This window comes from Pseudomonas entomophila (assembly GCF_023277925.1).
GTDB lineage: Bacteria > Pseudomonadota > Gammaproteobacteria > Pseudomonadales > Pseudomonadaceae > Aquipseudomonas > Aquipseudomonas entomophila_D.
On record NZ_CP063832.1, the window covers coordinates 3,532,501 to 4,444,767 of the forward strand.

Here is a 912,267-nt window from a genome sequence, read left to right on the forward strand (position 1 = left end):
ATCCTCAACACCAACAACACCCCACCAATCCCCGCATAGATCGCCCACTCCTTCAGATCCGAACGCACGATCCACAAGAAATGCAGCAGCCCCAACCCGAGAATCACATAAACAAGCCGATGCAGCTTCTTCCACCGCCCCCCTAACCGCCGCTGGCTATAGCGATTGGACGTGACCGCCAGCGCCAACAACCCAAGAAAACCGAGCGTCCCCACAATGATGTAGGGCCGCTTGCGCAACTCCACGCCGAACTGCCCCCAGTCCAGCCCCAGGATGAACACCATATAAGCAGTCAGGTGCAGCACTATATAAGCAAAGCACCACAGCCCCAGCTGCCGACGTACCACGATCCACCCCGACCACCCGGTAAGCCGTTGCAACGGCGTCATGCTCAGGGTGATCAGCAGAAACACCAACGCCCCCAAACCAAGCCGGTCCATCATGATCTTCCCAGGATCAGGCCCAAGCAGCCCCGTGGCAGCCTCATAGAACCACCACAACGGAAACACACACCCGACCACGAAGATCGCCAGGCGAAACCAGGGATAGCGCATCAGTAGTTCTTCCGCAAATCGAGCCCGGTATACAGCGAAGCCACTTCATCGGCGTAGCCATTGAACATCAGTGTGTCGCGCACATTGGGACTGAACAGACCACTGGGCAGCCGACGCTCCCGCGCCTGGGTCCAGCGCGGATGGTCGACGGTCGGGTTGACGTTGGCATAGAAGCCATATTCGCCCGGCGCCAGACTCTGCCAGGTGGTACGCGGCTGCTCCGCCACCAGGCTGATGCGCACGATCGACTTGATACTCTTGAAACCGTACTTCCACGGCACGACCAGGCGCAACGGTGCACCGTTCTGGTTGGCCAGCTCCCGTCCATACATGCCCACCGCCAGGATCGCCAGTGGATTCATCGCTTCGTCCAGGCGCAAGCCTTCCACATAAGGCCAATCGATCAAGGCGAAGCTCGATCGCTGCCCAGACATGCTCGTTGGGTCCTGCAGGGTTTCGAACCGGATATAGCGTGCTTTCGAAGTGGGCTCGACTTGCTTGAGCACCTCGGATAATGGAAAGCCCAGCCAAGGGATGACCATCGACCAGGCCTCGACACAACGCAGGCGATAGATGCGCTCCTCGAGCTGGTAAGGCTTGACGAAGTCTTCCAGCGCATAACGGCCGGGCTTTGCCACCTCACCATCGACCACCAGGCTCCAGGGCTCGGTTTTCAACGACCCGGCATTGGCCGCCGGATCGCCCTTGTCGGGGCCGAACTCGTAGAAGTTGTTGTAGTGGGTAGCATCCCTGAACGGCGTGATCGCCTCGCCCTGCACGGTCATCGCCTGCCAGCGCGTGGCGGCGAGCTTGTCGTTGAACCACGCGGGAGGGGTTCCCGGGACCGCGTCGGCATAGCGCGACGGCTCGGCTGCAGCACCCAGGCGTGGGATTGCACCCAAGGCCAGGCCGGCTGCAGCACCACCGAGCAGGGCACGACGAGAGAAGTAGATGTCTTGGGGGGTGATCTCTGACGGCTTGCAGTCAGAAGAGCGGGATAGTTTGATGAGCATGGCGGCTCCACAGTACTGGCAACTAATGTACCCATAAGACTATGGAGCCGGCAGGTTATCCCATGATTAAATCATTCAGACTTTGCGACGACGGCCGCGCAGCAGGTACTGCACTGGGCCGGAAATCGCGTAACCGAGGAATATCAGCAGCAGGATGCGGGGCGGGTCGCTGAACACTACGGCGAACACCAGCACCACGGCCAGGATCGCAACGAACGGCACGCGCCCCTTGAGATCCAGTTCCTTGAAGCTGTTGTACTTGATGTTGCTGACCATCAGCATGCCCGCGGCCGCCACCAGCAGCGCCACCAGGAACGACAGCTTGGAGCCCTGTATACCGTAGTCGCTGAACGCCCACACGGTGCCGGCCACCACACCGGCAGCGGCCGGGCTGGCCAAACCGATGAAATAGCGCTTGTCGGCGGTGCCGACCTGGGTATTGAAGCGCGCCAGGCGCAGTGCCGCGCCCGCCACATAGATGAAGGCGACCATCCAGCCAACCTTGCCCATGTCGCCCAGCGCCCAGCCAAAGGCGAGCAACGCCGGTGCCACACCGAAGGCGACCATATCCGACAGCGAGTCGTACTCTGCACCGAAGGCACTCTGGGTGTTGGTCATGCGCGCCACGCGGCCATCAAGGCTGTCGAGCACCATGGCGACGAAGATTGCGATTGCGGCGAAGGCGAAATACTTGCTCGCCTCACGCGGGTCGCCGGCGCTCTGCGCGCTCATCGAGCTGATAATGGAATAAAAGCCGGCGAACAGGTTCGCGGTGGTGAACAGGTTGGGCAGCAGGTAGATGCCGCGGTGGCGGACCTTGCGCCCTTCGGCATCGTGGCCTTCTTCGACATGCTCATCGACAGGTAGCAGGCTTTCGGCGTCGGAGGGCTTGTTCGGCTCTTCGGGACGTTCGCTCATGAAAAGTACCTTGCAACAGGGTGGAATATGTTCGACACGGGCTCGCGAAACGGGTTCTGATGGCGAGCCACTGGTCGCTTTATACCAGAAGCTGGCCGCGCAAACGAAAAAACGCGGCCGAAGCCGCGTTTTTCATTTATCGAAGCAGGACTTTAGTTCTTGGTCTTGTCGACGATCTTGTTGGCCGAGATCCACGGCATCATCGAGCGCAGCTGCTCGCCGATGATTTCGATGCCGTGGGCGGCGTTGTTACGGCGCTTGGCAGTCATCGACGGGTAGTTGGTGGCGCCTTCAGAGATGAACATCTTCGCGTACTCGCCGTCCTGGATACGCTTGAGGGCATTGCGCATGGCCTTGCGGGATTCTTCGTTGATGACTTCAGGGCCGGTGACGTACTCACCGTATTCGGCGTTGTTGGAGATCGAGTAGTTCATGTTGGCGATACCGCCTTCGTACATGAGGTCGACGATCAGCTTCAGCTCGTGCAGGCACTCGAAGTAGGCCATTTCCGGGGCGTAGCCCGCTTCGACCAGGGTTTCGAAACCGGCCTTGACCAGCTCCACGGTACCGCCGCAGAGAACGGCCTGCTCACCGAACAGGTCGGTTTCGGTCTCGTCCTTGAAGGTGGTTTCGATGATGCCGGTACGGCCGCCACCCACGCCCGAAGCGTAGGACAGGGCGACGTTCTTGGCGTTGCCCGAGGCGTCCTGGTAGATGGCGATCAGGTCAGGGATGCCGCCGCCTTTGACGAACTCGGAACGCACGGTGTGCCCCGGGGCCTTCGGCGCGATCATGATCACGTCGAGGTCGGCACGCGGAACGACCTGGTTGTAGTGGATCGAGAAGCCGTGGGAGAAGGCCAGGGTGGCACCTTTCTTGATGTTCGGCTCGATCTCTTGCTTGTACAGCTGGCCCTGGAATTCGTCCGGGGTGAGGATCATGACCAGGTCGGCGGCAGCGACAGCAGTGGCAACGTCGGTCACTTTAAGGCCATGGGCTTCGGCTTTGGCGACAGTGGCCGAACCTTTACGCAGACCGATGGTGACATCCACACCGGAATCTTTCAGGTTGCAGGCCTGGGCGTGGCCTTGCGAACCGTAGCCGATGATGGCGACTTTCTTGCCCTGGATGATGGAGAGGTCGCAGTCTTTGTCGTAGAAAACTTTCATGAAAATACCCCTGGTTATATCTCGGCCCCTGCGGAGCCATCGCTAATTTTTGAAGTTAGATGCTGAGCACTTTGTCGCCACGGGCAATGCCGGTGACGCCACTGCGCACGGTTTCGAGAATCGATGCGGTACCGATGGCCTGGATGAAGCTGTCCAGCTTGTCGCTGGTGCCACTCAGCTGCACGGTGTACACGCTGGCGGTCACGTCGACGATCTGGCCACGGAAGATATCCGTGGTGCGCTTGATTTCGGCACGCTGGGCACCGGTGGCCTTGACCTTGACCAGCATCAGTTCACGCTCGATGTGAGCGCTTTCCGACAGGTCGACAAGCTTGACCACTTCGACCAGCTTGTTCAGGTTCTTGGTGATCTGCTCGATCACTTCGTCATGGCCAACGGTGGTCAGCGTCAGACGCGACAAGGTCGGGTCTTCGGTCGGTGCCACGGTCAGGCTTTCAATGTTGTAGTTGCGCTGGGAGAACAGGCCGACCACGCGAGACAAAGCACCGGGTTCGTTTTCCAGCAGCAAGGAGATGATGTGCCGCATATCAGGTACGCTCCGTCTTGCTCAGCCACATGTCACGCATCGAGCCGTCCTTGATCTGCATCGGATAGACGTGCTCGGTCCGGTCGACCGCGATGTCGATGAACACCAGGCGGTCCTTCATCGCGAAAGCCTCTTCCAGTTTGGGCTTGAGGTCTTTCAGGCTGGTGATGCGGATCCCCACGTGGCCATAGGCCTCGGCCAGCTTGACGAAGTCCGGCAGCGACTCGACGTACGAGTGCGAGTGGCGACCGTTGTAGGCCATGTCCTGCCATTGGCGGACCATACCCAACACACCGTTGTTCAGGTTGACGATCTTCACCGGCAAACCGTACTGCATGCAGGTGGACAGCTCCTGGATGTTCATCTGGATGCTGCCTTCACCGGTAACACAGGCCACGTCCTGGTCGGGGAAGTTGAGCTTGACGCCCATGGCCGCGGGAAAACCGAAGCCCATGGTGCCCAGGCCACCGGAGTTGATCCAGCGGTTGGGTTTGTTGAAGCGGTAGTACTGCGCCGCGAACATCTGGTGCTGGCCCACGTCGGAGGTGACGAAGGCATCGCCTTTTGTCACTTCGCACAAGGTCTCGATCACCTGCTGGGGCTTGATGAGGTTGCCGTCCCCCTTGTCGTAGGGGAACAGCTCACCGTCGCCGCGCCATTCGTCGATCTGCTTCCACCAGGCGTCCAGCGCGGCCTTGTCGGGCTGCTCGCCGATCTCTTTGAGAATGGTGAGCATCTCGCTCAGCACGCTTTCGACCGGGCCGACGATCGGCACATCGGCCTTGATCATCTTGGAGATCGACGCCGGGTCGATGTCGATGTGGATGATCTTGGCGTTCGGGCAGAACTTGGCCGGGCCGTTGACCACGCGGTCGTCGAAGCGAGCACCGACGGCGAAGATCACGTCGGCGTGGTGCATGGTCATGTTGGCGGTGTAGCTGCCGTGCATGCCGAGCATGCCGAGGAACTGGCGATCAGTACCGGGGAAGCCACCGAGGCCCATCAGGGTGTTGGTGACCGGCAGGTTCAGCGACTTGGCGATTTCGGTGAGGGCTTCGGAGCCGCCACCCAGAATTACACCACCGCCGGAGTAGACGATCGGGCGCTTGGCCGCGAGGAGCATCTCGGCCGCCTTGCGGATCTGGCCGGAGTGGCCGCGCACGGCGGGGCTATACGAACGCAGCTTGACCTTTTTCGGGTAGATGTACTCGAACTTCTCGGCCGGGTTGGTCATATCTTTTGGAATGTCGACCACTACCGGGCCGGGGCGGCCGGACTGCGCAAGATAGAACGCTTTTTTCAGGACTTCAGGGATTTCCGAAGCGTGTTTGATCATGAAGCTGTGCTTCACGATCGGCCGGGAAATACCGATCATGTCGGTTTCCTGGAACGCATCGGTACCCACCATGGTGCTGGGCACCTGGCCAGACAGGATGACCATCGGAATGGAGTCCATGTAGGCGGTGGCAATGCCGGTGATGGCATTGGTCGCGCCCGGGCCGGAAGTCACCAACACTACGCCGGCCTTGCCGGTGGCACGGGCGTAACCGTCCGCCATATGGGTGGCAGCCTGCTCGTGACGAACCAGGATGTGCTGGACTTCCGGTTCCTTGAACAGGGCATCGTAAACATGAAGGAGAGCACCACCAGGGTACCCGTAGATGTGCTTAACGCCTTCGTCACGCAAGAAGCGGACGACCATCTCAGCGCCAGATAAAAGCTCCACGTTGTTCACCTCTAAAACGCCAGAATACCGCCCTCACTGAGCGGGTCTTAATAGGTTTACTGCCAAGCAGAGCATGAGCGAACGTCAGCACTGACTGAGCAAGTATTGGGACTGCCCTGGTGTGTTGCGGGCCTTCCCACCCAGCGCGAGGTAACGCGTTGCGGGGTGTTACAAGTCGGCGCGGGTGTGCGCCTCATGATCTGCTTAGCGGGTCTGCTTCTGGCAGTCCCTCTACAGCGGAATCTGGATTCTTGTGATTCGGCGCGCACAAGTCAAGAGAAATTATTGCCAAATTTTCGGCAAGATGAATTCCTGCAACCACTAAAAAGGCGAGCAGCAGCAGAATAATTAAGATTTCCATAAAAAAGGGCCACAATCTGCGGCCCTTAAAGGAAAAAGAGAAGAAATCAGGCTGATGGGCTGATCAATTGGTCGAATTCTGCCAGCAGCCGCCGTAGTTCGCGGCTTTGTTCCGGGCGGTCGACAAATACCGTTTCCGCCATCACCAGGATGCCGGAGGCGTTGGGCAGTAGGTGACCATGCTCGAGGATCAGCTTCATGCGCGGCAGGAAGATCCACTGCAGCCACTGTTCGAAGGCCATGCTGTCGACCGCGAACGGCACCACGCTGGCCAGCGCTTGTGCACTGGGTACCTCATCACTCCACCAGCCCTGGACCTTGAGCTCGCGCTCAATCAGCAGCAGATGGTCGGCGATGTCGAGGATGCGCTGCTCCATCACAGGTTGACCCGCGCCTTCTGCCGCGCCAGTGCCGCGCCAGCGCTGTCACCCTGCTTCTCGCGGGCCTGGGCGATGGTGCTCCACAGCTGCGCCTGCAGGTCGGGGCGGCCGTTGGCGTAAGTCAGGGCACGGCGGGCCAGTTGCTCCGATTGCGCCGCGTCGCCTTGCGACAGGCGCACCTGGGCCAGGCGGAACAGCACCTGCGGCTCACGCGGGGCGATGCGCTGGGCGCGTTCCAGGCTCGAAGCCGCGCCATTGAAGTCGCCGCTGCCCTGCTGCTGCTGGGCGGTGGTCAGCAACGCCAGCACCGGGCCGTCGAGCTGTTCGTCGGCGGACAGGCCGCCGCCGGAAACACTACCCCGCGGAATGCCGGTTGGCGCGCTGCTGACCGGCGCCGGGTTGCTCATCGACGCGATGTCGAAGGGCTCATCGGCGACCGGGTTGGGGTTGGTCGCGATCGGAGCGCTGCTGACCGGGCCCGGCGTGATCGGGCCGGTGCTGATCGGGGCTGCGCCGCTGCCCGCCGGGAACGACTGAATCGGCGCGCCGCCGGTGCCTTGCGGGATCATCACGGTCACGCCGGAATCCTCGGGCAACGCCTGCGCCTGGCTGCTGCCGCCGCTGGTCGGGTAGGCCGAGGTGCGGTTGGCGGCAATGCGCTCGCTGTTCGAAACCCGAGTGCTCGAATCGACCACCGGAATGTTGCCACGCGGGACGCTGGTACAGCCGTGCAGCACACTGACTGCCGCCAGGGCAGGTATCCACCACTTGTTCACTTCACACCCTCTTCAGAAGCTCGTGCTCAATTCATCCAGCCCTTGACCCAGTCCATCACCGACTCGGCCGGGTTCTGCTCGCCACCACAGGTGGCGCCAGCGGCTGGTTCACTGCCGCGAATATACGGCATCTGCACCGCTCCCGGACAGCTGCCGTCGGAACCTTGGCCGCTGTAAGGGTCGATCCACGACTTCACGACGTTGTCCGGCTGAGGCATGTCCAGCGGCAGCGGGTCGGCTTTTTTCATGAAGCTGGTCCATACCTGCAACGCACCGGTGGCGCCGGTGAAGGGTGTCTTGCCGTTGTCGTCGCGGCCAAGCCAGACCACTGCCAGCAGGTCCTGGCTGAAACCGGAGAACCAGCTGTCACGCGAGTCGTTACTGGTGCCCGTCTTGCCCGCCAGGGTCAGCGAGCTGGGCAGCACGTTGTACACCGAGCGCCCGGTACCTTCGCGCATCACCCGCTGCATGGCGTTCTGCACCAGGTAGATAGCGCCTGGGTCGAAGGTCTGCTGGATCTGGAACGGGTATCGCTTGAGCGGCTCGCCTTCGGCGGTAAGCACGCTGCGGATACCGCGCATCGGGGTGTTGAAGCCACCGTTGGCGATGGTCTGGTACATGGTCGCGACCTGCATCGGCGACATGCCGCCGGCGCCCAGCAGCATCGACGGGAATGCCGGCCAGTCGACCTGCACGCCCAGCCGGCCGATGGTCTTGATCACATTGGGCACGCCCACTTCCAGGCCGAGCTTGGCGGTCGACAGGTTGTAGGAGTTGGCCAGGCCCTGATAGAGGTAAATGGTGCCATGCGGGCGGCGGTCGTAGTTCTGCGGACGCCATACCTGGCCGTCAGCGCCCTTGACCGAGAACGGTTCGTCCTGCACCCAGGTGGTCAGGGTGTACTTGCTCGGTTGCTCCAGGGCGGTGAGATAGACTGCCGGCTTGACCAGCGAGCCGATTGGCCGCACTGCGTCGATGGCGCGGTTGAAGCCGGCGAAGCCCGACTGGCGGCTGCCGATCAGCGCCTGGACTTCACCGGTTTCGGGGTTGGTGACGACCATCGCCGACTCCACCTCGTCGGCGCCCTTGCGTCCGGCCAGGCGCTTGAAGGTCTCGCTCATGGCGGTCTCGGCCTTCATCTGCAGGATCGGGTCGAAACTGGTGAAGATGCGCAGGCCTTCTTCGGTCAAGTCTTCGTCGCGGTAGTCCTGGCGCAGCTGACGCTTGACCAGGTCGAGGAAGGCCGGGAACGAGCTGTCGGCCAGGCTGCCGCGCTTGGTCACGCCCAGCGGCATCTTCTTCGCCGCGTCGACCACGTCCTGGCCGACCACGCCTTGCTCGGCGAGCAGGTCGAGCACCAGGTTGCGCCGCTGCAACGCGCGCTCGGGGTAACGGCGCGGGTTGTAGTAGGACGGCCCCTTGACCATGCCCACCAGCAAGGCGATCTGGTGCAGCTTGAGTTCCTGCAGCGGCTGGCTGAAGAAGAACTGGCTGGCCAGGCCGAAGCCGTGCACCGCGCGCTGGCCGTCCTGGCCGACGAACACTTCGTTCAGGTACGCCTCGAGGATCTCACGCTTGTCGTAGTGTATTTCCAGCAGCACGGCCATCATGGCTTCGGTCAGCTTGCGGCTGAGGCTGCGCTCGTTGGTGAGGAAGAAGTTCTTCACCAGCTGTTGCGTGAGGGTACTGCCGCCCTGGCGCATGGCGCCAGACGAGGTGTTGACCCATACAGCCCGGGCGATGGACTTGGGCGAGACACCGAAGTGGCTGTAGAAATCGCGGTCTTCCGTGGCGATCAGGGTTTCCAGCAGGTACGGCGGCACCTGGTCGATCTTGATCAGGATGCGGTCTTCGAGGTTCTTCGGGTAGATGCCGCCGATCATCAGCGGCTCAAGCCGCACCACATCGAGTTTGCCGCCGTTGGCGCCGCTGAGGCCCGCGACGTAGTCGCCGGAAAAGCGCACGCGCACGTACTGCGCCGGCTCCATGCCCTCGTAGAACTGGAAGCCACGGGTATTGAGCTCGACATCGTTACCGTTGACCGACGCCGCGCCTGGGCCGTTGGCCGCGCTTTCGCGGCGGTAACCCAGGGCGTCGAGCTCGGTGAGGAAGTCGTTGCGGCTGAGCTTCTGGCCGACGAACAGCTCCAGCGGCCGCGCATACACCTTGGCCGGGATGGTCCAGCGCTTGCCGGAGAACTTCTCCTGCACGGTGGCATCGAGATAAACCGCGAAGCCGGCGATCACGACGAGGCCGACCAGGCTGAGCTTGAGCGCCCAGCCCAGCCAGGCGCGGGCGCGGCCGGTCGGGCGTTGTTTGGGGGTGCGGGGATTTCGGGTACGTGTCATGGCGGCGGATTATACGCACTTTGGAAAAGGGAGGCAGACGCCCCGCGGCGGTTTGCAGGGACGGCACCATTGACCATAATGGCGGATTCGAATTCCCTGCCCCCCAGAAAAGGAACCTCCGTGAGCCAAGCCCTGATCAGCGCGCTGCAGAACCCTGCCCTCTATCCACACCCCGTCGAGGGCTTCCAGCTCATCGAGACGCACATTTCCTGGGTCCTGCTCACGGGCGAGTTCGCCTACAAGATCAAGAAGCCGATGAACTTCGGCTTCCTCGACTTCACCGGCCTGGACCAGCGCAGGCATTTCTGCAATGAAGAGCTGCGCCTTAACCAGCGCCTGACCGACGGCCTGTACCTGGAAGTGTTGCCAATCACCGGCAGCGCCGAGGCACCACAGCTGGGCGGTGAGGGCACGCCGATCGAGTATGCGCTGAAGATGCGCCAGTTCCCCCAGGGGCAGATGCTCAACACGTTGCAGGCCAATGGCGAACTGAATGCCGGCCACATCGACCAGATGGCCGCGCAGATCGCTGCGTTCCACCTGCGGGCGCCGAAGGTGTCGCTCGATCACCCGCTGGGCACCCCGGACGCGGTCATGGCGCCGGTGGAGCAGAACTTCGAGCAGATCCGCCCATTCCTCACCGACAAGGCCGACCTGCAACAGCTCGACAACCTGCAGGCCTGGGCCCAGGACAGCTTCAAGCGCCTGCATGGCCTGCTCGAGACACGCAAGGCCAACGGTTTCATCCGTGAATGCCACGGCGACATCCACCTGGGCAACGCCACCCTGATCGACGGCAAGGTGGTGATCTTCGACTGCATCGAGTTCAACGAACCGTTCCGCCTGACCGACGTCTACGCCGATATCGGTTTCCTCGCCATGGACCTCGAAGACCGTGGCCTGAAGTGCCTGTCGCGCCGCTTCATCAGCCAGTACCTGGAGCTGACCGGCGACTACGAAGGCCTGGAGCTGCTGAACTTCTACAAAGCCTACCGCGCCCTGGTGCGGGCCAAGGTCGCCCTGTTCAGCATGCCGGCCGAGGCCGACGGCGTGCAGCGCGCCACCACCCTGCGCACCTACCGCAACTACGCCAACCTGGCTGAAAGCTACAGCGCCATCCCGTCGCGCCTGCTGGCCGTGACCCATGGCGTTTCGGCCGTGGGCAAGAGCCACGTGGCCATGCGCCTGGTAGAGGCGCTGGGCGCCGTGCGAGTGCGCTCCGACGTCGAACGCAAGCGCCTATTCGGCGAACAGCAGCAAAGTAATGCCGGCCAGTTGCAGGCGGGCATCTACGACAAGGACGCCAGCGCGGCCACCTACCAGCGCCTGCATGCGCTGGCGGCGACCATCCTGCGCGCCGGCTTCCCGGTGGTGCTTGATGCCACCTACCTCAAGCACGATCAGCGCAAGGCCGCGGCCGAGGTGGCCAGCGAGACCGGCGTGCCGTTCCTGATCCTCGATTGCCAGGCGCCCGAAACCGTCATCGCCAGCTGGCTGGCCCAGCGCCAGGCCGAGAACGTCGACCCCTCGGATGCCACTCTGGAGGTGGTCCAGGCCCAACAGGCCAGCCGCGAGCCACTGGACGCGGAAGAGCTCAAGCACAGCAAGCGCGTCGACACCCAGGAAAGCACCAGCATGGACCAACTGATCGAGCAGATTCGCCAGTACCTGCCCGGCCTTTGATGCATCAGGCGTGAAGCAGTCGACAGTTCACGCCTGAAGTTCGGCGCCTGCTCAGTGATGTCATTACAATATCATCACACCCACGAGGAGGCGCCGCCATGAATCAACCCCGCCAGCTGGACAACGTCCTGTACATCATGGTGCGCGATGAGAAGATCGCCGCCTTCAACCGCGAGAAGCCCGTGGACACGCCCATTGACTTTCGCGGTGGCGATTTCCGTGGCCTCGACCTGCGTGACCTGGATGTGCGCGGCATCGACTTCACCGACGCGTACTTCCGTGCTGCCGACCTGCGTGGGCTCGACTTGCGGGAGAACGGGATGGAGGGGGCGAGCCTTGCCCATGCGCAGATCTCCGGCACTTACTTCCCCAGCGAGCTGAGTGCCGACGAGATCCTCATGTCGGTGAAATTCGGCACGCGCATGCGCTACCGCACCACCCGCTGACCCCGACGCCCCTGTAGGAGCCAGCCTTGCTGGCGAATCGTCTCGAAGCCTGTCTTCAGCGGGGCGGCGGTTCGCCAGCAACGCTGGCTCCTACGGTGCATGCGTACCGCTGGCAGCCTGTCGGCGGCAGATGGCAAAAGGCCGCGCAATTGCCAACCCCCGCTACACTCCACGTTGACCTGCTCGCGATTTATCCCCACGACCCGTTCAGCCATCGCAAGGAGGCTCGATGAACGATGAATTGCAGCATCTGAAAAACCTTGGCAAGACCTCCGCGCAATGGCTGCACGCCGTCGGTATCCACAGTGCATCGGACCTACGCCGCCTGGGCGCGGTGGGGGCTTATCACGCCGTTAGAACGCGAGGGTTCCGGGCTTCTAAGGTGTTGTTGTATGCCATCGAGGGTGCCCTGCTGGACATGCACTGGAACGACCTGCCCGCCGAGCGCAAGCAAGCGCTCAATCAACAACTGGATGCGAAAAGCCACCCGCAGAAGATCGAGAAATAATCAGGCAAAAGGCATTGACTACGAAATGAGAATCGTTATGATTATCACAACTAGTCGCGAGACTGGTTGGGTAACCTGAAAGCTCCCTGGTTCGGACTCTCAGATTATCTCCTCATCAGGCTAATCACGGTTATTGACCCGGCACATTGCCGGGTCTTTTTTTGCCTGCAATTCAGCGGGTTTTGCGCAGTGGCGCGCAGTAGTCCTGCTCGGGGAGCGCCGCGGTGTACCAGACGAAGTCGGCCATGCCTGGTTCGACCGTCTCGCCGACCTCCGTCAGCAGTAGCACCATACCTTGCCCTTGCGCCCCCAGGTCGGCGAGGTGCAACGGCGCGCCCAGGTCCTTACGCGCATGATAGCTGCCGGTGAACAGCAAGGCCGGCTGTGGCGCCGCCAGCAGGCGTTCGGCGATGCGCCGGTCGCGCTGTTGCTGGACGCTGAGCATCGCCGGTAGCTGGCTCTCGGGCAGCAGGTCGCAATGGCCGGCGCGCACCTGCTCGCGCAGTGCCTGCACCACGGCCGGGGCATTCGACCGCTCACCCGCAGGCGTCACTGGCTGGCGATAGGCCTGGCGGACCTCCTCCGGCGACAAGTTGGCAGACAGCAACGGATAAGGGTGGGCCAGCGCTTCGCGGACAATCGGCCCATACAGCGCCCAGTCCCATCCCTCCTGCCAGCCGAGTGCCTTGGGCAAGTCCTGCGCCGGCCGTGCCTGGGCCTTTTGCGCATCGACCAAAGGCTGCTGCCCGGGCTCTAGCATCTCGAGCAGCAGGCTGCCCTGCGGGCGACGGCTTTCCAGGGCACGCAGCAACCAGAGCTGCAACGCGTGGTGATCAGGGTTGTCGTGCTTTTCGCCGACCAATACCCGAGGTGCGCACTGTAGCCGCTGCACCAGTTGCTCAGGCGTCAGCGTCTTACCGCTGGCCAGATCGACGATCTGCCCGAGCTGCGCGCTGTCACGCCCTTCACTGCTCTGCCAGGCCGGCAGGGGCATCAGTTGCGCCTGGCAGCCTGCCAACGCCAGCGCCAGGCAGATCAACAAGCCGGACAACAAAGGATGGCGCATGGGTCAGGCTCCTAGCGAGTGATGATCAACGGGTGCCCGCGCTCCGGGTGCGGCTGCACCAGCACATCGATACCGAACACGGCATGGAGTGCCGTCGGGGTCAACACCCGTTGCGGCGTGTCCAGGGCATGGCAGCGGCCATGCTCCAGCAGCAGGATATGGTCACAGTAGCGCGCTGCCAGGTTGAGGTCATGCAGGATCACCAGCACCGCCGCGCCGCGATCGGCGAAACTGCGCACCGCTTGCAGCGTGGTGTGCTGGTGCAAGGGGTCGAGGGCGGACGTCGGCTCGTCCAGCAACAGCGTGGTACCCGCCTCGCCCGGCCACAACTGGGCGAGTACCCGGGCCAGGTGCACACGCTGGCGCTCGCCGCCGGACAATGCCAGGTAGCTGCGGCTGGCCAGATGGCCGGCGTCCGCCGCCGCCAGCGCAGCCTCGACGATCTCGCGGTCGCGCTGGCGACCACTGGCATGGGGCAGTCGACCCAGGCCGACCACTTCGTCGACACTAAAGGCGAACCCCAGGCTGGACGCCTGGGGTAGCACGGCCAGGCGCCGGGCGCGTTCCTGCCCGGGCCAGGCGTCCAGGGTGCGCCCGTCCAGGCGTACCTGCCCGGCACTCGGTGAAAACTCGCCACACAACGCGCCCAGCAAGCTGCTCTTGCCGGCGCCATTGGGGCCGAGCACACCCAGTATCTGGCCGGGGTGTAGCTGCAAGTTGATATCGCGCAGCACTTCGCTGCTGCCGCGCTTGAGGTGGAGCCCCTCGACATCGAGCATCAGTTACGCACCTTCACCAGCAGGAACAGAAAGAACGGCGCGCCGATGAACGCGGTGACGATACCGATCGGCAGCTCCGCAGGCGCCAAGGCCAGGCGCGCGATCAGATCAGCGAACAGCAACAATGTGCCGCCTGCCAGCAGCGAAGCGGGTAGCAGCACCCGGTGATCCGGCCCCGCCACCAGCCGCACCAGATGCGGCACCACCAGGCCGATGAAGCCGATCAGCCCGGCAGCGGCCACCGCCGCACCGACGCCCAAGGCGGTACAGAACACCAGTTCGCGCTTCAGGCGCTCGACCTCGACGCCCAGGTGGCGCGCCTCGGACTCGCCCAGCAACAACGCATTGAGCGCCTGGGCCCGCCGTGGCAACCATAGCGCAACGAGTGCAGCCACCAGCAGCAGCGGCCACAGGCGCTCATAGCTGGCGCCGTTGAGGCTGCCGAGGTTCCAGAAGGTCAGGGTACGCAATGTGGCGTCGTCGGCCAGGTAGGTGAACAGGCCAACGGCTGAGCCGCCCAACGCGGTCATGGCGATACCGGCCAGGAGCATGGTGGCCACGTTGGTCTGCCCGTCACGTCGGCCTAGGCGGTAGACCATGGCCGTCACCCCCAGGCCACCGATAAACGCGCATAGCGACAACAGGTACGGTGCGAACCATTCAGGCATGCCGCCCAACCAACTACCACCAACGATCGCCACCGCCGCGCCCAGGGCGGCGCCACTGGCGACGCCCACCAGCCCAGGATCGGCCAGCGGGTTGCGAAACAGCCCCTGCATGGCCACGCCAGACAGCGCCAGCACCGCTCCGACCGCTAGGCCCAGCAAGGTGCGTGGCAGGCGGATCTGACCAAGGATCATTTCTGCCTGCTCGAGTCCATCACTGGCAAGCGGCAGGCCCATCAAACGCAGGCCGCCGCGCACGGTATCGAGCAACGGCAGGCTGACTGGGCCCAGGGCCAGCGACAGCCATACCGCCAACAGGCACAACAATGCGAGGCAAATGAACAGTGTACGAGGCGCGACCCGCTGTCTCATTGGCCAAGGCTATCCTTGGCCGCTGGGTAGAAGCGTGCCGCCAGGTCATGCAAGGTGGCGGGCAGGCGTGGCCCCAGGCCACCGACCAGCAGCGTCGGGTCGAGCGAGACAAGACGCTTGTCCCGCACCGCCCGCGAAGCGGCCAGGGCTGGGTTCTCTTTCAGCAGGGCTTGCAAGGCCTGCTCGCCGCTGAGGGTGCGGTCGGAGAACACCACTACGTCCGGGTCCAGGGCGGCCAGCGCCTCAACCGAAAAGTTCTTGTACCCCTGGTGGTCAGCGAGGTTGCGCGCACCGGCCTGGCGCAGCACCCAGTCGCCGGAGGTGCCCTGCCCCGCGATCAAAGGCTTGGCACCGGCATGCCCAACCAACAGCAACACCCCCGGCGCCCTCTGGCTGGCCTGGGCCTGCTTGACCTGGCTTTGCAGGGTGTCCAACTGGTGATGGTAATCGGCCGTCAGCGCCGCCGCTTTCTGTTCGTTACCCAGCAACACCCCCAATTGCTTGAGGTTCTCGTCAACCGCGCCCAGTTCGGCCTTGCTGGAGAACAGCTCGACGCGCACGCCCGCCTTGCGGATCTGCGCCAGCACCGGCGGCGGCCCCATCTCTTCGGTACCGACCAGCACATCCGGGCGCAGGCTGAGAATGCCCTCGGCCGACAACTGGCGCTGGTAACCGATGCTGGGCAGTGCCTTGAGCGATTCGGGGTGCTGGCTGGTGGTATCGACGCCGACCAGGCGCTGTTCGCCGCCCAGGGCGCTGATCCACTCGCTCAGCGCGCCCCCGGCGCTGACCACGCGTTGCGGCAGTTCGCCAGCCAGCACTTGAGTGGTCAGGGCAAGACCGGCGCACAGGGCGATCAGGGCAGCAGGACGGCGCATCTTCAGGTTCCTTTGCAGGTGGCGAGTCGCGCGCCTTGTGGCGGGCGACGCAAGTGCGCACCATAAGTAGCCTGGCGCGGCGAACACGGGCAATTTGATAATTATTCTCATTGAAGCGTCAAGCCATCCCTTTGTCACACGGCTTAACCGGAAGAACCTACCTCGATGCATTTTCTCTGTGCCTCCACCGCCCTCCCCGAAGGCCAAAGCCGCGCTTTCAGCGTAGCCGGCGTGTCGCTGTTCGGCGTGCGCCGCCAGGGCAAGGTCCACCTCTACCGCAACCGCTGCCCGCACCGCGGCATCCCGCTGAACTGGGAGGCGGACCAGTTTCTCGATGACAGCGCCAGCCTGATCCATTGCGCCCACCATGGCGCACTGTTCGTGATCGACAGCGGCGAGTGCGTGGCCGGCCCCTGCGAAGGCGAGTGGCTGGAGGCCCTGGACTGCCGGGAAGACAGCCAGGGCATCTGGCTCACGGATTGAGCAATACCGGCAGTGGCCGATCGATGACGATCCCGCGGGCATCCAGGCGCGTGCCGTAGGCCAGCACTTCGACGCCTTCCGCCACTGCGGCGCGTAGGGCCTGGGCGTAGGCGGCGTCAATTTCCTCGGCCGGGCGCACCGCTTCAATGCCGGTCAGGTTCACGCAATACAGCTGCACCGCGCGAATCCCTTGCCGAGCCAGGGCTGCCAGCTCGCGCAGGTGTTTGGCGCCACGCTGGGTGACGGCATCGGGGAAGGCCGCCACGGGCGTGTCAGGAAAGCCAAGGGTGACGCTCTTGACCTCGACGTAGGCCGGGCGGCCCTCGGCGAACTCGAGATAGAAGTCGATGCGGCTGCGCTCCTCGCCATACGCCACCTCACGCTTGAGCAAGTTGAAACCGGCCAGTTCGCTGATGGTGCCCGCGCGCAGCGCCTCCTCGACCAGGGCATTGGCGCGCCCGGTGTTGACGCAGGCCAGCCGGCCCTGGGGCGTTTCGCTGACCTCCCAGGTGCCGGGCAGCTTGCGCTTGGGGTCGTTGGAGCGGCTGAACCAGACTTGCCCACCTTCGCGCATGCAGTTGAGCATGGACCCGGTGTTCGGGCAGTGGATGGTCAACTGCTCGCCACTGGCCAACTCGATGTCAGCCAGGAAACGCTTGTAGCGGCGCAGCAGGCGCGCTTCTTCGAGTTCAGGGAAAAACACCATCAGCCCTGCCAGCTCCGCAGGCCCCGGGCAATGCGCTGCACCGCCTCTTCCAGGCGCGGCAGGCTCTGGGTGTAGGCGAAACGCACATGATGAGCGGCCTGGTGGCGGCCGAAATCCAGGCCCGGAGTGAAGGCCAGGTGCTCGGTTTCCAGGAAATGCCGACAGAAGGCGAAGGCATCACCACCGAACTGGCTGATATCGGCATACAGATAGAAGGCGCCCTGCGGCTCGACGGCGATGCCGAAGCCCAGTTCGCGCAGCGCCGGCAGCAGGTAGTCGCGACGGCGGGCGAACTCGGTGCGGCGCTCCTCGAGAATCGCCAGGGTGTCCGGCTGGAAGCACGCCAGCGCGGCGTGCTGGGCCATGCTCGGGGCGCTGATGTATAGGTTCTGTGCCAGCTTCTCCAGGTCGCCCACCGCCGACGGTGGTGCGACCAGCCAGCCGAGGCGCCAGCCAGTCATGCCGAAGTATTTCGAAAAACTGTTCAGGACGAAGGCCTGGTCGTCCACTTCCAGAACGCTGGGCGCGTCCATGCCGTAGGTCAGGCCGTGGTAGATCTCATCCACCACGAAATGGCCATGCCGCTCGCGGGTGGCCTTGGACAGGCTGGCCAGCTCGTCGCGATCGAGCACCGTGCCGGTCGGGTTGGCTGGCGAGGCCACCAGCACGCCGACGGTGTCTTTATCCCAATGGCGGTCGACCAGATCGGCGGTGAGCTGGTAGTTCACCTCCGGCCCCACCGGTACCAGCTGCGCGCCACCTTCTACCAGGCGCAGAAAGTGGCGGTTGCACGGGTAGCCCGGGTCGGCGAGCAGCCAGTGCTTACCCGGGTCGACCAGCAGGCTGCTGGCCAACAGCAGCGCGCCGGAACCGCCCGGGGTGATGAGTACGCGCTCCGGGTCCAGGTCCACACCGTAGCGCTGGCCATAGAACCCGGCGATCGCTTCGCGCAGTTGTGGCAGGCCACGGGCCGCGGTGTAGCGGGTGTGCCCCGCGGCCAGGGCCGCCTGGCCGGCGGCGACGATCGGCGCGGCGGTGGTGAAGTCCGGCTCGCCGATCTCGAGGTGGATCACGTCGTGGCCTGTGGCCTGCAGCTCGTTGGCGCGGGCCAGCAGGGCCATGACGTGGAAGGGTTCGATGGCGCGACTGCGCGCACTGTGTGGCTGAGCCATGGGCCTTCTCTCAATTGGGTCTAAACTGGTGATTCTACCTGTGCGCCGCAGCGAACGTGCCGCCCGCCCTGCTGTCAATAGCAGGAATAGGGCGGGGTAGCGCACCCCGGATCTATCTGGTAAGTTCGGCGGCTCGCAGTCGCAGGGCCGGCGGGCGCCGGAGATGGAAGCAAGCCTGCGCATTGGATCAGATGAGTGAGAGGCGGTCTATTCATGTCCACCGTAGAAAAGCAAAAAGTCCAGACCATGTACGGTGTCGAGCCCTACGTAGAGACCAAGGGCGAAGAGTACATGGGCAAACCCATGAAAGCGCACTTCACCAAGCTCCTCAATGCCTGGAAAGGCGAGCTGATGGTCAGTGTGGATCGCACTGTGGACCACATGAAGGATGAAGCTGCCAACTTCCCCGACCCGGCAGACCGCGCCAGCCAGGAAGAAGAGTTCGCCCTGGAACTGCGCAACCGTGACCGTGAGCGCAAGTTGATCAAGAAGATCGACAAGACCCTGCAGAAGATCCAGGACAACGATTACGGCTGGTGTGAGTCCTGTGGCATCGAGATCGGCCTGCGCCGCCTGGAAGCCCGCCCCACCGCCGACCTGTGCTTCGACTGCAAGGAGATTTCCGAGAAAAAGGAAAAGACGGTCGGCAAAGGCTGATCCCTCTCCCTTTCAGACGGGGCGCATCATGCGCCCCGTTTTCATTTATATAGCCTGCACAGCCCATGAACGACTCCCGCTACATCGGCCGCTTCGCCCCCACCCCCAGCGGCTTCCTGCATTTCGGTTCGCTGGTGGCCGCCCTCGCTTCCTGGCTCGACGCTCGCGCCGTGAATGGCCGCTGGCTGTTGCGCATGGAAGACACCGACCCGCCCCGGGAGATGCCCGGCGCCCGTGACGCCATCCTGCAGACCCTCGAACGCTACGGCCTGGAATGGGATGGCGAGGTGGTGTTCCAGAGCCAGCGCCACGAGGCCTATGCCGCCGTCGTCGACCGCCTGTTCAACATGGGCCTGGCCTACGCCTGCACCTGTTCGCGCAAGCAGCTGGAAGGTTATGACGGCGTATACCCAGGGTTTTGCCGCAATGCCGGGCATGCCCGCGAAGGTGCGGCGATCCGCCTGCGGGTGCCGGAGCTGATCTACCGGTTCAACGACCGGGTCCAGGGCGGGTTCGAGCAACACCTGGGGCGTGAGGTGGGTGACTTCGTGATCCAGCGCCGAGATGGGCTGTACGCGTATCAGCTGGCGGTGGTGCTGGACGATGCCTGGCAGGGCATCACCGACATCGTGCGTGGCGCCGACCTGCTGGACAACACGCCGCGCCAGCTGTACCTGCAAGAGTTGCTGGGCTTTTCGCAGCCGCGTTACCTGCATATCCCGCTGATCGTCCAGCCGGATGGGCACAAACTGGGCAAGTCGTACCGTTCGCCGCCGCTGGAAGCGGACCAGGCGACACCGTTGCTGTTACGGGCCCTGCGCGCGCTGGGGCAGCAAACGGATCCAGCGCTGATAGGCGCCAGCCCGGCCGAGGTGCTAGCCGTGGCGCGCCAGCAGTGGCAGCCGGACAACATTGCGCGGCAAATGACGGTACCCGAGGCCGACCTTCGTTGAGTGTCTCGCCGGCCCTTTCGCCGGCAAGCCGGCTCCTACAGGGTTTCGCGCCACCGGTAGGAGCCAGCTTGCTGGCGAAAGGGCCCTACCGTCCAACACCAGAATCCATTTGAAAACCCCAATCAATTCAACCTCTTGGCGAACCATATGGAATCCGGCTAGCATCGCCCCAGCCATTTGCGCCAATAATAAGTCCAAGCCCGCAGCGCCCAACCCATCGAGGCCAGCATGTACATCTATCGTTTGGTCCTGCTTCTGGTCGTGGGGATCTACCTGTTCTCCCCGGCCATCATGGACTGGTGGATCGAACCGACCGGTGCCTGGTACCGCCCCTACCTGCTCTGGCTGATCCTGATCGTCGTCACCTTCATCCTGCAGAGCCAACGAGATGCCGATGAGCTTTAGCCTGACCCAGATGATCCTGATCAGCGCCGCCTACCTGCTGGTGCTGTTCGGCGTGGCCTGGATCAGCGAACGTGGGCTGATCCCACGGGCGGTCATCCGCCACCCCCTGACCTACACTTTGTCGCTGGGCGTCTATGCCAGTGCCTGGGCCTTCTATGGCTCGGTCGGCCTGGCCTACCAGTACGGCTATGGGTTCCTTGCCTGCTATCTCGGGGTGTCCGGGGCCTTCCTGCTGGCACCGGTGCTGCTCTACCCCATTCTCAAGATCACCCGCACCTACCAACTGTCTTCCCTGGCCGACCTGCTGGCGTTTCGCTTTCGCAGCACCTGGGCCGGTGCGCTGACCACGGTGATCATGTTGATCGGCGTGCTGCCGTTGCTGGCGTTGCAGATCCAGGCGGTGGCCGACTCGATCAGCATCCTCACCGGCGAGCCTGTCAAGGCGCGGGTGGCATTCGCCTTCTGCGTGCTGATCATCCTGTTCACCATCTTCTTCGGCTCGCGCCATATCGCAACCCGCGAGAAACATGAAGGCCTGGTGTTCGCCATCGCCTTCGAGTCGGTGATCAAGCTGGTCGCACTGGGCGGTATCGGTCTATACGCCCTGTATGGCGTGTTTGGCGGCCCCCATGGGCTGGAAGTCTGGCTGCTGCAGAACCAGACCGCCCTCGCCGCCCTGCACACACCGCTGCAGGAGGGCCCATGGCGTACCCTGCTGCTGGTGTTCTTCGCCTCGGCGATCGTCATGCCGCACATGTACCACATGGCCTTCACCGAGAACTTGAGCCCGCGCTCGCTGGTCAGCGCCAGCTGGGGCCTGCCGCTGTTCCTGCTGCTAATGAGCCTGGCCGTGCCGCTGGTGCTATGGGCCGGCCTGCGCCTGGGCGCCAGCACCAACCCCGAGTACTTCACCCTGGGCCTGGGCATCGCCGCCAACAACGAGGCGCTGGCCCTGCTGGCGTACGTCGGCGGGCTGTCGGCGGCCAGCGGGCTGATCATCGTCACCACCCTGGCGCTGTCGGGCATGGCGCTGAACCACCTGGTGCTGCCGCTGTACCAGCCGCCGGCCGAAGGCAACATCTACCGCTGGCTGAAATGGACCCGTCGGGCGCTGATCGTCGCCATCATCACCGCCGGCTTCGTCTTCTACCTCACCCAGAACAACCACCAGAGCCTGGCCAACCTGGGTATCGTCGCCTTCGTAGCCACCCTGCAGTTCCTGCCTGGGGTGCTCTCGGTGCTGTACTGGCCGACCGCCAACCGCCGCGGCTTTATCGCCGGCCTGGTGGCGGGCACGCTGGTGTGGATGGTGACCATGCTGCTGCCGCTGCTGGGCAACCTGCAGGGTTTCTACATTCCGCTGCTGGACATGATCTACGTGCTGGACGACACCAGCTGGCACATGGCAGCCATCGCTTCGCTGGCGGCCAACGTCCTGTTGTTCACGCTGATCTCGCTGTTCACCAACGCCAGCAGCGAGGAAGTCAGCGCCGCCGAGGCCTGTGCAGTGGACAACGTGCGTCGCCCGCAACGCCGGGAACTGCACGCCGCCTCGCCCCAGGAGTTCGCCACGCAACTGGCCAAGCCGCTGGGGGCCAAGGCTGCGCAGAAGGAAGTGGAGCAGGCCTTGCGCGACCTCTACCTGCCGTTCGATGAGCGCCGCCCCTATGCCCTGCGACGCCTGCGCGACCGTATCGAGGCCAACCTCTCAGGCTTGATGGGCCCAAGCGTTGCCCAGGACATGGTCGAGACCTTCCTGCCGTACAAGTCGGGTAATGAGAACTATGTCACCGAGGACATCCATTTCATCGAGAGCCGCCTCGAGGACTACCACTCGCGCCTGACCGGCCTTGCCGCCGAGCTTGACGCCCTGCGCCGCTACCACCGCCAGACCCTCCAGGAACTGCCCATGGGCGTGTGCTCGCTGGCCAAGGACCAGGAGATCCTGATGTGGAACAAGGCGATGGAAGAGCTCACCGGCATTGCCGCCAAGCATGTGGTCGGCTCACGCCTGGTGACCATCGACGAACCTTGGCGCGGCCTGCTGCAAGGTTTCATCAACGTGCCTGACGAACACCTGCACAAGCAGCGGCTGGCCCTCGATGGCCAGCCGCGCTGGCTCAACCTGCACAAGGCAGCCATCGACGAGCCGCTGGCCCCAGGCAACAGTGGCCTGGTGCTGCTGGTCGAGGACCTGACCGAAACACAAGCGCTGGAAGACAAGCTGGTGCACTCCGAACGCTTGGCCAGCATCGGCCGCCTGGCCGCTGGCGTGGCCCACGAGATCGGCAACCCGATCACCGGCATTGCCTGCCTGGCGCAGAACCTGCGCGAGGAACGCGAAGGTGATGGCGAGATCATCGAGCTGTCCAGCCAGATCCTCGAGCAGACCAAGCGTGTGTCACGCATCGTCCAGTCGCTGATGAGCTTTGCCCACGCCGGCGGTAGCCAGCAGAACAGTGAGGAGCCGGTGTGCCTGGCCGAAGTGGCGCAGGATGCCATTGGTCTGCTGGCGTTGAACCGGCGCAACTTCGAAGTACAGTTCTTCAACCTCTGCGACCCGGACCACTGGGTCGAGGGCGATCCGCAGCGCCTGGCCCAGGTGCTGATCAACCTGCTCTCCAACGCTCGCGACGCCTCCCCCCCCGGCAGTGCCGTGCGGGTGCGCAGCGAAGTCAGCGAGCACACTGTCGACCTGGTGGTCGAGGATGAGGGCAGCGGCATCCCCAAAAGCATCATGGACCGGCTGTTCGAACCCTTCTTCACCACCAAGGACCCGGGCGAGGGAACCGGACTGGGGCTTGCTCTGGTCTATTCCATCGTGGAAGAGCATTATGGGCAAATCACCATCGACAGCCCGGCCGACATCGAGCGCCAACGTGGTACCCGGATCCGCGTGACCCTGCCCCGGCATGTCGTAGCGACGTCCCCTGAAATTCGAGACCGTCGAGAGAATTGAATCAATGCCGCACATTCTGATCGTCGAAGACGAAACCATCATCCGTTCGGCCCTGCGTCGCCTGCTCGAGCGGAACCAGTACCAGGTCAGCGAGGCCGGCTCGGTGCAGGAAGCCCAGGAACGCTTCAGCATTGCCACCTTCGACCTGATCGTCAGTGACCTGCGCCTGCCGGGCGCCCCGGGCACCGAGCTGATCAAGCTTGGCCAGGGCACACCGGTGCTGATCATGACCAGTTACGCCAGCCTGCGCTCGGCGGTCGACTCGATGAAGATGGGCGCGGTGGACTACATCGCCAAGCCGTTCGACCACGACGAGATGCTCCAGGCCGTGGCCCGCATCCTGCGCGACCGGCAGAATGCCCCGGCCGCCGCATCAACCGCCGAGCCACGCGCCGGTAACGGCAAGGCCGCCAGTGACAAGGCCAGCACCGCGCCGGCCAACGGCGAGATCGGCATCATCGGCTCCTGCCCACCGATGCAGGACATGTACGTCAAGATTCGCAAGGTCGCCCCGACTGACTCCAATGTGCTGATCCAGGGTGAATCGGGCACGGGTAAAGAGCTGGTCGCACGCGCCTTGCACAACCTTTCGCGCCGGGCCAAGGCACCGATGATCTCGGTGAACTGCGCGGCGATCCCGGAAACACTCATCGAATCGGAACTGTTCGGCCACGAGAAAGGCGCGTTCACCGGCGCCAACGCCGGCCGCGCCGGCCTGGTCGAGGCTGCCGACGGCGGCACCCTGTTCCTCGACGAGATTGGCGAACTGCCTTTGGAAGCCCAGGCCCGTCTGCTACGCGTGCTGCAGGAAGGCGAAATTCGCCGGGTCGGCTCGGTGCAGTCGCAGAAGGTCGATGTACGCCTGATCGCCGCCACCCACCGTGACTTGAAGAACTTGGCCAAGGCCGGGCAGTTCCGCGAAGACCTGTATTACCGCCTGCACGTGATCGCCCTGAAACTGCCGGCCCTGCGCGAGCGTGGCAGCGACGTCAACGAAATCGCCAATACCTTCCTCGCCCGCCAGAGCGCCCGCATCGGCCGCGACGACCTGCACTTCTCCCACGAAGCCGAACAAGCCATCCGCCACTACAGCTGGCCAGGCAACGTGCGCGAACTGGAGAACGCCGTGGAGCGCGCGGTGATTCTCAGCGAGAGCGCAGAAATTTCCGCCGACCTGCTGGGTATCGACATCGAGCTTGGCGATCTGGAAGACGACGACACGCTGGACAACCTGCCGACGCTCGCCAGTGCCAACAATGCCAGCCATGAGCCGACCGAGGACCTGTCGCTGGAGGATTACTTCCAGCATTTCGTCCTTGAGCATCAGGACCACATGACCGAGACCGAGTTGGCCCGCAAGCTCGGGGTCAGCCGCAAGTGCCTGTGGGAACGCCGACAACGCCTGGGCATTCCACGACGCAAGAGCAACGCCACCAGCGACAATTGATTCTGCATGATCTGATCGCGGGGCAAGCCCGCTCCCACGCACCAGACAAAGCTGGCGTGGGGGCAGGCTTGCCCCGCGATGCTTTGCGAGGGCGGTAACAGACCAGTTCCCGCAAAAATCTGTTACCCATGTTCGATGGCGTAACAGCCTTCGAGGCGTACGGTAACGAAATTTCTACATTTGCCCACCCTCGCACCCTGCCAGATTCGCCAGAACCCCCGGTTTCATTGGGTTTGCAAAAGTTGGCACGGCACCTGCTATATCTTTCGTACAAGAACAATAACAAGCACTGCAACTCAGAATAAGAACAAGACGAAACGGCTCACGCACAATAAGAACAAGACGGCGGAGGCGCAGCTAACTGATTCTTTTGGAGAGGAGTTGTGTTTGGGGCTTGCCCCACGATCAGGCAGAGAACAACAAAAACTGCACTCAAAAGCAGCACCTGAACTGATTGGATCGAAAGATCAGCATCATCTCGGCGACCAAAGCAATCCGTTTGCTCTTCACCCCAGGTTTTGGGGTCGTTCACAAGCTTCGAGATTTGTGAACAGGGCACTCAACAAAAACAAGAAGCCCAGCAGAAAAATAATAAGAGCACACAACGACTTGGTGGGGAGCTTCGGCTCCCCATGTCGTTTCTCCCCCTCCCGCATCACCGTCTACACAGCGCCTACACCATTCCCCCAGTAAATGCTAGAATCCCCGGCCATCATGCGGCCATTCTCCTATCCTTGGCCGAACATTCCTTCAAACAGTGCATCCCATGCTGAAGAAGCTGTTCCAGTCGTTCCGCCCGCCCGTCCGTGGCCAGCACCACAGGCGCACCACGCCTGAAGTGATCAACAAGAGCCAGCACTCGCTGCAGCGCAGCCAGTTCAGCCGCCATGCCGTGGGCATCGTCGAGCGCCTGCAGGCGGCCGGCTACCAGGCCTACCTGGTCGGTGGCTGCGTGCGCGACCTGCTGCTGGGCATCACGCCCAAGGACTTCGACGTCGCCACCAGCGCCACCCCTGAACAGGTGCGCGCCGAGTTTCGCAACGCCCGTATCATTGGCCGGCGCTTCAAGCTGGTCCACGTGCATTTCGGCCGCGAAATCATCGAAGTCGCCACCTTCCGCGCCCCACACTCAGATGAAGACCAGGCCGACAGCCACCGCTCGTCGCACAACGCCAGTGGTCGCATCCTGCGTGACAACGTATACGGCACCCTGGAAGAAGACGCGCAGCGCCGCGACTTCACCATCAACGCCCTGTACTACGACCCGGTCAGCGAACGCATCCTCGACTACGCCAACGGTGTGCACGATATCCGCAACCGCCTGCTGCGCTTGATCGGCGACCCCACCCACCGTTACCAGGAAGACCCGGTGCGCATGCTGCGGGCCGTGCGCTTCGCCGCCAAGCTGGACTTCGGCATCGAGAAACACACCGTGGCGCCGATTCGCAAGCTGGCGCCGATGCTGCGTGATATCCCGCCTGCCCGCCTGTTCGAGGAAAGCCTCAAGCTGTTCCTCAACGGCCAGGGTGCGATGACCTTCGAGATGCTGGTCGATCTGGAGTTGTTCGAACCCTTGTTCCCAGCCAGCAGCCATGCGCTGGAAGAACGCCCGACGTACACCCACACCCTGATCAGCCAGGCGCTGATGAACACCGACCTGCGCGTCAAGCAGGGCAAACCGGTAACACCGGCGTTCCTGTTCGCCGCGCTGCTCTGGCCAGCCCTGCCGGGCCGCGCGCTGTACCTGCAGAGCCAAGGCGTACCGCCGATCCCGGCCATGAACGGTGCGGCCCACGACCTGATCGCCGAACAGTGCCAGCGCATCGCGATCCCGAAACGCTTCACCCTGCCGATCCGCGAGATCTGGGACATGCAGGAGCGCCTGCCACGGCGCAGCGGCAAGCGCGCCGACATGATGCTGGACAACCCGCGCTTCCGCGCCGGCTACGACTTCCTGCTGCTGCGTGAAAGCGCGGGCGAGGAAACCGACGGCCTGGGCCAGTGGTGGACCGACTACCAGGACGCCAACGACAGCCAGCGCCGCGACATGATCCGCGAGCTCGGCAGCCGTGACGAAGGCGCCAGCGCCGGTGCCGGCCCGCGCAAGCGCAAACGCAGCGGCTCCAAGCGCAAGCGCGACGACGAGCAGGCCTGGGACTGAGCATGGCCACCCGTGCGTTCATCGGCCTGGGCAGCAACCTCGACCAACCCACCGAGCAGCTACGCAGCGCCTTCCAGGCACTGGACCTGATCGCCGACACCCGCCTGGCAGCGGCATCGGCGCTCTACACCAGTGACTCGCTGCTGCCCGGCCAGCCGCGCTACACCAATGCCGTGGCAGCCCTCGATACGACGCTGGCACCACTTGAGCTGCTCGACGCCCTGCAAGCCATCGAGAACGACCAGGGCCGGGTGCGCAAGGAACGCTGGGGCCCACGCACCCTCGACCTCGACGTACTGCTGTTCGGTGACGAGGTCATCGATGTGCCGCGCCTGAAAGTGCCGCACTACCACATGCAGGCACGCCCCTTCGTGCTCTACCCGCTCGCCGAGCTGGTACCCGCCGACTTCCGCCTCGCCGACGGCCGCCATCTGCAACACTTGCTCCAGGATTGCCCGTTCGTCGGCCTGGAACGCCTGTAATTCGGGCGTTCCAGAGGGCGGTAACGCCAGTAACACCCACGGCGTAACATTGCGGTAACACGGGTCATTGACTTCCCCCACCTCGCTCACGACTATAGGCGTCCCGTGGCGCCACTATGCCGCAATCACCCATTTAGGCTCGGACGGACCTGCACCCGAACATCACGATCGATGATGTGCCGCTCCGGAAGATGAATGCACGCGTTGTACGCAGTTGTTGTTCACAGCGCCTGAACGAGGATGCCCCTACATGCCTGAAGTAACCCTGACCACCCTGAACGGCCTCAAGGCCAAGGGTGAGAAAATCACCATGCTGACCTGCTACGATGCGACCTTCGCCAAGGCCGCGAGCGAAGCTGGCGTCGAAGTGCTGCTGGTAGGCGACTCCCTGGGCATGGTCCTGCAGGGCCATGACAGCACCCTGCCCGTCTGCAACGACGACATGGCCTACCACACCGCCAGCGTCAAACGCGGCAACGATGGTGCGCTGATCCTCACTGACCTGCCCTTCATGGCCCATGCCACTCCTGAACTGGCGTTCACCCATGCCGCCCAGCTGATGCGCGCCGGCGCCCACATGGTCAAGATCGAGGGCGCCGCCTGGCTGGCCGAGACCATCCGCCTGCTGGCCGAACGCGGCGTGCCTGTGTGCGCGCACATGGGCCTGACCCCGCAGACGGTCAACGTGCTCGGTGGCTACAAGGTCCAGGGCCGCCAGGAAGCCCAGGCGCGGCAGATGCGCGCCGACGCGATCGCCCTGGAGCAGGCCGGCGCCGCCATGCTGCTGCTCGAGTGCGTGCCCAGCGAACTGGCCGCCGAGATCACCCAGGCCGTCGGCATTCCGGTGATCGGTATCGGTGCCGGGAGCGCCACCGATGGCCAGGTACTGGTGCTGCACGACATGCTGGGCCTGTCGCTCAGCGGCCGTGTACCGAAGTTCGTGAAGAACTTCATGGCTGGCCAGCCTGACATCCAGAGCGCCCTGGCCGCCTACGTCCAGGCCGTGAAAGCCGTCAGCTTCCCCGCCAGCGAACATGGGTTCAGTGCATGAATACCGTCAAGACCGTCCGTGAACTGCGCGCCGCCGTGGCCCGTGCCCGCGGCGAAGGCAAGCGCATCGCCTTCGTCCCGACCATGGGCAACCTGCACAGCGGTCACGCCGCGCTGGTGACCAAGGCCGCCCAGCGCGCCGACTTCGTGGTCGCCAGCATTTTCGTCAACCCGCTGCAGTTCGGTGCTGGCGAAGACCTGGACACGTACCCGCGCACTCTCGCCGCCGACCAGGAGAAGCTGCTCCAGGCCGGTTGCCACCTGCTGTTCGCCCCCTCGGTCGAAGAAATGTACCCCGACGGCATGGCAGTGCAGACCCGCGTCAGCGTACCGCAGCTGTCCGAAGGCCTGTGCGGCGCCAGTCGCCCCGGGCATTTCGAAGGCGTGGCGACGGTGGTCAGCAAGCTGTTCAACATGGTTCAGCCCGACCTGGCCGTGTTTGGAGAGAAGGACTTCCAGCAGTTGGCGGTGATCCGCGCCATGGTGCGCGACCTGAACATGCCGATCCAGATCATCGGCGAGCCGACCGTGCGCGCCGAGGATGGCCTGGCGCTGTCGTCGCGCAATGGCTACCTGAGCCCGGAACAGCGCGCCGCCGCGCCGGCGCTGTACCGCACCCTGTGCGGCATTGCCGAAGCCATTCGGCGTGGCCAACGGGACTTCCCGGCACTGGTCGCCGACGGCCAGGCGCAGCTGGATGCGGCCGGTTTCCGTAAGGACTACCTGGAGGTGCGCCACGCCGTCACGCTGCGCCCGGCGCAGGCCGACGACCGTGACCTGGTGGTGATCGCGGCGGCTTATATGGGGAGCACGCGGTTGATCGACAATCTCTACCTGCACCTGGAAGAGCAGACCGCCTGACCGGCCCTGTTCGCCGGCAAGCCGGCTCCTACGAGGAGCGGGTTGCCGGTGAACCTGCGGCAAAAACCCCGCAAAAAATTCATAGTTCCCCCACCCGCCCCCCATTCCCGCCAAACGGCCAATGCCTATAATGGGCGACTTGCAACTGGCAAAGGTTGCCGGTGTCGAACCCTGACAATGCATTAAGGAAATCATTCGCAATGGCGTATTACCGTACCCCCCACGACGTGACGGCACTGCCCGCCTGGCAGGCGCTCCAGCAACACCGCGACGCCATGCAGGGCTTCAGCATGCGCGAAGCCTTCGCCGCCGACGGCAAGCGCTTCGAACAGTTTTCCCTGAGCAGCTGTGGGTTGTTCCTCGACTACTCGAAGAACCTGATCAACGAGCAGACCCGTGACCTGCTGGTGGGCCTGGCCAACGAAGTGGGGCTGGCGGACGCCATCCAGTCGATGTTCAGCGGCGAAATCATCAACGCCTCGGAAGGCCGCCCGGTGCTGCATACCGCGCTGCGCCGCCCGGTGGGCGACAAGCTGAGCGTGAACGGCGTCAACGTGATGCCCGAAGTGCACAAGGTGCTGAACCAGATCACCGAGCTGGTCGGTCGCATCCATGATGGCCTGTGGCGCGGCTACAGCGAAAAGCCAATCACCGATGTGGTGAACATCGGCATCGGCGGCTCGTTCCTGGGCCCCGAGCTGGTTTCCGAAGCCCTGCTGCCCTATGCCCAGCGCGGCGTGCGCTGCCACTACCTGGCGAACATCGACGGCAGTGAATTCCACGAGCTGTCGGCCAACCTGCGCGCCGAGACCACCCTGTTCATCGTCTCGTCGAAGTCGTTCAACACCCTCGAAACGCTGAAGAACGCCACGGCCGCGCGCACCTGGTACCTCGCCCAGGGCGGCTCGGAAGCCGAGCTGTACCGCCACTTCATCGCCGTGTCGAGCAACAAGGCCGCCGCCGTGGCCTTCGGCATGCGCGAAGAGAACATCTTCCCCATGTGGGACTGGGTGGGTGGGCGCTACTCGCTGTGGTCGGCCATCGGCCTGCCGATCGCCCTGGCCATCGGCACCGCCAACTTCAAGGAACTGCTGTCCGGCGCCTACACCATGGATCAGCACTTCCAGACTGCGCCGTTCGACAAGAACATGCCGGTGCTGCTGGCCTTGCTGGGCGTGTGGTACGGCAACTTCTGGGGCGCCCAGGCCCACGCGATCCTGCCGTACGACCACTACCTGCGCAACATCACCAAGCACCTGCAGCAACTGGACATGGAATCCAACGGCAAGAGCGTGCTGCAGGACGGCAGCCCGGTGAAGACCGATACCGGCCCGGTGATCTGGGGCGGCGTCGGCTGCAACGGCCAGCACGCCTACCACCAGTTGCTGCACCAAGGCACCCAGCTGATCCCGGCGGACTTCATCGTACCGGTGGTGAGCTTCAACCCGGTCGCCGACCACCACCAGTGGCTGTACGCCAACTGCCTGTCGCAGAGCCAGGCGCTGATGCTCGGCAAGACCCGTGACGAGGCCGAAACCGAACTACGCGCCAAGGGCATGAACGAAGACGACATCGCCAAACTGGCGCCGCACAAGGTGATCCCGGGCAACCGCCCGAGCAACACCCTGGTGGTCGAGCGCATCAGCCCGCGCCGCCTTGGCGCGCTGGTGGCGATGTACGAGCACAAGGTGTTCGTACAGAGCGTGGTCTGGGGTATCAACGCCTTCGACCAGTGGGGCGTGGAGCTGGGCAAGGAACTGGGCAAGGGCGTTTACCAGCGCCTGGTCGGCAGCCTGGAAGACAGCGCCGAGGATGGTTCCACTCAAGGCCTGATCAACTACTTCCGCGGCCGTCACCGCGGCTGATCGCCTTACCCCTGTAGGAGCCAGCCTTGCTGGCGAAGCGGCCAACACCGAAATTTCTGTGAACCGCCGGTTCGCCAGCAAGGCTGGCTCCTACAGGAACATCGCCCGACGCTACACTGTCCTATCGAATAGCCGCCGCAGTCCCTCGCTTCCACAAGAGCAGGACCACCCGCCATGTTCGATATCCGCAACTACCCCCAGGCCCTGGCCGTCAGCCAGGCCGCGCAACTCTCCAACGACGACTACCGCCGCCTCTATCGCCAGTCGATCGACGACCCCGACACCTTCTGGGCCGAACAGGCCAAGCGCCTGGACTGGATCAAGCCCTGGTCGACCGTGCAGCAATGCGACCTCAAGACCGGCAAGGCCCGCTGGTTCGATGGCGCCCAACTGAACGTCAGCCACAACTGCATCGACCGCCACCTGGCCCAACGCGCAGATCAGACCGCCTTGCTGTGGGAGGGTGATGATCCCGGCGACAGCAAGGCCATCAGCTACCACGAACTGCACCGCCAGGTCTGCCGCCTGGCCAACGCACTCAAGGCGCGCGGCGTGAGCAAAGGCGACCGGGTGTGCATCTACATGCCGATGATCCCCGAGGCCGCCTACGCCATGCTCGCCTGCACGCGCATTGGCGCCATTCATTCCGTGGTATTCGGCGGTTTCTCGCCCGATGCCCTGCGCGACCGCATTCTCGATGCCGACTGCCGCACCGTGATCACCGCCGACGAAGGTGCGCGCGGTGGCAAGCGTATTCCGCTCAAGCAGAACGTCGACAAGGCGCTCGCCAGCTGCCCGGCAGTCAGCAGCGTGCTGGTGGTCAAACGCACGGGGGCTGAAGTGGACTGGAGCCAGGGCCGTGACCTCTGGTATCACGAGGCGACCGCAACAGCGGGCGACGATTGCCCGGCCGAACCCATGGAGGCCGAGGACCCGCTGTTCATCCTCTATACCTCCGGCAGCACCGGCAAGCCCAAGGGCGTGCTGCACACCACCGGCGGCTACCTGCTGCAAGCCACCCTGACCTTCAAGGTGGTGTTCGACTACCGCGACGGCGAGGTCTTCTGGTGCACCGCCGATGTCGGCTGGGTCACCGGCCACAGCTATATCGTCTACGGCCCTTTGGCCAACGGCGCGACCTCGCTGATGTTCGAGGGCGTACCCAACTATCCCGACTCCTCGCGCTTCTGGCAGGTGGTGGACAAGCACAAGGTGAACATCTTCTACACCGCGCCCACTGCCCTGCGGGCACTGATGCGCGAGGGCCCGGCGCCCTTGCAGAGTACTTCGCGCCAGAGCCTGCGCCTGCTCGGCAGCGTGGGTGAGCCGATCAACCCGGAGGCCTGGGAATGGTACTTCGAGGCAGTCGGGCAAAAACGCTGCCCCATCGTCGACACCTGGTGGCAGACCGAGACCGGCGGCATCATGCTCACGCCCTTGCCCGGCACCCCCAGGCTCAAGCCCGGTTGCGCGACCCAGCCCATGTTCGGCGTGCAGCCGGTGCTGCTGGATGAAAAGGGCAAACTCATCGAAGGCCCCGGCGCCGGGCTGCTGGCGATCAAGGCCAGTTGGCCGGGGCAGATCCGCAGCGTCTACGGCGACCACCAGCGCATGGTCGACACCTACTTCAAGCCCCTGCCCGGCTACTACTTCACCGGTGACGGCGCGCGCCGCGACGCCGACGGCGACTACTGGATCACCGGGCGCATCGACGATGTGATCAATGTCTCTGGCCACCGTATCGGCACCGCCGAGGTGGAAAGCGCCCTGGTACTGCACGACAGCGTCGCCGAAGCTGCCGTGGTGGGCTACCCCCACGACCTCAAGGGCCAGGGCATCTATGCCTTCGTCACGCCCATGAGTGGTGTCACCCCGGACGATACGCTCAAGCAAGCATTGCTGGCGCTGGTCAGCAAGGAAATAGGCAATTTCGCCAGGCCCGAACTGATCCAGTGGGCACCAGCCTTGCCCAAGACGCGCTCGGGCAAGATCATGCGGCGTATACTGCGCAAGATTGCCTGCAACGAACTGGACAACCTGGGAGACACCTCCACCCTCGCCGACCCGAGCGTGGTCCAGGGCTTGATCGACAAGCGTCTCAACCAATAGCCGCGGCCCGGGTGGGCTGCCTTGAAGCAAAGGTCGCCATGGAAACCCTACGCCGTCGCATCGAAACCCAGGTCATGAGCCTCACCGGGGTGGCCCTCGGCCAGCTCGACCTGGAATCGCCCAAGGGTGACCCGGGCCTGTTCGGCCCGCAGAGCATCAGCTGGCAAGTGCACGGCGACTTCCCCAGCATGCTGGTGGGCGGCATCAGCGCGCTGATGCTGCAGGTGCTGCACCCCCTGGCCCTGGCTGGTGTCTGGGACCATTCGAACTTTCGCCAGGACCTGCTCGGCCGCCTGCGCCGCACCAGCCAGTTCATCTCTGGCACCACTTTCGGCTCGACTCGCGATGCCGAATGGCTGATCGACAAGGTGCGCACCATCCACCTCAAGGTGACCGGCACCGCGCCGGATGGGCGCCCCTATGCCGCCAGCGACCCCGACCTACTGACCTGGGTGCATGTGGCCGAAGTCAGCAGCTTCCTCGCCGCCCACCTGCGCTACCGCAACCCCAGCCTGCCACGCGCCGCCCAGGACCAGTACTACGACGAGATCGCCCTGATCGCCGAGCGACTGGGCGCCCGTGACGTGCCGCGCTCCTGCACGCAGGTCGATGAGTACCTGTACCGCATGCGCCCACACCTGCACTGCAGCGCCCGCAGCCTGGAAGTGGTCGACATCCTGCTCAAGGCGCCCGCGCCCAGCCGCCTGGCGCAACCGGTGGGCAAGCTGATGCTCAACGCGGGTATCGACCTGCTGCCAGAGTGGGCCAGCGACATGCTCGGCTTGCACCAGGGCGAACTGTCCCGGCGCATGATCCGCCTGGGCCTGAACAACACCGCGCCGGTATTGCGCTGGGCCATGCGCAATGGCTCGGCGCATCGCGCCAGACGGCGCATGGGCATCGAGTGAGGCTTTTTGGCCGGTTCAGCGGAACCGATTTAACGTGCCATACTCCAACCACTCCAGCCTGATACAGACGAAGCGACACATGCCCAAAGGATTGACCCGCGCCGTCGGCGCCCTGCTGGCCCTGGTGGCCCTGTACAGCCTGCTTGGCTTCCTGATAATTCCTGGTATTGCCCTGCGCATCGCCAATCAGCAACTGGCCCAGTACGCCACCGTGCCGGCCCACCTGCAACGCATCGAACTCAACCCGTTCAGCCTTGAGCTGACCCTGTGGGGGCTGCAGATCGGCGAGCCCGGCCAGGAGCAAGTGGGCTTCGAGCGCCTTTACGCCAACCTGTCCCTCGACAGCCTGTGGACCAAGGCCCTGCACCTGGAAGCGGTGGCGCTGGACAAGCCGCGCACCGAGCTGCTGTTCGCCAAGGACGGCAGCCTCAACCTCACGCAGCTGTTCAAGCTGCCGCCCAGCGAAGCCAAGCCTGACGAGCCGCCCAGCGACCCATTCCCGCTGCGCATCGGCAGCATCAAGCTCAGCGAAGGCTACCTGCACTTCCAAGACCTGCGCCCGAGCGAACCGATCGAGTTCCTCTACGACTCGATGAACCTCGAGCTGAAGAACCTCAGCACCCTGCCCGACGACAACGCCGACATGACCCTGGTGGCCAATGGCCCGGCCGGTGGGCGTATCGACTGGAGCGGCACCCTGAGCCTGGCCCCGATTGCCTCCGAAGGCACGCTCAAGGTCACCGAGGGCAAGATGAAGGCGTTCTGGCCCTATGTGCGCGATGCCGTGCCCCTGGTGCTCGAAGAAGGCGTGGTCAGCCTCGACACCCACTACAAGCTCAACCTGGCCAAGGAAACCGAGCTGCTGCTGGACAACACCTCGGTGCGTGTCGCGCCTTTCGCCATCAAGGCGCCGGATGGCCGGCCACTGGCGCGCCTGGCCAGCCTGGAGGTGAGCGAAACGTCCATCGACCTGGCCAAGCAGCGGGTCACAGTCGGCAAGATCCGCAGCGAAAAACTCGAAACCTGGGCGGCCCTGGAAAGCGACGGCCAGCTCGACTGGCAGAAGTTGTTCGCCAGCCAACCAGCAAAAGCCACGCCCAAGGAAAAGGCCGAACCTGCCGCCGCCGAACCAAGCGAACAGGAGAAGGCCGCCAAGGAGCCGAGCAAGCCCTGGCAGGTGCTGCTCAAGGATGTACAGGCGCGCAACTACCTGGTCCACCTGGCCGACCGCAGCCAGAAGGCGCCGGTGGCGCTCGATGTCGGACCGCTCAACCTCGACCTGCAGAACTTCGACAGCCTCAACCAATCGCCCTTCACCCTCAAGCTCGACACCGGCGTGGGCAAGCAGGGCAAGCTGCAGGCGGCCGGCCAGGTCAACCTGGCGCGGGTCAGCGCCAAACTGGATGTCGCCACCCGTGACATCGACCTGCGCGTGGCCCAGGCCTACATCAGCCCGTTCATCCGCCTTGAACTGCGCAGCGGCATGCTCTCCAGCGACCTCAAGGTCGACCTCAAGAGCACCGAGCCACTGGCCTTCACCATTGGTGGCAAGGCTCAGGTCGACCAACTGCACACCCTCGACACCATCAAGAACCGCGACTTCGTCAAATGGCAGCAGGTCAACGTCGATGGCTTGAGCTACGTTCACGGCGACGCCCTGTCGATCGACAAGGTGACCCTGCTGCAACCCTATGCGCGCTTCATCATCAACGAAGACCGCACCACCAACATCGACGACCTGCTGATCCCGCAGCCGGCCGGCGCACCGGCGGCCACCCAGGCCAAGCCGGCCGGTGGTGGCAGCACCAAGCCCCTGGGCATCCATGTCGGCCAGATCAGCATCAATGACGGTTCGGCCAACTTCGCCGACCTCACCCTCACGCCCAACTTCGCCACGGCCGTGCAGCAGCTCAACGGCCAGATCGGCACCCTCGACAATCGCAAGCCGCAGCCGGCCAAGGTGGACATCAAGGGCAAGGTCGACCGTTATGCACCGGTGACCATCAAGGGCGCGCTCAACCCGTTCAACCCGCTGGCCAGCCTGGACATCGCCACCAGCTTCAAGCGTGTCGAGCTGACCACCCTGACGCCCTACTCCGGCAAGTTCGCCGGGTTCCGCATCCGCAAGGGCCGCCTGAACCTCGACCTGCACTACCTGATCACCAATGGCCAACTCAAGGCCGAGAACAAGGTGGTGGTCGAACAGCTGCAGTTGGGCGAGAAGGTCGACAGCCCCGACGCCGTGGACCTGCCCATCCGCCTGGCGATCGCGTTGCTCAAGGATACCGACGGCAAGATCTCCATCGAGCTGCCGGTCTCCGGCGACCTCAACAACCCACAGTTCAGTGTCATGCCGATCGTCTGGCAGACCCTGCGCAACCTGGTGCTGCGCGCGGCTCAGGCGCCGTTCAAGTTCATCGGCGGGCTGGTCTCGGGCGGCGGCGCCGAGGATCTCGGTACCGTGGCCTTCGCCGCGGGCTCGAGCGACCTGACCCCTGATGCCCAGTCTGCCCTGGACAAACTGGCGTCCGCGCTCAAGGAGCGCCCGGCGCTTCGCCTGGAGATCGAAGGCACCGCGGCCCAGAACAGCGATGGCCCGCTGATCGCCCAACAGCGCCTGGAGCGCGAGTACCAGGCCACCTGGTACAAAATCCTCCAGCGCCGTGGTGACAAGGTCCCGGCCAATGCGTCTCTGCTGGTGGTCGACGACAGCGACAAGCCGGCGATGCTCGAGGGCATCTACCGTACACGCCTGAAGCAGCAGCCACCGGCCGAGTGGGACAAGCTGGGGCGTGACGAACGCACCGCCAAACTGCGTGAGGCGGTGATCAAGTCCTGGGCCGAAAGCGCCCCGCTGCTGCGCACCCTCGGCCAGGAACGGGCCGCCAGCATCAAGGACTACCTGGTCGACAAGGGGCAATTGGCCGATGACCGGGTGTACTTCATCGACACCACCCTGGGTCAGGCCGAGAGCGATGGCCGGGTAATCACGCCGTTGCACCTGGACGCCGAGTAAGCGCCCGACGCTTTGCCTGTAGGAGCGGCTTCAGCCGCGATGAGGACGCCGCGGTGTATTGCACCCGCTTCGCGGGTGATCGCGGCTGAAGCCGCTCCTACAGAGTCCGTCTCAGATCACCAATCCCAGCCGCTGCCCCGACACCGCCGGGTGATACAGCGGCTGCACCTTGTTCCCCGCTGGGTCCAGCAGATGAAAGCTGCGTGCGCCATCACCATGGTTGAAAGGCCGGTCCAGCAGGGTCACGCCATGGGCCTTGAAGTACTGGTACCAGGCTTCCAGCTCTTCCACGCTGTCGACGATGAATCCATAGTGATCCAGGGTCTGCAAGCCATTGGCGGCACCCGCGCCACGCCCCAGCGAGAGGTTGTCGTTACCGCAGGTGAGGTACACCAGGTCTTCGTTGGCACGGTTGAGTACCTCCATGCCCAACACGTCGACGTAGAAGCGCTCGCACTCCTCCAGGTTGGGCACCAGCAGGGCGATGTGGCGCAGGCCGTTGAGGCGACCGGGACGGGCAGGTAGATCGGACATGGTCGTGACTCCTTTTTTGTATACAATTCGAAAGCGAATTTAAAACAAAAGGAGACACCTGTGTATAGCCTGTTCATCAAGACCCGCGTCAAGCCTGGAACGGCAGAAGCCTTCCTCAGCGCCATCCAGCTCAATGCCGCCGCCTCGGTGGCCAACGAGCCCGGTTGCCTGGTGTTCGATGTGTCGCAGGATCGCGAGGACCCGGAGGTGATCTACCTGTACGAGATCTACCGCGATGACGCGGCGTATGAGGCGCACACGCAAACCGCGCACTTTCGCGACAGCCGTCCGCTGGTGGAGCCGCTGATCGTCGAGCAGGTGTGTTTCGAGGGCGAGGTGGTAGCGCACAGGTATTTGTAGGCGCGGCTTCAGCCGTGATGCAGGCAACGCGGTGCCTGGCACCCGCTTCGCGGGTGATCGCGGCTGAAGCCGCTCCTACAGAGGTCGCGCCCAATCAGTGGATTGCGATTTGTTTCATGAGCGCCGGTTGCTGCAGCAACCACTGCGCAATAGCTTGGCTGCCTTCGCGGCCAGGATGCAGGTGATCGCCAGAGTCGTGGCAAGCCTGCAGACGGTCCGGGTGGTGCGGGTCCCTCAGCAATGCATCCAGGTCCAGCACGCCGTCAAACCCGCTGTCCTCACGCATCCATTGGTTGAGTCGATGGCGCAAGAGCTCCTTGCCTGGTTGATGGAATGCCTCGAACGGCGTGCCGGCGAACGCGCCCTTGAACGGGGTCAGCGTCATGCCTAGCACGCTGATGCCACGCCCATGGGCGGCTTCGATGAGTGCGGTGTAACCGGCCTGCAGCGTTTCCAGCGTGGGCAACGCACCGTCAGGATCGATGATCGAGTCGGCCCACCCCAGGTCGTTCAACCCCACCTGCACGATGACCATGGCCACGCCTGGCTGACTCAACACATCCCGCTCGAATCGATTGAGCACGCTGATACCCAACCGGTCACGCAACAATCGGCCACCCGACTGCCCGGCATTGATCACGGCGATGCCCTGCGGTGCCAAGTGGCTGGCCAACAGGTCGGCCCAACAGCCATGGCTGTTCTTTTCCAGGCCATGGCCATTGACCAGCGAATCACCGATCACCGCCAGCGCCACGCCCTGCCCCAGCACCTCGACCGCGTTGACCAGCACCCGCACGTTCAACGGCTGCGCGTCGGGCAGCGGTACGTCGTTACCCGTCCGGTCACCGGGCTCGATGCTGCCGGTCTGGCGGGCGTCCCAGTGAAAGGTCGTGGGGGTGAAGTCGCTCGGTAGGTAGACAGCCAGCTCCAGGTCGGCCAGATCGGGTACCGGCAGCTCCAACGGGTCACAGCGCAAGCGTTCACCGGCAGCCAAGGTGACGCGATGACTACCGCCAAAGGTGAGGTCTGCCCAGGCACTGACCTGCCCTTGTTCACGTAGGGCCACCCGGCAGCGACCGAGGGTTAGCGGGGTATCGCCATACTCGTTGGAGAACACCAGTCGCACCCTCTGCCCACCCCGGCTGATACGCAGGGGCTGGCGCACGGTACACGCACCGGCCATCGACGGCAGCTGGGTGGGAAATGGCAGTTCAGTGCCCCAGGCCGGTTGGGCCGGAGCCGTCCAGGTGGAAATCCAGGCGGCGCCCACCGAGGGCGAGAATTCGGAGGAGGAAACAGACACGCGGAAAATCCCTTTCGCAGTAGCTGGCACACAGGCCAACGGTGCCAGATGCGACCGTCGCCAGAGGCTACTGCAGGAGCCACTAAAACGCCACCAGCCGAAACAGGAATGCCCACGGGGTTTCATCAACCCCGTGGGCAAAGCCCCTGATCAGGCAATCAACGCCTTCACCACGTCATCGTCCGCGGCTGCGGCGATGGACGCCAGGTACTGCCCATAGCTGGTCTTCTTCAGCGCCGAGGCCCGGGCCAGCAACTGCGCCTGGTTGATCCAGCCGTTCTGGAAGGCGATCTCTTCCAGGCAGGCCACTTTCAGGCCCTGGCGGTTCTCAATGGCCTGGACGAAATTGCCGGCTTCGAGCAGCGAATCGTGGGTGCCGGTGTCGAGCCAGGCGAAGCCACGGCCCAGCACGTTGACGTTCAGCGTGCCACGCTCGAGGTACGCGTTGTTGATGTCGGTGATCTCCAGCTCGCCACGGGCCGACGGCTTGACCTGCGCCGCGATATCGAGCACCTGGTTGTCATAGAAGTACAGCCCGGTGACCGCGTAGTTGGACTTGGGCGCCTTGGGCTTCTCCTCGATGCTGATCGCCTTGCCCTGGGCGTCGAACTCCACCACGCCGAAGGCCTGCGGGTCGGCCACGTAGTAGCCGAACACCGTGGCGCCGTTTTCACGGCTGGCGGCCTGGCGCAGGGTGTCGCTGAACTGGGTGCCGTAGAAGATGTTGTCCCCCAGCACCAGGCAGACGTTGTCGTCACCGACGAACTCCTTGCCGATGATGAAGGCCTGGGCCAGGCCATCCGGGCTTGGCTGCTCGGCGTAGCTGAGCTTGATGCCGAACTGGCTGCCGTCACCGAGCATGCGCTGGAAGCCCGGCAGGTCGGTTGGGGTGGAGATCACCAGGATCTCGCTGATGCCGGCCAGCATCAGCACCGACAGCGGGTAGTAGATCATCGGCTTGTCGTAGATCGGCAAGGATTGCTTCGATACACCCAGGGTGATCGGGTGCAGGCGAGTGCCCGAACCGCCAGCCAGCAGGATGCCCTTGTATTTGGTCTTGTTCATGAAACAGCTCCCTTGAAACATGAATGAGGTGGGGGTTCAGGCAGCGTTGCCCAGGCGTTCCAGGCGGTAGGCGCCATTGAGCACGCGCTGCCACCAGCCACGGTTGTCGAGGTACCACTGCACGGTCTTGCGCAGCCCGGTCTCGAAGGTCTCCTGCGGGGTCCAACCCAGCTCTTCGGCGATCTTGCTGGCGTCGATCGCATAGCGCAGGTCGTGCCCGGGCCGGTCGCTGACGAACTCGATCAGGTCGCTGTAGGCCTGGACGCCCTCGGGCTTGTTCGGCTGCAACTCCTCGAGCAGCGCGCAGATGCCTTGCACCACGTCCAGGTTGCGGCGCTCGTTGTGGCCACCGATGTTGTAGGTCTGCCCCACTTCGCCACGGGTCAGCACGGTGTACAGGGCGCGGGCGTGGTCCTCGACATGCAGCCAATCGCGGACCTGCGCGCCGTTGCCATACACCGGCAGCGGCTTGCCGTGCAGGGCGTTGAGGATCACGTGCGGGATCAACTTCTCGGGGAAGTGGTGCGGCCCATAGTTGTTCGAGCAGTTGGTCACCAACACCGGCAGCCCGTAGGTGCGGCCCCAGGCGCGGACCAGGTGGTCGCTGCCGGCCTTGCTCGCCGAGTAGGGCGAGCTGGGCGCATAGGGGGTCTGCTCGGTGAAGAAGTCATCGGTGCCTTCCAGGTCGCCGAACACTTCGTCGGTGGAGATGTGATGGAAGCGGAACGCCGCGCGGGCTTCAGGCGCCAGGCCGTTCCAGTAGCCACGGGCCACTTCCAGCAGCGTCGCGGTGCCCAACACGTTGGTGCGGATGAAGGCGTCCGGGCCCTCGATCGAGCGGTCGACGTGCGATTCGGCCGCCAGGTGCATCACCGCCTGGGGCTGGAACTCGGCGAAGATCCGCTGCAGGTGCGCCTTGTCGCAGATATCGGCCTGGTAGAAGCGGTAGCGCGGGGAGTCGGCCACGCCGGCCAACGACTCGAGGTTGCCGGCATAGGTCAGGACGTCGACGTTGGCCACGTGGCAGTCGGTGTTTTGGATCAGGTGGCGGACCACGGCCGAGCCGATGAAGCCCGCGCCGCCGGTAATCAAGATGTTCACGCAAGTACTCCTGTAATTCGTGTGGTGAGTCCGTTCACGGTGTTCAGTTGACCAGGGCGACCCAATACTTGTTGAGGGCGCCTTTGAGGATCAGCAACGACTGGATGCAGGTGAAGCTTTCGTCGGTGGTGGCCGAGGTGGTGTTCAACGGGCCGAAGCCGCCGTCTTTCTTCTGGTGCCGGGCAATCCAGTCCGACACCCCTTGCTTGTCCCGCGGCTCGGCATCGAGCAGGTACAGGCCGGCCACTGCCATGTAGCTACCGACCAGGCTGACCGCCTTGCCCGGGCGATACAGGAACGGCCCGTCGGCTTGCTGCAGCCCTTGCAGCCAGGCCACGGTGGCCTGGGCATCCACCAGTTCGCGGTCCAGCGCATGCAACAGCGACAGGGCGCGATAGGTGGAGAAGGTGTCGGGCGGGTTGCCTGGGCGGTTGGCGAAACCGCCATCGGCGTGACGGCAAGCCAGGATGAAGTCCAGCAGCGCCTGGGGTTGGTTCGCTTGTGCGCCCAGTACGTGCAGCGACAACGCCGCCAGGTTGCTGTGCCAGATATCGGACTGGTAGCCCGGCACGTTGCCAAAGCCACCATCGGCCTGCTGGCACTGGCGCAGGTAGGCGACGCAGGCTTGTTCCGCACGTGGCGCGCTGCCCAGCAGACGCAGGGAAATCACCGCGCAGTAGGTGGCGAACACGTCGCTGAGCTGACCAGGTTGCTCGGAGAAGCCACCATCGGGGTTCTGCGAGGCCTGGATGCAGGCTACCAGGCTGGCACTGTCCTCGATGTCCGCCTTCAGCGCGTACAAGTCGGAAATCACGTGCAACGCGGAGAACACCTGCCAGCAACGGTCGGCGCGGAAGCCCTGGGGCGCCAACTCGGCGGTCAGCCCATAGGGTACCGCGAGGGAGGCGCGCGACTGGCTCAGCCAGTCGTAGTAGGCCGGCAGGTTGACGTCCAGGCTCGGCATCTGCCCCAGGTGGGGCTGCTCCAGTGGACGGCGGTTATCCACCACCCGCAGGGCATTGCCATCGACCGGGGCCCAGGCTTGCGGCGCCGGCAAGGCCGCCGCGTGCACTGCGAGTGCCTTGAGGCAGGCCAGCTGGCTTTCCAGGCTCTTGATGTGCAGGGGCAGGTACGACAGGTTGCCGATGTGGAACACGCCCAACTGCCGAGGCGGCGCCCAGAACTGGCGGATGAAGGGCACCGTCGGATCGACCGGGGTCGACCAGAAGTAACCCTTGCCCAGGAAGAACCCACCATGGTGACTGTCGTGGAAGCCCCCCAACGCCTTGAGCAACTGGTCGCGGCGGGCAGTGGTGTCGTGTGGCTGCGCCAACTCCAGCGCCTCCAGCAGCAAGGCGACGTCCAGGCTGGTCTTGATCGGGAACGGCGATTCGTTGCGCTTGAACGAAGCAAGCCAGTCCGCGCCGACACGCTGGTCGTAGCGCAGGCGATCCCAGAAGCCGCCATAGGCGCTGTCGTGCAGGCGCGCGAAGGTATCTTCAAGCAGCTTGCGCGCCAGTTGCAGCATCTCCTGGTGGCTGTTGGCCCGCGCCCAGCGGGCCAGGGCCGCCACGGCACGCGCCCGGCTGGCGGTGTTGCGCAAGGTGCCGGCGCCCAGGCCATCAAGCTCGGCACGCACTTCGTCCTCGAGTTTCCAGACGTGCTGCTGCAGGTGGGTGAGCAGCGCCTGGTCCCCCTTGCAGGCGCACAGGCTGCACAACAGGTTGACCGCGCCGATGTCCACCTCGATCGGCATGTGCCCATCGATCACCGCGCGCCAGTCGCTGCTGAGCACACCCCCGAACAGACGGTTGTCATAGACCTGCTGCAGGCGCTGGCTCAAGCCCACGGTCACGCTCTTCAACTGCGCATCGTCACGCCGCAGGCGGCGGAACTCGAGTACTGCGCGCAGGGCATCGAACTGGACCGCCAGGGTCCGGCAGCGCCCAGAGCCATGCGGGTTCCAGAAACGGTCGCCCAATTCGATGAAGCCATCCTGGCTGGCATCGTGCAGCGCCAGCAACCCGGCCAGCGCGAACTCGGCCTGCTCGGCCTCGCCATGGGCGGCGAAGAACAGCGTCGCCGCCGCCTGGTCCTCCAGGCGCTTGTCGCTGCTGATGCGTAGCGCACCGGTAGCGTCGGTGACTGCCAGAAAGCCACCCTCTTCCCTGTCCATCAAGGCTTCGGCCATGAAGGTATATGAGGCGCTGTGCATTGCCCTCTCCCTGAATAATGCTGTGGATGATGTTGCTTACTGAGCCAGGCTGAGAATCCGGCTGGCGGCACGCTGGGCACCCAGGCCATCGGGTGCGGCGACACGCTGGTGAGCACCGAAGTAGGTTGGCGCCGCGGTATCCTTGTCCAGCTCGGCGCCGATCAGCTCGGCAATCCGCGCGGCCTCGCAACCCAGGTAGGTCGGGAAGCCCAGGCGCCCCAGGCGGTCGAGCGCCTCGGCCTCGTGGTACTCGGACTTCGACGGCAGCACGAACAGGGTCGGAATGTTCAGCGCGGCGATCTCGGTCACGGTGATCCAGCCCGGCGCCGACACCAGCAGGCTGGCTTCGCGCAGCAGGCCCATCCAGTCCGGGTAGTACGGCACGCTGATGACGCCTTCGCGCGGGGCGATATCCTGACGGCCGAGCAACACCATCTTCAGCTCCGGGCGCTCTGCGCGCAGACGCTCGAAGGCCTCCAGGTAGCCGTTGAGCAGGTTCTGCTTGCTCTCGGCGAACATGGTGGTGCCGCTGATGGAGGCGACAACGAACGGACCGTCACCCAGGCCCAGGTCGGCGCGTACGGTAGAGGCGTTGGTCTGAGTGAAATCACGGATCATCGGCCCAACGAAATGCGCCTTGCCCGAGTGCAGCGCGCTGGCCACCGGCGTGCCGTTGTCCATCTCCGGGATGTAGGGCTTGTCGGTCAGCACCAGTTGGCTCTGCTCGATCATCCACGAAAACTGCTTGTGCAAGGCAAGGCGCGCCCGGTTCAGGTCTTCGGCGTTGAGTTCGAAACCACCTTCGCTCAGGTCCTCGTCGGTTAGCTGGCACAAGGTGAAGTCGTAGCGCTCGGTGACGAACACCAGGGGCGTGCGGCTGAAGATCGCCGCCAGGCAAGCCGCCATGTTGAAGTCGGAAATCACCACGCGAGGCTTGTGTTCCTCGATGATCGCCAGGTAGGCCAGCATGCGTTCGCTGGACAGGAACGTGTTGGAAATGTAGCCGGCGATATAGCTGCCCCAGTCAAGCTGGCGCGACAGGTTGCTCTTTTTCGAATAGTCCATCAGTTGCCCGGCGACATCGATCACCTCGATGCCCGAGCCTTCGAACATCGGGGTGAACACGTCCTGCAGCGAGGCCAGGGCCACCTTCAGGTCGATATCGGGGTTGCGATCCTTCAGGGCACGGCCGATCGACAGCACACGCATGTTGTGACCGGAACCGGTGGGTGCGGGGGCGAACAGAATCATGCGACTTCCTCCTTGAGTTGAATGATGCCTTTGACTACCGAGTGTGCAGGTACATCGCGAATGACGACGGCGTAGGGTTCGACCACCACGTCGTCGCCAAGGGAAACAGGGCCGACGATCAATGCGCCGGTACCGATACGGCAGCGCTTGCCGATGCTGATGGGGGCGGCCTTCCAAGGCAGCGAGCGGTAGCCATGATCGTGCGAGGACGACACCAGGGTGACCTGGTCGTCGAGCTGGCTGTGCTCGCCGATGACGACACCACCAGCCCCTTCGATGACCACGCCACGCCCCAGGCCGACGTGCTCGCCAAGGGCGATACCGCCTTGATCGTGCATGCCACCGCGCCGAATGCTACGGCCGATCAGCACGCAGTCCTCACCGATATGTACAGAAGCGCCACCGGACAGTTCGGCGTCGATCAGCGCACTGTCGGCGATACGCCAAGCACTAAGCTGCGGGTTTTGCTGATGCACGAGAGGCAATGCGCAGGAGGCACGATCGAGGAAAGAAGGTAGGCCCTCGCGCTGACGCTTGAGCACTTTCTGCAGGACCGGCGCGGGGTCGGGCCAGCCATCCTCACTGACCTGGCGACGGGCGATCAGCCGTGCCGGGCGGCCGACGACGATGCAGTCCTGCTCGACGTCTTCAGTGACCAGTGCGCCTGCGGCCACCACCGCTCCGGCACCGATGTGCACGCCGGGCATAAGGGTTGCCCGGGCACCGATCCAGGCGCCACGACCAACACGGATGGGGTGTTCCTTGCTGCCGCGAGCGACGACGCCGGTGGCCAGCATGCCGCGATCGGCGACATCCAGGTGCTCGAGGCGGCACTTGAAACCGATGAAGCACCCCTGACCCAGGGTCACGCCCTGGAGGTGGTTGCCAGCGCGAACCCAGCTGGCGTCGCCAATGCGGGTGTCGGACGAGACGCGCGTTCCGACTTCGACAAGCCATGTTGTCTGCATCACACAATCCCTTGCCTGTTCGGATGCAGCGCGTGGTTTCGCCATGGCGAAAGTCAGACGTGCATCCCGGTTGCGAATCCTTGCATGGGGTGTCGCCACTCTGGCGTGACCTGCTGTCCAGGCCTGCCGATTTCGAGGGGTTAGAGCCGCCCTGCGAAGCTAATAATGTACTAGTCAATTAGTACTGTTCGCATATCCTAGTACAGACAAAATGCCTAGGCAACACGTTTTCTGTGCCGGTCGTTAGAAAATTTCAGGGCAGTCAAGATGCACAAAAAGGTTTCGATAATGTGAAAAATGGCTGAATTTAGCGTGGAATCTGCACAAAAATCCACAGACACAGCAAAAACGCAACCGGCCACTCATGTGGCCGGTTGCGTTGAGATAAACACAGAGGCTGGCCAAAGGCCAGCTAGCGGATGAGCGGTCAGTGCGCGAGACGATCCGGGACGATGGTGTCCCAATTGCCCATGGCATGGCCTGCCACTTTCTCCAGCGCATCGCGTGGTGAACCGTCACGCGCCACCATGGCCATGCCGCGCTGTACCACGCCGTAGTAGTTGGCCAGGCTCTCGCAGTCGACATGCTCGCCGATCTCACGGCTGGCCTGCCCGAGGCGCAGGCGGTTCTTCAACATCTCGAAGGGCTTGCAGCGCAGCACCTTGAGCCCGACCCTGAGGTTGGGCAAGGGGGAATTGAGGTCGGTCTGGGTGACGAAACAACCGTGGGGACGGTCTTCACGGGTGAGGATCCTGGCGGTTGCCAGCAGGACGGCCTGGATCGAGTCCTGCGCCCGTTCATACTTGTACAGCTCGCTCCAGATTTCCTCGCCAACCGTGGACCAGTAAAGCTCCAGCGCTTCGAGGAACAGGTCCTCCTTGGAGCCGAAGGCGGCATAGAGGCTGGGCGACTTGATCTTCATCACCCCCATCAGCTCACTCAGCGACGTGCCATCGTAGCCCTTGTCCCAAAACAGCAGCATGGCCTTGACCAGCGCTTCGTGACGATCGAACTCCCGGGGTCTTCCACGACCACTCATATCTACTTCTCCCTTCTAACAACGGGTGGATCGCAACCTGGGCAGTCACAACCCGGATCCCACTGCGCCGCCCAGGCCACCCATGACCTGCAGGCCTTGCGCGGCAGGGCGTGCAGCGGCAATACGTGAACGGCGTTACAAAAAGAATTGTATTGTACTAATACATCCGTACAATCAGCGGTGTGCGAATGATATGCGGTCGCCTGCGGGGTACGTCAACCCCGGCTTACAAACAATAAGTCATGGCGTACATGCATGATCGCCAAAGCTTTTTTAGCGAAGATCACTCACCGAAGGAGCGTCTCAGCAATGGATGTTGCAACCTACAGAAATGCCATGGCCCGGCTTGGCGGCGCCGTCTCGATCATCAGCACCGACGGCCCCAGCGGTCGCCATGGCTTCACCGCGTCCGCCGTGTGCAGCGTCACCGACACCCCGCCCACCCTGCTGGTGTGCATGAACAACCAGTCGCGCCAGCGCAGCAGTTTCGAAGAAAACGGCGTGCTCTGCGTGAACGTGCTGCGCGGTGACCATCAACATCTGTCGGGTATCTTCGCCAACAAGCACCTGGACATGGAGCAACGTTTCCAGGCAACCCCCTGGTCTATCGGCCACAGTGGCGCACCGACCATGGACGAGGCGCTGGTCTGCTTCGACTGCCGGATCAGCGAAATCCATACGGTCGGCAGCCACAGCATCTTCTATTGCCAGGTACTTAATATCGACAGCGCCCAGCATCCGGAAGGGTTGATCTATTTCGACCGTGCCTATCATCGCGTTGCCGCGCCCGACCAGTCCGCAGCCTGAAGACTTCCGGAGAACACGCGTCATGGACAATCTCTGGACTTCGCTGCCGCTACCTGGCCTGAGCGACGATCAAAGGCACTGGCTGTTCGCCCCAGGCTCGCTGACCTTGCGCCTCAAGGCGCTGGGCCGGTTCAGCATGGATGTGACCCAGCAGCGGATCGATTTCCCCGAACCCGGTGAAGCCCATGCCCTGGGCTGCACCACCGACAGCCCTGCCTGGATCCGTGAAGTGGCCTTGAAAGTCGACGACCAGGTCATGGTCTGCGCCCGCAGCCTGACGCCGATGCGCGAGAGCCGGCCGGCCTGGCCGGAGCTTGCCGGCTACGGCGCCGAGCCATTGGGCAGCATGCTGTACAACTCGCAGGATATTCAGCGCGGTGCTTTCGAATGCCAGCGCCCGCAGGCCGATGACCCGCTGTGGCGCCTGGCCACGTCGCTCGGCCAGCCAAACGGCAAGCTGCTGGCCCGCCGCTCGCGCTTCCTGCGCGACGGCCAGCCACTGCTGATCGCCGAATGCTTTGTCGAGCGCTTCTGGGTTTTACTACAGGAGAGGAGCGCGCCGCTGAAACTGGCGATCTGAGCCAAGGGCGCGCTTGTGGGGGGAAGGCGAATCAGCCTTCTTCCAGGCGGGCTTCGTTGTCGCGGATGACCTGCGAGGTGTGCGGGTCTTTGTCGACGGCCTCGAGCAGGGAGCTGAGCAGGCCAGGGAAACGGGCTTCCAGGTCATCCCGGCGGATCGACAGCAGGTTCTCACGGCCATAAGGGCGTTGCCAGATCACACCGCTGTCGCGCAGCACGCGCCAGTGGTGGGTCATGGTCGACTTGGAGGCACCTTTGAGGATGCGCCCGCAAGGGTGTTCTTCGCCATCGGAGAGGACCTTCAGCACAGTCAGGCGCAACGGGTTGCCAAGTGCTGTCAGGACGTTTTCCAGGCGGATCTGCTCGATGCTGGGGTGGTTGGCAGTGTACATGCAATAACCTCAATAGCTTTACAAGGATCACCACGCGCCGGATCGCCTGCGCGGTACCGTCCGTGGTTTCCCCGTATTGATCAGGCGCGATTCCATGTCGCGCTCCTGGGAAGCCGAGTCCGAACCTGGCAATACCCCATAGGGACAGCATGTTCCCAACTATCTAGGGCCATCAGTCGATGGCTGCCTGCCTCTGGAATCACGACTGTTTGTTAGTACGAACAGTGTAGGACTATACACCATTGTTACAACCGTTCGCGAGTCAAACTCGTTCCATGTGCTACCTGCAAGCATCAAGGCGCAACCCATTTACCCTTGTAAAACAGGACGTTGTGCAAAGGGACGAATTTAAGAAAGGGAGTGTTTCAAGGTGTAAAGCCTGCGCCGGGTGCAACCCCGGCGCAGGCTGAAGGGGCACTCAACGTACAGCGTTTGGCTCAGGCTGGTAGCCGCCCCCCAACGCTGTGACCAGGCTCACCGCCGAGTCGATCTGCTTGCTGCTGAGCAGGGCCAGGCGCATTTCATCTTCGATCAACTGCTCTTCGATGTTCAGCGAGTCAAGGAAGTTGTTTTCCCCGACTTCGAAACGTTCGACAGCCAGGTCGAAGGACGACTGCGCCGTGTCGCGTGCGGTGCGTTGCAGGCCGATCTGTCGGTTCACCGCCTGCAACTCGGTCACCGAGGTCGCCACCTGGTGCAGTGCCGTGTTCAGCGTGGCGTTGTAGCCGGCGATCGCCAGGTCCAGGTCGGCGTTGCTCTGCTTGAGCTCGGAGCGCAAGCGCCCGGCATCGAACAAAGGCAGGGTCACGGTCGGCGCGATGTTCCAGAAGCGGCTGATGCTGTCGTTGAAACTGTCACCGGACATGGCATGAATCCCGCCCCCGGCGCGCAGATTGATGTTGGGGTAGAAACGCGTCTTCACCGACGCCACGGTCTGGGTCTGCGCCTCGACCCGCCAGCGCGCCGCGACGATGTCGGGGCGGCGCCCCAACAGTTCGGCGGGCAGGTTTTCCGGCAAGGCGGCTTCGTCACTCTTGAGCGGCTTGGGCCGGGCGATGTCATGGGCGCCATCGACGCCAGTGCCCAGCAACGCCGAGAGCTGCAGACGGGCCACCTGCACATCGCTCCTGGCACCCAGCAGGCTGGCCTCGGCGCGTGCCACAAGGCCATCGACCCGCTGTAGCTGGGACTTGTTGTCCAAGCCATTGTGGAAGCGATCGCCAGTCAGGCTCTGCAGGTTGCGTAAGCGCTTCAGATCACGCTCGCTGAGGTCGACCACATCCCAGGCGTAGGTCAACTGGTTGTAGGCCTTGACCACGTTGGCCGCCAGCAGCAGGCGCGCCGACTGCAACTCGACCTCCGCCGCCCGCGCCTGGCTGACCGAAGCCTCCCAGGCGCTGCGCTTGCCGCCCCACAGGTCCAGATCGTAGTCGAAGGTCACGCCCAGGCTGCGCACGGTGACATAGCGGTTGCCCTGCCCGGCGTAATCCTCGCTGCGCGACAGCCGCGAGCGCTTCACGTCGCCGAAGGCGTCCACCTGCGGCGCCCGGTCGGCGCCGTAGTACTCCTGGTAGGCGTTGGCTTTGTCGGCCCGCGCCCGCACTTCCTGCAACCCGGGGTTGTTCTGCCAGGCCTTGGCCACCAGCCCGTCCAGCTGGGCGTCGCCGTAGCGCTGCCACCATTGCCCTTGCGGCCAGGGGGCGGCCGGCAAACGGGCGTCGGCCAGGGTGCTCGAAGGCGCGCCTTCGGGGGTCAGCAGGGTTTGATGGTGGTCGATGCCGGCGTGGTTGACGCAACCGCTCAGGGCCACCAGGGCCGCCAGCGACAGCGGCCATGCACAACGTGTGATTTTCAACATGCGATTATCCCCGTGCCGGCGCGTCGATGGCCTGGCCTTCAGTGCTGTCGGCAGGCGTAGGCTTGGGCTGCCTGGCGGTGCTGAGCAGGCTGTAGACCGTCGGCAGGATGAACAGGGTGAACAGGGTGCCGATCAGCATCCCGACGACGATCACCAGGCCCAGGCCGAAGCGGCTGTTGGCCCCGGCACCGGTGGCGAAGATCAGAGGGGCCAGGCCCACGACCATGGCCGCGGTGGTCATCAGGATCGGCCGCAGGCGCACTTCAGCGGCGTGGCGGATCGCTTGCAATTTGCCCATGCCGTGGTGCATCTGCAGTTCGTTGGCGAACGCCACCATCAGGATGCCGTGCTTGCTGATCAAGCCAATCAGCGTGATCAGGCCGATCTGCGTGTAGATGTTCAACGAGGTGTAGCCCAGCGCCAGCGGCAGCAGTGCCCCGCAGATCGACAGCGGCACGCTGATCAGGATGATGAACGGGTCGATGAAGCTCTCGTACTGCACCGCCAGCACCAGGTAGATGATCACCAGGGCAAAGGCGAAGGTCAGCACCAGGGTGTTGCCCTCCTGCACGAACTGGCGGGTATCCGACTGCCAGTCGTAGGTGTAGCCGGCCGGGAACTGCTTGGCCTGTTCGCTGAGGAAGGCCACGGCATCGCCCAGGGTCACGCCCGGTAGGGGGATGGCCTGGAAGGTCGCGGCGTTCTGCTGGTTGAACTGTGGGCGCAGGTTCGGCTCGACCTTGACCTTGATGGTGGCCAGGGTCGACAGCGGCACCAGGTTGCCGTGCTGGTCCTTGACGTAGTAGCGGTTCAACGCCTCGGGGGTCAGGCGATCCTGTGGTACCGACTGCGGAATCACGTCGTAGGAGCGGCCGTGGTAGGCAAAGCGGTTGACGTACTTCTCGCCGATCAGGCTGTTGAGGGTCTTGCCGATGTCGCTCATGCGAATGCCCATGGCGTTGGCCTTGGCCCTGTCGACCTGCACCTCGACCACCGGGTTGTTGAAGTCCAGGTCGCTGTCGACCACGGCGAACAGGCCGCTGCTGCGGGCACTGGCCTTGAGCTTGTCCATCACATCGAACAGCGATTGGTAGTCCTGGTCGCTGCGCACCACCATCTGCACCGGCAGACCGCCCGTGGAGCCCGGCAGTGGCGGCATCTGGAAGACGAAGATGCTGGTGCCTTCGATCTGGCTGACGCGTTGCTGCAGCAAGGGCTGGATCTGGTTGGCGCTACGTTCGCGCTTGTCCCAGTCGACCAGGTTGATGCCACCGACACTGTTCGACAGGCCGTCGGTGCCGTTGGCCACCCAGTCGCTGTAGCCTTCCGGGAACTCCTTGAACACTTCGTGGAGCTTTTCCGAGAACGCCTCGACGTAATGGATGTTGGCATGTTGCGGTGCCTTGATCGCGGTCAGCAGGATGTTCTGGTCTTCCAGTGGCGCCAGCTCGCTCTGCGCCGATTTATACAGTACCGGCAGGCTGAAGAAGATCACCAGGGCGATGGCCAGGCTGATCCAGCGCTTGGACAACGACACCCCCAGCAACTTGCCATACCGCTCGGCCAACCAGTGGAAGAAGGCCTCGGCCTTGCGCGCCATGTAGCCTTCGCTGGACTTGGCATCGAGCAAGCGGGTGCTCATGATCGGCGACAGGGTCAGGGCGACGATGCCGGACACCACCACCGAGCCGGCCAGGGTCAGCGCGAACTCCTTGAACAGGGTGCCGGTCAGGCCGCCCATCAGACCAATCGGCGCGTACACTGCAGCCAGGGTGAAGGTCATCGCCACCACCGGCCCCGCCACTTCGCGGGCACCGAGCAAGGCGGCTTCGAACGGCGTCTTGCCCTCCTCGATATGCCGGTGAACGTTCTCCACCACGACGATCGCGTCATCCACCACCAGGCCGATCGCCAGCACCATCGCCAGCAGCGTCAGCAGGTTCAGGCTGAAGCCGAACATCTGCATCAGCACCGCGGCACCGAGCATCGACAGCGGGATGGTCACCAGCGGGATCAGCACGGTGCGGAAGGTACCCAGGCACAGGTAGATCACCAGGACCACGATCACCAGCGCTTCGATCAGGGTGTGGGTCACCTCGTCAATGGACGACTGGATGAAGTGCGCCACCTCGAACGGGATCTGCACTTTCACGCCTGGCGGCAGGGTCTTCTCGATTTCCGGGATCAGTGCCTTGACCGCGTTGACGATAGTCAGCGGGTTGCCGGTGGGCGCGGCGTCGAGGCCGAGGAACATCGCCGGGACCGCGCTCATTGCGCCGCTGGTGTCGAACGATGCGGCGTTGAGCTCGACGGTGCCGACATCACGCACGCGGATGATGTTGCCGTTGTCGTTGCGCAGGACCATGTCCTTGAAGTCTTCGACGCTGGTCAGGTCGGTGTTGATGCGCAGGTTGCTGACCACATACAGGCCTTTGACCTGGCCGGGCGCGGCCTGGAAGTTGTTCTCCTTGATCGCATCGGCCACGTCCTGGCCGGTGATGCCGTAGCCGGCCAGCAGGTCCGGGTCCAGCCACAGGCGCATGGACATGGTCTGGCCGCCCAGCACGTTGATCTTGGCCACGCCATCGATGCCCGAGAACATCGGCTCGACCACCCGCGAGATGTAGTCGGCCACTTCCGGCATCGACAGTTGCTCGCTGGAGAACGCCACGTAGGCGACGCTGGTGAAGCCGCCGGAAGTGCGCTCGATCACCGGGTCATAGGCTTCGGCGGGCAGCTTGTAGCGGATCTGGTTGACCTTGGCCATCACCTCGGTGAGGGCGTTGATCGAGTTGCTGTTGAGCTGCATGCGCACGGTGACCAGGCTCTTGCCCTGGGTCGAGCTGGACGACAGGTAGTCGATGCCCTCGACCGAGGCCACGGCCTGGCTGATCGGCTGGGTCACGAAGCCCTGCATCAGTTCGGAGGAGGCACCGGGGTACTGGGTGGTGATGGTGATGGTGGAGGTTTCCAGCATCGGGTACTGGCGCACCGGCAGCTTGGTGAACGCCATGACCCCGAACAGCAGGATCAGCGTGCTGACCACCAGCGCCAGCACGGGCCGGCGCAGGAAAATATCGGTGAAATGCATGATCGTTCCTCAGCGCTGGACATTGAGCCGCACGGTGTCGGCCACAGGCTCGATGGCGACGCCGTCCTGCAGCTTGATCTGCCCGGAGGTCACCACTTCGTCGCCCGCCTGCAGGCCCTTGGCGACCACCGCCAGGCCATCGCGGCGCTCGCCAATACTGATGTTCTGCCGGCGGACCTTCTTCAAGCCGTTCTCTTCGTAGGTGACGAACACACTCTCGCCATAGGCGTTGTAGGTGATCGCGGTTTCTGGCACTACCAGCTCATCCTTGCCCGGCAACTGCACCTTGACCTTGGCGTACATGCCCGGGCGCAGCTTGCCCTGGTGTTCCTTGAGCAGCGCCTGGACCTTGATCACGTGCGAGTTGTTCACCTGCGGATCGATGGCGCTGACCGTGCCTTCGAACTTCATGCCACTCCATGCATCGACAGCCAGCTCCACGGCCTGGCCCTTGACGATGTTGGCGCTGTCACGCTCGGAAACGGTGAAGTTGACCCGCAGGCCATTGAGGTCGGTGAGCGTGGCCAGTGGCCGACCGGCCTGCACGTAGTCCCCCAGGTGCACCTGGCGAATCCCCAGCTCACCGGAGAACGGCGCGCGGATGGTCTTCTGCGCGATCTGCGCCTGGATGTTCTCGAGATTGCCCTTGGCCGCATCGAACTGCGCCCGCGCGCTGTCCAGCGCGCGCTGGCTCTCGGCGCCATTGCGCGCCAGGGCCTGCAGGCGCCCGTAGTGGGTCTTGGCGGCTTCGAACTCACCGCGCAGGCGCGTCAGCTCGCCCTCTTCCGGCGAGGTGTTGAGCCTGACCACCACGTTGCCGGCCTTGACCTGGTCACCCGAGTCGAAGGCCAGGGCGACCACCTGGCCGCTGACTTCGGCCGACAGCAACACCTGCTGGCGGGCCTCGATCTGGCCGATGGCAACCTGGTAATAGGTGTACGGCACCTGCTTGACCTTGGCCAGGGCCGCGGGTACCAGAACGGGGGCGGGCGCCGGCTCTTCTCCATGAGCCATGTAACGCAGCGTCAAGCCCCCCAGTACCGCAAGCGTGACTACCGACGCCGTTACCTTCCCTAGATAGTGTTTCGCCCGCATGACTTACCCCCTGTCGCCTGAATCGGCAACCGTCTGGAAATTCAACATTTAAAAACTCCAACTGCACGCTGCTGGCCCGGTCGGGCTGACCGGGGTTGCATCGGCTGAACGTCGGTGACTGGCGATGACCGCCAGATCAATAGATTTTGCTGGTCTGCGCCTTGGCCAGGTACAGCTTGCCCAGGCCGAACAGGTTCAACGGCGACAGGACGAAGTGCTTGGAGCCGACATGAATGTCGCGCAGGCTGCGCTCAAGCGCGCAGGTCTTGTAGACCGCCTTGGAACCCGTCAACCCGTGCAGCTGGTTGACGGCATTGAGCGCGTGCTCGTTGAGCAGCGAGCCGGCCAACCCGACCCGCACGTTCATGCCGTCGCCGTCGGCCAGCTGGGCCTGGGTGATGGCGTCCTCCAGCAGCAGCTGGGCGGTGTGCAGTTGCGCCAGGACGATACCGGTCTTCTCGCTGGTCAAGGCGGCCACGCCCTCATCGGCGGGTACGGTGCGCTCGTCGCGGAAGTACTCCAGTGCGGCCTTGGCCACACCCAGCACAGTGCCCATCGCGGCGATGGTGCCGAAGTCGTAGTAGCCCACCTTGTAGGCCAACGAGGCGCGCGGCGCCGGAGCCTTCTTCAGCGATTCGGGGTCGACACAGTAATGTGCCGGCACGAAGACATTGCTGCATTCGAAGTGGTTGCTGCCGGTGCCGCGCATGCCCATCACATCCCAGGTCTTGAGGATGCGGCATTCGCTGCGTGGCACGAAGAGCATGCGCACCTGTGGCTGCGAGCCATCGGCGACTTCCTGCTTGAGGGTGGCGGTACACACCAGCCAGTCGGCATGGGCCGAGCCGCTGGCAAAGCCCCATTTGCCGCTGACGCGGTAGCCACCTTCGACGGCAATGGCTTCGCCGCCCGAGTGGATCGCGCCGACCACGAAGCCGTTGCACCCGCTATAGATCGCCTGCGCGGCCTGCTCGGGGAGGTAGTCGGCCAGGCGGCCCATGGCAACCTGCACCATCACCTGCCACGACACCGAAGCGTCGAGGGCGGCGAGGCGCTGGACGATCTGCGAGATGACCCGCATGTCCAGTTGCTGGCCACCGAAGGCCTTGCTCACGCACAGGCGGGAAAAGCCCAGCTTGAACAGCTCGGCCATGACTTCAGGGTGGGTTTCGCCGTGCTCTTCGGCGTAGTCGCGGTGCCGCAGGATCAGCGGCCTGACCGCCTCGATACGGGCCATCCATTCTTCTGCCTCGGCAGGCAGGTCACGCCACTGCATCAATGTCTTCATGTTCAGCTCCTTGCTGTGTGGGATGAATCCTGGGTCCGTGTCGACATCGAACGAGGCCAATGTACGCATACAGTCGTACTGTTGCAACCCCCTCGTACAATCTTTCTATAAAGCGTGTTTGGAAACTCTGGAGACAGGTATTCAGGCGTGAGCGCCGGCAAACATCAGGCAACAGCTTCGATCGGCGGGATATCTGTAGGGCTGCCGACAGAAAGGCACGGCGCCTCGCGCCGTGCCCTGGGGCGGGTTTCAACGTTCGTCGAAGGGGATACCGCCCTTGGCTTTGTCGCCGGGCGGAGCCTCGACGATCTGCACCACCACGTGCTCACGGGCGATCTCGAAGCTGTTGGCCACCGCCTCGGTCACCGAGCGCAGCAGTTTTTTCTTCTGCAGGTCGGAACGGCCTGCGGTTGCATAGACGATCACTTCTGGCATGTCGCTTTTCCTTTGCATGGGGTCCATGGGTGCCGCCAGCGGTGTGCCAGCGAAAGGACGATCATACGCCGGGGAAAAGGAGTTGAACAGTTCGCGTACATGCGTACAATCACGACATTCGTCACACTTCAGGAGGCAAGGATGCAATTTGGAATCTACAGCGTTGGCGACGTGACCCGCGACCCGACCACAGGCCGTATCCCCAGCGAGGCCGAGCGCCTGTCGGCGATGGTGCGCATCGCCCTCAAGGCCGAAGAGGTCGGCCTGGACGTGTTCGCCACCGGCGAGCACCACAACCCACCGTTCGTGACCTCGTCGCCCACCACCCTGCTGGCGTTCATCGCCGCGCAGACCTCACGCCTGATCCTCTCCACCTCGACCACGCTGATCACCACCAACGACCCGGTGCGCCTGGCCGAGGAATACGCAGTGCTGCAGCACCTGTCGGGCGGGCGTATGGACCTGATGCTCGGCCGCGGCAATACCGCGCCGGTCTACCCCTGGTTCGGCAAGGACATCATGCAGGGCCTGCCACTGGCGCTGGACAACTACGACCTGCTGCACCGCCTGTGGCGAGAAGAGAACATCAACTGGGAAGGCCGCTTCCGCACCCCACTGCACCGGTTCACTTCGATTCCCCGACCGCTGGACAACCTGCCGCCCTTCGTCTGGCATGGCTCGATCCGTACCCCGGAGATCGCCGAGCAGGCGGCGCGCCATGGCGATGGTTTCTTTGCCAGCCATATCCTCTGGCCCAAGGGGCACTTCCAGCGCATGGTGGCCTTCTACCGCTCGCGATTCGCCCACTACGGCCACGGCACCCCGCAACAGGCCATGGTCGGGCTGGGCGGGCACATCTACGTCAACCGCCAGTCCCAGGTCGCCCGCGAACGCTTCCGCCCGTTCTTCGACAACGCGCCGGTGTATGGCCATGGGCCTTCACTGGAAGAGTTCATGCGCGAGACGCCACTGTCGGTTGGCAGCCCCCAGGAGATCATCGACAAGACCCTGACCTTCCGCGAGCAGTTCGGCGACTACCAGCGCCAGCTGTTCCTGTTCGACCATGCCGGTATTCCCCTGCCGGAGGTGCTGGACATGCTGGAGCTGTTCGGCAGCGAGATCCTGCCGGTGCTGCGCCGGGAAACCGCCAAGGGGCGCAACCCCGGCGCGGCCGAGCCGCCGACCCACGCCGGGCGCCTCGCCCAGCGCGAACAACGCGTGGAGTAACCAGGCCCGGGCGGCTTACTCGAACAACGCATCCAGCGCCTGTTCAAGGCGGGTCACGGCGATCACCTGCAGACCCGCCGGTGCTTCCTTCGGGGCGTTGCCCTTGGGCACGATGGCGCGCTTGAAGCCATGCTTGGCCGCTTCCTTCAAGCGCTCCTGGCCACTAGGGACCGGGCGCACCTCGCCCGACAGGCCGATCTCGCCGAACACCAGCAGGCCGTGGGCCAGCGGTCGGTTGCGCAGGCTGGACATCACCGCCGCCAGCAGCGCCAGGTCTGAAGCGGTCTCCAGCACCTTGACCCCGCCGACCACGTTGAGGAACACATCCTGATCGTGGGTGGGGATACCGCCATGCCGGTGCAGCACCGCCAGCAGCATGGCCAGGCGGTTCTGGTCCAGGCCCAGAGTTACCCGGCGCGGGTTGGCCAGGTGGCTGTCGTCGACCAATGCCTGCACCTCCACCAGCATTGGCCGGGTCCCCTCCCAGGTGGCCATGACCACGCTGCCTGGCACTTCTTCCTGGGTGCGGTTGAGGAAGATCGCCGAAGGGTTGGAGACCTCTTTCAGGCCGCGGTCGGTCATGCCGAACACGCCCAGCTCGTTGACCGCGCCAAAGCGGTTCTTCACCGCCCGCAGCAGGCGCAGGCGGCCATCGGACTCGCCCTCGAAATACAGCACGGTGTCGACCATGTGTTCCAGCACCCGTGGGCCGGCGAGCGAACCTTCCTTGGTGACATGGCCGACCAGGAAGATCGCCGTGCCGCTCTGCTTGGCGTAGCGCACCAGCAGCGCCGTGCTCTCGCGCACCTGGGCCACGCCGCCGGGGGCCGACTGCAACTGCTCGGTGAAGATGGTCTGGATCGAGTCGATCACCATCACCCGCGGCTTTTCCACGCGCGCGGTGGCGATGATGGTCTCGATGCAGGTCTCGGTCATCACCTTGAGCTGGTCCTGGGGCAAGCCCAGGCGCCGCGAACGCATGGCCACCTGCTGCTGCGACTCCTCGCCGGTGACGTACAGCGCAGGCATCTGCACGGCGATGTTGCACAAGGTCTGCAGGAGGATGGTCGACTTGCCGATGCCAGGGTCGCCACCGATCAACACCACGGAGCCATCCACCAGGCCTCCACCGAGCACTCGATCCAATTCGGTGCTGCTGGTGGTGAAGCGCGGGATCTCCTCGACGCTCACCTCGGCCAGGGTCTTGATCTGTGCCTGCTGCCCGGTCCAGCCTGCACGGCCGCTCGGTGCGGCAGCGCCACCGCTTTCGATCATGGTTTCGACCAGGGTGTTCCAGGCACCGCAGTCGCCGCACTGGCCGGCCCACTTGGGGAACGTCGCGCCGCACTCGGTGCAGCCATACAAGCGCTTGGCCTTGGCCATGGGCGGGGTCTCCTGGAAAAAACCGCCATGATAGCCGAACACGGACGTGTCCCGGAGGCCTCGAAGGGCGACAAAACTATTCGCTCTAAGCACAGTCATTAGCTGCGAACGTCACGCATGAAGCGTTTTAGTGGCTTACACTGCGTTTACCTCTCCATTCGTAACAAAGGAATACAGCATGGGCATGCTCAGTGAATTCAAGGCCTTCGCGGTCAAGGGAAATGTCGTCGACATGGCGGTGGGTATCATCATCGGCGCGGCGTTCGGCAAGATCGTCTCGTCCTTCGTCGGCGACGTGATCATGCCCCCCATTGGCCTGCTGATCGGCGGTGTGGACTTCAGCGACCTGGCCATTACGCTCAAGGCCGCCGAAGGCGATGTGCCGGCCGTGGTGTTGGCTTATGGCAAGTTCATCCAGACCATCCTCGACTTCATCATCGTCGCCTTCGCCATTTTCATGGGGGTCAAGGTGATCAACCGCCTCAAGCGCGAAGAAGCCGTGGCACCGACCGCACCGCCGGTACCAAGCGCCGAAGAGACCCTGCTGACCGAGATTCGCGACCTGCTCAAGACGCAGAACCGCCAGCCCTGACCTACGACGCACCCTGTAGGAGCCAGCCTTGCTGGCGAACGAACGCGCGACGGTTTCAATGACATGCCATGGCCGGTTCGCCAGCAAAGCTGGCTCCTACAGAGAAACACCGCGCATCACCAGTAATTCTCCACCGCCACCTGGCCAGGACGCTTGCTCAGGCTCAGTTGCAGGTCGCGGGCCTTCAGCACCTTGCGCGTCTCATCGATCATGTCCGGGTTGCCGCAGAGCATGATTCGCGAGTGTTCCGGTGACAACGCCAGCCCCGCAGCTTTCTCCAGCTCGCCATTCTCGATCAGTGTGGTGATACGTGCATTCAATGCACCCGGGTGCTGCTCGCGGGTCACCACCGGAATGAACTGCAACTTGCCGGCGAACTCGGCCAGATGGTCACGTTGCTCCAGGCCGGCGATCTCCTCCCGATAAGCCAGTTCCTTGACCTCGCGCACCGAGTACACCAGTTTGATGTTGTCGAAACGTTCCCAGGCCTCGAAGTCCTGGAGAATCGACATGAAGGGCGCAATGCCAGTCCCCGTGGCCAACAACCACAGGTCACGGCCACCGACAAACCGATCCAGGGTCAGGTAGCCAAACGCCTGGCGGTCGATCAGCAATGTGTCGCCCTCGCCCAGTCGGCTGAGTTCGCTGGTGAACTCGCCGCCTGGAACCACGATGGAAAAGAAATCGAGGAATTCGTCGTGAGGGGCACTGACCATGGAGTAGGCACGCCAGACCACGCTGCCGTCAGACTTGGTCACCCCCAGGCGAGCGAACTGCCCGGCGCGAAAGCGAAACCCGGCGTCGCGGCTGACCCGCAGGCTGAACAGGTTGGGGGTCAAGGGCTGGACGTCGAGCAGGGTCTGGCGGGTGAACTTGTCGGCACTGGCGGACATGACGGGCTCCATCGATCGGGTACGCCCAGTGTCGCGCAATGCGGCCAGGATAAACACCGGTGGTTTGTAGGGTATCGTCAATGGCCTACAACAAACTACTTAAAAACCGACACAGCTATAGCAAAAAAACTGAGCACAGAACGAGGACATTTCCTACACTTCGATCCGTGCGGCGTAAATATTGGATCCATGGCATACCTACGGAGCTTCACCGATGCCTTACTGGAAGAGCGAAACCATGCAGTTATTGCTGGAGGAGCGTGACCCAAAGAAGCTGTTTGATCGGGCAGCGGACATGGTTCAAGCATTGGGCATGGATTACCTGGGCCTGACGCTGCATCTGCATATCGCTGCCCATAGCCCGCAGGTTGTGCTCTACAACAACTATCCACCCGAGTGGAACACACGTTACCAGCAGGGTAATTTCTTCACCATAGACCCAATAGTGTCAAAGTGCCACAAAACGCTCAAGCCGTTGGTCTGGAACGACGACCTGTTCCGTGAAGTACCGCACATGCGTGAAGCGGCGACCCGCCATGGCATCACCCACGGCTGGACCCAGTCGGTATTCGACCAACGGCATAACCAAAGCCAGCTGAGCGTGTGCCGCGGCAATGGAGTGGTCGGCGTGGAAGAAGTCTATGAGAAGGGGTCGCTGGTGATGTGGCTGTGCAGCACATTGCACGCAACACTCAGCGAGTACCACCTGGAGAAGTTCAGCCCGACACCTCATTTGAGCGAGCGTGAACTGGAAGTGCTGAAGTGGTCGGCAGCCGGCAAGACTGCGTCAGACGTGGCGACCATCCTGTCACTGTCGACCAGCACGGTGAACTTCCATATTCGCAGCGTGATCGGCAAGACCAACGCCGCCAACAAGGCTGGAGCCATCGCCATCGCCGCCCTGCGTGGCCTGCTCTGACAGCCCATCCCCCTTCGGTATGCAAAGCCCTGTAGAATCGCCTACCGCAAGCCTGCCGCACAGCGCGCCAGGCAGATTCGCAGCTGAGCCCATGTCATGCCCCTGTTCAACAGCCCCTTCGCCGACCTCGACCTGATCCGCCAGCCGGAGCAGGCCAACGACCCGCTGCTGGCTTTCGATGCCGCCGACCAGTATCTGCTGGAACACCTGGCGACCCAACTGCCGGTCGCCAACGGCAAGGTACTGGTGCTCAATGACAGCTTCGGCGCCCTGGCGGCCAGCCTGGCTGGCCAGTTGGAGGTGATCAGCAGCGGTGACTCGCACCTGGCGCGCATGGCGCTGGAGAAGAACCTGGCACGTAACGGCAAGGGCTTTGACAGCGTGCCGTTCGTTCCTGCCAACGAAGCCTGGCAAGGCCCGTTCGACCGGGTGCTGGTGCGGGTGCCCAAAACCCTGGCACTGCTCGAAGAGCAACTGATCCGCCTGCAGGGCCAGTTGGCTCCAGGTGCCCAGGTGATCGCCGGCGCCATGATCAAGCACCTGCCCCGTGCTGCGGGCGACCTGATGGAGAAGTACATCGGGCCGGTCCAGGCTTCGCTGGCGCAGAAAAAGGCCCGCCTGCTCACCGCCACCGTCGCCGAGCGCCCATTGGCGCGCTCTCCCTACCCTAGCCGCTACCGCCTGGACAGCCCCGCCCTGGAGCTGGTCAATCATGCCAACGTGTTCTGCCGCGAAGGGCTGGATATTGGCACCCGCGCCTTCCTGCCCCACCTGCCGCGCAACCTGGGCCAGGCACGGGTCGCGGACCTGGGCTGCGGCAACGGCGTGCTGGCCATCGCCAATGCCCTGGCCAACCCCGATGCCCACTACACATTGGTGGACGAGTCGTACATGGCAGTGCAGTCGGCCCGTGACAACTGGCAGGCGGCGCTGGGCGAACGTACAGCCGAGTTTTACGCAGCCGATGGCTTGGCCGGGCAAGAAAAGCAGTCGCTGGATGTGGTGCTGTGCAACCCGCCATTCCACCAGCAGCAGGTGGTCGGCGACTTCCTCGCCTGGCGGATGTTCCAGCAAGCCCGTGAGGCGCTGGTGGTAGGGGGGGCGTTGTATATCGTCGGCAACCGGCACCTGGGCTATCACAGCAAGCTGGCGCGGTTGTTCCGTGGCGTCGAGCAGGTGGCGGCAACACCGAAGTTCGTGGTGTTGAAAGCCCGGAAATGAAAAGGGCCGCTGTGCGGCCCATCGCGGGTAAACCCGCTCCTACAGGAACTGCGCCGAACCAGAGTCTTCGCGCAATCCTGTAGGAGACAGCCTTGCTGGCGAACAGCGACAACGCCGGCGCCAAACACTGCGATGTCGTAATCCGCGGATCAGTGGGTACTCAACCCCGCCGCGCTCATGAACATGCGCATGCCATAAGCCACCACCCCCAGCGCCGCGACACTCAGCGCCCAGATCAGCACTAGCCAGCCCAGGCGTTGCCACAGCGGCTTCTTCTCTTCGATGTTCATCACGGCGCGCTCCTAGTGATAGCCATCTTCATGGGTCACCTTGCCGCGGAACACGTAGTAGCTCCAGTAGGTGTAACCCAGGATGAACGGCAAGATGAACAGCGTGCCCACCAGCATGAAGCCCTGGCTCTGCGGCGGCGCCGCGGCGTCCCAGATGCTGATCGACGGGGGGATGATGTTCGGCCACAGGCTGATGCCCAACCCGCTGTAGCCCAGGAAGATCAGCACCAGGGTCAACAGGAACGGCGTGTAGTGCGCGTTACGCGCCACCGCCCGCAGCAAGCCGTAGAAGGTCACCAGCACCAGGATCGGCACCGGCATGAACCAGACCAGGTTGGGCATGCTGAACCAGCGCTCGGCGATCTGTGGGTAGGCGATCGGCGTCCACAGGCTGACGATGCCGATCACCGCCAGTAGCACCAGCGCCAGGGGCCGGGCGATGTCATGCATCTTCTGCTGCAGCGGTCCCTCGGTCTTCATGATCAGCCAGGTGCAACCCAGCAGGGTATAGGCCACGATCAGGCCCAGGCCGCAGAACAGCGTGAACGGAGTCAGCCAGTCCAGGGTGCCGCCGGCGAACTTGCGGTCGACCACCTTGAAGCCTTCGATGAAGGCGCCCAGGGCCACGCCCTGGAAGAAGGTCGCCACCAGCGAACCCCAGATGAACGCCTTGTCCCAGATATGCCGCCGGTTGGCGCGGGCCTTGAAGCGGAACTCGAAGGCCACGCCCCGGAAGATCAGGCCCACCAGCATCAGGATCAACGGCAGGTACAGCGCCTCGAGCACCACCGAATAGGCCAGCGGGAAGGCGCCGAACAGCGCAGCGCCACCCAGTACCAACCAGGTCTCATTGCCGTCCCAGACCGGGGCGACGGTGTTCATCATCACATCGCGATCACGCTCTTCGTTGACGAAGGGGAAAAGCATGCCGATGCCCAGGTCGAAACCATCCATCACGACGTACATCATGACGCCGAAGATGATGATCACGGCCCAGATCAGCGGAAGATCGATACCCATCTCAGTTCCCCTTGTTCAGGCTGGCGGAGTCGGCCTCGTGGCCATCGTCGGCGGCGGACAGCGGTCGCGCCGGCGTGCGTTGCTGGCCAGGGCCACCCGGGGTGTGCTCCTCGCCTTCGCCGGTCTTCGGCCCCTTGCGCACCAGGCGCATCATGTAGCCGATGCCGGTACCGAACAGGGCGAAGTAGACCACCACGAACATCACCAGGGTGAAGCCCAACTGCGCATAGCTGTGGTTGGACACCCCATCGGCGGTGCGCATCAGGCCATAGACCACCCACGGCTGGCGCCCCACCTCGGTGGTGAACCAGCCGGCGAGGATGGCGATCAGCCCCGAAGGTCCCATCCACAGGGTGAGGTAGAGGAATGGCCGCGAGCTGTACAGCGTGCCGCGCTTGCGCAGCCACAGGCTCCACAAGCCGACCAGGATCATCAGCATGCCCAGCCCGACCATGATCCGGAACGACCAGAACACGATGGTCGAGTTGGGCCGGTCCTCAGCTGGGAATTCCTTCATCGCCGGGACTTGCTTGTCCAGGCTGTGGGTGAGGATCAGGCTGCCCAGCGCCGGGATCTCGACTTTGAAGCGCGTGGTCTCGGCTTTCATGTCGGGGATGCCGAACAGGATCAGCGGGGTCGGCTCACCGGGCTTGTTCTCCCAGTGGCCTTCGATGGCAGCGATCTTCACCGGCTGGTGCTTGAGGGTGTTGAGGCCATGGAAGTCACCGATCACCGCCTGCACCGGCGCGACGATCAGCGCCATCCACATGGCCATCGACAGCATCTTGCGCACCGCCGGGTTGTCACGCCCGCGCAGCAGGTGCCAAGCCGCCGACGAACCGACGAAGAACGCGGTGGCGACGAAGGCCGCGGTGGCCATGTGCATCAGGCGATAGGGGAACGATGGGTTGAAGATCACGGCGAACCAGTCCACCGGGATCACCTGGCCATTGACGATCTCGTAGCCCTGGGGGGTCTGCATCCAGCTGTTGGAGGCGAGGATCCAGAACGTCGACACCAGCGTGCCAAGCGCCACCATGCAGGTGGCGAAGAAGTGCAGGCCGCGGCCGACACGGTTCCAGCCGAACAGCATGACACCGAGGAACCCGGCCTCGAGGAAGAAGGCGGTCAGTACCTCGTAGGTGAGCAGAGGGCCGGTGATGGAGCCGGCGAAATCGGAGAACTGGCTCCAGTTCGTACCGAACTGATAGGCCATGACCAGGCCGGAGACCACGCCCATGCCGAAGTTGACGGCGAAGATCTTCGACCAGAAGTGGTAGAGGTCACGGTAGGTATTGTTGCCAGTCTTCAGCCAAAGACCTTCGAGTACTGCCAGGTAGCTCGCCAGGCCAATGGTGATGGCTGGGAACAGGATGTGAAAGGACACGGTAAAGGCAAACTGGATTCGGGCGAGCTCTAGGGCTTCTAATCCGAACATGGTGCTTCCTCTTCAGATAATCCGGCGGCCGGGCTCAAGGCCCTGGCGCCCACTGCCCCCACGGGATGTCGAGTGTGGCCTGTTCTTTTTGTTCTGTTCGATCGCAGGGATTCCGGCCCGAAGGCCAAATCGTTGCTTGTGGAACGATTGATCCAGATCAACGACTGTTTGGAAGCATAGTCCTGAATGACCTATCCGGATGTGTGGTTGATTGCCGCGTGACCCATTGCCTCACCCTCTTTTGCGAAGTGCCGGGGACTGATCCACTCGGCTTTCAGCAACCAATTGTTACAAACAGATGTTACTCTTCAGCCCCCTCTAGCACCGAGGTCGCAGGCTCCCCGATGTCCGATTCCGCCCCGCAATTGCTGCGCCATCACCGCCCTTTCATTGCCTTCTGGCTGGCCCGCGTGTTCACCGCCAGTGGCTTCCAGATGCTCACCGTGGCCATCGGCTGGCACCTCTACCAATTGACCGGCAATGTGCTCGACCTGGGCCTGGTCGGCCTGGCCGAGTTCGCCCCCCGCGTGCTGTTCATGCTGCACACCGGCCACGTCGCCGACCGCTACGACCGGCGCAAGGTCGCTGCCCTGTGCCAGACCCTGCAGGCGCTGATCGCCCTGACGCTGGCCCTGGGCAGTGCCACCGACAGCGTCAGCCGCGAGCTGATCTTCGTGCTGGCCTTCCTGCTCGGCGCCACCCGCTCGTTCGAGATGCCGGCAACCCAGGCCTTGCTGCCCAACGTGGTGCCGCCCGGGCTGTTCCCACGCGCGGTGGCGGCTTCGGCCTCGGCTTCCCAGGCGGCCACCATTGTTGCCCCGGCAGTGGGTGGCCTGCTGTATGCCTTCGGCAGCACCTGGGTGTATGGCCCGACCGTGGGCCTGTATGTGATTGCCTGCCTGCTTACCTTGAGCCTGGACGCCCGCCAGCAGATCCCGCAACGCGGCCGCGCCAGTCTCGACTCGCTGCTGGCCGGGATCCGCTTCATCCGTAGCCGCCCGGACATCCTCGGCGCCATCTCGCTGGACCTGTTCGCCGTGCTGCTGGGCGGCGCCACCGCGCTGCTGCCGGTGTTCGCCAAGGACATCCTGCTCACCGGCGCCTGGGGCCTGGGCCTGCTGCGTTCGGCGCCCGCCGTCGGTGCACTGCTGATGTCACTGTGGCTGGCGCGCTTCCCGGTGGAACGCAAGGTAGGGCTGACCATGTTCACCGCGGTGGGTGTGTTCGGAGTGGCGACCATCGCCTTCGGCCTCTCGACCTCCTTCTGGTTCTCCCTGGCGGTGCTGGTGGTACTGGGTGCAGCGGACATGATCAGCATGGTCATCCGCAGCGCCTTCGTGCAGTTGGAGACACCAGACGAGATGCGCGGCCGGGTGAGCGCCGTGAATGGGTTGTTCATCGGTGCCTCGAATCAGCTCGGCGAGTTCGAATCGGGCATCACCGCACACTGGTTTGGCACAGTACCGGCGGTGGTGCTCGGTGGCGTAGGCACGCTGGTGGTAACGGGAGTGTGGATGAAGCTGTTCCCGACCTTGACCCATCGCGACCGCATGCACCAAGGCCCCCTGTAGGAGCCAGCCTTGCTGGCGAAGCGTTTCCCCGCCAGGCCGCTCCTCCCGAATGGCCATAGGCCCCCGCCATCCATGCTGGTATGATGCGCGGCTTTTTTCCGCCCCGCACAAAACCACGGCATCCGGTACGGTCTGTGCTTTGCTGTTGGGGTCGATACATTCACGGCGCGAGGGCGCCCTGGGGAGCAGGCATGCTGGAAAGGCTGTTTCAACTGAAAGCACACAACACCAACGTGCGCACCGAGATTCTCGCGGGCGTCACCACCTTCCTGGCCATGGCCTACATCCTGTTCGTCAACCCGAGCATCCTCGGCGAGACCGGCATGGACAAGGGCGCGATCTTCGTCGCCACCTGCCTGGCCGCGGCCATCGGCTCGGTGACCATGGGCATCATCGCCAACTACCCGATCGCCCTGGCACCGGGCATGGGCCTGAACGCCTTCTTCACCTACACCGTGGTCCTGCACATGGGCCACACCTGGCAGGTGGCGCTGGGTGCGGTGTTCCTCTCCGCCGTGCTGTTCTTCCTGCTGTCGATCTTCCGCATCCGCGAATGGATCGTGAACAGCATCCCGCTGCCGCTGCGCTCGGCCATCGCCGCCGGTATCGGCCTGTTCCTGGCGTTGATCGCCTTGCATAACGCCGGCATCGTCGTCGATAACCAGGCCACCCTGGTGGGTTTGGGCGACCTCAAGCAGCCGGCGCCGATTCTCGCCACCCTGGGTTTCTTCCTGATCGTCGCCCTTGAAGCGATGAAAGTGCGTGGCGCCGTGCTGATCGGCATCCTCGCCGTGACCGTGGCCTCGATCGCCATGGGCGTCACCCCATTCGGTGGCGTGGTGTCGATGCCGCCGTCGCTGGCCCCGACCTTCCTGCAGCTGGACATCAAGGGCGCCCTGGACGTCGGCCTGATCAGCGTGATCTTCGCCTTCCTGTTCGTCGACTTGTTCGACAACTCCGGTACCCTGATCGGCGTGGCCAAGCGCGCCGGCCTGATGGGCAAGGACGGCCACATGCCGAAGATGGGCCGCGCCCTGATCGCCGACAGCACCGCCGCCATGGCCGGCTCGCTGCTGGGCACCTCGACCACCACCAGCTACATCGAATCCGCCGCAGGCGTGAGTGCCGGTGGCCGCACCGGCCTGACCGCCATCGTGGTGGCCATCCTGTTCCTGCTGGCGCTGTTCTTCGCCCCGCTGGCTGGTAGCGTGCCGGCCTTCGCCACTGCGCCTGCGCTGCTGTTCGTCGCCGTGCTGATGGCCTCGGGCCTGGCCGAGATCAACTGGGACGACGTCACCGAGGCCGCACCGGTGGTGGTCACCGCCCTGGCCATGCCGTTGACCTACTCGATCGCCAACGGCATCGCCTTCGGCTTCATCGCCTGGACCGCCATCAAGCTGCTGTCCGGCCGTCGCCAGGACCTGAACCCGGCGCTGGTGATCCTGTCCATTCTGTTCGTCATCAAGCTGGGCTGGTTCAACGCATGAGTGCTGTCTTCGACCCGACGCAATACGACGCGCAACTGGCGGCCAAGGTCGCCCGCCTGCGCGAGCTGCTGGCACCGTTCGGCGCCCCGGAGCCGGCAGTGTTCGACTCGCCGCGCGAGCACTACCGCCTGCGCGCGGAGTTCCGCCTGTGGCGCGAAGACGGCCAGCGCCACTATGCGATGTTCGCCCCGGGCGAGAAGCACAAGGCGATCCTGATCGACGACTTCCCCATCGCCAGCCAGCGCATCAATGAATTGATGCCGCGCCTGAAAGCCGCCTGGCAGGGCAACGAAGACCTGAACAACCGCCTGTTCCAGGTCGAGTTCCTCACCACCCTGGCCGGTGATGCGATGGTCACGTTGTGCTACCACCGCCCACTGGATGACGCCTGGGAAGCGGCCGCGCAGCAGCTGGCCAGCGACCTGAACGTCAGCGTGATCGGCCGCTCGAAGGGCAAGCGCCTGGTGATCGGCCGCGACTACGCGGTAGAGAAGCTGGCCATCGCCGGCCGCACCTTCAGCTACCGCCAGCCCGAAGGCGCTTTCACCCAGCCCAACGGCGCAGTGAACCAAAAGATGCTCGGCTGGGCTTTCGAGGCCATGGGCGAGCGTGACGACGACCTGCTGGAGCTGTACTGCGGCAACGGTAACTTCACCCTGCCGCTGGCCACCCGTGCCCGCCAGGTGCTGGCCACCGAGATCAGCAAGACCTCGGTCAACGCCGCGCTGCACAACCTCGAAGAAAATGGCGTGGACAACGTGCGCCTGGTGCGCCTGTCGGCCGAGGAGCTGACCCAGGCGTTGAACGACGTGCGGCCGTTCCGCCGCCTGGAAGGCATCGACCTGAAAAGCTACGACTTCGGCACCGTGTTCGTCGACCCGCCCCGCGCCGGCATGGACCCGGACACCTGCGAACTGACCCGGCGCTTCGAACGCATCCTGTACATCTCGTGCAACCCCGAGACCCTGGCGCAGAACATCGCCCAGTTGCAGGATACCCACCGCATCGAACGCTGCGCGCTGTTCGACCAGTTCCCGTATACCCATCACATGGAAAGCGGTGTCCTGCTGGTACGGCGCTGATGCAATCTGCGGCGGGGCTGCAACGGCCTCGTCGCACTCACCGAAGTTCCTCGAGCCTGAGCACGGGCAGAAAACCATTCTTAGCGATAACTACAGCCTCTGGCACCTGACAGTTTTGCCAGGGGCATATTGCGCTCGATTCCCCTAGCCTGTGGCCTGAGCACCGCCCCCTTTGCAAAGGGAACGTTCATCTTCTGCAGCAAGCGTTGTCGCCACTGGTGGATTGCACCCGCTCAGCAATCCTCAGCGTTGTTCCTGGATGGCCACAGTGCCTGCAAGAACCACGACTATTGATTGAGGAGCAAGCCCATGCGTCTTTTGAAAGTCCTCCTTGCACTCGCCATCGCCACCCCTCTGGCGGCTGGCGCGAACGAGTGTTCGCTGCTCGATGCAGGCAATCTCAACCACACGAGCATCCCCACGAACGGCTGGAGGGACGTGCCAGGCACCAACGGGGCGGTGAGGTATGTCAACGTTCAAGGCAATATCCTGCTCGGAGGCCCTTACATGGCCTATGTCCGTTTTCGCGCGGGTACCGATAATGGCCTGCACACGCATAGCCAGGCGTTAGCGACGGTGGTGCTCAAAGGCAACTTCTACGTGACATACGGCACGAATCGCATCGTCTTCCATGACGGCGGGTTCTACCAGCTGAGGGCGAATAGAGAACATGAAAGTGGCTGTGCCGCTGGCGCCGAGTGCTTCCTGTTCCAGTTTCAGTGCGACAGGTTCGACCTGCACCCGGTGAGCCCGCCCAGTTCCTGATCGCCAACGACACCAGGCCCTGGGTCGGCTCAGTGGTCTGGTGTCACGCGTGGCGATGCTGCTGCCCTGCTTGCCTTCAAAAATCGAAGAACACCGTCTCCCCTTCTCCCTGAATACGGATATCGAACCGATACGCCGTCTTCCCATCCACCTCGCAACGCTTGGCGATCAACGTCTGACGCCGTTGCGGCTGCTCGATCAGATTGAGCACCGGGCATTTGGCGTTGGCCTCGGCCTCGTCTTCGAAATACAAGCGCGTGTGCAGGTGGAGGTTGATGCCCCGGGCAAACAGGCTGATGTTGATATGCGGCGCCATGGGCACGCCCGCGGCGCTGTTGACCACGCCCGGCTTGACCGTGTGCAGGGTCCATTCACCGGCATCGAACGTCGTGGCGGTGCGGCCGAAGCTGTTGAACAGGTTCTCCTGGTTGTAGTCGTCCTGGTACAGGCCCTTGGCATCGGCCTGCCAGATTTCCAGGAACGAGTCGCGCACCAGGTGGCCGTTACCGTCGTACACCTGGCCGATCAACAGGATGTGTTCGCCGGGAGCATCAGCCTTGGCCAGGCGATTCCAGATTTCCTGGTCGCGGGTGGGGTTGCCGGCCGCTTCCAGGGCGAGGCCGATGTGTACGTAGGGGCCAGCGGTCTGCGAGGGGGTTTCCGGCAGCAGTTCGATAGGCATGGCGGTACTCCTCAGCGGTTTTCGAAGTGGGTCTGGCGCTGGCCGCGCAGGACGATGTCGAAGCGGTAAGCCAGGCAATCCATGGGGTTGGCATGGCTCATGTCGAGCTTGGCGATCAGCCGCTCGACCGCATCCGGGTTGGCGATCGACTTGACGATCGGACACATCGGGATCAGCGGATCACCCTCGAAGTACAGCTGGGTGATCAACTTGGTCGCGATCGACGGGCCGCTGACGGAGAAGTGGATATGGGCCGGGCGCCAGTCGTTGGGGCCGTTGCGCCAAGGGTACGGGCCGGGCTTGATGGTGCGGAAGCTGTAGTAGCCGTCGCGATCGGTCAGGCAACGGCCGACCCCGCCGAAGTTGGGGTCGAGCGGCGCCAGGTAGCGGTCGTTCTTGTGCCGGTAGCGGCCACCGGCGTTGGCCTGCCACATCTCCACCAGCGTATTGGGCACCGGCTTGCCGTACTGGTCGATCACCCGGCCGGCAACAATGATGCGCTCGCCGATCGGCAGGCCACCGTTGTTGAAGTTCAGCAGCAGGTCGTGGTCATGCTCGCCGAAGCGCAGGTGGGAAAAGTCCGGGCCGGTGGTTTCACTGATCGACTGCGGGATGCTGACCAGGGCCTGGCGCGGAGAACGCGCCACCGAGGTCTTGTAGTCGGGAGTAAGGGCCTTGGGGTGCCAGTTGCGATCACGGATCACGAAGCGGCTGGTGTCCTGGGCGGGCATGCCGATGTCCTCTCTTGGAATTGTCGAACGCCTGGGCGTGGCAGGCGGACTTGCAGTTTCCGACAGGCTCGTGGTGATGAATATTGAATTTCAGGGTCACAGGCATAACCATTTGGTTATGCATAGTCATGCAAGGCACCCGCCTGTGCGGCGCTGGGCTAATCTTTGACTTCATGTTTCACAAACCGGAGAGCAGTACATGGAATGGCGAAAAGGTCGACGCAGCGACAACGTGGTCGATGCCCGCGGCGAAGGGGGTGGCGGCGGCGGGATGCGCTTCGGTGGTGGCAAAGGCCTGGGGCTGGGCGCCATCCTGCTGATCGTCGGTATTGGCTGGTTGACCGGGCAGGACCCGCTGCAGATCCTTGGCCAACTGGCCGGGCAGATGGAACAGCAACAGACCGCGCCAGCCAATGTAGGCAACAAGGCGCCACCGGCCAACGATGAACAGGCCGAGTTCGTCGCCTCGATCCTCGGCGACACCGAGGATACCTGGAAAGCCCTGTTCGCCCAGGCCGGCAAGCAATACCGTGACCCGAAGCTGGTGCTGTTCAGCGGCCAGGTCAATTCCGCTTGCGGCTTCGCCTCATCGGCGGTCGGGCCGTTCTATTGCCCGGGCGACCAACGCGTGTACCTGGACATGACCTTCTTCCGCGAAATGGAAACCCGCTTCCGTGCTGCGGGCGACTTCGCCCAGGCCTATGTGATCGCCCATGAGATCGGCCACCACGTGCAGACGTTGCTCGGGGTTTCGGCCAAGGTCGACGCCGCTCGACGCAATGGCCAGCGCATGGAAGGTGACAATGGTTTGCTGGTACGCCAGGAGCTGCAGGCCGACTGCCTGGCCGGGGTGTGGGCCTACCAGGCGCAAAAGCGCTTGAACTGGCTCGAGCCCGGGGATGTGGAAGAGGCACTCAATGCCGCCAACGCCATTGGCGACGATCGCTTGCAGCAGCAGGGCCAGGGCCGCGTGGTGCCAGACTCGTTCACCCATGGCACCTCGCAGCAGCGGGTGCACTGGTTCAAGGCCGGGTTCTCCAGTGGCGACCTGAATCAGTGCGACACGTTCAGCGCGCGTAGCCTTTGAGGTCCGCAGGGCCGCTTCGCGGCCCATTCGCGGGTGAACCCGCTCCTACAGGCCCTGTGTTGCTGCAATAGCCGCTACTTGCACATTTCTTCCTTCAACCCCGCTGGCTGCTCCGGTGCCTTGCGCCACTGCGGCAAACCGATGAGCACCACCGCACCGATGATCACCGCCATCGCCACGCACTCCTCGGCGCCAATCTGCTCACCGGCGAAGACAATCCCCAGCAGCACCGCCACGGCCGGGTTGACGTAGGCGTAGCTGGTGGCCGCCGCTGGGCGCACGTGCTTGAGCAAGTACATGTAGGCGCTGAACGCCAGAATCGAACCGAAGAACACCAGATAGGCCAACGCCCCCCAACCCGCGGCGGTGGGCATCTGCGTCATGCGCTCACCGCTCAGGGCGCTGGCGATCAGCAACACCACGCCACCGACCAGCATCTCGGCAGCACTGGCCATGGCCCCCTGGGGCAGGGGCAAGTTCTTGCTCCACACCGAGCCAAAAGCCCAGGCCGCCGCCGCGAACAGGATCAACGCCGCGCCCATGGGGCTGGCCTGCAGGTTCGACCCCATGTTCAACATGCCGATGCCGACCAACCCAAGGGCGATCCCCGCCCATTCCAGGCGCGAGTTGCGGTGGCCGAACATCAACCCGAATACCAAGGTGAACAGTGGCACGGTCGCCACCGCCAGGGCCGCCACGCCCGAGGCCACCCCCGCGTGCTCGGCCAGGGTCACGCCACCGTTGCCGCAGCTGAGCAGCAAAAAGCCGATCGCCCCCGCCGCCCGCCATTGCGGCCAAGTCGGTGCTGGCACGCCGCGCCAGCGCAGGAAGCCGTACAGCAAGCAGCCCGCGATGACGAAGCGCACGCCGGCCATCAGCATCGGCGGCCACGACTCCACACCGATGCGGATGACCAGGTAGGTCGAACCCCAGACCAGGTACAGGGCAAGGAAGGCACCGACAAGCAACAGCGGGAAACGACGGGAGGCAGACATGGTGTTGGGCTCGAAATCCGTTTACGGGTGACCTAGTTTAAGAAGGGCACCCGGCAAACATAAGTTACAAAACACGTTTAAATCACCCGAACACTTTGCTATGAACGGTTATTCACGCCTCTTACCGTCGATTGCAAAGCCACCAGGAAACACCATGGACAAATACGACCGCATGCTGCTCGCCGCCTTGCTGGAAAACGGTAGAGCCACCTACGCCCAACTGGCGCGCCAGGTGAATCTCTCAGCCCCCGCAGTGGCAGAGCGAGTGGCCAAGCTCGAAGCCAGCGGAGTGATCAGTGGCTACACGGCCAAGGTCGACCTGGAGAAGATCGGCCTGCCGATCCAGTGCGTGATCGAGTTGCGCCTGGCCAGCCATGGCAACCAGCAGGCCTACGACGCCCTGACCCGCATCCCCGAACTGATCGAATGCCACCGGGTCACCGGCGACCCCTGCGTGATCATGCAGGCGGCGGTGGCGTCGATGGGCGAGCTGGAGGCGCTGATCAACCGGGTGTCGCAGCTGGGGTTCAGCAAGACCTCGATCGTGCTATCCAGCGCAGTGGAGCGTCGGGTGCCGCTGGCACACCTCGAAGCCACCCCCAAAAAACCCTGACACCGCGCCCCCGTAGGAGCCAGCCTTGCTGGCGAACGCAAGGCAACGCCTTGTCGGGGTTTCCCCACTTGCCGCGGTTCGCCAGCAAGGCTGGCTCCTACAAGGCACGTCAGTGGCGCAGGAGCAGCTTGCCCTCGATCGGTACATAACGACTGGCCGAGCGAATCAACGACAGCGCCGTGAGCCCCGGCACGCCATACACCACGGTCTCGACCCCATGACGTTTGGCCGCCCGCTCCAGCAACAAGTCGAAATCGCCATCACCCGAGGCCAGCACCACCTGGTCGACCCGCTCCGCCGCTTCGATTACATCGAGGGTGATGCCCACATCCCAGTCGCCTTTGGCCGAGCCATCGGCGCGCTGGATGTAAGGCTTGAGGCGCACCTCGAAACCGAGGTTACGCAGGATCTGCTGGAACTGTTGCTGCTTGCTGTCGCCGCGGTCGATCGCATAAGCCACCGCCTCGACGATCTGGCCTTCGCGGCTGACTTCGGCCCACAGCGTGGCGTAGTTGAAGTGGCAACCGTGGGCCTGGCGCACGGTGTAGTAGAGGTTCTGCACATCGGCGAACAGCGCGATCTTCTTCAAGCCTGGGGACCTCGTCGAGTCTTCTAGGGGGCCAATGCCGCAGCCCTTCGTGACACGACACGCCCCCGGATGCCCGAGAGTATGCCAGAGCCCTCAGACGAAGGTGTCGTCGTCCGAGAAGAAGCCGCCATCGTCGTTGCCATAGTCAGTGTCGGCATATCCACCCTGGTCGTTGCCCCAACCGCTGTTGTCGGCCACCTGACGTTGGCTGTCCTGGTCATTCCAGCCGCCATGGTCGCTGGCCGGGGCCGGCTCCTCCTTGATCACCTCGACGATCTGCTCAGGCTGCGAATTGTGGTTGAACAGGCTGCTGATGCCTTGGGCCAGCAACACGCCGCCGGCAACACCGGCAGCGGTCTGCATGGCGCCACCGAGAAAACTGCTGGCACCGCTGCGGGCGGGTGCTGGCGCCGCGCCGAAACCGGGCTGGGACTGGGGCTGGGCCTGCGCATAGCCTTGTGGCGCAGGCTCGCGCCAGCCACCGCCGGACGATGGCGGCGGCGCGACCGAACGCTGCGGCTCTGGCGCCGGGTTGCGGGCACCTGCGCCGAAGAGGCTGGAGAGGAAACCGCCACTGCTGCTGCTCGAGCGGGCCGCCTCAAGCTGCGCGCGGGCCTGCTTCAGGTCGGCCTCCAACTGCTTGTTCTGCTCGTCCAGGCGCTTGATCGCCGCGTCCTGCACCAGGATCGCCTGGGCCATGTAGTACGGCGCCGCCGGTTGTTGGCGCAGGCGTTCCTCGATATGCGCCTGGGCCTGGGCATCACGCGGCTGGGCCGGATTCTCGGCTTGCTTGAGACGGCTGAACAGGCCGTCGATCAGGGTTTGTTCTTCAGTGTTCATCAGGGCAACCTCGTGCGCGGAACAGGACTTCGGACAGCGTCAAAGATGGGGGGCCGGGCGCCGCGATTCAATTAACGGGGCCATGAAACTTTTTTCAGCAAGCGGGCGGTCTGGGCTAAAGTGATGCCCTGCTTTTTCTGCCATGCGATGTTGACCGATGAATCCGCTGAGCGTTCTGCGCGACTCCCTGTACTTCTTCCGCCGTCACCTGACGAGCATCCTCCAGCTGTGCCTGCCATTGGTGGTACTGGAGGCCCTGGGCACCCAACTCCTCTACAACCAGCTGGGCGAACAGGCCTCCCCCGCCTTTGGCATGCTGGTCAGCCTGCTGTTCTACCCGCTGTACAGCGCCGCGCTGATCCTCTACCTCGACACCCGCAGCAACGGCCAGATGATCGCCAAGCGCGACCTGTTCGCCCGCGCCGTGCAACTGTGGCCGGCTTTGGCCCTGCTGATCCTGATCAGTTCGCTGCTGATCATGGCAGGCCTGGCGCTGTTCATCTTCCCAGGTGTGTGGATCATGGTGAACCTGGTGTTCGCCGAGTACCTGCTAGTGCTGCGCGGCCTGCCGGTGATCGAGTCGATGCGCACCAGCGCGCGCATGACCACCGGGCACTTTCTGCGCATCATGGTCTGCATGCTCTCGGTACTGGCCCCGCTGTGGCTGATCGATGGCCTGCTACTGACCGCCTTCCCCGAACCTCAACCGGCTGTACAGCTGGTGCTGGACAGCCTGAGCGGTTTCCTCCAGCTGTTCAGCACCGTGGTGCTGTATCGCCTGTTCATGCTGCTGGAAGGCGAAGCCGGCGCCTGACCAAGGTCAGGTGCCCCTCGGCTTGGCCCGCGCCGTGGCCTCGGCCACCAGCGGGTCATCCGGCCAGTAGTGCTTGGGGTAACGCCCCTTCAAATCCTTCTTCACCTCGGCGTACGTCGTGCGCCAGAAGTTGGCCAGGTCCTGGGTGACCTGCACGGGGCGGCGCGCCGGCGACAGCAGGTGCAGCTTGACCTGCTGGCGGCCATTGGCGATGCGCGGCGTATCAGCCAGGCCAAACAGCTCCTGCAGGCGTACCGCGAGGATCGGCGGCTGTTCACTGTAGTCCAGGCGGATGCTGGAGCCTGACGGCACCGCCAGGTGCGAGGGGGCGAGCTCCTCCAGGCGCTGGGGCAGCGGCCAGGGCAACAGGTTGCGCAAGAGCGACGGCAGGTCCAGCGACGCGAAATGGCTCAACCGCGAAACCTTGCCCAGGTAGGGCTGCAGCCAGTCTTCCAGACTGGCCAGCAACGCTTCGTCGCCCAGGTCCGGCCATTCGCTCGTGCCCTGCTGCTGTAGGTCGAGCTGGCGCAACAGGGCGACACGGGCCTGCCACTGGCGCAGTTCGGGGGTCCAAGTCAGCAGGTTCAGGCCCTTGCGCCGCACCAGGCCCAGCAGCGCCTTCGCGCGGGCTTCGTCATCCAGGCCAGCCAAGGGTTCGCGGCCGAGCACCAGTTCGCCAACTTTGCGCTGGCGTTCGGCGCGCAGTACCTGCTCACGGTCGTCCCAGTCGAGCAGGTCAAGGCATTCGACCTGCTCGGCCAGCACGTCTTCGAACAGACGCGGATCGAAGTCGGCGGCCAGGTAGATACGCTCCTCGCGCTGGCCCTGGCGGCTGCCCAAATCGGCGATCACCAGCCAGGGGCATTTCATCAACGCATCGACTTCGCTGAACATCGCCGCGCGACCGTTGGCCAGGCGGTATTCGGCGCCACCTTCGCGGCGTTGCTGGGCCACGCGGTCCGGGTAGGCCAGGGCCAGCAGCGCCCCCAGCCAGCGCGGGTGGTCGGGGTCGGCCACCGCCGTGCGCGGTTTGCCGCGCAGTTGCCCGCGATACTGGCGCGCCAGCTGGCGAGCGCGCTGCACGCCGCCCTGGCCGCCACGGCTGGCACGCGTCTCACCGCTGAGCAAAGCCAGGCGGGTGTGCAAGTCGGCACCACCGCCACGCAGGATATCGCGCTCACCGAGCAAGGCCGCCACGTCGCAGGCCATGTCGGCCAACCCCAGGTCCTGGCCACGCAGCAGCAGGTGGGCGATACGCGGGTGCGCAGGCAAGCCGGCCATGGCTTGGCCATGGTCGTTCAGATTGTCTCGGCTGCCGGGTTTGAAGGCGCCGAGCCGCGCCAGCAGGTCCTTGGCCTGGGCGTAGGCGGCGGCCGGTGGCTGGTCGAGCCAGCTCAACTGCTCCGGCGGCACGCCCCAGCGCGCCAGTTGCAAGGCCAGGCCGGCCAGGTCGGCCTGGAGAATCTCGGCACTGCCGTGGGCCGCCAGCTGGTCATGTTGCGCCTCTGACCACAGCCGGTAGCACACGCCCGGCTCCAGGCGCCCTGCCCGGCCGGCGCGCTGAGTGGCGCTGGCACGGGAGATGCGCTGGGTGTCCAGGCGGGTCATGCCGCTGCCCGGGTCGAAGCGTGGTACCCGGGCCAGACCTGCGTCAATCACTACGCGCACACCGTCAATGGTCAGGCTGGTCTCGGCGATGTTGGTGGCCAGCACGACTTTACGCTGGCCCTTGGGCGCAGGCTCGATGGCCGCGCGCTGGGCATTCAGGTCGAGCTCGCCGTGCAACGGGCAGAGCAGGATGCCGGGGCGATCGCCCAAAGCCTCCTGCAAGGACTGGTGAACACGGCGAATCTCGGCCTGACCGGGCAGGAACACCAACAAGCTGCCACTTTCCTCCGCCAGCGCTTGCAGCACGCAATCGACCACCCGCGGCTCGATGAATTCGCCAGGCTGGAATGGCCGGCTCCAGCGGATATCCACCGGGTACATGCGCCCCTGGCTGCTGACTACCGGCGCCTCATCGAGCAGCCGTGAAAGGCGCTCGCCTTCCAGCGTCGCTGACATCAGCAGAATCTTCAGTGGCGGCTCGTCGCGCAGCAGCGCGCGGCCATTCAGGCTCAGTGCCAGGGCCAAGTCGGCGTCCAGGCTGCGCTCGTGGAATTCGTCGAAGATCAACAGCCCTACGCCTTCCAGCGCTGGGTCGGCCTGCAAGCGTCGAGTGAGGATGCCCTCGGTCACCACTTCGATGCGGGTATTCGGCCCGACCTTGCTGTCCAGGCGAATGCGATAACCGACCGTGCCACCTACCTGCTCCCCCAGTTCGCTCGCCAGCCGCTCGGCCGCGGCGCGCGCGGCCAGGCGGCGCGGTTCGAGCATGAGGATGGTCTGGCCGGCGAGCCACGGCTCCTCCAGCAAGGCCAGGGGCACGCGGGTGGTCTTGCCGGCGCCGGGCGGCGCCTCGAGCACCGCCTCGTCACGCAGGCACAGGGCCTGGCGCAGTTCGGGCAGTACTGCATCGATCGGTAATGAATTCATGGTGGTCCTCGAACAATCGTCCGAGTATAACGGCGAACCGAGCCTGCCCTATCATGGTCTTAGCTTCAGGCGTTGGCGCGAGCCTTCGCCCCTGTAGTGCCTACTTTCCGGAGATTCACATGCGCATCCCTTCCCGCGTCATTGGTGGCCTGCTCATCGCCACGATGCTGACCCAGCTGACGGCCTGCGGCACCCTGTTCTACCCCGACCGCCGCGGCCAGATCGAAGGCAAGATCGACCCGGTGGTCGCGGCTCTGGACGCCATCGGCATTCTCTTCTACGTCATCCCCGGCCTGATCGCTTTCGGCATCGACTTCGCCAGCGGCGCTATCTACTACCCCGGTGGCCAGACCGCACACATCGACCCGGCCAAGCTCAAGCCCGCCATCAACGCCGACGGCCAGGTCGACAAGGTCAAGCTGCAGGCCATACTCGAGAGCGAACTGGGCCAGCGCCTGCCGCTGAACGACCCACGCTTGATCCAGCACCGTGGCAGTGTCGAGCAACTTGCCGCCTACGGCCTGGTTCCGACTGCCTGATGTCTTCAAGGACGCACACACGCACATGATCGCGGCCGCCGAACACAAGCGCCTGCTACGTCTGGCCACCCGCGCCTCGCTCACGGTGGCCAGCCTGCTGGTACTGGCCAAGGCCGTGGCCTGGTGGCTGAGCGGCTCGGTGAGCCTGCTGGCCGGGCTGACCGACTCGGCGCTGGACACCATCGCCTCGTTCCTCAACCTACTCGCCGTGCACTACGCGCTGCGCCCGGCCGACGACGACCACCGTTTCGGGCACGGCAAGGCCGAGGCCCTGGCCGGCATGGCCCAGGCACTGTTCATCGCGGTCAGCGCGGTGTTGATCGGGGTGCAGGCAGTGGAACGGTTGCAAGCGCCGCGGCCGCTGGGTGACACCGCCGCCGGCATCGTGGTCATGCTGCTGTCGCTGGTACTGACCCTGGCGCTGCTGGCCTTCCAGCGCAAGGTCATCCGCCTCACCGGCTCCACCGCGGTGCGCGCCGACTCCCTGCACTACCGCTCCGACCTGCTGCTCAACGGCAGCATCCTGCTGGCACTGTTGCTGGCGCGCTTCGGCTGGCCGCAGCTGGATGCGCTATTCGGCCTGGGCATCGCCCTGTACATCCTATGGAGCGCGATCCAGATCGCCCGCGAGAGTACGGCGATCCTGATGGATCAGGAACTGCCAGCCGATATCGGCGAACGCATGCTCGAAGTGGTGCTGGCGATTCCCGGAGTGAAGGGCGCGCACGACCTGCGCACGCGGGTGTCGGGCAGCCAATGGTTCGTGCAGTTGCACCTTGAGCTGCCCGGGGAACTGCCACTGCATCAGGCCCACGAACTGTGCGTGCAGGCTTCGCAGGCGATCCGTGAACGGTACCCGCGGGCGGATGTGATGGTGCACGCCGATCCGGTCTGAACACAGACTCACCCAGAACCTGTAGGCGCCAGCCTTGCTGGCGAACACCGGTAAAGCCGGTGCCAGGCACCGCGGTGTCTGCATCGCGGGTAAACCCGCTCCTACAGGCATCGTTCAAGCCCGACTCAGTTGATGCTGTAGCCCCGCCCGCTCAGGCAGGCGCCCAGCGCCCGCCGATAGTTGTCGGCCACGTTGGCCGGTGGCGCGTAGGTCGCGGTGGCAGGGTCGAAGCCTGTCTGGCTGACCGCCCAGCGATGACACTGGTAACGATCCTGCTCCTGCTGCTCCGGCCCCTGCCCATAGGCTGGATAGGCGATCACGTTATAACCGTTGTACGGTTGCGGTACGGGCGTTGGCGCCGGCATGGCGGTGGGCGGATTGACCACTACGTACTCACGGCTATCGGCCTGGTACTGGTAGTAGGTGTCGGCCACCAGGAAGAACAACGCGCCCCCCAGCCACACTTCACGCGCATAGGGCGGCAAGTAACCGACCCTCACGCCATAGGGCGGCCTGACCACCACATAGCCGCCACCATGCGGGCGATACCAGTAGCCACCGGAGTAGAAGTAGTCCTGCCCGCGATAGGGCACTTTCCAGTAACGGTCCGGGAAGCGATCGACGCTATGGCCAGGGTGATACTGCGGCCCCGGGCCCCAACCATTGCCGTGGCCGTCCGGGCGGCCGGCCCAGTCACCGCCCGGCCGCTGCCCGTAATAGCGGTCGTCACCATGACGACGCGGGATGTCCTGGTAGTAACCCTGGCGCGGCGGCTGGGTCTGGCGCACTTCGTCACGGGAATTGAGCGGCGAGCCCCGCCCGCCATTGGGGTCCTGCGGACCATCACCAGGCCCTTGGGCCAAGACACCCAGGCTGCCCCCCATGCCCAGCAAACCAACACCTGCCAACTGCCAGATGCGCCACCTCATGTTGTTCCTCTCGCTCGGAAAGACTGCGTGGCGCCCAGTTTACCGTGGCGCCTGGCCAGGCAGATGAAATCGCAGGCATAAAAAAGGGAGGCCTTGCGGCCTCCCCTCGGTAATTGTCGTCCGTGCTCGGCGCTTGTGACACCGGCTCACCTCGCGCCGTCTTCTGGACAGTGCGTAGCCCGGGGGCCTGACGGATCCTGTTGGATGGCCGGCCGCGACCGCCCGTCTGGGGCGCGTCGCCGTGGACTGATGTCCGGGCAGTGATTCTGGTGATAAAGATAGGCCGGATGGTGCGGCAGGGGATTGCGAAGATTGCTCTGATAAATAGCACTTGCGCAATTTTTCACCCTGGATTGATAATTCGCCGCAATCCGAACAGAAAAGGCCTTTTCCATGAGCAAGCTCGACCGCTACGACCTGAGCATCCTCGCCGAATTGCAGCGTGACGCACGCATCTCCAACCAGGAGCTGGCGGAGCGCATCGGCCTGTCCCCCTCCCCTTGCTCGCGTCGGGTCAAGCAACTCGAAGACGATGGCTACATCTCGCGCCAGGTGGCGCTGCTGGACCGCAAGAAGCTCGGCCTGAGCCTGACGGCCTATGTACTGATCGGCATGGACCGCCACACCCCCGAACGCTTCGAGACCTTCGAGGCAGCGATCCGCAGCCTGCCGCAGGTACTCGAATGCAGCCTGGTCACCGGAATGGACGCCGACTACCAGCTCAAGGTGGTGGTGCCGGACATGGACCACTACCAGAAACTGCTGCTGGGCAGCCTGACCCGCATCGAAGGCGTGACCAGCGTGCGCTCCAGCTTCGTGCTCAACCAGGTGCTGGCCAGCACCGAGCTGCCCTTGACCCATCTGCGTTGAATCCCCCGACGCAGGGCGTATGATCGGGTGCTCAGCCTGCCTGGAGTGAACTGATGGATCCCGCCGTATTCGAAGAGTGGATGATGATTGTCCTGGTCACCGTGTTGATCGCTTTCATGGGCTTCATCGTCTGGGACCTGGCGAAGAAGTCCAAGGCGGGGCGCTTCGGCACCCTGATCCTGTTCTTCGTACTCGGCCTGGGGGTGCTGGCGTTCATCATCAAGAGCGTGGTGGTGGGGTTCCTCGAAGGCGTCTAGAACCCGTTCGCCGGCAAGCCGGTTCCTACCCTATTAGGAGCCGGTTTGCCGGCGAAGCGCGCACGGTCACAGCTTCGCCGCCACTTCCCGCCAGCACCCCTGCTCCAGCCCCTCGATCGTCCAGTCGCCGATGCGCACCCGCACCAGGCGCAAGGTCGGCAACCCCACCGCCGCCGTCATCCGCCGCACCTGGCGATTTCGCCCTTCACGAATCACCAATTCCAGCCAGGCCGTCGGCACGCTCTTGCGAAAGCGTACCGGTGGATTGCGCGGCCAAAGTTCGGGCTCCTCGAGCAAACGCGCCTCGGCCGGAAGCGTCGGCCCGTCATTGAGCTCGACCCCCGTGCGCAGACGTTGCAGTTGTTCTTCGCTCGGATCACCTTCGACCTGCACCCAGTAGGTCTTGGCCAGCTTGTGCTTGGGATCGGCGATGCGCGCCTGCAGGCGGCCATCGTTGGTCAGCAGCAGCAACCCTTCGCTATCGCGATCCAAACGCCCGGCCGGGTAGATGCCTGGGATATCGATGTAGTCCTTGAGCGTGGCGCGCCCCTCACCGTCGCTGAACTGCGTCAGCACGTCGAACGGTTTGTTGAACAGGATCAGTCGGGGTTCGGCCGGCGGCGCCTTGGGCTCGCGACGCGGGCCGGAAGGCCGCGCCGTCGGGCGGCGCGGTTTGTTGCGGGGTGGCAGGGACATGGATCCTCAGCGGAACGGCGGCTCATCGAAGCTGCGCAGTTTACGCGAGTGCAGCGAGTTGAGCTCGGTGCGCAGCAGGTCGAGGGCGGCGATGCCGATCTTCAGGTGCTGGCTGACCGCGCGGTTGTAGAACGCGTTGGCCGAACCCGGCAGCTTGATCTCACTGTGCAGCGGCTTGTCGGACACGCACAGCAAGGTGCCGTAGGGCACACGCAGGCGGTAGCCCTGGGCGGCGATGGTGCCGCTCTCCATGTCCACGGCCACGGCGCGGGACAAGTTGATCAGCGGCCGCTCCTGGGCCCAGCGCAACTCCCAGTTGCGGTCGTCGTAGGTGAGCACGGTGCCGGTGCGCAGGCGCTTCTTCAACTGGTCGCCACGCTCGCCGGTGACCTGCGCCGCCGCCTCCTGCAGGGCCAGTTGCACTTCGGCCAGGGCCGGGATCGGGATGTTTGGCGGCACCACACGGTCGAGGATGCCGTCACGGCGCATGTAGGCGTGGGCCAGCACGTAGTCGCCGATGGTCTGCGACTGGCGCAGGCCACCGCAGTGGCCGATCATCAGCCAGCAATGCGGGCGCAGCACGGCCAGGTGGTCGGTGATGTTCTTGGCGTTGGAAGGGCCGACACCGATGTTGACCAGGGTGATGCCATCGCCATCGGCGGCGATCAGGTGGTAGGCCGGCATCTGGTAGCGGTGCCAGACCACGCTGGCGACCAGGGCCTGGGCCTCGCCGTGGTCCATGCCTTTGTCGATGATCACGTTGCCCGGCAACACCATGCGCACGAAGCGCGGGTCCTCGCGCAGCTGCTCCAGGCCGTGGCCGATGAACTGGTCGACATAACGATGGTAGTTGGTGAGCAGGATCCACGGCTGCATGTGCCGCCAGTCGCTGCCGGTGTAGTGCACCAGGCGGCGCAGGGAAAAGTCCACGCGGGCCGCGTCGAACAGCGCCAGCGGCAGCGTGTCGGCGCCTTCCCAATCGCACAGGCCGTCGGCGATGTTATCGGTGGCCGCCGACAGGTCGGTGCTGGGGAACACCCGCGCCAGTTGCGCGGCGGTGATGCCGCTGCCAGCCAGTTCGTCGCCCTGGTCGACCACGTAGGGGTATGGGATGTTCTGTTCGCTGACACCCACTTCCACGCTCACGGTGTAGTCGTGCATCAACGGGCGCAGTTGCTCCAGCAGGTAGCTGCGGAAGGCCGCGGGCTGGGTGACGGTGACGCTGTAGGTGCCGGCCACCTGGACCTTGGCATAGGCGCGGGTGGTGGCGGCGACTTCGCCCAGGCTGTGGTAGGTGAGGCGCAGGGCCGGGTAGCGGAACAACGCGCGCTCGGCCTCGGTCGGTTCGGTGCGGTCCTTGAGGTAGCGCTTGAGGGCCTGGCTCAAGGCCCCGGTGGCCTGTTCATGCAAGGCCGCCAGACGGTCGACGGCCTGTTCGGGGGGAGCAACGACTGCAAACGCTTGGCTCACGCTGGGCTTCCTGTCTTATGGACATGCATGCCAGCCATCTTGCCTGCGTTCACGGGCAAATACACCCCCGGATGTCGGCCGCACGCCGTTCCCATAGGAGCCGGCTTGCCGGCGAAGCAGGCGACGCGTTAACCCGAGGGTTCGCTGGCAAGCCGGCGCCTACGGGCACTCAAGTCGGCGTCGCACGCGCCACCAGTGCCGCAGTGTCCACCCCTCGCGGCAAGGCGCCATAGGCCCGGCCACTTCCGCTCAATCGGCTGCCGATGAACGCATCGCTGACCGTCGCATTACCCGCCTCGAGCAGCAGCTTGGCCTGCAACGCCAGGGCAATGTCCTCGGTCAGCTGGCGCGCGCGGTACTGGCTATCGCCGGTGTCGGCGAAGGCGCCTTTCAAGTTGCCGATGAACGCCGCCAACCGCGCGTCGCCATGGCCATCCCCCAGTTCAGTGAACAGCGCATCGAGCACGCCAGGCTCCTTGGACAAAGCACGCAGCACGTCCAGGCACTGCACGTTGCCCGAGCCCTCCCAAGTGGAGTTGACCGGCGCCTCGCGGTACAGCCGCGGCAGGATACTGTCCTCGACATAACCGGCACCACCCAGGCACTCGGCGGCTTCGTTGATCATTCCCGGCGCCCGCTTGCAGATCCAGTACTTGCCCACCGCCGTCATCAAGCGTGAGAAGTGCGCCTGCTGCGGATCGTCCAACTGGTCCAGCGCCTGGCCCATGCGCAGGCTCAGGGCCAGCGCGGCCTCACTCTCCAACGCCAGGTCGGCGAGCACGTTCTGCATCAGGGGCTGCTCGTTGAGCACACGGCCACCGACCTTGCGATACGCGCAATGATGCGCCGCCTGGGTCAGGGCCTGGCGCATCAGCGCACTGGAGCCGACCATGCAGTCGAAGCGGGTCATGGCCACCATCTCGATGATGGTCGGCACGCCCCGGCCCTCTTCGCCCACCATCCACGCCAAGGCACCACGGAACTCCACTTCGCTGGAGGCGTTGGAGCAATTGCCGAGTTTGTTCTTCAAGCGTTGGATATAGAACTGGTTGCGCTGGTCGTCGGGGCGGTGGCGCGGCAAAAGGAAGCAACTCAGGCCCTTGTCGGTCTGGGCCAAAGTCAGGAAGGCGTCGCACATCGGTGCGGAACAGAACCACTTGTGCCCCACCAGTTCGTAAGGCTGGCCCGGACCCGGCGCGCCCACCGGGTAGGCGCGGGTGGTGTTGGCACGCACATCGGTGCCGCCCTGTTTCTCGGTCATGGCCATACCAAGGGTGACACCGGCCTTGTGCCGGTCGCCGATGTTGCGCGGGTCGTACTCCCGGGCAAGGATCTTCGGCAGCCAGTACCCGGCCAGCTCCGGCTGCAACCGCAGCGCCGGCACGGCGGCGAAGGTCATGGTCAGCGGGCAGCCGGTGCCAGCCTCGGCCTGGCTGTGCAGGTAGGTCATCGAAGCACGCGCCACGTGGGCGCCTGCGCGCGGCTCGGCCCAGGGCAGGGACGGCAGGCCATGCTCGACAGCCGTGCGCATCAGCTCGTGATAAGCAGGATGAAACTCCACCAGGTCGACGCGGTGGCCATAACGGTCGTGGCTGCTGAACTCCGGCTTGTGGGCATTGGCGAGAAAACCTGCGGCCATCAGCGGGCCACCAGCCAGGGCACCGTAGGCGTCGATGCGCGCCTCGGCCCAGCCGGCGCCAAAGCGCCGCGACCACTCCTGGAGCGGCAGGTCGAGGCGGTAGAGATTGGCACCGTCCAGCGAGGGCGGCTGGTTGGTGACTTCGTGGGTTTCAGCGAACTGGTGCAGGTTCATCGGGGTCTCCTGGTTCCGGTCGTGCCTGAAAGCCCCAGTGAAGCACCACTGCCCGGTGAGTCAAAGTGACAAAACGGACGACTAGGGGGGCACTTCGCCGGCGTGCCGGCGAACGGTTGCCCTCAGAAGCGGCTCAGGCCAGAGGCCACCCGGGTCGGCGGCAGTTGCACCTGCGCCACTGCCAGCGTCAGGCTCAATTCGAAACGGCTGCCCAACCCCGGCGTGGACTCATGGGACAACTTGGCATCGATCAGCTCGCCCAACTGTCGGCAGATCGAAAGGCCGACCCCCAGCCCGCCGTAGCGTCGGGTCATCGACCCGTCCACCTGAGCGAACCGCTGGTACAGCACCGCCTGGTCCAGGTCGTCGAAACCGATGCCGCTGTCGCTGATGGTAATGCTCAAGGCCAGGCTGTCCGGACCAGTGCGGCGGCCCCGCACCTGCACGGTGACGCCCCCCTGGTGGGTGAATTTCAAGCCGTTGTCCACCAGGCAGGCCACGCAGCGAGCGAGCTTCTGCGCATCGCCTACCAGGCTGTCGGGCAGGTCGGCCGGAACATCCAGGCTCAGGTACAGGCCTTTGGCCAAGGCCTGGCTGGCATAACCGGCACGCAACTCCTGCATCAAGCGCCGCAGGCTGAACGGCCCATTCTGGTTGCGCAGGTGGCCGGCCTGCAGCTCGGTGAGGATGAGAATGTCGTCGACCATCGCCATCATGTCCTGGGCGGAGCCAGTGGCGGTGCGATGGTACTGGGCCTGCTCCGCGCTCATGGGCAGGGTGTGCAGCAGCTCGAGCGAGCCGATAACACCGTTCATCGGCGTGCGCAGCTCGTGGGTCACGGTGGCCAGGAACTCATCCTTGAGCCGATTGCTGCGGGCCAGTTGCAGGTTCATCTGCTCCAGGGTGCGGCCAGTCTCGCGCAGGGTCTGGGCCTGCTGCTCGCGCAGGCTGTTGATACGGTCAGCCAGGGCCAGCGACAGCAGCGCCACCTCCAGCGCCGAGCCCAACTGGCTGGCGTACATGGTGATGAACAGGTTCGGCAGGTAGCCCAGCACCATCAGGGTGTTCACCAGCCCCCCCAGCAGGAAGGCGGTCCAGGCGATGATGAACCAGCGCGCCACCCGCAGCCCACGCCACCAGGCATACAGCCCGGCGCTGAAAATGCTCACGGTGAACAGCAGCGCCAGCAGCGTGGCCATGCGCAGCGCCACGCCGTAGCGCAGGGCCAGCGCCAGCACCATGACCAGAGCGCCGCCGGCCATCAGCATCATCAGCAGGCGATCGAAACCTCGGCTCAAGCGCCCCAGTTGCAGGAAGTGACGGGCGAACTGGCAACCGAACAGACCGGCGGCACCAATGAAGAACGGGGTGGCGGCATTGGCCCACCAGGGGCTGTCCGGCCAGAAATAGGCGATACCGGCGCCATTGACCGACACCTGATAGAGCCCGAACGAGGCAATGTACAGGATGTAATAGAGGTAGCTGACATCGCGCACGCTGAGGTAGATGAACAGGTTGTAGGCCAGCATCACCAGCAGCACGCCGTAGATCATCCCCAGCACGTACAGGCGGGTGGGCTGGTCTTCGAGGTAGGCTTCGGCCGACCAGAGGGTCAGCGGCGCCTGGATCGAGCCCTGGCTGTGCAGGCGCAGATAGGCGGTGGTCGACTGGCCGGGGTGCATGGGCAGTTCGAACAAGTAGTTGTTCTGGCGGATCTGGCGGCTGGCGTAAGGCAGGGCGTCACCGGTGCGCTGGGCCAGGTGATAGCTCCCTTGCTCATCCGGCAGATAGAGTTCGAGATGGTCCAGGGGCGGATAGGCCAGCTCCAGCAGCCACTGACGCGGCGCGGCGGAGGGCGGGGCGGCGTAGTGGAGGTCGATGCGCAGCCAGAACACCGAGGTCGAATAACCGGCATTCAACACCTCGTCCTGATGCTGCACGAACTGGCGGGCAAAAGCGGGAGCGCTGACCTGGGCAATCGTGGCGTTGCCGTCGTGGTCCTCGTAGACCAGCATGGAACGGCCCAGCGGCAGACGACCGGTGCTGCCGTCGAATTCGACCGCTCCGGCGAGCAAGGGCAAGCAGCCCAGAAGCACAATCAGCAAATAGCGCATACAGCCCCAGCATGGCCTGTCCAGTCGCGTCGCGGTTGCCTCCTTTCCCTTTGAGACGACGTGATCCGGCAGAACCCGTTTATCGAGTTATCCGAGCACTCTAGCATAGCTTTCCGGCATGGCCAGAGGCCACTGCGAATTTGCATACAGAAGCTCTAGCATGCATCTTTCAGAGACTCTCACAATTGCATCCTGACCACTTGATCAGCAAATCTTGCGCAGCGACCGATCCGCGCAAAAAGGTTTGGTGATAAGCTCGCCGACCATGAATACCTACAGCTCCCGCCCCGTTGTCCTCTGTCTGTCCGGCCACGACCCCAGTGGTGGCGCCGGCCTGCAGGCAGATATCGAAGCCCTGCTCGCCCAGGGCTGTCACGCCGCGCCTGCCGTGACCGCCCTGACCGTGCAGGATACCGTCAACGTTTCCGACTTCCGCGTGCTCGACCGCGAGTGGGTGCTGGCCCAGGCCAACGCCGTGCTGGCCGACTCCACGGTGGCCGCGGTCAAGCTGGGTATGCTCGGTTCGATCGAGATGGTCGATACCGTCGCCGAACTGCTGGCCGCGCATCCGCACCTGCCGCTGGTCTGCGACCCGGTGCTGCGCGCCGGCGGCGGCGGTCGCCTGGGCAAGGACGAGGTCGGCTACGCCCTGCGCGAACGCCTGCTACCCCTGGCCACCATCGCCACGCCCAACCTGCCGGAAGCGCGCATCCTCGCGGAACTGCCGGAAGGCACGGCGGACGAATGCGCCGAAAAACTGCTGCCGTTCTGTAGACACCTGCTGATCACCGGCGGTCACGGCGACGAGGACGAAATTCACAACCGCCTGTACAGCCGCAACGGCCAGCCACACACCTGGACCTGCCAGCGCCTGCCGGGCAGCTACCACGGCTCGGGCTGCACCCTGGCCAGCGCCCTGGCCGGTCGCCTGGCCCTCGGCGAGCAGCTGGAAAGCGCCGTGCGCAGTGCCCTGGACTACACCTGGCGCACCCTGCGTGACGCCGAGCAACTGGGCAAGGGCCAGTACGTGCCGCGCCGCCTGCCCCTGGATTTCTGCTCCTGACACGAGGCTACCCGATGACGCTCCGCGGTCTGTATGCCATCACCGACAGCCAGCTGCTTGCCGGCCGTTTTCTATCCCACGTGGAAGCGGCGCTGGAAGGCGGCGTGTGCCTGCTGCAGTACCGCGACAAGGGCGACGACGCGGCCCGCCGCCTGCGCGAGGCCGAGGCGCTGCTGAAACTGTGCGAGCGCTACGGCACGCAACTGATCATCAATGATGACGCCGAACTGGCCGCGCGCCTGGGGGGCGGCGTGCACCTGGGCCAGACCGACGGCCCGCTGACCCCGGCCCGTGCGCTGCTCGGCCGCCAGGCGATCATCGGCTCCACCTGCCACGCCAGCCTCGAGCTGGCACAGCAAGCGGCCAGCGAAGGCGCCAGCTACGTCGCCTTCGGCCGCTTCTTCAATTCCGTCACCAAGCCGGGGGCCCCGGCCGCCAGCCTCGACCTGCTGGGCCAGGCCCGCGCCCGCGTGAAACTGCCGATCGCAGTGATCGGCGGCATCACCCTCGACAACGCCGCACCGCTGGTCGCCCATGGCGCCGACCTGCTGGCGGTGATCCACGGCCTGTTCGGTGCCGACAGCGCGCAGGAAGTCACCCGCCGCGCCCGCGCCTTCAACGCCCTGTTCGCCTCCTGATTTCGAGAGAAGATCCCATGTCCCGTTCCGAAGCCCTGTTCGCCCAAGCCCAGAAGCACATCCCCGGCGGCGTCAACTCGCCCGTGCGCGCCTTCAAGAGCGTTGGCGGCACCCCGCTGTTCTTCAAGCACGCCGAAGGCGCCTATGTCGTCGACGAGGATGACAAGCGCTACGTCGACTACGTCGGCTCCTGGGGCCCTATGATCCTTGGCCACGGCCACCCGGACGTGCTGGACGCCGTGCGCCGACAGCTGGAACACGGCCTGTCGTACGGTGCGCCGACCGCCATGGAAACCGAGATGGCCGACCTAGTCTGCTCGATCGTGCCGTCGATGGAGATGGTGCGCATGGTCAGCTCCGGCACCGAAGCCACCATGAGCGCCATCCGCCTGGCCCGTGGCTACACCGGTCGCGACGCGATCATCAAGTTCGAGGGGTGCTACCACGGCCACTCCGACAGCCTGCTGGTCAAGGCCGGTTCCGGCCTGCTGACACAAGGCGTACCGAGCTCGGCCGGCGTGCCCGCCGACTTCGCCAAGCACACCCTGACACTGCCGTTCAACGACATCGCCGCGGTCGAAAAGACCCTCGCCGAAGTCGGCCAGACCGTGGCCTGCATCATCGTCGAGCCAGTGGCCGGCAACATGAACTGCGTGCCACCGGCGCCAGGCTTCCTCGAAGGCCTGCGCGCGCAGTGCGACAAGCATGGCGTGGTGCTGATCTTCGATGAAGTGATGACCGGTTTCCGCGTGTCGCTGGGCGGCGCCCAGGGCCACTACGGCATCACCCCGGACCTGTCGACCTTCGGCAAGATCGTCGGTGGCGGCATGCCGGTTGGCTGCTTCGGTGGCAAGCGCGAGATCATGGGCTGCATCGCCCCGCTGGGCCCGGTCTACCAGGCCGGCACCTTGTCGGGCAACCCGCTGGCCATGGCCGCCGGCCTGACCACCCTGAAGCTGATCAGCCGCCCTGGCTTCCACGACGAACTGACGGCCTTCACCAGCAGCATGCTCGACGGCCTGCAGCAACGCGCCGATGCCGCAGGCGTACCGTTCGTCACCACGCAAGCGGGTGCCATGTTCGGCCTGTACTTCAGCGGCGCCGACGACATTGTCACCTTCGACGACGTGATGGCCAGCGACGCGGAACGCTTCAAGCGTTTCTTCCACCTGATGCTTGAAGGTGGCGTGTACCTGGCCCCCAGCGCCTTCGAGGCCGGTTTCACCTCCATCGCCCATGGCGACAAGGAGCTGCAGATCACCCTGGATGCGGCCGAGCGCGCCTTCGCCAAGCTCAAGTGATCCGAGCCAGTTCGCCGGCAAGCCGGCTCCTACAGCCCCCCGTAGGAGCCGGTTTGCCGGCGAACAACCCGCAAAGCGTGACACCGCTCACAAACCCAAGCTGAAGCTTCGCCTTCCCTGACGACGCAGAAATTCGAGTAAATCTTTGTAAGGTTGGCGCTGCTTATCCCATAATGTGCCACCAGAGATATTGGCCGCAGCTTTGCAGAGGTAAGTCGATCCCCATGAACCGCACCGGCCGCGCCCTGACCTTGGGCTGCCTGTTGCTACTTCAGCCCCTGCTGGCCCTGGCGGAGGGCGGTAACTCGTTGCTGATTCCGGCGGCGGGCCGCTGCACCCTCAATACAGCGCCCGAAGAGCTGGAGAGCGCCCTGAAGGCCTGCGAGCGGACGGCGGAATCCGGGGATGCCGAGGCGCAGTACGAACTGGGCGAGTTCTACTACAGTGGCACGCCACGTCACCTCGACTTCGCCCTCAAATGGTTCGAGAAGGCCTCGCTGCAGGGCCAGGCCCAGGCGCAGTACCGTCTAGGTTCGATGTTCTTCCATGGCGAAGGGGTCAAGGCCAACAACGTGCAGGCCTACATCCTGCTGAAGATGGCCGCGGTCAACGGGGCGGAGGACGCCCTGGACATGGCCGACGAAGTCACCGAGCAAATGCCCCGCGACGAACTCGAGCACGCCACTCAGGTGCTCGGCCAGATCTTCCGCAAATACCTGCTCGAATTGCAGAACGCCGAAGGGCGCACGCCCTTTTCACCTCTGCCGTGACCTGCGCTCTGCAACTCAGCGCAATCCCCAACATCATCGAACCGTCAACTTGCCCTGTCACAATCAGCAAGCGAATCGGAGCAATCGCCCCCACCCTTGATCGTTTCAGTGCTTTCGCCACTGCCATTCAAGGGTTATTCTTGAGTTCACATCCATCGCCGTCGAGCGGCTAGAAACGACCTTGAACGCACCCATAGAACCCCATCGTTTCATCCTCGAACCTTTCGAGGCCCACCGTTTCGCCAACCTGTGCGGCCAGTTCGACGAGCACCTGCGCCTGATCGAACAACGCCTGGCCATCGAGATCCGCAACCGCGGCAATCAATTCGAACTGATCGGCGAACCCAAGACCACTTCCGCAGCTGAACAGCTGTTGCGCCGTCTCTACCGAGAAACAAAGGCCAGCGATCTGTCGCCGGAAACCGTCCACCTCTATCTCCAGGAGTCGGCCGTCGAACACATCGACAATCCCGCCGTCAACGAGGTCAGCGTCTCGCTGCGCACACGCAAGGGCAACATTCGCCCGCGCGGGCTCAACCAGCAGCGCTACGTCAAGGAAATCCTGGCCAACGATATCAACTTCGGCATCGGCCCGGCCGGTACCGGCAAGACGTACCTGGCGGTCGCCTGCGCCGTCGACGCCCTGGAGCGCGAACAGGTGCGGCGCATCCTGCTGGTGCGCCCGGCGGTCGAGGCCGGCGAAAAGCTCGGCTTCCTGCCCGGCGACCTCGCCCAGAAGATCGACCCGTACCTGCGCCCGCTGTACGACGCGCTCTACGAGATGCTTGGCTTCGAACACGTGGCCAAGCTGATCGAGCGCCAGGTGATCGAGATCGCCCCATTGGCCTACATGCGCGGCCGCACGCTCAACAACAGCTTCATCATCCTCGACGAAAGCCAGAACACCACCCTCGAACAGATGAAGATGTTCCTCACCCGCATCGGCTTCGGCTCGACCGCGGTGATCACTGGCGACATCACCCAGGTCGACCTGCCCCGTGGCACCAAGTCGGGCCTGGCCCACGTGATCGAGGTGCTCAAGGACGTGCCAGGCATCAGCTTCACCCATTTCCAACCCAAGGACGTGGTACGCCACCCGCTGGTGCAGCGTATCGTCGAAGCCTACGACCGCTTCGAAGCCCGCCAGTCGAAGCCCGAGGCAACCGGCAAAGATGCTTGAACTCGACCTGCAACGGGCCACGGACGCCGCTGCCCCCGATGACGCCGCCTTCCGCAGCTGGTGCGAGCTGGCCTTGCGTCAGCGCACAGCCGACTCAGAGATGACCATCCGCCTGGTCGACGAGACTGAAGGCCGCGAGCTGAACCACACTTACCGGCACAAGGACTACGCGACGAACGTGTTGTCCTTCCCCGCCGACGTTCCCGACGACCTGCTCGACATCCCGCTGCTGGGCGACCTGGTGATCTGCGTGCCGGTGGTCGAGCGCGAGGCCCGGGAGCAGGGCAAGTCGCTCGAAGCGCATTGGGCGCACCTGGTCATCCATGGCTGCCTGCACCTGCTCGGCTACGACCACATCGAAGACGATGAGGCCGAGGAGATGGAGGCACTGGAACGAGAATTGCTGGCCGAACTGGGTCATCCAGACCCATACGCCGACGACGAAACCGATTCACCCACACACTGAACACTGCAAGGATCACGAGTAACCGCCATGAGCGAAGATCGATCGAGCAACGGGCAAAAGTCCTGGCTGGGTAAACTGACCCAGGCTTTTGCCCATGAGCCGAAAAACCGCCAGGAGCTCCTCGAGCTGCTGCGCGAAGCCCATCAGAACAAGCTGCTCGACAGCGAAGCGCTGACCATCGTCGAGGGTGCCATCCAGGTCGCCGACCTGCAGGTGCGCGACATCATGGTGCCGCGCTCGCAGATGATCAGCATCAAGGCCAGCCAGTCGCCACGCGAGTTCCTGCCGGCGGTGATCGACGCCGCGCACTCGCGCTACCCGGTGATCGGCGAGAGCCACGACGATGTGCTCGGCATCCTGCTCGCCAAGGACCTGCTGCCACTCATCCTCAAAGAGAACGGTGACAGTTTCAACATCAAGGACCTGCTGCGCCCGGCCACCTTCGTACCCGAATCGAAGCGCCTGAACGTGCTGCTGCGCGAGTTCCGCGCCAACCACAACCACATGGCCATCGTCATCGACGAATACGGCGGCGTGGCGGGGCTGGTGACCATCGAAGACGTGCTCGAGCAAATCGTTGGCGACATCGAGGACGAACACGATGTCGAGGAAGACAGCTACATCAAGCCATTGCCCAGCGGCGACTTCCTGATCAAGGCACTCACGCCCATCGAGAACTTCAATGCGTTCTTCGACAGCACATTCTCCGATGACGAGTTCGACACCGTCGGCGGCCTGGTCATGAGTGCCTTCGGCCACCTGCCCAAGCGTAACGAAACCACCGAGATCGGCAGCTACCGCTTCCGTGTTCTCAATGCCGACAGTCGCCGGATACACTTGCTGCGCCTGACACCGATCACCCGCTAAGGAACGACATGCGCTGGATCACCCGCCCCGGCTGGCCCGGTAACCTGCTGGCCTTGGCGGCCGGCGCCTCCACCCTCCTGGCCCTGGCGCCCTTCGACATCTGGCCGCTGGCCCTGCTGTCCCTGGCGCTGTTCTATGCCGGCCTGCGCGAGCTGAGCCCGCGCCAGGCGCTGGGCCGTGGCTGGTGTTTCGGCTTTGGCCTTTACGGCGCCGGCACCTGGTGGATCTACGTCAGCATGAACACCTACGGCGGCGCCTCGCCGCTGCTGGCAATCGCCCTGCTGGTGGCGTTCTTCGCCTGCCTGGCGTTCTTCTTCGCCCTGCCCGCCTGGCTTTGGGCGCGCTGGCTGCGCCGCGACGAGGCGCCATTGGCTGACACCTTGTGCTTCGCCGCCCTGTGGCTGTTGCAGGAGGCCTTCCGCGGCTGGTTCCTTACCGGTTTCCCCTGGCTCTATGCCGGTTACAGCCAGCTCGACGGCCCACTGGCCGGCCTTGCCCCGCTGGGTGGCGTCTGGCTGATCTCCTTCGCCCTGGCGTTGACCGCCGCCCTGCTGTGTAACCTCCATCGCCTGCGCGAACGCCGTTCGTTCCTGGCTGTGGGCGTGCTGTTACTGGTGGCGCCATGGGTCATCGGCCTGGCCCTCAAGGATCATGCCTGGACCAAGCCAGCGGGCGACCCGCTGAAAGTCGCCGCCCTGCAGGGCAATGTGGAACAGGACCTGAAGTGGGACCCAGCCCACGTCAATGCACAACTGGCGCTGTACCGCGACATGAGCTTCAGCTCGAGGCCAGTCGACCTGCTGGTGTGGCCGGAAACCGCGGTCCCCGTGCTCAAGGACCAGGCCCAGGGCTACATCGACATGATGGGGGGCTTTGCCGCCGACCGTCATTCGGCGCTGATCACCGGCGTGCCGGTGCGCCAGGAAGTACACCACCAACGTCGCTACTTCAACGGCGTCACCGTGACCGGCGAAGGCGACGGCACCTACCTCAAGCAGAAGCTGGTGCCGTTTGGCGAGTACGTGCCGTTGCAGGACATGCTGCGCGGGCTGATCGAGTTCTTCAACTTGCCGATGTCGGACTTCGCCCGGGGCCCCGAGGACCAGCCACTGCTTCAGGCCAAGGGTTACCAGATCGCGCCGTACATCTGCTACGAAGTGGTTTACCCGGAGTTCGCCGCCAGCCTGGCGGCGCGCAGCGACCTGCTGCTGACCATCAGCAACGACACCTGGTTCGGTACCTCGATCGGTCCGCTACAGCACCTGCAGATGGCCCAGATGCGTGCGCTGGAGGCCGGTCGCTGGATGATCCGCGCCACCAACAACGGCGTGACCGCGCTGATCGACCCGTTTGGCCGAATCACCGCGCAAGTGCCGCAGTTCCAGCGGGCTGTGTTGTATGGCGAGGTGGTGCCGATGCAGCAACTGACGCCTTACCTGCAATGGCGCTCATGGCCGCTGGCGATCGTCTGCGCATTGCTGCTGGGTTGGGCGTTGCTGGCGGGGCGAATCGCCAAGACCGTCTGACCGACAACGCCCCTGTAGGAGCGACTTTAGCCGCTCCTAACAGAGGCCGCTGATCCCTGCGCGATCTCCTGCAGGGATCGCACACGCCAGGCTTCAATAGAACAACCGATATCCCAGCAACCCCACCGCCTCGTTCAGCAACTGCCCGCTCTGCCACATCGCCCGCCCTTCTGGCAGCAATCCGCTGAATGGCCGCGCATGTTCCTGCCCAAGGAAGCCCACCGGTGCCGGAACCACTTCAAACCCCGCTCGCTCGAAACTCCAGCGCGAGCGCTGCATATGCCAGGCCTGGGTCACCACCACCACACGACGAATACCCAACGGCTGCAGCAGCTTCGCCGTGAAGTCGGCATTCTCCCAGGTAGTACGGCTGGCCTCTTCCTTCCAGGCGACCTTCACCCCGAAATCGGCCTCCAGGCGATCAGCCATCAACTGCGCCTCGCTGGGTGGCGTGCCGTAGTGCAAACCGCCACTGGTCAACACCGGCAACCCTGAAACCTTGGCCAATTGGGCAGCAAAGCGCATGCGCTCCAGGGCGACATAGGTCGGCTGGTCCGAGCCGCCCCAGGCCGGATCACCCCGCTCGCGCCCAGCCCCGAGGATCACGATGGCATCAGCCTGCGTCGCCAGGTTTTTCCAGCTGGCCACCTCAAGCGGCGGTTCGGTCTCCAACACCCGCGCCGCCTGCTCCACCACCAGCGGCAGGCTCATCAGCCACAGCCCACCCAAGCCAACGGTGAAGCAGAAGGCCGCCAGGCGCGGACGTCGCCGTCGCCACCACCAGGCGGCCAGCAGCAGGAGCAGGAGCAGGCCCGGGGGCATCAACCATTGTTTGATGAAAAAGCGAATCGGCATGACATACCTCCATGGAAGGCATGCAGCCTAAGAGGATCGGCGCCGGGCCTCAAGGGCGACCGGCACCGATCGGAGTGTGTGTATCGAAGAACCGGCGCGTTGCCCTGCGCCTGCAACCCTGAACGGCTATCGGGACGGCAGCGTCCTGGATCTGGCTGGAGCGGTTGAACGCTTTCTATCCTTGAGCCAGATGATCCTGGCCGTGGACTGTTCCGGCTGCGTATACGCACCGGCGCTGGCATGACGGCCTTCCGGGAGGGATTCCAAGTAGGCCTTGATAACCTCGAACTCGGCGTGGCTCAGACCACGTAGTTCCAGTTCGGCGGGCATCTCATCGCGCAATCGTACCGATGTCCTGGCAATTTCCAGTGCCAGGCCCAGGCGGTCGATCAGGCGCTCGTACAGCTCCGGTTTGTTTGCAGGTAGTTGCGACTCTCCCATCCGTTCACCTCATTGAAGGTAAGAATTTCTCCCCCCACAAAAGAGCTTAGCGTCGCTGGCAAAAGCAGCCGTCCGTCACGACCAACGGCCCGCGCGGCGCGCGATGCAAACTGGGTTTCCCACGACGCGCGGCGCTCATGTATGCTACGGCGTTCACTCTATTACGACACCGGAGTGCCGGACGCAGCGAGGTCGCGCTGCCTGGAACATGTCTCTTATCTCTCAATACAAAGTAGCCATGCACGAACAATACACACCCCGTGATGTAGAAGCCGCCGCCCAGAATGCCTGGGACGAGCAACAATCGTTCGCTGTTACCGAACAGCCAGGCAAAGAGACTTACTACTGCCTATCGATGTTCCCGTACCCGAGCGGCAAGCTACACATGGGCCACGTGCGCAACTACACCATCGGCGACGTGATTGCCCGCTACCAGCGCATGCTCGGCAAGAACGTCCTGCAACCCATGGGCTGGGACGCCTTCGGCATGCCGGCGGAAAACGCCGCGATGAAGAACAACGTCGCCCCGGCCAAGTGGACCTACGAGAACATCGACTACATGAAGACCCAGCTCAAGAGCCTGGGCCTGGCCATCGACTGGTCGCGTGAAGTCACCACCTGCAAGCCGGACTACTACCGCTGGGAACAGTGGCTGTTCACCCGCCTGTTCGAAAAAGGCGTCATCTACCGCAAGAACGGCACCGTCAACTGGGACCCGGCCGACCAGACCGTACTGGCCAACGAACAGGTCATCGACGGCCGTGGCTGGCGTTCGGGCGCGCTGATCGAGAAGCGCGAGATCCCGATGTACTACTTCCGCATCACCGACTACGCCGACGAGTTGCTGGAAAGCCTCGACGAGCTGCCGGGCTGGCCCGAGCAGGTCAAGACGATGCAACGCAACTGGATCGGCAAGTCGCGCGGCATGGAAGTGCAGTTCCCGTACAACCAGGCCAGCATCGGCCACGAAGGCACCCTGAAGGTCTTCACCACCCGCCCGGACACCCTGATGGGTGCCACCTACGTGGCCGTCGCCGCCGAGCACCCGCTGGCCACCCAGGCCGCCCAGGGCAATGCTGCGCTGCAGGCATTCATCGACGAGTGCAAGAGCGGCAGCGTCGCCGAGGCCGACATGGCCACGCAGGAGAAGAAGGGCATGGCCACTTCCCTGTTCGTCGAGCACCCGCTGACCGGTGAGAAGCTGCCGGTATGGGTCGCCAACTATGTGCTGATGCATTACGGCGACGGTGCGGTGATGGCCGTGCCGGCCCACGACGAGCGCGACTTCGAGTTCGCCCACAAGTACAACCTGCCGGTCAAGGCCGTAGTGCGCACCAGCGCCGGTGACAATGTCGGCAGCGAATGGCTGGCCGCCTACGGCGAGCACGGCCAGCTGATCAACTCCGGCGAGTTCGACGGCCTGGACTTCCAGGGCGCCTTCGACGCCATCGAGGCTGCCCTGATCCGCAAGGACCTGGGCAAGTCGCGCACCCAGTTCCGCCTGCGCGACTGGGGTATCAGCCGCCAGCGCTACTGGGGTTGCCCGATCCCGATCATCCACTGCCCATCGTGCGGCGACGTGCCGGTACCGGAAGACCAACTGCCGGTGACGCTGCCGGAGAACGTGGTGCCGGACGGCGCCGGTTCGCCGCTGGCACGCATGCCCGAGTTCTATGAGTGCACCTGCCCGAAATGCGGCACTGCGGCCAAGCGCGAAACCGACACCATGGACACCTTCGTCGAGTCGTCCTGGTACTTCGCCCGCTACGCCTCGCCCAACTACGACAAGGGCCTGGTCGACCCGAAAGCCGCCAACCACTGGCTGCCGGTGGACCAGTACATCGGCGGTATCGAGCACGCCATCCTGCACCTGCTGTACGCGCGCTTCTTCCACAAGCTGATGCGTGACGAAGGCCTGGTGACTTCGAACGAGCCGTTCAAGAACCTGCTCACCCAAGGCATGGTCGTCGCCGAAACGTACTACCGTGTCGCCAGCAACGGCGGCAAGGACTGGTTCAACCCGGCCGACGTCGAGATCGAGCGCGACGCGAAAGCCAAGATCATCGGCGCACGCCTGAAGACCGACGGCCTGCCGGTGGAAATCGGCGGCACCGAGAAGATGTCGAAGTCGAAGAACAACGGCGTCGACCCGCAATCGATGATCGAGCAGTATGGTGCCGACACCTGCCGCCTGTTCATGATGTTCGCCTCGCCGCCCGACATGAGCCTGGAGTGGTCCGACTCCGGCGTCGAGGGTGCCAGCCGCTTCCTGCGCCGCGTCTGGCGCCTGGCCCAGGCCCATGTGGCACAGGGCCTGCCGGGCCAGCTGGACATCACCACCCTGAACGACGAGCAGAAAGTCATCCGCCGCGCCATCCACGCCGCGATCAAGCAAGCCAGCACCGACGTGGGCCAGTTCCACAAGTTCAACACCGCCATCGCCCAGGTGATGACCGTGATGAACGTGCTGGAGAAGGCCCCGCAGGCCACCGCCCAGGATCGCGCCCTGCTGCAGGAAGGCCTCGAGGCCGTCACCCTGCTGCTGGCACCGATCACCCCGCACATCTCCCACGAACTGTGGAAGCAGCTGGGCCATGAGCAGGCGGTGATCGACGCGACCTGGCCGACGGTCGACGAAAGCGCCCTGGTGCAGGACACCGTGACGCTGGTGGTGCAGGTCAACGGCAAGCTGCGTGGCCAGGTGGAAATGCCCGCCGCCGCCAGCCGTGAAGAGATCGAAGCCGCCGCCCGCAATAACGAGAACGTCCTGCGTTTCACTGACGGCCTGACCATCCGCAAGGTCATCGTGGTACCGGGCAAGCTGGTCAACATCGTCGCCAATTGATGGCAACGCCCACCCGCACGGGTGGGCGTATTCGGCCCACGAGGGAGCTACAACATGATCAAACGCAATCTGCTGGTAATGGGCCTCGCTGTACTGCTGAGCGCCTGCGGTTTCCAGCTGCGCGGCACTGGCACCACCGAACTGACCATCAAGGAACTGGACCTCAGCGCCCGTAACGCTTATGGCGACACGGTCAAGCAACTGCGCACCACGCTGCAGAACAGCGGCGTGAAGGTCTACAGCGGCGCGCCTTACAAGCTCGTGCTTACCAACGAGCAGGAAACCCAGCGCGCGGCAACCTACACCGGCGGTTCCCGTTCGGCGGAGTACGAGCTGACCACCGTGCTCAACTATGCGATCGAAGGCCAGAACGACAGCGTTCTGCTGGAAGACAAACTGCAAGTGCAGAAGTACTACGTGTACGACGGCAACAACATCACCGGCTCCGGCCAGGAAGCCACCCAGGTTCGCAACGAGATTCGCCGTGACCTGGTGCAGGGCATGATGGTGCGCCTGCAGCAGCTGACGCCAACTCGCCTCGACGACCTGCAGCGCAAGGCCGACGAACGCGCCCAGGCCGAAGCACGCGCCCTTCAGGAAGCGCAACGCATCCAGGACGAGACGCCCCAGCAATCGCCGCTGGAAGTCCCGGCCAAGTAAGCCGGAACGGGGTGCCTGAGGCACCCCGCCTCTCTCTATGAAACTGTCCCCTGCCCAACTCAACAAGCACCTGCAAGGCCAGCTCGCGCCCGTCTATATCGTCAGTGGTGACGACCCGCTGCTGTGCCAGGAAGCCGCCGATGCCATCCGCGGCGCCGCACGCCAGCAGGGCTTCGACGAACGCCAGGTGTTCAGCGCCGACGCCAACTTCGACTGGGGCAACCTGCTCCAGGCCGGTGCCAGCCTGTCGTTGTTCGCCCAGCGGCGCCTGCTGGAACTGCGCCTGCCCTCCGGCAAGCCGGGCGACAAGGGCGCCGCCGCGCTGATGGAGTACTGCGCCAGGCCTGCCGAAGACACGCTCTTGCTGATCAGCCTGCCGAAGCTCGACGGCAGCGCGCAGAAAACCAAGTGGGGCAAGGCACTGATCGAGGGGGAACACTGCCAGTTCGTGCAGATCTGGCCGGTGGACGCACAACAGTTACCCCAGTGGATCAACCAGCGCCTGTCACAGGCCGGCCTGTCGGCCCAGCGTGATGCGGTCGACCTGATCGCCGCACGGGTGGAAGGCAACCTGCTGGCCGCCGCCCAGGAAATCGAGAAGCTCAAGCTGCTCGCCGAAGGCAACCAGATCACCGTCGAGACTGTCCAGGCCGCGGTCGCCGACAGTGCCCGCTTCGATGTCTTCGGCCTGGTCGATGCCATTCTCAACGGTGAAGCGGCCCACGCCCTGCGCATGCTCGAGGGCCTGCGTGGCGAGGGAGTCGAGCCACCGGTCATTCTCTGGGCACTGGCCCGTGAACTGCGCCTGCTGGCCGGGCTGGCCCTGCAGTTCAGCCAGGGCGTCCCCCTGGACAAGGCATTCAGCCAAGCCCGGCCCCCGGTATGGGACAAGCGCCGCCCCCTCGTGAGCAAAGCCCTGCAACGCCTTTCGGCGCAGCGCTGGGCCATGCTACTGCAGGATGCCCAGCGCATCGATGCGCAGATCAAGGGGCAAGCCGAAGGCTCGCCCTGGACCGGCCTGACCCGCTTGTCGCTGTTGATGGCCGGGCAACGCCTGACACTACCTGCCGAGTAGGAGCGGCTTCAGCCGCGATCACCCGCGAAGCGGGTGCCACATACCGTGTCGCATTCTTCGCGGGTAAAGCCGCTACAAGGACCGCTGCTGCCGCAACCCGCGAACCATATACACAATCAATTGGCCCTCTACCGCCAACAAGCCTAATGTCCGCCACGAAATCCACCCCCCGACCGGGAACCCACCATGAGCAAGAAACCGAAGAAGCACGGCCCCAACAAGGCCAAATCGATCATCGCCCAACCGCTGTTCCGCTGCCGACAAGAGCAACCGAACAAGGGCAAAGGCAGCTACCGCCGCGAAGCCTTCCAATCGAGAGATTGGGAGGCTTCTTGCTTTATGGCGGCCTGAAAGGGCATGAAAGGCACAGGCATGGTATGGTCGGCACCTGACCTGCAACTCTGGATCTGTGCATGCCCTCTCGTCTCACTCTACGCTGGCAACCGCGCCAGCTGATCGCTGCCACCAGCTTCATCCTGCTGGTCGCCTGCGCGGAGAAACCCACCGCCGCGGACGCCCTGCCGCTCGCACCCGCCCAGCCCGCCCCGGTCGTCGCACTGCCCAGCGCTAGCCCTGAAGTCAGCACCGAAATCCAGCCGCTGCAGACCTTCGCCCAGTGGCAAGCAGGCTTCCGCCAGCAAGCCCTGCAAGCCGGTATCAGCCCCAGCCTGTTCGATCGCGCCTTTCTCGGCGTCACACCAGACATGGACGTGATCAAGGCCGACCGCAGCCAACCCGAGTTCACCCGCCCGGTCTGGGAGTATCTCGACGGCGCCCTGTCGCCTCTGCGCGTGCGCAACGGCAAGAAGCTGCTGGAGCAGAACAGCGAACTGCTGAGCCGTATCGAACAGCGCTACGGCGTCGACCGCCAGGTGCTGGTCTCGGTCTGGGGCATGGAGAGCAACTTCGGCCAGTTCCAGGGCAGCAAGTCGGTGATCCGTTCGCTGGCCACCCTCGCCTATGAAGGCCGTCGCCCGCAATTCGCCCAGGACCAGCTGATCGCTGCGCTGCAGATCCTGCAGAACGGCGATATCCAGCCCGACGCGATGCGCGGCTCCTGGGCCGGCGCGATGGGGCAGACCCAGTTCATCCCGACCACCTACCTGACGCACGCCGTGGACTTCGACGGCGATGGTCGCCGCGACATCTGGAACAGCACCGCCGACGCCCTGGCGTCGACCGCCCACTACCTTCAAGCCTCCGGCTGGAAGCGCGACCAACCCTGGGGCTTCGAGGTGCAGGTGCCGGCGGGCTTCGACTTCTGGCTGGCAGACGGCAGCCAGCGCAAGAGTGTCAGCGAGTGGCTGCAGTTGGGGGTGAAGCTACCAGCCGGCACCCAACTGCCCGCAGGCAGCAGCCAGCTGTCCGCCGCACTGCTGTTGCCGGCCGGCGCACGCGGCCCGGCGTTCCTGGTGCTGGACAACTTCCGTGCGATCCTCAAGTACAACAATTCGTCTTCGTACGCGCTGGCGGTCAGCCTGCTGGGGGATCGCTTCTACGGCTGGGGCTTCATCGCCGGCGGCTGGCCCAAGGACGACCTGCCACTGAGCCGCAGCGAACGCATCGAGCTGCAGACGCTGCTCAATGCCAACGGGCACGAGGCGGGCAATGCTGACGGGATCATCGGTGCCAACACCCGCAAGGCCATCCGCAACGCGCAGCAGGCGCAGGGCTGGCCGGCGGATGGGTATCCGACGCACAAGCTGCTCGATAGCCTGCGTCGTTGAGACCTGTTCGCCGGCAAAGCCGGCTCCTACAGGCCTGCGCCAATCTAAGGACTTGCGCTGTACCTGTAGGAGCCGGCTTTGCCGGCGATGGGCCGCAACGCGGCCCCGACCACTTCAAGCCTTGAACAATCCCTGCTCCAGCACCACCCTCTGCTGGCCGGCATCCAGCTGCACCCTCGCCCCCAGCGGCAGGCACACGTTCGGGTTGCAATGCCCACTGCGCCACCCCGCCAACACCGGCACCCCAAGCGGCCCAAAGATATCCAGCAGCAACGGCGTCAATGATGCGAGCGTAATCCCCGCGAAATCCCCCACCAGCACACCTCGCACCCCCTCCAGCTTGCCCGCCAGGCGCAGCTGGGTCAGTAGCCGGTCCACGCGGTAAAGCGGCTCGTTGACATCCTCGATGAACAGAATGCTGTCGCGGGTATCAATCTCCGCCAGCGAGCCCATCGTGGCGCCCAGCATCGACAGGTTGCCCCCCATCAGGCGCCCGGAGGCCACTCCAGGTACCACAGTGGTAAGCAGGAAGGCGGCAGGATGGCCAATCTCATCACCCTTCCCCAACTGCCCGCCCAACTGTTCGAACAGCGAACCCACGGTAGGCTCGAGCTTCCCACCCAGCAAGTCGGCATTGAGCATCGCCCCGTGGAACGTGACGAGGCCTGAATACCGGTTGATTGCCGTGTGCAGGGCAGTGATATCGCTGTAGCCGATCAGCGGCTTGGGATGGCGGCGAATCAGCTCGAAATCGAGGTCATCGAGCAGGCGCATGCTGCCGTAACCGCCACGCATGCAAAGGATGGCGTCGATGTCGGGGTCACCAAAGGCATCGTGCAGGTCCTGGAGGCGCTGTTGGTCGCTGCCCGCCAGGTAACCTTCCGCCTGGCTCACCCCGGGATAGAGACGGCAGCGGTAGCCCCGCTGCTCGAACCACCGGCGTGCCTTGTCGGCGTCCACACGGGCCGGGCCGGCCGGCGCAACGATGGCGAAGCAGGCATTGTCGGGCAATGCCTTGGGCAACAGGGATTCAACGGTCTCCACGCAATTCATCGCGCCACTCCTTGCAGCTTGTCGCTTGGAACTTGCAGCTAAAAAAAAACCGATGCCGCCTTACGGCGTGCATCGGCATGGCTCGCACAAGCTCGTTTCAGAGCTTGATCTTGGCTTCGTGGGCCTGCTGGTCGGCGTGGTACGACGAGCGCACCAGCGGGCCGGAGGCAACGTTCTTGAAGCCCATCTTGTAACCTTCCTCGGCGAACCAGGCGAAGGTGTCCGGGTGCACGAAGCGCTGCACCGGCAGGTGGTTGCGCGACGGCTGCAGGTACTGGCCCAGCGTCAGCATGTCGATGTCGTGCTCGCGCATGCGGTGCATGACCTCGATGACTTCCTCGTCGGTCTCGCCCAGGCCCAGCATCAGGCCGGACTTGGTCGGTACGTGCGGGACCATCTGCTTGAATTTCTGCAGCAGGTCCAGCGACCAGTCGTAGTCCGAACCCGGACGCGCGGCCTTGTACAGGCGCGGCACGGTCTCGAGGTTGTGGTTGAACACGTCCGGGGGGGTCTGCGCGGTGATCTCCAGCGCCACGTCCATGCGCCCGCGATAGTCGGGCACCAGGGTTTCCAGCTGCACGCCTGGCGACAGCGCGCGGATCTCGCGGATGCAGTCGGCGAAGTGCTGGGCGCCACCGTCACGCAGGTCGTCGCGGTCCACCGAGGTGATCACCACGTACTTCAGACGCAGGTCGGCGATGGCGATGGCCAGGTTCTTCGGTTCGTCCAGGTCCAGCGGCTTCGGACGGCCGTGGCCGACGTCGCAGAACGGGCAGCGACGGGTGCAGATGTCACCCATGATCATGAAGGTCGCGGTACCGCCGGAGAAGCACTCACCCAGGTTCGGGCAGGAAGCCTCCTCGCAGACGCTGTGCAGCTTGTGCTTGCGCAGCAGTTGCTTGATACGGTCGACTTCCGGCGAAACCGGGATGCGCACGCGAATCCAGTCAGGCTTTTTCGGGAGTTCTTCGGTGGGGATGATCTTCACCGGAATACGCGCCACCTTCTCGGCGCCGCGCAATTTCACGCCGGCCTCGACTTTCTTCGGGGCAGGGCGCGGGGTGACGTCTTGCGTCGGGATCAGGTTCGGCACGGCTTCTTGCACAGTTGTCATAATCAGTCGATTCCGCCCGTCAGGGTCGTCTGCTCAGCATAGTCGAGGTGCCTGACCAGCTGTCCGCGCAGCCTTGTCCTGACCTCGTCGAGTTCGATCGGGCCTGCCAGGTCGCGCAGCTGGGTCATGGCCAGCCCCGCATACCCACAGGGGTTGATTCGGCGGAATGGCGCAAGGTCCATGTCCACGTTCAGGGCAAGGCCGTGGAAGGAACGGCCATTGCGGATTCGAAGGCCAAGGGACGCGATCTTCGCGCCATCGACATAAACGCCAGGGGCATCGGGCTTGGCCACCGCCTGCACGCCATAGCTGGCGAGCAGGTCGATCAGGGTCTGCTCGATGCGGCTGACCAGTTCGCGCACGCCAATGCTCAGGCGGCGCACGTCCAACAGCAGGTAAGCCACCAGTTGGCCGGGCCCATGATAAGTGACCTGGCCGCCGCGGTCGGTCTGCACCACCGGGATCTCGCCCGGGATCAGCAGGTGCTCGGCCTTGCCGGCCTGCCCCTGGGTGAAGACCGGTGGGTGCTCCACCAACCAGATTTCGTCCTGGCTGTCGGGGCCACGTTGCTCGGTAAAGCGACGCATGGCCTCCAGCACCGGTTCATAGGGCTGCAGGCCAAGATCGCGAAAACCGAGAACGCCGGACATCACAGCACCATTTTCACGATGCCGGTGGCACGCAGGGCACTGTTGATGTCGTGCAACTGGTTCTCGCTCTCGGCAACGATATGCAGTTGCACCGTGGTGTACTTGCCTTCCTTGCTCTGGCGCTCGGCCAGCGTCGACAGGTCGACCTTGGCGTGCTTGCTGAGGATCTCGATCACGGTGTCGCGGAAGCCGACGACGGTGTCGCCGATCACCTTGATCGGGTAATCCTCGCAGGGGAATTCGATTTTATGCGACTTGACGTCAGGTTCGCTCATGGCGGAAACGGCCTCGTAAGCCGTGGCAGCAACAGTGCCCCCGCCTGGTTCACGGGGGCATGCAGGTCACGTGTCAGTTGAACAACCCGTAGAAGAACAGACGGATGCTATCCCACATACGGCGCAAGAATCCGCCTTCCTCTACGCCGTCGAGGGCGATGAGGTCGGCACTGTGCACCACTTTCTCGTCCAGTTTGACTTCCACTTTGCCGATCACGTCACCTTTGTTGATCGGTGCGGTGAGCTGCGGGTTCATGGTCATCGAAGCCTGGAGGCGTTTCAATTGGCCTTTAGGCATGGTCATGGTCAGGTCGTTGGCCAGGCCGGCCTTCACCTGGTTGGTGGCGCCTTTCCATACCGGTGCCTGAGTCAGCTCGGTGCCCTTCTGGTAGAAGGTCTGGGTTTCGAAGAAGCGGAAACCGTAGGTCAGCAGCTTTTGCGTCTCGGCGGCGCGGGACTGCTCGCTGTTGGTGCCGAACACCACGGCGATCAGGCGCTGGCCGTCGCGAACGGCCGAGGCAACCATGCAGTAGCCGGCTTCGTCGGTGTGGCCGGTCTTCAGGCCGTCGACCGTCTTGTCGCGCCACAGCAGCAGGTTGCGGTTAGGCTGCTTGATGTTGTTCCAGAAGAACTCTTTCTGCGAGTAGATGGCGTAATGCGCAGGGTCTTCGTTGATGATCGCGCGCGCCAGCAGGGCCATGTCGTGGGCCGAGGAGTAGTGCTCCGGGTTCGGCAGGCCGGTCGGGTTCATGAAGTGGCTGTTGGCCATCCCCAGGTCGCCGGCGGTCTTGTTCATCATGTCGGCGAAGGCGTCTTCGCTGCCGGCGATGTGCTCGGACAGGGCCACCGAAGCGTCGTTGCCCGACTGGATGATGATGCCGTGCAGCAGGTCGCTGACGGTGACCTGGCTGCCGACCTTGATGAACATGCGCGAACCGCCGGTGCGCCAGGCATTCTCGCTGACGGTGACCGGGTCGTTCTCGCCGATCTGGCCGCGACGGATGTCCAGGGTGGCGATGTACGCGGTCATCAGCTTGGTCAAGCTGGCGGGTGGCAGGCGCTCGTCACCGTTGTTCTCGACCAGCACGTTGCCGCTGGACGCGTCCATGAGTACGTAGGACTTGGCGGCCAGTTGCGGAGGTGCCGGCATCATCTGCTCTGCCGCGAAGGCAGCAGGCGTGATCAGCAGCAGAACGGGCAGGCAGAGTCGTTTGGCAAGGTTGGTGATGTTCATCCGTCTCTCGTAAATCGCTAATGGTCTGATGTTTCGTGGGCAGGTTCGGTTGCCCAGCGCCCCGTCAGTCTAGTTTTATGGCCTGTGGCCTGGCCCGAATGCGCGACGTAATGCCGCTGCGGGCAAAAACGGGCATTGTACATGCCATTGCCCGGCAATTCATGAACAAACCGACAGATCGGTGTGCTCTGTTTCGCGGCTAAACCCGCTGCTACAGGGCCTGTGCAAATCCCTGTAGCAGCGGGTTTACCCGCGAAAGGCCCAATGCACGCGTCAGTCGGTCACGACCTTCGCCTGCCCAAGGTTCGCCAGGCGAATGCTGTCCTGCGCCTGCTGGATCTCGCCCTGGCTGCCGATCGGCCCCAGGCGCACCCGGTGAAGCGTTTGCTGGTTGCGCACGATGGAGCTGATGAACACCGGCGCGCTGACCATGGTGCTCAGCTTCGAACGCAACAACTCGGCGGCGTCCGGGTTGGCGAACGCGCCCACCTGCAGGAAGCTGCCACCATTGCCGCTCGGGACGTTGTTACCCCCCACCTGCACCGGCACCACAGGTGCCGCGTGCTGCTGGGGCGGCGGTGTCCATTGCTCGACCCGCCCGGTGCTGGCCGGAATCGGCTGGGCCTGGGCCACCTGCGGTTCCTTGAGCATCAGTGGTGGTTGCTGGCCACGCTGGGCCCACCATTGCTGTGGATCGATCCCCTCGACACGTACGTGAGCGGTACCGATCTCGGCATAGCCAAGCTTCTTCGCGGCCGCATAAGACAAGTCGATGATGCGATCGGAGTAGAACGGGCCACGGTCGTTGACCCGCAGGATCACGCTCCGACCGTTGGCCAGGTTGGTCACCCGTACGTAGGCCGGCAGCGGCAAGGTCTTGTGCGCCGCGCTCATGCCGTAGAGGTCATAGAGCTCGCCATTGGCGGTGTTCTGGCCGTGGAACTTGGTGCCGTACCACGAAGCGGTACCCTCGGCGCGGTAGCTGCGCGAGTCCTGCATCGGGTAGTAAGTTTTGCCCATCACCGTGTATGGGTTGGCTTTGTAGTTGCCGGTGTGCACGGTCGGGGTGGCGTCGGGGATCTTGTTGACATCCACGTCCCACCAGGGCGCACCATCCTTGTGGGCGCGGTTGATGTCCAGGCCCGGTTGCGCACGGACAGTATTGCTACTGCTTTGCGGGGTGGGGCGGCTGGACGAGCAACTGGCCAGCACCAGGCCCACGGCGAGGCAGGTCAGCAGCTTGGCGGTGTTCACTGTGAAGAATTCGCGCATTACTTGACGCCCCGTGCCAGAACCAGCTGTTGCGCAAGCTGATGCACCGCCATGGCGTACATCACGCTGCGGTTGTAGCGCGTGATCGCGTAGAAGTTCTTCAGGCCCATCCAGTACTCGGGGCCGTTTTCGCCTTCCAGGCGGAAGGCGGTGACCGGCAAATCATCGCGCAACGCATCATGGCTCGACCAGCCCAGCGCTCGCAACTCCCCGACTGTCTTCACCGGCTCGATACCCGTGGTCAGGCCCTCGTCGACGCGCTCGCCGCGCACCTGAGCAGAGCTGACCACGGGCTCGCCGGCCACCCAACCATGGCGCTTGAAGTAGCTGGCGACGCTGCCGATGGCATCGTCCGGGTTGTTCCAGATATTGATATGGCCGTCACCGTCGAAGTCCACCGCGTAGTTGCGAAAGCTGCTGGGCATGAACTGCGGCAGGCCCATGGCGCCGGCGTAGGAGCCCTTGAGCGTCAGCGGGTCGAGCTGTTCTTCACGGGCCAGCAGGAGGAACTCGCGCAGCTCCTTGCGGAAGAATTCGGCACGCGGCGGATAGTCGAAGCCAAGCGTCGACAGGGCATCGATCACGCGATAGTTGCCGGTGTTGCGACCGAAGAAGGTCTCCACCCCAATGATCGAGACGATATATTGCGCCGGCACACCATATTCCTGCTCGGCGCGGGCCAGGGCAGCCTCGTGCTGGCGCCAGAAATCCACGCCCCGGGCGATGCGCGCATCGGTGAGGAACATCGGGCGGTATTCTTTCCAGGGTTTGACCCGCTCGGCCGGCCGCGAGATCGCGTCGAGGATCGCCTGCTTGCGCTGCACCTCGCGGAACACGCCCATCAGTTGCTCGCCGGCAAAACCGTAGTCGCGGGTCATCTCGCCGACGAACTCGGCCACTTGGGGCGAGTTGTCGTAATCGCCGGCAACAGCCTGCTGGACAGCGCCGAACAGGCCCACCGCGCCGATCCACGGCACACAACGGGCAGCCCAGTTACGCACTGCTTGCATTGAATTCTTCACCTTTTTCAAACTTGCGCGATCCATTTGCGGTGCGTGTGGATCGACATCAGAACGCCAAACGCTGACAGCAGCGTCACCAACGAAGTTCCGCCATAGCTGATGAAGGGCAGCGGCACGCCCACCACGGGCAGAAGGCCGCTGACCATACCGATATTGACGAACACGTAAACAAAGAAGGTCATGGTCAGGCTGCCCGCGAGCAGCTTGCCGAACAGGGTTTGCGCCTGGGCGGTGATCATCAGCCCGCGGCCGATCAACAGCAGGTAGACGATCAGCAGCAGGCAGATGCCGACCAGGCCGAACTCCTCACCCAGCACGGCGATGATGAAGTCGGTGTGGCTCTCGGGCAGGAAGTCCAGGTGCGACTGGGTACCCAGCAGCCAGCCCTTGCCAAATACCCCGCCCGAGCCGATCGCCGCCTTTGACTGGATGATGTTCCAGCCGGTACCCAGCGGGTCGCTTTCCGGGTCGAGGAAGGTCAGTACACGTTGCTTTTGATAGTCGTGCATGACGAAGAACCACATGGCCACCGCCACCGGCACCGCCGCGGCGATCACACTGATGATCCAGCGCCAGCGCAAACCGCCCATGAACAGCACGAAGGCGCCGGAGGCGAGGATCAGCAGCGCCGTGCCCAGGTCGGGCTGGCGCACGATGAGGATGAACGGCACGCCGATCATCACCAGGCTGATCGCCACATGTTTCAAATGCGGCGGCAGGGTGCGCTTGGACAGGTACCAGGCAATGGTCGCCGGCATGATGATCTTCATGAACTCCGAGGGCTGGAAACGGATCACCCCGGGGATGTTGATCCAGCGCGTGGCGCCCATGGCGTTGTGGCCCATCACGTCCACCACCACGAGCAGGAACACCCCGGCCAGGTAGGCCAGGGGCACCCAGCGTGCCATGAAGCGCGGCTCAAGCTGGGCGATCACGAACATCGAGACCAGGCCGATGCCAAACGAGCTGGCCTGCTTCATCAGCAGGTCCCAGTTCTTGCCGCTGGCCGAATACAGCACGAACAAGCTGCCAGCCGCCAGCGTGAGCAGGATGAGCAGCAAGGGGCCGTCGACATGGATGCGCTGCAGGAAGCTGGCGCGCCTGCGCATCACGTCCTCGCTGGAGAGCATGCGATCGAAATTGTTCTTCACGGGGCCGGTTCCTGGGCGACTGTGGCGGGGCCGAACTCGGGCTTGAGGCGGCCGTTCTCGTCGAGCAGCCAGGCATCCATGACCTGACGCACCACGGGGGCGGCGACGCCTGAGCCGGACTCGCCGTTCTCGACCATCACCGAGACCACGATCTTCGGGTCCTCGGCGGGGGCGAAGGCAACGAACAGCGCGTGGTCGCGGTGCCGTTCCTGGAGTTTGTTGCGGTCGTACTTCTCGCCCTGCTTGATCGCCACGACCTGTGCCGTGCCGCTCTTGCCAGCGATGCGGTAGATCGAGCCGAGGGCGGCCTTGCGCGCGGTACCCCGGGCACCGTGCATCACCTGTTCCATGCCGTGGGTAACCTTGGCCCAGTCGGACTTGTCCCGCAGGACGATGTTCTCCATGGGATTTTCGTCCACCGGTGGCTGGCCTTCGATGGTCTTGGCCAGGTGCGGGCGGTTCCATACGCCCTTGTTGGCGATCAGCGCGGTGGCCTGTGCCAGTTGCAGGGGCGTTGCCTGCATGTAGCCCTGGCCGATACCGAGGATCAGGGTTTCACCCGGGAACCAGGCCTGGCGACGGGTAGCGCGCTTCCACTCGCGCGAGGGCATCAGGCCGGGAGATTCTTCGAACATGTCCAGCGAGACTTTCTGGCCAATGCCGAACTTGTTCATGTAGCTGGAAAGCCGGTCGATGCCCATCTTGTGCGCAAGATCGTAGAAGTACGTATCGTTTGAACGCATGATCGCCACATCCAGATCCACCCAGCCATCGCCAGTGCGGTTCCAGTTGCGGTACTTGTGATCGTAGTTGGGCAGTTGATAGTAGCCCGGGTCGAACACCCGGCTGCCCGCCGTGACCACGCCGCTGTCGAGGCCGGCGATGGCCACCGCCGGCTTGATGGTCGAGCCGGGCGGGTACAGGCCGCGTAGCACACGGTTGAACAGCGGCCGGTCGATCGAGTCGCGCAGCTCGGCGTACGCCTTGAAACTGATGCCTGTGACGAACAGGTTGGGGTCGAAGCTTGGTTGGCTGACCATCGCCAGCACCTCGCCGGTGCGCGGGTCGAGGGCAACGATGGCGCCCCGGCGCCCGCCCAGCGCCTGCTCGGCGGCTTCCTGCAGCTTGATGTCGAGGCTCAGGACAATATCCTTGCCCGGTTTGGGGTCAGTGCGCTTGAGCACCCGCAATACCCGGCCACGGGCATTGGTCTCGACTTCCTCGTAGCCCACCTGGCCGTGCAGCTCGGCTTCGTAGAAGCGCTCGATGCCGGTCTTGCCGATATGGTGGGTGCCGCTGTAGTTCACCGGGTCGAGGGTCTTGAGTTCCTTCTCGTTGATCCGCCCCACATAACCCACCGAATGGGCGAAGTGCGCACCCTGCGGGTAGTGACGCACCAGCTGTGCGGCCACCTCCACGCCAGGCAGGCGGAACTGGTTCACGGCGATGCGGGCGATCTGTTCCTCGTTGAGCTCGAACAGGATGGGTACCGGCTCGAAGGGTCGGCGCCCCTGCTTCATACGCTTCTCGAACAGGGCACGGTCGTCTGGCGTGAGTTCCAGCACCTCGACGATCACATCCAGCACATCCTGCCACTTGCCGGGGTTGCCGGCGCGCTCGCGGGTCATGACCAGGCTGAAGCTGGGGCGGTTGTCAGCGACCACCACGCCGTTGCGGTCGAAGATCAGCCCGCGGGTCGGTGGAATCGGCTGCACATGCACCCGGTTGTTCTCCGACAGCGTCGAGTGGTAGTCGTACTGGATGACCTGAAGAAAGTACAGCCGGGCGATCAGCACGCAGACGAGCGCCACCACCGCCACGGCGCCCACGACGACGCGGTTGCGCACCAGGCGGGCGTCTTTCTCGTGGTCCTTGAGGCGGATCTGCTGCGGCATCGGGCGGGCTTACAGGTTCATTTGTGGTAGGGATGCCCGGACAACACGGTCCAGGCGCGGTAGATCTGCTCGCCGATGAGTATCCTTACCAACGGGTGCGGCAGCGTCAGTGGCGACAGCGACCAGCGCTGCTCGCTGCGTGCGCAGACCTCAGGTGCCAACCCTTCCGGGCCGCCCACCATCAGGTTGACCGTGCGCGCATCCAGGCGCCAGCGGTCGAGCTCGCCTGCAAGCTGCTCGGTACTCCAGGGCTTGCCATGGACCTCGAGGGTGACGATGCGTTCCCCGGGCTGCACCTTGCTCAGCATCGCCTCGCCCTCCTGACGGATCAGGCGGGCGACATCGGCGTTCTTGCCGCGGGTGTTCAGCGGGATTTCCACCAGCTCCAGCGCAAGCTCCGAGGGCAGGCGCTTGGCATACTCATGCCAGCCTTCCTCGACCCATTTCGGCATGCGCGAGCCGACCGCGATCAGGCGCAGACGCACGGCGCGACCTTATTCCCGATCCTTGAGCTTGTCGGAATAGTCGTGGGTGTTTTCCGGGCTGTGGTGCTTGCCATCGGCGGCACGGCTCTGCTCGGCACCCAGCCACAGGCGCTCCAGGTCGTAGAACTGACGGGCGGCGGCGGTCATCATGTGCACGATGACGTCGTTCAGGTCGAGCAGCACCCAGTCGCTGTCGCCCTTGCCTTCTTCGCCCAGCGGCTGTGCGCCCTTGGCCTTGACCGCTTCGCGGACCTTTTCCAGCATCGCGTTGATCTGGCGGTTGGAGGTACCGGTGGCGATGATCATGTAGTCGGTCAGGCTGTGCTTGTCACGCACGTCGATGACCTGGATGTCCTGGGCCTTGACGTCTTCCAGCGCGGCCTTGGTCAGTTCGACCAGTTCTTCGCCACTGATGCCATTGATTTTTTGCTTGGTCATATAAAACTCGTTCAACTCATTGAATGAGGCGCTCGCTGGCGCCGTCAGTTGGACGCACGATACAGGTCGTGCGCCTCGATATAGGCCAGTACTGCGTCCGGCACCAGGAACCGCGCCGACTTGCCGCTGGCCAGCAGCTGTCGGATTTGCGTGGCGGACACCGCGAGCGGGGTCTGCCAGACGAACGAAATGTGCCCCGCCGGGCCGGACATGGCGGTGGGATCGCTCTCCGAGCGCGCCGCCAGCAGGTTGCGCAACTCGTCAGGGGGTTCGACATCGGCATCCGGGCGCTGCAGCACCAGGATGTGACAGTGTTGCAACAGTTCTTCCCATCGGTGCCAGCTGGGCAGGCCACAGAAGGCATCCCAGCCCAGCACCAGGAACAACTGGTCCTGCGTATTCAGTTCAGCACGAATCGACTCGAGGGTGTCGATGGTGTACGACGGCTTGTCGCGGGCCAGCTCGCGATCATCGACACTCAGGCAGCCGACTCCGGCCACCGCGCCGCGCACCATGGCCAGGCGGTCCTGGGCCGACACCTGCGGCGTGTCGCGGTGCGGCGGGCGAGCGTTGGGCAGCAGGCGCAGTTCGTCCAGGCACATGAACTCGGCCACTTCCAGCGCGCTGCGCAGGTGGCCGATATGCACCGGGTCGAAGGTACCGCCGAGAATGCCGACGCGCCGGACTGCCAAAGCGCTACTCAACTCAGCACGACTCCTGGCCGCGCAGCTGGCCGTCGCCGATCACCACGTACTTCTCGCAGGTCAGGCCTTCCAGGCCGACCGGGCCACGGGCATGCAGTTTGTCGGTGGAGATGCCGATCTCCGCACCCAGGCCGTACTCGAAACCGTCGGCGAAACAGGTCGGGGTGTTGAGCATGACCGACGCCGAGTCGACCTCGGCCATGAAGCGCCGGGCCTGGCCCTGGTGCTCGGTGATGATCGAGTCGGTGTGGTGCGAACCGTAGTGGTTGATGTGCTCGATGGCCTGCTCCAGGCCGTCGACGACGCGGATCGACAGGATCGCGTCGAGGTATTCGGTGTGCCAGTCGTCTTCGCTGGCCGGTTTGCTGTCGATGATCGCTTGGGTGCGCTCGCAACCGCGCAGTTCGACGCCCTTCTCCTGGAAGCGGCGCGCCATCTCCGGCAGGAAGCGTTCGGCCACGCGCTGGTCGACCAGCAGCGTTTCCATGGCGCCGCAGATGCCGTAGCGGTAGGTCTTGGCGTTGAAGGCGACGCGCCAGGCCTTGTCCAGGTCGGCATGTTCATCGACGAAAACGTGGCAAATGCCATCCAGGTGCTTGATCACCGGCACCCGGGCGTCACGGCTGATGCGCTCGATCAGGCCACGGCCGCCGCGCGGGACGATCACGTCGACGAACTCCGGCATGCTGATCAACGCGCCGACCGCCTCACGGTTGGTGGTTTCGACCACCTGCACCACCGCCGGCGGCAAGCCAGCCTCGGCCAGGCCACGCTGGATGCAGGTGGCGATGGCACGGTTGGAGTGAATGGCTTCGGAGCCGCCGCGCAGGATGGTGGCGTTGCCCGACTTGAGGCACAGACTGGCGGCGTCGATGGTCACGTTGGGGCGCGACTCGTAGATGATCCCGATCACCCCCAGCGGCACGCGCATCTTGCCAACCTGGATGCCCGACGGGCGGTAGCTCATATCGCGGATGGCACCGACCGGGTCCGGCAGGCTGGCGACCTGGCGCAGGCCGGTGATCATACCGTCGATGCGTGCGGGGGTGAGCGCCAAGCGGTCGAGCAGCGCGGGCTCCAAGCCACTTTCACGGCCATTGGCGAGGTCCTGTTCATTGGCTGCGGTGAGCTCGGCGCGGGCGGCGTCCAGGGCGTCGGCGGCGGCCTGCAGGGCGCGGTTCTTCTGCGCAGTGCTGGCACGGCCAATCACCCGCGAGGCCTCACGGGCGGCGCGACCCAGGCGGGTCATGTAGTCAAGAACGGACTCAGTCATGGGCTCGGTGTCTTGGCGAAAGGGGAAATCGGCTGATTATAACTGGCGCGCTCGGGTACGCCCAGCGGTGGGTGGCGGATGGTAGAAAATGGCCAAGGGGAACAGGTAGGAAAGATGTAACTGCTCTTATCGAAAAATCCCGAGCCTGCTTCGGCCTTTTCGCGAGTAAACCTGCGTCCACAGGGTTCGGCACCCTCCCTATGAGAGCGGGTTCACCCGCGAAAAGGCCAGGCATCGATTCAGCCTCGGTTAAGTCATTCATTGCTATCATCTGCGCCTTCACAGCCACGAACCGCCCATATGCCCGCCCCAGCCCCCTGCCCGGCCCGCGCGCTGCCCGACAGTTTCTTCGACCGCGATGCCCAGACCCTCGCCCGCGACCTGCTGGGCAAGGTCATCCGCCACCGCCACGGCGACCTCTGGCTGGCCGCACGCATCATCGAGACCGAGGCCTACTACCTCACCGACAAGGGCAGCCATGCCTCCCTCGGCTACACCGAAAAGCGCAAGGCGCTGTTCCTCGACGGCGGCCACATCTACATGTACTACGCCCGCGGCGGCGACTCGCTGAACTTCAGCGCCCAAGGCCCTGGCAACGCGGTACTGATCAAGTCCGCCTACCCCTGGACCGACGCCCTGTCCGACGAAAACAGCCTGGCGCGGATGCAGCTCAACAACCCAGACGCCAGCGGCAACCTGCGCCCGCCCGAGCGCCTGTGCGCCGGCCAGACCCTGCTCTGCCGCGCCATGGGCCTGAAAGTGCCACAGTGGGACGCACAACGCTTCGACCCCGAGCGCCTGTACGTCGAAGACTGCGGCATCGCCGTGAACCGGGTGATCCAGGCCACCCGCCTGGGCATCCCCCACGGCCGTGACGAACACCTGCCCTACCGTTTCGTCGACGCCGAGTACGCCCGTTACTGCACCCACAACCCATTGCGCCGTGGCCAGCACGAAGGCCGCGACTTCTTCATTCTCGAACAAGGAAACTGACCCATGGGCCAATGGCTCGACAGCCTGACCGCCTGGCTCAGCGCCAACCCGCAGTGGCTTGGCCTGGCGATTTTCGTGATCGCCTGCGTGGAATGCCTGGCCATCGCCGGCATCATCGTGCCCGGCACCGTGCTGCTGTTCGCCGTCGCCGTGCTGGCCGGCAGCGGTGCCTTCACGCTTGGGCAAACCTTGCTGCTGGGCTTCCTCGGCGGCCTGCTCGGTGACGCGATCTCCTATGGCGTGGGCAAGTATTTCCACCAGAACATCCGCCGCCTGCCGCTGCTGCGCAGCCACCCGGAGTGGATCGGCAGCGCCGAAGCGTACTTCCAGCGCTACGGTATCGCCAGCCTGCTGGTCGGCCGCTTCATCGGCCCGCTGCGCCCGATGCTGCCGATGGTGGCCGGCATGTTCGACATGCCGCTGCCGCGCTTCATCGCCGTCAGCCTGGTGGCCGGCGCCGGTTGGTCGGTCGCCTACCTGCTGCCCGGCTGGGCCACCGGCGCGGCGATGCGCCTGCCACTACCGGAGGGCTTCTGGCTGGATGCCGGGATCGTCTTCGGCACCCTCGCGGTGCTGGTCGGCCTGAGCCTGAACAGCAGCCTACGCGACCAGCGCTACGGTACACGGCTGATTGCCGCACTGAGCGGCCTGGCGGTAGCGGCGCTGTTCATCGGCTGGCCCTACCTCAACGAGTTCGACCAGGGCCTGATGACCCTGGTGCAGGAGCATCGCAGCCAGGCTATCGACGGCGCCGTGGTGGTGATCACCCGCCTCGGTGACTTCCGCACCCAATTCTTCCTGGGGGGGCTGCTGACCGGGCTGCTATTGCTGGCCCGGCAATGGCGTCATGCCCTGTTCGCCGGCGCGACGCTGATCGGCACGGCACTGGCCAATGGCTCGTTGAAATGGCTGTTCGCCCGCGCGCGCCCGGAAGTGCTGGCCGACCCGTTGACCAGCTACAGCATGCCCAGCGGCCACAGCTCGGCATCGTTCGCGTTCTTCCTGGTGCTGGCGGTACTGGCCGGCCGTGGGCAGCCGCCGCGCATGCGCCTCACCTGGATGCTGCTGGGCTGCTTGCCGGCGCTGGCCATCGCCCTGTCGCGGGTGTACCTGGGGGCTCACTGGCCGACGGATATCCTGGCCGGGGCATTGCTGGCGTGCTGCGTGTGCGCCGCGAGCCTGACACTGGTGCAACATCGCCAGCCGCTCATGGCGTTGTCACAACGGGTGTGGTGGCTTGTGTTACCGGCGTGTGTCGCGTTGCTGGCGTTCTTTGCCCTGCACGCATTGCCCAAGGCATTGTTGCGTTACCAATATTGAAAAGCTTCGCCGGCAAGCCGGCTCCTACGCAAAGCGGCCAGCGCTGAACCTGTAGGCGCCGGCTGCCGGCGAACAAGGCATGGCAAGACCTCAGGCGAACAACTCGCCCTGGATCCGCTCCAGCAGCGCCTGGATCGCCTCCAGCCGCTGCTGCGGCGAGTCGATCGCCAGCAGGCCCAGCTTGTCCTCCTCCATGAACGGCAGCAGGTACGCCAGCTGGTTGCCCAGCGCCTGGCGCCCATCGACATCGCGGGGCATGTCCAGCGCTTCCACCATCGGGTGCTCCCCCAGGGCCAGCAGCAACGCCAGCAGGTCATCGTCCTGCTCTACCAACGGGCTGTCCGCCTGGTCGGGCAGCCACTGCACCTCGGCGAGCATGAGCTGGTCCTTCTGCACCTCGGTCTGCCCAACAGTGAACCGCCTGACGCCTTCGACCCGGATACCCAGCAAGCCATTGTCCTGCTGCACGAAATCGCGGATCAGCGCCTCGCAGCCAATCGAAGCCACCGCTGGCGGGGCCTTGCCCACCTGCTCGCCTTCGAGGATGCACACCACACCAAAGCCCGTGCCCTGTTTCATGCAGCGGCCGATCATGTCCAGGTAACGCGCCTCGAAGATCTGCAGGTCGAGCAGGCAACCGGGAAACAGCACGGTATTGAGGGGAAAAAGCGGTAGCGTCATGTGTCTTCCTCAAGCCACCAGGCTGACTGCCAACGGCAGGAACACTGCCGTGGCCACACCCATCAGGCTCATCGCCAGCGCGGCGAAAGCGCCGCATTCATCACTTTCCTGCAAGGCCACCGAGGTGCCCACTGCATGGGCGGTCACCCCCAGCGCCATGCCCCGAGCCTCGGGGCTGAGCACACCGAAGCGGGTCAGCAGCGCCGGGCCGAAGATCGCCCCGATCACCCCTGTGATCAGCACGAACACCGCCGCCAGGGCCGCCACGCCACCAATCTGCTCGGCCACCAGCATGGCGATGGGCGAAGTCACCGACTTCGGTGCCATGGTCATCAGGATCATGTGCTCGGCGCCGAACCACCAACCCAGCGCCAGGCACGCGACGGTGGCGAACAGCCCCCCGACTACCAGCGTAGTAAATGTCGGCCAGAACAGTTGGCGGATACGCCGCAGGTTGAGGTACAGCGGCACCGCCAGGGCCACGGTGGCCGGGCCGAGGAGGATGTTCATGATCTCGGTGCTCTTGCGGTACTCGCTGTAGTCGATGCCGCACAACAGCAGTACGCCGATCACCACCAGCATCGACACCAGCACCGGCTGCAGGAAGATCCAGCGGGTCCTTTCGTAAGCTGCCAGCACCAGCTGGTAGGCGGCCAGCGTGATGCCGATGCCGAACAGCGGGTGGTGGACGACCGCATCGAGCGCGCCGTGCCAGTCGAGCGTCATGGCTGCTCCTCGCGCTGGCCCTGGCGATGGATGAGTTTCTGCATGAGCACGCCGACGAACACCAAGGTCAGCAGGCAGGAGATCAGCAGCGCGCCGACGATGGCCCAGAAGTCCGCGGCGATATCCTTGGCGTAGACCATCACCCCCACCGCCGGTGGCACCAGCAGCAACGGCAGGTAGCGCAGCAGACTGCTGGCGGCGTCGTTGAGCGGCTTGCCGACTTCGCCGCGGATCATCAGGAAGGCCAGCAACAGCAGCAGGCCGATGATCGGCCCGGGCAGGATCGCCAGGAACAGGTGATTGATCGCCGTCCCCAGCAACTGGAACAGCACCAGCCAGGTCAAACCACGCAACAGCATAAGGACCTCCCGAGAGCATGGCGGCCATTATAAGCACGCTAAGCAAGTGTCTATAAGGCGATATTCGGCGAAAAGCGGGCAACTTGACTGAATCCGTGGGCCGTGCTGATCTTGCACCTTCGTACCAAATGACAATCTGGAGAGTCGCGATGCCCTATGTACCCGTTACAGAGCTTTCGCAGTACGTTGGAAAGGAACTGGGACGTTCCGCCTGGCTGAAGATCGATCAGCAACGCATCAACCTGTTCGCCGAGGCTACCGGCGATTACCAGTTCATTCATGTGGACCCGGTGAAAGCGGCCAAGACCCCCTTCGGCACCACCATCGCCCATGGTTTCCTCACCCTGTCGCTGATCCCCAAGTTGATGGAAGACATCCTGGTACTGCCCGAAGGGCTGAAGATGGTGGTCAACTATGGGCTCGACAGCGTGCGCTTCATCCAACCGGTAAAAGTCGACAGCAATGTAAGGCTGAAGGTCGAGCTGGTCGACGCCACCGAGAAGAAGCCGGGGCAGTGGCTGCTCAAGGCGACTGCCACCCTCGAGATCGAGGGTGAAGAGAAACCGGCCTATATCGCCGAACCACTGTCGCTCTGCTTCGTCTGAAGCAGCACGATCCGGCACGAAAACCGTGGGAGCGGGTGAGCCCGCTTCCACAAATGCCCCTCATTCACGCTCCCCGGCATTCTGCGGCATACTCAGCGCATCGTTCGTCCGGACTCCACCATGCGCTCACTGCTCCCCTTCACCCTGATCGTGCTGCTCACCGCCTGTGGCGAAGGCGAACCGCTGTCGCCACCGGACGCACGCCTGCCCGATGGCGGCCGCTACCGTGGCCAGGTGGTCAATGGCCTGCTGCAAGGTGAAGGACGCATCGACTACCCCAACGGCAGCTGGTACGCCGGCACCTTCAAGGATGGCCAGTGGCACGGCCAGGGCGAATGGCACGGCAGCAATGGCGAGGTGTACCGCGGCCAGTTCAGCGAAGGGCTGTTCCAGGGCCTGGGCGACCTCACCACTCCCGGCAGCCACTACGCTGGTACGTTCAAACACGGCCGACGCGATGGCGAGGGCACGCTGAAGCAGCACGACCAGACTTACCGCGGCCAGTTCAAGGACGACCAGTACGATGGCGCCGGCCAACTGGAACTGGCTGACGGCAGCCGCTACCAGGGCCTGTTCGTCAAGGGTAAGCCCAATGGCGCGGGGGTTCGCAGCGACGCCAGCGGCAACCAGTTCAGCGGCCACTTCATCGACGGCAAGCTACAGGGCGCCGGCACCTACGACAGCACAGACGGCGAGCAATACATCGGTGAATTCAAGGACAATCGCCTGGAGGGTCGTGGCCGCTACGAGAACGCCGATGGCGATGTGTGGATCGGCGACTTCAAGGACGGCGTGCTGGCCGGTGAAGGCGAGCTGCTGGGCAGCGATGGCAGCCGCTACAAAGGCGGTTTCCGCGACTGGCGCTTCAACGGCTTGGGCACCCTGCAACTGGCCGATGGCAGCCAGTATGCCGGCAGCTTCGCCGACGACGCCTACCAAGGCCACGGCCGCTTGACCCGCGCCGACGGCAAGGCCGAGGGCGGCACCTGGGCCAATGGTGTGCGTGTGCGCGACGAGAAGGGCAAGCTGCTCCCCGACCCGCTCGACCTCGCCCTGCTCAACCAGGGCAAGCTGCTGGACGACGCACTGGCCAAGGTCCCACGCTCAGTCGCGCCGCTGCAACTGTACAGCCTGGTGGTGGCCGGGGACGGCCAGCAGAGCGTGTTCCTGCGCGAGGCCGACTATGTCAGCAACATGCTCAAGGTACGCTTCGGCGCCCAGGGCCAGGTCACCTTGGTCAACCACCGCGACCACCTGGCCGACCGTCCCATGGCCACCCGCGAGAACCTCACCCGCGCCGCCCGCACCCTGGCCGAACGCAGCGGCCCGGAAGACCTGGTGTTCATCTACCTGACCAGCCACGGCAGCCACGATCACCAGTTGGTGCTGGACCAGCCGCGCCTGCAACTGGCCGACCTGAGCGCCGACGAACTGGCAAGTGCCCTGGCGCCACTCAAGGAGCGCGACAAGGTGATTGTCATCTCGGCCTGCTATTCCGGAGGCTACATCGCTCCGCTCAAGGACGACCGGACCCTGATCATGACCGCCGCGCGCCCCGACCGGGTATCTTTCGGCTGTTCGGAAGAGGCTGACTTCACCTACTTCGGCGACGCCCTGTTCGCTCAGGCACTGAACCAGACCGACGACCTGAAACAGGCGTTTGAACTGGCGCGCAAGACCGTTGCCGAAAGAGAACGACGGGACGGTTTCGACGCCTCCGAGCCGCAGCTCTGGGCGCCGCCAGCGGTAATCGCACACTGGCAGCGCCTGCGCCGGCAACAGGCCGAGCAAGCCTTGGGCAACGACGCCCTCCCCGCAGCGGGTGACCGGGCAAAAACATCGGGCACCCACTAAGCTTTGAAGTAACAAGGGAGAGACATCATGTACTTGACGCCTCAGCATGTCCTGCTTGCCGGTGCCACGGGTCTGACGGGTGAACACCTGCTCGACCGCCTGCTCAGCGAACCCACCATCAGCCGTGTGCTGGCACCCACCCGCCGGCCGCTGGCCGAGCACCCGCACCTGGAAAACCCGGTGGGTGACCCGGCTGTGTTTCTCCCGCAACTGGCAGGTCGTGTCGATATAGCGTTCTGCTGCCTGGGCACCACCCTCAAGCAGGCCGGCTCCGAATCCGCCTTCCGCGCCGTCGACCTGGACATGGTCGTGGCCTTCAGCAAACGCGCCCGGGAGATGGGCGCGCGCCACCTGCTGGTGATCAGCGCGCTGGGCGCCGACCCGAAATCCTCGGTGTTCTACAACCGGGTCAAGGGTGAAATGGAAGAAGCGCTCAAACAGCAGGACTGGCCGCAGTTGACCATCGTGCGGCCGTCGCTGCTACTGGGCGAGCGCACCCCGCCACGCTTGGGTGAGCGCTTGGCTGCACCGTTCTCGCGGCTGGTGCCGGGCAAGTACCGGGGTATCGAGGTTTGCGCCTTGGCCCGGGCGTTGTGGCGCCTGGCGCTGGAGGAGGAGGATGGCATACGCGTCGTCGAGTCCGACGAGTTGCGCAAGCTGGGCAAGCGCTGACCATTACGCGCCCCATGGACCTGATGCGACCTCTGTAGGAGCAGCTTCAGCCGCGATGCGGGCAACGCGGTGTCCGGCATCCGCTTCGCGGATGATCGCGGCTGAAGCCGCTCCTACAGAGCATTGAGCAGCTTCACTCGCTGACCTGAAACTCCACTCGCGCTGTTTCGCCACTTTCATCCAACGCACTCAACTCGGTACGCCCGACCTGCTCGAAACGCACCAGCAGGCTGTCCTGCCCTCGGGTCTCGCCCAGTGGCTGACCATTGAGGAACCACCAGCGTTGCCCTCCCCCCCCCAACGCCGACACTCGCAGTTGCAGCGCTTCGTCGCTGGTGGCCGGCCTGCGCAAGTTGTCACCCGGGCGCACCCCGACGATCGACAAGGGCGGTGCGCTTGTCGCCACCTGTGGCGGGCAGGCAGGATCCACGGCCGGCAACCGCGCCAACCGTCGTTCGGCCCGGGGCAACCACGGCTCCAGCGGCGCCGGCCACAACGCAATGTCGCGGGCCGTGGCGCCTGGGCAACGGCTGTCCACGCGCAATCCCTGCTCATTGACCCAGACGGGCTCATGCAACCCAAGCCCCAACGGCTGGTCGGCCGCCTGCAAGGTCGGCGGCGTGGTGCCGTCGAGGGTCCAGGCGAAGCGCTGGCGGCGACAGTTGGGGTCCTGGCGGTTCATCGGCTGGCCCAAGGGCCAGCAGATCGCCGCAACCCCCACCGAATCCGGCACGGCCTCCACCGGTACGTTGATGCCACGCTGGGCATCGCGGTTGCTCAGCAGATCGTGCACCTGAAGCATCAACGGCGCCGCCGAAGCCAGGCCGAACTGCCCTGGCACCGGGGTGCCATCGGGGCGGCCAATCCACACGCCGATCAGGTAGCGCGGGCCGACGCCGACCGACCAGGCATCGCGAAACCCATAGCTGGTACCGGTCTTCCAGGCCAACTGTGGGCGCTGCACCAGCTCAGCGTGAGGGTCGCGGTCCGGACGGGCCAGGCCGCTGAGAATACGCCGGGTGATCCAGGCAGAGCCCGGCGACAACAACCGACGCTCCAACAACGGGTCCTGGGGTTGCAGGCGAATCTGTGCGCTACGCCCCTCCCGGGCGAACGCCGCATAGCCACCGACCAGGTCCTCCAGCCGACTGCCCGCGCCGCCCAAAATCAATGACAGGTTCGGTTCTGCCAGAGGCGGCAGGATCAACGGCACGCCGCCCATGCGCATCTGCGCGGCGAAACGCTTCGGGCCATAAGCCTCGAGCAACTGCACCGCCGGCAGATTGAGCGACAGCGCCAACGCGGAGCTGGCCGACACCGGGCCGCTGAAGCCCATGGAGAAATTGCCTGGACGATAGTCACCGTAGCGCCGTGGCACATCCTGCAGCAGCGACTCTGAGTGGATCAGGCCCTCATCCATGGCCATGGCATAGAGAAAAGGCTTGAGCGTCGAACCAGGCGAGCGCAGCGCGTGGATCATGTCGACATGGCCGAAGCGGCGTTCGTCACCCAGGTCGATCGACCCCAGATAGGCGCGTACCGCCATGCTCTGGGTCTCCACCACCAGCAGTGCCGCCGAAGTGCGCTCAGGCAGGCGCGCGCGCCAGCCCAGCAGCAGGTCCTCCAGACGCCGCTGCAAGGCGGCGTCGATCGTGGTGCGGATCAGCGGCAGGCTGTCCGGGCTGTTCAGGCGCCGGGCCAACAAAGGCGCCAGCGCCGGCTCCTGACGTGGCGCCAGCAGCAGCGGCTCCTCTCGCGCTTCATCGATGCGCTGGCCCGGCCACACCTGGTACTCGGCCAGGCGTTGCAGGACCTTGTCGCGGGCGCGCTGGGCACGCTCGGGGTGACGGTCCGGGCGCAAGCGGCTGGGGGCCTGGGGCAATACGGCGAGCAGCGCGGCCTCGGCGGGCGTCAGGTGCTTCGGCGACTTGCCCAGGTACGCCCAGCTGGCTGCCGCCACACCTTGCAGGGTGCCGCCGAACGGCGCGCGATTGAGGTAGATCTGCAGGATCTGCGGTTTCGACAGGTGCCACTCCAGCTGCGCCGTGCGCCACAGCTGGCGCAGTTTGCCCGCCAGCGTGCGGTCGTGCGGATCAAGCAGGCGCGCCACCTGCATCGACAGGGTGCTGCCTCCCGACACCACGCGCCCGCCGCGCAGGTTGAGCCAGGCCGCCCGGGCCAGGGCCATGGGGTTGACCCCTGGATGGTGATAGAACCAGCGGTCCTCGTAGGCCAGCAGCGCCTCGAGATACAGCGGCGACACCTCGTCCGGGCTGACTGGATAGCGCCATACGCCATCGGCGTCGGCGAAACGCCACAACGGTGTACCGTCCTCGGCCAGCACCACTCGGGCAAGGTCGTCGCCCGGCATCGGCAATGGCCAGATACGATCGGCCAACCACAGCAGGGCGACGACCAGCAAGGTCGCCACGCAGACGCGGCGCAGCACCCTGGCACGGCGTGGGCGCGCTAAGCTTGGCATCGGGAACCGACCGGGCCGGTGGATGGCCAAAGGCGGGGAGTCGCCGATTCGTTGATCAGGAAGCAACTATGCATGTAGAAGGTTTTTTCGAGTGGCTGGGCCAGGTTCTGGGTTCGGTGATCCGTTTCATCGTCGACGGCCTGGGCGGGTTGTTCAACCTGCTGGCCAACGCCGGCGGTAATTTCATCGACGGCCTGGCGCGCACGCTGGGGATGGACACCTCGCTGGTCAGCATCCTGGCACTCATCGTCGGCCTGATGCTGCTGTACTCGGCGATCCGCGCGTTCCTGCGGGCGTCGATCGTCCTCGGGATCATCTGGGCGTTGCTGGGGTTGTGGGTGTTGAGCTGGGTGGTGCATTGAAACCCTTGCGCCACCTTCTTGCAGGAGCGGCCTTGCGCCGCGAAAGGGCTGCGTAGCAGCCCCGGCGATCGTTGCCGAACCGTCTGGATCCTGGGGCCGCTCTGCGGCCCTTTCGCGACGCAAGGCCGCTCCTGCAGGGGGCGCGTTGGCTCAGCGGGCGCGCACTACCATCTCCCCTTGGCTCTCGCCAATCGCCTGCAGGTTCGGCCGGTACATCGACTCCACCTGCGGCGGCGGTATGCGGTAGCTGCCCGGCGTCACAGCACGTGCCAGGTACAGCAGGTGGGTGGTGCCGTAGCTGTCGAGTTTGAGCGCCGCCACGTAGCGATCGTCACGGTACTCCTGGTGCACCACGCTGGCGTTCTGCATCGACTCGCGCCACTGCTTCACCGCGCTGCTGGCGTTGTCCAGGCTGGCGGCGCTCTGGGCGAGGTTCTGGTTCTCAAGCTCCAGGCCTGCCGGCAGCAGGTCCACCACCAGCGCGTCCGGCACCTGGCTTTGCGCTTTGAGCGCCAGGTGCACCAACACCAGGTCACCACTGCGCAGGCTGCGCACATCCAGCGCCTGGCCATTCATGCCCAGGTACTCGCGGCGGATCTCCAGGCCATTGCCGCTGGCGGCCGGGGCCTGGCGCGGATAGCCGGACAAGGTCAGTTGCTGGTACAGCGTGTCGCCACCTTCGTTCTGCACAGACAGCGGCGAGGCCAGCAGTGGGCCTTCGAGCTTCATCCCCGAGTCGTTGTTGCTGAACTGGCGGATCTCCCCTGCGCTGTCCAGGCGTGCTTTCCAGTTACCTTCTGGCTTGCCCAGCAGGCCACGGCCGGCGAGAAACAGCGCGTTGCGCTCCTGGGTGGACAGCCAGCGGTTGGCGGCCAGTTCGTCAGACAGCGCGAACAGGCGCTGGTCGACCTGGTTACCTGCCAGGTTGTTCTCCTGCAACAACGCCAGGATCAGCGCCTGGTCACGCACGGCGCTGCCGTAGTCGGCCATCCAGCCCTTGCCGCGGCCGACCGCCAACCCGGCCTTGAGCACGTCCTGCGAGCGCTGCTTGTCGCCCATCTTGTCCAGCGCCACCGCCAGCTGCACCAATGGCAGGCCGGAGCGGGCATCGGCGCGGCGGTCATACAAGCTCCGCAGGGCACCCAGCGGCGCCTGTTGGCTGCGCGCCAGCACCAGGCCGGCGTAGGCTTGCACGGCGAAGCGGGTGTGGTCGGCGTCCTGGCTGTAATCGACTTCGATCAGGTTGCGCTCCTGCACATAGCGCAGCAGACGCTCGGTGGCCTTCTTCAGCACTTCGGCCGGCACGCCGTAGCCTTGCTCGCGAGCCCGCAGCAGGAAGTCGGTGACATAGGCGGTCAGCCAGTACTCTTCCTCGCTGTCGGAACTCCACAGGCCGAAGCTGCCGTTGTAGCGTTGCATCCCCAGCAGGTGCTCGATGCCCATCTCGATCTTGCGCTTGCGCACATCGGCCGGCTCGCCCTTGATCCCCAGGCGCTTGAGGCTGTCGGCATCGGCGTACAGCGACGGGTACAGGCCGCTGGTGGTCTGCTCCAGGCAACCGTACGGGTAGGCCTCGAGGGCACGGATCTGCTCGGCCAGGTTCAGCGGTGGACGGCTCGACAGTGCCAGGGTGGCTTCCAGGCCGGCCGGTTCGAATTCGGCCAGGTCGCTCTCCGGCAGGCTCCATGGCTGGTCTTTCAGCGCCACGCGGTAGTGCTTGAGCATCGCCGGGTAAGCAGGACGAACACCCAGGGTCCACTCGCGCTGGAAAGCATTGGCCGGTTCACCCGGCAGTTGCAGGCCATTGACCTGCACACGCACCTTGCCCAGGCCCAGCCCCCCTTGGGCCTGCACCGGGATCATCAGCGTGGTGCGCTGGCCTTCGCCCAGCGCAACGTTTTGCTGGGCACCACCGACCAGGCTCAGCTGGCCTTCGGTGGCCAGTTGCACGGTCAGTTGCTGGGTACGGCCGGACAGGTTGGCCAGGTCCAGCGCCAGGCTGGTACGGTCGCCCCCGGCGAGGAAGCGCGGTGCTGACAGCTCGGCGATCAGCGGCGCAGCGACCACGGTCTTGCCTTCGGCCACACCGAAGTGCTCCTCGGTCCAGGCCTGGGCCATCAGGCGCAGTTCACCGTTGAAATCGGGAATATCCACCGTGGCCTGGCCTTCACCCTTGTCATCGAGCGTCACCGGCACGCTCTGCTGGGCAACGATGGTCACCGTGGTGTTAGGGCGCTTGCCGCCCTTGGCCATCGCGGCGTCACCACCAAAGGCGAGGCTGGCCAGGCGGCCCTGGCCGGCTTCGATCAACTGGCCGTAGATATCCAGCTGGTCGGCGCCGTAAGCCTTGCGCCCGAACAGGCTGGCGAACGGATCGGGGGTCTTGAAGTCGGTGATGTTGAGGATGCCCACGTCTACCGCGGACAACAGCACGTGAATCTGCTTGGGTACGCTGCCATCGACGTTGGCAGCCTTGAACTTCACCGTCAGCGGTTGTTTGGGCCGCATCTTCTCCGGGGCCTGCAAGCTGACCGCGAGCTTGCGCTCGGTGCGGTCCAGCGGCAGGTGCAGCACGCCAACGGCGCGCTTGGGGGTGGCGTTGGCCTTGCGCTCGCCCGGGCGGATCACCAGGGCACTGATGTACAGGTCGTGGCGCGCCCATTTCTTGTCAAGCTCGACCTCGAAGGCCTTGCCCTCTGCCGGTACGTCGATTTCCTGCCACCACAGCGGGCCATCAGCGGACTCGATCATCAGGTAACCACTGCCGGCAGCCGGCGGGGTGACGGTGACCTTGGCGGTGGCGCCGTCCTTGTAAGCGGGCTTGTCCAGGGCGATCTTCACTTGGTCGGGGCGCACGGCGCCGCCTTCGGCATTGTCCTGGGCACGGTAGCCGGCCCAGAAGCGCTCGCTGGAGACCAGACCGGTCTGTGGGTCCTCCACTTCGACACGGTACGGGCCCCACTCCACCTGGAAGTTCAGCTTGGCGGTGGAACCGGCCTTCACACTGACGGTTTCCTCGGCCTGGGTGAGGAATTTCTCGTTGTAGTTGTAGCTCCAGCCGTCGCTCTGCGAGTAGTTCCAGTAGTAGTCGCGGCGTTCGCGGATCAGGCGCACCTTCAGGTTGTTGGCGGCAAGTTTCTTGCCGTCGCGGTCGGCGACCAGGAACTCGAACTCCACCGGGCCATCGCCGTCGGTCTCCTCGCCATCGAACAGGCCACGCAGGCCCGGCAGGCGCTCGGCGGGCCAGATCGGTTGCTCCAGGCGGCGGGTGATAGGCCGGCCACCGGACTCCTGCAGGCTGGCCTGTACGGTCAGCAACAGCGGCGAGCGGGCTTCGGCCCAGCGGCTGTCGATATCGATTCGCGACTTGCCGTTCTGGTCGAGGGTGACTTCGTCCAGCTCCAGGTCCTGGCTCAGGTCGGTCTCGGTGACCGCGCCGAACTGGTAGCCCGGCAGCGCCTTCACCGCTTCACGCAGCGGGCGCACGTAGGCCTGGCCGCTCAGGCGGTTGCCGGCGGCGGGCGCGCCATAGAGGTAGCGGCCATTGACCTGAATCGACGCGGTTTCGTCCGGCGACAGCGGCGTGCTGCTGCCCTTGAGCTCCAGCGCCAGGCGCTCGGGGAGGAAGTCCTCGACGAGGAACTCGTAGACCTGCTTGCGGCCGCCCCCCAGGTCCAGCAGCAGCTGCCAACGACCGGTCGGTGCCTCGGTGGCCAGTTGCAGTTGATACTGGAACAGGCCGTTCTGGTCGGCCTCCCAGACGAACTTGCGGCTGACCTGCTCATCGGGTCGACGCACTTCGACGCTCACCGGCTGGGCCTTGACTGGCTTGCCGTCCTGGTCACGCAGCAGGCCGTTGAGCAGTACGGTCTCGCCCGGGCGATAAAGGTCACGCGGGCCGAAGATGAAGAATTGCAGCGGGTTGGCCTGGGGGCCGGTGATATCGAACTCGGCCAGGTCCAGCGCGGCGGTATTCAGCCGCAACAAGGTGGTGTGCACGCCTTGTGTAGCGATCAGGGTGTCGGCCTTCGTGGTGATGGGTAGCTGGGCATGGCCATCGCCATCGGTCTTGGCCTGGGCCAGCAGCTTGCCCTTGTCGTCGTGCAGCTCGAGGGTGACATCCTTGAGCGCCTTGCCGCCCTCCAGGGCCTGGGTGAACACGTCCAGGCGATCACGATAGCGGTGGGCGGACACGCCGATGTCGCTCAGGGTGAACAGGGTCGCCGGCTGCGAGTAGTCGTAGGTGCCCGAGGCGCGCATCACCGCCAGATAGACGCCCGGTTCCTGCAGCGGCTTGATCCCGGCGATCGGCAGCAGCACGGTCTCGCGGGTGTTGCGTGCGGGGTTGAGGTCGAAACGGCCGCTGTAGACCAGCTCGGCCATGTCCAGGGTTTCCTTGGACTGGTAGTAGTACAGGCTGGAGTTACGGCCCCAGTTGACCAGGAAGGTCGAGAGCATGTCCGGCTTGATGCGGAAGAACTCGACGTCGACCTTGTCGACGTTCAGGGCGATCACCGGCAGGCCTTCGGCCAGGCGCGTGGGCAGCAGCGAGCCACGGCTGGCGAAGCCCACGGTGGGCTGCATGTCGCGGGTTTCGAAGCGGCTGACCGACTCCGCCTCCAGCACATTGCCGTTGACCGAAAGCAGACCCTTGTCGATGGTCAGGACCATCTTGCGCTGCGGTTCCAGGTGGCGCAGGCGCAGTTCCATCTGGTTATCGGAGAGTTCCCAGGCACCATCGACCTTGCCTTTGACGGTGTCCACCAGGTACAGCTTGGCGGCGAAGTCCTGGTTGGCGTCCAGCGGCGCGGAAACGCTGACCGACAGGGTGCTGGCGCCGTCGAGCTGCACCTCCGAGACGTCCAGCACGGTCAGCTCGCGGCCGGCGTAGCGCTTGGCGAGCGCGGCCGGGTCTTCGCGCGTGGCCGTCTTCGTCTCGGCGGGGGCGACGGCGGTGGCGGCGTCGGCGGGCACCGATGGCTTGTCCGGTGTGGAGGAATCACAGGCACTGAGCAGGGCCAGCGCGCAGGCCAGCAACAATCCTTTGTTGAACATTTGAGAGAGAACTCTTCGGCAGCGTGTACGTGAGGGCAGCAACTATAGCGTAACGGCGCAAGGCTTACCTGACGAAGCGCGGCAAGTGCGACGCTGTTCGCGCGAACGAGCTGCCGGACCGCTACAATGCGGCCACATCGAACACAGGGGCTGCTGCGCAGCTTTTCGCCGGCAAAGCCGGCCCCTACAGGTTTTGCACGGTCCTTGCCGGCGAAGCGGCCCCACCCTTTTCCAGGACCCCAGATGCCTTCACTGTCCAGCGCCTGGCGCGACCAGCCCACCCACCGCAAGGTCTGGGGCCTGGCCGTGCCGATGATCCTCTCCAACATCTCGTTGTCCCTGGTGGCCCTGGTCGACACCGCAGTGATCGGCCACTTGCCACACGCCCACCAGTTGGGCGCGGTGGCGGTCGGCGCCACCCTGTTCGCCTTCATCGTCGGGCCGATGGGCTTCCTGCGCATGGGCTCCACCGGCTTCGCCGCCCAGGCCGCCGGCCGCGGCGACGGTGCCGCGCTGCGCCAGGTACTGATGCAGGGGCTGTTGCTCGCGCTCGCCTTCGCCCTGGTGATCGGCCTGCTCGCCCTGCCCTTCAGCCAGTTGGCACTAAAGGGCATGCAACCCAGCGACGCCCTGCTTGCCTCCACCGAAACCTTCTTTCACACCCGCCTGCTCGGCCTGCCGGCAGCACTGGCCTGCTATGCCCTGGTCGGCTGGTTCCTGGGCACACAGAATGCCCGGGCGCCCCTGGCGATCATGCTGACCACCACCGTACTCAACATCGCCCTGAACCTGTGGTTCGTCCTTGGGCTGGACTGGGGCGTGGTCGGCTCGGCACGGGCCTCGGTGATCGCCGAGTGGAGCGCCGCCCTGCTTGGCCTGGCGCTCACCCGCCCGGCCTTGCGCGCTCATCCTGGGCGCATCGTCTGGGCCGCGTTGGGACGCTGGCAGGCCTGGCGCCCCTTACTGGCGGTGAACCGCGACATCTTTGTGCGCAGCCTGGCGCTGCAACTGGTGTTCCTATTGATCGCGGTGCAGGGCGCGCGCTTGGGCGAGGCCACCGTGGCTGCCAATGCGTTGTTGCTCAACGGCCTGTTGCTGACCGCCTACGCCCTCGATGGCCTGGCCCACGCGGTCGAAGCCCTGTGCGGCCACGCCATCGGCGCCCGCGACCGTAAGGCCTTGCAACGCACACTGGTGGTCGCAGGTGGCTGGTCGTTGATTGCCAGCCTGGGCTTCGCGGTGCTGTTCCTGCTGGGTGGGCACCTGTTCGTGGATCTACAGACCGATATCGCCAGCGTGCGCGAGGCGGCGTATCCGTACCTACCCTACCTGGCGGTGCTGCCGTTGATCGCGGTGTGGAGTTATCTGCTCGACGGGCTGTTCATCGGCGCGACACGGGCGCGGGAGATGCGCAATGGGATGTTGGTGTCGGTGTTGATTGCGCTGCCCGTGGCGTTTGCCCTGCGTGGGTTCGGCAACCAGGGGTTGTGGTTGGCGTTCCTGCTGTTCATGGCGTTGCGGGGGATGACGCTGGGGTGGGTGGGGTGGAGACTGCAGCAACGGGGGCTATGGGTTCGGTGAAGTTGGGGCCGCAAAGCGGCCCCCGGCGATTACGAAGACAGATAGGAAGACCGGGTCAAACCAAGACGCAACGCATCGAGGAACTGCGTCCGCTCCCGCGCGCTGATCCGTGCGCTGGCCACTTTGTCGCGGTAGTGGGTCATCAACTCCTCCGGCGACAGGTGCACATAGCGCAACATGTCCTCGATGGTGTCGTGGGTCTCGATACCGGCGTGGTACACGCTACCGTCGGCGTTCTGGTAGATGTTCACCGAGTCGGTGTCACCGAACAGGTTGTGCATGTCGCCCAGGATTTCCTGGTACGCGCCCACCAGGAACACGCCCAGCAGGTAGTCCTCGCCCACCTTGACCGCATGCACCGGCATGCTGGTCTCGATGCTCTGCTCGTCGACGTACTGGTTGATCTTGCCGTCGGAGTCGCAGGTCAGGTCCTGCAACACTGCACGGCGAAGCGGCTCTTCATCCAGGCGGTGCAACGGGATGATCGGCAGTACCTGGCCGATAGCCCAGGTGTCCGGCAGGCTCTGGAACACCGAGAAGTTGCAGATGTACTTGTCGGCCAGCTTGTCGTTCAGCTCGTCCAGCACCTGGCGGTGCGAGCGCTGGCGGGCCTTGAGCGAGTTGTGCAGGCGACGGCACACGGCGAAGTAGCATTGCTCGGCCAGGGCTTTTTCGGCGAGGCTGATCTTGCCGTCGGCATACTGCGCGGCTACATCGCCCATGTAGTGGGTAGCGCGCCAGTAGGTTTCGGTGACCATCTCGATGTCGGTTGGGCCCAGCAGGTCGGCCAGCCACTGCACGGTCTCGGGCAGGCTCTCCTTGTTCTCGATCACCGGCATTTCGTCGTTGTGGCTCTCGACGTCGGTCACCTGGATCACCAACATGGCGTGGTGCGCGGTCAGCGAGCGGCCGCTCTCGGAGAAGATGTGCGGGTGCGGCAGGCCCTGCGCGTCGCAGAACTCCTTGAGCATCCCGACCACCACGCCGGCATAGTCGTCCATGTCGTAGTTGATGGAGCTGGCGTTGCGCGAGTGGGTACCGTCGTAGTCGACGCCCAGGCCACCGCCGACGTCGATGTGATCGACCGGCAGGCCCAGGGCACGCAGCTCGCCGTAGTAGCGAATGGCTTCCTTGAAACCGTGCTGGTAGTCGGCCAGGTTGGCGATCTGCGAGCCCATGTGGAAGTGCAGCAGGCGGATGCCCTGGTCGAGCCCGGCGTCACGGAAGCGCTGCACCACTGAGATCAATTGGGCGGCGGACAGGCCGAACTTGGACTTCTCGCCCCCGGTGTCTGCCCACTTGCTCGAAGCCAGCGACGACAGGCGTACGCGCAGGCCGACCTGCGGCTTGACCTTCAGCTCCGCGGCTTCCTCGATCACCAGGGCGACCTCGGACTCCTTCTCGATCACGATGAACACGTTGTGGCCGAGCTTCTGGCCCATCAGCGCCAGGCGAATGAACTCGCGGTCCTTGTAGCCGTTACAGACGATGGTGCCGCCCTTCGGGGCCAGCGCCAGCACCGCCAGCAGCTCGGGCTTGGAGCCGGCTTCCAGGCCGATGGAGACATTCTGGGTAGCGATGATGTTCTCGACCACCGCCTCCTGCTGGTTGACCTTGATCGGGTACAGCGCGGTGTACTGGCTCTGATACTCCAGGCGCGCGATGTTGGCATCGAAGGCACCGGTCAGTTGGCGTACGCGGTCCTGCAGGATGTCCGGGAAACGGACCAGCAGCGGCAGCGACAAGCCGCTCTGACGCAGCTCCTGGACCTGCTCGAACAGGTCGATCGGGGCGCTGTCCGGGCCGTTCGGGCGCACTTCGACGCGCCCGGCTTCATTGATGGCGAAATAACCAGCGCCCCAATGGCGGATGCCATAAACACTGCGGCTGTCGGCCACGGTCCACTGGCTGCCATCGTCTTTGCGTGTGCGTCGTACGGACATTCAAGTCCCCTATAGATAAGTCCAAGACTCTACCCCGTCAGGTGGCGGGCGCAGTGTAGAAGCTGAAAATGACGAATCGTCCGTGCCCCCGGATAGACCCTGGCCACGGCATCGAGTTTAGAAAGCGCTGGGCGAAAAGTCGCGCGACGGCCTCAGCCGCCGGACTTCTTCGCCTTGAAGCCCTGTTTGATCAGTTCGCCGAGCAACAGTTCGACGTGGTCGCCCTGAATCTCGATGACCCCATCCTTGAGCGCGCCGCCGGTGCCGCAGCGACGCTTGAGCGTGCTGGCGAGCTCCTTGAGCTGGTCGAGGGGCAAGGGCACGCCGGTGATGGTGGTCACGGTCTTGCCGCCACGCCCCTTGCTTTCACGGCGCACACGGGCGATGCCATCCCCTTCGGGGATGAGCAATTGGCTGCAGATGCAGGCGTCCACCGGTTTGCCACAGTCGGGGCAGTGCCGACCGGCATCGGTGGAATATACGAGACCGCCTAGGGCGGCGAAGGAAGAAGCTTTCTTGGCCACTTTTGTTCCTCTGTGCCGAGGACAAAAAACTGGTCGACGGGAGCCGACCGCGAAGCCCCACTCTGGCAGGGGCGGCGCTACTGTCGCAAGGTCTTGCGACAGCCCGAAAAGGGCGCGCAGTGTAACGATAAATCCGGCGGTTGCTAAGTACAGGATTGCGCCATTTTACGAATGTTTTGCGACTTCGCTGGCCTGTTCGCCGGCAAGCCGTCTCCTACACCGTCCCGTAGCAGCCGGCTTGCCGGCGAACAGGCCCAATGCCGTCATCCCTGGCTCGCCTTGTACCGTTGCAAGGCCACCCGCGAATCCGGACAGTACGGCTTCTTTACACACTCGTCCTCGACCGCCTGCAAGCTGATGAACCGCGCCTCGCTCACCTCTTCGGGCTGCAGCCGCAACGGCCCGTCCCAGACTGCCGAATACACCGCACACCACAAGCGATTGCCCGGTTGCTCGAAGTAGAACGTCTCGTGAAAACGCAATTCGACGCCGCTCACGCCCAGTTCCTCGGCCAGCTCCCGGGCCGCCGACTGGTCATAGCTTTCCTGGCAGGCGACCATGCCGCCCGCCGCCACATCCCAGTACCCTGGGTACAGCGCCTTGCTCAGGGTGCGACGATGCACGCACAACTCACCGCGGCTGTTGAACAGCAGGATGAAAGTGCAGCGCCCGATCAGGCCGCGCTCGCGCAGTTCGGCCCGGGGCAGGGCGCCGAGCAGTTGGTCATGCTCGTCGACCCAGGCCACCAATTCGGCGTCGGAGGCCGCGCGGTGCGCGACCTCGGCAGGGTTGATAGGCATCTCAGCCCTGGGACAGCAGTTGGCGCAGGTCGATGACCGCGGCGTTGGCCCGGGAAATGTAGTTGGCCATCACCAACGAGTGGTTGGCCCACATGCCGAAGCCGCTGCCATTGAGCACCATCGGGCTCCACAGCGCTTCCTGCGAGGCTTCCAGCTCGCGGATGATCTGCCGCACGCTGACCGTGGCGTTCTTCTTCGCCAGCACGTCGGCGAAGTCCACCTCGATGGCGCGCAACAGGTGCGACAGCGCCCAGGCCTGGCCACGGGCCTCGTAGAACACGTTGTCGATCTGCAGCCACGGCGTCTCGACCACTTCCTCGTCGACCTGCGGTGCCTGGCCAGGTGCCACGGACTCGGTCTTCAGGGTGTTGTTGAGCTTGACCCGGCCAACGCTGGCCGAAAGGCGTTGCGACAGCGAGCCCAGGCGGGTGGCCACGTCACCCAGCCAGTTGTTCAGGTTGTCGGCACGGGTGTAGAAGATCGCGCCCTGGTCGCCCTTGGCCAGGCGAGTCTGGTAACGGCTCAGCGACTTGATACCCTCTTCGAACTCCGACTCGCTCGACGGCAGGATCCAGCTCTTGTTGTCGAAGTTGAAGCGCGGCTCGGCCTTGGCCAGGTCGGCATCTTCGGTCGACTGCGACTGGGAACGGGCGAAGTCCTTGCGCAGCGCGCGGGACAGGTCGCGGACCTGGACCAGCACGCCGTACTCCCAGCTCGGCATGTTGTCCATCCACAGCCCCGGCGGGAAGCGGTCGTTGGAGATGTAGCCGCCCGGCTTGTCGAGCAGGGTGCCGGCGACGGTCTTGAGGGTTTCGACGGTGGTATAGCCGACCACCATCTGCTGGCCGTTGCGCTCAGCGGCGGCCTGGGCATTCTGCTGCACCGGGAACAACGCCGGCTCCTGGCTCCAGTACCAGCCCAGGCCGACGCACACCAGCAGGTACAAGCCGATCAGGGTCCCCAGGGCACGGCTCCAGAGGCCGCCCAGGTAGCTACGGGTGGCGGCGCGACGGGTATCGACCCGCTCGCGGGGCTCGGCCTTGGCCTCGCGGTTTTTCCAATCCAGCATGGCATTGTCCTTAATCAGTCTCGACAGTTCAGGGCTTGGACCACAGGCCGCAGCCAGGGTGCCACGACAAGCCCGCGTCGCAGCACTATAAAGCAGACGCCGCCATTCGTATAAGCGACCAGTGGGTCAGCAACTGAATATTCGTCCCGTGAACACTTTGTTGACCTCGGGCACTCGCTTGTCGGAAAGCAGTGCTAGCATAGAGCCATCATCGAACCTGAACCCTCCCCTTATAAGTAGTCAGGACATGACCCAGTCAGCCGAGCCCAGCCACGAGCGCCTCAAGCAGCATTTCGCCCAACGGGTCATCCACCAGGCCCGGCAGATCCTCGAGATCTGGCAACGCCTGCAACGTGGCGAATGGTCCAACGGCGACCTGGGCGAGCTGTGCGAGGCCAACCTGCGCCTGCAGCGCTACGCCGAGCGTTTCGAACAACCCGAGCACGGCACCCTGTCGGCGGCCATCGGCCAGACCTTGCGCGCCATCGAGGCCAACAGCGCACGGCTGAACTCCGAGCTGATCGGCGAACTCAACCGCCTGATGCAGCGCCTGTCACGCACCGGCCTGCGCAAGGGTGACCAGCTCGACAACGTGCCGCTGCCGCCGCTGCGCAAGCCGGTGTACATCGTCCTGCAGGACCATGACCGCGCCGAGCGCCTGGCCCAGCAACTGGAGTTCTTCGGCCTGACCGTGCAGGCCCTGTACAGCGCCGAGGCGTTCCAGGCCTCGATGAGCGAACGCCTGCCGTCGGCGATCATCATGGACGTGGACTTCACCGGCCCTGGCATCGGCCTGCAATTGGCCGCCCAGGCCCAACAGGGGCTGGAGCAGCACATCCCGCTGCTGTTCTTCAGCCTGCACGAAACCGACACCCCGACCCGCCTGGCCGCCGTGCGCGCCGGCGGCCAGGAGTTCCTGACCGGCACCCTGGAGGCCTCCAGCCTGCTGGAAAAGGTCGAGTTGCTGACCAGCGCCACCCAGTACGACCCCTTCCGCGTGCTGGTGATCGACGACTCACGCGCCCAGGCCATGCACACCGAGCGCCTGCTCAACAGCGCCGGGATCATCACCCGCACGCTCACCGAGCCGATCCGTACCATGAGCGAGCTGGCCGACTTCCAGCCCGACCTGATCATCCTCGACATGTACATGCCCGAGTGCACCGGCACGGAGCTGGCCAAGGTGATCCGCCATAACGACCGCTATGTCAGCGTACCGATCATCTACCTGTCAGCCGAGGACGACCTGGACAAGCAGCTCGACGCCATGAGCGAAGGGGGTGACGACTTCCTCACCAAGCCGATCCGCTCGCGCCACCTGATCACCACCGTGCGCAACCGTGCCGCCCGCGCCCGCCACCTCAAGGCGCGAATGGTGCGTGACAGCCTGACCGGGTTGTACAACCACACCCATATCCTGCAGTTGCTCGAGGACTGCAGTTTCCGCGCCCGTCGTGAAGAACAGCCGTTGAGCTTCGCCATGCTCGACATCGATCATTTCAAGAAGATCAACGACCGCCATGGCCACCCCATGGGCGACCGGGTGATCAAGAGCCTGGCGCTGTTCCTCAAGCAGCGCCTGCGCAAGACCGACTACATCGGCCGCTACGGTGGCGAGGAGTTCGCCATCGTCATGCCCAACACCGCGCTCGAGGCCGCGCACAGGGTGCTGGACGAAATCCGCCGACGCTTCGCCGAGATCCACTACCCCGCGCAGCCTCACGACCTGCAATGCACGTTCAGTGCTGGGGTGGTGCAGCTGGACGACCGCCTCGATGCACTGACCATGGCCAGCGCGGCGGACGAAGCGCTGTACCGGGCCAAACACGCGGGCCGCAATTGCGTCGTGAGAGTCGACCCATGACCTCGGAATCCACACCGGCCTTGTAGGGGCGGGTTCACCCGCGATCACCAGCAAAGCGGGTGCCACACACTGCGGCGCCTGAATCGCGGCTGAAGCCGCTCCTGCAGGGATACCGGCACTGTGCCACTTTTTTAGAGCGACACCCCGCCACCGTCATCACCCCGTCACAAAACAGCAATAACTTCAGGCGCCTCCCCCCGCAGGAAGTTCGCGGCTATGCGCCTGAAGTGGCTGACCAATTTCAACACCCTGTTGCTGGTGACCGTGTGTATCGCCCTGGGCGCGACCCTGTGGTGGTCGCAGCGCGCCCTGGAACGCCCCTACCAGATGATGGAGCGCTACCTCGGCCTGTCGCAGCAGTTCCAGAACGATGCCGCGCGCAACACGCAAGCCTACCTGGCCAGCGGCGACGCGCTGCGCCATGCCTCGGCCATGGAGGCCAGCAAACAGTTGCAGGCGGCCCTGTCGAACTGGCCGGAAAACCTGTCGGCCAAGCTGCGCCCAAGCCTGGACAGCCTGCAAGCCTTCACCGCCAATGAACTGCTCGCCGCCGGCAAACTGGCCGGCGACCCCCAGGCCCTGTTGCTGCAAGCCGAGCGGGAGCTGGGAGCGAATCTGGAACAACTGGCCGGCTACGCCCGCGACAGCGGCAGCCCTGACGCCGGTCGCTACCTGGCGCCGCTGTTCGAGGCTTCGCTGCACCTCGGCCGCCTGTCCCTGGCCCGCGACAAGCTGGTCAGCAGCGGCCGCGCCGAGCTGGCCGACGAGGTAGAGCGCGAGCTACAACTGATCACCGCCCAGGCCCAGGCCATCGACGGCCTGCCACTGCTCGGTGTCACCCGCGCCGCCGAATCCAATGCCGACGACTTCGCCGCGATGATGGGCCTGGAGGCCCAGGCCAGCACCCAGCAGGAGGACATCGCCGTGGGCCTGAAGCGCGAGCTGCACAGCTTGCTCGGCCGCTACCCCGCCGAACTGCAGCGCACCCGCGAGCAGATCGAGCGCCGCGCCGCCCTGGCCGCCAGCACCGGCGAGCGCCTGGCGGCGGTGCAGCAGGCCATCGCCGGCCTCGAGCCCGAGGTGCGCGGCCTGCACGCCACGATCGCTGGCGAAGTACGCCTGATCCAGGGCCTGATGATCGGCCTGATCCTGCTCATCGCGCTGCTGATCGACACCCTGCAACGCCGCCTGGCCCGCACCCTCACCGGCCTGGCCCCAGCCCTGTCGCGCTGGGCCGAGGGTGATTTCGCCCAGGCCATCGCGCTGGGCAGGACCAACCGCGAACTGCATGACATCCAGGCATCGCTCAACCGCCTGCGCCAGTACCTGGTGGAACTGGTCGGCACCATTCGCCACAACGCCGAGCAGGTCGCCGGCAGCAGCCACGCCCTGGCGGGCATGAGCAGCGCCCTGCACGACGGCGCCGAGCGCCAGGCCGGCGACACCGCGCAGATCCGCGATGCCCTGGGCGAACTGGAGGCGACCATCCAGCAGGTGGCCGGCGATGCCAGTTCGGCCGCCGACGCCAGCCGCGATGCCGGGCGCGCCGTGGAACAGGGCCAGGCGGTGATTGGCCAAAGCTTGTCCGGCCTGCGTTCGCTGGTCGACGAGGTGCAGGGCAACGCCCGCATGATCGAGCAACTGGCCGAGGAGTCGGCGACCATCGGTGGCGTGCTCACGGTGATCCGCGCGATCGCCGAGCAGACCAACCTGCTGGCCCTCAACGCGGCCATCGAGGCGGCCCGCGCCGGCGAGATGGGCCGTGGTTTCGCCGTGGTCGCGGATGAAGTGCGCTCGCTGGCCCAGCGCACCACGGGCGCCACCGGGGAGATCCAGGCGTTGATCGACCGGCTGCAACAAGCCGCCCGCGAATCGGTGGTCGGCATGCGCGCGCAACTGGAGCATGCCGAGGCCACCGCCAGCCAGGCGCAATCGGCCGATGGCGCGCTGGACGAGATCGTCAGCGCCATTCGCACCATTTCCGACACTGCGGTGCGAATCGCTGATGTGACTGCACAGCAGACCGGGGCGGTGAGCGAGATTCGTGATCACAGCGAGCGGATTCACGAGTTGGGTGAGGACAACCTGCAGCGCATTGGTGAAGGGCGTGAACAGGGGGAGCAGTTGCTCAAACTGGGAGGTGAGCTGAACACGGCGGTGCGGGCGTTCCGCCTTTGAGAAAAACGCCAGCATTACCGGCCCTTTCGCCGGCGAAGCCGGCTCCTACAGCTACCCTGCCAGCTTCAAGATCGACGCCATACCTGGAGCCGGCTTTGCCGGCGAAAGGGCCTGCACAGACAACGCCAAACCAGAGACCATGAACCGCCCCCGCAGGCAACGTGGCCCCAACTGCAGCCAACTCCGCTATCATGCCCGCCACGTTCCACCTCGCGAGTCCGCCATGCGCCGCCTGTTTTTCCTGCTGTTCCTGCTGCTGGCCAGCCCCGCCTTCGCCACGGGCCTGCTCGACAACCGCCCCAGCGCCACCCTCGGCGCCGCCGCCAACAGCACCGATTTCCTGCCCGTGCACGAGGCCTTCAAGCTCAGCCTGGTCCAGGCCGACGCGCACAGCATCAAGCTGCGTTTCGTCGCCACCGACGGCTACTACCTCTACCGCCACCGCTTCCAGTTCCGCACCGAACCTGCGCACGTCAAGCTCGGCACACCGGACATCCCCAAGGGTGAAGCCAAGCACGACGAGTTCTTCGGCGACGTCGAGGTCTACCACGGCGTGCTCGACATCGAGGTGCCGCGCAACGACCCGCGCGCCTTCACCCTGCTGGTGGGCTACCAGGGCTGCGCCGACAAGGGCCTGTGTTACCCACCGGAAACCGAACGGCTGAGCATCGACGGCGAAGGCGCCCCGCTGCCAGCGGCCGCTGAGCAGGGCTGGACCTGGAAATCCCTGCTGCTGTTCTTTCTCGCCGGTGTCGGCCTGACCTTCACCCCGTGCGTGCTGCCCATGCTGCCGATCCTCTCCGGCGTGGTGTTGCGCGGCCAGGTTGGCGGCTTGCGCGGGCTGTCGCTGTCGCTGGCCTACGTGCTGCCGATGGCGGCCAGCTTCGCCGTGCTGGGCGCGTTGATGGGCCTGTTCGGTGCCGGGCTGAACCTGCAGGCGCGCCTGCAATCGGCCTGGGTGCTGGTGCCGTTCGCGGCGTTCTTCGTGCTGTTTGCCCTGGCCATGTTCGGGCTGTTCGACCTCAAGCTGCCGCTTGCCCTGAGCAGCCGCCTGGACACCCTCGCCCATCGCACCAAGGGCGGCTCGCTGGTGGGCGCAGCGGTGCTGGGTGTGCTTTCCAGCCTGCTGGTATCCCCCTGCGTCTCGGCGCCCCTGGCTGGCGCGCTGCTGTACATCAGTGCCAGCGGCGATGCCCTGGGCGGCGCACTGAAGCTGTTCGCCCTGGGGCTGGGCATGGGCGCCCCCCTGCTGCTGGTGGCCACCGGTGGCGCCGCCTGGCTGCCCAAAAGCGGCCCATGGATGAACACGGTCAAGAACGCCATTGGCGTATTGCTGCTGGGCTTGGCCATCGGCCTGCTAAGCCGCGTGTTGCCTGGCCCGGTCACACTGCTGCTGGTCGGCCTGCTCGCTGGCGGCGTGGCACTGTTCCTCGGTGCCCTGGAATTCGTGGTCAAGACCCCGCGCCAGCGCCTGGCGCAGCTGCTCGGCCTGGCCCTGCTGGTGTACGCCCTGGCCTGCGGGTACGGCGCCCTGAGCGGTCAAGGCGACCCGCTGCGCCCGCTGCCCCCGCCGGTCGTAGCCGGTACCGCGATGGCGGTGCAAACCGATACCTGGCAAACCATCACCACCCCCTCCGCGCTCGATGCGGCCCTGGCCGAAGCCAAGGCCGCAGGCCAACCGGTGCTGCTGGACTGGTACGCCGACTGGTGCATCAGTTGCAAGGTGATCGAACACGAAGTGCTCAACGCCGAGCAGGTACGGGCGCAACTGGGCGCCTTTCGCCTGCTGCGCTTCGACATCACCGAGAGCAACGCCGAGCAGCGCGCCCTGCTCGACCGCTATCGCCTGTTCGGCCCGCCCGCGCTGATGTTCTTTGCGGCGAACGGCAGCGAACTGACCACTGATCGGGTCATTGGCGAGATAAACGCCGGCGATTTCGCCCAGGTTCTGGCGCGCGTGCGCGGCCAACTCGGTCTATAACTCCCTGCGGGCGGTGAAAAATCTCGCTACAAGTGACCAGAGTTAATCATCTGGTCACATACTTTGCGCGAACCTCGGACATCGTGCCGGCTATTGCCGGGAACTGGACACCCATCGCTGGTTCCGGCATAGTCGCCGCGCTATGTCGAATTGCCCTACAAAACCAAGGAATCGCAGATGGCAACCCTACTGGTGCTGCACGGCCCCAACCTGAACCTGCTCGGGACCCGCGAACCGGGTCATTACGGCGCTGCCACGCTAGCGCAGATCAATCAGGACCTGGAGCAGCGCGCCCGCGCCGCCGGCCATCATCTGCAATACCTGCAGAGCAATGCCGAGTACGAATTGATCGACCGTATCCATGCCGCGCGCAACGAAGGCGTGGACTTCATCCTGATCAATCCGGCCGCTTTCACCCACACCAGCGTCGCATTACGTGACGCATTGCTTGCGGTGAGCATCCCATTCATCGAAGTGCACCTCTCCAACGTGCACAAGCGTGAACCGTTCCGTCACCACTCCTACTTCTCCGATGTCGCCGTGGGAGTGATCTGCGGCCTCGGCGCCACCGGTTACCGGTTGGCCCTGGAGTCGGCGCTGGAACACCTGGCTATGAACGCACAGCCCTGATGACACAAGGTCTTGGCCCACGGGCCGAGGCTCAGAAGAAACGTTTTCGACACGTTTTCAAATTACGTCCCCGACCGAACCTTGGGAGTTGATGATTAATGGATATCCGTAAAGTCAAGAAGCTGATCGAACTGCTGGAAGAGTCTGGCATCGACGAACTGGAGATCAAGGAAGGCGAAGAGTCCGTTCGCATCAGCCGTCACAGCAAGACCCCGGCCGGCGCCCAGTACTTCGCCGCCCCGGCGCCGATGGCCGCTCCGGTCGCCGCCGCAGCCCCGGTTGCCGCTGCCGCTCCGGCCGCTGAAGCCGCTGCCGCCGCGCCAGCCCTGAAAGGCACCGTGATCCGCTCGCCTATGGTCGGCACCTTCTACCGCAAGCCTTCGCCAACTTCGCCGAACTATGCTGAAGTCGGCCAGGCCGTGAAGAAAGGCGACACCCTGTGCATCGTCGAAGCCATGAAGATGATGAACCACATCGAAGCCGAGATCGGCGGTGTGATCGACGCCATCCTGGTGGAAGACGGCCAGCCGGTTGAGTTCGACCAGCCGCTGTTCACCATCGTTTGATTCGCGGAGAACCAACGATGTCTGGGAAGCTTGAAAAAGTCCTGATCGCCAACCGCGGGGAAATTGCCCTGCGGATCCTGCGTGCCTGCAAAGAGCTGGGCATCAAGACCGTCGCCGTGCACTCCACGGCCGACCGTGAACTGATGCACCTGGGCCTGGCGGACGAGTCGGTCTGCATCGGCCCGGCATCGTCCAAGGAGTCGTACCTGCACATCCCGGCGATCATCGCCGCCGCCGAAGTGACAGGCGCCACCGCCATCCACCCGGGCTACGGCTTCCTCGCGGAAAACGCCGACTTCGCCGAGCAGGTGGAAAAATCCGGCTTCGCCTTCATCGGCCCGAAAGCCGACACCATTCGCCTGATGGGCGACAAGGTTTCGGCCAAGGACGCAATGATCAAGTCGGGCGTGCCGACCGTGCCAGGCTCCGACGGCCCGCTGCCGGAAGACGAAGAGGTTGCCCTGGCAATCGCTCGTGACGTCGGCTACCCGGTGATCATCAAGGCCGCCGGTGGCGGTGGTGGTCGCGGCATGCGCGTGGTGCACAAGGAAGAAGACCTGATCGAGTCAGCCAAGCTGACCCGCACCGAAGCCGGTGCCGCGTTCGGCAACCCGATGGTGTATCTGGAAAAGTTCCTGACCAACCCACGCCACGTGGAAGTGCAGGTACTGTCCGACGGCCAGGGCAACGCCGTGCATCTGGGCGACCGTGACTGCTCGCTGCAGCGCCGTCACCAGAAGGTACTGGAAGAAGCCCCGGCCCCGGGCATCGACGAGAAGGCCCGCCAGGAAGTCTTCAAGCGTTGCGTCGACGCGTGCATCGAGATCGGCTACCGCGGTGCCGGTACCTTCGAGTTCCTGTACGAGAACGGCCGCTTCTACTTCATCGAGATGAACACCCGCGTCCAGGTCGAGCATCCGGTCTCGGAAATGGTCACCGGCATCGACATCGTCAAGGAGATGCTCAGCATCGCCGCTGGCAACAAGCTGTCGTTCCGCCAGGAAGACGTGGTCATCCGTGGCCACTCGCTGGAGTGCCGGATCAACGCCGAAGACCCGAAGAAGTTCATCCCGAGCCCAGGCAAGGTGAAGCACTTCCACGCCCCGGGCGGCAACGGCGTTCGCGTCGATTCGCACCTGTACAGCGGCTACTCGGTTCCGCCGAACTACGATTCGTTGATCGGCAAGCTGATCACCTACGGCAAGGACCGCGACGAAGCCATGGCGCGCATGCGCAATGCCCTGGACGAGATCGTCGTCGATGGCATCAAGACCAACATCCCGCTGCACCGCGACCTGGTGCGTGATGAAGGTTTCTGCAAAGGCGGCGTCAACATCCACTACCTCGAGCACAAACTGGCCAACCAGGAGTGATCGCGTTAGCGTGATGAAAAAGCCCCGGCCCCGTGCCGGGGTTTTTTATTGCTGCCTTGAGGGAGGCGGCACTCGACCTCACGGGCGCTAAATCTGTTACGGCGAACACCTTCTCCCCTACCTCTACAAACCCCCCGCACTCGCGTAAACTGGCGGCCTTTTCGCGCAGCCTCGGGCTGCCCCTGTCGATTTACCAAAGGTGCCCGCCATGCCCTGGCTGCAAGTACGCCTGGCCATCAGCCCGGAACAAGCCGAAACCTACGAAGACGCCCTGCTGGAAGTGGGTGCCGTCTCGGTGACGTTCATGGACGCCGAAGACCAGCCGATTTTCGAACCCGACCTCAACACCACCCCGCTGTGGTCGCACACGCACCTGCTGGCGCTGTTCGAAGCCGACACCAACCCCGAGCAGGTGTTCGCCCACCTGCGCCTGCTCACCGGCGGCGACCTGCCCGAGCACCAGGCCGAAGTGATCGAGGACCAGGACTGGGAGCGCAGCTGGATGGACAACTTCCAGCCCATGCGTTTCGGCCAGCGCCTGTGGATCGTCCCCAGCTGGCACGAAGCACCGGAGCAAGACGCGGTCAACCTGCTGCTCGACCCGGGCCTGGCCTTCGGCACTGGCACCCACCCGACCACCGCGCTGTGCCTGGAATGGCTCGATGGCCAGCAGCTCGACGGCACGCAAGTGCTGGACTTCGGCTGCGGCTCGGGCATCCTCGCCATTGCCGCGCTGCTACTGGGTGCCCGTGAAGCGGTTGGCACCGACATCGACGTGCAGGCCCTGGAGGCTTCCCGCGACAACGCCCAGCGCAACGGTATCGCCGACAATCTGTTCGCCCTGTACCTGCCCGAGCAGATGCCGGCCATGCAAGCCGACGTGTTGGTCGCTAACATCCTGGCCGGCCCGCTGGTGTCGCTGGCACCGCAACTGTCCGGCCTGGTACGCCCCGGTGGCCTGCTGGCGTTGTCGGGCATCCTCGCCGAACAGGGTGAGGAGGTGGCCGCCGCCTATGCCGCCGACTTCGAGCTGGACCCGATCGTCGTTCGCGATGGCTGGGTACGCATCAGTGGCCGCCGCCGCTAAGCGCGCCTAGACTCAATTCCTGCACAGCTCCCCGGATCGCCGCATGACCGACAGTTTCGTCACCCAGTGCCCGCATTGCCAGACCAGCTTTCGCGTCACCCATCACCAGTTGAGCGTGGCCCGCGGCGTGGTGCGCTGCGGCAATTGCCTGCAGGTGTTCAATGCGGCGAAGCAGCTGCTGGAGCAGAACCGCGCCGCCAGCGACCGGGGCGCCGCACCGCCAGCCGAGCCTGCCCCCGCTGCCCCACCGTTACCCGTGGCACCGCCGGTCGCCGAACCGCCCACAGCGGACGAAAACGACTGGGCGGTGACCGCCGAGGAGCTGGACGCCCTCGACCTGGACTCGGAGCTCGCGCGCCTGGAGCGTCGCAGCCCGGCCGAGCGCCAGGCGGCCATCCCAGGTAGCACGCTGCACGCCCGACGTGACGACCAAGGCACCGAGGAACCAGCAGACGAGCTGTTCGGCACCGCCACCGACGATGACCTAGCCCCGGCACCGGAGCGAGACACCGCCCCAGTGCTGGTGGAACAGGCACCGCTTGACCTGGACCCGATCACCGACGAACGCACCGAACCTACATTGGGCACGACGGATCTCGACCTGGACGACGAACCACCGGTACGCAACCAGGCGCTGGAGGACGACCTCGACACGCCGGGCATGCCCCTCTCCACCCACGACGAGCCGCTACCTGCAAAAGGCTTGTCCGCAGTGGACGATGAAGTGCGTGGCGAGCGCCTGTCGGCCCATGGCGACGACACGCTGGAAGATCACCCCATCGAGCGCCTGGAACCCAGCCTGCAGGGCAAGCCCGAGCGCCCGAACAAGGAACCCTTGGTCGACGTGGTCGACGATCCGCTGCAACTGGCCTGGGAAAAACCCGCACCGAATTGGGGCAAGCGTTTGCTGTGGGGTTTCCTGACCCTGCTGGCCGCCGGCCTGCTGGCGTTCCAGTACGTCTGGTTCCATTTCGACGAGATGGCTCGCCAGGACCAGTACCGCCCCTGGTTCCAGCAGCTATGCCCGATGGTCGGCTGCCAGGTGCCGACCCGTGTCGACATCTCACGCATCAAGAGCAGCAACCTGGTGGTGCGCAGCCACCCGGACTTCAAGGGCGCATTGATCGTCGACGCGATCATCTACAACCGCGCGCCCTTCGCCCAACCCTTCCCCCTGCTGGAGCTGCGCTTCGCCGACCTCAACGGCCAGCTGATCGCCAGCCGGCGCTTCAAGCCCAGTGAGTACCTGTCGGGCGAGCTGGCGGGCCGTGGCGAAATGCCCAGCCAGACGCCGATCCACATCGCCCTGGACATCCTCGACCCAGGGCCGAAGGCGGTGAACTACAGCCTGAGCTTCCGTTCGCCGGAGTAACCGACAGATGGCAGGGCCAGGTTCTGGCCCTTTCACCTGTAAGAGCGGCTTTAGCCGCGGTGCAAACGCCGCGGTGCCTGGCCCCCGCTTCGCGGGTGATCGCGGCTAAAGCCGCTCCTACGGGGGGCGCACCAGGTAAAAGGTTTCAACTTTGCCCCATGGAAGCGGCCCCAGCACCTCGTGTCATAACGCCGCAACTGTTCAGATTTTATCCAGATTCATCTTTATCCGGTCATCGAGAGCGGGTATCATGCCATCCCTTTTTCGAACTCCAATGATTCGGCCCCACAACAGGGAACACCTATGTCGGCGGTACGCATCGGCCCTTACACACTGCAGAACAACCTGATCCTCGCGCCCATGGCCGGGGTCACGGACCAGCCTTTCCGCACACTTTGCAAACGCCTCGGAGCGGGCATGGTGGTGTCGGAGATGGTCACCAGCGACATGAGCCTGTGGAACAGCCGCAAGTCGAGCCTGCGCCGTATCCATGAGGGCGACGCGGAGCCGCGCTCGGTGCAGATCGCCGGTGGCGACGCACAAATGATGGCGGCGGCGGCCCGGGCGAACGTCGAAGCCGGCGCGCAGATCATCGACATCAACATGGGCTGCCCGGCAAAAAAAGTCTGCAACAAAGCCGCAGGCTCTGCTTTATTGAGAGATGAAGCCTTGGTCAACGAGATTCTCCATGCCGTGGTCGGCGCAGTGGAGGTCCCGGTGACGCTGAAGATCCGCACCGGCTGGGACCGGGCGAACAAGAACGGCCTGAACGTGGCGAAGATCGCCGAACAGGCCGGTATCCAGGCGCTGGCGGTGCATGGCCGCACACGCGCCGACCTGTACACCGGTGAAGCCGAGTACGACACCATCGCCGCGATCAAGCAGGCGGTGTCGATCCCGGTTTTCGCCAACGGCGACGTCACCTCGCCACAAAAGGCCCGGGCGGTGCTGGACGCCACCGGCGCCGACGGCCTGCTGATCGGTCGCGCCGCCCAGGGGCGGCCGTGGATCTTCCGCGAGGTCGAGCATTACCTGCGCACGGGCGAGCACCTGCCTGCACCGGCGCTGGACGAAGTGGAACGCATTCTGCTGGAACACCTGGCCGCGCTGCATGCCTTCTATGGCGATGTGATGGGCGTGCGTATCGCCCGCAAGCACGTTGGCTGGTACCTGGCGACCCGACCCGGCGGCAAGGAGTTCCGCAGCCGGTTCAACGCCTTGGAAGACACACAAGCGCAGTGCGCCAACGTTCAGGCCTTTTTCGCCGAGCGTCGACAGAGCCTTGGGACAGAGGACGAACAAGGGGTGGCCGCATGACGATGATGACCGAGACATTAGTGAGTGGAACAACGCCCGTGAGCGACAACGCCAACCTCAAGCAGCACCTGAACACGCCGAGCGAGGAGGGGCAAACGCTCCGCGACAGCGTCGAGAAGGCGCTGCACAACTACTTCGCCCACCTGGAAGGCGCTAGCGTCACGGACGTGTACAACCTGGTGCTCTCGGAAGTCGAGGCGCCCTTGCTCGAATGCGTGATGAACTACGTCAAGGGCAACCAGACCAAGGCCAGCGAGATGCTCGGGCTCAACCGAGGCACGCTGCGCAAGAAGCTCAAGCAGTACGATCTGTTGTAAGGCCAGAACCCCAACCAGAAAAGGCGCTCATGCAAAGAGGCGCCTTTTTTGCTGACTCCACCGCGTTATGGAATCTGAAATGACCGACCAGACTACCCGCCTGCCGATCCGCCGCGCCCTGATCAGCGTCTCCGACAAGACCGGTATCCTCGAATTCGCCCGTGAGCTGCAGCAGCTCGGTGTCGAGATCCTGTCCACCGGCGGCACCTACAAGCTGCTCAAGGATAACGGCGTGAACGCGGTGGAAGTGGCCGACTACACCGGCTTCGCCGAAATGATGGACGGCCGGGTCAAAACCCTGCATCCGAAGATCCACGGCGGCATCCTCGGCCGTCGCGGCACCGACGACGCCATCATGAACGAGCACGGCATCAAGCCGATCGACCTGGTTGCGGTCAACCTGTATCCGTTCGAAGCCACCATCAGCAAACCGGGCTGCGACCTGCCCACCGCCATCGAGAACATCGACATCGGCGGCCCGACCATGGTCCGTTCGGCGGCGAAGAACCACAAGGACGTCGCCATCGTGGTCAACGCCAGCGACTACGCCGGCGTCGTCGACAGCTTGAAAGCCGGTGGCCTGACTTACGCCCAGCGCTTCGACCTGATGCTCAAGGCCTTCGAGCACACCGCCGCCTACGACGGCATGATCGCCAACTACATGGGCACCATCGACCAGGCTAAAGCGACCCTGTCGACCGAAGACCGCAGCGAGTTCCCGCGCACCTTTAACAGCCAGTTCGTCAAGGCCCAGGAAATGCGCTACGGCGAAAACCCGCACCAGAGCGCGGCGTTCTACGTTGAGGCGAAGAAAGGCGAAGCCAGCATTTCCACCGCCATCCAGCTGCAGGGCAAGGAGCTGTCGTTCAACAACGTGGCCGACACCGACGCCGCGCTGGAGTGCGTGAAGAGCTTCGTCAAGCCGGCCTGCGTCATCGTCAAGCACGCCAACCCCTGCGGCGTCGCGGTCGTCCCTGAAGACGAAGGTGGCATCCGCAAGGCCTACGACCTGGCCTACGCCACCGACACCGAATCGGCCTTCGGCGGCATCATCGCCTTCAACCGCGAACTGGACGGCGAAACCGCGAAAGCCATCGTCGAGCGTCAGTTCGTCGAAGTGATCATCGCCCCGAAAATCTCCCAGGCCGCCCGCGAAGTCGTGGCCGCCAAGCAGAACGTACGCCTGCTGGAATGCGGCGAGTGGCCAACCGAACGTGCCGCCGGTTGGGATTTCAAGCGCGTCAACGGTGGCCTGCTGGTGCAGAGCCGCGATATCGGCATGATCAGCGCCGACGACCTGAAGATCGTCACCAAGCGCGCCCCGACCGAGCAGGAAATCCACGACCTGGTGTTCGCCTGGAAAGTGGCCAAGTTCGTCAAGTCCAACGCCATCGTCTACGCCAAGAACCGCCAGACCATCGGCGTCGGCGCCGGCCAGATGAGCCGCGTCAACTCCGCGCGCATCGCCGCCATCAAGGCCGAGCACGCCGGCCTGCAGGTGCAGGGCGCGGTCATGGCCTCGGACGCGTTCTTCCCGTTCCGCGACGGCATCGACAATGCGGCTAAAGTGGGTATCAGCGCCGTGATCCAGCCGGGTGGTTCGATGCGTGACGCCGAGGTGATTGCCGCTGCCGACGAAGCCGGTATCGCGATGGTCTTCACCGGCATGCGCCACTTCCGCCACTAATCAGATACCAGGCCGGTCCCCGGCCCCTGTAGGAGCGATTCATCCGCGATTGCGATGCTGGACTCACCGCCGCGATCACGGATGAATCCGCGCCTGCAAGGATCGGGGATCGCCGCCACACAGAGGTTTTGACATGAAAGTTTTGATCATCGGCAGCGGCGGCCGCGAGCACGCCCTGGCCTGGAAAGTCGCCCAGGACCCACGCGTCGAGAAAGTCTTCGTCGCCCCGGGCAACGCCGGCACCGCAATTGAAGCCAAGTGCGAGAACGTCGCCATCGACGTCACCGCCCTGGAGCAACTGGCCGACTTCGCCGAAAAGAACGTCGACCTGACCATCGTCGGCCCTGAGGCACCGCTGGTCATCGGCGTGGTCGACCTGTTCCGCAGCCGTGGCCTGGACTGCTTCGGCCCGACCAAGGGCGCGGCGCAGCTGGAAGGCTCGAAAGCCTTCACCAAGGATTTCCTGGCCCGCCACAAGATCCCCACCGCCGACTACCAGAACTTCACCGAGATCGAGCCGGCCTTGGCCTACCTGCGTGAAAAAGGCGCGCCGATCGTGATCAAGGCCGACGGCCTGGCCGCCGGCAAGGGCGTGATCGTCGCCATGACCCTGCAGGAAGCCGAGGACGCGGTGCGCGACATGCTCGCCGGCAACGCTTTCGGTGAAGCCGGTTCGCGCGTGGTCATCGAGGAGTTCCTCGACGGCGAGGAAGCCAGCTTCATCGTCATGGTCGACGGCCACAACGTGCTGCCCATGGCCACCAGCCAGGACCACAAGCGCGTCGGCGACAAGGACACCGGCCCGAACACTGGCGGCATGGGCGCCTACTCCCCTGCCCCGGTGGTGACACCAGACGTGCACCAGCGCGTGATGGACCAGGTGATCTGGCCCACCGTGCGTGGCATGGCCGAGGAAGGCAATGTCTACACCGGCTTCCTCTACGCAGGCCTGATGATCGACAAGGCGGGCAACCCCAAGGTCATCGAGTTCAACTGCCGCTTCGGCGACCCGGAGACGCAACCGGTCATGCTGCGCCTTGAGTCGAGCCTGGTACTGCTGGTGGAAGCCGCGTTCGCCAAGGCCCTGGACAAGGTCGAAGCACAGTGGGACCCACGCCCGAGCCTGGGTGTGGTGCTGGCTGCCGGTGGCTACCCGGGCGACTACCAGAAAGGCGACGTGATCAGCGGCCTGGACGCTGCCGCCAAGCTCGAAGGCAAGGTGTTCCACGCCGGTACCGCACTCAAAGACGGCCAGGTGACCACCGCCGGAGGCCGTGTACTCTGCGCCACCGCCATGGGTGACACCGTCGAGGCCGCCCAGCAGCAGGCCTACCGCCTGGCCGAGCAGGTCAAGTGGAACGGCAGCTTCCACCGCACCGACATCGGCTATCGGGCTATCGCCCGCGAGCGCGGTGAACACCAGCAGTAATACTGCGCCGAATGGCCGCCGCGCCCGGTGCGTGCGGCCTTCGGCTCGTCGACAAGGCCCTTCGGGGCCTTGCCTTCGCCTTGGCGCGCCGCGCATAGTTGTTACCCGGCACATTAGCTAAGAAGGGATTTCGTCGTGCGTCGGCTTCGGATTGCCACTGCCCTGATCGTCAGCCTGCTGACCCTGCTCTGCCTGCTCCCGGCCCACGCCGACCAGGCCGGGGGCTGGTCCGCGCTGCTCGACGAGCAGGCCAACCTGCAGCTTTCCGACGTGCGCTCCGAGCGTTACCGCAACCAGTTCAGCCCACTGGCCCTCGAAGAACTGGATGCCGCCCTCCCTGACCAGGCCTTGTGGCTGCACTACCGCCTGGAACCGAACGACCAGGAGCAACTGGTCCGTATCTTCGCTCCCGACCTGTCCCGCCTGGACCTCTACGCCCTCGAAGACGGCAAGCTGTTGCGCCAGGTGCACCACGGCAGGCAAGGAGATGGCATCAGCCCCACCCAGCGTGGCCGGGACCATGTGCTGCCGTTGCCGCACAGCAGCCAAGCGCTGGATATCTACCTGCGGTTGGTCTCCGAGCACCAGCTGCGCCCGGCCATCAGTGTCGAGTCCACCGCCCACGCCGCCGCCGACCAGCGCCAGTCGCTGCTGTTCGGCCTGCTGTTCGGCGGGCTGGTGATGCTGATCCTGCACAACCTGATCCGCTTCGCCTACACCCGTTCCAGCACCACGCTGGTGCTGGCGCTGTACCACGCCTTGATGCTGCTCAGCGCACTTATCCTGCTCAACCTCAGCGGCCCCTGGTGGCACCTGTGGTACAGCGCCCAGACCCCGGCCGCCTACCTCACCCTGGTGCTGGCGGGCCTGGCCGGTCTGTACTTCACCGTGCATTTCTTCTCACCCTGCGGCTCGGCGCGGCTCACCCGCCTGTTGCATCTGGAAATGCTGGTGGCCGGTGTCAGCGGCCTGGTGTTGCTGTTCGTCGATACATTGCCGCTGAACCTGATGACCTATGCCCTGCTCGCCATCGGCAGCCTGAGCATGTTGCTGGTCAGTTGCTATCACTGGCATCAGGGCTACACGCCAGCGCGCCTGTTCGCCGTGGCCATGCTGGTCTACAACCTCGGTGGCCTGGTGCTGCTGCCGGCGCTGCTGGGCCTGACCCGCACCCCGACACCCTGGCTGCTGTGCATCCTCATGGCCTTGACCGTGGCCAGCGGCCTGCTGCTCAACCTGGCCGTCAGCGAACGCCTGCGGCGCATCAGCGAGGAACGCTTCCGCGCCAGCCGCGCCCTGGCCGCCAGCGACGCCGAGATCAACGCCAAGGCCGAGTTCCTGGCCAAGATCAGCCACGAGATCCGCACCCCCATGAACGGCGTGCTGGGCATGACCGAGCTGCTGCTGGACACCCCCTTGTCGGTCAAGCAGCGCGACTATGTGCAGACCATCCACAGCGCCGGCAACGAATTGCTCACCCTGATCAACGAGATTCTCGATATCTCCAAGCTCGAGTCGCGGCAGATCGAACTCGACGATGTGCAGTTCGACCTCAACGCCCTGATCGAGGACTGCCTGAATATCTTCCGGGCCAAAGCCGAGCAGCAGAACATCGAGCTGATCAGCTTCACCCAACCACAGGTACCACGCGTGATCAGTGGCGACCCGACGCGCCTGCGCCAGGCGCTGTCGAGCCTGCTCGACAACGCACTGAAAAACACCGACCAGGGCGAGATCCTGCTGGTGGTCGCCCTCGACCAGCGCGGTGACGCCCCGCGCCTGCGCATCGCCGTGCAGGACAGCGGCGAGCCCATGCCACCGGCCGAGCGCGACGCCCTGCTGCAGGCCGAACTGCACAGCCGCCACTTCCTCTCCAGCAACAAGCTCGGCGGCCACCTCGGGCTGGTGATCGCCAAACAACTGATCGGGCTGATGCAGGGCGAGTTCGGCATCAAGACCAGCACCAGCATGGGCAACACCCTGTGGCTGACGCTGCCACTCGACCCGCTGCGCCTGGAGCAACCGCCCACCGACCTCGACGGCCCGCTGCGCGACGCGCGGGTGCTGGTGGTCGACGACAACGACACCTGCCGCAAGGTGCTGGTGCAGCAATGCAGCGCCTGGGGCATGAACGTCAGCGCAGTGCCATCGGGCAAGGAGGCGCTGGCACTGCTGCGCACCAAGGCGCACCTGCGCGACTACTTCGATGCCGTGCTGCTGGACCAGAACATGCCCGGCATGACCGGCATGCAACTGGCGGCCAAGATCAAGGAAGACCCGAGCCTGAACCATGACATCCTGGTGGTCATGCTCACTGGCATCAGCAACGCACCCAGCAAAGTCATCGCGCGCAATGCCGGGGTCAAGCGCATTCTCGCCAAGCCGGTGGCCGGCTACACGCTCAAGACCACCCTCGCCGAAGAGCTGGCCCTGCGTGGCCGCGAGCAAGCGCCCCTGGCATTGCCGGGCAGCACCCCGCTGCCATTGGACCTGCCCAACGACTTCCGCATCCTGGTGGCCGAGGACAACAGTATCTCGACCAAAGTCATCCGCGGCATGCTCGGCAAGCTCAAGCTCGAGCCGGACACCGCCAGCAATGGCGAGGAAGCCCTGCTGGCAATGAAGGCCAGGCACTACGACCTGGTCCTGATGGACTGCGAAATGCCGGTGCTCGATGGCTTCTCCGCCACGCAACAGCTGCGCGCCTGGGAATCCGCCAATGGCCGCCCACGCACCCCGGTGGTGGCGTTGACCGCGCATATCCTCAGCGAGCACAAGGAACGCGCGCGCCTGGCGGGTATGGACGGGCACATGGCCAAGCCGGTGGAGCTGTCGCAGCTACGCGAGCTGATCCAGTTCTGGTCGGGGCAACGGCAGGTGGTCTCCGACGACACCACGCAGATCCTGTAGGAGCGGCTTCAGCCGCGATAACCCGCAAGGCGGGTGCCACGCAACGAGGTGGCTGCTTCGCGGCTGAAGCCGCTCCTACGCGTTCCGTGCTATACAGGTGCCACCCATCCCCGCCGCGGACTCACCTCCATGCTCCATGAGTTGTTCAGCGTCTACCTCAAGATGCTCGTGCTCTACAGCCCATTCTTCGTGCTGTCGTGTTTCATCGGCCTCACCCGCGGCCACTCCAGCAAGGAACGCAAGCAACTGGCCTGGCGCGTGGCGATCGCCACGCTGGTCGCCAGCGTGCTGCTCTATCTGTTCGGGCGAGTGATCTTCGGCGTGTTCGGCATCACCGCCGACGCGTTCCGCATTGGGGCCGGCTCGGTGCTGTTCATCTCGGCGCTGGGCATGGCCCAGGGCAAGTCGGCGGTGCAGACCGACAACGTGCAGCAGGACGTGACCATCGTGCCGCTGACCATCCCGCTGACGGTCGGCCCCGGCACCATCGGTGCGCTGCTGGTGATGGGGGTGGGCCAGCCACATTGGGATGACAAGCTTCTGGCCATCGTCAGTATTGCCCTGGCCAGCTTTACCGTGGGCCTGGTGCTGTACCTCTCGCACCGCATCGAGCGACTGCTGGGGGACCAGGGCCTGCAGATCGTCAGCCGCCTCATGGGGCTGTTCGTCTGCGCCCTGGCGGCGCAGATCATCTTTACCGGGATCAAGGGCTATCTGCTGCCCTGACCCCGACTCCGCTCAGGGCTTGCTGGGGTACCAGCGTGGTGTGTAGACCCACTGGGTACCATCGGCACGGGGGAAGGTGCACGTGGTCGAAGAGCCGACCAACACCATGGTGCGCATGTCGACCATCTCCGGCAGCAACTCGCCCAGGGTGACCACCCGCAGCGTCTGCCCCGGCCGCCCGATATCACGCCCCAGCACCACCGGTGTTTCAGCGGCGCGATGGCGGCGCACCACTTCCAGCGCCTGTCCCAATTGATGGGGCCTGGCCTTGGAGATCGGGTTATAGAATGCCAGCACCAGGTCCGCCTCGGCCGCCAGGTCGAGGCGTTTCTCGATGATCGACCAGGGCTTGAGGTTGTCCGACAGCGACATCACGCAGAAGTCGTGCCCCAGCGGCGCCCCCGCTTGCGCGGCGGTGGCCAGTGAGGCCGAAACCCCCGGCAGGATCTGCAGATCGACCTGCTGCCAGGCGGGGTCAGTGGACTCGTGCAAGGCTTCGAGCACCGCAGCGGCCATGGCGAACACACCTGGATCACCCGACGACACCACCACCACCGAACGCCCCGTTGCCGCCAACTCGAAGGCATGGCGGGCACGCTGCATCTCTTCGCGGTTGTCGGTGCAGTGCAGCACCTGGTCGGCGCGGAACGGGCCAGCCATGCGCACATAGGTCTCATAACCGAGCACATCCTCGGCACGCGCCAGCTCCGCCTTGACCGCTGGCACCATCAGCTCGGCAGCGCCTGGCCCCAGGCCGATCACACTCAGGCGGCCACGGCGGCGGCCGATGCGCTCAATCTCGAGCGGCGTGGCGGCAATCGCATGGGCCAGCCCGCTGGACGTCGCCACACGCGCCTGCGGCAGCGCGTCGATGAGCATCCGCTCCAGGTTTGGCGCGGCAGGGGCAAAGCGCAGCGCGACATTCAATGCCTGCGCGGCCTCGAACAGGGCTGGCTGCGCCATTTCGCTCTCGCTCGCCAGCAGGCACGCCAGTGCGGGCTCGGCGATGTTCGCCTGCAGCAGTTCCTCACGCACCTGTTGCACCAGATCGCAGGTGCCGGCCGTGACCGCCACCACCACGCAACGTGCATGGATCAGCAGTTCGTCACGGCTGGCCGGGCGACGCGCGCTCCCCACATGGATGGTACGTTGCGCGTCATCGCGAGCGGGTAACTGGGCGTGGTCAAGCCACGGCGCTTTGCCTTCGACACGCACCGCCTCGCCCGCCAGCAAATCGGATACGAAACGCTTGCCCTGCTCCAGATCGGCCAGTGCGTAGCCCTCGGGCGGATTGAGCAGACAGGTGCCAAAACGCAATTCGCCACTGGTGGTGATCGCCGCGCCAACACCCAGCGTCTCGCCGATCTCGCGGGCCATGACATTGACGCCACCCAGGCCACCGAGCAGCGGCACCACGGCGCTGCCATCCTCGGCGATGGCCAGCACCGGTGGCTCGACGCCTTTTTCCGTCAACAGCGGCGCCAAGGTGCGAATGACGATTCCCGCTGCGCACAAGGCGATGATCGGTGTGCCCTGCTGGTAAAGCGCGCGCAGCGTGTCGCCGAACGCGGCGTAGTATTGGTCCGCCCCCTCCACGCGACCTTCCAGGCCATGGATCACGGCCTGTGGATAACGCTGCCGGATACGCTGCGCGGTGGCCAGGCTGCCTGGCCCGAGAATGACGATTGCCGGTGCATTGTTCATCCCTGCCATTTTTCACCCGGCACGATAATCAGCGAGAAGTACGGCGAGGACTGCGGGTCGACCTCATCCAGCGCGACGATCTTCTGGTTGGCCATGGTCGCCCGCTCCACGTACAGCGCGCGCCCGTCCAGCCCCAGTTCCGCCAGCACCTGGCGCACCTTGGGGAAGTTGCGCCCCAGCTTCATGATCACCGCAGCGTCGGCATCGGCCAGGCGGCGCTTGAGCTCCTCATGGGGCAACACGCCGGAAAGCACGGTGAGGGTCTGGTTGCGATACACCAACGGCGCCCCAAGCACCGAGGCGCCACCGAGCATCGAACAGACGCCCGGGATCACCTGCGCTTCGTAGCGCGAGGCCAGGCGATCGTGCAGGTACATGTAAGAGCCGTAGAAGAAGGGATCGCCTTCGCAGATCACCGCCACATCGCGGCCGGCATCCAGGTGCGCGGCCACTTGCACGCTGGCTTCGTCGTAGAAGTCACTGATCACCTGTTCGTAGGAGAGCGGCGCCGGCAGCACTTCGGTGGTCACCGGGTACACCAGCGGCAGCAAGGTCTGTTCGGCTTGCAGGTGCGCCTCGATGATGCCGAAGGCGTTACCGCGCTTGCCCTTGGCCACGAAGTACGCCACCACCGGCGCCTCACGCAGCAGGCGCAGGGCCTTGAGCGTGATCAGCTCCGGGTCGCCAGGGCCCACGCCCAGGCCCAGCAGTCGTCCGCGTGCGTGCATCATTCCACCTCCGTGGCCAGGGCGTTGACCGCGGCGGCGGCCATCGCGCTGCCGCCCAGGCGGCCCTGCATGATCACGAACGGCACGCCACGGCTGTCGGCGGCGAGCATGGCCTTGGATTCGGCGGCCCCCACGAAACCGACCGGGAAGCCAAGGATCAGTGCCGGCTTCGGCGCGCCGGCGTCGAGCATTTCCAGCAGGTAGAACAGCGCAGTCGGCGCATTGCCGATCACCACCACGCTGCCTTCCAGGTGCGGGCGCCACAGTTCCAGGGCCACCGCCGAACGGGTGTTGCCCTCGGCCTTGGCCAGGTCCGGCACGCTCGGGTCGCGCAGGGTGCAGATCACCGGGTTGTTCGCCGGCAGGCGGGCACGGGTGATGCCTTCGGCGACCATGTGCGCGTCGCAGAGGATCGGCGCGCCCTTGGCCAGGGCTTCGCGGCCAGCGCTACCGGCACCTTCGGAGAACTGCAGGCCATCGATGGCCTCGACCATGCCGCAGGCATGGATCACGCGCACGGCGAGCTTTTCGAGATCGGCGGGGATCCGCTCGAGCCGGGCTTCCTCGCGGATGATCCGGAAGGAATTGCGATAGATCTCCTGACCATCGCGGATGTAGTCAATCATCAAGGTGCTCCGTCGGCAGGTCGAGCATGGCGCCTGCTTCTTCTGGGGTGAGGTCGGCTGCGCGCAGCTTGCCGAAGCCCGGCAGGCGCGCGTCGCGCAAGTAAAGGTCATAGCGGCCCGGGGCTCGGGCCAGCAGGGTAGCCGTGGCGGTGTGGGCCATGGCACAGGAACGTGGGCAGGCGGACAGGTGCACGCTGCCCGGTGCACCGTGGTGCAGCAGGCCGGCCAGGGTCACGGCATCGGCCTTGGTATCGGCCTGGGCCTTGGCGCAGCCGCTGGAGCCGGTGCAGGCAACGACCCGTGCCAAGGGGTGATCAGCGTGGCAGAGCAGGCCCAAGGCCGTCAGTCGCGCCTGGGCACTCTCCACATGAGCCGGGTTCACGCAGGTCACCACCAGGCTCTGCCAAGGCGTCAGGCGCAAGCGCCCGTCGCCCCACTGCCTGGCGATGCGGGCGGCGCCGCGCAGCATGGCGGGCGTCAGGCGCCCGAGAGGCGGCGCGACGCCCAGGGCCACGCCCTGGCGCTGGGGTAGCACGCCCAGCCAAGGGCTGCTCGCCGTCGGGCGCCGCGACGCCAGCTGGGTGGTGCCACGCTGGATATCCAGCCCGTCGAGAAAGTGCTCCACCGGGCAGGCCTGGAGCAGTTGGCGCATGCGCGCCTGCTCGGGCGTCGCCAGGTCGAGGAAGCGCTCCAGCACCGCGCGCACCAGCGCCAGCCCCTGCTCCACCGGCACCGCGCCCAGCACCTGGCCATTCGACAGGCTGCTCGCGAGCCCGAAGCGCAACCAGACCCGTCCTTCGCACTGCAGGGCGGACAGCCACAGATCGTGCGGGTGCTCGAGCATCGCCAGGCTTTCGCCGCCATCGAGCTGCACGGCGAACTTGGCCGACAGTTGATGGAACCTCGGTGTGCTTTCCAGCAGGTCGAGGATCTGCCCGGCCAACGGTCGGGTGTCGAACAGCATGGTAGGGTCGAGCCCGGCCAATGGGCTGAGCATGAGGTTGCGCACATCGTCACCGGCCGCGTCACGCGAGCCAAGCCCCGCCCCCAGCAGATGCTCGACCAGGCCGCGATGGTCGTCGCCGATGCCACGGATCTGCAGATTGGCCCGGTTGGTCGCCTCGATCACCCCGTCGGCGAAGCGCTCGGCGGCGTCGGCCACGGCATCGGCCTGCTCGGCCAGCAGCAGGCCACCAGGCAGCTTGATCCGGCAGATGCCACCGTCGCGCGCGGCGACGATGCGCCACAACCCCGGGCAGGCCGAGGGACGGGGCGAAACTTCAGGGGGCAGGGGCGGCTTCAAGGAGGCATCCGGCAATCGTGAAAGTGCGCTTCAGTGTAGAAGGCGCGGTATTATGCCTGCTTTGTCCGGCGGCATGAAAAACCGGTGGTCGAACGCTACGATAATTCGCGGGGCAAGCCCGCTCCCACGCCACCTCGTGGGAGCGGGCTTGCCCCGCGATCAATGATTGGTACGAGGCACAGATGGCCCCCTGGCTGACAGTAATAGGCATCGGCGAAGACGGTTTCAGCGGCCTGGGCAAACAGGCCCGGCGCGCCCTGCTGTCGGCCACCCGAATCATCGGCGCCCCACGCCAGCTGGCGCTGCTGCCACGCTGCGTGACCGCCGAGCAGTTGCACTGGCCCAGCCCGTTCTCGCTGGCCCCGGTCCTTGCCCTGCGCGGCGAGCCGGTATGTGTACTGGCCAGCGGCGACCCGATGTTCTTCGGCGTCGGCGCCAGCCTGGCACGCCAGCTACCCGCCGAAGAACTTCAGGTCCTGTCGATGCCCTCCTCCTGCGCCCTCGCCGCCGCCCGCCTGGGCTGGCCATTGCAGGAGGTGCAGGTGGTCTCGGTGGTGGCCCGCCCGCTGGCCGTGCTCAATGCCTATCTGCACAGCGGCGTGCGCCTGCTGGTGCTGAGCAACGACGAAAGCAGCCCGGCCACCATCGCCGCGCAACTGCGCGAACATGGCTTCGGCCCCAGCCGCCTTCAGGTGTTCGAGCATCTCGGCGGCCCGCAGGAGCGCCAACTGAGCGGCACCGCCGACGACTGGCCGCACACGGATATCGCCACGCTCAACCTGGTCGCCATCGAGTGCCAGGCCTCGCCCGACACCCCGCGCCTGCCCCGGGTCGCCGGCCTGCCCGACAGCGCCTTCCGCCATGACGGCCAACTGACCAAACGCGACGTGCGCGCCATCACCCTGGCCCGCCTCGCCCCGCAACCCGGCGAACTGCTGTGGGATGTGGGCGCCGGCTGCGGCTCCATCGGCATTGAATGGATGCGCGCCCACCCCAGCTGCCGCACCTTGGCCATCGAGGCTGACGAAGGCCGCCAGGGTTTCATCGAATACAACCGCGACAGCCTTGGCGTACCCGGCCTGCAACTGGTCCGTGGCAAAGCGCCCGACGCGCTGGCTGGGCTGGAGCGCCCGGACGCAATCTTCATCGGCGGCGGCGTCACCCGCGAAGGCGTGCTGGCGCTTTGCTGGGAACGCCTGTTGCCGGGCGGGCGCCTGGTGGCCAACGCCGTCACGCTGCAAAGCGAGCTTGCCCTCGCGCAATTGCGCGAGCGGCACGGCGGCGAACTGACCCGCATCCACATCGCCCACACGCAACCCCTGGGCAGTTTCGACACCTGGCGCCAAGCCCTGCCGATCACCCTGCTCGACGTGGTGAAACCCCTCGATGCGTGAAGAAACCCGCGAGCAGGCCGCCCCCCTTCGCAGCGGCCTGACCACCGGCAGCTGCGCCACCGCCACCAGCCTGGCGGCAGCGCGCCTGCTGCTAACCGGCCAGCAACACGACGCGGTGGAAATCACCCTGCCCAAAGGCAAGGTGGTGCAGATGCGCCTGGAGTTCTGCCACCTCAGGGGCGACATGGCCGAAGCCGGCACGTTGAAGGATGCGGGCGACGACCCCGATGTGACCCATGGCGCCCTGCTCTACAGCCAGGTGCGCCTGCTCGCCGAGCCTGGCGTTCGCTTCGTCGCGGGCGCGGGCGTCGGCACCGTGACCCGCCCAGGGCTGGTGCTGGCGGTCGGTGAGCCAGCCATCAACCCGGTACCTCGCAAGATGATCAGCGACCACTTGCAGCAACTGGCCAGCGACTGCGGCTATGGCGGCGGTTTCCAGGTCACGGTCAACGTGCAGGATGGCGAGCAGTTGGCCCTGAAGACCATGAACCCACGCCTGGGCATCCTCGGCGGGTTGTCGATCCTGGGCACCAGCGGCATTGTCCGGCCGTTCTCCTGCTCGGCCTACATCGCTTCGATCCACCAGGGCATCGATGTCGCCCACACCAATGGCTACACCCACATCGCCGCCTGCACCGGCAACGCCAGTGAAGACACCATGCGCCGGGTCTACAACCTGCCGGAGATCGCCCTGATCGAGATGGGCGACTTCGTCGGCGCCGTGCTCAAGCACCTGCGCAAGGTGCCCGTGCCACGCCTCACGCTGTGCGGCGGTTTCGGCAAGATCAGCAAGTTGGCGGCCGGACACATGGACCTGCACAGCCGTCATTCGAGCATCGACCTGCCGCAACTGGCGGGCTGGGCAGCGGCCATTGGCGCGGACCCGGCGCTGCAACAGGCGATCATCACTGCCAATACCAGCCAACAGGCCCTGGCCCTGGCCCATGCCGCCGGTATCGCCCTGGGCGACGAGGTCTGCCGTCACGCCCTGCTCTTCGCCCGCAGCGTGGTGCCGGCCCGGGTACAGGTCGAAGTGTTCGCCATCGATCGCCAGGGCGGCATCGTCGGCAAGGCGGGCGTGGCATGAACGGTCGCATCCTGCTGCTCGGCGGCGTCGCCGAAGCCCTGGCCATCGCCCGCCGGCTCGGCCCGCAGCATGTCTACAGCCTCGCCGGCATCGGCCGCATTCCCCAAGACCTGGCCTGCCAGGTGCGGGTCGGCGGTTATGGGGGCGCCGAAGGCCTGGCCGACTACCTGCGCGCCGAAGGCATCGACCTGCTGATCGACGCCACCCATCCCTACGCTGCGCAAATCAGTGCCAACGCAGCCCAGGCCGCCGCCCGCGTGGGTATCCCCTGCTGGGCGCTACGCCGCCCAGCGTGGCAGGCACAGCCGGGGGACGACTGGCGCGAAGTCGCTGACTGGGCCGAGCTGATCGAAGCCCTGGCCCCCTTCCAGCGCCCACTGTTCACCCTCGGCCGCGAGCCGCTGCGACACCTGGATGAAATTCCCCCGCATCAGTTCTGGACGTTGCGCGCCCTCGAAGCCTGCCCGGGCAATGAGCGCTGCGAAGTAATCGGCGCCCGTGGTCCGTTCCAGATCGAGGATGAACACACACTGTTCGAACGCAGGCAGATCGACGTGCTGGTGAGCAAGAACAGCGGCAGCATGGCCACCGAGCCAAAACTGGAGGTGGCGCGTGAGCGTGGGCTGCCGGTGCTGGTGCTTGCGCGGCCGACGCTGCCACATGTGGATCGGGAGTTTGAGAACACGAAGCGGGTTCTGGAGGCGCTCGACCTGATCGACGCCTGAGCGCCACGCGTATATCCCATTGACATATACATCACGAGAATTAAACTCCGGACATACATTTGCGCTTTCAAGGAGGCACATCATGGAGCAGGGTGCAGTCTTCAAGAGCAACCGCAGCCAGGCTATCCGCATGCCAAAAGCCCTCGCCCTTCCAGAAGACGTCACCCGCGTGGACATCGTCGCGGTCGGGCGTTCGCGCATCATCTCGCCCGCTGGCGAAAGCTGGGACAGCTGGTTCGAGGGTGACGATGTGAGTGCGGACTTCATGGCAAGCAGGGAGCAGCCAGCCGACCAGGAGCGCGAAGGATTCTGATGCTCAGGTACATGCTCGACACCAACATCTGCATTTTCACCATCAAGAACAAACCACAGGCGGTGCGCGAGGCGTTCAATCGTCATCATGGCCAGCTGGCCATCAGCACGGTAACCCTGATGGAGTTGATCTACGGCGCGGAAAAGTCCGCCACTCCAGAGCGTAATCTGGCCATTGTCGAGGGGTTTGCCGCACGCCTCGATGTACTTGATTACGACATCCAGGGCGCTGCTCATACCGCGCAACTGCGAGCAGAGCTGGCCAAGGCCGGCACCCCCATCGGCCCCTATGACCGAATGATCGCCGGCCACGCCCGTGCCCGCGGCCTCACCCTCGTGACCAACAACCTGCGCGAATTCCAGCGTGTTCCCGGGCTGCGTGTGGAGGACTGGGTTACACCGGCACGCTGACCACCGCGAGATGGCCCTATGCTTTGATCCTGCCTTACAATCACCTCCCCCTTCTGGAAGGCTCCACCCATATGGAAATGCAATGGTGGATCTGGCTCGTCTTCGGCGTGGCCTTGATCCTGCTTGAACTGGTGCTCCCCACCTTCTTCATTCTCTGGTTCGGCATCGGCGCCGTGCTGGTATCGCTCGTCTCGCTGCTTGCCCCCAGCCTGCAACTCGATATGCAGGGCCTGCTGTGGGTGGTGTTCTCGTCGATCACCACCGTGCTCTGGTTCAAGGTGTTCCGGCGCAAGAAGCCGGACGTGCGCTGGACCGCCGACAGCGTAATCGGCGAGGTCGGCCTGCTGACCGCCAGTGTGTCGCAGTTCCAGAAAGGCCGCGTGCGCTTCCAGAAACCGATCCTCGGCAACGAGGAATGGACCTGCGTCTCGGACAACGACATCCCCGCCGGCGAGCGCGTGCGCCTGGCCGCCATCGAAGGCAACACCGCCCGGGTCACCCGGGCCTGAATCCGCACTAAAAGGAAGTTTGCAAGCATGACCAGCCTCATCGTCGTCGCCACCCTCGCCGCCTTCGTACTGATCACCGTGTTCAAGGGGGTGCGCATCGTGCCCCAGGGCGAGGAATGGATCGTCGAGCGCCTGGGCCGCTACCACAACACCCTCAAGCCGGGCCTCAACATCGTCATCCCATACATGGATGTGGTCGCCTACCGGCTGCCCACCAAGGACATCATCCTCGACGTGCAGCAGCAGGAGATCATCACCAAGGACAACGCGGTGATCGTCGCCAACGCCCTGTGCTTCGCCAAGGTGGTCGACCCGCAGAAAGCCTCGTACGGCGTGCAGAACTTCTCGTTCGCCGTCACCAGCCTGACCATGACCTCGCTGCGCGCCATCGTCGGCGCCATGGACCTGGACGAAGCACTGTCCAGCCGCGAGCAGATCAAGGCGCGCCTGCGCGAGGCGATGTCCGAGCAGACCGAAGACTGGGGCGTGACCGTGCGCTCGGTGGAGATCCAGGACATCAAGCCGTCGCCGAGCATGCAGACCGCCATGGAGCGTCAGGCAGCCGCCGAGCGTGAGCGTAAAGCCGACGTGACCCGCGCCGAAGGCAACAAGCAGGCGGCGATCCTCGAGGCCGAAGCGCGCCTGCAGGCGGCCAAGCTGGATGCCGAAGCCCAGGTCAACCTGGCCGAGGCATCGGCGCGGGCGATCACCTTGGTCAAGGAAGCCGTGGGTAGCGAGACCGTGCCAGCCATGTACCTGCTGGGTGAGCGTTACATCGGCGCGATGGAGAACCTGGCGGCCAGCGACAATGCGAAAGTCGTGGTGCTGCCGGCCGACCTGCAAGAGACCGTGCGCGGGCTGCTGGGCCGCGGCAAGGCCTGATAGCGCCGGGGGCTGCGCAGCAGCCCCCAGGTGCGGCACTTCACCGCACCCCGGCATTTTTTCCTATACTCCGCCGTACAATAGCCACCACGATTCCTGACCGGATCTCTCCATGCCCCCACGTCGGCACATCGCCTGGATAGCCTGCCTCGCAGTGCTGTTCAACCTGCTGGCCATGCCGCTGTCTTCTGCCGCGCCGAAAGGCCCGGCCGAACAGCTGCTGTGGGGGGCTTTCTGTTCGAGCATGGCGAACAAGGCCAAAGTCGATGTGCAGGCCCTGGCCAAGATCGACCTAGGTACGCAAAGCGACGACAGCGCCAGCATGATGAACTGCTGGTGCTGCTCGGGCGCCGCGCCACTGCTGGCCCTGCCCGGCTACCCGCCACAACTGCGCAATCCGCCGTTGCAGCAGACGCGCGAACCCGCTCAACTCGCCGACTACCAGCCCACGCCGCGCCAGTTATGGCCCGCGCTCAATCCCCGTGCCTCTCCGCTGGTCTGAGTTCACTACGCTGTCCATCAGAACCTGAACAGACCGGAGACTCCCCCATGCTCAAGCAAGCCCTCGTCCTGGCCGCCCTGCTGCTGCCCGGCGCCTATGCCAACGCCCACGAGTACAGCAAAGGCGACCTGCACATCGCCCACCCCTGGTCGCTGGAGCTGCCGCCGAACGCGCCCAACGTCGCGGCCTACTTCGTCGTGCACAACAACGGCAAGGCCGATGACCGCCTGCTCTCGGCGGACACCCCGATCAGCGCCGACGCCCAACTGCACGAACATGCGATGAGCGCCGCCGGCGCCATGAAGATGCAGCAGGTGCAAAGCGTGGTGGTGCCCGCCGGCAAGGACCTGACCTTCGCCCCCAGCGCTTATCACGTGATGATCATGCAGCCCAAGGACCGCAGCCTGCTGACCGATGGCAAGCGCTTCCCACTGACCCTGCACTTCGAGAAGGCCGGTGACATCACCGTCGAAGTCGCCGTGCAGAAGCAGCCGCCCGCCGATCAGGCCGCGCACGAGCACGCGCACTGACCTGATCGACTGACAGGCGCTCGCCATGAGCCTGCCGCGCTACAGCTCCGCCCGCAGCACCCGCCCTGATCGCAGGCGCGTCGGTGGCGGCTGGCTGAGCCTGTTCGCCATGTGGATGATCTTCATCGGCCCGCTGGTTTCCCAGTCGATGCCGATGGAGCACCACGCCGGCATGGCCATGCCCATGGACATGTCGATGGGCATGCCCATGGCCCACGCTCACGACGAGCACCACGGCCACGGCAACGATGGCCAGTTGCATGTCATGTGGGAGAAGTGCGGCTACTGCAGCCTGCTGTTCAACTGCCCCGCCCTGCCCCAGGCCATCAGCCCGCTCAGCGCAGGCAGCGTCACCCCACCCACCCACCTCACCATCGCCACGCGCCAGGGCCATGCCCGGCAGGCTGTATTCCCCGGCGCCCGCAGCCGCGCGCCACCCCGTTCGATCGTCGCTTGAACACCACACGCTAAACGCCCGAAGCCAGGAGGCTTCGTGCTGACTCATGACTGATCGACTGGAATCATTATGTCCGGCTGCACCCCTGTTTTTGCCCTTTCCCTGCGCGGCACCGTCGCCGTGCTCTGCGGCTCGCTGCTCGCGCCACTGGCCTTTGCCGCCGAAACCGGCCATGAAGGCCATGTCCACGACCCGGCCGAACTGAGCCCGACGGTGATCACCGCCATCGCCCCCAGCTCGCCGCTGACCGTGGTCACCAACCCCAAGGACCCGCGCCAGCCCGTGCCGGCCAGCGACGGCGGCGACTACCTCAAGACCATCCCCGGTTTCTCGGTGATCCGCGCTGGCGGCACCAACGGCGACCCGGTGCTGCGCGGCATGTTCGGCTCGCGCCTGAACATCCTCACCAACGGCGGCATGATGCTCGGCGCCTGCCCGGGCCGCATGGACGCCCCGACATCGTACATCTCCCCGGAAACCTACGACCGTCTCACCGTGATCAAGGGCCCGCAAAGCGTGATCTGGGGCCCCGGCGGTTCGGCCGGCACCATCCTCTTCGAGCGTGAGCCGGAGCAGTTCGGTGAACTCGGCAGCCGGGTCAACGGCAGCATACTGGCCGGCTCCAACGGCCGCTTCGACAAGGTGCTCGACGCCGCGGCCGGCAACCAGCTCGGCTACGTGCGCTTCGTCGGCAACCAGTCGCACTCGGACGATTTCGAGGACGGCAACGGCGACACCGTGCCGTCGCGTTGGGACAAGTGGAACGGCGACGTCAGCCTCGGCTGGACCCCGGACGCCGACACCTTGCTGGAACTGACCGCCGGCAAGGGCGACGGCGAGGCCCGCTCCGCCGGGCGTGGCATGGACGGTTCGCAGTTCAAGCGCGAAAGCCTGGGCCTGCGCTTCGAGAAGTCCAACCTCGGCGAGGTGCTCGACAAGGTCGAGGCGCAGGTCTACTACAACTACGCCGACCACGTGATGGACAACTACACCCTGCGCTCGCCCGTCGGGATGGCGATGGCCAGCAACGTCGATCGCCGCACCCTGGGCGCCCGGATCAAGGCCACCTGGCGCTGGGCCGATGTACAACTGATCAGCGGCATCGACGCGCAGACCAACGAGCACCGCAAGCGCAATGGCATGGGCATTGATACGTACAAGGCCAAGCCCTGGGACAAGGACGCCGACTTCCATAACTACGGGGTCTTCGGTGAACTGACCTGGTACGCCACCGGCGAGGACCGATTGATCACCGGCGCCCGCCTGGACCGCGCCTCGGCCCGCGATTTCCGCAAGGACATCGCCACCAGCGGCGACACCCGGGCCGACACCTTGCCCAGCGGCTTCGTCCGCTATGAGCACGATCTGACCGACATGCCGGCCACCACCTACATCGGTCTGGGCCATACCCAGCGCTTCCCCGACTACTGGGAGCTGTTCTCACCCACCCTGGCACCAACCGGTTCGGTAAACGCCTTCGACGGCATCAAGCCGGAGAAGACCACCCAACTCGACTTCGGCATCCAGTACCGCGACGAACGCCTGGAGGCCTGGGCTTCGGGCTACGTCGGGCAGATCCGCGACTACATCCTGTTCGACTACGTGCCAGGCATGGGCGGCATGAGCAACCGGCTTGTTTCCCGGGCACAGAACGTCGACGCCCGCATCATGGGCGGCGAGCTGGGCGCGGCCTACAAGCTGACCGAGAACTGGAAGGCCGATGCCACCCTGGCCTACGCCTGGGGCAAGAACAGCAGCGACGGCAAGGCCCTGCCACAGATGCCACCGCTGGAAAGCCGCCTGGGCCTGACCTACAGCCGTGACACCTGGAGCGTCGGTGCCCTGTGGCGCCTCGTAGCCGAGCAGAACCGCATCGCCAAGAACCAGGGCAACGTGGTCGGCAAGGACTACGACACAAGCTCAGGCTTCGGTGTGTTCTCGCTCAACGGCGCCTACAAGATCAACCACAACCTCAAGCTCAGCGCGGGCGTCGACAACCTGTTCGACAAGGCCTACGCCGAGCACCTGAACCTGGCCGGGAACGCCGGGTTCGGCTACCCGGCCAACGCCACGGAACCGGTGAACGAGCCAGGCAGGACCTTCTGGACCAAGGTCGATTTCAGCTTCTGACAACAACAAACGGGCGCGGAACCTGACCGCGCCCACTTAAGGTCTAGGGGAGGCTCCCATGAGCAAACCAAACGTTTCCTTCTACAACCTTGCGTGGCGCTGGCATTTCTATGCCGGGCTGTTCGTGGCGCCGTTCATGATCTTGCTGGCGATCACCGGGATCATCTACCTGTTCAAACCGCAGCTCGACCCGCTGATGTACCGCGAGCTGATGGTGGTCGAGGCCGGCCATCACCGGCAGGCTGCCGACACGCTGCTGGCCAATGTGCGCCAGGCTTATCCACAGGGGCAGGTGGGCCAATACCTGCCAGCGATCAACGCCGAGCGCAGCGCGCAGTTCGTGGTGCACGACGGCGGGCGCGAGTTGAATGTCTTCGTCGACCCTTACAGCGGCAAGGTGCTGGGCGCACAAGACGGCAAGCAAAACCTGCAAGCCATTGCCCGCGCGCTGCACGGCGAACTGATGGTGGGCACGGTCGGTGACCGGCTGGTGGAACTGGCGGCCGGCTGGGGCGTTGTCCTGGTCGTGTCCGGCCTCTATCTGTGGTGGCCACGCGGGCGCAACAGCGCGGGCGTGCTGTGGCCACGTTTCAGCGCGCGCGGCCGGGTGCTGTGGCGCGACCTGCATGCCGTCACTGGCTTCTGGGGTTCGGCATTGCTGCTGTTGATGCTGATCAGCGGCATGACCTGGACCGGGTTGTGGGGCAAGCAGTACGCCGACCTGTGGAACAGGTTCCCGGCGGCCATGTGGAATGACGTGCCCAAGTCCGATAAACAGGCACGCGAACTGAATGAAGCCCATCGCCAGACCGTGCCGTGGGCCATGGAGAACACCCCGATGCCGGTGTCCGGCGCCCACGCCGAGCATGCCGGGCATCACATGATGGATCACGCCCCGGCGGCGCCGCAGGTCAGCCTGCAGCAGGTCGAGGATGTCGCTACCCTGCGCAAGGTCGAACCGGGCTACAGCATCACCCTGCCGACCAGTGCCGAAGGCGTGTTCACTATCGCCGTGTTCGCCGACGATCCGCGCAACGACGCCACCCTGCATGTGGACCAGTACACCGGAAAAGTGCTGGCCGATGTGCGCTGGCAGGACTACAGCCCGGTGGCCCGCGCCACGGAGCTGGGGGTGATGCTGCACGAGGGCAAGATGTTCGGGCCGCTGAATCAGCTCGCCATCCTGCTGGTGTGCCTGATGATCCTGCTGGGCTCGGTGAGCGGGCTGGTGATGTGGTGGAAGCGCAAGCCGGCCGGTGGGCTGGGCGTGCCGCCGCTGCGTCATGACCTGCCGCGCTGGAAGACGGCAGTGGGGGTGATGGTGGTGTTGGGCGTCGCCTTCCCGCTGGTAGGGTTGTCCATGGTGGTGATGTGGGTGGTGGATAACCTGGTGGTGAGACGCCGGGCCATGGTCCAGGCTTGAGAACTGTTCGCCGGCAAGCCGGCGCCTACAGGATCGTCGTAGGCGCCGGCTTGCCGGCGAAAGGGCCGGCGAAATCAACCATTGATTCCCGTCATGTCGAACACCGCGCTGCACCGCCAAGATCGTGTCGATCTGCCACGCCCGTGATCGGAACACGACGTGATAGCCTACGCGGCTTTCGCTCACAAAAAGACTGACCCTCAATGGAATGCAGCCTATGACCCGGACCTCCCAGACACCCCCTGAAGCGCAGCACCTGCAACGTAACCTGACCAACCGCCACATCCAGCTCATCGCCATTGGCGGCGCCATCGGCACCGGCCTGTTCATGGGCTCGGGCAAGACCATCAGCCTGGCCGGCCCGTCGATCATCTTCGTCTACATGATCATCGGCTTCATGCTGTTCTTCGTCATGCGCGCCATGGGCGAGCTGCTGCTGTCGAACCTCAACTACAAGTCGTTCATCGATTTCTCCGCCGACCTGCTCGGCCCCTGGGCCGGCTACTTCACCGGCTGGACCTACTGGTTCTGCTGGGTGGTCACCGGCATCGCCGACGTGGTGGCGATCGCCGCCTACACCCAATTCTGGTTCCCGGACCTGCCGCAGTGGATACCAGCGCTGAGCTGCGTGGCGCTGTTGCTGTCGCTGAACCTGGTCACGGTGAAGATGTTCGGCGAGATGGAATTCTGGTTCGCCCTGATCAAGATCATCGCCATCATGGGCCTGGTCGCCACCGGCCTGTACATGGTCATCACCGGTTTCCAGTCGCCGGCAGGCCATACCGCCAACCTGGCCAACCTGTGGAATGACGGCGGCATGTTCCCCAATGGCCTGCTGGGCTTCTTCGCCGGCTTCCAGATCGCCGTGTTCGCCTTCGTCGGCATCGAGCTGGTGGGCACCACCGCCGCCGAAGCGAAGAACCCCGAGCGCACCCTGCCGCGGGCGATCAACTCGATCCCGATCCGCATCATCGTGTTCTACGTGCTGGCGCTGATCGCCATCATGGCGGTCACGCCATGGCGCGACGTGGTGCCGGGCAAGAGCCCGTTCGTCGAGCTGTTCGTGCTGGCCGGCCTGCCGGCGGCGGCGAGCATCATCAACTTCGTGGTGCTGACTTCTGCGGCCTCGTCGGCCAACAGCGGCGTGTTCTCCACCAGCCGCATGCTGTTCGGCCTGGCCCAGGAGGGCGATGCACCCAAGGCGTTCGAGAAACTCTCGCGCCGCGCGGTGCCGGCCAACGGCCTGTACTTCTCCTGCACCTGCCTGCTGCTGGGCGCGGTGCTGATCTACCTGGTACCCAATGTGATCGAAGCCTTCACCCTGGTGACGACGGTGTCGGCGGTGCTGTTCATGTTCGTGTGGACGCTGATCCTGCTGTCGTACCTGAGCTACCGCAAACAGCGCGCGGCGCTGCATGAGCAATCCACCTACAAGATGCCCGGCGGGCGCTTCATGTGCTACGTGTGCCTGGTGTTCTTCGCCGGCATCCTGGTGCTGTTGAGCCTGGAGGCCGACACCCGCTCGGCGCTGGTGGTGACACCTATCTGGTTCGTCATCCTGGCGGTGACCTATCAGTTTGTGCGTAGCAGGCGTCAGCCGCGTGCGGCAGTGCGTGGGGCGTCGAACAGCTGATTGCGGGGGGCTGCTGCGCAGCCCATTCGCCAGCAAGGCTGGCTCCTACAGGTACAGCGCACGCTCCGAAACCTGCGCGAGACCTGTAGGAGCCAGCCTTGCTGGCGAATGGGCACACAACGCCCCTACTGTCTCAACCCCGCTCCAATCCCTCAAGCACCGCCTCGGCCAGCGCCAGGCCTTTCTCCAGCGAGTTCTCCGTCGCCGTCAGCAAACTGCGCAACGGCTCCCCCGCCTTTTCCAACGCGGCGGCATTGCTCTCATACGCCGCCTTCAACGCCGCCACGGCGCACACCAGCGCATCCTCGCTATCGACCCCGGCATGCACCGAAAGCATCGGATCGTGGGCGTGATTGCAGGTGCCGAAGTGGGAACTGGCGGTGACGGGACGTGATTTGCGGGGACTGTGGTTGACCAGCGATTCCTGGTTCATGGCTGCACCTCTCGATGAAAGGTGGCGATTTCAGCAAATGCGAACGGTGGATCTGGAACGATCTTCTTGAGCATGGTGCTACTCCTTGCAGCCTTCTGAAGTGTATCTCCGTGCCCATACGCCAATATGGGTGGACGGAGCCGTGCGGGTTGGCGTTGCCGGTCAGAAGGTCCGGTGAGCCCGAAGGCTCCCACACACGGCTCCGCCCATAACGGGTGCAACCATGCAGGACACGCTATCGCAAGTGCGATGTGCCCGGTTCTGACAGCGGGACGCCAATCCCGAACCGCAGAAACTACTGCGGTGCGGCACGGTACTCAAGTGCCGCTTGTGTGTCAAAATGTTGGGCGGCAAATGCCTTCAGAAGCCCCGTCATCGGACTGCGACCGCACACCTAAATGGGACTGCTTTGCAGTCCTTCGCGGATGAATCCGCTCCTACAGAGATAGCGTGGCCTTGAAGTTTGCGCTGTGCTTGTAGGAGCGGATTCATCCGCGATGGGCCGCACAGCGGCCCCAATCCTGTGCATGCTAATCGTCAAGGCACCATCCTGGCCCCACCCCACGCCCCGATTCGTCGCACAACCGCTCTATCACGCACCTTCCATCGCTCGGCACAGCCTTTGCAATCTCCGACCTGGCCAACCCCCACCATCACATCGGAGTGAGCACATGAAGCGACGCAGTCTGATCAAGGCCTTCACCCTCAGCGCATCGATCGCCGCGATGGGCCTGAGCTGGAGCATCCAGGCCGCCGAGACCATCAAGGTCGGCATCCTGCATTCGCTGTCCGGGACCATGGCCATTTCCGAGACCTCGCTCAAGGACATGGCGCTGATGACCATCGACGAAATCAACGCCAAGGGCGGCGTCAACGGCAAGATGCTCGAACCGGTGGTGGTGGACCCGGCGTCCAACTGGCCGCTGTTCGCCGAAAAGAGCCGCCAGCTGCTGACCCAGGACAAGGTGGCGGTGGTGTTCGGCTGCTGGACCTCGGTGTCGCGCAAGTCGGTGCTGCCAGTGTTCGAAGAGCTCAACGGCCTGCTGTTCTACCCGGTGCAGTACGAGGGTGAAGAGATGTCGCCGAACGTGTTCTACACAGGTGCCGCGCCCAACCAGCAAGCCATCCCGGCCGTCGAGTACCTGATGAGCGAAGACGGCGGCAGCGCCAAGCGCTTCTTCCTGCTGGGCACCGACTACGTCTACCCGCGCACCACCAACAAGATCCTGCGCGCCTTCCTGCACAGCAAAGGCGTGGCCGACAAGGACATCGAAGAGGTGTACACGCCGTTCGGCCACAGCGATTACCAGACCATCGTCGCCAACATCAAGAAGTTCTCCGCTGGCGGCAAGACGGCGGTCATCTCCACGGTCAACGGCGATTCCAACGTGCCGTTCTACAAGGAGCTGGCCAACCAGGGCCTGAAGGCCACCGATGTGCCGGTGGTGGCGTTCTCGGTGGGCGAAGAGGAACTGCGCGGCATCGACACCAAACCGCTGGTGGGGCACCTGGCGGCGTGGAACTACTTCGAGTCGGTGGATAACCCGGTGAACCAGCAGTTCGTCGCCGACTGGAAGGCCTACGCCAAGGCCAAGAACCTGCCAGGGGCCGACAAGGCGGTGACCAACGACCCGATGGAGGCCACCTACGTGGGCATTCACATGTGGGCGCAGGCGGCGCAGAAGGCCGGCAGCACCGATGTGGACAAGGTGCGCGAGGCGCTGGCCGGGCAGAGCTTCAAGGCCCCGTCGGGCTTCACCCTGACCATGGACAAGAGCAACCATCACCTGCACAAGCCGGTGATGATCGGCGAGATCCAGGATGACGGGCAGTTCAGTGTGGTGTGGCAGACAGAAGAGCCGTTGCGGGCGCAGCCTTGGAGCCCGTTCATTCCGGGGAATGACAAGCGGCCGGATTATGCGGTGAAAGGTAACTGAGTGCATTGGGGCCGCTGTGCGGCCCTATCGCGGATAAGTCCGCTCCTACAGGTCCGTGTAGGCGCGGATTCATCCGCGATGAATCCACCGCCGATTTCCAGGATGGCCCGCATGCTCAGACTCCTGCTCACGCTCTTGTTGTTACTGCCCCTGACCAGCCAAGCCAGCGAAGGCGAATTCTTCCTCAGCGCCAAGCCCGCCGAACAGGCCCGCCTGCTCGAAACCTGGGCCGCACAACCCGATGCCGCACGTCTGCCGCTGCTGGAAAACCTGCGCCAGGGCCGCATCGCCGCCAACGACACGCGCAAGCTGCGCCTGAACAACCGCCTGCGCGGCCTGATCGACAACGCCCTGGCCAGCCACCAGTTGCTCAGCGACAGCAGCGCAACCCGCCTGGCCGCCGCCCAGCAACTGCAGAAAACCGCGCAACCCGCGCAGATGGCCTTCCTCGACCGGCGCTTCGCCAGCGAACCCGACGCCGCCGTGCACGCCGCCCTTGGCCTGGCCCTGGCCAACCTGCAACTGGGCGCCAGCGAGCCCGCGGTACGCCTGGCCGCCGTGCGCCTGCTCGGCGAAACCGGCGACCCGCTGGCCCGCACTCGCCTCGAAGCGCTGCTGCAACCAAATGCGGAAACCGATGCCGGCGTGCGTATCGCCGCCGAAACCAGCCTGGCCCAGGTGCAGCGCAAGCTGCTGGTGGGCGAGCTGCTCGGCCAGGCCTTCAGCGGCCTGTCGCTGGGTTCGATCCTGCTGCTGGCGGCGCTGGGCCTGGCGATCACCTTCGGCTTGCTGGGGGTGATCAACATGGCCCACGGCGAGATGCTGATGCTCGGCGCCTACAGCACCTACATGGTCCAGGTGCTGCTGCAACGCTATGCCCCCGGCGCCATCGAGTTCTACCCGCTGATCGCGCTGCCGGTGGCCTTCGCGGTCAGCGCGGGCGTCGGCATGGCGCTGGAACGCACGGTGATCCGCCACCTCTACGGCCGCCCGCTGGAAACCCTGCTGGCCACCTGGGGCATCAGCCTGATCCTGATCCAGGCCGTGCGGCTGATCTTCGGCGCGCAAAACGTCGAGGTGAGCAACCCGGCCTGGCTGTCCGGCGGCATCCAGGTGCTGCCCAACCTGGTGCTGCCGTACAACCGCCTGGTGATCATCGGCTTCGCCCTGGCGGTGGTGCTGCTTACCTGGCTGCTGCTCAACCGCACGCGGCTGGGCCTGAACGTGCGCGCGGTCACCCAGAACCGCAACATGGCGGCCTGCTGCGGGGTGTCCACCGGGCGCGTGGACATGCTCGCCTTCGGCCTCGGCTCGGGTATCGCCGGGCTTGGTGGCGTGGCCCTGAGCCAGGTCGGCAACGTCGGGCCAGACCTGGGCCAGAGCTACATCATCGACTCGTTCCTGGTGGTGGTGCTCGGCGGCGTCGGCCAGCTGGCCGGCAGCCTGTGGGCGGCCTTCGGGCTGGGCATCGCCAACAAACTGCTGGAGCCGCAGATCGGGGCGGTGCTGGGCAAGATCCTCATCCTTGCGCTGATCATTCTGTTCATCCAGAAGCGCCCGCAAGGCCTGTTCGCCCTCAAGGGACGGGTAATCGACTGATGAACCAGCCATTGATTGTCACTGCCACGCGCAAGGCCGGCACACGGGTGTCGCTGGCCGTCGGCGCCGTTGTCGTCCTGGTGCTGCTGGCCCTGCCGCTGCTGTCGCTGCTGCCCGACGGGCACGCCTTGCAGGTCTCGGCCTATACCCTGACCCTGGTCGGCAAGATTCTTTGCTACGCCATCGTCGCCCTGGCCCTGGACCTGGTGTGGGGCTATGCCGGGCTACTGTCGCTGGGCCACGGCCTGTTCTTTGCCCTTGGCGGCTATGCCATGGGCATGTACCTGATGCGCCAGGCGGCCGGTGATGGTCTGCCGGGCTTCATGACCTTCCTGTCGTGGAGCGAGCTGCCCTGGTACTGGGCCGGCACCCAGCACTTCGCCTGGGCGCTGTGCCTGATCGTGCTGGCGCCGGGGCTGCTGGCGCTGGTGTTCGGCTTCTTCGCCTTCCGCTCGCGGATCAAAGGCGTGTACTTCTCGATCATGACCCAGGCCCTGACCTTCGCCGGCATGCTGCTGTTCTTTCGCAACGAGACCGGCTTTGGCGGCAACAACGGCTTCACTAGCTTCCGCACCATCCTCGGTTTCGACATCGCCGCCCAGGGCACCCGGGCGGTGCTGTTCCTGCTGACAGTCGGTCTGCTGCTGGCCAGCCTGTACCTGTGCTGGCGCCTGACCCAGAGCAAGTTCGGCCGCCTGCTCACCGCCGTGCGCGACGCCGAGAACCGCCTGATGTTCTGCGGCTACGACCCGCGCGGTTTCAAGCTGCTGGTGTGGGTGCTCAGTGCCGTGCTGTGCGGCCTGGCCGGGGCGTTGTACGTGCCGCAGGTGGGCATCATCAACCCCAGCGAGATGTCACCGACCAACTCCATCGAGGCCGCCGTGTGGGTGGCACTCGGCGGGCGCGGCACGTTGATCGGGCCGCTGCTCGGCGCCGGCCTGGTCAATGGCATGAAGAGCTGGTTCACCGTGGCGTTCCCCGAGTTCTGGCTGTTCTTCCTCGGCGCGCTGTTCATCCTCGTCACCCTGTACCTGCCCAAGGGCGTGGTCGGTCTTGTGAAGAAAAGGAGCCAGCCATGAGAAGCGTACCCCCGGTGCACCCGGAATTCATGCTGGAACCGATCTTCGACCAGATCGGCAGCGGCCGCGAGGCCATCGGCCTGGGCCGGCGTCGCGAGGCCGGGCTCGACACCCGCCATGGCACGGTGCTGAGCCTGGAGGGTATCAGCGTCAGCTTCGATGGCTTCAAGGCGCTCAACGACCTGAACCTGTATATCGGCGTCGGCGAGCTGCGCTGCATCATCGGCCCCAACGGCGCCGGCAAGACCACGATGATGGACGTGATCACCGGCAAGACCCGCCCCGACACGGGTAGCGCGTTTTTCGGCGACACCCTCGACCTGACCCGCATGAGCGAATGCCAGATCGCCCAGGCCGGCATCGGCCGCAAGTTCCAGAAGCCCACGGTGTTCGAGGCGCTGACGGTGTTCGAGAACCTGGAGCTGGCGCTCAAGGCCGACAAGTCGGTGTGGGCCACTCTGGCCGCGCGGTTGTCCGGCGAGCAGCGCCAGCGCATCGACGAGGTGTTGGCCACCCTGCGCCTGCTGCCCCTGGCCCAGCGCCAGGCGGGGTTGTTGTCCCACGGGCAGAAGCAGTTCCTGGAGATCGGCATGCTGCTGGTGCAGGAACCGAGGCTATTGCTGCTCGACGAGCCGGTGGCGGGGATGACCGATGCCGAGACCGAATTCACCGCCGAGCTGTTCCGCTCTTTGGCTGGCAGGCATTCGCTGATGGTGGTGGAGCATGACATGGGCTTCGTCGGCAGCATTGCCGACCATGTGACGGTGCTGCACCAGGGCAGCGTGCTGGCGGAAGGGTCGCTGGCGCAGGTGCAGGAGGATGAGCGGGTGGTCGAGGTGTACCTCGGCCGATAACCCCCACACGCCCTGTAGGAGCCAGCCTTGCTGGCGAACCACACACCCCGCATTCGCCAGCAAGGCTGGCCCCTACAGGGGTACAACCCAAGGACATGACATGCTGAAAATCGACACCCTGCACCAGTACTACGGCGGCAGCCACATCCTGCGCGGCCTGTCCTTCGAGGCCAAGGTCGGCGAGGTCACCTGCCTGCTGGGCCGCAACGGCGTGGGCAAGACCACCCTGCTGCGCTGCCTGATGGGCCTGCTGCCAGCCCGCGAGGGCCGCGTGGAATGGGAAGGCAAGACGATCACCACGCTCAAGCCCCAGCAACGGGTGCAGGCCGGCATCGCCTACGTGCCCCAGGGCCGGGAGATCTTCCCGCGCCTGACTGTCGAGGAAAACCTGCTGATGGGCCTGTCGCGCTTCCCCGCCCGTGAGGCACGGGAAGTGCCGGCGTTCATCTACGAACTGTTCCCGGTGCTGGAGCAGATGAAACAACGCCGTGGCGGCGACCTCTCCGGCGGCCAACAGCAACAGCTGGCCATCGGCCGCGCCCTGGCCAGCCGCCCGCGCCTGCTGATCCTCGACGAACCCACCGAGGGCATCCAGCCGTCGGTGATCAAGGAGATCGGCGCGGTGATCCGCAAGCTGGCCGACCGGGGCGACATGGCCATCCTGCTGGTGGAGCAGTTCTACGACTTCGCCGAGGAGCTGGCCGACCAGTACCTGGTCATGGCCCGTGGCGAAATCGTCCAGCGCGGCCGGGGCGAAAACATGCAGGCCGAAGGTGTGCGCGGCCTGGTTACCATTTAATCTGCAACCACTTCCCTTGCGAGATGCTGTCATGAGTTACCAGATCCGCGACGCCCTGATCGATGACGTGCCGGGCATCCTCGACATCTACAACGACGCCGTGGCCAACACCACGGCGATCTGGAACGAAACCCCGGTGGACCTGGGCAATCGCCTGGCCTGGTTCGAGGCCCGCGCGCAGCAGGGCTACCCGATCCTGGTGGCGGTGGACGACAGCGGTGTGCTGGGCTATGCCTCGTTTGGCGACTGGCGGCCGTTCGAGGGCTTTCGCCATACCGTCGAGCATTCGGTGTACGTGCGTGGCGACCAGCGTGGCAAGGGCCTGGGCCCTGTACTGATGGAAGCGCTGATCGAGCGCGCGCGCCGCTGCGACAAGCATGTGATGGTCGCGGCCATCGAGAGCGGCAACGCCGCGTCGATCCGCCTGCACGAGCGCCAGGGCTTCAGCATCACCGGGCAGATGCCGCAGGTGGGTGTGAAGTTCGGGCGCTGGCTGGACCTGACCTTCATGCAGCTGTACCTGGATGACAACACCCTTCCCCCTTCAAGGACCTGAAGCCATGAACACCGCCCAGCTGCACCGCGTGACCCACGAAGGCCTAGCGTACTACCGCGACGGGCTGGTGACCCTTTTGCTCGATGCGGTGCGCCAGGGCGCGTCGGTGGGGTTTCTGGCCGATATCGACGAACAGCAGGCCAAGGCCTACTTCGATGAGGTGAAGGCAAAGCTGGCCGGTGGCGAGCAGCTGCTATGGGTCATCGCCCAGGGGCAGGAAGTGCTGGGTAGTGTGCAGCTTGGGTTGTGCCTGAAACCCAATGGGCTGAACCGGGCCGAGGTGCAGAAACTGCTGGTGCACAGCGATGCACGGCGACGTGGGCTGGGGCAGCAGTTGATGGGGGCGCTGGAGGCCGAGGCGCGACGGATCGGGCGAGGGATGCTGTTTCTCGATACCGAGGCGGGATCTGGGGCGGAGGCGTTCTATCGGGCGCTGGGGTATGGCAAGGCGGGGGAGATTCCGGATTATGCCTGCGGCCCGGAAGGGGTGTATCGGGCGACGGCTTTGTACTTCAAAGTGCTTATTCCCGCCCATGAGCCTCATTAAGCCCATCACAGGCAAACACTCCCACAGATCTAAGGTAAGTCTCAGATCTGTGGGAGCCGCTCCAACCGCCCTTGGAATGGCAGCAGTTCAATCCGACTTAACATCGCGCAGCTTATCTTTGTACCAGTTGCTCGTAGAGTAATTACCCAACACCTCAAGTACACACTTCTTGCCCTTGAAGTAACAGATAGTCGGCGCGCTTTCGACATTATTGAAAGTGCTCTTATCCTCGCTAACCAGCGTCAAGGGAACACGTAGAAATTTGACATCTGAGTCTTCAACCGCCCATTTTTCGACGTATTCACTCACAGAAACACTGTGCTTTCGGCCCTCGCTGAACACCTCAACCACAACATAACCATTATTATTAATTACATTTAAATAATCATCACGGCTGCCTGCGACTTGAACACTCATTATATGGCCCTCTCCGTTTTGCCAAACATGCCGTATTCAAAATAAAGAGCCGGAACTCATGCGTCTACTGACAAAAATGATAGGTTGTCATCATCTACATCTGAGTAAACCGCCCCAACCGCTGGCGCAACATGCTGTTCTCACTGCGCAGCTGCTGTACCTCTTCCAGCAATTCCAACGCCAGCGCCACCCCTTCCCACTCCAGCTCCAGCTCCTGATGCAGCTTCACCGCGCGCTTGAGCGTTACCGGCGCGCGGTCGTCGAACACCCACTCCTCCGGCGTTCGCCCCGAAGGTTCAACAATGCCGTGCTCGACGATCTCGATCACGCAATCGGCCGTGAGGTCGGCCTCCTGACACAGGGTACGCATGTCCAGTTGAACAATCAGGGTGCTGCTCATGATCACTTACTCCATTGAGTCCTCGGGTTGAACGCGGCTTTCTCGGAGAGCTGGGTCCACAGTTCGCGCGCGGCGGCGTCGGACTGGGCGGGCATGACCACCTTGAGCTGGGCATACAGGTCGCCGCGCTCGCCCTGCTTGTTCGCAAGGCCCATGCCCTTGACCCGCAGGCGCTGGCCGCTCTGGCTGTCGGGACGGATGGTCAGGTTGATCTTGCCGGTCAAAGTCGGCACGGCCACCTTGGCGCCGAGCGCCGCCTCCCACGGTGCCAGCGGCACGGTAATGATCAGGTCATGACCTTCGACATCGAACAGCGGGTGCGGTGCCATGCGGATGGTCAGGAACAAATCGCCGTTGGCCCCGCCGCCCACGCCCGGCGCACCCTGGCCCTTGAGGCGGATGCGCTCGCCGTCGGTCACCCCGGCAGGGATCTTCACGTTCAGCGTTTTCGTGGTGAACCCGGTGCGCTGGCCGGCAGCGTTGGTCTGCGGCACCTGGAAGCTGATCTGCTTGGATTCCTTGTTCAGGGTCTCTTCGAGGAAGACTGCCAGTTCCAGTTCCACGTCCTGCCCTCGCCTGCCGGCACTGCGTTGTTGCCGGCCACCGCCGCCGAAGGGGTTACCGCCCCGGGCGCCGAAGATCGAGCTGAAGAAGTCGGAGAAGTCGCCGCCCTCGAAGCCACCGCCGCCGCCATTGCCACCACGGGACTGCCAACCTGGGGGGGCCTGGAACGGCCGGCCGTGCTGGCCGCCGTACTTGCGGATTTCGTCGTACTCGGCGCGCTTGTCCTTGTCGCCAAGCACTTCGTAGGCCTCGTTGGCCTCCTTGAATTTGTCCTCGGCGTCACGCTCCTTGCTGACGTCGGGGTGATACTTGCGCGCGAGCTTGCGGTACGCGGCCTTGATCGCCTTCTCGTCCGCGCTCGCCTCGACGCCAAGTATCTTGTAATAGTCTTTGAAGTCCATCTATGGATCACCAGTGTGAATGTACGTATTGCCAATGAAGATTGGGGTCAAGCATAGCCTTTCAAGGTGCACCCGGGGTTGCGCTATCGCAGACGGCCGGTCTTGATTTAGCCGCAGACTGGCATAAACTGCGCGGCCGTTTTGCCTCCGGAAGCTCTCCTTCATGTCTGACGTATCCCCGGCCCGCGCCCTCGGCATCGACTTCGGCACCTCCAACTCCACGGTCGGTTGGCACCGCCCGGGCGTCGAATCGCTGATCGCCCTGGAAGACGGCAAGATCACCCTGCCGTCGGTGGTCTTCTTCAACATCGAGGAGCGTCGCCCAGTGTACGGCCGCCTGGCCCTGCACGAGTACCTGGAGGGCTACGAAGGCCGCCTGATGCGCTCGCTCAAGAGCCTGCTGGGCTCCAAGCTGATCAAGCACGACACCAGCGTGCTGGGCAGCGCCCTGCCGTTCAAGGACCTGCTGGGCATGTTCATCGGAGAGCTGAAAAAGCGTGCCGAAGCCGATGCCGGCCGCGAATTCGAGCAGGTGGTGCTGGGCCGCCCGGTGTTCTTCGTCGACGAAGACCCGGCCGCCGACCAGGAGGCCGAGGATACCCTCGCCGACGTGGCGCGCAAGATCGGCTTCAAGGACGTGTCGTTCCAGTACGAACCGATCGCCGCGGCATTCGACTACGAGTCGGGCATCAGCCGTGAAGAGCTGGTGCTGATTGTCGATATCGGCGGTGGTACCTCGGACTTTACCCTGATCCGCCTGTCGCCCGAGCGCCACCTGGTGGCCGAGCGCCAGGACGACATCCTCGCCACCGGCGGCGTGCACATCGGCGGTACCGACTTCGACAAGCAGCTGAGCCTGCAGGGTGTGATGCCGCTGTTCGGCTATGGCAGCCGGATGAAAAGCGGCGCGCTGATGCCCACCAGCTACCACCTCAACCTGGCCACCTGGCACACCATCAACGCCCTGTATGCGCAGAAGTCGCAGCTGGCCCTGGGCAGCATGCGCTACGACATCGAGGACACCCTGGGTATCGACCGCCTGTTCAAGCTGATCGAGCAGCGCGCCGGGCACTGGCTGGCAATGGAAGTGGAAGCCAGCAAGATCGAGCTGACCGACCGCGACAGCCGCCGCATCGATTTCGGCCGCATCGAGCCGGAGCTGTCGGCGGAGCTGACCCGGGCGCTGTTCGAAGACGCCATCGGCGGGCTGCTGGAGCGAGTGCGCGGCAGCGTGACCGAGTTGCTGGCCAAGGCGGGCGTGAGCGAGGGGCAGGTGGACACGGTGTTCTTCACCGGCGGTTCCAGCGGCATCCCGGCGTTGCGCAACAGCGTGGCGGCGATGCTGCCCAATGCGCGGCATGTGGAAGGCAATATCTTTGGCAGCATCGGCAGCGGCCTGGCGATCGAGGCGCGCAAGCGTTACGGCACGATCTGACATTTGCGCCGGCCTCATCGCGGCTGAAGCCGCTCCTACAGGGAAAATGCGGTCCTTGTAGGAGCGGCTTCAGCCGCGATGAGGCCGGCACAGGCAATACATCTCAAACCAGCTCAGCCCGCTTCAACTCGCTCTTCAAGTAGGCGTAGTAGATCGGCCCCGCCACCACCCCCGGCAGCCCGAACGCCGCCTCGAACACCAGCATCGCCAGCAACAGCTCCCACGCCTTGGCACTGATCTGCCCACCGACGATCCGCGCGTTGAGGAAGTACTCGACCTTGTGGATCACGATCAAATACCCCAGCGCCGCCGCCGCCACCCAGATCGACAGCGACATCCCGACGATGGTGATCAGGGTGTTGGACATCAGGTTGCCGATCACCGGCAGCAACCCAAGCAGGAAGGTCAGCACGATCAGCGTCTTGGTCAGCGGCAGGTGCACGCCAAACAGCGGCAGCACCACCGCCAGGAAGATGCCGGTGAACACGGTGTTGAGCAGCGAGATCTTGATCTGCGCGAAGACGATGTTGCGAAATGCCTGCACCAGCAGGCTCAGGCGCTCGAACAGCGCCGCCGCCAGGGGCTTGCGCCGGGAGATGTCGGGGATGCGCTGCAGGGCGACGATGGCCCCGAGGATCATGCCGATCAGCAGCGTCACGAACATGTGCGCCATGCCCTTGCCCACCAGTTGCAGGTCGCTCAGGTGGCTCTTGATCCAGTCGCCGATGGCCACCTTGAACTCGGCGGCGCTGGCCGGCAGGTAGGCTTCGATGAACGGCGGCAACTGGCCACGGGCGCGTTCGACCAGGGCCATGAACTTGTCCAGCGAGGCACCGGGGTTCTCGGCCTCGTGCAGCAGGAAGCTGAAGGCGCCGGCGATCAGCAATGTGAGGGTGCTTACCACCAGGGTGCCGAGCAGCGCCACCGCCAGCCAGCGCGCGCGCTGCCCGGCGATCAGCGGTTGCAGCCGCGGCGTGAGCATGTTGACCAGCTCGAAGACCAGCAGGCCAGCCAGCAGGCTGGGCAAGAGCTTCAGGGGCAGCGCCAGCAACAGGCCGGCTATGACGATGACCCAGCTGGCGAGGGTGATCTGACGGGGGGTGAAGGTCATACAGCCTCGGCGGCAGACAGCGGAAGGACCCGCAGTCTGCCAGCCTTCAAGGCACAGGCATAGGCGCAGGTCATTTCTTCTTCAGGCAGTCGCTCATGAAGGTCTTGCGCTCATCGCCCTTCAGCGCCTTGGCCTTGGGGTCGGCGTTGCATGCTGTCATGCGTTCCTGTTGCGTCATCGGTTTGGCCGGCTCGGCCTTTTTCAGGCAGGTGCTCATGAATGCCTTGCGCTCATCGCCCTTGAGCGCTTGGGTCGTGGCGTCGGCGTTGCAGGTCTTCATTTTTTCCTGTTGCGCGGTGGCGGCGAATCCTTGCCCGGCGATCAACATGCCCAACACCAGCAGGGGTACGTGCAGCAGCTTCATGGAGTGGTCTCCTTGCCTGCGCGCCCGATGCGCGCTCGTCGAGCAGAGTGTAGACAAGTTTTCTTACATCTCCGTGCGGGCACGGCGCCGGTATTGCTCCGGCGTGCAGTTGGCCTGGCGCTGGAACATGGCGATGAAGGCCGAGGCGCTGCTATAGCCGAGGTCGAAGGCGATGGCCTGGATCGACAGCCCCGCTTCCAGGGCCTCGATGGCGCGCAGGAAGCGCAGGCGTAGGCGCCACTCGCCGAAACTGATCCCCAGCTCGTGCAGGAAACGTCGGGCCAGGGTGCGCTCGCTGACATGCACCTGGGCCGCCCAGTCGGCCAGCGGCCGGTTGTCACCAGGCTCTGCCTGCAACGTCTCGAGCACCTGGCGCAGGCCCTCGCTGCGGGCGAACGGCAGGTAGCAGGTTTGGGTCGGGGCCAGGTGCAACTGGTCGATCAGCACTTGTACAAGGCGTTGGTCGCGCGCGTCCTGGGCCACATGGAGGTCGCGGCGGGCAAAGTCGCCGAGGATCGCCTTAAGGATGTCGCTGATCACCAGGCTGCAGGGCTGCGTCGGCAGCTCGGCGCACAGGCTGCGCTCCAGGTAGACCGAACGGTAGATGATGGCCTGGGGGTTGTAGCAGCCGTGCTCGGTGCCTGGCGGCACCCAGACGGCATAGTGCGGCGGCGAGATGAAGCGCTGGCCTTCGACATCCAGGTGCATCAGGCCATGGGAGGCGTAGTTGAGCTGGCCCCACGGGTGGCGGTGTGGCGGGCTGTGGGTATCGGCGCCGAATTCGTCGTAGCGGAAGTAGACCGGCGCGGGGAGCTGGTCGAACCGGGGGATGTCGAGGTACTTGCGGGCCATGCTGTCTGCTTCGCGGGGTGGCTTGTCTGGATGGAAGTATAGGTTTTTATACAGACAATCGATAATACCGAGCCATCAGGGGCCGCCCTGCGGCCCCACTCTGTCACTGTGAGTACCCGTTGCATGAACTACCTCTTCCCCCTCATCGCCATCCTCATCTGGGCCGGTAACACCGTGGTCACCAAGATGTCCGCCGGGGCCATTTTCCCCGCCGAGATCGGCTTCTACCGCTGGCTGCTGGCCGGCCTGTTGTTCACCCCCTTCCTGTTGCCCCAGACTTGGCGCAACCGCGCGGCCATCCGTCCGCACCTGGGCAAGATCCTGGTGTTGGGCGTGCTGGGCATGGCCATCTACCAAAGCCTGGCGTATTTTGCCGCCGGCATCACCAGCGCCACCAACATGGGCATCATCCTGTCGTTGATGCCGTTGATGTCACTGGCCCTGTCCATCGCCTGGCTCGGCCAGCGCCTGAGCTACGGCGCGCTGCTGGGCGCGGTGGTGTCGTTCTTCGGCGTGCTGGAAGTGGTCTCGGCCGGGCAGCCCGGCGTGTTGCTGCACCAGGGGCTGAACAGCGGCGACCTGATGATGCTGGTGGCCACCTTGGCATATGCGCTGTACAGCTTCCTGCTGAAGAAATGGCAGTTGCGCCTGCCGCCGCTGCAACTGCTGTACTTGCAGGTACTGGTGGCGATCCTGGTGCTGCTGCCGCTGTTCCTGATGTCGCCCAAGACTGGTTTGAACGGCCACAACATTGGCTTGGTGCTGTATGCCGGCCTGCTGGCCTCGATGGTCGCGCCACGGGTATGGATGCAGGCTGTGCACCGCCTGGGGCCGAGCCGCACGACGCTGTTCTTCAACCTGCTGCCGGTGGTCACGGCGGTGATCGCGGCCGTAGTGCTGGATGAGCAGTTGGCCAGTTATCACCTGGTCGGTGGCCTGTTGACGTTGGTCGGCGTGCTGCTGGCCGAGCGCTGGACCACGCCGGTGCGGCGTTGACAGAGGGGGAGCGCTACGTGCCCAAGGTTGGTCACAAGCCGGCAGCCTTGAGCCGGGCGGCGTGCTCGGTAAACAACCGTACTGGCTCGGCGCCCTTGCCCACCGCGCCGAGGGACTGGTTGACGATGTCCAGGTGATCGAGCGGATAGTCGTCACCGATCACCTGGCCCAGGTGCGAACTGAAGCGCCCGACCATGCCATCGCACTGCCCCTTCTCCCTGACGAAGCTGCGGGCGAACAGGCGGCAGAAGTAATTGCTGCCGTCGAAGCGGTTCAGGCCCTGGTCGCTGCGCCCCGGCTGCAGGGTGCCGGACCAGGAGTAGTAGCGCACCCCGTTCACTGCGGGCGGCCCCTCGCCACCCCAAACCTGCGGCAGCCCCTGTGGATAAGCCTGGTTGAACAGCGCCACACCGGCGCTGGTCAGCGACTGGTGCGAGGCATGCACATCGATCGGTAACGGGTCGCGGCGCCAGCCGGTCTCCAACCAACCCAGCAGCACGGCAACGCCATGCAGCACCGCCTTGAGGATACGCCCCAGGGGTGAGCCGCCCGGCGCCGTGCGCTCCAGGTGGTCGGCCAGCTCGGAGCCCTGGTTGGGGCCGGCCACCGAGGTCACCGAGGCCACCCGGTCGGGGCGCTTCGCGGCCGCGTAGCGTGCACTCAGCGCCCCCTGGCTATGCCCGATCAGGTTGACCTTCTCGGCCCCTGTGCGTTGGCAGATCTCCTCGATGATGCCCAGCAACTGCTCGCCGCGCACTTCGCTGGAATGCAGCGGCGACACCTGCACCGGAAACACCTGCGCGCCACCTCGGCGCAACGCCGGGACGATGCCGAACCAATAGGGGTACAACAATGCCCGCACAAAACCGAGCATGCCCGGCACCAGCACCAGTGGATAACGCGTGGCCAGTTCCTGGCTCATCACCTTGCCCTCTTCCGTGAACAGACCGGCCCACCCTACAGCGTGATCGAAGACAAGCGCAATCGAACTCCCGGCGCGCCGCGCGGTTCCAAGCAGAACAGACCCTGAGCAAGGAGCGGGACCATGTACAAGCGAACCCTGGCCATCCTTCTGGCAAGCGCGACCCTCGCTGCCTGCGGCAGCCGCCCGGAAAACCCGGTGGACTACGTCACCTACCGCGACGAGCCGCTGGTCAAGCAGGTCGAGCACGGCATGACCATGCAGAAGGTCATCGCCATCGGCGGCAGCCCGTCGAAGGTCATCGACCTGCCCCACGGTGGCACCTGCAACGACTACATCCTCAACCGCGATGGCCACCAGCAGCCCTACTACGTGCGCTTCGACGCCACCGGCCATGTCGACGCCAAGGGCTTCAAGACCTGCAAGCAACGCCAGCAAGACAGCGACGCCGTACCCGGTGCCTGACCCTACCCAATGCCTACGGAGATGAACATGAGCGTTGAACTGACCGATGTGAAGACCCTGCGCGCCCGCGCCCGCAAACATGTCGAGCAAGGGGCGGTGACCGAGGGTTACCACGCCGACCGCGAAAAGATCCTGCGCCTGCTCAACGAGTCGCTGGCCACCGAGCTGGTCTGCACCCTGCGCTACAAGCGCCACTACTTCATGGCCAGCGGCATCAAGGCCAGCGTCGCCGCCGAGGAGTTTCTCGAACATGCCAATCAGGAAAGCGAACATGCCGACCGGCTGGCCGAACGCATCGTGCAACTGGGCGGCGAGCCGGACTTCAACCCGGACAACCTGAGCAAACACTCCCACGCCCAGTACGTGGCGGGCGAGTCGCTGAAGGAGATGGTGCTGGAGGACCTGGTGGCCGAGCGCATCGCCATCGACAGCTACCGCGAGATCATCCAGTACATCGGTGACAAGGACCCGACCACCCGGCGCATCTTCGAGGATATCCTGGCCCAGGAAGAGGAACACGCGGACGATATGTCCGATCTGTTGAAAGGTTTGTGAATGCCGGCACGCCCCTTGTAGGAGCGGCCTCAGCCGCGAACACCGGCGTCGCCGGTGCCAACCACCGTGTTGCCTGCTTCGCGGCTGAAGCCGCTCCTACAGTTACCGCTTCGCCGCTGCCGGTACCTTGCCGGTCTTCATCTGCTGCAACAAGGGCGTGCACTGGTTCGGCGCATCGCCACTGCTCGGCGCAATCAATGCCAGCAACCCGGCGGCCGGCCCGACCACCACGCCAAGCGCCACCATCCCCGCCCCACGCAATGCCAGTGGCACCGCCTGCACGCCGGCGCTGGGCTTGGCGAACGGCCCACGCACATACAGCGGTGAGCGTAGCGAGAACAGCCGCACGCCCTTGGACTCGGGGGTGATCTTCAGGTCCAACTGCTCGCTGGCGAAGTTGGCCGTACCGTTGATGTAGATGATCGCGTTCTCGGTGTCGAAGACGAACAACCGCGTGGTCGCCAGGCCATTCTTGAACCCAACGTCGGCCGCGGCGCAATTGATCTTCACGTCCTCATCGCCGAACAGCTTGCCGACCACGTAGTTGCCCACGTTGAGCCCGGCGATCTCCATCAGGCCACGGCTGATGGCGCCATCGTTCATCAACAGGCGCAGGTCGCCGTTGGCGGTGCCCAGCAACGCCGCCACCGAGTTGCCGCGCCCGCTGATGTCGGCGTCGCCGTTGAGTTCGCCGAAGCTGGTCTGCATCGGCGCAAATCCGGGGAACAGTTGCTTGAGCTTGAAACCGCGCGCGCTCAGCTGGGCACGGCCTTGCAGCGGTGCGTTGCGCCCGTCCAGGCGGATATTGGAGTCGAGGGTGCCACCGGCCACGCCGAAACGCAGCGGCTCCAGGCGCAGCAAACCGTCTTCGAGGATCACATGGGCAGAGAGGTCCTTGAACGGCAGCTTCTCACTGTGGACGATGCGCTTGCCGGCAAAGCTGACGTCGGCATCCATGGCCCGCCAGCGCTCGGTACGGAATTCCTCCACCGGCAACACCTTGCCCGCCGGCTGCTTGCTGGCGCCACCGCGCGCCTTCTGCGCGCTGTTGGAGTCGGCGCCGATCAACGGCGCCAGGTCCTTGAACAGCAGCTGGTTCGAGACCAGCTTGCCCGACAGTTTCGGCCGCGGCTGGCTGGCGACGAAGGCCAGGTCGCCATGGATATCGCTGTCGCCGATCTTGCCGTTGAAGCCTTCGTAGCGGAACTGCGCGCCTGCTGGATCGTGCAAGTTGGCGATCAGGTGGCCGTCGGTGGAATAGGCTGGGGTGTCCGGCAGGGTCACGCCGGTCAGCGGGTAGAGGTTGCCCAGGCTGCTGCCGGAGAGCGCCAGGCGCAAGTCCAGGGCGCCCAGGTTGCGTGGATCGGTCAGGGTACCTGCCAGGACCACGCGGGTATCGCCGATGCGTGCATCGGCCTGCAGCGGGAAGGGCTGGCTGGCATCCTGCAGCGCAAGCAACCCGCCGATCTTGCCGGTGGCGGCCACCGCCTGGCCTTTGTAGCGACCCTGGGCCTTGAAGCCAAACGCATAATCCTGGGCCTTGCCGGCTTTCTCGGCGCGCTCCTTGCCGACGATATCGCTGAACGGGATCGGCTTGCCCAGCGGGTCGACCTGCACCTTCATGCTGGTCTTCAGGGTTTGGTCATCGAAACTGACAGTGCCCTGGTCGAAACCGATGGCGCCGATGTCCAGCACCCATTTAGAGGGCGGGGCATTTTCGTCCTTTGGCCCGAGGTCGAAGACCCAATTGGCGCGGCCGTCGGCCAGGCGGGTGAGGCTGGCGCTGGGCTTGACCAGGTCGATACGCGGGATGCTGATGCGCTGGACGATCAGTGGCAGTGGCGACAGGCGGAACTCCACGCGCTCCAGCCCGACCATCCGTGGCTCCTTGAGCCAATCGGGGTTGCCGAGCGTGAGCGCTTCGGCGGTAAAGTGCGGCCAGGGCACGAAAGCCCGCCAACCGCCTTCTTCAGGTTCGGTACGCCAGTGGACAGCCAGGTTGCCATTGATCGCGAAGGGGCGATGCAGGGCTTCGGAGACCTTCTCGTTGAGCAACGGCTTGGCCCGGTTCCAGTCGAAGGTGGCGATCACCACCACCAGGATCGCCAGCACGGTGACCAGGGTGGCGAAGGTCCAAAGGAGGATTCTGGCGGGGCGCGTCATGCGGGGCTCTCCTGACTGCAGGGCTCGAAGCGGGTGTCGCGATGGCACTTAGTATGTCGGACTGATGAAAACCCGTCGGGTTTAATCCGGACGGCCATGATAACGAAGTTTTCCTGACGCTTTTCTCAACTTTGGGTCGACGGACGGCCACGGTGTTACCAGGCCAAAGGCTCGCACACAGGTTGATCGCCACCCCACAAGCACCGCGGTAGAGCCGTTGCAACTCAGTATCAATCCCGTCGATTGTCACCATTATCCCGATGAACTTCTCTCTGGCGTTACCGGGCGTAGCATTGGCTCCGTACCCACTTTCCCAGCCCCCCAGAGGAGCACCGAGATCATGAAACGCCATCTGCTGCTGAGCCTGACCCTGTCCGTCCTTGCCGCCAACGCCTTCGCCCTGCCGGCCGAAGACCAGCACCTGAGCGCCGAATCGCGCTCCAGTGCCGCGACCGTCGCCCAACCGCTGAACACCCTGGCCGAAGGCGGCGCCGAACGCCTGCAAGAACGTGCCGGACGCTTGGCGGAAGGGGGTTCTGACCGTCTGATCGAACGCACCAACCGTGTAGCCGAAGGTGGCTCGGACCGTCTGATCGAGCGCAACAACCGTGTAGCCGAAGGTGGCTCGGACCGTCTGATCGAGCGCAACAACCGTGTAGCCGAAGGTGGCTCGGAGCGTCTGATCGAACGCAACAACCGTGTAGCCGAAGGTGGCTCGGATCGTCTGACCGAACGCAACAACCGTGTAGCTGAAGGTGGCTCGGATCGTCTGGTCGAACTCAGCCGTGTGAGCTGATCACCATGGCCGAGAACAACAACCCGCCCCACTGCGCCAGCTCCCCTCCAAGCCCGGTCCATTGACCGGGCTTTGTTTTTTTATCCAGAATGCCCAGCCGTACAGTCACAGAATCCTGCCCCATGCTGCCGCGCGCCGAACAGAAGCTACAAACCCGCCAGGCCCTGCTGGATGCCGCCTGCTTGCTCATGGAGAGCGGCCGTGGCTTCGGCAGCATCAGCCTGCGCGAGGTGGCCAAGGCCGCCGGCATCGTGCCCACCGGTTTCTACCGCCACTTCCCCGACATGGACGCCCTGGGCCTGGCCCTGGTCGCCGAGGTCGACACCACTTTCCGCCAGACCATCCGCCTGGTGCGGCACAACGAGTTCGAACTCGGCGGCATCACCGACGCCTCGGTGCGCATCTTCCTCGACGTGGTCGTCGCCCACCGGGCACAGTTCCTGTTCCTCGCCCGCGAGCAGTACGGTGGCTCGCAAGCCGTGCGCCAGGCCATCGCCCGCCTGCGCCAGGACATCAGCAACGATCTGGCCACCGACCTGGCCCGCATGCCACGCTGGCAGCACCTCGACGGCGCCGCCCTGGCGGTGATGGCCGACCTGGTGGTCAAGACCGTGTTCGCCACCCTGCCCGAGCTGATCGACAGCCCCGAGCCGGGTTATCCACAGGCCTTGTCACCACAGGAAAAAATCACTCAGCAGCTGCGCTTCATCTTTGTCGGCGCGCGGCACTGGCAGGGCCTGGGTAATCCCGGCTGACACCTTCGCCCGCACCCACGAACCCCTCCCCACTTCTGCTACCATGGCGCCCTGCCCGACCGTCACGAGCGCCACCATGTCCGACCCCCGCCCCGCACTGACCCGTTTCCACCAGCACTTCGCCGAACGCATCGTGCCGCTGTGGCAGGGCCCTGGCTGGAACGCCGACATGGCCCTGCCCTACGAAGCCCTCGACGCCCAGCACCGGCCACTGCCCGTGCAGCGCTACCGGGCCATGGCTTGCGCCCGCCAGCTGTATTTGTTCAGCAGCCGCATCGAGCAGCCCGGCGCGGCCGAGCGCGCAGCGGCGCTGTTCCGCTCGCTGCAACGGCACTTCCACGACGCCGAGCACGGCGGCTGGTTCTACAGCATCGACGCCGAAGGCAAGCCGCTGGACCGGCGCAAAGACCTCTACACCCACGCCTTCATCGTCTTCGCCTGCGCCCATTACTGGGGCAAGGTGCGCGAAGGCCTGGTGGAGTCGGCCTTGGACGCAGCGCTGGAAATCGTTGCCGAGCAGTTCGCCCGTGATGATGGCCTGTACGAGGCCAGCCTCGGCGAAGACTGGTCGGACCTGGGCAGTGGCCCGTTGCAGAACCCGCAGATGCACCTGGCCGAAGCCTTCCTTCAGGTGCTGGCCGTGCGTGACGACGACAACGTTCACCATGCATTGCTGGACCTGTGCGAGGGGTTGCAGGCGCAGTTCATCGAACCGACCCACGGCTTGATGTTGGAGAAGCCACGCGGGGCTGTGGATAACTGGTTCGAGCCGGGCCACCAGTTCGAATGGTTCTACCTGCTGGACACCTCACGGCTGCTGCGCGATACGAACCTGCACGCCTCCATCACCCGCGCCTTCGACTACGCCGAGCAGTGCGGCGTGAAGGATTCGGCGGTGCTGGCGATGCTGGCTGTGGACGGCAAGGTCCTCGACGCTACCCAGCGGATCTGGGCCCAGGCCGAGTACTTGCGGGCGCTGCCCTTGCGGCCCCACAGCGAGGCGAAGCTGCTGAAGCAATTGCAGGCACTGGAAGCCCGGTTCCTGCATGAGGGCGGCTGGCATGAGTGCCGCAATGACATGGGCGAAGTCAGCCGCCACGACATGCCGTCGACCACGCCCTATCACCTGGCGACCTGCCTGGAAGGCCTGCAGCGCCTGAGCTGACGCATTCGCCGGCAAAACCGGCAGTCCACCGTGCATGACGCATCTTCCGTAGGAGCCGGCTTTGCCGGCGAATGGCCCGCAAAGCGGGCCCTGTCACAAAATTCAGCCCTTGGCCGACCGGTCGATCGAGAACCCTGCCCAGTCCTGGCTCACCGGCATCAGCTCAAGGCTGTTGATATTGATGTGCGCCGGTTGGTTGAGGATCCAGAAGATGGTCTCGGCGATGTCCTGCGGCTGGATCGGCTCGGCGCCTGCGTAAGTGGCGTCATACTTCGCCTGGTCCCCACCGAAGCGCACCAGCGAGAACTCGCTTTCGCACAACCCCGGCTCGATGTTGCTCACCCGCACACCCGTGCCGCGCAGGTCGCAGCGCAGGCTCAGCGAGAACTGGCCGACGAAGGCCTTGGTGCCGCCATATACATTGGCGCCCGGGTACGGGTAGTTGCCCGCCACCGAACCGACGTTGAGGATCGACGCCCCGCGACCGTGGGCGATCAACCGTGGCAACAGCAGGCGGGTGGTGTACATCAGGCCCTTGATGTTGGTGTCGACCATGGTTTCCCAGTCGTCCAGGCTGCAGTTCTGCGCAGCATCGACACCCAGCGCCAGGCCCGCGTTGTTGACCAGGCCCTGGAGCTTGTCGAAGCTCGACGGCAGGCTGGCGATGGCCGCCTCCATCGCCTGGCGATCCCGCACATCGACCACCAGGCCATGCACCTCGGTCTTGGCCGACAGCTCGGCGCACAGCGCATCCAGGCGCTCCTTGCGACGGCCGGTCAGCACCAGCTTCCAGCCGGCATCGGCGAAACGGCGGGCGGTAGCCTCACCAAAACCGGAAGTCGCGCCAGTGATGAATACGGTGGACGTCATGCTCTTCTCCTTGGGGTGTGATCGGCAGGTTTTGCAGCATGCCCGGCGCAAGCGTTGTCGACAACCGTTTCAGCAGCTGGTCAAAAAGCGTACAACACCGGGAAAGCCCCGTAATAGATGGCTCCCGCCAGACTATGCGCATCTTATCCACAAGGCTTTCCCCACAGATTGGGGGCAAGTCATCGGGCAAAGGGAACCAAATGGATAGAAAATGTCCTGTGGACATCTCCCAATGATGGCGCAACGCTTTCAAGCATGCCGCTTGCAGCGCTCTGTCCAACGTTTCTTCACAGAGTTATCCACAGACACTCATACCGCTCTCCTTCCGCCCCGAGTGAGCGGAAAAGTGCAGTGAGGTCATGCATAACCTTGGTTTGATTAAAAAATATACAGCCCCTCGCAAGCCATGAAAACAAAGGGCTGGAGCGAGATGCCACCATGTTTTCCACAGGCGGTTCCACACAAACCGTGGAAAGTTTTCAGCTTGTGGAAACAAGGGGTTGCGATGGGATTGTGGAGTGCTTCTAGAAAGATATGCGACAAGTTGTCCACATGCGTTCGCCGGCAAGCCGGCTCCTACGAGTATCCCTGTAGGAGCCGGCTTGCCGGCGAACAGCGTATTCAATCAGTGCCCGCCCAAGTAGGCGTTACGCACCTCCTCATTCACCAACAACTCCTGCCCCGTCCCGCTCATGCGAATCTGCCCGTTGACCATCACATACGCCCGGTCCGACAGCTTCAGCGCATGGTTGGCGTTCTGCTCCACCAGGAAGATGGTCATCCCCGTCTGCGCCAGCTCGCGCAGTGTGGCGAAGATCTGCTTGACCACGATCGGCGCCAACCCCAGCGACGGCTCGTCGAGCAACAGCAGCTTGGGCCGGCTCATCAGCGCCCGGGCAATGGCGAGCATCTGCTGCTCGCCCCCCGACATGGTCATGGCACGCTGGTTGCGCCTCTCCTTCAGCCGCGGGAACAGCTCGTACATGCGCTGCATGTCCTCGGCCGCATGTTGGTCGCCGATGGGGATGGTGCCCATCATCAGGTTCTCCTCGACGGTCATGTCGGGGAACACCCGGCGCCCTTCCGGGGACTGGGCAATGCCGTTGGAGGCGATGTAGTGCGACGACTTGCGGGTGATGTCGGTGCCGCGATAGACGATATGCCCCGACGCCGCGCGCGGCTGGCCGAAGATCGACATCAGCAGCGTGGACTTGCCCGCACCGTTGGCGCCGATCAGGCTCACCGTCTCGCCTTCATTGATGTGCATCGAGACTTTCTTCAGGGCCTGGATCGGCCCGTAGAACACGTCCAGGTCCTTCAGTTCGAGAATGGGTGCACTCATACCAGCTCCTCTTCGTCGGCACCCAGGTAGGCGGCGATCACCGTCGGGTTGTGGCGGATGTCCTGCGGTGCACCCTCGGCGATCACGTTGCCGTGGTCGAGCACGACGATGTGGTCGGAGATGCTCATGACCATGCCCATGTCGTGCTCGATCAGCACCACGGTGATGTCATGCTCGTCGCGCAGTACACGGATCATGCGGCTCAGGGCCTCGGTCTCCTGCGGGTTGAGGCCGGCAGCCGGCTCGTCCAGGCAGATGATCTTCGGCCGCGTGCACATGGCCCGGGCAATCTCCAGCCGGCGCTGCTGGCCGTACGACAGCTCGCCGGCCAAGCGGTTGGCGCAGTCGACCAGGTCGACCACCTCCAGCCAGTAGAAGGCGTGGTCCAGCGCATCGCTCTCGGCCTGGCGATAGGCCTTTGTGTTGAGCACCCCGGCCAGCAGGTTGCGGTTGACCCACATGTGCTGGGCCACCAGCAGGTTCTCCACCACGGACATTTCCCTGAACAGGCGAATGTTCTGGAAGGTCCGCGCCAGCCCGGCGCGGTTGACCAGGTGCGTGCCGCCGAACATCTTGTAGTACATGCGGTTGGCAAAGCGCGCCGGCGAGACGAAGTCCGTTGGCTGGAAGCGCTCACCCAGCAGCTGAATGACGTTGGTGCTGCTGCCGCGCACATTCAGCTCGATGCGCCCGCCGCTGGCCTTGTAGAAGCCGGTCAGGCAGTTGAACACGGTGGTCTTGCCCGCACCGTTCGGGCCGATCAGGGCAAAGATCTGGTTGCGCTTCACTTTCAGGCTGACATCGCTGAGCGCCTTGATCCCACCGAACTGCATCATCAGGTTGTCGACCGACAGAATGATATCGTCGCTCATGGCGCCACTCCTTTACGTGGGACGACACCGGTACGGCTGATGCGGATCAGCCCTCGCGGTCGCCAGATCATCATCAGCACCATCAGCACGCCGAACAGCAGCACCCTGTACTCGGAGAAGCTGCGCAGCAGCTCCGGCGCCACGGTGAGCACGAAGGCCGCGATCACCACGCCCACGGTCGAGCCCATGCCACCTAGCACGACGATGGCCAGGATCAGCGCCGACTCGAAGAAGGTGAACGACGAAGGGTTGACGAAGCCTTGGTAGGAGGCGAAGAACACCCCCGCCAGGCCGGCGGTGGAGGCACCGAGGGTGAACGCCGAAAGCTTGACCAGCACATGGTTCAGGCCCATGGAGCGGCAGGCGATTTCGTCTTCACGCAGTGCTTCCCAGGCGCGGCCCACTGGCATGCGGGTCAGCCGGTGCTTGATGTACAGCACCGCCAGCACCACCAGGAACAGCACGGCATAGATGAACACGAACTTGAGGTTGGCGTTGTATTCGAAGCCGAAGAACTCGTGGATCGGCACCCCGCCATCCTTCGCCCGGCGCCCGAATTCCAGGCCCATGAAGGTCGGCGATGGCACCGGCATGCCGTTCGGCCCTCCGGTGAACGACAGCCAGTTGTTCAGCACCAGGCGAATGATTTCGCCGAAACCGAGGGTGACGATGGCCAGGTAGTCACCGTGCATTCGCAACACCGGGAAGCCGAGGATGCACCCTGCCAGCGCCGCGGCGATCGCCGCCAGCGGCAGCACGCTCCAGAAACCCAGGCCCAGATACTGGTAGCCCAGGGCCAGGCCGTAGGCGCCAATGGCGTAGAAGGCCACGTAGCCCAGGTCGAGCAGGCCGGCCAAACCGACCACGATGTTCAAGCCAAGGCCCAGCAACACATAGATCAGCCCGAGGATGACCACGGTCAGCAGGTACTTGTTGGCAAACACCGGGAACACGATAGCGATCACGATCAGCGCCGGGATGATGTAGCGCAGGCGCGACTTATAGTTCGGCGCCAGCACATGCACGCCCGAGCCGCCGCTGTCGAAGCCCTGCAACATGCGCAGGCCGGTGCCGGTCTGCAGGAACAGGCTGAGCAGGAAACGCCCGACCATCACCCCGCCGACCAGCCAGGCGACACGGGTAGGCTCGGCGTTGAAGCTGTAGCCGTCGAGCACCACACCGACGACCGGGCCAAACACGATAAGGGCCAGCAGGCCGGCGACGAGGGTCTCCAGCAGGCTGCGTTTGAGGTCGAAACCCTGGGTTTCGGATACAGAGGCAGTTTTGGCAGAGGACATGTTCACACCTTAGCCACGAGCGGGCGACCCAGCAGGCCTTGCGGACGGAAGATAAGGATCATCACCAGCAGCGAGAAGCTGAACACATCCTTGTAGTCGGAGTTGATCAAGCCGGAGAACAGCGATTCGGAGATGCCCAGGATGATCCCGCCGAGCATCGCGCCTGGCAGCGAGCCAATCCCCCCTAGCACCGCAGCGGTGAACGCCTTGATGCCGATGATGAAGCCGGCATAGAAGTCGAAGGTGCCGTAGTTCATGGTGATCAGCACGCCGGCCAGCGCCGCCATCACCGCACCGATGACGAACACGTAGGAGATCACCCGGTCGGTATTGATCCCCAGGATCGAAGCCATCTTGCGGTCCTGTTGCGTCGCCCGGCACATACGGCCGAGCTTGGTGTACTTGATCACATAGGTGAGCAGGCCCATGCCGACGAACGCGGCGACCAGGATGAAGATCTTGGTGTAAGTGAGTTGCACGAAACCGCTACCCACCTCGACACGCCAGGCGCCTTCGAGCAGGGTCGGGACACCCTGCTGGCGGGCGCCCTGGCTGATCTGTGCGTAGTTCTGCAGGATCAGCGAGATACCAATGGCGCTGATCAGCGGTGCCAGGCGGGTGGAGTTACGCAGGGGCTTGTAGGCAATACGCTCGATGGTGAAGCCATAGACGCCGGTGACGACGACGGTGAACAACAGCGTGCCCAGCATCAGCAGGGGGAAGGACTCGACGCCGAAGTAGGCCAGCAATGCCAGGCTGATCGCCGCGAGGTACGCGGAGATCATGTACACCTCGCCATGCGCGAAGTTGATCATGCCGATGATGCCATAGACCATTGTGTAGCCGATGGCGATCAGGCCATAGACCGACCCGAGGGTCAGGCCGTTGACCAGTTGCTGCAGGAAAATACCATCCATAACGCAATCTCACCTGATTGAGATTGCACGAGCGCCGACCACGGCAGGCCACGGATGAAGCGGCCCTCGCGGCGCAGAACTGTGCAGATCTACGGATAAAGACGGGTACCGCGGGGCAGCGGCCCGGGCGTTGTGGCGCCCAGGCCGGATGCCGTTGTTATTTTTGTTTTTCCAGCTGGTGGTATTTGCCGTCCTTGTCCCACTGGTAGACCACGTAGTCCGATACGGTCAGGTCACCCTTGCTGTCCCACTTCTTCTCGCCCATGACGGTCTTGACCGGGTTGGCCTTGAGCCACTTGGCGGCGTCCTCGCCCTTGTTCGACTTGGCGCCGTTGAACGCGGCGGCCAGGGCCTGCACAGAAGCGTAGGCATACAGGGTGTAGCCTTCAGGCTCGGTGCCGGCCTTGCGGAATTCTTCCACCACCGCCTTGCTGTCGGGCAGCAGGCGCGGGTCGGCGCCGAAGGTCATGTACACGCCATCCACATACTGCGCACCGCCTGCTGTGGCCACCAACTCGTCGGTGACGATGCCGTCGTCGGACATGAACTTGACGTCCTTCAGGCCCTGCTCGCGCAGCTGGCGCACCAGGGGGCCGGCTTCCGGGTGCAGGCCGCCGAAGTAGACGACGTCGGCACCGGCGGCGCGAATCTTGGTGACCACGGCGCTGAAGTCCTTCTCGCCACGGGTCAGGCCCTCGTACAGCACCGGCGTTACGCCACGCTTGGTCAACTGCGCCTTGGTCGCATCGGCAAGGCCCTGGCCGTAGGTGTCCTTGTCGTGCAGCACCGCCACTTTCTTGCCCTTGAGCACGTCGACGATGTAGTCGCCGGCAACGATGCCCTGCTGGTCGTCGCGGCCGCACATGCGGAACATCGCGCCCAGACCGCGCTCGGTGACCTGCGGGTTGGTCGAACCTGGGGTGATGGCGATCACGCCGGCTTCGTCGTACACCTCGGAGGCGGGAATGGTGTTGGAGGAGCAGAAGTGCCCGACCACGCCGATGACCTTGTCCTGGTCGACCAGGCGGTTGGCCACGGCCACGGCCTGCTTGGGCTCGCACGCATCATCGCCCTTGACGAGAATGATCTTCTCGCCGTTCACCCCACCGGCGGCGTTGATCTTGTCGGCCGCCGCCTGGGCACCTTTCATGTACTGCTCGCCAAACGCTGCGTTGGCCCCGGTCATGGGGCCTGCGACGCCAAACTTGACGTCGGCCTGAACATACGAAGAAACACCCAGTGCCGTGGCCACGGCCAGTGCCAGGAAACCTTTCTTGTAAAACGTCTGCGACATGAGGTGGTGCTCCTAGAGTATTTTTTTTGGTTGGCACTACAACTTCTCAGCCCTGTGCTCCGAGCAAGGGCCGTGCCAGTGGTTTTGTCTTCCGGGAAAACACACGACAGGGTGTGGTGGCAGGCGACCGACGGCCTTTTCTTTATTGAGCGTGCAACCGTCTATGTCGGAGCAAGCGCCACCGACACGCCTAGACAAGGAGCAACCTGAGAGCGCCATCATTGCAACCCTTGCGAGTGTTAACGTGCAACCGACCTGTAACAGCGGACGTCACCGAAGTGCACACCACTGGTGCGAGACTGCTACAGGGGGCACCGTTTAAAGGCTAGCCGGTGCACGGAAAAACACCTGTTTTGGCAGGTTCACCGGCAAGCCGCCAAACCTGTAGGAGCCGGCTTGCCGGCGAACCAGGCACATCAACGCCGCAAAGGCTGGCACAATAGCCACCATTCGACGCCCTGGAGCCCCACCTGATGAGCGAGAGCGCATTCGCCGAGCGCATCGTGCACAACCTGCTCGACACCGACTTCTACAAGCTGACGATGATGCAGGCGGTGCTGCACAACTACCCGGACGCCGACGTCGAGTGGGAGTTTCGCTGCCGCAACGGTGAAGACCTGCGCCCTTACCTGGGCGAGATCCGCAACCAGCTTGAGCTGCTCAGCGAACTGACCCTGGAAGACGAGCAGCTGGCCTTCCTCGAACGCATCAGCTTCCTCAAGCCCGATTTCCTGCGCTTCCTGCGCCTGTTCCGCTTCAACCTGCGTTACGTGCGCGTCGGCATCGAGCATGACCAGCTGTTCTTGCGCATCCGTGGCCCCTGGCTGCACGTGATCCTGTTCGAAGTGCCGTTGCTGGCGATCATCAGCGAAGTACGCAACCGCCATCTGCACCCACGCATGCGCCTCTCTGAAGCGCGCGACCAGCTGCTGCGCAAGTTCGACTGGCTGCGCGCCCATGCCAGCGACGACGAGCTGGCCCACCTGCAAGTGGCCGACTTCGGCACCCGGCGGCGCTTCTCCAGCCGTGTCCAGGAGGAAGTGGTGCGCGTGCTGCGCGACGACTTCCCGGCCCGCTTCGTCGGCACCAGCAACGTCGACCTGGCATGGAAACTGGATATCAAGCCCTTGGGCACCATGGCCCATGAATGGATCATGGCCCACCAGCAGCTTGGCCCACGGCTGATCGACAGCCAGATCGCCGCGCTCGATTGCTGGGTACGTGAATACCGCGGCCTGCTGGGCATCGCCCTGACCGACTGCATCACCATGGATGCCTTCCTGAAGGACTTCGACCTGTATTTCGCCAAGCTCTTCGATGGTTTGCGCCACGACTCGGGCGAGCCGGTGGCCTGGGCCGAGAAGGCCATCGCCCACTACCAGAAGCTGGGCATCGACCCGATGACCAAGACCCTGGTGTTCTCCGATGGCCTCAACCTCACCCGTTCACTGGAAATCTTCCGTGCCCTGCGCGGGCGCATCAACGTCAGTTTCGGTATCGGTACCAACCTGACCTGCGACATCCCCGGTGTGGCACCCATGAACATCGTGCTTAAAATGACCGACTGCAACGGCTCACCGGTGGCGAAGATCTCCGACGAAGCCGCCAAGACCCAGTGCCGCGACGAGAACTTCGTCACTTACCTGCGTCACGTATTCAAAGTCCCCAGCAAGGAGTAACCCATGCAAGCCGTTCAGCAAGAGATTGCCCGGGCGCTCAAGGTGCAGCCGCCGTTCGAAGACGCCGCCGCGCTCGAGCGAGAAGTCGCCCGGCGCGTGGCCTTCATCAAGGACTGCCTGGCCAACGCCCGGCTCAAGACCCTGGTGCTGGGCATCAGCGGCGGTGTCGATTCGCTGACTGCCGCCCTGCTCGCCCAGCGCGCCATCAACGAGCTGCGCAGCGAAACCGGCGATAAGGCCTACACCTTCATCGCCGTGCGCCTGCCGTACCATGTACAGCACGACGAGCACGACGCCCAGGCGTGTCTTGAGGTGATCAAGGCAGATGAGGTACACACCATCGATATCGCGCCAGCCGTGAAGGCATTGGCGGCAGAAGTGCAGGAACTGAAAAACGGCTCGCCAACCCTGGTGGACTTCGTCGTCGGCAACATCAAGGCGCGTACGCGCATGGTCGCCCAGTACACCGTCGCCGGCGCCCGCGCGGGCCTGGTGATCGGCACCGACCACGCCGCAGAGGCGGTGATGGGCTTCTTCACCAAATTCGGTGACGGGGCTTGCGACCTGGCGCCGCTGAGCGGGTTGGTGAAGAATCAGGTGCGGGCGATCGCGCGCAGCTTTGGCGCGCCGGAGGCGCTGGTTGAGAAAGTGCCGACCGCGGACCTCGAAGACCTCGAGCCGGGCAAGCCGGACGAAGCGTCCCACGGCGTGACCTACCAGCAGATCGACGCCTTCCTGCATGGCCAGTCGGTGAGCCAGGAGGCGTTCGACATCATCGTCGCCACCTACCGCAAGACCCAGCACAAGCGCGAGCTGCCGTTCGCGCCTTGATTAGGCGTAGAAACAACTGTGGGAGCGGGCTTGCCCCGCGATGACCTGGTGGACTCACCATCGCCATCGCGGGGCAAGCCCGCTCCCACGAGTGTACTGCCTCAGGCGTCGCTTACTTGACGACGACCGTACCCTTCATCATCGAGATGTGGCCAGGGAACGAGCAGAAGAAGCTATATTCGGTGCCAGCAGCCAACTTGGACACATCAAAGGTCACCGAGTCTTTCTCTCCCGCGCCAATGATCTTGGTATGAGCAATGACACGCTCATCACCTTCTTTCAGATAGGACTTGTCGATACCGGCGCTCAGGCCGTCGGTAGCAATCGGCTGCATGTCAGTTGTCTTGCTGATGACAATGTTGTGGCCCATGACGTTCTTCGGCAAGTTACCCGAATGTTCCAGGTTCACGGTAAATTTCTTGCAGCTCTTGTCGATGACGATTTCCTTGGTGTTGAACGACATCTGGTCGGTCGAGTCGACAGTCACCGAACACTCGGCTGCGAAGACAGAGGCGCTGGCGAGGGTCAGCAGGGATACCGCTACAGCTTTCGCAAACATCATGAATCTCCTTGGCAGGGGTTTATCAATTGCGAGTCTGCCTGAAACCGGAACGCCCGTCCCTGATATGGGTCAAGGGGTGTCAAGTGGCCAGGCAGTAGATTTGTTCAATGGATTGTATACAACCAATCAACGTGCACATCATGCCCTCTTCCTGGACGATGGGACAACCTCTCATTCAGGAGTAATTACCATGACGTTGAACAGCCTGATGCGCAGCCTGCTGGCTGCCTATGCCAGCGGTGCCAGTGGCGCGGCCGTCTGCGAGTTCGCCCGCCCCGAGTAATCACCCCTTGGAAGCGACAGGCATGCGCCTTACCCTGTGCGCGCATGTAAAGGGAGATAAGCAATGCCTGTACGTTCCGTTTGTGTCTTCTGTGGCGCCAGCATCGGCGCCAACCCCGCCTACCGCGAAGCTGCCGTCGCCCTGGGCCAGGCCATCGCCCGCCGTGGCCTGACGCTGGTGTACGGCGGTGGCGCGGTAGGGCTGATGGGCACCGTCGCCGATGCCGCCCTGGCGGCCGGTGGCGAGGTCATCGGCATCATTCCCGAAAGCCTGATGAACGCCGAGATCGGCCACAAGGGCCTGACCCGCCTGGAAGTGGTGGACGGCATGCACGCACGCAAGGCGCGCATGGCCGAACTCAGCGATGCCTTCATCGCCCTGCCGGGCGGCCTGGGGACGCTGGAGGAACTGTTCGAGGTGTGGACCTGGGGGCAACTGGGCTATCACGCCAAGCCGCTGGGGCTGCTGGATGTGAACGGGTTCTACGAGAAGCTGGGCGGGTTCCTGGATCACATCGTCGAGGAAGGCTTCGTACGGCCGCAGCATCGGGCGATGCTGTTGCTCGGCCAGCAGCCGGAGGCGCTGCTGGAGGGGATGGATCGGTTCGAGTCGCCGGTGTTGCCGAAGTGGGTCGACAAGCAGCCGGATTAATCGCAAAGGGGCTGCTTTGCAGCTCATCGCCGGCAAGGCCGGCTCCTACAGGCTACGGGTCACGCTGCACAGGTAGGAGCCGGCCTTGCCGGCGATGGGCCGCAACGCGGCCCCTGTTCAATCAACGCGGAATAACAGGCTGGCGCGGCTTCTTGCCCTTGCCGCCCTTGGCCGCTTCCTTGCGCTCCTTGGCCGCCTGCTGGTTGCGGGCGAACGCCTCGGCCTTGGCCTTCTCACGCTTGTCCCACGGCTTGCTGCCATCGCTGGCACGCGGCGGCAGGCCGGTATGCTGGGTGAGGATCTTCTGGTCCTTGCCCACCTTGTGGCTGCCGGCCGGGGTCGAGTTCTTGCGGCGCGCGCTCTGGTAGCTGTCGGTCTGCGGCTGGTGCAGCGGGATCAGCTGGTGCTTGCCCGGCCCGATCAGGTCGGCGCGGCCCATGCGCTGCAGCGCCTCACGCAGCATCGGCCAGCCCTTCGGGTCGTGGTAGCGCAGGAACGCTTTGTGCAACCGGCGCTGCTCCTCGCTCTTGACGATCTCCACCCCTTCGCTCTTGTAGGTGACCTTGCGCAGTGGGTTCTTGCCCGAGTGGTACATCGCGGTGGCCGAGGCCATCGGCGAGGGGTAGAACGCCTGCACCTGGTCGGCACGGAAACCGTTGCCCTTGAGCCACAGGGCAAGGTTCATCATGTCTTCGTCGGTGGTGCCCGGGTGCGCGGCGATGAAGTACGGGATCAGGTACTGCTCCTTGCCCGCTTCCTTCGAGAATTTCTCGAACATGCGCTTGAAGCGGTCGTAGGTGCCGATACCCGGCTTCATCATCTTGTCCAGCGGGCCACGCTCGGTATGCTCCGGCGCGATCTTCAGGTAGCCACCGACGTGGTGGGTGACCAGCTCACGCACGTACTCCGGCGATTCCACCGCCAGGTCGTAGCGCAGGCCCGAGGCGATCAGGATCTTCTTCACCCCTGGCAATGCACGCGCCTTGCGGTACAGCTCGATCAGCGAGCTGTGGTCGGTGTTGAGGTTCTCGCAGATACCAGGGAACACGCACGACGGCTTGCGGCAGTGCTTCTCGATGTCGTGGCTCTTGCAGGCGATGCGGTACATGTTGGCGGTCGGGCCACCCAGGTCGGAGACCACGCCGGTGAAGCCCGGCACCTTGTCGCGCATCTCCTCGATCTCGCGGATGATCGAGTCGTGGGAGCGGTTCTGGATGATCCGGCCTTCGTGCTCGGTGATCGAGCAGAAGGTGCAGCCACCGAAGCAGCCACGCATGATGTTCACCGAGAAGCGGATCATCTCGTAGGCCGGGATGCGCTCCTTGCCATAGGCCGGGTGCGGGACGCGCGCGTAGGGCATGCCAAACACGTAGTCCATCTCTTCGGTGGTCATCGGGATGGGTGGCGGGTTGAACCACACATCCACTTCGCCATGCTTCTGCACCAGGGCGCGGGCGTTGCCCGGGTTGGTCTCCAGGTGCAGCACGCGGTTGGCATGGGCGTAGAGCACCGGGTCGTTGCGGACTTTCTCGAACGACGGCAGGCGGATCACCGACTTCTCGCGGGTGACGCTCGGGCTGTCGAGAATCTGCACGACCTTGGCTTCGTTCGGGTCTTCCTGATCGCCCTTGGCCTGCTCGATGGCACAGGCCTGGGTATCCTGCGTGTTCACGTACGGGTTGATGATCTTGTCGACCCGGCCCGGACGGTCAATGCGGGTGGAGTCGATCTCGAACCAGCCCTGCGGCGTGTCGCGGCGAATGAACGCGGTACCGCGCACGTCGGTGATGTGCTCGATGCTCTCGCCCTGGGACAGGCGTTGGGCAACCTCGACGATCGCCCGCTCGGCATTGCCGTACAGCAGGATGTCGGCGCTGGCGTCGACCAGGATCGAGTGGCGGACCTTGTCCTGCCAGTAGTCATAGTGGGCGATGCGCCGCAGCGAAGCCTCGATGCCGCCAAGCACGATCGGTACATGCTTGTAGGCTTCCTTGCAGCGCTGGCTGTACACCAGGCTGGCACGGTCAGGGCGCTTGCCGGCCATGCCGCCGGGCGTATAGGCGTCGTCGGAACGGATCTTCTTGTCCGCGGTGTAGCGGTTGATCATCGAGTCCATGTTGCCGGCCGCGACACCGAAGAACAGGTTCGGCTCGCCGAGCTTCATGAAGTCGTCTTTCGACTGCCAGTTCGGCTGGGCGATGATGCCCACGCGGAAGCCCTGGGCTTCCAGCAGCCGGCCAATGATCGCCATGCCGAACGAGGCATGGTCGACGTAGGCGTCGCCGGTCACGATGATGATGTCGCAGGAGTCCCAGCCGAGCTGATCCATCTCCTCCCTGCTCATGGGCAGGAACGGTGCCGGTCCGAAGCATTCGGCCCAGTACTTGGGATAGTCGTAGAGTGGTTTGGCTGCTTGCATGTCAGTGACCGGTTCTGGTGTGCAGGAAAATCGCGGGCGCGGAATATAGCACAAATTTTGACCAAATCCGACGGTGGTGGTCGGATTCATGGGCTGGTGGCTTATTCGTCGTCGTCGAAGTTGTACATGCCCGGCGCGAGATTCTCGAAGCGGGTGTACTTGCCGATGAACGCCAGGCGCACGAAGCCAATGGGGCCGTTACGCTGCTTACCAATGATGATCTCGGCCACGCCCTTGTGCTCGGTCTCGGGGTGATACACCTCGTCGCGATACACGAACATGATTACGTCGGCATCCTGCTCGATCGCACCCGATTCACGAAGGTCGGAGTTGACCGGGCGCTTGTTCGGGCGCTGCTCCAGGGAACGGTTGAGCTGCGACAGGGCGATTACCGGGCAGTTGAACTCCTTGGCCAGCGCCTTGAGCGAGCGGGAGATCTCGGAAATCTCGTTGGTCCGGTTGTCACCGGCCGAGCCCGGAATCTGCATGAGCTGCAGGTAGTCGACCATGATCATGGCGATTTCGCCGTGCTCTCGTGCCAGGCGGCGAGTCCGCGCCCGCATTTCCGAAGGGCTGATGCCAGCGGTATCGTCGATGAACAGCTTGCGGTCATTGAGCAGGTTGACCGCCGAAGTGAGCCGCGGCCAGTCGTCGTCGTCCAGCTGACCGGAACGCACCTTGGTCTGGTCGATGCGCCCCAGCGACGAAAGCATACGCATGATCAGCGATTCACCGGGCATCTCGAGAGAGAACACCAGCACCACTTTGTCGCTGCGTAACACGGCGTTTTCCACCAGGTTCATGGCGAAGGTGGTCTTGCCCATCGAGGGGCGGCCCGCAACGATGATCAGGTCGGCCGCCTGCAGGCCGCTGGTCTTTTCGTCCAGGTCGGTGAAGCCAGTGGAAACACCGGTGATGTCGCTGTCGGAGTTGAATAGCGTGTCGATGCGGTCGATGGCCATGGTCAACAGCTCATTGACCCCCACCGGGCCGCCGGTCTTCGGCCGCGCCTCGGCGATCTGGAAGATCTGCCGCTCGGCGTCGTCGAGGATTTCCTCGGCGTTGCGCCCCTGCGGGTTGAAGGCGTTGTCGGCGATATCAGTACTGATACTGATCAGTTGGCGCAATGTGGCACGCTCGCGAATGATCGCAGCGTAGGCCTTGATGTTGGCCACCGACGGGGTGTTCTTGGCCAGTTCGGCGAGGTACGCCAGGCCGCCCACTTGCGTCGACACGCCTTCTTTGTCCAGCTGTTCGTGCAGTGTCACCACGTCGAATGGCTGGTTCGCATCCACCAGTTTGTGGATGGCGCGGAAGATCAGGCGGTGGTCATGCCGGTAGAAATCGCCGTCCGACACTTGGTCCAGCACCCGCTCCCAGGCGTTGTTGTCCAGCATCAGGCCACCGAGCACGGCCTGTTCGGCCTCGATGGAATGCGGCGGCACCTTCAGCGCAGCGGTTTGCAGGTCGAGCTGTTCGGGATGGGTGATCTCGTTCATGGCCACGAAAGAATTCTGGAAGATGAAAAAGACAAAGGGCACGGCCTGTTCAGAACAGGACCGTGCCCGATGTTAACCGCCCGGCCCGCGAGGGGCCAGCCGATCAGCGCAGCTTAGGCAGCTACGACAACCACGCGTACGGTGGCTTCAACGTCGCTGTGCAGGTGCACGGCTACGTCGTATTCGCCAACCTGACGGATGGTGCCGTTCGGCAGACGAACTTCAGCCTTGGCCACTTCAACGCCGGAGGCGGTCAGGGCGTCAGCGATGTCGTGGGTGCCGATCGAACCGAACAGCTTGCCTTCGTCGCCAGCGGTGGCAGTGATGGTCACTTCCAGCTCGGCCAGTTGGGCAGCGCGGCTTTCAGCCGAAGCTTTCTTGTCTGCTGCGGCTTTTTCCAGCTCGGCACGGCGCTCTTCGAACGCAGCCAGGTTGGCGGCGTTGGCAACGGTGGCCTTGCCGAACGGCAGCAGGAAGTTACGGCCGTAACCGGCCTTAACGTTTACTTTGTCGCCCAGGTTACCCAGGTTGGCGACTTTTTCCAGCAGGATCAGTTCCATTTGGTAAAACCTCTTAACTTTTAACCTTCACCGTTCGCGGAGTCGTCACCCTGTGAAGGGGACTTGCGACCGCGAAAATCAAACAGGCTGTCGACAATGGCCAAAACCACGAGCAACGGATAAATCAGCTGCATGAGCAGCGGCAGCGTCACGTACAGCCCCACCAGCCAGAAACCGGCCAGTCGCCCTTGTGCCACCAGCCCATGAACCAGGGCGAGGGCAGCGAGCAGCAGTACCAGGCTTGATGCCGATGCCAGCACGATGAACTGTGACCCGAGGAACGGGCCCAGCACCATCAGCGACACCAGCGCCAGCATCGATACTGGCGGTAGCCTCACGTCGCGGAATTCGCGACCGAAACCACCGGGGTTGTACAACTCAGCTTGCCAGTAGCGCGCCAGCATCAAAGCCACCACGCTGAACAGCTGCAACATCACCGCACTGGAAGCGACCAGCAAAGGGCCGATCAGCTCACCAGGCAACACTGGCTTGCCTTCGAACTGCGGCAGGGCTTTTTCAAGCGCCTTGGCCAGCACTTCGAATGTTTCGCGCAGCGCCACGTCCAGGATCAGGCCGTAGACCAGGCCTAATACGATGCTGGACAGCAGCACCCGGTTCCAGGAATGCCCGGCACGCAACAAAGCGGCCAGCCCCAGCGTCCCCAGCAGCACCAGCAAGGTGCTCGGTTCGCCGAAGAACCACATGGCCACCGCTGGCAAAAGGCCCCAGGCGATGACCGATGACGCATCCTTGAACCCACGCCGCAGGAACACCAGGCTCCCGGCGGCGGCACTCAACCAGAACAGCAGCGGCAGTACCGCGCTGATGACCACCACGAGGGTGGCCTGCACACGACCGCGCATGATGAAACCCGCTAACGCTCGCATGCTTATCCCTTGCTACTTAAGTCGACGACCCGGTCTCAGCGGCCGTGGCTGTCGGTGTAGGGCAGCAGGGCCAGGAAGCGGGCGCGCTTGATAGCGGTGGCCAGCTGACGCTGATAACGAGCTTTGGTACCGGTGATGCGGCTTGGAACGATCTTGCCGGTTTCGGATACGTAAGCTTTCAGGGTGTTGAGATCTTTGAAGTCGATCTCTTTCACGTCTTCAGCAGTGAAGCGGCAGAATTTACGACGACGGAAGAAACGTGCCATGTGATTGGCTCCTCAAAAGGTCCGTGGATTACTCGTCAGCGTTATCGCTGTTGTCGCTGTCATTGCTGTCGTCGCCTTCGGCGCCATCAGCATGCTCAGGACGTTCGCGACGCTCACGGCGCTCGCTGCGGTTCTCTTCGGCCTTGAGCATCTCGGACGGGCCGGTAACGGCTTCGTCGCGACGGATGACCAGGTTACGGATCACGGCATCGTTGTAGCGGAAGTTGTCTTCCAGCTCGGCCAGGGCCTTGCCGGTGCACTCAACGTTCAGCATCACGTAGTGAGCCTTGTGAACATTGTTGATTGCGTAGGCCAGTTGACGACGGCCCCAGTCTTCCAGGCGGTGGATCTTGCCACCGTCTTCTTCGATCAGCTTGGTGTAACGCTCAACCATGCCGCCGACTTGCTCGCTCTGGTCCGGGTGAACCAGGAAGATGATTTCGTAATGACGCATGAATGCTCCTTACGGGTTAGTAGTCTGCCAGCAACCTGGTCAGACAAGGAGTGAATGACACTGTATGACTTGCCCAAGCGAGAAGGCGCATGCGCACCTGCCAGCTCGGCAAGGGGCGCAATTGTAGAGAAGGCCGGAGGGACAAGCAAGGAGATTGGCGAATATTTGAACAACCCGGCATCGGGTATTCATGTAGGAGCCAGCCTTGCTGGCGAAACAGGCGCCGCAATACATGGCACCGCCTGTACCGGCGTTCGCCCGCAAGGCTGGCTCCTACAGAAACAACGCCAGCTTTCAGATTTTCTGGCGCTGGCGCACGGCCTCGAACAGACACACCCCAGTTGCCACTGAGACGTTGAGGCTGCTGACGCTGCCCGCCATCGGCAACTTGACCAGGAAGTCGCAGTGCTCGCGGGTCAGGCGGCGCATGCCCTTGCCTTCGGCACCCATGATCATCACCAACGGGCCGGTCAGGTCCTGCTGGTAGATCTCCTGCTCGGCCTCGCCGGCAGTGCCGACCACCCAAAGGCCACGCTGCTGGAGTTTTTCCAGGGTGCGGGACAGGTTGGTCACGGCCACCAGGGGAATCACTTCCGCAGCGCCGCAGGCCACCTTGCGCACCACGGCGGTCAGGCTCGCGGACTTGTCCTTGGGGATCACCACGGCGGTGGCCCCGGCAGCATCGGCAGTGCGCAGGCAAGCACCGAGGTTGTGCGGGTCGGTCACGCCATCGAGCACCAGGATCAGCGGTGGCGTTTCAGTGCGTTCGAGCAACTCCTCGAGCATCAATTCGCCCCACACCTGGCTTGGGCTCACCTCGGCGACCACGCCTTGATGAACACCCTCGACCCAGGCATCGAGTTCACGACGCTCGGCCTGGCCGACCTGGACGCGGTTTTCCGCGGCCAGGGCCAGCAAAGCCTGAATGCGAGGCTCGCTGCGCCCTTCGGACAGCCAGATCTGCTTCACGCGCTTGGGGTGGTGCTGCAGCAGTGCCTGCACGGCATGCACACCGTAGATCTTTTCCAGCTGACTCATGGCTTGCTCTTGCCCTTACGTGGCGCGCCGGACTTCGACGGCCCCTTGCGATGCTTGGCCTTACCCGAAGCCTTGGCACCCTTTTCCGCCTTGCCGCCTGCGTGGGCACTGTGCTTGGCATCGCTCATCAGGGCCTTTTTCATCTCGCGGCTCTTGCGCACCTCGGCGTTGCGCTGAACGGCGTCTTTCGGGAAGTACGCCTCGGCGGTTTCGCCCTTGCGGCTGCGCGGCTTGGGCGAAATCTTCGCTTCACCTGCGGGCGCGGCTTGTGCTGCTGGCTCGGCCGACGCCGCGCGCGGCTTGCGGCCGACCGGGGCGTTGACGGCGGCTTCGGACATTTCGAAGTCGATCTTGCGCTGCTCGAGGTCAACGCGCATGACCTTGACTTCGACCGTGTCACCCAGGCGGAAGCTGCGCCCGCTGCGCTCGCCAGACAGGCGGTGGTGCACAGGGTCGAAGTGGTAGTAGTCGCCCGGCAGGGCACTGACGTGCACCAGGCCTTCGACGTAGATGTCGGTCAGTTCGATGAACAGGCCGAAACCGGTCACCGCGGTGATCACGCCCGGGAAGGTCTCGCCCACGCGATCACGCATGTACTCGCACTTGAGCCAGTTGACCACGTCGCGGGTGGCCTCGTCGGCGCGGCGCTCGGTCATCGAGCACTGCTCGCCCATCTGCTCGAGAGTGTTCTCGTCGTACGGATAGATGCGCGCCTTGGGGATGCTCATGGCGCCGGCACGCTTGACGTGCGGGGTGTCGACCTTCGAGCGGATCACGCTGCGGATGGCGCGGTGCACCAGCAGGTCCGGGTAGCGACGGATCGGCGAAGTGAAGTGGGTGTAGGCTTCGTAATTCAGGCCGAAGTGGCCATTGTTCTCGACGCTGTACACCGCCTGGCTCAGCGAGCGCAGCATGACGGTCTGGATCAGGTGGAAGTCCGGACGCCCGGCGATGCTCGCCAGCAGTTGCTGGTAGTCCTTGGGCGATGGATCCTTGCCCTTGTGCAGGGTCAGCCCCAACTCGCCGAGGAAAGCGCGCAGCTTTTCCAGGCGCTCAGGCGGCGGGCCGTCGTGCACGCGGTACAGCGAAGGTACGTTGTGCTTCTGCAGGAACTCGGCGGTGGCGACGTTGGCCGCCAGCATGCATTCCTCGATCAGTTTGTGGGCGTCGTTGCGCACGGTTGGGCGAATTTCGTCGATCTTGCGGTCTTCGCCGAAGATGATACGGGTTTCCTGGGTCTCGAAATCGATCGCGCCACGGGTGTGACGAGCATCGACCAGCACCTTGTACAGGTTGTACAGGTTCTTCAGGTCCGGCAGGACCTCCTTGTACTCCTCGCGCAGCGCCTTGCCTTCACGGGTGCGGGCGTGCTCGAGCATGCTGCTGACCTTGTTGTAGGTCAGGCGGGCATGGGAGTGGATCACCCCTTCGTAGAACTGGTAGTCGACCATCTGGCCGGCCTTGTTCATGGTCATTTCACAGACCATGGCCAGGCGATCGACGTGCGGGTTCAGCGAGCACAGGCCGTTGGACAGCTCCTCGGGCAGCATGGGCACCACGCGCTCGGGGAAGTACACCGAGTTGCCGCGCTGCTGGGCCTCGACGTCCAGGGCCGAGCCCAGGCGCACGTAGCTGGACACGTCGGCGATCGCCACGTACAGGCGCCAGCCGCCGGAGAACAGGCGCAGCTTGCCCAGCGGCTCGCAATAGACGGCATCGTCAAAGTCGCGGGCGTCCTCGCCGTCGATGGTGACGAACGGCAGGTGGCGCAGGTCGATGCGCTTCTCTTTATCCTTTTCCTCGACTTCGGAGCGGAACTTGCGCGCTTCCTTGATCACGTCCTGCGGCCAGACATGCGGGATGTCATAGCTACGCAGGGCGATGTCGATTTCCATGCCCGGCGCCATGTAGTTGCCGATGACCTCGACCACGTCGCCCTGGGGCTGGAAGCGTGGGGTCGGCCAGTGGGTGATCTTGATCGAGACGAACTGGCCGATCTTGGCGCCGCCATTGCGTCCGGCGGTCACCAACACTTCCTGCTGGATCTTCGGGTTGTCCGGGGTCACATAGCCGATGCCGCCCTCTTCGAAGTAGCGGCCGACCACGCTTTCGTGGGCACGGGAGATGACTTCGACCAGCACGCCTTCGCGGCGGCCACGGCGATCGACGCCGGAAACCCGGGCCAGGCCACGGTCGCCGTCGAACACCAGGCGCATCTGCGCCGGGCTGAGGAACAGGTCTTCGCTGCCGTCGTCGGGAATCAGGAAGCCGAAGCCGTCACGGTGGCCGGAAACGCGCCCGCAGATCAGGTCGAGCTTGTCTACCGGGGCATAAGTGCCGCGCCGGGTATAGATAAGCTGGCCATCGCGCTCCATGGCACGCAGACGGCGGCGCAGGGCTTCGATCTGGTCTTCTTCGTAAAGACCGAACTCTTCAGCCAGCTGTTCGCGTGCGGCCGGTTCGCCACGGTCGGCGAGGCGCTGCAGGATCAGCTCACGGCTGGGGATGGGGTTGTCGTATTTTTCCGCTTCGCGAGCGGCCTCGGGATCGAGGGATTGCCAATCGGCCATCAGAAGGGGTTCACCTTGGGGTATATAGATATGAATTCTGGCATAGGCGTATTGAAACCGGAAATGTCAGCCTTGGACAGCCCCGGCAGCACGTCCTTCGCGCGGCAATAGGCCCACGGAATCAACAAGTTGAATTTTTTGAATTTTTTTTCGTTCGGGGGCTTTACAGCCATCAGGAGCGTCCGTATAGTGCGCACCACAACGACGGACAACCCCGAAGTTGTAGTAGAGATGAACGGCGCTGTAAAGCATCTTGTAATCTCGAATGTGTGCCCAGGTGGCGGAATTGGTAGACGCGCTGGTTTCAGGTATCAGTGACTTAACGGTCGTGGAAGTTCGAGTCTTCTCCTGGGCACCAAGATTTTCAAGTAATAGATGACCAAGGATCTGTTACTACTGTGTGAACGCGAACGTTGATCGCTTTCAGCAGATGATTCAAAGCTTTGCCCAGGTGGCGGAATTGGTAGACGCGCTGGTTTCAGGTATCAGTGACTTAACGGTCGTGGAAGTTCGAGTCTTCTCCTGGGCACCATACAAAAACCCACTAGCTTGCTAGTGGGTTTTTTCTTGCCTGCGTTTTTTCGCCCGCGCCCAAAGCGACGCGATCACCGCAGGAGCCGGCCTTCCCGGCGAACACCGGCACAGCCGGTCCCATGCTCCGCGGCGCCTGGTTCGCCAGCAAGGCTGGCTCCTACGGATTGTGCTGCGCGCGCACCCGCCCATGAATTTCCCGCCATGTGCCCATTTGAGAAACGATTTCGTTTACCATTGTTTCCAAATATGTAGCCGTAAGCGAGGAAGTACCCGCATGACGATCCGCCCGCAACCGCTGATGCGCACCCTGGCCGCTGCACTCCTGAGCCTGGTGATCGGCGCGCCGGCCGCCCTGGCAGACGAACCGGTCACGTTGACCATGTACAACGGCCAGCACAAGGAAATCGGCGACGCCATCGCCAAGGCCTACGAGGCCAAGACCGGTATCCATATCAATATCCGCAAGGGCAGCAGCAACCAGCTGGCCAGCCAGATCATCGAGGAAGGCGAGCGCTCGCCGGCCGACATCATCTACACCGAGGAGTCCCCGCCCCTGAACAACCTGGGCGAGCTGGGCCTGCTGGCGAAGATCGACGATGCCACCGCGAACATGATGCCCAAGGAGTACGTAGGCGCCAACGGCACCTGGATGGGTATCACCGCCCGCACCCGCATCGTGGTGTTCAATCCGAAGAAGATCGATGAAAAAGACCTGCCGACGACAGTAATGGACTTCGCCAACCCTGAATGGGAAGGGCGCGTCGGCTATGTTCCCACCAGCGGCGCCTTCCAGGAACAGGCCGTGGCCATCCTGAAGATGCATGGCCGCGAAGCCACCGAAGAGTGGCTGACGGGTCTGAAGGCTTTCGGCAAGGCCTACACCAACAACATGGTTGCGTTGAAGGCCGTGGAAAAGGGTGAAGTCGCCGCCGTGCTGGTCAACAACTACTACTGGTATGCCCTGGAGCGCGAGCGCGGAAAACTCGACTCCAAGCTGTACTACCTGGCCGATGGCGATGCCGGTAACCTGGTGACCATCTCCGGCGCCGCCGTGGTCAAGGCCAGCAAGCACCCGAAAGAGGCCCAGGCCCTGCTTAACTGGATGGCCAGCGAAGAAGGCCAGCGGGTGATCACCCAGACCACCGCCGAGTACCCGCTGCACAAAGGCATGGTCTCTGACCGTGGCCTTAAGCCGTTCGAGGAACTGCGCCCGCCGAAGATCTCGCCGGCCGACCTGGGCAATGCCGAGGAAGCCATCGAGCTCGAGCGCGAGGTTGGCCTGCTCTGATGACCGCCGCCCTGCCCTCGCCCACCTTGTCGCGCTTCGTCCCGAAACGCCGGCGCCCATCCATCTGGGTGGTTCTGCCCGTACTGTTCCTGGTGACGATGAGCCTGTTGCCGCTTCTGTACGTCGGGCTCAAGGCCTGGGAAGCCGGCTGGCACGAAGCCCTGCGGTTGCTCTGGCGCCCCTTCGTCTGGGGGCTGCTGCGCAATACCCTGCTGCTGATGGTCGGTGTCACCGTACTGTGCCTGCTGGCCGGTGTCGCCCTGGCCTGGCTGCTGGAGCGTAGCGACTTGCCTGGGCGACGCTTGTGGGGCGTGGTGCTGTGCCTGCCGTTCGCCGTGCCATCGTTCATCAGCAGCTTCACCTGGGTGTCGCTGAGCTCGGACTTCGAAGGGCTGGGCGGGGCGATCCTGGTCATGGCGCTGTCGAAGTACCCGCTGGTGTTCCTGCCGGTGGCCGCCACCCTGCGCAACCTCGACACCTCGCTCGAAGAGTCGGCGCGCACCCTGGGCTGCAGCCGCTGGGGCGTGTTCCACAAGATCACCCTGCCGCTGCTGTGGCCATCGATGCTCGGCGGCGCGCTGCTGATCGCCCTGCACATGCTGGTAGAGTTCGGCGCCCTGTCGATCCTTGGGCTACAGACGTTCACCACGGCGATATACCAACAGTTCGAGCTGGAGTTCAGCAACGCCAACGCAGCCATGCTCTCGGCGGTGCTGCTGGCGCTGTGCCTGGTGATGCTGTGGCTGGAATTGCGAGTACGCGGCAAGGCACGCCATGTGCGTATTGGCCAGGGCGTGGCACGCCGTGCGCAGCCGGTACGCCTGCGTGCCTGGATGCCACTCGGGCAGCTCTTCTGCCTGGCACTGGCAGTGCTGGGCAGCGGTATTCCACTGGCCATGCTCGCCTACTGGCTAAGCGTGGGTTCGTCGGCGGCCTTCCCGGTGGCGGCGATCAGCAAAGCGTTGCTGACCTCGCTGTCGGTGTCGCTGGGCGGCGCCGGCTTCTGTGTGCTGCTGGCCCTGCCGATCAGCTTCCTGGTGGTGCGCTACAAAGGCCGCCTGGCGATCTGGGCCGAACGCCTGCCATACCTGCTGCATGCCCTGCCCGGCCTGGTGATCGCGCTGACACTGGTGTTCTTCGCCCTGCACTACGTGCCGGCGCTGTACCAGACCACCGCGCTACTGATCCTGGCCTATGCCCTGCTGTTCCTGCCGTTGGCGCAGTCACCGGTGCGCACCGCGCTGAACAAGGCCTCGCCGACCTTGGAAGAGGCTGCTCGCACCTTGGGCGCCAGCAGCTTCGCAGCGTTCTGCCGGGTCACCTTGCCCATCATCTTCCCGGCGATGGCTGCGGCCTTTGCCCTGGTGTTCCTGGATGCGATGAAGGAGCTGACCGCAACCCTGCTGCTCAGCCCGACCGGCATGACCACCCTGGCCACCGAGGTGTGGGCGCATACCGCCAATGTCGAGTTCGCGGCGGCAGCGCCTTATGCGGCGCTGCTGATCGTGGTGTCTGGCTTGCCGGTGTATCTGCTGACCACGCGGATGTACCTGAACAAGGCCTGAGATCCCTGTTCGCCGGCAACCGGCTCCTACGGCTTTCGTGTAGGAGCCGGCTTGCCGGCGAACCTCAGGCCCTGAACTGCCCCAAGCTCGCCCGCAACTGCGCCGCCAGCTCATCCAGCACCTTGCTGCTGGCCGTGGTCTGCATCACCACTTCAGCCGAACGCTCGGCCTGGGCATGGATGGTCTCCACCCGCCCACGCACCGCCTGCGCGCCACTGGCCTGCTGCTCGGCCGCGCGGGTAGCCAGCCCGATCGCCGCATGCACCTGCTCCACCGCCGCCTGCACCGACTGCTGACGCCGTTCGTTATCGCGCAATACCAGCAAGCCCTCGCTGGCCTGGCGACCGGCCTGGCTGATGGTTGCCACCGCCTCCTTGGCGCCCTGTTGCAACGCGACGATATGCGACTGGATATCCCCAGTCGAACTCTGAGTCTTGCTCGCCAGCGCCCGCACCTCGTCGGCCACCACGGCGAACCCGCGCCCGGTCTCACCCGCGCGCGCCGCCTCGATCGCGGCATTGAGCGCCAGCAGGTTGGTCTGCTCGGCAATACCGTGGATCACCGTCAGCACGACTTCGATCTGCTCGCTCTGCTTGGCCAGCCGCTCGATCACTTGCGAGCCGGTTTCGACCTCACCCGCCAGGTTCTCGATCAACCGCGCCAATTGAGTAGAGGCGCGGCTGTTCTCGTCGGTGGCCTGACGGATATCCACCACCTGCTGCAGCGCGGCTTGCATCGCATGGCTCTCGGCCTGCGCTTCGTCCGCCATGCTCGACAGGTCGCGCAGGCTGGCAGCCACCTCATCGCGCTGCAAGGCTGCAGCAGCATCGGCGCCTGCATTGCGCTGGGCCATGCTACCGATCTCCACACCGGTACGCTGAGCTACCTCACCTGCCTCACGCACGATGGGCTGCAACTTATCGACGAAGCGGTTGACCGCCGAGGCCATGTCACCGATCTCGTCACGGCTGTCCAGCTTCACGCGCTTGGTCAGGTCGCCCTCCCCGGCAGCCAGGTCATTCAGCGCAGCGATCAGCAGACGCAGCTTATTCACCACCCGATGGCCCAGCACCACAGCCACCACCAGCAGCACACCCAACCCGACCAGCACCAGGCCCAGGCCTATGCGCCAACGCAGCTCGCCGGCGGCGTCACGCACGGTCTGCGCGGTATTGGCCTGCATTGCTGTCGCACTGTTCTGCGCGGTTTCCAGGCGCGCCCGCAGCGCTTTGCCGCTGTCGGCGGCAGCAGCCACGAGGCTGTCGCCGACCAGCTGTTCGCCGCTGGCGATCAGTGCCGCGAAACGCTGGTCGAGTGCCTTCAACTCCTGATCGACACCGGCCGTGGAAACGCCCATCAGCACCTTGCCGATCTCGGCACCGTTGGGGCTGATCGAGGCTTCGACGAAGTACACCGAAGGGTCCTTGCGCGCCGCGTCCAGCACCTTGTCCAGCGCCCGCTCGCCCTGGCCCTTGTCCATCAGCGCCTGGTTGATCGGGTTCTGCCGGTTGAGGTAGCGGGTCAGGTGCTGGCCCTGGGCGTCGTCGTAGATCACGAACAGCACGTTGGGGTTGCGCTGGGCGCGCCGGGCGAAGTCCGAAAGCATCGGCACATCGTTGTCCCAGATAGCGCGCGGTGCGACGGAGGCAAGCAGTTCAGCCATGTCGTTGGCCGAGTCCTTCAAGTTCTTCTCCAGGGTCGCGCGCAGTTGTTGCTGTTCGCTCTGCAACCGCTCGGAAAGACCGGTGCTCAGGCGCTGACGGGTGCTGGCCGACAGACTGTCGAGCCCGGCGCGCACATCCTGCCCGGCCTGCTCAAGCTCCGTGGCCAGTTTGCGACTGTCATTGCCCAGCCGCTCCCCCAGATCGGCCTCCAGGGCCGTGACCGTGCTCCGTGTCAGTGCAACCGCAACCAGCACCTGCACCAGAAGAGCGATACCAAGCGCAACAAACACAGGCCGCAAGAGGCGGCTTCGTAACAGTGAAAGGATGGCAGACACGTTGTAACCCTCGTGTTTCTGGCGCCATTGCTTTGATGGCATCTTCAGAAACTTCTTACAGCAAGGGTTGTGCCGAAGGCAGCAGGCAAAAATGCCAGTATGCGTAGCGTCCGTACCAGTTCGGGCTGCACTGAAAACAAAAACGCCGCGCCCCCTTGCAGGAGCGCGGCGTTAAATCAGCTACCGAAGCGGCCGATCAGGCGAACGGATGACGCAGCACGATGGTCTCGTTGCGGTCCGGGCCGGTCGAGATGATGTCGATCGGCGCGCCGATCAGTTCCTCGATGCGGGTGATGTAGGCACGAGCGTTGGCCGGCAGCTCTTCCAGGGTTTTCACACCCAGGGTGGACTCGCTCCAGCCCGGCATCTCTTCGTACACCGGCTCCAGGCCGATGTAGCTGTCGGCGTCGGAAGGCGCGTCGATGACGGCACCGTGCTCGTTCTTGTAGCCTACGCAGATATTGATGGTTTCCAGGCCGTCCAGCACGTCCAGCTTGGTCAGGCAGATGCCCGAGATGCTGTTGACGTCGATGGCGCGACGCAGGATCACGGCGTCGAACCAGCCGCAACGACGGGCACGGCCGGTGGTCGAACCGAACTCGTGGCCACGCTTGGCCAGGGTGGCGCCGGTCTCATCGAACAGTTCGGTCGGGAACGGACCGGAGCCGACGCGGGTGGTGTAGGCCTTGGTGATACCCAGGATGTAGTCCAGGTACATCGGACCAACGCCGGAACCGGTGGAAATGCCACCAGCGGTGGTGTTGGAGCTGGTGACGTACGGGTAGGTACCGTGGTCGATGTCCAGCAGCGAGCCCTGGGCGCCTTCGAACATGATGTCCTTGCCGGCGCGGCGCAGGTTGTGCAATTCGGCGGTGACGTCGAGCATCATCGGCTTGAGCTGCTCGGCGTAGGCCATGCACTCGTCCAGCGTCTGCTGGAAGTCGATGGCCGGCTCCTTGTAGTAGTTCACCAGCTGGAAGTTGTGGTAATCCAGCAGCTCACCGAGCTTGGCGGCGAAACGCTCGCGGTGGAACAGGTCGCCGACGCGCAGGCCGCGACGTGCAACCTTGTCTTCGTAGGCTGGGCCGATACCGCGGCCGGTGGTGCCGATCTTGGCTTCGCCGCGGGCTTTCTCACGGGCCTGGTCGAGGGCCACGTGGTAGGACAGGATCAGCGGCGCCGCCGGGCTGATGCGCAGGCGCTCGCGCACCGGCACGCCCTTCTCTTCCAGCTTGGTGATTTCACGCATCAAGGCGTCCGGCGCAACGACCACGCCGTTGCCGATCAGGCACTGCACACCTTCACGCAGGATGCCCGAGGGAATCAGGTGCAGAACGGTCTTCTCACCGTTGATCACCAGGGTGTGGCCCGCGTTGTGGCCACCCTGGTAGCGCACTACGGCGGCAGCATGTTCGGTCAGCAGATCGACGATCTTGCCTTTGCCCTCATCACCCCACTGGGTGCCCAGGACGACGACATTCTTACCCATAACACTTGTCCTCATTCACGCAAACTTGGTTGCCGGCCCACTGCCGGCGAAGAATCTCAATGGGTCAGCGGCAGAACCTGCCAGCGCCCGTCTTGCTGAATCAATTGCCGATCACAATCCGCCTCGAGAGCAGCACTCAGCGGTTGGCCAGGCAGAGCCTGGACCACGCGCTGGCCCTCGTTGCGCAACTGGCAGACCTGCTGCCAGAGGGCCGCATCGCTGCTGTCGGGCATCCAGATGCCGCCAGCAGGCAATACGACCTCCGCTCGCCCCAGTGTGACCAGGGTCTTCAAATCCGTGGAAAAACCGGTGGCCGGGCGCGCCCGGCCAAAATCAGCGCCGATGTCGTCGTAGCGGCCGCCCTGGGCGATCGACTGACCTTCGCCCGGAACGAACACGGCGAACACCACGCCGGTGTGATAGTGATAGCCACGCAGCTCGCCGAGGTCGAAGTACAGCGGCAGGTCCGGGTAGCGCGACGCCAGACGATCGGCGATCGCCAGCAGGTCGTCCAGCGCCGCCAGCACGCTGGCCGGGGCACGGCCCAGGCGCACGCGGGCCTCGGCCAGCACTTCACGGCCACCGCACAGCTCGCACAGCGCGCGCAGCATGTTGCCCAGGTCTTTCGGCAGGTCGGCGGTCAGTGCTTGCACTTCATCGACCGCCTTGCGCTGCAGGGCGTCGAAAAGCTGCTGCTCGACCGCGCCGGACAGGCCAGCGGCACGGGCCAGGCCGCGGTAGATACCGACATGGCCGAGGTCCATGTGCACATCCGGCACATCGGTCAGTTGCAGCGTGGCGAGCATCAGGCTAATGACTTCGACATCGCTGGTGGGGCTGGCATCGCCGTACAGTTCAGCGCCCAGCTGGATCGGGCTGCGCGAGGTGGACAGGGCACGCGGTTGCGCGTGCAACACGCTACCGGCGTAGCACAGGCGGCTCGGGCCTTCACGGCGCAGGGTATGGGCGTCGATGCGCGCCACCTGCGGGGTGAAGTCGGCACGGAAGCCCATCAGGCGCCCGGATTGTGGGTCGACAACCTTGAAGGTGCGCTGATCCAGATCCTGACCGGCGCCGGTAAGCAGCGACTCCAGGTACTCGATATGGGGCGTGACAACCAGCTCGTATCCCCAGCTCTGGAACAGGTCCAACACCTGCCGACGCGCGATTTCGATGCGCGCAGCCTCAGGTGGCAGTACTTCCTCGATGCCATCTGGCAAAAGCCAGCGGTCTACCGTTGCCATTACGCCATTTCCCCTTTGGTCCGGGCGGCCTGCCTGGCGGCGAGCCTTGAGTGAAACGGATCCTGGCGGACAGCAGCGGGCAGGACCGAGCCCAGCGCAGCCACCGTTACCAACATCCTCGATTACCTTGCGCCGGGGCCGCACTTGGGCCAATGAACCTTACAGACGCAAAAAAGCCGGGAATTTCCCGGCTGACTCATCATACACCCCTTTTCGCCTGGGATGCACCCCGCCTGGCATTTTAGCAGCCGGGCGGGGGCACTCATCGCGTCAGGGCTTGCTCTTGTCCAGGTAGCGGAAGAACTCGTTCTTCGCATCCAGGACCAGCACATCGCTCTTGCTGGAGAAGCTTTCGCGGTACGCCTGCAGACTACGGTAGAACGCGTAGAAATCGGCGTCCTGCGTGTAGGCCTTGGCGTAGATGGCAGCCGACTGGGCGTCGCCATCGCCTCGGGTTTCTTCCGCTTCTCGATACGCCTCGGCCAGCAACACGCGGCGCTGACGGTCGGCGTCGGCACGAATACCTTCGGCCAGCTCGTTACCCTTGGCGCGGTGCTCGCGGGCCTCACGCTCACGTTCGGTGCTCATGCGGTCGAAAACGCTGCGGTTGACTTCCTTGGGCAGGTCGATGGCCTTGACGCGAACATCGACCACTTCGATACCCAGCTCCTTGCTGGCCATGCGGTTCAGCGAAGCCGTGATGTCGCTCATCAGCGCGTCACGCTCACCGGAAACCACTTCGTGCAGGGTGCGTTTACCAAACTGGTCACGCAGGCCGCTTTCCAGGCGGCGCGACAGACGCTCGTCGGCAATCTGCTTCATGCCCGAGGTGGCGGTATAGAAGCGCTCGGCGTCCTTGACCCGCCACTTGGCGTAGGCGTCGACCATCACTGCCTTCTTCTCCAGCGTCAGGAAACGCTGGGTCGGGGCATCGAGGGTCATCAGGCGGGCGTCGAACTTGCGCACCTGGTTCACGTACGGGACCTTCACATGCAGGCCAGGCTGGACATCGGCCTTGACCACGCGACCGAACTGCAGCAATACCGCGCGTTCGGTTTGCGAGACGATGTAGAAGCAGTTCCAGGCGACCACCCCCAGCACCACGGCGCCGATCAGGGCGAACAGCGATTTATTGCTCATCAGCGGCTCTCCCTGGAACGCAGCGGCGGTTGTTGTTGCAGGTCTTGCGCGCTACGCGCAGCGGCGTCGTTGACCGACGGCGATACGCTACCGACAGGCGCTGCGCTGCTGCGGCTGCCTTCGACCATCTTGTCCAGTGGCAAGTAGAGCAGATTGTTCTGCCCGTCCTTGGCGGTTACCAGGACCTTGCTGGAGTTGCTGTAGACCTCCTGCATGGTTTCCAGGTAGAGGCGCTGGCGAGTGACCTCGGGTGCCTTGCGGTATTCGGCGACCAGTTTGGTGAAGCGGTCGGCCTCACCCTTGGCACGGGCGATGACTTCGTCGCGGTAGCCGTTGGCGTCCTCGATGATGCGTTGCGCCTGACCACGGGCCTCGGGCACCACGCCATTGGCGTAGGACTCAGCCTGGTTGCGGGCACGCTGCTCGTCTTCACGGGCGCGAATCACATCGTCGAAGGCTTCCTGCACTTCACGCGGGGCTGCCGCGCTCTGTACGTTGACCTGGGTGACGGTGATACCGGTACGGTACGTATCGAGGAAGCGCTGCAGGCGTTCGCGGATGTCCACGGCCATCTGCTCGCGGCCTTCGGTCAGCACCTGGTCCATCGAAGTGGAACCCACCACGTGGCGCAGTGCGCTGTCGGTCGCATGCTGCAGGCTGACTTCCGGCTGGTCGACGTTGAGCACGAAGTCCTGCAGGTTGCTGATGCGGTATTGCACGGTCAGCGGCACCTCGACGATGTTCTCGTCCTCGGTGAGCATCTGGCCCTGCTTCGTGTAGGCACGCTCGCGGGTCACGTTTTCCATGTACTTGCGGTCGATCGGCGGGAAATAGATATTCAGGCCGGGGCCGACGGTCTCGTAGTACTTGCCGAAGCGCAGCACCACGGCCTGCTCCTGCTCGTCCACCACGTACACGGCGCTGTACAGCCAGATCGCCGCCAGCACCGCCAGGCCTACGCCCAGCAGGCCGAAGCCGCCACCCTTGCCGATATTGCGGTCACCGCCGCTGCGTTTCTTGCCACTGCCGAACATGCCGTTCAGGCTGTCCTGCAGCTTGCGGAAGGCCTCGTCGAGATCCGGTGGACCTTTCTTGTCGCCACCACCGCCGCCGTTACGGCGACCGCCCCAGGGATCCTGATTGTTCGAGTTGCCACCCGGCTCGTTCCAAGCCATAGCGCTCTCCATCTGATAAAGCAAAGACGCGCCCACGGCGCGCCGTCCAATGCTACAGAATGCCTGTCACCGCTGCCCGACGACCTCGACGGGCATTTATTGCAAAGTGTGTTGCTCGACAAACACTTGCGGCTCCATGCCTTCGCGGCTGACCAGGCGATTCAACTCGACCCTGGGCAGCCGCACGCTCAGCAGGCTGCGCCCTTCTTCATCATGCTCTTCACTCTGCACGGCGCCCAGGGCAAAGAATTGCGCGCGCAGGCGGGCAAACCGTTGCTCCAGGCACAGGGTTCCGACATACAGGTCGTCCCCCAGCAACTCGGCAATCGCCTGGCCAACCAGCTCCAGGCCACGTCCATCACGCGCCGATACCCAGACCCGCTGCGGTTTGCCATCGGCATCGCGCTGGATCTGCGGCTCGACATCTTCAAGCAGGTCGAGTTTGTTATAGACCTCGAGGATCGGCAAGCTCTCGGCCCCGATCTCACCGAGCACCGCCAGCACCTGCTCGATCTGCTCCATACGCTCTGGCTCATGGGCATCGATCACATGCAGCAACAGGTCGGAGTTGCTCGACTCTTCGAGCGTAGCCCGAAATGCCTCGACCAGCTTGTGCGGCAGGTGACGAATGAAGCCCACGGTGTCGGCCAGCACGATTGGCCCCAGGTCGGCCAGCTCGAGCCGGCGCAGCGTGGGATCGAGGGTGGCGAACAGTTGGTCCGCAGCATAGACCTCGGACTGGGTCAGGGCATTGAACAGGGTTGACTTGCCGGCGTTGGTGTAGCCCACCAGCGAGACCGAAGGGATGTCGGCGCGCTTGCGCCCGCGACGAGCCTGTTCGCGCTGGCTGCGTACCTTCTCAAGGCGTGCCTTGATCTGGCGCAGGCGCACCCGCAGCAGGCGGCGGTCGGTTTCGAGCTGGGTTTCACCGGGGCCGCGCAGGCCGATACCACCCTTCTGGCGCTCAAGGTGGGTCCAGCCGCGCACCAGTCGCGTGCTCATGTGCTCGAGCTGTGCCAGCTCGACCTGCAGCTTGCCTTCGTGAGTACGCGCCCGCTGGGCGAAGATGTCGAGGATCAGCCCGGTACGGTCCAGCACGCGACACTCGAAGACGCGTTCGAGGTTGCGTTCCTGGCTGGGCGTGAGGGTGTGATTGAAAATCACCAGGTCGGCTTCGGCGGATTTGACCAGGTCGCGCAACTCCTCGACCTTGCCGCTGCCGATCAGAAACTTGGCGGTGGGCTGATGCCGCGCCACTGTTACCAGCGAAACGATATCGGCGCCGGCCGACAGCGCCAGCTCCTGAAACTCCTGCGGGTCTTCGCGCGCCTCAGGGTTCTGACCTTCCAAGTGAACGAGCAGCGCTCGCTCACCACCACCGTGGCGCTCAAAGAACAATGCAGGCTCCTACTTTTTTCAAGCGTTGCCTGGCTCGCTGTCGCCGTGCTCGGCATCGGACGGGCTTGGCAGACGAACCGGACGGGCAGGTACGACGGTCGAAATGGCGTGCTTGTAGACCATCTGGCTGACGGTGTTCTTCAGCAGCACAACGAACTGGTCGAAGGATTCAATCTGACCCTGCAGCTTGATCCCGTTGACCAGATAGATCGAAACCGGGACTTTTTCTTTTCTCAAGGTGTTCAAGTAAGGGTCTTGTAGCGAATGCCCTTTTGACATATGCCGCACTCCTGTAAGGATCAATAGTAGAAAAACAAGAAATTCGATGATTCATGCCGTCTTTCGTAAGAATAGACGGCTATAAGCAGGGACTCAGCTCAATATGGAGACGGCCCCAAGGTATTTCAAGGTGCGGGACAGATTGTCGCAGGCCAGGCTGTCTAGCCAGTGCACGCCTTCCCAGCCGCGCAACCAGGTGAACTGTCGCTTGGCCAGCTGGCGGGTGGCAATGATACCGCGTTCTTGCATCTCATTCTCAGTCAACTGACCGTCGAGATAGTCCCAAACCTGTCGATAGCCCACTGCTCGTATAGACGGCAGCCCCGCGTGCAAGTCACTTCTGGCGCGCAGCGATCGGACCTCGTCGACGAAGCCCTGTTCCAGCATCTGCGAAAATCGTAGCGCAATTCGCTGATGCAAAATGTGACGATCTGTAGGAGCAATCGCCAAACTCGCGACAGTATAGGGCAAATGCCCGCTCGCGCCTGCGTCTGCGCCGCGACTTTCCGCGAATTGACGCTGGCGGTGGACAGTCATGCTCTCGCCACTTACACGGTATACCTCAAGCGCGCGAATCAGGCGCTGCGGGTCATTCGGATGGATGCGTGCGGCCGATTCCGGGTCCACCTCGGCCAGTTGCCGATGCAGTTCGGCCAGGCCCAGCGCGCTTGCCTGTGCCTCAAGCTCGGCGCGCACCGTGGTGTCGGCCGGTGGCATGTCGGCCAGGCCGTCGACCAGCGCCTTGTAATAAAGCATGGTGCCACCCACCAGCAGCGGGATCTTGCCCCGCGAGGTGATCTCGGCCATGGCTTCGAGTGCATCGCTGCAGAACTGCTTGGCCGAATAGCTCTCGACCGGGTCGAGAATGTCGATCAGCCGATGCGGATGGGCGGCCAGGACCTCTTTCGAGGGTTTGGCAGTGCCGATGTCCATGCCACGATAAACCAGTGCCGAGTCGACACTGATCAGTTCGCACGGCAGCACCTGGGTCAGTTCGATAGCCAGGTCGGTCTTGCCGGCCGCGGTCGGGCCCATGAGAAATATTGCCGGGGGTTTGCCAGTCATTTCATCGCCCCCGCAGGAACAGCTTGTCCAGGTCGTCCAGGCCCATCTGGGTCCAGGTCGGCCGGCCATGGTTGCACTGGCCGCTGCGCTCGGTGTTTTCCATGTCGCGCAGCAGCGCGTTCATTTCCGGGATGGCCAGGCGCCGATTGGCGCGCACCGCGCCGTGGCAGGCCATGGTCCCGAGCAGTTCGTTCAGGTGCGCCTGGATCCGGTCGCTGGTGCCGTACTCCATGAGGTCGGCGAGCACGTCCTGCACCAGGCGGTTGGCCTCGGCCTGTTTAAGCAGTGCCGGGATCTGGCGGATCGCCACGGTTTCCGGGCCCAGGCGCTGCAGCTCGAAGCCCAGGCGCTGGAACCACTGGGCGTGCTCCTCGGCGCAGTCCGCCTCACGCTGGCTCAGCGCCAGCGACTCCGGCACCAGCAGCGGCTGCCCGCTCAGGCCCTCGCTGGCCATGGCCACCTTGAGGCGTTCGTACATGATCCGCTCGTGGGCGGCGTGCATATCCACCAACACCAGGCCGACGGCGTTCTCGGCGAGGATGTAGATGCCCTTGAGCTGGGCGAGGGCGTAGCCCAGCGGCGGAATATCGCCTTGGCTCTCTGGCAAGGAAGCAGGCGCGGTGCCGTCCAGCGGCGCGTAGAACTCACGGTACACCGACTGGGCCTCGGCGACCGGCAGCGGCTGCGATGGACGCGGCGTGTATTGATACTGGTAACCCGATCCAGCGCCACTGCCCGAAGTGAATGACTGACGCGGCTCGGCCTGTGGCTGCTCCAGCACAGGCGAAGCCAGGCGCATTTCACCTTGCGGACCGAACTCGCCAACCTGCTGCCCGCTGGGGCGGACGATCTCGCTGGCAGCGGCAGGCGCTGCCAACTGATCTTCCGGGCGCACATCGGCCAGGGCACGGTGCAGGGTGCCATAGAGGAAGTCGTGGACCATCCGCCCTTCGCGGAAACGCACTTCGTGCTTGGTCGGGTGCACGTTGACGTCGACGCCGGTCGGGTCGCATTCGAGGAACAGCACGAAAGTCGGGTGCCGACCGTTGAACAGAACATCGCGGTAGGCCTGACGCACCGCGTGGGCCACCAGTTTGTCGCGCACGGCGCGGCCATTGACGAAGAAATACTGCAGGTCGGCCTGGCTGCGCGAGAAGGTCGGCAAGCCGACCCAGCCCCACAGGCGCAGGCCATTACGTTCAACATCGATCGGCAGCGCCTGCTCGAGGAAACCTGGGCCACAGATCGTGCCGACGCGCCGCGCCCGGGCCATCTCGTCGGAGGCTTCGTGCAGGCTGAAGATGGTCTTGCCGTTGTGGCGCAGGTGGAAGCCCACATCGAAGCGCGCCAGCGCCAGGCGCCGGATCACTTCCTGCAGGTGGTCGAATTCGGTCTTCTCGGCCTTGAGGAACTTGCGCCGGGCCGGCGTGTTGAAAAACAGGTCGCGCACTTCGACGGACGTGCCGACCGGGTGCGCGGCAGGCTGCACGCGCGGGGTCATGTCACGGCCCTCGGTTTCCACTTGCCAGGCTTCACCGGCGTCGGCGGTGCGCGAAGTCAGGGTCAGCCGTGCCACCGAACTGATCGAAGCCAGGGCCTCGCCGCGAAAGCCCAGGCTGAGCACGCCTTCGAGGTCTTCCAGCTCGCGGATCTTGCTGGTGGCGTGACGCGCCAACGCCAACGGCAGGTCGTCCGGCGCGATGCCGCCACCATTGTCACGCACGCGCAGCAGCTTCACGCCGCCCTGCTCGACTTCGACTTCGATACGCCGGGCGCCGGAGTCCAGGCTGTTTTCCAGCAGTTCCTTGGCCACCGAGGCCGGGCGCTCGACCACCTCGCCAGCGGCGATCTGGTTGGCCAGCCGCGGGCTGAGCAGCTGGATACGCGAACCGCCACTCATTGCTGGGACGCCAGGGTGGTAGCCGGGATGTCGAGGTGCTGGCCGACCTTCAACTCGTCAGTTTTCAGGTTATTGCTGCTGCGCAGGGCCGTGACGCTGACTTGGTAGCGCACGGCGATCATCGCCAGCGTCTCGCCTGGGCGCACGGTGTGGTCGCGTGGCCCTTGGGCGATCTTGCCGCTGTCGCGCAGCCAGGCGATGTAGGTGCCCGGTGGCGGGTTCTGCTGGAAGAACTGGCGCACACCGGTGTGAATCGAACGCGCCAGCGCCTGCTGGTGGCTCTTGGTTGCCAGTTTCGAAGCCTCGTTGGCGTTGGAAATGAATCCGGTTTCAACGAGGATCGATGGAATGTCCGGCGACTTCAGCACCATGAACCCGGCCTGTTCAACCCGCTGTTTGTGCAACGGCGTCACCCGCCCCATGTTGCCCAGCACCTTCTGCCCGACGTTGAGGCTGGAGCTGAGCGTGGCGGTCATCGACAGGTCGAGGAGCACGCCTGCAAGCATGCGATCCTTGTCATCAAGGCTGACATTACCGGCACCACCGATCAGGTCGGAGCGGTTTTCCGTGTCGGCCAGCCAGCGTGCGGTCTCAGAGGTCGCGCCACGGTCGGACAGGGCGAACACCGACGCACCGAAGGCGGCCGTGGACGGCGCGGCGTCGGCGTGAATAGAGACGAACAGGTCGGCGCCCTTCTTGCGGGCGATCTCGGTGCGCTTGCGCAGCGGGATGAAGTAGTCGCCGGTGCGGGTAAGCTCGGCGCGATAGCCCTTCTCGGTGTTGATCTGGCGCTGCAGCTCCCTGGCGATCTCCAGTACGATATCTTTCTCGTGTTGGCCGCGCGAGCCCGAGGCACCTGGGTCTTCACCACCGTGGCCGGCATCGATGGCGACGACGATGTCACGCTTGCCGGCGGGTGCCGGCGGCAGCTTAATGGCCGGCTGTGCTGGCGTCACCGGCACTGCGGGCGTGGTGGCCGGTGGCTGCGGTGTGGGCGGCGGCGTCGGGTTGCTGGCAGCGATGGCGTCGGCTTCCTGGTCGTACAGGTCGACCACCAGGCGGTTGCCGTACTGGGCATTCGGCGCCAAGACGAAACTTTTCGGTGAGACGGCCTTTTTCAGGTCGACCACCACGCGCAGGTCGGTGGGTGTGCGCTGGGCCGAACGCACGCTGGTGATCGGCGTGTTCGAGGTGGAAACGTTCAGCGGCGCACCCAATGTCGCGCCATTGATGTCGATCACCAGGCGATCGGGCGCGGTCAGGGTGAAGACGCTGTGCTGCACAGGCCCGGACAGGTCGAAGACCAGCCGCGTGTTGTCCGGAGCGCGCCACAGGCGCATGCTCTTGACTTGAGTGACGGCCAGAGCGTCGACGGTCACCGCGGTCAGCAGCAGCCCAACGACGGCGACCAGTGCGCGTATGCGCATACCTTTCCCCACTTACTGTTTGAATGCTTCGGCCAGAACGGCACACCAGGATTCGCCGCGTGCCCCCTGCGGCGACAGGTTCAGCGAACGTCCGCCCGCTTGCGGGCTTATGGTAATGGTCAGGTCGGGCTTTGGCAAAACGCCCGCACCTTTATCGGGCCATTCGAACAGGCACAGCGGATCGCCCTCGAAATAGTCGCGAATGCCCATGAACTCGAGCTCTTCCGGGTCGACCAGGCGGTAGAGGTCGAAGTGGAAGGCTCGAATGTCGCCGATTTCATAGGGTTCAACGACAGTAAAGGTCGGACTTTTCACCGGCCCGGTATGACCAAGACCACGAATCAGGCCACGTGAAAGCGTGGTTTTGCCCGCGCCCAGGTCGCCCTCGAGAAAGATCACGCCACGGCCGCCGGTCACGTCGGCCAGCTTTGCGCCGAAGGCGACGGTGGCCGGCTCGTCTGGCAAAAACAGGGTTACACCTGACACGCTGAATGCTCCTCCAATAACGCTCTAATGACCGGGGCCAGATCGCTGGCCGCCAGTCCTCTACCTTTAATACCCAGGCGCTCGCCAGCACAGGCGTGCAGCCATACTCCCAGGCACGCGGCCTGCCATGCCTCCAGCCCCTGGGCCAGCAGCGCCGCCAGCACACCGGTCAGCACATCGCCCAAGCCAGCACCGGCCATGGCCGAGTGCCCTCGCTCGCACAACGCCAATTGCCCGGCAGGGTCGGCCACCAGCGTACCCGCGCCCTTTAGCACGCAGACGCTGGCATAGCGGCGCGCCAGCTTGCGCGCCGCGCCTGCCCGGTCGGCCTGCACGGCCTCGGTGGAGATACCCAACAGGCGCGCCGCCTCGCCCGGATGCGGCGTCAAGATGCTGCCGCTGGGCAAGGCCAGTGGCGTGCCCGCCAGCAGGTTGAGGGCATCTGCGTCCCAGACTTGCGGCAGATGGGCATGGCTCACCACCGACAACAGGCTGCGCCCCCAGGCCGCCTGCCCCAGACCGGGGCCGACCACCAGCACCGAGGCCCGCGCGAGCGGGTTCATCAGCTGATTGGCCGTGGTCACGCCCAGCCACATGATCTCCGGCAGCCGGGCCAGCCCGGCCCCGACATGCTCGGGGCGAGTCGCCACGCTGACCAGGCCGGCGCCACATCGCAGCGCCGCCTCACTGCTGAGCATGACCGCACCACCGGTACCCAGGTCGCCACCCACTACCAGTACATGACCGAAATCGCCCTTGTGGGCGTCGGCGGCGCGTGGCGGTAATCTGGCCAAGGTCAGGCTGCTGAGCAACATTGTGGGATGTTTGGTCTGAGGCATGGGGTCAAAGGCTCCGATGTCTGGCAGAATTATACGCACCTGTGCCTGTAATGCCTTATCCATCCATGCCTGCCAATACTCCAGACATCGCCACACTGGCCCAATCGATCAAGGATTGGGGCCTCGAGCTCGGTTTTGCCCATGTCGGCATCGCCGGGGTCGAGCTTGGCGAGCACGAACAACACCTGCAGCGTTGGTTGGCGGCTGGCTACAACGGTGAAATGGAGTACATGGGCGACCATGGCCACAAGCGCTCGCGCCCGGCCGAGCTGATCCCCGGCACCTTGCGGGTGATCTCGCTGCGCATGGACTACCTGCCCGGCGACACGCAGATGGCCAAGCGTCTGGCGGAGCCGGAAAAGGCCTATATCTCACGCTATGCCCTGGGTCGTGACTACCACAAGCTGGTTCGCAAGCGCGTGCAGCACTTTGCCGACCGTATCCAGGAAGCCATTGGCCCGTTCGGCTACCGCGCCTTCGTCGACAGCGCCCCGGTGCTGGAGAAGGCCCTGGCACAAGAGGCCGGCTTGGGCTGGATCGGCAAGAACACTTTGTTGCTCAATCGCAAGGCCGGTAGCTACTTCTTCCTCGCCGAGCTGTTCGTCGACCTGCCTCTGCCGATCGATGGCGTACAGGGGAGCGATCATTGCGGGCGCTGCCAGGCGTGCCTGGACATCTGCCCGACCCAGGCCTTCATCGGGCCCTACCAGCTCGACGCGCGGCGCTGCATCTCTTACCTGACCATCGAATTGCGCCATGCCATCCCGGTCGAACTGCGGCCGCTGATCGGCAACCGGGTGTTCGGTTGCGACGACTGCCAGATCGTTTGCCCGTGGAACCGCTTTGCCAAGACCACGACCGAGGACGACTTCATGCCCCGGCGCGGCCTGGACAACATCGAGCTGGCCGAGCTGTTCCTGTGGGACGAGAAGCGCTTCCTCGCTCGTACCGAAGGTTCGCCTTTGCGGCGGGCGGGGTATGAACGGTTCCTGCGTAACCTGGCGGTGGGGTTGGGTAATGCACCGTCGACCATTCCGGTACTGGAAGCGTTGAATGCACGGCGAGATGATCCGTCGGATCTGGTACGTGAGCATGTGGAGTGGGCGCTGGCGCGGCACGGAGCGCTCTGAGCTTTGTCGTTTTCTGTTTCTGTTTCTGTTTCTGTTTCTGTTTCTGTTTCTGCGATCAAAAGATTACCCATTTGGTCCGCTAGCGCCAGCTGCGCCAGGCTAGGCGCCGCGCGTAACTTCGCGACTTCAGGAGGCTGAGCGCAGGCGTCTGGAGGGCCGGGTGCGCAGCACCCTTCGGCGTTAGCCGAAGGCGCGAGATGTAGACTTGCGCAGCAAGTCGTAGGCCGCGCGGGCCCGGAAGGCGCCGGAGCGAAGGGACCCGGAGCGTAGCGGAGGGCCGTATGAACGGAGCGCAGCGTTTTTTGGTTACTTTTTGTCGCGTTTGACAAAAAGTGACCCGCCGTAAGGGCGGAAAGGTGACTTCGAGTCGCCATTGTTAATGGATATACATATAACTATGAATACCCACTTAGCTTTGACTTTGACTTTGACTTTTAGAGTGCTGGCTTTGAAGTCTGTGAGCATATCCATTTGCAATAGAGACGCCAACTCACCTTTTCGCCCTTACGGCGACCTTCTTTTGCACGCGGGCAAAAGAAGGCAAAAACCGCTGGCTCCATCATCCGGCCCCTACGCTTCGCTCCGGGGTTCCCTCACTCCGGCCTTGCTCCCGCGTGGACGCACTGAAGGGCCATCCATGGCCCATCAGTGCTCGACGGGCATCCATGCCCGTCGCCCCGCTACGCAAGTCCTACGTTCGGCCTCCTGAAGTCGCATTTGGCGGCGCCTGAACTACCGCGCACTTAGAAGCAAGATCAAGATCAAGATCAAGATCAAGATCAAGATCAAGATCAAGATCAAGATCAAGATCAAGATCAAGATCAAGATCAAGATCAAGATCAAGATCAAGATCAAGATCAAGATCAAGATCAAGATCAAACGTTAAGCAGTAATTAGCGTATCGGCAGTTTCGCCAGCAAGCCGTCCCCTACAAATAAGGCAAATAAATCGAAAGCATACGCCCCAACCTGCATCAATGCTGATCGTTGTAATGAAACTTGGGCATTTCCCAATGAAACCTGATCGCCAGCAACCGCACCAGGAAACCACCAAACAAGGTCAGCAGCATTGCCTGCTCCGCCGGCACCTTGAAGTACACGCACCCCAGGTAGAACCACGCTGCGGCGAACGACACGCTGGCATACAACTCACGCCGAAACACCAGCGGAATGTCATTGCAGAAAATGTCCCGCAAGATCCCGCCAAACACCCCGGTGATCACCCCGCTGATCGAAGCGACCAGGAACCCCTGCCCCATCTCCAGCGCGGTCATGCAGCCGATCAGCGTGAAGGCCACCAGCCCCAGCGCATCGAGCACCAGAAACAACGAACGCAAGTGGCGCATCAAGGGTGCGATGAAGATGGTCAGCAGCGCCGCGAAACTGGTCAGCACCAGGTACTCCGGGTGCTTCACCCAGGTCAGCGGATAGTGCCCGAGCAGCACGTCGCGTACCGAGCCACCCCCCAGCGCGGTGACACAGGCAATCAGCACCACGCCGAACCAGTCCATGCCTCGACGACCGGCTGACAGGGCGCCAGTCATGGCTTCGGCGGTGATGGCGATGAGGTAGAGCATCAGCAACATGGTGCAGGTCCGTGCGGGAAAGGCGCGCAGTCTAACCAGTCAAGCGGGGCACCAAAAGAGGGCGCGCCGACTATCATCGGCGCACGGCACACTCAGAACTTGATGAAGTGCTCACGGTAGTGGCGCAACTCGGCAATCGACTCGCGGATATCGTCCAGCGCCAAGTGGGTGCTGCCCTTCTTGAAACTGTCACGCACATCCGGCGCCCAGCGTGCGGCAAGCTCCTTGAGGGTGGAGACGTCGAGGTTGCGGTAGTGGAAGTAGTTTTCCAGCCCACGCATGTGACGGTAAAGGAAGCGGCGATCCTGGCAAATGCTGTTGCCGCAGATCGGCGACTTGCCCTTCGGTACCCATTGCTCGAGGAAGGCAATGGTCTGGGCCTCGGCCTCGGCCATGCTCACCGTGCTCTCGCGCACACGTTGAGTGAGCCCCGAATTGCCATGGGTGCGGGTGTTCCATTCATCCATGCGCGCCAACACTTCATCGCTGTGGTGGATGGCGATCACCGGCCCCTCGGCCAGGGTGTTCAGCTCGCTGTCGGTGACGATGGTGGCCATCTCGATGATGACGTCGCTGTCCGGATCCAGGCCGGTCATTTCCAGATCGATCCAGATCAGGTTCTGTGAGTTCTGCATGAAAGGGCTCCTCTGATAGGCCGTCATATTAGCCTAGCGAGGTTGGTCGTGGGCGGGCCGTGCTAAACTGCCTGCCGTTTTCTTTCTGCCCCGCCGACACGGAACCTTCATGGCCAAACGCCAGCTCAACCGCCGCCAGAACTGGCGCATCGAAAAGATCCAGGGCGAGCGCGCCGCCCGCGCCGCCAAACGCGAACAGCATGTGCTGCAAGAGCTGGAGGGTGGCGACCTGGGGCCGGAGCAACTGGGCCTGGTGATCGCCCACTTCGGCGTGCAAGTCGAGGTCGAGGCCCAGGACGGCGAGGCTGCCGGGCAAGTCTTCCGTTGCCACCTGCGCGCCAACCTGCCGGCGCTGGTCACCGGCGACCGCGTGGTGTGGCGCGCCGGCAATCAGGGCATCGGCGTGATCGTCGCGCAGATGCCCCGCACCACCGAACTGTGCCGGCCAAACAACCACGGCCAGCTCAAGCCGGTGGCGGCCAACGTCGACCTGATCGTCATCGTCTTCGCCCCGGCCCCCGAGCCGCACCCCAACCTGATCGACCGCTACCTGGTGGCCGCCGAGCATGCCGGCATTCGCCCGCTGCTGCTGCTCAACAAGGCCGACCTGATCAACGAAGAGAATGCGCCGACCCTCAACGCCATGCTGGAGGTGTACCGCAACCTCGGCTATCCGTTGCTGGAAGTCTCCGCCCATCAGGGCGACGGCATGCAGCGCCTGCAACAAACGCTGGACGGCCATATCAGCGTGTTCGTCGGCCAGTCGGGCGTGGGCAAGTCGTCGCTGGTCAACAGCCTGCTGCCCGACGCCGGCACCCGTGTCGGCGACCTGTCGGAATGGTCGGGCCAAGGCACGCACACCACCACAACCGCGCGGCTATACCACTTCCCAAACGGTGGCGACCTGATCGACTCGCCAGGCATCCGCGAGTTCGGCCTGGGCCATGTCAGCCGTGACGACGTGGAAGATGGCTTCATCGAGTTCCGTGACCTGATCGGCAACTGCCGATTCCGCGATTGCAAACATGACCGCGAACCGGGTTGTGCGTTGCTCAAAGCACTGGAAGGCGGACAGGTCTCGCAACAGCGCATGAACAGCTACCGCTCGATCATTGCCAGCCTGCCAGAAGATAGCTATTGAGGCTTTTCTGTAGGACGCCTTACCGAGAGCCGTAGGACGGCTCTCGTTTTCCCGTCATCCCTTGTTGATCGCCCGACCTTTCACTGATTGTTCCGCTCAGGACCCGTCGCCAACCCGCGGCGCCCCTGCACGGTTCAAGGAAGGTCACACAATGACAAGATCAGCACGCTACCCGCACTGCGCCTCCCTCCCACAAGGAGAACAGGACTGATGCCGGTCTTCATCAGCTACCCCCACGGCGCCCGCCTGGACGCCTTCATCCTCAACGAGCGCATGCTGCTCGAAGGCATTCCCACCCAACTGGTACTGTTCGATTGCAATGGGCAGACCCTCGACGACCTGCATGGCAACTTTTGCCAGCAATTGAGCGATGCCACCCACTGGATCGGGGTCGTTTCCGACAACAATGGTGAAGATTGGTGGACCGCCTGGCTGCTGGGGGCCGCGTCCATTACCAGCCGGCGAATAAGCTTCTACCACACGGGTGAGGGGAGCCCGCCGGAACGATTGGGCAAATGGCCGGTGATGCGCGAACGCAGCCATATCGATCTGTTTGTATTGGCGTATCACGATGAACAGACGTTCGGGCGGGGAATGGCGTCGTCCACGGGACGAAGGGGGTTCAGCGATCGGGACAATGCCGACTTCTTTCATGCCGATCTCAAGGCCAAGATCCGGCGGGGGTTCTGAGTTTTAGCGCCACGCGGCAGGAGCGGGTTTACCCGCTCCCACAAGGGCCGCAAAGCGGCCCTTATCGATTACTGGCCCTTGGCCTCGTCCATCTTCAACACACCATCCTCGAAGATGTTCAGCTTCTGACGCAGCTCGCGCGGCTGCATCGGCTCCTGCGCGGCTTCGCCCGCAGCACCAGGTGCCGCGGGCGCTGCGGCACCTGGTGCTGCACTGGCAGGCGGCGCGTCCGGCGTGCCTTGCTCGCCTTCGATGTTGCGCTGAGCCTTCTTGGTCAACACGATGATATCGATGCGCCGGTTGACTGGGTTGAACGGATTCTCCCGATCGAACAGCGACGACGAGGCATAACCCACCACCCGGGCCACTTGGCCGTCCGGGTAGCCACCGGCCACCAGCGCGCGACGCGCGGCGTTGGCGCGGTTGGCCGACAGTTCCCAGTTGCCGAAGTCGCCGGTGCCGGCATACGGCTTGGCGTCGGTGTGGCCGCTGATGCTGATCTTGTTCGGCACCGCCTTGATGGTGTCGGCCATGGCCAGCAGGATGTCTTCGAAGTACGGCTGCAGGCGCGCGCTGCCCAGGTCGAACATTGGCCGATTCTCGGCGTCCATGATCTGGATGCGCAGGCCGTCCTGGGTGATCTCGAACAGGATCTGGTCCTTGAACTTCTGCAGCTGCGGGTTTTCCTCGACTTTGTTCTGCAACTCCTGCAGCAGCAGTTCCAGGCGCTCGCGCTCGACCTGCTCGGCCATGGTCTCGACCTGGTCCTTGTCCAGCTGGATGCTGGTATCAGGCGTTGGTTCTGACTTGGTTTCCGGGTTGATGGTCTTTTCCGGAGCCAGCTGCGGCGAACCACCCAGGTCAATGATGTACGGCGTGCCGCTCTCGGAGAAGCCGATCGGGTCCTTGAAATAGCCGGCGATGGCGATCTTCTGCTCGGGCGTGGCAGTGGACAGCAGCCACAGCACGAGGAAGAACGCCATCATCGCCGTGGCGAAGTCGGCGAAGGCGATCTTCCAGGCGCCGCCGTGGTGGCCGTCGCCAAAGCGCTTGACGCGCTTGACGATGATGGGCTGATTGTTCTCCATGGCTTAGCGACCGCGTACTGCTTGTTCCAGCTCGGCGAAGCTCGGGCGGTGCCCCGGGTACAGCACCTTGCGGCCGAACTCGACCGCCAGCGACGGCGGCATGCCGGAAGCCGAAGCCACCAGCGAGGCCTTGATCGCCTCGTAGACGTTCAGTTCTTCTTTCGCATCGTGGCGCAGGGCGTTGGCCAACGGGCCGAAGAAGCCATAGGCGGCAAGAATACCGAAGAAGGTACCGACCAGTGCCGCGCCCACGTGCAGGCCGATGGACTTCTGGTCGCCGTCACCCAACGAGGCCATGGTCACCACAATGCCCAGTACCGCCGCGACGATACCGAAGCCAGGCATACCGTCAGCGATACCGGTCACCGCGTGGGACGGGTGCTCCAGCTCTTCCTTCATGCTCAGCAGCTCCATGTCGAACAGGCCTTCGAGTTCATGGGGCGCCATGTTGCCGGTGGACATGATGCGCAGGTAGTCGCAAATGAACGCGGTCATGCGCTCATCGCCCATTACTGCGGGGTACTTGGCGAAGATCGGGCTGGCCGCCGGGTCCTCGATGTCGCCCTCGATGGCCATCATGCCTTCACGGCGGCTCTTGTTGAGGATTTCGTACACCAGGCCCAGCACTTCGAGATAGAAGGTGTGGGTGAAGCGGGTGCCGAACATCTTCAGCGACTTCTTGATCACATGCATGGTCATGTGACCAGGGTTGGCCTGGAGGAACGCACCGAAGGCCGCGCCGCCGATGATCAGCACCTCGAACGGTTGGATCAGTGCCGCGATCTTGCCGTGGGAAAGCACGTAGCCGCCGAGCACGCTCGCGAATACGACGATGATGCCGATAATTTTAGCCATAAGTTGAAAGCACTTGCTGTCGTGGTCAGGGTAAGGGGCGGGAGCTTGAAAACTCTTCTTCTACTTATCGGCAGAACTGCGCCAGACTATAGCCACTCAATGCGAAAAGCCAGTTCGGACTGATGTCAATATGCCAATTGAAACCAAGGTGCCAAGTCGGGCCCCGTCGAGTCTAGAGGCCTGGGTAAAGCTGCTCGACGGGATTCGCGTACCGATTCCGAAAGACAGCCACGACCGTGTGCTCCAGGCCATCAACGACAACCGCCGCTCCCTGCGCGACATCGCCGAACTGATGCAGGACAGCCCCGCGCTGGTGCTCTGCGTGATGCGCGAAGCCAATCACCCGGCCAATGCCAGCCAGGCGGAACCCGCCGAAAGCCTGGAAATCGCCCTCAACCGCCTGGGCCTGGCGCGCACCAGCCAGTTGCTGGCCCGCCTGCCCGCCGTGCCGGATGACGAAATCCCACCGGTGCTGCGCCAGTTCCTGCTGATCAGCCAGCACGCCACCCAGCAGGCCAATGGCCTGTTCGCCAGCCGCCTTGCACGCCTGTGGCAGGAAATCCACTGGGGCAGCCTGCTGTTCCTCTCGCCGCTTTGGCCGTTGGCCCTGGCCTACCCCAATCTGCTCGATACCTGGGAGCTGCGAGTTATCCACAAGGGGGAGAACGCCGGCGAGGTCGAGCAGGAATTGTTCGGCGTGCGCATCATGCAACTGTGCCAGGCCATGGCCCAGCACTGGCGGTTGCCCGAGTGGGTGACCCAGGGGTACCGCCTGCTGATGGACGAACGCGAACAACTGGCGCAGGTGCTGAGCATCGCCCGCGAGCAGGATCCACTGGTCCAGCAGCAACGCCTGGACGAGGAGCCGGCCTTGCGCCGCTGGTTCAACCAGCCCCCCAATACCGTGCTGCTGGCCAACGGCCTGGCCCTGGCCGCCCAGGTTGGCTGGGACAACCCCCACCTGCTGCGCTGGCAGTTGCTCACTGCGCTCTATCTGCAAACCACGCTGGACGACGTCCAGCAGCAGGTCCACCAGCAGGCTGCGGCCAGTGCCCGTCATCACGCGCAGCATGCCCTGTTCCATCCGGCCGAGGCGCTGATATGGCCCTGGCACCAGCGCCGCCCGCACCCGGACATGCTCACCCCGCCGCCGCCCGCGCATCAGGATCTCGAACGCTGGCGCAAGCTGTGCGCCGAACTGCTGGCCCAGCCGAGCCCGTTCAGCAACGCCGTGCACCTCGCCACCCAGGCCTGCGAAGCCCTGCTGGCCTGCGGCATGCAGCGCGTGATGCTGCTGGTGCTGGACAAGCCCAATGAGTGCCTGCGCGTACAGCAGTTGGCTGGTCTGCCCAAGGAGGCTGCCGGGCAGGTCCTTCCATTGGCCGGGAGCAAATTGCTGCAGCGCCTGCTGAGCCAAGCCACGCAACTGCGCCTGACCCCCGAGAACCACGCGCAGTTCGCAGCACTGATGCCCGCGCCACTGCGCGCCTTCTTCAAGGGCGAGCACCTGCTGCTGCGCTCGCTGGCAGTCAATGGCCAACCCTTGATGCTGATGGTCGCCGACCAAGGTGGCAAGCCCTTGGCCGATGTCGGCGTACAGGCTTTCGGCAAGACCGCACAGTGCGTGGAACGTGCCCTGGCCACCTTTGGCGCCCGCCATTCATAGCTGCCTTGCGCTACAATCGCCCTCTTTCCACCCTGGAGATCGTGGATGACTGATTTTTCCGGCTTGCCCCTGGTGATCGAGCCTGCGGACCTGCTACCGCGCCTGGCTTCGCCACAGCTGATCCTGGTCGACCTGACCAGCGTCAACCGCTATGGCAGTGGGCATATCCCCGGGGCCCGCTTCGTCGACCCGAAACGTACCCAACTGGGCCAGCCGCCGGCTCCCGGCCTGCTGCCGGCCCATACCGACCTGGAAAAGCTGTTCGGTGAGCTCGGCCACCGCGACGATGCGGTCTACGTGGTCTACGACGACGAGGGTGGCGGCTGGGCCGGGCGCTTCATCTGGCTGCTCGACGTGATCGGTCACAAGGGCTACCACTATCTCAACGGTGGTATCCAGGCCTGGCCGGCAGACAAGCTCTCCACCGAGGCACCTGAAATCGCCGGCGGCCCGGTGAGCCTACGGCAGCATGCCGAACCCACCGCCACCCGTGAATATCTGCAGAGCCGCCTGGGGGCCACCGACCTGGCGATCTGGGATGCCCGTGCACCTGGGGAGTACCGTGGCGAGAAAGTCCTGGCGGCCAGAGGCGGACACATTCCTGGCGCGATCAACTTCGAGTGGACCGCCGGCATGGACCTCAACGACCATCTGCGTATCCGCAAGGACATCAAGCAAGTACTCGAGCAGTTGGGCATCACCCCGGACAAGGAAGTGATCACCCATTGCCAGACTCACCACCGCTCCGGCTTCACCTACCTTGTGGCAAAGCACCTCGGCTATCCACGGGTCAAGGGTTATGCCGGTTCCTGGGGCGAATGGGGCAACCACCCTGACACGCCCGTAGAAGTTTAAGGACGCTCAATGAAATCCCGTTTGTTCATCATCAGCCAGTACCTGCTGCCGCATCACCTGCTGTCGCGCCTGGCCGGCTGTGTCGCCGAGTGCCGCGCGCGCTGGTTCAAGAATGCTTTCACCGCCTGGTTCGCCAAGCGCTACCAGGTGAACATGTCCGAGGCGCTGGTCGAAGACCTCAGCGCCTACGAGCACTTCAACGCCTTCTTCACCCGCGCCCTCAAGCCGGGTGCCCGCCCGCTGGACGAAACCCCTGGCGCAATCCTCTGCCCGGCCGATGGCGCCGTCAGCCAGCTCGGCCCCATCGAGCACGGCCGTATTTTCCAGGCCAAGGGCCATGGTTTCAGCGCCCTGGAACTGCTGGGTGGCGATCCGGCCCTGGCCGCGCCGTTCATGGGCGGCGAGTTCGCCACCATCTACCTGTCGCCCAAGGACTACCACCGCGTGCACATGCCGCTGGCCGGTACCCTGCGCGAGATGGTCTACGTGCCTGGCCGACTTTTCTCGGTCAACCAGACCACCGCCGAAAACGTACCGGAGCTGTTCGCCCGCAACGAACGCGTGGTCTGCCTGTTTGACACCGAACGCGGCCCGATGGCCGTGGTATTGGTGGGCGCGATGATCGTCGCCTCGATTGAAACGGTCTGGGCTGGCTTGGTCACCCCACCGAAGCGTGAACTGAAGACCTTCCGCTACGACGAAGCCAGCCGTGCACCGATCCATCTGGAAAAAGGCGCCGAACTGGGTCGTTTCAAGCTGGGTTCCACCGCCATCGTGCTGTTCGGGCCCGAGCAGGTGAAGTGGGCCGAGAGCCTCGGTGCTGGTTCCCCGGTACGCATGGGTGAGCTGCTGGCAGTGCCTGCCCAGGCCTGAACCTAGCACCATGCAAAAGGCCCTGCACATGCAGGGCCTTTTCACTTGTACTGTTCGCCGGCAAGCCGGCTCCTACGGGAGTATTACGAAACCCGTAGGAGCCGGCTTGCCGGCGAACCAGGCGATGCAGTCTTCAACCGCGCGCTTCGCGATCACGCACGCCTAGAAGGTACAGCACGCCGTCCAGGCCCAGGGTGGAGATCGCCTGCTTGGCCGACTGGCGTACCAGCGGCTTGGCGCGGAAGGCCACGCCCAAGCCGGCCTGGGAGAGCATCGGCAGGTCATTGGCACCATCGCCGACAGCGATGGTCTGCTCGAGCTGCAGGCCCTCCTCACTGGCCAGTTGCTGCAGCAGGTCGGCCTTGCGCTGGGCGTCGACGATCGGCTCGACGGCCACGCCGGTCACCTTGCCATCGACCACTTCCAGTTCATTGGCGAACACATAGTCGATGCCCAGACGCGCCTGCACCTGCTTGGCGAAGTAGGTGAAACCGCCCGAGAGGATCGCGGTCTTGTAGCCCAGGCGCTTGAGCTCGGCGAACAGGTGCTCGGCACCTTCGGTCAGGCGCAGGGAAGCCCCGATCTGGTCGAGCGCGCCTACGTCCAGCCCCTTGAGCAGCGCCATGCGCTCCTTGAAGCTGGCACGGAAATCCAGCTCGCCACGCATGGCACGCTCGGTAATCGCCGCCACCTGCTCACCGACGCCCGCAGCCTTGGCCAGCTCGTCGATCACTTCGGCCTCGATCAGCGTGGAGTCCATGTCGAACACCGCCAGGCGACGGTTGCGACGGAACAGATCATCGCGCTGGAAGGCGATGTCGATGTTCAGTTCCTCGGACAGGGCAAAGAAATCGGCGCGCAGGGCCTGGGCATCGCTGGCCTCGCCACGCACGGAAATCTCCAGCGCGGACTTGCCCTTCTCGGTCGGTGCACCCAGTGCCACGCGGGCGGACAGGCGCTCGATGCGCTCGATGGTCAGGCCATACTGGCTGATGATCGCGCTGACCCGCTGCAACTGCTGCGCGGTGACACGGCGGCTGAGCAGGGTGACGATATGGCGCGCCTCGCCCTGGCTGTCGGCCCAATGCTGGTAGTCGGCCTCGGAGATCGGTGTGTAACGGGCCTGCAGGTTCAGCTCATGGGCCTTGGACTGCACGCTCTGCAGCAGCGCGGTGGCCACTTCGTTGTCGGGGATGTCGACCAGGATGCCGAACGACAGGGTGCCGTGCATCACCGCCAGACCGATGTCGAGAATGTTCACACCGCCCTGGAGCAGGACGCCGGTGATGGCCGCGGTAAGACCCGGACGGTCTTCACCAGTGATGTTGATCAGGACGATTTCGCGCAAGACCGGGCTCCGACTTCGATGAAAAATGCGCATTCTACCGATTTTCCATGACCATCGGGCGCTAACGATACTTTGCCGACAAAACACGTATCGCTATACTGCGCAGCACCTATCCCGCCACGAAGAGCCGCGCTCTGTGAACCGGCCCACGCCCGTCAAACCCGACAACTTCTTCCTGATGATCTACCGAGCCCTGAGCCAGCGCCGAATTCCCCTGGCCCTGCGCATTGCCAGCCATAACATTTTCCTGGTGGCCCTGGCCCTGGTGATCTATGCCTGCGTCATGGGCCTGCAGTTCAAGCAGGCCATGCATGAGCAGGCCGACGCCGTGGGCCAGAGCCTGACCACCCAGACCGCCACATCGGCGACCGAGCTGCTGGTGTCCAACGACATCCTCAGCCTCAACGTGCTGCTGGGCAACCTGGTGAAGAATCCGCTGGTGGCACATGCGGCCATCTACAGCGTGGACAACCGCATCCTCGCCGAGGCCGGTCAGCGCCCGAAGAACAGCTTGCTGGGCGAGGCCGAAGGCCTGTACCAGACCAAGATCACCTTCCAGGACGTGACCGCCGGCCAGCTACGCATCAGCCTGGACATGAACCAGTTCCAGCAACCCATGCTGATCAGCCTGCAGAGCATGGGTATCCTCGCCGCCATTCTGTTGGCGCTGGCACTCACCCTCAGCCTGCGCCTGGGGCGTTTCATTTCCACCCCGCTGTTGCAGTTGCGCGTCTGGCTGCGTGACCCACACCCCTACACGCCGGGCACCGACCGCCACGACGAGATCGGCGACCTGGCCCGCCAGTTGCACGCTCGCCTCGCCCCGCCACCGCCGCCGGAACCTGAGGTTGAAGACGAGGAAGACGACTTCGAAGAAGTGCCCGCCCCCAAGGCCGCCCCACGTGCGAAAGCCGTGGCGCACGTTCCCGATCACGACGACGACGCTTTTGCCGGCCTGATGGATGAAGACAGCGCCCCGGCCAAGCCCGTTGTCGTCAAGTCCGACGAGCCGCAATACAGCGCCGTGCTGGCCGTTCAATTGGGCTCCCAGGAGCAACTGCGCCGCCTGCCACGCTCGCGCCTGACCGAACTGCTCGAGCGTTACCGCGACTGCCTGGACCAGGCCGCCTCGTTGTACGAAGGGGAAGTCCACACCTTGAACGACGGCAGCACCCTGTTGCTTTTCCACAGCCGCGACAGCGGTGAGGACTACCTGACCAATGCCATCTGCTGCGGCGAGCTGCTGCGCGCCCTGGGCCACGCCCTGCAGATCGAAGTGGCCGACAGTGGCATCACCTTGCAACTGCAACTGGGCCTGGTACTGGCCGACGATTTGCAGGGGATGGATCAGGTCGACCTGCTGATGACCGAGCAGGCCCAGGACGCCCTGGCCCTGTCGCAGCACAGCCGCAACCTGCTGCTGGTCGAGCGCCGTATCAGCGACGACACATTGATCCGCCAGCGCGCGCGCATTCGGCCGATCGCCAGCCCAGAGGGCGCCTGCTGCGTGGAGCGGTTGATGGAGCCTTATCCTTCAATGCTGGAACGTCAGCTCGCTCGCATGCACGAACGCCGGGCCTGACCCCGAGGTTGATACAGATACATCAAGCCCGCAGGCGTTAGCCTGCGGGCTTGACCTCAGGTGTGCATCCAGGTGTGAGCACTACCCGATTGAATGCCTGCGATACCATTCATGCGCAATGGAAACCAGTGCGCCACTGCGTTTGTATAAAACTCATCGAAGACCTCAGAGTGCACCCAGGCATAACTAGGACTGGTGGCGATCAAGCCATAGTAGTCCGGTCGCATTCTTTTCAATCCCTCATTGAACGCGTCCGGCCCAGCCAAGCTTGAGATAGCTTGCATGTACTCGTTCATCTTCTGCTGCGCCTCCAGCTTGTTTTCGAAGTTCCTGGCTATCGGTCGAGGGGTGTTCTTGAACGCCTCCGGCAGCGCCTCGAATCGCTCATTGGCCTCTCGCAGCAAACGTTTGAGTACCGGATTGTCTCGATGGCTGGCGAAGTGCGAGGTGTTGATCAACTGCTTTTGATTCCAAGGCATCTTGTATTGCCCTCCGATCAACACATCATCAGCGGCGGCGGATAGTGACGGGGCCTCGCTTACGAGCAATCTGTCGTCAACATCCAAGTAGAAGCCGCCCAGCTCATCGATCAGGCGAAGGCGCAGATAGTCACAAGCAGCTGCATAATTGCGTGATGCGTTTTGTGGAAAACGGAAATAGTTATAAGCCTTTCCATCAGGACCGCCCGTAAAATCCTGGAAAAACGGCTGCTCGCGCAGATTACGAGCTTCAACACCTACTTCACGACACCATTTTTGATTGGCTGCCAGCGCGACCTCGTCGTTATCCAGGTGCAGGACGAATCTATAACCTTTGACCCGCAAGTTATTGACGATGTTGCGCTTTATCATGACGTTCAATTCACCCTCACCCACCCAGATCATATGTATTTCGTTCGGGATCGGCGTGGTGACCAGGGGTAATTGCGGCAAGTGCGGAAAACGATATTCGGTAATTGACTTCTCAAACGGCAGCCTGTGCCGCACGCGCTCCAGGCTTCTGGCATCACCAATTCGCCAACGAACGCGATCTTTTCCGTATGCCTCCCGCCATATGTAGTTTTGGTCCTGCCGCCACGCCGCGGCGTCGGCGTCGTACCAGACCGGCTGGCGAATTGTCTGCTTGACGTCTAGTTTCTCTTCGCCGTCGTGAGTGTACAGAATGTCTGCTTCATAGTGCCCCGCGTCATTCCAGACCAGGTCATCCACGGCAATACTCACCTCTACCTTGGGGATCATTGGCTGGGTTTCAATGCCGCGTATCACCTCCACTGGCGACGGTAAATGCTCCAGCACTTTCACTGACGGCGCACCGCCCCGCAGGCCATAGCGCAAGTCAATGTCCCAATAACCGTCGTCCAGACAGTGCAGAAACGGCCCCCATACCAGCGGCTCGCCTTCCGAGCGAATACGGAACTGCTGCTCATGCTCCAGCCATTGCACCCGGTAAACTTCGGGCCGGATCCTGACGTAAATTTTGCCTCCGTCCAGGAACGTACCTTTACCCCCGCCCGTGACGCGCAGCGGCCGGGTGACCGCCAAGGTCTTCAATCGATCGCCTAAATCGCCCTGCAAGGCATCGTGCACCGGGCGTATCGCTTTGAACTCCTCAGTCGTTTCAGGCACCCGCCCGCCCCAATGTTGCTTGTCCAGCGCCATTTGTGCGGCACGTTGCTCTTGCGCAGCCTGGGCAGCGATACGCTCCGACTCGGTAAGAAACGCTCTGGTCGCCGTGAGTTGCGATATATCCCCTGCCAGCGGCAAGGCATTGAGCAACCCGAATACGAGCCGTTGCGCGCCCTCGATCTCTTCATCGCGGCCATGCGCGGCGACCATTTCACCGGCACCCACTGCCAGCAGCCCAACGCCCAAAGCTACGGCCACCGGCGCCAATGCCGGAATTGCCACAGCAAGCCCTCCAACAATGTTGGCTGCCAGCTCCACACCGTAGGCTGTTAGCTTGCTGTAATACTTCCCCTGCGTGCCGATATCATAATCAGCATCACTGAACAGCCGTTCCCGGATGCGGTCACGGAAGTCGCTCATGGGATAGGGATACAGGGCATCGCCGAATGTGATGATTTCGTGCGGATACCAATGCCCTGTGGCGTCATTCAGTCGATTGGGATGAGCCCCAAGCCCGGCCAGCGCGGTATTGACACCGCTGAAGAAGATACCATCCTCCCTGTCTTTGCTACGGAAGTGGCTGGCAATAGCTGCCCGTTTGCGAGGATCGCGGCATTGGTGCGCAATCCAGTCGCGCAGTTCATCGGCGTTGGCGAACCCATGCAGTGGCGAAGCGTTTCCGGGGATGTATAGCACCTTGTGCTCCCGCCCCTGTTCGCCAATGACGATGATGTCACTCGACTCATACCCATAGATCCTCAGCGTCGACAGGGTACGGGTATGCGAGACGGGATTGTCGGCAAAGTAGCGAAACGATGTTCTGTCCCAACTGGTATTGGGGCTGAGCATCAAGCTTTTCAGCACCAACGCCGCATGTTCTGTAGCTAACGAGCCCTCGTCACGCTGCAGCAGGGCTGCCCGTACAAGGTTACCTTTGATCATCAAGTGATAGGCATGGCCATGGTTGCTCCAGAAGTGGCGCAGATACTCCAGGTAATGGCCCTGCAACTTTGCGTTCCAGATGAATGAGCGAAAAGCGGCGGGATCCAGATCAACCTGTGTTGCCGCCCCATAGGTTTGAGGGTAAGTGCGCCGATAGATGCCATCATAAGCTTCGCTGGAGGACAACGACGCAGAAGAAAGCGGAACCATCTGGTTCACCTCATATCCTTCTTTGCGCCAAGCCATCGGATGCCCCAGATGGTCAAACCAGCGGCCATTCCCCTGTTGCTGCCAGTTGGCAATCATTGCCTGCGTCAAGGTCATTTCATGAGCCACTTGAGCACGCCAAGGTCCCTCTTTCACCCGGGCTAGCTCAACATACAGGGTGGTCAGAACCAGGTTGTCAGGGTCTTCTTCCAGGCCTCGTTGGGCCAAGTATTCACGCAGAGCCACCTGAGCGAAGTCGTGAGGGGTTTGAACGGTGACGTGTTCACGATCGAAGCCTTGCTTGATCGACAGCAGGATATCTTCATCATCCTCCGACGCTGCTGGGATGATTGACGCAAAATGGTACTGGCCGTTTTCGAAAGTGCTGCCGGGATAGGTTGCCGGTTCGGGACTGAAGGGCTCGCCTGGAGCAGGATACTCGGGATGGGGTGGGCGATAGATCATACGTGGGTTCCTTGAACCTTAGGTGAGAGGATTCAAGGTAATGTTGAGTATGAAACCTCATGCGCTACATAGATAACACCTCTGGATTCAATAGTTTCACCGGCCCGAGTCGCACAGCGTCGTCGACATCGGATACAAAAAAACCCGCATCATTGCGGGTTTTTTCTAGCGTTCACATCAGAACCGGAATACTTCCATGTCCGTGCGAATCGGCGAGGCCATGGGGATCTTCGGCTTTTCCGGCTCTTTCTTCACCTGTACCGGCGCGGCTTGCTTGCGTGGGGCCTCTTCAGCGACGGCCGGCTGGTTAGCCAGTGGCTTGACCGCCGTGCTTAGTTGTTCGGCCAGCTTCTGCAACAGTTGCCCCTGGGCCTGTACCTGAGCTGACTCGCTGCCGGCATGCGGTTGCTCAAGGTGCACGATACGGTTGTCACGCACCTGGCCACGACGATCCAGCAAGCGCCACTGGGCATCGAGAATGGCTGGCTGGTTCTTGCCTGAGTCCAGGCGGGTAATCGAAAGCAGCACCTGCACGTCCGGCGTGAACCCGGTGCTCGCCGGGGCCAGCACCACACGCTGGCTATCCAGGCGCCAGGCCAGTTGGCGAACCAGCAGTTGATCGATATCCGACGAAAGGCTGCCCGCCCAACGGCCATCGGTTGCCGCGGTCAGGCTGCCATCGGTCTGGCGTTGCAGGAAGGTCTCGCGTTGCAGGTAGTCGGCCACCGAAACAGGGCCAAGCACCACCGCCATGCCCGCCGCCTGGGAGGGCTGGGCGGGATCACCGCTGTCGAGCTGGTACAGGGCGACCGGCTGGTGCATGCTGCACCCGCTCAGGCCCAGCAGGCCAGTCATCAGCAGCGCAAATGGAAGGCGCAGAAATTTCATTCATCCCATCCAGGCGGTCGTCACCAGACGGACCGCAGTGATACTCATGTAGATTCATACGGGCACTCGGCCACGCCGGCGCCACAAGCGCACTATCATCCGCGAAATGGCCGCCAGACTCCAGCATTTCCGCCTGAAGCGGCGCCGAAAGCGCCGCAGCAGACAGCCCATGCACTCAGGCGGGTGTCTCCACCATCAAGCTATCCACGCGCTGGAAACCACGCGGCAATTTGCTACCACGGCGGCCACGCTCACCCTTGTAGTGCTCGAGATCATCCGGCTTCAGAGAAAGGGTACGCTTGCCAGCTTGCAATACAAGGGTCGATCCCTCGCTGATCACTGCCAGGTCAGTGACGAACTCTTCGCGGCTGGCCACCCGATCACCCGGCACGCCGATGATCTTGTTGCCCTTGCCCTTGCCCAGTTGCGGCAGGTCGGCGACCTTGAATACCAGCAGGCGGCCTTCGGTGGTGACGGCTGCCAGCCAGTCCTGTTCGCGGCTGGCCACCGGGCGCGGGGTCATGACCTTGGCGCCGTTGGGCAGGCTGAGCAGGCCTTTGCCCGCCTTGTTCTTGGCCTGCAGGTCCTCGCCCTTGACCACGAAGCCGTAACCGGCGTCGGAGGCCACCACGTACAGGGCCTCGTCCTCAGGCAACAGCACGCACTCGAAGGTGGCGCCCGGCGGCGGGGTCAGGCGACCGGTCAGCGGCTCGCCCTGGCCACGGGCCGACGGCAGGCTGTGGGCTGCCAGCGAGTAGCTTCGGCCAGTGGAGTCGATGAGTACGGCGAATTGGTTCGAACGGCCAGCGGCAGCGGCCTTGAAGCCGTCGCCCGCCTTGTACGAAAGCCCGGTGGCGTCAATGTCGTGGCCCTTGGCGCAACGCACCCAGCCTTTCTCCGAGAGCACCACGGTAACCGGCTCGGTGGGCATCAGCTCGTTTTCCGACAGGGCTTTGGCCTCGGCACGCTCGACGATCGGCGAGCGACGGTCATCGCCATAGGTCTCGGCGTCTTCGAGCAGTTCGCTGCGGACCAGCTTGCGCAGCTTGGTATCGCTGCCCAGCAGGGTGGTCAGGCGCTTCTGCTCCTTGAGCAGCTCGTCCTGTTCACCACGGATCTTCATCTCTTCCAGGCGAGCCAATTGGCGCAGGCGAGTTTCGAGGATGTAGTCGGCCTGGATCTCGGTGAGGTCGAAGCGGGCGATCAGCGCCTGCTTGGGGTGCTCCTCGGTGCGGATGATGTGGATCACTTCATCCAGGTTGAGGAACGCGGTGAGCAAACCGTCCAACAGGTGCAGGCGTTTCTCAACCTTGTCCAGGCGGTGCTGCAGGCGGCGGCGGACAGTACCGATCCGGTACTCCAGCCACTCCAGCAGCAGCGCGCGCAGGTTCTTCAACTGCGGACGGCCATCAAGGCCGATGATGTTGACGTTGACCCGGTAGGTGCTCTCCAGGTCGGTGGTGGCGAACAGGTGCTGCATCAGTTCGGCGGCATCCACGCGGTTGGAGCGCGGGATGATCACGATGCGGCAAGGGTTCTCGTGATCCGACTCGTCGCGCAGGTCGGCGACCATCGGCAGCTTCTTGGCCTGCATCTGCGCAGCGATCTGCTCAAGCACCTTGGCCCCGGAAACCTGGTGCGGCAGCGCGGTGACGATGATGTCTCCGTCCTCGACGCGGTAAACGGCGCGCATGCGGATCGAGCCTTTGCCGGTCTCGTAGAGCTTGAGGATGTCGGCGCGCGGGGTGACGATCTCAGCCTCGGTCGGGTAGTCCGGCCCCTGGATGTGCTCGCACAGCTGCTCGATGGTGGCCTTGGGCTCGTCGAGCAGGCGCACGCAGGCGCTGGCCACTTCGCGCAGGTTGTGCGGCGGTACGTCGGTGGCCATGCCCACGGCAATACCGGTGGTGCCGTTGAGCAGGATGTTCGGCAGCCGCGCTGGCAGTACCGCTGGCTCCTGCAGGGTGCCGTCGAAGTTGGGTACCCAGTCGACCGTGCCCTGGCCCAACTCGCTGAGCAGCACTTCGGAATAGCGCGACAGGCGCGCCTCGGTGTAACGCATGGCGGCGAACGACTTGGGATCGTCCGGCGCACCCCAGTTGCCCTGGCCGTCGACCAGGGTGTAGCGGTAGCTGAACGGCTGGGCCATCAGCACCATGGCCTCGTAGCAGGCCGAATCGCCATGGGGGTGGAATTTGCCGAGCACGTCGCCGACGGTACGCGCCGACTTCTTGTGTTTGGAGTCGGCGTCGAGGCCCAACTCGCTCATGGCATAGACGATGCGGCGCTGGACCGGCTTGAGGCCGTCGCCGATATGCGGCAGGGCGCGGTCCATGATCACGTACATGGAGTAGTTGAGGTAAGCCTGTTCGGTGAAGTCCGCCAAGGAACGGCGTTCGACGCCTTCGAGACTGTCCAGTAAGTCGCTCATGCGAGCCTCGTCATTTCAGGTTCTGGCGCAGCAGCATGGTGCCGCCGCGCTGGGTGAATTCAAGTTGTTTCAAGGCGCTCATGCCCAACAGCACCGCTTGGCCATCCAGGCCGGGAACCACCAGCGCGCGCACGTCGCGCAGGTGGATGTCTCCCAGCTGTAGGCTGTCGAGCCGGGTGCGGTAGCCTTCGGTGCGGCCGTTGGCGGTGCTCAACTGCACCGGCACGCCACGGGCCAGGTCCAAGTCACGGGCCAGGGCCTCGGGGATCGCCACGTCGGTGGCGCCCGTATCGAGCATGAAATGCACCACCCGGCCGTTGATCGCGCCGTCGGCGACGAAATGGCCCTGGCCGTTGCTCAGCAGGCGCACCTCGATGAAACCATCGCCCTGCTCGCTTTGCACCACGGCGTTGGGGTTCTGCTGGCGCTCCTCCCATTGGCCGAAAAAACGCGTGGCAAGGAACATCGCCGCCGCCCAGGCGACGATCATCAGTACCCTGCCCGCGCGCTTGCCCGGTGGCTGGCTCATGGGTTGGCGCTCCAGCCGCCGGCCGGCGCGTCGAAGCGCCAGACGATCGGCCGCGCTTCGCCATCCACGCGGGGGCGATCATTGTTGTCGATACCGATCCAGGCGCCGCGCTTGTCGATCACCAGCGCCTCGGCCAGGCCGTAGGGCTGCGTGTAGCGCCGCGACTCGACCAGGGCATCGGCGGCGAACGACCAGCAGCGCTCTACCTCGCCGCTTTCGGTATCGCGACGGCAAATTCGGTAGGCGTTGCGTTCGAGGGTATACAGCTTGCCCTCGAACCAGGCCAGGTCGGCGAAATCCCTCGATACAGGGCGGGCTTCCGGGAACTGCGGCGGCTGCATCTCGACACCGGCTTCACTGAGCAGCACGCAACTGCGCCCGCAGGTCCACACCGACTGCTGGCGCTGCACGGCGAGCAGGCCTCGCCGCTCACGCTCGGCGGCCAACCACAGACGGTCACCCGCCGGATTGATCGTCAGCCCTTCGAACAGTGCATTGAAGTGCAGCAGCATGCCGCTGCCCCGTGCCTGGCGGACCATGGCCTGGTCGATCCTAAGCCAGTTCGGCTCGCCGTCGACCGGCAATTGCAGCACGGCGGCATGGGCCTCGCTGACCACATAGAGGTTGCCGGCCTGGTCACAGGTAATGCCCTCAAGGTCCAGAGAGCCACCACGGATATACGACGCCGCCCAGTTGCGCGACTTCAGCCCCCATGGCAGGCCGGTGTCCGGCACGTCCGGAGGGGTAAACACCAGCGGCTGGGCACTCCAGGTCGCGTTGTCCTGATCCAGCCGATAGATGCGGTCATCATCCCGGTCGGAAACCGCCCACAACGCGCCCCGGCACAAGGCCAGGCCCGAGAGGTTGCCGCCACGCATGCCATCGACGGCGTGCTCACTGGTGAGCTTGAGCTCCGGCCAGTTGCCCGCCTGGGCCTGCAAGGCGAACAACGCCAGGCAGGTTGCCAGGAGCAGACGAATCAAACCATGACCTCGGCCAGGTTGCCCTTGGTCTCCAGCCAGCTCTTGCGGTCACCGGCGCGCTTCTTGGCCAGCAGCTTGTCCATCAGCTCGCAGGTAGCCTGCACGTCGTCCAGCGTGAGCTGGACCAGGCGACGGGTGTTCGGGTCCATGGTGGTCTCGCGCAGCTGCGGCGGGTTCATCTCACCCAGGCCCTTGAATCGGGTGACCTGGGGTTTGCCGCGCTTCTTCTCGGCGACCAGGCGATCGAGGATGCCGTCGCGCTCGGCTTCGTCCAGGGCGTAGTAGATCTCCTTGCCCAAGTCGATGCGGAACAGCGGCGGCATGGCCACATAGACGTGGCCGGCCTCTACCAGCGGGCGGAAATGCTGGACGAACAGCGCGCACAGCAACGTGGCGATGTGCAGGCCGTCGGAGTCGGCGTCGGCGAGGATGCAGACCTTGCCGTAGCGCAGTTGCGAGAGGTCGCTGGCACCCGGGTCGACGCCGATGGCCACGGCGATATTGTGCACTTCCTGGCTGGCCAGGACTTCGCCACCGTCGACTTCCCAGGTGTTGAGGATCTTGCCGCGCAGCGGCAGGATTGCCTGGAATTCCTTGTCCCGCGCCTGTTTCGCGGAGCCACCCGCAGAATCACCCTCAACCAGGAACAGCTCGGCACGCATCGGGTCCTGCCCTGCGCAGTCTGCCAGCTTGCCGGGCAGCGCCGGGCCCTGGGTGATGCGCTTGCGCTCGACTTTCTTGCTCGCTTTCAGGCGACGGCCGGCGTTGCTGATGGCCAGCTCCGCCAGTTGCATGCCCAGCTCGGGGTGGGCGTTGAGCCAAAGGCTGAAGGCGTCCTTGACCACGCCGGAGACGAACGCCGCCGCCTCGCGGGACGACAAGCGCTCCTTGGTCTGCCCGGAGAACTGCGGCTCCTGCATCTTCATCGACAGCACGAAGCTGACGCGTTCCCAGACGTCCTCGGGCGCTAGCTTGACCCCGCGCGGCAACAGGTTGCGGAACTCGCAGAACTCGCGCATGGCGTCCAGCAGGCCCTGGCGCAAGCCATTGACGTGGGTGCCGCCTTGCGCGGTGGGGATCAGGTTGACGTAGCTTTCCTGGATGCTGTCGCCACCTTCGGGCAGCCACAGCAGGGCCCAGTCGACGGCCTCCTTGTTACCGGCCAGGCTGCCGCAGAATGGCTCGTCGGGCAGGCGCAGGAACTCGCTGACCGAGTCGACGAGATACGAACGCAGGCCATCCTCGTAGTGCCACTCGACCTTCTCGCCAGTCCCCTTGTCCTCGAAGCTGATGGACAGCCCCGGGCACAACACAGCCTTGGCCTTGAGCACATGCTTGAGGCGGCTGATGGAGAACTTCGGCGAGTCGAAGTACTTCGGATCGGGGGTGAAGTACACGCTGGTACCGGTGTTGCGCTTGCCAACGGTGCCGACCACCTCCAGCTCGCTGGCCTTGAAGCCGTCGGCGAAGGTCATCTGGTACTCGTTACCGTCGCGTTTGACCCGCACGCGGACCTGGCTCGACAAGGCGTTGACCACCGAGATGCCGACACCGTGCAGACCGCCAGAGAACTGGTAGTTCTTGTTGGAGAACTTGCCGCCGGCGTGCAGCTTGGTGAGGATCAGTTCCACACCGCAAACGCCCTCCTCGGGGTGGATGTCGACCGGCATGCCGCGGCCGTCATCGCTGACTTCCAGCGAGTGGTCGGCGTGGAGGATGACCTGCACCGAGCGGGCGTGACCGGCCAGGGCTTCGTCGACACTGTTGTCGATGACTTCCTGGGCCAGGTGATTGGGCCGGCTGGTGTCGGTGTACATCCCCGGCCGCTTGCGAACCGGGTCAAGGCCCGAGAGGACTTCGATGGCGTCTGCGTTATAGGCGCTAGCGCTGGGATTGGCCATGGGGTCTCGTCGTCAGTCAGGTGAATACAAAAGTCAAAATACAGAAAAATCCAGCGCCGCATACTGCCCACGGGCAATACCGGCGAAGGCCAGCAAGGCCGGAAGCTCTCTGGCGAAGCCCTGGTAACTGTGGTCGCCGCCGGCCTGGATGCGCAGGGCGCAGGCGCGGTAATAGCGCTCGGCCTGGCGATAGTCCAGTGTTTCATCGGCGGTCTGCAACCACACTTGATAGCGGCTGGCGTCTTGCGGGGGCGGCACTTCCAGTTCCGCTAGCGCTTCCACATGATCGTGGGTCAGCTCCCAGGCCTCGTCGGTATAGAGGTTGCGCTGGGGGCCCAGGTAGCCGTCGAACAGCCGATGCGGCGCGACCGCCGGGTTGACCAGCAAGGCCTTGAGCCCGTGGCGCTCGGCCAGATGGGTGGCATAGTAGCCGCCGAGGGAGCTACCGACCAGCAGCGGCGCCCCCAGCTCACCAATGGCTGCCTCCAGTTGGGCGATAGCCTGGCGCGGATGGTGGTGCAGGGCCGGTACGCGCAGTTGGTCGGCCAGGCCGAGCTGCTGCATCACCGCCTCGAGCTGACGGGCCTTCTTCGACAGCGGCGAGCTGTTGAAGCCATGGATATAGAGGATGGAACCCGACATGCTGCCCCCGGACGCAAAGATGCGCAGTGTAGCGCGTTCGAAGGGCATTGGCGCAGCGGGGGGATTTTCGCGAAAAAGACTGCAAACGGTGCATCGCGCTTCTGTAGGAGCGTGTTTACCCGCGAACACCGGCGGAGCCGGTGCCAAGCACCGCAGTGCCGTCTTCGCGGGTAAACCCGCTCCCACAGAAATTGTGTCGCCTGTGAGCTTGCAAGCAGCCTCTCAATACCCTGGGCTGTCGAAGTCCAGCTTCACCTCGAAATCGAGCGCCCGTTCCACCCCGGTTTCCAACCGTCCGTCGTCATGCAACCGCAGCCAGCGATACCCCGGCTGCTCCTCGCTCACCTTGAATGCCTCGCTGCGGGGCGCGAACTGGATGCAGGTCGACGGTGTGGCGAGGTAACGGACACCATCACGCAGCTCATCCCATTCCTGATGAATATGCCCCCAGAGCAAGGCTTTCACCTGTGGATAACGCTTGAGACGCAGCAACAGTTCATCGGCATTGCGCAAACCAATCGGCGCGATCCAGGCGCAACCGATATCCACCGGCTGGTGATGGCAGCACACCAGGCAATGGCGCTCACCGACATCGGCCAGCGCCTGGTCCAGCACGGCCAGCTGATCGTCCGCCAACAACCCAAACGTGGCACCTACAACCGCCGAATCGAGCATGACGATGCGCCATTGGCCAATGTCGGTCACGGCCTGCACCAGCTCTGGCGCCACGGTCTGCATCACCTGAGCTTCGTCATGGTTGCCTGGCAGCCAGCGCGAAGGTGCGCCGAACACTCCCGTCAATTGGCGGAAAGCGTCGTAGGAGGCCTCGCTGGCATCCTGGGACAGGTCGCCCGTGCATAGCAGTAAGTCAATGCGCGGCTGCTCGCGCAGGACCTGGCCGACCACATGCTCAAGGCTGTCGCGAGTAATGAGGCCCAGCAGGCTGCCTGCCGGGTCGGCGAACAGGTGAGCGTCGGTCAGTTGCACCACGTGAACGGGTGACGGAGGCGAAAGTGGTTGCGGCAACGGCCGTCTCCTCGAGCGGATTCAGCACGGATTATGGCGGGGGATCGGCTTCGAGCAAACTCTCGAAACCGACCTGCATCACATTTCAGCGCACCGCTTCCAGTTCATGGCCGCAAGCCAGGCAGTGGCTCAGCCACTCACCGAGGAACAGGTTGAGTTGGGCTTTTTCGTCCGGTTGATGCATCGCCGTGTTGGGGTACGGGTAGATGCTACGCAGGCGGCGGGTGTGCTCGGCGCTGACCACTTCCGCCATACGCGCGTCGTGATAGACCTGCACTTCCAGGGCCGGCACGGGCAGCCACGGCAGGCTGTGTTCCTGGCGCACCCGCAGCGTGGTGGTGTAGGGGCAGGCCAGCACCACGTCGAGCACCAGCACACCGAGCATCTGGTCACCCTGAGTCATGCCGATGCGCCGCGAACTTTGCGTGGTGCGCATGTCCGGCAGCAGGCGCATCAGGCGGGCATAGTTGGCCTCGCAGGCAGTCTGCAGCCCGACCAGGTCGACCCGATAGCGCTCGCGCAGCAGGTTCACTTCCACATACCTCGAACTTCGTCACGGTTCAGGGCCAGCCATTGCAGGGCGATGATCGTGGCGGCGTTGTGAATCTTGCCATCGCGCACGGCTTGCAACGCATCCTCGAATGCCCAGACGCGCACCCGGATATCTTCGCTCTCTTCTTCGAGACCATGCAGGCCGCCCGCACCTTCGCTCTCGCAACGCCCCAGGTAGAGATGGACAAATTCGTCGCTGCCGCCAGGTGATGGGAAGTACTTGGTGATAGGCCAGAGCGCCTTGAACGTCAGGCCTGCTTCTTCTTTACCTTCGCGACGGGCAACTTCTTCAGGGTCTTCCCCCTCCTTGTCGATCAGCCCAGCCACCATTTCGATGAGCCAAGGGTTGTCGACCTTGTCCAGGGCACCCACGCGGAACTGCTCGATCAACACCACTTCGTCGCGCTGCGGGTCGTAGGGCAACACGCAGACGGCGTCATGCCGCACGAACAACTCGCGGGTGAACTCACGGCTCATGCCACCGGCGAACAATTCGTGGCGCAGGTGCAGCTTGTCCAGCTTGTAGAAACCCTTGAACAACTGCTCACGCCGGGTGATCTCGACCGTCTGGGGCACCGAATTCAACGTGTCCGTCATGCAAACTCCTCATTACCTCGATTACCGCATCGCGCAATCCTACTCTGCGAACCGCCCGGTTTCATCCCTTTCCGTCGACCGTTCGAGCGGCCAGGACAGGCGCGCCACTCTCTGTTAGCTTAGTGGCGAACTGAAGGCCGCGCAGGCGGTCCAAGGCCGATCATCACCGTTGTGCAAGGATCAACATGAGGCTAGTCAAACTGACTTGCGTGGCCGCCCTGGCCCTGGCGCTCGGCGCCTGCCAGAGCCTGTTCACGCCCAACTACCGGGCCCCGCTCGAGGTCAAGCGCGAAGCCTGGGAGCACCTCAAGCCCGGCTGCAGCGAAAGCGACTGCCCACTGGTCAACATCGACGTGGTGCACTTCCCAGCCCTGCCCAAGCTCGACGCCATCGTCGAAAAGCGCCTGCTGCAACTGACCGAGGACAACCAGCGCGGCACCCCGCCGACCTCGCTGCAAATGTATGAACAGCAGTACCTGGCCAAGGCCGACAAGCGCAACAGCAGCTACCTGCAAGCCAAGGTACGCGAACAGCATGACGGCCTGGTGATCATCGAGCTGTCCAGCTACCTCGACAGCGGCGGCGCCCACGGCATGCCCGGGCGCGGCTTCATCAACTACTCGCGCAAGCTGGACAAGGTGCTGACGCTGCAGGACATGCTGGTGCCCGGCCAGGAAGCGACGTTCTGGAAGACCGCCGAGGAGTCCCACCGCGCCTGGCTGATCAGCACCGGCATGGACAAGGACCCGGAGTTCGTCAAGACCTGGCCGTTCAAGCAGTCGCCGCACATCGCCCTGACTTACGGCGCGGTGGTGATCAAGTACGAGGTCTACGCCATCGCCCCGTACTCCATGGGCCACGTCGAGCTGAAGATCCCCTACCCGCGCCTCAACGGCGTGATCAAGCCCGAGCTGTTTCCCGGCCGCGGCTGAGCGATAGCAGCAAATGCAGCCCCCCTGCCAGCAGCAGTGCCGGCAGGGTCGCCCCCAGCTCCGGCGCCGCGTTCGCCATCAGGTGATAGGCCACCACCCCCACCGCCCAGGCCAGCAGCACCTGCCAGTGCAACCCCTCCACCACTGCTGGCAGGCGGCGGCGACGGACCACGAAGTGGTCCACCAGCACCACACCGAACAATGGCGCGAACACAGAGCCGATCAGCAGCAGGAAGTTCTGGTACTGGGCCAGAGGCGCCAGCAGGGCGATCAGGGTGCACAGCACGCCGATGGCCAGGGCCAGGTGCTCGACCTTGAGCTTGATCAACAGCCCGGTGGAAACCGCCGCGGAATGAATGTCGGCGAAGGCGTTCTCCGATTCGTCCAGCAGGATCAGCAGCAGCGGAATGCCCAGCCCGGCGCCTGCCAGCGCCAGCAACAGCGCATTCACCTCACCGCTCGGCGCGAACGCCAGGGTGTAGGCCACGCCCAGGCTCATCAGCCAGGCATTACCAATGAAAAAGCCCAGCGCCGTGCCGCCGAACACCCGGCTGGCGCGCTGGCCGAAGCGTGAATAGTCGGCGATCAGTGGCAACCACGACAGCGGCATGGCGATGACGATGTCGAAGCCCACGGCCAGGGACAGCGAACCCTCTCCCGGGCGGCGCCACAGCTCGGCCAGGTCGGCCTTGGCGAACAGGTTCCAAGTCAGCCACAGGCAGGCGCCCAGCAGCAGCCAGATACCCCATTTGCGCAGCACCTTGCGTACGAACGCCAGTGGCCCGCTGACCGCCAGCAAGGTGGCCAGGGCGCCAAAGCACAGCGTCCACAACAATGGGCTGCTCCAGCTGCTGCTTTCTCCGAATGCGCGTGTGCCCAGCAGGCTGGCGGCGTCGCGCATGACGATGATCTCGAACGAACCCCAGCCGATCAGTTGCAGCAGGTTGAGCAAGGCCGGCAGGCGCGCGCCGTGGCGACCCAGGGTCAAACGCAGGCTGCCCATCGCCGAGAGACCGGTGTCACTACCGATCACACCGGCCGCCGCAAGCAATAGCACACCCACCGCCGTGCCAAGCGTGATCGCCATGACCGAGCCGGCCAGGCCCAGGCCCGGCGCCAGCAGGCCGCCGACCTGCAGGACCATCAGGCCGATGCCGAGGGAGAACCACAGCGAGAACAGGTCGCGGGCGCCGAACTGGCGGTGATGGGAGGGGACCGGGTGGTCAGGGGAGAAGTGGCTGAAGGTTGTCATTGTTGTTTACCGGTTACCTGAAGAAGAGCGCTGAAACGTGGGAGCGGGCTTGCCCCGCGATGGCGTCGTTGAATCCAACATCGCCATCGCGGGGCAAGCCCGCTCCCACGCCACTCACGTTAGCTCGAGAAGGTCAGACCTTCTGGTACAGCTGGCTGCCTTCCTGGCGGAACCGCTCGGCCTGCTCGCGCATGCCCTGCTCGACCGTCACGTCAACGGTTTCGATCTTGGCGGCGTATTCGCGCACTTCCTGGGTGATCTTCATCGAGCAGAACTTCGGCCCGCACATCGAGCAGAAGTGCGCGACCTTGGCCGACTCCTTGGGCAACGTCTCGTCGTGGAACGAGCGCGCGGTGTCCGGGTCCAGCCCCAGGTTGAACTGGTCTTCCCAGCGGAACTCGAAGCGCGCCTTGGACAGCGCATTGTCACGAATCTGCGCGCCCGGATGCCCCTTGGCAAGGTCCGCAGCATGCGCAGCGATCTTGTAGGTGATGATGCCCGTCTTCACGTCATCCTTGTTCGGCAGGCCCAGGTGCTCCTTGGGCGTGACGTAGCAGAGCATGGCGCAACCGAACCAGCCAATCATCGCCGCGCCGATGCCCGAGGTGATGTGGTCGTAGCCCGGGGCAATGTCGGTGGTCAGCGGGCCGAGGGTGTAGAACGGTGCCTCGTCGCAGCACTCCAGCTGCTTGTCCATGTTCTCCTTGATCAACTGCATCGGCACGTGGCCTGGGCCTTCGATCATGCACTGCACGTCGTGTTTCCAGGCAATCTTGGTCAGCTCGCCGAGGGTTTCCAGCTCACCGAACTGGGCGGCGTCGTTGGCATCGGCGATCGAGCCCGGGCGCAGGCCGTCGCCCAGCGAGAAGCTGACGTCGTAGGCCTTCATGATTTCGCAGATCTCGTCGAAATGCGTGTAGAGGAAGTTCTCTTTGTGGTGCGCCAAGCACCACTTGGCCATGATCGAGCCGCCACGGCTGACGATGCCAGTGACGCGTTTGGCGGTCAGCGGCACATAGCGCAGCAGCACGCCGGCGTGGATGGTGAAGTAGTCCACGCCCTGTTCGGCCTGTTCGATCAGCGTGTCGCGGAACAGCTCCCAGGTGAGGTCCTCGGCGACACCATTGACCTTCTCCAGGGCCTGGTAGATCGGCACGGTGCCGATCGGTACCGGCGAGTTGCGGATGATCCACTCGCGGGTTTCGTGGATGTGCTTGCCGGTGGACAGGTCCATGACCGTGTCCGAGCCCCAGCGGATACCCCAGGTCAGCTTGGCCACTTCTTCCTCGATCGAGGAACCCAGGGCGCTGTTACCGATGTTGCCGTTGATCTTCACCAGGAAGTTACGGCCGATGATCATCGGCTCCAGTTCCGTGTGGTTGATGTTGGCCGGGATGATCGCGCGGCCACGGGCGATCTCCTCGCGCACGAACTCGGGGGTGATTTCTTTCGGGATGCTCGCGCCGAAGCTATGGCCGGCGTGCTGCTGGTCCAGCAGGCCGGCCGCGCGGGCTTCCTGCAGCTTCATGTTCTCGCGGATGGCGACGTATTCCATCTCGGCAGTGATGATGCCCTGGCGTGCGTAGTGCATCTGCGTGACGTTGGCGCCGGCCTTGGCGCGGCGTGGGTTGCGCACGTGGGCGAAGCGCAGCTTGGCCAGTTCGGCATCGTTCAGGCGCTGCTGGCCGAAGTTCGAGCTCAGGCCCTCCAGGCGTTCGGTGTCGCCACGGGCGTCGATCCAGGCCGAGCGCACATCGCCCAGGCCCTTGCGCACGTCGATGACGACATTGGGGTCGGTGTACGGGCCGGAGGTGTCATACACCAGCACCGGGGCGTTTTTCTCGCCGCCGAAGTCGGTAGGGGTGTCGTGCAGGCTGATTTCGCGCATGGGCACGCGGATGTCGGGGCGTGAACCTTCGACATAGACCTTGCGCGAATTGGGCAGGGGTTGCACGGACTGTTGGTCGACTTGGGCCGACTCGCTCAGACTGATCGTTTTTTCTTGTTTGCTCATCACAGGCTCTCCAGACAGCTCCCTTGCGGGCGGAATGTCGGGGGTGAACCTGAAAGGCGCGGACGCACCCGTGTCGACGAGTGCAGTGCCGGATACGTGGAGGTGCCTTGCGCTGCAAGCAGCTGAGACATTCCCGGACCTGGCACAAGAGGCTCCCGGGATAATGAGAGCAATCTTGTTCCCTACGCAGGCGCTAACCTGATCAGGTTCAACGGGATCCGCAACTTTGCGATCTCAGCCTTTGCTTCAAGGCACCCCGACAAGAACATGCGCAGTCTAGACTGGAGTGGCCGGCAAAGCCAAGCGGGTAAATCCGGGGGTGATAAATGGCACAAGCAGTGGATTGTTGAGGACGGCGTGCGGCACTACACTGGCGCATCGCTCGATACCCGACAGTACAGTAAATAAAATTTGATCAAGGATTGCCCTATGCTGCGCAAACTCTCACTGGCAATTGCCGTGTCTTGTGCGTCCCACGGAGTGGCCTGGGCAGTGGATACGCCCACGACGGTGAAGACCGACCTGGTCAGCGTCTACCAGGAAGCGGTCGATAACAACGCCGACCTGGCCGCCGCCCGCGCCGACTATGGCGCCCGCCGTGAAGTGGTGCCCCAGGCCCGTGCCGGCCTGCTGCCCAATCTCTCGGCCGGCGCCGAGATGATGAACACGCGGACCAAGCTCGACGAACCGTCGATCACCTCCAACCGCAGCGGCAACGCCTGGAGCGCCACCCTGGCGCAACCGATCTTCCGCGCCGACCGCTGGTTCCAGTTGCAGGCCGCCGAGTCCGTCAACGAGCAGGCCGCGCTGGAACTGTCGGCCACCGAGCAGAACCTGATCCTGCAGACTGCCGAGAACTACTTCGCCGTGCTGCGCGCGCAGGACAACCTGGCCTCGACCAAAGCTGAAGAAGCGGCCTTCAAGCGCCAGCTCGATCAATCCAACGAACGCTTCGACGTCGGCCTTTCGGACAAGACCGACGTGCTGCAATCGCAAGCCAGCTACGACACCGCCCGGGCCAACCGGATCATTGCCGAGCGCCAGGTACAGGATGCCTTCGAAGCCTTGATCACCCTGACGAACCGCCAGTACAGCGCGATCCAGGGCGTGGTCCACACCCTGCCGGTTCAGGTGCCGACCCCCAACGACGCCAAAGCGTGGGTCGAGACCGCCGGGCGGCAGAACCTCAACCTGCTGGCGACCAACCACGCCGTGACCGCCGCCGAAGAAACCGTGCGCCAGCGCAAGGCGGGCCACGCACCGACCCTCGATGCCGTGGCGAAGTACCAGAAAGGTGACAACGACAACCTCGGCTTCACCAACTCGCAACTGCAACCGAACGTGCCCTACGGCCGTGACGTGGAGCAGACCAGCATCGGCCTGCAACTGAACATTCCAATCTACAGTGGCGGCCTGACCAGCTCGCAGGTTCGCGAGGCCTATTCGCGCCTCACGCAGACCGAACAGCAGCGCGAAAGCCTGCGTCGCCAGGTGGTGGAGAACACCCGTAACCTGCACCGCGCGGTGAACACCGATGTCGAGCAGGTGCAGGCGCGCAAGCAGTCGATCATCTCCAACCAGAGCGCGCTGGAAGCCACCGAGATCGGCTACCAGGTGGGGACGCGCAACATCGTCGATGTGCTCGATGCCCAGCGCCAGCTGTACACCTCGGTACGCGACTACAACAACAGCCGCTACGACTACATCCTCGACAACCTGCGCCTGAAGCAGGCCGCCGGCACCCTGAGCCCGCAAGACCTGCAAGACCTGGGGCGCTACCTGAAAGCCGACTACAACCCGGACAAGGACTTCCTGCCACCGGACCTGGCAGCGGCGGCGGCAAAGAACTTCGAACGCCGGCCCTGATTACCGCAAAAGGCGACGCCATACCTGCAGGAGCCAGCGTTGCTGACGAACGGCTCCACGCCGTTTTCACTGGCAAGGCTACGCCTTGCATCGCCAGCGAAGCTGGCTCCTACAGCAATCTTGCCAGCCCATCCAGCAGGCGCTGCAACGCGCCCTGGTTGGCTTGCATCACCGCCCTGCCCGCCTCGCCCATGCGCAGGGCATCCTGGGGCAGTTCCACCAACTGGCGCACCCTCTCCGCCAGCCCGTCGGCGTCGTCCACCTGCTGCAACGCCCCCGCCTCACGCAGCATCGCGCTGATTTCCAGGAAGTTGAACACGTGCGGCCCCATGAGCACCGGCAACGCCAGCGCGGCGGGCTCAAGCGGGTTGTGCCCACCCGTTGGCACCAGGCTGCCGCCAACGAAGGCAATATCGGCCAGGGCATAGAGGAACAGCAACTCGCCCATGGTGTCACCCAGCAACACCTGGGTCTGCGCCGCCACCGGCTCGCCGAGCGAGCGGCGCACCGTGGCGAACTGCTCGGCGCACAGGGCATGTACCGCGTTGAACCGCTCGGGATGACGTGGTACCAGGATCAGCAGCGCATCACTGTGCACCTGCAACAACTGCCGGTGGGCATCGAGAATCAACGCATCCTCGCCGTCATGGGTACTGGCGGCGATCCATACCGGGCGCTGGGTCGCGCCCCACTGCCCACGCAGCTCACGGGCACGCGGCAACAACTGCTCGTCGACCTTCAGGTCGAACTTGATCGAACCGGTCACCTGCACGCACTCGCTGCGCGCCCCCAGACGACGGAAACGCTCGGCCTCTGTCGCGGTCTGCACCGCGATCAGGCTCATCTGCTCGAGCATCGGTCGAGTCAGGCCGGCGAAACGCGCATACCCCCGCGCTGAACGCTCGGACAGCCGCGCATTGGCCAGCGCCACCGGAATGCCGCGCTTCGCGCATTGATGGATATGGTTGGGCCAAAGTTCGGTTTCCATGATGACGCCCAGCTTCGGCCGCACATGGTCGAGGAAGCGCCCCGCCGCCCACGGCAGGTCATAGGGCAGGTAGCAGTGCTGCACCCGCGGCTCGTTGGCGAACATCGCGTGGATCCGCTCCGAGCCGGTCGGGGTCATGCAGGTGAGCGTGATGGGCAGGTCCGGGTACTGCGCAAGCAAGGCACGAACCATTGGCGCGGCGGCGATGCTCTCGCCCACCGAGACCGCATGCACCCAGATGCCCCCCTGGCGCAGCGGCGGCAACTGCCAGGCGAAACGCTCGGCAATACGCGCACGATAGGCCGGCGCCTTGCGCCCGCGCAGGAACAGGCGCAGCGCGACCAGCGGCAGGCCCAGGTGAAACAGCAGGGTATAGAGGGTTCTGTTCATGGCGGCGGAGTTTACTAGGAACCGCGCGAAAAGGCCTGTCAGCCAATCGCTCGCAAGTGCACGGCGAAGCGCTCGGCCAGCCATTGGGCGGCCGGGCCCAGTGGTTCGTCGCGGCGCCAGGCCAGCTCCGCGACCAGGGCCGGCGGGCGCCACTCGCTGTCCAGTTCGACCATCTGCGCCTGGTAGGTGGGGTACTGCACCACATGCCGTGGCAGCCAGGCCCACCCGAGGCCACGCATCAGCAGCTCGGCCATGGCGTAGAAGCTATCGGCGCGCCAGACCTGCGGGCTGATCGCCTCGCCACCGGGGTAGCCACTTTGCTGGGGCGTGATCAGCAACTGGCGATGACGCGCCAATTGCTGCCGGCTGACCTTGGCCAGGCTCGCCAGTGGATGGTCGACGGCACACACCGTGACCATCTCGACACTGCCCAGCGCGCGGCGCTCGAGCGAGGCGGGAATACGCTCGTGATGGAAGAACAGCCCAAGGTCGGCGCGCCGCTCCACCAGCTTACGTGCCACATCCCCCTGGGCACCACTGGCCAGCTGGACCTCAAGATAGGGGTAGCGCGCCGCCAACTCGTCGAGGCTGTCGATCACCGGCTGGTACGGCATGGCCTCGTCCTGGGCCACCCGCAGCAAGGCTTCCTGGCCGCGCATCAACGCCAGGGCCCTACCATCGAGGCGTTCGCACTGGCGCAGCAGTTCGCGGGCATCCTCCAGCAGCGCGGCACCGCTTTCGGTCAGCCTGGGCTGGCGCCCGCTGCTGCGTTCGAACAGCGCCACGCCCAGGTCCACCTCCAACAAGGCGATGGCGTTGCTTACCGCCGACTGCGCCCGCCGTTGTTCGCGCGCCACGGCGGAAAACGAACGCAGTTCCGCCGTGCGCACGAAAAGCCGTAGTTGTTCCAGGTTCCAGTGCTCGGCCATTGCCAACCCATCTCCATATCAGATAGGTAATGACTTTACCGCATCTGGGCATCCCCTAGAATGCACAGCCAGCAACGGAGGACCCGCACCATGAACGCCTATACCTATCTCGCCATCGCCATCTGCGCCGAAGTCATCGCCACCGCCTCCATGAAGGCGGTCAAGGGGCTGAGCACACCGCTGCCGTTGCTGTTGATGATCTGTGGCTACGGGGTGGCTTTCTGGATGCTGACCCTGGTGGTGCGCAGCATTCCGGTGGGCATCGCCTATGCGATCTGGTCGGGGCTGGGCATCGTGCTGATCAGCGTCGCAGCCCTGGTGATCTATGGGCAGAAGCTGGATGTCCCGGCGATGCTGGGCATGGCCATGATCGTCGGTGGCGTGGTGGTGATCCAGGTGTTCTCCAACACCGCCGGGCACTGACCCCGCGTCCTTGTAGGCGCCAGCCTTGCTGGCGAACGCCTCCCCTCTGGCAAGGCTTGCGCCTTGCATCGCCAGCAAGGCTGGCTCCTACAGGCCGTGTGCAAGCTGGTCGAGGGCTTAGCCTGTATACTGCGCACCTGTCCCAGCTTTCGAGGTGCCCGCATGCCATCCGCCATTTCCACTGACGTGCTGATCGTCGGCGCCGGGGTCGCAGGCCTCTGGCTCAACGCCCGCCTGCGTCGCCTGGGCTATTCGACGGTACTGGTGGAGCGCGCCAGCCTGGGTGGCGAGCAGACCATCAAGTCGCAAGGCATCATCCACGGCGGCACCAAGTACGCCCTGCACGGCGCCCTGACCGGCGCCTCCGAGGCCATCGCCGACATGCCGCGGCGCTGGCGCGAAGCGCTGGCCGGCAACGGCGAGCTGGACCTGACGGGCACCCGCCTGCTGTCCGATGCCCACTACCTCTGGTCCCCCGGCACCCTGGCCGGCAACCTCACCAGCTTCTTCGCCAGCAAGGCCGTGCGTGGCCGGGTCGACCAGGTCAAGGGCGAGCAACTGCCCCCGGCGCTGCAGGACCGCGCATTCAAGGGCAAGGTCTATCGCCTGGCTGAACTGGTCATCGATGTGCCCAGCCTGCTGGCCAACCTCGCACGACTGGCTGGCGACAGCCTGCTGGCGGGCGAACATATCGAGCCGCTGCGCGAGGGCGACGAACTGGCTGGGCTGCGTGTCGACGGTCGCGAGATCCGCGCCCAGCGCATTGTCCTCAGCGCCGGTGGCGGCACGGCGGACCTTCTGCATGCACTGGGCCTCGAGCAGCCCGCCATGCAGCGCCGTCCGCTGCACATGGTCCTGGCCAAGGGGCCCAACCTCAAACCGCTGTACGCCCACTGCCTGGGCGGCGGCCCCAAGCCACGCATCACCGTGACCACCCACCCGGCCGCCGACGGCCAGTGGGTGTGGTACCTCGGTGGCGACATCGCCGAAGCCGACGGTGTGGCCCGCGAGCCCGCCGCGCAGATCGCCGCGGCGCAGAAGGAAGTCGCCGGCCTGTTGCCCTGGGTCGACCAGAGCCAAGTACGCTGGGCCACCCTGCGAGTTGATCGCGCCGAACCCGCGCAATCGGGCCTGGTGCGCCCGGACAACGCCTTCCTCGCCGAGCAGCAGCGCCTGCTGGTGGGCTGGCCGACCAAACTGGCCCTGGCGCCAGACTTCGCCGACCGTGTGCTGGCCAGCTTCGAACGCGATGGCCTCCACCCCTCGGCACAGCCAAACCTGGCCGAGCTGCCGCGCCCACCGCTGGGCGTACCGGCCTGGGAGCAACTGCTGCCATGAGCCTGCCAACCTTGCACGACCATCATCGCCCGCTGGGCAGTACCGGCCTGCGCGTATCGCCCCTGGGCCTGGGCACGGTCAAGCTGGGCCGCGACCAGGGCGTGAAGTACCCCAACGGTTTCACCATCCCCGATGACGAAACCGCCCGCCTGCTGCTCGGGCAGGCGCGCGAACTGGGGATCAACCTGCTCGACACCGCCCCGGCCTATGGCCGTAGCGAGGAGCGCCTGGGCCCGCTGCTGCGCGGCCAGCGCGACGAATGGGTGATCGTCAGCAAGGTGGGTGAAGAGTTCGACGACGGTCAGTCGCATTTCGATTTCAGCGCCGCCCACACCCGCCGCTCGGTCGAACGCAGTCTCAAGCGCCTGGAGACCGACCGCATCGAACTGGTGCTGGTGCACTCCGACGGCAACGATCTGGCGATCCTCGAGCATGAAGCCGTGTATGAAACCCTCGCCACGCTTAAGCAGGAGGGCAAGATTCTCGGCTATGGTTTCTCCGGCAAGACGGTTGCCGGCGGCTTGAAAGCCCTGGAACAGGGCGACTGCGCCATGGTCACCTACAACCTCAACGAGCAGGCGGAGCGGCCGGTGCTGGACTACGCTGCCGAGCACGGCAAGGCGATCCTGGTGAAAAAGGCCTTGGCCAGCGGGCATATCTGCCTGGCGCCCGGGGTCGATCCGGTGCAGGCCAGCTTCGAGCTGCTGTTCGCCCACCCGGGCGTGAACAGTGCCATTGTCGGCACCATCAACCCGGTGCACCTGGCCCACAACGTGGCCACCGTCGCCCGCATCCTGGGCCGCCCCTGAGCCGCCCGGACGGGGGCCCAACGCAAGGAGGAGCCTCGTGCCGCGTACGCTGATCCGCAAGAACCCGAGCAATTTCAAGACATTGCCGCTGCATGTCGAGGCCACCCCCGACGGCCTCACCTACCAGAGCATCGGCATGCCGCTGAACTTCGCCCAGACGCTGCAGCGGCGCAAGGCGATTCAGCTGGTAAACAACGACCACTTTGTGGCCGAGCTGGCCAACCTCGGGGTATCAGTGCGCCTGACCTTGCATTGGCATGGCCGCGACTATTGGGTGCTTGTGCGTCAACGCCGCCAGGATCGCGGCGATGTAGTGCTGAAACTGATCTCTGGCTATGTGCCCGCCCACGAGCTGAACCTGCCCCTGCATACGGCGATTCAGGAAGTGGCCGAGGAGTGCCTGCTGGAAACACCCGAAGGCTGGCTCGGCGGACGCTTCAACGACACCTGGCTGCCAGCGCCCTATGCCGCCGCCCTGCACTACCGCGAGGCCCTGCCCTTCGTCCTGACACCGGCCTCGGGAGCAGCCCGCCCCGTGCACTGTGGCAACCTGATGTTGCTGGAGCGGCCACAAGCCTATGTGCACTTGCCCACCGCCTCGTTGCAACTGATCTACGACCTGCGCCTCGAGGTCCCCAGGGAGGCCAAGTCGCTGAGCCTGTTCCATGTCGACGAACGCCTCGAAGGCGACCAGTTGGTGGCACGCCTCGACCGCAAGCGCCCGGACCTGTACTTGATGCCCTTGCGGGACGGCAAGCCACTGGCAGAGCTCTACACCGTGAAAAAGGACCAACTGTTGCCAGCCAGCACGCGCGGGCTATGGCTGGCGGAGAGCTTCGCTCGTCAGGAAGGCTGGGTCGTTCGGGATGAGCGGGTGCGCTGGAAGCAATGGCTGAAGGACCAAGGGCTGGTCGACAGCAGGACGGCGCCAGCGTCGCATCTGGAGCGTTTCAGTGACAAGGCGCGGGCGCTGCTGGAGCGGGCGCGCACCTCGCTACACAAGTAGTCACCCACCTGTAGGAGCCAGCCTTGCTGGCCCCTACAGGAACATCGATCAGTGCTTGCGGATCTTCTCGACGATGGCCGTGGTCGAGCTGTTTTCCACCAGCCCCAGCACCTTCACCGTGCCGCCATAGGCCTTGACGATATCGGCGCCGACCACCTGGTCGATGCCATAGTCGCCGCCCTTGACCAACACGTCCGGCTTGACCTGGCGCAGCAGGTTTTCCGGCGTGGCCTCGGGGAAGCTGATCACCCAGTCCACCGCCCCCAGGCCAGCCAGCACGGCCATGCGCCGGTCGACGCTGTTGATCGGCCGGCCAGGCCCTTTCAGGCGGCTGACCGAGGCATCGTCGTTGATCGCGACGATCAGGCGGTCGCCCTGGGCACGTGCCTGCTCCAGGTAAGTTACGTGGCCCGCGTGAAGGATATCGAAGCAGCCGTTGGTGAAGACGATCGTCTCGTTGTGCGCACGGGCATCGTCGATGGCCAGCAACAGCTGCTCCAGGCTCAGCACCCCACGCTCCGAACCCTCTTCGCGCTGGATGGCCCGGCGCAGTTCAGGGGCACTGATGGCAGCGGTACCGAGCTTGCCGACCACGATGCCGGCCGCCAGGTTGGCCAGGGCGACGGCATGGGGCAGGTCCTCACCAGCGGCTATGGCAGCGGCAAGGGTCGAGATCACGGTATCACCGGCACCGGTCACATCGAACACTTCACGGGCACGGGCCGGCAGGTGCAGGGCCGGATGGCCGACGCGCAGCAGGGTCATGCCATGCTCGCCACGGGTCACCAGCAAGGCACCAAGGTCGAGCTCTTCCAGCAGCTTCAAGCCTTTGGCGACCAGTTCGGCCTCGTCGGCGCAGCGCCCGACGATGGTCTCGAACTCGCTCAGGTTCGGAGTGATCAGGCTGGCGCCACGGTAGATCGTGAAGTCCTTGCCCTTGGGGTCGGCCAGGACCGGGATCCGTTTTTGGCGAGCGGCCTGGATCAGCGCCTGGTGATTGCGCAGCGCGCCCTTGCCGTAGTCGGACAGGACCAGGACCTTGACGCCTTCGAGCAGCGCTTCGACTTCCTCCCCCAGCGATAAGGGGTCGGTGGCGAAAGGCTCTTCGAAATCGATGCGCAGCAACTGCTGATGCCGGCTCATGACCCGCAGCTTGACGATGGTCGGCTGGTGGGCGATGCGCTGGAAGATCGAACGCACGCCGGCTGCCTGCAGGCTGTTGGCGAGGCTGTCGGCCGCCTCGTCCTGGCCGGTGACACCGACCAGCGAGGCGGGCGCGCCGAGGGCGGCGATGTTCAAGGCCACGTTGGCCGCGCCACCGGGGCGATCCTCGATCTGGTCGACCTTGACCACCGGCACTGGCGCCTCGGGCGAAATACGTGAAGTACCGCCATGCCAGTAGCGGTCGAGCATGACATCGCCGACCACCAATACCGGGGCTTGATCGAAACGCGGCATGGACAACTTCATGGGCAACCCATATGAAAAAGTGAACAGGGGCAGGATATTAGCACAGGGGCGAGGATGGCTTTACGGCCACCTGCATGTGAACACATCGTGGTGATGATCGGGGCCTTGCAGGCCCCGATTTTCGTGGGGTCAGGTGATGTCGGCGTTTTCCGGCGCATCCAGCCCCATGGCGTGCAGGCGGGCATAATAGCCATTGGCCGCGAGCAGTTCGCTGTGGGTGCCGCGCTCCACCAGGCGGCCCTGGTCCATCACCAGGATCATGTCCGCCTTCTCGATGGTCGACAGCCGGTGGGCGATCACCAGCGTGGTGCGCCCCTGCATGACATGATCGAGGGCTGCCTGGATATGGCGCTCGGACTCGGTGTCGAGGGCCGAGGTCGCCTCGTCGAGGATCAGCAATGGCGCGTTCTTCAACAGTGCCCGGGCAATCGCCAGGCGCTGGCGCTGACCACCGGACAACAGCACGCCGTTCTCGCCCACTTCAGTGTCGAAGCCTTTGGGTAGCTGGTCGACGAACTCCTTGGCGTAGGCATCAGCTGCGGCAGCCTCGATGTCCTCACGCGGCGCACCGGCGAGGTCGCCGTAGGCGATGTTGTTGGCCACCGTGTCGTTGAACAGGGTCACATGCTGGGTCACCTGTGACACATGCTGGCGCAAGTTGCGCAGACGATACTGCTCGATCTCCACGCCATCGAGCAGGATCTGCCCTTCGCTGTGGTGATAGAAGCGCGGGATCAACGCCGCGAGCGTCGACTTGCCACTGCCGGAACGCCCCACCAGGGCAACCATCTGGCCCGGCTCGGCGGTGAAGCTGATATCGCTGAGTACCTGACGCTCGGTGCCGGGGTAGGTGAAGCTGAGGTTGCGCACCTCCAGACGACCCTCGACTCGCTGCTTCTCGACAGTACCGCTGTCAACCTCAGGCTGTTCGTCCAACTGCTCGAAGATGCTCTCGGCGCCCGCCAGGCCCTTCTGGATGGTCGAGCTGACCTCGGAAAGCTGGCGGATTGGTTTGGGCAGCAGGCCAGCCGCAGTGATGTAGGCAACCAAGTCCCCGGCAGAAGCTTCGCCACGAAGGAACAACACCAGGAACATCAACACGGCCATGGCGCTATAGATCACCAACTGCAACAGCGGTGTATACAGGGCACCAGTCTTGGTCATGCGCAGCTGTTTGTCGGTGTTACTCTGGCTGGCCTTGTTGAAACGGCCTTCCTCATAGCGTTCGCCACCGAAGCTGCGCACCACCCGGTAACCCTGGATGGTCTCGGAAGCGACATGGGTCACGTCGCCCATGGCCACCTGGATCTTCTTGCTCTGCTTGCGGAATTTCTTGCTGGCCGTACTGACCATCACGGCGATGACAGGCAGGATGGCAAGCATGACCAAGGTGAGCTGCCAGTTCATCCACAGCAGGTAAAGGAACAGGAACACCACTGTCAGGCCTTCGCGGATCACGACCTTGATCGCGTCGGTCGCCGCGCCGGTGACCATCGTCACGTTGAAGGTGATACGCGAGATCAGGTGACCGGAGTTGTGGTTGTCGAAATAGCGGTTGGGCAACACCAGCAGCTTGTTGAACAACTCGACACGCAGGTCGTGCACCAGACAGAGCGATACCTTGGCCAGGAAGTAGTTGCCCAGGAACGAGCCCAGGCCCTGCCAGGCAGCGATCAGGATGATCAGCAGCGGCACCGCCTGCAGCAGTTGCAGGTCGCGAAGATAGGGCACGTCGGGGAACAGCACGGCCTCCGGGTTGCTCAGGCCGTCGACGAAGTACTTGAGGATCCCGGCCAGCATGGGCTGGGTGGAGGCGAATATCACGAAACCGACGATACTCAGCAGGAAGATGCCGATATAGGGTTTCACATAGCTCAACAGCCGGAAGTAGATCTTCAGGCTGGAGGAGTTTTCCGCAGGGCGCGGTGTTTCGGCCATCGTCAAGCTCGCTGTACAGGTTGAACCGGCGATTTTACCACAGGCTTGTCACCGGGCCGCGCCCCGGGCAGCAACATCGCCAACCCCACCGGCAACCAACTGATGAACCATTCAGCGCGCGGCGTGCCCGTCAGGCTCGCGGCGTCGAACTGCATCGCCAGGGTGGAGAACACCCAGAGGCTCAACAGCAGCTTGCCGAAGGGCGTCGAGCGCGCGCGGACAATCTCGCCAAGGGTGAACAGCCATACCGCGACCCACAGCAGCATGCCCGGCAAGCCCAGTTCGACGGCAACGTGAGTGAACATGTTGTGGGTGTGGTCAAACTGTAGCCCAGCAGCCTCGACCCGGTAGAAGGCTCCCAGACCAAGCCCGGTCCAGGGATGCTCGGCGATCATTTGCAGGGAGACCTGGAATATCTCCGGGCGGTAGGACGAGCCGCGCTGCATGATTAGGAGGTCATAGGCCATGGAAATTCCAGCCCCCCCCGCGACCAGCACGACCATGGCAAGGGCGCCGCTGTAGCGACTACGGAACCAGAGCGGCGCAAACAGGACGGTAAGCGCCACGGACATGAGCGCACCACGGCTTTGAGTGAACGCGACAAACGCCCCCAGGCATGCCAGTGCCGCCAACCACCCCAATTGCAGCCCCCGACTCCGAGGGCAGTCGTACGACAACCAGATGATCGCCGCGCCGATGACATAGGCACCGAGAATCGGGTGCGAGATCTCCCCGATACCTTCAAGCCGGGCCTGCAACGGATAGCCAATCACACTGTAGAAGCGGATGATCGAAACCAGTGCCGCGACGGCCAGCAGCATCCCGCCAACCCGCAAAAGCATGCGGCAACGCGCCTCGCCTAGCTGCGCCAGCAACGGGAACGCCATCAGAAACACCAGGATGTACAACAGCCGTTTGACTTCGCGTGAGCCTTCCTCGGTGGAGGACCAGGCCAGCGTCGCGGCACTCCAGGCCAGCAACAAGGCGACACTGGCCCATAAGGCACGCTGCCGGCGCCACGCATCGACGAAAACATGCCGGGCCGGCCAAGCCAACAATAAGGTCGGCAACCACAGGAACAACACCAGCCCCTGCTGGTACAGCTTGTTGCTCGGCGCCAGCGCAATCGCCGCCAGAAACCAGGCAAACCCCAACCCCAACCAGGCTTGCACCCAGCGCTTTTCGTAAAACATCAGTCTCCCCCCGATGATTCGAACTCACACCCGCATGGTGCTTCCGGGTAATTTTCGGCATTATTGCCGGTCATTTTGCTTGCCCAGAAGACAAGGCCACCTCAATGCAATGCTCCCGGCTAACCCAGGTCGACTTCGATCAGCTGACACAAGGCGCCAAGATTCTTGAAGCAGACAGCCATGGCGCCAAAGTCTACCTGCTCGGCGATGGAAACATCCTCAAGGTTTTTCGTCGCAAGCGCCTGATTTCATCCGCATTGCTGCGGCCGTATTCGCAACGCTTCATCGACAACGCCCTGCACCTTGCGCAACTGGGCTTTCCAACCCTGGAGGTGATCAGCCATCACAAGCTGGCGCTGCCAGGCCGCACGGCCGTGCTCTACCGCCCGCTCCCGGGGCGCACCCTGCTACAGCTGTCGCGCGAGGGCAATTTCGACTGGGAGCAGCACTTGCCACGGCTGGTGGAGCTGGTTCGCCGGATGCACCGCTCAGGCATCTACTTCCGCTCGCTGCACCTGGGCAATGTGGTGGAAACCCCCGAAGGGGTACTGGGGTTGATCGATGTCGCCGACATGCGCTTCCTGCGCGCCCCGCTTTCGTTGCGGATGGTAAGGCGTAACGTTCGCCACATGGTGCGTTACATCGAGCGTGAAGGGCTCGGCAACCAGTTCCCTCTGGAAGCGTTCGAGGCGGCACTCTCGCAACGCTGAGCCTCAGCGCTTCAGCAGGCCAGCCGCTCCCTCCTTGAAAGCCTCCCATCGCTCTTGCGGTGCCATGGCCCGCCACTGCTCGCGGGCCTGGGCAGCAGCATCACGCCGGCCACATTGGCCGATCGCATCGACCCAGGCAGCCAGATCACCAACGGGCAGGTAGCAGCCCGCCTCGCCCAACTGCTCGCGAAACACCGGCAAATCGCTGCAGAGTACTGGTACACCTGACAGCACAGCCTCCTGCACCACCAAACCAAGCCCTTCCGAGCGAGAAGGCACCAACAACCAGTCGAATGCCGGGTACAGCCGGATCAGGTCATCACGATGCCCACCGAAGTGCACGCAACCCTCGACGCCAAGGGCCTTGACCTGCTCCTCCAGCCGAGCGCGTAGCGGACCGTCGCCAAGAATGGCCAGACGCAAATCGGGTTGACGCTCCTGCACCTGGGCGAATGCCTCGATCAGCATTTCGAAGCCCTTGCCCTCGACCAGCCGCCCCACAGCGCCCAGCAAAGGCCCTTGCACCGGAAGCGCCAGCGCCTGGCGGGCCGCTTCCCGCCCCAGCAACTGCTGGGTGAATACCTGAGGGTCCAGGGCCATGCGCAAGGTGCCCACCGGGCAACCAAGCCCCTGCTCAAGCGAACGCGCCAACGTCGCGGAGACGGCGGCGACACTCAGTTGCTCGGGTGGCAGGCTGCGAAACAGCCTGACATCGCGTGTGCTCAGACGCGTCCTGCCGTGGAACAGGACGGTGACCCGCACATCTGCCATTTGCCGGACGAGTGGCAGGAACAGCCGGGCCACGCCCAACCCATCCAACACCAGCAGGTCCACCGAGGCCTCGACCAGTGCCTTGCGAAGGCGCCAACGAAGCCACGGCATCGCCAGCACATAAGGCATTCGCCCCTTGAGCAAACGCTGCGGCAAATGCCAACTGCGCACCTGCCCGAAACTGCTGCACAGACCGTCACCGAGCAACAACCAGTTGCAAACCCGCGCGTCCGACTGCGCATGAACCAGAAGATCCCGATGGACCTTGTGTATGGACATGTAGGGCGAGCCGCCCGACCACATCACATTGACGATATTCAACGGCATTGCGCCCCTTCCAGGAGTCCATGGGCATCGTATGAGCCGTATCAATGGGCCAGGAAACCGATCCCCAGCCCAACCACCAGCCCGAGCAACGACGATAGCGCAAACTTCACCCGATCCCGTTGCCGACGGCGGACCTTGCGTTGAACCTCTTCCGGCACGGTCACGTGCATGCCGAAGCCAGTATGCAGCACCGCGTCACCCTCAAGGGTCACGGCCGTCAGGTTCAACTCGGCATAACGACGCGACAGCGCCTTCTCACCAGAATAGGCCGCGTATGGCGCACAGCTTTGATAATCGCTCAAGCGCCGCAGCCCCGGGTTGAGCGAGAAGGCCTGCCACTCGGCTTTCTCCGAAATCAGCGGGTAGCAGGGCACGCCAGCGATCACTTGGCGATCACCCAGATGGATGTACGGACTGTGGATGGCCAGGTCGTGGGCGTGACTGCGCAGCCACACCTGAAGCAGGTGCGGGCTGACTTCAAGTATTGCGCGGGAATCCTCGACGAACCCCGGGCGATAGAAGCGCCAGTCATCCTCGCAATGGAAGATGTACGGTGTCCGCACACGGCTATAGGCCAGGTCGATCGACGCCAGTTGGCCCAGCTTGGGGCGGTTCACGAACACCGTGCAATGCGCTTTCCAGTGTTCCGGCACCGCGTCATGCACCGCATCGTTGCCCGAGTCTTCGGTGATGAAGACCTCGCGGACCGTCGCGGTGTTGTACCGGTCAAAGCTTTCCAGGGTTTCCTTAAGCAGGTCGAAACGCCCGCAACTCGTCACCACCAGGGTGACATCACTTACATCGGAAAAACGCACGGGGTTCCCTCCGCCTCGCGGCAGGTACACTACATGCCCATCATCGATGGGCGAATCAAAAATTCAGATTCCGAGCTGCAGGCGCAGACGCTGCCATGGGGTCAGCGGTGGATGGGGCCGCAGCGCGGGGCTCATGTGTTCGACAATGCTACGGCCGACCTGGGCAAAACTGAAGCGAGAAGTTGCAAGTTCGCGGCCATTGACGGCAATACGCGCCGCCAGGTCCGGATCATCGCGCAGGCGGCGCAATTTGGCCTGCAGTACCGGGATGCTGTCGTAGAGCACGACGTTGTGCATGTCTTGCAGCCCCAAGGCGCGGTTTTCCTGCTCACCCTGGTCGTAGGCCAGCAGCACGCAACCACAGGCCATTGCCTCGAAGTTCTTGATCATGTACTCGCCCATGCCGACATCGGCGCTTACAAAAAAGCGGATACGGTTGAGCGTGTTGCAGTAATCCTCGCCCGACTTGGTCCGGGTGACCACCAGGTTCTCCACCCGCCCCAGTTCGTCCAGCAACGCCTTGCGACCGCTGTAGGCGACACTGTTGGTGCTACCCACGAACGCCAGCTCAATGTCGCGCTCGCGGCCCTGGTCGGTGAGCAATTGCTCGTCATAGCCCTTGGGCACGAACACCGCGTCGAAACCTTCCTGGCGCAGGCGCTCGCTGACCATGTAGCCGGAACTGATGACCCGCGCCCACGGCAGCTTGCGGTAGTGCGCGCTGAACTTGCCGGTGTACTTGCAGGGGATGTAGTTCTGGTAGGCGTCGTGCTCGAGGATCACCAGGTTGGGGACGCTGCGGATGAACGCCACCTGACGGATTTCCTGCTTGAAACGCAGGAAGAACACGATGCGGTCGTAACGCGTGACATCCACCTCGCGCTTGAAATAACGGCGCAGGTTGCGCTGGTCCTCGCTGGACAGCCAGCGCAGGTCGCAGTCGCAGTTGGCCGCGACACCGTCGTACAGGCGGTCGAGAATCGCCCGCTGTTCCTTCTGCACCAGAAATAGGACTTTCATTGCTTTCCTTGGGCGCTCACAGGTCGCGACGCCAGAACAGTTCATGTCGGCGCACCGCCTTGCGGAAGAACTCGTTCTCCCCATACGGCGATGGGCGGCGCCCTGCCAGCCAGCGTTGCAATGCTCGGCGCAGGCGACGCTTGAAAGGGGGCGCGGGTTGCAGGTCGTGCATCATGCCCAGGGCCATGGCCTTGTCGCGCTGGGTGTCGATGTCCAGCACCAGGCTGCAGGGTGCCCAGGCTTCAACGGCTTCCAGTTGCGGCGGCAAGGCCACGCCATCACCGCTGTCGCCCATTGGCCAGCGGTCGTTGTCATGCAGGTGGTTGGCGTAGCACAGCAAGGTTTCAGGCTGCCACGCCAGACCTTGCAGCGCTTCGAGCACGGCGGCCTGGGCACAGATGTGATCCGGATGCGGATCCAGCACCGGATGCGGCATCACCAGCACCTGGGGCCGGGCCATCTCGAGCAGGGCACGCAGGTCGGCCAGCAGGTTGTACCAGGTCGGCACGCCGTCGGCATCGGCCGGCAGCGGGAAAGGATTGAAACGGCGGAAGACGCGAGTGTCGGCAAGGTCCGCTTCACGCGAGCCCATCGGTTGGTCCGGCGCGGCCTGCATGGCCGGCAATTGCAGGCAGAAGTAGCCCAACTGCACGCAGCGCGACTCCGGCACACCGGCCCAGCGTGGTACGGCGATGCTGTCCCAGGCACGCAAGCGACCCTTCAGCCTGGCTGCCTCGGCCTTGGCCAGGCCCATGGCCTGGTAGTGTTCGGCTTCGATCTCACCGGCGGTCAGGGTGACCACCCAGGTCTCATCGGCCTGGCTGTAAAGGCCATAGGCCGCCAGCTCGGCGTCGTCGGCATGGGGAGCGATGACCATCACCCGGCGTTTGCGCAGTTCGACCGCTGGGGTTATCCACAGGCGCGGCGCGCCCTGCAATCGGCAATGCCGACCACGCAGGCGCAACGTACCGGCCATAAGCGGTTCGGCCAACCCCGTCAGGTTGAGGAAGCGCGCCCCTTTGACGCCACGCTCGAACGTTTGCACGTCGCTGGCGGCCCCCGCCAGCAGCTCGACGCGAGGGTCGAGGAAGCGTCCGAGCCAACTGCTGCGGACACCGACTTCAAGGATCAGTGTCTCGTCACCCTGCAGCACAACATCGGTTTGCAGCAGATCGCCCTGCAGGCTTGCTGCGACTTCGCGAGTGTCCTCAGCAAAACGGTAGGCGTAGTCTTCGCCCGGCGAGTAGAACAGGTGATCGGCGAACCACGCTTCGTGCACTGCCCACAACAGCGGCAGCAGCAACAGCGGCAACCACCACGCAACGAACACACCCAGGGCGACCAGCATCAGCAGGCCCGCCAGCAACCCCAGGCGCTTGTTACGCCGGTGGCGCTTGAGCAACTGCTGCTTGCGGCTCACGACTGGAATACCGGCACGGGGTTGCACCAACGGTCCTTGTATTCGCGGTCGGCACGACCGAACGAGAATCGCAGTGCCTTGCCGCAAGCGTTGGCATCCTCCCAGGCGGCCTGGGTGTTGAGGAAGCTCAGCACGCTGCCCGGGCTGAAGGCCTTGGTCTCTGGGTCGACACCGCCATTGACATACTCCACGCTGATCCACTCGGGCGCCTCGACCCGGTATACCAGCTGGATGGCGATGGCCGCCCCGTCGAGGAACAACACCGAGCCGATCAACAGCTCGCGCAGGCGCTCGACCACCTCTGCCATACGTGCCGCGCCAGTGGCCGGAAAACCCCAGCGACGCTGGAACAGGTCGCAGTACATGGTAGCGATTTCGCTGGCAGTGAACTCACTGATCGGGCGCACCTGGCCGCCCGCCTCTTCCAGCAGGCGCAGCTCGCGTCGCTGGTTGTAGCGAAACTTCTTTGAAAGGTCTTCGTGCGCACGGGCCATGGCCAACTGCTCGGGTTGCGCCTTCAGGCCACTGAAGCGGCCTTGGTTCAGTTCCGACAGGTAGCGCCCGGCATGGCGCAACGGCGCCGCCGCGTCGGTGGCGGCCGGTAGGATGATCTCGGCATTGCCCAGGTCGAACAGGCCTTTCTTGCCATGACGCTTGAGCACGTCCTTCGATAGCGCCAGGTGGCGGCCCCAGGCCGGCAGGGCGGCCTTGAGCTGACCACCCTGCACCCAACCAAGGTAACGCACCGGGATTTGCGCGAGGTCGGCCAGTTGTTCGATCACCCGTGGATGCGTGGCCACGCTGCCACCGAAACGCTGCCAGGCGTCGTTGTAGGTGGCCGCGTCGATGACCTGCCAGCCACGCTCGCGCCAGGCTTGGATGTGCTTGAGCATCAGGCCTCCGCCACCAGCGCGCGCACATGCGGCAGCTGCCAGAAAGCATCGCGTACCGCCTGGTCGCTGAACCGCTCGTGAAGGCGTTGCAGCATATGCTGCGCGCACAGCGCGCGCTGCTGCGCATCAAGCCCGGCCATATGTTTCAGGGCCTGGGCCAGCTGCGCGGCGTCGCCCAACGGGAACAACACGCCCACGCCTTCGACGACTTCGCGGGCGCCGCCGCAAGCGGTGGCCAGCACCGGCACGCCAGCGACCATCGCCTCGAGCAGGACCATCCCGAACGGCTCGTGGTCCGAGCTAAGGGCAAATACATCGAACGCCTGGAAATAGCGGCGGGCATCCGGCACTTGGCCGAGAAAATCGACCTGGTCGGCGACCCCCAGCTCGACGGCCTGCGCCTTGAGCTTCGCCTCCAGGCGCCCTTTGCCGAGAATCGCCAGGCGCGCACCGGCAGGCAGCCCCGGCAGCGCTTCGGCAAAGCCGCGCAGCAAGGTGGCCTGATCCTTGTCCGGGTGCAGGCGCCCGACGTTACCCACGACCCAGGCCTGCTCATCCAGCCCCAGGGCCCGCCGCGCCTCGTCGCGCGGCACCAGGGTGGCCTGCAACGCCGCGACATCGACACGGTTGTACAGGGTCTGGATACGCTCGGCCGGCCACTGCGCCAGGCAACGGCGCATGTCGTCGCGCACTGCATCCGACACACCCAGCAGGCTCAGGCGCCTACGGAACAGGTTGGCGAACAGGCGCCGCCCCTTGCGCTGGTAGTCGCCGAAGGCGTGATGCACGCCGATCACCGGCAAGCCGGTGCCCAGCAGTGCCACGTAGATCGGCTTGAAGCGGTGGGCGATGCAAAAACTGAAGTTGCGTTGCACGGCGATCTTGCGCAGCGCACGGATCGCGCCCAGCTTCAGGCCGCGCACGGCCTTGGAGCTGAACTCGAGAAACAGCACCTCGTCCGACGCGCAGCCCGCCGCGACTTGCGCGTCGGCTGCCCCGGTGAGGAAGACGGTGGTGACCTTGTAGCCGCTGCCCTGGAACAGGCTGGCATATTGACGGGCGCAATCGAGGAACGGCCCGTCATAGCCATGGCAGAACTGCAGGATCCGGGGTTCAGAGCGGCTGGTCATATGGCGCCGCGCCATCCTTGACCACCAGGATGTCTTCCATGATCAGGTATTGCAGGTCCGAGCCGAAGAACATGTTTAGGGCGTCGGTCGGAGAGCAGATCATCGGTTCACCACGGCGGTTCAGCGAAGTGTTCAGCGACACGCCGTTGCCGGTCAGCTCTTCCAGTGCCTTCATCATGTCGTAGTAGCGCGGGTTGTACTCGCGCTTGAGCACCTGGGCGCGGGACGTGCCGTCCTCGTGCACCACTTCCGGGACGCGGCTCTTCCACTCTTCGGCCACTTCGAAGGTGAAGGTCATGAACGGTGCCGGGTGATCGATCTTGATCATCTGCGGCGCGACGGTGTCGAGCATCGACGGGCAGAAAGGCCTCCAGCGCTCGCGGAACTTGATCTGGTGGTTGATGCGGTCGGCCACGCCTTCCACGCTTGGGCAACCAATGATCGAACGACCACCCAGGGCACGCGGGCCAAACTCCATGCGGCCCTGGAACCAGGCCACCGGGTTGCCATCGACCATGATCTTGGCGATCTGCTCAGGCATGTTCTCCAGCTTGCGCCATTTCGGTTGGCTCGGGTGGCGGGCACAGGCAGCGATCACGTCTTCGTTGGAGTATGCGGGGCCGAGGTAGACGTGCTCCATCTTCTCGACCGGCACGCCACGGGCGTGGGACACGTAGGCAGCAGCACCCACCGCAGTACCGGCATCGCCGGAAGCCGGCTGGACGAACAGCTCTTTCACATCGTCACGGGCGATGATCTTCTGGTTGAGCTTGACGTTCAGCGCGCAGCCGCCAGCGAAAGCCAGCTTGCCGGTTTCTTTCAACGTGTCGCCCAGGTAATGGTCGATCATCTGCAGGGCGAGCTTCTCGAACAGCGCCTGCATGCTCGCCGCATAGTGGATGTATGGTTCGTCGGCGATGTCACCTTCGCGTTTCGGGCCCAGCCACTCGATCAGCTTGGGCGAGAAGTAGAAGCCCTTGCCCTTCTCTTTATAACGGCGCAGGCCGATGACGTTGGCGTATTCGGTGTTGATCACCAGCTCGCCGTTTTCAAAGCTGGCCAGGCGCGAGAAGTCGTACTTGCTGGCATCGCCATACGGCGCCATGCCCATGACCTTGAATTCGCCGTCAAGCATCTCGAAGCCGAGGAACTCGGTGATCGCGCCATACAGGCCACCCAACGAGTCCGGATCGAAGAACTCCTTGATCTTGTGGATCTTGCCGTTTTCGCCATAGCCAAAGAAGGTAGTGGCGTACTCACCCTTGCCGTCGATACCGAGGATTGCGGTCTTTTCCTTGAAGCCCGAGCAATGGTAGGCGCTGGAGGCGTGGGCCAGGTGGTGTTCGACCGGCTCGATCTTGATTTTCTTCGGGTCGAAGCCCAACTGCTCCAGGCACCAGACGATCTTCTTGCGGTAGCGCTTGTAGCGGCGGTTGCCCATCAGCAGCGCGTCGAGGGCGCGGTCCGGGGCGTACCAGTAGCGCTTGGCATAGTGCCAACGGGCCTTGCCGAACAGGCTGATCGGAGCGAAGGGAATCGCCACCACGTCAACGTCCGATGGCTTGATGCCGGCCTGCTCCAGGCAGAACTTCGCCGACTCGTAGGGCATGCGGTTCTTCGCATGCTTGTCACGCACGAAGCGCTCTTCTTCGGCGGCGGCAATCAGCTTGCCGTCGATGTACAGGGCCGCGGAAGGGTCATGGCTAAGGGCGCCGGACAGGCCAAGAATCGTCAGTGCCAAGGGTCTAGCCTCTCAAATCGGTAGAAATGCGCCAGCGGCCTCTTGGGCGGATGGCGGCTAAAGGGCGGGATTATAACGCAAACATCGCCAGGCGCGATGCATAGACGCGGGAGCGATCAGGCGGGTTCGGCCACCGTTTCACCCTGTAGGAGCCAGCCTTGCTGGCGAAGCAAGCGCCGCGCAGGATGGCACCGGCCTTGCCGTTGTTCGCCGGCAAGGCCGGCTCCTACAAGGAATGCGGCTAGCTATTCGGCGATCAGCCAGTCCATGCGGAAACTGCCAGCGGTCTGCGCCAGCTCCTTGGCCAGCCAGGGCAGCAGCGCCTTGAGTTCGTCTTCCAGGCCCCATGGCGGGTTGGCGATGGCCAGGCCCGAACCATTCAGGCCCTGCGGGCTGTCCTGGTGATGCACATACAGTTCGACCCGCAGCAGTTTGGGTGCGCCCGTGCTGGTCAGGTCCTGGTAGAAGCGGGTCAGCGAGCGCTGGTCCTTGATCGGGTACCAGATAGCCGCGACAGTCTGGCGCATGCGACCGATCGCTTCCTTCATGGCCACGGTGCAACGCTTGAGCTCGTCGGCCTGCTCGAACGGCGGGTCGATCAGCATGATCGCGCGCTTTTCCTGCACCGGCAGCAGGGCCCGCGGGATATGCCAACCCTCACCCAGGTGCACGGTGACCCGCGGGTCCTTCTTCATGTTTTCCTTGAGCAGCGCCCCATCTTCAGGGTGCTTCTCGTTGAGCAGGGCACGGTCCTGCTGGCGCATCAGGCGCCGTGCCAGCTCGGGAGAGCCAGGGTAGTAGCGCAGCTCCCCGTCCTGGTTCAGGCGCTTGATGATGCGCAGGTAGTCGGCGGTCACTTCCGGCAGGTCGTCGCGATTCCACAAGCGGGCGACACCTTCGAGGTATTCGCCGGTACGGCTCGCCTGGTCGCCTTGCAGGTCATAGAGACCGAGGCCGGCATGGGTGTCGATATAGGCGAACGGCTGCTCCTTGCGCGACATCAGGGCGATGAGGCGGGTGAGCACGATATGCTTGAGAACGTCGGCGTGGTTGCCGGCGTGGAAGGCGTGACGATAGTTCATGGCGACTCCTGCGGGGGCGGCAAGTTTACCCTGCCTTGCAGTAGACACAAAAGCATCGCGGGGCAAGCCCGCTCCCACGCGCCCTGTAGCGGCAACGTGAGAGCGGGCTTGCCCCGCGCGAGGGATTACCCCGATTCAGCAGGCGTTACTTGTCAGCGTGATACGCCGCATCAGCCGTTTCGAAACGCGAAACCATGCTCTTCGACGGGCTGCCCAGCTTGCTCACCACCAGGATGGCAATACTGGCGAACAGGAAGCCCGGGATGATCTCGTACAGGCCCAGGCCCACGTAGTTCTTCCACAGGATCACGGTCAGGGCGCCCACCACGATGCCGGCCAGCGCGCCGTTGCGGGTCATGCCCTTCCACAGCACCGAGATCAGCACCACCGGACCGAAGGCGGCACCGAAGCCAGCCCAGGCATAGGCCACCAGGCCCAGCACGCGGTTCTCCGGGTTGGCGGCCATGGCGATAGCGATCAGCGCAACGGCCAACACCATCAGGCGACCGACCCATACCAGTTCCTTCTGCGAGGCATTCTTGCGCAGGAACGATTTGTAGAAGTCTTCGGTCAGGGCGCTCGAGCACACCAGCAGCTGGCAGCTCAGGGTGCTCATCACCGCGGCCAGAATGGCCGACAGCAGCACACCGGCGACCCATGGGTTGAACAGGATCTTGGCCAGCTCGATGAACACACGCTCGTGGTTCTCGGTGACCGGACCCGCCAGGTCAGGGTGCGCCGAGAAGTAGGCGATGCCAAAGAAACCAACGGCACAGGTGCCGCCCAGGCACAGGATCATCCAGGTCATGGAGATGCGGCGGGCGTTGGCGATCGACTTCACCGAGTCGGCGGCCATGAAGCGCGCCAGGATGTGCGGCTGGCCGAAGTAGCCCAGGCCCCAACCCATCAGCGAGATGATGCCGATGAAGGTGGCGCCCTTGAACATGTCGAAGTGAGCCGGGTTCACCGCCTCGATCGCCAGGAAGGTGGTATCGAAGCCACCTGTGGAGATCAGCACGATGATAGGGGTCAGGATCAACGCGAAGATCATCAGCGAGGCCTGCACGGTGTCGGTCCAGCTCACCGCCAGGAAACCACCGACGAAGGTGTAGGCGATGGTTGCCGCGGCACCCGCCCACAGGGCGGTTTCGTATGACATGCCGAAGGTGCTTTCGAACAGACGGGCGCCGGCAACGATGCCAGAGGCGCAGTAGATGGTGAAGAACACCAGGATGACGATGGCCGAGATGATCCGCAGCAGGCCAGTCTTGTCTTCGAAACGGCTGGAGAAGTAGTCCGGCAGCGTCAGGGCGTCACCGTTGTGCTCGGTCTGCACACGCAGGCGGCCGGCGACGAACAGCCAGTTCAGGTAGGCGCCGACGGTCAGGCCAATGGCGATCCAGGCCTCGGAAAGGCCTGCGAAGTAGATGGCGCCCGGCAGGCCCATCAACAGCCAGCCGCTCATGTCCGATGCGCCGGCGGAAAGCGCGGTGACCACGCTGCCGAGACTACGGCCGCCGAGAATATAGTCGGAAAGGTTCTTGGTGGAGCGATAGGCGGCGAAGCCGATCAGCACCATTGCCGCAATGTAGATCACGAAGGTGATCGTTAGTGGATTGCCCATGAGTTGTGCCCTGGCGTTGTTTTTATCTCTTGCGACCGCCGTGCACGACGGTTGCACCCAGGCGGCGCATCCTATGCAACAACATGAACGAGGTGCAACCATTTTTCATTTGCTAGTTGCACCCAACCATGTGCTTTCAGACAAAGCCCCTTTTTTGCTCCTTTTCGGAGCAAAAACCGCGTTTTACATAAACAAATGCACCAAAAAAGAACCTTTCGACCGATCAAAGGTGCCCTTCAGACGAGTTGCACCTTTGCCATGAAGATTTCGGGTTGCACCCGGTTGCACCTGAATTGTCCTACAGGCTAATCTTGCTTCCAGCTTAGGCCACATCCGTGGCCAATAACGAGGATAAGAAATGGCGACGACCACCCTTGGGGTCAAACTCGACGACCCGACCCGTGAGCGACTCAAAGCAGCTGCGCAATCCATTGACCGCACGCCGCACTGGTTGATCAAGCAAGCGATCTTCAACTATCTCGAGAAGCTCGAGGGTGGCGCCACCCTGAACGAACTGAACGGCCACGTTGCCAGCCTCGGCGACGACGCTGGCGAAGTAGCCGCCGACCACGCCCACCAGTGCTTCCTGGAGTTCGCCGAAAGCATCCTGCCGCAATCGGTGCTGCGCTCGGCGATCACCGCCGCCTACCGCCGTCCCGAGCAGGAAGTGGTACCCATGCTGCTGGAGCAGGCGCGCCTGCCGGCCGCGCAAGCCGAAGCCACCAACAAGCTGGCGGCAAGCCTGGCCGACAAGCTGCGCAACCAGAAGAGCGCCGGTGGCCGCGCCGGCATCGTCCAGGGGCTGCTGCAGGAGTTCTCACTGTCCTCGCAGGAAGGCGTGGCCCTGATGTGCCTGGCCGAAGCCCTGCTGCGCATCCCCGACAAAGGCACCCGTGACGCGCTGATCCGCGACAAGATCAGCACCGGCAACTGGCAGCCGCACCTGGGCAACAGCCCGTCGCTGTTCGTCAACGCCGCCACCTGGGGCCTGCTGCTGACCGGCAAGCTGGTCAGCACCCACAACGAATCCGGCCTGACCTCCTCGCTCACCCGCATCATCGGCAAGAGCGGCGAGCCGATGATCCGCAAGGGTGTCGACATGGCCATGCGCCTGATGGGCGAGCAGTTCGTCACTGGCGAGACCATCGCCGAAGCCCTGGCCAACGCCAGCAAGTTCGAAGCCAAGGGCTTCCGCTACAGCTATGACATGCTCGGCGAAGCGGCCCTGACCGAGCACGACGCGCAGAAGTACCTGGCCTCCTACGAGCAGGCGATCCACTCGATCGGCAAGGCTTCCCATGGCCGTGGCATCTATGAAGGCCCAGGCATCTCGATCAAGCTGTCGGCCCTGCACCCGCGCTACAGCCGCGCCCAGTACGAGCGCGTGATGAACGAGCTGTACCCGCGCCTGCTGTCGCTGACCCTGCTGGCCAAGCAGTACGACATCGGCCTGAACATCGACGCCGAAGAGGCTGACCGCCTGGAGCTGTCGCTGGACCTGCTCGAGCGCCTGTGCTTCGAACCGTCGCTGGCCGGCTGGAACGGTATCGGCTTCGTTATCCAGGCCTACCAGAAGCGCTGCCCGTACGTGATCGACTACGTCATCGACCTGGCCAAGCGCAGCCGCCACCGCCTGATGATCCGCCTGGTGAAGGGTGCCTACTGGGACAGCGAGATCAAGCGCGCCCAGGTCGAGGGCCTGGAAGGCTACCCGGTCTACACCCGCAAGGTGTACACCGACGTCTCTTATATCGCCTGCGCCCGCAAGCTGCTGTCGGTGCCAGAAGCCATCTACCCACAGTTCGCCACCCACAACGCCCACACGCTGTCGGCCATCTACCAGATCGCCGGCCAGAACTACTACCCAGGCCAATACGAGTTCCAGTGCCTGCACGGCATGGGCGAACCGTTGTACGAGCAGGTTGTAGGCAAGGTATCCGAAGGCAAGCTGAACCGTCCGTGCCGCGTGTACGCGCCGGTCGGTACTCACGAAACCCTGCTGGCCTACCTGGTGCGCCGCCTGCTGGAAAACGGCGCCAACACCTCGTTCGTCAACCGCATCGCCGACCATTCGATCTCCATCCAGGAACTGGTCGCCGACCCGGTCGCCAGCATCGAGCGCATGGGCACCCAGGAAGGCAGCATTGGCCTGCCGCACCCACGCATCCCGATGCCGCGTGAGCTGTATGGCAGCGAGCGGGCCAACTCGGCCGGTATCGACATGGCCAACGAACACCGCCTGGCGTCGCTGTCCTGCGCCTTGCTGGCCACCGCCCACAACGACTGGAAAGCCACCCCGCTGCTGGGCTGCGCCGCCAGCGAACAAGCTGCCGTGCCGGTGCACAACCCGGCCGACCACCGCGATGTCGTGGGCCATGTACAGGAAGCCACTGTCGGCGACGTCGACAACGCCATCCAGTGCGCGCTGAACGCCGCGCCGATCTGGCAGGCCACCCCGCCGGCCGAGCGCGCCGCGATCCTCGAACGCGCCGCCGACCTGATGGAAGCCGACATCCAGCCGCTGATGGGCCTGCTGGTGCGCGAAGCCGGCAAGACCTACGCCAACGCCATCGCCGAAGTGCGCGAGGCCGTGGACTTCCTGCGCTACTACGCGGTGCAGGCACGCAACGACCTGCGCAACGACAACTGCCGCCCGCTGGGCCCGGTGGTGTGCATCAGCCCGTGGAACTTCCCGCTGGCGATCTTCTCCGGCCAGGTGGCCGCGGCCCTGGCTGCCGGCAACCCGGTGCTGGCCAAGCCGGCCGAACAGACCCCACTGGTCGCTGCCCAAGCCGTGCGCCTGCTGCTGGAAGCCGGCATCCCCGAAGGCGTGCTGCAACTGCTGCCGGGCCAAGGTGAAACCGTCGGTGCCGGCCTGGTTGGTGACGAGCGCGTCAAGGGCGTGATGTTCACCGGTTCCACCGAAGTCGCCCGCCTGCTGCAGCGCAACATCGCCGGGCGCCTGGACAACCACGGCCGCCCGATCCCGCTGATCGCCGAAACCGGTGGCCAGAACGCCATGATCGTCGACTCCTCGGCGCTGACCGAGCAGGTGGTGATCGACGTGGTGTCCTCCGCGTTCGACAGCGCCGGCCAGCGTTGCTCGGCCCTGCGCGTGCTGTGCTTGCAGGAAGACTCCGCCGACCGCGTGATCGAAATGCTCAAGGGCGCCATGGCCGAAAGCCGCCTGGGTAACCCCGAGCGCCTGTCCGTGGACATCGGCCCGGTGATCGACGCCGAAGCCAAGGCCGGCATCGAGAAGCACATCCAGGGCATGCGCGACAAAGGCCGGACGGTCTATCAAGTGGCCATCGCCGAAGGCGAAGAGATCAAGCGCGGCACCTTCGTGATGCCGACCCTGATCGAGCTGGAAAGCTTTGACGAGCTCAAGCGCGAGATCTTCGGCCCGGTGCTGCACGTGGTGCGCTACAACCGCAAAGACCTGGATCAGCTCATCGAGCAGATCAACGCCTCCGGCTACGGCCTGACCCTGGGCGTGCACACCCGCATCGACGAGACCATCGCCAAGGTGGTGGACAACGTCAACGCCGGCAACATGTACGTCAACCGCAACATCGTCGGCGCCGTGGTCGGCGTGCAACCATTCGGTGGTGAAGGCTTGTCCGGCACCGGCCCGAAAGCCGGTGGCCCGCTGTACCTGTACCGCCTGCTGTCGACCCGTCCGGCCGACGCCATCGCCCGCCACTTCCAGGCCGACGATGCGCGCAACCAGGCCGACACCACCCTGCGCGACCAGCAGATCAAGCCGCTGACCACCCTCAAGACCTGGGCGGCCAGCAGCCAGATGAGCGACCTGGCCGCCCTGTGCGAGCAGTTCGCAGAACAGTCGCAGAGCGGTATCAGCCGCGTATTGCCTGGCCCGACCGGCGAGCGCAACACCTACACCGTGCTGCCGCGCGAGCACGTGCTGTGCCTGGCCGACAACGAAGCCGACCTGCTGGCCCAGCTTGCAGCGGTACTCTCGGTAGGCAGCTCGGCGGTATTCCAGGATGGCGAGCCGGCCAAGACCGTGCGTGCGCGCCTGCCGAAAGAGCTGCAAGCGAAGATCAAGCTGGTGGCCGACTGGAACAAGGACGACGTCGCCTTCGACGCGGTCATCCACCACGGTCACTCCGACCAGCTGCGCGGCGTCTGCGAGCAGGTGGCCAAGCGTGGCGGGGCGATCGTCGGCGTGCACGGGTTGTCGAGCGGCGATCACCAGATCGCCCTGGAGCGCCTGGTGATCGAGCGGGCGGTGAGCGTGAACACCGCTGCTGCGGGCGGTAACGCCAGCCTGATGACCATCGGCTGACGCTGACGGTCGTTGAACAGAAAAAGGAGAGCGCAGGCTCTCCTTTTTTATTGGCCCCCCTCGCGGGCCTCTTCGCAGGTAAACCCGCTCCCACTAATACAGCGCTAGGCCTTCGAGGGAACAGGGATAACCATACGAGTCTAGCGGGCACTTCTAAAGACCCAGAGACTCCAGACCTTCACCAGCTCGGTTACGACCACCCATGCGATCAGTTGCACCGACCCGGCCGCGAAATGGAAACCCGCATAAGACAAGAGCACAGACACCGAAGGAACGAACAAGAAGAGCCTGAGTGGCAACTGTACCCATACCAGCCTCTGCCCCCACATGCTTCGACGCATAAGCAGGATGCTGCTTGCGATGATCGACAACTGCAGCACCCATCCGAGTACTACAAATGCGATCGCATAATCACCGTGGTCGTCGATCAGTCGCATTGCACTCAGCGCATCAGAGTAGAACGGGGCGTTGCCTCGCAAAATACTGCTTAGCACATAATCAAGAAGATAAAGCACATCCAGCACGCCCCACCCCCACCAGATATACTTGTTTGACGCAGGAGCACTCACTTAATTTCTCCGTTCGAAAATCTTGTCAGGTGTTGCTGGCACCCAGTGCCAAGACTGACCTTTCAACGCCCAATGATCATCTGCCTCGACATACTTCTGGGTCGTCCTCTTGAGCTCACCATAACGATGAATAGCCGAGCCCAGCTCAAAACTTTTTTCATCCATACTCAATCCGACCCACTCATGTATAAGTGTACGGCGTGTATTGGCCCAGTCCTTGCCATCGGAGAAGATCACCCCACCTTCATTGGAGATTGTGCCGCTCCTGTTCGCGGTAATTGCCAACATGTTCCAAAGTACATCATGATCAATGCTTTTCAGCACCCATTTTCCCGGCCCTGTGCCCGCCGCCACCTGCAAAGCATGATCAGAAACTCGTGACGAATTACGCGCTATAACCCCACTGGAGTCTCCGCGTTGAGGGTACATGTGACCAGTCCTCAAGCTGGAGCTGTCCGGCCTGTACGGACTGAATGGGTTTGAGCACGCGAGCAGCCACTCAGCGTTTTCGACTTTTTCCAAAATGATCCCTTTCGGCAGCGGCTCCAAGCACTGACTGGGATAGAAACCCATCTCAAGGATCAATTCTGTCAGCCCAAAAATCTCATCGGGATCCAACAGCGCTTGCTCGACATGTGAAACCGCGAAAAAAGGGTTCTCGAATTGACTATCTGGATAAAGGTAAATCTTATAACGAGGTATGAGTCGCATGAGGTTCTTCAACTTCAGAAGGAGCACCAAGTGAATCGCAACAGCCTCAATCAAGGATTGCCAGGTAATTCCCACGCTAACGTAGGAAGGCTCCTAGTATTTCGCGAAGCATTCCGAAGCCATCACCGCCGTGCATGGGTTATCGAGCGGACGATGTACTTAGACTCTACGCCTGTCGGTGTAACGCCAGCTTGAAAGAACTCCATCGCGGGCCACACGAAGCACGCTCGGACCATTGTGATTTCTGAACCCATATCACCCAAACCAATTAACCTGTCCCCTGCCGCGCCACCCCGCCTAGACTCGCTGCATCCCGAACCAGGAATGCCGCCATGTCCGAGCAACTTCTCAGCAGCCGCAACCTCGCCTTCGAACTCTACGAGGTCCTCGACGCCGAGGCCCTGACCCAGCGCCCGCGCTTCGCCGAGCACAGCCGCGAGACCTTCGACGCCGCGCTGACCACCGCCCGCAACATTGCCGAGAAGTACTTCGCCCCGCACAACCGCAAGGGCGACGAGCATGAGCCGCGCTACGTGAACGGCCGTGCCGAGCTGATCCCGGAGGTGAAGCCTGCGGTGGACGCCTTCCTCGAAGCCGGCTTGCTCAACGCCAACCGTGATTTCGAAGTCGGCGGCATGCAGTTGCCCAGCCTGGTATCGCAAGCCTGCTTCGCCCACTTCCAGGCCGCCAACGCCGGCACCACGGCCTACCCGTTTCTGACCATGGGCGCCGCCAACCTGATCGAGCGCTTCGCCAGCGAAGAGCACAAGCGCCTGTTCCTGCAACCGATGATCGAAGGCCGCTACTTCGGCACCATGGCCCTGACCGAACCGCACGCGGGTTCCTCCCTGGCGGATATCCGCACCCGTGCCGAGCCAGCCAGCGACGGCACCTACCGGCTCAAGGGCAACAAGATCTTCATCTCCGGCGGTGACCACGAGTTGTCGGAGAACATCGTGCACATGGTCCTGGCCAAGCTGCCGGACGCACCGCCAGGGGTGAAGGGCATCTCGCTGTTCATCGTGCCCAAGTACCTGGTCAACGCCGATGGCAGCCTGGGCCCACGCAACGATGTGCTGCTGGCCGGCCTGTTCCACAAGATGGGCTGGCGCGGCACCACCTCCACCGCGCTGAACTTCGGTGACAACGGCCAGTGCGTCGGCTACCTGGTGGGCCAGCCACACCAGGGCCTGGCCTGCATGTTCCAGATGATGAACGAAGCGCGCATCGGCGTCGGCATGGGCGCGGTGATGCTGGGTTATGCCGGCTACCTCTATTCACTGGACTACGCCCGCCAGCGCCCGCAAGGCCGCCTGCCGGAGAACAAGGACCCGCACAGCCCCGCCGTGCCGATCATCGAGCATAGCGACGTGAAGCGCATGCTGCTGGCACAGAAGTCTTATGTAGAAGGCGCCTTCGACCTGGGGCTGTACGCCGCGCGGCTGTTCGACGACACCCACACCGCGGCGGATGAACACGCACGTAGGCAAGCCCTGGAACTGCTCGACCTGCTCACTCCCATCGTCAAGTCCTGGCCATCGGCGTTCTGCCTCAAGGCCAACGAACTCGCGATCCAGATCCTCGGCGGCCATGGCTATACCCGCGAGTACCCGGTCGAGCAGTACTACCGCGACAACCGCTTGAACCCGATCCACGAAGGTACCGAAGGTATCCAGTCCCTCGACCTGCTCGGGCGCAAGCTGGCACAGAACAATGGCGCTGGCCTCAAGCAGCTGATCCGCCTGATTGCCGGCACCTGCGAACGCGCCAGCCATCACCCGAACCTCGACCCGCTGCGTCAGCCGCTGGAGCAACTGGCCAACCGCCTGCAAGCGGTAACGCTCACCCTGCTCGGCGACCTGGCCAGCGGCAAGCTCGCCGGCGCGCTGGCCAACTCGGCGCTGTACCTCAAGGTATTCGGCCACTGCGTGATCGGCTGGCGCTGGCTGGAACAGGCCATACATGCCGAGGTTGGCCTGCTCAAGGGCAGCGACCGCGACTTCTACCTGGGCAAGCTCCAGGCCGCGCGTTATTTCCTTACCTGGGAAGTGCCGGGCTGCCATAATGACCTCGCATTGCTCGAGGCCCGCGACGACACCTGCCTCGCCATGCAAGCGGGGTGGTTCTAGGGGGAGCCACCGCACACACGGAGGTTTCCAATGTTCGACTCCTGCACCCTGCTGCGCCAACGCTTCAAAGCACTGCGCAGCACGGCCGAACTGTTCTCGCTTCGCCACGTGAAACAATCGCACCAGTCACTGTCGGTTCGGCGCAATGTCGCCGAGCCGCCCTTCTTCAGCCAGGACGAGGGCGCCATGCTCACCGTGCGGGTTGCCGGCGTCGAGGCCTACGCGGCCACCGCCGACCTTTCCCAGGCAGGCCTGCAACACGCCCTGGAACAGGCCGAGGCGCTGGCCCGGCGGATCAAGGCCAGCAGCCTGCTCGACCTGAGCGGCCAACCGGCGCCAACCGGTCGTCACGATCACGTCTCACCCAACTTCGAACAGGCGCTGCCCAACCTCGCCGACTGCCTGGCACTGCTGGCCGCCGAATCGGCCAGCGTGCCGAAGGACAGCCGCCTGGTGGACTGGCAGGCGAGCCTGGGCATCAGCCTGGTCGAGCAGACCTACCTGAACTCCGCCGGTGCCGAACTGCGCCACGCCCAGCGCTTCGTCTACCCGGGCCTGGGCGTCACCGCCAGCGACGGCCAGGACAGCCAGAGCCGCAGCCTGGGCCGGGAGAACTTCGGCCAGCAAGGCGGCTTCGAGGTGATCGAGCGCTGCGGCCTGGTCGGTGCGGCGCGCCGTGTGGCCGACGAGGCCCTGCAATTGCTGCTGGCCCCCAATACGCCGAGCGGCCAGCGCGACCTGCTGCTGATGCCCGACCAGATGATGCTGCAGATCCATGAATCCATCGGTCACCCGCTGGAGATGGACCGCATCCTTGGCGACGAGCGCAACTACGCCGGCACCAGCTTCGTCAAAGCCGCTGATTTTGGTCATCTGCAATACGGCTCGACATTGCTCAACGTCACCTTCGACCCGACCATCGGCGAAGAGCTGGCCAGCTACAGCTTCGACGATGACGGCACCCCGGCCAGCAAGCAGTACCTGATTCGCGACGGCCTGTTGGTCCGCCCCCTGGGCGGCGCGCTGTCGCAGCTGCGCTCGGGCCTGGATGGTGTCGCCAACAGCCGCGCCTGCGGCTGGAACCGGGCGCCGATCGACCGCATGGCCAACCTCAACATCGAACCGGGCGACCAGTCGCTGGAGCAGTTGGTCGGGGGGATCGAGCACGGCATCCTGATGCGCACCAACCGCTCCTGGTCCATCGACGATGCGCGCAACAAGTTCCAGTTTGGGTGCGAGTGGGGGCAGTTGATCGAGAACGGCGAACTCAAGGGCGTGGTGAAGAACCCGAACTACCGCGGCATCTCCGCCGACTTCTGGCGCAATCTGTCGGCGGTCGGCGACGGTAGTACCTTCCAGGTGCTTGGCACGCCCAACTGCGGCAAGGGCGAGCCCAACCAGGTGGTGCGGGTCGGCCATGCCTCGCCGGCCTGTGTGTTCCGCCAGATCGACGTCTTCGGGGGGGATGCCTGATGAGCACCGTGTATCAACAACGCTTCGAAAACCTGCTCGACAGCTTGAACGCCGCCGTGCAGCCGGGCGAGCAGTTCACCCTCGGCTACAGTGCCGAACAATCGCACTTCGTGCGCTTCAACCACGCCAAGGTGCGCCAGGCCGGCCTGGTCAGCCAGGCCAGTGCGCAACTGCGTCTGGTGCGCGAAGGTCGCCAGGCAGAACAGCAGATCACCCTGGGCGATGACGCCGAACTCGACCGTCAGCGCCTGCACGCAGCGCTCGCGCAATTGCGCCAGACCCTGCCGCTACTACCGGTGGACCCCTACCTGAGCCTCGACGAAAGTGCCTGGCACAGCCATAGCCTGTTGGCGCCGCCGCTGCCCGAGCTGGACGAGGTGCTGGCGCTGATCGCGCATGAAGCCGCCAACCTGGACCTGGTCGGCATCTACGCTGCCGGCCCCATTTGCCGAGGCTTCGCCAGCTCCTTCGGCGCCTTCGGCTGGCACCAGGCCAACAGCTTCAACATCGACTGGAGCCTGTTCCACGCCAACGGCCAGGCGGTCAAGGCCAACTACGCGGGCCAAACCTGGCGCAGCGAAAAGTTCGCCACACGCCTGCGTCAGGCCCGCGAGCAACTGGAGCACCTGGGCCGCCCGGCCATCACCCTCAAACCCGGCAGCTACCGCGCTTACCTGGCGCCCGCGGCGATGGACGAAATTGCCGGCATGCTCTGCTGGGGCGGCTTCTCCGCGCAATCCCTGGCCACCGGCAACAGCTCGCTGCAACGCCTGTACAACGGCGACGCGCGGCTGAGCCCGCTGGTGAGTTTCAGCGAGCAGATCAGTGGCTCGCTGAGCCCGGCGTTTTCCGACGAAGGCTCGCCCCGTCGCGATCTGCTACTGATCGGTGAAGGGCGTGGGCTGGAGCGACTGGTGAGTGCTCGCAGCGCCGCCGAGTTCAAGCTTGTGGCCAATGGCGCCGACAGCCATGAATCACCGTGCGCGCTCAGCCTGGCGCCGGGCAACCTGCCCAGCGCGCAGATCCTCGAACGCCTAGGCACCGGCCTGTACATCAGCAACCTCTGGTACCTGAACTACTCGGACCTGCCAGCGGCGCGCATGACCGGGCTGACCCGCTTCGCCACGTTCTGGGTCGAGAACGGCAGGATCCAGGGACCGGTGAGTACCATGCGCTTCGACGACAGCTTGTACAACTTGCTGGGCAGCCAGCTGGAGGACCTGACCCAGGAGCGCGAGATGATCCTGTCGACCAGCACCTACGGGCAGCGCAGCACCGGGTCGAGTCATCTGCCGGGGGCATTGGTCAAAGGGCTGACCCTGACATTGTGATTGGCAGGCACGGCCTGTTCGCCGGCAAGCCGGCTCCTACAGGGGGGTTGCACGTAGGAGCCGGCTTGCCGGCGAACAAGCCTGAATGCAGAACAAAGAGAGCCCCCATGCCCGACCGTGCCCCGCTGGACCCCGTCACCGCCCGCTGGATCCCCTGGGTGGTGGCCATCGCCTTCTTCATGCAGTCGCTCGACGGCACCATCCTCAACACCGCGCTGCCAGCCATGGCCCGCTCCCTGGCCGAGGACCCGCTGCGCATGCAGGGGGTGATCATCGCCTACATGCTTACCGTGGCCCTGCTGATCCCGGCCTCGGGCTGGATCGCCGACCGTTTCGGTACCAAACGCATCTTCTTCAGCGCCATCCTGCTGTTCAGCTTCGGCTCGCTGCTGTGCGCCATGGCCAACAGCCTGGGCTTGCTGATCCTGGCCCGGGTGATCCAAGGCCTGGGTGGCGCGCTGATGCTACCGGTAGGGCGGCTGGTGGTGCTGCGCGCCTACCCACGCACCGAGCTGGTGCGGATCATGAGTTTCATCACCATTCCCGGCCTGCTCGGGCCGTTGCTAGGGCCAACGCTCGGCGGCTGGCTGGTGGAGATCCTCACCTGGCACTGGATCTTCCTGCTCAACCTGCCGGTGGGCGCCCTCGGCTGCTACGCGGTATGGAAGTTCATCCCCGACCTGCGCGGCGCTGAACGCACCACCTTCGATGGCCCGGGCTTCCTGCTGTTCGGCGCGGCGATGGTGCTGATCACCATCGCCATGGAGGGCCTGGGCGAGTTGCACCTGCCGCACTTGCGGGTGATGCTCTTGCTGTTCGCCGGCATGGCCTGCCTGGCCGCCTACTGGCTGCGCGCCGGGCGTGACCCGGAGCCGTTGTTCTCGCCGTCGCTGTTTCGCGTGCGCACCTTCGCCATCGGCATCCTCGGCAACCTGTTCGCCCGCCTGGGCAGCGGCGCCCTGCCCTTCCTCGTGCCCCTGCTGCTGCAGGTGGCGCTGGGCTATTCGCCGGCCCAGGCCGGCATGAGCATGATCCCGCTGGCTGCGGCGGCAATGGTCGCCAAGTCCATCGCCCGGCCACTGATCGAGCGCCTGGGATACCGCATCGTGCTCACCGGCAACACCCTGCTGCTGGGCCTGTTGCTGGCCAGCCTGGGGCTGATTGACGAGCAGACACCCTATGCCTTGCTGCTGGTGCAACTGGCGCTGCTGGGGGCGGTGAACTCGATGCAGTTCACGGCGATGAACACGGTGACCCTGATCGACCTTGACGACGCCAGCGCCAGCAGTGGCAATAGTTTGTTGTCGGTGGTCGCGCAGCTGTCGCTGAGCCTGGGTGTGGCCTGCGCCGGTGCCTTGCTCGGTGGCTTCACCGCGGCCGGCAGCGCCGAGGGCGTCGAGAGCACGCTGGGCGCGTTCCAGCTGACCTTCGTCACCATTGGGGTGATGGCCATGCTGGCGGCGGCGATCTTCCTGCAACTGGCGCCGACGGACGGAAGGCGCGCCCGTCGTCCGGAAGAACACGTCGAGTCGTAGGGCGAATGGCTACGAGGCTGGTAGACTGTGCGACATTTTTCGCTTCGCACCGCAGGCCCGCCTCGTGACCGTTGAAACCACCGCCTTCGCCACCCTACCGCTGTCCGCCGCCATGCTGGCCAACCTGGACGCCCTAGGCTATGCCTCGATGACCCCGATCCAGGCCCAGAGCCTGCCGGTCATCCTCAAAGGCCAGGACCTGATCGCCCAGGCCAAGACCGGCAGCGGCAAGACCGCCGCCTTCGGCATCGGCCTGCTCAACCCGATCAACCCGCGCTACTTCGGTTGCCAGGCGCTGGTGCTGTGCCCGACCCGCGAGCTGGCCGACCAGGTGGCCAAGGAGCTGCGCCGCCTGGCCCGCGCCGAGGACAACATCAAGATCCTCACCCTGTGCGGCGGCGTGTCGCTCGGCCCGCAGATCGCCTCACTGGAGCACGGCGCACACATCATCGTCGGCACCCCGGGGCGCATTCAGCAGCACCTGGACAAAGGCACCCTGGTGCTCGATGGGCTCAACACCCTGGTGCTCGACGAAGCCGACCGCATGCTCGACATGGGCTTCTTCGACGCCATCGCCAGCATCATCGGCAAGACCCCGTCGCGCCGCCAGACCTTGCTGTTCTCCGCCACCTACCCGGCCGGCATCGAGCAACTGGCCAAGGCCTTCATGCGCCAGCCACAGCAGGTCAAGGTCGAGGCGCTGCACAGCGACAGCCAGATCGAACAGCGCTTCATCGAGATCGACCCGCAACAGCGCCTGGAAGCAGTGACCCGCGTGCTCGGCCACTACCGCCCGCAGTCCTGCGTGGCGTTCTGCTTCACCAAGCAGCAGTGCGAGGACCTGGTCACCCACCTGACCGCCAAGGGCATTGTCGCCCAGGCCCTGCACGGCGACCTGGAACAGCGTGACCGTGACCAGGTGCTGACGATGTTCGCCAACCGCAGCAGCTCGGTGCTGGTGGCCACCGACGTGGCCGCCCGCGGCCTGGACATCGATGGCCTGGACCTGGTGATCAACGTCGAACTGGCCCGTGACGCCGAGATCCATGTACACCGTGTCGGCCGTACCGGCCGTGCCGGCGAGAAAGGCGTGGCGATCAGCCTGGTGGCCCCAGCCGAAGGCCACCGCGCCCAGGCCATCGAAGACCTGCAGAACAAGCCGCTGCGCTGGGAACAGCTGGACAACCTCAAGAGCAAGGGCGGCGAGCCGCTGCTGCCGGCGATGACCACCCTGTGCATCGGCGCCGGGCGCAAGGACAAGCTGCGCCCGGGCGACATCCTCGGCGCGCTGACCGGCGATGCCGGGCTGCCGGGCAAGCAGGTAGGCAAGATCGCCATCTTCGACTTCGTGGCGTTCGTCGCCGTGGAGCGGGCGGTGGCCAAGCAGGCCATGCAGCGGCTGAACAGCGGCAAGATCAAAGGCCGCGCCCTCAAAGTCCGCATCGTCTGAAGTCTATTGGGGCTGCTTTGCAGCCCATCGCCGGCTTGCCGGAGATGGGGCGCGAAGCGGCGCTGTGCTCTTGAAGAGGTAACACCGTGCAATCCACCGACGTGATCATCCTCGGCGCCGGCGCCGCCGGCCTGATGTGTGCCCTGCTCAGCGCCCAGCGCGGGCGCCGGGTGCTGGTGCTCGACCACGCCAACAAGCCGGGCAAGAAGATCCTCATGTCCGGCGGCGGGCGCTGCAACTTCACCAACCTGTACACCGAGCCTGCCAACTTCCTTTCGCACAACCCGCACTTCTGCAAGTCGGCGCTGGCCCGCTACACCCAGTGGGACTTCATCGAGCTGGTGTGCAAGCACGGCGTGCCATACCACGAGAAAAAGCTCGGCCAGCTGTTCTGCGACAACAAGTCCAGCGACATCCTCGACATGCTCCTGGCCGAGTGTGATAACGCGGGCGCCGAATTGCGCATGAACACCCGCATCGAACAGATCGAGAAAACCGAGGCCGGCTACACCTTGCAGACCAGCGCCGGGCCGTTCGCCTGCCAGTCGCTGGTGATCGCCACTGGCGGCCTGTCGATCCCGACACTGGGCGCCAGTGGATTCGGCTACCAGGTTGCCCGCCAGTTTGGCCATGAACTGCTGCCGACGCGCGCCGGCCTGGTGCCGTTCACCATCACCGAGCCCCAGCTCAAGGCGCTATGCACCGAGCTGTCCGGCACCTCGCTGGATTGCATCGCCAGCTGCAACGGCACGAGTTTTCGCGAGAACCTGCTGTTCACCCACCGCGGCCTCAGCGGCCCGGCGGTCCTGCAGATCTCGTCGTTCTGGGAGGCCGGCGACACGGTTGAAATCAATCTGCTGCCCGACCGCGACGCACTGGAGTGGCTGCAAGGCCAGCAGGTCGAACGCCCCAACAGCGAGCTGAAGACCGTGCTGGGCGAAGTGTTCACCCGCAAGCTGGCCAACCTGCTGGCCGAGCAGTGGTTCGTTTCGAAACCCTTGAAACAGTACACACCGGCAGAATTGACCCAGATCGCCGAGCAACTGTCGGCCTGGCAGGTGGTGCCAGCGGGCACCGAGGGCTATCGCACCGCCGAGGTCACCCTCGGTGGCGTGGATACCCGCGAAGTGTCGTCCAAGACCATGGAATCGCTGAAAAGCCCGGGGCTCTACTTCATCGGTGAAGTGCTGGACGTGAGCGGGCACCTGGGCGGTTTCAACTTCCAGTGGGCCTGGGCTTCGGCCAACGCCGCGGCGCAGTTCGTGTAGGGTAGAATCCATTCAGCAGCACGGAACGCTTCTTGCTGGTCTGTGCTCGGAGTGCCATTTCGGGGCTGCCTTGCAGCCCTTCGCCGGCAAGCCGGTTCCTGCAGGAGGGCGCATTTCCCCGTAGGAGCCGGCTTGCCGGCGAATGGCCTCGAAGCTACTCAACCGATCTCAGCCCAGGGCCATCATGTCATCGAGCTCGTTCCGTCATTCATTGCGTCGCCTGTGGGGCCAAGACAAGTTCAGCTACGCCATCCGCGTGACCATCGCCCTCACCGGCAGCATGGCCTGGTGCTGGTTCCTGAACGAGATGAGCCTGCTGATCCCGCTGTTCCTCGGCATCATTGCCAGCGCCCTGGCCGAGACCGACGACGGCTGGCAGGGCCGCCTCAGTGCCCTGGCAGTCACCCTGGTCTGCTTCGCCATCGCCGCTCTGTCGGTGGAGCTGCTGTTCCCCTACCCCTGGATCTTCGCCGGCGCCCTGGCCCTGGCGGCCTTCGGCCTGACCATGCTTGGGGCCCTGGGCGAGCGCTACGGCGCGATCGCCTCGGCGACACTGATCCTGTCGGTATACACCATGATCGGAGTGGACCAGCGCGGCGGCGAGGTCAGCGACTTCTGGCACGAACCCTTGCTGCTGGTGGCCGGCGCGGCCTGGTACGGGTTGCTGTCGGTGCTGTGGCAGGCGCTGTTCTCCAACCAGCCAGTGCAGCAGAGCCTGGCCAAGCTGTTCTTCGAGCTGGGCAGCTACCTCAAGCTCAAGGCCAGCCTGTTCGAGCCGGTGCGCACCCTCGATGTCGAGGCCACGCGCCTGGAACTGGCCAAGCAGAACGGCAAGGTGGTGGCCGCGCTCAACGCCGCGAAGGAGATCATCCTGCACCGGGTCGGCAACAGCCAACCCAACTCCAAGGTCAGCCGCTACCTCAAGCTGTACTTCCTGGCCCAGGACATCCATGAGCGGGTCAGCGCCTCACACTACCCCTACAACGCCCTGACCGACGCCTTCTTCCACAGCGACGTGATGTTCCGCTGCCAGCGCCTGCTGCGCAAACAGGGGGCATCCTGCCAGGAGCTGGCCCGTTCGATCCGCCTGCGCCAGCCGTTCGTGCTGGCCAGCGGCTACCCCGAAGCCCTGGAAGACCTGAACGCCTCGCTGGAACACCTGCGCACCCAGAGCAACCCGGCCTGGCGTGGCCTGCTGCGCTCGCTGCGGGCATTGGCGGCCAACCTGGCAACCCTAGATCGTCTGCTCAGCGCCGCCAGCAACCCCGACAGCCTCGCCGACGCCAGCGACAGCAGCCTGCTCGACCGCTCGCCACGCACGCTGAAGGATGTCTGGACGCGCCTGCGTACCCAGCTGACCCCGACCTCACTGCTGTTCCGCCATGCGCTGCGCCTGCCCCTGGCGCTGTCGATCGGCTACGGCATGGTGCACCTGATCCACCCGACACAGGGCTACTGGATCATCCTCACCACCCTGTTCGTCTGCCAGCCCAACTATGGCGCCACCCGGCGCAAGCTGGTGCAGCGGATATTCGGCACCGCCATCGGCCTGACCGTGGGCTGGGCGCTGTTCGACCTGTTCCCCAACCCGCTGATCCAGTCGACCTTCGCCGTGGTGGCCGGGGTAGTGTTCTTCGTCAACCGCACCACCCGCTACACCCTAGCCACGGCGGCGATCACCCTGATGGTGCTGTTCTGCTTCAACCAGATCGGCGATGGCTACGGCCTGTTCCTGCCGCGCCTGTTCGACACGTTGGTCGGCAGCCTGATCGCCATTCTCGCGGTGTTCCTGTTCCTGCCCGACTGGCAGGGCCGGCGCCTGAACAAGGTGCTGGCCAACACCCTGGCCTGCGCCAGCCAGTACCTGCGCCAGATCATGCAGCAGTACGCCCACGGCAAGCGCGACGACCTCGCGTACCGCCTGGCCCGGCGCAACGCGCACAACGCCGACGCGGCGCTATCGACCACCCTGGCCAACATGCTCATGGAGCCGGGGCACTTCCGCAAGGAAGCCGACGTGGGCTTCCGCTTCCTGGTGCTGTCGCACACCTTGCTCAGCTACCTCTCGGGGCTGGGGGCGCACCGCGACACGGCGCTGCCGGCCGAGGTCCACGAGCAACTGATAGAGGGTGCCGGGCAAGCGTTGGCCGCGAGCCTGGACGAGATCGCCAATGGCCTGGCGGCGCGGCTGCCGGTAGCGATTCACAGCGATGCCGAGGAGGCCCTGGCCAACAGCCTGGAGCAGATGCCCGAGGAGCTGGATGAACACCAGCGGCTGGTACAGACCCAGCTGGCGTTGATCTGCCGGCAGTTGGGGCCGTTACGAACCTTGGCTGGGCATCTGATCAAGGAAGGCGAGCCCGCTTGAGGTGATAGCCCGTTCGCCTCAAAAGCCATGCTGGCGCAACAGCCGGTCATAGCTGCCATCGGCCTTCATCGCCGCGATGGCCTTCTCGAAACGTTTGACGATCTGCTGGTGCTCGGGGTGCTTGAGGCTCACCAGGATGTGCAGGCTGTTCACCCCCAGCGGCGGGTCGACGAAGGTCACTGCCTCGCGTACCTGCGATGGCTCGCGCTGCAGGTTGTAGCGCGCCACGTACTCGTCCTCCACCGCCAGGTTGACCCTGCCCGCCGCCAACATGCGCACCGCCGACGAAAAGCTGCGCACCGGCACCTTGTTCAGCCGGGTGTCACTGTCGAAAGCCGGTGAATAGGCGTAGTCGCGCACTACGGCGATGCTGTAGGGGTAGAGGTCAGCGAGGGTCTGGTAGCCGAAGGCTTCACCTTCGCGCTTGAGCAGGCGAATGCGGTTGACGAGGTAGGCACCAGAGAACTCGCCGATACGTGTGCGCTCATCATTGAACCAGGCATTGATCAGCACATCGTAACGTCCCTCACCCACGCCCATCAGCGCCCGGGCCCAGGGCACTTCCTCGAACTCGGTGGCATAGCCGGCGCGGGTCAGCGCCGTAGTGACGATATTGGTCGCCAGGCCGCCGCCCGGCATCCCGGTGTCGGTGAAGGGCGGCCAGCTGTCCGCCACCAGGCGCAGTTTCTCGAGGCCGACGGCCGGGCCCGCACACATCACACTCAGCAATCCAAGAACGCAAAGCAGTGGCCGCATGCTCAAGTCCTTTCGCAGTGGGGGGCACACGCTGGAAATGGCGATCTTCGCTTCAGACCTTGCAGATTACACAAAGCCGGCGGCGGACGGCAGCGGCCAGTAATATCAAATAGCCTCTATTTTGGTCGAACTACAGGGTCCTCAGTGCCGCAACGCCTGGTAAGCGTAGCAAGCGATCTGCGCGTCCTGGACCGCTACACCGGTCAGGTCCGCCACGGTCAGTTGGTCGTCGCTGGCGCGCCCCATGCTGGGATTGCCGAGCAAGGTACCGAGCTCCAACAGGCGCGAGTGTTCGAGCAAACCGGCCTGCAACGCATGAGAGACTTCGCCGTACTGGCTGCATTGGCTGAGCGAATCGACCACGACCAGGTCGGCCTTCGCCACCAGACGTGCAGCGAGCTCCTGCTTGCCAGGCGCATCGGCACCGACCGCGGTGATATGGGTGCCGGGGCGCACCCAATCGCGTTCGAGCAGGGCTTCGCGCGAAGGCGTTGCGCTGATGATGAGGTTCGCGGCCTCTGCCACGGCCTGCGGCTCACGCTCCAGGCGCACCGTGAAGCCCAGCCGTTCGGCGAAATCACGGTAACTGGCCAGCCCAGCTTCGCTGCGGCCCCAGACACTCAACTCGCGACAGGGAATAACCGGCATCAGTTGCTCAAGCTGCATGCGTGCCTGGGTGCCGGTGCCCAGGATGCCAATGCGCTCGACCTGGCGTGGCGCCAGCAGCCGCGCCACGATGCGCCCGGCCAGGGCGGTGCGCATGCAGGTCAGCCAACCCTGGTCGGCCAGCAGGGCCAGCGGTTGGCCCGTGCGTGCGCTGAACACCAGCATCAGGCCGTCGTTGCTCGCCAGGCCCTGCGCGGGGTTGTCGTAGAAACCCGTGGATACCTTGACGGTGAAGGTATCGCCGCCTTCGAGGTAGGCGGACTTCACGCAGCAGTCGCCATTGGCCTGGGCGAACGCGAAAGCCTGCACCGGGGGCACCTGGACCCGCCCTTGTGAATAGGCCACGAAGCCCTGCTCCAGCCAGCGCACGGCCTCGTTGAGGTCCAGGCTGGCGATGATCGCCTCACGTTCATGGATTTTCATGCGATGGCCTCGAGGAAGGTCTCCAGCGTCATGTTGCGCCCACACAGGATCACCGCCACTTTCTTGCCCTGGTAGTCCCTCGCGACCTGCTTCATGCCTGCCAGGGCCACTGCGGCGGCACCCTCGATGATCCAGCGCTCGCAAGCGGCGGCGTCGCGCATGGCTTGCTTGATTTCGTCTTCACTGACCAGCACGGTTTTCTTCAGCAGCCGCTGGAGAACAGGGAAGGTGACGGCGCCCTGTTCCACGCCCCCGGCGGTCCCATCGGACAGCGTGGGCTGCTCCTCCATGTCGATGATCCGGCCCACTTCAAGCGAGCGTTGCAAGGTCGGCGCATTGGCCGGCCAGCAGCCGATGATTTCGGTCGAAGGGGACAACATTTGCAAGGCGGTGGCGATGCCGGACACCATGCCGCCGCCACCCACGGCGACGAACACTGCGTCCAGGTCCGGCGCCTGGTCGAACAGCTCCATACCAATGGTGCCCTGCCCGGCGATCACTTCCAGGTCGTTGTAGGGCGAGACGAACGGCTTGCCCTGGTGCTCGGCTTCGCGACGGGCCTGCTTCTCGGCGCCCAAAGAGTCGACGTCCAGCACCTTTACCTCGGCACCGAGCCGGCGCATGGCATCGATCTTCACGCGTGACGCTTCATGGCTGACATATACGGTGACCGGCACGCCGAGTAGTTGCCCGGCCAGCGCCAGCCCCTGACCGTGATTGCCGGAAGAGGCCGCGATTACGCCCTTGGTACGTTGCTCGGCATCCAGCAGCCGCAGCTTGTTGCTGGCGCCGCGAAACTTGAAGGAGCCGGTGAGCTGCAGATGTTCGCACTTGAGATGGACATCGCATCCCGTCATGGCGCAAAGGCCTGGGCTACGTGTCAGTGGCGTCACCGGCACCTGAGGGCGCAGGGCGGCATGGGCAAGGCGGATGGACTGGTACAGCTGATTGAGCGCAATGTCGTCGATTGCCACGGGTGGATGCTCCTGGGTCAGATGGCGGGTACAGGCCATCATAAATGGAATAAAAATCCACCGTAGAATATTTTTCCACAAAGCACAAGACGGCAACAGACCACCGCCGCGCAGGCCTCAGGCCTCCCGGGCAATCTTCACGTACTTGTAGATCGTCGCCCGGCCCATGCCCAGGACATTGGCCACGTAGTCGTAAGCACTGCCGCCGCGGAAAGCCCCTTCGCCGTGCAACGCCTCCACCAACTCGCGCTTGTGCTCACGGGTAAGGCCTTCGAGGCTCAGGCCATGCTCCCTGAGCCAGCTATGCAGGAAGGTGTTGATGCGCTCCTGCCAATCGTCACGGAACAGCACGTCGGGTTGGGGCAGCAAGCGGCTGGCCTGGAAGAACAGGTCCAGCGCCTGCTTGGCCTGCTCGAGCACAGAAATGTTGAAATTGATGCATAGCAGCGCCTCGGGCACTCCGTTGTCATCGACCATGACGCTGCTGATCGAGCGAACTTTCTGACCGTTCCAGTTGAGTTTCTCGTAGGGACCTAGCGGCGTAGCGGCGCTCAGCTCGCCCGGCAGGTCTTCGAGCGCCGAGTCGTCGCCCAACTGCCGCTTGGAGATGTTGTTGGCGATATGCACCACGGTCTGGCTGCGCAGATCGTGGACCACGACTTCGGCGTGGGGGAACAGCAGGGTGGCGACACCATCGGCCATGGCGGCGTAGTTGCTGAAACGTGCGTTGATGGCCTTGGCAGACATCGGAACATCCTGAAAATGGGGTGTGGTGTAAAGAATCGGCATGGCCCCTGTAGGAGCGGCTTCAGCCGCGAAGCAAGCGATACGAATGGCACCGGCTGCGCCGGTGTTCGCGGCTGAAGCCGCTCCTACAGCGTTCGCATCGCACGCCCCGCTCAGGGGTAGCCCAGCACTTCGCGGATCTGGCGCAGGTGCTGGATGATCCACTGTTTGTCGATGGCACCCCAGTCATGGATACGGTAATGCCCGGCGTGGTTACGCGCCCCGGCCTGCTGCTCAAACTCGCAGACGATATCCAGGTCGGCCAGGGCGGTGATGGTGTCCTGGGCGGTGCGCCGCGGCATGCCGGTAGCCTCCATCAGGGCCGGTACGCTGGTGGCGGTCTGGCTGTCGATCAGCCAGGCCACGTACAGGCGGCGGTAGAAACTGCTGCGGGTCTTGCTTACTTCCGTGGTCATGGGGTGCTTGTCCCTCAGGTGTTGCCCGGCAGCTCCCGATAGGTCAGGTAGACGCGCAGGTCGAATTCCAGTTGGTGGTAGTCCGGTTCCATGTGCTGGCAGAGCTGGTAGAACGCCTTGTTGTGTTCGCGCTCCTTCAGGTGCGCCAGCTCATGCACCACGATCATGCGCAGGAACTGCGGAGCCGCCTCCTTGAACAGCGAGGCAACACGGATTTCCTTCTTAGCCTTGAGCTTGCCGCCCTGCACCCGCGACACCGCGGTGTTCAGCCCCAACGCGCGGTGGGTGAGGTCCAGGCGGTTGTCGAACAGCACCTTGTCCAGTGGTGGCGCACTGCGCAGGTAGTGTTGCTTGAGGTCCTGGGCGTAGGTGTACAACGCCTTGTCGTTCTGCACCGCGTGACGCTCAGGATAGCGCTGCTGCAAATAGTCGCCCAGGCGTTGGCTGGCGATCATCTGGCGCACCTGTTCCTGGAGGTGAGGTGGGTAGGCTTGCAGATAGCGCAGTGCGGTCATGGCGGGTGGGTCGGGCTGGGAAGACGCGAGTGTAGCCAATCACGGGGCCCAGGGGAAAATCGGCGGAAAGCCACTGGCATCGCTGGCGGTCATCGGGCGGGCGACCAGGAAGCCCTGCACATAGGTGCAACCGCTGCCCTTGAGCCAGTCGGCCTGGGCCTTGGTTTCCACACCCTCGGCAATCACCGTGATGCCATAGTCGGCGCAAAGGCCGATGACACTGCGGGCCATGGCGATGTCCGCCGCCGAGTCCGGCAGCCGCGCCACCAGGTGACGATCGATTTTCAACGTGTCGATGGGCAGGTCGCGCAACATGCGCAACGAGCAGTCGCCAGCACCAAAATCATCCAGCGCTACACGAATGCCCAACTCGCGCAGACGATGCACCTGCTTCACGGCGGCGTCGATGTTGTACATCAGCGAAGTTTCGGCCACCTCCACTTCCAGCTGGGCCGGCTGCAGACCATGCTCGTCGAGTACCCGCGCCAGCTCGTCAGCCAGGCCAGGCATGGCGAACTGTGCCCGGCTGAGGCTGACCCCCAGGACCAGCTGCGAACCGAAGCGCTCGCCCCACTCCCGGCGCTGCGCGGCGCCCTTGCGGTAGATCCAGCTGGCCAGGCTGTTGATCAACCGCGCCTCTTCCAGCAGCGGGATGAACAACCCAGGCGGCACATCGCCGACACTCGGGTGCTGCCAGCGCAGCAGGGCCTCGAAGCCACGCAGACGGCCATCGGCAAAGGCCACCTGGGGCTGGTAGACCAGGGTGAAATCGTTCTGCTCGATGGCCTCGCGCACACTGTCTTCAAGCATCAATCGCGAACGGGCGCGGCCGTTGAGCTCTTCGTCATAGAAACGATACTGCTGGCGCCCGGCCTGCTTGGCCGCATACATGGCCGCGTCGGCCGCGCGCAGCAGACCTTCGACATTGGCACCGCAGTCCGGGTAGGTGGCGATACCGATGCTCACACCGAGACTGACCTCCAAACCATCCAGTTGCTGGAAGCTGGACATCCGCTCGAGCAGTTTCTCGGCGTAACGCCCGGCTTGCTCCGGGTAGGGCAAGCCATCGAACAGCGCGGTGAACTCGTCCCCGCCCATGCGCGCGAGCAACGCCTCGCTGCCCAGGCACTCCTTGAGCTGCTCGGCGACCCAGCGCAATACCTTGTCCCCGGCTTCATGCCCGAGCAGGTCGTTGATCCGCTTGAAACCGTCAAGGTCCATGTACATCAGGGCGCGGGTTTTGTCGGAGCGTTCGTTGCGCATCAGCGCGCCCTCGGCGGCCTGGTAGAAACCGCGACGGTTGAGCAGACCGCTCAACGGGTCGGTGACCGCCTGGTACTCCAGCTGCTGGTGCAGGCTGCGCACCACCGACATGTCCAGCACGGTCACCACCATGGCCCGCTGCTCGGCGGGCAGCGGCGCGCAGGACAGCGCCACGGGTATCAGCTGGCCGCTGACCGTGCGCAACTGGGCATCGTGGACCCGGAAGATCTGGCGCTTGAGGTACGCCTGGTAGAAGTCCGACTCATGCCACAGGTTGGCGCATGGCAATTGCAGCAGATCCAGCACATGTGCGCCCTGCAGCTTCTCCCCCGGTGTTTCGAGCAGGCGCGAAATGGCCGGGTTGGCGAAATTGATGGTGCCCGACTCGTCCACCACCAGGATGCCTTCGGCGGCGTTCTCCAGGATCGAGGCATTGAAGGCACGGGCCGACTCCAGCTCACGGGTCAGGCTTTGCAGCATGCGCCGGTTGCGCTGTTGCTCGAGCAACGCCTGGACTTTCGGCTTAAGGATCTGCGGGTCGAACGGTTTGAACAGGTAGTCCACCGCGCCATTGGCATAGCCCTTGAGCACTGCGGCCTCGGACTGTTCATTGGCGGTGAGGAAAATGATCGGTGTCAACCGGGTGCGTTGGCTGCCACGCATCAGCCGGGCGACTTCGAAACCGTCCATCTCGGGCATCTGCACATCGAGCAGCACGAGGTCGACTTCGTTTTCCAGCAAGGCACTCAGGGCTTCCATCCCTGAGCTGGCGGTCAGTACCTGCCAGTCCTGGCGGGACAGCAAGGCCCGCATGCTGATGAGATTCTCCGGATAATCGTCTACGACGAGCAGAACCGAGCGATTGTCCGGTGGTTGAGTGTGAGCGACATCCATGCTGCTTCTCTTGTTAGGCCGATTACGACGAGCCATTGGATCCGATCTTTACTCTAGACTCGGCGACCGAAGACGCAACGCGTGCAGATGGCGATAAGCCATCCGAAGTGATGTTAGCCGACTAACGGTATCAGCACGGCGCGAGCGACGCACGGACGCTCACACTGTGAAAAAGACCGCCACGATCAGCGGGTACAAAAAACCCGCATCGCTGCGGGTTCTTTGCTGAAGCGGCGCCGGATCAGTTGATCTTGGCGGCCAGCTCGCCCTTGGCGTAGCGCTGGAACATGCCTTCCAGGGAGATCGGCTTGATCTTCGAGGCGTTGCCGGCGGTGCCGAAAGCTTCGTAGCGGGCGATGCACACGTCACGCATGGCCTTGACGGTTTCACCGAAGAACTTGCGTGGGTCGAACTCGCTCGGGTTCTGCGCCATCAGGCGACGCATGGCGCCGGTGGAAGCCAGGCGCAGGTCGGTGTCGATGTTGACCTTGCGGACACCGTACTTGATACCTTCGACGATTTCTTCGACCGGTACGCCGTAGGTCTCTTTGATGTCGCCACCGTACTGGTTGATGATCGCCAGCCACTCTTGCGGCACCGAGGACGAGCCGTGCATCACCAGGTGGGTGTTGGGGATGCGCTTGTGGATTTCCTTGATGCGGTCGATCGCCAGCACGTCGCCGGTCGGTGGCTTGGTGAACTTGTAGGCGCCGTGGCTGGTGCCGATGGCGATGGCCAGGGCGTCCACCTGAGTCTTCTTGACGAAGTCGGCGGCTTCTTCCGGGTCGGTCAGCATCTGGCTGTGGTCCAGCACGCCTTCGGCGCCGATGCCGTCTTCTTCACCGGCCATGCCGGTTTCCAGCGAACCCAGGCAACCCAGCTCACCCTCTACCGAAACACCGCAGGCGTGCGCCATGGCAACGGTCTGCTGGGTGACGCGAACGTTGTACTCGTATTCGGTCGGGGTCTTGCCGTCTTCGCCCAGCGAGCCGTCCATCATCACCGAGCTGAAGCCCAGCTGGATCGAGCGCTGGCACACGTCAGGGCTGGTGCCGTGGTCCTGGTGCATGCACACCGGGATGTGCGGGAACTCTTCGATGGCCGCCAGGATCAGGTGGCGCAGGAATGGGGCACCGGCGTACTTGCGGGCACCGGCGGAGGCCTGGACGATGACCGGAGAGTCGGTCTTGTCGGCGGCTTCCATGATGGCGCGCATCTGCTCGAGGTTGTTGACGTTGAAAGCCGGAACGCCGTAACCGAACTCGGCGGCGTGGTCCAGCATCTGGCGCATGCTAATGAGTGCCATTGTGTATCTCTCTCCCGACAAGCGTCGTTGTTTCGTGCAAGCCTGCCGCAGGGGCGGTTGCTGTTCAAGTAGTGTGGGCCATCCATGCGGCCCGGCCAGTCACGGTGCCTTGCAGCCCCGCCCAATTAGATCGTTGGTCGCCACCCAGTACACCAGGCCTTCATTGCCTTTGGTGTGCAGGGCCAGCACGCCATCGCTGTACAGCGCGCCCGAGGCGCCCGGTTCGGACTTGAGCCGGTAGACCTGGTCGCCGCCGCCGAGGCGTACGTCGACCGCATCCTGTTTAGCGTCGACGAAACGCCACAGCACTTCGGCCTGGCTGTCGCAGACCCAGCGGGTCCAGTTGTCCGCCGGGGCGGGTTGGGCAGGTTGCAGCATCGAGCAGCCTGCCAGGGTCGCCAGGGCCAACGCGGCCAGAAGCGCTTTCATCCTAAAACCTCTTCAGGGGCTGCTTTGCAGCCCCAATGTCCAAGACCACAAAACCCGGCTCAGGTTGCCGGCCGCCCGATCAAGGGCAGCCCGCCGACTTGCGCTGGTGTTCGTCGTCGTACTTTTCCAGGCCGTCCGGGCCCAGGCGCTTGTTGATCACCGGCGCTGTCTCCGCCTGCCACTGGGACTGGTAGCAGCCGCCCTTGGGTGGCTGCGCCGGGTCTGCGTCGCTGCCTTTGGTGCTGGCGCAGGCGCCCAGCAACACGGCCACGATCATCACAGGCAATTGCTTGACCATCAGGTCGCTCCCTTTGCCAGGCGCCGTCAAAATCAGGCCTTGGCCCGCTCTTCCAGGATTGCCACCGCTGGCAGGACCTTGCCCTCGACGAACTCGAGGAACGCGCCACCACCGGTAGAAATGTAGGAGATGTCGGCACCAACGCCATACTTGTCGATGGCCGCCAGGGTGTCACCGCCACCGGCGATGGAGAACGCGGCGCTGTCGGCGATGGCCTTGGCCAGCACCTTCGTGCCATTGCCGAACTGGTCGAACTCGAACACGCCGACCGGACCGTTCCACAGGATAGTCTTCGAGGTCTTCAGCAACTCGGCGAACTGCTCGGCGGTCTTTGGACCGATGTCCAGGATCATATCGTCGCCAGCCACGTCGGCGATGGCCTTCACAGTAGCTTCGGCGTCTTCGGCGAATGCCTTGGCAACCACCACGTCCACCGGCAGCGGCACGCTGACCTTGGCGGCGATGGCCTTGGCGGTCTCGACCAGGTCAGGCTCGTACAGCGACTTGCCGACCGGGTGACCGGCGGCGGCGAGGAAGGTGTTGGCGATGCCGCCACCGACGATCAGTTGATCGCACACGGTGCTCAGGCTGTTCAGCACGTCCAGCTTGGTGGAAACCTTGGAGCCGGCGACGATGGCGGCCATCGGCTTGGCCGGGGCTTTCAGGGCCTTGCCCAGAGCGTCCAGCTCGGCGGCCAGCAGCGGGCCAGCAGCCGCGACCTTGGCGAACTTGGCAACACCGTGGGTGGAACCCTCGGCGCGGTGGGCAGTGCCGAAGGCGTCCATGACGAACACGTCGCACAGGGCGGCGTACTTCTGCGCCAGCTCGTCGGCGTTCTTCTTCTCGCCCTTGTTGAAGCGCACGTTCTCGAACAGCACCAGGTCACCCGTTTTTACTTCGACGCCGTCGAGGTAGTTGGCGACCAGCGGTACTTCGCGGCCCAGGGCCTTGCTCAGGTAGTCGGCGACCGGCTTCAGGCTGTTCTCTTCGGAGAACTCACCTTCGGTCGGGCGGCCCAAGTGCGAGCAGACCATCACCGCCGCGCCCTTTTCCAGGGCCAGCTTGATGGTCGGCAGCGCTGCCAGGATACGCGCGTCGCTGGTTACCACACCGTCCTTCACAGGCACGTTGAGGTCTTCGCGGATCAGTACGCGCTTACCTTGCAGGTCGAGGTCGGTCATCTTCAACACGGTCATGAATGCAGTCCTTCAGGGCTGTTTGCAGCGGGTTGGGTGAACGACGTGCAGAAAGTGTTCGGCAACGTCGAGCATACGGTTGGCGAACCCCCATTCGTTGTCGAACCAGGCCAGCAGGTTCACCAGGCGAGGGCCGGAGACGCGGGTCTGGCTGGCATCGACGATGGCCGAATGCGGGTCATGGTTGAAATCACAGCTGGCATGGGGCAGCTCGGTGTAAGCCAACAGGCCTTTCAGCGGGCCATCCAGGGCGGCCTCGCGCAGCACCCGGTTGACTTCCTCGGCGCTGGTATCGCGGGAGGTCTGCAGGGTGATGTCCAGGCACGACACGTTGACGGTGGGTACACGTACCGCTTTGGCCTGGATTCGCCCGGCAAGTTCCGGCAGCAGGCGCTCGATGCCGCGCGCCAGCCCCGTGGACACCGGGATCACCGACTGGAACGCCGAACGGGTGCGGCGCAGGTCCTCGTGGTGATAGGCGTCGATCACCGGCTGGTCGTTCATTGCCGAGTGGATGGTGGTGATCTGCACGTACTCGATGCCAAAGGCCTGGTCCAGCACACGCAGCAGCGGCACACCGCAGTTGGTGGTGCAGGAGGCGTTCGACACCAGCAGCTCGCCGCCGGTCAGGCAATCCTGGTTCACGCCGTAGACCACCGTGGCATCGACGTCCGCCTCGCTGGCCATGGGCTGGGAGAACAGCACCCGGGGGGCGCCGGCGTCGATGAAACGCTGGCCGTCGACTCGGGTGTTGTAGGCACCGGAGCACTCCAGCACCAGGTCGATGCCCAGGCCTGCCCAGTCGATACCTTCGGGGGTGGCGCTACGCAGCACTTTCACGCAATCGCCATTGATATGCAGACAGTCGCCGTCGACCTTCACCTCGCCGGGGAAACGCCCGTGGGTGGAGTCGAAGCGGGTCAGGTATTCAAGGCTGGCCTGGTCGGCCAGGTCGTTCAGCGCGACGATCTCGAAGCCGGCCCGCGCCCCCCGCTCAAACAGCGCGCGCAGGACACAGCGGCCGATGCGGCCGTAACCGTTGAGTGCAACTTTGTAGGGACGCGGGTGGGGCATTCGATACTCACGGGACAAGTGCGTTGAACGACCATCGCGGGGCAAGCCCGCTCCCACAGGGGACTGCAAAGACCCTGTGGGAGCGGGCTTGCCCCGCGATCAGACGGGAGGCACGGGGCCTCCCAGGTGCATCAGTCTTCCAGCAGCTCTTCGGCGGTACCCAGGATGTTGTCCAGGGTGAAGCCGAATTCCTCGAACAGCGCGCTGGCCGGCGCCGACTCACCGTAGGTGGTCATGCCGATCACACGACCTTCGAGGCCGACGTACTTGTACCAGAAGTCGGCGTGGGCAGCTTCAATGGCGATGCGCGCACTCACCTCCAGCGGCAGCACGGACTGCTTGTACGCGGCGTCCTGAGCGTCGAACACGCTGGTGCTCGGCATCGACACGACGCGAACCTTGCGGCCCTGCTCGGTCAGCTTGTCGAACGCCTGGACCGCCAGGCCCACTTCGGAACCGGTGGCGATCAGGATCAGCTCAGGCTCGCCGGCGCAGTCCTTGAGGACGTAACCGCCACGGGCGATATCGGCGATCTGCTGGGCATTGCGATCCTGATGCTGCAGGTTCTGGCGCGAGAAGATCAGCGCCGAAGGGCCGTCCTTGCGCTCAAGGGCGGCTTTCCACGATACGGCGGACTCGACTGCGTCGGCCGGGCGCCAGGTGTCCAGGTTAGGTGTGCTGCGCAGGCTGGTCAGCTGCTCGATCGGCTGGTGGGTCGGGCCGTCTTCGCCCAGGCCAATGGAGTCGTGGGTGTAGACATGGATCACACGTTGCTTCATCAGTGCGGACATGCGCACCGCGTTGCGGGCGTATTCCATGAACATCAGGAAGGTCGCGCCGTAAGGCACCAAGCCACCGTGCAGGGCGACGCCGTTCATGATCGCGGTCATGCCGAACTCGCGCACGCCGTAGTACATGTAGTTGCCGTTGGCATCTTCATGGCTGACGCCCTTGCAACCTTTCCACAGGGTCAGGTTGGAACCGGCCAGGTCGGCCGAGCCGCCCAGCAGCTCCGGCAGCAACGGGCCGAAGGCGTTCAGGGTGTTCTGGCTGGCCTTGCGGCTGGCGATGGTTTCGCCTTTGGCAGCGACTTCAGCGATGTAGGCCGCGGCCTTTTCAGCGAAGTCGGCCGGCAGCTCGCCGCTCAGGCGGCGCTTGAGCTCGCCTGCCAGCTCAGGGAAGGCAGCGGCGTAGGCATCGAAACGCTTGTTCCACTCTGCTTCGACCTGGGCGCCAGCTTGCTTGGCATCCCACTCGGCATAGATGTCGGCAGGCACTTCGAACGGCCCGTGGTTCCAGTTCAGCTCTTTGCGGGCCAAGGCGATTTCGTCGTTGCCCAGCGGCGCACCGTGGCAGTCTTCCTTGCCCTGCTTGTTCGGCGAGCCGAAACCGATGATGGTCTTGCAGCAGATCAGGGTCGGACGGTCGCTCTTGCGCGCGGTCTCGATGGCGGTGCGGATCTCGTCGGCGTCGTGACCGTTGACGTTACGGATCACCAGCCAGTTGTACGACTCGAAGCGCTTCGGCGTGTCGTCGGTGAACCAGCCTTCCACTTCACCGTCGATGGAAATGCCGTTGTCGTCATAGAAGGCGACCAGCTTGTTCAGGCCCAGGGTGCCGGCCAGCGAAGCGACTTCATGGGAGATGCCTTCCATCATGCAGCCGTCGCCGAGGAACACGTAGGTGTTGTGGTCGACGATTTTATGGCCTTCACGGTTGAACTGGGCGCCCAGCACCTTTTCCGCCAGGGCGAAGCCCACGGCGTTGGCCAGACCCTGGCCCAGCGGGCCGGTGGTGGTCTCCACGCCTGGGGTGTAGCCGAACTCCGGGTGGCCCGGGGTGCGGCTGTGCAGCTGACGGAACGATTTGAGGTCATCGATGGTGACGTCGTAGCCGGTCAGGTGCAGCAGCGAATAGATCAGCATCGAGCCGTGGCCGTTGGACAGCACGAAGCGGTCGCGGTCGGCGAAGCTGGGGTTGCTCGGGTTGTGCTTCAGGTAATCGCGCCAAAGCACTTCGGCGATATCCGCCATACCCATGGGGGCACCTGGGTGGCCGCTGTTGGCCTTTTGCACGGCATCCATGCTGAGGGCACGAATGGCGTTGGCACGTTCACGACGGCTGGGCATCGCTGAGTCTCCTGGGGCTTGAATAAGTAGTGAAACGAAAAAAGGCGGCCATTTTCGCCCACTGCGGGGGCCGGGGGCAATGACGGATGGTCGCAGTCGGGCTTTTTTCCTGTGTTTGTTCGGCAATTTGGGGGAAAACAGCGGGATTGCCTGCGAGGGCGCCTCGCATGCACGCGCCCATCCTCCGCCCATCGACCAATATCAAAACTTTTTGATATTGGTCTTGCTAGGGTAACGATGCGTGTCTAGACTCCCGCCCCATGAACGTCAATGCCCCCATCACGCCTCAACGTAACGACGCGCTGGCCGCCCTGTGCAAGGCCAGCGGCGATCCGTTGCGCCTGAACGTGCTGCGTGCGCTGGCCAACGACTCGTTCGGCGTGCTGGAACTGGCGCAGATCTTCGACATCGGCCAGTCAGGCATGAGCCACCACCTGAAAGTGCTGGCCCAGGCCGACCTGGTCGCGACACGCCGCGAAGGCAACGCGATCTTCTACCGCCGCGCCCTGCCCGACAGCCAGCGCCTGGGCGGCCGCCTGCACACGGCACTGCTCGAAGAGGTGGACGACCTTGCGCTGGCCCAGGATGTGCAAGCGCGCATCGCCCAGGTCCAGCAACGCCGCGCGGCCACCAGCCAGGACTTCTTCCTGCGCGTGGAAGAAAAGTTCCGCGCCCAGCAAGACCTGATCGCCGGCTTGCCGCAGTACCGCGAGAGCCTGCTGGCGCTGCTCGACAACCTGAGCTTCGAGGCCGGCGCCAGCGCCCTGGAGGTCGGCCCCGGCGACGGCGGTTTCCTGCCCGATCTGGCGCGGCGCTTCGCCCAGGTCACGGCCATGGACAACAGCCCGACCATGCTCGAGCTGGCCCGCCAGGTCTGCGAGCGCAACGAATTGAGTAACGTAAACCTGCAGTTGGCCGATGCACTGGGTGCAACGGATGTGGAAGCCGACTGCGTTGTGCTGAACATGGTGCTGCACCATTTCAGCGATCCGGCCCTGGCCTTGCGCCTGCTGGCCAAACGGGTGAAGGCGGGCGGCAGCCTGCTGGTCACCGAGCTGTGCAGCCATGACCAGGGGTGGGCGCGCGAAGCCTGCGGCGACCTGTGGCTTGGCTTCGAACAGGACGACCTGGCCCGTTGGGCCGACGCTGCCGGGCTGACCCCCGGGGACAGCCTCTATGTGGGCTTGCGTAACGGTTTCCAGATCCAGGTCCGGCACTTTCAGCGGGCCGCTGGCGACACACAACATCGGTAAATTTCAGGAACCCATCGAGATGAGCGAATACTCCCTTTTCACCTCCGAGTCCGTGTCCGAAGGGCATCCGGACAAGATCGCCGACCAGATCTCCGACGCGGTCCTGGACGCGATCATCGCCCAGGATAAATACGCCCGCGTAGCCTGCGAGACCCTGGTCAAGACCGGTGTCGCCATCATCGCCGGCGAAGTCACCACCTCGGCCTGGGTCGACCTGGAAGAGCTGGTGCGCAAAGTGATCATCGACATCGGCTATAACAGCTCCGACGTCGGCTTCGACGGCGCCACCTGCGCCGTGATGAACATCATCGGCAAGCAGTCGGTGGACATCGCCCAGGGCGTCGACCGCTCCAAGCCTGAAGACCAGGGTGCCGGCGACCAGGGCCTGATGTTCGGTTACGCCAGCAACGAGACCGACGTGCTGATGCCGGCGCCGATCTGCTTCTCGCACCGCCTGGTCGAGCGCCAGGCCGAAGCGCGCAAGTCGAAGCTGCTGCCTTGGCTGCGCCCGGACGCCAAGTCCCAGGTCACCTGCCGCTACGAGAACGGCAAGGTGGTGGGTATCGACGCGGTGGTCCTGTCCACCCAGCACAACCCTGAAGTGTCGCAGAAAGACCTGCAGGAAGCGGTGATGGAGCTGATCGTCAAGCACACCCTGCCAGCCGAGCTGCTGCACAAGGGCACCCAGTACCACATCAACCCGACCGGCAATTTCATCATCGGTGGCCCGGTGGGCGACTGCGGCCTGACCGGGCGCAAGATCATCGTCGACAGCTACGGCGGCATGGCCCGTCACGGTGGTGGCGCGTTCTCCGGCAAGGACCCGTCCAAGGTTGACCGTTCCGCCGCCTACGCCGGTCGCTACGTGGCCAAGAACATCGTCGCCGCCGGCCTGGCCGAGCGCTGCGAGATCCAGGTGTCTTACGCCATCGGCGTGGCCCAGCCGACCTCCATCTCGATCAACACCTTCGGCACTGGCAAAGTGTCCGACGACAAGATCGTCCAGCTGGTGCGCGAGTGCTTCGACCTGCGTCCGTACGCCATCACCAAGATGCTCGACCTGCTGCACCCGATGTACCAGGAAACCGCCGCCTACGGCCACTTCGGCCGTACCCCGCAGCAGAAGACCGTCGGCGACGACACCTTCACCACCTTCACCTGGGAGCGCACTGACCGTGCCCAGGCGCTGCGTGACGCTGCCGGCCTGTAAGCTTCCTACAGCGGTAAACGAAAGCCCCTGCCGAGCAATCGGCGGGGGCTTTTTCGTGACATATCGGCTGACATTTCACCAACGCTGAATCCTCCACGCCTGCCTAGGCTGAGCACTCCAAAGCGCCAAGCAAAGGAGGCTGGCCATGCCACTGCTTCTGCTCATCCCATTGCTGTTTCTCCCCATCCTCGCCCAGGCCGACCATGGGCCGTGCCCTGACTGGCCAGCATCGCGCGTCCAGACCGAAGTCGGTCAACTGCTCAAGACACTCGCCCACTGGGATGATCACTATCATCGCCAAGGTGTCGCGCTGGTAGCGGACGAACTCTACGACCAGAGCCGCCAGCACCTTCGGCACCTGCAAGGCTGTTTCGACCTTGCGAGCAACGACGCCCCCCTGGCCAGCGCGCGTGGCCAGGTCCCTCATCCGGTGCCACACACCGGCGTCGACAAGCTGCACGACGAGGCTGCGGTCCGGCGCTGGCTTGAAGGCCGGCAAGGCATGTGGATACAGCCCAAGGTCGATGGCGTAGCCGTGTCGCTGGTGTACCGAAAAGGCCAGCTGACCCAGCTGCTCAGCCGGGGTGATGGCGTGCTGGGGCATGATTGGAGCCGACACATTCCCCGGCTGGGTCGCATCGTACGGCATCTGCCGCAACCGCTGGACACCGCTTTTCAGGGCGAGCTCTACTGGCGCCTCGCCGACCACGTGCAAGCCGAGGCGGGCAGCGCCAACGCACGAGGCATCGTCGCCGGATTGCTGGCGCGCAAGCAACTGAGCGACGAGCAAGGCGCGAGCATCGGCCTGTTTGTCTGGGACTGGCCCATGGGGCCGGACACCCACGCCGAACGCATGGCACGCCTGGCCGACCTGGGGTTTGCCGACAGCCAGCGTTTCAGTGTCGCCATCGAGGGTTTCGATGCTGCGCAGCGCTGGCGTCAGCACTGGTACCGGACTGCCCTGCCCTTCGCCACTGACGGCGTGATCTTGCGCCAGGATGCCCGACCACCGGCACAGCGCTGGCGAGCCCAGGCCCCTTACTGGATCGCCGCCTGGAAGTATCCCTTCAGCCAAGCCCTGGCGCAGGTCCGCAACATTGACTTTCGCATCGGCAGGACTGGGCGAATCACACCGCTTTTGCAACTGGAACCCATCCAGCTGGATGACCGGCGGATCAGCCAGGTCAGCCTCGGCTCCCTGGCCCGCTGGACGCGACTGGATATCCGACCGGGTGACCAGGTCGCGGTCAGCCTGGCGGGCCTGACCATCCCCCGAGTGGACAGCGTGGTACATCGCAGCCCGCTGCGCGTGGCGGTGGTCGCGCCGGATCCTGCGGACCATCACTTACTGAGCTGCTGGCAGGCCAGCGCTGCCTGCCAGGAGCAGTTTCTCGCCCGCCTGGCCTGGCTGGGCGGCAACAAGGGGCTGGACATGGCCGGGGTCGGCACTGGCGTCTGGCGCCAACTGGTCGAAAGCGGAAAGGTCACTACCTTGAGCGATTGGCTGGCGCTGACCCGTGAGGACCTGCTGGAAGTGCCGGGTATCGCCCAGACACGAGCCGAGCGATTGCTACAGGCGTTCTCCCTCGGGCGCCGGCAACCTTTCGAGCGTTGGCTGCGGGGCCTTGGCCTGCCAGCCCCAAGCGGTTTCTCGCCGGGCACCGACTGGTCCGCCCTGGCCTCCAGAAACATCGAGCAATGGCTTGCTGAACCGGGTGTCGGTGCCGGTCGCGCCGCGCAATTGCAGGCATTCTTCGCCCATGAGCAGGTGCAGGCCTTGGCCCAACGCCTGCATGCCCATGAAATCGAGGGTTTCTAATTTCCTCGGATCAGGGCAGCATTTCGCTTTCCGTTGCCCAGCCTTCGAATGGAGTCCCTGATGAAACTGCTCTCGCCCATCGCACTGTCCGCCTTGCTCGGCCTGACTGCCCAGACCGCGCTGGCCGCCGAGGAGCAACCCGCGCTGACCGGCTGCGCGGCCAAGCGCCAGGCCATCAGCGAGCAGATCGAACAGGCCCGCGCCCATGGCAACAGCGACCAGCAGGCCGGTCTCGAGAAAGCCCTCGCCGAAGTCACCGAGCACTGCACCGACGCGGGCTTGCGCAAAGAACGTGAACAGAAAGTGCTCGATGCCCGCCACGAAGTGAACCAGCGCACCAAGGACCTGGACAAGGCCATGAAGAAAGGCGATGCGGAGAAGATCAACAAGCGCAAGGACAAGCTCGCCGAAGCGAAGAAAGAACTGCAGGAAGCCGTGGACGAGCTCGAACGCTAACCCTCGCACGATCGCTGTAGGAGCGGCTTCAGCCGCGATCACCCGCGAAGCGGGTGCCCAGGCACCGCGATGCCTGCATCGCGGCTAAAGCCGCTCCTACAGAGGCCCCCAGGACAGGGCAACCCTTCTAAACATCAATGATTGCGAAACTCGCTATGACAGGCCTTGCATGCCGCCTCGACCTTGTCCATCGGCGCCTTCATCTGCGCAACGTCCAGCGGCTGGGTACGGGTCACCTCGACCAACTCGCCGGTAACACCCTCCAACTGACGGGCCAGATCCTGGAACCTGGCCTGACGCTCCCAGACCTCCGGCCGCGCGCTGCTGTCGCCCTCGTCACGCACTTGCGGGAAATGCTGCCAGGGCTGATGGGCCAGGTCATCGAGCTTCGCTGCCCCGTCGGCGAACTTCGCGCCATCGAACGGCAAGCGGCCACGCAGCATGCCGCCCATGTCTTCACTGGTTTTGAGCATCGCCTTGAAAATGGCCTTGCGCTGGCCCAACGGCGAGTTAGGGTCGACGCGGTCACAGGCACTCAGGGCAAGGGCGGCGAGCAGAACTACGGTCAATCGCTTGAACATCACGGTCACTTCGGCCTGGCAAAACGGGTGGCCAGTATCACCGCCTGTCGGGCAAAGACCAATAGCCACACAGAAAACAGGGGCGAATTTTCATCTTCGCCCGCATCAGGATCACATTCATGACATCTGTAATGCGCCATCTGATCTGGGCATTTCCGGCCCTGACCCTCCTGGTCGGCTGCAATGGCGGCGAGAACGCCAAGCCCGAACCCCATGCCATCGCCACCTACGCCAACGCCACCTGGCAAGACCTACCCACCGTCAGCGACAACGATCTGCTGGCCGGTTTCCAGGCCTGGCGCAATGGCTGCGAGAAACTCACCCGCGACCCGGTCTGGGCCGAAACCTGCACGGCTGCCACCGGCGTCGCGGCAGACCCTGCCCAGGTACGTGCCTTCCTGCAGCAGAACCTGCAGGTCCACGGCTTGCGCTCGGCCGAGAACAATGCCAACGGCCTGATCACTGGCTACTACGAACCGGTCTACCCCGGCAGCCTGACGCGCACCGAAGCCGCTCAGGTACCGGTGTATGGCGTCCCCGAGGACATGATCGTGGTCGACCTGGCCAGCGTGTACCCCGAACTCAAGGGCAAGCGCCTGCGCGGGCGCCTTGAAGGCCGAGTGCTCAAGCCCTACGACACCGCCGAGGTGATCAACCGCGAGGGCGCCAAAGCCCCCGTGCTGGCCTGGCTGACCGACCCGATGGACCTGCAGTTCCTGCAGATCCAGGGCTCGGGGCGCGTCCAGCTGGAAAGTGGCCGGCAATTGCGTCTGGGCTACGCCGACCAGAACGGCCACCCCTATCGGCCGATCGGCCGCTGGCTGATCGAGCAGGGCCAGCTGAGCAAAGAGGACGTGAGCATGGGCGCCATCCACGCCTGGGCCCAGGCCAACCCGCAGCGAGTGCCTGAGCTGCTGGCCAGCAACCCCAGCTATGTGTTCTTCGGCACCCGCCCGGACAGCAACGAAGGCCCGCGCGGGTCGCTCAACGTGCCGTTGACCGCGGGTTACAGCGTGGCCATTGATCGCAAGGTGATTCCACTGGGCAGCCTGCTATGGCTCTCCACCACACGCCCCGACGGCTCGCCGGTGGTGCGCCCGGTAGGCGCGCAGGATACCGGTGGCGCCATTACCGGCGAGGTACGTGCGGACCTGTTCTGGGGCACAGGGCCTGCGGCCGGTGAGCTAGCTGGCAACATGAAACAGCAGGGGCAGATCTGGATGCTGTGGCCCAAGGGCAAGCCACTGCCGGACGTACCCAAAGCCCCCTGAATCGGCTGCTGTCACAGGATGGCGGCCCCCAGGGGCGCCGCCGTACCTGTAGGAGCCGGCTTTGCCGGCGAAGAAGGCGACGCGATACTAGATCGACACCACAAAGAACGACACGATCAACGCCAGCCCGGCAAACCACACCAGCGAGCGCAACGCCGCCCAGTCCGCCAGGTAGCAGATGATGTAGAGCAACCGGCTGGTGATGTACAACACCGCCAGCACATCCTGGGTCACCTGTTCGGCGTTACCAACGATATCGGCCACCAGTACCGCCGCGGCAAACGCCGGAAACGCCTCGTAGCCGTTCTGCTGCGCGGCATGGGCACGCCGCGGCAGGCCTGCCAGTTGGTCGAGGAATGCGCGCGGATCATGATTGTCCTTCAGCCCGAAGCGGCCGCTGCTCACCTTGGCAATCAATGCACAGAGCGGCGGCAGGACCAGCGCGATCAGGATGCACCACAGGGCTACGGTCATGCACAGGACTCCTTGTTCACAGGGATAGGTTCAGAGCTTCATCACTAGCATGCCTGCCAGCACCAGCCCGCAAGCTAGGAGTCTCGGCCCGCCAAAAGGTTCTTTGAGGTAGCGCATGCCCAGCAGCACCACGAGGATCACGCTCAACTCGCGCAGCGCCGCCGCCTCGGCCACCGAGCCCAGGTGCATGGCCCACAGCACCAGAGCGTAGCTCAGCAGCACGCACAGTCCCACGGCCAGCCCCAGCCGCCACTGGGTGCGCCAGAACAGCGCGAACTGGGGGCGGCGGGCGACGCCGGCCAGCAGCGGAAACGGCCAGGCACTGAGCAGGGTCAGCCATACCAGGTAGTCCAATGGCTTGCCCCACAAACGCACGGCCTGACCATCGAACCACGTGTAGCAGCCGATGCACAGGCCGATCAGCGCCACCACCGGCAGCATCGACCAGGGCAGGCGATCACCGCCACCGCCTTGCCACAGCAAACATGCCATGCCACACGGGATCAGCAGGATGCCGATGATCTGTTGCTGGCTCAGCGACTCACCGGCAAAGGTCAGGGTCAGCCCCAGCACCACCAATGGCGACAGGCCGCGCATCAGCGGATAGACCAGACCCAGGTCGCCCACTTTGTAGGCTTTTATCAACAGGTAGCGATACAGCTGTTCGGCGAGCGCCGAAGCCAGCAGCCAGGGCCAGATGCTGGCCGGTGGAAAGTCGACGAAGGCCACGGCCAGGACCGCGAAGACCAGCGCGACCAGATCCATGCTGGCGATCACCAGTAGGCGTTCGGCGCTGAATTTGATCAGGGTGTTCCAGGTGGCGTGCAGCAGGGCCGCGACCAGTACCAGAGAGGTTGCCAACACGCCTGCGGATCCTTGGGGCCGTTAGAGGCGACCACTATATAGCGTGCCCGCTGGTTCGCCGGCAAGCCGGCGCCTACAAGGGGAGCGGGAACGATTTCGATAAATCCGGTCATAGGGTGTGTCCCGAGCCTGTCGCCAGATCATCAAAGAACTGCCCGGGCAATTCGGGTAACGACTTGGAAGCCACTGTCACAGGATTCGGGATGCTTGAATTAGTTGCCGCGTTTATCTGCCTCACCACCCTCCTCACTTATGTGAACTACCGCTTCATCGGCCTGCCGCCGGCCATCGGCGTGATGGTCACCGCACTGCTGTTTTCCCTGCTACTCCAGGGCCTGAGCCTGATCGGTTTCCCCGGCCTGGAGGAGCGCGTCGAAGGCTTGATGAACCAGATCGACTTCAATGACCTGTTGATGCATTGGATGCTGTCGTTCCTGCTGTTTGCCGGCGCCCTGCACGTCAACCTCGCCGACTTGCGCAGCTACCGCTGGCCGATCGGCCTGCTGGCCACGCTGGGCGTGCTGATCGCCACCGTGGTGATCGGCTACCTGGCGCACTGGGTGTTCGCCCTGTTCGGCTGGAACGTGCCACTGATCTACTGCCTGCTGTTCGGCGCGCTGATCTCGCCGACCGACCCGATCGCCGTGCTGGGCGCCCTGCGTACCGCCAACGCCTCGAAACCGCTGAAGACCACCATCGTCGGCGAGTCACTGTTCAACGACGGCACCGCGGTGGTGGTGTTCACCGTGCTGCTGGGCATCATCCAGCTGGGTGAAACCCCGAGCGTCGCCGACACCGCCACCCTGTTCGCCCGCGAGGCCATCGGTGGCATCGTCTTCGGCGGCCTGGTCGGCTATGCCACCTACCGCATGATCAAGAGCGTCGAGCAGTACCAGGTGGAGGTCATGTTGACCCTGGCGCTGGTCATCGGTGGTTCGGCGATGTGCTACGAGCTGCATGTCTCGGCACCGATCGCCATGGTGGTGGCCGGCCTGATCATCGGCAACCTGGGGCGCAACCTGGCGATGAACGACATGACCCGCCGCTACATGGACGGTTTCTGGGAGTTGATCGACGACATGCTCAACGCCCTGCTGTTCGCGCTGATCGGCCTGGAACTGTTGCTGTTGCCGTTCAACTGGCTGCACCTGGCGGCCGGTGGCGTGTTGGCGGTGGCGGTGCTGGCGTCGCGCCTGCTGACCGTGGCCCCGGCCATCGTCTTGCTGCGCCGCTGGCGGAGCGTGCCGCAAGGCACCATTCGCGTGCTGACCTGGGGTGGCCTGCGTGGCGGCGTGTCGGTGGCCCTGGCGCTGTCGTTGCCGCAAGGCGATGAGCGTGACCTGCTGCTGTCGATCACCTACATCGTGGTGCTGTCGTCGATCCTGGTGCAGGGGTTGTCGATTGGCAAGGTGGTGCGCAAGGTGAGCCAACCGGCCGAATGACGCGCGGCGTAGGAGCCGGCCTTGCCGGCGAACACCGGCACAGCGGTGCTTGGGGTTCGCCAGCAAGGCTGGCTCCTACCCTACTTGTGGCGCTTACTCGACGGCGCTGTCCGGGAACTGGTCCTGGATGTACTTGATCTCAGTGCGCCCGTGCGGTGCCGGCTGGCCATCCTCGCCCAGGTTGACGAAGACCATCTTGTCCACCGTCAGGATCGCCTTGCGGGTGATCTTGTTGCGCACTTCGCACTTGAGCGTGATGGAGGTGCGACCGAACTCGGTGGCGGTAATGCCCAGCTCGATGATGTCGCCCTGGCGCGAGGCGCTGACGAAGTTGATCTCGGAAATGTACTTGGTCACCACGCGCTGGTTGCCCAGCTGGACGATGGCATAGATCGCCGCCTCTTCGTCGATCCAGCGCAGCAGGCTGCCGCCGAACAACGTGCCATTGGGGTTGAGGTCTTCGGGTTTTACCCATTTGCGGGTGTGAAAGTTCATCTGTACTCCTGGCCGGTGGCCTCATGAACGTCAAGTGGCGGGCGGCGGATCAGCCGGCCCAGCCACGCCCTACATGGTAGTCCCATTGACTAACGTCGAACATGTTCACGCCCTACGACCATTGGTCAGTATCCGCGCAAGGCGGTTTGACACCCACCCCCACAGTTCTAGCCTGAACCTGTGATCCACAGATCACTCCAGGTGGTCGGACAACCGGAACTTGGCAGACAGCGCGGCAGAACCGGCATTCGCAGGAAGCGAGGCTCCGGGCAGTGCCAGTGGAGAGCGACTGAGGCTCACCATTGACCTACTCGAAATCAGTGAAAGGGAATCCACTATGTCCAGAATCATTGATGTCAGCATCAACTTCGACACCGAAACCATCCTCAAGAAGTTCCCCAACGCGAGCAAGGACCCGAACAAGCCCACGTTCATCCAGCCGGAACACATCTACATGGTCACCTACCAGGACAACGTCATCTCCGGCCAGGCCGGTGGTGAACTGCACCTGAAGGGCCGGGTAGGCGATGTGGTCCGCTGGCGCGAGCAGAGCATCTCGTTCGGCTTCGAGCAGTCGGTGATCCTCTATGGGTTCGTATCGGACGATCCGAACCATCAACTGCTGGAGGATCCGCGCGCGCTCAAGGCCAAGGTGCAGACCGCAGTACCAAACGCCAACAACAAGACCGTGCCAACCTGCCAGGTCAACGAAAACTACTACTGGCGCGGCGACCTGCTCGCGCAAGGCAAGGTTACCTATCACTTCAAGTTCATGATCATCGACCGTGATTGCAAGTGCTGTGGCTACTTCGAATGGGATCCGTTCATCACCATCACCAACTGATCCACGCCACGCACCGCCGAGCCTTGGGCCGGCGGTGCGTGCCATTATCGGATCCCTCATTGGTGCTCACGGAAGGAGCGCATCATGACCACGGAGAATCCCGCACATCACGCGCTGATAATTGTCGACACCCACGGGCTGCTCGCAGCCTTCGAGCAACTACCCAGCGACCCTGCCTCTCCTGCCGACCTCGCCCCCCGCCATTTCTGCATTTTGCACTCGCGCCCGGCGACAGACGAAACACTGCTTCTCGGCACACCGGAGTTGCTCGTCGAGGCCGGGGACACCTTGCTCTTGCATATGGTGCCGGTGGCACTGCTCGGCGAGGAGATGCTGTTCAGCCACAGCCCAACCAGCGAACCGCCGCTGGACATAGCGCTAATCGAACAGCGCAACCTGCACCTGGCCCTCCCCGATGCCTCGGCACCGCTGCAGCCGACAAGCCGCCAGGTCGACACCTATCACTGGCATATCCGCTGCGACGCGCCGGGCGAGTTCAGGCTGGCCTGGCAGGTGATGGTGCTCGCCCAGGGCTGCGAACCCCTGGCCCATTTCACCCTGCGCCTTGCATTGCGGACCAACGGCCGCACCCAGTGAGCCCGTCTTTGCTGTTTAGCCCTTGGGATGCACCAAAAGCCCCGCTATAATCGCCCGGCACTTTCGACGGTGGCCCCTGCGGCCACCGTTCCCGCCACCCATCCGAGGGGCGCTGCAGCAGGTTCGTCCTGTCAGGCTCGGTTGGGGCGTTGTCCGTACAGCGGACGCTCAACGCACAACGGCGCCCATTCGCACACTACGAATGGAGGCTCTCAATGAGCGCTGTAAACACGCCTGCAGGTTTTTCCGACTTCAAGGTCGCCGACATCTCCCTGGCCGACTGGGGCCGCAAAGAAGTCATCATCGCCGAATCGGAAATGCCCGCGCTGATGGGCCTGCGCCGCAAGTACCAAGCCGAGCAACCACTCAAGGGCGCGAAGATCATTGGCTGCATCCACATGACCATCCAGACCGCCGTGCTGATCGAGACCCTGGTCGCCCTGGGCGCTGAAGTACGCTGGTCGTCGTGCAACATCTTCTCCACTCAAGACCAGGCCGCCGCCGCCATCGCCGCCGCCGGCATCCCTGTGTTCGCCTGGAAAGGTGAAACCGAGCAGGAATACGAGTGGTGCATCGAGCAGACCATCCTCAAGGACGGTCAGCCTTGGGACGCCAACATGGTCCTGGACGACGGTGGCGACCTCACCGAAATCTTGCACAAGAAATACCCGGCCATGCTGGACAAGATCCACGGCGTGACCGAAGAAACCACCACCGGCGTGCACCGCCTGCTGGACATGCTGGCCAAGGGCGAACTGAAAGTCCCGGCGATCAACGTCAACGACTCGGTCACCAAGAGCAAGAACGACAACAAGTACGGCTGCCGTCACAGCCTGAACGACGCTATCAAGCGCGGCACCGACCACCTGCTGTCGGGCAAGCAGGCCCTGGTGATCGGCTACGGCGACGTGGGCAAGGGCTCGGCCCAGTCCCTGCGCCAGGAAGGCATGATCGTCAAGGTCACCGAAGTCGACCCGATCTGCGCCATGCAAGCCTGCATGGACGGCTTCGAAGTCGTCTCGCCGTTCAAGGACGGCATCAACACCGGTACCGAAGCCGGCATCAACAAAGAGCTGCTGGGCCGCATCGACCTGATCGTCACCACCACCGGTAACGTCAACGTCTGCGACGCCAACATGCTCAAGGCCCTGAAGAAGCGCGCCGTGGTCTGCAACATCGGCCACTTCGACAACGAGATCGACACCGCCTTCATGCGCAAGAACTGGGCGTGGGAAGAGGTTAAGCCACAGGTGCACAAGATCCACCGCACCGGCGCCGGCACGTTCGATCCGCAGAACGACGACTACCTGATCCTGCTGGCCGAAGGCCGCCTGGTGAACCTGGGCAACGCCACCGGCCACCCAAGCCGCATCATGGACGGCTCGTTCGCCAACCAGGTCCTGGCGCAGATCTTCCTGTTCGAGCAGAAGTTCGCCGAACTGCCAGCCGCGAAGAAAGCCGAGCGCCTGACCGTGGAAGTGCTGCCGAAGAAGCTGGACGAAGAAGTGGCCCTGGAAATGGTCCGCGGCTTCGGTGGCGTGGTCACCCAACTGACCCCGCAACAGGCCGAATACATCGGCGTGACCGTCGAAGGTCCGTTCAAGCCGCACGCCTACCGCTACTAAGGGCTCGCGCCAGCGCCAGGCGATATGCCCGGCGCTGGCTGGCAACGCTTCGAACCGATGTCCGAGCCAGGCCGGCCCCAACCGTCCTGGCTTTTATTTGCAGGTAGCCGCCCCAGGTGTGCCGCCGAAGGAACGAGAGATGTCACAAGAACGCCGCTACAGTTTCGAGTTCTTCCCCACCAAGACCGACGCCGGCCATGAAAAGCTGATGGGCGTCGCCCGCCAACTGGCCAGCTACAACCCGGACTTCTTCTCCTGCACCTACGGTGCCGGCGGTTCTACCCGCGACCGCACGCTCAACACCGTGCTGCAGCTGGAGAGCGAAGTGAAGGTCCCCGCGGCCCCGCACCTGTCGTGCGTGGGTGACAGCAAGGACGACCTGCGCGCCCTGCTCGCCGAGTACAAGGCCGCCGGCATCAAGCGCATCGTCGCCCTGCGCGGCGACCTGCCGTCCGGCATGGGCATGGCCAGCGGCGAGCTGCGCTACGCCAGCGACCTGGTCGAGTTCATCCGCCAGGAAACTGGCGACCACTTCCACCTGGAAGTCGCCGCCTACCCGGAGATGCACCCCCAGGCGCGCAACTTCGAAGTGGACCTGGCCAACTTCGCGCACAAGGTCAAGGCCGGTGCAGACAGCGCCATCACCCAGTACTTCTTCAACGCCGAGAGCTACTTCTACTTCGTCGAGCGCGTGCAGAAGCTGGGCGTGGACATCCCGGTGGTGCCCGGCATCATGCCGATCACCAACTACAGCAAGCTGGCGCGTTTCTCCGACGCCTGCGGCGCCGAGATCCCACGCTGGATCCGCAAGCAGCTGGAAGCCTATGGCGACGACACCGCCAGCATCCAGGCCTTCGGCGAAGAAGTGATCACCCGCATGAGCGAGCAATTGCTGCAAGGTGGCGCACCTGGCCTGCACTTCTACACACTCAACCAGGCCGAGCCGAGCCTGGCTATCTGGAACAACTTAAAGCTGCCGCGCTGAAGGTATATCCCGGTAATAATTATTTCGAGCTATGAAGAAGGCTTTGGCTTAGGCTAAAGCCTTCTTCACATTTGCCTCGCAATAGGTTAACGGCCAGCATGCAGCACCCTCAAACCACCACTCCCCAACTCGTCTACCTGGCATTTGGTGCGGCCACCTACCACCAGGAAGCTTGCTTCAGCATTGTCAGCGCCCTGGCCCATCTACAGCCGGGCGAATCCATGGACATCCAGGTCTACACCGACGACCCCGCGCCCTATGGCAAGCTGCCCGTGGCCCTGCACCTGCTCGACGAAGCCACGCGAAGCGCCTGGAATCAGCCCCACGGCTATCATTTTCGCAGCAAGCATGTGCTGCTGCGCCAGGTCCTCGAGCACCACCCGCTGGCCGTGCTCATCGACACCGACACATTCTTCCGCACATCCCCCATGCAACTATTTCGGCGGGTCGCCCCCGGCAGCCTGCTGTGCAACGCCATCGCCGGGCGTTATGGCGAGCACCCCGAATGCCTGCTGTACAAGAGCCTGCTGTCAACGCTTGAGGCCCGCAACCTGGCCGACTGCCAGATGCCACTGCTCAACTCCGGTGTGATCGGCCTTGCAAAAGAGGACGCCTCGATACTGGATCACTCCATAGCCATGATGGACGAGTTCTACCTGCTCGCCCAGAAAGCCTACACCCTCGAAGAGTTCTGCCTGGCAGTAGCGGCCTATCGCACACTGCAGGTCAACGCCTGCACCGATGTGATCCACCACTACTGGAGCCGCAAGGCCCAGTTCCGCGCCAAGATCCAGGCCTGGTTGCGCAAGCACGGTGACGCACCGCTGAGCGCCGCGGCGCTTGCCGATGTCAGCCTGGTCAATGACCAACTGCCTCGCCCCCCCAGGCTACAGCGCCTGGGCTACAAGGCTCTGAGCCTCACCCTGCCAAACAACCAGCGGCAGTTTGCCCGGGAGTTGCTGTACGGCTGCTACCCCTACGAAAACGAGTTCGACCGCGCCTGCGCGTCGGCCTGGTGGGACAAGGCCCTCGAGAACCTCTGCCAGCGTCATGGCCAGGTGGATGCGGCGCAGTTGCGCCAATGCCTGCGCCAACCCGGGCTGCGCCTGGCGCTTGGCAAACACCAGCAGGCCATAGAAACCCATCTGTTCAAGCAGCAACAGGCCTGATCGACATGCCGGGCACGCCACCGCAGGGATACCGAACTTGTCCCTGACACGCGCCCTGCTCTCACTCCTGCGCCCTGCTGGCCTTCTACTGCTCATAGGCTTGAGCCCCCAGGCGCACAGCGAGCGGCTGCGTATCGTCAGTGATGACTGGGCTCCCTACCTCTATCAGGAGAATTCCCAGGCCAAAGGCATCGACTACGAAGTCACCAACGAGGTGCTCAAACGCCTTGGTGTCGAGGTGGAGTGGGAATTCCTGCCCTGGAAGCGCTGCATGGCGATGATCCAGCAAGGGCTGGCTGACGGCGTGATGGATACTTTTCGGGTTGAATCGCGCCAGGGCTTCCTGATCTATCCGGACGAGCCCATGTCAGAGGTCGAGTTCGTCCTGTATCAGGCCCGCGCCCGGCGCCACGCCATTGAGCACCCTGAAGACCTCGCCGGCCTGACCGTAGGGACTTCACCGGGCTACAACTATGGTGATGCCTTCGACAATTCAGCGCTGTTTCGCCGCGAATCGGCCCCGACTCAGGAGGCCAATTTCGGCAAGCTGGCGCTGGGGCGCATCGACCTGCTGGTGACCGATCGCCGGGTCGGTCGTTTCCTGAGCCGACAGCTCGGCCTGGAGCAGACGGTCGAGGCCCTGCCCATGGTAATCAGCCGCCGTCAGCAGTACCTGGGGTTGGCGCGCAAACCCGGCCGGGAGCAACTGGCCAAAGCCTTCTCGGATGAACTGCGGCGCTTCAAGCAAGAGCCGGCTTATGCCGCCATCACACTGCGCTACGACAACCTCGGTAATTTTCCTGTCACCGTTGAGCAGCAGGAACGCAGCACGCGCTGATTGCTCTGTTATACTCGGGCCTTCCCGCCCGGCTCACGCCCGGACGCTCGGCCTCACCACAGGCATCCCAAGCGACGGCAGCATATAGAAGATGCCCGCCAACCGTTTCCCGGATGCACCGTGAAAGCCCAGCTGGACCGGACGCGATCGCATCCCTCCGATGCCCGTCGCGCCAGGCAGAACACCCCATCGGGCCCAGCCCCCACGAGAACAGGATTGCCCATGTCCTTTGCTTCCCTCGGTCTCTCCGAGGCTCTTGTCCGCGCTATCGAGGCTGCGGGCTACACCCAGCCCACTCCGGTGCAACAGCGGGCCATTCCCGCCGTGTTGCAAGGCCGCGACCTGATGGTTGCCGCCCAGACAGGTACTGGTAAAACCGGCGGCTTCGCGCTCCCCATTCTCGAGCGCCTGTTCCCGGGTGGCCACCCCGACAAGTCGCAACGCCATGGCCCGCGCCAACCGCGTGTGCTGGTGCTCACGCCCACCCGCGAGCTGGCTGCCCAGGTGCATGACAGCTTCAAGGTCTATGCCCGCGACCTGAATTTCATCAGCGCCTGCATCTTCGGCGGCGTCGGCATGAACCCGCAGGTCCAGGCCATGGCCAAGGGCGTCGACGTGCTGGTCGCCTGCCCAGGCCGTCTGCTCGACCTGGCCGGCCAAGGCAGCGTCGACCTCTCCCGCGTGGAGATCCTGGTCCTGGACGAAGCCGACCGCATGCTCGACATGGGCTTCATCCACGATGTGAAAAAAGTGCTCGCGCGCCTGCCTGCCAAGCGCCAGAACCTGCTGTTCTCGGCCACCTTCTCCAAAGACATCACCGACCTGGCCGACAAGCTGCTGCACAACCCCGAGCGTATCGAGGTCACGCCGCCGAACACCACGGTCGAGCGTATCGAGCAGCGCGTCTATCGCCTGCCGGCCAGCCACAAGCGTGCACTGCTGGCGCACCTGATCACCCTGGGTGCATGGGAACAGGTACTGGTGTTCACTCGCACCAAGCACGGCGCCAACCGCCTGGCCGAATATCTGGAGAAGCACGGCCTGACCGCCGCCGCGATCCACGGCAACAAGAGCCAGAACGCTCGCACCAAAGCCCTGGCCGACTTCAAGGCCAACACCGTGCGTGTGCTGGTCGCCACCGATATCGCCGCCCGCGGCCTGGACATCGACCAGTTGCCCCACGTAGTCAACTTCGAACTGCCCAACGTCGAGGAAGACTATGTGCATCGCATTGGCCGTACCGGCCGTGCCGGTCGCTCGGGCGAGGCCATCTCGATGGTCGCGCCGGACGAAGAGAAGCTGCTCAAGAGCATCGAGCGCGTCACCAAGCAGAAGATCCCCGATGGCGATCTGATGGGCTTCGACGCCTCGACCGTCGAGGCGGAGAAGCCGGAAGTCCGCGAACGCCAGCAGAACAACGGCCGCGGTGGCCGCAACCAGCAACCTCGCGGCGAAGGCGGCAAGGAAGGCAGTGGCGGGCGCAAGGACAAGGGCAAGGACAAAGGCAAGCAGAAGCCTGCCGCCGAGAAGCAGGCCGACAAGGAAAAGTCCGGCGACAAGCAACAGCAAGGCCAGCAACGCAAGCCGCGTGACAAGAAGCCGCGTCAGCAGCAAGCCGCCCAAGGCCAGAAACCCGCCCAACCGGCACCGGCCAACCGGGATCCGGAAGAGTTCCTGGACGACGATGTCGACAATTTCGGTAACCGCGCCGACTACGTCAGCCCCTACCAGAACGCCAAGAACCAGGGCCGCAACCGCCGCCCGGGTGGCAATGCCGGTCAGGGTCAGGGCAACGGTCAGCGTAGCGGCGGTGGTCAGGGTCAGGGTCAGGGTCAAGGCCGTGGCAACGGCCAGCAGCGTCAGGGCCAGAACCAGGGCTCCGGCGAAAAACGCACCCGCAATGGCGGTGGTAGTAACGGCGGTGCTCGTCGCGACAACAACGGTGGCCGCAACCGCCGCGACGACACGGCGCGCCAGGAACCGGCGGTGCGCAACCCGCGCGAGCCGCAGAACACGCCGGTGATCATCCGCAAGGAATCCAAGCTCGACCGTTATCCGACGCCCGAGCAACTGGACGACCTGCCAAGCCGCCCACGGGGTGAGCGCCCGGCGCTGTTGACCCGCAAGGGTTGAGGCCTGTTCGCCGGCAAGCCGGCTCCTACACGGGTCATCGTAGGAGCCGGCTTGCCGGCGAACCTGTGCTGCACATAAACAAAAACGCCGCCCAATGGGCGGCGTTTTTGTGGGTGCAACCGATTACTTCTGTTTCACGCCTTCGACGCTGATGTCCAGGTCCAGGGTCTGCGAAGTAGCGCCCGGCCCCTTGATGCCGAAGTCGTTCAGGTTCAGGGTGGTGGTGGCGTTGAAGCCAGCACGCTCGCCGCCCCACGGGTCCTTGCCTTCGCCATTGAACACAGCCTTGAAGGTGACCGGCTTGGTCACGCCGTGCATGGTCAGGTCGCCAGTCACATCAGCGGTCTTGTCGCCAGTCGGCTTGACGCTGGTGGAGACGAACTTGGCTTCCGGGTACTTTTTCACATCCAGGAAGTCTTTGCTGGCAATGTGCTTGTCACGCTCGGCGTGGTTCGACCACAGGCTGGCAGTCTTCAGGTCGACGCTGATCTTGCTGGCCTCTGGCTTGGCGCTGTCCCAGGTGAAGTTACCGTCGAAATCCTTGAAGGTGCCGTGGATGAAGCTGTAACCCAGGTGGCTGATCTTCCAGTCGACGAACGCGTGCTGGCCTTCCTTGTCGATCTTGTACTCGGCAGCCATGGCCTGGCCGGCGGAAATCAGGGCGGTACCGAGCGCCAGGGCGGCAAAAGTCTTTTTCAACATCCTTACGTTCCTTCCATTGCAATTGAGGTTGAGGGTCAAGCTTTGCGCCCCAACATACGGGTCAGGGTCGCGTCACGGTCGATGAAATGGTGCTTGAATGCCGCCAGTGCATGCAGGATGGCGAAGATCACCAGCCCCCACGCCAGCCACAGGTGGATCACGCCGGCGGTATCGGCCTGGTCTGGCAGGTCGCTGACCAAGGCCGGCACCTCGAACAGGTCGAACACCGGTATGCCGACGCCGTCGGCGGTGGAGATCAGGTAGCCCGCGATCATCACCGCGAACAACCCCAGGTACAGCGCCAGGTGGCCGAGCTTGGCGGCCAGGCGTGTCACCTTGCCGTGGTTGGCCGGTGCTGGCGGCGGCGGGCTGACGAAACGCCAGAGCACGCGCAGCAGCATGACAGCCAACAGTACCAGGCCAATGCTCTTGTGCAGGTCGGGGCCGGATTTGCGCCAGGGGCTGTAGTAATCCAGGCCGACCATCCACAGCCCCAGGCCGAACAGGCCGAAGACCGCCAACGCCACGCCCCAGTGCAGGACGATGCTGACCAGGCCATAGCGAGAAGATGAGTTGCGCAATTGCATGTTGGCGTATTTCCCCGTGAAAGCTGTGCACAGACTAGCGCGTAACGTATCGAAGAAAAGCGGAAAAAATTGCTTCGGATAATCGAAAAAAACGATATTTAGTCTGCAACCTTCCCATTAAGGAAACATTAACGATAGTCGTTGCGAGGGAGGCTGCCAATGCTGGAGGGCGGAGGCGTCAAAAGTTCGCCGGCAAGCCGGCTCCTACGTAGGAGCCGGCTTGCCGGCGAAGCACCTGGTATCAGTTCGCGTTGGCCTGGCTATTCACCACTGGTTTTTTCACAGGCTCGGACTTGGCCGTGGCCTTCTTCACCGGCTCAGGTTTGGTCGCAGGCTTGTGCGCAGCCTGCTTGGCCGCTGGCTTGGCGGCCGCTTTAGCCGGGGCCGGCTTGATGGCGGCCGGTTTGACAGGCTCTTCCTTGGCCTCGATCACCGGGGCAGCCGAAGCAGGTGCCTGGACAGGGGCAGGCGCCGGTGCAGGCTCTTCAGCCTTGGCGACCGGTGCAACGTTGGCTTGCGGCTTGTCGCCACCACCGAACAGACGAGAGAAGAAGCCCGGCTTGTCCTGCGCGGCGGCTTCGGTCTTGACCGGCTCGGCCTTGGCAGATGCTGGTTGTGCCTTGTCCGAAGAGCCTCCGAACAGGTTGGAGAAGAACCCACCCTTGTCCTTGGCTGCAACAGCGCCCGCCGCAGCGGCGGCGGCCACTGGCGCCGCCTTGACGGGGTCGAACGACTTGCCTGCCGCCAGATCCTGCACCTGGCTGGCGGCACGCTGGCCACTGCGTAGGGCGCCTTCCAGGGTACCGGGATAGAGCGCGTCGGTGTGCTCACCCGCAAAGGTGATGCGCTGCACCGGGCGCTCCCACAGGCGCCAGTACTTGCTGATCTGGCCTGGGCCGTAGGCCAGGTAGGCGCCACCGGTACCGGCATCGGTGCTGTAGCGGCGGACTTCGTAGCCGGTGAACGCGCCACGGGCTTGCGGGTAGAAGGCATGCAGGCGAATCAGCACCTGGTCGACCATCTGCTTGTCGCCGAACGCCTGCAGCAGGCGCGCATTGTCACCGGACAGGTTGATCACCACATTGGCACCGCCCTTGAGCGCCGGTTCGATCCACAGCATGCCCAGGCCGGCATTGCTGAAGATCTCGCCGGACATGCGCGCGCGGCTTTCCCAGACCGGGTTCTTGAACTTGAGCATCAGTTGGTCGCGCCAACCGTAGTTGGTGCCTTTGAGCGCAGCCAGGTGCTGGTTGTCCAGGCCCGGAGTCATCTGGATCTTGGCCAGGGCGCGCAGCGGCACGGCCATCACCAGATAGTCGGCCTGGTAGCCGACGCTGCCGACCTTGACCGTCACCCCGTCCTTGTCCTGGACGATGGAGGTGACCGGCGAGCTGGTCTTGATGGTCTTCAGTTGCTTGACGAAGGCCTGGGCCAGCACCGGGCTACCGCCCGGCAGGCGCGCGGCGCGCAGGTCACGGTCGCTGATGTTGCGATAGACGCGGTTCTGCTGGGCGAAGTACAGCAGCGACAGGCGCGACGGTTCGTCGTAGCGGGTGCGGATCTGCTGGTTGACCAACTGCCGGGCGGTCGCCGGCAGTTGCAGCTTGTCGAGCCAGGAGGACACATTCATCTGGTCGAGGGCGAACAAAGTGCTGTTACCCGCCGGGTTGAGCGGGTCATCGATCGAACGCGCCAGGTCGTCGAGGGTCTTCTCGTAGCGCTTGAGCGCCTCTGCGGTGGCCGGCTGCTTGGCGGTAAGGTCGACGGCGCTGAAGTACTCGCCGTCGATCAGGTAACCGGGGGTGCGGACGAACTCCGGCGCCGGCAACGTACCGACCTTGAAGTGTTCCAGGTACTGGTTGAGCACCGGTTGGGTCTTGCTGTTGCCGATCCACTCGCTGGTGGCCAGGCCCGAACGCCCACCCATGCCCGACTTGGCTTCCAGCAGGGTGACCTGCCAGCCCTTGCCTTGCAGCTCGTAGGCGGCAGTCAGGCCAGCCAGGCCGCCGCCGACAACGATCGCAGTCTTGTCTTTGGCCAGCGTCGCGCCGCTGGACACCCCAATCAATACAAACGCGCACAGGCGCACCCAAGCAGCAGCCATGATGGCGAACTCCGGTAAGAGGGTTATTAGGGAAAAAGGAGGGGAACGCCCCCCGGGGCAGATGCGTTAAGAATACGTCACCTCTGCCCACCCTGCCACCGCAGTGCCATCAAGTGCTTTTGGCAACTGGTAATTTTGTCAGTTGCCCACAGGGCAACGCTTGGTCAATGCTCGCCCTGGCCCCCATTCGCCAGCCAGGAGGCGCGATGATCTATCAGAAGCGATTCGCCAGCGTGTCACCGCAGTTGCTCGCGCAAAGACAGCCCTGGCGCACCTCGTCAGGCCTGCAGATCAGGTCTAATGGATCGTTGTGCACAGGTTTCTGGTCATCTGCCGGGCAAATGGATACCGAACTGATCATTGGTAGCCAATGCGATGTCGAAATCAGCTTTGCCCGCGAGGTCGACAGCCTGGCCATCGAGTTCTACGCGGTCTGTGACGATGCTGAGCAGTGCCCCCAGGCCCTGCTCGAGATCGAGCGCCCCAACCAGGCTGACCGGCCCGATGGGCCTGGCCATTTTTTCTGGCTGACCCTCGCCGAAGACTTTTCCATCGACAGCGTTCCCGGGGCCTACGCCACCGAGCCCAGGTGGCAGATTCTGCCAGGGCCGCTGCGTCGCCTGACCCTGTCGACCTCGCAGCACGCGCAGTTGCATATCCGCAACCTGAAGTGGACGCCCGTCCGTCGCCATTGAGCCCCGAGGTTGTCCTGCCCTGTCGCATTGCTTAGGCTTACGCGGTCCAACCAAGCTGCAATGCCAGGAGAAGTGCCCATGGGCCTCAACGATCAGTGGATGCAACGCGACCTGAAGGTCCTGTGGCACCCCTGCACCCAGATGAAAGACCACGAGCAACTGCCACTGATCCCGATCCGTCGCGGTGAAGGCGTTTGGCTCGAGGACTTCGAGGGTAAGCGCTACCTGGACGCGGTCAGTTCCTGGTGGGTCAATGTGTTCGGCCATGCCAACCCACGCATCAACCAGCGCATCAAGGACCAGGTCGATCAGCTCGAACATGTGATTCTCGCCGGTTTCAGCCACCAACCGGTGATCGAGCTGTCCGAGCGTCTGGTGGCCATGACCCCAGCCGGCCTTGATCGGGTGTTCTACGCCGACAACGGCTCGTCGTGCATCGAAGTGGCGCTGAAGATGAGCTTCCACTACTGGCAGAACACCGGCAAACCCCAGAAGAAGCGCTTCGTCACCCTGACCAACAGCTACCATGGCGAAACCATCGCCGCCATGTCGGTGGGCGACGTGCCGCTGTTCACCGAGACTTACAAGGCCCTGCTGCTGGATACGATCAAGGTACCCAGCCCGGACTGCTACCTGCGCCCCGAAGGCATGGGCTGGGAGGAACACTCGCGGAACATGTTCGCTGCCATGGAACAGGCCCTGGCCGAACACCATGCCACCATCGCCGCAGTGATCGTCGAGCCGCTGATCCAGGGCGCCGGGGGCATGCGCATGTACCACCCGGTGTACCTCAAGCTGCTGCGCGAAGCCTGCGACCGCTACGACGTGCACCTGATCCACGACGAAATCGCCGTGGGCTTCGGCCGTACCGGGACCATGTTCGCCTGCGAGCAGGCCGGCATCCGCCCGGACTTCCTGTGCCTGTCCAAGGCCCTGACCGGGGGTTACCTGCCGCTGGCCGCCTGCCTGACCACCGACCAGGTGTACCAGGCGTTCTACGATGACTACCCGACCCTGCGCGCCTTCCTCCATTCGCACAGCTACACCGGCAACCCGCTGGCCTGCGCCGCGGCGTTGGCGACCCTGGACATCTTCGCCCAGGACAACGTGATCGAAGCCAACAAGGCTTTGTCGGCGCGCATGGCCAGCGCCACCGTGCACCTGGCCGATCACGCACATGTCGCCGAAGTGCGCCAGACCGGCATGGCCCTGGCCATCGAGATGGTCAAGGACAAGGCCGGCAAGGTCGCCTTCCCCTGGCAAGAGCGTCGTGGCCTGAAGGTGTTCGAGCACGCCCTGAGCCGTGGCGCGCTATTGCGCCCGTTGGGCAGTGTGGTGTATTTCCTGCCGCCTTACGTGATCACACCGGAGCAGATCGACTTCCTGGCCGACGTGGCCAGCGAAGGGATCGACATCGCCACCCGTGACAGTGTCAGCGTGGCGGTACCGGCCGATTTCCACCCCGATTTCCGCGATCCGGGCTAGGCCCCATTAGATTCGAGTAGAACCATGAGACTCTCCCGCTTCTTCATCGACGCCCCGCTTGGCCTCGGCGAGCACGAGCTCCCCGAAGCCCAGGCCCATTACATTGGTCGCGTGCTGCGCATGGCTTCCGGCGACGCCGTGCAGCTGTTCGACGGCAGCGGCCAGGAATACCTCGGCCAACTGCTCGAGGTGGGCAAGAAAACCGTGCGCGTCAGCCTCGACAAGGCCCTCCCCGGCCAGGCCGAATCGCCCCTGCACATCCATCTCGGCCAGGGCCTTTCTCGCGGCGAGCGCATGGACTGGGCAATCCAGAAAGCCACCGAACTAGGCGTCAACGAAATCACCCCGATCGTCAGCGAGCGCTGCGAAGTACGTCTGAAAGACGAGCGCGCCGACAAGCGCCTGGCCCACTGGCGCCAGGTGGCGATCAGCGCCTGCGAGCAGTGCGGGCGTTCGAGCGTGCCGGTCATCCACCCGCCGGTCACCCTGGCGGAATGGATCAAGGGCAGCGACGCCGACCTCAAGCTGGTCCTGCACCCGGTGGCGGCGCCGCTGACCAGCCATGAAAAGCCCGCCCGCCTGGCCTTCCTGATCGGCCCCGAAGGCGGCCTCAACGAGGCCGAGGTCGAGCAGGCCAAGGCTGCCGGCTTCCACGCCGCCCGCCTTGGCCCGCGCGTGCTGCGTACCGAGACCGCGCCGGTGGTGGCGCTGTCGGTGGCGCAGCAACTGTGGGGCGACTTCTAGCGCACGTAGAGAAATACCGCGACGAAGTGCATCAGGCTCCCGGCAATCACGAACAGATGCCAGATGCCATGCCAGTGGCGGAAGCGACTATCGAAGGCGAAGAAGACGATGCCGACGGTGTAGAACACACCGCCGGCAGCCAGCCAGGCGAAGCCCGCAGCCCCCAGGCTGGACAACAGCGGTTTGACCGCCACCAGCACGATCCAGCCCATCACCGCATAGATGACGATCGACAGGATGCGTGCTTCAGAGCGCGGCTTGATCTCCTGCAGCATGCCAATCACCGCCAACCCCCAGACCACCCCGAACAGGCTCCAACCCCAAGGCCCGCGCAGGCTGACCAGGCAAAACGGGGTGTAGCTGCCGGCGATCAGCAGGTAGATCGACAAGTGGTCGAGCTTGCGCATGACCCGCTTCGCCCGCCCGCGGGTGCTGTGGTAGAGCGTGGAGATGCTGTAGAGCAGCAGCAGCGTGAAGCCATAGATGGAAAAACTGACGATCTTCCAGGGGTCGCCCTGGAGCCCGGCCACGACGATCAGCCAGACCGCGCCAATGCAGGCCAGCACCGCACCGACCAGGTGGGTCCAGGCGTTGAAACGTTCACCATGGTACATGCAGAGACAGACCTCCTGAGGCGATGCGGGTTCCGAAGTAGACTGCTGCGCGAGCTGTTCGCCGGCTTGCCGGCGCACCGGTCCATTCTAATTGGCCGCTGGTTGCAGTTCGGCGTCACGCACCAACCGTTCCAACCCCGCCAGGTCCGGCACCCGCGCCACCTGCTCGCCCACTTGCACCGCCGCCAGCTCCAGCCCGGCCAGCGGTACATCCACGTAGTTGAGCTGGCTGTCGAGCTTGCACGAACGCGGAATCCCCTGCAGCAGCATCGCCAGAAAACGTAGCCCAGTGTCGCCCAGCGCATTGAGCACGACGATCCGCGCCCGCTCGCCAGACGGGGTATGACCGCCACAGGCCGTCTCGAAGCCGATCAGCGGCAGGCGCTGCTGGCGCCAGTCGACCCAGCCCAGGTGCCAAGCCGGCTCACCGGGCTCGCAGGCGATGGCAGGGTGGCCGATCAGTTCGGCCACCGCGACGTTGGGCAACACCAGCGTGCGGTCGCCCAGGGGCAGCAACAGCCCGGTGAGGCTGCTGCGCTGGCCGGCGATGTGGTCAAGCATGGTTCTGGCTCCAATGGGCGATGCTCTGCAACAGCACCGATTCCTGGTAAGGCTTGCCCAGGTACTCGTTGACGCCGATGGCCATCGCTCGCTCGCGGTGCTTCTGTCCGGTGCGCGAGGTGATCATGATGATCGGCAACTGCTTGAGGCGTTCGTCGCGGCGAATGCGGGTGGCCACCTCGAACCCGTCCATGCGCGGCATCTCGATGTCCAGCAGCAGCACATCCGGGCGGTGCTCCTCGAGCAGGGCCATGGCATCGACACCATCTTTGGCGGTCAGCACGCTGATGCCATGGCGTTCGAGCAGGCGGCTGGTGACCTTGCGCACGGTCACCGAGTCGTCCACCACCATCACCAGCAGCGGCCGCCGTTGCGTCGGCCCGACCAGCCCACGCTGGCTGCCCGCCGCCCCCGGCAGACGCGCCAGGCGCCGCTGCTGGCCACGCAACTGGCCGAGCAAGTCGAGAATCAGCACCACCCGGCCATCGCCAAGCAACGTTGCACCCGACAACCCCGGCACGGCGGCGAACTGTGGCCCCAGGCTCTTGACCACGATCTCGCGACTGGGCGACAGGTTGTCGACCTGGATAGCGAACGACTGCTCGTGGGAGTGGGTGAGCAGCACCGGCAATGGCACGCTCTGGCCCAGCAGGCTGGGCTGCCCACCGCCCTGTACCAGCTCGCCCAGGTAGCGCAGCGCATAATCGTGCCCGGCATAGCTGTAGCGCGGCGGGTCGAGCCGGTAGCAGGCCTCCAGTTCGGCCGGTGGCACCCGGACGATACCTTCGATGGTGTTCAGCGGGATGGCGTACTGCTCCTCCCCCAGGTGCACCATCAGCGCCCGGTTCATCGACACGGTGAACGGCAGGCGGATCAGGAAGCGCGCGCCCTTGCCAGGGCTGGACTCGATGCTCATGGAGCCACCCAGCTGCTTGACCTCTTCATGGACCACGTCCATCCCCAGGCCACGCCCGGAGATCTGGGTGATCTTCTCCGCCGTGGAGAACCCCGGGCGCAGGATGAACTGCAGGATCTCGTGGTCGCTCAGACGCGCCTGCGGGTCGAGCAGCCCACGCTTGATGGCTTTGCTGCGCACCGCTTGCAGCGGCACGCCGGCACCGTCGTCGCTCATTTCGATGACGATGTCGGCGCCCTCGTGCAGCAGGTTCAGGTGGATGGTGCCCAACTCCGGCTTGCCAGCGGCCAGGCGCACTTCGCGGGCTTCGAGACCATGGTCGACGGCGTTGCGCAGCATGTGCTCCAGCGGCGCCACCATGCGTTCAAGCACGCTACGGTCCAACTCGCCTTCGGCGTTGCCGACCACCAGTTCGACCTGCTTGCCCAGCTCGCTGGCCACCTGCCGCACCACCCGCTGCAAACGCGGCACCAGCCGCTCGAACGGCACCATGAGCGTGGCGGTCAGGCCCTCCTGCAACTGGCTGTTGACCCGCGCCTGCTGCTGCAGAAGGCTGTGCGCCTCCTGGGCGCGCTGCATCAGGGTTTCCTTCAGGTCGAGCAGGTCCGAGGCCGACTCGAACAGGGCTCGGGACAGCTGCTGCAATTGTGAATGACGGTCCATCTCCAGCGGGTCGAAGTCGTCGTAGGCATCGCCTTCGAACTGCTGCCGGCTGGAGATCCGCCCTTGTGTCTCGATGTCCAGGCGCAACAGCTGGTCGCGCATGCGCTCCAGCGTGGTCTCCATCTCGTTCAGGGCGAACTGGGCATCATTGACCTGCTGCTCGATACGCCCGCGGATCACCGAGTGCTCACCGGCCAGGTTGCCCAGGTCGTCGAGCAGTTCAGCGTCGACCTTGACCATGTCCCCCGCGGCCCGCTCGGGGGTCGCGGTCGGCGCCTCGACCGGGACGGCCTCGGCCTGGGCCTGACTGGCGGCGCTGTCGGTCAAGGCGGCACTGGAGAAGTTGCGGATGTAGTCGATCAGCGCCGTGGCGGCGTGCAACGGCTGCCCCAGGCGCACCGCGTCGAGCATGTGCGCCAGGCGGTCGTGGCAGTTCTGCAACAGGCTGAACAGCGCCGGGGTCGACGGCAGGCGCCCGGCAGCCAGCAGTTCGTAGAGAAACTCCAGTTCATGGGCAAGGTCGCCTATGGCGGCGATCTCCACCATCCGTGCGCCGCCCTTGAGCGTGTGCAAGTCGCGCAGCAGGTTCTCCACTTCGACCGTGTTGCGCGGGTCGGCCTGCCAGAGGGCCAGCGATTGCGCGGCGCTCTCGACGATGTCGGAGCTCTCTTCGAGGAAGACTTCCAGCAGCTCCTTGTCGCCTGCGGCCTCTTGTTGTTCCTCGGGTGGTTCGGTCTGGCCCGGTGGTGGCGTGGTATGGCGGAACTCGCGCAATTCGCCGAGCAGCGCCACCGCCGATGCGGGGACCTCGCCCTGCTGAACGCTGCGCAACATCCCGGCCAGCGCGCCGTGGCTGCGCTCGAGCAGGTCGAACAATGCCGCGCTGGCGCCCAGGCGGCGGTCCACCAGGCCTTCATAGAGCAGCGCCAGCTCCTGGGCAAGCAGTTCCACCGCGCCAATGGCGGCCATCTGCGCCCCGCCCTTGAGCGTCAGCACATCATGCTGCAAGGCCGACAGCGCGGAGACACTGTCCGGATCGGCCTGCCACTGCCGCAAGGCCTGGCCGGCACTGTCGAGGATGTCCCGCGCCTCTTCCAGGAACAACTCGACCACCGCAGGGTCCGGCAGTTCGCCTGAACCCTGGAGCGGCGTCACTCGGTCGGCGCCAACCACCCCCATGGCCCCTGGGTCGAGCGCATCGTCCAACAGGCCGCGCAACGCCGCCAGGCACTCCGGGCGGGCATCCAGGTCTTGCCCGGCGGCAATCTCGTCGAGCATGTCGAGCAGCGCTTCGTGGGCCTGCTGCGCCACGGCGAACAGCCGTGGCGTGACTGCCAGGCTGCCCTCCTCCACCGCACCGTAGAGATCGAGCAGCCCTTCACAAATTTCATCCACCTGCCACAGTTCGGCCTGATGGGCGCTGTGGCCAAGGGTGGTCATGTCGTCCAGCAAGGTCTCCAGCGGCAGGCGCTCGCCCGGGTGCGCCTGCCAATGCATCAGCAGCGACTCGGCATCGAGCAGGATGTCCATGCCCTGGGCCAGGAAACTGTTGATCAACTGCGGGTCGCGGCGGCTGCGCCGTGGCTGATGCGGGTCGTCCTGATGCTGCGCCAGGCGGGTGTCGACGGCCAGACCGACCTGTTCGATCAACTGCGCCGCACCGGGAATGGCGGCCAGCGGCGTGCTATCGAGCTGGGCCAGGCCCAGGTGGAACAGGGCACGGGCTGCCTCAAGCAGTTCTATCTCGGCCAGCTGCAGCGATAGCTGGTGCCCCTTGTACTCACGCACCAGGCGGTCAAGCGCGGTGGCCATCTCCGCTACTGGCATCACCCCGGCCATGGCGGCGCTGCCCTTGAGCGTGTGCAAGGCGCGCTGCAGGCTGTCGCTGACCACCGTGCCCTGCGCATCGGCGCCTTGCAGGAAGGCATCAAGCCCGCCCAGGTGGCCCAGGGCCTCGTTGCGGAAGATCTCCAGCAGGTGCGGATCGAGCCCGTCGATGCTGGCGCTGGCCGGCGTATCGTTGAGCGCCAGTGCATGCAAGTGGCCCGCCAGCTGTTCGATCTCGGCCGAAGCCGGCAGCTGGCTGGCCGCAAAATCGGCCAGCAGGTCGGGCAGGCGCACGAACACCTGCTGCAAGGCCACCAGCCCCTCCGGGCTGAGCACGATGCGCCCTTCCAGCACGCGGTTGAGCAGGTGCTCGGCGCCCCAGGCCAGCTCCGCCACAGCTTCGGCATGGACCATGCGGCCACTGCCCTTGAGCGTGTGCAAGGCCCGCCGCACTTCGACCAGCGGCTCGCGCAGGCCATTGTCCGCACGCCAGCGCAGCCAGTGGCGCTCGATCTCCGGCAGCAGTTCGCCGGCCTCCTCGAGGAACACTTCGCGCAACTCATCGTCGATGCCATCGATGGACTGCCCGGCATCGACTCGCTGGCACTGCACGCCCAGGGCGGCCAGGCTGGCATGGGCCATGTCGATGAACCGCTGTGCGTCGGCCAACGGGTCGGCCACACGCCATTGCAGGTAGGCCTCGCCGGCGCTGAGGGCGTCGGCCAGGCGCGCCAGTTCGTCGGGCAGCGGCTCCTCCTCAAGGTGCACCAGCCAGCCCTGGACATACCCGGCACAGCCGGCGAACACCTCGGCGGCCGCAGGCAGCGCCAGCATCGCCAGGGCGCCGCGCACCTGGTGCAACAGCCCGGGCAGGGCCTGCAGCCGCTGGCGCGACCAGTCTGACTCCAGGCAGTCACCGATCAGGTCCTTGGCCTGTTGCAGCACGTTGAGCGCTTCACCGAGCACCAGCTGGCGAATTTCCGCAAGGTCCGAGCCCGGCAAGTTGCCCGGTGCGGTCTCCTCCAACGGCCCCACCATGCCGTTCAGGGTCGCTTCCACGTAGAGCAACGCACCAGCCACGTCCATCAGCACCGCTTCGTCCACGCCAGCGTCCCGCTCGACCATGGCCTGCAACGCCAGCACCTGGTCGATGATCACCCGCCGCGGTTGCTGGAAACCCAGCACCGACAGGGTATCGGCCACGTGCCGTAACGGCGCCAGCAGGTGCTCCAGAGGCTCGCGAGGCTGTCGCTCGCCGCTGACGAACGGGTCGAGGCGCTCCTTGATACGCATCAGGTCGTCACACAGCGCCATCACCACCGAACGCAGTGCGTCGCGACCGGAGCCGGCCTGCATGTGCTCCCGCCAGTTGCCCAGCGACAGGTCGAGGTTGGCCAGGTCTTCGGCGCCCGCCAGGCGCTGCCCAAGTTCGCCCAGCAGGCTGCCCTGGGCCAGGGGCTCGACGCCCCGGCAGACACGCAACTGGTTGAGCAGCGGCATCACCACCAACGGCAGGTCATGCCGTGCGCCACGCAAGCGGTCGAGGTACGGGGGCAACTGCTCCAGGCCGCGGAACAACGCGCCCAGGCAGTCACCACGGGGGCTGACCTGGCCTTCGGCCATGGCCCGCCCGAGCAGCTCCAGTTCTTCGGCCAGGCGCGCGGCACCCGACAGTTCAAGCAGGCGCAGGCAGCCATGCACCTGGTGCAGGTTGTCGACGAAGAACGCGAGGATCGATAGGTCCTCGGGCATGCCGGTAAATCGCTCCAGGGCCTGGCGCGCCTGCCCCAGGCAATCGAGGATCGGCGCCTTGGTCCAGGCCAGGGCAACGGTGTCGTGTCGCGCGCCGCTAAGCGTGCCGGCCATCACACTCGCCCCTTTCATTGACGCTCGACCGGTTTGGGCAGGGTGAAGCCGGACACCGAACGGCGCATCTCGCTGGCCATGCGCGCGAGGTGGCGGATGCTGTCGGCGGTGGCGCCGGAGCCGGCCGAGGTCTGCGCGGTGATCTGCTGGATCACCGCCATGGTGTGAGAGATCTGCCCGGCGGACGAGGTCTGCAACTGGGCCGCATCGGAGATGCTGTGGATCAGGTCGGCCAGGGTCTGCGACACCCCCTCGATCTCGGCCAGGGCCACGCCCGCGTCCTGGGCCAGGCGCGCGCCGCGCACCACTTCAGCGGTGGTCTGCTCCATGGAGATCACCGCTTCGTTGGTGTCGGCCTGGATGGTGCGCACCAGCGCCTCGATCTGGCGGGTGGCCGAGGACGAACGCTCGGCCAGGCGCTGCACCTCGTCGGCGACCACGGCAAAGCCGCGCCCGGCCTCGCCGGCCAGCGAGGCCTGGATGGCGGCATTGAGCGCCAGGATGTTGGTCTGCTCGGCAATGTCGTCGATCAGGCTGACGATATCGCCGATTTCCTGGGAAGACTCACCCAGGCGCTTGATCCGCTTGGCGGTGTCCTGGATCTGCTCGCGGATGTTGTCCATGCCACGGATGGTGTTATGCACCACCTCATTGCCCTTGTTGGCGATGGCCACCGAACGCTCGGCGACCTTGGCCGATTCGTAGGCATGGGCCGACACCCGGTCGATCGACTCGACCATGTCACCCACCGCTTCCGACGCCTCGCTGATCTGCTCGGCCTGGTGCTCCGAGGCCTTGGCCAGTTGGCGCGCGGTGTTTTGCGTGTCCTGTACCGCCGCAGCCACCTGCTCGGCACTGTGGTTGATGGTGGCGACCAGGTCGCGCAGCTGGTCGACCGAATAGTTGATCGAGTCGGCGATGGCACCGGTGAAGTCCTCGGTGACCGACACGGTAACCGTCAGGTCGCCGTCGGCCAGCTCCTCGATCTCGTCGAGCAGGCGCATGATCGCCTGCTGGTTGCGCTCGTTCTTCTCGGCGGTTTCGCGCAGCTGGCGGCTGGTGGCGCGGACCATTACCAGGCCGATCAGGATGATCGAGGCCAGCGCCAGCAAGCCGAGTGCATAGCCGCCGACCGTGTCGAGGGTACGCCCGCCGGCCAGGTTCTCGAAGCCGTTGGCCAGATGCGAGGCCTCGTCGAGCAGCGTCTGCGACAGGCTGAAGATGTTGCCCGCGGCCTCGCGCACACGGAACAGCTCGGGCGAGGTCTCGAGGATCTCGTCCACTGAGCCTGCGACGAACTGGAACAGCTCGGCGATCTCGGCCAGGCGCGCGCGGGCGTCGGCGTCCTCGACCCGGGTCACCTGGATCGCCGGGTTACCGGCGAGCATGCCCTCGAGCACCTGGCCGAAACGGCTGGCGTCGCGGCCAAAGGCGTCGGCTGCCTGGACCGAGGTGTCATCGCCGGCCAGCACGGTATTGACCGAACCAAGAATCCGTTCGGCGAGCAGCAACTGGCGCTGGGCCACTGCCACCTGGTTGGCCGGGGCGCCGCTCTGCAGCAAGATCTCCACCACTTTTTCATACTCGACCTGCAACTGCGGCACGGTCTCGGCCAGGGTGGCCGCGACCTGGTGCAGCGACAGCACGGTCTGCTCGCTGGCGAGGATGGTGTCGGTGTTCTTGCGCAGGTTCTCCCAGTCCTGGCGCACCGCGTCCATCTCGTCGCGCACCGTCACCGGCGCGGGCGGCAGGCCAGTGGCCTTGTCGCCCTCGCGCAGGTAGCTCCAGCGGCGCTCGAAGTCGTTGCGCGCATCGCTGAGCAGCTTGAACGCCAGCGCCTTGCCCGCCGCCGCCTCGGTGGCGTTCTTGGCGATACGCTGCGACAGCACGCGCAGCTCACCAGCATGGCCGATGTACTGTTTGTCGTGGTTGGCCTGGGTGTTGAGGTAGGCGAAATTGGCGAACAGCAGGACGATCGACAGGATCAGCACCACGAACAGCACGGTGATCTGCGCGGTGCTGCGTGGGCGCTGGGCCACGGCGGCCGGGGAAACGGCCGGCGCGACGACGGTGGGGCCGGGCTTGTTCACGTCGAAAATCCTCTACAACGCCACATCGAGAAAACCCGGGGCCTGGGCCAGGGCGAAAGGGCTGAAGATCGCCCAGTTGCGTTCACGGGGGAAATACCCCTGCACGAAAGGCGCGGCCATGCGGATCAGCGGTTGCGGCGGCGACAGCTCCAGGCTGCTGAGGGCAAAGTGCTGCAGACCCACCACCTCGTCCACCAGCAGGCCGGCGAACAGCTCCTCATGGTCCAGCACCAGCACGCGCCGCTGCTTGCCGGCGGCGGCAGCCCCCAAACCGAAGAAGGCGCACAAGTCCATCAGCGGCAGCAGGCGCCCGCGCAGGTTGGCCACGCCGCGCACCCAGGGCTGGACGCCCGGAACCCGGCTGCTGCGGGGCTCGCGCAGCACCTCGGCGACTTCGCCCATGGGGGCGACGAACCACTGCCCGGCAATGCGAAAGCCGATGCCGCTCCACTGCTGCAGACGCGTGTCCTGCGGTGGCTGGTCGGCCACCAGCAGGCGGCAACGGCGGTCGATGTCCAGCAGCAGCTCGAAGGCGGTCAGCGACGCGCCCTGGGGCCGGGTGGTCAAGCGCCGAGCACTTCTTTGAGCTTGGCGATCAGCGCCTCTTCTTCCACAGGCTTGGTCAGGAAGTCACGGGCGCCCTGGCGCTGGGCCCAGATACGGTCGGTTTCCTGGTCCTTCGCGGTGATTACCACCACGGGGATGGCTTTTGTCGCCGGATCCTTGGCCAACTGGCGGGTCGCCTGGAAGCCGTTGAGGATAGGCATGACGATGTCCATCAGGACGACGTCCGGCTTCTCCTGGCGCGCCAGGGCTACGCCATTGGCGCCATTTTCGGCCTTGAGAACTTGATGGCCGTTTTTTTCCAGTATCGCGGTCAGCTTGTACAACTCTGTCGGCGAATCGTCGACAATCAAAACTCGGGCCATGCTGTTTCCCCATGAAGAAAGTGAACCCCCCGCCGATCTTGGCGGCGTCAGGGTGCGGGTTGGTCTCGCACGGCGAAATCGGGCACATGGGCGCGGATCGCGTCGAGCAGTTCTTCCTTGCTGAACGGTTTGGTCAGGAACTGGTCGGAACCGACCACCCGGCCACGGGCCTTGTCGAACAGGCCATCGCGGGATGAGAGCAGGATCACCGGGGTGTCCTTGAATTCGCTGTTGTGCTTGATCACCGCGCAGGTCTGGTAGCCATCCAGGCGCGGCATGAGCACGTCGACGAAGATGATCCGCGGCTTGTGATCGATGATCTTCGCCAGGGCGTCGAAACCATCGCTGGCGGTGATCACCTCGCAGCCCGCCTCGCCGAGCAACATCTGCGCGGTGCGGCGAATCGTGCGGGAGTCGTCGATCACCATCACCTTCAGGGGTTGTTCCATAAATAGCGCCACATTGATGAGCGGTAAGCCGCGCGTTCCAAGCGGCAGGCACACAACGGTTCGGTGCATGCCACCTCACTGTTGTAGCTCATGGCCTGCGGCTTGACGCTGGATCGGGCCTTTTTAACACAGTCCCGAGGGCCATTCCATCCGCCAGCCCCTTGACCGCGGGCGCGCCCGGCGCCACCCTGAGCCACTTTTCTTTTCGTGCCATCGCGGCCACCTGCCGCCAAGAGGAATTACCCCATGAGCGTTCGCCTCGGGATTGTCATGGACCCCATCGCGTCCATCTCCTATAAAAAGGACAGCTCGCTGGCCATGCTGCTGGCCGCCCAGGCCCGCGGCTGGGAACTGTTCTACATGGAGCAGCGCGACCTGTACCAGGGCGAAGGCAAGGCCCGCGCGCGGATGCGCCCACTGAAGGTGTTCGCCGACCCGGCGCGCTGGTTCGAGCTGGGCGAGGAGCAGGACAACCTGCTGGGCGACCTGGACGTGATCCTGATGCGCAAGGACCCGCCCTTCGACATGGAGTTCGTCTACAGCACCTACCTGCTGGAGCAGGCCGAGACCGACGGCACGCTGGTGGTCAACCGCCCGCAGAGCCTGCGCGACTGCAACGAAAAACTGTTCGCCACGCTGTTCCCGCAGTGCACGCCACCGACCCTGGTCAGCCGCCGCCCGGACATCATCCGCGCCTTCGCCGCCCAGCACGGTGACGTGATCCTCAAGCCGCTGGACGGCATGGGCGGCACCTCGATCTTCCGCCACCGGGTCGGCGACCCCAACCTGTCGGTGATCCTCGAAACGCTGACCGCGCTGGGTGCCCAGCAGATCATGGCCCAGGCCTACCTGCCGGCGATCAAGGATGGTGACAAGCGCATCCTGATGATCGACGGCGAGCCGGTGGACTACTGCCTGGCGCGCATCCCGGCCAGCGGCGAGACCCGCGGCAACCTGGCCGCCGGCGGTCGTGGCGAAGCCCGCCCGCTGAGCGAGCGCGACCGCTGGATCGCCGCCCAGGTAGGGCCGACCCTGCGCGAAAAGGGCCTGCTGTTCGTTGGTTTGGACGTGATCGGCGACTACCTGACCGAAATCAACGTCACCAGCCCGACCTGCATCCGCGAGATCGATGCTGCCTACAACACCGACATCGGCGGCAAGCTGATGGACGCCATTGATCGCCAGCTGAAGGCGCGCTGACCGCCGACACGTGGCAAACACGCGCGGTGGGGTATGATGCCGGTCCTTTTAACCCGACCTGCTGCCCCGCTCCGCGATTGCTGGATACCAGATGACGCTGCCCGCCGATATCCCCGCCGACCTGCTGCCACCCCGCGTCCGCCCGGTGGACCGGCTCGGCTTCACCCTGTTCCTGGCTGCCGTGGTGCACCTGGCGCTGATCCTGGGTGTGGGTTTCAGCGTGGTCAAGCCGGCCGAAATCCGCCACACCATGGACATCACCCTGGCCACCTTCAAGAGCGAAAAAGCGCCCGAGAAGGCCGATTTCCAGGCCCAGGAGAACCAGCAGGGCAGCGGCACCCTGGAAAAAAAGGCAGTGCCCAAGACCACCGAAGTGGCGCCGTTCCAGGACAGCAAGATCAACAAGGTCACCCCGCCACCCGCCGCCCGTGAGGAAACGCCGCCGGCACCGGAGAAATCCGTGGTCGCGACGAAGGCGCCCAAGCCGCAGAAAGCCGAGCCCAAGCCGAAGGAAAACAAGCCACAAACGGCGCCGACCGCAAAAGTGGTGGACTTCGACAGCTCGCAGCTGTCCAGCCAGATCGCCAGCCTCGAGGCTGAGCTGTCCAATGAACAGCAGCTGTACGCCAAGCGCCCACGCATCCACCGCCTCAACGCGGCCTCGACCATGCGCGACAAGGGCGCCTGGTACAAAGAGGAGTGGCGCAAGAAGGTCGAGCGCATCGGCAACCTCAACTACCCCGAGGAAGCCCGGCGCCAGCAGATGTACGGCAGCCTGCGGATGATGGTGTCGATCAACCGCGATGGTTCGCTGTATGAGGTGCTGGTGCTGGAGTCCTCCGGCCAGCCGGTGCTGGACCAGGCGGCCCAGCGCATCGTGCGCCTGGCGGCGCCGTTCGCGCCGTTCACCGGCGACCTGGCCGAGTTCGACCGGCTGGAGATCATTCGCACCTGGCGCTTTGCCCGTGGCGATCGGTTGTCGAGTAACTGACCAGGCAGGTGAAGGGTCTGGATATTGTGGTGGCGCGGATATCGAGCGCCGCCCGCGATGCACCGCATAAGCGGCGCTCGACCACCTTGCCAGCCTCACCACCTGGCGCCACACTAGCGCTCATGAAAACCTTCGCCCCCAGCTACCTCAAGCACCAGTTCCTGATCGCCATGCCACACATGGCCGACCCGAACTTTGCCCAGACCCTCACCTACATCGTCGAGCACAACGCCAACGGCGCCATGGGCCTGGTGGTCAACCGCCCGCAGGAGCTGAACCTGGCCGATATCCTCGAGCAGTTGCGCCCGGACGAACAGCCGCCCGCCAGCACCCTGCAAGTGCCCATCTACCAGGGTGGCCCGGTGCAGACCGACCGCGGTTTCGTGCTGCACAGCGACGAGTGCAGCTTCCAGGCCACCGTGGCGCTGGAAGGGTTGTCGCTGACCACCTCGCAGGATGTGCTGCTGGCCATCGCCGCCGGCGTGGGCCCGAAAAAGAGCCTGATCACCCTCGGCTATGCCGGCTGGGAAGCCGGCCAGCTGGAGGCTGAGCTGGCCGACAACGCCTGGCTCAACTGCCCGTTCGACCCCGAAATCATCTTCGGCCTGGCCAGTGACCAGCGCCTGGGCGCCGCCGCCGCGAGCCTGGGGATCAACCTCAGCCTGCTGACCAGCCAGGCGGGCCACGCCTGATGGCCGAACTGCGCCTGCTGCTGGGCTTCGACTACGGCAGCAAACAGATCGGCGTGGCCGTCGGCCAGGTGATCACCGGCCAGGCCCGTGAACTGTGCGTGCTCAAGGCACAGAACGGCGTACCGGACTGGAATCAAGTCGAAAAGCTGATCAAGGAATGGAAACCCGACGCCATCGTCGTGGGGCTGCCGCTGAACATGGACGGCACGCCCAGCGACATGAGCGAGCGCGCCGAGAAGTTCGCCCGCCGCCTCAATGGCCGCTTCAACCTGCCCGTGCACACCCACGACGAACGCCTGACCACCTTCGAAGCCAAGGGCGAGCAGATGGCCCGTGGCGGCCGGCACGGCAGCTACCGCGACAACCCGGTCGACGCCATCGCCGCCGCCTTGTTGCTGCAAGGCTGGCTGGAGGCCAACACTTAACTTCGCTTTGCCGCCGGCTGGATCCGGCGCCCGCCTTCCGAGGAGCACGCAATGAGCCTACCCAATCCCGCCGACCTGACCCGGCAGATGGCCGTCGACCTTCGCGCCCACCTGGCCCGTCGTGCAATCACCGAGCCACGCTTCATTGGCATCCGCACCGGCGGTGTGTGGGTGGCCCAGGCCCTGCAGAAGGCGCTGGGCGACGACAGCCCGCTGGGCACCCTTGATGTCTCGTTCTACCGCGACGACTTCAGCCAGAACGGCCTGCACCCGCAGGTGCGCCCCTCCGAACTGCCATTCGAGATCGAAGGCCAGCACCTGGTGCTGGTGGATGACGTGCTGATGAGCGGCCGCACCATCCGTGCCGCCCTCAACGAACTGTTCGACTACGGCCGCCCGGCCAGCGTGACGCTGGTGTGCCTGCTCGACCTGGATGCCGGCGAACTGCCGATCCGCCCGAACGTACTGGGCGCCACCCTGTCCCTGGCCCCCCATGAACGGGTAAAATTGACCGGACCCACGCCGCTCGCCCTCGAGCGCCAGGACCTCGCCCCCGCTTCCGCCCTTTAAGAGTCCCCCGCGATGACGCCATTCGACGCCAAGCGCCCGCTGCAGCTCAATGACCAGGGCCAGCTGCGCCACTTCCTCTCGCTCGACGGTTTGCCCCGCGAACTGCTCACCGAGATCCTCGACACCGCCGACTCGTTCCTCGAAGTCGGCGCCCGGGCGGTGAAGAAAGTCCCGCTGCTGCGCGGCAAGACCGTGTGCAACGTGTTCTTCGAGAACTCCACCCGTACCCGCACCACCTTCGAGCTGGCCGCCCAACGGCTGTCGGCCGACGTGATCAGCCTGAACGTGTCGACCTCCTCGACCAGCAAGGGCGAGACCCTGTTCGACACCCTGCGCAACCTCGAAGCCATGGCCGCCGACATGTTCGTCGTGCGCCACTCCGACTCCGGCGCCGCCCACTTCATCGCCGAGCACGTGTGCCCGGACGTGGCGGTGATCAACGGCGGTGATGGCCGCCACGCCCACCCCACGCAAGGCATGCTCGACATGCTGACCATCCGTCGGCACAAAGGCAGTTTCGAGAACCTGTCGGTGGCGATCGTCGGCGATATCCTGCACTCGCGCGTGGCCCGTTCAGACATGCTCGCGCTCAAGGCCCTGGGCTGCCCGGACATCCGCGTGATCGGCCCGAAGACGCTGATCCCGATCGGCATCGAACAGTATGGCGTGAAGGTCTACACCGACCTCACGGAGGGCCTCAAAGACGTCGACGTGGTGATCATGCTGCGCCTGCAACGTGAGCGTATGGCCGGCGGCCTGCTGCCCAGCGAAGGCGAGTTCTACCGCTTGTTCGGTTTGACCACCGCGCGCCTGGCCGGGGCCAAGCCGGACGCCATCGTCATGCATCCGGGCCCGATCAACCGCGGCGTGGAAATCGAGTCGGCGGTGGCCGACGGCAAGCACTCGGTGATCCTCAACCAGGTCACCTACGGCATCGCCGTGCGCATGGCTGTGCTGTCCATGGCCATGAGCGGGCAGAACGCGCAACGTCAATTCGACCAGGAGAACGCCCAGTGACTATCAGCATTATCGGCGCCCGGGTCATCGATCCTGCCAGCGGCCTGGACCGCGTCACCGACCTGCACCTGGAAGGCGGGCGCATTGCCGCCATCGGCGCGGCCCCGGCCGCTTTCAACGCCAGCCGCACGATTCAGGCCGACGGCCTGGTGGCCGCTCCGGGCCTGGTCGACCTGGGCGTGTCGCTGCGCGAGCCGGGCTACAGCCGCAAGGGCACCATCGCCAGCGAGACCCGCGCTGCGGTCGCCGGTGGCGTCACCAGCCTGTGCTGCCCGCCGCAAACCAAGCCCATTCTCGATACCTCCGCCGTCGCCGAGCTGATCCTCGACCGCTCCCGCGAAGCGGCCAACAGCAAGGTCTACCCGATCGGCGCCCTGACCAAGGGCCTGGAGGGTGAGCAACTGGCCGAGCTGGTCGCCCTGCGCGATACCGGCTGCGTGGCCTTCGGCAACGGCCTGAAAGAAATCCCCAACAACCGTACCCTGGCGCGCGCCCTGGAATACGCGGCGACCTTCGACCTGACCGTGGTGTTCCACTCCCAGGACCGCGACCTGGCCCAGGGCGGCCTCGCCCATGAAGGCCCGATGGCCAGTTTCCTCGGCCTGCCCGGCATCCCGGAAACCGCAGAGACCGTGGCCCTGGCCCGCAACCTGCTGCTGGTCGAGCAGACCGGCGTGCGTGCCCACTTCACCCAGATCACCAGCGCCCGTGGTGCCCGGCTGATCGCCCAGGCCCAGCAACTGGGGCTGCCGGTCACCGCCGACGTGGCGCTGTACCAGTTGATCCTCACCGACGAGGCCCTGCGCGACTTCTCCAGCCTGTACCATGTGCAGCCGCCATTGCGCACCGCCGCCGACCGCGACGGCCTGCGCGAGGCGGTGAAGTCCGGAGTGATCCAGGCGATCTCCAGCCATCACCAGCCCCACGAGCGTGATGCCAAGCTGGCACCGTTCGGCGCCACCGAGCCGGGTATCAGCAGCGTCGAGCTGTTGCTGCCGCTGGCCATGACCCTGGTGGAGGACGGCCTGCTTGACCTGCCGACGTTGCTGGCACGCCTGAGCAGCGGCCCGGCCGGGGCCATGCGCCTGCCGGCCGGCGAACTGAAGGTGGGCGGCGCGGCGGACCTGGTGCTGTTCGACCCGAAGGCGTCCACCGTTGCTGGCGAGCAGTGGTACTCCCGCGGCGCAAACTGCCCGTTCATCGGCCACTGCCTGCCGGGCGCGGTGCGTTACACCCTGGTCGACGGGCACATCTGCCACGAAGCCTGATGATCACCCTGTAGGAGCCCGCCTTGCTGGCGAACTATGCGCCGCGGTGCATGGCACCGGCTATGCCGGTGTTCGCCGGCAAGGCCGGCTCCTACGGGAATCGAGCAAGTCTTACGATTTCGGACACATCCTGTCTTGGCACCGCTCATCCTTTGCGGTTGAAATCCTTCCCCCCTCCCCCCATATGAGTCGGCATCAGGCATTTTCGCCCCGCTGCGTGGAGACTCTCCCTTGACTACCATCGTTTCTGTCCGCCGTAACGGCAAAGTCGTCATGGGCGGCGACGGCCAGGTTTCCCTCGGCAACACCGTGATGAAAGGCAACGCCAAAAAGGTCCGTCGCCTGTACAACGGCCAGGTCATCGCCGGTTTCGCCGGTGCCACCGCCGACGCCTTCACCCTGTTCGAGCGCTTCGAAGCCCAGCTGCAGAAACACTCCGGCCACCTGGTGCGCGCCGCCGTCGAGCTGGCCAAGGAATGGCGCACCGACCGCTCGCTCAGCCGCCTGGAGGCGATGCTGGCCGTGGCCAACAAGGACGCCTCGCTGATCATCACCGGCAACGGTGACGTGGTCGAGCCCGAGGACGGCCTGATCGCCATGGGCTCCGGCGGTGGCTACGCCCAGGCCGCGGCCCGCGCCCTGCTGAACAAGACCGACCTGTCGGCCCGTGAAATCACAGAGGCCGCCCTGAACATCGCTGGCGACATCTGCGTGTTCACCAACCACAACCTGACCATCGAGGAGCAGGACCTGGCCGAGTGAATCAGTTGTTTTGGCGTCCCGCTCGCAGCGGGACTTTTCCACACTGATCACTCAGCTTGAGGCCCCCACACATCATGTCCATGACCCCCCGCGAAATCGTCCACGAACTCAACCGCCACATCATTGGCCAGGATGACGCCAAGCGCGCCGTCGCCATCGCCCTGCGCAACCGCTGGCGGCGCATGCAACTGCCCGCCGAGCTGCGTGCCGAAGTCACCCCCAAGAACATCCTGATGATCGGCCCCACCGGCGTGGGCAAGACCGAAATCGCCCGTCGCCTGGCCAAGCTGGCCAACGCGCCGTTCATCAAGGTCGAGGCGACCAAGTTCACCGAGGTCGGCTACGTGGGCCGTGACGTCGAGTCGATCATCCGCGACCTGGCCGATGCCGCGCTGAAGATGCTGCGCGAGCAGGAGATCGTCCGTGTGCGCCACCGCGCCGAAGACGCCGCCGAAGACCGCATCCTCGACGCCCTGCTGCCGCAGGCGCGGGTCAGCAGCTTCAGCGAGGAAGCCCAACAGTCCAGCGGCGACTCCAACACCCGCCAGCTGTTCCGCAAGCGCCTGCGCGAAGGCCAGCTGGACGACAAGGAAATCGAGATCGAAGTCGCCGAGAACATGGGTGTCGATATCGCCGCGCCACCCGGCATGGAAGAGATGACCAACCAGTTGCAGAGCCTGTTCGCCAACATGGGCAAGGGCAAGCGCAAGAACCGCAAGCTGAAGGTCAAAGAAGCCCTGAAGATGGTCCGAGATGAAGAGGCGAGCCGCCTGGTCAACGAGGAAGAGCTCAAGGCCAAGGCCCTGGAAGCGGTCGAGCAGCACGGCATCGTGTTCATCGACGAGATCGACAAGGTGGCCAAGCGAGGCAATGTCGGCGGCGCCGACGTGTCCCGCGAAGGCGTGCAGCGCGACCTGCTGCCACTGATCGAAGGCTGCACCGTCAACACCAAGCTGGGCATGGTCAAGACCGACCACATCCTGTTCATCGCCTCCGGCGCGTTCCACCTGAGCAAACCCAGCGACCTGGTGCCCGAACTGCAAGGCCGCCTTCCCATCCGTGTCGAGCTCAAGGCGCTGACCCCGGAAGACTTCGAGCGCATCCTGAAAGAGCCGCACGCCTCGCTGACCGAACAGTACCGCGAGCTGCTCAAGACCGAAGGCCTGCACATCGAATTCGCTGACGAAGGCCTCAAGCGCCTCGCCGAGATCGCCTTCCAGGTCAATGAGAAAACCGAGAACATTGGTGCTCGCCGCCTGCACACCCTGCTCGAGCGCCTGCTCGAAGAGGTATCGTTCAGCGCCGGTGACCTGGCCAGCACCCACGACGAGACACCGATCCACATCGACGCGGCCTACGTGAACAGCCACCTCGGCGAACTGGCGCAGAACGAAGACCTGTCGCGCTACATCCTGTAAGACCGCGTGGGCCCATTCGCCGGCAAGCCGGCTCCTATGCAGGAGCCGGCTTGCCGGCGAACCGGGCCTTGAATCCTGGCGACGGAAGCTCGAAGCTACCCTCAATAGCTCCCGAGAGATTCCAGCCCATGGCCCGCCTGCCCACCGCGATCAACCTGCACAAAGCGTCGAAGACCCTCACCCTCACCTATGCCCCCGGCGAGGTCTATAACCTGCCCGCCGAATTCCTGCGCGTGCACTCCCCTTCCGCCGAGGTCCAGGGCCACGGCAACCCCATCCTGCAGTTCGGCAAGATCAATGTCGGCCTCAGCGGCCTGGAGCCGGCCGGTCAATACGCACTGAAACTGACCTTCGACGACGGCCATGACTCCGGATTGTTCACGTGGGAGTACCTCGAGCAGCTGTGCCTGCGTCAGGCGCAACTCTGGGCCGAGTATCTGGATGAACTGCACAAGGCCGGGAAATCCCGTGACCCGTCCGAATCGGTGGTGAAACTGATGCTCTAGCTCAAGGCTCCCACGCTTTAGAGCGCATTTTCTAATCTCATCTGCTTGAATGCCTGGATGGCAGCCAAAGACTGGCTGTCTTGCGCATTACACGAAAGTCGGGTAACCAATGGAGCTGGCAAGTTCCCTGCATCGCTTTTCGCGTAAGCAGGGCCAGGCCGGTAGGTAGAGGTCGCGAGCGAAAGCAGGCTGTCTTCACACGCAGAAAATCCCGCCGCTCATCACCGACACGCCCCCGGTCGCAGCACCGCTGTTCCTTATCACTGGTCACCCGAGTAGCAGTACCGGGCTGTCACAGCACACCGGTACTCGTCTCAGGACAACGGAGCGTCGTAGATGAGTAACAAGAACAACGATGAGTTGCAGCGGCAGGCCTCGGAGAACACCCTGGGGCTGAACCCGGTCATCGGCATTCGCCGCAAGGATCTGCTGACCTCGGCGCGCACGGTATTGCGCCAGGCCTTGCGTCAACCGCTGCACAGCGCCAAGCACGTGGCGCATTTCGGCCTGGAACTGAAGAACGTGCTGCTGGGCAAATCGAGTCTTCAGCCCGAAAGCGACGACCGTCGCTTCAGCGACCCGGCCTGGAGCAATAACCCGCTGTACCGTCGCTACCTGCAAACCTACCTGGCCTGGCGCAAGGAACTGCACGACTGGATCAGCGAGAGCGACCTGTCCCCCCAGGACATCAGCCGCGGCCAATTCGTCATCAACCTGATGACCGAGGCCATGGCACCCACCAACACCCTCTCCAACCCCGCCGCCGTCAAGCGTTTCTTCGAGACTGGCGGCAAGAGCCTGCTCGATGGCCTCTCCCACCTGGCCAAGGACCTGGTCAACAATGGCGGCATGCCCAGCCAGGTGAACATGGAGGCCTTCGAGGTGGGCAAGAACCTGGCCACCAGCGAAGGCGCGGTGGTGTACCGCAACGACGTGCTGGAACTGATCCAGTACAGCCCCATCACCGAACAGGTGCACGCCCGCCCCCTGCTGGTGGTGCCGCCACAGATCAACAAGTTCTACGTCTTCGACCTGAGCCCGGAAAAGAGCCTGGCGCGCTTCTGCCTGCGCTCCCAGCAACAGACCTTCATCGTCAGTTGGCGCAACCCGACCAAGGCGCAACGCGAGTGGGGCCTGTCGACCTACATCGACGCGCTGAAGGAAGCCGTCGACGCAGTACTGGCGATCACCGGCAGCAAGGACCTGAACATGCTCGGCGCCTGCTCGGGCGGCATCACCTGTACCGCGCTGGTGGGCCATTACGCGGCACTCGGCGAAAAGAAGGTCAACGCCCTCACGCTGCTGGTCAGCGTGCTCGACACCACGGTCGACACCCAGGTGGCACTGTTCGTCGACGAGCAGACGCTGGAGGCGGCCAAGCGCCACTCCTATCAAGCCGGCGTGCTCGAAGGCAGCGACATGGCCAAGGTGTTCGCCTGGATGCGCCCCAACGACTTGATCTGGAACTACTGGGTCAACAACTACCTGCTGGGCAACGAGCCGCCAGTGTTCGACATCCTGTTCTGGAACAACGACACCACGCGCCTGCCGGCCGCCTTCCACGGCGACCTCATCGAGATGTTCAAGAACAACCCGCTGATCCGCTCCAACGCCCTGGAAGTGTCCGGCACCGCCATCGACCTGAAGCAGGTCGACTGCGACATCTACAGCGTCGCCGGCACCGCCGACCACATCACCCCCTGGCAATCGTGCTACCGCTCGGCGCACCTGTTCGGCGGCAAGATCGAGTTCGTACTGTCCAACAGCGGGCACATCCAGAGCATCCTCAACCCGCCGGGCAACCCCAAGGCGCGCTTCATGACCGGCGAGGACCGCCCGGACGACCCGGTGGCCTGGCAGGAGAACGCGGTCAAGCACGCCGACTCCTGGTGGCTGCACTGGCAGAGCTGGCTGGGCGAGCGCGCGGGCGAACTGAAGAAAGCGCCCACGCGCCTGGGCAACCGCGCCTACGCAGCCGGCGAGGCATCGCCGGGCACCTACGTCCACGAACGCTGAGTGAAACCGCAGTGGTGCGCCCGGTGGCGCATCACCGCGCTACGTCCACCACAGAGTCACGCGTATGCCGCCACCCTACATCTTCAGGACCGTCGAGCTGGATGATCAATCCATCCGCACGGCGGTCCGTCCGGGCAAGCCGCACCTGACACCCTTGCTGATCTTCAACGGCATCGGTGCCAACCTCGAGCTGGTGTTCCCGTTCATCGAGGCCCTGGACCCGGACCTGGAGGTGATCGCCTTCGACGTGCCCGGCGTCGGTGGCTCGTCGACGCCCCGCCACCCCTACCGGTTCCCCGGGCTGGCCAAGCTGACGGCGCGCATGCTCGACTACCTGAACTACGGCCAGGTCAACGCGATCGGCGTGTCCTGGGGCGGCGCCCTGGCCCAGCAATTCGCCCACGACTACCCGGAACGCTGCAAGAAACTGGTGCTCGCCGCCACCGCCGCCGGCGCGGTGATGGTGCCGGGCAAGCCCAAGGTGTTGTGGATGATGGCCAGCCCACGGCGCTACATCCAGCCGTCCCACGTGATCCGTATCGCCCCGACCATCTATGGTGGTGGCTTTCGCCGCGACCCCGACCTGGCCCTGCACCACGCCTCGAAGGTGCGCTCCGGCGGCAAGCTGGGCTACTACTGGCAGCTGTTCGCCGGGCTGGGTTGGACCAGCATCCACTGGCTGCACAAGATCCACCAACCCACCCTGGTGCTGGCCGGTGACGACGACCCGTTGATCCCGCTGATCAACATGCGCCTGCTGGCCTGGCGAATTCCCAATGCGCAGCTACACATAATCGACGATGGCCATCTGTTCCTGATCACTCGGGCCGAGGCCGTCGCCCCGATCATCATGAAATTCCTCCAGCAAGAGCGCCAGCGCGCGGTCATGCACCCCCGGCCCGCCTCCGGCGGCTGACGCCGGGCCGGCGCATGGAGTACGCGCCGGCCCGCCCTTGCTGTGTTCCAGCGCTTGCTGGCCTGACGATGGAGTGTTGGCATGAAAGACAAACCGGCAACAGGGACGACACCGGTCCCCGCCACCAGTATGAACCTGCAGAACGCAATCAATGGCCTGCGTGGCCGCGACCTGCTGTCGACCCTGCGCCATGTAGGCCGCCACGGCCTGCGCCACCCGTTGTACACGGCCCGCCATCTGCTGGAGCTGGGTGGCACCCTGGGCCGGGTGATACTGGGCGACACGCCGTTCCAGCCCCATGCCCGCGACAACCGTTTCAGCGACCCTACCTGGAGCGAGAACCCGCTCTACCGCCGCGGGCTGCAGGCCTACCTCGCCTGGCAGAAGCAGACCCGCCGCTGGATCGAGGAAAGCACCCTGGGCAATGACGACCGCGCCCGCGCGCAGTTCCTGTTCACCTTGATCAGCGACGCCGTGGCACCGAGTAATTCACTGCTCAACCCACTGGCGGTCAAGGAGCTGTTCAACACCGGCGGCCAGAGCCTGCTGCGCGGCGCCAGCTACCTGCTCGACGATCTGCGCCACAACGATGGCTTGCCCCGCCAGGTGGACGAGCGCGCCTTCGAGGTCGGTGGCAACCTGGCTGCCACCCCAGGCGCGGTGGTGTTTCGCAACGAGCTGCTGGAGCTGATCCAGTACAAGCCCATGAGCGAAAAACAGTACGCTCGCCCGTTGCTGGTGGTACCGCCACAGATCAACAAGTTCTATATCTTCGACCTGAGCCCGACCAACAGCTTTGTCCAGTACATGCTCAAGAACGGCCTGCAGGTGTTCATGGTCAGCTGGCGCAACCCTGACCCGCGCCACCGGGAATGGGGCCTGTCGAGCTACGTACAGGCACTGGAGGAAGCGCTGAATGCCTGCCGCAGCATCAGCGGCAGCCGCGACCTCAACCTCATGGGGGCCTGCGCCGGGGGGCTGACCATGGCGGCCCTGCAGGGCCACTTGCAGGCCAAGAAACAACTGCGCAAGGTGCGCAGTGCCACCTACCTGGTCAGCATGCTCGACAGCCAGTTTGACAGCCCCGCCAGCCTGTTCGCCGACGAGCAGACCATCGAAGCGTCCAAGCGTCGCTCCTACCAGCGCGGTGTGCTCGACGGCGGCGAGGTGGCGCGGATCTTCGCCTGGATGCGCCCCAACGACCTGATCTGGAACTACTGGGTCAACAACTACCTCATGGGCAAGAAACCACCGGCATTCGACATTCTCTACTGGAACGCCGACAGCACCCGCCTGCCCGCCGCGTACCACGGCGAACTGTTGGACTTCTTCAAGCTCAACCCACTAACCTTCCCCGAAGGGCTTGAAGTATGCGGCACGCCCATCGACCTCAAGCAGGTCGACCTCGACAGCTTCACCGTCGCTGGCAGCAACGACCACATCACCCCCTGGGACGCGGTGTACCGCTCGGCCCTGCTGCTCGGTGGCGACCGGCGCTTCCTGCTGGCCAACAGCGGGCATATCCAGAGCATCATCAACCCGCCCGGCAACCCCAAGGCCTACTATCTCGAGAACCCCAAGCTGTCCAGCGACCCACGCGCCTGGTTCCACGATGCCCAGCGTCGCGATGGCAGCTGGTGGCCGCTGTGGCAGGAATGGATCACCCAGCGCTCGGGCACGCTCAAGCCACAGCGCACCGAGCTGGGCAACGCCACCTACCCACCGCTGGGCCCTGCGCCAGGCAACTATGTGATGGCCCGCTGAACGGATGAAGACCCGCGATCGTATCCTCGAATGTGCCCTGCAGTTGTTCAACCGCCAGGGCGAGCCGAATGTCTCGACCCTGGAGATCGCCAACGAGCTAGGCATCAGCCCGGGCAACCTGTACTACCACTTCCACGGCAAGGAGCCGCTGGTGATCGGCTTGTTCGAGCGCTTCGAGGAAGAGCTGATGACCTTGCTCGACCCGCCGCTGGACGTCCAACTGGAAGCCGAGGACTACTGGCTGTTCCTGCACCTGATCGTCGAACGCATGGCCCAGTACCGATTTCTGCTCCAGGACCTGTCCAACCTCACCGGCCGTCTTCCCAAGCTGGCGCGGGGCATGCGCAGCCTGATCAACGCCCTCAAGCGAACCCTGGCGGCGCTGCTGGCCAGCCTCAAGGCCCAAGGGCAGGTGACCAGCGAAACCCAGGCATTGGGGCAACTGGTCGAACAGATCACCCTGACCCTGATCTGCTCGCTGGACTATCAGCGGGTGATCGGCCGCGAGGGCGATGTGGGGGTGGTGGTGTACCAGGTAATGATGCTGGTGGCGCCGCACCTGCAGGCTCCGGCGCGCAGAGCGGCGGAGCAGTTGGCGATGAGGTACCTGGAGGGTTGAAATGACCGCGGGGCAAGCCCGCGCCCACGAGCCCTGTACGAGCTGCGTGGGAGCGAGCTTGCCCCGCGATTGAGGGCGACGCGGTGTCAGGCCTGGGCGGCCGCGTTCACCGGTGCCGACGGGGTGGTGCTGGCCGGCGCCGCGCTGGGTGCCGGGGCTGCGGTTGCGGCCGGGGCTGCCGCAGGCTTGGCCGGGGCGGCTTTCTTCACCGCGGGCTTCTTGGCCACGGCCGGCTTGGCCGCCGGTTTTGCTGCTGGCTTGGCCGCAGCGGTCTTGGTCGCAGGTTTGGCAGCAGGCTTGGCCGCTGCGGTTTTCGCTGCCGGCTTGGCGGCGGCCTTGGCCAGCGGTTTGGCCGCGGTCTTGCTCGCGCCCGCCTTGGAGATCGGCGTGACCGAAGCGCCGGTCAGTTTCTCGATCTGCTTGGTCAGCGTGTCGACCTGCTGGTGCAGGGCCTTGATCTCATTGCGGCTGGGCACGCCCAGGCGCGAGATGGCACTGTTCAGACGCTTGTCGAAGGCTTCCTCGAGCTCGCTCCACTTGCCCAGGGCACGTTCCTTGACGTCGGACACCCGCGAAGTGGTCGCCGACTTGGCGTTGTCAGCGGCCGAGTCGACGCTCTTCTTCGCCTGTTTCTCAGCCTTTTCGCCATCCTTCACCAGCGTGTCGAACAGCTTCGGACCATCCTGGTCGATCTTCGAGTAGATACCCAGGCCAGCCAGCCAGATCTTACGGGAGTACTTCTCGATTCCGCCGACCCAGGAGCTACCTTCCTTCTCGGTGTTCTTCTTGCCAGCCATCCTGCTCTCCTTATGGTTTGTGCGCGACGCGCTCGAGCAGCTCGTGCAGCTGTTCAAGCTTGATGGACAATGCCTCAACGTCATGTTTAGACGGAATGCCGAGGCGATTCAAGGCGCGACCGACGCGGGCGTCGAAGGCTTTCTCGATTTTGTCCAGTTGGACCTCGACTTTCCCGCGCACGCGGGTCACTTCACGGGTGGCTTCGTCGATCTGGCCATTGGCGGCGTCGAGCTCTTTGTCGATGCGCTTCTTGCCGCGCTTCTCGACGCCTTCGCCGGCCTTGACCAGCTCATGGAAGTAGTCGGAGCCTTCCTGGCCCACCCGCGCATAAGCGCCGATGCCCGCCAGCCAAATCTTGCGCGCGTACCCGCGCACTTCACCCAGCGTACCCTGGGCGTCGTCCTTTTTCTTCACAGTCACTTTGGCCACGCTCTGTACCTCATGCTCATGAGTGGAGGAGGAACTGCCCATGGAGGTTGGGCTTGAGCATAAGGTAGAAGCAGGAATTAGAATCTTCACCCTAAGATCGCCGCACTGATCTATCTACCGCAGCGGCTCACGGCTGGCGTTCCAGCATTCGGCTCCCTTTACCGGAGCCTTTGCCATGCCCCAATCACCGCCCCCGCCATCCCTATCGTTCAAGCAACTGGTAGCAACGCAGTTCGCCAAACGCCCCAGCCTGCGCGAGGTCGTGGCCACCGCGGGTTTCAACGCACTCGCAGCACGCTACCCATGGACCCGCAGGAACCACCCACAGCTGCAATCCATAAAGGGCTTCAGCATCCTGCATGGCCTGGACGAAGAACCACCGACACAGGCAGGTAGCCTGGTAGACACATTGCTTGAGCATTTCCTCAACGGCCAGCCCATGGCGCTCAAGCCCACGGACCAGCTCAGCCTGAACCCGCCAGCCATTTTTCGCCCCCAGGAAGCAGCGCCGGCCATTGATGTACGCATGGCCGACCTGAACATGGCCTACGACGATATGCTCGCGACCCTCTGCGAGGCATTTCAGCAGGCACAAGTCAGTTTCTGGAACAGCCGCGAGGGTGACTCGGATGTAACCCGCCTGCGCTGGATGCAGCAGGTGCTCAAGGCCGCACTGCTCGGCACGCTGGAACGCCAAGGCCTGGACAGCGATCAGAAGGCCCTGCTGTACGCCATGCTCGCTCAAACCGGCACATCGGCAACCGCGCAGGGATTGCAGGTTTCGTTCGACACCCAAGGCAGCACAGTTGATGAGGTATTACCGGACCTGCTCGTTACGGGCAAGAAAGATGCGCGCGATCTGGTCTTGTGGTGTAAGCCCTCTGGTACCGTGCGCGGCTTCAACAGCCTCCCGGCCTTCGCCATCGCCTTGCGCGACGAGCTTTCCGAGCGCCATGTGTTCGATACGATGTCCTGGGCCTGCACGGCACTGAGCGAAGACCCATTCGGCTACCAAGCCCGGCAACTGCTCAACGGAGTGCTGCAACAGATTGACCGGGCGCAGCTTGGCGCAATCGAACAGGTAAGTGACCTGGAGGAGCTCTACAGCAAGCTGAGCGATCCCGCATCGACATTCCCGGCGGGCTTCCAGCTTGAGCAATCGACACCCGCGATCACGCCGCCTGGCTGGCTGGAGAACGCCACGGTGACTGACCGATTCCAGTACCACATGGCACTGCTGGAGCTGTCGGCAGGGCAAATGCTGGCACAGGGTGAAACATCCCTGGACGGGATCGAAGACTTGCAGCAATACACGGTTCGGCGCCTACGCGAGCAAATGCGTGATGACCACCCGACCCAGCAGCCTTACAACCCTGATCAGGTGCAGATCACGATTTCACAGGTGGTACAGGTTTCCTCCACGGGGCCGGCGCAGCTTGAGTACCTGAAAACCATCAGTCTGACCGAACTGGCCATCTCACGCCTGCCGCTGGGTAGTGACCAGGTGGCCTCTGCCGTTCAATTGGCCGATCAACAGACGCTAAGCAGCTGGATGGACCTTGACTATGTCAGTGCGCTGATCACTGCCGTGGATGTCGGTGGCCAGTATCCGCAGTTTGTCCACGACCAGTTGCAAACGGGTACAGACACCGACAAACGTCGCCAGCGCTTTGCCGAGGAATGGCGAGGCGCCCTGCTGCTGAGCGCGCTACAGGCCAAGATAGTAGGGCAGCTGAACGAACGCACCTGGCAGGCCGTCGCGGACTTTTGCCGCCGTAAAGCCAACGCCAGCGCTTCGCTGAACCTGGCACCACTGTCATTCAACAGCGTGCCAGGTGGCCCGAAGGCCAACCTCGTGCACGGCATGTTCGTCCTCGAGGTGCCCTCCACAGGGGCGTGGGTACTTTACCGCCCCATGGTGACATCGCAGGCCGTCAGGCAGTTCGACAGCCGCAGCCAACTGATGACGAGCATCCGGGCCGAGCAAGCCCTGCAGCAGGACATCCTTGCCTGGCTGGATGACGAAGCCCGCCCCATCTATGCCAATGATGGCTTTACCCACCCGCACCTGCATGCCGGCCTCGCCGAACTGGCGCACCTGCTGGGGCCCGCTTCCACGCTAGCCGCTGATACCATTGAGCGTTTGCGGGCGCCTGTCACCTTGGCCTTCACGCCATGGTCCGGCGACCTGGACGAATTGATGTATCAGGCAAGGGCGGGCGTGCTCCTGCTACTGGCCTCACGCCAGAGCCTTTCCAACGCCCAGCAGCGCTGGGCGTTGGTCGTGCGGTTCGCATGGCTGGCGTTCAACACGGCCACGCCGCTGCTGCGAGGGCCTGCTGGCCTGCTGGCCTGGTTGGTCGCAGCCCTGCTCAGCATCAAGGATGACCTGACAGCCTTGACCCAAGGCAGCACCGAAGAAAAGTTGCTCGCCAGTGCCGACATCCTGCTGAACGTGGCCATGCTGCTGGCCCATGGGCCTGCTACTGCCAAACCCGAACCTGAGCTGCCACCGCAGCCCGAACCGCGTCGTGTTTCCAGCGCTACCGCACAGCAACCACCTGAACAGAAAAACTGGCAAGCCCCGGCCGAGCAAGCCCGACCTGTATCACTGCACATCAGCCAATGGGGCAACCACCAACGGCTCGGCAACCTGCCCCGCGAAGAGCGCGAGGCGCTCGACACCTTACGCGCCAACGTCAGCCTGAATGGGCAGAGTGCGCTGGCCAGCGGCCGAATGCGCGGGCTGTACAAAGTTGACGACCGCTATTACGTGAAACTGCAGGATGTTGCCTTCGAGGTCGAAGAAAGCTGGAACGGCGTGCACATCATCGGACCGGAGGTCAGCCAGAGCGAATGGTCGCAAACCTGGGGCGGGCAGCCTGACGGCTACTACATTGTCGGCCGGGAACGCATCCGCGGCCCGTGGTTGACGCGTTGGAATGGCGAATGGAGGATCGACCTGCACATGTCGGGCGGCATGCCGAAAACGGCCAAGGCGCTAATCGATGAGAAAAAGGAAGCGTTCACGAAAATGTTGGAAAGCCGAGCGGCCAATGACAAAAAACTCACCAGCACAGAAGCGTTCATTGATGGCTACCTGGAACGGGTAAAACCCTATGACCAGGCGCACCTGGCATTCGAGAAATCCCTGGTTGATCACCCTGGCGTCGCCTACGATGACCTGCCAGAGGAACTGCAGATACAGCGGCAAGCGCTACGGGCCCTGCGCAACGAGGCACGGGAAAACCTGAATGTATTGGCACTCACCTACGAAAAACAGACTGGATTGATAAGGGAGCAGGAGCAGTTGTACACCCGCCTGAGCGACCCGAGATACACCAGGTTCGACCCCAAGGGCGCAGCTACCTTTGCCCGTGGTCAGTGGTGGGAGCAGTTGCTTTTTTCCGACCTGCAGCAGTGCCGCCGCCTGCTCGACATGAATGACAACGAAACGCTCAAGAACCAATCGCGTCGGCTAGTGCAATTGCCGTTCGGCCAGGAGCAGGCACAACTGTACCTGGACTACAGCAAGAACATCGAGGCTGCGCTGGCTTTGCATAGACGCTTCTTCAAGGTCAGCCAACGCCTCGACCAGAACCTTAGCGAGGCGCTGACAGATGGGCAGATCCAGTTCTCAGGCAAGCGCAAGAAGCTCGATACCATCATCAACAACCGCCGATACTCGACGCTGATCACCCGTGCCCAGATCCTCAGCGACCTGAATCAGTTGATCGTGAGGAGAGATCTGCTCACCGAAGAGAACTTCGAAAGTACCCTGCTTTCTCAGAACGCCCTGGGTAGCAAGCGTCTGCATGAAGCGCTGCTGAGCCACGACAGCCTGGCGGCGGCCCGCCTGAAGCCAGAAGCACAGAAAGAGCCGCTGGAGAGCGCGCTGCGCGAATACAAACTGTCACTGGGCAATGCCGAGTATCTGCTTTCACGCAACATTTCGGCGGTGGACAGCGGCAGGCTCAACGAATACATCGCTGAGCTGAATGCACTGATAAACCTGACCGAGAGTGACCTTGCCTTCGTTTCTGCTGCCGCCGACAAACCGAATGTGGAACCCGATCAACCTCTGACCCATAAAGTACGCTCCGCGAGGCGCAAGGTGATCCGCACTACCCAGGGCAGGTCCTTGGTCGTCGAGGAAGCTGAGGAGGGCAGCGAAACCGTACAGGTCGACCCGCTGACCGAACAAACCGTTGCGCGCTATCAGCAACAAGGTGATCACTGGGAGGCTGTCCCGCAAGTTGTGCCGGTACCTGACTACGCTCGACTGCGCCGCACCGGCAATGACCTGTTGGCCCAGAAAGCCGCCAGGATCGCCCACGCCTCCCGCCACCTGGACGGGCCCAACAGCCTGGCGGACCAGATTGATTTCTACATTCAGGACATGTCAGAGATTGCCGGGCAATTGCGTGCCGGCCCGGAGCAAGGACATGCTTTGGCCACCCGGCTGGATCAAGCGATTACCGAGGTGCAGGCAGAAAAGCAGCGCCTCTTGACCGCCGCCTACCTTGGCACCCAGCACCCAGACAGCAAAGCCTTGCGTTTCCTGCTGGAGGCAGAAGAAATCGAGGTGAAGCTGACCAGGCGCCGCAAGAAGCTCAAGGCCAATGACTTTCTGGATGTGTATGACGTTTATCGCCTGCAGCCCAGGCAGAAGCTCTGGGAAGCGCACTTCCACTACACCAGCGCCAGTGCCAATGCCCGGCGCTTTGCCAAAGGTCATTTGAAGTTCGCGGACGCCATGAGCCGTGACGAGCGCTTGCAACGCGCACAGGCACAGGCAGAGCGATATGACATTTATCGGGGTGATCTGCGCCTCGAGCAGATCGAGGACCTTATCCCGTTCCCCGACAACTGACAGCAGCGGGCGTCAGGCCAGTGCCTTGTCCAGCGCCCGCTCGATCTCGCCCTTGATGGTGCCGCTCATCATCGACAGCATCATGCCCAGCTTCAGCTCGACGCGGATGCTGTCGTCGAAGATCTGCACGCTGCCGTTGGCGCCGCTGCGCGACACATCAACACGGTCGCCGTTCCAGCTGGCCTTGAGGTCATACTCACGGGCCAGCCGGTCCACCAGCGCCTGCGCCTTGGCGCGGACGGCTTCGCGGCCGAGGGAGTGTTTGCGTTCGACGCTGATCTGGGTCATGCGGGTGTTCCTGGATATGAAGACAATGGCGCCATTATGCCCCCGCCCGCCCGACGGCACACCCCGTCAAGACAAATGCGCCCGATCCCCCTAGAATGGCCGTAATTTTTTTCTGGTGAAGCGAAATGACCGACCCGCGCAAAGGCGACCACGCCGAACCCACCACACACTTCGGCTACCAGGACGTGCCCGAGAGCCAGAAGGCGAAGAAAGTCGCCGAAGTGTTCCACTCGGTGGCCGCCAAGTACGACCTGATGAACGACGTGCTTTCCGGCGGCATGCACCGCCTGTGGAAGCGCTTCACCATCGAACTGTCCGGTGTGCGCAGCGGCAACCGGGTGCTGGACATCGCCGGCGGCACCGGTGACCTGGCCGCCAAGTTCTCGCGCCTGGTCGGCCCGACCGGCCAGGTGGTACTGGCCGACATCAACGAGTCGATGCTCAAGGTCGGCCGCGACCGCCTGCTCGACCGTGGCGTGGCCGGCAACATCGAGTTCGTCCAGGCCGATGCAGAAAAGCTGCCGTTCCCGGACAACCACTTCGACTGCGTGACCATCGCCTTTGGCCTGCGCAACGTGACGCACAAGGATGAAGCCATCCGCTCCATGCTGCGCGTGCTCAAGCCGGGCGGGCGCCTGCTGGTGCTGGAATTCTCCAAGCCCACCAACAAGCTGATGTCCAAGGCCTACGACGCCTACTCGTTCGCCTTCATGCCACTGGCCGGCAAGCTGATCACCAACGACTCGGAAAGCTACCGTTATCTCGCCGAGTCGATCCGCATGCACCCCGACCAGGAAACACTCAAGGCGATGATGGTCGAGGCCGGTTTCGACCGCGTCACCTACCACAACATGACCAGCGGCATCGTCGCCGTGCACCGGGGAATCAAGCCCTGATGCTGCTGGCCGGCCTGCTCGCCAGCGTCGAGCACGGGCTCAACCGCGTCCTGCGCCTGGACAGCACCGCGCTGCCGCGGCTGGCCATGCTCGAAGGCAAGGTGGTCGAGATCGACTGCGTGCAGCCGGCCCTCAAGCTGTTCGTGCTGCCCGATGAACAAGGCCTGATGCTCGCCGCCCACTGGCAGGGCGAGGTCGACTGCACCTTGCGCGCCCCCGCCGGGCGCCTGGCGCAGCTGGCCCTGGCCAAGGACAAGACCGCCGTGCTGCATAGCCCGCAGGTCGCGCTGCATGGCGACAGCGCGGTGATGCTCGACCTGTTCGGCATCCTGCAGGACCTCGACCTGGACTGGGAATACGAGCTGCAGCGCTGGCTCGGCCCGGTACCGACGGCGTTGATCGCCGGCCACCTGCGCCTGCGTGCGCGCTGGACCCGGCAGGGCCTGGCCCGCTTCGGCCAGAACCTCTCCGAGTACCTGGCCGAAGAATCCCGCACCCTCGTCGGCAAACGCGAAGCCGAAGCGGCTTTCAGCGAACTCGATGCGCTTAAAGTCGACATCGAACGCCTCGAGGCGCGCCTGCGCCGCCTCGCCCACACTCTTGATACCAGCGATAACGCATGAAGCTGCTCGCCGTCCGCCGTCTGTTGCGCATCCAGCGCGTCGTGATCCGCTACCGCCTCGATGACCTGCTGTTCGAACAACCCCTGCTGCCCTGGTGGCTGGCCAGCCTGCGCCTGCTGATGCCCTGGCGCTGGCTGCCGCGCAAGCCGCTGGAACTGAACCGTGGCGCGCGCCTGCGCCTGGCGTTGCAGGACCTCGGGCCGATCTTCATCAAGTTCGGCCAGTTGCTCTCCACGCGCCGCGACCTGCTGCCCACCGACATCGCCGACGAGCTGATGCTGCTGCAGGACCGGGTGCCGCCATTCGACCCGCAGCACGCCGTGGCGTTGATCGAAGAGCAACTCGGGGCCAAGGTGGGCGAAGTGTTCAGCCGCTTCGATGTCGAGCCGCTGGCCTCCGCCTCGGTGGCTCAGGTGCATGCCGCCCGCCTCAAGAGTGGCGAAGAGGTGGTGGTCAAGGTGGTGCGCCCGGGCCTGAAGCCCGTCATCGCCCAGGACCTGGCCTGGCTGTTCCTGATCGCCAAGGCCGCCGAACGGGCCTCGGCCGATGCCCGCCGCCTGCACCCGGTGGAGATCGTCGGCGACTACGAAAAGACCATCTACGACGAACTCGACCTGTTGCGCGAGGCGGCCAACGCCAGCCAGTTGCGACGCAACTTCGAGGGTTCGGAGCTGATGTATGTGCCCCAGGTCTACTGGGACCTGTGCCGCCCGAAGGTGCTGGTGATGGAGCGCATCTACGGTGTACCGGTCACCGACATGGCCACCCTGGCCGACCAGCGCACCGACATGAAGATGCTCGCCGAGCGTGGCGTCGAAGTGTTCTTCACCCAGGTGTTCCGCGACAGCTTCTTCCACGCCGACATGCACCCGGGCAACATCTTCGTCAGCACCGTCAAGCCCTGGAGCCCGCAGTACATAGCCATCGACTGCGGCATCGTCGGCAGCCTCACCGCCGAGGACCAGGACTATCTCGCGCGCAACCTGATCGCCTTCTTCAAGCGCGACTACCGCCGCGTGGCGCAGTTGCACATCGATTCGGGCTGGGTGCCGGCGCAAACCAAGGTCAACGAGTTCGAAGCGGCGATCCGCACCGTGTGCGAGCCGATCTTCGAGAAACCGCTCAAGGACATCTCTTTCGGCCAGGTGCTGATGCGCCTGTTCCAGACCGCGCGGCGCTTCAACATGGAAGTCCAGCCGCAGTTGGTGCTGCTGCAGAAGACCCTGCTCAACATCGAGGGCCTGGGCCGCCAGCTATACCCGGACCTGGACCTGTGGAGCACCGCCAAGCCGTTCCTCGAGCGCTGGATGCGCGAACGCATGAGCCCCAAGGCAGTGCTTGGCAACCTGTACAGCCAGGCCGAGCAGCTGCCGCACTTGGCCGACATGACCCGCGACCTGCTCGAACGCCTGTCACAACCACACGTCAATGATGCGCAGTTGCCAGAACGCCGCCGCCAGGGCGACAACTGGGCGCTGCGCCTGCTCGGTGCCGGCCTGCTCGGCGGTGGCGCGACACTGGCGGCCGGTGCCGTCAGCCTCAGCGCCCCGGGCGCCTGGCCGGCGTGGTTGATGCTGGCCGCGGGCCTGTACCTGATCGTGCGCCGATAGCCAGCCGCGCGGCTGGCTGGCACACTAGCGCAAGAGGTCCGGTACAGGAGCGGGCCCGGTTTGGAGTCGACGATGAAAGACTGGCTGGACGAGATCAAGTGGAACAGCGATGGCCTGGTGCCGGCGATCGCCCAGGACCACAAGACCGGGCGCGTGCTGATGATGGCCTGGATGAACCGTGAATCCCTCGCCCTGACCGCCGCCGAGCATCGCGCCATCTACTGGTCGCGCTCGCGGGGCAAGTTGTGGCGCAAGGGCGAAGAGTCGGGCCATGTGCAGAAACTGCACGAGATGCGCCTGGACTGCGACGCCGACGTGATCATCCTGATGGTCGAGCAACTGGGGCATATCGCCTGCCATACCGGCCGCGAAAGCTGCTTCTACCGCGTCTATGAAGACGGCCAGTGGAAAACCGTCGATCCGGTCCTGAAAGACCCGCACGCCATCTACAGCGCAGGACACTGACATGAGCGACACACTGAACCGCCTCGCCGAGGTGCTGGAAGAACGCAAGCAGGCGGCGCCGGACAGCAGCTATGTGGCCAGCCTGTATCACAAGGGCCTGAACAAGATCCTCGAGAAGCTCGGCGAAGAGTCCATCGAGACCATCATCGCCGCCAAGGATGCCGCCGTCAGCAAGGATTACAGCGATGTCATCTATGAGACCGCAGACCTGTGGTTTCATAGCCTGGTCATGCTCAGCGCGTTGGGCCAGCACCCACAGGTGGTGCTCGACGAGCTGGAGCGCCGGTTCGGGCTTTCCGGGCATGACGAGAAGGCCGCGCGTCAGCCTTCTGCCTGAAGATTGCCGGGGGCGCTTTGCGCCCCTTTCGCGACACAAGGCCGCTCCCACAGCGGTCCGCGTCGCCTGACCGATTCGCTACACCCTGCAGGTGCGGCCTTGTGCCGCGAAAGGACTGCACAGCAGCCCCCAGGGCCCGATAGACCGACACATATTTTTCAGGAGTACGAAATGGGCATTTTTGACTGGAAACACTGGATCGTCCTGCTGGTCGTCGTGGTGCTGGTGTTCGGCACTAAAAAACTCAAGAACTTCGGCAGCGACCTGGGCGAATCGATCAAGGGCTTCCGCAAGGCCATGAACGAAGAAGAAAACAAGCCCGCCGAGCAAACCCCTCCGCCGGCCCAGCCAGTTCCTCCGGTACAGAACAGCACACAGCAGGCTCAAGGCCACACCATCGAGGGCCAGGCCCAGCCGGTCCAAGAGCCGCAGCGGAAAGACTGACCCATGTTCGGCATCAGTTTCAGCGAGCTGCTGCTCGTCGGCCTGGTCGCCCTGCTGGTGCTCGGCCCCGAGCGTCTGCCGGGCGCCGCGCGCACCGCAGGGTTGTGGATCGGCCGCCTCAAGCGCAGCTTCAACGCCATCAAGATGGAAGTCGAGCGCGAGATCGGCGCCGACGACATCCGCCGCCAGTTGCACAACGAGCACATCCTGCAGATGGAACAGGAGGCCAAGCGCATCCTCAACCCTCTGGTACCGCCCGCACAGCCGCCCGCCAGCCCTGAAACGCCCGTCACGCCTGCCACCCAGGCCGCCCCCGCGCAGCCCGCCGCAGTGCCACCCTCCGAGCCGCCACAACCGCCACGAGCCCCATGAGCGAAAATCCGGAACATGACCAGCCGATGCCGCTGGTCTCGCACCTGACCGAACTGCGCACCCGCCTGTTGCGCTGCGTCGCCGCCATCTTCCTGATCTTCGCCGGGCTGTTCTCCTTCGCCCAGCAGATCTACACCCTGGTCTCGGCGCCGCTGCGCGCCCACTTGCCGGCCAACGCGACGATGATCGCCACCGACGTGGCCTCACCGTTCCTGACACCGTTCAAGCTGACCATGATCGTCTCGATGTTCCTGGCGATCCCGTTCATCCTGCAGCAGATCTGGGGTTTCATCGCCCCGGGCCTGTACCGCCACGAAAAGCGCATCGCCATCCCGCTGCTGGTGTCGAGCATCCTGCTGTTCTACGCCGGCATGGCCTTCGCCTACTTCCTGGTGTTCCCGCTGATGTTCAGCTTCTTCGCCGCCGCCACACCGGAAGGCGTGTCGATGATGACCGACATCGCCAGCTACCTCGACTTCGTCATGACCCTGTTCTTTGCCTTCGGCGTCGCCTTCGAGATCCCGGTGGCGGTGGTGCTGCTGGTGTGGATCGGCGTGGTCGATGTGCAGTACCTGAAGAAGATCCGCCCGTACGTGATCATCGGCTGCTTCGTGGTCGGCATGATCCTCACGCCGCCGGACATCTTCTCCCAGACCCTGCTCGCCGTGCCCATGTGGATGCTGTTCGAGGTCGGCGTGCTATGCGGCAGCCTGATCCGCAAGCGCAGCCATGAACGCGACGAAGCCCCTAACGACCACAACGACCAGCCGCCTGCGACCCAACCGTGAACCTGTTGCTCCTCGAAGAGGCCGACTTCGTGTCGGCCGACCGCGTCATCCTGGCTGACCGCCGCTTCACCCACATGCAGGAGATCCACCGCGTGGCGGTGGGCGACAGCCTGCGCGTCGGCCGCATCGGCGGCCGGATGGGCAGGGCCGAGGTGATCCGCCTCGAAGGCCATGAGGCTGAACTGCGGGTGGCCTTCGACCAGGCGCCGCCGCCCAAGCTGCCTCTGACCCTGATTCTGGCCGTGCCCCGCCCGAAGATGCTGCGCCGGCTGTTCCAGACGGTCGCCACACTGGGCGTGCCACGGCTGATCCTGGTCAACAGCTACAAGGTTGAGAAGAGTTTCTGGCAAACGCCCTTCCTCCAGCCCGAAAACATCCGTGAAAACCTCATTCTCGGCCTGGAGCAGGCCCGTGACACGGTGCTGCCGGAAGTCCTCATCGAGAAGCGCTTCAAGCCCTTCGTCGAAGACCGCCTACCCGCCATCGCCGAAGGCACCCTCGGCCTGGTCGGTCACCCCGGCCCCTACCCGGCCTGCCCGCGTGCGGTGGACGGCCCTGTCACCCTGGCGATCGGCCCGGAAGGCGGCTGGATCCCCTACGAAGTCGAGTTGCTGGGCAAGGCTGGCCTGGCCCCCGTGCAACTGGGCGATCGCATCCTGCGTGTGGAAACGGCGGTCACCGCCCTGCTATCGCGGATTTTCTGACGCAAGGGTCAAGTTTTTACCATCAAGTTTCCCCGTCCCTCGCCGATGCCCTGTGCGAGAGAACAATAATCCGCACTGCCACGCGCCGGGGAGTCGTCTATGTACCGTTGGTTTGCCAAATCACTGGGGAATGTAAGCGTCAATCGCAAGTTGGGGGTAGGCTTCGGCCTGGTGCTGCTGCTCACCCTGGGCATCACCTTCACCGGGTGGATGGGCATCGACAGCGTGACCAGCCGTGGCGACAAGCTCGGCAACATCTCGGTGATCCACCAGTACACCCAGGACCTGCGCCTCGCCCGCCAGGACTACGAACGCAACCGCGATGACGCGGCCGTCGGCGCGATGGAGAAGGCCCTGGCCAACCTCGAGCGCCAGGTGCAGTCCATGCTTGGGCAGATCGAGCAGCCCGCCGACCGCCAGCGCCTGGACCAGCAACAGGACGCGATCCGCCAGTACCAGCAGGCCTTCGCCGAGCTCAAGCAGGCTGGCCAACGCCGCGAAGCCAGCCGTGGCATGCTTGGCGACAGTGCCGACAAGGCCGCCGAACTGATCGGCAAGGTCCAGCAGCGCCTGCTGCAGGGCGGCGACATCAGCCAGTACCAGCAGGTGGTGCAAGTCAGCGCCCTGTTGCAGCAGGCGCGCTTCCAGGTGCGCGGCTACACCTACAGCGGCAAGGCCGAATTCCAACAGACCGCGCTCGATGCCATTGACCAGGCCCTGGCCGTACTCAAGGCATTGCCAAGCAAACTCCCCGCCGAATTCGCCGCCAGCCTCGACGACGCCGCCACTGCCCTGGCCGCCTACCGTGACGCGGTGAACCAGTTCGGTACCGCCCAGGCTGCCAGCGAACAGGCGATGCAGCGCATGTCCGCGCAGGGCAAGGTGTTGCTGAACTCCAGCCAGGACATGACCGTCTCCCAGACCCAGGTCCGCGACCAGGGCACCCAGCAGGCCAAGTCCATGCTAGCCGGGGCCACCGCCCTTGCCCTGCTGCTGGGCGTCGTCGCCGCTTTCGCCATCACCCGGCAGATCATCGTGCCCCTGCGCCAGACCCTGGCCGCCGCCGAGCGCGTGGCCAGTGGCGACCTGCGCCAGGACACCCTGGTCGCCCGCCGCGACGAGCTGGGCCAGTTGCAGGCCAGCATGCAGCGCATGACCCAGGGCCTGCGTGAGCTGATCGGCGGTATCGGCGACGGCGTCACCCAGATCGCCAGCGCCGCCGAGGAATTGTCGGCGGTGACCGAACAGACCAGCAGCGGGGTCAACAACCAGAAGGTCGAGACCGACCAGGTGGCCACCGCCATGAACGAGATGGCCGCCACCGTGCAGGAAGTGGCACGCAACGCCGAGCAGGCCTCGGAAGCGGCGCTGATGGCCGACCAGCAGGCTCGCGAGGGCGACAAGGTGGTTGGCGAGGCCATCGCCCAGATCGAGCGCCTGGCCAGCGAGGTGCAGAACTCCAGCGAGGCGATGAACCAGCTCAAGAGCGAGAGCGACAAGATCGGCAGCGTGCTCGACGTGATCAAGTCGGTGGCCCAGCAGACCAACCTGCTGGCGCTCAACGCGGCCATCGAGGCCGCCCGCGCCGGTGAGGCCGGGCGTGGTTTTGCCGTGGTCGCCGACGAAGTGCGCAGCCTGGCCCAGCGCACCCAGCAGTCCACCGAGGAGATCGAGGAACTGATCGCCGGCCTGCAGAGCGGTACCCAGCGTGTGGCCAGTGTGATGGACAGCAGCCGCGAGCTGACCGACAGCAGTGTCGAACTGACCCGTCGTGCCGGCAGTTCGCTGGACACCATCACCCGCACCGTGTCGTCGATCCAGTCGATGAACCAGCAGATCGCCACCGCCGCCGAGCAGCAGAGCGCGGTTGCTGAAGAGATCAACCGCAGCGTGATGAACGTGCGCGACATCTCCGACCAGACCTCGGCCGCCAGCGAAGAGACCGCCAGCTCCAGCGTCGAGCTGGCGCGGCTGGGCACTCACCTGCAAGGGTTGGTGGGGCGGTTCAGGCTTTAATGGCCCCCCTGTAGGGGCGGCTTCAGCCGCGATCACCCGCGAAGCGGGTGCCGCAACACCGCGGTGCCTGCACCGCGGCTGAAGCCGCTTCTACAGAACCCAGCGCACTCTTCGCGATTTTTCCCATCCATCGCTAGGAATCTTCCTACTCGAATCTCAGGTCCAGTCCCACGCACTCCCGGCCGATGAGTCCCCTGAACTCATTCGCCGGAGACTCACCATGCTCGGACCTTTCAACCGCCTGCTCGGCCACCTTGGCGTGCGCCTCAAGCTGACCATGGGTTTTGCCGTGGTCTTGCTGCTCACCGCGCTGACCACCCTGACCGGCTGGCTCGCCCTCGACGATGCCATCGACCGCTCGGAAAAACTCACCCAGATCGCCCAGCTCAACGACTACAGCAAGGACCTGCGCGCCGAGCGCATCACCTTCCGGGTACTCGGCGACGACGAGAGCCGCGCCCAGCTCGCCCAGACGCTCAGCCAGGTCGAGTACCTGCTTGCCAGCATGCGCCCGCGCTACAGCGCCCCGGAAGATCTGCGCCTGCTGGCCGACAAGGGCGAAGTCGTCGCCCGCTACCGGGCCGACTTCGACAAGCTCCAGCACGCCGTGCAAGCCCGCCAGCAGCGGCGCGAGGCCTTGCAAAGCCGGGCCGGTGAACTGGACCGGGCCATCGGCGAGCTGCAAGGCCAACTCGTCGAGCGCCTGAGCCGCCAGGGCCAGACCAACGCCCAAGGAGAAGCCCTCAACTTCATCGAAGCACTTGAGCGGCAGGTGGAAATGGCCAGCCAGCAGGTGTCCGTGCCGGCCTACTACAGCGAACCGCTGCACGCTCTCGAACAGGTCGGCCAGAGCGCTGTGACAGGGGCCCAGACCACCCTCGGACAATTGCGCCAGTGGTTACCGCGCACCAACCTCGACAGCGCCCTGCCCACCGATGTCGCTACCAACCTAGTCCGCTTTCACGAACAGCTCAGCGAATATGCGCAAGCGGCGATCATCGTCGAACAGCTGCAGGACGACATGGAACAGCTGGGCAACCAGATCACTGCCAGCAGCCAGGCCCTGAGCAAACACCAGGTCGAACTGCGCGACGAACAGGCCCTGGCCGCCCGCGGCCTGATGACCAGCGTCGCCCTGCTGGCCCTGCTGATCGGCGCCCTGGCCGCCTGGGTGATCAGCCAGCAGATCACCGTGCCGCTGAAACAAGCCCTACGCCAGGCCGAGCGTATCGCCCAGGGCGACCTGAGCCAGGTCGACGAGATTCAGCGCCGTGACGAACTGGGGCAATTGCAAAGCAGCATGTGCGCGATGACCTTGAGCCTGCGCGATCTGCTCGGCGGGATTGACCAGGGTGTGGCCCAGCTGTCCCAGGCTGTCGACGCGCTGGCGAGCGTCAGCGAGCAGACCCAGCGCCGGGTCGGTCAACAACAGGAAGAGACCGACCAGGTGGCCACGGCGATGAACCAGATGAGCGCCACGGTCCAGGAAGTGGCGCAGAACGCCGAGCAAGCCTCGCGGGCGGCGACCACCGCCGATGAGCAGGCGCAACGCGGCGACCAGGTGGTGGCCGAGGCGCTCGAACGTATCGAGCAACTGGCCGGGCAGATGGAGCACTGTCAGGCCGCCATGGGCCACCTGGCGGGTGAAAGCCAGCGAATCGGCTCGATCCTCGACGTGATCAAGTCTGTGTCCGAGCAGACCAACCTGCTGGCACTCAATGCCGCTATCGAGGCGGCGCGAGCCGGCGAGGCCGGACGCGGCTTCGCCGTGGTCGCCGACGAGGTGCGCGGCCTGGCCCAGCGCACGCAGCAGTCCACCGAGGAGATCGAGCAATTGATCGACAACCTGCACAGCGGCACCGACCAAGTCATGGGGCTGCTGGACGACAGCAGGCAGCTCACCGAGCAGAGCGTCGAACTCAGCCGCCAGGCGGGCGATGCCCTGGGGCAGATCACCGAAACCGTGTCGACCATCCAGGGCATGAACCAGCAGATCGCCACCGCCAGCGAGCAGCAGAGCGTGGTCGCCGAGCAGATCAATCGCAGTGTCATGAATGTGCGGGATGTGTCCGACCAGACCCGTGCGGCCAGTGAGCAGACGGCAGCTTCAAGTGGGGAGCTGGAACAGCTGGGGCGGGCCTTGCGGGGGATGGTGGGGCGGTTCAGCCTTTGAGGCCGGTTCGCCGGCAAGCCGGCTCCTGCAGATGCGCCCGCAGGAGCCGGCTTGCCGGCGAACCGGATCTACAGGACCTGGCGCAGGAACGCCTGCGCCCGCGGATCCTTTGGCGCTGCGAAGAACTCGCGCGGCGCCGAGTCCTCCAGCAGCTTGCCATGGTCGAAGAACAGCACCCGATCAGCCACTTCCCGGGCAAAGCCCATTTCGTGGGTGACGCACACCATGGTCATGCCTTCCTGGGCCAGGGTCTTCATCACGTCCAGCACCTCGCCGACCATTTCTGGGTCAAGCGCCGAGGTCGGCTCGTCGAACAGCATCACCTTCGGGTCCATCGCCAGGGCCCGGGCGATGGCCACCCGTTGTTGCTGGCCACCCGAAAGCCGCGACGGGTACTCGTTGGCTTTCTGGGCGATGCCGACCTTCTCCAGCAACGCACGGGCCTTGGCCTCGCGCTCGGCCTTGCCGCGCTTGCGCACCACCTTCTGCGCCAGGCACAGGTTCTCCAGCACAGTCATGTGCGGGAACAGGTTGAAGTGCTGGAACACCATGCCGACTTCACGGCGGTAGGCATTGATATCGGTCTTCGGATCGTCCAGTTGCAGGCCGTCGATGGCCACATGGCCATCATCGAAGTGCTCCAGGCCGTTGAGGCAGCGCAGGAAGGTCGACTTACCCGAGCCCGAAGGCCCGAGCACCACCACAACCTCGCCCTTGGCAACGCGGGTGGTGACGTTGTCCACCGCGCGCACCACCTGGCCACGGGTGTCGAAGACTTTCAGCAGGTCACGAACTTCAATCACTTTGCGCAAGCCTCCGCTCGAGCCGGCTGGCGATGTGCGACAGCGGCAGGTTGATCAGCAGGTACAGGCCTGCCACGCAGAACCAGATCTCGAAGGTCGAGAACGACGTGGTGATGGCCTCGCGGCCGCTCTTGGTCAGCTCGGTGATGGCGATCACCGACACCAGCGAAGTATCCTTCACCAGGCTGATGAACTGCCCGGCCAGCGGTGGCAGCACGCGCTTGAAGGCCTGGGGCAGGATCACGTGGCGCATCGACTGGCTGCCGTTCAGGCCCAGCGAGCGCGCCGCCTCGTTCTGGCCCTTGGCGATCGACTGCACGCCAGCACGGACGATCTCGGCCACATAGGCGCCGGTGAACAGCGCCAGCGCCGCGACCCCAGCGAACTCGCGGGACAGGTTGAGTACGGTGCCAATGAAGAAGTAGAAGATGAAGATCTGCACCAGCAGCGGCGTGCCGCGTACCAGTTCGACGTAGACCGTGGACAGGTCGCGCAGGGTCGGGTTGTTCGACAGCCGACACAGGCCGGCGAACAACCCGATCACCAGCCCTAGGGCGCCGGAGATCACCGAGATCCACAGGGTGGTCCACAGTCCCCAGGCCAAGGGGCCTGCAGCCCAATGGCGAGTCACGCCGATGGCGTCGCCTTCGGTGACATCGTCACCACGAGCCAGCAGCACACTATCCTTGGCGACTTCGATGACCTGGGTGTCACCGCTTTCGTCTTTCAGGGTGACCCGGGCGTTGTCGCCGGACACCACGATGTCCTCGATCGTGCCTGGGTTGGCGGCACGCTGGGTTTCCTCGGCCTTGTAGGCGAAGTATTGCGGAACGCGGTTCCAGCGCCACTCGTAGGAAATCATCGAGGTGGCCAGGTACAGGCTGAACGCCAGGCCCACCAGGACCAGCGCGGTCAACCCATGCCAGGGCCACTGGGCTTTCTTGTGTTTGATCACTTGGGGTACTTCCGCAAAAAAGAAACGCGCCGGGTGGAGCTTTGGCGGTGGCCTGCGAAGTGTGCGCTGTACGTGCTGGCCTCATCGCGGGTAAACCCGCCCCTACAGGGTTTGGCGACACCTGTGGGAGCGGGTTTACCCGCAGTGAGGCCAGCGAAAACAGCCGCTGTCCTCGACATGCCAGCCTCCGCGCCACCTGCGCGTCAGGGGCAGAGCCTGGGCTTATGGCCTGGGCCTTATTCCATTTCCTTCAGCCAGTCCTTGTTCTTGAACCACTTGTCGTGGATACGATCGTAGGTCCCGTCATGCTTGATCTGGTGCAGGAAGTTGTTGATGAAGTTGATGCTGTCGTAGTCGCCTTTCTTCAGGCCGAAGGCCAGCGGCTCGTAGGTGAAGGGCTCTTCCAGGAACAGCAGCTTGCCGGCACCGGCCTTGTCCACCGCCACCACGTTGTACGGCGCGTCGTAGACAAAGGCATCGGCCTTGCCGTTGACCACGTCCATCACCGCTTCCTGCTCGTTGTCGTAGCCGTGGTACTTGGCCTTGCCGATCAACTTCTTGGAGACCATCTCGCCGGTGGTGCCCAGCTTGGAGGTGATGCGGTACTTCTCGTTGTTCAAGTCCTTGTACGACTTGATCTCGCCCGCCAGCTCCTTGCGGATCAGCAGGGTCTGGCCAACGACGATAAAGGGTTCGCTGAAGTTCAGGCGCAAGTTGCGCTCCTGGGTGAGGGTCATGCCGCTACCGATGAAGTCGAACTTGTCGGTCAACAGGGCCGGGATGATGCCGTCGTAGGCGGTGGAGACGGTCTCCAGCTTGACGCCCATGGACTTGGCCATCGCTTTGAGAATGTCGACCTCGAAGCCGATGATCTCGCCACGCTTGTTGGTCATCTCGAACGGCATATAGGTCGGGTCCATGCCCACACGCAGGGTGCCGCGCTTGACCGCGTCGTCGATGGCGCCGGCCTGGGCGGCGGTTACCGCGATGAGGGCGGTCGCACCGACCAGCAGTCGCGACAGGTATTTCTTCATCATCACCAAGTCCCCTAGCAAGAAGTACACGATTTGTTCTTGTAAGCACGGCCTGACAGACCGATGCGTAATGTCGGGTGGGATGCTAACGCATGCGTGGGCCGGGACCTAGAGCCGGGGGGGACTTTGTTGGCCAAAAAAACAATAAGAAGGCGGGAGGTGTTGCCCCGGTTCACCGGCTAGCCGGCCCCTACGAGGTCGAGAGTGAACCTGTAGGAGCCGGCTTGCCGGCGAATGGGATGGATCAGACTCAAGCCAGGGCTGGCTGAGCCACGTGCTCCGGATGCAGCGGCAACAACGGCGAGTGCGGATCGTTGTCGATAGAGGTACGCCACACATCGATCCAGGCCGTGTTGTGCTCGGCCCAGACCCGTTCGTGCAGGCGCGACAGCGCCACCGGGTCGCTCAGCAGGGCCAGGCGGGTATTACCGTCCAGGCCTTTCGGGCCGACTTCCAGCGCCTTGGCCACGCGTTCTGCGCGCAATGCTTCGATCGGTGCGGCCTGGCTGTGACGCGCGGTAGCCATGGCGCAGGCCAGGGCGTTCTGGCGCGGGTCGACCACGGCACGCACGAAACCGTCGTGCAGGGCATGCCAGCGGTTCTCGTGGGTGTACTGGTCGGTGGCCAACAGCTCGGGCGGCGTCGCGTACTCCTCGGGGATGAGGAACAGCTTCTCGTCCCTGGCCGCCAGGCCCAGGCGCACGCGGCTGGAGATCACCGACACCGGGATCGACAGCACCAGCGAACCGACGATAGGCGCCAGCCACCACAGGAAGCTCGGGTTCAACCAGGCCACCAGGCCCGCCCAGGCAATGCCCAGCAAGGTCTGCGGGCCATGGCGGCGCACCGCTTCGCTCCACGGGGTGGAGTCGTCGTCACGCTGCGGCGAGTTCCAGGTCGCCGCCCAGCCGAGGAACGCGGCCAGCACGAAGCGGGTGTGGAAGATCATCCGCACCGGTGCCAACAGCATGGAGAACAGCATCTCCAGCAGCATCGACAGAGTGACCTTGATGCGCCCCCCGAACTCGGTGGCGCCCTTGGCCCAGATCAGGATGACGCTGAGCAGCTTGGGCAGGAACAGCAGCACGATAGTGGTGGAGAACAGCGCGATGGCTTTTTCCGGATGCCACTGCGGCCACAGCGGGTAGAGTTGGAACGGCTCGATGAAGTATTGCGGCTCCATCAGCGTGTTGGTCGCCAGCAGTGCGGTCGACAGCACCAGGAACAGGAACCACAGCGGCGCCGACAGGTACGACATCACCCCGGTGAGGAACACCGCGCGGTGTACCGGGTGCATGCCCTTGACCAGGAACAGGCGGAAGTTCATCAGGTTGCCGTGGCACCAGCGTCGGTCACGCTTGAGCTCGTCAAGCAAGTTCGGTGGCAGCTCTTCGTAGCTGCCCGGCAGGTCGTAGGCGATCCACACGCCCCAGCCGGCACGGCGCATCAACGCGGCTTCGACGAAGTCGTGGGAGAGGATCGCACCAGCGAAGGCGCCCTTGCCCGGCAGCGGCGCCAAGGCGCAGTGCTCGATGAACGGCTTCATGCGGATGATCGCGTTGTGGCCCCAGTAGTGCGACTCGCCCAACTGCCAGAAGTGCAGGCCGGCGGTGAACAGCGGGCCATACACACGGGTGGCGAACTGCTGCAGGCGCGCATACAGGGTGTCCATGCCCGAGGCCTTGGGCCCGGTCTGGATGATGCCGGCGTCCGGGTTGGCCTCCATCAGGCGCACCAGGCTGCTCAGGCACTCGCCGCTCATGACGCTGTCGGCGTCGAGCACGACCATGTACTTGTACTCGCCACCCCAGCGACGGCAGAAGTCGTCGAGGTTGCCGCTCTTGCGCTTCACACGGCGGCGGCGACGGCGGTAGAAGATGCGGCCGAAGCCTTTCGCCTCGCGGCACACGTCCAGCCAGGCCTGTTGTTCGGCGACGGCGATGTCGGTGTCGTTGGTGTCGCTGAGCACGAAGAAGTCGAAACGGTCGAGGTTACCGCTGGCGGCCACCGACTCGAACGTCGCGCGCAGGCCGGCGAACACACGCGGCACGTCTTCGTTGCAGATCGGCATCACCAGCGCCGTGCGCGCCTCGGGGGCGATCGGTTCGCTGCCGGCGCTGCTGCCGGAGATACGGTACTTGTCGCGCCCGGTGAGCAGCTCGAGGAAGCCCATCAGCGCGGTCCAGAAGCCCGCCGACACCCAGCAGAAGAGGATGCCGAAAAGGACCAGGATGGAGGTTTGCAAGGCGTAGGGCCAGACCTGGACCACCGTGTCCCAGAGCGGCTGGTGGACGACTTCGTCGAAGTCGACGAACGACCAGCCCTGGTACGGCAGGATGCCCTTCATGTACCAGCCGGCGACGAGGGTCTGGCCGATCATCAGGGTGAGCAGGATATAACGGCGGATCGAGCCGACCGTGCGCCAGCGCGCCGGCGGCAGCTCGCGCTTGGGCGGCTGCGGGGCGTTGGTGCGGCCGGTCATGCGCCGCCACATGCGAATCAGCACGTTGGTGCGCCACGGTTCGGGGACGACCTTGGTACGCTTGATCGGCGGGGCGATCTTCAGGCACAGCCGCCCGCTGGCGTCGACGCCAAGCATTTCGGCCTCCTCCAGCTCGGCGGCGCTGCCGACGGTGAGACGGGGGCCAACCGAGGCCTGGGCGGCCTCGGTGGTGCTGGCGGCCGGTTGGGCCGCCAGGTGTTGGTGCAGCTCGCTGAACGAGGTGCAGCGGGCGAGTTCCGCGCGCTGCTCGTCGCTCAGGGGGAGGTGGGCCAGGTACTCGCTCAGCGATTCCGGCCTTGCGCTTGAGTTACTCATCGGCAGGCAACTGATAGCTCCAGGTCTCGGTCAGCACTTTCTCGGTGGTGGCCGGGGTCCCGTTGGTGGATGCCGCGTCGGCGGCGGGTTGCTCGGCAGGCTGCTCGGCCTTGGCTTTTTCGGCCTTGGCGTGGGCATGCTTGGCCGCGGCCTTGTCCTGCTTGCTGTCCTTGGCGGGCTTGGGCGCCTCGACCGGTACGTCGCGCAGCAGCGCGGCACGCATCTCGGTGGCTTTCTTCGGATCCTGCACCTTCAGGCGCAGGGTCAGGCGCCAGCCCTTGGTTTCGGGGTTGTAGCGCAGGTTGTTCTCGACCACTTCGGCGTTGTCGCCAACGCTGACCTGGCTGCGCACGGCGGTATCCGCCGGCAGGGCGGCCAGGTTCGGGCCGATGAAGTCGACCAGGAAGGCGACGGTGCCGTCGGCCTGGCGGATCAGGTTGGACTGCTTGACGTCGCCGGTGGAGCGCAGGGTCTGCTTGACCCAGCCCAGCTCAGGCGAGTGCAGCTGATCTTCCTTGATAGTCCAGCGCAGGCGGTAGTCGTACTCGAACGGCTTGCCCACTTCTGGCAGCTTTTCCGGGCTCCAGAACGCCACGATATTGTCGTTGGTCTCGTCGGCGGTCGGGATCTCGACCAGATCGACGGTACCCTTGCCCCAGTCGCCTTTCGGTTCGATCCAGGTGCTTGGGCGCTTCTCGTATTCGTCGTCGAGGTCTTCGTAGTCGCTGAAGTCGCGCTGGCGCTGCAGCAGGCCGAAACCACGCGGGTTCTCCACGCTGAAGTTGCTCACGGCCAGGTGTTTCGGGTTGTTCAGCGGGCGCCACAGCCACTCGCCGTTGCCGGCATGGATCGACAAACCTTCGGAGTCGTGCAGGGCCGGGCGGTAGTTCATGACCTTCGACGGCTGGTTGGGGCCGAACAGGTACATGCTGGTCAGCGGTGCGATACCCAGGCGGCTGACGTTGTCACGCAGGTAGACGCGCGACTTGACGTCGACCAGGGTGTCCTCGCCCGGACGCAGGGTGAGCTTATAGGCGCCGGTGGAACGCGGCGAGTCGAGCAGCGCGTAGATCACCAGGTGCTTGTCTTTTGGCTTGGGCTTCTCGATCCAGAACTCGCGGAAGCGCGGGAACTCTTCGCCGGACGGCAGCGCGGTATCGATGGCCAGGCCACGGGCCGACAGGCCATAGCGGTGGCCCTTGCCGACCACGCGGAAGTAGCTGGCCCCCAGCAGGGTCATGATCTCGTCCTGCTTGTCAGCCTTGTTGATCGGGTAGAGCACGCGGAAACCGGCGTAACCGAGGTTCTTGGTGGCCTCGGCGTCGTGCGGCACGTCACCGAACTCGAAGCGGCTCGGGTCGTACTTGATTTCTTCGACCTTGTTGGCGGTGATCTCGTTGATCGTCACCGGCGTGTCGAAGTGCATGCCCTGGTGGTAGAACGAGAGCTTGAACGGCGTCTTGTCCTTGGCCCACTCGGCCTTTTCCTGCAGGAAGCGGATCTTCTGGTAGTCGGCGTACTTCATGTCGCGGAACACCGGAGGCAGGTTGCTCTTCGGTGCCTCGTACTTCTGGCCGGCCAGATCCTTTGCCTTGGCTGCAACATCGTCCAGATTGAATGCCCACAGCTGGCCCGCGCTCAACAGGCCGACCAGCGCCACGCCGGCCAGCATGGCCTTGCGCAGCCGGGTACCGGGGATTCTAGGTGCAATACAGGGGCTTACAATCACGAGCAATCCTCGCCGAAAACAGATCATGAAACCAACGGCCAGCGACCAATGCCGGGTTGGCGAGCACTGTTCGGACCCCGTGAGGGCGTAATGATTCCCCAAACGGATCCAGACAATGCTCGAGTCAAAGTGAAACGAACCTGCGAACGCAGGTCCATGCAGCGCGCGATTATCCAGCAGGTCGCGTTACAACGCATCAGGCTGAACAAACTATTTATCGTACAAAACCCCTTGTTTTTCGACAAACAAGGGGTTTTTTGACCTCATATTTGTAACATAAATGTTACCGGGCCATCATTGACCAGATGCACCTGCATGTCTGCACCGAAGCGACCGCTGGCCACAGCGGGGTGCTGGCCCTGCGCTCGTTGCAGCAGATAATCGAAAAGCTCGGCACCGAGCGCCGGTGGCGCCGCCGTCGAGAAGCTCGGGCGCATGCCGTTGCGAGTGTCGGCGGCCAGGGTGAACTGCGACACCAGCAGCAGGCCACCGCCGATATCCTTGAGCGAGCGGTTCATCTTGCCTTGCTCGTCGCTGAACACCCGGTAGTTCAGCAGTTTGTGCAACAGCTTGTCGGCATGCTCGGGCGTATCTTCAGGCTCGACCGCCACCAGCGCCAGCAAGCCGTTGTCGATGGCGCCCACGATCTCCCCCGCCACTTCCACCCGCGCGCCGCGAACGCGCTGGATCAACCCCTTCATGCTTCTTCCAGGGGCAGGTCGAGCAGGCGGCGGGCCATCTGGTCGGCGGCGCGCACCAGAGCATCGGTGATACCCGGCTCGGAGGCGGCGTGACCGGCGTCGCGAATGACCTTCAGCTCGCTGTTCGGCCAGGCCTGGTGAAGTTCCCAGGCGTTGTCCAGCGGGCAGATGACGTCGTAGCGACCATGCACGATCACCGCCGGCAGGTGGGCGATCTTCGGCATGTCGCGAATCAGCTGGTCCTGCTCGAGGAAGGCGTTGTTGGTGAAGTAGTGGCATTCGATACGGGCGATCGACAGGGCGCGCTGCGGCTCGGAGAAGCGGTCGACCACCAGAGGGTTCGGGCGCAGTGTGGCGGTGCGACCCTCCCAGGTGGACCAGGCCTTGGCCGCATGCATCTGGGCAATCTGGTCGTTGCCGGTCAGGCGCTTGTGGAAGGCCTTGACCAGGTCGCCGCGCTCTTCCGGCGGGATCGGCGCGATGTAATCCTGCCAGTAGTCGGGGAACAGACGTCTGGCGCCCTCCTGGTAGAACCAGCTGATTTCCTGCGGGCGGCACAGGAAGATCCCGCGCAGGATCAGGCCATGCACGCGTTCGGGGTGGGTCTGGGCGTAGGCCAGGGCCAGTGTCGAACCCCACGAGCCGCCGAACAGCACCCATTTGTCGATGCCCAAGTGCTCGCGAATGCGCTCAAGGTCCTCGACCAGGTGCCAGGTGGTGTTGTTCTCCAGGCTCGCGTGGGGCGTGGAGCGGCCACAGCCGCGCTGGTCGAAGGTGATGATGCGGTACAGATTCGGGTCGAAGTAGCAACGGCTTTGCGCGTCGCAGCCAGCGCCCGGGCCGCCGTGGATGAACACCACGGGCAGACCTTCCGGCGAGCCGCTTTCGTCGACATACAGCACATGCGGCGCTTCCACGGCCAGATCGTGCCGGGCGTAGGGTTTGATCTGCGGGTACAGGGTCTGCATTGCGCACTCCGTGTGAGGTTTTTATCTGCCGTTGGGCATCATAAACCTGAATTGCGCGAAGAGCATGTGTCCGTGCGAATTGCCCCGTTCGCCGGCGCCAACGGGGTAGTCATGGGCCCAGATTCGGCACCCCCTGTAGGAGCCGGCCTGGCCGGCGAATGGCCGCTGCCGGCAGCACGAGACCGTTGCTCCCACAGGTTCCGGGAGACCCTGTCAGCCCTAGCGCCCGTAGCGCTCCCGCCCCCACTGCAAGGTGGTTTCCAGCAGGCGACGCAACACCACCTGGGTCGGTTGCGCCAGGTCTTGGCGATACGCGAACGGCTCCACTTCCTCCATGTAGGTGCTCTGCGCCAACTCCAATTGCACCGCATGCGTATGACTGGCCGGATCCCCATAGTGCCGGGTGATGTGCCCGCCCTTGAAACGGCCGTTGAGCACATGGGTGTAGCCGGCGAATTCGGCGCACACGCCTTGCAGGCGCTCGGCCAACTGCGGGTCGCAACTGGCGCCATTGAAGGTGCCCAGGTTGAAGTCCGGCAGCTTGCCGTCGAACAGGTGCGGGATCAGCGAACGGATCGAGTGGGCATCCCACAGCAATGCATAGCCGTATTCATCGCGCAGGCGTGCCAATTCACCCCGAATCGTGTCGTGATACGGGCGCCAGATCTGCTCCAGGTAGGTCGCCCGCTCATCAACGGTGGGTACCTGCCCTTCCTTGAACAACGGTTCGCCATCGAACAACGTTGCCGGATACAGGCCGGTGGTGGCGCCGACGTACAGCGGCTTGTCGTCATCCGGCCGGTTGAGGTCGATGACGAACCGCGAATACTCCGCTGCCACCACGCTGGCCCCCATTTCACGGGCAAAGTCGTACAGGCGCGGGATATGCCAGTCGGTGTCCGGCAGGCTGCGCGCTGGCTCGACCAGGCCATCGCGCACGGCGGCAGTCAAATTCAACCCGGCGTGGGGCATGCTGATCAACAAGGGCAGGCGGCCCTGGTGGAAACTCAAAACCTTGTCCATGTCGCCTCGCTCAATTGGATATTTCATGGCCCAGGCGCACCACGCGCTTGGGCAGGTCGCCGCCGAGCCAGTAGCTGAGGTCGGCCGGGCGCTCGATCTGCCAGGCGACGAAGTCCGCCACCTTGCCCACTTCCAGCGAACCATGGCTGCGGCCCAGCCCCAGTGCCGTGGCGGCGTGCAGGGTGACGCCGGCCAGGGCTTCTTCCGGGGTCATGCGGAAACAGGTGCAGCCCATGTTCAGCATCAGGCGCAGCGACAGCCCTGGCGAGGTGCCGGGGTTGAGGTCGCTGGCCAGGGCAATCTTCACCCCATGGCGGCGCAAGGCATCCATCGGCGGCAGTTGGGTTTCACGCAGGAAATAGAACGCGCCTGGCAGCAGCACGGCCACCGTGCCGGCCTGGGCCATGGCGATGGCGTCCTCTTCAGTCATGAACTCCAGGTGGTCGGCTGACAGCGCCTGGTAGCGCGCGGCCAGGCTGGAGCCGTGCAGCGACGACAACTGCTCGGCGTGCAGCTTGACTGGCAGCCCCAGCTCGCGCGCCTTGATGAACAGGCGCTCGACCTGGGCTGGCGAAAACGCCAGGTGTTCGCAGAAGGCATCCACCGCGTCCACCAGCCCCTCGGCGGCCAGTGCCGGGAGCATCTGGTCGCAGATATGGTCGATGTAGTCGTCCGCCCTGCCCACGTACTCGGGCGGCAAGGCGTGGGCGGCCAGGCAGGTGCTGCGCACAGTCACCGGCAGTTCCTCGCCTAGGCGCCGGGCGACGCGCAGCATCTTGCGTTCGTTCTCGAGGTCCAGGCCATAGCCGGACTTGATCTCGATCGTGGTTACGCCGTCGCGCATCAGCGCCTGGACCCGCTGCCGGGCACTGCCCAGCAGCGCTTCCTCGCTAGCCGCGCGGGTAGCCCGCACGGTGCTGGCGATACCACCGCCCTGAGCCGCGATCTCGGCATAGCTCACGCCCTGCAGGCGCTGCTCGAACTCGCCGCTGCGGTTACCACCGAACACCGCGTGGGTGTGGCAGTCGATCAGCCCGGGGGTGACCCAGGCGCCGTCCAGGTCGACGACGCGGTCGGCCGCGACCGGCGGTACTCCACCGCGCGGGCCGATCCACTCGATCAAGCCCGCGCTGGTGACGATCGCCGCGTCCTCGATGATCGAGTAGCGGCCCTCGGCCATGGTCGCTGCGTGGCAGTGCTGCCAGAGGGTTCTCATCAGGATCTCCTTGTTAGCTTCAACGGTGCAGCTCGGCCGGCGCCCGGGCAGGCTCGCCACCACCGGCGCGTGGCTTGCACCACAGCAGGTAGGACGCGACCAGGAACACCACCCAGATCACACCGACGATCAACGCCGCCTGGGTGTCGGGGAAGTAGCCGAGCACTCCGAAGATGAACACCATGAACGCGATGGCCAGGGCCGGCCCATAAGGCCAGAACGGTACAGGGAACTTGAGCTGGGCGACCTCTTCGCGGCTCATGCTGCGGCGCATGGCCACCTGGGTGACCAGGATCATCAGCCACACCCACACAGTGGCGAAGGTGGCGATGGAGGCGATCAGCAGGAACACGTTCTCCGGGATCAGGTAGTTGAGCAGCACGCCAATCAGCAGCGCCGCACCCATCACCACCACGGTCATCCACGGTACGCCGTGCTTCGACAGTTTGCCGAAACCACGCGGCGCCTGGCCATGCTGGGCCAGGCCGTACATCATGCGACCAGCGCCAAAGATGTCACTGTTGATGGCCGAAATCGCCGCCGAGATCACCACGATATTGAGCACGGCCGCAGCGGAGCCGATGCCCAGGTTGCTGAAGATCTGCACGAACGGGCTGCCCTGGCTGCCGATCTGCGGCCACGGGTACAGGCACATCAGCACGAACAGGGTGAGCACATAGAACAGCAGGATGCGCAGCGGCACGGCGTTGATCGCCTTTGGGATCACCCGCTGGGGGTCTTTCGCCTCACCGGCGGTGACGCCGATGATCTCGATACCGCCGAAAGCGAACATCACCACTGCGAACGAGGCGATCAGGCCACTGACGCCATTGGGCATGAAGCCGCCGTGGTCGAACAGGTTGCTCACCCCGACCGCGTGCCCGGTACCCACCTGGCTGAAGCCGAAGGCCATGATGCCCAGGCCTGCGAGGATCATCGCGACGATGGCGCCGACCTTGAGCAGCGACAGCCAGAACTCCATCTCGCCGAAGACCCGCACGTTGCACAGGTTCAGGCCACCGATCAGGAACACGATGCCCAGCACCCAGATCCAGCGGGCGACCTCCGGGAACCAGAAGCCCATGTAGATACCGAAGGCGGTCACGTCGGCGATGGCGACGATGACCATCTCGAAAGCGTAGGTCCAGCCGAGGATGAAGCCGGCCATGGGGCCGAGGTAGGTGCTGGCGTAGTGGCCAAAGGAGCCGGCCACCGGGTTGTGCACGGCCATCTCGCCGAGGGCGCGCATCACCATGAAGACCGCGGCGCCACCGATCAGGTAGGCCAGCAGCACGGCCGGGCCGGCCATCTGGATGGCCGAGGCGGAACCGTAGAAAAGCCCGGTACCGATTGCCGAACCGAGCGCCATGAAACGGATATGCCGGGCCGATAGCCCGCGCTTGAGACCTTGAGCTTGTTGCATGTCACGTCCTTATTGTTGTTCTGGTCGTGAGTATGAGGGCCGTTCGCCGGCAAGCCGGCTCCTACAGAGAACCCCGTAGGAGCCGGCTTGCCGGCGAATGCGGTATTACAGGCTAGGCAGGACCCCAGCTGGCAGCAGGCCAGTCAAGGTGCCTTTGGCCAGCAGCGTGCAGGCGGCCTCGATGTCCGGCGCGAAGAAGCGGTCGCGGTCATAGTGCGGCACTTCGCGACGCAGCGCCTGGCGCGCCTGCTCCAGCTTGACCGAGGTCTTCAGCCCCTTGCGCAGGTCCAGGCCCTGGCAGGCGCCCAGCCATTCGATGGCCAGCACGCCACGGGTGTTCTCGGCCATTTCCCACAGGCGCTTGCCGGCGGCCGGGGCCATCGACACGTGGTCTTCCTGGTTGGCCGAGGTCGGCAGGCTGTCAACGCTGTGCGGGTGCGACAGCGCCTTATTCTCGCTGGCCAGCGCGGCGGCGGTGACCTGGGCAATCATGAAGCCGGAGTTGACCCCACCGTTCTCCACCAGGAATGGCGGCAGCTGGGACATGTGCTTGTCCATCATCAGCGAGATGCGGCGCTCGCTCAGCGAACCGATTTCAGCGATCGCCAGGGCGATATTGTCGGCGGCCATGGCCACGGGCTCGGCGTGGAAGTTGCCGCCAGAGATCACGTCGCCCTCAGCAGCGAACACCAGCGGGTTGTCCGACACGGCGTTGGCTTCGATGCCCAGCACTTCGGCGGCCTGGCGGATCTGCGTGAGGCAGGCGCCCATGACCTGCGGCTGGCAGCGCAGGGAATAAGGGTCCTGGACCTTGTCGCAGTTCTTGTGCGACAGCGACACTTCGCTGGAGTCGCCCAGCAGGTCGCGGAAGCAGGCGGCGGTGTCGATCTGGCCACGCTGGCCACGCACGGCATGGATGCGCGCATCGAACGGCGAGCGCGAACCCAGCGCCGCCTCGACGCTCAGGCCGCCACAGGCGATGGCCGCGGCGTACAGGTCTTCGGCCTGGAACAGGCCGCGCAGGGCATAGGCGGTGGACGCCTGGGTGCCGTTGAGCAGGGCCAGGCCTTCTTTGGCGGCCAGCGTCAGCGGCTCCAGGCCGGCAACGGCCAGGGCCTCGGTAGCCGACAGCCACTGGCCCTTGTAGCGGGCCTTGCCCTCGCCCAGCAGCACCAGCGACATGTGCGCCAGCGGTGCCAGGTCGCCGGAGGCGCCGACCGAACCCTTAAGCGGGATGTGTGGGTAGACTTCGGCGTTGACCAGGGCGATCAGCGCGTCGATCACTTTGCGCCGGATGCCGGAGAAGCCACGGCTGAGGCTGTTGATCTTGAGCACCATGATCAGGCGCACCAGGTCGTCGTCCAGCGGCGCGCCGATACCGGCGGCGTGGGACAGCACCAGCGAACGCTGCAGGTTCTCCAGGTCGTGGCTGGCGATGCGGGTCGAGGCCAGCAGGCCGAAACCGGTGTTGATGCCGTAGGCGGTGCGGTCCTCGGCGATGATCTGCTCGACGCAGGCGACGCTGGCGTCGATGGCCGGCGCGGCGCTGGCGTCCAGTTGCAGGCGCACGGGCGCGGCATGGATGGCGCGCAGTTGGGCCAGGGTCAGGGTGCCGGGCTTGAGGGTCAATTCGGTCACTTCGCTACTCCAATCGCTTGGGGCCACACTGGGCCCCTTCTTGTTGTTCAGTATCACCCTTGCAGGGTGCGATCCAAAGCGCAGCGATCAGCCGGTGATCATCGGCAGGTCCAGGCCCTGCTCCTTGGCACAATCGATGGCGATCTGGTAGCCAGCATCGGCGTGGCGCATCACACCGGTGCCCGGGTCGTTGGTCAGTACGCGGGCGATGCGCTCGGCGGCTTCATCGGTACCGTCGCAGACGATGACCATGCCCGAGTGCTGGGAGAAGCCCATGCCCACACCACCGCCGTGGTGCAGCGAAACCCAGGTAGCGCCGCCTGCGGTGTTGAGCAGGGCATTGAGCAGCGGCCAGTCAGAGACGGCGTCGGAGCCATCGCGCATGGCTTCGGTCTCACGGTTGGGGCTGGACACCGAGCCCGAGTCCAGGTGGTCACGGCCGATCACTACCGGTGCCGACAGCTCGCCGCTGCGCACCATTTCGTTGAACGCCAGGCCCAGCTTGGCACGCAGGCCCAGGCCAACCCAGCAGATACGTGCCGGCAGGCCCTGGAAGCTGATGCGCTCGCGGGCCATGTCCAGCCAGCGGTGCAGGTGGGCGTCGTCCGGGATCAGCTCCTTGACCTTGGCGTCGGTCTTGTAGATGTCTTCTGCATCGCCCGACAGCGCGGCCCAGCGGAACGGGCCGACACCGCGGCAGAACAGCGGGCGGATGTAGGCCGGCACGAAGCCTGGGAAGTCGAAGGCGTTGGCCACGCCCTCTTCCTTGGCCATCTGGCGGATGTTGTTGCCGTAGTCGAAGGTCGGGATGCCCTGCTTCTGGAAGTCGAGCATGGCTTTTACGTGCACGGCCATCGACTGCTTGGCGGCCTTCACCACGGCTGCCGGGTCGGTCTGGGCGCGGTCGCGGTACTGCTCCCAGGTCCAGCCGGCCGGCAGGTAGCCGTTGAGCGGGTCGTGGGCACTGGTCTGGTCGGTGACCATGTCCGGGCGCACGCCACGCTTGACCAGTTCCGGCAGGATTTCGGCGGCGTTACCGTGCAGGGCGATGGAGATGGCCTTGCCTTCGGCGGTGTACTTGGCGATGCGCGCCAGGGCGTCGTCCAGGTCCTTGGCCTGCTCATCGACGTAGCGGGTTTCCAGGCGGAAATCGATGCGGCTCTGCTGGCACTCGATGTTCAGCGAGCAAGCGCCGGCAAGCGTGGCGGCCAGTGGCTGGGCGCCACCCATGCCGCCCAGGCCCGCGGTCAGGACCCACTTGCCCTTGAGGCTGCCGTTGTAGTGCTGGCGGCCGGCCTCGACGAAGGTTTCGTAGGTACCCTGGACGATGCCCTGGCTGCCGATGTAGATCCAGCTGCCGGCGGTCATCTGGCCGTACATGGCCAGGCCTTTGGCGTCCAGTTCGTTGAAGTGTTCCCAGTTGGCCCAGTGCGGCACCAGGTTGGAGTTGGCGATCAGCACGCGCGGGGCGTTGCTGTGGGTCTTGAACACGCCGACCGGCTTGCCCGACTGCACCAGCAGGGTTTCGTCGTCTTCCAGGCGGGTCAGGGTCTCGACGATCTTGTCGTAGCACTCCCAGTTACGCGCGGCGCGGCCGATGCCGCCGTACACCACCAGCTCTTTGGGGTTCTCGGCGACCTGCGGGTCGAGGTTGTTCATCAGCATGCGCAGCGGGGCTTCAGTCAGCCAGCTCTTGGCGGTCAGCTTGTTGCCACGCGGGGCGCGGATTTCTACGTCACGGTATTTGTTGTTGTCAGTCACGGGAAAGGTCCTCTGCGGTCATCCGACGGCATGTATGTGTCGTGGCAACTATACAAACACATCTTTACTTGTATGTACAAGCATAGGCAACCAAAAAAGACCGACCGTTCCTCGGATGAAAAAAAAGGCCGCGAGGCGACCTTGGAATACTTCTGTAGGAGCCAGCCTTGCTGGCGAACCGCCCGTCCGGGCATATTCGCCAGCAAGGCTGGCTCCTACACATGTCAGCGTGGCATCAGCTCGATCAGGCAGAACCGCCCCTGCACATCCAGCTCCAGCAGGCCCTCGTTGCCATCGATCCGCAGGCAGTCATACCGCCCAAGCTGCTGTGTGCTCTGCCCGGCCAGCGCCACCTCGACATGATTGCCGGCGGCAAACAGCAACACCGTCGATGCCGAACTGAACAACCGACTGCTGCCATCCAGCCACTGCAAGCGCGCCCGATACCGCTGCGGCGCGTAGATCAGGTTGAAATCGCGAATCGCCCCGCCCAGCAGCTTGCAGCTGACCTGGCTCTCGCCACTGAAGGCGAACGCATCGAACGGCAGCAGCGGCCGAGTGGCCTGGCCGTCGACCAACAGGCGCATACCATCGCCCTGCAGCACGGTGATGATCCGCTGATAGCCAGTAAAGGTGGAAAAGCCACCGGACTCCTCGATATCGGCGATCGACAGGCGCCAGCCGAAACCGTCCAGGCTGTCGCCTGCATCACGGGTGATCTCTTCGGTGAAACCACCACCGTTCTTCCAGGGCATGCGCGGGTAGTCGTGGGCGCGCAACAGCTGCAGCTGGCTCATTTGCTGAATCGTCCTTCAAGGCGATGACGGGAACCGGGATGGATCAAGCGCGCGGCAGTCACCGGCTGGCGGCCCGACCAGGTGCGGCGGCGGATCAGCAGGCAGGGCTCGCCCCGCTCGATCTGCAACAGCTTGCATTCTTCAGGCTCGGCGAGGATGGCCTCGACCACGTGCTCGCCTTCGGTGAGCGGCGCGACCTGCGACAGATAGGCGTAGGGCGTCTGTCGGGTGAAGTCCTGCTGGAGGTAGTCCGGGGCGATGGCCGCGTTGACGTAGCGGTCTTCGATCTGCACCGGCACGCCGTTCTCGTAGTGCACGATCAACGAGTGGAACACCCGCTGGCCTTCGCGCATATCCAAAGCCAGGGCGCGCTCGGAGCCAGCGGCTTCCTCGGCGAGCGTGATCACCTGGCAGCTATGCTGGTGGCCACGGCCGGCGATCTCGTCGGCGATGTTGTTGACCTCGAACAGCGCCGAGCGGGTCTTGGGCTCAGCGACGAAGGTGCCGACCCCCTGCATGCGCACCAGCAGGCCTTCGGCGGTCAGTTCGCGCAAGGCGCGGTTGATGGTCATGCGGCTGAAACCCAGCTCGCTGACCAGTTCGCTCTCGGAGGGCACCCGGTGATGGGGCGGCCAGCTGCCGCTCTCGATCTGCTGGATGATCATCTGTTTCACCCGGGCGTAGAGCGGCGCCGGCCCTTCGCCCATCTGGGCAACCAGCGCGGAGACAGGAAGTGTCGGCACGGCGTTGAGTCCTTGTACGGTTGGAGTGAACGGTAGCTTGCCGGAGTTTACCCGGCAGGCAAACAGCTGTATATGTATATACAAGTTGAACAATAACAGGATTTCACCGATGCCAGCCTATTTCGCCGAACGTGCCCTGCTACCCACGGGCTGGGCCCGCAATGTCCGCCTGGAGGTCGCCGCCGATGGCCGGCTGGCCGCGATCATGGCCGATGCCGACGCCGAGGGCGCCGAGCGCCTGGCCGGCCCGCTGCTGCCGGGCATGCCGAACCTGCACTCGCACGCGTTCCAACGGGCCATGGCGGGGCTGGCGGAAGTGGCCGGCAACCCCAACGACAGTTTCTGGACCTGGCGCGACCTCATGTATCGCCTGGTCGGGCGCATCACCCCCGAGCAGTTGCAAGTCATCGCCCGCCAGCTCTACATCGAGATGCTCAAGGCCGGCTACACCTCGGTGGCGGAATTCCACTACGTGCACCATGACCAGGCCGGCCAGCGTTACGCCGACCCGGCCGAGCTGTCCCGGCGTATCAGCGCCGCCGCCGCGACCAGCGGCATCGGCCTGACCCTGCTGCCGGTGCTCTACAGCCACTCGGGCTTTGGCGGGCAGACACCTAATGAGGGGCAGCGTCGCTTCATCAACTCGACAGAACACTATCTGCGCCTGCAACAGCAACTTGCACCACTGCTGGCGCAACAGCCAGCGCAGCAGCTGGGGCTATGCTTCCACTCGCTGCGCGCCGTCACACCCGGGCAGATCGCCGACGTGCTGGGTGCCAGTGACACCACCTGTCCGATCCATATCCATATCGCCGAACAGCAGAAGGAGGTCGACGATTGCCTGGCCTGGAGCCGCCGTCGCCCGCTGCAATGGCTGTACGAGCATGTCGATGTGGATGAGCGCTGGTGCCTGGTCCACGCCACCCACGCCGGAGCCGACGAAGTCGCCGCCATGGCTCGCAGTGGCGCGGTGGCCGGGTTGTGCCTGACCACCGAGGCCAACCTGGGCGACGGCATCTTCCCCGCAGTGGACTACCTGGCCCAGGGCGGGCGCATGGGCATCGGCTCGGACAGCCATGTGTCGCTGAGCGTGGTCGAGGAATTGCGCTGGCTGGAGTACGGCCAGCGCCTGCGCGACCAACGGCGCAACCGGCTTTATGGCGCGGACCAGCCGATGGTCGGGCGAACCCTGTACGACGCCGCGCTGGTGGGTGGCGCCCAGGCACTGGGCCAGCCGATCGGCGAACTGGCGGTGGGCAAGCGGGCTGATTGGTTGGTGCTCGACGGGCAGGACCCGTACCTGGCCGTGGCCGATGGCGACGCCATCCTGAACCGCTGGCTGTTCGCCGGCGGCGACCGCCAGGTGCGCGATGTGATGGTCAACGGCCAGTGGCTGGTGCGCCAGGGGCGGCATGATCAGGAAGAGGAAAGCGCGGTGGCATTTGTCGAGGTGTTGCGCCAGCTTCTGGCCTGAGCACATAGCCTGTAGGGGCGGCTTCAGCCGCGAAGCAAACAACGCGGTGCCAGCCCCGGCCTTGCCGGGGTTCGCGGCTAAAGCCGCTCCTACAGGTCCCTGCAATGCAAGCAGCCTTATGGCCTCAATGCCGGGCAACGATATCCTTGTCCGGCGAACGCCAGATCAACCGGCTGGTATCGAAGCCCTGCTGCCGCGCCCTGGCCAGCAGGTTCTCCCGCTCCCAGGCCGGTAGCGAAGGCGTACGCGACAGTATCCACAGGTACTTGCGGTCCGGGCTGCCGACGATCGCCGTGCGATAGCGATCATCCACGTAGAGAATCCAGTAGGCGCCCTTGGCCACGCCAGGCACCAGCCGGGTGAACCAGTTGTCGAACTCCACCCACAGTTTGTCGGTGTGCCCCGGCTGCTGCGGCGTGGCATGGCCCTCGGCACGCAGCCACTCATCACCCATCGTGCGGCAACGGTTGAGCACGCCCACGCTGCCGTCCGGCTTGAGGTTGTAGTGGGCCTCGGACTGGGCGCAGCCGTCCTGGTACTTCATCGGCAGACGCGCCAGCTCGAACCACTTGCCCTGATAACGCTTCAGATCGACCGCACCTGCGGTCTTCGGTGCCAGCGGGTCGGTGGCCGAGGTGGCGCAGCCACCGAGCAGCATCACCAGGCAGACCCCCAACAGCAGGTGCAGGCGCCTCATTTGAGCCCCTGCCCGGAATACATCAGGACCTTGTCGGCTGCGTACTGCACGCTGATGAAGCTTTTCTCGTCGCCCCAGGTGCAACTGCTCATGCCCAGCGCGCCGGAGCACTCTTTCGGCGATCCGAGCAACTGCTCGACCTCGGCCTTGTTCATGCCGGCCTTGAGCTTGGAATAGTTTTCCTGGTTGATCTTGCTGCAAGCGGTCAGGACGACGCACAAGGACAACAGGGCGAGGGAACGCAACGACATGAAGGGACACTCCTGGAGATGGGTACACAGGTATGAGGGCCTGTAGGGAGCTTAGAAGGGAAAATGGCTGCTCGGTTCCCTGTGCGTCGAGGTTTCGTTGTGCGCCGTTGGTCGCCTGGTGCGCAAACGATTAATGTTTTATCCCGGCGTGACGACACAGAGCCGTGGTGTGGCCTTTTGCCGCACCCGCCCCTCCTTCGTGCCCGTGCGCAGACTTCAAAAAAATGACCAAGAACCTCAAGTTCAGCCACAAGATCCTGCTGGCCGCCGCCCTGGTGGTGGCCGTCGCCTTCACCTGCTTCGTCCTGTTCAACGACTACCGACAGCGCCAGTCGCTGCGTAGCGACACCGAGTCGACGTTGCAGTCACTGGGCAACCTCACCGCCGGCAACATCCGCACCTGGCTCGACAGCCGCATCCAGCTGGTGAACTCGGTAGCCCAGCAGGTGGCCGTCGACGGCCCAGGCAAGAGCAGCCTCGACCGCATCCTGGCGCTGCCGGTGTATGGCAGCAACTTCATCCTCACCTACTTCGGCGGCCAGGACGGCAGCATGCAATCAGTACCGGTGGGCAACCGCGCCGCCGACTACGACCCGCGCGTGCGCGGCTGGTACAAGGCGGCCAGCGCGGCGGGCCAGACCATCGTCACCGAGCCGTACATCTCGGTCTCGGCCGGCAAGCTGGTGATCACCCTCGCCACCCCGGTGCAACAGGGTGGGCGCATGATCGGCGTGAGTGGCGTCGACACCGACCTGCAGACCATCAGCAACCTGATCAACACCCTGGACTTTGGCGGCCGTGGGCATGCCTTCATCGTCAACGGCGAAGGCAAGGTGCTCATCCATCCCAAAGCCGAGCTGGCGCTCAAGGCCCTGGCCGACGTCTACCCTGGCAGCGACCTGCGCATTGGCAGCGGCCTGAAAGAAGTCGAAGTCGACGGCCGCAAGCAGTTCATCAGCTTCACCCATGTCGACGGCGTGCCGTCGGCGGACTGGTACGTGGCGCTGGTGCTGGACCAGGATGCCGCCTTCGCCATGCTGGGCGAACTGCGCACCTCGGCGGTGGTGGCGACGCTGATCGCGGTGATGGTGATCATCGCCCTGCTGGGCCTGCTGATCCGCGTGCTGATGGAGCCGCTGCATATCATGGGCCGCGCCATGCGCGACATCGCCGAGGGCGAAGGCGACCTGACCCGGCGCCTGAACATCCACGCCCAGGACGAGTTCGGCAGCCTGGCGCAGTCGTTCAACCGTTTCGTCGAGCGCATCCACGAATCGATCCGTGAAGTGGCCTCGGCCACCGGCCAGGTGAATGCCGTGGCCAGCCAGGTGGTCAACGCCTCCAACGCCTCGATCCACAACGCCGACCAGCAGTCGAGCCGCACCAGCAGCGTGGCCGCGGCGATCAACCAGCTGGGGGCCGCCGCCCAGGAAATCGCCCAGAACGCCGCCCTCGCCTCGCAGCACTCCAGCGCCGCCCGGGGCTTGGCCGAGGAAGGCCAGCAGGTGGTCGGCGAGACCATCGACGTGATGAATCAGCTGTCGGCGCGCATCAGCGACGCCAGCGGCAATATCGAGACCTTGAACAACCACACGGCGAACATCGGCCAGATCCTCGATGTGATCAGCGGCATCTCGCAGCAAACCAACCTGCTGGCGCTGAACGCCGCGATCGAGGCCGCCCGCGCCGGTGAGGCCGGCCGTGGCTTCGCCGTGGTGGCGGACGAAGTGCGCAACCTGGCCCACCGTACCCAGGATTCGGCGCAGCAGGTGCAGCGCCTGATCGAAGAGTTGCAGGCCGGCGCCCAGGTGGCGGTCAGCACCATGAACCAGAGCCAGGCGCACAGCGACCGCAGCGTGGGCATCGCCAACCAGGCCGGCGAGCGCCTGGGCAGCGTCACCCAGCGCATCGGCGAGATCGATGGCATGAACCAGTCGGTGGCCACCGCCACCGAAGAGCAGACGGCCGTGGTCGAGTCGATCAATGTCGACATCAACGAGATCAATACGTTGAACCAGGAAGGGGTGCACAACCTGCAGAGCACCTTGCGTGCCTGCACCGACCTTGAGCATCAGGTCGAGCGGTTGAAGCATCTGGTGGGTAGCTTCAGGATCTGAAGCATTCGCCGGCAAGCCGGCTTCTACGAGTCCCCGTAGGAGCCGGCTTGCCGGCGAACAGGCTGCAAGGCAGCCGTCGTATCAGAACCTGGACCCAGGCTCGAGCAAGAAGTCCATCTCCTCGCTGGTGCTCGGCCGCCCCAGCACCAGGTTGCGGTGCGGGAAGCGACCGAACCGGGCAATCACCCGCTGGTGCTGTTCCGCGTAGTCGAGGAAGCCTTCGAACAACCGGCGGTTGGCCTCCGGTTGCTCAGCCAGCAGCACCTGATAGCGCTCGACGCACAGGTTCTGCCAATCCAGCACCTCGGCATGCTCCAGCACCAGCAGCACGAACACCCGCTGGATCGGCAGCAGCTGATAGTCCCAGCCCTTCTGCAACCCCTGCATCGCCACTACCTGGGCACGCCGGTCACCCTCGAAGGCACGCGGCGTGTCGCGATAGATCATGCGCGGCAGCTGATCCAGCAGAATCAGCAACCCCAGCCAGCCCTGCGGGCTCTGCTGCCACTCGTCGAGCCCGCCCGCCAGGGCGTGCTCGACCAGGTCGCCGAACATGGCGTGGGCATCGGCATCATGATGCTTGCCGAACCACAGCGTGTTCTTCTCGTCAGCCACGGCCTGGGGACTCGTGCCCCAACCGAACCACCACTCCAGCAACGGCTGCCAAGGTGCGAGCATGGCTTACTCCTTGTGGTAGGCGGTGACGCGCTCGACCTCTTCCTTCGAACCGAGGATGACCGACACGCGCTGGTGCAGGCTCTCCGGCTTGATGTCGAGGATGCGATCGTAACCGTTGGTGGAGGCGCCGCCGGCCTGCTCGATGATGAACGACATCGGGTTGGCCTCGTACATCAGGCGCAGCTTGCCCGGCTTGCTCGGCTCACGGGCGTCGCGCGGGTACATGAACAGGCCGCCACGGGTCAGGATGCGGTGCACGTCGGCCACCATCGAGGCGATCCAGCGCATGTTGTAGTTCTTTTTCAGCGGGCCGGTCTCACCCGCCAGCAGCTCGCCCACGTAGCGCTGTACCGGGGCTTCCCAGTGGCGCTGGTTGGACATGTTGATGGCGAACTCAGCGGTGGTTTCCGGCACGCGGATGTTTTCGTGGGTGAGCACGAAGCTGCCCAGTTCACGGTCCAGGGTGAAGCCCTTGACGCCGTTACCCAGGGTCAGGATCAGCATGGTCTGCGGGCCGTAGATGGCGTAGCCGGCGGCGACCTGCTCGGTGCCTGGCTGCAGGAAGGCTGCTTCGTTGAGGCTTTCGTTCTGGCTCAGGTACTGGTTAGGGCAGCGCAGTACCGAGAAGATGGTGCCGACCGAGACGTTGACGTCGATGTTCGACGAGCCGTCCAGCGGGTCGAAGACCAGCAGGTACGCGCCTTTGGGGTACTTGCCCGGGATCTGGTAGGCGTTGTCCATCTCTTCGGACGCCATGCCGGCCAGGTGGCCGCCCCACTCGTTGGCTTCGAGCAGAATATCGTTGGAGATCACGTCGAGCTTCTTCTGCACCTCGCCCTGCACGTTTTCGGTGCCCATGCTGCCCAGCACGCCGCCGAGGGCGCCCTTGGAAACGTGGTGGCTGATCTCCTTGCACGCACGCGCCACCACTTCGATCAGGAAGCGCAGATCGGCAGGGGTATTGTTGCTGCGGGTCTGCTCAATCAGATAGCGACTCAGGGTAACGCGGGACATGTATGGCTCCGAAATGGAAAGGGGGAGAAAAACCCCCGCAGTTTACAGGGAGAGTGCAGCGCTAGCGAGCAAAGAGACTCGTCTGGGGGGCTTGAGTTCAGCGAGAAGCAGGCCAGTGGTCGGCTTGAGCCTTGTGCAGCGGCGGTTCGCCGGCAAGGCCGGCTTCTACAGGGCGCATGTAGGAGCCGGCCTTGCCGGCGAACTGCGGACGACTCAATCCAGCGCCTTCCAGATCTCGGTCGCATACTCGCGAATGGTTCGGTCCGACGAGAACCAGCCCATCCGCGCCGTATTGAGCACCGCCATGCGCCACCACTCCTGCGGCGCATGCCACAACTCCTCGACCCGGCGCTGGGCATCCCAGTACGTATCGAAATCGGCGCACACCAGGAAGCGGTCATGGGCAATCAACCCATCGATCAACCCGGCATAGCGCGCCGGATCGTCCGGCGAGAACACCCCGCTGCGGATCGCCTGCAACACATCCCCCAGGCGGTGCGAGGCGGCGATCGCCGCGGCGGCGCCAAAATCGCCGCTGCGCTTGCGCGCCTCCACCTGCTGGGCGGTCAAGCCGAAGATGAACATGTTCTCCGCCCCCACTTGCTCGCACATCTCGACGTTGGCGCCATCGAGCGTACCGATGGTCAGCGCGCCGTTGAGGCCGAACTTCATGTTGCTGGTGCCAGACGCTTCGTAGCCCGCGGTAGAGATCTGCTCGGACAGGTCCGCCGCCGGGATGATGCTCTCGGCCAGGCTGACGTTGTAGTTGGGCAGGAACACCACCTTGAGCAGGCCGCGCACGGTGGGGTCGTTGTTGACCACCCGGGCGATATCGTTGGCCAGCTTGATGATCAGCTTGGCCTGGTGATAGCTGGCCGCGGCCTTGCCGGCGAACAGCTTCACCCGTGGCACCCAGTCGATGCCGGGGTCGTTGCGGATGGCCTGGTACAGCGCCACGGTGTGCAGCAGGTTGAGCAACTGGCGCTTGTACTCGTGAATACGCTTGACCTGCACGTCGAACAACGCCTCGGGATTGACCGTAACCCCCAGGCGGTCCTGGATGAGGCTGGCCAGGGCGCGCTTGCTGTGCAGGCGCTGGGCGGCGAACTGCGTGCGGAAGGTGGCCTTGTCAGCGAACGGCACCAGCGCCTTGAGCCGGCCTTCCGGGTCGTCCAGCACCTCCGGCCCCAGTGCCTCGATCAGCATGGCGGTGAGCGGCGGGTTGGCCTGGTACAGCCAGCGGCGGAAAGTGATGCCGTTGGTCTTGTTGTTGATCCGCTGCGGGTAAAGCTTGTGCAGTTCGGCGAACACCGTGCTTTTCATCAGCTTGCTGTGCAGCGCCGACACACCGTTGACGCTGTGCGAGCCAAGGAAGGCCAGGTTGCCCATGCGCACCCGCCGGCCATTGTCCTCCTCGATCAGCGACACCGCGCGCAACACATCGAAGTCGTGCAGGCCTTTGGCGCGCAGCGAGTCGATGTGATAGGCGTTGATCAAATAGATGATCTGCATGTGCCGCGGCAGCATGCGCTCCATCAACGCCACCGGCCAGGTTTCCAGCGCCTCGGGCAACAGGGTGTGGTTGGTGTAGGCCAGGGTGTCGACCGTCAGTTGCCAGGCCTTGTCCCAGGGAATCTCGTGCTGGTCGACCAGCAGCCGCATCAGTTCGGCGACAGCGATCGACGGGTGCGTGTCATTGAGCTGGATTGCGGCGGCATCCGGCAGGTTCATCAGGGTTTCGTGCATGTTCAGGTGGCGACGCAGCAGGTCCTGCAACGAGGCGGAGACGAAGAAGTACTCCTGGCGCAGGCGTAATTCCTGGCCGGCCTCGGTACTGTCGGCCGGGTACAGCACCCGCGAGATGCTCTCGGCCCGGGCCACTTCGGCCACCGCCCCCAGGTGATCGCCGGCGTTGAACCGTTCAAGATGCAACTCCTCCAGGGCCCGGGCACGCCACAAGCGCAGGGTGTTGACGCTGGCCCCGCGCCAGCCGACCACCGGCGTGTCGTAGGCCACCGCCCGCACCGTCTCGCCTGGCCACCAGACCTGACGCTGATGGCCACTGGCTTCGGTCACGGTCTCGACACTGCCACCGAAGCTGATCGGGTAGATCACTTCGGCTCGCTCGAACTCCCAGGGGTTGCCGAAATCCAGCCAGTTCTCGGTCTGCTCCTGCTGCCAGCCATCGACCACCGCCTGGCGGAACAGGCCGTGCTCGTAGCGGATGCCATAACCATGGGCGGCGATGCCCAAGGTCGACATGCTCTCCATGAAGCACGCCGCCAGGCGGCCGAGGCCACCGTTGCCCAACGCCGCGTCGGGCTCGAGCAAGCGAATGCGCTCAAGGTCCACGTCCAGCCCTTGCAGGGCCTCGCGGGCGATCTCCAGGTAACCGAGGTTGCTCAAGCTGTCGTACAGCAAGCGGCCGATGAGGAATTCGAGGGAGAGGTAATAGACACGCTTCTGGCTGCGTCGGTAGGCCCGCCGGGTGTGGTCCATCCAGTGATCGACCATGTGATCGCGGGCTGCCAGGGCGATGGCTTCGAACCAGTCGTGGTCGAAGGCGTGCTCCGGGTCCTTGCCGACCGCGTAGGTCAGCTTGGCCAGCACGGCGGCGCGGAAAGCCGCCACCTCTGCACTATGGGCCTTTTCGTCACGGGCTTCGGTTTCCTGGGACATGGGGCATCCTCGGGCAAGTGGGCGAAAGCGCAGGGAGAGTGTTCAGCCTAGACGCTCTGACAGGGAGCGACAGCGACGGTTCGCGGTTTTCATCGAGCACCGGTAAACCCGGCAAAAGGTTGTTCACAAATTGAACAACTCCGGTATCATCGCGCGCCCCAAAACCGTGATTTCCCTTGCAAGAATAAAACCGCAACCATGAAACCGACCCTGATCGCCGCCGCCGAAGTCGACCGCCTGGAGACCTGGCAGCGCTATGCCAGCCACATGTGTGGCGGCTGCCACTCGACCTGCTGCACCCTGCCGGTGGAGGTGAAGATCAAGGATCTGATCCGCATTGGCGTGGTGGACGAGTTCGAGAAAGACGAGCCACCCAAGAACATCGCCAAGCGCCTGCAGAAGGACGGCATCATCGAGCGCTTCAACCAGAAGTCCGGGATCTTCACCCTGACCCGGATGAGCAACGACGACTGCCTCTATCTGGACCGCAAGAGCCGCCTGTGCACCATTTATGACAAGCGCCCCGACACCTGCCGCAATCACCCCAAGGTCGGGCCGCGCCCAGGCTACTGCGCCTACAAGCCGAAGGCGGCCACCCGCTGATTGGCAGGTGGCACCGCCGGCTCAACGCTTGGCGATGATGTACACCGCATGGACGATCCCTGGGATGTACCCCAGCAGGGTCAGCAGGATATTCAGCCAGAACGCCCCACCGAACCCGACCTGGAGGAACACCCCCAGCGGCGGCAGGATGATGGCGATGATGATGCGGATGAAGTCCATGGGCTGCGCTCCTTGAAGGGTTTCAACAGAGACCAGCCACTCAGCGCAGAGGTTCCACCGCCGCGCGCCAGGCAAAAAAAACGCCCCGGGCCAAATACTGCAGGCCAGGGGCGATGCGCAGAAACGCGAGACGGTTCGTTGAAATTCGGTTTGCCGGGGCGGCCGTTCAGGCCGATACCTCGCGGCGGTCGTGTTGCCGTGCATGCAGACGGGCGAAGGCCCGGGCCAGACGCACCAGCATTTCGTCGATGTTGCCCTTGCTCACGGTCAGGGCCGGCGAGAAGCGCAGCACATTGGCCTGTGGGGCATTGAGCAGCAGCCCTTCCTGCAGCGCCGCCTCGACCAACTCACCGGCCTCGGCCTCATGCAACTGCATGGCCCACAGCAGGCCCTGGCCACGCACCTCGCCCTGGCCGTAGCGCCCTGCCAGGCGGCAGAGGCCATCACGCAGATGACGACCGCTGTCCTGCACATGCTCGAGGAAGCCGGGCTCCAGCACCGTGCGCAACACGGCCAGGCCGGCCGCGCTCATCAACGCATTACCATGATGGCTGCCTGCCAGTTCCCCCGGCTCGGCGCAGCAGGCGGTACCTCGCGCCAGCAGCGCGGCCAATGGCACCCCGCCACCCAGGCCCTTGCCCAGGGTGATGATGTCGGCCCGTACGCCGTAGGTTTCTTCCGCCAACAGCGCGCCGCAGCGCCCGACGCCGGTCTGCACCTCATCGAGGATCAGCAGGATGCCCAGCTCACGGCACAGGCGTTCGACACCCTGGAGGTAGTCACGGGTCGCCGGGATCACCCCGGCCTCGCCCTGGATCGGCTCGAGCATGATCGCCACGGTGCGTGAGTCGACACCGGCATGCAGCGCCGCCAGGTCGTTGAACGGTACCTTGCTGAAACCTGGCAGACCTGGTTCGCAGCGGTTGCACGGCAGCGGATCGGAAGCCGACAACGCCCCCAGGCTACGGCCATGGCAGCCCTGGCTGGCGGTAATGATGTGGTAAGCACCATTGCGGTGCAGCTGGCCCCACTTGCGCGCCAGCTTTATCGCCCCTTCGCAGGCCTCGGCGCCGCTGTTGAGCAGGTAGGCCTGGTCGCTGCCGGTGCTCTGGCACAGTCGGTCGACCAGGTTCAGCAGGCCACGGCTATGCAAACCCGTGCCAGGGTTGATCAACGCCTGGGCCTGGTCGCTCAATGCCTTGGCCAGCACGCCAGGACTGTGACCGAGGCTGTTGACCGCGCAACCCTGAGTGAAGTCCAGGAAAGCATGCCCCTCGCTGTCCCACAGCCAGGAGCCCTGGCCACGCACAAACACCTGCGGCGCGAGTTCGGCACTGGGCATCAAGCGCTTGCGGGCGATCTGCGCCGGCGCCGGTTCGGCGTCCGGTGCACGCTTTGGTTCAGCAGGTGCAGGGGCCGGACGGCGCAGGTTGAACAGGTTCATCGGGGTTCCAGCCTTTCACGGTCGAGGGCGGTCAAGGCTCGGCCTGGCGCCGTGGCTCAGATATTTTGCCTTGCCTATCAAAAGTGTTTTTCCTACGGGGTAACAATTAGCGTGATGATCGCTGTAACCCTCTGGAATACGGCGATAGACTAGGCGCCAAGCCACGCTGGGGCCATTCCGATTTTCCAGCTTTTTCGATAAGTGCTACTTATGGATTTCCGCCAACTGCGCTATTTCGTCGCGGTCTATGAAGAAGGCCATGTGGGCCGCGCCGCCGAGCGCCTGTCGCTGTCCCAGCCGGCGCTTTCGCAGCAGATCCGCCAGCTCGAGCACAGCCTCGACCTGAACCTGTTCGAGCGCAGCAACAAACGCCTGCTGCCCACCCTGGCCGCCCATACCCTATACAACCATGCCCTGCCCTTGCTCGACGGCCTGCAACGGGCCCACGAAGCCATGCGCAACTTCAAGGGCCAGTCGCTGCGCACCCTGGCCATCGGCGTGCTGCAGACGGTGAGGCCAAGCCTGGTGCCGCAGTTGCTGGAACGTGTGCGCCGGGCCCAGCCGCATCTTGTAGTGCAGATCTACGAATTGTCGGGGCTGGAGATCGAGCGGCGCCTGCTCAATGGCAGCCTGGACATCGGCATCAGCTACCTGCCGCCGCGCCAACCCGGCCTGCATGGGTTGATGCTGTACGAGGACGAGCTGCAGTTGGTCATACCCAATGACCACCCGCTCAAGGATTTCAAGAAAGTCTCGATCCGCCAGGCGGCGGAGCTGCCGATGCTGATGCTGGGGGAGGAATTCCAGGTCCGCCAGATCTGGAAGGCACAGCTGGCCAACCTGGGGCGCAGGCCACAGGTGCAGGCGGAAATGAACAACATGGCGGGGATTCTCGACAGCCTGGCGCACACGGCGCTGGCGACCATCCTGCCCGGGCGGGCAAAGGATGCCGCAGAGGATGACCAGGCGCTGCTGTGGAAACCATTGAGCGAGCCGCGAGTACCGTTGAAAGTCGGCCTGGTGTTTCGCGATGCCCAGCGCCAGCAAGCCTCGGTCGAGCTGCTGCGCACCTTGCTGGAGGAAGAGACCGACGCACGTCAGCTGGGCGTGTCGCCGCTGGATGTGCTTGGCTGAAACACGCGCACAAAGAAAACCCCGCCGAAGCGGGGTTTTCCAGACTGTTTCCCTGTGACTTCCATTTCACCCCGCCATCCTGGCAGGAAATCCTACGGTGTCCCTGTTCTGTCCATTGCGCTTCCTGCGCTCCGTCCATGTAAGAAAGAGTAACCGTGGATCCAATCTTAGGAAAGAGGAGAAAAGTCACCACGTCGTGTAGGAAAATGCTTACACGAAATTACCCCTCCAAACGCCAGAATCAACAAAGGGCTGCAAAGCAGCCCCTTGTTGGGTTACACCAGTCTTTATGTGAAGACCAGGCTTACCGAGGTTCGCCGGCAAGCCGGCTCCTACAGGTATAGCGGGCCTTGCCGGAGAACGGGCCTGGTTCAGAACTGCGCGGCATCCAGCAGGTAGAGCGATTCGCTCCCAGCCTTCACCGAAGCCGCCAGCGAATGAACCCGTGGCAGCAAGCGCGCGAAGTAGAACCGTGCGGTACCCAGCTTGGCGCCATAGAAATCGGCATCACCCTCGCCCGCCTGGGCGGCACGCGCCATCAATGCCCACATGTAGGCATAGGCGACATAACCGAACGCATGCAGGTACTCGACCGACGCGGCGCCGATCTCGTTGGGGTTGCCCTTGGCCTTGTCCAGCACCCAGGCCGTCAGTTCGTCGAGCTGGTCGAGGGAAGCCGCCAATGGCTTGGTGAACTCGCCCAGTTCGCCACCGGCGCTGGCGATGAAATGGCGAATCTCGTCGGCGAACAGCTTGTAGTAGGCACCACCACTGCCCACCACCTTGCGGCCCATCAGGTCCAGCGCCTGGATACCGTTGGTGCCTTCGTAGATCTGGGTGATGCGCACGTCACGCACCAACTGCTCCTGGCCCCACTCACGGATATAGCCATGGCCACCGAACACTTGCTGGCCGTGCACGGTGCACTCCAGGCCCAAGTCGGTGAGGAAGGCCTTGGCCACTGGGGTCAGCAGTGCCACCAGTTCCTCGCTGCGCTTGCGGGTCGCGGCGTCTTCGCTGTACTTGGCGCTGTCGAGTTGCATCGCCACGTAGGTGGAAAAGGCGCGGCCGCCTTCGACCTGCGCCTTCATGGTCAGCAGCATGCGGCGCACATCCGGGTGGACGATGATCGGGTCGGCCACCTTGTCTTTCGCTTGCGGGCCGGTCGGAGCGCGGCTCTGCAGGCGGTCGCGGGCGTACTCCACGGCGTTCTGGTAGGAGCGCTCGGCCGAGGCCAGGCCCTGGATGCCGACCCCCAGGCGCTCGTAGTTCATCATGGTGAACATGGCCGCCAGGCCCTTGTTCGGCTCACCGACGATGTAGCCGACTGCCTCGTCGAAGTTCATCACGCAGGTGGCCGAGCCCTGGATACCCATCTTGTGCTCGATCGAGCCGCAGTTGGCAGGGTTGCGCGCCCCCAGGCTGCCGTCTTGGTTGACCAGGAACTTGGGCACCAGGAACAGCGAGATGCCTTTCGGGCCAGCCGGGGCGTCCGGCAGCTTGGCCAACACCAGGTGGATGATGTTTTCGGTGAGGTCGTGCTCGCCACCGGTGATGAAGATCTTGGTGCCGCTGACCTTGTAGCTGCCATCGGCCTGGGGTTCGGCCTTGGTGCGGATGATCCCAAGGTCGGTGCCCGCGTGCGGCTCGGTGAGGCACATGGAGCCCGCCCAGACACCGGCGTACATGTTCGGCAGGTACTGTTCCTTGAGCGCTTCGCTGGCGTGGGCGTTGATCGACAGGCAGGCGCCAGCGGTCAGCATCGGGTACAGGCCAAAGGCCAGGCTCGAGGCGTTGACCATCTCCTCGACCTGGGCCGAAATCACCTTGGGCATGCCCATGCCACCAAACAGCGGATCGCCGCCAACACCAACCCAGCCGCCCTCGGCATACGTCTTGTAGGCGTCAATGAAGCCTGCCGGGGTGCGTACCGCGCCATTGTCCCAATGGCAGCCCTCTTCGTCGGCGGCGCGGCTCAGCGGCGCTATGGTCTTGCCAGTGACCTTGCCGGCTTCCTCCAGCACCGCCATGGCAGTTTCCGCGTCGACCACTTCGGCCAGGGCGGGCAGCTGCGACCAGAGCTCGGCCACGTTGAAGACTTCATTGAGAACGAAGCCCATGTCGCGCAGGGGCGCTTTATATTCAGCCATGACAACCTCTCGCTATCGGGGTCGGGGCGGCCCGTCGGGGCCGCGGCACTGGGATGAACGCAGTGTAACCGAACAACTTTTACGAGACATAGGGTCATCATGCGACTGAATAGTCGACAATGGTCATGCCATGCGAACGGCCCCACGCCGCGATTGCTGACCGAAGGTCATCACGCAGTTACGCCCTGCGCCCTTGGCGCTATAGAGTGCCTGGTCGGCGGATTTGAGCACTTCGTCGGGGTTGCGATGATCGACCTGGCGCTCGGCGACACCGATGCTGATGGTCACCGATACCGTGCTGTTGGCACCGGCGCCTCGGCGCTGCCGCCCGGCGGAATCATCGTTTGGCCGACTGTTCTGGTCCCGCAACTGGATAGCGTAGTTGGCGATCATCTCGCGCACCGCCTCCAGGTGGGGCAGGCACTCCTCGGCGGTCTTGCCGGCGAACACCAGGGCGAACTCCTCGCCACCATAGCGGTAGGCGCGCCCGCCCCCGGTGACCTTGGACAAACGGCTGGCGACCAAACGCAGCACCTGGTCGCCGACATCGTGGCCGTGGGTGTCGTTGAATTTCTTGAAGTGATCGACGTCGCTCATGGCGATCACATAGTTGCGCCCCAGCCGCTGCATGCGCTCGTTCAACGCGCGGCGCCCCGGCAGGCCGGTCAGCTCGTCGCGGAAGGCCATCTGGTAGGCCTCGTGCGAGACCGCTGCGGCGATCATCAGCATCACCTGGCTGCACATGATGTTGAGGGTGAAGGGCAGGATGAAGGTCTTGGGTAGCATCCAGAAGATGCCGATCAAACCAATGACCTGTGCCGCGTGCAACGGCCGGGGTTCGCGCAGGTATTGCACCACCAGCAGGATGAACACTACCAGGAACATCGGGTAGGCCAGCTGGATCAGGCTCATCCACTGCCCGTGCAGCGAAGGCCAGCGGATCTCCGCCAGCCAGCCCAGCAACGCCTCGGGGAAGCTCTGCTCCAAAGCCACCGCCACGCTGCCGACGGCGAACAGCACCGCAAAGCGGGCGAGCATGTCCTGGGCCAGATGGGTGCGCTCTTGCCAGGCTGCGTACAAGCCGAACAACGCAGGCAACAGCAGGCAGACCAGGTGGAAGATCACCGCCGCGTCCTCGCGGACCCGGCCATTGTCACGGTAATAGTCGGTCTGGGTGTCGAGCAGAAAATAGGCGATGTATACCGCGACCATCAAGAACAGCTCGCGCTGGCGGCGGTAGACGGCGCAGTAGGCACCACCCAGCAGCAGCACCAAGGTGGGGAGAACGTTGAACAGCGATGTGAAGAAGACGCTGAGGTCCCTTACATAGGCTGCCGCAAGCCCTGCCAGCAACAGAATCAGCGAAGGCAGGAAATGGCTCGCGCGTACAGCGGATAGACGAAACAAGGGTAATCTCCGACCCGGCAGATCAATAATGGCATTGTGCCCCTACTTCATCGGCAGTGCACATGAATAGATGAATACGGATGCCCGGTTTAACGGCAGATCAGGGACGAAGCTTGAGACTTTCTCGTTACTGGATGCGACACCCGGTCGGATTCTTCATGTTTGCGCGGCTCCTGTAAGAACGGATTTATCCGCGAATGCGTCGGTGAACCCACCGCCATCATCGCGGCTGATGCCGCTACAAGGAGCAAAAAAAAACCGCCTGCCGGTAAAGGCAGGCGGTTTTTCGTACAACCAATACGCTTAGATGGAGAGTCCGAAGTCTTCTTCCTTCATCGCCATCAGGTTGTCGGCGCCGGACAGGATCGCCGCCACGTGCGAGCGGGTGCGCGGCAGGATGCGCTGGAAGTAGAAGCGCGCGGTCTGCAGCTTGGCGGTGTAGAACGCTTCTTCGCTGGTGCCGGCAGCCAGTTTCTCGGCAGCCAGGCGGGCAATGTCGGCCCAGAAGTAGGCCAGGCACGCATAGCCGGAGTACATCAGGTAATCCACCGAAGCGGCACCCACTTCCTCGCGGTCCTTCATCGCGGCCATGCCGATCTTCATGGTCAGCTCGCCCCACTCCTTGTTGATCGCCGCCAGTGGCTCGACAAACTCTTTGGTAGCGGCGTTGCCTTCCTGCCCTTGGCAGAACTTGTGGACGATCTTGGTGAAGCCCTTGAGCGCCTCGCCCTGGGTCATCAGCACTTTACGGCCGAGCAGGTCGAGGGCCTGGATGCCGGTGGTGCCTTCGTACAGCATCGAGATACGGCTGTCGCGCACGTTCTGCTCCATGCCCCACTCGGCGATGAAGCCATGGCCACCGTAGATCTGCACGCCGTGGTTGGCGGCCTCGAAGCCGACTTCAGTCATGAACGCCTTGGCGATCGGGGTGAGGAAGGCCAGCAGTGCGTCGGCCTTCTTGCGCTCTTCCTCGTCCTGGCTGTACTTGACGATATCCACTTGCTTGGCGGTGAAGTACACCATCGCGCGGTTACCCTCGGCGAAGGCCTTCATGGTCAGCAGCATGCGACGCACGTCCGGGTGGACGATGATCGGGTCGGCGGCCTTTTCCGGCGCTTTCGGGCCAGTCAAGGAGCGCATCTGCAGGCGGTCACGGGCGTACTTCAGGCCACCCTGGAACGCCACCTCGGCGTGGGCCAGGCCCTGCAGGGCAGTACCCAGGCGCGCAGTGTTCATGAAGGTGAACATACAGTTCAGGCCTTTGTTGGCCGGGCCGATCAGGTAGCCGGTGGCACCGTCGAAGTTCATCACGCAGGTGGCGTTGCCGTGGATACCCATCTTGTGCTCGAGGGAACCGCAGCTCACGCCGTTGCGCTCGCCCACGCCGCCTTCGGCGTTCGGCAGGAACTTCGGCACGATGAACAGCGAAATGCCTTTGGTGCCAGCTGGTGCATCGGGCAGGCGGGCCAGGACGATGTGGACGATGTTGTCGGCCATGTCGTGCTCACCGGCCGAGATGAAGATCTTGGTGCCGGAGACTTTGTAGCTGCCATCGGCTTGCGGCTCGGCCTTGGTGCGCAGCATGCCCAGGTCGGTACCGCAATGCGGCTCGGTCAGGCACATGGTGCCAGTCCACTCGCCGGACACCAGTTTGGTCAGGTAGGTCTCTTGCTGCTCGGGGGTGCCGTGCTCGGAGATGGTGTTCATCGCGCCATGGGACAGCCCTGGGTACATGCCCCACGACCAGTTCGATTCGCCGACCATTTCACTGAGGGTGAGGCCCAGCGACTCGGGCAGGCCCTGACCGCCATGGGCGATGTCATGGGCCAGGCTCGGCCAGCCACCTTCAACGAACTGCTGGTAGGCTTCCTTGAAGCCGGTCGGGGTCTTCACGCCCGACTCGCTCCAGGTGCAGCCTTCCAGGTCGCCGACGCGGTTCAGCGGTGCCAGCACCTGCTCACAGAATTTCGCGCCTTCTTCAAGAATCGCGTTGACCATGTCCGGCGTCGCGTCCTGGCAGCCCGGCAGGCTCTGATAGTGCGCCTCATAGCCGAGCAGCTCGTCGCGGACGAAGCGGATATCACGCAAGGGGGCTTTGTAATCAGGCATTGCGATGAACCTCTGTGATGAGTTCGGTGGGGAGACCGCGGATACCGACCAGCTCTTGGCGGCTTTCGGTCAAACAGTTGTTTGAAACTTACGTTTAGGTGGCGCCAATGTCAAGAAGGCACGATAGTGCCATTTTTGCCACCGAACATGGCATTTAAGCCATGCCCACCTGAACGCATCGCGGGGCAAGCCCGCTACCACGCAATCGCCACGAGGCGGGGCATGGGAGCGGGCTTGCCCCGCGAGGGTGCAGCCAGATGTAATTGAGCGTATCAGGCGTAGGTGTCGATGAAACGACCGAGCATTTCGTCCGAAGCCTTGGCGACTTTCACGCCCAACTCGACCTCGTGCTTGCCCAGCGCCAGTTGCACGGTGCTGGTAGCGAGGTCTAGCTGCTGACTGCGATCTATGCCGCGCAGGCGTTCGGCTTGAAATTGTGTGGATTGGCCGCTTTCCTCGCCGCGCTCGACTGCACCAGTGGCGATCTGCTGGGCAGCTTGGTCGACACGATTCTGCCCGGCCTGGATGGCACCAAGGCCCGCATAGAAGGCGGAGCTCGCATTGATTTCCATGTCAGGACTCCGTGACGCTGGATAGTGAACAGGCCTTATTAAAGCAGTACATCGGGCAAAAGACCCGTTTAAATCACTAATAGCCTAGTGCCACCCAATAGAGCCCGGCGATATGGATTCGCGCAGAGAACTGTAATCGGATGGACTCGCCCCCGCCGAGGCATCACAGTGCCACGGTGGCGTTCTAGAAAGCCAACGGCAGCGAGGGCGAGACCATGAGCAAGCATAGGACGAAGCGCAATTCCCTGTCTTCCAACGATGTAACGCTTTGCCAACATCTGTCAGTCGACCTGGCCAAGCAGGTCTTTCAGGTGGCCGGAGATGACGGTTCCGGGCGCGTCATCTACGAAGATCGAATCAAATCCCGTGAAGCCTTTCATGCGTTCCTGACCAGGCTGCCACCCACTGTGACGGTCCTGATGGAAAGTGGCCCCGGCGCTCAAGCATGGGGGCGTTTGCTACAGGCGCAGGGAACGCCAGTCCGCATCCTGCCCGCGCAGCGAGTGGCGGAGCACCGCAGTGGTGCCAAGAACGATCGTAACGACGCCCATGCCATCTTGCGCGCAGGCCGGGATACCAGCATTGCTGCGGTGCCGATCAAGAGCACTGCCGCTTTGGCGATTCAAGCCTTACACCGCGCCCGCAGAGGCTATGTCAGGCGCCACACCGCGCTAGGCAACCAGATCCGCGGCCTGTTACTGGAACAGGGCGTCGCCCTGGCGCAAGGCGATTTAGCCGTCAGCCACGGTGTACCGCGCATTCTTGAAGATACGACTCAACCATTGCCAGATCTGCTGCGTGAATTGCTCGATGAACTGCTCGCCGAATGGCGCTATCTGAGTGAGCGTATCGCCATCCTGACAGGACGGCTCGAAACAGCGGCGCAGGCCGACAAGGTCGCATGCCGCCTGATGACGATACGCGGTGTCGGCCCGATCATCACCACAGCGATGCTGGCCAAGCAGCCTGAACCCTCGCGTTTCCCCAATGCTCGACAGTTTGCCGCTTACTTTGGCCTGGTGCCCGACCAGCACAGCAGTGGAAAGAAGGTCAGGCTAGGCAAGATGAGCAAGCGAGGTGACGGCTACCTGCGCAGCATGATGATCCAGGGTGCGCACGCGGTTCTTAGCCATTTGAAGCCTGATTCCGATCAGCCAGACGATCGCCGCCTCTTGCGATGGTTAACTCGACTTGGTCGCAAGGAGGCGGCGATCAGACTGGCTAATCGAAATCTGCGCATCATCTGGGTGCTGCTACAAGGTGAGCAGGTCTACCAACGCCAACCGAACGATCGTCAGGAGCCCGCCATGAGCCACTGACTTACGGTGTTACGCCACCGGGGTGCCGAGCGCCCCAGCCCCTGCTAGTGAACATCGACCCTAGGTAAGACCGTCGCGGATTAATGCCTACGCTCCTACCGGCCCAAGAGGCCTAAATGTAATGGGCATGCTGCGAGCTCACCCCGATGTTGGCCAGAAGCACCAAGCTTCCTCGAATAGGCCTGATACATAGATGCAACCGGGTAACCTTGTTCGAAAAGCAGGTAGACAATGTAGGCGAGTCCATACATAGGAGCGGCTTGAGCCGCGATGCAGACGACGCGGTGCCTGGCACCCGCTCTGCGGGTGATCGCGGCTAAAGCCGCTCCTACAGAGGTCGCGCAAAATCAATGGGTTGCGGTTTACACATTGAGAACCAGACCACACTAATCCAGCAGGTCCAACTGCAAGTGCTCGGCGACCGCATCCGCCCCGGCCTGCTTGAGCCAGGGAACACGCCCGAGGCACGGTGCCGGTAAGCGCTCGGCCAGGCTGGAGAGGTTCTCTTCCAGGCGCGATGTCCGTGGGTCGACGATGTTCGCCACCCATCCGGCCAGTTGCAACCCATCCCGCGCAATGGCCTCGGCGCTGAGCAAGGCGTGGTTGATACAACCAAGGCGCACACCGACCACCAGGATCACCGGCAGCTTCAGGGCAATGGCCAAGTCAGAGAGGTTTGCAGTGTCGGAGAGCGGCACCCGCCAACCCCCAGCCCCCTCGATCAAGGTGAAGTCGGCAGCTTGGTCTAGCACATGGCGCATGGCATCGCTCAAGGTCGACACGGTCAATGCCACCCCCGCCTCACGTGCTGCCACGTGCGGGGCGATGGCGGGCTCGAAGGCGAATGGATTGACCGCTTCGTAAGGCAGCTTGATCGTGCTCTCGTCGATCAAGGCCAAGGCATCACTGTTACGCAGCCCCTTGCCGGAAATCGTGCAGCCGGAGGCCACGGGCTTGGCTGCCAGGGTACTCATGCCCAACTGCCGCGCTGCGTGCAGCAGGCCGGCGGCGATGGTGGTCTTGCCCACGTCGGTGTCGGTGCCGGCGATGAAATAGGCCTGGCTCATGCTACTGCTCCATGGGTTTGTGCAACACACCATAGACCACCTGGTAGGTGGCCGGCAGGCCCTGCGGCTGGCGGAACTGTTCATAGGCCTGTAACAAGCCCTGCATCCGCGCCCGGCCGGTGAGCCCGGAAGGGCGCCCCGGATTGAGATTGTGGGCACCCAACGCCTTGAGCTCGTGGGTCAGGCTGCGCACGTCCGGGTAGTGGAGGACATGGGGGCGACGCTCCAGGTCGAGCAGTTGCAGGCCACTTTCGCCGCACAGCCGCTGGTAGTCCTCGAAACGGCGGAACCGGTTGACGTGAACCATGCCATCCACCGCCTGCCAACTGGCGCGCAATTCTTCCAGCGTCCCCACGCACAGGCTGCTGAACGCCAGTACACCGCCCGGGCGCAGTACCCGCCGCGCCTCGTCCAGCACGCTGGCGAACTGGCCGCACCATTGCACCGCCAGGCTGGTGAACAACAGGTCGACACTGGCGTCGCGCAACGGCAGGCGCTCGGCATCGCCAGCCACATGGTGGTGCGCGCCACCCTGCTCGCGGGCATGACGCAGCATGCCCTCGGCGATGTCCAGGGCCACACCATTCGCGTGGCTGAAACGCTCGGCCAATACCCGGCTGAAATGCCCGGTGCCGCTGCCCATGTCGAGCCAGCGCGCAGGCGCCAGGCCGCCGGGCAGCTTGTCCAGCAAGGCAACACCGACCGCGCGCTGCAGGGCCGCGACACTGTCGTAGCTGGCCGCCGCGCGGGAGAACGAAGCCGCCACCTGGCGCTTGTCCGGCAGGGCACCGGGCAGGGTTGGGTGGGAAAGATCAGTCATCACCACTCTCATGCAGGAAACTCTTGATGCCCGCCGCCAGTTCCTGTGGATATTCCAGCAGGAAGGCGTGGGAACTCTCTTCGACCAGGCCGACTTCCACGTCCGGCAGCAGTTCGCTCAGGGCCTTGGCCGCAGCGGCCGGCACCAGTGCGTCACTGCCGGCGAACAGGTGCAACTGTGGGCCGCCGTATTGCTCCAGCGCCGCACGGGTGTCCAGCTTGGCCAGTACCTCAAGGCCCGTGGCCAGGTACAGCGGGTCGGTGTCCGGCACCCCCACGCCAAGCTGACGCAACAACGTGCGCGGCTGCTGGGCGCCGTCGCTGCACAGGGTGCGAAAGCGCTTGAGGGTGACCTGGGTGTGGCTGCGGCAGCCGTCGAGGAAAGTACCGAAGGTGTCTGGCGCCATGCCGTGGGGCCAGTCGGGGCGGGCGACGAAACAGGGGTTGCTGGCCAGGGTCAGCAGCCCGCAGCAATGGTCGCCGCGCTTGTGCGCCAGTAGGCTGGCGAGCATGCCGCCCAGTGACCAGCCCCCCAGCCACACATCGGTGGGCAGCTTGCGGTCGAGATGATCGACCCAGGCCAGGACATCGCTGTCGGCCAGCTCCGGCAGCGGCACCAGTTCGACTTGCAAGCGTGAATCCTGGGCCCGCAGGCTGGCGGCCAACGGCTCCAGGGACGCGGTACCCAGCCCCCAGCCGGGGAGGAGGATCAGTCGGTTACGCATCGGCGGGCTCCAGCTGTGGATAACACTCGGCCAATGCATTCAACAATAGCTGGACCTGAGCTTCGCTGTGGGCCGCGCTCAGGGTCACGCGCAGGCGCGCGCTGCCGGCGGGCACGGTAGGCGGGCGAATCGCGGTGACCAGCAACCCACGCTCGCGCAGCTTGCGCGATAGCGTCATGGCGCGCCCGGCATCGCCGATCAGGATCGGCTGGATCGCCGTCCGGCTGTCCATCAAGGTCAGGCCGATCTGCCGCGCGCCTTCGCGGAACTGGCTGATCAACGCCGACAAGTGCTCCCGCCGCCAGCTGTCGCGGCGCAGCAGCTCCAGGGCCTTGAGCGTCGCGCAAGCCAAGGCGGGCGGCTGGCTGGTGGTGTAGATGTAGGGCCGGGCGAACTGCACCAGCGCCTCGATCAGTTCCTCGCTGCCGGCGACGAAGGCACCAGAGGTGCCACAGGCCTTGCCCAGTGTACCGACCAGCACCGGCACGTCATCGACGCCCAAGCCAAGCTGTTCGACCAGGCCACCGCCGTTGCCGCCCAGCGTGCCCAGGCCATGGGCGTCATCAACCATCAGCCAGGCGCCACGGGCACGTGCCACCCTGGCCAGTGCCGGCAAGTCGGCACAGTCACCATCCATGCTGAACACGCCATCGGTAACCACAAGTGTATTGCCGGTGGCCTTCTCCAGGCGGCTGGCGAGGCTTGCGGGATCGTTGTGCAGGTAACGGCTGAAGCGGGCGCCGCTGAGCAGGCCGCCATCGAGCAGCGAAGCGTGATTGAGGCGGTCCTGCAACACCGTGTCGCCCTGTCCCACCAGCGCGGTGATGGCACCGAGATTGGCCATGTAACCGGTGGAGAACAGCAGCGCGCGCGGACGCCCGGTCAGCTCGGCAAGTGCCTCCTCGACCTGATGGTGCGGGGTGCTGTGGCCGATCACCAGATGCGAGGCACCACCGCCGACGCCCCAGCGCTCGGCGCCATCGCGCCAGGCCTGGATCACGTCGGGGTGGTTGGCCAGCCCCAGGTAGTCGTTGCTGCAGAATGCCAGCAGTGCATGGCCGTCGACCACCACCTGCGGCCCTTGCGGGCTTTGCAGCAGCGGCCGTTGCCGATAGAGGTGGGCGGCACGCCGTTCGGCCAGCCGCGCGGCGAGGTCAAAGGCCATGGTCAGGCCGAGGCTGCGTCGTAGAACAACTCGCTGTTGCGCTGTTCGACCAGCGCCTGCTCGATGGCTGCTTGGTGAACCTCGTCGGCGTGCTCTTCACGGGCTTCAGGCTTGATGCCCAGGCGGGCGAACAGTTGCATGTCCTTGTCGGCCTGCGGGTTGGCGGTGGTCAGCAGTTTCTCGCCGTAGAAAATCGAGTTGGCGCCGGCCATGAAAGCCAGGGCCTGCATCTGTTCGTTCATCTGCTCGCGCCCGGCCGACAGGCGCACGTGGGATTTAGGCATCAGGATACGGGCCACGGCCAGCATGCGAATGAAGTCGAACGGGTCGACATCTTCTTCCTCGGCCAGCGGCGTGCCAGCGACTTTGACCAGCATGTTGATCGGCACCGACTCCGGGTGCTCGGGCAGGTTGGCCAGCTGGATCAGCAGGCCGGCGCGGTCGTCCAGCGACTCGCCCATACCAAGGATGCCGCCGGAACAGATTTTCATCCCGGCATCACGGACGTAGGCCAGCGTCTGCAGGCGCTCGCTGTAGGTGCGGGTGGTGATGATGCTGCCGTAGAACTCCGGGGAGGTGTCGAGGTTGTGGTTGTAGTAGTCGAGGCCCGCCTGGGCCAGGGCCAGGGTCTGCTCCTGGTCGAGCTTGCCAAGGGTCATGCAGGTCTCCAGGCCCATGGCCTTGACCCCTTTGACCATCTCCAGCACGTAGGGCATATCCTTGGCCGACGGGTGCTTCCACGCCGCGCCCATGCAGAAGCGGGTCGAGCCGATGGCCTTGGCCCGCGCGGCCTCCTCCAGCACCTTCTGCACTTCCATCAGCTTCTGCTTTTCCAGCCCAGTGTTGTAGTGCCCGGACTGTGGACAATATTTGCAATCTTCCGGGCAGGCGCCGGTCTTGATCGACAGCAGCGTGGAAACCTGCACGCGGTTGGGGTCGAAATGCGCGCGGTGCACGGTCTGGGCCTGGAACAACAGGTCGTTGAACGGCTGCTGGAATAGCGCCTTGACCTCGCCCAGGGACCAGTCGTGACGGGTTGTTGCAATTGCGCTGGCGCTCATCGGCGTTTCCTTATCTATGTTCTGACTGACGCCGGGACAGGAAAACCTACCAGCGCATCACGGATAGCTCGCATAGTCATGGAAGGCCTATGAACTGTCAACCAAACATAAAAGCACTGGTTTACAAATGTATAAATAATAACCAGCCATGTTTACTGTGCGACGAAACCGCCAGGCAGCCTTATCCACTGTGCCCAGCCTGTGAAAGCGAGCTGCCCTGGCTGGGTGAACAATGCATCCGCTGCGCCTTGCCACTGTCACTGGAGGGGCTCATCTGTGCCAGCTGCAGCCGCCGCCCACCGGCCTTCAGCCGAGTCGTCGCCGCCTGGCACTATGGTTTTCCGGTCGACACCCTGGTCAGCCGCTTCAAGCACAACAACCAATGGCCCCTGGGGCGGTTGATGGCACAGTTGCTCGGGCATGCCGTGGAGCATCGCCATGGCGAAGGCTTGCCAAGACCGGACCAACTGTTGCCCGTGCCCCTGGCCAGGCGTCGACTGCGCCAGCGTGGCTTCAACCAGGCGGCCATGCTATGTCGCTGGCTGTCCAGGCAGCTTGAACTGCCCTGGAACGAACACTTGCTGAAGCGCACACGCGAAACGCCCGCCCAGCAGGCGCTGGGCGCCAGCGCCCGGCACCGCAATCTGCGCCAGGCCTTCGCCCTGTCGCCCGGCACTGAGGTCGAAGGCCTTCACCTAGCCGTGGTCGACGACGTCATGACCACCGGTGCGACCGCCCAGGCGATCGCCGCGCTGCTGCGCAAGGCCGGCGCCCGGCGCGTCGATATCTACTGCCTGGCGCGCACGCCTCGCCCCGGCCAGGCTTGACTTGACCGGGTGCGGGCGGCAACGTCGCGGGATATCTACCACATTCGATACCTGCCCATGCCCCTGCCCGCCCTGCTCACCCAGCACATCGCCCGCCGCCCACAGCGCATCGCCCTGTTGCAACACGTGGCTGAACAAGGTTCGATCACCCGCGCGGCCAAGGCCGCCGGCATCAGCTACAAGGCGGCCTGGGACGCCATCGACGAACTCAACAACCTGGCGGCGCAACCTCTGGTGGAACGCTGCACCGGAGGGCGAGGCGGCGGTGGCGCGCGGCTGTCCTTGGAGGGTGAACGGGTGCTGCGTCTCTACCAGCGCTTGCAGGCCATGCAAGCGCAGATACTCGAAGCCGCCGAGGAAACCAGCGACCTCGACCTGCTCGGGCGCCTGATGCTGCGCACAAGTGCGCGCAACCAACTGCAGGGGCGGATCAGCGGGCTGCGCCGCGAAGGCCGCCACGATCGGATCAGCCTCGACCTGGGCGGTGGGCTTGAGATCGAAGCACTGATCACGCGCGGCAGCACCGAACGGCTGGAACTGGCACTAGGCGCGACCGTGGTGGCGCTGCTCAAGGCGGGCTGGGTGCAGTTGCTTGGCGCGGATGAGGTTCAGGAACCTGGCAGCAACTGCCTGCAAGCCAAGGTCGAGGAAGTGCTGGCCGATACCGACGGGCCCGGCGAAGTGCGCCTGGCACTGGGCAACGGCCAAACGCTGTGTGCCATTGCCGAGGAGCAATGGCTGATGCAGCACAAGGTGGAGGCAGGCAGCACGTTAAGCGTGCAGTTCCATCCGTCTTACGTGTTGCTTGGGGTGCCGGTGTAACCCTCTGAACCTGGGCTGCTGCGCAGCCCATCGCCGGCAAGCCGGCTCCTACTGGTAGGTCGTGTGCCTGCCGAGCACGTTCACCAAGCCAATGCGCTACCATGCGCCCACGCAGTCCCCGCGCCTGGAGCCCTTCATGTCCCACCCCTTCGACACCCTCACCCCCGACCTCGTGCTGGATGCCGTGGAAAGCCTGGGCTTTCTCAGCGACGCGCGGGTACTGGCGCTCAACAGCTACGAGAACCGCGTCTATCAGGTGGGCATCGAGGGGGAACAACCGCTGATCGCCAAGTTCTATCGCCCTGGGCGCTGGAGCGATGCGGCAATCCTTGAAGAACATGCCTTCACCGCCGAGCTGGCCGAGTGCGAAGTGCCAGTGGTGGCCCCCCAGGTGCACGAAGGTCGCTCCCTGTTCGAGCACCAGGGTTTTCGCTTCACCCTGTTCCCACGCCGTGGCGGACATGCCCCGGAGCCGGGCAACCTCGATCAGCTCTATCGCCTCGGGCAACTGCTCGGGCGCCTGCATGCGGTGGGTGCCACCAAGCCCTTCGCTCACCGTGAATCCCTGGCTGTGGATAACTTCGGCCACGCCTCGCTCAAGACCCTGCTCGACGGCGACTTCGTGCCCCGCGAGCTGCTGCCGGCCTACGAGTCGGTGGCCCGCGACCTGTTGAAGCGGGTCGAGGATGTCTACGCCCGCACCCCGCACCAGACGATTCGCCTGCACGGTGACCTGCACCCCGGCAACCTGATGCACCGCGACGACGTCTACCACGTCGTCGACCTCGACGACTGCCGCATGGGGCCGGCCGTCCAGGACCTGTGGATGATGCTCGCCGGCAGCCGCGAGGAACGCCTGGGCCAGCTGGCCGAGCTGATCGACGGCTACAACGAGTTTCACGACTTCGACCCGCGCGAACTGGCCCTGATCGAGCCACTCCGCGCCCTGCGCCAGCTGCACTACAGCGCCTGGCTGGCGCGGCGCTGGGACGACCCGGCGTTCCCGCCGAGCTTCCCTTGGTTCGGCCAACCGCGCTACTGGGGCGACCAGATCCTCGCCCTGCGCGAGCAGATCGCTGCACTCGATGAAGAACCGCTGAAATTGTTCTAGAAGCGCGTCGCGGTCTGTCTACAATAGGCGTCGCTTTATTAGCTACCTAAGCAAGGATTTTTCATGCACGCCGCCAACCCGCGCCGCGGGTACCTCCTGGGCCTCGGCGCCTACATCATCTGGGGCCTGTTCCCCCTGTACTTCAAAGTTATCCAGAGCGTCCCGGCGGTGGAGATCATCGTCCACCGGGTGCTCTGGTCGGCCCTGTTCGGCTCGCTTCTGCTGCTGGTGTGGAAACACCCCGGCTGGTGGCGCGAGCTGCGCGAGAACCCGCGACGCCTGGCGATCCTGGCCCTGAGCGGCGCGCTGATCGCCGGCAACTGGCTTACTTACGTGTGGGCAGTGAACAACGGGCGCATGCTCGAGGCCAGCCTGGGCTACTACATCAACCCACTGATCAACGTGCTGCTGGGCATGCTGCTGCTCGGTGAACGCCTGCGCCGCCTGCAATGGCTGGCGGTGGGGCTGGCGGCACTGGGGGTGGTGCAACAGGTATGGCAGGTCGGCAGCCTGCCGTGGGTGTCGCTGGCGTTGGCACTGTCGTTCGGTTTCTATGGGTTGATTCGCAAGCAGGCCCCCGTGGCCGCGCTGCCTGGGCTGGTGGTCGAGACCTGGATGCTGGTGCCCGTTGCCATCGGCTGGCTGTTGCTGCACCCGGCCGCCAGCAGCGCCAGCCCTGAGTTCTTCAGCAGCAGCGAGGCGCTATGGTTGATCGCGGCCGGCCCGGTGACGCTGGTGCCGCTGGTCTGCTTCAACGCCGCCGCCCGTCACCTGCCCTACACCACGCTGGGCTTCCTGCAGTACCTGGCACCAACCCTGGTGCTGTTGCAGGCGGTGCTGCTGTTCGACGAGCATCTGACGACGAGCAACCTGCTGGCGTTCGCCTGCATCTGGGCCGGCCTGGCGGTTTATAGCGTCGATGCCTGGCTCAGCTTGCGCAAGCGGGCCTGATCAAATAATGATCACCTTGCTGCAAGCCAAGATTGGCGTGGCCTGCAGCAAGCGCTCCAGAGGTTATCCACACCCTCGTCCCCGCCGTTTGTGCACAAGCCACTGATTGTTGGACGTTTTTTGTTCAAATCACGCTAGGCAGCGCCGTTATTGTCTTGCAGCGGGGCGTCCCCAGGTTATCCACAGAGACGTCCCTCTGAAATCGGGGATAACCCTGTTCGCCGGCAAGCCGGCTACATGGGTCACGGCGCTCTTGGGTCACTCCTCCGAGCGCAATTTCAATTCCACCATCAGGTCATCCGCCAGGCTCTCCAGCCGCCGCTGCAAATCTTCCAGCGACAAGGTCAACGGCAGTGCCAACAGGGCATCGGCGCGAAACAGCGGCTCGCTGCTCATCGGTGCCGGGCGAACCTCGGTGCTCAGGCGCTCCACGTTAACCCCTTGCTCGGCCAGCAAGCGGGTGATATCACGGACGATGCCCGGCCGGTCGTTGCCCACCAGTTCCATGGCGATCGGTTTCCAGGTGCAGGACGGCTCGATGCCGCTTTCGGCGATAAGCACACGGATGTCGTGCTGTGCAAGCTTCTGCAGCGAGGCGACAAGTTCGTCGTAGTTTTCCGCCGGCACGGCCACCCGCAGGATCCCGGCGAACTGCCCGGCCATGCGCGACATGCGGCTTTCCAGCCAGTTACCGTTGTGATTGGCGATGCATTCGGCGATGCGTTCGACCTGCCCGGCTTTGTCGGGGGCGATCACGGTGAGTACGAGATGGTCCACAGGCCATTCCTCTTCGTTCGGTCAGGGCCGCGGCAGACGGCCGGAAAACGGGGATCGCATCAGTATAGGCAAGGCGCGGCAACCTGCCGCAGGACAGCCTAGCCAACCAATCGTGTACTGTTTCAAGATTTATCTGGAACAATCCACCTGTTTTTTGCGAACATGTCGTCTCCCAGCGTGACCCTATGCGACCAATCGGTCGCGGAGCGACGCTTTTAGTCTGATGTTTACCTGCCTGCTGCTTCATGTAGTATGCGTCGACGCGGACTACAAAACGTCGTTTCGATGTCTGCCAAGGCGCCTGTGAAAATACGCCACCCGCTCGCCGACCCATCTGGCGAGCCGCACCCAGCCGCCCTCGTGAGTCATTGGGGCATGCACTGGTGCCGTGTTTAGAGAAGCGCTACAGGCTTAATACAGAAGAGCGAAAGCGAAATAGCTGAGCAGAGGTGAGGCAAGCAATGACTGGATACGTTCAAGTCGGTGGCCTTCAGGTCGCCAAGGTCCTGTTCGACTTCGTCAACAACGAAGCCATTCCGGGGACCGGCATCAACGCCGAGCAGTTCTGGGCCGGTGCCGAGAAGATCATCAACGACCTCGCTCCCAAGAACAAAGCCCTGCTCGCCAAGCGCGACGAGCTGCAAGCGAAGATCGACGCCTGGCACCAGGCGCGCAAGGGCCAGGCCCACGACGCCGTGGCATACAAGGCTTTCCTCCAGGAGATCGGCTACCTGCTGCCGCAGGCCGAGGACTTCCAGGCCACCACGCAAAACGTAGACGAAGAAATCGCCCACATGGCCGGCCCGCAGCTGGTGGTGCCGGTGATGAACGCCCGCTTCGCCCTGAACGCCGCCAACGCCCGCTGGGGCTCGCTGTACGACGCCTTGTACGGCACCGACGTCATCAGCGATGAGGGTGGCGCCGAGAAAGGCCAGGGTTACAACAAGCTGCGCGGCGACAAGGTCATCGCCTTCGCCCGCGCCTTCCTCGACCAAGCCGCGCCGCTAGCCGCCGGCTCCCACGTCGACTCCACCGCCTACCGCATCGAAGGCGGCAAGCTGGTGGTCGCCCTCAAGGGCGGCAGCAACAGCGGCCTGCGCGACGACGCCCAGCTGATCGGCTTCCATGGCGACGCCAAGGCCCCGACCGCCGTGCTGCTCAAGCACAACGGCCTGCACTTCGAGATCCAGGTCGATGCCACCACGCCTGTCGGCAGCACCGACGCCGCAGGCGTGAAAGACATCCTGATGGAATCGGCGCTGACCACCATCATGGACTGCGAAGACTCGGTCGCCGCCGTCGACGCCGACGACAAAGTGATCGTCTACCGCAACTGGCTGGGCCTGATGAAAGGCGACCTGGCCGAGAGCGTGAGCAAGGGCGGCAAGACCTTCACCCGCACCATGAACCCGGACCGCGAGTACGCCGCACCCAACGGTGGCAGTGTCACCCTGCACGGTCGTTCGCTGCTGTTCGTGCGCAACGTCGGTCACCTGATGACCAACCCGGCGATCCTCGACGCCAAGGGCAACGAGATCCCCGAAGGCATCCAGGATGGCCTGTTCACCAACCTGATCGCCCTGCACAACCTCAACGGCAACACCAGCCGCAAGAACACCCGCACTGGCAGCGTGTACATCGTCAAACCAAAAATGCACGGCCCTGAAGAGGTGGCCTTCGCCGCTGAAATCTTCAGCCGCGTCGAAGACCTGCTGGGCATGCAGCGCAACACTGTCAAGGTCGGCATCATGGACGAGGAGCGCCGCACCACGGTCAACCTCAAGGCCTGCATCAAGTCGGCCGCCGAGCGCGTGGTGTTCATCAACACCGGCTTCCTCGACCGTACCGGCGACGAGATCCACACCTCGATGGAAGCCGGCGCTGTGGTGCGCAAGGGCGCCATGAAGAACGAGAAGTGGATCGGCGCCTACGAGAACAATAACGTCGACGTGGGCCTGGCCACCGGCCTGCAAGGCCGCGCGCAGATCGGCAAGGGCATGTGGGCCATGCCGGACCTGATGGCCGCCATGCTCGAGCAGAAGATCGCCCACCCGCTGGCCGGCGCCAACACCGCCTGGGTGCCTTCGCCAACCGCCGCCACCCTGCATGCCCTGCACTATCACAAGGTTGATGTACAGGCGCGCCAGCGCGAGCTGGCTTCGCGTACCCCGGCGTCGGTCGACGACATCCTCACCATCCCACTGGCTGCCGACACCAATTGGTCCGCAGAAGAGATTCGCAACGAACTGGACAACAACGCCCAGGGCATCCTCGGTTACGTGGTGCGCTGGATCGACCAGGGCGTGGGTTGCTCGAAGGTGCCGGACATCAACGATGTCGGCCTGATGGAAGACCGCGCCACCCTGCGTATCTCGGCACAGTTACTGGCCAACTGGCTGCGCCATGGCGTGGTCACCCAGGCGCAGGTGCTGGAAAGCCTCAAGCGCATGGCCGCGGTGGTGGACAAGCAGAACGCCGGTGACGCCCTGTACCGCCCGATGGCGCCGAACTTCGATGACAACATCGCGTTCCAGGCCGCTATCGAGTTGGTGGTCGAAGGTGCCAAGCAACCAAACGGCTACACCGAGCCGGTGCTGCACCGTCGTCGTCGCGAGTTCAAGGCGCGTAACGGGCTGTAACCCCGAGGGGCCGCCATGCGGCCCGTTCGCTGCGCTGTCGTGCAGGGAACGGATTCCTCTGTAGGAGCGGCTTCAGCCGCGATGCGGGCAACGCGTTGTCCGGCACCCGCTTCGCGGGTGATCGCGGCTCAAGCCGCTCCTACGGAGGTTGCGCCCAATCAATGAGTTACGGTTTACCGGCGAACGCTCCTAGTCGATCTTCAGCTCCTTTTTCACCAGCTCCATCAACCTGTCCAGGTCCACCGGCTTGAGCAGGAAATCCACCACCCCCAGGTGCATCACGTCCACCGCCTCCTTCACATCGGTGTCGCCGGACACCACGATGATCGACAGCGCCGCACGCTCGGATTCACGCACCTGTCGGATCAACTCCAGGCCATCCTTGGGTTTCATGCGCAGGTCAGTGATCATCAGCCCGATGCGCGAATCGTTCTTCAGAACATCCAAGGCCTCTTGTGCACCATCGGCAATCTCACAATCGATGCCCTTGGCCATCAGATAATCCCTAAGCGCCTGGCGGTTCTCTGGCTCGTCATCCACCACCAGTACCAAAGACGTCTTTGCAGGTGGGGCAGTAACCATGGCCAACGCCTCACGCTCGGCGTCACTCAGGATATCGTCATGCTCAGCCATGGCCATCTCGTCAAAAAAACCCCGTTATTCAAGTTCAGACTGCAAAGGCCATGCATGCAAGCTGCCTTTCGTCGGCAATTTGACACTCGGCACAAGCAGCGAATCTGCCTCTACGCCTTATAGACTTACGTCCAATGGGCACCGCAGAGCCGTCGTCCGACCATGGAGGCCTAGAACAACACGGTCTGCGCCTCTCCATGCAGACACTTTTAACGCGGTTGGTTCCATGAGCAAAAAGGACGCCTACACCCAAGCAGGCAGGACAGCAGTGCTGCAGAACATCCAAGGCACCCTGCAGTTCCTGCAGCGCTTCCCGCCATTCAATCAGATGGAGCAGAGCCACCTGGCCTACCTGGTGGAACAATGCCAGCTGCGTTTCTACGCAAGCGGTGAAAGCATCATCAAGCCCGCCGATGGCCCCGTCGAGCATTTCTACATCGTCAAGCAAGGGCGCGTGATCGGTGAGCGCCAGCATGTCACCCGGCCAGGCACCGAAACCACCTTCGAGATCGCCAGCGGCGAATGTTTCCCGCTGGCCGCACTATTGGGCGAGCGGGCCACCCGCACCGAACACCTGGCCGGCGAGGACACGTTCTGCCTGCAATTGAACAAGGCCGCGTTCATCCGTGTGTTCTCCATGTCCGAGGCGTTTCGCGACTTCGCCCTGCGTGGGGTGAGCAGCCTGCTCGACCAGGTCAACCAGCAGGTGCGCCAGCGAGCAGTGGAAACCCTCGGCACCCAGTATTCGCTGAACACACCATTGGGCGAGCTGGCCCTGCGCCACCCCGTGGTCTGCTCGGCGGATACCCCACTGCGCGAAGCGGTGCGGCTGATGCACGAGCAACAGGTGGGCAGCATCGTCATCGTCGATGCGCAGCGCCATCCCACCGGCATCTTCACCCTGCGTGACCTGCGCCAGGTGGTGGCGGACGCCAGTGCCGAGCTGACCGCGCCGATCGAGCACTACATGACCGCCCGGCCGTTCTCCCTGAGCCCCCAGGCCAGCGCATTCGACGCCGCCATGGCCATGACCGAGCGGCACATCGCCCATGTCTGCCTGGTGGAGAACCAGCGCCTGTGCGGGGTGATTTCCGAGCGCGACCTGTTCTCGCTGCAACGTGTCGACCTGGTGCACCTGGCACGTACCATCCGCCATGCGCCGCGGCTGGACACCCTGGTATCGCTACGCGGGGAGATCGGCCAGCTGGTCGAGCGCATGCTCGCCCACGGCGCCTCCTCGCCCCAGATCACCCAGATCATCACCCTGCTCAACGACCATACCGTATGCAGGGTGATCGAGTTGGCCATCGCCGAGCGTGGCGACCCGGGCGTACCGTTCAGCTGGCTGTGCTTTGGCAGCGAAGGGCGCCGCGAACAGACCCTGCACACTGACCAGGACAACGGGATTCTCTTCGAGGCACGCGACGCCATCGAAGCCGAGGCGATTCGCGCGAAGCTGCTGCCGCTGGCCCAGCTCATCAACCACAACCTCGCCCAGTGCGGCTTCACCCTGTGCCAGGGCAATGTCATGGCCGGCAACCCCGAGCTGTGCCTGTCGCGTAGCGAATGGGCACGGCGCTTCGCCGGTTTCGTACGCGAGGCAAGCCCCGAAAACCTGCTGGGGTCGAGCATTTACTTCGACCTGCGAGTGGTCTGGGGCGACGAACTGGGCTGTGAACAACTGCGCCAGGGCCTGCTTGAGCAGGTGGCGGACAACCGTATCTTCCAGCGTATGCTGGCCGACAACGCCCTGCGCCAGCGCCCGCCGGTCGGGCGCCTGCGCGAGTTCGTGCTGACCCGCCAGGGCGACGACAAGGCCGCGACCCTCGACCTCAAGGTGCAAGGCCTGACACCGTTCGTCGATGGCGCGCGGCTGCTGGCCCTGGCCAATGGCATCGGCGCCTGCAACACCCTCGAACGCCTGCAAAAGCTGGTGGACAAGGGCGTCATCGCGCCGCTGGATGGCGCCGCCTATGAAGAGGCGTACCACTTCATCCAGCAGACCCGCATGCAGCAGCACCAGCGCCAGTCCCGCGACAACCAGCCTTACTCCAACCGCCTCGACCCGGACAGCCTCAACCACCTGGACCGGCGTATCCTGCGCGAGTCCCTGCGCCAGGCCCAGCGCCTGCAAAGCAGCCTGGCCTTGCGGTACCAGCTGTGAACCTGTTCGCCTGGTTGCGCCCGACGGCACCGGAACTCGACGACCGCCTGCGTCAGCGCCTGGCGCTGTTGCCCAGGCCCGCGCCACCGGCGGTGTGCTCGCTGCGCGAACAGCGCTGGGTGGTGCTGGACCTGGAGACCAGCGGCCTGAACCTCAACCGTGACCAGGTGCTGTCGATCGGCGCGGTGGCCATCGAGGATGGCGCCATCGATCTAGGCCGCCCATTCGAACGCACTCTGTATCGCCCCACCCAGAAGACCAACGCCAGCGTATTGATCCACCGCCTCGGCCCCAGCGCCCTGGCGGCGGGATGCGACCCGGCCGAGGCGTTGCTCGACCTGCTGGCGTTCATCGGCGACAGCCCGGTACTGGCGTTCCACGCCCCGTTCGACCAGCGCATGCTGGCCCGGGCCCTGAAGGACAGCCTGGGCCTGCGCCTGCAGCATGTGTTCCTCGACGTCGCGGAACTGGCGCCGATGCTCAACCCCGACACGGTGCTGCGCGAAGCCGGGCTGGATGACTGGGTCGCCCACTTCGGCCTGGAGGTGCAGGCTCGCCACCATGCCAGTGCCGATGCCCAAGTCACGGCGGAACTGGCCTTGATCCTGTTCAGCCAAGCCCGCCGCCAGCAGTTGGACAGCCCGTTGCAGTTGGAGCAGCGGCTCAAGCAGTGGCGCCGGCGCAAGGTACATAACCACGGTTTCTGATGGGAACCTCGCGGCCACGTGTTCGGTAGGAGCGGCTTCAGCCGCGATGCAGGCAACGCGGTGCCTGACACCCGCTTCGCGGGTGATCGCGGCTGAAGCCGCGCCTACAGAGATCGCCTCGGATCAATGGGTTGCGGCGAGCAGCCAGTGGCAATGGCCCCAATGTGATGGCAATCCGATAAGCGTCAATTGCGCCCCGCCCCCCGCCTCTGCCACAATCGCGAATAATTATCGTTAGTTAACGCATTCTTTCCCGGGGGACGCTCCTTGACGTCTGCGCAGAGTCCACATGCCGATCTGGTCCGGGCGCTGTACCGCGACCATCGCGGCTGGCTGCTGGCCTGGCTCCACCGCAGCACGGCCTGCCGCCAGCGCGCCGAGGACCTGAGCCAGGACACCTTCGTGCGCTTGCTCGGCCGTGAGCGCCTGGACAGCCCGCGCGAACCCCGGGCGTTCCTGGTTGCCGTCGCCAAAGGGCTGCTGTTCGATCATTTCCGCCGCGCGGCCCTGGAGCAGGCCTACCTTGCGGAGCTTGCCCTGCTGCCGGAGACCGAGCACCCCTCCCCGGAACTGCAACACTTGATCCTCGAAGACCTCAAGGCCATCGACCATCTGCTCGGCAAGCTGTCGAGCAAGGCCCGCATCGCCTTCCTGTACAACCGCCTGGACGGCCTGGGTCATGCTGAGATCGCCGAACGCCTGGGTGTTTCGGTGTCGCGTGTGCGCCAGTACATCGCCCAGGGCCTGCGCCAGTGCTATGTCGCCCTGTACGGGGAGCCGACATGAACGCTACCCCGGTATCCGGCAAGGTGCTGGAAGCGGCCATTGCCTGGAAGCTGTGCCTGGACGAAGACAGCGGTACCCCGGACGAACGCAGCGAATTCATGCGCTGGCATGCCGCCCATGAAGAGCATGCCCGCGCCTGGCAACAACTGGGCGCCCTCGACCAACGCGTCAGCGCCGCCGCCGGCCCGGTACGCCACACCTTGCTGCAATCGCGTGCGAGCCTGCGCCAGCGGCTCGGCGGGCTGAGCGCAGGCCTGGCCGGGATGCTGGTGCTTGGCGGGTTGCTGGCCTGGGCCGGGGTACCCACCCTCGCCCCAGGCTACTGGCTGGCCGACCAACGCACCGCCACCGGCGAAATGCGCACCTTGCGCCTTGAAGACGGCACCTTGCTCAGCCTGAACACCCACACCGCGGTGGATATCGACTTCCACGGCGAGCAGCGGCTGATCGTGCTGCACCAGGGGGAAATCTCCGTGGAAACCGGCCACGCCGACAGCCGCCCGCTGCTGGTGCGCACCGAGGACGGGCGCCTGCGCCCGCTGGGCACGCGCTTCCTGGTCAAGCGCGAAAGGGGTGGCACGCGCCTGGAGGTACTGCAAGCTTCGGTGGCGGCCAAACCGCAGAACAGTGGTGATGAACAGGTCCTGCGCGAAGGCCAGCAGGTGTTGATGAGTGCCGATGGGCTTGGGCGCATCGACCCCGTGACCGCCGGCAGCGACGCCTGGACCCGCGGCATGCTGGTGGTCGACAACGTGCGCCTGGCCGACCTGGTAGCCACCCTCGGGCAGTACCGCAGCGGCCACCTGGGCGTGGCTGACGAGGTCGCCGACCTGCGCGTGAGCGGCAGCTTCCCGCTGACCGACACCGACCTGGCCCTGGCGTCGCTGCAGCCGCCGTTGCCGGTGAAGATCGAACGGCACACGCCGTGGTGGGTGACCGTCACCGCCAAGTAAAGGCCGGCGCCAAACTTGTAGGAGCCAGCCTTGCTGGCGAACGGGGCCTCCTCGGTCCCGCATCGTCCCATTCGCCGGCAAGGCCGGCTCCTACAGAGGCCGGCGCCGGAAAAAATTTCGAAAGCCCCCTGTCACTTTCCCACTCTCGCTCGGCAAGGAAGCAGTCAGCACTATTTCGTCGAGGAGCCGCTGCATGTCCCGTGCCGTTGAAGCTTTGCTTCGCCCCAGCCTGATGGCCCTGGCCATCGGCCTGGCCGCCCCGTTGGCCAGCCCCGCCCTGTTCGCCACCGAGCAGTCCGCCCCGCGCACTTACAACCTGCCCAGCGCGCCCCTGGCCAACACCCTGAACCAGATCGCCAGCCAGGCCGGCATCGCCCTGGCCCTGGACCCGGCATTGGTCAGTGGCCGCGCTTCGGCACCGGTCAACGGCCAGTACAACGGTGTCGGCGCCCTGCAGGCGGCCCTGCGTGGCACTGGCCTGCAACTGCTGCAGAGCGGCGCCGGGACCTACAGCCTGGTCGCAGCGCCCGATGACAGCCTGGTGCTGCCGGAAACCAGCGTGAACGCCGCCAGCGACAGCGAAAGCGCCTGGGGCCCAGTGGAAGGTTATGTCGCCAAGCGCACCGCCGCTGGCACCAAGACCAACACCGCGCTGGTCGAAGTGCCCCGCTCCATCTCCGTCGCCACCCGCCAACAGATGAGCGATCGCGGCGTGCACAGCCTCGACGATGCCGTGCGCTACATGCCGGGGATCGTCTCCGCCAGCTATGGCAGCGACACCCGCTACGACTGGATGCGCGTGCGCGGCTTCGAGCCCACCCAGTCTCGATGGCCTGCCACTGCCGCGCGGCATCTACGCCAACCCGAAGGCCGAGACCTGGAACCTGGACCGCCTTGCACTGCTGCGTGGCCCGGCCTCCTCGATCTATGGCCAGACCCCGCCCGGCGGCCTGCTGGACATGGTCAGCCGTCGCCCACAGGCCGAAAGCGCCCATGAGATCGAGCTGCAGTACGGCAGCGACAACCATCGGCAGATCAACTTCGCCAGCACCGGCAAGATCGACGACCAGGGGCAGTTCCTCTACAGCGTCAGCGGCGTGGTACGCGATGGCGGCACCCAGATCGACCATATCGACGACAAGCGCTACAACATCGCCCCCAGCCTGACCTGGAACATCGACGAAGATACCTCGCTGACCGTCCTCACCCAGTTCACCCGCGACGATACCGGGGCCACCAGCCAGTTCCGGCCGATCCAGGGCACCAAGATCGACATGCCGTTCGGCAAGATCTCCCACCACAAGAACCTCGGCGACCCGAACTACGAGTTCTACGACCGCACCTACTACGCCCTGGGCTATGCGTTCGAGCATCGTTTCAACGATGTCTGGCAGTTCCGTCAGAACCTGCGCTATACCAAATCGGACCTGTCGTTCCAGACCATTACCCCCGGTGCCTACTATTCACCCGGTGGCCCGGTGGCAGATGATGGCACCGTCAATCGCATGTCCACCAACGTCGATGAAGACATCGGCCAGTTGGCGGTGGACAACAATTTCCAGGCCGACTTCGCCACGGGCGCAGTCACCCATACCGTGCTGATCGGCCTGGACCACCAGCGCACCGACCACAACTACCTGGCGATCTACGGTTTCGACGTACCGCCCACCAATGCCGTCAACCCGGTGTATGGCGTGCCGATCATCCGCCCGGACCGCTCATCGGCGTTCTATGACTACAACCAAAAGACCGTCCAGACCGGCCTCTACGTTCAGGACCAGATGGCCCTCGACAAGTGGCGCCTGACCGTAGGTGGTCGTGAAGACTGGGTACATACCGGCACCAAGTTCTACAACAAGAACGATGCCACCAACACCCAGCGTGACAAGAAGTTCAGCGGCAACGCGGCGATCAGCTACGTCTTCGATTCCGGGTTCGTGCCCTACCTCTCGTATGCCGAGTCGTTCCAGCCCGCCAGCAGTGCGGACGCAGACCCGCTGAAGACATTCAAGCCAACCGAAGGTAAGCAATGGGAGCTGGGTATCAAGTACCAGCCACCGGGCTCCAATACCCTGCTTTCCGCCGCCGTGTATGACCTGACCCAAAAGAACATACAGGTCACCAACAATGAGGGCGGCGTGAGCGTCACCAGTCAGACCGGTGAAGTGAAGGTTCGTGGCCTGGAACTGGAAGCCGTTTCCGACGTGACCGAAAACCTGAAGGTGGTAGCCGCCTACACCCTGGCCAAGTCCGAAGTACAGGACGGCCAGTACAAGGGCAACCGTCTGCAACTGATGCCGAACCAGCAAGCCTCGCTGTGGGCCGACTACACCTGGCACAACGGCGTGCTCGACGGTTTCGGGATCGGCCTGGGCGCGCGCTACACCGGTAATACCTATGGCAACCAGGAGAACACCTGGCTGGGCAAGGCCAACGCCTACACCGTATTCGACGCAGCCGTGCACTACGACCTGGGCCGCCTGGACAACAGCCTCAAGGGCGCCTCGGTGGCGATCAACGCCACCAACCTGCTGAACAAGGACTACCTCTCCACCTGCGACGGGTACTACTGCTACTACGGCGACCAGCGCAGCGTCGTCGCCAGCGCCACCTACAAGTTCTGAGTGACCGAGGCTGCTACGCGGCCCGTTCGCCGGCAAGCCGGCTCCTACACGGCAATCCCTGCAGGAGCCGGCTGCAGGCGAACGGCTGCGCAGCAGCCCCAGCCATAATCAGACGTAAATGGAACCGTGATGAAAAGCCAAACCATCCGCCGCTGGTCAGCGATCCACACCTGGAGCAGCCTGGTGTGCACGCTGTTCCTGCTGCTGCTGGCCGTCACCGGCCTGCCACTGATCTTCCACCACGAACTGGAGCACCTGCTCGGCGAAGCCCCCGAGCTGCGTGAGATGCCCGTCGACACCCCGCACCTGGACCTGCAGCAGCTGGTACTCAAGGCCGAGCAGCACCGCCCGGGCGAGGCGCTGCAGTATTTCGGCTACGAGGACGACGAGCGTAACGGCGTGGTGGCGATCATGGCCGCCACCGCCGGTACCGAACCCGACTTGTCGCACACCTTCATGCTCGATGCGCGCACCGGCGAGGCCGTGGCCATGCCAGCCGCCAACGGTGGCTTCATGATGCTCATGCTGCGCTTGCACGTGGACATGTTCGCCGGGCTGCCCGGCAAGCTGCTGCTGGCCTTCATGGGGGTATTGTTCATCGTCGCCATCGTGTCCGGCACGGTGCTCTACGCGCCCTTCATGCGCCGCCTGGACTTCGCCACGGTGCGCCACGACAAGTCCCGGCGCCTACGCTGGCTCGACCTGCACAACCTGATCGGCGTGGTCACCCTGACCTGGGCCCTGGTGGTCGGCGTCACCGGTGTGATCAGCGCACTGTCCGACCTGGTCATCGCCGCCTGGCGCAACGACAGCCTGGCCGCCATGGTCGCACCCTACCGCGACGCACCGGCGCTCACCGAACGCGCCCCAGCCAGCCGCCTGCTGGACATTGCCGCAGAGGCCGCACCGGGCATGCGCCCGAACTTCATCGCCTTCCCCGGCACACGCTTTTCCAGCGAGCACCACTATGCCGTGTTCATGAAAGGCGACACCCACTTGACCTCGCACCTGCTCACGCCCGTGCTGATCGACGCCAGTACCCTCGAGGTCACCGCTGTCGGTGAACGCCCGTGGTACATGGACGCCATGAGCCTGTCGTCGCCCTTGCACTTCGGCGACTACGGCGGGCGCCCCATGCAGATCCTCTGGGCGGTGCTGGATGTGCTGACCATCATCGTGCTGGGCAGCGGGCTGTACCTGTGGTGGGGCAAGCAGCGCAAACCACGGGAGGCCCGTCCATGAGTCATCGTTCGCAATCGACCCGACGCATCTTCGCCTGGCCGGCGTTGATCGCCCTGCTCAGTGGCGCCGGGTTGTTCGCCGCGTTGCTGGGCGATGGCGTATGGGACAGCCTGGCCTGGCTGGGCCTCGGCCTTTCGGCCGGCCTGGGGCTGAGCGGGTTCTGGCCTCGGCGATCAACGTAATACCTGTAGGAGCCAGCCTTGCTGGCGATGCAAGGCGCAGCCTTGCCTGGGCGCCCGTTCGCCAGCAAGGCTGGCGCCTACAGGGGGCAGCGTCAGTCGGCCAGGCGCGGTAGCACTTGGTCTAGCCGCTGATGCAGCGCGCTGCCCTTCGGCCAATTGCGCAGCAGCCGCGCCCGGTCGCGGGCGTAGGCAGGGGCGAAACTGAGCTGGGTGGCGTGCTGGCACATGGCGTCAAGATCGATCAGCGACCACTGGCCGTCCTGCCAGAACAGGTTGTGGCCCTTGAAGTCGCCGTGGCTGATGCGCTCGCGGATCAGTTGCTGCATCAACCGCACCAACGCGTCGACCTGCTCGTCCGGCGCCTCGCCGCTTTCGACGAAGGGTGCGAAACAGGCAGTCAGGTCCGGGCCATCGGCGTATTCAGTCACCAGGTACGCACGGCTGCGCAGCCCCATTACCCGCTGCTCCAGCACCGCCAACGGGCGTGGGGTGGCGATGTCGAGGAACGCCAGGCGATGCCCTTCAATCCACGAATGCCAGGCCCGGCTCGGGCGCCAGAAGCGCTTGATCCAGTGGGCGGTATTCTTGATGTTGTAGCGCTTGAGCACCAGTTGGCGCCCGGCCACTTCGATACGCGCCACGCTGGCCGCACCACCGGTCTTGTACAGGTGACCCTGGTCGATCAACGCGTCGGCCTGCTCCAGCACCGGCAGCATCGCCGCCACTTCGCCACGGCGGATCGCCCGCAAGCCCGACAGCGTGCGCTGGACACTGAACAGCGTGCATTCGCGCCCGGCCTTGTCCAGGTAATCCTTGAGCCGCCAGGTGCGCACCTTGTCCACCTGCTTGAGCAGGGCTTCCAGCGGCAACGCATGCTCGGCGTTGGCCAACAGGTAATGCACCAGCGCCTCTTCCATGAACGGCTCGAGGCGTTTTGGCAGTTGGGCGAACAAAACCCCGAGGTTCTCCAGCACGCGCTGGCGTGACAACTGCTGGCCAGGCGTCTCGGCCTTGATGCCGGCACCATCGATCAAGTAGAGCTGGCCCCCATGGCGTAGCAGGTTGTCCAGGTGCAGGTCTTCCTGCCACAGGCCCTTGGCGTGCATGTGCGCCACAGCCGTCAACGCTTCACCGAGCACCAGGTGTTGCTCGTCGGCGAGCATCGGCAAGTGCTCCACCTTGTTCCAGGCGTCGCCCAGGCTCTCGGCGTTTTCCAGGAACTCGAACAGCAACCAGCCGCCCTCGCCCTCTTTCAGGCCATCGGCCAGCAGGCGTGGCGTGGTCAGGCCCTGGTCGGCCAGCAAGCGGGCGCCATCGAGCTCGCGCTGGAAATGGCGGGCGGCATTGCCGCCGACCAGCAGCTTGGCCAGCACCTTGGTGCCACGCCAGATCCCGGCACCGACATAACGCTGGCCCGGCAGCACGCGCAACAGGCTGAGCAGTTGCAGGTCGGCCACGCCCGCGGCGTCGGCCAGGGTGACGGTCAGGGGCAACGTCGGGCTGCGCCCGGCGTCCTTGAGTTCGGACAATCGCATCAGCGGGCCTCTTTGTGGCGACGGCGTTGCGTTAGGCGTTGCAGCCAGGTGTCGACCTGCGCGCTGTCCGCCGGCAGGGCCAGGTAGGCGCCGAGCAGCGTGCGCACGTCCGCTTCGCTCCAGGCACCCGCGCGGCGCAGCAGCGGCTCAAGATCCTTGAGCCGGTCACGCATGCCGAGCAGCAGCGGGCGGGTCTTCTCCAGGTCGATCAGCTGCGCCTGCCAGCCTTCACGGCGCTCGCGCAGGAAAATGTGCTTGGGGTAGAAGCAGCCATGCACCTGCCCCGCCGCGTGTAGTGTGCGCGCCAGCTCACCGCAGGCCTGGAGGACCTGCTGGCGCTGGCTGCTTTCCAGTTGCGGCCATTCGGCCAGCAGGCTGTCCAGGTCGCGCCATTCGTCCAGGGCACGGGTCATGAGGATGGCGCGGTGCTGCCCATCCTGCTTGCGCTCGCCGTAGAACACCGCCTGCAGCGCCGGGATACCCAGCTTCTGGTAGCGGCTGATGTTACGGAACTCGCGGGCGAAGGTCGGTTCACCGAAAGGGCGGTGCAGGGTGCGAGTGAGGTAGTCGCTCTGGCGCTTGAGGTAGTAGCCCTTGCCCTCCAGCTCCAGGCGGAACACGCTGCTCCAACCGCCCCGGCCGGTGTTGGGTTCGTCCACGGCTTCGAGCTGCAGTGCCCATAGCGCGTCGAAATCGCCCAGGCCATGGCGCTTGAGCAGTGCCTGGTCGGCACTGGCCAGGTAATCGGTCATTCCCTTCCCTCGAAAAAGCCCACCACCTGGCGAATACGCCGCTTGTCACGGGCGTTCAGGCGATCATGCCTGCGGTACTGCAGGTAGAAGCGCAGGCGCTGGGTCGCCGACAGGTGGTATTTGGCGACCTTGTCCAGGCACGCCAGGTCCTTGATCAACCGGTGGCGCAGCATGAAGCCGCGCCAGAAATCGCCAGTGGGGCAGTCGATGAAGAACAGCGTGCCCTCGTCGTCCACCAGCAGGTTGCGCCACTTCAGGTCGTTGTGGGCGAAATGGTGATCATGCATCACCCGGGTATGCCGTGCCAGCTGGCGACTGATGTGGTCGACCCAGGCGCGGTCATGCAGGCGCGGGTCATTGCGCTCGGCCAGGGCCGAAAGGTCTTCGGTACGCGGCAGCTCACGGGTGATCATCGCCCCGCGGCCAAAGGCCAGGCCATTGCGCTCCAGGCCCCAGGCGACCACATCGGCGGTGGGGATGCCCCACTTCTTGAACTGCTTGAGGTTCTGCCATTCGGCCTTGATCCGTGGCCGGCCCAGGTAGCGGCGCATGTGCTTGCCTGCTCCGGTATAACGTTTGACGTAGTAGTTGACCCCATCACGCTCGATGCGGACGACCTCGCTGAGCGGGTCGCGGGTCAGGCGCTCGCCCTGCAGGGCGAACACCGCGTCGAGACTGCCGAAGTCCGCCGCCAGATGCTTGTAGCCCGGCGCCAGTGTCCAACCCGCCATCAGAGTGCGTCCCCATAGCGTTGCTTGCGATCGTAGAGTTTCTGCGCCTTGCGTTCGAGCCAGGCGAGCAGCGTGGCCTCCTCCTTGAGCACCTGGCGCAGCGGACGCTGGAAGTAACCACGCAGGAAGCGCAGCTTGTCACGGCGGGTGAGGCCGATGTCCAGTGCCGAGAAATACAGCGCGGCCAGGTCCTTGTCGCGCCAGCGACGGGTAATTTTCGCCCGGGTCTGGGCACGGTGCAGGTCGATCACCGACAGTTTGAAATCTTCCGGCGTCACCGGGCGGGCGGTGTGCAGCAGGAAGTGGCAGATGTAGCAATCGCGGTGGTTGACCCCGGCGCGGTGCATGCCACCGGTCATCTTCGCCACTTCGGCGATCAGCGCGTGCTTCAGGCGTGGCGCTGGCGGCTGCCTGACCCAGTCGATGCTGAAGTCTTCCAGGCTGACGGTCGGCGCCAGCTCTTCAGTGACGATGAACGAGTGCTGGGTGGCTGGGTTGCTGCCACGCTCGCCGTAGGCCACCGCGGTCATGGTCGGCACGCCAACCTCATGCAGGCGCTGGATCGCCCGCCATTCCTGGCCGGCGCCCAAAACCGGCAGCTTGGCGCTGAACAGGTTCTTGAAGATCTCGCCCCAACCGATGCCACGGTGGATCTTGACGAAGAAGCCCGCGCCATCGACTTCGGTGCGCAGGGTGCGACGGCCTTCGAGTTCGCGATACACCTCGCCCTGCAACTGCTCGACGGCCTCGAACGCATCACGGCCGGCCCACAGGCGCTTGAATGGCTCTGCCAGTATCAGCTTCATGCAGGCTCCTGGAGAATCACGTCGGCGGCGTGCTGCGGCATGCTGTACAGGTCGGCGCTGTCGGCGAAGGCCACACCATTGCGCGACCAGGCGGCGCGCTGCGGGCCATCTTCGAGCATGCGTTGCAGGTAACGGTTGAGCTGCTCCTGCTCGAACGGCTCGTCGAGCACCAGGCCACTGTCGGCCTCGGCGATGTAGTGGGCGTAGCCGCACACCTTCGACACCAGCACCGGCAGGCCGGCGACCAGCGCCTCCAGCAGCACGGTGCCGGTGTTCTCGTTGTACGCCGGGTGGATCAGCAGGTCAGCGCCCAGCAGGAAACGCGGGATGTCGCTGCGCCCCTTGAGGAACTGCACCTGATCACCCAGGCCGAGCGCGGTGCTCTGCACCTGGAACAGCTTGGGGTCGTCCTGGCCGATGACCATCAGCCGGGTGCGCTTGCGCAAGTTCGATGGCAGCGCCGCCAGGGCCTTGAGGCTGCGGTCGACGCCCTTGGTCTTGAAGCCCGAACCGATCTGCACCAGCAGCAGCTCGTCGTCGGCCAGGCCGAATACCTTGCGGAACTCGGCGCGGATGGCGTCGGCGTCGGCCGGGCGGCGGCGGTCGTGGGAGATGCCCGGTGGCAGCAGGTGGAAACGCGCCTCGGGCGTGCCGTAGTGCTTGATGAACAGCGGCTGCTGCACCTCGGAGATCATCAGGATCTCGGTACGGCCGTCCGCCTTGAACACCGCCCGCTCGTACTCGGCGAAATGGCGGTAGCGGCCCCAACGCCGGTACAGCCCACCGCGCAGGGTCTGGGCCTTGTCCTCGAAACAGCCGTCGGCGGCGTAATACACATCCAGCCCGGGCATCTTGTTGAAACCGACCAGGCGATCGACCGGGCGCTTTGCCAGGTCCGCTTCCATCCAGGCACTGAGCTTCTCGTTGCGGCGATGGTTGAACAGCGCCTTCACCGGCGCCACCAACACTTCGAAGCCCGGAGGAATATCACCTTCCCAGATCAGCGTGTACACGCGGATCTGGTGGCCGCGTTTCTGGCACTCGAGGGCGATGCGCATGAAGTCGCGCTGCAGCCCACCGAAGGGGAAATACTTGTAGAGCACAAAAGCCAGTTGCATCAACGAACATCCTCAGCCAGCAGCAGCGCGCTCAAGCGGCCCGCCACATGCTCGGGATTCAGGCGAGTGAAGCACAATGGCCACTCGCGTTTGAGATCGAACCGGCGCAGGTCCTCTGTGCTCGGTTTGTAGGTGCACTTCTTCTGCAGGCACGGCGCGCAGGGGAAGTTGCTCGCCTGGTGGATCTGGGCGCGTCCGTAGGCGCCCGTCAGGCCAGGGTTGGTGGGGCCGAACAGCGAAATGGTGGGTACATCGAGCGCCGCGGCCAGGTGACCGAGGCCGGTGTCCACCGCCACGCAGGCCTTGGCCGCTGCCAATACGCGGGCGACGCCGACCAGGTTCAACTTGGGGAGCACCTGGCAGTTGTTCAAGCCCTGGGCGATGCGCTCGGCACGGGCTTTCTCCGCCGGGTTGCCCCAGGGCAGCATCACTTGCAGCTTGCGCCGGCCCATGCGCTCGGCCAGCTCGCGCCAGTAGGTTTCCGGCCAGTGCTTGGTGGCCCAGGTGGTGCCATGCAGGAACACCACGTAGGGCGCGGCGGGCGGCAGTTGCAGGCGGTTGAGGTCAAGGCCGTAGTCACCCAGCCCTTCGGGCAGGTCATAGGCCAGGGCCAGGGCGAACAGCTGGCGCACACGCTCCACCGCGTGCTGGCCGACGGCGACCGACAAGCGCCGGTCGTAGAAGCGGCTGGCCCAGCCCTCGCGCGCCGAGTAGCGGTCCAGGCCGGCCACCGGCGCCTTGACGTAGCGGGTCAGCCAGGCCGACTTGACCAGGCCCTGGGCATCGATCACCAGGTCGTACTTGTGTTCGCGCAGGCGCTGCTTGAACGCCTTCCACTCGCCGCTCTTGAGCGTCTGCCAGAGGTTCTTGCGCCAACGGCGGATCGCCACCGGAATCACCCGGTCAACCGCCGGATGCCAGCTGGGGATCTCGGCGAAGCCTTCTTCCACCACCCAGTCGAAACGAACGCCGGGGATGGCGTGGGCCGCATCGGTCAACGCCGGTAGCGTGTGGATGACGTCGCCCAGCGACGACGTTTTGATGATCAGGACCCGCACTCAGTCGACCTCGGCCACGGTATCGATCAGGTGAGGCCCGCCCAAGCTGTGCAGGGCCGCGATGACCTTTTCAGGCTCCAGCAGGCGCAGGCAGTTGTAGTGGCCGAAACGGCAGGTACGGTCGAAGCAGGGGCTACATTCGATGCCGGTGCGCACGATCTCGACCTGGTCAGCCAACGGTGGGGTGAAGCCCGGCGAGGTGGAGCCGTACACCGCCACCAACGGGCGGTTCAGCGCGGCAGCCACGTGCATCAGGCCGGAGTCGTTGGAGACCACGGCGTTGGCGCAGGACATCAGGTCGATGGCTTCGGCCAGCGAGGTTTCACCGGCCAGGTTATAGGATTCTTCGCGCAAACCCGGGATCAGGCGGTCGCGAATCTGTTCGCCCACGGCGTGGTCGTTCTTCGAACCGAACAGCCACACCTGCCAGCCCTGGCGGATCATCGCGTCGGCCACTTGCGCGTAGTGCTCGGCCGGCCAGCGCTTGGCTTCGCCAAACTCGGCGCCGGGGCACAGGGCGAGCACCGGGCGGTCCAGCTCCAGCTTGAACTTGGCCAGGGCGGCGTCGCGGCTCTGGGCCTCGATTTGCAGGGACGGGCGCGGATACGGTTTGGGCAGTTCGACACCCGGCGCATAGGCCAGGGCCATGAAGCGCTCGATCATCAGCGGGTAGCGCGCCTTGTCCAGCTTGCGCACGTCGTTGAGCAGCAGGTAGCGCATCTCGCCACGCCAGCCAGTGCGCTTGGGGATGCCGGCGAAGTACGGCACCAGCGCCGACTTGAGCGAATTGGGCAGCAGAATCGCCTGGTCGTACTGGCCGGCCAGCGTCTTGCCGATGCGCCGGCGCGTGGCCAGTTCCAGCGCGCCATGGCCGAGCGGGAAGCTCAAGGCCTGGCGCACCTCGGGCATGCGCTCGAGGATCGGCCGGCTCCACTCGGGGGCCAACACGTCGATCACACAATCGGGGTGCTGCTGTTTGAGGCACTGGAACAGGGTCTGCGCCATCACCATGTCGCCGACCCAGCTGGGGCCAATGATCAGTATTCTCATGCGTTATCCAGAAACATTCGGGGAGGCTGCAGGCTGCGTTAAACCTGGCCTCCCCTCTTTATATTCAGGCTATGTGGCGGACAGTGTACCACCGAGGACGGATTGCGCCCTGTTCGCCGGCAAGCCGGCTCCTGCCAGGCGTGCGCGCCTCGTAGGCGCCGGCTTGCCGGCTCCTGCCAGGCGTGCGCGCCTCGTAGGCGCCGGCTTGCCGGCGAATGGCCCTCAAGTCAGCCCTAGCTGCCCCCAGATCCGCCGCACCTCGCGGCGTTCGTCGACGAACTGCGCCGCGTCGATCACCCCGGCCTGCTTCTGCAGGGCCTGGCGGTGCGAGGCCGAGCGGAACGCCTTGTACACCTCGCGCAGCAGCACGGCATCGCTGGCGGGCATCAACCCGGCCTGCTCGAGCTCTTCGAGGATGCGGATGTTGTCGGTCCAGCGCAGCAAGGCCGGGTGGTCGTGGGACCAGGCCAAAGCGGCGTATTGCACCATAAATTCGATATCGACGATACCGCCGGCATCCTGCTTGATATCGAACGCCACGCCTGCGTCGAAGGCATTGCCAGCGGTGCCGGCGGCGGTCGCCTTGGTGCCGAGGTTGTCGCGCATCTTGGCGCGCATGTCGCTGACTTCGCTGCGCAAGGTGCCCAGGTCGCGGGCCTGGCCCAGCACCTTGGCACGCACGCCCTCGAACGCCGTTGCTACCTGCTTGCAGCCCACCAGCACCCGTGCCCGCACCAGGGCCTGGTGCTCCCAGGTCCAGGCTTCGTTCTGCTGGTAGCGCTCGAACGCGCCCAGCGAGCTGACCAGCAGCCCCGAGGCGCCGGACGGGCGCAGGCGCATGTCTACGTCGTAGAGCTGGCCGGAGTTGGTCTGGGTGGTCAGCAGGTGGATGATGCGCTGGCCCAGGCGGGTGAAGAACTGCGCGCCATCGATGGGCTTGGCACCGTCGGTCTCGGCATTGGGGTCGCCATCGTGGATGAACACCAGGTCCAGGTCCGAGCCATGGCCCAGTTCGAGGCCACCGACCTTGCCATAACCCACGATGATGAAACCTGGGTCGCACAGGCTGCCATCACTGCGCCTGGGCTGGCCATGACGGGCTACCGTCTGGCGCCAGGCCAGGGCCAGCACCTGGTCGAGGATCGCCTCGGCGAGCCAGGTGAGGTAGTCACTCACCTTCATCAGCGGCAGGTTGCCGGTGATCTCCGAAGCAGCCACCCGCAGGCTATGGGCCAGCTTGAAGTGGCGCAGGGCCTCCATCTGCTGTTCCAGGTCGTCCTCGGGGATGCGCGTCAGGCGTTCACGCAACTCGGCGGCCAGCTCAGGCGCCAGCGGCGGGCTGAACAGCCGGCCTTCGTTGAGCAACTCGTCGAGCAGCAGCGGGTAGCGGGCGATCTGCTCGGCGATCCACGGGCTGGCCGCGCACAGGGTCAGCAAGCGGCGCAGCGCGCCCGGGTTTTCCGTCAGCAGCACAAGATAAGCAGAGCGTCGCGCCACGGCCTCGACCAGCGGCAGCACCCTCTCCAGCACCAGGTCAGGGTTGTCATGCTCCACCGTCTGGGCCAGCAAACGTGGAATAAAGGCATCCAGGCGTTCACGGCCGATGCGCTGCATCGAACGCAGCGACGGGCTGACACGCAACGCGGTCAGGCGCCGCAGCGCCTCGGCGGGCTGCTTGAAGCCTGCCTCTTCCAATTGACGGCAGGCGGCCTCTTCATCCTGGGCCTGCTCCCACAGGGGCGACCACTCGCCGCCCACCACCAGCTCGCCCTCGGCGTCGTCTTCGTCCGGGTCGGCGATCACCTGGCGGAAATGCCAGTCGACGCGGCCACGCCAGTGCATCAATTGCGCATGGAAGCTGGCCCAGTCGGTGTAGCCGAGCATATAGGCAATACGTTCGCGGTCGGTCTCATCGTCCGGCAGCATCTGCGTCTGGCGGTCGGCGATGGCCTGGATGGCGTGCTCGGTGTAACGCAGGAACTCATAGCCTTCGCGCAGTTCGGCGACCACCGCTGGCGGCAGGTAGCCCTGGCCCTCCAGCGTCGCCAGCACCTTGAGCAGCGGCCGCTGCTGCAGGCTCAGGTCGCGCCCGCCGTGGATCAGCTGGAAGGCCTGGGCGATGAACTCCACTTCACGAATGCCCCCGGCCCCCAGCTTGATGTTCTCGGCCATGCCCTTGCGCCGCACCTCCTGCTGGATCAGCTGCTTCATGGTGCGCAACGCCTCGATGGCGGAGAAGTCCAGGTAGCGGCGGTAGACGAACGGCCGCAGCATGTCCTGCAACTGGGAGCCGGCGGCCTGGTCGCCGGCTACCACGCGCGCCTTGATCATCGCGTAGCGTTCCCAGTCGCGGCCCTGGTCCTGGTAGTACTGCTCCAGGGCATTGAAGCTGAGCACCAGCGCCCCGGCCGAACCATAAGGGCGCAGGCGCATGTCGACACGGAACACGAAGCCATCGACGGTGACCGGGTCAAGCGCCTTGATCAGGCGCTGCCCCAGGCGAGTGAAGAACTCCTGGTTGTCCAGGGAGCGTTTTACGCCTTCGGTTTCGCCACCCTCGGGGAAGGCGAAGATCAGGTCGATATCGGACGACAGGTTGAGCTCCACCGCCCCCAGCTTGCCCATGCCCAGCACCACCATGTGCTGCGGCTCGCCGCTGCGGTTGCCAATCGGTGTGCCGAACTGCTGGCAGTGGCGTGGGTACAGCCATCGATAAGCTTCATCAATGGCGGCATCGGCCAGGTCGGACAGATCGCGGCAGGTTTCGCCCAACGCCGCCTGGCGGGTGATGTCGCGCCAGATGATGCGCAACTGCTGGCGGTTGCGTTCGCGGCGCAGGTTGCGCGCCAGCTCGTCCTCGGTCTGCGCGGCCTGGGCGGCGGTATTGACCTGCCCACGCAACTCGCCCGGTGCGAACGGGCGACTCATCAGGCCACTGCCCAGCAACTCGAACAGCATGGCCGGCTCGCGCTGGGCCTGGGTCAGGACGAAATCGCTGGCGGCGGCCACCTGGTCGAACTGCTGCCGATGCTCGGCGCTCCAGCTATCCAGGTGGAGGTCGGGATGGGCGGCCAGGGCATCGCGCAGGAACTGTTGGTTGCGGGCGACCAGCGGTTGGAGTGCGGCGGGCAGATCGAGCGGCAAAGGCAGGCGCATGGTCTATCCTTGATCGGCGTGAAAGTGAGGGGCGTGGGCGCTCAAAAGGAGGCCCGGCCACGGTTGGACTGTCATACAAAAGTTGTAAATAGCCGATAAAGCCGGAAAATTGGCAAAAAGCATCAAGAACCACCTGATCGCGACACACCACCAACCAACATGAACGTTTATCCTCACAACCCGAGATGCGACAAACCGTCGCATTTGTGTAGTTTTACTACTACCCCATAGGTGCAAAAGCATGAAATGCGAAAGCATTTGTAGTAAAACTACACCGCGCCGGATGACTGTCCGGTAATCCAAGAATTCACGACGTCTGCCCATAAGGCCAGTCGCAAACTCAGGCCATCGATTCTGGTGGCCTTTCCGCCCTGGAGCAAGCCATGCAAGACCTCGATCCAATCGAAACCCAGGAATGGCTGGATGCCCTGGAGTCGGTCCTCGACAAAGAAGGCGAAGACCGCGCTCATTACCTGATGACCCGTATGGGCGAGCTGGCCACCCGCAGTGGCTCCCAGCTGCCATATGCCATCACCACGCCGTACCGCAACACCATCCCTGTCACCCACGAAGCACGCATGCCTGGCGACCTGTTCATGGAACGCCGCATCCGCTCGATGGTGCGTTGGAACGCCCTGGCCATGGTCATGCGCACCAACCTGAAGGACTCGGACCTGGGTGGCCACATCTCGAGCTTCGCCTCCAGCGCCACGCTGTACGACATCGGCTTCAACTACTTCTTCCAGGCCCCGACCGACGAACACGGCGGCGACCTGATCTTCTTCCAGGGCCACGCTTCGCCAGGCGTCTACGCCCGCGCCTTCATGGAAGGCCGCATCAACGAAGAGCAGATGAACAACTTCCGCCAGGAAGTGGACGGCAACGGTTTGTCTTCGTACCCGCACCCGTGGCTGATGCCTGATTTCTGGCAGTTCCCGACCGTCTCGATGGGCCTGGGCCCGATCCAGGCGATCTACCAGGCGCGCTTCATGAAGTACCTGGAAGCCCGTGGCTTCATCCCGGCCGGCAAGCAGAAGGTCTGGTGCTTCATGGGCGACGGCGAGTGCGACGAGCCGGAATCCCTGGGTGCAATCGCCCTGGCCGGCCGCGAGAAGCTGGATAACCTGATCTTCGTCATCAACTGCAACCTGCAGCGCCTCGACGGCCCGGTTCGCGGCAACGGCAAGATCATCCAGGAACTCGAAGGCGTGTTCCGCGGCGGTGGCTGGAACGTCAACAAGGTCGTCTGGGGCCGCTTCTGGGACCCACTGCTGGCCAAGGATACCAACGGTGCCCTGCAGCGCCGCATGGACGAAGTCATCGACGGCGAGTACCAGAACTACAAGGCCAAGGACGGCGCGTACGTCCGCGAGAACTTCTTCAACACCCCAGAGCTCAAGGCCATGGTCGAAGACCTGTCCGACGACGAGATCTGGAAGCTCAACCGTGGCGGCCACGACCCGTACAAGGTCTACGCGGCCTACCACCAGGCGGTGAACCACAAAGAGCAGCCGACCGTCATCCTGGCCAAGACCATCAAGGGTTACGGTACCGGTGCCGGCGAAGCCAAGAACACCGCGCACAACACGAAAAAAGTCGACGTCGACAGCCTGCGTCACTTCCGTGACCGCTTCGACATCCCGGTCAAGGACGCGGACCTGGAGAACCTGCCGTTCTTCAAGCCGGAAGAAGGCTCCGCCGAAGCCAAGTACCTGGCCGAGCGCCGTGCTGCCCTGGGCGGCTTCGTGCCACAGCGCCGCGCCAAGAGCTTCAGCGTGCCGACCCCGCCACTGGAAACGCTCAAAGCGATCCTGGACGGCTCGGGCGACCGTGAAATCTCCACCACCATGGCCTTCGTGCGCATCCTGGCGCAGCTGGTCAAGGACAAGGACATCGGCCAGCGCATCGTCCCGATCATCCCGGACGAAGCCCGTACCTTCGGTATGGAAGGCATGTTCCGCCAGCTGGGCATCTACTCGTCGGTCGGCCAGCTCTACGAGCCTGTCGACAAAGACCAAGTGATGTTCTATCGCGAGGACAAGAAGGGCCAGATCCTCGAAGAGGGCATCAACGAAGCCGGCGCCATGTCGTCGTTCATCGCTGCCGGTACTTCGTACAGCTGCCACAACCAGCCGATGCTGCCGTTCTACATCTTCTACTCGATGTTCGGCTTCCAGCGCATTGGCGACCTGGCCTGGGCCGCTGGCGACAGCCGCACCCGTGGCTTCCTGATCGGCGGTACCGCCGGCCGTACCACGCTGAACGGCGAAGGCCTGCAGCACGAAGACGGTCACAGCCACATGATGGCGGGCACCATCCCGAACTGCCGCACCTACGATCCAACCTACGGCTACGAGCTGGCGGTGATCATCCAGGACGGCATGAAGAAGATGACCGAAGAGCAACAGGACATCTTCTACTACATCACCGTGATGAACGAGTCGTACCAGCAGCCTGCCATGCCGGCCGGTGTCGAGGACGGCATCATCAAGGGCATGTACCTGCTCGAGGAAGACACCCGCGAAGCCGCGCACCACGTACAGCTGATGGGCTCCGGCACCATCCTGCGCGAAGTTCGCGAGGCGGCGAAGATCCTGCGTGAAGAGTTCAACGTCGGTGCCGACGTGTGGAGCGTCACCAGCTTCAACGAACTGCGTCGCGACGGCCTGGCCGTGGAACGCGCCAACCGCCTCAAGCCTGGCCAGAAGCCTCAGAAGACCTACGTCGAAGAGTGCCTGGCCGGCCGCAAAGGCCCGGTCATTGCCTCCACCGACTACATGAAGCTGTTCGCCGAGCAGATTCGCCAGTGGGTCCCGAGCAAAGAGTTCAAGGTCCTGGGTACCGACGGTTACGGTCGCAGCGACAGCCGCAAGAAGCTGCGTCACTTCTTCGAAGTCGACCGCCACTTCGTGGTGCTGGCTGCCCTGGAAGCCCTGGCTGACCGTGGCGAGATCGAACCCAAGGTTGTGGCTGACGCCATCGTCAAGTTCGGCATCGACCCGGACAAGCGCAACCCACTGGACTGCTGAGGAGTATTTTTAAGTGAGCGAACTCATTCGCGTACCTGACATCGGCAGCGGTGAAGGTGAAATCATCGAGCTGTTCGTCAAGGTCGGTGACCGTATCGAAGCAGACCAGAGCCTGCTGACCCTGGAGTCCGACAAGGCCTCCATGGAAATCCCGGCCCCCAAGGCCGGCGTGGTCAAGGAACTGAAGGTCAAGCTGGGCGACCGCCTGAAAGAAGGCGACGAGCTGCTGGTCCTGGAAGTCGAGGGCGCCGCTGCGGCGCCCGAGGCTCCGGCCGCCCCCGCCCCGGCTGCTGCCGCTCCAGCGCCGGCCGCTGAAGCCGCCCCTGCTCCCGCAGCAGCCCCGGCTGCCGCCAGCGTGCAGGACATCCACGTGCCGGACATCGGCTCGTCGGGCAAGGCCAAGATCATCGAAGTCATGGTCAAGGTCGGCGACACCGTCGAAGCCGACCAGTCGCTGATCACCCTGGAATCTGACAAAGCTTCCATGGAGATCCCGTCGCCTAGCGCTGGCGTGATCGAAGCCGTGCTGTGCAAGCTGGAAGACGAAGTGGGCACCGGCGACCTGATCTTCAAGATCAAGGCCGCAGGCGCAGCCCCTGCTGCTGCGGCTCCGGCCGCTGCTGCCCCGGCTGCCGCTCCTGCCCAAGCCGCCGCACCGGCCGCGGCTCCTGCGCCTGCCGCCGCCCCTGCTCCGGTCGCCACCGCGCCGGCTGCCGGCAGCAACGCCAAGGTTCACGCCGGCCCTGCCGTGCGCCAGCTGGCCCGTGAATTCGGCGTCGACCTGGGTGCCGTCGCGGCCACTGGCCCGCACGGTCGCATCCTGAAAGAAGACGTGCAGGTCTACGTCAAGGCCATGATGCAGAAGGCCAAGGAAGCGCCGGCCGCCGGTGCTACCGGTGGTGCTGGCATCCCGCCGATCCCGGCCGTGGACTTCAGCAAGTTCGGTGAAGTGGAAGAAGTCGCCCTGACCCGCCTGATGCAGGTCGGCGCCGCCAACCTGCACCGCAGCTGGCTGAACGTGCCGCACGTCACCCAGTTCGACTCCGCCGACATCACCGAGCTGGAAGCCTTCCGCGTCGCGCAGAAAGCGGTCGCTGAAAAGGCCGGCGTCAAGCTGACCGTGCTGCCGCTGCTGCTCAAGGCCTGCGCCTTCCTGCTCAAGGAACTGCCGGACTTCAACAGCTCGCTGGCACCAAGCGGCAAGGCGATCATCCGCAAGAAGTACGTGCACATCGGCTTCGCCGTGGACACCCCGGATGGCCTGCTGGTCCCGGTGATCAAGAACGTCGACCAGAAGAGCCTGCTGCAACTGGCTGCCGAAGCCGCCGCGCTGGCCGAAAAGGCCCGCACCAAGAAGCTCTCGGCCGACGACATGCAGGGCGCCTGCTTCACCATCTCCAGCCTCGGCCACATTGGCGGCACCGGCTTCACGCCGATCGTCAATGCGCCTGAGGTGGCGATCCTCGGTGTGTCCAAGGCGACCATGCAGCCAGTCTGGGACGGCAAGGCCTTCCAGCCGAAGCTGATGCTGCCGCTGTCGCTGTCCTACGATCACCGCGTGATCAACGGCGCCGCCGCAGCGCGCTTCACCAAGCGCCTGGGCGACGTGTTGGCGGATATCCGCACGATGCTGCTGTAAACCGCTGTTTTCCTGCCCCTCTCTTGAGGGGCAGGTACCCTTTCGAGCTGCCACGCTCGTACCTCAACCCCGCCATCTGGCGGGGCTTTTTTTAATCCCAACCACCGACCTTGAACAGGGATGGAAGGCGCACATCTCCGCTACGAATCTCTTCGCTACGGAAATCCGGCTTGAGTTGCCTCAGGTTGACCACATAGGCGAACCCACCGCCATACCAATTGCTCCCTGTCCAGAAGTACGTGTCACTCCAGCCCAGTATTTCGGCCACACTCTTGGTGAGGTCATCACGCTGATACTGTTCCCAGAACGATTGCATCTGCAGTAACTGCAACGAGTGCCACTCAGGCCGGGATTTATCACCTGGAACACCGCTCCAGGACTGATTGGCCAGCCGCTCAACCAACCTCACACCCGTAAAGGTGATCTTGTAACTGGCCTTGGAACCTTTACTGTCTGTCACAGTAATCTCTGCGGTACCGTTGGCTGCGCCAACGACCAACCCGTCCTTATCGACTCTTGCCACTCCAGGCGACGTCGAGCTGTAAGTGTATGGAAGGTACCCTCCGCTGGCTTGGCGCTGATAGCTGCCACCGGAATCCGAAGTCGGGAACAGCGGTGGGCGGCCCTTGAGGATGATGTATCGGAGCCCTGCCCTTTGGGTATGAGCGTCCCCGAAGACCAGCGGTCGTTCGGTCAACGCACCCACAAGTTCAGCGGCAGCCAAGCTTGAGGTCCTCCCCGCCGCGATGTAGGACACCAGAAGTCGACCAGCCTGTAGCGTCACATTGAAATCACTGGGTAGGTCAAACAACAGGTCCTCACCTCCGGCCCCGACCGGTTGCTCCAACCAACCAGACGCGCTGCCACCTGCTGGCGTCGTAGTTCTCCAGTTGAGCCTGACAACCGTGCCAACGGCCAGTCCGTCGACCGGAACACTTACACGTGTATCTCGCCAACTGCGCCCATTCTCCCAAGGCAGATTGGCAAGATCGATCGTTGAGGCAATCGCATCTACCAAGGTTGGCCTGGGAAGTGGATTGGCGATATTGTCGACATCAAATTTCGTGGCTGGCGAACGCGCGCTCAGATTGCGTACATCGTCGAATACACGATACGCCACCTCGGCTTCCATCAGCCCGATAAAGCCAGTAAGAAATTCTGCACCAACGTGGAAACTCACCGGACTGCCCTCTACCGGGATAGAGTCCAGCAAATGATCAAACACTTTCTGGCCCGGCAACTCCAGACGAACTGTATCGAACTGGCGCCTGTTCAAATAAGGCTCGACCTCGAACGTAATGCCATTCTGAAGGTCCTCCCTACTGATAATGCCTGGGTTCGAAAGTTTGGCAGTGATCGGTTTCAGGCTCGCCCCATCTGGGGCCTGGAAATCGATCTTTACATTCAACCGCGGTGTTTGCTCACGATTTTGAGACACCGGGTTGATGACAACGGCGAAAAGCTCGAATGTCCCTTCGGAGATCATGGCTTTAGGTACATCGATCTGGAGATCTGCCTGATGTTCAGCAGGTATGAGTGCCGACCAGACAGGTGTGGGGCCAGGCGCCAAGCCGGTACCGGCCTGAATATGAATTTGAACGGTATAACCCCCCATATTCTCGAATGCTTGTACCCAGCAAGGCAGGGTGTTCCCAGCCAGTGATTGGATATTGATACCGACCAGCATCCCGTCTGGATTACTGGGGAGATCGAATTGAGGATTATTGGGTACGATCACCCTGAGATTGAGCGTATCCATGGTCCCTTTGGAGGGAATTTTTTTTTCGTCCAGCCGAGTCCGAGTCTCTTGATCAGGGATAGGCAGCACCTGGGCACTCGCAACAGATGAAGGTGCTGTGGAAGCTGCGGCGCCAGTAGTAGCTGAACTCGCTTGGGCATTTAACCTGTCCAGGGCTGACTGGCTGGGGAATGATGGCGTAGTCATGCGTAAAGTGCTCCAGGGAAGTGGGAAACGTTCCAACGCGACAACGCCACATTCAAGGGCCATTCCAAACCACTCCACAACTGACAAAAATGCCAGGTCTTGGCATCCCCCCCACATTTGCCTGACCACGCTTGAAGAAATCCGCATATCGGCCGACAACCTGTTCACAGCATCCCCCATGGCCGCTTGCCAGCCCATGGGACATGATGCAACCTTGCCCGATGCGCCGCTTTCCAGGCAGCGCCCCCTGTTCAAGCGAGTCTTCGATGAAAAGCCAACCCGATGCCGCCAGCCGTGTGGCGGCCGAGGTCGTCACGCAGCTCCCCGTGCCCTCGCGGCTCGGCATGCTGCGTTTCGAACGGCTCAACGAAGCCAGCTGGGCCATGCTCTACCTCGACCCCGCCTGCGACCGCCAGTTTGGCCTGCCCGCCGCCGAACTCTGCGCCCTGATCGGCTCGCCCTACGCCAGCCTCATGGAGCCGGAGGCGCGCTACAAGCTGCACGACGAGATCCAGCGGCAACTGGCTCTGCGCGGGCACTACCGAGTGCGCTACACCCTGCACGCCAGCCCGCTGGCGCTGCGCCTGCTGGAAGTGGGCGAGAGCTACAAGCAGCACAACCGCCAGCTGCTGCGCGGCTACCTGACGGTGATGGACGACCAGCAAGACGAAATGGCGGAGCTGGACACCGACGACCTCGAATCGCGCAACAATCGCCTGCAACTGGCCCTGCAACTGAACCAGCGCGCCCAGCAAGAGCAACTGGAGCATCTGGAGCGGGTACGTGCCCAGCAGGACCTGATCCTGCGCCTGGCCCGCCAGCGCTACAGCGTGGGCAATTCGCTGCTTGAAGCCGCCGAGCTGATCACCCGCAGCGCCTGCGAGATCTACAAGGTCGACTGTGCCAGCATCTGGTACCTGAACGACCAGCGCCTGGAGCCCATCAGCGCCTGGTACCGCAGCGAACAGCAGCATCGCCTGCCGGAAGCGATCGACGCCAGCCGCTTCCCCGACTACCTCGACGCCCTGCACGCCAGCCGCGCCATCGACGCCCACAACGCCAGCCACGACCCACGCACCCGCGACATGGCCGAGTCGCTGTACAGCACCGATGACAATGCCATGCTCGACGCCAGCATCCGTATCGACGGCCAGGTGGTCGGCGTGCTGTGCCTGGAGCAGACCGGCCAGCCACGGGCCTGGCAATCCGACGAAATCGCCTTCGCCGGCGAGCTGGCCGACCAGTTCGCCCAGGTCATCAATAACCACAACCGACGCACCGCCGCCAGCGCCCTGCACCTGTTCCAGCGGGCCGTTGAACAAAGTGCCAGCGCCTTCCTGCTGGTCAACCGCGACGGGGTGGTGGAGTACGTCAACCCAAGCTTCACCGCGATCACCCAGTACAGCACCGAAGAGGTCCAGGGCCATCACCTCGGCGAGCTGCCTGCGCTGGAAAACCTGAGCGAGCTGCTGTTCGACTCGCCGTCCAGCCTGGCCATGGGCAACAGCTGGCAGGGCGAATTCAAGAGCCGGCGCAAGAACCTCGAACCTTACTGGGGCCAGCTGTCGATCTCCAAGGTGTACGGTGACAACCGCGAGCTCACCCACTACATCGGCATCTACGAGGATGTCACCCAGACCAAGCTGGCCCAGCAGCGTATCGAGCGCCTGGCCTACACCGACAACCTGACCAACCTCGGCAACCGCCCGGCGTTCATCCGCAACCTCGACGAGCGCTTCGCCCGCGACAGCAACACGCCGATCTGCCTGCTGCTGGTGGACATCGACAACTTCAAGCGGATCAACGACAGCCTCGGCCACCAGACCGGCGACAAGCTGCTGATCAGCCTGGCCCGGCGCCTGCGCAACAGCCTGAGCAGCGGTGGCAGCCTGGCGCGCTTTGCCAGCAACGAGTTCGCCGTGCTGCTCGACGACACCAGCCTGGAAGACGGCCAAGGCGTCGCCCAGCAGTTGCTGCGCACCCTCGACAAACCGATGTTCGTCGACAACCAGCTGATCAACGTCACCGCCTCCGTGGGCCTGGCCTGCGCGCCGCTACATGGCAGCGACCCGGCGACGCTGATGAAGAACGCGGGCCTGGCCCTGCACAAAGCCAAGGCCAATGGCAAGCACCAGGTGCAGGTGTTCACCGAAGTGCTCAATGCTGAGGCCAGCTACAAACTGTTCGTCGAGAACAACCTGCGCCGCGCCCTGACTCAAAACGAACTGGAAGTGTTCTACCAACCGAAATTGTGCCTGCGCAGCGGCCGCTTGCTCGGGCTGGAGGCGCTGCTGCGCTGGAACCACCCCGAGCGCGGCATGATCCGCCCCGACCAGTTCATCAGCGTCGCCGAGGAAACCGGCCTGATCATCCCGATCGGCAAATGGGTGGTGCGCCAGGCCTGCCGCAAGAGCCAGGAACTGCGCGGGGCCGGCATGGGCAACCTGCACGTGGCCATCAACCTGTCGCCCAAGCAGTTCTCCGACCCCGAGCTGGTCGGCTCGATCGGCAGCATCCTCAAGGAGGAAGCCCTGCCGCCGCACCTGCTCGAGCTGGAACTGACCGAAGGCCTGCTGCTCGAAGCCACCGAAGACACCCACCGCCAGCTCGACGAACTCAAAGCCCTGGGCCTGACGCTGGCGATGGACGACTTCGGCACCGGTTACTCGTCACTGAGCTACCTGAAGAAGTTCCCGATCGACATCATCAAGATCGACCGCAGCTTCATCAACGAGATCCCCGACAACCAGGACGACATGGAGATCACCTCGGCGGTGGTGGCCATGGCCCACAACCTCAAGCTCAAGGTGGTGGCCGAAGGGATCGAGACACCGGAGCAGCTGGCGTTCCTGCGCCGCCACCGGTGCGACGTCGGCCAGGGCTACCTGTTCGACCGGCCGATCCCCGGGCGCGAGCTGGCCGAGAAACTGCGCCGCTATCCACGCGGGCCGATGGACTGACAGCGGCCTGAAGCTCGGGCACTATAGAGACCATTCGGGCCCGTTCGCCGGCTTGCCGGCGAACGGGCCAACACCCATCCCACTGCAAAACACAGAGGAACGGCCATGGTCCTGCGTTCGGAAATCCTGGTGAACAAAAACGTCCTGCCCACCGCGGAACAGGCCCTGCCTGGCCGCGAAACCCCGATGGCCCTGCCCGAGTTCCACTACGTGTTCAAAGGCACCCCGTTGCTCGGCCCGTTCTTCGAGGGCGACATCGACTTCGCCATCTTCGCCCTGGGCTGTTTCTGGGGCGCCGAGCGCCGCTTCTGGCAGCGTGACGGCGTGGTCAGCACCGTGGTCGGCTATGCCGGCGGCTTCACCCCCAACCCCACCTACGAGGAAGTCTGCTCGGGCCTGACCGGCCACACCGAAGTGGTCCTGGTGGTGTTCGACAAGAACAAGGTCAGCTACCGCGAGCTGCTGACGATGTTCTGGGAACTGCACAACCCCACCCAGGGCATGCGCCAGGGCAACGATGTCGGCACCCAGTACCGCTCGGCGATCTACTGCACATCGCCGCAACAGCTCGAAGAAGCCAAGGCCAGCCGTGACGCCTTCCAGGCCGAACTGAGCAAGGCCGGCTTCGGCGAGATCACCACCGAAATCGAGCAAGCGCCCACCGTTTACTTCGCCGAGGCCTACCACCAGCAGTACCTGGCCAAGAATCCGGACGGCTACTGCGGCATCGGTGGCACCGGTGTGTGCCTGCCGCCCAGCCTGCAAGGTAACTGAGCCATGATCCTGTACCACTCGCCGCTGTCGCCGTTCGTGCGCAAGGTGATGATCGTGCTGCACGAGACCGGGCAGCTCGAGCGCGTGACCCTGCAAGGCGTCAACATCAGCCCGGTGAACGGCGACGACCAGCTCAACCAGGGCAACCCGATCGGCAAGATCCCGGCCCTGCGCCTGGACGACGGCAGCGTGCTGCACGACAGCCGGGTGATCTGCGAGTACCTCGACAGCCAGCACGTCGGCAACCCGCTGATTCCCCGCGAGGGTTCGGTGCGCTGGCACCGGCTGACGCTGGCCTCACAGGCCGATGCGATCATGGATGCGGCGGTGGCTTCGCGCTACGAGACCTTCCTGCGCCCTGCGGACAAGCAATGGGACGGTTGGGTCGAGGCGCAGGCCGAGAAGATCCGCCGCAGCCTGATGAACCTGGAACAGGCGCACCTGGCTGAACTGGCGTCGGGGTTCGATATCGCGGCCATCGGCGTGGCCAGTGCGCTGGGCTACCTGGACCTGCGCCAGCCCGGCTTCGGCTGGCGTGAGCGCCAGCCTGGGCTGGCGGCGTGGTATGCCGAGGTGAGTGAGCGGCCGTCGATGGTGGCCACAGCCCCGACGCTCTGAACGACACCACCGTCCTGTAGGAGCCAGCCTTGCTGGCGAAGGGGACCATGACATCCCCAGGCAAGGCTGAGCCTTGCATCGCCAGCAAGGCTGGCTCCTACAGTGGCGAACAGTTGGCCGATGCGACCAGCCAACCACCGCCCGATCTCCCTATCCTCCCTCATACCCCCCTCCCCACCCGCGACCAGTCCAACCGCCGGGTCAGCACCATGAACACGCCCAGCAGCCCGAAGCACAGTAGCGACCCCATCAACAGCGCATAGTCCTCGGCACTGAGCAGCCCGTAGAGCATCGCGTACAACGCCGCCAGCCCCGCCGCGAAGCCAACCCCGCGCCCCAGGCTGCGCAACACGTGCACCAGGTAGAAGCCGATCAGCAGCACGCAGCCCACCGCCGACAGGCCATAGGCCAGGCCGAAGCCCAGGTGTTCCGACAGCGACAGCAGCAGCAGGTAGAAGAACGCCAGGGCCACGCCCACCAGGATGTACTGCACCGGGTGCACGCTGAGGTTCTTCAGCACCTCGAACAGGAAGAAGCCGGCAAAGGTCAGGGCAATGAACAGCAGCGCGTACTTGATCGCCCGCTCGCTCTTGAGGTACTGGTCCACCGGGTCGACGAAGCTGACGCCGAAGGCACGCTCGTTGAAGTCGCCGCACTTGCCGACGGTTGCGCAAAGGCGCACGACCTCTTCCAGGTTGGTGGCGAAGAACGACGTCTGCCAGTGGGCGCTGAAGCCCTTTTCATCGATGGCGCGACGACTGGGCAGGTAGCTGCCGACGAAGCTCGGGTGCGGCCAGTTGGCGCGCATGTCCACGGTGGTGCTGCGCCCAACCGGCAGCACCGCCAACTGGCCGGTGCCCAACAGAGCCAGGTCGAAGGCGTAGTCGAACTCGCGGGCCTTCTGGTCGCTCAACTGCGGCAGCGGCACATGCACCCCGCCAGGCAACCAGTCGACACCGCTGCCAGCCTCGAACGGCAGGCGCTGGTCATCCAGGGTCAGTTCCAGGCTGTTCTCGATGCCACGAATATCGCTGATGCCGACCATCAGGAACGGCTTGTCGAAACGGTAGTCGTCGTAGTCCTTCTCGATGCCCCAGCGCTCCGGCAGCTTGAAGCGGCCACTGACCTGGCTCTTGGCGTGGAACAGGCGCGCCTGGTAGATGCCGCGGGCGCGCAACTCGGTATCGACGCCCACATCCATCGCGAAGGTTTCCGGCAGGAAATAGAGATTGCCGTGCATCGTGGTGGTCTCCTGGACGCTCGTGCCATTCTTGTCGATCCAGCGCCGCTCGTACTTGCGGTAGGGCACCACCAGCACCGGCCCGCTGACCACCTGGTCGAAGCTCGAACTGGCGGCGATCTCGCCCAGTACGTTGTTGCGCAGTTGCTGCCGTTCGTCGATCAGGCCGCCGATCATCAGCAGGGGTATGAGCAGTAACAGGATCAGCGTGCCGATCAGGCCAAGCTTGAAACCTAGGGTCTTGTTCATGGGGTGGGGCTCCGTTTGCGATGGGGGCAGTGTCTGCCCGCCGCGTGGAGCCCTCAGGGAGGGAATGTGGAGATTGTGTGGAGATTACCCACGATCTGCGGCACGACATCGCCCCTGTAGGAGCGGCTTTAGCCGCGATCCCCCGCGAATCGCGTTGTCTATATCGCGGCTAAAGCCGCTCCTACAGAGATTTACGCCGGTTCAGCTGACCCGTCGCGCTGGTAGCCACAGGCGCACCCGCACCCCACCTTCGACGTTGTCCACCGCCAGCGACCCGCCGTGCAGTTGCATCACCTCGTCGACGAAGTTCAGCCCCAGCCCGGTGCTCTTGCGGCCCGTCCCGGGCCTTGGCAACGAATAGAACCGCTCGCTGACCCGCCCCAGGGCGTACTCGGGTATCGCCTGCCCCTGGTTGAACAGGCTCAGCGCCACCCGTTCGCCCGCCCGCTCCAGGTCGAACAGCAAGGCGCCACCCGGCGGCGTGAAGTCCAACGCATTGTCCAAGAGGTTGGCCAGCGCCTGGCGCATCAGGAACGGATCGCACCACAGCCGGGTAGCGACCGGGACACGCTGGCGTACCTGCAGGCCCGCCCCTTCGATACGTGCTACGTGAGCAAGCAGCAGCTCATCGACCAGCGCCGCCAGCGCCACCTGCTGCTCGTCCTCGAGCGCCTGCATCTGCTCGACCCGGGCCAGGTTGAGCAGGCGCTCGATCATCTGCTGCAAGCGCTCGCTCTCACGCTCGATATTGCCGGCGAAACGCGCCCGCTGCTCCTGCGGCATCTCGCCTTGCAGCAGCTCGGAGGCGCCACGTATCGCCGCCAGCGGGCTCTTGAGCTCATGGGTGAGGGTGTGCACGTAGCGCTCCACATAAGCCTTGCCCTCCAGTTGCGTGCGCATGCGTTCCACCGCCGTGGCCAGTTGCAGCAGCTCGCCGCCCTTGTAGTGCGGCAAGGCGGTGCGCTCGCCCTCGCTGACCGCCTGGGCGTACTGGGTGAGCCGGCGCAGCGAGCGGGCCAGCCACCACGACAGCGCCGCCCCCACCAGCAACCCCAGTACGATCAGCCCCAGCCCGAGCGTCAGCAGGTGTTGTTCGGAGCGGTCGATGTACGGTTGCAGCGAACTGTTGGGCTTGGCCACTGTCACCACGCCGATGATCCGGCCCTGATCGAGAATCGGCGCCGCCACGTGCATCACCGAGGTGCTTTCATCGTCCGGGTCGCTGCGGGTGGAACGTGCGCCGTACTGGCCGCGCAAGGTCAGGTAGACGTCGTTCCAGCGCGAGTAATCCTTGCCCAGGTCCTGGCCGCTTGAGTCGAGCAGGACGATGCCCTTGGCGTCGGTGACGTAGATCCGGTGGCTGACCTGGTTCTTCGCCAGCCCCCAGATCTGCGCGCTCGGGCGCCGCTCACCGTACAAGGCGAGTACCTGGGGCAGGCGGCTTTGCCCGAGGGTGCCGGCCTTGACGTCGTCGTGGAGGATTTCCGCCAGCAGGTTGGCGGTGTCCACCAGGGTTTCCTCGGAGGACTGGCGCACCACCGGGCGGATCTGTTCGCGCACGGTGTTGAGCAGGAAATAGCCCGCCAGCCCGACGAACAGGAAGTACACCAGGAAGATGCGAATCCCCAGGCGCATCAGGCGTGCTCCGGGCTGTAGCTGTAGCCCAGGCCACGGTGGGTCTGGATGGGTTCGGCGTCGCCGGCCACCTGTCGCAGCTTGGCCCGCAGGCTCTTGATGTGGCTGTCGATGGTGCGCTCGTAGCCCACGTCCGAGGCCACGCCCAGGCCGTCCAGCAGTTGCTCGCGGCTGAACACCCGCCGGGGTTGCTCGAGCAGGCATTGCAGCAGGCGGAATTCGTGGCGGGTCAGCGCCAGTGGCTGGCCACGGTAGAGGATGCGCATGGCCAGGGTGTCGAGCTGGAACGGCGCTGACTCGGTGACGGGCTCGGGCCGCGGCGCCATGCGCTTGAGGATCGCCCGCACCCGCGCCGCCACCTCGCGTGGGCTGAAGGGCTTGACCACATAGTCGTCGGCGCCGATCTCCAGGCCCAGCACCCGGTCGATCTCGGCGTCGCGGGCGCTGAGGAACATCACCGGCACCTCGCTGAAACGGCGCAGCTGGCGGCAGGTCTCGAAGCCGCTGATGTCGGGCAGGCCGATGTCGAGGATTACCAGGTCGGCCGGGCGCAGGCGCTGCTGCTCGACCGCGGCGCTGCCCAGCGATACCCATTCGGTGCTGTGGCCGTCGGCCTGCAGGGCGTAGACCAGGGTGTCGGCGATGGCGGATTCGTCTTCGACGATGAGGATGTGGGGCATGGCGTCCGGCCTTGCTAGGTTGAAGGCTGGACTGTGAAGCATATCCAGATGCCGGTGCAATCCCTGTAGGGGCGGCTTCAGCCGCGATAGCGTCGGTCATGCGAACCGAGCTGGGGCCATCGCGGCTGAAGCCGCTCCTACAGGTGTTGGGTAGCGCTTAACAGCCCGGATTGCCCGCCGTGAACTTCTCGCGCGGATCCACCGCCGCCTTGAACTTGCGCAGGGCCTTGGAGCCGATCAGCAATGGGTAGCGGAAATTGCTGCGGTCGACCAGGTTGACCTCCACGGTGCGCTTGACGTCGCCCAGGCACATCTCCAGCTCGATCACCGGCCGGTGCGAGAGATCTGGCGTATCACCTTCTTCTTCCTCATCGGCGCGGTTCTTGATCTTGCTGATGCGCGCCACTTCGTGCTCGTAGACCTTGTCCCCGGCACCCTCGGTGGCCAGGCGGAAGCGCACCCACTCGTTGCCGTCACGGGTGAACATCTCGATATCCTTGGCCGACAACGAGGCGGTCCAGGCACCGGTGTCCATCTTGGCTTTCAAGGTCTGGCCGATCTCCGGCAGCTTGATGTTCTCGTATCGGCCGTACAGGGTCGGTTCGGCGGCCATGACTGGCAGCGCCAGAAGGGACAACAGGGCAAGCAGGGATTTCACAGGGCAGGCTTCCTTGAGAGGGGTCAGTGCTTAGACTGCGCACGCAGGATAGGTTCGTTGTCACAGGCTAAACAACACAATGTGAAACATTTGTACCAATTAATGGACGTACGACGTTTGGCTAAGGACCGTCCCCTGCTTATCATTGCCGACCGTTTACCTCACACCACAAGAGTCCCCTTATGCGTCGCCTGCTGACCGGCACCCTCACCCTCACCCTGCTGCTGCTCAACACCCTGGTGATGATCGGCCCGCTGCTGGTGTTCGCCCTGCTCAAGCTGGTGCTGCCCGGCCGTGGTCGCGATTATGCGTCGGCGGCGGTGATGTGGGTCGCCGAAACCTGGTCGGAAGTCGACAAGGTCATCTTCGCCCTGTGCATTCCCACGCAATGGGACATCCGCGGGGTGGACACGCTGCGCAACGACACCTCGTACCTGTGCGTCAGCAACCACCAGACCTGGGTCGATATCCCCGCGCTGATAGAAAGCCTCAACCGCCGCGTGCCGTTCTTCAAGTTCTTCCTCAAGAAGGAACTGATCTGGGTGCCGCTGCTGGGCCTGGCCTGGTGGGGCCTGGACTACCCGTTCATGAAGCGCTACAGCAAGGCCTTCCTCGACAAGCACCCCGAGCTCAAGGGCAAGGACCTGGAGATCACCAAGGCCGCCTGCGAACTGTTCAAGCGCCAGCCGGTGACCGTGGTCAACTATCTGGAAGGTACCCGCTTCACCGAAGCCAAGCGCGAGCAACAGCAGTCACCGTACCGTCACCTGCTCAAACCCAAGGCCGGCGGCGTGGCCTTCGTGCTGGCGGCGCTGGGCGAGCAGCTCGACGCACTGCTCGACGTGACCATCGTCTACCCCGGTAACAAGGCGCCGGGGTTCTGGGACCTGCTCAACGGCAGCATCAGCCGGGTGATCATCGACATCCGCGTACGTGAGCTGGACCCGGCGCTGAGCGAGGGGGATTACGAGACCGATCCGGCGTTCCGCCAAGTGGTGCAAGGCTGGGTCAACCAGCTGTGGGAGGAGAAGGACCAGCGGATCGAAGAACTGCGTGCCGAGATGCGTTGACAGGCGGTTCGCCGGCAAGCCGGCGCCTACGGGCAACCTTCTGTAGGAGCCAGCCTTGCTGGCGAACCCAGGAACTTGCGTCAGACCGAAGGTGCGACGGCGGCCGGAGTGGCCCACAGGTTGCCCAGGTTCTGCAGCAGCGAGCTGGCGATGCCCTGCTGCCCAAGGTATTGGAGGATCAACGGGGCGAACTGGCCGATCATCCCGGTCTCCATGCCCAGCGCCTTGAACACAGTGTCCAGGTCGTTGCGGTCCTGCACCTCGCCGCCCAGGGCATTGCTCAGGGCGGAGGAATTCTTGTCATTACCCAGCAGCTGCCCCAGGCCGCTCAAACCGCCCAGCGCACTGTTGCCCGACAGCAGATCCAGCCCCGGCACAGCCTTGGCCAGTTGCCCATAGTCGTCACCACTGAGGTTGTTGCGCGCCAGCCCCAACATCGCCCCCGCCCCGCCAATAGCCTGCTCAGGCGTGATCTTCAATTCGCTGCCCAGGCTGTTGAGCAGGTTGGCCTGAGCCGCCGGTGCCTGCACCTGGCCCTGTGGATGCGGACTCTGCGCAGCAGACACCGCATTGGCGACATCGCCGAGGTTGAGGGCGAACACCGGGCTTGCGGCCAGGGTCATCAGGGTTGCCAGGGTGAATGCTTTCATCGGGAGGGACCTCGTCGGCCGGGATGGCCGGGAAACGAGGGGTTGGACTGGGTTACCGAAGGTTTGTTCCAGCCCGGCCATCGCTGTTCATCTCGACGGGCCGGCCTGCGGTGCGTGGGGCTGCCACCTATCCGGTGGCGCCCCACTGCCAGCCATCACGCCGCGCTGAAGGTCTTGTGTGGGTCGATCACGAATTTCTTCGGCACGCCTGCATCGAACTCGCCATAGCCTTCAGGCGCCTGATCCAGGCTGATCACTTGCACCCCCACCACTTCGGCGATGTTGATGCGGTCCCACATGATCGCCTGCATCAGCGCACGGTTGTACTTCATCACCGGGGTCTGGCCGGTGTGGAAGCTGTGCGACTTGGCCCAGCCCAGGCCGAAGCGAATGCTCAGCGCACCGATCTTGGCAGCGGCATCCACCGCGCCCGGGTCCTCGGTCACGTACAGGCCCGGAATACCGATCTTGCCGGCCACACGGGTCACCTGCATCAGCGAGTTGAGCACGGTGGCCGGGGCCTCGTGCTTGGCACCCTCATGACCATGGCCACGGGCCTCGAAGCCAACGGCGTCGACGGCGCAGTCCACTTCCGGCTCACCGAGGATGTCGATGATCTGCTCATGCAGCGGCGTGTCCTTCGACAAGTCGACCACTTCGAAGCCCTGGGCCTTGGCATGGGCCAGGCGGGCGGGGTTGAGGTCACCGACGATGACCACCGCGGCGCCCAGCAGGCGGGCGGAGGCAGCCGCGGCCAGGCCGACCGGGCCGGCGCCCGCGACGTAGACGGTGCTGCCCGGGCCAACACCCGCGGTGACGGCGCCGTGATAACCGGTCGGCAGGATGTCGGACAGGCAGGTGAGGTCGCGGATCTTCTCCATGGCCTTGTCGCGGTTAGGCAGTTTCAGCAGGTTGAAATCGGCGTAGGGCACCAGCACGTACTCGGCCTGGCCACCGGTCCAGTCGCCCATGTCGACATAACCGTAGGCGCCGCCGGCACGGGCCGGGTTGACGGTGAGGCAGACGCCGGTGTGCATCTCTTTGCAGGAGCGGCAGCGGCCGCAAGCAACGTTGAACGGCACCGACACCAGGTCGCCGATCTGCAGGTTTTCGACGTCACGGCCCTTCTCGATCACCTCGCCGGTGATCTCGTGGCCCAGTACCAGGCCGACCTGGGCAGTGGTGCGGCCTCGGACCATGTGCTGGTCGGAGCCGCAGATATTGGTGGAAACCACCTTGAGGATGACCCCGTGCTCGATCTTCTTGCCGCGCGGGTCCTGCATTTTGGGGTAGTCGATCTTCTGCACCTCGACCTTGCCCGAGCCGAGATACACCACTCCACGGTTACCAGACATGCTTCTTACCTCGCTTGATTTGTAGTTATGCAGCGGTGGTGGAAAGCGCCGCCGTCCGTGGGCGGCCTGTGTTACTGGAATGAGGGGGATTGTGGGCTGGATGGGCGGTTGGGCGGTGACTGGATGCGACAGGGGGATATCTGATTGCGCCGAGCCGCCGCCCCTGTAGGAGCCAGCTTGCTGGCGAACGGCAGCACCGGGGTGGCGTGGCTGTTCGCCAGCAAGCTGGCTCCTACAGGGGGCGGGGTGGATCAGAGAACGACTGTGCGATTGGCGTTGAGGAACACCCGTCGCTCGATGTGGTAGCCCACCGCCCGCGCCAGGGTCAGGCATTCGATATCGCGGCCCTTGGCGATCAGGTCCTCGGGATAGTGGGCATGGTCCACTACCTCCACACCCTGGGCGATGATCGGCCCTTCATCCAGGTCGTTGTTGATGTAGTGCGCCGTGGCGCCGACCATCTTCACACCCTTGTTGTACGCCTGGTGATACGGTTTGGCGCCCTTGAATCCGGGCAGCAACGAGTGGTGGATGTTGATCGCCCAGCCGTCCAGGCGCCGGCACAGCTCCGGCGACAGCACCTGCATGTAGCGGGCAAGAATGACCAGCTCGGCGCCGGTTTCCTCGATCACCTGCAGCACCTTGCGCTCCTGCCCGGGCTTGTCGTTGGGGTCGAGGGCGAAGTGGTAGTAGGGGATCTTGTGCCAATGCGCCAAGGGTTCGAGGTCGGGGTGGTTGGACACCACCGCGACCACGTCCATGGCCAGTTGGCCAATGCGCTGGCGATACAGCAGGTCGTTCAGGCAGTGGTCGGCCTTGGACACCATGATCACCACCTTGGGGCGGTGATTCGGCGCGGTCAGCTCGAAGGCCATGCCGAATGCTTCACTGCGCTGCGCCAGCCCAGCGCGAAAAGCGTTCTCGTCGAAGCCATCCGGGGCGCGGAACTCCACGCGGATGAAGAACCGCCCCGACAGCCGGTCATCGAAGGAATGGTGCTCGGTGACGTAGCAGCGCTGCTCGTAGAGATGACGCGTCACCACATCGACCGTGCCGAGCATGCTCGGGCAGTCGGCGGTGAGAATCCAGGTGTCCGGTGCCCGACTCATGTTGTTGCTCCTTAAGCTTCGATGGCCAGGCCATACTCGGCCGACGCGTCCTGCAGCCACAGCCACCAGTAGTCGGAGAAGCTGCGGCGGATCACCAGCTCCCAGGTGTCCTCGGCGGTACGACGGATCACCAGTTGCGACTTGGCGAACACGGTGCCGACGGCCTTGCCGACCGGGAAGTTGTTCGGGTGTACATCATAGCTGGTGGATTTCATCAGTACGTCACGCACGTTGGGGCCGCGCAGTTCGAGCAGGGTCTGCCCGCCGCTGACGTTGACCACCTGGATGTGCTGGCCATCGAGGGCGTCGCGCAGCTTCTGCTCCACGGCGAACTCCTGGCCGCCGGGGACGATCAGCAACCACTCGTCCGGGCCCACCCATTGCAGTGACATCTCGTTGTTGGCGACCACGGTCAGGGCCACCGGCAGCTCCAGGCCCAGGGCCTTGTGCACGCCGCCGGCGAAGGCCTGATCGTGGCCATCACCACGGATAGTCAGGTGGCCAAGCAGTTTCTTTTCGCGCAGGGTCACACCTGCGTTCTTGCGGCCTTTACCCACCAGGCTGGCCAGGTCGGCGTGGTGCAGTGGCGATTGGGCCTTGGCGTCGGCGCCTGGGTTTTGCTGGAAGACGTTGATAGCACTCATTTCTTACCTGCCTTGAATTCTTGTTCGTCGATACGACGCAGCAGTGTGGTGAGGCCCTGGGCCCTGTTCGCCGGCGAGCCGGCTCCTACAAGAAGCCGGCTTGCCGGCGAACAGGGCCTGGCCTGCCCCACAGCCCCGGATTCAAACGTTCTGCCGCTCGCCTTTCGGGTCGAAGAACACCGAAGACACAATCTCGGCCTCGATCACGCTGCCGTCGGCCTGGGGCGAATACACTCGCTCGCCCAGGCGCTTGAGGCCGCCCTTGACCACACCCATGGCAAACGAATAACCCAGGGAGTTGGCCGCATAGCTGGAGGTGACGTGGCCGACCATGTCCATCGGGATCGGCTGCTTGGGGTCGAACACCAGTTGGGCACCTTCCGGCAGCCACACGTTGGGGTCGACCGGCTTCAGGCCCACCAGCTGCTTGCGGTTCTCGCGCACGGTGTCCTCGCGGTTCATGCCGCGCAGGCCAATCCACGAGAACGGCTTGTTGCGGCCCACGCACCAGCTCATGTTGAGGTCGTCCGGGGTCATCGAGCCGTCGGTGTCCTGGCCGACGATGATGAAGCCCTTTTCGGCGCGCAGTACGTGCATGGTCTCGGTGCCGTAAGGCGTGAGGTTGTACTGTTTACCCGCCTCGACGATCTGCTCCAGCACGCCCATGGCGTAGTTGGCCTGGACGTTGATCTCGTACGACAGCTCACCGGTGAACGAGATGCGGAATACCCGCGCCGGCACGCCGCCGACCAGGCCTTCCTTCCAGCTCATGAACGGGAAGCCTTCCTTGTCCAGGTCGATGTCGCTGACCTCGGCCAGCAGCTTGCGGCTGTTGGGGCCGGACAGGGTCATGGTCGCCCAGTGGTCGGTGACCGAGGTGAAGTACACCTTCATGTCCGGCCATTCGGTCTGGTGGTACAGCTCCAGCCATTGCAGCACGCGGGCGGCACCGCCGGTGGTGGTGGTCATGATGAAGTGGTTGTCGCCCACGCAGGCGGTCACACCATCGTCGAAGACCATGCCGTCTTCTTTGCACATCAGGCCGTAGCGAGCCTTGCCCACATCGAGCTTGGTCCAGGCGTTGGTGTAGATGCGGTTGAGGAATTCGCGCGCGTCCGGGCCCTGGATGTCGATCTTGCCCAGGGTCGAGGCGTCCAGCAGGCCGACGCTGTCACGCACGGCCTTGCACTCGCGGGCCACGGCGCTGTGGATGTCTTCGCCGGGCTTGGGGAAGTACCACGGGCGCTTCCACTGGCCGACGTCCTCGAACTCGGCGCCGTTCTTGATGTGCCAGGCATGCAGGGCGGTGAAGCGCACCGGTTCGAACAGGTGGCCGCAGTGCCGGCCCGCTACCGCGCCGAAGGTCACCGGCGTGTAGTTGGGGCGGAACATGGTGGTGCCCATTTCCGGGATGCCGATCCCCAGCGAACGGGCGGCGATGGCCAGGCCGTTGATGTTGCCCAGCTTGCCCTGGTCGGTGCCGAAGCCCAGGGCGGTGTAGCGCTTGACGTGCTCGACCGACTCGAAGCCTTCGCGGGTGGCCAGCTCGATGGCCGCGGCGGTGACGTCATTCTGTTGGTCGACGAACTGCTTCGGCGCACGGGCGGTGCCCTTGTCGTGGGGTACCTGGAACAGCGCCACGGTGGCCTCTTCCTTGCGCGCCAGGGTTTTCGGCAGGGTGCCGGCACTGGCCTTGAAACCGGCCTCGGTAGCCGCGCGGACACCGCCTTCGAAACCGTCGGCGATCACATCGCCCAAGGCGTAGACACCGTTCACACCACCGACGCAAACACGCTTCTGCGGTGCGTCGCCCGGCACGAAGCCGAGGATGTCTTCACGCCAGACCGGGCGACCGCCCAGGTGCGAGGCCAAGTGCACGACCGGGCTGTAACCGCCGGAAGTGGCGATGAGATCGCAGTCGAGGGTCTCGCCAGGGCTGGTGACCTTGTGTGCTTGTACATCGATAGCGGCCACACGGGCGCCGGTGACGTGCTTGCTGCCCTTGGCCTCGATCACGGCGCTGGAGGTGAGGATGCGGATACCTTTGGCGCGGGCCTCTTCGACCAGCGAACCGCGCGGGTTGTGGCGGGCATCGGCGATGGCGACCACCTGCAGGCCCGCATCGTGCCAGTCCAGCGCGCAGCGGTAGGCGTGGTCGTTGTTGGTCGACAGTACCAGCTTGCGGCCCGGCGCCACGCCGTAGCGGCGTACATACGTCGAGACCGCGCCGGCCAGCATGTTGCCCGGCAGGTCGTTGTTGCCGTACACCAGCGGGCGCTCGTGGGCGCCAGCGGCCAGCACCACACGGTTGGCGCGCACGCGGTGCACGCGCTGACGCACCTGGCCGATCGGCGCGCGGTCGCCGAGGTGGTCGGTGAGGCGCTCGTGGATGGTGAGGAAGTTATGGTCGTGGTAGCCGTTGACCGTGCTGCGCGGCAGCAAGGTGACCTCCGGCAGCGACTCCAGCTCGGCGACGACGGCGTTGACCCAGTCGGCGGCCGGTTTGCCATCCAGCGTCTCGCGGCTGTCGAGCAGGCTGCCGCCGAACTCTTCCTGTTCATCGGCGAGGATCACCCGGGCACCGCTGCGTGCGGCGGCCAGGGCAGCAGCCAGGCCGGCAGGGCCGGCGCCGACGATCAGCACGTCGCAGTGCTGGTTCATGTAGTCGTAGCTGTCCGGGTCGTTCTGCAGCGGCGCGCGGCCAAGGCCCGCCGCCTTGCGGATGTACTTCTCGTAGGTCATCCAGAACGACTTGGGGTACATGAACGTCTTGTAGTAGAACCCGGGCGGCATCATGTTGCCACCGACCTTGCCGATGATGCCCATCATGTCGTTGTTGACGTTCGGCCAACCGTTGGTGCTGGTGGCCACCAGGCCGGCATACAGGGCCTGCTGGGTGGCGCGCACGTTGGGGATCTGGGTGGCTTCGCTGGAGCCGATCTGCAGGATCGCGTTGGGCTCTTCGGTGCCGGCGGCGATGATCCCGCGGGGGCGCGAGTACTTGAAGCTGCGCCCGACGATGTCGACGCCGTTGGCCAGCAGCGCGGCGGCCAAAGTGTCGCCGGCATAGCCTTGGTAGGTTTTGCCGTTGAAGCTGAAGTTCAGCACCTTGCTGCGGTCGATACGGCCGCCGCTGGCGAGGCGATAGGTCTGGCTCATACTTTTTCCCCTTGGCCCTTGGCGGTCGCTGGCGCGGTGCTCTGTTTCGAGGTCGCGGTGACCTGCGGCTTCTCGCCGATCTTGTAGGTTTCCAGGACCTCGTAGGTCACGGTGTCACGAGTGACGTTGAAGTACTGGCGGCAGCCGGCGACGTGGTCCCACAACTCGTGGTGGATGCCACGCGGGTTGTCGCGGAAGAACATGTAGGTGCCCCACTCCTCGTCGGAGCAGGCGTTCGGGTCCAGCGGGCGGGCGATGTGCGCCTGGCCTGATGCGTGGAATTCTTCCTCGGAGCGCAGCTCGCCGCAGTGGGGACAGAAGATTTGCAACATGACGGTTGTCTCCGGGTCAGTGGGCGACGGCAGCGGCGCCGTGTTCGTCGATCAGCGCGCCGTTGTAGAAACGGTCGATGGAGAAAGGCGCGGCCAGCGGGTGCATCTCACCCTTGGCCAGGCTCGCGGCGAACACGTTGCCCGAGCCGGGGGTGGCCTTGAAGCCGCCGGTACCCCAGCCGCAGTTGAAGAACATGTTCTTGACCGGGGTCTTGGAGATGATCGGGCAGGCATCGGGGGTGGTGTCGACAATGCCGCCCCATTGGCGGTTCATGCGCACCCGGGAGAGGATCGGGAACATCTCGACGATCGCCTGCAGGGTGTGCTCGATGATCGGGTAGGAGCCGCGCTGGCCGTAGCCGACCCAGCCGTCGATACCGGCGCCGATCACCAGGTCGCCCTTGTCGGACTGGCTGATGTAGCCATGCACGGCGTTGGACATGATCACGCTGTCGATGATCGGCTTGATCGGCTCGGATACCAGCGCCTGCAACGGGTGCGACTCCAGCGGCAGGCGGAAACCGGCCAGCTTGGCCATGTGCCCGGAGTTGCCGGCCGTGACTACGCCGACGCGCTTGGCGCCGATGAAGCCCTTGTTGGTTTCGACGCCGATCACGGCGCCGTTCTCTTTACGGAAGCCGATCACCTCGGTCTGCTGGATCAGGTCCACGCCCAGGGCATCAGCGGCCCGGGCGTAGCCCCAGGCCACAGCGTCGTGACGGGCCACGCCGCCACGGCGCTGCACGGTGGCACCGAGGATGGGGTAGCGGGTGTTCTTCGAGCAGTCGAGATAGGGGATCTCGGCCGCGACCTGCTCGGTGCGGATCAGCTCGCCGTCCACGCCGTTGAGGCGGTTGGCGTTGACCCGGCGCTCGGAGTCACGGATGTCCTGCAGGGTGTGGCACAGGTTGTACACGCCGCGCTGGGAGAACATCACGTTGTAGTTGATGTCTTGCGACAGCCCTTCCCACAGTTTCATGGCGTGTTCGTACAGGTGCGCCGACTCGTCCCACAGGTAGTTGGAACGCACGATGGTGGTGTTGCGGGCGGTGTTGCCGCCACCCAGGTAGCCCTTCTCGACCACCGCCACGTTGGTGATGCCGTGTTCTTTCGCCAGGTAGTAGGCGGTGGCCAGGCCATGGCCGCCGCCACCGACGATGACCACGTCGTAGACCTTTTTCGGGGTGGGCGTGCGCCACATGCGCTGCCAGTTCTCGTGGTGGCTGAGGGAGTGCTTGAAGAGGCCGAAGCCTGAATAACGTTGCATGGTGTTCTGCTCCACTCAGCGGTAGACCGGGAAGTCGGCGCACAGGGCGGCGACGTTCTTGGCCACATCGGCCTCGACATCGGCGTCGCCCAGGTTGTCCAGCACATCGCAGATCCAGCCGGCCAGCGCCACGCACTGGGCGACCTTGAAGCCACGGGTGGTGACGGCCGGGGTGCCGATGCGCAGGCCCGAGGTGACGAACGGCGACTGCGGGTCGTTGGGCACGGCGTTCTTGTTGACGGTGATATGAGCGCGCCCCAAGGCGGCGTCAGCGTCCTTGCCGGTCAGGCCCTGGCGGATCAGGCTGACCAGGAACAGGTGGTTGTCGGTGCCGCCGGAGACCACGTCGTAGCCGCGGTCGATGAACACCTGGGCCATGGCCTGGGCGTTTTCGATGACCTGTTTCTGGTAGGCCTTGAAGCCGGGTTCCAGGGCTTCCTTGAAGCACACCGCCTTGGCGGCGATCACGTGCATCAGCGGGCCGCCCTGGGCGCCGGGGAACACGGCGGCGTTGAGCTTCTTCTCGATCTCTTCGTTCGACTTGGCCAGGATCAGGCCGCCACGCGGGCCACGCAGGGTCTTGTGGGTGGTAGTGGTGACCACGTCGGCGAACGGGATCGGGTTGGGGTACAGGCCAGCGGCGACCAGGCCGGCGACGTGGGCCATGTCGACGAACAGCAGCGCGCCGACTTTATCGGCGATCTGGCGGAAGCGTGGGAAATCCAGAGTCTTGGAGTAAGCGGAGAAACCGGCGACGATCATCTTCGGCTTGTGCTCGACCGCCAGGCGCTCGACTTCGTCGTAGTCGATCAGGCCAGTGGTGGTGTCGATTCCGTACTGCACGGCGTTGTACAACTTGCCCGAGGACGACACCTTGGCGCCGTGGGTCAGGTGGCCGCCGTGGGCCAGGCTCATGCCCAGGATGGTGTCGCCGGCCTGCAGCAGGGCGAGGTATACGGCACTGTTGGCCGAGGAGCCGGAGTGCGGCTGAACGTTGGCATAGTCGGCGCCGAACAGCTGCTTGGCGCGCTCGATGGCCAGGGCTTCGACTTTGTCGACGTGCTCGCAGCCACCGTAGTAGCGCTTGCCTGGGTAGCCCTCGGCGTACTTGTTGGTCAGGCCGCTGCCCTGGGCCTGCATCACGCGTTTGCTGGTGTAGTTCTCCGAGGCGATCAGCTCGATGTGATCTTCCTGGCGCTGTTCTTCGGCATTCATCGCCGCCAGCAGTGCGTCGTCATAACCCTGGATCTGGTCTTGCTTGCTGAACATCGTGTATCTCCCGGCAGCGATCGTTTCTTGTCTGGTGAGGGTTTTCCCACCCTTTGCAGCGATGGTATGACCGGGCACGGGGGCACAGATGCCTGCGCGCGCCTTGCAATGGCGCGTTTACGACATTGGCGTACCGACTTGGCAAATCCTCTGTCGGAGCGGCTTCAGCCGCGAAAGGGCTGCACAGCAGCCCCGACGATTCGCGCCTTGTCATGGATCCCGGGGCCGCTTCGCGCCCCTTTCGCGGCTAAAGCCGCTCCCACATAGGCAACCGCTGAATCGATGGTTTAGAGTGCGTGCCTGCGTCGTACAAAAGGACAGGCGTCATGACCGACAACAATCAACAATTCGCCAGCGACAACTACTCCGGCATCTGCCCCGAAGCCTGGGCCGCCATGGAAAAGGCCAACCACGGCCACCAACGCGCCTACGGCGACGACCAGTGGACCGAACGCGCCTCGGAATACTTTCGCAAGCTGTTCGAGACCGACTGCGAGGTGTTCTTCGCCTTCAACGGCACCGCCGCCAACTCCCTGGCCCTGGCCTCGCTGTGCCAGAGCTACCACAGCGTGATCTGCTCCGAGACCGCCCACGTCGAGACCGACGAATGCGGCGCGCCGGAATTCTTCTCCAACGGCTCCAAACTGCTGACCGCTGCCAGCGTCAACGGCAAGCTGACGCCTGAGTCGATCCGCGAAGTGGCGCTCAAGCGCCAGGACATCCACTACCCCAAACCCCGCGTGGTGACCATCACCCAGGCTACCGAAGTGGGCACCGTCTATCGCCCGGACGAACTCAAGGCGATCAGCGCCACCTGCAAGGAGCTGGGCCTGAACCTGCACATGGACGGCGCACGCTTCACCAACGCCTGTTCGTTCCTCGGCTGCTCGCCGGCCGAGCTGACCTGGAAGGCTGGTGTCGATGTGCTGTGCTTCGGCGGCACCAAGAACGGCATGGCGGTGGGCGAGGCGATCCTGTTCTTCAATCGCCAGCTGGCCGAGGACTTCGACTACCGCTGCAAGCAGGCCGGGCAGCTGGCGTCGAAGATGCGCTTCTTGTCGGCACCCTGGGTCGGGCTGTTGGAAGATGGCGCCTGGCTGCGCCATGGCAAGCATGCCAACCACTGTGCGCAGCTGCTGGCGTCGTTGGTGAGTGACTTGCCGGGTGTGGAACTGATGTTCCCGGTGGAAGCCAACGGGGTGTTCCTGCAGATGCCGGAGCATGCGCTGGAGGCCCTGCGCAACAAGGGCTGGCGCTTCTACACCTTCATTGGTAGCGGGGGCGCGCGGTTCATGTGTTCGTGGGACACACAAGAAACCCGGGTGCGCGAACTGGCGGCGGACATCCGCGCCATCTTTACCGCCTGACAGATGGCATTCGCCGGCAAGCCGGACCTACGGGCCCCTTGTGGTGACGGCTTGCCGGCGAAGCGATCTAAAGCCTGAACCCACCCATCTGCCGCGCCAGGTCATCGGCCAAGCCGCGCAACGCCTGGCACTCCTCGCGACACCCCTGCACTTCGCTGGCGGTCTGCCGCGCCAGGTCGGAGATCCCCTGCACGTTGCGGTTGATCTCCTCGGTCACCGCAGACTGCTCCTCAGTCGCCGTGGCCACCTGATGGTTCATGTCGCTGATACGCTCGACCTGGTCGGTGATCGCCCCCAGCGACGTGCCCGTGCGCTGGCTGGACTCGACACCGCTGCCAGTCGCCTGCTGCCCCGCCTGCATCGACGCCACGGCGGTGCCCGCGCCCTGCTTGAGACGGTGGATCATCTGCTGCACCTCGTCGGTGGACACCTGGGTGCGCCGCGCCAAGGTGCGCACCTCATCGGCGACCACGGCGAAGCCACGGCCCATTTCCCCCGCCCGTGCAGCCTCGATGGCGGCGTTGAGCGCCAGCAGGTTGGTCTGTTCGGAAATGCTGCGGATCACCGCCAGCACCTCGTCGATCGAGGCCACCTCATCGGCCAGTTGCGTGACCGCCTCGGCGGCGCGGCCAATCTCGCCGGACATGCCTTCGATACCATGGATCGAGCGACGCACCACCTCCCGCGCCTGCAGCGCCTCGTCGCGCGCCGACTGCGAGGCGTGCGCGGCGGCACCCGCGTTCTGCGCAATGTCCTGCACGGTCAGGCCCATCTCATGCACCGCGGTGGCAACCATTTCGGTCATTTCCTGCTGCCGCCCGGAGCGGTCGGCGGTGTTGTCCACCACCTGGGTCACCTGCTCGACTGACCGGTGCAGGCGCTCAGTGGTGCGCAGTACTTCACCGATCAGGCCACGCTGGCTGTCGAGGAAACGGTTGAACCCTCGGGCCAGGTCGCCCAGCTCGTCCTGTCGCGAGTCGTCCAGGCGATGGCTGAGATCGCCCGCGCCGCTGCCGATCTGCACCAGCGCCGCGGTGACCTGGCGGATTGGTCGCACCAGCCCGCGCGCCAACAGCACCACCAGCAACAGCGACACCAGCGCGACCGCGCCGCCGATCAGGCTGGTCAGCCAGACGGCATGGCGCATCTGGGCATAGATCTCGGCTTCCGGTACCTCGGCGACCAGGGTCCAGTTCAGCTCGCGCAGGGGCAGGCCCAGTGCCAAGTAGCGCTCCCCGTCACGCTCGAAGCGGGTGCTGCGCAGCCCATCGGCGCCGCTCATCACGGCCTTGGCCGCCTCCGCGTCCAACTGCTCGGCCAGCTGGCGCTTGCCGCTGAACTGCTGGTCGGGATGGACCTGGATCAGGCCATCGTTGCGCACCAGGAACACCTTGCCATGCTCGCCGAAGCTGAAGTCATGGATCAGCTTCGACAGTTCGGTCATGCGCAACCCCATGCCGGCCACGCCGACCAGTTGGCCGGCCTTCTCCACCCGATAGTCGATGAACAGCGCCAACTCGCCGGTGGAGCCATCGATGTCGATGTTGATCAGGCGCTCGGCGCCACTGTCGATGTAGCCGTAGAACCACTTGTCCTTGGGGTTGGCGCGGCTGAGGGTACGGTCCAGGCCCTTCTCGTTGTAGTAATGGCCGGTGCGGGTGGAGGCGAACAGGGTGGTGAAGGCCTTGTTGCGCTGCTTGGCGGCCTCGAGGTATTCGATGAAGCGCGGCAGCTCGGCGGCATCTTCCCCGGCGGCCAGCCAGTCACGCAGCAGGGTGTTGCCGGCGATATCCGCCGCCGCCACCAGCGGCTGGCCGAGCATGCGCTCGATGTCGTTGCGAATCGCCTCGACGCTGGCCGGCAACGCCGTGTCGACCAAGTAGCGCTCGGTGAGGCGGTTGACCGCCACGGTATAGATCGCCACCACCACCAGGATGCTCGCCAGCAGGGCGCCGCCCATGCTCGCGATCAGTTGCCACTGGATACTCCGCCGCCAGATGCGCATGCCCTGCCACTCCCGCTAATTATTGTTTTGCGAGAAGTGTATACACTCAAGTATCCAGTTTATCCAGCACCCCTGTAGGAGCCAGCCTTGCTGGCGAACTGCGGTGCCAGCGTTCTACTGGTCCGGCTGTTCGCCAGCAAGGCTGGCTTCTACAGGGGGGTGCGCATTCTGTTGTTATTGGTCGCCGATGGTCCGGCTGATGGCATCGACGGTGGCGTCGATCTGCGCCTGGGTGCGCTCGAGGGTGCGATCGTGCTCGCGCTGCAGCTCGATCTGTTTGGAGCACAGGTTCAGGGCGGCCAGCACCAGCAACTTGTCGCCGATCAGGGTCGGGAACTGGCGCTTGGTTTCGGCCAGCGCGACATTGAGCATGCGCACGGCCTGGTTCAGGGTGTCTTCCTGGCCCTCGGGGGCCTTCAGCGAGTAGTCGTTGCCGAGGATCGACACGACATTGATCGGCTGTTCTGGCCGTCTCATGCGTTCACGACACCCGCGCTGGCGCGCTCGACCAGGGCCTGGATGCGTGCGGCGGTGGCGCCGTGCTTCTCCTCCTGTTCCATCAGCGACAACTGCAGGCTGTCGTTCTCTTCCTTGGCCTGGGCCAGTTCCTGGCCGAGGCTGGCGTTCTGCTCGGCCAGTTGCGCGTTCTTGTGCATCAGGTCGCTGACCAGTTGCTCGAGTTGATTCAGGGAAGTTTCCAACATGCGTCTATCTCGGGTTGTTGCAAAGGGCGCACACGATAAGGAAAAACCTGCGCCCCCGCCATTAAATATCGGATTCAAAAGGTTTTTGCCTGGGGAGGTTGACCGGATATCGCCCCCCTTGTTCCGGTCTGTGGCAACCGCTGGTCAGGAAGTTCGTTAGCGACTTCACACTTTCACCATTCACCACTCAAGACTGGTCGGTCACGACCGATAGGCAGGTAGGTCTTTTTCCGTCGCATGGATCGCGGCCCCCTCACTGCCTTGGATACCGCCTCCATGTCCCTACGCAACATGAACATCGCCCCGCGCGCGCTGCTCGGGTTTTCGGTCATCGGCCTGCTGATGCTCGGCCTGGGTGTGTTCTCCCTGATCCAGATGGGCAACATCCGCCAGGCCGGCGTGACCATCGAAGAAGTCAGCGTGCCCAGCATCAAGACCCTCGATGAACTGACCGCGCTGAACCTGCGCCTGCGCACCCTCTCCTACCGCCTGCTGCTCAACCGCGAGCCAGCCACCCAGCAGGACACCCTGCGCCTGCTGGACGAGCGCAACGCCCAGATCGACAAGGCCCGCCGCGCCTACGAGCCGCTGGTCAGTGCCGCCGACGAACAGGCCGCGTACGACCAGTACAGTCAGTTGCTGAACCAGTACCGCCAGCTCGAAGCGCGCATGCGCACCCTGAGCCAGGCCGGCGACCTCGATGCCCTGCGCGACCTGCTCAACCGTGAGTTGCTGGACAACTCCGAGCAGATCAACAAGGTCATGGACACCCTGGTACGCATCAACACCGACCAGACCAGCGCCACCAACGAGGCCGCCGCCAGCCAGTACAGCGGTGCCTTCGGCCTGGTGATCAGCCTGCTGGTGGCTGCCACCGTGCTGACCCTGCTGTTCGCCTTCCTGCTCACCCGCAGCATCGTCAAGCCCATCGACGAAGCGCTGAAGTCGGCCGAGCAGATCGCCGAGGGTGATCTCACCCACAACATCGACACCGAAGGCACCGACGAGGCCGCGCGCCTGTTGAAAGCCATGGCCAAGATGCAGGACAAGTTGCGCGACACCCTGCAACTGATCGCCGGCTCCGCCACTCAGCTGGCCTCGGCCGCCGAGGAGCTCAACAGCGTCACCGACGAGAGCGCCCGTGGCCTGCAACAGCAGAACAACGAGATCGAGCAAGCCGCCACCGCCGTCACCGAGATGACCAGCGCGGTCGAGGAAGTGGCGCGCAACGCGGTGAGCACCTCGGAAGCCTCCAGCGAAGCCAGCCGTTCGGCCGGCGATGGCCGCGACCTGGTGATGGAGACCGTGGGTGCCATCGAGCGCATGAGCGGCGACGTGCAGGCCACCGCCAAGCTGATCACCCACCTGGCCGAGCAATCGCGCGATATCGGCAAGGTGCTCGACGTGATCCGTGGCCTGGCCGACCAGACCAACCTGCTGGCGCTCAACGCTGCCATCGAGGCCGCCCGTGCCGGTGAGGCCGGCCGTGGCTTCGCCGTGGTCGCCGACGAAGTGCGCGCCCTGGCGCATCGCACCCAGCAATCCACCAGCGAAATCGAGCGGATGATCGGCAGCATCCAGGGTGGCACCGAGCAGGCGGTGGACTCGATGCGCACCAGCACCGAGCGCGCCGAGTCGACCCTGAACATTGCCCGTGGCGCCGGCCTGGCGCTGGACACCATCGCCGGCGCGGTGGCGCAAATCAACGAGCGCAACCTGGTGATCGCCAGCGCCGCCGAGGAGCAGGCCCAGGTGGCCCGCGAGGTGGACCGCAACCTGGTGAACATCAACGACCTGTCAGTGCAGAGCGCCACCGGGGCGCACCAGACCAGCGCGGCGAGCGCCGAGCTGTCGCGCCTGGCGGTAGACCTGAGTGGGCTGGTGGCACGCTTTCGCACTTGAAAAAGCCGGGGCCGCTTTGCGGCCCCCTGCACGCTCGGGTCAATACTCGATCCGCACATCCCCCTTGGGTACGCTGCAGCACGACAGGATGTAGCCTTCGGCCTCATCTTCTTCGGTGATCCCGCCGTTGTGCTCCATCTCCACCTCGCCGCCCAGCTTGAGCACTTTGCAGGTGCCGCAGATGCCCATCCCGCAGGCCTTGGGAATCATCAGCCCGACCTTGGCCGCCGCGGCGTGCACCGTCTCGCCCGGCGCCACGCGGATGCTCTTGTCGCTGCCGACGAACTCCACCAGGTTGAGGTCGGCCACATCCACTTCCGGCGCATCAGCGGCCTGCTCGGCGTGCTCCACCGCGTCGGCCTTGGCCTCCGGCGGCGTCGCGCCGAACGATTCCTCGTGGTAATTCTTCATGTCGAAGCCGACGGCCTCGAGCATGCGCTTGACCGCGCTCATGTAGGGGGTCGGGCCACAGCAGAAGATGGTGCGTTCGAGATAATCCGGGGCGATCAGCTCCATCAGCCGCTGGTTCAGGTAGCCGCGGTAACCGGCCCACGGCTCACCCAGCCCGTGCTTCTCGCAAATGATGTGCAGGCTGAAGTTGGGGATGCGCGAGGCCATCTGCTCCAGCTCGCGGTGGTAGATGATGTCCTTCGGTGAACGGGCGCTGTGCACGAACACCATGTCGACGTTGGCGTTGGTGTCGTAGAACCAGCGGGCCATGGACATCACCGGGGTGATGCCGACACCACCGGAAAGATAGAGCACCTTGCCCGCCGGGAAGTCGATGGCATTGAACAGCCCCACCGGCCCGTGCACCGGCAGTTCGGCGCCTTCGTGCATGGTGTCGTGGAGGAAGTTCGATACCAGCCCGCCCGGCACGCGCTTGACGGTGATGGAGAAGCTGTAGGGCACCGACGGCGAACTGGAGATGGTGTACGAACGCATCACCGGCTTGCCTTCGATCTCCAGCTCGAGCGTCACGAACTGCCCGGGCTTGAAGAAGAACATGATCGGCTGGTCGGCCATGAAGCAGAAGGTGCGCACGTCCCAGGTCTCCTGGATGACCTTGACGCAGCGCACGATGTGGCGGCCATTGGCCCAGGTCTGGGTGGTGACCGGATTGAGGAAGGTATCGGACATGTTCATCTCCAGCAGCCGACTGTCGGCCTTTCTTATGGTTCCGATAATGCGCAAGCCGGGGGCTGTGTACATTCCCATCCGCGACATCGGCGTGCTTATCGCGACCAGCCCCGCGCTACAAGGGTTGGCGCGTCGGAATTCGATTCGGCCATGTCGCCCGTGGACATGGCCGTTTCCCGGCTCGAACGCACACTCCGGCAAAAGAACAGGTTGTTTATCCACAGCAGCCTTGCGGCATAAAAACAACGACACGATTAGCCACCTTTCGCCGGCCGACCACGGCCCTGAGGACCACACGATGGACGTCACCGCAACCCTGAGCCTGGGCGATCCACTGGAACCTGCACGCAAAGCCACCGCCGAGATGCTGCAGACCCGCGAGCGCACCTACTCGCTGCCGCAACCGTTCTACAGCGACGAACGCCTGTTCCAGATCGACATGCAGGAGATCTTCCACAAGGAGTGGCTGATCGCCGGCCTGGTGTGCGAGATCCCGGCCAAGGGCAACTACATCACCCTGCAGATCGGCAAGAACCCGATCATCGTGGTGCGTGGCGCGGAAGGTAAGGTGCATGCCTTCCACAACGTCTGCCGCCACCGCGGCTCGCGGCTGTGCGTCAGCGAGAAGGGCAAGGTGGCCAAGCTGGTGTGCCCCTACCACCAGTGGACCTACGAGCTCGATGGCCGCCTGTTGTTCGCCGGTACCGAGATGGGCGCCGACTTCGACATGAACCAGTACGGCCTCAAGCCTGTGAACGTGAAGGTGGCCGGTGGTTACATCTTCATCAGCCTGGCCGAGAACCCGCCGGCCATCGACGAGTTCCTGGCCACGCTCGAGCATTACATGGAACCCTACGACATGGAGAACACCAAGGTGGCGGTGCAGACCACCTTGATGGAAAAGGCCAACTGGAAGCTGGTGCTGGAGAACAACCGCGAGTGCTACCACTGCAACGGCTCGCACCCCGAGTTGCTGAAGACGCTGCTGGAATGGGACGACACCAACGACCCGCGTGCCAGCCAGGAATTCAAGGACCACGTGGCCGCCTCCGCCGCCGCCTGGGAAGCCGAAAAGATCCCCTACCTGCACAAGAGCCACGGCCTGCGTAACCGCATCGTGCGCATGCCGCTGCTCAAGGGCACCGTGTCGATGACCATGGACGGCAAGCAGGCGTGCCAGAAGCTGATGGGCCGCATCAAGAACCCGGACCTGGGCTCGATGCGCATCCTGCACCTGCCGCATTCGTGGAACCACTGCATGGGTGACCACATGATCGTGTTCACCGTATGGCCGATCAGCGCGCAGGAGACCATGGTCACCACCAAGTGGCTGGTGCACAAGGACGCGGTGGAGGGGGTGGACTACAACCCCGAAGAGATGCGCAAGGTGTGGGACGCCACCAACGACCAGGACCGCCGCCTGGCCGAAGAGAACCAGCGCGGGATCAACTCCACGGCGTACCAGCCAGGGCCTTATTCGAAAACCTATGAATTCGGCGTGGTGAATTTCATCGATTGGTACAGCCAGCGCCTGCTGAACAACCTTGGCGCCGAGCCTGCGTCGTACCTCAAGGAGATCAAGGCGCAGTAAGCCCATAGCTAGCGACGCTGGCTCCTACACCTGGCCTGTAGGAGCCAGCCTTGCTGGCGAACAAACACACCGCCATTCGCCAGCAAGGCTGGCTCCTACAGGTTACATGCGGCATCAGAATGCTCGGTGCCAGTGGTCACTGTCCACCTAGACTCTCCCGCTCACAAGGGAGATCACAGATGAACCCCGCACATGCGCGACACCTACGAAAAGGTCGCTACTCCGAAACAGGTCGTCTCTACATCGTCACCAGTGTGGTGGACGAGAGGCAACCTCTGTTCGCCGACTTCCACCTCGCGCGCGCAATGGTCGCTCAGTTGCGCCATGCCCACGACCAGCAGTGGGTATGCAGCCTCTGTTGGGTGGTCATGCCCGACCACTTCCACTGGCTAATCGAACTGCGCCAGATCGAGCTCTCCAACCTCATGCGCAGGGTCAAATCCAGAAGCACGCTGCTCATCAACAAAGCTGCCTCCCGCCAAGGCCGCCTCTGGCAAAAGAATTTCCACGATCATGCCCTGCGCAAGGACGAGGATATCCGCTCAGCCGCTCGCTATATCGTCAGCAACCCCCTACGGTCGGGGCTCGTACGCAGCTTGCGCAACTATCCGCACTGGGACGCTGTCTGGCTCTGATCAGAAAACGTACAAACCACCGCAACCCACGCCCTGCAGGGTGCACAGACACCCACCAACACTTTATCCACAGCACGGCCAACAGCAATTGTGGAAACTCCTCAAAAAAATTCAGGCATAGATCTGATCAAATTTCGATCAATCTAGTGCAAGCCTCTGAATTCAATGGCTCCAGAGTTATCCAAACAACTTGTCCACACCTTCGCCAACAGACTTTGTGAGCAAATCGGTCCCTGTGCGGAAAACCACTGTGGATAACACGACAACGCCCTGAAAATACTGATTTCCAAGCAGAATAAAGGCCAGCTGATCACTTTCTGACCAAAACTGGCAACACCAATGAATTCAGGGCCTGTAGAGCACACCAAACATATTATCCACAGACCAGCCAACAGCGATTGTGGGAAAGATTAGCCCTTCACCCCGCCATGAAAACGAAAAAGCCACGAACGGGTCGTGGCTTTAACTGATCAAAAATCGACCAACACCTTGTAAGCCCTATGAACAAAGGCCTGCAGCAATACACAAACACTTTATCCACAGAAGCCCCAACAGATTTTGGGTACAACGCCTCAACGCAACACCCCCTCCTCCACCAACAGCTTGAGGATGGCCTCAGCCCCTTCCTGTGGAGAAACATCCTTGAGCACCTTGCCGCCCCCGCCACTGGCCTTGGCCGTGGCAGCCTTCATACGGTCGGCACCGCTCTTGGCCTTGATCACCTTAAGGCGCTTGGGCCGTGGCCGGGCCGGTTGCAAGGCGCCCTCGCCCAGCACCGAGTCCTCCACCACCACCACGTTGCGCGCCGCCAGCACACCCCGGCGAGCCGGACCGAAGGCACTCTGGCGTGGCTTGGGCGCAGCGTTATCCACAGTCGCCAGCAACGGCAGGCGCACTTTCAAGCGACGCCGCTGGCCCCGTGGCAAGGCCTGCAGCACCTGCGCGGTGCCGTTCTCGATGGACTCCACCTCGGCCAGCCCGACCACCAGCGGCCAACCAAGCTTCTCGGCCAACAGGAATGGCAGCATGCCCGAACCTTCACCGGTCTCTGCCTGGCTGCCTGCCAGCACCAACTGGGCGCCGGCATCACGCAGGTAATCCCCCAGCACGCCGAGCACATCGGCGCCGGCCGGCTGCTCCAGGACATCCAGATGCGCCAGCCCCATGCCCAGATACGCACGCAGGGCCTCTTCACGCGGGTCACCGGCATGAACCACCTGCAAGTTATCCCCAGCCAGCTGCAAGCCAAGTTCCACGGCGCGGGCATCCTGCTCGGCGCGGCGGGCGCGGCCGGAGCTGGGGTGGGCACCGATCGAGACCAGGCTGATGACTTTCGTACTCATGCTCGCTGCCCCTATGCCGCGTCGCGTTGGCCGGCACTGCGGTAGTTACCCACAGCGTCGATCAGTGCCTGAAGAATCGCCGAGCTGTCGCCGATCACCGACAGGTCAGCCCGCTTGATCATGTCGCAGCCCGGGTCCATGTTGATCGCCACCACCTTGTCGCAGGCACCGATGCCCTGCAGGTGCTGGATGGCACCAGAGATACCCACGGCCACGTATACCCGCGCCGTGACCCATGTGCCGGTAGCACCCACCTGACGGTTGCGCGGCATGAAGCCGTCGTCCACCGCCACCCGCGAGGCGCCTTCGGTGGCGCCCAGGGCCGCCGTGGCCTTGTGGTACAGGTCCCAGTCCTTGACGCCGTTACCACCGGAGACAATGAACTCGGCCTCGGCCATGGCGATGGCGGCCGGGTCCACGGCCACCGGGCCAAGGTCCTCGATGCGCGACAGGCTGCGCGCGATGCCTGTGGACAACTCGACGGGCAGCGCTTCGTGGCGGGTTTCGCTGACCGGCTCGGCGCATTCGGCGGCGGCCAGGATCACACGTGGCAGATCACGCTGAATATCCTGCTGGCCAGCACCGGCACGGCCGATACACTGGCCATCCTTGACCTGCCACACCCGCGTCGCCGGGCGCTCGCCCAAGGCCGCGGCGAAACGCCGACCCAATTCACCACCCCCGGTACGGCTGTCGGGCAGCAACCAGTGGCGTGGGGATAACTGGTTATCCACAGCTCGCAGGCCCTGCACCAGCTGCTCCGGTGCATAACCCTCGAACACCTCGCCCTCGATGACCAACAAGCGGTCGACGCCGGCTGTGGAAAAGTTGTGTTCCTTGTGTTCGCCAAAGACGATGGCCAGCACCGCGCCGTCGCTGCCCGCCAGGCTGTGGGCCAGGCCGAGCAAGTCGCGGTCGTGGCTGCCCAGGCGGCCGCCGACCATGTCCGGCACCACGGCGATGTAGAAAGCCGGCTCCGCCAACTGGTGCAGCGGCAGCTGCACCTCAGCGGCTGCCGTGCGCCGCCCGCCCACGCCAGTGCCCTGCTGGGCGCCGCTGCGGTCGATGCGCTTGAGGCCGTTGGGGCCGATGAAGCCTGCGGCGATCGCGTGTGGGTTCTTGCGGATGACGCCGTGGGGGCCCATCCAGCTCGTCTGTTGCACCTGCATCGCCGCATGCAGCGGATGCAGGCGGTTACGGGCGATCCACTCGGCGCGTGGGTCGCGGCGGATGATGTCGCTCATCAGTGCACCTCCGCAGGTTCACGTTTGGCTGCCTGCGACTTGGCGGTTGCAGGTACTTCATCTTCGATCAGCACGTCGGCCACCAGCTCGGCGATGTCCTTGATTTGAGGACGCGGCTCGACCACGCCTTCAAGCATCGCCGTGCACTGTGGGCAACCCACCGCCACCAGCTCTGCCTGGGTCTCGCGAATATCGTCCATACGCATGTCGGGAATGCGCTGCTTGCCGGGGATATCGGTGATCGGCGCACCGCCGCCACCACCGCAGCAACGGGAGCGGAAACCCGAACGTTGCATCTCGCGCACTTCGATACCCAACGCCCTGAGCACGTCGCGCGGGGCTTCGTACTCGCCGTTGTAGCGGCCCAGGTAGCACGGGTCGTGATACGTGACGCTGCCACCCTTGTGCTGGCCGAGGTTGAGCTTGTTCGCGGCGATCAGTTCGGCGATGTAGGTGCTGTGGTGTTGCACCTGGTACTCGCCGCCCAGTGCGCCGTACTCGTTCTTCAGCACATGGAAGCTGTGCGGGTCGCAGGTGACGATGCGCTGGAACTGGTACTTGGCCAAGGTCTGGATGTTGCGTTTGGCCAGTTGCTGGAAGGTCGCCTCGTCGCCCAGGCGACGGGCCACGTCGCCGCTGTCGCGTTCTTCCAGGCCGAGCACGGCGAAGTCCACGCCCGAGGCCTTGAGCACTTTGACGAACGCACGCAGGGTGCGTTGGTTGCGCATGTCGAAGGCACCATCGCCAACCCAGAACAGTACGTCGGTGCGCTTCACCTCGGACAGAAGCTTCAGGCTGAGGTCGGCGGCCCAGTTCATCCGGCCGCCCGGAGCAAAGCCGCCGGGGTTGTCGGTGGCGATCAGGTTGTCGAGCACTTCGGCGCCCTTGTTCGGGGTGGCGCCCTTCTCCAGGGTCAGGTGGCGGCGCATGTCGACGATGGCGTCGACGTGCTCGATCATCATCGGGCACTCCTCGACGCAGGCGCGGCAGGTGGTGCACGACCACAGCGTCTCGGCGTCGACCAGCCCGTTGACGATCGGCTGGTGCGGGTGACCGCCATGCTCACCGACCGGCTTGCCCGGATAAGGGCTACCAGCGAACTGTGCATCGGTGCCACCGGCCAGGCCGATGACCATGTCCTGGATAAGCTTCTTCGGGTTCAACGGCTGGCCGGCCGCGAACGCCGGGCACATGGCCTCGCACTTGCCGCACTGCACGCAGGCGTCGAAACCAAGCAGTTGGTTCCAGGTGAAATCAACTGGCTTTTCCACACCCAACGGCGCATTCGGGTCTTCCAGGTCCAGCGGCTTGAGGCCGGTGGAACGACCGCCGCCGAAGCGCTCGGCCCGGCGATGCCAGGCCAGGTGCAGGGCACCGGCGAAGGCGTGCTTCATCGGGCCGCCCCAGGTCATGCCGAAGAACAGCTCGGACACGCCCCACAGCACACCAATGCCCAGCAACGCGACGAGTACCCAGCCACCCGTACCTTCCGGCAGAATGCCGGCCACCGGCAACGTGGCGATGAAGAAACTCGCCGCGAACATCAGCAGGCTCTTGGGCAGGCGCATCCACGGGCCCTTGGACAGGCGCGCGGGCGGGTTGAGGCGGCGTTTGAAGACAAAGATCGCGCCGGTGAACATGATCACCGTGGCCACCAGCAGCGCGTAGCCGAGAATCTTGCTGTGCAGGCCGAAACCATGCACCAGGATCGCCAGCACAGCCGACAACACGAAGCCGCCTGCGGTGGCCACGTGGGTCTTGGACATGTACTTGTCGCGCTCGACCACATGGTGCAGGTCCACCAGGTAGCGCCGCGGCATGGCCAGCAGGCCACCGATCAGGTCGACCTTGCTCGGCCGCCCGCGCCGCCACATGCGCACCCGGCGCAGGGCGCCGAGCACCGCCAGGCCAAGGGCGGCGAACAGCAGGATGGGTAGAAGGGTGTTCAACATGGGAGGCTCCCACAACAGCTAGAATCCTGCGCCGCTCTCAAGGGCGGCACCGACCCCTGTAGGAGCGGATTCATCCGCGATGAGGGCGGCACAAGCCGATGGGCTGTCGCTGCCGACGCTATCGCGGATGAATCCGCTCCTACAGGGGGCCAATCCCGCCTCTAGAGAGGCGGTGCGATCAGAAGTCCTTGCACAAGCGCAAGGCGTCGTAGATCGCCGCATGTACGTTGCGCTGGGCCACGCAGTCGCCGATGCGGTACAGCAGGTAGCCCTCGCCCGGCTGGCTGAGGATCGGCTGCGGCTTGATGGCGAACAGCGCCTCCACGTCGATCTGGCCCTTGTTGCGCGAACCCTCCTTCAACGCGTAGTACAACTGCTCGTCCGGCCGCACGCCGTTCTCGATCACCACCTGGTCGACCACCCGCTCCTCCTTGCCGCCGGTGTATTCGTTCTCGAGCACCGCCACCAGCTTGTCGCCCTCGCGGTAGACCTTTTCCAGCATCATGTCGCCGGTCATGATCACTTCTTTCGGGTAGAGGCTGCGGTAGTAGGTCGGGAAGGTGGTGCCGCCCATGGCCACGCCCGGCTTGATGTCGTCGGTGACGATCTCCACCTGGGCGCCCTTGTCGGCGAGGAAGTCGGCGGTGGACATGCCGGTGAACTCGCAGATGGTGTCGTACACCAGCACGTTCTTGCCCGGCGCGACCTTGCCGTCGAGCACGTCCCAGCTGCTCACCACCAGCCCTTCGGCGGCGCCCCAATGCTCGTTCTGCTCGACGAACGGATGGCCGCCCACCGCCAGCACGATGATGTCCGGGCGCAGGTCCTGGATAGTCGCCACGTCAGCGGCAGTGCCCAGGCGCAGGTCGACCTTCAGGCGGGCGAACTCCAGCTGGTACCAGCGGGTGATGCCGGCGATCTGATCGCGTTGCGGCGCCTTGGCGGCGATGGTGATCTGCCCGCCGATCTGCTCTTTCTTCTCGAACACGGTGACGTCGTGGCCACGTTCGGCGGCGACACGGGCCGCTTCCATCCCGGCAGGGCCGGCGCCGACCACCACGACCTTGCGTTTCGGCCCGGTGGATTTCTCGATGATGTGTGGCACGCCCATGTATTCACGGGAGGTCGCGGCGTTCTGGATGCACAGCACGTCCAGGCCCTGGTACTGGCGGTCGATGCAGTAGTTGGCGCCCACGCACTGCTTGATCTGGTCGACCTGGCCCATCTTGATCTTGGCGATCAGGTGCGGGTCGGCGATGTGCGCGCGGGTCATGCCGACCATGTCGACGTAGCCACCCTCCAGAATACGCGTGGCCTGGTTCGGGTCCTTGATGTTCTGCGCGTGCAGCACCGGGACCTTGACCACTTCCTTGATGCCGGCCGCCAGGTGCAGGAACGGCTCCGGCGGGTAGCTCATGTTGGGGATGACGTTGGCCAGGGTGTTGTGGGTGTCGCAGCCCGAACCGACCACGCCGATGAAATCGAGCATGCCGGTGGCATCGTAGTAGGCGGCGATCTGCTTCATGTCCTCGTGGCTCAGGCCATCGGGGTGGAACTCGTCACCGCAGATGCGCATGCCCACGCAGAAGTCGTCGCCGACCTCCTTGCGCACCGCCTTGAGCACTTCCAGGCCGAACTTCATGCGGCCCTCGAAGGTACCGCCCCATTCGTCGGTACGCTTGTTGACCCGCGGGCTCCAGAACTGGTCGATCATGTGCTGGTGCACGGCCGACAGCTCGACGCCATCCAGGCCGCCTTCCTTCGCCCGGCGCGCCGCTTGCGCGTAGTTGCCGATCACCCGCCAGATCTCTTCCGGTTCGATGGTCTTGCAGGTGGCGCGGTGCACGGGTTCGCGGATGCCCGACGGCGACATCAGGGTCGGCCAGTTGAAGCCGTCCCAGCGCGAGCGCCGGCCCATGTGGGTTATCTGGATCATGATCTTGGCGCCATGCTTGTGCATGGCGTCGGCGAGGTTCTGGAAGTGCGGGATGATGCGATCGGTGGACAGGTTGACCGACGACCACCACTCCTGCGGGCTGTCGATGGCCACCACCGACGAACCGCCGCAGATCGCCAGGCCGATGCCGCCCTTGGCTTTCTCTTCGTAGTACTTCACATAGCGGTCGGTGGTCATGCCGCCGTCAGTGGCGTAGACCTCGGCGTGCGCGGTGCTGAGCACGCGGTTGCGGATGGTCAGTTTGCCGATCTGGATCGGCTGGAACATTGCTTCGAATGCCATGACGCAGTCTCCGGCTTACAACGGCTTCGTAACGAACAGGCCATCTTCGTGGCCTTCTTCCGACCCACCGTAGACCTGCTCGGCCACGGTGCGGATCGAGCTGCCGCGGGCAGCGAGAATCTGGTCCATGGCCCCGGCGAACCAGCCGGTGAACATGTAGTCGACCTTGCGGCCGCACTTGCCATAGACGTACACGAACGCGGAGTGCTTGAGCTTGACGCTGCAGGTGCCCTTGTCCAGGTCGATGTCCTGGATCTGGAACAGGCCCCAGCCGCGCTGCGACAGGCGTTTCATGTAGTGCTCGAACACCGCCACGCCTTCCAGGCCATGGCACTCGGCTTCTTTCTCGCACCAGTGCCAGGCGGACTTGTAACCGGCCTTGTAGAGGATCTCGGCGTACTGCTCGGCGCCCAGCACTTCCTCGATGCCCATGTGGTTGTTGACGAAGAAATGGCGCGGCACGTAGAGCATCGGCAGGGCATCGCTGGTCCAGACACCGGTCTCGCTGTCGACTTCGATTGGCAATTGCGGGGCGATCTTGGCCATGGAAACTCAACTCCATACAAATTTTTATTGGTGTGCCCCGGCATTGCTGGCAGGGGCTTTCAGGCTCGGAGTGCGGCTTTACTCGCCCCACACATCCTTGAGGACGTTGACCCAGTTTTCGCCCATGATCTTGCGCACCACGCGTTCAGAGTGGCCGCGCTTGAGCAGGGTTTCGGTGAGGTTGGGGAATTCGCCGACGGTGCGGATGCCCAGCGGGTTGATGATCTTGCCGAAGTTGGTCAGGCGCCGGGCGTAGCCCTTGTCGTGCGTGAGGTACTCGAAGAAGTCCTGGCCGTGGCCCTGGGTGAAGTCGGTGCCGATACCGATGGCGTCTTCACCGACAATGTTCATGGTGTACTCGATGGCTTCGGCGTAGTCGTCGATGGTCGAGTCGATGCCCTTGGCCAGGAACGGCGCGAACATGGTCACGCCGACGAAGCCACCGTGGTCGGCGATGAACTTCAGCTCGGCGTCGGACTTGTTGCGTGGGTGTTCTTTAAGCCCGGAAGGCAGGCAGTGGGAATAGCAGACCGGCTTCTTCGATTCGAGGATGACCTCTTCGCTGGTCTTGGAGCCCACATGCGAGAGGTCGCACATGATGCCTACACGGTTCATCTCGGCGACGATCTCGCGGCCGAAGCCCGACAGGCCACCGTCACGCTCGTAGCAACCGGTGCCCACCAGGTTCTGGGTGTTGTAGCACATCTGCACGATGCCCACGCCGAGCTGCTTGAACACGTCGACGTAGGCAATCTGGTCCTCGAACGCATGGGCGTTCTGGAAGCCGAAGAGGATGCCGGTCTTGCCCAGCTCCTTGGCCTTGCGGATGTCGGCGGTGGTACGCACCGGCATCACCAGGTCGCTGTTCTCGCGGATCAGCTTCTGGCTGGAAGCGATGTTGTCGACGGTGGCCTTGAAACCCTCCCACACCGACACCGTGCAATTGGCCGCGGTCAGCCCGCCCTTGCGCATGTCCTCGAACAGCTCGCGGTTCCATTTGGCAATGATCAGGCCGTCGATGACGATGCTGTCGGCGTGAAGTTCGGCTGGGCTCATCAGGCTGTCCCCTTTTATCGAGTTTGGCTGCGCCGAATCCTGTGCCGGCGCTTTGGGGCCAGCATATGCCTGCGGCTGGATGCGCCTCGATGCAAAAACGACAGGGGGTTTGCCGAAAGCGTCAACACCCTCCCCGACGCGCTCTGGCACGGTCTTCACAGATGAGAGCCAGTCTCGACAACCCGGGTGTGTAAGGCTTTGATGAACTTTTTGTCAGGGAGCTATCGCCGCCGACATCGGCTGAGCGAGAATCCTGCGATTCGTCAGCCTGATCGGGAGAAAACGGATGAAATCAATGGCATGGCTGGTTCTGCTGGTCGTCGCGTGCGGCGCGCAGGCCGCCGAGGAAGAAAGCACGCCCTGCGACAACGTCGAGAGCGACCAGCAAGGCTACGCGTGCGCCGCCTACAACAAGCAAACCGCCGAGCGGGAGCTGAAGTCGGCCTACGAAGACTTGATCCAGCGCATTCGCGACCAGTACGCGGACGAGAGCGACAAGGCTGCCGCCTTGAGTTCGAAGATGGAGGCTGCGGAGAAACTCTGGGCCCAGTTGCGCGACGCCGACTGCAAGGTCGAAACCTATGCCGAAAAGCCGGGCAGCAAGGCCTTCGAAGCCGCGTGGAACACCTGTGTGGCGCAACGTAGCGATGAACGCTCGGAGTACCTGCAGTCCATTGGGCAACAGTGAGCCGCCATCGTGGAGCAAGCCCGTGCCGGCATCGGTCACCGGGCGTGAGAATGGGCCTGCTCCGCGATGAACGATCAGGCCGCTGCCGGCTTCAGCGTGACGACATGCCGCTTGTCGAAGTGCCCGTCCATGCTCACCTCATCCACCAACAGCTGCTGCGCCGGCCAGTCGAACGTCAACCGTAGGTAGGTACCCGCGTTCAGGGCACCGGTCTTGAAATGCGACACATTGCCGAACGGATGATACTTGCCGACGTGCCAATGTTTATGGCCAGAGAACACCGCCGCCACACCATGCGCTTCCAGCAGCCTCGGCACATCATGGTGACGCAGGTACGGGTCTTGCCAGTGCTCCGAGGTATGCATGTTGACGATGACCACTTCGTCGCGGGCGCTGGCCTCCTCAAGCTGCCCCTTCAGCCAATCGAGCGAAGGGGTGATCTTGAAGTGACGCTTGGGTCTGAAGCTCCACCCGCCTCCCGTGCTCCACTGACGTTCATAGGTCGGTTCGTTGTTCAACTGGATGATGCGCACCCGCCCCACGGTGACTGAATAGGACAGAGAACCTTCGTGGGTATCGTTCTGGTAGCGGTAGTCGAAGGCGTTGACCGGCGCGATGGCCTGGACCCAGGCAATCTGGTCACAAACAGCATCACGCGCGCAGCCGTTGTTGCCGCAATCATCCACATTGTTGTCATAGTCATGGTTGCCCAGCCCGGGGAGCATCAGCGGCCCGCCCACGCCAGCGGCCATCTTGCGGAACATCTTCTGGACGGCGCCGCGCTCACTGCCATGGCCGTATTCGGTGATATCGCCATTGATCACCACCGGCACGTGGTAAGGTTCGTGCCGCTCACGGGCAATCGCCTCGTACACCGGCGCGGTCTTGTGCCAACCGGATGAATCGATTTCCTCCTGATGATCGTCGAAACGCTGGCTCATGTAGCGAAACGCTTGCGGGTCGGAGGCGATGATCATCTTCTGCCGGCCCTGTGGGTAATCCACCAATCGGTTCCAGCCAGCCTGATAGTAGTCCCCGTAGGTGTCGGTAGTCGTGCTGCCGCAGCCCTCTACAGCGGCATTGGCTTGTCCGACCGCGAGCATCGAGATAAGCGCTAATGCGAAGCGCCTGGTGTTGGGTGTCCGAGTTGCAGGAAACATCTTGGCAATCCTTGTTCGTTCAATGGATTGCCTACGCTAGAGATGAATGCCTCCGACAATAATCGGGAAACTAGTCCTACTGATGCGCTGTGCTCGCCTGACGATCCTGGCGTGGACACCGCTCGAAGCGCACCCGATAACAACGCGTGAAATACGACGCCGACTCGAACCCACACGCCACCGCCACCTCCAGCACGCTCATGTCGGTCTGGCGCAACAGTTGCCGGGCCTTGTCCAGCCGCAGGCGCAGGTAGAACCCGCTGGGGGTGTCGTCCAGGTGCAGGCGGAACAATCGCTCCAGCTGCCGCCGGGTGACCTGCACCGCGTCGGCCAGTACCTGGGTGTTCAGCGGCAGCTCGGTGTTGCGCTCCATCTCGCCGATCACCTTGACCAGCTTCTTGTTACGCAGCCCGTAGCGCGTGGCGATCTGCATGCGCTGGTGGTCCTGACGCGGGCGGATGCGCCCGAGCACGAACTGCTCCGATACCTGCACCGCCAGCTCGCTGCCATGGGCCTGGGCGATGAGGTCGAGCATCAGGTCGATGGAGGCGGTGCCACCTGCGCAAGTGATCCGCCGACGGTCGATCTCGAACAACTCCTGGGTGGCCTGCAAACGTGGGTAGCGCTCCTTGAACGCCTCCAGCGCCTCCCAGTGCAAGGTGGCGCGGTGGCCGTCGAGCAGGCCGGCTTCCGCGAGCACCATGGCACCGGTATCAATGCCGCCCAGTACCACCCCCTCATGATCGAAGCGGCGCAAATGCTGCTGTAGCACAGGCCCATGACAGGCCAGCGGGTCGAAACCGGCGACCACCAGCAACAACCGGGCATGTTCACCCTCGCCCAGCACGCCATCCGCGTTCACCGACATACCGTTGCTCGCCAGCACCGCGCCGCCGTCCAGGCTGAGCACGCGCCAGTGATACAGCGGGCCACGGAAGCGATTGGCCACACGCAGCGGCTCGATGGCGCTGATGAAACCCATGGCCGAGAAGCCCGGCAGCAGCAGGAAATCGATGGTCTCGGGCATTGCTCGCTCCGCAGTGAAAGTGGTCGCCTCCGTGCAAGTCTTGGTCGCCAGGGTGCGATTTTCCACCCCGCTGCCAGCGTAGCTTGTTCACACGGCCCGCAGAGGCCGGCCCTCATAAAAAACGCACTGCCGATGGAGAGCCACCATGCAACGCTTTATCCGCCGCAGCCTGTTGTCCCTCGCTCTCAGCACCACCCTTGCCACACCTCTGTTCGCCGCCGAGCCCACTGCCTGCAAGGACGTGCGCCTGGGCGTGGTCAACTGGACCGACGTGATCGCCACCAGCGCCATGGCCCAGGTGCTGCTCGACGGCCTGGGCTACCAGACCAAACAGACCAGCGCCTCGCAGCAGATCATCTTCGCCGGCATCCGCGACAAGCGCCTGGACATGTTCCTGGGTTACTGGAACCCGATCATGACCCAGACCATCACCCCGTTCATCCAGGCCAACCAGGTCAAGGTGCTCGACAAGCCCAGCCTGGAAGATGCCCGCGCCACCCTCGCCGTCCCCAGATACCTCGCCGACCAGGGCCTGAAGACCTTCGCCGACATCCACAAGTTCGAGAAGGCGCTCGGCGGCAAGCTCTACGGCATCGAGCCGGGCTCAGGTGCCAACACCCAGATCAAGGCGATGATCACCAAGAACCAATTCGACCTCGGCAGGTTCCAGTTGGTCGAGTCGAGCGAGGCCGGCATGCTTGCCGCGGTCGACCGCGCGGTACGGCGCAAGGAGGCGGTGGTGTTCTTCGGCTGGGCGCCGCACCCGATGAACGTGAACATCGACATGGTCTACCTCGGTGACAGCCAGGACGCCCTCGGCCCGGACGAAGGCCGTGCCACGGTGTGGACGGTAACCGCGCCGGACTATGCCGAGCGCTGCCCCAATGCCAGTCGCCTGCTGGCCAACCTGAGCTTCAGCGCCGAGGACGAGAGCCGGATGATGCAGCCGCTGCTCGACCACAAGGATGCCCTGGAGTCCGCCCGCCAGTGGCTCAAGGACCACCCCGAGGACAAGGCCCGCTGGCTCGAAGGGGTTACGACCTTCGACGGCAAGCCGGCTGCGGACAACCTCAAGCTCACCGCCAACTGACAGATCGCTTCGCGGATGAATCCGCTCCTACAACGCCCAGGAGGCCGCATGCCTCCTGTAGGGGCGGATTCATCCGCGAAAAGCCCACAAGCGATTCCAAAAGGAACCACCATGAACCACGACGTCATCATCACCTGCGCCCTCACCGGTGCCGGTGACACTGTAGCCAAGAGCCACCTGGTCCCGGTCACCCCGAAACAGATCGCCGAATCCGCCGTCGAGGCCGCCAAGGCCGGCGCCACCGTGGTCCACTGCCACGTCCGTGACCCGCAGACCGGCCGCTTCAGCCGCGACGTGAACCTCTACCGCGAAGTGATGGAGCGCATCCGCGAAGCCGACGTGGACATCATCGTCAACCTCACCGCCGGTATGGGCGGCGACCTGGAGATCGGCCCGGGCGAGTCGCCGCTGGAATTCGGCCCTGGCACTGATCTGATCGGCCCGCTGGAGCGCCTGGCCCATGTCGAGGCACTACTGCCGGAGATCTGCACCCTCGACTGCGGCACCCTCAACTTCGGCGACGGCAACGCCATCTACGTCTCCACCCCAGCCCAGTTGCGCGCCGGCGCCAAGCGCATCACCGAACTGGGGGTGAAAGCCGAGCTCGAGATCTTCGACACCGGCCACCTGTGGTTCGCCAAGCAGATGATCAAGGAAGGCCTGCTCGAAGACCCTCTGTTCCAGCTGTGCCTGGGTATCCCCTGGGGCGCGCCGGCCGACACCACCACCATGAAGGCCATGGTCGACAACCTGCCCGCCGACGTGACCTGGGCCAGTTTCGGCATCGGCCGCATGCAGATGCCCATGGCCGCCCAGGCGGTGCTGCTCGGCGGCAACGTGCGGGTGGGGCTGGAAGACAATCTCTACCTGGACCGCGGCGTGCTGGCCAGCAATGGCCAGCTGGTCGAACGGGCGGCGGAAATCATCACCCGCATGGGCGCCCGCGTGCTCACCCCGGCCGAGGGCCGGGAAAAGATGAACCTCAAGCGCCGCTAACCCTGTAGGAGCCGGCCTTGCCGGCGAACCAGAAACCTCGCTTGCAGGCACCGGCCATGCCGGTGTTCGCCGGCAAGCCGGCTCCTACAGGCAATCTCCGAGTCAGTTTTTATGGAGTGCCATATGCCTTTCATCACCGACATCAAGACCTTCGCCGCCCTGGGTAGCGGCGTGATCGGCAGCGGTTGGGTCGCTCGCGCCCTGGCCCACGGCCTGGACGTGATCGCCTGGGACCCGGCGCCCGGCGCCGAAGCGGCCCTGCGCAAGCGCATCGCCAATGCCTGGCCCGCCCTGCAGAAGCAGGGCCTGGCCCCCGGTGCCTCGCCGGAGCGCCTGACCTTCGTCGCCACCATCGAGGAGTGCGTGCGCAACGCCGACTTCATCCAGGAGAGCGCACCCGAACGCCTGGACCTCAAGCTCGACCTGCACGCGAAGATCAGCGCCGCGGCCAAGCCAGACGCAATCATCGGCTCCAGCACCTCGGGGCTGCTGCCCAGCGAATTCTACGAGTCGGCTACCCACCCCGAACGCTGCGTGGTCGGCCACCCGTTCAACCCGGTGTACCTGCTGCCACTGGTGGAGATCGTTGGTGGCCGGAACACCAGCCCTGACGCCATCGAGGCGGCGAAATCCATCTACACCGCGCTGGGCATGCGCCCGCTGCACGTGCGCAAGGAAGTCCCTGGTTTCATCGCCGACCGCTTGCTCGAAGCGCTCTGGCGCGAGGCCCTGCATCTGGTCAACGACGGTGTGGCGAGCACCGGTGAGATCGACGACGCCATCCGCTTTGGCGCCGGCCTGCGCTGGTCGTTCATGGGCACCTTCCTCACCTACACCCTGGCCGGTGGCGATGCCGGCATGCGCCACTTCATGTCGCAGTTCGGCCCGGCATTGAAGCTGCCCTGGACCTACCTGCCGGCCCCGGAGCTCACCGACAAGCTGATCGACGATGTGGTGGAGGGCACCTCGAAGCAATTGGGCGAACGCAGTATCGCCGCCCTGGAACGCTATCGTGATGACACCCTGCTGGCAGTGCTGGAAGCGGTGCGCAACAGCAAGGCCAGCCACGGCATGGCTTTCGGCGATTGAGGAGAACCCGATGCCCGCACTGATCACCTACCGAACCCCAGTCCAGGAGGACTGGGTCGATTACAACGGCCATCTGCGCGATGCCTTCTATATGCTGATTTTCAGCTACGCCACCGATGCGCTGATGGAGCGCATCGGCCTGGATGCCGACGCCCGTGGGCAGACAGGGCACTCGTTGTTCACGCTCGAGGCGCACATCAACTACCTGCATGAGGTGAAGCTCGGTAGCGAAGTATGGGTGCAGACGCAAATCATCGGTTTCGACAAGAAGCGCCTGCACCTCTGTCACAGCCTGCATCGCAGTACTTTTGATCAGCCGCTGGCAGTCAGCGAACAGCTATTGCTGCACGTGAATCTTGCAGGGCCAAAATCGACCCCGTTTGCCGAGCACTGCGTCGCACACCTGCACGACCTGCTTCGGATACAAACAGATTTGCCAACGCCTGAGCACATTGGCCGAACCATCGGACTACCCTGAGGACTGCCTTCCGCTAAAGTCATGGATAGAAGTTTTCAACGGTTTCCCTCCGTTCATTGAAACGCCGCGCCGCATCGTGGTACTCGGTTGTGCCCATGGGTACACCCATATATTGCAAGCGAGGATTGGAAAAGAAGGGTATCGCGCCGTGCGAGGTGACCATAATGGTGTGGAACGCCGGTGCCGAGTCGTGACTATAACCGTGCATGTAGGGTGGATTTCTTACGCTATCACCTTCTTTCCACCCGTGATTCACGCCTAGGTTGTGGCCTAGCTCGTGAGCCAATGATCCCGGGCAAGATACTACGGAATGCGCTTGGACCTTGCTGGCCGTGAGCCAGGCCATTCCACAGTACTTCGGATTTGTCGAATACATCGACACCATGTCCGCACGCAACTCTTCCCGCTTGGCTAAAACCTGTTGTGCGAACGGTTGGGCCAGCCGGATGTCATTCAACTGCTCGCTGTAATCTCTACCGGTCTCATCATAGCCACCCTCATAATAACCGGCCAACTCATACGTTATCTGAACACCGCTATTGCTCATATATTGATTGGCATTATTGAGTGCAAGAGCCAACTGAGCTTTATAGTTTGAGGTTTGCTCTTTCCTCTGATTAGTGGCCAGGAACATCACGCGAATCGTACTGTGCGCAGACAACGGAAGCTTTCCTACCGTACCGCCTCGCGTAGCCGAGCCCGACGGCTCAAGCGGCTCGGCTTCTGGGGGAAGTTTCGATTCGTCGATCTTGATCAGAACATGTTGCTCCGAACCCAATGGTTGGAGCGAGTAGCGTTGCCCCTCAACGATGAGGTCACCTACCAACTTGTGGTTCTCTCGGACCAGTGACAAATAGAAAAGCGGGTCGACTTCGATTTCCGAAGCCGCACCGCCATTCGTCTGCTTCCGCATCGAGGTTTTATAACCAACCCAGCCGACGATGCCCGGCGTGATGGTGGTGTAATCACGCAAGCTAAAACTTGCGACTTTTCCACCCGGCAAGCTGATTGCCAAGTCCCTGGTTTGTTGGTTGATCAACTTCGAATCAACCCTGACAAAGGTAACTTCAGCATTCGCAGGATCTGCCAATAGCTTCGCCAACTCACCTGTCGCATTACTTTGCAGAGATTTTCTGTCCAGCGTCGGCTCCAAAGTGAACAGATTTGGTTCCGCACTCACACCAGCACTCAAAACGGGTTTCGAGACTGAACACCCCAAAGCCAGGATCAATACCGAGGCTGCAAGACTCGCATTAAAGATTGTCGACATCACTTTCCGCTCCAGAGGAAAAACCTCCCTCAGCAGATCACGATCAACGCAACGTAGTCATCTGACAGAAATACTAGGTGGATAGATGAACAGTCCCAATAAACGACAGAAGAAAAAACCCCGGAAAGCCGTGAGCATCCGGGGCCAAGAGCGAGCAACATCCACTGTGCATGAAGAGAGGGTGACCAAACCCTCGGTGCCGTGAATGACTTCAGTGTGCGGTCTTCCTTTCCCGGCGATTTAGCCGTAAACGACCTGTTCTTAGCCAAAGCGGCCATCGCGGCAATCTGCCCTTGCCGCGCTGACGTGGCGGACACAGAATCGATCGCAAACAACAGCGGCAAAGGACAACAGTCATGATGCATGCGGACTTGATCGACCAGGACGACCTGCTGGGCCAGCTGCGCTCGCGGGGTTTCGACATTCCGGCCGGCGCCAGCGCCGAGCAGGCCTGCGAGGTGGTGATACGCGGGCTGACCGAGCCCAATGCCCGCGCCCTGAAGGGCATGGTGGAGCAGATGTACACCGGCAGCGCGACCATTCTCCCGGCCGTGCGCCAGGCCATCGACAAGCAGTTGCTGCCGGCGTTGGCGCAGTTCAACAGGCGCGCCTGAGCTTTCGTTCTTCTTGAACCTTTTCGCCGGCAAGGCCGGCTCCTACAGGTATCGCACCGCTCTTGAGATCGGCGAACCACCGTAGGAGCCGGCCTTGCCGGCGAATGGGCCTAAAGCCTCACGCTGGCAAAGGTTGACTCATTGCGCGCCTGGCTCAGCGCCGCCATCGGCCCGCTGTGCGGCGACAGGGCCATGGCCTGCGGGATCGGCATCATCGCCACCTGCTGCGTGGTGTTCGAACCCACCCGCTCGTCACGCGGCGGAATGCCGAAGTACTCGCGGTAGCATTTGGAGAAGTGCGGCGTGGAAACAAAGCCGCACACCGACGCCACTTCGATGATCGACATCGGGGTCTGCTTGAGCAATTGCCGCGCGCGGATCAGGCGCAGCTTGAGGTAGTAGCGCGACGGCGAGCAGTGCAGGTACTTCTGGAACAGGCGCTCGAGCTGGCGCCGCGACACCGCCACGTACACCGCCAGTTCATCCAGGTCGATGGGCTCTTCCAGGTTCGCCTCCATCAACGCGACGATTTCCTGCAGCTTCGGCTGGTTGGTGCCCAGCATGTGCTTGAGCGGCACGCGCTGGTGGTCCTGCTCGTTGCGGATGCGTTCGTAGACGAACATCTCGGAGATCGCCGCCGACAGCTCACGACCATGATCGCGGCTGATCAGGTGCAGCATCATGTCCAGCGGCGCGGTGCCGCCGGAGCTGGTGAAGCGGTTGCGGTCGAGGGTGAACAGGCGGGTGCTCATGTTCACCCGTGGGTAGGCTTCCTGCATCGCCGCCAGGCATTCCCAGTGCACGCTGCAGTCGAAACCGTCAAGCAGCCCGGCGCAGGCCAGCGCCCAGCTGCCGGTGCACACCGCGCCCAGGCGACGTGACTGGCGGGCCTGGGCCTGCAGCCAGGTGACGTGCTCACGGGTGACGGTGCGCTGGATACCCACGCCACCGCAGACGATCACGGTGTCCATGGGTGGGGCATTGTGCATGGCGGCATCGGGGGTGATCTGCAAACCATCGCTGGCCCACACCTGGCCACCGTCGACGGTCAGCGTGTGCCAGCGGTACAGCTCGCGGCCGGACAGCTGGTTCGCCATGCGCAGCGGCTCGACGGCGGACGCCAGGGAGATCAGGGTGAAGTTGTCCAGCAGGAGAAAGCCGATGGACTGGGGTGCTGTGCGGTTCTGGGTTGGGGTCCCGGAGGTGTACGACGTCATCGCGATTTCTCCTCACACAATGCAGGGTGTGCTTCAGGCGAGCACTGTTCTTGTAGTGGCCCCGTTTCGTATGCAGGGGCTTTGCCAATCCCGACGCAAATGGCATGCCGGAAATTGAACGCTCATCCAATAAAACCCAAAAGCGACGTTGCCATGCGCCCTCCAGCGGGTTCTGCAACGAGCGTAGACCTAAACGCAAATCGGCGCGCCAGCGCCTTTGCGTGTCACGCCTGAGCAGTTCGGTAGCACTTGTGGGAAGGATGCCCAGATGCGACAGATTTGAGTGTCACCGACAATGACCCTGCTGGTAACGACAGGCGACGGCCGGTAGATGACAACCGTTGCGCCAGAATGTGGCGCAACGGTCAGGCGTGGGCAAAAACGGCGCATCAGCACTCGATGACGCTGACCGCCAGACCTCCACGCGAGGTTTCCTTGTACTTGTCGTGCATGTCGGCGCCGGTGTCGCGCATGGTGCGGATCACCTGGTCGAGGGAGATGAAATGCTCGCCGTCGCCGCGCAGCGCCATCTGCACGGCATTGATCGCCTTCACCGCCGCAATGGCGTTGCGCTCGATGCACGGCACCTGGACCAGGCCGCCGACCGGGTCGCAGGTCAGCCCCAGGTTGTGCTCCAGGGCGATCTCGGCGGCGTTCTCCAGTTGCGCAGGCGTCGCGCCCAGCACTTCGGCCAAGCCTGCCGCAGCCATGGCGCAGGCCGAACCGACCTCGCCCTGGCAACCGACCTCGGCGCCGGAGATCGACGCGTTCTTCTTGCACAGGATGCCCACCGCCGCAGCACCCAGGAAGAAATCCACCACGTTGGATTCGTCCACCACATCGGAGAAACGCATGTAGTAGTGCAGCACCGCCGGAATGATCCCGGCGGCGCCGTTGGTAGGCGCAGTGACCATGCGCCCACCGGCGGCATTCTCTTCGTTCACGGCCAGGGCGTACAGGTTGACCCATTCCATGGCGCTCATGGTCGAGCCGATCACATTGGGCTTGCCCAGCTCCTGCAGGCTGCGATGCAGCCTGGCGGCGCGGCGGCGCACGTTGAGCCCGCCAGGCAGTATTCCTTCGTGCTTGAGGCCGTTGTTCACGCATTCCTGCATGGCCTGCCAGAGCTTGAGCAGGCCGGCGCGAATCTCGGCCTCGCTGCGCCAGACCTTTTCGTTCGCCATCATCAATTGCGACACGCTCAGGTCGTTTTGCTTGCACAGGCGCAGCAGCTCGGCGGCGCTGTCGAAATCGTAGGGCAACACCGTCTGGTCGGCGTCCAGCACACCGCTGGCGGCTTGCGCGGCATCGACCACGAAGCCGCCGCCCACCGAGTAGTAGGTGTCGCGGTGCAGCTCGCCGCCCTCGCCTTCGGCGATCAGGGTCATGGCATTCGGGTGGTACGGCAGGTTCTCGTCCAGCAGCAGCATGTCGCGGGCCCAGACGAACTCGATGGGCAGCCGGCTATCAAGCTGCAACACCTCGGTTTCGCGCAGGTCGGCGATACGCGGGATGATCTGGCTGGGGTCGATCGCGTCCGGCCATTCCCCCATCAACCCCATGATCGTCGCGTTGTCGGTGCCGTGGCCGACGCCGGTGGCCGACAGCGAGCCATAGAGCCGCACCTCGACGCGCCGCACCTGCTCCAGCTCGCCGCGTTCGCGCAGCCCCTGGACGAACAGCGCACCAGCACGCATGGGGCCGACGGTATGGGAGCTGGAAGGCCCGACACCGATCTTGAACAGGTCGAACACGCTGATGGCCATGGCCGGATCACCTCTTGATGGGCTTGTCTCACGGCGCCGAACACCGCCTCGCGCAACTGCTAGGCTGAAGTTCGAGCCGCCTTGGAATGCTCGCATCATCAGGCTTTTGCCCACCCCCTCGCCGTCTGCAACCGACGTACTTTTGTCCAGCAGCGCCGCCGCTGAACCGGCCCTGCGTGCGCCGTTTTCCAGCGCCCGGGCGCCGTAAAAACCGAGGTGTGGGGGTGGAAAAATCCAGTTGCGACATCGTCCGTACTGGATGCGACCCGTCCTGTACTGGATACGACGCCACCAGTAGGCGATTGCCGAACGCTGGAGGATTATCGAAAGCGACTCGTATTGCACGGCCTCGCATCCTGCCCTCTGCAGGCCTGGTCGACCGGAGCCCTGAGAACGCCCGGCGGCCCACGCGAACCCGAAGATAAAATCACAGGAGTCCATCCATGAAAGGTAAACCCTCGCTGTTGCTGGTCGCGTTGCTGTCCGCCCCGCTCCTGGCCCAGGCCGCCGAACCCGAGCAGTGTCAGACGGTACGGTTCTCCGATGTCGGCTGGACCGACATCACGGTCACCACCGCGACCACCAGCGTCGTGCTCGAAGCCCTGGGCTACAAGACCCACACCACCATGATCTCGGTACCGGTGACCTACAAGTCGCTGGCCACCGGCAAGGACCTGGACGTGTTTCTCGGCAACTGGATGCCGACCATGGAAAACGACATCAAGCAGTACCGCGATGCGGGCACCGTCGAGACCGTGCGCGCCAACCTGGAGAACGCCAAGTACACGCTGGCCGTGCCCCAGGCGCTGTATGACAAGGGCCTGAAGGACTTCTCGGACATCCCGAAATTCAAGAAGGAACTGGACGGCAAGATCTACGGCATCGAGCCGGGCAACGATGGCAACCGCACCATCCAGAGCATGATCGACAAGAACGCCTTCGGTCTGAAGGACGCCGGTTTCAAGATCGTGCAGTCCAGCGAGGCCGGCATGCTGTCGCAGGTCGACCGGGCGCAGAAACGCGGCGAGTCGGTGGTGTTCCTGGGCTGGGAGCCGCACCCAATGAACACCCGCTTCAAGATGCAGTACCTGACCGGCGGGGATGAGTTCTTCGGCCCCGATTTCGGCAAGGCCACCGTGCTCACTAACACCCGCAAGGGCTACGCGCAGGAATGCGCCAACGTTGGCCAGCTGTTGAAGAACCTGTCGTTCGAGCTCAAGGATGAAAGCACGATGATGGGCTATGTCCTGGACGACAAGATGAAACCCGAGGCGGCGGCCAAGAAGTGGCTCAAGGAAAACCCCGGCAAGCTGGACGCCTGGCTGGCCGGCGTGACCACCGTGGATGGCAAGCCCGGCCTCGAGGCGGCCAAGGCCAAACTGACGCAATAACGCAAGACGCAATGGCAACACCGCGGGGCGGGACCGTGCCCGCCCCGGACTGATTTCAATCTTTGCAGGTGGAAGCTCGCTATCATGCTTATCGATCAGAAAATACCCTTGGGGCAGTACATCGCCTCATTCGTCGAATGGTTGACCCAGAACGGCGCCAGCTACTTCGACGCTATCGCCCAGGGCCTGGAGTTCATGATCCATGGCGTCACCAGCGCCCTGACCTGGTTCAACCCGTTCGTGCTCATCGCCCTGTTCGCCGCCCTCGCGCACCTGATCCAGCGCAAGTGGGCACTCACCGTATTCGTCGCCCTGTCGTTCCTGCTCATCCTCAACCTGGGCTACTGGCAGGAAACCATGGAAACCCTGGCGCAGGTGACTTTCGCCACGGTGGTGTGCGTAGTCATCGGCGTGCCGCTGGGCATCGCCGCCGCGCACAAACCGATGTTCTACACCGCCATGCGTCCGGTGCTCGACCTGATGCAGACCGTGCCCACCTTCGTCTACCTGATCCCCACGCTCACGCTATTCGGCCTGGGTGTGGTGCCGGGGCTGATCTCCACGGTGGTGTTCGCCATCGCCGCGCCCATTCGCCTGACATACCTCGGCATCTGCGACGTGCCACAAGAGCTGCTCGACGCCGGCAAGGCTTTCGGCTGCTCACGCCGCCAACTGCTGACCCGCATCGAACTGCCCCACGCCATGCCAAGCATCGCCGCCGGCATCACGCAGTGCATCATGCTGTCGCTGTCGATGGTGGTGATCGCCGCCCTGGTGGGCGCCGACGGCCTGGGCAAACCTGTGGTCAACGCACTGAACACCGCCGATATTTCCCTGGGCTTCGAAGCGGGCCTGGCCATCGTGCTGCTGGCGATCATGCTCGACCGAATCTGCAAGCAACCGGAACTGCCGGTAAGGGGTGAGGCATGAGCATCATTCGTTTCGAAGACGTCGACGTCATCTTCTCCAGCAAGCCGCGCGAGGCGCTGTCGCTGCTCGACCAGGGCAAGACCCGCGAGCAGATCCTCAAGCAGACGGGCCTGGTGGTCGGTGTCGAAAAGGCCAACCTGGACATCAACAAAGGCGAGATCTGCGTGCTGATGGGCCTGTCCGGCTCCGGCAAGTCCAGCCTGCTGCGTTGCATCAACGGCCTCAACACCGTCAGCCGCGGCAAGCTGTTCGTCGAGCATGAAGGCAAGCACATCGATATTGCCCACTGCACCCCGGCCGAGCTGAAGATGATGCGCACCAAGCGCATCGCCATGGTGTTCCAGAAGTTCGCCCTGATGCCCTGGCTGACCGTGCGCGAGAACATCAGCTTCGGCCTGGAAATGCAGGGCCGCCCGGAGAAGGAACGGCGCAAGCTGGTCGACGAGAAACTCGAGCTGGTGGGCCTGACCCAGTGGCGCAACAAGAAGCCCGACGAGCTCTCCGGGGGCATGCAACAGCGCGTGGGCCTGGCCCGGGCGCTGGCGATGGACGCCGACATCCTGCTGATGGACGAGCCGTTCTCGGCCCTCGACCCGCTGATCCGCCAGGGCCTGCAAGACGAGCTGCTGGCCCTGCAGAGCAAACTGAGCAAGACCATCGTGTTCGTCAGCCACGACCTGGACGAGGCCCTGAAGCTGGGCAGCCGCATCGCGATCATGAAGGACGGGCGGATCATCCAGTACAGCAAGCCGGAAGACATCGTGCTCAACCCGGCCGACGAGTACGTGCGCACCTTCGTCGCCCACACCAACCCGCTCAACGTGCTGTGCGGCCGCAGCCTGATGCGCAGCCTGGACAACTGCAGGCGGGTCAATGGCTCGGTGTGCCTGGACCCAGGTATCGACTCCTGGCTGGACCTTGGCGAAGGCAACTCGATCAAGCGCGCCCGCCAGGGCCAGAACGGGCTGGACATGCAGAATTGGGCGCCAGGGCAGGACGTGGAGCTGCTGGAGCGCAGGCCGACCGTTGTGCACGCCGATATCGGCATGCGCGAGGCGCTGCGTATTCGTTACCAGACCGGCAACAAGCTGGTGTTGCAGGATAACGACAAGGTGGTGGGGATTCTCGGGGATACCGAGCTTTACCATGCCTTGTTGGGCAAGAATCACGGGTGATTCAATTGGGGCCGCCTTGCGGCCCATCGCGGCTGAAGCCGCTCCTACAGGAGACGTGTGAGCCTTGTAGGAGCGGCTTCAGCCGCGATGGGCTGCAAAGCAGCCCCAATCTTGGTTCAGCGTACGACAATCCCACGCGAAGCCATGTAGGCCTTCGCTTCCGGCACCGTGTACTCGCCGAAGTGGAAAATGCTCGCCGCCAGCACCGCGCTGGCATGCCCTTCCAGAATCCCGTCAGCCAGGTGCTGCAGGTTACCCACACCACCTGAGGCGATCACCGGAATCCCCAGCGCATCGCTGATCGCCCGGGTAACCCCCAGGTCGAAGCCGTTCTTCATGCCATCCTGGTCCATGCTGGTGAGCAGGATCTCACCGGCCCCCAACCCTTCCATCTTCTTCGCCCACTCCACCGCATCCAGCCCGGTGGGCTTGCGCCCGCCATGGGTGAAGATCTCCCAGCGCGGCGTTTCACCCGGGCCGGAGACTTTCTTGGCGTCGATGGCGACGACAATGCACTGCGAACCGAAACGGTCCGCCGCCTCGCCCACGAATTCCGGGTTGAACACCGCCGCAGTGTTGATCGACACCTTGTCGGCACCGGCATTGAGCAGGTTGCGGATGTCCTGCACGGTGCGCACGCCACCGCCCACGGTCAGCGGGATGAACACCTGGCTGGCCATGCGTTCGACGGTATGCAGGGTGGTATCACGGCCATCGACACTGGCGGTGATATCCAGGAAGGTGATCTCGTCGGCGCCCTGCTCGTTGTAGCGACGGGCGATCTCCACCGGGTCGCCGGCATCGCGGATGTTCTCGAACTTGACGCCCTTGACCACCCGGCCGTTGTCCACGTCCAGGCAAGGGATGATGCGCTTGGCCAGTGCCATGGTCGTTCCTCAGCCTTTGTAGTTGTCGCAGAAGGCCTGGGCCTCGGCGACGTCGAGGGTGCCTTCGTAGATGGCGCGGCCGGTGATGGCACCGATGATGCCAGGGGCTTTCGCCTCCAGCAGGGCCTTGATGTCACCCAGGTTGTGGATGCCGCCCGAGGCGATCACCGGGATCGAAGTGGCTTCGGCCAGCGCCTTGGTGAAGGGCACGTTGCAGCCCTGCATCATGCCGTCCTTGGCGATGTCGGTGTAGACGATCGCCGAGACACCATCGGCCTCGAACCGCTTGGCCAGGTCGATGACCTGCACCGAGCTCACCTCGGCCCAGCCGTCGGTGGCGACGAAGCCGTCTTTCGCATCCAGGCCGACGATGACCTTGCCCGGGAAGGCCTTGCACGCTTCGGCGACGAACTCAGGCTGCTTGACCGCCTTGGTGCCGATGATCACATGGCTGACGCCCGCCTTGACGTAGTGCTCGATGGTTTCCAGCGAGCGGATGCCGCCGCCGATCTGGATCGGCAGGTTCGGGTAGCGCCTGGCGATGGCGGTGACCACTTCACCGTTGACCGGCTGGCCTTCGAAGGCGCCGTTCAGGTCGACCAGGTGCAGGCGGCGGCAGCCACCCTCGACCCATTTGGCGGCCATGCTCACCGGGTCGTCGGAGAATACCGTGGAGTCTTCCATGCGGCCTTGGCGCAGACGTACGCAGGCACCGTCCTTGAGATCGATAGCGGGGATAATCAGCATCTTGATGACCTGTCTTGTTCGTTGAGTTCAGGGCTTCTCGAGCGCCCACAGGTCGCTTTCGATGCTCTCGAACCGCTCCTTGAGGTGCAGCTGAACATCGGCGATCGCCCTGTTGTAGTAATACGGAGCCACTTCCCTGGAAAACAGCTCGAGGACCTCGGCCACCTCGAACGACCCCAGCTCCAGCTCGAAACGGTCTTCGAGGAAGCGCTTGAGCGTGTCGAGCGCCTCGCGCTCCTGCTCGGGGGCCAGCGTGATGATCGGGGCCTTGGCCTTCGACCGGCTCATTTACCAGCGCCCGTCCCAGGCGACGAAGTTCTGCAGCAGCTGCAGGCCGTGGGTGTGGCTCTTCTCCGGGTGGAACTGCACGGCAAAGCGCGAACCGTCGGCCAATGCGGCGGCGAAGTCGACGCCATAATGGCCGCGACCGACCACCTGGCCAGGTTTGCCGGCATTGATGTAGTAGCTGTGCACGAAGTAGAAGCGTGCGCGATCAGGGATGTCGTGCCACAGCGGGTGGTCGATGGTCTGGCTGACCTCGTTCCAGCCCATGTGCGGCACTTTCAGGTGCTCGCCGTCTTCCTTCAGGTCTTTGCCAAAGAAGCGTACCTGGCCGGGGAACAGGCCGATGCAATCGACACCGTCGTTCTCCTCGCTGTGGTCGAGCAGCGCCTGCATGCCCACGCAGATGCCGAGGAACGGGCGGTCCTGGCTGACTTCGCGCACCAGGCTGTCGAAGCCCAGGCGGCGGATCTCGGCCATGCAGTCGCGGATCGCGCCGACGCCCGGGAACACCACGCGGTCGGCTTCACGAATCACCGCGGCATCGCTGGTCACCAGCACCTTGCCGGCGCCCACATGCTCCAGGGCCTTGGCCACCGAGTGCAGGTTGCCCATGCCATAGTCGATTACGGCTACCGTCTGCATTTACAGGCACCCTTTGGTGGAAGGCATCTGCCCAGCCATGCGCGCGTCTTGCTCGATGGCCATGCGCAGCGCGCGGCCGAAGGCCTTGAACACGGTCTCGATCTGGTGGTGAGTGTTGTGGCCACGCAGGTTGTCGATGTGCAGGGTCACCAGGGCGTGGTTGACGAAACCCTGGAAGAACTCCTGGAACAGGTCGACATCGAAGCCACCGACGCTGGCGCGGGTGTACGGCACGTGCATCTGCAAGCCCGGGCGGCCAGAGAAGTCGATGACCACTCGCGACAGGGCCTCGTCCAGCGGCACATAGGCGTGACCGTAGCGGTAGATGCCTTTCTTGTCGCCAATGGCCTGGGCGAAGGCCTGGCCGAGGGTGATGCCGACGTCCTCGACAGTGTGATGGTCATCGATATGCAGGTCGCCCTTGCATTCGATGTCCAGATCGATCAGCCCATGCCGGGCGATCTGGTCGAGCATGTGTTCAAGGAAAGGCACGCCGATATCGAATCGGGCCTTGCCGCTGCCATCGAGGTTGATCGAGCACTTGACCTGGGTTTCCAGGGTATTGCGCTCGACGGAAGCCTTACGTTCGACCATCACCAGCTCCGCAAAATCATTGGGCGAAAAGGGTTCCATTATAGGCCCAGAATGCGCCGGCTTGAAACGCGGATGACATATGGCGGAGCACGCATTTACGGGGGTTGGACAGGCCTACAGGTCTATACAACCAGCCCTTTCGCCGGCTGCCGGCTCCTGCGGACATCGCACCCGTAGGAGCCGGCTTGCCGGCGAACAGCCTCACACATCAATCAATGAAACAGCACCGCCGTCTTCTGCAAGGTGATCCACACCCCCCAGGCCAGCGGAATCACCACCACGGCCCAGGCCAGCAGCACCAGCGGCAGGCTGCCCGGCGCCGCATGCCACTCCAGCGCACGGGCAGAATCCGCGCCCTTGTCGTGGCTCAAGGCCCGCTCGGCGGCCAATTCGGCATCGGTCATGAAGTACTTGTCCGCCACCGGCCGCACCAGCATGTTGCAGATAAAGCCCAGCACCAGCAGGCCGGCCAGGATGTACAGGGTCATGTCGTAGGCCGCGGCGCGCTCCACACCCGCCGCCAGCTGAGCCTCGCGCAGGTAGGTGATCAACACCGGCCCCAGCACGCCGGCCGCCGCCCAGGCAGTCAGCAGGCGACCATGAATGGCGCCGACCATTTGCGTGCCGAACAGGTCGGCCAGGTACGCCGGCACGGTGGCAAAGCCGCCGCCGTACATCGACAGGATGATGCAGAACGCGGCCACGAACAGCGCCACGTTGCCGATATGCCCCATGTTCGGTACCAGGCTGTACAGCCCCACGCCCAGGGCGAAGAAAGCGAAATAGGTGTTCTTGCGGCCAATGTAGTCGGAGAACGACGCCCAGAAGAACCGCCCGCCGATGTTGAACAGGCTGAGCAGGCCGGTGAAGCCTGCGGCGATGGCGGCAATCTGCGCCAGTTGCCCGGCGTTCAGCTCACCGAAGGTCAGCTCGTTGCCCAGCAACTTACCGGCAAACACCTCCTGCAGCAGCGGCGATGCCATGCCCAGGATACCGATACCCGCCGAGACGTTCAGGCACAGCACCAGCCACACCAGCGCGAACTGCGGCGTCTTCCAGGCCACGCTGACATGCACGTGACGGTCGGTGACCATGGCATTGGCTTTCTTCGCCGGTGCGGTCCAGCCTTCAGGCTTCCAGCCGGTCGGCGGCACGCGATAAGCCAGGGCGCCGCCAGTCATGAACACGAAGTAGATCGCGGCCATGGCGACGAAGCTCTGCCACACGCCCACCTCGGTCGGGCTGGAGAAATGCCCCATCAGCGCGGTGGCCAGCGGCGCGCCCACCATGGCACCCCCGCCAAAGCCCATGATCGCCATGCCGGTGGCCATGCCGCGCTTGTCCGGGAACCACTTGATCAGCGTCGATACCGGCGAGATATAACCCAACCCCAGGCCGATCCCCCCGATCACCCCCGAACCCAGCCACATCAGCCACAGTTGGTGGGTCTTCACGCCGATTGCCGAGATCAGCAGGCCGCCGCACCAGCACAGCGCCGACACCAGGCCGGCTTTACGCGGGCCTGCGTGCTCCAGCCAACCGCCGAGCACCGCGGCCGAGCAACCGAGAAACACGAAGAACAGGGTGTAGATCCAGCTCAGCATGGAGATCGGCCAGTCGCACTCGGCGCTGAACAGGCGGGCGACGAAGCCCATGTCCGCGGCGCAGGCTACCGGCGCGCTGACACCCAGGGCCTGGGACAGCGGCAACCAGAACACCGAGAAGCCATAGGCCATGCCGATGCACAGGTGGATGGCCAGCGCCGCCGGCGGCACCAGCCAGCGATTGAAGCCCGGGCGGGCGATGATACGCTCCTTCGACAGGAAGCCCGGCGCGCTCGCTGCCACTCCCGCCGTGATACTGCTGTTCATGGATTGTTCCTTTTTTTAGGTGGGCGGTGCTCGCGGAGGGCTCTGTATGGCTGCACGCAAGGCAGCCCGGCCGCTTTGGGCGCCCCCGCGACAATGGGTCGCGGGGGGCTCCACGGGCGGCGCAAGAGTACCAGCAGCCGGTGCCATGAAAGCAATCTGATATCGTGTTTTTTTCTTTAGCTGAAACGGTATTTCTCGGACCGTGTCGCCTGGTTCGCCGGCAAGCCGGCCCCTACGAGGGACGTGTGGGCTTCGGTAAGAGCCGGCCTGCCGGCGAACAGCCCACCCTGCGCATGGTCGAAACGTCGAATGCGCAGAGCCAGGCGCCACGGCGCTATACTCGCCGCTGAATTTAACTTTCCGACTACAAGGACTCGCCCATGAAAGCGTTCGGCAAAATCCTGGGGCTGGGGCTGCTCGGGTTGTTGCTGATCATCGTGGCGCTGGGCTTCGCCCTGACCCACCTCTTCGATCCCAACGACTACAAAGACGAGATCCGCCAGCTGGCCCGCGACAAGGCCCACGTGGAGCTCACGCTCAATGGCGACATCGGCTGGAGCCTGTTCCCCTGGCTGGGCCTGGAACTGCACGAGGCGAGCATCGCCACGCTGAACAACCCCAAGGTGCCATTCGCCGACCTGCAGATGCTCGGCCTGTCGGTGCGCGTGCTGCCCTTGTTGCGCCGCGAAGTGCAGATGAGCGACGTGCGCGTCGAAGGCCTGAACCTGACCCTGACCCGCGACGCCAATGGTCACGGCAACTGGGAAGACATCGGCAAGCCACTGCCGGACACGGCGACCGCCAACGCACCTGCCGCCACACCAGGCGAGGCCCCCGCCAACCCGCCCGCCAAGCCCGAAGCCAGCGAGCGCATGGTCAAGCTCGACATCGACAGTCTTACCGTCAACAACGCCCGGGTGCTGTACACCGATGAGAAGGCCGGCCAGAGCTACGGTGCTGAGAGCATCCAACTGAGCACCGGCGCCGTGCACGAGGGCGTGAATATCCCGCTCAAGGCCAGTGCCTTCCTCAGCGCCAGCCAACCGAACATGAAGGCGCGCACCGAACTCACCGGTGAGCTGCGCTTCGACCGCAAGCTCAAGCGCTACAACCTCGAAGACCTGCGCCTGTCCGGCGAAACCTCGGGCGAGCCGCTGGCCGGCAAGACCCTGACCTTCGCCGCCCAGGGCCAGGTGCTGGTGGACCTGGCCGCCAACGTCGCCTCGTGGAGCGGCTTGAAAGTCTCGGCCAACCAACTGCGTGCCCTCGGCGAGCTGAACGTGCGCGACCTGGACAAGGCGCCGCAGGTCAGCGGCGGGCTGTCCATCGCCCAGTTCGACCTGCGTACCTTCCTCGACGGTATCGGCCACCCGCTGCCCGCCACTGCCGACCCGGCCGCGTTCAAGAAGCTGGAACTGGTGACCCGCCTCGACGGCACCCGCGGCAGCCTGGCCCTGGAAGACCTGGCCGTGAAGCTGGACGACAGCACCTTCACTGGCCGCGTCGCCGTGGAAGACTTCGCCAAACAGGCCCTGCGCATTCGCCTCAAGGGCGACAAGTTCGACGCTGACCGCTACTTCCCGGCCAAGAGCGACGAGGCCAAGGGCGCCACCGCCGCGCGCCAGGCCGAAGTGAAACAACAGGAGGCCAGCGCCGTCGCCGGTGCCGGCACCACCCCACTGCCCAACGCCCCGACGCAACAGGCCTGGAGCAACGACAAGCTGCTGCCGGTAGACCGCCTGCGCGCCCTCGACCTGCAGGCCGACCTGTCCTTTGGCGCCTTGGTGCTGGATAAGCTGCCCATCAGCGACGCCCAGCTCACAGCCACCGGCCAGGGCGGCCTGATAACCCTGCAGGCCCTGCGCGGCGGCCTGTACAACGGCAGCTTCGAAGCCAAGGGCACGGTCGACGTGCGCCCTGCCGTGCCGCAGATCGGCGTGAACACCAAGATCAATCGCGTACCGGTGGAGCACTTCATCAAGCGCGAGGGCCCCGACCAGTCGCCTCCGGTCAAAGGCCTGCTGACCTTGAGCAGCGACCTGACCGCCACCGGCAACAGCCAGAAGGCGCTGGTCGACACGCTCAACGGCAATGCCAGCTTCACCATCAACGACGGCGTGCTGGTCAATGCCAACCTGGAACAGCAGCTGTGCCAGGCCATCGCCACCCTCAATCGCAAGCAGCTCAGCGGCGAGGCTCGGGGCAAGGACACACCGTTCCAGGAACTGCGCGGCAGCCTGGTGATCCGCAACGGCGTGGCCAGCAACCCGGACCTCAAGGCACGCATCCCGGGCCTGACCGTCAACGGCAATGGCGACCTCGACCTGCGCGTGCTGGGCATGGACTACAACGTCGGCATCGTCGTCGAAGGCGACCAGCGCGCCATGCCCGACCCGGCCTGCCAGGTCAACGAGCGCTTTGCCGGTGTCGAAGTACCGCTGCGCTGCCGTGGCCCGCTGGAGCTGGGCGCCAAGGCCTGCCGCCTGGATCAGGAAGGCCTGGGTAAAGTCGCCGCGAAGCTGGCTGGCAACCGCCTGAAGGACAAGATCGATGAAAAGCTCGAAGAAAAACTCGGAGACAAAGTGAGCCCCGAACTCAAAGATGCACTCAAGGGGCTGTTCAAGCGATGACACCCCAGCAGTTCTCCAGCGCCGTGCTGGCCTGGTATGACCAGCACGGCCGCCACGACCTGCCCTGGCAACAGGGCATCAACCCGTACCGGGTATGGGTTTCCGAAATCATGCTGCAGCAGACGCAAGTCAGCACCGTGCTCAACTACTTCGACCGCTTCATGCAGGCCCTGCCCACCGTGCAGGCCCTGGCCGAAGCGCCGGAGGACGAAGTGCTGCACCTGTGGACAGGCCTGGGCTACTACACCCGCGCACGTAACCTGCAAAAGGCCGCGAAGATCGTCGTGGAGCAACATGGCGGCGAATTCCCGCGCAGTGTCGAGCAGCTCACCGAGCTGCCCGGCATCGGCCGCTCCACCGCCGGGGCCATCGCCAGCATCAGCATGGGCCTGCGCGCACCGATCCTCGATGGCAACGTCAAGCGCGTGCTGGCCCGCTTCACCGCCCAGGCCGGCTACCCCGGCGAGCCGAAGGTGGCCAACCAGCTGTGGGCCACCGCCGAGCGCTACACACCGATGACGCGGGTGAACCACTTCACCCAGGCGATGATGGACATGGGCGCGACGCTGTGCACCCGCAGCAAGCCCAGTTGCCTGATCTGCCCGCTGCAGCGTGGTTGCGAAGCCCATCTGCACGGTGAAGAAACCCGCTACCCGGAGCCCAAGCCGCGCAAAGCCTTGCCGCAGCGCAAGACCCTGATGCCGCTGCTGGTCAACCACGAAGGCGCGATCCTGCTTTACCGTCGGCCCTCTACCGGCCTTTGGGGCGGCCTGTGGAGCCTGCCGGAGCTGGACAACCTCGAGCAACTCGACGACCTCGCCTACCAGCACGGCCTGCGCCTGGCCGATAGTCAGGCCTTGCAAGGCCTGACCCACACGTTCAGCCATTTCCAGCTGGCCATCGAGCCGTGGCTGGTGCGTGTCGACCCCGTCGGCGCGCACGTGGCCGAGCCGGACTGGCTCTGGTATAACCTCGCCACCCCGCCGCGCCTGGGCCTCGCCGCCCCGGTCAAGAAGTTGCTGCAACGCGCGGCCGACGAACTGATTGCAGGAGAGACCGCATGACCCGCACCGTGATGTGCCGCAAGTACAAAGAAGAATTACCAGGCCTCGAGCGCGCGCCCTACCCCGGCCCCAAGGGCCAAGACATCTTCGAACACGTCTCGCAGAAAGCCTGGGCCGACTGGCAGAAGCACCAGACCCTGCTGATCAACGAGAAGCGCCTGAACATGATGAATGCCGAGGACCGCAAATTCATCCAGGCCGAGATGGACAAGTTCTTCGCCGGCGAAGACTACGCCAAGGCTGAAGGCTACGTTCCGCCGTCGGAATGACCCCAGAAAACGTAAGCGACGGAATTAATTTAAATTTTTTCAAAAAAAGTCGTTGACGATCGGTTCGGAAATCTATTTAATGCACCTCGTCGCCCAGATAGCTCAGTCGGTAGAGCAGAGGATTGAAAATCCTCGTGTCGGCGGTTCGACTCCGTCTCTGGGCACCACCTTCAGCTTCTGGTGGTTGCAAAGTTACCCGAAGCGACACAAGAAACCCGCCTAGTGCGGGTTTTTTGTTGCCTGCGATTTTTGCCTGATGACCAGCAGGTGTTCGCGCTCTTCATCATGCCCCTCATGACAGCGCATCAGGCTCCCTTCTCTGATGGGTTGGACCACGATCGTATTCCGAGTGCGGTTCGCGCCCCCCCAAAAAGCAAGGCTGGTCAGGCACCCCGAGACCAGCCAGAAATTCAGACATCAACGAGCCATAGGAATCTTCCTAGTAATCAGTTCGTGCTTGAACAACACGATTAAATGGCCGGCCCGGCCGTAATATTAATACACACACGAAAACTTCTGCAGGTCGCGGCATGTGGTCTACCTTGTCTGCATCTTCGACAAAACCCACGACTTACATGGAGTTGAACATGCAATATTCCGCTTGTTTACGAGTAGGCCAGAACGACATCAAGGCATTGATAAATCTGGAGCCAGAAAGAAGAACCCCATTCACCCCATTGCTTGATATGCGCGGCGATGATGACAGACACCTGCAGACCTTCCTGAACAACTGGACCGAACACCCTTTCTTCATTGATGTATCCAGGGGTAAGAAGGATGTACGTGAGGCCTTCATCTCTGCCCATGACCTGCATAACCCTGCTAATGCATTTGAGGAAAAAAGAAAATTCATCTATCACGTCCGCGATAAAAATCCGAACGTCATTCCTGTTATCTCCTGGTCTGACGACGACGCGCAACGAGACGTTATACAACTGTCGCTGTCACTTGAGCGTGACTTCAAAAACATTGCAATCAGAGTTACCTGTCCGGAAAAACCGACCCCAATCTCGCGCAACCGACTGCTTGCGATACTCGACTCATTGTCAGCACCGACCTGTGCACATATCATTCTGGATTTTATCGCCTCAGCCCCTGCTAGCACGGCCAGCGGATCAGACTTCGATCACCTGCTCAGGGACATCGGCGCCTACACGCCCGCCACAGTGATCCTGCTCAGCACATCATTCCCTATCGACAAGCCCGCATCGAACAGCTCTCGTTCGGCCACCTGCTTCGATACTGCCTGGCAGGCGACCGTGAACAGGAATCGACCAGGAATCAACCTCGTGTACGGCGACTATGCCGCCACCAACCCCACTGCCCCCATGGAGTATGTCGTGGGCATGCCTGTGCTTCCTTTCGGCTGCTACTACACGCCAACCGAATGGTGGCAACGCCGCAAGGGGGGAGACAAAGAGTTTGTGAACTACATCGAGATTGCAGATGAGATCCGTCGCCTGCCGGGATACCACGGTGATGGTTTCTGTTGGGCAACCAGGGAGTACACAAGAATTGTCGCCACCTCGACCAACTATGGAAACAATGGCACCTGGAATGGATATCGAATAAATCAACACATTTGCGCCATGTTGAAGTCCATCCTGGATCGCGAACGTGCAGTGCTTGAGCCCATCGACATTGACGACCTGGACGACCTCATCTAAGCGTAGCGTTGCTTCAGCACTGCCAGAACAAACGTACGAATCACCTCAAGCGGCAGTGCGTCACTGACCAGTCGGCGCACTGTCTTTATAAGGTCCTTGCTGCGCACAGTAACACCATGCTCACGGGCCAGCCTGTCCAACTCCTCTCGCCAGAGAAACCCCGTGAGGTGGAACTTTTCCTGTTTTTTATTTGACCTGGCTTTTCTCACCATGACCATTCCGGAGAAGTCGTCGAACACCAGAATCCCGACAGTGGTCGCCGACACTTCCAGTGCCTTTACCAAATGGCGGGAATGGCAGCATAGCCACACTTCGTCAAAACACGCCAGGTAGGCCTCTTGCTGGCCAACCCACCGAATCAGCGTATCCGCTTGCGATTTAATTTCGAAGGCACTGAGCTTCCCGTTCGCGTGCACGAGGTCCGCACGTCTGGCTTTGTCGATAAAGCAAAGCTCCTCGATGAACACATCACCGGACTCATGGGGCATCACCTTGGTGACCCATTGCTTTAGGAGGGGGCGAATTTCGTCTGGATTCAACATCCGGCGATTATAGCCACCAGCCCATTACCCTTCACAGCTTGCGCGACAGAACGCGCCGCTCAAATATTTACCATTTATAGCCATCTCCCCGCCTCCTGCTGGCGTCGTTCACACCCAGTTGATCGACATCAAAAAACCACCTGCCATGGCCCCCTAGGATGGAAGGTGGACTTTCGACCGACCCCGCAAGGACTTCCATGAGCGAAGAAGCCGCCAGCCTCCTCCTGCCGCCGCCTGCCGACACCACCAGCAGCAAGCCACCACCCCGCACCCGCCGGCCACGCGAGCGCAAGCCTGCCATCAACGCCGCCACGCCGGAAACCATCACCCAGGTCAGCCAGCAGCCCGCTGCCCTGGAAGTGGCCAACGCCCGCAAGGGCAGCAGCGAGGACAGCACCTCGGCGCGTCTGCCGGCCAGCTACCCGTACCGCACGCGCATGCGCCGCCAGGACTACGAGAAGGCCAAGCACGACCTGCAGATCGAGCTGCTGAAGGTGCAGAACTGGGTGAAGGAAACCGGCCAACGCATCGTGGTGCTGTTCGAGGGCCGTGACGCCGCCGGCAAGGGCGGCACCATCAAGCGTTTCATGGAGCACCTGAACCCGCGTGGTGCGCGCATCGTCGCCCTGGAGAAGCCCTCCGAGCAGGAGAAGGGGCAGTGGTACTTCCAGCGCTACATCCAGCACCTGCCCACGGCCGGCGAAATGGTGTTCTTCGACCGCTCCTGGTACAACCGCGCCGGGGTCGAGAAGGTGATGGACTTCTGCTCACCACTGCAATACCTGGAGTTCATGCGCCAGGCGCCGGACCTCGAGCGCATGCTGTGCAACAGCGGCATCCTGCTGTTCAAGTTCTGGTTCTCGGTGAACCGCGAGGAACAGCTGCGCCGTTTCATCTCCCGTCGCGACGACCCGCTCAAGCACTGGAAACTCTCGCCCATCGACATCAAGTCGCTGGACAAGTGGGAGGACTACACGGCCGCCAAGGAGGCGATGTTCTTTCACACCGATACCGCCGACGCGCCGTGGACGGTGATCAAGTCGGACGACAAGAAGCGCGCGCGGATCAACTGCATCCGTTACTTCCTGCATGCGCTGGATTACCCGGGCAAGGATCACCGCGTGGCGCATGCGCCGGATTCGCTGCTGGTTGGCCGGGCCTCACGGGGGTTCGAGGAAGACGAACCAGCACCGCCTCCCCTGTAGGAGCCAGCTTTGCTGGCGAACAGCTGTCCAGGTAGTGCATGGGCCCTGTTCGCCAGCAAGGATCATCGAACCCCTTGGGTTTCCCGGGCAACTACGCTTCAATACGCGCCTTTACCAGACACCCCAAGGACCTGCCCCATGGCCACCAACACCAAACAACAGAAACGCGCCAAGCGCGCCGCCGCCAAGGCCAAGCAGAACCGCATGGTGCGTAGCGGCCAAGCGGTCAAAGCCAGCGCCGGCGACAGCGCCAGCGTCGAGCAGGTGTTCAACAAGGCCTTGGAATCGAGCAGCTACGACAGCCTGTTCGAGAAGATGAAGGAAGCCCAGGAAAACGGCCTGGTGCCGATGATTTCGGTGTTCCTGGTCGACCCGCTGCTGGCACTGGTGCTCAAGGGCCACAAGGAAGAGCACGCCACCGACTACATCGTCATGGTCTTCACCGCCTACCGCGCCTGGCTCGACGGCATCGACGAGGACGCGACCATGGCCTGGCTGGAGAGCGACGAGTTCCAGGACGCCTATGTCGCCGCTTCGGAAGCGGTGGCCAAGCAGCAGCAACAGCAGAAGCAGTTCGGCTGACCTTCCAAGCCCTGTTCGCCCAGGCAAACAAAAAGGCCGCGCCCTTTACAGGGCGCGGCCTTTTCATTGCACCCGACGTGGATCAGTTATCCAACGCCATGCGCCCGGCAGCGCTGCGCTTGCGGTGCACCAGCAGGCCTGCAGCCACCACACCGATGCTCAGGATTGCCGTGGCGATGATCTCGACACGGTGATCTTCACGCAGCCCCATCACCACCAGAATGGCGACGATGAAGGCGATAGTCGCCCAGGTCAGGCCCGGGAACAGCCACATCTTGAACGAGATCTTCTCACCGCTGGCTTCACGCTGGGCACGCATGCGCAGTTGCGACACGGCGATCACCAGATACACCAGCAAGGCGATGGCGCCGGAGCTGGCCAGCAGGAACTCGAACACCGCGGCCGGAGCCAGGAAGTTGGCGAACACGCACAGGAAGGCTGCTGCGGTCGACAGCAGCACCGCGCAATGCGGAGTACCCGCCTTGGTGGTGCGCTGGGCGACTGCCGGGGCGTCGCCACGCTTGCTCAGGGAGAACAGCATGCGTGAGGAGGTGTACAGCGCCGAGTTCAGGCAGCTGGTCACGGCGATCAGCACGACGATGTCGACGATCAGCTTGGCGTTCGGTACACCGATCAGGCTGAGGACAGTCTGGTAGGAACCTTTTTCGGCCAGGGTAGGATCGTTCCAAGGCACCATGGCCACGACCAGGAAGATCGACACCAGGTAGAACAGGCAGATACGCCAGATCACCGAGTTGGTGGCCTTGCTGATCTGCTTGCCTGGGTCTTTCGATTCGGCGGCGGCGATGGTGACGATCTCGGTACCCATGAACGAGAACATGGTGGTCAGCATGGCGGCCAGCACGGCGCCCAGGCCGTTGGGCATGAAGCCTTGGGTGTCGAACAGGTGGCTGATGCCGCTCACCTGGCTGCTTGGCACCATGCCGAACATGGCGGCGCAACCAACGATGATGAAGCCGATGATCGCCAGCACTTTGAGCAGTGCGAACCAGAACTCGAACTCACCGTAGTTCTTCACGCTGAACAGGTTGGTGACCGTCAGGGCCAGGGTGATGATCAGGGAGAAGGCCCACAGGTCAACGGCCGGGAACCAGGCGTGGAGAATGGCCGCGGCGGCGTTGGCTTCCAGCGGGATCACCAGGACCCAGAACCACCAGTACAGCCAACCAATGGTGAAACCGGCCCAACGCCCGATGGCGCGGTCGGCATACGTGGAGAAGGAGCCGGTGTCCGGCGAAGCGACCGCCATTTCACCGAGCATGCGCATTACCAGCACGACCAACGTACCCGCGGCGGCATAGGCCAGCAGCACGGCAGGGCCGGCGGCAGCGATGGCGTGGCCGGAACCGACGAACAGGCCGGCGCCGATGACGCCAGCGATGGACAGCATGGTCACATGCCGTTGCTTGAGCCCCTGAGCGAGGTCATTGGAATTGTTACCGCTCATAAAACTACCTTTGTAAGGAGGTGGACTACACGAATGACTGCCGGCGCGCACCGGGGTGTAAGTGGGCGTTGCCGCATTCAGTGGTTTCCAGATGGCAATAAGCGGGCCAGGTGAGAACCACTTTCGTCTGAAATCATTCAGCCACCAATAACGGCGCGGCTTGCAGGGCATTCTGCCAAGCTTTGACCGAAAGGCCACCAAAACCCCATGCCAAGTTCAGATTACTGAAATACCCACTTACAAACGCACCAAAGGTGCTCCCCGGTAACACCGGCGCACACTTCATGGGCACACAAAAGCGCAACCAGCAGGCGCAACCCGCGCCCGGTACAACCATGAACAAAGCGCCACCCGGGTAAAAACGGCTTCCCAGGCACGGCCAAAGCTGGCACCATCGCGCCTTTTTTCATCAAGGCTCCGGCGCTGGGCAAAACGCCGTTGCGGACATCCTCGCGACAGTCCACTGCAACGATGCGACAAACTGTCCCACCAGCGACCTGGGCCCCCCGCGACCCGGTTGGCCGCCGTTATGCCGCTATGCTAGCGTGGCGCTCGCCAGGAAGGCCGCCAACAGCTGGGAACGCACCCGAACACATGAGGACCGCACATGGCCCAGGCCACGCCCGCGCTGGAAATCCGCAACCTGCACAAACGCTACGGCGAGCAGGAAATTCTCAAGGGCATTTCGCTGACCGCGCGCGACGGTGACGTGATCTCCATCCTGGGGTCGTCCGGCTCCGGCAAGTCCACCCTGCTACGCTGCATCAACCTGCTCGAGAACCCGCATCAAGGCGAGATCCTCGTCGCCGGTGAAGTGCTCAAGCTCAAGGCCCAGAAGAACGGCGACCTGGTCGCCGCCGACAACCGCCAGATCAACCGCCTGCGCAGCGAGATCGGCTTCGTCTTCCAGAACTTCAACCTGTGGCCGCACATGTCGATCCTCGACAACATCATCGAGGCGCCACGCCGCGTGCTCGGCCAGAGCAAGGCCGAAGCCATCGAGCACGCCGAGGCGCTGCTGAACAAGGTCGGCATCTTCGACAAGCGCCACAGCTACCCCGCCCAGCTTTCCGGTGGCCAGCAGCAGCGCGCCGCCATCGCCCGCACCCTGGCCATGAAGCCCAAGGTCATCCTGTTCGACGAACCCACCTCGGCGCTCGATCCGGAAATGGTCCAGGAAGTGCTTAACGTCATCCGCGCATTGGCCGACGAAGGCCGTACCATGCTGCTGGTGACGCACGAGATGAACTTTGCCCGCCAGGTGTCCAGTGAAGTGGTGTTCCTGCACCAGGGCCTGGTCGAAGAGCAGGGATCGCCGCAGCAGGTCTTCGAGAACCCGACCTCGGCGCGTTGCAAGCAATTCATGTCCAGCCACCGCTAACGGAGCAATACATGCAGACTTACAAGAAGTTCTTCCTGGCAGCTGCTGCCACGCTGGTGATGTCGGCCAACACAATGGCCGCGGAAAAACTGCGCATGGGTATCGAAGCTGCCTACCCACCGTTCAACAACAAGGATGCCAGCGGCCAGGTCGTCGGCTTCGACAAGGACATCGGCGACGCCCTGTGCGCCAAGATGAAGGTCGAGTGCGAAGTGGTCACCTCCGACTGGGACGGCATCATCCCGGCCCTGAATGCGAAGAAGTTCGACTTCATCGTCTCGTCGCTGTCGATCACTGACGAGCGCAAGCAAGCCGTGGACTTCACCGACCCCTACTACTCGAACAAGCAGCAGTTCATCGCACCGAAGAAGGTCGACTTCAAGACCGACCGCGCCTCGCTCAAGGGCAAGACCATCGGCACCCAGCGCGCCACCCAGGCCGCGACCTGGCTGGATGACAACGGTGGCTTCGACAAAGAGTTCAAAGTCAATCTCTATGACGGTCAGGAGAACGCCTACCTGGACCTGACCTCCGGCCGCGTCGACGCCATCCTCGCCGACAAGTACGCCAACTACGACTGGCTGAAGTCCGAGGCCGGCAAGAACTACGAGTTCAAAGGCGACCCGGTGAACGAAAGCGACAAGGTCGGCATTGCCGTGCGCAAGGGTGACAACGAGCTGCGTAACAAGCTCAACGCCGCACTGAAGGAAATCGTCGCCGACGGCACCTACAAGAAGATCAACGACAAGTACTTCCCGTTCAGCATCTATTGATTCGCCCCGACAGGCATCGCCACCATGGTGATGCCTGTCCCTTGAACAAACTTACCCATGAATATCGACCTGCACGGATTCGGTCCGGCCATGATGGCCGGCACCCTGATGACGGTAAAACTGGCGCTGTGCGCCCTGCTGCTGGGGCTGATACTCGGCCTGCTCGGCGCCCTGGCCAAAACGTCCGCGCTCAAGCCGCTGCAATGGCTCGGCGGCACCTATTCGACACTGGTGCGCGGCGTACCCGAACTGCTCTGGGTGCTGCTTATCTATTTCGGCACTGTCGGGCTGATGAACAGCCTCGGCGGGCTATTGAACATGCCGGGCCTGGAGCTCAGCGCCTTCGCCGCCGGCGTGATTGCCCTCGGCCTGTGCTTCGGCGCTTACGCCACGGAAGTGTTCCGTGGCGCGATCCTGGCCATCCCCAAAGGCCACCGTGAAGCGGGCCTGGCCCTCGGTTTGTCGAAAGGCCGCATCCTCTCGCGGATCATCCTGCCGCAGATGTGGCGCATCGCCCTGCCGGGCCTGGGCAACCTGTTCATGATCCTGATGAAAGACACCGCGCTGGTGTCGGTGATCGGCCTGGAAGAGATCATGCGCCACGCGCAGATCGGCGTGACCGTCTCCAAGGAACCGTTCACCTTCTATGCCGTGGCCGCCTGCATCTACCTGGGCCTGACCGTGATTGCCATGACCGGCATGCACTTCCTGGAAAAGCGCGCCGCTCGCGGCTTCATGAGGGCCGAATAAATGAACTGGGAAGTCATCATCAAGTGGCTGCCACGCCTGGCCCAGGGTGCGACGCTGACCCTGGAACTGGTGGCCATCGCGGTCATCGCCGGCCTGATCCTGGCCATTCCGCTGGGCATCGCCCGCTCGTCGCGGCACTGGTACGTGCGCGCCCTGCCCTATGGCTACATCTTCTTCTTCCGCGGCACCCCACTGCTGGTGCAGCTGTTCCTGGTCTACTACGGCCTGGCCCAGTTCGACCTGGTGCGCGACAGCTCGCTGTGGCCGTACCTGCGCGACCCGTTCTGGTGCACGGTGCTGACCATGACCCTGCACACCGCCGCCTACATCGCCGAGATCCTGCGCGGCGCGCTGCAGGCGATCCCCAAGGGCGAGATCGAAGCCGCCCGGGCGCTGGGCATGTCGCGTGGCAAGGCGCTGTTCTACATCATGCTGCCACGCGCCGCACGCATCGGCCTGCCGGCCTACAGCAACGAAGTGATCCTGATGCTCAAGGCCAGCGCCCTGGCCAGTACCGTGACACTGCTTGAGCTGACCGGCATGGCACGGACCATCATTGCCCGCACCTACCTGCCGGTGGAGATCTTCTTTGCCGCCGGGGTGTTCTACCTGGTGATCTCGTTCTTCCTGGTCCAGGGCTTCAAGCTACTGGAGCGCTGGTTGCGCGTGGACGCCTGCCAGGGGCGATGAACGCGTAACAACATCGGGGCCGCCTCACACCCCATCGCCAGGTATTGCGCGGCCCCTGCAGGAGCCGGCTTGCCGGCGATGGGCCGCGAAGCGGCCCCAATCAATAACGCCGCGGTGCCTGCATGCCGACCACGCCCCCACTCCACGACCAGCACTTGCTCGAGCGCTTCCAGGCCCTCGATCACTTCCTCGTCGAGCATCAGCACCTGTGGCGCCCCCGCCCCTTCATTCACCTGCAGATGGATTGGGAAGCCAAGCTCCCCGAGCTGTCCCAATGGCTGCGCCAACGCACCTTGGAACAGGCCGAAGCCGTCCAGCAACACCCTGAACGCCTTCCAGCCCCGGCACCCTTCCCACAGCTGGCCAAGCATGCCCTGCTCCTGTCCGAAGTCGGTGAACTACCAGACGCCGGCCTGCACCCCGCCGGCCACCGCCTCGACGTCAACGTCCCCGGCCGCAAGTGGCAACAGATCGAAGCCTTCGCCAGCCGCCTGGCGTTCGGACAGCCCACGCACCACTGGCTCGACTGGTGCTCCGGCAAAGGCCACCTGGGCCGGCGCCTGCTGCAGCCCGGCCAGCAGCTGACCTGCCTGGAGTACGACAGCGACCTGGTCAGCGCTGGCCAGGCGCTGAGCGACCACCACCACCTGCCCGCCGTTCACGTACAGCAGGACGTCATGGCCCCGGACAGCGCTCGGCATCTGGGCGGCGACAAGAGCGCAGTCGCCCTGCACGCCTGTGGCGACCTGCACGTGCGCCTGCTGCAAGCGGCCAGCCAGCAAGGGTGCCAGCAGATCGCCTTGGCCCCCTGCTGCTACAACCGCATCCAGGGCAAGCATTACCATGCGATGTCGGCAACCGCCCAGGCTTCGGCCCTCAACCTGACTCAGGAAGACCTGGGGCTGCCCCTGAGCGAAGCGGTGACCTCCAGCCTCAGGACACGCCGCCAGCGCGACACCTCCATGGCCCGCCGCCTGGGCTTCGACCTGCTGCAGCGCCAGCAACGGGGCACGGACGACTACCTGCCGACCCCCTCGCTACCGGTTAGCTGGCTGGCAAAACCCTTCGAGCAGTACTGCCGCGACCTGGCCGACCTCAAGCAGGTGGTGCTGAGCGGTGATCCCGACTGGGCCTGCCTGGAAGCGATGGGCTGGCAACGCCTGGCCCAGGTGCGCAATCTCGAGTTGGTGCGCAACCTGTTCCGTCGCCCGCTGGAGATGTGGCTGGTGCTCGACCGCGCACTGTTCCTCCAAGAGCAAGGCTATGCGGTACGCGTCGGTGTGTTCTGCGACTACCCCCTCACGCCACGCAACCTGTTGTTGCTGGCCGAGCGCGACGGATCGCCGCAGGAGGCTTGACAACCTGTGGATAAGTCTGTGAACAAGCTTGTGATGAAAATCACACGGTCGTAGAGAAATACGCTATTTGCGCCGCTTTGCTTATTCCGCTGAAACCCTGAAAACCAGCAAAAACAGGCCTTTGCGCAAAGACCGGTGGTAGCGCCGGCCGGCATGCCTTTTGTGCAAGGCACAAATGCTCCTTGTGCATAAGCATTCCAGCCAAACGCTCTAACCGCCCTCGAACGAGGGTATTTTCAGGCCAATTTCAGCAGGCTCATGCCCACCAGCAGCAACACCAGCCCCAGCCAGCCACGACCGGCCAGGCGCTGGCCGAACAGCGCCCAGCCCATGGCCACGGTGGCGAGGATGCCGAAACCACCCCAGATGGCGTAGGCCAACGACAATTCGATGTCCTGCACCGCCTGGGCCAGCGCGGTGAATGCCGCCAGCACGCAGAGGATCGAGGCAAGGCCCAGGCCCTTGCGGCGGAAGCCGTCGGAGTACTTGAGCAACAGGTTGGCCAGCACTTCCAGCGCAATGGCCAGGCCCAACCAAGCGAATGGAATCAGCATGGCAGCGCCTTCCCTTCACGTTCGACGGCCTTGGCCCGGGTACCCGCCTTGACCAGCAGGATACCGGCGATCATCACCGCCAGGCCCAGGGCCTTGGCCCAGCCCAGGCTCTCACCCAGCCACAGCACGCTGATCAGAGTGATCAACACGATACCGAACCCTTCCCAAAGCGCATAAGCGACACCCACCGGCACCCGCTTGACCGCCAGGGCCAGGAAGAAATACGACAGACAGATCATGACGTACATGACCACATGCCCCAGCACGGGGAAATGCGTGGCGGCGAGTTTCATCGACGCCGTGCCGATCACCTCGAAGGTGATGGCGACAATCAAATAGATCCAGGAACGCATGGTGCCCTCCCATGGGCGACAGCAGCCGGGCGCGCAGTCATCGGCGCCGGAAAAAGACGTTTAAGGCTGAAAGAGGAGGGAGGGGCTAGAGGTCGCCGGTCCAGTGACGTTCACGGGAAACCAGGCGGGAGGTGGAGAGGAGCTTGAAAGCTTTAATGTTCAACATAATGAACAGAAGATTAGCTGAGTTGATCGAATAAGTCAAAACGATAGACTCAGACTAATTATTTGTCGCGAGCAATCGTCCACAGACAGTGAAAACCCCTTAAAGCCTGCTGAAAGCTTCGTAAATTATATTATCCAGCCAAAACCCCGTCACTGTAGGAGCCAGCCTTGCTGGCGAAAAGGCCGTCACAACCCCCACAAGGCGGCCACCTCCCCTGCGGCAAAGTGTCACCACCCCCAAAACTACCCAATTAATTATTGTATTACGATAATTATTCAAGAATAATCCGCCCCGTTCATCATTGTACGGAGGCACCCCATGAACAGTAGATCCGTGGCCTATGCGCGTTCGCGCCTACGCACCATCGGCGCATTCGCCGCCTTTCTCGCCTGGACGACCGCCGCGGTAGAACTGCTCGGCACCCCCATGCTGTGGCTATTCGACTTTCCCGAAGTACAAGCCGCCTACCTGCAGGCCCATGGCGACCAGATGCCCCTGCTGCTGGCGCCCGAATACCAGCCATCGGCCTTGTCCATCGGCTTGGTCCTGGTGCTGGACATGATCCCCACCAGCATCTCGGTCCTGGCCTTGGGCCTGACCGGCCTGTTCTTCCACCGGCTCTCAAAGGGCCAGACCTGGACCAGCGCCAACATCAAGCTGCTCTGGTGGGTCGGCCTGCTGTGCATTGGCACGCCGCTGCTGTGGCCGGTGGTCGATACCTTCCAGGGCCTGGCCCTGGCCATCGACCTGCCTGCTGGGGAAAGAAGCTTCAGCGTCTCGATCGGTGTATCATCGCAGGCTGTCTACGAGATCATGAAAGGCATCTTGCTGTGTGCCTTCTCGCTGCTCATGCGTGACGCCAAGACCATCAGCGATGAACACAACTGTTATGTCTAACCGCTCCCTATGCCGATAATCATCCGCCTCGACGTCGTCATGGCCCGGAACAAGATGCGTTCCAAGGACCTGGCGGAAATCATCGGCATCACGGAAGCGAACCTGTCGCTGCTGAAGAACGGCAAGATCAAGGGTTTCAAGATCGAGACCCTGGAGAAGCTGTGTCGCGCACTGAACTGCCAACCGGGCGACCTGCTGGAGTTCAGCGACGAATGATCAAGGACTGCACCACCCATGGCATTTTCCCGCAAGGGCCTCGCGGCCCTGGTACTGGCCTGCCTGCCGCTGGCCGGCTGTGGCCCGAGCTACAGCTATAGATACTCGCCACCGCCCAGCGCGCATGGCATGAACTGCATCAACAGTTGCTCCACACAACGCAACCACTGCCAGCAAATGGCGCGGTTGCAGGAAAACAGCGAACGCGCGGTGTACCAGGCCGAGATGAGGGCCTACCAGTACTGCCGGAACGGCAAGAGCAAGAAGGAAGCGCGTCACAGTTGCTACTACCCGAGCTACCCCTTTTCGACGGGGAGCAGCTACAGTTGCGGCAACGACTACGATTCCTGCTACATGGCCTGCGGCGGCACTATCCAGCGCATTTTGAACAAAGACTGATCCCGGAACGGACGCGAACCACGTGAAACACGCCAAGCCCCTCGCCCTGCTGACCCTCGCCCTGGCCATCACCGGCTGCGCCGGCAACACCGCCACCAACCAGCCCGCCCCGCTCGACTGGAACATGCCCGGCATGCAGCTCGGCGGCGACCGCGGCCTGCCGCTGCACAACGTTGACGGCAGCTGCCGCAAGCGCGGTTGCGACAACAACAAGCTGTTTTTCAACCCAGGCAAACCTGAGCCAAGCGTCAACACCATCCACCGCGGCTGGTAGTAAAATTCTCCTTTCGCCTCGGTGACTTAGGGGTTTTGACGATGAATGCAACGAAGTGGTTTACAGCCGCGAATCCATCGCTATAATGACGCCCCTGTGCCGGTATAGCTCAGATGGTAGAGCAACTGACTTGTAATCAGTAGGTCCCGGGTTCGATTCCTGGTGCCGGCACCACCTTAGAAGCCCCGCAATGCGGGGCTTTCGTCTTTCTGGAGCTTGGAGATTGGCTTTTCAAAGTCTCTTCAACGTCCACATTGTGTCCACATCCTGCTGGTCACCCTTTTCCACCATGGATAACGCTTTCCAACGAGGTCGGCAGCTAGCTCCAGTACCTGCTCCAAAATCTCCGCAGCGTCATCGAAGTCCTCCGCTTTGTCACTCCCCTGATAGGGAATGCCTCCCTTCACCACATCCGCTCGTAAACTCTCCGCAAGCAAATGAAAGCGCACATTCGACACCGCTTCATGCTCTGTAAGTACACCTAAACGATTGAGATTCGCTTTGTAGATTTGGCAGGCCACAGCCCATGAACCTGCGCCACATCGACCTGCGCGGCGTACTTGAACACGTCAGCGAACAAACCGGCCTGCGCTTTCGCGTGCCCGACCAGCCCTACGCCTCAACCCGGGCGCCGTTCTTCTACAGCCTGGCGGCGGGCTTCCAGGCCATGGAGAGCCTAGCCCAGGTGTTCGCCATCCCGGACTTCATCTGGCAGCAGCAGGGCAACGCCGGATGCGCCGGCGGCGCCCGGCCTGTGCGACGACTTCCGCCCGCGCTTCGGCGTTGATGTCCAGGTGCTGCTGCCTGACGGCGAACCGGATCCGGCGCTGCCGGTGTTCACCAGCCTGCCACTGCCGGCGCCCATGGGCGGGCAGGAGGCCGGCATGTTTGGCTTCCCCAAGGAAGGCACGACCGTGGTCGTGTCGTTCGCCTACGGCCTGCCGCACAAGCCGTTTATCCAGCAGATCCTGCCGCACGGGCTGAGCCTGCCCCGGGTACCGAAAGACGACCAGGTCTGGCAGCACAGCGAGGCCTGCAAGCAGCGCGTCGACGCGGACGGCAACTGGCTGCGCCAGACGGACGGGAAGATCCAGGACAAGGCGATCGAGCGCGAAGTGGAGTCGCTGGCCAACCGCGAGCAGTTCCAGAGCCACACCAGGAACGTAGACGACCATTCCACCGAGACGGTGGGCGGGGTGAAGAAGGTCGAAGCCCTGGGCGCGCTCAAGTTGCTATCCGGCGGATCCGCGAGCCTGGCCGCTGTCGATGACCTGCACCAGGCCACCGGGCGCGACCTCAACCTGGTGGTGGGGCAGAAGCTCAACGCGACGATTGGCGGCGATGTCCAGGAGCAGATCGAGGGCTTGCGGAAAAGCGTGGTAGGCGTCAGTCAGCGCCTGCAGGCGTCGAAGACGTGGCTGGGGTCGGACGGGGTGAACGTGCTGCAGGTGCTGTGTGACCTGCTCGACCTAGTCCAGGAGATGAACACCCAGCTAGCTGGGCATGTGCATGGACCGACGCCACCACCGACCAATGCGGCTGAGTTCATTCAAGGTAGCGCTTCAGCACTGCAGCTATTTACTAAACTTAAACAAATAACACTCTAAAGCAAAGGCCGCAAAAATAGCGGCCTTTGCTGTTAATCTAGGTCGCGAGACGATCAGCCAGTAATAGATACAGTCACTTTAGCAGGGTCAACACCATAAGTGCCGGCCAGCCGACCTATTGCTTCCTTGATGGTTAACGAGTTTGCCAACGAGGGGGGCTCAAGATACAGGAAATAGTCATCATCCACACCTGATCTATTGTAGGAGAAGCAACTTTCAACATCCCAGTCAAAAAGCTCCCAGTGACCTACTTTTCTGACAAGCTTGGATAGCTCTCCAGAATTATTAATACCAGAAGAAATTTCACTTAATCTAAACGTATATTCCCACAGACCTTCAACAAGAGAAACAGTTATATTCTTGACCTTACAAAGATAACCAGACTTCAGATCCCGCCCAAATCCGTTGAGCAGGCCAGTAAAATAAACATACTGGAAGTTTAAATCCTTGAGCTGCTCTTTGGAAGCATGAGAAAAAGAGAAATTATTAACAAGCTCATCAATGGATGTAGAGCTAACTACTGCTAAAAGAACTTTTTGCTTATCACTCATGCTTCACGCCCTTAACAAAAATTCCATATTCATCGCCACATTTATTGACGGAAAATATCGTTAATAGCTATAAGCTTTTTCCCTGCGGCTTTTATTGTAGAAGATCCCTCCCTCACAAAGGATTCATCACCAACAAAAGAAACTTCTTTTTGCGCTGGAATTCTGATCCGAAGAACGGACAGCCCCTTGAACTCCACAAAATCTGTTTGCGATAAAACCTGAGACTTCAGCGGTTCACTCAAATCTGATTTTCTAAAATGCTCCAGCAACCGCTCAAGATACTGTTCATCATCAATCTGTAGCAGCGACATTTCGCGGCCTAAGCCAACAACGTATCGCAAACCAACTTTAACCGGCACGACAGAATCCAGTTCCTCAACACGGTCCGCGTGCGCTTTACGGTCGGCTACACCAATAAAAATGTAACCATCAGCGTCCGGCCCGACATTGGCAATACCGCAGGCTGTTTCTATCAGTTTCGAAGGTAGCGACTTATCAAACTCACGATCACCACTAAGCTTTAGCAACCCCTGCTTACATTCATAACGAGATGTTTCGATTCTAGACCGCCTCAAAGCATTTGCCATATCAAGAGCAAGCCCTGCGCCATGCCGTAGCATGGGCGGATCTTTCTTAACGAAATACCGTTGAATTAGACCAACTGTTTTATCAACATTCTTTATTCGGTCGGCTGTAGTAGCGTAATTTGCATTACTTACCAAGTTCCGCTGAAGCCCAGTGATAGCATGCATTATTCCAGAATAATCTTCTGGTGTTTTCTCCTCACAGACAACCAAATGATGAAGAGCCATGAATATCGAATAAAAAGAATTTTTAATCGGATTCATTGAAGATGGATTAACTACAGATCTTAGTGTGTTAGGTGCTTCATTATAGCCCGCGATGATTTCATTCAGCACAGACATGGTAACTTTAACTTCTTCACTAAGTCGTTCGCCAGAATAAGTATGAAATGCTCGACGAACCTTCCCATATTCCGCCTCGCCCTCATCATAAATTTTGTCAAACAACTCTTTACTACGAGCAATCGGTTCCCCAAGAAGAATCGAGGCGCAAATATCCACGATCATCTCTTCGTCTTCACTATCTCGAAGCTGTTGTGCTCTTAACACACCTTGACGACACCAAAATATTTCTTCAGTTTTTAATGCATACCCCATGCTAGATCTTAGCGAGTCAATACTTATTTCAGGCATGCCGGAAAGAGGTAAAATCTCTCTTGAAGCGTCCCCGCGGATCTCAGATGCCAATTCTCGCACTAGAAGCGAGAATTCATCGACCTGACCCGCCTGTCTTTTCTCTTGCGCACTCAACTGGCGCCCACCAGAATTAATTCGGCCAAAAACCTCTGTAACTTGGGCCTCACTTTCTATTGGGAAAATTGTTACCGCCAGTTGATAATCAAGGATATTTGCACATACACTGGGGTCTAGGAGTTCCACAGTATTACGGTCTACAGGCTTAAAAACCCCAGACTCAGATGCTTGCTTTGCCCTAGAAAACTCATTTACATCAAAGAACTTTCCATCTAAGTCAAAACCATTTTCAATGAACGAAAATATTGCGTTCATTCTTTGCATGCCATCCATTATTTCATAATAGATATCACTACCACTGGAAGCATCCGCCAACATTATCAGCGGAATAGGATAATCAGAAACCAAACTATCAATGAGCTTCTGCTTTTCAGCCAAGGTCCACACCAGTTTCCTTTGATACTTACGATTTACAATAAGTCTATTCTCTCGGTATAAGCGATAGGCTTCGGTTACGCTCATACCACGTGGTGTAATGCTCATAAATTCCCTATCTAGTGGTTCCCGTTTTCATGACACCATAATGGCATTACTGGTCAAATCTCAAGGGATTCATAAAAAGAGAGCAACCAAAAAAATGTCCGAAAAATCACTTATCCCCCTCCCGCCGACGCGCTTCGCCTCGGGAAAAAATGCAAAGGGGCTGGGCTTTGCTACGACCGGCCACGGCAGGCGCGGCGCGGGCCACGAGGGACCGAGGGGCATTGCACACTGTGCAAAGGATTGAAGGGTTGTGCAGGGTTGAGCCACCGAGAGTGTCCACAAAGTGTCCACAGCGCTCTCGGATACCTGACCCAAATATCCGTGAATAACCAACAAAATCAGCTGATAGCCGGCTTTTATCAATGGATGCTGGGTGATAGGGTGGACTTGTAATCAGTAGGTCCCGGGTTCGATTCCTGGTGCCGCACCACCTTAGAAGCCCCGCAATGCGGGGCTTTCTTGTTTCCTGCCTCAAGCTTTCCCCTCCAGCAACGCCTTCTGCAACTTCCTCACCTCAACCCCACTCAGCTCCAGCGCCACATTCCCGCCCTCCTTGCCCATCCCGCTGATCAACACAATCCCGCCCTTGTTGAAGTTGCGTTCCTGAGGCAGCGGATACATGGCGATGATGTGATCGACACTGACCACGTAATGCCGATGATTGGTGATCTCGAAACTGACGAATCGGTTCACTCCGTGTGCTCCTTGCAGGGCTGACCCGCGCACCCAGGTTGCAACCAACGCCCTCCAGAGGCGCCCCACAAGCCATAGTAGCCTTCCGCCAGGCCTGCAACTGGCTGTCGGCCCTTTCCTATTATTGTTTTCGCTCAATAAACCTTATGTTTAAAAGGGGTAATCCTGTGCCGGACGGCTTTCGTCGACTTAAGGAGAAGTCCCATGAGTGAGCAAGAAGGAGTGGCCCTGACCCGGCGCGGGATTCTGGCGGGGGGTGTGTTACTCGGTGTCGGCGGTACTCTGCTGAGCACAGGCCTGGCCCAAGCGGCCGTGCCGCAGGCAAAAGCTTCGCCTGCCGACCTGGCGAAGCTGGAGCGGGTCAGCGTGGAACTGGTCGCACCGCCCCAGGTACATGCCCATGCCCAGCGCGCGCCAGGCAAACCTCGCATCGTCGAGTTCCGCCTGGTCATCGAGGAAAAAGAGCTGGCCATCGACAACAACGGCGCCTTCATCCATGCCATGACCTTCAACGGCTCGGTGCCCGGCCCGCTGCTGGTGGTACACGAAGGCGACTACGTGGAGCTCACCCTGGTCAACCCGGCCAGCAACAGCATGATGCACAACATCGACTTCCACGCCTCCACCGGCGCCCTGGGCGGCGGCGAGCTGACTCATGTGAAGCCCGGCGAACAGGTGAAACTGCGCTTCAAGGCCGACCGGGCCGGAGTGTTCGTGTACCACTGCGCGCCTGGCGGGGCGATGATCCCGTGGCATGTGGTGTGTGGCATGAACGGCGCGATCATGGTGCTACCGCGCGATGGCCTGAAAGACCCCGAAGGCCGCCCGCTGCAGTACGACAAGGTCTGGTACATCGGCGAGCAGGACTACTACATCCCCCGCGACAAGGACGGCAAGTACAAGCGCTACCCCACCCCCATCGCCAGCTTTGCCGACATGCAACCCCTGATGAAGGGGCTGGTGCCGACCCATATCGTGTTCAACGGCAGCGTCGGCGCGCTGACCGGCAAGCAAGCCCTGACCGCCAAGGTGGGCGAGACAGTGCTGATCGTGCACTCGCAGGCCAACCGCGACACCCGCCCGCATCTGATCGGCGGCCACGGTGACTATGTCTGGGCCTCCGGTAAGTTCGCCAACCCACCGCAGCGCAACCTCGAAACCTGGTTCATCCCGGGCGGCGCGGCGGGCGCGGCGCTGTACACCTTCCGCCAGCCCGGCCTGTACACCTACCTCAACCACAACCTGATCGAGGCGGTGATGCTCGGCGCGGCCGCCCATGTGCAGGTCGAAGGGCAATGGAACGACGACCTGATGAGCCAGGTGGAGGCGCCTGGGCCGATCAAATAGCGGCGTTGATCCCGATCAAGCCCCTTGGCCATGCGCGGCATAGCCTGAACACAGGCATCTACTTCATGGAGGGAGACCATGGCCAAGAAATTTCCCGTGAACCCAAGCCACCCCGAACGGATCTGCTGGGGGTGCGATCTGTATTGCCCGGCCAAGGCGCTGGCCTGTGGCAACGGGGCGGAGCGAACCCTGCATCCGGCGGAGTTGTTCGGCGAGGACTGGCACCTGCAAGCGGACCAGCTGGAGCAACCGTTGCCCGACGCATCAGCCATCCGACACCAAGGTTGAGCCCGGCAGCCGATAACGGCACCATGGCGGTCGCCTTATCACCCAGCAAGGACCGCTCATGGATTTTTTCAAGAAGTTGCTTGGCCAATCGCGCCCTGAGGCCAACGAGGCCGATGCACAACCCCAGCCGCAGGTTGCCGAGCCCGAGCCGACGATCACGGCCGCCGAGGCCGCCAACCAGGCCGCGCGCGAGGCGGGCTGCGCCGTGCTCGATCGCCATTGGCAGACGGTCGGCAACGTCGAGCAGGATGTGCTGGATTACGCCATCAGCCCAAGCCTGATGGGCGGGCCACACTGGCCATCGACCCGCCAGGCCTACCGCGTCGTACGCCGAGAGCGCAGCATCCTGCTGGCCAGCGATGGCCTGTCTGACCCCTTCGACGATGTCGAAGGCGCGGGCAATGGCTTCGAGCTGGAGCTTTTCGTCGAGTCAGCCGACTTCCCCGAAGCGGAGTACGGAAAGGCTGGCGACGTCAGCCCATTCATGGGCAGTTGGGCGTTCGATGTGGTGCGTACCGTAGCCGATACCGTGGCCGACGCGGGCGGCATCAATCACCGTCTGGAGCGCTTCGGCGTGCTGTCGTTCGAGCTGCCTGGCGTGAGCCAGTCGCCGTGCATGAGGGGGCAATTGCCCGCGCACTTCGTGACCGAGGATGACTGCCTTGGTGTGCTGGTAGGCGGGCCAGCGCCTGATTTCAGCACACACCTGGCAGACATGCCGCTGTCGCCGGTGACACTGGTGCCGGTGGTACTGATCACCGCCGCCGAGCTCGACTATGTGCGTAACGGCGGCGGCCAGGCGCGGATGGATCTGGTGGAGCGCTTGCAGGCCGCGGGGCATGGGCATGTGAGCAATTTGCAGCGGGAAAGCGTGATCTGACGGTGTCAGGTGCCGCTGGGCTTACTTGCCTTGCAACACCTTGAGCGCTGCTTCGGCCAAGAAGCCTGAGCGGCTCTTGTGCTCGGGGTGATTCTGCACATAGCTGTCGATGCGGGTGAGCAGATAGGCCGGCAAGGTGATGTTGAGTTTTTCGGCCTTGCCCAGGTAACGGGTGATGTCGATGTCGATCAGCGCCCAGGTGCAGCCGGCGTAAGCCGGGTTGGCGGCATGCTCGCTGACCTTGCCGGCCTTGGGGATCTCCTGCTGGTCCTGGGCAAGCAGTTCGAGATGGCCTTCGATCGCCTCGCGGGCCATGGCGATGGCATCGTCGAGGTCGTCGCCGGCCGAGAAGCACCCAGGGATGTCTGGCACTTCCACGCCCCAGGCGTGCTGATGATCGCCGGGAAGGATCGCGATGGGAAAAAGCATGGCTGGGGTTCTCCTGGTCAGCTGGCGTAACCGATCCGCGCCTGGCGCAGGATGCTGGCCGCGGTGGCGGGCAGCAGGTCCTTCTTCGGGTGCGGGATGGTGACCAGTCCGGTCTTGTGGGGGTGCTTGAAGTGGTGGTGGCTGCCTTTCGAACGCACCAGGTACCAACCATCCGCCTCGATCACGGAAATCATTTCGCGGCTATTAATAACCCAATCCTTGGGCGAGCCGAGCTGTGGTTAGTATAACCACCAAACAGGCTTTATCAACACCATACCCACCAAGGCGACGAGTGGGCGATCCGAAGGGAATTAGGGTGATTGCAGGCTGGGTGGCCTGAGAGAAGTGATGCGGGATCTTGCGATAATTTTCTCCAAGCCCGCTCCCACGCCCCAGTGATACCCGCTACTTGCTCCTGGCACGACAACGCAGGTCGAACAGCCACGGTGCCCGCGATCTTCAGATCACCAGCCCCGCCACTTCCTGGGCCACGCCCAGGAACGCCGCCGGCAAGCGCGCCTGGCGCCGCTCCTTGAGGCAATACAGGTACTCGTGCATCACCGGCGCCTCTTCCAACGCCAGCACCCGCAGCTCCGGGTTATGCGGCACTTCGTGGCGGGCAATGATGCTGATGCCGATATTGCGCAGCACCGCCTCGCGGATCGACTCGCGGCTACCGATCTCCAACAACGCACCGGCCTTCACGCCGGCCTCCTGCATCATCTGCTCGGTCAGTTTGCGCGTGGTCGAGCCCTTCTCGCGCATCAGCAGGCAATGCCCGGCCACCACGTCGATGGACACCGCTTGGCGGTGAGCCAGCGGATGATTGCGGTGCACGGCCACCACCAGCGGGTCGGTGCCCAACACCCGGCGCACCAGGCGCGCGTCCTCCAGCAGTTGCGAAGAGGCCGCGATGTCCACTCGATAGTCCTCGAGCATTTCCAGCACCTGCTGGGAGTTGCCGATCTCGACCGCAACGTCCACCTGGGGCAGGCGTTCGCGGAAGATCTTCACCAGGTCGAGGATGTAGTACGGCGCGGTGGCGGCGATGCGCAGGCTGCCCTGGGCCAGGCTGCTGTTGCGCAGTTCGAACTCGATGTCGGCCTCCTGCTGCAGCAGGGCCTTGACCATCGGCAACAGGCGTACGCCCTCCTCGCTCAGCACCAGGCGCCGGCCGCCACGGTAGAACAACTCCACCGCATACTGGCTTTCGAGGTTGCGGACCTGCGTGGTCACCGTGGGCTGGCTGAGCCCGAGCTTCTTCGCCGCCAGGGTGATGCTGCCCAGGCGGGCCACCATGTAGAAGGCTTTGAGCTCGGCGCTCAGCATTGTGCATAACCTCTATTTGCGCAGCAGGCGCAAGCCGTTGAACACCACCAGCAGGCTCACGCCCATGTCGGCGAACACCGCCATCCACATGGTGGCCATGCCGGCAAAGGTGATCGCCAGGAAAATCGCCTTGATCCCCAGGGCCAGCACGATGTTCTGGGTGAGGATCGCCGCGCTTTGGCGCGACAGCCTGACGAACGCCGGGATTTTGCGCAAGTCGTCGTCCATCAGCGCCACGTCGGCAGTCTCGATGGCCGTGTCGGTACCGGCGGCGGCCATCGCGAAACCGATCTCGGCACGGGCCAGGGCCGGTGCGTCGTTGATACCGTCACCGACCATGCCGACCCGGTGGCCTTCGGCGTACAGGCGCTCGATGGTGGCGAGCTTGTCCGCCGGCAACAGGTTGCCCTCGGCCCGGTCGATCCCCACCTGGGCAGCGATCGCCTGGGCGGTATGAGGATTGTCGCCGGTAAGCATGACCGTCTTGATACCGAGCGCATGCAGTTCGGCAATGGCCTGGCGGCTGCTGTCCTTGACCGTGTCGGCCACGGCGAATAGCGCCAGCGGGCCGCTGCGGTCGAGCAACAGCACCACGGTCTTGCCCTGGCGCTCCAGCTGGTCCAGCTCGGCTTCGAGCTGCGGCGAGCACAAGCCCAGTTCTTCGACCAGGCGATGGTTGCCCAGGTGGTAGGTTTCACCGTCGATGTCGCCACGCACCCCGCGCCCGGCCAGGGCGGCGAACTCGGTGACTTCGCTCATTGCCAGGTCTTGCGCCTTGGCGAACAAGGCAATGGCACCGGACACCGGGTGGTCGGAGCGGGCGGCAAGGCTTGCGGCCAGCGCCTGGGCACGGCCTTCGAACAACGGGTCGAGCACCTTGCTGTCGGTCTGCACCGGCTTGCCATGGGTGATGGTGCCGGTCTTGTCCAAGGCCAGGAAGTCCAGCTTGCGCCCACCCTCCAGGTACACGCCGCCCTTGATCAGGATGCCTTTGCGCGCGGCGGCGGCCAGGCCGCTGACGATGGTCACCGGGGTGGAGATCACCAGCGCGCACGGGCAGGCCACCACCAGCAGCACCAGGGCGCGGTAGATCCAGTCGAACCAGGCACCGGCCATGAACAGCGGCGGGATGATCGCCACCGCCAGGGCCACGGCGAAGACCACCGGGGTGTAGATGCGCGAGAACTGGTCGACGAAGCGCTGGGTCGGCGCACGGGCGCCCTGGGCCTCCTCGACCGCCTTGATGATGCGTGCCAGGGTCGACTGGCCGGCGCCCGCAGTGACGCGGTATTCCAGCGAGCCTGCCTGGTTGATGGTGCCGGCGAACAGTTTGTCGCCCACCGTTTTCTCCACTGGCAGGCTTTCGCCGGTGATCGGTGCCTGATCGACGCTGGATTGCCCACTGACCACTTCGCCGTCCAGGCCGATGCGCTCACCTGGGCGTACCCGCACCCGCGCACCCAAAGCTACCTCGCGCACATCGACTTCAAGCCACTGTCCGTCTGCCTGCTGCACGGTCGCCATGTCCGGCGCCAGCTGCATCAGGCCGCCGATCGCGTTGCGCGCGCGGTCCAGCGAGCGGGCCTCGATCAGTTCGGCCACGGTGAACAGCACCATCACCATGGCCGCTTCCGGCCATTGGCCGATCAGCACGGCGCCGGTCACGGCGATGCTCATCAGGGCGTTGATGTTGAGGTTGCGGTTCTTCAGGGCGATCCAGCCCTTCTTGTAGGTGCCCAGCCCACAGCCGAGGATGGCCGCCAGGGCCAGCGCCGCTACCACCCACTCCGGCGCCTTGCCGGCGAAATGCACGATTTCGGCGGCGACCGCCGCCACACCGGACACTGCCAGCGGCCACCAGCGGGTCTTGCTGGCCTGGGGCATTTCGGCGCTGCCGTCGTCCTCGTCGGCCAGCGGCTCGGCCTTCATGCCCAGGCTGTCGATGGCCTGCTCGATCTGGCCGGTGCCGTCGTGGGTGTGACGCACGCCCAACACGCGGTTGATCAGGTTGAACTCCAGTTGCTCGATACCGGCCAGCTTGCCCAGCTTATCCTGGATCAGCGTCTGCTCGGTCGGGCAGTCCATGGCCTGGATGCGGAAGCGGCTGAGGCGCGCCTGAGCACTGGCCTTCTCGGTCAGCTGCACCAGGGCAGGCGCAGCATGGGAGCCGCAGCAGCTGTGGGCATGGGTGTCGTGGCTGTGACCCTTTTCACCATGGTCGTGGTCATGCTTGTGTTCAGGGCTGACTGGCTGGTTCATGGAATCATCCTTAAAAAAGGGCACTAGCTCCCTGTAGGAGCCGGCTTTGCCGGCGAAAGCGTCCGCCCAGGCAAAGGTGTCGTTCCTGCTGACGTCTTCGCCGGCAAAGCCGGCTCCTACAGAGAGGGTTGTTGCCAAGTGAACACCCTGTAGCCACTATAGGGTCAAGCCCCTTGCTGGAGATTAGCCATGAAGATCGGAGAACTGGCCAAGGCCACCGACTGCGCCGTGGAGACCATCCGCTACTACGAACGCGAACAACTGCTGCCCGAGCCTGCCCGCAGCGATGGCAACTACCGGCTGTATACCCAGGCCCACGTCGAGCGGCTGACCTTCATCCGCAACTGCCGCACGCTGGACATGACCCTTGATGAAATTCGCAGCCTGTTGAACCTGCGCGACAGCCCGGAAGCGTCGTGCGGCAGCGTCAATGCGCTGATCGACGAGCATATCGAGCATGTGCAAGCGCGGATCGACGGGCTGGTGGCGCTGCAGGCGCAGCTGGTGGAGTTGCGTCAGCAGTGCAATGCGCAAGGGGCGGAATGCGCGATTCTGCAGCAGCTGGAGACGAATGGGGCGGTGTCGGTGCCGGAGGTGGAGCATTCGCACGTGGGCAGAAGCCACGGGCATTGAAAATGCCTGGGGGCGCTGCGCCCCCTTTCGCGACACAAGGCCGCTCCCACAGGTTCTGCACTGTACCTGTGGGAACGGCCTTGTGTCGCGATGGGCTGCAAGGCAGCGCCAACATTCTGAAAAGCTACACCGCCATCGGCGCGGTCATCGGCGCATGGTGCTCATACCCTTCCAGCGAGAAGTCGCTCGGTTCGATCTTCTCCAGCCACTCCGGCTCGTACTTGCCGGTCTTGGCGAACGCCGGCACGCGGTCGCTGATCACCAGCTTCGGCGCCGCCAGCGGCTCGCGCTTCATCTGCTCGTTGAGCATGTCCAGGTGGTTCTCGTACACATGGGCATCGCCAATGAAGTAGGTGAACCAGCGCGGGGTGTAGCCGGTCAGGCGCCCGAACAGCGACAGCAGTGCCGCGCCTTCGGTGAGGTTGAACGGCGTGCCCAGGCCCAGATCGTTGGAGCGGATGTAGAGCGTCAGGGAGATCTCCTTGGTCTCGACATTCGGGTGGAACTGGTACAGCAAGTGGCACGGCGGCAGGGCCATTTCATCCAGCTGGGCGCAGTTCCAGCCGTGGAACAGGATGCGCCGGCTGCCCGGGTCGTTGGCGATGGTGTCCAGGCACTGGCGCACCTGGTCGATGGCCTTGTACAGGATGACGAAGGCCTGGCCGTCCTCCTCGTCCTGGGCGATGCGACGGAAGCCCGCCTTTTCCGCCATCTCGATGGCGGCCGGGTTGCTCAGCGGGATGCGCTTGTAGCCCGGCCACTGGCGCCACTGCACGCCGTAGATCTCACCGAGGTCGTCATGGCCCTGGCGGAACGGGTTGGCCAGCCACTGGGCGTTCTCGTTGGCGTTCTGGTCCCAGACCTTGCAGCCCAACTCGCGAAATTCGCCGGCATTCTTCACACCGCGCAGGAAACCGACCATCTCGCCGATCGCCGACTTGAACGCCAGCTTGCGTGTGGTGATGGCCGGGAAGCCTTTCTGCAGGTCGAAGCGCAGCATGGCGCCCGGCAGGCTGATGGTGCGGATGCCGGTGCGGTTTTCCTGCAGCGTGCCGTTGTCGATGACGTCACGGACCAGATCTAGATACTGTTTCATGGCTTACCTGTAACAAGAACGGCAGGGGGATCGCCCCTGCCGTGGGAATCAAACGGTGGCCTTGGCCGTCGGTTTGCGGTTGTAGGCCAGCCAGATCAGGAAGATGCCGCCGACGATCATCGGCACGCAGAGCAACTGACCCATGGTCAACCAGCCGAAGGCGATGTAGCCAAGCTGGGCGTCGGGTACCCGCACGAACTCCACGATGAAACGGAAGATGCCGTAGAACAGCGCGAACATGCCGGAAACGGCCATGGTCGGGCGCGGCTTGCGCGAGTACAGCCAAAGGATGACGAATAATGCCACACCTTCGAGGGCGAACTGGTACAGCTGCGACGGGTGACGCGGCAGCTGCGCAGGGTCGCTGAACGGTGGGAAGACCATGGCCCAGGGCACGTCGGTGGCCTTGCCCCACAGTTCGGCGTTGATGAAGTTGCCGATACGCCCGGCGCCCAGGCCGATCGGCACCAGCGGCGCGACGAAGTCCATCAGCTCGAAGAACGACTTGTTGTTGCGCTTGCCGAACCACAGCGCCGCCAGCATCACGCCGATGAAGCCGCCGTGGAACGACATGCCGCCCTTCCACACCTCGAAGATCAGCGTCGGGTTGGCCAGGTACTGGTGCAGGTCGTAGAACAGCACATAGCCCAGGCGCCCGCCGACGATCACCCCCATCGACAGCCAGAACACCAGGTCGGAGAGTTTCTCGCGGTTCCAGGTCGGGTCGAAGCGGTTCAACCGGCGCGAGGCCAGCAGCCAGGCGCCGCCGATGCCGATCAGGTACATCAGGCCGTACCAGTGGATTTTCAGTGGACCGAGGGCCACGGCCACGGGGTCTATCTGCGGGTAAGGCAGCATTGTCTTTCCTCTAGTTTCAGATAAGGAAGCTGAGTCCGACGCAGAACAGCAGCGCGGCGAACAGGCGCTTGAGCACGCGCGGCGACAGCTTGTGCGCCAGACGCGCGCCGAAGCGGGCGAAGAACATGCTGGTCACGGCTATGCCGACCAGCGCGGGAAGGTAGACGTAACCGATGCTGTGGGCTGGCAGATGCTCTTCATGCCAGCCCAGCCACATGAAGCTAAGGGTGCTGGCCAGGGCGATTGGTAGACCGCAGGCCGACGAAGTGGCCACCGCCTGCTGCATGGGCAGGCTGCGCCAGGTCAGGAAGGGCACGGTGAGCGATCCACCGCCGATCCCAAAGATGGCAGAGGCCCAGCCGATCACGCCGCCGGCGGCGGTCAGGCCGGGTTTGCCAGGGATGCCGCAGCTGGCCTTGGGCTTGAGGTCCAGGGCCATCTGCGCGGCGATCACCAGGGCGAACACACCGATGATCTTCTGCAACACCGGGCCCTGGATCAGCGAAGCTGTCTTCGCGCCGACCAATGCGCCGAGCAGGATGCCCACGGTCATCCAGGCGAAGATCGGCCACTGCACCGCGCCTTTGCGCTGGTGCTCGAGCACGGCGTTGATCGAGGTGAAGACGATGGTCGCCAGCGAAGTGCCGACCGCCAGGTGGGTCAGCACCGAAGGGTCGAAGCCCTGCAGGGTGAAGCTGAACACCAGCACCGGCACGATGATGATGCCGCCACCGACACCGAACAGCCCGGCCAGCACACCCGCGCAGGCGCCCAGCAGCAGATAGAGAGCGAATTCCATTCGTGGCCCCAGTGGAAAACAATCCGGCATGGTAACGGAAGCCACGCCCGGCGCTCTAGTGAAGTCTGTGTCAGGTGATGGCTAGCGGTCGACGGCGCGGGTAGAGTGGCCGAAAACACAGGGGACAACCTATGTGCCTGATCGTATTCGCCTGGCGGCCGGGGACAGCCCGGCCGCTGATCGTCGCGGCCAACCGCGATGAATTCCATGCCCGGCCCACCCAGGCCCTGGCCGCCTGGGAGGATGCACCAGGGGTGTATGCCGGGCGGGACTTGGAAGCCGGCGGGACCTGGCTGGGGGTCGGGCCAAGGGGGCGGTTCGCGGCGCTGACCAATATCCGCGACCCGCGCCAGCCCTTGGGGCCGCGCTCACGAGGTGAACTGGTCGCGGCTTATCTGCGGGGCGAACTGGGGGTCGAGGCGTACCTCGATCAGGTGGCCAGCCGCAGTGAGCAGTATTCCGGCTTCAACCTGCTGGTTGGCGATGGGCAGCGGTTGGGTTACCTACACGCGCGTGAGGCCGGGCCGCGCCTGCTCTCGCCCGGCGTATACGGGCTGTCGAACGCCGGGCTGGACACACCTTGGCCGAAGCTGGTGAAGGCGCGTAACGGGCTGGAGGGATTGCTAGCGTCGGACGATCCACAGCGACTGCTGGCATTGCTGGCCGACGTACAACCTGCGCCGGACAGCGAATTGCCCGAGACAGGCGTAGGGCTGGCAACCGAGAAGCTGCTGTCGAGCGTGTTCATCGCCAGCCAGAACTATGGGACGCGGGCGAGCACGGTGCTGATCGTGGATGACCAGGGGCGACGGCGGATGATCGAGCGCAGCTTCGGGCCGTTTGGTGGGCACCTCGGGGAGGTCAGCCTGGAGGTTTGAGGTGTTGTAACGGCCTGTTCACCAGCCCTATTGATTTGGCCTGGCCTCTGTAGGAGCGGCTTCAGCCGCGATCACCCGCAAAGCGGGTGCCACACACCGCGGTGCCTCCATCGCGGCTTAAGCCACTCCTACAGAGGACGCTGTGCCCGGCAGCCCAGACGCAGCGAATCAAAGGGTATTGTTCGGCCCGATCATCCGCGCCAGGCCAAGGTTCTTCAGCGCCAGTTGCAGCGAGCTGTGGATAACCTGCGGGTTGTCGTGGCTCATGGCGTCGGCCAGCAGCTCCTTGGCCTTGCTCTTGTTGATCTGACGCAGCATCCACTTCACCTTAGGCAGGTTGGTGGCGTTCATCGACAGGCTGTCGAAGCCCATGGCCATCAGCAGGATCGCGGCGGCCGGATCACCGGCCATCTCGCCGCAGATGCTCACCGGCTTGCCTTCTTCATGGGCCACGCTGACCACCGTCTGCAACGCCTGCAACACAGCTGGGTGCAGGTAGTCGTACAGGTCGGCGACCCGCGGGTTGTTGCGATCGACGGCCAGCAGGTACTGCGTAAGGTCGTTCGACCCGACCGAGAGGAAGTCCACCTGCCGCGCCAGCTCGCGGGTCTGGTACACGGCGGCGGGGATCTCCACCATCACCCCGACCGGCGGCATGGGCACGTCGGTGCCTTCGTCACGCACCTCGCCCCAGGCGCGGTGGATCAGGTGCAGCGCTTCTTCCAGCTCATGGATACCGGAAATCATGGGGAGCAGGATGCGCAGATTGTTCAGCCCCTCGCTGGCCTTGAGCATGGCGCGGGTCTGCACCAGGAAGATTTCCGGGTGGTCGAGGGTGACGCGGATGCCGCGCCAGCCGAGGAAGGGGTTTTCTTCCTTGATCGGGAAGTACGAAAGCGACTTGTCGCCACCGATGTCGAGGCTGCGCATGGTCACCGGCAGCGGGTGGAAGGCCTGCAGCTGCTCGCGGTAGATCGCCAACTGCTCCTTCTCGCTGGGGAAGCGCTGGTTGATCATGAACGGCACTTCGGTGCGGTACAGGCCGACACCCTCGGCGCCGCGCTGCTGGGCCCGGGCCACGTCGGCGAGCAGGCCGGTGTTGACCCACAGCGGCATGCGGTGGCCGTCCGGGGTGATGCAGGGAAGCTCGCGCAGGGCATCGAGGCCGCGGGCCAGCTGACGTTCCTCCTCGACCACGTCGCTGTACTGCTTGCGCAGCACCTCGCCGGGGTTGGTGAACACCTCGCCCTTGTAGCCGTCGACGATCATGTCGATGCCGTCGGCCTTCGAATACGGCAGGTCGACTACGCCCATGACCGTGGGGATACCCATCGCCCGGGCAAGGATTGCCACGTGGGAGTTGCCCGAACCGAGTACCGAGACCAGGCCCACCAGCTTGCCTTCCGGCACCTCGCCAAGCATGGCGGGGGTCAGTTCCTCGCTGACCAGGATGGTGTTGTCTTCATAGACCAGCGACTGCGAACGGGCCTCCTGGAGATAGGCCAGCAGGCGCCGGCCTAGGTCCTTGACGTCCGAGGCACGCTCGCGCAGATAGTCGTCGTCCATCAGCTCGAAGCGGTTGACGTGCTCGCCGACCACCTGGCGCAGGGCGCCCTGGGCCCACTGGCCGGTCTTGATGACCTCGACCACCTCGCCACCGAGGGCGGCGTCCTCGAGCATCATCAGGTACACGTCGAACAACGCACGCTCTTCGGGGCGCAATTGGGTGGCGAGCTTGGCCGACAGCTTGCGCATGTCCTCGCGCACGCCTTCGAGGGCGTTGTTGAACAGCTTGAGTTCGTTGTCGATGTCCTCGACGGTGCGGTCCGGCACCACTTCCAGGTCGGCGGGCGGCAGCATCACCACGGAGCGGCCGACGGCAGCGCCCGGCGAGCCCGGAACCCCGACGAAGCGGGCCTCCTGGATGCCCTTGCCCTGACGGCCCAGGCCACGGATGGAGCCGGTGGCCTCGGCGTGGGCAATAACTCCGGCGAGCTGGGCGCTCATGGTGACCAGGAAGGCTTCTTCGCCTTCGTCGAACTGGCGGCGCTCCTTCTGCTGGATGACCAGCACACCCACCACGCGACGGTGGTGGATGATGGGGGCACCGAGGAAAGAGGCGAATTTTTCTTCGCCGGTTTCGGCGAAGTAGCGGTAACGCGGGTGGTCGGCGGCGTTCTCGAGGTTCAGCGGCTCCTCGCGGGTACCGACCAGGCCAACCAGGCCCTCGTTGGGGGCCATGCTGACCTTGCCGATGGAGCGCTTGTTCAGGCCCTCCGTAGCCATCAGCACGAAACGGTTGGTTTCCGGATCAAGCAAGTAGACCGAGCAGACCTGGCTGCCCATGGCCTCCTTGACGCGCAAGACAATGATACCCAACGCCGTCTTGAGATCTTTGGCGGAGTTCACTTCCTGGACGATCTTGCGCAGCGTATTGAGCATGGCTCGGGGTCGGACTCCGTCGTCAGTCGCGCGTCAGCAGGCGCGGGGCTAGCTCTTTCAGGGCGCGTCGGTATACCTCGCGCTTGAATGTCACCACCTGGCCCAGCGGATACCAGTAGCTGACCCAGCGCCAGCCGTCGAATTCCGGTTTGCCGGTGAGGTCCATGCGTACCCGTTGCTCGTTGCTCACCAGGCGTAGCAGGAACCACTTCTGTTTCTGGCCGATGCACAGCGGCTGGCTGTGGGTGCGCACCAGACGTTGCGGTAAACGATAACGCAACCAGCCACGGGTGCAGGCAAGAATTTCCACATCGTCGCGTTCAAGGCCAACTTCTTCGTTCAGCTCGCGGTACAGGGCGTCTTCCGGCGTCTCGTCAGGGTTGATGCCACCCTGGGGGAACTGCCAGGCATCCTGGTTGATCCGCCGAGCCCATAGCACCTGCCCGGCATCATTCGTGAGAATGATCCCGACATTGGGGCGAAAACCATCCGGGTCGATCACGGCAGCAACCTCGCAAACGCATGTCGCCGCATTGTTCCACAAAGCCTGAGCACGCAGCAACGCGCCCGCCAAGCTTATGTGCAGCGAGGTGAAAACTCCGTATTCTGCGGGGCTCCCGGAAGCTGATGCGAGACAACCCATGCGCCTGGCGTTATTCGACCTGGACAATACCCTCCTCGGCGGCGACAGCGACCACGCCTGGGGTGACTACCTGTGCGAACGGGGTATCCTCGACCCGGTCGCGTACAAGGCACGCAACGATGCCTTCTACCAGGACTACCTCAACGGCACCCTGGACATGCAGGCCTACCTGGCCTTCTCCATGGAGATCCTCGCGGCCAGCGAGCCCGCGCAGTTGGAGTGTTGGCACCGCGAGTTCATGCGCGATTGCATCGAGCCGATCATCCTGCCCAGGGCCGAGGCCCTGCTGCACCAGCATCGCGAGGCCGGCGACCAGCTGGTGATCATCACTGCTACCAACCGCTTCGTCACCGCGCCCATCGCCCGCCGCCTGGGGGTACGCACCCTGCTGGCCACCGAATGCCAGACGCAGGATGGGCGCTACACCGGGCGTAGTACCGATATACCGTGTTTTCGTGAAGGCAAGGTGACGCGGTTGAAGCGCTGGATGCTGGAGAACGGTTTCGATCTCGAGGGCAGCTGCTTCTATAGCGATTCGCTGAACGATGTGCCGTTGCTGGAGGTGGTGGAGCGGCCGGTGGCGGTGGATCCGGATCCGAAATTGCGGGCAGAGGCCGAGCGCAGGGGCTGGGAAATCATCACACTGCGCAACTGAACCGACGCGCCCTGTAGGAGCCAGCAAGGCTGGCTCCTACAGGTTCGGCGCCGCCTCTAGACGGGTTTGGCCCCCATCAGGCCGGCGATGGAAAGGAAGCACACCCCGCTGAACACCGCCAACGCCAGGGTGAACTTCAGCCCTACCGCTTGCGCCTTGCGCAGCCGGTTCAGGCGCACCAGCAACCACCAGGCGGCGAACGCGCCGAAGGTGTAGATGACGCTGGAGGCCAGCACCCAGGCCTGCCCCAGCGGCCAGCCCACCAAGTGCACCAGCCACCAACCGGTGAATGGCATGCTCACCAGGCACAGCCCCATCAGCAGCCATACGAACACCAGTGGCCGGCGCAGCAGCTTGCCGTAGGCGTCGGCATCGCCCTTGCGCCGGGCGATGACAGTCCAGGTCGCCAGGCCCAGGGCGCCCAGCAACAGCAGGGCGGTGGCGAGGATGTGCAGGGTCTTGAGAAGGGTCAGGTGTTCCATGTACGGGTGTCCTTAGGCAGGCCGTTGTGCGTCGCCGGCAATGGGTTCATCAGCCCAAGAATAGCCGGTAGGCCGGGTTCTCGGTCTCGTCCCAGTACGGATAGCCGATCTTGGCCAGCGCCGCCGGCACCAGGTGACGCTCCTCTTCCGGCACCTGCAGGCCCGCCACCACGCGACCATCGGCCGCACCATGATTACGGTAGTGGAACATCGAGATGTTCCAGCGCCCGCCCAGCTTGTTGAGGAAGTTGAACAGTGCGCCCGGCCGCTCGGGGAATTCGAACCGCAGCACCATCTCGTCGCTGGCCCCCGCCGAGTGGCCGCCGACCATGTGGCGGATATGCAGTTTGGCCAGCTCGTTGTCGGTCAGGTCGGTAACCGGGAAGCCCTGCTCGGTCAATTGCTGCACCAATGCGGCGCGCGGGTCGGTTTCGGGATGGGTCTGCACGCCAACGAAGATGTGTGCTTCGTCCGCAGTGTGCTTGCGGTAGTTGAACTCGGTGATCTGGCGCTTGCCGATCGCCTCGCAGAATGCCTTGAAGCTGCCCGGGCGCTCGGGGATGGTCACGGCGATGATCGCCTCGCGCTTCTCGCCCAGTTCGGCACGCTCGGCCACATGGCGCAGGCGGTCGAAGTTGACGTTGGCGCCCGAATCGATGGCCACCAGGGTCTGGCCCGTCACGCCCTTGAGCTCGACGTACTTCTTGATTCCGGCAACGCCCAATGCGCCGGCAGGTTCGGTGATCGAGCGGGTATCGTCGTAGATATCCTTGATTGCCGCGCAGATTTCGTCGGTACTGACGGTAATCACCTCGTCCACATGATGGCGGCAGATATCGAAGGTGTGCTGGCCGATCTGCGCCACCGCCACGCCGTCGGCGAACAACCCGACCTGCGGCAGCACCACGCGCTCGCCCGCGGCCATGGCGGCCTGCAGGCAGTTCGAGTCGTCCGGCTCGACGCCGATCACCTTGATCTCAGGGCGCAAGTACTTCACGTAGGCGGCAATACCGGCGATCAGCCCGCCACCGCCTACCGGCACGAAGATCGCATCGAGCTGGCCTGGGTGCTGGCGCAGGATCTCCATGGCCACGGTGCCCTGGCCGGCGATGGTGTGCGGGTCGTCATAGGGGTGGATGTAGACGAAGCCTTTCTCGTCGACCAGCTTCAGCGAGTACGCCAGCGCCTCGGGGAAGGAGTCGCCGTGCAGCACCACCTTGCCACCGCGCGAACGCACACCCTCGACTTTGATCTCGGGGGTGGTCCTGGGCATCACGATGGTCGCCTTGATGCCCAGCTCACGGGCCGCCAAGGCCACGCCTTGGGCGTGGTTGCCCGCCGAGGCGGTGACCACGCCGCGGGCCAGCTCTTGCGCACTCAGTTGCGCCAGCTTGTTGTAGGCCCCGCGGATCTTGAACGAGAACACCGGTTGCAGGTCCTCGCGCTTGAGCAGGACCGTGTTGCCCAGGCGCTTGCTCAGTTGCCCGGCGCTGTGCAGCGGAGTTTCGACGGCAACGTCATAGACGCGCGAGGTGAGGATCTTCTTGACGTACTGTTCGAGCATCGGAAAGCATCACTGGGCCGCGGGACAAGGCCTGGGAGTCTAACGCAGCGTCACGTCGGGCAGCCACAGCAAAGCCGTCGGAGCCGTTATACTAGGCAACTTTGAAATCCGCCCTGCCCCTCCCGGAGCCCGCATGACCCAGGACCAACTCAAACAGGCCGTCGCCCAGGCCGCCGTCGACCTCATCCTGCCCAAGCTGGATGAAAAAAGCGTCGTCGGCGTTGGCACCGGCTCCACCGCCAACTTCTTCATCGACGCCCTGGCCCAGCACAAAACTGCCTTCGACGGCGCCGTCGCCAGCTCCGAAGCCACCGCCCAGCGCCTGAAAGGCCATGGCATCCCGGTCTACGAGCTGAACAGCGTCAGCGAGCTGGAGTTCTACGTGGACGGCGCCGACGAGAGCGACGCCCACCTGAACCTGATCAAGGGCGGCGGCGCGGCCCTGACCCGCGAGAAAATCGTCGCGGCGGTGGCCAAGACCTTCATCTGCATCGCCGACGCCAGCAAGCTGGTACCCGTGCTGGGCGCCTTCCCGCTGCCGGTCGAGGTCATCCCCATGGCCCGCAGCCACGTGGCGCGCCAGCTGGTCAAGCTGGGCGGCGACCCGGTCTACCGCGAGGGCGTGGTGACCGACAACGGCAACGTCATCCTCGACGTGCACAACCTGCAGATCACCAACCCGGTGGAGCTGGAAAGCCAGATCAACGCCATCGTCGGCGTGGTCACCAACGGCCTGTTCGCGGCGCGGCCGGCGGATGTGCTGCTGCTGGGTACCGCCGAAGGCGTGAAGACCCTCAAGGCCGAGTAAGCAACACTGCCTCTGTAGGGGCCAGCCTCACTGGCGAACCGCGTCCGCCCCGGCAACCGAGGGCCTGCTCGTTCGCCAGCAAGGCTGGCTCCTACAGTGTCATGGCTGCTTGAACACGTAGAACAGGTTCGGCTCACTGACCAGGTAGATGGTCCCGGCATCGTCCATCGCAATCCCTTCCGCCTGCGGCACTGTCTGCTTCAGCCCCTGCATCCCCTTGCGCAACGACAGGGTGCTCAACGGCCGCCCCTTCACATCCAGCTCCAGCACCAGCCGCGACTCATCCGACAGGGCCAGCAGATGCCCACTGCGCTCGTCGAACTGCAGGCTGGACAAGTCCCGTACGAACAACCCCTTGTCGCGCTTGCGGTCCTGCACCACATGCACAGCGTAAGGCTTGTCCGGGTTGTCATGGGGGAAACCATGCACCTCGTAGATCATCATCGGGTCGCGCTCCTTGGCCACGAACAGGCGCTTGCCCGTCGAATCGTAGGCCAACCCCTCGAAGCCCTTGTTGCCATTGAGGCCGATGCCCAGTGACAGCTGCTCGGCATCGTTGGCATCGAGGAACAGGGTGTCATCCTCCAGGCGCACGCGGATCAGCCGCTGCTGGCGCTCATCGGTAATCACGTAGCTGTTGGGGCCCACGTACTCCACGGCCTCGGGGTCGCCGAAACCGGTCAGCGGCACGCGGCGCAGGATGCGCCCGTCCAACGACAGCTCGATCAGCTCGGAACGGGCGTTGGTGACCGTGAACAGGCTCTTGCGGTCCGGGTCGTAGGTCAGGGCCGATAGATCGTCGTCCAGCCCTTCGATGGGCTGTGCCTCGACCGCTACCCGATAGCGGTCCAGCCCCATGCTCTGCTCAGCCGGCTGCCACCAGGCCCGCAGGTTGAACCAGCCGCGCTCGAACAGGCGGAACTCCTGGGCTGCCGCACCCAGGACGAGCAAGGCGGCAAGCACGGTTAAAGCGAGGGTGAGGCGGTAACGACGGCGCATGGAGGCAGACTCGGCAAAGGGGACGCGAATCTAACCATCAACAACTGAAGCAAACCTTAATGCCGTCGTCGAATTGCCCCGGTGGCAGTGTCAGTGCTTCCTGAAACGATAGAACAGGTTAGGTTCGCTGACGAAGTAAAGGTTGCCCTTGTCGTCCATGGCCACGCCTTCGGCGCGTGGGATGGTGTCCTTCAGGCCATTGAAGCCACCCAGCAGGGTCATGAAGCTGACCTGCTCACCTTTCTCGTCCAGTTCCAGCAGCATGTTCGAATCCGCCGACAGCACCAGCAGGTGCCCCGTGCGTGGGTCGACGCTCAAGGCCGACAGGTTGCGCAGGTCAAGCTCATCGCTGGGCAGTACTTGCTTGTCCCCGATGAGCGGGCCATGCCCGTTGGTGCTCCAGGCGTACAGCGTAGGCGGGCGCTCCTCGCCGATGAGCAGGCGCTGGCGCATCGGGTCCCAGGCCACGGCCTCGAAACCTTTGTTGCTCTTGACCGACTCGCCCAGGTCGTAGCTCTTGAAATCGGTGCGTGATAGCGAAGTGGTAGTAGCGTCCACCTTGACCAGGGTCAAGTCGTGGCGGCGCTCGTCGGTGATCGCGATCTGCCCGTCCTCGAGCACGGCGACACCCTCGGGATTGTCCCAACCCTGCAAGGGGATCTTGCGCAGCACATCGCCATCCAGGCTCAACTCGGCCAGGAACGGGTGTTTGCCCATGACGGCGAACAAGGTGCGGGTATGCGGGTTGAAGGCCACGTCCGAGGCTTCATCCTCCTCCATGCCCGCCAATGGCTTGGCATCGATATCCACCACGTAATCTGGCAACCAGATGCTTTCCTGGCGCTCGGCAGAGGTTTCGAAGCGCTCCTTCAGCCACAGCAGGCCACGGTCATCCCAGTGCATGGCCACGACCACGCCATAGCTGATCACCGCCAAGGCGGTAATGCCGATCAGCCAGCGCAGCGACGCGCGGCGTTTGGGTGCAGGCGGGAGGGATGCACGGGTAGAAGTGGCCATTGAAGGAAAGTCCTGAAAGCGAGCGGTGAGGTATAGCCCAATGCCGACGAAAATGCGCAGGTTTGCGCATTATCCGCATCGATTGTGAAAAAAATGGCAACGACCACCCGCGGTCAGGGAAACGGCGGCGGTATCACGCCGCCGCGGCAAAAGGTCAGAGCACGCGCCCTTCGAAACGACTTGCGCCCAGAAGTTCCAACACTAGCTCGTCACCCACGTTGAGCGGGCCGACACCGGCCGGAGTGCCGGTGAGGATGACATCGCCTGGCTGCAGCGAGAAATGCCCGGCGATGTGCTGGATGATCGGCACGATCGGGTTGAGCATCATCGCGCTGCTGCCGTCCTGACGCACTTCACCGTTGATGGTCAGGCGGATACCGATATCGGTGACATCCTCGAACGTACCAGCCGAAACGAACGGCGGCAGTACACAGGCGCCATCGAAGCTCTTGGCCAGCTCCCACGGCAGGCCCTTTTCCTTCAGTTTCGCCTGCACCTCACGCAGGGTGAGGTCGAGCGCCGGCGCGTAGCCGGAAATGGCGTCGAGCACCTCTTCCTCGGACGGCGCAGTGGACAGCGGCTTGCCCAGCAGCACGGCGATTTCCGCTTCGTAATGCACCGAGCCACGCTCGGTCGGGATCTTGAAGCCGCCTTCCAGGGGCACCACGCAGCTACCGGGCTTGATGAACAGCAGTGGCTCGCTGGGGATGGGGTTGTCCAGTTCCTTGGCGTGCTCGGCGTAGTTGCGGCCGATGCACACCACCTTGCCCAGCGGGTAATGGATACGGGTGCCGTCTACATACTGGTGCTGGTAACTCATGGCCGACTCCTGTGAACACTGCTTTTTATTCGGGAGCGAAGATCTTACCCGGATTCATGATGCCGTTAGGGTCGAACACGGCCTTGATCGCCTTCATGCAGGCGATTTCATCCGCCGAGCGGCTGTAACCCAGGTAGTCGCGCTTGGTCATGCCCACGCCGTGCTCGGCGGAGATCGAGCCGTTGTAGCGCTCGACGATCTCGAATACCCACTTGTTGACCTTTGTGCAGGAGGCGAAGAAATCGTCCTTGGTCATGTGGTCGGGCTTGAGGATGTTCAGGTGCAGGTTGCCGTCGCCGATATGGCCGTACCAGACCACTTCGTAGTCTGGGTAGTGTTTGCCGACGATGGCATCGATATCGCGCAGGAACGCCGGCACTTTCGACACGGTGACCGAAATATCGTTCTTGTAGGGTGTCCAGTGGGAGATGGTCTCGGACAGGTACTCGCGCAGCTTCCACAGGTTCTTCAGCTGGGTTTCACTCTGGCTCATCACCCCGTCCAACACCCAGCCCTGTTCGACGCAGTGCTCGAAGGTGGTCAGCGCCTCGTTGGCCACCTCCTCGGTGCTGGCCTCGAACTCCAGCAGTGCGTAGAACGGGCAGTCAGTCTCGAAGGGCGCCGGCACATCGCCACGGGCGAGGATCTTGGCCAGGCCCTTGTCGGAGAAGAACTCGAAGGCCGTGAGGTCGAGTTTGCCCTGGAAAGCGTGCAGCACCGGCATGATCGAGTCGAAGTCCGGCGTGCCCAGCACCATCGCGGTGAGGTTGCGCGGTGCACGGTCCAGGCGCATGGTCGCCTCGACCACGAAGCCCAGCGTACCCTCGGCGCCGATGAACAGCTGGCGCAGGTCGTAGCCGGTGGCGTTCTTGATCAGGTCCTTGTTCAGTTCCAGCAGCTCGCCCTTGCCGGTGACCACCTTGAGCCCGGCGACCCAGTTACGGGTCATGCCGTAGCGAATCACCTTGATCCCGCCGGCATTGGTGCCGATATTGCCGCCGATCTGGCTGGAGCCGCTGGAAGCAAAGTCAACGGGGTAGTACAGCCCCTGGTCTTCGGCAAACTGCTGCAGTTGGCGGGTGATCACCCCGGGTTGGCAGACCACGGTGCGGTCGAACTCATTGAAACCGAGGATCTGGTTCATGTAGTCGAAGGCCACCACCACCTCGCCGTGGGCAGCGACCGCGCCGCCCGACAGCCCGGTACGCCCACCGGACGGCACCAAGGCAACCTTGTGCCGGTTCGCCCAGCGAACGATGGCCTGCACTTGCTCGATGGATTTAGGGAAGACGATGGCGCTGGGCGCGGGCGGATAGTGCTTGGTCCAGTCCTTGCCATACGTCTCGAGCGAGGCGGCATCGGTGAGGACCTTGCCAGGGTCGACCAGGGTCATCAGCTCATCAATTACCACGGACTGGGTCATCGCTGGAACTCTCGACTTATTCATAGTCACCCTGAGCACGCTTCACCTGTCGGGATAAGCTCAGATCAGGTCGCGTATGCTAGCATAGCCCTCCCGCTGTTCGTGCTAAGGCCGACGCCGCGCCGCTTCACCCTCCTCGCCATTTTTCTCCGGGATACAGGTTTACGCAGATGAGCAAGACTTCTCTCGACAAGAGCAAGATCAGGTTCCTTCTTCTTGAAGGCGTCCACCAGAATGCGGTGGATATCCTCAAGGCTGCCGGGTACAGCAACATCGAGTACCTCACCGGCTCGCTGCCGGACGCCGAGCTGAAGGAAAAGATCGCCGATGCCCACTTCATCGGCATCCGCTCGCGCACCCAGCTGACCGAAGAGGTCTTCGACTGTGCGAAGAAACTGGTCGCGGTAGGCTGCTTCTGCATCGGCACCAACCAGGTCGACCTGAACGCGGCCCGCGAGCGCGGCATCGCGGTGTTCAACGCCCCGTACTCCAACACCCGCTCGGTGGCTGAACTGGTGCTGGCCGAAGCTATCCTGCTGCTGCGCGGCATCCCCGAAAAGAACGCCTCCTGCCATCGCGGTGGCTGGATCAAGAGCGCGGCCAACTCCTTCGAGATCCGTGGCAAGAAGCTGGGCATCGTCGGCTACGGCTCGATCGGCACGCAACTGTCGGTCCTGGCCGAAGGCCTGGGCATGCAGGTGTACTTCTACGACCCGCTGACCAAGCTGCCACTGGGCAACGCCACACAAGTCACCAGCCTGCACGAACTGCTGGGCCTGGCCGACATCGTCTCGCTGCACGTGCCTGAGCTGCCGTCCACCCAGTGGATGATCGGCGAGAAGGAAATCCGCGCGATGAAGAAGGGCTCGATCCTGATCAACGCCGCCCGTGGCACCGTGGTCGAGCTGGACCACCTGGCCGCCGCGATCAAGGACAAGCACCTGATCGGCGCCGCCATCGACGTGTTCCCGGTCGAGCCGCGCTCCAACGACGACGAGTTCGAAAGCCCGCTGCGTGGCCTGGACAACGTGATCCTCACGCCACACATCGGTGGCTCCACCGCCGAGGCCCAGGCCAACATCGGCCTGGAAGTGGCCGAGAAGCTGGTCAAGTACAGCGACAACGGTACCTCCGTGTCGTCGGTCAACTTCCCGGAAGTGGCCCTGCCGGCCCACCCAGGCAAGCACCGCCTGCTGCACATCCACGAAAACATCCCGGGTGTGCTCAGCGAGATCAACAAAGTGTTCGCCGAGAACGGTATCAACATCTCCGGTCAGTTCCTGCAGACCGACGAGAAAGTGGGTTACGTGGTAATCGACGTGGACGCCGAGTACTCGGACCTGGCCCAGGAGAAACTGCAGCACGTGAAGGGCACCATTCGCTCGCGCGTACTGTTCTGAGTTTCACTGCGGCATGAAAAAGGGAGGCCCTGGTGGCCTCCCTTTTTTCATTGTCGCGAGCTTGTAGGAGCGGCTTCAGCCGCGATCACCCGCGAACGCGGGTGCCAAGCACCGCAGCGCCTATTTCGCGGCTTAAGCCGCTCCTACAGGTTCAGCGTCACTTGACGTTGACGGTGATCTTCTTCGACTTGACGCTTGGCTTGAACGGCACGTGGTACTGGTCGCCCAGCACCAGCTGCAGGGTGTGCTTGCCCGGCGTCAGGGTGATGGTCGCCTCGGTCTGCGCCTTACCAAAATGCAGCACCTGCGGGCCGGCTGGTAATGGCGCGTTGTTTTCCGGCATCAGGCTGGTCGGCAGTGGCATGTCGGCGGCTGGCGCCTTGTCGACATCCACCAGCAGGTGGTGATGGCCGGTATGCGGAGTCTGGTCGCCCGCAGGCTTCAGGCCCATGCCCTCGATGCCGAACTTGACGGTGAAGGTCTTGTCGACCGTGGCACCATCGGCGGGGGAAACGATGAAGACCTTGGCGCCTTCCGGTGGCTGCTGGCTCTTCAGGGCATCCGCGGCACTGACGAACACCGATACTCCCATCAGCAGACCGGCGACGGCAGCACGCGACATTAGGCTTTTCATTCACTTCTCCTGTGATTCACTTCAATTGACCGCTATCACTAAAAGGAAGCAAGGCGGTACTTCACCATAGTCCACCCACACCGGAAGAGGTTCAAAAACAGGCGCGGAAATATTTCACGGCCGCGTCAAACATTGACCGGGTCTTGAGGTCTGAGGCTGCGCTCGACCGAGGCAGGTAATAAAGACCCGGCGAATGGAAAATCTTCTGCCAAACAAGTAAGGGGCATTCATGCGTTTGACCATTGGCGTGCTGCTGGCAGCACTGTTCACTCCACTGGCCCAGGCCGAACTGATCGATGAAATCAACGACCGGGGGGAGTTGCGCATTGCCGTGCAAAGCGATGCCGCGCCCTACGCCTTCAAGCAGGATGAGCACCTGACGGGGTTCGATATCGAACTGGGCCAGGCCTTGGCCCGGGAACTGGACCTGCGCGCCGAGTTCATCGAGACGCCCGCCGCAGAAGCACTGGCTGGGGTGGAAAGCGGCAAGTTCGACATCACCGTCGACAAGCCCGATACGCAAAACAAACTTGCCCCCGCGTTGAGCGCCAGCCAACCGTTTGGTGCCCAGCACCTGGTGATTCCATTCCAGAAAGATAATCCGGCGTTCGAGAGCGCGGTGAACAATGCCTTGCAGCGGCTCAAGGATAATGGGCGCATTGCCGAGCTGGAAAAGAAATGGCTCCAACAGCAGTAACGCCACCGATCCCGTAGGAGCCAGCCTTGCTGGCGAACAGCCCTGAAGGCGATGTGAAGCCGTTCGCCAGCAAGGCTGGCTCCTACAGGTCCGCGTGGTTCAGCGCTTGCTCGGCCTGGTCCAGCTCCAGTTCGCTGAACACCAGCACCCCTTCACGGCGCAACAAGGCGGTCGTGACCCCTTCCCCCGGCACTTTCACCCCCGTGAAGCTGCCGTCATAGGTCAACCGGTTGCCACACGACGGGCTGCCGGACTTGAGCACCGCCACACGAATGCCATGCCGCCGTACCAAGGCCAGGGCCTGCCGGGCGCCGGCGAGAAACGCCTCGCTGACATCTTCACCCGCCACCGTTACGACCGGCGCCAGCCCATCCAGCACGGCACCACCCTGCCCGCCCGGAATCTCCGCAGGCGGGCGCGGCGTCGGCAAGCCACCGGCCACCTCCGGGCACAACGGCACCACCCGCCCTTCGGCCTGCCAGCGTTGCAACAGGTCGGGGTGACCGCTGGCGCGCCCGTCGTAGCGCACCGGCTGCCCCAGCAGGCAGGCGCTGACCAGGACCTTAGAACGGATCGTTGCCACGGCGGCGGAACCAGCCCGTCAGCGACAGGCGCTCACGCCCGGCCGGGAGGACTTCGTGGGGGATGTCGCCCGACAGGAACACCACCAGGGTGCCCGCCAGCGGCGGCACGTCATGCTCGACGTCACCCTGGAGGAACATGCGCAACTGGCCACCGTCGGCGGGCTGCCAGCCTTCATTGAGATAGAACACGGCCGAAACGGCGCGCCGGTCGTCGTCGCGGAAGCGGTCCAGGTGGCGGCGATAGAAAGCGCCTGGAGGGTACAGGGCGAAATGGCACTCGAAGTCCTCGAGCCCCAGGTACAACCCTTGGTTGATGGCTTGGCGCAAGCTGTCCATGGCCCCCAGATAGTGGTCGCAAGCCTCGGAGTCACCCGGGTCGATCCACTGGATCTGGTCACCGCGAATGGCCTCGCGCACTTCCTGCGCGGCACCACGCCCGACCCCGGCCGGGTTGAGTTCGCCTTCGGCGTGGCGGTGCCGGCATTCGAGTGCCAGCGCGCGGGCCAGTTCGTCGGGCAAGAAGAGCGGCTGCTGCGACCAGCCACGGGTGGCCAGGTCATCGACGATCGCCGACAGCATCGAATGTTCAGGAGGATTGTGCATGGCGCATCATAGCCATTCGGCATGCGCTCGCACAGCGCCGCTTGGTCGAGAACTGCCGTTGGCGTCTCGACAAAGCCCCGCCGAGCCACGGACAATAGCGGACTGCCGACAGGAGTCCTGAATGCGCCGTTTGTTTTCCCTGCTTCTGCTGATGATCTGCACCATGCCTGTCTGGGCAGACAGCCTCGATCAACTGTACAAGGCCGCCGGCTGGCCCGACCAGCGCGCCCACTTCAACGATGCCGTGAGCGCCGCCCAGCAGCGCTACCGCAACAGCCTGCCGCCCGCCGTCTACCAGGCACTGGTCAGCAACAGCAACCAGCGTTTCCAGGCCCAGGCCATGGATCGCCGTGCCTTGGCGCAGCTGCGCGCAAACTTGCAGAACGCCACGCCGGCGCTGAACTTCTTCCAGTCGCCGCTGGGGCGCAAGGTGGTAGCCGCCGAACTGCTGGCCACGCGCAAAGACCAACTGGCCAAGAACGCCAAGGGCCTGCCCAAGATGCAGGCCAGCGATACCCGCCTGCTGATCGTCGGCCACCTGGCCCAGGCCCTGCCGGCCCGCGAAGCCGGCGCCGAGGTCAGCCTGGCGATCGCCGGGGTGGCGGCAGACAGCCTCAGCTCGATGATCCCCGGCCTGTTCGGTGCCGGCCAGGCCCAGGGCCTGCTCGACGGCCAGCGCCAGCGCCTGATGAACCAGGTCGGCGAAGACCTCAACAACACGCTGCTGTATGTCTACCGTGACCTGTCGGATACGGAACTGGAAGAATTCGCCACCTTCGCCGAGTCGCCGCAAGGGCAGGCCTACTACAAGGCCGCCGTGGCCGCCGTGCGCGCCGCGCTGGCGGTCGGCCAGAACGCCGCGGACCTGAACTGATCAGCCCAGGCGCTGGCCGATGAAGTCAAAATAGCGCTGGCGGATACCCGGCAGCTCGTTGGCCAGGTGGTGCCGCGCCTCGGGCAGCAGGAGGATCTGCGGCTCACTGAACTTGGCCTTGAGCACCTTGAGGTTGTAGGGCCAGTCCACGGTGCCATCCGCCTCCCCTTGCACGATCAGCAAGCGCCGCGTGCTGCGCGGCGCGTCCTCTATACGCCGGACCCATTTCAGCAGCGCGCCGACCCAGGCTGTCGGCAAACGGCGCGGCTGCAGCGGGTCGGCTTCCAGAAACGGCAGGAACGCCGGGTCGTTGGTGTTCTCGCTGAAGCGCCGCTCGATGCCGTTGACGAAGTGGCGCAGCACACAATAGCTGAGCTTCGACCAGTGCCAGGCGCGCGGGCGCACCAGCGGCGCCAGCAGGATCACCTCGCCGTCGGCCGGGCTGCGGCCGTCGCAGTGCAGCAGGTGATCGACCACGATGGCACCGCCGGTGCTCTGCCCACACAGGTGCCACGGGCGTGGCAGGTCGAGCTGGCGTGCCTGCTCGAACAAAGCGTCCAGTGTCTGCTGATAAATGTCGAAGTCTTCGATGCTGGCCCGCTCGCCGCTGGACAGCCCGTGCCCGGGCAGGTCGCAGCTGATCACGGTATAGCGCTGCTTGAGTGCCCAGTCGATCACATGCCGGTAGAGACCCATGTGGTCGTAGTAGCCATGCAGCAGGAACAGGGTCGCTACCGGCTGCTCCGGCAACCAGACCTGGCCAACCAGGTCGAACCCGGCTGCCTGGAAGCGGCCAAGCCAACTGGCCACCGGCAGGTCCAGGCCATAGAAGCGCTGGTAGTCACGGCCTTGGGCGGGCAACGACTGGCGCTCGGTGAGGGGCGACAAGCTGGCGCGCAGCGAGTCGGGTTGGAAGGCGGCGGGCATCGGGGACATCCACACTGAAGCAAGTATTGACCTGTGATATTCAGGTCTCGCTGTCATCGTGGCAAGCTTGTGCGGTTATCAGGCGCTGCGAATAAACCATGCCCCGACGTTTCAAGCCATTGGCCGGTATCACCGCCACCCTGCTCTGCGCCGTCGCGCTGTGGTGGGCCTACGACAGTTTCCAGAGCCGCTACCTGCGCCCGTTCGACAACCAGGCCACCCTCTTCGACGGTAGCCAGTTGCAGCTGCCACCCGAGCTGTCCGGCCCCGGCCCGATCCGCGTGGTGCACTTCTGGGACCCAGCCTGCCCGTGCAACGTTGGCAACCAGCAGCACCTGGGCGAGCTGGTCGCGCAGTTCGCCCCACGGGGCGTGAGCTTCCACGTCGTGCAAAAGCCCGGCAGCCACGGCCAGCTTCCCGCCAACCTCACCGCTCTAAAGCCACTGGCCAGCCTGCCCGGCAGCGAACAGCTGCCCGCCACGCCCGCCGTGGCAATCTGGGACCACGAGGGCAACCTGGCCTACTTCGGCCCCTACAGCGAAGGCGCGGTGTGCAACTCGAGCAACAGTTTCATCGAGCCGATTCTCAACGCATTGGAGCAAGGGCGCCGGGTACAAGCCTCCAACACCCTCGCGGTGGGCTGCTACTGCCCCTGGGCCGGCTGACGCACCCGCGCCGGGTTGCCCACCACTACCGCTCCCGCCGGCACATCGCGGGTCACCACGCTGCCGGCACCGACCACGGCGTTGTCACCGATGGTCACGCCGGGCAGGATGATCGCCCCGCCACCGATCCACACGTTGTCGCCGATGCTCACCGGCCGGCCACTCTCAAGACCCGTGCGCCGCAGTTCAGGGTCCATCGGGTGATCGGCGGTGTAGATCTGCACCGCCGGGCCGATCTGGCAGTCGGCGCCAATGCGCACCGGCAGCACATCGAGGATCACGCAATTGAAGTTCATGAAACTGTTGGCACCGATGCTGATGTTGTAGCCGTAGTCGCAATAGAACGGCGGGCGGATCACCGCACCGTCGCCGACCTGGCCGAAATGCTCGACCAGCAAGCCATGGCGCGCGTCGTTGAGCAGCTCGACGCTGCTGTTGTAGCGGTGCATCCAGTGTTTGTTGGCGATCTGCTCAGCCTGCAGCTCGGGGCAACCGGCGTGGTAGAGCTCACCCGCCAACATCTTCTGTTTTTCGCTGAGGGCCATGGAAACTCCTTTCAGGGGCTATGCTCAGTTCGCGAATCCGCCGATGATCGGACCACATTTTTCGCTGGCGTGCACAAGGAGTTTCGATGAAGCGCAGCCTGACCCTGCTGGCGGTGGTGATCGCCGTGGCCGCCGCTGGCACCGGTTACTGGTACGTGCAGGGCAAGCAGCCCCAGCGCGAGGGCGAGGTGGCCGTCAGCGGCTTGCAGGCGCCAGTCAGCGCACGCTACGACGCCCGCGGCGTGCCGCACCTGCAGGCGCAGAACGAACAGGACCTGTACCGCGCCCTTGGCTACGTGCACGCCCAGGACCGCTTGTTCCAGATGGAGATCATGCGCCGCCTGGCCCAGGGGGAACTGGCCGAAGTGCTGGGCGAGAAGCTGGTACCCACCGACACCCTGTTCCGCAGCCTGCGCATCCGTGACCAGGCCGCGTTGATGGTGCAGCGCCTGGACCACCAGTCACCGGCCTGGCAGGCCCTGCAGGCGTACCTCGACGGCGTCAACCAATGGCAGGCGACGCACCCCAAGCCCATGGAGTTCGACGTCCTCGGCATCCCGAAGCGCCCGTTCACCGCCGAGGACACCCTGAGCATCGCCGGCTATCTTGCCTACAGTTTCGCCGCAGCGTTTCGCACTGACCCGGCGTTGACCTACATCCGCGACCAGCTCAGCCCCGAGTACCTGAAGATCTTCGACCTCGACTGGAAGCCCGACGGCGACATCGCCACCCCGCTGGCCGCCACTGACTGGCGCAGCCTCGAACAACTGGCACGGCTGAGCCACGAGGCCCTTGGCGATGTCGGCATCCCGCAGTTCGAGGGCAGCAATGCCTGGGCCGTGGCCGGTAGCCACACCCGCAGCGGCCGCCCGCTGCTGGCAGGCGACCCGCACATCAGCTTCGCTGTGCCGGCGGTGTGGTACGAGGCCGAACTGTCGGCGCCGGGTTTCAACCTGTATGGCTATTTCCAGGCCCTCAACCCATTCGCCCTGCTCGGCCACAATCGCGATTTCGGCTGGAGCCTGACCATGTTCCAGAACGACGACGTCGACCTGATCGCCGAGAAGACCAACCCGGCCGACCCTGATCAAGTGATGGTCGATGGCCGCTGGCAGGCGCTGGAGAAGGCCGAGCAGCAGATCGCGGTCAAGGGCCAGGCGCCGGTGACCATCACCCTGCGCCGCTCGCCCCATGGCCCGATCGTCAACAGCGTGCTGGGCGACACCGCCGGCCCGGCGCCGATCGCCATGTGGTGGGCGTTCCTCGAAACTGAAAATCCGCTGCTCGACGGTTTCTACCAGATCAACCGCGCCGACACCCTCGGCAAGATGCGCGAGGCGGCGGCGAAGGTCCAGGCGCCGGGGCTGAACCTGGTGTGGGCCAACGCCCGTGGCGATATCGGCTGGTGGGCGGCGGCGCGCCTACCGATCCGCCCGGACGGGGTCAACCCGGCGTTCATCCTCGACGGCAGCAGCGGCCAGGCCGCCAAGCCCGGCTTCTACCCCTTCAGCGTCAACCCGCAGCAGGAGAACCCGGCCAGCGGCTATATCGTCTCGGCCAACTACCAGCCACCGGCCTCGATAGCGATACCCGGTTACTACAACCTGGCCGACCGTGGTCGCCAGCTCGATCGCCAGCTGAGCAATCCAGACATCAAGTGGGACATCCAGAGCAGCCAGGCCCTGCAGCTCGACACCAGCAGCGACTACGGCCCACGTACCCTGGCGCCGCTGCTGGGCACCCTGCGCACGGTCGCCAGCGGTGACGAAGAGAAGGAACTGGTGGAACAACTGGCCGCCTGGCGCGGCGACTACCCGCTAGACTCCACCAGCGCCACGCTGTTCAACCAGTTCCTCTACGAACTGGCCTTCGCTGCGTTGCACGATGAGCTGGGTGACACCTGGTTCCCGGTGCTGATCAGCACCCGCGCCATCGATGCCGCCCTGCCGCGCCTGGCCGCCGACGCCGACTCACCCTGGTGGAACACCCGTGGTGGCAACGAGCGCACCGACCGCGCCGCCATCGTGCGCCAGGCCTGGCAGCGCAGCCTGAAGCACCTGCGCGAGACGCTCGGCAAGGACCCGGCCAGCTGGCAGTGGGGCAAGGCCCACACCCTCACCCACAACCATCCGTTGGGGATGAAGAAGCCGTTGAACCTGCTGTTCAATGTCGGCCCGTTCGCCGCGCCGGGCACCCATGAAGTGCCGAACAACCTTTCGGCGAAGATCGGCCCGGCGCCCTGGCCGGTCACCTATGGGCCTTCGACCCGCCGGGTGGTCGACTTCGGCGACCCGGGAGCGGCATTGACCATCAACCCAGTCGGGCAGAGTGGCGTGCTGTTCGACAGCCACTACAAGGACCAGGCCGAGGATTACATCGAAGGGCGCTATCACAAGACGCGGATGGGGGTGATTCCGGCGCAGAGCACCTTGCGCCTGGTGCCTGGCAAATAACGCCCACCGCGTCACGCGATCCCTGTAGGAGCGGCTTCAGCCGCGATCAGCCGCACAGCGGGTGCCATACACCGCGGTGCCCGCATCGCGGCTAAAGCCGCTCCTACAGGGGGCCATGGCTCAACCCTGCCACTTGCCGCCTTCGACGATGACGCTCTCCGGCTTGGTGTCATCGCTGAGTTCTTTACGCACGTACTGGTCGTACAGCTTGAGCAGGAACTTCTCCTCGCCCAACTTGGCCAGCTCGGCGTTCACCCAGTCGCGCAGCTCGGTGTTGCCCTTCTTCACCGCCGGGGCGATCGGCGCCTCGTCACCCAGCAACTGCGGCAATACGCGATAGCCCGGGTTCTGCTTGGCCCAGCTGAACAGGATCAGGTTGTCCTGGGCATACGCCTCGCCACGGCCGCTGGCCAGGGCAGCCAGGGACTCGGTGTTCTTCTCGAACTTCAGCAGTTTCCAGTCCGGGTGGTTCTTGGTCAGCCAGATATCGGCGGTGGTGCCGGTGGTGACGATGATGGTCTTGTCGGCCAGGTCGTCGAGCTTCTGCACCGGGCTACCGTTGGCAACGATGGCCTGCACCGCCACGCGCAAGTTGGGGTTGGTGAAGTCCACCGCTTCTTTGCGCTCGGGGGTGACGGTCATGTTGGCGAGGATCAGGTCGACCTTGTCGCTCTGCAGGAACGGGATGCGGCTGGCGGGTTCGACGGCGACGAACTCGACCTTGTTCTCGTCGCCCAGCAGCTCCTTGGCGAAGCGCCGGCCGATATCGGTGTCGAAACCGACGTAGCGGCCGCTTTCGTCGACGAAACCGAACGGTGGCTTGTCGGTGAACACCCCCACGATCAGCTTGTCGCGGGCCTTGATGGTTTCCAGGTAGCTGGTGGCCGGCGAGGCGGCGGCGGGCTTGGCCGCGTCTTCGGCTTTGTTGCAGCCGGCCAGCAGGGCCAGACCAAGCAGTGGAGCGAGCAGTTTGGCGAACGGTGCGGTCTTCATGACAGTTCCTTGTGCAGTGACTTGGGCAGTGACTTGGGCAGGCTTTCGACGAACGAGAACTTCTCCAGGAACTGCTGCGCACGTGCGCTTCGCGGTTGGGTGAAGAAGCGCTCGGGGTCATTCTGTTCAAGGATCCTGCCGGCCTCCATGAACACGATGCGGTCGGCCACCGCGCGGGCGAAGGCCATTTCGTGGGTGACGATGAGCAGGGTCATGCCGTCGCGGGCCAGGCCCTGGATCACCTGCAGCACCTCCTTGACCATCTCCGGGTCGAGGGCGGCGGTGACTTCGTCGAACAGCATTACCTGGGGGTTCATGCACAGCGAGCGGACGATGGCGATGCGCTGCTGCTGGCCACCGGAAAGCTGCCGGGGGAAGGCGTCGCGCTTGTCCAGCAGCCCCACCCGCGCCAGCAGCGCCTCGGCCTGGGCCTGGGCTTCACGGCGTTCGCGCTTTTGCACCTTGAGCGGGCCCAGCAGCAGGTTGTCGAGCACGCTCATATGGCCGAACAGGTGGTAGCTCTGAAACACCATGCCGACCCGCTGGCGCACCTGGCGCCAGTCGGTGCGCGGGTCGAGCAGTTCCTGGCCGTCGAGGCGCAGGCTGCCGCCCTGGGCCTCCTCCAGCCCGTTGAGGCAGCGCAGCAGGGTGCTCTTGCCGCAGCCGCTGGGGCCGAGGATCACCACCACCTCGCCGGCCCGCACCTGCAGGTCGACATCCTTGAGCACCTGGTGCTCGCCGAAGAATTTGTTGAAACCCTGGAATTCGATCAATGCGTTCATGGCTGGGCCCAGCGGCGTTCCAGCACGCGCGAGGCGGCGGAAAGCGGATAGCAGACGAGGAAGAAGAACAGGAACAGCGCGCCGTAGATCAGCACCGACTCGTAGGTGCGTTCGATGATCTGCTGGCCAACCTTGATGACGTCGACCACACCGATCAGCACCGCCAGCGAGCTGGTCTTGATGATGCGCGTGTAGAGGTTGATGGTCGGCGGGGTCATGCGCTTGAGTGCCTGGGGTAGCAGCACGTAGCCATACAGCTGCCAGCCGCCCAGGCCGATCGACAGCCCTGCCTCGCGCTGCCCGCGGGGCAGCGATTGCAGGGCGCCGCGCACCACCTCGCCCACCTCGCTGGCGCCCCACAGGCCGAGTACCAGCACCGCACACCAGAAGCTGGGGATGCTCAGGCCGAAGAAGATCGGCAGCCCGAAGAACACCAGGTACAGCCAGACCAGCACCGGAATCGCCCGGAACAGCTCCAGGTAGACCTGCAACAGGATGTTCAGCGCCCGATTGCCGAGGGTGGCCAGCACGCCATAGAGCACGCCGCCCAAGGTGGCGAACAGGATGCCCAAGGCCGAGATCGCCAGGGTCTGTACCGCGCCTGCAGCCAGTTGCGGCAGCGACACCAGCAGCAGCTCAATGCCCGAACTGGCCATGTTGCAGCCTCCTTTCCAGATAGCGCAGCAACAGCGACAGCGGCAGGAAGATCAGCACGCAGAGCAGGGTCAGCACGGCAAGCATCTCGTAGGTCTTGTAGTACAGGGCGATGTAGTTCTTGGTGGTGTAGAGGATCTCCGGCACCGCCACCGCCGAGACCACGGTGGTTTCCTTGAGCAGGAACACGAAGTTGGCGAACAGCGCCGGCAGGCTGAGGATGCCGGCCTGGGGCAGGATCACATGACGCAGCAGCTGCCCTTCGGAGAGGCCGATGGAGCGCCCGGACTCCAATTGCGCACGCGGCACGGCTTCCACGCCGGCGCGCAGCACCTCGGTAAGGTAGGCGCCGCCCATGAAGGTCATGGTGATGATCGCCGCGGTGAAGCCGGACACCTTCAACCCCAGGCTCGGCAGGGCGAAGTAGACGAAGAACAGCTGGATCAGCAGCGGCGTGTTGCGGGCAAGCTCCACGTAGCCCTGGACCAGGCGACGCAGGTAGGGCGTGCGCAACACCAGGATGGTGGCGTTGATCAGCGCGACCAGCATCGAGGTGGCAATGGCGATCAGCCCGACTTGCAGGGTCACCCCCACGGCCTTGAAGAACGCGGGCAATGTGCTAAGCATGAAGGCGGTGTCGAAGCTCATGGAAAGGGCCTCGGCACGGGGGTTTGAAGGTATGGCATGGGAAGGTTCCAGCTCGGCGCGAGGGTCGCTCGACGTCCTTGTACAGAGTGATGGCGCTGTGCCGGTAAGCACGATTTGCAGACTTTAAAGGTATAAAAAAGCTTTTATAAATACCTTTATCGCATATCGATATCACCCTTCGAAATTCTCGGAAATTTCCTTCATTACAAAGGGATCTTTCTGGGTAAACCCCTTTCAAAAGAGTTTCAGACTGCGACCTGCATGCCCCATCAGACCTACAAGGACGATAAAGATGAACAGCCCCTGCTCTCCCGCCTCGAATGAACAACTGCTTTGGTTGCTGGCATTGCGCCGGGCACTGGCCAGCCAGCGCTGACCCCCACCTGTGGGAGCGGGTTTAGCGGCGAAAGAGATACCGCGGTGCCTGGCACCCGCTTTGCGGGTGTTCGCCGGCAAAGCCGGCTCCTACAGGTTTGCGGTTGGGCAGACCCTGCCAATAAAAAAACCGACGCAATTTGCGTCGGTTTTTTGTTCAGGTTTAAGTCGTGCCGCGTATCAGAACGCCGGCAGTACCGCGCCCTGGTACTTCTTGGCGATGAATGCCTTCACCTCGGGGCTGGTCAGCGCCTTGGCCAGTTTCTGGATGGCCGCGCTGTCCTTGTTGTCCGGGCGGGCCACCAGGAAGTTCACGTACGGCGAGTCACTGCCTTCGATCACCAGGGCGTCCTTGGCCGGGTTCAGGCCAGCTTCCAGGGCGTAGTTGGTGTTGATCATGTCCAGGTCGACCTGGTCCAGCACGCGCGGCAGCATGGCCGATTCCAGCTCGCGGAACTTGAGCTTCTTCGGGTTCTCGGCGATGTCTTTCGGGGTGGCCAGGGCGTTCTTCGGATCCTTCAGGGTGATCAGGCCAGCTTTCTGCAGCAGGAGCAGGGCACGGCCGCTGTTGCTGCCTTCGTTGGGGATGGCGACGGTGGCGCCTTCCTTCAGCTCAGCCAGGCTCTTGACCTTCTTCGAGTAGCCACCGAACGGCTCGACGTGCACGCCGATCACGGTTTCCAGGTGGGTGCCCTTGCCTTCGTTGAAGTTCTTCAGGTACGGCAGGGTCTGGAAGTAGTTGGCGTCCAGGCGCTTCTGGTCGACTTGCACGTTGGGCTGGACGTAGTCGGTGAAGACCTTGATTTCCAGGTCCACGCCTTCCTTGGCCAGGGTCGGCTTGATCAGTTCGAGGATTTCGGCGTGCGGCACGGGCGTGGCGGCGACCACCAGTTTTTCAGCGGCGTTGGCGAAGCCCGTGAACGACAGGGCGGCAGCCAGGGCGGTGGTCAGCAGGGTCTTTTTCATGGTGATCCTTGTTCTATAGCTGGGCCATCGCAGATGGCGACGTCGGGTGCCCATCCGTTCGGGTGGGCGTGAAACGGACAATACCGATTATTTTTATTCCGTAACAATATCTTTTGATTAGCTGCTTATTCCAAAAACAACTGGCCATCATGGCCTTTGGTCATGAGCGATAGCGCGCCGCTCTAAGGCGCGGTTTCATCCAGTCGCGCCAGGGCTTCGTTCAGCAGCCGGCGCAGTTCACCAAGGGTCTGCGCTTCGCCGCCACGACGAAGCTGATCCAACTGTCGCGCCAGGCTGGCCAGGGGGGCGATGTCTGGCAGATCGAGGTGCTCCGGAAGGATTTCATCACCGTCGCTGACCAGCAGAGCAAAGTGGATGACGTTCTCCAGCTCGCGGGTGTTGCCCGGCCAGGCATGGGCTTCCAGCGCCTGCTGCGCCGCCTCGCTGATCAGAGGCACCGAGCGGTCCAGGCGCACGCTGTAGATACCGACGAAGTATTCAGCCAAGGGCAGGATATCGCCGACCCGGTCGCGCAGCGCCGGCAGTTCCAGCTCGCCCTCATGCAGGTAGTGGTACAGCCGCTCGTTGAAGCGGCCGGCCCGCACCGCCTGGGCCAGGTCGATGCTCGACGCGGCGACCAGCCGCACATCCACCGCCTGGGCCTGGGTGGCACCGACACGGGTCACTTCACGGTTCTCCAGCGCCGCCAGCAGCTTGCCCTGGATCGCCAGGGGCAGGTCGGCGATCTCGTCCAGGTACAGCGTGCCGCCGTTGGCCGAACCGAACCAACCGGCCCGGCTGCTGGCGGTGCCGCCCTGGGTACCGGCGCTGTAGCCGAACAGTTCGGCGTCGGCGTAGGTCGGGCTGATGGCCGCGCAGTTGACCGAAACGAACAACCCACCACGATCACTGGCGCGGTGGATCTGCCGGGCCAGCAACTCCTTGCCGGTGCCTGTCTCGCCACGGATCAGCACCGGCAACGGTTGCGGCGCCAGGCGCTCGAGGGCCCGGCGCAGCGCCTGCGAGCGCTCGTCGACGAACACCAGCGCCTTGGCGCGGATGCTCAGTGGGCTCTTGTCCAGCTCGGGGAAGGTCAGCAGCGGCTGGCCGAAAGGGCTGTGAAACGTCATGGAATACTCCCGCCCCGACCGCAAGCGGCCGAGGCTCAAGGCAATGCTGTGGATAAGTGCCGAATCAGGCGCGGCGCAGCGCGCGCTGGTCGATCCGTGCCTGCAGGCGATAGAGGTAGGCGAAGCCCTGTTCCCAACGCTCATGGCCGGACTTGACGTTGATATGCCCGGCATTGGTCAGCAACCCCGCCTCGGCCCCCCAGGCACTCGCCAGGTGCAGCGCACGGGGCACGCTCACTGCCGGGTCGTTGTCGGAGCTGACTACCTGGCTGGGGAACGGCAGCGCCTGCAACGGAATCGGCGCGAAGTTGCGCAGGGCCGGCGCGCAGGTCGGGCGTTCGACGTCGGCCGGCGCCACCAGCAGCGCGCCACGCACCCGGCGCAGCAGCTCGGGGCTGGCATGCGCGGCCCAGTGGGCGACGGTAATGCAGCCCAGGCTGTGGGCGATGAGAATCACCGGCGAGCGTTCGGCGGCAATCGCCTGCTCCAGGGCCTGCACCCAATCACGCCGCTGCGGGGTCAGCCAGTCGTGCTGCTCGACCCGGGCGCTGTTGGGCAGGCTGCGCTGCCAGTGACTTTGCCAATGGTTGTCTGGCGATCCTTGCCAGCCCGGCACAATCAGGTAACGAATCGACTCATTGCGCATGGGGACGCCTCCAAGGTGTTTGCGTGCTTGGGGGCCAGTATAGGGAGGGGAGATCTAGCGTAAAGGAATAAGAAGCTATTTATTAATAACCAAAAAGCAATTTTTCTCTACGCGCTGGGTGGGTCTTGATGGCGACCAGGTGCTCGCCTGAGGATTTGTAGTGATGCGCAAATCGAGCGCCGCGCGGGCGGCGCTCTATCTGATAGGCGCTGAAGATTCTGTGGCTGGCCCTCTCACCCACAACGCCAATCAGAAATGAATCCCCAACCCCCCACGAACCACCAAAAAATCAGATTAAACCCCTTCCTTGTAGTCCATTTCCCAAACATACTCCCGCCGCCTTTTTTCCGTTGCGGCTGCTCTGGGAGCGCTCTAGTCTCGGCAAGTCGTTGCATATCAACGACACAGCTTTGACAGGCTGCGACGGTAAGTCATATGCGGTTCGTCTTCATGGCGGCTGTACGTGCGGGCACGCTTGCGTGCGCCGGAACTTATGATTTCCGCCGGTCTGTCAACCCACGTACAGCTGCCACCCTCTGTTTGACAGCAGGCAGGTGGCCGGCCCGCAATGGTAAATCAAGATGTTAAAGATCGTCCCCGACCCACCCCACAACCCTCACTCCCTCGAAGACACCCTCATCCAGGCCACCGAGTACGCCCTGTGCGCCTTGACCGTAGCCCATCAGGCGGTACTGGCCCAGCCCAAGTCCCCCGCCACGATCCTGATGATGGCGTCGATGCACGAAGTCGAATCGCTGCGCGTGCTGCTCGAATCGGCGTTGATCCAGGTGCAGATGCCCAAGGCCCCACAGACGCTGCACTAGCCCGCGCCCGGCCCTGTTCGCCGGCAAGCCGGCTCCTACCGGCGGCTGCGTCCACACCCGTAGGAGCCAGCCTTGCTGGCGAAAGGGCCCGCCCAGGCCCCGAAAATTCCAGGGAGACAAAACAATGACAACAGACGAAACCACCCCCAACACCACGGTAGGCAAAACCAAATTCTACCAAGGCTAAGGCCAGACCGCCCCGCTGTTCTGCATCGAACCCGGCATCTTTCGAATCAGTTTGTACAGACAACTCTTGCTTGCTGCGCCAAATGATCGGCGGCCAAGTAAATCCTATCACTACCTCTACTATCATATAACTCTGCACAACATGTCATTGCCCCCCACATATCCAAGAAAATTTCTGCCAAACCTTTGGGGATATGATCCTTCCCCTCAAGATCGAGGCCTATCCGCTCTAGCAAATCCATCAAATCCTGATATAGCTCCTCATTCACTCCCTGTCTCTCACGGATCTGCAAACTAAAATCCAGCCACTTAGAGACAAAAACATCAATCAAATCATTATTCATAACCACCTCTCTATGGCCTGACCAAAGTAACTGCGGATGCCGGCACGTGACCTACAATCAATATCTCCCCTGACTTCCTTGCAAAATTTCGAGCAGTAGCCCCTCTCAATTTACCGCACTCACTATTCAGATCCACAGAGTCACTCACCTGAGCAAGATCAATTTTGGCAATTCGCTCAGTTCCGTTACCATATTTCATTGAATTACTTACCGCCTGATCGTAGGTTTTGGAGGCCGAAATATACTGTGTTTTTACCGTTGGTTTCGAAGCATTTAATACATGACCTTCAACAGTGTAGTTACCTGCTGGATCTTTCGCGCTCAAGCCAACACTCGGATCTTCATCATCCCTCAACACACGATACGCATAACCTTCCTTACACTTGCAACAGACCTGATGATCAACTGATGGCGCGGGGTCTGACTTCTTACGCCTCTTGAGCCCAGATGGATCAATCCAGCCAGTACTATTGGGCGCATATTGATATACATTCACCCCCCCTGCAAAACCAATAGGATCTTTCGAAAGAAAACGCCCGTTGCTGGGGGCGTAATATCTATATCGATTATAGTGTAAGCCCGTTTCCAGATCGTGGTACTGACCCTGGAAGCGAATCGGGTTGCCCAGGCCATGCTGCTTGGCCCATTCCGACCGCTCCTCTTGGATTTCACCCCAGGCCTTGTACTGCCCGGCCCAGGCGACATTGCCCTGCTCGTCGGTCAATTCCATCGGCGTGCCAAGGTGGTCGCAGTGGTACCAGGCAATCGCCTCGAACGCCTGTGGTTTCACCTCGGTGTGCCACAACGGATCCTGATCGAAATCGTACTCACGCTGACTCCAGTCCGGCTGCTTGTGCAGGCGGATCGGGCTCTTGCGCAGAGCCTGGGCGACCGGCACAAAGCTGCCCGGCTCGTACAGGTAATGCACGGTGCGGCCGGTGTCACCTTCATCACGCGGCGGTGAACTCTCCCAGGCCAGGGTGTCACCGTCCCAACCAAACAGGGTGAAGCCACAGCCGAGTTCACGCTGGCGCTTGGCCCGTTGCAGCTGGTTCCAGCCGGTGCCCGCTTCCGGGCGGTCCCAGAAGTGCGCCACCGAATGCTTGTGCAGACGCCGGCCCAAAGCATCGTAGCTGTAGTCGACCTTGAGCTTATCGTCGTTGTAAGAGGCCAGCCGGTCGAACAGGTCCCAGGTGAAATGGGCGTGGGCACCGTTGTGCAGGCGGTGCACCAGGTTGCCGCGTTCGTCGTAGCGGTAATGGGTCCCGGCGTACTCGCGCAACAGGTTGTCCATCAGCTTGTTACGACGTGGATCAGCTTCCAGCGGGCGATTCAGTTCCTGAGTTTTCTGGTCCAGCAGGTTACCGGCCGGGTCGAAGGCGAAGGTTTCCACGCCCAGGCGGCTGGTAGCCTTGAGCAGGCGGCCGACGGGATCGTATTGATACTCCAACGGCCCCCGACGGCTGTCGTGGATGTTGGTCAACTGGCCCGCGGCGTCATAGCGGTACTGACGCTTGAGCAAGGTGGACTGGCCGTCATGGCTGCCCAGCAGTTGTTCCTGCAAACGCCCGGCCGGGTCCCAGGCCTGGGTCTGCATCAGCTTATTGCCCTGATGCCGCACGATTTCGCGGTGTAGGTCATCGCGCTCGTAGGCCAGCATCTCGTGCTGGTCGAGGGTCATGCCGAGCAGGTGGCCGCTGCCGTAGGTCAGCCAGCTGACCTTGTGGCCGTCCGGGCGGATCGTTGCGGTGCGCTGGTTGAGCGCGTCGTACTCGTGCTGCCACACCGCGACCATCGGCGTGCCGGTGGCCAAGTAATACTGATGCTCGCGGGTCAGGTTGCCCGCTTCGTCGTGGAACCATTGCAGCTTGCTGGCGGCGTTGACGGCCTGGATCAACTGGCCGTTGCCGTCGTAGGCGAAGGTTTCGCTCTGGCTTTGGTTGCCCAGGCGGGCCGTGCGTTCACTCAATCGGCCCATCGGGTCGAAGGTCAGCTCGATACGGCGCTGGCCGACTTGGGTCGAGGCGAGGCGACCGCTGTACGGGTCGTACTGATAGCGGGTGACCAGGCCATCGAAGCCGGTTTCTTGCAGCAGCCGGCCGACCGGGTCGTAGAGGAAGGTGGCCTTGCTGGTGTTCTCGTTTTCCAGCCCGATCAAGCGGCCGAGCTTGTCCCAGCGGTAGCGCAAGGTGTGCTCATTGGCGTCGACGCGTTCGGCAAGCATCCCCGCAGCGGTATAGGACCAAGTGGTGCAGCGGTCGAGCGCATCAACGTGGGCCAGCAGGCGACCTTCGGCGTCGTAGTTGAAGCGTTCCTCGGTCTTGTCCGGGTGGGTGACCTTGGCCAGTTGCCCGGCCTTGTATTCATAGGCGGTCTTGTTGCCCGCCGCGTCGGCGAACTCGATCAGCTGGCCGGAGGTGTCGTACGTCCACTGGCTGGTCTTGCCGGAGCAGTCGGTGTACTCGAGCAATTGCCCGGCGTCGTTGTAGGCCAGTGTCTTCTCGTTGCCGATGGCGTCCTTGATCGCCTTGACCAGCCCAGCCAGGGTGTAGGCGAACTCAGTCTTGTTGCCCAGCGGGTCGACAGTCTCGACCAGGTTGCCGCGCTCGTCGTAGTCGCGCCGCCACAACCCACCCTCGGCGTCGCTGATCTTGGTCAGCTGGTCCTGGTCGTCGTAGGCGTAGTGCACCACGCTGTGGTCGGCACGAATGTGCTTGAGGCGGTTGCTGCGCTCATCGTAGACGTAGCGGTCCTGGCTGCCGTCGGGGTGGACGTGGCGGATGACGTTCTTGCGCGCGTCACGGAACAGCCATTCGGAATTGCCGTCCGGGTGCTTGATGCGGTAGGTATAGCCCTCGGCGTCGTAGTAGTGCCAGGTTTCCTGGCCATGGGCATCGGTGACATAGGTCAGGCGGATGCGCTCGTCCCACTGCAGGCGGGTCTCGAAGCTGCCGTCGTCGGCCCATTCGTGGATGGCCTTGGCGTTTGGGCCGCTGCCGTCCCATTCGAGGTTGATGCCGCGGTTGGTGCGGTCGGTGTAGCGAGTGACCAGGTGGTGCTGGTACTGATAGCGCCAGGCGGCGCCGTGCTCATCCTGGGCGGCGATCAGGTCGCCCTGGTCATCGTAGTGGTAGGCGCACAGCTGGCGCAGCGGCTTGCCATCGACCACCTGCCACAGGCCCTGGAGGTGGCCGTGGTCATCGAGCAAGGTGCCCAGTTGCAGGTGTACCTTGGTCGGGTCGTCGTCCTGGTAAGTGTTGATGTCCGACAGCACTGGCCGGTCGTGATGGCGGTGCTCATAGTGCAACATCGCGCCGGCGCCGCTGCGCAGCTTGATGTGCGTCAGGTAGAAGCGGTCGCCATGGCGGGCATAGGTTTCCTGACGCGTGAGGCCGCGCAACAACACCAGTTGCTGTTCGCCGGTACGCACCAGGGTGAGGTACTCCACCGCGTCGTGGTGCGGCTTGCCTTGCTTGGGCAACGGGTACGCATGGCTGCGGCCGTCCATGTCGTGGAACACCACGCCCTGGTCGACCACGTCGATGCAGGTGGTGAACTCGGTGACCCAGCGGGCGCCGAGAACGCCGTCGTCCAGCTTGTCCAGCCGCGAGTTGTAGGTCCGCGTCCAGGTGACCGGGAACGGGCCGGGCAGGCTGAAGTCGGTGTGGTGCAGCGACTCGCTGCCCAGGGCGAAGTTGATGCGGTTGCAGGTGCTGGTGCAGACCTCGTTCTTCTGGTCGTTGGCCGCCTTCGTCGCAGGGCCCTGGACCGTGGTCGATTCAAGGCGCCCCTCAGCGGACTGGTGCTTGGCTTCTGTGACCTTGTCCTGTTTGATCGCTTTGGGCACGGCTTTGGGATTTCGGGCATGCCAGATCACGCTGCTGTTGTGCAGGATGCGCCGCATATTCTCGATCGAATGCGGGTTGGCAGCGCTGGACAAGCTCAACAGCTTGCCGCTCATTTGCGGCCCGAGGGTGCGGAATTGCTTGGTGTAGGCCAGCACTTCCGTCTGCACCCGAGTAGGCACGGCGTTGCTCATCAGCGTGTTGGCCGCGCCCTTGCCCATCGCCGAGTAAGCATTGCTCAGCGCGCCGAAGGCGTTCTCGAAGGCCACCGACGGGTCGGACTTCCAGGTTTCGCTGACCTTCTGCGCCAGTTGCGCGGCCTTGTCCAAGTCGCCCTTGCTGTCGAGTTTGCCGAGGACGATGGCGTCGATGGCGTCGGCGGTGTTGTTGATCAGCTTTTCGCCGGTCTTGGCGGCTTCGGTGAGGATCGGGGTGAGCTGGCCTTCGGCGTCGGCGAGGAACTTGTCCAGCTCGCCGAGCAGGTCGGCGTTGAGGTGGCCGACGATGATCTCGACCAGCGCGTCGCCGAGGACCTGTTTGCGCTCCTGGCGGGCCAGGGTCAGCATCGGCCGCAGGCCCTTGCGCGCGGCGGCCATGGTCGGCGGCGCGGGGATCACGCCGATCAGGTTGATGCCCAGGCTCACCCAGTCCCACGGGTCGGGTTCCTTGGCCCTGGCCAGGGTGACGATATCGCCCACGGCATCCACCAGGGCGATGATGTTGCCGATTACCGGCAGCACCTCGGCGGTGTCCTTGAGCCGTTCGAGGTTGACGTAGCCGCCGCTGATCTCGCGCAGCCAGGCGTCGAACACGGCGGCGCCGCGGCTGACGTCGGCCATGCCGATCTGGTCCAGGGGAACGACCGCCGCCTGGGCCGGACGTGGTTTTTCAGAGGTATCGGCGGTCATGACATCAGTTCACTTGGCAGAAGATCGGTAGCAGTGCTCAGGCTTGGGGCCTTGAAAGCGGGGAGTTTGGGCATCGCCGGCAGCTTGGGCAGGCTTGGCAGGCTGGCCATGGCCCCCTGCGCGGCGCTGCCCGCCTTGCCAGCGGCGCCCAGGGCGTTGGAGGCGGCCGGCAGCGCCGAGCTGGCGGCACTGGCCAGTTGCGGCAGGCCAGCAACACCGCCTTTGAGCGCGCCTTGCACCTGCTGCGCACTCTGCATCGCGCCTTGCCCGGTCTTGAGCAGGTTCATGCCGGTCTTGGCCGCATCCATGCCGCTGCCGGCCAGTTGCTTGGCTTTGTCGAACAGGCCGCCTTCGCCCTTGGGCAGCGGCAGCTTGTCGACCAGCGATTCGAGCTGGGTCGACAGGCTGTTCGGGTCGGGCGGCTGCACCGGCCACTCGACTTCGCCGATGTAGCTGCTCGGCGACCACGGGGGCGTCGGGTCGCGGCCGAAGGTGACCCAGGCTGGGCCCGGCGCGGCGCCAGACACGGCATTGAAGCCCTGCCCGTCCAGCGAGCCCTTGAGCACCGTGCCCAGGGCGTCGGTAACTTCGTAGTCGCCGGCCTTGATGCCCTTGGTGTTGGCGTACAGGTTGAACAGCTCCAACGCGCCCTTACCGGGCTTGGGCGGCTCGGGGAAGGTGCCGGCCATGCTCGCCGCGCCGATGTGGGCGAACTGCGCGGCGTGGGCGGTGTAGTTAGCGCTGGTGACGTGGGTGATGCCGCTGGCGTTGTAAGTCGTCGCGCTGCCACCGCCCTGCACCACCAGCTCGGTCTTGGCCTTGAGGATGATGCGGTCGGCGTTGGCAGTGATGTCGAGCTTGGCCAGCAGGTTGATGCTGTCCTTCAGCGCACGGATGTCGATGTCGCCCGAGGCCGAGACCAGTTTCCAGCCCAGGCTCTGCACGAAGAAGCGCATGCCCTGGCTGGCACTGGCCAGCAGGCGTTTGCCGATGGACAGGCTGGTGTGGCCGGTGCTGCTCAGCGCCAGGTGGCTGCCGCTGGTGATGTGGTTGGGGCCGGGGGTGGTCAGGGCGATGCCGGCCGGGCTCGAGACCACGAGGTGCGGCTGGGTGAATTCGGCGAACTCGTTTTTCGTGAGGTCACCTGGGCCGCTGCCGAGGATGCCCATGTGCTGCTTGTGCAGGTCCTTGGCCACGGCGTCCTGGTCGCCCGGTTCCTGGGCCTGCATCTGCTTGGCCAGCTCCGCCAGGCTGTCCTGCTGCTCGCTGGCGGTGGCCAGGCGTTCGGCGGTTTCCGGCAGGTCCTTGTGGTGCTTGGCTTCGTTCGGGCGCGGTTCGGTGGTGATCAGCAGGCCACCGGCGGCGCGCACGGCGCCGTGGCGGTCGGTGCGCAGCTCGAAGCCTTCACCGCGTGGGGCGCCGCCCGACGGTCTGGGGTGCGTGAGATAACCGAGGTTCAGCGCACTGGCGCCGTGGTCGCTGCGCAGGGCGATGCTGATTTCGCTGGTGGTGTCGTCGATGCGCAGTTCGTTGTTGCGGCTGCCCTTGTATTCCTTGCTCTTGATCGTGGCCAGGGTCTTGAGGTCAGGCAGCTTGTAGTGCGGCATGTTCACGCCGTGGTACAGGCAGCCGGTCACCAGCGGCTGGTCGGGGTCGCCTTCGAGGAAGCTGACCAGCACCTCCATGCCGACCCGTGGCAGTTGCAGGCCGGCGATGCCCTGCCCGGCCCAGCTGCTGGCCACGCGCATCCACACGCTGGACTTGTCGTCCGAGCGGCCTTCGCGGTCCCAGAAGAACTGCACCTTGATGCGGCCGTACTCGTCGCAGTAGATCTCCTCGCCGGCCGGGCCGCTGACCACGGCACGCTGCTCACCCAGCACCTTCGGTTTCAGGTGGTTCAGCGGCGGGCGGTACGGCTGCTCCCACGGGGTGACCACGAAGAAGTTGCGGTAGCCCTGCTGGAAACCGTCGAAGCGTGGGTCGATGTCGCTGGTGATGGCTTCTTCCAGCACCTGGGGCTGGCGGCCCTGGTGCTGCACCTCGGTGAGCAGCCAGAGGTCGTTCCACGGGGCGTTGGGGTGTGCACTCAGAGTCAGGAAATGGCCACTGGCGAGCAGCGGCTGGTCACTGTCGCCGCTCGCCTGGCGGTAATCGCTGCGGTGGCGTTCCAGGGCGCGGTTGGCCAGGTGCTTGCCGCGCGGGCGGTCGAGGAAGCGGCCGGGGTAGTCGTAGTCTTCCAGGGCCGGCTCGTCATGGCTGTCGGCCTCGCCTTCGAGCTGGATCAGCGGTTTCTTGAAGTCGTAGTCGCGGCGCGTGACGCTGCTGGTACGGGTTTCCAGGCGCAGGGCGAAGCGCTTGATCATGGGGGTGTCGGCGACCAGCCCGGAGTCGTGCTGGAACTGCACCGGGGCCAGTTTCGGGAACACCGTCTGGTCGTCGCCGAACACCAGTTGGTGGCCGTCGGCGCTGTGGCGGAAGTGGTAGTGGATGCCCTCTTCTTCGCACAGGCGCTGGATGAACTGCAGGTTGGACTCGTCGTACTGCACGCAGTACTCGCGCTGCGGGTACGTCGCGCCCAGTTGGAATTGGTAGGCGTTGGCGAGGATGCCATGCTCCTCGAGCACCTGGGCGATGATCTCCTGCACGGTCTTGTGCTGGAACATGCGCTGGTTGATGCGGTGGGCCAGGTAGGCCAGTTGCGGGCGTAGCGTGACCTGGTAGCGGGTCAGGCGCTTGCCGGCCTCGCCTTGCGCGGCGCGGTAGATCAGGCCGTGCAGGCCGCGGCCGTCGTCAACGAGCTGGAGGAACGCGGGCTTGTGCAGCAGGCTCTCCAGGTCCCGCGAGGGGTGCTCGCTGACCAGTTCCAGGTCGATGGCGTAAGGTTGGCTGATGGCCTCCTTGCCGTCGAAGGCAAGCACCTGGAAGTCGTGCTCCAGGCCGTCGATGTGCAGGCTGAAATGGGTCTGGTTCGCGGCGGCAAACATCCCTGTCCCTCTGTTGCGAAAATTCGATGGTCAAAACGACCGCAGCCCGCGGCGCGAACGCGGCGGGCTACGGTGGAGTCCAGGCTTAGCCCGCGACCGGCGCGCGCCAGTCGTCGGAACCGGAAGTACCGGACACTTCGTGGGTCCAGGTGATCTTGCGGTAGGTGAAGTGCACGTCTTCCAGGTGGGTGAAGTGGGCGTTGCCCGGGTCCTGGCAGTTGTGCATGTAGTCCTTGATGTCGACGATGATCGCGTCTTCCAGGACGGTGGTGTAGTAGTGCTCTTGGGTGCCCTGGGCCGAGGTGCGGTACCACTTGATCTCGACCTTGGTCATGCGCTCGCCCGAGGTCAGGGCGGCCAGCAGCAGTGGCGAGGCCTTGTCGAAGACCTTGGTGATCTTCACCGGCTTGTGCACGCGCTGGCCGGTCGGTTGGCCGGACTGCGGGTCACGCGGGATGATCACTTCGTGCTCGAAGCCCTGGACCATCACCTGGTCTTCGTGGCCTTCTTGGTAGGTGTTGCCCACCGAGTCGGCGGTGAACGCGCCAGCGGTGATCAGACCTTGTTTTTCGCCGGTGACGGCCATGTAGGCGGGAGTTGCCATGTGTTGCTCTCCTTGCTGGATAAGTGCCTGTTCTGGCAGGAAATTGCCAGTTGGCTAGCAAGAGAGTTATCAAAAGTCATGCCAGAAAATATTTTCCTAATATTTTCATGTACTTATACGCATTACTCATCCATTTGGATGCCTTCAAAAGAAAAAACCATCCAAAAGTTGCGCAACTTTTTGCGCAGTGGTGGCAAAAAGTTGCGCAGTTGGCTGTAGGCCTTGCTGCGCATGCTCTACATCAATGTATTCACACACTTATCCACATTCGAGTGCGCAACTTCTTGCGCAGTTGACCCATAAGTCAAAATTTCCGAGCAAGACCAAAATGAGTGATTCCAGGAAGCTGGACCAGGCATAAAAAAGGGGCCATCCCCTGCCAAGAGATATGGCCCCAACGCACCTGCGAGAATCGCTTGCCTGAAGAGGGTCTTGCCGGTCAGCGCGCGGTGATCACCGCCAGCTTGCTGATGCCGGCCCGTTCGATGGCCGCCATCGCCCGGGCGACCTCGCCGTAGTTCACGCCATCGTCGGCCTGCAGTTGCACGCGCAGCTCGGCATCCTTGCTCTTGGCGGCCTTGAGGTTGGTCTCCAGCAGGTCCGGCTGGATCTCGTCCTTGTTGATGAACAGCTTGCCGCTGCCATCGATGCTCACCACCAACGGGTCCTTCTGCTCCACCGGGGCGACGGCCTCGGTCTTGGGCAGGTTGATGGGGATGGCGTTGGTCAGCAGCGGCGCGGTGACGATGAACACCACCAGCAGCACCAGCATGACGTCCACCAGCGGCGTGACGTTGATTTCACTCAACACTTCATCGCTGTCCTGGGTCGAGAAGGCCATGTCAGGAGGCCTCCTTCACAGGTTGGGTGAAGCCGGTGTGCTGGCGCTGCACCGCAGGGTGTACCAGTACGCGGAAGGCACTCTTCTGCGCCAGGCTGTAGAAGTCGTGGGCGAAGTCGTCGAGGTCCGCCGCGGTCAGCTTCAGGCGACGGAGGAAATAGTTGTAGACCAGCACCGCCGGCACCGCGACGGCAATACCCACGCCGGTGGCGACCAGCGCCGCGCCGATCGGGCCGGCCACGGTTTCCAGGCTGGCCGAGCCCGCCGCGCTGATGCCCTTGAGGGCTTCCATGATGCCCCACACGGTGCCGAACAGGCCGATGAACGGCGAGGTGCTGCCGATGCTGGCCACCACCGCCAGGCCGGTTTCCAGCGAGCGGCGCTCGCGGACGATCTGCTGGCGCAGGGCGCGCTCCAGGCGGTCCTGGTGGTTGATGGCGTGGCTCAGGTCACTGGCCTGGCCGGGCTCGCCGACCGCAATCGCCGCAAAGCCTGCCTGGGCGACGCGGGCGGCCGGGCCAGGCAGGTCGTGGGCGGGCTCGGCGGCGGAGTCGAGGCTGGACGCGGCCCAGAACTGCTGGTGGAAGCGCTTGTCCTGGTTCTTCAGGCGCACGAACTGCACGACCTTGGCCAGGGCCAGCGCCCAGGTGGCGACGGAGAAGCCGACCAGCAGCCAGATGACCGCGCTTTCAACGGATTCGAGGGGGGATGCCAACAGGCTCATGATGTAGTCCTTCCTTTGAGCGATCGCGGGTTAACGAAGCTTGAAATCGATGGGTACGCTGACCCAGCCCACCTGGGCGACGTCGCCCTGCTTGGCCGGCACGAAGCTCCAGCGCTTGACGGCGGCCAGCGCGGCGGCGTCCAGGGCGTCACGACCGCTGCTCTTCTGCAGCTGGATCTGCCCTGGCTTGCCGCTGGGCAGCACCTCGACCCGCAGCAGCACGGTGCCTTCCCAGCCACGGCGCAGGGCCATCTGCGGGTACTCCGGCGCCGGGTTCTTCAGGTAGGCGGCGTTGGCCGAAGCCGGGGTGACCGGCGCGGGCGCGGGTGGCGTGGGGGCCGGCGCCGGGGGTGCGGGCGCGGCCACCGGAGTTGGCGGTGGCGCCTCGACCGGCTTGGGCTGCGGCTTGGGCTGCGGCTTGGCCACGGGCTTGGGTGCAGGCTTGGGTTTCGGGACCGGCTTGGGCGCGGGCTTGGCAGCCAGTTCGTCGACCACCGGTGGCGGTGGTGGCGGCTGGACCACTGGGGCCGGCGGCGGCGGTTCGACCACTGGCGGCGCCGGGGCGGCGAATTCAATAGTCATGGGCGGAATCTGCGGCGCAACGACCGGCAGCTCGGGCGTCGGCTGATGGCTGACCCAGTACGCCGCGACACCGTGCAGCACCAGCACCAGCAGGCCGAGCGCCAGTTTGTCGCGGCGTTTCAAGCCACTGACCGGCGTGCGTTGCAGGCGCTGTTGCGCGAGCGGCAGGCGCAGGGCGCGGCCAAGCTCGACGAGCGCCCCCGGCGCGGGGCGCCAGGGCTGGTCGTAGGCCCGGGCGGCGGTCTGGACATTACCCATTGCTTGAGGCTCCTGGGGTGTTGATTCAGGTGTGTGGCTGAATCATCGGGGGCCCAGGCTTAGCTCATAAAGGAATGTTTAAAGTTAAACCTATAACCGAATTGCATATTTAATGAGGCGAGTTTCTGGAGCCCTTGTCGGTAAAGGGCTCCAGCCAGGGTGTTGCCGGTCGATGCTTTTCGGGCATGAAAAATATGTGTGACAGGCATCGGATTGTTGCGAGGGCTGCGCCCTCGTTCGCCGGCAAGCCGGCTCCTACCTGTATCGCGACAATCCGGCAGCCAAAAAAAGCCCGGGACCATGCCCGGGCTTTTGCTTCGGCGAATCAGATATCCGCCACCTTCTGCCAAACCTTCGGCCGAAAGAACAACGTTTCCCCCCGCGCCAGCCCGGTGAGGCTGTCGTGATCCTTGACCACCTCGGCCTCGATCAGCTCGCTCTGCCCTTCCACCTTCAGGGTCACCCGGGTGGTCGCGCCCAACGGACGAATATCGCGCACCTCGGCGGCGTGGTGCCCTTCGGTCTCATGCCGCGACAGCGACACCTCGTGCGGGCGGAACAGCACGTGGTGCCCTTCGCTCAGCGCCAGGCGGTTGGAGTCGCCGAGGAAGTGGTAGACGAAGTCGTTGGCCGGCTTCTCGTACACCTCGCCCGGCGAGCCGATCTGCTCGATCACGCCCTTGTTCATCACCACGATGCGGTCGGCGACTTCCATCGCTTCTTCCTGGTCGTGGGTGACGAACACCGAGGTCAGGTTGATGTCTTCGTGCAGGCGCGCCAGCCAGCGGCGCAGTTCTTTGCGCACCTTGGCATCCAGCGCCCCGAACGGCTCGTCGAGCAGCAGCACCTTGGGCTCCACCGCCAGGGCACGGGCCAGGGCGATACGCTGGCGCTGGCCACCGGACAGCTGCTCGGGGTAGCGGTCGGACAGCCAGTCGAGCTGCACCATATTCAGCAGTTCATGAACCTTCTCGGCGATCTTGCTCTCGCTCGGGCGCTCGCCCTTGGGCTTCATGCGCAGGCCGAAAGCGACGTTATCGAACACGCTCATGTGGCGGAACAACGCATAGTGCTGGAACACGAAACCGACGTTGCGATCACGCACGTCGTGGCCGGATACGTCCTCGCCATGGAACACGATGCTGCCGTTATCCGGCGTCTCCAGGCCGGCGATGATGCGCAGCAGGGTGGTCTTGCCGCAGCCGGACGGCCCCAGCAGCGCCACCAGCTCGCCGCTGTGGATATCCAGGTTGATGTTGTCCAGGGCCTGGAAGCTGTTGAAGCGCTTGCTGACGTTACGAACTTCGATCGACATGAATCATTCCTCCGCGGCGCTGTGGCGCAGGCGGTTAATACGGTTCTCGCTCCACTGCTTGAGCAGCAGGATGAAGAGCGCCAGGATCAGCAGCAGGCTGGCCACGCTGAAGGCCGCGACATGGTTGTACTCGTTGTAGAGGATCTCCACGTGCAGCGGCAAGGTGTTGGTGACGCCGCGGATATGGCCGGACACCACCGACACCGCGCCGAACTCGCCCATGGCCCGGGCGGTGCACAGCACCACGCCGTAGATCAGGCCCCACTTGATGTTCGGCAGGGTGACATGCCAGAACATCTGCCAGCCGTTGGCCCCCAGCAGGCGCGCGGCCTCCTCTTCCTGGGTGCCCTGCTCCTGCATCAGCGGGATGAGTTCGCGGGCCACGAACGGCACGGTGACGAAGATGGTCGCCAGGACGATGCCCGGCAGGGCGAAGACGATCTGGATATCGTGGTCCTGCAGCCACGGCCCGAACAGGCCTTGGGCGCCGAACATCAGCACGTAGACCAGGCCGGCGATCACCGGCGACACCGAGAACGGCAGGTCGATCAGGGTCACCAGCACGCTCTTGCCACGGAAGGTGTACTTGCTCACGCACCAGGCAGCGGACACCCCGAACACCAGGTTCAGTGGTACCGAGATGGCCACCGCCAGCAGCGTGAGCTTGAGCGCCGACAGCGCGTCGGGCTCGAAGATCGCTTCGAAGAACGTGCCGAAGCCGTTCTTCAGCGCCTGCGACACCACGATCACCAGCGGCAGCGCCAGGAACAGCGCGAAGACGATCCAGGCCAGGGTGATCAGCACGCGGCGCGAGGTGGCACTGCCGCGCCGGGCGGCGTTGGCGGCGGTTGCACCGAGGGTTTGACTAGACATTGCCGGCCTCCTTCAAGGGGTTTCGATGCGCCGCTGCAGCAGGTTGATCAGCAGCAGCAGGATGAAGGAAACCACCAGCATCAGCACGCCGATGGCGGTGGCGCCGGTGTAGTCGTACTGGTCGAGCTTGACCATGATCAGCAGCGGCAGGATTTCGGTCTTCATCGGCATGTTGCCGGCGATGAAGATCACCGAGCCGTACTCGCCCACGCCCCGAGCGAAGGCCAGGGCAAAGCCGGTCAGCCAGGCTGGCAGCAGCGCCGGCGCCAGTACATGGCGGAACACCTGCAAGGGTTTCGCGCCCAGGCAGGCGGCGGCCTCTTCGACTTCACGCGGAATGTCGGCCAGCACCGGCTGCACCGTGCGCACCACGAACGGCAGGGTGACGAAGGTCAGCGCCAAGGTGATGCCCAGCGGCGTGTAGGCAATCTTGAAACCGAGGTCGGTGGCGAACTGGCCGACCCAGCCCGCCGGGGCGTACAGGGCGGTCAGGGCGATACCGGCGACGGCGGTGGGCAGGGCGAACGGCAGGTCGATCATCGCATCGATGACCTTGCGCCCGGGGAAGGTGTAGCGCACCAGCACCCAGGCCAGCAGGGTGCCGATCACGCCGTTGATGATGGCGGCGAACAGGGCGGTGCCGAAACTCAACTTCAGCGCGGCGAGCACCCGCGGTGCGCTGATGATGGTCCAGAACTGCTCCCAGGTAAGCTGCGCGGCATGGATGAACATGGCGGCCAGCGGTATCAGCACGATCAGGCTGAGGTACACCAAGGTGTAGCCCAGCGTCAGCCCGAAGCCGGGTATGACGGGGGAAATACGACGTGACATAAAGGTCCCTGGTTTAACGCACGAAGCCCGGGGGTCATCCCGGGCCGGTGCAGGCTGCTGAGGTTCGCCGGCAAAGCCGGCTCCTACAGGTACGGCTTCCTCACTGTGCCTGGTAGATTTGGTCGAACACACCGCCGTCATTGAAGAACTTGGGTTGTGCAGTCTTCCAGCCACCGAAGTCCTTGTCGATGGTCACTAGGTCCAGCGTGGGGAACTGCTTGGCGAATTCGGCGGCAACCTTTTCGTCACGCGGGCGGTAGAAGTTCTGCGCGGCGATCTGCTGGCCCGCCGGGCTGTACAGGTGCTTGAGGTATTCCTCGGCGATCTTCTCGTTGCCCTTCTTCTCGGCGTTCTTGTCGACCACCGCCACCGGTGGCTCGGCCAGGATCGACAGCGACGGCACGACGATCTCGAACTTGTCGGCGCCACCGTCTTCCTTCAGTGCCAGGAAGGCCTCGTTCTCCCAGGCCAGCAGCACATCGCCCTGGCCGTTGTTGACGAAGGTGATGGTCGAGCCACGGGCCCCGGTATCCAGCACCGGCACGTGCTTGAACAGCTCCTGCACGTAGGCCTTGGCCTTGTCTTCGCTACCGCCGCTCTTCAGGCCATAGGCCCAGGCGGCGAGGAAGTTCCAGCGGGCGCCGCCGGAGGTCTTCGGGTTGGGGGTAATGACCGAGACGTCCTTCTTGATCAGGTCGCCCCAGTCCTTGATACCTTTCGGGTTGCCCTTGCGAACCAGGAACACGATGGTCGAGGTGTACGGGGTGCTGGCCTGCGGCAGGCGCTTCTGCCAGTCCTCCGGCAGGCTCTTGCCAAGCTTGGCGACTTCGTCGATGTCGCCGGCCAGGGCCAGGGTCACCACATCGGCGCGCAGGCCGTCGATCACCGCGCGGGCCTGCTTGCCGGAACCACCGTGGGATTGCTGGATCTTCACCTGGTCGCCCGGGTGGGCGGCCTGCCAGTGCTTGACGAACTCGGCGTTGTACTGCTGGTACAGCTCGCGGGTCGGGTCATAGGACACGTTCAGCAGTTCGTAGTCCTTGGCGATCGCGGAACCGGCAAAAACGGCACTGGCCAGGGCGGCAAGCGCATAACGGCGGATGGACATGGTGAAGCTCCCGATTGGCATTTTTCTAGTTTTGTAAGTGATGCGGTATCAGCCGGACTTGCCGCCGGGCTGCTGCAGGCGGAACTTCTCCTTGCGTTCGATCTGCACCACCTGGGCGTTGTGCACGGTGATCTCCACCGCGCCGAAGCGCAGGTCGCGTAGTGCGCTCTGGATTTCACGCAGAATGGTGGCTTCGTCCTGACCGTCGATGCTGCGCAGAGATGCACTCATGCTCGTTCTCCTGTGAGTTAGGGTGCCGGGCAGAGGTTTGAAGGGGATTTGCGCCTGGCGTGAGAGCCATAGTAGTGAGGCGCTGATATTCTTAAAAATACTGTTTAAGAATGTTTATATAACTGATTTTTCCGACCACTCTGCCGATGTTCGCCGTCAAGCCGGCTCCTATGGGTAGGAGGCGAGCCACTGGTTCAATGCGGTATTTGTAATCGGATGGACTCGCCCCCGCCGAGGCATCACAGTGCCACGGTGGCGTTCTAAAAAGCCAACGGCAGCGAGGGCGAGACCATGAGCAAGCATAGGACGAAGCGCAATTCCCTGTCTTCCAACGATGTAACGCTTTGCCAACATCTGTCAGTCGACCTGGCCAAGCAAGTCTTTCAGGTGGCCGGAGATGACGGTTCCGGGCGCGTCATCTACGAAGATCGAATCAAATCCCGTGAAGCCTTTCATGCGTTCCTGACCAGGCTGCCACCCACCGTGACGGTCCTGATGGAAAGTGGCCCCGGCGCTCAAGCATGGGGGCGTTTGCTACAGGCGCAGGGAACGCCAGTCCGCATCCTGCCCGCGCAGCGAGTGGCGGAGCACCGCAGTGGTGCCAAGAACGATCGTAACGACGCCCATGCCATCTTGCGCGCAGGCCGGGATACCAGCATTGCTGCGGTGCCGATCAAGAGCACTGCCGCTTTGGCGATTCAAGCCTTACACCGCGCCCGCAGAGGCTATGTCAGGCGCCACACCGCGCTAGGCAACCAGATCCGCGGCCTGTTACTGGAACAGGGCGTCGCCCTGGCGCAAGGCGATTTAGCCGTCAGCCACGGTGTACCGCGCATTCTTGAAGATACGACTCAACCATTGCCAGATCTGCTGCGTGAATTGCTCGATGAACTGCTCGCCGAATGGCGCTATCTGAGTGAGCGTATCGCCATCCTGACAGGACGGCTCGAAACAGCGGCGCAGGCCGACAAGGTCGCATGCCGCCTGATGACGATACGCGGTGTCGGCCCGATCATCGCCACAGCGATGCTGGCCAAGCAGCCTGAACCCTCGCGTTTCCCCAATGCTCGACAGTTTGCCGCTTACTTTGGCCTGGTGCCCGACCAGCACAGCAGTGGAAAGAAGGTCAGGCTAGGCAAGATGAGCAAGCGAGGTGACGGCTACCTGCGCAGCATGATGATCCAGGGTGCGCACGCGGTTCTTAGCCATTTGAAGCCTGATTCCGATCAGCCAGACGATCGCCGCCTCTTGCGATGGTTAACTCGACTTGGTCGCAAGGAGGCGGCGATCAGACTGGCTAATCGAAATCTGCGCATCATCTGGGTGCTGCTACAAGGTGAGCAGGTCTACCAACGCCAACCGAACGATCGTCAGGAGCCCGCCATGAGCCACTGACTTACGGTGTTACGCCACCGGGGTGCCGAGCGCCCCAGCCCCTGCTAGTGAACATCGACCCTAGGTAAGACCGTCGCGGATTAATGCCTACGCTCCTACCGGCCCAAGAGGCCTAAATGTAATGGGCATGCTGCGAGCTCACCCCGATGTTGGCCAGAAGCACCAAGCTTCCTCGAATAGGCCTGATACATAGATGCAACCGGGTAACCTTGTTCGAAAAGCAGGTAGACAATGTAGGCGAGTCCATACATAGGAGCGGATTCATCCGCGATGCAGGCACCGCGACACTCGGCACGGGCGGCGCCCGTGATCGCGGATAAATCCGCTCCTACAAGGGTTTGTGTTCCGGTTCGCGGATCTTGTACCAGGCCACATACAGCGCCGGCAGGAACAGCAGCGTCAGCAGCGTTGCACTGATGATGCCGCCAATCATGGCGTAGGCCATCGGCCCCCAGAACACTTCCCGGGCAATCGGGATCATGCCCAGGCTTGCCGCCGCCGCCGTCAGCAGGATCGGCCGCCGGCGGTGGTTGGTCGCCTCCACCACCGCATCCCAGGGCGTGTAGCCCTGCTCCTCGAACTCGTCGATCTGGGTCACCAGGATCACCGAGTTGCGGATGATGATCCCGGCCAGGGCAAGGATCCCGAGAATCGCCACGAAGCCCATCGGTGTGCCCGTGGGCACCAGCGCCAGCACCACGCCGATCAGCCCCAGCGGCGCGACGCTGACCACCAGGAACAGCTTCTGCACGCTGTGCAGCTGGATCATCAGGAAGGTCGCCATCAGGAACAGCATCAGCGGGATCACGGCGGCGATCGGTCCCTGTGCCTTGGCGCTCTCTTCCACCGTACCGCCGGTGGCTACGTCGTAACCCACCGGCAGCTTGCTGGCGAAGCCGTCGATGCTGGGCTTGAGATCGGCCACCAGGTCGGTTGGCTGGATGTCACCCACCACCGACGCCTTGATGGTGATGGTTGGCTTGCGGTCGCGGCGCCACACCAGTGGCTGCTCCTGCTCGTAGCGTACGGTGGCGAAGGCCAGCAATGGGATCGAGGCGCCGCTGGGCGTGACGATCTGCAGGTTCTGCAAGGTATCCGGCGAGCCGCGCTCGCTGTCTACAGCACGGGCCACCACGTTGACCAGGTAGATATTGTCGTTGACCTGGGTGACCGGCACGCCGCTGACGATGCTGTTCATCACCTTAGCCACGTCCTCGGACGAAAGGCCCAGCTGGCGCGCCTTGTCCTGGGCGATCTCGATGCGCAGCACCTTACCGGGCTCGTTCCAGTCGTAGATCATCTCACCGATGTGTTCGTTGCTGTCGAGCAGGGTCGCCAGCTCGATGGCATGCCGACGCACCTGGTCGATATCCTTGCCGCTGACCCGGTACTGGATCGGTCGGCCCACCGGCGGGCCCATCTCCAGCGACTGGACGTTGGTACCCACGCCGACGAACTCCTCGTGCAGCAGTTTCTGCAAGCGTTCCATCATGCCCGCGCGCTCTTCGAAGCCTTTGCTGACGATCACCAACTGGGCGTAGTACGGGTTCTGCAATTGCTGGTCGAGGGGCAGGTAGAAGCGGATCGCGCCCTGGCCGATGTAGGTGCTCCAGTGCACCAGGTCTGGGTCGTCCTTGATTCTCGCCTCCAGGCGGTCGACGACCTTGCGCGTCTCCTCGATGGAGGCATTCTGCGGCAGGTTCAGGTCGACCAGGATTTCCGGGCGATCCGACGACGGGAAAAACTGGTTCTGCACGAAGCGCATGCTGAAGATCGACAAGGCGAACAGCAGCACCGTGCCAATGATGGTCAGCCAGCGATGGCGCATGCACCACAGCAGCCCGCCCTCGAACGCCCGGCCGACGCGCCCGGGCTCGGCCTCATGAGGCTTGAGCTTGCTGCTGCTGAGTATGTGCACGCCCAGCACCGGGGCGAAGAACACCGCCACCACCCACGACACCAGCAAGGCCACGGCAATGACCGCGAACAGGGTGTAGGTGTACTCGCCCGCGGAACTGGCGTTGAGGCCGATTGGCACGAAGCCGGCCACGGTCACCAGAGTGCCGGTCAGCATGGGGAACGCGGTGGAGGTGTAGGCGAAGGTGGCCGCCTGCTCCTTGCTCTCGCCCATCTCCAGGCGCGTGACCATCACTTCGACGGTGATCATCGCGTCGTCCACCAGCAACCCCAGGGCAATGATCAGCGCACCCAGCGAGATCCGCTGCATGGTGATGTCGCTGTACTCCATGAACACGAAGACCATGGCCAGCACCAGCGGGATCGAGCAGGCCACCACCAGGCCCGCGCGTATGCCGAGGCTGACGAAACTCACCGCCAGTACGATCACCACCGCCTCGAACAGCGCGCTGGTGAAACCGCCGACCGCCTGCTTGACCACCACCGCCTGGTCGGACACGTTGTGCACGCCGACGCCCACCGGCAGGTCGCGGACGATGCTGTCCATCCGCTTTTTCAAGGCCGCGCCGAACACCTCGATATTGGCGCCGGCCTTCATGCCGATCGCCAGGCCGATGGCGGTCTGGCCATTGAAGCGAAACATGGGCGAAGGCGGGTCGACGTAGCCGCGCTCGATGTCGGCGATGTCGGCCAGGCGGAAGAAGCGGTCGTTGATGCGCAGGTTCACAGTCTCCAGGTCCTTCTCCGAGGCGAACTGCCCGGTGGTGCGCACCGAGATACGCTCGGGCCCCGCCTCGATGACCCCGGCCGGAGTCACCGCGTTCTGCTGTTGCAAGGCTTGCATGGCCTGGCGCTGGTCGATGCCCAGCGCGGCCAGCTTGCGGGTGGAGAAGTTCAGGTAGAGCACTTCATCTTGTGTACCGATCAGCTCGACCTTGCCGATGTTCGGCACCTCGCGCACTTCGGCCCGCGCCACCTCGACATAGTCGCGCAGCTGGCGCAAGGTGAGGCCGTCGGCGGTGAAGGCGTAGATCGAACCGAATACATCGCCGAACTCATCGTTGAAGCCTGGCCCCTGGATACCCGCAGGGAACTGCCCGCGAATGTCCTGGATCTTCTTGCGCACCTGGTACCAGATCTCGGGGATGTCCTTGGCCTTGGTGGTGTCGCGCAGGTAGACGTAGACAGTGGACTCGCCCGGGCGGGTGTAGCTCTTCACATAGTCGAGCGAGTCGAGTTCCTCGAGTTTCTTCTCGATGCGGTCGGTGACCTGGTACAGGGTCTCGTCCTGCGTGGCACCGGGCCAGCGGGTCTGGATGACCATGGTCTTGATGGTGAAGGACGGGTCTTCCTCACGGCCGAGGTTGACGTAGGAGAAGATCCCCATCAGCAGACCGACGAACATCAGGTACCAGACGAAGGACTGGTGCTTCAGCGCCCATTCCGAGAGGTTGAAGCTTCCTTTCATTGCGCGTCCTCATCGAAGGTGACCTTCTGGCCGGGCTTGAGGCTGTTCACACCGGCCGTCACCACCCGCTCGCCGGGCTGCACGCCGGAGGCCAGGACGATGCTGTCGGCAGTGCGCCCGATCAGCGCGACGTCACGGGTGGCCACGGTTTTCTGCTGTGGATCGACCACCCACACCTGGGTCTTGCCATCGCGTTCGAGCAGTGCGGTCAACGGCAGCTGACTGCGTGGGCTCACTGCCGAAGACAGGGTGACGCTGATCGCCGTGCCCAGGTGGAAGGCATCCGGGGTACTGGCCAGGGTCAGCCGGGCGCGGCGGGTACGGGTGGTGGCATCGGCCTGGGGCTCCAGCTCGCGTAGCGTGGCGGTGGTGTTGATGCTGGGGTCAAGCTGCGAGGCGACGGTGAAGGTGAGGGCCTTGTTCAGTTGTTCCGCGAGCGGGATCGGCAGGTCGATCACCGCCTCCTTGACGTCGGGGCGGGCAAGCGTGACCACCGCCTGACCGGCGCTGACGGTCTGCCCGGCCTCGGCCTGCCAGGCGGTGACCACCGCCGCGTGGTCGGTGCGCAGGGTGCTGTAGTCGAGCTGGTCGCGCGCCTGGCTGACGGCCGAACGCGCTTGCTCCAGCGCAGCGCCGGTGGTCTTCAGGTCGGTCTGGGCGATGTCCAGCTGGGCCTGTGCGCCAACGCCACGGTCATACAGCTGCTGCTGACGGCGGGCATTGGCCTGGGCGTTGATCCATTGCGCCTGGACCTTGGCCAAGTCGCCTTCGGCGGCGCGCAACTGGTTCTGCTGGTCGGTCGGATCAAGAGTGGCCAGGGTATCGCCAGGGCTCACCCGCGCACCCACATCCAGCCAGCGCCGGGCGATGCGCCCAGACACCCGGAACCCCAGGGTGCTTTCGTAGCGGGCCTGGATGGCGCCGGCAAAGCGGCCCAACTGCGACTGCACCTGGGGCTCGACCAGCGTCGACAACACCGGGCGCACCGCCTCGGGCTGCACCTCTTCGCCGCCGCAGGCGGCCAGCACCAGGCTGGTGGACAGTATCAACAGCTGGCGCTTCATGGCGCGGCTCCTCCGTCCCTGGCACTGACCTTCTCGACCTGCATGCCCGGGTGCAGCAGTTGCCCACCGCCCACCACCACGGTTTCACCGCCCTTGATACCGTCGGCGATCACCACTTTGCCGGTGAGGTAGCGCGCCACCTGGACCTTGCGCAGTTCGACCTTGTCGCCCTCGCCCACCACCCATACCGCCGGTTCACGCAGCGCCTTGGTCAGCGCCGCCCACGGCAGCTCGATGCTCGGCCGGCCCTGGGTATTGCCGGTAGCGGTAACCGGCGACCCCAGCTGCATGCCCGCGGGTACGTTGCGTAGCGCCACCTTGACCTGCACGGTGCCGCTCTCGGCGGACACCGTCGGAGTGATCTCGCGGACCCGGCCCTCGGCCTTGATCGCCGGGTTGTCCAGCAGGCTGACAACGACGCCCTCGTCGCTGGGCGCTTTCACCAGCAGCGCTTCGTAGACATTGAACACCGCGTCGCGGTCGCCATCGACGGCCAGGCCGAAGATCGGCATGGTCGCCTGCACCACCTGGCCGACCTCGGCCTGGCGCGCGGTGATCACCCCGTCGGCCTCGGATACCAGCGCTGTGTAGCTCAACTGCTCGTTGGCGTTGGCCAGTTGCGCCTGGGCGGCCTTGAGCGCGCTCTGGCTGCTGCGCAGAGCCGCTTCGGCAGAGTCGTATTCGCTCTGGCTGGTGTAGCCCTTGGGCAGGAGCTTCTGCTGGCGCACGAACGCGGCGCTGGTCTGGGTGACCCTGGCCTGCTCGGCGAACACTTCGGCCTTGGCGGAATCGACCGAGTTCTGAAGGTCCTTCGGGTCCAGGCGCGCCAGCACCTGGTTGGCCTTGACGTGGTCGCCGACATCGACGCTGCGCGCGATGATCTTGCCGCCCACGCGGAACGACAGGTCGGTCTGCACCCGTGCCTGCACATCGCCGGTCAAGGTGACCTTGGCGGCAAAATCGGTGGGCTGCACCTGTTGCACCACCACCCTGGGCAACACCGGACCGGTTTGCTCCTTGCCACAGCCCGTAAGCATGAACAGCAGCCCCAGGCAAACGACCATCGGCGGACGTATTACCGTCATGCAGGCTCCTTGCTTCGACAAAGGGTGAGAGGGATGCGTTTGAAGCGTAGATCAGGGAAGGACAAACGGCACCGATGTCGGCCCAACAAAGCTAAGCGCGATCGGCGATACTGCCAGCCTGACGCTCAAGGACACCGCCGATGCTGACCACCCTGGCCATTGCCAACTACCGCTCGATCAACCAGCTGGTGATGCCGCTCGGGCGGCTCAACGTGATCACCGGTGCCAACGGCAGCGGCAAGTCCAACCTGTACAAGGCCTTGCGCCTGCTGGCCGAGACCGCCCGCGGCGGCGTGGTCAACGCGCTGGCTGCCGAGGGCGGGCTGGAGTCGACCTTCTGGGCCGGCCCCGAGAAGCTCAGCCGGCGCATGCTCAACGGCGAGGTGCCGGTGGAAGGCGGGCCACGCCAGCAAGCCAGGCGCCTGAAGATGGGCTTCGCCGGAGCGGATTTCGGCTACGCGATCAGCCTCGGCCTGCCCGAACCCAGTCGGTCGAAGTTCGCCCTGGACCCGCAGATCAAACAGGAGACCATCTGGGCCGGGCCCCTATGCCGCCCGGCCAGTCAGCTGGTGCAGCGCAACGCAGGCATGGTCAAGGCCCGTGACGGGCGCCAATGGCAGGTGCTGCACCAGCACATGACCGAGTTCGACAGCCTGTTCGACCAGGTCGGCAGCCTCCAGGGCTCCCCCGAGGTGCCGCATCTGCGCGAGCAGATCCGCAGCTGGCGCTTCTACGACCATTTTCGTACCGATGCCGAGGCCCCTGCCCGGCAATCACGGCTGGGAACGCGCACGCCGGTGCTGCATCACGACGGCCGTGACCTCGCGGCCGCCCTGCAGACCATCGACGAGATCGGCGACCTGCAGGCGCTGCAGGACGCAGTGGGCGATGCCTTTCCCGGCGCCCGGCTCGCGGTCGACGCCCAGCCCGGCGGCCTGTTCGGCCTGCGTTTCCACCAGGCCGGGCTGCTGCGGCCGCTGAGCGCTGCCGAGCTGTCCGACGGAACCTTGCGCTACCTGTTGCTGGTGGCTGCCCTGCTCACACCGCGCCCGCCGAGCATGATGGTGCTCAACGAGCCGGAGACCAGCCTGCATCCGGACTTGTTGCCGGCACTGGCGCGCCTGATCCGCCGCGCGGCGCGGGAGTGTCAGGTATGGGTGGTGTCGCACGCGCCCCGGCTGGTGGCGGCGCTGGAGGAGGATGACGACTGCAATTCGATCCACCTGGAGAAAACCTTGGGGCAGACCGGTATCGTCGGGCAGGGCATGCTGGATGAGCCGGCCTGGAACTGGCCGGATCAAGGCTGAACGAACGCGAACCGTAGGAGCCAGCCTTGCTGGCGAACCAGGCACCGGCTGTGCCGGCTCCTACAGTAATCGCGTCGGTGGATCAGACCTGCGCGGTGGCCTGGGCTGGACGGCGGACCTGGGTGGTCTGCACGTTCGCCGCGGCACCTTCTTCGATAGCCTGCTGGATCGCCCGGCGGCGACGTTCCTCAGCTTGGCGGCTGAAGTACCAGACCAGGAAGGTCACCAGCGACACCGACAGCAGGATCAGGCTGGCCACGGCGTTGATTTCCGGCTTCACGCCCAGGCGCACGGCCGAGAACACTTCCATCGGCAGCGTGGTCGAGCCCGGGCCGGACACGAAGCTGGCCAGCACCAGGTCATCCAGCGACAGGGCGAACGACATCATGCCGCCCGCCGCCAGCGACGGCGCGATCATCGGGATGGTGATCAGGAAGAACACCTTCCACGGCTTGGCGCCCAAGTCCATGGCTGCTTCTTCGATGGACAGGTCCAGCTCGCGCAGGCGTGCCGACACCACCACCGCTACATAGGCTGCGCAGAACGTGGTGTGGGCGATCCAGATGGTGACGATGCCACGCTCCTGGGGCCAACCGATCATCTGTGCCATGGCCACGAACAGCAGCAACAGCGACAGACCGGTGATCACCTCGGGCATCACCAGCGGTGCGGTGACCAGGCCACCAAACAGGGTACGCCCCTTGAAGCGGGTGACCCGGGTCAGCACGAAGGCCGCCAGGGTGCCCAGCGCCACTGCGGCGACCGCCGTGTAGCAGGCGATCTCCAGCGAGCGCATCACCGAGCCCATCAGCTGGGTGTTGTCGAGCAGGCCGACGTACCACTTCACCGACCAGCCGCCCCACACCGTCACCAGCTTGGAGGCGTTGAACGAGTAGATCACCAGGATCAGCATCGGCAGGTAGATGAACAGCAAGCCAAGCACCAGCATCAGCTTGGAGAAACTGAAGCGTTTCATGCGCGGCCCTCCATCTCTTTGGCCTGGCTACGGTTGAACAGCAGGATCGGCACGATCAGGATCGCCAGCATCACCACCGCCAGCGCGGACGCCACCGGCCAGTCACGGTTATTGAAGAACTCTTGCCACAGCACTTTACCGATCATCAGGGTTTCCGGGCCGCCGAGCAGTTCAGGAATCACGAACTCGCCGACCACCGGAATGAACACCAGCATGCAGCCGGCGATGATGCCGTTCTTCGACAGCGGCACGGTGATCTTCCAGAAGCTGTTGAAGGTGCTCGAACCGAGGTCCGATGCAGCCTCAAGCAGGCTTTCGTCGTGCTTCACCAGGTTGGCGTACAGCGGCAGGATCATGAACGGCAGGTACGAATAGACCACGCCGATATACACCGCCAGGTTGGTGTTGAGGATCTGCAACGGCTGGTCGATCAGCCCCAGCCACAGCAGGAAGCTGTTGAGCAGCCCGTTGTTGCTGAGGATGCCCATCCAGGCATAGACGCGGATCAGGATCGCGGTCCAGGTCGGCATCATGATCAGCAGCAGCAGGACCGTCTGCGACTCTTTGTTGGCCTTGGAGATGGCATAGGCCATCGGGTAGCCGATCAGCAGGCAGAGCAAGGTGCTGAAGAAGGCAACCTTGAGCGAGCCGAGGTAGGCCGCGATGTACAGCTCGTCTTCGGTCAGCAGGCCATAGTTGGCGAGGTTCAGCACCAGCTGGACCTTGCCTTCCAGATACGTGTAGATCTCGGTGTACGGCGGGATCGCCACGTCGGCTTCGGCAAAGCTGATCTTCAACACGATGAAGAACGGCAGCATGAAGAACAGGAACAGCCAGATGAACGGCACGCCGATCACCATGTGCCGCCCTTCGGGAATCAGGCGCTGGAGGGCTCGTTTGAGCTTTCGTGGTTTCATGAGCGCAGTACCACGCCGCTGTCGTCTTCCCACCACACGTAGACTTCGTCATCCCAGGTCGGGCGGGTGCCCTGGCGCTCGGCGTTGGCGACGAAGGACTGGACGATCTTGCCGCCAGGCAGTTCGACGTAGAACACCGAGTGGCCACCGAGGTAGGCGATGTCGTGGACCTTGCCGCGCGACCAGTTGTGCTCGCAGGTCGGCTGCTCGGTGGTGACCAGCAGTTTCTCCGGGCGCAGGGCGTAGGTGATGTGCTTGTCCTCGACCGAGGTGGTGACACCGTGGCCGACGTAGATCTTGCGCTCCAGTTCCGGGCTGGCAATGATCGCGTGGCCTTCAGCGTCGTCGACCACTTCACCGTCGAACAGGTTGACGTTGCCGATGAACTCGCAGACCAGGCGGCTGGTCGGGGTCTCGTAGACGTCGATCGGGCTGCCGATCTGGGCGATCCAGCCCAGGTGCATGATGGCGATGCGCTGGGCCATGGTCATGGCCTCTTCCTGGTCGTGGGTCACCATCACGCAGGTCACACCCACGCGCTCGATGATCTCCACCAGCTCCAGTTGCATCTGCGAACGCAGTTTCTTGTCCAGCGCACCCATGGGTTCGTCGAGCAGCAGCAGCTTCGGGCGCTTGGCCAGCGAACGGGCCAGGGCCACGCGCTGACGCTGGCCACCGGACAACTGGTGCGGCTTGCGCTTGGCGTACTGGGTCATATGCACCAGCTTGAGCATCTCGGCCACGCGGGCGTCGATCTCGGCCTTCGGCATCTTGTCCTGCTGCAGGCCGAAGGCGATGTTCTGCGCCACGGTCATGTGCGGGAACAGCGCGTAGGACTGGAACATCATGTTGATCGGCCGCTCGTAGGGCGGCATGTCGGTGATGTCGACGCCATCGAGGAAGATCCGCCCTTCGGTCGGACGCTCGAAGCCGGCCAGCATGCGCAGCAAGGTGGACTTGCCGGAACCGGAGCCGCCCAGCAGGGCGAAGATCTCGCCCTTGCGGATTTCCAGGGACACATCGTCCACGGCTACCGTTTCGTCGAACTTTTTCGTGACCCGGTCGATCTTGACCAGCACCTGCTTGGGTTGCTGGCCACCCTCGAGGGCTTTCTTATAGGCACCGGAGGCAACTGCCATGAGTGAAACTCCCAACAAGATTTATGTGCCCGCCGCTGCGCTGGCGGGCCTGGATTGTTACTTGCCCGACTTGACCTTGGTCCAGCTGCGGGTCATCAAACGTTGCACCTTGGGTGGCAACTCGGCGTTGACGAACATCTTGTCCAGCACTTCCTGCGGTGGGTAAACCGCGGCGTCAGTCCTCACGGCCTGGTCCATCAGGTCGCCAGCCTTGGGGTTCGGGTTGGCGTAACCGACGTAATCACTGACCTGGGCGATAACCTCAGGTTTCAGCAAATAGTTGATGAAGGCATGGGCCTCCTTGACGTTGCTGGCATCCTTGGGGATCGCCAGCACATCGAACCAGAGGTTGCCGCCTTCCTTCGGGATGGCGTAGGCCAGTTTCACGCCCTTCTTCGCTTCCTCAGCGCGGGCCTTGGCCTGGAACACGTCGCCGGAGAAGCCGGCGGCCACGCAGATATCGCCGTTGGCGAGATCGGTGATGTACTTCGAGGAGTGGAAGTAGGTGACATACGGGCGCACGGCCAGCAGTTTCTCTTCCGCCTTCTGGTAATCCTTCGGGTTGCTGCTGTTGGGGTCCAGCCCCATGTAGTTGAGCACGGCCGGGAGCATCTCGTCGGCCGAGTCGAGGAAGGCCACGCCGCACTTGGCGAGCTTCTTCATGTTCTGCGGTTCGAACAGCACCGCCCAGGAGTCGATCTTGTCAGTGCCCAGCGCGGCCTTGACCTTCTCGACGTTGTAGCCGATACCGTTGGTGCCCCACAGGTAGGGGACGGCGTACTGGTTGCCCGGGTCGTTCTTCTCCAGGCGCTTCATCAGCGCCGGGTCGAGGTTCGCGTAGTTGGGCAGCAGGTCACGGTCGAGCTTCTGGAAAGCGCCCGCCTTGATCTGCTTACCCAGGAAATGGTTGGACGGCACGACCACGTCGTAGCCGGTGCGCCCGGCCAGCAACTTGCCTTCCAGCGTCTCGTTGCTGTCAAAGACGTCGTACTTGGGGGTGATGCCGGTTTCCTTCTGGAACTCGGCAAGCGTATTGGGGCCGACATAGTCGGACCAGTTGTAGATGTGCACCGTGGGCGCCGCTTGGACGCTGCAAGCCAGCGTCAGACCCGCTCCAGCCATCAAGGCCTTGCGAAATACAGAAATGGACAAGTGGGTGGTCCTCACAATCAGTGCCTCAAGTGGCGGAAAAACTCGGCCGCACACGCAAAACCGGCGCGCAACTTACCTTCACGGCGAGGATGCCGCAAACTTATTTGCCTTAACCTGCCTCTGGGCCGGGAAACCCCGGCCCAGAGGGCCTTGCATCGGGCTTACTTGCCCGACTTGATCTTGGTCCAGCTGCGGGTGATATCGCGCTGGGCGTTCTTCTCCGGCGCTTTGATGGCGTACAGCTTGGCCTTCACGTCATCGGACGGGTAGATAGCCGGATCGCTGGTGATCTCTTTGTCCACCAGCGGGGTGGCGGCCTTGTTGCCGTTCGGGAAGCGCACGGCATTGGTGATGCCGGCCATCACTTCCGGCTGCAGCAGGAAGTCCATGAACTTGTAGGCGGCCTCGACGTTCTCGGCGTCCTTCGGAATGGCGACCATGTCGTAGAAGGTGCCGGCACCTTCCTTCGGAATGGTGTAGCTCAGTTTGACCTTGTCGCCCGCTTCGTGGGCACGGGCCTTGGATTGCTCCAGGTCACCCGAGTAGCCCACGGCCACGCAGATGTTGCCGTTGGCCAAGTCCGAGATGTACTTGGAGGAGTGGAAGTAGGTGATCGACGGACGAATCTTCAGGAACAGGTCTTCCGCGGCCTTCAGGTCTTCCTTCTTGGTGCTGTCGCTCGGCAGGTCCAGATAGTGCAGCGCGGCCGGGATCATCTCGGTCGGGGCATCGAGGAAGCTCACGCCGCAGCTCTTGAGCTTGGCGATGTTCTCAGGCTTGAACACGGCGTCCCACGAGTCGATCTTGTCCACGCCCAGCGCGGCCTTTACCTTCTCCGGGTTGTAACCGATGCCGATCGAGCCCCACATGTACGGGAAGGCGAACTTGTTGCCTGGGTCGCTGGCATCACCCACGGCCTTGAGCAGTGCTGGGTCGAGGTTCTTCCAGTTGGGCAGCTTGGAGCGGTCCAGTTCTTGATAGACGCCGGCCTTGATCTGTTTGGCCAGGAAGTTGTTGGACGGCACGACGATGTCGTAGCCCGACTTGCCCGCCAGCAGCTTGGCTTCGAGGGTCTCGTTGCTGTCGAAGACGTCGTAGACCACCTTGATGCCGGTCTGCTTCTCGAAGTTGGCCACGGTGTCCGGGGCGATGTAGTCCGACCAGTTGTAGACGTGCAGTACCTTGTCGTCAGCCTGAACAGCGGTCGCCATGGCACCCATCAGGGCGGCGGCCAGCAGCGTCTTGCCCAATTTCTTCATGCGTAATGCTCCAGAATTTATTATCAAGCCATCTGTTCAGCAGCCAGGTACCACGGGACGCGCGCTGGGCGACTGAAACAGCCGTTAGTCTGGCAAGTTACAAGGCGCTGTTTCAACCAAAGCAGGGCCTTGCAATGACTTAATGTCACCTCGCCAGCCTAGCAGACCGTCACTTAATCGCTTCGTACGTCAAATCCAGGCACTTGCGCGCCTTTTCCACCAGTTCGTCGATCTCGTCGCGGCTGATCACCAGGGGCGGCGCGATGATCATGGTGTCGCCCACCGCGCGCATCACCAGGCCGTTCTCGAAGCAATGGGTGCGGCAAATCATGCCCACGCCCTTGCCCTCGTAACGGCTGCGGGTCGCCTTGTCCTTGACCAGCTCGATCGCCCCCAGCAGGCCCAGGCCGCGTACCTCGCCCACCAGCGGGTGGTCCTGCAGCTCACGCAGACGTTTCTGCAAATACGGTGCCGTTTCAGTGCGGGCACGCTCGACGATCTTCTCGTCACGCAGGATGCGCAGGTTTTCCAGGCCCACCGCCGCCGCCACCGGGTGGCCGGAGTAGGTGAAGCCGTGGTTGAAATCGCCGCCCTCGCTGATCACCTTGGCCACTTTGTCACGCACGATCACACCGCCCATGGGGATGTAACCGGAGGTCAGGCCCTTGGCGATGGTCATCAGGTCGGGCTTGAGGTCGTAGTAGTCGGAGCCGAACCACTCGCCGGTGCGGCCGAAACCGCAGATCACTTCGTCGGCGACGAACAGGATGTCGTACTTCGCCAGAATTTCCTTGACCTTCGGCCAGTAGGTTTCAGGTGGGATGATGACCCCGCCGGCACCCTGAATCGGCTCGGCGATGAAGGCGGCGACGTTGTCCTCGCCGACTTCGAGAATCTTCTTCTCCAGCTGTTCGGCTGCCCACACACCGAATTCATCCGGGGTCATGTCGCCGCCTTCGCCGAACCAGTAAGGCTGCGGGATGTGCACGATGCCCGGGATCGGCAGGCCGCCCTGCTCGTGCATGCCGCTCATGCCGCCCAGGCACGCACCGGCGAAGGTGGAGCCGTGGTAGCCGTTGATGCGGCCGATGATGGTCTGCTTGTGCGGCTTGCCCTTGAGCGCCCAGTAGTGGCGGACCATGCGCAGCACGGTGTCGTTGCCTTCGGAGCCGGAGCCGGTAAAGAACACATGGGTCATGCCCTCGGGCGCCACGTCGGTGATCGCCTTGGCCAGCTCCAGCGCCGGCGGATGGGCGGTCTGGAAGAACAGGTTGTAGTACGGCAGTTCACGCATCTGCTTTTCTGCCGCCTGCACCAGCTCTTCACGGCCGTAACCGACCGCCACGCACCACAGGCCGGCCATGCCGTCGAGGATCTTGTGCCCCTCGCTGTCCCACAAATGCACACCCTGCGCCTTGGTAATGATGCGCGGCCCCTTCTCCTTCAGCTGCTTGTAGTCGCTGAAAGGTGCAAGGTGGTGCTCGCCGCTCAGGGTTTGCCATTCACGGGTTTGCGGGTTGTTGACGCTCATGTGCCTCTCCATTTTCCGGTGGCCGCCTGGCGGCGGCCTCAGGGTTGATCACACAGCAAACAGCAGGAACTCACGCTCCCAGGAGCTGATGACACGCTTGAAGTTCTCATGCTCGGCGCGCTTGGTGGCGACGTAGCCGGTGATGAATTTCTTGCCCAGGTACTGCACCAGCGCGCGGCTGTTCTCCATGCGCTCCAGGGCGTCCTCGATGGTCAGCGGCAGGCGCAGGTTGCGGCGTTCGTAGCCACGCCCCTGCACCGGCGCGCTGGCCTCGATGCCCTCGACCATGCCGATGTAGCCGCACAGCAAGCTGGCGGCGATGGCCAGGTAGGGGTTGGCGTCGGCGCCCGGCAGGCGGTTCTCGACCCGGCGGTTCTGCGGGCCGGCATCCGGCACGCGCAGGCCGACGGTGCGGTTCTCCTCGCCCCACTCGACGTTCACCGGCGCCGAGGTGTCGGGCAGGAAGCGGCGGAACGAGTTGACGTTGGGCGCGAACAGCGGCAACGCCTCGGGGATGAATTTCTGCAAGCCGCCGATGTGATGCAGGAACAGCTCGCTCATGCTGCCGTCGGCGTTGGAGAAGATGTTCTTGCCGGTGGCCACGTCGACCACGCTCTGGTGCAGGTGCATGGCGCTGCCCGGCTCGCCGGTCATGGGCTTGGCCATGAAGGTGGCGGCCACGTTGTGCTTGAGCGCTGCCTCGCGCATGGTGCGCTTGAACACCAGGATCTGGTCTGCCAGGTGCAGTGCGTCGCCGTGACGGAAGTTGATCTCCATCTGCGCCGTGCCGTCTTCATGGATCAGCGTGTCGAGGTCCAGTTGCTGCAGTTCGCACCAGTCGTAGACGTCCTCGAACAGCGGGTCGAATTCGTTGGCAGCTTCGATGGAGAACGACTGGCGCCCGGTTTCCGGGCGGCCGGAGCGGCCCACGGGCGGCTGCAACGGGAAGTCCGGGTCTTCGCTGCGCTTGGTCAGGTAGAACTCCATCTCCGGCGCGACGATCGGCTGCCAGCCCTTGTCGGAGTAAAGCTTGAGGACGCGCTTGAGCACGTTGCGCGGCGACAGCTCGACCGGGTTGCCCTTCTTGTCGTAGGTGTCGTGGATCACTTGGGCGGTCGGCTCGATGGCCCATGGCACCAGGAACACCGCCTTCTCGTCGGGGCGACAGATCATGTCGATGTCGGCCGGGTCGAGCAGGTCGTAATAGATGTCGTCGTCGACGTAGTCGCCGGTCACGGTCTGCAGCAGCACGCTCTCGGGCAGGCGCATGCCCTTCTCGGCGATGAACTTGTTGGTTGGCGAAATCTTGCCGCGGGTGATGCCGGTCAGGTCACTGATCAGGCATTCCACTTCGGTGATCTTGTGTTCTTTCAACCAATCGGTGAGCTGGTCGAGGTTGTTACTCATAAATACCTCAGGAGGTAATGTGGCCCGGACGATGGATACCGGCTGCCACTGACGCCTGGCGTCGGTCAAAGTCGGCGCGCACGGCGCCGAGGGGCCTGGACAGGCCCGCGCCTTGATTCTGGATGCTGTGCATGGCTAAAGCAAAAACCCCCGCGCAGGACGGCAATGGATACACTGCATAAATGCGTGACCACGATGGAAGCGAAGGGCAGATAGAAAGGAAGACGTGCAGTAAAACGTTACGAGGTATGGTTTTTTTGTGCGAACCGTCAATTATTGCGGCCAGTGCGGCGCCCCATTGATGCAGGCGTGCAATGACCGGACGGCAACCGGGAGATGTACCTGAACGCACCGTGCATGCGGCGCTGACAGGTCTCGACAGGCGGACCATGTGACCCTCGTATTATTGTGTTCTGGGTTGTGACCGAGCTTATCCTCGTTCATTTTTTTTCACAACCTCTCCGTAAAAAATAAAACACGCCCCGCTCGGGATAACCCTTCAGGACGAAAATAGCGGATAATGGCACGCCCCGATATGCAGCAAATCTGCCGTAGATGTGCCATTTAAGGGCATCATGGGGTTGGCTTGACTTCACCTGGTCTTTCCGATTGACTGGGGTTGCAAGCCCCCCTTGATTGATATTTTTAACAACAAAGGTGTTGCATCATGTCGGTACCCCCGCGTGCCGTTCAGCTTAACGAAGCGAACGCGTTCCTTAAGGAACATCCTGAGGTTCTCTACGTTGACCTTCTGATTGCAGATATGAATGGTGTGGTGCGCGGCAAGCGCATTGAGCGCACCAGCCTCCACAAGGTTTACGAGAAAGGCATCAACCTGCCTGCCTCCCTCTTCGCCCTGGATATCAACGGTTCGACCGTCGAAAGTACTGGCCTTGGGCTGGACATCGGCGATGCCGACCGCATCTGCTACCCCATCCCCGGCACCCTCTCCAATGAACCCTGGCAGAAGCGCCCGACCGCGCAGCTGCTGATGACCATGCACGAAATCGAAGGCGAACCGTTCTTCGCCGACCCGCGCGAAGTGCTGCGCCAGGTGGTGAGCAAGTTCACCGAGATGGGCCTGACCATCTGCGCCGCGTTCGAGCTGGAGTTCTACCTGATCGACCAGGAGAACGTGAACGGCCGTCCGCAGCCGCCACGCTCCCCTATCTCGGGCAAGCGCCCACAGTCGACACAGGTCTACCTGATCGACGACCTCGACGAATACGCCGACTGCCTGCAGGACATCCTCGAAGGCGCGAAAGAGCAAGGCATACCCGCCGACGCCATCGTCAAGGAAAGCGCCCCGGCACAGTTCGAAGTCAACCTGCACCACGTCGCCGACCCGCTCAAGGCCTGTGACTACGCGGTACTGCTCAAGCGCCTGATCAAGAACATCGCCTACGACCATGAAATGGACACCACCTTCATGGCCAAGCCCTACCCGGGCCAGGCAGGCAACGGCCTGCATGTACACATCTCCGTGCTGGACAAGGATGGCAACAACATCTTCACCAGCGAGGATCCCGAGCAGAACGCCGCGCTACGTCACGCTGTCGGCGGTGTGCTCGAGACCCTGCCCGCTTCGATGGCGTTCCTCTGCCCGAACGTCAACTCGTACCGCCGTTTTGGCGCGCAGTTCTACGTGCCGAACGCACCTAGCTGGGGCCTGGACAACCGTACCGTCGCCCTGCGCGTCCCAACCGGTTCGCCGGACGCAGTGCGCATCGAGCACCGCGTGGCCGGCGCCGACGCCAACCCATACCTGATGATGGCGGCCGTGCTGGCGGGTGTGCACCATGGCCTGACCAACAAGGTCGAGCCGGGTGAACCCATCGAAGGCAACTCGTACGAGCAGTTGGAGCAGAGCCTGCCGAACAACCTGCGCGATGCCCTGCGCGAGCTGGACGACAGCGAGATCCTCAACAAGTACATCGATCCGAAGTACATCGACATCTTCGTCGCGTGCAAGGAGAGCGAGCTGGAGGAGTTCGAGCACTCGATCTCCGACCTCGAGTACAACTGGTACCTGCATACCGTGTGAACGAAAACGCCGCCCCCAGGGGCGGCGTTTTTCATTGGACCATGGGTTGTCTGTACCGGCCCATTCGCCGGCAAAGCCGGCTCCTACAGGTCTACACCGCGCCTGTAGGAGCCAGCTTTGTCAGCCACCATTACAAAGATTTCTCGAAGATCTTCGAATTGCGCTGGTAGTTGTACAGCGAAGCCCGCGCCGCCGGCAGCCGCTCCACTTCGCTGGGCGAGAACCCACGTTCACGGAACCAGTGCGCGGTACGGGTCGTCAGCACGAACAGGGTGTTCAACCCCAGCACCCGCGCCCGAGTCTCGATACGTTCGAGCAGTTCGTCGCCACGCCCACCATGGCGGTACTCCGGGTTCACCGCCAGGCACGCCAGCTCCCCCGCCTCGGAATCGGCAATCGGGTACAACGCCGCGCAAGCGATGATCATGCCTTCGCGCTCGACCACGCTGAACTGCTCGATTTCCCGCTCCAGCACCTCGCGCGAACGGCGTACCAGGATGCCCTGCTCTTCCAACGGGCTGATCAGGTCCAGCAAGCCACCGACATCGTCGATGGTTGCCTCGCGCACCACTTCGAACTGTTCCTGGGACACCAGCGTACCGCCACCGCCACGGGTAAACAGCTCGGTCAGCAACGCGCCATCCTCGGCATAACTGACGATATGGCTGCGCGCCACGCCACCCTTGCAGGCCTCGGCGGCGGCATCGAGCAACTCGCCCTGATAATCACTGCCCAGGCGCAACAGATGCGGCGCCACCTGTTGCGGACGCAGTTCACGCACCAGTTGGCCCTGTTCGTCCAGCAGCCCGCGCTCGGCACCGAACAGCAGCAGCTTGTCGGCACCCAGCTCGATGGCGGCACGGGTGGCAACGTCCTCGCAGGCAAGGTTGAAGATTTCACCGGTCGGCGAATAGCCCAGTGGCGACAGCAACACGATGGAGCGCTCGTCGAGCAGGCGGTTGATACCCTTGCGGTCGACCCGGCGCACTTCGCCGGTATGGTGGTAATCGACCCCTTCCAGCACGCCGATCGGCCGCGCAGTCACCAGGTTGCCGGAGGCCACGCGCAAGCGCGAGCCCTGCATCGGCGAGGCCGCCATGTCCATCGACAGACGTGCCTCGATAGCCAGGCGCAGGGCACCGACTGCATCGATCACACAGTCCAGGGTGGCCGCATCGGTGATGCGCATGCCGCGATGGTAATGCGGGGTCAGGCCACGAGCAGCCAGGCGGCTTTCGATCTGGGGGCGCGAGCCATGTACCAGCACCAGGCGCACGCCAAGGCTGTGCAGCAGCACCAGGTCGTGGACGATATTGCCGAAGTTTGGATGTTCGACACCATCACCCGGGAGCATGACCACGAAGGTGCAGTCGCGATGGGCGTTGATGTAGGGGGAAGCATGGCGCAGCCAGTTGACGTAATCGGGCATGACAAGGCCTGTGGATAAGTGAACGGAGAACGAAAAGGCGCACAACGTTCGAAAGTCATCGTCGGAACAGGCTTGCGGTCACGCGCGGTCTCCTCTAATGGCAAAAACGAATCAGCTCAATGGACGTTTAGTTCAGGCAATAGTGCCGGATCAGGTCACGCAATAGACGCACGGTAGGCTCGATGCGTGACATTTCAAGGTATTCGCCAGGCTGGTGGGCGCAGGCGATGTCACCTGGGCCGAGCACGATGGTCTGGCAACCGAGCTGCTGAAGATAAGGCGCTTCGGTGCCAAAGGCCACCGCTTCGGCACGATGGCCGGTCAGGCGCTCGGCCAGCCGCACCAGTTCGCAGTCGGCGGCCTGCTCGAACGGCGGCACTTCAGGGAACAGCGGCGCATAGTCGATACGTACCCCATGGCGCTCCGCCAGCGGCTCCAGCTTGGCACGAATGGCGGCGCGCAGCGGCTCGACATCCATGCCCGGCAGCGGGCGCAGGTCGAACTCCAGGGCGCATTGGCCGCAGATGCGGTTGGGGTTGTCGCCACCGTGAATGCAACCGAAGTTCATGGTGGGTGTGGGCACGCTGAACTGCTGGTTGCGGTATTTCTCCTGCCAGCCGCGACGCAGGTCCATCAGCTCGCCCATCACGGCATGCATCGCTTCCATGGCACTGCGGCCCAGGTTCGGATCCGACGAATGACCGCTGCGCCCCAGTATGTCGATGCGATCCATCAGGATGCCCTTGTGCATGCGGATCGGCTTGAGCCCTGTCGGCTCGCCGATCACCGCTGCTCGCCCGAGCGGCTGGCCAGCTTCGGCCAGGGCCCGGGCGCCGGACATGGAGCTTTCCTCGTCGCAGGTGGCGAGGATCAGCAGCGGTTGCTTGAAGTCGTGCTCGAGCAGCGGGATCACGGCATCGATGACCAGGGCGAAGAAGCCTTTCATGTCGCAACTGCCCAGCCCCACCCAGCGGCCATCGACCTCAGTCAGTTTGAGCGGGTCGCTGCTCCACAGCTGAGGGTCGTAGGGCACGGTGTCGCTGTGCCCGGCCAGCACCAGGCCGCCCGGGCCGGTGCCACGGCTGGCCAGCAGGTTGAACTTGCCGGGGGTGACCTGCTGGATCTCGCAGGTGAAGCCAAGGTCGCCCAGCCAACCGGCCAACAGGTCGATGACCGGGCGATTGGACTGGTCCAGCGCGGGCTGGGTGCAACTGACCGAAGGGGCGGCGATCAGGGCGGCGAACTGGTCTTTCAGCGACGGCAACGGCATGCGCGGACTCCTCGACGGCATTGGAGGTCATCATAACAATGCAATCCCTGCGTGGAACAAGTGTCTCGCTGTGGAAGCTGGCCCTGCCATGCCGGGAATCGCCTGTAGGAGCGGGTTTACCCGCGATGGGCCGCAAAGCGGCCCCAAATCCGGCAGGGCACAGCCGACTCCTGTAGACTGCTCGCCAACGACGCCCCCTTCCCGAGCCCGCGATGCACAAAGAAACCGAACTCAAACTCCGCGCCAGCCGCGAGACCCTTGACGCCTTGCGCGAGCACCCGCTGCTGAAGAAGCGCAACAAGTCCGGCTGGCAGACCCGCGAGCTGCTCAACCAGTACTTCGACACCCCGGAACGCGAGCTCTCCGCCGCCCGCGTCGCCCTGCGCCTGCGCCGCGATGGCGAGGTCATCATCCAGACCCTCAAGTGCCGTGGCCAGAGCGTGGCTGGCCTGTCCGAGCGCAACGAGTACGAATGGCACCTGGACAAGGTCAAGCTCGACCTGAAGAAGCTCGACGCCACCTGCTGGCCAGAGCAACTGGCCGGCCTCGACAAGAAGACCATCAAGCCGCTGTTCACCACCGACTTCACCCGCGAATACGCTGAAATCGCCTGGGGCCGTGGCAAAGCCAAGGTGGTGATCGAGGCCGCGCTGGACAGAGGCTTCGTGATCGCCGGCAAGCGCAAGGAAGAAATCTGCGAGCTGGAGCTGGAGCTGCGTGAGGGCGCACCGGAAGCACTGCTTGAGCTGGCCGCCGAGCTGGCCGCCTCGCTGCCGCTGATGCCCTGCGACATCAGCAAGGCCGAGCGCGGCTACCGCCTGCTCGACCCGGACAGCTACGAGCTGGATCTGCCGCACACCGAACTGGACGCCGAGACTCCCCTGGACGACGCCTTCACCGCCCTGGCCTGGCAACTGCTGGGCAGCAGCCAGCGTCTGGCCGAGCAATTCCGCCACAACGGCCACTGGCGCCTGCTGCAGGACTGGGTGCGCTGCCTGGCTGAACTGCGCGCGCTCACCGGCAGCCTCGGCCAGGCCGCGCCACGCCCGACCACCCGCGCCCTGCGCAGCAGCCTCGACGCGCTGCTGGAAGACTGGCGCCCACTGGTACAGGCCGGCAACAACGACGAAGACATTCGCCGCGTCGCGCCCGAGCAATTCGCCGAAGAGCTTGAAGATGTGCGCTGGGGCCAGTTCTCCCTGGAGACTGCCAACTGGCTGAACGCCCGCGCCTGGACCGCCGAGCGCAAGGGCCGTGGCGAACGCCAAGGCAAGGCCCAACTGGCCAGTTGGCTGCAACACCAACTGGGCGAGGAAGCCCGGGCGCTGAAGCTGCCGCTGTACGTGCAACGCCCGGAAGACCTGGCCGAACAACTGCCACGCATCGAGTGCGTGCAGGCCTGGCTGCACCATGCGCGCCAGGTGTTGGACCTGCCACAGCTGGACCGCCTCTACGGTGAGCTGAACAAGCTGCACCAGCTGGCCGAACAGCCGCTGCAGGACGAGCAGAAGGACGAATTGCTGGAGGCCCGCATCGAGCAGGCCCGCGCCATTGAACAGAACCGCGCCTGGAAGTATCTGCTCAAGGCCTGAGGCCCCTTCGCCGGCAAGCCGGCTCCTACACCGTCCGTAGGAGCCGGCTTGCCGGCGAACCGCTGTTCAGCGCCCCAGCGGCAAGCTGGTGGTGCTCTTGATCTCCGACAGTGCCACGATCGAGTTCACTTCCTGGATCCCGGGCACATTCGACAACTTCTCGAAGAAGAAGCGTTCGTACGCCTCGATGTCCGACGTGACGATCCGCAGCAGAAAGTCCACCGCCCCCATCAGCACGTAGCACTCCAGCACTTCTGGAAACCCACGGATCGCTTCGGTGAACTCGGCGAAGTTCGAGCGGCCATGGGCATTGAGCTTCACCTCGGCGAAGATCTGCGTGTTCAAGCCCACCTTCTTGCGATCCAGCAAGGTCACCTGGCCTCGGATCACACCCTCTTCCTTCAAGCGCTGAATACGCCGCCAGCAAGGCGATTGCGACAACCCGACGCGCTCGGCGATCTGCGCGCTGGATAGCGAAGCATCCTCCTGCAGCAATTCGAGAATGCGTCGATCATAAGCATCCAGCTCGCTCTGCATAATTGATTCCTGATTCAGCTAGTTATGAAATTGAATTATTCGACCAAACGGCAAATTGAATAAATCATAGCGAAAAAATACCCCGTGCCCCGTGCAAGAATTTCACCACTTTCGCGGAGACCCGGCATGAACGCACTCGAACGCCCCCTCACCTCCCCTCGCGCCGACGCCTGGGCCGCCAACGCTACCCACAGCACCGTGCGCTACCGCCTGCAGGCTGAAGCCGAGCCAGACAGCCTGTGCCGCGTGCTCAACCTGTTCGCCCTGCAGTTCCTCACCCCGCACAGCGTGCAGGTCAGCCAGTGCGACGACCTGCTGGACATGCAGATCGGCATCGGCGGCCTGAGCTGGCACCGTGCCGAAGTGATCGCAAAAAAGTTGCGCAACCTGGTTTGCGTCAGTGAAGTCAGCCTGGAAAACCAACCACCACTGGCCGAAGTCGTTACGCGCTGAATGAGGCGTGCAAGATCCCGAAACCCTTTGCCGGTGCAGTCTTGATCGCCCCCGGCTAGCCTTGTCCACGCCATCGCTCGCCCGGCAGGGACGCCACCATGTTCGCCAACGCTACCCAAGACCTCGACCTCAACCGCCTGCTCGACGCCTTGCTAGCCGAGCATCGGCTCACTGCTGGCGATGCGCTGGAGGCGCTCGAACGGGCCAGGGCGTACCCCACCGACCATCCTCTGGAGCTGATCGCCGCACTCGGCCTGGCCGATCCGTTGCACCCCAGCCAGCCGCTTGACCTGAACGTGCTGTGCCACTGGCTGGCGGACCAGGTTGGTCTGCCGTTCCTGCACATCGACCCCCTGCAGGTCGACCTGGCCCGGGTGGCCGGCCTGATGTCCACCGGTTTCGCCCAACGTCACGGCATACTGCCCATCGCGGTGGACGCCGGCACCATCACGGTGGCCACTGCCCAGCCCTACCTGCGCGAATGGGAGGCCGAGCTCGCGCTCAGCTTGGGCAAGACGGTGTGCCGCGTGCTGGCCAGCCCCAGGCAGATCCGCCAACTGAGCCCGACGTTCTTCGGCCTGGCCCACTCCGTGCGTGGTGCCGGCGACCAGCCCTCGCCGGGCCTGGGTGAGCTGGAGCAACTGCTCGAAGTGGGCGCCAACCAGCCCCAGGCCAGTGCCGATGATGCCCACATCGTGCATATCGTCGACTGGATGCTGCAGTACGCCATCGAGCAACGAGCCAGCGATATCCACCTGGAGCCCCGCCGCGAGCAGGGCCACCTGCGCCTGCGCATCGACGGCCTGCTGCATCAGGTCTACAGTTTCCCGGCCAGCGTCACCCTGGCCATGGTCAGCCGTCTCAAGCATCTGGGGCGGATGAACGTTGCGGAAAAGCGCCGCCCGCAGGATGGGCGCCTGAAGAGCCGCTTGCCAGGCGGCACCGAGGCCGAGCTTCGCCTTTCCACCCTGCCCACGCCGTTCGGCGAAAAGCTGGTGCTGCGCCTGTTCGATCCACAACAGTTGCACGAAAACCTCGAAAGCCTGGGCCTTGACGGCCCAATGCTTGAGCAATGGCAAGCGCTGCTGCGCCAACGCCGGGGCATCCTCCTGGTAACCGGCCCCACCGGCTCAGGCAAGACCAGCACCCTCTACGCCAGCCTCAGGCACCTGGCCACCCCACAAGTGAACCTATGCAGCATCGAAGACCCCATCGAGCGCCTGGAGCCAACGATCAACCAGCTTCAAGTCCAACCCACGCTCGACCTGGGTTTCGCCAATGGCGTGCGCGCCCTGCTGCGCCAGGACCCAGACATCATCATGATCGGCGAGATCCGCGACCCGGAGACCGCCCAGGTGGCCGTGCAGGCCGCGCTGACCGGCCACCTGGTGCTGTCGACCCTGCACACCAACGATGCCTGCGGGGCGATCACCCGCCTGCAAGAGCTGGGCATCGCCGACTACCTGATCAAGGCCACCTTGAGCGGCGTCCTGGCCCAGCGCCTGGTGCGCACCCTTTGCCCGGCCTGTCACGGCAACCACCACACAAAGGCCTGCCATCAATGCCGTGGCACGGGTTACCACGGGCGCACCGGGCTGTTCGAGTTGCTGTCTGTCAGCCCGCGCCTGCGCGAATGGATCACCCCGTCCACTGACATTGCCGCGCTGCACCAACAAGCCGTTGCCGACGGCATGCGCGTCCTGCGGCGCTGTGCGCAGGACAAGATCGAGCGCGGCCTGACCAGCCAGGAAGAGGTACTGCGCGTCTGTGGATAACCAAGAAATCCCCTGTGTGGCCGGGAACTTGGCGCAGGGTCAGTGGATCAAACCGCCATCTCAACCGCCCTCATCCACCGAGGTGATTCAACATGCGTTTCAAAACAGCCATCGCAGCCACCATCCTGTTCTCGCTGCCCATTGGCTCCGCCATGGCCGACACGTTCTGGCGTAACGTCATTTCCTCCGGCGCCACCACCGCCTCGACCTACCTGACGTTCAAGGATCACAAGCTGATCGTCGCCGCCCAGGACGACGCCGGCAGCTTCGTCGCCAGCGAGGGTGCGATCCGCGGGCCATACCTGGAAGCTGCAATGCGCCAAGTGCGCGCGGACAACCCGGGCGTCCAGGCCAGTGACATGGAGCTGGCCAACGCGATCCTGGCCAAGAACGCCGTGGCCGAATAATCCCAACGCCCGGTAGGAGCGGCTTCAGCCGCGATCACCCGCGCAGCGGGTGCCAAGCCCGCGATGCCTGCATCGCGGCTGAAGCCGCCCCTACAACGAACAGCCCGCCTGATTAGCGATACGCCTCCACCGGCACACACGCACAGAACAGATTTCTGTCCCCATACACGTTGTCGACCCGGTTCACCGCCGGCCAGTACTTGTGCTGGCGCGCGTGAGCGCTGGGGGCGACGCCCTGCTCGATGCTGTAGGGCCGGTCCCACGGCGCCAGCACATCGGCCAGGGTATGCGGGGCATGCTTGAGCGGGTTGTCCTCAACTGGCCAGTTACCTTCCTGTACTTGACTGATTTCCGCGCGGATCGCCAACATCGCCTCGACGAACCGATCCAGCTCCGCCTTAGACTCGCTCTCGGTGGGCTCGACCATCAGCGTGCCTGGCACCGGGAACGACATGGTCGGTGCATGGAAGCCATAGTCCATCAGGCGCTTGGCCACATCCTCCTCGCTGATGCCGGTCAGCGCCTTGAGCGGGCGCAAATCGAGGATGCACTCGTGGGCCACACGCTCGTTGCGCCCGCGGTAGAGCACCGGGAAGGCATCGCGTAGCTGGCTGGCAAGGTAGTTGGCCGACAGGATCGCCACCTCGCTGGCGTCGGCCAGTTGCGGCCCCATCATGGCGATGTACATCCAGCTGATCGGCAAGATACTGGCACTGCCCCAGGGCGCGGCGCTGACCGCCGTCATGTTCGGGTCCAGGCCGGGCACCGGCACCACCGGGTGACTGGCGACGAACGGCTTGAGGTGGGCACGGATGCCGATCGGGCCCATGCCTGGGCCGCCACCGCCATGGGGGATGCAGAAGGTCTTGTGCAGGTTCATGTGCGACACGTCGGCACCGATATCGGCGGGCCGCGTCAGGCCGACCTGAGCATTGAGATTGGCACCGTCCATGTACACCTGGCCACCCTGCTGGTGCACCACCTCGCAGATCTCGCGGATGCCCTCTTCATACACACCATGGGTCGACGGGTAGGTGACCATCAGGCATGACAACCGATCACCGGCAGCCTGGGCCTTGGCCTTGAGGTCGTCGAAGTCGATGTTGCCGTGCTCGTCGCATTCGACGATCACCACGTCCATCCCCGCCATCTGCGCCGATGCCGGGTTGGTGCCATGGGCCGACGACGGGATCAGGCACAGGGTGCGCCTGGGCTGATGGCGGCTGCGGTGATAGCGGGTAATGGCCATCAGCCCTGCATACTCGCCCTGGGCGCCAGAGTTGGGCTGCATGCAGATGGCGTCGAACCCGGTGATCGCGCACAACCAGCGTTCCAGCTCGTCGATCATCAACTTGTAGCCCTTCATCTGGGTGAGCGGGGCGAACGGGTGTGGTTGAGAGAATGCCGGCCAAGTGATGGGGATCATCTCGCTGGTGGCATTGAGTTTCATGGTGCAGGAGCCCAGAGGGATCATCGACTGGTTCAGCGCCAGGTCCTTGTTCTCCAGTTGCTTGAGATAACGCAGCATCTCGGTTTCGCTGTGGTGCAGGTTGAATACCGGGTGCTGCAGGATAGGCGTGCGCCGTACCAGCGCCCCGGGGATGCCTTCGGGCAGCGCCTTCTGGTCCAGCTCGGCGATATCCAGCCCATGGTCGACACCGAGGAAGATGTCGAACAGCTTGTACACCGTCGCTTCGTCACAGGTTTCGTCCAGGCTGACACCCAGGTGCCCACGCCCGAGGATGCGCAGGTTGATACGCGCATCCTCAGCGCTGGTGATGATCGCTGCCTGGGTGCCACCGACGTCCAGCGTAAGGGTATCGAAGAAGTGCTGGTTGAGGCGTTTGATGCCCTTGGCCTCGAGCCCGGCGGCGAGGATGAAGGTCAGCCGGTGCACGCGCTGGGCGATGCGCTGCAGGCCTTCGGGGCCGTGGTAGACGGCGTAGAAGCCGGCAATGTTGGCCAGCAGCACCTGCGCCGTACAGATGTTGGAGTTGGCCTTCTCGCGGCGGATATGTTGCTCGCGGGTCTGCAGCGCCATGCGCAGCGCGGTGTTGCCACGGGCATCGCGGGACACACCGATGATGCGCCCGGGCATGGCCCGCTTGAAGTCGTCGCGGCAGGCGAAATAGGCGGCATGGGGCCCGCCGTAACCCATGGGCACGCCGAAGCGCTGGGTCGAACCGAGCACCACGTCCGCCCCCAGCTCGCCCGGTGGCGTGAGCACCACCAGGCTGAGGATGTCCGCGGCCACGCAAGCCAACGCTTGCTGGCTGTGCAACTGGTCGATGAGGGGACGCAGGTCACGCACTTCGCCGTGGGTGTCCGGGTACTGCAGCAAGGCCCCGAACACCTTGTGCTGGGCCAGGTTATCCACAGAATCGATGATCAGTTCGAAGCCGAAGCCCTCGGCGCGCGTCTTGAGCACCGATAGCGTCTGTGGATGGCAATGCTCGTCGACGAAAAAGCTGTTGCTCTTGCTGCGCGCCACGCGCTTGGCCAAGGCCATGGCTTCGGCGGCGGCGGTAGCCTCGTCGAGCAGCGAGGCGTTGGCCAGGGCCAAGCCGGTCAGGTCGATGACCATCTGCTGGAAATTCAGCAACGCCTCCAGACGCCCCTGGGCGATCTCCGGTTGATACGGCGTGTAGGCGGTGTACCAGCCCGGGTTCTCCAGTACGTTGCGCAGGATGACTGTGGGGGTGACGGTGGCGTGATAGCCCATGCCGATCAGGCTGGTCCACAGCTGGTTCTGCGCGGCGTAGCCAGCGAGCTTGTCGAGTGCGGCCTGTTCGTCGAGCGCTGGCGGCAAGTCGAGGGGACGGTTGAAGCGAATGCCGGGCGGCACCGTCTGTTCGATCAGCTCATCGCGGCTGGCGACACCCAGTGCCTCGAGCATGGCCTGCTGCTCCGGGCCGTCGGGGCCCAGGTGGCGACGCAGGAAAGGGTTGAGCTCTTGCAGTTGACTCAGGGATGGCGACTGGGACATGGCGACGATCTCTTCCTGGACCAGTTCTCTTGGAGACTTACAAGTCTAGGAAGGGATCGGGGATGTTGCGGGAAAACTTGTGAAACCTGTCCGCCAGCAAGGCTGGCTCCTACACGAACATGCGTCGCCCTTGTAAGAGCCAGCCTTGCTGGCGAACCACGATCACTCGCCGATCGCAGCCTTGTACCCGGCAGCATCCAGCAGCTTGTCCAACTCAGCCTTGTCGCTCGGCTTCAGCTTGAAGATCCATGCCTCGTAGGGTTCTTCGTTGAGCAGCTCCGGGCTGTCGGCCAGCTCGTCGTTGACCGCGATCACTTCGCCGCCCACCGGCGCGTAGATGTCCGAAGCAGCCTTGACCGACTCGACCACGCCCGCAGCGTCACCGGCCGCGAACACCTTGCCGACTTCGGCCAGTTCGACGAACACCACGTCACCCAGGGCTTGCTGGGCATGGTCGCTGATGCCCACGGTCACAGTGCCATCGGCTTCCAGGCGCGCCCATTCATGGCTTTCGGCAAAACGCAGGTCGGCGGGGATATTGCTCATGTCTTGTCTTCCTCGATTGGGTCAGCGGACGGCCCGCCGTTAATTGTTCAGATCAGGATCTTGCCGTGGCGCACGAAGGTTGGCTTGACCACCCGCACCGGATACCACTTGCCACGGATCTCCACCTCGGCACGATCACCGGTAGCCATGGGCACGCGCGCCAGGGCAATGGATTTGCTCAGCGTAGGTGAGAAACTACCACTGGTGATCTCCCCTTCGCCAATACCGGCTACGCGAACCACCTGATGGGCGCGCAACACGCCGCGCTCCTCGAGCACCAGGCCAACCAGTTTTTCGTTCACGCCCCGCTCGATTTCTGCCAGCAGGCCAGCGCGACCGATGAACTCGCGGCCAGCCGGCTCCCAGGCGACGCTCCAGCCAAGATTGGACGTAAGGGGTGTGTGGGTTTCGTCGATATCCTGGCCGTACAGGTTCATGCCGGCTTCCAGGCGCAGCGTGTCGCGGGCACCCAGGCCACTGGGGGCGATGCCCGCGCCGACCAGGTCGTTGAAGAAGGCCGGAGCCTGTTCGCCGGGGAGGATGATTTCGAGGCCGTCCTCGCCGGTGTAGCCCGTGCGGGCGATGAACCAGTCACCTTCGGCGAAGCCCTCGAACGGGCGCAATGCGCGGATCAGCGCGGCACGCGGCGCGCTGACCAGGGCGGCGACCTTTTCACGGGCTTGAGGGCCTTGAATCGCGAGGATCGCCAGCTCCGGGCGAGCGGTGAAACTGACCTTGAAGCCAGCGCTCTGCTGTTTCAACCATCTCAGCACCTTGTCGCGGGTGGCGGCGTTGGCCACCAGGCGATAACCCGCTTCGGTGCGGTAGGCGATCAGGTCGTCGATGACCCCACCTTCACCATTGAGCAACGGGCTGTACAGCGCCTTGCCGGGGCTTTCCAGGCGCGTCACGTCATTGGCGAGCAGATGTTGCAGCCAGGGTGTGGCGGCACAGCCTTCGATATCGATGACGGTCATGTGCGAGACATCGAAGACCCCACAGTCACTGCGCACCTGATGGTGCTCCTCGACCTGCGAGCCGTAGTGCAGGGGCATGTCCCAACCGCCGAAGTCGACCGTCTTGGCGCCAAGCGCCAGGTGCAGGTCATACAGAGGCGTACGCTGTCCCATGGGTTTCTCCTTCCGGGCGTGGCGAGGCGGCGGCGGGCGGCAATTGTTTATTGATCACCTGTTCTTGTAGGAACCACCGCTGCGAATGCCGCGCATTGTAGCCGCAAGGAAGCGCCCTGGCACCCTTATCGCCGAGGCCCCGGACGATGGGCCGAACGGCGAATAAGGCCGATCACCGGCAGCAAACCGACCAGCACCAAGGTCAATGCCGGCAGCGAAGCCCGCGCCCATTCACCCTCACTGGTCATCTCGAACACGCGCACGGCCAGAGTGTCCCAGCCGAACGGGCGCATCAGCAACGTGGCCGGCATTTCCTTGAGCACATCGACAAACACCAGCAATGCGGCGCTCAGGGCTCCGGGCACCAGCAACGGCAGATACACCTTGAAAAACAATCCTGGCCCGCCAACACCAAGGCTGCGCGATGCCTCCGGCAAGGAGGGGCGGATGCGCTCCAGGCTGCTTTCCAACGGCCCGTAGGCGACCGCGATGAAGCGCACCAGGTAGGCCAGCAGCAGCGCTGACAAGCTGCCCAGCAACAGCGGCTTGCCCGCCCCGCCCAGCCACTGCGACAGCGGTATCACCCACTGGTTGTCCAGGTAGCTGAACGCCAGCATGATCGACACGGCAAGCACCGAGCCGGGCACCGCGTAGCCCAGGTTGGCCAGCCCGACCCCGGCACGAATCCCCGTGGTGGGCGCCTGGCGGCGGGCGAAGGCCAGCAGCATGGCCACGCTGACGGTAATCAACGCGGCCATGCCGCCCAGATACAGGGTGTGCATGACCAGCCCGAAATAGCGCTCATCCAGGTCGTGCCGACCTCGCTGCCAGAACCACGCCAGCAGTTGCAGCAGCGGGATGACGAAGGCGCAGGCGAACACCAGCAGGCACCAGGCGCTGGCAGCGAACGCCTTGATACCGCGCAGGTGGTAAAGCGCCTGGCCACGTGGTCGTTCATGACCACTGCGGCTGGCACCCCGGGCACGGCGCTCGCCGTACAACACCAGAATGACCGCCAGCAACAGCAAGCTCGCCAGCTGCGCCGCGCTGGACAGGCTGAAGAAGCCGTACCAGGTCTTGTAGATCGCCGTGGTGAAGGTATCGAAGTTGAACACCGACACCGCGCCGAAATCGGCCAACGTTTCCATCAGCGCCAGGGCGATGCCCGCTCCGATGGCTGGGCGTGCCATGGGCAGGGCCACGCGCCAGAACGCTTGCAGGGGCGACAACCCAAGCACCCGCGCCGCCTCCATCAAGCCCTTGCCCTGGGCCAGGAACGCGGTGCGTGCCAGCAGGTAGACGTAGGGGTAGAACACCAGCACCAGCACCGTGATCACCCCGCCGGTGGCGCGCACCCGCGGCAGGCGCATGGGCCCGAACACTTCGCGCAGCGCCGTCTGCACGGGGCCGGCGAAATCCAGCAGGCCGACAAAGACGAACGCCAGCACATAGGCGGGGATGGCGAATGGGAGCATCAGTGCCCAGTCGAGCCAACGCCGGCCAGGGAACTCGCAAAGGCTGGTGAGCCAGGCCAGGCTCACACCCAGGACGGTCACGCCGATGCCCACGCCCGCTACCAGCGTGAGGGTGTTGCCCAGCAGGCGGCCCATCTGGGTGTCGAGCAGGTGCGACCAGATCTGCGTGTCGACCGACTGCCATGAGATCAGCAGGATGCTCAGCGGCAGCAGGACCAGGGCAGCGGTGAGGAAGACCGGGAGGTACCAGCGGCGTTGGAGGGTATGGGGCAATGCAGGAGTCTCGGTTGCAGGTGGCGACCGCTGCGCGGTCGTTCGCGGCTGAAGCCGCTCCTACAAGGGACTGTGCAATCCCCCTGTAGGAGCGGCTTCAGCCGCGAGAGGCCCTTGAAGGCCCCGAAAGGATAAGCCGTGAAGCTCAGTTCCAGCCAGCCCGATCCATCAAGCGAATGGCCTCGGCCTGGCGCTTACCGGCTACTTCCACTGGAATGCTGTCGGCCTTGAAGCTACCCCACGCCGCCACTTCCTCCGACGGCTTGACCTTCGGGTTGGCCGGGAACTCCTGGTTGATGTCGGCGAACAGTTTCTGCGCCTCTTCGCCAGTCATCCACTCAACCAGTTTCTTTGCCGCCTCCGGGTGCGGCGCATGCTTGGTCAGGCCGATGCCCGACAGGTTGACATGCACGCCACGGTCGCCTTGGTTGGGCCAGAACAGTTTCACCGGCAGGTTCGGCTTCTCCTTGTGCAGGCGGCCGTAGTAGTAGGTGTTGACGATGCCCACGTCGCACTGGCCGGCGGCGATGGCCTGGAGCAATGCGGTGTCGTCGGAGAACACGTCGGTGGAGAGGTTGTTGACCCAGCCCTTGACCAGCTTCTCGGTCGCGGCCTCGCCGTGGTTCTCGATCAGGGTGGCGGTCAGCGACTGGTTGTAGACCTTCTTCGCCGTGCGCAGGCACAGGCGACCTTCCCAGTTCTTGTCGGCCAGGGCCTCGTAGGTGCTCAGCTCGGACGGCTTGACCCGTTCGGTGGAGTAGACGATGGTCCGCGCGCGCAGGCTCAGGCCGGTCCAGTCATGGGACGAGGCGCGGTACTGCGAAGGGATATTCTGGTCGATGATGTCCGACTTGATCGGCTGCAGGATGCCCATCTGCTCGGCCTGCCAGAGGTTGCCGGCATCGACGGTGAGCAGCAGGTCGGCCACGCCGTTCTCGCCCTCGGCCTTGATGCGCTGCATCAGCGGGGCTTCCTTGTCGGTGATGAACTTGATCTTCACCCCGGTCTTGGCGGTATAGGCGTCGAATACCGGCTTGATCAGCTCGTCGATGCGCGAGGAGTACACCACCACTTCATCCGCCGCCTGGGCGGTGCCGCCGAACAACGTGAGGGCCAGGGCGGCCAGTAGGGGCTTGCGGGATAACATTCGGAGCACTCCTCGCTGAGTTGAGAGGTGCAAATGGTAGTGGTTCCCATTTTACGACTCATCTGCCGAGCGGTTACCGGATGTTGCAAAGTGCCCGTTCGCCGGCCAGCCGGCTCCTACGGACGGTGTAGAAACCGGCTGGCCGGCGAACCTTCAAGCCCGCGCCAGCTCCGGCAGGTCCCCGGACAGCCCCAGCGCCTGGCGCACGAACAACGCTTTGGCCTCGGGTATCTGCTCCACCAGCTTCAATCCACTATTGCGCAACCAGCGCAGCGGCAACGGATTGGCCTGGAACAACCGCTCGAAACCCTCCATCGCCGCCATCAACGCCAGGTTGTGCGGCATCCGCCGACGCTCGAAACGGCTCAGCACCTTCACATCGGCCAAGCGTTCGCCACGTTCACAGGCCCGCACCAACTCTTCGGCCAGCACGGCGGCATCGAGGAAGCCCAGGTTGACCCCCTGCCCCGCCAGCGGGTGAATGGTATGGGCCGCGTCGCCGATCAGCGCCAGCCCTTCCTCCACGTAGCGTTTGGCGTGGCGCTGGCGCAGCGGCACGCAGACCCTTGGGTCGGCCTGCAACACCCCGCCCAGGCGGCCCTCGAAGGCACGCTCCAGCGCCTTGCAGAACGCCTCGTCGCCCATCGCCATGGCCTGCTCGGCCTGCTCCGGCGTGGTCGACCAGACGATCGAGCACCAATCCTGCCGGCCATCGCGATCGAGCGGCAGGAAGGCCAGCGGGCCTTCGTCGGTGAAGCGCTGCCAGGCGGTGCCCCGGTGTGCCTCGCTGCAACGCACGCTGGTGACGATGGCGTGGTGCAGGTAATCCCATTCACGGGTCTGGCAACCCGCCAGGCGCCGCACCGCCGAGTTGGCGCCATCGGCGGCGATCACCAGCGGTGCACGCAGTTGGCGGCCATCGGCCAGGGTCAGCAGCCATTCGTCACCGGACCGGCGCAGTTGTTCCAGGCGGGCGTTGGGCAGCAGGCCGACATCGCTGTCGTGCAGGCGCTCCAGCAGGCCGTCCTGGACGACGCGGTTCTCGACGATATGGCCCAGCACCTGCGCATGCACGCTGGCCGCCGAGAAATGGATCTCGCCGGTGCCACTGCCATCCCACACACGCATGTCCGAATACGGCGAGACGCGCCGCCGGGCAATGCCCTCCCAGGCCCCCACACGTTCGAGGATACGCTGGCTGGCCGCCGACAGGGCGCTGACTCGCGGCTCGAACGCCGCGTCGCTATCGAAGGGTTTGACCGACAGCGGGCCGCCGTCGAGCAGGAGGACTTCCAAGCCGCTGTGGCGCAAGGCCAGGGCCAGGGCGCTGCCGACCATACCGGCACCGACAATCAACAGATCCGCGCGCATTTCCATGCCTTACGCCTGCCTCGCTTGCGGCTTGAGCCGCACGTATAGGGTTTTGTCGACCCGCGCCACCAGCTCGCCGGTGCCGTCACGGATCTCCACCTGCAGCCGGGGCAGGTATTTCTTGCCGCTGGCGGTCTGCTGGCGGATGTCGTCCAGCAGCGCGTCGTCGACGTGCAGTTCGGCATATACCGGGCCTTTGCCCGGCGAGATGAAATCGATACTGGCAGCCTTGTCCCAGACGATGTATTCGCGCCCCAACTGCTCGATCAGTAGCAGCATGTAGAACGGGTCGACCATCGAGTACAGGCTGCCGCCGAACTGGGTGCCGACGTAGTTGCGATTCCACCGCGTCAGCTTCATGCGCACCTTGACACGGCGCATGTCCGGGCTGATTTCCTGGATATGGATGCCGGCGCCGAGGTAGGGCGGGTAGAAGTTCAACAGCCAGCGCAGCATGCGGGCCCGCCGCGCGAGCTTGCGAGGGTCGCTCATGCCTGGCCTCGTGGGTCGGGGCGTGTACCCAGGCCCATGGCCTGGCGGGCGAACCAGCGTTTTGCGGGTGGCAGCAAGTCAAGGCCGAGCAGGCCGATATTTCGTCCGGCAGCCATCAAAGGCTGGTTGCTGCCAAACAAGCGAGTGACCTGGTCAGAGAAGCCGATGGTCATCGCCTGGTCGAGGCGCTGGCGTTTCTGGTAGACCTGCAACGTGGCCAGGTCGCCGAGTTGCTGCGGGCCGGCCAGCAACGCATCGGCCAGCGACTGCACATCGCGCAGCGACAGGTTGAAACCCTGGCCGGCAATCGGGTGCAGACTGTGGGCGGCGTTGCCCAGCACCACCAGGTGCGGGCGCACCTGCTCCTCGGCCTCGACCAGCGCCAGCGGATACAGATGGCGGGCGCCCACCTGCCGCAGCGCGCCCAGGCGATAGCCAAAAGCGTGCTGCAGCTCGCGCAGGAAACTGCGCTCGTCGAGTTCGGCCAGGCGCTTGGCGTCCATCCCCTGGCGGGTCCAGACCAATGCACAGCGGTTTTCGGATAGCGGCAGCAACGCCATCGGGCCTTGCTCGGTGAAGCGCTCAAAGGCTTGCCCGCCGTGGGCCTCGCCAGGAGAGATGTTGGCGATCAGCGCGCTCTGGTCATAGGGCGTGCGGCGCACATGGATGCCCAACTGCTCGCGCAGGCCAGAGCGACCGCCATCGGCCAGTACGGCCAGGTCGCATTCAAGAGAGGTGTCATCGTCCAGTTGCAGGCGATAACCACCGGCAATGGCCTGCATGGCTTTCACTTCAGCCGGGCAACGCCAGCTGATCACCTCACTGTCGATGGCCTGCCACAGGCACTGGCCGAGCCAGGCGTTTTCCACCACATAGCCGAGTGCCGGCACGCCCTCCTCGCTGGCGTCCAGGCGCGTGGCACCAAAGCGGCCACGGTCGGAAACCTGGATTTGCAGGATCGGTTCGGCACGACGGCTGATGGCCTGCCACAACCCCAACTGTTCGTAGATTTGCCGGGTGCCATAGGAAAGCGCCGAGGAGCGCGCGTCGTAGCTGGGCTGGAAGCTGTCGCCCGGGGCGAACGGCTCGATCAGCAGGATCTTCCAGCCGCGCGCCTTGGCCGCGGCCTGCAGGGTCAACGCCAGGCTGGCACCCACCAAGCCGCCACCGATGATCGCCAGATTGACCCGGCTCATGCGGCGTCCTCGCGGGCACCGAGCATCAACGCCTCGATGTCGGCGACGGTCTTGGGCACGCCTGAAGTAAGGATTTCACAACCTTGCCTGGTGACTACCACGTCGTCCTCGATCCTTACGCCGATGCCGCGCCATTTCTTCGCGACGTTCTGGTTGTCGGCGGCAATGTAGATGCCGGGTTCAACGGTCAGCGCCATGCCCGGCTCGAGCACCCGCCACTGGCCACCGACCTTGTATTCGCCCACGTCGTGCACGTCCATGCCCAGCCAGTGCCCGGCACGGTGCATGTAGAAGGCGCGATGGGCTTCGCTGTCGATCAGCGCCTGCACCTCGCCCTTGAGCAGGCCCAGCGCCACCAAGCCTTCGGTGATCACCCGCACGGTCGCCTCGTGGGCGTGGTTCCAGTGCTTGCCTGGGGCGATCACCTCGAACGCGGCCTCCTGGGCCTTGAGCACCAGCTCGTAGATGGCCTTCTGCTCCGGCGAGAAGCGCCCGCTGACCGGGAAGGTGCGGGTGATATCGCTGGCGTAGCAGTCGATCTCGCAGCCGGCGTCGATCAGCACCAGGTCACCGTCCTTGAGCGGCGCGTCGTTCTGCTGGTAATGCAGGATGCAGCTGTTGCGCCCGGCCGCGACGATCGAGCCGTAGGCCGGCATCTTCGCTCCGCCCTTGCGGAATTCGTAGTCGAGCTCGGCTTCCAGGCTGTACTCGTGCAACCCCGGGCGACACGCCTGCATGGCCCGGACGTGGGCGCGGGCGGAGATTGCCGCGGCCTCGCGCATCACCTTCACTTCCGCCGCCGATTTATACAGGCGCATGTCGTGCAGCAGATGATCCAGGGCAACGAACTCGTTCGGCGGCTGGGCACCGAGGCGGGCCTTCGAACGGATCACGTTGATCCAGTCCATTAGCCGCCGGTCGAACTCGGCATTGCTGCCCATCGCACTGTACACCCGCTCACGCCCTTCGATCAGGCCGGGCAGGATCTCGTCGATGTCGGTGATGGGGAACGCGTCGTCGGCGCCGAAGTCGCGCATCGCGCCTTCCTGGCCGGCGCGCAGGCCATCCCATTGCTCGCGCTCAGGGTTGCGCTCACGGCAGAACAGCACGTATTCACCGTGCTCGCGGCCGGGGATCAACGCGATCACCGCCTCGGGCTCGGGGAAGCCGCTGAGGTACTGGAAGTCGCTGTCCTGGCGATAGACGTGTTCGACGTCGCGGTTGCGGATGGCGACTGCGGCCGCTGGCAGGATGGCGATACTGTTGGGGACCATCTGCGCCATCAGCGCCTTGCGCCGACGGGCGTACTCCGCCTTGGGTATGTGGCTCATGGGCAAACGACCCCGGTTCAGATCAGTGCAGCGATGGCTTGGTGGCGGGCGCCTGCGGCTTTGCCAGTTCCGTGTACAGCAGCAGCGGCGCGACGCGCAGGTATTCCATGACTTCCATGTAGTCGTTTTCGCCGTCCTCGGACTCTTCCAGCGCTTCCTGGACCTGCGAAATGGCCACCAGGTCCTGGAGCACTTCCTTCGCGTCGGTGGACAAGTCCTTGCCACCGGCGTTCAGGCCGAAACCGGTAATGAAGCCCTGGCACCACAGGCCCAGCGCGGTGGCGCGGTCGGCCAGCGCGGCATCGTCGGACGGCAGCAGCAGGACGATGGCGACATCCTCGCCGGTCAGTTCGGCCTTGACCATCTCTTGCAGGCCGACCAGGGCGTTGCGAACGGTGTCGCCGGGCTCGGTCTCGAGCAGCTGGGCCGCGTCGGCCAGCCAAGCGTCGGCATCGAAGCCGGCGCCGGCGCAGCTGCGGCCGATCAGCAGGCCATGCAGCTCGGCGGGAGTGACAGGGTGGCCATTGCTCGAAAGCAACATGGCGAAGGCGACGTAGGGCGATTGGGTATTGGGCATGGGCAGCTAGGCGCCAGACGGCGCAATGACTAGAATGGAGACCTTGTATCCTAGCACCGGCAGGCGCGCCAAGACCATCGGCACTGGCCGTCTCGCCCCTGGGGCAGGCATGATCGCCAGGTGAGTCAAGGAATCGAGTGCAACCCATGCAAGAGAACGACCTGCAAGCGCTGATGAGCCGGTTCGAGCTGCTGATCGAGCGTGTCGAGCAACTAAAACGGCAAAATGCACTCCTACTAGCTCAGGAACGATCCTGGCGCGAGGAGCGCGCCCACCTCATCGAAAAGAACGAGATCGCCAAACGCAAGATCGAGTCGATGATCTTGCGCCTCAAGGCCCTGGAGCAAGACTCATGAGTTCAAGCAATAGCGTCACCGTGCAGATCCTCGACAAGGAATACTCGATCATCTGCCCGCCCGAGGAGCGCAACAACCTGGTCGGTGCCGCGCGTTATCTGGATGGCAAGATGCGCGAGATCCGCAGCAGCGGCAAGGTGATCGGCGCCGACCGCATTGCCGTGATGGCCGCGCTGAACATTACCCACGAGCTGCTGCACCGCCAGGAACGCCCTGAAGCCGCCAGCGGCGGCACCACCCGCGAGCAGGTGCGCGACCTGCTGGAACGGGTCGACCAGGCACTGGCCGACGATCCGGTTAGCAAAAACGATTGAGATTGGTATACTGGCGCCACTCCCTGGGGGATGCGCCAGTCGGTTATGTCCCTGAGCCGATACGCACAACCACGGGGGTTGCACGCTGGGGCCGGTGTGCATGTCCGCCCGACGGAAAGCCTTAACGCCCCCTGCAATCTCCACCTTGAACTTTCGGGTTCAAGGGCTACACCGATAGCGGTCTTGTCGGGGAGCCTGAATTCTCATTGCCCGCCTTCCTGGCGGGCATTTCGTTTTGGCCGCCAGCCTCATCGGGGACCGCCCGTGCCATGACCGACATCGCGCCCCTCACCCGCCCACAACTGCGCCGTCTGCTGCGCAACGCCCGCCGTGCACTGACAACATCCCAGCAACGCCAGGCCGCACTCGGCCTGTACCGCCAGTTGGCGCAGGACCCGCTGTTCCGACGCGCCCGGCATATCGCCCTGTACCTGCCCAACGACGGCGAAATCGACCCGCGCCTGCTGCTGCGCGAAGCCCATAAGCGCGGCAAACAGGTGTACCTGCCCGTGCTGCACGCCTGGCCTCGCACACGCATGGTGTTCCAGCGCTTCGAGCCGGGCGAGAAACTGCGCCCCAACCGCTTCCGCATCGCGGAGCCGGTGATCGAGCGCAAGCGTCAACGACCGGTCTGGGCGCTGGATCTTGTCCTGCTGCCGCTGGTCGGGTTCGATGAAGTGGGCGGTCGCCTGGGCATGGGGGGCGGGTTCTACGACCGCAGCCTGGCCTATCAGGCGCGCCGCAAGGCCTGGAAGAAGCCCGTGCTACTGGGGCTGGCGCACGAATGCCAGAAGGTGGAGCGGCTGGCCCAGGCAAGCTGGGATGTACCATTGCGCGGGACGGTCTCGGACCGGGGCAGGTACCTGGCGCCGAAATGAACAGGCGCGAAAAAGGGGATCAGCGGTGCTGCTGTTGCGCGGGGTCGACCGGGGCCTGTTGATAGGCGGCGTCCAGCTTGCGCTCCCACAACCCCTGGGCGTAACCGGTGGTGACCACACCCAGACCGAAGATGAAGGCCAGGATCCAGAGCAGGTCCGGTTTACGTTGTTTCATCGATTGCCCCCCTAGGCAATAGTCCATGCTCGGCGGCTTTCTTGATGGCTGCCGGAGCGTCTAGCTTTAAAATCGGCGCATTTTCCGACAACGTGAGTCGACACGCAAACGTTGACGCCAACCGACTGTCGGTTTCATGCAACGAGTTATTTCAAACCCTTTCAGGAGCAGCACCCATGGCCTACTGGCTGATGAAATCCGAACCCGACGAGCTGTCGATCGAAGCCTTGGCGCGCCTGGGCGACGCTCGCTGGGACGGTGTGCGCAATTACCAGGCGCGCAATTTTCTGCGGGCCATGAGCGTAGGCGACGAGTTCCTGTTCTACCACTCCAGCTGCCCACAACCGGGGGTCGCCGGCATCGCCCGGATCACCGCCGCCGCCTATCCCGACCCGACCGCGCTGGACCCTGAAAGCCACTACTTCGACGCCAAGGCCAGCATCGAGAACAACCCGTGGAGCGCGGTGGACGTGGCCCATGTGAAGACGTTCCGCCAGGTGCTCGGCCTGGGCCTGCTCAAGCAGCAGGCCGCATTGGAGGCATTGCCCCTGGTGCAGAAAGGTACCCGCCTGTCGGTCATGCCCGTGACACCCGAACAGTGGGCGGCAATCCTCGCGCTGAACTGAATAGCCGTCTATCGTCAGGGGTTTGACCAATATCAACGCGCCAGGAAGTGCGCCGCGCCAGGATTGAGGCGTGCAAGCCGCAGGATGCAGACCGATGAACCGAATTGCCCCCAGAATCTTCGCTGGCGCCCTGATCGCCCTGCTGCTGGCGGCGGGTGGGCTGGGTTACTGGAAATCCCTCCACGACCGCCTGCCCGAGGGCCTGAGCATGGGCAACGGCCGCCTTGAGTCTACCGAAGTGCAGATCGCCAGCAAGGTTCCCGGCCGCTTGGCCGAGGTGCTGGTCGACGAGGGCGACAAAGTGACCCGTGGCCAACTGCTGGCGCGCATCGACACCCGCACGATGGAAGCCCAGCGCGCCCAGGCCGAGGCTGAAGTGTTGCGCGCCAACGAGAACTACGCCGCCGCCCAGGCCAGTGTGCAACTGCGCCAGAGCGAACTGCTACTGGCCAGCCAGGAGCTCAAGCGGGTGCGCGAAATCTACCAGCGCAAGTTCGCCAGCCAGCAGTTGCTTGACCAGCAGCAAGCCCGCTATGACACCGCCAACGCCGCCGTGGTCGCCGCCCGGGCGCAACTGGCGGCGATAAAGGCCGCCATCGGCGCCGCCGAGGCCCAGGTGGCGCAGCTCACCAGCGAGATCGACGACAGCAGCCTGCGCGCGCCCATCGACGGCATCATCCAGCTGCGCCTGGCCGAGCCCGGCGAAGTGCTCGGCGCCGGCGGCCGGGTCTTGATGCTGATCGACCCCAGCGACCAGTACATGAACCTCTACCTGCCCGCCGCCACCACCGGGCGGCTGACGGTTGGCGACCAGGCACGGATCGTCCTCGACGCCCTGCCGGAGAAGGCCTTGCCAGCCAAGGTAGCGTTCGTCGCGGCGAAGGCGCAGTTCACCCCGAAACAGGTCGAGACCCGCGACGAGCGGCAGAAGCTGGTGTTCCGGGTGAAGCTTCGCCTGAGTGAACCCAGCGCCGTGCCCCAGGCCAAGCCCGGCATGCCCGGCGCCGGTTACGTGCGCACCGCCGACGTGGGCTGGCCGGCCAACCTGCAATGAACGCCGCCCCAGCGCTGCTGGCCGAGGGCATCAGCCACCGCTACGGCGATCTCCAGGCCCTGCGGGGCGTGGCCTTCAGCCTGCCCGCGGGCACCCGCTGCGGCCTGATCGGCCCGGATGGCGCTGGCAAGTCGACGCTGCTCGGGCTGATTGCCGGGGTCAAGCGCCTGCAACAGGGTGAGCTGCAGGTGCTTGGCGGCTCGATTCGCCAGCGCCGCCACCGTAGCGCGCTGTACCCCAAGGTCGCTTTCATGCCCCAGGGCCTGGGCAACAACCTGTACCCGGAGTTGTCGATCCGCGAGAACATCCAGTTCTTCGCCACCCTGTTCGGCCTGGGCCGAGCCGAATGCCGCCAGCGCATGACCAGCCTGTTGCGCGCCACCGACCTGGAACGCTTTGCCGAGCGCCCGGCAGGCAAGCTGTCCGGTGGCATGAAGCAGAAACTCGGTCTGTGCTGCGCATTGATTCACGAACCGGATTTGCTGATCCTCGACGAGCCGACCACCGGCGTCGACCCACTGTCGCGCCGACGCTTCTGGGAGCTGGTGGAGGAGGTCCGCGCCCAACGTCCACAGCTGACCCTGCTGGTGGCCACCGCCTACATGGAAGAGGCCGAGCAGTTCGAGCACTGCCTGATGCTCGATGGCGGGCGCCTGCTGGCAACCGGCCCCAGCCAGGAGCTGGCCGCCGTCACCACCAGCGGCAAGCTGGACGATGCCTTCACCCACTTTCAAGGCGCCGGCCGCGAGCAGCCCGCCCCCCTGCACATTCCGCCCCGCAAGGCCGACGACGGCCCAGTCGCCATCGAGGCCCACGACCTGACCCTGCGCTTCGGCGACTTCACTGCCGTGAACAAGGTCAGCTTCGCCATCGGGCGTGGCGAAATATTTGGTTTCCTTGGTTCCAACGGTTGCGGCAAGACCACCACCATGAAGGTGCTCACCGGCCTGATGCCAGCCAGTGAAGGCAGCGCCAACCTGCTGGGCCGCCCGGTGGACGCCGGCGACCTGGCCACGCGCAAGCGGGTCGGTTTCATGTCCCAGAGCTTTTCCCTGTATGGCGAGCTGAGCGCCCGGCAGAACCTCGAACTGCATGCGCGCCTGTTCGACCTGGCAAAGGCCGACAGCGCCCCACGCATCACCGAGCTGATCGAACGTTTCGACCTCGGCGCCATGGCCGACCACCCCTCCGGCGCCCTGCCCCTGGGCCTGCGCCAGCGCCTGTCGCTGGCCGTGGCGGTGCTGCACCGCCCGGAAGTGCTGATCCTCGACGAGCCGACCTCCGGCGTCGACCCGGCCGCCCGCGACGGCTTCTGGCGCTTGCTGGTCGAGCTGTCCCGTGAACAAGGCGTGACCATCTTCCTCTCAACCCACTTCATGAACGAAGCCCTGCGCTGCGACCGCATCTCGCTGATGCATGCCGGCCGGGTGCTGGCCTGCGACACCCCGCAGGCGCTGCAACGGCAGTTCGGCGGCGACACCCTGGAGGACGCCTTCGTGCACTGCCTCGAACAAGCTCAGGACACACCAGCCCAGGCCCAGGTTGATACAGCCCTGGAACAGGCCGGCACACCTCCACCGCCACTGCGCCAATCCTTCAGCCTGCGCCGTCTGCTGGCGGTGGCCAGCCGCGAGGGCAAGGAGCTGCTGCGCGACAAGGTGCGTCTGGCCTTTGCCCTGCTCGGGGCGCTGTTCATGATGGTGATCTTCGGCTACGGCATTTCGCTGGACGTGGAAAACCTGGCCTTCGCCGTCTACGACCAAGACCAGAGCCCACAAAGCCGTGCCTACCTCGAAGCCTTCCGCGGCTCTCGCTATTTCGCCGAACAGCAGCCCATACGCGATGCCCGCCAGCTGCACCAGCGCCTGCAACGCTCGGAGATCAAGCTGGCCTTGGAGATCCCGCCAGGCTTCGGTCGCGACCTGCACGCCGGCCGCCAGCCGGTGGTAGCGGCCTGGCTCGACGGCGGCATGCCGTTCCGCGCCGAGACCAGCCGCAACTATGTCGAGGCCGTGCACCAGGCCAACCTCGAACAACTCGCCGCCCTCAGCCCGAACCCGGTGTCGCGCCAGCAACCCGTGCGCCTGGAAACGCGCTTTCGCTACAACCAGGATGTGGTTAGCGTCAATGCCATCGGCCCCGGGGTGATGGCGCTGATCCTGGCGTTCATCCCGGCCATGCTCACCGCGCTGGGGATCGTGCGGGAAAAAGAGCTGGGCTCGATCACCAACTTCTACGCCACCCCGCTCACCCGCCTGGAATTCCTGCTCGGCAAGCAGGCCCCCTACCTGGCGGTGAGCCTGGTCAACCTGGCGCTGCTGGTGGCAATGAACCGCTGGCTGTTCGGCGTGCCGCTCAAGGGCAGCCCGCTGGCCCTGGCCTGCGGTGGCCTGGCCTACCTGTTGGCGACCACCAGCCTGGGTCTGTTGATCTCCGCCTTCACCCGCACGCAGATCGCGGCGATCCTCGGCACCATGATCATCACCAGCCTGCCGACCATCCAGTTCTCCGGGCTGATCGTGCCACGCTCGTCGCTGGACGGTTCGGCGGCGCTCATGGGCCAGCTGTTCCCGGCCGGCTACTTCCTCGACATTGCCGTCGGCACCTTCACCAAGGCCCTGGGCCTGCGCGAGCTGTGGCCGCAGTGCTTGACGCTGCTGGGCTTCTTTGCCGCCTTCACCGGCCTGAGCCTGGCCATGCTGAAAAAGCAGGAGGCCTGAGATGAGCCGGCTCACCCATACCTTGCGCCTGGGCCTGAAGGAACTGACCAGCCTGCGCCACGACAGCGTGCTGCTGCTGTTCCTGCTGTACGCCTTCAGCGTGGCGATCTACATGCCTGCCGCAGGCTCGGTGATCGGCGTGCACAACGCCAGCGTGGCGGTGGTCGACGAAGACCGCAGCGCACTGTCGCGCAAGCTCGCCGAATCGCTGCAACCGCCCGAGTTCCAGCCCGCCGTAGCGCTGCCGGCCGACCGCCTGTACCAGGCCATGGACAGCGGCCAGTACACCTTCGTCATCAACGTGCCGGTGAACTTCCAGAGCGACCTGCTGGCCGGGCGCTCGCCGGAACTGCAGGTCAACGTCGATGCCACGGCCATGAGCCAGGCGTTCATGGGCGCCGGCTACATCGGCCGGATCTTCGAGCGCGAACTGCTCGAATACGCCGACCGCAGCGCCACCAGCCCTGCGCTGATCAACCCCAAGGCACTGTTCAACCCCAACCTGGAAGGCGGCTGGTTCCTGGCGGTGATCCAGATCATCAACAACATCACCATTCTCGCCATCGTGCTCACCGGCACCGCGCTGCTGCGTGAGCGCGAACACGGCACCCTCGATCACTTGCTGGTGCTGCCCCTGACGGCACTGGAGATCATGCTGGCGAAGATCGGCAGCAACGCCCTGGTGGTGGTGCTGTGCACCTGGATTTCGCTGGAGGTGGTGGTCAAGGGCGCACTGGGCGTGCCGCTGGCGGGCTCGCTGGGGCTGTTCCTGGGGGTGACCGCGCTGTACCTGTTCGCCAGCACGGCGCTAGGGATCTTCCTCGCCACCTTGGCGCGCTCGACGCCGCAGTTCGGCCTGCTGGCAATCCCGGTGATCATCCCGATGCTGCTGCTCTCGGGGGGCAGCACGCCGCTGGACAGCATGCCGCAGTGGCTGCAGTGGGTCATGCAGGGCTCGCCCTCGACCCACTTCGTCAGCCTGGGTGCGGCAATCCTGTTCCGCGACGCCGGGCTGAACGTGGTGTGGCCAGACATGCTGGCCCTGACCATGATCGGCCTGGTGTTCTTCAGCGTGGCCTTGCTGCGCTTTCGCCGCAGCCTCGCCGCCTGATCACTGCACGATCAGGTTGTTGAACAGCAGGTCCTCGACGATCGGCTTGCCCTCTTCGGACTCCATCACCTGCTGCACCTGCTTCAGGGCTTCCTGGCGCAGTTTTTCCTTGGCTTCGACATTGCTCATGTTGTCCACGCCCTGCTGGGTGAACAGCGCCACCAGCTGGTTGCGAATCAACGGCTCGTGGTGCTTGACCGCGGCGGCGGCGGTATCGCCGGTGACGCGCAGGGCCACATCGGCCTTGTATACCCGCAGCTTCGGGCCACCATCGAGCGCGTAGTTGCCGACGAAGGGCGGGCTCAGGGTGATGTAGGATACTTTCGGCTCCCCTTCCTTGGCTTCCTCGGCCATTGCCGCCGCTGGCAGCATCAGGGCCAGCACCATCAAGATCCACGCTTTCACGAATTCGCTCCTCAATACAGTTGGCGCCAGCTTACCCAGCGCGCCAGCCAAACCCAAGCCCGGGCTTATGCCGGCTCATCAGGGCGGGCCATGCTCGTTGACCGCAGTCACGGCCCTCCTACACTTATCGGCCACCACACGCAAAGGAATAGCCCTGATGAAAGCCTTGTTGTGCAAAGCCTTGGGCCCGGCGCGGGACCTGGTCCTGGAAGAGGTCGCCAGCCCTACGCCGAAGAAGAACGAGATTCTCCTCGACGTGCATGCCGCCGGGGTCAACTTCCCCGACACCCTGATCATCGAGGGCAAGTACCAGTTCCAGCCGCCCCTGCCGTTCTCACCCGGTGGCGAGGCGGCTGGCGTGGTGGCGGCGGTCGGCGAGAAAGCCGGTGCGTTCAAGGTGGGCGACCGGGTCATGGCGCTGACCGGCTGGGGCGCTTTCGCCGAGCAGGTGGCGGTGCCGCACTACAACGTACTGCCGATCCCGGCCGGCATGGACTTCACCACTGCTGCTGCCTTCGGCATGACCTACGGCACGTCGATGCATGCGTTGACCCAGCGCGGCCAGCTCAAGGCCGGCGAGACCTTGCTGGTGCTCGGCGCCTCGGGCGGCGTGGGGCTGGCGGCGGTGGAAATCGGCAAGGCCCTCGGCGCGCGGGTGATCGCTGCGGCCAGCAGCGCCGAGAAACTCGCGGTGGCCAAGGCCGCAGGGGCCGATGAACTGATCAACTACAGCCAGGTCAGCCTGAAGGATGAGATCAAGCGCCTGACGGGTGGCCAGGGCGTGGATGTGGTCTACGACCCGGTCGGTGGCGAGCTTTTCGACCAAGCCGTGCGCGGGTTGGCGTGGAACGGGCGGTTGCTGGTGGTGGGCTTTGCCAGCGGTACGATCCCGCAGTTGCCAGTAAACCTGGCGCTGCTCAAGGGTGCGGCGGTAATCGGGGTGTTCTGGGGGGCGTTCGCCCAGCGTCAGCCGGAGGACAATGCGAGAAACTTCCACCAGCTGTTTGCCTGGCACGCCGAGGGCAAGTTGAAGCCATTGGTGTCGCAGACCTTTCCGTTGGCCGAAGGGGGCGCGGCGATCGAGCGGCTCGCGCAACGTCAGGCGCTGGGCAAGCTGGTGGTGGTGGCCAGGTAGATCTGTTCGTCGGCAAGCCGGCTCCTGCAGCAGGTCGTGCTTGCCGGCAAACCGCTCAGAGCTCACGCAGGTTGTGGCAGCGCCTGAACCGCGCTTCCAGGTTGCGGTCCGGCATCTGGTGGCTGCGCAGGGCGTTGAGGGTCTGCTCCACGTAATCCCGCGTCGTGCCGTAGCGGCCCTTGGCGCTGGCCAGGATCTGGCTCAGCAAGGTGTCTGGCAGATTTCCGGCATAGCAGGGCAAATGCCGCTCCAGCACAAAACCCAGCGCCTGCACCTTGCTGCCATCGCTCAGGCGGCAGCTGAGCCAGTGCGGCCGGTACGCCGGATAGGGCATCTCGCGTTGCCACAGGGCCATCAGCGAGTCCTCTAGGTTGCTATCGTCCAGCCGGTAGGCGAAACCGCTGCAGGAGCCCCCCCGATCCAGGCCGAACACCAGCCCAGGGCATTCAGGGGTGCCACGATGCTCGTGAGACCAGAGATAGAGCCCACGATGATAACCATGCACCCGTGCCCGCTGGCGCTCCACCGAATGACATTCAGGGCGCCAGATCAATGAGCCATAGGCGAACAGCCATACCGGGCCGCCCATGTGCTGTGACAGGGTCACATTCATCGAGTGCTGTAATTGCTCGCGGGTCAACTGTTGCCCGAAGTCGAGCGAGGGAGGGTATGCGACCTGCCAGGATAAACTTTCAAGTGCCGACATAAACTGCCGCCATAATTCCTGTGAACTGCCAGAGTGCCGATTTTACTGTGATACTTACAGTGCCTGTACGGACGTATTCGCGGCAAACCCGCGCCTACAGAGGCCTGCGCAACTCCTGTAGGAGCGGCTTCAGCCGCGAAGGCCCTGCGCCTAACGTAAGACAGAAGGCAGGTTCGGCTCAAGCCCGAACTCAAAGTTTCATTCAGTCGCCCGCCGAACGGAAACTAATGTTTCGAGTATAGCGATAGTTATTAACCGTATCGGCAATAATGCTCGCCATATAATCAAACGAAAAAAGTTGGTTATCAAAAACGGCACACCCTTGCAGTGTGCCGTTTCTCGGTCAACCACGCGGTGCGTAGGCGAACACGTCGGCACGCATGCGGTGAGCATCCATACCGGCCTCGACCAACGCGTCGAGGGTGGCATAGACCATGTTCGGCGAACCGCTGGCGTAGACATGGACCTGGTTCAGGTCGTCGATGTCCTCGCACACAGCCTCGTGCAGCAGGCCACAGCGCCCTTCCCACCCGCACAGGTCGCTGACGACCTTGTGCAGGAACAGATTGGGCAGGCGCTGCCACTCGTCCCAGTGCTCGATCTCGTAGAAATCCTCGGGTCGGCGCACGCCCCAGTACAGGTGCACCGGGTGCTTGAAGCCATTGGCACGGCAATGCTCGACCAGGCTGTGCATCTGGCCCATGCCGGTGCCCGCGGCAATCAGCACCAACGGGCCATCCGGCAGCTCGGCCAGGTGGGCGTCACCGAACGGCAGTTCGATACGCGCGATGCCATTGCGCTGCAATTGCGCGATCAGTTGCACGGCGCTGCTCTCGCGCGCCAGCACATGCAGCTCCAGGTCACGGCCACCGTGAGGTGCCGAGGCCAGGGAGAACGCGGCCTTGTCAGCGCCCTCGCGCTCGATCATCAGGTACTGCCCGGCGTGATAGCGCGGTGGCTTGCCGGCCGGGGCACGCAGGCGCACACGCCAGACGTCGCCACCCACCTCGACGCACTCGCTCACGGTGCAGGCCAGTTTGCGCACCGGTAGCTCGCCCAGGGCCAGCACACCATCCCAGAGCACCACGCAATCCTCCAGAGGCTCGGCAATGCAGGTGAACAGCTCGCCGTGATCACGGACCACGCCGTCCTGGCGCACGCGCCCTTCCACCAGCAACGCGGCACAGACATGGCAGTTGCCATTACGGCAACTGCTCGGGCAGTCGTAACCCAGCCGCCGCGCCGCGTCCAGAATCCTTTCCCCGGGTTCTACCGCCAGTACCGCCCCGGAAGGCTGCAAGGTCACCTGCATCAATCTATTCCCAACTGGTCCCACAGCTCATCGATACGGCGGGTGACGGCCTCGTCCTTGACGATGACCCGGCCCCATTCGCGTGTAGTTTCGCCCGGCCACTTGTGCGTGGCGTCCAGGCCCATCTTGGACCCCAGCCCCGACACCGGCGACGCGAAGTCGAGGTAGTCGATGGGGGTGTTGTCGATCATCACCGTATCACGCTTGGGGTCCATGCGCGTGGTGATGGCCCAGATCACATCGTTCCAGTCGCGGGCATTGATATCGTCGTCGGTGACGATAACGAACTTGGTGTACATGAACTGTCTCAGGAACGACCACACACCCAGCATCACGCGCTTGGCGTGGCCTGGGTACTGCTTCTTCATGGTCACCACCGCCATGCGGTACGAGCACCCCTCCGGGGGCAGGTAGAAGTCGACGATCTCGGGGAACTGTTTTTGCAGGATAGGCACGAACACTTCGTTCAGCGCCACACCGAGGATCGCCGGCTCATCTGGCGGACGGCCGGTGTAGGTGCTGTGGTAGATCGGTTTCTGCCGGTGGGTGATGCGCTCGACAGCGAACACCGGGAAGCTGTCCACCTCGTTGTAATAGCCCGTGTGGTCGCCGTACGGGCCTTCCGGGGCCATTTCGCCCGGGTGAATCACGCCTTCGAGGATGATCTCGGCGGTGGCCGGCACCTGCAGGTCATTGCCACGGCATTTGACCAGCTCGGTACGGTTGCCACGCAAGAGGCCGGCGAAGGCGTATTCGGAAAGGGTGTCCGGTACCGGAGTGACCGCGCCCAGGATGGTCGCAGGGTCCGCGCCCAGCGCCACGGCCACCGGGAAAGGCTGGCCGGGGTGCTTCTGGCACCATTCGCGGTAGTCCAGGGCGCCACCGCGGTGGCTCAGCCAGCGCATGATGACCTTGTTGCGGCCGATTACCTGCTGGCGGTAAATGCCCAGGTTCTGGCGGTCCTTGTTCGGGCCGCGGGTAACGGTCAGGCCCCAGGTGATCAGCGGTGCCACGTCGCCCGGCCAGCAATGCTGGATCGGTAGTTGCGACAGGTCGACATCGTCACCCTCGATCACGATTTCCTGGCACACCGCGTCCTTGACCACTTTCGGCGCCATCGACACGACTTTCTTGAAGATGGGCAGCTTCGACCAGGCGTCCTTCAGGCCTTTCGGCGGCTCGGGCTCCTTGAGGAACGCCAGCAGCTTGCCGATTTCACGCAGCTCCTCGGTCGATTCAGCGCCCATGCCCATGGCCACGCGCTCGGGGGTGCCGAACAGGTTGCCCAGCACCGGGATGTCGAAGCCGGTGGGCTTTTCGAACAGCAATGCCGGGCCCTTGGCGCGCAGGGTGCGGTCGCAGACTTCGGTCATTTCCAGGATGGGGGAGATGGGAACCTGGATGCGCTTGAGTTCACCGCGCTGTTCCAGGCCACGGATGAAGTCGCGCAAATCGCGATACTGCATGCATGAGCCTCGTGTTGGCCGTATCGGTCGGGGTGCAGAGTGTAGCGCCGATAGGGCCGCAATAGCCAAAGTACAGATAGCAAAAAGCCGGGTTTCCCCGGCTTTTAGCGTGGTACGACGATCTTACTTGCGCTTCATCGACAGGAAGAACTCGTCGTTGGTCTTGGTCTGCTTGAGCTTGTCGACCAGGAACTCGATGGCGGCGATCTCGTCCATCGGGTGCAGCAGCTTGCGCAGGATCCACATGCGCTGCAGTTCGTCGTCGGCGGTCAGCAGCTCTTCGCGGCGGGTACCGGACTTGTTGATGTTGATGGCCGGGAACACGCGCTTCTCAGCAATGCGACGGTCCAGGGGCAGCTCCATGTTGCCGGTACCCTTGAACTCTTCGTAGATGACTTCGTCCATCTTCGAACCGGTCTCGACCAGCGCGGTGGCGATGATGGTCAGCGAACCGCCTTCCTCGATGTTACGCGCGGCACCGAAGAAGCGCTTTGGCTTCTCCAGGGCGTGGGCGTCGACACCACCGGTCAGCACCTTGCCGGAGCTCGGGATCACGGTGTTGTAGGCACGGGCCAGACGGGTGATCGAGTCGAGCAGGATGACCACGTCTTTCTTGTGCTCGACCAGGCGCTTGGCCTTCTCGATGACCATTTCGGCGACCTGCACGTGGCGGGTCGGCGGCTCGTCGAAGGTGGAGGCGACCACTTCGCCGCGCACGGTGCGCTGCATCTCGGTCACTTCTTCCGGGCGCTCGTCGATCAGCAGGACGATCAGGTGGCACTCGGGGTTGTTGCGGGTAATGTTCGCCGCGATGTTCTGCAGCATGATCGTCTTGCCCGCTTTGGGTGGGGCGACGATCAGGCCACGCTGACCTTTGCCGATCGGGGCGCACAGGTCGATAACGCGACCGGTGAGGTCTTCGGTGGAACCATTGCCGGCTTCCATCTTCAGGCGCTTGTTGGGGAACAGCGGCGTCAGGTTTTCGAACAGGATCTTGTTCTTCGCGTTTTCCGGACGGTCGAAGTTGATGGTGTCGACTTTGAGCAGGGCGAAGTAACGCTCACCTTCCTTCGGTGGACGGATCTTGCCGACGATGGTGTCGCCGGTGCGCAGGTTGAAGCGGCGGATCTGGCTGGGCGACACGTAGATGTCGTCAGGGCCGGCCAGGTAGGAGGCATCCGCCGAACGCAGGAAACCGAAACCATCCTGGAGAATCTCCAGCACGCCGTCACCCGAGATCTCTTCGCCGCTTTTCGCATGCTTTTTCAGCAGGGCGAAAATCACGTCCTGTTTGCGCGAACGGGCCATGTTTTCGATGCCCATCTGTTCGGCCATTTCCAAAAGATCGGTAATCGGCTTTTGCTTGAGTTCTGTCAGGTTCATAAGGGGAGTGACGTAATCATGTAAGAAGGGAGAGAGTAAGCATTTGGCTTAATGAGGCCGCGCCGCTAGATGGCGACAAGATCGCGTACTGATTCGAATTAGGGATGCTTCGGCGACGGCGTGCAGAGGGCACTGAAAGGGTCAGTGCGAGGCCGAATGTAACACTTGATTTTTTCGACGTCTAGTGGTTTTAGCCACACATATCGACAGGTTTTTACCGGGAGGGGCGATATCGTGGGGCGAGCCTGCTTACGCCGACATTTCCCACAGCAGACAAAGAAAAGCCCCGCAATTGCGGGGCCTTTTCACATCACAGGTTGGCGTCGATGAACGCCTGCAGCTGCGATTTGGACAGGGCGCCGACCTTGGTGGCCTCGACGTTGCCGTTCTTGAACAGCATCAGGGTCGGGATGCCGCGCACGCCGTGCTTGGCCGGGGTTTCCTGGTTTTCGTCGATGTTCAGCTTGGCGACCACCAGCTTGCCTGCGTACTCTTCGGCGACGGCGTCCAGTACCGGAGCGATCATCTTGCATGGGCCGCACCATTCAGCCCAGTAGTCGACCAGCACCGCGCCTTCGGCCTTGAGTACGTCGGCTTCGAAGCTGGCGTCGGTGACGTGTTTGATTTTGTCGCTCATGGAAATCTCCAAGGTCGTAAGCAATAAAAAACGTTGCCCATCATAGCGGCACCCTGGCGCGACAGGAAGCCACGGACGATTGAGTGTAACTATAGTTGTGCAAGACCCCACGAATCGAAACGGTCATGTCGCTGCCATAACATTGCCATGACCTTGCCATGCATCAAGCCTTGCAGCACCGCGCGTTGGCGGATGGCCACGATCGTGGCACGATTGCCGGGTTAACGACCGAGAACCTCCAGACCATGCCGCAAACCACCGCGAAGAACCTGTCTTTGATCGCCGCCATCGACCTGGGCTCCAACAGCTTCCATATGGTCGTGGCCAAGGCCCATCACACGGAAATCCGCATTCTAGAGAGGCTCGGAGAAAAGGTTCAGCTCGCCGCCGGTATCGACGAGGAGCGCAAGCTCAGCGAGGAAGCCATGCAGCGGGGCCTGGAATGCCTCAAGCGCTTCGCCCAGCTGATCAACGGCATGCCCGCAGGCTCGGTGCGCATCGTCGGCACCAACGCCCTGCGCGAAGCGCGCAACCGCAACGAATTCATTCAACGCGCCGAAGCCATCCTCGGCCACCCGGTCGAGGTCATCTCCGGCCGCGAAGAGGCGCGCCTGATCTACCTCGGCGTCTCCCACACGCTGGCCGACAATCCGGGCAAGCGCCTGGTCGCCGACATCGGTGGCGGCAGCACCGAGTTCATCATCGGCCAGCGCTTCGAGCCGCTGCTGCGCGAAAGCCTGCAGATGGGCTGCGTGAGCTTCACCCAGCGCTACTTCCGCGATGGCAAGGTCACCCCCGCACGCTACGCCCAGGCCTACACCGCCGCGCGCCTGGAGCTGATGAGCATCGAGAACGCCCTGCACCGCCTGACCTGGGACGAAGCGATCGGCTCCTCGGGCACCATTCGCGCCATTGGCGCGGCGATCAAGGCCGGCGGCCTGGGCAATGGCGAGGTCAACGCCGAGGGCCTGGCCTGGGTCAAGCGCAAACTGTTCAAGCTGGGCGAGACCGACAAGATCGACTTCGACGGCGTCAAGCCGGATCGCCGGGCGATCTTCCCGGCCGGCCTGGCGATCCTGGAAGCAATCTTCGATGCCCTGGAGTTGGCGCGCATGGACCATTGCGACGGCGCCCTGCGCGAAGGCGTGCTGTTCGACCTGCTGGGCCGCCATCACCACGAAGACGTGCGCGAACGCACCCTGAACTCGTTGATGGAGCGTTACCACGTCGACCAGGGCCAGGCCGCACGCGTGGAGCGCAAGGCGCTGCATGCCTTCGACCAAGTGGCCAAGGCGTGGGACCTGGAGGATGGAAACTGGCGCGATCTGCTGGGCTGGGCGGCGAAAATCCACGAAATCGGGCTGGATATCGCTCACTACCACTACCACAAGCACGGCGCCTACCTGATTGAGCACTCCGACCTGTCCGGCTTCTCCCGCGAGGACCAGCAGATGATGGCCCTGCTGGTGCGCGGCCACCGCCGCAACATCCCCAAGGACAAGTTCGCCGAGCTGGGTGACGAAGGCATCAAGCTGCTGCGCCTGTGCGTGCTGCTGCGCTTCGCCATCCTGTTCCACCATATCCGTGGCACTCAGCAGATGCCCAAGGTGGAGCTGCAGGCCGGCGAAAATAGCCTGGATGTGGTGTTCCCGGCGGGTTGGCTGGAGCAGAACCAGCTGACCCAGGCCGACTTCGCCAACGAGGCGGAATGGCTGGCGCGAGTCAATTTCGTGCTTAGCGTCAGGTAACGTGCGCCGGTGTTCGCCGGCAAAGCCGGCTCCTACAGGGACCACGATCGTCTGTAGGAGCGGCTTTAGCCGCGAATCAGACAACGCGGTGCCTGGCACCGGCTGCGCCGGTGATCGCGGCTGAAGCCGCTTCTACAGGCACCGGGCATGGGCACTAGCGAACGTTGAGCACCGGGTTGCTCAGGCGCTCCAGCAAGGTTGCCTGGGCACTGCGCGGGTTCTGGTTGCCGGTCGGCGTGCTGCGCACGTAGCGCCCGTCCGGCTGCAGGGTCCAGGCCTGGGTGTTGTCGGTGAGGTAACCCTCCAGCTCCTTCTTGACCCGCAGCAGCAGCTTCTTGCCCTCCACCGGGAAGCAAGTCTCGACGCGCTTGTCGAGGTTGCGCTCCATCCAGTCGGCACTGGACAGGTAGATCTGCTCCTCGCCACCGTTGAGGAAGTAGAACACCCGGGTGTGCTCGAGGAAGCGGCCGATGATCGAGCGCACATGAATATTGTGCGAAACCCCGGCAATGCCTGGGCGCAGGCAGCACATGCCACGCACCACCAGATCAATGCGCACGCCCGACTGGCTGGCCTTGTACAGCGCCTTGATGATCTTGGCGTCGGTCAGCGAGTTGAACTTGGCGATGATGTGCGCCGGTTTGCCGTCCAGGGCGAACTGGGTCTCCCGGGCGATCATGTCGAGCATGCCCTTCTTCAGGGTGAAGGGGGCGTGCAGCAGCTTCTTCATGCGCAGGGTCTTACCCATGCCGATCAACTGGCTGAACAGCCGGCCGACGTCCTCGGTAAGGGAGTCGTCGGAGGTCAGCAGGCTGTAGTCGGTGTACAGGCGGGCGTTACCGGCGTGATAGTTGCCGGTACCCAGGTGCGCATATCGCACGATCTCGCCCTGCTCGCGGCGCAGGATCAGCATCATCTTGGCGTGGGTCTTGAAGCCCACCACGCCGTAGATCACCACTGCGCCGGCAGCCTGCAGGCGGCTGGCCATCTGCAGGTTGGACTCTTCGTCGAAGCGCGCGCGCAGCTCGATCACCGCAGTGACCTCCTTGCCGTTACGCGCCGCGTCCACCAGGGCGTCGACGATCTCCGAGTTGGCGCCCGAGCGGTAGAGCGTCTGGCGCACCGCAAGCACATGCGGGTCCTTGGCGGCCTGACGCAGCAGGTCGATCACCGGGGTGAACGACTCGAACGGGTGCATCAGCAGCACGTCCTGCTTGCCGATCACGCTGAAGATGTTGTCGGCGTTCTGCAACAGCTTGGGGATCGCTGGGGTGAACGGCGTGTACTGCAGCTCCGGGTGGCTGTCCAGCCCGGTGATACTGAACAGGCGGGTCAGGTTGACCGGGCCGTTGACCTGGTACAGCTCGCTTTCGCTCAGGCTGAACTGCTTGAGCAGGTAGTCGGAAAGGTGTTTCGGGCAAGTGTCGGCCACCTCGAGGCGCACGGCATCACCGTAGCGGCGCGAGAACAGCTCGCCGCGCAGCGCGCGGGCCAGGTCGTCGACTTCTTCCGAGTCCAGCGCCAGGTCGGCGTTACGGGTCAGGCGGAACTGGTAGCAGCCCTTGACCTTCATGCCCTGGAACAGGTCGTCGGCATGAGCGTGGATCATCGACGACAGGAACACGTAGTTGTCGCCTGGGCCACCGACCTCTTCCGGCACACGGATCACCCGTGGCAGCAGGCGCGGCGCCGGGATGATCGCCAGGCCCGAGTCACGACCGAAGGCATCGACCCCCTCGAGCTCGACGATGAAGTTGAGGCTCTTGTTCACCAGCAACGGGAACGGGTGGGTCGGGTCAAGGCCGATCGGGGTGATGATCGGCGCGATCTCGTCGCGGAAGTAGCGGCGCACCCAGGTCTTGAGCTTGGGCGTCCAGTAGCGGCGGCGGATGAAGCGGATCTGGTGCTTCTCCAGCTCCGGCAGCAACACATCGTTGAGGATCGCGTACTGCCGGTCCACCTCGATGTGCACCAGCTCGCTGATGCGCGCCAGCGCCTGGTGCGGCTGCAGGCCGTCGGCGCCGGCCTGTTCGCGGGCGAAGTTGATCTGTTTCTTCAGGCCCGCCACGCGGATCTCGAAGAACTCGTCCAGGTTGCTGGAGAAGATCAGCAGGAACTTCAGGCGCTCGAGCAGCGGATACGACTCGTCCAGCGCCTGTTCCAGCACGCGGATGTTGAACTGCAGCTGCGAGAGCTCGCGATGAATGTACAGGCTGCTGTCGTCCAGGCTCGGCACGGTGATCGCCGGCGTTGGCGCCGGGGCGGGTGCGACGGCCTCCACCACCGGTTCCGGGGCTACGGGCAGGTCGGGCGGGGTCTGTACCAGCTCTTCGGGCACGGCCTGGGCATCCTTGATCTCGACAGGGGTTAGCACTTCGTTATTCATCTGACGTTCCTGGAGGGCGTTACTGCCCTCTCATCAATTGAGCGGCACGCACGGCGAAATAGGTCAGGATGCCATCAGCGCCTGCCCGTTTGAAAGCAGTGAGGGATTCGAGGATAACGGCCTCGCTCAGCCAGCCGTTCTGGATCGCCGCCATGTGCATGGCGTACTCGCCGCTGACCTGGTAGACGAAGGTCGGCACCTTGAACTCGGTCTTCACCCGGTGAACGATGTCCAGGTAGGGCATGCCCGGCTTGACCATGACCATGTCGGCGCCCTCGGCGAGGTCCAGGGCCACTTCGTGCAGGGCCTCGTCGCTGTTGGCCGGGTCCATCTGGTAGGAGGCCTTGTTGGCCTTGCCCAGGTTCAGCGCCGAGCCGACCGCGTCGCGGAACGGACCGTAGTAGGCGCTGGCGTACTTGGCCGAGTAGGCCATGATGCGCACGTTGACGTGCCCGGCCACTTCCAGCGCTTCGCGGATCGCACCAAGGCGGCCGTCCATCATGTCCGAGGGGGCGACGACCTGAGCGCCGGCTTCGGCGTGGGACAAGGCCTGACGCACCAGGGCGTCGACAGTGATGTCGTTCTGGACGTAGCCCTCTTCATCGAGGATGCCGTCCTGGCCGTGGGTGGTGAACGGGTCCAGGGCCACGTCGGTGATCACCCCCAGCTCCGGGAAGCGGGCACGCAGGGCGCGGGTGGCGCGCTGGGCAATGCCGTCCGGGTTCCAGGCTTCGGCGCCGTCGAGGGATTTTTTTTCGGTGGGCGTCACCGGGAACAATGCCAGCGCTGGAATGCCCAGCTCCACCCAACCCTGTGCGGCTTCCAGCAGCAGGTCGATCGACAGGCGCTCGACGCCCGGCATGGACGGGACTTCCTCGCGGCGGTTCTCGCCGTCCAGCACGAATACTGGAAGAATCAGGTCATCGACAGTCAGGGTGTTTTCGCGAACCAGGCGACGGGAGAATTCGTCCCGGCGGTTGCGACGCAGGCGGGTGGCAGGAAACAGACGGTTGGCGGGGGTAAAGCTCACGGCAGACTCCTGAGCCCGCGCAGGCGGGCGAGCGCGACAGTTATAAGCGGCCATTATGACGCCTGTGTTACACCCAAGGGCAACCCTGCGACTCGTGGCCGCAGTCATTGTCCTTGTAGGAAATGTTCACGTCGAGACACATTTGGACACTTTCCCGAACGCCCACGAAGGGGTAGGCTGCGCGTTCATTTCGCCAGCACGCCAGAAAATGCTTCAACAATTCCTGAACGATTTCGGCTACTTTGCCCTTTTTCTCGGCACGTTCTTCGAGGGCGAGACCATCCTGGTGCTCGCAGGCTTTCTTGCGTTCCGCGAATACATGGATATCAAGCTGGTGGTCGCAGTGGCCTTCTGCGGCAGCTATGCCGGTGACCAACTGTGGTACTTCATGGGCCGCCGCCACGGGCGCAAGATCCTCGCCCGCAAGCCACGCTGGCAGGCAATGGGCGACCGGGCGCTGGAGCATATCCGCCGCCACCCCGACATCTGGGTGCTGAGCTTTCGCTTCGTCTATGGCCTGCGCACGGTGATGCCGGTGGCCATCGGCCTGTCCGGCTACCCGCCGCGCCGCTACCTGCTGCTCAACGGCATCGGCGCCGCGGTCTGGGCCCTGGCCCTGGGCCTGGCGGCCTACCACTTCGGCGCCATCCTCGAAGGCATGCTGGGCAGTATCAAGAAATACGAGCTATGGGTGCTCGGCGGCCTGCTGGTGCTGGGCCTGCTGCTGTGGCTGCGCCGGCGTTTTCGCAACATCCGCGCCGAGCGCCGCGCGGCGGCAGCAGGCGAGGCCGGCGAGGCTGAGCAGGCTGTAGCCCAGGAGCAGCCACCACGCCAGGGGCGTGACCACCAGTAACCCGAGCACGCCGGCCAGGTACAGGGCCGGCGCATTCGACAACAGGCGCGCCAGCTCCAGGCGCCCTGCCCAGGGCCGGTCCTCCAGGGCCGCGCCCAGCACGAACAGCCCGAACGCCATCAACGTCCAGCCCAGCACCAGGGCCGAGGCCGACATGCGCCCGGCGTTATCCATCAGGTAACTGCCCAACGCCACGTAGACCGCGAACTGCAGCGTGACATACAGCTGCTGTGTGCCGCTCAGCGGGATGGCGAACTTGCGAAAGCGCGCCAGGTCCTGCTTGGGTTGCGGATGGGCCGCCGCCACGTCGGCCGGGCGCCAGCCGGTGGGCATGAACCAGATACGCAGCCGGTCCCACCAGTTGGATGCGAGCCGGGCGTCGCTCCACAGCTGCGCGTAGAACTGCACGTTGGCCCACAGCGGGTTCCAGCTGGCCAAGGGCGTGGTCACGCCGAAGATCACCGGTTCCCGCTCGTCTTCTTCCTGGAAGGTGCCGAACAGGCGATCCCAGAGGATGAACACACCGCCGTAGTTGCGATCCAAGTACAGAGGATTCTGCGCATGGTGGACGCGATGGTTGGACGGCGTGATGAAGATCCACTCCAGCCAACCCAGCTTGGGTACATGGCGGGTGTGCACCCAGAACTGGTACAGCAGGTTCAGCGAGGCCACGGTGATGAACACCACCAGCGGCACGCCCAGCAGCGCCAGGGGCAGGTAGAAGATCCACGAGAACAGGAAGCCGCTGCTGGTCTGGCGCAAGGCGGTGGTGAGGTTGTACTCCTCGCTCTGGTGATGCACCGAGTGGGCGGCCCAGAGGATGTTGCGCTCATGGCCGAGGCGGTGCAGCCAGTAATAGCAGAAGTCGTAGAGCACGAAGGCGAATATCCATACCCACCAGGCGTCGGCAGGCAGGCGCAGCAGCGCCAGGTGCTCCAGGGCCAGTGCGTAGGTTACCAGCCCCACGCCCTTGGTCAGCAACCCGGTGCTGGTCGACAGCGCCCCGGTGCTCAAGCTGTTGATCGAGTCGGCCAGGCGGTAGTTGCGCTGGCCACGCGCACGGTCAGCGACCAGCTCCACGGCGATCAGCACGAAGAAGAACGGCACGGCCAGCAGAATCAGGTCCATGAACGGCCACCTCCAAGGTTATCCACGAAGATTAGGCCGCCTGCGGGGTAAATCCCATGGATACATCTGCCAAACTAGAGGACATTTAGCGCCTCGACACTGGAGTATTGAGCATGACAAAAAAAGTTGCGGTGATTCTTTCCGGCTGTGGCGTCTATGACGGCGCCGAAATCCACGAAAGCGTGATCACCCTGCTGCGCCTGGACCAGCGTGGCGCGAAAGTGCAGTGCTTTGCCCCGAACATCGCGCAGATGCACGTGATCGACCACCTCACCGGTGAACAGATGCCCGAGTCACGCAATGTGCTGGTGGAGTCGGCGCGCATTGCCCGTGGCGAGATCAAGGATATCCGCGAGGCGCGGGCCGAAGACTTCGACGCGCTGATCGTGCCCGGTGGCTTCGGCGCCGCCAAGAACCTCTCCAACTTCGCCGTCGAAGGCGCCAACTGCAGCGTACAGCCGGATGTACTGGCCCTGGCCGAAGCGTTTGCTGAAGCAGGCAAACCAGTCGGGCTGATCTGCATCTCGCCCGCGCTGGCGGCAAAGATCTACGGGCCGGGCGTAGTCTGCACCATTGGCAAGGACGCCGGCACCAGCGCGGCGGTGGTGAAGATGGGCGGCACCCATGAAGAATGCGATGTGCATGACATCGTCGAGGATGTGCAGCGCAAGCTGGTGACGACCCCGGCGTACATGATGGCGAAGTCGATCAGCGAAGCCGCCAGCGGCATCTACAAGCTGGTGGACCGAGTGCTGGAGCTGACCCACGAGGGTGACCAGTAAGGCCGCTTCGCCGGCAAGCCGGCTCCTTCCCCGTAGGAGCCGGCTTGCCGGCGAACAGCATCACCACCGAATCAGGCCTTGGAAAGCCGGGTCAAGATGCGATCCAGGGCATTGGCGAACGCCTGCTTCTCCCGCTCGCCATAGGGCGCCTGCCCGCCCCCCACCTGCCCCTGCTCGCGCAACTCGGTGAACAGGTTGCGCACCGCCAGCCGCTCACCCATGTTGCGTTCGTCGAACTCGCGCCCGCGCGGGTCCAGCGCCGCCACGCCCTTCTTGATCAGCCGGTCGGCCAGCGGCACGTCGCTGCAGATCACCAGCTCGCCGGGCACGGCATTTTCCACCAGGTAGTCGTCCGCCGCGTCCATGCCGCTGGGCACCACGATCAGCCGCACGCAGGCGAAGGCCGGCTTGATCTGCGGCTGGCCCGCGACCATCACCACCTCCAGCTTGCGCTTGAGGGCGAATTTGACGATCAGGTCCTTGGCTGCCTTGGGGCAGGCGTCGGCATCGATCCATACACGCATTTGAGTTGTTCCTGTGTTTCGCGAAGGGCCATTGTCGCAGGTTCGGCCACAAGCTCAACGCCGCGTCTGAGCCGGCTTTGCCGGCGAATGGCCTCCCCCGGCTCAGCTAGCCGCCGCCCTGCGCCTCTCGGCCAGCCAGCTGCGCCCGTACAGGAACATCACCGCCAACAACGCCACCGCCTGGGCCCCCAACGAGTAAGCATCGGCATGAATCCCCAGCCAGTCGAACTCGAAGAATGCCACCGGCCGCGTGCCCAGCACCCCGGCCTCTTGCAGCGCCTTGACGCCATGCCCGGCGAACACCACCGACAACGCGCACAGCAGCCCGGCGTTGATACTGAAGAACAACGCCAGCGGCAGCTTGGCCGAACCGCGCAGGATCACCCAGGCCAGCCCCACCAACGCTACCAACGCCGTGGCGCCGCCGGCCAGCACCGCCTGGTGCCCGGCCGGGCCCGCTTGCAGCCACAGGGTCTCGTAGAACAGGATCACCTCGAACAGCTCGCGGTACACCGAGAAGAACGCCAGCAAGGCGAAGCCGAAACGCCCGCCGCCACTGACCAGGCTGCTCTTGATGTAGTTCTGCCAGGCCGCAGCGTGGCGGCGGTCGTGCATCCACACCCCCAGCCACAGCACCATCACCGAGGCGAACAATGCCGTGCAGCCTTCGAGCAGCTCACGCTGCGCGCCACCCACGTCGATCACGTAGGCTGCCAGGGCCCAGGTGCCAAACCCCGCGAGCAGTGCCAGGCCCCAGCCAATGTTGACACTGCGCACCGCCGATTGCTGGCCGGTGTTGCGCAGGAAGGCGAGGATCGCCGCCAGCACCAGGATCGCTTCCAGGCCCTCGCGCAGCAGGATCAACAGGCCGGAGATATAGCTCAAGGACCAGCTCAGGCCATCGCCGCCCAGCAGCTTGGCAGCCTGGGCAAGCTTGACCTTGGCCTCGGCCAGGCGCTGTTCGGCCTGGGCCACCGGCAGGCCGTCCTGCAGTGCCTGACGGTAGGCCATCAGGGATTTTTCAGTGTCCTTGCGTACCTGGGTGTCGATGTTGTCGAGCGAGCTTTCCACCAGTTCGAAGCCTTCCAGGTACGCCGCCACCGACAGGTCGTAGGCCTGGTCATGGTCACCGGCGTGGTAGGCCGCCAGGCTCTTGTCCAGGGTGCTGGTGGTGTAGTCGAGCAACTGTGCCGGGCCACGCTTGACCTGCGGCGGCTGGGCGCGCTGGGCGCGGAATGCCGGCACGGCGTCGGCGCCTTGATTGGCGGCGATCTCGGCAGGGGTCTGGCGAGCCAGGTCGGCGATGTTCCAGGTCTTGTCACCCTTGGACGCCTGCGGGTCGGCGGTGAAGCTGGCGATATAAGCGGCCACATCCCAGCGCTGGCGCTCGTCGAGCTGGTCGGCGAACGATGGCATTTCGGTACCTTCGATGCCGAGGCCGAGGGTGTTGTAGAGGTCGAACAGGCTGAGCTGGTCAAGGCGCTCGGCGTTGCGCAGGTTGGCCGGCGCGGGCTCCAGGCCGACACCTGCCGGGCCATCGCCCAGCCCGGTGTCGCCGTGGCAGATCGAGCAGTTCTGTGCATACAACGCCGCGCCACGGGCCGCATCCGGGGTGATCACCGGGGCCTGGCTGACTTCATAGGCCACCGCCAAACGCGCACCCAACTGGCGAGCCTGGCGGGCAACAGCGCTGCCGTCCTGGCGTTGCTCAATGGCCTCGCGCAGCGCCTGCACACCCTGCTCCAATGCAGCGCGCTCGGCATTGACCGGCAGGCCTTTGACCAAGCCGGCCAGCAGCGCGCTGAACTCTTGCTGTTCGCGGTATTCCCCGGTGTCCACCACCTTGCCGTCGCGTACTGTCGGCGGGTAGTCGGCCCCGATGTAGTCCAGCAAATGCAGGGCCTTGGCCGCATCGGCCGGGGCCTCGGCCAGCACCAGGGTGCTGCCCAGGGCCAGCAGTGGCCACAGCAGCCAGGCGAGAAGACGGGAACGGGAAATCATGGCCAATCTCGACGGTAATACGAAAGAGAACATTGTTCACTTCCACTCCCCTTCGCTCAAGACTCAGCGGCGGATTTCATGAAAAATCTTGCAACATCCCCTTTCTCCCAGACAGCTATCCGACTGATGGTAACTACCAAAAAATAAGAACCATTTGGCCATCACCTAGCTACTACTTTGGGTATAATCCCGCGCCGCCTTAATAGCCATTTGAATAGCCATTTGCAATCAAGGTGCCTTCATCGAGAGGTTTCGGCGATGAACAGAGGGATCTGCCGCCCCCGCCTGCGCGGCTCAACTGTTTCAGGGAAAGAAGAAGTCCGATGGTATCCCGCGCCTTAACCCTGGCGACCCTGGTCGCCGCCGTGCAGCTCGCTGGCTGCTCGGTATTCCGCAGCTACGACAGCGAACTGCAGGAAACCAACCAGCAACTGGCCGCTGGCAACGTCGATGCCGCCCTCGCCTTGCTGGAAAGCCACAATAAAGGCGAGCAGAAAGACCTGCTCTACTACTTCGAGAAAGGTGAGCTGCTGCGCTCCAAGGGCGACCTGAAGGGAAGCCAGGACGCCTGGCGCGCTGCCGACAGCGTAGTGTTCCAGTGGGAAGAGTCGGTCAAGCTGGACACCGACAAGTACCTGAGCCAGTTCGGCAGCTACCTGGTCAACGACAAGGTCCGCCGCTACGAAGGCTACGACTACGAAAAAGTCATGCTGACCACGCAGATGGCCCTGAACCTGCTGGCCCAGAACGACTTCGACGGCGCCCGCACCGAAATCAAGAAAACCCACGAGCGCGAGGCGGTCATCGCCGAGCTGCGCGACAAGGAATACCTCAAGCGCGAGGAAGAGGCCGAGAAAGAGGGCATCAAGACCGAGTACAAAGACCTGCAGGGTTACCCGGTCGCCAGCCTCGACGCCCCCGACGTGGTGGGTTTGAAGAACAGCTACCAGAGCGCCTTCAGCCACTACCTGTCCGGTTTCGTCTATGAAGCCCTTGGCGAGAAAGGCCTGGCTGCGCCGGGCTACCGCAAGGCCGCCGAACTGCGACCGAAGACCCCGCTGCTGGAGCAGGCCCTGCTCGACCTCGACAAGAACAGCGCCAAGCCCGGCGAGAGCGATGTGCTGATCGTGGTGCAGACTGGCCTGGCGCCGGCCCGCGACTCGATTCGCATCCCCCTGCCGCTGCCGATCGACAACAACCTGGTGATCACCCCGCTGTCGTTCCCGATCATCAAGGACGACACCTCGACCGCGCACCTGGGCGAGATCCAGCTCAACGACAAGGCCCTGGCCCTGACCGCGCTGAACAGCACCAGCGCCATGTCGCGCCGCGCCCTGCGCGACGACATGCCCGGCATCATCTTGCGCACCAGCGTGCGCGCCATCAGCCGCGGCGTGGCGCAGAAAAACCTGAACAAGGCCAACCCCATGGCTGGCCTGGTGGTGGGTATCGCCGGCACCGTGCTCGAAGGCGCCGACACCCGCACCTGGCGCACCCTGCCGAACGAGACACAAGTGGCTCGAGTACGCCTCAAGCAAGGCGAGCATCACCTGAGCTTGCCGTCGAGCCTCGGTGGCGCCCAGGTCACCGTGAAGGTCGATCGCCCGTACCAGGTGGTCAGCCTGCGTGTGGTCGGCAATCGTGTATTCGCCGGCGGCCCGGCCGTCGAAGTTGCCCCTCAGGCCTCGGCGCAAGCCGTTGCCAGCCTCAAGTAAGTCAAGGAACGATCATGCGCAGAACATGCCTCGCCCTGGCCGCCGTCGCCCTCCTGGCCGGCTGCGCCACCCCGCCACCCGCCCCGGGCAGCGCCGCCAGCAAGGTGGTGACCATGGGCCAGCTGGACAACATCGAGGTCGGCCAGATGCGGGTCGCCCGCGAGAACGGTTTCCTCACCGTCAACGTGGCGCTGAACAACACCGGCCGCAGCAACCAGACCCTGTACTACCGCTTTGCCTGGTTGGGCAACGACGGTTTCCCGGTGGCTGAAGAAGAGTCCTGGAAGACCCTGCCGCTGTACGGCAAACAGGCCAAGTACCTGCCCGCCATCGCCCCGACGCCCAAGGCCACCGACTTCCGCCTCGAAGTCCACACCCGGTAACCCCTTTCAGGAGCAATTCCCATGTTTGCACGCCTTTCCCTCGCCGCCGTCGCCATCGCCCTGGTCAGCGGCTGCAGCAGCCCTTCCCCGGTACTGGGCAGCAAGAACATCAACTACGGCGACAGCAAGGCCGTCGAGCTGATCACCAACGAGTTCGGCTCCACCGACCTGCAGATGATCGCCGAGAGCATGACCCGCTCCCTGGCCCAGTCCGGCGTGCTGCACGGCCGCCCGGTGGTGCAGGTGTACGACGTGAAGAACAAGACCAGCGAGTACATCGATACCCGCGAGATCACCACCTCGATCAAGACCCAGCTGATGAAGTCCGGCACCGCCCGCTTCGCCAGCGACAACACCGAGATGCAGAGCCAGGTCGACCAGCTCAAGCTGCAGAACCAGAGCGGCCTGTACAAGAAGAACAGCGTGGCCAAGACCGGCAACATGATCGCCGCCAAGTACCGCCTGGAAGGTTCGATCAGCTCGATCGTCAAGCGCAGCAGCGACTACAAGGACGTGTTCTACAAGTTCAGCCTGCAGCTGATCGACGTGGAAAGCGGCCTGGCCGAGTGGATGGACGAAAAAGAAATCCGCAAGACCACGGAGCGCTGATCGATGCGTGCATGGATGACCATCATCGGCCTGGCCTGGGCGTTCGGCGCCCAGGCGGCCCCCAAGGTGGCGGTGACCGACCTGGCCTACCAGGAGCGGGTGGAGGAGTACATTCACACCGTCGAGGCGCAGAACAGCCACCAGTCGAGCCTGTACAGCGCCAGCGGCCAGTCCAGCTACAGCGAGTACGAGAGCCTCAACAGCTACATCGAACAGACCGAAGTGCGCAAGTTCGGTGGCGATATCAAGGGTGAAATCCTCAAGACCGGCATGTTCCAGCTGGTCCAGGGCACACCCTACACCGCCGCCTCGAAGGAAGACGTGTACGACGTGATCCGCCGCATCAAGAGCGGTGCGTTCAAGGGCGCCGACTACGTGCTGTTCGGCACCCTGTCGGACATCGACTTCCAGGAAGACATCAACGCCCTGGACCACACCGACAGCTACTCGGCGGTGCTGGGCCTTACGGTGGTCGCCGACTTCAGCCTGATCAATACCCGCACCTACGAGATCACCTCGGCGTTCACCGCCATGGGCGAGGGGCAGGACACCAAGCTGGTGAAGAGCCGCGACCGCAGCGTGACGCTGAACCGCCCGCGGGTGGTGCGCGACGTGTCGAAGGCGCTGGGAGAGGATGTGGCGCAGCAGCTGGCTGAACAGCTGGGTGGCTCGGTGCCGGGGCAAGCCCGGCAGCCGCGGGGGCAGGACAACCTGCCGCCGGATGAGCCAGCGCAAATCCTGCGGTAACCGTTGAAAACGCCCGGTGAACCACCGGGCGTTTTCATTCAAGCGGGCTCAAATGCTCATGGCGCCCGATTCATCCCCAACTCCATGTCATCGATCAGTGCCTTGGCCAGCTCGCTGAGGATCCGTGCCGCGCTCCCAGCCATGCGGTCGTGTTCCATTTCTGCTTCGGTGGCCAAGTGGCGGATGCAGCCGAGCAGGACCGACAGCTGGGAAAAGGCGTGATCGAAGGGCACGCCGGGGCGCATCTGAAACAGGTCGAAGGTCGCCTTGCCGGCCGTTTGTGTGATGTTCAGCACGTCGGTCATGGCCTTGCTCCCTCTGTCATCGTCTGGTCGTGCAATACCGTCATGAAGCGGCACAGCAGGCGGATGTTCATGCCCATGGCATCGCGCGTAGGGCCGGGCTGGTTGTCGAGGAAGACGTTCACGGTTTCGTGCATGATCCGGCTCAGGGTGTGGAGCATGCTGTGGCATTCGTTGATGCCGAGCGGGGATTGCAGCGCGAGGAGTGGGGGTTCGAAGGGGATCAATGGGGTGGAAGGTGGATCGGGGACGATCTTTTTCATTCTGGAAGCTCCTATTGATATGCCAGGAACTGCCGTCCTATTCGTCTCACGGAAATGGTGGCAGCAACACGCGGGGGTGAGACCCGGGCCAATAGGAAACCCGACCAGGCCGAAGCCTGCCCGCGTGCGGCTGCCATGGAGTGGCATCTATTGATCCAGGGGTCTCAATCCCGGTCGCCCAAAAGCGACCCGAGGACGTTATGCCTGGGGCATTTCCCCGACAACATCGAAGCTTCCGCAAGGCGCGTAGGATACTTCCGAAGCCAAGAATGGCTGAAGGATTTGGTTTCAGATTCAGAAAAGTCGTACCGCGTTATCGCGGAGAAAGGGTCACCGTAACAGCCCATTCTTTCGAGGTGGGTGCCAGACGGTAGCCTTGCAGAGTTCTGGAGATCGAGCGCCGCCCGCGCGGCGCTCGATCTCATAGGCGCTGCAACACTCCCGTCGACCCCTTCGAGAAAACCAACATTCTCAAGCTCAGGCGCGCACGCCCTCAGGCAACGGCAGCGCCAGCAAACGCTCGTCCAGCAGCCCCAACCCTTCCTGGAACAGCTGGTTGCTGCGCTCGGTCTCACCCAGCCCCGCCAATAGACGCGCAAGCTCAGCACACGCCTCAGGGTTGCGTTCCATGCGCAGGCTGCTTTCCAGATAATCCCGGGCCTTGCCCCACAGGCGGTTCTGCAAGCTCAGACGACCAAGCGTGAGCAGCAAACTCGGGTCCTGCGGGTGCTCCTTCAACCAGCCTTCGGCCGTTTGCAACTGACGCGCCGGATCATCACCCCGCACCAATCCATACAAGCGGGCCAGGTGGCTTTCATAAGCACGCTTGAGCGCCCCGCGCAGCACCTGCTCGGCTTCACCCTGCGCGCCCACCTGGCGCAACTGCTCGGCATAGGCCAGCACCAGTTGGGGCTCCTGGCGCTGGGCGGCGGTCAATTGCTGCCAGGCACGCTCCAGCGCCTGGCGCGCCGCCTGCGGGTCTTCGCCGCGAGTCGCCGCCAGCCCCAGGTTCTGGCCCCAGGCACGCTGCTCGAGGTCAGCCAGTTCATTGGCCGGCAGCACCTTGTGCTTACGCAGGTCCGGCAGCAGACGAATCACCGCCGACCAGTCGCCGCGCTCCAGGTGCAGGCGCTGCAACAGGCGCAGCACCTGGGCGTTGTTCGGGTAGCGCTCCTGCATGGCCAGCAGGGCTTCCAGGGCCCCATCGCTTTCGCCACGGTCCATCTGCAACTGGGCATGGGCCAGGGCGATGGCGAGCTCGGCCTGGGGCTGACGCTCCAGGGCACGCTCCAGCAGGTTGTCGCGATCTTCGACACGGCCCAGCTCGTTGGCCGCGCGGGCGGCGCCGAGGTAGTACAGCAGCGGCTGGCGCGCGGACTCGGCGGCACGCTGCAGATGGCGCTGGGCACTGGTCCAGCGGCCTTCGGCCAGGTCCAGCTGGCCTTGCTCGATGGCGATGCGGTCACGACGAACGCGGTTACGGCGCGACCAGGGGTTGACCACGCCAGTCGACGTCAGCACCAGCCCGATCAGATAACGCAGCACCAGCAACAGCAGCACGATACCGACCAGAGCGCCCAGCGCGGCCCACAGCCCCGACTGGTAACGGAAACCACCGTAGGCAATCAGCACGTAACCGCTGTGCTTGGCAATGGCGATGCCCAGCGCCGCGGCGATCACGATCGCCAGCACCGCCAGCAGGTAGGCACGTTTCATGGCTTGGCCCCCTCGGCCGGGGCCGGCAGGTGGTGGCGCTGGATGTAGGCTTGCACCGCCGCCAGGCTCTCGCTCAGGTCAGGCGTCACGACCGACACCGGTTGCTCGGCGAGCTGGTTGAGGCTGTCGAGCATGGCCTTGCTTTGCGGGTTGTCCGGGTTGAAGTTGGCCAGCAGCACGCTGCGGGCGTCATCCAGCGCCTGGCTGTAGACCTTGTCCTGGCCATTGAGCGCCGCCCACTGGGCCTGCTCGATAGTCAGGCTGAGGGCCAGGCGCAGCTGGTTCAGCGACTGCCCGGAGAGCAACGGGCGCACATTGTCGTCGGCGTTGAACTCGATCTGGAAGTACTTGGAGATTTCAGCCCACCACTGCGACCAGCGGCTGGCGCCATCGCCGTCGGCGGTCAAGGCCCCCATGGCGTCGGCGTTTGCAGCGAACTCCGGTGACTGCGCACTGAGTTGCTGCACCAGCTCACGCTGGGCGGCGAGTTTGAGGAACAGGCCGGTACGGTCCGGCTGCTGGGTGCTGTTGAGCGTAGCCAGGCTGCGCGCCAGTTGCTCGCGCGCCGCGAAGGCACCTGGGTCGCTCTGCTCGCGCAGGATCTCGTCGGCACCTTCGACCAGCGCCTTGGCGCTGGTGACATCCTGCAATGCCGAGAGGCGCAGCGTGGCCAGGCGCAGCAGGTGCTCGGCCTCGGCCAGGCGCCATTCCTTGCGGCTCTCGCCCAACACGGTTTCCAACCGCTGGCTCAGGCGCTGCTGGTCGCCCTGCAACTGCGCCACCAGGCGACGGCGGTCTTCCAACTCGCCGGCGGCCGGCAGGCTGGCCAGTTGCGCGGTCAGTTGCTGCTCACGTTGCTGCAAGGCGTCGGCCCGTTGGGTGAGCGCCTGCAAGTGCTCGCCCTGCCCTTGCTCACTGCCCTGCAGCTGGCGCACCTGCAAGACACCCCAGCCGCCCACGGCGACCCCGGCAGCGCCCAGCAAAAGGGCCAACAGTGCCAAGCCGTTGCCGGAGCGTCGGGCGGGCGTGGCGGTGGTGGTTTGCGGCGCGTCGGGCGCCGAGGGCTGTTCCGTGTTGGACAAGACAGTTTCGCTCACGTATCCATCCTTTGCATGGTGGCGCATCGTTCTCTAGCTTAGCGCCTTAAAAGGCAGGCGCAGCAGTTCGCTGCACGGCTGCCAGCAAGGCCGCGGCACTGGCGCCACGGCAATCCACAACCTCACGGGCACCCAGCGCACGGGCCTGGTCGGCGACCCGCGGGCTGGGCACGAACAGCGGCAGGCGTGAAAGCCGCGGCCAGTCCGTTCCCGCTATTTGATGCAAGTGTTCAAGACCCTGCCCACTGCTGACCACCAGGCCATTGAGGCGTTCCCCATCGATGCGCCGTGCCAGCGTTCCGGCCGGGTAATGCGGCAGGCAACGGCGATACAGTTCCAGATAATCGACACTAGCACCTTGCTCTGCAAGACGCTCGGCCAGCAGTTCGCGACCTCCGACACCACGGACAATGAGGACGCGGGATGTAGGAAGTGCGATAGCCTGACGTAGGAATGAATGGGCCAGCAAGGCCTCGCTGTCATCACCATCTGTAGGGAAAGTCACCAAAAGCCCACGCGCCTGAAGCACGCTCGCCGTGGCCTCCCCCACCGTGAACCAGCCCGCACGCGGCGGTTCGACGCCCGCCTGGTCAAGTTGCTCGAGCAGCAGGCGCGCAGCCGGCTTGCTCACCACGATGATCGCTTGCGCCTGGCCAATCTCTGCCAGGCACTTCTGTTGCTGGGGTTCAAGCTCAACCGGGTCGATGGCCAGCAGAGGCAGGCTGGCGCTGGCAATGCCTGCTTCGGCCAGCGCCCGCGCCAGTGCCGCACAGTCCTCTTCAGGGCGGGTCAGCAGCAGGCGCCAGGGGCTCACGGGTGACCGGCCTCGCCATAGACTTCCTTGAGAATCGCCTCTGCGCCCTGACCAAGCAGGGCTTCGGCGACCTGTACGCCGAGTGCTTCGGCATTGGCGCGTGGCGCCCGGGCGTCGGCTACCAGCAAGGTGCCGCCGGAGGGCTGGCCGACCAGGCCGCGCAGCCACAGCTGTTCGCCTTCGAGTACCGCGTAGCAGGCGATCGGCACTTGGCAGCCGCCGTTCAGGTGCTTGTTCAAGGCCCGCTCGGCCACCACCCTGTCGGCAGTGTCGGCATGGTGCAGCGGCGCCAGCAGCGCGTGGATCTCGCTATCGGCGCTGCGGCACTCGATGCCCACGGCCCCCTGGCCACCCGCTGGCAGGCTGTCGTCGACACTGATGGTGGAGGTGATGCGGTCCTCGAAGCCCAGGCGAATCAGGCCGGCGGCGGCGAGGATGATGGCGTCGTACTCGCCGGCATCGAGCTTGGCCAGACGTGTGTTGACGTTGCCGCGCAGGAAGCGGATCTCCAGGTCGGGACGACGCGCCAGCAACTGAGCCTGGCGACGCAGGCTGGAGGTGCCGACGATGCTGCCGGCCGGCAGTGCCTCGAGGCTCTCGAAGGTATTGGAGACAAAGGCATCACGCGGGTCTTCACGCTCGCAGATGCAATACAGGCCCAGGCCTTCGGGGAAGTCCATGGGCACGTCCTTCATCGAATGCACGGCGATGTCGGCTTCGTTGTCCAGCAGGGCGGTTTCCAGCTCTTTTACGAACAAGCCCTTGCCGCCAATCTTGGCCAGCGGCGCGTCGAGCAGCTTGTCACCACGGCTGACCATGGGCACCAGGCTGACCTGCAGCCCGGGATGGGCCTGCTCGAGACGGGCTTTGACGTATTCGGCCTGCCACAGGGCCAAGGCGCTTTTACGGGTGGCAATGCGGATTTCGCGAGTGGACATGAAACGCCCCGATCCAGAGAAATGCGGCCGATGATAACAGCTCCTCCGGCTGTTCCCGCAGATTCAGATCAGCAATCCATGCAACCCATTCGCGGCCAAACCTGCGAATGGGCGATTCAGTGCAGCGTCTGCATCATCTTGCGCACCCCCGCCACATGCCTGCGGCTGACGGTCAGGGCATCCCCATCCAGGCCCTTGAGATAGAGCTGGAAATGCCCCAGCGGCGTGCGCTGCAGCTTTTCGATGCGCTCACGAGCGACCAGGGCATTGCGGTGGATACGCACGAAGCGCTCGCCGAACTCGTCTTCCAACGCCTTGAGCGGCTCGTCGAGCAATACCTCGCCCGCTTCATGGCGCAGGGTGACGTACTTGTGATCAGCGATGAAATAGATCACTTGCGGCAACGGGATCAGTTCAATGCCCTTGCGGGTGCGGGCACTGATATGGCTGCGCGGGCCGCCACCCTCATCACTGGTGGGCCGGGTCAGCGCCGCCAGCTGGGCGCGGTTGGGTTTTTCCGCGCGGCGCAAGGCGTCGCGCAGTGTCTGGGGCTGGATGGGTTTGTCAACATGGCTCAAGGTGCTCTCCTTGAAGGCCTGGCTGCCGTATTCGTCGTCACCGGTGCAGAACACCACCGCCGGCGGCGCCTCGCGCTCGCACAGCTTGGCGGCAACCTGCAGGCCATCGAGGCCGGGCATACCGATGTCCAGCAGCACCACATCGGGCTTGAGGCTCTCGATCAGTGCCAGGGCCTCCTCGCCGTTGGTGGCGCTGGGCTCCATCACGGTGTAGCCCTCCAGCTCGCCGAGCAGCCGGCTCAGGCGTTCGCGGGCTTGGGGTTCGTCATCAACGATCAGGACATTCATAATTGCGCTGGATTCCTGAGTGAGTCTCGCACGGGTATAGCGTAGACAAGTGTGGGGAGACCGGAAACGGTCACGCTACAGACCGGTGCGAAGGCCAAAGATTCACTGGCCTGGCAGATTCACCGCCAGTCCTCTGTCCAACTGTAGACGGTCCGTGGAACACTGCCGTTCAATCGTTGAATATGCCGCACCCCCTTGCCTGCGCGCTTCTCTCGACCAGCGCCCTGCGGCGGTGGGCGCAACCCTGCTATGATCGGCGCCACTTTTTCCGTTCACGCCTTCAAAGAGTGAATCCATGAGCACCGACAAGACCAATCAGTCCTGGGGCGGCCGCTTCAGTGAGCCCGTCGACGCCTTCGTCGCCCGCTTCACCGCCTCGGTCGATTTCGACAAGCGCCTGTATCGCCACGACATCATGGGTTCGATCGCCCACGCCACCATGCTGGCGCAGGTCGGCGTGCTCAACGATACCGAGCGCGACACCATCATCGATGGCCTGAAGACCATCCAGGGCGAGATCGAGGCCGGCAACTTCGACTGGCGCGTCGACCTGGAAGACGTGCACATGAACATCGAGGCACGCCTGACCGACCGCATCGGCATCACTGGCAAGAAGCTGCACACCGGCCGCAGCCGCAACGACCAGGTGGCCACCGACATCCGCCTGTGGCTGCGCGACGAGATCGACCTGATCCTGGGCGAGATCACCCGCCTGCAGCAGGGCCTGCTGGAGCAGGCCGAGCGCGAAGCCGAAACCATCATGCCCGGCTTCACCCACCTGCAGACCGCCCAGCCAGTGACCTTCGGCCACCACCTGCTGGCCTGGTTCGAAATGCTCAGCCGCGACTACGAGCGCCTGGTCGACTGCCGCAAGCGTGCCAACCGCATGCCACTGGGTAGCGCCGCGCTGGCCGGCACCACTTACCCGATCGACCGCGAGCTGACCTGCAAGCTGCTGGGCTTCGAAGCCGTGGCCGGCAACTCGCTCGATGGCGTCTCGGACCGCGACTTCGCCATCGAATTCTGCGCCGCCGCGAGCATCGCGATGATGCACCTGTCGCGCTTCTCCGAAGAGCTGGTGCTGTGGACCAGCGCCCAGTTCCAGTTCATCGACCTGCCCGACCGGTTCTGCACCGGCAGCTCGATCATGCCGCAGAAGAAGAACCCGGACGTGCCGGAGCTGGTGCGTGGCAAGACCGGCCGCGTGTTCGGTGCCCTGACCGGCCTGCTGACCCTGATGAAAGGCCAGCCACTGGCCTACAACAAGGACAACCAGGAAGATAAAGAGCCGCTGTTCGACGCCGCCGACACCCTGCGCGACTCACTGCGTGCCTTCGCCGACATGATCCCGGCGATCAAGCCCAAGCACGCGATCATGCGCGAAGCGGCCCTGCGCGGCTTCTCCACCGCCACCGACCTGGCCGACTACCTGGTGCGCCGCGGCCTGCCGTTCCGTGACTGCCACGAGATCGTCGGCCATGCCGTGAAGTACGGTGTCGACACCGGCAAGGACCTGGCCGAGATGAGCCTGGACGAACTGCGCCAGTTCAGCGACCAGATCGAGCAGGATGTATTCGCCGTGCTGACGCTCGAAGGTTCGGTGAATGCGCGTAACCACATCGGCGGTACCGCGCCGGCGCAGGTGCGCGCCGCCGTGGCGCGCGGCAAGGCCTTGCTGGCTTCGCGTTGACTGCATTCGCCGGCAAGCCGGCTCCTACAGGTGTAGGAGCCGGCTTGCCGGCGAACCGCTGTAAGCCTATCGCTTACCGCTCTTGATCATTTCCTGGAACGCCGGCATCGCCGCGTCCTTGTCCGCCACGATCCGCGCCATGTGCGGGTTCCCGCGCAATTTCTCCAGCAATGCCGCCGCCTGCGGGAAGTCCGCCAGGAAGTCGACGTTCAGCACTTTCTTGCCCACGACGCACGCCAGGTCGACCGAGAAGCAGAACATCAGGTCGGCGATGGTCATCTGCTCACCTGCCACATAAGGCTGGAAACGCCCATTGCACTTGAGCGTGGCGAACCCCGCCAGCAGGTCGACCCTTGCACGCTCCTTGATCAACGGTTCCACCGCCGTGCCGAAGAACGCCTCGCCATAGCAGGTGCGTGCCGGCAGTTCGATGTACAGCTCGATCTCCCGGAGCAGCTCTCGTACCTTCGCCTGGCCGAAGGCATCGGCAGGCAGCAGCGGTTTGCCGGGCTGAGTCTGTTCGATGTAGTCGAGGATCACGCCGGTCTCGCTGACGAAACCGTGCTCGGTTTCCAGCGTCGGCACCTTGCCACGTGGGCTCTTGGCCAATGCCTCGGGCGCCGGACCACCGAAGAACAGTACTTCCTCGAACGGCAGGCCTTTTTCCAGCAGGGCCAGCTTGACCATGTTGTAGTAGTTGCTGACCGCGAATCCATGAAGCTTGAGCATGTGAGACAGCCTCCAAGGCCGTGAGGGGTTGGCCCGGCTTTTATAGCCCTCCCGCGTCACCTTGACCAGCGCCATGGCCGGCGCTGATGGCCGGGCATTGCCAGCGCAGGCATGGCACACTGTGCGCTTCACCACAGGAGCACCGCCATGAGCGAGCACGACGATATCGACGGCAACGACGAAGAAGCCTTCACCGAGGCCACCCTCACCCAAGCCATCGAAAACCAGATCGAAAGCGGCGAGCCCCCAGCGGCCAAGGCCACCTTCAACAAGCTGACCCTGGTTGGCTACGAGCGCGAGGACATCCTCAACCTCATGGCCCATGTGCTGGCCGTCGAAATCGACGCCATGCTCGACGAGGACCGCCCCTTCAACACCGAGTGGTACGAAACCGCCCTGCGCGCCCTGCCGGAGCTTCCACCTGAGGCCGGTCAAGGCGATATCGAATAAGCCTGACTACACTCCTGACTTCCATCCTTGTCTGGAAGTCAGGAGTCGCCCATGTCCTTCACCCCCGAACTGATCGCCGAACTGGAAGTCCTTGCCCTGTTCGACCTGAACAGCCACCAGGAAGGCATCAAGGTTCACAGCAATGCCTCCCCTGCCCTGATCGCCGCTGCAAAACGCCTGCACGACAAACAACTGACCGACCAGCCCGATGGCGGCTACCTCACCAGCCTGGGCCTGGATGCCGCGCAGAGTGTCCAACAGTTGCTGACCATCCTGAAGACCGCTCAGCCTGCCTGATCGATCATCATGCTGGCGAACGGCATTGCTACGCGGTTCGCCAGCAAGCTGGCTCCTACAATTACGAGCGGTGCTGGAAAAATGGCGTCAAAAAGCCACTTTTCGCTTATCCGAGCGCCGCGCTCAGGCTAAACTCGCCAGTGCTTCCCCAGCCTGCCTGAGTGCGCAATGAACCACCCCCATGAAATCCGCCCCGATATCGACCAAGGCATCGACCGCAAGGAGTTGTCCAGGCTGCGTGCGCGGTTTCTGAAGATCAATCAGGGTCGGTTGGCACGGGCGCTGGAAGGGTTGTCCACGCGCCAGCAGCAGGTGCTCACGCTGTTGCCGCTGTTCTTCCACGTCAACCACCCGTTGTTGCCGGGCTATGTCTCGGGCACCACCCCTGCTGGCGTTTCCGGCTTCGAGCCGGATGCAGAGCTGCTGGCCGAGGCCCAGCGCCTGACCCGATCGTTCACCTACAAGGCCCGCCACGGCAACCCGCCCCAGCCCATCCATGGCCTGTTCCTGATGGGCAGCCTCGGCACCCTGGCCCAGGCCGAGCAAAGCGACATGGATGTGTGGGTGTGCCATGCCCCAGGCCTGGACGAACAGGCACTGGTCGAACTGCGGCGCAAGTGCCAGTTGCTCGAGGACTGGGCCGCCACCCAGGGCGCCGAGGCGCACCTGTTCCTGATCGAGCCCCAGGGCTTTGTCCAGGGCGAACGCGATAGCCGGCTCAGCTCGGACGATTGCGGCACTACCCAGCACTACCTGCTGCTCGACGAGTTCTACCGCACCGCGCTCTGGCTCGCCGGGCGCACACCCCTGTGGTGGCTGGTGCCGGTGTACCAGGAGCACAACTACCAGGACTACACCCAGACCCTGCTGTCCAAGCGCTTCATCCGCATGACCGATGCCCTGGACCTCGGTCATCTGGCGCATATTCCACCCGGTGAGTACGTCGGTGCCGGGCTATGGCAGCTGTACAAGGGCATCGACTCACCCTACAAGTCGCTGCTCAAGCTGCTGCTCACCGAAACCTACGCCAGCGAACACCCCCACGTGCGCTGCCTGAGCCTGGACTTCAAGCAGGCCGTGTTTGCCAACCGCCTGGACCTGGACGAGCTCGACCCCTATGTCATGGTCTATCGGCGTATAGAGCAGTACCTGCTGCGCCGTGGCGAGACCGCGCGCCTGGAGCTGGTGCGCCGCAGCCTCTACCTGAAAGTGAACAAGAAACTCGGCGACCTGAGCCGTTCGCGCAACGCTGGCTGGCAGCGCAAGTTGCTGGCTCGCCTGGCCGAGGAATGGGGCTGGGACGAACGCCAGCTGGCACTGCTCGACAGCCGCAGCCAATGGAAAGTGCGCCAGGTCGCGGTCGAGCGCCGCGAACTGGTGGCCGAGCTGAACCACAGCTACCGCTTCCTCACCCAGTTCGCCCGTGAGCAAAATGCCAACAGCCGCGCCGACCAGCGCGACCTCAACGTGCTGGGCCGGCGCCTCTACGCCGCGTTCGAGCGCCGCGCCGGCAAGATCGAGGTGATCAACCCGGGGATCGCGCCCGACCTGGCCGAAGACACCCTGACGCTGGTGCAATCGCCCAACCGCAAGGAGCCGGGCACCCATCACTGGAGCCTGTACAACGGCAACCTGGGCGTGCACGAATGGGAGCATTTCAGCCCCATCAAGCGTTGCCGGGAGCTGCTCGAACTACTGACATGGGCCCACCGCAATGGCGTCATCGACAGCAGCACACGCCTGGCCCTGCACCCAGGCCTAAGCGACCTCAGCGAATTTGAACTGTTCAACCTGATCGGCAGCCTGCAACAGAGCATCCCCCTGCCCCTGGAAACGGTCAGCGAGGTGCGCCTGCTGCAACCCAGCGTGGCCGACGAGATCCTGCTGCTGGTCAATGTGGGTGTCGACCCGCTGCGCCATCACCGCGACCTGAACATCCTGATGACCACCGAGCGCACCGACTCGCTAAGCTATGCCGGGGTGCGCGAAAACCTGGTGCTGACCCTCGACCAGATCACTTTGAACAGCTGGAACGAAGTGCTGGTGCAGCGTTACGACGGCGAGCACGCGCTGGTGCGCTGCCTGCGCGACTTCCTCAACAGTCTCGGCCAGCGCAGCCACCGCCCCCGGGTGCGGGTGCGCTGTTACTGCCACAACCGGGCACAAGCCATCAGCCAGCGGGTCGAGGACGTTTTCGATACCGTGCAGTTGCTGCTCGACCAGAACCTCAATCACCGCTACCTGCTACAGGTCGCCCGGCACACCCACGTACTGGAGCTGCTGCCTGGGCAGGTGACGCTGGCCACCCTCGACGAGCATGGCGCGCTGCTCGACACGCTCGGCGAGGAACGCAACAGCTACAGCCCATTGCACTTGGATGCCAATGCGCTGCAGGACTACGACCTGCCGCTGGTGCTCGGCCAGGGCCAGCCCCAGTGCATCCAGGTGTTCTACCGCCTGCTCGATGGTTGGGCCGACCTCTATGTACTGGACGAGTACAACACGCTCTGGCAGCAGCGCCTGCCCTTGCAGGACGAACCGCACCTGCTGCTGCCCCTGCAGCGTTTCCTGCAATCGATGGTGATGCGCCGCGACGCGCAGCTGCCATTGGACAGCCTGCAGCAGGCCTCGCTGGACATTCTCTATTACCAGTTGCTGCCTTCAGGCATCGGCAAGGCCCGCGGGCTGGAGCCACGGCAGGCGCCAGCCGATGGGCGCGACCGGCCGTACTACGAGGTTCAGGCGATTCTCCAGGCCGGCACGGGTGACGAAGTGCACGTCACACTCTATTGCGACCAGCAGGAATACTCCGAGTTGGAGCACGGCGATCAGCTGTACAGCGTGGTCGCCCGGCAGATCCTGCGCCAACGGCGCAGCGCCGGGAGCTACCGCTGTTACATCACCGACCTTGATCTCTCCGAGCTGCTGGGTGACGACCAGGGTTCGACCAGCTTGTACCTGCGCTACAAGGGTGAATTGGAACAAGCGCTCAATGACGGGTTGGAACGCTTGCAAGCGACACTGGAACCCTGAGAAACATCTCACTTCCAGGAAGGACTTCTCGCTGCCAAGCGATGTTTTGTGGGAAGCATCCTACGCGCTCTCCAACAAACCAAACGAGAGTGCTGTCATGAACAAAGAACACTGGATGGGCGCCTACCCTGAGCTGGGGCGCTTGCGCATCGATCAACTGATCCTGCCCGGCACCCATGATTCCGGCATGGACAAGCAGGCCAATGGTCTTTCTCTGCCGAACGAGATCACACAGGATGTGCCCTGCATCGAACAGATTCGCGGGGGCATTCGAGTACTGGACCTGCGCGTGAGGGCATACCCACAACACGCGCAGACCTCCGCCCTGCACTTTCAACTGTTCCACCTGAATTCATCCGGGCGCACGATCAAGGAAGATATCGTCGACGCATTGAATGGTTTCTATGAAAACCCGGACAATGCCAAGGAAATCGTTATTCTCGATTTTCATGAATTCAGCCGCTTCGACCCCGACGAACACCGGCTGCTGCAGGCGCTGCTCGCCGAGCTGGGCCCACGCATGATCCCGTATTCATTGCATGGGCTGACACTGGACGAGCTATGGCGCGAGCACCCGGGCAGAACGGTGGTGATTGGTTATGATCAAGGCCGCACCCCACCCGAGTACTGGCCAAGCGTCAGCCATCGCTGGATTGGAAAAAATACGCCCAGTACCAGCACATTGAAGGTGTACATGGACCAAGTGGCAGGGTACGGCGAATCGGGCTTGCCATTGACTTCGATCCAATGCGCCAAATACGTCTGGCCCTTCTTCGTGCCGGACGACTTTCACGACAAGATCGACGAATGGTTCGAGTCCCGCGACCTGAACAGCTACATCCAGCACTTCCGGATCATCAATACCGACTGGTCGCTACGAGGCAGGATCGTGGACAACTGCATCCATGCCAACCGCCTGCGCGCATCGGCCATGGGCTGATGCAGCTAACCGCCCCATCTCCGTTCAAAGGTCAAAATCGCCCGCAGCCTCTGGCTGGTACTCGACGGCCAGCAGCTCGAGCTTGAGCGTCTTGCCGCCCGGTGCTGGCCAGTCGATCTGGTCGCCCACCGACAAGCCCAGCAGCGCGCAGCCGATCGGTGCGAGAATCGAGACATTGCCTTCCGGCCCTGCGTCCTTTGGGTAGACCAGGGTCAGGTGGTAATCCTTGCCACTGGCGATTTCACGGCAATGCACGCGGGAATTCATGGTGACCACGCCGGCCGGCACTTCCTCATGGCCAACCACCTGTTCGGCGCGGTCCAGCTCGTCCTGCAGGGCGAGCACACCAGGGGTGCTTTCATCGAGGCTGTCGAGCAGGCGCTCGAGACGCTGCACGTCCAAGCGGGTGAGGATGAGGGAGGGCTTGGTGCTCATGATCCAGTCAGACTCCTTTGAACAGGCGATTTTCCACAGACAGATAAAGCAAAACCCCGCCCAAGGGCGGGGTTTGCGAAATGCTTCTGGCGTCGATGACGCAGAACCTGACACTACCACAGCGGGGCAAATACACAAGCCCGCAAGAAACTTGTGGCTATCGCCCGGACCGGGCCTTGAGCACCTCGGCCTCGCGGCAGATCTGCCGGCGTCGTTCATCGTCGGCCGCGCGCCACTCGCGGATATGCTCGACATGGCGGTGGCAGCCGGTGCAAACCTTGTGCTCGTCTAGCCGACACACACTGATACAAGGTGACGGCACCGCCGGGCTGACATTGCTGTAGAGCGGCTTGGGCGGTCGAGGCAGGTCACTCATCTCAGATCTCGTCGAAATCCAGCTTCTCGCCGGCCCGCTCCCAGACGATGCGCTCGAGCATTTCACCAAGCAGTTCCTCGGTCTTCTCGCACACCCACTTGCCGGTTTCTTCGTCGTAGTCGAAGTGGAAACCGCCAGAACGGTCGGCCAGCCACAACTGCCGCAGCGGCTCCTGGCGGCTGAAGATCAGCTGGCTGCCATTGTCGAACTTGATGGTCAGCACACCAGCGGAGTTCTCCATGTCCAGGTCCAGGTCGCTCTCGTCGAACAGGTCTTCCAGGGCCTGTTGGGTCGCGTCGACCAGATCGTGGAAACGCGCTTCGCTCAAACTCATTGCAGGAACCTCGAAAAATGGCTGCATTACAAGCAAGGCGGGGAAGATACGGGCGCCGGCCGCTGAATGCAAAGACTAGCGGATGCCTGCACTTGCCCTTTCGCGGGTAAACCCGCTCCCACAGCTGCGGCGGCGCCCCACTGTGGGAGCGGGTTTACCCGCGAAGAGGCCGGCATCGACCACACGAAGGATAGCCCGCCAGGCGGGTCGGCACTTGCATAGGCAATCGGGTGGTCGCTCGGTATACTCGGCCGCAATACTGCATATTTCCAAGGATTTCACCCATGAAACGCCTGATTTCCTCCATCGCGGCGCTGGTCGCGGTTGCTTGCCTCGTTTCGGCCTGCGGTCAGAAAGGCCCCCTGTACCTGCCCGAAGATGGCAAGAACGGCAAAGGCCCTCGCAAGTCGCACCAGCAGCACCAGCATGCCCAACCGGCCCAGCAGCAGGCACCGGAGCAGCAAGAGCAGGCCGAGCCGTCTCCCGCGCCGTAAGGAAATCCCATGGATGCATTCAACTACCGCGGCGGCGAGCTGTTCGCGGAAGGGGTGGCCCTGTCGGCCGTCGCCGAACGCTTCGGCACGCCGACCTACGTGTACTCCCGCGCCCACATCGAGGCCCAGTACCGTAGCTACACCGACGCCCTGCAGGGCGTCGAGCACCTGGTCTGCTTCGCGGTCAAGGCCAACTCCAACCTGGGCGTCCTGAACCTGCTGGCGCGCCTGGGCGCGGGCTTCGACATCGTCTCCGGCGGTGAGCTGGAGCGCGTGCTGGCCGCCGGTGGACGGGCCGATCGCGTGGTGTTCTCCGGTGTCGGCAAGACCCGCGACGACATGCGCCGTGCCCTGGAAGTCGGCGTGCACTGCTTCAACGTCGAGTCCACCGACGAGCTCGAACGCCTCCAGGTCGTCGCCGCCGAGATGGGCAAGACAGCCCCGGTCTCGCTGCGCGTGAACCCGGACGTCGATGCTGGCACCCACCCGTACATCTCCACCGGCCTCAAAGAGAACAAGTTCGGTATCGCCATCGCCGACGCCGAAGCCATCTACGTGCGCGCCGCGCAGTTGCCCAACCTGGAGGTGGTCGGCGTCGACTGCCACATCGGTTCTCAGCTGACCACCGTCGAACCCTTCCTCGATGCCCTCGATCGCCTGCTGGTGCTGGTCGACCGCCTGGCCGAGTGCGGCATCCACCTGCGCCACCTCGACCTCGGTGGCGGTGTCGGTGTGCGTTATCGCGACGAACAGCCCCCGGTACTGGCCGACTACATTCAAGCCATCCGTGAACGCGTCGGCGACCGTGAGCTGGCCCTGGTGTTCGAGCCGGGCCGCTACATCGTCGCCAACGGCGGCGTGCTGCTGACCCGCGTGGAATACCTCAAGCACACCGAGCACAAGGACTTCGCCATCATCGACGCGGCGATGAACGACCTGATCCGCCCGGCCCTGTACCAGGCCTGGATGGATGTCAGCGCGGTCAAGCCCCGCGAAGGCGAAGGCCGTGCATACGACCTGGTCGGCCCGATCTGCGAGACCGGCGACTTCCTGGGCAAGGACCGTGTACTGGACCTGGCCGAAGGTGATCTGCTGGCCGTCCGCTCCGCGGGCGCCTATGGTTTCGTCATGAGTTCGAACTACAACACCCGTGGCCGTTGCGCCGAAGTGCTGGTCGACGGCGACCAGGCCTTCGAAGTGCGTCGCCGCGAGACCGTCGCCGAATTGTTCGCCGGCGAAAGCCTGCTGCCGGAGTAAGCCCATGCTGCTGCGTTTCACCAAGATGCACGGGCTGGGCAACGACTTCATGGTCCTCGACCTGGTCAGCCAGCACGCCCATATCCAACCCAAGCACGCCAAGCAATGGGGCGATCGCAACACCGGCATCGGCTTCGACCAGTTGCTGATCGTCGAGGCCCCCAGCAACCCGGACGTGGACTTCCGCTATCGGATCTTCAACGCCGACGGTTCCGAGGTCGAACAGTGCGGCAACGGTGCGCGCTGCTTCGCCCGCTTCGTGCTGGACAAGCGCCTGACCGCGAAGAAGCGTATCCGCGTCGAAACCAAGGGCGGCATCATCGAACTGGATGTGCGCAACGATGGCCAGGTCTGCGTCGACATGGGCCCGCCGCGTTTCGTGCCCGCCGAGATCCCATTCATCGCCGACGCGCAGGCGCTGAGCTACCCGCTCGAGATCGATGGCCAAGTGCACCAGATTGCCGCCGTTTCCATGGGCAACCCGCATTCGGTGCTGCGCGTCGATGACGTACGCACCGCGCCAGTCCATGAGCTTGGGCCGAAGATCGAGCACCACCCGCGCTTCCCGCAGCGGGTCAACGCCGGCTTCATCCAGGTCGTCGACCGCCACCGCGCCAACCTGCGGGTCTGGGAGCGCGGCGCCGGTGAGACGCAAGCCTGCGGCACTGGCGCCTGCGCCGCGGCCGTTGCGGCCATCGCCCAGGGCTGGATGGACTCCCCGGTGACCATCGACCTGCCAGGCGGGCGTCTGGGCATCGAATGGGCCGGCCCCGGCAAGCCTGTGCTGATGACCGGCCCGGCTGTACGCGTTTTCGAAGGACAGGTTCGTCTCTAAGCGAGTATCCGCCATGACCGATCAGCCTAACGTACCACCCCAGGCCAACGCGCTCGACGAAGACGCCGTGGTCGCCTACTTGCGCGCCCACCCCAGCTTCTTCGCCGAGCACGACGAGCTGCTGCTCGAGCAGCACATCCCCCACCAGCGCGGCGACAGCGTGTCGCTGGTGGAGCGCCAACTCAAGCTACTGCGCGACCGCAACATCGAGATGCGCCATCGCCTGTCGCAATTGATGGACGTGGCCCGCGACAACGACCGGCTGTTCGACAAGACCCGCCGGCTGATCCTCGACTTGCTCGACGCCGGCAGCCTGGAAGAAGTGGTGATGGCGGTCGAGGACAGCCTGCGCCAGGAGTTTCAGGTGCCCTTCGTCAGCCTGATCCTGTTCGGCGAAAACGCCGCGCCCGTCGGCCGCTGGGTACCTGGCACGGAGGCGCAACAAGCCATCGGCGGCCTGATCGGCGGCGGCAAGACCATCAGCGGCAGTTTGCGCGAGCACGAACTGGCCTTCCTGTTCGGCGATACGGCGCACAAGGAAGTCGGCTCCAGCGCCGTGGCCACTCTCGAACACCAGGGCCTGCATGGCGTGCTGGCGATCGGCAGCCGTGACCCGCAGCACTACAAGAGCAGTGTCGGCACCCTGTTCCTCAGCTACATCGCCGAGGTGCTCGGCCGCGTGCTGCCGCGCTTCACCCAGACGCTGCGCTCGGTGCGTTGATGGAGCGCCAGCTGGAAGCTTATTGCGCCCACCTGCGCAACGAGCGCCAGGTATCCGGGCACACCCTGCTGGCCTACCGCCGCGACCTCGAGAAAGTCATCGAATTCTGCAACAACCAAGGCATCACCGGCTGGGACGCGCTGCAAGTCCAGCAGTTGCGCCAGCTGGTGGCCCGCCAGCACCACCATGGCCAGTCCTCGCGCAGCCTGGCACGGTTGCTCTCGGCGGTACGCGGCCTGTACCGCTATCTCAATCGCGAAGGGGTGTGCCAACACGACCCGGCCAACGGCCTGGCGCCACCGAAGGGTGAGCGCCGCCTGCCCAAGACCCTGGATACCGACCGCGCCCTGCAGTTGCTCGACGGTGGCGTCGACGACGACTTCATCGCCCGGCGCGACCAGGCCATCCTCGAACTGTTCTACTCCTCGGGCCTGCGCCTGTCGGAACTGGCCGGCCTCGACCTGGAACAGCTGGACCTGACCGGTGGGCTGGTCCAGGTGCACGGCAAAGGCGGCAAGAGCCGCGTGCTGCCGGTCGGTCGCAAGGCCCGCGAAGCCCTGCAGGAATGGCTCAGGCTACGTGGCATCGCCGGCCCTCGGGACAGCGCGGTGTTCATCACCCGCCAGGGCAACCGCTTGAGCCCACGGGCCATCCAGATGCGGGTCAAGACCGTCGGTGAGCGCGAGTTAGGCCAGCACCTGCACCCGCACATGCTCCGCCACTCCTTCGCCAGCCACCTGCTGGAGTCGTCCCAGGACCTGCGCGCGGTGCAGGAGATGCTCGGCCACGCCGACATCAGCACCACGCAGATCTACACCCACTTGGACTTCCAGCACCTGGCCACCGTGTACGACAGCGCCCACCCCCGGGCCAAACGCAGCAAAGGCAGCGAACCATGAGCATCAAGCTGATCACCTTCGACCTGGACGACACCCTGTGGGACACCGCGCCGGTGATCGCCACCGCCGAGGCCGTCCTGCGCGACTGGCTGGCGGCCAATGCGCCGATCCTGGGCGGGGTGCCGATCGAGCACCTGTTCGCCATCCGCGAACGCCTGGTGCAGGCCGAGCCCGGCCTCAGGCACCGTATCAGCGCCTTGCGCCGCCGTGTGCTGTTCCACGCCCTGGAAGAGGTCGGTTACAGCGAGAAGCATGCCCAGGAACTGGCCAACGAGGGCTTCGAGGTGTTCCTGCATGCCCGCCACCAGATCGAGGTGTTCCCCGAGGTGCAGCCGGTGCTGGAGCTTCTGCGCCACCAATTCATCCTCGGCGTGGTCACCAATGGCAATGCCGACGTCCGCCGGCTGGGGCTGGCGGACTACTTCAAGTTCGCGCTGTGCGCCGAGGACCTGGGTATCGGCAAGCCCGACCCGGCGCCGTTCATGGAAGCCTTGAAGCGGGGCGATGTGGACGCAGGGGCTGCGGTGCATGTGGGTGATCACCCAGGCGATGACATCGCCGGCGCCCAGCGTGCTGGCCTGCGTGCAGTGTGGTTCAACCCACAGCACAAGGCCTGGAACGGCGAGCAGGCGCCGGACGCGGAGATCCAGAGGCTGTCGCAGTTGCCCGACGTTCTATCGCGCTGGCGTTGACCAGGCTTCGCACTCTGCTGCCAATTAGGTATTTCGTGGGAGCGGGCTTGCCCCGCGATGGCGCTGATACCGCCATCGTGGGGCAAGCCCGCTCCCACGTTGGTCTGACTAACAGTTGACGCCCACAAAAAAGCCCGCAGCGACGGCGGGCTCTTTTGCATTCAGCCACTCAGATAGGGCGGCTGCCGTACTTGTTGTCCGGCTTCTTGGGCGGATCGGCGACCACGTTGGCCTCCACTTCCTGCACCTTGCCACCGCGCGACAGGAACTCTTCCATCGCCTTGGCCAGCGCATCACGCTCTTTCTGTTTGGCTTCCATGCTCGGCATCTCGTCTACCGAGACAGCCGCCTTGGATTTGCCTTTGGCAGCGGGGGCGGGGCTGCTGTCGTCATCGCCAGCGTCTTCCGCGCCATCGTCTGCGGCCGCTTCGAGGCCTTCATCAGCCTCGTCTTCGTCGCCTACTTCGAGGTCGTCATTTTCCAGATCGTCGTCGCTCATGTTCTACCTCATGACTTGCGAAAAGCAGGTTAGTTATAGACCGGTGCAGCCGTAGACCGGCAGCCACCAGTGAAAATTCAACTGGCCGTGGGTTGGCCACTGCCCTGGGTGTCCGCCCCCTCATGGGGGGCCTGGCACCCTGCAGGCCCTGCTCCTGGCAAGGCCTGACGAAATACGTTGTACCCTTGCTGGCCACAGGCTATTGGCAAGCCTAGCAAAGGGTGGCGAAGTGTGTGGACTACTCGTCCAGCTTCCTTCGGCGCGCATTCTAGCGCGCTCGCAGAAAAAGCAAAGCACCAGAAACGCCCGATGGCTTGTAAGTTTTCCGCCCAGGTCGCGAACAGGCCGGGTAAATCGTTTGCCCCCCGCCAGGCAGCAAACTACAGGCAAAAAAATGCCCGGCGAACCGGGCAAGTTTTCCAGCGTGGCGGTTACAGGTTGTAGCCGCGCTCGTTGTGCTGAGCCAGGTCGAGGCCGACCGACTCTTCTTCTTCGCTGACCCGCAGGCCCATCACCAGATCGAGCACCTTGAGGATCACGTAGGTGGCGATGGCGGTGTAGACCACGGTGAAGATCACGCCCTTGGCCTGGATCCAGAACTGCGCGGCGATGTCGGTGACCGCACCGAAGCCGCCCAGGGCAGGTGCCGCGAACACGCCGGTAAGCAGGGCGCCGATGATGCCGCCGATACCGTGCACACCGAAGGCGTCGAGGGAGTCGTCATAGCCCAGTTTGCGCTTGAGGCTGGTGGCGCAGAAGTAGCAGACGATGCCAGACACCAGGCCGATCACCAGGGCGCCCATCGGGCCGACGGTACCAGCGGCCGGGGTGATGGCGACCAGACCGGCGACCACGCCCGAAGCGATGCCCAGCGCGCTGGGTTTGCCGTGGAAGATCCACTCGGCGAACATCCAGCCCAGCGCGGCGGCGGCGGTGGCAATCTGGGTCACCAGCATGGCCATGCCGGCAGTGCCATTGGCCGCGGCGGCGGAACCGGCGTTGAAGCCGAACCAGCCGATCCACAGCATGGCTGCGCCCATCAGGGTGTAGCCCAGGTTATGCGGGGCCATCGGCGTGGTGGGGTAGCCCTTGCGCTTGCCCAGCACCAGGCAGCAGACCAGGCCGGCGATACCGGCGTTGATGTGCACCACGGTGCCGCCGGCGAAGTCGAGCACGCCCCAATCCCACATCAGTGCGCCGTCACCGCTCCAGACCATGTGTGCGATCGGCGCATAGACCAGGGTGAACCACACGCCCATGAAGATCATCATCGCCGAGAACTTCATGCGTTCGGCGAAAGCACCGACGATCAGTGCCGGGGTGATGATGGCGAAGGTCATCTGGAAGGTGATGAACACCGCCTCAGGGAACAGCGCGGTGGCCGAGGTCAGGCCCGACGGCGTGACGCCGCTGAGGAAGGCCTTGGAGAAACCACCGATAAAGGAATTGAAGTTGAGCACGCCCTTTTCCATACCCGCGGTATCGAAAGCCAGGCTGTAGCCGTAGATGACCCACAGGATGCTGATCAGGCCAGTGATGGCGAAGCACTGCATCATCACCGACAGCACGTTCTTCGAACGCACCATGCCGCCGTAGAACAGCGCCAGGCCCGGGATGGTCATGAACAGGACCAGCGCCGTCGAAGTGAGCATCCAGGCAGTGTCGCCGGAGTTCAGCACCGGGGCGGCCGTTTCCTCGGCCAGGGCCAGCCCTGGCATTACGAGGGACAATAGGGCTCCTAGCCCTGCGATCTTGCGCAGAGTCATGTTGTTTTCTCCTGGGGCGTTGGGTTTGGTGAGGCTGTGTTCTGGCGCTTAGATCGCGTCGGTATCGGTTTCGCCGGTACGGATGCGGATCGCTTGCTCCAGGTTGACCACGAAGATCTTGCCGTCGCCGATCTTGCCGGTGTTGGCCGCCTTGGTGATGGCTTCGATCACCCGATCAAGGTCTTTGTCGTCGATGGCCACATCGATCTTCACCTTGGGCAGGAAATCGACCACGTATTCGGCGCCGCGATACAGCTCGGTGTGACCTTTCTGACGGCCGAAGCCTTTGACTTCGGTGACGGTGATGCCCTGCACGCCGATTTCCGACAGCGACTCGCGCACGTCGTCCAGCTTGAACGGCTTGATGATGGCAGTGACTAGCTTCATGAAACTCTCTCCCGATTTGGTGGACTTGCCCCAGGAAAACAAACCCGACTCAAGTCTAAGCGCAGCGCCTGGCTTTGTAACGCATCGTCGGCTCCATCCTCCCCGCCGACACACGATCCGGCTGTGACGAAGAACCCTCCGGCTTCGCCCGCGCACTGCCTGGTCACAAGGGACTGCATCAGTGCATGGCTCGATCAGGTCTTTGCAGAAACCTTGCCAGTTGGCGCAAGTGGCTAAAAAACAGCGAGTTGCGTGAACAGGCAGGGATTGGCCAATCGCCAGCAGCGAAAAAGCGCACAAAATCGGTGCGCGACCTTTGGCCGCCCTGCGCGAAAAGCGTGCAACGCAAGCGGGCCGGGGCGGCGTGCTACACTGCTGCCCTTTCAGTGATCAGCGGATAGCCAACATGCTCGCGCCCAAAGCCTTTCTCGATGCCCTGAGCGACCAGGCCTCGCGCCTGTTCAGCGGCGACACCGCTGCGCCTCGCGCCGAACTGGAAAGCCAGTTCAAGGTGCTGATGCAGGGCGCCTTCAGCAAGCTCGACCTGGTCAGCCGCGAAGAGTTCGACAGTCAAATGGTGGTGCTGGCCCGCACCCGCGCCAGGCTGGAAGCCCTGGAGAAACAGGTCGCCGAGCTGGAAGCACGGATGGCACCGCCCACTACGGAATAACAATCGATACACGGAGCGTTCCCCATGCAAGTCAGTGCCCGCAATGTCTTCGAAGGTAAGGTCAGCGCAGTCCAGCCAGGCGCGGTCAACGCCGAAGTCGAACTGACCCTCGCCGGTGGCGAGAAATTGGTCGCAGTGGTCACCATGGCCAGCCTGCACAACCTCAACATCAATGTCGGCAAGCAGGCCGTGGCGCTGGTGAAGGCCCCTTGGGTGGTACTGATGACCGACGCCGCCGGCTACAAACTGTCGGCGCGCAACAGCCTGGAAGGCGAAGTGGCGCGGGTCGGCGACGGCGCGGTGAACGCCGAGGTGGTCCTGAAGCTGCCCGGTGGCACCGAGGTCTATGCCATCGTCACCCGTGAAGCGGTGCAGGAGCTTGGCCTCAAGCCAGGCGTAAAAGCCACCGCGTTGATCAAGGCCTCGCACATCATCCTCGGCGCCAAGGCCTGATGACCACGGGCCACTGATCTTGCGTGGCCTCTGTAGGAGCGGCTTCAGCCGCGATCACCCACGAAGCGGGTGGCACACACCGCGATGCCTGCATCGCGGCTAAAGCCGCTCCTACAGCCAACTCATGCAAAACCAAATATTCCCTGAACCAACCAGATGAAACTTATTTAAGTTTCACCTCCCCGGTTGACTTGCCCGCTATGCTTTGCATAAAGTTCACCCGCCCCAAAAAAGCGGGCCTTTATTTCAACTCATGAAGAACTCAATGGACACAGTATCTAGTCGCTGCCTGGCCGTTTTTGCCTGCCAGGCACTTGAACCGGAACTCCGGGCCCGCCCCCAAGGTCGGGCAAGCCGCGCCAGAGCCTGATTGCTCCGCCGTCGCTTGCCGTCCCGGGTGCCCGCCCGGTCGGAGGCAAGCTCATGAACTTCATCATCTTTATCCACGATCGCCTGCACGCCCCGGCGCGCAAGGCCTTGCCATGCCTGCGCCCTCCCCACGCGACCGCTCAACGGCTGCGCGCCACTTGGCTGCCCCAGCTGGTTTGCCCTGCCCTGCGCCTGCACTGGCACACCGAAGACACCCAGGAACCGCCCAGTCGATGGCGCGCCCGTCTGTGCTTCTGCTAACCGGCGCGATGCATTCCCGACACTAAGCTGACGACCTATTCAGCGTCAGAACTTCACGAACTTTAACTCTTTAAAGTTTGCGGGCTTCTTATTGCCAATCACTTTATTCGAGGTTTCAAAAGACCATGGAATCCGCCAGTAGAAAGTTCGCTGCCGATCTTATTTCCGGCATTCGCCAGCGAACACGTAAACGTCGGAAAAACCACGTTTTTCATCGATCGAATGATCGCGGCCCGAGACACGTTCACTCACCCGTTCAACAGTGAGTCGACTGTGTGTCGTGCCGCCTCCTGCGGCAGGAGCACAGCCAAATGACCGTAAAAGACCGCAACACCACGAGCAAAGCCGGCGCAGACACCCGCCTCTCCATGCGCGCCGCCCGCGAGGCGCGCAACGGCCTGGCCGTCACCCTCGCCAACCTCGACGCCAGCGAACGGGGCCTGACCGAGCACGAAGCCACCAAGCGCCTGCAACGCGACGGGGGCAACGAAGTCGCCCACGACAAGCCGGAACCGGCCCTGATGCAACTGCTCAAGGCCCTGCACAACCCCTTCATCTATGTATTGCTGACCCTGGCCGGGATCAGCTTCGTCACCGACTACTGGCTGCCCCTGCGCGCAGGTGAAGTGGAGGATGCCGACCTGACCAAGGTCATCATCATCATGACCATGGTCAGCGCCAGCGGCCTGCTGCGCTTCTGGCAGGAATACCGTTCGACCAAGGCCGCCGAAGCCCTCAAGGCCATGGTCCGCACCACCGCCACCGTGCTGCGCCGCGAACGCCACGACCAGGCCCCGCGCCTGCGCGAAGTGCCGATGAACGAACTGGTGGCCGGCGACATCGTGCAGCTCAGCGCCGGCGACATGATCCCCGCAGACATCCGCCTGATCGAATCCCGCGACCTGTTCATCAGCCAGGCCGTGCTCACCGGCGAAGCCTTGCCGGTGGAAAAGTACGACACCCTGGGCCACGTTGCACAGAAGTCCGCCGGCGACAGCACCAGCGCTGAAGGCAACCTGCTCGACCTGCCCAACATCGGCTTCATGGGCACCAACGTGGTCAGTGGCCGGGCCCGCGCCGTGGTGGTGGCCACCGGCAAGCGCACCTACTTCGGTTCGCTGGCCAAGGCCATCGCCGGCTCGCGCAGCCAGACCGCCTTCGACCGCGGGGTGAACAGCGTCAGCCGCCTGCTGATCCGCTTCATGCTGGTGATGGTGCCGGTGGTGTTCATGCTCAATGGCGTGGTCAAGGGCGATTGGAGCGACGCCTTCCTGTTCGCCCTGGCCGTGGCCGTGGGCCTCACCCCGGAAATGCTGCCGATGATCGTCAGCGCCAACCTGGCCAAGGGCGCCGTGGCCATGGCCCGGCGCAAAGTGGTGGTCAAGCGCCTGAACGCCATCCAGAACTTCGGCTCGATGGATGTGCTGTGCACCGACAAGACCGGCACCCTCACGCAGGACCGGATCATCCTTGAGCACCACGTCGACCCCAGCGGCCGCGCCGACCCGCGCCTGCTCGAACTGGCCTGGCTGAACAGCCACCACCAGAGCGGCGTGAAGAACCTGATGGACCAGGCCGTGCTGCGCTTCGCCGCTGAGAACGGCGGCTTCCAGCCGCCTTACGCCTACGCCAAGGTCGACGAGCTGCCCTTCGACTTCATCCGCCGCCGGCTGTCGGTGATCGTCAAGGACGCCCTGGGCGATCACCTGCTGGTGAGCAAAGGTGCGGTCGAAGAGGTGCTGGCCATCGCCACCCACGTGGAACAGGACGGCCAGCGGTTCGTGCTCGATGACGCCCGGCGTCAGCAGTTACTCACCACGGCCGCCACCTTCAACCAAGAAGGCTTCCGCGTGCTGCTGGTCGGCACCCGCGAGATTCCGGCCACCGAAGGCAAGGCCCAGTACCACACCGACGACGAGCGCGAACTGGTGATCCGCGGCTTCCTGACCTTCCTCGACCCACCCAAGGAAACTGCCGGCCCGGCCATCGCCGCCCTGCGTGAGATGGGCGTGAAGGTAAAGGTGCTCACTGGCGACAACCCGGTGGTCACCTGCAAGGTCTGCCGCGAAGTAGGCCTGGAGCCAGGCCAGCCGCTGCTCGGCCAGGACATCGAGCGCCTCGACGAAACCCAGCTCAAGGTACTGGTCGAGGAACGCACAGTGTTCGCCAAGCTCACCCCGCTGCAGAAGTCACGGGTGCTCAAGGCGCTGCAAGCCAACGGCCACACCGTAGGCTTCCTCGGCGACGGCATCAACGACGCCCCGGCCCTGCGCGATGCCGACGTGGGGATCTCGGTTGACAGCGGCACCGACATCGCCAAGGAGTCGGCCGACATCATCCTCCTGGAAAAGAGCCTGATGGTGCTGGAAGAGGGTGTGCTCAAGGGCCGGGAAACCTTCGGCAACATCATGAAGTACCTGTGCATGACCGCCAGCTCCAACTTCGGCAACGTGTTCTCGGTGCTGGTGGCCAGCGCCTTCATTCCGTTCATGCCGATGCTGGCGATCCACCTGTTGCTGCAGAACCTGATGTACGACTTCTCCCAGCTGTCGCTGCCGTGGGACCGCATGGACAAGCAATTCCTACGTGAGCCGCGCAAGTGGGATGCCCGCAACATCGGCCGTTTCATGCTGTGGATCGGGCCCACTTCGTCGATCTTCGACATCACCACCTTCGCCCTGATGTGGTACGTGTTCGCCGCCAACAGCGTGGAGATGCAGGCGCTGTTCCAGTCTGGCTGGTTCGTCGAGGGGCTGTTGTCGCAGACGCTGGTGGTGCACATGCTGCGCACCCGCAAGGTGCCATTCTTCCAGAGCACCGCGGCGCTACCGGTGATCCTGGCGACGGGGCTGGTGATGTGCCTGGGCATCTACATCCCGTTCTCACCGCTGGGGGCGATGGTCGGGCTGGTGCCGCTGCCGTGGGAATACTTCCCTTGGCTGGCCGCCACCCTGCTGGGCTACTGCCTGGTCGCGCAAGCCATGAAGACCCTGTACATCCGCCGCTTCGGCCAGTGGTTCTGAGGGGTGGCCATGCGTGTACTGATCTGCGCAGGGCGCAACTACGCCGACAACCGCCGCTGCCGCCAGGCGCTGGATGACCTCCAGCGCCAGCAACCGATCCATGTGCTGATCCATGGCGGCAGCCAGCACCTAGGGGGCGATATCGAAGCCTGGGCACGCGAGCATGGCGCCGATATCGTTCGCTACCCACCCAACTGGCAGCTGCATGGCAAGCTGGCCGAGCGGTTGCGCAATGTCTTCATGTTGCGTGACAGCCGGCCCGACACGGTGCTGGCACTGCCCGGCGGGGACGACACCGAAGAGCTGCTGGCCCGGGCACGGGGGGCAGGCATTGCCGTGGTCTGCAGCAGGCAGCCGTGGGCCGGAAAAACCCCGACGCACTCTTTCCTGCCACGGCGCGAGTGACATCACTAAGCTTTGCCGGGCCGCAGGATGCGGCCCTTCTCAAGCAAGCACGGAGCGCCCATGTCCCTCGCCCTCGTCCACAGCCGCGCCCAGGTCGGGGTGCTGGCGCCACCTGTCAGCGTCGAAACCCACCTGGCCAACGGCCTGCCCACGCTCACCCTGGTCGGCCTGCCGGAGGCGACGGTCAAGGAGAGCAAGGACCGCGTGCGCAGCGCCATCGTCAACTCGGGGCTGGACTACCCGGCCCGGCGCATCACCCAGAACCTTGCCCCCGCCGACCTGCCCAAAGACGGCGGGCGCTATGACCTGGCCATCGCCCTGGGCATCCTCGCCGCCAACGGCCAGGTGCCAGTGGCCACCCTCGACGACATCGAGTGCCTGGGCGAACTGGCCCTGTCCGGAGCGTTGCGCCCGGTCCAGGGGGTGCTGCCCGCGGCCCTCGCCGCGCGCGACGCCGGCCGGGCGCTAGTGGTACCCCGGGAGAACGCCGAAGAAGCCAGCCTGGCCAGCGGGCTGGTGGTGTTTGCCGTGGGCACCTTGCAGGAACTGGTCGCCCACCTGAGCGGGCAACTGCCCCTGCCGCCCTATGCGGCCAATGGCTTGCTGCTGGAACAACGGCCCTACCCAGACCTGAGCGAAGTCCAGGGCCAGGTCGCCGCCAAGCGCGCCCTGCTGGTGGCAGCCGCCGGGGGGCACAACCTGCTGTTCACCGGCCCGCCCGGCACCGGCAAGACCTTGCTCGCCAGCCGCCTGCCCGGCCTGCTGCCACCGCTGGACGAGCGCGAGGCGTTGGAGGTCGCGGCCATTCGCTCGGTCAGCGGCCATACCCCGCTCGACAGCTGGCCACAACGGCCGTTTCGCCATCCGCACCATTCCGCGTCCGGCCCTGCGCTGGTCGGTGGTGGTAGCCGGCCGCAGCCCGGCGAGATCACTCTGGCGCACCACGGCGTGCTGTTTCTCGATGAGCTGCCAGAGTTCGAGCGACGGGTTCTGGAAGTGCTGCGCGAACCCCTGGAATCAGGCGAAATCGTGATCGCCCGAGCCAAGGATCGGGTGCGCTTCCCGGCGCGTTTCCAACTGGTGGCGGCAATGAACCCCTGCCCCTGCGGCTATTTCGGCGACCCCACCGGCCGCTGCCGTTGCAGCCCCGAGCAGATTCAGCGCTATCGCAACAAGCTCTCTGGCCCCCTGCTTGACCGCATCGACCTGCACCTGACCGTGGCCCGGGAAAGCACCGTGCTGAACAACCAACCCAGCGGCGAGACCAGCGCCAGCGTCGCCGGCGTGGTAGCCGAGGCCCGTGAACTGCAGCAGCGTCGCCAGCACTGTGCCAATGCCTTTCTCGACCTCAAGGGGTTACGCAAGCACTGCCTGCTGGAGCCGGCCGATCAGGCGTGGCTGGAGACGGCGTGCGAACGATTGACCCTGTCGTTGCGAGCGGCGCACCGGCTGCTGAAGGTGGCACGCACGCTGGCAGACCTGGAGAAGGTTCCTACCATCGCCAGGGCGCATCTGGCGGAGGCGTTGCAGTACCGGCCCAGCGCCTGATTCAACCTGCAACCCCAGATCTGTAGGAGCGGCTTCAGCCGCGATCACCGGCAACGCCGGTGCCATGTACCACGTTGCCCGCATCGCGGCTAAAGCCTCCTACAGACACGCTCAATCGGGGTCATAGCGGAAATATATTTTGCGCGCTAAATATTATCGCGCAATATTGATTCCACGCAGCAAGCAGTCGCCAACCCCACTCAGCAGAACCTGGAGAACGACCATGACCCTTCGCAAAGCCTTCGCCCTTACCGCCACCGCCCTGACCCTCGGCACCAGTGCAGGCGCCTTCGCCACCGAAGCCACCCCCTACCGCTACGGCATGGACCTGGACATCGCCCAGGTGGTCAAGGTCGAAGCGCCCGCCAGCACCCAGGGCCACACCGGCAACGCCACCCTCACCTACCGCGACAGCAACGGCCAATTGCACGCAGTGAGCTACAGCCAGCCCACCACCCTCAGCAACCAGAACTGAACCACCGACACCTAACCGAAGGAGCCCGAACATGAAACTGTCCCGCACCCTGACCGCCGGCCTGCTGACCTTGGCCGTGAACAGCGCCTTCGCCGCCGGCAGCCCCGGCGTCGAGCACACCACCCAAGGCTTCCTCGACGCCCTGGCCTCCGGTGGCGGCAAGCCGCTGGAAACCCTCGCGCCCAAGGATGCCCGTGCGGTACTGAGCGGTGCCCAGGCCGGGGTGAAGGTCGACCTGTCCGGCATCCGCGTCGAACGCCGGACCATCCAGGCCGACGGCCAGCCGCTGGAGATCCGCGTGGTACGCCCCGAAGGCGCCAAGGGTGAGTTGCCGGTGTTCATGTTCTTCCACGGTGGCGGCTGGGTGCTGGGCGATTACCCCACCCACGAACGCCTGATCCGCGACTTGGTGGTCGGTTCCGGCGCGGCAGCGGTGTACGTCGATTACACGCCATCGCCAGAAGCGAAATTCCCCACCGCGATCAACCAGGCCTACGCCGCCACCCGCTGGGTGGCCGAGCATGGCAAGGAGATCGGCGTGGACGGCAGCCGCCTGGCAGTAGCCGGCAACAGTGTCGGCGGCAACATGGCCGCGGTGGTGGCGATCAAGGCCAAGGAGGCCGGCACGCCGAAGCTGCGCTTCCAGGCGCTGCTGTGGCCGGTGACCGATGCCAACTTCAACAACGCGTCGTACAACCAGTTCGCCGAGGGCCACTTCCTGACCCGCAACATGATGCAGTGGTTCTGGAACAACTACACCACCGACCCACGCCAGCGCGACGACATCCACGCCTCGCCGTTGCGCGCCAGCCTCGAGCAGTTGAAGGGCCTGCCACCGGCGCTGGTGCAGACCGCCGAGATGGATGTGCTGCGTGACGAAGGCGAAGCCTATGCCCGCAAGCTCGACGCGGCCGGGGTACCGGTGACCGCCGTGCGCTACAACGGCATGATCCATGACTACGGCCTGCTCAACGTGCTGAGCACGGTGCCCAGCGTACGCAGTGCCATGGACCAGGCGGCACAGGCATTGAAGCAACACCTCCAGTAGGAGTCGGCTTGCCGGCGAACACCGGCGCCGCCCAGTGCGGCGCTGGTTTCGCCAGCAAGGCTGGCTCCTACGGTACGCGGGTGCCGGGCGTACCGTTCCTCTGAACGAACGATGCGTCCCGCCCTGGCGGATTGTCGTTGCCACGGCCAGTCCGCAAAATAGCGCTCCAGACACAACCGCTGCCCACGCAGTTCATGGAGCCCGAACCGATGCCACACGAAGGCAGCCTTCTACAAACCGCGGTGATCTTCCTGCTCGCCGCCGTCGTCGCCGTTCCCCTCGCCAAACGCCTACAGCTGGGTGCCGTGATCGGCTACCTGCTGGCCGGCGTGGCCATCGGCCCGCAGGCTTTGGGCCTGATCCGCGACACCGAAAGCGTCGCGCACATCTCCGAGCTCGGCGTGGTGTTGCTGCTGTTCATCATTGGCCTTGAGCTGTCCCCGCGGCGCCTCTGGCTGATGCGCAAATCGGTGTTCGGCGTCGGCACCGCGCAAGTGCTGCTGACGGGCGCAGTGATCGGCGCCATCGCCCTGTTCGGCTTCAGCCAGACACTACCGGCCGCCTTGGTGTTGGGCCTGGGCCTGGCGTTGTCGTCAACCGCGCTGGGCTTGCAGAGCCTGGCCGAGACCAAGCAACTCAACGCCCCCCATGGCCGCCTGGCGTTCGCCATCCTGCTGTTCCAGGACATCGCCGCGATTCCGCTGATCGCCCTGGTACCGCTACTGGCCGCCAGCGGCCCGGACACCAGCCAAGGCGACAGCCTCGAACACGGTTTGAAGGTGTTCGCCAGCATCGCCGTGGTGGTCGTCGGTGGCCGTTACCTGCTGCGCCCACTGTTTCGCACCGTGGCCCGTACCGGCCTGCCGGAAGTCTCCACCGCCACTGCGCTGCTGGTGGTGATCGGCACCGCCTGGTTGATGGAAGAAGCTGGGGTTTCCATGGCCCTGGGCGCCTTCCTCGCCGGCCTCTTGCTGGCCGACTCGGAATACCGCCATGAGCTGGAATCGCAGATCGAGCCGTTCAAGGGTTTGCTGTTGGGGCTGTTCTTCATCAGTGTCGGCATGGGCGCCAACCTGCGCCTGCTGCTGGAAATGCCGCTGGTGCTGCTGGGCCTGACCCTGCTGCTGATCACCGTGAAGCTGGTGCTGCTGGTCGGCGTCGGCCGCCTGGCGGGCGGGCTCAACAGCGCCAGTGCCCTACGCCTGGGCATGGTGCTGGCGGCCGGTGGCGAGTTCGCCTTCGTGGTGTTCAAGCTGGGCAAGGACCAGGGGCTGTTCGATACCCAGACCTACGACCTGCTGCTGATGACCATCACCCTGTCGATGGCCCTCACCCCGTTGCTGATGCTTGGTTGCGCCCGTGCCCTCAAGCGCCCGCAACCGCCGCGCGAAGTGCCCGAGCAGTACAAGAGCATCGACGCTGGCACCCCGCGCGTGGTGATCGTCGGCATGGGCCGCATGGGTCAGATCGTCGCGCGCATCCTGCGGGCGCAGAAGGTGCCGTTCATTGCCCTGGAAACCTCGGTGGACACCATCGAGATGACCCGCATGTTCGAGCAGGTGCCGGTGTTCTACGGCGACCCGTCGCGCTCTGAGGTGTTGCATGCGGCCAAGGTCGGCGAAGCCGAGTACATCATCATCACCATCGACGACCCGGAGGCCGCCACCCGCACCGCCGAACGGGTCAAGCGGCTGTACCCGCACCTGAAGGTGATCGCCCGGGCGCGCAACCGTCAGCATGTGCACAAGTTGATGGACGTGGGCGCCGAGCCGATTCGCGAGACGTTCCATTCCAGCCTGGAGATGAGCCGGCGTACGTTGATCGGGCTAGGGTTGTCGGAGGAACAGGCGGCCTATCGGATCGAGCGGTTCACCGAGCATGACGAACAGGTGCTGGAAGCCCAGGGCCTGGTGCGAGACGACCGGGCCAAGGTGATGCAGACGGCCAAGGAAGCGCGGGTGGAGCTGGAGCGGTTGTTCGAGTCGGATGCGGATTGAGACTCAGGCGAAAGCCAACCGCTCGATGGGTGGATGCTCGCGGTGCGCGGCCTGCCACAGGTCATAGGCTGCTTGCTCGGCCAGGTACTGACGGGCACTGCCAAGGCCGGCCAGTTCAAGGCGATAGGCCAGGTCGGCTGAGATCGCTGCGTGGCCGTTGAGCACTGTGGATAACTGGCCACGTGAGTAGCCGAGGTGGCGAGCCAGGGAAGAGACGTTCATGCCGATGGCGGGCAGGACGTCTTCGCGCAGGGCCTCGCCGGGGTGGGGCGGGTTGTGCATAGGCATGGTTTCAGCCTCCTCGTGATAGTCCAGGTAGTCGACCAACTCGACATCAGTACCGATAAAACGGAACACCAAACACCAGTTGCCCGAAACATTTACAGCCCAGAAGGTGTTCAGCTGCCCTCGCAAGGGATGAAGGCGGTTGCCTGGGCGATCCAGATCCGAGAGGCTTTGCGCGACATCCAGCGATGCAAGCAAACGCCGCAAGAGCGCCACGTGATCAAATCGGACACCCGAGGTGTCACCCCGCAGGTGAAGTGACTTCAGGCCTTTGTGCCTGAAACTCCGGATCATGGTTGCCGAAGTGTAAGGCCATACCTTACACCCTTCAAGGCTGCTTGAGTCATGATGCGTTCCTGGCGAAAAGAGAGAGAGAACGCAGTTTGGCGACTCCGATCAATGTGATGAGAGCCCTCGCTCTCTGGAGGCCGTGTCAGATCAGTCCTGAACTGCTGCGGGTAGCTGGCGACCCCAAGTTCAATCAAGCCCGGCCATTTCCTACCGACTCTGAAGCCCTTTCTCATTGGGCAATCTACACCCCAGGAAATACCCTACGAAATCTGTCGATTCCCGTCTGATTGTCCGGGGAAATCATGCCCTCTAGGATCTCCCGGTCGCTGTCGGTTCAGCGATCGGGTGTGGAAACCCGGCTGGTTGGTTATCGGATTGTTGTCGTGACGGCAGCTGTACACGGGAGGCCTCAAGGCCTACCGGGGTTCTCCGATGACCTGGTTTTCCACCCTGTGTACAGCCGCCACCCTTCGCGTGGAAACGGACGGTGCCGGTCAATTTCTATCGGAGTTTGACCATGAAAAAGATCGTCCCCGACCCACCCCTCCCCGACACCCGCCACCACCCCTTCGGCAAATGCGACGCCGGCCACCCACCGCTGTTCGCGGTCAACCCGAACATCAATGCCCACGACGCCCTGGTGCATGTCGCCGAATACCTGCGCAGCGCCTACAACGTTGGCTATAAAGCCCTCGACCACATGGACGACACGGGCAAGAGCCTGTTGTGGGCCAACCTGCATGCGGTCGAGATGGCCGAGGGGCTGACGGAGGCGATACTCCAAGGCATCGAGTGCGGGAGCGCCAACTGACTCGGCCCCCCCTGTTGATAACCTCTTGCGAGATAGGCTGGCCTACTCACGGGTCGGCCTTTGCATACAGCCTGAAGCACAAGACTTCTAACGCTTCCGAAGTCCCGGTCCTAGAACTGCGTAGGACGCTTCCCTAACTGTTCAACGCACGAAAAATACCGCCCTCCAACTGCTAGCGTGCGGGCTTCCATTTACAAGGAAGTCTCACGATGACCTTTCGTATCAACAGCTTCGGTAAAGGCCAGGGATTGGACGGCGACCGCACTACTGGGGTTCTAATTTCCGCTGGCATGATCACATTTGCTGACTGACAAAAAATCACCTTATGGAACAATGAGCACCATGCAAACTGCACCAACGACTACCATCGAATCCTCAACAGCACACGTATCTCCAGCTTCACAACCCTTCAGAAAGTTCCATATCGTATCCATTCCAAAACTCATCATAATGATAAGTTTCTCCCTCGGCATCTATACCAGCTACTGGTACTACCGCCACTGGATGCTCTACCGCGGCCAACAGGGTTTTAAGTGGGTACCTTTGCTGTGCGCCATAGCGGCCCCCATAATGATATATCCATTAATGAAGCGCATCGTACGCAAGAACCTGGACATGGGCCATGTGCTCGACTGCTCGGCACTGAGCGTCACATTAATGTTCTGGCTGCCTTGTTTACTGTTAGTCGCGGGGGTCGTCTCGTTTACAGACACCCCTGAAACATCGTTAGCACTCTCACTCATGATCCTCCTACCGCTGTTATCCATATGCTGTACCAGCTTGCCATTGGTGGCAATGATACAGTTGCAGCAAACCGCCAACAGGTGCGAAGGCGATGAGTTGGGACAGAGTAATGCACGGATAACTTGGGCAAATGGCCTCTGGATCATTTTCAGCTGGTTACCCTTCCTCGCGCTGCTAGGTTTTGTGCTCACATTGCTTCCATAAATGTATTCGCCCTAATTTTCATCATCCACACGCCCCATAAAAACCAAAGGCCGGCATTCTTGGAGAATGCCGGCCTTTCATACAACTAGGTTTCAATCACTTGCCCGCAGTCAGCGCGTTATAGCTGGTGATCAGGTTGCGGTAGTCGGGGATGTGGTTGGAGAACAGTGCCGCCAGCCCTTCAACGTCGTTACGCCAGTCGCGGTGCAGCTCACAGGCCACACCGAACCAGGTCATCAGCTGCGCACCGGCCTGGCTCATGCGGTTGTGCGCGGCGTCGCGGGTCATTTCGTTGAAGGTGCCGGAAGCGTCGGTGACCACGAACACCTCGAACTCCTCTTCCAGGGCCGCCAGCGCCGGGAAGGCCACGCACACTTCAGTTACCACGCCGGCGATGATCAGCTGCTTCTTGCCGGTGGCCTTCACGGCCTTGACGAAGTCTTCGTTGTCCCAGGCGTTGATCTGGCCGGGGCGGGCGATATACGGGGCATCCGGGAACAGCGCCTTGAGCTCCGGCACCAGCGGGCCGTTGGGGCCTTGCTCGAAGCTGGTGGTGAGGATGGTCGGCAGGTTGAAGTACTTGGCAAGGTCGGCCAGGGCCAGCACGTTGTTCTTGAAACGGTCCGGCTCGATGTCGCGCACCAGCGACAGCAGGCCAGCCTGGTGGTCCACCAGCAGTACGGCGGCGTCATCTTTGTTCAGACGGTTGTAGGTGAATTTGCTCATGGTCGTTGCTCCTAAGGGGGTTGGTGTTTCGCGTTGATGAGAAAAGATTAGATTCGTTACCTTTGGACCGGTAGACTGCAAAAATTGGCTTTAGCGTTCTGTTTTATGAACGATAGATAGCGAATGACCTTACCGGCCTCTTCGCCGGCAAAGCCGGCTCCTACAGGTACGGCGCAACCCTTGCAGAGGCCGGCACAGGCAGCCCAAAATCCGGAGACCGCCCCATGGAAGACCTCAACTCCCTCTACTACTTCACCCAGGTGGTCGAGCACGGTGGCTTCGCCCCGGCCGGCCGGGCCCTGAACATGCCCAAGTCCAAGCTCAGCCGGCGCATCGCCGACCTGGAGGAGCGCCTGGGCGTGCGCCTGCTGCACCGCACCAGCCGGCACTGCTCGCTGACCGAGATCGGCCAGGCCTACTACAACCGCTGCCTGGCCATGCGCGTGGAGGCCGAAGGCGCTGCCGAGATCATCGAACGCAACCGCAGCGAACCGCGCGGGCTGGTGCGCGTCAGTTGCCCGACCACGCTGCTCAACTCCTGGGTCGGGCCGATGCTGACCCGCTACATGCTCAAGTACCCACAGGTTGAGCTGTTCATCGAGAGCACCAACCGCCGGGTCGACCTGCTGCACGAGGGCTTCGACATCGCCCTGCGCGTGCGCTTCCCGCCGTTGGAGAACACCGACATGGTGATGAAGGTGCTGAGCAACAGCACCCAGTGCCTGGTAGGCCATCCATCATTCCTCGAACAGCTGCCGGCAGGTTTCGACCCACAACAACTGAGCACGCTGCCCAGCCTGCATTGGGGTGGTGCCCAGCGCGAATACCAGTGGGAGCTGTTCCAGGGCGAGGACAGGGCGCGCAGCCTGGTGATCCCGCACAAGCCGCGCATGGTCACCGATGACCTGTTCGCGCTGCGTCACTTCGTGGTCGCGGGGGTGGGCATCGCACACCTGCCACGGGTGGCGGTGCGTGAGGACCTGGCAGCCGGGCGCCTGGTAGAGATGCTGCCGGACTGGCAGCCGCGCTGCGGGATCGTGCATGCGATATTCCCGTCACGGCGGGGGTTGCTGCCGTCGGTGCGGGCGTTGATCGATCACCTGGCGGAAGAGTTCGCGGTCAGCGATATGGCGTGAGGCGTTGGCTGGCAGTTGCGGCCTATTCGCGGGTAACCCCGCGTCCACAGCGGCCAGCGCAATCCCTGTAGGAGCGGGTTTACCCGCGAAAGGGCCGCAAAGCGGCCCCCGTTTCACTCAGAACGCAAAGCAGGAACAGCCCAACGCTCCCCAGAACCCCTGGAAGTCGCTGACCGGCACACTGGAATGCCGCGCCTTCTCATGGCTGTGCGCATGCACCCCACAAGGCCCGACGCACTGGTGCACCGCTGCGGCCAGCGGTGCGCCAGCTCGCCAGTGCCCCGGTACCTTCACCACCGGCGACCACTCTGGCACCACCGGGATCTGCGCCGGCCCCAGCTTCTCGAAGTCACCGGCGCCATACACCACCTTGCCGTCGACCACGGTCAGCACCGACTCGATCCACTTGATCGCCTCTTCCTCGACGCTGAAGAAGTCCGCCGACAGCGCCGCCAGGTCGGCCAGCTGGCCCACCTTGATCTGCCCTTTCTTACCCTGCTCGCTGGAGAACCAGGCGCTGCCGTGGGTGAACAGCTGCAGCGCGACGTCACGGCTCAGACCACCGTCCGGGTACAGCTCCAGCCCACCAACGGTCTTGCCGCTGACCATCCAGTACAACGAGGTCCAGGGGTTGTAGCTGGACACCCGGGTGGCATCGGTGCCCGCGCCAACCGGCACGCCCTCGGCCAGCATGCGCTTGATCGGCGGGGTCGCCTCGGCGGCCTTGGCGCCATAACGCTCGACGAAGTATTCGCCCTGGAACGCCATGCGGTCCTGGATGGCGATACCACCGCCCAGCGCCCTCACCCGCTCGATGTTCTTCGGTGTGATGGTCTCGCAATGGTCGAAGAACCACGGCAGGCCATTGAACGGGATATCGCGGTCGACCTTCTCGAACACGTCGAGCATGCGCGAGATGGACTCGTCGTAAGTGGCGTGCAGGCGGAACGGCCAGCGCTGCTCGACCAGGTGGCGCACCACCGGTTCCAGCTCCTGCTCCATGGTCTGCGGCAGGTCCGGGCGGGGTTCGAGGAAGTCCTCGAAGTCAGCCGCCGAGAACACCAGCATCTCGCCGGCGCCGTTGTGGCGCAGGAAGTCGTTGCCATCCCCAGGCTTGACCTTCTGCGTCCAGTTCTTGAAGTCGGCCAGCTCTTCCTTGGGCTTCTGGGTGAACAGGTTGTAGGCGATGCGCACAGTCAGCTGACCGTTGTCGGCCAGTTCCTGGATCACCTGATAGTCATCCGGGTAGTTCTGATAACCGCCGCCGGCATCGATGGCGCTGGTCAGCCCCAGCCGGTTGAGCTCACGCATGAACTGGCGGGTGGAATTGACCTGGTACTCCAGCGGCAGCTTCGGCCCCTTGGCCAGGGTGGCGTAGAGGATGGCGGCATTGGGCCGGGCGATGAGCATGCCGGTGGGGTTGCCGAACTTGTCGCGCTGGATCTCGCCACCGGGCGGGTTGGGCGTGTCCTTGGTGTAGCCGACCGCCCGGAGCGCGGCGCGGTTGAGCAGCGCGCGGTCGTACAGGTGGAGGATGAACACCGGGGTGTCGGGCGCGGCCTGGTTGATTTCTTCCAGGGTGGGTAGGCGCTTTTCGGCGAACTGGAATTCGTTCCAGCCCCCGACCACCCGCACCCACTGCGGGGTCGGCGTACGGTCGGCCTGGTCCTTGAGCATGCGCAGGGCGTCGGCCAGCGATGGCACGCCCTCCCAGCGCAGCTCCAGGTTGTAGTTCAGCCCACCGCGGATCAGGTGCAGGTGCGAGTCGTTCAGGCCCGGGATCACCGTGCGCTGCTTGAGGTCGATGATCTGCGTGCTGCTGCCTTTATGGGCCATGGCCTCGGCGTCGCTGCCCACGGCGATGAACTTGCCGTCCTTGATGGCGACGGCGCTGGCCTGGGGTTTCTCGCGGTCGACGGTGTGCAGTCGGCCATTGAACAGGATGAGGTCGGCGGACATGGGATCTCCTGAAATAGCGGCATGGGCGGAAGAGGTGAACGGCAATGCGCTCCACAGCGCGCCGGCGGCACCGAGCACGGTGCTGGTGGCGAGGAACTGGCGGCGGCTCGGGTCGGTGGGGTCCTGGCTCATGGTGCTCTCCGTCCGGGTGGTTTCGGCAGGCGGTTGAAGGCTAGCAATGGATCGCGGCAGGCGCTCAGCGACGCAACCAGCCGGCGCAGCGGCGCGTCACCCAGGGCATGATGAAGAACACCACCGGGAGGATGACGCAGAGGTTGACCAGCAGGTTGCTCGGCAAGCGTGCGCCCAGCAGCGGAAAGTGCTGGAACAGCGGCGCCAGCAGCATCGGCACCAGCAGTGTCAGCGGGCAGATCACCAGGTAGGTGAGCACGGCCTGCTTCCAGCGCGGCGGTGGCGTCGCTCCGCCGCTGGACGGTGTGAACCAGAACTCCGGGTCGTCATGCACCTGGGTCTGGTCGCCCTCCTCCAGCAGCGGCAGCACTTCGGCGACCAGCGCCTGGCGTTCGGCGGAATCGACCCAGGCCTGCAACTGGCCGGCCTCGGCGAAGCGCACGATGGTGGTGAACTGGCGGCCGCCGTCATCCGGGCGGATCACGTTCACATCCAGGTGCCCGGGTTGCTGGCGGGCCACGCCAACGGTGTGCCTGAGCCAGGCTTCGTAGCGCGCCAGGGCCTCGGCGCGAACCTTGTGCTGGATGACCAGCGTGACCACGGTGCTGTTGTTCATCGCGGTGTACCTGAGCGAGGTGGGCCAGGCGCCGAGGATGGCGCCTGGCGGGGCGGCTTACTTGCCGGCGGTCAGGGCGTTGTAGCTGGTGATCAGGTTGCGGTAGTCGGGGATGTGGTTGGAGAACAGCGCCGCCAGCCCTTCAACATCATTACGCCAGTCGCGGTGCAGCTCACAGGCCACGCCGAACCAGGTCATCAGTTGCGCGCCGGCCTGGCTCATGCGGTTGTGGGCCGCGTCGCGGGTCATTTCGTTGAAGGTGCCGGAAGCGTCGGTGACCACGAACACCTCGAACTCTTCCTCCAAGGCCGCCAGCGCCGGGAACGCCACGCACACCTCGGTCACCACGCCGGCGATGATCAGTTGCTTCTTGCCGGTGGCCTTCACCGCCTTGACGAAGTCTTCGTTGTCCCAGGCGTTGATCTGGCCGGGGCGGGCGATGTACGGGGCGTCCGGGAACAGTGCTTTCAGCTCCGGCACCAGCGGGCCGTTGGGGCCTTGTTCGAAGCTGGTGGTGAGGATGGTCGGCAGGTTGAAGTACTTGGCAAGGTCGGCCAGGGCCAGCACGTTGTTCTTGAAGCGGTCCGGCTCGATGTCGCGCACCAGCGACAGCAGGCCAGCCTGGTGGTCTACCAGCAGTACGGCGGCGTCGTCTTTGTTCAGGCGGTTGTAGGTGAATGTGCTCATGGTCGTTGCTCCCAAAGGTGTGTGATTGTCGTTGCCATCGGTGTTTCGCGTTGATGGGCAAAGATTAGAATCATCACCTTTGAGGCGGTAGACGGTGAAAATTGGCCATAGCGTTCTATTTCAAGAACGATAGAACGCCCTTCACCTGAAGCTGCTTAACGGACCAGCTTCCAGACAATGTGTGAATTCCGACCACTGAGCCTGTACTCGCACCCTTGGAATAGCCCCCAGATCAAAGGGCCAAACGACAGGAAGAACAGCAAGGGGAACACATAGAGCCCGAGGATGAGCAGCACCGAAAGCAGCTTGTGCTCGAAGGTCATGGCCAGCCTGTGGAGCTCGCCCGCCCCTTCGAATGTGTTGATATCCAGGCCTCGCTGCCTGGCGAAGAACCAGGCGTAGATCGCCAGGACGAATGCAGACACCATCATGCAGTCGAGCATCAGAAGATTGATGAACCTGAGGGTTTCACACATGGTTACGGAACCGGCCAGGTGCTGACTGTCTGCAAACCTGTTCGTTATTCATGATCGGGGAGCTCCTCTGCCCGGACATGGCCGCCCACTACATAGAACTCGCCGTCACGGCGGACCTCGTCGAGTGAGCGAGGGTCTTCGGCACCGCCATACATACCGTTTACATCGACGCACCAAAGGCCATCGAATTTCAGTAGTTTGACGCTGAGGTAAATCCGCCGGCATTCATCGCTGGATACTTTCAGGGACAACTCCCGAACATCACCGACCACGACCCTGACATGTCGCCAGACATTGCCGTCGGCCCAGTTGTCACGGCCGTTGAAGGTCATCGCGAAACTGAGGGTTCCATCCACGGCTTCCTGATACTCGAAAGCCAGCAGGTAACCATCGTCGAACCGGTGGTACTTCTCGAAAATCGCTTCTGCCGATAACGTCCCTGTAGCCACTGCAACCTCCTGGAAAAAAGCGAAAAGCCCCTGGCGACCTGGCGCACTCGAAGCACGCGCGGTTTCAGCCGCGCGCCATTGTTTCCAACTCATCGGCTTACAGCAAGAATGGCGTTCCCTCGAAGCAGACCGTTCTACGCCTCCTGCATGCCCATTGCGTGCCCCTTCAACCTGCTCTATTACTAGCCACAGCCCTCCCCCGCACCGAGACCATCATGCTGGCCTTCATCCAGTCGTCCCCCTTGTTGCTCGGCACCGCCCTGATCTTCCTCGACCTGCTGCTCTGGCACCTGATCCCTCTGGAGCGCCGCGCCTGGCGCATGGCTTCGCGGCTGGCGATCTTCCTGCTGTTCAGCTGGGTTCTGCTGGCCGCGGGCATGAGCCCGCTGCAACCGCCGCCCTGGGCCGACGACGTATCACGCAACCTGATGGCCACGGTGCTGGCGATTGGTTGGTGGCTGTTCGGCGCGCGCACGGTGACGGTGGTGTTCGGCCTGTTGCTGGTGGCGCGGGGCAGCCATGGCGGGCGCCTGCTGCAGGATGTGGTCGGGGCGCTGATCTTTTTGGTGGCGGCGGTGGCAGCGGCGGCCTATGTGATGCAGTTGCCGGTCAAAGGCCTGCTGGCCACCTCCGGGGTGATGGCCATCGTCATCGGTCTGGCCTTGCAGAGCACCCTGGCCGACGTGTTCTCGGGGATCGTGCTGAACACCACGCGCCCCTACCAGATCGGCGACTCGATCTCCATCGACGGCACCGAAGGCAAGGTCGTCGATATCGACTGGCGCGCCACCCGGCTGATCACCGGCAACAGCAGCCTGGCGGTGATCCCCAACTCGGTGGCGGCCAAGGCCAAGATCCTCAACTTCAGCCGCCCGGCCGAGGTGCACGGGGTGTCGATCAGCGTGGTGGTGCCAGCCAAGGTGCGCCCGCAACGGGTATTCGACGCCCTGGAAAAAACCCTGCAGGGCATCAGCATCCTGCTGGACAAGCCGGCGCCCAAGGTCACGGTGAAGGCCTCGACGCTGGAGTCGGTGGAATACGAGGCCAGCGGCTTCATCGCCGACATGTCGCGCAAGACCGAAGTGCGCAACCAGCTGTTCGACCTGGCCCACCGCCACCTGGAGGCCAGCGGCGTAATCTGGAACGTCGAGACCGGCGTGCCGCCGCGCAGCCGCCAACGCGAACTGCTGGAGGAGGTGCGGGTGTTCCGCTCGCTGACCAGCGACGAGCGCGACAGCCTGAGCCAGCGCATGACTACAGTGGAGTACCCGGCCGACCAGGTGATCCTGGCGATCGGCGAGCGTTCAGAGCATGTGCTGTTGATCAGCCGTGGCGTGGTGTCGGTGTCGGTGCGCGATGGCGAGCGAGTGGTCGAGGGCGGCCGCATGGGGCCGGGGGAAGTGCTGGCGCTGGAAGGGCTGGTGGATGACGAGGCCTCGCCCGTCGAATTCCGTGCCCTGACGGGGTGTGTGCTGTACCGCATCGACAAGGAGCAGATCCGCGGTTGCCTGACCCAGAGCGGGGACGTGAAATCGGCATTGACCAAGTTGCAGCGCTTCCGTCGGCAGAAGCGTGAATCGCTGTTGTTGCAGAAACCGACCGTTGTGAAGAAAGGCGGGTTTCTGAGTTGGTTGCACAAGTGAGTCGCCAGCAAGGTTGGCTCCTGCAGGTGCTCACCGCACCCTGTAGGAGCCAACCTTGCTGGCGAACCGCCTACAACACCACCCGCAAACACTGCCCCGCGTGGTACAGCGAGAACCCCGACTCATAGAACGCCGTGCGCAACGACGGCGCGCTCACCGGCTTCATCGGCGAGAACGGGATCGGCAAACTGTCCGGGTCATCCTTGAGCAGAAACTCGGCAAAGGCGCGGCCGATCACCGTGCCGGTGGTGTTGCCCCGCCCGTTGTAGCCGGTCACCGCCACCAGCCCCGGCGCCGGCTCGAACAGGCGCATCAGGTGGTCGGGGGTAAAGTCGATGCAACCGGTCCAGTGCATCTCCCATTCGACCTTGCCCAACTCAGGGTAGTAATGGCTCTGGATGCGGTCGGCCCAGCTGCGCACGAACCACGCCGGCTTGTTGTCGAGCCGGCCGAGGCTGCCGAGCAGCAGGCGGCCCTGATCGTCACGGCGAATGCTGCTGAGTACGGTGCGGGTGTCCCAGGAGCCCTGGCCATGCGGCAAGACCTTGTCGGCGGCCGCGCCTTGCAACGGTTTGGAGGCAACCTGGTAGTAGTAGCCACGGAAGAAGTGCTTCTGCAGGTTGCTCCAGTCGCCTTCGGTATAGGCACCGGTGGAAATCACCACCTTGTCGGCGCGCACCACGCCGCGCGCGGTCTTCACCCGCCAGGCGCTGCCATCACGTTCCAGGCCTTCGACCGAGGACTGCTGGAACAGCTTGCCACCCAGCCGGCTCACGGCCGCAGCCAGGCCTTGCGTATACCCCATGGGGTTGATGGTGCCGGCGCGGCGGTCGAGCAGCGCGGCGGAAATCTTGTCGGTACCGCAGTATTCCTGGCATTGCGCGCCGGTCAGCAGCTCGACGTCGGCGCCACGCCGGGTCCATTGCTGCTGGCGGGCTTCGAGGTCGGCGATGCCGGTGGCGTTGTGCGCCATGTGCAGGGTGCCTTTGTGCTGCGCCTGGCAATCGATCCCAAGACGCTCGATCATCGCGAACACTTCGCCCGGCGCTTCACCCAGCACCTTGTTCAGGCGGCTGCCCTGCTTGTGGCCGAGGGTGGCCTCGACGTCGTCGGGGCGGATCCAGGTGCCAGCGTTGACCAGGCCGACGTTGCGCCCGGAGCCACCATGGCCGATCTTCCAGGCCTCCAGAAGGATCACCGACTTGCCCTGCTCCAGCAGGTGAATCGCCGCGCACAGGCCGGTGATGCCGCCGCCGATCACGCAGACATCGGCCTTGTGCTCGCCGGCCAGGGCCTGGGCGGCCACGGTCGGCTGGGTGACGAATTCCCACAGACATTCTTGACGCAGTTCGGACATGGCCCGGCTCCAGCGGTGTTGTTCTTGTTGGGGCCGCTGTGCGGCCCATCGCCGGCAAGCCGGCTCCTACAACTATCCCCTGTAGGAGCCGGCTTGCCGGCGAACCAGGGGCATTGCCCCCGGCCATTCAGCATCAATCGAAAACAATCCCCTGCGCCAGCGGCAGCTCGCGCGAATAGTTCACGGTATTGGTCTGGCGACGCATGTAGCCCTTCCAGGCATCCGACCCGGACTCACGCCCGCCCCCGGTCTCCTTCTCGCCACCGAACGCGCCACCGATCTCCGCACCGCTTGTGCCGATGTTGACGTTGGCGATACCGCAATCACTGCCCGAGGCGCTCTGGAAGCGCTCGGCCTCGCGAATGTCGGTGGTGAAGATGCACGACGACAGCCCCTGTGGCACTTCATTGTTCAGGCGCAGCGCCTCTTCGAAGTCGTCATAGGCCAGCACGTAGAGGATCGGCGCGAAGGTCTCGTGGCGCACCACGTCGCTCTGGGCTGGCATTTCGGCGATGGCGGGCGAAACGTAGTAGGCGTTGGGGTACTGGTCGGCCAGCTGGCGCTCGCCACCGAACACCTGGCCGCCTTCGTCGCGGGCCTTGGCCAGCGCGCCCTGCATGGCGTCGAACGACAGCTTGTCGATCAGCGGCCCGACCAGATTATCCTTGCGTGGGTCGCCGATGCGCACCTTGCCGTAGGCAGCTTTGACCCGCGCCACTACGTCGTCCTTGATCGAACGATGGACGATCAGCCGGCGCAGGGTGGTGCAACGTTGGCCGGCGGTGCCCACCGCCGAGAACAGGATGCCGCGCACGGCCAGGTCCAAGTCGGCGCTCGGGGCCAGGATCATGGCGTTGTTGCCGCCCAGTTCGAGGATGCTGCGGCCGAAACGCGCTGCAACCCGTGGCCCGACTTCACGGCCCATGCGGGTGCTGCCGGTGGCGCTGACCAGCGGCACGCGCGGGTCGTCGACCAGGGCTTCGCCGGCCTCGCGGCCGCCGATCACCAGCTGGCTCAGGCCGGCCGGCGCGTCACCGAAGGCTTTCAGGGCTTTTTCGAACAGCGCCTGGCAGGCCAGGGCGGTAAGCGGGGTTTTCTCGGATGGTTTCCACACCACGGCGTTGCCGGCCACCAACGCCAGCGCGGCGTTCCACGCCCATACCGCCACCGGGAAATTGAAGGCGCTGATCACACCCACCACGCCCAGCGGGTGCCAGCTTTCACGCATGTGGTGGCCCGGGCGCTCGGAGGCGATGGTCAGGCCGTACAGCTGGCGCGACAGGCCCACGGCGAAGTCGCAGATATCGATCATTTCCTGCACTTCACCCAAGCCTTCCTGGGTGATCTTGCCGGCTTCGATCGACACCAGCTCGCCGAGGTCGGCCTTGTGCGCGCGCAGCACTTCACCGAACAGGCGCACCAGCTCGCCACGGCGTGGCGCCGGCACCTTGCGCCAGGCTTCGAAGGCCTGTTGCGCCTGGCCGATGCGGGCGCTGGTGTCGGCCTTGCCAAGCAGTTTCACCGAGGCGATCTGGCTGCCGTCGATCGGGGTGTGGACAGGGTGGTCGCCCTGGGTGTGAGCCGAGGCGGCAACGCCGAGGCGTTCGAGCAATCCAGCAACCATGTGCTTCTCCTACATCGGGTGAAGGGTTGGAAAATGACGTGGGTCAGTATTAATCCGATTACACAGGTGCAACAAACGACCTTTATTCCGCATATCATTCCGCCAGGTAATGATTCGAGCCGCAGAGACCGCTATGTCCAAACGCCTGGTGCCTTCCATGACCGCCCTGCAGTGCTTCGAGGCTGCAGCCCGCCACCTGAGCTTCACCCGCGCCGCCGAGGAGCTGCACCTGACGCAGAGCGCGGTGAGCAAGCAGGTGGCGCAGCTCGAAGAGATGCTGCGCCATCACCTGTTCCTGCGCATTCGCCGGCGCCTGCAGCTCACGCCCGCCGGCGCCCTGTACCTGGCCGAGGTCAACAAGATCCTCACCCAGGTCGACATGTCCAGCCGCTACGTGCTCAGCTACGGCACGCAGACCGAAGTATTGAAGGTAGCCACTCAACCGAGTTTCGGCGTGCGCTGGCTGATCCCGCACCTCAAGGGCTTCGGCAAGCGCCACCCGAACATCCACCTGGACATCCGCAACGAGATGGAACCGTTCGCCCTGCTGCAAGGCTCGGCCGATGTGGTGTTCTTCTTTGGCCAGGGCACCTGGCCAGGGGCGACCTGCGTGGCGTTGTTCGGCGAGGAGGTGCTGCCGGTGTGCGCGCCGGAACTGCTGCAAGGCCGCACGCTGCCTGACGCGGGCGCGGTGGCCGAGCTGGTGCTGCTGCAAAGCACCTCGCGGCCGGAGGCCTGGCACGAGTGGTTCCTGGAGCAGGGGTTGCACACCGACAACAGCTACCACGGGCCGCGTTTCGACACGTTCTACATGGCCTTGAGCGCGGCGCAGGCCGGTTGTGGCGTGGCATTGGTGCCGCGTTACCTGGTGGCCAGGGAGCTGGCCGAAGGCAGCCTGGTGGTGGCCTGGGACCATTCAATGAAAAGCAATGGCGCACATTACCTGGCGTTTGCCGAGCATGCGGCGGAAGTGCCGAAGGTGCGGGCATTGGTGGATTGGGTTCGCGAGCAGTTGTAGCGGTTCAACTGTAGGAGCCGGCTTGCCGGCGAACCGCCCCTGAGGTCGATCAAAAAAGGAATGAAACCCGCACTTTTTTTCGCTTGTACGGCCACTCCATTCCCAGCTTTCATGTAAGGGTCCTCACTCACCCAGGAAGCTTGCGATGCCCGCCCACGATTTCGTCAGCCCCGACAGCATCCGCGCGCGGTTCTCCGCCGCCATGTCGCTCATGTACAAGCAGGAAGTGCCCCTGTACGGCACGCTGCTCGAGCTGGTGAGCGAGGTCAACCGCCAGGTCATGGCCGAGCAGCCCAAGGTGGCCGAGGCCCTGCGCTGGACCGGCGAGATCGAGCGCCTCGATCAGGAGCGCCACGGCGCCATCCGCGTGGGCACCGCCGCAGAACTGGCCACCATCGCCCGTCTGTTCGCGGTGATGGGCATGGAGCCCGTCGGCTACTACGACTTGAGTTCGGCCGGCGTGCCGGTGCACTCCACTGCGTTTCGCGCGGTGCATGAACAATCGCTGCATATCAGCCCGTTTCGCGTGTTCACCTCGCTGTTGCGCCTGGAGCTGATCGACAACCCGAAACTGCGCGAGCTGGCGCAGGCAATCCTGGCCAATCGGCAGATCTTCACCCCACGTGTGCTGGAACTGATCGACCAGTGCGAGCGCGACGGTGGCCTGAATGCGTCCGACGCCGACACCTTCGTCCGGGAAGCCTTGCACACCTTCCGCTGGCACCAGGACGCCACCGTCACCGCTGAGCAGTACCAGCAACTGCACGACCAGCACCGACTGATCGCCGACGTGGTGGCGTTCAAGGGCCCGCACATCAACCACCTCACGCCACGCACCCTGGACATCGACGCGATCCAGCTCGGCATGCCAGCCAAGGGCATCCCACCCAAGGCGGTGGTCGAAGGCCCGCCCACCCGCCGCCACCCGATCCTGCTGCGCCAGACCAGCTTCAAGGCGTTGCAGGAGAAGGTCGCCTTCAGCGATGCCCAGGGCAGCCACACCGCGCGCTTCGGTGAGATCGAGCAGCGCGGCGCGGCGTTGACGCCCAAGGGGCGGCAGCTATACGACCGCCTGCTCGACGCGACCCGCGCGGCCCTGGGCGGCGCGCCGACGGAGGCCAATGGCGAACGCTACATGGCGCTGCTCACGCAACACTTCACCGAGTTCCCGGATGACCTGGCGCAAATGCGCGAGCAAGGGCTGGCGTACTTCCGCTATTTCGCCACCGAGAAAGGGTTGGCGGCACGCGGCCAGGCGGAGCGCCCGACCACCCTGCAAGGGTTGATCGACGCCGGGCATGTGCATTACGAGGCCTTGGTGTACGAGGACTTCCTGCCGGTGAGCGCGGCGGGGATCTTCCAGTCCAACCTGGGCGACGAGGGGCAGGCGGAGTATGGCAGCAATGCCAACCGCGAGGCCTTCGAGCAGGCGCTGGGGCTGACGGTGCAGGATGAATTGGCGCTGTATGCGCAGAGCGAGCGCAGGTCGTTGCAAGCGTGTGCGCTAGCGTTGGGCCTGGGGGCGATGTAAGCCCGGTTCGCCGGCAAGGCCGGCTCCTACAGGAGGTTCACGCGGTACCTGTAGGAGCCGGCGTTGCCGGCGAAGAGGCCAGCACAGGCAGTAAGCCGTTACTTGACCCGGAACCGATCCACTTCCTGGCGCAACTGCCCCGCCAGCCCTTCCAGCTCCCGCGCCGTCATTGCCAGCTCATTGGCCACGTCACGCTGCTCACTGTTGGCCTGGGCGATGCTCTGCAGGTTGCGACTGAGCACCGTCGCGGTGCTGCTCTGCTCCTGGGTCGCGGTGCTGATCACCGTGAACTGCTCACCGGCCACCCGGCTCTGCTCGTCGATGCGCGCCAGCGCCTCGGCCACCTTGTCGTTACGCGCCAGCCCTTCCTGCATCAGCTGGTTGCCCTGCTCCAGGGTGCTGATGGCATGGCCGGTCTGCTGCTGGATGCTGGCGATCATGCCGGAGATCTCGTCGGTGGCCTGGCGGGTGCGCGCGGCCAACCCCCGGACTTCATCGGCCACCACCGCGAAACCACGCCCCTGCTCGCCGGCCCGGGCCGCTTCGATGGCGGCGTTCAGCGCCAGCAGGTTGGTCTGCTCGGCAATTGCGGTGATCACCCCGACGATGCCGCCGATTTCCTGCGAGCGCGCACCGAGTGTGTCCATCACTGCCGCCGTGCCACCCAAGGCCTCGGCGATCTGCTTGAGCGAGACCGAGGCTTCGTCCATGGCCGTGCGGCCGATGCGGGTCTGCTGGGCGTTGTCGCGGGCCATGCGTTCGGTGCCGGCCATGTTGTCGGCGATGTTCATCGAGGTGGCGCTGAACTCTTCCACCGCGCCAGCCATGCTGGTGATTTCGCCGGACTGCTGATCCATGCCCTCGCAGGCGCCGGACGACAGCCCCGACAGCGAACGGGCGCGGCCGCTGACCTGGTCCGAGGCGCTGCGGATGTGCTCGACCATGGTCGCCAGGGCCTCGCCCATCTGGTTGAAGCTGCGCGCCAGCTGGCCGATCTCGTCATGGCTGGTCACGCTCAGGCGGGCATTGAGGTCGCCCGCACCGAGGGCTTCGGCCTGGCGCACCAGGTCACCCAGCGGGCGCAGCTTGCGGCGCAGCAGCCACAGCGTGGCGGCAACGGCCAGGAGCATTGCCAGCAGGCTACCAATGGCCAGGCGCAAACCGACGCTCCAGGTCACTTCGCGGATCTCCCCTTCCGGCATGCTCGCCACCACGGTCCACGGGCCCTCAGCGAACGGCACGGCAACGCTGAACAACTGCTCGCCGACGCTGGCCCAGAAGCGTCCCTGGCCTGGTTCAAAGCCCTTGAACACCTGGCCATCGGCGTTGCCCGCCGCAGCTGGCGGCACCAACCATTTACCCTGCTCGTCGAGCAGCGCCAGCGAGCCGGTCTGGCCGATGCGGAAACGCTTGAGGTTGGCGAACTGGGCGTTCTGCGCGTCGGTGTAGTCGAAACCGACGAACAGCACGGCGATCACCCGGCCAGCGCCGTCGCGCACCGGCACGTAGCGGGTCATGTAGTTGCGCTCGAACAGCACGGCGCGGCCGACGTAGGTTTGCCCCGCCATCAGCTTCGAATAAGCCGGGTGCTGGCGGTCGAGCTGGGTGCCGATGGCGCGGCTACCGTCCTGCTTGGTCAGGCTGGTGCTGATGCGCACGAAGTCGTCGCCGCTGCGCACGAACAGGGTGGCGACCCCGGCAGTCATCTGCTGGAACGCGTCGACTTGCTGGAAATCGTTGTTCAACAAGTGGTCGCCGAGGTACAGGGCCGGTGTCTGCGCGCCGGCCACGTTGACCGTCTCGCCCGCGTGCACCGCCAGGCCCGAGGCGAAGCGCCGCTCGAACAGGCCGCTCAGGCGCTGGGTGTTGTCCTTGAGCGAACCGTGGAAAGTGTCGAGCTGGTCGGCCAGCAGCCGCGCCTCGCTGGCCAGGTGCGCCTGGCGGGTGGTGAGGTTGGCGTCGTCCAGCGAACGCAGGGCGAACAGGGTACTGCCGGTGATCACCAACGCCAGCACGACGGCGAGGGCGATACCAAGTTGCGAGGCAATCCGGGCACGCGGTTGGGACATGGGAAGCTCCTGGCAAGAGGCCGGGATCATCCTGATCACGCTGACCGCCCGCTTTCTGATCGACGGGTAATCGCGCCCTCTTCCGGGACGCTGGTGCCACTGGATCGGCGTCGCGGGGGAATACTTGAGTGTAGGGCCGGGGTATTCGCAAACCTTTGCGGCGTGCCTGGCCGCCCGGCGTTCACACGCCCCTGCAGGAGCCAGCCTTGCTGGCGAACAGCTCACCGCTGTGCTGGCAAAATTTGCACCGCAGGCAAATCCATCGCCACCGCCTCCTCCTGCAAGAAGGCACTCAACCGCCGCAACCGCTCACCCCCCGGCCGGGTCCTGGGCCACACCAGGTAATAATCCATGCCACTGGCCACCGCCGTCGGCCACGGCAGGCTCAAGCGCCGCTGGGCGACATCCTCGGCCACCATCAGCAGGTCGCCCATCGAAATGCCATAACCCCGCGCGGCGGCGATCATGCCCAGCTCCAGGGTGTCGAACACCTGTCCGCCCTTGAGCGACACCTTGTCGGTCAGCTCCATGCGCGCCAGCCAGGCGCGCCAGTCACGCTTGTCGGGGGTCGGGTGCAGCAATTCCATGCCGGCCAGGCGCCGCTCATCCCAGGGCGCCTCATCGAGCAGGTCCGGCGCCCCCACCGGGATCAGCAGCTCGGAGAACAGCCGGCGCACTTCCCAGTCCACCGGGAAATTGCCGTCACTGAGCAGCACCGCGCAGTCGAACGGTTCCTGGTTGAAGTCCACATGGTCGACGTCCATCCAGGCGCTGGTCAGTTGCACTTCGTTGCCCGGTTGCAGATGCCGGAAACGGCTCAAGCGCGCCAGCAGCCAGCGCATGGTGAGGGTGGACGGCGCCTTCATGCGCAGGATGTCGTCCTCCCCACGCAAGGCGTCACAAGCCCGCTCCAAGGCGGCAAAGCCGTCACGCACGCCGGGCAGCAGCATGCGCGCCGCCTCGGTCAGTTGCAGGCTGCGCCCGCTGCGCACGAACAGGCGGCAGGCGAAGTGCTCTTCAAGGGTACGGATATGCCGGCTGACGGCGCTCTGGGTGATTGACAGCTCTTCACCGGCGCGGGTGAAGGAACTCAGCCGGGCTGCGGCTTCGAATGCACGCAGCGCATAGAGCGGAGGGAGCTGGCGAGACATGGCGCACCTGTCATGCGGGGCCGAGAAGGCAATGCCGGATCATACAGGCATGAGTCAAACTCATGGCAATGATCGCTTTTATCCTTTTGTGCAAAGCTGACCGAAGCCTCAGAATCGACCCTTCGCTCAACAGGATCATCAAGAAGGATCGCCCCATGCATGTCGCGCCCACCACCGAACTCAAGGCTCTCCTGCGCCTGGCCGGGCCACTGATCGCCTCGCAGCTGGCGCACATGCTGATGGTGCTGACCGACACCTTGATGATGGCCCGCATCAGCCCGCAAGCCTTGGCCGGCGGCGGCCTGGGCGCGGCGAGCTATTCGTTCGTGTCGATCTTCTGCCTGGGGGTGATCGCCGCCGTCGGCACCTTGGTGGCGATCCGCAAGGGCGCCAACGACATCGAGGGCGCCACGCGCCTGGCACAAAGCGGCCTGTGGCTGGCCTGGGGCCTGGCCGTGGTCTCGGCGCTGGTGCTGTGGAACCTCAAGCCCGCGCTGCTGCTGTCTGGCCAGAAGCCGGAAAACGTCGACGCGGCCATGCAGTTCCTCACCCTGCTGCCGCTGGCCCTGCCCAGCTACATGACCTTCATGGCCCTGCGCGGCTTCACCAGTGCCCTGGGCCGCTCGACGCCGGTGATGGTCATCAGCCTGGCTGGCACGGTGCTCAACTACCTGCTCAACCATGCGCTCATCGAAGGCATGTTCGGCCTGCCCAAGCTGGGCCTGATGGGTATCGGCCTGGTCACCGCGCTGGTGTCGCTGGGCATGGCCATCGCCCTGGCGCTGTACATCCGCTGGCACAAGGCCTATGCCGCCTACCCGCTGCGCAAGGGGCTGTCGCGGCCTTCGCTGCCGGCGCTGCGCGAGCTGTGGCGCCTGGGCCTGCCGATCGGCGGTACCTACATGGTCGAGGTCGGGCTGTTCGCCTTCGCCGCCCTGTGCATGGGTGTGCTCGGCAGCACGCAGTTGGCGGCGCACCAGATTGCCCTGCAGATCGTCTCGACCGCGTTCATGGTGCCAACAGGGCTTTCGTACGCCGTGACCATGCGCGTTGGCCTGTACTACGGCGCCGGCAACCTGCTCGCCGCACGCAGCGCCGGGCGGGTGGGAATCGGTTTCGGTGCGTCGCTGATGCTCGGCTTCGCCGTGTTGTTCCTGGTGCTGCCGAACGAGCTGGTGGCCTTGCTGGTGAATCGCCAAGACCCTGCTTTCGCGCCGATTTTCCAGCTGGCGGTGCAACTGGTGATGGTCGCGGCGTGGTTCGAGCTGTTCGATGGCGTGCAGACCATCGCCATGGGCTCGATCCGAGGCTTGAAGGACGCCCGCACCACCTTCCTCATCGGTGCGGTGTGCTACTGGCTGGTGGGCGCGCCGTGCGCCTGGCTGTTCGCTTTCACACTCGGCGGTGGCGCGCCGGGTATCTGGTGGGGCCTGGCGTTGGGGCTGGCCTGCGCGTCAGTGGCGCTGACGTTCGGCTTTGAATGGCGGATGAAGCGGATGATCGGCAAGGCGGGGGTTAGCGCGAAAGCGGCCGTCCCCGCGCACCTGTAGGCGCGGCTTCAGCCGCGATAGGGGCCACGCGGTGTAGGCACCCGCTTTGCGGGTGATCGCGGCTGAAGCCGCTCCTACAGGACGTCCAGCAGGCGCGGCTGCGGTGCCTGCGACAGGTACTCGATCAACGCCGCCACCGGTAACGGCCGGCTGACCAGGAACCCCTGCACTTGGTCACAGCCGAACGCACGCAGCAGCGCCATCTGCTCCTCGCTTTCCACACCCTCGGCCACCACCTCCAGGTTGAGGTTGTGCGCCAGGTTGATCATCGCGTGCACCAGCTTGCGGTTCTCTTCGCGCTGCTCCATGCCACCGACGAAGCTGCGGTCCACCTTGAGCAGGGTGATCGGCAGGCTGTTCAGGTGCACGAACGAAGAGAAGCCGGTGCCAAAGTCGTCCAGCGAGAAGCGCACGCCCAGGCGACCGAGGGCGTCCATGGTCTGGCGCACCAGCTCGTTGCGGCGCATCACTGCGGTTTCGGTGAGTTCGAACTCCAGCCAGCGCGCATCGACGCCATGCTCGACGATCAGCCGGCTCAGGGTGGCCAGCAACTGGCTGTCCTGGAACTGGCGGAAGCTCAGGTTGACCGCCATGTGCAGTGGCGCCAGGCCGCGTTCGCGCAGGGCCTGCATGTCGCTCAGGGCGCGGGAAATCACCCAGTAGCCCAGCGGCACGATCAGCCCACTCTGCTCAGCCAGTGGGACGAACTCGCTGGGGGCCAGCAGGCCACGTTCCGGGTGGTTCCAGCGCACCAGCGCCTCGAGGCCGACAATACGGCCGTCAGCAAGATTCAGGCGTGGCTGGTAGTGCAGCTCCAGTTCGTCGCGGCGCAGGGCGCGGCGCAGTTCGCTTTCCAGGTCGGCGAGGCTGCGGGCGTTGCGGTTGATGCGCTCGTTGAACACGTGGAAGGTGCAGCCCTGGCTACCCTTGGCCTGACGCATGGCGATATGCGCGTGCCACATCAACGGGTCGGCACCCGCCTGGGCGCGGGCATGGGCGATGCCCAGGCTGCAGCCGAGCAGCAGGCTCTCGCCGTCGATCCAGTAGGGCTCGGTCAGCGCTTCGACAATCCGCTCGGCCATCCACTCGGCGCGGTTGGCATCGCGGCGGGTGTCGATCAGCAGGGCGAACTCGTCACTGCCCAGCCGCGCCAACTGGTCGCCGGCAGCCAGCTGTGCCTTCAGCCGCGCCACCACCTGCAGGATCAAGCGATCACCACCCTGGTGGCCCAAGGCGTCGTTGACGTGACGGAAGTTGTCCAGGTCGAGGTGGCCCAGGGCCAGGCCACGGCCGTCGTTCTCCGCCAGCCGCGCGGTAAGCAGGGCCTGGAAACCTTGCCGGTTGGCGATGCCGGTCAACGGGTCCTGCTCGGCCAAGCGTTGCAGGGTCGCCACCAGCACCCCACGCTCACGCACATGGCGCAGAGAGCGGCGCAGGGTATCGCTACTCAGTTGCGCCAGCACCAGCCAGTCGCTGACCCCCACCGGCGAAGTGGCCGGCTCTTCCTCCAGCAGCAGGATGGTCGGCAGCTCGCAGCGCCCCGGCGCCGGTTGCAGCGCTGGGGTGGCCAGCACCACGGCCTGGCGGTCGTTGGCGAACAGGCTGTCGACCGCCGCCCAGTTGGGCGCGGTCAGCAGCACCGCGGCACCGTCCAGCGGCTGCAGGCACGCGCGCAGACGCGCGGCCCATTCCGGCTCATCGGCCAACAGCAGCAAACGCAGAGGTTCGGCAGGCGTGGACAAGCGGGCTCCTTAGACGTGGCGGTGAATCGACGGGCGCGGCGTATCCTACCGCATCCAAGTGAAAATGATTTTCACTTTTAGTCATTGCCATTCCCTGGCGGCTAACCCGACGTATTTTGACGTGCATCCTGCGCGAAACCCGCGCAACCGGCAAACGGGATTTCGGGGATTTGCGAAAGGATCGGCAGCCACTGGCGGCGAAAAAGGCCATGAGAAAACATTGACTCACACGTCAGACGGTCGCGCCACAACCGCGCGAGGCCTGTTAGAATGCGCGGCTATTTTCTGGCGACCCCCGGTTTCTAGCATGTCCCGACTCAATCCCCGGCAACAGGAAGCCCGTGACTACGTCGGCGGCCCTCTTTTGGTGCTTGCCGGTGCAGGCTCGGGCAAGACCAGCGTAATCACACGCAAGATTGCCCACCTCATCCAGAACTGCGGCATCCGCGCCCAGTACATCGTGGCGATGACGTTCACGAACAAGGCCGCGCGCGAGATGAAGGAGCGGGTCGGCACCCTGCTGCGCCCAGGGGAAGGCCGGGGCCTGACGGTGTGCACCTTCCACAACCTGGGGCTGAACATCATCCGCAAGGAGCACGAGCGCCTGGGCTACAAGCCGGGCTTCTCGATCTTCGACGAATCCGACATCAAGGCGCTGCTGTCGGACATCATGCAGAAGGAATACTCCGGCGACGACGGCATCGACGAGATCAAGAACATGATCGGTGCCTGGAAGAACGACCTGATCCTGCCTCCTGAAGCCCTGGAAAAGGCGCGCAACCCGCGCGAGCAGACCGCGGCCATCGTCTACACCCACTACCAGCGCACGCTCAAAGCGTTCAACGCGGTGGACTTCGACGACCTGATCCTGCAACCGGTCAAGCTGTTCCAGGAGCACCCCGAGGTGCTCGAGCGCTGGCAGAACCGCGTGCGCTACCTGCTGGTGGACGAATACCAGGACACCAACGCCAGCCAGTACCTGCTGGTGAAGATGCTGATCGGCATGCGCAACCAGTTCACCGTGGTGGGCGACGACGACCAGTCGATCTATGCCTGGCGCGGCGCCCGCCCGGAAAACCTGATGCTGCTCAAGGAGGACTACCCCTCCCTGAAGATCGTCATGCTCGAGCAGAACTACCGCTCCACCAGCCGCATCCTGCGCTGCGCCAACGTGCTGATCGCCAACAACCCCCACGCCTTCGAGAAGGAGCTGTGGAGCGAGATGGGCGTCGGCGACGAGATCCGTGTGATCCGTTGCAAGAACGAGGAAGCCGAGGCCGAACGCGTGGCCATGGAAATCCTCACCCTGCACCTGCGCACCAACCGCCCGTACAGCGACTTCGCCATCCTCTACCGGGGCAACTACCAGGCCAAGTTGATCGAGCTGAAGCTGCAGCACCACCAGGTGCCGTACCGCCTGTCCGGCGGCAACAGCTTCTTCGGCCGCCAGGAGGTCAAGGACCTGATGGCCTACCTGCGCCTGCTGGTGAACCCGGACGACGACAACGCCTACCTGCGGGTGATCAACGTGCCGCGCCGCGAGATCGGCTCGACCACCCTGGAGAAGCTCGGCAACTACGCCACCGAGCGCGGCATCTCGATGTACGCCGCCAGCGAGGAGCTGGGCCTGGGCGAGCACCTGGACGCCCGCTACACCGAGCGCCTGCAACGCTTCAAGCACTGGCTGGACGGGGTGCGCCACAAGGTCGCCCTGGAAGACCCGATCGCCGCGCTGCACGAGATGATCCGCGACATCGACTACGAGAACTGGATCCGCCAGCAGACCGCCAGCGACAAGGCCGCGGAGTTCCGCATCAGCAACGTCTGGTTCCTGGTCGAAGCGCTGAAGAACACCCTCGAGAAGGATGAAGAGGGTGACATGACCATCGAGGATGCCATCGGCAAGCTGGTGCTACGCGACATGCTCGAGCGCCAGCAGGAAGAGGAAGAGAACGCCGAGGGCGTGCAGATGATGACCCTGCACGCCTCAAAGGGCCTGGAATTCCCCTACGTGTTCATCATGGGCATGGAGGAGGAAATCCTCCCCCACCGCTCGAGCATCGAGGCCGATACCATCGAAGAGGAACGCCGCCTGGCCTACGTGGGCATCACCCGCGCGCGCCAGACCCTGGCCTTCACCTTCGCCGCCAAGCGCAAGCAGTACGGCGAGATCATCGACTGCACCCCCAGCCGGTTCCTCGACGAACTGCCGCCGGACGACCTGGCCTGGGAAGGCCTGGACGATGCGCCCGTGGAAGTGAAAGCCGCGCGCGGCAACAACGCCCTGGCCGATATCCGGGCAATGCTCAAACGCTGACCAACCATTACTCTTTAACTTTGCCGCTGTTTGCGGCCACCTTTGTTACATCGGAGATACACAGTGGAAGCACTGCAGCAGAAGATTCGCGAAGAAGGCATCGTGCTTTCCGATCAGGTCCTGAAAGTCGATGCGTTTCTCAACCACCAGATCGACCCGGCGCTGATGCAGCTGATCGGTGACGAGTTCGCCCGCCTGTTCGCCGACTCCGGTGTGACCAAGATCGTCACCATCGAAGCCTCGGGCATCGCCCCGGCGGTGATGACCGGCCTGAAGCTCGGCGTGCCAGTGATCTTCGCCCGCAAGCACCAGTCGCTGACCCTGACCGAGAACCTGCTGACCGCCTCGGTGTACTCCTTCACCAAGCAGACCGAGAACACCGTGGCCATCTCGCCGCGTCACCTCAACAGCAGCGACCGCGTGCTGGTGATCGACGACTTCCTGGCCAACGGCAAAGCCTCGCAGGCGCTGATCTCGATCATCAAGCAGGCCGGCGCCACCGTGGCCGGCCTGGGCATCGTCATCGAGAAGTCGTTCCAGGGCGGCCGCGCCGAGCTGGACAGCCAGGGCTATCGCGTCGAGTCGCTGGCCCGGGTCAAGTCGCTGGAAGGCGGCGTGGTGACCTTCATCGAGTGATGTCGCCTGTTCCGGCCTCTTCGCCAGCAAGGCTGGCTCCTACAAGTGAACGCATACCCCTGTAGGAGCCAGCCTTGCTGGCGATGGGCTGCGCAGCAGCCCCGGCAATCACCGGGTCGCCTGCAATCCTGCCAGCAACAACCGCTGGTACAACTCCTCCTTCAGCCCCTGCGGCTCACCCAGCCCCATGCGCGCCAACTGCGCCGCATAGACTTCGGGCGCCGGTGCGTCCAGCGCCGCCTTGCCCAGCCCCAGCACCTCGCTCAACGTGAACTTGCGCTTGAGCCAGTTCAGCGCCCGCAGCAGGTCGCGCTCTTCAGCCGTGAAATCGCTGCCCAGCGGATACTCCGGGAACAACCGTGGATGCCGCGCGCGAATCGCCTCCAGGCGCTCGGGTGTGTTGTCGGCGTAGCGCGTATCCAGCCTGAAATCCTTGGCCAGCTTGCCTGCTGCCTTGGCATGCGCCATCAACTCGCCTTGGAACCGTGAATCGCTGATCGCCAGCAACCGCGCGATCACCTCGCTGTCAGTCTGCCCGCGCAGGTCGGCGATGCCGTATTCGGTCACCACGATATCGCGCAGGTGGCGTGGGATGGTGCAGTGGCCGTAGGTCCAGAACAGGTTCGAAGTGACCTCGCCGCCCGCCTCGCGCCAGCTGCGCAACAGCAGGATCGAGCGCCCGCCCTCCAGCGCGTGGCCCTGGGCGACGAAGTTGTACTGCCCGCCGACACCGCTGAGCACCCGCCCGTCCTCCAGCTGGTCGGCTACCCCGGCACCGAGCAGGGTCATGCCGAACACCGTGTTGATGAAACGAGCATCGCGGCGCTGGCGGCGCTTTAGGCCTTCCTGGCCGTAGAGCTCGTTGATGAAGCTGATGGCAGTCATGGCGAAACGCGCGCGGTGCTCCAGCGGCATCTCGCGCAAGCGCTGGTAGAAGGACTGAGGGCCGAGGAAGAAGCCGCCGTGGATCAGCACGCCCTGCTCATCCGCCGGGCGGCGCACCACGCCGGCCTCGGCCAGGGCCAGCAGGCCATTGACGAACATCTCGCTGCAGCCGTACAGCCCCTGGGCGAACGTATCCAGGCCCCCTTCCCGCTCGGTCAGCGCCTGCCATGGGCCAAGATCCAGTTCGTCGAGCAGCGCACGATAGGCTTCGTTGTCGCCCTGGCGCGCCAGCAACGCGGCGGTCACTGCATCGCCCATGGCGCCGATGCCGATCTGCAGGGTACCGCCGTCGCGCACCAGGGTGCTGGCGTACAGGCCGATGCAATGGTCCTGGGTGTTCACCGGCATGTTCGGCGTGGAGAACAACCGGCGCCGTTCTGGCTGGTCGATCAACAGGTCGAACTGCTCCAGGCCCAGCTCCGAATCGCCGGGCATGTAGGGCAGTTCGTCGTGGACCTGCCCCAGCACCAGAATGGTTTCGCCCGCAGCCCGGCGCCGCGCGATCATCGGCAGCAGGTCGAGGGTGATGTCGGGGTTGCAGGCCAGGCTCAGGTGGTCAGGACGCTCGGGCGTGGCCGCCACCAACTGGGCAATCAGGTTCAGGCCCTTGGCATTGATGTCGCGAGCGGCATGGCTGTAGTTGCTGCTGATGTAGTCCTGCTGCGCGGTTTCGCTGTGCAGCAGGCTGCCGGGCTGCATGAAGAACTGCTCGACGCGGATGTTCGACGGCAGTTGGTCATTGCGCAGGTCGGCGAGGTAGGTGAGCTCCTCGTAGTCGGCGAACACGCGCTCGACGAAGGGTTCGAGGAAGCACCGCTGCAAGCCGTCGCCAAGGGGCGGGCGGCCGAGGGACAGAGCGGTATAGATCGTCAGATGGCGCTCGGGCAGCTCACGCACCCGTGCATAGAGCGCGTTGACGAAGGCGTTGGGTTTGCCAAGGCCCAGGGGCAGGCCCATGTGGATATGAGCGGGCAGGCGACTCAGGACCTCGTCCACTGCCTGGTCGATGGGACAGCACTGCATCGGGGCCTCCAGGGCGATCTGCGGGTTCAGGGGTTGGACATGAACCTTAGACCATTGGTTGCCTGCACCGGCCCTTTCGCCGGCACGCCGGCTCCTACCTGTGGCAGCCCACAAAACAAAGCCCGCCATGAAAGGCGGGCTTTGCTGGAATCAGGCTTGGCTCACAGGCCGGACATCTTCTTGATTGCACCTTTGAGGTCATCGTCCGAGCAGTCCGCACAGGTGCCTTTCGGTGGCATGGCGTTGATCCCGGTAATGGCCTTGGCCAGGATGCCGTCGAGGCCGCCCTGGTGGTCGGCGCGCTCTTTCCAGGCCGCGGTGTCGCCGATCTTCGGCGCACCCAGCAGGCCGCTGCCATGACATGCATTGCAGTGCTTGGCGATGATGTCATCCGGTGTCTTGGCACCACCGCCGCCGGCTGTGGCGGCCACTTCCATGCCCTTGCACTCCTGGCCCTGGACGCACACCTGGCCTACCGGTGCCAGGCGCTTGGCGATTTCATCGTTGGTCGTAGCGTTTGCATTGATTGCCCAAAGGGCGAAAACGGCTGCTGGTATGGCCAGCATCTTCTTGATTTGGTTCACGCGAACACCCTCATGGTGGCTAATCACGCCCGCGGCCACGGAATTGCGAGCGTTGAAAAGTATAGCGGCACTCCTGAAAGCGTGGAACGACCACACTCGGGGAAAGGGTATTGGCGAATCAATGCACTGCGCTGGATCAAAAGTTCGACGGGGTCGCCGCGCTGATCAGCCGTGCCGGTTCTTCGAACGGGTTGCGGAAACGGTGCGGGCGGGTGCTCTCGAAGTAGTAGCTGTCGCCGGCCTCGAGAATGAATGTCTCGGTACCGACCACCAGTTCCAGGCGGCCTTCGAGCAGGATGCCGGTTTCCTCACCGTCGTGGGTGAGCATCTCCTCGCCGGTGTCGGCGCCGGGCGGATACACCTCGTTGAGGAAGGCGATGGCCCGGTTGGGGTGCGACTTGCCCACCAGCTTCATGGTCACGGCGCCGTCGGAGATGTCGATCAGCTCATGGGCCTTGTAGACGATCTGGGTCGGGCTCTCGGGTGCCAGCTCGACCGAGAAGAACTCGACCATGGACATGGGGATGCCGCTGAGCACCTTGCGCAGGGAGCTGATCGACGGGCTCACGCTGTTCTTCTCGATCATCGAGATGGTGCTGTTGGTCACGCCCGCGCGCTTGGCGAGTTCGCGCTGGGACAAGCCCTTGAGCTTGCGGATGGCTTGCAGTCGTTCACCGACGTCCAAAGCGTGCGCCTCCAGAAACGGTCGAGGTGGGGGAAGTGTGAACGATATGATGGCAATGCCGTTCAGTATTTACAACACACCGCCCCGCAGCCTGTCCGCTTCGGCGCCTTATTCGCCGATATAGTCCAGTGGCACGCGCTTGAGATTGCAGAAGATCTGGTAGGGAATGGTGCCGGCCTGCATCGCCACGTCGCTGGCCAGTACCTGCTTGCCCCACAGCTCGACCGGGCTGCCGACGGTGGCCTCGGGCACTTCGGTGAGATCGACGCAGAGCATGTCCATCGACACCCGGCCGATCAACTGGGTGCGCTTGCCAGCCACCACCACTGGCGTACCGGTGGGTGCCTGGCGCGGATAGCCATCGGCATAGCCCATGGCGACCACGCCGACCCGGGTCGGGCGCGGGCTGATGAACTTGGCGCCGTAACCCACCGGCTCGCCGGCTGGCAGTTCACGCACGCTGATGATGCGCGATTGCAGGGTCATCACCGGCTGCAGACGGGCCGCCTCGGCCTGCTCCACCTCGAAGGGCGTGGCGCCGTACAGCATGATGCCCGGGCGCACCCAGTCGCTCTTGATGTTCGGCCAACCCAGCACCGCCGGTGAGTTGCGCAAGCTGCACTCGGCGCTCAGGCCCTGGCGGGCCGCCTCGAACACCGCCACCTGTTGCTCGGTGGCGGCGGCGTCGAGTTCATCGGCGCGGGCGAAGTGGCTCATCAGCACGATGCGCGACACCTTGCCGCTGGCCAGCAGGCGCTGGTAGGCGTCCTGGTAGTCCTTCGGGTGCACGCCGACCCGGTGCATGCCAGTGTCCATCTTCAGCCAGATGGTCAGCGGCTTACGCAGCGGGGTTTTCTCGATGGCGTCCAGCTGCCACAGCGAATGCACCACGCACCACAGGTCGTGCTCGGCGATCAGCGCCAGCTCGCTGGCCTCGAAGAAGCCCTCGAGCAACAGCACTGGCGCCTTGATGCCCGCCGCGCGCAGCTCCAGCGCCTCCTCGATGCAGGCCACGGCGAAGCCATCGGCGTCGGCCTCCAGGGCCAGGGCGCAACGCACCGCGCCATGGCCATAGGCGTCGGCCTTGACCACGGCGAGGGCCTTGGCGCCGGTCAGTTCACGGGCCAGGCGGTAGTTGTGACGGAGGGCTTGGAGATCGATCAGGGCACGGGCGGGACGCATGGCGGCAGCCTTCTGGCAGTTCTGGTTATCGGTAAAGCCCCGGTGCGGCAGATGGGGGGTAGGTACCCACCGCGCCGGGGTGAGGGAACAGTGTTGGTTGCTTCGCGGCTGTAGGAGCGGCTTCAGCCGCGAAGAGGCCGTTACAGGCGCCTTATTGCTGATGAACCGGCGCGCTCTGCCCGTGCTTGGCAATCTCGCGGCTGTTGCCATAACGCGAGATGTCCAGGCCTTCGGCGCTGATCTGCGGCTTCTTGCGCGCAATCAGGTCCGCCAGCAGGCGACCGGAACCGCAGGCCATGGTCCAACCCAGGGTGCCGTGACCGGTGTTGAGGAACAGGTTACGGAACGCGGTAGCACCGACGATCGGGGTACCGTCCGGGGTGGCCGGGCGCAGGCCGGTCCAGAAGCTGGCTTGGCTCAGGTCGCCGCCGCGAGGATAAAGGTCGTTGACGATCATCTCCAGCGTTTCGCGCCGACGCGGGTTCAGCGACAGGTCAAAACCGGCGATTTCGGCCATGCCGCCAACACGGATGCGGTTGTCGAAACGGGTGATGGCGACTTTGTAGGTTTCGTCCAGGATGGTCGAGGTCGGCGCCATGTCACCGTTGGTGATCGGCACGGTCAGCGAGTAACCCTTGAGCGGGTACACCGGGGCCTTGATGCCCAGCGGCTTGAGCATTTGCGGCGAGTAGCTGCCCAGGGCCAGCACGTAGCGGTCGGCGGTTTCCAGCTTGCCGTCGATCCACACGCCGTTGATGCGGTCGCCGGCGAAGTCCAGGCGCTGGATGTCCTGGCCGAAGCGGAACTCGACGCCCAGCTTGATGGCCATGTCGGCGAGCTTGGTGGTGAACAGCTGGCAATCGCCGGTCTGATCGTTGGGCAGGCGCAAGGCACCGGCGAGGATACCTTTCACGCTGTCCAGGGCCGGTTCAACGCGGGCGATGCCGTCGCGGTCAAGCAACTCGTAAGGTACGCCGGACTGCTCCAGCACGGCGATATCCTTGGCTGCGGCATCCAGCTGCGCCTGGGTGCGGAACAGCTGGGTAGTACCCAGGCTACGGCTTTCGTAGGCGATGCCGGTTTCGGCGCGCAGTTCGTCGAGGCAGTCGCGGCTGTACTCGGACAGGCGCACCATGCGTTCCTTGTTCACCGCGTAGCGGCTGGCGGTGCAGTTGCGCAGCATCTGCGCCATCCACAGGTACTGGTCGACGTCGCCGGTCAGCTTGATGGCGAGGGGCGCATGGCGCTCGAGCAGCCACTTGATGGCCTTGAGCGGCACGCCTGGGGCGGCCCAGGGCGAGGCATAGCCAGGCGAGATCTGGCCTGCGTTGGCGAAGCTGGTTTCCATGGCCACCGCCGGTTGACGATCGACCACCGTGACCTCGAAACCTTGCCGGGCCAGATAGTAGGCACTGGCGGTACCAATCACACCGCTACCAAGTACCAGAACTCGCATTGTTTATCCCTCGCACGCGGCTTGCCGCAGACTTTTGTTGATATGGCATGGATGCGCGCAGTATAAGAATCTCCGACCAGTGCTATTCACTATATAAGCGCCTATATTTGGCGAGAATTCTCGGCAATATCGCCTTTGACGGAGGGGCATCCCCTATGAGAACCCAGCACCAGAGCAAACGTGAACTGGATAAGATCGACCGCAACATCCTGCGGATCCTGCAGAATGACGGCCGGATCTCCTTCACTGAACTGGGCGAGAAGGTCGGGCTGTCCACCACCCCCTGCACCGAGCGCGTACGCCGCCTGGAACGCGAGGGGATCATCATGGGCTACAACGCCCGCCTCAACCCGCAGCACCTCAAGGGCAGCCTGCTGGTGTTCGTCGAGATCAGCCTGGACTACAAGTCCGGCGACACGTTCGAGGAGTTCCGCCGCGCGGTGCTCAAGCTGCCCCATGTGCTGGAGTGCCACCTGGTGTCGGGCGACTTCGACTACCTGGTGAAGGCGCGGATCTCGGAGATGGCGTCGTACCGCAAGCTGCTCGGCGACATCCTGCTCAAGCTGCCGCATGTGCGCGAGTCGAAGAGCTACATCGTGATGGAAGAAGTCAAAGAGAGTCTGTGCCTGCCGATTCCGGACTGAAGCGTCAGACCAGCACCTGACGGGTCGTGGCGATGAACTGATGGACCAGTTGCTCGGCCTCGGGCTCGATCGGCTGCGCCGGGCCGCGACCGCGAGGGCAGGCCAGGCGCGGGGTGGTGCCGAACAGGCGGCAGATCATCGGGCGTTCTTCATAGACCGTGCAGCCGTTCGGGCCCAGGTGCACGCAGTCCAGGCGCTCCAGGGCGGCCTCCTGCTCGGCCTGGGTCTTGCGCGGCAGGCGGGCCATCTCCTCTGTGGACGTAGTGACCGGGCCACAGCAGTCATGGCAGCCGGGCTCGCACTCGAACGAAGGAATGAGTTCACGCAGGAAGTGGATCTTGTGGCGGTTGCAGGACATGGCGGTGCGTCTTGAAGAGGTGGGGTGGATTATAGGCCCATTCGCCGGCAAGCCGGCTCCTCCAGGGCCGTGCGCAGCTCGGTTCCTTGTATTCGCCGGCTTGCCGGCGAACAGGCCATTTGCCTATCCTCCCCCATTCGCCTCAACCCAGGAATCAACCATGGTCCACTGCGCGCAGCACGCCGCCTCCTACTACGCCGCCAGCAGCGCGCCACACCCCGACCACGCCTTCCTGCAAGGCGAGCACAGCGCCGACGTGTGCATCGTCGGCGGCGGCTACTCGGGCCTGAACACCGCTATCGAACTGGCCGAGCGCGGCCTGTCGGTCATCCTCCTCGAAGCCCGCAAGCTTGGTTGGGGCGCCAGCGGGCGCAACGGTGGGCAACTGATCCGCGGTGTCGGCCATGGCCTGGAGCAGTTCCTCCCGGTGATCGGCGAGGATGGTGTGCGCAGCCTCAAGCTGATGGGCCTGGAAGCGGTGGAAATCGTCCGCGACCGCGTCGAGCGCCACGGCATCGACTGCGACCTGACCTGGGGTTATTGCGACCTGGCCAACAAGCCCGGCGAGCTGGAAGGCTTCGCCGAGGAAGCCGAGACCCTGCGCAACCTGGGCTACCGCCACGAACTGCGCCTGGTGCAGCCCGGCGACATGCATTCGGTGGTGGGTTCAGACCGCTATGTCGGCGGCCTGGTCGACATGGGCTCGGGCCACCTGCACCCGCTCAACCTGGCGCTGGGCGAAGCCGCCGTGGCCAGCCGCCTGGGCGTGCGCCTGTTCGAGCAGTCGGAAGTCACCCGCATCGAGTACGGCCCGGAAGTGAAGGTGCACACCGCGCAAGGCCGGGTGCGCGCCAAGGCCCTGGTGCTGTGCTGCAACGCCTACCACAACGACCTCAACCGCGAGCTGGGCGGCAAGGTGCTGCCCGCCGGCAGCTATATCATTGCCACCGAGCCGCTGGGCGAGGAGCGCGCGCGCCAGCTGCTGCCGCAGAACATGGCGGTGTGCGACCAGCGCGTGGCCCTGGATTACTACCGCCTGTCCGCCGACCACCGCCTGTTGTTCGGCGGTGCCTGCCACTATTCCGGGCGCGACCCGAAGGACATCGCCGCCTACATGCGGCCGAAGATGCTCAAGGTGTTCCCGCAACTGGCCGACGTGCGCATCGACTACCAGTGGGGCGGCATGATCGGCATCGGCGCCAACCGCCTGCCGCAGATCGGCCGCCTCACCGGCCAGCCCAACGTCTATTACGCCCAGGCCTACGCCGGCCATGGCGTCAACGCCACCCACCTGGCCGGGCGGCTGCTCGGCGAGGCTATCTGCGGCCAGCAGAGCGGGCGCTTCGACCTGTTCGCCAAGGTGCCGCACACCACCTTCCCGGGCGGTAAGCTGCTGCGTTCACCGTTGTTGGCGTTGGGGATGCTCTGGTACCGGCTCAAAGAATTGGCCTGAGTCGACCCCGTTCGCCGGCAAGCCGGCGAACAGGCTCCATTCACTCCCGCCAGAACGGCTTGCACCCCTCCTCGCGGGCCTGTTCCCAGGTCAACCCGATGTCGCGCAGTTGGCGGGCATCCAGTTCCAACAGGGCCTTGCGGGTGCGCCAGCGATGCAGCATCAGGCCCCAGTGACTCAAGCCAGTGGATGGGTTGTAGACTTTGGTTCGCCCCCCCTCCTCCAGTTCCTTGGCCAACAGTTGCACGCGCACATCACTCAAGCCGCTCATCGCTGCGATCTCCCGATCAGTGGTTACCGTGGAACAAGCATGCGCGCTCACGCCGTCGACAATACAGACTCAAAGACGGCTTATTATTCCCATACAGAATTGGCGAGAAGCGGGCTGAATGGCGTATTTTTGCGCGATCTGTACTGGTCAGCACCCACACAGAACCCCAGGAGTATGCCGTGACCCTCTACCTCAACCTGGCCGAGTTGCTCGGCGCCCGCATCGAACAGGGCCTGTACCGCCCCGGCCAGCGCCTGCCCTCGGTACGCACCCTGAGCGTCGAGCACGGCGTCAGCCTGAGCACCGTGCAGCAGGCCTACCGCCTGCTGGAGGACAACGGCCTGGTGTCACCACGGCCCAAGTCCGGTTACTTCGTCGCCGAGGACCGCAACCTCCCGGCCCTGCCCGATATCAGCCGCCCCGTCCAGCGACCTGTGGATATCTCCCAGTGGGAGCAGGTGCTGGAACTGGTGCGTGCCACGCCGCGCCCCGACGTGATCCAGCTCGGCCGTGGCATGCCCGACGTCGCCAGCCCCACGCTCAAGCCGCTGCTGCGCAGCCTGGCGCAGATCAGCCGGCGCATGGACATGCCCGGCTTGTACTACGACAACATCCACGGCAACGCCCACCTGCGCGAACAGATCGCCCGCCTGATGCTCGACTCCGGCTGCCGCCTGGGGCCGAGCGACCTGGTGGTGACCACCGGCTGCCACGAGGCGCTGTCATGCAGCATCCGCGCCGTCTGCCAGCCCGGCGACATCGTCGCGGTCGATTCGCCCAGCTTCCACGGCGCCATGCAGACGCTCAAGGGCCTGGGCATGAAAGCCCTGGAGATCCCCACCGACCCGATTACCGGCATCAGCCTGGAGGCCCTGGAACTGGCCCTCGAGCAGTGGCCGATCAAGCTCATCCAGATCACCCCCAACTGCAACAATCCCCTCGGTTACATCATGCCCGAGGCGCGCAAGCAGGCCCTGCTGACCCTCGCCCAACGCTACGACGTGGCCATTCTCGAGGACGACGTGTACGGCGATCTCGCGTACACCTACCCACGCCCACGCACCATCAAGTCGTTCGACGACGATGGTCGCGTGCTGCTCTGCAGCTCGTTCTCCAAGACCCTCGCCCCTGGCCTGCGGGTCGGCTGGGTGGCGCCGGGGCGCTATCTGGAGCGGGTGCTGCACATGAAATACATCAGCACCGGCAGCACCGCCTGCCAACCGCAACTGGCCATCGCCGATTTCATCGCCGAAGGCCATTACCAGCCGCACCTGCGGCGCATGCGCAGCCAGTACCAGCGCGGCCGCGACCAGATGTGCGACTGGGTGGCCCGCTACTTCCCGCCCGGCACCCGCGCCAGCCGCCCCCAGGGTGGCTTCATGCTGTGGGTGGAGTTGCCGGAAAGTTTCGACACGCTGCGCCTGAACCGCGCTTTACTGGAGCAGGGGGTGCAGATCGCCGTCGGCAGTATCTTCTCGGCCTCGGGCAAGTATCGCCATTGCCTGCGCATGAACTTCGCCGCGCGGCCCACGCCGCAGATCGAAGCCGCCGTGCGCAAGGTCGGTGAAACCGCCCTTCGTCTACTGGATCCGCAAGGCGCCGACAGGTAACGTTGCGCCGCCCCGCACCGCTCACCCGCCGTACAGGACGATCGACCCTTGAGACTCCAGCGAGCCCTGCCTCTGCTGTTGGCGCTACTGCTCGGCCTTGCGGGCTGCGCCAGCCTCGACACACCTCGCGAAGTCAGCCAGGCCCTGCCGGCGGCCGACTCGGCGTTCGGCCGCTCGGTGCTGCGCCAGGCCGCGCCTTATGGCGGGCGTTCGGGCTTTCGCCTGCTACCCAACAGCAACGAGGCGTTTCGCGCCCGTGCCGAGCTGATCCGCAACGCCCAGGCGAGCATCGACCTGCAGTACTACATCGTCCACGACGGCCTCAGCACCCGCGCCCTGGTCCACGAGCTGCTGCGCGCCGCCGACCGCGGCGTGCGCGTGCGCATCCTGCTCGACGACACCACCAGCGACGGCCTCGACAACCTGATCGGCACCCTCGCCGCCCATCCGAATATCCACATCCGCGTGTTCAACCCACTGCACCTGGGGCGCGAAACCGGTGCCACCCGCGCCATGGGCCGGCTGTTCAACCTGTCACGCCAGCACCGGCGCATGCACAACAAGTTGTTCCTGGCGGACAACAGCATGGCCATCGTCGGCGGGCGCAACCTGGGCGACGAGTACTTCGACGCCGAGCCCAACCTCAACTTCACCGACATCGACCTGCTGGGGGTGGGCCCGGTGGCCGAGCAACTCGGTCACAGCTTCGACCAGTACTGGAACAGCGCCCTGAGCCGCCCCATCGGCGACTTCCTCTGGCGCCAGCCCGACGCCGACGACCTGCACGCCAGCCGTCAACGCCTGGAAACCTGGCTGGCCAAGGCACGGATCGAGCGCAAGGCCTTGTATGACCGGCTGATGGACTACCAGTACCAGCCGCGCCTGGGGCTGTGGCGCAACGAGCTGATCTGGGCCCACAGCCAGGCACTGTGGGATGCGCCGAGCAAGGTCCTGGCCGACGATGAGCCCGACCCGCAGTTGCTGTTGAGCCGACAGTTGGCGCCGGACCTGAACAGCGTCCATCGCGAACTGATCTTGGTCTCGGCCTACTTCGTGCCGGGTGAGACGGGCCTGGTGTACCTGACCGGCCGCGCCGACGCCGGCACCTCGGTCAAGCTGCTGACCAACTCGCTGGAAGCCACCGACGTGCCGGCCGTGCACGGTGGCTACGCGCCCTACCGGCGCGCCCTGCTCGAACATGGCGTGCAACTGTACGAGCTGCGTCGCCAGCCGGGCGAGAAGCGGCCGCGGCATGGCCTGGGTTTCCACGGCAGTTCCGATTCGAGCCTGCACAGCAAGGCGATGGTGTTCGACCGGCGCAAGACCTTCATCGGCTCGTTCAACTTCGACCCGCGCTCGGTGCTGTGGAACACCGAGGTGGGGGTGCTGGTGGACAGCCCGGAACTGGCCGAATACACCCGCGACCTGGCGGTGCAGGGCATGGCGCCAGCCTTGAGCTACCAGCCGATGCTGGTGGGTGGGAAGATGGTCTGGGCCACCGAGGACAATGGCCAGCGGCACATGCTGGTGACTGAGCCCGGGGGGATCTGGCGGCGGCTCAATGCCTGGATCAGCAAGGCGGTCGGGTTGGAGAAGATGTTGTAGCTACCGGCCCATTCGCCGGCAAAGCCGGCTCCTGCAGGGTACAGCGTTTGCCATGCAGGAGCCGGCGAACCGATCAGGCGGACACCGGCTCCAAGGCTCCCCGCCTACGGATCAACACCACTAACCCGGCTGCGCCCGCCGCCATCAACAACGGCAATGCATGCCCGCTGATCCACTGGCTGCCCGCCCCGGCCAGCAACGGTCCGATCAGGCAACCGATGCCCCACAGCTGAGCCACATGGGCATTGGCCCGCACCAGTTCGTCATCCCGGTACCGCTCGCCGATCAGCACCAGCGACAGGGTGAACAACCCGCCCGCGCTGGCCCCGAACAGCACCCACAACGGCCAGATCACCGGCGTGTGCAGCAGCAGCGGAATCGCCAGGCTGCTGGCCAGCAAGGTCAGCGCACACCCACCGAACAGCGAACGACGGGACATCCGGTCGGCCAGCGCGCCAATGGGCAGCTGCAGCACCGCGTCGCCCACCACCACGGTACTGACCATGAACAGCGCCACTTCCGTGGTAAAGCCCTGCTGCAGGCAATACACCGGCAACAATGTGAGAATCATCGCTTCGAAGGCGGCGAACAGCGCGATGGCCCAGGCAATTACCGGCAAGCGCCGGCAGAAGCCGAACAGGTCGCGGAAGGTGACGCTGCACGCCTCGGTGGTCGGCGCACCGCCTCGCCCCAGCAGAATCAAGGGCGCAACCAGCAACAGAGCGGTTGCGGCCCAGAAACCGAAATCGTCGTCCGAACCAAGGAAGCCCAGCACCATGGGCCCGGCCAACTGGCTCAAGGCATAGCTGCTGCCGTACAACGCCACCAGCCGCCCACGCCACTGCTCGACCACCAACTGGTTGATCCAGCTTTCACCAAGGATGAACACCACGGTCAGCGACATGCCGATCATCAGGCGCAGCAGCAACCACAGCGGGTAGCTCGGCAGCAGCGCCACCAGTCCAATAGACAGCGCGCCCCCCCACAAACACAGGCGCATCGCTGCTGGAACGCCGACCCAGCCCGCCAGGCGGCTGGCCACGGCGGCGCCAACCAGCACACCCAACGCCGGCATCGCCGCCATCACCCCGATGGCGAACCCACCGTAGCCCCAAGCCTCCAGGCGCAAGGACACCAGCGGCATGCTCACGCCGAGCGCGAGCCCGACACTGAGCACCGCCGCCAGCACGGCAAAGTAGGTTCCCCAACGCATCACAGCCTCCTTTAGCGCAAATCGTGTATGACAGAGACGACAAAGCCGGGACGGTGTGAACCGGCCCGGCTGTTTCCGGCCCATCGCGGGGCAAGCCCGCGATGGAGACGTCAGCGGATCACAGCTTGATCCAGGTCGCCTTCAGCTCGGTGTACTTCTCCAGCGCATGCAGCGACTTGTCACGGCCATTGCCCGACTGCTTGAAGCCACCGAACGGCGCGGTCATGTCGCCGCCGTCGTACTGGTTGACCCAGACGCTGCCGGCACGCACGGCGCGGGCGGTCTTGTGGGCCTTGGAGATGTCCGAGGTCCAGATGCCGGCCGCCAGGCCATACGGGGTGTCGTTGGCGATGGCGATGGCTTCTTCGGCGGTGTCGAAGGTGATCACCGACAGCACTGGGCCGAAGATTTCTTCCTTGGCGATGCGCATGGCGTTGGTCACACCGTCGAAGATGGTCGGCTCGACGTAGGTGCCACCGGTCTCCTCAAGGGTGCGCTTGCCACCGGCCAGCAGCTTGGCGCCGTCCTGGTGACCGGCGTCGATGTACGACAGCACGGTGTTCATCTGCTGGGTGTCGACCAGCGCACCGACGGTGGTCGCCGGGTCCAGCGGGTTGCCCGGCTTCCAGGCCTTGAGGGCCTCGACCACCATGGGCAGGAACGTGTCCTTGATCGAGCGCTCGACCAGCAGGCGCGAACCCGCGGTGCACACTTCGCCCTGGTTGAAGGCGATGGCACTGGCGGCGGCCTCGGCGGCGGCCTGCAGGTCAGGGGCGTCGGCGAAGACGATGTTCGGGCTCTTGCCACCGGCTTCCAGCCAGACACGCTTCATGTTCGACTCGCCCGCATAGACCATCAACTGCTTGGCGATCTTGGTGGAGCCGGTGAACACCAGGGTATCGACGTCCATGTGCAGGGCCAGGGCTTTGCCCACGGTGTGGCCGTAGCCTGGCAGTACGTTCAGCACGCCTTTCGGGATGCCGGCCTCGATCGCCAGCTGGGCGATGCGGATGGCGGTCAGCGGCGACTTCTCGGACGGCTTGAGCACGATGGAGTTGCCGGTGGCCAGGGCCGGGCCGAGTTTCCAGCAGGCCATCAGCAGCGGGAAGTTCCACGGTACGATGGCACCCACCACGCCCACTGGCTCGCGGGTCACCAGGCCCAGTTGGTCATGCGGGGTCGGGGCGACTTCGTCGTAGACTTTGTCGATGGCTTCGGCAGTCCAGTGGATGGCGTTGGCCGCGCCTGGAATGTCGATGGTAGAGGAGTCACCGATCGGCTTGCCCATGTCGAGGGTTTCGAGCAGGGCCAGCTCTTCGACGTGCTGGCGCAGCAGGCCGGCGAAGCGGATCAGGGTTGCCTTGCGCTTGGCCGGGGCCAGGCGCGACCAGGCGCCGGATTCGAACACGGCGCGGGCGTTCTCCACAGCGCGGTTGGCGTCGGCCAGGTCGCAGCTGGCGACCTTGGCCAGGAAGCGTCCGTCCACCGGGCTCAGGCAGTCGAAGGTGTCACCGGATGCGGCATCGGTGTATTCGCCGTTGATGAAGGCGCGGCCTTCGATCTTCAGTTGCTGGGCACGCTGTTCCCAGTCCGCACGAGTCAGGGTGGTCATAGGAAACTCCTCTCTTGTTAAGGTGCAACGCCGCACTGAGGACTCACGGGCGCTGTCAGAAATTCTGGCCGGGTGACGAACGCACACCGGCATCCGACACCCTAAACCAGGGCGGAGAAACTATCAATATATTTGACACGAATGGCCTAAAAGCCTACTGATGTGCATTTTATTAAACAACAACAGGGTAACCACCATGAGCATTGCCAGCATCGTCGACTTCGCCCAGGTTCTGACCGAGGCCGAACGCTATCGCCCCGCGGCGGAAAAAATCCTCAAGGGCGAGCCTGACCAGGCTGTCTACAATCATTACTCCAGCCCCTGCGGGCAGTTCGCCGCCGGTGTCTGGGAGGGTGAAGTGGGTCAATGGACGGTGAACTACACCGAGCACGAGTACTGCGAGATCGTCCAGGGCGTGTCGGTGCTGCGCGATCAGGAAGGCAATGCCAAGACCCTGCGTGCCGGCGATCGCTTCGTCATCCCGGCCGGCTTCAAGGGCACCTGGGAGGTGCTGGAACCATGCCGCAAGATCTATGTGATGTTCGAGCAGAAGTAACCTTGTGGGGGCGGGCTTGCCCCGCGATTGCCGATTCGCAGGCATAAAAAAACCCGCCACCTTGCGGTTGCGGGTTTTTTCACAGGTTGCCGATCAATTACTTGATCTTGGCTTCCTTGTAGACCACGTGCTTACGAACGACCGGATCGTACTTCTTGATCTCGATCTTGTCCGGCGTGGTGCGCTTGTTCTTGTCGGTGGTGTAGAAGTGGCCAGTGCCAGCACTCGATACCAGACGGATCAATTCACGCATGATGTTCTCCCTTAAACCTTGGCGCCAGCTTTGCGGATGTCGACCAGAACGGCATCGATGCCGCGCTTGTCGATGATACGCATGCCTTTGGCGGAAACGCGCAGACGCACGAAACGATTCTCGGACTCAACCCAGAAACGGTGGTGCTGCAGGTTTGGCAGGAAACGACGACGGGTTTTGTTGTTTGCGTGGGAAATGTTGTTCCCGGTTACTGGACCCTTACCAGTAACTTGACAGACTCTCGACATGCCTCAGCCCTCTAAAACCACATGCCCAACCCGGCATGGGTTGGCCGCTTAATCTCTCAGTCAATGGCGCCAAGGCGCCGTGTTCCTGGGGGTCTTATCAGCCGTGTGCGCTTTCGCGACAGACCGAGCCCCTAGAAAAGAGCGCTGCTTTATACCAGAAAGACTCCGCCACAACAACAGAAGATGAGTTTTCTGGTCGGGCCGAGCGCGCCGGGGCAGCATACCGACTGGGTCGGCAAGCTGTCGACCGCCCGTCGCCGAATTAATACGAAAGGGTGTGGTCATTTGCCCATGTCCGCACTAGGGTAGGACATTTCCTGAGTTTTCCAGACTGCACCGGCAGATGGGACATCGACCAGCCAAGGAGTCACCATGCGTGCCGCCGCTCTCTCCCTCCTGTTCACCACCCTGTGCGCCGCAGGCTTGGCCCAAGCCGCGCCGTTGTCCGTGTGCACCGAAGCCAGCCCCGAAGGCTTCGACGTGGTGCAGTACAACTCGCTGACCACCACCAACGCCTCGGCCGACGTGCTGATGAACCGCCTGGTCGAGTTCGACGCGGGGCTTGGCAAGGTGGTGCCGAGCCTAGCCGAAAGCTGGACGGTGTCGCCGGACGGCCTGATCTACGACTTCAAGCTGCGCCCGGGCGTGAAGTTCCACACCACGCCGTACTTCAAGCCGACCCGCGAACTGGACGCCGATGACGTGCTGTTCAGCTTCCAGCGCATGCTCTACCCGGCCCACGCCTGGCACAAGACTGCCCCAGGTGGTTACCCGCACGCTCAGTCGTTGCAGCTGGGCAGCCTGATCAAGCTGATCGAGGCCCCCGAACCGCACACCGTGCGTTTTACCCTCACCCACCCGGACGCCACCTTCCTGGCCACCCTGAGCATGGGCTTCGCCTCGATCTACTCCGCCGAGTACGCCGACGCCCTGCTCAAGGCCGACACTCCGGAAAAGCTCAACAGCCAGCCAGTGGGCACCGGCCCGTTTGTCTTCCAGCGTTTCCAGAAGGACGCCGTGGTGCGCTATCGCGCCAACCCCGACTACTTTGCCGGCAAGCCGTCCGTCGACCCGCTGGTCTACGCCATCACCCCGGACGCCAACGTGCGCCTGCAGAAGATCAAGCGCGGCGAGTGCCAGGTCGCCCTGTCACCCAAACCGCTGGACGTCGCCGAGGCTGGCAAGGACGGCAACCTCAAGGTGGTCACGACGCCGGCGTTCATGACCGCCTTCGTCGCCATCAACAGCCAGCACCCGCCGCTGGACAAGCCTGAGGTGCGCCAGGCGATCAACCTCGCCTTCGACAAGGCCGCATATTTGAAAGCGGTGTTCGACGACACCGCCACCGCCGCCAACGGCCCGTATCCGCCGAATACCTGGAGTTATGCCAAGGACCTGCCCGGCTACACCCAGGACCCGAAAAAAGCCAAGGCGCTGCTGGCCAAGGTCGGCCTGGCCAACGGTTTCGATACCACGATCTGGACCCGCCCGGCGGGTAGCCTGCTCAACCCCAACCCCAGCCTGGGCGCACAGATGCTGCAGGCGGACCTGGCAAAAGTCGGCATCAAGGCCGAGATCCGCACCATCGAGTGGGGCGAGCTGATTCGCCGCGCCAAGGCCGGCGAGCACGACCTGCTGTTCATGGGCTGGGCCGGCGACAATGGCGACCCGGACAACTTCCTCAGCCCGCAGTTTGCCTGCGCGGCGCTCAAGTCCGGGACCAACTTCGCGCGGTTCTGCGACAACCGCCTGGACCAGCTGATCAACGCAGGCCGCACTACCAATGACCAGAGCGTACGCAGCCGCCTGTACCAGCAGGCGCAGACGCTGATCCAGCAGCAGGCGCTGTGGCTGCCGCTGGCTCACCCGACGGCGGCCGCGCTGCTGCGCCAGGACGTACAGGGTTACCAGGTGAGCCCGTTCGGGCGGCAGGATTTCAGCAAGGTCTCAGTCAACCGCTGACGCCCAATCGCGAGGCAAGCCCACAGTCATTGTGACAGCGGGCTTGCCCCGCGCTGCCTAACCGGCCAGCCACCCATGCTCGACCATCGACAACGGCTCGCCATCACCCACGATGACATGGTCCAGCACTCTCACATCGATTAATGCCAGTGATCGTTTCAAAACAAGCGTCAGGTGCACATCATCCTGACTTGGCTCGCAATTGCCCGACGGATGGTTGTGACAGAGGATCAAGGCCGCAGCGTTGTGCAGCAAAGCCCGTCGCACCACTTCGCGCGGATAGATGCTCGCCCGGTCGATCGTGCCGCGGAACAGGATCTCGAACGCCAGCGGCCTGTGCTTGGTGTCCAGGAACAGACAACCGAACACCTCGCTGGCCTCATGCCGCAGCATCGCCTTCAGGTAACGCCGCACAGCCAGCGGGCTGTCCATGACCGACTCGCGCTCGATGGACGTCGCCAGGTTCCTGCGCCCGATTTCAAGCAAGGCCTGCAACTGGCTGTACCTCACTGGCCCCAGCCCCAGTTCGCCAAGAAACGCCTGTCGATCAGCCTCGAGCACCTGACGCAAGCCGCCGAATTTCAGCAAGAGCCCGCGCGCCAGCTCCAGCACGTTGCGCCCTTTCACGCCGGAGCCGAGAAATACTGCAAGCAGTTCTGCATCGGAAAGGCTGCCAGACCCGCGCTGCAACAACTTCTCTCTCGGCCGTTCTTCAGCCGGCCATTCCCTGATGTTCATCTCCCCTCCTCGCCTGCCACTACGGCCCTTTTGGGCGCTGTGTTAATCTAGTTCGCTTCGAAAATGCGACGATCTGCCGCAGGCAGCTGTCGTCGCCGCCCGCTTTCACTGGAATAAGGCAAGGCCTATGCAGCGGTTGTATCGCAAGCGCATCGTTCTCGGCGTCGGTGGCGGCATCGCCGCCTACAAGAGCGCCGAGCTGATTCGCCGACTCCTGGAACACGGCGCGCAGGTGCGCGTGGTCATGACCCGGGGTGGCGCCGAGTTCATCACCCCGCTCACGCTGCAGGCGCTGTCCGGCCACCCGGTGCATATGGACCTGCTCGACCCCGCCGCCGAAGCGGCCATGGGCCATATCGAGCTGGCCAAGTGGGCCGACTTGGTGCTGATCGCCCCGGCCACCGCCGACCTGCTGGCGCGCATGGCCCAGGGCATGGCCGACGACCTGCTGACCACCCTGGTGCTGGCCACCGACGCCACCGTGGCCGTCGCCCCGGCGATGAACCAGGCCATGTGGCGCGACCCGGCCACCCAAGACAACCTCGACCTGCTCAAGCGCCGTGGCATCCAGGTGTTCGGCCCGGCCTCCGGCAGCCAGGCCTGTGGCGACGTGGGCCTGGGCCGCATGCTCGAGGCCACGGACCTGGCCTGGTGCGCCGCCGAGAGCTTCAAGCGCGAGGCCCTGACCGGCAAGCACGTACTGATCACCGCAGGCCCGACGCAGGAAAACATCGACCCGGTGCGCTACATCACCAACCATAGTTCAGGGAAGATGGGCTTCGCCCTGGCCGAAGCCGCCGCCGAAGCCGGGGCCCGGGTGACCCTCGTCACCGGCCCGGTACATCTGCCGACCCCCGATCGGGTCAACCGCATCGACGTGGTCAGCGCGCGAGACATGCTCGCAGCCTGTGAAGCAGCCATGCCCTGCGACCTGTTCATCGCCTCGGCCGCGGTCGCGGACTACCGTCCGGAAGTCGTCGCCCCACAGAAGCTCAAGAAAGATCCCACCACAGGCGACGGCATGCTGCTGCAGATGGTGCGCAATCCCGATATCCTTGCGACCATTGCCGGCCGGCCTGATCGCCCGTTCAGCGTGGGCTTCGCCGCCGAGACCGAGCACCTGCTCGACTACGCCACGCGCAAGCTCAAGGACAAGAACCTCGACCTGATCGTCGCCAATGATGTGGCCAACCCCAGCATCGGCTTCAACAGCGAGGAGAACGCCCTGACCGTGATCGACCGCCAGCAGCACCAGACCCTCTTCGCGCAGACCAGCAAGGGCAAGATCGCCCGCCAGCTGGTTGCCTTCATCGCCGAACGGCTCAACCAGGTTCAATAAGTTACATGCACGCTCTTCAAGCCAAGATCCTCGACCCACGCCTGGGCACCGAATTCCCCCTGCCGCAGTACGCCACCCCGGGCTCCGCCGGCCTGGACCTGCGCGCCCTGCTCAAGGAGGACACCGTCCTCGAGCCGGGCCAGACCCTGCTGATCCCCACCGGTCTGTCGGTGTACATCGGCGACCCAGGCCTGGCGGCCATGATCCTGCCGCGCTCGGGCCTGGGCCATAAGCACGGCGTGGTGCTGGGCAACCTGGTCGGTCTGATCGACTCGGACTACCAGGGCGAGCTGATGGTCTCCTGCTGGAACCGCGGCAACACCCCGTTCACCATCACCATCGGCGAGCGCATCGCACAGCTGATCCTGGTACCGGTGGTGCAGGCGCACTTCGACATCGTCGAGCAGTTCGACGAGACCCAGCGCGGCACCGGCGGCTTCGGCCACTCCGGCACCCGCTGACCGTTCGCGCCATGGATGGCGAACTCTCTGGTGATTCCACCGTCCAAGCGTTCAGTTTGTGCCTGCCCAGAAGCCCTTGACCTACGGAGTCCCCAGAGATGAACGACATGGCCCACCTGGTACCCGCACTGCCCGACAGCATCTTCCGCGCCTATGACATCCGTGGCGTGGTCGGCAAGAACCTGCACGCCGAAACCGCCTACTGGATCGGCCGCGCCATCGGTGCCCAGACCCTCGCCCAGGGCGAACCGCAGATCTCGGTCGGCCGCGACGGTCGCCTGTCCGGCCCGATGCTGGTCGAGCAACTGATCAAGGGCCTGGCCGACGCCGGTTGCCAGGTCAGTGACGTCGGCCTGGTACCGACTCCGGCGCTGTACTATGCCGCCAACGTGCTGGCCGGCAAGTCGGGGGTGATGCTCACCGGCAGCCACAACCCGTCGGACTACAACGGTTTCAAGATCGTCATCGCTGGCGACACCCTGGCCAACGAACAGATCCAGGCCCTGCTGACGCGCCTGAAGACCAACGACCTGACCCGCGGCGAAGGCCGGGTGCAGAAGGTCGAGATCCTCGACCGCTACTTCCAGCAGATCACGGGCGACGTGAAGCTGGCCAAGCGCCTCAAGGTCGTGGTCGACTGCGGCAACGGCGCCGCCGGCGTGGTCGCCCCGCAATTGATCGAAGCCTTGGGCTGTGACGTGATCCCGCTGTTCTGCGAAGTCGACGGCAACTTCCCCAACCACCACCCGGACCCGGGCAAACCCGAGAACCTGGAAGACCTGATCGCCAAAGTGAAAGAGACCGGCGCCGATATCGGCCTGGCCTTCGACGGCGACGGTGACCGCGTGGGCGTGGTGACCAACACCGGCAGCATCGTCTACCCCGACCGCCTGCTGATGCTGTTCGCCCGGGACGTGCTGTCGCGCAACCCCGGCGCCGAGATCATCTTCGACGTGAAGTGCACCCGCCGCCTCACCCCACTGATCGAACAGCACGGTGGCCGCGCGCTAATGTGGAAGACCGGCCATTCGTTGATCAAGAAGAAGATGAAGCAGACCGGCTCGCTGCTGGCCGGCGAGATGAGCGGGCACATCTTCATCAAGGAGCGCTGGTACGGCTTCGACGACGGCATCTACAGCGCCGCGCGCCTGCTGGAAATCCTCAGCAAGGCCGGCCAGGACGCCGAAACCCTGTTCGCCGCGTTCCCCAATGACATTTCCACGCCGGAAATCAACATTGATGTGACCGACGAGGGTAAATTCAGCATCATTGATGCACTGCAACGCGACGCCGACTGGGGCGTGGCCAACCTGACCACCATTGACGGTGTGCGGGTCGACTACCCACACGGCTGGGGCCTGGTCCGCGCCTCCAACACCACACCGGTGCTGGTGCTGCGCTTCGAGGCCGACAGCGAAGCAGAACTCGACCGAATCAAGGCTGTATTCCGCACGCAGTTGCTGCGAGTCCAACCAGACCTGCAACTGCCGTTCTGACGACTATCCGTTCCTTACCTGGAGCCCTGCATGACCCTCGATCGCGATGCCGCTTCCCATGTAGCCGAGGTTTTGTCCGAAGCACTGCCTTACATCCGCCGTTTCGTCGGCAAGACCCTGGTGATCAAGTACGGCGGCAACGCGATGGAGAGCGAGGAGCTCAAGACCGGCTTCGCCCGTGACATCGTGCTGATGAAGGCCGTGGGCATCAACCCGGTGGTCGTGCACGGCGGCGGCCCGCAAATCGGCGACCTGCTCAAGCGCCTGTCGATCGAGAGCCACTTCATCGACGGCATGCGCGTCACCGACGCGGCGACCATGGACGTGGTGGAGATGGTCCTGGGCGGCCAGGTCAACAAGGATATCGTCAACCTGATCAACCGCCACGGCGGCAGCGCCATCGGCCTGACCGGCAAGGACGCGGAGCTGATCCGCGCGCGCAAGCTCACCGTCACCCGCCAGACCCCCGAGATGACCACCCCGGAAATCATCGATATCGGCCACGTGGGTGAGGTGGTGAGCGTCAACACCGACCTGCTGAACATGCTGGTCAAGGGTGACTTCATCCCGGTGATCGCGCCGATCGGCGTGGGCTCAAACGGTGAGTCGTACAACATCAACGCCGACCTGGTGGCCGGCAAGGTGGCCGAGGCACTGAAAGCCGAGAAGCTGATGCTGCTGACCAACATCGCCGGCCTGATGGACAAGCAGGGCCAGGTGCTGACCGGGCTGACCACCGAGCAGGTCAACGAGCTGATCGCCGATGGCACCATCTATGGCGGCATGCTGCCGAAGATCAAGTGCGCGCTGGACGCAGTCCAGGGTGGCGTGAACAGCTCGCACATCATCGACGGCCGCGTACCGAACGCCGTGCTGCTGGAAATCTTCACCGATAGCGGTGTGGGCACCCTGATCACCAACCGCAAGCGGCACTGATCGACCTGAAGGGCTCTTTCACCGGCTTGCCGGCGAAGAGGCCAGGGCAAACAAAAAAGGCGACCCATTGGGTCGCCTTTTTCATTGTCGGGCCGGAGTCAGATCCCGTATTGCGCCCGGTACGCCTCGACCGCCGGCAGGTGCTGCTTGAGCTGCGGGTCATCCGCCAGGAACTCCAGCACCTGTGTGAGCGAAACGATGCTGACCACCGGGATACCAAAGTCGCGCTCGACTTCCTGGATCGCCGACAGCTCGCCATTGCCACGCTCCTCGCGGTTCAGCGCGATCAGCACGCCGGCGGCCTTGGCCTGTTGATTGCTGATGATCTGCATCACTTCGCGGATGGCGGTACCGGCGGTGATCACGTCATCGATGATCAGCACATTACCGGCCAGCGGGGCGCCGACCAGGCTGCCGCCTTCGCCGTGATCCTTGGCCTCTTTGCGGTTGAAGCACCATGGCACGTCGAGCTGGTGCTGCTCGGCCAATTGCACCGCAGTGGCCGCAGCCAACGGGATGCCCTTGTAGGCGGGGCCGAACAACACGTCGAACGGGATCTTGCTGTCGACGATGGCCCCCGCGTAGCAACGCCCCAGCTGGGCGAGCGCGGAACCTGTGTTGAACAGGCCGGCATTGAAGAAGTACGGGCTGGTACGCCCCGATTTCAGGGTGAACTCACCGAAGCGCAGAACGCCGCGATCGATGGCAAAACGGATGAAGTCGCGCTGATACGGCTGCATGAAAGGTCCCGGACACCACGGATTTAGCTAAATGTGTTGAGCTCGGGTATCATACACGCACGAGATTTTTGGGGCCATTTATGCGGATCATCAGTGTGAACGTAAATGGCATTCAGGCTGCGGCCGAGCGTGGATTGCTCAGCTGGTTGCAAGCCCAGAATGCCGACGTCATCTGCCTTCAGGATACCCGCGCCTCGGCCTTTGAACTCGACGACCCAGCTTTCCAGCTCGATGGCTATTTCCTTTACGCCTGCGACGCGGAGGTGCCCACCCAAGGTGGCGTGGCACTCTACTCGCGCATGCAGCCCAAGGCAGTCATCACAGGCCTGGGCTTCGAGACAGCCGACCGCTACGGGCGTTACCTGCAAGCAGACTTCGACAAAGTCAGTATTGCCACCCTGCTGCTACCTTCAGGCATGAACGGCGACGACGACTTGAACCAGAAATTCAAGTTGATGGACGACTTCGCCAAGTACCTGGACAAGCAGCGTCGCAAGCGTCGCGAGTACATCTATTGCGGCTCGTTTTACGTGGCGCAGCAGAAGCTCGACATCAAGAACTGGCGCGACAGCCAGCAGTCGGTCGGTTTCCTGCCGCCTGAGCGTGCCTGGATGGACGCCATCACCGGCGACATGGGCTATGTCGACGCGCTGCGCGAAGTCAGCCGCGAAGGCGACCAGTACAGCTGGTGGCCGGACAACGAGCAGGCAGAAATGCTCAACCTGGGTTACCGGTTCGACTACCAGATCCTCACCCCAGGCCTGCGCCGTTTCGTGCGCAATGCCCGCCTGCCGCGCCAGCCACGCTTCTCGCGCCATGCGCCGCTGATCGTGGACTACGACTGGACCCTCACCATCTGAGGCCTCCAAATACAAGAAAGCCGACTTCACGTCGGCTTTTTTGCATCCGTAAGAACGGTCAGTCGGCCAACGCGGCCTGCTGCAGCTCGAAGATCTCGCCCATGCCCTTCTGCGCCAGCGCCAGCATGGCGTTGAAGTCTTCAGGCTGGAACGGCGCGCCTTCGGCGGTGCCCTGCACTTCGATGAAACCTCCAGCACTGGTCATGACCACGTTCAGGTCGGTCTCGGCGGCGGAGTCCTCGAGGTAGTCGAGGTCGAGCACGGCCTCGCCCTGGTACATGCCCACCGACACCGCGGCGATCATGTGCTTGAGCGGGTTGCCACCCTTGAGGCCGCCACGTTTCTTGATCACTGCCAGGGCGTCGCACAGGGCAACCATGGCGCCGGTGATCGACGCGGTGCGGGTGCCGCCGTCGGCCTGGATCACGTCGCAGTCGACGTACAGCGTGATGTCACCCAGCTTGCTCATGTCCAGCGCGGCGCGCAGGGAGCGGCCAATCAGGCGCTGGATCTCGAGGGTGCGGCCGCCTTGCTTGCCGCGGCTGGCCTCGCGCTGGTTACGCTCGCCAGTGGAGCGCGGCAGCATGCCGTACTCGGCGGTCAGCCAGCCTTGACCCTGACCTTTGAGGAAGCGGGGAACACCATTTTCGACGCTGACCGTGCAGATGACCTTGGTGTCACCGAACTCGACCAGTACCGACCCCTCGGCGTGCTTGGTGTAGTTGCGGGTGATGCGGATCGAGCGGAGCTGATCGGCGGCGCGACCACTTGGACGTTTCATCTGGGATACCTGTACCGGGACTTTGAATCTGCCGAGCATTATAGGGCGCGACGCCCGGCGAGGACATGCCTATCGTCGCACTCGGGGCAGCCTGTCGACTTTTCCCATCACCGCCACGGCGCGCCTGTAGCATGGCTGGATTGGGCGCCTGGGCCGCACTGCGCTACAATCCTGCGCCTTGCAGCCGAAAGGCTTTCCCGCTCACCCGAATTACGCGAGGTACTCCCCATGGTGCACAGCATGACCGCTTTTGCTCGTGTCGAGCGCGCTGGCAGCCAAGGCACCCTGGTCTGGGAGCTCCGCTCGGTCAACCATCGTTATCTCGAACCCCACCTGCGCCTGCCCGAGGCCCTGCGCGACCTCGAGGGCGCGGTACGCGAAGGACTGCGCCAAGGGCTGTCGCGCGGCAAGGTCGAGTGCACCCTGCGTCTGAACGAAGACAGCACTGGCAAGCCATTGCAGGTCGACCGTGAACGCGCCGCGCAACTGGTCGCCGCCGCCGAGACCGTGGCCAGCCTGATCAAGCAGCCAGCGCCGCTCAATCCGCTGGAAGTACTGGCCTGGCCAGGCGTGCTGGTGGCGGACGCCACCGACCCCCAGGCACTGAACGCCGAAGCCATCGCCCTGTTCGACGAAGCCCTGACCGAACTCAAGGCTGGTCGTCAACGTGAAGGCGTCGAGCTGGCCCGCCTGATCAACGAGCGCCTGGACAGCATGGCCACCGAGGTCGCCACTCTACGCACCCTGGTGCCACAGATGCTGGCCGTGCAACGGCAGAAGATCCTCGACCGCTTCGGCGACATGAAGGCCGAGCTCGACCCGCAGCGCCTGGAGCAGGAGATGGTCCTGCTGGCCCAGAAGAGCGACGTCGCTGAAGAGCTGGACCGCCTCAGCACCCATGTCACCGAGGTGCGCCGGGTGCTCAAGTCCGGCGGCGCCGCCGGCCGGCGCCTGGACTTCCTGATGCAGGAACTCAACCGCGAAGCCAACACCCTGGGCTCCAAGGCCTTCGACCCGCGCAGCACGCAAGCGGCGGTCAACCTGAAGGTACTGATCGAGCAGATGCGTGAACAAGTACAGAACATCGAGTAAGGCCACCCCTACCATGAACCACAGCAGCGGCACCCTCTATATCGTTTCGGCCCCATCCGGCGCCGGCAAGACCAGCCTGGTCACGGCGCTGATCAGGGACGACCAGCACGTCCGCGTTTCGGTCTCGCACACCACCCGCACCATGCGCCCAGGCGAAGAGCACGGCGTGAACTATCACTTCGTCATCCATGAAGAGTTCAAGGCGTTGATCGCCAAGGGCGACTTCCTGGAGCACGCCGAGGTATTCGGCAACTTCTACGGCACTTCGCGCAGCGCCCTGCAGGAAACCCTCGACCAGGGCTACGACCTGATCCTGGAGATCGACTGGCAAGGCGCCCAGCAGGTGCGCAAGCTCATGCCTGAGGCGCTCTCGGTGTTCATCCTGCCGCCGAGCCAGGAGGCCCTGCGCCAGCGTCTTGATGGCCGCGGCCAGGACAGCGAGGAGATCATCGCCGGGCGCATGAAGGAAGCGGTCAGCGAGATGGTGCACTACGACGAGTATGACTACGTCATCATCAACGATGACTTCGGTGTGGCGCTGGAGGAGTTGAAGGCGGTGTTCAAGGCAAATCGCCTGCTGCTGAAGAAACAGCAACAGCGCCATGGGGCGCTGCTGGAACAGCTGGTCGGCTGAGCGTGCATTCGCCGGCAGGCCGGGTCCTACAGGTGCGACACCCAACCCGTAGGAGCCGGCTCGCCGGCGAAGTGCTGCAAAGCAGCCCCATTCTTCATTCCTGTAACTGAAGGGTCGCCTGCTGACGCAGGGTAGCCCCCAGGAAATACGCCGGCGCCCGCAGGCGCGAGAGCATCATCAGCACGATCCCCAGCGCCGAGATGATCGCCGCGATCACGAACACCAACCCCAGTCCCCCCACATGCGAGCCGCTGCCGAAATCCGGCGAGGCGCTGTCGATCGCCGTGCGCACGAAGATCACCGACAGGATCACCCCGCCCACCAGCGGGCACGCGCCGCGCATGAAGAAGTGGCGCAGGCTGTCGAACAGGCTGTGGCGGAAGTACCACACGCAGGCGAACGCGGTCAGTGAGTAGTAGAAGCAGATCATCATGCCCAGGGCGGTGATGGTGTCGGCCAGCACGTTCTCGCTCAGGGTGCGCATGGTCACGTAGAACAGGCCAGCGGCGACCCCGGCGCAGATGGTCGCGTAGCGCGGGGTCTGCGAACGCGGGCAGACCTTGGCAAAGCGCTGCGGCACGGCGCCGTAGTAACCCATGGCCAGCAAGGTGCGCGCAGGCGAGACGAAGGTCGATTGCAGCGACGCCGCAGTACTGGCCAGCACCGCGATCGACATCAGGATCGCCAGCGGCCCCATGACCGGCCCGGCCAAGTGGGCGAAGACGTTCTCCTGGATGCGCGGGTTGTTCAGGCCCAGGCCATCTTCGCTGATCCCGGCGAACTGCAGGGTGGCAATGGCGGTCAGCAGGTACAGGCCTAGAATCAGCAACACCGTCCAGGTGGCGGCCTTGCCCGGTACCTCTTCACTGCCAACCGACTCTTCGCTGACGGTCAGGCATACGTCCCAACCCCAGAAGATGAAGATCGACAGCGACAGGCCAGCGGCGAACGCCGAGAACGACTCGACGCCGAACGGGTTGAACCAGGCAAGATCGAATGCCAGCGGCGGCGGCGCCGTGGTCTCGCTGAAGGCGGCAAAAGCGAAACCGATCAACACCAGCAACTGCAAGGCTACCAGCCCGTACTGCACGGTCATGGTGGTGGCCATGCCACGACAACAGATCCACACCGCCAGGGCGATGAACACGCAACACGTGACGACGTTGATCAATAAGTTGTCCGCCAGGGCTGCCAGCTCCTGGTTGCCGGTGATCTGGGCGATGAACAGATAGAAGAAATCGACCGCCACTCCTGCGAGGTTGGACAGCACGATGGTGGTGGCGACCACCAACCCCCAGCCGCCGATCCAGCCGATCATCGGGCCGAAGGCACGGGCCGACCAGGTAAAGGACGTGCCGCTGTCAGGCTCTGCCGAGTTGAGCTCACGGTAGCCGAGGGCAACCAGTAGCATCGGCAGGAAGCCGACGATGAACACCGCCGGCAGGTGCGCGCCGACCTCGCGCACGGTCGGGCCGAGCGCGCCGGTCAGGGTATAGACCGGGGCGATGGTGGAAATGCCCAGCACCACGCTGGCCAGCAGGCCGAGGCGGCCTTTGGCCAGGCCCTTGCCGCGCTGGGTGTTGCCCGAGTCGGCCGCGTCGGGTGGGCGGCCGGCTTCTGTGTATTCATTCATGAGTCTGTGCCGTAACTATTGGAATTGTTTTCACAGGCCCGCCGTAGAGGGCCCGCTTTCACTCATTGAAAGCTCGCGGTAGGGGCACGGTCATCCAAGACCTTCGGCTAACGTCACACTGTTTTCGGACGCACACCTTCCCGTGCAGCATGGGCAATGCAGGCTTCGCGGAACGCCTCGAACAGGCGCAGCGAAACCGGGTTTTCGGCGAAACGCCATTCAGGGTGCCACTGCACACCGAGTACAAAGCCCGGCGCATCAGGCATCGACACCGCTTCGATCAGGCCATCCGGGGCCCGTGCCTCGACGCGCAGGCCCGAGGCCAGGCGATCGATGCCCTGGCTGTGCAGCGAGTTGACCTCGAACCGCGCAGCCAGGCCCAGGCGCTCGAACATCCCGCCCAGCTCGATGCCGACAGGATGACGAGGGCCGTACTGCACCTCCAGGGGTGCATCCTCAGGTTCGCGGTGGTCCAGGTAACCGGGCAGTTCCTGCACGCGCTGGTGCAGGCTGCCACCCAGGGCCACATTCAGTTCCTGGAAGCCACGACAGACGCAGAACACCGGCACGCCAGCGGCAATCGCCGCCTGCAGCAGCGGCAAGGTCAGACGGTCACGGGCAAGATCGTGCCGGGTACCTTCCGCGCTGGGCGCGCCATTGTAATGATGCGGCTCGACATTTGAAGGTGAACCGGTAAAAAGAATGCCGTCGAGCCGCGCCAGCAGCGCCTGCGTGTCGCTGCCGCCGTCACGCGCTGGCAGGATCAGCGGCAGCCCGGCAAAGCCTGCGGCCTCGACATACTTGTCGCCCACCGTGTGCGACGAGTTCTTCCCCACCTGCTGGCGGCAGGCGCTGACACCGATCAAGGGGACCGCAATTGCGCTCATGGGCTTACACCGTGTGCAGGTACCAGTTGTACTCGAGGTCGGAGATCGACACTTCGAACTCGGCCAGCTCGCTCTCCTTGCAAGCCACGAAGATATCGATGTAGTCCGGGCTGATGTATTGGTTGAGCACTTCGCTGTCGTCCAGCGCACGCAGGGCGTCGCGCAAGTTGTTCGGCAGGCTTTGTTCCAGTTGCTCGTACGAGTTGCCTTCGATCGGCGCATCCGGCTCAACCTGGTTGGTCAGCCCGTGGTGGATGCCGGCGAGGATCGCCGCGAGCATCAGGTACGGGTTGGCGTCGGCGCCGGCCACGCGGTGCTCGATACGCACGTTTTCGCTGCTATCAGTCGGTACGCGGACCGCCACGGTACGGTTGTCCAGGCCCCAGCTTGGAGCATTGGGCACGTAGAACTGGGCACCGAAGCGGCGGTAGGAATTGATGTTCGGGCAGAGGAAAGCCATCGATGCCGGCATGGTCTCCAGCACGCCACCGATGGCGTGGCGCAGGGTGTCGCTCTGCAGCGGGTCTTCTTGGGCGAAGATGTTCTTGCCGGTCTTCTTGTCCAGCAGCGAGATGTGCACGTGCAGGCCGTTGCCGGCCTGGCCCGGGTAGGGCTTGGCCATGAACGTGGTGTCCATCTCATGGTCGTAGGCGACGTTCTTGATCAGGCGCTTGAGCAGGATCGCGTAATCGCAAGCCTTCAGCGGGTCGGCGACGTGGTGCAGGTTCACTTCGAACTGCGCCGGCGCGCTCTCCTTGACGATGGCGTCGGCAGGCAGGCCTTGCTCCTTGGCAGCCTCGAGCATGTCCTGCAGGCAGTCGGCGTATTCGTCGAGGTCATCGATCAGGTACACCTGAGTGGACTGCGGGCGTTTGCCCGAGATCGGCGAGCGCGGCGGCTGCGGGCGGCCGTTGAGGTTGTCCTGGTCGATCAGATAGAACTCCAGCTCGAACGCGGCGCAGATATCCAGGCCCAGGTCGTCGAACTTGCTCACCACCTGGCGCAGCACTTCCCGCGGGTCGGCGAAGAACGGTGCGCCGTCCAGTTCGTGCATGGTCATCAGCAACTGTGCGGTCGGGCGCTTCTGCCATGGTTCGTCCGACAGCGTACCGGCGATCGGGTAGCAGATACGGTCGGCGTCGCCGATGTCCAGGCCCAGGCCGGTGCTCTCGACGGTCGAGCCATTGATATCCAGGGCGAACAGCGAAGCCGGCAGGTTGATGCCTTTCTCATAGACCTTGTGCAGGCTGGCGCGCTCGATACGCTTGCCGCGCACCACGCCGTTCATGTCGGAGATCAGCAGGTCGACGTACTGGGTATCCGGATGGGCATCCAGGAATTCATTCATCTCGCGGGAAGAACTGGCGCACGGGGAGACCGACGTCATGGCTGTACATCCTTTGATTCGGAGCGGCGATGTGGGGGCTACGGCTGACGCCTCGAAGGGCGACGATGGAATTGCTGTTGTTCTTTTCACTGACCCATCGTGGGGGCTGGTTGCCGACCGGCTGCATTGATTCCCGGGGGCCGTTCCACTATAAAATGGCCTCCACGCAACAGACATTGGCATTTCGGCAAGCAGAGCGTGCATCAATGCAATATCAGATCAACCACGCCGACCTCTCCCTGGTCCTGGCACTGGAGCGCGGCCGCTCGCTGGCAAAGGCCGCCGAACTGCTCAAGGTGGACGTTTCCACGGTATTCCGCTCGATCCGGCGGCTGGAGTCGGCGCTGGGCACCGCCTTGTTCGTCAAGAGTCGCAAGGGCTACCTGCCCACCGACACCGCCCAGGCCCTCGCCGAGCAGGCCGAGCGCGCCGAACAGGCGCTGGATGCGGCGCGCATCGCGCTGACCAGCGGCGAGCAAGTGGTCAGCGGCACGGTCCGCGTGACCTGCACCGAAGCGGTCCTGCACAGCCTGCTGCTGCCGGCGCTGGCCGACTTCATGCCCAACTACCCCGCGCTGTCGCTGGAGATGGGCACATCCAACACGTTCGCCAACCTCAGCCGGCGCGATGCCGACATCGCCCTGCGCCTGACCAACACCCCACCGGAGCACCTGGTCGGCCGCTGCCTGGGCTCGACGTCCTACGTGATCTGTGGCCGCCCGGAGCTGCGCGAACGGCTCCAGGCGTCCGCCACCGGTGTGCCGTGGATCGCCCCCGACGACTCCATGCAGGACCATGCCACCGTGGTCTGGCGCAACCAACACCACCCTGGGCTGATCCCGCGCTACCAGTGCAGTGGCATGTCGACCATCGCCCAACTGGTGACGACTGGCCTGGGCGTGGCGGCGCTGCCCGACTACATGGTTCATGACCTGCCCGGTGTGGAGGCGCTGAGCGGCCCGCTGCCTGGCTGCGACACGCAGTTGTGGTTGCTGACCCGCCCGGATTGCCGTGCTTTGCGCTCTGTGCAGACGTTGTTCGAGGAGCTGACTCCGCGCCTGCGCGACGCAATGTTGCGTTAACGCGTCAGGGGCGGTTGTTTTCGGATAACAAGAACCGTTATCGTCCGACTCAGGCTTGGTGTGGACTTCTTCGTGGGCAAGCCCGCTCCCACAGAACCCGCGAAAACGACTCAACCAGCACTGGCGGACAGGCACCCGACAAAACAGCCCTTCCCTATTGGCTGGTGATTTTTTAAACTATCGAGTCCGCCTGCCCATTCTGGGCGCACGCCTACCGCATTTGCTACTGAGGAAGACCATGGCCCGCGTAACTGTTGAAGACTGCCTGGAACACGTGGATAACCGCTTCGAGCTGGTCATGCTCTCGACCAAGCGCGCCCGCCAGCTCGCGACCGGCGGCAAAGAGCCACGCGTTGCGTGGGAAAACGACAAGCCAACCGTCGTCGCCCTGCGTGAAATCGCCGAAGGCATCGTCACCCCAGAGTTCATCGCCGCCGAAGAGATCGTCACCGAGGATCCGGTATTCGCCGCGTTCGAGGACGAGAACAACGAGGCCGTCTGATTGATGCCCAGTCGACACCGTGCGGCGCAAGGCCCTCTTCTTCAGCAAGAGGTGAAACCATGCCGGGTATAGAAGCCCTCGCCGAACGGCTGTCGACGTATCTGGGCCCCGAACAGGTCAACCTGGTCCGGCGCGCCTACTTCTACGCCGAACAGGCCCACGATGGCCAACGCCGCCGCAGCGGCGAGCCCTACGTGACCCACCCACTGGCGGTCGCCAGCATCCTCGCCGACATGCACATGGACCATCAGAGCCTGATGGCGGCCATGCTGCACGACGTGATCGAAGACACCGGCATCGCCAAGGAAGCCTTGAGCCAGCAGTTCGGCGAGACTGTCGCCGAACTGGTCGACGGGGTCAGCAAGCTGACCCAGATGAACTTCGAAACGAAAGCCGAGGCGCAAGCCGAAAACTTCCAGAAGATGGCCATGGCCATGGCCCGCGACATCCGCGTGATCCTGGTCAAGTTGGCCGACCGCCTGCACAACATGCGCACCCTGGAAGTGCTGTCCGGCGAAAAACGCCGGCGCATCGCCAAGGAAACCCTTGAGATCTACGCCCCCATCGCCAATCGCCTGGGCATGCACACCGTGCGCGTGGAGTTCGAGGACCTGGGTTTCAAGGCCATGCACCCAATGCGCTCGTCGCTGATCCACCGGGCGGTCAAGAGCGCGCGCGGCAACCGCAAGGAAATCGTCGCCAAGATCGAAACCTCGCTGGCCAATTGCCTGGCCGCCGACGGTATCGAGGGCGAGGTCAGCGGCAGGCAGAAACACCTCTATGGCATCTACAAGAAGATGCGCGGCAAACGCCGCGCCTTCACCGAGATCATGGACGTGTACGCCTTCCGCATCATTGTCGACAAGGTCGACACCTGCTACCGCGTGCTGGGTGCCGTGCACAACCTGTACAAGCCCCTGCCCGGCCGGTTCAAGGACTACATCGCGATCCCCAAGGCCAACGGCTACCAGTCGCTGCACACCACGCTGTTCGGCATGCACGGCGTGCCCATCGAGATCCAGATCCGCACCCGTGAAATGGAAGAGATGGCCAACAACGGCATCGCCGCGCACTGGCTGTACAAGTCGAACGAGGAAGAACAACCCAAGGGTAGCCATGCCCGCGCCCGTCAGTGGGTCAAGGGCATCCTCGAGCTGCAGCAACGCGCCGGCAACTCGCTGGAATTCATCGAGAGCGTGAAGATCGACCTGTTCCCGGACGAGGTCTATGTCTTCACCCCCAAAGGCCGGATCATGGAGCTGCCCAAAGGCTCCACCGCCGTCGACTTCGCCTACGCGGTGCACACCGACGTCGGCAACAGCTGCATCGCCTGCCGCATCAACCGTCGTCTGGCGCCGCTGTCCGAGCCGCTGCAGAGCGGCTCGACCGTCGAGATCGTCAGCGCTCCGGGCGCACGCCCCAACCCGGCCTGGCTCAACTTCGTGGTCACCGGCAAGGCGCGCACGCACATCCGCCACGCCCTCAAGCAACAGCGCCGCTCCGAGTCGATCAGCCTCGGCGAGCGCCTGCTGAACAAGGTGCTGACCGGCTTCGACAGCAGCCTGGAGCAGATCCCCCAGGAACGCATCCAGGGCATCCTCACCGAGTATCGCCTGGAACTGGTCGAAGACCTGCTCGAGGACATCGGCCTGGGCAACCGCATGGCTTATGTCGTCGCCCGTCGCCTGCTGTCCGCCGAAGGCGAGCAGCTACCAACACCTGAAGGCCCGTTGGCGATCCGTGGCACCGAGGGCCTGGTGCTCAGCTACGCCAAATGCTGCACCCCGATCCCGGGCGACCCGATCGTCGGCCACCTGTCGGCGGGCAAGGGCATGGTCGTGCACCTGGAAGACTGCCGCAACATCAGTGAAGTCCGCCACAACCCGGAAAAGTGCCTGCAACTCTCCTGGGCCAAGGACGTCACCGGCGAATTCAACGTCGAATTGCGCGTCGAGCTGGAGCACCAGCGCGGCCTGATCGCCCTGCTGGCCAGCAGCGTCAACGCCGCCGACGGCAACATCGAGAAAATCAGCATGGACGAACGCGACGGCCGTATCAGCGTGGTCCAACTGGTGGTCAGCGTGCGCGACCGCGTGCACCTGGCTCGCGTGATCAAGAAGCTGCGCACCTTGACCGGCGTGGTCCGCATCACCCGGATGCGTGCGTAGTCCGCCAACCGCAAGGAGTCATCATGAGCAAGACTGTCATCAACAGCGACAAGGCCCCTGCCGCCATCGGCACCTACTCGCAGGCGATCAAGGCCGGCAACACTGTGTACATGTCGGGGCAGATCCCGCTGGACCCGAAAACCATGGAGCTGGTCGAAGGCTTCGAAGCCCAGACCGTGCAGGTGTTCGAGAACCTGAAGTCGGTTGCAGAGGCCGCTGGCGGTTCGTTCAAGGACATCGTCAAGCTGAACATCTTCCTCACCGACCTGAGCCACTTCGCCAAGGTCAACGAGATCATGGGCCGCTACTTCGAGCAGCCCTACCCGGCCCGCGCCGCCATCGGCGTGGCAGCCCTGCCCAAGGGCGCCCAGGTCGAGATGGACGCCATCCTGGTCCTCGAGTGACATTCCGGTGACGGGCCCCGCGCCCGTCACCCCCCCCCTGCCTCAAGGTTTCCACCATGCGCCACGCATTGCCTCTCGCGCTGGCAGCCCTGCTTCTGGGCGGCTGCGCCAGCCACAAACCCGAAGATTTCAACGGTACCTGGATCAACCAGGCCGCCATCGACGCCGCCGCAAAGGGCACCAGCCTGCGCCAAGCCCTGAATGATCACGGCTCGGTGTTCGAATGGAAGATCGACGTCAAGAACCAGCAAGCCAGCTTCAGCAATGGCTTCGAAGCGGTCGATGGTCGCCTGAGCGCTAACGAGAAGGGCTGGCAGGTCAGCTCCGAGGGCGGCTTGAACGAGCAGCTCAAACTTGATGGCAATGAACTGCAGGCCATCGACCCTTCGGGCCACGAACAGGTCTTCGTCCGCGCCAGGACAGCGGACAGTAGTACGCCCCTAGGCGGCACCTTCGAAAGATCACTGTACAAGGCCTACCTGGGCGGTGACTGGAAGATCATCGAAGGCCAGGGCAAAGGCGCCATGGTGCGTTTCAGCGACACTGGCGGCGTAACCGGCCTGCCCGGCCCGGATCGCTTCGCCCTGTGCCTGGCCGGCGATTGCGCCGATATTGGCAATGGCAACGACAGCCTGTGGCTTGAGCGCAACGAGCGCGGTGCACCATGGATTTTCAAGCGTGACGGCGACACCCTGGAAATCTACCAGGCGGTGAATCTTGCCCAGCCTGATGAAAAACCACAGCTGACGCCCGGTGCGCGGCAGTGGGTGCTGGAGAAGGATTGACAGCGCCAGCCCATTCGCCGGCAAGCCGGCTTCTACAGATTGCGCTTCACCTGTAGGAGCCGGCTTGCCGGCGAACTGCCACTCAACGCCCTGCCAGAATGGCCGCATACCCCTCCTTATAGCTCGGGTACTGCGGCACCCAGCCCAGCGCCCGCGCCCGCGCATTGCTGCAGCGCTTGCTGCCGGTACGCCGGACCCGCTGCTCATCCGACCATTCAGTTACCCCAAGGTACGCGCGCAACCAAGCCACCACGTCAGCCAGCGGTGCCGGGTCGTCATCCACGCCGATATAGCACTCATCGAGCGTCACCCCCTTGGCGTCAGCCTGTAGCAGATGCGCCAGCAGGCTCGCGGCATCTTCGGCATGGATCCGGTTGCCATACAACGGCGGCTCCTCGGCTACGCGATAACCCTGACGAACCTGGCTCAGCAGCCACTCACGGCCCGGGCCATAGATACCGGTCAGGCGCACGATGCTGGCAGGGATGCCACTTTCAAGGGCCAGGCGCTCCGCTTCCAGCATCACTTTGCCGGAATAGCCTTCGGGCGCGGTGCTGGCGGTCTCGTCGATCCACTCGCCATCCTGCTGTGCATAGACACTGCTGCTGGAAACGAACAGCAGGCGGCGCGGCGCCTGGCCGTTGCGCTCAAGCCACCCCAGCACATGGCGTAGCCCCTCGACATAGGCGGCCTGGTAGCCGGCCTCGTCATGCTGGTTGGCGGCCACGCAGTACACCAAGTAGTCAGGCGCGCGCTCGGGCCAGGCCTCAGGTTGGCGGCGATCAGAAAGATCGGCGGCAATAGGCCGCACGCCTTCGGGCAGTTGATCGACCGAACGCCGCAAGCCGCTGACCTGCCAGCCTTGAGCAAGCAGTTGGCGGGCAAGGCGGCTGCCCACGTCACCGCAACCCACGATCAAAGCTGAAACGTCTGACATACCAATTCTCCTAATACGAAAGACTCAGGCTATCGGTTTAGTGCGATCAACGGCTATACCAAGGTCAAAAAAAGCAATCACATTACTTTTGTTAACAAGAATTACTTGCAATAATGGCCGCCTTGTCTGTTCTCGGCCCGCCTCGAGGCCTCGAAGAACTCAACCCATTTCTCTTCATCAGGTCCGGCCAGCATGACACGCACTCAACCTTCCGCTTCGCCTACCCCGTCGCGCGCCTGGCGCGCCATCGCCGCGCTGATGTTCAGCCTGGTGCTGGCCCCGGTAGCCATGGCCGATGAGCCAGCCGCCCAAGCCGCCACCCCGGCCGCCGCCAGCGCACCGGTAACTGAAGGCCAAGCCCCAGCTGAAGGCACCACCGCACTGCAAGCCCCGGCACCAGCCGACGAGAATGTGCAGGCGCTGGTCGAGGACACCTCGCTGGGCATGGCCCATGACCTGTCCCCATGGGGCATGTACAAGAACGCTGACGTGGTGGTGAAGGCCGTGATGATCGGCCTGGCCCTCGCCTCGATCATCACCTGGACCATCTGGATCGCCAAGGGCTTCGAGCTGATGGGCGCCAAGCGCCGCCTGCGTGGCGAGATCGCAGCGCTGAAGCGCTCCGTGAGCCTGAAAGAAGCCAGCGACGTCTCGAACAAAGAAGGCACCCTGGCCCACACCCTGGTTCACGACGCCCTTGAAGAGATGCGCCTGTCGGCCAACGCCCGCGAGAAGGAAGGCATCAAGGAACGCGTCAGCTTCCGCCTGGAGCGCCTGGTCGCCGCCAGCGGTCGCACCATGAGCAGCGGCACCGGCGTGCTGGCCACCATTGGTTCCACCGCGCCGTTCGTCGGCCTGTTCGGTACCGTGTGGGGCATCATGAACAGCTTCATTGGTATCGCCAAGACCCAGACCACCAACCTGGCCGTGGTTGCCCCAGGCATCGCCGAGGCCCTGCTGGCCACCGCCCTGGGCCTGGTCGCGGCGATCCCGGCCGTGGTCATCTACAACGTCTTCGCCCGCTCCATTGCCGGCTACAAGGCCCAGGTCTCCGACGCCTCCGCCCAGGTGCTGCTGCTGGTCAGCCGCGACCTGGACCACCAGGGCAGCGAGCGCGCCGCCCCGCACATGGTGAAAGTGGGGTAAGCCATGGGCCTGCATCTCAACGAAGGTGGCGACGACCTCGCCGAGAACCACGAAATCAACGTCACGCCGTTCATCGACGTGATGCTGGTGCTGCTGATCATCTTCATGGTGGCGGCGCCCCTGGCCACGGTCGACATCAAGGTCGACCTGCCCGCCTCGACCGCGAAACCCGCGCCCAGGCCCGAAAAGCCGGTGTTCGTCAGCGTCAAGGCCGACAAGAAACTGTACGTCGGTGATGACCAGGTGGCCCAACCCGACCAACTTGGCGCGATGCTCGACGCCAAGACCAAGGGCGACAAGGAAACCACCATCTTCTTCCAGGCTGACAAGGGCGTCGACTACGGCGACCTGATGGAAGTGATGAACACCATGCGCGCGGCCGGCTACCTCAAGGTAGGTCTGGTCGGACTCGAGACGGCAGCCAAAAAATGACGAAGACGCGCTCGAACATGGCGCGCTATGGCATTGGCCTGGCCATCGTGCTGGGCGTGCACGTGGCCGCCGTGGTGCTGACGCTCAACTGGTCGGTGCCCCAGGCCATCGAGCTGCCCCCGGCAGCGATGATGGTCGAGCTGGCACCGCTGCCGGAGCCGGCGCCACCACCACCGCCCAAGGCTGCGCCCAAGCCGCCAACGCCGGTCGAGGAGCCGCCACTGCCCAAGCTGGTGGAGGCACCCAAGCCGAAGATCGCCATCCCCAAGCCGCCCAAGCCCAAGGCCAAGCCACAGCCGCCCAAGCCTGAAAACAAGCCTGAGCCGCCGAAGGACGAGCCACCGGCCAAGAATGACGTGGCGGATACACCACCAAGCAATGCCCAGCCGCAGAAGTCGGCCGCGCCGGCACCGAGCATCGCCTCCAACAGCAATGCCCTGCCCAGCTGGCAGAGCGACCTGCTGCGCCACCTGGCCAAGTACAAGAAGTACCCGGAGGATGCCCGCCGTCGTGGCCTGCAGGGCATCAATCGGCTGCGCTTTGTGGTCGATGCCGAGGGCAAGGTGGTCTCGTACTCGCTGGCCGGAGGCTCGGGCAGCGCGGCGCTGGACCGGGCGACGCTGGAGATGATCCGCCGCGCAGGCACGGTACCGAAGCCGCCGGCTGAGTTGCTGAACAATGGCACGATCGAAGTCGTCGCGCCGTTCGTCTATTCCCTGGACCGACGCTGACACTTTTGTTTCTGTCACAAAACGGCAAGTCTGATAACGTGCGTCTATCGATTGCAGCCGCTATGCTGGGGCCGCAACTTCATGGACGCACGTTATGACCCTCACCGAACTTCGCTACATCGTCACCCTCGCCCAAGAGCAGCACTTCGGCCACGCGGCCGAGCGTTGTCACGTCAGCCAGCCCACGCTGTCGGTCGGCGTGAAAAAGCTCGAGGACGAGCTGGGCGTGCTGATCTTCGAACGCAGCAAGAGCGCGGTGCGCCTCACGCCGGTCGGCGAGAGTATCGTCGCCCAGGCGCAGAAGGTGCTGGAGCAGGCCCAGGGCATTCGCGAACTGGCCCAGGCCGGCAAGAACCAGCTCACCGCCCCGCTCAAGGTCGGCGCCATCTATACCGTCGGCCCCTATCTGTTCCCGCACCTGATCCCGCAACTGCACCGCGTGGCGCCGCAGATGCCGCTGTACATCGAAGAGAACTTCACCCATGTGCTGCGCGAGAAGCTGCGCAACGGCGAACTGGACGCAGTGATCATCGCCTTGCCGTTCAACGAAGCCGATGTACTGACGCTGCCACTGTACGACGAGCCGTTCTGCGCACTGATGCCAGCCGACCACCCCTGGACGCAGAAAGACACCATCGACACGGCCATGCTCAACGACAAGAGCCTGCTGTTACTGGGTGAAGGCCACTGCTTCCGCGACCAGGTGCTGGAAGCCTGCCCCACGCTCAACAAGGGCGGTGAAGGCTCGAAACACACCACGGTCGAATCCAGCTCGCTGGAAACCATCCGCCACATGGTCGCCTCGGGGCTCGGCGTGTCGATCCTGCCGCTCTCCGCAGTGCACAGCCACCACTATGCGCCTGGTGTCATCGAAGTTCGCCCGCTGACCGCGCCAGCACCATTCCGCACCGTGGCCATCGCCTGGCGCGCCAGCTTCCCGCGGCCGAAGGCCATCGAGATCCTCGCCGACTCGATCCGCCTCTGCTCGGTGGCCAAGGCGCCTGTGGAACAACCGGCCTGAGCCCATGACCGAGCTGTCGAACGTCCCGGTCACGGCGCTCAAGGGCGTTGGCGATGCCATGGCGGAAAAACTCGCCAAGGTCGGCCTGGAGAACCTGCAGGACCTGCTGTTCCACCTGCCGCTGCGCTATCAGGACCGTACCCGCGTGGTCCCCATCGGCCAGTTGCGGCCCGGCCAGGACGCGGTCATCGAAGGCGTGGTCAGCGGCGCCGACGTAACCATGGGCAAGCGCCGCAGCCTGGTGGTGCGCCTGGGCGATGGCACGGGTGTGTTGAGCCTGCGCTTCTACCACTTCAGCAATGCGCAGAAAGAGGGCCTCAAGCGCGGCACCCATCTGCGTTGCTATGGCGAAGCCCGCCCCGGCGCCTCGGGGTTGGAGATTTACCACCCCGAGTACCGCGCGCTCAATGGCAGCGAACCGGCGCCGCCAGTCGAGCAGACGCTCACACCAATCTACCCGACCACCGAAGGCCTCACGCAACAACGCCTGCGCCTGCTGTGCCAGCAGAGCCTGGGCCAACTCGGCCCGCGCAGCCTGCCCGACTGGCTGCCCGACGAGCTGGCCCGCGACTACCAACTGGCGCCGCTCAGCGACGCGATCCGCTACCTGCACAACCCGCCGTCCGACGCCGACCTCGATGAACTTGCCGAAGGCCATCACTGGGCCCAGCACCGCCTGGCCTTCGAAGAGCTGCTCACCCACCAGCTGTCGCAGCAGCGCCTGCGCGAGAGCCTGCGCAGCCTACGCGCACCGGTACTGCCCAAGGCCAGCCGTTTGCCCGCACAGTACCTGGCCAACCTCGGTTTCAGCCCGACCGGCGCCCAACAGCGCGTGGGCAACGAGATTGCCTACGACCTCAGCCAACCCGAACCGATGATGCGCCTGGTACAGGGCGACGTGGGCGCCGGCAAGACCGTGGTCGCCGCGCTGGCCGCCCTGCAGGCGCTGGAAGCCGGTTACCAGGTCGCCTTGATGGCACCCACCGAGATCCTCGCCGAACAGCACTACATCACCTTCAAACGCTGGCTCGAGCCGCTGGGCATCGAAGTCGCCTGGCTGGCCGGCAAGCTCAAGGGCAAAGCCCGCGCCAGCGCCCTCGAGCAGATCGCCAGCGGCACTCCCATGGTGGTCGGCACCCACGCGCTGTTTCAGGACGAGGTGCAGTTCAAGCATCTGGCTTTGGCGATCATCGACGAGCAGCACCGCTTCGGCGTGCAGCAGCGCCTGGCCCTGCGCAAGAAAGGCGTGATGGGCCAGTTGTGCCCGCACCAGCTGATCATGACCGCCACCCCGATCCCACGCACCCTGGCCATGAGCGCCTACGCCGACCTGGACACCTCGATCCTCGACGAGCTGCCGCCCGGCCGTACACCGGTCAATACCGTGCTGGTCGCCGACAGCCGTCGTTTCGAAGTGGTCGAACGGGTCCGCGCCGCCTGCGCCGAAGGGCGCCAGGCCTATTGGGTGTGCACCCTGATCGAAGAGTCCGAGGAACTGACCTGCCAGGCCGCCGAAAGCACTTTCGAGGAGCTCGGCAGTGCACTGGGCGAACTGCGCGTGGGGTTGATCCACGGGCGCATGAAACCGGCGCAGAAGGCAGAGGTGATGGCCGAGTTCAAGGCCGGTGAACTGCAACTGCTGGTCGCCACCACGGTGATCGAGGTGGGCGTGGACGTCCCCAACGCCAGCCTGATGATCATCGAAAACCCCGAGCGCCTGGGTTTGGCCCAGTTGCACCAGCTGCGTGGCCGGGTTGGCCGGGGCAGCGCGGTCAGCCATTGCGTGCTGCTGTACCACCCACCGCTGTCGCAAATCGGCCGGGAACGCCTGGGAATAATGCGGGAAACCAACGACGGATTCGTCATAGCAGAGAAGGACCTGGAATTGCGCGGCCCCGGCGAGATGCTCGGCACCCGCCAGACCGGCCTGCTGCAGTTCAAGGTCGCCGACCTGATGCGCGACGCCGATCTGTTGCCCGCCGTGCGTGACGCTGCCCAGGCGCTGCTGGCGCGCTGGCCGGGCCACGTCAGCCCGCTGCTCGACCGCTGGCTGCGTCACGGCCAGCAATATGGCCAGGTGTGACGCTCGTCCCAATATGGATCCAGCTTGCCGGTCAGGCTGGTTATACTTCGCGTTTAAAAGAATGATTGGATACAGACCATGACTGAAGTTGCCCTGGATACCGCAACCCCAACCGCACCGTCTGTCATCCGGCTGTTGCTCGAAAAACTCGGCGTGGCCTACCGCGAGGTGCCCGATCACCCGCAACAGCCTGCCGCCTCTCGGGTGCAAGCAGCCCTGCTCGACGATGAAATCGGCGCCATGCTAGTGCTGTTCCCGCAGAGCCAGCTGCTGGACCTCAAGCGCTTTGAAGAGCTGACCGGCCGCAACCTCACGGCGGTGCCGTTGAAGCGTCTGAACCAGATGCTCGACAAACACCACCTCAAGACCCTGCCGGCCATTCCTGCCCTGACCAGCTCGCCCTGCCAGTATGAAAAAAGCCTGCTCGACAACGACAAGCTGCTGATCCAGTCAGGCGAAACCGGCGTGCTGCTGGAAATCGAACGCTCCGCCTTCCGCAAGATGCTCGCCAAGGCCAGCGCCAGTAGCTTCGGCCAGGAGGTCAAGGATATCCGCCCGAACCTCGACCGTCCGCATGACGACTCCGAGGAAATCACCAAGGCGGTGCAAGAGTTCACTGCCCGCCGCATCCAGAAGCGCCTGGAAGAAACTATCGAGATCCCGCCGCTGGCCGACACCGCGCAGAAGATCATCAAGCTGCGCGTCGACCCCGACGCGAGCATCGACGACATCACTGGCGTGGTGGAAACCGACCCGGCCCTGGCCGCCCAAGTGGTCAGCTGGGCGGCGTCGCCCTACTACGCCTCGCCCGGCAAGATCCGTTCGGTGGAAGACGCCATCGTCCGCGTGCTGGGCTTCGACCTGGTGATCAACCTGGCACTAGGCCTGGCACTGGGCAAGACCCTGAGCCTGCCCAAGGATCACCCGCAGCAGGCTACGCCGTACTGGCAGCAGTCGATCTACACCGCAGCGGTGATCGAAGGCCTGACCCGCGCGATGCCGCGCGCCGAGCGCCCGGAGGCCGGCCTGACCTATCTGGCCGGGCTACTGCACAACTTTGGTTATTTGCTGCTGGCTCATGTGTTCCCGCCACACTTCTCGCTGATCTGCCGCCATCTGGAGGTCAACCCGCACCTGTGCCACAGCTATGTGGAGCAGCACTTGCTGGGGATCAGCCGCGAGCAGATCGGCGCCTGGCTGATGAAGCTGTGGGACATGCCCGATGAGCTGACCACCGCGCTGCGCTTCCAACACGACCCATCCTACGACAGCGAGCACTCGGCGTTCCCCAACCTGGTGTGCCTGGCTATTCGCCTGCTGCGCACCCGGGGGATCGGCTCGGGGCCACAGGACGATATCCCTGAAGCGCTGCTCGATCGCCTCGGGCTGACCCGCGAAAAGGCCGATGACGTGGTGAACAAGGTACTGGAGGCCGAAGCGTTGCTGCGTGAGCTGGCTTCGCAGTTCCACGTGCCGCACTCGCATTAAGACCGCCCTGTAGGAGCGGCTTCAGCCGCGATCACCCGCAAAGCGGGTGCCAGAAGCCGCGGTGCCTGCATCGCGGCCAAAGCCGCTCCTGCAGGTAGCGCCTGGCTCAGGCTTTCTTCTTCGGTTTCAGGTATTTCATCAAGCCCTGGAACCAGATCACCAGCGCCGGATTGCCTTTGATCTGGATGCTCTTGTCCTGAATCCCCTGCATGAACGCCAGCTGCTTGTTACCGGCCTGCAGCGTGGCGAAGCCGTAGGCGGCGTCCTTGAAAGCGATGGCGAAGGCTGGCTGCGGATGCAGGCCTCCCTTGCTGCTGATGCGCTGGCCACTGACGATGAAGTGCCGGGCAACCTTGCCGTCGAGCGTCTGCATCTGGAAAACCAGATCCTTGTCCTGCAGTTGCTGCTGGAACGCCGGGTTGTTACGGCTGGCCTTGGCCATCAGCAAGCCCATGGCCCAGAGAAGAAAACGAAACTTCATCAACGCCCCTCGAATGAAAAATGACTGAGGTGCGCAGTTTATCCGTTTCCCGCCCTATTTATGCAAGTTCGCCGCATTTGCTTACCAGAAACACAACGGGCGCCTCTCGGCGCCCGTCAGGATAACCTGCGGATCACTTTTTCTTGGCAGGCTTGGCCGGGGCGTTGACGCTGTCGCGCAGGTTCTTGCCCGGCTTGAAGGCAACAGTGTTGCTGGCCTTGATCTTGACCGGCTGGCCAGTCTGCGGGTTCTTGCCGGTGCGGGCGCCACGGTGGCGTTTTTCGAAGGTGCCGAAACCGACCAGGGTGACGGTGTCCTTGTCGAGCGCGCCGGTGATGCTATCGAGAATCGCGTTCAGGACAATATTGGCCTTTTCCTTGGTCAGATCGGCCTTTTCGGCGATGACGGCGGCGAGTTCTGGTTTACGCATAGTGAAGCCTCTTTGACGGAATTCTTGTTGTTATGCCGTGCTGCCGAAGGAAGCAGCGCTCAAGGCACCGCAGGCTCTAGTCTGCGGTAGACGCCAGTGAGAATGGCACGCCGTCCGGGGCCGCGCCAGTGTCTGGGCGGCCATTGTCGCGGCAAGAACAGGATAAATCCGACAGAACGCCCGTTATTTACGCCATCAGGGCCGGCAACTGCTTGTTCAGCGCCAGTTTCTCCATCACTGCGCCGCCGGTCAGCGCGTAGCCCAGCAACTGGCCGTCGGCACCGTGGCAGAGCACCTTGAGGTCGGCGCCCTGGCCTTCCACTTGCCAGGTGCCTTCTTGGCCGTGGGGTGGTGGCGATACCACCAGCGGGCAGGCTGGCGTCTTCACTGTGACGGGCATCGGCCCGTAGCTGACCGCGGTCGGGTTGCCGGCCAGGGTCTGGGCCAGGGCACGGGCGCAGGTCATCAGAGGCATGACGTACAGTAGATTGATGCCGCCGACCTCGGCGCAATCACCCAAGGCAAAGATATTGTCATGGGAAGTGCGCAGCTGGCGGTCGACCACCACGCCGCGATTGACCTGCAGGCCCGCGGCGGCGGCCAGGTCGGTGCGCGGGCGCAGGCCAATAGCCGAGACCACCAGGTCGCAGGCGATCACGCGGCCATCGGACAGATGCGCCTCGAGGCCTTCCCCGGCGTGCAGCAGACGGGTCAGCACCGGGCCCAAGTGGAAGCGTACGCCCAACCCTTCCAGGCCGGCCTGCACGGCAGCGGCGGCGGCCGGGTGCAGCAGGGTCGGCATGACCTGCTCACACGGGGCAACTACTTCGCATTGCAAACCACCCAGGGTCAGGTCGTTGGCAAACTCGCAGCCGATCAGGCCGGCCCCCAGGATCAGCACCCGCTGCTTGCCTGCGGCGGCAGCGCGGAAGCGTGCGTAGTCTTCAAGGTCGTTGATCGGGAAGATCAACTCACCGGCATCGCCCTCGACCGGCACCTGCACGGTCTGTGCACCCCACGCCAGCACCAGGTCGCGGTACTCGACCGCTTCCTCGCCGATCCACAGGCGCTTGTGGCCCGGGTCGATGCCGCTGATACGGGTGTGAGTGCGGATCTCGGCCTTGAGCTGCTCGGCCATGGCACCGGGTTCGGCCATGCACAGGCCGTCGGCGTCCTTCTGCTTGGCGAAGCCGGTCGAGAGCATGGGCTTGGAGTAGGAACGACCGTCGTCGGCGGTGATCAGCAACAAAGGTGTCTCGCCGTCGAGCTTGCGAAACTCTCGCGCCAGGTTGTAGCCGGCCAGGCCGGTACCGATGATCACCACAGGGGACGTCATGTCGTTTCTTCCTTTTTCAAGTCAGGGGTTCGATCAGCCGATGGCGATCATTTCGAAGTCGCTCTTACCCACGCCGCAGTCGGGGCACAGCCAGTCTTCCGGCACGTCTTCCCAACGGGTGCCTGGGGCGATCCCATCATCCGGCCAACCTTCGGCTTCGTCATAGATCAGGCCACAGACAATGCATTGCCACTTCTTCATGGGGGTGTCTTCCTCGATACAGGCTCAAGCTTTGTGTTGCCGCTAATGGCCCGCGAAGGGGCCACCGCGCAATTCGTGTGGGCTTTGTACTGGCCCTGCCGGCAGTATGCAAGCCGTCAGGGCAAACATGCTAAGCTCGCCGCCTCTCTGGCCTGTATCAAGCATACCCACGTGCCGTACGAAACCCCGCAAGCAGCCGCTATCGCGTGGCTGGCGTATCCACAGCTGGCGACCACCCTCGACCAGCCGACCCTCGACTGGCTGTTCGACGAAGGCTCCCTGACCCGCCGTCTGACCCACCTGTCCCACGATCACTTCAGCGTCACTCCCCTGTTCGAGGGCTGGCAACCACTGCGCGACGACGAGTGCGCCGCCCTGGGCCTGAGGCTCGGCGAGGAAGGCTGGGTGCGCGAAGTCTACCTGCGAGGCCATGGCCGACCTTGGGTGTTCGCCCGCAGCGTGGCCGGGCGCAGCGTGTTGGAACGTGGTGGCCTGGCCCTTGAAACACTCGGCAGTCGCTCGCTGGGCGAGCTACTGTTCTGCGACCAGGCATTCATCCGCCACCCCCTCGAAGCCTGCCGTTATCCACAGGGCTGGCTGCCTACCGAAGTAGCCCATGACGGCTTGTGGGGCCGGCGTTCGCGCTTCGAGCGCAGCGGCCTGGACCTGCTGGTGGCCGAGGTGTTCCTGCCAGCGCTCTGGCAAGCGGCCAAGGAGGAAACCCGCTGATGTACCTGCAACTGCTCAAGTCGCTCAACCGCCTGCATCCACGGGCCTGGGACTTCGTTCAGCTGAGCCGTATGGACCGGCCGATCGGCATCTACCTGCTGCTGTGGCCGACGCTGGTGGCGGTCTGGATCGCCGGCAACGGTTCGCCGAGCCTGAAGAATGTGCTGATCTTCGCCCTGGGCGTGGTGCTGATGCGCGCCGCCGGCTGCTGCATCAACGACTTCGCCGATCGCAAGGTGGATGGCCACGTCAAGCGCACCGCCGACCGGCCACTGGCCAGTGGCCGGGTCAAGCCTCGGGAAGCCGTGATGCTGTTCGCCCTGCTGGTAGGGGTGAGCTTCCTGCTGGTGCTGTGCACCAATGCCACGACGGTGTGGCTATCATTCGGTGCCGTGGCGCTGGCGTTCTGCTACCCGTTCATGAAGCGCTACACCTACTACCCACAGGTGGTGCTGGGCGCGGCCTACTCCTGGGGTATCCCCATGGCCTTCACCGCCGCCGGCGGCGAACTGCCGGCCAGCGCCTGGCTGCTGTACATCGCCAACGTGTTGTGGACCGTCGGTTATGACACCTACTACGCCATGGTCGATCGCGACGATGACCTGAAGATCGGTGTGAAGTCCACGGCGATTCTGTTCGGCGAGGCCGACCGGGTGATCATCCTGACCTTGCAGTTGCTGTCGCTGGGCTGCCTGCTGCTGGCGGGCAATCGCTTCGACCTGGACGGCTGGTTCCACCTGGGGCTGCTGGCGGCGGCGGCGTGTTTTGCCTGGGAGTTCTGGTCGACGCGCAAGCTGGACCGTGAGGCGTGCTTCAAGGCATTCCTGCATAACCATTGGGCGGGGATGCTGATCTTCATCGGGGTGGTGCTGGATTACGCTTTGCGGTGACGCTACCGGCCTCGTTCGCCGGCAAGCCGGCTCGTACAAGAGCGGCTTGCCGGTGAACAGGGCACCACCGACTCAGGGCTTGGCCACGTGCCAGAGGTCCTTCATGCCATCGCCGGTCATGTCCCCGGCTTTCTTGTCCTTGACGAAGGTGTACAGCGGCTTGCCGTCGTAGGCCCACTGCATCGAACCGTCGTCACGCTTGATCTGCGTCCACTTGCCGTCGGCCTTTTCACCGTCCTGGACCTTCAGCGGCGGCCAGTTGCCAGCGCAGTCGCCATTGCACATCGACTTGCCACCCGCGTCCTTGTCAAAGGTGTACAGCGTCATGCCGTTGTGATCGACCCACATGCCGTCTTTTTCCATGGCGTGATGAGCCGACGCCACCCCCGGCACTGCCAGCGCAGCGCAAAGGGCCATCCAGCTCAGCGTATGTCGTGTCATTGGAATCACCATTGTTTCGGGGGTTCGGAGGGGTTCAGCCGCCGCTCGGGCGGCCCCCTGAAGCCTAGTCCAGTCACGCAATGTCGCCAGAACGGCCAACACCCTGTCACACAGCTGCAATAATTCCGTTATCTAATGCGGGCCAAGACACCGTTCCTGGGAGAGGTAATTGAGCATGGTTGGCAGAAACATTCTGATCGTCGACGACGAAGCGCCTATCCGCGAGATGATCGCCGTTGCATTGGAAATGGCCGGCTATGACTGCCTCGAGGCCGAGAACTCGCAGCAGGCCCACGCGATCATCGTCGACCGCAAGCCAGACCTGATCCTGCTTGACTGGATGCTCCCGGGCACCTCGGGTATCGAGCTGGCCCGCCGCCTCAAGCGCGACGAACTGACCGGCGACATCCCGATCATCATGCTTACCGCCAAGGGCGAAGAGGACAACAAGATCCAAGGCCTGGAAGTCGGCGCCGACGACTACATCACCAAGCCGTTCTCGCCCCGCGAGCTGGTGGCCCGACTCAAGGCCGTGCTGCGCCGCACCGGCCCGAGCGACAGCGAGGCGCCGATCGAAGTCGGCGGCCTGCTGCTCGACCCGATCAGCCACCGCGTGACCATCGACGGTCGGCCGGCCGAGATGGGCCCCACCGAATACCGCCTGCTGCAGTTCTTCATGACCCACCAGGAGCGCGCCTACACCCGCGGCCAGCTGCTCGACCAGGTCTGGGGCGGCAACGTCTACGTCGAGGAACGCACCGTCGACGTACACATCCGTCGCCTGCGCAAGGCGCTGGGTGAAGCTTACGAAAATCTGGTACAAACCGTCCGCGGCACCGGCTACCGCTTCTCGACCAAGAGCTGATCGAGCCCGAGCATCCGCTGTACAAGGACTGTCAATTGAACCCGAACTGGCACGCGACCCTGATTCGCCACATGCTCCTGCTGATCACCGCCTGCCTGATCGGCGGGCTGGTCAGCGGCTACTACGGCTGGAGCCTGGCCATCGGCCTGGCGTTCTACCTGGGCTGGACACTCAAGCAATTGCTGCGCCTGCACGACTGGTTGCGCAACCACCAGCCCGACGAGGCCCCGCCCGACGGCTACGGCCTGTGGGGCGAGGTGTTCGACAGCATCTACCACCTGCAACGCCGCGACCAGCGCGTGCGCGGCCGCCTGCAGGCGGTGATCGACCGGGTCCAGGAGTCCACCGCGGCCTTGCGTGACGCGGTGATCATGCTCGACAGCGACGGCAACCTGGAATGGTGGAACCGCGCCGCCGAAACGCTGCTGGGCTTCAAGACCCCGCAGGACGGTGGCCAGCCGGTGACCAACCTGGTGCGCCACCCCCGCTTCAAGGAGTACTTCGAGTCGGAGAACTACGCCGAGCCACTGGAGATCCCCTCGCCCATCAACGACCGCCTGCGTGTGCAACTGCACCTGACCCGCTACGGCAACAACGAGCACCTGATGCTGGTGCGCGACGTCACCCGCATTCACCAGCTCGAGCAGATGCGCAAGGATTTCGTCGCCAACGTTTCCCACGAACTGCGCACGCCACTGACGGTGATCACCGGCTACCTGGAGACGCTGCTGGACAACGTCGAGGACGTGAACCCGCGCTGGAGCCGCGCCCTGCAGCAGATGAGCGCGCAAGGTTCGCGCATGCAGACCCTGCTCAACGACCTGCTACTGCTGGCCAAGCTCGAAGCCACCGACTATCCGTCGGACAACCAGCCGGTGCTGGTCGACACCCTGCTCAACGCCATCAAGAATGATGCCCAGGCCCTGTCCGGCCCGCGCAACCAGCGCATCACACTTGAAGCCGCGCCCGGTATTCGTCTCAAGGGCAGCGAGTCGGAGCTACGCAGCGCGTTCTCCAACCTGGTGTTCAATGCGGTCAAGTACACCCAGGATGAAGGCAACATCCGTATCCGCTGGTGGGCCGACGAACAGGGTGCGCACCTGTCGGTGCAGGACTCTGGGGTGGGCATCGAGGCCAAGCACTTGCCGCGCCTTACGGAACGCTTCTACCGGGTCGACTCCAGCCGCGCCTCCAACACCGGCGGCACCGGGCTGGGGCTGGCGATCGTCAAGCATGTGCTGATGCGCCATCGTGGGCGCCTGGAGATCAGCAGCGTGCCGGGGCACGGCAGCACCTTCACCTGTCACTTTGCGCCGGCACAATTGGTGGTGAGCAAAGGTTGAGATGCCGGGTGCTTTGCAGCCCATCGCCGGCAAACCGGCTTCTACGGTAGGCGCCGGCTTGCCGGCGATGGGCGCAAAGCGCCCCAATAAGACCACGGCCCTTTGCTTTTACGGCCTCAGCCGCTACATTGGATCCCCTGTGCCAGCCATCGCTGGCACTTTTTTTCTCCCTTTCTCAAAGACGGACCCCGTAAAAACTCCATCATGGACCCTTCCCCTGGTATCAGCCTCACCTCGTTGTTCGCCGATTTCGGCATGATTCTCTTCGCCCTGTTCCTGGTGCTGCTCAACGGCTTCTTCGTGGCCGCCGAGTTCGCCATGGTCAAGCTGCGTTCCACCCGGGTCGAATCCATCGCCGAGCTGCATGGCTGGCGTGGCAGCATCCTGCGCAAGGTGCACAACCAACTCGACGCCTACCTCTCGGCCTGCCAGCTGGGTATCACCCTGGCCTCCCTGGGCCTGGGCTGGGTCGGTGAGCCGGCTTTCGCCCACCTGCTCGAGCCGCTGCTGGCCGCCGTGGGCGTTGACTCGCCCGAGCTGATCAAGGCGATCTCGTTCTTCGTCGCCTTCTTCGTGATCTCCTACCTGCACATCGTGGTTGGCGAACTGGCACCCAAATCCTGGGCCATTCGCAAGCCCGAGCTGCTGTCGCTGTGGACCGCCGTGCCGCTGTACCTGTTCTACTGGGCAATGTACCCGGCCATCTACCTGCTCAACGCCAGCGCCAACACCATCCTGCGCATCGCCGGGCAGGGTGAGCCCGGCCCGCACCACGAACACCACTACAGCCGCGAGGAGCTCAAGCTGATCCTGCACTCCAGCCGTGGCCAGGACCCGAGCGACCAGGGCATGCGCGTGCTGGCCTCGGCCGTGGAAATGGGCGAGCTGGAGGTGGTCGACTGGGCCAACTCCCGCGAGGACATGGTCAGCATCGACGCCCATGCCCCGCTCAAGGAGATCCTGGCGCTGGTGCGTCGACACAAGTTCAGCCGCTACCCGCTGTATGACGCCGAGCGTGAGGAGTTCACCGGCCTGCTGCACATCAAGGACCTGCTGCTGGAGCTGGCCGAACTGGAGCACCTTCCCGAGACCGTCGACCTCGACGACTTGGCCCGCCCGCTGGAGCGCGTGTCGCGGCACATGCCGCTGGCGCAGTTGCTGGAGCAGTTCCGCAAGGGTGGCGCGCACTTCGTGCTGGTCGAGGAAGCCGACGGCAAGGTCATCGGCTACCTGACCATGGAAGACGTGCTGGAAGTGCTGGTGGGCGATATCCAGGACGAGCACCGCAAGACCGAACGCGGCATCCTCGCCTACCAGCCGGGCAAGCTGCTGGTGCGCGGTGACACGCCGCTGTTCAAGGTTGAGCGCTTGCTGGGTATCGACCTGGACCACATCGAGGCGGAAACCCTCGCCGGGCTGATCTACGAGACGCTCAAGCGCGTGCCCGAAGAAGAGGAAGTGCTGGAGGTTGAAGGCCTGCGCATCATCATCAAGAAGATGAAAGGGCCGAAGATCGTGCTGGCCAAGGTGCTCAAGCTCGGTTGAGCACCGGTTCACCGGCACAGCCCGCGCTTGTAGGAGCCGGCTTGCCGGCGAACCTCACGGATTCCCCGCCGTGAAGTTCGGCAACCCGCCAATCGGTCGGTCAAACTGGAACGGGATCGATTCCAACGCCAACCCCACGTTGCGCTGCACCACGAAATGCAGGTGCGGCCCGGTGCTGTTGCCGGTGTTGCCCGACTTGGCCAGCGCCTGCCCCAGCACCACCCGCTGCCCCTCCGCCACCACCACCGAACCGCGCATCAGGTGCAGGTACACACCCATGGTGCCGTCCGGGTGGAGGATGCGCACGAAATTGCCCGAGGGGTTGGTGCCCCGCCCGCTCTGACTGTTCTCGACCTTGACCACCACGCCCCCACGCGCCGCGATGATCGGTGTGCCCTCGGGCATGGCGATGTCCATGGCATAGCGGCCCTTGGGCCCGAAATGGCTGAAACGACCGTTGGGCCCCTGGGTCAGGCGGAACGGCCCGCCCTTCCACGGGAATGGGTAGCGATACCCCTCGGAGCGCTGGATCGGGTCACCCATGGCATAGTTGAACGTGCTCGAATACTTCAACGGCCCACCTGGGGCGGCCAACACCACGCTGAGCACCTTGCTCGAGCGCGGCCCGATCACGCGCCGCACGACGCGCGGGGCATTGCCGCCAAATGCGTTGGCCAGCTTGTCCACGCGCAGTTCCACTTCCAACGGTACGTACAGTTCGTTGCGCGCGATGAAGCGCACACCACCGGGGAAAGGCTCGGCCTGCAGGCGCACCTGGCGGTCCAGGCGCTCGACCATCGGCTCACGGAAGACAAACGGCTTGGCACCCGGGCTTGGTCGGTCGGAATAGGAGACCACGCCGAAGTTGTCGGTGGTCTTGTAGATGGTCATGCCAAAGCTCGACGCCGAGGCCACGAGCAAGGCACAAAACAGCAGCAGGCGGGCTGGCATGATGGTGGCTTTTTGACAGGTATGGTCTGTCGAAGCCTAGCAGCCCAGATAAAGACAAGTTGTGACAGCTGGTCGGAAGTTTTTAGCGGGGCTCTGTAGGAGCGGCTTCAGCCGCGATGCAAGCAACGCGGTTTGGCGGTGATCGCGGCTAAAGCCGCTCCTACAGCAGGTACAGCCCGGCGATCAGGCGCCCGGCGTGAAGTGCTTCTGCGTGGTCCCACGGGCAATCAGGCGCGACAGGTAGTCGAGCTTCTGCGCATCCTGGTCGACGAACTTGAAGGTCAGTTGCAGCCAGTCGCTCTCGGGCTTGGGTTCCAGCGCGGCGATGGCGTGCAGGTAGCCGTTCAGGCGTGCCACCTCGGCGTTCTCGCCCTGCTCCAGGTCCAGCACCGCGCCTTCGAGCACCTGCGGCAGGTTGGCGCTGCGGCGCACCACCAGCAGGGCTTCCTTCAGGCTCAGGGCCTTGATCACGCACGGCTGGGTGCCACTGGACAGGCGCAGCTGGCCCTGGCCACGGCCCGACTGGGCCGCGGCGGCGGCAGTCTTCGGCGTGGGCGCGTTGATCAGCGGCTTGGCCGCTGCTGCCACCGGGGCAGCGGCAGGCGCAGCCACCTTGGCCGCCTCCGGACGACCGCCGGTCAGGGCGCTGAGCGAGTCGTTGGCGAACGCCGAGTTGACCCGTGCCGGGGCGCTGGACATCAGGGCGTCGAGCTTGCCGATCTTGGTCAGCGACTTCTTCACCTTGGTCAGCAACTGCTCGTTGGTGAACGGCTTGCCGACGAAGTCGGAAACGCCGGCCTGGATGGCCTGGATCACGTTCTCCTTGTCACCACGGCTGGTCACCATGATGAACTGCATGGTCTTCATCTCTTCCTGCTGGCGGCACCAGGTCAGCAGTTCGAGGCCCGACATCTCGGGCATCTCCCAGTCACACAGGACCAGGTCGAAACGTTCCTTGCTGAGCATGGCCATGGCCTTGCGGCCGTTGACTGCATCCTCGATCACCATGCCGGGAAAGGCATTGCGCAGGCACTTCCTTACCAGGTCGCGGATGAACGGGGCATCGTCCACGACCAGCACATTCACTTTACTCATCGATATTCCTCTTGAATCCCGGCTAGCATACCGCCGACTGATGGCCATTTGCCAAACCACTGGTCACGCCGGGACTTCTCACACGGTTCGCGGGTGCCTGCTGGTGCTCGACCGCAAACGAAAACGCCCGGCGATTGCCGGGCGTTCATGCTCGGGAGCAACTCTATTTATCGTCCGGTTCAGCCGGAACATTAGCGATTTCACCCTCATCGAAAGCCTCGCCTTGCACTTCGGCTTTCATGCGCTTCAGGCCCATGTGGCGCACGTCGGTACCACGCACCAGGTAGATCACCAGCTCCGAGATGTTGCGCGCGTGGTCGCCGATGCGCTCCAGCGAACGCAGGGCCCAGATCACACTCAACACCCGGGAGATCGAACGCGGATCTTCCATCATGTAGGTGACCAGCTCGCGTAGCGCGGTCTTGTACTCGCGGTCGATGGTTTTGTCGTACTGGGCCACCGACAGCGCCAGGTCGGCGTCGAAGCGGGCGAAGGCGTCCAGCGCGTCGCGGACCATGTTGCGCACCTGGTCGCCGATGTGGCGTACCTCGACGTAGCCCCGCGGCGACTCGCCTTCCTCGCACAGTTGGATGGCGCGGCGGGCGATCTTGGTCGATTCGTCGCCGATGCGCTCCAGGTCGATCACCGACTTGGAGATGCTGATGATCAGGCGCAGGTCGGAGGCCGCCGGCTGGCGACGGGCGAGAATGCGCACGCATTCCTCGTCGATGTTGCGCTCCATCTGGTTGATCTGTTCATCGACCTCGCGCACCTGCTGGGCCAGGCCCGAGTCGGCCTCGATCAGCGCGGTGACGGCGTCGTTCACCTGTTTCTCGACCAGGCCGCCCATGGCCAGCAGGTGGCTGCGCACCTCCTCGAGCTCGGCGTTGAACTGCTGGGAGATGTGGTGGGTAAGGCTTTCTTTGTTGATCATCGTTTCGCTCCGCGAAGCAGCTGCACGCTTCTAGTCGTTCGTATCGTTCCCTGGCAAGAAGAATCCATTGTGGGAGCCTGCCCCCACGGGTCGACCACTAGCCGTAGCGACCGGTGATGTAGTCTTCGGTCTGCTTCTTCGCCGGGTTGGTGAACAGGGTGTCGGTGTCACCGAATTCGACCAGTTTGCCCATGTACATGAACGCGGTGTAGTCCGACACGCGGGCCGCCTGCTGCATGTTGTGGGTCACGATGACGATGGTGTACTTGGATTTCAGTTCGTAGATCAGTTCCTCGACCTTCAGCGTCGAGATCGGGTCCAGCGCCGAGCATGGCTCGTCGAGCAGCAGCACTTCCGGCTCCACGGCGATGGTGCGGGCGATTACCAGACGCTGCTGCTGGCCACCGGACAGGCCCAGTGCCGAGTCGTGCAGGCGGTCCTTGACCTCGTCCCACAGGGCTGCGCCCTTCAGTGCCCACTCCACCGCTTCATCGAGCACGCGCTTCTTGTTGATGCCCTGGATGCGCAGGCCGTAGACCACGTTCTCGTAGATGGTCTTGGGGAACGGGTTGGGCTTCTGGAACACCATGCCCACACGGCGGCGCAGCTCGGCCACGTCCTCGCCCTTGCGGTAGATGTTGTTGCCATACAGGTTGATGGCGCCTTCCACGCGGCAGCCGTCGACCAGGTCGTTCATGCGGTTGAAGGTACGCAGCAGGGTGGACTTGCCGCAGCCGGACGGGCCGATGAAGGCGGTCACGCGCTGCTTGGGGATATTCATGCTGACGTCGAACAGCGCTTGCTTGTCGCCGTAGAACAGGGACAGCCCGGGTACTTCGATGGCCACGGTCTCTTCGGCCAGGCGCAGGCTCTGCTTGTCGCGGCCCAGGGCCGACATGTCGATGCCGTGGGCGTGGGATTCATGCTGCATGGTCAACTCCATACGCTATCAATTCGTTTCAAAGGGCCGCCCGGTGTTCGGGCGGCACGCTTGCAATCAGGATCAGTGGTCGAGCGCCTTGTACTTCTCGCGCAGGTGGTTACGGATCCACACCGCCGAGAGGTTGAGGGTGGCGATCACCAGTACCAGCAGCAGCGCGGTGGCGTACACCAGCGGCCGCGCGGCCTCGACGTTGGGGCTCTGGAAGCCGACGTCGTAGATGTGGAAGCCCAGGTGCATGATCTTCTGGTCCAGGTGCAGGTACGGGTAGTTGCCGTCCACCGGCAGCGACGGCGCCAGTTTCACCACACCCACCAGCATCAGCGGGGCCACTTCGCCGGCGGCGCGGGCCACGGCGAGGATCATGCCGGTCATCATGGCCGGGCTGGCCATTGGCAGGACGATTTTCCACAGGGTCTCGGCCTTGGTCGCGCCCAGGGCCAGCGAACCTTCGCGCACCGTGCGCGGAATGCGCGCCAGGCCTTCCTCGGTGGCCACGATCACTACCGGCACCGCCAGCAGCGCCAGGGTCAGCGAGGCCCACAGCAAGCCTGGGGTGCCAAGGGTCGGCGCCGGCAGCGACTCGGGGAAGAACAGCCGGTCGATCGAGCCGCCCAGCACGTAGACGAAGAAGCCCAGGCCGAACACACCGTAGACGATCGCCGGAACACCGGCCAGGTTGTTTACCGCGATGCGGATCAGGCGGGTCACCGGGCCCTGTTTGGCATATTCGCGCAGGTACACCGCTGCCAGCACACCGAACGGGGTGACGATCACGGCCATGATCAGGGTCATCATCACGGTGCCGAAGATAGCCGGGAAGATACCGCCCTCGGTGTTGGCCTCACGCGGGTCATCGCTAAGGAACTCCCACACCTTGCTGAAGTAGGCACCCATCTTGCTCATGCCGGACATGGCGTTCGGCTGGATGGCGTGGACCACCTTGCTCAGGTTGATCTCCACCTCGCGGCCGTTACCGTCGCGAGCCACCAGGCTGTCGCGGGCGAAGGCCTGGTGCAGGCCGGTCAGGCGCTCCTCGATAGCCTTGTAGCGGTTGTTCAGCTCGGCGCGCTCGGCGTCCATGTCGGCCTGGGCGGCGGCGTCCAGCTTGCCGTCCAGTTCCAGCTTGCGGCCGTGCAGGCGCAGGCGCTCCAGACCATGGTTGATGGCACCGATGTCCTTCTTCTCCAGCTTCACCAGCTGGTCGTTGAGCTCGCTGGCGCGCTTGAGGCGGGCCTGCAACTCGTTCCAGGCCTCCGGGCCCTGGGCAACCACGCGGCCTTCTTCCTTGACGCTGACCAGATAGCCATAGAAGTTGCCCCACTCGCGGCGCTCCAGGGCGATCAGGTCGACCGGCTTGCGCTGATCGACCAGCCACTCGCCGACCACCCAGGTGAAATCGCTGCCATTGAGGTCGCGGTTACCCACCTTGATAAGCTCGCGGGTCATGAACTCCGGGCCCTGGTCGGGCACCGGCAAGCCGGCACCCTTCAACCGCTCGCGGGGCACTTCTTCCTTTTGTACCACTTCACCGATGACCACGTGGTCGGCCTGGCCCGGCACCTTGTAGGTGGCCTGGACCAGGTCGGCCGGCCAGAAGTGGCCCAGGCCGCGCACAGCGATCACGGCCAGCAGGCCGACGGTCATGATGACCGCCATGGCGACCGCGCCACCACTGATCCAGACGCCGGGGGCGCCGCTCTTGAACCAGCCTTTGAGGGAATCCTTTTTCACGGATCTCTACCTTTCTATCAAAGCGACGAGTATTTCTTGCGCAGGCGCTGGCGAATCAGCTCGGCCAAGGTGTTCATCACGAAGGTGAACAGCAGCAGCACGAGGGCGGCGAGGAACAGCACACGATAGTGGCTGCCGCCGACTTCCGATTCGGGCATTTCCACGGCCACGTTGGCGGCCAGGGTGCGCATGCCCTCGAACAGGTTCAGCTCCATCACCGGGGTGTTGCCGGTGGCCATCAGCACGATCATGGTCTCGCCCACCGCACGGCCCATACCGATCATCAGCGCCGAGAAGATACCCGGGCTGGCGGTCAGGATGACCACGCGGGTCAGGGTCTGCCAGGGTGTGGCGCCCAGGGCCAGCGAACCCAGGGTAAGGCTGCGTGGCACGCTGAACACGGCGTCTTCGGCGATGGAGTAGATGTTCGGGATGACCGCGAAGCCCATGGCGATACCGACCACCAGGGCGTTGCGCTGGTCGTAGGTGATACCGAGGTCGTTGGTGATCCACAGGCGCATGTCGCCGGCGAAGAACCAGCTCTCCAGGAACGGGCTCATGTACAGGGCGAACCAACCGATCACCAGGATCACCGGGATCAGGATCGCCGCTTCCCAGCCATCGGGAATGCGCAGGCGGATCGACTCCGGCAGGCGGCTCCAGCTGAAGCCTGCGAGCAGGATCCCGACCGGCATGATCACGAACAGGCTGAACACGCCCGGCAGGTGGCCTTCCAGATACGGCGCGAGGAACAGGCCGGCGAAGAAGCCGAGGATCACCGTCGGCATCGCTTCCATCAGCTCGATCACCGGCTTGACCTTGCGGCGCATGCCCGGGGCCATGAAGTAGGCGGTGTAGATGGCAGCGGCGATGGCCAGCGGGGCGGCCAGGATCATCGCGTAGAACGCGGCCTTGAGCGTACCGAAGGTCAGCGGCGACAGGCTCAGCTTGGGTTCGAAGTCGGTGTTCGAGGCTGTCGACTGCCAGACGTACTTGGGCTCGTCGTAGTTCTCGTACCAGACTTTGCCCCACAGCGCGCTGAAGGAGACTTCCGGGTGCGGGTTCTTCAGACTCAGCGGCAACAGCTTGCCGCCTTGCTCGATGATGATGCGATTGGCGCGCGGCGACAGGGCGAGGATGCCCGCGCCTTCAGCGACCGGCTCGACCAGCAGGGTGCGGTGCGCGGTGCTGTGGAACACGCCGAGCTTGCCTTCGCTGTCCAGGGCGACAAAGCCTTTGCGGCGCTCTTCGGCGTCGATCTGCACCACCGGGGCCTTGCCCAGCTGGAAGCTGCGGATCAGCTTGAAGCGCGACTCGCCATCCGGGTCGCGGGCCATGAACCACTGGCTCAGGCCACCCTTGGAGTCACCGAAGATCAGCGAGATGCCGCCGACCAGTTGGGCGGTCGCGGTGATCTCGGCGTTACCGTCCTCCAACAACTTGTAACGGCCGTTGAGGCTCTTGTCGCGCAGGCTGAACACGTCGGCGGTGGCGCGGCCGTTGACCACGTACAGCCACTGCTGGCGCGGGTCGATGAAGATGTTCTTCACCACCTCGGTCATCTGCGGCAGCTCGATGCGGTTCTGCTCGATGGTGACCTCGTCGGTCATCATGTTCTCGGTACGCGACAGTTCGATCACCTGCAGGTGCGCGCCGGTGGAGCCGGCCAGCAGCAGGGTGTCGCCGTTGACGTTGACGCTCACGTGCTCCAGCGCGCGGCCTTCGCTGTCCAGGGTGAACAAGTCCTGGCCATAGGGGTAGTCGATACCCGGCTCGATGGTTTTCTTGTTGTCTGGGTAGGTGATCTTGTAGGTGTGGTGGAACACCAGCGCCTGGCCGTTGGACAGGCCCAGCACCACCAGCGGGCTGCCGGGCTGGTCGGTGCTGATCGAGCTGACCTGGGTGCCGGCGGGCAACGGCAGGTCGACGCGCTTCAGTTCGCCACCGGTCTTGGTGTCGAAGAACAGGGCCTGGCCCTTGTCGGAAACGCGCATACCCACGAGGTTCTGCTCCTCGAGGGCGATCATCAGGGGTTTGCCGGCGTCCTGCTGCAGCCAGGTAGGCTCCAGGGCCTTCTTGCTGGAAAGCGTGGCTCCCTGGAACAGCGGCAGCACCACATAGGCCAGGTAGAAGAAGATCAGCGTGATCGCTGCCAGCACGGCGAGGCCGCCCACCAGGACGTACCAGCGGGTCAGGCGGTCCTTGAGGGCGCGCATACGGCGCTTGCGTTGCAACTCGGGCGTATTGAAGTCAATCCGCACGGGAGGAGAATTTTGGGTCATTGTGGAGTTGGCCAGATCATTCATGCGCACACCCTAGCGGTCCCGTATGACAAAAACATGACAGTGCAGTGACGCAAAAAAGCCCGCCGCTCAGGAGCCCTGGCTTCGGACTAAGGAATTCGTGGAAGAGGCCGGCATTATTAGTCACCGGCCTCAACCTCAATTACTTACTTCTTTGCAACGTTACCCGCGTGGGACAGGCCCAGGTCGGCCAGGGTCTTGTCGACCACTTTGGCTGGCAGCGGGATGTAGCCGTCCTTCACGACAACTTGCTGGCCGGCCTGGGACAGGACCAGCTTGACGAACTCGGCTTCCAGCGGGGCCAGAGGCTTGTTCGGCGCCTTGTTGACGTAGACGTACAGGAAGCGCGACAGCGGGTACGAACCGTTCAGGGCGTTGGCTTCGTTGTCTTCGATGAACTCGCCACCGTCTTTCTTGGCCAGGGCCACGGTCTTGACGCTGGCGGTCTTGTAGCCGATGCCCGAGTAACCGATGCCGTTCAGCGAGGAGCTGATCGACTGCACGACCGAAGCCGAGCCAGGCTGTTCATTGACGTTAGGCTTGAAGTCGCCTTTGCACAGGGCTTCTTCCTTGAAGTAGCCATAGGTGCCCGATACCGAGTTGCGGCCGAACAGCTGGATTGGCTTGTTGGCCAGGTCGCCGGTCACACCGATGTCGCCCCAGGTCTTGACGTCAGCCTTGCCGCCGCACAGGCGGGTGGAGGAGAAGATAGCGTCCACCTGAGCCATGGTCAGGCCCTTGATCGGGTTGTCCTTGTGCACGAACACGGCCAGGGCGTCGACGGCGACCGGGATGGCGGTCGGCTTGTAGCCGTACTTCTGCTCGAAGGCCTGCAGCTCGACGTCCTTCATCTTGCGGCTCATCGGGCCCAGGTTGGCGGTGCCTTCGGTCAGCGCGGGTGGCGCGGTGGAGGAGCCGGCGGCCTGGATCTGGATGTTTACGTTCGGATATTCCTTCTTGTAGGCCTCGGCCCACAGGGTCATCAGGTTCGCGAGGGTATCGGAACCGACGCTGGAGAGGTTGCCCGATACACCGGTGGTCTTGGTGTAGGTCGGGATTGCTGGGTCGACGGCGGCGACCGCATTGGCGGTGGCAACGCCAGCGGCGGCAAAGGTCAGGGCCGCCATCAAACGCTTCAGTTTCATGCCTTGCTCCTAGCAGGAATATCGTGGGTTGTGAGATGGAACGGGCCCAAGTATCTGCAGGCCGCATGAACACTCTATGTCTCGAATATGACAATTGGATGAAAGGCCATCACCGGTTATCGGGGATGGCCTTTTCAGGATGTTTCGGGAGGGGATGGCCGGGTCTGGCCTATTCGCCGGCAAGCCGGCTCCTACAGGTACTGCATGCCTATTGTAAGAGCCGACTTGCCGGCGAACCGGTTTCGGTCAGCGTTTTCTGGCGAGTAGATAGATACCCACGGCCAGACCAACGGCACACAGGCAAGCCACATAATAAGCCGGCGCCATGGGGCTGAACTTCAGCAGCGCGGTAACCACCATTGGCGTCAACCCACCGAAGATCGCGTACGCCAGGTTGTAGGAGAACGACAGGCCGCTGAAACGCACCACCGGCGGAAACGCCTTGACCATCACGTAGGGCACGGCACCGACGATGCCCACGCACAGGCCAGTCAGGGCGTACAGCGGGAACAGCAGGTCCGGGCGGGTCGGCAGGCTGTGGTAGAAGGCCCAGGAGGACGCCAACAGCGCCAGGCTCCCCACGATGAACACGCGCCCGGCACCAAAACGGTCAGCCAGGCTGCCAGCTCCGATACAGCCCAGGCTGAGCAGCACGATGGCCAGGCTGTTGGCCTTGAGCGAGTCGGTGGGGCTGACGTAATAGAGGCTCTGCAGCAAGGCCGGGGTCATCAGGATGATCACCACAATGCCGGCCGACAGCAGCCAGGTGAGCAGCATCGACAGGATGATCGCGCCACGGTGGTCGCGCAGCACCGCGCGCAGCGGCAGCTCTTCGGCCAGCGCCTTGCGCGCCTGCATCTCGGCAAACACTGGAGTCTCATGCAGCCAGCGGCGCAGGTAGACCGCGAAGAAGCCGAACACCCCACCCAGCAGGAACGGGATACGCCAGGCGTAGTCCGCCACTTCATCCGGGGAATAGATCGTGTTGATCAGCGTCGCCACCAGCGAACCAAGCAGGATGCCCGAGGTCAAGCCGGCGGTCAGGGTGCCGCAGGCATAGCCGGTGTTGCGTGCCGGCACGTGCTCGGAGACGAACACCCAGGCACCCGGTACCTCGCCACCGATGGCCGCGCCTTGGATCACCCGCATCAACAGCAGCAGGATCGGTGCCCACAGGCCGATCTGCGCATAAGTCGGCAGCAGGCCCATCACCAGGGTCGGCACCGCCATCAGGAAGATGCTCAGGGTAAACATCTTCTTGCGCCCGAGCAGATCACCGAAGTGGGCCATGACGATGCCGCCAAGGGGCCGCGCCAGGTAGCCGGCGGCGAAGATGCCGAAGGTCTGCATCAAGCGCAGCCATTCGGGCATGTCGGCAGGGAAGAACAGCTTGCCGACCACGGTGGCGAAGAACACGAAGATGATGAAATCGTAGAACTCCAGCGCACCGCCCAGGGCGGACAGTGAAAGGGTCTTGTAGTCACTGCGGGACAACGGCCGGGACGGCTGCTCGATACTGCTCTGCACGGAGGTCATCGCTGTGGTTTCTCTTATTGGTCTGCGGACCGCTTGGCATGCGGCTTCTGGGTAGGTCAGGCAGCGAAGATAGCAAATTGCCGAGCCGCGCTCATAGCGGTACAAAATCCGTACAGATATTCATCAATGTGCGGTCGTCGCTGGCTGTGCAGGTCTATATACTGCCCGCTCGTAGGAAAAGGTTGCTTACCCTGTGGGAAGTTGTGCGAAAACGTCGGTCATTGTTGTCAGACTGTTTCGCAGAGTTTCCCTTTGGCCGCCTCGCGAAGCGAAATCAGCGTAGTATGCGTGTTGCTGAATCGTTTTTACGGCGTCCTTCATTGCGCCACCAACGAAGCTTCACGGGTCAGAGGCCCCACGGCATGATTGAGCTCGAACAAGAAGATCCTATCCCGCAAGGCGACCTGGCCTTGCAGATCACCGCCCTGCCGCGCGAGACCAATGGTTTCGGCGATATCTTCGGCGGCTGGCTGGTCGCCCAGATGGACCTGGCCGGCACCGCCATGGCCAGCCGCGTCGCCGGTGGCCGGGTGGCCACGGTGGCCATCGACCGCATGGCCTTCCTGGTCCCGGTGGCCGTTGGCGCACAGCTGTCCTTCTATACCCAGACCCTGGAGATCGGCCGCAGCTCGATCCAGATGATGGTCGAAGTGTGGAGTGACGACCCGCTGTCCAGCGAATGGCGCAAGGTCACCGAAGCCGTGTTCGTATTCGTCGCCATCGACGGCAGTGGCCGCACCCGCTCCGTGCCTCGTCGCTGAACCACGCGGGCGTTAAACTCATGGCAGGTCACCGGGTCCAACGGCCCGACAGGCAACCAATGAGACGAGTGCAATGGCTAACTTCCAGGTCGACACCGAGCAACACGGCGAACTCCACTGCTGGCGCATCACCAGCAAACACGCCGAACTGCTGATCGCCCAGCAGGGCGCGCAGGTCCTCAGCTACCAGCGGATCGGTGAGCCGCCGCTGCTGTGGCTGAGCGACCAGGCCATCTTCCGACAGGGCAAGTCGGTGCGCGCCGGCGCGCCGGTGTGCTGGCCCTGGTTCGGCAACTTCGAACGCAACCCCGCTTCGGTCAAAGCCATGTACGAGGGCGAACAACCACCGGCCCACGGCTTGGTGCGCGGCCGCGACTGGCAGTTGCTGGGTGTCGAGGAAGCCGGCGACACCCTGCGCATCGAGTTCACGCTTCCCGAAGCCCTGGGCGATCTGCCGGACTGGCCTCACGAAGTGGAGCTCAAGCTGGTCGTGGAACTGGGTCAGCAATTGAAGCTCACCCTCACCAGCTACAACCTTGGCAACACCGATGTCACCCTGAGCCAAGCCCTGCACAGCTACTTTGCCGTGAGCGATGTGCGCCAGGTACAGGTGGAAGGTGTGGACGGGTTGGCCTACATCGAAACCCTGGCCAACTGGGAGCAGCGCCAGCAACAGGGCCACCTGGCGTTCACGGGCGAGACCGATCGCATCTACCTGAACGCGCCCGAGCGCCTGGCCATCGTCGACCCGCATTGGAACCGGCGCATCACCCTGCAGGCCGGGGGCTCACGCAGCGCGGTGATCTGGAACCCTTGGACCGATCGCGCCCGCGACCTGCAGGACATGGCTGACGAGGGTTGGCAGCGCATGCTGTGCATCGAGACGGCCAATGTGATGGAGGATGTGGTGACGCTGAGGCCGGGGGCCAGCCATTCGATGAGCGTGGCGATCGGTAGCGAAGCGCTCTGATTCAATAGTTTCGGTTGTCGGCAAGGGCCTGTTCGCCGGCAAGCCGGCTCCTACAGGGTATGCGTAGGGGTGGCTTGCCGGCGAACAGGCTTCAGAGGTCGGCATCCTCCACCACCCTCACCTGCCCCGCATCCAGCGCATACGCCGCATCCGCCAGGTCATTGCTGACCTTCTCCACCTTCAACAGGCCGGTCACCCACAACGGCGTGTAGATATCGTCGATCTTCAGCCCTTTCGGATAACGCACCAGCACCAGCTGGTTCGGCGGCGGCGGCGGCACATGGATGCAGGCGCCCGGGTACGGCACCAGGAAGAACAGCGTGCTGTTGCCCTTGGCATCGTTCTCCAACGGCACCGGATACCCGCCCAGGCGGATCTGCTTGCCGTTCATCGCGGCCACGGTCTTGGTCGAGTACATCACCGCCGGCAAGCCCTTGCTTTGCTTCAGGCCGCCTTTGACGGTGAAGGTCCCTTGGGCTTCCGGGGAGTCGTGGTCGATCTCGGGCATCTGCTCGAGGGCTTTCTGGTCCGACTTGGGCATCAAGTCCAGCCAGTCGGTCTCGGGCAGTTCGGCATGGGCCAGGGCACTGGCCAGCAGTAGGGGAACGAGGAATAACACACGCATGGAAATGCTCGGCAACTCGGCGATTGAATTGCCGGGCATTCTAGCTTGTGTTCAGCGCTTCTTGATGAAGCCGTAGATCACCAGAAGGATGACGGCGCCCACCAGGGCCCCGAGGAAGCCTGCGGCCTGGCCGGCCTGGTAGATGCCAAGGGCTTGCCCGCCATAGGTGGCGGCCAGGGAGCCGGCGATACCGAGGAGAATGGTCATGATCCAGCCCATGCTGTCGTCACCCGGTTTCAGGAAACGCGCCAGCAGGCCGACGATCAGGCCGATGAAGATGGTTCCAATGATGCCCATGGCAAACCCTCTGAGATGGAAGATGGAACAAGCCAAAGCCTAGTACAGCGCTTTGGCTTGTCGCCATTTCAGAGCGGTGTTGCCCCGCAGAAGTTCGCTCAGCTGGCGATCAATGCTTCTACTTCGGCAATCTTGGCTTTCAGCGTGGCCATGTCGTCGCAGCGCAGGGTGGCGTGGCCGACCTTGCGTCCGGCCTTGAACGCCTTGCCATAGTGATGCAGGTGGCAGTCGTCGATGGCGATGACCTTGTCCACTGCCGGCACCTCGCCGATGAAGTTGAGCATGGCGCTCTCACCCACCTTGGCGGTCGAGCCCAGCGGCAGGCCAGCCACGGCACGCAGGTGGTTCTCGAACTGGCTGCACTGCGAACCTTCGATGGTCCAGTGCCCGGAGTTGTGCACGCGCGGGGCAATCTCGTTGGCCTTCAAGCCACCGTCGACTTCGAAGAACTCGAACGCCATCACACCGACATAATCCAGTTTCTGCAGGACACGGCCGACGTAGTCTTCGGCCAGGGCCTGCAGCGGGTGCGCCTCGCTGGCCACCGACAGGCGCAGGATGCCGCTGTCGTGGGTGTTGTGCACCAGTGGGTAGAAGCGGGTTTCGCCATCGCGGGCGCGCACGGCCACCAGCGACACTTCGCCGGTGAACGGCACGAAGCCTTCCAGCAAGCACGGCACGCTGCCCAGCTCGGCAAAGGTGTCAACCACGTCCTCGGGCTTGCGCAGGACCTTCTGGCCCTTGCCGTCATAACCCAAGGTGCGGGTCTTGAGCACGGCCGGCAGGCCGATGCTGGCGACGGCGGCATCCAGGTCTGCTTGCGAAAGAATGTCGGCAAAAGCCGGCGTCGGGATGCCCAGGTCGCGGAACATGCTCTTCTCGAACAGGCGGTCGCGGGCGATGCGCAGCGCTTCGGCGCTCGGGTAGACCGGCACGAACTGCGAGAGGAAGGCGACGGTCTCAGCCGGCACGCTTTCGAACTCGAAAGTTACCAGGTCGACTTCGTCGGCCAGCTGACGCAGGTGGTCCTGGTCGCCGTAGTCGGCGCGCAGGTGCTCGCCCAGCGGGGCGGCGCAAGCGTCCGGGGCCGGGTCGAGGAAAGCGAAGTTCATGCCCAGCGGAGTGCCCGCCAGGGCCAGCATACGGCCCAACTGGCCGCCACCGATTACACCGATCTTCATAGCGTCAACCTCAAGCCTGGCGCGGGTCTGGATTGTCCAGCACGGTGTCGGTCTGCTCCGTGCGGAACTGCTTGAGCGCCGCGTGGAACTGCGGGTATTTGGCACCCAGGATGCTTGCCGACAGCAGCGCGGCGTTGATCGCGCCAGCCTTGCCGATGGCCAGGGTAGCCACGGGGACGCCGGCCGGCATCTGCACGATCGACAGCAGCGAATCGACACCCGACAACATCGACGACTGCACCGGCACGCCGAGCACCGGCAGGTGGGTCTTGGCGGCGCACATGCCTGGCAGGTGGGCGGCGCCACCGGCACCGGCGATGATCACCTCGATGCCACGGCCGTCGGCCTCCTCGGCGTACTGGAACAGCAGGTCCGGGGTACGGTGGGCGGAAACCACCTTCACCTCGTAGGGAATGCCGAGTTTTTCCAGCATATCGGCGGTGTGGCTAAGGGTGGACCAATCGGACTTGGAGCCCATGATCACGCCAACCAGTGCACTCATCGTCGAGCCTCTTTGCTTGTGCGCCCGCAGGCGCGTCAAAAAACAACAAGCCACGCGGGACGACCGGCGTGGCTTGTTTGCTGATCATGACCGGATCTATCCGGTCGAGGGGCCGCGCAGTATAGCGTAACGCGAGGCCATCACGGCACCCCCGGCGACCAACTGTCGCCCTTATTTTTCGGGGGTTTGGCTGACTTTCGGGTCAACTGAACCGCCCTCCAGCTTGCGCCACAGCAACCGCACGTTGGCCTTGCGCACCAGGGCGCAGCGATAGAGGCGGATTTCCAGCGGCACATGCCACTGGCTACCGCCACAGATCACCAGTTCGCCGCGCTCCAGCTCGCCGCGCATCGACAGCTTCGGCACCCAGGCAATGCCCATGCCTTCCAGCGCCATGCTCTTGAGACTGTCGGCCATCGCGGTTTCATAGACAGTGGTATAGCGCAGGTTGCGCTGGCGCAGCAGCAGGTTGACCGAACGGCCGAGGAAGGCGCCGGCGCTGTAGGCCAGCAACGGCACGCTGCCCTCGCCTTCCAGGTCGAACAACGGCTTGCCGTCCGGTCCCACGGCACATACCGGCAGCATTTCAGTGTCGCCCATGTGCAGCGACGGGAAGATCTCGGCATCCATCTGCAACGCCGCATCCGGATCATAGAAGGCCAGCATCAGGTCGCAGCCACCCTCGCGCAAGGCATGCACTGCATCACCAACGTTGGTGGCCACCAGGCGGGTGGCGATGTTCAAACCGTCGTTGCGCAACTGGGCCACCCAACGGGGGAAGAAGCCCGAAGCCAGGGAGTGTGCCGCCGCCACCTGGATGACCTCGCCCTGCCCGCCTTCGAGGTGATGCAAGTGGCGCAAAACTTCGCTCAACTGGTCGACAACGGTGCGAGCGGTGACGAGAAACAGTTGCCCGGCCTCGGTCAGTTCGATGGGGGTGCGGGAACGATTCACCAAGGTCAGCCCCAACGCCGCTTCCAGGCTTCTTATGCGTCGGCTGAAGGCTGGCTGGGTGACGAAACGGCGCTCGGCCGCTTGCGAGAAACTGCGGGTGGAGGCCAGGGCACTGAAGTCCTCCAGCCATTTGCTTTCGAGGTTCATCGACTACTCCGCAACGCGTGCACCAAAATGGAACACGCTCGATTGTCAATCGGCGTCACATCAAACCGTATGCCGTTTGCGCATAGGTTAGCGTGCAACAGCATTGGCCGCAAAATCCGGGCAGCCCTAGGATTGTCGCCATTCCGGCAGGTGCCGGGTCAAAATCGAGATGATATCCATCATGTCCTCCGCTGCATCGTTCCGCGTCGAAAAAGATCTGCTTGGTACCCTTGAAGTCCCTGCCGATGCCTACTACGGCATCCAGACCCTGCGCGCTGCCAACAACTTCCACCTCTCCGGCGTTCCGCTGTCGCACTACCCGAAACTGGTAGTCGGCCTGGCGATGGTCAAGCAGGCTGCTGCTGACGCCAACCGTGAGCTGGGGCACCTGAGCGATGCCAAGCACGCTGCCATCAGCGCAGCTTGCGCCCGACTGATCAAGGGCGACTTCCACGATCAGTTCGTGGTGGACATGATTCAAGGCGGTGCTGGCACCTCCACCAACATGAACGCCAACGAAGTCATCGCCAACGTTGCGCTGGAGCACATGGGCCACCAGAAAGGTGAGTACCAGTACCTGCACCCGAACAACGACGTGAACATGGCGCAGTCGACCAACGACGCCTACCCGACCGCGATCCGTCTGGGTCTGTTGCTGGGCCACGACGCCCTGCTGGCCAGCCTCGACAGCCTGATCCAGGCCTTCGCCGCCAAAGGTAAAGAGTTCGACCACGTACTGAAGATGGGCCGCACCCAGCTGCAGGACGCCGTACCCATGACCCTGGGCCAGGAATTCCGCGCCTTCGCCACCACCATGACCGAAGACCTGCAGCGCCTGCGCTCGCTGGCCCCGGAACTGCTGACCGAAATCAACCTGGGCGGCACTGCCATCGGTACCGGCATCAACGCCGACCCGGGCTACCAGGCCCTGGCCGTGCAGCGCCTGGCAACCATCAGCGGCCAGCCGCTGGTGCCTGCCGCCGACCTGATCGAAGCCACCTCCGACATGGGCGCCTTCGTGCTGTTCTCCGGCATGCTCAAGCGCACCGCGGTCAAGCTGTCGAAGATCTGCAACGACCTGCGCCTGCTGTCCAGCGGCCCACGTACCGGCATCAACGAGATCAACCTGCCGGCGCGCCAGCCAGGCAGCTCGATCATGCCAGGCAAGGTCAACCCGGTGATCCCGGAAGCCGTCAACCAAGTCGCCTTCGCCATCATGGGCAACGACCTGGCCCTGACCGTCGCCGCCGAAGGTGGCCAGCTGCAGCTGAACGTGATGGAACCGCTGATCGCCTACAAGATCTTCGACTCGATCCGCCTGCTGCAACGCGCCATGGACATGCTGCGCGAGCACTGCATCGTGGGTATCACCGCCAACGAACAGCGCTGCCGTGAACTGGTCGAGCACTCGATCGGCCTGGTCACCGCCCTGAACCCGTACATCGGCTACGAAAACGCCACCCGTATCGCCCGCGTCGCCCTGGAAACCGGCCGCGGCGTGCTGGAACTGGTGCGCGAAGAGAAGCTGCTGGATGAAGCGATGCTCAACGACATCCTGCGTCCGGAAAACATGATCGCTCCCCGTCTGGTTCCGCTGAAGGCGTAACCCAGACCGCTGCAAAACGTCTCACCAGGTCGAGGGACTAGACACCTCTCAACCTTTCAAGGGCCCGAGCGCACGCTCCGGGCTCTTTTTTTATATCAAGTTCAGAGGGTCGGACGGATCGCTCTCGGCATCGAGCATGACGAAGATTTCGTCGGAGGTAACTTTGATTATCGGTGGCTCGTTCGAGGGAAGCTCGGCGGGGGCCATGGCAAGCTGCTCTTCGCGGTTGTTCACGTCATGGGCGTGCCAACGGGCGAGTACGGTTTCGAGTTCGGGGTGGTTGGCGAGCGAGCCGTAGACCTGGGCTGCGCTAACGGTGGTGGTGGCGAGCGCAGAAAGTCGCGTCAGGGTGGTTTCGAGTCGGTGGCGTTCCTCATGCATGATTTGCAGCCGGTTTTCATGTTGACGACGGTATGGGTCCGCCTGCTTGATCGACGCTTGCCTGCGCTGGATCTGCTCATCGAATGAAACCAGCAGTGCGCGGATCAGCGACAGTTCGCGGCGGGTGACAGGGGGCGTGTTGGCCAGCAGGACCTCCTGATGGCGGCGCAACGCGGCCCAGCAGGCAGGGATATAGGCAACCATGAAATGGTCGCCGACCCTGAACAGTTGATCCATGAACGCCATACGTTCGGGCAGGCCGTACTCGTGCCGCAGTATACGGTTGCACAGCGCTTGCTCGGTGATGGTGCTGCAGCCGGGCGTCCAAAGCACGGCGGATTGACGGCCAGGCGCGAAGGGAATGCTCATGAAATGGCGCAACTCACCGTGATGCTCGTAGGACTCGGCCAGTTCGAAACCGAAACTGGTGAGTACCGTCTTAACGCCCAGGGGCGCTTGCATGTGGGCCTGCGCGACATCCTGCCGGACCCGCTCGAAGGGCCGATGCATCCAGCTGGCGGGGACACTGGGAACCGGGTCGTTGTCGTTGACGATGCGGTGGTGGACCAGATCGGCGGCGCCTTGCATGAAGGTGGTGTCGCCGGCGCGGGGGGCGCCGAAGGTGTAGAGCTGGATGTCGATGCCTTCTACTTGGCGACGAAGCATTTCTGCCAAGAGCAAGGCAACCGCACCGCCGAGGCTGTGGCCGCAGATGACCAGTTGTTGACCCGTGTAGAACCTGTCCATGTACTCCCGTGCGAAAGCGTACGCTTTTGTAGCGGACTCATAGAATCCGCGATGAACTCGACCCTCCCCTTCACGAAATTCAACTTGTAACGCATCCGCATCTCGAAGCGCATCGGCCATGAACTCGCTGGTACCCCGGACTGCTATCAAGATCTGATCTGATGTGTGAGTGGCGAATGCTTGGGTATCCGTCGCGTTGAACTTGTTTCGATCATCAAGAAAATGAAGCTTGGCGGGGTGCTCTTGAAGGTCTTCCCGGCTCGGATGATTGTAGGGATACAGGTCGGGATCAAAAGGCGCTATCTCCCACCGCTGCGAGTACGGTACTTCTTCATAGAACGGATAGAACGACTGCATCAATTTCGTATCGACCCTCCAGATCTCCCTAAATGCACTCAGCGACTCGGCAAACCAGTTACCAACGCTGGGTTCATGGGTGAAGCTGACCGTCGATGACCGGACCGGGTGCCCGTCCGGTTCTTGTCCGAACGGTGAATAGCTCAGCGTGGCCATGAGTGCCAACTGATACATGTTCAACACGCAAAAACCTGGATCCTTCGATAGCACCAACCGCAAGGCGCGCAGGGGGCGGACTTCCAGCACCGTGTGCTGGTTGGGCCTCAGGCACACACCGTGGGCACCATGCCCACGCATGAGTTTCTTGGCGTATTCCTCAGGAGGAAAGTTTGACTTCGTCGCAGGAGGTAGATGACAGGTGTACTGAACGAGATCACGCACTTCCACTTGGAGAAAATGGTCACACTTCGCGCGAGCAGGGTTATTTTCAGTTCGAGCACCATTTGCATTATTGAACTGCGTACTTTCCGCTCGGACCTGTAACTCCGTCAATTGCAGCGGGTAAAAGTCTCGCTCAATCAAGCCCCTATACAACTTCTCAGCGCCGACGTAGAGCGCATAAAATCTTACAACCAACCCACCGCTGTAGTGCCTCGAAATAACAGCACTCCCTTCAATATCCAGCACGCCCGTGTAGGTGATGCCTTCCCGGTCAATCGCTTCATAACTCAATCCTGCATATGGCTCACCTTGCCCTAATTCATCGACCAGTTGAAATCTGGTTCTACAGTCCTCTACAGGGCACGCGAAAATCTTGGAATTAATAGGCGATGACAGCTCATCAAGAATCTCCCTCATAACGTTCTACTCCTTACAGCCTGGATGAATCGTGCAAACCACGCCGTTCGGGCCGGTGAAGTGACTGAAATCAGACGTATTTCCGTCGCAGAATGCATAAGGATCTTCAAAGCCATCCCCCATACACCTCTTCCACCCATTAGGAAACTGTACCCACCTATTCGGCTCCCCCGGTTTTTCTTCATCAAGTAAACGAATATTCATCCTTATGGTTTTGCCCGGTAATTGATCCAGTGTATATACGGCATACACCACATCCAAACCGACCTCCCCGCGGCTGGCGTCCTGCCTGCAACTCAACCCCTTTGACAGTTGGCGTTTTTTTCCCATCGTTCTAAATCTCCAATAGCACTCACCATAGAAAGTGTCTTCATCGCTTTTTGTGAGTTTTCGTTTGTTCTTACCTTCATATTGCGAGTAAACACCCAAGCCAGCGCGTGTGTAGCTATCCGTTCTGTCTACTGGCGTGGCATCAGACCATCGGGCAAATATTTTTATATCGATTTTATCCAAGACCATCTGACAACCCTTTATCAGGGTGCGTATTGGTATTTTTATTTCTGGCTTATATTCACCCAGCCAAGGTCGGTTAAATTCCGGCATGGTTCGCCTCCAATCTGTCACCGCACAGCTGGTACCAGGCTCAGGTTCATAGAGCACGCCCGCCCAATAAGAAAAGTTTGACGGCAACTCCCCCACCAATGTGAAAGTATTCGGTTGCCATTCAGAGCAACTGGTCTGCAGCAATACGGCCGCTACAACTACTCCTCGTTTCCTCCAAGACTTCATTTCACGTTCTCCCTTGCTCTAATGGCGCAATCCGTCGCATTCGCTGAAAATGTGCCGCGGGCGTTTCCTCCGGCCAACGCGCCCAGTCCTCCCCGACCTTGAACCCCGGCGAGCGCAAGCTGCTGAGCAACAGAAACGCCAACTGCGCGGACGTCTCCCAACCCCAAGCCTTGGCCTGCTCCAGCCTTCGCCCAAGCCAGGCTTCGTGGTCCTGCTCGCTCGCCAGTTGCAGATAGCGTCCGTAGTCATGCCGGACCAGGTAGCGGTCAGCATTCACAAACAGCGTCACCTCGGCGGCAGGTGCCGGCACCCGCAGCCAGGCCGGCTCGGAGGGCACGGGGTAGCTACCGGAGGCTGGGTTATCCACAACCCGCCAGACATCCGTTTGCCAGTAACAGAGGCTGAGGGTCGGACCGAGGTAAGCTGGCAGTTCAACCTGAGTCAGGACGTCCAGGGCACGGGCCAGCACGCGGTTATCGTGAAAGCGGTACAGCCCGTGCCCGACCATCAGCCGTGCCCGCCAGTGGCTGAGCCAGGCCGCCCAGTCGCCGGGCGCCAGGCTCGCCAACCACCCCCAATGCGCCTGCGGCGCCGAAAGGTCCGGCTCGGCCAGACGCAGTTCGGCATCGCCCACCAGGAACGCGACCGGCCCGGCACTGGCCAACTGGGCTGCTGGTGTCTGGTTGTACAAGGCGCTCCAACGGTCGCTGCCCAACGTCGCCATCAACACTTGCCGAGTGCGAGCTTCGCCATCCAGCAGCAGGGCAACCTCGCGGCCCTGGGCACGTTGCGCGGCCATCCACAGCCACGGATCCTGATTGCTCATCGAACACCTCCAAGCGGCAGGCACTGGCCATTGGCGCAGGCCTCGCAGAGCGGGCAGTAGTCCTGGTCGGCCTGTTTGCTTGCCGCTACCAGGGCCAGCATCACCGGCGCCACCACCTTGGGCAGCGCGGCTGGCCCTTGGCTGCCCGCCAGCTCAGGCGGAAGCGATACCACCGCCTGGCTGGCCGCCGGCGCCCCACCGATCTGGATCGGGCTGCTGCAGAAAATCCCCGCGCCATTGACCACCAAGTGCTGCCCGCCAACCTTGAGGGTGATGCTGGCGCCGCCCTCCACCACCACCTCGCCGTCCGCCGACACCTGCACCTGGCGCCCGGCGTGTTGGACAAGCACCGTGCCCACGCGGGTCTGGCTGCCCTCCTCGACCACCAGGTGGTCGCTGGCCCGCACCAGCACCTGCCGATGCCCGCCGACGGTGCGATGCTCCTCGGCCTCCAGGGTGACGCGGCTAGGCCCCTTCACCCGTACCTCGCGCTGGCCACCGATTTCCTCAAGACTGTCGTTGCCCACCTGCCGCTCGTAGTCGCGCTGGGCGCGCAGGTACAACAGCTCCTGCCCGGCGCGGTCCTCCATGGCCAGCTCGTTGTAGCCCCCGCCGCCGCCCAGGCTGCGGCTGCGCAGTACCGTGCGGCTGCGGTATTCGGGCAAGGCGTAGGGTGGCGGGTGCAGGCTGTCGGGCAGGCAGCCACTGACCACGGGCTGGTCGGGGTCGTTGTCGAGGAAGCTGACCACCACCGCCATGCCGACCCGGGGCAGCGTGACCGCGCCGTAACGGTCGCCGGACCAGCTGGACAGCACGCGCAACCAGCAGCTGGTGTGCGCGTCGCCCCGGCCTTCGCGATCCCAGTGGAACTGCACCTTGACCCTGCCCAGCGCGTCGCAATACACCTCCTCCCCGGGCGGGCCGGTAACCCTGGCTACCTGGCAGCCGGGCACTTGCGGCCGGGGCCGGGCCAGCGGCGGGCGGAACAGCACGTCCCAAGGGATGGCGTTGAAGGTATTGCTGTAGCGCGCCTGCGCATCGGCTTCGGCGTGCTCCTCCAGCACCTGGGGCTGGCGGCCTTCGTGGTGAACATGGGTGAGCAGCCACAGGTCGTTCCAGGCCTCGCGGGGATGGTCGGTCAGTTGCAGCAGATGGCCGCTGAGCAGAAACGCCGCGTCGCTGGCCCCTTCGGCCAGGCAATGGTTGAAGCGACAGCGCTGCAACGCGCGCTTGCTCAGCGAAGCGCCACGCTGCTGGTCGAGGGTCTGGCGCAGGCCGCCGGGGTAGGCGTAGTGCTCCAGGGGCAGCACCTGGGCCTCGCCGGTGCTGCTCGGGTAGGCCAGCGGCAGCGCGGCCTTGCGAAAGTCGTGGTCACGCAGCTCCACCTGGTTGACCGTGGTGCGCACGCTCACGCCGAACTGGCTGGCCACCTGGGTGTCGGCCTGCAAGCCGGAGGGGGGATGAAAGCCCAGGGCGCGCCCGAGGCGGGGGAAATGCGACTGGTGGTCGGCGAACACCACGCCATGGCCCTGGCGCGCATGCGTGAAGTGGTAGTGGATCCCGTCTTCCTGGCACAACCGTTCGATGAACCCCAAGTCGCTCTCGCCGTACTGCACGCAGTACTCGCGCGGTGGGTAGGGTTCTTCGAGGAGGAAGCGGTAGCAGTCGCCGAGCAGCCCGTGTTCTTCAAGCACCTGGCCGATGATCTGCGCCACCGTGCGCTGCTGGAAAACCCGCTGGTTCGTGCGCAGCTTCAGGCGCGCCAACCGTGGCTCCAGCCGGGCGTGGTAGTGCGTGAGGCGGTCGCCGATGACGCCCTGGCGGAACCGGCTGATGACACCGTGGATGCCGCAGTCCAGGCCATCGAAGGCGAGAAAGGCGGGCTGGTTGAGCATCCGTTCGAGTGGCAGGCGGGCATTTTCGCTGACCAGTTCGAGCTCGAAGCGGAAGAGCCTGCTGATGCCTTCGTCGCCGCTGAATTTCAGGACCTGAAGCTCAGGCTGGACCGCCGGCACGTGAAACCGTAAGCGATCGGGGGGTAATGATTCGAACATCCGTTGTCCCTGGTTGGGCCACCTTGCCCGGGGTGCAGCATTGCCCCCTGCAAAGTGGGGAAAACCGCCAAGCTAGCCGAACTCCTCAACCAGAGATGCCAGACCGATCCGAGCTCGCGTAGGAGCATTCCTTGAAAGGCGTAAGGCGTTTACCTGGCCACGAGGCACGCAAATTGCTGCTGATTCCCCTCAGCCCCACGGGACACCGAGCATGCTGCACAGCCACCTCACCACCCTCAACGCGGTTTCGCTGATCCTCCAGGTGTTCCAGGAGGGCGGCGTCGACCCGCGGCAGTTGCTCGCCGGCAGCGGCATTGGCCCGGCGGACCTGGGCCACAGCGATGCACGCATCACCACCCAGCAGGAGCTGCAGGTGTGCGCCAACGCCGTGGCCCGGCGCGAGGACATCGGCCTGGAGCTGGGCCGGCGTATGCATGTGTCGTGCTACGGCATGCTCGGTTACGCCCTGCTCTCCAGTGCCACTTTGGGTGACGCCCTGCGCCTGGCGCTGAGCTATCCGGCACTGCTGGGAACAGTCTTCCAGCTGCGCCTGGTCGACGATGGCCAGCGAGTCTGGCTGTGCGCCAGCGACCATCATGACGCACCGGGGCTGGCGGCCTTCAATGCCGAGTTCTGCCTGGTGTCGCTCAAGGTGATCTGCGACGACCTGCTCGGCCGCCCGCTGCCGCTGCTGGCGGCACGCTTCGAACATGCCCGACCCGGCTATCACGCGCTCTACAACGGGGCATTCCAGTGCCCGCTGGGGTTCGAGGCCCGGGACAACGCCTTCGCCTTCGAACGCCGCTGGCTGGACATGCCGCTGCCACTGGCCGACCCGATCACCCACAAGGCCATGGGCGAGCGTTGCCGGCGCCTGAACCTGGAGTTCACCGGGCGCCAGGCCTGGCTTGGGCGGATTCGCCAGCTGCTGCTGCAACAATTGGACGCGGCGCCCGGGTTGGATGGGCTGGCCCGGCAGATGAACTGCTCGTCGCGCACTTTGCGCCGGCACCTGCAGGCGCTGGGCAGCAGTTATCAACAGCTGCTCGACGAGTTGCGCTTCGAACGGGCCAAGCAGTTGCTGACCGAAGACCAGATGCCGATCTATCGCATCGCGGAAACACTTGGGTTCAGCGAGACCGCGAGTTTCCGGCATGCCTTCCAACGTTGGAGTGGCGTGGCGCCGAGCCATTTTCGCGGGTGACCTGCACTGGCCCTTTCGCGGGTAAACCCCCTCCTACAGGTGTGGCGCTGATCTTCAGCCCGGCGCGGTACCCGCAAATAGGCCGGAACACGCAGCCTCGCACTTGGCCACATCGATCCCCTTTTGGCCGTTTGCGTCGTTCTCCCTGGATTGGCCGCCCACCAGAATGGCCCCACGCCAGTCATAAACGGAGAACAACACGTGCTGACGATCTATTCCGATGACCACCGCCTGCACCACGGCCGCTGCGAGCTGATCGACGGCCAGCTGATGCCCTGTTTCGAGATGCCCTCCCGCGCCGACCACGTCCTCGATCAGGTGAAACAGCGCAACCTCGGCCCTGTGCAAGGTCCCACCGATTTCGGCCGTGCCCCGTTGCAGCGCATCCACAGCGCCGACTACCTGAACTTCTTCGAAGGCGCCTGGGCCCGCTGGGCGGCACTGGGCCACGAGGGCGACCTGCTGCCCTTCACCTGGCCGGCGCGCACCCTGCGCCAGGTCAAACCCACCGGCCTGCACGGCGAGCTGGGCTACTACAGCTTCGACGCCGGCGCGCCGATTACCGCCGGCACCTGGCAGGCCGCCTACAGTGCCGCGCAGGTGGCCCTGACCGCCCAAGCCGCCATCCAGCAGGGCGCCCATGCGGCCTTCGCCCTGTGCCGCCCGCCAGGGCATCACGCCGCCGCCGAGGTGATGGGCGGCTACTGCTACCTGAACAACGCCGCCATCGCCGCCCAGGCCTTCCTCGACCAGGGCCGGCGCAAGGTAGCCATCCTCGATGTCGACTACCACCACGGCAATGGCACCCAGGACATCTTCTACACCCGCGACGACGTGTTCTTCGCCTCGATCCACGGTGACCCGCAGGACGAGTTCCCGTTCTTCCTGGGTTACGCCGACGAAGTCGGCGAAGGCGCGGGCGAAGGCTGCAACGTCAACTACCCACTGCCCGCCGGCAGCGACTGGGCGGCCTGGAGCGCCGCCCTGGAAGAAGCCTGCCAGCGCATCGCCGCCTACGACGCCGAGGTGCTGGTGATCTCCCTGGGCGTGGACACCTTCAAGGATGACCCGATCTCCCAGTTCAAGCTCGACAGCCCGGATTACCTGGCGATGGGCGCGCGCATCGCCCAGCTCGGCAAACCGACCCTGTTCGTGATGGAGGGTGGCTACGCGGTGGAAGAAATCGGCATCAACGCGGTCAATGTGCTGGAAGGTTTCCAGCGCGCCCAGCCAGGAGCCTGAACATGATCCGACTCAAGCGTCTGCTCACCCCGCTCATTACCGCCGGCCTGCTCGCCGGCGCGCTCCAGGCCCACGCCGACCAGCGCACCTTGCGGGTGTACAACTGGTTCGACTACATCACCCCGCAAACCCTCACCGACTTCCAGAAGGACAGCGGTGTGAAGCTGGTGTACGACATCTTCGACACCAATGAGGCGCTGGAAGCCAAGCTGCTGACCGGCAACTCCGGCTACGACGTGGTGGTGCCATCCAACGTGTTCCTTGCCAAGCAGATCGAGGCGGGCGTGTTCCAGCCGCTCGATCGCACCAAACTGCCCAACTGGCAGCATCTGGACCCGGCGCTGATGAAGCTGATCGAGGCCAACGACCCCGGCAACAAGTTCGCCGTGCCCTACATGTACGGCACCGTGCTGATCGGCTTCAACCCGGATAAGGTCAAGGCCGTGCTCGGCGAAAATGCCCCGGTGGACAGCTGGGACCTGATCTTCAAGGAAGAGAACATCGCCAAACTCAAGCAATGCGGCGTGGCGCTGCTGGACTCGCCGTCGGAGATCCTGCCGCTGGCCCTGAAGTACCTGGGCCTGGACCCCAACAGCAACAAGCCGGCCGACTACCAGAAAGCCCAGGACCTGCTGCTGAAGATTCGCCCGCACATCACCTACTTCCACTCCTCCAAGTACATGGCCGACATCGCCAATGGCGACATCTGCGTGGCGGTGGGCTATTCGGGCAGCTTCTCCCAGGCCGCCAACCGCGCCCGCGAGGCGAAGAATGGCGTGACGGTGGACATGCGCCTGCCCAAGGAGGGGGCGCCGATCTGGTTCGACATGCTGGCGGTCCCGAAGAACGCGGCCAACCCGGAGGATGCCCACACGTTCATCAACTACCTGCTGCGGCCTGAGGTGATCGCGCCGATCAGCGATTTCGTCGGCTACCCGAACCCGAACAAGGATGCGACCGACAAGGTCAGCCCGGCGATTCGCAACAACCCGAACCTGTACCCGACGGCGGAGGCGATGGCCACGCTGTACACGCTCAAACCGTTGGCGCGGGATGCAGAACGTGCGCGTACGCGGGCCTGGACCAAGATCAAGTCCGGGACTTGAGCCTTCGCCGGCAAGCCGGCTCCTACTGCTCCGTGTAGGAGGCGGCTTGCCGGCGAACTATCGCCAGGCCTTGCGCAAGCGCATCAACGCATCCGCAATCCCGGCTTCCGGCACCGCCGCAAACCCCAGCACCAGCCCCGCCCGCTTATCCACAGGCACCTCGCTGTCTTCCAGCCAGTACCCGCTCAAAGGATTGACCTCCACCCCCACCGCTTCGGCCCCCTTTACCAGCTCCTGCTCCCGCGCAAAGTTATCCACATCCACTTTCACGTGCAGCCCCGCCGCCACCTCCGGCATCGGCCCCAACCCCGGCACGTCCATCGGCCAGCCGGCTTTGAGCACATTGCGCCGCGCCAGCGCGGCACGCCTCATGCGTCGAATATGCCGCTGGAAATACCCCTGGGCCATGAACTGCGCCATGACGCACTGGGTACCCACCTCGGAATGCCGAACCGCCAGTGCTCTTGCCTGGCTGAAAGCCTGCACCAGCCCGCGCGGCAGCACCAGGTAGCCCAGGCGCAACGCAGGAAAGGCGATCTTGCCGAAGGTGCCGACGTAGAGCACCCGCCCCGCCCGGTCCAGCGCGGCCAGCGGCGCCAACGGCGCACCGCTGTAGCGGTACTCACCGTCGTAGTCGTCCTCGATGATCCAGCCCTCCCGGTGCTCGGCCCAGGCCAGCAGCGCCAGGCGCCGGGCAAGGCTCAAGGTGACCCCGGTAGGGTACTGGTGAGCCGGTGTCACGTAGGCGAGCCGGCACTCGGGCAGCTCGGCCAGCCTCGCGCAATCCATGCCCTCTTCGTCCACCGGCACGCCCCGGAGCTTCGCCCCGGCCATCGCGAAGGCATGCCCGGCGGCACGGTACCCTGGGTTTTCCACAGCCACGCCATCGCCCGGCCGCAACAGCAACTGTGCACAAAGGTTGATCGCTTCCTGTGAACCACTGGTGATCACAATTTGTTCAGCCGTGCAGGACAGTCCCCGTGAACGGCGCAGGTACGTGGCGATCAGTTCACGCAGCAGCGGCTCCCCCGCCGGATCGCCATAGCCCAGCAACGCCGGGTCGGGGTTTCGCCAGAAACCCGCTTGCAGCTTGGCCCACACCTCGAACGGAAAGAGATCGAACGCAGGTACTCCCACACGAAACGCCTTCGGAGAACCACCTCTGGGTTGCGGCAGTTGATGATTTTTCAGACGCCCAAGAGGCTCGTCGGCATCACCAAAACTGGATAAATCCTCAGTATCAGAAACGTGAAATGTGGATAACCTTGTTGATAACCCCCGGGATAACCCTGTGGATAGTTGTGTGGATAGTTTCGGTAGCTGGCTCACATAAGTGCCATCCCCTACCCGGCTCTCGATGAAGCCTTCGGCATACAACTGGTCATAGGCCCGCACCACGCTGTTGCGCGACAGCGCCAGCACCGCCGCCAAGTCCCGTGTCGCCGGCAGTCGCGTGCCGCTGCCCAGGCGCCCGTCCAGTACGCGCACGCGCAGCGCCTGGTAAAGCTGTTGGCTGAGCCCCCGGCGACGGTCGAGCACGATGCCAGCTGGGTCGAAAGGCAAGGCGTAGGAACGTTCGCTCATCGCATTGGACCTATAAAAATAGAGGTAAATGGCTCTTACACAGAGCCAATAGCCTGCCTAGGATGGAGCCACAGCACAAGGAACCCCGGCATGTACAACAATAAGCCCCACCAGGAGCACGACCTCACCCGCCTGCACCGGCACATGCTGGAAACCCGCCTGGCATTGCTGGTCAGCCATGGCGAACAGGGCCTGCTGGCCACCCACCTGCCGGTGCTGGTCGACACCGCTGATGGCGAGTTCGGCACCGTTTATGGACACCTGGCCCGCGCCAACCCGCAATGGCGGGACCTGGAACAGGGTGGTGAGGCGCTGCTGGTGTTTCCCGGCGCCGACGCCTACATCAGCCCAGGCTACTACCCCAGCAAGGCGGACAACCCCAAGGTGGTACCAACCTGGAACTACCTGTCCGTGCACGCCTACGGCCCGATCGAAGTTATCCACAATGCGCAGCCGCTGCTAGACATCGTCAGCCGCCTGACCGATCGCCATGAACAGGGCCGCGAACAACCCTGGAACGTCGTCGACGCACCCGCTGACTACCTAGAGGGCATGCTCCGCGCCATCGTTGGTATCCGCATGCCCATTGCCCGCCTGCAAGGCGCGCGCAAGCTGAGCCAGAACCGCTCGGCGCAGGATATCGCCGGCGTGCGCGAAGGCCTCGGCGCCAGCGCCGACACTCTGGACAACCAACTCGCCGCTCACATGCGCGATCTCTGAAGGAAAAGACCGATGACCACCGTTGTTACCCTGCGCCCGGTGGGCGCCAACGATCAATCAGCTTGGCTGCCACTGTGGAACGCCTATCTGAAGTTCTACGAAACCGAACTGGCCGACGCGATCAGCGCGAACACCTGGCAGCGCCTGCTCGACCCCAACGAGCCCACCCACTCGGCGCTGGCCTGGGTCGATGGCAAGGCGGTGGGCATAGTCAACTTCATCTACCATCGCTCCAACTGGAGCATCGAGAACTCCTGCTACCTGCAAGACCTCTACGTGGACAGCGAAGTGCGGGGCCTGGGCATCGGCCGCCAGTTGATCGAACATGTGTACGCCACGGCCAAGGCTGCGGGTTGCATCAAGGTGCACTGGCTGACCCACGAAACCAACGCCACCGCCATCAGCCTGTACGAGCAGGTCGCCGAGCGGCCGGGCTTCATCCAATTCCGCAAGCCACTGTAGGCCGACCATGACCGACGCATTGAACTGGAAGCCCGCTGGCACGCCCAAGGCCGAGCCCATCGATGGGCGTTTCATCCGCCTGGAAAAGCTCGACCCGGCCCGCCATGGCGATGATCTTTGGGACGTGTTGCAGGGGCCGGGCTCGGACCCGGTGCTGTGGGACTACCTGCCTTATGGGCCGTTCCATGAACGCACCCGCTTCGACCACTGGCTGGAGGGTAACGCCGCCAGCCGCGACCCGCTGTTCTACAGCGTCATCGACCGGGCCAACGGCCAGGTCCAGGGCATCCTCAGCTATATGTCGATCGTTCCGGAGCAGGGGCGCTTCGAGATTGGCCATATCGCCTTCGGCGCCGCCATGCAGCGCACACCAAAGGGCACCGAGGCGGTGTACCTGCTGGGCAAGCTCGGCTTCGAACTGGGCAACCGTCGGCTGGAGTGGAAGTGCAACGATGCCAATGCGCGCTCCAAGCGGGCGGCGCAACGTTTCGGCTTTGTCTTCGAAGGGGTGTTCCGCAACCACATGGTGGTCAAGGACCGCAATCGGGACACCGCTTGGTATTCGATCACCGCTGCCGAGTGGCCGGCGGTGGCGGCGGGGTTCGAGCGCTGGCTGAGCGTTGAGAATCAGCAGCCCGAAGGCCAAGTGCGGTCGCTGGAAGCTTGCCGCAAAGGCTGATGGCCGATTCGCCGGCAAGCCGGCTCCAGTGGGGACGTGCCATACCTGTAGGAGCCGGCTTGCCGGCGAACAGGCCACTTTTCCAGCAAAAAAAAAGGGGAGCATCCGCCCCCCAGAGGTTAACCGCTTGCAGATGAAGGCTTCTGTCAGCCTTCGATCTCGATCAGGATTTCGCCCGGTGTCACCCGGTCGCCCTTGGCCACGTGGATGGCCACGACCTTGCCGGCGATGGCCGCCTGGACCTCGGTTTCCATCTTCATCGCCTCGGTGATCAGCACCGCCTGCCCAGCCTTGACCACATCGCCTTCCTTGACCAGCACATCGACGATGTTGCCCGGCATGCTGGTGCTGACATGGCCTGGCTCACTGGCCTGCTTGCGCTTGCTGCCGCCACCACCAACGAAGTCGTTGAGCGGCTCGAACACCACTTCTTCGGGCATGCCGTCGATGGACAGGTAGAAGTGGCGCTTACCTTCGGCCTTGACGCCCACGCCAGTGATGTCGACGCGGTAGGTCTCGCCGTGCACGTCGATGACGAACTCGGTCGGCACACCCTCACCGCCCACCGAACCCACCGCGCCGGCCTCCGGAATCGGCAGCAGGGCTTCGGGCTTGAGGGTGCCGGCTTCGCGCTCCTCGAGGAACTTGCGGCCGATGTCGGGGAACATGGCGAAGGTCAGCACGTCTTCCTCGGATTGCGCGAGGTTGCCGATATCGGCGCGCAGCTTGGCCATTTCCGGCTTGAGCAGGTCAGCCGGGCGCACGTCGATCACTTCCTCGCTACCAATGGCCTGGCGGCGCAGTTGCTCGTTGACCACGCCCGGGGCCTTGCCGTAACCACCCTGCAGGTACAGCTTTACTTCGTTGGTGATGGTCTTGTAGCGCTCGCCGGCCAGCACGTTGAAGAACGCCTGGGTGCCGACGATCTGCGAGGTCGGGGTCACCAGTGGCGGGAAGCCGAGGTCTTCGCGAACGCGCGGGATTTCCGCCAGCACTTCGTTCATGCGGCTAAGGGCGCCCTGCTCCTTGAGCTGGTTGGCCAGGTTGGAAATCATCCCGCCCGGTACCTGGTTCACCTGCACGCGGGTGTCCACGGCGGTGAACTCGCTCTCGAACTGGTGGTACTTCTTGCGCACGGCGTAGAAGTACAGGCCGATCTCCTGCAGCAGTTCCAGGTCCAGGCCGGTGTCGAACTCGCTGCCCTTGAGCGCGGCGACCATCGACTCGGTGCCTGGGTGGCTGGTGCCCCAGGCAAAGCTGGAGATCGCGGTGTCGATGTGGTCAACACCGTTTTCAACGGCCTTGAGCTGGCACATGGCGGCCAGGCCGGCGGTGTCATGGGAATGGATGAACACCGGCAGCGACTGCTCGGCCTTCAGCGCCTTGACCAGCTCGCCGGTGGCGAACGGCGTGAGCAGGCCGGCCATGTCCTTGATCGCCACCGAGTCGCAGCCCATGGCTTCCATCTGCTTGGCCTGCTGTACAAATGCATCGACGGTGTGTACCGGGCTGGTGGTGTAGGCGATGGTGCCCTGGGCGTGCTTGCCGGCAGCTTTTACAGCCTCGATGGCCACACGCAGGTTACGTACGTCGTTCATGGCGTCGAAGATGCGGAACACATCGATGCCGTTGACTGCGGCCTTGGCGACGAAGGCCTTGACCACGTCATCGCTGTAGTGCCGGTAGCCAAGCAGGTTCTGGCCACGCAGGAGCATCTGCAGGCGCGTGTTGGGCAATGCGGCGCGCAGCTTGCGCAGGCGCTCCCACGGGTCTTCCTTGAGGAAGCGCACGCAGGCGTCGAAGGTGGCACCGCCCCAGACTTCCAGCGACCAGTAGCCGACCTTGTCGAGCTTGTCACAGATGGGCAGCATGTCTTCGGTGCGCATGCGGGTGGCCAGCAGGGACTGGTGGGCGTCGCGCAGGATCGTGTCGGTGACAAAGATTTTCTTGGACATTGTTCGGTTCCTCACAGGCCTGCGTGCGCGGCGATGGCGGCGGCGATGGCCAAGGCCAGCTCTTCGGGTTTGCGCTTGATCGAGTAGTTGGTCAGTTCAGGGTGGGTTTCGACGAAGCTGGTATTGAACTGGCCGCTGCGGAATTCCGGGTTGCGCAGGATTTCCTGGTAGTACGCGGCGGTGGTCTTCACCCCTTGCACGCGCATGTCGTCCAGGGCCCGCAGACCACGGTCCATGGCTTCTTCCCAGGTCAGCGCCCAGACCACCAGTTTCAGGCACATGGAGTCGTAGAACGGCGGGATGGTGTAGCCGGTGTAGATCGCCGTGTCGGTGCGCACGCCGGGGCCGCCGGGGGCGTAGTAGCGGGTGATCTTGCCGAAGCTGGGCAGGAAGTTGTTCTTCGGGTCTTCGGCGTTGATGCGGAACTGCAGCGCGTAGCCGCGGTGCTGGATGTCTTCCTGCTTGATCGACAGCGGCAGGCCGGAGGCGATGCGAATCTGTTCGCGGACGATGTCGATGCCGGTGATTTCCTCGGTGATGGTGTGTTCCACCTGCACCCGGGTGTTCATCTCCATGAAGTACACCTCGCCATCAGCGAGCAGGAACTCCACGGTACCGGCGTTCTCGTAGTTCACCGCCTTGGCCGCGCGCACCGCCAGGTCACCGATGTAGGCGCGCTGTTCAGGCGTAAGCTGCGGGCTCGGGGCGATCTCGATGAGCTTCTGGTTGCGGCGCTGGATCGAGCAGTCGCGCTCGAACAGGTGCACCACGTTGCCAACGCTGTCACCAAGGATCTGCGCCTCGATGTGCTTGGGGTTGACGATGCACTTTTCCAGGAACACTTCCGCCGAACCGAAGGCCTTGGTGGCCTCGGAGATCACCCGGGGGAAGTTCTGCTCCAGCTCTTCACGGCTGTTGCAGCGGCGGATACCGCGGCCACCACCACCGGAAGTGGCCTTGAGCATCACCGGGTAACCGATGCGGTCGCCTTCCTGCAACGCTTCATGGATATCGGCGACGTTGCCTTCAGTGCCCGGGGTAACCGGCACGCCAGCCGCGATCATGGTGCGGCGCGCTTCAGTCTTGTCGCCCATGCGGCGAATGACGTCGGCGGCCGGGCCGATGAACTTGATCCCGCGTTCGGCGCAAATTTCGGCAAGTTCGGCGTTTTCCGACAGGAAACCGTAGCCCGGATGCAGGGCATCGCACCCGGTCTCCACGGCAAGGTTCACCAGCTTGCGCGGGTTCAGGTAGCCGGCGAGGGGCTCGGCACCGATGCTATGGGCCTCGTCGGCGCGCTTGACGTGCAGGGCGTGGCGGTCGGCGTCGGCATAGATCGCCACGGAGCGAATGCCCATCTCGGCGCAGGCACGCACGATCCGAACTGCGATTTCACCCCGGTTGGCGATCAGGATTTTTGTTATCACTGGAGTCTTCCCAAAGCCGTAGGAACAGACGATCCGGTTCTACCGGTCGGCGCGTGACCAGACGTCGCTGGCCAGTCGCATATTCACCCTAGCGCCGAAGGTTGATAAACAAAAATCAATATTTGTTAGAGGTAGTATTAGCAAAAGCTTATAGTCAGGTAACAAAGTTTTGCTTGGGCTTGGAATAAAATGCGTAAGTCCCTGATGCGTATGACTTTACGTCAGCTACAGGTGTTCAACGAGGTGTGCGATTTACGCTCCTACAGCCGAGCTGCCGAGGAGATGTCGCTGACGCAACCCGCCGTTAGTCTACAAATCCGTCAGCTTGAGGAGCTGGTCGGCCAGCCGCTGTTCGAGTATGTCGGCAAGAAGCTCTACCTGACCGAGGCAGCCGAGGCGCTGCAGCGCGCCAGCCGGGATATTTTCGGGCGTTTGGAAAACCTCGACATGCAGCTGTCGGACATGCAGGGCTCACTGCAGGGGCAACTGAAACTGGCGATCGAGTCCAGCGCCAAGTACTTCGTGCCACACCTGTTCGCCGCCTTCAAGCAGCAGCACCCGGAGGTCAACCTCACCCTGACGGTCGTCAACCGGGCCCAGGCGATCCGGCGCCTGTCGGACAACCGCGACGACCTGACCATCATGTCCATGGTGCCCCAGGACATGGGACTGGAGTTCCTGCCTTTCCTCAACAACCCGATTGTCGCCGTGGCGCCACCAGACCATCCGCTGTGCAAGCTCGAACAGCTGCGCCTGCAAGACCTCGAGCCTCATACCCTGCTGGTCCGCGAGCAGGGGTCGGGCACGCGCAAGGCCTGCGAGGAGTTCTTCAAGGACAAGCGTGTGCACTTCACCCAGACCCTCGAAGTGGCCTCCACCGATGCCCAACGCGAGTGCGTGGTGGCCGGCCTGGGCATCGCCCTGCTGACCCGCCATGCGGTGAACCTTGAGCTGGCCACCGGCGTGCTCAAGGAACTACCGGTGGAGGAGCTACCGTTGTACCGCAGCTGGTGCCTGGTGCAATCGAAGACCAAGCGGCAATCACCGGTGGCGTTGGCGTTCCAGGCGTTCATTCGCAGCGAACGTGCAAAGATCAGCGAGCTTGTGGAGCGCTTCTCGGGGAAGTTGCCGCCGATACCTGCCACACCGTGATGTCCTGCAAGTCGGGGTAGTCGGCGATGTCACGCAGCAGCTGGCGCTGGTCGCAGTAACTCTCGATGGCGCGGCGATACTCCATGCGGCGCTGGTCCTTTTCCTGCTGCTTACGAGCTTTGGCGTTGGGTTGGTACACACCGTCGTGATCACGTGCCATTGCCTGTCTCCCAGATAGGATGCGGGGAGCTTCAGACTGGCCTCAGGGGTTTACAGTTTGGCGGTGGAATGGTGACAGAATCGTGAATTTTTGCAGCTTTCACGGACCTGTTCGCCGGCAAGCCGTCTCCTACATGATTGGCTGTAGGAGCCGGCTTGCCGGCGAAAACGTCTATGCAATCAGTCGTCGGTAGCCTTGATCGACTTGGGCGACAAACGCAGGCTACGCAAGCTGCGCTTCACGCTCTTGAGGTGGTTGACCAGGCTCGGCCCGCGGGCCATGGCCACGCCCATGGCCAGCACGTCGATCACCACCAGGTGAGCGATGCGCGAGGTCAGCGGCGTATAGATTTCGGTGTCTTCGTGCACGTCGATGGCCAGGTTGACGGTCGACAGCTCCGCCAGCGGTGTCTGGCTCGGGCACAGGGTGATCAGGTTGGCGCCGCTCTCACGCACCAGGTTGGCGGTGATCAGCAGGTCCTTCGAACGCCCTGACTGCGAGATGCACACTGCCACATCGCCGGGCTTCAAGGTGACCGCCGACATCGCCTGCATGTGCGGGTCGGAATAGGCGGCGGCGCTAAGCAGCAGGCGGAAGAACTTATGCTGGGCATCGGCGGCCACCGCGCCCGACGCGCCAAACCCATAGAACTCCACGCGCTGGGCCTGGGCCATGGCCGTCACCGCCTGCTGCAACGCTTGTGGGTCGAGGTGCTCGCGCACCTCCATCAACGTGTGCAGGGTGGTGTCGAAGATCTTCAGGCTGTAGTCGGCGACCGAGTCGTCTTCATGGATGGCGAACTGGCCGAAACTGGCGCCCGCAGCCAGGCTCTGCGCCAGCTTGAGCTTGAGGTCCTGGAAGCCCGAGCAACCGATCGCCCGGCAGAAACGCACGATGGTCGGCTCGCTGATGCCCACACTGTGCGCCAGGTCGGCCATGGAGCTGTGCATGACGGCAGCCGGATCGAGCAGCACGTGGTCGGCCACTTTGAGTTCCGATTTGCGCAGCAGGTGGCGCGATTGGGCGATATGTTGCAACAGATTCACGGGCTGGACTCGGTTATGATCGGCTGGCCGGGATGTAGCTTTCTTGTAGTTATACTACATGCTTGCCAACCCGCCCAGCTAAACGAATGTGGAGTGTGGTGGTTTGACTATTCCTTGCGACATCCTGGTTTTCGGCGGTACCGGCGATCTTGCCCTGCACAAGCTGCTGCCGGCGCTCTACCACCTGTATCGCGAGGCCCGTCTGCACAACGCCGTGCGGATCATCTCCCTGGCCCGGCGCCCCTTGCCACGTAACGACTATGTCAAGCTCGCCGAGCGCCACTGCCGGGCGCAGATCGCCCGCCAGGACTTCGACGAGGATGTCTGGCAGCGGTTTTCGGCGCGCCTGGACTACTTCCCGATGGACGCCGCGCAAAGCGCCGACTTTGGCCGCCTGGCCCGCTACCTCGGCGAGCCTGGGGGGCTGACGCGCATCTACTACCTCGCCACGGCGCCCAAACTGTTCGTGCCCATCGCCACCCACCTGCGCATCGCCGGCCTGGCCGACCGCGAGGCGCGCATCGTGCTGGAGAAGCCCATCGGCCATTCGCTGGAGTCGGCCACCGCGATCAACGAAGCCATTGGCGACGTGTTCGACGAGTCCCAGGTATTTCGCATCGACCACTACCTGGGCAAGGAGACGGTGCAGAACCTCATGGCCCTGCGCTTTGCCAATGCCCTGCTGGAGCCGGTCTGGCGCAACAACCAGGTCGACCATGTGCAGATCAGCGTCTGCGAGACTCTCGGGGTCGAGAACCGCGGCGCCTATTACGACCGCGCCGGTGCCACCCGCGACATGCTGCAAAACCACTTGCTGCAGTTGCTATGCCTGGTGGCCATGGAGCCACCCGCGCAGTTCGAAGCCGAAGCCGTGCGCGACGAAAAGGTGAAAATCCTCCGCGCCCTCAAGCCCATTTGCGGGCAGGACGTACAGGACAAGACCGTGCGTGGCCAATACGGTGCCGGCAAGATCGGCGGCCAGGAAGTACCGGCCTACTACTTCGAAAAGGATGTGGACAACGACAGCGACACCGAGACCTTCGTCGCGGTCCAGGCGCACATCGACAACTGGCGCTGGGCCGGCGTGCCGTTCTACCTGCGCACCGGCAAGCGCATGGCACGTCGCTCCTCGCAGATCGTCATCCAGTTCAAGCCTGTGCCGCACGAGCTGTTCAATGGCGGCCAGGTCAACCAGTTGCTGATCCAGCTGCAACCGGACGAACACATCAGCCTGCGCTTGATGACCAAAAGCCCCGGCAAGGGCATGCGCCTGGCGCCGGTCGAGCTGGACCTCAACCTTGCCCAGGCCTTCGCCCAGACCCGACGCTGGGAGGCTTACGAGCGCCTGCTGCTGGATGTGCTGGAGGGTGACTCGACGCTGTTCATGCGCCGCGACGAGGTCGAGGCCGCCTGGGCCTGGATCGACCCAATCCTGAAAGGCTGGGAAGAACACTTCCAGGCACCACGGCCCTACCCGGCCGGCAGCAACGGCCCGGAACAGGCCAACAGCCTGCTCGCACGCGAGGGCCAGGCCTGGCACCTTTGAGCGCCAGCCAGCAGCTTTGTGCCGCGAAAGGGCTGCGACGCAGCCCCATCCATCCACCTCGAAGAGCGCCCCGTGCTAGCGCAATAGATCGGCTGTCGAACGCCCGAGCAGCGCCTGGAACGATGCCGCATCGACTGGCCGACTGATCAAGTAGCCCTGCACTTCGTCACAGCCATGCTCACGCAGGAACTGCAACTGCTCGAGCGTCTCCACCCCCTCCGCGACCACCTTGAGCTGCAAGCTCTTGGCCATCGCTATGATCGCCCGGGTGATCGCTGCGTCCTGACTGCCTTCGAGCAAGCCACGGATGAAGGCCTGGTCGATCTTCACGTAATCCACCGGGAAGCGTTTGAGATAGCTTAGCGACGAATAGCCAGTACCAAAATCGTCGATGGCCAGCTTCACGCCCAACGCATGCAACTGCTCGAAGGTAGAGATGATGTGCTCCACGCTGTCCAGCAACTGGCTTTCGGTCAGCTCCAGTTCCAGCAGGTGCGGCGCCAGCCCGGACTCCTGCAGGACCTGGCGTACCAGGCTGACCAGTTTGCCCTGGCGCAACTGGTACACCGACAGGTTGACCGAGACTCGCACCTCCAGCCCCTGGCGCAACCATTCGCAAGCCTGCCAGCATGCCTGGCGCAGGACGAACTCGCCCATTGGCGCGATCAGCCCGGTCTCCTCCGCCAACCCGATGAACTCGCTGGGCGGCACCATGCCCCACTCCGGATGCTGCCAGCGCACCAGCGCCTCGGCCGCATGCAATTGCCCCGTGCGCAGGCACAGTTTGGGCTGGTAGTACACCTGCAACTGGCCCTCATCGATGGCCTTGCGCAGCTGGTTCTCCAGTTGCAGGCGCTCCAGGGTGCTGGCGCGCAAGCTCTCGGTATAGAACTGGAAGTTGTCGCCCCCCAGGTGCTTGGCGTGCTGCTTGGCCATGTCGGCCTGGCTGACCAGCGCATTGATGTCGAAGGTGGCGTCCGCCAGCACGCTGATGCCCACCGACGCGCTGACCACCAACTCATGGCCGCCCAGCCGCTGTGGCACCCGCAGCTTGTCCAGCAGGCGAGTGGTCACCCGCACCAGGCTCGACAGGTTGGTGTAGCCATCGAACAGGATGGCGAACTCGTCACCAGACAACCGTGCCACGGTGTCGGCTTCCGGCACCGCGTTGGCGATACGCTGCGCCATCTTCTTCAACAATTCGTCGGCCAGGTCGTGGCCGAGGCTTTCGTTGAGCAGCTTGAAACGGTCGAGGTCGACATGCAGCAGTGCCAGGCTGCGCCCGTTCAGCCGCAGACGCTGGGCGGCATCGTGCAGGCGCAGGCGGAACAGGGCGCGGTTGGCCAGCCCGGTGAGGTCGTCGTAATGGGCAAGGTAGCGCAGGCGCTCTTCCGATTCCCGGCGCGCCGACAGGTCGGTGAAGAAACCGACAATATTGACGATCCTGCCCCGTGCGTCCCGCACGCTGTTGAGTTGCAACCATTGCGGATAGAGCTCGCCGTTCTTGCGCGCTTCGACCAGCTCGCCCTGCCAGCCACCATGCTGCTCCAGCGCCTGTTCGATGGCTTGGCTGTGGCGTCGCGCGTCACGACTGCAGGGCAGTTCCAGACCGTTGCGGGCGATGAGTTCGGCACGGCCGTAGCCGGTGACGTCGCAGAACGCCTGGTTGACCGCCAGCAACTGGTAGTCGGCTGCCAGGATGGCGATGCCTTCACTGGCCGCCTCGAACACCGTGGCGGCCAGGCGCTGCTGTTCCTCCTGCTCCTTGCGCGCGGTGATGTCACGGCGGGTACCCAGCATGCGCATGACCTTGCCATCGGCAGCCCGCTCCACTGCCCGGCCACGGTCCTCGATCCAGCACCAGTGCCCCTGGACGTGACGTATGCGGTACTCGACCCGGTAGTCCTCGGTGCGCCCTTTGAGGTGTTCAACCAGCGTACGCCGCAACAGCGGCACATCGTCGGGGTGCAGCCGCGGCTTGAGGTCGGCCCGGACCGAGCGCACCTGGTTGGAGTCCAGGCCAAACAGCGCCTGCAACTGCGTGTGGTGGACCTGATCGGTTTCCAGGTTCCAGTCCCACAAGCCCAGCTCGCTCGCCTCGAGCGCCAGGGCCAGGCGCTGCTCGCTCTTGCTCAACGCCTGGTTGGCCAGGTCCAGCTCATGGCTGCGCTGTGCCACCCGCCGCTCCAGGCCCGCGTGTGCCTGGCGCAGCTCTTCTTCAGCCTGGCGGCGCTGGCGGACTTCGCCGCTGAGCTGGTGGTTGAGGTCCTCGCCATGACGCTGGGCACTCTGCAGGTGCTCGATCAAAGCCTGGTTCTGGAACCGGCGCAGCAGGCCACGTTCGATCAGCCGGTTGACCTGCCAGGCCACCACCATCAGCGCCATCAGCAGGATCAGCCCCAGCCAGCCCCAGCCGCGCTGGTGACCGGCATCATAGACGAACAGGAAGGCGATCGGCGGCAGCAGGCAGGGCAAGGCGAAACTGAGAAAGGCCGGCAGGCTCACGGCGTAGGCGACACTGGCCGACAACGCCGCCGCCCCCAGCAAGCCGAACACCCAGGCCTGCTGCACAAAGTTGTCCACAGGCACCAGGGCGATCGCCGCGCTGGCCAGGGTCAAACCGCTGAACGCCGACCCAAACAGGAACATGCGCCGCCAGGTCGGCCTGGCCTGGCGCGCTGGCGTAGCCGCATCGAAAGCCGCCACCTGGATAACCCGCAGGGCCACCAGGGCCACCAACCAGGCCATCCACACGCCAACCTGCAGGTAGCGTGCAGGGCTCCACAACAGCCAGGCACTCAGCAGGCCGGTGATCAACATGAACAGCGTGGGCAACAGGGAGCCTTGGTATAGCAGGCGGGTCCGCTCGATCGACAGCTGGGTGGCGAATTGCCTGCGAACGCTCCGTGTCGTCTCCGGCGATGCTCCGATCGCCATGCAATCCTGGGTCATAGGGCTGGATTCTTGTAGTGTTCTTGTTATGGCAGACCGCAAATGTGCAGCGAGCATACACAAGCGTCGCACCGGACCAAACTGCTCTGCGTCATGATTTCGAAAATGTCTCACCCGTCGAAGTCCGACCGCTCAACCACACCAGTCAACCACCTTGGCCGATGAACGGCGCAGCGCCAGCGAGACGATTTGCACCGCGGGCGTTTGCCCCTGCCCCCCGCCCGGCCCTAGAATGGCCGGATGCGCAATGATGACCTCTCCCTCCTGCTGAACTCCCTCAACGACGCTCAACGCCAGGCCGTGGCGGCCCAGGTCGGGCGGCAACTGGTGCTGGCCGGTGCCGGCTCGGGCAAGACCCGCGTGCTGGTGCACCGCATCGCCTGGCTAATCCAGGTCGTGCAGGCCTCGCCGCACTCGATCCTGTCGGTGACGTTCACAAATAAAGCCGCGGCGGAAATGCGCCACCGCATCGAGCAACTGCTGGGCATCAACCCGGCCGGCATGTGGGTCGGTACCTTCCACGGCCTGGCCCACCGCCTGCTGCGGGCCCACTGGCAGGAAGCGGGGCTGGCGCAGAACTTCCAGATCCTCGACAGCGACGACCAGCAGCGCCTGATCAAGCGGGTGATCCGCGAAATGGGCCTCGACGAACAGAAATGGCCCGCGCGCCAGGTCCAGTGGTTCATCAACGGGCAGAAGGACGAGGGCCTGCGCCCGCGGCATATCCAGGCCAGCGGCGACCTGTTCCTGACCACCATGCGCGATATCTACAGTGCCTACGAGCAAGCCTGCGAGCGCGCCGGGGTCATCGACTTCTCCGAGCTGCTGCTGCGCGCCCTCGACCTGTGGCGCGACCAGCCAGGGCTGCTCGAGCACTACCAGCGCCGCTTCCGGCACATCCTGGTGGATGAGTTCCAGGACACCAACGCCGTGCAGTACGCCTGGTTGCGCCTGCTGGCCGGCGGTGGCGACAGCCTGATGGCGGTGGGTGACGACGACCAGTCGATCTACGGCTGGCGCGGCGCCAAGATCGAGAACATCCACCAGTACACCGCCGACTTCCCGGACGCCGAGCTGATCCGCCTGGAGCAGAACTACCGCTCCACCGGTGGCATCCTCAAGGCCGCCAACGCCCTGATTGCCAACAACAGCGGGCGCCTGGGCAAGGAACTGTGGACCGACCTGGGCGAAGGCGAGCCGCTGACGCTCTATGCCGCCTTCAACGAGCATGACGAAGCGCGCTACGTGGTCGAGACCATCGAAAGCCTGATCAAGCAGGGCAACGCACGCAGCGATATCGCCATCCTGTACCGTTCCAACGCCCAGTCGCGGGTGCTGGAAGAGGCCCTGCTGCGCGAGCGCATCCCTTACCGCATCTATGGCGGCCAGCGCTTCTTCGAGCGCGCCGAGATCAAGAACGCCATGGCCTACCTGCGCCTGCTCGAAGGCCGCGGCAACGACGCGGCGCTGGAGCGGGTGATCAACGTGCCGCCGCGCGGCATCGGCGAGAAGACTGTCGAGGCCATTCGCGAGCATGCCCGTCACAGCCAGTCGTCGATGTGGGACGCGATGTGCCAGTTGCTTGCCGCCAAGGCCCTGAAGGGCCGCGCCGCCAGTGCCCTGGGGGCGTTCATCGAACTGCTCGAGAACCTCGCCGCCAAGGTGCTGGACATGCCGCTGCACCTGATGGCCCAGACGGTCATCGAGCAGTCTGGCCTGATCATCTACCACCAGGAAGAAAAGGGCGAAAAAGGCCAGGCGCGGGTGGAAAACCTTGAGGAACTGGTCAGCGCCGCGCGCAACTTCGAGACCAGCGACGAGGATGCCGAACTGACGCCGTTGTCGGCGTTCCTCGGCCACGCTTCGCTGGAGGCCGGCGACAGCCAGGCCGACGAGCACGAGGACAGCATCCAGCTGATGACCCTGCACAGCGCCAAGGGCCTGGAATTCCCTTACGTGTTCCTGGTGGGCATGGAGGAAGGGCTGTTCCCGCACAAAATGAGCCTGGAAGAGCCCGGCCGTCTGGAAGAAGAGCGCCGCCTGGCCTATGTCGGCATCACCCGGGCGATGCGCCAACTGGTCATGACCTACGCCGAGACCCGTCGCCTGTATGGCAGCGAGACATACAACAAGGTGTCGCGCTTCGTCCGTGAGATCCCGGCGGGCCTGGTACAGGAAGTGCGCCTGTCGAACTCCGTCAGCCGCCCCTTCGGCGGCGCCAAGGCGCCTGCCAGCAGCCTGTTCGCCAATGCCAGCATCCCACAGACCGCCTTCAGCCTTGGCCAGCGAGTGCAGCACGCGGTGTTCGGCGAGGGCGTGATCCTCAACTTCGAGGGTTCCGGCGCCCAGGCGCGGGTGCAGGTGAACTTCTCCGAGGGCAGCAAGTGGCTGATGCTCGGTTACGCCAAGCTCGAAGCCATTTGACGTAGGAGCCAGCCTGCTGGCGAAGCAGGCGGCGCGGCGAATGGCACCGGCAGCGCCGGTGTTCGCCGGCAAGGCCGGCTCCTAAAGCGACGCGCCCCTCCTGACTATCAGGCAAAAGCTCGAAACATCTTGTTGCTGGCCATGTCTGCTGCTTCATGTGCACCATGGCGCGCGTGCAATCCACAAAAACGGGAACCCCCAACTTATGCAACGTTTTCTTAGCATCGCTCTGGCGCTCTGCGTCGGCCTGACGCTGAGCCTCGACGCCAACGCCAAGCGCTTCGGTGGTGGCAAGAGCTCGGGCTCCGCGCCAATCCACCAGACCCGCCAAGCCGCCCCGACCACTCCAGCCGCCACACCGGCCGCTCCAGGCCGTGCGCCGGCCGCCGCCAGCGGCGCTTCGCGCTGGCTGGGCCCGCTGGCCGGCATCGCCGCCGGTGGCCTGCTGGCCTCCATGTTCATGGGTGACGGCTTCGAGGGCATGCAGATCCTCGACCTCCTGCTCATGGGCCTGATCGCCTTCCTGGTGTTCCGCTTCATTGCCGCGCGCCGTCGCCAGCAGCAGCCACAACACGCTGCCGCAGGTCACGCCCCGTACCAGCGCGAAGCCCAGCCGCAGGCCGCTCCACAATCGATCTTCGGCGGTTCCGCCGCACCGGTCGCCTCGCCTGTGATCAACGCCCCGGCCTGGTTCAACGAAGCCAGCTTCCTGGCCGCCGCCCGTTCGCACTTCCAGTCGCTGCAGCAGCACTGGGACGCCAACGAGATGGACAAGATCGCCGAGTTCGTCACCCCGCAGATGCTCGACTTCCTCAAGCGCGAGCGCGCTGAAGAAGGTGAAGGCTTCCAGTCCACCTACATCGACAACCTCGATGTACAGCTGGAAGGCGTCGACGACCGCGCCGACAAGACCATCGCCACCCTCACCTTCCGTGGCGTGTCGAAGACCTCGCGCTTCGACCAGGGCGAGGTGTTCAACGAGAGCTGGCACATGGAACGCGCACAGGGCGAAAACCAGCCTTGGCTGCTGGCCGGTATCCGCCAAAACGGTTAACCGTCGCACGTTGCACAAAAAACCCTGGGCCTGTCCCGGGGTTTTTGCTTTTGCCAGACTCGACTACTAGGGTATAACGCGCAGCGTTGTCATCTAGGTCAGAGGAAGTGAACCGTGGAAGAAGTGATCGAACAACTCCGTGAAGCCAACGAACCGGTGCCGGTGCCGCTGGAGTTGCCGGACGAGGATCAGCTGGTCGAAGTCGAGGAACAGCTGTTCATCAACATTCCCTTCGTGTTCAAGGAATTCCTGCTGACCGTCAGTGACGTGGTGTATGGCAGCCTGGAGCCGGTGACCGCCACCGACCCGCAATCCCACACCTACCTGCCGGAAGTGGCCGCCAATGCCTGGGATGCCGGCGTCCCTCGCGATCTCATCCCCATCTGCCAGGATGGTGATGACTACTACTGCGTCGAGGAAGACGGCACGGTAGTGCTGTGGTCCGGCGAAGAAGAGATCGTCACCGAAGAAAGCTGGGAGTCGGTGTGGCACTGGGCCCGGGATGTCTGGCTGGAAAGCTGAATGAGAAATACCCGCACAAAATAATGGCTCTTAGCTATCAGGCCTCGTAGAATCGCCAGGCTCTCTGCGCCTGGCGACATCGCTACCGCTCCATCCCCTCGGACGACGGTGAAGTCTCGCGCAGAAGGCGTTAACTCCTCAGTGCGAATTTTCCTGGCTGTTCTCCAGCGTCTCCAACAAAGCGACCTGCATCCGAGTATGCACCCGGATGAACCAACGCCATAGCAACGCCACCACCATTGCCGCAACCACCGCAATGATCAGCAACAATTCATTGGTCGGCAGGATGCTCGCCGACAGCGCTGACAGCAGCAGGAAAATCACCAGCAGTGACAGCAGCGGAATCACTTCGGCGATCACGCGTCGCACGCGCTGAGTGTGCCGCCCGGCCATCTCCGGCTTGACCCCCATCTCCGCCAGCAACATCGACAACGCCTTGAGCTTGCGGTAGGCCGCGATCAGGAACGGCAACGACAGCAACAAGGCAGCGCCCCAGATCAACGCCTTCTGCTGGCTCACATCACCGACCCACTCACTGAGCCAGGTACCCATACGCCCGGCGAAATAACCACCGCTGAAAAAGATGGCGATCACCAGCGCCAGGTTCACCCCTACCTGCAACAAGATGCGCCGAATCATCGCCGCCAGCATGGCCCCCTCGCCCTGGGGCTGGATGCTGCGCAGCCATTCGCCATACAGCGACAGCACCCGTGCCAGGCGGCTTGGCACCACCTTGCCGAGCTTCAGCGACAAGGGGTCGGCCGCGCGGATCAGGTAAGGCGTCAACAAGGTGGTGATGGCCGACACCGCCACCGCGACGGGGTAGAGAAAATCGCTGGTGACTTGCAGGGTCATGCCCAGCGCCGCAATGATGAACGAGAACTCACCGATCTGCGAAAGCCCCATGCCCACCCGCAGCGAAGTACGCCCGTCATTGCCGGCAATGAAGGCGCCCATGCCGCAGGAGAGCATCTTGCCCAGCACCACCGCGAGGGTGATCACCACGATTGGCCAGGCGTACTCGACAAGGATTGACGGGTCGATCATCAAGCCGATGGCGACAAAGAAGATGGCACTGAACAAGTCGCGAACCGGCTCTATCAAGCGTTCTATCTTCAGCAGCTGGCGCGATTCGGCCATGATCGCGCCGATCAGGAAGGCCCCGAGCACCATGCTGTATTCGAGCTTGACCACCAGCAGGCAGAAGCCGAAACACAGCCCAAGCACGGTGATCAGCAGCATCTCGTTGCTTTCGAACTTCGCCACATAGGCCAATAGCCGCGGCACCAGCAGGATGCCAATGACCAACGCGACAATCATGAACAGCGACAGCTTGCCCACGGTAGAGAACACCTCGCCGGAGCTGACCGTGCCGCTGACGGCGATGCCCGACAGCAGCGCGATGATGCCGATGCCCAAGATGTCCTCGACGATCAGCACGCCGAAGATCAACTGGGCGAACCGCTCGTTCTTCATCTTCAGGTCGTTGAGTGCCTTGACGATGATGGTGGTCGAGGAGATCGCCAGGATCGCCCCGAGGAACAGCGAATCCATGGTGTTCCAGCCAAACCAGCGGCCGATCTCGAAACCTATCCAGATCATCAGCACGATTTCCAGGAAGGCGGCGATGAATGCCGTGGCCCCCACCTTGAACAGCTTGCGCAGGCTGAACTCCAGCCCCAGGCAGAACATCAGGAAGATCACTCCCAGTTCAGCCAGGGTCTTGATCGTGTCTTCATCATGAATCAGCCCGAACGGCGGAGTGTGCGGGCCGATGATGAAGCCAGCGACAATGTAGCCCAGCACCACGGGCTGCTTGAGACGGTGGAAGAGAATGGTGACCACCCCGGCGACCAGCATGATCACCGCCAGATCCTGGATGAAGCTGATGGCATGCATGGCGTGGTACTCCTTGTTCTCGATGCACGGGGCGAACCGCTCCTCTGCCAGAAAACCCTGAACACGGAGCAGGCACATACTGTTCTGATAGACGGAAAAGCCCACGTTGCATGGGCGTCGTCAGGTTAACATCGCGCCTTGCCACAAATGGTCGATGCAATATGCAGAAACAGATCGGCCGATTCGACACTGCCGATGGCAAAATTGTCGTGACGATGGAGCGTCAGCCGACGTCCCGTACCAGGATGGGAAACCTCAAAGAGGGGAACAGAAGTGTCTGCAGATACCCGCCCCGATTCAGCGCAAATTCACCGTGAGCTCTCTATGGAACCTGGAAACGCCCAGTTGACCATGACTGTCCTGATGACACCGGACATGGCCAACTTCTCTGGCAACGTACACGGCGGCACCCTGCTCAAGTACCTCGACGAAGTGGCCTATGCCTGCGCCAGCCGTTATGCCGGCACCTACGTGGTCACCCTGTCGGTGGACCAGGTGATCTTCCGCGAACCGGTACATGTCGGGGAGCTGGTGACCTTCCTGGCGTCGGTCAACTACACCGGCAACACCTCGATGGAAGTGGGTATCAAGGTGGTCACCGAGAACATCCGCGAACGCTCGGTGCGCCACTCCAACAGTTGCTTCTTCACCATGGTCGCGGTCGACGACGACCGCCGCCCGGTGAAAGTGCCACCGCGCCAGCCCCAGTCCAGCGAAGAGAAACGCCGCTTCCTGCAGGGCCAGCAGCGCCGCCAGATCCGCCAGGAGCTGGAGCAGCGCTACCAGGACCTGAAGACCGACGCCATCTAGTACAGGAGTCGCTGCGCCTCGAAGCGCACCCGTGGATGAGCGATGCGATCCTGGGCCCGCACCAGTTGCAGTTCGTAGCTGGCGCAGGCCTGGGTTTCCAACAGCACTTCATGCACTGCCGCCGCCGCGAACTCGAACGCCTGTACATCGCTGTCACCCAGTAGCAGCCGGGCCAGGAACAGCCCCGAAGTCAGGTCACCCACCCCGACCGGCAGACGTGGGAAGGCCAGCAGAGGCCGGCGCAGGTGCCAACTCTCCTGGTCCGTCACCAGCAGCATTTCGAACGAGTCGTCGGCGCGCCCTGGGTACTTCAGATGCTTGACCAGCACGAGGCGCGGCCCGCGCTCCAGCAGGCCACGGGCCATGCCCACGCAATCTTCGAGGGACTCGGCACGCCGGCCGCAGAAGCTGTCCAGCTCGAGCTGGTTGGGGCAGAGTATGTCGGCCTTGGCAACGGCCTCTTCGAGCAGGAACTCGCTCACCTCGGCAGGGACGATGCAGCCCTTTTCGGCGTGCCCCATGACCGGGTCGCACAGGTACAACGCCTTGGGGTTGACCGCCTTGATTCGCGCGACCCCGGCCAGGATCGCCCGGCCTTGCTCGGCGCTTCCCAGGTAACCGGACAGCACCGCGTCGCAATTGCCCAGTTCGCCGATATTGGAAATGCCTTCCACCAACGCGGGAATTTGCGCTGGGGCAAGCACTTCCCCGGCCCACTGTCCATACTGAGTATGGTTGGAGAACTGCACGGTATTGAGCGGCCAGACGTTGACCCCAATCCGCTGCATGGGAAACACCGCGGCGCTGTTGCCGGCGTGTCCAAAGACCACGTGGGACTGAATGGCAAGCAAGTGCGGCGTACGTTTCATGCAGGGCTATTCCGAAACTGTGTGGATAAGTGTGCGGCCCGCAGTATGAACCCGATTGCCATCTGTACGACAGGCCAGAGACGCAGTTAAGCTGGATCGACCTGTCTGGAGCTTACGCAAATGCTGACCCTGGAAAACCTTTTCGTCCTGATGCTGGTGGCGACCGCAGGCGCCTGGCTGTGGCACAACCACGGGTTGCGCGAAAAGGCCCTGGCCCGGGTCAAGCAGCATTGCGCCAAGCTCGACCTGGAACTGCTCGACGACGCCGTGGCGCTCAAGCGCATCGCCTTCGTGCGCGATGCCAATGGCAAGAAGCGCCTAGCGCGCATCTACAACTTCGAGTTCACCGTTACCGGTGAGCAGCGGCACCCGGGCACTGTCACGCAGTTCGGCGCCCACACCATGCAGATCGAGCTCGCGCCCTATCCGTTCGAAATCAAGACACCACCACGCACCGACAACGTCATCGAGATGCAGCAGTGGCGCCAAGAGCACAACCGCTGGCGTAACTGATCAGGCGCCCAGCCGGCACGCGGCAAGCGCCTCCTGCAGCTCGTCCACGGGTTGCGCCTCGGCGAAAATCAGTTCCATCCGCGAATCCTTGCGCCATTCGCTCGGCTGCCAGTCGGGCAACTGCCCATCGAGCCCATTGAATGACAGCCAGCCCAGGTCGCTGTGGATAACACCCTTGGCCCGGCGCCATGGCCAGGCCTGGAGAAAGGCACGCAATCTCGCCGTGTCGAAGCGTTGGCTGGGGTGCCAACGCCAACCGATGCTCCAGCTACCTTCGCCCTGCTGGGCCTGGCATAGCGGCCGGCTTGGGTCTGTCCACAGGGCAGCAAGCGCCGGCCCCGGATTGTCCACAACCTGCTGGCTTGCATCAGGACAGCCCTTCCCTAATGTGGAAAAACTCGGCAGCCGGATCAACGGCAGGGCGCCATGATCGACCCAAACCTTGGGTAACTCGGGCAATCTGTCAGTTATCAACAGGCGCGTCTTGTTGTCCACAGCGGACGACTTGTTCAACACCAGCAACCCTGAAGTAGGCAACGCCAATTGCTGCGCTTCAGGCAAGGCTTCGCCACGCGCCAGGGCCTGGGCATCCAGCACCATAAGCAGTGGTTGCACGGCCAATACGGTCGTCCAGGGTGCTTGCTCCAGTTGTTGAAGCAACTGCTGGGGATGACCCAGGCCTGAAGGTTCGATGAACAAACGATCGGGGCGCGCCTTGCGCAGGAGACGCCCGAGCCCGACTTGGAACGGCGCGCCGTTGACACAGCAAAGGCAGCCCCCTGCCACTTCGGCAATGGCAATGCCGTCGTCATCGCGTGCCAACAAGGCGGCATCCAGGCCAATCTGCCCGAATTCATTGACCAGCACTGCCCAGCGTTCGTTAGCTGGACGCTGGCTCATCAGATGGCGGATCAAGCTGGTCTTGCCGGCCCCCAATGGGCCGGCGATCACATGGGTGGGGATGTTCTGCAGCATGGCTCGGTGTCGGGTCGGGGTTGGTGCAAGTCTATCGCGAGCCAGCAGCAACGCGACACAAACACTGTAGGAGCGGCTTCAGCCGCGATCACCCGCGAAGCGGGTGCCAGGCACAGCGTTGCCTGCATCACGGCTAAAGCTCCTACAAAGGGGCAGTGAACAACTCAGGCGAGCCAATCCAGGCTCAGCAACAGCCGCCGATCGCCTGAAGAAGCCCGCGGCGAACGGTGGATAAGTCCGCCACCCTCGTTGCCCAGCCATTTCTCGCCCTTGAGCAACGCGACATCACCCACCGCTAGGCGGCGAATGTTATCCACAGGCGGTGGGTCGCTGAGCAGCCGTGATCGATCGATTGCGCCTTCTTCCAACCACTCGCTGCCTGCGCCTGCATAACTACTCAGCAACCGCAGGGGCACATGATCCACATGGAAACGGGGGCACATCGCACTGTCCAGCACTCGCAGGCGCAAACCGACCCGTCGAGCGCCCAACAGGCAGGTGTAGGCCGCCACCAGCCAGCACACATCGGCCACAAAGCCCTCATAACCGTGCAGGTCCTGCGCCTCCCTGAGCAAACCAGGCACCCGGGGTGGCTGACGTTCATCCACTTCGATCACCCGCTCATCCGTCAGCGTATGGCCAAGGCTGAGTACCAGCGCGGAAAAATCTTCCACCTGGGCGGGCAAGCGTCGCTGCCATACCGCCAGATTGACGCCGTCCTGAAGAATCTCCGTCATTACCTGGGGCGACTCACCGAGCGCCTGACGGATATCCACAGCCCTCACGCGGCCTCCTCTTCGTCCCAGGCACCGAACGGATCAGGCAGGCGCAACCAGGCCACGGGCCCCTGGTCCATTTCTTCGTCGTCGAGCAGGCAGGCATCCAGCTCTGTGGATAACCTTGCAAAATCGATGTTCTGCCCGATGAATACCAGCTCCTGCCGGCAGTCACCCGCTTCGGCCGACCATTGCTTGAAAATCGCTGCCCGGTTGTCCTCATCCTGAGGCCACTGCTCACGGGGGACAAAACGCCACCAGCGCCCGGCCAGACCATGGCGCATCATGCCGCCGGCCTGTGACCAGCTGCCGGCTTCCTGGTACTTGCTGGCCAGCCAGAAGAACCCCTTGGAGCGCAACAACCGCCCATTGCTCCAGGGCTTGTGGATAAAGTCGAAGAAGCGCTGCGGATGAAACGGCCGACGCGCCTGCCAGGTGGTCGCGGCGATGCCGTACTCCTCGGTTTCCGGCACATGCTCGCCCCGCAGTTCCTGTAACCAGCCCGGTGCCTGGGCGGCCTGGTCGAAATCGAAAAGCCCGGTGTCCAGGATGCGCGAAAGCGCGACCTGGCCCATCACCATGGGCAGGATCTGTGCTCGGGCATTGAGGCTGCGCAGGATGGCGATCAACTCTTCGCGTTCGTGCTGGCTGATCAGGTCGATCTTGCTCAGCAACAGTACATCGGCGAACTCGACCTGTTCGATCAGCAAATCGCTGATCGAGCGCTCGTCCTCTTCGCCTAGCGTTTCGCCACGGCTGGCAAGACTGTCGGCAGCTTGGTAGTCGCGCAGGAAATTGAGCCCGTCGACTACCGTGACCATGGTATCCAGCCGCGCCATGTCAGACAGGCTGCGGCCCTGTTCGTCACGGAAAGTGAACGTCTCGGCAACGGGCAGGGGCTCGGAGATACCGGTCGACTCGATCAGTAGGTAATCGAAGCGTCCCTCCCGCGCCAACCGGGCAACTTCCTCCAGCAGGTCTTCGCGCAGGGTGCAGCAAATGCAGCCATTGCTCATCTCTACCAGTTTCTCCTCGGCGCGGTTGAGGCTGACATTGCGCTGGACTTCACTGGCATCGATGTTGATGTCACTCATGTCGTTGACGATCACGGCCACACGCAGGTCGTCGCGATTACGCAGGACATGGTTGAGCAGTGTGCTCTTGCCGGCGCCCAGGAAGCCGGACAGCACGGTGACGGGAAGACGGTTGGGCATGACGGACCTCATCGGGCGGGCACATTCGAAACGATGCATTGCGCAATGTTATATTATAACAATACAATTTAGCCAAGCTGCTTTGGCCGAACGGTTGTCTGGAGAGCGTCATGAAATCACTTGGCATCGTTGCGTTGCTGCTTACCCTGCCGGTACCAGTACTCGCCATGCCCCACACCGACCTTGCCCTTTGCACCCGTAGTGCAACCTTGCTCGCCTGCCATGACAGCCAGGGCAACTACTACAGCGTTCGCACCGAGGGCAGCACCTTCTACCTGCGCGGTTATGAAGTGACGGGCAAACGATTGTGGGCGCAAACCAACAGCCGCTATGGCCCGCTGACCTTCTTCACCGGCCTGGCCAGCGACGGTGAAGCCTGGGTCGGCTACAGCCGACGCGTCGGCTGGACCACCCTCAACCGTGTTTCCAGTTCCAGCGGCCAACGCTTCGATCTGCATTGCAGCCTGATCGGTGGCTGCCGTTGACCCCCCTAAGACCAGGATCTCGCCATGACCAGCCTCACCCTTCCCGACATCGCCGCACAGAGTGCCCAGCAGCCATTGCCGCTGGACTGGGTAGGCATGTGCGGCATCGCCATGCCGGTGCAGTTCGAGGGGCGCCAAGTAAGCGCGCTTGCCGATGCAGGGGTGAGCCTCGACGACGGCTCATCTCGAGGCATACATATGTCGAGGTTGTACCTGGCACTGGAAGCACTGGAGCGAGGCATGCTCACCCCGCGGCTCATCCGCCAGGTACTCGAGCAGTTTCTGTTCAGCCACGAAGGCCTTTCAGCAAGCGCCCACCTCCGTCTGCAGTTCGATCACCTGCTCAAACGCCCTGCGCTGGTCAGCCCGCTGGCGGGATGGAAGCACTACCCGGTGGCTATCGATGCACGGTTGAAAGCTGAAATGTTCCACGTGGAACTATCCGTGGGGATTCCCTATTCCTCGACCTGCCCATGTTCGGCGGCGCTCGCCAGGCAGCTTATCCAGGATCAGTTCGACAAGGACTTCTCGGGACAAGCGGTGGACCGACAAGCCGTGAGGGCATGGCTTGGCAGCAGCAGCGGGATCGTTGCCACACCCCATAGCCAGCGCAGTATGGCGAAGCTACAGATTAGCCTGGTGGGGGATGAACTGCCGATTACCGTACTGATCGACAAGGCCGAAGCAGCCTTGGGCACAGCGGTGCAGACCGCCGTGAAACGTGCCGACGAGCAGGCCTTCGCCTTGGCCAACGGCCAGAACCTGATGTTCTGCGAGGATGCCGCCCGACGTCTGAACCTGGCCTTGCGCCAGGTCGATTGCGTAGCGGGGTTCACTGTGCGCGTGGAACATGCAGAAAGCCTGCATGCCCACGACGCAGTCGCGGTGAGTCGGTTCCAGAGGTAGGGCTATCAGCTGCGCGGCTTCACTGTTCCACAGTCGTTCCCCAGCCATACCGCCCGTGTGTCCATACTGCCGGCCTGCTGAACCCCGGAGGCGTTGAAGGTGCCGTTGACCTTGGTCAGGAACTCCCGGTCGCTGAGGAACGTGGCCTGGCCTTGCCCCTGAGCCTTCGGGCAGCTGAACTGGAACTTCCAGACATTGCCATTGCGCTCGGTGATCTTCTGGGTGCACCCGGACTGCGGATCCTGCAGCGGGATGTCATTGGTTTTTACCTGCTCCGGCGTCAGGCACGAGCGCACCCCCTTGCCGCCCACGCTGATGCCCTGTTTGGCCAGCACCCCCTCCATCATTGCCCGTTGTTCGGGCAGCAGGTTCTTGAGTTGGCCCAGCATGAATGCCATGTCCGGCAATGGCTTGCCATCGACCTGCATGTTGCTGGTGGTCAGCTCCCACAAACCGGGTTGCAACATCTGCGCATGTACCAACGGGCTGCCCAATCCCAGGACCAGGGCAAGCAGTGGCAGGCGAATCTTCATGGATCTAGGCTCCTCGAAATACCGGCTCGGGCCGGACTGTGCCGTTAGACGTCATTTTTCCCCGCAGGTTGCAGCCCACCCCACGAACGTGGTCTGTTAAGCAGCACTGTGATTGGCAAGCAGGATGCGTATGGATTACCACAGCCCCTACTTCTTCGGTTACTTGATCGGCCTGATTCATCTGCTCGGCATCATCGCCGCGCTGCACGCGGTGTTCACCGTGCGCACCGCCCAAGGCGCGATCGCCTGGGCCTTGTCATTGCTGTTCATCCCCTACTTCACCCTCATCCCTTATCTGATTTTCGGTGCCCGCTCGTTCTACGCCTACATCCAGGCACGTCGCCAGGCCAACCAGGAAATGCACGTGGCCATGGCCAACCTTAACTGGCGTCCCTGGGTCGAAGAGGCGTTGACCGCGCGCGAGTCCGACAGTTATGCAGCCTTGCGAGCAATGCCCAAGCTCGGGCGCATGCCGTGCCTGGCCAATAATGAGGTCAAGCTGCTGATCGACGGCGAAGCCACCTTCAAGGCGATCTTCGCTGCCATCGATGCGGCTCGGAACACAGTGCTGGTGCAGTTCTTCATCATTCACGACGATACCCTGGGCAGACAGTTGCAACAGTTGCTGATACGAAAGGCCGCCGAAGGGGTACAGGTATTCGTGCTCTATGACCGGGTCGGCAGCCACGCCTTGCCGGGCAGCTACAGCCAGGTGCTGCGGGACGGCGGTGTACAGATTCAGGCATTCGCCACCCGCCGCGGATGGTTCAACCGCTTCCAGGTCAACTTCCGCAACCACCGCAAGATCGTGGTGGTGGATGGCGTGCGTGGTTTCCTCGGTGGGCACAACGTGGGGGATGAGTACCTCGGCGCCAATCCCCATCTGTCGCCCTGGCGCGACACCCATGTGCAGATCGCCGGCCCGGTGCTGGCCTGCCTGCAGGAGTCGTTCGCCGAAGACTGGTACTGGGCCACGCGCCAACTGCCGCCGTTGATCCTGCCAGACACCTACCCCGAAAACGGTGTGCTTTGCCAGGCGCTGGCCAGTGGCCCGGCAGACCCGCAGGAAACCTGTGCGCTGTTCTTCCTCGAAGCCATCCACTCGGCCACCCGCCGGGTGTGGATCACCAGCCCCTACTTCATCCCCGACGAAGCGATTTTCGCGGCCCTGCGTCTGGCCGTGTTGCGGGGGGTGGACGTGCGCGTCCTGATCCCGTCACGCCCGGACCATCGCATCGTCTATGCCGCCTCCAGCCTGTTCGCCTTCGAAGCGGTGCGCGCTGGGGTGCGCATGTTCCGTTACCAGCCGGGGTTCCTGCACCAGAAGGTGGTGCTGGTGGACGATGAGGTGAGCGCCATCGGCAGCGCCAACCTGGACAACCGCTCCTTCCGCCTGAACTTCGAGATCACCCTGCTGACCGTGGATCGCGCCTTCGCGGACCAGGTAGAACACATGCTGGCGGCCGATTTCGACCAGGCACGGGAAATTACTGCGGAGGACAGTCGCGACACCCACCGCCTGCAACAGTTGGGGATGCGCATCGCGCGATTGATTTCACCGATCCTGTAAAACCAAGGGCCTGCTTGAAGCAGGCCCTTGTTGTCTCAGCGGTAGAGATCCTCACGCGTCCAGGGCAGGTCATGGTGGCCGTCCGCGTAGGGTTTCACAGCGAGAATCTGGTGCAGGTTGATCCAACCCTTGGAGAACGCGTAGGCACAGCCGGCCAAGTACAGGCGCCAGATACGCAGGGCCTGCTCAGGCACCAGCGCTGCCGCGCGGCGCAGCTGGTTCTCCAGGTTCTCGCTCCAATGGTTGAGGGTCTTGGCATAGTGCAGGCGCAAGCTCTCCACATCGACCACCTCCAGGCCAACCTCGCTGACACTGGCGCTGATCATCGAGAGGTGTGGCAGCTCGCCGTGAGGGAAGACATAACGGTCGATGAATTCACCCGCACCGCGGCCAACCGGGCGGCCGTCCACATGCCTGGCGGTGATGCCATGGTTCATCACCAGGCCACCTTCGCGCACCGCGCTGAACAGCTTGCGGCAATAAAGCTCGAGGTTGGCGTGGCCAACATGCTCGAACATGCCCACACTGACCACCTTGTCGAAACGGCCATCCTCGGGCAGATCGCGGTAATCGAGGATCTGCAGGTCGACCTTGTCGTCCAATCCCTCCTCCGTCACCCTTTGGCGGGCCAGCTGCAACTGCTCTTTGCTCAGGGTGATACCGAACACCCTGGCGCCATATTCACGGGCCGCGAAACGCGCCAGCCCTCCCCAGCCGCAACCGACATCGAGCAGGTAGTCTCCGGCCTGCAGGCGCAGTTTGCGACACAGGTGATCGAACTTGTCCTGTTGCGCCTGGGCTAGCGTGTTATCGGGCTCCTTGAAGTAGGCACAGGAATAGGCCATGTCCGGGTCCAGCCAAAGCTGATAGAACTCGTTGGACAGGTCATAGTGGTAGGAAATGGCTTCTGCGTCAGTGCGCTTGTCGTGCGCGGTGCGCACCGGCGAGGAATCGCCTTCATCCTTGAGCAACGCTTCACTGAGCTCGTCGCAGACACGAATGACTTCGCCAATATCGCCCTCCAGCTCCAGCTTGCCTTCAACGAAAGCGGTACCAAGCGCATCCAGGCTGGGATGAGTGAGCTGGGTGATCAGCTGGGGTTCCTTGACTAGGATGGTGACCTGGGGGCTGGGCCCCAGATCGAACTGGTTGCCGTCCCACAGCTTGACGCGCAAAGGCAAGTGCAAGCCCTGCAACGCGAGTGGAAGTTGCGCAAGCATTCATGACCCTCCCTATCTTTGATTCGGGACGCCACGCCTTACATTACGGACGTCACCGGATCAGGGTAGTTCATTCGTGCGAAGTTTCCGTTAATCGCGACCATGGTCTAGCACTATCTGGCACGGTGAGCGCAACGGATTGTATACAATCTTTCGCGCTCGGACTAACCTTGTGCCCCTCTTCGCTTCCTCACTCTGGAGTAGAACCCATGAAATCCTATGACGTGGTGATCATCGGCGGCGGCCCCGGCGGCTACAACGCCGCCATCCGCGCCGGCCAGCTGGGCCTGAGCGTGGCCTGTGTCGAAGGCCGTTCGACCCTCGGCGGCACCTGCCTGAACGTCGGCTGCATGCCCTCCAAGGCACTGCTGCACGCCTCCGAGTTGTTCGAAGCAGCCAGTGGCGAGGAATTCGCGCACCTGGGTATCGAGGTCAAGCCGACCCTGAACCTGGCCCAGATGATGAAGCAGAAGGACGAGAGTGTGACCGGCCTGACCAAGGGCATCGAGTACCTGTTTCGCAAGAACAAGGTCGACTGGGTCAAGGGCTGGGGCCGTCTGGACGGCGTTGGCAAGGTGCTCGTCAAGGCCGAGGACGGCAGCGAAACCACCCTGCAGGCCAAGGACATCGTCATCGCCACCGGCTCCGAACCCACGCCGCTGCCCGGCGTGACCATCGACAACCAGCGCATCATCGACTCCACCGGCGCGCTCGCCCTGCCCCAGGTTCCCAAACACCTGGTGGTGATCGGTGCCGGCGTGATCGGCCTGGAGCTGGGTTCGGTATGGCGTCGCCTGGGTGCCGAAGTGACTGTGATCGAGTACCTGGACCGCATCTGCCCGGGTACCGACAACGAGACTGCCAAGACGCTGCAGAAGGCCTTGGCCAAGCAGGGCATGAACTTCAAGCTCGGCAGCAAAGTCACCCAGGCCACCGCCTCGGCCGACGGGGTCAGCCTGACCCTGGAGCCCGCCGCCGGTGGCACCGCCGAAACCTTGCAGGCCGACTACGTGCTGGTGGCCATCGGCCGGCGCCCGTACACCCAAGGCCTGAACCTGGAAAGCGTGGGGCTGGAAACCGACAAGCGCGGCATGCTCGCCAACGATCACCACCGCAGTTCGGTGCCTGGCATCTGGGTGATCGGCGACGTCACCTCAGGCCCCATGCTGGCGCACAAGGCCGAGGACGAAGCGGTCGCCTGCATCGAGCGCATCGCCGGCAAGCCCCATGAGGTCAACTACAACCTGATCCCGGGCGTCATCTATACCCGCCCCGAACTGGCCACGGTCGGCAAGACCGAAGAGCAGCTCAAGGCCGAGGGCCGCGCCTACAAGGTCGGCAAGTTCCCCTTCACCGCCAACAGCCGCGCCAAGATCAACCACGAGACCGAAGGCTTCGCCAAGGTCATCGCCGACGCCAACACCGACGAAGTACTGGGTGTGCATCTGGTCGGCCCTAGCGTCAGCGAGATGATCGGTGAGTTCTGCGTGGCGATGGAGTTCGCCGCCTCCGCCGAAGACATCGCCCTGATCTGCCACCCGCACCCGACCCGCTCCGAGGCCCTGCGCCAGGCGGCAATGAACGTGGATGGCAAGGCAATGCAGATCTGATCGACCCGCCGGCAGGCTCGCTCCCCCGTAGGAGCCGGCTTGCCGGCGAACCGTCTTCAGCCGTGCGCGAGCTTCTTGTCCACCCCCTCCCGAAACCGTGAGGCCAGGAACGGCGCGATATCCAGCGGCAACGCCTCATTGTGGACAACCTTGTCCAACAGCACCCCGGTAATGGCCGACGTGAGGATCCCGGTACGGAAGTGTCCACAGGCATTGAAATAGCCCTGAACATTATCCACAGGCCCGAGGATTGGCAGTTCATCCGGCGATCCCGGACGTAGCCCGGCCCAGGTGCGCTTGAGGTTGACCTGCGCCAGCTGCGGCACACACCGTATCGCCCCCTGCACCAACCCATTGATCTCGGGGAAGGTGTTGCTGACATCGAAGCCCTTCTCTTCGGTGGTACTGCCGATCAGGATCTCGCCGTTGTCCTTCTGCGCCATGTAGCAATCACTGGTGGTCAGGCAGCCATCGAGCAGCTTGGGCAGGCGCTCGGTCAGGACGATCTGCCCCTTCACCGGCTTGACCGGGATGCTCTCCCCCGTTGCCCATTCACTGAGTTCGGCCGCCCAGGCGCCAGCGGCGTTGATCAGCGTGGCGCAGTGGAACTCGCCGGCTTCGGCGGTGCGCACACCTTTGATCCGCGAACCTTCGTGCAGTACGCCGGTGATGTTCACGTTGGGGTACAGATCGACGCCGTTCTGCCGTGCCGCCTCCATGAACGCATCGCCCAGGCGGAACGGGCTGACCTGGTGATCGCACAGGAACTCCAGCGCACCGGTAGCCTTCAATGTCACCGCCGGCTCAGTGGCACGCAGTGCATCGCGGTCAAGCCAGCGTACCTGGTCGGCCAGGTGAGGGATCTGCTTGACGATGTGCTCAGCGTACAGCTGGTCCTCTTCATCCTGGATGATGTATTTGAGCCCGGTGCGCTCGAACTTGAAGTCCATGCCGTGGCGCTCGATCAGCTCCTGGTGCAGCTGTGGATAAATCGCGTTGGACTGCAGGGCGAAATCGAAGAAGCACTGCGGCAGGATATGCGGCGTGCTGGAATCGACCGCCACGGCCGCACCATGGGCTTCGCGCTTGCTGCGCGTGGACATCATGCGGAAGAAGATCACCCCGCACCCCAGCCCCACCGATTCACCGATGGCCCACAACCCACCCGCCGAAGCGCGAGTGGCGTTGCCTGGGCGCTTGCAGTCGATGAGCGCGATCTTCAGGTTGCCGCGCTTGGACAACTGGTAGGCACAGGACGCGCCGATCACCCCGCCGCCCGCGATGATGATGTCGTAATGCTTGTTCATGCTCAGGCCTCCGTGGCCAGTTGTTCGAATGCGGAAAACGGAATCGGGTCCACCGGGAAGCGCGGCCGCAGCCAGCCCACATCCTTGTGCCCGGTGGCGCTGCGCAGGCGATCGCTGCAATAGCCGACGCACATGCGCCCCTGGCAGTCGCCCATGCTCACCCGGGTGCGCATCTTCAGGCTGGCCATGTCTTGCACGCCCTGCTCCAGGGCCAGGTCGATCTGATCGCGGGTCACGTGCTCGCAGCGGCAGATCACGGTGTCGGCCTGGGGCAGGTCGATCTGTGCGGCGCCACGCGCGGTATAGCGTTCCACACCAGAGCGGAAACGCTTGATCGCCGCCAGCTTGCCCAGGTACTGCTCGCGCCGTTCGATAGCGTTCTCGGCATCGAGCTTGCCCATCTGCTGGAGCATCGACACCGCGGCGATACGCCCGGTCAGCATGGCTGCCTCACCGCCGCGAATACCCGCCATGTCGCCTGCCAGGTGCACATTGGGTCGGCTGCTCTGCTGCCAGACGTTGCACTCGGCACGCAGGTAGCCGTCCTCGCTGAACCCATGTGCCAGCCCCAACTGCTGGCTGAGCTGGGTACGCGGAATGAAGCCGTAGCCCACGGCCAGCGTCTGCACCGACTCACGCTGGACGCGGGTCATGTCCGGCTTCCAGTCCTGGGTGTAGGGCGCGACGCTGACTTCGCGCAGTTCCCCTTCCCCGGTGGCGCCAACAACACCCCAGCCGTAGTGCATGGGGATACCGTTGAGCTTCATGTAGGCGAGCATGCTCAAGCCATCGAGGAACAATTGCGGCTTGTTCATCAGCGCCAGGCTTTCCTTGGCGATGCGGTTGAACGAGCAGGCTTCGTACACGCCAGCGACCTTGGCGCCAGCAGCGTGCAGCTGGCAAGCCACCAGCGGCAGCAGCGGCCCGGTACCGGCGATCAGGGTGCTGCCCAGGGGTTTGACCACACCGCTCTTGATCTGCAGCTGCAGCCCACCCAGCAGGATGACACCCGGTAGCGTCCAGCCTGGGAACGGCACGTTGCGTTCGTGACAGCCAGCGGCCAGCAACAGGTGGGAATAGTCGATCTCGTGCAGTTGCTCATCGCCGTCGAGCACCATCAAGCGTTGATCGTCCCCACCCACAACTCGGTGGTTCAGGCGCAAGTCAATGTGTTGGGCGCTGGCGGCGAAGTCCTCGTGCAGCTTGTTCAGTGCCTTGGTGTAGCGTGGCCCCAGGTAGCCCAGGTCGACACCCGCGCGCAGCGGGCCGCGATAGACCACCCCGCCAGGGCGTGACGCTTCGTCGAACAACAGGCAATCGACACCATGCTCGGCCAGCTCGATGGCCGCGCCCATGCCGGCCGAGCCACCACCGACGATCACAGGACGCAGGCTCATGGACGCTCCTCCTCTTGCACGCGGTTGACCTCAGTCTCCACGCGCATGCCGGGCCTCACCACGGTCTGGCAGGCGCGCCGCTTGGGCCGGCCATCGATCTGCACCAGGCAGCAGTGGCAGACACCCATGCCGCAGTAGGCACCGCTGAGCTGGCCATGATCATTGAGCGCCAACTGGCGCAGGCCGACCGCGTTGAGCACACTGAGGACGGTTTCACCCGCGCTCGCCACGGTGGGCAGACCGTTGACCAGCAAGGTCATCTCGGCCTCGCCCAGCGGCTGAATATCGTACTTTCGTTCCAGAATCTGCATTTCCTGTCGTCCTTGGTGGCTCGTGAGACGGCGACGTTAGGTGAAACGAAGTGTGAAAACATTGATCCATGCCAGATGGCGGTCGTAGGGGCTTTCCTCAGATGACGAACTGCAACCTGGGTCACGATCCGAGCAGAATGTTTGGTCATGCCGATGCGGTCGCCGCAAATGAAAACGCCCCTGGCTAGCAGGGGCGTTTTCTCGACAGCGGATGTTGCGATGGCCTTACTCGACCGTCACCGACTTGGCCAGGTTGCGTGGCTGGTCGACATCGGTGCCCTTGAGCACGGCGACGTAGTACGACAGCAACTGCAGCGGGATGGTGTAGAGGATCGGCGCCAAAGCGTCGTTGATATGCGGCACCTTGATCACATGGGTGCCCTCGCCATTGCTCATGCCGGCGTTCTCGTCGGCGAACACCACCAGCTCGCCGCCACGGGCACGTACTTCCTGCAGGTTGGACTTGAGCTTTTCCAGCAGCTCGTTGTTGGGTGCCACGGTGACAACCGGCATGTCGTTGTCCACCAGCGCCAACGGGCCATGCTTGAGCTCACCGGCCGGGTAGGCTTCGGCGTGGATGTAGGAGATTTCCTTGAGCTTGAGCGCACCTTCCATCGCTACCGGGTACTGGGCACCACGGCCGAGGAACAGGGTGTGGTGCTTGTCGGCGAACAGCTCGGCTGTCTTTTCCACCACGCTGTCCATCGCCAGCGCCTCACCCAGGCGTGCCGGCAGGCGGCGCAGCTCTTCCACCAGCTCGGCTTCGACACCGGCTTCCAGGGTGCCGCGCACTTGGCCGAGGGCCAGGGTCAGCAGCATCAGCGACACCAGCTGAGTGGTGAAGGCTTTGGTCGAAGCCACGCCGATTTCCGGGCCTGCCAGGGTCAGCAGGGTCAGGTCAGATTCACGTACCAACGAGCTGATGCCGACGTTACAGATCGCCAGGCTGCCCAGGAAGCCCAGCTCCTTGGCATTGCGCAGGGCGGCCAGGGTATCGGCGGTCTCGCCCGACTGGGAAATGGAAACAAACAGAGTATCTGGCTGTACCACGACCTTGCGGTAGCGGAACTCGCTGGCCACTTCCACCTGGCACGGGATACCGGCCAGGCTCTCGAGCCAGTAACGGGCAACCATGCCGGCGTGGTAGCTGGTACCGCAGGCAACGATCTGCACATTACGCACCTTGGCGAACAGCTCGGCGGCCTTCGGGCCGAAGGCCTGGACCATGACGTGGTCCTTGCCCAGGCGACCTTCCAGGGTGCGCTGCACCACGGTCGGCTGCTCATGGATCTCCTTGAGCATGAAGTGACGGAATTCGCCCTTGTCGGCGGCTTCGGCGCCTTCGTGATACTGCACGGTTTCACGCTGGACAGGGTGGCCAGCTTGATCCCAGATCTTCACCTGGTCGCGGTGGATCTCGGCGATGTCGCCCTCCTCCAGGTATACGAAGCGGTCGGTGACCTGGCGCAGGGCCAACTGGTCGGACGCCAGGAAGTTCTCGCCCAGGCCCAGGCCGATCACCAATGGGCTGCCGCTGCGCGCAGCCACCAGGCGATCGGGCTGCTGCTTGCTGATCAACGCCAGACCGTAGGCGCCGTGCAGGCGCTTGACCGCGGACTTGAGGGCGTCGGTGAGGTCAGGGATGCTCTTGAGGGTGTGGTGGATCAGGTGGACGATGACCTCGGTGTCAGTCTGCGAATCGAACACATAGCCCAGGGCCTTGAGCTCCTCACGCAGCTCTTCGTGGTTCTCGATGATGCCGTTGTGCACCACCGCCACGTCGTTGGCGGAAAAATGCGGGTGGGCATTGCCCTCGGTCGGCGCGCCATGGGTGGCCCAGCGGGTGTGGGCGATGCCCAGCTGGCCAATCAGCGGCTCGGCGGCATTGGCGGCCTCCAGTTCTGCGACCTTGCCGATGCGGCGGCGGCGTTGCAGTTCACCCTGCTGGGTGTAGACAGCCAGGCCGGCGCTGTCATAGCCGCGGTATTCGAGGCGTTTGAGACCTTCGATGAGGATGGCCGTAATGTTACGCTCGGCTACTGCACCAACGATTCCACACATGGTTATTGCTCCTGACTGATCGCGGCACAGATCAGGTTGATGCCGCGGGCTTGAATATGTTCGCGTGCCGCTGTGGGCAGGCGTTCGTCTGTAATGAGGGTATGCACGCTGCCCCAGGGCAGCTCGAGGTTGGGGATCTTGCGCCCGACCTTGTCGGATTCGACCATCACGATCACCTCACGGGCCACCTCGGCCATGACCCGGCTCAGGCCGAGCAGTTCATTGAAGGTCGTAGTGCCACGGTTGAGGTCGATGCCATCGGCACCAATGAACAACTGGTCGAAATCGTAGGAGCGCAGAACCTGCTCGGCGACCTGCCCCTGGAACGATTCGGAGTGCGGATCCCAGGTACCACCGGTCATCAGCAGCACTGGCTCATGCTCTAGCTCGCTGATGGCGCGGGCCACATTCAATGAGTTGGTCATCACCACCAAGCCCGGCTGGCGTCCCAGCTCCGGGATCATCGCAGCCGTGGTGCTGCCGCTGTCGATGATGATGCGCGCGTGTTCGCGAATTCGTGCCACGGCGGCCCGGGCGATGGCCTTCTTGTAGGCCGAGACGGGCTGCGCGGGTTCGCCCAGCATTTCTTGCGGAACGGGTACCGCACCACCGTAGCGGCGCAACAACAGGCCGTGGGATTCGAGCGCCGCGAGATCCTTGCGGATAGTTACTTCTGAGGTTTCGAAGCGCTTGGCCAGCGCATCCACACTTACCTCGCCCTGCTCGCTGAGCAAGGCCAGTATGTTACGGCGGCGTTGGGGGGTGTTTCGTTTCGACATTGGCTCTTAAGTTTCGATTCGAAAGATAATGGTTGCAATCAAAACCTAAGTTTGGGAATTCGTCAAGGCTGGTGATCAGAAAATGCAGGCTGTGGATAAACAGCTGGTGATCGCACTGGTTCATTCGCCGACAAGCCGGTATCGCGCCAGTTGTAGGAGCCGGTTTTGCCGGCGAAGAGGCCATCACGGACAATAAAAAAGCCGACTTACTCACATAAGTCGGCTTTCGATCGAAAGGGCTGTGGATAATCAGCTCTTCTTGATCTTCTCTGGCCGTTTCCAGCCTTCGATATTGCGTTGACGGGCCCGTGCCACTGCCAGTTGCCCGGTTTCCACCATCTGGGTGATGGTCGAACCCGCCGCTGTGGTGGCGCCGGCCTGGATTTCCACGGGTGCCACCAGCGAGTTGTTGGAGCCGATGAACACATCCTCGCCCATCACGGTGCGGAACTTGTTGGCGCCATCGTAGTTGCAGGTAATGGTACCGGCACCGATGTTGGTGCGCGCGCCGATCTCGGCGTCCCCCAGGTAAGTCAGGTGACCGGCCTTGGCACCTTCGCCCAGGTGCGCGTTCTTCAGCTCGACGAAGTTACCCACATGGGCCTTGGCTTCCAAAACACTGCCCGGACGCAGGCGAGCGAACGGGCCAGCATCACTGCCTTCGCCCATCACCGCGCCTTCGATATGGCTGTTGGCTTTGATTACCACGCCTTTGCGCAGAGTGCTGTCCTTGATCACGCAGTTAGGGCCGATCTGCACATCATCCTCGATGACCACCTTGCCTTCGAGAATCACGTTGATATCGATCAGTACATCGCGGCCGACGGTTACTTCGCCACGTACATCGAAACGCGCTGGATCACGCAGTGTCACGCCCTGGGCCATCAGACGGCGGCCTTCACGCAACTGGTAGTGACGCTCGAGTTCCGCCAGCTGGCGACGGTCGTTCGCCCCCTGCACTTCCATCGGATCGTGGGGTTGCTCGGTGGCGACCACCAGGCCATCGGCCACGGCCATGGCGATCACATCGGTGAGGTAGTACTCGCCCTGGGCGTTGTTGTTGGACAAGCGGCCCATCCAGTCGGCCAAGCGTGCTGCGGGCATGGCAAGAATGCCGGTGTTGCCTTCCTTGATCGCCTTCTGTGCTTCACTGGCGTCCTTGTGCTCAACGATAGCGGTCACGTTACCCGCTGCGTCACGCACGATGCGACCGTAACCGGTCGGATCCTGCAGCGTTACGGTGAGCAAGCCCAACTGCTGCTCGCTGACCTTGGCCAGCAAGCGCTGCAAGGTCTCCACCTCGATCAGCGGCACGTCACCATACAGCACCAGCACGGTGTCGGCAGAGATGGCCGGCAGCGCCTGGGCCACGGCATGGCCGGTACCCAGTTGTTTATCCTGCAGGACGAAGTTCAGATCGTCCGCGGCCAGTCGCTCACGTACCTGCTCGGCGCCATGGCCGATGACTACGTGGATACCTTGGGGCTGCAGCTGGCGCGCGCAGTGGATAACGTGACCAAGCATGGAGTTGCCGGCGACCGGGTGCAGCACCTTGGGCAGTGCGGAACGCATGCGGGTGCCCTGGCCTGCGGCGAGAATGACGATATCGAGGGACATGACTGGCTACCAATCCTGGGTGGTCAGGGACGTGACCGAAGAGGGAATTTCAGAAAAAGAAAAAGGGTAGCCGAGGCTACCCTTTAACTCAATCGCAATGGAAGTGACCGGCCAAAGCCAGATTACTTGCCTTTGCGCAATTGCTGGACAGTGCGCAACTGAGCTGCAGCCTCGGCCAGACGTGCGGCAGCAGCGCCGTAGTCGAAGTCCGAGCTTTTCGCGTTCAGGGCGTTCTCGGCAGCCTTGAGGGCTTCCTGAGCCTGAGCTTCGTCCAGGTCGGCAGCGCGCTGCACAGTGTCGGCAAGAACCTTGACCATGTTCGGCTGCACTTCGAGGAAGCCACCGGAGATGTAGAACACCTCACGATTGCCACCTTGCTTGGTCAGCGTGATCGGACCCGGCTTGAGATTGGTGATCAGCGGCGCGTGGCCTGGAGCGATACCCAGATCGCCCAGGTTGCCGTGCGCTACTACCATCTCGACCAGGCCGGAGAAGATCTCTCCTTCCGCGCTGACGATATCGCAATGGACTGTCATAGCCATCTGCTTGCCTCAACCTGAAAAGCGCCCCTTGCGGGGCGCCGGGATTACAGTTTCTTGGCTTTCTCGATCGCTTCGTCGATGCTGCCGACCATGTAGAACGCTTGTTCTGGCAGGTGGTCGTAGTCACCTTTGAGGATACCGCTGAAGCCAGCGATGGTGTCCTTGAGCGAAACGTACTTGCCTGGCGAGCCGGTGAAGACTTCGGCCACGAAGAACGGCTGCGACAGGAAGCGCTGGATCTTACGAGCGCGGGCAACCAGTTGCTTGTCGGTCTCGGACAGCTCGTCCATACCCAGGATCGCGATGATGTCTTTCAGCTCTTTGTAGCGCTGCAGAACATACTGGACCTGACGGGCAGTTTCGTAGTGCTCGTTGCCGATCACGTTCGGGTCCAGCTGACGCGAAGTCGAGTCCAGTGGGTCGACCGCTGGGTAGATACCCAGGGAGGCGATGTCACGGGACAGAACGACGGTGGCGTCCAGGTGGGCGAAGGTGGTGGCTGGCGACGGGTCGGTCAGGTCGTCCGCAGGTACGTATACGGCCTGGATCGAGGTGATCGAACCTTCCTTGGTCGAAGTGATGCGCTCTTGCAGAACGCCCATCTCTTCAGCCAGGGTCGGCTGGTAACCTACTGCCGAAGGCATACGGCCCAGCAGAGCGGATACTTCGGTACCGGCCAGGGTGTAACGATAGATGTTGTCGACGAACAGCAGAACGTCGTTACCCTCGTCACGGAACTTCTCAGCCATGGTCAGGCCGGTCAGCGCTACGCGCAGACGGTTTCCTGGTGGCTCGTTCATCTGACCGTAGACCAGCGCTACCTTGTCGAGAACGTTGGAGTCCTTCATCTCGTGGTAGAAGTCGTTACCCTCACGGGTACGCTCACCCACACCGGCGAACACGGAGTAACCGCTGTGCTCGATGGCGATGTTACGGATCAGTTCCATCATGTTTACGGTCTTGCCGACACCGGCGCCACCGAACAGACCAACCTTACCACCCTTGGCGAACGGGCAGACCAGGTCGATAACCTTGATGCCGGTTTCCAGCAGGTCATTGCCGCCTGCCTGTTCAGCGAAGGAAGGCGCTTTGCGGTGGATACCGCGACGCTCTTCTTCACCGATCGGGCCTGCTTCGTCGATCGGGTTGCCCAGGACGTCCATGATACGGCCGAGGGTTGCCTTGCCAACGGGTACCGAGATGGCAGCCTTGGTGTCGACAACATCCAGACCGCGCTTCAGACCTTCGGTCGAGCCCATCGCAATGGTACGAACCACACCGTCGCCCAGCTGCTGCTGAACTTCCAGGGTGGTTTCCGCGCCTTGTACTTTCAGCGCGTTGTAAACACTCGGCACGGCATCACGTGGGAATTCCACGTCGATGACGGCGCCGATGATTTGAACGATACGTCCGCTACTCATAGCTGGATCCTCTGAATATTTGAACCGTTAAACCGCGGCAGCGCCGCCGACGATTTCCGAGATCTCCTGGGTGATCGCAGCCTGACGCGCCTTGTTGTAGATCAGCTGGAGTTCGCTGATCAAATCACCGGCGTTGTCTGTGGCGTTCTTCATGGCGATCATCCGGGCCGCTTGTTCAGCAGCGTTGTTCTCGACCACCGCCTGGTACACCTGCGACTCCACGTAACGCACCATCAAGCCGTCCAGCAGCTCTTTTGCGTCGGGTTCGTACAGGTAGTCCCAGTGGTGCTTGAGTTCCTGATCCGGGGTTGCCACCAACGGTACCAACTGCTCTACCGTCGGTTTTTGGGTCATGGTGTTGATGAACTTGTTCGAAACCACCGAGAGGCGATCGATACGGCCGTCAAGGTAGGCGTCCAGCATCACTTTGACGGAGCCGATCAGATCGTTGATCGATGGCTCTTCGCCCAGGTGGCTGATCGCGGCTACGACGTTGCCGCCAAAGATGCGGAAGAAAGTCGCACCCTTGCTGCCGATCACGCACAGGTCGATTTCCACGCCCTGTTCGCGGTTTTCGTTCATGTCCTTGACCAGGGCCTTGAACAGGTTGGTATTCAAGCCACCGCACAGACCACGGTCACTGCTCACCACGATATAACCGGCGCGCTTTACAGGGCGCTCGATCATGAACGGGTGGCGGTATTCCGGGTTGGCGTTGGCCAGATGACCGATCACCTGGCGGATACGCTCCGCGTAAGGACGGCTAGCAGCCATGCGCATTTGTGCCTTGCGCATCTTGCTGACCGCCACTTTCTCCATGGCGCTGGTAATCTTTTGCGTGCTTTTGATGCTCGCAATCTTACTGCGAATCTCTTTTGCGCCTGCCATGTATCACCTATCAGGTTAGCAAGCGGGGGCCGGAGCCCCCGCTGCGGCTTACCAGGTCTGGGTGGCCTTGAACTTCTCGATACCGGCTTTCATGCCAGCGTCGATTTCGTCGTTGAAGTCACCCTTCACGTTGATCTTCGCCATCAGTTCGGCGTGATCGCGGTTGAAGTAGGCGATCAGAGCTTGCTCGAAGCTACCGACCTTGGCGACTTCTACGTCGGTCAGGAAACCACGCTCAGCGGCGTACAGCGACAGCGCCATGTCCGCGATGGACATTGGGGCGTACTGCTTCTGCTTCATCAGCTCGGTAACGCGCTGACCATGCTCCAGCTGCTTGCGGGTAGCCTCGTCCAGGTCAGAAGCGAACTGGGCGAATGCCGCCAGTTCACGGTACTGAGCCAGAGCGGTACGGATACCACCGGACAGCTTCTTGATGATCTTGGTCTGGGCGGCACCACCAACACGGGATACCGACACACCGGCGTTAACGGCAGGACGGATACCTGCGTTGAACATGGCCGATTCCAGGAAGATCTGACCGTCGGTGATCGAGATCACGTTGGTCGGAACGAACGCGGAAACGTCGCCAGCCTGGGTTTCGATGATCGGCAGAGCGGTCAGCGAGCCAGTCTTGCCGGTTACGGCACCGTTGGTGAACTTCTCGACGTACTCTTCCGAAACGCGCGATGCACGCTCCAGCAGACGGGAGTGGAGATAGAACACGTCGCCTGGGTACGCTTCGCGTCCTGGTGGACGGCGCAGCAGCAGGGAGATCTGACGGTAGGCAACGGCCTGCTTGGACAGGTCATCGTAAACGATCAGCGCGTCTTCACCGCGGTCACGGAAGAATTCGCCCATGGTGCAGCCGGCGTACGGGGCCAGGAACTGCAGTGCGGCGGATTCCGAGGCGCTGGCGGCAACAACGATAGTGTTGGCCAGGGCGCCGGCTTCTTCCAGCTTGCGAACAACGTTGGCGATGGTCGACTGCTTCTGGCCGACGGCCACGTAAACGCAGAAGATGCCGCTGTTTTTCTGGTTGATGATCGCGTCGACCGCCATGGCGGTCTTGCCGATCTGACGGTCACCGATGATCAGCTCGCGCTGGCCACGGCCAACCGGGATCATGGCGTCGACCGACTTGTAGCCAGTCTGTACAGGCTGGTCTACCGACTTACGCCAGATCACGCCTGGAGCAACTTTCTCGACCGCATCGGTCTCGGTGTTGTTCAGCGGACCTTTGCCGTCGATCGGGTTGCCCAGTGCGTCGACGACGCGACCCAGCAGTTCCTTACCAACCGGAACTTCCAGGATGCGGCCGGTGCACTTGGCCGACATGCCTTCGGCGAGCGAGGTGTAGTCGCCCAGGACAACGGCACCCACGGAGTCTTGCTCCAGGTTCAGTGCCATACCGAAGACGCTGCCCGGGAACTCGATCATTTCGCCGTACATGACGTCGGCCAGACCGTGGATCCGTACGATACCGTCGGAAACGCTTACGACGGTACCTTCGTTACGGGCTTGGGAGCTGACATCGAGTTTCTCGATGCGGCCCTTGATGATTTCACTAATTTCGGAAGGATTGAGTTGCTGCATTGCTCTGCTGCCCCTTCAAACTCAAGATTTCAATGCTTCGGCCAGTTTCGCGATCTTGCCGCGAACCGAGCCATCGATTACCAGGTCGCCGGCGCGGATGACGACGCCGCCGATCAGGCTGGCATCCTCCGACGCGTGCAGGCGCACTTCCTGGCCTAACCGTGCACTGAGAACCTTGGCGAGTTTGTCTTGCTGTTCTTGGTTCAACGCAAAAGCACTGGTGACTTCCACGTCCACGGATTTCTCTTGCTCGGCCTTGTACAGGTCGAACAGAGCCGAAATCTCCGGCAGAAGCAGGAGACGGTCGTTTTCCGCGGCAACATGAATGAAATTCTGTGCCTGAGCGTCGAACTTGTCACCGCACACTTCAATGAATGCGGCGGCCTTTTCTGCGCTAGTCAGTTGCGGGGCCTTGAGCAGGCGCTGCATGGTGCCGTCTTCCGACACCGCAGCAGCCAGGCCGAGCATGGCTGACCAATTGGCCAGTTGCTGATGGGCCTGGGCGTGCTCGAAGGCCGCCTTAGCGTAAGGTCGGGCCAACGTGGTCAGTTCTGCCATGATCGCCCTCGCTTAAATTTCAGCGGCCAGTTTGTTAACCAGCTCCGCATGCGCGTTTTGATCGATTGTGGCGCCAAGGATCTTTTCAGCACCGCCAACGGCCAGGGCACCCACTTGGGCACGCAGGGCGTCTTTGACGCTGTTCAGTTCCTGTTCGATCTCGGCTTGAGCCTGAGCCTTCACACGGTCAGCTTCGACGCGAGCCTGTTCACGGGCTTCCTCGACAAGCTGAGCAGCGCGTTTCTTGCTTTGCTCAATGATTTCGGCTGCCTGTGCCTTCGCTTCACGCAGTTGCTGACCCACTTTCTCTTGGGCCAGCTCCAGGTCGCGAGCTGCGCGGTTGGCAGCGTCCAAGCCGTCGGCAATCTTCTTTTGGCGCTCTTGCAGGGCAGTGATGACCGGAGGCCATACGTACTTCATGCAGAAGAGTACAAAAATCAGAAAAGCAACGGATTGGCCAATCAGGGTTGCATTAATGTTCACGCCAACACCTCGCTCGGTCTTTGTCCATCACACCAATCAACTCGTAGGAACGAGTGATTAGCCGGCGATCTGACCAACGAAGGGGTTCGCGAAGGTGAAGAACAGAGCGATACCAACACCGATCATGGTGACGGCGTCGAGCAGACCGGCAACGATGAACATTTTGACCTGCAGCATCGGAACCATTTCTGGTTGACGAGCAGCGCCTTCCAGGAACTTGCCGCCCAGCAGGCCGAAACCAATGGCGGTACCCAGAGCACCCAGGCCGATCAGCAGAGCAACAGCGATAGCGGTCAGACCAACTACAGTTTCCATCTTTCCTCCCGACTTTTACGTCGTATTGGTTAGGTTTTTAGTTTGAAGCGGTAAAACAAATCGTTTGGTACAGCTGCCCTTGCGGACTTTTTAAGCCCTCCCCCCGAACAGGCGGGGAAGGCTATCAGACACGCCAGGCGGTCTTAATGGTTATCTTCGTGAGCCATCGACAGGTAAACGATGGTAAGCATCATGAAGATGAAGGCTTGCAGGGTGATGATCAGGATGTGGAACACGGCCCACGCCCACTGCAGCACCACACCCAGGCCGCTGAGCCAGAGGATGCCGGCGCCGAACATCACGGCGATCAGGATGAACACCAGCTCGCCGGCGTACATGTTGCCGAACAGACGCAGGGCCAGCGAGATCGGTTTGGCGATCAGAGTGACGAATTCAAGCAGGAAGTTCACCGGGATCAGCAGGATCTGAACGAAGATGTTCTTGCTGCCGAACGGATGAAGCGTGAGCTCGCCAAGGAAGCCGCCCAGGCCTTTGACCTTGATGCTGTAGAAGATGATCAGGGCGAAGACACTGAAGGCCATGGCCAGCGTGGCGTTCGGGTCGGTGGTCGACACGGCGCGGAACGGAATGTGCGGGTCACCGGAGATGAGAATCGCCAGCTGAGGAATCCAGTCAACCGGTACCAGGTCGATGGCGTTCATCAGGAAGACCCAGACGAAGATGGTCAGCGCCAGAGGGGCGATCACCGGGCTACGGCCGTGGAACGAATCCTTCACGCTGCCGTTGACGAAGTCCACCAGCACTTCCACGAAGTTCTGCAAGCCGCTCGGTTGGCCGGAAGTTGCCTTCTTGGCCGCCATGCGGAAGATGAACAGGAAGATCAGACCCAGCGCAACGGACCAGCCGAGGGTGTCCAGGTGGAACGCCCAGAAGCCCATTGCCTTGGCTTCCGCAGCCGAATGGGCGAAGCCCCAGCTGCCGTCTGGTAGTTGACCGTAGGTCAGGTTCTGCAAGTGGTGCTGGATATAGCCCGAAGCGGTTTCTGCTGCCATGGTTGCCTCAAACGCCCTAAGGTCTCGAAAGTCTTTTATTCATCAGCAGGGGCGCGAACCAACTGACCAAAAGGGTCAGCACGAAGACGCCGAATACTGCCAACGGCGCCAATGGCTTCACTCCTGCGAAGGTCAGTGCAAAAAGCACTGCCGTCAAAATCATCTTGCCTGCCTCGCCTGCGTAAAACGACTTGACGATGGCCTGCGCCGCCCGGGCTCCGCTGAAGCGAAAAGCCTTCCAGGCGAAATACACATTGGGCAGCCAGGCAATCAGCCCTCCGCAGAGACCTGAATATCCACTGACTACCCCTTTCCACTGCCACAACACCAACGTTGCCAGCAGCAGCACGACAAATTGAGCCAGCAGTACCGGAAAAACCGCCCAGCGATGGAAAGGCAAGCGGTTTGGCGTGCGGATTTCCATCACAACTGCTCCTCGAAAGTCGACCGCCTAGTCAGCAATGACTTGGCATAATTTGTGCCGACAAAATGCGCGCAGAGTATAGGGGTGGATTAACCCCTATTCAACTCTTCGGTAGTGATTTCCGACTGCGCGCTACAACGGGAATTGTTTCAGCGGATGTGTGCAAGCACGCCTTGCAACTCGTCAAGCGAGTTGTAGCGAATAACCAACTGGCCTTTGCCCTTGTTGCCATGGCGAATTTGCACCGCCGAGCCCAGGCGCTCTGCCAGACGCTGTTCGAGGCGCGCGATGTCCGGATCAGGTTTGCTCGCTTCGACCGGCTCAGGCTTGCCATTGAGCCACTGGCGCACCAGTGCCTCGGTTTGGCGCACGGTGAGGCCGCGTGCGACAACATGACGCGCCCCTTCCTCCTGGCGATCTTCCTCGAGGCCGAGCAAGGCGCGGGCGTGGCCCATCTCCAGATCACCGTGGGCAAGCATGGTCTTGATCGCCTCGGGCAGCGAGATCAGGCGCAGCAGGTTGGCCACGGTCACCCGCGATTTACCGACGGCATCGGCCACTTGCTGTTGCGTGAGTTCAAACTCCTGCTGCAGACGCTGCAGGGCGAGCGCCTCTTCCAGCGGGTTGAGGTCCTCGCGCTGGATGTTCTCGATCAGCGCCATGGCGATGGCGGCCTCGTCGGGCACTTCGCGGACCATGGCCGGGACGGTGTCCAGGCCGGCCTGCTGCGTGGCACGCCAGCGACGCTCACCGGCGATGATCTCGTAGCGGTTGTCGCCGATCGGGCGCACCACGATCGGTTGCATGACGCCATGGGTGCGGATCGAGTGCGCCAGTTCTTCCAGCGCCTCGGGATCCATGTCACGGCGCGGCTGGTACTTGCCGCGCTGGATCAGCTCGACCGGCAGCTGTTGCAGTTCTTTCTGGTCGATCTTGACAGCCTGCGCCTCGAGCGCGCTGACGGAAGGACCACTGAGCAGTGCATCCAACCCACGTCCGAGACCGCGTTTCTTGATGGCCATGCGGATTCCTTAAGTTGTTTGTGCAATGCGTGATGGACGGCGCTGGCGGCGGACCAGTTCCCCGGCCAGCGCCAGGTAGGCGAGCGCGCCACGGGATTGCTTGTCGTAGGCCAGGGCCGGCATGCCGAAGCTCGGGGCCTCGGCCAGGCGGATGTTGCGCGGGATCACGGTGTCGTACAGCTGATCGCCGAAGTGTTCCTTGAGCTGGGCCGAAACATCGTTGTTCAGGCTCAGGCGCGGGTCGTACATGGTCCGCAGCAGGCCTTCGATCTTCAGCTCCGGGTTCAACCGGGCGGCGATGCGCTTGATGTTATCCACAAGGTCGCTGAGACCTTCCAGCGCGTAGTACTCGCACTGCATGGGGATGATCACGCCGTCGGAGGCAACCAGGGCGTTGAGCGTCAGCATCGACAGCGACGGCGGGCAGTCGATGAGGATGTAGTCGTAATTCTCGCGGATAGGCGCCAGCGCGTTGCGCAGGCGGCTCTCCTTCATCTGCATTTCCAGCAGGACCACTTCCGCGGCGGTCAGGTCACGGTTGGCCGGCAACAGCTGGTAGCCGCCGTGCTCGGAATAGTGCATGGCCTGGGCCAGGTCGCATTCCCCGATGAGCAGGTCGTACACCGAGTGCTCGAGCTCGTGTTTATCCACACCGCTGCCCATGGTGGCGTTGCCCTGTGGATCGAGGTCGATCAGCAGCACGCGACGCTTGGTCGCGGCCAGCGATGCGGCGAGATTGATGCAGGTGGTGGTTTTGCCCACACCACCTTTCTGGTTCGCGATTGCGAATACCTTAGCCATTGTTGCGTGTGTTCCCAGTCATGCCTTGCGGCGCAGTATCAGCAGATGGCGCTGGCCCTGGCAACCTGGAACGGTCAGGGCCTGCTCGCTTTCCACTGTGAAGTCTGCGGGCAATGCTACCAGTTCATCGGCAGGATGCAGCCCCTTCATTGCAAGCCATTGCGTGCGGCTGTCACCCAGGTGGCGGGTCCAGTTGGTGAAATTCTCCATGCTGCTGAAGGCGCGGGAGATGATCCCGCAGAACGGCTGCTCGGGCTGGACCTCTTCCACCCGGCTGTGGATAACCGTGAGGTTGTCCAGTTTCAGTTCCATCTTCACTTGCGTCAGGAAGCGGGTCTTCTTGCCGTTGCTGTCGAGCACCGTCACTTGCTTGTGCGGGTGCAGGATGGCCAGCGGGATACCGGGCATGCCGCCGCCGCTGCCGACATCCAGCCAACGCTGGGTGTCGTTGTGGATAAACGGCATGACACTCAGGCTGTCGAGCAGGTGACGCGAGACCATCTCGTCCGGGTCACGCACCGCCGTCAGGTTGTAGGCCTTGTTCCATTTGATCAGCAGGGCCAGGTAACCCAGCAGCAGTTCGTGCTGCTGCGCACTCAACTCGACCGCGAGCTGGCGTGCACCTGTGGACAACTCTTCAGCGTGTTGTGGGGTGACCAGGGAACTCAAGCGCTTTGCTCCAATTCGCGGCCTGCGCCGCGTTTTTTCAAGTGAATCAGCAACAGGGAAATCGCCGCCGGGGTAACGCCCGGGATGCGTGAAGCCTGGCCCAGGGTTTGCGGACGGGTCTGCCCGAGCTTGCCCTGGATCTCCTTGGACAGGCCGGAAATCGTGGTGTAATCGATATCCACAGGCAGGTGCGTGTCTTCACTGGCGCGCAGACGGGCGATCTCTTCCTGCTGACGGTCGATGTAGCCGGCGTACTTGGTCTTGATCTCGACCTGCTCGGCGACCTGTGGATCGATGACCTCGCCCCCCGTGGCCTCGATCAGCCCAGCGTAGTCGACTTCTGGACGGGCAAGCAGGTTCAGCAGGCTGTATTCGTGAGCCAACGGGGTGCCGAACTTATCCACAATGGCCTGGCCTTGCGGCGTGCCTGGACGAACCCAGGTGCTCTTCAGCCGTTGCTCTTCACGTTCGATACCCTCGCGCTTGGCGCAGAAAGCCGCCCAGCGCGCGTCATCGATCAGACCCAGTTCGCGACCTTTCTCGGTCAGGCGCAGGTCGGCATTGTCCTCGCGCAGGATCAAACGGTATTCGGCGCGCGAAGTGAACATCCGATAGGGCTCTTGGGTGCCCAGGGTGATCAGGTCGTCGACCAGTACACCGATGTAGGCCTCGTCGCGGCGCGGGCACCAGCTTTCGCGGCCCTGCGCGCGCAGCGCGGCGTTGGTTCCGGCCAGCAGGCCCTGGGCGCCGGCCTCTTCGTAACCGGTGGTGCCGTTGATCTGGCCAGCGAAGAACAGGCCACCGATGACCTTGGTCTCGAGGCTGTACTTCAGGTCGCGTGGGTCGAAGTAGTCGTACTCGATGGCATAGCCCGGGCGCACGATGTGGGCGTTCTCCATGCCGCGGATCGAGCGGACGATCTCGAGCTGCACGTCGAACGGCAACGACGTGGAAATACCGTTGGGGTAGAGCTCATGGGTGGTCAGGCCTTCCGGTTCGATGAACACCTGGTGGCTTTCCTTGTCGGCGAAGCGGTGGATCTTATCCTCGATCGATGGGCAGTAGCGTGGGCCGATGCCTTCGATCACACCCGAGTACATCGGTGAACGGTCGAGGTTCGAGGCAATGATCTCGTGGGTGCGGGCGTTGGTGTGGGTGATCCAGCAGCTCACCTGGCGCGGGTGCATCTCGGCATTGCCCATGAACGACATCACCGGGATCGGTGTGTCGCCCGGTTGCTCGGTCATTACCGAGAAGTCCACCGAACGGCCATCGATACGCGGTGGTGTGCCGGTCTTCAGGCGGCCGACGCGCAGCGGCAGTTCACGCATGCGTTGAGCTAGGGCGTTGGCAGGTGGATCACCGGCGCGGCCACCGGAGTAGTTCTGTAGGCCGATGTGGATAAGTCCACCGAGGAAGGTGCCGCTGGTCAAGACTACTGAGTCGGCGAAGAAACGCAGGCCCATTTGCGTGACCACGCCTTTGACCTGGTCCTGCTCGACGATCAGGTCATCGCACGACTGCTGGAATATCCACAGGTTCGGCTGGTTTTCCAGGATCTCTCGCACCACCGCCTTGTAGATGGCGCGGTCGGCCTGCGCACGGGTGGCACGCACGGCCGGGCCCTTGCGGTTGTTCAGAACGCGGAACTGGATGCCGCTCTTGTCAGTGGCCAGCGCCATGGCGCCGCCGAGCGCATCGATCTCCTTGACCAGATGGCTCTTGCCGATGCCACCGATGGCCGGGTTGCAGCTCATGTGACCGAGGGTTTCCACGTTATGGGTCAGCAGCAGGGTCTTCACACCCATGCGTGCGGACGCAAGCGCAGCCTCGGTACCGGCATGGCCGCCGCCGATGACGATCACTTCAAAACGGGAAGGGAAATCCACCACGCACCTCGTGCCTGTTTTTGCGAATAGAGAAGGTAAGCGGACAAGTATAGGGACTTACCCCTGTTCAAAGAAACCGTATGAGCAAAATTTGACCAGTCTGTGGATGAGTGGCAGGCAAAAGTAAACAAAGAGGAAAAATTTATAAAAGCTTTGTTTTTATGTTTATGTTTAGGCACCTATCCACATGTGGATAAGTGGCTTAAGCCCATATACTGTGTGGCTTCGATGGAATCATAACCCTGTGTCGAAGTGGGGCTGGGGGTTCTGGATAACGGCGTGTAACCTGTGGATTAAAGTGGTGCTTACCCACAGGCAGGTTTGTCCTCAGAAAAAAAGACCAGTTATCAACGGAGCTGATGGCGAGTTTTCCACAGAGCTCCTGAGCAGCGGCTCGCATCTGTTGATGAAACGGATCCCTGTAGGAGCGGGTTCACCCGCGATCACCGGCATCGCCGGTGCCATGCAACGCACAGACCTGTAAATCACAGGCAAAAAAAAAGCCGCTCCAGACAGGAGCGGCCTTGGTATCGATAGGCTGTGGATTATTTTCCGATGCAGAAACTCGAGAAAATCCTGCCAAGCAGGTCATCCGAACTGAACGCCCCGGTAATTTCTCCCAACGCCTGCTGTGCCTGGCGCAGATCTTCCGCCAACAGTTCTCCCGCACCCGCCAGGGTCAGCTGTGCCCGACCATGCTCCAGGTGTTCGCTGGCCTGACGTAGCGCGTCCAGATGCCGTCGGCGGGCGCTGAAGCTGCTTTCCGCCGTCTGTTCATAGCCCATGCAAGCCTTGAGATGATCGCGCAGCAGGTCCAGGCCCATGTCGCTGTCGCGAGCACTCAAGGTGATAGTCACGTGGCCATCGTCACTCTGTTCCATGGCAACGCGTTCACCGCTCAAATCGGCCTTGTTACGGATGAGCGTGACCTTTGCCACGTCTGGGCGTTGATCGAGGAACTCCGGCCACAGTGCGAAGGGATCACTGGCTTCCGGTGCGGTCGAATCGACCACCAGCAGCACACGATCGGCCTCGCCGATGGCCTTGAGCGCCCTTTCCACCCCGATCTTTTCCACATGATCATCGGTATCGCGCAGGCCGGCGGTGTCGACCACATGCAGTGGCATGCCATCGATGTGGATATGTTCACGCAGGATATCCCGGGTGGTACCGGCGATATCGGTGACGATCGCCGCCTCGCGCCCGGCCAACTGGTTGAGCAGGCTGGATTTGCCGGCATTCGGACGGCCGGCGATGACCACGGTCATGCCATCGCGCAGCAGGGCACCCTGCCCGGCCTCACGCTGCACTGTGGACAACTCGCTACGCACGTCATCAAGCATACGCAGTACATGGCCGTCGGCGAGAAAGTCGATCTCTTCTTCGGGGAAGTCGATCGCCGCCTCGACGTAAATGCGCAAGGCAATCAACGCCTCGGTCAGCCCATGCACACGCTTGGAGAACGCCCCCTGCAGCGAACGCAGGGCGTTGCGGGCGGCCTGGGTGGAACTGGCTTCGATCAGGTCGGCGATGGCTTCGGCCTGGGCCAGATCGAGCTTGTCGTTGAGGAATGCACGTTCGCTGAACTCGCCAGGCCGTGCCAGACGGCAGCCCAACTGCAGGCAACGCTGCAGCAGCATGTCCATCACCACCGGGCCGCCATGGCCCTGCAATTCCAGCACATCTTCACCGGTGAACGAGTTTGGGCCGGGGAAGAACAAGGCGATGCCTTCATCCAGGACCAAGCCGTCGGCGTCGCGGAACGGGCCGTAGTGGGCGTGCCGCGGCGTCAGCGTGCGGCCAGTGAAGGCCATCCCGGCCTGGCAGGCCAGCGGCCCGGACAAGCGGACGATACCGACCCCGCCACGGCCCTGGGCGGTGGCGATGGCGGCAATGGTTTCACGCACAGTGTTCATGCTCGAAAGCCTCTACAACGAATTCGTCAGATAGCAAAAACGCCCCACTAGGGGGCGTTTTTATTCACAGGCAAACCGGGTTGCCCGTCAAGCGGCAGCTTTTTTGGTTGCCGCTTCGATGCTACGGGTGATGTACCACTGCTGTGCGATCGACAGGCAGTTGTTCACAACCCAGTACAGCACCAGGCCAGCCGGGAACCACAGGAAGAAGAAGGTGAAGATGATCGGCATCATTTTCATGACCTTCGCCTGCATCGGATCCGGCGGCGTCGGGTTCAAGCGCTGCTGGATGAACATGGTGGCGCCCATGATGATCGGCAGGATGAAGAACGGATCCTTGATCGACAGGTCGGTGATCCACAGCATCCATGGGGCCTGGCGCATCTCGACGCTTTCCAGCAGTACCCAGTACAGGGCCAGGAACACCGGCATCTGCACCAGGATCGGCAGGCAGCCGCCCAGCGGGTTGATCTTCTCTTTCTTGTACAGCTCCATCATCGCCTGGGACATCTTCTGGCGATCGTCACCGAAGCGTTCCTTGAGCTGGGCAAGCTTAGGCGCCACGGCACGCATGCGTGCCATCGAGCGGTAGCTGGCGGCCGACAGCGGGAAGAACAGACCCTTGATGAGCATGGTCAGAACGATGATCGACCAGCCCCAGTTGCCCAGCAGGCTGTGGATATGTTGCAGCAGCCAGAAGATCGGCTGGGCAATGAACCACAGGAAGCCATAGTCGACGGTCAGTTCCAGGCCTGGGGACAACTCCTTGAGCTTGGACTGGATCTTCGGGCCGGCGTACAGCATGGCGCTGGTTTCGACCTTGCCACCGGCAGGGACGTTAAGCGCAGGGCCGGTGTAGCCGATGATGTAGTTGCCCTGGCTGTCCTTGCGGGTCTGGACGGCGTTGTTGTCCGACTTGCTCGGGATCCAGGCGGTCACGAAGTAGTGCTGCAGCCAGGCGACCCAGCCACCGGCGACGTTTTCCTGCAGGCCGCCCTTGTCCATGTCCTTCATCGACACTTTCTTGTACGGCTCGGAAGCTGTCCACAGGGCGGCGCCCAGGTAAGTCGCGGTGCCGGTGGCGGTGCTCGACGATGGATCGGAGCTGGCGTCACGCTTGAGCTGGGCAAACATGTTGCCGCTCCAGGCCTGGGCGCTCTGGTTGTCGATCAGGTAGCTGACGGTCAGGTCGTACTCGCCGCGCTTCAAGCTGAAGCGTTTGATGTAGTTGACGCCGTTCTCGCTGAACTTCAGGTCGACTACCAGTTGGTCCTGGCCATCGGCCAGCTGGTAGCTCTTCTGTTCGGTAGCGTACAGCGGTCGGCCGCTGGCGCGGTCTGGGCCGTCGGTACCGATCAGGCCGCTCTGTGCCAGGTAGATACGCTCGCCGCCGTTGTCGAACAGCTGGAACGGAATCTCAGGGTGGTCCTGGCGACGCGGGAACTTGGGCAGGGTCAGCTGGACGATATCACCGCCAACCGGGTCGATAGCCAGGTTCAGGACATCGGTCTTGACCTGAATCAGGTCCTTGCTGACCGCAACTGGTGCCGGAGCCAGGCCGGTGGTGCCGTTTTGCGCATTGACGCTCGGCAAATCAGCGTTCGCGCCGTTGTTGCCGGCGGGCACGCTGTCCGGCAAGGACGCGTTGGCGGTGCTGGCAGCAGTATTCTGAGTCGGCAGGGCAGCCTGGCCGTAGTCCTGGTTCCACTTGAGGACCATGACATAGGACACGATTGCCAGGGCGACGATCAGGATCGTGCGTTTAATATCCATGATTACTCGGCTATCGAAGAAGTTCGGGAGGAAGGAGCAGGTGGAACGGGATCGAAACCGCCGTCGTTCCACGGATGACAACGCCCCAGGCGACGAACGGCCAGCCACCCACCACGCATGAGGCCATGGTTTTCGATGGCTTCATAGGCGTAACAGGAACAGCTGGGATAGAAACGACAGTGACTGGCCATCAGTGGACTGATGGCATAACGGTAGAACTGGATCGGAACGAGGGCCAGTTTACGCATCGTGACTGTCTACCCCTGCGGAATCGGCGACCGCTGGAGAGGGCCGACTGCGGACCAGTCGCTTCCAGAGCTTGCCAAAGTGTTGGTGCAATTCTGGGTTTTCCACTTCGCCCAACCCCTTGCGCGCGACGATCACGATATCCAGCCCTGCCAGCATTTGCTGGTTGAGGCGGAACGAATCACGCATCAGGCGTTTCAGGCGATTGCGTTGAACGGCGAGCTTGACGCTCTTCTTGCCGATCACCAGGCCGAGGCGTGGATGATCGAGACCGTTCTCGCGGGCAAGGATAAGCAGGTTTTTCCCTGGAACCTTGCCGGTTGGGGAGTCGAAGACCGCTTTGAAGTGCCGGGGTGTAAGCAGTCGCTTGTCCCGACTGAAGTCCTGACTCACCACCTGTGCCGAAAAATCAAATTGCCAGACGCTTACGGCCTTTGGCACGGCGACGCGACAGAACAGCACGGCCGTTCTTGGTAGCCATACGGGCACGGAAACCGTGGGTGCGGGCGCGCTTGATGGTGCTTGGTTGGAAAGTACGTTTCATGGCGTGTTACCTGGGTTGGTCGACAACGGGCCGGAAGGGCCCCCTTTTTAAGAGATCGGCGATTCTAGAGAAAGCAAGCCAATAGGTCAATTTCCAACCAACCTTTCCTTATGGAAGGTCATGACGGATCTGTTGCCGGGTTTTGCTTGATGGCATGGACAAGAGACACCAACATGAAAAAAAGAAAGAGGCATATAAAAAGCTTTTCTGAAGAACTTATAGAGCTTATGTGGACAACCTTCTGTGGATAACCATCTCAAGGCCCCAGATATCAGCCTGTACAGAGATTCACAACCTTGTCGGTAACAGGTGCTCTGCTTGTGTCGGTCATGGGCAAAACCTGTGCAGCAACAGCCAGTTTATCCACAGTCGATTTATCCACAGCGTTGAACTCAGGGTTGTGCATAGCCCTCAATGGCGTTTATCCACAGGGCTTATTCACAGTGCCAGGGTGCCATTTCTGTATTTTTTTGGCGTGTAAGCCCCTGTGTCTCGTGCCGCCACGTGTGGATAACTGCTCGCCCGCCCGGTACAATGGCGGTTTGTTTTTGCCTCATCCGGCTTTCAACTCAGGGGATATCCGTGTCAGTGGAACTTTGGCAGCAGTGCGTGGAGCTTCTGCGCGATGAACTGCCTGCCCAGCAATTCAACACCTGGATCCGTCCGCTACAGGTCGAAGCCGAAGGCGACGAGTTGCGCGTCTATGCGCCGAACCGCTTCGTGCTCGACTGGGTCAATGAAAAGTACCTGGGTCGTCTGCTCGAGCTGTTGGGCGAACACGGCAATGGCATCGCGCCCGCTCTGTCTCTATTAATAGGCAGCCGCCGCAGCTCGGCACCGCGCGCCGCCCCTAACGCGCCAGTCAGCGCAGCGGTAGCCGCGACCCTGGCGCAGCAGACACAACAGGCCGCGCAGATCGTGGTTCCAAGCGAACCCATCGTCGTGCCGGTGGCTGAGCCTGTGTTGAGCGAGGTGGAAGAGCCTTCCAGCCGGGACAGTTTCGACAGCATGAGCGATACGGGTTCGGCGCCTGTGGCCAGCGGCCGTACCGAGCAGCGCACCGTGCAGGTCGAAGGGGCGCTCAAGCACACCAGTTACCTGAACCGCACCTTTACCTTCGAAACCTTCGTGGAAGGTAAGTCGAACCAATTGGCGCGTGCTGCCGCCTGGCAGGTTGCCGACAACCCCAAGCACGGCTACAACCCGCTCTTCCTTTATGGCGGTGTCGGCCTGGGTAAGACGCACTTGATGCACGCTGTGGGTAACCACCTGCTCAAGAAGAACCCGAACGCAAAGGTGGTCTACCTGCATTCCGAGCGTTTCGTCGCCGACATGGTCAAGGCGCTGCAGCTCAATGCCATCAATGAGTTCAAACGCTTCTACCGCTCGGTCGACGCGCTGCTCATCGATGACATTCAGTTCTTCGCCCGCAAGGAGCGTTCTCAGGAGGAGTTTTTCCACACCTTCAACGCCCTGCTCGAAGGTGGCCAGCAGGTCATCCTTACCAGCGACCGCTACCCGAAGGAAATCGAAGGCCTCGAAGAGCGTCTGAAGTCGCGTTTCGGCTGGGGGCTGACGGTGGCCGTCGAGCCGCCGGAGCTGGAAACCCGCGTAGCGATCCTGATGAAGAAGGCAGACCAGGCCAAGGTCGAGTTGCCACACGATGCCGCGTTCTTCATCGCCCAGCGCATCCGCTCCAACGTGCGTGAACTCGAAGGTGCCCTGAAACGGGTAATTGCCCACTCGCACTTCATGGGCCGCGACATCACCATCGAGCTGATTCGCGAATCGCTCAAGGATCTGCTGGCGTTGCAGGACAAGCTGGTCAGTGTGGATAACATCCAGCGCACCGTGGCCGAGTATTACAAGATCAAGATTTCCGATCTGCTGTCCAAGCGTCGGTCGCGCTCCGTGGCGCGCCCGCGCCAGGTGGCGATGGCGTTGTCGAAAGAGCTGACCAATCACAGCCTGCCGGAGATCGGCGACATGTTCGGCGGCCGCGACCACACCACCGTTCTGCACGCCTGCCGCAAGATCAATGAACTGAAAGAATCCGACGCGGACATCCGCGAGGACTACAAGAACCTGCTGCGCACGCTGACGACCTGATGGCCGTTTGCGCAGTTAATTGAAGGCAAGGGACTAGACCATGCATTTCACCATTCAACGCGAAGCCCTGTTGAAACCCCTGCAACTGGTCGCCGGCGTCGTCGAGCGCCGCCAGACCTTGCCGGTCCTGTCCAACGTCCTGCTGGTCGTGCAAGGCCAGCAGCTGTCGTTGACCGGTACCGACCTGGAAGTCGAACTGGTTGGCCGCGTTCAACTGGAAGAGCCTGCGGAGCCGGGCGAAATCACCGTTCCAGCGCGCAAGCTGATGGACATCTGCAAGAGCCTGCCCAGTGATGTGCTGATCGATATCAAGGTCGATGAGCAGAAGCTGCTGGTCAAGGCAGGTCGCAGTCGTTTCACCCTGTCCACCCTGCCGGCCAATGACTTCCCGACCGTGGAAGAGGGGCCTGGCTCGCTGACCTGCCAGCTTGAGCAGAGCAAACTGCGCCGCCTGATCGAGCGCACCAGCTTCGCCATGGCCCAGCAAGACGTGCGCTACTACCTCAACGGCATGCTGCTGGAAGTATCCCCCGGCACCCTGCGTGCGGTGGCCACCGATGGCCACCGCTTGGCGTTGTGTGCCATGCAGGCACCGATCGATCAAGCTGATCGTCACCAGGTCATCGTGCCACGCAAGGGTATCCTCGAGCTGGCGCGCCTGCTTACCGATCCGGAAGGCACGGTCAGCATCGTCCTGGGCCAACACCACATCCGTGCGACTACCGGTGAGTTCACCTTCACCTCCAAGCTGGTCGATGGCAAGTTCCCGGACTACGAACGCGTACTGCCCAAGGGCGGTGACAAGCTGGTAATCGGCGATCGTCAGGCGCTGCGTGAAGCATTCAGCCGTACCGCGATCCTGTCCAACGAAAAATACCGCGGTATCCGTTTGCAACTGGCTGCTGGCCAGCTGAAGATCCAGGCCAACAACCCGGAGCAGGAAGAAGCGGAAGAAGAAATCAGCGTCGACTACAACGGCAGCTCGCTGGAGATCGGTTTCAACGTCAGCTACCTGCTGGACGTGCTGGGCGTCATGACCACCGAACAGGTTCGCCTGATTCTGTCGGACTCCAACAGCAGTGCCCTGCTGCAGGAAGCGGGCAATGATGACTCCTCCTACGTTGTCATGCCGATGCGTCTGTAACCCATAGCAGGCGACATGTCCCTTCGACGTCTTACGGTCACCGCGGTGCGCAACCTGCACCCGGTGACTCTCTCACCCTCCCCCCGCATCAACATCCTTTACGGCGCCAACGGCAGTGGCAAGACCAGTGTGCTCGAAGCCGTGCACCTGCTTGGCCTTGCTCGATCGTTTCGCAGCACCCGTTTGAACCCGGTCATCCAGTACGAGCAGCAAACCTGCACGGTGTTTGGCCAGGTCGACTTGGCTGAAGGTGGTACGAGCAATCTTGGGGTATCCCGGGAGCGTCAGGGGGAGTTCACTATCCGCATCGACGGGCAGAACGCGCGCAGCGCCGCGCAGCTGGCCGAAATGCTGCCTCTGCAGTTGATCAACCCGGACAGTTTCCGCCTGCTCGAGGGCGCCCCTAAAGTACGCCGACAGTTCCTCGATTGGGGCGTGTTCCACGTGGAACCACGTTTCATGGCGACTTGGCAGCGCCTGCAGAAGGCCCTGCGGCAGCGGAACTCATGGCTGCGGCATGGTACACTTGACGCCGTTTCGCAAGCCGCCTGGGATCGGGAGTTATGTCTCGCCAGTGCGGAGATAGATGAATACCGTCGCAATTACATCAAGGCCTTGAAGCCTGTCTTCGAGCGAACCCTGAGCGAACTGGTCGAACTGGACGGGCTGACCCTGAGCTACTACCGAGGTTGGGACAAGGACCGGGAACTCAACGAAGTCCTCGCGACCTCTCTCCTCCGTGACCAGCAAATGGGGCATACCCAAGCCGGGCCTCAGCGTGCTGATCTGCGCCTTCGATTGGGTGCGAACAACGCGGCTGACATTCTCTCGCGGGGTCAGCAGAAGCTGGTGGTTTGCGCCCTGCGGATTGCCCAAGGGCACCTGGTCAGCCAGGTTCGCCGCGGTCAGTGTATTTATCTGGTGGATGACTTGCCGTCCGAGTTGGACGAACAGCATCGCCGCGCCCTGTGCCGCTTGCTTGAAGAATTGAACTGCCAGGTGTTCATCACCTGCGTAGACCACGAATTTCTGAGGGAAGGCTGGCAGACGGAAACGCCAGTCGCTTTGTTCCACGTGGAACAGGGCCGTATCACCCAGACCCACGACCATCGGGAGTGAAGGCATGAGCGAAAATCAAACGTACGACTCCTCCAGCATCAAGGTGCTGAAAGGGCTGGATGCCGTACGCAAGCGTCCCGGCATGTACATTGGCGACACCGATGACGGCAGCGGCCTGCACCACATGGTGTTCGAGGTGGTCGACAACTCGATCGACGAAGCCCTGGCCGGGCACTGCGATGACATTACCGTCATCATTCACACCGACGAATCCATCAGCGTCCGTGACAACGGCCGTGGTATTCCAGTCGACGTGCATAAAGAAGAAGGCGTTTCCGCGGCCGAGGTCATCATGACCGTGCTGCACGCCGGCGGTAAGTTCGACGACAACTCCTACAAGGTCTCCGGCGGCCTGCACGGTGTAGGTGTTTCGGTGGTGAACGCCCTGTCCGAGAAGCTGGTGCTTACTGTGCGCCGGAGCGGCAAGATCTGGGAGCAGACATACGTTCATGGTGTTCCACAGGCACCAATGGCCGTGGTCGGTGAAAGTGAAACCACCGGTACCCACATCCACTTCAAGCCTTCGGCTGAAACCTTCAAGAACATCCACTTCAGCTGGGACATCCTCGCCAAGCGCATTCGTGAGCTGTCGTTCCTGAACTCCGGTGTCGGCATCCTGCTGAAGGATGAGCGCAGCGGCAAGGAAGAGTTCTTCAAGTACGAAGGTGGTCTGCGTGCTTTCGTTGAATACCTGAACACCAACAAGACCCCGGTCAATTCCCAGGTCTTCCACTTCAACGTCCAGCGTGACGATGGTGTGGGTGTCGAAGTCGCCCTGCAATGGAACGACAGCTTCAACGAAAACCTGTTGTGCTTCACCAACAACATTCCCCAGCGCGACGGTGGTACTCACCTCGTTGGCTTCCGTTCCTCGCTCACCCGTAGCCTGAACAGCTATATCGAGCAGGAAGGTCTGGCGAAGAAGAACAAGGTTGCCACCACGGGTGACGACGCGCGTGAAGGCTTGACCGCGATCATCTCGGTCAAGGTACCGGACCCCAAGTTCAGCTCGCAGACCAAGGACAAGCTGGTCTCCTCGGAGGTGAAGACCGCCGTGGAGCAGGAGATGAACAAGTACTTCGCCGACTTCCTGTTGGAGAATCCCAACGAAGCCAAGGCCGTGGTCGGCAAGATGATCGACGCCGCCCGTGCCCGTGAAGCGGCGCGCAAAGCGCGTGAGATGACCCGCCGTAAAGGTGCCCTGGACATCGCTGGCCTGCCGGGCAAACTGGCTGACTGCCAGGAGAAGGACCCTGCCCTTTCCGAACTGTACCTGGTGGAGGGTGACTCCGCGGGTGGTTCGGCCAAGCAAGGTCGTAACCGCCGCACCCAGGCGATCCTGCCGCTGAAGGGCAAGATCCTCAACGTCGAGAAGGCACGCTTCGACAAGATGATCTCTTCGCAGGAGGTCGGTACGCTGATCACCGCGCTGGGCTGTGGCATCGGCCGCGAAGAGTACAACATCGACAAGCTGCGTTATCACAACATCATCATCATGACCGATGCTGACGTCGACGGTTCGCACATCCGTACCCTGCTGCTGACCTTCTTCTTCCGTCAGCTGCCGGAGCTGGTCGAGCGTGGCTACATCTATATCGCCCAGCCGCCGCTGTACAAGGTGAAGAAGGGTAAGCAGGAGCAGTACATCAAGGACGACGAGGCCATGGAAGAATACATGACCCAGTCGGCCCTGGAGGATGCCAGCCTGCACCTGGACGAGTCGGCGCCAGCCGTTTCGGGCGTGCAGCTCGAGGTGTTGGTGAACGAGTTCCGTGCCGTGATGAAGACACTGAAGCGTTTGTCGCGCCTGTACCCGGAAGAGCTCACCGAGCACTTCATATACCTGCCGGAAGTTACCCTGGAACAGCTGGCCAACCATACCGTCATGCAGGATTGGCTGAGCAAGTTCCAGGAGCGCCTGAATAACAGCCAGAAGTCCGGCCTCAGCTATGTGGCCAGCCTGCGCGAAGACAAGGAGCGCAACATCTGGCTGCCTGAAGTGGAGATCACCTCCCACGGCCTGGCCAGCTACGTCACCTTCAACCGCGAGTTCTTCGGCAGCAACGACTACCGCTCGGTGGTCAACCTGGGCGCCAAGCTCGGCACGTTGCTCGGCGAAGGTGCCTACGTGCAGCGGGGCGAGCGTCGCAAGGCGGTCACCGAGTTCAAGGAAGGCCTGGACTGGTTGATGAACGAGAGCACCAAGCGTCACACTATCCAGCGATACAAAGGGCTGGGTGAGATGAACCCGGACCAGCTGTGGGAAACCACCATGGACCCGACTGTGCGCCGCATGCTCAAGGTGACCATCGAGGACGCGATCGCCGCCGACCAGTTGTTCAACACTCTGATGGGCGATGCGGTTGAGCCACGCCGCGACTTCATCGAGAGCAACGCGCTGTCGGTGTCCAACCTGGACTTCTGATTAGCGGGCAGTATAAAAAAGCCAATCCCCAGGGATTGGCTTTTTTTTGCCTGCGCGAATGTTCCACGTGGAACTATGAAATTCCCAGCGCCTTCAGCCGACGGTACAACGTGCGCTCGCTCATCCCTAGATGATCGGCCAACTCGCTACGGGAGCCATTGAAGGTTTCCAAGGCATGGGCCAGATCGGCCATCTCGTTCTTACCCCGCCCTCGTGGACCTACCGGCTTTGCTGTCGGGTACATGTCCTCTGGAAGATGCTCAGGACGGATCAACCCGTCATCCGCGAACAACCGCGCGCGCTCCAGGATATTCCTGAGTTCGCGGATGTTGCCTGGGAAGGTGTGCAGGTTTAGTCGCTCGAGCGCCTCAGGCGCAACCTTTGGCGACTGCTTGCCGGCCATTCGTTGCAGCAGACTTTCACAGAGCAATGGCAAATCTTCGACCCGTTCGCGCAGGGATGGCAAGCGGATCGGGAACCCGCTGATACGGTAATAGAGGTCTTCGCGAAAGCTCCCTTCTGCGGCCATCTCTTTCAGTGGCTTGTGCGTAGCCGAGACCAGGCGAAAGTCCGAATGGACCGTGCGTGTGCTGCCCACCGGGCGAAAGCTGCCGGATTCGATCAGGCGCAGTAGCTTCACCTGCATGGCCAGTGGCACTTCACCAATCTCGTCGAGGAACAGGGTTCCGCCATGGGCTGCTTCGGCCAGGCCGATCTTGCGTTGGGTCGCACCGGTGAAAGCGCCCTTCTCATAGCCGAACAACTCACTTTCGAACAATGACTCGGTCAACCCGGTGCAGTCCACCACCACCAAGGGACCATTGGCGCGTGGGCTGCCCAGGTGCAAGGCTCGGGCGAACAGTTCCTTGCCGGTACCGGACTCGCCCTGAAGCAATACTGGGATCTGAGCAGGTGCCGCGCGCTGCAAGCTGGCCACGGCGGTCTTGAAGGCTGGTGCTCGGCCAACCAACCCCTGCTGTTGAGGTTGAGCCGACGCCAGGGTAACGCTGGCCAGACGCTCCACGAACGCTACCACCCTGCCCTCGTCGTCGAGGATTGGGCGCAGCTCCACATCGACATGTTCTGGGCCGCGGGGGGTGTGATGGATGTGCAACACGCGCTCGGGCACCTTGCTATCCAGCGATTTACGCAGCGGGCAGTGTTCACCGGCCTGATCGCAGGGCACGGCATAGTGGTGCGAGACCCGATGACATTTTTCGCCGATCGGCGCGTGCTCCTGGTTGCCGAACTGACGACGGTAGGCAGCATTGGCGGCCAGGATGTTGTAGTCGGTGTCCAGCACGATGCTGGGGAGCACATCGTGTTCGAGGTAGGACACCAGCGCGAAGATCGCGGGATGGGAGGCAGCTAGCATGACAGCACCAGATGAAGGACCTGGCGAGGGTAGCAAGGACTGCCAAACACTGCCATTGGCTGACAGTCGACTGCCAGGAACTGTCACCTTTGGCTGTCAGGCAGCGGGCTGCTGGGCAACTGATCGCGGCATAAAGGCCGCGCCTACAGGGGCAAGCGTCCATCAGAAAGGCTGGCATGCATCTTGATAAAGCCCTCACCACTGCCTATGCCTTCAAGGAGGCCCGGTGGATAACTGGAGAGTGCAATGATCATCGGCAACAACCTTCACGTCGAAGCGTTCTTCGACAAAACGACCTGGACCATCAGCTACCTGGTCATGGATGGCGAGACGCGCCAATGCGCACTGATCGACAGCGTGCTGGACTATGACCCCAAATCCGGGCGCACCCGCACCGATTCCGCAGACAAGCTGATTGCCCGCGTCGAAGCGCTGGGTGCCAAAGTGCAGTGGATCCTCGATACCCACGTTCATGCCGACCACCTGTCCGCTGCCGCATACTTGAAGCAGACGCTTGGCGGCAGCATCGCCATCGGCGCGCAGATCACCCAGGTGCAGAAAGTTTTCGGGAGCTTGTTCAATGCTGAACCTGGTTTCGCCAGGGACGGCAGCCAGTTCGACGTCTTGTTCGAAGATGAAGAGGGTTTTCGCATTGGCAACTTGCATGCGCGTGCCCTGCACACGCCGGGTCACACGCCGGCTTGCATGAGCTACATGGTCGAGGACGCGGGCGAGCTCGCCGTGTTCGTCGGCGACACCTTGTTCACCCCTGACTACGGCACCGCCCGTTGCGACTTCCCGGGCGCCAGCGCGAGAACCCTTTACCAGTCGATCCGCCGCCTGCTCGCCTTCCCCGACCAGACCCGTTTGTTCATGTGTCACGACTACCTGCCCGGTGGCCGCGAGCTGCGCTATGTCACCACTGTGGCCGAACAGCGCGCCGACAACATTCATATACATGAAGGTGTCAGCGAAGACAGCTTCGTCAAGATGCGCGAGGACCGCGACAAGACCCTCGACATGCCCGTGCTGATCCTGCCCTCGGTGCAGATCAACATGCGCAGCGGGCAATTCCCCGAACCTGAAGCGAACGGCGTGAGCTACCTGAAGATCCCGCTGAACAAGCTGTAAGCCACGCCGCACCCATAACGAAGAGTCAAAGGAACACCGCCATGCCTGCCTTGCTGTCCCCTGCCGATACCTCCCGTACCGACCACCACAAGGTGGTGATCGTCGGCGCTGGTGCCGCCGGCGTCGCCACTGCCTCCAGCTTGATTGCCCGTGACCCATCGCTGGATATCGCCCTGATCGATCCCGCCGACGTCCATTACTACCAGCCGGGCTGGACCATGGTCGGCGCGGGGGTGTTCAAGGCGCCGAGCACCGCCCACACCATGGCCGCGACCCTGCCCCGAGGTGCACGCTGGATCAAGGCGCGGGTCGAAGGTTTCGATCCCCATGGGCAGTTGGTCATCCTCGATGATGGCCGTGCGGTCAGTTACGAACAGCTGGTGGTCTGCCCTGGTTTGAAACTCGACTGGCATGCGATCGAAGGCTTGAGTGAAACCTTGGGTCGTAACGGGGTCACCTCCAACTACCGCTACGACCTGGCACCCTACACCTGGCAACTGGTGCAGAACCTGAAGCAGGGGCGCGCCCTCTTCACCCAACCACCGATGCCGATCAAGTGCGCGGGAGCACCGCAAAAAGCGCTGTACCTCTCCTGCGACCATTGGTTGCGCAATGGCCACCTTGGCAATGTCAGGGCCAGTTTCTTCAATGCCGGTGCCGTGCTGTTCGGGGTAGCTGATTACGTCCCGGCCTTGATGAGCTACATCGACAAGTACGCGGTCGACCTCAATTTCCAACATCGCCTGGTGGCGGTGGACGGTCCGAACAAATGCGCCACCTTCATGCGTACCCTCCCCGATGGCAGCACCGAGACGCGCGTCGAGGCGTTCGACATGCTGCATGTCGTACCGCCGCAAGTGGCCCCGGACTTCATCCGCCAGAGCCCGCTGGCCGACGCGGCTGGATGGGTGGACGTCGATCCACATACGTTGCGCCACCGCCAGTTCGGCAATGTCCATGCCTTGGGTGACGTGGCTAACACCACCAACGCCAAGACCGCCGCTGCCGCGCGCAAGCAGGCGCCGGTAGTGGCCAACAATGTGCTGGTGGCGCTCGGCCGCTTGTCGACCCTGGCGCAGTACGACGGCTACGGCTCGTGCCCGCTGACGGTGGAGCGCGGCAAGATCGTCCTCGCCGAGTTCACCTACGGTGGCAAGGTGGCGCCGAGCTTCCCGCGCTGGCTGCTCGATGGACGCAAGCCGACCCGCCTTGCCTGGTTGCTCAAGGCCCGGATCCTGCCACCGCTGTACTGGAAGGCGATGCTCAAGGGGCGTGAATGGTTGGCACGGCCGCAACCTCTGGTAGTCGAGGCGCAGCAGTGATCGAGCACCAATTGCTGGGGGCTGGGCTTGGCGCGATCATTGGTGCGGTGCTGGCATTGACCGGCGCTGGCGGGGGCATCCTCGCGGTGCCGTTGCTGGTCTTCGGGCTTGGGCTGAGCATGGTCGAGGCGGCGCCGATCGGTTTGCTGGCCGTGGGGTTGGCTGCGGCGGTCGGTGGTGTGTTGGGTTTGCGCCAGGGCCTGGTGCGCTACCGTGCGGCATTGTTCATTGCCGTGATCGGTATCGCCTGTGCGCCCTTTGGCCTGATGCTCGCGCACCGCTTGCCCAACGCACCACTGGCGCTGGTGTTCGCCGGGGTACTGGTTTACGCCTGCCTGCGCATCTGGCGAAAAGCCGCCCGCGAGTTGCGCGGTGAATCGCCCTGCGGTGATCGGCAGATCATGCCCTGCGTGCTTAACCCGCTGCAGGGGCGGCTGCGCTGGACCCTGCCCTGTGCCCGGGCTTTGGCGTTCACGGGTATGTTGTCGGGGCTGCTGTCCGGCCTGTTGGGCGTCGGTGGCGGCTTCGTGATCATTCCGGCGCTGAACCGCTACACCAACCTGAACATGAAGAGCATCGTCGCCACCTCGCTGGCGGTGATCGCCCTGGTGTCCACCGGCAGTGTGGTCAGCGCCAGCGTGGCGGGCGTGATGCATTGGCGGGTCGGAGCACCGTTTGCCGTGGGGGCGGTACTGGGTTTGCTGCTGGCACGGCCATTGGCGAGCAAGCTGGCCGGCCCGCGCCTGCAACAGCTGTTCGCCATGGTGGGGTGTGGCGCCGCGGTGCTGCTGGCCGGCAAGGCGCTACTCGGCTAGCAGTTCCTCTTGCTCGGCGGCGCACAGCGCCAGCAGGTAGTCCCACACCACCCGCAGGCGCACCGACTTGTGCAGTTCGCGGCGGGTGCAGATCCAGTAGCTGCGCTGGATGGTCTCGCTGGGCAGCACGCGCACCAGCTTCGGGTCGTGGCGGGCCATGTAATTCGGCAGCACGGCGATACCTAGCCCAGCCTGGGCGGCTTGCTGCTGAGCGATCACGCTGGTGCTGCGAAACACCACGTTGGGGGCCCTGCAGAAGCTGTTGAGCAACAGCAGCTCCTGGCTGAACAGCAGGTCGTCGACGTAACCGATCCAGCTGTGCCGGGCCAGGTCTTCACGGCTGTGCAGCGGTGGAGCACGGTCCAGGTAGTCCTGGCTGGCATAGAGGGCCAGGCGGTAGTCGGTGAGCTTGCGGGTGATCAGCAGGTCGGCGTTGGGGCGTTCCAGGTGGATGCTGATCTCGGCTTCGCGGTTGAGGATGCTGACGAAGCGCGGCACGGCCACCAATTCCACCTCGAGCCCCGGGTAGCGCTGGAACAACGCTTTCATGCGCGGGGTGAAGAACATGATGCCGATGCCTTCGGTCACCCCCAGGCGGATCTTGCCCAGCGGCGTGATCGCCTGGGTGATCTCTTCCTGTGCCAGCAAGGCGACGTTCTCCATCGCTTCGGCGTGCTTGAGCAGGGCCTGGCCGGAGGGGGTGAGTTCGTAGCCCTGGGCATGCTGGACGAACAGTGCGGTGCCCAGGTGCTTTTCGATGCTTTCGATGTGCCGGGCCACGGTGCTGTGGGTGGTGTTGAGACGCTTGGCGGCACTGAGCAGGCGGCCGCTGCGCTGCAACTCGAGGAAAAACCGCAGATCGTTCCAGTCGAACATGCTGATCCCTTGGCTGTTCATGGGTGCCGATTCACTGTAGGAGCGGCTTTAGCCGCGATCATCCGCGAAGCGGATGCCAGGCGCCGTGGAGGCTGCATCGCGGCTGAAGCCGCTCCTGCAGGACTTGCGCCGATCATGGGTACGGTGCTGTGCTAAAACGCACAACGGCTGCGCGAAATCTCGTGTTTCCTCGGCGAAATTAATCAATAAGATGGAGCGGGACAAGAATAATAATCAGGCGCGAGGTTGCACATGCCATCAGCCGATTCTGTCTACGACTACGTGGTCGTGGGTGCCGGGCCCGCCGGTTGCCTGCTGGCCAATCGTTTGTCCGCCGACCCATCGTGCCGCGTATTGCTGCTCGAGGCGGGTGGCCGCGACAACTATCCCTGGATACACATCCCTGTCGGTTACCTCTACTGCATCGGCAATCCGCGCACCGACTGGTGTTTCAAGACCGAGGCCCAACCCGGCCTGAACGGTCGCAGCCTGGGTTATCCACGGGGCAAGGTGCTGGGCGGCTGTTCATCGATCAACGGCATGATCTACATGCGCGGCCAGGCCGCCGACTACGACCGCTGGGCCGAGCAAGGCAACGACGGCTGGGCGTGGAAGGATGTGCTGCCGTTGTTCAAGGCCAGCGAGAACCACTTCGCCGGCGCCAGCGACAGCCACGGCGCCGAGGGGGAATGGCGGGTCGAACAGCAGCGCTACAGCTGGCCGATCCTCGATGCTTTCCGCGACGCTGCCGAACAGAGCGGCATCGCCAAGGTCGCCGACTTCAATACCGGCGATAACGCCGGTTGTGGATACTTTCAGGTCAACCAGCGCAGCGGTGTGCGCTGGAACTCGGCCAAGGCGTTTCTCAGACCTGCCCTCAAACGGCCGAACCTCACAGTCTTGACCGGTGTACAGGTCGACCAGGTACTGCTCGACAACACTCGGGCCCGGGCGGTCAAAGCGCAGTGGCAGGGCGCATGGCATGAGTTCGCCGCCCGTCGCGAGATCATCCTGTGTGCCGGAGCCGTGGGCTCCCCAGGCATTCTCCAGCGCTCCGGCATCGGCCCGCGCAAACTGCTCGAAGGCCTAGGCATCGGTGTGCGTCATGACATGCCGGGCGTCGGCGGCAACCTGCAGGACCATCTGCAATTACGCCTGATCTACCAGGTTCACAACACCCGAACCCTCAACCAGATGGCCAACAGCCTGTGGGGCAAGCTGGGGATGGGTCTTCGCTACGCCTATGACCGCAGTGGCCCATTGGCCATGGCGCCTAGCCAGTTGGGTGCCTTTGCGCGATCAAGCCCCGAGCAGGCGACGGCCAACCTGCAATATCACGTGCAGCCGTTGTCGCTGGACCGCTTCGGCGAACCGCTGCACCCGTTCCCGGCCTTCACCGCCTCGGTGTGCAACCTGCGCCCGGCCAGCCGTGGTCGAATCGATATCCGTTCGGCGGACATGAACGCCGCGCCGCTGATCGACCCCAATTACCTCAGCGCACCCGAGGACCTGCGCGTCGCCGCCGATGCCATTCGCCTCACCCGGCGTATCGTTCAGGCCCCTGCCCTCGCCGCCTTCGCTCCACGCGAATACCTGCCCGGCCCGGCCCTGCAGGACGAAGAGGATCTGCACCAGGCCGCTGGCCAGATCGGCACCACCATCTTCCACCCGGTGGGCACCTGCCGCATGGGCAATGGTGCACTCGATGTCGTGGATAACCAGCTGCGCGTGCATGGCATCCCAGGCCTGCGCGTGGCCGATGCCTCGATCATGCCGCAGATCGTCTCCGGCAACACCTGCTCACCCACGTTGATGATTGCCGAAAAAGCGGCACAACTGATTCTCAAGGGGGCCAATACCCAGACCAACCTCAGCGACGCCAGCGCGATACCGACGCCCTGACCCGGGTGTTTGCAACAGCGGCGGCTCGTGATCGGAAGCCGCCGGCAGTGGAACAACAAGAATAATCACTGTGGCCTGCGGGCCGAGGACAGCAACGATGTCGGATTACATCCAGGAACAGGGCGCGGCGGCCAGCAGCCCCAGCCGCCGTGAAGAGCGCAAGATCATTTTCGCGTCATCCCTCGGGACGGTGTTCGAGTGGTATGACTTTTTTCTCTATGGCGCGCTGGCCGCTGTCATCAGCAAGCAGTTCTTTGCCGGCGTCAATGACACCACCGCGTTCATCTTCGCCTTGATGGCCTTCGCCGCCGGTTTCCTGGTGCGCCCGTTCGGGGCGCTGGTGTTCGGCCGGCTGGGTGACATGATCGGGCGCAAGTACACCTTTCTGGTGACCATCGTGCTGATGGGGTTGTCCACCTTTGCAGTGGGCCTGTTACCGACCTATGCCAGCATCGGCATCGCCGCGCCGATCATCCTGGTGGTGTTGCGCATGCTCCAGGGCCTGGCACTGGGCGGTGAGTACGGTGGCGCGGCTACCTATGTCGCCGAGCACGCGCCTCACGGCAAACGTGGTTTCCACACCGGCTTCATCCAATCCACCGCCACGCTGGGCCTGCTGTTGTCGCTGACCGTGGTCCTGGCCAGCCGCTACATCAGCGGTGACCAGTTCGAAACCTGGGGCTGGCGCCTGCCGTTCCTGCTGTCGATCGTACTGCTGGCGATCTCCACCTGGATCCGCATGAGCATGCACGAGTCGCCGGCCTTCGTGAAAATGAAGGCCCAGGGCAAAGTGAGCAAGTCACCGATCCGTGAGTCGTTCACCTCCTGGCCCAACCTCAAGGTGGTGCTCACCGCGCTGTTCAGCATCAACGCCGGGCAAGCGGTGACCTTCTACACCGCGCAGTTCTACGTGCTGTTCTTCATGACCCAGATGCTCAAGATGGACCCGGCACAAGCCAACAGCCTACTGATCATCAGCGTGGTGATCGGCGCGCCGTTCTTCGTGTTCTTCGGCTGGCTGTCGGACCGCGTGGGGCGCAAGCCGATCCTGATGCTCGGCCTGCTGCTGGCGACGGTGCTGTACTTCCCGCTGTTCAAGGCCCTGAGCCATTACGCCAACCCGCAGATCGATGCCGCCAGCCGCCAGGCGCCGATTGTCGTCACCGCCGACCCCAAGGGCTGCACTTTCCAGTTCGACCCGGTAGGCAAGGCGCGCTTCGACAGCCCATGCGACAAGGTCAAGACGTTCCTGGTCAAACAAGGCTTACCCTATAGCTCGGTGAACGTCGGCGGCAGCGAGGTGATCGTCAGCATTGGTGACAAGACCATCAATGGCTTCGACGAGACGGCCATGCGAAGCGCCATCGATGCGGCGGGTTATCCGGCCAAGGCAGACCCGGCGAACGTGAACCAGGTGATGGTGGTGGTGCTGATCGTCGCCATGATCCTGATCGCCACCATGACCTACGGGCCACTGGCGGCGGTGATGGTCGAGCTGTTCCCCACGCGCATTCGCTATACCTCGATGTCCCTGCCCTATCACATCGGTAACGGTTGGTTCGGGGGCTTCCTGCCAACGGTGTCGTTCGCGCTGGTGGTGTATACCGGGGATATCTTCTACGGGCTGTGGTACCCGGTGCTGATTACCGGGGTGAGCCTGGTGGTGGGGATCTTCTGCCTGAAAGAGACCCGGGATGTGGATATCGACAAGGTGTGAGGCCCGCTCGCTGGCAAGCCGGCTCCTACAGGTGTTCGCACACCACTGATTTTGAGGCTCAAAAAAACCGGCGTAAAAGCCGGTTTTTTTATAGCGCGAAAAAACTTATGCACGATTTTCAGAAAAACGTCATACAGAGAAATAAATAGCTAATTCAATAACTTAGCTATGTTCCGAGACCCTTAATCCCAAAATTGCTAACAACTTATCCACAGAACGTCAGGCGTGCTGCTGCTCTGGATTTTCCGCCACTGGTGGCAGCGAACCCATGGCCCGCTGGGTCGCCTCGTTCCACGCCTGGGCACGGTCATTGAGCTCGGCAATGGCCCGTGGCCCCGTTCCTTCGGGATACATCGGCGCGCCAATCACTACCTCGATGGTGCCCGGGCGTTTGCCCCAGCCTTCACGTGGCCAGAACTTGCCAGCGTTGTGGGCGATGGGCAGCACCGGCAGGCCGGCATTCACCGCGAGCGCGGTACCACCGCGGGAGAACTTGCCCATCTGGCCGTGGGGCACTCGGGTGCCTTCGGGGAAGATCAGCACCCAGGTGCCCTGCTTGAGCAGTTCGTCACCTTGGCTGGCAACCTGGCGCAAGGCCTCCTTCGGGTTTTTCCGGTCGATGGCGATCGGCCGCAGCATGGCCATGGCCCAGCCGAAGAACGGCACGTACAGCAGCTCGCGCTTGAGCACCTGGCTCAGTGGCGAGAAGTACGCCGACAGGAAGAACGTCTCCCAGGTGCTCTGGTGGTTCGACAGGATCACGCACGGTACGTCAGGCACGTGCTCGGCGCCGGTGATCTTGTAGTCGATCCTCAGGATCGTCTTCACCAGGAACAGCGCGCAGCGGCACCAGTACACGTTGATGAACTTGTAGCGCTTGGGGAACGGCAGGAAAGGCGCGATGAAGAAGCTCAGCGAGCACCACAGCAGCGAACTGGTGCCCAACAGCAGGTAAAAAAGAAAGATTCTGATCGCCTGCAGGATCGACATAGTGGCATGTACCGTTGCGGGGCGTGCCCGCCTAATGAAAAGTGCGCCGTTCCTGGCGCACTCATTTAAATAAGTTCTCTGGCGATGGCTGCCAGATCGTCGAAAATCAGTGTAGTTTCAGGGACACCTTTTTCCAGGGTCCTTTCGCCCTTGCCGGTTTTTACCAACACGGGTTGTGCATCGACGGCCAGGGCCGCTTCCAAGTCACCTTTGCTGTCACCGACGAACCATACGCCGGCCAGGGGCACCTGGTAGTGCTCGGCAATCGCCCGCAGCATGCCGGGCTTGGGCTTGCGGCAATCGCAGCCCTCGTCCGGGCCGTGCGGGCAATGCACGATCAGGCCGACCTCGCCACCCTGCTCGGCCACCAGCGCGCGCAGGCGCGCGTGCATCGCCTCCAGCGTGGTCAGCGGGTAGTAGCCGCGGGCAATGCCGGACTGGTTGGTGGCAACAGTCACCGTCCAGCCCGCCTTGCTCAACTGCGCGATGGCCTCGATCGAGCCAGGAATGGGGACCCACTCCTCCAACGACTTGATGTAGGCGTCGGAGTCATAGTTGATCACTCCGTCTCGATCAAGAATCAGCAGTTTCAACGACTTACCCCAGCAGCGAGATATCGGCCACGCCCAGGAACAGGCCGCGCAAGCGGCTGAGCAGGGCATAACGGTTGGCGCGTACCTTGGCGTCCTCGGCGTTGACCAGTACCGCCTCGAAGAAGGCGTCTACCGGGTCGCGCAGGGCGGCCAGGCGGGCCAGGGCTTCGTTGTACTGGCGTGCGCAGGCCATCGGTTGCACGGCCTGGTCGGCCTGCTGGATGGCCGAGTACAGCGAGAACTCGTTGGCGTTGTCGAAGTACTTGGGCTCGACCTGGTCGGCGACAGCGCCTTCGGCCTTGCCCAGCAGGTTCGATACACGCTTGTTGGCCGCAGCCAGGGCATTGGCTTCCGGCAGTTTGCGGAAGGCTTGCACGGCCTGTACGCGCTGGTCGAAGTCCAGGGCCGAGCCCGGCTTCAGGGCACGCACCGACAGGTAGGTGGCGACGTCGATGCCTTCGTCTTCGTAACGCGCGCGCAGGCGGTCGAAGATGAACTCCAGCACTTGCTCGGACAGGCCGGCGGCCTTGACCTTGGTGCCGAACTGCTTGACCGCGAAGTCGACCGCGGTGGTCAGGTCGAGGTCCAACTGCTTCTCGATCAGGATGCGCAGCACGCCCAGGGCGGCACGGCGCAGGGCATACGGGTCCTTGCTGCCAGTGGGCAGCATGCCGATGCCGAAGATACCGACCAGGGTGTCGAGCTTGTCGGCGATGGCCACGGCGGCACCGGTGAGGGTCTGCGGCAGCTCGGCACCGGCGCCACGCGGCATGTACTGCTCGTTCAGCGCCAGGGCGACGTCTTGCGGCTCGCCATCGTTGAGGGCGTAGTAGTAGCCGGCGATACCCTGCATTTCAGGGAATTCACCGACCATCTCCGAGGCCAGGTCGCACTTGGACAGCAGGCCGGCACGGCCGGCGTTAATTGCACTGCCGCCGATGTACGGGGCAATGAAGGCGGCCAGTTTCGACACGCGCTCGGCCTTGTCGAACACGGTGCCCAGCTGAGCCTGGAACACCACGTTCTTCAGGCGCTCGTTGAAGCTTTCCAGCGGCTGCTTCTTGTCCTGCTTGAAGAAGAACTCGGCGTCGGTCAGGCGCGGGCGCACGACCTTCTCGTTGCCTTCGACGATCTGCTTCGGATCGCGGCTTTCGACGTTGGCCACGGTGATGAAGCGCGGCAGCAGCTTGCCTTCGCTGTCCAGCAGGCAGAAGTACTTCTGGTTGTCCTGCATGGTGGTGATCAGGGCTTCTTGCGGCACTTCGAGGAAACGCTCCTCGAACGAGCACACCAGCGGCACTGGCCACTCGACCAGGGCGGTCACTTCGTCCAGCAGCGCCGGCGGCACGATGGCCGAGCCTTCCTGCTGCATGGCCAGTTCCGCGGTGCGTTTGCTGATCAGCTCGCGACGCTCGGCGAAGTCGGCCAGCACGTAGGCTTTGCGCAGGTCTTCGACATAGTTGGCCGGGGTGGTGATGACCACGTTTTGCGGGTGGTGGAAGCGGTGGCCACGGGATTCACGGCCGGCTTTTTGCGCGAGGATGGTGCAGTCGACGACCTGGTCGCCGAGCAGCATCACCAGCCATTGCGTCGGGCGTACGAACTCTTCACGGCTGGCGCCCCAGTGCATGCGCTTGGGGATCGGCAGGTCGTTGAGCGAGTCTTCGACGATGGTGGGCAGCAGGCTGGCGGTCGCCTTACCTGGAATGTGCTGCGAGAAACGCAGTTTCGCGCCGCTCTGGTCGATGTCCGACAGTTCCACGCCGCACTTCTTGGCGAAGCCCAGGGCGGCTTGAGTCGGGTTGCCTTCGGCGTCGAAGGCGGCCTGGCGGGGCGGGCCGTCGATGTTGATGCTGCGGTCTGGCTGTTGCACATCCAGCTGGCGCAGCAGCACGGCCAGGCGGCGCGGCGCGGCGTACACCTGCTTGCCGGTGTAGTTCAGGCCGGCGGCCTGCAGGCCTTTCTCGATGCCGGCGAGGAACGCGTCGCCCAGCGAGGCCAGGGCTTTCGGTGGCAGCTCTTCGGTGCCCAGTTCAACCAGGAAATCTTGAGCACTCATTGTGCAGCCTCCAGCTTAGCCAACACTTCGTCACGCAGTTCAGGAGAAGCCATCGGGAAGCCCAGGCGTGCGCGGGCTTGCAGGTAGCTTTGCGCCACGTCACGGGCGAGCGTGCGTACGCGCAGGATGTAGCGCTGGCGCTCGGTCACCGAGATGGCGCGGCGGGCGTCCAGCAGGTTGAAGGTGTGCGAGGCTTTCAGGACCATTTCGTAGGTCGGCAGCGGCAGGTCCAGCTTGATCAGGCGGTTCGCTTCGCTTTCGTAGAAGTCGAACAGCTCGAACAGCTTCTCGACGTTGGCGTGCTCGAAGTTGTAGGTCGACTGCTCCACTTCGTTCTGGTGGAACACGTCGCCGTAGGTGACCTTGCCGAACGGGCCGTCGGCCCATACCAGGTCGTAGACCGAGTCCACGCCCTGCAGGTACATGGCCAGGCGCTCCAGGCCGTAGGTGATTTCACCGGTGACCGGGTAGCACTCGATGCCGCCGACCTGCTGGAAGTAGGTGAACTGGGTCACCTCCATGCCGTTCAGCCAGATTTCCCAGCCCAGGCCCCAGGCGCCGAGGGTCGGCGATTCCCAGTTGTCTTCGACGAAGCGGATGTCGTGAACCAGCGGGTCCAGGCCGATGGCTTTCAGCGAGCCGAGGTACAGCTCCTGGAAGTTGGCCGGGTTTGGCTTGAGCACCACCTGGAACTGGTAGTAGTGCTGCAGGCGGTTGGGGTTTTCGCCATACCGTCCGTCGGCGGGGCGACGGCTAGGCTGCACATAGGCGGCGTTCCACGTCTCTGGGCCCACGGCGCGCAGGAAGGTGGCGGTATGGAAAGTGCCGGCGCCTACTTCCATATCGTAGGGCTGAAGCACCACACAACCTTGCTCGGCCCAGTAGTTCTGCAGGGCGAGGATCAGGTCTTGGAAGGTACGCACGGCTGGCGTAGGCTGGCTCACGAAATTCACCTGTATCTGGGGATGCGGATGTAAAGAGCGGGAGTATAACCCGATTCGCCTCGCCCTCTACGTAATTGGAGCCTTATGCCACGCTGCTTTTGGTGTTCCGACGATCCGTTGTACGAGGCCTATCACGACCACGAGTGGGGAACGCCGCAGCGCGACCCGGCGTTGCTCTTCGAGATGCTTTTGCTCGAAGGGTTCCAGGCGGGGCTCTCGTGGATCACCGTATTGAAGAAACGCGAGCGCTATCGCCAGGTGCTGCACGGTTTCGACCCGGTGCAACTGGCGCGCTTGAGCGACGAACGCATCGAGGAGCTTATGCTGGATGTCGGCATCATCCGCAACCGCCTCAAGCTCAAGGCCGTGCGCCGCAACGCCGAGGCCTGGCTGGCTGTGGATAACCCCGCCGAGTGGCTGTGGTCGTTCGTCGGTGGGCAACCGAAGATCAATCACTTCGCTTCCCGCGCCGACGTACCGGCGGTGACCGACGAAGCCAAGGCCATGAGCAAGGCCCTGCAGAAGGCCGGCTTCACCTTCGTTGGCCCGACCATCTGCTACGCCTTCATGCAGGCCACCGGCATGGTCATGGACCACACCACCGACTGCGATCGCTACGCCGCGCTGGCGCGCTGACGGGGTACAATGCGCGCCTTGCTGAAATAAGGAATTCGCCTGTGGAAAAGTTCAAGGGCGCCCTGATGGTCGGGGTGCTGCGCCTGTTTGCCAAGCTGCCCTGGGGCGCTGTGCAGCGCGTCGGCGCCGGTATCGGCTGGTTGATGTGGAAAATCCCCAATGGCTCGCGCAATGTCGTGCGCATCAACCTGGCCAAGTGCTTCCCGGAGATGGACCCGGCCGAGCGTGAGCAACTGGTCGGTCGTGCGCTGAAGGACATCGGCAAGTCGTTCGTCGAGAGCGCCTGCGCCTGGATCTGGCCGCCGCAGCGCTCGCTCGACCTGGTCAAGGAAGTGCACGGCCTGGAAGTGCTGCAGCAGGCGCTGGCCTCGGGCAAGGGCGTGGTCGGCATCACCAGCCACCTGGGTAACTGGGAAGTGCTCAACCACTTCTATTGCAACCAGTGCAAACCGATCATCTTCTACCGGCCGCCCAAGCTCAAAGCGGTGGATGACCTGCTGCGTGAACAGCGCGTGCAGATGGGCAACCGCGTGGCGCCTTCGACCAAGGAAGGCATCCTCAGCGTGATCAAGGAAGTGCGCCGCGGCGGGCAGGTGGGGATCCCCGCCGACCCGGAGCCGGCCGAGTCGGCGGGTGTGTTCGTGCCGTTCCTGGGTACCCAGGCGCTGACCAGCAAGTTCGTGCCGAACATGCTGGCCGGTGGCAAGGCGGTGGGGGTGTTCCTGCATGCCCTGCGGCTGCCGGACGGTTCAGGCTTCAAGGTATTCCTGGAGGCGGCGCCGGAAGAAATGTACAGCGAGGATGTGACTGTGTCGGCGGCGGCCATGAGCAAAGTGGTCGAGCGTTATGTGCGCGAGTACCCGAGCCAGTACATGTGGAGCATGAAGCGCTTCAAGAAGCGCCCGGCCGGAGAAGCTCGCTGGTATTGAGATCGCATTCGCCAGCAAAGCTGGCTCCTACAGGGTATGCATTTCCTGTGGAAGCCAGCTTTGCTGGCGAACAGGGCCTCAAAGCTTGTTCAGCTTCTTCAGGAACACCGCCATCTCTTTCTCGGCCTGCTTGTCGCCATGGGCCTGCGCCGCGACGATCCCCTCTTCCCAGGCCTTGCGCGCACCATCCAGCTCCCCGCTGAGCTGATACGCCTTCCCCAGCAGCTTCCAAGCCGCCGAGTACTTCGGATCCTGTCGCACACAGGCCGCCAGGTGCACCGCTGCCTCAGCGCCATTGCCCTCGTCCAGCCAAGCCTTGCCCAGCCCGAACCGCAGCAGCGGGTTATCCACACCCTTGGCCAGCATCTTCTCCAGCGATTCGCGCATGCCCTTCCCTCCTAGAAGAAACTCAAACCCACGTGGAACAGCTTCTCCACGTCCCGAATATGCTTTTTATCCACAACGAACAGGATCACATGGTCGCCCGACGCGATCACCGTGTCGTCGTGGGCGATCAGCACCTCTTCGTCGCGGATGATCGCGCCGATGGTGGTACCTGGCGGCAACGAGATGTCCTCGATGGCCTTGCCCACCACCTTGCTCGACTTCGCATCGCCATGGGCCACCGCCTCGATGGCCTCGGCCGCACCCCGGCGCAGCGAGTGCACGCTGACGATATCGCCACGGCGCACGTGGGCCAGCAAGGTGCCGATGGTGGCCAGCTGCGGGCTGATGGCGATGTCGATGTCGCCGCCCTGCACCAGGTCGACATAGGCCGGGTTGTTGATGATGGTCATCACCTTGCGCGCGCCCAGGCGCTTGGCCAGCAGCGACGCCATGATGTTGGCCTCGTCGTCGTTGGTCAGGGCCAGGAAGATGTCGGCGTCGGCGATGTTCTCTTCGAGCATCAGGTCTTTGTCCGAGGCGCTACCCTGCAACACCACGGTGCTTTCCAAGGTGTCGGAAAGGTGCCGGCAACGCGCCGGGTTCATCTCGATGATCTTTACCTGGTAGCGGCTTTCGATGGCTTCTGCCAGGCGCTCGCCGATCTGCCCGCCACCGGCGATGACCACGCGCTTGTTGGTCTCGTCGATGCGGCGTAGCTCGCCCATTACCGCGCGGATGTCCCTCTTCGCGGCGATGAAGAACACTTCGTCGTCGGCCTCGATCACCGTGTCGCCCTGCGGGGTGATCGGTCGGTCGCGGCGGAAGATCGCCGCCACGCGGGTGTCGACGTTGGGCATGTGGGCGCGGATCTGGCGCAGTTGCTGGCCCACCAGCGGGCCACCGTAGTAAGCCCTGACCGCCACCAGTTGGGCCTTGCCCTCGGCGAAGTCGATCACCTGCAGCGCGCCTGGGTGTTCGATCAGGCGCTTGATGTAGTTGGTCACCACCTGCTCGGGGCTGATCAGCACATCCACCGGGATATGGTCGTTTTCGAACAGCTCTTCACGGGTGAGGTAGGCCGACTCGCGCACCCGGGCAATCTTGGTCGGGGTGTGGAACAGCGAGTAGGCAACCTGGCAGGCGACCATGTTGGTCTCGTCGCTGTTGGTCACCGCCACCAGCATGTCGGCGTCGTCGGCACCGGCCTGGCGCAGCACCGTCGGCAGCGAGGCGCGGCCCTGCACGGTGCGGATGTCCAAGCGGTCGCCCAGGTCGCGTAGGCGCTCGCTGTCGGTGTCGACCACGGTGATGTCGTTGGCTTCGCTGGCCAGGTGTTCCGCCAGCGTGCCGCCCACCTGCCCTGCGCCGAGGATGATGATCTTCATCCGCTACTCCCTACCTTTTTATTCTTACCCGCGCGAAGCGGCGATCTTGATCAGTTTGGCGTAATAGAACCCATCGTGGCCGCCTTCCTGGGCCAACAGCTGGCGGCCGTGGGGTTGGCGCAGGCCGGCTTCGGTGGCCAGGTCCAGCTCGCGGGCACCGGGGGTGCGGGCGAGGAAGGCGTCGATCACTTCGGTGTTCTCGGTCGGCAGGCTCGAGCAGGTGGCATAAAGCAGCATGCCGCCCACTTCCAGGGTCGGCCACAGGGCGTCGAGCAGCTCGCCTTGCAGTGCGGCCAGGGCCGGGATGTCTTCGGCCTGACGGGTCAGCTTGATGTCCGGGTGGCGGCGGATCACGCCGGTGGCCGAGCACGGCGCGTCAAGCAGGATGCGCTGGAACGGTTGGCCATCCCACCAACTGGCGGTGTCGCGGGCGTCGCAGGCAATCAGCTCGGCGTCGAGCTTGAGGCGGTCGAGGTTTTCGCGCACACGGGTCAGGCGCTTGGCTTCCAGGTCGATGGCGACCATGTGGGCCAGGCCGGGCTCGGCTTCCAGCAGGTGGCAGGTCTTGCCGCCCGGGGCGCAGCAGGCGTCGAGCACGCGCTGGCCGGGGGCCAGTTCCAGCAGGTCGGCGGACAGCTGCGCGGCTTCGTCCTGCACGCTCACCCAGCCTTCGGCGAAGCCCGGCAGGCCGCGCACGTCGCAAGCCTCGGCGAGGACGATACCGTCGCGGCTGAACGGGCAGGCGTTGGCTTCGATACCAGCCTCGGTCAGCAACGCCAGGTAGGCGTCGCGGTTGTGGTGGCGGCGGTTGACCCGCAGGATCATCGGCGGGTGGGCGTTGTTGGCGGCGCAGATGGCTTCCCATTGCTCCGGCCAGAAGGCTTTCAGCGACTTCTGCAGCCAGCGAGGGTGGGCGGTACGCACCACCGGGTCGCGCTCCATGCTGGCGAGCAGATCTTCGCCCTCACGCTGGGCGCGGCGCAGCACTGCATTGAGCAGCCCTTTGGCCCACGGTTTCTTGAGCTTGTCCGCGCAGCCCACGGTCTCGCCGATGGCGGCGTGTGCCGGGATGCGCGTGTAGAACAGTTGGTACAGGCCGACCAGCAGCAGCGCCTGCACATCGGCATCGGCGGCCTTGAACGGCTTCTGCAGCAGTTGCGCGGCCAGTAGGTCCAGACGCGGCTGCCAGCGTGCGGTACCAAAGGCCAGGTCTTGAGTGAGGCCCCGGTCGCGCTCTTCAACCTTGTCCAGTTGTGCCGGCAGCGAACTGTTCAGCGAAGCCTTGCCGCTGAGCACGGCGGCAAGGGCGCGGGCGGCGGCCAGGCGTGGGTTCATTGGCCGAGCACCTTGCCACTGGCGAACTTCTCGCGGCGGCTGTTGAACAGGTCACTGAAAGCCAGGGCCTTGCCGCCAGGCAGTTGCAGACGGGTCAGGCTCAGGGCGCCATCACCGCAGGCGACGACCAGGCCGTCCTTGCTGGCGGAGAGGATTTCGCCGGGGGCGCCCTTGCCTGTGGACACGTTGGCGGCCAGCACCTTCACGCTTTCGCCGTCGAGGGTGCTGTGGCACACCGGCCATGGGTTGAAGGCACGGATCAGGCGCTCCAGCTCCACGGCCGGGCGGCTCCAGTCGAGGCGCGCCTCGTCCTTGTTCAGCTTGTGGGCGTAGGTGGCCAGGGCATCGTCCTGAACTTCGCCTTGCAGGCTGCCATCGGCCAGGCCGGCAACGGCCTGCACCACGGCGCCCGGGCCCATGGCGGCGAGGCGGTCGTGCAGGGTGCCGCCGGTGTCGTCGGCGCTGATCGGCGTGACGACTTTCAGCAGCATCGGGCCAGTGTCGAGGCCCGCCTCCATACGCATCACGGTCACGCCGCTCTCGGCGTCACCGGCTTCAACGGCGCGTTGGATAGGCGCCGCGCCGCGCCAGCGTGGCAGCAGCGAGGCGTGGCTGTTGATGCAGCCCAGGCGTGGGATATCCAGCACAGCCTGCGGCAGGATCAGGCCGTAGGCGACCACCACCATCAGGTCTGGTTTCAGTGCGGCGAGTTCGGCTTGCGCCTCGGCGTTGCGCAGGGTCTGCGGCTGGTGCACCGGGATGTCGTGGGCCACGGCCAGCGCCTTGACCGCGCTCGGCATGAGCTTCTGGCCACGCCCGGCCGGGCGGTCGGGCTGGGTGTAGACGGCCACGATCTCGTACGGGCTGTCGAGCAGGGCCTTGAGGTGTTTGGCGGCAAACTCTGGAGTGCCTGCGAAGACGATGCGCATGGAGTTCTCGCTTCTTCAAAAAGAAAAAGGCTTGCCGGAGCAAGCCTTCTGGAAGGTGGGGATCAGGCTTGCTGGCGGTGCTGCTTTTCCAGCTTCTTCTTGATCCGGTCGCGTTTGAGCTGGGACAGGTAGTCGACGAACAGCTTGCCGTTGAGGTGATCGAACTCGTGCTGCACGCACACCGCCAGCAGGCCTTCGGCTTCGAGCTCGTAGGGCTTGCCGTCGCGGTCCTGGGCCTTGACTCGCACGCGCAGCGGGCGGTCGACGTTCTCGTAGAAGCCGGGTACCGACAGGCAGCCTTCCTGGTACTGGCCCATGTCGTGGGTCAGCTCCTCGACCGTGGGGTTGATGAAGACGCGCGGTTCGCTGCGGTCTTCGCTCAGGTCCATCACCACGACCTGCTTGTGCACGTTCACCTGGGTGGCCGCCAGGCCGATGCCAGGGGCTTCGTACATGGTCTCGAACATGTCGTCGATCAGCTGGCTCAGGGCGTCGTCGAACTCCGTCACCGGTTTGGCGATGGTGCGCAGGCGCGGATCGGGGAATTCGAGAATGTTCAAGATGGCCATAGGGGTCAGGCAGTCACTGTGCGGTCGGTTGAAAACTGAGCACACATAATAAAGGGAAATGGGGCGTTCGGCACCTGTGAAGCTTGGCTAGGGTGTGAATGGGCGCTGCAAAGCCCATTTCATGGACAGCTTGTCAAAGTATTATCAACAAAGTTATCCACAGGTTGTGCCACGCCATTGGCCCCCTGTCGATCAAGGATGATCCCTATGAGCGAACCCCGTTCGTCGCCTTGTTCGCCTGCCGAACTCGAGGCGCGGTTGCGTCTGCATCGCCTTCCCGATGCCGGTCTGCGTCGTTTTCACACCCTCATCGAAGCTTTCGGCAGCGCCTCCTCGGCGCTCAGTGCGCCGGCCAGTGCCTGGCGTGCGTTGGGGCTGCCGGCAGCCAGTATCGATGCCCGGCGCAGCCCAGAAGTACGTGATGGCGCATCGGCCGCAATGGCCTGGCTAGAGCGGCCGGGCCAGCATTTGCTGATGTGGGACGGGCCTGGCTATCCGGCGTTGCTGGCCGAGATAGACGATCCGCCACCCTTGCTTTTCGTCGCTGGAGACCCCGCTTTGCTCGAGCGACCGCAGCTGGCGATTGTGGGCAGCAGGCGTGCTTCACCCCCGGCGCTGGATACGGCAGGCGCGTTTTCCCGTTGTCTTGCCCAGGCCGGGTTCACCATTACCAGTGGGCTGGCGCTGGGCGTCGATGGTGCCGCTCATCGGGCGGCGCTGAAGGCCGGTGGGCACACCATCGGGGTGCTGGGCACGGGGTTGCAAAAATGTTATCCACAGCGCCACCGTGACTTGGCCAGGATGATGATCGACAGCGGTAGCACGCTGGTTTCCGAGTACCCGCTGGACGCTGGGCCGTTGGCTGGCAACTTCCCCCGGCGCAACCGGATCATCAGCGGCTTGTCGCTCGGTGTACTGGTGGTCGAGGCCAGCCTGGCCAGCGGTTCGTTGATCACGGCGCGGCTTGCCGCTGAGCAGGGGCGGGAGGTGTACGCGATTCCAGGCTCCATCCACCATCCCGGCGCCAAAGGGTGCCACCAGTTGATCCGCGATGGCGCTTTGCTGGTGGAAAGCGTGGAGCAGATCCTCGACAGCCTGGGTGGCTGGCAGAACCTGCCGCCCGCCGTTGTGGGTAAACCTGGCCACCCCCTACTCGCCCTGCTCCACGCTGCGCCCCAGACCAGCGAGGGGCTGGCCCACAACAGCGGGCTGCCGTTGGCTCAGGTGCTGGCCAGCCTGACCGAGCTGGAGCTCGAAGGCCGGGTCAGCAACGAAGCCGGGCGTTGGTTTGCCCGTGCGGGCTAAGTACACTGCGCGCACGGCGTTTATGCGGAGAGACGGAAAATGGTGAGCAGTTGGCGTGTGCAACAAGCCGCGCGCGAGGTGAAGGCGGGTGCGGTGATCGCCTATCCGACGGAAGCGGTCTGGGGCCTGGGCTGCGACCCGTGGAACGAAGACGCGGTGTATCGCCTGCTGGCGCTCAAGTCGCGGCCTGTGGATAAAGGGTTGATCCTGATCGCCGACAATATTCGCCAGTTCGACTTTTTGTTCGAGGACTTCCCCCAGGACTGGATCGACCGCATGAGCGCCACCTGGCCGGGGCCGAACACCTGGCTGGTGCCGCATCAGGACCTGCTGCCTGAGTGGGTGACCGGGCAGCACGACACCGTGGCGCTGCGGGTCAGCGATCATCCACAGGTACGTGAGCTGTGCGCGTTGGTGGGGCCGTTGATCTCCACCTCGTGCAACCCGGCCGGGCGGCCGGCGGCCAAGAGCCGTTTGCGGGTGGAGCAGTATTTCCACAATGAGCTGGACATGGTGCTGGGTGGGGCGTTGGGTGGGCGGAAGAACCCGAGCCTGATTCGCGACCTGGCGACCGGTGAGGTCGTGCGCCCGGGCTGATACCGCTGGCGAGGGCTTCGCCCCAGAATTCCTCGCTGATTTTTCTGATTTTTACCCAGATGGCTGCCCATTCTGAATTCAGAGAAATATCCTACGCAGTCTGTCGACCGCCATTACCTTCTCAGTGGGAACTACTGCCTCTAGGCTCCAGACCGTCGCCGAATAACTTGGCGATCGGGTGTGGTAACCCGGTAGTTCTGGAGCACTGCAGCCTATGGCGGCTGTGCGCGGGAGGCTTTTGCCTGCCGGGAGTGCCTCCAGTCCGGTTTACCACTCCGCGTACAGCTGCCACCCAACCGTGTGGTAACGGGCAGGTGTCAGCTCCAGCTCTGGAGCAAACCATGAAGAAAATTGTCCCCGATCCACCACTCCCAAACACCACCGCCCACCCCTTCGGCCGCTGTGACGCCGGCCATCCTCCACTCTTCACCGTAAACCCTAATATCGAAGCCCACGACGCCCTGGTGCACGTCGCGCTCTATCTGCGCTGCGCCTACGACACCGGCATCAAGGCACTCGACCACCTGCGCGATGAGGGGCGAGGCATGTATTGGTCGAGCCTGCATTCGCTGGAAATGGCGGAGGGGTTGGTGGAGGCGATGCTCGATGGCATCGAGTCGGCGCCAGCACCTGGGAAGCCCCGGTAGGGCGGTTGATCGCGTGTTGGCGGGCAAGTGCAGGGCGATAGTTTTGCAGTGCTCTTGAGATCGAGCGCCGCCCGCGCGGCGCATCGCGGATGAATCCGCTCCTACATTCGTTGCAACGTGGCCATGACCGATAGGCCATGGTTGTTCGCCTTGTTGGTACGACGCGATTTTTCGGCTGGCACCGCCGCCGCCCCGCCAGGCTCAAGCCATGCGCCAAGGCCGGCAACCATGGCCTGACAGGTGCGGCACGTTGCAACCGATGTAGGAGCGGATTCATCCGCGATGCGCCGCGCGGGCGGCGCTCGATCTCATAGGCGCTGCAACTCCCCCGGCGAACACCTCGGGGGTCTGCCCCTCAAGGCAGCAGAACAGTCGAACCCACCGTGCGCCGCGCCGACAACTCCGCCTGCGCCTTGGCCGCCTCGCTCAACGGATACCGCTGCTGGATATCCACAACCAGCTTGCCGCTGGCGATCATCGCGAACAGGTCATCGGCCATGGCCTGGGTGTTCTCGGCGTTGTTGGCGTAGCTCCCCAGCGTCGGACGGGTCACATACAGCGACCCCTTCTGCGACAGAATCCCCAGGTTCACCCCACTCACCGCCCCCGACGCATTGCCGAAACTCACCATCAACCCTCGCGGCCTCAAGCAATCCAGTGACGTCAGCCAGGTATCGGCCCCCACGCCGTCATACACCACCGCGCACTTTTTACCGTCGGTCAGCTCCAGCACGCGCTTGGCTACATCTTCGTGGCTGTAGTCGATGGTCGCCCAGGCGCCAAGCGCCTTGGCCCGCTCGGCTTTCTCTGGAGAGCTGACGGTGCCGATCAGCTTCGCGCCCAGTGCCTTGGCCCACTGACAAGCCAGCGATCCGACACCACCGGCAGCAGCATGGAACAGCACGAAGTCCCCCGGCTGCACGGCGTAGGTCTGCTTGAGCAAGTACTGCGTTGTCAGCCCCTTGAGCATCACCGCCGCCGCCTGTTCGAAGCTGATCGCCTCAGGCAGCTTCACCAGGTTGGCTTCCGGCAGCGTATGCACCTCGCTATAGGCCCCTAGCGGCCCACCGGCATAGGCCACGCGGTCGCCGACCTCGATCCGGCTGACGCCCTCGCCCACCGCCTCGACCACCCCGGCCGCTTCTGTGCCCAGCCCGGAAGGCAGGGCTGGCGGCGCATACAGCCCGCTGCGGAAATAGGTATCGATGAAGTTCAAGCCGATCACATGGTTACGTACCCGCACTTGCCGCGGGCCGGGCGGTGCCGGGTCGAACTCCACCAGTTGCAGGACTTCCGGGCCACCATGCTGGCTGAACTGGATACGCTTGGCCATCACACACTCCTGTTGTCGTGGGTCGCAAAGGCCTTCTATCGGACGCCTTTGCTTGACCGCCGTCAACTGCGACGCGGCGTCGGCCGGTGGTATGCTACGCGGCGAATTTTCCCGCTCCTTCCAGGTGACCCGATGACCAGCCGCACCGAGGCCGTAAAAGCCTACCTGCTCGACCTGCAAGACCGCATCTGCACTGCCCTCGAAACCGAAGACGGCGGTGCCCGCTTCGTCGAGGATGCCTGGGTGCGCGATGCCGGCGGCGGCGGTCGCACACGGGTGATCGGCGAGGGCAAGGTGATCGAGAAAGGCGGGGTGAACTTCTCCCACGTGTTCGGCGCCGGCCTGCCGCCGTCGGCCAGCGCCCACCGCCCGGAACTGGCCGGCCGGGGCTTCGAAGCCCTGGGCGTGTCGCTGGTGATCCACCCGCACAATCCGCATGTGCCGACTTCCCACGCCAACGTGCGCTTCTTCATCGCCGAAAAAGAAGGCGAAGAGGCGGTGTGGTGGTTCGGCGGCGGCTTCGACCTGACCCCGTACTATGGCAACGAGGACGACTGCGTGCACTGGCACCGTGTCGCCGAGCAGGCCTGCGCGCCGTTCGGTGCGGACGTGTACCCGCGCTACAAGGCCTGGTGCGACCGCTACTTCCACCTCAAGCACCGTGGCGAGCCGCGTGGCATCGGCGGCCTGTTCTTCGACGACCTGAACGAGTGGGACTTCGACACCTGCTTCGCCTTCATGCGCGCCATCGGCGACGCCTATGTCGACGCCTACCTGCCGATCATCCAGCGCCGCAAGGGTACGCCGTACACCGCCAAGCAGCGTGAATTCCAGGAATACCGCCGTGGTCGCTACGTCGAGTTCAACCTGGTCTACGACCGTGGCACGCTGTTTGGTTTGCAGTCCGGTGGCCGCACCGAGTCGATCCTGATGTCGCTGCCGCCGCAGGTGCGCTGGGGTTACGATTGGAAGGCGGAGCCGGGCAGCGAGGAAGCGCGCCTGACCGACTACTTCCTGCAGGACCGTGACTGGCTCGCCCAGTAAGCCTGTGGATAACAGAGGAACCGCAATGGACCAGTACGTCGTATTCGGCAACCCCATCGGCCACAGCAAGTCGCCGCTGATCCACCGCCTGTTCGCCGACCAGACCGGCCAGGAGCTGGAGTACGCCACCCTGCTGGCGCCACTGGATGAGTTCAGCGACTGTGCCCGGGGCTTCTTCAAGCAAGGCCGCGGCGCCAATGTCACTGTGCCGTTCAAGGAAGAAGCCTACCGGCTGTGCGACAGCCTCACGCCGCGCGCCCAGCGTGCCGGTGCGGTGAACACCCTGACCAAGCTGGCCGACGGCACGTTGCAGGGCGACAACACCGACGGCGCCGGGCTGGTGCGTGACCTGACGGTGAATGCCGGGGTGACGCTGGCCGGCAAGCGCATCCTCATCCTCGGTGCCGGTGGCGCGGTTCGCGGTGTGCTCGAGCCGATCCTGGCGCACACGCCGCAATCGCTGGTGATCGCCAACCGTACCGTCGAGAAAGCCGAGCTGCTGGCGCGGGAGTTCGATGAACTGGGCCCGGTGGTGGCCAGTGGTTTCAGCTGGTTGCAAGAGCCGGTGGACGTGATCATCAACGCCACCTCGGCGAGCCTGTCGGGCGAGCTGCCGCCAATTGCCGACAGCCTTGTCGAGGCGGGGCGCACTGTTTGCTACGACATGATGTATGGCAAGGAGCCGACGCCATTCTGCCAATGGGCCAGCAAGCTGGGCGCAGCCAAGGTGCTGGATGGGCTGGGGATGCTGGCCGAGCAGGCGGCCGAGGCGTTCTTCATCTGGCGTGGGGTGCGCCCGGATACGGCGCCCGTTCTGGCTGAGCTGCGCCGGCAGTTGAATCGCGGCTGAGATTTCTAGCCCATCGCGGATGAATCCGCTCCTACACGTATTGCGCTCAACCAGAGTAGGGGCGGATTCATCCGCGATGGGCCGCAAAGCGGCCCCAATCACCCTTCAAATCGGATTGGGCAATACTCTGCCCCCTCCAACTTCTGCAATTCCTCGATCACCTGCGGCCTCGCCCGCTGCAACGTCAGGCTTCCGCCATTGCGCATCAACCGCCGCGCCTCGCGGTGCAACATATCCACACCCGAGTAATCGATGAAGTTCACCTGCCGCGCATCGATCACCACATGCGGCCCCTGGCAGCGCTGCAAACGCACTTGCAGGTAATGCGCCGCGCCGAAGAAAATCGAACCGCCCACCCGCAGCACATCCAACTCCCCTTCCCGGCTCTGCTGCACCCGTGGCCGAGAAGTGCGTTTGAGGTAGAAGAACAGCGACGCCAGCACCCCGGCGTAGATCGCCGTCTGCAGCTCGAGCAGCAGCGTCGCGGCCGCCGTCAGCGCCATCACCAAGCACTCAGAGCGGCTGACCCGGTACAGCGCGCGAATGCCGCGATGGTCCACCAGCCCCCAGCAGATCAGCAGGATGCTCCCCGCCATCGCCGGAATCGGCAGATGGGCGATCAGCCCGGCACCAGCGACCGCGAACAGCGCCACCCACAACGCCGAGAACACCCCGGCCAATGGCGAGCGGGCGCCCGCGTCGTAGCTGAGCCCAGAGCGGGTAAAGGAGCCGGAGGACAGGTAACCGGAAAACAATGCCCCCACGATGTTCGACAGGCCTTGGGCACGAATCTCCTGGTTGGCGTCGATCAGTTGCTCGGAACGTGCCGACAGTGAGCGGGCGATGGATAGGCTGGTGACCAGCCCAAGCATGCCGATGGCCACGGCGCCGGGCAGCAGGCGCAGGATCAGTTCCATATCGAGTAACGGCAGTGGGCTGAGCGGCGGCAATTGGCCGACAAAAGCGGGGACTCGCGGTACTTGTCCAAACACGCCAGGCAGCAGCCAGGCCACCAGGCTGACCAGCAGCAGGCTTATCAACAGGCTCGGCCAGCGCGGGCGCCAAAGTTTCAGGGCGATACCGATCACCAGCGTGGCCAGGCCCAGGGCCAGCGACGGCAGGTCTACTTCGCCGGCATGCCCAGCCAGGTCCTGCACGGTCTCAAGAGCCGTGGCCTGGCTTGGCAGGTCCAGGCCCAGCAGGTTGGGCAGTTGCCCCAGAGCGATGACGATGGCGGCACCCAGGGTGAAGCCCAGCACCACCGAATGGGAAACGAAATTGACCAGCGCACCAAAACGCAGCAGCCCCAGCAGTAGCTGGAAGACGCCACCGAGAAACGTCAACAGCAGCACCAGGGTCACGTAGTCGGCGCTGCCGGTCACCGCCAGCGGGCTGATGCTGGCGTAGAGGACAATGGAAATGGCGGCGGTGGGGCCGCAGATCAGGTGCCAGGATGAACCCCACAGGCAGGCCACCAGCACCGGCACGATGGCGGCGTACAGGCCGTACTCGGCGGGCAGGCCGGCGATCAGGGCGTAGGCGATGGACTGTGGCAGGGCGAGGATGGCGCCACCCAGGCCTACCAGCAGGTCCTGGCGCAGGCTGCGGCCCGATTGGCGGGGTAGCCAGGTGAGAAAGGGCAGCAGGTGGGTCAGGCGGGGCATGGGGTGTCCTTGATAATGCACGATCGCTGTAGGAGCGGCTTCAGCCGCGATGCAGGCAACGCGGTGTCTGGCACCCACTGCGTGGGTGATCGCGGCTGAAGCCACCCCTACCGGTGTTGTGGTCGCTTGTTAAGTCATAGTTTGGCCTTTATAGCCTCTTGTGCGTCACGGTCGGATTTGGTGGTCACTCCGGCCAGCCATCCTTCCAGTAACTGCGGATGGGCCCTTACCCAAGCCTTGGCCGCCTCATCGAAGCTCACCTTCTTGTCCACAACCTCGGCCATGATGCTGTTCTCCATTTCCAGGGTGAACGTCAGGTTGGCCAACAGCTTCGCCGCATTCGGGCACACCTGTGGATAGCCCTTGCGGGTCAGCGTGTACACATCGCCTTTGCTGCCAAACCACTTTTCGCCACCCGTGAGGTAATGCATCTTCAACTTCACGTTCATCGGGTGCGGCGTCCAGCCCAGGAAGGTGATGAACTGCTGTTTCTTCACCGCCCGGTCCACCTGGGCCAGCATCGCCTGTTCGCTGGACTCGACCAGCTTCCACTGGCCAAGCGCGAAGTCGTTCTTGTCGATGATCTCCTTCAGCGACAGGTTGGCCGGTGCGCCGGAGCCGATGCCGTAAAGCTTCTTGTCGAACGTGTCGGCGTACTTGTGCAGGTCGGCGAAGTCCTTCACGCCGGCCTCCCACACATAATCGGGCACCGCGAGGGTGAATTCAGTGCCCTCCAGGTTGCGCGCCAGCTGCTGCACGTCGCCGTTGGCGATGAACTTGTCATGAAAACCCTGCTGCGCCGGCATCCAGTTGCCGAGGAAGGCGTCCACCCGGCCATCCTTCAAGCCTCCATAGATGATCGGCACGGCCAGGCTGTCGATCTTCACCTGGTAACCCAGGCTTTCCAGGAGCAGGCGGGCTACGGCGTTGGTGCTGGCGATATCGCTCCAGCCGGGGTCGGCCAGTTTCACGGTGCTGCATTGCGCGTCGCTGTCGGCGGCGTGGGCCGTGCCCAGGCTCAGGGCCAGGGCGAACACGGCGGTGGAGAACGTCTGCATGGCGGCCTCTCTTCTCAATCCAGGGGGGCGGGCTGTGGATAACGTGCCTTGCGCTCGAGGTCGTCGAGATCGATATGGTTGCGCATGTACTGTTGGCTGGCGTCCACCCGGGGTTGGTGGTCCCAGCTGTTCAGCTTGCCGATGGCCAGTGCCTCGGCCACCAGGCGGCGACGGCGCTGGCTGGCCAGCACTTGCTGGCGCAGGTTGGGGATATCCCAGCGCTGGCGTGCTTCATCGACAAATGCCTGCAGCAGCGCCTGGTGGTCCGGGCTGCCGGTGAGGTTCTCCCGCTCGTGCGGGTCGCGGCTCAGGTCGTAGAGTAAACAGGGGTCGTCCTCGCTGTACACGAACTTGTATGCGCCGCGGCGGATCATCAACAGTGGGCCGACCGTGCCTTCGGCCATGTACTCGCCGATCACCTCGTCGTGGCCGCTGCGCCCTTGCAGGTGGCCGAGCAAGGAGCGGCCGTCCAGGTGCAGGTCCTTGTCCACAGCGCCACCGGCCAGTTCGACCAGGGTCGGCAGCAGATCGCAGGTGGAGACGCTGGCGCCGACTCGCGCCGGGGCAAAGTGCTTGGGCGCGTGGATCAGCAGCGGCACCCGCGCCGACATCTCGAACCAGTGCATCTTGTACCAGAGCCCGCGCTCGCCAAGCATGTCGCCGTGGTCGCCCGAGAACACGATCAGGGTGTCGTCGGCCAGGCCGCAGTCCTCGAGGGTTTGCAGCAGCTTGCCGATGTTGTCGTCGATGTAGCTGCAGGCGCCGAAGTAGGCACGGCGGGCGTCGCGGATCTTGTCCACGGGCAGCGGCTTGTCCCACAGGTCGTAGACCTTGAGCAGGCGTTGCGCGTGTGGGTCCTGCTGGCCCTGGGGGATCTCATCACGCGGAAGTGGGATATCCACAGCCTCGTACAGGTCCCAGTAGTGCTTGGGGATGGTGTAGGGGTCGTGCGGGTGGGTCATGGAAACGGTCAGGCAGAACGGCCGGCCATCGTCCTCGCGCACATGGTCGTAAAGGTACTGGCGCGCCTTGAACACCACTTCCTCGTCGAAATCCAGCTGGTTGGTGCGTACGCACGGCCCGGCTTGCAACACCGAGGACATATTGTGGTACCAGCTGGGGCGTTCGTCGGGGGCATCCCAATTCACCGTCCAGCCGTAGTCGGCCGGGTAGATGTCGCTGGTCAGGCGTTCTTCATAGCCATGCAGTTGGTCCGGCCCGCAGAAGTGCATCTTGCCCGACAGCGCCGTGCGGTAGCCCAGGCGGCGCAGGTAGTGGGCGTAGGTGGGGACGTCGGCGGGGAAGTCGGCGGCGTTGTCGTAGGCGCCGATGCGGCTGGGCAACTGGCCGCTGACCAGGGTGAAGCGCGAGGGCGCACACAGTGGGCTGTTGCAGTAGGCGCTGTCGAACACCACGGCCTGTTCGGCGAGGCGCACCAGGTTCGGCATCCTGATCGGCGACGGGGTGTAGATCGGCAACAGCGGCGCGGCCATCTGGTCGGCCATGATGAACAGGATGTTGGGTTGCTTCATGGTGCCCTTCCATCGTCGGTAGTTATGGTGAACGCTTGCAATCCAGCATGGTGCTGTGGATAACGTGGGTAAAGCCCACGCCGGGCAATGACTGGGATTAGCCAAGCTTATGTTTGAGCACCTTGCCGATCTGTCCCTCGATGCACTGCGTGTGTTCGAGGCCGCCGCGCGGCTGCGTGGCTTTACTGCCGCTGCCCTGGAGCTTGGCACCACGCAACCTGCGGTGAGCCAGCAGGTGAAGCGCCTGGAGGCGCAGTTGGGGACGCGGTTGTTCGACCGCATCTATCGGGGCATCGAGCTGACCGAGGCGGGCCAACTGCTGTTCGAACAGGTACATCTTGGGTTGCAAGCCATGGACGACGGTGTTGCCCTGGCCAGTGGTCGTGGGCAGCGCGAGGTGTTGCAGGTGGCCACCGATTTCGCCTTTGCCGCGTTCTGGCTGATGCCGCGCTTGCAGCGCTTTCACGAGGCCAATCCACAGGTGGATGTGAGCTTGGTGACCGGCGAGCGCAGCCAGGGGATGTTGCGCCCGGACATCGATGTGGCGGTGCTGTTTGGCGACGGGCGTTTCCATCAGGGCGAGAGTCGCTGGTTGTTCGACGAGGAGGTTTTCCCGGTCTGCAGCCCACGGCTGACTCATGGCAAACCCTTGTCAGCCGTGGCTTTGCAACGATTGCCGTTGCTGCATCTGAAGGGCGAGCAGGCCAGCCGCTGGTTCGATTGGACCGGGGTGTTTCGTGGCCTGGGTGTGGACAGCCCTCCTCCGTCCGGTCAACTGCGATTCGATAACTACACGCTGCTGATTCAGGCGGCGATTGCCGGGCAAGGGGTGGCGATTGGCTGGGCGCATCTGGTCGATGGGCTGGTCGAGCAAGGGCTGTTGTGTCGGCCAATGGAAGGCAGTTTGCGTTCGGCGCGGGGGTATTACGTGGTGCTGCCGCCGCGCAAACGGCGGGGGGCGCTGATCCAGCGGTTCGTGGATTGGCTGGAGCAGGAGCGCCTGTAGGAGCGGCTTCAGCCGCGAACACCGGAGAAGCCGGTGGCCAGGCAGTGCGTTGCCTGCTTCGCGGCTGAAGCCGCTCCTACAGGGATGGCGTAGACTTCAAGATGTTCGCATTACCGCTATCAGGAGCCATCGTGCAAAGGATCAAGGGCTACCACGCCCACGTGTACTACGACGCATCGACCATGGAGCAGGCCCGCGCGCTATGCGAGGAGGCGACGCGGTTGTTCCCCGTGACCATGGGTCGCATGCACCAGAAACCGGTCGGGCCGCACCCGGACTGGAGCTGCCAGCTGGCGTTCGGGCCGGAGGTGGTGGGGGTGGTGCTACCGTGGCTGGCGCTGTATCGCAAGGGGTTGGTGGTGTTCCTGCATCCGGAAACCGGAGATGAACTGGCGGATCACCGGGATCATGCGATCTGGATGGGGGCGATCAGGCCGCTGGATCTGTCGATCTTTGATAAGTGAAAGGGCAGCAGGTCAGTGCTGCTGCCCACCGCTACATCATTTCTTCTGTGAAAGGCTCAGTCCACCGCCTTTGGCATCTGTGTAGCGGCAGATGACAGAAGTATCAGTGGTTTTCGAGTCCGAGAGTTTCAGTGTGGCAAGGTCTACTTCTTTAGTGCCATCGTCGTCGGCATTTGGCGCGAAGCCTTTCCAGTTACCACTTTCCACGGAATAGACGTAACCGTCCAAACCATCTTCCGATCCGGCGACTTCCTTGAGGCTCTTCGTTTCTGGGCAAGTGGCGGCGAAGGTGTTGCCCACCATAAAAAGGCCAAGCAGTGCAGCGATTCCGATCTTACGCATGACAGCTATTCCTTCAGCAGATTTGGAAGCCAATCATGAAATTCGTCGGCGGTTTACGCTACTGGCAAAAATACTAGGTAAGGGCAAAAAAAGGAGCGGGTTGCCCGCTCCTTCTGCCGCGAGATGGTTCAAGTCCTTGCAGAGCGCACACCTTCAGCCAGCGCCGAGCACAGGCTCAGCACATCATTCACGGCCTGCTCGGCACCCTTGGCTTGGGCGATCTTGTCGACCAGCGCCGAGCCCACCACCACGCCATCGGCCAGGCGGGCGATAGCCGCAGCCTGCTCCGGCGTACGAATGCCGAAACCAACGCTGATCGGCAGGTCGGTATGCCGACGCAGGCGCGCAATCGCTTCGGTCACATGCTCGGTGGTCGCCGAGCCCGCACCGGTCACGCCGGCCACCGACACGTAGTAGACGAACCCGGAGCTGCGCTCCAGCACGCGCGGCAGGCGCGCGTCGTCGGTGGTCGGGGTGGTCAGGCGGATGAAGTCGATGCCGGCGGCCTGGGCCGGGGTAGCCAGCTCGGCGTCGTGCTCCGGCGGCAGGTCGACGATGATCAGGCCATCGACACCAGCTTCCTTGGCTTCGGCGACGAACTTCTCCACGCCGAAGCGGTGGATCGGGTTGTAGTAACCCATCAGCACGATCGGGGTGGTTTGGTTATCCTCACGGAATTCACGCACCATTTTCAGGGTCTTGGCCAGGGTCTGGCCGGCTTCCAGGGCACGCAGGGTGGCCAGCTGGATGGCCACGCCGTCGGCCATCGGGTCGGTGAACGGCATGCCCAGCTCGATCACGTCGGCGCCAGCCTCAGGCAGGCCCTTGAGGATCTGCAGCGAGGCGTCGTAGCCCGGATCACCGGCGGTGACGAAGGTGACCAGTGCCGAGCGGCCTTCGGCCTTGAGTTCGGCGAAGCGTTGTTCGAGACGGCTCATGCCTGTTTCTCCTGGGCGGCCATGTGGTTCATCACGGTTTGCATGTCCTTGTCGCCGCGACCGGACAGGCAGATCACCATCAGGTGGTCCTTGGGCAGCTTCGGCGCGCGCTTGATCGCTTCGGCCAGGGCGTGGGCGCTTTCCAGCGCCGGGATGATGCCTTCCAGGCGGCAGGTGGCGTGGAAGGCGTCGAGGGCTTCGTCGTCGGTGATGCTGACGTACTCCACGCGCTTCACTTCGTGCAGGTAGGCGTGCTCCGGGCCGATGCCGGGGTAGTCCAGGCCCGCGGAGATCGAGTGGGCGTCGGTGATCTGGCCGTCGTCGTCCTGCAGCAGGTAGGTGCGGTTGCCGTGCAACACGCCCGGTACGCCGCCGTTGAGGCTGGCGGCGTGCTTGTCGGTGTGCACGCCGTGGCCGCCGGCCTCGACGCCGATGATCTGCACGCTGGCATCATCGAGGAAGTCGTGGAACAGGCCCATGGCGTTGGAGCCGCCGCCGACGCAGGCGATCAGGCTGTCGGGCAGGCGCCCTTCCTTCTCTTGCAACTGGGCGCGGGTTTCCTTGCCGATGATCGACTGGAAGTCGCGGACCATCGCCGGATATGGGTGGGGACCTGCCACGGTGCCGATCAGGTAGAAGGTGTCGTCGACGTTGGTGACCCAGTCGCGCAGGGCCTCGTTCATGGCGTCCTTGAGGGTGCCGGTACCGGCGGTGACCGGGACGATCTCGGCGCCCAGCAGCTTCATGCGGAACACGTTGGCCTGCTGGCGCTCGATGTCGGTGGCGCCCATGTAGATCACGCAGGGCAGGCCGAAGCGCGCGGCGACGGTGGCGGTGGCCACGCCGTGCATGCCGGCGCCGGTTTCGGCGATCAGGCGTTTCTTGCCCATGCGCTTGGCCAGCAGCACCTGGCCGATGCAGTTGTTCACCTTGTGCGCGCCGGTGTGGTTGAGCTCTTCACGCTTGAAGAAGATCTTCGCGCCGCCGCAGTGCTCGGTCAGGCGCTCGGCGAAGTACAGCGGGTTGGGGCGGCCGATGTAGTCACGCTGGAAGTAGGCGAGTTCTTCGAGGAACTTGGGGTCGGCCTTGGCGGCTTCGTATTCGCGGGCCAGGTCGAGCACCAGGGGCATCAGGGTTTCGGCCACGTAGCGGCCGCCGAATGAGCCGAACAGGCCGTTGGCATCGGGGCCGGCGCGGTAGTGGGTCTGGGTCATGGGGCGCTCCAGGGCGTATTGGATGAGTGATGGGCTTTACTCTAACCACGACGCGGGCGGCTGAAAACCGATAAGATTGCGCGAACCTGTCAGGAAAACTCACAAGTCAAATGGCCCATGACCTTCCTCCCCTCAATGCCTTGCGGGCCTTCGAGGCGACCGCCCGGCTCAATAGCGTCAGCCAGGCGGCCGAAGCGCTTCATGTTACCCACGGTGCCGTCAGCCGGCAGATCAAGGTGCTCGAAGCGCATTTGGGCGTGGTCTTGTTCGTCAAGGACGGGCGTGGCGTCAAACTCACAGATGCCGGCATGCGTCTGCGCGATGCCAGCGCCGAGGCCTTCGATCGCTTGCGCAGCGTCTGCGCCGAGCTTTCCCGCGATTCTGGCGAAGCCCCCTTCGTGCTCGGCTGTTCCGGCAGCCTGTTGGCACGTTGGTTCATCCCGCGCCTGGGACGCTTGAAAGCCGATCTGCCGGAATTGCGCCTGCATTTGTCGGCGGGCGAAGGCGATCTCGACCCACGCCGTCCAGGGTTGGACGCATTGCTGGTTTATGCCGAACCACCTTGGCCGGCGGACATGCAGGTGCACGTGCTCGTCGAAGAACGGATCGGCCCGGTGATGAGCCCGCACTTCGAAGGCTTCGATCGTTTGAAGGCCGCGCCAGCCGTGGCTTTGCAACGAGAGGCGGTGCTTCACACGACCTCTCGTCCTCAGGCTTGGCCGACCTGGGCGCAGCAGCATGGCATCGAGCCCGGCGCGCTGAGTTACGGCCAGGCATTCGAGCATTTGTACTACCTGTTGGAGGCGGCAGTGGCGGGGCTTGGCGTGGCCATCGCGCCACAACCGCTGGTGGCGGACGACCTGAAAGCCGGACGGCTGGCCGCGCCGTGGGGGTTCTCCCCCACCCGCGCGGCGCTGGCCTTGTGGGTACCTCGGCGCGCCGCGGACGGGCGCGCCGAACAGCTGGCGCAGTGGCTGCGCCGAGAGCTGCAGCAGCAGGCAGGCTAGTCGCGACGGCACATCAGGTAGGCGGCCAGCAGGCCCAAGGCGCCGATGGCTACGCCAGCCGTGGTCCAGGGGTGTTGCTGGGCGTAGTCGCGGGTGGCGACGCCGGTCTGGCGGGTGCGGGTCTTCACTTCCGAGTAGGCATCGCTGAGCAGGCTGCGCGAGTGCTTGAGGGCGTTCTCGGCATTGCCGCGCAACGCCTTCATGGTCTTGTGGGACTCTTCCGAAGCATCGTGCTTGAGGTGCTCCAGCGTCTTGAGCAGGCTCTCGATCTCCGCTTCCATGCTTTCCAGCGAGGCTTTGCGCAGCGAGTTGTGGGCCATGGTGACTCTCCTTCGCGAGTGTGGGCTGTAAGGTTTGCGACTGCGCAGGCCGGCGAAAGTGCGATCGGATTTTGCACTGCTAGGCTCAGTTGACACTTCATCGTTAGGAGAACACTGATGTCCGATCATCACACCTACAAGAAGATCGAGCTGGTCGGGTCCTCGTCCACCAGCATCGAAGAAGCGATCAACAATGCCCTGGCCGAGGCCGGCAAGAGCATCAAGCACCTGGAGTGGTTCGAGGTGGTCGATACGCGTGGGCATATCCGCGACAGCAAGGCCGCGCACTTCCAGGTGACGCTCAAGGTCGGGTTCCGCATCGCCAACAGCTGAAGGGAAGTTGGGCTAGGCTTGCCCGGCCGTATCGGGTAGTTAAGGTTCCAGGGCGCGGGCTTCGCGCCCTTTTCGTCTTTGATCTATACAAGGAAAGCGATCGATGAAGAAGTTGATGCTGGCTGTAGGGCTGATGGTGTTGGCCGGTGGCGCGATGGCGGCAGGCAAGCCGTGCGAGGAGCTCAAGGCGGAGATTGCAGCGAAGCTGGATGCCAAGGGTGTGAAGGGTTACACACTGGAGATCGTCAAGAAGGGCGAGCCGGCGGGCAAGGTGGTTGGCACCTGCGAGGCTGGGCGCAAGGAGATTGTCTACCGGCGTGGTTGATGCGGTGGATGCTTCGCGGCTAAAGCGCTCCTACAACGACACTGCCGTCTGGAGGAACGGCTTTAGCCGCGAAGCAAGCGACGCGGTGAGTAGCACCGGCTACGCTGGTGTTCGCGGCTGAAGCCGCTCCTGCACCTTCAGGGCCTGTGCCATCAGCTCATAGGACCTGACCCGGTCGGCATGCTCATACAGGTCACTGGTGAAGATCAGCTCATCCGCGCCGGTCTGCTCCAGCAGCACCTCCACCTTGGCCCGCACTTTCTGGGGGCTGCCGATCATCGCCAGCCCCAGGAAACTGCTCACCGCATCTCGTTCGTGAGGTAGCCACAGGCCGTTCATGCTTTCGACTGGCGGGCGCTGTATCAGGCTCTGGCCACGGATCAGCGCGAGGATGCGCTGGTACACCGAGGTCGCCAGGTACTCGGCCTTCTCGTCGGTCTCGGCCACCACCATTGGGATCCCAAGCATGACGTAGGGCTTGTCCAACGTCGTCGAGGGCTTGAAATGGTCGCGGTAGATGCGGATGGCTTCGTGCATGTAGCGCGGCGCGAAGTGCGAAGCGAAGGCATAGGGCATGCCGCGCATGCCAGCAAGCTGGGCACTGAACAGGCTGGAGCCGAGCAGCCACATAGGCACTTCGGTGTCGTGGCCGGGCACTGCGATGACTTTCTGGTCGTCGGTACGCGGCCCGAGGTAACGCGACAGTTCTTCCACATCGTCCGGGAAGTCATCGGCGCTGCCGGAGCGTTCGCGGCGCAGGGCACGGGCGGTCATCTGGTCGGAACCGGGCGCACGGCCCAGGCCCAGGTCGATGCGGCCAGGGTACAGGCTGGCCAGGGTGCCGAATTGCTCGGCGATCACCAGCGGCGCATGGTTGGGCAGCATCACGCCACCGGAGCCGATGCGAATGGTCGAGGTGCCACCGGCCAGGTAGCCGATCAGCACGGCGGTGGCGGAGCTGGCGATGCCGTCCATGTTGTGGTGTTCGGCCACCCAGAAGCGGTGGTAACCGAAGCGCTCGGCATGTTGCGCCAGGTCCAGCGAGTTGCGCAGCGACTGCGCCGGGCCGCCGTCGGCGCGCACGGGCACCAGGTCGAGGGTGGAAATCTTCAGGTCTCGCAGGTGCGTCATCGGAGCCTCCGCAATCAGTGGTTGGCCAGGGGCCTTTGGGACTTTGTATGGGCACATTCGAAGGATTCAATGCCTGCGTGCATATGCCCCGAGGCGCAACGGCGGCGGTTTCCTGTAGTCTAACCAGCGTTGGCAGCGTGTCTGCCCTGTCAGGAGCCGTTCCATGATCCGCGTAGCAATCGCCGTGTTGGCATCCCTGCTGGCCACGGCCGCACTGGCCGCGCCCAAGCCGTGCGAAGAACTGAAGGCCGAGATCGAGGCGAAGATCCAGGCGCGCGGGGTCACCTCCTACACACTGGAGATCGTGCCCAACAGCGAGGTCAGCGACCCGAACATGGTCGTGGGCAGTTGTGATGGCGGGACGAAGAAGATCATCTACCAGAAGAACGACCGGTAAGATCAGCGATCTTGCCGTGCCCCCAGCAGGAGCGGCTTCAGCCGCGAACACCGACATGGCCGGTGCCAGGACCGAGTAGCCTGTATCGCGGCTGAAGCCGCTCCTACGAGGGCCAGGCGAGGCCACATTGCTATGGAATACAGAACACTTCGCTGGGTTCGTTCACCACCACGTTGCGACTGGCGTCGTACAGCAACACCTGCGGCTGCATCACCGGTGCCCGCGCTTCCAACCGGTAGCGTTCGCCGGCCTTGAAGTCGTTGAAGCGCACGGTGAGGTAGCAGGTGCGTTCGCTGGGGTCTGTGGTGAACAAGCCTGAGGTGACTTCGAAGTCGAAACGCACCACCAGTTCGTGCTTGCCGGGCGTCACCTGGAAGTAGCGACCGTCATCCAGGCGCTTGCCATCTAGTCGGTCGGCCATGATGGTGCGGCCAGGGGTGATGGTGTAGAGGTCGACCCAGGCCTTGGACGGGTCGACCGGTGGCAAGGGGCTGGCGCAGGCCCCCAGTGCGCTGATGGCGAACAGCATCATGGGCTGGCGCATGGCGAAACTCCCGCTCGCGGTTCACAGCAAACAAGCATAGCGCCATTTGCGGGGTTCAGCTGCGTTGGCAACCTGCCGGTTCGCCTTGGCCGAGCAGTTTCTGCTGCTGGTCGTAGAGCTTGATCCAGGGGCGGAAGCCAATGCTGCCCGCCTGCATCTGATAGCGCTGGCCGGCGGCGAAGTCCTTGAACGTCAGGTTGAGTTGGCAATCGCGCCACAGCGGCTCGTCCACCGCGCCGATGTTGCTGGGCGCCACGGGGAACTGGTAGCGCACGGTCAGCTCATGATTGCCGGGCTGCACTTCGAAGTAGCGGGTGTCGGCCCAGTCGCGTTCGTCCACCTGCACCGCGTGCAGCGAATCGTTGTTGCCAGGGGCCAGGTCGATCCAGGCCTGTTTCGGGTCTGGGTCTGGCAATGTGGAACAGCCTGAAAGCAGCACGAGCGTGCTGGCGGCAAACAAAGTACGCATGGCGAAGCTTCCCCGTGGCGAGATAGTCTTGGTCGCATTCGGCCGACGAGCGAGATAGACAGCCTCGATGTTTGGACTTTTTCTTTTCATGCGCTGCAGCCGTCGGGCTCTGGACCGTGTTTTCATCCGGTTTGTTCCCCTGGCGGCCGCGCTCCTGCTGAACGGCTGTGCCAGCGTGGGCTACTACGGCCAGTTGGCCGGGGGCCAGTGGCAGCTGTTGCGAGCCCGTCAGCCGGTGCAGCAAGTGATCGCCAACCCTGCCACCCAGCCTGGTTTGCGCCAGCGCCTGCAGTTCGCCGAGCAGGCCCGGGTATTCGCCAGCGAGCACCTGAAGCTGCCGGACAACGGCAGTTACCGCGTCTACGCCGACCTGGGGCGGCCTTACGTGGTGTGGAATGTGTTCGCCACCCCGGAGCTTTCCTTGCTGCCGGTGACCCATTGTTTCCCCATCGCCGGTTGCGTGGCCTATCGCGGTTATTACCAGCAGGGCGACGCCCGTGGCGCGGCGGCGCTGATGCGTCAGGAAGGGTTGGATGTCTACGTGGGCGGCGTGGAGGCTTACTCGACGCTGGGCTGGTTCGATGATCCGATCCTTTCGAGCATGGTCGGCTGGGGGGATGAACGACTGGCCACGGTGATCTTCCACGAGCTGGCGCACCAGCGCTTCTACGTACAGGACGACACCGAGTTCAACGAGTCGTTTGCCACCTTCGTCGAGCAGGAGGGATCGCGACAATGGCGCATGGTGCGTGGGCTTGCAGCGGTCGAGGATGGCAGCTTGAAGCAACGTGAGCAGTTCACCCGGTTGATATTGGCCAGCCGTGAGCGGTTACAGGCGATCTATGCCGGGCCGCTGGACGAGGCGGGCAAGCGGGCGGCCAAGCAGGCGGAGTTCGAGCGGTTGCGCACGGAGTACCGCGAGGTGCGGGACCGAGATTGGGCGGGTGATCGACGTTTTGATGCCTGGATCTACGCGCCGTTGAACAATGCGAAGTTGCTGCCGTTTGGGTTGTATGACCAGTGGGTACCGGCGTTCTCGCGGCTGTTCAACGCTGTTGGCGGGGATTGGGCGCGCTTCTATGAGCGGGTTGAGGCGTTGGGGCGGCTTTCGATCGAGGAGCGCAAGGCGGCGTTGGCGCGTTTGCAGCAACCTGGGGCCGCGTTGCGGCCCATCGCCGGCAAACCGGCTCCAGGTGATGGGTAGATACACTCAGCCGTGCATGAACGCTTGGTGCAACTCGGCCAGTGTCTCGAAGTGGAACGCTGGCATCTCGGCCGTCAATTCCTCCCGGCTGCCGAACCCGTAACCCACCGCCACGGCTTGCAACCCATTGCTGCGGGCGCCGATCAGGTCGTGCTTGCGGTCACCGATCATCAAGGTCTGCGACGGGTCGAGCCCCTCCTCGTCCAGCAGGTGGCGGATCAGCTCGACCTTGTTGGTGCGGGTGCCGTCCAGTTCGCTGCCGTAGATCACCTTGAAGTGCTGGTCGAAGGCAAAGTGCCGGGCGATCTCACGGGCGTACTCCCACGGCTTGGAGGTGGCGATGTACAGGTTACGGCCTTGGGCGTTGAGGGCTTGCAGCAGCTCCGGCACACCGTCGAATACCAGGTTCTCGTACAGCCCGGTCACCTTGAAGCGCTCACGGTAGAAGTTCACCGCCTGCCACGCTTTGGCCTCGTCGAAACCGTAGAACTGCATGAAGGCCTGCAGCAACGGTGGGCCGATGAAGTGTTCGAGGCGGGCCAGGTCGGGCTCGTCGATGCCCAGCTTGGCCAGGGCGTACTGGATCGAACGGGTGATCCCTGAGCGTGGGTCGGTCAGGGTGCCGTCGAGGTCGAAGAGGATGTTCTGCTGATGCATGTCGGGGTCCACTTGAATCTATCGTCGACTGCTTCGCGGGCTCGCCCGCGAAGGGGTCATTCCGGTTGGTCGTAGCCTTCGGCCAGGTGCTGGTCCTTGAGCTTCACGTAATTGCCGGCGCTGTAGGGGAAGAACGCGTGCTCCTGTTCGCTCAACAGGCGCACCTGCTTCACCGGGCTGCCCATGTACAGGTAGCCACTGACCAGGCGCTTGCCCGGCGGCACCAGGCTGCCGGCGCCGATGATCACCTCGTCCTCGACGATGGCGCCGTCCATGATCGTGCTGCCCATACCCACCAGAATGCGGTTGCCCAGGGTGCAGCCATGCAGCATGACCTTGTGACCGATGGTCACCTCGTCGCCGATGATCAGCGGGAAACCGTCGGGGTTGAAGGGGCCTGCGTGGGTGATGTGCAGCACGCTGCCATCCTGCACGCTGGTGCGCGCGCCGATGCGGATGCGGTGCATGTCGCCGCGCACCACGGTAAGTGGCCAGATCGAGCTGTCCTCGCCGATCTCGACGTCGCCGATGACCACCGCCGAACGGTCGACGAAGGCCCGTGCTCCCACTTTCGGCGAGTGTTGCTGGAAGGTCCGGAGGGCCATGATAGTGTTCCTCTGCAATGCCGATAGGCAGGCTGCCTGCTGCGGTCGGCGTCGATTGTAATTAAGATGGTCCCGTGTTTCTCCTGCCAAGGTACCCGAACCGTGAGTGCGAACAACCCGCTGCTGCAGCCCCATGATCTGCCGCCCTTCTCGGCAATCCGCGCCGAGCATGTGCTGCCGGCGATCGAGCAGATCCTCGCCGACAACCGCAAGGCCATCGCCGAGTTACTCGAAAAGCAGGGCAAGAACCCGACCTGGGCCGGCCTGGTGCTGGCGATGGACGAGCTCAACGACCGCTTGGGCGCCGCCTGGAGCCCGGTCAGTCACCTCAACGCGGTGTGCAACAGCAAGGAGCTGCGCGAGGCTTACGAGTCGTGCCTGCCGGCCCTGAGTGCCTACTCCACCGAGCTGGGCCAGAACCGCGCCCTGTTCGAAGCGTATGAGGCCCTGGCCGCCAGCCCCGAGGCCGCCGGCTTCGACGTGGCGCAGAAGACCATCATCGACCACGCCCTGCGCGACTTCCGCCTGTCGGGCATCGACCTGCCGGCCGACAAGCAGCAGCGCTACGCCGAAGTGCAGAGCAAGCTCAGCGAGCTGGGCAGCCGCTTCTCCAACCAGCTGCTCGATGCCACCCAGGCCTGGACCAAGCACGTCACCGACGAGGCCGCCCTCGCCGGCCTGACCGACTCGGCCAAGGCGCAGATGGCCGCCGCCGCCCAGGCCAAGGGCCTCGACGGCTGGCTGATTACCCTGGAATTCCCCAGCTACTACGCGGTGATGACCTACGCCAGTGACCGCGCCCTGCGCGAAGAGCTGTACGCCGCTTACTGTACCCGCGCCTCCGACCAGGGCCCGAACGCTGGCCAGTTCGACAACGGCCCGGTGATGGAAGAGATCCTCGATCTGCGCCAGGAGCTGGCCGGGCTGCTGGGCTACAAGAACTTCGCCGAACTGAGCCTGGCCACCAAGATGGCCGAGTCCAGCGACCAGGTGCTGACGTTCCTGCGTGACCTGGCCAAGCGCAGCAAACCGTTCGCCGCCCAGGACCTGGAGCAGCTCAAGGCCTATGCCGCCGAGCAAGGCACCCCGGAGCTGGCCAGTTGGGACGCCGGCTACTTCGGCGAGAAGCTGCGCGAGCAGCGCTACAGCGTGTCGCAGGAAACCCTGCGTGCCTACTTCCCGATCGACAAGGTGCTGACCGGCCTGTTCGCCATCGTCCAGCGCCTGTACGGCATCGAAATCGCCGAGCTCAAAGGTTTCGACAGCTGGCACCCGGACGTGCGCCTGTTCGAGATCAAGGAAAACGGCCAGCATGTCGGCCGCTTCTTCTTCGACCTCTATGCCCGCGCCAACAAGCGTGGCGGTGCCTGGATGGACGGCGCCCGCGACCATCGCCGCACCGCCGCAGGCGCGCTGCAGAGCCCCGTGGCCAACCTGGTGTGCAACTTCACCCCGGCCACGCCCGGCAAGCCGGCGTTGCTGACCCACGATGAAGTCACCACGCTGTTCCACGAGTTCGGCCACGGCCTGCACCACCTGCTGACCCGCATCGAGCATGCCGGCGTGTCCGGCATCAACGGTGTGGCTTGGGACGCGGTGGAGCTTCCCAGCCAGTTCATGGAGAACTGGTGCTGGGAGCCGGAAGGTCTGGCGCTGATCTCCGGCCATTACGAGACCGGCGAGCCCCTGCCCCAGGACCTGCTGGACAAAATGCTGGCGGCGAAGAACTTCCAGTCCGGCATGATGATGGTGCGCCAGTTGGAGTTCTCGCTGTTCGACTTCGAGCTGCACGCCACTCATGGCGACGGCCGCGGCGTGCTGCAGGTGCTCGAAGGCGTGCGCGAAGAGGTCTCGGTGATGCGCCCGCCGGCCTACAACCGTTTCCCCAACAGCTTCGCGCACATCTTCGCCGGCGGTTATGCGGCGGGTTACTACAGTTACAAGTGGGCTGAAGTGCTGTCGGCCGACGCGTTCTCGCGTTTCGAGGAAGAAGGTGTGCTGAATGCCGAGACCGGCCGCGCCTTCCGCGAAGCCATCCTGGCCCGTGGCGGTTCCCGGGAGCCGATGGTGCTGTTCGTCGACTTCCGTGGCCGTGAGCCTTCCATCGATGCATTGCTGCGCCACTGCGGTCTCTCCGAGGACGCGGCGGCATGAGCGAGGTAGCCGTGAGCAAGACCAAGCGACGCTTCATCGCCGGGGCCGTTTGCCCGGCATGCAGCGAGATGGACAAGCTGATGATGTGGAACGAGGACGGCGTACCGCACCGCGAGTGCGTGGCCTGCGGGTTCACTGACACCCTCAACGAACAGGGTTTGTCGGTACCCAAGGAGCTGGGTACCCGGGTCAACCACCTGGAACCGAAGGCGGCGCCGGCCAAGGTGCAGACCGTGCAGTTCTTCCCCAATCCGAAGTTGAAGAAGCCAGAGTAAGCCCGGGCCCGCCTTGCGGGCCATCGTGGCGGCCCCTGAATCCGCCTGACGGCACTGGCACTCCATCCAAACCCGGATTACTGTATGTGCATACAGTAATCCGGGTTTTCCATCATGAAACCAGCCCCGCTCCGTGGCCGCGGCACTGCCTGCAACCCCCACAACCGCTTCGCCCCGAGTGTTTCCGTGGTCGAGGACGATGGCTGGTATCAGGAAGCCCCACTCACCCAGGGCACCGAGGTGCGGATCGAGACGGCCAAGACCATCATCGCCCGCAATACTTCCCCCGACCTGCCCTTCGACCGCTCCATCAACCCCTACCGAGGCTGCGAGCATGGCTGCATCTACTGTTATGCCCGTCCGAGCCATGCCTACTGGGATCTCTCCCCCGGCCTGGACTTCGAGACCAAGCTGATCGCCAAGACCAACGCCGCCGAAGTGCTCGAGCAGCAGCTGAGCAAGCCTGGCTATGTCTGCGCGCCGATCAACCTCGGCTCCAATACCGACCCCTACCAGCCCATCGAACGCGAACAGCAGCTCACCCGACGTCTGCTCGAAGTGCTGCTGCGCTACCGCCACCCGGTCACCGTCGTCACCAAGGGTTCGCTGATACTGCGCGACCTTGACCTGTTGAGCGAACTGGCCAGCCGGCGCCTGGCACGGGTGATGATCAGCCTTACTACTCTCGACGACGAACTCAAGCGCACGCTGGAGCCGCGCGCGGCGGCGCCCAAGGCGCGTCTGCGGGCGATCCGGGTATTGCGCGAGGCGGGTGTGCCGGTGGGTGTGCTGTGTTCGCCGATGATCCCGATGATCAACGATAGTGAACTGGAGCGCTTGCTGGAGGCGGCCAAGGAGGCCGGCGCGCAGAGCGCCGCGTACATGATGCTGCGCCTGCCGCTGGAAGTGGCGCCGCTTTTCGAGCAGTGGTTACAGGACCACTATCCACAGCGCGCCGCCCATGTGCTGAGCCTGATTCGCCAGAGCCGCGGTGGTGAGTTGTACGACAGCCGGTTCGGTGCGCGGATGCGCGGTGAAGGGGTGTTCGCCGAATTGTTGGCGCAGCGCTTTCGCAAGGCGGCCAGGCGGCTGGGGTTTGAAGGGCGGGAGGGGTTGGCGCTGGATTGCAGCGCATTCTGCCCGCCAGGCGGGCAGATGGCGTTGTTTTGATCAGGATGCCGTCACCTGGAGGCTCGCAAGCCTCCAGGCATCAGGCGTTAGCGCCAGTTGGCAGCGAGCACCGGCTGCAAGGCTTGCGCCTGCGCCGCGTCAAAGCTGGTGGCTGCCGCGCCGGGCGGTGCGAACGCCGCCATGGCCTGGACCAGTTGCTCGACATCGCGGTCCGACAGGCGCTGGCCGTTACCGGCAACAATGTTGCCGGCCCGGGCAGGCGAGCTGGCGTACCAGTCATCCAGGGTGACCTGCTGTTCACTGCCGATATGGCTGATCAGCAGGTCATCGCCCTGGTGCTGGAACCACAGCTGTTCGGGCAACACGGGCTTGCCGAAGGTCAGGGTGCTCATGTTGCCTTTGAACGCGACTTCGGTACGGCCCTCGCCGACCTTCACGTTGCTCATGCTGCCTGTGACGACCAGGTCGTTGTGGCCCTTGCCCAAGGTGATGTCGGCAAACGAGGAGGATGACTCGATGTGGTTGTCGCCATCGCCGACCACCAGTTTGCGCACCGCGCCTTTGACGCTGTTGCGGCCGTTACCCAGTGTGATCTCGGCGAACGAACCCGAACTTTCGATCTGGTTGTTGCCATCACCGACCTGCAGATTGCCGACCTCGCCTTTGACGGTGTTGTGGCCGTTGCCCAGCGTGATCTTGGCGGACGAGCCCGAGCTTTCGATGTGGTTGTCGCCATTGCCGACCACCAGCTTGTCGATCCTGCCCTTGACGGTGTTCTGGCCATTGCCCAGCGTGAAGTTGGAGAACGAGGCCGTGGTTTCGACGAGGTTGTCGCCATGGCCGGCCACCAGCTTGTCGACGCCGCCCTTGACCGTGTTGTTGCCGTCGCCCAAGGTCACCTCGGCCCCGGAGCCTGTGGCGAAGACCTGCTGGTCTTCCTTACCCAGCAAGGTGGCCGTGGTGCCGTTGCCCAGCAGCGCCAGATGGCGCCCGCCGTTGGCGGTCACCTTGGTGAACGAGTTGCTCAGGTTCACCGCGTACTGGTCGTCGGCCAGGGTCACGCTGTCGAACGTCGGCACGGTCAGCAGCGTCGGCTGGACCATCAGGTGCAACACGGCGCTGGCTTCGCTGCCGGCATTGACCTTGATGTCGTAGATCGCGTTCAGGCCGGCCAACGGTGTCCCCGTCAGCGAAGCCTGGGCGGGATCGAAGCTCATCCAGGCGGGCAGTGGCGAGCCGTCGGCCAGGCTGACCTGGTAGACGGGTGCCGGATCCTTCAATGCCTGACCGAACAGCCCACCCAGCGAACCGGCGCTCCAGGCCTGGCCCGCAGCAATCAGCTGGTAGGCCTGGGCCGGCGCGGTACTGGCCACTGGGCGTGTTGCAGGCGTGGTGTCGGCTGGCTTGGGACGCTTGAAATCGCTGCTTGTGTCGATGTCCGGCACCTTGACCTCGAAGTCGCGGTGGTCGATGACTGTCGGCTTGATGTCCGGCAGTGTCACCGAATCACGCTCGATCCGCTCGCGCTTGCGTTCCTCGAAACGGCGCTTCGATTCTTCGTAGAGCGAGCCGGAATCGGTGCTTGGGTGCAGGTCGAGCTCCGTTCGGTCAGGGATTTTGATCTCCGGGATTTCGATGGGCGTTGGCCGGATGTCAGGGATCTCGACAGGCCGGGTCGGTACGCTCGGATGGTCATCGAAGCGCTTGCGCATCTCCTCCATGCGGCGGTCGCTTTCCGCCATGATCTGCTCGCGCCGGCGCCTCGCTTCTTCGAGGATCGAGTCGATATCGGTGCTTGGGCGCAGGTCGACCGCTGGTCGGTCAGGGATTCTGACCTCCGGGATTTCGATGGGCGTTGGCCGGATGTCAGGGATCTCGACCGGCCGGGTCGGTACGCTCGGGTGGTCATCGAAGCGCTTGCGCCAGTCGTCCGTGCCGCGATTGAGCAGGTCGTTCAGATCCGGGATCCGGTGATCCGGAATGCTGAAGTCCGGAACCCGGACATCGGGGATCTTGATATCAGGCCGCTCGATGATCGGCGTGAGCCGGTCGGGGATCTCGATGGGCTTGACCCGGTCCGGCAGCGACAGGTCGATCCCCGGCAGCGCGGGTTGGCCGGTCTCCACCGGCAGGTGGGCGCTGGCGAAGATGAAGTCGCCGGCATCGAGCTGGGCCACTTCGATGGCGTCGAGGTAGGCCAGGTTGACCGGCTGAGCCGCGCCACGCAGCACGTTGGTGCTCAGTTCCACGCCATGGATCTGCGACAGGCCATTGATGGTGCCGCGGTTCTTCTGGACGATGCTCAGCTCTTCGAAACGGGTGACGCCGACCTGGCTCAGGTCGATCTTGTCGATGCCATGACGGAAGCCGCGCAAGGCATTGTGGTAGTCACTGGCGTTGAGCTGGTGGCTGATGACGAAGCGGTCCGAGGTGGCGCTGTCGTGGCTGTACACCTTGCCGGCCAGCGCGGCGACCAGTTGGCCGTCGGCGCCGCTGCTGAAGCTGACGCCCTGGCCACCGCCGTTGAGCACCACGGTGCCGGCGACGGTGCCGGTGTCCACGGTCGGTCGGCTGCTGTCGACATAGTTGGCCGGGGCCACGAAGCGGTCCTGGAACTGGAAGTTCGCCGCGCTGATGTTGCCCAGCGATTGCCCGCTCAGCAGGATGTGCTGGCCGTTGCCCAGGTCGACGCGGACATCCGCGCCCTGCTGCTGCAGGGTCAGGTCGGCGAAGGTCTTGCCGGTGAAGCCGACCAGGTCGATGACCTCCCCTTTCGCCGCTTCGAAGCTGTGCACGGTGTCCTGGCCGCCCTCGCGGCGATGGACCACGAAGTAGTCCTTGCCGCTGCCGCCGGTCAGGCTGTTGTTGCCTCGGCCGCCATCGAGCAGGGCATCGGCGTTGCCGGCCACCAGGGTGTCGTTGCCGTCACCACTGATGAGATTGTGCACGCCGTTCGGGTTGCGCAAGGTCAGCGCCGCGCCGCCGATGCTGGCCACGCCGGTGGCCAGGTTGACCTGGACATCGCCGCTGACCGCCGCGGCGTTGAGGGTGTTGCGCCCGCCCGCGGTGCCGTTGCCGGCGTCATCCAGCACGCCACGGCTGGCCTGGCCCTGCACCGCCTTGAGGTACTCGTCGGTGTAGAAGTAGGTGTCGTCTGCGCCGGCCTTGCTGCCATACAGGCGCAGGGCCCAGTTGTTGAGGGTCACCGGCTGGCCGTTGCTGGCGTCCTTGACCTCGAGGGTCCAGGTGCCGGCCGAGCGTTCGCCCCAGTCGCGGGTGCTCATGAAGCTGTACTTGAAGGCCCCGGAGCGCGTGCTGCCCATGTCGGCGTCGCTGGCGCCGGCCATCCCCTGCGGCACCTTGCCGGTGCGGTCGAGCAGGATGCTGCGGGTGCCGTCGGGCGAAACCAGGGTGACGGTCAGGTCGCCGAGGCGGCCGACGCTGGCGTCCAGGTCGATCTCCACGTGCTCGACGTTGAGCCCGGCATCCATCTGCACCGAACTGCTCAGGCTGGCGCCGCCGGCCAGGGTCTTGCCCAAGGCACCGCTGCTGGCGCTGAACACGCTTTCGTCGGCGCCGGTGCTGCGGGTCATCCAGCTTTCGGCCAGGCGCACGGCGGCGCGGGCGTCCACTTCGCCGAAACCGTAGTCGTGGCTGGTGTGCATGCCGCCGCCGTTCCAGTTGCGCGCGCCGTTGTCATCCCAGCGGGTGGCACTGTCGTTGACTCGGCGGGCCGACAGCGCAAGGATCTGCTGCACGTCGCGGTAGCCCAGGTTGGGGTTGGCTTCGAGCATCAGTGCGGCCACGCCGGAGACGATCGGCGCGGCGAAGCTGGTGCCTTGCATGCTGGTGTAGTCGTTGCCGAAGGTCGAGCCGCGCTCGGTCTCCACCAGGCGGCTGGTGGACAGCACATTGCTGCCCGGGGCCGAGACCAGCAGGCTGGCGCCGGGGTTGGAGAACGGCGTCGAGCCGATCTGCAGGGTCGACAGGTCGCCATGGGCGTTGATCGCCCCTACTTCGATCGAGAAGCGGTTGTTATTGGTCAGCGAACCCTGGGCGCTGCCGCCGTGGGCGCGCTGGTTGCCGCCTGCGGTGACGATCACAGTGCCAAGGCCGCCGCGACCGTTGTGCGCGGCATAGCGGGCGTTGGCCGCCAGGGCGCTGGCGGTGTCGATGGCGCCGTTCTGCAGGTTGCCGATGGCGAAGTCGTGCTGGAAGCCCCAGCTGTGGTTGGCGACATCGTAGTTGACCATGTTGCCCAGGCCGGTCAGGTCGTCGCCCTTGTTGGCCAGGTAGAAGCCGCTGAGCTTGGCGTCATAGGCCACGCCCACGCCGCCCTGGTCGTTGCGCCCGGCCACCATCACCCCGGCGACCATGGTCGCGTGGTTGGAGGCCAGTTCCGGTAGCATGCCCTTGTCGCGCTGGGTCTTGAGCCAGGCCTGGTCGACGTTGGCGGCCAGGTCCGGGTGCTGGATGTCGAAGATTTCCGGCGCCGTGGCGAATTCGCCACCGGGCTCGAACATGGCGATGCGCACGCCCTTGCCGGTGTAGTCATGCCACACCGGCAGCACGTTGGTGTCGCTCAGGTACCACTGCTGCGCGGCCAGCGGGTCGTTTGGCATGCCGGCATCGAGCAGGGTCACGCTGGCGCGCATGGGGGCGGTCTGGCCGCTGCCCAGGTCGACCACCGAGGCCGACTTGTTGCCCTGGGCGTCGATGATGCCGTACTTGAAGCCCATCATGCCGGTGTAGCCGGCCAGTGGGGTGAACAGCACGTCACCTTGGGCGGTGAGGCTGACCGAACCACCGGTGGCGTCGCCGACGTTGTCGATGCGCAGGCCGCCCTTGCTGTCGAGCAGCAGGTCGTTGGCCAGCAGGCTGGCGGCGGCGATCAGGTGCGTGCGCTGGCGGTCGAAACGTTGGCCGTCCTTGTCCAGGCGCAGCACATCGGCCACCGGCATGGCGTTGGGGTTGGACAGGTCGACGGCGGAAATATCGGCGAAGTTGAGCTTCTGGATATTGCGCAGTTGCACGGTGCCATCGCGACCGGTCACGTTGTCGGCTACCTGGTAGCCGTTGCTGGTGTGGGTGATGCGGTATTCACTGTACTTGCCGTGCAGGGTGACCAGGTTGGTGCCGCCGCCGCCGTCGATCTGCGCGTTGCCGTGACCAACCTCGATCACATCGTCAGCCGCACCGCCGTGGATGACATCGTTGCCGCCACCGGCGTGGATGATGCTACCGCCTGCGGAAGCGTAGATCAGGTCGCCATTGGGCCCGGCATAGATCACCGCCTTGCCGCTGCCGCCGATGAGCGTGTTGTGGCCGCTGCCACCGACCAGCACATCGTTGCCCGCGCCGCCGATCAGGGTGGCATTGCCCTCCCCGCCCTTGATGAATACGCCGGCACCGCCGCCGCTGCGGATCACATCGTCGCCGCGACCGCCCTGGGCAATGGTCAGCCCGGCCTTGGCCATGTTCAGCTCCACGCCCTGGTCACCGACGATCAGCGCCGTGTCGCGGCCACCGTTGCCGTGGATGTTCTGTGGGTTGTCGCTGGCGCTGATGACGAAGACATCGTCGCCGGCACCGCCGATGTAGGTATTGCTGCCAGCACCGCCGACCAGCCAGCTGCCGCTGGCCGCCGCGGTGAGTTGGTCGTTGCCGCTGCCGCCATACAGGTTGTTCACCCTAAGGGTCGTGGCGTCCAGCTGTTCGCCCTGGTTGCTGGTGCTGCTGTAGGCGATGGTGGTGGCGCCGTCGCTGCTGGAGACCACACGGATACCGTCGCCCTGGCGGGTGGTGGTGCTGCTTACCGGGTCACCCAGGAAGTCCACGGCCAGCGCTTCCCGGCTGGCGCCGCCGATCGTGAACGAACCCCGGGCCAGCACACGGCTGCCATCGCGGGTCTCGCCCGGCGTGCCGGCAGCACGCACGTTGATCCGGGTGATGCCCAGTTCGGCCAGGGTCTTCAGCTCACCGCCGTCGACACGGGCGTCATGGCTGGCATCCACCCACACACGCAGCTGGTTCCAGATCGGGTCACGGGCATCGATGACGCCATCGCCGTTGCCATCCTCGCTGGCCAGCGCGGCGAAGCCGTCCTTGAAACGGGCCTCGCCGGCCGCACCGTTCACGCCGGCCTTGCCCTTGTAGTACTCGGAGAACATCTGGCTGACGTCCTTGACCTGGCCGCTGCCGTCGTCGATCACCAGCATGCCGGTCTTGCGGTCGGCCCAGGCGCTGCGCTTGAGCGTGCCGCTGTGGTCGGTGTCGAACAGCACCGCATCGCTCAGGTCGGTCATGCGCACCCCTTCGCCGCCCAGGTCGAGCAGCAGTGGGTCGACGTAGGTGTTGCGGGTGGTCATGGCCGACAGGCCGTTGAGGGTTACCGCGTTGCGCAGGCTGAAATCGAAACTGCTGGTGCTTGGCTGGTCGAGGTAGAACTTCGACAGGTGGCTGTTGGGGCGGGCGTTCGGGTCCAGTTGCATTTCGCCAGGACGGATGCCGCCGGAGGTCAGGCTGGCCATCTGCGTGGAGGCGAAGTCGGTATTGCTGAGAATGCCGCCCAGGGCGAACACCTTGTGGGTCGCGGCGTTCTGCACATAGCCGTTGCTTACGTCCTGGCGTGCCTGGTCTTCGCCCTGGATGTGTTGCTGCGGCTTGGGCGAGGCGTCGATCTGGATCTGGATCGACTGGTTGGTGGCGGGTTGGGTGGGCGTGCCTTCGCCGGCGCCGAACCATTGGAAGACTTTATAACGGTTATCGGCGACGTAGCGTTCCAGCTCCCTGGCGTACTTCCAGGTGGGTAGTATGTCCAACTCCGTGAAGCTGGACAGATATCGGTTGAGCCCTGCGGCATTCTGCATGACGGCGATGGTGATGTTTTTCGCATACTCCGCGCCGTCGCCTGGAATTTGCACGAAATCGCGGCCCAGGCCGAATGCTTTAATGGGGAGTAGGTCAGCTATGGTACCGGCCCAGTTCCAGTCCTTGAGTTTCAGGCTGTGGACTGCCGATTGGACGTCAGCCTGAATAATCTGATTGACCTCGGGAAATCCGCGCTCTTTGATAATGTGTGCGGCTACATCAATAGCCAATTGATCGGATGCTTTTTGGAAGTCGGCATCTGTCAGTGGCCGGCCGTTGGTCGCGGCAGCAAAGGCCATGGAACCACGTACCATCTCATTGAACATGGAACCATCATTGGAATTTATCTGACTCGCTGTTTTCAGCCAGTTGGCGGCGATTGTAAAGTCCTGCTTAAGTTGCAGGTCACTCGTGGCTTCCTTCTCCTGATCGACAATTGACTTCAGGTAGAGGTACATGGCGGGAAACTTGCCAGTATCTCTTAGGCGTTGTACTTCAGCCAACTGGCTCTCGGAAAGATTTATTGTGCTCATGCTCAGTCCTTATGTATGAGGATGCGTTCTACGAAAACTCGGACGAACTCATCGATTTCCTTGAAGTTGGAAAATCTTTCATCGTACTGATACATGATCAATACGCCGTTCTGCATTCGATGCGCTAGCCATGTATAGCCCCGCTTTCGAACAATTACCCTTGACTGGTCACTGCCGTTGAAAATGTAGTTATCTTCGTTGGCGATGTTGTATACATCGTAATCCCTATCGCTTCTGTGATAACGAGTACTGTCAATCAGTGCATTGAAATCGTACCGCTCGGTCACGTAGTAGAGCCGCACATCAATAATTTCCCCTTTCCATCCAGAACCCACCGCCTGCCCCTGTGGATAGCTCAGCTGGATAGGAATTATCAGCCCGCTGATATACGAGATCGTGCGGCATTGGTCATCTGGCAAGTTGAGGTGGTAGGTAAAATCGCTTCTGGAGTCGTGCAGTGCGCAAGAAAGACAGCTATTCACCCACGCTATGGCTAAGGCGGGTATCAACCTATGAAAAAGCCTCATGTCGCGCCCTCTTTATAAAGCGTGCTATTCAAAATGGCATTGGCCTGGTTGGGTGGCGGGTTGCCAAGTTCTAAGCTGGTGATTTTGTGTGAAACGCGGTGTTCGTTTTCCAGTGCGCAAGTACAGCCAACATGTCGAAACAAGAAATTCGACAGCGTGGTTGATACAGGCTTCACCCACTTTATCTCTCGCGCTCGACCATCACCGCTCCCGCAAACTCTCTTGCGCATGCTGTTGCAACGGGCTCAGGAAGTAATCGATCACCGTCCGCTGATCGGTCTTGATCTCGGCGCTCACCGCCATGCCCGGCGTCAGCGCCACGGCCTGGCCGTTGACCTGCAGGTGATCGCTGGCCAGGCGGATGCGGCTGCTGTACACCAGCCCGCGGCGTTCGTCCTCGATGGCGTCGCGCGACACGCTCAGCACTTCGCCCTGCACCGTGCCGTAGCGGGTGTAGGTGAAGGTCTCGACCTTGACCGTCACGGCCTGGCCGACCTGGACGAAGCCGACGTCCTTGTTCTCCAGCAGTGCCTCGACCTCCACCGGCTGATCACCGGGCACGATGACCATCAGTGCCTGGGCGGGGGTGACCACGCCACCAACCGTGTGCACCGCCAGCTGCTGCACGCTGCCGTCCACCGGGGCCAGCAGCTGGGTGCGGGCTTCCTGGTAGCGCGCCTTGGCCAGCTCCTGGCGCAGGCTGGCGACCTTCTGCCCGGCGGTCTGCTGCAGGTCGAGCAGGCTGCGCCGGGCCTGGGCCACCACGCCCTCGCGGCGGCGGCGGGCCTCTGACTGCGCGGCGGTCGACTGCAGCACGCTGGCTTGCTGCACCTGCAGCTGGCGCTCCAGGTCGAGGCGGGCCTGCTCCTTGTCGAGGTATTCGTGGCGCGCCACGTACTGCTGCTCCAGCAGGTTCTGGTAGTCCCGGGCCAGTTGCGTGGCGATCGGCAGGGTCTTGCGCAGGCTCGCCACCTGCACCTGGGCGGCCTGGATTTCGGCGCCGCGCTGCTGGATCTCGGCATCGACCTGGTCGAGGTTGTTGCGATATTCCTGGTACTGCCCCTGGAGCCAGCGTTCGGCATCCTGCACCTGCAGCGCGTCGGCATGCTCGATGTCGCCTTGCAGCCCCAGCGGTGGCTGGCCGCTGGCGATGGCCTGGAGCATCGCGCTGCTGCGCGCCACGTCGATGTGCGCGGCCAGCAGTTCGCTTTCGCTGCGACGCACATCGGCGTCTGCGGTGGTCGGGTCGAGCTCAAGCAGCAACTCGCCAGCCTTCACGCGCTGGCCATCGCTGACGTGGATGGCCTTGACCACCGCGGTCTCGCTGGGCTGGACCAGCTTGGTGCGCCCGCTCGGCACCACTTTGCCCGAGGCCACCGCGACCACGTCGACATGCCCCAGGCAGGCCCACAGCAGGGCCAGGGCGGCAAAGCCCATGATGCTCCAGACGAACACCCGCGGCGCCGGATGCGGTGGACGTTCCTGCAAGGCCAGGGCGGCGGGCAGGAACTCGATTTCGTGGGCGGCGCGCTGGGGCGCATCGAGCGCCTTGCGCTGGCGCCAGGCGTGCTGCCAGGCCTCGCGGTAGCGCTGCCAGAGGCTGGAATAGGCGGACATGGCCTCTCCTTGGTATGAGGTGGTGAGAGGATCAGCCCTGTTGCAGGCGGTGCAGCCTGGCGTAGTGCCCGGCCTGGTGCGCGAGCAGTTCGGCGTGGCTGCCTTGTTCGACGATCTGGCCGCGGTCGACCACGACGATGCGGTTGGCATCGCGCACGGCGGACAGGCGGTGGGCGATGATGATCACCGTGCGCCCCTGGCAGATCGACCGCATGTTCTGCTGGATGATGCGTTCGGACTCGTAGTCCAGCGCGCTGGTGGCTTCGTCGAAGATCAGGATGCGCGGGTCGCCGATCAGCGCCCGGGCAATGGCGATGCGTTGGCGTTGCCCGCCCGAGAGCGAAGCGCCGTGCTCGCCCACCATCGTGTCGTAGCCTTCGGCGAGTTCGAGGATGAAGTCGTGGGCACCGGCCAGGCGCGCGGCCTGCATGACGGTTTCCAGCGGGGTGCCGGGGTCACTGAGGGCGATGTTCTCGCGGATGCTGCGGTTGAACAGCAGGTTGTCCTGCTGCACCACGCCGATCTGCCGGCGCAGCGAGGACGCATCGGCCAGGGCCAGGTCCATGCCGTCGACCAGCACCCGGCCGCGTTCGGGCACATACAGCCGCTGCAGCAGGCGGGTCAGGGTGCTCTTGCCGGAGCCGGAGCGGCCGACCACGCCGATCACTTCGCCCGGCTCGATGCGCAGGCTGACCCCGCGCAGGATCTCCGAGCCGTCGGCACGGTAGCGGAAATGCACCTGGTCGAACTCGATGCCACCTTGCAATGGCGGCAGTGCGCTGCGGGCCGAGGACGACAGTTCCGTGCGGGTGTTGAGGATGTCGCCCAGGCGCTGCACCGACACGCCGGTCTGCTGGAAACTGGTCCACAGCTGGGCCAGGCGCATGATCGGCTGGGCCACGCGCCCGGCCAGCATGTTGAAGGCAATCAGTTCGCCCACCGTGAGCTGGCCGTCGATCACCAGGCGCGCGCCGAGCCACAGGGTGGCGACGGTCACCAGCTTGCCGATCAGACCGACGCTTTCGTTGGCCAGGGTCGACAGGGTCTGGGTCTTGAAGCCCGCGGCGACATAGGCCGCCAGCTGGTTGTCCCAGCGCCGCAGGACCTGCGGCTCGACGGCCATCGACTTGAGGGTGTCGATGCCGTTGACCGTCTCGACCAGGAATGCCTGGTTCTCGGCGCCACGGTTGAAGCTGTCCTGCAGGCGCTGGCGCAGCACCGGTGTGATCAGCAGCGAAACCAGCGCGTAGAGCGGCAGCGAAGCCACCACCACCAAGGTCAGCCAGCCGCTGTAGTAGAACATCACGGCGATGAACACCACCGAGAACAGCACGTCCATCACCAGGGTGATGGCGTTGCCGGTGAGGAAGTTGCGGATGTTCTCCAGCTCGCGTACCCGCGCCACCGAGTCACCGACTCGGCGCGCCTGGAAGTAGGCCAGCGGCAGGTGGATCAGGTGGTGGAACAGGCGTGAGCCCAGTTCGACGTCGATGCGGCTGGCGGTGTGGGCGAAGACGAAGCTGCGCAGGCCACTCAGGGCGGTTTCGAACAGCATGATGCCGAGCAGGCCGATGGCGATCACGTCCAGGGTGGTCAGGCCGTGGTGCACCAGGACCTTGTCCATCACCACCTGGAAGAACAGCGGTGTCAGCAGGGCGAAAATCTGCAGCACGAAGGACACCAGGGTCACCTCGCCGAGCAGCTTGCGGTGCTTGACGATGGCCGGGATGAACCAGGTGAAGTCGAAGCGCGAGGTTTCGCCGGCTACCGACGCTTCGCTGCGAACCAGCAGCAGCTCGCCGTTCCAGCGTTGCTCCAGGGCGGCCAGGTCGATGACCTGGGGCCGTTCGGCGCGCGGATCCTGGATCAGCACCTTGCCTTGGTCCATGCGGGCGATGATGAAGAAGCCGCCGTTTCGGTCCGCGGCGATTGCCGGCAATGGTGTATGCGCCAGGCGCTGCGGGTGGGTATCGACGCGTTTGGCCTTGAGGCCGAGCTTGCGCGCAGCCAGCAGCAGTTGAGGGGTGGCGAAGGCTTGCTGGCCATCGGTGAATTCGTGGGCCAGCTGTTCGCCGGAAGCCGCCACGTTGTGGAAACGGGCCAGCATCAGCAGGCAGATCAGCCCGGTGTCCGGGGTGTCTGTTGGGTGTTCACTCATAACGCGTCCATGCAGGCCGGGCGGCCTGGTAAAGCTACCTAATTTCAGTAGGTTAGCGTACTCGGTAAGAATTTGTAATCATTTTGCCATTATCGAATGATTGATATTTCACTCGATTGTTTAACTGGCGGCAGACTGCCTGGCCCTGGCCTCGGGTGGCAGGAAGTCGCGGTCCGGGTCGTAGTCGCGGCTCAGGTAGTGGGAGAGGTCGAGCAGGTCCTGGGGGGCCAGGCTACCGGCAGCCTG

Annotated in this window: 809 protein-coding genes, 4 tRNA genes, 1 other RNA gene, 18 pseudogenes and 2 riboswitches (2 of these 834 cut by a window edge); of the genes and pseudogenes, 368 read left to right on the plus strand and 464 right to left on the minus strand. The window is 63.9% G+C overall.

What is annotated here, in order from left to right:
• The 9 genes from msrQ to mrcB form a co-directional block, all read right to left on the minus strand.
• Positions 1 to 554, minus strand: partial view of a protein-methionine-sulfoxide reductase heme-binding subunit MsrQ gene (gene msrQ, locus IM733_RS15625; RefSeq protein ID WP_248917486.1) — the 5' portion only. The gene continues 58 nt to the left of window position 1, outside the view; 554 of the gene's 612 nt are visible here — the first part of the coding sequence; it begins with the start codon at positions 552 to 554; its stop codon lies beyond the left edge, outside the window.
• Positions 554 to 1,567: a protein-methionine-sulfoxide reductase catalytic subunit MsrP gene (gene msrP, locus IM733_RS15630; RefSeq protein WP_248917487.1), complete on the minus strand. Its 1,014-nt coding sequence runs from the start codon at positions 1,565 to 1,567 to the stop codon at positions 554 to 556. Before msrP ends, msrQ begins: the two co-directional genes overlap by 1 nt.
• Before the next feature lie 75 nt (positions 1,568 to 1,642).
• Entirely contained in the window at positions 1,643 to 2,485 is an 843-nt protein-coding gene (gene pssA, locus IM733_RS15635) for a CDP-diacylglycerol--serine O-phosphatidyltransferase (RefSeq protein ID WP_011535734.1), read from the minus strand.
• A gap of 152 nt (positions 2,486 to 2,637) precedes the next feature.
• Positions 2,638 to 3,654, minus strand: coding sequence for a ketol-acid reductoisomerase (gene ilvC, locus IM733_RS15640; protein ID WP_213658359.1), 1,017 nt, complete (start codon positions 3,652 to 3,654; stop codon positions 2,638 to 2,640).
• Positions 3,655 to 3,709: 55 nt separating this feature from the next.
• Positions 3,710 to 4,201, minus strand: coding sequence for an acetolactate synthase small subunit (gene ilvN / locus IM733_RS15645; RefSeq protein WP_003250040.1), 492 nt, complete (start codon positions 4,199 to 4,201; stop codon positions 3,710 to 3,712).
• Position 4,202: 1 nt separating this feature from the next.
• On the minus strand, positions 4,203 to 5,927 hold the full coding sequence (locus IM733_RS15650; RefSeq protein ID WP_248917488.1) for an acetolactate synthase 3 large subunit: 1,725 nt from the start codon (positions 5,925 to 5,927) through the stop codon (positions 4,203 to 4,205).
• 407 nt (positions 5,928 to 6,334) lie between these two features.
• Positions 6,335 to 6,667 (minus strand): YqcC family protein, encoded by a 333-nt coding sequence (locus IM733_RS15655; protein ID WP_248917489.1) that lies wholly within the window; start codon positions 6,665 to 6,667, stop codon positions 6,335 to 6,337.
• Positions 6,664 to 7,443, minus strand: a complete 780-nt coding sequence (locus IM733_RS15660) for a tetratricopeptide repeat protein (RefSeq protein ID WP_248917490.1) — start codon at positions 7,441 to 7,443, stop codon at positions 6,664 to 6,666. Before IM733_RS15660 ends, IM733_RS15655 begins: the two co-directional genes overlap by 4 nt.
• 26 nt (positions 7,444 to 7,469) lie before the next feature.
• On the minus strand, positions 7,470 to 9,791 hold the full coding sequence (gene mrcB, locus IM733_RS15665) for a penicillin-binding protein 1B (RefSeq protein WP_248917491.1): 2,322 nt from the start codon (positions 9,789 to 9,791) through the stop codon (positions 7,470 to 7,472).
• Positions 9,792 to 9,911: 120 nt separating this feature from the next.
• Between mrcB and IM733_RS15670 the strand changes: the two genes are divergently transcribed.
• The 3 genes from IM733_RS15670 to IM733_RS15680 all read left to right on the plus strand — a co-directional run bounded on the left by IM733_RS15670 (position 9,912) and on the right by IM733_RS15680 (position 12,428).
• The gene (locus IM733_RS15670) at positions 9,912 to 11,474 is read left to right on the plus strand and encodes an AAA family ATPase (RefSeq protein ID WP_248917492.1); all 1,563 of its coding nucleotides are present in this window, start codon (positions 9,912 to 9,914) and stop codon (positions 11,472 to 11,474) included.
• Positions 11,475 to 11,572: 98 nt separating this feature from the next.
• Positions 11,573 to 11,920, plus strand: a complete 348-nt coding sequence (locus IM733_RS15675; protein ID WP_248917493.1) for a pentapeptide repeat-containing protein — start codon at positions 11,573 to 11,575, stop codon at positions 11,918 to 11,920.
• Between the two features lie 229 nt (positions 11,921 to 12,149).
• Positions 12,150 to 12,428, plus strand: coding sequence for a TfoX/Sxy family protein (locus IM733_RS15680; RefSeq protein ID WP_011535742.1), 279 nt, complete (start codon positions 12,150 to 12,152; stop codon positions 12,426 to 12,428).
• A 172-nt stretch (positions 12,429 to 12,600) separates the two neighbouring features.
• Here IM733_RS15680 and IM733_RS15685 read toward each other — a convergent pair whose 3' ends face one another.
• Genes IM733_RS15685 through IM733_RS15700 form a run of 4 tightly spaced genes read right to left on the minus strand, consistent with a single transcriptional unit; the run spans position 12,601 to position 16,188 of the window.
• Entirely contained in the window at positions 12,601 to 13,494 is an 894-nt protein-coding gene (locus IM733_RS15685; protein WP_248917494.1) for a ChaN family lipoprotein, read from the minus strand.
• Between the two features lie 11 nt (positions 13,495 to 13,505).
• Complete coding sequence (locus IM733_RS15690) at positions 13,506 to 14,273, minus strand: heme ABC transporter ATP-binding protein (protein ID WP_248917495.1); 768 nt, start codon at positions 14,271 to 14,273, stop codon at positions 13,506 to 13,508.
• Positions 14,273 to 15,256, minus strand: a complete 984-nt coding sequence (locus IM733_RS15695) for a FecCD family ABC transporter permease (RefSeq protein ID WP_248921185.1) — start codon at positions 15,254 to 15,256, stop codon at positions 14,273 to 14,275. The genes IM733_RS15690 and IM733_RS15695 overlap by 1 nt, the downstream gene beginning before the upstream one ends.
• 50 nt (positions 15,257 to 15,306) lie before the next feature.
• Complete coding sequence (locus IM733_RS15700) at positions 15,307 to 16,188, minus strand: heme/hemin ABC transporter substrate-binding protein (RefSeq protein WP_248917496.1); 882 nt, start codon at positions 16,186 to 16,188, stop codon at positions 15,307 to 15,309.
• A gap of 165 nt (positions 16,189 to 16,353) precedes the next feature.
• On the opposite strand from IM733_RS15700, the gene IM733_RS15705 reads away from it, so the two are divergent.
• Positions 16,354 to 16,671, plus strand: a complete 318-nt coding sequence (locus IM733_RS15705) for a Rieske (2Fe-2S) protein (RefSeq protein ID WP_248917497.1) — start codon at positions 16,354 to 16,356, stop codon at positions 16,669 to 16,671.
• On the opposite strand, the gene sfsA is transcribed toward IM733_RS15705, so the two are convergent.
• Complete coding sequence (gene sfsA, locus IM733_RS15710) at positions 16,661 to 17,377, minus strand: DNA/RNA nuclease SfsA (protein ID WP_248917498.1); 717 nt, start codon at positions 17,375 to 17,377, stop codon at positions 16,661 to 16,663. The genes IM733_RS15705 and sfsA overlap by 11 nt on opposite strands.
• Complete coding sequence (locus IM733_RS15715; RefSeq protein ID WP_248917499.1) at positions 17,377 to 18,549, minus strand: pyridoxal phosphate-dependent aminotransferase; 1,173 nt, start codon at positions 18,547 to 18,549, stop codon at positions 17,377 to 17,379. The genes sfsA and IM733_RS15715 overlap by 1 nt, the downstream gene beginning before the upstream one ends.
• Before the next feature lie 213 nt (positions 18,550 to 18,762).
• On the opposite strand from IM733_RS15715, the gene dksA reads away from it, so the two are divergent.
• The 13 genes from dksA to IM733_RS15780 all read left to right on the plus strand — a co-directional run bounded on the left by dksA (position 18,763) and on the right by IM733_RS15780 (position 37,422).
• Positions 18,763 to 19,206, plus strand: coding sequence for an RNA polymerase-binding protein DksA (gene dksA / locus IM733_RS15720; RefSeq protein ID WP_213658371.1), 444 nt, complete (start codon positions 18,763 to 18,765; stop codon positions 19,204 to 19,206).
• 65 nt (positions 19,207 to 19,271) lie between these two features.
• The gene (gene gluQRS, locus IM733_RS15725) at positions 19,272 to 20,159 is read left to right on the plus strand and encodes a tRNA glutamyl-Q(34) synthetase GluQRS (protein WP_248917500.1); all 888 of its coding nucleotides are present in this window, start codon (positions 19,272 to 19,274) and stop codon (positions 20,157 to 20,159) included.
• A gap of 228 nt (positions 20,160 to 20,387) precedes the next feature.
• The gene (locus IM733_RS15730; protein ID WP_003250005.1) at positions 20,388 to 20,564 is read left to right on the plus strand and encodes a hypothetical protein; all 177 of its coding nucleotides are present in this window, start codon (positions 20,388 to 20,390) and stop codon (positions 20,562 to 20,564) included.
• Complete coding sequence (locus IM733_RS15735; protein ID WP_248917501.1) at positions 20,548 to 23,523, plus strand: sensor histidine kinase; 2,976 nt, start codon at positions 20,548 to 20,550, stop codon at positions 23,521 to 23,523. The genes IM733_RS15730 and IM733_RS15735 overlap by 17 nt, the downstream gene beginning before the upstream one ends.
• A 4-nt stretch (positions 23,524 to 23,527) precedes the next feature.
• Positions 23,528 to 24,970 carry a sigma-54-dependent transcriptional regulator gene (locus tag IM733_RS15740; protein ID WP_248917502.1) on the plus strand — a complete coding sequence of 481 codons (1,443 nt, stop codon included), beginning with the start codon at positions 23,528 to 23,530 and terminating at the stop codon, positions 24,968 to 24,970.
• Between the two features lie 766 nt (positions 24,971 to 25,736).
• A complete protein-coding gene (locus IM733_RS15745; protein ID WP_248917503.1) occupies positions 25,737 to 27,131 on the plus strand; it encodes a polynucleotide adenylyltransferase PcnB in 1,395 nt (464 codons plus the stop codon).
• A 2-nt stretch (positions 27,132 to 27,133) separates the two neighbouring features.
• A complete protein-coding gene (gene folK, locus IM733_RS15750; RefSeq protein ID WP_248917504.1) occupies positions 27,134 to 27,613 on the plus strand; it encodes a 2-amino-4-hydroxy-6-hydroxymethyldihydropteridine diphosphokinase in 480 nt (159 codons plus the stop codon).
• 250 nt (positions 27,614 to 27,863) lie between these two features.
• Positions 27,864 to 28,664, plus strand: coding sequence for a 3-methyl-2-oxobutanoate hydroxymethyltransferase (gene panB / locus IM733_RS15755; protein ID WP_248917505.1), 801 nt, complete (start codon positions 27,864 to 27,866; stop codon positions 28,662 to 28,664).
• A complete protein-coding gene (gene panC, locus IM733_RS15760) occupies positions 28,661 to 29,524 on the plus strand; it encodes a pantoate--beta-alanine ligase (RefSeq protein ID WP_248917506.1) in 864 nt (287 codons plus the stop codon). The genes panB and panC overlap by 4 nt, the downstream gene beginning before the upstream one ends.
• Positions 29,525 to 29,724: 200 nt before the next feature.
• Complete coding sequence (pgi, locus tag IM733_RS15765; RefSeq protein ID WP_248917507.1) at positions 29,725 to 31,389, plus strand: glucose-6-phosphate isomerase; 1,665 nt, start codon at positions 29,725 to 29,727, stop codon at positions 31,387 to 31,389.
• 174 nt (positions 31,390 to 31,563) lie between these two features.
• Complete coding sequence (gene acs / locus IM733_RS15770; RefSeq protein WP_248917508.1) at positions 31,564 to 33,498, plus strand: acetate--CoA ligase; 1,935 nt, start codon at positions 31,564 to 31,566, stop codon at positions 33,496 to 33,498.
• A gap of 38 nt (positions 33,499 to 33,536) precedes the next feature.
• Complete coding sequence (locus IM733_RS15775; RefSeq protein ID WP_248917509.1) at positions 33,537 to 34,406, plus strand: oxygenase MpaB family protein; 870 nt, start codon at positions 33,537 to 33,539, stop codon at positions 34,404 to 34,406.
• Positions 34,407 to 34,485: 79 nt separating this feature from the next.
• On the plus strand, positions 34,486 to 37,422 hold the full coding sequence (locus IM733_RS15780; protein ID WP_248917510.1) for a DUF748 domain-containing protein: 2,937 nt from the start codon (positions 34,486 to 34,488) through the stop codon (positions 37,420 to 37,422).
• A 111-nt stretch (positions 37,423 to 37,533) separates the two neighbouring features.
• On the opposite strand, the gene IM733_RS15785 is transcribed toward IM733_RS15780, so the two are convergent.
• Entirely contained in the window at positions 37,534 to 37,956 is a 423-nt protein-coding gene (locus IM733_RS15785) for a VOC family protein (protein WP_248917511.1), read from the minus strand.
• Positions 37,957 to 38,016: 60 nt separating this feature from the next.
• Between IM733_RS15785 and IM733_RS15790 the strand changes: the two genes are divergently transcribed.
• Positions 38,017 to 38,316 carry a putative quinol monooxygenase gene (locus tag IM733_RS15790; protein WP_248917512.1) on the plus strand — a complete coding sequence of 100 codons (300 nt, stop codon included), beginning with the start codon at positions 38,017 to 38,019 and terminating at the stop codon, positions 38,314 to 38,316.
• A gap of 94 nt (positions 38,317 to 38,410) precedes the next feature.
• Here the strand turns inward: IM733_RS15790 and IM733_RS15795 are convergent, their stop codons facing one another.
• The 7 genes from IM733_RS15795 to IM733_RS25575 form a co-directional block, all read right to left on the minus strand.
• Positions 38,411 to 39,619, minus strand: coding sequence for an SGNH/GDSL hydrolase family protein (locus tag IM733_RS15795; protein WP_248917513.1), 1,209 nt, complete (start codon positions 39,617 to 39,619; stop codon positions 38,411 to 38,413).
• A gap of 150 nt (positions 39,620 to 39,769) precedes the next feature.
• Positions 39,770 to 40,684, minus strand: coding sequence for a glucose-1-phosphate thymidylyltransferase RfbA (gene rfbA, locus IM733_RS15800; RefSeq protein WP_248917514.1), 915 nt, complete (start codon positions 40,682 to 40,684; stop codon positions 39,770 to 39,772).
• A gap of 36 nt (positions 40,685 to 40,720) precedes the next feature.
• Complete coding sequence (rfbB, locus tag IM733_RS15805) at positions 40,721 to 41,785, minus strand: dTDP-glucose 4,6-dehydratase (RefSeq protein WP_248917515.1); 1,065 nt, start codon at positions 41,783 to 41,785, stop codon at positions 40,721 to 40,723.
• A gap of 43 nt (positions 41,786 to 41,828) precedes the next feature.
• The gene (locus IM733_RS15810) at positions 41,829 to 44,000 is read right to left on the minus strand and encodes a prenyltransferase/squalene oxidase repeat-containing protein (protein WP_248917516.1); all 2,172 of its coding nucleotides are present in this window, start codon (positions 43,998 to 44,000) and stop codon (positions 41,829 to 41,831) included.
• Between the two features lie 36 nt (positions 44,001 to 44,036).
• Positions 44,037 to 45,251, minus strand: coding sequence for a hypothetical protein (locus tag IM733_RS15815; RefSeq protein WP_248917517.1), 1,215 nt, complete (start codon positions 45,249 to 45,251; stop codon positions 44,037 to 44,039).
• Positions 45,248 to 46,219 (minus strand): DapH/DapD/GlmU-related protein, encoded by a 972-nt coding sequence (locus tag IM733_RS15820; protein WP_248917518.1) that lies wholly within the window; start codon positions 46,217 to 46,219, stop codon positions 45,248 to 45,250. Before IM733_RS15820 ends, IM733_RS15815 begins: the two co-directional genes overlap by 4 nt.
• Positions 46,220 to 46,646: 427 nt before the next feature.
• On the minus strand, positions 46,647 to 47,258 hold the full coding sequence (locus IM733_RS25575; RefSeq protein ID WP_283107478.1) for a TetR/AcrR family transcriptional regulator: 612 nt from the start codon (positions 47,256 to 47,258) through the stop codon (positions 46,647 to 46,649).
• A 309-nt stretch (positions 47,259 to 47,567) separates the two neighbouring features.
• On the opposite strand from IM733_RS25575, the gene IM733_RS15830 reads away from it, so the two are divergent.
• Positions 47,568 to 48,065, plus strand: coding sequence for a flavin reductase (locus IM733_RS15830; protein WP_248917519.1), 498 nt, complete (start codon positions 47,568 to 47,570; stop codon positions 48,063 to 48,065).
• Positions 48,066 to 48,087: 22 nt separating this feature from the next.
• Positions 48,088 to 48,645: a chorismate--pyruvate lyase family protein gene (locus IM733_RS15835; protein WP_248917520.1), complete on the plus strand. Its 558-nt coding sequence runs from the start codon at positions 48,088 to 48,090 to the stop codon at positions 48,643 to 48,645.
• Between the two features lie 31 nt (positions 48,646 to 48,676).
• On the opposite strand, the gene IM733_RS15840 is transcribed toward IM733_RS15835, so the two are convergent.
• The 6 genes from IM733_RS15840 to IM733_RS15865 form a co-directional block, all read right to left on the minus strand.
• Positions 48,677 to 49,036, minus strand: a complete 360-nt coding sequence (locus IM733_RS15840) for an ArsR/SmtB family transcription factor (RefSeq protein WP_248917521.1) — start codon at positions 49,034 to 49,036, stop codon at positions 48,677 to 48,679.
• 418 nt (positions 49,037 to 49,454) lie between these two features.
• Entirely contained in the window at positions 49,455 to 50,894 is a 1,440-nt protein-coding gene (locus IM733_RS15845; RefSeq protein WP_248917522.1) for an efflux transporter outer membrane subunit, read from the minus strand.
• A 4-nt stretch (positions 50,895 to 50,898) separates the two neighbouring features.
• The gene (locus tag IM733_RS15850) at positions 50,899 to 53,985 is read right to left on the minus strand and encodes a MexW/MexI family multidrug efflux RND transporter permease subunit (RefSeq protein ID WP_248917523.1); all 3,087 of its coding nucleotides are present in this window, start codon (positions 53,983 to 53,985) and stop codon (positions 50,899 to 50,901) included.
• A gap of 9 nt (positions 53,986 to 53,994) precedes the next feature.
• Positions 53,995 to 54,999 carry an efflux RND transporter periplasmic adaptor subunit gene (locus IM733_RS15855; RefSeq protein ID WP_248917524.1) on the minus strand — a complete coding sequence of 335 codons (1,005 nt, stop codon included), beginning with the start codon at positions 54,997 to 54,999 and terminating at the stop codon, positions 53,995 to 53,997.
• Positions 55,000 to 55,216: 217 nt separating this feature from the next.
• The gene (locus IM733_RS15860; RefSeq protein WP_248917525.1) at positions 55,217 to 56,368 is read right to left on the minus strand and encodes an acyl-CoA dehydrogenase family protein; all 1,152 of its coding nucleotides are present in this window, start codon (positions 56,366 to 56,368) and stop codon (positions 55,217 to 55,219) included.
• A gap of 249 nt (positions 56,369 to 56,617) precedes the next feature.
• A complete protein-coding gene (locus IM733_RS15865) occupies positions 56,618 to 56,830 on the minus strand; it encodes a tautomerase family protein (protein WP_349292545.1) in 213 nt (70 codons plus the stop codon).
• Between the two features lie 114 nt (positions 56,831 to 56,944).
• Between IM733_RS15865 and IM733_RS15870 the strand changes: the two genes are divergently transcribed.
• Entirely contained in the window at positions 56,945 to 58,030 is a 1,086-nt protein-coding gene (locus IM733_RS15870) for an LLM class flavin-dependent oxidoreductase (protein ID WP_248917526.1), read from the plus strand.
• A gap of 15 nt (positions 58,031 to 58,045) precedes the next feature.
• Here IM733_RS15870 and radA read toward each other — a convergent pair whose 3' ends face one another.
• A complete protein-coding gene (gene radA / locus IM733_RS15875; protein ID WP_011535790.1) occupies positions 58,046 to 59,413 on the minus strand; it encodes a DNA repair protein RadA in 1,368 nt (455 codons plus the stop codon).
• A gap of 178 nt (positions 59,414 to 59,591) precedes the next feature.
• On the opposite strand from radA, the gene mscL reads away from it, so the two are divergent.
• Entirely contained in the window at positions 59,592 to 60,005 is a 414-nt protein-coding gene (gene mscL, locus IM733_RS15880; protein WP_248917527.1) for a large-conductance mechanosensitive channel protein MscL, read from the plus strand.
• 116 nt (positions 60,006 to 60,121) lie between these two features.
• Here mscL and IM733_RS15885 read toward each other — a convergent pair whose 3' ends face one another.
• Entirely contained in the window at positions 60,122 to 60,898 is a 777-nt protein-coding gene (locus tag IM733_RS15885; protein WP_248917528.1) for a ferredoxin--NADP reductase, read from the minus strand.
• A gap of 214 nt (positions 60,899 to 61,112) precedes the next feature.
• On the opposite strand from IM733_RS15885, the gene IM733_RS15890 reads away from it, so the two are divergent.
• Positions 61,113 to 61,817: an autoinducer binding domain-containing protein gene (locus IM733_RS15890; protein WP_248917529.1), complete on the plus strand. Its 705-nt coding sequence runs from the start codon at positions 61,113 to 61,115 to the stop codon at positions 61,815 to 61,817.
• 96 nt (positions 61,818 to 61,913) lie between these two features.
• On the plus strand, positions 61,914 to 63,038 hold the full coding sequence (locus IM733_RS15895) for a methyltransferase (protein WP_248917530.1): 1,125 nt from the start codon (positions 61,914 to 61,916) through the stop codon (positions 63,036 to 63,038).
• Between the two features lie 149 nt (positions 63,039 to 63,187).
• Here the strand turns inward: IM733_RS15895 and IM733_RS15900 are convergent, their stop codons facing one another.
• The 3 genes from IM733_RS15900 to IM733_RS15910 are packed head-to-tail and all read right to left on the minus strand — an operon-like array spanning position 63,188 to position 65,786.
• Entirely contained in the window at positions 63,188 to 63,328 is a 141-nt protein-coding gene (locus tag IM733_RS15900) for a DUF2474 domain-containing protein (protein WP_248917531.1), read from the minus strand.
• A 12-nt stretch (positions 63,329 to 63,340) separates the two neighbouring features.
• The gene (cydB, locus tag IM733_RS15905) at positions 63,341 to 64,348 is read right to left on the minus strand and encodes a cytochrome d ubiquinol oxidase subunit II (RefSeq protein ID WP_248917532.1); all 1,008 of its coding nucleotides are present in this window, start codon (positions 64,346 to 64,348) and stop codon (positions 63,341 to 63,343) included.
• Between the two features lies 1 nt (position 64,349).
• Positions 64,350 to 65,786 carry a cytochrome ubiquinol oxidase subunit I gene (locus IM733_RS15910; RefSeq protein WP_248917533.1) on the minus strand — a complete coding sequence of 479 codons (1,437 nt, stop codon included), beginning with the start codon at positions 65,784 to 65,786 and terminating at the stop codon, positions 64,350 to 64,352.
• A gap of 344 nt (positions 65,787 to 66,130) precedes the next feature.
• Between IM733_RS15910 and IM733_RS15915 the strand changes: the two genes are divergently transcribed.
• From IM733_RS15915 to IM733_RS15930, 4 genes are all read left to right on the plus strand, one after another.
• On the plus strand, positions 66,131 to 67,357 hold the full coding sequence (locus tag IM733_RS15915) for an MFS transporter (protein WP_248917534.1): 1,227 nt from the start codon (positions 66,131 to 66,133) through the stop codon (positions 67,355 to 67,357).
• Between the two features lie 191 nt (positions 67,358 to 67,548).
• The gene (locus IM733_RS15920) at positions 67,549 to 68,844 is read left to right on the plus strand and encodes an NCS2 family permease (protein ID WP_232881869.1); all 1,296 of its coding nucleotides are present in this window, start codon (positions 67,549 to 67,551) and stop codon (positions 68,842 to 68,844) included.
• On the plus strand, positions 68,841 to 69,926 hold the full coding sequence (gene trmA / locus IM733_RS15925; protein ID WP_248917535.1) for a tRNA (uridine(54)-C5)-methyltransferase TrmA: 1,086 nt from the start codon (positions 68,841 to 68,843) through the stop codon (positions 69,924 to 69,926). The genes IM733_RS15920 and trmA overlap by 4 nt, the downstream gene beginning before the upstream one ends.
• A gap of 309 nt (positions 69,927 to 70,235) precedes the next feature.
• A complete protein-coding gene (locus IM733_RS15930) occupies positions 70,236 to 70,691 on the plus strand; it encodes a cupin domain-containing protein (RefSeq protein WP_248917536.1) in 456 nt (151 codons plus the stop codon).
• 76 nt (positions 70,692 to 70,767) lie between these two features.
• Here the strand turns inward: IM733_RS15930 and pcaG are convergent, their stop codons facing one another.
• Both pcaG and pcaH read right to left on the minus strand, forming a co-directional pair.
• Positions 70,768 to 71,373, minus strand: a complete 606-nt coding sequence (gene pcaG / locus IM733_RS15935) for a protocatechuate 3,4-dioxygenase subunit alpha (protein WP_248917537.1) — start codon at positions 71,371 to 71,373, stop codon at positions 70,768 to 70,770.
• A gap of 11 nt (positions 71,374 to 71,384) precedes the next feature.
• Complete coding sequence (pcaH, locus tag IM733_RS15940; RefSeq protein ID WP_248917538.1) at positions 71,385 to 72,104, minus strand: protocatechuate 3,4-dioxygenase subunit beta; 720 nt, start codon at positions 72,102 to 72,104, stop codon at positions 71,385 to 71,387.
• 199 nt (positions 72,105 to 72,303) lie between these two features.
• Between pcaH and ypfJ the strand changes: the two genes are divergently transcribed.
• On the plus strand, positions 72,304 to 73,191 hold the full coding sequence (gene ypfJ, locus IM733_RS15945; protein WP_248917539.1) for a KPN_02809 family neutral zinc metallopeptidase: 888 nt from the start codon (positions 72,304 to 72,306) through the stop codon (positions 73,189 to 73,191).
• Between the two features lie 74 nt (positions 73,192 to 73,265).
• Here ypfJ and yedA read toward each other — a convergent pair whose 3' ends face one another.
• Positions 73,266 to 74,186 (minus strand): drug/metabolite exporter YedA, encoded by a 921-nt coding sequence (gene yedA, locus IM733_RS15950; protein WP_248917540.1) that lies wholly within the window; start codon positions 74,184 to 74,186, stop codon positions 73,266 to 73,268.
• Positions 74,187 to 74,340: 154 nt separating this feature from the next.
• On the opposite strand from yedA, the gene IM733_RS15955 reads away from it, so the two are divergent.
• Entirely contained in the window at positions 74,341 to 74,799 is a 459-nt protein-coding gene (locus IM733_RS15955; protein ID WP_248917541.1) for an Lrp/AsnC family transcriptional regulator, read from the plus strand.
• Between the two features lie 109 nt (positions 74,800 to 74,908).
• Here the strand turns inward: IM733_RS15955 and IM733_RS15960 are convergent, their stop codons facing one another.
• Positions 74,909 to 75,388, minus strand: a complete 480-nt coding sequence (locus IM733_RS15960) for an NYN domain-containing protein (RefSeq protein ID WP_248917542.1) — start codon at positions 75,386 to 75,388, stop codon at positions 74,909 to 74,911.
• A 93-nt stretch (positions 75,389 to 75,481) separates the two neighbouring features.
• Complete coding sequence (locus IM733_RS15965; protein ID WP_248917543.1) at positions 75,482 to 76,228, minus strand: DUF2076 domain-containing protein; 747 nt, start codon at positions 76,226 to 76,228, stop codon at positions 75,482 to 75,484.
• Between the two features lie 157 nt (positions 76,229 to 76,385).
• Between IM733_RS15965 and IM733_RS15970 the strand changes: the two genes are divergently transcribed.
• Positions 76,386 to 77,042 carry a YciC family protein gene (locus tag IM733_RS15970; protein ID WP_248917544.1) on the plus strand — a complete coding sequence of 219 codons (657 nt, stop codon included), beginning with the start codon at positions 76,386 to 76,388 and terminating at the stop codon, positions 77,040 to 77,042.
• Positions 77,043 to 77,048: 6 nt separating this feature from the next.
• Here the strand turns inward: IM733_RS15970 and hrpB are convergent, their stop codons facing one another.
• Positions 77,049 to 79,577, minus strand: a complete 2,529-nt coding sequence (hrpB, locus tag IM733_RS15975) for an ATP-dependent helicase HrpB (RefSeq protein ID WP_248917545.1) — start codon at positions 79,575 to 79,577, stop codon at positions 77,049 to 77,051.
• 119 nt (positions 79,578 to 79,696) lie between these two features.
• Here hrpB and IM733_RS15980 point away from each other — a divergent pair, with 119 nt between their 5' ends.
• Positions 79,697 to 80,116, plus strand: a complete 420-nt coding sequence (locus IM733_RS15980) for a polyribonucleotide nucleotidyltransferase (RefSeq protein WP_248917546.1) — start codon at positions 79,697 to 79,699, stop codon at positions 80,114 to 80,116.
• A gap of 25 nt (positions 80,117 to 80,141) precedes the next feature.
• The gene (locus tag IM733_RS15985; RefSeq protein ID WP_248917547.1) at positions 80,142 to 81,011 is read left to right on the plus strand and encodes a cation diffusion facilitator family transporter; all 870 of its coding nucleotides are present in this window, start codon (positions 80,142 to 80,144) and stop codon (positions 81,009 to 81,011) included.
• 125 nt (positions 81,012 to 81,136) lie between these two features.
• Here IM733_RS15985 and IM733_RS15990 read toward each other — a convergent pair whose 3' ends face one another.
• Positions 81,137 to 81,940: a DUF6515 family protein gene (locus IM733_RS15990; RefSeq protein ID WP_248917548.1), complete on the minus strand. Its 804-nt coding sequence runs from the start codon at positions 81,938 to 81,940 to the stop codon at positions 81,137 to 81,139.
• Positions 81,941 to 82,333: 393 nt separating this feature from the next.
• Between IM733_RS15990 and IM733_RS15995 the strand changes: the two genes are divergently transcribed.
• Both IM733_RS15995 and IM733_RS16000 read left to right on the plus strand, forming a co-directional pair.
• Entirely contained in the window at positions 82,334 to 82,810 is a 477-nt protein-coding gene (locus IM733_RS15995; protein WP_011535815.1) for an Lrp/AsnC family transcriptional regulator, read from the plus strand.
• Positions 82,811 to 82,863: 53 nt separating this feature from the next.
• Complete coding sequence (locus tag IM733_RS16000; protein ID WP_011535816.1) at positions 82,864 to 83,067, plus strand: DUF2788 domain-containing protein; 204 nt, start codon at positions 82,864 to 82,866, stop codon at positions 83,065 to 83,067.
• 66 nt (positions 83,068 to 83,133) lie between these two features.
• Here IM733_RS16000 and IM733_RS16005 read toward each other — a convergent pair whose 3' ends face one another.
• The 4 genes from IM733_RS16005 to IM733_RS16020 all read right to left on the minus strand — a co-directional run bounded on the left by IM733_RS16005 (position 83,134) and on the right by IM733_RS16020 (position 89,160).
• On the minus strand, positions 83,134 to 83,763 hold the full coding sequence (locus tag IM733_RS16005) for a pseudouridine synthase (RefSeq protein WP_248917549.1): 630 nt from the start codon (positions 83,761 to 83,763) through the stop codon (positions 83,134 to 83,136).
• Between the two features lie 6 nt (positions 83,764 to 83,769).
• The gene (gene amn, locus IM733_RS16010; RefSeq protein WP_248917550.1) at positions 83,770 to 85,233 is read right to left on the minus strand and encodes an AMP nucleosidase; all 1,464 of its coding nucleotides are present in this window, start codon (positions 85,231 to 85,233) and stop codon (positions 83,770 to 83,772) included.
• A 169-nt stretch (positions 85,234 to 85,402) separates the two neighbouring features.
• A complete protein-coding gene (locus IM733_RS16015) occupies positions 85,403 to 87,046 on the minus strand; it encodes an acyl-CoA dehydrogenase family protein (RefSeq protein ID WP_248917551.1) in 1,644 nt (547 codons plus the stop codon).
• Positions 87,047 to 87,168: 122 nt separating this feature from the next.
• Complete coding sequence (locus IM733_RS16020) at positions 87,169 to 89,160, minus strand: sensor histidine kinase (protein WP_248917552.1); 1,992 nt, start codon at positions 89,158 to 89,160, stop codon at positions 87,169 to 87,171.
• A 265-nt stretch (positions 89,161 to 89,425) separates the two neighbouring features.
• On the opposite strand from IM733_RS16020, the gene IM733_RS16025 reads away from it, so the two are divergent.
• The 8 genes from IM733_RS16025 (at position 89,426) to lnt (ending at position 96,971) form a co-directional block, all read left to right on the plus strand.
• Positions 89,426 to 90,223, plus strand: a complete 798-nt coding sequence (locus IM733_RS16025; protein ID WP_248917553.1) for a hydroxymethylpyrimidine/phosphomethylpyrimidine kinase — start codon at positions 89,426 to 89,428, stop codon at positions 90,221 to 90,223.
• Positions 90,224 to 90,237: 14 nt separating this feature from the next.
• Positions 90,238 to 90,861, plus strand: coding sequence for a thiamine phosphate synthase (gene thiE / locus IM733_RS16030; RefSeq protein WP_248917554.1), 624 nt, complete (start codon positions 90,238 to 90,240; stop codon positions 90,859 to 90,861).
• 17 nt (positions 90,862 to 90,878) lie between these two features.
• Positions 90,879 to 92,162 (plus strand): glutamate-1-semialdehyde 2,1-aminomutase, encoded by a 1,284-nt coding sequence (gene hemL, locus IM733_RS16035; protein WP_248917555.1) that lies wholly within the window; start codon positions 90,879 to 90,881, stop codon positions 92,160 to 92,162.
• 224 nt (positions 92,163 to 92,386) lie between these two features.
• Complete coding sequence (locus IM733_RS16040; protein ID WP_248917556.1) at positions 92,387 to 92,932, plus strand: tetratricopeptide repeat protein; 546 nt, start codon at positions 92,387 to 92,389, stop codon at positions 92,930 to 92,932.
• Between the two features lie 181 nt (positions 92,933 to 93,113).
• Complete coding sequence (locus IM733_RS16045; protein ID WP_248917557.1) at positions 93,114 to 94,112, plus strand: PhoH family protein; 999 nt, start codon at positions 93,114 to 93,116, stop codon at positions 94,110 to 94,112.
• On the plus strand, positions 94,105 to 94,578 hold the full coding sequence (gene ybeY, locus IM733_RS16050; protein ID WP_248917558.1) for an rRNA maturation RNase YbeY: 474 nt from the start codon (positions 94,105 to 94,107) through the stop codon (positions 94,576 to 94,578). The genes IM733_RS16045 and ybeY overlap by 8 nt, the downstream gene beginning before the upstream one ends.
• A gap of 27 nt (positions 94,579 to 94,605) precedes the next feature.
• The gene (locus IM733_RS16055; protein ID WP_011535827.1) at positions 94,606 to 95,445 is read left to right on the plus strand and encodes an HlyC/CorC family transporter; all 840 of its coding nucleotides are present in this window, start codon (positions 94,606 to 94,608) and stop codon (positions 95,443 to 95,445) included.
• Between the two features lie 8 nt (positions 95,446 to 95,453).
• Entirely contained in the window at positions 95,454 to 96,971 is a 1,518-nt protein-coding gene (gene lnt / locus IM733_RS16060) for an apolipoprotein N-acyltransferase (protein ID WP_248917559.1), read from the plus strand.
• Between the two features lie 93 nt (positions 96,972 to 97,064).
• Here the strand turns inward: lnt and IM733_RS16065 are convergent, their stop codons facing one another.
• Both IM733_RS16065 and IM733_RS16070 read right to left on the minus strand, forming a co-directional pair.
• Positions 97,065 to 97,826 (minus strand): YdcF family protein, encoded by a 762-nt coding sequence (locus IM733_RS16065; RefSeq protein ID WP_248917560.1) that lies wholly within the window; start codon positions 97,824 to 97,826, stop codon positions 97,065 to 97,067.
• A 126-nt stretch (positions 97,827 to 97,952) separates the two neighbouring features.
• The gene (locus tag IM733_RS16070; RefSeq protein WP_213658433.1) at positions 97,953 to 98,267 is read right to left on the minus strand and encodes a hypothetical protein; all 315 of its coding nucleotides are present in this window, start codon (positions 98,265 to 98,267) and stop codon (positions 97,953 to 97,955) included.
• 238 nt (positions 98,268 to 98,505) lie between these two features.
• Between IM733_RS16070 and leuS the strand changes: the two genes are divergently transcribed.
• The 5 genes from leuS (at position 98,506) to IM733_RS16095 (ending at position 104,574) form a co-directional block, all read left to right on the plus strand.
• Positions 98,506 to 101,112, plus strand: coding sequence for a leucine--tRNA ligase (leuS, locus tag IM733_RS16075; RefSeq protein WP_248917561.1), 2,607 nt, complete (start codon positions 98,506 to 98,508; stop codon positions 101,110 to 101,112).
• Positions 101,113 to 101,166: 54 nt separating this feature from the next.
• Positions 101,167 to 101,772 carry an LPS assembly lipoprotein LptE gene (gene lptE, locus IM733_RS16080; protein ID WP_248917562.1) on the plus strand — a complete coding sequence of 202 codons (606 nt, stop codon included), beginning with the start codon at positions 101,167 to 101,169 and terminating at the stop codon, positions 101,770 to 101,772.
• A 37-nt stretch (positions 101,773 to 101,809) separates the two neighbouring features.
• A complete protein-coding gene (gene holA, locus IM733_RS16085) occupies positions 101,810 to 102,847 on the plus strand; it encodes a DNA polymerase III subunit delta (RefSeq protein ID WP_248917563.1) in 1,038 nt (345 codons plus the stop codon).
• 186 nt (positions 102,848 to 103,033) lie between these two features.
• Positions 103,034 to 103,198, plus strand: coding sequence for an alternative ribosome rescue factor ArfA (arfA, locus tag IM733_RS16090; RefSeq protein ID WP_011535834.1), 165 nt, complete (start codon positions 103,034 to 103,036; stop codon positions 103,196 to 103,198).
• Positions 103,199 to 103,260: 62 nt separating this feature from the next.
• Positions 103,261 to 104,574, plus strand: a complete 1,314-nt coding sequence (locus IM733_RS16095) for a lytic murein transglycosylase (protein ID WP_248917564.1) — start codon at positions 103,261 to 103,263, stop codon at positions 104,572 to 104,574.
• A gap of 114 nt (positions 104,575 to 104,688) precedes the next feature.
• Here IM733_RS16095 and IM733_RS16100 read toward each other — a convergent pair whose 3' ends face one another.
• The 13 genes from IM733_RS16100 to IM733_RS16160 form a co-directional block, all read right to left on the minus strand.
• Complete coding sequence (locus IM733_RS16100) at positions 104,689 to 105,627, minus strand: S66 peptidase family protein (protein ID WP_248917565.1); 939 nt, start codon at positions 105,625 to 105,627, stop codon at positions 104,689 to 104,691.
• A 97-nt stretch (positions 105,628 to 105,724) separates the two neighbouring features.
• Positions 105,725 to 106,741 (minus strand): lipoyl synthase, encoded by a 1,017-nt coding sequence (gene lipA / locus IM733_RS16105; protein ID WP_011535837.1) that lies wholly within the window; start codon positions 106,739 to 106,741, stop codon positions 105,725 to 105,727.
• A 2-nt stretch (positions 106,742 to 106,743) separates the two neighbouring features.
• Positions 106,744 to 107,391: a lipoyl(octanoyl) transferase LipB gene (gene lipB / locus IM733_RS16110; RefSeq protein ID WP_248917566.1), complete on the minus strand. Its 648-nt coding sequence runs from the start codon at positions 107,389 to 107,391 to the stop codon at positions 106,744 to 106,746.
• Positions 107,391 to 107,666 carry a DUF493 domain-containing protein gene (locus IM733_RS16115; protein ID WP_213658440.1) on the minus strand — a complete coding sequence of 92 codons (276 nt, stop codon included), beginning with the start codon at positions 107,664 to 107,666 and terminating at the stop codon, positions 107,391 to 107,393. Before IM733_RS16115 ends, lipB begins: the two co-directional genes overlap by 1 nt.
• A gap of 73 nt (positions 107,667 to 107,739) precedes the next feature.
• Entirely contained in the window at positions 107,740 to 108,900 is a 1,161-nt protein-coding gene (locus IM733_RS16120; RefSeq protein WP_248917567.1) for a D-alanyl-D-alanine carboxypeptidase family protein, read from the minus strand.
• Between the two features lie 273 nt (positions 108,901 to 109,173).
• Complete coding sequence (locus IM733_RS16125; RefSeq protein WP_248917568.1) at positions 109,174 to 110,172, minus strand: septal ring lytic transglycosylase RlpA family protein; 999 nt, start codon at positions 110,170 to 110,172, stop codon at positions 109,174 to 109,176.
• A complete protein-coding gene (gene mltB, locus IM733_RS16130) occupies positions 110,172 to 111,182 on the minus strand; it encodes a lytic murein transglycosylase B (protein WP_248917569.1) in 1,011 nt (336 codons plus the stop codon). Before mltB ends, IM733_RS16125 begins: the two co-directional genes overlap by 1 nt.
• 17 nt (positions 111,183 to 111,199) lie before the next feature.
• Complete coding sequence (rodA, locus tag IM733_RS16135; RefSeq protein ID WP_011535843.1) at positions 111,200 to 112,303, minus strand: rod shape-determining protein RodA; 1,104 nt, start codon at positions 112,301 to 112,303, stop codon at positions 111,200 to 111,202.
• Positions 112,304 to 112,341: 38 nt separating this feature from the next.
• On the minus strand, positions 112,342 to 114,240 hold the full coding sequence (gene mrdA / locus IM733_RS16140; RefSeq protein ID WP_248917570.1) for a penicillin-binding protein 2: 1,899 nt from the start codon (positions 114,238 to 114,240) through the stop codon (positions 112,342 to 112,344).
• A 17-nt stretch (positions 114,241 to 114,257) separates the two neighbouring features.
• Positions 114,258 to 114,725, minus strand: a complete 468-nt coding sequence (gene rlmH, locus IM733_RS16145) for a 23S rRNA (pseudouridine(1915)-N(3))-methyltransferase RlmH (RefSeq protein WP_011535845.1) — start codon at positions 114,723 to 114,725, stop codon at positions 114,258 to 114,260.
• Between the two features lie 9 nt (positions 114,726 to 114,734).
• A complete protein-coding gene (gene rsfS / locus IM733_RS16150; RefSeq protein ID WP_011535846.1) occupies positions 114,735 to 115,163 on the minus strand; it encodes a ribosome silencing factor in 429 nt (142 codons plus the stop codon).
• Between the two features lie 44 nt (positions 115,164 to 115,207).
• On the minus strand, positions 115,208 to 115,867 hold the full coding sequence (gene nadD, locus IM733_RS16155; protein WP_248917571.1) for a nicotinate-nucleotide adenylyltransferase: 660 nt from the start codon (positions 115,865 to 115,867) through the stop codon (positions 115,208 to 115,210).
• 1 nt (position 115,868) lies between these two features.
• Positions 115,869 to 117,140, minus strand: a complete 1,272-nt coding sequence (locus IM733_RS16160; RefSeq protein WP_248917572.1) for a glutamate-5-semialdehyde dehydrogenase — start codon at positions 117,138 to 117,140, stop codon at positions 115,869 to 115,871.
• A gap of 300 nt (positions 117,141 to 117,440) precedes the next feature.
• Here IM733_RS16160 and IM733_RS16165 point away from each other — a divergent pair, with 300 nt between their 5' ends.
• Together IM733_RS16165 and IM733_RS16170 are read left to right on the plus strand one after the other, a co-directional pair.
• The gene (locus tag IM733_RS16165) at positions 117,441 to 118,133 is read left to right on the plus strand and encodes a DNA-3-methyladenine glycosylase (protein ID WP_248917573.1); all 693 of its coding nucleotides are present in this window, start codon (positions 117,441 to 117,443) and stop codon (positions 118,131 to 118,133) included.
• Positions 118,134 to 118,136: 3 nt separating this feature from the next.
• Positions 118,137 to 119,453 carry a bifunctional DedA family/phosphatase PAP2 family protein gene (locus IM733_RS16170; protein ID WP_248917574.1) on the plus strand — a complete coding sequence of 439 codons (1,317 nt, stop codon included), beginning with the start codon at positions 118,137 to 118,139 and terminating at the stop codon, positions 119,451 to 119,453.
• Between the two features lie 90 nt (positions 119,454 to 119,543).
• Here IM733_RS16170 and IM733_RS16175 read toward each other — a convergent pair whose 3' ends face one another.
• Genes IM733_RS16175 through IM733_RS16185 form a run of 3 tightly spaced genes read right to left on the minus strand, consistent with a single transcriptional unit; the run spans position 119,544 to position 121,219 of the window.
• Positions 119,544 to 120,134: an LON peptidase substrate-binding domain-containing protein gene (locus IM733_RS16175; RefSeq protein ID WP_248917575.1), complete on the minus strand. Its 591-nt coding sequence runs from the start codon at positions 120,132 to 120,134 to the stop codon at positions 119,544 to 119,546.
• Between the two features lie 9 nt (positions 120,135 to 120,143).
• Positions 120,144 to 120,860, minus strand: coding sequence for an LrgB family protein (locus IM733_RS16180; RefSeq protein ID WP_248917576.1), 717 nt, complete (start codon positions 120,858 to 120,860; stop codon positions 120,144 to 120,146).
• Positions 120,857 to 121,219 (minus strand): CidA/LrgA family protein, encoded by a 363-nt coding sequence (locus IM733_RS16185; RefSeq protein ID WP_248917577.1) that lies wholly within the window; start codon positions 121,217 to 121,219, stop codon positions 120,857 to 120,859. Before IM733_RS16185 ends, IM733_RS16180 begins: the two co-directional genes overlap by 4 nt.
• Before the next feature lie 149 nt (positions 121,220 to 121,368).
• Here IM733_RS16185 and IM733_RS16190 point away from each other — a divergent pair, with 149 nt between their 5' ends.
• The 3 genes from IM733_RS16190 to IM733_RS16200 all read left to right on the plus strand — a co-directional run bounded on the left by IM733_RS16190 (position 121,369) and on the right by IM733_RS16200 (position 124,350).
• Entirely contained in the window at positions 121,369 to 121,824 is a 456-nt protein-coding gene (locus tag IM733_RS16190; RefSeq protein ID WP_248917578.1) for a MaoC family dehydratase, read from the plus strand.
• Between the two features lie 120 nt (positions 121,825 to 121,944).
• On the plus strand, positions 121,945 to 123,678 hold the full coding sequence (locus IM733_RS16195; RefSeq protein ID WP_248917579.1) for a C13 family peptidase: 1,734 nt from the start codon (positions 121,945 to 121,947) through the stop codon (positions 123,676 to 123,678).
• Between the two features lie 27 nt (positions 123,679 to 123,705).
• Positions 123,706 to 124,350, plus strand: a complete 645-nt coding sequence (locus IM733_RS16200; RefSeq protein WP_248917580.1) for an oxidoreductase — start codon at positions 123,706 to 123,708, stop codon at positions 124,348 to 124,350.
• Between the two features lie 133 nt (positions 124,351 to 124,483).
• On the opposite strand, the gene pbpC is transcribed toward IM733_RS16200, so the two are convergent.
• A complete protein-coding gene (gene pbpC / locus IM733_RS16205; RefSeq protein WP_248917581.1) occupies positions 124,484 to 126,832 on the minus strand; it encodes a peptidoglycan glycosyltransferase PbpC in 2,349 nt (782 codons plus the stop codon).
• Between the two features lie 68 nt (positions 126,833 to 126,900).
• Here pbpC and IM733_RS16210 point away from each other — a divergent pair, with 68 nt between their 5' ends.
• Positions 126,901 to 127,194 (plus strand): hypothetical protein, encoded by a 294-nt coding sequence (locus IM733_RS16210; RefSeq protein WP_240064882.1) that lies wholly within the window; start codon positions 126,901 to 126,903, stop codon positions 127,192 to 127,194.
• A gap of 150 nt (positions 127,195 to 127,344) precedes the next feature.
• On the opposite strand, the gene IM733_RS16215 is transcribed toward IM733_RS16210, so the two are convergent.
• Positions 127,345 to 132,249 carry an alpha-2-macroglobulin family protein gene (locus tag IM733_RS16215; protein ID WP_248917582.1) on the minus strand — a complete coding sequence of 1,635 codons (4,905 nt, stop codon included), beginning with the start codon at positions 132,247 to 132,249 and terminating at the stop codon, positions 127,345 to 127,347.
• A 243-nt stretch (positions 132,250 to 132,492) separates the two neighbouring features.
• On the opposite strand from IM733_RS16215, the gene IM733_RS16220 reads away from it, so the two are divergent.
• Positions 132,493 to 133,830 (plus strand): MATE family efflux transporter, encoded by a 1,338-nt coding sequence (locus IM733_RS16220; RefSeq protein WP_248917583.1) that lies wholly within the window; start codon positions 132,493 to 132,495, stop codon positions 133,828 to 133,830.
• A 29-nt stretch (positions 133,831 to 133,859) separates the two neighbouring features.
• Here the strand turns inward: IM733_RS16220 and speA are convergent, their stop codons facing one another.
• The 4 genes from speA to IM733_RS16240 all read right to left on the minus strand — a co-directional run bounded on the left by speA (position 133,860) and on the right by IM733_RS16240 (position 138,166).
• On the minus strand, positions 133,860 to 135,773 hold the full coding sequence (gene speA / locus IM733_RS16225; RefSeq protein WP_248917584.1) for an arginine decarboxylase: 1,914 nt from the start codon (positions 135,771 to 135,773) through the stop codon (positions 133,860 to 133,862).
• 152 nt (positions 135,774 to 135,925) lie between these two features.
• Positions 135,926 to 136,297, minus strand: a complete 372-nt coding sequence (locus tag IM733_RS16230) for a translation initiation factor Sui1 (RefSeq protein ID WP_248917585.1) — start codon at positions 136,295 to 136,297, stop codon at positions 135,926 to 135,928.
• 263 nt (positions 136,298 to 136,560) lie between these two features.
• On the minus strand, positions 136,561 to 137,097 hold the full coding sequence (locus IM733_RS16235; protein WP_248917586.1) for an NUDIX hydrolase: 537 nt from the start codon (positions 137,095 to 137,097) through the stop codon (positions 136,561 to 136,563).
• 1 nt (position 137,098) lies between these two features.
• Positions 137,099 to 138,166: a DUF2333 family protein gene (locus IM733_RS16240; RefSeq protein ID WP_213658463.1), complete on the minus strand. Its 1,068-nt coding sequence runs from the start codon at positions 138,164 to 138,166 to the stop codon at positions 137,099 to 137,101.
• A 247-nt stretch (positions 138,167 to 138,413) separates the two neighbouring features.
• Here IM733_RS16240 and IM733_RS16245 point away from each other — a divergent pair, with 247 nt between their 5' ends.
• The 14 genes from IM733_RS16245 (at position 138,414) to IM733_RS16310 (ending at position 157,603) form a co-directional block, all read left to right on the plus strand.
• Entirely contained in the window at positions 138,414 to 140,030 is a 1,617-nt protein-coding gene (locus tag IM733_RS16245) for a response regulator (protein WP_248917587.1), read from the plus strand.
• A 1,398-nt stretch (positions 140,031 to 141,428) separates the two neighbouring features.
• The gene (locus tag IM733_RS25750) at positions 141,429 to 142,208 is read left to right on the plus strand and encodes a methyl-accepting chemotaxis protein (protein WP_432760431.1); all 780 of its coding nucleotides are present in this window, start codon (positions 141,429 to 141,431) and stop codon (positions 142,206 to 142,208) included.
• 223 nt (positions 142,209 to 142,431) lie between these two features.
• Positions 142,432 to 144,189 (plus strand): protein-disulfide reductase DsbD, encoded by a 1,758-nt coding sequence (locus IM733_RS16255; protein WP_248917589.1) that lies wholly within the window; start codon positions 142,432 to 142,434, stop codon positions 144,187 to 144,189.
• 177 nt (positions 144,190 to 144,366) lie between these two features.
• Positions 144,367 to 144,819 carry a type II 3-dehydroquinate dehydratase gene (gene aroQ / locus IM733_RS16260; protein WP_248917590.1) on the plus strand — a complete coding sequence of 151 codons (453 nt, stop codon included), beginning with the start codon at positions 144,367 to 144,369 and terminating at the stop codon, positions 144,817 to 144,819.
• Positions 144,820 to 144,917: 98 nt separating this feature from the next.
• Positions 144,918 to 145,385, plus strand: a complete 468-nt coding sequence (gene accB / locus IM733_RS16265; RefSeq protein ID WP_186714982.1) for an acetyl-CoA carboxylase biotin carboxyl carrier protein — start codon at positions 144,918 to 144,920, stop codon at positions 145,383 to 145,385.
• 17 nt (positions 145,386 to 145,402) lie between these two features.
• On the plus strand, positions 145,403 to 146,758 hold the full coding sequence (gene accC / locus IM733_RS16270; protein ID WP_011535872.1) for an acetyl-CoA carboxylase biotin carboxylase subunit: 1,356 nt from the start codon (positions 145,403 to 145,405) through the stop codon (positions 146,756 to 146,758).
• Between the two features lie 208 nt (positions 146,759 to 146,966).
• A complete protein-coding gene (gene prmA, locus IM733_RS16275; RefSeq protein ID WP_248917591.1) occupies positions 146,967 to 147,845 on the plus strand; it encodes a 50S ribosomal protein L11 methyltransferase in 879 nt (292 codons plus the stop codon).
• 43 nt (positions 147,846 to 147,888) lie between these two features.
• Positions 147,889 to 149,217: a DUF3426 domain-containing protein gene (locus tag IM733_RS16280; protein ID WP_248917592.1), complete on the plus strand. Its 1,329-nt coding sequence runs from the start codon at positions 147,889 to 147,891 to the stop codon at positions 149,215 to 149,217.
• Between the two features lie 303 nt (positions 149,218 to 149,520).
• Positions 149,521 to 150,534: a tRNA dihydrouridine synthase DusB gene (dusB, locus tag IM733_RS16285; protein ID WP_248917593.1), complete on the plus strand. Its 1,014-nt coding sequence runs from the start codon at positions 149,521 to 149,523 to the stop codon at positions 150,532 to 150,534.
• The gene (gene fis / locus IM733_RS16290; RefSeq protein ID WP_248917594.1) at positions 150,531 to 150,851 is read left to right on the plus strand and encodes a DNA-binding transcriptional regulator Fis; all 321 of its coding nucleotides are present in this window, start codon (positions 150,531 to 150,533) and stop codon (positions 150,849 to 150,851) included. The genes dusB and fis overlap by 4 nt, the downstream gene beginning before the upstream one ends.
• Before the next feature lie 79 nt (positions 150,852 to 150,930).
• Entirely contained in the window at positions 150,931 to 152,538 is a 1,608-nt protein-coding gene (purH, locus tag IM733_RS16295; protein WP_248917595.1) for a bifunctional phosphoribosylaminoimidazolecarboxamide formyltransferase/IMP cyclohydrolase, read from the plus strand.
• A gap of 133 nt (positions 152,539 to 152,671) precedes the next feature.
• Positions 152,672 to 153,967, plus strand: a complete 1,296-nt coding sequence (gene purD / locus IM733_RS16300) for a phosphoribosylamine--glycine ligase (RefSeq protein ID WP_248917596.1) — start codon at positions 152,672 to 152,674, stop codon at positions 153,965 to 153,967.
• A 135-nt stretch (positions 153,968 to 154,102) separates the two neighbouring features.
• Complete coding sequence (locus IM733_RS16305) at positions 154,103 to 156,877, plus strand: hybrid sensor histidine kinase/response regulator (protein WP_248917597.1); 2,775 nt, start codon at positions 154,103 to 154,105, stop codon at positions 156,875 to 156,877.
• Positions 156,878 to 157,006: 129 nt separating this feature from the next.
• Entirely contained in the window at positions 157,007 to 157,603 is a 597-nt protein-coding gene (locus IM733_RS16310; RefSeq protein ID WP_028691281.1) for a MarC family protein, read from the plus strand.
• 12 nt (positions 157,604 to 157,615) lie between these two features.
• On the opposite strand, the gene cobJ is transcribed toward IM733_RS16310, so the two are convergent.
• The 4 genes from cobJ to cobG are packed head-to-tail and all read right to left on the minus strand — an operon-like array spanning position 157,616 to position 161,979.
• Positions 157,616 to 159,316: a precorrin-3B C(17)-methyltransferase gene (gene cobJ / locus IM733_RS16315; RefSeq protein WP_248917598.1), complete on the minus strand. Its 1,701-nt coding sequence runs from the start codon at positions 159,314 to 159,316 to the stop codon at positions 157,616 to 157,618.
• Positions 159,304 to 160,038 (minus strand): precorrin-2 C(20)-methyltransferase, encoded by a 735-nt coding sequence (locus tag IM733_RS16320; protein ID WP_248917599.1) that lies wholly within the window; start codon positions 160,036 to 160,038, stop codon positions 159,304 to 159,306. Before IM733_RS16320 ends, cobJ begins: the two co-directional genes overlap by 13 nt.
• Positions 160,035 to 160,661 (minus strand): precorrin-8X methylmutase, encoded by a 627-nt coding sequence (locus IM733_RS16325; protein WP_046854044.1) that lies wholly within the window; start codon positions 160,659 to 160,661, stop codon positions 160,035 to 160,037. Before IM733_RS16325 ends, IM733_RS16320 begins: the two co-directional genes overlap by 4 nt.
• On the minus strand, positions 160,654 to 161,979 hold the full coding sequence (gene cobG / locus IM733_RS16330; protein ID WP_432760373.1) for a precorrin-3B synthase: 1,326 nt from the start codon (positions 161,977 to 161,979) through the stop codon (positions 160,654 to 160,656). Before cobG ends, IM733_RS16325 begins: the two co-directional genes overlap by 8 nt.
• Positions 161,980 to 162,146: 167 nt before the next feature.
• Between cobG and cbiE the strand changes: the two genes are divergently transcribed.
• From cbiE to cycA, 13 genes are all read left to right on the plus strand, one after another.
• Positions 162,147 to 163,358, plus strand: a complete 1,212-nt coding sequence (gene cbiE, locus IM733_RS16335) for a precorrin-6y C5,15-methyltransferase (decarboxylating) subunit CbiE (RefSeq protein WP_248917600.1) — start codon at positions 162,147 to 162,149, stop codon at positions 163,356 to 163,358.
• Entirely contained in the window at positions 163,351 to 164,445 is a 1,095-nt protein-coding gene (locus IM733_RS16340; RefSeq protein WP_248917601.1) for a cobalt-precorrin-5B (C(1))-methyltransferase, read from the plus strand. The genes cbiE and IM733_RS16340 overlap by 8 nt, the downstream gene beginning before the upstream one ends.
• Positions 164,442 to 165,170: a cobalt-precorrin-6A reductase gene (locus IM733_RS16345; protein ID WP_248917602.1), complete on the plus strand. Its 729-nt coding sequence runs from the start codon at positions 164,442 to 164,444 to the stop codon at positions 165,168 to 165,170. Before IM733_RS16340 ends, IM733_RS16345 begins: the two co-directional genes overlap by 4 nt.
• Positions 165,171 to 165,252: 82 nt before the next feature.
• A complete protein-coding gene (gene vapB / locus IM733_RS16350; protein WP_011535889.1) occupies positions 165,253 to 165,483 on the plus strand; it encodes a type II toxin-antitoxin system VapB family antitoxin in 231 nt (76 codons plus the stop codon).
• Complete coding sequence (gene vapC, locus IM733_RS16355) at positions 165,483 to 165,893, plus strand: type II toxin-antitoxin system tRNA(fMet)-specific endonuclease VapC (RefSeq protein WP_248917603.1); 411 nt, start codon at positions 165,483 to 165,485, stop codon at positions 165,891 to 165,893. The genes vapB and vapC overlap by 1 nt, the downstream gene beginning before the upstream one ends.
• Before the next feature lie 71 nt (positions 165,894 to 165,964).
• A complete protein-coding gene (locus IM733_RS16360; protein ID WP_248917604.1) occupies positions 165,965 to 166,402 on the plus strand; it encodes an NfeD family protein in 438 nt (145 codons plus the stop codon).
• 27 nt (positions 166,403 to 166,429) lie between these two features.
• Positions 166,430 to 167,284 carry an SPFH domain-containing protein gene (locus tag IM733_RS16365; protein ID WP_248917605.1) on the plus strand — a complete coding sequence of 285 codons (855 nt, stop codon included), beginning with the start codon at positions 166,430 to 166,432 and terminating at the stop codon, positions 167,282 to 167,284.
• 112 nt (positions 167,285 to 167,396) lie between these two features.
• Entirely contained in the window at positions 167,397 to 167,786 is a 390-nt protein-coding gene (locus IM733_RS16370) for a DUF2946 domain-containing protein (protein ID WP_248917606.1), read from the plus strand.
• Between the two features lie 47 nt (positions 167,787 to 167,833).
• Positions 167,834 to 168,316, plus strand: coding sequence for a copper chaperone PCu(A)C (locus tag IM733_RS16375; protein WP_248917607.1), 483 nt, complete (start codon positions 167,834 to 167,836; stop codon positions 168,314 to 168,316).
• Between the two features lie 25 nt (positions 168,317 to 168,341).
• Positions 168,342 to 168,773, plus strand: a complete 432-nt coding sequence (locus IM733_RS16380) for a DUF2946 domain-containing protein (protein ID WP_248917608.1) — start codon at positions 168,342 to 168,344, stop codon at positions 168,771 to 168,773.
• Between the two features lie 69 nt (positions 168,774 to 168,842).
• On the plus strand, positions 168,843 to 170,903 hold the full coding sequence (locus IM733_RS16385; protein ID WP_248917609.1) for a TonB-dependent copper receptor: 2,061 nt from the start codon (positions 168,843 to 168,845) through the stop codon (positions 170,901 to 170,903).
• 58 nt (positions 170,904 to 170,961) lie between these two features.
• Positions 170,962 to 172,326: a PepSY-associated TM helix domain-containing protein gene (locus IM733_RS16390; RefSeq protein WP_248917610.1), complete on the plus strand. Its 1,365-nt coding sequence runs from the start codon at positions 170,962 to 170,964 to the stop codon at positions 172,324 to 172,326.
• A 217-nt stretch (positions 172,327 to 172,543) separates the two neighbouring features.
• Positions 172,544 to 173,959 carry a D-serine/D-alanine/glycine transporter gene (cycA, locus tag IM733_RS16395; RefSeq protein WP_248917611.1) on the plus strand — a complete coding sequence of 472 codons (1,416 nt, stop codon included), beginning with the start codon at positions 172,544 to 172,546 and terminating at the stop codon, positions 173,957 to 173,959.
• Between the two features lie 133 nt (positions 173,960 to 174,092).
• Here cycA and IM733_RS16400 read toward each other — a convergent pair whose 3' ends face one another.
• Positions 174,093 to 174,392, minus strand: a complete 300-nt coding sequence (locus IM733_RS16400; protein WP_248917612.1) for a hypothetical protein — start codon at positions 174,390 to 174,392, stop codon at positions 174,093 to 174,095.
• 671 nt (positions 174,393 to 175,063) lie between these two features.
• Here IM733_RS16400 and urtA point away from each other — a divergent pair.
• The 7 genes from urtA to IM733_RS16435 all read left to right on the plus strand — a co-directional run bounded on the left by urtA (position 175,064) and on the right by IM733_RS16435 (position 181,763).
• Positions 175,064 to 176,329 (plus strand): urea ABC transporter substrate-binding protein, encoded by a 1,266-nt coding sequence (gene urtA / locus IM733_RS16405; RefSeq protein WP_248917613.1) that lies wholly within the window; start codon positions 175,064 to 175,066, stop codon positions 176,327 to 176,329.
• 78 nt (positions 176,330 to 176,407) lie between these two features.
• Entirely contained in the window at positions 176,408 to 177,928 is a 1,521-nt protein-coding gene (gene urtB, locus IM733_RS16410; RefSeq protein WP_248917614.1) for an urea ABC transporter permease subunit UrtB, read from the plus strand.
• The gene (urtC, locus tag IM733_RS16415; protein ID WP_248917615.1) at positions 177,928 to 179,007 is read left to right on the plus strand and encodes an urea ABC transporter permease subunit UrtC; all 1,080 of its coding nucleotides are present in this window, start codon (positions 177,928 to 177,930) and stop codon (positions 179,005 to 179,007) included. Before urtB ends, urtC begins: the two co-directional genes overlap by 1 nt.
• Positions 179,004 to 179,861: an urea ABC transporter ATP-binding protein UrtD gene (gene urtD / locus IM733_RS16420; protein WP_248917616.1), complete on the plus strand. Its 858-nt coding sequence runs from the start codon at positions 179,004 to 179,006 to the stop codon at positions 179,859 to 179,861. The genes urtC and urtD overlap by 4 nt, the downstream gene beginning before the upstream one ends.
• A gap of 100 nt (positions 179,862 to 179,961) precedes the next feature.
• Positions 179,962 to 180,660: an urea ABC transporter ATP-binding subunit UrtE gene (gene urtE, locus IM733_RS16425; protein ID WP_248917617.1), complete on the plus strand. Its 699-nt coding sequence runs from the start codon at positions 179,962 to 179,964 to the stop codon at positions 180,658 to 180,660.
• A 31-nt stretch (positions 180,661 to 180,691) separates the two neighbouring features.
• The gene (locus tag IM733_RS16430; RefSeq protein ID WP_248917618.1) at positions 180,692 to 181,216 is read left to right on the plus strand and encodes a GNAT family N-acetyltransferase; all 525 of its coding nucleotides are present in this window, start codon (positions 180,692 to 180,694) and stop codon (positions 181,214 to 181,216) included.
• Between the two features lie 4 nt (positions 181,217 to 181,220).
• Positions 181,221 to 181,763: a GNAT family N-acetyltransferase gene (locus IM733_RS16435; RefSeq protein ID WP_248917619.1), complete on the plus strand. Its 543-nt coding sequence runs from the start codon at positions 181,221 to 181,223 to the stop codon at positions 181,761 to 181,763.
• Positions 181,764 to 181,850: 87 nt separating this feature from the next.
• Here the strand turns inward: IM733_RS16435 and IM733_RS16440 are convergent, their stop codons facing one another.
• From IM733_RS16440 to cbpA, 3 genes are all read right to left on the minus strand, one after another.
• A complete protein-coding gene (locus IM733_RS16440) occupies positions 181,851 to 182,180 on the minus strand; it encodes a hypothetical protein (RefSeq protein WP_248917620.1) in 330 nt (109 codons plus the stop codon).
• 94 nt (positions 182,181 to 182,274) lie between these two features.
• Entirely contained in the window at positions 182,275 to 182,580 is a 306-nt protein-coding gene (locus IM733_RS16445; RefSeq protein WP_248917621.1) for a chaperone modulator CbpM, read from the minus strand.
• 2 nt (positions 182,581 to 182,582) lie between these two features.
• Positions 182,583 to 183,545, minus strand: a complete 963-nt coding sequence (cbpA, locus tag IM733_RS16450; protein WP_248917622.1) for a curved DNA-binding protein — start codon at positions 183,543 to 183,545, stop codon at positions 182,583 to 182,585.
• 163 nt (positions 183,546 to 183,708) lie between these two features.
• Here cbpA and IM733_RS16455 point away from each other — a divergent pair, with 163 nt between their 5' ends.
• Positions 183,709 to 184,980 (plus strand): Hsp70 family protein, encoded by a 1,272-nt coding sequence (locus IM733_RS16455; RefSeq protein ID WP_248917623.1) that lies wholly within the window; start codon positions 183,709 to 183,711, stop codon positions 184,978 to 184,980.
• Positions 184,981 to 185,083: 103 nt separating this feature from the next.
• On the opposite strand, the gene IM733_RS16460 is transcribed toward IM733_RS16455, so the two are convergent.
• The 3 genes from IM733_RS16460 to IM733_RS16470 form a co-directional block, all read right to left on the minus strand.
• A complete protein-coding gene (locus IM733_RS16460; RefSeq protein ID WP_248917624.1) occupies positions 185,084 to 186,091 on the minus strand; it encodes an AI-2E family transporter in 1,008 nt (335 codons plus the stop codon).
• A 70-nt stretch (positions 186,092 to 186,161) separates the two neighbouring features.
• Positions 186,162 to 186,455, minus strand: a complete 294-nt coding sequence (locus IM733_RS16465) for a PsiF family protein (protein WP_248917625.1) — start codon at positions 186,453 to 186,455, stop codon at positions 186,162 to 186,164.
• A 63-nt stretch (positions 186,456 to 186,518) separates the two neighbouring features.
• Entirely contained in the window at positions 186,519 to 187,307 is a 789-nt protein-coding gene (locus tag IM733_RS16470) for an AraC family transcriptional regulator (RefSeq protein ID WP_248917626.1), read from the minus strand.
• Positions 187,308 to 187,430: 123 nt separating this feature from the next.
• On the opposite strand from IM733_RS16470, the gene IM733_RS16475 reads away from it, so the two are divergent.
• Positions 187,431 to 188,303: a DMT family transporter gene (locus IM733_RS16475; protein ID WP_248917627.1), complete on the plus strand. Its 873-nt coding sequence runs from the start codon at positions 187,431 to 187,433 to the stop codon at positions 188,301 to 188,303.
• A 31-nt stretch (positions 188,304 to 188,334) separates the two neighbouring features.
• On the opposite strand, the gene IM733_RS16480 is transcribed toward IM733_RS16475, so the two are convergent.
• Positions 188,335 to 189,225 carry a lipase family alpha/beta hydrolase gene (locus IM733_RS16480; protein ID WP_248917628.1) on the minus strand — a complete coding sequence of 297 codons (891 nt, stop codon included), beginning with the start codon at positions 189,223 to 189,225 and terminating at the stop codon, positions 188,335 to 188,337.
• A 123-nt stretch (positions 189,226 to 189,348) separates the two neighbouring features.
• Here IM733_RS16480 and osmE point away from each other — a divergent pair, with 123 nt between their 5' ends.
• The gene (osmE, locus tag IM733_RS16485) at positions 189,349 to 189,690 is read left to right on the plus strand and encodes an osmotically-inducible lipoprotein OsmE (RefSeq protein ID WP_248917629.1); all 342 of its coding nucleotides are present in this window, start codon (positions 189,349 to 189,351) and stop codon (positions 189,688 to 189,690) included.
• A 27-nt stretch (positions 189,691 to 189,717) separates the two neighbouring features.
• The gene (locus IM733_RS16490; protein WP_248917630.1) at positions 189,718 to 190,245 is read left to right on the plus strand and encodes a ferritin-like domain-containing protein; all 528 of its coding nucleotides are present in this window, start codon (positions 189,718 to 189,720) and stop codon (positions 190,243 to 190,245) included.
• 102 nt (positions 190,246 to 190,347) lie between these two features.
• On the opposite strand, the gene IM733_RS16495 is transcribed toward IM733_RS16490, so the two are convergent.
• Positions 190,348 to 192,408 (minus strand): AsmA family protein, encoded by a 2,061-nt coding sequence (locus tag IM733_RS16495; protein ID WP_248917631.1) that lies wholly within the window; start codon positions 192,406 to 192,408, stop codon positions 190,348 to 190,350.
• A 340-nt stretch (positions 192,409 to 192,748) separates the two neighbouring features.
• Here IM733_RS16495 and IM733_RS16500 point away from each other — a divergent pair, with 340 nt between their 5' ends.
• From IM733_RS16500 to IM733_RS16510, 3 genes are all read left to right on the plus strand, one after another.
• Positions 192,749 to 193,204, plus strand: a complete 456-nt coding sequence (locus IM733_RS16500; protein ID WP_248917632.1) for a phage infection protein — start codon at positions 192,749 to 192,751, stop codon at positions 193,202 to 193,204.
• Positions 193,205 to 193,326: 122 nt separating this feature from the next.
• A complete protein-coding gene (locus IM733_RS16505; RefSeq protein WP_248917633.1) occupies positions 193,327 to 193,959 on the plus strand; it encodes a TetR family transcriptional regulator in 633 nt (210 codons plus the stop codon).
• A gap of 76 nt (positions 193,960 to 194,035) precedes the next feature.
• Complete coding sequence (locus IM733_RS16510) at positions 194,036 to 195,124, plus strand: AGE family epimerase/isomerase (RefSeq protein WP_248917634.1); 1,089 nt, start codon at positions 194,036 to 194,038, stop codon at positions 195,122 to 195,124.
• Positions 195,125 to 195,226: 102 nt separating this feature from the next.
• On the opposite strand, the gene IM733_RS16515 is transcribed toward IM733_RS16510, so the two are convergent.
• From IM733_RS16515 to IM733_RS16540, 6 genes are all read right to left on the minus strand, one after another.
• Positions 195,227 to 195,994, minus strand: coding sequence for an SDR family oxidoreductase (locus tag IM733_RS16515; RefSeq protein ID WP_248917635.1), 768 nt, complete (start codon positions 195,992 to 195,994; stop codon positions 195,227 to 195,229).
• A 625-nt stretch (positions 195,995 to 196,619) separates the two neighbouring features.
• Positions 196,620 to 197,336: an ABC transporter ATP-binding protein gene (locus IM733_RS16520; protein ID WP_248917636.1), complete on the minus strand. Its 717-nt coding sequence runs from the start codon at positions 197,334 to 197,336 to the stop codon at positions 196,620 to 196,622.
• Positions 197,333 to 198,208, minus strand: a complete 876-nt coding sequence (locus IM733_RS16525; RefSeq protein ID WP_248917637.1) for an ABC transporter ATP-binding protein — start codon at positions 198,206 to 198,208, stop codon at positions 197,333 to 197,335. Before IM733_RS16525 ends, IM733_RS16520 begins: the two co-directional genes overlap by 4 nt.
• Positions 198,205 to 199,506, minus strand: a complete 1,302-nt coding sequence (livM, locus tag IM733_RS16530) for a high-affinity branched-chain amino acid ABC transporter permease LivM (RefSeq protein WP_248917638.1) — start codon at positions 199,504 to 199,506, stop codon at positions 198,205 to 198,207. Before livM ends, IM733_RS16525 begins: the two co-directional genes overlap by 4 nt.
• A 2-nt stretch (positions 199,507 to 199,508) precedes the next feature.
• Positions 199,509 to 200,423, minus strand: a complete 915-nt coding sequence (locus IM733_RS16535) for an ABC transporter permease subunit (protein WP_044488501.1) — start codon at positions 200,421 to 200,423, stop codon at positions 199,509 to 199,511.
• 157 nt (positions 200,424 to 200,580) lie between these two features.
• Positions 200,581 to 201,717: a branched-chain amino acid ABC transporter substrate-binding protein gene (locus IM733_RS16540; RefSeq protein ID WP_011535927.1), complete on the minus strand. Its 1,137-nt coding sequence runs from the start codon at positions 201,715 to 201,717 to the stop codon at positions 200,581 to 200,583.
• A 473-nt stretch (positions 201,718 to 202,190) separates the two neighbouring features.
• Here IM733_RS16540 and pncB point away from each other — a divergent pair, with 473 nt between their 5' ends.
• Both pncB and nadE read left to right on the plus strand, forming a co-directional pair.
• Positions 202,191 to 203,396: a nicotinate phosphoribosyltransferase gene (gene pncB / locus IM733_RS16545; protein WP_248917639.1), complete on the plus strand. Its 1,206-nt coding sequence runs from the start codon at positions 202,191 to 202,193 to the stop codon at positions 203,394 to 203,396.
• A gap of 3 nt (positions 203,397 to 203,399) precedes the next feature.
• The gene (gene nadE / locus IM733_RS16550; RefSeq protein WP_248917640.1) at positions 203,400 to 204,227 is read left to right on the plus strand and encodes an ammonia-dependent NAD(+) synthetase; all 828 of its coding nucleotides are present in this window, start codon (positions 203,400 to 203,402) and stop codon (positions 204,225 to 204,227) included.
• Positions 204,228 to 204,339: 112 nt separating this feature from the next.
• On the opposite strand, the gene azu is transcribed toward nadE, so the two are convergent.
• Positions 204,340 to 204,786 (minus strand): azurin, encoded by a 447-nt coding sequence (azu, locus tag IM733_RS16555; RefSeq protein ID WP_248917641.1) that lies wholly within the window; start codon positions 204,784 to 204,786, stop codon positions 204,340 to 204,342.
• A gap of 349 nt (positions 204,787 to 205,135) precedes the next feature.
• Between azu and IM733_RS16560 the strand changes: the two genes are divergently transcribed.
• Positions 205,136 to 205,723: a TIGR00730 family Rossman fold protein gene (locus IM733_RS16560; protein WP_213658518.1), complete on the plus strand. Its 588-nt coding sequence runs from the start codon at positions 205,136 to 205,138 to the stop codon at positions 205,721 to 205,723.
• Between the two features lie 121 nt (positions 205,724 to 205,844).
• On the opposite strand, the gene IM733_RS16565 is transcribed toward IM733_RS16560, so the two are convergent.
• From IM733_RS16565 to rnr, 8 genes are all read right to left on the minus strand, one after another.
• Complete coding sequence (locus IM733_RS16565; protein WP_248917642.1) at positions 205,845 to 208,142, minus strand: YgiQ family radical SAM protein; 2,298 nt, start codon at positions 208,140 to 208,142, stop codon at positions 205,845 to 205,847.
• Between the two features lie 101 nt (positions 208,143 to 208,243).
• Positions 208,244 to 209,641, minus strand: coding sequence for a replicative DNA helicase (gene dnaB, locus IM733_RS16570; RefSeq protein WP_213658520.1), 1,398 nt, complete (start codon positions 209,639 to 209,641; stop codon positions 208,244 to 208,246).
• A 113-nt stretch (positions 209,642 to 209,754) separates the two neighbouring features.
• A complete protein-coding gene (rplI, locus tag IM733_RS16575; protein WP_011535934.1) occupies positions 209,755 to 210,201 on the minus strand; it encodes a 50S ribosomal protein L9 in 447 nt (148 codons plus the stop codon).
• Between the two features lie 20 nt (positions 210,202 to 210,221).
• Positions 210,222 to 211,088, minus strand: a complete 867-nt coding sequence (locus tag IM733_RS16580; protein ID WP_240066370.1) for a hypothetical protein — start codon at positions 211,086 to 211,088, stop codon at positions 210,222 to 210,224.
• A gap of 35 nt (positions 211,089 to 211,123) precedes the next feature.
• A complete protein-coding gene (rpsR, locus tag IM733_RS16585) occupies positions 211,124 to 211,354 on the minus strand; it encodes a 30S ribosomal protein S18 (protein WP_003249563.1) in 231 nt (76 codons plus the stop codon).
• Between the two features lie 28 nt (positions 211,355 to 211,382).
• Entirely contained in the window at positions 211,383 to 211,808 is a 426-nt protein-coding gene (rpsF, locus tag IM733_RS16590; protein WP_011535936.1) for a 30S ribosomal protein S6, read from the minus strand.
• A 294-nt stretch (positions 211,809 to 212,102) separates the two neighbouring features.
• On the minus strand, positions 212,103 to 212,846 hold the full coding sequence (rlmB, locus tag IM733_RS16595) for a 23S rRNA (guanosine(2251)-2'-O)-methyltransferase RlmB (protein ID WP_213658523.1): 744 nt from the start codon (positions 212,844 to 212,846) through the stop codon (positions 212,103 to 212,105).
• A complete protein-coding gene (gene rnr, locus IM733_RS16600) occupies positions 212,843 to 215,416 on the minus strand; it encodes a ribonuclease R (RefSeq protein ID WP_248917643.1) in 2,574 nt (857 codons plus the stop codon). Before rnr ends, rlmB begins: the two co-directional genes overlap by 4 nt.
• A gap of 271 nt (positions 215,417 to 215,687) precedes the next feature.
• Here rnr and IM733_RS16605 point away from each other — a divergent pair.
• The 4 genes from IM733_RS16605 (at position 215,688) to IM733_RS16620 (ending at position 218,803) form a co-directional block, all read left to right on the plus strand.
• Positions 215,688 to 215,774: transfer RNA gene (locus IM733_RS16605), tRNA-Leu, on the plus strand.
• Positions 215,775 to 215,861: 87 nt separating this feature from the next.
• Positions 215,862 to 215,948, plus strand: a tRNA-Leu gene (locus IM733_RS16610).
• A 276-nt stretch (positions 215,949 to 216,224) separates the two neighbouring features.
• Entirely contained in the window at positions 216,225 to 217,238 is a 1,014-nt protein-coding gene (locus IM733_RS16615) for an extracellular solute-binding protein (RefSeq protein WP_248917644.1), read from the plus strand.
• Positions 217,238 to 218,803: an ABC transporter permease gene (locus IM733_RS16620; protein WP_248917645.1), complete on the plus strand. Its 1,566-nt coding sequence runs from the start codon at positions 217,238 to 217,240 to the stop codon at positions 218,801 to 218,803. Before IM733_RS16615 ends, IM733_RS16620 begins: the two co-directional genes overlap by 1 nt.
• A 64-nt stretch (positions 218,804 to 218,867) precedes the next feature.
• On the opposite strand, the pseudogene IM733_RS25755 reads toward IM733_RS16620, so the two are convergent.
• The 13 genes and pseudogenes from IM733_RS25755 to IM733_RS16680 form a co-directional block, all read right to left on the minus strand.
• A pseudogene (locus tag IM733_RS25755) lies at positions 218,868 to 219,383 on the minus strand (methyl-accepting chemotaxis protein); the annotation flags it as partial.
• A gap of 390 nt (positions 219,384 to 219,773) precedes the next feature.
• A pseudogene (locus IM733_RS25760) lies at positions 219,774 to 220,844 on the minus strand (methyl-accepting chemotaxis protein); the annotation flags it as partial.
• A 154-nt stretch (positions 220,845 to 220,998) separates the two neighbouring features.
• Positions 220,999 to 222,291, minus strand: a complete 1,293-nt coding sequence (locus tag IM733_RS16630; RefSeq protein WP_248917647.1) for an adenylosuccinate synthase — start codon at positions 222,289 to 222,291, stop codon at positions 220,999 to 221,001.
• 56 nt (positions 222,292 to 222,347) lie between these two features.
• Positions 222,348 to 223,535: an ATP phosphoribosyltransferase regulatory subunit gene (locus tag IM733_RS16635; protein ID WP_213658529.1), complete on the minus strand. Its 1,188-nt coding sequence runs from the start codon at positions 223,533 to 223,535 to the stop codon at positions 222,348 to 222,350.
• Between the two features lie 270 nt (positions 223,536 to 223,805).
• Positions 223,806 to 224,675, minus strand: a complete 870-nt coding sequence (hflC, locus tag IM733_RS16640) for a protease modulator HflC (protein ID WP_011535945.1) — start codon at positions 224,673 to 224,675, stop codon at positions 223,806 to 223,808.
• Positions 224,675 to 225,850, minus strand: a complete 1,176-nt coding sequence (gene hflK / locus IM733_RS16645; RefSeq protein ID WP_248917648.1) for an FtsH protease activity modulator HflK — start codon at positions 225,848 to 225,850, stop codon at positions 224,675 to 224,677. The genes hflC and hflK overlap by 1 nt, the downstream gene beginning before the upstream one ends.
• A gap of 96 nt (positions 225,851 to 225,946) precedes the next feature.
• On the minus strand, positions 225,947 to 227,248 hold the full coding sequence (hflX, locus tag IM733_RS16650) for a ribosome rescue GTPase HflX (protein ID WP_248917649.1): 1,302 nt from the start codon (positions 227,246 to 227,248) through the stop codon (positions 225,947 to 225,949).
• Between the two features lie 18 nt (positions 227,249 to 227,266).
• Positions 227,267 to 227,527 (minus strand): RNA chaperone Hfq, encoded by a 261-nt coding sequence (gene hfq / locus IM733_RS16655; protein ID WP_011535948.1) that lies wholly within the window; start codon positions 227,525 to 227,527, stop codon positions 227,267 to 227,269.
• A 93-nt stretch (positions 227,528 to 227,620) separates the two neighbouring features.
• Positions 227,621 to 228,592, minus strand: coding sequence for a tRNA (adenosine(37)-N6)-dimethylallyltransferase MiaA (miaA, locus tag IM733_RS16660; RefSeq protein WP_248917650.1), 972 nt, complete (start codon positions 228,590 to 228,592; stop codon positions 227,621 to 227,623).
• A gap of 1 nt (position 228,593) precedes the next feature.
• Positions 228,594 to 230,492 carry a DNA mismatch repair endonuclease MutL gene (gene mutL / locus IM733_RS16665; protein WP_248917651.1) on the minus strand — a complete coding sequence of 633 codons (1,899 nt, stop codon included), beginning with the start codon at positions 230,490 to 230,492 and terminating at the stop codon, positions 228,594 to 228,596.
• On the minus strand, positions 230,489 to 231,919 hold the full coding sequence (locus tag IM733_RS16670) for an N-acetylmuramoyl-L-alanine amidase (RefSeq protein ID WP_240066377.1): 1,431 nt from the start codon (positions 231,917 to 231,919) through the stop codon (positions 230,489 to 230,491). The genes mutL and IM733_RS16670 overlap by 4 nt, the downstream gene beginning before the upstream one ends.
• A gap of 12 nt (positions 231,920 to 231,931) precedes the next feature.
• The gene (tsaE, locus tag IM733_RS16675; RefSeq protein ID WP_248917652.1) at positions 231,932 to 232,405 is read right to left on the minus strand and encodes a tRNA (adenosine(37)-N6)-threonylcarbamoyltransferase complex ATPase subunit type 1 TsaE; all 474 of its coding nucleotides are present in this window, start codon (positions 232,403 to 232,405) and stop codon (positions 231,932 to 231,934) included.
• Positions 232,393 to 233,244 (minus strand): NAD(P)H-hydrate dehydratase, encoded by an 852-nt coding sequence (locus tag IM733_RS16680; protein WP_248917653.1) that lies wholly within the window; start codon positions 233,242 to 233,244, stop codon positions 232,393 to 232,395. The genes tsaE and IM733_RS16680 overlap by 13 nt, the downstream gene beginning before the upstream one ends.
• Positions 233,245 to 233,309: 65 nt before the next feature.
• Between IM733_RS16680 and queG the strand changes: the two genes are divergently transcribed.
• Positions 233,310 to 234,374, plus strand: a complete 1,065-nt coding sequence (gene queG, locus IM733_RS16685; protein WP_248917654.1) for a tRNA epoxyqueuosine(34) reductase QueG — start codon at positions 233,310 to 233,312, stop codon at positions 234,372 to 234,374.
• Positions 234,375 to 235,347: 973 nt separating this feature from the next.
• On the opposite strand, the gene IM733_RS16690 is transcribed toward queG, so the two are convergent.
• On the minus strand, positions 235,348 to 235,959 hold the full coding sequence (locus tag IM733_RS16690) for a trimeric intracellular cation channel family protein (RefSeq protein ID WP_011535955.1): 612 nt from the start codon (positions 235,957 to 235,959) through the stop codon (positions 235,348 to 235,350).
• A 92-nt stretch (positions 235,960 to 236,051) separates the two neighbouring features.
• On the minus strand, positions 236,052 to 236,594 hold the full coding sequence (orn, locus tag IM733_RS16695) for an oligoribonuclease (RefSeq protein WP_248917655.1): 543 nt from the start codon (positions 236,592 to 236,594) through the stop codon (positions 236,052 to 236,054).
• Between the two features lie 109 nt (positions 236,595 to 236,703).
• On the opposite strand from orn, the gene rsgA reads away from it, so the two are divergent.
• Both rsgA and IM733_RS16705 read left to right on the plus strand, forming a co-directional pair.
• Positions 236,704 to 237,735: a small ribosomal subunit biogenesis GTPase RsgA gene (gene rsgA / locus IM733_RS16700; protein WP_248917656.1), complete on the plus strand. Its 1,032-nt coding sequence runs from the start codon at positions 236,704 to 236,706 to the stop codon at positions 237,733 to 237,735.
• Positions 237,736 to 237,945: 210 nt separating this feature from the next.
• On the plus strand, positions 237,946 to 238,425 hold the full coding sequence (locus IM733_RS16705) for a molecular chaperone Tir (RefSeq protein WP_248917657.1): 480 nt from the start codon (positions 237,946 to 237,948) through the stop codon (positions 238,423 to 238,425).
• Positions 238,426 to 238,493: 68 nt separating this feature from the next.
• Here IM733_RS16705 and motB read toward each other — a convergent pair whose 3' ends face one another.
• Together motB and motA are read right to left on the minus strand one after the other, a co-directional pair.
• Positions 238,494 to 239,513 carry a flagellar motor protein MotB gene (motB, locus tag IM733_RS16710; RefSeq protein WP_248917658.1) on the minus strand — a complete coding sequence of 340 codons (1,020 nt, stop codon included), beginning with the start codon at positions 239,511 to 239,513 and terminating at the stop codon, positions 238,494 to 238,496.
• A 3-nt stretch (positions 239,514 to 239,516) separates the two neighbouring features.
• The gene (motA, locus tag IM733_RS16715; RefSeq protein ID WP_011535960.1) at positions 239,517 to 240,368 is read right to left on the minus strand and encodes a flagellar motor stator protein MotA; all 852 of its coding nucleotides are present in this window, start codon (positions 240,366 to 240,368) and stop codon (positions 239,517 to 239,519) included.
• A 130-nt stretch (positions 240,369 to 240,498) separates the two neighbouring features.
• Between motA and IM733_RS16720 the strand changes: the two genes are divergently transcribed.
• Genes IM733_RS16720 through asd form a run of 3 tightly spaced genes read left to right on the plus strand, consistent with a single transcriptional unit; the run spans position 240,499 to position 243,762 of the window.
• Complete coding sequence (locus IM733_RS16720) at positions 240,499 to 242,034, plus strand: HDOD domain-containing protein (protein WP_248917659.1); 1,536 nt, start codon at positions 240,499 to 240,501, stop codon at positions 242,032 to 242,034.
• 45 nt (positions 242,035 to 242,079) lie between these two features.
• Positions 242,080 to 242,889, plus strand: coding sequence for a rhodanese-like domain-containing protein (locus IM733_RS16725; protein WP_248917660.1), 810 nt, complete (start codon positions 242,080 to 242,082; stop codon positions 242,887 to 242,889).
• Between the two features lie 9 nt (positions 242,890 to 242,898).
• Positions 242,899 to 243,762: an archaetidylserine decarboxylase gene (asd, locus tag IM733_RS16730; RefSeq protein WP_248917661.1), complete on the plus strand. Its 864-nt coding sequence runs from the start codon at positions 242,899 to 242,901 to the stop codon at positions 243,760 to 243,762.
• Between the two features lie 133 nt (positions 243,763 to 243,895).
• Here the strand turns inward: asd and serB are convergent, their stop codons facing one another.
• Complete coding sequence (gene serB, locus IM733_RS16735) at positions 243,896 to 245,110, minus strand: phosphoserine phosphatase SerB (protein WP_248917662.1); 1,215 nt, start codon at positions 245,108 to 245,110, stop codon at positions 243,896 to 243,898.
• A gap of 136 nt (positions 245,111 to 245,246) precedes the next feature.
• Between serB and IM733_RS16740 the strand changes: the two genes are divergently transcribed.
• Complete coding sequence (locus tag IM733_RS16740) at positions 245,247 to 246,692, plus strand: histidine kinase (protein WP_248917663.1); 1,446 nt, start codon at positions 245,247 to 245,249, stop codon at positions 246,690 to 246,692.
• Positions 246,693 to 246,748: 56 nt separating this feature from the next.
• On the opposite strand, the gene IM733_RS16745 is transcribed toward IM733_RS16740, so the two are convergent.
• From IM733_RS16745 to IM733_RS16790, 10 genes are all read right to left on the minus strand, one after another.
• Entirely contained in the window at positions 246,749 to 249,931 is a 3,183-nt protein-coding gene (locus tag IM733_RS16745; RefSeq protein WP_248917664.1) for a dermonecrotic toxin domain-containing protein, read from the minus strand.
• A 177-nt stretch (positions 249,932 to 250,108) separates the two neighbouring features.
• Positions 250,109 to 250,819, minus strand: a complete 711-nt coding sequence (locus IM733_RS16750) for a PqiC family protein (RefSeq protein ID WP_248917665.1) — start codon at positions 250,817 to 250,819, stop codon at positions 250,109 to 250,111.
• A 175-nt stretch (positions 250,820 to 250,994) separates the two neighbouring features.
• Positions 250,995 to 253,250, minus strand: a complete 2,256-nt coding sequence (gene parC, locus IM733_RS16755; RefSeq protein ID WP_248917666.1) for a DNA topoisomerase IV subunit A — start codon at positions 253,248 to 253,250, stop codon at positions 250,995 to 250,997.
• Between the two features lie 10 nt (positions 253,251 to 253,260).
• Positions 253,261 to 253,779: a retropepsin-like aspartic protease family protein gene (locus tag IM733_RS16760; RefSeq protein ID WP_248917667.1), complete on the minus strand. Its 519-nt coding sequence runs from the start codon at positions 253,777 to 253,779 to the stop codon at positions 253,261 to 253,263.
• A complete protein-coding gene (locus IM733_RS16765; RefSeq protein WP_248917668.1) occupies positions 253,776 to 254,762 on the minus strand; it encodes an esterase-like activity of phytase family protein in 987 nt (328 codons plus the stop codon). The genes IM733_RS16760 and IM733_RS16765 overlap by 4 nt, the downstream gene beginning before the upstream one ends.
• Positions 254,759 to 256,663 (minus strand): DNA topoisomerase IV subunit B, encoded by a 1,905-nt coding sequence (gene parE, locus IM733_RS16770; RefSeq protein ID WP_248917669.1) that lies wholly within the window; start codon positions 256,661 to 256,663, stop codon positions 254,759 to 254,761. Before parE ends, IM733_RS16765 begins: the two co-directional genes overlap by 4 nt.
• Positions 256,664 to 256,696: 33 nt before the next feature.
• Positions 256,697 to 257,305: a YqiA/YcfP family alpha/beta fold hydrolase gene (locus IM733_RS16775; protein WP_248917670.1), complete on the minus strand. Its 609-nt coding sequence runs from the start codon at positions 257,303 to 257,305 to the stop codon at positions 256,697 to 256,699.
• A 222-nt stretch (positions 257,306 to 257,527) separates the two neighbouring features.
• Positions 257,528 to 258,331 (minus strand): 3',5'-cyclic-AMP phosphodiesterase, encoded by an 804-nt coding sequence (gene cpdA / locus IM733_RS16780; protein ID WP_248917671.1) that lies wholly within the window; start codon positions 258,329 to 258,331, stop codon positions 257,528 to 257,530.
• Positions 258,332 to 258,416: 85 nt separating this feature from the next.
• Complete coding sequence (locus IM733_RS16785) at positions 258,417 to 258,869, minus strand: DUF1249 domain-containing protein (protein WP_011535973.1); 453 nt, start codon at positions 258,867 to 258,869, stop codon at positions 258,417 to 258,419.
• Complete coding sequence (locus IM733_RS16790) at positions 258,860 to 259,480, minus strand: NUDIX domain-containing protein (protein ID WP_248917672.1); 621 nt, start codon at positions 259,478 to 259,480, stop codon at positions 258,860 to 258,862. The genes IM733_RS16785 and IM733_RS16790 overlap by 10 nt, the downstream gene beginning before the upstream one ends.
• A gap of 185 nt (positions 259,481 to 259,665) precedes the next feature.
• On the opposite strand from IM733_RS16790, the gene IM733_RS16795 reads away from it, so the two are divergent.
• Positions 259,666 to 260,412: an RsiV family protein gene (locus IM733_RS16795; protein ID WP_248917673.1), complete on the plus strand. Its 747-nt coding sequence runs from the start codon at positions 259,666 to 259,668 to the stop codon at positions 260,410 to 260,412.
• Here the strand turns inward: IM733_RS16795 and cytX are convergent.
• Positions 260,381 to 261,664, minus strand: a complete 1,284-nt coding sequence (gene cytX / locus IM733_RS16800) for a putative hydroxymethylpyrimidine transporter CytX (RefSeq protein WP_248917674.1) — start codon at positions 261,662 to 261,664, stop codon at positions 260,381 to 260,383. The two genes, IM733_RS16795 and cytX, sit on opposite strands and share 32 nt — an antisense overlap.
• Before the next feature lie 133 nt (positions 261,665 to 261,797).
• A complete protein-coding gene (gene thiC / locus IM733_RS16805; protein WP_248917675.1) occupies positions 261,798 to 263,678 on the minus strand; it encodes a phosphomethylpyrimidine synthase ThiC in 1,881 nt (626 codons plus the stop codon).
• Between the two features lie 162 nt (positions 263,679 to 263,840).
• A riboswitch (TPP riboswitch) is annotated at positions 263,841 to 263,947 on the minus strand.
• A 160-nt stretch (positions 263,948 to 264,107) separates the two neighbouring features.
• On the opposite strand from thiC, the gene IM733_RS16810 reads away from it, so the two are divergent.
• A complete protein-coding gene (locus IM733_RS16810; RefSeq protein ID WP_248917676.1) occupies positions 264,108 to 265,544 on the plus strand; it encodes a TolC family outer membrane protein in 1,437 nt (478 codons plus the stop codon).
• A gap of 109 nt (positions 265,545 to 265,653) precedes the next feature.
• Here the strand turns inward: IM733_RS16810 and waaA are convergent, their stop codons facing one another.
• Both waaA and IM733_RS16820 read right to left on the minus strand, forming a co-directional pair.
• Entirely contained in the window at positions 265,654 to 266,922 is a 1,269-nt protein-coding gene (gene waaA / locus IM733_RS16815; RefSeq protein ID WP_248917677.1) for a lipid IV(A) 3-deoxy-D-manno-octulosonic acid transferase, read from the minus strand.
• 38 nt (positions 266,923 to 266,960) lie between these two features.
• Entirely contained in the window at positions 266,961 to 267,851 is an 891-nt protein-coding gene (locus tag IM733_RS16820; protein ID WP_248917678.1) for a LysR family transcriptional regulator, read from the minus strand.
• A gap of 90 nt (positions 267,852 to 267,941) precedes the next feature.
• On the opposite strand from IM733_RS16820, the gene IM733_RS16825 reads away from it, so the two are divergent.
• The 4 genes from IM733_RS16825 to IM733_RS16840 all read left to right on the plus strand — a co-directional run bounded on the left by IM733_RS16825 (position 267,942) and on the right by IM733_RS16840 (position 271,427).
• Positions 267,942 to 268,274: a DMT family transporter gene (locus IM733_RS16825; RefSeq protein WP_011535981.1), complete on the plus strand. Its 333-nt coding sequence runs from the start codon at positions 267,942 to 267,944 to the stop codon at positions 268,272 to 268,274.
• A 162-nt stretch (positions 268,275 to 268,436) separates the two neighbouring features.
• The gene (locus IM733_RS16830) at positions 268,437 to 269,612 is read left to right on the plus strand and encodes an NAD(P)/FAD-dependent oxidoreductase (protein ID WP_248917679.1); all 1,176 of its coding nucleotides are present in this window, start codon (positions 268,437 to 268,439) and stop codon (positions 269,610 to 269,612) included.
• Positions 269,609 to 270,421, plus strand: a complete 813-nt coding sequence (locus IM733_RS16835; protein WP_248917680.1) for an aldo/keto reductase — start codon at positions 269,609 to 269,611, stop codon at positions 270,419 to 270,421. Before IM733_RS16830 ends, IM733_RS16835 begins: the two co-directional genes overlap by 4 nt.
• A 37-nt stretch (positions 270,422 to 270,458) precedes the next feature.
• Positions 270,459 to 271,427, plus strand: a complete 969-nt coding sequence (locus IM733_RS16840; protein WP_248917681.1) for a metal ABC transporter ATPase — start codon at positions 270,459 to 270,461, stop codon at positions 271,425 to 271,427.
• 48 nt (positions 271,428 to 271,475) lie between these two features.
• Here IM733_RS16840 and hldE read toward each other — a convergent pair whose 3' ends face one another.
• The 3 genes and pseudogenes from hldE to IM733_RS16855 all read right to left on the minus strand — a co-directional run.
• The gene (gene hldE / locus IM733_RS16845; RefSeq protein ID WP_248917682.1) at positions 271,476 to 272,897 is read right to left on the minus strand and encodes a bifunctional D-glycero-beta-D-manno-heptose-7-phosphate kinase/D-glycero-beta-D-manno-heptose 1-phosphate adenylyltransferase HldE; all 1,422 of its coding nucleotides are present in this window, start codon (positions 272,895 to 272,897) and stop codon (positions 271,476 to 271,478) included.
• Positions 272,898 to 273,026: 129 nt separating this feature from the next.
• Positions 273,027 to 274,835 carry a lipid A export permease/ATP-binding protein MsbA gene (gene msbA, locus IM733_RS16850; RefSeq protein WP_248917683.1) on the minus strand — a complete coding sequence of 603 codons (1,809 nt, stop codon included), beginning with the start codon at positions 274,833 to 274,835 and terminating at the stop codon, positions 273,027 to 273,029.
• An 18-nt stretch (positions 274,836 to 274,853) separates the two neighbouring features.
• Positions 274,854 to 276,028, minus strand: a pseudogene (locus tag IM733_RS16855) (O-antigen ligase family protein); the annotation flags it as partial.
• 104 nt (positions 276,029 to 276,132) lie between these two features.
• On the opposite strand from IM733_RS16855, the gene IM733_RS16860 reads away from it, so the two are divergent.
• A complete protein-coding gene (locus IM733_RS16860; RefSeq protein WP_248917685.1) occupies positions 276,133 to 276,738 on the plus strand; it encodes a toluene tolerance protein in 606 nt (201 codons plus the stop codon).
• Between the two features lie 3 nt (positions 276,739 to 276,741).
• On the opposite strand, the gene IM733_RS16865 is transcribed toward IM733_RS16860, so the two are convergent.
• From IM733_RS16865 to putP, 9 genes are all read right to left on the minus strand, one after another.
• Positions 276,742 to 277,830 (minus strand): glycosyltransferase, encoded by a 1,089-nt coding sequence (locus IM733_RS16865; RefSeq protein ID WP_248921187.1) that lies wholly within the window; start codon positions 277,828 to 277,830, stop codon positions 276,742 to 276,744.
• Positions 277,831 to 277,877: 47 nt separating this feature from the next.
• Positions 277,878 to 278,651 carry a glycosyltransferase family 2 protein gene (locus IM733_RS16870; protein ID WP_248917686.1) on the minus strand — a complete coding sequence of 258 codons (774 nt, stop codon included), beginning with the start codon at positions 278,649 to 278,651 and terminating at the stop codon, positions 277,878 to 277,880.
• Positions 278,652 to 278,714: 63 nt separating this feature from the next.
• The gene (locus tag IM733_RS16875) at positions 278,715 to 279,671 is read right to left on the minus strand and encodes a glycosyltransferase (RefSeq protein WP_213658568.1); all 957 of its coding nucleotides are present in this window, start codon (positions 279,669 to 279,671) and stop codon (positions 278,715 to 278,717) included.
• Positions 279,672 to 279,687: 16 nt separating this feature from the next.
• Positions 279,688 to 281,091 (minus strand): PIG-L deacetylase family protein, encoded by a 1,404-nt coding sequence (locus IM733_RS16880; RefSeq protein ID WP_248921188.1) that lies wholly within the window; start codon positions 281,089 to 281,091, stop codon positions 279,688 to 279,690.
• Complete coding sequence (locus IM733_RS16885) at positions 281,088 to 281,984, minus strand: antimicrobial resistance protein Mig-14 (RefSeq protein WP_248917687.1); 897 nt, start codon at positions 281,982 to 281,984, stop codon at positions 281,088 to 281,090. The genes IM733_RS16880 and IM733_RS16885 overlap by 4 nt, the downstream gene beginning before the upstream one ends.
• Positions 281,984 to 283,114, minus strand: coding sequence for a glycosyltransferase (locus IM733_RS16890; RefSeq protein ID WP_248917688.1), 1,131 nt, complete (start codon positions 283,112 to 283,114; stop codon positions 281,984 to 281,986). The genes IM733_RS16885 and IM733_RS16890 overlap by 1 nt, the downstream gene beginning before the upstream one ends.
• Positions 283,098 to 284,855 carry a carbamoyltransferase family protein gene (locus IM733_RS16895; protein WP_248917689.1) on the minus strand — a complete coding sequence of 586 codons (1,758 nt, stop codon included), beginning with the start codon at positions 284,853 to 284,855 and terminating at the stop codon, positions 283,098 to 283,100. Before IM733_RS16895 ends, IM733_RS16890 begins: the two co-directional genes overlap by 17 nt.
• 245 nt (positions 284,856 to 285,100) lie before the next feature.
• Positions 285,101 to 285,937, minus strand: a complete 837-nt coding sequence (locus IM733_RS16900; RefSeq protein WP_248917690.1) for a 23S rRNA (adenine(2030)-N(6))-methyltransferase RlmJ — start codon at positions 285,935 to 285,937, stop codon at positions 285,101 to 285,103.
• Between the two features lie 145 nt (positions 285,938 to 286,082).
• A complete protein-coding gene (gene putP, locus IM733_RS16905) occupies positions 286,083 to 287,561 on the minus strand; it encodes a sodium/proline symporter PutP (RefSeq protein ID WP_248917691.1) in 1,479 nt (492 codons plus the stop codon).
• Here putP and IM733_RS16910 point away from each other — a divergent pair.
• Positions 287,560 to 287,823, plus strand: coding sequence for a hypothetical protein (locus tag IM733_RS16910; protein ID WP_248917692.1), 264 nt, complete (start codon positions 287,560 to 287,562; stop codon positions 287,821 to 287,823). The genes putP and IM733_RS16910 overlap by 2 nt on opposite strands.
• A gap of 96 nt (positions 287,824 to 287,919) precedes the next feature.
• Entirely contained in the window at positions 287,920 to 291,873 is a 3,954-nt protein-coding gene (gene putA, locus IM733_RS16915; protein ID WP_248917693.1) for a trifunctional transcriptional regulator/proline dehydrogenase/L-glutamate gamma-semialdehyde dehydrogenase, read from the plus strand.
• A gap of 140 nt (positions 291,874 to 292,013) precedes the next feature.
• Here putA and IM733_RS16920 read toward each other — a convergent pair whose 3' ends face one another.
• Together IM733_RS16920 and IM733_RS16925 are read right to left on the minus strand one after the other, a co-directional pair.
• Entirely contained in the window at positions 292,014 to 292,442 is a 429-nt protein-coding gene (locus tag IM733_RS16920) for a hypothetical protein (protein ID WP_248917694.1), read from the minus strand.
• A complete protein-coding gene (locus IM733_RS16925) occupies positions 292,443 to 293,153 on the minus strand; it encodes a hypothetical protein (protein WP_248917695.1) in 711 nt (236 codons plus the stop codon).
• 332 nt (positions 293,154 to 293,485) lie between these two features.
• Here IM733_RS16925 and IM733_RS16930 point away from each other — a divergent pair, with 332 nt between their 5' ends.
• The 7 genes from IM733_RS16930 to yccS all read left to right on the plus strand — a co-directional run bounded on the left by IM733_RS16930 (position 293,486) and on the right by yccS (position 304,707).
• Positions 293,486 to 295,282: an acyl-CoA dehydrogenase gene (locus IM733_RS16930; protein ID WP_248917696.1), complete on the plus strand. Its 1,797-nt coding sequence runs from the start codon at positions 293,486 to 293,488 to the stop codon at positions 295,280 to 295,282.
• Positions 295,283 to 295,312: 30 nt separating this feature from the next.
• A complete protein-coding gene (locus IM733_RS16935) occupies positions 295,313 to 296,755 on the plus strand; it encodes a TldD/PmbA family protein (RefSeq protein ID WP_248917697.1) in 1,443 nt (480 codons plus the stop codon).
• Entirely contained in the window at positions 296,755 to 298,086 is a 1,332-nt protein-coding gene (locus IM733_RS16940; protein ID WP_248917698.1) for a TldD/PmbA family protein, read from the plus strand. Before IM733_RS16935 ends, IM733_RS16940 begins: the two co-directional genes overlap by 1 nt.
• Before the next feature lie 107 nt (positions 298,087 to 298,193).
• Positions 298,194 to 299,621: a multidrug transporter subunit MdtD gene (gene mdtD, locus IM733_RS16945; RefSeq protein ID WP_248917699.1), complete on the plus strand. Its 1,428-nt coding sequence runs from the start codon at positions 298,194 to 298,196 to the stop codon at positions 299,619 to 299,621.
• A gap of 112 nt (positions 299,622 to 299,733) precedes the next feature.
• Positions 299,734 to 301,071 (plus strand): ATP-dependent RNA helicase DbpA, encoded by a 1,338-nt coding sequence (gene dbpA, locus IM733_RS16950; RefSeq protein WP_248921189.1) that lies wholly within the window; start codon positions 299,734 to 299,736, stop codon positions 301,069 to 301,071.
• Between the two features lie 86 nt (positions 301,072 to 301,157).
• Positions 301,158 to 302,339, plus strand: a complete 1,182-nt coding sequence (locus tag IM733_RS16955) for an NAD(P)/FAD-dependent oxidoreductase (RefSeq protein WP_248917700.1) — start codon at positions 301,158 to 301,160, stop codon at positions 302,337 to 302,339.
• Between the two features lie 184 nt (positions 302,340 to 302,523).
• Positions 302,524 to 304,707: a YccS family putative transporter gene (gene yccS / locus IM733_RS16960; protein WP_248917701.1), complete on the plus strand. Its 2,184-nt coding sequence runs from the start codon at positions 302,524 to 302,526 to the stop codon at positions 304,705 to 304,707.
• An 18-nt stretch (positions 304,708 to 304,725) separates the two neighbouring features.
• Here yccS and IM733_RS16965 read toward each other — a convergent pair whose 3' ends face one another.
• The 13 genes from IM733_RS16965 to tkt form a co-directional block, all read right to left on the minus strand.
• A complete protein-coding gene (locus tag IM733_RS16965; RefSeq protein ID WP_248917702.1) occupies positions 304,726 to 305,463 on the minus strand; it encodes a substrate-binding periplasmic protein in 738 nt (245 codons plus the stop codon).
• Between the two features lie 141 nt (positions 305,464 to 305,604).
• The gene (locus IM733_RS16970) at positions 305,605 to 306,552 is read right to left on the minus strand and encodes an ornithine cyclodeaminase family protein (protein WP_248917703.1); all 948 of its coding nucleotides are present in this window, start codon (positions 306,550 to 306,552) and stop codon (positions 305,605 to 305,607) included.
• A complete protein-coding gene (locus tag IM733_RS16975) occupies positions 306,549 to 307,526 on the minus strand; it encodes a threonine/serine dehydratase (RefSeq protein ID WP_432760374.1) in 978 nt (325 codons plus the stop codon). Before IM733_RS16975 ends, IM733_RS16970 begins: the two co-directional genes overlap by 4 nt.
• A 117-nt stretch (positions 307,527 to 307,643) precedes the next feature.
• Positions 307,644 to 308,273, minus strand: a complete 630-nt coding sequence (locus IM733_RS16980; RefSeq protein WP_248917704.1) for a helix-turn-helix transcriptional regulator — start codon at positions 308,271 to 308,273, stop codon at positions 307,644 to 307,646.
• Positions 308,274 to 308,425: 152 nt separating this feature from the next.
• Positions 308,426 to 308,728, minus strand: a complete 303-nt coding sequence (locus tag IM733_RS16985; RefSeq protein ID WP_248917705.1) for a winged helix-turn-helix domain-containing protein — start codon at positions 308,726 to 308,728, stop codon at positions 308,426 to 308,428.
• A gap of 14 nt (positions 308,729 to 308,742) precedes the next feature.
• Positions 308,743 to 309,243 carry a M48 metallopeptidase family protein gene (locus IM733_RS16990; RefSeq protein ID WP_248917706.1) on the minus strand — a complete coding sequence of 167 codons (501 nt, stop codon included), beginning with the start codon at positions 309,241 to 309,243 and terminating at the stop codon, positions 308,743 to 308,745.
• A 39-nt stretch (positions 309,244 to 309,282) separates the two neighbouring features.
• Entirely contained in the window at positions 309,283 to 311,400 is a 2,118-nt protein-coding gene (locus tag IM733_RS16995; RefSeq protein ID WP_248917707.1) for a putative bifunctional diguanylate cyclase/phosphodiesterase, read from the minus strand.
• A 241-nt stretch (positions 311,401 to 311,641) separates the two neighbouring features.
• Positions 311,642 to 312,706 (minus strand): class II fructose-bisphosphate aldolase, encoded by a 1,065-nt coding sequence (gene fba / locus IM733_RS17000; RefSeq protein WP_011536013.1) that lies wholly within the window; start codon positions 312,704 to 312,706, stop codon positions 311,642 to 311,644.
• Between the two features lie 99 nt (positions 312,707 to 312,805).
• Complete coding sequence (locus IM733_RS17005) at positions 312,806 to 313,135, minus strand: MliC family protein (protein ID WP_248917708.1); 330 nt, start codon at positions 313,133 to 313,135, stop codon at positions 312,806 to 312,808.
• A gap of 79 nt (positions 313,136 to 313,214) precedes the next feature.
• Entirely contained in the window at positions 313,215 to 313,466 is a 252-nt protein-coding gene (locus IM733_RS17010) for a hypothetical protein (RefSeq protein ID WP_432760432.1), read from the minus strand.
• Positions 313,466 to 314,629 carry a phosphoglycerate kinase gene (locus tag IM733_RS17015; protein WP_248917710.1) on the minus strand — a complete coding sequence of 388 codons (1,164 nt, stop codon included), beginning with the start codon at positions 314,627 to 314,629 and terminating at the stop codon, positions 313,466 to 313,468. The genes IM733_RS17010 and IM733_RS17015 overlap by 1 nt, the downstream gene beginning before the upstream one ends.
• A 12-nt stretch (positions 314,630 to 314,641) precedes the next feature.
• Positions 314,642 to 315,703 (minus strand): erythrose-4-phosphate dehydrogenase, encoded by a 1,062-nt coding sequence (gene epd / locus IM733_RS17020; protein ID WP_248917711.1) that lies wholly within the window; start codon positions 315,701 to 315,703, stop codon positions 314,642 to 314,644.
• Between the two features lie 131 nt (positions 315,704 to 315,834).
• Complete coding sequence (gene tkt, locus IM733_RS17025) at positions 315,835 to 317,832, minus strand: transketolase (RefSeq protein ID WP_248917712.1); 1,998 nt, start codon at positions 317,830 to 317,832, stop codon at positions 315,835 to 315,837.
• Positions 317,833 to 318,092: 260 nt separating this feature from the next.
• On the opposite strand from tkt, the gene IM733_RS17030 reads away from it, so the two are divergent.
• From IM733_RS17030 to IM733_RS17045, 4 genes are all read left to right on the plus strand, one after another.
• Positions 318,093 to 319,085, plus strand: coding sequence for an ArsR/SmtB family transcription factor (locus tag IM733_RS17030; protein ID WP_240066973.1), 993 nt, complete (start codon positions 318,093 to 318,095; stop codon positions 319,083 to 319,085).
• Positions 319,086 to 319,104: 19 nt separating this feature from the next.
• Positions 319,105 to 320,295 carry a methionine adenosyltransferase gene (metK, locus tag IM733_RS17035; protein WP_248917713.1) on the plus strand — a complete coding sequence of 397 codons (1,191 nt, stop codon included), beginning with the start codon at positions 319,105 to 319,107 and terminating at the stop codon, positions 320,293 to 320,295.
• Positions 320,296 to 320,440: 145 nt separating this feature from the next.
• A complete protein-coding gene (gene ligB, locus IM733_RS17040; RefSeq protein ID WP_248917714.1) occupies positions 320,441 to 322,114 on the plus strand; it encodes an NAD-dependent DNA ligase LigB in 1,674 nt (557 codons plus the stop codon).
• A 60-nt stretch (positions 322,115 to 322,174) separates the two neighbouring features.
• A complete protein-coding gene (locus IM733_RS17045) occupies positions 322,175 to 322,570 on the plus strand; it encodes a DUF1090 domain-containing protein (RefSeq protein ID WP_248917715.1) in 396 nt (131 codons plus the stop codon).
• Positions 322,571 to 322,704: 134 nt separating this feature from the next.
• Here the strand turns inward: IM733_RS17045 and IM733_RS17050 are convergent, their stop codons facing one another.
• On the minus strand, positions 322,705 to 323,151 hold the full coding sequence (locus IM733_RS17050) for a c-type cytochrome (protein ID WP_248917716.1): 447 nt from the start codon (positions 323,149 to 323,151) through the stop codon (positions 322,705 to 322,707).
• A gap of 119 nt (positions 323,152 to 323,270) precedes the next feature.
• On the opposite strand from IM733_RS17050, the gene mltA reads away from it, so the two are divergent.
• The gene (gene mltA / locus IM733_RS17055; protein ID WP_248917717.1) at positions 323,271 to 324,422 is read left to right on the plus strand and encodes a murein transglycosylase A; all 1,152 of its coding nucleotides are present in this window, start codon (positions 323,271 to 323,273) and stop codon (positions 324,420 to 324,422) included.
• 87 nt (positions 324,423 to 324,509) lie between these two features.
• On the opposite strand, the gene IM733_RS17060 is transcribed toward mltA, so the two are convergent.
• Positions 324,510 to 324,896: an MAPEG family protein gene (locus IM733_RS17060; RefSeq protein WP_248917718.1), complete on the minus strand. Its 387-nt coding sequence runs from the start codon at positions 324,894 to 324,896 to the stop codon at positions 324,510 to 324,512.
• A 30-nt stretch (positions 324,897 to 324,926) separates the two neighbouring features.
• Positions 324,927 to 325,760 (minus strand): DMT family transporter, encoded by an 834-nt coding sequence (locus IM733_RS17065; RefSeq protein ID WP_248917719.1) that lies wholly within the window; start codon positions 325,758 to 325,760, stop codon positions 324,927 to 324,929.
• A gap of 203 nt (positions 325,761 to 325,963) precedes the next feature.
• Here IM733_RS17065 and IM733_RS17070 point away from each other — a divergent pair, with 203 nt between their 5' ends.
• A complete protein-coding gene (locus IM733_RS17070) occupies positions 325,964 to 327,202 on the plus strand; it encodes a cation:proton antiporter (RefSeq protein WP_248917720.1) in 1,239 nt (412 codons plus the stop codon).
• Between the two features lie 93 nt (positions 327,203 to 327,295).
• On the opposite strand, the gene IM733_RS17075 is transcribed toward IM733_RS17070, so the two are convergent.
• Positions 327,296 to 327,697, minus strand: coding sequence for an acyl-CoA thioesterase (locus IM733_RS17075; protein ID WP_050707228.1), 402 nt, complete (start codon positions 327,695 to 327,697; stop codon positions 327,296 to 327,298).
• 337 nt (positions 327,698 to 328,034) lie between these two features.
• On the opposite strand from IM733_RS17075, the gene IM733_RS17080 reads away from it, so the two are divergent.
• From IM733_RS17080 to IM733_RS17110, 7 genes are all read left to right on the plus strand, one after another.
• Positions 328,035 to 328,541, plus strand: coding sequence for an inclusion body family protein (locus IM733_RS17080; protein ID WP_240066979.1), 507 nt, complete (start codon positions 328,035 to 328,037; stop codon positions 328,539 to 328,541).
• Between the two features lie 84 nt (positions 328,542 to 328,625).
• Positions 328,626 to 329,138: a hypothetical protein gene (locus IM733_RS17085; protein WP_248917721.1), complete on the plus strand. Its 513-nt coding sequence runs from the start codon at positions 328,626 to 328,628 to the stop codon at positions 329,136 to 329,138.
• Positions 329,139 to 329,236: 98 nt separating this feature from the next.
• Positions 329,237 to 329,332, plus strand: a riboswitch (S-adenosyl-L-homocysteine riboswitch).
• A gap of 21 nt (positions 329,333 to 329,353) precedes the next feature.
• Positions 329,354 to 330,763 (plus strand): adenosylhomocysteinase, encoded by a 1,410-nt coding sequence (ahcY, locus tag IM733_RS17090; RefSeq protein WP_248917722.1) that lies wholly within the window; start codon positions 329,354 to 329,356, stop codon positions 330,761 to 330,763.
• 139 nt (positions 330,764 to 330,902) lie between these two features.
• Positions 330,903 to 331,748, plus strand: coding sequence for a methylenetetrahydrofolate reductase [NAD(P)H] (gene metF, locus IM733_RS17095; RefSeq protein ID WP_248917723.1), 846 nt, complete (start codon positions 330,903 to 330,905; stop codon positions 331,746 to 331,748).
• A 98-nt stretch (positions 331,749 to 331,846) separates the two neighbouring features.
• On the plus strand, positions 331,847 to 332,917 hold the full coding sequence (locus IM733_RS17100; protein WP_248917724.1) for a hypothetical protein: 1,071 nt from the start codon (positions 331,847 to 331,849) through the stop codon (positions 332,915 to 332,917).
• A 37-nt stretch (positions 332,918 to 332,954) separates the two neighbouring features.
• Positions 332,955 to 333,755, plus strand: coding sequence for a substrate-binding periplasmic protein (locus tag IM733_RS17105; RefSeq protein ID WP_248917725.1), 801 nt, complete (start codon positions 332,955 to 332,957; stop codon positions 333,753 to 333,755).
• A 222-nt stretch (positions 333,756 to 333,977) separates the two neighbouring features.
• On the plus strand, positions 333,978 to 335,888 hold the full coding sequence (locus IM733_RS17110; RefSeq protein WP_248917726.1) for a DEAD/DEAH box helicase: 1,911 nt from the start codon (positions 333,978 to 333,980) through the stop codon (positions 335,886 to 335,888).
• A gap of 123 nt (positions 335,889 to 336,011) precedes the next feature.
• On the opposite strand, the gene IM733_RS17115 is transcribed toward IM733_RS17110, so the two are convergent.
• The 4 genes and pseudogenes from IM733_RS17115 to IM733_RS17125 all read right to left on the minus strand — a co-directional run.
• The gene (locus IM733_RS17115; RefSeq protein WP_248917727.1) at positions 336,012 to 336,590 is read right to left on the minus strand and encodes a YceI family protein; all 579 of its coding nucleotides are present in this window, start codon (positions 336,588 to 336,590) and stop codon (positions 336,012 to 336,014) included.
• A gap of 35 nt (positions 336,591 to 336,625) precedes the next feature.
• Positions 336,626 to 337,177, minus strand: a complete 552-nt coding sequence (locus IM733_RS17120) for a cytochrome b (RefSeq protein WP_248917728.1) — start codon at positions 337,175 to 337,177, stop codon at positions 336,626 to 336,628.
• 469 nt (positions 337,178 to 337,646) lie between these two features.
• A pseudogene (locus IM733_RS25765) lies at positions 337,647 to 337,745 on the minus strand (hypothetical protein); the annotation flags it as partial.
• A gap of 198 nt (positions 337,746 to 337,943) precedes the next feature.
• Positions 337,944 to 339,281: pseudogene (locus IM733_RS17125) on the minus strand (flavin monoamine oxidase family protein); the annotation flags it as partial.
• Positions 339,282 to 339,622: 341 nt separating this feature from the next.
• Between IM733_RS17125 and IM733_RS17130 the strand changes: the two are divergent.
• The 3 genes from IM733_RS17130 to IM733_RS17140 all read left to right on the plus strand — a co-directional run bounded on the left by IM733_RS17130 (position 339,623) and on the right by IM733_RS17140 (position 342,205).
• Complete coding sequence (locus IM733_RS17130) at positions 339,623 to 339,976, plus strand: hypothetical protein (RefSeq protein ID WP_248917730.1); 354 nt, start codon at positions 339,623 to 339,625, stop codon at positions 339,974 to 339,976.
• Positions 339,977 to 340,054: 78 nt separating this feature from the next.
• Positions 340,055 to 341,461, plus strand: coding sequence for an adenosylmethionine--8-amino-7-oxononanoate transaminase (locus IM733_RS17135; RefSeq protein WP_248917731.1), 1,407 nt, complete (start codon positions 340,055 to 340,057; stop codon positions 341,459 to 341,461).
• A gap of 24 nt (positions 341,462 to 341,485) precedes the next feature.
• Complete coding sequence (locus tag IM733_RS17140; RefSeq protein ID WP_248917732.1) at positions 341,486 to 342,205, plus strand: 16S rRNA (uracil(1498)-N(3))-methyltransferase; 720 nt, start codon at positions 341,486 to 341,488, stop codon at positions 342,203 to 342,205.
• On the opposite strand, the gene trhA is transcribed toward IM733_RS17140, so the two are convergent.
• From trhA to pilG, 7 genes are all read right to left on the minus strand, one after another.
• Positions 342,202 to 342,819, minus strand: coding sequence for a PAQR family membrane homeostasis protein TrhA (gene trhA / locus IM733_RS17145; RefSeq protein ID WP_248917733.1), 618 nt, complete (start codon positions 342,817 to 342,819; stop codon positions 342,202 to 342,204). The genes IM733_RS17140 and trhA overlap by 4 nt on opposite strands.
• 87 nt (positions 342,820 to 342,906) lie before the next feature.
• Positions 342,907 to 343,380 (minus strand): chemotaxis protein CheW, encoded by a 474-nt coding sequence (locus IM733_RS17150; RefSeq protein WP_248917734.1) that lies wholly within the window; start codon positions 343,378 to 343,380, stop codon positions 342,907 to 342,909.
• Positions 343,373 to 348,652 (minus strand): hybrid sensor histidine kinase/response regulator, encoded by a 5,280-nt coding sequence (locus IM733_RS17155; protein WP_248917735.1) that lies wholly within the window; start codon positions 348,650 to 348,652, stop codon positions 343,373 to 343,375. Before IM733_RS17155 ends, IM733_RS17150 begins: the two co-directional genes overlap by 8 nt.
• Positions 348,653 to 348,666: 14 nt before the next feature.
• The gene (locus IM733_RS17160; RefSeq protein WP_248921191.1) at positions 348,667 to 350,691 is read right to left on the minus strand and encodes a methyl-accepting chemotaxis protein; all 2,025 of its coding nucleotides are present in this window, start codon (positions 350,689 to 350,691) and stop codon (positions 348,667 to 348,669) included.
• A 63-nt stretch (positions 350,692 to 350,754) separates the two neighbouring features.
• Complete coding sequence (locus IM733_RS17165) at positions 350,755 to 351,309, minus strand: chemotaxis protein CheW (RefSeq protein WP_248917736.1); 555 nt, start codon at positions 351,307 to 351,309, stop codon at positions 350,755 to 350,757.
• Complete coding sequence (gene pilH / locus IM733_RS17170) at positions 351,306 to 351,671, minus strand: twitching motility response regulator PilH (RefSeq protein WP_248917737.1); 366 nt, start codon at positions 351,669 to 351,671, stop codon at positions 351,306 to 351,308. The genes IM733_RS17165 and pilH overlap by 4 nt, the downstream gene beginning before the upstream one ends.
• Positions 351,672 to 351,718: 47 nt before the next feature.
• Entirely contained in the window at positions 351,719 to 352,120 is a 402-nt protein-coding gene (gene pilG / locus IM733_RS17175) for a twitching motility response regulator PilG (RefSeq protein WP_248917738.1), read from the minus strand.
• 246 nt (positions 352,121 to 352,366) lie between these two features.
• On the opposite strand from pilG, the gene gshB reads away from it, so the two are divergent.
• The 14 genes from gshB to IM733_RS17245 all read left to right on the plus strand — a co-directional run bounded on the left by gshB (position 352,367) and on the right by IM733_RS17245 (position 366,284).
• Positions 352,367 to 353,320 carry a glutathione synthase gene (gene gshB, locus IM733_RS17180; protein WP_248917739.1) on the plus strand — a complete coding sequence of 318 codons (954 nt, stop codon included), beginning with the start codon at positions 352,367 to 352,369 and terminating at the stop codon, positions 353,318 to 353,320.
• A gap of 91 nt (positions 353,321 to 353,411) precedes the next feature.
• Entirely contained in the window at positions 353,412 to 354,311 is a 900-nt protein-coding gene (locus IM733_RS17185) for an energy transducer TonB (protein WP_248917740.1), read from the plus strand.
• Between the two features lie 122 nt (positions 354,312 to 354,433).
• Positions 354,434 to 355,003 carry a YqgE/AlgH family protein gene (locus IM733_RS17190; protein WP_248917741.1) on the plus strand — a complete coding sequence of 190 codons (570 nt, stop codon included), beginning with the start codon at positions 354,434 to 354,436 and terminating at the stop codon, positions 355,001 to 355,003.
• Entirely contained in the window at positions 355,003 to 355,428 is a 426-nt protein-coding gene (gene ruvX / locus IM733_RS17195) for a Holliday junction resolvase RuvX (protein ID WP_023378332.1), read from the plus strand. The genes IM733_RS17190 and ruvX overlap by 1 nt, the downstream gene beginning before the upstream one ends.
• A 51-nt stretch (positions 355,429 to 355,479) precedes the next feature.
• Positions 355,480 to 355,998, plus strand: a complete 519-nt coding sequence (gene pyrR, locus IM733_RS17200; protein WP_248917742.1) for a bifunctional pyr operon transcriptional regulator/uracil phosphoribosyltransferase PyrR — start codon at positions 355,480 to 355,482, stop codon at positions 355,996 to 355,998.
• 12 nt (positions 355,999 to 356,010) lie between these two features.
• Positions 356,011 to 357,015, plus strand: a complete 1,005-nt coding sequence (locus tag IM733_RS17205; protein ID WP_248917743.1) for an aspartate carbamoyltransferase catalytic subunit — start codon at positions 356,011 to 356,013, stop codon at positions 357,013 to 357,015.
• Positions 357,012 to 358,283: a dihydroorotase gene (locus IM733_RS17210; protein WP_248917744.1), complete on the plus strand. Its 1,272-nt coding sequence runs from the start codon at positions 357,012 to 357,014 to the stop codon at positions 358,281 to 358,283. The genes IM733_RS17205 and IM733_RS17210 overlap by 4 nt, the downstream gene beginning before the upstream one ends.
• A gap of 231 nt (positions 358,284 to 358,514) precedes the next feature.
• Positions 358,515 to 359,045 carry an ATP-dependent protease subunit HslV gene (hslV, locus tag IM733_RS17215; protein ID WP_011536056.1) on the plus strand — a complete coding sequence of 177 codons (531 nt, stop codon included), beginning with the start codon at positions 358,515 to 358,517 and terminating at the stop codon, positions 359,043 to 359,045.
• A 74-nt stretch (positions 359,046 to 359,119) separates the two neighbouring features.
• A complete protein-coding gene (gene hslU / locus IM733_RS17220; protein WP_248917745.1) occupies positions 359,120 to 360,463 on the plus strand; it encodes an ATP-dependent protease ATPase subunit HslU in 1,344 nt (447 codons plus the stop codon).
• A gap of 128 nt (positions 360,464 to 360,591) precedes the next feature.
• Entirely contained in the window at positions 360,592 to 360,969 is a 378-nt protein-coding gene (locus IM733_RS17225) for a gamma-butyrobetaine hydroxylase-like domain-containing protein (RefSeq protein ID WP_248917746.1), read from the plus strand.
• Between the two features lie 336 nt (positions 360,970 to 361,305).
• Positions 361,306 to 362,985 carry a class II poly(R)-hydroxyalkanoic acid synthase gene (gene phaC, locus IM733_RS17230; protein WP_248917747.1) on the plus strand — a complete coding sequence of 560 codons (1,680 nt, stop codon included), beginning with the start codon at positions 361,306 to 361,308 and terminating at the stop codon, positions 362,983 to 362,985.
• 64 nt (positions 362,986 to 363,049) lie between these two features.
• A complete protein-coding gene (gene phaZ, locus IM733_RS17235) occupies positions 363,050 to 363,901 on the plus strand; it encodes a poly(3-hydroxyalkanoate) depolymerase (protein WP_248917748.1) in 852 nt (283 codons plus the stop codon).
• Positions 363,902 to 363,982: 81 nt separating this feature from the next.
• Entirely contained in the window at positions 363,983 to 365,665 is a 1,683-nt protein-coding gene (gene phaC, locus IM733_RS17240; protein WP_248917749.1) for a class II poly(R)-hydroxyalkanoic acid synthase, read from the plus strand.
• Between the two features lie 4 nt (positions 365,666 to 365,669).
• On the plus strand, positions 365,670 to 366,284 hold the full coding sequence (locus IM733_RS17245; protein ID WP_011536062.1) for a TetR/AcrR family transcriptional regulator: 615 nt from the start codon (positions 365,670 to 365,672) through the stop codon (positions 366,282 to 366,284).
• Positions 366,285 to 366,370: 86 nt separating this feature from the next.
• Here the strand turns inward: IM733_RS17245 and IM733_RS17250 are convergent, their stop codons facing one another.
• Positions 366,371 to 367,081: a phasin family protein gene (locus IM733_RS17250; RefSeq protein WP_248917750.1), complete on the minus strand. Its 711-nt coding sequence runs from the start codon at positions 367,079 to 367,081 to the stop codon at positions 366,371 to 366,373.
• Positions 367,082 to 367,091: 10 nt separating this feature from the next.
• Positions 367,092 to 367,511 carry a phasin family protein gene (locus tag IM733_RS17255; RefSeq protein WP_248917751.1) on the minus strand — a complete coding sequence of 140 codons (420 nt, stop codon included), beginning with the start codon at positions 367,509 to 367,511 and terminating at the stop codon, positions 367,092 to 367,094.
• A gap of 409 nt (positions 367,512 to 367,920) precedes the next feature.
• Here IM733_RS17255 and IM733_RS17260 point away from each other — a divergent pair, with 409 nt between their 5' ends.
• Entirely contained in the window at positions 367,921 to 372,384 is a 4,464-nt protein-coding gene (locus tag IM733_RS17260; protein WP_248917752.1) for a DUF6543 domain-containing protein, read from the plus strand.
• 12 nt (positions 372,385 to 372,396) lie between these two features.
• Here IM733_RS17260 and IM733_RS17265 read toward each other — a convergent pair whose 3' ends face one another.
• Positions 372,397 to 372,672 carry a polyhydroxyalkanoic acid system family protein gene (locus IM733_RS17265; protein WP_213658631.1) on the minus strand — a complete coding sequence of 92 codons (276 nt, stop codon included), beginning with the start codon at positions 372,670 to 372,672 and terminating at the stop codon, positions 372,397 to 372,399.
• Positions 372,673 to 372,797: 125 nt separating this feature from the next.
• Here IM733_RS17265 and ubiE point away from each other — a divergent pair, with 125 nt between their 5' ends.
• The 13 genes and pseudogenes from ubiE (at position 372,798) to IM733_RS25785 (ending at position 383,100) form a co-directional block, all read left to right on the plus strand.
• A complete protein-coding gene (gene ubiE / locus IM733_RS17270) occupies positions 372,798 to 373,568 on the plus strand; it encodes a bifunctional demethylmenaquinone methyltransferase/2-methoxy-6-polyprenyl-1,4-benzoquinol methylase UbiE (protein ID WP_011536066.1) in 771 nt (256 codons plus the stop codon).
• On the plus strand, positions 373,568 to 374,191 hold the full coding sequence (locus tag IM733_RS17275; protein WP_213658632.1) for a ubiquinone biosynthesis accessory factor UbiJ: 624 nt from the start codon (positions 373,568 to 373,570) through the stop codon (positions 374,189 to 374,191). The genes ubiE and IM733_RS17275 overlap by 1 nt, the downstream gene beginning before the upstream one ends.
• The gene (ubiB, locus tag IM733_RS17280) at positions 374,188 to 375,801 is read left to right on the plus strand and encodes a ubiquinone biosynthesis regulatory protein kinase UbiB (RefSeq protein ID WP_248917753.1); all 1,614 of its coding nucleotides are present in this window, start codon (positions 374,188 to 374,190) and stop codon (positions 375,799 to 375,801) included. Before IM733_RS17275 ends, ubiB begins: the two co-directional genes overlap by 4 nt.
• Positions 375,802 to 375,873: 72 nt before the next feature.
• Positions 375,874 to 376,266, plus strand: a complete 393-nt coding sequence (gene hisI / locus IM733_RS17285) for a phosphoribosyl-AMP cyclohydrolase (protein WP_213658634.1) — start codon at positions 375,874 to 375,876, stop codon at positions 376,264 to 376,266.
• Between the two features lies 1 nt (position 376,267).
• On the plus strand, positions 376,268 to 376,603 hold the full coding sequence (locus IM733_RS17290; RefSeq protein WP_248917754.1) for a phosphoribosyl-ATP diphosphatase: 336 nt from the start codon (positions 376,268 to 376,270) through the stop codon (positions 376,601 to 376,603).
• Between the two features lie 171 nt (positions 376,604 to 376,774).
• Positions 376,775 to 377,047, plus strand: coding sequence for a twin-arginine translocase TatA/TatE family subunit (locus IM733_RS17295; protein ID WP_248917755.1), 273 nt, complete (start codon positions 376,775 to 376,777; stop codon positions 377,045 to 377,047).
• 3 nt (positions 377,048 to 377,050) lie between these two features.
• Positions 377,051 to 377,419: a Sec-independent protein translocase protein TatB gene (gene tatB / locus IM733_RS17300; protein WP_248917756.1), complete on the plus strand. Its 369-nt coding sequence runs from the start codon at positions 377,051 to 377,053 to the stop codon at positions 377,417 to 377,419.
• Positions 377,416 to 378,207 carry a twin-arginine translocase subunit TatC gene (tatC, locus tag IM733_RS17305; protein ID WP_248917757.1) on the plus strand — a complete coding sequence of 264 codons (792 nt, stop codon included), beginning with the start codon at positions 377,416 to 377,418 and terminating at the stop codon, positions 378,205 to 378,207. Before tatB ends, tatC begins: the two co-directional genes overlap by 4 nt.
• On the plus strand, positions 378,204 to 378,911 hold the full coding sequence (locus IM733_RS17310) for a 16S rRNA (uracil(1498)-N(3))-methyltransferase (protein ID WP_248917758.1): 708 nt from the start codon (positions 378,204 to 378,206) through the stop codon (positions 378,909 to 378,911). Before tatC ends, IM733_RS17310 begins: the two co-directional genes overlap by 4 nt.
• A 210-nt stretch (positions 378,912 to 379,121) precedes the next feature.
• Positions 379,122 to 380,072: pseudogene (locus IM733_RS25770) on the plus strand (methyl-accepting chemotaxis protein); the annotation flags it as partial.
• A 141-nt stretch (positions 380,073 to 380,213) separates the two neighbouring features.
• Positions 380,214 to 380,927, plus strand: coding sequence for a methyl-accepting chemotaxis protein (locus IM733_RS25775; RefSeq protein ID WP_430624231.1), 714 nt, complete (start codon positions 380,214 to 380,216; stop codon positions 380,925 to 380,927).
• 277 nt (positions 380,928 to 381,204) lie between these two features.
• A pseudogene (locus IM733_RS25780) lies at positions 381,205 to 382,242 on the plus strand (methyl-accepting chemotaxis protein); the annotation flags it as partial.
• A gap of 144 nt (positions 382,243 to 382,386) precedes the next feature.
• Positions 382,387 to 383,100: a methyl-accepting chemotaxis protein gene (locus tag IM733_RS25785; protein WP_432760433.1), complete on the plus strand. Its 714-nt coding sequence runs from the start codon at positions 382,387 to 382,389 to the stop codon at positions 383,098 to 383,100.
• Positions 383,101 to 383,168: 68 nt separating this feature from the next.
• On the opposite strand, the gene IM733_RS17325 is transcribed toward IM733_RS25785, so the two are convergent.
• The 14 genes from IM733_RS17325 to hutC all read right to left on the minus strand — a co-directional run bounded on the left by IM733_RS17325 (position 383,169) and on the right by hutC (position 400,673).
• A complete protein-coding gene (locus IM733_RS17325; protein ID WP_248921192.1) occupies positions 383,169 to 383,903 on the minus strand; it encodes an amino acid ABC transporter ATP-binding protein in 735 nt (244 codons plus the stop codon).
• Entirely contained in the window at positions 383,896 to 384,858 is a 963-nt protein-coding gene (locus tag IM733_RS17330) for an amino acid ABC transporter permease (protein ID WP_248917761.1), read from the minus strand. Before IM733_RS17330 ends, IM733_RS17325 begins: the two co-directional genes overlap by 8 nt.
• 236 nt (positions 384,859 to 385,094) lie before the next feature.
• Entirely contained in the window at positions 385,095 to 385,892 is a 798-nt protein-coding gene (locus tag IM733_RS17335; protein ID WP_248921193.1) for a transporter substrate-binding domain-containing protein, read from the minus strand.
• A gap of 250 nt (positions 385,893 to 386,142) precedes the next feature.
• Positions 386,143 to 388,710 carry a glucans biosynthesis glucosyltransferase MdoH gene (mdoH, locus tag IM733_RS17340; protein ID WP_248917762.1) on the minus strand — a complete coding sequence of 856 codons (2,568 nt, stop codon included), beginning with the start codon at positions 388,708 to 388,710 and terminating at the stop codon, positions 386,143 to 386,145.
• Positions 388,703 to 390,439 carry a glucan biosynthesis protein G gene (locus IM733_RS17345; protein WP_283107496.1) on the minus strand — a complete coding sequence of 579 codons (1,737 nt, stop codon included), beginning with the start codon at positions 390,437 to 390,439 and terminating at the stop codon, positions 388,703 to 388,705. Before IM733_RS17345 ends, mdoH begins: the two co-directional genes overlap by 8 nt.
• A gap of 263 nt (positions 390,440 to 390,702) precedes the next feature.
• Positions 390,703 to 391,140, minus strand: a complete 438-nt coding sequence (gene dtd / locus IM733_RS17350; protein ID WP_248917764.1) for a D-aminoacyl-tRNA deacylase — start codon at positions 391,138 to 391,140, stop codon at positions 390,703 to 390,705.
• The gene (pip, locus tag IM733_RS17355; RefSeq protein WP_248917765.1) at positions 391,137 to 392,108 is read right to left on the minus strand and encodes a prolyl aminopeptidase; all 972 of its coding nucleotides are present in this window, start codon (positions 392,106 to 392,108) and stop codon (positions 391,137 to 391,139) included. Before pip ends, dtd begins: the two co-directional genes overlap by 4 nt.
• Positions 392,109 to 392,327: 219 nt before the next feature.
• Positions 392,328 to 393,131, minus strand: a complete 804-nt coding sequence (gene hutG, locus IM733_RS17360) for an N-formylglutamate deformylase (protein ID WP_248917766.1) — start codon at positions 393,129 to 393,131, stop codon at positions 392,328 to 392,330.
• Positions 393,132 to 393,141: 10 nt separating this feature from the next.
• Positions 393,142 to 394,347 carry an imidazolonepropionase gene (gene hutI / locus IM733_RS17365; RefSeq protein WP_248917767.1) on the minus strand — a complete coding sequence of 402 codons (1,206 nt, stop codon included), beginning with the start codon at positions 394,345 to 394,347 and terminating at the stop codon, positions 393,142 to 393,144.
• Positions 394,348 to 394,366: 19 nt separating this feature from the next.
• Positions 394,367 to 395,770 (minus strand): amino acid permease, encoded by a 1,404-nt coding sequence (locus IM733_RS17370; RefSeq protein WP_248917768.1) that lies wholly within the window; start codon positions 395,768 to 395,770, stop codon positions 394,367 to 394,369.
• A 105-nt stretch (positions 395,771 to 395,875) separates the two neighbouring features.
• The gene (hutH, locus tag IM733_RS17375; RefSeq protein ID WP_248917769.1) at positions 395,876 to 397,408 is read right to left on the minus strand and encodes a histidine ammonia-lyase; all 1,533 of its coding nucleotides are present in this window, start codon (positions 397,406 to 397,408) and stop codon (positions 395,876 to 395,878) included.
• 87 nt (positions 397,409 to 397,495) lie between these two features.
• Positions 397,496 to 399,169: a urocanate hydratase gene (hutU, locus tag IM733_RS17380; RefSeq protein ID WP_028688392.1), complete on the minus strand. Its 1,674-nt coding sequence runs from the start codon at positions 399,167 to 399,169 to the stop codon at positions 397,496 to 397,498.
• A 224-nt stretch (positions 399,170 to 399,393) separates the two neighbouring features.
• Positions 399,394 to 399,966, minus strand: a complete 573-nt coding sequence (locus tag IM733_RS17385; RefSeq protein ID WP_248917770.1) for a HutD/Ves family protein — start codon at positions 399,964 to 399,966, stop codon at positions 399,394 to 399,396.
• Positions 399,963 to 400,673 carry a histidine utilization repressor gene (gene hutC, locus IM733_RS17390; RefSeq protein WP_248921194.1) on the minus strand — a complete coding sequence of 237 codons (711 nt, stop codon included), beginning with the start codon at positions 400,671 to 400,673 and terminating at the stop codon, positions 399,963 to 399,965. Before hutC ends, IM733_RS17385 begins: the two co-directional genes overlap by 4 nt.
• 145 nt (positions 400,674 to 400,818) lie before the next feature.
• On the opposite strand from hutC, the gene IM733_RS17395 reads away from it, so the two are divergent.
• Positions 400,819 to 402,183, plus strand: a complete 1,365-nt coding sequence (locus IM733_RS17395; RefSeq protein ID WP_248917771.1) for a formimidoylglutamate deiminase — start codon at positions 400,819 to 400,821, stop codon at positions 402,181 to 402,183.
• 124 nt (positions 402,184 to 402,307) lie between these two features.
• On the opposite strand, the gene IM733_RS17400 is transcribed toward IM733_RS17395, so the two are convergent.
• Positions 402,308 to 402,880 carry a lipocalin family protein gene (locus tag IM733_RS17400; RefSeq protein ID WP_248917772.1) on the minus strand — a complete coding sequence of 191 codons (573 nt, stop codon included), beginning with the start codon at positions 402,878 to 402,880 and terminating at the stop codon, positions 402,308 to 402,310.
• Positions 402,877 to 403,131 carry an outer membrane protein assembly factor BamE domain-containing protein gene (bamE, locus tag IM733_RS17405; protein ID WP_028688397.1) on the minus strand — a complete coding sequence of 85 codons (255 nt, stop codon included), beginning with the start codon at positions 403,129 to 403,131 and terminating at the stop codon, positions 402,877 to 402,879. The genes IM733_RS17400 and bamE overlap by 4 nt, the downstream gene beginning before the upstream one ends.
• Before the next feature lie 224 nt (positions 403,132 to 403,355).
• Here bamE and IM733_RS25790 point away from each other — a divergent pair.
• Positions 403,356 to 404,393: pseudogene (locus IM733_RS25790) on the plus strand (HAMP domain-containing protein); the annotation flags it as partial.
• A gap of 129 nt (positions 404,394 to 404,522) precedes the next feature.
• Entirely contained in the window at positions 404,523 to 405,248 is a 726-nt protein-coding gene (locus IM733_RS25795; protein WP_420806634.1) for a methyl-accepting chemotaxis protein, read from the plus strand.
• A gap of 81 nt (positions 405,249 to 405,329) precedes the next feature.
• Here the strand turns inward: IM733_RS25795 and IM733_RS17415 are convergent, their stop codons facing one another.
• The 3 genes from IM733_RS17415 to IM733_RS17425 all read right to left on the minus strand — a co-directional run bounded on the left by IM733_RS17415 (position 405,330) and on the right by IM733_RS17425 (position 409,619).
• Positions 405,330 to 405,926, minus strand: coding sequence for a DUF924 family protein (locus IM733_RS17415; protein ID WP_248917774.1), 597 nt, complete (start codon positions 405,924 to 405,926; stop codon positions 405,330 to 405,332).
• A 3-nt stretch (positions 405,927 to 405,929) separates the two neighbouring features.
• Positions 405,930 to 406,940: a class 1 fructose-bisphosphatase gene (locus IM733_RS17420; RefSeq protein ID WP_011536096.1), complete on the minus strand. Its 1,011-nt coding sequence runs from the start codon at positions 406,938 to 406,940 to the stop codon at positions 405,930 to 405,932.
• Positions 406,941 to 407,153: 213 nt separating this feature from the next.
• Positions 407,154 to 409,619, minus strand: coding sequence for a glycogen/starch/alpha-glucan phosphorylase (locus IM733_RS17425; RefSeq protein WP_248917775.1), 2,466 nt, complete (start codon positions 409,617 to 409,619; stop codon positions 407,154 to 407,156).
• 198 nt (positions 409,620 to 409,817) lie between these two features.
• Between IM733_RS17425 and IM733_RS17430 the strand changes: the two genes are divergently transcribed.
• Positions 409,818 to 410,222, plus strand: a complete 405-nt coding sequence (locus IM733_RS17430) for a YkgJ family cysteine cluster protein (RefSeq protein ID WP_248917776.1) — start codon at positions 409,818 to 409,820, stop codon at positions 410,220 to 410,222.
• 21 nt (positions 410,223 to 410,243) lie between these two features.
• On the opposite strand, the gene IM733_RS17435 is transcribed toward IM733_RS17430, so the two are convergent.
• The gene (locus IM733_RS17435; RefSeq protein WP_009681539.1) at positions 410,244 to 410,402 is read right to left on the minus strand and encodes a YqaE/Pmp3 family membrane protein; all 159 of its coding nucleotides are present in this window, start codon (positions 410,400 to 410,402) and stop codon (positions 410,244 to 410,246) included.
• Between the two features lie 166 nt (positions 410,403 to 410,568).
• Positions 410,569 to 411,846 (minus strand): aspartate aminotransferase family protein, encoded by a 1,278-nt coding sequence (locus tag IM733_RS17440; protein WP_248917777.1) that lies wholly within the window; start codon positions 411,844 to 411,846, stop codon positions 410,569 to 410,571.
• A 210-nt stretch (positions 411,847 to 412,056) separates the two neighbouring features.
• Between IM733_RS17440 and IM733_RS17445 the strand changes: the two genes are divergently transcribed.
• The gene (locus IM733_RS17445; protein ID WP_248917778.1) at positions 412,057 to 412,980 is read left to right on the plus strand and encodes a LysR family transcriptional regulator; all 924 of its coding nucleotides are present in this window, start codon (positions 412,057 to 412,059) and stop codon (positions 412,978 to 412,980) included.
• A 371-nt stretch (positions 412,981 to 413,351) separates the two neighbouring features.
• Here the strand turns inward: IM733_RS17445 and IM733_RS17450 are convergent, their stop codons facing one another.
• The 4 genes from IM733_RS17450 to IM733_RS17465 all read right to left on the minus strand — a co-directional run bounded on the left by IM733_RS17450 (position 413,352) and on the right by IM733_RS17465 (position 419,218).
• Positions 413,352 to 415,130 carry an acyl-CoA dehydrogenase C-terminal domain-containing protein gene (locus IM733_RS17450; protein WP_248917779.1) on the minus strand — a complete coding sequence of 593 codons (1,779 nt, stop codon included), beginning with the start codon at positions 415,128 to 415,130 and terminating at the stop codon, positions 413,352 to 413,354.
• 123 nt (positions 415,131 to 415,253) lie between these two features.
• A complete protein-coding gene (locus IM733_RS17455) occupies positions 415,254 to 416,537 on the minus strand; it encodes a GGDEF domain-containing protein (protein ID WP_248917780.1) in 1,284 nt (427 codons plus the stop codon).
• Positions 416,538 to 416,840: 303 nt separating this feature from the next.
• Positions 416,841 to 418,646 carry a phenylacyl-CoA dehydrogenase gene (locus IM733_RS17460; RefSeq protein ID WP_248917781.1) on the minus strand — a complete coding sequence of 602 codons (1,806 nt, stop codon included), beginning with the start codon at positions 418,644 to 418,646 and terminating at the stop codon, positions 416,841 to 416,843.
• Positions 418,647 to 418,918: 272 nt separating this feature from the next.
• Complete coding sequence (locus IM733_RS17465; RefSeq protein WP_248917782.1) at positions 418,919 to 419,218, minus strand: pyrroloquinoline quinone biosynthesis protein PqqE; 300 nt, start codon at positions 419,216 to 419,218, stop codon at positions 418,919 to 418,921.
• A 215-nt stretch (positions 419,219 to 419,433) separates the two neighbouring features.
• Between IM733_RS17465 and IM733_RS17470 the strand changes: the two genes are divergently transcribed.
• Positions 419,434 to 420,537 carry an IS110 family transposase gene (locus IM733_RS17470; protein ID WP_248917783.1) on the plus strand — a complete coding sequence of 368 codons (1,104 nt, stop codon included), beginning with the start codon at positions 419,434 to 419,436 and terminating at the stop codon, positions 420,535 to 420,537.
• A 386-nt stretch (positions 420,538 to 420,923) separates the two neighbouring features.
• Here the strand turns inward: IM733_RS17470 and bioD are convergent, their stop codons facing one another.
• Genes bioD through bioB form a run of 5 tightly spaced genes read right to left on the minus strand, consistent with a single transcriptional unit; the run spans position 420,924 to position 425,374 of the window.
• Complete coding sequence (gene bioD / locus IM733_RS17475; RefSeq protein WP_248917784.1) at positions 420,924 to 421,604, minus strand: dethiobiotin synthase; 681 nt, start codon at positions 421,602 to 421,604, stop codon at positions 420,924 to 420,926.
• A 1-nt stretch (position 421,605) separates the two neighbouring features.
• Complete coding sequence (gene bioC / locus IM733_RS17480; RefSeq protein WP_248917785.1) at positions 421,606 to 422,424, minus strand: malonyl-ACP O-methyltransferase BioC; 819 nt, start codon at positions 422,422 to 422,424, stop codon at positions 421,606 to 421,608.
• Positions 422,417 to 423,148 carry an alpha/beta fold hydrolase gene (locus IM733_RS17485; protein WP_248917786.1) on the minus strand — a complete coding sequence of 244 codons (732 nt, stop codon included), beginning with the start codon at positions 423,146 to 423,148 and terminating at the stop codon, positions 422,417 to 422,419. The genes bioC and IM733_RS17485 overlap by 8 nt, the downstream gene beginning before the upstream one ends.
• Positions 423,141 to 424,313, minus strand: a complete 1,173-nt coding sequence (bioF, locus tag IM733_RS17490) for an 8-amino-7-oxononanoate synthase (RefSeq protein ID WP_248917787.1) — start codon at positions 424,311 to 424,313, stop codon at positions 423,141 to 423,143. Before bioF ends, IM733_RS17485 begins: the two co-directional genes overlap by 8 nt.
• Positions 424,314 to 424,315: 2 nt before the next feature.
• Entirely contained in the window at positions 424,316 to 425,374 is a 1,059-nt protein-coding gene (gene bioB, locus IM733_RS17495; RefSeq protein WP_248917788.1) for a biotin synthase BioB, read from the minus strand.
• Between the two features lie 89 nt (positions 425,375 to 425,463).
• Between bioB and IM733_RS17500 the strand changes: the two genes are divergently transcribed.
• From IM733_RS17500 to rarD, 4 genes are all read left to right on the plus strand, one after another.
• Entirely contained in the window at positions 425,464 to 426,201 is a 738-nt protein-coding gene (locus tag IM733_RS17500; RefSeq protein ID WP_248917789.1) for a ComF family protein, read from the plus strand.
• 57 nt (positions 426,202 to 426,258) lie between these two features.
• On the plus strand, positions 426,259 to 427,023 hold the full coding sequence (locus tag IM733_RS17505; protein ID WP_248917790.1) for a TOBE domain-containing protein: 765 nt from the start codon (positions 426,259 to 426,261) through the stop codon (positions 427,021 to 427,023).
• Positions 427,024 to 427,159: 136 nt separating this feature from the next.
• Complete coding sequence (locus IM733_RS17510; protein WP_248917791.1) at positions 427,160 to 428,134, plus strand: serine/threonine protein kinase; 975 nt, start codon at positions 427,160 to 427,162, stop codon at positions 428,132 to 428,134.
• Between the two features lie 63 nt (positions 428,135 to 428,197).
• On the plus strand, positions 428,198 to 429,085 hold the full coding sequence (gene rarD / locus IM733_RS17515; protein ID WP_248917792.1) for an EamA family transporter RarD: 888 nt from the start codon (positions 428,198 to 428,200) through the stop codon (positions 429,083 to 429,085).
• Between the two features lie 258 nt (positions 429,086 to 429,343).
• On the opposite strand, the gene IM733_RS17520 is transcribed toward rarD, so the two are convergent.
• Complete coding sequence (locus tag IM733_RS17520; protein WP_248917793.1) at positions 429,344 to 429,862, minus strand: glycine cleavage system protein R; 519 nt, start codon at positions 429,860 to 429,862, stop codon at positions 429,344 to 429,346.
• Positions 429,863 to 430,323: 461 nt separating this feature from the next.
• Between IM733_RS17520 and IM733_RS17525 the strand changes: the two genes are divergently transcribed.
• Positions 430,324 to 432,501: a malate synthase G gene (locus IM733_RS17525; protein ID WP_248917794.1), complete on the plus strand. Its 2,178-nt coding sequence runs from the start codon at positions 430,324 to 430,326 to the stop codon at positions 432,499 to 432,501.
• Between the two features lie 189 nt (positions 432,502 to 432,690).
• Here IM733_RS17525 and IM733_RS17530 read toward each other — a convergent pair whose 3' ends face one another.
• Entirely contained in the window at positions 432,691 to 433,140 is a 450-nt protein-coding gene (locus tag IM733_RS17530; protein WP_248917795.1) for a response regulator, read from the minus strand.
• A 220-nt stretch (positions 433,141 to 433,360) separates the two neighbouring features.
• Between IM733_RS17530 and IM733_RS17535 the strand changes: the two genes are divergently transcribed.
• The 7 genes and pseudogenes from IM733_RS17535 (at position 433,361) to IM733_RS17565 (ending at position 441,792) form a co-directional block, all read left to right on the plus strand.
• Positions 433,361 to 435,298, plus strand: a complete 1,938-nt coding sequence (locus IM733_RS17535) for a putative nucleotidyltransferase substrate binding domain-containing protein (protein WP_248917796.1) — start codon at positions 433,361 to 433,363, stop codon at positions 435,296 to 435,298.
• Positions 435,295 to 436,005, plus strand: a complete 711-nt coding sequence (locus IM733_RS17540) for a 3'-5' exonuclease (RefSeq protein ID WP_248917797.1) — start codon at positions 435,295 to 435,297, stop codon at positions 436,003 to 436,005. The genes IM733_RS17535 and IM733_RS17540 overlap by 4 nt, the downstream gene beginning before the upstream one ends.
• A 267-nt stretch (positions 436,006 to 436,272) precedes the next feature.
• Positions 436,273 to 436,791 carry an RNA polymerase sigma factor gene (locus IM733_RS17545; protein ID WP_248917798.1) on the plus strand — a complete coding sequence of 173 codons (519 nt, stop codon included), beginning with the start codon at positions 436,273 to 436,275 and terminating at the stop codon, positions 436,789 to 436,791.
• Positions 436,788 to 437,744: a FecR domain-containing protein gene (locus IM733_RS17550; RefSeq protein WP_248917799.1), complete on the plus strand. Its 957-nt coding sequence runs from the start codon at positions 436,788 to 436,790 to the stop codon at positions 437,742 to 437,744. The genes IM733_RS17545 and IM733_RS17550 overlap by 4 nt, the downstream gene beginning before the upstream one ends.
• Before the next feature lie 193 nt (positions 437,745 to 437,937).
• Positions 437,938 to 440,368: pseudogene (locus tag IM733_RS17555) on the plus strand (TonB-dependent siderophore receptor).
• 129 nt (positions 440,369 to 440,497) lie between these two features.
• On the plus strand, positions 440,498 to 441,610 hold the full coding sequence (locus IM733_RS17560) for a PepSY-associated TM helix domain-containing protein (protein WP_248917800.1): 1,113 nt from the start codon (positions 440,498 to 440,500) through the stop codon (positions 441,608 to 441,610).
• On the plus strand, positions 441,607 to 441,792 hold the full coding sequence (locus tag IM733_RS17565) for a DUF4175 domain-containing protein (RefSeq protein ID WP_248917801.1): 186 nt from the start codon (positions 441,607 to 441,609) through the stop codon (positions 441,790 to 441,792). The genes IM733_RS17560 and IM733_RS17565 overlap by 4 nt, the downstream gene beginning before the upstream one ends.
• A 92-nt stretch (positions 441,793 to 441,884) precedes the next feature.
• Here IM733_RS17565 and IM733_RS17570 read toward each other — a convergent pair whose 3' ends face one another.
• The 8 genes from IM733_RS17570 to glnE all read right to left on the minus strand — a co-directional run bounded on the left by IM733_RS17570 (position 441,885) and on the right by glnE (position 451,998).
• Positions 441,885 to 443,327, minus strand: a complete 1,443-nt coding sequence (locus IM733_RS17570; protein ID WP_248917802.1) for a lipopolysaccharide kinase InaA family protein — start codon at positions 443,325 to 443,327, stop codon at positions 441,885 to 441,887.
• Positions 443,327 to 444,079: a lipopolysaccharide kinase InaA family protein gene (locus tag IM733_RS17575; RefSeq protein ID WP_248917803.1), complete on the minus strand. Its 753-nt coding sequence runs from the start codon at positions 444,077 to 444,079 to the stop codon at positions 443,327 to 443,329. Before IM733_RS17575 ends, IM733_RS17570 begins: the two co-directional genes overlap by 1 nt.
• The gene (locus tag IM733_RS17580; protein ID WP_248917804.1) at positions 444,076 to 444,810 is read right to left on the minus strand and encodes a lipopolysaccharide kinase InaA family protein; all 735 of its coding nucleotides are present in this window, start codon (positions 444,808 to 444,810) and stop codon (positions 444,076 to 444,078) included. Before IM733_RS17580 ends, IM733_RS17575 begins: the two co-directional genes overlap by 4 nt.
• The gene (rfaP, locus tag IM733_RS17585; RefSeq protein WP_248917805.1) at positions 444,810 to 445,616 is read right to left on the minus strand and encodes a lipopolysaccharide core heptose(I) kinase RfaP; all 807 of its coding nucleotides are present in this window, start codon (positions 445,614 to 445,616) and stop codon (positions 444,810 to 444,812) included. The genes IM733_RS17580 and rfaP overlap by 1 nt, the downstream gene beginning before the upstream one ends.
• Positions 445,613 to 446,734, minus strand: a complete 1,122-nt coding sequence (locus IM733_RS17590; protein WP_248917806.1) for a glycosyltransferase family 4 protein — start codon at positions 446,732 to 446,734, stop codon at positions 445,613 to 445,615. Before IM733_RS17590 ends, rfaP begins: the two co-directional genes overlap by 4 nt.
• Positions 446,734 to 447,792 carry a lipopolysaccharide heptosyltransferase I gene (waaC, locus tag IM733_RS17595; protein ID WP_248917807.1) on the minus strand — a complete coding sequence of 353 codons (1,059 nt, stop codon included), beginning with the start codon at positions 447,790 to 447,792 and terminating at the stop codon, positions 446,734 to 446,736. Before waaC ends, IM733_RS17590 begins: the two co-directional genes overlap by 1 nt.
• The gene (gene waaF, locus IM733_RS17600; RefSeq protein ID WP_248917808.1) at positions 447,793 to 448,842 is read right to left on the minus strand and encodes a lipopolysaccharide heptosyltransferase II; all 1,050 of its coding nucleotides are present in this window, start codon (positions 448,840 to 448,842) and stop codon (positions 447,793 to 447,795) included.
• Between the two features lie 222 nt (positions 448,843 to 449,064).
• Complete coding sequence (gene glnE, locus IM733_RS17605; RefSeq protein WP_248917809.1) at positions 449,065 to 451,998, minus strand: bifunctional [glutamate--ammonia ligase]-adenylyl-L-tyrosine phosphorylase/[glutamate--ammonia-ligase] adenylyltransferase; 2,934 nt, start codon at positions 451,996 to 451,998, stop codon at positions 449,065 to 449,067.
• Between the two features lie 383 nt (positions 451,999 to 452,381).
• Here glnE and aceE point away from each other — a divergent pair, with 383 nt between their 5' ends.
• Both aceE and aceF read left to right on the plus strand, forming a co-directional pair.
• Positions 452,382 to 455,027 (plus strand): pyruvate dehydrogenase (acetyl-transferring), homodimeric type, encoded by a 2,646-nt coding sequence (gene aceE / locus IM733_RS17610; protein ID WP_198742808.1) that lies wholly within the window; start codon positions 452,382 to 452,384, stop codon positions 455,025 to 455,027.
• A gap of 13 nt (positions 455,028 to 455,040) precedes the next feature.
• The gene (aceF, locus tag IM733_RS17615; protein ID WP_248917810.1) at positions 455,041 to 456,666 is read left to right on the plus strand and encodes a dihydrolipoyllysine-residue acetyltransferase; all 1,626 of its coding nucleotides are present in this window, start codon (positions 455,041 to 455,043) and stop codon (positions 456,664 to 456,666) included.
• A gap of 91 nt (positions 456,667 to 456,757) precedes the next feature.
• Here aceF and IM733_RS17620 read toward each other — a convergent pair whose 3' ends face one another.
• Positions 456,758 to 458,611 carry an Ig-like domain-containing protein gene (locus tag IM733_RS17620; protein WP_248917811.1) on the minus strand — a complete coding sequence of 618 codons (1,854 nt, stop codon included), beginning with the start codon at positions 458,609 to 458,611 and terminating at the stop codon, positions 456,758 to 456,760.
• Between the two features lie 266 nt (positions 458,612 to 458,877).
• Here IM733_RS17620 and IM733_RS17625 point away from each other — a divergent pair, with 266 nt between their 5' ends.
• The 3 genes from IM733_RS17625 to IM733_RS17635 all read left to right on the plus strand — a co-directional run bounded on the left by IM733_RS17625 (position 458,878) and on the right by IM733_RS17635 (position 462,963).
• Entirely contained in the window at positions 458,878 to 461,571 is a 2,694-nt protein-coding gene (locus tag IM733_RS17625; protein WP_248917812.1) for a putative bifunctional diguanylate cyclase/phosphodiesterase, read from the plus strand.
• Positions 461,572 to 461,676: 105 nt separating this feature from the next.
• Positions 461,677 to 462,345 carry a peptide-methionine (S)-S-oxide reductase MsrA gene (gene msrA, locus IM733_RS17630; RefSeq protein WP_248917813.1) on the plus strand — a complete coding sequence of 223 codons (669 nt, stop codon included), beginning with the start codon at positions 461,677 to 461,679 and terminating at the stop codon, positions 462,343 to 462,345.
• Positions 462,346 to 462,348: 3 nt separating this feature from the next.
• Complete coding sequence (locus IM733_RS17635) at positions 462,349 to 462,963, plus strand: glutathione S-transferase (RefSeq protein ID WP_248917814.1); 615 nt, start codon at positions 462,349 to 462,351, stop codon at positions 462,961 to 462,963.
• Between the two features lie 160 nt (positions 462,964 to 463,123).
• Here the strand turns inward: IM733_RS17635 and creD are convergent, their stop codons facing one another.
• From creD to IM733_RS17655, 4 genes are all read right to left on the minus strand, one after another.
• Complete coding sequence (gene creD / locus IM733_RS17640) at positions 463,124 to 464,452, minus strand: cell envelope integrity protein CreD (protein ID WP_248917815.1); 1,329 nt, start codon at positions 464,450 to 464,452, stop codon at positions 463,124 to 463,126.
• A gap of 201 nt (positions 464,453 to 464,653) precedes the next feature.
• The gene (creC, locus tag IM733_RS17645; RefSeq protein ID WP_248917816.1) at positions 464,654 to 466,087 is read right to left on the minus strand and encodes a two-component system sensor histidine kinase CreC; all 1,434 of its coding nucleotides are present in this window, start codon (positions 466,085 to 466,087) and stop codon (positions 464,654 to 464,656) included.
• Positions 466,087 to 466,767 (minus strand): two-component system response regulator CreB, encoded by a 681-nt coding sequence (gene creB / locus IM733_RS17650; protein WP_248917817.1) that lies wholly within the window; start codon positions 466,765 to 466,767, stop codon positions 466,087 to 466,089. Before creB ends, creC begins: the two co-directional genes overlap by 1 nt.
• A gap of 157 nt (positions 466,768 to 466,924) precedes the next feature.
• Positions 466,925 to 467,425 carry an ATP-dependent zinc protease family protein gene (locus IM733_RS17655; RefSeq protein ID WP_248917818.1) on the minus strand — a complete coding sequence of 167 codons (501 nt, stop codon included), beginning with the start codon at positions 467,423 to 467,425 and terminating at the stop codon, positions 466,925 to 466,927.
• A gap of 182 nt (positions 467,426 to 467,607) precedes the next feature.
• On the opposite strand from IM733_RS17655, the gene IM733_RS17660 reads away from it, so the two are divergent.
• Entirely contained in the window at positions 467,608 to 468,495 is an 888-nt protein-coding gene (locus tag IM733_RS17660; RefSeq protein ID WP_248917819.1) for an acyltransferase, read from the plus strand.
• 80 nt (positions 468,496 to 468,575) lie between these two features.
• On the opposite strand, the gene IM733_RS17665 is transcribed toward IM733_RS17660, so the two are convergent.
• The 8 genes from IM733_RS17665 to IM733_RS17700 form a co-directional block, all read right to left on the minus strand.
• Complete coding sequence (locus tag IM733_RS17665; RefSeq protein ID WP_248917820.1) at positions 468,576 to 469,145, minus strand: DUF2780 domain-containing protein; 570 nt, start codon at positions 469,143 to 469,145, stop codon at positions 468,576 to 468,578.
• A gap of 155 nt (positions 469,146 to 469,300) precedes the next feature.
• The gene (fdhA, locus tag IM733_RS17670) at positions 469,301 to 470,500 is read right to left on the minus strand and encodes a formaldehyde dehydrogenase, glutathione-independent (protein ID WP_248917821.1); all 1,200 of its coding nucleotides are present in this window, start codon (positions 470,498 to 470,500) and stop codon (positions 469,301 to 469,303) included.
• Positions 470,501 to 470,751: 251 nt separating this feature from the next.
• Positions 470,752 to 471,609, minus strand: coding sequence for a formyltetrahydrofolate deformylase (gene purU, locus IM733_RS17675; protein ID WP_248917822.1), 858 nt, complete (start codon positions 471,607 to 471,609; stop codon positions 470,752 to 470,754).
• 11 nt (positions 471,610 to 471,620) lie between these two features.
• Positions 471,621 to 472,253 (minus strand): sarcosine oxidase subunit gamma, encoded by a 633-nt coding sequence (locus IM733_RS17680; protein WP_248917823.1) that lies wholly within the window; start codon positions 472,251 to 472,253, stop codon positions 471,621 to 471,623.
• Between the two features lie 141 nt (positions 472,254 to 472,394).
• Positions 472,395 to 475,412: a sarcosine oxidase subunit alpha gene (locus IM733_RS17685; protein ID WP_248917824.1), complete on the minus strand. Its 3,018-nt coding sequence runs from the start codon at positions 475,410 to 475,412 to the stop codon at positions 472,395 to 472,397.
• Positions 475,409 to 475,744, minus strand: coding sequence for a sarcosine oxidase subunit delta (locus IM733_RS17690; RefSeq protein ID WP_248917825.1), 336 nt, complete (start codon positions 475,742 to 475,744; stop codon positions 475,409 to 475,411). Before IM733_RS17690 ends, IM733_RS17685 begins: the two co-directional genes overlap by 4 nt.
• Positions 475,745 to 475,760: 16 nt before the next feature.
• On the minus strand, positions 475,761 to 477,011 hold the full coding sequence (locus IM733_RS17695) for a sarcosine oxidase subunit beta family protein (protein ID WP_248917826.1): 1,251 nt from the start codon (positions 477,009 to 477,011) through the stop codon (positions 475,761 to 475,763).
• A 15-nt stretch (positions 477,012 to 477,026) separates the two neighbouring features.
• A complete protein-coding gene (locus IM733_RS17700; RefSeq protein WP_213658706.1) occupies positions 477,027 to 478,280 on the minus strand; it encodes a serine hydroxymethyltransferase in 1,254 nt (417 codons plus the stop codon).
• Positions 478,281 to 478,606: 326 nt separating this feature from the next.
• Here IM733_RS17700 and IM733_RS17705 point away from each other — a divergent pair, with 326 nt between their 5' ends.
• Positions 478,607 to 479,647 carry a threonine aldolase family protein gene (locus IM733_RS17705; RefSeq protein WP_248917827.1) on the plus strand — a complete coding sequence of 347 codons (1,041 nt, stop codon included), beginning with the start codon at positions 478,607 to 478,609 and terminating at the stop codon, positions 479,645 to 479,647.
• A 67-nt stretch (positions 479,648 to 479,714) separates the two neighbouring features.
• Here the strand turns inward: IM733_RS17705 and IM733_RS25800 are convergent, their stop codons facing one another.
• The 4 genes and pseudogenes from IM733_RS25800 to IM733_RS17720 form a co-directional block, all read right to left on the minus strand.
• Positions 479,715 to 480,452: a methyl-accepting chemotaxis protein gene (locus tag IM733_RS25800; protein WP_432760434.1), complete on the minus strand. Its 738-nt coding sequence runs from the start codon at positions 480,450 to 480,452 to the stop codon at positions 479,715 to 479,717.
• 126 nt (positions 480,453 to 480,578) lie between these two features.
• Positions 480,579 to 481,652: pseudogene (locus IM733_RS25805) on the minus strand (cache domain-containing protein); the annotation flags it as partial.
• 174 nt (positions 481,653 to 481,826) lie between these two features.
• Positions 481,827 to 482,129: a cell division protein ZapA gene (locus IM733_RS17715; protein ID WP_011536152.1), complete on the minus strand. Its 303-nt coding sequence runs from the start codon at positions 482,127 to 482,129 to the stop codon at positions 481,827 to 481,829.
• Complete coding sequence (locus IM733_RS17720) at positions 482,126 to 482,356, minus strand: hypothetical protein (protein WP_028688440.1); 231 nt, start codon at positions 482,354 to 482,356, stop codon at positions 482,126 to 482,128. Before IM733_RS17720 ends, IM733_RS17715 begins: the two co-directional genes overlap by 4 nt.
• Before the next feature lie 291 nt (positions 482,357 to 482,647).
• Here IM733_RS17720 and IM733_RS25810 point away from each other — a divergent pair.
• Together IM733_RS25810 and IM733_RS25815 are read left to right on the plus strand one after the other, a co-directional pair.
• Positions 482,648 to 483,403, plus strand: a pseudogene (locus tag IM733_RS25810) (MCP four helix bundle domain-containing protein); the annotation flags it as partial.
• Positions 483,395 to 484,258, plus strand: a complete 864-nt coding sequence (locus IM733_RS25815) for a methyl-accepting chemotaxis protein (RefSeq protein WP_410175754.1) — start codon at positions 483,395 to 483,397, stop codon at positions 484,256 to 484,258. The pseudogene IM733_RS25810 and the gene IM733_RS25815, both read left to right, overlap by 9 nt.
• 39 nt (positions 484,259 to 484,297) lie before the next feature.
• Here IM733_RS25815 and gbcB read toward each other — a convergent pair whose 3' ends face one another.
• The gene (gbcB, locus tag IM733_RS17730; RefSeq protein WP_240065285.1) at positions 484,298 to 485,398 is read right to left on the minus strand and encodes a glycine-betaine demethylase subunit GbcB; all 1,101 of its coding nucleotides are present in this window, start codon (positions 485,396 to 485,398) and stop codon (positions 484,298 to 484,300) included.
• Between the two features lie 298 nt (positions 485,399 to 485,696).
• Between gbcB and gbcA the strand changes: the two genes are divergently transcribed.
• Together gbcA and IM733_RS17740 are read left to right on the plus strand one after the other, a co-directional pair.
• Positions 485,697 to 486,989 carry a glycine-betaine demethylase subunit GbcA gene (gene gbcA, locus IM733_RS17735; protein ID WP_248917830.1) on the plus strand — a complete coding sequence of 431 codons (1,293 nt, stop codon included), beginning with the start codon at positions 485,697 to 485,699 and terminating at the stop codon, positions 486,987 to 486,989.
• A gap of 179 nt (positions 486,990 to 487,168) precedes the next feature.
• Positions 487,169 to 487,624, plus strand: coding sequence for an REP-associated tyrosine transposase (locus IM733_RS17740; protein WP_248917831.1), 456 nt, complete (start codon positions 487,169 to 487,171; stop codon positions 487,622 to 487,624).
• Between the two features lie 572 nt (positions 487,625 to 488,196).
• On the opposite strand, the gene IM733_RS17745 is transcribed toward IM733_RS17740, so the two are convergent.
• The 6 genes from IM733_RS17745 to IM733_RS17770 form a co-directional block, all read right to left on the minus strand.
• Positions 488,197 to 488,967, minus strand: a complete 771-nt coding sequence (locus IM733_RS17745) for an electron transfer flavoprotein subunit beta (protein ID WP_248917832.1) — start codon at positions 488,965 to 488,967, stop codon at positions 488,197 to 488,199.
• Between the two features lie 11 nt (positions 488,968 to 488,978).
• On the minus strand, positions 488,979 to 490,211 hold the full coding sequence (locus IM733_RS17750; protein ID WP_248917833.1) for an electron transfer flavoprotein subunit alpha/FixB family protein: 1,233 nt from the start codon (positions 490,209 to 490,211) through the stop codon (positions 488,979 to 488,981).
• A complete protein-coding gene (dgcB, locus tag IM733_RS17755; RefSeq protein WP_248917834.1) occupies positions 490,211 to 492,163 on the minus strand; it encodes a dimethylglycine demethylation protein DgcB in 1,953 nt (650 codons plus the stop codon). Before dgcB ends, IM733_RS17750 begins: the two co-directional genes overlap by 1 nt.
• A gap of 178 nt (positions 492,164 to 492,341) precedes the next feature.
• Entirely contained in the window at positions 492,342 to 494,402 is a 2,061-nt protein-coding gene (gene dgcA, locus IM733_RS17760; protein WP_248917835.1) for a dimethylglycine demethylation protein DgcA, read from the minus strand.
• A 15-nt stretch (positions 494,403 to 494,417) separates the two neighbouring features.
• Complete coding sequence (locus tag IM733_RS17765) at positions 494,418 to 494,948, minus strand: DUF5943 domain-containing protein (RefSeq protein ID WP_011536163.1); 531 nt, start codon at positions 494,946 to 494,948, stop codon at positions 494,418 to 494,420.
• Between the two features lie 78 nt (positions 494,949 to 495,026).
• Positions 495,027 to 496,004, minus strand: a complete 978-nt coding sequence (locus tag IM733_RS17770; protein WP_011536164.1) for a dipeptidase — start codon at positions 496,002 to 496,004, stop codon at positions 495,027 to 495,029.
• A 286-nt stretch (positions 496,005 to 496,290) separates the two neighbouring features.
• On the opposite strand from IM733_RS17770, the gene IM733_RS17775 reads away from it, so the two are divergent.
• Positions 496,291 to 496,692 (plus strand): lysozyme inhibitor LprI family protein, encoded by a 402-nt coding sequence (locus tag IM733_RS17775; protein ID WP_248917836.1) that lies wholly within the window; start codon positions 496,291 to 496,293, stop codon positions 496,690 to 496,692.
• Positions 496,693 to 496,766: 74 nt separating this feature from the next.
• Here the strand turns inward: IM733_RS17775 and IM733_RS17780 are convergent, their stop codons facing one another.
• Both IM733_RS17780 and IM733_RS17785 read right to left on the minus strand, forming a co-directional pair.
• On the minus strand, positions 496,767 to 497,852 hold the full coding sequence (locus IM733_RS17780; protein ID WP_248917837.1) for a metallophosphoesterase family protein: 1,086 nt from the start codon (positions 497,850 to 497,852) through the stop codon (positions 496,767 to 496,769).
• A 76-nt stretch (positions 497,853 to 497,928) separates the two neighbouring features.
• Positions 497,929 to 498,879 carry a GlxA family transcriptional regulator gene (locus IM733_RS17785; RefSeq protein ID WP_248917838.1) on the minus strand — a complete coding sequence of 317 codons (951 nt, stop codon included), beginning with the start codon at positions 498,877 to 498,879 and terminating at the stop codon, positions 497,929 to 497,931.
• 145 nt (positions 498,880 to 499,024) lie between these two features.
• Here IM733_RS17785 and choX (IM733_RS17790) point away from each other — a divergent pair, with 145 nt between their 5' ends.
• The 4 genes from choX (IM733_RS17790) (at position 499,025) to IM733_RS17805 (ending at position 502,532) form a co-directional block, all read left to right on the plus strand.
• A complete protein-coding gene (gene choX, locus IM733_RS17790; RefSeq protein ID WP_248917839.1) occupies positions 499,025 to 499,969 on the plus strand; it encodes a choline ABC transporter substrate-binding protein in 945 nt (314 codons plus the stop codon).
• Between the two features lie 111 nt (positions 499,970 to 500,080).
• On the plus strand, positions 500,081 to 500,965 hold the full coding sequence (locus IM733_RS17795) for a 3-keto-5-aminohexanoate cleavage protein (protein ID WP_248917840.1): 885 nt from the start codon (positions 500,081 to 500,083) through the stop codon (positions 500,963 to 500,965).
• Positions 500,966 to 501,088: 123 nt separating this feature from the next.
• Positions 501,089 to 502,054, plus strand: coding sequence for an L-carnitine dehydrogenase (locus IM733_RS17800; RefSeq protein WP_248917841.1), 966 nt, complete (start codon positions 501,089 to 501,091; stop codon positions 502,052 to 502,054).
• A gap of 10 nt (positions 502,055 to 502,064) precedes the next feature.
• Positions 502,065 to 502,532, plus strand: coding sequence for a thioesterase family protein (locus IM733_RS17805; RefSeq protein ID WP_248917842.1), 468 nt, complete (start codon positions 502,065 to 502,067; stop codon positions 502,530 to 502,532).
• Between the two features lie 19 nt (positions 502,533 to 502,551).
• Here the strand turns inward: IM733_RS17805 and IM733_RS17810 are convergent, their stop codons facing one another.
• Positions 502,552 to 503,802, minus strand: a complete 1,251-nt coding sequence (locus IM733_RS17810) for a zinc-dependent metalloprotease family protein (RefSeq protein ID WP_248917843.1) — start codon at positions 503,800 to 503,802, stop codon at positions 502,552 to 502,554.
• 356 nt (positions 503,803 to 504,158) lie between these two features.
• Here IM733_RS17810 and IM733_RS17815 point away from each other — a divergent pair, with 356 nt between their 5' ends.
• On the plus strand, positions 504,159 to 504,416 hold the full coding sequence (locus IM733_RS17815) for a hypothetical protein (RefSeq protein ID WP_044488534.1): 258 nt from the start codon (positions 504,159 to 504,161) through the stop codon (positions 504,414 to 504,416).
• A gap of 110 nt (positions 504,417 to 504,526) precedes the next feature.
• Here the strand turns inward: IM733_RS17815 and IM733_RS17820 are convergent, their stop codons facing one another.
• Positions 504,527 to 505,633 carry a GlxA family transcriptional regulator gene (locus IM733_RS17820; RefSeq protein WP_011536172.1) on the minus strand — a complete coding sequence of 369 codons (1,107 nt, stop codon included), beginning with the start codon at positions 505,631 to 505,633 and terminating at the stop codon, positions 504,527 to 504,529.
• A gap of 389 nt (positions 505,634 to 506,022) precedes the next feature.
• On the minus strand, positions 506,023 to 507,399 hold the full coding sequence (locus IM733_RS17825) for an L-serine ammonia-lyase (protein WP_248917844.1): 1,377 nt from the start codon (positions 507,397 to 507,399) through the stop codon (positions 506,023 to 506,025).
• A gap of 443 nt (positions 507,400 to 507,842) precedes the next feature.
• On the opposite strand from IM733_RS17825, the gene IM733_RS17830 reads away from it, so the two are divergent.
• The 3 genes from IM733_RS17830 (at position 507,843) to choV (ending at position 510,895) form a co-directional block, all read left to right on the plus strand.
• Entirely contained in the window at positions 507,843 to 508,790 is a 948-nt protein-coding gene (locus tag IM733_RS17830; protein ID WP_248917845.1) for a choline ABC transporter substrate-binding protein, read from the plus strand.
• An 81-nt stretch (positions 508,791 to 508,871) separates the two neighbouring features.
• On the plus strand, positions 508,872 to 509,720 hold the full coding sequence (gene choW / locus IM733_RS17835) for a choline ABC transporter permease subunit (protein WP_193383931.1): 849 nt from the start codon (positions 508,872 to 508,874) through the stop codon (positions 509,718 to 509,720).
• A complete protein-coding gene (gene choV / locus IM733_RS17840) occupies positions 509,717 to 510,895 on the plus strand; it encodes a choline ABC transporter ATP-binding protein (RefSeq protein WP_213658725.1) in 1,179 nt (392 codons plus the stop codon). The genes choW and choV overlap by 4 nt, the downstream gene beginning before the upstream one ends.
• Positions 510,896 to 511,011: 116 nt before the next feature.
• Here choV and hisF read toward each other — a convergent pair whose 3' ends face one another.
• The 6 genes from hisF to IM733_RS17870 all read right to left on the minus strand — a co-directional run bounded on the left by hisF (position 511,012) and on the right by IM733_RS17870 (position 515,921).
• Positions 511,012 to 511,782: an imidazole glycerol phosphate synthase subunit HisF gene (hisF, locus tag IM733_RS17845; RefSeq protein ID WP_008091498.1), complete on the minus strand. Its 771-nt coding sequence runs from the start codon at positions 511,780 to 511,782 to the stop codon at positions 511,012 to 511,014.
• 9 nt (positions 511,783 to 511,791) lie between these two features.
• Positions 511,792 to 512,529 (minus strand): 1-(5-phosphoribosyl)-5-[(5-phosphoribosylamino)methylideneamino]imidazole-4-carboxamide isomerase, encoded by a 738-nt coding sequence (hisA, locus tag IM733_RS17850; protein ID WP_248917846.1) that lies wholly within the window; start codon positions 512,527 to 512,529, stop codon positions 511,792 to 511,794.
• Between the two features lie 27 nt (positions 512,530 to 512,556).
• Positions 512,557 to 512,817 carry a DUF2164 domain-containing protein gene (locus tag IM733_RS17855; protein ID WP_248917847.1) on the minus strand — a complete coding sequence of 87 codons (261 nt, stop codon included), beginning with the start codon at positions 512,815 to 512,817 and terminating at the stop codon, positions 512,557 to 512,559.
• The gene (gene hisH, locus IM733_RS17860; protein ID WP_028688463.1) at positions 512,818 to 513,456 is read right to left on the minus strand and encodes an imidazole glycerol phosphate synthase subunit HisH; all 639 of its coding nucleotides are present in this window, start codon (positions 513,454 to 513,456) and stop codon (positions 512,818 to 512,820) included.
• Entirely contained in the window at positions 513,457 to 514,050 is a 594-nt protein-coding gene (gene hisB / locus IM733_RS17865) for an imidazoleglycerol-phosphate dehydratase HisB (protein WP_248917848.1), read from the minus strand.
• A gap of 212 nt (positions 514,051 to 514,262) precedes the next feature.
• On the minus strand, positions 514,263 to 515,921 hold the full coding sequence (locus tag IM733_RS17870) for an OFA family MFS transporter (protein ID WP_248917849.1): 1,659 nt from the start codon (positions 515,919 to 515,921) through the stop codon (positions 514,263 to 514,265).
• 380 nt (positions 515,922 to 516,301) lie between these two features.
• On the opposite strand from IM733_RS17870, the gene IM733_RS17875 reads away from it, so the two are divergent.
• The 5 genes from IM733_RS17875 (at position 516,302) to IM733_RS17895 (ending at position 521,551) form a co-directional block, all read left to right on the plus strand.
• Positions 516,302 to 518,551 (plus strand): AsmA family protein, encoded by a 2,250-nt coding sequence (locus tag IM733_RS17875; protein WP_248917850.1) that lies wholly within the window; start codon positions 516,302 to 516,304, stop codon positions 518,549 to 518,551.
• Positions 518,548 to 519,615: an A/G-specific adenine glycosylase gene (mutY, locus tag IM733_RS17880; protein ID WP_248917851.1), complete on the plus strand. Its 1,068-nt coding sequence runs from the start codon at positions 518,548 to 518,550 to the stop codon at positions 519,613 to 519,615. Before IM733_RS17875 ends, mutY begins: the two co-directional genes overlap by 4 nt.
• Positions 519,612 to 519,884, plus strand: a complete 273-nt coding sequence (locus IM733_RS17885) for an oxidative damage protection protein (RefSeq protein ID WP_110992242.1) — start codon at positions 519,612 to 519,614, stop codon at positions 519,882 to 519,884. The genes mutY and IM733_RS17885 overlap by 4 nt, the downstream gene beginning before the upstream one ends.
• 91 nt (positions 519,885 to 519,975) lie before the next feature.
• Positions 519,976 to 520,051, plus strand: a tRNA-Phe gene (locus tag IM733_RS17890).
• 420 nt (positions 520,052 to 520,471) lie between these two features.
• Positions 520,472 to 521,551: a beta family protein gene (locus IM733_RS17895; RefSeq protein ID WP_248917852.1), complete on the plus strand. Its 1,080-nt coding sequence runs from the start codon at positions 520,472 to 520,474 to the stop codon at positions 521,549 to 521,551.
• On the opposite strand, the gene IM733_RS17900 is transcribed toward IM733_RS17895, so the two are convergent.
• On the minus strand, positions 521,548 to 522,093 hold the full coding sequence (locus IM733_RS17900; protein WP_248917853.1) for a sce7726 family protein: 546 nt from the start codon (positions 522,091 to 522,093) through the stop codon (positions 521,548 to 521,550). The genes IM733_RS17895 and IM733_RS17900 overlap by 4 nt on opposite strands.
• 197 nt (positions 522,094 to 522,290) lie before the next feature.
• Between IM733_RS17900 and ppk2 the strand changes: the two genes are divergently transcribed.
• Together ppk2 and IM733_RS17910 are read left to right on the plus strand one after the other, a co-directional pair.
• Positions 522,291 to 523,298 (plus strand): polyphosphate kinase 2, encoded by a 1,008-nt coding sequence (ppk2, locus tag IM733_RS17905; RefSeq protein WP_248917854.1) that lies wholly within the window; start codon positions 522,291 to 522,293, stop codon positions 523,296 to 523,298.
• A 138-nt stretch (positions 523,299 to 523,436) separates the two neighbouring features.
• The gene (locus IM733_RS17910) at positions 523,437 to 523,880 is read left to right on the plus strand and encodes a hypothetical protein (RefSeq protein WP_248917855.1); all 444 of its coding nucleotides are present in this window, start codon (positions 523,437 to 523,439) and stop codon (positions 523,878 to 523,880) included.
• 82 nt (positions 523,881 to 523,962) lie between these two features.
• Here IM733_RS17910 and gabP read toward each other — a convergent pair whose 3' ends face one another.
• Positions 523,963 to 525,348, minus strand: a complete 1,386-nt coding sequence (gene gabP, locus IM733_RS17915) for a GABA permease (protein WP_248917856.1) — start codon at positions 525,346 to 525,348, stop codon at positions 523,963 to 523,965.
• Positions 525,349 to 525,955: 607 nt separating this feature from the next.
• Between gabP and IM733_RS17920 the strand changes: the two genes are divergently transcribed.
• The 5 genes from IM733_RS17920 to IM733_RS17940 all read left to right on the plus strand — a co-directional run bounded on the left by IM733_RS17920 (position 525,956) and on the right by IM733_RS17940 (position 530,300).
• Entirely contained in the window at positions 525,956 to 526,729 is a 774-nt protein-coding gene (locus IM733_RS17920) for an ABC transporter ATP-binding protein (protein WP_248917857.1), read from the plus strand.
• A gap of 11 nt (positions 526,730 to 526,740) precedes the next feature.
• Positions 526,741 to 527,502, plus strand: coding sequence for an ABC transporter substrate-binding protein (locus IM733_RS17925; protein ID WP_248917858.1), 762 nt, complete (start codon positions 526,741 to 526,743; stop codon positions 527,500 to 527,502).
• 57 nt (positions 527,503 to 527,559) lie between these two features.
• Complete coding sequence (locus IM733_RS17930; protein ID WP_248917859.1) at positions 527,560 to 528,252, plus strand: ABC transporter permease; 693 nt, start codon at positions 527,560 to 527,562, stop codon at positions 528,250 to 528,252.
• Positions 528,253 to 528,942, plus strand: coding sequence for an ABC transporter permease (locus IM733_RS17935; protein WP_248917860.1), 690 nt, complete (start codon positions 528,253 to 528,255; stop codon positions 528,940 to 528,942). It abuts the gene before it with no gap.
• 122 nt (positions 528,943 to 529,064) lie between these two features.
• The gene (locus IM733_RS17940; RefSeq protein WP_248917861.1) at positions 529,065 to 530,300 is read left to right on the plus strand and encodes a methyltransferase; all 1,236 of its coding nucleotides are present in this window, start codon (positions 529,065 to 529,067) and stop codon (positions 530,298 to 530,300) included.
• Positions 530,301 to 530,536: 236 nt separating this feature from the next.
• On the opposite strand, the gene mdtI is transcribed toward IM733_RS17940, so the two are convergent.
• Entirely contained in the window at positions 530,537 to 530,854 is a 318-nt protein-coding gene (gene mdtI / locus IM733_RS17945) for a multidrug/spermidine efflux SMR transporter subunit MdtI (protein WP_248917862.1), read from the minus strand.
• Positions 530,848 to 531,207: an SMR family transporter gene (locus IM733_RS17950; protein WP_248917863.1), complete on the minus strand. Its 360-nt coding sequence runs from the start codon at positions 531,205 to 531,207 to the stop codon at positions 530,848 to 530,850. The genes mdtI and IM733_RS17950 overlap by 7 nt, the downstream gene beginning before the upstream one ends.
• A 484-nt stretch (positions 531,208 to 531,691) precedes the next feature.
• Between IM733_RS17950 and IM733_RS17955 the strand changes: the two genes are divergently transcribed.
• The 7 genes and pseudogenes from IM733_RS17955 to IM733_RS17985 form a co-directional block, all read left to right on the plus strand.
• Positions 531,692 to 532,270: a hypothetical protein gene (locus IM733_RS17955; protein ID WP_248917864.1), complete on the plus strand. Its 579-nt coding sequence runs from the start codon at positions 531,692 to 531,694 to the stop codon at positions 532,268 to 532,270.
• A 9-nt stretch (positions 532,271 to 532,279) separates the two neighbouring features.
• Entirely contained in the window at positions 532,280 to 532,486 is a 207-nt protein-coding gene (locus IM733_RS17960; RefSeq protein ID WP_023629980.1) for a helix-turn-helix domain-containing protein, read from the plus strand.
• An 18-nt stretch (positions 532,487 to 532,504) separates the two neighbouring features.
• On the plus strand, positions 532,505 to 532,885 hold the full coding sequence (locus tag IM733_RS17965) for a hypothetical protein (protein WP_248917865.1): 381 nt from the start codon (positions 532,505 to 532,507) through the stop codon (positions 532,883 to 532,885).
• A gap of 22 nt (positions 532,886 to 532,907) precedes the next feature.
• Positions 532,908 to 533,159 (plus strand): hypothetical protein, encoded by a 252-nt coding sequence (locus tag IM733_RS17970; RefSeq protein WP_248917866.1) that lies wholly within the window; start codon positions 532,908 to 532,910, stop codon positions 533,157 to 533,159.
• A gap of 98 nt (positions 533,160 to 533,257) precedes the next feature.
• Positions 533,258 to 533,333 (plus strand) — tRNA-Thr (locus IM733_RS17975).
• 343 nt (positions 533,334 to 533,676) lie between these two features.
• A pseudogene (locus IM733_RS17980) lies at positions 533,677 to 533,886 on the plus strand (hypothetical protein); the annotation flags it as partial.
• A pseudogene (locus tag IM733_RS17985) lies at positions 533,882 to 534,766 on the plus strand (hypothetical protein); the annotation flags it as partial. The pseudogenes IM733_RS17980 and IM733_RS17985, both read left to right, overlap by 5 nt.
• 53 nt (positions 534,767 to 534,819) lie before the next feature.
• On the opposite strand, the gene IM733_RS17990 reads toward IM733_RS17985, so the two are convergent.
• The 3 genes from IM733_RS17990 to IM733_RS18000 all read right to left on the minus strand — a co-directional run bounded on the left by IM733_RS17990 (position 534,820) and on the right by IM733_RS18000 (position 537,830).
• Positions 534,820 to 535,317 (minus strand): hypothetical protein, encoded by a 498-nt coding sequence (locus IM733_RS17990; RefSeq protein ID WP_248917867.1) that lies wholly within the window; start codon positions 535,315 to 535,317, stop codon positions 534,820 to 534,822.
• 41 nt (positions 535,318 to 535,358) lie between these two features.
• Positions 535,359 to 537,137, minus strand: a complete 1,779-nt coding sequence (locus tag IM733_RS17995; protein ID WP_248917868.1) for a GmrSD restriction endonuclease domain-containing protein — start codon at positions 537,135 to 537,137, stop codon at positions 535,359 to 535,361.
• Positions 537,138 to 537,608: 471 nt separating this feature from the next.
• The gene (locus IM733_RS18000; protein ID WP_248917869.1) at positions 537,609 to 537,830 is read right to left on the minus strand and encodes a hypothetical protein; all 222 of its coding nucleotides are present in this window, start codon (positions 537,828 to 537,830) and stop codon (positions 537,609 to 537,611) included.
• Positions 537,831 to 538,034: 204 nt separating this feature from the next.
• On the opposite strand from IM733_RS18000, the gene nirK reads away from it, so the two are divergent.
• From nirK to IM733_RS18015, 3 genes are all read left to right on the plus strand, one after another.
• Positions 538,035 to 539,177: a copper-containing nitrite reductase gene (gene nirK / locus IM733_RS18005; protein ID WP_248917870.1), complete on the plus strand. Its 1,143-nt coding sequence runs from the start codon at positions 538,035 to 538,037 to the stop codon at positions 539,175 to 539,177.
• 78 nt (positions 539,178 to 539,255) lie between these two features.
• The gene (locus tag IM733_RS18010; protein ID WP_248917871.1) at positions 539,256 to 539,465 is read left to right on the plus strand and encodes a DUF3079 domain-containing protein; all 210 of its coding nucleotides are present in this window, start codon (positions 539,256 to 539,258) and stop codon (positions 539,463 to 539,465) included.
• Positions 539,466 to 539,523: 58 nt separating this feature from the next.
• Positions 539,524 to 540,345, plus strand: a complete 822-nt coding sequence (locus tag IM733_RS18015; RefSeq protein WP_248917872.1) for a suppressor of fused domain protein — start codon at positions 539,524 to 539,526, stop codon at positions 540,343 to 540,345.
• Positions 540,346 to 540,366: 21 nt separating this feature from the next.
• On the opposite strand, the gene IM733_RS18020 is transcribed toward IM733_RS18015, so the two are convergent.
• The 4 genes from IM733_RS18020 to IM733_RS18035 form a co-directional block, all read right to left on the minus strand.
• Positions 540,367 to 540,774 carry a type II toxin-antitoxin system HicB family antitoxin gene (locus tag IM733_RS18020; RefSeq protein WP_248917873.1) on the minus strand — a complete coding sequence of 136 codons (408 nt, stop codon included), beginning with the start codon at positions 540,772 to 540,774 and terminating at the stop codon, positions 540,367 to 540,369.
• Positions 540,775 to 540,791: 17 nt separating this feature from the next.
• On the minus strand, positions 540,792 to 540,983 hold the full coding sequence (locus IM733_RS18025) for a type II toxin-antitoxin system HicA family toxin (RefSeq protein ID WP_110992223.1): 192 nt from the start codon (positions 540,981 to 540,983) through the stop codon (positions 540,792 to 540,794).
• Between the two features lie 250 nt (positions 540,984 to 541,233).
• Positions 541,234 to 542,103, minus strand: coding sequence for a LysR family transcriptional regulator (locus tag IM733_RS18030; RefSeq protein WP_248917874.1), 870 nt, complete (start codon positions 542,101 to 542,103; stop codon positions 541,234 to 541,236).
• A gap of 12 nt (positions 542,104 to 542,115) precedes the next feature.
• Positions 542,116 to 544,362: a heavy metal translocating P-type ATPase gene (locus tag IM733_RS18035; protein ID WP_248917875.1), complete on the minus strand. Its 2,247-nt coding sequence runs from the start codon at positions 544,360 to 544,362 to the stop codon at positions 542,116 to 542,118.
• Between the two features lie 189 nt (positions 544,363 to 544,551).
• Between IM733_RS18035 and cadR the strand changes: the two genes are divergently transcribed.
• Entirely contained in the window at positions 544,552 to 544,995 is a 444-nt protein-coding gene (gene cadR / locus IM733_RS18040) for a cadmium resistance transcriptional regulator CadR (protein WP_011536217.1), read from the plus strand.
• A gap of 124 nt (positions 544,996 to 545,119) precedes the next feature.
• Here the strand turns inward: cadR and IM733_RS18045 are convergent, their stop codons facing one another.
• From IM733_RS18045 to IM733_RS18055, 3 genes are read right to left on the minus strand one after another with little or no spacing between them, the layout of a single operon-like run.
• Complete coding sequence (locus IM733_RS18045) at positions 545,120 to 546,091, minus strand: thymidylate synthase (RefSeq protein ID WP_011536218.1); 972 nt, start codon at positions 546,089 to 546,091, stop codon at positions 545,120 to 545,122.
• A gap of 48 nt (positions 546,092 to 546,139) precedes the next feature.
• Positions 546,140 to 546,949: a prolipoprotein diacylglyceryl transferase gene (lgt, locus tag IM733_RS18050; protein ID WP_248917876.1), complete on the minus strand. Its 810-nt coding sequence runs from the start codon at positions 546,947 to 546,949 to the stop codon at positions 546,140 to 546,142.
• A 16-nt stretch (positions 546,950 to 546,965) separates the two neighbouring features.
• Positions 546,966 to 547,748, minus strand: a complete 783-nt coding sequence (locus tag IM733_RS18055; protein ID WP_248917877.1) for a sulfite exporter TauE/SafE family protein — start codon at positions 547,746 to 547,748, stop codon at positions 546,966 to 546,968.
• Between the two features lie 131 nt (positions 547,749 to 547,879).
• On the opposite strand from IM733_RS18055, the gene IM733_RS18060 reads away from it, so the two are divergent.
• Positions 547,880 to 548,626, plus strand: a complete 747-nt coding sequence (locus tag IM733_RS18060) for an NRDE family protein (RefSeq protein WP_248917878.1) — start codon at positions 547,880 to 547,882, stop codon at positions 548,624 to 548,626.
• 168 nt (positions 548,627 to 548,794) lie between these two features.
• Here the strand turns inward: IM733_RS18060 and ptsP are convergent, their stop codons facing one another.
• Together ptsP and IM733_RS18070 are read right to left on the minus strand one after the other, a co-directional pair.
• The gene (ptsP, locus tag IM733_RS18065) at positions 548,795 to 551,068 is read right to left on the minus strand and encodes a phosphoenolpyruvate--protein phosphotransferase (protein WP_248917879.1); all 2,274 of its coding nucleotides are present in this window, start codon (positions 551,066 to 551,068) and stop codon (positions 548,795 to 548,797) included.
• Between the two features lie 22 nt (positions 551,069 to 551,090).
• Entirely contained in the window at positions 551,091 to 551,570 is a 480-nt protein-coding gene (locus IM733_RS18070; protein WP_003249017.1) for an RNA pyrophosphohydrolase, read from the minus strand.
• A gap of 139 nt (positions 551,571 to 551,709) precedes the next feature.
• Between IM733_RS18070 and IM733_RS18075 the strand changes: the two genes are divergently transcribed.
• Positions 551,710 to 552,366 (plus strand): HAD family hydrolase, encoded by a 657-nt coding sequence (locus IM733_RS18075; RefSeq protein WP_248917880.1) that lies wholly within the window; start codon positions 551,710 to 551,712, stop codon positions 552,364 to 552,366.
• A 56-nt stretch (positions 552,367 to 552,422) separates the two neighbouring features.
• Here IM733_RS18075 and IM733_RS18080 read toward each other — a convergent pair whose 3' ends face one another.
• Both IM733_RS18080 and ilvA read right to left on the minus strand, forming a co-directional pair.
• On the minus strand, positions 552,423 to 552,848 hold the full coding sequence (locus tag IM733_RS18080) for a DUF2269 family protein (protein ID WP_248917881.1): 426 nt from the start codon (positions 552,846 to 552,848) through the stop codon (positions 552,423 to 552,425).
• Positions 552,849 to 552,897: 49 nt separating this feature from the next.
• A complete protein-coding gene (ilvA, locus tag IM733_RS18085) occupies positions 552,898 to 554,412 on the minus strand; it encodes a threonine ammonia-lyase, biosynthetic (RefSeq protein ID WP_248917882.1) in 1,515 nt (504 codons plus the stop codon).
• A 133-nt stretch (positions 554,413 to 554,545) separates the two neighbouring features.
• On the opposite strand from ilvA, the gene rpiA reads away from it, so the two are divergent.
• Positions 554,546 to 555,220, plus strand: a complete 675-nt coding sequence (rpiA, locus tag IM733_RS18090) for a ribose-5-phosphate isomerase RpiA (protein ID WP_011536226.1) — start codon at positions 554,546 to 554,548, stop codon at positions 555,218 to 555,220.
• A 99-nt stretch (positions 555,221 to 555,319) separates the two neighbouring features.
• Here the strand turns inward: rpiA and IM733_RS18095 are convergent, their stop codons facing one another.
• The 4 genes from IM733_RS18095 to IM733_RS18110 all read right to left on the minus strand — a co-directional run bounded on the left by IM733_RS18095 (position 555,320) and on the right by IM733_RS18110 (position 559,479).
• Complete coding sequence (locus IM733_RS18095) at positions 555,320 to 556,219, minus strand: SdiA-regulated domain-containing protein (protein WP_248917883.1); 900 nt, start codon at positions 556,217 to 556,219, stop codon at positions 555,320 to 555,322.
• 90 nt (positions 556,220 to 556,309) lie between these two features.
• Entirely contained in the window at positions 556,310 to 557,236 is a 927-nt protein-coding gene (locus tag IM733_RS18100; RefSeq protein WP_248917884.1) for an SdiA-regulated domain-containing protein, read from the minus strand.
• Positions 557,237 to 557,390: 154 nt separating this feature from the next.
• Positions 557,391 to 558,056, minus strand: coding sequence for a fumarylacetoacetate hydrolase family protein (locus IM733_RS18105; protein ID WP_248917885.1), 666 nt, complete (start codon positions 558,054 to 558,056; stop codon positions 557,391 to 557,393).
• Positions 558,057 to 558,081: 25 nt separating this feature from the next.
• On the minus strand, positions 558,082 to 559,479 hold the full coding sequence (locus IM733_RS18110) for an FAD-binding oxidoreductase (RefSeq protein ID WP_248917886.1): 1,398 nt from the start codon (positions 559,477 to 559,479) through the stop codon (positions 558,082 to 558,084).
• A 170-nt stretch (positions 559,480 to 559,649) separates the two neighbouring features.
• Between IM733_RS18110 and serA the strand changes: the two genes are divergently transcribed.
• Entirely contained in the window at positions 559,650 to 560,879 is a 1,230-nt protein-coding gene (gene serA / locus IM733_RS18115; protein WP_240065230.1) for a phosphoglycerate dehydrogenase, read from the plus strand.
• Between the two features lie 157 nt (positions 560,880 to 561,036).
• On the opposite strand, the gene IM733_RS18120 is transcribed toward serA, so the two are convergent.
• Positions 561,037 to 561,513: a DUF4399 domain-containing protein gene (locus IM733_RS18120; RefSeq protein WP_248917887.1), complete on the minus strand. Its 477-nt coding sequence runs from the start codon at positions 561,511 to 561,513 to the stop codon at positions 561,037 to 561,039.
• Positions 561,514 to 561,742: 229 nt separating this feature from the next.
• Here IM733_RS18120 and IM733_RS18125 point away from each other — a divergent pair, with 229 nt between their 5' ends.
• Positions 561,743 to 562,210, plus strand: a complete 468-nt coding sequence (locus tag IM733_RS18125) for a transporter substrate-binding domain-containing protein (RefSeq protein ID WP_248917888.1) — start codon at positions 561,743 to 561,745, stop codon at positions 562,208 to 562,210.
• 82 nt (positions 562,211 to 562,292) lie between these two features.
• Here IM733_RS18125 and IM733_RS18130 read toward each other — a convergent pair whose 3' ends face one another.
• The gene (locus IM733_RS18130; protein WP_248917889.1) at positions 562,293 to 562,793 is read right to left on the minus strand and encodes a DUF523 domain-containing protein; all 501 of its coding nucleotides are present in this window, start codon (positions 562,791 to 562,793) and stop codon (positions 562,293 to 562,295) included.
• Complete coding sequence (locus IM733_RS18135; RefSeq protein ID WP_248917890.1) at positions 562,774 to 563,397, minus strand: 2OG-Fe(II) oxygenase; 624 nt, start codon at positions 563,395 to 563,397, stop codon at positions 562,774 to 562,776. The genes IM733_RS18130 and IM733_RS18135 overlap by 20 nt, the downstream gene beginning before the upstream one ends.
• Before the next feature lie 121 nt (positions 563,398 to 563,518).
• Here IM733_RS18135 and IM733_RS18140 point away from each other — a divergent pair, with 121 nt between their 5' ends.
• Positions 563,519 to 564,271 (plus strand): DUF2059 domain-containing protein, encoded by a 753-nt coding sequence (locus IM733_RS18140; protein WP_248917891.1) that lies wholly within the window; start codon positions 563,519 to 563,521, stop codon positions 564,269 to 564,271.
• Here the strand turns inward: IM733_RS18140 and IM733_RS18145 are convergent, their stop codons facing one another.
• The gene (locus IM733_RS18145; protein ID WP_248917892.1) at positions 564,272 to 565,198 is read right to left on the minus strand and encodes an alpha/beta hydrolase; all 927 of its coding nucleotides are present in this window, start codon (positions 565,196 to 565,198) and stop codon (positions 564,272 to 564,274) included.
• Positions 565,199 to 565,296: 98 nt separating this feature from the next.
• On the opposite strand from IM733_RS18145, the gene IM733_RS18150 reads away from it, so the two are divergent.
• Positions 565,297 to 565,863, plus strand: a complete 567-nt coding sequence (locus tag IM733_RS18150; protein ID WP_248917893.1) for a DUF6436 domain-containing protein — start codon at positions 565,297 to 565,299, stop codon at positions 565,861 to 565,863.
• Here the strand turns inward: IM733_RS18150 and IM733_RS18155 are convergent.
• The gene (locus IM733_RS18155; RefSeq protein ID WP_248917894.1) at positions 565,842 to 566,408 is read right to left on the minus strand and encodes a sugar O-acetyltransferase; all 567 of its coding nucleotides are present in this window, start codon (positions 566,406 to 566,408) and stop codon (positions 565,842 to 565,844) included. The two genes, IM733_RS18150 and IM733_RS18155, sit on opposite strands and share 22 nt — an antisense overlap.
• Before the next feature lie 86 nt (positions 566,409 to 566,494).
• On the opposite strand from IM733_RS18155, the gene IM733_RS18160 reads away from it, so the two are divergent.
• Complete coding sequence (locus tag IM733_RS18160; protein WP_248917895.1) at positions 566,495 to 568,861, plus strand: penicillin acylase family protein; 2,367 nt, start codon at positions 566,495 to 566,497, stop codon at positions 568,859 to 568,861.
• A gap of 120 nt (positions 568,862 to 568,981) precedes the next feature.
• Here IM733_RS18160 and IM733_RS18165 read toward each other — a convergent pair whose 3' ends face one another.
• The 7 genes from IM733_RS18165 to IM733_RS18195 all read right to left on the minus strand — a co-directional run bounded on the left by IM733_RS18165 (position 568,982) and on the right by IM733_RS18195 (position 575,055).
• The gene (locus tag IM733_RS18165; RefSeq protein ID WP_248917896.1) at positions 568,982 to 569,854 is read right to left on the minus strand and encodes a transporter substrate-binding domain-containing protein; all 873 of its coding nucleotides are present in this window, start codon (positions 569,852 to 569,854) and stop codon (positions 568,982 to 568,984) included.
• The gene (locus IM733_RS18170) at positions 569,851 to 570,636 is read right to left on the minus strand and encodes an amino acid ABC transporter ATP-binding protein (protein ID WP_248917897.1); all 786 of its coding nucleotides are present in this window, start codon (positions 570,634 to 570,636) and stop codon (positions 569,851 to 569,853) included. Before IM733_RS18170 ends, IM733_RS18165 begins: the two co-directional genes overlap by 4 nt.
• Positions 570,633 to 571,292, minus strand: a complete 660-nt coding sequence (locus tag IM733_RS18175) for an amino acid ABC transporter permease (protein ID WP_248917898.1) — start codon at positions 571,290 to 571,292, stop codon at positions 570,633 to 570,635. The genes IM733_RS18170 and IM733_RS18175 overlap by 4 nt, the downstream gene beginning before the upstream one ends.
• Positions 571,273 to 571,938: an amino acid ABC transporter permease gene (locus tag IM733_RS18180; protein ID WP_248917899.1), complete on the minus strand. Its 666-nt coding sequence runs from the start codon at positions 571,936 to 571,938 to the stop codon at positions 571,273 to 571,275. Before IM733_RS18180 ends, IM733_RS18175 begins: the two co-directional genes overlap by 20 nt.
• A gap of 555 nt (positions 571,939 to 572,493) precedes the next feature.
• Positions 572,494 to 573,279 (minus strand): MetQ/NlpA family ABC transporter substrate-binding protein, encoded by a 786-nt coding sequence (locus IM733_RS18185; protein WP_248917900.1) that lies wholly within the window; start codon positions 573,277 to 573,279, stop codon positions 572,494 to 572,496.
• A 182-nt stretch (positions 573,280 to 573,461) separates the two neighbouring features.
• The gene (locus IM733_RS18190; RefSeq protein WP_248917901.1) at positions 573,462 to 574,409 is read right to left on the minus strand and encodes a sigma 54-interacting transcriptional regulator; all 948 of its coding nucleotides are present in this window, start codon (positions 574,407 to 574,409) and stop codon (positions 573,462 to 573,464) included.
• Positions 574,410 to 574,473: 64 nt separating this feature from the next.
• On the minus strand, positions 574,474 to 575,055 hold the full coding sequence (locus IM733_RS18195) for an alpha/beta hydrolase (protein ID WP_011536247.1): 582 nt from the start codon (positions 575,053 to 575,055) through the stop codon (positions 574,474 to 574,476).
• 581 nt (positions 575,056 to 575,636) lie between these two features.
• On the opposite strand from IM733_RS18195, the gene IM733_RS18200 reads away from it, so the two are divergent.
• A complete protein-coding gene (locus IM733_RS18200) occupies positions 575,637 to 575,879 on the plus strand; it encodes a hypothetical protein (protein WP_248917902.1) in 243 nt (80 codons plus the stop codon).
• Between the two features lie 233 nt (positions 575,880 to 576,112).
• Here the strand turns inward: IM733_RS18200 and IM733_RS18205 are convergent, their stop codons facing one another.
• From IM733_RS18205 to IM733_RS18220, 4 genes are all read right to left on the minus strand, one after another.
• Complete coding sequence (locus IM733_RS18205; RefSeq protein ID WP_248917903.1) at positions 576,113 to 576,409, minus strand: hypothetical protein; 297 nt, start codon at positions 576,407 to 576,409, stop codon at positions 576,113 to 576,115.
• Between the two features lie 10 nt (positions 576,410 to 576,419).
• A complete protein-coding gene (locus IM733_RS18210) occupies positions 576,420 to 581,162 on the minus strand; it encodes an RHS repeat-associated core domain-containing protein (RefSeq protein WP_248917904.1) in 4,743 nt (1,580 codons plus the stop codon).
• Positions 581,159 to 584,146 (minus strand): type VI secretion system tip protein VgrG, encoded by a 2,988-nt coding sequence (locus tag IM733_RS18215; protein WP_248917905.1) that lies wholly within the window; start codon positions 584,144 to 584,146, stop codon positions 581,159 to 581,161. The genes IM733_RS18210 and IM733_RS18215 overlap by 4 nt, the downstream gene beginning before the upstream one ends.
• An 85-nt stretch (positions 584,147 to 584,231) precedes the next feature.
• Positions 584,232 to 584,750 (minus strand): Hcp family type VI secretion system effector, encoded by a 519-nt coding sequence (locus IM733_RS18220; RefSeq protein WP_011536257.1) that lies wholly within the window; start codon positions 584,748 to 584,750, stop codon positions 584,232 to 584,234.
• Here IM733_RS18220 and IM733_RS18225 point away from each other — a divergent pair, their 5' ends adjacent.
• Positions 584,751 to 584,969, plus strand: coding sequence for a hypothetical protein (locus IM733_RS18225; RefSeq protein WP_248917906.1), 219 nt, complete (start codon positions 584,751 to 584,753; stop codon positions 584,967 to 584,969).
• Between the two features lie 220 nt (positions 584,970 to 585,189).
• On the opposite strand, the gene IM733_RS18230 is transcribed toward IM733_RS18225, so the two are convergent.
• The 8 genes from IM733_RS18230 to oscA all read right to left on the minus strand — a co-directional run bounded on the left by IM733_RS18230 (position 585,190) and on the right by oscA (position 591,513).
• On the minus strand, positions 585,190 to 585,591 hold the full coding sequence (locus tag IM733_RS18230; protein ID WP_011536258.1) for an ExbD/TolR family protein: 402 nt from the start codon (positions 585,589 to 585,591) through the stop codon (positions 585,190 to 585,192).
• Between the two features lies 1 nt (position 585,592).
• A complete protein-coding gene (locus IM733_RS18235) occupies positions 585,593 to 586,315 on the minus strand; it encodes a MotA/TolQ/ExbB proton channel family protein (protein ID WP_248917907.1) in 723 nt (240 codons plus the stop codon).
• A gap of 30 nt (positions 586,316 to 586,345) precedes the next feature.
• Positions 586,346 to 587,155 carry an energy transducer TonB gene (locus IM733_RS18240; protein ID WP_248917908.1) on the minus strand — a complete coding sequence of 270 codons (810 nt, stop codon included), beginning with the start codon at positions 587,153 to 587,155 and terminating at the stop codon, positions 586,346 to 586,348.
• A gap of 325 nt (positions 587,156 to 587,480) precedes the next feature.
• Complete coding sequence (locus tag IM733_RS18245; protein WP_011536261.1) at positions 587,481 to 588,470, minus strand: sulfate/molybdate ABC transporter ATP-binding protein; 990 nt, start codon at positions 588,468 to 588,470, stop codon at positions 587,481 to 587,483.
• Positions 588,471 to 588,473: 3 nt separating this feature from the next.
• Positions 588,474 to 589,343, minus strand: a complete 870-nt coding sequence (gene cysW / locus IM733_RS18250; RefSeq protein ID WP_248917909.1) for a sulfate ABC transporter permease subunit CysW — start codon at positions 589,341 to 589,343, stop codon at positions 588,474 to 588,476.
• A gap of 12 nt (positions 589,344 to 589,355) precedes the next feature.
• Positions 589,356 to 590,174 (minus strand): sulfate ABC transporter permease subunit CysT, encoded by an 819-nt coding sequence (cysT, locus tag IM733_RS18255; RefSeq protein WP_248917910.1) that lies wholly within the window; start codon positions 590,172 to 590,174, stop codon positions 589,356 to 589,358.
• 100 nt (positions 590,175 to 590,274) lie between these two features.
• Positions 590,275 to 591,282, minus strand: coding sequence for a sulfate ABC transporter substrate-binding protein (locus tag IM733_RS18260; protein WP_248917911.1), 1,008 nt, complete (start codon positions 591,280 to 591,282; stop codon positions 590,275 to 590,277).
• Between the two features lie 48 nt (positions 591,283 to 591,330).
• Complete coding sequence (gene oscA / locus IM733_RS18265; protein WP_011536265.1) at positions 591,331 to 591,513, minus strand: sulfur starvation response protein OscA; 183 nt, start codon at positions 591,511 to 591,513, stop codon at positions 591,331 to 591,333.
• Positions 591,514 to 591,804: 291 nt separating this feature from the next.
• Between oscA and IM733_RS18270 the strand changes: the two genes are divergently transcribed.
• Positions 591,805 to 592,908, plus strand: coding sequence for an IS110 family transposase (locus tag IM733_RS18270; RefSeq protein WP_248917269.1), 1,104 nt, complete (start codon positions 591,805 to 591,807; stop codon positions 592,906 to 592,908).
• 328 nt (positions 592,909 to 593,236) lie between these two features.
• Here the strand turns inward: IM733_RS18270 and IM733_RS18275 are convergent, their stop codons facing one another.
• Genes IM733_RS18275 through IM733_RS18285 form a run of 3 tightly spaced genes read right to left on the minus strand, consistent with a single transcriptional unit; the run spans position 593,237 to position 598,442 of the window.
• Positions 593,237 to 596,293: an efflux RND transporter permease subunit gene (locus IM733_RS18275; RefSeq protein ID WP_248917912.1), complete on the minus strand. Its 3,057-nt coding sequence runs from the start codon at positions 596,291 to 596,293 to the stop codon at positions 593,237 to 593,239.
• A complete protein-coding gene (locus IM733_RS18280) occupies positions 596,290 to 597,357 on the minus strand; it encodes an efflux RND transporter periplasmic adaptor subunit (RefSeq protein WP_248917913.1) in 1,068 nt (355 codons plus the stop codon). The genes IM733_RS18275 and IM733_RS18280 overlap by 4 nt, the downstream gene beginning before the upstream one ends.
• Positions 597,354 to 598,442, minus strand: coding sequence for an efflux RND transporter periplasmic adaptor subunit (locus IM733_RS18285; RefSeq protein ID WP_248917914.1), 1,089 nt, complete (start codon positions 598,440 to 598,442; stop codon positions 597,354 to 597,356). The genes IM733_RS18280 and IM733_RS18285 overlap by 4 nt, the downstream gene beginning before the upstream one ends.
• 140 nt (positions 598,443 to 598,582) lie before the next feature.
• Here IM733_RS18285 and IM733_RS18290 point away from each other — a divergent pair, with 140 nt between their 5' ends.
• Positions 598,583 to 599,749 (plus strand): AAA family ATPase, encoded by a 1,167-nt coding sequence (locus tag IM733_RS18290; RefSeq protein ID WP_248917915.1) that lies wholly within the window; start codon positions 598,583 to 598,585, stop codon positions 599,747 to 599,749.
• Positions 599,750 to 599,831: 82 nt separating this feature from the next.
• Here IM733_RS18290 and IM733_RS18295 read toward each other — a convergent pair whose 3' ends face one another.
• From IM733_RS18295 to IM733_RS18325, 7 genes are all read right to left on the minus strand, one after another.
• Positions 599,832 to 600,725, minus strand: coding sequence for an ABC transporter permease subunit (locus tag IM733_RS18295; protein WP_248917916.1), 894 nt, complete (start codon positions 600,723 to 600,725; stop codon positions 599,832 to 599,834).
• Positions 600,722 to 601,603 carry an ABC transporter permease subunit gene (locus IM733_RS18300; RefSeq protein WP_248921195.1) on the minus strand — a complete coding sequence of 294 codons (882 nt, stop codon included), beginning with the start codon at positions 601,601 to 601,603 and terminating at the stop codon, positions 600,722 to 600,724. The genes IM733_RS18295 and IM733_RS18300 overlap by 4 nt, the downstream gene beginning before the upstream one ends.
• 35 nt (positions 601,604 to 601,638) lie before the next feature.
• Entirely contained in the window at positions 601,639 to 602,781 is a 1,143-nt protein-coding gene (locus tag IM733_RS18305; RefSeq protein WP_240065479.1) for an ABC transporter ATP-binding protein, read from the minus strand.
• A 57-nt stretch (positions 602,782 to 602,838) separates the two neighbouring features.
• Complete coding sequence (locus IM733_RS18310) at positions 602,839 to 603,933, minus strand: polyamine ABC transporter substrate-binding protein (RefSeq protein ID WP_248917917.1); 1,095 nt, start codon at positions 603,931 to 603,933, stop codon at positions 602,839 to 602,841.
• Positions 603,934 to 604,094: 161 nt separating this feature from the next.
• Positions 604,095 to 605,192, minus strand: coding sequence for a polyamine ABC transporter substrate-binding protein (locus IM733_RS18315; protein ID WP_248917918.1), 1,098 nt, complete (start codon positions 605,190 to 605,192; stop codon positions 604,095 to 604,097).
• A gap of 169 nt (positions 605,193 to 605,361) precedes the next feature.
• Positions 605,362 to 606,723 carry an aspartate aminotransferase family protein gene (locus IM733_RS18320; RefSeq protein WP_248917919.1) on the minus strand — a complete coding sequence of 454 codons (1,362 nt, stop codon included), beginning with the start codon at positions 606,721 to 606,723 and terminating at the stop codon, positions 605,362 to 605,364.
• 48 nt (positions 606,724 to 606,771) lie between these two features.
• Positions 606,772 to 608,130: a glutamine synthetase family protein gene (locus IM733_RS18325; RefSeq protein ID WP_011536276.1), complete on the minus strand. Its 1,359-nt coding sequence runs from the start codon at positions 608,128 to 608,130 to the stop codon at positions 606,772 to 606,774.
• Positions 608,131 to 608,797: 667 nt separating this feature from the next.
• On the opposite strand from IM733_RS18325, the gene IM733_RS18330 reads away from it, so the two are divergent.
• Positions 608,798 to 610,174: a glutamine synthetase family protein gene (locus IM733_RS18330; protein WP_217867911.1), complete on the plus strand. Its 1,377-nt coding sequence runs from the start codon at positions 608,798 to 608,800 to the stop codon at positions 610,172 to 610,174.
• 130 nt (positions 610,175 to 610,304) lie between these two features.
• Here IM733_RS18330 and argA read toward each other — a convergent pair whose 3' ends face one another.
• A complete protein-coding gene (argA, locus tag IM733_RS18335) occupies positions 610,305 to 611,603 on the minus strand; it encodes an amino-acid N-acetyltransferase (protein ID WP_248917920.1) in 1,299 nt (432 codons plus the stop codon).
• A 127-nt stretch (positions 611,604 to 611,730) separates the two neighbouring features.
• Entirely contained in the window at positions 611,731 to 612,873 is a 1,143-nt protein-coding gene (argE, locus tag IM733_RS18340; protein WP_248917921.1) for an acetylornithine deacetylase, read from the minus strand.
• A gap of 212 nt (positions 612,874 to 613,085) precedes the next feature.
• Here argE and IM733_RS18345 point away from each other — a divergent pair, with 212 nt between their 5' ends.
• On the plus strand, positions 613,086 to 614,465 hold the full coding sequence (locus IM733_RS18345) for an inorganic triphosphatase (protein ID WP_248917922.1): 1,380 nt from the start codon (positions 613,086 to 613,088) through the stop codon (positions 614,463 to 614,465).
• 66 nt (positions 614,466 to 614,531) lie between these two features.
• Here the strand turns inward: IM733_RS18345 and IM733_RS18350 are convergent, their stop codons facing one another.
• Positions 614,532 to 615,002 carry an Lrp/AsnC family transcriptional regulator gene (locus tag IM733_RS18350; RefSeq protein ID WP_011536281.1) on the minus strand — a complete coding sequence of 157 codons (471 nt, stop codon included), beginning with the start codon at positions 615,000 to 615,002 and terminating at the stop codon, positions 614,532 to 614,534.
• 126 nt (positions 615,003 to 615,128) lie between these two features.
• Between IM733_RS18350 and IM733_RS18355 the strand changes: the two genes are divergently transcribed.
• The 3 genes from IM733_RS18355 (at position 615,129) to IM733_RS18365 (ending at position 617,637) form a co-directional block, all read left to right on the plus strand.
• A complete protein-coding gene (locus IM733_RS18355) occupies positions 615,129 to 615,455 on the plus strand; it encodes a hypothetical protein (RefSeq protein ID WP_248917923.1) in 327 nt (108 codons plus the stop codon).
• Between the two features lie 98 nt (positions 615,456 to 615,553).
• A complete protein-coding gene (locus IM733_RS18360; protein WP_248917924.1) occupies positions 615,554 to 617,230 on the plus strand; it encodes a GspE/PulE family protein in 1,677 nt (558 codons plus the stop codon).
• 92 nt (positions 617,231 to 617,322) lie between these two features.
• A complete protein-coding gene (locus IM733_RS18365) occupies positions 617,323 to 617,637 on the plus strand; it encodes a DUF2388 domain-containing protein (protein WP_248917925.1) in 315 nt (104 codons plus the stop codon).
• A gap of 112 nt (positions 617,638 to 617,749) precedes the next feature.
• Here IM733_RS18365 and gcvP read toward each other — a convergent pair whose 3' ends face one another.
• The 10 genes from gcvP to IM733_RS18415 form a co-directional block, all read right to left on the minus strand.
• Complete coding sequence (gcvP, locus tag IM733_RS18370) at positions 617,750 to 620,623, minus strand: aminomethyl-transferring glycine dehydrogenase (RefSeq protein ID WP_248917926.1); 2,874 nt, start codon at positions 620,621 to 620,623, stop codon at positions 617,750 to 617,752.
• 162 nt (positions 620,624 to 620,785) lie between these two features.
• Positions 620,786 to 621,169, minus strand: coding sequence for a glycine cleavage system protein GcvH (gcvH, locus tag IM733_RS18375; protein WP_248917927.1), 384 nt, complete (start codon positions 621,167 to 621,169; stop codon positions 620,786 to 620,788).
• A gap of 47 nt (positions 621,170 to 621,216) precedes the next feature.
• Complete coding sequence (gene gcvT / locus IM733_RS18380; protein WP_248917928.1) at positions 621,217 to 622,299, minus strand: glycine cleavage system aminomethyltransferase GcvT; 1,083 nt, start codon at positions 622,297 to 622,299, stop codon at positions 621,217 to 621,219.
• A 125-nt stretch (positions 622,300 to 622,424) separates the two neighbouring features.
• Positions 622,425 to 624,047 (minus strand): ABC transporter permease, encoded by a 1,623-nt coding sequence (locus IM733_RS18385; RefSeq protein ID WP_248917929.1) that lies wholly within the window; start codon positions 624,045 to 624,047, stop codon positions 622,425 to 622,427.
• Between the two features lie 145 nt (positions 624,048 to 624,192).
• Positions 624,193 to 625,194 (minus strand): extracellular solute-binding protein, encoded by a 1,002-nt coding sequence (locus IM733_RS18390; protein WP_248917930.1) that lies wholly within the window; start codon positions 625,192 to 625,194, stop codon positions 624,193 to 624,195.
• Positions 625,195 to 625,347: 153 nt separating this feature from the next.
• A complete protein-coding gene (locus IM733_RS18395) occupies positions 625,348 to 626,565 on the minus strand; it encodes a 2-octaprenyl-3-methyl-6-methoxy-1,4-benzoquinol hydroxylase (protein ID WP_248921196.1) in 1,218 nt (405 codons plus the stop codon).
• A 9-nt stretch (positions 626,566 to 626,574) separates the two neighbouring features.
• The gene (locus IM733_RS18400) at positions 626,575 to 627,057 is read right to left on the minus strand and encodes a DUF4442 domain-containing protein (protein ID WP_248917931.1); all 483 of its coding nucleotides are present in this window, start codon (positions 627,055 to 627,057) and stop codon (positions 626,575 to 626,577) included.
• Entirely contained in the window at positions 627,054 to 628,253 is a 1,200-nt protein-coding gene (gene ubiH / locus IM733_RS18405; protein WP_248917932.1) for a 2-octaprenyl-6-methoxyphenyl hydroxylase, read from the minus strand. The genes IM733_RS18400 and ubiH overlap by 4 nt, the downstream gene beginning before the upstream one ends.
• On the minus strand, positions 628,250 to 629,584 hold the full coding sequence (gene pepP / locus IM733_RS18410; protein ID WP_248917933.1) for a Xaa-Pro aminopeptidase: 1,335 nt from the start codon (positions 629,582 to 629,584) through the stop codon (positions 628,250 to 628,252). The genes ubiH and pepP overlap by 4 nt, the downstream gene beginning before the upstream one ends.
• A gap of 22 nt (positions 629,585 to 629,606) precedes the next feature.
• The gene (locus tag IM733_RS18415; RefSeq protein ID WP_248917934.1) at positions 629,607 to 630,161 is read right to left on the minus strand and encodes a YecA family protein; all 555 of its coding nucleotides are present in this window, start codon (positions 630,159 to 630,161) and stop codon (positions 629,607 to 629,609) included.
• A gap of 146 nt (positions 630,162 to 630,307) precedes the next feature.
• On the opposite strand from IM733_RS18415, the gene IM733_RS18420 reads away from it, so the two are divergent.
• From IM733_RS18420 to IM733_RS18435, 4 genes are all read left to right on the plus strand, one after another.
• On the plus strand, positions 630,308 to 630,517 hold the full coding sequence (locus IM733_RS18420) for a TIGR02449 family protein (RefSeq protein WP_011536295.1): 210 nt from the start codon (positions 630,308 to 630,310) through the stop codon (positions 630,515 to 630,517).
• A complete protein-coding gene (locus IM733_RS18425; protein ID WP_248917935.1) occupies positions 630,514 to 630,831 on the plus strand; it encodes a cell division protein ZapA in 318 nt (105 codons plus the stop codon). Before IM733_RS18420 ends, IM733_RS18425 begins: the two co-directional genes overlap by 4 nt.
• Positions 630,832 to 630,848: 17 nt before the next feature.
• A non-coding RNA gene (gene ssrS, locus IM733_RS18430) (6S RNA) lies at positions 630,849 to 631,028 on the plus strand.
• A 72-nt stretch (positions 631,029 to 631,100) separates the two neighbouring features.
• The gene (locus IM733_RS18435) at positions 631,101 to 631,709 is read left to right on the plus strand and encodes a 5-formyltetrahydrofolate cyclo-ligase (protein ID WP_248917936.1); all 609 of its coding nucleotides are present in this window, start codon (positions 631,101 to 631,103) and stop codon (positions 631,707 to 631,709) included.
• Positions 631,710 to 631,728: 19 nt separating this feature from the next.
• On the opposite strand, the gene IM733_RS18440 is transcribed toward IM733_RS18435, so the two are convergent.
• Positions 631,729 to 631,884, minus strand: coding sequence for a hypothetical protein (locus IM733_RS18440; protein WP_011536298.1), 156 nt, complete (start codon positions 631,882 to 631,884; stop codon positions 631,729 to 631,731).
• A gap of 176 nt (positions 631,885 to 632,060) precedes the next feature.
• Here IM733_RS18440 and IM733_RS18445 point away from each other — a divergent pair, with 176 nt between their 5' ends.
• The 4 genes from IM733_RS18445 (at position 632,061) to IM733_RS18460 (ending at position 637,395) form a co-directional block, all read left to right on the plus strand.
• The gene (locus IM733_RS18445; RefSeq protein ID WP_248917937.1) at positions 632,061 to 632,510 is read left to right on the plus strand and encodes an EVE domain-containing protein; all 450 of its coding nucleotides are present in this window, start codon (positions 632,061 to 632,063) and stop codon (positions 632,508 to 632,510) included.
• Positions 632,511 to 632,604: 94 nt separating this feature from the next.
• The gene (locus IM733_RS18450; protein ID WP_248917938.1) at positions 632,605 to 633,564 is read left to right on the plus strand and encodes an HlyD family secretion protein; all 960 of its coding nucleotides are present in this window, start codon (positions 632,605 to 632,607) and stop codon (positions 633,562 to 633,564) included.
• A complete protein-coding gene (gene rbbA, locus IM733_RS18455) occupies positions 633,561 to 636,284 on the plus strand; it encodes a ribosome-associated ATPase/putative transporter RbbA (protein WP_248917939.1) in 2,724 nt (907 codons plus the stop codon). The genes IM733_RS18450 and rbbA overlap by 4 nt, the downstream gene beginning before the upstream one ends.
• A gap of 1 nt (position 636,285) precedes the next feature.
• The gene (locus tag IM733_RS18460) at positions 636,286 to 637,395 is read left to right on the plus strand and encodes an ABC transporter permease (RefSeq protein WP_248917940.1); all 1,110 of its coding nucleotides are present in this window, start codon (positions 636,286 to 636,288) and stop codon (positions 637,393 to 637,395) included.
• Here IM733_RS18460 and IM733_RS18465 read toward each other — a convergent pair whose 3' ends face one another.
• Positions 637,396 to 637,800 (minus strand): flagellar basal body-associated protein FliL, encoded by a 405-nt coding sequence (locus tag IM733_RS18465; protein ID WP_213658824.1) that lies wholly within the window; start codon positions 637,798 to 637,800, stop codon positions 637,396 to 637,398.
• A gap of 157 nt (positions 637,801 to 637,957) precedes the next feature.
• Between IM733_RS18465 and IM733_RS18470 the strand changes: the two genes are divergently transcribed.
• Complete coding sequence (locus IM733_RS18470; RefSeq protein WP_248917941.1) at positions 637,958 to 638,935, plus strand: NADPH:quinone oxidoreductase family protein; 978 nt, start codon at positions 637,958 to 637,960, stop codon at positions 638,933 to 638,935.
• Between the two features lie 55 nt (positions 638,936 to 638,990).
• Here the strand turns inward: IM733_RS18470 and IM733_RS18475 are convergent, their stop codons facing one another.
• From IM733_RS18475 to trxA, 5 genes are all read right to left on the minus strand, one after another.
• Positions 638,991 to 639,641 (minus strand): gamma-glutamylcyclotransferase, encoded by a 651-nt coding sequence (locus IM733_RS18475; protein ID WP_248917942.1) that lies wholly within the window; start codon positions 639,639 to 639,641, stop codon positions 638,991 to 638,993.
• A 343-nt stretch (positions 639,642 to 639,984) separates the two neighbouring features.
• Positions 639,985 to 640,953 (minus strand): CDP-6-deoxy-delta-3,4-glucoseen reductase, encoded by a 969-nt coding sequence (locus IM733_RS18480; RefSeq protein ID WP_248917943.1) that lies wholly within the window; start codon positions 640,951 to 640,953, stop codon positions 639,985 to 639,987.
• Entirely contained in the window at positions 640,953 to 642,419 is a 1,467-nt protein-coding gene (ubiD, locus tag IM733_RS18485) for a 4-hydroxy-3-polyprenylbenzoate decarboxylase (protein WP_248917944.1), read from the minus strand. Before ubiD ends, IM733_RS18480 begins: the two co-directional genes overlap by 1 nt.
• A 123-nt stretch (positions 642,420 to 642,542) precedes the next feature.
• Entirely contained in the window at positions 642,543 to 643,802 is a 1,260-nt protein-coding gene (gene rho, locus IM733_RS18490) for a transcription termination factor Rho (protein WP_011536308.1), read from the minus strand.
• Positions 643,803 to 644,112: 310 nt separating this feature from the next.
• The gene (trxA, locus tag IM733_RS18495) at positions 644,113 to 644,439 is read right to left on the minus strand and encodes a thioredoxin TrxA (protein ID WP_248917945.1); all 327 of its coding nucleotides are present in this window, start codon (positions 644,437 to 644,439) and stop codon (positions 644,113 to 644,115) included.
• A 245-nt stretch (positions 644,440 to 644,684) separates the two neighbouring features.
• On the opposite strand from trxA, the gene ppx reads away from it, so the two are divergent.
• Complete coding sequence (gene ppx, locus IM733_RS18500; protein WP_248921197.1) at positions 644,685 to 646,187, plus strand: exopolyphosphatase; 1,503 nt, start codon at positions 644,685 to 644,687, stop codon at positions 646,185 to 646,187.
• Positions 646,188 to 646,341: 154 nt separating this feature from the next.
• Here ppx and ppk1 read toward each other — a convergent pair whose 3' ends face one another.
• Positions 646,342 to 648,573: a polyphosphate kinase 1 gene (gene ppk1, locus IM733_RS18505; RefSeq protein WP_248917946.1), complete on the minus strand. Its 2,232-nt coding sequence runs from the start codon at positions 648,571 to 648,573 to the stop codon at positions 646,342 to 646,344.
• Positions 648,574 to 648,592: 19 nt separating this feature from the next.
• Positions 648,593 to 649,603, minus strand: a complete 1,011-nt coding sequence (gene hemB / locus IM733_RS18510) for a porphobilinogen synthase (RefSeq protein WP_011536312.1) — start codon at positions 649,601 to 649,603, stop codon at positions 648,593 to 648,595.
• A 208-nt stretch (positions 649,604 to 649,811) separates the two neighbouring features.
• Here hemB and IM733_RS18515 point away from each other — a divergent pair, with 208 nt between their 5' ends.
• Positions 649,812 to 650,456: a DedA family protein gene (locus IM733_RS18515; RefSeq protein ID WP_248917947.1), complete on the plus strand. Its 645-nt coding sequence runs from the start codon at positions 649,812 to 649,814 to the stop codon at positions 650,454 to 650,456.
• A 501-nt stretch (positions 650,457 to 650,957) separates the two neighbouring features.
• Here the strand turns inward: IM733_RS18515 and IM733_RS18520 are convergent.
• Positions 650,958 to 651,584 (minus strand): annotated as a pseudogene (locus IM733_RS18520) (sterol desaturase family protein); the annotation flags it as partial.
• Positions 651,585 to 651,697: 113 nt separating this feature from the next.
• On the opposite strand from IM733_RS18520, the gene elbB reads away from it, so the two are divergent.
• Entirely contained in the window at positions 651,698 to 652,366 is a 669-nt protein-coding gene (gene elbB, locus IM733_RS18525) for an isoprenoid biosynthesis glyoxalase ElbB (RefSeq protein WP_248917948.1), read from the plus strand.
• A gap of 71 nt (positions 652,367 to 652,437) precedes the next feature.
• Here the strand turns inward: elbB and IM733_RS18530 are convergent, their stop codons facing one another.
• Together IM733_RS18530 and IM733_RS18535 are read right to left on the minus strand one after the other, a co-directional pair.
• Positions 652,438 to 652,890, minus strand: coding sequence for a YaiI/YqxD family protein (locus IM733_RS18530; RefSeq protein WP_240065448.1), 453 nt, complete (start codon positions 652,888 to 652,890; stop codon positions 652,438 to 652,440).
• A 102-nt stretch (positions 652,891 to 652,992) separates the two neighbouring features.
• A complete protein-coding gene (locus tag IM733_RS18535) occupies positions 652,993 to 654,924 on the minus strand; it encodes a cytochrome c/FTR1 family iron permease (RefSeq protein WP_248917949.1) in 1,932 nt (643 codons plus the stop codon).
• Between the two features lie 290 nt (positions 654,925 to 655,214).
• Between IM733_RS18535 and IM733_RS18540 the strand changes: the two genes are divergently transcribed.
• From IM733_RS18540 to IM733_RS18555, 4 genes are read left to right on the plus strand one after another with little or no spacing between them, the layout of a single operon-like run.
• Positions 655,215 to 656,606 carry a COG3014 family protein gene (locus tag IM733_RS18540; protein WP_248917950.1) on the plus strand — a complete coding sequence of 464 codons (1,392 nt, stop codon included), beginning with the start codon at positions 655,215 to 655,217 and terminating at the stop codon, positions 656,604 to 656,606.
• A 14-nt stretch (positions 656,607 to 656,620) separates the two neighbouring features.
• The gene (locus IM733_RS18545; protein WP_248917951.1) at positions 656,621 to 656,989 is read left to right on the plus strand and encodes a YcfL family protein; all 369 of its coding nucleotides are present in this window, start codon (positions 656,621 to 656,623) and stop codon (positions 656,987 to 656,989) included.
• Between the two features lie 21 nt (positions 656,990 to 657,010).
• Complete coding sequence (lpoB, locus tag IM733_RS18550; RefSeq protein ID WP_248917952.1) at positions 657,011 to 657,598, plus strand: penicillin-binding protein activator LpoB; 588 nt, start codon at positions 657,011 to 657,013, stop codon at positions 657,596 to 657,598.
• A gap of 3 nt (positions 657,599 to 657,601) precedes the next feature.
• Positions 657,602 to 658,345, plus strand: coding sequence for a penicillin-binding protein activator LpoB (locus IM733_RS18555; protein WP_248917953.1), 744 nt, complete (start codon positions 657,602 to 657,604; stop codon positions 658,343 to 658,345).
• A gap of 56 nt (positions 658,346 to 658,401) precedes the next feature.
• On the opposite strand, the gene IM733_RS18560 is transcribed toward IM733_RS18555, so the two are convergent.
• From IM733_RS18560 to IM733_RS18590, 7 genes are all read right to left on the minus strand, one after another.
• Positions 658,402 to 658,650 (minus strand): DUF3077 domain-containing protein, encoded by a 249-nt coding sequence (locus tag IM733_RS18560; protein ID WP_248917954.1) that lies wholly within the window; start codon positions 658,648 to 658,650, stop codon positions 658,402 to 658,404.
• On the minus strand, positions 658,647 to 658,910 hold the full coding sequence (locus IM733_RS18565; protein ID WP_248917955.1) for a hypothetical protein: 264 nt from the start codon (positions 658,908 to 658,910) through the stop codon (positions 658,647 to 658,649). The genes IM733_RS18560 and IM733_RS18565 overlap by 4 nt, the downstream gene beginning before the upstream one ends.
• Before the next feature lie 477 nt (positions 658,911 to 659,387).
• Complete coding sequence (locus IM733_RS18570) at positions 659,388 to 660,626, minus strand: heme biosynthesis HemY N-terminal domain-containing protein (protein ID WP_011536325.1); 1,239 nt, start codon at positions 660,624 to 660,626, stop codon at positions 659,388 to 659,390.
• Positions 660,623 to 661,723, minus strand: coding sequence for a uroporphyrinogen-III C-methyltransferase (locus IM733_RS18575; RefSeq protein WP_248917956.1), 1,101 nt, complete (start codon positions 661,721 to 661,723; stop codon positions 660,623 to 660,625). The genes IM733_RS18570 and IM733_RS18575 overlap by 4 nt, the downstream gene beginning before the upstream one ends.
• Positions 661,724 to 661,769: 46 nt before the next feature.
• Complete coding sequence (locus IM733_RS18580) at positions 661,770 to 662,537, minus strand: uroporphyrinogen-III synthase (RefSeq protein WP_248917957.1); 768 nt, start codon at positions 662,535 to 662,537, stop codon at positions 661,770 to 661,772.
• Entirely contained in the window at positions 662,534 to 663,475 is a 942-nt protein-coding gene (hemC, locus tag IM733_RS18585) for a hydroxymethylbilane synthase (protein WP_248917958.1), read from the minus strand. The genes IM733_RS18580 and hemC overlap by 4 nt, the downstream gene beginning before the upstream one ends.
• A gap of 116 nt (positions 663,476 to 663,591) precedes the next feature.
• On the minus strand, positions 663,592 to 664,341 hold the full coding sequence (locus IM733_RS18590) for a LytR/AlgR family response regulator transcription factor (RefSeq protein ID WP_248917959.1): 750 nt from the start codon (positions 664,339 to 664,341) through the stop codon (positions 663,592 to 663,594).
• Between the two features lie 295 nt (positions 664,342 to 664,636).
• Between IM733_RS18590 and argH the strand changes: the two genes are divergently transcribed.
• The gene (gene argH, locus IM733_RS18595) at positions 664,637 to 666,031 is read left to right on the plus strand and encodes an argininosuccinate lyase (protein WP_248917960.1); all 1,395 of its coding nucleotides are present in this window, start codon (positions 664,637 to 664,639) and stop codon (positions 666,029 to 666,031) included.
• A 66-nt stretch (positions 666,032 to 666,097) separates the two neighbouring features.
• Here the strand turns inward: argH and IM733_RS18600 are convergent, their stop codons facing one another.
• Entirely contained in the window at positions 666,098 to 666,760 is a 663-nt protein-coding gene (locus IM733_RS18600; protein ID WP_248917961.1) for a glutathione S-transferase, read from the minus strand.
• Positions 666,761 to 666,907: 147 nt separating this feature from the next.
• On the opposite strand from IM733_RS18600, the gene IM733_RS18605 reads away from it, so the two are divergent.
• The 4 genes from IM733_RS18605 to IM733_RS18620 all read left to right on the plus strand — a co-directional run bounded on the left by IM733_RS18605 (position 666,908) and on the right by IM733_RS18620 (position 671,480).
• Positions 666,908 to 667,210, plus strand: coding sequence for a hypothetical protein (locus IM733_RS18605; RefSeq protein WP_248917962.1), 303 nt, complete (start codon positions 666,908 to 666,910; stop codon positions 667,208 to 667,210).
• Between the two features lie 51 nt (positions 667,211 to 667,261).
• Complete coding sequence (locus IM733_RS18610) at positions 667,262 to 667,507, plus strand: TIGR02647 family protein (protein WP_248917963.1); 246 nt, start codon at positions 667,262 to 667,264, stop codon at positions 667,505 to 667,507.
• Positions 667,508 to 667,675: 168 nt separating this feature from the next.
• Positions 667,676 to 670,540 carry a class I adenylate cyclase gene (locus IM733_RS18615; RefSeq protein WP_248917964.1) on the plus strand — a complete coding sequence of 955 codons (2,865 nt, stop codon included), beginning with the start codon at positions 667,676 to 667,678 and terminating at the stop codon, positions 670,538 to 670,540.
• Positions 670,541 to 670,637: 97 nt separating this feature from the next.
• Positions 670,638 to 671,480, plus strand: a complete 843-nt coding sequence (locus IM733_RS18620; RefSeq protein ID WP_248917965.1) for a hypothetical protein — start codon at positions 670,638 to 670,640, stop codon at positions 671,478 to 671,480.
• Between the two features lie 24 nt (positions 671,481 to 671,504).
• Here IM733_RS18620 and rnk read toward each other — a convergent pair whose 3' ends face one another.
• From rnk to cyaY, 3 genes are all read right to left on the minus strand, one after another.
• Positions 671,505 to 671,915, minus strand: coding sequence for a nucleoside diphosphate kinase regulator (rnk, locus tag IM733_RS18625; protein WP_011536336.1), 411 nt, complete (start codon positions 671,913 to 671,915; stop codon positions 671,505 to 671,507).
• 157 nt (positions 671,916 to 672,072) lie between these two features.
• Positions 672,073 to 672,291, minus strand: a complete 219-nt coding sequence (locus tag IM733_RS18630; protein ID WP_248917966.1) for a DUF1289 domain-containing protein — start codon at positions 672,289 to 672,291, stop codon at positions 672,073 to 672,075.
• A gap of 1 nt (position 672,292) precedes the next feature.
• On the minus strand, positions 672,293 to 672,625 hold the full coding sequence (gene cyaY, locus IM733_RS18635) for an iron donor protein CyaY (RefSeq protein WP_248917967.1): 333 nt from the start codon (positions 672,623 to 672,625) through the stop codon (positions 672,293 to 672,295).
• Between the two features lie 284 nt (positions 672,626 to 672,909).
• Between cyaY and lptM the strand changes: the two genes are divergently transcribed.
• Genes lptM through IM733_RS18665 form a run of 6 tightly spaced genes read left to right on the plus strand, consistent with a single transcriptional unit; the run spans position 672,910 to position 677,523 of the window.
• Complete coding sequence (gene lptM, locus IM733_RS18640; RefSeq protein WP_248917968.1) at positions 672,910 to 673,119, plus strand: LPS translocon maturation chaperone LptM; 210 nt, start codon at positions 672,910 to 672,912, stop codon at positions 673,117 to 673,119.
• A 9-nt stretch (positions 673,120 to 673,128) separates the two neighbouring features.
• Positions 673,129 to 674,376 carry a diaminopimelate decarboxylase gene (gene lysA, locus IM733_RS18645; protein WP_248917969.1) on the plus strand — a complete coding sequence of 416 codons (1,248 nt, stop codon included), beginning with the start codon at positions 673,129 to 673,131 and terminating at the stop codon, positions 674,374 to 674,376.
• A 4-nt stretch (positions 674,377 to 674,380) separates the two neighbouring features.
• Positions 674,381 to 675,211, plus strand: coding sequence for a diaminopimelate epimerase (gene dapF, locus IM733_RS18650; protein WP_248917970.1), 831 nt, complete (start codon positions 674,381 to 674,383; stop codon positions 675,209 to 675,211).
• 13 nt (positions 675,212 to 675,224) lie between these two features.
• A complete protein-coding gene (locus IM733_RS18655) occupies positions 675,225 to 675,932 on the plus strand; it encodes a DUF484 family protein (RefSeq protein WP_248917971.1) in 708 nt (235 codons plus the stop codon).
• Entirely contained in the window at positions 675,932 to 676,831 is a 900-nt protein-coding gene (xerC, locus tag IM733_RS18660; RefSeq protein WP_248917972.1) for a tyrosine recombinase XerC, read from the plus strand. The genes IM733_RS18655 and xerC overlap by 1 nt, the downstream gene beginning before the upstream one ends.
• Positions 676,828 to 677,523, plus strand: a complete 696-nt coding sequence (locus IM733_RS18665; protein ID WP_248917973.1) for an HAD family hydrolase — start codon at positions 676,828 to 676,830, stop codon at positions 677,521 to 677,523. The genes xerC and IM733_RS18665 overlap by 4 nt, the downstream gene beginning before the upstream one ends.
• 169 nt (positions 677,524 to 677,692) lie before the next feature.
• On the opposite strand, the gene sutA is transcribed toward IM733_RS18665, so the two are convergent.
• The 3 genes from sutA to glnK all read right to left on the minus strand — a co-directional run bounded on the left by sutA (position 677,693) and on the right by glnK (position 680,175).
• Positions 677,693 to 678,022, minus strand: coding sequence for a transcriptional regulator SutA (gene sutA, locus IM733_RS18670; protein ID WP_011536349.1), 330 nt, complete (start codon positions 678,020 to 678,022; stop codon positions 677,693 to 677,695).
• Positions 678,023 to 678,453: 431 nt separating this feature from the next.
• Entirely contained in the window at positions 678,454 to 679,788 is a 1,335-nt protein-coding gene (locus tag IM733_RS18675) for an ammonium transporter (RefSeq protein ID WP_248917974.1), read from the minus strand.
• A gap of 48 nt (positions 679,789 to 679,836) precedes the next feature.
• Positions 679,837 to 680,175: a P-II family nitrogen regulator gene (glnK, locus tag IM733_RS18680; protein WP_002555808.1), complete on the minus strand. Its 339-nt coding sequence runs from the start codon at positions 680,173 to 680,175 to the stop codon at positions 679,837 to 679,839.
• A gap of 406 nt (positions 680,176 to 680,581) precedes the next feature.
• On the opposite strand from glnK, the gene IM733_RS18685 reads away from it, so the two are divergent.
• The 9 genes from IM733_RS18685 to IM733_RS18725 all read left to right on the plus strand — a co-directional run bounded on the left by IM733_RS18685 (position 680,582) and on the right by IM733_RS18725 (position 690,424).
• Entirely contained in the window at positions 680,582 to 680,845 is a 264-nt protein-coding gene (locus tag IM733_RS18685) for an accessory factor UbiK family protein (RefSeq protein WP_248917975.1), read from the plus strand.
• Positions 680,846 to 680,869: 24 nt separating this feature from the next.
• Positions 680,870 to 681,298 (plus strand): TOBE domain-containing protein, encoded by a 429-nt coding sequence (locus IM733_RS18690; protein ID WP_248917976.1) that lies wholly within the window; start codon positions 680,870 to 680,872, stop codon positions 681,296 to 681,298.
• Positions 681,299 to 681,721: 423 nt separating this feature from the next.
• Positions 681,722 to 681,928 carry a hypothetical protein gene (locus IM733_RS18695; RefSeq protein ID WP_248917977.1) on the plus strand — a complete coding sequence of 69 codons (207 nt, stop codon included), beginning with the start codon at positions 681,722 to 681,724 and terminating at the stop codon, positions 681,926 to 681,928.
• Positions 681,929 to 682,239: 311 nt separating this feature from the next.
• A complete protein-coding gene (gene mgtA, locus IM733_RS18700; protein WP_248917978.1) occupies positions 682,240 to 684,951 on the plus strand; it encodes a magnesium-translocating P-type ATPase in 2,712 nt (903 codons plus the stop codon).
• Between the two features lie 9 nt (positions 684,952 to 684,960).
• The gene (locus IM733_RS18705; RefSeq protein WP_248917979.1) at positions 684,961 to 685,356 is read left to right on the plus strand and encodes a DUF2493 domain-containing protein; all 396 of its coding nucleotides are present in this window, start codon (positions 684,961 to 684,963) and stop codon (positions 685,354 to 685,356) included.
• 60 nt (positions 685,357 to 685,416) lie between these two features.
• Entirely contained in the window at positions 685,417 to 686,904 is a 1,488-nt protein-coding gene (locus IM733_RS18710) for a YifB family Mg chelatase-like AAA ATPase (RefSeq protein WP_248917980.1), read from the plus strand.
• A 223-nt stretch (positions 686,905 to 687,127) separates the two neighbouring features.
• Positions 687,128 to 687,379: a DUF2790 domain-containing protein gene (locus tag IM733_RS18715; protein ID WP_248917981.1), complete on the plus strand. Its 252-nt coding sequence runs from the start codon at positions 687,128 to 687,130 to the stop codon at positions 687,377 to 687,379.
• Between the two features lie 31 nt (positions 687,380 to 687,410).
• Complete coding sequence (locus IM733_RS18720) at positions 687,411 to 688,427, plus strand: alpha/beta hydrolase (RefSeq protein WP_248917982.1); 1,017 nt, start codon at positions 687,411 to 687,413, stop codon at positions 688,425 to 688,427.
• 209 nt (positions 688,428 to 688,636) lie between these two features.
• The gene (locus IM733_RS18725; protein WP_248917983.1) at positions 688,637 to 690,424 is read left to right on the plus strand and encodes a monovalent cation:proton antiporter-2 (CPA2) family protein; all 1,788 of its coding nucleotides are present in this window, start codon (positions 688,637 to 688,639) and stop codon (positions 690,422 to 690,424) included.
• Between the two features lie 3 nt (positions 690,425 to 690,427).
• Here IM733_RS18725 and IM733_RS18730 read toward each other — a convergent pair whose 3' ends face one another.
• On the minus strand, positions 690,428 to 690,712 hold the full coding sequence (locus tag IM733_RS18730) for a HigA family addiction module antitoxin (protein ID WP_046853662.1): 285 nt from the start codon (positions 690,710 to 690,712) through the stop codon (positions 690,428 to 690,430).
• A gap of 15 nt (positions 690,713 to 690,727) precedes the next feature.
• Positions 690,728 to 691,003: pseudogene (locus IM733_RS18735) on the minus strand (type II toxin-antitoxin system RelE/ParE family toxin); the annotation flags it as partial.
• A 514-nt stretch (positions 691,004 to 691,517) separates the two neighbouring features.
• On the opposite strand from IM733_RS18735, the gene IM733_RS18740 reads away from it, so the two are divergent.
• Positions 691,518 to 691,811, plus strand: a complete 294-nt coding sequence (locus tag IM733_RS18740) for a DUF3077 domain-containing protein (protein ID WP_248917984.1) — start codon at positions 691,518 to 691,520, stop codon at positions 691,809 to 691,811.
• Positions 691,812 to 692,855: 1,044 nt separating this feature from the next.
• Here the strand turns inward: IM733_RS18740 and ycaC (IM733_RS18745) are convergent.
• Positions 692,856 to 693,485 carry an isochorismate family cysteine hydrolase YcaC gene (gene ycaC, locus IM733_RS18745; RefSeq protein WP_011536364.1) on the minus strand — a complete coding sequence of 210 codons (630 nt, stop codon included), beginning with the start codon at positions 693,483 to 693,485 and terminating at the stop codon, positions 692,856 to 692,858.
• Positions 693,486 to 693,709: 224 nt separating this feature from the next.
• On the opposite strand from ycaC (IM733_RS18745), the gene IM733_RS18750 reads away from it, so the two are divergent.
• Positions 693,710 to 694,621, plus strand: a complete 912-nt coding sequence (locus IM733_RS18750; RefSeq protein ID WP_248917985.1) for a LysR substrate-binding domain-containing protein — start codon at positions 693,710 to 693,712, stop codon at positions 694,619 to 694,621.
• 117 nt (positions 694,622 to 694,738) lie between these two features.
• On the opposite strand, the gene IM733_RS18755 is transcribed toward IM733_RS18750, so the two are convergent.
• The 5 genes from IM733_RS18755 to IM733_RS18775 form a co-directional block, all read right to left on the minus strand.
• Positions 694,739 to 696,712 (minus strand): amidohydrolase, encoded by a 1,974-nt coding sequence (locus IM733_RS18755; RefSeq protein ID WP_248917986.1) that lies wholly within the window; start codon positions 696,710 to 696,712, stop codon positions 694,739 to 694,741.
• Between the two features lie 64 nt (positions 696,713 to 696,776).
• A complete protein-coding gene (locus tag IM733_RS18760) occupies positions 696,777 to 697,328 on the minus strand; it encodes an antibiotic biosynthesis monooxygenase (protein WP_248917987.1) in 552 nt (183 codons plus the stop codon).
• A gap of 57 nt (positions 697,329 to 697,385) precedes the next feature.
• Positions 697,386 to 698,015, minus strand: a complete 630-nt coding sequence (gene ycaC, locus IM733_RS18765; protein WP_248917988.1) for an isochorismate family cysteine hydrolase YcaC — start codon at positions 698,013 to 698,015, stop codon at positions 697,386 to 697,388.
• A gap of 155 nt (positions 698,016 to 698,170) precedes the next feature.
• Positions 698,171 to 698,491, minus strand: a complete 321-nt coding sequence (locus IM733_RS18770; RefSeq protein WP_248917989.1) for a hypothetical protein — start codon at positions 698,489 to 698,491, stop codon at positions 698,171 to 698,173.
• Between the two features lie 44 nt (positions 698,492 to 698,535).
• Positions 698,536 to 699,033, minus strand: a complete 498-nt coding sequence (locus IM733_RS18775) for a hypothetical protein (protein ID WP_248917990.1) — start codon at positions 699,031 to 699,033, stop codon at positions 698,536 to 698,538.
• A gap of 122 nt (positions 699,034 to 699,155) precedes the next feature.
• Between IM733_RS18775 and IM733_RS18780 the strand changes: the two genes are divergently transcribed.
• The gene (locus IM733_RS18780; RefSeq protein ID WP_248917991.1) at positions 699,156 to 700,583 is read left to right on the plus strand and encodes a mechanosensitive ion channel family protein; all 1,428 of its coding nucleotides are present in this window, start codon (positions 699,156 to 699,158) and stop codon (positions 700,581 to 700,583) included.
• Positions 700,584 to 700,653: 70 nt separating this feature from the next.
• Here IM733_RS18780 and amaA read toward each other — a convergent pair whose 3' ends face one another.
• Together amaA and amaB are read right to left on the minus strand one after the other, a co-directional pair.
• Entirely contained in the window at positions 700,654 to 701,940 is a 1,287-nt protein-coding gene (gene amaA, locus IM733_RS18785; protein ID WP_248917992.1) for an L-pipecolate oxidase, read from the minus strand.
• 133 nt (positions 701,941 to 702,073) lie between these two features.
• The gene (gene amaB / locus IM733_RS18790) at positions 702,074 to 703,564 is read right to left on the minus strand and encodes an L-piperidine-6-carboxylate dehydrogenase (protein ID WP_283107507.1); all 1,491 of its coding nucleotides are present in this window, start codon (positions 703,562 to 703,564) and stop codon (positions 702,074 to 702,076) included.
• A gap of 133 nt (positions 703,565 to 703,697) precedes the next feature.
• On the opposite strand from amaB, the gene IM733_RS18795 reads away from it, so the two are divergent.
• The gene (locus IM733_RS18795) at positions 703,698 to 704,582 is read left to right on the plus strand and encodes a LysR substrate-binding domain-containing protein (RefSeq protein ID WP_248917993.1); all 885 of its coding nucleotides are present in this window, start codon (positions 703,698 to 703,700) and stop codon (positions 704,580 to 704,582) included.
• Between the two features lie 145 nt (positions 704,583 to 704,727).
• On the plus strand, positions 704,728 to 706,113 hold the full coding sequence (hglS, locus tag IM733_RS18800) for a 2-oxoadipate dioxygenase/decarboxylase HglS (protein ID WP_248917994.1): 1,386 nt from the start codon (positions 704,728 to 704,730) through the stop codon (positions 706,111 to 706,113).
• A gap of 98 nt (positions 706,114 to 706,211) precedes the next feature.
• On the opposite strand, the gene IM733_RS25820 is transcribed toward hglS, so the two are convergent.
• The 3 genes and pseudogenes from IM733_RS25820 to IM733_RS18810 form a co-directional block, all read right to left on the minus strand.
• Positions 706,212 to 707,078, minus strand: coding sequence for a methyl-accepting chemotaxis protein (locus tag IM733_RS25820; RefSeq protein WP_432760435.1), 867 nt, complete (start codon positions 707,076 to 707,078; stop codon positions 706,212 to 706,214).
• Positions 707,076 to 708,212: pseudogene (locus IM733_RS25825) on the minus strand (Cache 3/Cache 2 fusion domain-containing protein); the annotation flags it as partial. The pseudogene IM733_RS25825 and the gene IM733_RS25820, both read right to left, overlap by 3 nt.
• Positions 708,213 to 708,403: 191 nt before the next feature.
• Positions 708,404 to 709,333 carry a LysR substrate-binding domain-containing protein gene (locus IM733_RS18810; RefSeq protein WP_248917996.1) on the minus strand — a complete coding sequence of 310 codons (930 nt, stop codon included), beginning with the start codon at positions 709,331 to 709,333 and terminating at the stop codon, positions 708,404 to 708,406.
• Between the two features lie 155 nt (positions 709,334 to 709,488).
• On the opposite strand from IM733_RS18810, the gene IM733_RS18815 reads away from it, so the two are divergent.
• Positions 709,489 to 710,883 (plus strand): NorM family multidrug efflux MATE transporter, encoded by a 1,395-nt coding sequence (locus IM733_RS18815; RefSeq protein ID WP_248917997.1) that lies wholly within the window; start codon positions 709,489 to 709,491, stop codon positions 710,881 to 710,883.
• Positions 710,884 to 710,955: 72 nt separating this feature from the next.
• Here the strand turns inward: IM733_RS18815 and IM733_RS18820 are convergent.
• Positions 710,956 to 712,457 (minus strand): annotated as a pseudogene (locus IM733_RS18820) (putative bifunctional diguanylate cyclase/phosphodiesterase); the annotation flags it as partial.
• 475 nt (positions 712,458 to 712,932) lie between these two features.
• On the opposite strand from IM733_RS18820, the gene rep reads away from it, so the two are divergent.
• Both rep and IM733_RS18830 read left to right on the plus strand, forming a co-directional pair.
• Positions 712,933 to 714,942 carry a DNA helicase Rep gene (rep, locus tag IM733_RS18825; RefSeq protein WP_248917999.1) on the plus strand — a complete coding sequence of 670 codons (2,010 nt, stop codon included), beginning with the start codon at positions 712,933 to 712,935 and terminating at the stop codon, positions 714,940 to 714,942.
• Between the two features lie 63 nt (positions 714,943 to 715,005).
• Positions 715,006 to 715,578, plus strand: a complete 573-nt coding sequence (locus IM733_RS18830; RefSeq protein ID WP_011536381.1) for a xanthine phosphoribosyltransferase — start codon at positions 715,006 to 715,008, stop codon at positions 715,576 to 715,578.
• A gap of 108 nt (positions 715,579 to 715,686) precedes the next feature.
• Here the strand turns inward: IM733_RS18830 and IM733_RS18835 are convergent, their stop codons facing one another.
• The 5 genes from IM733_RS18835 to dadA form a co-directional block, all read right to left on the minus strand.
• Complete coding sequence (locus IM733_RS18835) at positions 715,687 to 717,546, minus strand: acetyl-CoA hydrolase/transferase C-terminal domain-containing protein (RefSeq protein ID WP_248918000.1); 1,860 nt, start codon at positions 717,544 to 717,546, stop codon at positions 715,687 to 715,689.
• Positions 717,547 to 717,707: 161 nt separating this feature from the next.
• A complete protein-coding gene (locus IM733_RS18840; RefSeq protein ID WP_213661256.1) occupies positions 717,708 to 718,112 on the minus strand; it encodes a c-type cytochrome in 405 nt (134 codons plus the stop codon).
• 154 nt (positions 718,113 to 718,266) lie between these two features.
• Positions 718,267 to 718,815: a cupin domain-containing protein gene (locus IM733_RS18845; protein ID WP_011536384.1), complete on the minus strand. Its 549-nt coding sequence runs from the start codon at positions 718,813 to 718,815 to the stop codon at positions 718,267 to 718,269.
• 108 nt (positions 718,816 to 718,923) lie between these two features.
• On the minus strand, positions 718,924 to 719,997 hold the full coding sequence (alr, locus tag IM733_RS18850; protein WP_248918001.1) for an alanine racemase: 1,074 nt from the start codon (positions 719,995 to 719,997) through the stop codon (positions 718,924 to 718,926).
• Between the two features lie 151 nt (positions 719,998 to 720,148).
• A complete protein-coding gene (gene dadA / locus IM733_RS18855) occupies positions 720,149 to 721,453 on the minus strand; it encodes a D-amino acid dehydrogenase (RefSeq protein ID WP_248918002.1) in 1,305 nt (434 codons plus the stop codon).
• Between the two features lie 155 nt (positions 721,454 to 721,608).
• Between dadA and dadR the strand changes: the two genes are divergently transcribed.
• Positions 721,609 to 722,097: a transcriptional regulator DadR gene (gene dadR, locus IM733_RS18860; protein ID WP_003258963.1), complete on the plus strand. Its 489-nt coding sequence runs from the start codon at positions 721,609 to 721,611 to the stop codon at positions 722,095 to 722,097.
• Between the two features lie 4 nt (positions 722,098 to 722,101).
• Here dadR and IM733_RS18865 read toward each other — a convergent pair whose 3' ends face one another.
• A complete protein-coding gene (locus IM733_RS18865) occupies positions 722,102 to 722,455 on the minus strand; it encodes a YkgJ family cysteine cluster protein (protein ID WP_011536387.1) in 354 nt (117 codons plus the stop codon).
• Positions 722,456 to 722,615: 160 nt separating this feature from the next.
• Between IM733_RS18865 and IM733_RS18870 the strand changes: the two genes are divergently transcribed.
• Positions 722,616 to 723,908 (plus strand): NAD(P)/FAD-dependent oxidoreductase, encoded by a 1,293-nt coding sequence (locus tag IM733_RS18870; protein ID WP_248918003.1) that lies wholly within the window; start codon positions 722,616 to 722,618, stop codon positions 723,906 to 723,908.
• Between the two features lie 40 nt (positions 723,909 to 723,948).
• On the opposite strand, the gene IM733_RS18875 is transcribed toward IM733_RS18870, so the two are convergent.
• Positions 723,949 to 724,179 (minus strand): DUF1127 domain-containing protein, encoded by a 231-nt coding sequence (locus IM733_RS18875; RefSeq protein ID WP_248918004.1) that lies wholly within the window; start codon positions 724,177 to 724,179, stop codon positions 723,949 to 723,951.
• Between the two features lie 179 nt (positions 724,180 to 724,358).
• On the opposite strand from IM733_RS18875, the gene IM733_RS18880 reads away from it, so the two are divergent.
• Both IM733_RS18880 and IM733_RS18885 read left to right on the plus strand, forming a co-directional pair.
• Positions 724,359 to 725,789 carry a PLP-dependent aminotransferase family protein gene (locus IM733_RS18880; RefSeq protein ID WP_248918005.1) on the plus strand — a complete coding sequence of 477 codons (1,431 nt, stop codon included), beginning with the start codon at positions 724,359 to 724,361 and terminating at the stop codon, positions 725,787 to 725,789.
• Between the two features lie 48 nt (positions 725,790 to 725,837).
• On the plus strand, positions 725,838 to 727,394 hold the full coding sequence (locus tag IM733_RS18885) for a phospholipase D family protein (RefSeq protein WP_248918006.1): 1,557 nt from the start codon (positions 725,838 to 725,840) through the stop codon (positions 727,392 to 727,394).
• A 73-nt stretch (positions 727,395 to 727,467) separates the two neighbouring features.
• Here IM733_RS18885 and IM733_RS18890 read toward each other — a convergent pair whose 3' ends face one another.
• Positions 727,468 to 728,607 carry an MFS transporter gene (locus IM733_RS18890; RefSeq protein ID WP_248918007.1) on the minus strand — a complete coding sequence of 380 codons (1,140 nt, stop codon included), beginning with the start codon at positions 728,605 to 728,607 and terminating at the stop codon, positions 727,468 to 727,470.
• A gap of 118 nt (positions 728,608 to 728,725) precedes the next feature.
• Positions 728,726 to 730,219 carry an aldehyde dehydrogenase gene (locus IM733_RS18895; RefSeq protein ID WP_248918008.1) on the minus strand — a complete coding sequence of 498 codons (1,494 nt, stop codon included), beginning with the start codon at positions 730,217 to 730,219 and terminating at the stop codon, positions 728,726 to 728,728.
• 196 nt (positions 730,220 to 730,415) lie between these two features.
• On the opposite strand from IM733_RS18895, the gene IM733_RS18900 reads away from it, so the two are divergent.
• Positions 730,416 to 730,775 (plus strand): cupin domain-containing protein, encoded by a 360-nt coding sequence (locus IM733_RS18900; RefSeq protein WP_125466055.1) that lies wholly within the window; start codon positions 730,416 to 730,418, stop codon positions 730,773 to 730,775.
• Between the two features lie 97 nt (positions 730,776 to 730,872).
• On the opposite strand, the gene rpmG is transcribed toward IM733_RS18900, so the two are convergent.
• The gene (rpmG, locus tag IM733_RS18905) at positions 730,873 to 731,028 is read right to left on the minus strand and encodes a 50S ribosomal protein L33 (protein ID WP_003253507.1); all 156 of its coding nucleotides are present in this window, start codon (positions 731,026 to 731,028) and stop codon (positions 730,873 to 730,875) included.
• Positions 731,029 to 731,039: 11 nt separating this feature from the next.
• Entirely contained in the window at positions 731,040 to 731,276 is a 237-nt protein-coding gene (gene rpmB / locus IM733_RS18910) for a 50S ribosomal protein L28 (RefSeq protein WP_054894119.1), read from the minus strand.
• Positions 731,277 to 731,648: 372 nt separating this feature from the next.
• On the opposite strand from rpmB, the gene IM733_RS18915 reads away from it, so the two are divergent.
• The gene (locus IM733_RS18915) at positions 731,649 to 733,238 is read left to right on the plus strand and encodes an ABC transporter substrate-binding protein (protein WP_248918009.1); all 1,590 of its coding nucleotides are present in this window, start codon (positions 731,649 to 731,651) and stop codon (positions 733,236 to 733,238) included.
• Between the two features lie 57 nt (positions 733,239 to 733,295).
• On the opposite strand, the gene radC is transcribed toward IM733_RS18915, so the two are convergent.
• Complete coding sequence (gene radC, locus IM733_RS18920; protein ID WP_102684800.1) at positions 733,296 to 733,976, minus strand: RadC family protein; 681 nt, start codon at positions 733,974 to 733,976, stop codon at positions 733,296 to 733,298.
• Between the two features lie 127 nt (positions 733,977 to 734,103).
• Here radC and coaBC point away from each other — a divergent pair, with 127 nt between their 5' ends.
• The 4 genes and pseudogenes from coaBC (at position 734,104) to argB (ending at position 738,208) form a co-directional block, all read left to right on the plus strand.
• Entirely contained in the window at positions 734,104 to 735,315 is a 1,212-nt protein-coding gene (coaBC, locus tag IM733_RS18925) for a bifunctional phosphopantothenoylcysteine decarboxylase/phosphopantothenate--cysteine ligase CoaBC (RefSeq protein WP_248918010.1), read from the plus strand.
• A gap of 5 nt (positions 735,316 to 735,320) precedes the next feature.
• On the plus strand, positions 735,321 to 735,776 hold the full coding sequence (gene dut, locus IM733_RS18930; protein ID WP_011536398.1) for a dUTP diphosphatase: 456 nt from the start codon (positions 735,321 to 735,323) through the stop codon (positions 735,774 to 735,776).
• Positions 735,777 to 735,898: 122 nt separating this feature from the next.
• Positions 735,899 to 737,272 (plus strand): annotated as a pseudogene (locus tag IM733_RS18935) (phosphomannomutase/phosphoglucomutase); the annotation flags it as partial.
• Positions 737,273 to 737,302: 30 nt separating this feature from the next.
• Positions 737,303 to 738,208 (plus strand): acetylglutamate kinase, encoded by a 906-nt coding sequence (gene argB / locus IM733_RS18940; protein ID WP_248918011.1) that lies wholly within the window; start codon positions 737,303 to 737,305, stop codon positions 738,206 to 738,208.
• 98 nt (positions 738,209 to 738,306) lie between these two features.
• Here the strand turns inward: argB and pyrE are convergent, their stop codons facing one another.
• Entirely contained in the window at positions 738,307 to 738,948 is a 642-nt protein-coding gene (pyrE, locus tag IM733_RS18945; RefSeq protein ID WP_248918012.1) for an orotate phosphoribosyltransferase, read from the minus strand.
• A gap of 80 nt (positions 738,949 to 739,028) precedes the next feature.
• Here pyrE and IM733_RS18950 point away from each other — a divergent pair, with 80 nt between their 5' ends.
• Entirely contained in the window at positions 739,029 to 739,808 is a 780-nt protein-coding gene (locus IM733_RS18950) for an exodeoxyribonuclease III (RefSeq protein ID WP_011536402.1), read from the plus strand.
• Positions 739,809 to 739,866: 58 nt separating this feature from the next.
• On the opposite strand, the gene rph is transcribed toward IM733_RS18950, so the two are convergent.
• Positions 739,867 to 740,589 (minus strand): ribonuclease PH, encoded by a 723-nt coding sequence (gene rph / locus IM733_RS18955; protein ID WP_011536403.1) that lies wholly within the window; start codon positions 740,587 to 740,589, stop codon positions 739,867 to 739,869.
• 228 nt (positions 740,590 to 740,817) lie between these two features.
• Here rph and IM733_RS18960 point away from each other — a divergent pair, with 228 nt between their 5' ends.
• Positions 740,818 to 741,681, plus strand: coding sequence for a YicC/YloC family endoribonuclease (locus IM733_RS18960; RefSeq protein ID WP_011536404.1), 864 nt, complete (start codon positions 740,818 to 740,820; stop codon positions 741,679 to 741,681).
• Positions 741,682 to 741,694: 13 nt separating this feature from the next.
• A complete protein-coding gene (gene gmk, locus IM733_RS18965; protein WP_248918013.1) occupies positions 741,695 to 742,315 on the plus strand; it encodes a guanylate kinase in 621 nt (206 codons plus the stop codon).
• 94 nt (positions 742,316 to 742,409) lie between these two features.
• Here gmk and IM733_RS18970 read toward each other — a convergent pair whose 3' ends face one another.
• The 3 genes from IM733_RS18970 to IM733_RS18980 form a co-directional block, all read right to left on the minus strand.
• Positions 742,410 to 743,948, minus strand: a complete 1,539-nt coding sequence (locus IM733_RS18970) for an APC family permease (protein WP_248918014.1) — start codon at positions 743,946 to 743,948, stop codon at positions 742,410 to 742,412.
• 113 nt (positions 743,949 to 744,061) lie between these two features.
• Positions 744,062 to 744,835 (minus strand): gamma-glutamyl-gamma-aminobutyrate hydrolase family protein, encoded by a 774-nt coding sequence (locus IM733_RS18975; protein ID WP_248918015.1) that lies wholly within the window; start codon positions 744,833 to 744,835, stop codon positions 744,062 to 744,064.
• Between the two features lie 4 nt (positions 744,836 to 744,839).
• Positions 744,840 to 746,222, minus strand: a complete 1,383-nt coding sequence (locus IM733_RS18980; protein WP_432760375.1) for a glutamine synthetase family protein — start codon at positions 746,220 to 746,222, stop codon at positions 744,840 to 744,842.
• Positions 746,223 to 746,428: 206 nt separating this feature from the next.
• On the opposite strand from IM733_RS18980, the gene IM733_RS18985 reads away from it, so the two are divergent.
• The 5 genes from IM733_RS18985 to IM733_RS19005 all read left to right on the plus strand — a co-directional run bounded on the left by IM733_RS18985 (position 746,429) and on the right by IM733_RS19005 (position 751,163).
• Positions 746,429 to 747,304, plus strand: a complete 876-nt coding sequence (locus IM733_RS18985) for a LysR family transcriptional regulator (RefSeq protein WP_248918016.1) — start codon at positions 746,429 to 746,431, stop codon at positions 747,302 to 747,304.
• Positions 747,305 to 747,542: 238 nt separating this feature from the next.
• Positions 747,543 to 747,806 (plus strand): DNA-directed RNA polymerase subunit omega, encoded by a 264-nt coding sequence (rpoZ, locus tag IM733_RS18990; protein WP_008091595.1) that lies wholly within the window; start codon positions 747,543 to 747,545, stop codon positions 747,804 to 747,806.
• Between the two features lie 59 nt (positions 747,807 to 747,865).
• The gene (gene spoT / locus IM733_RS18995) at positions 747,866 to 749,974 is read left to right on the plus strand and encodes a bifunctional GTP diphosphokinase/guanosine-3',5'-bis pyrophosphate 3'-pyrophosphohydrolase (RefSeq protein WP_248918017.1); all 2,109 of its coding nucleotides are present in this window, start codon (positions 747,866 to 747,868) and stop codon (positions 749,972 to 749,974) included.
• Positions 749,975 to 749,997: 23 nt separating this feature from the next.
• Complete coding sequence (locus IM733_RS19000; RefSeq protein ID WP_011536411.1) at positions 749,998 to 750,378, plus strand: RidA family protein; 381 nt, start codon at positions 749,998 to 750,000, stop codon at positions 750,376 to 750,378.
• A gap of 56 nt (positions 750,379 to 750,434) precedes the next feature.
• Positions 750,435 to 751,163, plus strand: coding sequence for a hypothetical protein (locus IM733_RS19005; protein WP_248918018.1), 729 nt, complete (start codon positions 750,435 to 750,437; stop codon positions 751,161 to 751,163).
• An 82-nt stretch (positions 751,164 to 751,245) separates the two neighbouring features.
• Here the strand turns inward: IM733_RS19005 and IM733_RS19010 are convergent, their stop codons facing one another.
• A complete protein-coding gene (locus tag IM733_RS19010; protein ID WP_248918019.1) occupies positions 751,246 to 752,100 on the minus strand; it encodes an SDR family oxidoreductase in 855 nt (284 codons plus the stop codon).
• A 192-nt stretch (positions 752,101 to 752,292) separates the two neighbouring features.
• On the opposite strand from IM733_RS19010, the gene exbB reads away from it, so the two are divergent.
• From exbB to IM733_RS19040, 6 genes are all read left to right on the plus strand, one after another.
• A complete protein-coding gene (exbB, locus tag IM733_RS19015) occupies positions 752,293 to 753,246 on the plus strand; it encodes a tonB-system energizer ExbB (RefSeq protein ID WP_248918020.1) in 954 nt (317 codons plus the stop codon).
• Positions 753,247 to 753,249: 3 nt separating this feature from the next.
• Positions 753,250 to 753,678: a TonB system transport protein ExbD gene (gene exbD / locus IM733_RS19020; protein ID WP_240066723.1), complete on the plus strand. Its 429-nt coding sequence runs from the start codon at positions 753,250 to 753,252 to the stop codon at positions 753,676 to 753,678.
• The gene (locus tag IM733_RS19025; protein WP_248918021.1) at positions 753,675 to 754,409 is read left to right on the plus strand and encodes an energy transducer TonB; all 735 of its coding nucleotides are present in this window, start codon (positions 753,675 to 753,677) and stop codon (positions 754,407 to 754,409) included. The genes exbD and IM733_RS19025 overlap by 4 nt, the downstream gene beginning before the upstream one ends.
• A 94-nt stretch (positions 754,410 to 754,503) precedes the next feature.
• On the plus strand, positions 754,504 to 755,430 hold the full coding sequence (locus IM733_RS19030) for a hydrogen peroxide-inducible genes activator (RefSeq protein ID WP_011536417.1): 927 nt from the start codon (positions 754,504 to 754,506) through the stop codon (positions 755,428 to 755,430).
• 4 nt (positions 755,431 to 755,434) lie between these two features.
• Entirely contained in the window at positions 755,435 to 757,513 is a 2,079-nt protein-coding gene (gene recG / locus IM733_RS19035; protein ID WP_248918022.1) for an ATP-dependent DNA helicase RecG, read from the plus strand.
• Positions 757,514 to 757,591: 78 nt separating this feature from the next.
• Positions 757,592 to 759,001 (plus strand): HDOD domain-containing protein, encoded by a 1,410-nt coding sequence (locus IM733_RS19040; protein ID WP_248918023.1) that lies wholly within the window; start codon positions 757,592 to 757,594, stop codon positions 758,999 to 759,001.
• A gap of 106 nt (positions 759,002 to 759,107) precedes the next feature.
• On the opposite strand, the gene IM733_RS19045 is transcribed toward IM733_RS19040, so the two are convergent.
• The 4 genes from IM733_RS19045 to IM733_RS19060 all read right to left on the minus strand — a co-directional run bounded on the left by IM733_RS19045 (position 759,108) and on the right by IM733_RS19060 (position 761,449).
• Positions 759,108 to 759,482, minus strand: coding sequence for a hypothetical protein (locus tag IM733_RS19045; RefSeq protein WP_011536420.1), 375 nt, complete (start codon positions 759,480 to 759,482; stop codon positions 759,108 to 759,110).
• A 133-nt stretch (positions 759,483 to 759,615) separates the two neighbouring features.
• Positions 759,616 to 759,912, minus strand: a complete 297-nt coding sequence (locus IM733_RS19050; RefSeq protein ID WP_011536421.1) for an HU family DNA-binding protein — start codon at positions 759,910 to 759,912, stop codon at positions 759,616 to 759,618.
• Positions 759,913 to 760,099: 187 nt separating this feature from the next.
• Positions 760,100 to 761,248 (minus strand): NAD(P)/FAD-dependent oxidoreductase, encoded by a 1,149-nt coding sequence (locus IM733_RS19055; RefSeq protein ID WP_248918024.1) that lies wholly within the window; start codon positions 761,246 to 761,248, stop codon positions 760,100 to 760,102.
• Positions 761,249 to 761,281: 33 nt separating this feature from the next.
• Positions 761,282 to 761,449, minus strand: a complete 168-nt coding sequence (locus IM733_RS19060) for a rubredoxin (RefSeq protein WP_011536423.1) — start codon at positions 761,447 to 761,449, stop codon at positions 761,282 to 761,284.
• 171 nt (positions 761,450 to 761,620) lie between these two features.
• On the opposite strand from IM733_RS19060, the gene IM733_RS19065 reads away from it, so the two are divergent.
• Both IM733_RS19065 and ubiA read left to right on the plus strand, forming a co-directional pair.
• Positions 761,621 to 762,178, plus strand: coding sequence for a chorismate--pyruvate lyase family protein (locus IM733_RS19065; RefSeq protein WP_248918025.1), 558 nt, complete (start codon positions 761,621 to 761,623; stop codon positions 762,176 to 762,178).
• Positions 762,178 to 763,068: a 4-hydroxybenzoate octaprenyltransferase gene (gene ubiA / locus IM733_RS19070; protein ID WP_248918026.1), complete on the plus strand. Its 891-nt coding sequence runs from the start codon at positions 762,178 to 762,180 to the stop codon at positions 763,066 to 763,068. The genes IM733_RS19065 and ubiA overlap by 1 nt, the downstream gene beginning before the upstream one ends.
• Positions 763,069 to 763,140: 72 nt before the next feature.
• On the opposite strand, the gene IM733_RS19075 is transcribed toward ubiA, so the two are convergent.
• Entirely contained in the window at positions 763,141 to 763,509 is a 369-nt protein-coding gene (locus IM733_RS19075; protein ID WP_248918027.1) for a COG4315 family predicted lipoprotein, read from the minus strand.
• Positions 763,510 to 763,684: 175 nt separating this feature from the next.
• Here IM733_RS19075 and phoB point away from each other — a divergent pair, with 175 nt between their 5' ends.
• The 3 genes from phoB (at position 763,685) to IM733_RS19090 (ending at position 767,262) form a co-directional block, all read left to right on the plus strand.
• Entirely contained in the window at positions 763,685 to 764,374 is a 690-nt protein-coding gene (phoB, locus tag IM733_RS19080) for a phosphate regulon transcriptional regulator PhoB (protein ID WP_011536427.1), read from the plus strand.
• Positions 764,375 to 764,445: 71 nt separating this feature from the next.
• On the plus strand, positions 764,446 to 765,717 hold the full coding sequence (phoR, locus tag IM733_RS19085; protein ID WP_248921199.1) for a phosphate regulon sensor histidine kinase PhoR: 1,272 nt from the start codon (positions 764,446 to 764,448) through the stop codon (positions 765,715 to 765,717).
• A gap of 204 nt (positions 765,718 to 765,921) precedes the next feature.
• Positions 765,922 to 767,262 (plus strand): hemolysin family protein, encoded by a 1,341-nt coding sequence (locus tag IM733_RS19090; RefSeq protein ID WP_248918028.1) that lies wholly within the window; start codon positions 765,922 to 765,924, stop codon positions 767,260 to 767,262.
• Positions 767,263 to 767,316: 54 nt separating this feature from the next.
• On the opposite strand, the gene IM733_RS19095 is transcribed toward IM733_RS19090, so the two are convergent.
• The 8 genes from IM733_RS19095 to IM733_RS19130 form a co-directional block, all read right to left on the minus strand.
• Complete coding sequence (locus IM733_RS19095; protein ID WP_248918029.1) at positions 767,317 to 768,213, minus strand: peptidoglycan DD-metalloendopeptidase family protein; 897 nt, start codon at positions 768,211 to 768,213, stop codon at positions 767,317 to 767,319.
• A 183-nt stretch (positions 768,214 to 768,396) separates the two neighbouring features.
• Positions 768,397 to 769,308, minus strand: a complete 912-nt coding sequence (locus IM733_RS19100; RefSeq protein ID WP_248918030.1) for a response regulator — start codon at positions 769,306 to 769,308, stop codon at positions 768,397 to 768,399.
• Positions 769,309 to 769,471: 163 nt separating this feature from the next.
• A complete protein-coding gene (gene phoU, locus IM733_RS19105) occupies positions 769,472 to 770,242 on the minus strand; it encodes a phosphate signaling complex protein PhoU (RefSeq protein WP_023630537.1) in 771 nt (256 codons plus the stop codon).
• A gap of 97 nt (positions 770,243 to 770,339) precedes the next feature.
• Positions 770,340 to 771,173 (minus strand): phosphate ABC transporter ATP-binding protein PstB, encoded by an 834-nt coding sequence (gene pstB / locus IM733_RS19110; protein WP_011536433.1) that lies wholly within the window; start codon positions 771,171 to 771,173, stop codon positions 770,340 to 770,342.
• A 72-nt stretch (positions 771,174 to 771,245) separates the two neighbouring features.
• Positions 771,246 to 772,916 (minus strand): phosphate ABC transporter permease PstA, encoded by a 1,671-nt coding sequence (pstA, locus tag IM733_RS19115; RefSeq protein WP_248918031.1) that lies wholly within the window; start codon positions 772,914 to 772,916, stop codon positions 771,246 to 771,248.
• Positions 772,917 to 772,933: 17 nt separating this feature from the next.
• Complete coding sequence (locus IM733_RS19120) at positions 772,934 to 775,222, minus strand: ABC transporter permease subunit (RefSeq protein WP_248918032.1); 2,289 nt, start codon at positions 775,220 to 775,222, stop codon at positions 772,934 to 772,936.
• A 143-nt stretch (positions 775,223 to 775,365) separates the two neighbouring features.
• Entirely contained in the window at positions 775,366 to 776,364 is a 999-nt protein-coding gene (locus IM733_RS19125; RefSeq protein ID WP_248918033.1) for a phosphate ABC transporter substrate-binding protein PstS, read from the minus strand.
• Between the two features lie 246 nt (positions 776,365 to 776,610).
• Positions 776,611 to 777,900, minus strand: a complete 1,290-nt coding sequence (locus IM733_RS19130; protein ID WP_248918034.1) for an MFS transporter — start codon at positions 777,898 to 777,900, stop codon at positions 776,611 to 776,613.
• Between the two features lie 362 nt (positions 777,901 to 778,262).
• On the opposite strand from IM733_RS19130, the gene IM733_RS19135 reads away from it, so the two are divergent.
• Both IM733_RS19135 and IM733_RS19140 read left to right on the plus strand, forming a co-directional pair.
• Positions 778,263 to 778,661 (plus strand): acyl-CoA thioesterase, encoded by a 399-nt coding sequence (locus tag IM733_RS19135; protein WP_003253317.1) that lies wholly within the window; start codon positions 778,263 to 778,265, stop codon positions 778,659 to 778,661.
• Between the two features lie 73 nt (positions 778,662 to 778,734).
• On the plus strand, positions 778,735 to 779,631 hold the full coding sequence (locus IM733_RS19140) for a D-hexose-6-phosphate mutarotase (RefSeq protein ID WP_248918035.1): 897 nt from the start codon (positions 778,735 to 778,737) through the stop codon (positions 779,629 to 779,631).
• A gap of 91 nt (positions 779,632 to 779,722) precedes the next feature.
• Here IM733_RS19140 and IM733_RS19145 read toward each other — a convergent pair whose 3' ends face one another.
• The 5 genes from IM733_RS19145 to IM733_RS19165 form a co-directional block, all read right to left on the minus strand.
• Entirely contained in the window at positions 779,723 to 780,256 is a 534-nt protein-coding gene (locus IM733_RS19145; RefSeq protein WP_248918036.1) for a DUF3299 domain-containing protein, read from the minus strand.
• 51 nt (positions 780,257 to 780,307) lie between these two features.
• The gene (locus IM733_RS19150) at positions 780,308 to 780,553 is read right to left on the minus strand and encodes a GlsB/YeaQ/YmgE family stress response membrane protein (protein WP_248918037.1); all 246 of its coding nucleotides are present in this window, start codon (positions 780,551 to 780,553) and stop codon (positions 780,308 to 780,310) included.
• A 98-nt stretch (positions 780,554 to 780,651) separates the two neighbouring features.
• On the minus strand, positions 780,652 to 781,734 hold the full coding sequence (locus tag IM733_RS19155; protein ID WP_248918038.1) for a 5-(carboxyamino)imidazole ribonucleotide synthase: 1,083 nt from the start codon (positions 781,732 to 781,734) through the stop codon (positions 780,652 to 780,654).
• A 10-nt stretch (positions 781,735 to 781,744) separates the two neighbouring features.
• Positions 781,745 to 782,236, minus strand: coding sequence for a 5-(carboxyamino)imidazole ribonucleotide mutase (gene purE / locus IM733_RS19160; RefSeq protein WP_011536443.1), 492 nt, complete (start codon positions 782,234 to 782,236; stop codon positions 781,745 to 781,747).
• A 171-nt stretch (positions 782,237 to 782,407) separates the two neighbouring features.
• Positions 782,408 to 783,337: a LysR substrate-binding domain-containing protein gene (locus IM733_RS19165; RefSeq protein ID WP_011536444.1), complete on the minus strand. Its 930-nt coding sequence runs from the start codon at positions 783,335 to 783,337 to the stop codon at positions 782,408 to 782,410.
• A 181-nt stretch (positions 783,338 to 783,518) separates the two neighbouring features.
• Between IM733_RS19165 and aspA the strand changes: the two genes are divergently transcribed.
• Positions 783,519 to 784,943 carry an aspartate ammonia-lyase gene (gene aspA, locus IM733_RS19170; RefSeq protein ID WP_186652961.1) on the plus strand — a complete coding sequence of 475 codons (1,425 nt, stop codon included), beginning with the start codon at positions 783,519 to 783,521 and terminating at the stop codon, positions 784,941 to 784,943.
• A 90-nt stretch (positions 784,944 to 785,033) separates the two neighbouring features.
• Here aspA and IM733_RS19175 read toward each other — a convergent pair whose 3' ends face one another.
• The 4 genes from IM733_RS19175 to IM733_RS19190 form a co-directional block, all read right to left on the minus strand.
• Positions 785,034 to 787,226, minus strand: coding sequence for a lipase family protein (locus tag IM733_RS19175; protein ID WP_248918039.1), 2,193 nt, complete (start codon positions 787,224 to 787,226; stop codon positions 785,034 to 785,036).
• Between the two features lie 6 nt (positions 787,227 to 787,232).
• The gene (locus IM733_RS19180; protein ID WP_248918040.1) at positions 787,233 to 787,829 is read right to left on the minus strand and encodes a hypothetical protein; all 597 of its coding nucleotides are present in this window, start codon (positions 787,827 to 787,829) and stop codon (positions 787,233 to 787,235) included.
• A 187-nt stretch (positions 787,830 to 788,016) separates the two neighbouring features.
• Positions 788,017 to 788,841, minus strand: coding sequence for a DUF4123 domain-containing protein (locus tag IM733_RS19185; protein ID WP_248918041.1), 825 nt, complete (start codon positions 788,839 to 788,841; stop codon positions 788,017 to 788,019).
• Positions 788,838 to 790,895, minus strand: coding sequence for a type VI secretion system tip protein VgrG (locus tag IM733_RS19190; protein ID WP_248918042.1), 2,058 nt, complete (start codon positions 790,893 to 790,895; stop codon positions 788,838 to 788,840). The genes IM733_RS19185 and IM733_RS19190 overlap by 4 nt, the downstream gene beginning before the upstream one ends.
• A 211-nt stretch (positions 790,896 to 791,106) precedes the next feature.
• Here IM733_RS19190 and IM733_RS19195 point away from each other — a divergent pair, with 211 nt between their 5' ends.
• From IM733_RS19195 to IM733_RS19205, 3 genes are all read left to right on the plus strand, one after another.
• On the plus strand, positions 791,107 to 792,099 hold the full coding sequence (locus tag IM733_RS19195) for an AraC family transcriptional regulator (protein ID WP_248918043.1): 993 nt from the start codon (positions 791,107 to 791,109) through the stop codon (positions 792,097 to 792,099).
• A 201-nt stretch (positions 792,100 to 792,300) separates the two neighbouring features.
• Positions 792,301 to 793,341 (plus strand): histone deacetylase family protein, encoded by a 1,041-nt coding sequence (locus IM733_RS19200; protein ID WP_248918044.1) that lies wholly within the window; start codon positions 792,301 to 792,303, stop codon positions 793,339 to 793,341.
• A gap of 2 nt (positions 793,342 to 793,343) precedes the next feature.
• Positions 793,344 to 794,447, plus strand: a complete 1,104-nt coding sequence (locus tag IM733_RS19205) for an extracellular solute-binding protein (protein ID WP_248918045.1) — start codon at positions 793,344 to 793,346, stop codon at positions 794,445 to 794,447.
• A gap of 57 nt (positions 794,448 to 794,504) precedes the next feature.
• Here the strand turns inward: IM733_RS19205 and IM733_RS19210 are convergent, their stop codons facing one another.
• Positions 794,505 to 796,031 carry a PLP-dependent aminotransferase family protein gene (locus IM733_RS19210; protein ID WP_248918046.1) on the minus strand — a complete coding sequence of 509 codons (1,527 nt, stop codon included), beginning with the start codon at positions 796,029 to 796,031 and terminating at the stop codon, positions 794,505 to 794,507.
• A 90-nt stretch (positions 796,032 to 796,121) separates the two neighbouring features.
• Between IM733_RS19210 and IM733_RS19215 the strand changes: the two genes are divergently transcribed.
• From IM733_RS19215 to IM733_RS19225, 3 genes are read left to right on the plus strand one after another with little or no spacing between them, the layout of a single operon-like run.
• Positions 796,122 to 796,751, plus strand: coding sequence for an FMN-binding negative transcriptional regulator (locus tag IM733_RS19215; RefSeq protein WP_248918047.1), 630 nt, complete (start codon positions 796,122 to 796,124; stop codon positions 796,749 to 796,751).
• Positions 796,752 to 796,763: 12 nt separating this feature from the next.
• Positions 796,764 to 797,213 carry a GNAT family N-acetyltransferase gene (locus IM733_RS19220; RefSeq protein ID WP_248918048.1) on the plus strand — a complete coding sequence of 150 codons (450 nt, stop codon included), beginning with the start codon at positions 796,764 to 796,766 and terminating at the stop codon, positions 797,211 to 797,213.
• Between the two features lie 7 nt (positions 797,214 to 797,220).
• Positions 797,221 to 797,892 carry a GNAT family N-acetyltransferase gene (locus IM733_RS19225; protein ID WP_248918049.1) on the plus strand — a complete coding sequence of 224 codons (672 nt, stop codon included), beginning with the start codon at positions 797,221 to 797,223 and terminating at the stop codon, positions 797,890 to 797,892.
• Between the two features lie 146 nt (positions 797,893 to 798,038).
• On the opposite strand, the gene oadA is transcribed toward IM733_RS19225, so the two are convergent.
• Both oadA and IM733_RS19235 read right to left on the minus strand, forming a co-directional pair.
• Positions 798,039 to 799,847: a sodium-extruding oxaloacetate decarboxylase subunit alpha gene (gene oadA / locus IM733_RS19230; protein ID WP_248918050.1), complete on the minus strand. Its 1,809-nt coding sequence runs from the start codon at positions 799,845 to 799,847 to the stop codon at positions 798,039 to 798,041.
• Between the two features lie 11 nt (positions 799,848 to 799,858).
• Entirely contained in the window at positions 799,859 to 801,274 is a 1,416-nt protein-coding gene (locus IM733_RS19235) for an acetyl-CoA carboxylase biotin carboxylase subunit (RefSeq protein ID WP_248918051.1), read from the minus strand.
• Between the two features lie 189 nt (positions 801,275 to 801,463).
• On the opposite strand from IM733_RS19235, the gene IM733_RS19240 reads away from it, so the two are divergent.
• A complete protein-coding gene (locus IM733_RS19240; RefSeq protein ID WP_283107508.1) occupies positions 801,464 to 802,426 on the plus strand; it encodes a LysR family transcriptional regulator in 963 nt (320 codons plus the stop codon).
• On the opposite strand, the gene IM733_RS19245 is transcribed toward IM733_RS19240, so the two are convergent.
• Entirely contained in the window at positions 802,368 to 802,586 is a 219-nt protein-coding gene (locus IM733_RS19245) for a PA3496 family putative envelope integrity protein (RefSeq protein WP_248918052.1), read from the minus strand. The two genes, IM733_RS19240 and IM733_RS19245, sit on opposite strands and share 59 nt — an antisense overlap.
• A 179-nt stretch (positions 802,587 to 802,765) precedes the next feature.
• On the minus strand, positions 802,766 to 803,632 hold the full coding sequence (gene hexR, locus IM733_RS19250; protein WP_011536461.1) for a transcriptional regulator HexR: 867 nt from the start codon (positions 803,630 to 803,632) through the stop codon (positions 802,766 to 802,768).
• Positions 803,633 to 803,735: 103 nt separating this feature from the next.
• Between hexR and zwf the strand changes: the two genes are divergently transcribed.
• Positions 803,736 to 805,178, plus strand: a complete 1,443-nt coding sequence (zwf, locus tag IM733_RS19255) for a glucose-6-phosphate dehydrogenase (RefSeq protein WP_248918053.1) — start codon at positions 803,736 to 803,738, stop codon at positions 805,176 to 805,178.
• Positions 805,179 to 805,253: 75 nt separating this feature from the next.
• Here zwf and IM733_RS19260 read toward each other — a convergent pair whose 3' ends face one another.
• The gene (locus IM733_RS19260; protein ID WP_248918054.1) at positions 805,254 to 808,115 is read right to left on the minus strand and encodes an EAL domain-containing protein; all 2,862 of its coding nucleotides are present in this window, start codon (positions 808,113 to 808,115) and stop codon (positions 805,254 to 805,256) included.
• Between the two features lie 255 nt (positions 808,116 to 808,370).
• On the opposite strand from IM733_RS19260, the gene uvrD reads away from it, so the two are divergent.
• The 3 genes from uvrD to IM733_RS19275 all read left to right on the plus strand — a co-directional run bounded on the left by uvrD (position 808,371) and on the right by IM733_RS19275 (position 812,130).
• Positions 808,371 to 810,554, plus strand: coding sequence for a DNA helicase II (uvrD, locus tag IM733_RS19265; RefSeq protein WP_248918055.1), 2,184 nt, complete (start codon positions 808,371 to 808,373; stop codon positions 810,552 to 810,554).
• Between the two features lie 205 nt (positions 810,555 to 810,759).
• Entirely contained in the window at positions 810,760 to 811,608 is an 849-nt protein-coding gene (locus IM733_RS19270) for a Tim44 domain-containing protein (protein WP_248918056.1), read from the plus strand.
• Positions 811,609 to 811,722: 114 nt separating this feature from the next.
• Complete coding sequence (locus tag IM733_RS19275) at positions 811,723 to 812,130, plus strand: SMI1/KNR4 family protein (protein WP_213658949.1); 408 nt, start codon at positions 811,723 to 811,725, stop codon at positions 812,128 to 812,130.
• Between the two features lie 138 nt (positions 812,131 to 812,268).
• On the opposite strand, the gene IM733_RS19280 is transcribed toward IM733_RS19275, so the two are convergent.
• Positions 812,269 to 814,029, minus strand: coding sequence for a cation:proton antiporter (locus IM733_RS19280; protein WP_248918057.1), 1,761 nt, complete (start codon positions 814,027 to 814,029; stop codon positions 812,269 to 812,271).
• 324 nt (positions 814,030 to 814,353) lie between these two features.
• Between IM733_RS19280 and IM733_RS19285 the strand changes: the two genes are divergently transcribed.
• Positions 814,354 to 814,839 (plus strand): acyl-CoA thioesterase, encoded by a 486-nt coding sequence (locus IM733_RS19285; protein ID WP_011536469.1) that lies wholly within the window; start codon positions 814,354 to 814,356, stop codon positions 814,837 to 814,839.
• Here the strand turns inward: IM733_RS19285 and pdxY are convergent.
• Positions 814,836 to 815,708 carry a pyridoxal kinase PdxY gene (gene pdxY / locus IM733_RS19290; protein ID WP_248918058.1) on the minus strand — a complete coding sequence of 291 codons (873 nt, stop codon included), beginning with the start codon at positions 815,706 to 815,708 and terminating at the stop codon, positions 814,836 to 814,838. The genes IM733_RS19285 and pdxY overlap by 4 nt on opposite strands.
• A 120-nt stretch (positions 815,709 to 815,828) precedes the next feature.
• Between pdxY and IM733_RS19295 the strand changes: the two genes are divergently transcribed.
• Positions 815,829 to 816,221 carry a DUF3301 domain-containing protein gene (locus IM733_RS19295; RefSeq protein ID WP_166889607.1) on the plus strand — a complete coding sequence of 131 codons (393 nt, stop codon included), beginning with the start codon at positions 815,829 to 815,831 and terminating at the stop codon, positions 816,219 to 816,221.
• On the opposite strand, the gene IM733_RS19300 is transcribed toward IM733_RS19295, so the two are convergent.
• From IM733_RS19300 to zigA, 3 genes are all read right to left on the minus strand, one after another.
• On the minus strand, positions 816,222 to 817,196 hold the full coding sequence (locus IM733_RS19300; protein ID WP_248918059.1) for a CobW family GTP-binding protein: 975 nt from the start codon (positions 817,194 to 817,196) through the stop codon (positions 816,222 to 816,224).
• Positions 817,197 to 817,360: 164 nt separating this feature from the next.
• A complete protein-coding gene (locus IM733_RS19305; protein ID WP_283107509.1) occupies positions 817,361 to 817,981 on the minus strand; it encodes a DUF1826 domain-containing protein in 621 nt (206 codons plus the stop codon).
• On the minus strand, positions 817,978 to 819,186 hold the full coding sequence (gene zigA, locus IM733_RS19310; RefSeq protein WP_248918060.1) for a zinc metallochaperone GTPase ZigA: 1,209 nt from the start codon (positions 819,184 to 819,186) through the stop codon (positions 817,978 to 817,980). The genes IM733_RS19305 and zigA overlap by 4 nt, the downstream gene beginning before the upstream one ends.
• A 110-nt stretch (positions 819,187 to 819,296) precedes the next feature.
• Between zigA and IM733_RS19315 the strand changes: the two genes are divergently transcribed.
• Both IM733_RS19315 and folE2 read left to right on the plus strand, forming a co-directional pair.
• Positions 819,297 to 819,671, plus strand: coding sequence for a glutamine synthetase (locus tag IM733_RS19315; RefSeq protein WP_248918061.1), 375 nt, complete (start codon positions 819,297 to 819,299; stop codon positions 819,669 to 819,671).
• 24 nt (positions 819,672 to 819,695) lie between these two features.
• Positions 819,696 to 820,577 carry a GTP cyclohydrolase FolE2 gene (folE2, locus tag IM733_RS19320; RefSeq protein ID WP_248918062.1) on the plus strand — a complete coding sequence of 294 codons (882 nt, stop codon included), beginning with the start codon at positions 819,696 to 819,698 and terminating at the stop codon, positions 820,575 to 820,577.
• A gap of 5 nt (positions 820,578 to 820,582) precedes the next feature.
• Here the strand turns inward: folE2 and IM733_RS19325 are convergent, their stop codons facing one another.
• The gene (locus tag IM733_RS19325; protein WP_248918063.1) at positions 820,583 to 821,110 is read right to left on the minus strand and encodes a DUF3617 domain-containing protein; all 528 of its coding nucleotides are present in this window, start codon (positions 821,108 to 821,110) and stop codon (positions 820,583 to 820,585) included.
• A 130-nt stretch (positions 821,111 to 821,240) separates the two neighbouring features.
• Between IM733_RS19325 and cls the strand changes: the two genes are divergently transcribed.
• Complete coding sequence (gene cls / locus IM733_RS19330; protein ID WP_248918064.1) at positions 821,241 to 822,680, plus strand: cardiolipin synthase; 1,440 nt, start codon at positions 821,241 to 821,243, stop codon at positions 822,678 to 822,680.
• A gap of 35 nt (positions 822,681 to 822,715) precedes the next feature.
• Here the strand turns inward: cls and cfaB are convergent, their stop codons facing one another.
• A complete protein-coding gene (gene cfaB / locus IM733_RS19335) occupies positions 822,716 to 823,900 on the minus strand; it encodes a C17 cyclopropane fatty acid synthase CfaB (RefSeq protein ID WP_248918065.1) in 1,185 nt (394 codons plus the stop codon).
• Positions 823,901 to 824,109: 209 nt separating this feature from the next.
• Between cfaB and lpdA the strand changes: the two genes are divergently transcribed.
• A complete protein-coding gene (gene lpdA / locus IM733_RS19340) occupies positions 824,110 to 825,510 on the plus strand; it encodes a dihydrolipoyl dehydrogenase (RefSeq protein WP_248918066.1) in 1,401 nt (466 codons plus the stop codon).
• Positions 825,511 to 825,566: 56 nt separating this feature from the next.
• Here lpdA and hcnC read toward each other — a convergent pair whose 3' ends face one another.
• The 24 genes from hcnC to rpmH form a co-directional block, all read right to left on the minus strand.
• Entirely contained in the window at positions 825,567 to 826,817 is a 1,251-nt protein-coding gene (gene hcnC / locus IM733_RS19345) for a cyanide-forming glycine dehydrogenase subunit HcnC (protein WP_248918067.1), read from the minus strand.
• Between the two features lie 2 nt (positions 826,818 to 826,819).
• Positions 826,820 to 828,214 carry a cyanide-forming glycine dehydrogenase subunit HcnB gene (gene hcnB, locus IM733_RS19350; protein ID WP_248918068.1) on the minus strand — a complete coding sequence of 465 codons (1,395 nt, stop codon included), beginning with the start codon at positions 828,212 to 828,214 and terminating at the stop codon, positions 826,820 to 826,822.
• Positions 828,211 to 828,525 (minus strand): cyanide-forming glycine dehydrogenase subunit HcnA, encoded by a 315-nt coding sequence (gene hcnA / locus IM733_RS19355; RefSeq protein ID WP_213658964.1) that lies wholly within the window; start codon positions 828,523 to 828,525, stop codon positions 828,211 to 828,213. Before hcnA ends, hcnB begins: the two co-directional genes overlap by 4 nt.
• 225 nt (positions 828,526 to 828,750) lie before the next feature.
• Positions 828,751 to 830,586 carry a glutamine--fructose-6-phosphate transaminase (isomerizing) gene (glmS, locus tag IM733_RS19360; RefSeq protein ID WP_248918069.1) on the minus strand — a complete coding sequence of 612 codons (1,836 nt, stop codon included), beginning with the start codon at positions 830,584 to 830,586 and terminating at the stop codon, positions 828,751 to 828,753.
• A 2-nt stretch (positions 830,587 to 830,588) separates the two neighbouring features.
• Positions 830,589 to 831,365: a DeoR/GlpR family DNA-binding transcription regulator gene (locus tag IM733_RS19365; protein WP_248918070.1), complete on the minus strand. Its 777-nt coding sequence runs from the start codon at positions 831,363 to 831,365 to the stop codon at positions 830,589 to 830,591.
• A 249-nt stretch (positions 831,366 to 831,614) separates the two neighbouring features.
• Entirely contained in the window at positions 831,615 to 832,982 is a 1,368-nt protein-coding gene (gene glmU / locus IM733_RS19370) for a bifunctional UDP-N-acetylglucosamine diphosphorylase/glucosamine-1-phosphate N-acetyltransferase GlmU (RefSeq protein WP_248918071.1), read from the minus strand.
• A gap of 122 nt (positions 832,983 to 833,104) precedes the next feature.
• The gene (locus tag IM733_RS19375; protein ID WP_248918072.1) at positions 833,105 to 833,524 is read right to left on the minus strand and encodes a F0F1 ATP synthase subunit epsilon; all 420 of its coding nucleotides are present in this window, start codon (positions 833,522 to 833,524) and stop codon (positions 833,105 to 833,107) included.
• Positions 833,525 to 833,568: 44 nt separating this feature from the next.
• Positions 833,569 to 834,945: a F0F1 ATP synthase subunit beta gene (atpD, locus tag IM733_RS19380; protein WP_011536501.1), complete on the minus strand. Its 1,377-nt coding sequence runs from the start codon at positions 834,943 to 834,945 to the stop codon at positions 833,569 to 833,571.
• A gap of 27 nt (positions 834,946 to 834,972) precedes the next feature.
• Positions 834,973 to 835,833 carry a F0F1 ATP synthase subunit gamma gene (gene atpG / locus IM733_RS19385; protein ID WP_248918073.1) on the minus strand — a complete coding sequence of 287 codons (861 nt, stop codon included), beginning with the start codon at positions 835,831 to 835,833 and terminating at the stop codon, positions 834,973 to 834,975.
• A 48-nt stretch (positions 835,834 to 835,881) separates the two neighbouring features.
• Complete coding sequence (gene atpA, locus IM733_RS19390; protein WP_011536503.1) at positions 835,882 to 837,426, minus strand: F0F1 ATP synthase subunit alpha; 1,545 nt, start codon at positions 837,424 to 837,426, stop codon at positions 835,882 to 835,884.
• 21 nt (positions 837,427 to 837,447) lie between these two features.
• Entirely contained in the window at positions 837,448 to 837,984 is a 537-nt protein-coding gene (locus IM733_RS19395; protein ID WP_011536504.1) for a F0F1 ATP synthase subunit delta, read from the minus strand.
• 12 nt (positions 837,985 to 837,996) lie between these two features.
• Positions 837,997 to 838,467, minus strand: a complete 471-nt coding sequence (locus IM733_RS19400; RefSeq protein ID WP_102683388.1) for a F0F1 ATP synthase subunit B — start codon at positions 838,465 to 838,467, stop codon at positions 837,997 to 837,999.
• A gap of 57 nt (positions 838,468 to 838,524) precedes the next feature.
• Positions 838,525 to 838,782 carry a F0F1 ATP synthase subunit C gene (gene atpE / locus IM733_RS19405; RefSeq protein ID WP_003097235.1) on the minus strand — a complete coding sequence of 86 codons (258 nt, stop codon included), beginning with the start codon at positions 838,780 to 838,782 and terminating at the stop codon, positions 838,525 to 838,527.
• Between the two features lie 143 nt (positions 838,783 to 838,925).
• Entirely contained in the window at positions 838,926 to 839,795 is an 870-nt protein-coding gene (gene atpB, locus IM733_RS19410) for a F0F1 ATP synthase subunit A (RefSeq protein WP_248918074.1), read from the minus strand.
• A 16-nt stretch (positions 839,796 to 839,811) separates the two neighbouring features.
• On the minus strand, positions 839,812 to 840,219 hold the full coding sequence (locus IM733_RS19415; protein WP_011536507.1) for a F0F1 ATP synthase subunit I: 408 nt from the start codon (positions 840,217 to 840,219) through the stop codon (positions 839,812 to 839,814).
• 149 nt (positions 840,220 to 840,368) lie between these two features.
• Positions 840,369 to 841,241 (minus strand): ParB/RepB/Spo0J family partition protein, encoded by an 873-nt coding sequence (locus IM733_RS19420; RefSeq protein ID WP_011536508.1) that lies wholly within the window; start codon positions 841,239 to 841,241, stop codon positions 840,369 to 840,371.
• A 9-nt stretch (positions 841,242 to 841,250) separates the two neighbouring features.
• Positions 841,251 to 842,042, minus strand: coding sequence for a ParA family protein (locus IM733_RS19425; RefSeq protein WP_011536509.1), 792 nt, complete (start codon positions 842,040 to 842,042; stop codon positions 841,251 to 841,253).
• Between the two features lie 18 nt (positions 842,043 to 842,060).
• Positions 842,061 to 842,711 (minus strand): 16S rRNA (guanine(527)-N(7))-methyltransferase RsmG, encoded by a 651-nt coding sequence (rsmG, locus tag IM733_RS19430; RefSeq protein ID WP_248918075.1) that lies wholly within the window; start codon positions 842,709 to 842,711, stop codon positions 842,061 to 842,063.
• Positions 842,708 to 844,600: a tRNA uridine-5-carboxymethylaminomethyl(34) synthesis enzyme MnmG gene (gene mnmG / locus IM733_RS19435; protein ID WP_248918076.1), complete on the minus strand. Its 1,893-nt coding sequence runs from the start codon at positions 844,598 to 844,600 to the stop codon at positions 842,708 to 842,710. Before mnmG ends, rsmG begins: the two co-directional genes overlap by 4 nt.
• A 545-nt stretch (positions 844,601 to 845,145) precedes the next feature.
• Complete coding sequence (gene mnmE / locus IM733_RS19440; protein ID WP_248918077.1) at positions 845,146 to 846,516, minus strand: tRNA uridine-5-carboxymethylaminomethyl(34) synthesis GTPase MnmE; 1,371 nt, start codon at positions 846,514 to 846,516, stop codon at positions 845,146 to 845,148.
• Positions 846,517 to 846,603: 87 nt separating this feature from the next.
• Complete coding sequence (gene yidC, locus IM733_RS19445; RefSeq protein WP_248918078.1) at positions 846,604 to 848,289, minus strand: membrane protein insertase YidC; 1,686 nt, start codon at positions 848,287 to 848,289, stop codon at positions 846,604 to 846,606.
• Between the two features lie 2 nt (positions 848,290 to 848,291).
• Positions 848,292 to 848,537, minus strand: coding sequence for a membrane protein insertion efficiency factor YidD (yidD, locus tag IM733_RS19450; RefSeq protein WP_084855254.1), 246 nt, complete (start codon positions 848,535 to 848,537; stop codon positions 848,292 to 848,294).
• Positions 848,530 to 848,931 carry a ribonuclease P protein component gene (gene rnpA, locus IM733_RS19455; protein ID WP_234560813.1) on the minus strand — a complete coding sequence of 134 codons (402 nt, stop codon included), beginning with the start codon at positions 848,929 to 848,931 and terminating at the stop codon, positions 848,530 to 848,532. Before rnpA ends, yidD begins: the two co-directional genes overlap by 8 nt.
• A 13-nt stretch (positions 848,932 to 848,944) precedes the next feature.
• Complete coding sequence (gene rpmH / locus IM733_RS19460; protein WP_003253163.1) at positions 848,945 to 849,079, minus strand: 50S ribosomal protein L34; 135 nt, start codon at positions 849,077 to 849,079, stop codon at positions 848,945 to 848,947.
• A 582-nt stretch (positions 849,080 to 849,661) separates the two neighbouring features.
• On the opposite strand from rpmH, the gene dnaA reads away from it, so the two are divergent.
• Genes dnaA through gyrB form a run of 4 tightly spaced genes read left to right on the plus strand, consistent with a single transcriptional unit; the run spans position 849,662 to position 855,876 of the window.
• Entirely contained in the window at positions 849,662 to 851,188 is a 1,527-nt protein-coding gene (gene dnaA / locus IM733_RS19465) for a chromosomal replication initiator protein DnaA (protein ID WP_248918079.1), read from the plus strand.
• A 40-nt stretch (positions 851,189 to 851,228) separates the two neighbouring features.
• A complete protein-coding gene (dnaN, locus tag IM733_RS19470) occupies positions 851,229 to 852,332 on the plus strand; it encodes a DNA polymerase III subunit beta (RefSeq protein WP_248918080.1) in 1,104 nt (367 codons plus the stop codon).
• 15 nt (positions 852,333 to 852,347) lie between these two features.
• Positions 852,348 to 853,451: a DNA replication/repair protein RecF gene (gene recF / locus IM733_RS19475; RefSeq protein WP_248918081.1), complete on the plus strand. Its 1,104-nt coding sequence runs from the start codon at positions 852,348 to 852,350 to the stop codon at positions 853,449 to 853,451.
• A 4-nt stretch (positions 853,452 to 853,455) separates the two neighbouring features.
• The gene (gyrB, locus tag IM733_RS19480) at positions 853,456 to 855,876 is read left to right on the plus strand and encodes a DNA topoisomerase (ATP-hydrolyzing) subunit B (protein WP_248918082.1); all 2,421 of its coding nucleotides are present in this window, start codon (positions 853,456 to 853,458) and stop codon (positions 855,874 to 855,876) included.
• A 73-nt stretch (positions 855,877 to 855,949) separates the two neighbouring features.
• On the opposite strand, the gene IM733_RS19485 is transcribed toward gyrB, so the two are convergent.
• The gene (locus IM733_RS19485) at positions 855,950 to 857,251 is read right to left on the minus strand and encodes a sigma-54 interaction domain-containing protein (RefSeq protein ID WP_248918083.1); all 1,302 of its coding nucleotides are present in this window, start codon (positions 857,249 to 857,251) and stop codon (positions 855,950 to 855,952) included.
• Between the two features lie 246 nt (positions 857,252 to 857,497).
• On the opposite strand from IM733_RS19485, the gene IM733_RS19490 reads away from it, so the two are divergent.
• The 3 genes from IM733_RS19490 to IM733_RS19500 are packed head-to-tail and all read left to right on the plus strand — an operon-like array spanning position 857,498 to position 860,519.
• Positions 857,498 to 858,382 carry an MBL fold metallo-hydrolase gene (locus tag IM733_RS19490; RefSeq protein WP_248918084.1) on the plus strand — a complete coding sequence of 295 codons (885 nt, stop codon included), beginning with the start codon at positions 857,498 to 857,500 and terminating at the stop codon, positions 858,380 to 858,382.
• Positions 858,383 to 858,423: 41 nt separating this feature from the next.
• Positions 858,424 to 859,704 (plus strand): NAD(P)/FAD-dependent oxidoreductase, encoded by a 1,281-nt coding sequence (locus IM733_RS19495; protein ID WP_248918085.1) that lies wholly within the window; start codon positions 858,424 to 858,426, stop codon positions 859,702 to 859,704.
• Positions 859,701 to 860,519: a sulfite exporter TauE/SafE family protein gene (locus tag IM733_RS19500; protein WP_248918086.1), complete on the plus strand. Its 819-nt coding sequence runs from the start codon at positions 859,701 to 859,703 to the stop codon at positions 860,517 to 860,519. Before IM733_RS19495 ends, IM733_RS19500 begins: the two co-directional genes overlap by 4 nt.
• On the opposite strand, the gene IM733_RS19505 is transcribed toward IM733_RS19500, so the two are convergent.
• Complete coding sequence (locus IM733_RS19505; protein WP_248921202.1) at positions 860,508 to 861,395, minus strand: LysR family transcriptional regulator; 888 nt, start codon at positions 861,393 to 861,395, stop codon at positions 860,508 to 860,510. The genes IM733_RS19500 and IM733_RS19505 overlap by 12 nt on opposite strands.
• 252 nt (positions 861,396 to 861,647) lie before the next feature.
• Here IM733_RS19505 and IM733_RS19510 point away from each other — a divergent pair, with 252 nt between their 5' ends.
• On the plus strand, positions 861,648 to 863,297 hold the full coding sequence (locus IM733_RS19510) for a GMC family oxidoreductase (protein WP_248918087.1): 1,650 nt from the start codon (positions 861,648 to 861,650) through the stop codon (positions 863,295 to 863,297).
• Positions 863,298 to 863,394: 97 nt separating this feature from the next.
• On the plus strand, positions 863,395 to 865,014 hold the full coding sequence (locus IM733_RS19515) for an MFS transporter (protein WP_248918088.1): 1,620 nt from the start codon (positions 863,395 to 863,397) through the stop codon (positions 865,012 to 865,014).
• Between the two features lie 219 nt (positions 865,015 to 865,233).
• Here the strand turns inward: IM733_RS19515 and IM733_RS19520 are convergent, their stop codons facing one another.
• The 4 genes from IM733_RS19520 to glyQ all read right to left on the minus strand — a co-directional run bounded on the left by IM733_RS19520 (position 865,234) and on the right by glyQ (position 869,600).
• On the minus strand, positions 865,234 to 866,004 hold the full coding sequence (locus IM733_RS19520) for a lysophospholipid acyltransferase family protein (RefSeq protein WP_248918089.1): 771 nt from the start codon (positions 866,002 to 866,004) through the stop codon (positions 865,234 to 865,236).
• A 65-nt stretch (positions 866,005 to 866,069) separates the two neighbouring features.
• Positions 866,070 to 866,597: a D-glycero-beta-D-manno-heptose 1,7-bisphosphate 7-phosphatase gene (gene gmhB, locus IM733_RS19525; RefSeq protein ID WP_248918090.1), complete on the minus strand. Its 528-nt coding sequence runs from the start codon at positions 866,595 to 866,597 to the stop codon at positions 866,070 to 866,072.
• Between the two features lie 4 nt (positions 866,598 to 866,601).
• The gene (gene glyS / locus IM733_RS19530; protein WP_248918091.1) at positions 866,602 to 868,656 is read right to left on the minus strand and encodes a glycine--tRNA ligase subunit beta; all 2,055 of its coding nucleotides are present in this window, start codon (positions 868,654 to 868,656) and stop codon (positions 866,602 to 866,604) included.
• Positions 868,653 to 869,600, minus strand: a complete 948-nt coding sequence (glyQ, locus tag IM733_RS19535; protein WP_011531473.1) for a glycine--tRNA ligase subunit alpha — start codon at positions 869,598 to 869,600, stop codon at positions 868,653 to 868,655. Before glyQ ends, glyS begins: the two co-directional genes overlap by 4 nt.
• A gap of 84 nt (positions 869,601 to 869,684) precedes the next feature.
• On the opposite strand from glyQ, the gene IM733_RS19540 reads away from it, so the two are divergent.
• Complete coding sequence (locus IM733_RS19540) at positions 869,685 to 870,236, plus strand: DNA-3-methyladenine glycosylase I (protein WP_248918092.1); 552 nt, start codon at positions 869,685 to 869,687, stop codon at positions 870,234 to 870,236.
• A 41-nt stretch (positions 870,237 to 870,277) separates the two neighbouring features.
• Entirely contained in the window at positions 870,278 to 871,165 is an 888-nt protein-coding gene (locus IM733_RS19545; protein ID WP_248918093.1) for a lysophospholipid acyltransferase, read from the plus strand.
• Between the two features lie 78 nt (positions 871,166 to 871,243).
• Here IM733_RS19545 and IM733_RS19550 read toward each other — a convergent pair whose 3' ends face one another.
• The 5 genes from IM733_RS19550 to def all read right to left on the minus strand — a co-directional run bounded on the left by IM733_RS19550 (position 871,244) and on the right by def (position 875,770).
• Positions 871,244 to 871,552: a tetratricopeptide repeat protein gene (locus tag IM733_RS19550; RefSeq protein WP_248918094.1), complete on the minus strand. Its 309-nt coding sequence runs from the start codon at positions 871,550 to 871,552 to the stop codon at positions 871,244 to 871,246.
• A gap of 11 nt (positions 871,553 to 871,563) precedes the next feature.
• Positions 871,564 to 872,937, minus strand: a complete 1,374-nt coding sequence (gene trkA, locus IM733_RS19555) for a Trk system potassium transporter TrkA (RefSeq protein ID WP_248918095.1) — start codon at positions 872,935 to 872,937, stop codon at positions 871,564 to 871,566.
• Between the two features lie 24 nt (positions 872,938 to 872,961).
• Positions 872,962 to 874,272 carry a 16S rRNA (cytosine(967)-C(5))-methyltransferase RsmB gene (gene rsmB / locus IM733_RS19560; protein ID WP_248918096.1) on the minus strand — a complete coding sequence of 437 codons (1,311 nt, stop codon included), beginning with the start codon at positions 874,270 to 874,272 and terminating at the stop codon, positions 872,962 to 872,964.
• Positions 874,269 to 875,201, minus strand: a complete 933-nt coding sequence (gene fmt, locus IM733_RS19565; RefSeq protein ID WP_248918097.1) for a methionyl-tRNA formyltransferase — start codon at positions 875,199 to 875,201, stop codon at positions 874,269 to 874,271. The genes rsmB and fmt overlap by 4 nt, the downstream gene beginning before the upstream one ends.
• 62 nt (positions 875,202 to 875,263) lie before the next feature.
• Entirely contained in the window at positions 875,264 to 875,770 is a 507-nt protein-coding gene (gene def / locus IM733_RS19570) for a peptide deformylase (RefSeq protein WP_110736100.1), read from the minus strand.
• 207 nt (positions 875,771 to 875,977) lie between these two features.
• Between def and dprA the strand changes: the two genes are divergently transcribed.
• From dprA to IM733_RS19585, 3 genes are all read left to right on the plus strand, one after another.
• Positions 875,978 to 877,075: a DNA-processing protein DprA gene (gene dprA, locus IM733_RS19575; protein WP_248918098.1), complete on the plus strand. Its 1,098-nt coding sequence runs from the start codon at positions 875,978 to 875,980 to the stop codon at positions 877,073 to 877,075.
• A gap of 39 nt (positions 877,076 to 877,114) precedes the next feature.
• Positions 877,115 to 877,672 (plus strand): L-threonylcarbamoyladenylate synthase, encoded by a 558-nt coding sequence (locus IM733_RS19580; RefSeq protein WP_011531482.1) that lies wholly within the window; start codon positions 877,115 to 877,117, stop codon positions 877,670 to 877,672.
• 341 nt (positions 877,673 to 878,013) lie between these two features.
• Complete coding sequence (locus tag IM733_RS19585) at positions 878,014 to 878,319, plus strand: DUF3077 domain-containing protein (RefSeq protein WP_248918099.1); 306 nt, start codon at positions 878,014 to 878,016, stop codon at positions 878,317 to 878,319.
• A 355-nt stretch (positions 878,320 to 878,674) separates the two neighbouring features.
• On the opposite strand, the gene IM733_RS19590 is transcribed toward IM733_RS19585, so the two are convergent.
• Positions 878,675 to 879,652, minus strand: coding sequence for an NADPH:quinone reductase (locus IM733_RS19590; RefSeq protein ID WP_248918100.1), 978 nt, complete (start codon positions 879,650 to 879,652; stop codon positions 878,675 to 878,677).
• 132 nt (positions 879,653 to 879,784) lie between these two features.
• Between IM733_RS19590 and hemF the strand changes: the two genes are divergently transcribed.
• Together hemF and aroE are read left to right on the plus strand one after the other, a co-directional pair.
• Positions 879,785 to 880,696 (plus strand): oxygen-dependent coproporphyrinogen oxidase, encoded by a 912-nt coding sequence (hemF, locus tag IM733_RS19595; RefSeq protein ID WP_248918101.1) that lies wholly within the window; start codon positions 879,785 to 879,787, stop codon positions 880,694 to 880,696.
• 25 nt (positions 880,697 to 880,721) lie between these two features.
• The gene (gene aroE, locus IM733_RS19600) at positions 880,722 to 881,546 is read left to right on the plus strand and encodes a shikimate dehydrogenase (protein ID WP_248918102.1); all 825 of its coding nucleotides are present in this window, start codon (positions 880,722 to 880,724) and stop codon (positions 881,544 to 881,546) included.
• Positions 881,547 to 881,644: 98 nt separating this feature from the next.
• Here the strand turns inward: aroE and IM733_RS19605 are convergent, their stop codons facing one another.
• The 3 genes from IM733_RS19605 to betC all read right to left on the minus strand — a co-directional run bounded on the left by IM733_RS19605 (position 881,645) and on the right by betC (position 885,800).
• Positions 881,645 to 883,210, minus strand: coding sequence for a SulP family inorganic anion transporter (locus tag IM733_RS19605; RefSeq protein WP_248918103.1), 1,566 nt, complete (start codon positions 883,208 to 883,210; stop codon positions 881,645 to 881,647).
• Between the two features lie 134 nt (positions 883,211 to 883,344).
• Positions 883,345 to 884,268, minus strand: coding sequence for a choline ABC transporter substrate-binding protein (gene choX / locus IM733_RS19610; RefSeq protein ID WP_248918104.1), 924 nt, complete (start codon positions 884,266 to 884,268; stop codon positions 883,345 to 883,347).
• Between the two features lie 14 nt (positions 884,269 to 884,282).
• Positions 884,283 to 885,800, minus strand: coding sequence for a choline-sulfatase (gene betC / locus IM733_RS19615; protein ID WP_248918105.1), 1,518 nt, complete (start codon positions 885,798 to 885,800; stop codon positions 884,283 to 884,285).
• A gap of 109 nt (positions 885,801 to 885,909) precedes the next feature.
• Between betC and IM733_RS19620 the strand changes: the two genes are divergently transcribed.
• Positions 885,910 to 886,806 (plus strand): choline sulfate utilization transcriptional regulator, encoded by an 897-nt coding sequence (locus tag IM733_RS19620; protein WP_248918106.1) that lies wholly within the window; start codon positions 885,910 to 885,912, stop codon positions 886,804 to 886,806.
• A gap of 131 nt (positions 886,807 to 886,937) precedes the next feature.
• On the plus strand, positions 886,938 to 887,270 hold the full coding sequence (locus tag IM733_RS19625) for a DOPA 4,5-dioxygenase family protein (RefSeq protein WP_248918107.1): 333 nt from the start codon (positions 886,938 to 886,940) through the stop codon (positions 887,268 to 887,270).
• Positions 887,271 to 887,306: 36 nt separating this feature from the next.
• Here the strand turns inward: IM733_RS19625 and IM733_RS19630 are convergent, their stop codons facing one another.
• The 3 genes from IM733_RS19630 to trpB form a co-directional block, all read right to left on the minus strand.
• Complete coding sequence (locus tag IM733_RS19630) at positions 887,307 to 887,612, minus strand: hypothetical protein (RefSeq protein WP_248918108.1); 306 nt, start codon at positions 887,610 to 887,612, stop codon at positions 887,307 to 887,309.
• A 128-nt stretch (positions 887,613 to 887,740) separates the two neighbouring features.
• Positions 887,741 to 888,550 carry a tryptophan synthase subunit alpha gene (gene trpA / locus IM733_RS19635; protein WP_248918109.1) on the minus strand — a complete coding sequence of 270 codons (810 nt, stop codon included), beginning with the start codon at positions 888,548 to 888,550 and terminating at the stop codon, positions 887,741 to 887,743.
• On the minus strand, positions 888,547 to 889,764 hold the full coding sequence (gene trpB, locus IM733_RS19640; RefSeq protein WP_248918110.1) for a tryptophan synthase subunit beta: 1,218 nt from the start codon (positions 889,762 to 889,764) through the stop codon (positions 888,547 to 888,549). Before trpB ends, trpA begins: the two co-directional genes overlap by 4 nt.
• 110 nt (positions 889,765 to 889,874) lie before the next feature.
• Here trpB and IM733_RS19645 point away from each other — a divergent pair, with 110 nt between their 5' ends.
• A complete protein-coding gene (locus IM733_RS19645) occupies positions 889,875 to 890,771 on the plus strand; it encodes a LysR family transcriptional regulator (protein ID WP_248918111.1) in 897 nt (298 codons plus the stop codon).
• Here the strand turns inward: IM733_RS19645 and IM733_RS19650 are convergent.
• Positions 890,768 to 891,091, minus strand: a complete 324-nt coding sequence (locus tag IM733_RS19650) for a DUF883 family protein (RefSeq protein ID WP_248918112.1) — start codon at positions 891,089 to 891,091, stop codon at positions 890,768 to 890,770. The two genes, IM733_RS19645 and IM733_RS19650, sit on opposite strands and share 4 nt — an antisense overlap.
• A 117-nt stretch (positions 891,092 to 891,208) precedes the next feature.
• On the opposite strand from IM733_RS19650, the gene IM733_RS19655 reads away from it, so the two are divergent.
• Together IM733_RS19655 and IM733_RS19660 are read left to right on the plus strand one after the other, a co-directional pair.
• Positions 891,209 to 891,424, plus strand: coding sequence for a dodecin (locus IM733_RS19655; protein ID WP_248918113.1), 216 nt, complete (start codon positions 891,209 to 891,211; stop codon positions 891,422 to 891,424).
• 103 nt (positions 891,425 to 891,527) lie between these two features.
• A complete protein-coding gene (locus IM733_RS19660) occupies positions 891,528 to 891,749 on the plus strand; it encodes a DUF1161 domain-containing protein (RefSeq protein WP_213659008.1) in 222 nt (73 codons plus the stop codon).
• Positions 891,750 to 891,848: 99 nt separating this feature from the next.
• Here IM733_RS19660 and IM733_RS19665 read toward each other — a convergent pair whose 3' ends face one another.
• A complete protein-coding gene (locus tag IM733_RS19665) occupies positions 891,849 to 892,880 on the minus strand; it encodes an LLM class flavin-dependent oxidoreductase (RefSeq protein WP_248918114.1) in 1,032 nt (343 codons plus the stop codon).
• Between the two features lie 163 nt (positions 892,881 to 893,043).
• Here IM733_RS19665 and IM733_RS19670 point away from each other — a divergent pair, with 163 nt between their 5' ends.
• Positions 893,044 to 893,277, plus strand: coding sequence for a DUF1161 domain-containing protein (locus IM733_RS19670; RefSeq protein WP_011531499.1), 234 nt, complete (start codon positions 893,044 to 893,046; stop codon positions 893,275 to 893,277).
• Between the two features lie 130 nt (positions 893,278 to 893,407).
• Here IM733_RS19670 and IM733_RS19675 read toward each other — a convergent pair whose 3' ends face one another.
• On the minus strand, positions 893,408 to 893,821 hold the full coding sequence (locus IM733_RS19675) for a DUF2057 domain-containing protein (protein ID WP_248918115.1): 414 nt from the start codon (positions 893,819 to 893,821) through the stop codon (positions 893,408 to 893,410).
• A gap of 55 nt (positions 893,822 to 893,876) precedes the next feature.
• Complete coding sequence (locus tag IM733_RS19680; RefSeq protein ID WP_248918116.1) at positions 893,877 to 894,290, minus strand: hypothetical protein; 414 nt, start codon at positions 894,288 to 894,290, stop codon at positions 893,877 to 893,879.
• A gap of 88 nt (positions 894,291 to 894,378) precedes the next feature.
• Here IM733_RS19680 and IM733_RS19685 point away from each other — a divergent pair, with 88 nt between their 5' ends.
• Positions 894,379 to 895,494, plus strand: a complete 1,116-nt coding sequence (locus IM733_RS19685; RefSeq protein WP_248918117.1) for an aminopeptidase — start codon at positions 894,379 to 894,381, stop codon at positions 895,492 to 895,494.
• A gap of 6 nt (positions 895,495 to 895,500) precedes the next feature.
• On the opposite strand, the gene IM733_RS19690 is transcribed toward IM733_RS19685, so the two are convergent.
• Positions 895,501 to 896,151, minus strand: a complete 651-nt coding sequence (locus IM733_RS19690; RefSeq protein ID WP_248918118.1) for an HAD family hydrolase — start codon at positions 896,149 to 896,151, stop codon at positions 895,501 to 895,503.
• Between the two features lie 56 nt (positions 896,152 to 896,207).
• On the minus strand, positions 896,208 to 896,756 hold the full coding sequence (locus IM733_RS19695) for a gamma carbonic anhydrase family protein (RefSeq protein WP_248918119.1): 549 nt from the start codon (positions 896,754 to 896,756) through the stop codon (positions 896,208 to 896,210).
• A gap of 66 nt (positions 896,757 to 896,822) precedes the next feature.
• On the opposite strand from IM733_RS19695, the gene prlC reads away from it, so the two are divergent.
• The 3 genes from prlC (at position 896,823) to IM733_RS19710 (ending at position 900,355) form a co-directional block, all read left to right on the plus strand.
• The gene (gene prlC / locus IM733_RS19700; protein ID WP_248918120.1) at positions 896,823 to 898,910 is read left to right on the plus strand and encodes an oligopeptidase A; all 2,088 of its coding nucleotides are present in this window, start codon (positions 896,823 to 896,825) and stop codon (positions 898,908 to 898,910) included.
• Positions 898,907 to 899,185 (plus strand): YheV family putative zinc ribbon protein, encoded by a 279-nt coding sequence (locus IM733_RS19705; protein ID WP_240064141.1) that lies wholly within the window; start codon positions 898,907 to 898,909, stop codon positions 899,183 to 899,185. The genes prlC and IM733_RS19705 overlap by 4 nt, the downstream gene beginning before the upstream one ends.
• Before the next feature lie 114 nt (positions 899,186 to 899,299).
• Entirely contained in the window at positions 899,300 to 900,355 is a 1,056-nt protein-coding gene (locus IM733_RS19710; protein WP_432760376.1) for a PA0069 family radical SAM protein, read from the plus strand.
• 47 nt (positions 900,356 to 900,402) lie between these two features.
• On the opposite strand, the gene IM733_RS19715 is transcribed toward IM733_RS19710, so the two are convergent.
• On the minus strand, positions 900,403 to 906,846 hold the full coding sequence (locus IM733_RS19715; RefSeq protein ID WP_248921204.1) for a S8 family serine peptidase: 6,444 nt from the start codon (positions 906,844 to 906,846) through the stop codon (positions 900,403 to 900,405).
• A 489-nt stretch (positions 906,847 to 907,335) separates the two neighbouring features.
• Here IM733_RS19715 and IM733_RS19720 point away from each other — a divergent pair, with 489 nt between their 5' ends.
• A complete protein-coding gene (locus IM733_RS19720; RefSeq protein ID WP_248918121.1) occupies positions 907,336 to 907,626 on the plus strand; it encodes a hypothetical protein in 291 nt (96 codons plus the stop codon).
• A gap of 95 nt (positions 907,627 to 907,721) precedes the next feature.
• Here IM733_RS19720 and IM733_RS19725 read toward each other — a convergent pair whose 3' ends face one another.
• The 4 genes from IM733_RS19725 to IM733_RS19740 form a co-directional block, all read right to left on the minus strand.
• A complete protein-coding gene (locus IM733_RS19725) occupies positions 907,722 to 908,246 on the minus strand; it encodes a hypothetical protein (RefSeq protein WP_248918122.1) in 525 nt (174 codons plus the stop codon).
• A gap of 201 nt (positions 908,247 to 908,447) precedes the next feature.
• Positions 908,448 to 909,863 carry an HlyD family type I secretion periplasmic adaptor subunit gene (locus IM733_RS19730; RefSeq protein WP_248918123.1) on the minus strand — a complete coding sequence of 472 codons (1,416 nt, stop codon included), beginning with the start codon at positions 909,861 to 909,863 and terminating at the stop codon, positions 908,448 to 908,450.
• Positions 909,864 to 909,894: 31 nt separating this feature from the next.
• Positions 909,895 to 912,021, minus strand: coding sequence for a type I secretion system permease/ATPase (locus IM733_RS19735; RefSeq protein ID WP_248918124.1), 2,127 nt, complete (start codon positions 912,019 to 912,021; stop codon positions 909,895 to 909,897).
• Between the two features lie 120 nt (positions 912,022 to 912,141).
• On the minus strand, positions 912,142 to 912,267 hold the 3' portion of the coding sequence (locus IM733_RS19740) for a TolC family outer membrane protein (RefSeq protein WP_248918125.1). It continues 1,296 nt past the right edge of the window; only the last 126 of its 1,422 coding nucleotides appear in the window; the start codon falls outside the window, past its right edge; its stop codon occupies positions 912,142 to 912,144.

What these genes read in the sequence shown, in the direction of transcription:
- IM733_RS19715 (WP_248921204.1), bottom strand. Translation starts at nt 906,846, where the DNA reads ATGGCCAGCCTGACCTCCGGCGGCATCCGTCCTGGCGAAATGCAACTG.
- recF (WP_248918081.1), top strand. Translation starts at nt 852,348, where the DNA reads ATGTCCCTTCGACGTCTTACGGTCACCGCGGTGCGCAACCTGCACCCG.
- cfaB (WP_248918065.1), bottom strand. Translation starts at nt 823,900, where the DNA reads ATGCTTGCGCAACTTCCACTCGCGTTGCAGGGCTTGCACTTGCCTTTG.
- IM733_RS18975 (WP_248918015.1), bottom strand. Translation starts at nt 744,835, where the DNA reads ATGAGCGCAATTGCGGTCCCCTTGATCGGTGTCAGCGCCTGCCGCCAG.
- IM733_RS16210 (WP_240064882.1), top strand. Translation starts at nt 126,901, where the DNA reads ATGCATGTAGAAGGTTTTTTCGAGTGGCTGGGCCAGGTTCTGGGTTCG.
- IM733_RS17950 (WP_248917863.1), bottom strand. Translation starts at nt 531,207, where the DNA reads ATGCGTTCCTGGATCTATTTGATTGTCGCCATCACCTTCGAGGTGATC.
- ubiD (WP_248917944.1), bottom strand. Translation starts at nt 642,419, where the DNA reads ATGCAGTATCGCGATTTGCGCGACTTCATCCGTGGCCTGGAACAGCGC.
- IM733_RS19630 (WP_248918108.1), bottom strand. Translation starts at nt 887,612, where the DNA reads ATGCGTAAGATCGGAATCGCTGCACTGCTTGGCCTTTTTATGGTGGGC.
- dadA (WP_248918002.1), bottom strand. Translation starts at nt 721,453, where the DNA reads ATGCGAGTTCTGGTACTTGGTAGCGGTGTGATTGGTACCGCCAGTGCC.
- IM733_RS18235 (WP_248917907.1), bottom strand. Translation starts at nt 586,315, where the DNA reads ATGAGCCTGTTGGCATCCCCCCTCGAATCCGTTGAAAGCGCGGTCATC.
- IM733_RS17190 (WP_248917741.1), top strand. Translation starts at nt 354,434, where the DNA reads ATGAAAACCTTCGCCCCCAGCTACCTCAAGCACCAGTTCCTGATCGCC.
- cadR (WP_011536217.1), top strand. Translation starts at nt 544,552, where the DNA reads ATGAAGATCGGAGAACTGGCCAAGGCCACCGACTGCGCCGTGGAGACC.
- IM733_RS16725 (WP_248917660.1), top strand. Translation starts at nt 242,080, where the DNA reads ATGACTGATTTTTCCGGCTTGCCCCTGGTGATCGAGCCTGCGGACCTG.
- IM733_RS16240 (WP_213658463.1), bottom strand. Translation starts at nt 138,166, where the DNA reads ATGCTGGATTGGAAAAACCGCGAGGCCAAGGCCGAGCCCCGCGAGCGG.
- IM733_RS18970 (WP_248918014.1), bottom strand. Translation starts at nt 743,948, where the DNA reads ATGAATGAATACACAGAAGCCGGCCGCCCACCCGACGCGGCCGACTCG.
- elbB (WP_248917948.1), top strand. Translation starts at nt 651,698, where the DNA reads ATGACAAAAAAAGTTGCGGTGATTCTTTCCGGCTGTGGCGTCTATGAC.
- IM733_RS18810 (WP_248917996.1), bottom strand. Translation starts at nt 709,333, where the DNA reads ATGTCTCGCCAGCTCCCTCCGCTCTATGCGCTGCGTGCATTCGAAGCC.
- atpE (WP_003097235.1), bottom strand. Translation starts at nt 838,782, where the DNA reads ATGGAAACTGTAGTTGGTCTGACCGCTATCGCTGTTGCTCTGCTGATC.
- IM733_RS17385 (WP_248917770.1), bottom strand. Translation starts at nt 399,966, where the DNA reads ATGAGCCAGCTGCAGCTGTTGCGCGCCCACGACTACCCGCGCATGCCC.
- aceE (WP_198742808.1), top strand. Translation starts at nt 452,382, where the DNA reads ATGCAAGACCTCGATCCAATCGAAACCCAGGAATGGCTGGATGCCCTG.
- IM733_RS16745 (WP_248917664.1), bottom strand. Translation starts at nt 249,931, where the DNA reads ATGATCTATCGCCCACCCCATCCCGAGTATCCTGCTCCAGGCGAGCCC.
- IM733_RS18685 (WP_248917975.1), top strand. Translation starts at nt 680,582, where the DNA reads ATGCTCGCGCCCAAAGCCTTTCTCGATGCCCTGAGCGACCAGGCCTCG.
- trhA (WP_248917733.1), bottom strand. Translation starts at nt 342,819, where the DNA reads ATGTACCATGGTGAACGTTTCAACGCCTGGACCCACCTGGTCGGTGCG.
- parE (WP_248917669.1), bottom strand. Translation starts at nt 256,663, where the DNA reads ATGGCCAATCCCAGCGCTAGCGCCTATAACGCAGACGCCATCGAAGTC.
- waaA (WP_248917677.1), bottom strand. Translation starts at nt 266,922, where the DNA reads ATGAACAGAACCCTCTATACCCTGCTGTTTCACCTGGGCCTGCCGCTG.
- IM733_RS25575 (WP_283107478.1), bottom strand. Translation starts at nt 47,258, where the DNA reads ATGAGTGGTCGTGGAAGACCCCGGGAGTTCGATCGTCACGAAGCGCTG.
- IM733_RS16540 (WP_011535927.1), bottom strand. Translation starts at nt 201,717, where the DNA reads ATGTCGCAGACGTTTTACAAGAAAGGTTTCCTGGCACTGGCCGTGGCC.
- IM733_RS19515 (WP_248918088.1), top strand. Translation starts at nt 863,395, where the DNA reads ATGTCGGATTACATCCAGGAACAGGGCGCGGCGGCCAGCAGCCCCAGC.
- hcnC (WP_248918067.1), bottom strand. Translation starts at nt 826,817, where the DNA reads ATGAACAAGCATTACGACATCATCATCGCGGGCGGCGGGGTGATCGGC.
- metF (WP_248917723.1), top strand. Translation starts at nt 330,903, where the DNA reads ATGTCACAAGAACGCCGCTACAGTTTCGAGTTCTTCCCCACCAAGACC.
- IM733_RS19520 (WP_248918089.1), bottom strand. Translation starts at nt 866,004, where the DNA reads ATGTCGATCCTGCAGGCGATCAGAATCTTTCTTTTTTACCTGCTGTTG.
- accB (WP_186714982.1), top strand. Translation starts at nt 144,918, where the DNA reads ATGGATATCCGTAAAGTCAAGAAGCTGATCGAACTGCTGGAAGAGTCT.
- pssA (WP_011535734.1), bottom strand. Translation starts at nt 2,485, where the DNA reads ATGAGCGAACGTCCCGAAGAGCCGAACAAGCCCTCCGACGCCGAAAGC.
- IM733_RS15780 (WP_248917510.1), top strand. Translation starts at nt 34,486, where the DNA reads ATGCCCAAAGGATTGACCCGCGCCGTCGGCGCCCTGCTGGCCCTGGTG.
- IM733_RS17620 (WP_248917811.1), bottom strand. Translation starts at nt 458,611, where the DNA reads ATGACTACGCCATCATTCCCCAGCCAGTCAGCCCTGGACAGGTTAAAT.
- nirK (WP_248917870.1), top strand. Translation starts at nt 538,035, where the DNA reads ATGAGTGAGCAAGAAGGAGTGGCCCTGACCCGGCGCGGGATTCTGGCG.
- IM733_RS25785 (WP_432760433.1), top strand. Translation starts at nt 382,387, where the DNA reads ATGAACCAGATGAGCGCCACGGTCCAGGAAGTGGCGCAGAACGCCGAG.
- hisI (WP_213658634.1), top strand. Translation starts at nt 375,874, where the DNA reads ATGAAAGACTGGCTGGACGAGATCAAGTGGAACAGCGATGGCCTGGTG.
- IM733_RS16200 (WP_248917580.1), top strand. Translation starts at nt 123,706, where the DNA reads ATGTACTTGACGCCTCAGCATGTCCTGCTTGCCGGTGCCACGGGTCTG.
- recG (WP_248918022.1), top strand. Translation starts at nt 755,435, where the DNA reads ATGACCGAGCTGTCGAACGTCCCGGTCACGGCGCTCAAGGGCGTTGGC.
- IM733_RS16025 (WP_248917553.1), top strand. Translation starts at nt 89,426, where the DNA reads ATGAATACCTACAGCTCCCGCCCCGTTGTCCTCTGTCTGTCCGGCCAC.
- hisH (WP_028688463.1), bottom strand. Translation starts at nt 513,456, where the DNA reads ATGCAGACGGTAGCCGTAATCGACTATGGCATGGGCAACCTGCACTCG.
- IM733_RS19145 (WP_248918036.1), bottom strand. Translation starts at nt 780,256, where the DNA reads ATGCGTGTGTTATTCCTCGTTCCCCTACTGCTGGCCAGTGCCCTGGCC.
- IM733_RS19300 (WP_248918059.1), bottom strand. Translation starts at nt 817,196, where the DNA reads ATGCTGCAGAACATCCCCACCCATGTGATCGCCGGCCCATTGGGGGCC.
- dgcB (WP_248917834.1), bottom strand. Translation starts at nt 492,163, where the DNA reads ATGTTGAACACCCTTCTACCCATCCTGCTGTTCGCCGCCCTTGGCCTG.
- IM733_RS17185 (WP_248917740.1), top strand. Translation starts at nt 353,412, where the DNA reads ATGACGCTGCCCGCCGATATCCCCGCCGACCTGCTGCCACCCCGCGTC.
- IM733_RS18425 (WP_248917935.1), top strand. Translation starts at nt 630,514, where the DNA reads ATGAGTTCAAGCAATAGCGTCACCGTGCAGATCCTCGACAAGGAATAC.
- IM733_RS18160 (WP_248917895.1), top strand. Translation starts at nt 566,495, where the DNA reads ATGAAGCGCAGCCTGACCCTGCTGGCGGTGGTGATCGCCGTGGCCGCC.
- IM733_RS16635 (WP_213658529.1), bottom strand. Translation starts at nt 223,535, where the DNA reads ATGGCAACGGTAGACCGCTGGCTTTTGCCAGATGGCATCGAGGAAGTA.
- fis (WP_248917594.1), top strand. Translation starts at nt 150,531, where the DNA reads ATGACGATGATGACCGAGACATTAGTGAGTGGAACAACGCCCGTGAGC.
- IM733_RS19415 (WP_011536507.1), bottom strand. Translation starts at nt 840,219, where the DNA reads ATGGAAATCCGCACGCCAAACCGCTTGCCTTTCCATCGCTGGGCGGTT.
- IM733_RS17775 (WP_248917836.1), top strand. Translation starts at nt 496,291, where the DNA reads ATGAAATCAATGGCATGGCTGGTTCTGCTGGTCGTCGCGTGCGGCGCG.
- IM733_RS19425 (WP_011536509.1), bottom strand. Translation starts at nt 842,042, where the DNA reads ATGGCTAAGGTATTCGCAATCGCGAACCAGAAAGGTGGTGTGGGCAAA.
- def (WP_110736100.1), bottom strand. Translation starts at nt 875,770, where the DNA reads ATGGCCATCTTGAACATTCTCGAATTCCCCGATCCGCGCCTGCGCACC.
- gabP (WP_248917856.1), bottom strand. Translation starts at nt 525,348, where the DNA reads ATGAGCGGTAACAATTCCAATGACCTCGCTCAGGGGCTCAAGCAACGG.
- pbpC (WP_248917581.1), bottom strand. Translation starts at nt 126,832, where the DNA reads ATGCCAAGCTTAGCGCGCCCACGCCGTGCCAGGGTGCTGCGCCGCGTC.
- IM733_RS15995 (WP_011535815.1), top strand. Translation starts at nt 82,334, where the DNA reads ATGAGCAAGCTCGACCGCTACGACCTGAGCATCCTCGCCGAATTGCAG.
- phoU (WP_023630537.1), bottom strand. Translation starts at nt 770,242, where the DNA reads ATGATCAACAAAGAAAGCCTTACCCACCACATCTCCCAGCAGTTCAAC.
- ubiA (WP_248918026.1), top strand. Translation starts at nt 762,178, where the DNA reads ATGTACCTGCAACTGCTCAAGTCGCTCAACCGCCTGCATCCACGGGCC.
- hflC (WP_011535945.1), bottom strand. Translation starts at nt 224,675, where the DNA reads ATGAGCAATAAATCGCTGTTCGCCCTGATCGGCGCCGTGGTGCTGGGG.
- IM733_RS17570 (WP_248917802.1), bottom strand. Translation starts at nt 443,327, where the DNA reads ATGCGATTGTCCGAACTCAAGGACGCCGGGCGCAGCCCGACGTTGCCC.
- IM733_RS18985 (WP_248918016.1), top strand. Translation starts at nt 746,429, where the DNA reads ATGCAATATCAGATCAACCACGCCGACCTCTCCCTGGTCCTGGCACTG.
- lnt (WP_248917559.1), top strand. Translation starts at nt 95,454, where the DNA reads ATGCGCTGGATCACCCGCCCCGGCTGGCCCGGTAACCTGCTGGCCTTG.
- IM733_RS18545 (WP_248917951.1), top strand. Translation starts at nt 656,621, where the DNA reads ATGCGCAGAACATGCCTCGCCCTGGCCGCCGTCGCCCTCCTGGCCGGC.
- choX (WP_248918104.1), bottom strand. Translation starts at nt 884,268, where the DNA reads ATGCAGACGTTCTCCACCGCCGTGTTCGCCCTGGCCCTGAGCCTGGGC.
- betC (WP_248918105.1), bottom strand. Translation starts at nt 885,800, where the DNA reads ATGAAGCAACCCAACATCCTGTTCATCATGGCCGACCAGATGGCCGCG.
- IM733_RS15990 (WP_248917548.1), bottom strand. Translation starts at nt 81,940, where the DNA reads ATGAGGTGGCGCATCTGGCAGTTGGCAGGTGTTGGTTTGCTGGGCATG.
- IM733_RS19285 (WP_011536469.1), top strand. Translation starts at nt 814,354, where the DNA reads ATGGAACCTGGAAACGCCCAGTTGACCATGACTGTCCTGATGACACCG.
- IM733_RS17430 (WP_248917776.1), top strand. Translation starts at nt 409,818, where the DNA reads ATGAAACCGACCCTGATCGCCGCCGCCGAAGTCGACCGCCTGGAGACC.
- purE (WP_011536443.1), bottom strand. Translation starts at nt 782,236, where the DNA reads ATGAGTGCACTGGTTGGCGTGATCATGGGCTCCAAGTCCGATTGGTCC.
- IM733_RS17205 (WP_248917743.1), top strand. Translation starts at nt 356,011, where the DNA reads ATGACGCCATTCGACGCCAAGCGCCCGCTGCAGCTCAATGACCAGGGC.
- IM733_RS16940 (WP_248917698.1), top strand. Translation starts at nt 296,755, where the DNA reads ATGAGCACCGTGTATCAACAACGCTTCGAAAACCTGCTCGACAGCTTG.
- IM733_RS16760 (WP_248917667.1), bottom strand. Translation starts at nt 253,779, where the DNA reads ATGAGCCAGCCACCGGGCAAGCGCGCGGGCAGGGTACTGATGATCGTC.
- urtD (WP_248917616.1), top strand. Translation starts at nt 179,004, where the DNA reads ATGAGAAGCGTACCCCCGGTGCACCCGGAATTCATGCTGGAACCGATC.
- IM733_RS15985 (WP_248917547.1), top strand. Translation starts at nt 80,142, where the DNA reads ATGATCGCGGCCGCCGAACACAAGCGCCTGCTACGTCTGGCCACCCGC.
- IM733_RS15920 (WP_232881869.1), top strand. Translation starts at nt 67,549, where the DNA reads ATGCTGGAAAGGCTGTTTCAACTGAAAGCACACAACACCAACGTGCGC.
- IM733_RS17295 (WP_248917755.1), top strand. Translation starts at nt 376,775, where the DNA reads ATGGGCATTTTTGACTGGAAACACTGGATCGTCCTGCTGGTCGTCGTG.
- choX (WP_248917839.1), top strand. Translation starts at nt 499,025, where the DNA reads ATGCAACGCTTTATCCGCCGCAGCCTGTTGTCCCTCGCTCTCAGCACC.
- IM733_RS17435 (WP_009681539.1), bottom strand. Translation starts at nt 410,402, where the DNA reads ATGGACTTCATCCGCATCATCATCGCCATCATCCTGCCGCCGCTGGGG.
- IM733_RS17445 (WP_248917778.1), top strand. Translation starts at nt 412,057, where the DNA reads ATGGATTTCCGCCAACTGCGCTATTTCGTCGCGGTCTATGAAGAAGGC.
- IM733_RS18315 (WP_248917918.1), bottom strand. Translation starts at nt 605,192, where the DNA reads ATGAAGAAATTGGGCAAGACGCTGCTGGCCGCCGCCCTGATGGGTGCC.
- IM733_RS17715 (WP_011536152.1), bottom strand. Translation starts at nt 482,129, where the DNA reads ATGAGACGGCCAGAACAGCCGATCAATGTCGTGTCGATCCTCGGCAAC.
- IM733_RS18120 (WP_248917887.1), bottom strand. Translation starts at nt 561,513, where the DNA reads ATGAAAAGCCTAATGTCGCGTGCTGCCGTCGCCGGTCTGCTGATGGGA.
- IM733_RS15740 (WP_248917502.1), top strand. Translation starts at nt 23,528, where the DNA reads ATGCCGCACATTCTGATCGTCGAAGACGAAACCATCATCCGTTCGGCC.
- IM733_RS18470 (WP_248917941.1), top strand. Translation starts at nt 637,958, where the DNA reads ATGAAAGCCTTGTTGTGCAAAGCCTTGGGCCCGGCGCGGGACCTGGTC.
- hslU (WP_248917745.1), top strand. Translation starts at nt 359,120, where the DNA reads ATGTCCATGACCCCCCGCGAAATCGTCCACGAACTCAACCGCCACATC.
- uvrD (WP_248918055.1), top strand. Translation starts at nt 808,371, where the DNA reads ATGCGCAATGATGACCTCTCCCTCCTGCTGAACTCCCTCAACGACGCT.
- IM733_RS19130 (WP_248918034.1), bottom strand. Translation starts at nt 777,900, where the DNA reads ATGACCTCCGTGCAGAGCAGTATCGAGCAGCCGTCCCGGCCGTTGTCC.
- IM733_RS16680 (WP_248917653.1), bottom strand. Translation starts at nt 233,244, where the DNA reads ATGCCTCAGACCAAACATCCCACAATGTTGCTCAGCAGCCTGACCTTG.
- IM733_RS17005 (WP_248917708.1), bottom strand. Translation starts at nt 313,135, where the DNA reads ATGAAAGCGCTTCTGGCCGCGTTGGCCCTGGCGACCCTGGCAGGCTGC.
- hisF (WP_008091498.1), bottom strand. Translation starts at nt 511,782, where the DNA reads ATGGCACTGGCCAAGCGCATCATCCCTTGCCTGGACGTGGACAACGGC.
- hcnA (WP_213658964.1), bottom strand. Translation starts at nt 828,525, where the DNA reads ATGCAGATTCTGGAACGAAAGTACGATATTCAGCCGCTGGGCGAGGCC.
- IM733_RS17900 (WP_248917853.1), bottom strand. Translation starts at nt 522,093, where the DNA reads ATGTTGAATCCAGACGAAATTCGCCCCCTCCTAAAGCAATGGGTCACC.
- IM733_RS15705 (WP_248917497.1), top strand. Translation starts at nt 16,354, where the DNA reads ATGCATTTTCTCTGTGCCTCCACCGCCCTCCCCGAAGGCCAAAGCCGC.
- IM733_RS18355 (WP_248917923.1), top strand. Translation starts at nt 615,129, where the DNA reads ATGAACGCACTCGAACGCCCCCTCACCTCCCCTCGCGCCGACGCCTGG.
- IM733_RS19150 (WP_248918037.1), bottom strand. Translation starts at nt 780,553, where the DNA reads ATGGGCATCATTGGAACCATCTTCATCGGCCTGATCGTCGGCCTGCTG.
- aroE (WP_248918102.1), top strand. Translation starts at nt 880,722, where the DNA reads ATGGACCAGTACGTCGTATTCGGCAACCCCATCGGCCACAGCAAGTCG.
- ubiE (WP_011536066.1), top strand. Translation starts at nt 372,798, where the DNA reads ATGACCGACCCGCGCAAAGGCGACCACGCCGAACCCACCACACACTTC.
- ilvA (WP_248917882.1), bottom strand. Translation starts at nt 554,412, where the DNA reads ATGCTCGAACAGTACGTCAAGAAGATCCTCACCTCGCGCGTCTATGAC.
- yedA (WP_248917540.1), bottom strand. Translation starts at nt 74,186, where the DNA reads ATGTCTGCCTCCCGTCGTTTCCCGCTGTTGCTTGTCGGTGCCTTCCTT.
- IM733_RS15690 (WP_248917495.1), bottom strand. Translation starts at nt 14,273, where the DNA reads ATGCTCGATGTCGAGGGGCTCCACCTCAAGCGCGGCAGCAGCGAAGTG.
- bioD (WP_248917784.1), bottom strand. Translation starts at nt 421,604, where the DNA reads ATGAGCCAGGCCTATTTCATCGCCGGCACCGACACCGACGTGGGCAAG.
- IM733_RS16325 (WP_046854044.1), bottom strand. Translation starts at nt 160,661, where the DNA reads ATGATTGACTACATCCGCGATGGTCAGGAGATCTATCGCAATTCCTTC.
- IM733_RS19060 (WP_011536423.1), bottom strand. Translation starts at nt 761,449, where the DNA reads ATGAAGAAGTGGCAATGCATTGTCTGTGGCCTGATCTATGACGAAGCC.
- IM733_RS19605 (WP_248918103.1), bottom strand. Translation starts at nt 883,210, where the DNA reads ATGCCCCGCCTGACCCACCTGCTGCCCTTTCTCACCTGGCTACCCCGC.
- IM733_RS25815 (WP_410175754.1), top strand. Translation starts at nt 483,395, where the DNA reads ATGCAGGACAAGTTGCGCGACACCCTGCAACTGATCGCCGGCTCCGCC.
- IM733_RS17395 (WP_248917771.1), top strand. Translation starts at nt 400,819, where the DNA reads ATGCCAGCCTATTTCGCCGAACGTGCCCTGCTACCCACGGGCTGGGCC.
- IM733_RS18620 (WP_248917965.1), top strand. Translation starts at nt 670,638, where the DNA reads ATGAACAAAGAACACTGGATGGGCGCCTACCCTGAGCTGGGGCGCTTG.
- IM733_RS16370 (WP_248917606.1), top strand. Translation starts at nt 167,397, where the DNA reads ATGCCCCCACGTCGGCACATCGCCTGGATAGCCTGCCTCGCAGTGCTG.
- IM733_RS15830 (WP_248917519.1), top strand. Translation starts at nt 47,568, where the DNA reads ATGGATGTTGCAACCTACAGAAATGCCATGGCCCGGCTTGGCGGCGCC.
- IM733_RS16365 (WP_248917605.1), top strand. Translation starts at nt 166,430, where the DNA reads ATGACCAGCCTCATCGTCGTCGCCACCCTCGCCGCCTTCGTACTGATC.
- hflK (WP_248917648.1), bottom strand. Translation starts at nt 225,850, where the DNA reads ATGGCTTGGAACGAGCCGGGTGGCAACTCGAACAATCAGGATCCCTGG.
- hisB (WP_248917848.1), bottom strand. Translation starts at nt 514,050, where the DNA reads ATGGTCGAACGTAAGGCTTCCGTCGAGCGCAATACCCTGGAAACCCAG.
- fba (WP_011536013.1), bottom strand. Translation starts at nt 312,706, where the DNA reads ATGGCACTCATTAGCATGCGCCAGATGCTGGACCACGCCGCCGAGTTC.
- IM733_RS16455 (WP_248917623.1), top strand. Translation starts at nt 183,709, where the DNA reads ATGTCTGACGTATCCCCGGCCCGCGCCCTCGGCATCGACTTCGGCACC.
- IM733_RS18215 (WP_248917905.1), bottom strand. Translation starts at nt 584,146, where the DNA reads ATGTTTGCCGCCGCGAACCAGACCCATTTCAGCCTGCACATCGACGGC.
- IM733_RS17140 (WP_248917732.1), top strand. Translation starts at nt 341,486, where the DNA reads ATGAGACTCTCCCGCTTCTTCATCGACGCCCCGCTTGGCCTCGGCGAG.
- IM733_RS18140 (WP_248917891.1), top strand. Translation starts at nt 563,519, where the DNA reads ATGCGCCGTTTGTTTTCCCTGCTTCTGCTGATGATCTGCACCATGCCT.
- rnr (WP_248917643.1), bottom strand. Translation starts at nt 215,416, where the DNA reads ATGGCCGATTGGCAATCCCTCGATCCCGAGGCCGCTCGCGAAGCGGAA.
- IM733_RS18390 (WP_248917930.1), bottom strand. Translation starts at nt 625,194, where the DNA reads ATGTTATCCCGCAAGCCCCTACTGGCCGCCCTGGCCCTCACGTTGTTC.
- IM733_RS17225 (WP_248917746.1), top strand. Translation starts at nt 360,592, where the DNA reads ATGGCCCGCCTGCCCACCGCGATCAACCTGCACAAAGCGTCGAAGACC.
- cbiE (WP_248917600.1), top strand. Translation starts at nt 162,147, where the DNA reads ATGGCCCCCTGGCTGACAGTAATAGGCATCGGCGAAGACGGTTTCAGC.
- IM733_RS19000 (WP_011536411.1), top strand. Translation starts at nt 749,998, where the DNA reads ATGAGCAAGACTGTCATCAACAGCGACAAGGCCCCTGCCGCCATCGGC.
- rph (WP_011536403.1), bottom strand. Translation starts at nt 740,589, where the DNA reads ATGAAACGTCCAAGTGGTCGCGCCGCCGATCAGCTCCGCTCGATCCGC.
- IM733_RS18305 (WP_240065479.1), bottom strand. Translation starts at nt 602,781, where the DNA reads ATGGCAGTTGCCTCCGGTGCCTATAAGAAAGCCCTCGAGGGTGGCCAG.
- tatB (WP_248917756.1), top strand. Translation starts at nt 377,051, where the DNA reads ATGTTCGGCATCAGTTTCAGCGAGCTGCTGCTCGTCGGCCTGGTCGCC.
- IM733_RS15840 (WP_248917521.1), bottom strand. Translation starts at nt 49,036, where the DNA reads ATGTACACTGCCAACCACCCCAGCATCGAGCAGATCCGCCTGGAAAAC.
- IM733_RS18900 (WP_125466055.1), top strand. Translation starts at nt 730,416, where the DNA reads ATGAGCATTGCCAGCATCGTCGACTTCGCCCAGGTTCTGACCGAGGCC.
- IM733_RS17420 (WP_011536096.1), bottom strand. Translation starts at nt 406,940, where the DNA reads ATGTCCCGCGTTACCCTGAGTCGCTATCTGATTGAGCAGACCCGCAGC.
- pyrE (WP_248918012.1), bottom strand. Translation starts at nt 738,948, where the DNA reads ATGCAGCCGTATCAGCGCGACTTCATCCGTTTTGCCATCGATCGCGGC.
- gcvT (WP_248917928.1), bottom strand. Translation starts at nt 622,299, where the DNA reads ATGGGACAGCGTACGCCTCTGTATGACCTGCACCTGGCGCTTGGCGCC.
- phaC (WP_248917747.1), top strand. Translation starts at nt 361,306, where the DNA reads ATGAGTAACAAGAACAACGATGAGTTGCAGCGGCAGGCCTCGGAGAAC.
- IM733_RS17810 (WP_248917843.1), bottom strand. Translation starts at nt 503,802, where the DNA reads ATGTCGACAATCTTTAATGCGAGTCTTGCAGCCTCGGTATTGATCCTG.
- pilG (WP_248917738.1), bottom strand. Translation starts at nt 352,120, where the DNA reads ATGGAACAACCCCTGAAGGTGATGGTGATCGACGACTCCCGCACGATT.
- glmU (WP_248918071.1), bottom strand. Translation starts at nt 832,982, where the DNA reads ATGTCCCTCGATATCGTCATTCTCGCCGCAGGCCAGGGCACCCGCATG.
- cycA (WP_248917611.1), top strand. Translation starts at nt 172,544, where the DNA reads ATGACCCGGACCTCCCAGACACCCCCTGAAGCGCAGCACCTGCAACGT.
- IM733_RS18450 (WP_248917938.1), top strand. Translation starts at nt 632,605, where the DNA reads ATGAACCGAATTGCCCCCAGAATCTTCGCTGGCGCCCTGATCGCCCTG.
- IM733_RS16490 (WP_248917630.1), top strand. Translation starts at nt 189,718, where the DNA reads ATGAGCGTTGAACTGACCGATGTGAAGACCCTGCGCGCCCGCGCCCGC.
- IM733_RS18530 (WP_240065448.1), bottom strand. Translation starts at nt 652,890, where the DNA reads ATGCGTGTATGGATCGATGCCGACGCCTGCCCCAAGGCAGCCAAGGAC.
- IM733_RS19155 (WP_248918038.1), bottom strand. Translation starts at nt 781,734, where the DNA reads ATGAAGATCGGTGTAATCGGTGGCGGCCAGTTGGGCCGTATGCTGGCC.
- IM733_RS18080 (WP_248917881.1), bottom strand. Translation starts at nt 552,848, where the DNA reads ATGGAACACCTGACCCTTCTCAAGACCCTGCACATCCTCGCCACCGCC.
- IM733_RS18170 (WP_248917897.1), bottom strand. Translation starts at nt 570,636, where the DNA reads ATGAACGCATTGATCGAATTCCAGGGTTTCAACAAATTCTTCGGCGAG.
- IM733_RS17050 (WP_248917716.1), bottom strand. Translation starts at nt 323,151, where the DNA reads ATGTTCAAGCGATTGACCGTAGTTCTGCTCGCCGCCCTTGCCCTGAGT.
- dprA (WP_248918098.1), top strand. Translation starts at nt 875,978, where the DNA reads ATGAGCGAACCCCGTTCGTCGCCTTGTTCGCCTGCCGAACTCGAGGCG.
- hldE (WP_248917682.1), bottom strand. Translation starts at nt 272,897, where the DNA reads ATGAAGTTGTCCATGCCGCGTTTCGATCAAGCCCCGGTATTGGTGGTC.
- IM733_RS17565 (WP_248917801.1), top strand. Translation starts at nt 441,607, where the DNA reads ATGAGTCATCGTTCGCAATCGACCCGACGCATCTTCGCCTGGCCGGCG.
- urtE (WP_248917617.1), top strand. Translation starts at nt 179,962, where the DNA reads ATGCTGAAAATCGACACCCTGCACCAGTACTACGGCGGCAGCCACATC.
- IM733_RS16195 (WP_248917579.1), top strand. Translation starts at nt 121,945, where the DNA reads ATGCGCTCACTGCTCCCCTTCACCCTGATCGTGCTGCTCACCGCCTGT.
- IM733_RS17530 (WP_248917795.1), bottom strand. Translation starts at nt 433,140, where the DNA reads ATGGCCATGGCTGAGCATGACGATATCCTGAGTGACGCCGAGCGTGAG.
- IM733_RS17075 (WP_050707228.1), bottom strand. Translation starts at nt 327,697, where the DNA reads ATGAACTTTCACACCCGCAAATGGGTAAAACCCGAAGACCTCAACCCC.
- IM733_RS19185 (WP_248918041.1), bottom strand. Translation starts at nt 788,841, where the DNA reads ATGAGCAATCAGGATCCGTGGCTGTGGATGGCCGCGCAACGTGCCCAG.
- IM733_RS18600 (WP_248917961.1), bottom strand. Translation starts at nt 666,760, where the DNA reads ATGCTCAAGCTTCATGGATTCGCGGTCAGCAACTACTACAACATGGTC.
- lpdA (WP_248918066.1), top strand. Translation starts at nt 824,110, where the DNA reads ATGAAATCCTATGACGTGGTGATCATCGGCGGCGGCCCCGGCGGCTAC.
- IM733_RS16670 (WP_240066377.1), bottom strand. Translation starts at nt 231,919, where the DNA reads ATGCGCATACGCGCACTGGTCGCCGTCGTTGGGCTGCTGCTGACCGCG.
- IM733_RS17930 (WP_248917859.1), top strand. Translation starts at nt 527,560, where the DNA reads ATGAATATCGACCTGCACGGATTCGGTCCGGCCATGATGGCCGGCACC.
- IM733_RS17505 (WP_248917790.1), top strand. Translation starts at nt 426,259, where the DNA reads ATGCCCCTGCCCGCCCTGCTCACCCAGCACATCGCCCGCCGCCCACAG.
- IM733_RS16310 (WP_028691281.1), top strand. Translation starts at nt 157,007, where the DNA reads ATGCTCCATGAGTTGTTCAGCGTCTACCTCAAGATGCTCGTGCTCTAC.
- IM733_RS18875 (WP_248918004.1), bottom strand. Translation starts at nt 724,179, where the DNA reads ATGAGCGGCTTGAGTGATGTGCGCGTGCAACTGTTGGCCAAGGAACTG.
- folK (WP_248917504.1), top strand. Translation starts at nt 27,134, where the DNA reads ATGGCCACCCGTGCGTTCATCGGCCTGGGCAGCAACCTCGACCAACCC.
- IM733_RS16190 (WP_248917578.1), top strand. Translation starts at nt 121,369, where the DNA reads ATGCCCTATGTACCCGTTACAGAGCTTTCGCAGTACGTTGGAAAGGAA.
- IM733_RS18840 (WP_213661256.1), bottom strand. Translation starts at nt 718,112, where the DNA reads ATGCTGGCCATACCAGCAGCCGTTTTCGCCCTTTGGGCAATCAATGCA.
- panB (WP_248917505.1), top strand. Translation starts at nt 27,864, where the DNA reads ATGCCTGAAGTAACCCTGACCACCCTGAACGGCCTCAAGGCCAAGGGT.
- IM733_RS17045 (WP_248917715.1), top strand. Translation starts at nt 322,175, where the DNA reads ATGAAACTGCTCTCGCCCATCGCACTGTCCGCCTTGCTCGGCCTGACT.
- IM733_RS15745 (WP_248917503.1), top strand. Translation starts at nt 25,737, where the DNA reads ATGCTGAAGAAGCTGTTCCAGTCGTTCCGCCCGCCCGTCCGTGGCCAG.
- alr (WP_248918001.1), bottom strand. Translation starts at nt 719,997, where the DNA reads ATGCGTCCCGCCCGTGCCCTGATCGATCTCCAAGCCCTCCGTCACAAC.
- ilvC (WP_213658359.1), bottom strand. Translation starts at nt 3,654, where the DNA reads ATGAAAGTTTTCTACGACAAAGACTGCGACCTCTCCATCATCCAGGGC.
- mltB (WP_248917569.1), bottom strand. Translation starts at nt 111,182, where the DNA reads ATGCAAGCAGTGCGTAACTGGGCTGCCCGTTGTGTGCCGTGGATCGGC.
- IM733_RS18630 (WP_248917966.1), bottom strand. Translation starts at nt 672,291, where the DNA reads ATGAGTGACCTGCCTCGACCGCCCAAGCCGCTCTACAGCAATGTCAGC.
- IM733_RS18165 (WP_248917896.1), bottom strand. Translation starts at nt 569,854, where the DNA reads ATGAAGACCGCACCGTTCGCCAAACTGCTCGCTCCACTGCTTGGTCTG.
- IM733_RS19030 (WP_011536417.1), top strand. Translation starts at nt 754,504, where the DNA reads ATGACCCTCACCGAACTTCGCTACATCGTCACCCTCGCCCAAGAGCAG.
- IM733_RS15910 (WP_248917533.1), bottom strand. Translation starts at nt 65,786, where the DNA reads ATGTTCGGATTAGAAGCCCTAGAGCTCGCCCGAATCCAGTTTGCCTTT.
- urtB (WP_248917614.1), top strand. Translation starts at nt 176,408, where the DNA reads ATGAATCCACCGCCGATTTCCAGGATGGCCCGCATGCTCAGACTCCTG.
- IM733_RS18295 (WP_248917916.1), bottom strand. Translation starts at nt 600,725, where the DNA reads ATGAAACGCTTCAGTTTCTCCAAGCTGATGCTGGTGCTTGGCTTGCTG.
- zigA (WP_248918060.1), bottom strand. Translation starts at nt 819,186, where the DNA reads ATGCCCAACCGTCTTCCCGTCACCGTGCTGTCCGGCTTCCTGGGCGCC.
- IM733_RS19580 (WP_011531482.1), top strand. Translation starts at nt 877,115, where the DNA reads ATGGTGAGCAGTTGGCGTGTGCAACAAGCCGCGCGCGAGGTGAAGGCG.
- IM733_RS19010 (WP_248918019.1), bottom strand. Translation starts at nt 752,100, where the DNA reads ATGTCAGACGTTTCAGCTTTGATCGTGGGTTGCGGTGACGTGGGCAGC.
- IM733_RS16120 (WP_248917567.1), bottom strand. Translation starts at nt 108,900, where the DNA reads ATGAACATCACCAACCTTGCCAAACGACTCTGCCTGCCCGTTCTGCTG.
- IM733_RS16015 (WP_248917551.1), bottom strand. Translation starts at nt 87,046, where the DNA reads ATGAACCTGCACCAGTTCGCTGAAACCCACGAAGTCACCAACCAGCCG.
- rlmB (WP_213658523.1), bottom strand. Translation starts at nt 212,846, where the DNA reads ATGAGTCAGCTGGAAAAGATCTACGGTGTGCATGCCGTGCAGGCACTG.
- IM733_RS16970 (WP_248917703.1), bottom strand. Translation starts at nt 306,552, where the DNA reads ATGAAAATCCATGAACGTGAGGCGATCATCGCCAGCCTGGACCTCAAC.
- cyaY (WP_248917967.1), bottom strand. Translation starts at nt 672,625, where the DNA reads ATGAGTTTGAGCGAAGCGCGTTTCCACGATCTGGTCGACGCGACCCAA.
- cytX (WP_248917674.1), bottom strand. Translation starts at nt 261,664, where the DNA reads ATGACAACCTTCAGCCACTTCTCCCCTGACCACCCGGTCCCCTCCCAT.
- IM733_RS17500 (WP_248917789.1), top strand. Translation starts at nt 425,464, where the DNA reads ATGAACTGTCAACCAAACATAAAAGCACTGGTTTACAAATGTATAAAT.
- IM733_RS17485 (WP_248917786.1), bottom strand. Translation starts at nt 423,148, where the DNA reads ATGCGTAACCGACTGATCCTCCTCCCCGGCTGGGGGCTGGGTACCGCG.
- IM733_RS18555 (WP_248917953.1), top strand. Translation starts at nt 657,602, where the DNA reads ATGCGTGCATGGATGACCATCATCGGCCTGGCCTGGGCGTTCGGCGCC.
- IM733_RS17695 (WP_248917826.1), bottom strand. Translation starts at nt 477,011, where the DNA reads ATGCAACGTTATTCAGGCTTCGGCCTCTTCAAGCACTCCCTCAGCCAC.
- IM733_RS16980 (WP_248917704.1), bottom strand. Translation starts at nt 308,273, where the DNA reads ATGTCTGCCAAGGCCATCAACGCACGTTTCAGCAACTACGCCGCCATG.
- msrA (WP_248917813.1), top strand. Translation starts at nt 461,677, where the DNA reads ATGGTCCTGCGTTCGGAAATCCTGGTGAACAAAAACGTCCTGCCCACC.
- IM733_RS15735 (WP_248917501.1), top strand. Translation starts at nt 20,548, where the DNA reads ATGCCGATGAGCTTTAGCCTGACCCAGATGATCCTGATCAGCGCCGCC.
- IM733_RS18145 (WP_248917892.1), bottom strand. Translation starts at nt 565,198, where the DNA reads ATGCCCGCCGCCTTCCAACCCGACTCGCTGCGCGCCAGCTTGTCGCCC.
- IM733_RS17700 (WP_213658706.1), bottom strand. Translation starts at nt 478,280, where the DNA reads ATGTTCAGCAAGCAAGACCAGATCCAGGGTTATGACGACGCACTGCTG.
- dgcA (WP_248917835.1), bottom strand. Translation starts at nt 494,402, where the DNA reads ATGGCATTCGAAGCAATGTTCCAGCCGATCCAGATCGGCAAACTGACC.
- IM733_RS16995 (WP_248917707.1), bottom strand. Translation starts at nt 311,400, where the DNA reads ATGGATGTCGCTCACACTCAACCACCGGACAATCGCTCGGTTCTGCTC.
- phaZ (WP_248917748.1), top strand. Translation starts at nt 363,050, where the DNA reads ATGCCGCCACCCTACATCTTCAGGACCGTCGAGCTGGATGATCAATCC.
- IM733_RS17100 (WP_248917724.1), top strand. Translation starts at nt 331,847, where the DNA reads ATGCAGCACCCTCAAACCACCACTCCCCAACTCGTCTACCTGGCATTT.
- IM733_RS15685 (WP_248917494.1), bottom strand. Translation starts at nt 13,494, where the DNA reads ATGCGCCATCCTTTGTTGTCCGGCTTGTTGATCTGCCTGGCGCTGGCG.
- yidC (WP_248918078.1), bottom strand. Translation starts at nt 848,289, where the DNA reads ATGGATATTAAACGCACGATCCTGATCGTCGCCCTGGCAATCGTGTCC.
- msbA (WP_248917683.1), bottom strand. Translation starts at nt 274,835, where the DNA reads ATGGCCGAAACACCGCGCCCTGCGGAAAACTCCTCCAGCCTGAAGATC.
- IM733_RS19665 (WP_248918114.1), bottom strand. Translation starts at nt 892,880, where the DNA reads ATGACGCACCTGCGAGACCTGAAGATTTCCACCCTCGACCTGGTGCCC.
- IM733_RS19260 (WP_248918054.1), bottom strand. Translation starts at nt 808,115, where the DNA reads ATGGCGATCGGAGCATCGCCGGAGACGACACGGAGCGTTCGCAGGCAA.
- gmk (WP_248918013.1), top strand. Translation starts at nt 741,695, where the DNA reads ATGAACCACAGCAGCGGCACCCTCTATATCGTTTCGGCCCCATCCGGC.
- lptE (WP_248917562.1), top strand. Translation starts at nt 101,167, where the DNA reads ATGATCAAACGCAATCTGCTGGTAATGGGCCTCGCTGTACTGCTGAGC.
- cydB (WP_248917532.1), bottom strand. Translation starts at nt 64,348, where the DNA reads ATGGGTATCGATCTTCCGCTGATCTGGGCCGTGATCATCATCTTCGGC.
- bioB (WP_248917788.1), bottom strand. Translation starts at nt 425,374, where the DNA reads ATGAGCGCCAGCGCAATTGCAACAACCCGTCACGACTGGTCCCTGGGC.
- rpmB (WP_054894119.1), bottom strand. Translation starts at nt 731,276, where the DNA reads ATGTCGAGAGTCTGTCAAGTTACTGGTAAGGGTCCAGTAACCGGGAAC.
- IM733_RS19120 (WP_248918032.1), bottom strand. Translation starts at nt 775,222, where the DNA reads ATGAATGATCTGGCCAACTCCACAATGACCCAAAATTCTCCTCCCGTG.
- tkt (WP_248917712.1), bottom strand. Translation starts at nt 317,832, where the DNA reads ATGCCCAGCCGTCGTGAACGTGCCAACGCCATTCGTGCCCTCAGCATG.
- IM733_RS16020 (WP_248917552.1), bottom strand. Translation starts at nt 89,160, where the DNA reads ATGCGCTATTTGCTGATTGTGCTTCTGGGCTGCTTGCCCTTGCTCGCC.
- dnaN (WP_248918080.1), top strand. Translation starts at nt 851,229, where the DNA reads ATGCATTTCACCATTCAACGCGAAGCCCTGTTGAAACCCCTGCAACTG.
- IM733_RS18325 (WP_011536276.1), bottom strand. Translation starts at nt 608,130, where the DNA reads ATGAGTAACAACCTCGACCAGCTCACCGATTGGTTGAAAGAACACAAG.
- IM733_RS19685 (WP_248918117.1), top strand. Translation starts at nt 894,379, where the DNA reads ATGCGCTGCAGCCGTCGGGCTCTGGACCGTGTTTTCATCCGGTTTGTT.
- IM733_RS19125 (WP_248918033.1), bottom strand. Translation starts at nt 776,364, where the DNA reads ATGAAACTGAAGCGTTTGATGGCGGCCCTGACCTTTGCCGCCGCTGGC.
- IM733_RS18780 (WP_248917991.1), top strand. Translation starts at nt 699,156, where the DNA reads ATGCTGGCCTTCATCCAGTCGTCCCCCTTGTTGCTCGGCACCGCCCTG.
- IM733_RS17450 (WP_248917779.1), bottom strand. Translation starts at nt 415,130, where the DNA reads ATGGCTGAATATAAAGCGCCCCTGCGCGACATGGGCTTCGTTCTCAAT.
- rnk (WP_011536336.1), bottom strand. Translation starts at nt 671,915, where the DNA reads ATGAGCACCAAGCCCTCCCTCATCCTCACCCGCTTGGACGTGCAGCGT.
- IM733_RS18750 (WP_248917985.1), top strand. Translation starts at nt 693,710, where the DNA reads ATGGAAGACCTCAACTCCCTCTACTACTTCACCCAGGTGGTCGAGCAC.
- IM733_RS19650 (WP_248918112.1), bottom strand. Translation starts at nt 891,091, where the DNA reads ATGGCCCACAACTCGCTGCGCAAAGCCTCGCTGGAAAGCATGGAAGCG.
- prlC (WP_248918120.1), top strand. Translation starts at nt 896,823, where the DNA reads ATGGTCCCGTGTTTCTCCTGCCAAGGTACCCGAACCGTGAGTGCGAAC.
- gluQRS (WP_248917500.1), top strand. Translation starts at nt 19,272, where the DNA reads ATGAACGACTCCCGCTACATCGGCCGCTTCGCCCCCACCCCCAGCGGC.
- IM733_RS16160 (WP_248917572.1), bottom strand. Translation starts at nt 117,140, where the DNA reads ATGACTGAGTCCGTTCTTGACTACATGACCCGCCTGGGTCGCGCCGCC.
- waaF (WP_248917808.1), bottom strand. Translation starts at nt 448,842, where the DNA reads ATGAGAATACTGATCATTGGCCCCAGCTGGGTCGGCGACATGGTGATG.
- dtd (WP_248917764.1), bottom strand. Translation starts at nt 391,140, where the DNA reads ATGAAGGGGTTGATCCAGCGCGTTCGCGGCGCGCGGGTGGAAGTGGCG.
- IM733_RS16935 (WP_248917697.1), top strand. Translation starts at nt 295,313, where the DNA reads ATGTTCGACTCCTGCACCCTGCTGCGCCAACGCTTCAAAGCACTGCGC.
- dnaB (WP_213658520.1), bottom strand. Translation starts at nt 209,641, where the DNA reads ATGAACGAGATCACCCATCCCGAACAGCTCGACCTGCAAACCGCTGCG.
- IM733_RS16065 (WP_248917560.1), bottom strand. Translation starts at nt 97,826, where the DNA reads ATGCCGATTCGCTTTTTCATCAAACAATGGTTGATGCCCCCGGGCCTG.
- argH (WP_248917960.1), top strand. Translation starts at nt 664,637, where the DNA reads ATGAGCACCGACAAGACCAATCAGTCCTGGGGCGGCCGCTTCAGTGAG.
- mltA (WP_248917717.1), top strand. Translation starts at nt 323,271, where the DNA reads ATGACATCTGTAATGCGCCATCTGATCTGGGCATTTCCGGCCCTGACC.
- IM733_RS18705 (WP_248917979.1), top strand. Translation starts at nt 684,961, where the DNA reads ATGCGTGTACTGATCTGCGCAGGGCGCAACTACGCCGACAACCGCCGC.
- IM733_RS15850 (WP_248917523.1), bottom strand. Translation starts at nt 53,985, where the DNA reads ATGCATTTCACCGATATTTTCCTGCGCCGGCCCGTGCTGGCGCTGGTG.
- dbpA (WP_248921189.1), top strand. Translation starts at nt 299,734, where the DNA reads ATGCTGGCCAACCTGGACGCCCTAGGCTATGCCTCGATGACCCCGATC.
- mscL (WP_248917527.1), top strand. Translation starts at nt 59,592, where the DNA reads ATGGGCATGCTCAGTGAATTCAAGGCCTTCGCGGTCAAGGGAAATGTC.
- IM733_RS17535 (WP_248917796.1), top strand. Translation starts at nt 433,361, where the DNA reads ATGAGCAAAAAGGACGCCTACACCCAAGCAGGCAGGACAGCAGTGCTG.
- xerC (WP_248917972.1), top strand. Translation starts at nt 675,932, where the DNA reads ATGGAGCGCCAGCTGGAAGCTTATTGCGCCCACCTGCGCAACGAGCGC.
- holA (WP_248917563.1), top strand. Translation starts at nt 101,810, where the DNA reads ATGAAACTGTCCCCTGCCCAACTCAACAAGCACCTGCAAGGCCAGCTC.
- pgi (WP_248917507.1), top strand. Translation starts at nt 29,725, where the DNA reads ATGGCGTATTACCGTACCCCCCACGACGTGACGGCACTGCCCGCCTGG.
- IM733_RS16525 (WP_248917637.1), bottom strand. Translation starts at nt 198,208, where the DNA reads ATGAGCGACGATATCATTCTGTCGGTCGACAACCTGATGATGCAGTTC.
- IM733_RS16185 (WP_248917577.1), bottom strand. Translation starts at nt 121,219, where the DNA reads ATGCTGTTGCGTGGTTTGACCTGGCTGGTGCTGTTCCAGTTGCTGGGG.
- IM733_RS17870 (WP_248917849.1), bottom strand. Translation starts at nt 515,921, where the DNA reads ATGAACAGCAGTATCACGGCGGGAGTGGCAGCGAGCGCGCCGGGCTTC.
- IM733_RS16400 (WP_248917612.1), bottom strand. Translation starts at nt 174,392, where the DNA reads ATGAACCAGGAATCGCTGGTCAACCACAGTCCCCGCAAATCACGTCCC.
- IM733_RS16505 (WP_248917633.1), top strand. Translation starts at nt 193,327, where the DNA reads ATGCTGCCGCGCGCCGAACAGAAGCTACAAACCCGCCAGGCCCTGCTG.
- IM733_RS16255 (WP_248917589.1), top strand. Translation starts at nt 142,432, where the DNA reads ATGCGCCGCCTGTTTTTCCTGCTGTTCCTGCTGCTGGCCAGCCCCGCC.
- IM733_RS16070 (WP_213658433.1), bottom strand. Translation starts at nt 98,267, where the DNA reads ATGGGAGAGTCGCAACTACCTGCAAACAAACCGGAGCTGTACGAGCGC.
- IM733_RS16115 (WP_213658440.1), bottom strand. Translation starts at nt 107,666, where the DNA reads ATGAGCGAACCTGACGTCAAGTCGCATAAAATCGAATTCCCCTGCGAG.
- IM733_RS16835 (WP_248917680.1), top strand. Translation starts at nt 269,609, where the DNA reads ATGAGCCTGCCAACCTTGCACGACCATCATCGCCCGCTGGGCAGTACC.
- IM733_RS17690 (WP_248917825.1), bottom strand. Translation starts at nt 475,744, where the DNA reads ATGTTGCAAATCTTCTGTCCCCACTGCGGCGAGCTGCGCTCCGAGGAA.
- IM733_RS19645 (WP_248918111.1), top strand. Translation starts at nt 889,875, where the DNA reads ATGGCCCATGACCTTCCTCCCCTCAATGCCTTGCGGGCCTTCGAGGCG.
- pip (WP_248917765.1), bottom strand. Translation starts at nt 392,108, where the DNA reads ATGCAGACCCTGTACCCGCAGATCAAACCCTACGCCCGGCACGATCTG.
- IM733_RS16795 (WP_248917673.1), top strand. Translation starts at nt 259,666, where the DNA reads ATGAGGCTAGTCAAACTGACTTGCGTGGCCGCCCTGGCCCTGGCGCTC.
- IM733_RS17510 (WP_248917791.1), top strand. Translation starts at nt 427,160, where the DNA reads ATGTCCCACCCCTTCGACACCCTCACCCCCGACCTCGTGCTGGATGCC.
- IM733_RS17245 (WP_011536062.1), top strand. Translation starts at nt 365,670, where the DNA reads ATGAAGACCCGCGATCGTATCCTCGAATGTGCCCTGCAGTTGTTCAAC.
- oscA (WP_011536265.1), bottom strand. Translation starts at nt 591,513, where the DNA reads ATGAGTGCATCTCTGCGCAGCATCGACGGTCAGGACGAAGCCACCATT.
- IM733_RS17525 (WP_248917794.1), top strand. Translation starts at nt 430,324, where the DNA reads ATGACTGGATACGTTCAAGTCGGTGGCCTTCAGGTCGCCAAGGTCCTG.
- IM733_RS17070 (WP_248917720.1), top strand. Translation starts at nt 325,964, where the DNA reads ATGCTTGAATTAGTTGCCGCGTTTATCTGCCTCACCACCCTCCTCACT.
- hisA (WP_248917846.1), bottom strand. Translation starts at nt 512,529, where the DNA reads ATGCTGATTATCCCCGCTATCGATCTCAAGGACGGTGCCTGCGTACGT.
- IM733_RS15820 (WP_248917518.1), bottom strand. Translation starts at nt 46,219, where the DNA reads ATGCAGACAACATGGCTTGTCGAAGTCGGAACGCGCGTCTCGTCCGAC.
- coaBC (WP_248918010.1), top strand. Translation starts at nt 734,104, where the DNA reads ATGCAGCGGTTGTATCGCAAGCGCATCGTTCTCGGCGTCGGTGGCGGC.
- atpA (WP_011536503.1), bottom strand. Translation starts at nt 837,426, where the DNA reads ATGCAGCAACTCAATCCTTCCGAAATTAGTGAAATCATCAAGGGCCGC.
- IM733_RS16000 (WP_011535816.1), top strand. Translation starts at nt 82,864, where the DNA reads ATGGATCCCGCCGTATTCGAAGAGTGGATGATGATTGTCCTGGTCACC.
- creB (WP_248917817.1), bottom strand. Translation starts at nt 466,767, where the DNA reads ATGCCCCACATCCTCATCGTCGAAGACGAATCCGCCATCGCCGACACC.
- phoR (WP_248921199.1), top strand. Translation starts at nt 764,446, where the DNA reads ATGCTCCTGCTGATCACCGCCTGCCTGATCGGCGGGCTGGTCAGCGGC.
- thiE (WP_248917554.1), top strand. Translation starts at nt 90,238, where the DNA reads ATGACGCTCCGCGGTCTGTATGCCATCACCGACAGCCAGCTGCTTGCC.
- IM733_RS15955 (WP_248917541.1), top strand. Translation starts at nt 74,341, where the DNA reads ATGGACAAATACGACCGCATGCTGCTCGCCGCCTTGCTGGAAAACGGT.
- IM733_RS19690 (WP_248918118.1), bottom strand. Translation starts at nt 896,151, where the DNA reads ATGCATCAGCAGAACATCCTCTTCGACCTCGACGGCACCCTGACCGAC.
- IM733_RS17925 (WP_248917858.1), top strand. Translation starts at nt 526,741, where the DNA reads ATGCAGACTTACAAGAAGTTCTTCCTGGCAGCTGCTGCCACGCTGGTG.
- IM733_RS17575 (WP_248917803.1), bottom strand. Translation starts at nt 444,079, where the DNA reads ATGACCGATTACCTGGCCAGTGCCGACCAGGCACTGCTCAAGCGCCAT.
- IM733_RS18460 (WP_248917940.1), top strand. Translation starts at nt 636,286, where the DNA reads ATGAGCCGGCTCACCCATACCTTGCGCCTGGGCCTGAAGGAACTGACC.
- IM733_RS17440 (WP_248917777.1), bottom strand. Translation starts at nt 411,846, where the DNA reads ATGAACCTGTTCAACCTGCGCCGTCCGGCCCCTGCACCTGCTGAACCA.
- IM733_RS19550 (WP_248918094.1), bottom strand. Translation starts at nt 871,552, where the DNA reads ATGCGCGAATCGCTGGAGAAGATGCTGGCCAAGGGTGTGGATAACCCG.
- IM733_RS17400 (WP_248917772.1), bottom strand. Translation starts at nt 402,880, where the DNA reads ATGAGGCGCCTGCACCTGCTGTTGGGGGTCTGCCTGGTGATGCTGCTC.
- IM733_RS19280 (WP_248918057.1), bottom strand. Translation starts at nt 814,029, where the DNA reads ATGCATGCCATCAGCTTCATCCAGGATCTGGCGGTGATCATGCTGGTC.
- IM733_RS15680 (WP_011535742.1), top strand. Translation starts at nt 12,150, where the DNA reads ATGAACGATGAATTGCAGCATCTGAAAAACCTTGGCAAGACCTCCGCG.
- rsfS (WP_011535846.1), bottom strand. Translation starts at nt 115,163, where the DNA reads ATGACCAAGCAAAAAATCAATGGCATCAGTGGCGAAGAACTGGTCGAA.
- queG (WP_248917654.1), top strand. Translation starts at nt 233,310, where the DNA reads ATGCCTGCCAATACTCCAGACATCGCCACACTGGCCCAATCGATCAAG.
- IM733_RS15870 (WP_248917526.1), top strand. Translation starts at nt 56,945, where the DNA reads ATGCAATTTGGAATCTACAGCGTTGGCGACGTGACCCGCGACCCGACC.
- IM733_RS19655 (WP_248918113.1), top strand. Translation starts at nt 891,209, where the DNA reads ATGTCCGATCATCACACCTACAAGAAGATCGAGCTGGTCGGGTCCTCG.
- IM733_RS17990 (WP_248917867.1), bottom strand. Translation starts at nt 535,317, where the DNA reads ATGAGTGATAAGCAAAAAGTTCTTTTAGCAGTAGTTAGCTCTACATCC.
- pcaG (WP_248917537.1), bottom strand. Translation starts at nt 71,373, where the DNA reads ATGCCTATCGAACTGCTGCCGGAAACCCCCTCGCAGACCGCTGGCCCC.
- IM733_RS18210 (WP_248917904.1), bottom strand. Translation starts at nt 581,162, where the DNA reads ATGACCGCCGATACCTCTGAAAAACCACGTCCGGCCCAGGCGGCGGTC.
- orn (WP_248917655.1), bottom strand. Translation starts at nt 236,594, where the DNA reads ATGCAGAACTCACAGAACCTGATCTGGATCGATCTGGAAATGACCGGC.
- IM733_RS18590 (WP_248917959.1), bottom strand. Translation starts at nt 664,341, where the DNA reads ATGAATGTCCTGATCGTTGATGACGAACCCCAAGCCCGCGAACGCCTG.
- phoB (WP_011536427.1), top strand. Translation starts at nt 763,685, where the DNA reads ATGGTTGGCAGAAACATTCTGATCGTCGACGACGAAGCGCCTATCCGC.
- IM733_RS17940 (WP_248917861.1), top strand. Translation starts at nt 529,065, where the DNA reads ATGCCGACCACGCCCCCACTCCACGACCAGCACTTGCTCGAGCGCTTC.
- IM733_RS17465 (WP_248917782.1), bottom strand. Translation starts at nt 419,218, where the DNA reads ATGGAAATCAATGCGAGCTCCGCCTTCTATGCGGGCCTTGGTGCCATC.
- ycaC (WP_248917988.1), bottom strand. Translation starts at nt 698,015, where the DNA reads ATGAGCACATTCACCTACAACCGCCTGAACAAAGACGACGCCGCCGTA.
- IM733_RS16790 (WP_248917672.1), bottom strand. Translation starts at nt 259,480, where the DNA reads ATGACGGACACGTTGAATTCGGTGCCCCAGACGGTCGAGATCACCCGG.
- IM733_RS17920 (WP_248917857.1), top strand. Translation starts at nt 525,956, where the DNA reads ATGGCCCAGGCCACGCCCGCGCTGGAAATCCGCAACCTGCACAAACGC.
- IM733_RS17120 (WP_248917728.1), bottom strand. Translation starts at nt 337,177, where the DNA reads ATGCAATTGCGCAACTCATCTTCTCGCTATGGCCTGGTCAGCATCGTC.
- IM733_RS16445 (WP_248917621.1), bottom strand. Translation starts at nt 182,580, where the DNA reads ATGAGCAGCACCCTGATTGTTCAACTGGACATGCGTACCCTGTGTCAG.
- IM733_RS18260 (WP_248917911.1), bottom strand. Translation starts at nt 591,282, where the DNA reads ATGTCCATCCGCCGTTATGCGCTTGCCGCCCTGGCCAGTGCCGTTTTT.
- ruvX (WP_023378332.1), top strand. Translation starts at nt 355,003, where the DNA reads ATGGCCGAACTGCGCCTGCTGCTGGGCTTCGACTACGGCAGCAAACAG.
- IM733_RS15890 (WP_248917529.1), top strand. Translation starts at nt 61,113, where the DNA reads ATGCCTTACTGGAAGAGCGAAACCATGCAGTTATTGCTGGAGGAGCGT.
- osmE (WP_248917629.1), top strand. Translation starts at nt 189,349, where the DNA reads ATGTACAAGCGAACCCTGGCCATCCTTCTGGCAAGCGCGACCCTCGCT.
- IM733_RS19040 (WP_248918023.1), top strand. Translation starts at nt 757,592, where the DNA reads ATGACTGAAGTTGCCCTGGATACCGCAACCCCAACCGCACCGTCTGTC.
- IM733_RS18895 (WP_248918008.1), bottom strand. Translation starts at nt 730,219, where the DNA reads ATGACCACCCTGACTCGTGCGGACTGGGAACAGCGTGCCCAGCAACTG.
- IM733_RS16235 (WP_248917586.1), bottom strand. Translation starts at nt 137,097, where the DNA reads ATGCCTATCAACCCTGCCGAGGTCGCGCACCGCGCGGCCTCCGACGCC.
- IM733_RS19485 (WP_248918083.1), bottom strand. Translation starts at nt 857,251, where the DNA reads ATGCTAGCTGCCTCCCATCCCGCGATCTTCGCGCTGGTGTCCTACCTC.
- IM733_RS17460 (WP_248917781.1), bottom strand. Translation starts at nt 418,646, where the DNA reads ATGCCTGATTACAAAGCCCCCTTGCGTGATATCCGCTTCGTCCGCGAC.
- pncB (WP_248917639.1), top strand. Translation starts at nt 202,191, where the DNA reads ATGAGCGAGAGCGCATTCGCCGAGCGCATCGTGCACAACCTGCTCGAC.
- IM733_RS18870 (WP_248918003.1), top strand. Translation starts at nt 722,616, where the DNA reads ATGGTCCACTGCGCGCAGCACGCCGCCTCCTACTACGCCGCCAGCAGC.
- IM733_RS18960 (WP_011536404.1), top strand. Translation starts at nt 740,818, where the DNA reads ATGGTGCACAGCATGACCGCTTTTGCTCGTGTCGAGCGCGCTGGCAGC.
- rbbA (WP_248917939.1), top strand. Translation starts at nt 633,561, where the DNA reads ATGAACGCCGCCCCAGCGCTGCTGGCCGAGGGCATCAGCCACCGCTAC.
- IM733_RS18795 (WP_248917993.1), top strand. Translation starts at nt 703,698, where the DNA reads ATGTCCAAACGCCTGGTGCCTTCCATGACCGCCCTGCAGTGCTTCGAG.
- IM733_RS17820 (WP_011536172.1), bottom strand. Translation starts at nt 505,633, where the DNA reads ATGACGTCGTACACCTCCGGGACCCCAACCCAGAACCGCACAGCACCC.
- rsmB (WP_248918096.1), bottom strand. Translation starts at nt 874,272, where the DNA reads ATGAACCCACGCCTGGCCGCCGCCCGCGCCCTTGCCGCCGTGCTCAGC.
- motB (WP_248917658.1), bottom strand. Translation starts at nt 239,513, where the DNA reads ATGGAGAACAATCAGCCCATCATCGTCAAGCGCGTCAAGCGCTTTGGC.
- IM733_RS16480 (WP_248917628.1), bottom strand. Translation starts at nt 189,225, where the DNA reads ATGAGCCAGGAACTGGCCACGCGTTATCCACTGGTGCTGGTGCCGGGC.
- IM733_RS15900 (WP_248917531.1), bottom strand. Translation starts at nt 63,328, where the DNA reads ATGAACATCGAAGAGAAGAAGCCGCTGTGGCAACGCCTGGGCTGGCTA.
- IM733_RS17765 (WP_011536163.1), bottom strand. Translation starts at nt 494,948, where the DNA reads ATGGCCAAGATCGCCCCGCAATTGCCAATCGAAGTCGACAGCGAGACC.
- IM733_RS16925 (WP_248917695.1), bottom strand. Translation starts at nt 293,153, where the DNA reads ATGCGACTCATACCTCGTTATAAGATTTACCTTTATCCAGATAGTCAA.
- IM733_RS17415 (WP_248917774.1), bottom strand. Translation starts at nt 405,926, where the DNA reads ATGCTCGCACCTTGGCAGCCGTTGCTGGAGTGGTGGTTCGGTTGGGGC.
- IM733_RS19660 (WP_213659008.1), top strand. Translation starts at nt 891,528, where the DNA reads ATGAAGAAGTTGATGCTGGCTGTAGGGCTGATGGTGTTGGCCGGTGGC.
- atpD (WP_011536501.1), bottom strand. Translation starts at nt 834,945, where the DNA reads ATGAGTAGCGGACGTATCGTTCAAATCATCGGCGCCGTCATCGACGTG.
- IM733_RS19295 (WP_166889607.1), top strand. Translation starts at nt 815,829, where the DNA reads ATGCTGACCCTGGAAAACCTTTTCGTCCTGATGCTGGTGGCGACCGCA.
- IM733_RS17150 (WP_248917734.1), bottom strand. Translation starts at nt 343,380, where the DNA reads ATGCTTGACCACATCGCCGGCCAGCGCAGCAGCCTCACCGGGCTGTTG.
- IM733_RS18015 (WP_248917872.1), top strand. Translation starts at nt 539,524, where the DNA reads ATGGATTTTTTCAAGAAGTTGCTTGGCCAATCGCGCCCTGAGGCCAAC.
- IM733_RS16750 (WP_248917665.1), bottom strand. Translation starts at nt 250,819, where the DNA reads ATGAAATTTCTGCGCCTTCCATTTGCGCTGCTGATGACTGGCCTGCTG.
- IM733_RS19100 (WP_248918030.1), bottom strand. Translation starts at nt 769,308, where the DNA reads ATGAGTAAAGTGAATGTGCTGGTCGTGGACGATGCCCCGTTCATCCGC.
- IM733_RS15860 (WP_248917525.1), bottom strand. Translation starts at nt 56,368, where the DNA reads ATGAAGACATTGATGCAGTGGCGTGACCTGCCTGCCGAGGCAGAAGAA.
- IM733_RS17030 (WP_240066973.1), top strand. Translation starts at nt 318,093, where the DNA reads ATGAACGTCAATGCCCCCATCACGCCTCAACGTAACGACGCGCTGGCC.
- IM733_RS16500 (WP_248917632.1), top strand. Translation starts at nt 192,749, where the DNA reads ATGAAACGCCATCTGCTGCTGAGCCTGACCCTGTCCGTCCTTGCCGCC.
- IM733_RS16470 (WP_248917626.1), bottom strand. Translation starts at nt 187,307, where the DNA reads ATGGCCCGCAAGTACCTCGACATCCCCCGGTTCGACCAGCTCCCCGCG.
- IM733_RS18420 (WP_011536295.1), top strand. Translation starts at nt 630,308, where the DNA reads ATGCAAGAGAACGACCTGCAAGCGCTGATGAGCCGGTTCGAGCTGCTG.
- IM733_RS19055 (WP_248918024.1), bottom strand. Translation starts at nt 761,248, where the DNA reads ATGACGTCCCCTGTGGTGATCATCGGTACCGGCCTGGCCGGCTACAAC.
- ubiH (WP_248917932.1), bottom strand. Translation starts at nt 628,253, where the DNA reads ATGAGCCGGGTCAATCTGGCGATCATCGGTGGCGGCTTGGTGGGTGCC.
- IM733_RS18515 (WP_248917947.1), top strand. Translation starts at nt 649,812, where the DNA reads ATGCTTCAACAATTCCTGAACGATTTCGGCTACTTTGCCCTTTTTCTC.
- choV (WP_213658725.1), top strand. Translation starts at nt 509,717, where the DNA reads ATGAGCATCATTCGTTTCGAAGACGTCGACGTCATCTTCTCCAGCAAG.
- aroQ (WP_248917590.1), top strand. Translation starts at nt 144,367, where the DNA reads ATGGCAACCCTACTGGTGCTGCACGGCCCCAACCTGAACCTGCTCGGG.
- IM733_RS15965 (WP_248917543.1), bottom strand. Translation starts at nt 76,228, where the DNA reads ATGAACACTGAAGAACAAACCCTGATCGACGGCCTGTTCAGCCGTCTC.
- IM733_RS19220 (WP_248918048.1), top strand. Translation starts at nt 796,764, where the DNA reads ATGACCACCGTTGTTACCCTGCGCCCGGTGGGCGCCAACGATCAATCA.
- IM733_RS17060 (WP_248917718.1), bottom strand. Translation starts at nt 324,896, where the DNA reads ATGACCGTAGCCCTGTGGTGCATCCTGATCGCGCTGGTCCTGCCGCCG.
- gbcB (WP_240065285.1), bottom strand. Translation starts at nt 485,398, where the DNA reads ATGTCCGATACCTTCCTCAATCCGGTCACCACCCAGACCTGGGCCAAT.
- dut (WP_011536398.1), top strand. Translation starts at nt 735,321, where the DNA reads ATGCACGCTCTTCAAGCCAAGATCCTCGACCCACGCCTGGGCACCGAA.
- IM733_RS19375 (WP_248918072.1), bottom strand. Translation starts at nt 833,524, where the DNA reads ATGGCTATGACAGTCCATTGCGATATCGTCAGCGCGGAAGGAGAGATC.
- IM733_RS18725 (WP_248917983.1), top strand. Translation starts at nt 688,637, where the DNA reads ATGCCACACGAAGGCAGCCTTCTACAAACCGCGGTGATCTTCCTGCTC.
- IM733_RS17110 (WP_248917726.1), top strand. Translation starts at nt 333,978, where the DNA reads ATGTCCTTTGCTTCCCTCGGTCTCTCCGAGGCTCTTGTCCGCGCTATC.
- hutI (WP_248917767.1), bottom strand. Translation starts at nt 394,347, where the DNA reads ATGAGAACCCTCTGGCAGCACTGCCACGCAGCGACCATGGCCGAGGGC.
- cbpA (WP_248917622.1), bottom strand. Translation starts at nt 183,545, where the DNA reads ATGGACTTCAAAGACTATTACAAGATACTTGGCGTCGAGGCGAGCGCG.
- metK (WP_248917713.1), top strand. Translation starts at nt 319,105, where the DNA reads ATGAGCGAATACTCCCTTTTCACCTCCGAGTCCGTGTCCGAAGGGCAT.
- IM733_RS18770 (WP_248917989.1), bottom strand. Translation starts at nt 698,491, where the DNA reads ATGTGTGAAACCCTCAGGTTCATCAATCTTCTGATGCTCGACTGCATG.
- IM733_RS19165 (WP_011536444.1), bottom strand. Translation starts at nt 783,337, where the DNA reads ATGAACCTCGAAAGCAAATGGCTGGAGGACTTCAGTGCCCTGGCCTCC.
- IM733_RS16705 (WP_248917657.1), top strand. Translation starts at nt 237,946, where the DNA reads ATGCCGGTCTTCATCAGCTACCCCCACGGCGCCCGCCTGGACGCCTTC.
- IM733_RS18240 (WP_248917908.1), bottom strand. Translation starts at nt 587,155, where the DNA reads ATGGGTAATGTCCAGACCGCCGCCCGGGCCTACGACCAGCCCTGGCGC.
- IM733_RS17935 (WP_248917860.1), top strand. Translation starts at nt 528,253, where the DNA reads ATGAACTGGGAAGTCATCATCAAGTGGCTGCCACGCCTGGCCCAGGGT.
- ilvN (WP_003250040.1), bottom strand. Translation starts at nt 4,201, where the DNA reads ATGCGGCACATCATCTCCTTGCTGCTGGAAAACGAACCCGGTGCTTTG.
- IM733_RS18730 (WP_046853662.1), bottom strand. Translation starts at nt 690,712, where the DNA reads ATGCCTATGCACAACCCGCCCCACCCCGGCGAGGCCCTGCGCGAAGAC.
- IM733_RS18610 (WP_248917963.1), top strand. Translation starts at nt 667,262, where the DNA reads ATGTCCTTCACCCCCGAACTGATCGCCGAACTGGAAGTCCTTGCCCTG.
- IM733_RS19680 (WP_248918116.1), bottom strand. Translation starts at nt 894,290, where the DNA reads ATGCGTACTTTGTTTGCCGCCAGCACGCTCGTGCTGCTTTCAGGCTGT.
- oadA (WP_248918050.1), bottom strand. Translation starts at nt 799,847, where the DNA reads ATGTCCAAGAAAATCTTTGTCACCGACACGATCCTGCGCGACGCCCAC.
- IM733_RS17995 (WP_248917868.1), bottom strand. Translation starts at nt 537,137, where the DNA reads ATGAGCATTACACCACGTGGTATGAGCGTAACCGAAGCCTATCGCTTA.
- IM733_RS17960 (WP_023629980.1), top strand. Translation starts at nt 532,280, where the DNA reads ATGCCGATAATCATCCGCCTCGACGTCGTCATGGCCCGGAACAAGATG.
- amaA (WP_248917992.1), bottom strand. Translation starts at nt 701,940, where the DNA reads ATGTCCGAACTGCGTCAAGAATGTCTGTGGGAATTCGTCACCCAGCCG.
- IM733_RS25800 (WP_432760434.1), bottom strand. Translation starts at nt 480,452, where the DNA reads ATGACCGAAATGGTTGCCACCGCGGTGCATGAGATGGGCCTGACCGTG.
- IM733_RS17745 (WP_248917832.1), bottom strand. Translation starts at nt 488,967, where the DNA reads ATGAGTACGAAAGTCATCAGCCTGGTCTCGATCGGTGCCCACCCCAGC.
- leuS (WP_248917561.1), top strand. Translation starts at nt 98,506, where the DNA reads ATGCACGAACAATACACACCCCGTGATGTAGAAGCCGCCGCCCAGAAT.
- yccS (WP_248917701.1), top strand. Translation starts at nt 302,524, where the DNA reads ATGTCATCGAGCTCGTTCCGTCATTCATTGCGTCGCCTGTGGGGCCAA.
- ypfJ (WP_248917539.1), top strand. Translation starts at nt 72,304, where the DNA reads ATGGAATGGCGAAAAGGTCGACGCAGCGACAACGTGGTCGATGCCCGC.
- gcvH (WP_248917927.1), bottom strand. Translation starts at nt 621,169, where the DNA reads ATGAGCAATATCCCCGCCGACCTGCGTTTTGCCGAAAGCCATGAATGG.
- cls (WP_248918064.1), top strand. Translation starts at nt 821,241, where the DNA reads ATGGATTACCACAGCCCCTACTTCTTCGGTTACTTGATCGGCCTGATT.
- hfq (WP_011535948.1), bottom strand. Translation starts at nt 227,527, where the DNA reads ATGTCAAAAGGGCATTCGCTACAAGACCCTTACTTGAACACCTTGAGA.
- IM733_RS19670 (WP_011531499.1), top strand. Translation starts at nt 893,044, where the DNA reads ATGATCCGCGTAGCAATCGCCGTGTTGGCATCCCTGCTGGCCACGGCC.
- purU (WP_248917822.1), bottom strand. Translation starts at nt 471,609, where the DNA reads ATGAGTCGGGCACCGGACACCTGGATTCTCACCGCCGACTGCCCGAGC.
- IM733_RS16100 (WP_248917565.1), bottom strand. Translation starts at nt 105,627, where the DNA reads ATGAATTGCGTGGAGACCGTTGAATCCCTGTTGCCCAAGGCATTGCCC.
- IM733_RS17685 (WP_248917824.1), bottom strand. Translation starts at nt 475,412, where the DNA reads ATGAGCCAGACCTATCGCCTCGCCAGCGGCGGCCGTATCGACCGCAGC.
- IM733_RS16055 (WP_011535827.1), top strand. Translation starts at nt 94,606, where the DNA reads ATGAGCGAAGATCGATCGAGCAACGGGCAAAAGTCCTGGCTGGGTAAA.
- IM733_RS19190 (WP_248918042.1), bottom strand. Translation starts at nt 790,895, where the DNA reads ATGTTCGAATCATTACCCCCCGATCGCTTACGGTTTCACGTGCCGGCG.
- IM733_RS16630 (WP_248917647.1), bottom strand. Translation starts at nt 222,291, where the DNA reads ATGGGTAAGAATGTCGTCGTCCTGGGCACCCAGTGGGGTGATGAGGGC.
- IM733_RS16965 (WP_248917702.1), bottom strand. Translation starts at nt 305,463, where the DNA reads ATGCGGCCACTGCTTTGCGTTCTTGGATTGCTGAGTGTGATGTGTGCG.
- trkA (WP_248918095.1), bottom strand. Translation starts at nt 872,937, where the DNA reads ATGAAGATCATCATCCTCGGCGCAGGGCAGGTGGGCGGCACGCTGGCG.
- IM733_RS18200 (WP_248917902.1), top strand. Translation starts at nt 575,637, where the DNA reads ATGTTAAAGATCGTCCCCGACCCACCCCACAACCCTCACTCCCTCGAA.
- pepP (WP_248917933.1), bottom strand. Translation starts at nt 629,584, where the DNA reads ATGAGCCACATACCCAAGGCGGAGTACGCCCGTCGGCGCAAGGCGCTG.
- IM733_RS18275 (WP_248917912.1), bottom strand. Translation starts at nt 596,293, where the DNA reads ATGAAAGGAAGCTTCAACCTCTCGGAATGGGCGCTGAAGCACCAGTCC.
- IM733_RS19585 (WP_248918099.1), top strand. Translation starts at nt 878,014, where the DNA reads ATGAAGAAAATTGTCCCCGATCCACCACTCCCAAACACCACCGCCCAC.
- IM733_RS17750 (WP_248917833.1), bottom strand. Translation starts at nt 490,211, where the DNA reads ATGAGCGACATCATCCGCCGCGACCCACGCGCCGAGTGGATCGCCCGT.
- IM733_RS16435 (WP_248917619.1), top strand. Translation starts at nt 181,221, where the DNA reads ATGAACACCGCCCAGCTGCACCGCGTGACCCACGAAGGCCTAGCGTAC.
- phaC (WP_248917749.1), top strand. Translation starts at nt 363,983, where the DNA reads ATGAAAGACAAACCGGCAACAGGGACGACACCGGTCCCCGCCACCAGT.
- IM733_RS16535 (WP_044488501.1), bottom strand. Translation starts at nt 200,423, where the DNA reads ATGGATGGTATTTTCCTGCAGCAACTGGTCAACGGCCTGACCCTCGGG.
- ubiB (WP_248917753.1), top strand. Translation starts at nt 374,188, where the DNA reads ATGAAGCTGCTCGCCGTCCGCCGTCTGTTGCGCATCCAGCGCGTCGTG.
- IM733_RS19315 (WP_248918061.1), top strand. Translation starts at nt 819,297, where the DNA reads ATGAAATCACTTGGCATCGTTGCGTTGCTGCTTACCCTGCCGGTACCA.
- ppk1 (WP_248917946.1), bottom strand. Translation starts at nt 648,573, where the DNA reads ATGAATAACGAAGTGCTAACCCCTGTCGAGATCAAGGATGCCCAGGCC.
- IM733_RS17680 (WP_248917823.1), bottom strand. Translation starts at nt 472,253, where the DNA reads ATGAGTGCTATCAACGTCTTCCAGCAAAACCCAGGCGCCGACGCCAAG.
- radA (WP_011535790.1), bottom strand. Translation starts at nt 59,413, where the DNA reads ATGGCCAAGGCCAAGCGCTTGTATGGCTGCACCGAGTGCGGCGCGACG.
- yidD (WP_084855254.1), bottom strand. Translation starts at nt 848,537, where the DNA reads ATGCGTAAACTGGCCCTCGTTCCGATCCAGTTCTACCGTTATGCCATC.
- sutA (WP_011536349.1), bottom strand. Translation starts at nt 678,022, where the DNA reads ATGAGCGACGACGATCTGGAAAATGACGACCTCGAAGTAGGCGACGAA.
- radC (WP_102684800.1), bottom strand. Translation starts at nt 733,976, where the DNA reads ATGAACATCAGGGAATGGCCGGCTGAAGAACGGCCGAGAGAGAAGTTG.
- IM733_RS17425 (WP_248917775.1), bottom strand. Translation starts at nt 409,619, where the DNA reads ATGTCCCAGGAAACCGAAGCCCGTGACGAAAAGGCCCATAGTGCAGAG.
- IM733_RS18030 (WP_248917874.1), bottom strand. Translation starts at nt 542,103, where the DNA reads ATGCTGAGCGCCGAGCTCAAAGCCTTCTACATGGTGGCCCGCCTGGGC.
- ptsP (WP_248917879.1), bottom strand. Translation starts at nt 551,068, where the DNA reads ATGCTCAATACGCTGCGCAAGATCGTCCAGGAAGTGAACTCCGCCAAA.
- prmA (WP_248917591.1), top strand. Translation starts at nt 146,967, where the DNA reads ATGCCCTGGCTGCAAGTACGCCTGGCCATCAGCCCGGAACAAGCCGAA.
- IM733_RS18950 (WP_011536402.1), top strand. Translation starts at nt 739,029, where the DNA reads ATGCGGATCATCAGTGTGAACGTAAATGGCATTCAGGCTGCGGCCGAG.
- IM733_RS19095 (WP_248918029.1), bottom strand. Translation starts at nt 768,213, where the DNA reads ATGCCAGCCCGCCTGCTGCTGTTTTGTGCCTTGCTCGTGGCCTCGGCG.
- IM733_RS19045 (WP_011536420.1), bottom strand. Translation starts at nt 759,482, where the DNA reads ATGAAGTTTCGTTTTCTTCTCTGGGCCATGGGCTTGCTGATGGCCAAG.
- IM733_RS16440 (WP_248917620.1), bottom strand. Translation starts at nt 182,180, where the DNA reads ATGAGTGTTCAAGTCGCAGGCAGCCGTGATGATTATTTAAATGTAATT.
- IM733_RS15980 (WP_248917546.1), top strand. Translation starts at nt 79,697, where the DNA reads ATGCGCATCCCTTCCCGCGTCATTGGTGGCCTGCTCATCGCCACGATG.
- IM733_RS16040 (WP_248917556.1), top strand. Translation starts at nt 92,387, where the DNA reads ATGAACCGCACCGGCCGCGCCCTGACCTTGGGCTGCCTGTTGCTACTT.
- atpB (WP_248918074.1), bottom strand. Translation starts at nt 839,795, where the DNA reads ATGGCAGCAGAAACCGCTTCGGGCTATATCCAGCACCACTTGCAGAAC.
- lipA (WP_011535837.1), bottom strand. Translation starts at nt 106,741, where the DNA reads ATGACAACTGTGCAAGAAGCCGTGCCGAACCTGATCCCGACGCAAGAC.
- urtA (WP_248917613.1), top strand. Translation starts at nt 175,064, where the DNA reads ATGAAGCGACGCAGTCTGATCAAGGCCTTCACCCTCAGCGCATCGATC.
- IM733_RS18245 (WP_011536261.1), bottom strand. Translation starts at nt 588,470, where the DNA reads ATGTCGATCGAAGTTCGTAACGTCAGCAAGCGCTTCAACAGCTTCCAG.
- rpmH (WP_003253163.1), bottom strand. Translation starts at nt 849,079, where the DNA reads ATGAAACGTACTTTCCAACCAAGCACCATCAAGCGCGCCCGCACCCAC.
- IM733_RS19540 (WP_248918092.1), top strand. Translation starts at nt 869,685, where the DNA reads ATGCCACGCTGCTTTTGGTGTTCCGACGATCCGTTGTACGAGGCCTAT.
- IM733_RS18020 (WP_248917873.1), bottom strand. Translation starts at nt 540,774, where the DNA reads ATGCTTTTTCCCATCGCGATCCTTCCCGGCGATCATCAGCACGCCTGG.
- IM733_RS18010 (WP_248917871.1), top strand. Translation starts at nt 539,256, where the DNA reads ATGGCCAAGAAATTTCCCGTGAACCCAAGCCACCCCGAACGGATCTGC.
- IM733_RS17015 (WP_248917710.1), bottom strand. Translation starts at nt 314,629, where the DNA reads ATGACCGTGTTGAAGATGACCGACCTCGACCTGCAAGGTAAGCGCGTA.
- IM733_RS18270 (WP_248917269.1), top strand. Translation starts at nt 591,805, where the DNA reads ATGAGCAAGCATAGGACGAAGCGCAATTCCCTGTCTTCCAACGATGTA.
- amaB (WP_283107507.1), bottom strand. Translation starts at nt 703,564, where the DNA reads ATGGTTGCTGGATTGCTCGAACGCCTCGGCGTTGCCGCCTCGGCTCAC.
- spoT (WP_248918017.1), top strand. Translation starts at nt 747,866, where the DNA reads ATGCCGGGTATAGAAGCCCTCGCCGAACGGCTGTCGACGTATCTGGGC.
- IM733_RS15930 (WP_248917536.1), top strand. Translation starts at nt 70,236, where the DNA reads ATGCGTCTTTTGAAAGTCCTCCTTGCACTCGCCATCGCCACCCCTCTG.
- IM733_RS19135 (WP_003253317.1), top strand. Translation starts at nt 778,263, where the DNA reads ATGATTGAGCTCGAACAAGAAGATCCTATCCCGCAAGGCGACCTGGCC.
- IM733_RS19420 (WP_011536508.1), bottom strand. Translation starts at nt 841,241, where the DNA reads ATGGCCATCAAGAAACGCGGTCTCGGACGTGGGTTGGATGCACTGCTC.
- creD (WP_248917815.1), bottom strand. Translation starts at nt 464,452, where the DNA reads ATGAACAAGACCCTAGGTTTCAAGCTTGGCCTGATCGGCACGCTGATC.
- IM733_RS18175 (WP_248917898.1), bottom strand. Translation starts at nt 571,292, where the DNA reads ATGGCCAGTTCGGGCATTGAGCTGCTGCTGGTGTCGCTGCCGCAACTG.
- IM733_RS18100 (WP_248917884.1), bottom strand. Translation starts at nt 557,236, where the DNA reads ATGGCCACTTCTACCCGTGCATCCCTCCCGCCTGCACCCAAACGCCGC.
- IM733_RS18475 (WP_248917942.1), bottom strand. Translation starts at nt 639,641, where the DNA reads ATGTCGGCACTTGAAAGTTTATCCTGGCAGGTCGCATACCCTCCCTCG.
- ligB (WP_248917714.1), top strand. Translation starts at nt 320,441, where the DNA reads ATGCCACTGCTTCTGCTCATCCCATTGCTGTTTCTCCCCATCCTCGCC.
- IM733_RS19005 (WP_248918018.1), top strand. Translation starts at nt 750,435, where the DNA reads ATGCGCCACGCATTGCCTCTCGCGCTGGCAGCCCTGCTTCTGGGCGGC.
- IM733_RS19245 (WP_248918052.1), bottom strand. Translation starts at nt 802,586, where the DNA reads ATGGCACGTGATCACGACGGTGTGTACCAACCCAACGCCAAAGCTCGT.
- IM733_RS18045 (WP_011536218.1), bottom strand. Translation starts at nt 546,091, where the DNA reads ATGAAACAGTATCTAGATCTGGTCCGTGACGTCATCGACAACGGCACG.
- IM733_RS17830 (WP_248917845.1), top strand. Translation starts at nt 507,843, where the DNA reads ATGAAAGGTAAACCCTCGCTGTTGCTGGTCGCGTTGCTGTCCGCCCCG.
- IM733_RS18155 (WP_248917894.1), bottom strand. Translation starts at nt 566,408, where the DNA reads ATGGCCCTCAGCGAAAAACAGAAGATGTTGGCGGGTGAGCTCTACCAC.
- creC (WP_248917816.1), bottom strand. Translation starts at nt 466,087, where the DNA reads ATGCGCCTGGGGATTCGCATCTTCCTGGTGTACTTCCTGTTCGTCGGG.
- IM733_RS18330 (WP_217867911.1), top strand. Translation starts at nt 608,798, where the DNA reads ATGTCGGTACCCCCGCGTGCCGTTCAGCTTAACGAAGCGAACGCGTTC.
- IM733_RS17955 (WP_248917864.1), top strand. Translation starts at nt 531,692, where the DNA reads ATGAACAGTAGATCCGTGGCCTATGCGCGTTCGCGCCTACGCACCATC.
- IM733_RS18445 (WP_248917937.1), top strand. Translation starts at nt 632,061, where the DNA reads ATGGCCTACTGGCTGATGAAATCCGAACCCGACGAGCTGTCGATCGAA.
- IM733_RS15865 (WP_349292545.1), bottom strand. Translation starts at nt 56,830, where the DNA reads ATGGACCCCATGCAAAGGAAAAGCGACATGCCAGAAGTGATCGTCTAT.
- IM733_RS15730 (WP_003250005.1), top strand. Translation starts at nt 20,388, where the DNA reads ATGTACATCTATCGTTTGGTCCTGCTTCTGGTCGTGGGGATCTACCTG.
- IM733_RS15675 (WP_248917493.1), top strand. Translation starts at nt 11,573, where the DNA reads ATGAATCAACCCCGCCAGCTGGACAACGTCCTGTACATCATGGTGCGC.
- rfbA (WP_248917514.1), bottom strand. Translation starts at nt 40,684, where the DNA reads ATGAACAAGACCAAATACAAGGGCATCCTGCTGGCTGGCGGTTCGGGC.
- IM733_RS18835 (WP_248918000.1), bottom strand. Translation starts at nt 717,546, where the DNA reads ATGCAGTGCTGTCCCATCGACCAGGCAGTGGACGAGGTCCTGAGTCGC.
- rpoZ (WP_008091595.1), top strand. Translation starts at nt 747,543, where the DNA reads ATGGCCCGCGTAACTGTTGAAGACTGCCTGGAACACGTGGATAACCGC.
- IM733_RS18195 (WP_011536247.1), bottom strand. Translation starts at nt 575,055, where the DNA reads ATGCGCAATGAGTCGATTCGTTACCTGATTGTGCCGGGCTGGCAAGGA.
- IM733_RS17795 (WP_248917840.1), top strand. Translation starts at nt 500,081, where the DNA reads ATGAACCACGACGTCATCATCACCTGCGCCCTCACCGGTGCCGGTGAC.
- IM733_RS18710 (WP_248917980.1), top strand. Translation starts at nt 685,417, where the DNA reads ATGTCCCTCGCCCTCGTCCACAGCCGCGCCCAGGTCGGGGTGCTGGCG.
- IM733_RS17635 (WP_248917814.1), top strand. Translation starts at nt 462,349, where the DNA reads ATGATCCTGTACCACTCGCCGCTGTCGCCGTTCGTGCGCAAGGTGATG.
- hglS (WP_248917994.1), top strand. Translation starts at nt 704,728, where the DNA reads ATGCCCGCCCACGATTTCGTCAGCCCCGACAGCATCCGCGCGCGGTTC.
- IM733_RS19075 (WP_248918027.1), bottom strand. Translation starts at nt 763,509, where the DNA reads ATGACACGACATACGCTGAGCTGGATGGCCCTTTGCGCTGCGCTGGCA.
- IM733_RS16165 (WP_248917573.1), top strand. Translation starts at nt 117,441, where the DNA reads ATGCCCGCCCCAGCCCCCTGCCCGGCCCGCGCGCTGCCCGACAGTTTC.
- IM733_RS16930 (WP_248917696.1), top strand. Translation starts at nt 293,486, where the DNA reads ATGTCCGAGCAACTTCTCAGCAGCCGCAACCTCGCCTTCGAACTCTAC.
- IM733_RS18715 (WP_248917981.1), top strand. Translation starts at nt 687,128, where the DNA reads ATGACCCTTCGCAAAGCCTTCGCCCTTACCGCCACCGCCCTGACCCTC.
- lpoB (WP_248917952.1), top strand. Translation starts at nt 657,011, where the DNA reads ATGTTTGCACGCCTTTCCCTCGCCGCCGTCGCCATCGCCCTGGTCAGC.
- lysA (WP_248917969.1), top strand. Translation starts at nt 673,129, where the DNA reads ATGGATGCATTCAACTACCGCGGCGGCGAGCTGTTCGCGGAAGGGGTG.
- putA (WP_248917693.1), top strand. Translation starts at nt 287,920, where the DNA reads ATGGCGACGACCACCCTTGGGGTCAAACTCGACGACCCGACCCGTGAG.
- IM733_RS17580 (WP_248917804.1), bottom strand. Translation starts at nt 444,810, where the DNA reads ATGGCGGGTTGGACACTGGCGCCGGGCTACAAGCATCTGGCGGCGGAC.
- IM733_RS18230 (WP_011536258.1), bottom strand. Translation starts at nt 585,591, where the DNA reads ATGGCCTTCTCGACCCAGGACAGCGATGAAGTGTTGAGTGAAATCAAC.
- IM733_RS19710 (WP_432760376.1), top strand. Translation starts at nt 899,300, where the DNA reads ATGAAACCAGCCCCGCTCCGTGGCCGCGGCACTGCCTGCAACCCCCAC.
- IM733_RS17665 (WP_248917820.1), bottom strand. Translation starts at nt 469,145, where the DNA reads ATGAAAGCATTCACCCTGGCAACCCTGATGACCCTGGCCGCAAGCCCG.
- IM733_RS19225 (WP_248918049.1), top strand. Translation starts at nt 797,221, where the DNA reads ATGACCGACGCATTGAACTGGAAGCCCGCTGGCACGCCCAAGGCCGAG.
- IM733_RS19240 (WP_283107508.1), top strand. Translation starts at nt 801,464, where the DNA reads ATGCGTAAGTCCCTGATGCGTATGACTTTACGTCAGCTACAGGTGTTC.
- IM733_RS16985 (WP_248917705.1), bottom strand. Translation starts at nt 308,728, where the DNA reads ATGACCACGGAAGTAAGCAAGACCCGCAGCAGTTTCTACCGCCGCCTG.
- IM733_RS17265 (WP_213658631.1), bottom strand. Translation starts at nt 372,672, where the DNA reads ATGACCCAGATCAGCGTCGAACGCAAACACTCCCTCGGCCGCGAAGCC.
- IM733_RS16320 (WP_248917599.1), bottom strand. Translation starts at nt 160,038, where the DNA reads ATGATGCACGCACGCGGACGACTGCTGGGCCTGGGCGTGGGCCCTGGC.
- dusB (WP_248917593.1), top strand. Translation starts at nt 149,521, where the DNA reads ATGTCGGCGGTACGCATCGGCCCTTACACACTGCAGAACAACCTGATC.
- IM733_RS19195 (WP_248918043.1), top strand. Translation starts at nt 791,107, where the DNA reads ATGCTGCACAGCCACCTCACCACCCTCAACGCGGTTTCGCTGATCCTC.
- aspA (WP_186652961.1), top strand. Translation starts at nt 783,519, where the DNA reads ATGTCCTCCGCTGCATCGTTCCGCGTCGAAAAAGATCTGCTTGGTACC.
- IM733_RS17785 (WP_248917838.1), bottom strand. Translation starts at nt 498,879, where the DNA reads ATGCCCGAGACCATCGATTTCCTGCTGCTGCCGGGCTTCTCGGCCATG.
- IM733_RS16180 (WP_248917576.1), bottom strand. Translation starts at nt 120,860, where the DNA reads ATGACGCTCGACTGGCACGGCGCGCTCGATGCGGTCGTCCACCACCCG.
- IM733_RS17855 (WP_248917847.1), bottom strand. Translation starts at nt 512,817, where the DNA reads ATGAGCCGGTCGAAGGCCAAGGCCCCGATCATCACGCTGGCCCCCGAG.
- argB (WP_248918011.1), top strand. Translation starts at nt 737,303, where the DNA reads ATGACCCTCGATCGCGATGCCGCTTCCCATGTAGCCGAGGTTTTGTCC.
- IM733_RS25820 (WP_432760435.1), bottom strand. Translation starts at nt 707,078, where the DNA reads ATGGGCGAGGCCCTGGCGACCATGGTCGAGCACATCCGCAGCGCCTCG.
- mnmE (WP_248918077.1), bottom strand. Translation starts at nt 846,516, where the DNA reads ATGAACACTGTGCGTGAAACCATTGCCGCCATCGCCACCGCCCAGGGC.
- IM733_RS16460 (WP_248917624.1), bottom strand. Translation starts at nt 186,091, where the DNA reads ATGACCTTCACCCCCCGTCAGATCACCCTCGCCAGCTGGGTCATCGTC.
- argA (WP_248917920.1), bottom strand. Translation starts at nt 611,603, where the DNA reads ATGCCCGATTACGTCAACTGGCTGCGCCATGCTTCCCCCTACATCAAC.
- IM733_RS15785 (WP_248917511.1), bottom strand. Translation starts at nt 37,956, where the DNA reads ATGTCCGATCTACCTGCCCGTCCCGGTCGCCTCAACGGCCTGCGCCAC.
- IM733_RS18415 (WP_248917934.1), bottom strand. Translation starts at nt 630,161, where the DNA reads ATGCCCAATACCCAATCGCCCTACGTCGCCTTCGCCATGTTGCTTTCG.
- IM733_RS17805 (WP_248917842.1), top strand. Translation starts at nt 502,065, where the DNA reads ATGCCCGCACTGATCACCTACCGAACCCCAGTCCAGGAGGACTGGGTC.
- IM733_RS18865 (WP_011536387.1), bottom strand. Translation starts at nt 722,455, where the DNA reads ATGTCCTGCAACCGCCACAAGATCCACTTCCTGCGTGAACTCATTCCT.
- IM733_RS19490 (WP_248918084.1), top strand. Translation starts at nt 857,498, where the DNA reads ATGATCATCGGCAACAACCTTCACGTCGAAGCGTTCTTCGACAAAACG.
- IM733_RS18605 (WP_248917962.1), top strand. Translation starts at nt 666,908, where the DNA reads ATGAGCGAGCACGACGATATCGACGGCAACGACGAAGAAGCCTTCACC.
- IM733_RS19730 (WP_248918123.1), bottom strand. Translation starts at nt 909,863, where the DNA reads ATGTCCGCCTATTCCAGCCTCTGGCAGCGCTACCGCGAGGCCTGGCAG.
- IM733_RS17250 (WP_248917750.1), bottom strand. Translation starts at nt 367,081, where the DNA reads ATGGCTGGCAAGAAGAACACCGAGAAGGAAGGTAGCTCCTGGGTCGGC.
- IM733_RS17720 (WP_028688440.1), bottom strand. Translation starts at nt 482,356, where the DNA reads ATGTTGGAAACTTCCCTGAATCAACTCGAGCAACTGGTCAGCGACCTG.
- IM733_RS18440 (WP_011536298.1), bottom strand. Translation starts at nt 631,884, where the DNA reads ATGAAACAACGTAAACCGGACCTGCTCTGGATCCTGGCCTTCATCTTC.
- IM733_RS16775 (WP_248917670.1), bottom strand. Translation starts at nt 257,305, where the DNA reads ATGTCGGGTTCCATCCTCTATATCCATGGCTTCAACAGCTCGCCGCTG.
- motA (WP_011535960.1), bottom strand. Translation starts at nt 240,368, where the DNA reads ATGGCTAAAATTATCGGCATCATCGTCGTATTCGCGAGCGTGCTCGGC.
- IM733_RS17335 (WP_248921193.1), bottom strand. Translation starts at nt 385,892, where the DNA reads ATGAAGAAATACCTGTCGCGACTGCTGGTCGGTGCGACCGCCCTCATC.
- IM733_RS16520 (WP_248917636.1), bottom strand. Translation starts at nt 197,336, where the DNA reads ATGAGTGCACCCATTCTCGAACTGAAGGACCTGGACGTGTTCTACGGG.
- IM733_RS18290 (WP_248917915.1), top strand. Translation starts at nt 598,583, where the DNA reads ATGCTGACCACCCTGGCCATTGCCAACTACCGCTCGATCAACCAGCTG.
- IM733_RS17875 (WP_248917850.1), top strand. Translation starts at nt 516,302, where the DNA reads ATGAAAGCGTTCGGCAAAATCCTGGGGCTGGGGCTGCTCGGGTTGTTG.
- pcaH (WP_248917538.1), bottom strand. Translation starts at nt 72,104, where the DNA reads ATGCCCGCCCAGGACACCAGCCGCTTCGTGATCCGTGATCGCAACTGG.
- IM733_RS17660 (WP_248917819.1), top strand. Translation starts at nt 467,608, where the DNA reads ATGCGTCGCCTGCTGACCGGCACCCTCACCCTCACCCTGCTGCTGCTC.
- IM733_RS19735 (WP_248918124.1), bottom strand. Translation starts at nt 912,021, where the DNA reads ATGAGTGAACACCCAACAGACACCCCGGACACCGGGCTGATCTGCCTG.
- IM733_RS16860 (WP_248917685.1), top strand. Translation starts at nt 276,133, where the DNA reads ATGCAATGCTCCCGGCTAACCCAGGTCGACTTCGATCAGCTGACACAA.
- IM733_RS16580 (WP_240066370.1), bottom strand. Translation starts at nt 211,088, where the DNA reads ATGCGAGCGTTAGCGGGTTTCATCATGCGCGGTCGTGTGCAGGCCACC.
- IM733_RS18095 (WP_248917883.1), bottom strand. Translation starts at nt 556,219, where the DNA reads ATGCGCCGTCGTTACCGCCTCACCCTCGCTTTAACCGTGCTTGCCGCC.
- IM733_RS16380 (WP_248917608.1), top strand. Translation starts at nt 168,342, where the DNA reads ATGAGCCTGCCGCGCTACAGCTCCGCCCGCAGCACCCGCCCTGATCGC.
- epd (WP_248917711.1), bottom strand. Translation starts at nt 315,703, where the DNA reads ATGCCCCACCCGCGTCCCTACAAAGTTGCACTCAACGGTTACGGCCGC.
- IM733_RS18320 (WP_248917919.1), bottom strand. Translation starts at nt 606,723, where the DNA reads ATGAGCGTCAACAACCCGCAAACCCGTGAATGGCAAACCCTGAGCGGC.
- IM733_RS19705 (WP_240064141.1), top strand. Translation starts at nt 898,907, where the DNA reads ATGAGCGAGGTAGCCGTGAGCAAGACCAAGCGACGCTTCATCGCCGGG.
- IM733_RS18480 (WP_248917943.1), bottom strand. Translation starts at nt 640,953, where the DNA reads ATGCAGGTGACCTTGCAGCCTTCCGGGGCGGTACTGGCGGTAGAACCC.
- ycaC (WP_011536364.1), bottom strand. Translation starts at nt 693,485, where the DNA reads ATGAGCAAATTCACCTACAACCGTCTGAACAAAGATGACGCCGCCGTA.
- IM733_RS18365 (WP_248917925.1), top strand. Translation starts at nt 617,323, where the DNA reads ATGCGTTTCAAAACAGCCATCGCAGCCACCATCCTGTTCTCGCTGCCC.
- exbD (WP_240066723.1), top strand. Translation starts at nt 753,250, where the DNA reads ATGGGCCTGCATCTCAACGAAGGTGGCGACGACCTCGCCGAGAACCAC.
- mdoH (WP_248917762.1), bottom strand. Translation starts at nt 388,710, where the DNA reads ATGAGTAACTCAAGCGCAAGGCCGGAATCGCTGAGCGAGTACCTGGCC.
- IM733_RS18695 (WP_248917977.1), top strand. Translation starts at nt 681,722, where the DNA reads ATGAACTTCATCATCTTTATCCACGATCGCCTGCACGCCCCGGCGCGC.
- IM733_RS19175 (WP_248918039.1), bottom strand. Translation starts at nt 787,226, where the DNA reads ATGAGGGAGATTCTTGATGAGCTGTCATCGCCTATTAATTCCAAGATT.
- IM733_RS17155 (WP_248917735.1), bottom strand. Translation starts at nt 348,652, where the DNA reads ATGGCCGGCACGCTTAGCGGCGCGCGACACGACACCGTTGCCCTGGCC.
- IM733_RS19215 (WP_248918047.1), top strand. Translation starts at nt 796,122, where the DNA reads ATGTACAACAATAAGCCCCACCAGGAGCACGACCTCACCCGCCTGCAC.
- lgt (WP_248917876.1), bottom strand. Translation starts at nt 546,949, where the DNA reads ATGCTGCCTTACCCGCAGATAGACCCCGTGGCCGTGGCCCTCGGTCCA.
- IM733_RS16720 (WP_248917659.1), top strand. Translation starts at nt 240,499, where the DNA reads ATGCCAATTGAAACCAAGGTGCCAAGTCGGGCCCCGTCGAGTCTAGAG.
- hutC (WP_248921194.1), bottom strand. Translation starts at nt 400,673, where the DNA reads ATGGGCGAAGGGCCGGCGCCGCTCTACGCCCGGGTGAAACAGATGATC.
- dksA (WP_213658371.1), top strand. Translation starts at nt 18,763, where the DNA reads ATGTCCACCGTAGAAAAGCAAAAAGTCCAGACCATGTACGGTGTCGAG.
- mrdA (WP_248917570.1), bottom strand. Translation starts at nt 114,240, where the DNA reads ATGCCGCAGCAGATCCGCCTCAAGGACCACGAGAAAGACGCCCGCCTG.
- trpB (WP_248918110.1), bottom strand. Translation starts at nt 889,764, where the DNA reads ATGACCCAGACCCACTACCGCGCCGGCCCCGATGCCAACGGCCTGTTC.
- IM733_RS16990 (WP_248917706.1), bottom strand. Translation starts at nt 309,243, where the DNA reads ATGACCGCACTGCGCTATCTGCAAGCCTACCCACCTCACCTCCAGGAA.
- ybeY (WP_248917558.1), top strand. Translation starts at nt 94,105, where the DNA reads ATGCTTGAACTCGACCTGCAACGGGCCACGGACGCCGCTGCCCCCGAT.
- acs (WP_248917508.1), top strand. Translation starts at nt 31,564, where the DNA reads ATGTTCGATATCCGCAACTACCCCCAGGCCCTGGCCGTCAGCCAGGCC.
- IM733_RS19140 (WP_248918035.1), top strand. Translation starts at nt 778,735, where the DNA reads ATGGCTAACTTCCAGGTCGACACCGAGCAACACGGCGAACTCCACTGC.
- IM733_RS18655 (WP_248917971.1), top strand. Translation starts at nt 675,225, where the DNA reads ATGACCGATCAGCCTAACGTACCACCCCAGGCCAACGCGCTCGACGAA.
- IM733_RS17590 (WP_248917806.1), bottom strand. Translation starts at nt 446,734, where the DNA reads ATGCAACTGGCTTTTGTGCTCTACAAGTATTTCCCCTTCGGTGGGCTG.
- IM733_RS18205 (WP_248917903.1), bottom strand. Translation starts at nt 576,409, where the DNA reads ATGAATAATGATTTGATTGATGTTTTTGTCTCTAAGTGGCTGGATTTT.
- IM733_RS15970 (WP_248917544.1), top strand. Translation starts at nt 76,386, where the DNA reads ATGAATCCGCTGAGCGTTCTGCGCGACTCCCTGTACTTCTTCCGCCGT.
- IM733_RS19590 (WP_248918100.1), bottom strand. Translation starts at nt 879,652, where the DNA reads ATGGCCAAGCGTATCCAGTTCAGCCAGCATGGTGGCCCGGAAGTCCTG.
- IM733_RS19505 (WP_248921202.1), bottom strand. Translation starts at nt 861,395, where the DNA reads ATGTTCGACTGGAACGATCTGCGGTTTTTCCTCGAGTTGCAGCGCAGC.
- IM733_RS18345 (WP_248917922.1), top strand. Translation starts at nt 613,086, where the DNA reads ATGCACAAAGAAACCGAACTCAAACTCCGCGCCAGCCGCGAGACCCTT.
- IM733_RS16465 (WP_248917625.1), bottom strand. Translation starts at nt 186,455, where the DNA reads ATGAAGCTGCTGCACGTACCCCTGCTGGTGTTGGGCATGTTGATCGCC.
- folE2 (WP_248918062.1), top strand. Translation starts at nt 819,696, where the DNA reads ATGACCAGCCTCACCCTTCCCGACATCGCCGCACAGAGTGCCCAGCAG.
- miaA (WP_248917650.1), bottom strand. Translation starts at nt 228,592, where the DNA reads ATGACTGGCAAACCCCCGGCAATATTTCTCATGGGCCCGACCGCGGCC.
- dapF (WP_248917970.1), top strand. Translation starts at nt 674,381, where the DNA reads ATGCTGCTGCGTTTCACCAAGATGCACGGGCTGGGCAACGACTTCATG.
- IM733_RS17965 (WP_248917865.1), top strand. Translation starts at nt 532,505, where the DNA reads ATGGCATTTTCCCGCAAGGGCCTCGCGGCCCTGGTACTGGCCTGCCTG.
- IM733_RS18105 (WP_248917885.1), bottom strand. Translation starts at nt 558,056, where the DNA reads ATGAGTTACCAGCACCAGTATGTAGACGGCACCCGTATCCATTACCCG.
- hcnB (WP_248918068.1), bottom strand. Translation starts at nt 828,214, where the DNA reads ATGAGCCTGCGTCCTGTGATCGTCGGTGGTGGCTCGGCCGGCATGGGC.
- atpG (WP_248918073.1), bottom strand. Translation starts at nt 835,833, where the DNA reads ATGGCAGGCGCAAAAGAGATTCGCAGTAAGATTGCGAGCATCAAAAGC.
- IM733_RS15775 (WP_248917509.1), top strand. Translation starts at nt 33,537, where the DNA reads ATGGAAACCCTACGCCGTCGCATCGAAACCCAGGTCATGAGCCTCACC.
- mgtA (WP_248917978.1), top strand. Translation starts at nt 682,240, where the DNA reads ATGACCGTAAAAGACCGCAACACCACGAGCAAAGCCGGCGCAGACACC.
- vapB (WP_011535889.1), top strand. Translation starts at nt 165,253, where the DNA reads ATGGAGCAGGGTGCAGTCTTCAAGAGCAACCGCAGCCAGGCTATCCGC.
- purH (WP_248917595.1), top strand. Translation starts at nt 150,931, where the DNA reads ATGACCGACCAGACTACCCGCCTGCCGATCCGCCGCGCCCTGATCAGC.
- IM733_RS17550 (WP_248917799.1), top strand. Translation starts at nt 436,788, where the DNA reads ATGAACGCTACCCCGGTATCCGGCAAGGTGCTGGAAGCGGCCATTGCC.
- IM733_RS15855 (WP_248917524.1), bottom strand. Translation starts at nt 54,999, where the DNA reads ATGGCTCATGGAGAAGAGCCGGCGCCCGCCCCCGTTCTGGTACCCGCG.
- IM733_RS16495 (WP_248917631.1), bottom strand. Translation starts at nt 192,408, where the DNA reads ATGACGCGCCCCGCCAGAATCCTCCTTTGGACCTTCGCCACCCTGGTC.
- IM733_RS18190 (WP_248917901.1), bottom strand. Translation starts at nt 574,409, where the DNA reads ATGACGTTTCACAGCCCTTTCGGCCAGCCGCTGCTGACCTTCCCCGAG.
- IM733_RS15815 (WP_248917517.1), bottom strand. Translation starts at nt 45,251, where the DNA reads ATGATTCTGTTCGCCCCCGCACCCACCGGTTCCGGTCACAACATGCGT.
- panC (WP_248917506.1), top strand. Translation starts at nt 28,661, where the DNA reads ATGAATACCGTCAAGACCGTCCGTGAACTGCGCGCCGCCGTGGCCCGT.
- IM733_RS15845 (WP_248917522.1), bottom strand. Translation starts at nt 50,894, where the DNA reads ATGTTGAAAATCACACGTTGTGCATGGCCGCTGTCGCTGGCGGCCCTG.
- IM733_RS17470 (WP_248917783.1), top strand. Translation starts at nt 419,434, where the DNA reads ATGAGCAAGCATAGGACGAAGCGCAATTCCCTGTCTTCCAACGATGTA.
- IM733_RS16810 (WP_248917676.1), top strand. Translation starts at nt 264,108, where the DNA reads ATGCTGCGCAAACTCTCACTGGCAATTGCCGTGTCTTGTGCGTCCCAC.
- IM733_RS16375 (WP_248917607.1), top strand. Translation starts at nt 167,834, where the DNA reads ATGCTCAAGCAAGCCCTCGTCCTGGCCGCCCTGCTGCTGCCCGGCGCC.
- IM733_RS19620 (WP_248918106.1), top strand. Translation starts at nt 885,910, where the DNA reads ATGTTTGAGCACCTTGCCGATCTGTCCCTCGATGCACTGCGTGTGTTC.
- IM733_RS16615 (WP_248917644.1), top strand. Translation starts at nt 216,225, where the DNA reads ATGACGATCCGCCCGCAACCGCTGATGCGCACCCTGGCCGCTGCACTC.
- IM733_RS17085 (WP_248917721.1), top strand. Translation starts at nt 328,626, where the DNA reads ATGACCACGGAGAATCCCGCACATCACGCGCTGATAATTGTCGACACC.
- IM733_RS16340 (WP_248917601.1), top strand. Translation starts at nt 163,351, where the DNA reads ATGCGTGAAGAAACCCGCGAGCAGGCCGCCCCCCTTCGCAGCGGCCTG.
- IM733_RS19050 (WP_011536421.1), bottom strand. Translation starts at nt 759,912, where the DNA reads ATGCGTAAACCAGAACTCGCCGCCGTCATCGCCGAAAAGGCCGATCTG.
- pdxY (WP_248918058.1), bottom strand. Translation starts at nt 815,708, where the DNA reads ATGAAACGTACGCCGCACTTGCTTGCCATTCAGTCCCACGTGGTCTTT.
- IM733_RS18540 (WP_248917950.1), top strand. Translation starts at nt 655,215, where the DNA reads ATGGTATCCCGCGCCTTAACCCTGGCGACCCTGGTCGCCGCCGTGCAG.
- IM733_RS18535 (WP_248917949.1), bottom strand. Translation starts at nt 654,924, where the DNA reads ATGTTCTCTTTCGTATTACCGTCGAGATTGGCCATGATTTCCCGTTCC.
- nadE (WP_248917640.1), top strand. Translation starts at nt 203,400, where the DNA reads ATGCAAGCCGTTCAGCAAGAGATTGCCCGGGCGCTCAAGGTGCAGCCG.
- dadR (WP_003258963.1), top strand. Translation starts at nt 721,609, where the DNA reads ATGAGAACCCAGCACCAGAGCAAACGTGAACTGGATAAGATCGACCGC.
- IM733_RS18815 (WP_248917997.1), top strand. Translation starts at nt 709,489, where the DNA reads ATGCATGTCGCGCCCACCACCGAACTCAAGGCTCTCCTGCGCCTGGCC.
- msrP (WP_248917487.1), bottom strand. Translation starts at nt 1,567, where the DNA reads ATGCTCATCAAACTATCCCGCTCTTCTGACTGCAAGCCGTCAGAGATC.
- IM733_RS18665 (WP_248917973.1), top strand. Translation starts at nt 676,828, where the DNA reads ATGAGCATCAAGCTGATCACCTTCGACCTGGACGACACCCTGTGGGAC.
- IM733_RS16245 (WP_248917587.1), top strand. Translation starts at nt 138,414, where the DNA reads ATGACCCAGTCAGCCGAGCCCAGCCACGAGCGCCTCAAGCAGCATTTC.
- rodA (WP_011535843.1), bottom strand. Translation starts at nt 112,303, where the DNA reads ATGCGCAGGCGCGCCAGCTTCCTGCAGCGCATCCATGTCGACGGCCCC.
- IM733_RS19205 (WP_248918045.1), top strand. Translation starts at nt 793,344, where the DNA reads ATGATCCGACTCAAGCGTCTGCTCACCCCGCTCATTACCGCCGGCCTG.
- IM733_RS16360 (WP_248917604.1), top strand. Translation starts at nt 165,965, where the DNA reads ATGGAAATGCAATGGTGGATCTGGCTCGTCTTCGGCGTGGCCTTGATC.
- tatC (WP_248917757.1), top strand. Translation starts at nt 377,416, where the DNA reads ATGAGCGAAAATCCGGAACATGACCAGCCGATGCCGCTGGTCTCGCAC.
- IM733_RS18775 (WP_248917990.1), bottom strand. Translation starts at nt 699,033, where the DNA reads ATGAGTTGGAAACAATGGCGCGCGGCTGAAACCGCGCGTGCTTCGAGT.
- IM733_RS16875 (WP_213658568.1), bottom strand. Translation starts at nt 279,671, where the DNA reads ATGAAAGTCCTATTTCTGGTGCAGAAGGAACAGCGGGCGATTCTCGAC.
- IM733_RS18280 (WP_248917913.1), bottom strand. Translation starts at nt 597,357, where the DNA reads ATGAAGCGCCAGCTGTTGATACTGTCCACCAGCCTGGTGCTGGCCGCC.
- glnE (WP_248917809.1), bottom strand. Translation starts at nt 451,998, where the DNA reads ATGCGCCTGCCTTTGCCGCTCGATCTGCCCGCCGCACTCCAACCGCTG.
- mdtI (WP_248917862.1), bottom strand. Translation starts at nt 530,854, where the DNA reads ATGCTGATTCCATTCGCTTGGTTGGGCCTGGCCATTGCGCTGGAAGTG.
- IM733_RS16510 (WP_248917634.1), top strand. Translation starts at nt 194,036, where the DNA reads ATGTCCGACCCCCGCCCCGCACTGACCCGTTTCCACCAGCACTTCGCC.
- purD (WP_248917596.1), top strand. Translation starts at nt 152,672, where the DNA reads ATGAAAGTTTTGATCATCGGCAGCGGCGGCCGCGAGCACGCCCTGGCC.
- IM733_RS18615 (WP_248917964.1), top strand. Translation starts at nt 667,676, where the DNA reads ATGAACCACCCCCATGAAATCCGCCCCGATATCGACCAAGGCATCGAC.
- IM733_RS15715 (WP_248917499.1), bottom strand. Translation starts at nt 18,549, where the DNA reads ATGGCTCAGCCACACAGTGCGCGCAGTCGCGCCATCGAACCCTTCCAC.
- IM733_RS16620 (WP_248917645.1), top strand. Translation starts at nt 217,238, where the DNA reads ATGACCGCCGCCCTGCCCTCGCCCACCTTGTCGCGCTTCGTCCCGAAA.
- IM733_RS16175 (WP_248917575.1), bottom strand. Translation starts at nt 120,134, where the DNA reads ATGACGCTACCGCTTTTTCCCCTCAATACCGTGCTGTTTCCCGGTTGC.
- trmA (WP_248917535.1), top strand. Translation starts at nt 68,841, where the DNA reads ATGAGTGCTGTCTTCGACCCGACGCAATACGACGCGCAACTGGCGGCC.
- IM733_RS19090 (WP_248918028.1), top strand. Translation starts at nt 765,922, where the DNA reads ATGGACCCTTCCCCTGGTATCAGCCTCACCTCGTTGTTCGCCGATTTC.
- IM733_RS18400 (WP_248917931.1), bottom strand. Translation starts at nt 627,057, where the DNA reads ATGAGCGACCCTCGCAAGCTCGCGCGGCGGGCCCGCATGCTGCGCTGG.
- vapC (WP_248917603.1), top strand. Translation starts at nt 165,483, where the DNA reads ATGCTCAGGTACATGCTCGACACCAACATCTGCATTTTCACCATCAAG.
- bioF (WP_248917787.1), bottom strand. Translation starts at nt 424,313, where the DNA reads ATGGCCTTTGACCTCGCCGCGCGGCTGGCCGAACGGCGTGCCGCCCAC.
- pilH (WP_248917737.1), bottom strand. Translation starts at nt 351,671, where the DNA reads ATGGCCCGAGTTTTGATTGTCGACGATTCGCCGACAGAGTTGTACAAG.
- IM733_RS18035 (WP_248917875.1), bottom strand. Translation starts at nt 544,362, where the DNA reads ATGAACCAGCCAGTCAGCCCTGAACACAAGCATGACCACGACCATGGT.
- IM733_RS19180 (WP_248918040.1), bottom strand. Translation starts at nt 787,829, where the DNA reads ATGCCGGAATTTAACCGACCTTGGCTGGGTGAATATAAGCCAGAAATA.
- glyS (WP_248918091.1), bottom strand. Translation starts at nt 868,656, where the DNA reads ATGAGTGCTCAAGATTTCCTGGTTGAACTGGGCACCGAAGAGCTGCCA.
- IM733_RS16170 (WP_248917574.1), top strand. Translation starts at nt 118,137, where the DNA reads ATGGGCCAATGGCTCGACAGCCTGACCGCCTGGCTCAGCGCCAACCCG.
- IM733_RS17080 (WP_240066979.1), top strand. Translation starts at nt 328,035, where the DNA reads ATGTCCAGAATCATTGATGTCAGCATCAACTTCGACACCGAAACCATC.
- IM733_RS16890 (WP_248917688.1), bottom strand. Translation starts at nt 283,114, where the DNA reads ATGACCAGCCGCTCTGAACCCCGGATCCTGCAGTTCTGCCATGGCTAT.
- IM733_RS16515 (WP_248917635.1), bottom strand. Translation starts at nt 195,994, where the DNA reads ATGACGTCCACCGTATTCATCACTGGCGCGACTTCCGGTTTTGGTGAG.
- IM733_RS17115 (WP_248917727.1), bottom strand. Translation starts at nt 336,590, where the DNA reads ATGTTGAAAAAGACTTTTGCCGCCCTGGCGCTCGGTACCGCCCTGATT.
- IM733_RS19695 (WP_248918119.1), bottom strand. Translation starts at nt 896,756, where the DNA reads ATGGCCCTCCGGACCTTCCAGCAACACTCGCCGAAAGTGGGAGCACGG.
- rpsR (WP_003249563.1), bottom strand. Translation starts at nt 211,354, where the DNA reads ATGGCACGTTTCTTCCGTCGTCGTAAATTCTGCCGCTTCACTGCTGAA.
- IM733_RS16820 (WP_248917678.1), bottom strand. Translation starts at nt 267,851, where the DNA reads ATGGCCGAGCACTGGAACCTGGAACAACTACGGCTTTTCGTGCGCACG.
- rplI (WP_011535934.1), bottom strand. Translation starts at nt 210,201, where the DNA reads ATGGAACTGATCCTGCTGGAAAAAGTCGCCAACCTGGGTAACCTGGGC.
- livM (WP_248917638.1), bottom strand. Translation starts at nt 199,506, where the DNA reads ATGTCCTCTGCCAAAACTGCCTCTGTATCCGAAACCCAGGGTTTCGAC.
- cobJ (WP_248917598.1), bottom strand. Translation starts at nt 159,316, where the DNA reads ATGGCAGGGATGAACAATGCACCGGCAATCGTCATTCTCGGGCCAGGC.
- IM733_RS18360 (WP_248917924.1), top strand. Translation starts at nt 615,554, where the DNA reads ATGTTCGCCAACGCTACCCAAGACCTCGACCTCAACCGCCTGCTCGAC.
- gshB (WP_248917739.1), top strand. Translation starts at nt 352,367, where the DNA reads ATGAGCGTTCGCCTCGGGATTGTCATGGACCCCATCGCGTCCATCTCC.
- arfA (WP_011535834.1), top strand. Translation starts at nt 103,034, where the DNA reads ATGAGCAAGAAACCGAAGAAGCACGGCCCCAACAAGGCCAAATCGATC.
- rep (WP_248917999.1), top strand. Translation starts at nt 712,933, where the DNA reads ATGTCCCGACTCAATCCCCGGCAACAGGAAGCCCGTGACTACGTCGGC.
- IM733_RS18980 (WP_432760375.1), bottom strand. Translation starts at nt 746,222, where the DNA reads ATGACGTCGGTCTCCCCGTGCGCCAGTTCTTCCCGCGAGATGAATGAA.
- sfsA (WP_248917498.1), bottom strand. Translation starts at nt 17,377, where the DNA reads ATGGTGTTTTTCCCTGAACTCGAAGAAGCGCGCCTGCTGCGCCGCTAC.
- bioC (WP_248917785.1), bottom strand. Translation starts at nt 422,424, where the DNA reads ATGACTGATCTTTCCCACCCAACCCTGCCCGGTGCCCTGCCGGACAAG.
- rarD (WP_248917792.1), top strand. Translation starts at nt 428,198, where the DNA reads ATGCACGCCGCCAACCCGCGCCGCGGGTACCTCCTGGGCCTCGGCGCC.
- IM733_RS18150 (WP_248917893.1), top strand. Translation starts at nt 565,297, where the DNA reads ATGCCCCGACGTTTCAAGCCATTGGCCGGTATCACCGCCACCCTGCTC.
- mdtD (WP_248917699.1), top strand. Translation starts at nt 298,194, where the DNA reads ATGCCCGACCGTGCCCCGCTGGACCCCGTCACCGCCCGCTGGATCCCC.
- IM733_RS18285 (WP_248917914.1), bottom strand. Translation starts at nt 598,442, where the DNA reads ATGACGGTAATACGTCCGCCGATGGTCGTTTGCCTGGGGCTGCTGTTC.
- IM733_RS18565 (WP_248917955.1), bottom strand. Translation starts at nt 658,910, where the DNA reads ATGAAAAAGATCGTCCCCGATCCACCTTCCACCCCATTGATCCCCTTC.
- cysW (WP_248917909.1), bottom strand. Translation starts at nt 589,343, where the DNA reads ATGTCTAGTCAAACCCTCGGTGCAACCGCCGCCAACGCCGCCCGGCGC.
- IM733_RS15835 (WP_248917520.1), top strand. Translation starts at nt 48,088, where the DNA reads ATGGACAATCTCTGGACTTCGCTGCCGCTACCTGGCCTGAGCGACGAT.
- gcvP (WP_248917926.1), bottom strand. Translation starts at nt 620,623, where the DNA reads ATGTCCCAGTCGCCATCCCTGAGTCAACTGCAAGAGCTCAACCCTTTC.
- IM733_RS18560 (WP_248917954.1), bottom strand. Translation starts at nt 658,650, where the DNA reads ATGACCGACGTGCTGAACATCACACAAACGGCCGGCAAGGCGACCTTC.
- rpiA (WP_011536226.1), top strand. Translation starts at nt 554,546, where the DNA reads ATGACCCAGGACCAACTCAAACAGGCCGTCGCCCAGGCCGCCGTCGAC.
- mutY (WP_248917851.1), top strand. Translation starts at nt 518,548, where the DNA reads ATGACACCCCAGCAGTTCTCCAGCGCCGTGCTGGCCTGGTATGACCAG.
- IM733_RS17290 (WP_248917754.1), top strand. Translation starts at nt 376,268, where the DNA reads ATGAGCGACACACTGAACCGCCTCGCCGAGGTGCTGGAAGAACGCAAG.
- IM733_RS16560 (WP_213658518.1), top strand. Translation starts at nt 205,136, where the DNA reads ATGCCTGTACGTTCCGTTTGTGTCTTCTGTGGCGCCAGCATCGGCGCC.
- ppk2 (WP_248917854.1), top strand. Translation starts at nt 522,291, where the DNA reads ATGAGCGAAGAAGCCGCCAGCCTCCTCCTGCCGCCGCCTGCCGACACC.
- pstB (WP_011536433.1), bottom strand. Translation starts at nt 771,173, where the DNA reads ATGCAGCATGAATCCCACGCCCACGGCATCGACATGTCGGCCCTGGGC.
- serA (WP_240065230.1), top strand. Translation starts at nt 559,650, where the DNA reads ATGAGCAAGACTTCTCTCGACAAGAGCAAGATCAGGTTCCTTCTTCTT.
- IM733_RS19395 (WP_011536504.1), bottom strand. Translation starts at nt 837,984, where the DNA reads ATGGCAGAACTGACCACGTTGGCCCGACCTTACGCTAAGGCGGCCTTC.
- IM733_RS16430 (WP_248917618.1), top strand. Translation starts at nt 180,692, where the DNA reads ATGAGTTACCAGATCCGCGACGCCCTGATCGATGACGTGCCGGGCATC.
- IM733_RS16215 (WP_248917582.1), bottom strand. Translation starts at nt 132,249, where the DNA reads ATGTTCAACAAAGGATTGTTGCTGGCCTGCGCGCTGGCCCTGCTCAGT.
- argE (WP_248917921.1), bottom strand. Translation starts at nt 612,873, where the DNA reads ATGCCGTTGCCGTCGCTGAAAGACCAGTTCGCCGCCCTGATCGCCGCC.
- IM733_RS18180 (WP_248917899.1), bottom strand. Translation starts at nt 571,938, where the DNA reads ATGAGCTTCGACACCGCCTTCATGCTTAGCACATTGCCCGCGTTCTTC.
- IM733_RS19510 (WP_248918087.1), top strand. Translation starts at nt 861,648, where the DNA reads ATGCCATCAGCCGATTCTGTCTACGACTACGTGGTCGTGGGTGCCGGG.
- gbcA (WP_248917830.1), top strand. Translation starts at nt 485,697, where the DNA reads ATGGACGTCACCGCAACCCTGAGCCTGGGCGATCCACTGGAACCTGCA.
- speA (WP_248917584.1), bottom strand. Translation starts at nt 135,773, where the DNA reads ATGTCCGTACGACGCACACGCAAAGACGATGGCAGCCAGTGGACCGTG.
- IM733_RS18690 (WP_248917976.1), top strand. Translation starts at nt 680,870, where the DNA reads ATGCAAGTCAGTGCCCGCAATGTCTTCGAAGGTAAGGTCAGCGCAGTC.
- IM733_RS16910 (WP_248917692.1), top strand. Translation starts at nt 287,560, where the DNA reads ATGAGTTGTGCCCTGGCGTTGTTTTTATCTCTTGCGACCGCCGTGCAC.
- hrpB (WP_248917545.1), bottom strand. Translation starts at nt 79,577, where the DNA reads ATGAATTCATTACCGATCGATGCAGTACTGCCCGAACTGCGCCAGGCC.
- azu (WP_248917641.1), bottom strand. Translation starts at nt 204,786, where the DNA reads ATGTTTGCGAAAGCTGTAGCGGTATCCCTGCTGACCCTCGCCAGCGCC.
- IM733_RS18395 (WP_248921196.1), bottom strand. Translation starts at nt 626,565, where the DNA reads ATGCGCGCGGATCTGTTGATTGTCGGTGCCGGTATGGTCGGCAGCGCC.
- trxA (WP_248917945.1), bottom strand. Translation starts at nt 644,439, where the DNA reads ATGAGCGACAAAATCAAACACGTCACCGACGCCAGCTTCGAAGCCGAC.
- IM733_RS19025 (WP_248918021.1), top strand. Translation starts at nt 753,675, where the DNA reads ATGACGAAGACGCGCTCGAACATGGCGCGCTATGGCATTGGCCTGGCC.
- ahcY (WP_248917722.1), top strand. Translation starts at nt 329,354, where the DNA reads ATGAGCGCTGTAAACACGCCTGCAGGTTTTTCCGACTTCAAGGTCGCC.
- IM733_RS18755 (WP_248917986.1), bottom strand. Translation starts at nt 696,712, where the DNA reads ATGAGCCAGGACCCCACCGACCCGAGCCGCCGCCAGTTCCTCGCCACC.
- IM733_RS18915 (WP_248918009.1), top strand. Translation starts at nt 731,649, where the DNA reads ATGCGTGCCGCCGCTCTCTCCCTCCTGTTCACCACCCTGTGCGCCGCA.
- glmS (WP_248918069.1), bottom strand. Translation starts at nt 830,586, where the DNA reads ATGTGTGGAATCGTTGGTGCAGTAGCCGAGCGTAACATTACGGCCATC.
- gyrB (WP_248918082.1), top strand. Translation starts at nt 853,456, where the DNA reads ATGAGCGAAAATCAAACGTACGACTCCTCCAGCATCAAGGTGCTGAAA.
- IM733_RS17815 (WP_044488534.1), top strand. Translation starts at nt 504,159, where the DNA reads ATGATGCATGCGGACTTGATCGACCAGGACGACCTGCTGGGCCAGCTG.
- bamE (WP_028688397.1), bottom strand. Translation starts at nt 403,131, where the DNA reads ATGTCGTTGCGTTCCCTCGCCCTGTTGTCCTTGTGCGTCGTCCTGACC.
- IM733_RS19725 (WP_248918122.1), bottom strand. Translation starts at nt 908,246, where the DNA reads ATGAGGCTTTTTCATAGGTTGATACCCGCCTTAGCCATAGCGTGGGTG.
- asd (WP_248917661.1), top strand. Translation starts at nt 242,899, where the DNA reads ATGAAATCCCGTTTGTTCATCATCAGCCAGTACCTGCTGCCGCATCAC.
- IM733_RS19495 (WP_248918085.1), top strand. Translation starts at nt 858,424, where the DNA reads ATGCCTGCCTTGCTGTCCCCTGCCGATACCTCCCGTACCGACCACCAC.
- parC (WP_248917666.1), bottom strand. Translation starts at nt 253,250, where the DNA reads ATGAGCGACTTACTGGACAGTCTCGAAGGCGTCGAACGCCGTTCCTTG.
- hemC (WP_248917958.1), bottom strand. Translation starts at nt 663,475, where the DNA reads ATGTCCACTCGCGAAATCCGCATTGCCACCCGTAAAAGCGCCTTGGCC.
- IM733_RS16385 (WP_248917609.1), top strand. Translation starts at nt 168,843, where the DNA reads ATGTCCGGCTGCACCCCTGTTTTTGCCCTTTCCCTGCGCGGCACCGTC.
- IM733_RS16885 (WP_248917687.1), bottom strand. Translation starts at nt 281,984, where the DNA reads ATGCTCAAGCACATCCAAGCCTGGCGCGAGCGTGGCTGGCAGGTCATC.
- trpA (WP_248918109.1), bottom strand. Translation starts at nt 888,550, where the DNA reads ATGAGCCGTCTCGAACAACGCTTCGCCGAACTCAAGGCCGAAGGCCGC.
- IM733_RS17560 (WP_248917800.1), top strand. Translation starts at nt 440,498, where the DNA reads ATGAAAAGCCAAACCATCCGCCGCTGGTCAGCGATCCACACCTGGAGC.
- IM733_RS16690 (WP_011535955.1), bottom strand. Translation starts at nt 235,959, where the DNA reads ATGTTGCTGATGCTCTACCTCATCGCCATCACCGCCGAAGCCATGACT.
- IM733_RS18075 (WP_248917880.1), top strand. Translation starts at nt 551,710, where the DNA reads ATGCGCCTGGCGTTATTCGACCTGGACAATACCCTCCTCGGCGGCGAC.
- lipB (WP_248917566.1), bottom strand. Translation starts at nt 107,391, where the DNA reads ATGTCCGGCGTTCTCGGTTTTCGCGATCTTGGCCTGCAGCCCTATGAA.
- IM733_RS16830 (WP_248917679.1), top strand. Translation starts at nt 268,437, where the DNA reads ATGCCATCCGCCATTTCCACTGACGTGCTGATCGTCGGCGCCGGGGTC.
- IM733_RS17895 (WP_248917852.1), top strand. Translation starts at nt 520,472, where the DNA reads ATGCAATATTCCGCTTGTTTACGAGTAGGCCAGAACGACATCAAGGCA.
- IM733_RS18570 (WP_011536325.1), bottom strand. Translation starts at nt 660,626, where the DNA reads ATGAAACGTGCCTACCTGCTGGCGGTGCTGGCGATCGTGATCGCCGCG.
- IM733_RS16280 (WP_248917592.1), top strand. Translation starts at nt 147,889, where the DNA reads ATGACCGACAGTTTCGTCACCCAGTGCCCGCATTGCCAGACCAGCTTT.
- IM733_RS16565 (WP_248917642.1), bottom strand. Translation starts at nt 208,142, where the DNA reads ATGCAAGCAGCCAAACCACTCTACGACTATCCCAAGTACTGGGCCGAA.
- IM733_RS15810 (WP_248917516.1), bottom strand. Translation starts at nt 44,000, where the DNA reads ATGCACAGCGCCTCATATACCTTCATGGCCGAAGCCTTGATGGACAGG.
- rpmG (WP_003253507.1), bottom strand. Translation starts at nt 731,028, where the DNA reads ATGCGTGAATTGATCCGTCTGGTATCGAGTGCTGGCACTGGCCACTTC.
- IM733_RS17825 (WP_248917844.1), bottom strand. Translation starts at nt 507,399, where the DNA reads ATGGCCATCAGCGTGTTCGACCTGTTCAAGATCGGTGTCGGGCCTTCC.
- IM733_RS18125 (WP_248917888.1), top strand. Translation starts at nt 561,743, where the DNA reads ATGCGTTTGACCATTGGCGTGCTGCTGGCAGCACTGTTCACTCCACTG.
- IM733_RS18350 (WP_011536281.1), bottom strand. Translation starts at nt 615,002, where the DNA reads ATGCAGAGCGAGCTGGATGCTTATGATCGACGCATTCTCGAATTGCTG.
- rpsF (WP_011535936.1), bottom strand. Translation starts at nt 211,808, where the DNA reads ATGCGTCATTACGAAATCATCTTCCTGGTTCACCCGGACCAGAGCGAG.
- glnK (WP_002555808.1), bottom strand. Translation starts at nt 680,175, where the DNA reads ATGAAGCTAGTCACTGCCATCATCAAGCCGTTCAAGCTGGACGACGTG.
- IM733_RS18740 (WP_248917984.1), top strand. Translation starts at nt 691,518, where the DNA reads ATGAAAAAGATCGTCCCCGACCCACCCCTCCCCGACACCCGCCACCAC.
- IM733_RS16220 (WP_248917583.1), top strand. Translation starts at nt 132,493, where the DNA reads ATGCCTTCACTGTCCAGCGCCTGGCGCGACCAGCCCACCCACCGCAAG.
- IM733_RS18675 (WP_248917974.1), bottom strand. Translation starts at nt 679,788, where the DNA reads ATGACTCTGCGCAAGATCGCAGGGCTAGGAGCCCTATTGTCCCTCGTA.
- IM733_RS18110 (WP_248917886.1), bottom strand. Translation starts at nt 559,479, where the DNA reads ATGACCCAGTCCGTGGTAATTGATGAGCTGATGACCCTGGTCGACCCT.
- IM733_RS18060 (WP_248917878.1), top strand. Translation starts at nt 547,880, where the DNA reads ATGTGCCTGATCGTATTCGCCTGGCGGCCGGGGACAGCCCGGCCGCTG.
- cysT (WP_248917910.1), bottom strand. Translation starts at nt 590,174, where the DNA reads ATGTCACGTCGTATTTCCCCCGTCATACCCGGCTTCGGGCTGACGCTG.
- fdhA (WP_248917821.1), bottom strand. Translation starts at nt 470,500, where the DNA reads ATGTCTGGTAACCGTGGAGTGGTGTATCTCGGCTCGGGCAAGGTCGAG.
- IM733_RS17910 (WP_248917855.1), top strand. Translation starts at nt 523,437, where the DNA reads ATGGCCACCAACACCAAACAACAGAAACGCGCCAAGCGCGCCGCCGCC.
- IM733_RS16475 (WP_248917627.1), top strand. Translation starts at nt 187,431, where the DNA reads ATGAACTACCTCTTCCCCCTCATCGCCATCCTCATCTGGGCCGGTAAC.
- IM733_RS15915 (WP_248917534.1), top strand. Translation starts at nt 66,131, where the DNA reads ATGTCCGATTCCGCCCCGCAATTGCTGCGCCATCACCGCCCTTTCATT.
- IM733_RS19675 (WP_248918115.1), bottom strand. Translation starts at nt 893,821, where the DNA reads ATGCGCCAGCCCATGATGCTGTTCGCCATCAGCGCACTGGGGGCCTGC.
- IM733_RS18135 (WP_248917890.1), bottom strand. Translation starts at nt 563,397, where the DNA reads ATGCACAATCCTCCTGAACATTCGATGCTGTCGGCGATCGTCGATGAC.
- hutG (WP_248917766.1), bottom strand. Translation starts at nt 393,131, where the DNA reads ATGGACAAGGTTTTGAGTTTCCACCAGGGCCGCCTGCCCTTGTTGATC.
- IM733_RS16095 (WP_248917564.1), top strand. Translation starts at nt 103,261, where the DNA reads ATGCCCTCTCGTCTCACTCTACGCTGGCAACCGCGCCAGCTGATCGCT.
- IM733_RS19365 (WP_248918070.1), bottom strand. Translation starts at nt 831,365, where the DNA reads ATGTCGAAACGAAACACCCCCCAACGCCGCCGTAACATACTGGCCTTG.
- IM733_RS19270 (WP_248918056.1), top strand. Translation starts at nt 810,760, where the DNA reads ATGCAACGTTTTCTTAGCATCGCTCTGGCGCTCTGCGTCGGCCTGACG.
- IM733_RS19210 (WP_248918046.1), bottom strand. Translation starts at nt 796,031, where the DNA reads ATGAGCGAACGTTCCTACGCCTTGCCTTTCGACCCAGCTGGCATCGTG.
- IM733_RS17780 (WP_248917837.1), bottom strand. Translation starts at nt 497,852, where the DNA reads ATGTTTCCTGCAACTCGGACACCCAACACCAGGCGCTTCGCATTAGCG.
- IM733_RS18185 (WP_248917900.1), bottom strand. Translation starts at nt 573,279, where the DNA reads ATGAAAAAGACCCTGCTGACCACCGCCCTGGCTGCCGCCCTGTCGTTC.
- IM733_RS17705 (WP_248917827.1), top strand. Translation starts at nt 478,607, where the DNA reads ATGACCGACAACAATCAACAATTCGCCAGCGACAACTACTCCGGCATC.
- fmt (WP_248918097.1), bottom strand. Translation starts at nt 875,201, where the DNA reads ATGCGCATCGTCTTCGCAGGCACTCCAGAGTTTGCCGCCAAACACCTC.
- IM733_RS16005 (WP_248917549.1), bottom strand. Translation starts at nt 83,763, where the DNA reads ATGTCCCTGCCACCCCGCAACAAACCGCGCCGCCCGACGGCGCGGCCT.
- IM733_RS15700 (WP_248917496.1), bottom strand. Translation starts at nt 16,188, where the DNA reads ATGCGCCGTCCTGCTGCCCTGATCGCCCTGTGCGCCGGTCTTGCCCTG.
- IM733_RS16390 (WP_248917610.1), top strand. Translation starts at nt 170,962, where the DNA reads ATGAGCAAACCAAACGTTTCCTTCTACAACCTTGCGTGGCGCTGGCAT.
- ppx (WP_248921197.1), top strand. Translation starts at nt 644,685, where the DNA reads ATGCCGCAAACCACCGCGAAGAACCTGTCTTTGATCGCCGCCATCGAC.
- IM733_RS19325 (WP_248918063.1), bottom strand. Translation starts at nt 821,110, where the DNA reads ATGAAGATTCGCCTGCCACTGCTTGCCCTGGTCCTGGGATTGGGCAGC.
- accC (WP_011535872.1), top strand. Translation starts at nt 145,403, where the DNA reads ATGTCTGGGAAGCTTGAAAAAGTCCTGATCGCCAACCGCGGGGAAATT.
- urtC (WP_248917615.1), top strand. Translation starts at nt 177,928, where the DNA reads ATGAACCAGCCATTGATTGTCACTGCCACGCGCAAGGCCGGCACACGG.
- IM733_RS18720 (WP_248917982.1), top strand. Translation starts at nt 687,411, where the DNA reads ATGAAACTGTCCCGCACCCTGACCGCCGGCCTGCTGACCTTGGCCGTG.
- rfaP (WP_248917805.1), bottom strand. Translation starts at nt 445,616, where the DNA reads ATGAAGCTGATACTGGCAGAGCCATTCAAGCGCCTGTGGGCCGGCCGT.
- IM733_RS16900 (WP_248917690.1), bottom strand. Translation starts at nt 285,937, where the DNA reads ATGAACTATCGTCACGCCTTCCACGCCGGCAACCACGCCGACGTTCTC.
- IM733_RS16825 (WP_011535981.1), top strand. Translation starts at nt 267,942, where the DNA reads ATGAACGCCTATACCTATCTCGCCATCGCCATCTGCGCCGAAGTCATC.
- IM733_RS17135 (WP_248917731.1), top strand. Translation starts at nt 340,055, where the DNA reads ATGGGCCTCAACGATCAGTGGATGCAACGCGACCTGAAGGTCCTGTGG.
- rsgA (WP_248917656.1), top strand. Translation starts at nt 236,704, where the DNA reads ATGGCCAAACGCCAGCTCAACCGCCGCCAGAACTGGCGCATCGAAAAG.
- IM733_RS18435 (WP_248917936.1), top strand. Translation starts at nt 631,101, where the DNA reads ATGACCGACATCGCGCCCCTCACCCGCCCACAACTGCGCCGTCTGCTG.
- IM733_RS15885 (WP_248917528.1), bottom strand. Translation starts at nt 60,898, where the DNA reads ATGTCCGCCAGTGCCGACAAGTTCACCCGCCAGACCCTGCTCGACGTC.
- IM733_RS17625 (WP_248917812.1), top strand. Translation starts at nt 458,878, where the DNA reads ATGAAAAGCCAACCCGATGCCGCCAGCCGTGTGGCGGCCGAGGTCGTC.
- IM733_RS17770 (WP_011536164.1), bottom strand. Translation starts at nt 496,004, where the DNA reads ATGAGCCCAGCCGAACTTCACGCCGACAGCATCGTCATCGACGGCCTG.
- IM733_RS15895 (WP_248917530.1), top strand. Translation starts at nt 61,914, where the DNA reads ATGCCCCTGTTCAACAGCCCCTTCGCCGACCTCGACCTGATCCGCCAG.
- lptM (WP_248917968.1), top strand. Translation starts at nt 672,910, where the DNA reads ATGAAACGCCTGATTTCCTCCATCGCGGCGCTGGTCGCGGTTGCTTGC.
- IM733_RS18760 (WP_248917987.1), bottom strand. Translation starts at nt 697,328, where the DNA reads ATGAACAACAGCACCGTGGTCACGCTGGTCATCCAGCACAAGGTTCGC.
- exbB (WP_248918020.1), top strand. Translation starts at nt 752,293, where the DNA reads ATGACACGCACTCAACCTTCCGCTTCGCCTACCCCGTCGCGCGCCTGG.
- hemL (WP_248917555.1), top strand. Translation starts at nt 90,879, where the DNA reads ATGTCCCGTTCCGAAGCCCTGTTCGCCCAAGCCCAGAAGCACATCCCC.
- IM733_RS17885 (WP_110992242.1), top strand. Translation starts at nt 519,612, where the DNA reads ATGACCCGCACCGTGATGTGCCGCAAGTACAAAGAAGAATTACCAGGC.
- IM733_RS25775 (WP_430624231.1), top strand. Translation starts at nt 380,214, where the DNA reads ATGAACGAGATGGCCGCCACCGTGCAGGAAGTGGCACGCAACGCCGAG.
- rho (WP_011536308.1), bottom strand. Translation starts at nt 643,802, where the DNA reads ATGAACCTGACAGAACTCAAGCAAAAGCCGATTACCGATCTTTTGGAA.
- IM733_RS17800 (WP_248917841.1), top strand. Translation starts at nt 501,089, where the DNA reads ATGCCTTTCATCACCGACATCAAGACCTTCGCCGCCCTGGGTAGCGGC.
- IM733_RS17130 (WP_248917730.1), top strand. Translation starts at nt 339,623, where the DNA reads ATGGATACCGAACTGATCATTGGTAGCCAATGCGATGTCGAAATCAGC.
- IM733_RS25750 (WP_432760431.1), top strand. Translation starts at nt 141,429, where the DNA reads ATGAGCAGCGCCCTGCACGACGGCGCCGAGCGCCAGGCCGGCGACACC.
- IM733_RS17275 (WP_213658632.1), top strand. Translation starts at nt 373,568, where the DNA reads ATGCTGCTGGCCGGCCTGCTCGCCAGCGTCGAGCACGGGCTCAACCGC.
- IM733_RS18890 (WP_248918007.1), bottom strand. Translation starts at nt 728,607, where the DNA reads ATGCGTTGGGGAACCTACTTTGCCGTGCTGGCGGCGGTGCTCAGTGTC.
- hemF (WP_248918101.1), top strand. Translation starts at nt 879,785, where the DNA reads ATGACCAGCCGCACCGAGGCCGTAAAAGCCTACCTGCTCGACCTGCAA.
- mrcB (WP_248917491.1), bottom strand. Translation starts at nt 9,791, where the DNA reads ATGACACGTACCCGAAATCCCCGCACCCCCAAACAACGCCCGACCGGC.
- IM733_RS17740 (WP_248917831.1), top strand. Translation starts at nt 487,169, where the DNA reads ATGAACCCCGCACATGCGCGACACCTACGAAAAGGTCGCTACTCCGAA.
- IM733_RS16125 (WP_248917568.1), bottom strand. Translation starts at nt 110,172, where the DNA reads ATGCGCGAATTCTTCACAGTGAACACCGCCAAGCTGCTGACCTGCCTC.
- IM733_RS18055 (WP_248917877.1), bottom strand. Translation starts at nt 547,748, where the DNA reads ATGGAATTCGCTCTCTATCTGCTGCTGGGCGCCTGCGCGGGTGTGCTG.
- pyrR (WP_248917742.1), top strand. Translation starts at nt 355,480, where the DNA reads ATGAGCCTACCCAATCCCGCCGACCTGACCCGGCAGATGGCCGTCGAC.
- putP (WP_248917691.1), bottom strand. Translation starts at nt 287,561, where the DNA reads ATGGGCAATCCACTAACGATCACCTTCGTGATCTACATTGCGGCAATG.
- IM733_RS17370 (WP_248917768.1), bottom strand. Translation starts at nt 395,770, where the DNA reads ATGCAACAAGCTCAAGGTCTCAAGCGCGGGCTATCGGCCCGGCATATC.
- thiC (WP_248917675.1), bottom strand. Translation starts at nt 263,678, where the DNA reads ATGAGCAAACAAGAAAAAACGATCAGTCTGAGCGAGTCGGCCCAAGTC.
- IM733_RS18220 (WP_011536257.1), bottom strand. Translation starts at nt 584,750, where the DNA reads ATGGCAACTCCCGCCTACATGGCCGTCACCGGCGAAAAACAAGGTCTG.
- mutL (WP_248917651.1), bottom strand. Translation starts at nt 230,492, where the DNA reads ATGAGTGGCGGTTCGCGTATCCAGCTGCTCAGCCCGCGGCTGGCCAAC.
- IM733_RS16345 (WP_248917602.1), top strand. Translation starts at nt 164,442, where the DNA reads ATGAACGGTCGCATCCTGCTGCTCGGCGGCGTCGCCGAAGCCCTGGCC.